At 64.9% G+C, this 909,798-nt stretch carries 797 protein-coding genes, 18 pseudogenes and 3 riboswitches (2 of these 818 cut by a window edge); of the genes and pseudogenes, 446 read left to right on the top strand and 369 right to left on the bottom strand.

Annotation, left to right across the window (positions count from 1 at the left end; all coding sequences use genetic code 11):
* The 3 genes from LU688_RS16200 to LU688_RS16190 all read left to right on the top strand — a co-directional run.
* Positions 1 to 317, top strand: partial view of a structural protein P5 gene (locus LU688_RS16200; protein ID WP_094011961.1) — the 3' portion only. The gene continues 136 nt to the left of window position 1, outside the view; the window shows 317 of its 453 coding nt (coding positions 137–453); its start codon lies off the left edge, out of view; the stop codon is at positions 315 to 317.
* Positions 314 to 838, top strand: a complete 525-nt coding sequence (locus LU688_RS16195; protein ID WP_160290725.1) for a DUF2514 domain-containing protein — start codon at positions 314 to 316, stop codon at positions 836 to 838. Before LU688_RS16200 ends, LU688_RS16195 begins: the two co-directional genes overlap by 4 nt.
* Positions 839 to 1,101: 263 nt before the next feature.
* Positions 1,102 to 1,290: a hypothetical protein gene (locus tag LU688_RS16190; protein WP_201754903.1), complete on the top strand. Its 189-nt coding sequence runs from the start codon at positions 1,102 to 1,104 to the stop codon at positions 1,288 to 1,290.
* On the opposite strand, the gene LU688_RS16185 is transcribed toward LU688_RS16190, so the two are convergent.
* Positions 1,284 to 1,949 carry an SOS response-associated peptidase gene (locus LU688_RS16185; protein ID WP_160290791.1) on the bottom strand — a complete coding sequence of 222 codons (666 nt, stop codon included), beginning with the start codon at positions 1,947 to 1,949 and terminating at the stop codon, positions 1,284 to 1,286. The genes LU688_RS16190 and LU688_RS16185 overlap by 7 nt on opposite strands.
* A gap of 106 nt (positions 1,950 to 2,055) precedes the next feature.
* Between LU688_RS16185 and LU688_RS16180 the strand changes: the two genes are divergently transcribed.
* The 3 genes from LU688_RS16180 (at position 2,056) to LU688_RS16170 (ending at position 3,322) form a co-directional block, all read left to right on the top strand.
* A complete protein-coding gene (locus tag LU688_RS16180) occupies positions 2,056 to 2,349 on the top strand; it encodes a hypothetical protein (protein ID WP_023629939.1) in 294 nt (97 codons plus the stop codon).
* On the top strand, positions 2,339 to 2,653 hold the full coding sequence (locus LU688_RS16175) for a hypothetical protein (RefSeq protein WP_232888197.1): 315 nt from the start codon (positions 2,339 to 2,341) through the stop codon (positions 2,651 to 2,653). The genes LU688_RS16180 and LU688_RS16175 overlap by 11 nt, the downstream gene beginning before the upstream one ends.
* 243 nt (positions 2,654 to 2,896) lie before the next feature.
* Positions 2,897 to 3,322, top strand: coding sequence for a GNAT family N-acetyltransferase (locus LU688_RS16170; RefSeq protein WP_104445226.1), 426 nt, complete (start codon positions 2,897 to 2,899; stop codon positions 3,320 to 3,322).
* Between the two features lie 28 nt (positions 3,323 to 3,350).
* Here LU688_RS16170 and LU688_RS16165 read toward each other — a convergent pair whose 3' ends face one another.
* From LU688_RS16165 to LU688_RS16155, 3 genes are all read right to left on the bottom strand, one after another.
* On the bottom strand, positions 3,351 to 4,166 hold the full coding sequence (locus tag LU688_RS16165; RefSeq protein WP_104445227.1) for a protein phosphatase 2C domain-containing protein: 816 nt from the start codon (positions 4,164 to 4,166) through the stop codon (positions 3,351 to 3,353).
* 61 nt (positions 4,167 to 4,227) lie between these two features.
* The gene (locus tag LU688_RS16160; protein WP_104445228.1) at positions 4,228 to 4,836 is read right to left on the bottom strand and encodes a hypothetical protein; all 609 of its coding nucleotides are present in this window, start codon (positions 4,834 to 4,836) and stop codon (positions 4,228 to 4,230) included.
* An 82-nt stretch (positions 4,837 to 4,918) separates the two neighbouring features.
* Positions 4,919 to 5,410 (bottom strand): GNAT family N-acetyltransferase, encoded by a 492-nt coding sequence (locus tag LU688_RS16155; RefSeq protein ID WP_094011968.1) that lies wholly within the window; start codon positions 5,408 to 5,410, stop codon positions 4,919 to 4,921.
* A gap of 155 nt (positions 5,411 to 5,565) precedes the next feature.
* On the opposite strand from LU688_RS16155, the gene LU688_RS16150 reads away from it, so the two are divergent.
* On the top strand, positions 5,566 to 5,886 hold the full coding sequence (locus tag LU688_RS16150; RefSeq protein WP_023632009.1) for a DUF2388 domain-containing protein: 321 nt from the start codon (positions 5,566 to 5,568) through the stop codon (positions 5,884 to 5,886).
* An 87-nt stretch (positions 5,887 to 5,973) separates the two neighbouring features.
* Positions 5,974 to 6,453 carry a VOC family protein gene (locus tag LU688_RS16145; RefSeq protein ID WP_094011969.1) on the top strand — a complete coding sequence of 160 codons (480 nt, stop codon included), beginning with the start codon at positions 5,974 to 5,976 and terminating at the stop codon, positions 6,451 to 6,453.
* 5 nt (positions 6,454 to 6,458) lie between these two features.
* Here LU688_RS16145 and LU688_RS16140 read toward each other — a convergent pair whose 3' ends face one another.
* Positions 6,459 to 7,145: a GNAT family N-acetyltransferase gene (locus LU688_RS16140; protein ID WP_104445229.1), complete on the bottom strand. Its 687-nt coding sequence runs from the start codon at positions 7,143 to 7,145 to the stop codon at positions 6,459 to 6,461.
* Positions 7,146 to 7,379: 234 nt separating this feature from the next.
* Complete coding sequence (gene argC, locus LU688_RS16135; RefSeq protein ID WP_038706306.1) at positions 7,380 to 8,309, bottom strand: N-acetyl-gamma-glutamyl-phosphate reductase; 930 nt, start codon at positions 8,307 to 8,309, stop codon at positions 7,380 to 7,382.
* A 122-nt stretch (positions 8,310 to 8,431) separates the two neighbouring features.
* Between argC and LU688_RS16130 the strand changes: the two genes are divergently transcribed.
* Positions 8,432 to 9,313: a LysR family transcriptional regulator gene (locus LU688_RS16130; protein ID WP_038706305.1), complete on the top strand. Its 882-nt coding sequence runs from the start codon at positions 8,432 to 8,434 to the stop codon at positions 9,311 to 9,313.
* 5 nt (positions 9,314 to 9,318) lie between these two features.
* On the opposite strand, the gene LU688_RS16125 is transcribed toward LU688_RS16130, so the two are convergent.
* Entirely contained in the window at positions 9,319 to 10,116 is a 798-nt protein-coding gene (locus LU688_RS16125) for a helix-turn-helix transcriptional regulator (protein ID WP_094011972.1), read from the bottom strand.
* Positions 10,117 to 10,297: 181 nt separating this feature from the next.
* Here LU688_RS16125 and LU688_RS16120 point away from each other — a divergent pair, with 181 nt between their 5' ends.
* Both LU688_RS16120 and LU688_RS16115 read left to right on the top strand, forming a co-directional pair.
* A complete protein-coding gene (locus tag LU688_RS16120; RefSeq protein ID WP_094011973.1) occupies positions 10,298 to 11,662 on the top strand; it encodes an APC family permease in 1,365 nt (454 codons plus the stop codon).
* Positions 11,663 to 11,679: 17 nt separating this feature from the next.
* A complete protein-coding gene (locus LU688_RS16115; protein WP_038706304.1) occupies positions 11,680 to 12,789 on the top strand; it encodes a DmpA family aminopeptidase in 1,110 nt (369 codons plus the stop codon).
* 45 nt (positions 12,790 to 12,834) lie between these two features.
* Here LU688_RS16115 and LU688_RS16110 read toward each other — a convergent pair whose 3' ends face one another.
* Positions 12,835 to 14,166, bottom strand: a complete 1,332-nt coding sequence (locus LU688_RS16110; RefSeq protein ID WP_094011974.1) for an MFS transporter — start codon at positions 14,164 to 14,166, stop codon at positions 12,835 to 12,837.
* Between the two features lie 154 nt (positions 14,167 to 14,320).
* Here LU688_RS16110 and LU688_RS16105 point away from each other — a divergent pair, with 154 nt between their 5' ends.
* The 6 genes from LU688_RS16105 (at position 14,321) to LU688_RS16080 (ending at position 21,046) form a co-directional block, all read left to right on the top strand.
* Positions 14,321 to 15,418: a sugar diacid recognition domain-containing protein gene (locus LU688_RS16105; protein ID WP_094011975.1), complete on the top strand. Its 1,098-nt coding sequence runs from the start codon at positions 14,321 to 14,323 to the stop codon at positions 15,416 to 15,418.
* A gap of 110 nt (positions 15,419 to 15,528) precedes the next feature.
* Positions 15,529 to 16,668 carry a glycerate kinase gene (locus tag LU688_RS16100; RefSeq protein WP_094011976.1) on the top strand — a complete coding sequence of 380 codons (1,140 nt, stop codon included), beginning with the start codon at positions 15,529 to 15,531 and terminating at the stop codon, positions 16,666 to 16,668.
* 306 nt (positions 16,669 to 16,974) lie between these two features.
* Entirely contained in the window at positions 16,975 to 17,448 is a 474-nt protein-coding gene (locus tag LU688_RS16095) for a MarR family winged helix-turn-helix transcriptional regulator (protein WP_038706300.1), read from the top strand.
* Between the two features lie 30 nt (positions 17,449 to 17,478).
* Positions 17,479 to 18,672 carry an HlyD family secretion protein gene (locus tag LU688_RS16090; RefSeq protein ID WP_038706299.1) on the top strand — a complete coding sequence of 398 codons (1,194 nt, stop codon included), beginning with the start codon at positions 17,479 to 17,481 and terminating at the stop codon, positions 18,670 to 18,672.
* Positions 18,669 to 20,204 (top strand): DHA2 family efflux MFS transporter permease subunit, encoded by a 1,536-nt coding sequence (locus LU688_RS16085; RefSeq protein WP_023629481.1) that lies wholly within the window; start codon positions 18,669 to 18,671, stop codon positions 20,202 to 20,204. The genes LU688_RS16090 and LU688_RS16085 overlap by 4 nt, the downstream gene beginning before the upstream one ends.
* Before the next feature lie 95 nt (positions 20,205 to 20,299).
* Complete coding sequence (locus LU688_RS16080) at positions 20,300 to 21,046, top strand: SDR family oxidoreductase (RefSeq protein ID WP_023629480.1); 747 nt, start codon at positions 20,300 to 20,302, stop codon at positions 21,044 to 21,046.
* 9 nt (positions 21,047 to 21,055) lie between these two features.
* On the opposite strand, the gene LU688_RS16075 is transcribed toward LU688_RS16080, so the two are convergent.
* The 5 genes from LU688_RS16075 to ccoG all read right to left on the bottom strand — a co-directional run bounded on the left by LU688_RS16075 (position 21,056) and on the right by ccoG (position 30,243).
* On the bottom strand, positions 21,056 to 23,152 hold the full coding sequence (locus tag LU688_RS16075; RefSeq protein WP_094011977.1) for a hybrid sensor histidine kinase/response regulator: 2,097 nt from the start codon (positions 23,150 to 23,152) through the stop codon (positions 21,056 to 21,058).
* Positions 23,121 to 25,217 carry a hybrid sensor histidine kinase/response regulator gene (locus tag LU688_RS16070; protein WP_052062212.1) on the bottom strand — a complete coding sequence of 699 codons (2,097 nt, stop codon included), beginning with the start codon at positions 25,215 to 25,217 and terminating at the stop codon, positions 23,121 to 23,123. Before LU688_RS16070 ends, LU688_RS16075 begins: the two co-directional genes overlap by 32 nt.
* Before the next feature lie 42 nt (positions 25,218 to 25,259).
* On the bottom strand, positions 25,260 to 27,326 hold the full coding sequence (locus LU688_RS16065; RefSeq protein ID WP_094011978.1) for an ATP-binding protein: 2,067 nt from the start codon (positions 27,324 to 27,326) through the stop codon (positions 25,260 to 25,262).
* Between the two features lie 61 nt (positions 27,327 to 27,387).
* Positions 27,388 to 28,797, bottom strand: a complete 1,410-nt coding sequence (gene mapR, locus LU688_RS16060; protein WP_038706298.1) for a GntR family transcriptional regulator MpaR — start codon at positions 28,795 to 28,797, stop codon at positions 27,388 to 27,390.
* A 39-nt stretch (positions 28,798 to 28,836) separates the two neighbouring features.
* Entirely contained in the window at positions 28,837 to 30,243 is a 1,407-nt protein-coding gene (gene ccoG / locus LU688_RS16055) for a cytochrome c oxidase accessory protein CcoG (RefSeq protein WP_232888198.1), read from the bottom strand.
* A 291-nt stretch (positions 30,244 to 30,534) separates the two neighbouring features.
* Here ccoG and LU688_RS16050 point away from each other — a divergent pair, with 291 nt between their 5' ends.
* Positions 30,535 to 31,425, top strand: coding sequence for a serine hydrolase domain-containing protein (locus LU688_RS16050; RefSeq protein ID WP_232888199.1), 891 nt, complete (start codon positions 30,535 to 30,537; stop codon positions 31,423 to 31,425).
* A 181-nt stretch (positions 31,426 to 31,606) separates the two neighbouring features.
* Positions 31,607 to 31,840, top strand: coding sequence for a hypothetical protein (locus tag LU688_RS16045; RefSeq protein WP_158659607.1), 234 nt, complete (start codon positions 31,607 to 31,609; stop codon positions 31,838 to 31,840).
* Between the two features lie 104 nt (positions 31,841 to 31,944).
* Here the strand turns inward: LU688_RS16045 and LU688_RS16040 are convergent, their stop codons facing one another.
* Together LU688_RS16040 and LU688_RS16035 are read right to left on the bottom strand one after the other, a co-directional pair.
* On the bottom strand, positions 31,945 to 32,442 hold the full coding sequence (locus LU688_RS16040) for an HIT family protein (RefSeq protein ID WP_104445349.1): 498 nt from the start codon (positions 32,440 to 32,442) through the stop codon (positions 31,945 to 31,947).
* A 199-nt stretch (positions 32,443 to 32,641) separates the two neighbouring features.
* The gene (locus LU688_RS16035; RefSeq protein WP_082120399.1) at positions 32,642 to 33,124 is read right to left on the bottom strand and encodes a P-loop nucleotide/nucleoside kinase family protein; all 483 of its coding nucleotides are present in this window, start codon (positions 33,122 to 33,124) and stop codon (positions 32,642 to 32,644) included.
* Positions 33,125 to 33,345: 221 nt separating this feature from the next.
* Here LU688_RS16035 and LU688_RS16030 point away from each other — a divergent pair, with 221 nt between their 5' ends.
* The 3 genes from LU688_RS16030 (at position 33,346) to LU688_RS16020 (ending at position 35,477) form a co-directional block, all read left to right on the top strand.
* A complete protein-coding gene (locus tag LU688_RS16030; protein ID WP_110605286.1) occupies positions 33,346 to 33,888 on the top strand; it encodes an AAA family ATPase in 543 nt (180 codons plus the stop codon).
* A gap of 80 nt (positions 33,889 to 33,968) precedes the next feature.
* Positions 33,969 to 34,493, top strand: a complete 525-nt coding sequence (locus LU688_RS16025; protein WP_104445233.1) for a GrpB family protein — start codon at positions 33,969 to 33,971, stop codon at positions 34,491 to 34,493.
* A 156-nt stretch (positions 34,494 to 34,649) separates the two neighbouring features.
* The gene (locus LU688_RS16020; protein ID WP_104445350.1) at positions 34,650 to 35,477 is read left to right on the top strand and encodes a M24 family metallopeptidase; all 828 of its coding nucleotides are present in this window, start codon (positions 34,650 to 34,652) and stop codon (positions 35,475 to 35,477) included.
* Positions 35,478 to 35,520: 43 nt separating this feature from the next.
* Here LU688_RS16020 and LU688_RS16015 read toward each other — a convergent pair whose 3' ends face one another.
* Positions 35,521 to 36,438: a LysR family transcriptional regulator gene (locus LU688_RS16015; RefSeq protein ID WP_232888201.1), complete on the bottom strand. Its 918-nt coding sequence runs from the start codon at positions 36,436 to 36,438 to the stop codon at positions 35,521 to 35,523.
* Between the two features lie 125 nt (positions 36,439 to 36,563).
* On the opposite strand from LU688_RS16015, the gene LU688_RS16010 reads away from it, so the two are divergent.
* From LU688_RS16010 to LU688_RS15985, 6 genes are all read left to right on the top strand, one after another.
* The gene (locus tag LU688_RS16010) at positions 36,564 to 37,322 is read left to right on the top strand and encodes a 5-oxoprolinase subunit PxpA (protein ID WP_232888202.1); all 759 of its coding nucleotides are present in this window, start codon (positions 36,564 to 36,566) and stop codon (positions 37,320 to 37,322) included.
* Positions 37,323 to 37,416: 94 nt separating this feature from the next.
* Positions 37,417 to 37,662 carry an acetyl-CoA carboxylase gene (locus LU688_RS16005; protein WP_232888203.1) on the top strand — a complete coding sequence of 82 codons (246 nt, stop codon included), beginning with the start codon at positions 37,417 to 37,419 and terminating at the stop codon, positions 37,660 to 37,662.
* A gap of 10 nt (positions 37,663 to 37,672) precedes the next feature.
* Positions 37,673 to 39,046: an acetyl-CoA carboxylase biotin carboxylase subunit gene (locus tag LU688_RS16000; protein WP_094011986.1), complete on the top strand. Its 1,374-nt coding sequence runs from the start codon at positions 37,673 to 37,675 to the stop codon at positions 39,044 to 39,046.
* Complete coding sequence (locus tag LU688_RS15995; protein WP_023630257.1) at positions 39,043 to 39,915, top strand: 5-oxoprolinase subunit B family protein; 873 nt, start codon at positions 39,043 to 39,045, stop codon at positions 39,913 to 39,915. Before LU688_RS16000 ends, LU688_RS15995 begins: the two co-directional genes overlap by 4 nt.
* Positions 39,912 to 40,886: a 5-oxoprolinase subunit C family protein gene (locus LU688_RS15990; protein WP_038706294.1), complete on the top strand. Its 975-nt coding sequence runs from the start codon at positions 39,912 to 39,914 to the stop codon at positions 40,884 to 40,886. Before LU688_RS15995 ends, LU688_RS15990 begins: the two co-directional genes overlap by 4 nt.
* A gap of 184 nt (positions 40,887 to 41,070) precedes the next feature.
* The gene (locus tag LU688_RS15985) at positions 41,071 to 42,321 is read left to right on the top strand and encodes a purine-cytosine permease family protein (RefSeq protein ID WP_232888204.1); all 1,251 of its coding nucleotides are present in this window, start codon (positions 41,071 to 41,073) and stop codon (positions 42,319 to 42,321) included.
* Between the two features lie 101 nt (positions 42,322 to 42,422).
* Here the strand turns inward: LU688_RS15985 and LU688_RS15980 are convergent, their stop codons facing one another.
* Positions 42,423 to 42,980, bottom strand: a complete 558-nt coding sequence (locus LU688_RS15980; protein WP_160290556.1) for a GNAT family N-acetyltransferase — start codon at positions 42,978 to 42,980, stop codon at positions 42,423 to 42,425.
* 356 nt (positions 42,981 to 43,336) lie between these two features.
* Here LU688_RS15980 and LU688_RS15975 point away from each other — a divergent pair, with 356 nt between their 5' ends.
* Both LU688_RS15975 and LU688_RS15970 read left to right on the top strand, forming a co-directional pair.
* Positions 43,337 to 44,206: a hypothetical protein gene (locus LU688_RS15975; RefSeq protein ID WP_160290555.1), complete on the top strand. Its 870-nt coding sequence runs from the start codon at positions 43,337 to 43,339 to the stop codon at positions 44,204 to 44,206.
* Between the two features lie 252 nt (positions 44,207 to 44,458).
* Positions 44,459 to 46,792, top strand: coding sequence for a YecA family protein (locus LU688_RS15970; RefSeq protein WP_160290554.1), 2,334 nt, complete (start codon positions 44,459 to 44,461; stop codon positions 46,790 to 46,792).
* 323 nt (positions 46,793 to 47,115) lie between these two features.
* Here LU688_RS15970 and LU688_RS15965 read toward each other — a convergent pair whose 3' ends face one another.
* On the bottom strand, positions 47,116 to 48,030 hold the full coding sequence (locus LU688_RS15965; RefSeq protein ID WP_160290553.1) for a LysR family transcriptional regulator: 915 nt from the start codon (positions 48,028 to 48,030) through the stop codon (positions 47,116 to 47,118).
* A gap of 141 nt (positions 48,031 to 48,171) precedes the next feature.
* Here LU688_RS15965 and LU688_RS15960 point away from each other — a divergent pair, with 141 nt between their 5' ends.
* The 3 genes from LU688_RS15960 (at position 48,172) to LU688_RS15950 (ending at position 49,665) form a co-directional block, all read left to right on the top strand.
* Positions 48,172 to 48,567: a RidA family protein gene (locus LU688_RS15960; protein ID WP_160290552.1), complete on the top strand. Its 396-nt coding sequence runs from the start codon at positions 48,172 to 48,174 to the stop codon at positions 48,565 to 48,567.
* A 367-nt stretch (positions 48,568 to 48,934) separates the two neighbouring features.
* A complete protein-coding gene (locus LU688_RS15955; RefSeq protein ID WP_110702331.1) occupies positions 48,935 to 49,192 on the top strand; it encodes a hypothetical protein in 258 nt (85 codons plus the stop codon).
* A gap of 185 nt (positions 49,193 to 49,377) precedes the next feature.
* The gene (locus LU688_RS15950) at positions 49,378 to 49,665 is read left to right on the top strand and encodes a DUF3077 domain-containing protein (RefSeq protein ID WP_160290551.1); all 288 of its coding nucleotides are present in this window, start codon (positions 49,378 to 49,380) and stop codon (positions 49,663 to 49,665) included.
* 36 nt (positions 49,666 to 49,701) lie between these two features.
* Here LU688_RS15950 and LU688_RS15945 read toward each other — a convergent pair.
* The 3 genes and pseudogenes from LU688_RS15945 to LU688_RS15935 form a co-directional block, all read right to left on the bottom strand.
* Positions 49,702 to 49,800 (bottom strand): annotated as a pseudogene (locus LU688_RS15945) (RNA polymerase subunit sigma); the annotation flags it as partial.
* A gap of 127 nt (positions 49,801 to 49,927) precedes the next feature.
* The gene (locus LU688_RS15940; RefSeq protein WP_160290550.1) at positions 49,928 to 50,506 is read right to left on the bottom strand and encodes a hypothetical protein; all 579 of its coding nucleotides are present in this window, start codon (positions 50,504 to 50,506) and stop codon (positions 49,928 to 49,930) included.
* Positions 50,507 to 50,567: 61 nt separating this feature from the next.
* Positions 50,568 to 51,140 (bottom strand): LuxR C-terminal-related transcriptional regulator, encoded by a 573-nt coding sequence (locus tag LU688_RS15935; RefSeq protein ID WP_046855313.1) that lies wholly within the window; start codon positions 51,138 to 51,140, stop codon positions 50,568 to 50,570.
* A 140-nt stretch (positions 51,141 to 51,280) separates the two neighbouring features.
* Here LU688_RS15935 and LU688_RS15930 point away from each other — a divergent pair, with 140 nt between their 5' ends.
* From LU688_RS15930 to LU688_RS15910, 5 genes are all read left to right on the top strand, one after another.
* Positions 51,281 to 52,459, top strand: coding sequence for an acetyl-CoA acetyltransferase (locus LU688_RS15930; RefSeq protein WP_160290549.1), 1,179 nt, complete (start codon positions 51,281 to 51,283; stop codon positions 52,457 to 52,459).
* 3 nt (positions 52,460 to 52,462) lie between these two features.
* Positions 52,463 to 54,004: a class I adenylate-forming enzyme family protein gene (locus tag LU688_RS15925; protein ID WP_160290548.1), complete on the top strand. Its 1,542-nt coding sequence runs from the start codon at positions 52,463 to 52,465 to the stop codon at positions 54,002 to 54,004.
* A gap of 43 nt (positions 54,005 to 54,047) precedes the next feature.
* Positions 54,048 to 55,385 carry an MFS transporter gene (locus LU688_RS15920; RefSeq protein WP_094012003.1) on the top strand — a complete coding sequence of 446 codons (1,338 nt, stop codon included), beginning with the start codon at positions 54,048 to 54,050 and terminating at the stop codon, positions 55,383 to 55,385.
* Between the two features lie 97 nt (positions 55,386 to 55,482).
* Positions 55,483 to 56,118, top strand: a complete 636-nt coding sequence (locus LU688_RS15915; protein WP_094012004.1) for a LysE family translocator — start codon at positions 55,483 to 55,485, stop codon at positions 56,116 to 56,118.
* 29 nt (positions 56,119 to 56,147) lie between these two features.
* Positions 56,148 to 56,444, top strand: a complete 297-nt coding sequence (locus LU688_RS15910; RefSeq protein WP_110605272.1) for a DUF3144 domain-containing protein — start codon at positions 56,148 to 56,150, stop codon at positions 56,442 to 56,444.
* Between the two features lie 31 nt (positions 56,445 to 56,475).
* On the opposite strand, the gene LU688_RS15905 is transcribed toward LU688_RS15910, so the two are convergent.
* Complete coding sequence (locus LU688_RS15905; protein WP_160290547.1) at positions 56,476 to 58,128, bottom strand: NAD(P)H dependent flavin oxidoreductase family protein; 1,653 nt, start codon at positions 58,126 to 58,128, stop codon at positions 56,476 to 56,478.
* A gap of 79 nt (positions 58,129 to 58,207) precedes the next feature.
* Between LU688_RS15905 and pdxR (LU688_RS15900) the strand changes: the two genes are divergently transcribed.
* A complete protein-coding gene (pdxR, locus tag LU688_RS15900) occupies positions 58,208 to 59,698 on the top strand; it encodes a MocR-like pyridoxine biosynthesis transcription factor PdxR (protein WP_038706286.1) in 1,491 nt (496 codons plus the stop codon).
* Between the two features lie 6 nt (positions 59,699 to 59,704).
* On the opposite strand, the gene LU688_RS15895 is transcribed toward pdxR (LU688_RS15900), so the two are convergent.
* On the bottom strand, positions 59,705 to 60,493 hold the full coding sequence (locus LU688_RS15895; protein ID WP_160290546.1) for a formate/nitrite transporter family protein: 789 nt from the start codon (positions 60,491 to 60,493) through the stop codon (positions 59,705 to 59,707).
* Positions 60,494 to 60,785: 292 nt separating this feature from the next.
* Here LU688_RS15895 and LU688_RS15890 point away from each other — a divergent pair, with 292 nt between their 5' ends.
* The 3 genes from LU688_RS15890 (at position 60,786) to LU688_RS15880 (ending at position 63,622) form a co-directional block, all read left to right on the top strand.
* Positions 60,786 to 61,724, top strand: a complete 939-nt coding sequence (locus LU688_RS15890) for a Dyp-type peroxidase (RefSeq protein ID WP_160290545.1) — start codon at positions 60,786 to 60,788, stop codon at positions 61,722 to 61,724.
* Positions 61,725 to 61,819: 95 nt separating this feature from the next.
* Positions 61,820 to 62,641 (top strand): DNA-binding protein, encoded by an 822-nt coding sequence (locus LU688_RS15885; RefSeq protein WP_160290544.1) that lies wholly within the window; start codon positions 61,820 to 61,822, stop codon positions 62,639 to 62,641.
* Between the two features lie 90 nt (positions 62,642 to 62,731).
* Positions 62,732 to 63,622 carry a sterol desaturase family protein gene (locus tag LU688_RS15880; protein WP_160290543.1) on the top strand — a complete coding sequence of 297 codons (891 nt, stop codon included), beginning with the start codon at positions 62,732 to 62,734 and terminating at the stop codon, positions 63,620 to 63,622.
* On the opposite strand, the gene LU688_RS15875 is transcribed toward LU688_RS15880, so the two are convergent.
* Positions 63,608 to 64,291 carry an AraC family transcriptional regulator gene (locus tag LU688_RS15875; RefSeq protein WP_038706283.1) on the bottom strand — a complete coding sequence of 228 codons (684 nt, stop codon included), beginning with the start codon at positions 64,289 to 64,291 and terminating at the stop codon, positions 63,608 to 63,610. The genes LU688_RS15880 and LU688_RS15875 overlap by 15 nt on opposite strands.
* A 205-nt stretch (positions 64,292 to 64,496) precedes the next feature.
* Here LU688_RS15875 and LU688_RS15870 point away from each other — a divergent pair, with 205 nt between their 5' ends.
* Positions 64,497 to 66,176 carry an MFS transporter gene (locus LU688_RS15870; RefSeq protein WP_023632052.1) on the top strand — a complete coding sequence of 560 codons (1,680 nt, stop codon included), beginning with the start codon at positions 64,497 to 64,499 and terminating at the stop codon, positions 66,174 to 66,176.
* Positions 66,177 to 66,234: 58 nt separating this feature from the next.
* On the opposite strand, the gene LU688_RS15865 is transcribed toward LU688_RS15870, so the two are convergent.
* Positions 66,235 to 66,804, bottom strand: coding sequence for a hypothetical protein (locus LU688_RS15865; protein ID WP_023632051.1), 570 nt, complete (start codon positions 66,802 to 66,804; stop codon positions 66,235 to 66,237).
* Between the two features lie 144 nt (positions 66,805 to 66,948).
* Between LU688_RS15865 and LU688_RS15860 the strand changes: the two genes are divergently transcribed.
* From LU688_RS15860 to LU688_RS15830, 7 genes are read left to right on the top strand one after another with little or no spacing between them, the layout of a single operon-like run.
* The gene (locus LU688_RS15860) at positions 66,949 to 67,626 is read left to right on the top strand and encodes a thermostable hemolysin (RefSeq protein ID WP_038706282.1); all 678 of its coding nucleotides are present in this window, start codon (positions 66,949 to 66,951) and stop codon (positions 67,624 to 67,626) included.
* A complete protein-coding gene (locus LU688_RS15855; protein WP_232888205.1) occupies positions 67,616 to 69,082 on the top strand; it encodes an AMP-binding protein in 1,467 nt (488 codons plus the stop codon). The genes LU688_RS15860 and LU688_RS15855 overlap by 11 nt, the downstream gene beginning before the upstream one ends.
* Positions 69,083 to 69,090: 8 nt before the next feature.
* Positions 69,091 to 69,771, top strand: coding sequence for an iron-containing redox enzyme family protein (locus tag LU688_RS15850; RefSeq protein WP_023632524.1), 681 nt, complete (start codon positions 69,091 to 69,093; stop codon positions 69,769 to 69,771).
* Entirely contained in the window at positions 69,758 to 70,564 is an 807-nt protein-coding gene (locus tag LU688_RS15845) for an SDR family oxidoreductase (RefSeq protein WP_038706280.1), read from the top strand. Before LU688_RS15850 ends, LU688_RS15845 begins: the two co-directional genes overlap by 14 nt.
* Positions 70,561 to 71,202, top strand: coding sequence for a tetratricopeptide repeat protein (locus tag LU688_RS15840; RefSeq protein WP_160290541.1), 642 nt, complete (start codon positions 70,561 to 70,563; stop codon positions 71,200 to 71,202). Before LU688_RS15845 ends, LU688_RS15840 begins: the two co-directional genes overlap by 4 nt.
* Positions 71,203 to 71,204: 2 nt before the next feature.
* Positions 71,205 to 71,867, top strand: coding sequence for a response regulator (locus tag LU688_RS15835; protein ID WP_038706279.1), 663 nt, complete (start codon positions 71,205 to 71,207; stop codon positions 71,865 to 71,867).
* Complete coding sequence (locus LU688_RS15830) at positions 71,864 to 73,237, top strand: sensor histidine kinase (protein ID WP_023631651.1); 1,374 nt, start codon at positions 71,864 to 71,866, stop codon at positions 73,235 to 73,237. The genes LU688_RS15835 and LU688_RS15830 overlap by 4 nt, the downstream gene beginning before the upstream one ends.
* Here the strand turns inward: LU688_RS15830 and LU688_RS15825 are convergent, their stop codons facing one another.
* The gene (locus tag LU688_RS15825; protein WP_023631650.1) at positions 73,238 to 73,624 is read right to left on the bottom strand and encodes a VOC family protein; all 387 of its coding nucleotides are present in this window, start codon (positions 73,622 to 73,624) and stop codon (positions 73,238 to 73,240) included.
* Between the two features lie 150 nt (positions 73,625 to 73,774).
* A complete protein-coding gene (locus tag LU688_RS15820; RefSeq protein WP_201754825.1) occupies positions 73,775 to 74,494 on the bottom strand; it encodes an IclR family transcriptional regulator in 720 nt (239 codons plus the stop codon).
* Positions 74,495 to 74,674: 180 nt separating this feature from the next.
* Between LU688_RS15820 and LU688_RS15815 the strand changes: the two genes are divergently transcribed.
* From LU688_RS15815 to LU688_RS28015, 3 genes and pseudogenes are all read left to right on the top strand, one after another.
* Entirely contained in the window at positions 74,675 to 75,427 is a 753-nt protein-coding gene (locus tag LU688_RS15815; protein ID WP_160290540.1) for an SDR family NAD(P)-dependent oxidoreductase, read from the top strand.
* 57 nt (positions 75,428 to 75,484) lie between these two features.
* Positions 75,485 to 76,357, top strand: a pseudogene (locus LU688_RS28020) (PAS domain-containing protein); the annotation flags it as partial.
* 42 nt (positions 76,358 to 76,399) lie between these two features.
* Complete coding sequence (locus tag LU688_RS28015; RefSeq protein WP_263160402.1) at positions 76,400 to 76,894, top strand: methyl-accepting chemotaxis protein; 495 nt, start codon at positions 76,400 to 76,402, stop codon at positions 76,892 to 76,894.
* On the opposite strand, the gene LU688_RS15805 is transcribed toward LU688_RS28015, so the two are convergent.
* The 7 genes from LU688_RS15805 to LU688_RS15775 form a co-directional block, all read right to left on the bottom strand.
* Complete coding sequence (locus LU688_RS15805; RefSeq protein ID WP_160290539.1) at positions 76,869 to 80,126, bottom strand: transporter substrate-binding domain-containing protein; 3,258 nt, start codon at positions 80,124 to 80,126, stop codon at positions 76,869 to 76,871. The genes LU688_RS28015 and LU688_RS15805 overlap by 26 nt on opposite strands.
* Before the next feature lie 3 nt (positions 80,127 to 80,129).
* Positions 80,130 to 80,744: a response regulator transcription factor gene (locus LU688_RS15800; protein WP_023630915.1), complete on the bottom strand. Its 615-nt coding sequence runs from the start codon at positions 80,742 to 80,744 to the stop codon at positions 80,130 to 80,132.
* Positions 80,745 to 80,932: 188 nt separating this feature from the next.
* Positions 80,933 to 81,175 (bottom strand): DUF1272 domain-containing protein, encoded by a 243-nt coding sequence (locus LU688_RS15795; RefSeq protein ID WP_094012014.1) that lies wholly within the window; start codon positions 81,173 to 81,175, stop codon positions 80,933 to 80,935.
* A gap of 64 nt (positions 81,176 to 81,239) precedes the next feature.
* Positions 81,240 to 81,992, bottom strand: coding sequence for a precorrin-4 C(11)-methyltransferase (gene cobM, locus LU688_RS15790; protein ID WP_023630917.1), 753 nt, complete (start codon positions 81,990 to 81,992; stop codon positions 81,240 to 81,242).
* Positions 81,993 to 82,021: 29 nt separating this feature from the next.
* Entirely contained in the window at positions 82,022 to 82,432 is a 411-nt protein-coding gene (locus tag LU688_RS15785) for a cobalamin biosynthesis protein (RefSeq protein ID WP_038706276.1), read from the bottom strand.
* On the bottom strand, positions 82,432 to 83,121 hold the full coding sequence (locus LU688_RS15780; protein WP_038706275.1) for a CbtA family protein: 690 nt from the start codon (positions 83,119 to 83,121) through the stop codon (positions 82,432 to 82,434). The genes LU688_RS15785 and LU688_RS15780 overlap by 1 nt, the downstream gene beginning before the upstream one ends.
* Positions 83,122 to 83,131: 10 nt before the next feature.
* Positions 83,132 to 83,317 (bottom strand): CbtB domain-containing protein, encoded by a 186-nt coding sequence (locus LU688_RS15775; protein ID WP_023631330.1) that lies wholly within the window; start codon positions 83,315 to 83,317, stop codon positions 83,132 to 83,134.
* A gap of 99 nt (positions 83,318 to 83,416) precedes the next feature.
* Positions 83,417 to 83,640, bottom strand: a riboswitch (cobalamin riboswitch).
* 61 nt (positions 83,641 to 83,701) lie between these two features.
* Positions 83,702 to 83,900, top strand: a riboswitch (cobalamin riboswitch).
* Between the two features lie 101 nt (positions 83,901 to 84,001).
* Between LU688_RS15775 and cobW the strand changes: the two genes are divergently transcribed.
* From cobW to LU688_RS15755, 4 genes are read left to right on the top strand one after another with little or no spacing between them, the layout of a single operon-like run.
* Positions 84,002 to 85,069, top strand: a complete 1,068-nt coding sequence (gene cobW / locus LU688_RS15770; protein WP_038706274.1) for a cobalamin biosynthesis protein CobW — start codon at positions 84,002 to 84,004, stop codon at positions 85,067 to 85,069.
* A gap of 3 nt (positions 85,070 to 85,072) precedes the next feature.
* Entirely contained in the window at positions 85,073 to 88,834 is a 3,762-nt protein-coding gene (gene cobN / locus LU688_RS15765) for a cobaltochelatase subunit CobN (RefSeq protein ID WP_160290538.1), read from the top strand.
* A 2-nt stretch (positions 88,835 to 88,836) separates the two neighbouring features.
* The gene (locus LU688_RS15760; protein ID WP_094012018.1) at positions 88,837 to 89,835 is read left to right on the top strand and encodes a magnesium chelatase ATPase subunit I; all 999 of its coding nucleotides are present in this window, start codon (positions 88,837 to 88,839) and stop codon (positions 89,833 to 89,835) included.
* A gap of 53 nt (positions 89,836 to 89,888) precedes the next feature.
* Positions 89,889 to 90,503, top strand: a complete 615-nt coding sequence (locus LU688_RS15755; RefSeq protein WP_160290537.1) for a vWA domain-containing protein — start codon at positions 89,889 to 89,891, stop codon at positions 90,501 to 90,503.
* Positions 90,504 to 90,606: 103 nt separating this feature from the next.
* On the opposite strand, the gene LU688_RS15750 is transcribed toward LU688_RS15755, so the two are convergent.
* Positions 90,607 to 90,873 carry a hypothetical protein gene (locus tag LU688_RS15750; RefSeq protein WP_023631096.1) on the bottom strand — a complete coding sequence of 89 codons (267 nt, stop codon included), beginning with the start codon at positions 90,871 to 90,873 and terminating at the stop codon, positions 90,607 to 90,609.
* Between the two features lie 332 nt (positions 90,874 to 91,205).
* On the opposite strand from LU688_RS15750, the gene LU688_RS15745 reads away from it, so the two are divergent.
* On the top strand, positions 91,206 to 92,531 hold the full coding sequence (locus LU688_RS15745) for a sigma-54 dependent transcriptional regulator (RefSeq protein ID WP_023631095.1): 1,326 nt from the start codon (positions 91,206 to 91,208) through the stop codon (positions 92,529 to 92,531).
* Between the two features lie 26 nt (positions 92,532 to 92,557).
* Here LU688_RS15745 and LU688_RS15740 read toward each other — a convergent pair whose 3' ends face one another.
* From LU688_RS15740 to LU688_RS28005, 11 genes and pseudogenes are all read right to left on the bottom strand, one after another.
* Complete coding sequence (locus LU688_RS15740; protein ID WP_160290536.1) at positions 92,558 to 94,753, bottom strand: LTA synthase family protein; 2,196 nt, start codon at positions 94,751 to 94,753, stop codon at positions 92,558 to 92,560.
* A 126-nt stretch (positions 94,754 to 94,879) separates the two neighbouring features.
* Positions 94,880 to 96,160: a fibril amyloid transporter FapF gene (fapF, locus tag LU688_RS15735; RefSeq protein ID WP_023630126.1), complete on the bottom strand. Its 1,281-nt coding sequence runs from the start codon at positions 96,158 to 96,160 to the stop codon at positions 94,880 to 94,882.
* A gap of 46 nt (positions 96,161 to 96,206) precedes the next feature.
* Complete coding sequence (gene fapE / locus LU688_RS15730) at positions 96,207 to 96,947, bottom strand: fibril amyloid subunit FapE (RefSeq protein WP_023630127.1); 741 nt, start codon at positions 96,945 to 96,947, stop codon at positions 96,207 to 96,209.
* A 33-nt stretch (positions 96,948 to 96,980) separates the two neighbouring features.
* On the bottom strand, positions 96,981 to 97,661 hold the full coding sequence (fapD, locus tag LU688_RS15725; protein ID WP_023630128.1) for a fibril amyloid maturation endopeptidase FapD: 681 nt from the start codon (positions 97,659 to 97,661) through the stop codon (positions 96,981 to 96,983).
* Between the two features lie 62 nt (positions 97,662 to 97,723).
* Positions 97,724 to 99,040 carry an amyloid-like fimbrin subunit FapC gene (fapC, locus tag LU688_RS15720; protein WP_160290535.1) on the bottom strand — a complete coding sequence of 439 codons (1,317 nt, stop codon included), beginning with the start codon at positions 99,038 to 99,040 and terminating at the stop codon, positions 97,724 to 97,726.
* Positions 99,041 to 99,092: 52 nt separating this feature from the next.
* Positions 99,093 to 99,665: a fibril amyloid subunit FapB gene (gene fapB, locus LU688_RS15715; protein WP_160290534.1), complete on the bottom strand. Its 573-nt coding sequence runs from the start codon at positions 99,663 to 99,665 to the stop codon at positions 99,093 to 99,095.
* Position 99,666: 1 nt separating this feature from the next.
* Positions 99,667 to 100,110 (bottom strand): functional amyloid chaperone FapA, encoded by a 444-nt coding sequence (gene fapA / locus LU688_RS15710; RefSeq protein ID WP_023630131.1) that lies wholly within the window; start codon positions 100,108 to 100,110, stop codon positions 99,667 to 99,669.
* Between the two features lie 298 nt (positions 100,111 to 100,408).
* The gene (locus LU688_RS15705) at positions 100,409 to 100,960 is read right to left on the bottom strand and encodes an AAA family ATPase (RefSeq protein ID WP_023630132.1); all 552 of its coding nucleotides are present in this window, start codon (positions 100,958 to 100,960) and stop codon (positions 100,409 to 100,411) included.
* Positions 100,957 to 101,523, bottom strand: a complete 567-nt coding sequence (gene pnuC / locus LU688_RS15700) for a nicotinamide riboside transporter PnuC (protein ID WP_094012027.1) — start codon at positions 101,521 to 101,523, stop codon at positions 100,957 to 100,959. The genes LU688_RS15705 and pnuC overlap by 4 nt, the downstream gene beginning before the upstream one ends.
* 98 nt (positions 101,524 to 101,621) lie before the next feature.
* The gene (locus tag LU688_RS28010; RefSeq protein ID WP_413697907.1) at positions 101,622 to 102,356 is read right to left on the bottom strand and encodes a methyl-accepting chemotaxis protein; all 735 of its coding nucleotides are present in this window, start codon (positions 102,354 to 102,356) and stop codon (positions 101,622 to 101,624) included.
* A 138-nt stretch (positions 102,357 to 102,494) separates the two neighbouring features.
* Positions 102,495 to 103,166 (bottom strand): annotated as a pseudogene (locus LU688_RS28005) (cache domain-containing protein); the annotation flags it as partial.
* Between the two features lie 389 nt (positions 103,167 to 103,555).
* On the opposite strand from LU688_RS28005, the gene LU688_RS15690 reads away from it, so the two are divergent.
* On the top strand, positions 103,556 to 104,386 hold the full coding sequence (locus LU688_RS15690) for an undecaprenyl-diphosphate phosphatase (protein ID WP_094012029.1): 831 nt from the start codon (positions 103,556 to 103,558) through the stop codon (positions 104,384 to 104,386).
* Positions 104,379 to 104,798 (top strand): DUF1294 domain-containing protein, encoded by a 420-nt coding sequence (locus tag LU688_RS15685; RefSeq protein ID WP_160290533.1) that lies wholly within the window; start codon positions 104,379 to 104,381, stop codon positions 104,796 to 104,798. The genes LU688_RS15690 and LU688_RS15685 overlap by 8 nt, the downstream gene beginning before the upstream one ends.
* A gap of 900 nt (positions 104,799 to 105,698) precedes the next feature.
* Here the strand turns inward: LU688_RS15685 and LU688_RS15680 are convergent.
* Genes LU688_RS15680 through LU688_RS15665 form a run of 4 tightly spaced genes read right to left on the bottom strand, consistent with a single transcriptional unit; the run spans position 105,699 to position 111,268 of the window.
* A complete protein-coding gene (locus LU688_RS15680) occupies positions 105,699 to 107,144 on the bottom strand; it encodes a curlin (RefSeq protein WP_160291197.1) in 1,446 nt (481 codons plus the stop codon).
* Positions 107,145 to 107,174: 30 nt separating this feature from the next.
* The gene (locus tag LU688_RS15675; protein WP_160291198.1) at positions 107,175 to 107,645 is read right to left on the bottom strand and encodes a curlin; all 471 of its coding nucleotides are present in this window, start codon (positions 107,643 to 107,645) and stop codon (positions 107,175 to 107,177) included.
* Positions 107,646 to 107,660: 15 nt separating this feature from the next.
* On the bottom strand, positions 107,661 to 109,895 hold the full coding sequence (locus tag LU688_RS15670) for an Ig-like domain-containing protein (RefSeq protein WP_160291199.1): 2,235 nt from the start codon (positions 109,893 to 109,895) through the stop codon (positions 107,661 to 107,663).
* A gap of 26 nt (positions 109,896 to 109,921) precedes the next feature.
* On the bottom strand, positions 109,922 to 111,268 hold the full coding sequence (locus tag LU688_RS15665) for a hypothetical protein (protein WP_038706267.1): 1,347 nt from the start codon (positions 111,266 to 111,268) through the stop codon (positions 109,922 to 109,924).
* 291 nt (positions 111,269 to 111,559) lie between these two features.
* On the opposite strand from LU688_RS15665, the gene LU688_RS15660 reads away from it, so the two are divergent.
* Genes LU688_RS15660 through qhpG form a run of 4 tightly spaced genes read left to right on the top strand, consistent with a single transcriptional unit; the run spans position 111,560 to position 117,147 of the window.
* Complete coding sequence (locus LU688_RS15660; protein WP_160291200.1) at positions 111,560 to 113,470, top strand: sigma-54-dependent Fis family transcriptional regulator; 1,911 nt, start codon at positions 111,560 to 111,562, stop codon at positions 113,468 to 113,470.
* A 3-nt stretch (positions 113,471 to 113,473) separates the two neighbouring features.
* Positions 113,474 to 115,201: an ABC transporter ATP-binding protein gene (locus tag LU688_RS15655; RefSeq protein WP_160291201.1), complete on the top strand. Its 1,728-nt coding sequence runs from the start codon at positions 113,474 to 113,476 to the stop codon at positions 115,199 to 115,201.
* Positions 115,191 to 115,868, top strand: a complete 678-nt coding sequence (qhpE, locus tag LU688_RS15650; RefSeq protein WP_160291202.1) for a subtilisin-like serine protease QhpE — start codon at positions 115,191 to 115,193, stop codon at positions 115,866 to 115,868. The genes LU688_RS15655 and qhpE overlap by 11 nt, the downstream gene beginning before the upstream one ends.
* Positions 115,861 to 117,147 carry a flavin-dependent monooxygenase QhpG gene (gene qhpG, locus LU688_RS15645; RefSeq protein WP_160291203.1) on the top strand — a complete coding sequence of 429 codons (1,287 nt, stop codon included), beginning with the start codon at positions 115,861 to 115,863 and terminating at the stop codon, positions 117,145 to 117,147. The genes qhpE and qhpG overlap by 8 nt, the downstream gene beginning before the upstream one ends.
* A 1-nt stretch (position 117,148) precedes the next feature.
* Here qhpG and LU688_RS15640 read toward each other — a convergent pair whose 3' ends face one another.
* Both LU688_RS15640 and LU688_RS15635 read right to left on the bottom strand, forming a co-directional pair.
* Positions 117,149 to 118,462: an alginate export family protein gene (locus LU688_RS15640; RefSeq protein WP_160291204.1), complete on the bottom strand. Its 1,314-nt coding sequence runs from the start codon at positions 118,460 to 118,462 to the stop codon at positions 117,149 to 117,151.
* A gap of 90 nt (positions 118,463 to 118,552) precedes the next feature.
* A complete protein-coding gene (locus LU688_RS15635) occupies positions 118,553 to 120,046 on the bottom strand; it encodes an aldehyde dehydrogenase family protein (protein WP_160291205.1) in 1,494 nt (497 codons plus the stop codon).
* A 484-nt stretch (positions 120,047 to 120,530) separates the two neighbouring features.
* On the opposite strand from LU688_RS15635, the gene peaA reads away from it, so the two are divergent.
* The 5 genes from peaA (at position 120,531) to LU688_RS15610 (ending at position 126,820) form a co-directional block, all read left to right on the top strand.
* The gene (peaA, locus tag LU688_RS15630) at positions 120,531 to 122,096 is read left to right on the top strand and encodes a quinohemoprotein amine dehydrogenase subunit alpha (RefSeq protein ID WP_160291206.1); all 1,566 of its coding nucleotides are present in this window, start codon (positions 120,531 to 120,533) and stop codon (positions 122,094 to 122,096) included.
* Between the two features lie 36 nt (positions 122,097 to 122,132).
* The gene (peaB, locus tag LU688_RS15625) at positions 122,133 to 123,563 is read left to right on the top strand and encodes a quinohemoprotein amine dehydrogenase maturation protein (protein WP_160291207.1); all 1,431 of its coding nucleotides are present in this window, start codon (positions 122,133 to 122,135) and stop codon (positions 123,561 to 123,563) included.
* 1 nt (position 123,564) lies between these two features.
* Positions 123,565 to 123,888, top strand: coding sequence for a quinohemoprotein amine dehydrogenase subunit gamma (qhpC, locus tag LU688_RS15620; RefSeq protein WP_160291208.1), 324 nt, complete (start codon positions 123,565 to 123,567; stop codon positions 123,886 to 123,888).
* A 19-nt stretch (positions 123,889 to 123,907) separates the two neighbouring features.
* Positions 123,908 to 125,029 (top strand): quinohemoprotein amine dehydrogenase subunit beta, encoded by a 1,122-nt coding sequence (peaD, locus tag LU688_RS15615; protein WP_160291209.1) that lies wholly within the window; start codon positions 123,908 to 123,910, stop codon positions 125,027 to 125,029.
* A gap of 108 nt (positions 125,030 to 125,137) precedes the next feature.
* On the top strand, positions 125,138 to 126,820 hold the full coding sequence (locus LU688_RS15610; RefSeq protein WP_094012538.1) for an AMP-binding protein: 1,683 nt from the start codon (positions 125,138 to 125,140) through the stop codon (positions 126,818 to 126,820).
* Between the two features lie 12 nt (positions 126,821 to 126,832).
* Here the strand turns inward: LU688_RS15610 and LU688_RS15605 are convergent, their stop codons facing one another.
* The 3 genes from LU688_RS15605 to LU688_RS15595 form a co-directional block, all read right to left on the bottom strand.
* Positions 126,833 to 127,390 carry a TetR/AcrR family transcriptional regulator gene (locus tag LU688_RS15605; protein ID WP_094012537.1) on the bottom strand — a complete coding sequence of 186 codons (558 nt, stop codon included), beginning with the start codon at positions 127,388 to 127,390 and terminating at the stop codon, positions 126,833 to 126,835.
* A 155-nt stretch (positions 127,391 to 127,545) separates the two neighbouring features.
* Positions 127,546 to 128,697: an acyl-CoA dehydrogenase family protein gene (locus LU688_RS15600; protein ID WP_038706259.1), complete on the bottom strand. Its 1,152-nt coding sequence runs from the start codon at positions 128,695 to 128,697 to the stop codon at positions 127,546 to 127,548.
* Between the two features lie 16 nt (positions 128,698 to 128,713).
* Positions 128,714 to 129,784: an enoyl-CoA hydratase/isomerase family protein gene (locus LU688_RS15595; RefSeq protein WP_160291210.1), complete on the bottom strand. Its 1,071-nt coding sequence runs from the start codon at positions 129,782 to 129,784 to the stop codon at positions 128,714 to 128,716.
* Positions 129,785 to 130,102: 318 nt separating this feature from the next.
* Between LU688_RS15595 and LU688_RS15590 the strand changes: the two genes are divergently transcribed.
* From LU688_RS15590 to LU688_RS15560, 7 genes and pseudogenes are all read left to right on the top strand, one after another.
* Positions 130,103 to 130,951 (top strand): helix-turn-helix transcriptional regulator, encoded by an 849-nt coding sequence (locus LU688_RS15590; protein WP_038706257.1) that lies wholly within the window; start codon positions 130,103 to 130,105, stop codon positions 130,949 to 130,951.
* Between the two features lie 66 nt (positions 130,952 to 131,017).
* A complete protein-coding gene (locus LU688_RS15585; RefSeq protein ID WP_160291211.1) occupies positions 131,018 to 132,508 on the top strand; it encodes an aldehyde dehydrogenase in 1,491 nt (496 codons plus the stop codon).
* 22 nt (positions 132,509 to 132,530) lie between these two features.
* A complete protein-coding gene (locus LU688_RS15580) occupies positions 132,531 to 133,922 on the top strand; it encodes an aspartate aminotransferase family protein (protein WP_232888283.1) in 1,392 nt (463 codons plus the stop codon).
* 175 nt (positions 133,923 to 134,097) lie between these two features.
* A pseudogene (locus LU688_RS15575) lies at positions 134,098 to 134,397 on the top strand (LysR substrate-binding domain-containing protein); the annotation flags it as partial.
* Positions 134,398 to 134,498: 101 nt separating this feature from the next.
* Positions 134,499 to 134,768 carry a PA2433 domain-containing protein gene (locus LU688_RS15570; RefSeq protein ID WP_160291213.1) on the top strand — a complete coding sequence of 90 codons (270 nt, stop codon included), beginning with the start codon at positions 134,499 to 134,501 and terminating at the stop codon, positions 134,766 to 134,768.
* 135 nt (positions 134,769 to 134,903) lie between these two features.
* Entirely contained in the window at positions 134,904 to 135,602 is a 699-nt protein-coding gene (locus LU688_RS15565) for an MOSC domain-containing protein (protein ID WP_160291214.1), read from the top strand.
* 41 nt (positions 135,603 to 135,643) lie between these two features.
* Positions 135,644 to 136,579 carry a 5'-nucleotidase gene (locus tag LU688_RS15560; protein WP_023631059.1) on the top strand — a complete coding sequence of 312 codons (936 nt, stop codon included), beginning with the start codon at positions 135,644 to 135,646 and terminating at the stop codon, positions 136,577 to 136,579.
* 41 nt (positions 136,580 to 136,620) lie between these two features.
* Here the strand turns inward: LU688_RS15560 and LU688_RS15555 are convergent, their stop codons facing one another.
* Entirely contained in the window at positions 136,621 to 136,938 is a 318-nt protein-coding gene (locus tag LU688_RS15555) for a DUF2388 domain-containing protein (RefSeq protein ID WP_038706253.1), read from the bottom strand.
* A gap of 135 nt (positions 136,939 to 137,073) precedes the next feature.
* Positions 137,074 to 137,832 (bottom strand): RHS repeat-associated core domain-containing protein, encoded by a 759-nt coding sequence (locus LU688_RS28000; RefSeq protein ID WP_232888282.1) that lies wholly within the window; start codon positions 137,830 to 137,832, stop codon positions 137,074 to 137,076.
* 273 nt (positions 137,833 to 138,105) lie between these two features.
* Here LU688_RS28000 and LU688_RS15545 point away from each other — a divergent pair, with 273 nt between their 5' ends.
* On the top strand, positions 138,106 to 138,732 hold the full coding sequence (locus tag LU688_RS15545; protein ID WP_094012528.1) for a glutathione S-transferase family protein: 627 nt from the start codon (positions 138,106 to 138,108) through the stop codon (positions 138,730 to 138,732).
* A gap of 12 nt (positions 138,733 to 138,744) precedes the next feature.
* On the opposite strand, the gene mrdA is transcribed toward LU688_RS15545, so the two are convergent.
* Together mrdA and LU688_RS15535 are read right to left on the bottom strand one after the other, a co-directional pair.
* Positions 138,745 to 140,637: a penicillin-binding protein 2 gene (gene mrdA, locus LU688_RS15540; RefSeq protein WP_160291216.1), complete on the bottom strand. Its 1,893-nt coding sequence runs from the start codon at positions 140,635 to 140,637 to the stop codon at positions 138,745 to 138,747.
* A gap of 155 nt (positions 140,638 to 140,792) precedes the next feature.
* Entirely contained in the window at positions 140,793 to 140,963 is a 171-nt protein-coding gene (locus tag LU688_RS15535; protein WP_177410824.1) for a hypothetical protein, read from the bottom strand.
* Positions 140,964 to 141,166: 203 nt separating this feature from the next.
* On the opposite strand from LU688_RS15535, the gene LU688_RS15530 reads away from it, so the two are divergent.
* The 8 genes from LU688_RS15530 (at position 141,167) to LU688_RS15495 (ending at position 150,319) form a co-directional block, all read left to right on the top strand.
* Positions 141,167 to 142,189, top strand: a complete 1,023-nt coding sequence (locus tag LU688_RS15530; RefSeq protein WP_160291217.1) for a LacI family DNA-binding transcriptional regulator — start codon at positions 141,167 to 141,169, stop codon at positions 142,187 to 142,189.
* A 72-nt stretch (positions 142,190 to 142,261) separates the two neighbouring features.
* The gene (locus LU688_RS15525) at positions 142,262 to 143,032 is read left to right on the top strand and encodes a sugar phosphate isomerase/epimerase family protein (RefSeq protein ID WP_038706250.1); all 771 of its coding nucleotides are present in this window, start codon (positions 142,262 to 142,264) and stop codon (positions 143,030 to 143,032) included.
* Positions 143,025 to 143,984 carry a sugar kinase gene (locus LU688_RS15520; protein WP_094012524.1) on the top strand — a complete coding sequence of 320 codons (960 nt, stop codon included), beginning with the start codon at positions 143,025 to 143,027 and terminating at the stop codon, positions 143,982 to 143,984. The genes LU688_RS15525 and LU688_RS15520 overlap by 8 nt, the downstream gene beginning before the upstream one ends.
* Positions 143,985 to 144,041: 57 nt before the next feature.
* Positions 144,042 to 145,319, top strand: coding sequence for an MFS transporter (locus tag LU688_RS15515; protein ID WP_038706248.1), 1,278 nt, complete (start codon positions 144,042 to 144,044; stop codon positions 145,317 to 145,319).
* Between the two features lie 10 nt (positions 145,320 to 145,329).
* A complete protein-coding gene (locus LU688_RS15510; protein WP_038706247.1) occupies positions 145,330 to 146,316 on the top strand; it encodes a 2-hydroxyacid dehydrogenase in 987 nt (328 codons plus the stop codon).
* Positions 146,317 to 146,453: 137 nt separating this feature from the next.
* Positions 146,454 to 147,200, top strand: coding sequence for a gluconate 2-dehydrogenase subunit 3 family protein (locus tag LU688_RS15505; protein ID WP_094012523.1), 747 nt, complete (start codon positions 146,454 to 146,456; stop codon positions 147,198 to 147,200).
* Between the two features lie 12 nt (positions 147,201 to 147,212).
* Positions 147,213 to 148,988, top strand: coding sequence for a GMC family oxidoreductase (locus LU688_RS15500; protein WP_094012522.1), 1,776 nt, complete (start codon positions 147,213 to 147,215; stop codon positions 148,986 to 148,988).
* An 11-nt stretch (positions 148,989 to 148,999) separates the two neighbouring features.
* The gene (locus LU688_RS15495; protein WP_023631867.1) at positions 149,000 to 150,319 is read left to right on the top strand and encodes a cytochrome c; all 1,320 of its coding nucleotides are present in this window, start codon (positions 149,000 to 149,002) and stop codon (positions 150,317 to 150,319) included.
* A 187-nt stretch (positions 150,320 to 150,506) separates the two neighbouring features.
* On the opposite strand, the gene LU688_RS15490 is transcribed toward LU688_RS15495, so the two are convergent.
* The 3 genes from LU688_RS15490 to LU688_RS15480 form a co-directional block, all read right to left on the bottom strand.
* The gene (locus tag LU688_RS15490; RefSeq protein WP_023631866.1) at positions 150,507 to 150,836 is read right to left on the bottom strand and encodes a hypothetical protein; all 330 of its coding nucleotides are present in this window, start codon (positions 150,834 to 150,836) and stop codon (positions 150,507 to 150,509) included.
* Between the two features lie 74 nt (positions 150,837 to 150,910).
* Positions 150,911 to 151,561 (bottom strand): DUF998 domain-containing protein, encoded by a 651-nt coding sequence (locus LU688_RS15485; protein WP_038706245.1) that lies wholly within the window; start codon positions 151,559 to 151,561, stop codon positions 150,911 to 150,913.
* A 64-nt stretch (positions 151,562 to 151,625) separates the two neighbouring features.
* A complete protein-coding gene (locus LU688_RS15480; protein WP_094012519.1) occupies positions 151,626 to 152,441 on the bottom strand; it encodes a sulfite exporter TauE/SafE family protein in 816 nt (271 codons plus the stop codon).
* A gap of 109 nt (positions 152,442 to 152,550) precedes the next feature.
* On the opposite strand from LU688_RS15480, the gene LU688_RS15475 reads away from it, so the two are divergent.
* Positions 152,551 to 153,318 carry an AraC family transcriptional regulator gene (locus LU688_RS15475; protein WP_038706243.1) on the top strand — a complete coding sequence of 256 codons (768 nt, stop codon included), beginning with the start codon at positions 152,551 to 152,553 and terminating at the stop codon, positions 153,316 to 153,318.
* A 79-nt stretch (positions 153,319 to 153,397) separates the two neighbouring features.
* A complete protein-coding gene (locus LU688_RS15470; RefSeq protein WP_023632887.1) occupies positions 153,398 to 154,147 on the top strand; it encodes a FadR/GntR family transcriptional regulator in 750 nt (249 codons plus the stop codon).
* Between the two features lie 77 nt (positions 154,148 to 154,224).
* Here the strand turns inward: LU688_RS15470 and LU688_RS15465 are convergent, their stop codons facing one another.
* The 5 genes from LU688_RS15465 to LU688_RS15445 all read right to left on the bottom strand — a co-directional run bounded on the left by LU688_RS15465 (position 154,225) and on the right by LU688_RS15445 (position 161,105).
* Entirely contained in the window at positions 154,225 to 155,805 is a 1,581-nt protein-coding gene (locus LU688_RS15465; RefSeq protein WP_160291218.1) for an aldehyde dehydrogenase (NADP(+)), read from the bottom strand.
* Positions 155,806 to 155,904: 99 nt separating this feature from the next.
* The gene (garD, locus tag LU688_RS15460; RefSeq protein ID WP_160291219.1) at positions 155,905 to 157,458 is read right to left on the bottom strand and encodes a galactarate dehydratase; all 1,554 of its coding nucleotides are present in this window, start codon (positions 157,456 to 157,458) and stop codon (positions 155,905 to 155,907) included.
* Positions 157,459 to 157,532: 74 nt separating this feature from the next.
* Positions 157,533 to 158,882 (bottom strand): MFS transporter, encoded by a 1,350-nt coding sequence (locus LU688_RS15455; RefSeq protein ID WP_160291220.1) that lies wholly within the window; start codon positions 158,880 to 158,882, stop codon positions 157,533 to 157,535.
* A gap of 102 nt (positions 158,883 to 158,984) precedes the next feature.
* Entirely contained in the window at positions 158,985 to 159,896 is a 912-nt protein-coding gene (gene kdgD, locus LU688_RS15450; protein WP_038706239.1) for a 5-dehydro-4-deoxyglucarate dehydratase, read from the bottom strand.
* A 399-nt stretch (positions 159,897 to 160,295) separates the two neighbouring features.
* Positions 160,296 to 161,105, bottom strand: a complete 810-nt coding sequence (locus LU688_RS15445) for a gamma-glutamyl-gamma-aminobutyrate hydrolase family protein (protein ID WP_023632187.1) — start codon at positions 161,103 to 161,105, stop codon at positions 160,296 to 160,298.
* A gap of 1,590 nt (positions 161,106 to 162,695) precedes the next feature.
* Here LU688_RS15445 and LU688_RS15440 point away from each other — a divergent pair.
* The 11 genes from LU688_RS15440 (at position 162,696) to LU688_RS15390 (ending at position 173,040) form a co-directional block, all read left to right on the top strand.
* Positions 162,696 to 162,872, top strand: coding sequence for a hypothetical protein (locus LU688_RS15440; RefSeq protein ID WP_269152126.1), 177 nt, complete (start codon positions 162,696 to 162,698; stop codon positions 162,870 to 162,872).
* A gap of 92 nt (positions 162,873 to 162,964) precedes the next feature.
* Entirely contained in the window at positions 162,965 to 163,582 is a 618-nt protein-coding gene (locus LU688_RS15435) for a transposase (RefSeq protein ID WP_177182957.1), read from the top strand.
* Positions 163,583 to 163,647: 65 nt separating this feature from the next.
* On the top strand, positions 163,648 to 165,198 hold the full coding sequence (locus LU688_RS15430; protein WP_052062210.1) for a ShlB/FhaC/HecB family hemolysin secretion/activation protein: 1,551 nt from the start codon (positions 163,648 to 163,650) through the stop codon (positions 165,196 to 165,198).
* Between the two features lie 40 nt (positions 165,199 to 165,238).
* The gene (locus LU688_RS15425; RefSeq protein ID WP_094012580.1) at positions 165,239 to 167,044 is read left to right on the top strand and encodes a DUF2341 domain-containing protein; all 1,806 of its coding nucleotides are present in this window, start codon (positions 165,239 to 165,241) and stop codon (positions 167,042 to 167,044) included.
* Between the two features lie 10 nt (positions 167,045 to 167,054).
* Complete coding sequence (locus LU688_RS15420) at positions 167,055 to 167,480, top strand: ExbD/TolR family protein (RefSeq protein ID WP_046855393.1); 426 nt, start codon at positions 167,055 to 167,057, stop codon at positions 167,478 to 167,480.
* An 8-nt stretch (positions 167,481 to 167,488) separates the two neighbouring features.
* On the top strand, positions 167,489 to 168,163 hold the full coding sequence (locus LU688_RS15415) for an energy transducer TonB family protein (protein WP_110605763.1): 675 nt from the start codon (positions 167,489 to 167,491) through the stop codon (positions 168,161 to 168,163).
* 38 nt (positions 168,164 to 168,201) lie between these two features.
* A complete protein-coding gene (locus LU688_RS15410) occupies positions 168,202 to 169,899 on the top strand; it encodes a putative porin (protein WP_160291308.1) in 1,698 nt (565 codons plus the stop codon).
* Between the two features lie 15 nt (positions 169,900 to 169,914).
* Entirely contained in the window at positions 169,915 to 170,562 is a 648-nt protein-coding gene (locus LU688_RS15405; protein ID WP_038706234.1) for a hypothetical protein, read from the top strand.
* Positions 170,563 to 170,590: 28 nt separating this feature from the next.
* Positions 170,591 to 171,067 (top strand): YbjN domain-containing protein, encoded by a 477-nt coding sequence (locus LU688_RS15400; RefSeq protein WP_038706233.1) that lies wholly within the window; start codon positions 170,591 to 170,593, stop codon positions 171,065 to 171,067.
* Positions 171,064 to 172,020, top strand: a complete 957-nt coding sequence (locus LU688_RS15395) for a peptidylprolyl isomerase (RefSeq protein ID WP_160291309.1) — start codon at positions 171,064 to 171,066, stop codon at positions 172,018 to 172,020. The genes LU688_RS15400 and LU688_RS15395 overlap by 4 nt, the downstream gene beginning before the upstream one ends.
* Positions 172,021 to 172,077: 57 nt before the next feature.
* Positions 172,078 to 173,040: a LysR family transcriptional regulator gene (locus LU688_RS15390; protein ID WP_094012578.1), complete on the top strand. Its 963-nt coding sequence runs from the start codon at positions 172,078 to 172,080 to the stop codon at positions 173,038 to 173,040.
* A gap of 2 nt (positions 173,041 to 173,042) precedes the next feature.
* Here the strand turns inward: LU688_RS15390 and alkB are convergent, their stop codons facing one another.
* Positions 173,043 to 173,687, bottom strand: coding sequence for a DNA oxidative demethylase AlkB (gene alkB, locus LU688_RS15385; protein ID WP_023632268.1), 645 nt, complete (start codon positions 173,685 to 173,687; stop codon positions 173,043 to 173,045).
* A 79-nt stretch (positions 173,688 to 173,766) separates the two neighbouring features.
* Complete coding sequence (locus tag LU688_RS15380; RefSeq protein ID WP_046855399.1) at positions 173,767 to 175,857, bottom strand: TonB-dependent siderophore receptor; 2,091 nt, start codon at positions 175,855 to 175,857, stop codon at positions 173,767 to 173,769.
* Between the two features lie 133 nt (positions 175,858 to 175,990).
* On the opposite strand from LU688_RS15380, the gene ykgO reads away from it, so the two are divergent.
* Complete coding sequence (gene ykgO, locus LU688_RS15375) at positions 175,991 to 176,137, top strand: type B 50S ribosomal protein L36 (protein ID WP_023632134.1); 147 nt, start codon at positions 175,991 to 175,993, stop codon at positions 176,135 to 176,137.
* 53 nt (positions 176,138 to 176,190) lie between these two features.
* Here ykgO and LU688_RS15370 read toward each other — a convergent pair whose 3' ends face one another.
* The 3 genes from LU688_RS15370 to LU688_RS15360 all read right to left on the bottom strand — a co-directional run bounded on the left by LU688_RS15370 (position 176,191) and on the right by LU688_RS15360 (position 180,265).
* Positions 176,191 to 177,645 carry a PepSY domain-containing protein gene (locus tag LU688_RS15370; protein WP_232888286.1) on the bottom strand — a complete coding sequence of 485 codons (1,455 nt, stop codon included), beginning with the start codon at positions 177,643 to 177,645 and terminating at the stop codon, positions 176,191 to 176,193.
* Between the two features lie 5 nt (positions 177,646 to 177,650).
* Positions 177,651 to 179,804, bottom strand: a complete 2,154-nt coding sequence (locus tag LU688_RS15365) for a TonB-dependent receptor (protein WP_160291311.1) — start codon at positions 179,802 to 179,804, stop codon at positions 177,651 to 177,653.
* Between the two features lie 71 nt (positions 179,805 to 179,875).
* Positions 179,876 to 180,265: a DUF2946 family protein gene (locus tag LU688_RS15360; protein ID WP_038706229.1), complete on the bottom strand. Its 390-nt coding sequence runs from the start codon at positions 180,263 to 180,265 to the stop codon at positions 179,876 to 179,878.
* Between the two features lie 136 nt (positions 180,266 to 180,401).
* Positions 180,402 to 180,605, top strand: a riboswitch (cobalamin riboswitch).
* A 90-nt stretch (positions 180,606 to 180,695) separates the two neighbouring features.
* On the opposite strand from LU688_RS15360, the gene LU688_RS15355 reads away from it, so the two are divergent.
* From LU688_RS15355 to LU688_RS15345, 3 genes are read left to right on the top strand one after another with little or no spacing between them, the layout of a single operon-like run.
* On the top strand, positions 180,696 to 182,651 hold the full coding sequence (locus LU688_RS15355; protein ID WP_160291312.1) for a TonB-dependent receptor plug domain-containing protein: 1,956 nt from the start codon (positions 180,696 to 180,698) through the stop codon (positions 182,649 to 182,651).
* 10 nt (positions 182,652 to 182,661) lie between these two features.
* Complete coding sequence (locus LU688_RS15350) at positions 182,662 to 183,390, top strand: (2Fe-2S) ferredoxin domain-containing protein (RefSeq protein ID WP_201755143.1); 729 nt, start codon at positions 182,662 to 182,664, stop codon at positions 183,388 to 183,390.
* Positions 183,383 to 184,306 carry an ABC transporter substrate-binding protein gene (locus LU688_RS15345; RefSeq protein WP_160291314.1) on the top strand — a complete coding sequence of 308 codons (924 nt, stop codon included), beginning with the start codon at positions 183,383 to 183,385 and terminating at the stop codon, positions 184,304 to 184,306. The genes LU688_RS15350 and LU688_RS15345 overlap by 8 nt, the downstream gene beginning before the upstream one ends.
* Before the next feature lie 5 nt (positions 184,307 to 184,311).
* Here the strand turns inward: LU688_RS15345 and LU688_RS15340 are convergent, their stop codons facing one another.
* Both LU688_RS15340 and LU688_RS15335 read right to left on the bottom strand, forming a co-directional pair.
* Entirely contained in the window at positions 184,312 to 185,670 is a 1,359-nt protein-coding gene (locus LU688_RS15340) for an 8-oxoguanine deaminase (RefSeq protein ID WP_160291315.1), read from the bottom strand.
* 78 nt (positions 185,671 to 185,748) lie between these two features.
* A complete protein-coding gene (locus LU688_RS15335; RefSeq protein WP_158659505.1) occupies positions 185,749 to 185,925 on the bottom strand; it encodes a hypothetical protein in 177 nt (58 codons plus the stop codon).
* Positions 185,926 to 186,238: 313 nt separating this feature from the next.
* On the opposite strand from LU688_RS15335, the gene LU688_RS15330 reads away from it, so the two are divergent.
* Together LU688_RS15330 and LU688_RS15325 are read left to right on the top strand one after the other, a co-directional pair.
* On the top strand, positions 186,239 to 189,115 hold the full coding sequence (locus tag LU688_RS15330; protein ID WP_160291316.1) for an HD domain-containing phosphohydrolase: 2,877 nt from the start codon (positions 186,239 to 186,241) through the stop codon (positions 189,113 to 189,115).
* 32 nt (positions 189,116 to 189,147) lie between these two features.
* On the top strand, positions 189,148 to 189,678 hold the full coding sequence (locus LU688_RS15325; protein WP_038706226.1) for an MgtC/SapB family protein: 531 nt from the start codon (positions 189,148 to 189,150) through the stop codon (positions 189,676 to 189,678).
* 538 nt (positions 189,679 to 190,216) lie between these two features.
* On the opposite strand, the gene LU688_RS15320 is transcribed toward LU688_RS15325, so the two are convergent.
* From LU688_RS15320 to LU688_RS15310, 3 genes are all read right to left on the bottom strand, one after another.
* A complete protein-coding gene (locus tag LU688_RS15320; RefSeq protein WP_094012571.1) occupies positions 190,217 to 191,116 on the bottom strand; it encodes a hydroxymethylglutaryl-CoA lyase in 900 nt (299 codons plus the stop codon).
* A gap of 20 nt (positions 191,117 to 191,136) precedes the next feature.
* Complete coding sequence (locus LU688_RS15315) at positions 191,137 to 191,538, bottom strand: MerR family transcriptional regulator (protein WP_023631568.1); 402 nt, start codon at positions 191,536 to 191,538, stop codon at positions 191,137 to 191,139.
* Between the two features lie 83 nt (positions 191,539 to 191,621).
* Positions 191,622 to 192,494 (bottom strand): helix-turn-helix domain-containing protein, encoded by an 873-nt coding sequence (locus LU688_RS15310; RefSeq protein ID WP_023631569.1) that lies wholly within the window; start codon positions 192,492 to 192,494, stop codon positions 191,622 to 191,624.
* A 171-nt stretch (positions 192,495 to 192,665) separates the two neighbouring features.
* Here LU688_RS15310 and pobA point away from each other — a divergent pair, with 171 nt between their 5' ends.
* Positions 192,666 to 193,853 carry a 4-hydroxybenzoate 3-monooxygenase gene (pobA, locus tag LU688_RS15305; protein ID WP_023631570.1) on the top strand — a complete coding sequence of 396 codons (1,188 nt, stop codon included), beginning with the start codon at positions 192,666 to 192,668 and terminating at the stop codon, positions 193,851 to 193,853.
* An 8-nt stretch (positions 193,854 to 193,861) separates the two neighbouring features.
* Here the strand turns inward: pobA and LU688_RS15300 are convergent, their stop codons facing one another.
* Positions 193,862 to 194,524, bottom strand: a complete 663-nt coding sequence (locus tag LU688_RS15300) for an ankyrin repeat domain-containing protein (protein WP_023631571.1) — start codon at positions 194,522 to 194,524, stop codon at positions 193,862 to 193,864.
* A 158-nt stretch (positions 194,525 to 194,682) separates the two neighbouring features.
* On the opposite strand from LU688_RS15300, the gene LU688_RS15295 reads away from it, so the two are divergent.
* Complete coding sequence (locus tag LU688_RS15295; RefSeq protein WP_023631572.1) at positions 194,683 to 195,564, top strand: LysR substrate-binding domain-containing protein; 882 nt, start codon at positions 194,683 to 194,685, stop codon at positions 195,562 to 195,564.
* Positions 195,565 to 195,576: 12 nt separating this feature from the next.
* Here the strand turns inward: LU688_RS15295 and LU688_RS15290 are convergent, their stop codons facing one another.
* A complete protein-coding gene (locus LU688_RS15290) occupies positions 195,577 to 196,305 on the bottom strand; it encodes a DUF899 domain-containing protein (RefSeq protein ID WP_160291317.1) in 729 nt (242 codons plus the stop codon).
* A 778-nt stretch (positions 196,306 to 197,083) separates the two neighbouring features.
* Between LU688_RS15290 and LU688_RS15285 the strand changes: the two genes are divergently transcribed.
* Positions 197,084 to 198,262: an integrase core domain-containing protein gene (locus LU688_RS15285; protein WP_104444790.1), complete on the top strand. Its 1,179-nt coding sequence runs from the start codon at positions 197,084 to 197,086 to the stop codon at positions 198,260 to 198,262.
* 391 nt (positions 198,263 to 198,653) lie between these two features.
* Here the strand turns inward: LU688_RS15285 and LU688_RS15280 are convergent, their stop codons facing one another.
* Positions 198,654 to 199,319, bottom strand: a complete 666-nt coding sequence (locus tag LU688_RS15280; RefSeq protein WP_160291409.1) for an HAD family hydrolase — start codon at positions 199,317 to 199,319, stop codon at positions 198,654 to 198,656.
* Between the two features lie 197 nt (positions 199,320 to 199,516).
* Here LU688_RS15280 and LU688_RS15275 point away from each other — a divergent pair, with 197 nt between their 5' ends.
* From LU688_RS15275 to LU688_RS15240, 8 genes are all read left to right on the top strand, one after another.
* On the top strand, positions 199,517 to 199,927 hold the full coding sequence (locus LU688_RS15275) for an acyl-CoA thioesterase (RefSeq protein ID WP_094012624.1): 411 nt from the start codon (positions 199,517 to 199,519) through the stop codon (positions 199,925 to 199,927).
* A 268-nt stretch (positions 199,928 to 200,195) separates the two neighbouring features.
* Entirely contained in the window at positions 200,196 to 200,723 is a 528-nt protein-coding gene (locus LU688_RS15270) for a thioesterase family protein (protein ID WP_052062209.1), read from the top strand.
* 164 nt (positions 200,724 to 200,887) lie between these two features.
* Positions 200,888 to 201,649 (top strand): hypothetical protein, encoded by a 762-nt coding sequence (locus LU688_RS15265; protein ID WP_094012625.1) that lies wholly within the window; start codon positions 200,888 to 200,890, stop codon positions 201,647 to 201,649.
* Positions 201,650 to 201,652: 3 nt separating this feature from the next.
* Positions 201,653 to 203,251 (top strand): hypothetical protein, encoded by a 1,599-nt coding sequence (locus tag LU688_RS15260; RefSeq protein ID WP_023630673.1) that lies wholly within the window; start codon positions 201,653 to 201,655, stop codon positions 203,249 to 203,251.
* Positions 203,252 to 203,321: 70 nt separating this feature from the next.
* Positions 203,322 to 203,930, top strand: coding sequence for a transcriptional repressor LexA (gene lexA, locus LU688_RS15255; protein WP_094012631.1), 609 nt, complete (start codon positions 203,322 to 203,324; stop codon positions 203,928 to 203,930).
* Positions 203,930 to 204,550 carry a translesion DNA synthesis-associated protein ImuA gene (imuA, locus tag LU688_RS15250; RefSeq protein WP_038706221.1) on the top strand — a complete coding sequence of 207 codons (621 nt, stop codon included), beginning with the start codon at positions 203,930 to 203,932 and terminating at the stop codon, positions 204,548 to 204,550. The genes lexA and imuA overlap by 1 nt, the downstream gene beginning before the upstream one ends.
* A 6-nt stretch (positions 204,551 to 204,556) precedes the next feature.
* A complete protein-coding gene (locus LU688_RS15245; RefSeq protein WP_038706220.1) occupies positions 204,557 to 205,975 on the top strand; it encodes a Y-family DNA polymerase in 1,419 nt (472 codons plus the stop codon).
* Positions 205,972 to 209,046 (top strand): error-prone DNA polymerase, encoded by a 3,075-nt coding sequence (locus tag LU688_RS15240; protein WP_104443782.1) that lies wholly within the window; start codon positions 205,972 to 205,974, stop codon positions 209,044 to 209,046. The genes LU688_RS15245 and LU688_RS15240 overlap by 4 nt, the downstream gene beginning before the upstream one ends.
* Positions 209,047 to 209,049: 3 nt before the next feature.
* Here the strand turns inward: LU688_RS15240 and LU688_RS15235 are convergent, their stop codons facing one another.
* Entirely contained in the window at positions 209,050 to 209,871 is an 822-nt protein-coding gene (locus LU688_RS15235) for an aldo/keto reductase (protein ID WP_104443783.1), read from the bottom strand.
* Positions 209,859 to 210,764 (bottom strand): LysR family transcriptional regulator, encoded by a 906-nt coding sequence (locus tag LU688_RS15230; RefSeq protein WP_038706217.1) that lies wholly within the window; start codon positions 210,762 to 210,764, stop codon positions 209,859 to 209,861. Before LU688_RS15230 ends, LU688_RS15235 begins: the two co-directional genes overlap by 13 nt.
* A gap of 120 nt (positions 210,765 to 210,884) precedes the next feature.
* Between LU688_RS15230 and LU688_RS15225 the strand changes: the two genes are divergently transcribed.
* The 13 genes from LU688_RS15225 (at position 210,885) to LU688_RS15165 (ending at position 233,696) form a co-directional block, all read left to right on the top strand.
* The gene (locus LU688_RS15225; RefSeq protein ID WP_023632552.1) at positions 210,885 to 211,583 is read left to right on the top strand and encodes a CoA transferase subunit A; all 699 of its coding nucleotides are present in this window, start codon (positions 210,885 to 210,887) and stop codon (positions 211,581 to 211,583) included.
* 35 nt (positions 211,584 to 211,618) lie between these two features.
* A complete protein-coding gene (locus tag LU688_RS15220; RefSeq protein WP_160291324.1) occupies positions 211,619 to 212,275 on the top strand; it encodes a CoA transferase subunit B in 657 nt (218 codons plus the stop codon).
* 180 nt (positions 212,276 to 212,455) lie between these two features.
* Positions 212,456 to 213,874: a short-chain fatty acid transporter gene (locus LU688_RS15215; RefSeq protein ID WP_094012630.1), complete on the top strand. Its 1,419-nt coding sequence runs from the start codon at positions 212,456 to 212,458 to the stop codon at positions 213,872 to 213,874.
* Positions 213,875 to 214,067: 193 nt separating this feature from the next.
* On the top strand, positions 214,068 to 215,777 hold the full coding sequence (locus LU688_RS15210; protein WP_160291325.1) for a ShlB/FhaC/HecB family hemolysin secretion/activation protein: 1,710 nt from the start codon (positions 214,068 to 214,070) through the stop codon (positions 215,775 to 215,777).
* A 23-nt stretch (positions 215,778 to 215,800) separates the two neighbouring features.
* Positions 215,801 to 228,787, top strand: coding sequence for a hemagglutinin repeat-containing protein (locus LU688_RS15205; protein WP_289678185.1), 12,987 nt, complete (start codon positions 215,801 to 215,803; stop codon positions 228,785 to 228,787).
* A gap of 12 nt (positions 228,788 to 228,799) precedes the next feature.
* Complete coding sequence (locus LU688_RS15200; RefSeq protein WP_094010016.1) at positions 228,800 to 229,075, top strand: hypothetical protein; 276 nt, start codon at positions 228,800 to 228,802, stop codon at positions 229,073 to 229,075.
* A 499-nt stretch (positions 229,076 to 229,574) separates the two neighbouring features.
* Positions 229,575 to 230,009: a hypothetical protein gene (locus LU688_RS15195; RefSeq protein WP_094010015.1), complete on the top strand. Its 435-nt coding sequence runs from the start codon at positions 229,575 to 229,577 to the stop codon at positions 230,007 to 230,009.
* 338 nt (positions 230,010 to 230,347) lie between these two features.
* A complete protein-coding gene (locus LU688_RS15190) occupies positions 230,348 to 230,797 on the top strand; it encodes a DUF2247 family protein (RefSeq protein WP_104443788.1) in 450 nt (149 codons plus the stop codon).
* A 255-nt stretch (positions 230,798 to 231,052) separates the two neighbouring features.
* A complete protein-coding gene (locus LU688_RS15185; RefSeq protein WP_232888134.1) occupies positions 231,053 to 231,193 on the top strand; it encodes a hypothetical protein in 141 nt (46 codons plus the stop codon).
* A 465-nt stretch (positions 231,194 to 231,658) separates the two neighbouring features.
* Complete coding sequence (locus LU688_RS15180; protein WP_094010013.1) at positions 231,659 to 232,018, top strand: DUF596 domain-containing protein; 360 nt, start codon at positions 231,659 to 231,661, stop codon at positions 232,016 to 232,018.
* Between the two features lie 453 nt (positions 232,019 to 232,471).
* The gene (locus LU688_RS15175) at positions 232,472 to 232,828 is read left to right on the top strand and encodes a hypothetical protein (protein WP_160291132.1); all 357 of its coding nucleotides are present in this window, start codon (positions 232,472 to 232,474) and stop codon (positions 232,826 to 232,828) included.
* A gap of 98 nt (positions 232,829 to 232,926) precedes the next feature.
* Positions 232,927 to 233,202: a colicin immunity domain-containing protein gene (locus tag LU688_RS15170; protein ID WP_094010011.1), complete on the top strand. Its 276-nt coding sequence runs from the start codon at positions 232,927 to 232,929 to the stop codon at positions 233,200 to 233,202.
* A 41-nt stretch (positions 233,203 to 233,243) separates the two neighbouring features.
* Positions 233,244 to 233,696 (top strand): hypothetical protein, encoded by a 453-nt coding sequence (locus LU688_RS15165; RefSeq protein ID WP_143067505.1) that lies wholly within the window; start codon positions 233,244 to 233,246, stop codon positions 233,694 to 233,696.
* A 35-nt stretch (positions 233,697 to 233,731) separates the two neighbouring features.
* Here LU688_RS15165 and LU688_RS15160 read toward each other — a convergent pair whose 3' ends face one another.
* From LU688_RS15160 to LU688_RS15150, 3 genes are all read right to left on the bottom strand, one after another.
* A complete protein-coding gene (locus tag LU688_RS15160) occupies positions 233,732 to 234,289 on the bottom strand; it encodes an RNA 2'-phosphotransferase (protein ID WP_160291133.1) in 558 nt (185 codons plus the stop codon).
* Positions 234,290 to 234,412: 123 nt separating this feature from the next.
* Positions 234,413 to 235,303 carry a dihydrodipicolinate synthase family protein gene (locus LU688_RS15155; RefSeq protein WP_160291134.1) on the bottom strand — a complete coding sequence of 297 codons (891 nt, stop codon included), beginning with the start codon at positions 235,301 to 235,303 and terminating at the stop codon, positions 234,413 to 234,415.
* Between the two features lie 33 nt (positions 235,304 to 235,336).
* Positions 235,337 to 236,119 carry an aldolase gene (locus LU688_RS15150; RefSeq protein ID WP_046855471.1) on the bottom strand — a complete coding sequence of 261 codons (783 nt, stop codon included), beginning with the start codon at positions 236,117 to 236,119 and terminating at the stop codon, positions 235,337 to 235,339.
* A 154-nt stretch (positions 236,120 to 236,273) separates the two neighbouring features.
* Here LU688_RS15150 and LU688_RS15145 point away from each other — a divergent pair, with 154 nt between their 5' ends.
* A complete protein-coding gene (locus tag LU688_RS15145; protein ID WP_038706211.1) occupies positions 236,274 to 236,816 on the top strand; it encodes a helix-turn-helix domain-containing protein in 543 nt (180 codons plus the stop codon).
* A gap of 10 nt (positions 236,817 to 236,826) precedes the next feature.
* On the top strand, positions 236,827 to 237,603 hold the full coding sequence (locus LU688_RS15140; protein ID WP_160291135.1) for a helix-turn-helix transcriptional regulator: 777 nt from the start codon (positions 236,827 to 236,829) through the stop codon (positions 237,601 to 237,603).
* 50 nt (positions 237,604 to 237,653) lie between these two features.
* Here LU688_RS15140 and LU688_RS15135 read toward each other — a convergent pair whose 3' ends face one another.
* From LU688_RS15135 to LU688_RS15110, 6 genes are all read right to left on the bottom strand, one after another.
* A complete protein-coding gene (locus LU688_RS15135; protein ID WP_232888135.1) occupies positions 237,654 to 238,235 on the bottom strand; it encodes a LysE family translocator in 582 nt (193 codons plus the stop codon).
* An 86-nt stretch (positions 238,236 to 238,321) separates the two neighbouring features.
* Positions 238,322 to 238,534: a DUF2790 domain-containing protein gene (locus LU688_RS15130; protein ID WP_023632649.1), complete on the bottom strand. Its 213-nt coding sequence runs from the start codon at positions 238,532 to 238,534 to the stop codon at positions 238,322 to 238,324.
* A 98-nt stretch (positions 238,535 to 238,632) separates the two neighbouring features.
* Positions 238,633 to 239,265 (bottom strand): hypothetical protein, encoded by a 633-nt coding sequence (locus LU688_RS15125; protein WP_023632648.1) that lies wholly within the window; start codon positions 239,263 to 239,265, stop codon positions 238,633 to 238,635.
* Between the two features lie 218 nt (positions 239,266 to 239,483).
* A complete protein-coding gene (locus LU688_RS15120) occupies positions 239,484 to 240,617 on the bottom strand; it encodes an HlyD family secretion protein (RefSeq protein ID WP_094010004.1) in 1,134 nt (377 codons plus the stop codon).
* Positions 240,614 to 242,242 (bottom strand): MFS transporter, encoded by a 1,629-nt coding sequence (locus LU688_RS15115; protein WP_232888136.1) that lies wholly within the window; start codon positions 242,240 to 242,242, stop codon positions 240,614 to 240,616. Before LU688_RS15115 ends, LU688_RS15120 begins: the two co-directional genes overlap by 4 nt.
* Positions 242,243 to 242,306: 64 nt before the next feature.
* Entirely contained in the window at positions 242,307 to 242,816 is a 510-nt protein-coding gene (locus LU688_RS15110; RefSeq protein ID WP_094010002.1) for a GNAT family N-acetyltransferase, read from the bottom strand.
* A gap of 135 nt (positions 242,817 to 242,951) precedes the next feature.
* Between LU688_RS15110 and LU688_RS15105 the strand changes: the two genes are divergently transcribed.
* From LU688_RS15105 to dksA, 3 genes are all read left to right on the top strand, one after another.
* Positions 242,952 to 243,512, top strand: coding sequence for a gamma carbonic anhydrase family protein (locus LU688_RS15105; RefSeq protein ID WP_046855480.1), 561 nt, complete (start codon positions 242,952 to 242,954; stop codon positions 243,510 to 243,512).
* 2 nt (positions 243,513 to 243,514) lie between these two features.
* Positions 243,515 to 244,852, top strand: a complete 1,338-nt coding sequence (locus tag LU688_RS15100; RefSeq protein ID WP_094010001.1) for a dihydroorotase — start codon at positions 243,515 to 243,517, stop codon at positions 244,850 to 244,852.
* A 90-nt stretch (positions 244,853 to 244,942) separates the two neighbouring features.
* A complete protein-coding gene (gene dksA, locus LU688_RS15095) occupies positions 244,943 to 245,350 on the top strand; it encodes an RNA polymerase-binding protein DksA (protein ID WP_023633185.1) in 408 nt (135 codons plus the stop codon).
* On the opposite strand, the gene LU688_RS15090 is transcribed toward dksA, so the two are convergent.
* The gene (locus tag LU688_RS15090; protein ID WP_038706204.1) at positions 245,347 to 246,060 is read right to left on the bottom strand and encodes an MgtC/SapB family protein; all 714 of its coding nucleotides are present in this window, start codon (positions 246,058 to 246,060) and stop codon (positions 245,347 to 245,349) included. The two genes, dksA and LU688_RS15090, sit on opposite strands and share 4 nt — an antisense overlap.
* A 456-nt stretch (positions 246,061 to 246,516) precedes the next feature.
* On the opposite strand from LU688_RS15090, the gene LU688_RS15085 reads away from it, so the two are divergent.
* A complete protein-coding gene (locus LU688_RS15085; RefSeq protein WP_023631094.1) occupies positions 246,517 to 246,978 on the top strand; it encodes a sterol desaturase family protein in 462 nt (153 codons plus the stop codon).
* A gap of 93 nt (positions 246,979 to 247,071) precedes the next feature.
* Here the strand turns inward: LU688_RS15085 and LU688_RS15080 are convergent, their stop codons facing one another.
* Entirely contained in the window at positions 247,072 to 247,764 is a 693-nt protein-coding gene (locus LU688_RS15080) for a hypothetical protein (RefSeq protein ID WP_023631093.1), read from the bottom strand.
* 158 nt (positions 247,765 to 247,922) lie between these two features.
* Entirely contained in the window at positions 247,923 to 248,621 is a 699-nt protein-coding gene (locus tag LU688_RS15075) for a pirin family protein (RefSeq protein ID WP_023631092.1), read from the bottom strand.
* Positions 248,622 to 248,808: 187 nt separating this feature from the next.
* Here LU688_RS15075 and LU688_RS15070 point away from each other — a divergent pair, with 187 nt between their 5' ends.
* A complete protein-coding gene (locus LU688_RS15070; RefSeq protein ID WP_160291232.1) occupies positions 248,809 to 251,313 on the top strand; it encodes a UvrD-helicase domain-containing protein in 2,505 nt (834 codons plus the stop codon).
* A 2-nt stretch (positions 251,314 to 251,315) separates the two neighbouring features.
* On the opposite strand, the gene LU688_RS15065 is transcribed toward LU688_RS15070, so the two are convergent.
* Complete coding sequence (locus LU688_RS15065) at positions 251,316 to 255,947, bottom strand: dermonecrotic toxin domain-containing protein (protein ID WP_232888137.1); 4,632 nt, start codon at positions 255,945 to 255,947, stop codon at positions 251,316 to 251,318.
* Between the two features lie 222 nt (positions 255,948 to 256,169).
* Between LU688_RS15065 and LU688_RS15060 the strand changes: the two genes are divergently transcribed.
* Positions 256,170 to 256,586: a VOC family protein gene (locus LU688_RS15060; RefSeq protein ID WP_038706200.1), complete on the top strand. Its 417-nt coding sequence runs from the start codon at positions 256,170 to 256,172 to the stop codon at positions 256,584 to 256,586.
* Between the two features lie 3 nt (positions 256,587 to 256,589).
* On the opposite strand, the gene LU688_RS15055 is transcribed toward LU688_RS15060, so the two are convergent.
* Together LU688_RS15055 and LU688_RS15050 are read right to left on the bottom strand one after the other, a co-directional pair.
* Positions 256,590 to 256,964: an MmcQ/YjbR family DNA-binding protein gene (locus LU688_RS15055; RefSeq protein ID WP_031317135.1), complete on the bottom strand. Its 375-nt coding sequence runs from the start codon at positions 256,962 to 256,964 to the stop codon at positions 256,590 to 256,592.
* Positions 256,957 to 257,859 carry a LysR substrate-binding domain-containing protein gene (locus LU688_RS15050; protein ID WP_038706199.1) on the bottom strand — a complete coding sequence of 301 codons (903 nt, stop codon included), beginning with the start codon at positions 257,857 to 257,859 and terminating at the stop codon, positions 256,957 to 256,959. Before LU688_RS15050 ends, LU688_RS15055 begins: the two co-directional genes overlap by 8 nt.
* A 133-nt stretch (positions 257,860 to 257,992) precedes the next feature.
* Here LU688_RS15050 and LU688_RS15045 point away from each other — a divergent pair, with 133 nt between their 5' ends.
* Positions 257,993 to 258,604, top strand: coding sequence for an FMN-dependent NADH-azoreductase (locus LU688_RS15045; protein ID WP_160291234.1), 612 nt, complete (start codon positions 257,993 to 257,995; stop codon positions 258,602 to 258,604).
* 149 nt (positions 258,605 to 258,753) lie between these two features.
* The gene (locus tag LU688_RS15040; RefSeq protein WP_038706198.1) at positions 258,754 to 259,803 is read left to right on the top strand and encodes an alpha/beta hydrolase family protein; all 1,050 of its coding nucleotides are present in this window, start codon (positions 258,754 to 258,756) and stop codon (positions 259,801 to 259,803) included.
* Here LU688_RS15040 and LU688_RS15035 read toward each other — a convergent pair.
* From LU688_RS15035 to LU688_RS27785, 3 genes and pseudogenes are all read right to left on the bottom strand, one after another.
* The gene (locus LU688_RS15035) at positions 259,762 to 260,928 is read right to left on the bottom strand and encodes an MFS transporter (RefSeq protein WP_160291235.1); all 1,167 of its coding nucleotides are present in this window, start codon (positions 260,926 to 260,928) and stop codon (positions 259,762 to 259,764) included. The two genes, LU688_RS15040 and LU688_RS15035, sit on opposite strands and share 42 nt — an antisense overlap.
* 171 nt (positions 260,929 to 261,099) lie before the next feature.
* Positions 261,100 to 262,686, bottom strand: coding sequence for an ABC-F family ATPase (locus LU688_RS15030; RefSeq protein ID WP_023628643.1), 1,587 nt, complete (start codon positions 262,684 to 262,686; stop codon positions 261,100 to 261,102).
* A gap of 32 nt (positions 262,687 to 262,718) precedes the next feature.
* Positions 262,719 to 263,139: pseudogene (locus LU688_RS27785) on the bottom strand (site-specific integrase).
* A 254-nt stretch (positions 263,140 to 263,393) separates the two neighbouring features.
* On the opposite strand from LU688_RS27785, the gene LU688_RS15020 reads away from it, so the two are divergent.
* Together LU688_RS15020 and blaOXA are read left to right on the top strand one after the other, a co-directional pair.
* Positions 263,394 to 264,053, top strand: a complete 660-nt coding sequence (locus tag LU688_RS15020; RefSeq protein WP_094009994.1) for a hypothetical protein — start codon at positions 263,394 to 263,396, stop codon at positions 264,051 to 264,053.
* Positions 264,054 to 264,288: 235 nt separating this feature from the next.
* Complete coding sequence (gene blaOXA, locus LU688_RS15015) at positions 264,289 to 265,107, top strand: class D beta-lactamase (RefSeq protein ID WP_094009993.1); 819 nt, start codon at positions 264,289 to 264,291, stop codon at positions 265,105 to 265,107.
* Between the two features lie 71 nt (positions 265,108 to 265,178).
* Here the strand turns inward: blaOXA and LU688_RS15010 are convergent, their stop codons facing one another.
* Positions 265,179 to 265,385: a DUF6434 domain-containing protein gene (locus LU688_RS15010; RefSeq protein ID WP_094009992.1), complete on the bottom strand. Its 207-nt coding sequence runs from the start codon at positions 265,383 to 265,385 to the stop codon at positions 265,179 to 265,181.
* 684 nt (positions 265,386 to 266,069) lie between these two features.
* Here LU688_RS15010 and LU688_RS15005 point away from each other — a divergent pair.
* From LU688_RS15005 to fos, 4 genes are all read left to right on the top strand, one after another.
* Entirely contained in the window at positions 266,070 to 266,447 is a 378-nt protein-coding gene (locus LU688_RS15005) for a hypothetical protein (protein ID WP_094009991.1), read from the top strand.
* 142 nt (positions 266,448 to 266,589) lie between these two features.
* Positions 266,590 to 267,138 carry a GNAT family N-acetyltransferase gene (locus tag LU688_RS15000; RefSeq protein ID WP_094009990.1) on the top strand — a complete coding sequence of 183 codons (549 nt, stop codon included), beginning with the start codon at positions 266,590 to 266,592 and terminating at the stop codon, positions 267,136 to 267,138.
* A gap of 122 nt (positions 267,139 to 267,260) precedes the next feature.
* Positions 267,261 to 267,608 (top strand): hypothetical protein, encoded by a 348-nt coding sequence (locus tag LU688_RS14995; protein ID WP_023629951.1) that lies wholly within the window; start codon positions 267,261 to 267,263, stop codon positions 267,606 to 267,608.
* A gap of 76 nt (positions 267,609 to 267,684) precedes the next feature.
* The gene (fos, locus tag LU688_RS14990; protein WP_094009989.1) at positions 267,685 to 268,095 is read left to right on the top strand and encodes a fosfomycin resistance glutathione transferase; all 411 of its coding nucleotides are present in this window, start codon (positions 267,685 to 267,687) and stop codon (positions 268,093 to 268,095) included.
* Here fos and LU688_RS14985 read toward each other — a convergent pair.
* Positions 268,086 to 268,595: a GNAT family N-acetyltransferase gene (locus LU688_RS14985; RefSeq protein WP_038706187.1), complete on the bottom strand. Its 510-nt coding sequence runs from the start codon at positions 268,593 to 268,595 to the stop codon at positions 268,086 to 268,088. The genes fos and LU688_RS14985 overlap by 10 nt on opposite strands.
* 150 nt (positions 268,596 to 268,745) lie before the next feature.
* Between LU688_RS14985 and LU688_RS14980 the strand changes: the two genes are divergently transcribed.
* On the top strand, positions 268,746 to 269,243 hold the full coding sequence (locus LU688_RS14980; RefSeq protein WP_094010351.1) for a methylated-DNA--[protein]-cysteine S-methyltransferase: 498 nt from the start codon (positions 268,746 to 268,748) through the stop codon (positions 269,241 to 269,243).
* On the opposite strand, the gene LU688_RS14975 is transcribed toward LU688_RS14980, so the two are convergent.
* Together LU688_RS14975 and LU688_RS14970 are read right to left on the bottom strand one after the other, a co-directional pair.
* On the bottom strand, positions 269,236 to 269,478 hold the full coding sequence (locus LU688_RS14975; RefSeq protein WP_038706186.1) for a hypothetical protein: 243 nt from the start codon (positions 269,476 to 269,478) through the stop codon (positions 269,236 to 269,238). The two genes, LU688_RS14980 and LU688_RS14975, sit on opposite strands and share 8 nt — an antisense overlap.
* Positions 269,475 to 270,215, bottom strand: a complete 741-nt coding sequence (locus LU688_RS14970) for a carbon-nitrogen hydrolase family protein (RefSeq protein WP_094009988.1) — start codon at positions 270,213 to 270,215, stop codon at positions 269,475 to 269,477. Before LU688_RS14970 ends, LU688_RS14975 begins: the two co-directional genes overlap by 4 nt.
* Before the next feature lie 82 nt (positions 270,216 to 270,297).
* Between LU688_RS14970 and LU688_RS14965 the strand changes: the two genes are divergently transcribed.
* Positions 270,298 to 270,822, top strand: coding sequence for a DUF2867 domain-containing protein (locus tag LU688_RS14965; protein WP_232888138.1), 525 nt, complete (start codon positions 270,298 to 270,300; stop codon positions 270,820 to 270,822).
* A gap of 3 nt (positions 270,823 to 270,825) precedes the next feature.
* On the opposite strand, the gene LU688_RS14960 is transcribed toward LU688_RS14965, so the two are convergent.
* Complete coding sequence (locus LU688_RS14960) at positions 270,826 to 271,335, bottom strand: DUF3016 domain-containing protein (RefSeq protein ID WP_094009987.1); 510 nt, start codon at positions 271,333 to 271,335, stop codon at positions 270,826 to 270,828.
* Between the two features lie 74 nt (positions 271,336 to 271,409).
* Between LU688_RS14960 and LU688_RS14955 the strand changes: the two genes are divergently transcribed.
* A complete protein-coding gene (locus LU688_RS14955; RefSeq protein WP_094009986.1) occupies positions 271,410 to 272,105 on the top strand; it encodes a metallophosphoesterase in 696 nt (231 codons plus the stop codon).
* Here LU688_RS14955 and LU688_RS14950 read toward each other — a convergent pair.
* Both LU688_RS14950 and LU688_RS14945 read right to left on the bottom strand, forming a co-directional pair.
* The gene (locus LU688_RS14950) at positions 272,083 to 272,703 is read right to left on the bottom strand and encodes a LysE family translocator (RefSeq protein WP_160291236.1); all 621 of its coding nucleotides are present in this window, start codon (positions 272,701 to 272,703) and stop codon (positions 272,083 to 272,085) included. The two genes, LU688_RS14955 and LU688_RS14950, sit on opposite strands and share 23 nt — an antisense overlap.
* A gap of 93 nt (positions 272,704 to 272,796) precedes the next feature.
* Positions 272,797 to 273,615, bottom strand: a complete 819-nt coding sequence (locus LU688_RS14945; protein ID WP_094009984.1) for an AraC family transcriptional regulator — start codon at positions 273,613 to 273,615, stop codon at positions 272,797 to 272,799.
* A gap of 135 nt (positions 273,616 to 273,750) precedes the next feature.
* Between LU688_RS14945 and LU688_RS14940 the strand changes: the two genes are divergently transcribed.
* From LU688_RS14940 to LU688_RS27990, 3 genes and pseudogenes are all read left to right on the top strand, one after another.
* Positions 273,751 to 274,374: a LysE family translocator gene (locus LU688_RS14940; protein WP_094009983.1), complete on the top strand. Its 624-nt coding sequence runs from the start codon at positions 273,751 to 273,753 to the stop codon at positions 274,372 to 274,374.
* A 523-nt stretch (positions 274,375 to 274,897) separates the two neighbouring features.
* Positions 274,898 to 275,137, top strand: a pseudogene (locus LU688_RS27995) (methyl-accepting chemotaxis protein); the annotation flags it as partial.
* Positions 275,138 to 275,173: 36 nt separating this feature from the next.
* Entirely contained in the window at positions 275,174 to 275,632 is a 459-nt protein-coding gene (locus LU688_RS27990; RefSeq protein ID WP_390899040.1) for a CZB domain-containing protein, read from the top strand.
* On the opposite strand, the gene LU688_RS14930 is transcribed toward LU688_RS27990, so the two are convergent.
* The 10 genes from LU688_RS14930 to LU688_RS14885 form a co-directional block, all read right to left on the bottom strand.
* Positions 275,620 to 275,895, bottom strand: a complete 276-nt coding sequence (locus LU688_RS14930) for a peptidylprolyl isomerase (protein ID WP_013972552.1) — start codon at positions 275,893 to 275,895, stop codon at positions 275,620 to 275,622. The genes LU688_RS27990 and LU688_RS14930 overlap by 13 nt on opposite strands.
* A gap of 52 nt (positions 275,896 to 275,947) precedes the next feature.
* A complete protein-coding gene (locus LU688_RS14925; RefSeq protein ID WP_232888139.1) occupies positions 275,948 to 277,897 on the bottom strand; it encodes an acetoacetate--CoA ligase in 1,950 nt (649 codons plus the stop codon).
* An 88-nt stretch (positions 277,898 to 277,985) separates the two neighbouring features.
* Positions 277,986 to 278,756, bottom strand: a complete 771-nt coding sequence (gene hbdH / locus LU688_RS14920; protein WP_104443804.1) for a 3-hydroxybutyrate dehydrogenase — start codon at positions 278,754 to 278,756, stop codon at positions 277,986 to 277,988.
* Positions 278,757 to 278,767: 11 nt separating this feature from the next.
* The gene (locus tag LU688_RS14915) at positions 278,768 to 280,159 is read right to left on the bottom strand and encodes a GntP family permease (RefSeq protein ID WP_038706178.1); all 1,392 of its coding nucleotides are present in this window, start codon (positions 280,157 to 280,159) and stop codon (positions 278,768 to 278,770) included.
* A 256-nt stretch (positions 280,160 to 280,415) separates the two neighbouring features.
* Positions 280,416 to 281,801 carry a sigma-54 interaction domain-containing protein gene (locus LU688_RS14910; protein ID WP_104443805.1) on the bottom strand — a complete coding sequence of 462 codons (1,386 nt, stop codon included), beginning with the start codon at positions 281,799 to 281,801 and terminating at the stop codon, positions 280,416 to 280,418.
* 109 nt (positions 281,802 to 281,910) lie between these two features.
* Positions 281,911 to 282,927 carry an ABC transporter permease gene (locus LU688_RS14905; RefSeq protein WP_094009978.1) on the bottom strand — a complete coding sequence of 339 codons (1,017 nt, stop codon included), beginning with the start codon at positions 282,925 to 282,927 and terminating at the stop codon, positions 281,911 to 281,913.
* On the bottom strand, positions 282,927 to 283,985 hold the full coding sequence (locus LU688_RS14900; protein ID WP_094009977.1) for a microcin C ABC transporter permease YejB: 1,059 nt from the start codon (positions 283,983 to 283,985) through the stop codon (positions 282,927 to 282,929). Before LU688_RS14900 ends, LU688_RS14905 begins: the two co-directional genes overlap by 1 nt.
* The gene (locus LU688_RS14895; protein WP_371920602.1) at positions 283,982 to 285,817 is read right to left on the bottom strand and encodes an extracellular solute-binding protein; all 1,836 of its coding nucleotides are present in this window, start codon (positions 285,815 to 285,817) and stop codon (positions 283,982 to 283,984) included. Before LU688_RS14895 ends, LU688_RS14900 begins: the two co-directional genes overlap by 4 nt.
* 87 nt (positions 285,818 to 285,904) lie before the next feature.
* Positions 285,905 to 286,186 carry a peptidylprolyl isomerase gene (locus LU688_RS14890; RefSeq protein ID WP_094009975.1) on the bottom strand — a complete coding sequence of 94 codons (282 nt, stop codon included), beginning with the start codon at positions 286,184 to 286,186 and terminating at the stop codon, positions 285,905 to 285,907.
* Between the two features lie 79 nt (positions 286,187 to 286,265).
* Positions 286,266 to 287,327 (bottom strand): 3-deoxy-7-phosphoheptulonate synthase, encoded by a 1,062-nt coding sequence (locus tag LU688_RS14885; RefSeq protein WP_160291239.1) that lies wholly within the window; start codon positions 287,325 to 287,327, stop codon positions 286,266 to 286,268.
* A gap of 697 nt (positions 287,328 to 288,024) precedes the next feature.
* On the opposite strand from LU688_RS14885, the gene mnxG reads away from it, so the two are divergent.
* A complete protein-coding gene (gene mnxG / locus LU688_RS14880) occupies positions 288,025 to 293,871 on the top strand; it encodes a manganese-oxidizing multicopper oxidase MnxG (protein ID WP_232888140.1) in 5,847 nt (1,948 codons plus the stop codon).
* A 159-nt stretch (positions 293,872 to 294,030) separates the two neighbouring features.
* On the opposite strand, the gene LU688_RS14875 is transcribed toward mnxG, so the two are convergent.
* Genes LU688_RS14875 through LU688_RS14820 form a run of 12 tightly spaced genes read right to left on the bottom strand, consistent with a single transcriptional unit; the run spans position 294,031 to position 309,852 of the window.
* The gene (locus tag LU688_RS14875) at positions 294,031 to 295,086 is read right to left on the bottom strand and encodes a hypothetical protein (RefSeq protein ID WP_160291241.1); all 1,056 of its coding nucleotides are present in this window, start codon (positions 295,084 to 295,086) and stop codon (positions 294,031 to 294,033) included.
* A gap of 33 nt (positions 295,087 to 295,119) precedes the next feature.
* Entirely contained in the window at positions 295,120 to 296,931 is a 1,812-nt protein-coding gene (locus LU688_RS14870) for a hypothetical protein (protein ID WP_104443807.1), read from the bottom strand.
* A gap of 3 nt (positions 296,932 to 296,934) precedes the next feature.
* The gene (locus LU688_RS14865; protein ID WP_160291242.1) at positions 296,935 to 298,227 is read right to left on the bottom strand and encodes a hypothetical protein; all 1,293 of its coding nucleotides are present in this window, start codon (positions 298,225 to 298,227) and stop codon (positions 296,935 to 296,937) included.
* Positions 298,224 to 299,171 (bottom strand): hypothetical protein, encoded by a 948-nt coding sequence (locus LU688_RS14860; RefSeq protein WP_160291243.1) that lies wholly within the window; start codon positions 299,169 to 299,171, stop codon positions 298,224 to 298,226. The genes LU688_RS14865 and LU688_RS14860 overlap by 4 nt, the downstream gene beginning before the upstream one ends.
* A gap of 57 nt (positions 299,172 to 299,228) precedes the next feature.
* On the bottom strand, positions 299,229 to 301,616 hold the full coding sequence (locus LU688_RS14855) for an Ig-like domain-containing protein (protein WP_160291244.1): 2,388 nt from the start codon (positions 301,614 to 301,616) through the stop codon (positions 299,229 to 299,231).
* Positions 301,617 to 301,626: 10 nt separating this feature from the next.
* The gene (locus LU688_RS14850; protein ID WP_232888141.1) at positions 301,627 to 302,769 is read right to left on the bottom strand and encodes a hypothetical protein; all 1,143 of its coding nucleotides are present in this window, start codon (positions 302,767 to 302,769) and stop codon (positions 301,627 to 301,629) included.
* Positions 302,748 to 304,193: an alkaline phosphatase family protein gene (locus tag LU688_RS14845; RefSeq protein WP_160291246.1), complete on the bottom strand. Its 1,446-nt coding sequence runs from the start codon at positions 304,191 to 304,193 to the stop codon at positions 302,748 to 302,750. Before LU688_RS14845 ends, LU688_RS14850 begins: the two co-directional genes overlap by 22 nt.
* Positions 304,183 to 305,415: a metabolite traffic protein EboE gene (gene eboE, locus LU688_RS14840; protein ID WP_160291247.1), complete on the bottom strand. Its 1,233-nt coding sequence runs from the start codon at positions 305,413 to 305,415 to the stop codon at positions 304,183 to 304,185. Before eboE ends, LU688_RS14845 begins: the two co-directional genes overlap by 11 nt.
* Positions 305,412 to 306,296: a TatD family hydrolase gene (locus LU688_RS14835; RefSeq protein ID WP_023631477.1), complete on the bottom strand. Its 885-nt coding sequence runs from the start codon at positions 306,294 to 306,296 to the stop codon at positions 305,412 to 305,414. The genes eboE and LU688_RS14835 overlap by 4 nt, the downstream gene beginning before the upstream one ends.
* 36 nt (positions 306,297 to 306,332) lie before the next feature.
* Positions 306,333 to 307,106 (bottom strand): EboA domain-containing protein, encoded by a 774-nt coding sequence (locus tag LU688_RS14830; protein ID WP_160291248.1) that lies wholly within the window; start codon positions 307,104 to 307,106, stop codon positions 306,333 to 306,335.
* The gene (locus tag LU688_RS14825) at positions 307,103 to 307,993 is read right to left on the bottom strand and encodes a UbiA family prenyltransferase (protein WP_094009966.1); all 891 of its coding nucleotides are present in this window, start codon (positions 307,991 to 307,993) and stop codon (positions 307,103 to 307,105) included. The genes LU688_RS14830 and LU688_RS14825 overlap by 4 nt, the downstream gene beginning before the upstream one ends.
* Positions 307,990 to 309,852: a 3-dehydroquinate synthase gene (locus LU688_RS14820; protein WP_160291249.1), complete on the bottom strand. Its 1,863-nt coding sequence runs from the start codon at positions 309,850 to 309,852 to the stop codon at positions 307,990 to 307,992. The genes LU688_RS14825 and LU688_RS14820 overlap by 4 nt, the downstream gene beginning before the upstream one ends.
* Positions 309,853 to 310,500: 648 nt before the next feature.
* Between LU688_RS14820 and LU688_RS14815 the strand changes: the two genes are divergently transcribed.
* The 4 genes from LU688_RS14815 (at position 310,501) to LU688_RS14800 (ending at position 314,846) form a co-directional block, all read left to right on the top strand.
* The gene (locus LU688_RS14815) at positions 310,501 to 310,986 is read left to right on the top strand and encodes a DUF2846 domain-containing protein (protein ID WP_160291250.1); all 486 of its coding nucleotides are present in this window, start codon (positions 310,501 to 310,503) and stop codon (positions 310,984 to 310,986) included.
* Positions 310,987 to 311,026: 40 nt separating this feature from the next.
* The gene (locus LU688_RS14810) at positions 311,027 to 311,434 is read left to right on the top strand and encodes a hypothetical protein (RefSeq protein WP_160291251.1); all 408 of its coding nucleotides are present in this window, start codon (positions 311,027 to 311,029) and stop codon (positions 311,432 to 311,434) included.
* A gap of 75 nt (positions 311,435 to 311,509) precedes the next feature.
* Positions 311,510 to 312,712: a DUF3142 domain-containing protein gene (locus LU688_RS14805; RefSeq protein ID WP_160291252.1), complete on the top strand. Its 1,203-nt coding sequence runs from the start codon at positions 311,510 to 311,512 to the stop codon at positions 312,710 to 312,712.
* Entirely contained in the window at positions 312,699 to 314,846 is a 2,148-nt protein-coding gene (locus LU688_RS14800) for a hypothetical protein (RefSeq protein ID WP_160291253.1), read from the top strand. Before LU688_RS14805 ends, LU688_RS14800 begins: the two co-directional genes overlap by 14 nt.
* Positions 314,847 to 314,882: 36 nt before the next feature.
* Here LU688_RS14800 and LU688_RS14795 read toward each other — a convergent pair whose 3' ends face one another.
* From LU688_RS14795 to LU688_RS14770, 6 genes are read right to left on the bottom strand one after another with little or no spacing between them, the layout of a single operon-like run.
* Entirely contained in the window at positions 314,883 to 316,424 is a 1,542-nt protein-coding gene (locus tag LU688_RS14795; RefSeq protein WP_038706164.1) for an ABC transporter substrate-binding protein, read from the bottom strand.
* A 34-nt stretch (positions 316,425 to 316,458) separates the two neighbouring features.
* Positions 316,459 to 317,433, bottom strand: coding sequence for an ABC transporter ATP-binding protein (locus LU688_RS14790; RefSeq protein WP_160290678.1), 975 nt, complete (start codon positions 317,431 to 317,433; stop codon positions 316,459 to 316,461).
* Complete coding sequence (locus tag LU688_RS14785) at positions 317,430 to 318,416, bottom strand: ABC transporter ATP-binding protein (RefSeq protein WP_094009962.1); 987 nt, start codon at positions 318,414 to 318,416, stop codon at positions 317,430 to 317,432. Before LU688_RS14785 ends, LU688_RS14790 begins: the two co-directional genes overlap by 4 nt.
* Complete coding sequence (locus tag LU688_RS14780) at positions 318,413 to 319,267, bottom strand: ABC transporter permease (RefSeq protein ID WP_038706161.1); 855 nt, start codon at positions 319,265 to 319,267, stop codon at positions 318,413 to 318,415. Before LU688_RS14780 ends, LU688_RS14785 begins: the two co-directional genes overlap by 4 nt.
* Positions 319,264 to 320,211: an ABC transporter permease gene (locus LU688_RS14775; RefSeq protein WP_094009961.1), complete on the bottom strand. Its 948-nt coding sequence runs from the start codon at positions 320,209 to 320,211 to the stop codon at positions 319,264 to 319,266. The genes LU688_RS14780 and LU688_RS14775 overlap by 4 nt, the downstream gene beginning before the upstream one ends.
* Before the next feature lie 3 nt (positions 320,212 to 320,214).
* Positions 320,215 to 321,105 (bottom strand): proline iminopeptidase-family hydrolase, encoded by an 891-nt coding sequence (locus tag LU688_RS14770; protein ID WP_160290677.1) that lies wholly within the window; start codon positions 321,103 to 321,105, stop codon positions 320,215 to 320,217.
* 172 nt (positions 321,106 to 321,277) lie between these two features.
* Here LU688_RS14770 and LU688_RS14765 point away from each other — a divergent pair, with 172 nt between their 5' ends.
* The 5 genes from LU688_RS14765 (at position 321,278) to LU688_RS14745 (ending at position 324,733) form a co-directional block, all read left to right on the top strand.
* Complete coding sequence (locus LU688_RS14765) at positions 321,278 to 322,039, top strand: LuxR family transcriptional regulator (RefSeq protein ID WP_038706159.1); 762 nt, start codon at positions 321,278 to 321,280, stop codon at positions 322,037 to 322,039.
* Positions 322,040 to 322,138: 99 nt separating this feature from the next.
* Positions 322,139 to 323,038, top strand: coding sequence for a proline iminopeptidase-family hydrolase (locus LU688_RS14760; RefSeq protein ID WP_094009959.1), 900 nt, complete (start codon positions 322,139 to 322,141; stop codon positions 323,036 to 323,038).
* A 176-nt stretch (positions 323,039 to 323,214) separates the two neighbouring features.
* Positions 323,215 to 323,637, top strand: coding sequence for a PA0061/PA0062 family lipoprotein (locus LU688_RS14755; protein WP_023630318.1), 423 nt, complete (start codon positions 323,215 to 323,217; stop codon positions 323,635 to 323,637).
* 52 nt (positions 323,638 to 323,689) lie between these two features.
* Complete coding sequence (locus LU688_RS14750; protein WP_160290676.1) at positions 323,690 to 324,298, top strand: dTMP kinase; 609 nt, start codon at positions 323,690 to 323,692, stop codon at positions 324,296 to 324,298.
* 108 nt (positions 324,299 to 324,406) lie between these two features.
* On the top strand, positions 324,407 to 324,733 hold the full coding sequence (locus LU688_RS14745) for a putative quinol monooxygenase (protein ID WP_023630321.1): 327 nt from the start codon (positions 324,407 to 324,409) through the stop codon (positions 324,731 to 324,733).
* Between the two features lie 12 nt (positions 324,734 to 324,745).
* Here the strand turns inward: LU688_RS14745 and LU688_RS14740 are convergent, their stop codons facing one another.
* Positions 324,746 to 325,516, bottom strand: a complete 771-nt coding sequence (locus LU688_RS14740; protein ID WP_232888142.1) for an SDR family NAD(P)-dependent oxidoreductase — start codon at positions 325,514 to 325,516, stop codon at positions 324,746 to 324,748.
* A gap of 112 nt (positions 325,517 to 325,628) precedes the next feature.
* On the opposite strand from LU688_RS14740, the gene LU688_RS14735 reads away from it, so the two are divergent.
* The 5 genes and pseudogenes from LU688_RS14735 to LU688_RS27985 form a co-directional block, all read left to right on the top strand.
* Entirely contained in the window at positions 325,629 to 326,168 is a 540-nt protein-coding gene (locus LU688_RS14735; RefSeq protein WP_023630323.1) for a chalcone isomerase family protein, read from the top strand.
* A gap of 2 nt (positions 326,169 to 326,170) precedes the next feature.
* Positions 326,171 to 326,707, top strand: coding sequence for a DUF3833 domain-containing protein (locus LU688_RS14730; protein ID WP_023630324.1), 537 nt, complete (start codon positions 326,171 to 326,173; stop codon positions 326,705 to 326,707).
* Positions 326,704 to 327,009, top strand: a complete 306-nt coding sequence (locus LU688_RS14725; RefSeq protein ID WP_023630325.1) for a DUF6482 family protein — start codon at positions 326,704 to 326,706, stop codon at positions 327,007 to 327,009. The genes LU688_RS14730 and LU688_RS14725 overlap by 4 nt, the downstream gene beginning before the upstream one ends.
* 8 nt (positions 327,010 to 327,017) lie before the next feature.
* Positions 327,018 to 328,544, top strand: a complete 1,527-nt coding sequence (locus LU688_RS14720) for a cryptochrome/photolyase family protein (protein WP_160290674.1) — start codon at positions 327,018 to 327,020, stop codon at positions 328,542 to 328,544.
* Positions 328,541 to 328,663, top strand: a pseudogene (locus tag LU688_RS27985) (DUF2256 domain-containing protein); the annotation flags it as partial. The gene LU688_RS14720 and the pseudogene LU688_RS27985, both read left to right, overlap by 4 nt.
* Here the strand turns inward: LU688_RS27985 and LU688_RS14710 are convergent.
* The 7 genes from LU688_RS14710 to LU688_RS14680 form a co-directional block, all read right to left on the bottom strand.
* The gene (locus LU688_RS14710; protein WP_232888144.1) at positions 328,661 to 329,149 is read right to left on the bottom strand and encodes a DUF2878 domain-containing protein; all 489 of its coding nucleotides are present in this window, start codon (positions 329,147 to 329,149) and stop codon (positions 328,661 to 328,663) included. The pseudogene LU688_RS27985 and the gene LU688_RS14710 sit on opposite strands and share 3 nt — an antisense overlap.
* 2 nt (positions 329,150 to 329,151) lie before the next feature.
* Positions 329,152 to 330,411 carry an SAM-dependent methyltransferase gene (locus LU688_RS14705; protein WP_094009955.1) on the bottom strand — a complete coding sequence of 420 codons (1,260 nt, stop codon included), beginning with the start codon at positions 330,409 to 330,411 and terminating at the stop codon, positions 329,152 to 329,154.
* A complete protein-coding gene (locus LU688_RS14700) occupies positions 330,386 to 331,195 on the bottom strand; it encodes a DUF1365 domain-containing protein (protein WP_232888145.1) in 810 nt (269 codons plus the stop codon). The genes LU688_RS14705 and LU688_RS14700 overlap by 26 nt, the downstream gene beginning before the upstream one ends.
* Positions 331,192 to 332,439 carry an NAD(P)/FAD-dependent oxidoreductase gene (locus tag LU688_RS14695; RefSeq protein WP_232888146.1) on the bottom strand — a complete coding sequence of 416 codons (1,248 nt, stop codon included), beginning with the start codon at positions 332,437 to 332,439 and terminating at the stop codon, positions 331,192 to 331,194. Before LU688_RS14695 ends, LU688_RS14700 begins: the two co-directional genes overlap by 4 nt.
* Positions 332,440 to 332,445: 6 nt before the next feature.
* Entirely contained in the window at positions 332,446 to 333,198 is a 753-nt protein-coding gene (locus LU688_RS14690) for an SDR family NAD(P)-dependent oxidoreductase (protein WP_232888147.1), read from the bottom strand.
* Positions 333,195 to 333,617: a nuclear transport factor 2 family protein gene (locus LU688_RS14685; protein WP_023630689.1), complete on the bottom strand. Its 423-nt coding sequence runs from the start codon at positions 333,615 to 333,617 to the stop codon at positions 333,195 to 333,197. The genes LU688_RS14690 and LU688_RS14685 overlap by 4 nt, the downstream gene beginning before the upstream one ends.
* Positions 333,618 to 333,720: 103 nt before the next feature.
* A complete protein-coding gene (locus LU688_RS14680) occupies positions 333,721 to 334,167 on the bottom strand; it encodes a PAS domain-containing protein (protein ID WP_104443829.1) in 447 nt (148 codons plus the stop codon).
* Between the two features lie 146 nt (positions 334,168 to 334,313).
* On the opposite strand from LU688_RS14680, the gene LU688_RS14675 reads away from it, so the two are divergent.
* Together LU688_RS14675 and LU688_RS14670 are read left to right on the top strand one after the other, a co-directional pair.
* Positions 334,314 to 335,195, top strand: coding sequence for a MerR family transcriptional regulator (locus tag LU688_RS14675; protein WP_038706152.1), 882 nt, complete (start codon positions 334,314 to 334,316; stop codon positions 335,193 to 335,195).
* A gap of 126 nt (positions 335,196 to 335,321) precedes the next feature.
* A complete protein-coding gene (locus tag LU688_RS14670; protein WP_160290673.1) occupies positions 335,322 to 335,846 on the top strand; it encodes a hypothetical protein in 525 nt (174 codons plus the stop codon).
* Positions 335,847 to 335,912: 66 nt separating this feature from the next.
* On the opposite strand, the gene LU688_RS14665 is transcribed toward LU688_RS14670, so the two are convergent.
* Entirely contained in the window at positions 335,913 to 336,452 is a 540-nt protein-coding gene (locus LU688_RS14665) for a type 1 glutamine amidotransferase domain-containing protein (RefSeq protein WP_023630686.1), read from the bottom strand.
* Positions 336,453 to 336,549: 97 nt separating this feature from the next.
* On the bottom strand, positions 336,550 to 338,337 hold the full coding sequence (locus LU688_RS14660) for a thiamine pyrophosphate-requiring protein (protein ID WP_110604653.1): 1,788 nt from the start codon (positions 338,335 to 338,337) through the stop codon (positions 336,550 to 336,552).
* A gap of 144 nt (positions 338,338 to 338,481) precedes the next feature.
* Here LU688_RS14660 and LU688_RS14655 point away from each other — a divergent pair, with 144 nt between their 5' ends.
* Positions 338,482 to 339,006: a cupin domain-containing protein gene (locus LU688_RS14655; protein WP_038706150.1), complete on the top strand. Its 525-nt coding sequence runs from the start codon at positions 338,482 to 338,484 to the stop codon at positions 339,004 to 339,006.
* A 17-nt stretch (positions 339,007 to 339,023) separates the two neighbouring features.
* On the opposite strand, the gene LU688_RS14650 is transcribed toward LU688_RS14655, so the two are convergent.
* Positions 339,024 to 340,124 (bottom strand): mechanosensitive ion channel family protein, encoded by a 1,101-nt coding sequence (locus LU688_RS14650; protein ID WP_110604655.1) that lies wholly within the window; start codon positions 340,122 to 340,124, stop codon positions 339,024 to 339,026.
* Positions 340,125 to 340,285: 161 nt separating this feature from the next.
* On the opposite strand from LU688_RS14650, the gene LU688_RS14645 reads away from it, so the two are divergent.
* From LU688_RS14645 to LU688_RS14625, 5 genes are all read left to right on the top strand, one after another.
* Positions 340,286 to 340,999 carry a DUF72 domain-containing protein gene (locus LU688_RS14645; RefSeq protein ID WP_038706148.1) on the top strand — a complete coding sequence of 238 codons (714 nt, stop codon included), beginning with the start codon at positions 340,286 to 340,288 and terminating at the stop codon, positions 340,997 to 340,999.
* 72 nt (positions 341,000 to 341,071) lie between these two features.
* A complete protein-coding gene (locus LU688_RS14640) occupies positions 341,072 to 341,290 on the top strand; it encodes a hypothetical protein (protein ID WP_110604657.1) in 219 nt (72 codons plus the stop codon).
* Between the two features lie 20 nt (positions 341,291 to 341,310).
* The gene (locus LU688_RS14635) at positions 341,311 to 341,952 is read left to right on the top strand and encodes a cytochrome ubiquinol oxidase subunit I (RefSeq protein WP_160290672.1); all 642 of its coding nucleotides are present in this window, start codon (positions 341,311 to 341,313) and stop codon (positions 341,950 to 341,952) included.
* The gene (locus tag LU688_RS14630; protein ID WP_160290671.1) at positions 341,910 to 342,260 is read left to right on the top strand and encodes a cytochrome d ubiquinol oxidase subunit II; all 351 of its coding nucleotides are present in this window, start codon (positions 341,910 to 341,912) and stop codon (positions 342,258 to 342,260) included. The genes LU688_RS14635 and LU688_RS14630 overlap by 43 nt, the downstream gene beginning before the upstream one ends.
* 159 nt (positions 342,261 to 342,419) lie before the next feature.
* On the top strand, positions 342,420 to 342,608 hold the full coding sequence (locus tag LU688_RS14625) for a hypothetical protein (RefSeq protein ID WP_232888148.1): 189 nt from the start codon (positions 342,420 to 342,422) through the stop codon (positions 342,606 to 342,608).
* Between the two features lie 237 nt (positions 342,609 to 342,845).
* Here LU688_RS14625 and LU688_RS27780 read toward each other — a convergent pair.
* Positions 342,846 to 343,122 (bottom strand): annotated as a pseudogene (locus LU688_RS27780) (SDR family oxidoreductase); the annotation flags it as partial.
* A gap of 295 nt (positions 343,123 to 343,417) precedes the next feature.
* On the opposite strand from LU688_RS27780, the gene LU688_RS14615 reads away from it, so the two are divergent.
* A complete protein-coding gene (locus LU688_RS14615; RefSeq protein WP_023630435.1) occupies positions 343,418 to 343,669 on the top strand; it encodes a hypothetical protein in 252 nt (83 codons plus the stop codon).
* 96 nt (positions 343,670 to 343,765) lie between these two features.
* On the top strand, positions 343,766 to 344,146 hold the full coding sequence (locus LU688_RS14610; protein WP_023630434.1) for a hypothetical protein: 381 nt from the start codon (positions 343,766 to 343,768) through the stop codon (positions 344,144 to 344,146).
* A 71-nt stretch (positions 344,147 to 344,217) separates the two neighbouring features.
* Here LU688_RS14610 and LU688_RS14605 read toward each other — a convergent pair whose 3' ends face one another.
* Positions 344,218 to 345,120 (bottom strand): LysR substrate-binding domain-containing protein, encoded by a 903-nt coding sequence (locus tag LU688_RS14605; protein ID WP_023630433.1) that lies wholly within the window; start codon positions 345,118 to 345,120, stop codon positions 344,218 to 344,220.
* A gap of 116 nt (positions 345,121 to 345,236) precedes the next feature.
* Between LU688_RS14605 and LU688_RS14600 the strand changes: the two genes are divergently transcribed.
* On the top strand, positions 345,237 to 345,692 hold the full coding sequence (locus tag LU688_RS14600; RefSeq protein WP_023630432.1) for a PACE efflux transporter: 456 nt from the start codon (positions 345,237 to 345,239) through the stop codon (positions 345,690 to 345,692).
* A 38-nt stretch (positions 345,693 to 345,730) separates the two neighbouring features.
* Here the strand turns inward: LU688_RS14600 and LU688_RS14595 are convergent, their stop codons facing one another.
* Positions 345,731 to 345,949 carry a hypothetical protein gene (locus LU688_RS14595; RefSeq protein WP_023630431.1) on the bottom strand — a complete coding sequence of 73 codons (219 nt, stop codon included), beginning with the start codon at positions 345,947 to 345,949 and terminating at the stop codon, positions 345,731 to 345,733.
* 298 nt (positions 345,950 to 346,247) lie between these two features.
* Here LU688_RS14595 and LU688_RS14590 point away from each other — a divergent pair, with 298 nt between their 5' ends.
* The 3 genes from LU688_RS14590 (at position 346,248) to LU688_RS14580 (ending at position 349,902) form a co-directional block, all read left to right on the top strand.
* Positions 346,248 to 347,108 carry an RNA ligase family protein gene (locus LU688_RS14590; RefSeq protein WP_160290670.1) on the top strand — a complete coding sequence of 287 codons (861 nt, stop codon included), beginning with the start codon at positions 346,248 to 346,250 and terminating at the stop codon, positions 347,106 to 347,108.
* A gap of 14 nt (positions 347,109 to 347,122) precedes the next feature.
* Complete coding sequence (locus tag LU688_RS14585; protein WP_038706146.1) at positions 347,123 to 348,268, top strand: AAA family ATPase; 1,146 nt, start codon at positions 347,123 to 347,125, stop codon at positions 348,266 to 348,268.
* Positions 348,269 to 348,501: 233 nt separating this feature from the next.
* Complete coding sequence (locus tag LU688_RS14580) at positions 348,502 to 349,902, top strand: MATE family efflux transporter (protein ID WP_104443838.1); 1,401 nt, start codon at positions 348,502 to 348,504, stop codon at positions 349,900 to 349,902.
* Positions 349,903 to 349,978: 76 nt separating this feature from the next.
* Here the strand turns inward: LU688_RS14580 and LU688_RS14575 are convergent, their stop codons facing one another.
* Entirely contained in the window at positions 349,979 to 350,893 is a 915-nt protein-coding gene (locus tag LU688_RS14575) for a LysR family transcriptional regulator (RefSeq protein WP_232888149.1), read from the bottom strand.
* A gap of 102 nt (positions 350,894 to 350,995) precedes the next feature.
* Here LU688_RS14575 and LU688_RS14570 point away from each other — a divergent pair, with 102 nt between their 5' ends.
* The 12 genes and pseudogenes from LU688_RS14570 (at position 350,996) to LU688_RS14510 (ending at position 362,496) form a co-directional block, all read left to right on the top strand.
* The gene (locus LU688_RS14570; protein ID WP_023629000.1) at positions 350,996 to 351,964 is read left to right on the top strand and encodes an ABC transporter substrate-binding protein; all 969 of its coding nucleotides are present in this window, start codon (positions 350,996 to 350,998) and stop codon (positions 351,962 to 351,964) included.
* A gap of 76 nt (positions 351,965 to 352,040) precedes the next feature.
* A complete protein-coding gene (locus LU688_RS14565; RefSeq protein ID WP_023628999.1) occupies positions 352,041 to 352,892 on the top strand; it encodes an ABC transporter permease in 852 nt (283 codons plus the stop codon).
* Positions 352,889 to 353,722, top strand: coding sequence for a quaternary amine ABC transporter ATP-binding protein (locus LU688_RS14560; RefSeq protein WP_104443840.1), 834 nt, complete (start codon positions 352,889 to 352,891; stop codon positions 353,720 to 353,722). Before LU688_RS14565 ends, LU688_RS14560 begins: the two co-directional genes overlap by 4 nt.
* Positions 353,723 to 353,734: 12 nt before the next feature.
* Entirely contained in the window at positions 353,735 to 355,258 is a 1,524-nt protein-coding gene (locus LU688_RS14555; RefSeq protein WP_104443841.1) for an HAL/PAL/TAL family ammonia-lyase, read from the top strand.
* Between the two features lie 142 nt (positions 355,259 to 355,400).
* Positions 355,401 to 356,534, top strand: coding sequence for an aminotransferase class V-fold PLP-dependent enzyme (locus tag LU688_RS14550; RefSeq protein ID WP_104443842.1), 1,134 nt, complete (start codon positions 355,401 to 355,403; stop codon positions 356,532 to 356,534).
* Between the two features lie 22 nt (positions 356,535 to 356,556).
* Positions 356,557 to 357,108 carry a YdeI/OmpD-associated family protein gene (locus tag LU688_RS14545; RefSeq protein WP_104443843.1) on the top strand — a complete coding sequence of 184 codons (552 nt, stop codon included), beginning with the start codon at positions 356,557 to 356,559 and terminating at the stop codon, positions 357,106 to 357,108.
* Positions 357,109 to 357,472: 364 nt separating this feature from the next.
* The gene (locus tag LU688_RS14540) at positions 357,473 to 357,709 is read left to right on the top strand and encodes a hypothetical protein (protein WP_028688843.1); all 237 of its coding nucleotides are present in this window, start codon (positions 357,473 to 357,475) and stop codon (positions 357,707 to 357,709) included.
* 76 nt (positions 357,710 to 357,785) lie between these two features.
* Entirely contained in the window at positions 357,786 to 358,094 is a 309-nt protein-coding gene (locus LU688_RS14535) for a DUF3077 domain-containing protein (RefSeq protein WP_158659506.1), read from the top strand.
* 388 nt (positions 358,095 to 358,482) lie between these two features.
* Positions 358,483 to 358,953: a hypothetical protein gene (locus LU688_RS14530; protein ID WP_104443845.1), complete on the top strand. Its 471-nt coding sequence runs from the start codon at positions 358,483 to 358,485 to the stop codon at positions 358,951 to 358,953.
* 222 nt (positions 358,954 to 359,175) lie between these two features.
* A pseudogene (locus tag LU688_RS14525) lies at positions 359,176 to 359,505 on the top strand (hypothetical protein).
* 382 nt (positions 359,506 to 359,887) lie between these two features.
* Positions 359,888 to 360,742: an HNH endonuclease gene (locus LU688_RS14515; protein WP_104443846.1), complete on the top strand. Its 855-nt coding sequence runs from the start codon at positions 359,888 to 359,890 to the stop codon at positions 360,740 to 360,742.
* Positions 360,743 to 361,335: 593 nt separating this feature from the next.
* Entirely contained in the window at positions 361,336 to 362,496 is a 1,161-nt protein-coding gene (locus tag LU688_RS14510) for a hypothetical protein (RefSeq protein ID WP_158659507.1), read from the top strand.
* 401 nt (positions 362,497 to 362,897) lie between these two features.
* Here LU688_RS14510 and LU688_RS14505 read toward each other — a convergent pair whose 3' ends face one another.
* A complete protein-coding gene (locus LU688_RS14505; protein ID WP_104443847.1) occupies positions 362,898 to 363,983 on the bottom strand; it encodes a coiled-coil domain-containing protein in 1,086 nt (361 codons plus the stop codon).
* Between the two features lie 118 nt (positions 363,984 to 364,101).
* Here LU688_RS14505 and LU688_RS14500 point away from each other — a divergent pair, with 118 nt between their 5' ends.
* Both LU688_RS14500 and LU688_RS14495 read left to right on the top strand, forming a co-directional pair.
* The gene (locus LU688_RS14500) at positions 364,102 to 364,596 is read left to right on the top strand and encodes a hypothetical protein (RefSeq protein ID WP_104445265.1); all 495 of its coding nucleotides are present in this window, start codon (positions 364,102 to 364,104) and stop codon (positions 364,594 to 364,596) included.
* Positions 364,593 to 364,715, top strand: coding sequence for a hypothetical protein (locus tag LU688_RS14495; protein ID WP_256586246.1), 123 nt, complete (start codon positions 364,593 to 364,595; stop codon positions 364,713 to 364,715). Before LU688_RS14500 ends, LU688_RS14495 begins: the two co-directional genes overlap by 4 nt.
* A gap of 1,678 nt (positions 364,716 to 366,393) precedes the next feature.
* On the opposite strand, the gene LU688_RS14490 is transcribed toward LU688_RS14495, so the two are convergent.
* A complete protein-coding gene (locus LU688_RS14490) occupies positions 366,394 to 367,713 on the bottom strand; it encodes a P-loop NTPase family protein (RefSeq protein ID WP_104443848.1) in 1,320 nt (439 codons plus the stop codon).
* Between the two features lie 767 nt (positions 367,714 to 368,480).
* On the bottom strand, positions 368,481 to 369,218 hold the full coding sequence (locus tag LU688_RS14485) for a PA3715 family protein (RefSeq protein WP_023629715.1): 738 nt from the start codon (positions 369,216 to 369,218) through the stop codon (positions 368,481 to 368,483).
* A 248-nt stretch (positions 369,219 to 369,466) separates the two neighbouring features.
* Between LU688_RS14485 and LU688_RS14480 the strand changes: the two genes are divergently transcribed.
* Positions 369,467 to 371,074: a methyl-accepting chemotaxis protein gene (locus tag LU688_RS14480; RefSeq protein ID WP_160290669.1), complete on the top strand. Its 1,608-nt coding sequence runs from the start codon at positions 369,467 to 369,469 to the stop codon at positions 371,072 to 371,074.
* Positions 371,075 to 371,113: 39 nt separating this feature from the next.
* On the opposite strand, the gene LU688_RS14475 is transcribed toward LU688_RS14480, so the two are convergent.
* Positions 371,114 to 372,445 carry a serine hydrolase domain-containing protein gene (locus LU688_RS14475; protein WP_160290668.1) on the bottom strand — a complete coding sequence of 444 codons (1,332 nt, stop codon included), beginning with the start codon at positions 372,443 to 372,445 and terminating at the stop codon, positions 371,114 to 371,116.
* A gap of 120 nt (positions 372,446 to 372,565) precedes the next feature.
* On the opposite strand from LU688_RS14475, the gene LU688_RS14470 reads away from it, so the two are divergent.
* Positions 372,566 to 373,462, top strand: coding sequence for a LysR substrate-binding domain-containing protein (locus LU688_RS14470; RefSeq protein ID WP_110604690.1), 897 nt, complete (start codon positions 372,566 to 372,568; stop codon positions 373,460 to 373,462).
* A gap of 65 nt (positions 373,463 to 373,527) precedes the next feature.
* On the opposite strand, the gene LU688_RS14465 is transcribed toward LU688_RS14470, so the two are convergent.
* The 8 genes from LU688_RS14465 to LU688_RS14430 form a co-directional block, all read right to left on the bottom strand.
* Complete coding sequence (locus LU688_RS14465; protein WP_110604691.1) at positions 373,528 to 375,765, bottom strand: TonB-dependent receptor; 2,238 nt, start codon at positions 375,763 to 375,765, stop codon at positions 373,528 to 373,530.
* 132 nt (positions 375,766 to 375,897) lie between these two features.
* Positions 375,898 to 376,860 carry a siderophore ABC transporter substrate-binding protein gene (locus LU688_RS14460; RefSeq protein ID WP_232888150.1) on the bottom strand — a complete coding sequence of 321 codons (963 nt, stop codon included), beginning with the start codon at positions 376,858 to 376,860 and terminating at the stop codon, positions 375,898 to 375,900.
* Positions 376,857 to 377,639, bottom strand: coding sequence for an iron ABC transporter ATP-binding protein (locus LU688_RS14455; protein WP_232888151.1), 783 nt, complete (start codon positions 377,637 to 377,639; stop codon positions 376,857 to 376,859). The genes LU688_RS14460 and LU688_RS14455 overlap by 4 nt, the downstream gene beginning before the upstream one ends.
* The gene (locus LU688_RS14450; RefSeq protein ID WP_031315945.1) at positions 377,636 to 378,571 is read right to left on the bottom strand and encodes an iron chelate uptake ABC transporter family permease subunit; all 936 of its coding nucleotides are present in this window, start codon (positions 378,569 to 378,571) and stop codon (positions 377,636 to 377,638) included. The genes LU688_RS14455 and LU688_RS14450 overlap by 4 nt, the downstream gene beginning before the upstream one ends.
* Entirely contained in the window at positions 378,571 to 379,512 is a 942-nt protein-coding gene (locus LU688_RS14445; RefSeq protein ID WP_434784943.1) for an ABC transporter permease, read from the bottom strand. The genes LU688_RS14450 and LU688_RS14445 overlap by 1 nt, the downstream gene beginning before the upstream one ends.
* Positions 379,509 to 381,278: an ABC transporter ATP-binding protein gene (locus LU688_RS14440; protein WP_232888152.1), complete on the bottom strand. Its 1,770-nt coding sequence runs from the start codon at positions 381,276 to 381,278 to the stop codon at positions 379,509 to 379,511. The genes LU688_RS14445 and LU688_RS14440 overlap by 4 nt, the downstream gene beginning before the upstream one ends.
* A gap of 2 nt (positions 381,279 to 381,280) precedes the next feature.
* Positions 381,281 to 383,068 (bottom strand): ABC transporter ATP-binding protein, encoded by a 1,788-nt coding sequence (locus LU688_RS14435; RefSeq protein WP_232888153.1) that lies wholly within the window; start codon positions 383,066 to 383,068, stop codon positions 381,281 to 381,283.
* A 120-nt stretch (positions 383,069 to 383,188) separates the two neighbouring features.
* Complete coding sequence (locus tag LU688_RS14430) at positions 383,189 to 383,707, bottom strand: sigma-70 family RNA polymerase sigma factor (RefSeq protein ID WP_232888154.1); 519 nt, start codon at positions 383,705 to 383,707, stop codon at positions 383,189 to 383,191.
* Positions 383,708 to 383,925: 218 nt separating this feature from the next.
* Here LU688_RS14430 and LU688_RS14425 point away from each other — a divergent pair, with 218 nt between their 5' ends.
* The gene (locus tag LU688_RS14425) at positions 383,926 to 386,031 is read left to right on the top strand and encodes a condensation domain-containing protein (RefSeq protein WP_143067504.1); all 2,106 of its coding nucleotides are present in this window, start codon (positions 383,926 to 383,928) and stop codon (positions 386,029 to 386,031) included.
* Between the two features lie 27 nt (positions 386,032 to 386,058).
* A pseudogene (locus tag LU688_RS14420) lies at positions 386,059 to 386,229 on the top strand (histone-like nucleoid-structuring protein, MvaT/MvaU family); the annotation flags it as partial.
* Positions 386,230 to 386,319: 90 nt separating this feature from the next.
* Here the strand turns inward: LU688_RS14420 and LU688_RS14415 are convergent.
* Positions 386,320 to 386,886, bottom strand: a complete 567-nt coding sequence (locus LU688_RS14415) for an ImmA/IrrE family metallo-endopeptidase (RefSeq protein ID WP_232888155.1) — start codon at positions 386,884 to 386,886, stop codon at positions 386,320 to 386,322.
* Between the two features lie 438 nt (positions 386,887 to 387,324).
* On the opposite strand from LU688_RS14415, the gene LU688_RS14410 reads away from it, so the two are divergent.
* The 5 genes from LU688_RS14410 to LU688_RS14390 all read left to right on the top strand — a co-directional run bounded on the left by LU688_RS14410 (position 387,325) and on the right by LU688_RS14390 (position 395,127).
* Entirely contained in the window at positions 387,325 to 388,536 is a 1,212-nt protein-coding gene (locus LU688_RS14410) for a hypothetical protein (RefSeq protein WP_094009918.1), read from the top strand.
* Entirely contained in the window at positions 388,533 to 389,030 is a 498-nt protein-coding gene (locus LU688_RS14405; protein ID WP_094009917.1) for a three component ABC system middle component, read from the top strand. The genes LU688_RS14410 and LU688_RS14405 overlap by 4 nt, the downstream gene beginning before the upstream one ends.
* A complete protein-coding gene (locus LU688_RS14400; protein WP_094009916.1) occupies positions 389,027 to 391,030 on the top strand; it encodes a DUF3732 domain-containing protein in 2,004 nt (667 codons plus the stop codon). Before LU688_RS14405 ends, LU688_RS14400 begins: the two co-directional genes overlap by 4 nt.
* A gap of 489 nt (positions 391,031 to 391,519) precedes the next feature.
* Positions 391,520 to 393,451 carry an ATP-dependent nuclease gene (locus LU688_RS14395; protein WP_094009915.1) on the top strand — a complete coding sequence of 644 codons (1,932 nt, stop codon included), beginning with the start codon at positions 391,520 to 391,522 and terminating at the stop codon, positions 393,449 to 393,451.
* Positions 393,448 to 395,127, top strand: coding sequence for a UvrD-helicase domain-containing protein (locus LU688_RS14390; protein WP_232888156.1), 1,680 nt, complete (start codon positions 393,448 to 393,450; stop codon positions 395,125 to 395,127). Before LU688_RS14395 ends, LU688_RS14390 begins: the two co-directional genes overlap by 4 nt.
* A 199-nt stretch (positions 395,128 to 395,326) precedes the next feature.
* Here the strand turns inward: LU688_RS14390 and LU688_RS14385 are convergent, their stop codons facing one another.
* The 3 genes from LU688_RS14385 to LU688_RS14375 form a co-directional block, all read right to left on the bottom strand.
* Positions 395,327 to 396,706 (bottom strand): DUF6035 family protein, encoded by a 1,380-nt coding sequence (locus LU688_RS14385; RefSeq protein WP_094009913.1) that lies wholly within the window; start codon positions 396,704 to 396,706, stop codon positions 395,327 to 395,329.
* A gap of 232 nt (positions 396,707 to 396,938) precedes the next feature.
* The gene (gene basC, locus LU688_RS14380) at positions 396,939 to 398,258 is read right to left on the bottom strand and encodes a putative histamine N-monooxygenase (protein ID WP_094009912.1); all 1,320 of its coding nucleotides are present in this window, start codon (positions 398,256 to 398,258) and stop codon (positions 396,939 to 396,941) included.
* A 75-nt stretch (positions 398,259 to 398,333) separates the two neighbouring features.
* Positions 398,334 to 402,626 carry an amino acid adenylation domain-containing protein gene (locus LU688_RS14375; RefSeq protein WP_232888157.1) on the bottom strand — a complete coding sequence of 1,431 codons (4,293 nt, stop codon included), beginning with the start codon at positions 402,624 to 402,626 and terminating at the stop codon, positions 398,334 to 398,336.
* Positions 402,627 to 402,754: 128 nt separating this feature from the next.
* Between LU688_RS14375 and LU688_RS14370 the strand changes: the two genes are divergently transcribed.
* The 7 genes from LU688_RS14370 to LU688_RS14340 all read left to right on the top strand — a co-directional run bounded on the left by LU688_RS14370 (position 402,755) and on the right by LU688_RS14340 (position 411,074).
* The gene (locus tag LU688_RS14370) at positions 402,755 to 403,927 is read left to right on the top strand and encodes an isochorismate synthase (RefSeq protein WP_094009910.1); all 1,173 of its coding nucleotides are present in this window, start codon (positions 402,755 to 402,757) and stop codon (positions 403,925 to 403,927) included.
* 26 nt (positions 403,928 to 403,953) lie between these two features.
* Complete coding sequence (locus LU688_RS14365) at positions 403,954 to 405,555, top strand: (2,3-dihydroxybenzoyl)adenylate synthase (protein ID WP_094009909.1); 1,602 nt, start codon at positions 403,954 to 403,956, stop codon at positions 405,553 to 405,555.
* Between the two features lie 17 nt (positions 405,556 to 405,572).
* On the top strand, positions 405,573 to 406,439 hold the full coding sequence (locus LU688_RS14360) for an isochorismatase (protein WP_023632374.1): 867 nt from the start codon (positions 405,573 to 405,575) through the stop codon (positions 406,437 to 406,439).
* The gene (gene dhbA / locus LU688_RS14355; protein WP_353511530.1) at positions 406,406 to 407,188 is read left to right on the top strand and encodes a 2,3-dihydro-2,3-dihydroxybenzoate dehydrogenase; all 783 of its coding nucleotides are present in this window, start codon (positions 406,406 to 406,408) and stop codon (positions 407,186 to 407,188) included. Before LU688_RS14360 ends, dhbA begins: the two co-directional genes overlap by 34 nt.
* An 81-nt stretch (positions 407,189 to 407,269) precedes the next feature.
* Positions 407,270 to 408,565, top strand: a complete 1,296-nt coding sequence (locus tag LU688_RS14350) for a histidine decarboxylase (protein WP_094009908.1) — start codon at positions 407,270 to 407,272, stop codon at positions 408,563 to 408,565.
* A 438-nt stretch (positions 408,566 to 409,003) separates the two neighbouring features.
* Positions 409,004 to 410,071 (top strand): GNAT family N-acetyltransferase, encoded by a 1,068-nt coding sequence (locus LU688_RS14345; RefSeq protein ID WP_232888158.1) that lies wholly within the window; start codon positions 409,004 to 409,006, stop codon positions 410,069 to 410,071.
* Positions 410,072 to 410,090: 19 nt separating this feature from the next.
* Positions 410,091 to 411,074 carry a fatty acid desaturase family protein gene (locus LU688_RS14340; protein WP_094009906.1) on the top strand — a complete coding sequence of 328 codons (984 nt, stop codon included), beginning with the start codon at positions 410,091 to 410,093 and terminating at the stop codon, positions 411,072 to 411,074.
* Between the two features lie 56 nt (positions 411,075 to 411,130).
* Here LU688_RS14340 and paaX read toward each other — a convergent pair whose 3' ends face one another.
* Positions 411,131 to 412,054 carry a phenylacetic acid degradation operon negative regulatory protein PaaX gene (paaX, locus tag LU688_RS14335; RefSeq protein WP_104443873.1) on the bottom strand — a complete coding sequence of 308 codons (924 nt, stop codon included), beginning with the start codon at positions 412,052 to 412,054 and terminating at the stop codon, positions 411,131 to 411,133.
* Positions 412,055 to 412,113: 59 nt separating this feature from the next.
* A complete protein-coding gene (gene paaY / locus LU688_RS14330) occupies positions 412,114 to 412,713 on the bottom strand; it encodes a phenylacetic acid degradation protein PaaY (RefSeq protein WP_094009904.1) in 600 nt (199 codons plus the stop codon).
* 340 nt (positions 412,714 to 413,053) lie between these two features.
* Between paaY and paaF the strand changes: the two genes are divergently transcribed.
* The 16 genes and pseudogenes from paaF (at position 413,054) to LU688_RS14250 (ending at position 428,959) form a co-directional block, all read left to right on the top strand.
* Complete coding sequence (gene paaF, locus LU688_RS14325) at positions 413,054 to 413,827, top strand: 2,3-dehydroadipyl-CoA hydratase PaaF (RefSeq protein ID WP_160290662.1); 774 nt, start codon at positions 413,054 to 413,056, stop codon at positions 413,825 to 413,827.
* Between the two features lie 31 nt (positions 413,828 to 413,858).
* Positions 413,859 to 414,653, top strand: coding sequence for a 2-(1,2-epoxy-1,2-dihydrophenyl)acetyl-CoA isomerase PaaG (gene paaG / locus LU688_RS14320; RefSeq protein WP_104443875.1), 795 nt, complete (start codon positions 413,859 to 413,861; stop codon positions 414,651 to 414,653).
* A gap of 2 nt (positions 414,654 to 414,655) precedes the next feature.
* Positions 414,656 to 416,173 carry a 3-hydroxyacyl-CoA dehydrogenase PaaH gene (gene paaH, locus LU688_RS14315; protein ID WP_104443876.1) on the top strand — a complete coding sequence of 506 codons (1,518 nt, stop codon included), beginning with the start codon at positions 414,656 to 414,658 and terminating at the stop codon, positions 416,171 to 416,173.
* A complete protein-coding gene (gene paaI / locus LU688_RS14310; RefSeq protein WP_038706126.1) occupies positions 416,166 to 416,615 on the top strand; it encodes a hydroxyphenylacetyl-CoA thioesterase PaaI in 450 nt (149 codons plus the stop codon). The genes paaH and paaI overlap by 8 nt, the downstream gene beginning before the upstream one ends.
* The gene (gene pcaF, locus LU688_RS14305; protein WP_104443878.1) at positions 416,608 to 417,828 is read left to right on the top strand and encodes a 3-oxoadipyl-CoA thiolase; all 1,221 of its coding nucleotides are present in this window, start codon (positions 416,608 to 416,610) and stop codon (positions 417,826 to 417,828) included. The genes paaI and pcaF overlap by 8 nt, the downstream gene beginning before the upstream one ends.
* Positions 417,829 to 417,922: 94 nt before the next feature.
* Positions 417,923 to 419,242, top strand: a complete 1,320-nt coding sequence (gene paaK / locus LU688_RS14300) for a phenylacetate--CoA ligase PaaK (protein WP_038707537.1) — start codon at positions 417,923 to 417,925, stop codon at positions 419,240 to 419,242.
* A 215-nt stretch (positions 419,243 to 419,457) separates the two neighbouring features.
* Positions 419,458 to 420,447 (top strand): 1,2-phenylacetyl-CoA epoxidase subunit PaaA, encoded by a 990-nt coding sequence (gene paaA / locus LU688_RS14295; protein WP_094009899.1) that lies wholly within the window; start codon positions 419,458 to 419,460, stop codon positions 420,445 to 420,447.
* A 26-nt stretch (positions 420,448 to 420,473) separates the two neighbouring features.
* Positions 420,474 to 420,755, top strand: a complete 282-nt coding sequence (gene paaB, locus LU688_RS14290; protein ID WP_023631078.1) for a 1,2-phenylacetyl-CoA epoxidase subunit PaaB — start codon at positions 420,474 to 420,476, stop codon at positions 420,753 to 420,755.
* 8 nt (positions 420,756 to 420,763) lie between these two features.
* The gene (gene paaC, locus LU688_RS14285; RefSeq protein ID WP_094009898.1) at positions 420,764 to 421,522 is read left to right on the top strand and encodes a 1,2-phenylacetyl-CoA epoxidase subunit PaaC; all 759 of its coding nucleotides are present in this window, start codon (positions 420,764 to 420,766) and stop codon (positions 421,520 to 421,522) included.
* Positions 421,509 to 422,033 (top strand): 1,2-phenylacetyl-CoA epoxidase subunit PaaD, encoded by a 525-nt coding sequence (gene paaD / locus LU688_RS14280; protein ID WP_104443880.1) that lies wholly within the window; start codon positions 421,509 to 421,511, stop codon positions 422,031 to 422,033. Before paaC ends, paaD begins: the two co-directional genes overlap by 14 nt.
* 15 nt (positions 422,034 to 422,048) lie before the next feature.
* Positions 422,049 to 423,125, top strand: coding sequence for a 1,2-phenylacetyl-CoA epoxidase subunit PaaE (gene paaE, locus LU688_RS14275; RefSeq protein WP_094009896.1), 1,077 nt, complete (start codon positions 422,049 to 422,051; stop codon positions 423,123 to 423,125).
* Between the two features lie 98 nt (positions 423,126 to 423,223).
* Positions 423,224 to 423,532, top strand: a complete 309-nt coding sequence (locus tag LU688_RS14270) for a DUF485 domain-containing protein (RefSeq protein ID WP_023631978.1) — start codon at positions 423,224 to 423,226, stop codon at positions 423,530 to 423,532.
* Positions 423,523 to 425,091: pseudogene (locus tag LU688_RS14265) on the top strand (cation acetate symporter); the annotation flags it as partial. The gene LU688_RS14270 and the pseudogene LU688_RS14265, both read left to right, overlap by 10 nt.
* Before the next feature lie 35 nt (positions 425,092 to 425,126).
* The gene (locus LU688_RS14260) at positions 425,127 to 426,359 is read left to right on the top strand and encodes an OprD family porin (protein WP_160291372.1); all 1,233 of its coding nucleotides are present in this window, start codon (positions 425,127 to 425,129) and stop codon (positions 426,357 to 426,359) included.
* Between the two features lie 38 nt (positions 426,360 to 426,397).
* On the top strand, positions 426,398 to 428,446 hold the full coding sequence (gene paaZ, locus LU688_RS14255; protein ID WP_160291371.1) for a phenylacetic acid degradation bifunctional protein PaaZ: 2,049 nt from the start codon (positions 426,398 to 426,400) through the stop codon (positions 428,444 to 428,446).
* A 201-nt stretch (positions 428,447 to 428,647) separates the two neighbouring features.
* Positions 428,648 to 428,959, top strand: a complete 312-nt coding sequence (locus LU688_RS14250; RefSeq protein ID WP_046855646.1) for a hypothetical protein — start codon at positions 428,648 to 428,650, stop codon at positions 428,957 to 428,959.
* A 17-nt stretch (positions 428,960 to 428,976) separates the two neighbouring features.
* On the opposite strand, the gene LU688_RS14245 is transcribed toward LU688_RS14250, so the two are convergent.
* On the bottom strand, positions 428,977 to 430,596 hold the full coding sequence (locus tag LU688_RS14245; RefSeq protein ID WP_160291370.1) for an ATP-binding response regulator: 1,620 nt from the start codon (positions 430,594 to 430,596) through the stop codon (positions 428,977 to 428,979).
* 106 nt (positions 430,597 to 430,702) lie between these two features.
* Between LU688_RS14245 and LU688_RS14240 the strand changes: the two genes are divergently transcribed.
* Entirely contained in the window at positions 430,703 to 431,317 is a 615-nt protein-coding gene (locus LU688_RS14240; RefSeq protein ID WP_160291369.1) for a LuxR C-terminal-related transcriptional regulator, read from the top strand.
* 146 nt (positions 431,318 to 431,463) lie between these two features.
* A complete protein-coding gene (locus LU688_RS14235) occupies positions 431,464 to 431,631 on the top strand; it encodes a hypothetical protein (RefSeq protein WP_160291368.1) in 168 nt (55 codons plus the stop codon).
* 79 nt (positions 431,632 to 431,710) lie between these two features.
* Here LU688_RS14235 and LU688_RS14230 read toward each other — a convergent pair.
* Positions 431,711 to 431,929, bottom strand: a pseudogene (locus LU688_RS14230) (DUF6555 family protein); the annotation flags it as partial.
* Between the two features lie 103 nt (positions 431,930 to 432,032).
* Entirely contained in the window at positions 432,033 to 432,242 is a 210-nt protein-coding gene (locus tag LU688_RS14225; protein WP_023632601.1) for a con-10 family general stress protein, read from the bottom strand.
* Between the two features lie 323 nt (positions 432,243 to 432,565).
* Here LU688_RS14225 and LU688_RS14220 point away from each other — a divergent pair, with 323 nt between their 5' ends.
* Positions 432,566 to 436,696: a CheR family methyltransferase gene (locus LU688_RS14220; protein ID WP_160291367.1), complete on the top strand. Its 4,131-nt coding sequence runs from the start codon at positions 432,566 to 432,568 to the stop codon at positions 436,694 to 436,696.
* Between the two features lie 46 nt (positions 436,697 to 436,742).
* On the opposite strand, the gene LU688_RS14215 is transcribed toward LU688_RS14220, so the two are convergent.
* Genes LU688_RS14215 through LU688_RS14205 form a run of 3 tightly spaced genes read right to left on the bottom strand, consistent with a single transcriptional unit; the run spans position 436,743 to position 437,852 of the window.
* Positions 436,743 to 437,294 (bottom strand): ATP-dependent Clp protease proteolytic subunit, encoded by a 552-nt coding sequence (locus tag LU688_RS14215; protein WP_160291366.1) that lies wholly within the window; start codon positions 437,292 to 437,294, stop codon positions 436,743 to 436,745.
* Positions 437,295 to 437,308: 14 nt separating this feature from the next.
* Positions 437,309 to 437,704 carry a low affinity iron permease family protein gene (locus LU688_RS14210; protein WP_038706118.1) on the bottom strand — a complete coding sequence of 132 codons (396 nt, stop codon included), beginning with the start codon at positions 437,702 to 437,704 and terminating at the stop codon, positions 437,309 to 437,311.
* A gap of 13 nt (positions 437,705 to 437,717) precedes the next feature.
* The gene (locus LU688_RS14205) at positions 437,718 to 437,852 is read right to left on the bottom strand and encodes a hypothetical protein (RefSeq protein ID WP_023631811.1); all 135 of its coding nucleotides are present in this window, start codon (positions 437,850 to 437,852) and stop codon (positions 437,718 to 437,720) included.
* A 157-nt stretch (positions 437,853 to 438,009) separates the two neighbouring features.
* Between LU688_RS14205 and LU688_RS14200 the strand changes: the two genes are divergently transcribed.
* From LU688_RS14200 to LU688_RS14180, 5 genes are read left to right on the top strand one after another with little or no spacing between them, the layout of a single operon-like run.
* Positions 438,010 to 438,927 (top strand): DUF72 domain-containing protein, encoded by a 918-nt coding sequence (locus tag LU688_RS14200; protein WP_023631810.1) that lies wholly within the window; start codon positions 438,010 to 438,012, stop codon positions 438,925 to 438,927.
* Positions 438,924 to 439,697 (top strand): endonuclease/exonuclease/phosphatase family protein, encoded by a 774-nt coding sequence (locus tag LU688_RS14195; protein WP_038706117.1) that lies wholly within the window; start codon positions 438,924 to 438,926, stop codon positions 439,695 to 439,697. The genes LU688_RS14200 and LU688_RS14195 overlap by 4 nt, the downstream gene beginning before the upstream one ends.
* Complete coding sequence (gene clsB / locus LU688_RS14190) at positions 439,694 to 440,896, top strand: cardiolipin synthase ClsB (RefSeq protein ID WP_094009889.1); 1,203 nt, start codon at positions 439,694 to 439,696, stop codon at positions 440,894 to 440,896. The genes LU688_RS14195 and clsB overlap by 4 nt, the downstream gene beginning before the upstream one ends.
* On the top strand, positions 440,896 to 441,855 hold the full coding sequence (locus LU688_RS14185; protein ID WP_094009888.1) for a lysylphosphatidylglycerol synthase domain-containing protein: 960 nt from the start codon (positions 440,896 to 440,898) through the stop codon (positions 441,853 to 441,855). Before clsB ends, LU688_RS14185 begins: the two co-directional genes overlap by 1 nt.
* Positions 441,856 to 441,882: 27 nt before the next feature.
* Positions 441,883 to 442,311 (top strand): hypothetical protein, encoded by a 429-nt coding sequence (locus LU688_RS14180; RefSeq protein ID WP_023631785.1) that lies wholly within the window; start codon positions 441,883 to 441,885, stop codon positions 442,309 to 442,311.
* Positions 442,312 to 442,610: 299 nt separating this feature from the next.
* On the opposite strand, the gene LU688_RS14175 is transcribed toward LU688_RS14180, so the two are convergent.
* The 4 genes from LU688_RS14175 to LU688_RS14160 form a co-directional block, all read right to left on the bottom strand.
* Positions 442,611 to 443,789 (bottom strand): integrase core domain-containing protein, encoded by a 1,179-nt coding sequence (locus LU688_RS14175; RefSeq protein WP_104444790.1) that lies wholly within the window; start codon positions 443,787 to 443,789, stop codon positions 442,611 to 442,613.
* 175 nt (positions 443,790 to 443,964) lie between these two features.
* A protein-coding gene (locus LU688_RS14170; RefSeq protein WP_123902472.1) for an IS3 family transposase occupies positions 443,965 to 445,328 on the bottom strand; the annotation gives its coding sequence in 2 pieces (ribosomal slippage) (positions 443,965 to 444,863 and positions 444,863 to 445,328; 1,365 coding nt in all).
* A 632-nt stretch (positions 445,329 to 445,960) separates the two neighbouring features.
* Entirely contained in the window at positions 445,961 to 446,191 is a 231-nt protein-coding gene (locus LU688_RS14165) for a metallothionein (protein ID WP_094012204.1), read from the bottom strand.
* Complete coding sequence (locus tag LU688_RS14160) at positions 446,191 to 446,652, bottom strand: phosphotransferase system, HPr-related protein (RefSeq protein ID WP_094012203.1); 462 nt, start codon at positions 446,650 to 446,652, stop codon at positions 446,191 to 446,193. Before LU688_RS14160 ends, LU688_RS14165 begins: the two co-directional genes overlap by 1 nt.
* A gap of 156 nt (positions 446,653 to 446,808) precedes the next feature.
* Between LU688_RS14160 and ligD the strand changes: the two genes are divergently transcribed.
* From ligD to LU688_RS14130, 6 genes are read left to right on the top strand one after another with little or no spacing between them, the layout of a single operon-like run.
* Positions 446,809 to 449,280, top strand: a complete 2,472-nt coding sequence (gene ligD / locus LU688_RS14155; protein ID WP_160291087.1) for a DNA ligase D — start codon at positions 446,809 to 446,811, stop codon at positions 449,278 to 449,280.
* Complete coding sequence (locus LU688_RS14150) at positions 449,280 to 449,525, top strand: hypothetical protein (RefSeq protein ID WP_023632239.1); 246 nt, start codon at positions 449,280 to 449,282, stop codon at positions 449,523 to 449,525. The genes ligD and LU688_RS14150 overlap by 1 nt, the downstream gene beginning before the upstream one ends.
* Positions 449,525 to 450,565: an acyl-CoA dehydrogenase family protein gene (locus LU688_RS14145; protein WP_038706116.1), complete on the top strand. Its 1,041-nt coding sequence runs from the start codon at positions 449,525 to 449,527 to the stop codon at positions 450,563 to 450,565. Before LU688_RS14150 ends, LU688_RS14145 begins: the two co-directional genes overlap by 1 nt.
* Positions 450,562 to 451,317, top strand: a complete 756-nt coding sequence (locus LU688_RS14140; protein WP_160291088.1) for a PIG-L deacetylase family protein — start codon at positions 450,562 to 450,564, stop codon at positions 451,315 to 451,317. The genes LU688_RS14145 and LU688_RS14140 overlap by 4 nt, the downstream gene beginning before the upstream one ends.
* Before the next feature lie 10 nt (positions 451,318 to 451,327).
* Positions 451,328 to 451,927, top strand: a complete 600-nt coding sequence (locus LU688_RS14135; protein ID WP_038706114.1) for a class I SAM-dependent methyltransferase — start codon at positions 451,328 to 451,330, stop codon at positions 451,925 to 451,927.
* Positions 451,924 to 452,586 (top strand): glycosyltransferase, encoded by a 663-nt coding sequence (locus LU688_RS14130; protein ID WP_160291089.1) that lies wholly within the window; start codon positions 451,924 to 451,926, stop codon positions 452,584 to 452,586. Before LU688_RS14135 ends, LU688_RS14130 begins: the two co-directional genes overlap by 4 nt.
* Before the next feature lie 13 nt (positions 452,587 to 452,599).
* Here LU688_RS14130 and ku read toward each other — a convergent pair whose 3' ends face one another.
* The 8 genes and pseudogenes from ku to LU688_RS27980 all read right to left on the bottom strand — a co-directional run.
* A complete protein-coding gene (gene ku, locus LU688_RS14125; RefSeq protein ID WP_160291090.1) occupies positions 452,600 to 453,436 on the bottom strand; it encodes a non-homologous end joining protein Ku in 837 nt (278 codons plus the stop codon).
* A gap of 9 nt (positions 453,437 to 453,445) precedes the next feature.
* Entirely contained in the window at positions 453,446 to 453,583 is a 138-nt protein-coding gene (locus tag LU688_RS14120; protein ID WP_177182941.1) for a PSPA7_2676 family Cys-rich small protein, read from the bottom strand.
* A gap of 81 nt (positions 453,584 to 453,664) precedes the next feature.
* A complete protein-coding gene (locus LU688_RS14115) occupies positions 453,665 to 454,570 on the bottom strand; it encodes an SDR family oxidoreductase (RefSeq protein WP_023631881.1) in 906 nt (301 codons plus the stop codon).
* Between the two features lie 142 nt (positions 454,571 to 454,712).
* On the bottom strand, positions 454,713 to 455,837 hold the full coding sequence (locus tag LU688_RS14110; protein WP_094012198.1) for a carboxylate-amine ligase: 1,125 nt from the start codon (positions 455,835 to 455,837) through the stop codon (positions 454,713 to 454,715).
* Between the two features lie 4 nt (positions 455,838 to 455,841).
* Positions 455,842 to 456,798: a methyltransferase gene (locus LU688_RS14105; protein WP_094012213.1), complete on the bottom strand. Its 957-nt coding sequence runs from the start codon at positions 456,796 to 456,798 to the stop codon at positions 455,842 to 455,844.
* Entirely contained in the window at positions 456,798 to 458,132 is a 1,335-nt protein-coding gene (locus LU688_RS14100) for an iron-containing redox enzyme family protein (protein WP_094012197.1), read from the bottom strand. Before LU688_RS14100 ends, LU688_RS14105 begins: the two co-directional genes overlap by 1 nt.
* A gap of 15 nt (positions 458,133 to 458,147) precedes the next feature.
* Positions 458,148 to 458,327, bottom strand: coding sequence for a hypothetical protein (locus tag LU688_RS14095; protein ID WP_094012196.1), 180 nt, complete (start codon positions 458,325 to 458,327; stop codon positions 458,148 to 458,150).
* Between the two features lie 59 nt (positions 458,328 to 458,386).
* Positions 458,387 to 458,509 (bottom strand): annotated as a pseudogene (locus tag LU688_RS27980) (con-10 family general stress protein); the annotation flags it as partial.
* 339 nt (positions 458,510 to 458,848) lie between these two features.
* Between LU688_RS27980 and LU688_RS14085 the strand changes: the two are divergent.
* Both LU688_RS14085 and LU688_RS14080 read left to right on the top strand, forming a co-directional pair.
* A complete protein-coding gene (locus LU688_RS14085; RefSeq protein WP_094012195.1) occupies positions 458,849 to 460,057 on the top strand; it encodes a multidrug effflux MFS transporter in 1,209 nt (402 codons plus the stop codon).
* A gap of 5 nt (positions 460,058 to 460,062) precedes the next feature.
* Positions 460,063 to 460,659: a TetR/AcrR family transcriptional regulator gene (locus LU688_RS14080; RefSeq protein WP_104443898.1), complete on the top strand. Its 597-nt coding sequence runs from the start codon at positions 460,063 to 460,065 to the stop codon at positions 460,657 to 460,659.
* A 32-nt stretch (positions 460,660 to 460,691) separates the two neighbouring features.
* Here the strand turns inward: LU688_RS14080 and hpaR are convergent, their stop codons facing one another.
* Complete coding sequence (gene hpaR, locus LU688_RS14075) at positions 460,692 to 461,114, bottom strand: homoprotocatechuate degradation operon regulator HpaR (RefSeq protein WP_023632900.1); 423 nt, start codon at positions 461,112 to 461,114, stop codon at positions 460,692 to 460,694.
* A 170-nt stretch (positions 461,115 to 461,284) separates the two neighbouring features.
* Positions 461,285 to 462,187, bottom strand: coding sequence for a 4-hydroxyphenylacetate catabolism regulatory protein HpaA (gene hpaA, locus LU688_RS14070; RefSeq protein ID WP_038706110.1), 903 nt, complete (start codon positions 462,185 to 462,187; stop codon positions 461,285 to 461,287).
* Positions 462,188 to 462,349: 162 nt separating this feature from the next.
* Between hpaA and LU688_RS14065 the strand changes: the two genes are divergently transcribed.
* The 8 genes from LU688_RS14065 to LU688_RS14030 all read left to right on the top strand — a co-directional run bounded on the left by LU688_RS14065 (position 462,350) and on the right by LU688_RS14030 (position 469,416).
* Positions 462,350 to 463,024, top strand: a complete 675-nt coding sequence (locus tag LU688_RS14065; protein WP_023631998.1) for a fumarylacetoacetate hydrolase family protein — start codon at positions 462,350 to 462,352, stop codon at positions 463,022 to 463,024.
* Positions 463,021 to 463,800 carry a fumarylacetoacetate hydrolase family protein gene (locus LU688_RS14060; protein WP_094012193.1) on the top strand — a complete coding sequence of 260 codons (780 nt, stop codon included), beginning with the start codon at positions 463,021 to 463,023 and terminating at the stop codon, positions 463,798 to 463,800. Before LU688_RS14065 ends, LU688_RS14060 begins: the two co-directional genes overlap by 4 nt.
* A complete protein-coding gene (gene hpaE / locus LU688_RS14055) occupies positions 463,797 to 465,257 on the top strand; it encodes a 5-carboxymethyl-2-hydroxymuconate semialdehyde dehydrogenase (protein WP_160290680.1) in 1,461 nt (486 codons plus the stop codon). Before LU688_RS14060 ends, hpaE begins: the two co-directional genes overlap by 4 nt.
* A 101-nt stretch (positions 465,258 to 465,358) precedes the next feature.
* Positions 465,359 to 466,282 (top strand): 3,4-dihydroxyphenylacetate 2,3-dioxygenase, encoded by a 924-nt coding sequence (gene hpaD / locus LU688_RS14050; protein WP_094012191.1) that lies wholly within the window; start codon positions 465,359 to 465,361, stop codon positions 466,280 to 466,282.
* Between the two features lie 11 nt (positions 466,283 to 466,293).
* Entirely contained in the window at positions 466,294 to 466,704 is a 411-nt protein-coding gene (locus LU688_RS14045) for a 5-carboxymethyl-2-hydroxymuconate Delta-isomerase (RefSeq protein ID WP_094012190.1), read from the top strand.
* A 7-nt stretch (positions 466,705 to 466,711) separates the two neighbouring features.
* On the top strand, positions 466,712 to 467,515 hold the full coding sequence (gene hpaH / locus LU688_RS14040) for a 2-oxo-hept-4-ene-1,7-dioate hydratase (RefSeq protein ID WP_094012189.1): 804 nt from the start codon (positions 466,712 to 466,714) through the stop codon (positions 467,513 to 467,515).
* Between the two features lie 9 nt (positions 467,516 to 467,524).
* A complete protein-coding gene (hpaI, locus tag LU688_RS14035; RefSeq protein ID WP_038706108.1) occupies positions 467,525 to 468,325 on the top strand; it encodes a 4-hydroxy-2-oxoheptanedioate aldolase in 801 nt (266 codons plus the stop codon).
* 131 nt (positions 468,326 to 468,456) lie between these two features.
* Positions 468,457 to 469,416 (top strand): ribonuclease Z, encoded by a 960-nt coding sequence (locus LU688_RS14030; protein WP_038706107.1) that lies wholly within the window; start codon positions 468,457 to 468,459, stop codon positions 469,414 to 469,416.
* 40 nt (positions 469,417 to 469,456) lie between these two features.
* On the opposite strand, the gene LU688_RS14025 is transcribed toward LU688_RS14030, so the two are convergent.
* The 3 genes from LU688_RS14025 to LU688_RS14015 are packed head-to-tail and all read right to left on the bottom strand — an operon-like array spanning position 469,457 to position 472,102.
* Positions 469,457 to 471,025 (bottom strand): sensor domain-containing diguanylate cyclase, encoded by a 1,569-nt coding sequence (locus LU688_RS14025; RefSeq protein ID WP_038706106.1) that lies wholly within the window; start codon positions 471,023 to 471,025, stop codon positions 469,457 to 469,459.
* Positions 471,026 to 471,068: 43 nt separating this feature from the next.
* A complete protein-coding gene (gene xth, locus LU688_RS14020) occupies positions 471,069 to 471,863 on the bottom strand; it encodes an exodeoxyribonuclease III (protein WP_023631359.1) in 795 nt (264 codons plus the stop codon).
* On the bottom strand, positions 471,860 to 472,102 hold the full coding sequence (locus LU688_RS14015; RefSeq protein ID WP_094012188.1) for a hypothetical protein: 243 nt from the start codon (positions 472,100 to 472,102) through the stop codon (positions 471,860 to 471,862). Before LU688_RS14015 ends, xth begins: the two co-directional genes overlap by 4 nt.
* Positions 472,103 to 472,246: 144 nt before the next feature.
* Between LU688_RS14015 and LU688_RS14010 the strand changes: the two genes are divergently transcribed.
* Together LU688_RS14010 and LU688_RS14005 are read left to right on the top strand one after the other, a co-directional pair.
* Entirely contained in the window at positions 472,247 to 472,747 is a 501-nt protein-coding gene (locus tag LU688_RS14010) for a DUF4142 domain-containing protein (protein WP_094012187.1), read from the top strand.
* Between the two features lie 28 nt (positions 472,748 to 472,775).
* Positions 472,776 to 473,027 carry a hypothetical protein gene (locus LU688_RS14005; RefSeq protein ID WP_023631356.1) on the top strand — a complete coding sequence of 84 codons (252 nt, stop codon included), beginning with the start codon at positions 472,776 to 472,778 and terminating at the stop codon, positions 473,025 to 473,027.
* Positions 473,028 to 473,075: 48 nt separating this feature from the next.
* Here LU688_RS14005 and LU688_RS14000 read toward each other — a convergent pair whose 3' ends face one another.
* Positions 473,076 to 473,954 (bottom strand): LysR family transcriptional regulator, encoded by an 879-nt coding sequence (locus tag LU688_RS14000; RefSeq protein ID WP_094012186.1) that lies wholly within the window; start codon positions 473,952 to 473,954, stop codon positions 473,076 to 473,078.
* Positions 473,955 to 474,058: 104 nt separating this feature from the next.
* On the opposite strand from LU688_RS14000, the gene LU688_RS13995 reads away from it, so the two are divergent.
* The gene (locus LU688_RS13995; RefSeq protein WP_094012185.1) at positions 474,059 to 475,033 is read left to right on the top strand and encodes a polysaccharide deacetylase family protein; all 975 of its coding nucleotides are present in this window, start codon (positions 474,059 to 474,061) and stop codon (positions 475,031 to 475,033) included.
* An 87-nt stretch (positions 475,034 to 475,120) separates the two neighbouring features.
* On the opposite strand, the gene LU688_RS13990 is transcribed toward LU688_RS13995, so the two are convergent.
* Entirely contained in the window at positions 475,121 to 475,675 is a 555-nt protein-coding gene (locus tag LU688_RS13990; RefSeq protein ID WP_094012184.1) for an ester cyclase, read from the bottom strand.
* 129 nt (positions 475,676 to 475,804) lie between these two features.
* On the opposite strand from LU688_RS13990, the gene LU688_RS13985 reads away from it, so the two are divergent.
* On the top strand, positions 475,805 to 476,188 hold the full coding sequence (locus LU688_RS13985; protein WP_094012183.1) for a winged helix-turn-helix transcriptional regulator: 384 nt from the start codon (positions 475,805 to 475,807) through the stop codon (positions 476,186 to 476,188).
* 1 nt (position 476,189) lies between these two features.
* Here the strand turns inward: LU688_RS13985 and LU688_RS13980 are convergent, their stop codons facing one another.
* From LU688_RS13980 to LU688_RS13870, 23 genes are all read right to left on the bottom strand, one after another.
* Positions 476,190 to 476,357 carry a DUF6021 family protein gene (locus LU688_RS13980; protein WP_177182940.1) on the bottom strand — a complete coding sequence of 56 codons (168 nt, stop codon included), beginning with the start codon at positions 476,355 to 476,357 and terminating at the stop codon, positions 476,190 to 476,192.
* A 110-nt stretch (positions 476,358 to 476,467) separates the two neighbouring features.
* Positions 476,468 to 477,319, bottom strand: coding sequence for a CsgG/HfaB family protein (locus LU688_RS13975; RefSeq protein ID WP_023632252.1), 852 nt, complete (start codon positions 477,317 to 477,319; stop codon positions 476,468 to 476,470).
* 32 nt (positions 477,320 to 477,351) lie between these two features.
* Complete coding sequence (locus tag LU688_RS13970) at positions 477,352 to 477,771, bottom strand: curli assembly protein CsgF (RefSeq protein WP_023632251.1); 420 nt, start codon at positions 477,769 to 477,771, stop codon at positions 477,352 to 477,354.
* Positions 477,768 to 478,163 carry a curli production assembly/transport protein CsgE gene (gene csgE / locus LU688_RS13965; protein ID WP_038706102.1) on the bottom strand — a complete coding sequence of 132 codons (396 nt, stop codon included), beginning with the start codon at positions 478,161 to 478,163 and terminating at the stop codon, positions 477,768 to 477,770. The genes LU688_RS13970 and csgE overlap by 4 nt, the downstream gene beginning before the upstream one ends.
* Complete coding sequence (locus LU688_RS13960) at positions 478,160 to 478,681, bottom strand: type II secretion system protein (protein WP_038706101.1); 522 nt, start codon at positions 478,679 to 478,681, stop codon at positions 478,160 to 478,162. Before LU688_RS13960 ends, csgE begins: the two co-directional genes overlap by 4 nt.
* A complete protein-coding gene (locus LU688_RS13955; RefSeq protein ID WP_038706100.1) occupies positions 478,656 to 479,030 on the bottom strand; it encodes a type II secretion system protein in 375 nt (124 codons plus the stop codon). The genes LU688_RS13960 and LU688_RS13955 overlap by 26 nt, the downstream gene beginning before the upstream one ends.
* Before the next feature lie 5 nt (positions 479,031 to 479,035).
* Positions 479,036 to 479,509 carry a type II secretion system protein gene (locus LU688_RS13950; protein WP_038706099.1) on the bottom strand — a complete coding sequence of 158 codons (474 nt, stop codon included), beginning with the start codon at positions 479,507 to 479,509 and terminating at the stop codon, positions 479,036 to 479,038.
* Entirely contained in the window at positions 479,506 to 481,383 is a 1,878-nt protein-coding gene (locus LU688_RS13945; RefSeq protein ID WP_038706098.1) for a secretin GspD/PilQ domain-containing protein, read from the bottom strand. The genes LU688_RS13950 and LU688_RS13945 overlap by 4 nt, the downstream gene beginning before the upstream one ends.
* The gene (locus tag LU688_RS13940) at positions 481,380 to 481,883 is read right to left on the bottom strand and encodes a hypothetical protein (RefSeq protein ID WP_023632988.1); all 504 of its coding nucleotides are present in this window, start codon (positions 481,881 to 481,883) and stop codon (positions 481,380 to 481,382) included. Before LU688_RS13940 ends, LU688_RS13945 begins: the two co-directional genes overlap by 4 nt.
* On the bottom strand, positions 481,883 to 482,434 hold the full coding sequence (locus LU688_RS13935; RefSeq protein WP_038706097.1) for a GspMb/PilO family protein: 552 nt from the start codon (positions 482,432 to 482,434) through the stop codon (positions 481,883 to 481,885). The genes LU688_RS13940 and LU688_RS13935 overlap by 1 nt, the downstream gene beginning before the upstream one ends.
* Entirely contained in the window at positions 482,421 to 482,963 is a 543-nt protein-coding gene (locus LU688_RS13930) for a pilus assembly protein (protein WP_094012182.1), read from the bottom strand. The genes LU688_RS13935 and LU688_RS13930 overlap by 14 nt, the downstream gene beginning before the upstream one ends.
* Position 482,964: 1 nt before the next feature.
* The gene (locus tag LU688_RS13925; RefSeq protein ID WP_038706095.1) at positions 482,965 to 483,747 is read right to left on the bottom strand and encodes a hypothetical protein; all 783 of its coding nucleotides are present in this window, start codon (positions 483,745 to 483,747) and stop codon (positions 482,965 to 482,967) included.
* The gene (locus LU688_RS13920; protein ID WP_094012181.1) at positions 483,728 to 485,446 is read right to left on the bottom strand and encodes a GspE/PulE family protein; all 1,719 of its coding nucleotides are present in this window, start codon (positions 485,444 to 485,446) and stop codon (positions 483,728 to 483,730) included. Before LU688_RS13920 ends, LU688_RS13925 begins: the two co-directional genes overlap by 20 nt.
* Before the next feature lie 54 nt (positions 485,447 to 485,500).
* Entirely contained in the window at positions 485,501 to 486,034 is a 534-nt protein-coding gene (locus LU688_RS13915) for a response regulator (protein WP_023631301.1), read from the bottom strand.
* Positions 486,035 to 486,274: 240 nt separating this feature from the next.
* Positions 486,275 to 486,916, bottom strand: a complete 642-nt coding sequence (locus LU688_RS13910; protein ID WP_046855696.1) for a SurA N-terminal domain-containing protein — start codon at positions 486,914 to 486,916, stop codon at positions 486,275 to 486,277.
* A gap of 19 nt (positions 486,917 to 486,935) precedes the next feature.
* On the bottom strand, positions 486,936 to 488,417 hold the full coding sequence (locus LU688_RS13905) for a cytochrome c/ABC transporter substrate-binding protein (protein ID WP_414057758.1): 1,482 nt from the start codon (positions 488,415 to 488,417) through the stop codon (positions 486,936 to 486,938).
* Positions 488,418 to 488,451: 34 nt separating this feature from the next.
* Positions 488,452 to 489,108: an SCO family protein gene (locus tag LU688_RS13900; protein WP_038706093.1), complete on the bottom strand. Its 657-nt coding sequence runs from the start codon at positions 489,106 to 489,108 to the stop codon at positions 488,452 to 488,454.
* Entirely contained in the window at positions 489,105 to 489,758 is a 654-nt protein-coding gene (locus tag LU688_RS13895) for an SCO family protein (RefSeq protein ID WP_038706092.1), read from the bottom strand. Before LU688_RS13895 ends, LU688_RS13900 begins: the two co-directional genes overlap by 4 nt.
* Positions 489,755 to 491,734, bottom strand: coding sequence for a cytochrome D1 domain-containing protein (locus LU688_RS13890; RefSeq protein ID WP_160290682.1), 1,980 nt, complete (start codon positions 491,732 to 491,734; stop codon positions 489,755 to 489,757). Before LU688_RS13890 ends, LU688_RS13895 begins: the two co-directional genes overlap by 4 nt.
* A gap of 192 nt (positions 491,735 to 491,926) precedes the next feature.
* Positions 491,927 to 492,196, bottom strand: a complete 270-nt coding sequence (locus LU688_RS13885) for a DUF3077 domain-containing protein (RefSeq protein WP_094012177.1) — start codon at positions 492,194 to 492,196, stop codon at positions 491,927 to 491,929.
* A gap of 128 nt (positions 492,197 to 492,324) precedes the next feature.
* The gene (locus LU688_RS13880; protein WP_160290683.1) at positions 492,325 to 492,564 is read right to left on the bottom strand and encodes a hypothetical protein; all 240 of its coding nucleotides are present in this window, start codon (positions 492,562 to 492,564) and stop codon (positions 492,325 to 492,327) included.
* A 500-nt stretch (positions 492,565 to 493,064) separates the two neighbouring features.
* Positions 493,065 to 493,571: a P-loop nucleotide/nucleoside kinase family protein gene (locus LU688_RS13875; RefSeq protein ID WP_094012175.1), complete on the bottom strand. Its 507-nt coding sequence runs from the start codon at positions 493,569 to 493,571 to the stop codon at positions 493,065 to 493,067.
* A 48-nt stretch (positions 493,572 to 493,619) separates the two neighbouring features.
* Positions 493,620 to 494,561: a LysR family transcriptional regulator gene (locus tag LU688_RS13870; RefSeq protein WP_232888222.1), complete on the bottom strand. Its 942-nt coding sequence runs from the start codon at positions 494,559 to 494,561 to the stop codon at positions 493,620 to 493,622.
* 145 nt (positions 494,562 to 494,706) lie between these two features.
* On the opposite strand from LU688_RS13870, the gene LU688_RS13865 reads away from it, so the two are divergent.
* Positions 494,707 to 495,924 carry an MFS transporter gene (locus LU688_RS13865; RefSeq protein WP_160290685.1) on the top strand — a complete coding sequence of 406 codons (1,218 nt, stop codon included), beginning with the start codon at positions 494,707 to 494,709 and terminating at the stop codon, positions 495,922 to 495,924.
* Here LU688_RS13865 and LU688_RS13860 read toward each other — a convergent pair.
* The gene (locus LU688_RS13860) at positions 495,873 to 496,784 is read right to left on the bottom strand and encodes a LysR family transcriptional regulator (RefSeq protein ID WP_160290686.1); all 912 of its coding nucleotides are present in this window, start codon (positions 496,782 to 496,784) and stop codon (positions 495,873 to 495,875) included. The two genes, LU688_RS13865 and LU688_RS13860, sit on opposite strands and share 52 nt — an antisense overlap.
* 84 nt (positions 496,785 to 496,868) lie before the next feature.
* Between LU688_RS13860 and LU688_RS13855 the strand changes: the two genes are divergently transcribed.
* The 7 genes from LU688_RS13855 to LU688_RS13825 all read left to right on the top strand — a co-directional run bounded on the left by LU688_RS13855 (position 496,869) and on the right by LU688_RS13825 (position 502,960).
* Positions 496,869 to 497,669, top strand: a complete 801-nt coding sequence (locus LU688_RS13855) for an NAD(P)H-dependent oxidoreductase (protein WP_160290687.1) — start codon at positions 496,869 to 496,871, stop codon at positions 497,667 to 497,669.
* Positions 497,670 to 497,880: 211 nt separating this feature from the next.
* Positions 497,881 to 498,657, top strand: coding sequence for an ABC transporter substrate-binding protein (locus tag LU688_RS13850; protein ID WP_160290688.1), 777 nt, complete (start codon positions 497,881 to 497,883; stop codon positions 498,655 to 498,657).
* Positions 498,658 to 498,681: 24 nt separating this feature from the next.
* Positions 498,682 to 499,371, top strand: coding sequence for an ABC transporter permease (locus LU688_RS13845; protein WP_104443907.1), 690 nt, complete (start codon positions 498,682 to 498,684; stop codon positions 499,369 to 499,371).
* A 12-nt stretch (positions 499,372 to 499,383) separates the two neighbouring features.
* A complete protein-coding gene (locus tag LU688_RS13840; protein ID WP_038706090.1) occupies positions 499,384 to 500,082 on the top strand; it encodes an ABC transporter permease in 699 nt (232 codons plus the stop codon).
* A 9-nt stretch (positions 500,083 to 500,091) separates the two neighbouring features.
* Entirely contained in the window at positions 500,092 to 501,204 is a 1,113-nt protein-coding gene (locus LU688_RS13835) for a succinylglutamate desuccinylase/aspartoacylase family protein (RefSeq protein ID WP_160290689.1), read from the top strand.
* Between the two features lie 19 nt (positions 501,205 to 501,223).
* Positions 501,224 to 501,988 (top strand): ABC transporter ATP-binding protein, encoded by a 765-nt coding sequence (locus LU688_RS13830; RefSeq protein ID WP_104443909.1) that lies wholly within the window; start codon positions 501,224 to 501,226, stop codon positions 501,986 to 501,988.
* 66 nt (positions 501,989 to 502,054) lie between these two features.
* The gene (locus LU688_RS13825) at positions 502,055 to 502,960 is read left to right on the top strand and encodes a MurR/RpiR family transcriptional regulator (RefSeq protein WP_094012165.1); all 906 of its coding nucleotides are present in this window, start codon (positions 502,055 to 502,057) and stop codon (positions 502,958 to 502,960) included.
* A gap of 4 nt (positions 502,961 to 502,964) precedes the next feature.
* Here LU688_RS13825 and arfB read toward each other — a convergent pair whose 3' ends face one another.
* Positions 502,965 to 503,378 (bottom strand): alternative ribosome rescue aminoacyl-tRNA hydrolase ArfB, encoded by a 414-nt coding sequence (gene arfB / locus LU688_RS13820; RefSeq protein ID WP_023631427.1) that lies wholly within the window; start codon positions 503,376 to 503,378, stop codon positions 502,965 to 502,967.
* Between the two features lie 46 nt (positions 503,379 to 503,424).
* A complete protein-coding gene (locus LU688_RS13815; RefSeq protein WP_038706086.1) occupies positions 503,425 to 504,651 on the bottom strand; it encodes an NADH:flavin oxidoreductase/NADH oxidase family protein in 1,227 nt (408 codons plus the stop codon).
* Positions 504,652 to 504,855: 204 nt separating this feature from the next.
* Here LU688_RS13815 and LU688_RS13810 point away from each other — a divergent pair, with 204 nt between their 5' ends.
* The gene (locus LU688_RS13810; RefSeq protein ID WP_104445269.1) at positions 504,856 to 505,800 is read left to right on the top strand and encodes an acetoacetate decarboxylase (ADC); all 945 of its coding nucleotides are present in this window, start codon (positions 504,856 to 504,858) and stop codon (positions 505,798 to 505,800) included.
* Between the two features lie 32 nt (positions 505,801 to 505,832).
* On the opposite strand, the gene LU688_RS13805 is transcribed toward LU688_RS13810, so the two are convergent.
* Positions 505,833 to 506,273, bottom strand: a complete 441-nt coding sequence (locus tag LU688_RS13805) for a MerR family transcriptional regulator (RefSeq protein ID WP_094012164.1) — start codon at positions 506,271 to 506,273, stop codon at positions 505,833 to 505,835.
* Between the two features lie 130 nt (positions 506,274 to 506,403).
* Between LU688_RS13805 and LU688_RS13800 the strand changes: the two genes are divergently transcribed.
* Positions 506,404 to 507,234, top strand: coding sequence for an alpha/beta fold hydrolase (locus tag LU688_RS13800; protein ID WP_094012163.1), 831 nt, complete (start codon positions 506,404 to 506,406; stop codon positions 507,232 to 507,234).
* 16 nt (positions 507,235 to 507,250) lie between these two features.
* On the opposite strand, the gene LU688_RS13795 is transcribed toward LU688_RS13800, so the two are convergent.
* Both LU688_RS13795 and LU688_RS13790 read right to left on the bottom strand, forming a co-directional pair.
* The gene (locus tag LU688_RS13795; RefSeq protein ID WP_201754883.1) at positions 507,251 to 507,400 is read right to left on the bottom strand and encodes a hypothetical protein; all 150 of its coding nucleotides are present in this window, start codon (positions 507,398 to 507,400) and stop codon (positions 507,251 to 507,253) included.
* Between the two features lie 9 nt (positions 507,401 to 507,409).
* Positions 507,410 to 507,643, bottom strand: a complete 234-nt coding sequence (locus LU688_RS13790) for a PLD nuclease N-terminal domain-containing protein (RefSeq protein ID WP_094012162.1) — start codon at positions 507,641 to 507,643, stop codon at positions 507,410 to 507,412.
* A 183-nt stretch (positions 507,644 to 507,826) separates the two neighbouring features.
* Here LU688_RS13790 and LU688_RS13785 point away from each other — a divergent pair, with 183 nt between their 5' ends.
* Complete coding sequence (locus LU688_RS13785; RefSeq protein ID WP_094012210.1) at positions 507,827 to 508,330, top strand: CinA family protein; 504 nt, start codon at positions 507,827 to 507,829, stop codon at positions 508,328 to 508,330.
* Positions 508,331 to 508,364: 34 nt separating this feature from the next.
* On the opposite strand, the gene LU688_RS13780 is transcribed toward LU688_RS13785, so the two are convergent.
* Complete coding sequence (locus tag LU688_RS13780) at positions 508,365 to 508,829, bottom strand: PA2171 family ribosome-binding persister protein (protein ID WP_094012161.1); 465 nt, start codon at positions 508,827 to 508,829, stop codon at positions 508,365 to 508,367.
* Between the two features lie 173 nt (positions 508,830 to 509,002).
* Between LU688_RS13780 and LU688_RS13775 the strand changes: the two genes are divergently transcribed.
* From LU688_RS13775 to LU688_RS13745, 7 genes are all read left to right on the top strand, one after another.
* On the top strand, positions 509,003 to 510,013 hold the full coding sequence (locus tag LU688_RS13775; protein WP_094012160.1) for a ligase-associated DNA damage response exonuclease: 1,011 nt from the start codon (positions 509,003 to 509,005) through the stop codon (positions 510,011 to 510,013).
* The gene (locus LU688_RS13770) at positions 510,013 to 511,668 is read left to right on the top strand and encodes an ATP-dependent DNA ligase (RefSeq protein ID WP_094012159.1); all 1,656 of its coding nucleotides are present in this window, start codon (positions 510,013 to 510,015) and stop codon (positions 511,666 to 511,668) included. The genes LU688_RS13775 and LU688_RS13770 overlap by 1 nt, the downstream gene beginning before the upstream one ends.
* Positions 511,665 to 514,262: a ligase-associated DNA damage response DEXH box helicase gene (locus LU688_RS13765; RefSeq protein WP_232888223.1), complete on the top strand. Its 2,598-nt coding sequence runs from the start codon at positions 511,665 to 511,667 to the stop codon at positions 514,260 to 514,262. Before LU688_RS13770 ends, LU688_RS13765 begins: the two co-directional genes overlap by 4 nt.
* A gap of 4 nt (positions 514,263 to 514,266) precedes the next feature.
* Positions 514,267 to 514,947, top strand: coding sequence for a ligase-associated DNA damage response endonuclease PdeM (gene pdeM / locus LU688_RS13760; RefSeq protein WP_094012157.1), 681 nt, complete (start codon positions 514,267 to 514,269; stop codon positions 514,945 to 514,947).
* A 366-nt stretch (positions 514,948 to 515,313) separates the two neighbouring features.
* The gene (cprA, locus tag LU688_RS13755; RefSeq protein ID WP_094012156.1) at positions 515,314 to 516,471 is read left to right on the top strand and encodes a cationic peptide resistance protein CprA; all 1,158 of its coding nucleotides are present in this window, start codon (positions 515,314 to 515,316) and stop codon (positions 516,469 to 516,471) included.
* A gap of 267 nt (positions 516,472 to 516,738) precedes the next feature.
* Positions 516,739 to 518,037, top strand: a complete 1,299-nt coding sequence (locus LU688_RS13750) for an NAD(P)/FAD-dependent oxidoreductase (protein ID WP_046855715.1) — start codon at positions 516,739 to 516,741, stop codon at positions 518,035 to 518,037.
* A gap of 30 nt (positions 518,038 to 518,067) precedes the next feature.
* The gene (locus LU688_RS13745) at positions 518,068 to 518,433 is read left to right on the top strand and encodes a cupin domain-containing protein (protein WP_023631207.1); all 366 of its coding nucleotides are present in this window, start codon (positions 518,068 to 518,070) and stop codon (positions 518,431 to 518,433) included.
* Positions 518,434 to 518,517: 84 nt separating this feature from the next.
* On the opposite strand, the gene feaR is transcribed toward LU688_RS13745, so the two are convergent.
* The 5 genes and pseudogenes from feaR to LU688_RS13720 all read right to left on the bottom strand — a co-directional run bounded on the left by feaR (position 518,518) and on the right by LU688_RS13720 (position 523,666).
* Positions 518,518 to 519,483: a transcriptional regulator FeaR gene (feaR, locus tag LU688_RS13740; RefSeq protein ID WP_160290692.1), complete on the bottom strand. Its 966-nt coding sequence runs from the start codon at positions 519,481 to 519,483 to the stop codon at positions 518,518 to 518,520.
* A 166-nt stretch (positions 519,484 to 519,649) separates the two neighbouring features.
* Positions 519,650 to 520,212, bottom strand: a pseudogene (locus LU688_RS13735) (DUF3156 family protein).
* The gene (locus LU688_RS13730; RefSeq protein ID WP_023631204.1) at positions 520,193 to 521,692 is read right to left on the bottom strand and encodes an APC family permease; all 1,500 of its coding nucleotides are present in this window, start codon (positions 521,690 to 521,692) and stop codon (positions 520,193 to 520,195) included. The pseudogene LU688_RS13735 and the gene LU688_RS13730 overlap by 20 nt, the downstream one beginning before the upstream one ends.
* 224 nt (positions 521,693 to 521,916) lie before the next feature.
* Positions 521,917 to 522,426: pseudogene (locus LU688_RS13725) on the bottom strand (flavin reductase family protein); the annotation flags it as partial.
* 70 nt (positions 522,427 to 522,496) lie between these two features.
* Entirely contained in the window at positions 522,497 to 523,666 is a 1,170-nt protein-coding gene (locus LU688_RS13720; protein WP_232888224.1) for a p-hydroxyphenylacetate 3-hydroxylase oxygenase component, read from the bottom strand.
* Positions 523,667 to 523,909: 243 nt separating this feature from the next.
* Here LU688_RS13720 and LU688_RS13715 point away from each other — a divergent pair, with 243 nt between their 5' ends.
* The 5 genes from LU688_RS13715 (at position 523,910) to LU688_RS13695 (ending at position 529,337) form a co-directional block, all read left to right on the top strand.
* On the top strand, positions 523,910 to 525,397 hold the full coding sequence (locus LU688_RS13715; protein ID WP_038706080.1) for an aldehyde dehydrogenase family protein: 1,488 nt from the start codon (positions 523,910 to 523,912) through the stop codon (positions 525,395 to 525,397).
* Positions 525,398 to 525,511: 114 nt separating this feature from the next.
* A complete protein-coding gene (locus LU688_RS13710) occupies positions 525,512 to 526,330 on the top strand; it encodes a molybdenum cofactor biosynthesis F family protein (RefSeq protein WP_038706079.1) in 819 nt (272 codons plus the stop codon).
* The gene (locus tag LU688_RS13705) at positions 526,327 to 527,118 is read left to right on the top strand and encodes an SDR family NAD(P)-dependent oxidoreductase (RefSeq protein ID WP_232888225.1); all 792 of its coding nucleotides are present in this window, start codon (positions 526,327 to 526,329) and stop codon (positions 527,116 to 527,118) included. Before LU688_RS13710 ends, LU688_RS13705 begins: the two co-directional genes overlap by 4 nt.
* Complete coding sequence (locus tag LU688_RS13700; RefSeq protein WP_160290693.1) at positions 527,115 to 527,882, top strand: SDR family oxidoreductase; 768 nt, start codon at positions 527,115 to 527,117, stop codon at positions 527,880 to 527,882. The genes LU688_RS13705 and LU688_RS13700 overlap by 4 nt, the downstream gene beginning before the upstream one ends.
* A 168-nt stretch (positions 527,883 to 528,050) precedes the next feature.
* Positions 528,051 to 529,337, top strand: coding sequence for an alginate export family protein (locus LU688_RS13695; RefSeq protein ID WP_232888233.1), 1,287 nt, complete (start codon positions 528,051 to 528,053; stop codon positions 529,335 to 529,337).
* Between the two features lie 78 nt (positions 529,338 to 529,415).
* Here LU688_RS13695 and LU688_RS13690 read toward each other — a convergent pair whose 3' ends face one another.
* The gene (locus LU688_RS13690; RefSeq protein WP_094012150.1) at positions 529,416 to 530,294 is read right to left on the bottom strand and encodes a Dyp-type peroxidase; all 879 of its coding nucleotides are present in this window, start codon (positions 530,292 to 530,294) and stop codon (positions 529,416 to 529,418) included.
* Positions 530,295 to 530,467: 173 nt separating this feature from the next.
* Here LU688_RS13690 and LU688_RS13685 point away from each other — a divergent pair, with 173 nt between their 5' ends.
* Positions 530,468 to 531,325 carry a bile acid:sodium symporter family protein gene (locus LU688_RS13685; RefSeq protein WP_104443921.1) on the top strand — a complete coding sequence of 286 codons (858 nt, stop codon included), beginning with the start codon at positions 530,468 to 530,470 and terminating at the stop codon, positions 531,323 to 531,325.
* A 105-nt stretch (positions 531,326 to 531,430) separates the two neighbouring features.
* Here the strand turns inward: LU688_RS13685 and LU688_RS13680 are convergent, their stop codons facing one another.
* On the bottom strand, positions 531,431 to 532,117 hold the full coding sequence (locus LU688_RS13680) for an RHS repeat-associated core domain-containing protein (protein ID WP_232888226.1): 687 nt from the start codon (positions 532,115 to 532,117) through the stop codon (positions 531,431 to 531,433).
* A 112-nt stretch (positions 532,118 to 532,229) separates the two neighbouring features.
* Complete coding sequence (gene gntR, locus LU688_RS13675) at positions 532,230 to 533,249, bottom strand: HTH-type transcriptional regulator GntR (RefSeq protein WP_094012147.1); 1,020 nt, start codon at positions 533,247 to 533,249, stop codon at positions 532,230 to 532,232.
* Between the two features lie 207 nt (positions 533,250 to 533,456).
* On the opposite strand from gntR, the gene LU688_RS13670 reads away from it, so the two are divergent.
* From LU688_RS13670 to LU688_RS13660, 3 genes are all read left to right on the top strand, one after another.
* A complete protein-coding gene (locus LU688_RS13670; RefSeq protein WP_094012146.1) occupies positions 533,457 to 533,996 on the top strand; it encodes a gluconokinase in 540 nt (179 codons plus the stop codon).
* A gap of 114 nt (positions 533,997 to 534,110) precedes the next feature.
* The gene (locus LU688_RS13665; RefSeq protein WP_038706074.1) at positions 534,111 to 535,463 is read left to right on the top strand and encodes a GntP family permease; all 1,353 of its coding nucleotides are present in this window, start codon (positions 534,111 to 534,113) and stop codon (positions 535,461 to 535,463) included.
* 108 nt (positions 535,464 to 535,571) lie between these two features.
* A complete protein-coding gene (locus LU688_RS13660; protein ID WP_023632980.1) occupies positions 535,572 to 535,871 on the top strand; it encodes a hypothetical protein in 300 nt (99 codons plus the stop codon).
* A gap of 165 nt (positions 535,872 to 536,036) precedes the next feature.
* On the opposite strand, the gene LU688_RS13655 is transcribed toward LU688_RS13660, so the two are convergent.
* The 4 genes from LU688_RS13655 to LU688_RS13640 form a co-directional block, all read right to left on the bottom strand.
* Positions 536,037 to 537,464, bottom strand: a complete 1,428-nt coding sequence (locus tag LU688_RS13655; protein ID WP_094012145.1) for a sigma-54-dependent transcriptional regulator — start codon at positions 537,462 to 537,464, stop codon at positions 536,037 to 536,039.
* Positions 537,433 to 538,926, bottom strand: coding sequence for a sensor histidine kinase (locus tag LU688_RS13650; protein ID WP_094012144.1), 1,494 nt, complete (start codon positions 538,924 to 538,926; stop codon positions 537,433 to 537,435). The genes LU688_RS13655 and LU688_RS13650 overlap by 32 nt, the downstream gene beginning before the upstream one ends.
* Positions 538,927 to 539,216: 290 nt before the next feature.
* Positions 539,217 to 540,662, bottom strand: coding sequence for an ATP-binding protein (locus LU688_RS13645; protein WP_160290694.1), 1,446 nt, complete (start codon positions 540,660 to 540,662; stop codon positions 539,217 to 539,219).
* 143 nt (positions 540,663 to 540,805) lie between these two features.
* Complete coding sequence (locus LU688_RS13640; protein ID WP_094012142.1) at positions 540,806 to 541,405, bottom strand: lytic transglycosylase domain-containing protein; 600 nt, start codon at positions 541,403 to 541,405, stop codon at positions 540,806 to 540,808.
* Positions 541,406 to 541,590: 185 nt separating this feature from the next.
* Here LU688_RS13640 and gspG point away from each other — a divergent pair, with 185 nt between their 5' ends.
* Together gspG and LU688_RS13630 are read left to right on the top strand one after the other, a co-directional pair.
* On the top strand, positions 541,591 to 542,016 hold the full coding sequence (gspG, locus tag LU688_RS13635; RefSeq protein ID WP_094012141.1) for a type II secretion system major pseudopilin GspG: 426 nt from the start codon (positions 541,591 to 541,593) through the stop codon (positions 542,014 to 542,016).
* 11 nt (positions 542,017 to 542,027) lie between these two features.
* Positions 542,028 to 543,206 carry a type II secretion system F family protein gene (locus tag LU688_RS13630; protein ID WP_094012140.1) on the top strand — a complete coding sequence of 393 codons (1,179 nt, stop codon included), beginning with the start codon at positions 542,028 to 542,030 and terminating at the stop codon, positions 543,204 to 543,206.
* Positions 543,207 to 543,228: 22 nt separating this feature from the next.
* On the opposite strand, the gene LU688_RS13625 is transcribed toward LU688_RS13630, so the two are convergent.
* On the bottom strand, positions 543,229 to 544,143 hold the full coding sequence (locus LU688_RS13625) for a site-specific integrase (RefSeq protein WP_023630795.1): 915 nt from the start codon (positions 544,141 to 544,143) through the stop codon (positions 543,229 to 543,231).
* 215 nt (positions 544,144 to 544,358) lie between these two features.
* Between LU688_RS13625 and LU688_RS13620 the strand changes: the two genes are divergently transcribed.
* The 3 genes and pseudogenes from LU688_RS13620 to LU688_RS13610 all read left to right on the top strand — a co-directional run.
* Positions 544,359 to 545,540 carry an NnrS family protein gene (locus LU688_RS13620; RefSeq protein WP_094012208.1) on the top strand — a complete coding sequence of 394 codons (1,182 nt, stop codon included), beginning with the start codon at positions 544,359 to 544,361 and terminating at the stop codon, positions 545,538 to 545,540.
* 69 nt (positions 545,541 to 545,609) lie between these two features.
* On the top strand, positions 545,610 to 546,257 hold the full coding sequence (locus tag LU688_RS13615; RefSeq protein ID WP_160290695.1) for a DUF1345 domain-containing protein: 648 nt from the start codon (positions 545,610 to 545,612) through the stop codon (positions 546,255 to 546,257).
* An 84-nt stretch (positions 546,258 to 546,341) separates the two neighbouring features.
* Positions 546,342 to 546,641 (top strand): annotated as a pseudogene (locus tag LU688_RS13610) (RHS repeat-associated core domain-containing protein); the annotation flags it as partial.
* Between the two features lie 354 nt (positions 546,642 to 546,995).
* Here the strand turns inward: LU688_RS13610 and LU688_RS13605 are convergent.
* A complete protein-coding gene (locus LU688_RS13605) occupies positions 546,996 to 548,240 on the bottom strand; it encodes a pyridoxal phosphate-dependent aminotransferase (protein ID WP_232888227.1) in 1,245 nt (414 codons plus the stop codon).
* A gap of 291 nt (positions 548,241 to 548,531) precedes the next feature.
* Between LU688_RS13605 and LU688_RS13600 the strand changes: the two genes are divergently transcribed.
* Complete coding sequence (locus tag LU688_RS13600; RefSeq protein ID WP_094012138.1) at positions 548,532 to 548,795, top strand: DUF1652 domain-containing protein; 264 nt, start codon at positions 548,532 to 548,534, stop codon at positions 548,793 to 548,795.
* On the opposite strand, the gene LU688_RS13595 is transcribed toward LU688_RS13600, so the two are convergent.
* Positions 548,792 to 550,879, bottom strand: a complete 2,088-nt coding sequence (locus LU688_RS13595; RefSeq protein WP_094012137.1) for a putative bifunctional diguanylate cyclase/phosphodiesterase — start codon at positions 550,877 to 550,879, stop codon at positions 548,792 to 548,794. The genes LU688_RS13600 and LU688_RS13595 overlap by 4 nt on opposite strands.
* 309 nt (positions 550,880 to 551,188) lie before the next feature.
* On the opposite strand from LU688_RS13595, the gene LU688_RS13590 reads away from it, so the two are divergent.
* Complete coding sequence (locus tag LU688_RS13590) at positions 551,189 to 551,470, top strand: hypothetical protein (protein ID WP_094012136.1); 282 nt, start codon at positions 551,189 to 551,191, stop codon at positions 551,468 to 551,470.
* A gap of 30 nt (positions 551,471 to 551,500) precedes the next feature.
* Here LU688_RS13590 and LU688_RS13585 read toward each other — a convergent pair whose 3' ends face one another.
* The 8 genes from LU688_RS13585 to LU688_RS13550 all read right to left on the bottom strand — a co-directional run bounded on the left by LU688_RS13585 (position 551,501) and on the right by LU688_RS13550 (position 565,104).
* Complete coding sequence (locus LU688_RS13585) at positions 551,501 to 552,310, bottom strand: substrate-binding periplasmic protein (protein WP_094012135.1); 810 nt, start codon at positions 552,308 to 552,310, stop codon at positions 551,501 to 551,503.
* Positions 552,311 to 552,446: 136 nt separating this feature from the next.
* Positions 552,447 to 553,931 carry an efflux transporter outer membrane subunit gene (locus LU688_RS13580; RefSeq protein ID WP_160290697.1) on the bottom strand — a complete coding sequence of 495 codons (1,485 nt, stop codon included), beginning with the start codon at positions 553,929 to 553,931 and terminating at the stop codon, positions 552,447 to 552,449.
* Entirely contained in the window at positions 553,928 to 557,038 is a 3,111-nt protein-coding gene (locus LU688_RS13575) for a multidrug efflux RND transporter permease subunit (protein ID WP_110605745.1), read from the bottom strand. The genes LU688_RS13580 and LU688_RS13575 overlap by 4 nt, the downstream gene beginning before the upstream one ends.
* Positions 557,035 to 560,133 (bottom strand): MdtB/MuxB family multidrug efflux RND transporter permease subunit, encoded by a 3,099-nt coding sequence (locus LU688_RS13570; RefSeq protein WP_094012132.1) that lies wholly within the window; start codon positions 560,131 to 560,133, stop codon positions 557,035 to 557,037. Before LU688_RS13570 ends, LU688_RS13575 begins: the two co-directional genes overlap by 4 nt.
* Positions 560,130 to 561,410: an MdtA/MuxA family multidrug efflux RND transporter periplasmic adaptor subunit gene (locus tag LU688_RS13565; RefSeq protein WP_094012131.1), complete on the bottom strand. Its 1,281-nt coding sequence runs from the start codon at positions 561,408 to 561,410 to the stop codon at positions 560,130 to 560,132. The genes LU688_RS13570 and LU688_RS13565 overlap by 4 nt, the downstream gene beginning before the upstream one ends.
* Before the next feature lie 291 nt (positions 561,411 to 561,701).
* Complete coding sequence (gene tpx / locus LU688_RS13560) at positions 561,702 to 562,202, bottom strand: thiol peroxidase (RefSeq protein WP_160290699.1); 501 nt, start codon at positions 562,200 to 562,202, stop codon at positions 561,702 to 561,704.
* A gap of 165 nt (positions 562,203 to 562,367) precedes the next feature.
* Positions 562,368 to 563,648 carry a serine/threonine transporter gene (locus LU688_RS13555; RefSeq protein ID WP_094012129.1) on the bottom strand — a complete coding sequence of 427 codons (1,281 nt, stop codon included), beginning with the start codon at positions 563,646 to 563,648 and terminating at the stop codon, positions 562,368 to 562,370.
* A gap of 256 nt (positions 563,649 to 563,904) precedes the next feature.
* Positions 563,905 to 565,104, bottom strand: a complete 1,200-nt coding sequence (locus tag LU688_RS13550) for an amino acid aminotransferase (RefSeq protein WP_038706064.1) — start codon at positions 565,102 to 565,104, stop codon at positions 563,905 to 563,907.
* 248 nt (positions 565,105 to 565,352) lie between these two features.
* On the opposite strand from LU688_RS13550, the gene LU688_RS13545 reads away from it, so the two are divergent.
* Positions 565,353 to 566,408: a HEAT repeat domain-containing protein gene (locus LU688_RS13545; protein ID WP_094012127.1), complete on the top strand. Its 1,056-nt coding sequence runs from the start codon at positions 565,353 to 565,355 to the stop codon at positions 566,406 to 566,408.
* Positions 566,409 to 566,417: 9 nt separating this feature from the next.
* Here the strand turns inward: LU688_RS13545 and LU688_RS13540 are convergent, their stop codons facing one another.
* Positions 566,418 to 568,481 (bottom strand): ATP-binding protein, encoded by a 2,064-nt coding sequence (locus LU688_RS13540; RefSeq protein ID WP_177182938.1) that lies wholly within the window; start codon positions 568,479 to 568,481, stop codon positions 566,418 to 566,420.
* Entirely contained in the window at positions 568,471 to 568,920 is a 450-nt protein-coding gene (locus LU688_RS13535; protein ID WP_094012126.1) for a nucleoside deaminase, read from the bottom strand. The genes LU688_RS13540 and LU688_RS13535 overlap by 11 nt, the downstream gene beginning before the upstream one ends.
* 145 nt (positions 568,921 to 569,065) lie before the next feature.
* Between LU688_RS13535 and LU688_RS13530 the strand changes: the two genes are divergently transcribed.
* Positions 569,066 to 569,755: a type 1 glutamine amidotransferase domain-containing protein gene (locus LU688_RS13530; protein ID WP_094012125.1), complete on the top strand. Its 690-nt coding sequence runs from the start codon at positions 569,066 to 569,068 to the stop codon at positions 569,753 to 569,755.
* Positions 569,756 to 569,845: 90 nt separating this feature from the next.
* On the opposite strand, the gene hppD is transcribed toward LU688_RS13530, so the two are convergent.
* The gene (hppD, locus tag LU688_RS13525) at positions 569,846 to 570,922 is read right to left on the bottom strand and encodes a 4-hydroxyphenylpyruvate dioxygenase (protein WP_094012124.1); all 1,077 of its coding nucleotides are present in this window, start codon (positions 570,920 to 570,922) and stop codon (positions 569,846 to 569,848) included.
* 314 nt (positions 570,923 to 571,236) lie between these two features.
* Between hppD and LU688_RS13520 the strand changes: the two genes are divergently transcribed.
* Together LU688_RS13520 and rarD are read left to right on the top strand one after the other, a co-directional pair.
* Positions 571,237 to 572,802 carry an EAL domain-containing protein gene (locus LU688_RS13520; RefSeq protein WP_160290700.1) on the top strand — a complete coding sequence of 522 codons (1,566 nt, stop codon included), beginning with the start codon at positions 571,237 to 571,239 and terminating at the stop codon, positions 572,800 to 572,802.
* A gap of 50 nt (positions 572,803 to 572,852) precedes the next feature.
* Positions 572,853 to 573,740 (top strand): EamA family transporter RarD, encoded by an 888-nt coding sequence (rarD, locus tag LU688_RS13515; RefSeq protein WP_110605738.1) that lies wholly within the window; start codon positions 572,853 to 572,855, stop codon positions 573,738 to 573,740.
* Here the strand turns inward: rarD and LU688_RS13510 are convergent.
* Positions 573,703 to 575,274 (bottom strand): TerC family protein, encoded by a 1,572-nt coding sequence (locus tag LU688_RS13510; protein WP_038706062.1) that lies wholly within the window; start codon positions 575,272 to 575,274, stop codon positions 573,703 to 573,705. The genes rarD and LU688_RS13510 overlap by 38 nt on opposite strands.
* A 184-nt stretch (positions 575,275 to 575,458) precedes the next feature.
* Positions 575,459 to 576,367 (bottom strand): NHL repeat-containing protein, encoded by a 909-nt coding sequence (locus tag LU688_RS13505; protein ID WP_160290701.1) that lies wholly within the window; start codon positions 576,365 to 576,367, stop codon positions 575,459 to 575,461.
* A 235-nt stretch (positions 576,368 to 576,602) separates the two neighbouring features.
* Here LU688_RS13505 and LU688_RS13500 point away from each other — a divergent pair, with 235 nt between their 5' ends.
* Both LU688_RS13500 and LU688_RS13495 read left to right on the top strand, forming a co-directional pair.
* Positions 576,603 to 577,439, top strand: coding sequence for a bifunctional allantoicase/(S)-ureidoglycine aminohydrolase (locus LU688_RS13500; RefSeq protein WP_023630973.1), 837 nt, complete (start codon positions 576,603 to 576,605; stop codon positions 577,437 to 577,439).
* 80 nt (positions 577,440 to 577,519) lie between these two features.
* Positions 577,520 to 578,125, top strand: a complete 606-nt coding sequence (locus tag LU688_RS13495) for an START domain-containing protein (protein ID WP_038706061.1) — start codon at positions 577,520 to 577,522, stop codon at positions 578,123 to 578,125.
* A gap of 3 nt (positions 578,126 to 578,128) precedes the next feature.
* Here LU688_RS13495 and LU688_RS13490 read toward each other — a convergent pair whose 3' ends face one another.
* The 4 genes from LU688_RS13490 to LU688_RS13475 all read right to left on the bottom strand — a co-directional run bounded on the left by LU688_RS13490 (position 578,129) and on the right by LU688_RS13475 (position 582,396).
* Positions 578,129 to 579,637, bottom strand: a complete 1,509-nt coding sequence (locus LU688_RS13490) for an MDR family MFS transporter (protein ID WP_110605727.1) — start codon at positions 579,635 to 579,637, stop codon at positions 578,129 to 578,131.
* Positions 579,627 to 580,763, bottom strand: coding sequence for an HlyD family secretion protein (locus tag LU688_RS13485; protein WP_038706059.1), 1,137 nt, complete (start codon positions 580,761 to 580,763; stop codon positions 579,627 to 579,629). Before LU688_RS13485 ends, LU688_RS13490 begins: the two co-directional genes overlap by 11 nt.
* A 121-nt stretch (positions 580,764 to 580,884) precedes the next feature.
* Positions 580,885 to 581,757: an alpha/beta fold hydrolase gene (locus LU688_RS13480; protein WP_104443927.1), complete on the bottom strand. Its 873-nt coding sequence runs from the start codon at positions 581,755 to 581,757 to the stop codon at positions 580,885 to 580,887.
* A gap of 18 nt (positions 581,758 to 581,775) precedes the next feature.
* A complete protein-coding gene (locus LU688_RS13475) occupies positions 581,776 to 582,396 on the bottom strand; it encodes a LysE family translocator (RefSeq protein ID WP_104443928.1) in 621 nt (206 codons plus the stop codon).
* 243 nt (positions 582,397 to 582,639) lie between these two features.
* On the opposite strand from LU688_RS13475, the gene LU688_RS13470 reads away from it, so the two are divergent.
* Positions 582,640 to 583,119 carry a GNAT family N-acetyltransferase gene (locus LU688_RS13470; protein WP_023631011.1) on the top strand — a complete coding sequence of 160 codons (480 nt, stop codon included), beginning with the start codon at positions 582,640 to 582,642 and terminating at the stop codon, positions 583,117 to 583,119.
* Here LU688_RS13470 and LU688_RS13465 read toward each other — a convergent pair.
* Entirely contained in the window at positions 583,101 to 583,541 is a 441-nt protein-coding gene (locus tag LU688_RS13465; RefSeq protein WP_052062196.1) for a general secretion pathway protein GspC, read from the bottom strand. The genes LU688_RS13470 and LU688_RS13465 overlap by 19 nt on opposite strands.
* Before the next feature lie 116 nt (positions 583,542 to 583,657).
* Here LU688_RS13465 and LU688_RS13460 point away from each other — a divergent pair, with 116 nt between their 5' ends.
* Together LU688_RS13460 and LU688_RS13455 are read left to right on the top strand one after the other, a co-directional pair.
* On the top strand, positions 583,658 to 584,092 hold the full coding sequence (locus LU688_RS13460) for a GspH/FimT family pseudopilin (protein ID WP_094012116.1): 435 nt from the start codon (positions 583,658 to 583,660) through the stop codon (positions 584,090 to 584,092).
* Entirely contained in the window at positions 584,089 to 584,682 is a 594-nt protein-coding gene (locus LU688_RS13455) for a type II secretion system protein GspJ (protein WP_160290702.1), read from the top strand. The genes LU688_RS13460 and LU688_RS13455 overlap by 4 nt, the downstream gene beginning before the upstream one ends.
* On the opposite strand, the gene LU688_RS13450 is transcribed toward LU688_RS13455, so the two are convergent.
* Genes LU688_RS13450 through LU688_RS13440 form a run of 3 tightly spaced genes read right to left on the bottom strand, consistent with a single transcriptional unit; the run spans position 584,675 to position 586,796 of the window.
* Positions 584,675 to 585,583: a FecR family protein gene (locus tag LU688_RS13450; RefSeq protein ID WP_094012114.1), complete on the bottom strand. Its 909-nt coding sequence runs from the start codon at positions 585,581 to 585,583 to the stop codon at positions 584,675 to 584,677. The genes LU688_RS13455 and LU688_RS13450 overlap by 8 nt on opposite strands.
* A 29-nt stretch (positions 585,584 to 585,612) precedes the next feature.
* The gene (locus LU688_RS13445; RefSeq protein ID WP_046855432.1) at positions 585,613 to 586,155 is read right to left on the bottom strand and encodes an RNA polymerase sigma factor; all 543 of its coding nucleotides are present in this window, start codon (positions 586,153 to 586,155) and stop codon (positions 585,613 to 585,615) included.
* 17 nt (positions 586,156 to 586,172) lie between these two features.
* On the bottom strand, positions 586,173 to 586,796 hold the full coding sequence (locus tag LU688_RS13440; RefSeq protein ID WP_232888228.1) for a secretin and TonB N-terminal domain-containing protein: 624 nt from the start codon (positions 586,794 to 586,796) through the stop codon (positions 586,173 to 586,175).
* A 160-nt stretch (positions 586,797 to 586,956) separates the two neighbouring features.
* Here LU688_RS13440 and LU688_RS13435 point away from each other — a divergent pair, with 160 nt between their 5' ends.
* Entirely contained in the window at positions 586,957 to 587,262 is a 306-nt protein-coding gene (locus LU688_RS13435) for a hypothetical protein (RefSeq protein WP_232888229.1), read from the top strand.
* 36 nt (positions 587,263 to 587,298) lie between these two features.
* Here the strand turns inward: LU688_RS13435 and cobF are convergent, their stop codons facing one another.
* Positions 587,299 to 588,048: a precorrin-6A synthase (deacetylating) gene (cobF, locus tag LU688_RS13430; RefSeq protein ID WP_160290704.1), complete on the bottom strand. Its 750-nt coding sequence runs from the start codon at positions 588,046 to 588,048 to the stop codon at positions 587,299 to 587,301.
* A gap of 64 nt (positions 588,049 to 588,112) precedes the next feature.
* Positions 588,113 to 589,402 carry an OprD family porin gene (locus tag LU688_RS13425; protein ID WP_160290705.1) on the bottom strand — a complete coding sequence of 430 codons (1,290 nt, stop codon included), beginning with the start codon at positions 589,400 to 589,402 and terminating at the stop codon, positions 588,113 to 588,115.
* A 344-nt stretch (positions 589,403 to 589,746) separates the two neighbouring features.
* On the opposite strand from LU688_RS13425, the gene LU688_RS13420 reads away from it, so the two are divergent.
* The 3 genes from LU688_RS13420 to LU688_RS13410 all read left to right on the top strand — a co-directional run bounded on the left by LU688_RS13420 (position 589,747) and on the right by LU688_RS13410 (position 591,178).
* A complete protein-coding gene (locus LU688_RS13420) occupies positions 589,747 to 590,103 on the top strand; it encodes a histone-like nucleoid-structuring protein, MvaT/MvaU family (RefSeq protein WP_031314950.1) in 357 nt (118 codons plus the stop codon).
* A 206-nt stretch (positions 590,104 to 590,309) separates the two neighbouring features.
* Positions 590,310 to 590,837: a lactoylglutathione lyase gene (gene gloA / locus LU688_RS13415; RefSeq protein ID WP_023630254.1), complete on the top strand. Its 528-nt coding sequence runs from the start codon at positions 590,310 to 590,312 to the stop codon at positions 590,835 to 590,837.
* 95 nt (positions 590,838 to 590,932) lie between these two features.
* Entirely contained in the window at positions 590,933 to 591,178 is a 246-nt protein-coding gene (locus LU688_RS13410; RefSeq protein ID WP_023630255.1) for a hypothetical protein, read from the top strand.
* A 108-nt stretch (positions 591,179 to 591,286) separates the two neighbouring features.
* Here the strand turns inward: LU688_RS13410 and LU688_RS13405 are convergent, their stop codons facing one another.
* A complete protein-coding gene (locus LU688_RS13405) occupies positions 591,287 to 592,108 on the bottom strand; it encodes a shikimate 5-dehydrogenase (RefSeq protein ID WP_160290706.1) in 822 nt (273 codons plus the stop codon).
* 161 nt (positions 592,109 to 592,269) lie between these two features.
* Here LU688_RS13405 and LU688_RS13400 point away from each other — a divergent pair, with 161 nt between their 5' ends.
* Both LU688_RS13400 and LU688_RS13395 read left to right on the top strand, forming a co-directional pair.
* Positions 592,270 to 592,611: a hypothetical protein gene (locus LU688_RS13400; protein WP_038706052.1), complete on the top strand. Its 342-nt coding sequence runs from the start codon at positions 592,270 to 592,272 to the stop codon at positions 592,609 to 592,611.
* 101 nt (positions 592,612 to 592,712) lie between these two features.
* Positions 592,713 to 592,895, top strand: coding sequence for a hypothetical protein (locus tag LU688_RS13395; RefSeq protein ID WP_023632068.1), 183 nt, complete (start codon positions 592,713 to 592,715; stop codon positions 592,893 to 592,895).
* 80 nt (positions 592,896 to 592,975) lie between these two features.
* On the opposite strand, the gene LU688_RS13390 is transcribed toward LU688_RS13395, so the two are convergent.
* Together LU688_RS13390 and hisN are read right to left on the bottom strand one after the other, a co-directional pair.
* Entirely contained in the window at positions 592,976 to 594,022 is a 1,047-nt protein-coding gene (locus tag LU688_RS13390) for a metal-dependent hydrolase (protein WP_160290707.1), read from the bottom strand.
* A 24-nt stretch (positions 594,023 to 594,046) separates the two neighbouring features.
* Positions 594,047 to 594,838, bottom strand: a complete 792-nt coding sequence (hisN, locus tag LU688_RS13385; RefSeq protein WP_160290708.1) for a histidinol-phosphatase — start codon at positions 594,836 to 594,838, stop codon at positions 594,047 to 594,049.
* A 223-nt stretch (positions 594,839 to 595,061) separates the two neighbouring features.
* Between hisN and LU688_RS13380 the strand changes: the two genes are divergently transcribed.
* Positions 595,062 to 595,709 (top strand): helix-turn-helix transcriptional regulator, encoded by a 648-nt coding sequence (locus LU688_RS13380; RefSeq protein ID WP_023632066.1) that lies wholly within the window; start codon positions 595,062 to 595,064, stop codon positions 595,707 to 595,709.
* A 55-nt stretch (positions 595,710 to 595,764) separates the two neighbouring features.
* Here the strand turns inward: LU688_RS13380 and LU688_RS13375 are convergent, their stop codons facing one another.
* The 5 genes from LU688_RS13375 to LU688_RS13355 all read right to left on the bottom strand — a co-directional run bounded on the left by LU688_RS13375 (position 595,765) and on the right by LU688_RS13355 (position 640,250).
* Positions 595,765 to 597,768 carry a MacB family efflux pump subunit gene (locus tag LU688_RS13375; RefSeq protein WP_094012108.1) on the bottom strand — a complete coding sequence of 668 codons (2,004 nt, stop codon included), beginning with the start codon at positions 597,766 to 597,768 and terminating at the stop codon, positions 595,765 to 595,767.
* A 2-nt stretch (positions 597,769 to 597,770) separates the two neighbouring features.
* Positions 597,771 to 598,925: a macrolide transporter subunit MacA gene (gene macA / locus LU688_RS13370; RefSeq protein WP_160290709.1), complete on the bottom strand. Its 1,155-nt coding sequence runs from the start codon at positions 598,923 to 598,925 to the stop codon at positions 597,771 to 597,773.
* A gap of 109 nt (positions 598,926 to 599,034) precedes the next feature.
* A complete protein-coding gene (locus tag LU688_RS13365) occupies positions 599,035 to 613,569 on the bottom strand; it encodes a non-ribosomal peptide synthetase (protein ID WP_232888230.1) in 14,535 nt (4,844 codons plus the stop codon).
* On the bottom strand, positions 613,566 to 639,011 hold the full coding sequence (locus LU688_RS13360) for a non-ribosomal peptide synthase/polyketide synthase (RefSeq protein WP_289678357.1): 25,446 nt from the start codon (positions 639,009 to 639,011) through the stop codon (positions 613,566 to 613,568). The genes LU688_RS13365 and LU688_RS13360 overlap by 4 nt, the downstream gene beginning before the upstream one ends.
* A gap of 213 nt (positions 639,012 to 639,224) precedes the next feature.
* Positions 639,225 to 640,250, bottom strand: coding sequence for an Ldh family oxidoreductase (locus LU688_RS13355; protein ID WP_094011246.1), 1,026 nt, complete (start codon positions 640,248 to 640,250; stop codon positions 639,225 to 639,227).
* A gap of 143 nt (positions 640,251 to 640,393) precedes the next feature.
* Here LU688_RS13355 and LU688_RS13350 point away from each other — a divergent pair, with 143 nt between their 5' ends.
* The 7 genes from LU688_RS13350 to LU688_RS13320 all read left to right on the top strand — a co-directional run bounded on the left by LU688_RS13350 (position 640,394) and on the right by LU688_RS13320 (position 647,548).
* Positions 640,394 to 641,266: a MurR/RpiR family transcriptional regulator gene (locus LU688_RS13350; protein ID WP_110605815.1), complete on the top strand. Its 873-nt coding sequence runs from the start codon at positions 640,394 to 640,396 to the stop codon at positions 641,264 to 641,266.
* 26 nt (positions 641,267 to 641,292) lie between these two features.
* A complete protein-coding gene (locus LU688_RS13345) occupies positions 641,293 to 642,045 on the top strand; it encodes a transporter substrate-binding domain-containing protein (protein WP_023632571.1) in 753 nt (250 codons plus the stop codon).
* A 104-nt stretch (positions 642,046 to 642,149) separates the two neighbouring features.
* Positions 642,150 to 642,869: an ABC transporter permease gene (locus LU688_RS13340; RefSeq protein WP_023632572.1), complete on the top strand. Its 720-nt coding sequence runs from the start codon at positions 642,150 to 642,152 to the stop codon at positions 642,867 to 642,869.
* The gene (locus LU688_RS13335; protein WP_023632573.1) at positions 642,866 to 643,576 is read left to right on the top strand and encodes an ABC transporter permease; all 711 of its coding nucleotides are present in this window, start codon (positions 642,866 to 642,868) and stop codon (positions 643,574 to 643,576) included. The genes LU688_RS13340 and LU688_RS13335 overlap by 4 nt, the downstream gene beginning before the upstream one ends.
* Before the next feature lie 16 nt (positions 643,577 to 643,592).
* Complete coding sequence (locus LU688_RS13330; RefSeq protein WP_038706047.1) at positions 643,593 to 644,837, top strand: NAD(P)/FAD-dependent oxidoreductase; 1,245 nt, start codon at positions 643,593 to 643,595, stop codon at positions 644,835 to 644,837.
* A 23-nt stretch (positions 644,838 to 644,860) separates the two neighbouring features.
* Entirely contained in the window at positions 644,861 to 645,643 is a 783-nt protein-coding gene (locus tag LU688_RS13325; protein ID WP_023632410.1) for an amino acid ABC transporter ATP-binding protein, read from the top strand.
* A 726-nt stretch (positions 645,644 to 646,369) separates the two neighbouring features.
* Positions 646,370 to 647,548, top strand: coding sequence for an IS481 family transposase (locus LU688_RS13320; RefSeq protein WP_289678356.1), 1,179 nt, complete (start codon positions 646,370 to 646,372; stop codon positions 647,546 to 647,548).
* A 381-nt stretch (positions 647,549 to 647,929) separates the two neighbouring features.
* On the opposite strand, the gene LU688_RS13315 is transcribed toward LU688_RS13320, so the two are convergent.
* Positions 647,930 to 648,682: a methyltransferase domain-containing protein gene (locus tag LU688_RS13315; RefSeq protein WP_160291193.1), complete on the bottom strand. Its 753-nt coding sequence runs from the start codon at positions 648,680 to 648,682 to the stop codon at positions 647,930 to 647,932.
* Between the two features lie 96 nt (positions 648,683 to 648,778).
* On the opposite strand from LU688_RS13315, the gene LU688_RS13310 reads away from it, so the two are divergent.
* The 3 genes from LU688_RS13310 to LU688_RS13300 all read left to right on the top strand — a co-directional run bounded on the left by LU688_RS13310 (position 648,779) and on the right by LU688_RS13300 (position 651,447).
* The gene (locus LU688_RS13310) at positions 648,779 to 649,444 is read left to right on the top strand and encodes a class I SAM-dependent methyltransferase (RefSeq protein ID WP_160291192.1); all 666 of its coding nucleotides are present in this window, start codon (positions 648,779 to 648,781) and stop codon (positions 649,442 to 649,444) included.
* A gap of 297 nt (positions 649,445 to 649,741) precedes the next feature.
* Positions 649,742 to 651,046, top strand: coding sequence for an MFS transporter (locus tag LU688_RS13305; protein WP_160291191.1), 1,305 nt, complete (start codon positions 649,742 to 649,744; stop codon positions 651,044 to 651,046).
* Positions 651,047 to 651,138: 92 nt separating this feature from the next.
* Positions 651,139 to 651,447 (top strand): hypothetical protein, encoded by a 309-nt coding sequence (locus LU688_RS13300; protein ID WP_023631738.1) that lies wholly within the window; start codon positions 651,139 to 651,141, stop codon positions 651,445 to 651,447.
* Between the two features lie 19 nt (positions 651,448 to 651,466).
* On the opposite strand, the gene LU688_RS13295 is transcribed toward LU688_RS13300, so the two are convergent.
* On the bottom strand, positions 651,467 to 652,399 hold the full coding sequence (locus LU688_RS13295) for a LysR family transcriptional regulator (RefSeq protein ID WP_232888007.1): 933 nt from the start codon (positions 652,397 to 652,399) through the stop codon (positions 651,467 to 651,469).
* Between the two features lie 115 nt (positions 652,400 to 652,514).
* Here LU688_RS13295 and LU688_RS13290 point away from each other — a divergent pair, with 115 nt between their 5' ends.
* Complete coding sequence (locus LU688_RS13290; protein WP_104443942.1) at positions 652,515 to 652,760, top strand: DUF2790 domain-containing protein; 246 nt, start codon at positions 652,515 to 652,517, stop codon at positions 652,758 to 652,760.
* Positions 652,761 to 652,860: 100 nt separating this feature from the next.
* Positions 652,861 to 654,165 carry an MFS transporter gene (locus tag LU688_RS13285; protein WP_104443943.1) on the top strand — a complete coding sequence of 435 codons (1,305 nt, stop codon included), beginning with the start codon at positions 652,861 to 652,863 and terminating at the stop codon, positions 654,163 to 654,165.
* A gap of 6 nt (positions 654,166 to 654,171) precedes the next feature.
* Here LU688_RS13285 and LU688_RS13280 read toward each other — a convergent pair whose 3' ends face one another.
* Positions 654,172 to 654,867: a tRNA (adenine(22)-N(1))-methyltransferase gene (locus tag LU688_RS13280; RefSeq protein WP_289678355.1), complete on the bottom strand. Its 696-nt coding sequence runs from the start codon at positions 654,865 to 654,867 to the stop codon at positions 654,172 to 654,174.
* A 168-nt stretch (positions 654,868 to 655,035) separates the two neighbouring features.
* Between LU688_RS13280 and LU688_RS13275 the strand changes: the two genes are divergently transcribed.
* Entirely contained in the window at positions 655,036 to 655,416 is a 381-nt protein-coding gene (locus tag LU688_RS13275; RefSeq protein ID WP_046855763.1) for a RidA family protein, read from the top strand.
* 94 nt (positions 655,417 to 655,510) lie between these two features.
* Here LU688_RS13275 and LU688_RS13270 read toward each other — a convergent pair whose 3' ends face one another.
* Positions 655,511 to 656,362, bottom strand: coding sequence for an RHS repeat-associated core domain-containing protein (locus LU688_RS13270; protein ID WP_160291190.1), 852 nt, complete (start codon positions 656,360 to 656,362; stop codon positions 655,511 to 655,513).
* 199 nt (positions 656,363 to 656,561) lie between these two features.
* On the opposite strand from LU688_RS13270, the gene LU688_RS13265 reads away from it, so the two are divergent.
* Both LU688_RS13265 and LU688_RS13260 read left to right on the top strand, forming a co-directional pair.
* Positions 656,562 to 658,562 (top strand): peptidase U32 family protein, encoded by a 2,001-nt coding sequence (locus LU688_RS13265; RefSeq protein ID WP_094011237.1) that lies wholly within the window; start codon positions 656,562 to 656,564, stop codon positions 658,560 to 658,562.
* 83 nt (positions 658,563 to 658,645) lie between these two features.
* Positions 658,646 to 659,536, top strand: a complete 891-nt coding sequence (locus LU688_RS13260; protein WP_094011236.1) for a universal stress protein — start codon at positions 658,646 to 658,648, stop codon at positions 659,534 to 659,536.
* Between the two features lie 73 nt (positions 659,537 to 659,609).
* On the opposite strand, the gene LU688_RS13255 is transcribed toward LU688_RS13260, so the two are convergent.
* The 3 genes from LU688_RS13255 to ptrR form a co-directional block, all read right to left on the bottom strand.
* Positions 659,610 to 660,131, bottom strand: coding sequence for an acyloxyacyl hydrolase (locus LU688_RS13255; protein WP_031314880.1), 522 nt, complete (start codon positions 660,129 to 660,131; stop codon positions 659,610 to 659,612).
* Between the two features lie 291 nt (positions 660,132 to 660,422).
* A complete protein-coding gene (locus LU688_RS13250; RefSeq protein ID WP_023629989.1) occupies positions 660,423 to 660,866 on the bottom strand; it encodes a hypothetical protein in 444 nt (147 codons plus the stop codon).
* Positions 660,867 to 660,967: 101 nt separating this feature from the next.
* Entirely contained in the window at positions 660,968 to 661,843 is an 876-nt protein-coding gene (gene ptrR, locus LU688_RS13245; RefSeq protein ID WP_094011262.1) for a putrescine utilization regulator PtrR, read from the bottom strand.
* A gap of 105 nt (positions 661,844 to 661,948) precedes the next feature.
* Between ptrR and LU688_RS13240 the strand changes: the two genes are divergently transcribed.
* Positions 661,949 to 663,334 carry an aldehyde dehydrogenase family protein gene (locus LU688_RS13240; protein ID WP_160291189.1) on the top strand — a complete coding sequence of 462 codons (1,386 nt, stop codon included), beginning with the start codon at positions 661,949 to 661,951 and terminating at the stop codon, positions 663,332 to 663,334.
* A gap of 87 nt (positions 663,335 to 663,421) precedes the next feature.
* On the opposite strand, the gene LU688_RS13235 is transcribed toward LU688_RS13240, so the two are convergent.
* Positions 663,422 to 664,318, bottom strand: coding sequence for a helix-turn-helix domain-containing protein (locus LU688_RS13235; RefSeq protein WP_023631636.1), 897 nt, complete (start codon positions 664,316 to 664,318; stop codon positions 663,422 to 663,424).
* A 164-nt stretch (positions 664,319 to 664,482) separates the two neighbouring features.
* On the opposite strand from LU688_RS13235, the gene LU688_RS13230 reads away from it, so the two are divergent.
* The 6 genes from LU688_RS13230 (at position 664,483) to LU688_RS13205 (ending at position 670,447) form a co-directional block, all read left to right on the top strand.
* The gene (locus tag LU688_RS13230) at positions 664,483 to 665,841 is read left to right on the top strand and encodes a glutamine synthetase family protein (RefSeq protein WP_028689491.1); all 1,359 of its coding nucleotides are present in this window, start codon (positions 664,483 to 664,485) and stop codon (positions 665,839 to 665,841) included.
* Between the two features lie 69 nt (positions 665,842 to 665,910).
* Positions 665,911 to 666,999, top strand: a complete 1,089-nt coding sequence (locus tag LU688_RS13225; RefSeq protein WP_023631637.1) for a polyamine ABC transporter substrate-binding protein — start codon at positions 665,911 to 665,913, stop codon at positions 666,997 to 666,999.
* Positions 667,000 to 667,012: 13 nt separating this feature from the next.
* Positions 667,013 to 668,308: an NAD(P)/FAD-dependent oxidoreductase gene (locus tag LU688_RS13220; RefSeq protein WP_110605022.1), complete on the top strand. Its 1,296-nt coding sequence runs from the start codon at positions 667,013 to 667,015 to the stop codon at positions 668,306 to 668,308.
* A gap of 130 nt (positions 668,309 to 668,438) precedes the next feature.
* Positions 668,439 to 669,116 carry a DUF3313 domain-containing protein gene (locus tag LU688_RS13215; RefSeq protein ID WP_094011261.1) on the top strand — a complete coding sequence of 226 codons (678 nt, stop codon included), beginning with the start codon at positions 668,439 to 668,441 and terminating at the stop codon, positions 669,114 to 669,116.
* A 262-nt stretch (positions 669,117 to 669,378) separates the two neighbouring features.
* On the top strand, positions 669,379 to 669,972 hold the full coding sequence (locus LU688_RS13210; protein WP_094011233.1) for a DUF1842 domain-containing protein: 594 nt from the start codon (positions 669,379 to 669,381) through the stop codon (positions 669,970 to 669,972).
* A 19-nt stretch (positions 669,973 to 669,991) separates the two neighbouring features.
* Positions 669,992 to 670,447: a DUF1842 domain-containing protein gene (locus LU688_RS13205; RefSeq protein ID WP_023631249.1), complete on the top strand. Its 456-nt coding sequence runs from the start codon at positions 669,992 to 669,994 to the stop codon at positions 670,445 to 670,447.
* Between the two features lie 70 nt (positions 670,448 to 670,517).
* Here LU688_RS13205 and LU688_RS13200 read toward each other — a convergent pair whose 3' ends face one another.
* Both LU688_RS13200 and LU688_RS13195 read right to left on the bottom strand, forming a co-directional pair.
* Positions 670,518 to 671,825, bottom strand: coding sequence for a serine/threonine transporter (locus tag LU688_RS13200; RefSeq protein ID WP_023631248.1), 1,308 nt, complete (start codon positions 671,823 to 671,825; stop codon positions 670,518 to 670,520).
* Between the two features lie 114 nt (positions 671,826 to 671,939).
* The gene (locus LU688_RS13195) at positions 671,940 to 673,316 is read right to left on the bottom strand and encodes an L-serine ammonia-lyase (protein WP_094011231.1); all 1,377 of its coding nucleotides are present in this window, start codon (positions 673,314 to 673,316) and stop codon (positions 671,940 to 671,942) included.
* A 146-nt stretch (positions 673,317 to 673,462) separates the two neighbouring features.
* Here LU688_RS13195 and LU688_RS13190 point away from each other — a divergent pair, with 146 nt between their 5' ends.
* Positions 673,463 to 674,410 (top strand): LysR substrate-binding domain-containing protein, encoded by a 948-nt coding sequence (locus LU688_RS13190; RefSeq protein ID WP_046855778.1) that lies wholly within the window; start codon positions 673,463 to 673,465, stop codon positions 674,408 to 674,410.
* 107 nt (positions 674,411 to 674,517) lie between these two features.
* Positions 674,518 to 676,752: a TonB-dependent receptor gene (locus LU688_RS13185; RefSeq protein ID WP_232888008.1), complete on the top strand. Its 2,235-nt coding sequence runs from the start codon at positions 674,518 to 674,520 to the stop codon at positions 676,750 to 676,752.
* A gap of 2 nt (positions 676,753 to 676,754) precedes the next feature.
* On the opposite strand, the gene LU688_RS13180 is transcribed toward LU688_RS13185, so the two are convergent.
* The gene (locus tag LU688_RS13180) at positions 676,755 to 678,464 is read right to left on the bottom strand and encodes a sulfatase-like hydrolase/transferase (protein ID WP_038706032.1); all 1,710 of its coding nucleotides are present in this window, start codon (positions 678,462 to 678,464) and stop codon (positions 676,755 to 676,757) included.
* 384 nt (positions 678,465 to 678,848) lie between these two features.
* On the opposite strand from LU688_RS13180, the gene LU688_RS13175 reads away from it, so the two are divergent.
* From LU688_RS13175 to LU688_RS13100, 16 genes are read left to right on the top strand one after another with little or no spacing between them, the layout of a single operon-like run.
* Complete coding sequence (locus LU688_RS13175) at positions 678,849 to 680,198, top strand: UDP-glucose dehydrogenase family protein (RefSeq protein ID WP_023630082.1); 1,350 nt, start codon at positions 678,849 to 678,851, stop codon at positions 680,196 to 680,198.
* On the top strand, positions 680,195 to 681,259 hold the full coding sequence (locus tag LU688_RS13170) for an NAD-dependent epimerase (protein ID WP_038706031.1): 1,065 nt from the start codon (positions 680,195 to 680,197) through the stop codon (positions 681,257 to 681,259). Before LU688_RS13175 ends, LU688_RS13170 begins: the two co-directional genes overlap by 4 nt.
* Positions 681,256 to 682,002 carry a sugar transferase gene (locus LU688_RS13165; protein WP_023630802.1) on the top strand — a complete coding sequence of 249 codons (747 nt, stop codon included), beginning with the start codon at positions 681,256 to 681,258 and terminating at the stop codon, positions 682,000 to 682,002. Before LU688_RS13170 ends, LU688_RS13165 begins: the two co-directional genes overlap by 4 nt.
* 1 nt (position 682,003) lies before the next feature.
* Positions 682,004 to 682,651 (top strand): CpsD/CapB family tyrosine-protein kinase, encoded by a 648-nt coding sequence (locus LU688_RS13160; protein ID WP_023630803.1) that lies wholly within the window; start codon positions 682,004 to 682,006, stop codon positions 682,649 to 682,651.
* A gap of 22 nt (positions 682,652 to 682,673) precedes the next feature.
* Positions 682,674 to 683,693: a polysaccharide biosynthesis/export family protein gene (locus tag LU688_RS13155; RefSeq protein WP_160291188.1), complete on the top strand. Its 1,020-nt coding sequence runs from the start codon at positions 682,674 to 682,676 to the stop codon at positions 683,691 to 683,693.
* A gap of 14 nt (positions 683,694 to 683,707) precedes the next feature.
* Positions 683,708 to 685,282 carry a GumC family protein gene (locus LU688_RS13150; RefSeq protein ID WP_023630804.1) on the top strand — a complete coding sequence of 525 codons (1,575 nt, stop codon included), beginning with the start codon at positions 683,708 to 683,710 and terminating at the stop codon, positions 685,280 to 685,282.
* Positions 685,279 to 686,385, top strand: a complete 1,107-nt coding sequence (locus tag LU688_RS13145; protein ID WP_232888009.1) for a glycosyltransferase family 4 protein — start codon at positions 685,279 to 685,281, stop codon at positions 686,383 to 686,385. Before LU688_RS13150 ends, LU688_RS13145 begins: the two co-directional genes overlap by 4 nt.
* Complete coding sequence (locus tag LU688_RS13140) at positions 686,382 to 687,752, top strand: O-antigen ligase family protein (protein WP_104443952.1); 1,371 nt, start codon at positions 686,382 to 686,384, stop codon at positions 687,750 to 687,752. Before LU688_RS13145 ends, LU688_RS13140 begins: the two co-directional genes overlap by 4 nt.
* Positions 687,749 to 688,714: a glycosyltransferase family 2 protein gene (locus LU688_RS13135; protein ID WP_038706028.1), complete on the top strand. Its 966-nt coding sequence runs from the start codon at positions 687,749 to 687,751 to the stop codon at positions 688,712 to 688,714. Before LU688_RS13140 ends, LU688_RS13135 begins: the two co-directional genes overlap by 4 nt.
* Entirely contained in the window at positions 688,707 to 689,843 is a 1,137-nt protein-coding gene (locus LU688_RS13130; protein WP_038706027.1) for a glycosyltransferase family 2 protein, read from the top strand. Before LU688_RS13135 ends, LU688_RS13130 begins: the two co-directional genes overlap by 8 nt.
* Before the next feature lie 9 nt (positions 689,844 to 689,852).
* Positions 689,853 to 690,863, top strand: a complete 1,011-nt coding sequence (locus tag LU688_RS13125; protein WP_160291187.1) for a polysaccharide deacetylase family protein — start codon at positions 689,853 to 689,855, stop codon at positions 690,861 to 690,863.
* Entirely contained in the window at positions 690,860 to 692,164 is a 1,305-nt protein-coding gene (locus tag LU688_RS13120; RefSeq protein WP_160291186.1) for an oligosaccharide flippase family protein, read from the top strand. Before LU688_RS13125 ends, LU688_RS13120 begins: the two co-directional genes overlap by 4 nt.
* The gene (locus tag LU688_RS13115) at positions 692,161 to 694,071 is read left to right on the top strand and encodes a hypothetical protein (RefSeq protein ID WP_038706024.1); all 1,911 of its coding nucleotides are present in this window, start codon (positions 692,161 to 692,163) and stop codon (positions 694,069 to 694,071) included. Before LU688_RS13120 ends, LU688_RS13115 begins: the two co-directional genes overlap by 4 nt.
* Before the next feature lie 34 nt (positions 694,072 to 694,105).
* A complete protein-coding gene (locus tag LU688_RS13110; protein ID WP_023632340.1) occupies positions 694,106 to 694,795 on the top strand; it encodes a GNAT family N-acetyltransferase in 690 nt (229 codons plus the stop codon).
* Positions 694,796 to 694,799: 4 nt separating this feature from the next.
* Positions 694,800 to 695,972 carry a GNAT family N-acetyltransferase gene (locus LU688_RS13105; RefSeq protein WP_160291185.1) on the top strand — a complete coding sequence of 391 codons (1,173 nt, stop codon included), beginning with the start codon at positions 694,800 to 694,802 and terminating at the stop codon, positions 695,970 to 695,972.
* On the top strand, positions 695,944 to 696,723 hold the full coding sequence (locus tag LU688_RS13100) for a ChbG/HpnK family deacetylase (RefSeq protein WP_038706022.1): 780 nt from the start codon (positions 695,944 to 695,946) through the stop codon (positions 696,721 to 696,723). The genes LU688_RS13105 and LU688_RS13100 overlap by 29 nt, the downstream gene beginning before the upstream one ends.
* 79 nt (positions 696,724 to 696,802) lie before the next feature.
* Here LU688_RS13100 and LU688_RS13095 read toward each other — a convergent pair whose 3' ends face one another.
* The gene (locus tag LU688_RS13095) at positions 696,803 to 699,046 is read right to left on the bottom strand and encodes a putative bifunctional diguanylate cyclase/phosphodiesterase (RefSeq protein ID WP_371041459.1); all 2,244 of its coding nucleotides are present in this window, start codon (positions 699,044 to 699,046) and stop codon (positions 696,803 to 696,805) included.
* A 148-nt stretch (positions 699,047 to 699,194) separates the two neighbouring features.
* Between LU688_RS13095 and LU688_RS13090 the strand changes: the two genes are divergently transcribed.
* The 4 genes from LU688_RS13090 to LU688_RS13075 all read left to right on the top strand — a co-directional run bounded on the left by LU688_RS13090 (position 699,195) and on the right by LU688_RS13075 (position 706,352).
* Entirely contained in the window at positions 699,195 to 702,743 is a 3,549-nt protein-coding gene (locus tag LU688_RS13090; protein WP_232888010.1) for a dermonecrotic toxin domain-containing protein, read from the top strand.
* A gap of 97 nt (positions 702,744 to 702,840) precedes the next feature.
* Positions 702,841 to 704,460 carry an NADP-dependent glyceraldehyde-3-phosphate dehydrogenase gene (locus tag LU688_RS13085; protein WP_160291183.1) on the top strand — a complete coding sequence of 540 codons (1,620 nt, stop codon included), beginning with the start codon at positions 702,841 to 702,843 and terminating at the stop codon, positions 704,458 to 704,460.
* A 143-nt stretch (positions 704,461 to 704,603) separates the two neighbouring features.
* A complete protein-coding gene (locus LU688_RS13080) occupies positions 704,604 to 705,071 on the top strand; it encodes a VOC family protein (RefSeq protein WP_038706019.1) in 468 nt (155 codons plus the stop codon).
* Positions 705,072 to 705,158: 87 nt separating this feature from the next.
* Positions 705,159 to 706,352 (top strand): DUF8534 domain-containing protein, encoded by a 1,194-nt coding sequence (locus tag LU688_RS13075; protein WP_094011221.1) that lies wholly within the window; start codon positions 705,159 to 705,161, stop codon positions 706,350 to 706,352.
* 227 nt (positions 706,353 to 706,579) lie between these two features.
* Here the strand turns inward: LU688_RS13075 and yiaY are convergent, their stop codons facing one another.
* Positions 706,580 to 707,728: an L-threonine dehydrogenase gene (gene yiaY / locus LU688_RS13070; protein ID WP_104443955.1), complete on the bottom strand. Its 1,149-nt coding sequence runs from the start codon at positions 707,726 to 707,728 to the stop codon at positions 706,580 to 706,582.
* A gap of 82 nt (positions 707,729 to 707,810) precedes the next feature.
* Positions 707,811 to 709,373, bottom strand: coding sequence for a threonine ammonia-lyase, biosynthetic (gene ilvA / locus LU688_RS13065; RefSeq protein WP_094011219.1), 1,563 nt, complete (start codon positions 709,371 to 709,373; stop codon positions 707,811 to 707,813).
* A 352-nt stretch (positions 709,374 to 709,725) separates the two neighbouring features.
* Here ilvA and LU688_RS13060 point away from each other — a divergent pair, with 352 nt between their 5' ends.
* Positions 709,726 to 710,727: a FecR family protein gene (locus tag LU688_RS13060; RefSeq protein WP_094011218.1), complete on the top strand. Its 1,002-nt coding sequence runs from the start codon at positions 709,726 to 709,728 to the stop codon at positions 710,725 to 710,727.
* A 108-nt stretch (positions 710,728 to 710,835) separates the two neighbouring features.
* Here the strand turns inward: LU688_RS13060 and LU688_RS13055 are convergent, their stop codons facing one another.
* Complete coding sequence (locus LU688_RS13055) at positions 710,836 to 712,155, bottom strand: Na+/H+ antiporter family protein (RefSeq protein WP_094011217.1); 1,320 nt, start codon at positions 712,153 to 712,155, stop codon at positions 710,836 to 710,838.
* 262 nt (positions 712,156 to 712,417) lie between these two features.
* Between LU688_RS13055 and LU688_RS27975 the strand changes: the two are divergent.
* The 7 genes and pseudogenes from LU688_RS27975 to LU688_RS13025 form a co-directional block, all read left to right on the top strand.
* A pseudogene (locus tag LU688_RS27975) lies at positions 712,418 to 713,707 on the top strand (methyl-accepting chemotaxis protein); the annotation flags it as partial.
* Between the two features lie 102 nt (positions 713,708 to 713,809).
* A complete protein-coding gene (locus tag LU688_RS27970; protein ID WP_371041468.1) occupies positions 713,810 to 714,565 on the top strand; it encodes a methyl-accepting chemotaxis protein in 756 nt (251 codons plus the stop codon).
* 167 nt (positions 714,566 to 714,732) lie between these two features.
* Positions 714,733 to 715,743, top strand: a complete 1,011-nt coding sequence (locus LU688_RS13045) for an ABC transporter substrate-binding protein (RefSeq protein WP_094011216.1) — start codon at positions 714,733 to 714,735, stop codon at positions 715,741 to 715,743.
* Entirely contained in the window at positions 715,740 to 716,588 is an 849-nt protein-coding gene (locus LU688_RS13040; protein WP_046855806.1) for an ABC transporter permease, read from the top strand. The genes LU688_RS13045 and LU688_RS13040 overlap by 4 nt, the downstream gene beginning before the upstream one ends.
* Before the next feature lie 68 nt (positions 716,589 to 716,656).
* On the top strand, positions 716,657 to 717,520 hold the full coding sequence (locus tag LU688_RS13035) for a LysR family transcriptional regulator (protein WP_094011215.1): 864 nt from the start codon (positions 716,657 to 716,659) through the stop codon (positions 717,518 to 717,520).
* Positions 717,521 to 717,652: 132 nt separating this feature from the next.
* Positions 717,653 to 718,570 (top strand): AEC family transporter, encoded by a 918-nt coding sequence (locus LU688_RS13030; protein ID WP_094011214.1) that lies wholly within the window; start codon positions 717,653 to 717,655, stop codon positions 718,568 to 718,570.
* A gap of 46 nt (positions 718,571 to 718,616) precedes the next feature.
* Positions 718,617 to 719,228 (top strand): cell wall hydrolase, encoded by a 612-nt coding sequence (locus tag LU688_RS13025; protein ID WP_160291182.1) that lies wholly within the window; start codon positions 718,617 to 718,619, stop codon positions 719,226 to 719,228.
* A gap of 3 nt (positions 719,229 to 719,231) precedes the next feature.
* On the opposite strand, the gene LU688_RS13020 is transcribed toward LU688_RS13025, so the two are convergent.
* The 12 genes from LU688_RS13020 to LU688_RS12965 form a co-directional block, all read right to left on the bottom strand.
* A complete protein-coding gene (locus LU688_RS13020; RefSeq protein WP_160291181.1) occupies positions 719,232 to 721,616 on the bottom strand; it encodes a TonB-dependent receptor in 2,385 nt (794 codons plus the stop codon).
* A gap of 65 nt (positions 721,617 to 721,681) precedes the next feature.
* Positions 721,682 to 722,629 carry a FecR domain-containing protein gene (locus tag LU688_RS13015; protein ID WP_038706010.1) on the bottom strand — a complete coding sequence of 316 codons (948 nt, stop codon included), beginning with the start codon at positions 722,627 to 722,629 and terminating at the stop codon, positions 721,682 to 721,684.
* A complete protein-coding gene (locus tag LU688_RS13010; protein WP_094011210.1) occupies positions 722,626 to 723,141 on the bottom strand; it encodes a sigma-70 family RNA polymerase sigma factor in 516 nt (171 codons plus the stop codon). Before LU688_RS13010 ends, LU688_RS13015 begins: the two co-directional genes overlap by 4 nt.
* 141 nt (positions 723,142 to 723,282) lie before the next feature.
* Positions 723,283 to 723,519: a hypothetical protein gene (locus LU688_RS13005; RefSeq protein ID WP_023632539.1), complete on the bottom strand. Its 237-nt coding sequence runs from the start codon at positions 723,517 to 723,519 to the stop codon at positions 723,283 to 723,285.
* Between the two features lie 232 nt (positions 723,520 to 723,751).
* The gene (ureG, locus tag LU688_RS13000) at positions 723,752 to 724,375 is read right to left on the bottom strand and encodes an urease accessory protein UreG (RefSeq protein ID WP_023632538.1); all 624 of its coding nucleotides are present in this window, start codon (positions 724,373 to 724,375) and stop codon (positions 723,752 to 723,754) included.
* Positions 724,376 to 724,386: 11 nt separating this feature from the next.
* A complete protein-coding gene (locus LU688_RS12995; RefSeq protein ID WP_094011209.1) occupies positions 724,387 to 725,061 on the bottom strand; it encodes an urease accessory protein UreF in 675 nt (224 codons plus the stop codon).
* Positions 725,061 to 725,606, bottom strand: coding sequence for a HupE/UreJ family protein (locus tag LU688_RS12990; protein WP_038706008.1), 546 nt, complete (start codon positions 725,604 to 725,606; stop codon positions 725,061 to 725,063). The genes LU688_RS12995 and LU688_RS12990 overlap by 1 nt, the downstream gene beginning before the upstream one ends.
* 19 nt (positions 725,607 to 725,625) lie before the next feature.
* A complete protein-coding gene (gene ureE / locus LU688_RS12985; RefSeq protein ID WP_038706007.1) occupies positions 725,626 to 726,111 on the bottom strand; it encodes an urease accessory protein UreE in 486 nt (161 codons plus the stop codon).
* Positions 726,112 to 726,121: 10 nt separating this feature from the next.
* Positions 726,122 to 727,825: an urease subunit alpha gene (gene ureC / locus LU688_RS12980; protein ID WP_160291180.1), complete on the bottom strand. Its 1,704-nt coding sequence runs from the start codon at positions 727,823 to 727,825 to the stop codon at positions 726,122 to 726,124.
* Positions 727,822 to 728,139: an urease subunit beta gene (locus tag LU688_RS12975; protein ID WP_023632872.1), complete on the bottom strand. Its 318-nt coding sequence runs from the start codon at positions 728,137 to 728,139 to the stop codon at positions 727,822 to 727,824. Before LU688_RS12975 ends, ureC begins: the two co-directional genes overlap by 4 nt.
* A gap of 10 nt (positions 728,140 to 728,149) precedes the next feature.
* Entirely contained in the window at positions 728,150 to 728,452 is a 303-nt protein-coding gene (locus LU688_RS12970) for an urease subunit gamma (protein WP_038706005.1), read from the bottom strand.
* Between the two features lie 10 nt (positions 728,453 to 728,462).
* The gene (locus tag LU688_RS12965; RefSeq protein WP_160291179.1) at positions 728,463 to 729,296 is read right to left on the bottom strand and encodes an urease accessory protein UreD; all 834 of its coding nucleotides are present in this window, start codon (positions 729,294 to 729,296) and stop codon (positions 728,463 to 728,465) included.
* Positions 729,297 to 729,579: 283 nt separating this feature from the next.
* On the opposite strand from LU688_RS12965, the gene LU688_RS12960 reads away from it, so the two are divergent.
* From LU688_RS12960 to LU688_RS12940, 5 genes are all read left to right on the top strand, one after another.
* Positions 729,580 to 729,948 (top strand): glyoxalase superfamily protein, encoded by a 369-nt coding sequence (locus LU688_RS12960; RefSeq protein WP_046855821.1) that lies wholly within the window; start codon positions 729,580 to 729,582, stop codon positions 729,946 to 729,948.
* Entirely contained in the window at positions 729,945 to 730,298 is a 354-nt protein-coding gene (locus LU688_RS12955) for a hypothetical protein (RefSeq protein WP_160291194.1), read from the top strand. The genes LU688_RS12960 and LU688_RS12955 overlap by 4 nt, the downstream gene beginning before the upstream one ends.
* A 120-nt stretch (positions 730,299 to 730,418) precedes the next feature.
* On the top strand, positions 730,419 to 731,438 hold the full coding sequence (locus LU688_RS12950; RefSeq protein ID WP_038706002.1) for a branched-chain amino acid aminotransferase: 1,020 nt from the start codon (positions 730,419 to 730,421) through the stop codon (positions 731,436 to 731,438).
* 171 nt (positions 731,439 to 731,609) lie between these two features.
* Positions 731,610 to 732,290: a response regulator transcription factor gene (locus LU688_RS12945; protein WP_038706001.1), complete on the top strand. Its 681-nt coding sequence runs from the start codon at positions 731,610 to 731,612 to the stop codon at positions 732,288 to 732,290.
* Entirely contained in the window at positions 732,268 to 733,659 is a 1,392-nt protein-coding gene (locus LU688_RS12940; RefSeq protein ID WP_038706000.1) for a sensor histidine kinase, read from the top strand. Before LU688_RS12945 ends, LU688_RS12940 begins: the two co-directional genes overlap by 23 nt.
* Before the next feature lie 118 nt (positions 733,660 to 733,777).
* Here LU688_RS12940 and cysS read toward each other — a convergent pair whose 3' ends face one another.
* Positions 733,778 to 735,160 (bottom strand): cysteine--tRNA ligase, encoded by a 1,383-nt coding sequence (gene cysS / locus LU688_RS12935; RefSeq protein ID WP_038705999.1) that lies wholly within the window; start codon positions 735,158 to 735,160, stop codon positions 733,778 to 733,780.
* Positions 735,161 to 735,169: 9 nt separating this feature from the next.
* The gene (locus tag LU688_RS12930) at positions 735,170 to 736,873 is read right to left on the bottom strand and encodes a glutamine--tRNA ligase/YqeY domain fusion protein (protein ID WP_104443965.1); all 1,704 of its coding nucleotides are present in this window, start codon (positions 736,871 to 736,873) and stop codon (positions 735,170 to 735,172) included.
* Positions 736,874 to 737,120: 247 nt separating this feature from the next.
* Here LU688_RS12930 and LU688_RS12925 point away from each other — a divergent pair, with 247 nt between their 5' ends.
* Positions 737,121 to 737,621 (top strand): peptidylprolyl isomerase, encoded by a 501-nt coding sequence (locus LU688_RS12925; protein WP_023630093.1) that lies wholly within the window; start codon positions 737,121 to 737,123, stop codon positions 737,619 to 737,621.
* Positions 737,618 to 738,340, top strand: a complete 723-nt coding sequence (locus LU688_RS12920) for a UDP-2,3-diacylglucosamine diphosphatase (protein ID WP_094011206.1) — start codon at positions 737,618 to 737,620, stop codon at positions 738,338 to 738,340. Before LU688_RS12925 ends, LU688_RS12920 begins: the two co-directional genes overlap by 4 nt.
* Positions 738,341 to 738,411: 71 nt before the next feature.
* Here LU688_RS12920 and pvdQ read toward each other — a convergent pair whose 3' ends face one another.
* Positions 738,412 to 740,718: a bifunctional acylase PvdQ gene (pvdQ, locus tag LU688_RS12915; RefSeq protein ID WP_414057767.1), complete on the bottom strand. Its 2,307-nt coding sequence runs from the start codon at positions 740,716 to 740,718 to the stop codon at positions 738,412 to 738,414.
* 200 nt (positions 740,719 to 740,918) lie between these two features.
* On the opposite strand from pvdQ, the gene LU688_RS12910 reads away from it, so the two are divergent.
* Positions 740,919 to 741,281 (top strand): fe2+ zn2+ uptake regulation protein, encoded by a 363-nt coding sequence (locus tag LU688_RS12910; RefSeq protein WP_038705997.1) that lies wholly within the window; start codon positions 740,919 to 740,921, stop codon positions 741,279 to 741,281.
* A gap of 36 nt (positions 741,282 to 741,317) precedes the next feature.
* On the opposite strand, the gene LU688_RS12905 is transcribed toward LU688_RS12910, so the two are convergent.
* Positions 741,318 to 741,506 (bottom strand): hypothetical protein, encoded by a 189-nt coding sequence (locus tag LU688_RS12905; protein WP_023632313.1) that lies wholly within the window; start codon positions 741,504 to 741,506, stop codon positions 741,318 to 741,320.
* Between the two features lie 443 nt (positions 741,507 to 741,949).
* Here LU688_RS12905 and LU688_RS12900 point away from each other — a divergent pair, with 443 nt between their 5' ends.
* A complete protein-coding gene (locus LU688_RS12900; RefSeq protein WP_038705996.1) occupies positions 741,950 to 742,318 on the top strand; it encodes a Mor transcription activator family protein in 369 nt (122 codons plus the stop codon).
* A gap of 138 nt (positions 742,319 to 742,456) precedes the next feature.
* Here the strand turns inward: LU688_RS12900 and LU688_RS12895 are convergent, their stop codons facing one another.
* Positions 742,457 to 743,710, bottom strand: a complete 1,254-nt coding sequence (locus tag LU688_RS12895; RefSeq protein ID WP_160290990.1) for a PucR family transcriptional regulator — start codon at positions 743,708 to 743,710, stop codon at positions 742,457 to 742,459.
* 198 nt (positions 743,711 to 743,908) lie between these two features.
* Here LU688_RS12895 and LU688_RS12890 point away from each other — a divergent pair, with 198 nt between their 5' ends.
* Positions 743,909 to 744,778 (top strand): phytanoyl-CoA dioxygenase family protein, encoded by an 870-nt coding sequence (locus tag LU688_RS12890; protein ID WP_031314477.1) that lies wholly within the window; start codon positions 743,909 to 743,911, stop codon positions 744,776 to 744,778.
* Between the two features lie 170 nt (positions 744,779 to 744,948).
* Here the strand turns inward: LU688_RS12890 and LU688_RS12885 are convergent, their stop codons facing one another.
* The 7 genes from LU688_RS12885 to LU688_RS12855 all read right to left on the bottom strand — a co-directional run bounded on the left by LU688_RS12885 (position 744,949) and on the right by LU688_RS12855 (position 753,852).
* Positions 744,949 to 745,911, bottom strand: a complete 963-nt coding sequence (locus tag LU688_RS12885; RefSeq protein WP_160290991.1) for a WD40/YVTN/BNR-like repeat-containing protein — start codon at positions 745,909 to 745,911, stop codon at positions 744,949 to 744,951.
* A gap of 10 nt (positions 745,912 to 745,921) precedes the next feature.
* Complete coding sequence (locus LU688_RS12880) at positions 745,922 to 748,336, bottom strand: efflux RND transporter permease subunit (RefSeq protein ID WP_160290992.1); 2,415 nt, start codon at positions 748,334 to 748,336, stop codon at positions 745,922 to 745,924.
* Positions 748,337 to 748,344: 8 nt separating this feature from the next.
* A complete protein-coding gene (locus LU688_RS12875; RefSeq protein WP_312025792.1) occupies positions 748,345 to 749,991 on the bottom strand; it encodes a DUF1302 domain-containing protein in 1,647 nt (548 codons plus the stop codon).
* Between the two features lie 26 nt (positions 749,992 to 750,017).
* Positions 750,018 to 751,439: a DUF1329 domain-containing protein gene (locus LU688_RS12870; protein WP_160290993.1), complete on the bottom strand. Its 1,422-nt coding sequence runs from the start codon at positions 751,437 to 751,439 to the stop codon at positions 750,018 to 750,020.
* A 422-nt stretch (positions 751,440 to 751,861) separates the two neighbouring features.
* Positions 751,862 to 752,512 carry a hypothetical protein gene (locus tag LU688_RS12865; RefSeq protein WP_094011255.1) on the bottom strand — a complete coding sequence of 217 codons (651 nt, stop codon included), beginning with the start codon at positions 752,510 to 752,512 and terminating at the stop codon, positions 751,862 to 751,864.
* Positions 752,513 to 752,677: 165 nt separating this feature from the next.
* The gene (locus LU688_RS12860) at positions 752,678 to 752,893 is read right to left on the bottom strand and encodes a hypothetical protein (RefSeq protein ID WP_023628923.1); all 216 of its coding nucleotides are present in this window, start codon (positions 752,891 to 752,893) and stop codon (positions 752,678 to 752,680) included.
* A 71-nt stretch (positions 752,894 to 752,964) separates the two neighbouring features.
* The gene (locus LU688_RS12855; RefSeq protein ID WP_023628924.1) at positions 752,965 to 753,852 is read right to left on the bottom strand and encodes a phytanoyl-CoA dioxygenase family protein; all 888 of its coding nucleotides are present in this window, start codon (positions 753,850 to 753,852) and stop codon (positions 752,965 to 752,967) included.
* Positions 753,853 to 754,243: 391 nt separating this feature from the next.
* Between LU688_RS12855 and LU688_RS12850 the strand changes: the two genes are divergently transcribed.
* From LU688_RS12850 to LU688_RS12810, 9 genes are all read left to right on the top strand, one after another.
* Entirely contained in the window at positions 754,244 to 754,822 is a 579-nt protein-coding gene (locus LU688_RS12850; RefSeq protein ID WP_023628925.1) for a TetR/AcrR family transcriptional regulator, read from the top strand.
* Positions 754,823 to 755,110: 288 nt separating this feature from the next.
* A complete protein-coding gene (locus tag LU688_RS12845) occupies positions 755,111 to 756,637 on the top strand; it encodes a flavin-containing monooxygenase (RefSeq protein ID WP_023628926.1) in 1,527 nt (508 codons plus the stop codon).
* Complete coding sequence (locus tag LU688_RS12840) at positions 756,634 to 757,509, top strand: alpha/beta fold hydrolase (protein ID WP_160290995.1); 876 nt, start codon at positions 756,634 to 756,636, stop codon at positions 757,507 to 757,509. Before LU688_RS12845 ends, LU688_RS12840 begins: the two co-directional genes overlap by 4 nt.
* A 218-nt stretch (positions 757,510 to 757,727) precedes the next feature.
* Positions 757,728 to 758,885 carry an iron-containing alcohol dehydrogenase gene (locus LU688_RS12835; protein WP_110605051.1) on the top strand — a complete coding sequence of 386 codons (1,158 nt, stop codon included), beginning with the start codon at positions 757,728 to 757,730 and terminating at the stop codon, positions 758,883 to 758,885.
* Positions 758,886 to 758,897: 12 nt separating this feature from the next.
* The gene (locus LU688_RS12830; protein ID WP_160290996.1) at positions 758,898 to 760,229 is read left to right on the top strand and encodes an APC family permease; all 1,332 of its coding nucleotides are present in this window, start codon (positions 758,898 to 758,900) and stop codon (positions 760,227 to 760,229) included.
* A 79-nt stretch (positions 760,230 to 760,308) separates the two neighbouring features.
* Positions 760,309 to 761,733, top strand: coding sequence for a gamma-aminobutyraldehyde dehydrogenase (locus LU688_RS12825; RefSeq protein WP_094011198.1), 1,425 nt, complete (start codon positions 760,309 to 760,311; stop codon positions 761,731 to 761,733).
* A 43-nt stretch (positions 761,734 to 761,776) separates the two neighbouring features.
* Entirely contained in the window at positions 761,777 to 763,030 is a 1,254-nt protein-coding gene (locus LU688_RS12820; RefSeq protein ID WP_160290997.1) for a diaminobutyrate--2-oxoglutarate transaminase, read from the top strand.
* 96 nt (positions 763,031 to 763,126) lie between these two features.
* Positions 763,127 to 764,506, top strand: coding sequence for an aspartate aminotransferase family protein (locus tag LU688_RS12815; protein WP_094011197.1), 1,380 nt, complete (start codon positions 763,127 to 763,129; stop codon positions 764,504 to 764,506).
* Positions 764,507 to 764,563: 57 nt separating this feature from the next.
* Positions 764,564 to 765,490: an NAD(P)-dependent oxidoreductase gene (locus LU688_RS12810; protein WP_104443970.1), complete on the top strand. Its 927-nt coding sequence runs from the start codon at positions 764,564 to 764,566 to the stop codon at positions 765,488 to 765,490.
* Between the two features lie 255 nt (positions 765,491 to 765,745).
* Here the strand turns inward: LU688_RS12810 and LU688_RS12805 are convergent, their stop codons facing one another.
* From LU688_RS12805 to LU688_RS12770, 8 genes are all read right to left on the bottom strand, one after another.
* Complete coding sequence (locus LU688_RS12805; RefSeq protein ID WP_094011254.1) at positions 765,746 to 766,795, bottom strand: AraC family transcriptional regulator; 1,050 nt, start codon at positions 766,793 to 766,795, stop codon at positions 765,746 to 765,748.
* Complete coding sequence (locus LU688_RS12800) at positions 766,788 to 767,066, bottom strand: helix-turn-helix domain-containing protein (RefSeq protein ID WP_232888012.1); 279 nt, start codon at positions 767,064 to 767,066, stop codon at positions 766,788 to 766,790. Before LU688_RS12800 ends, LU688_RS12805 begins: the two co-directional genes overlap by 8 nt.
* Positions 767,056 to 767,817, bottom strand: a complete 762-nt coding sequence (locus LU688_RS12795) for an AraC family transcriptional regulator ligand-binding domain-containing protein (protein WP_232888013.1) — start codon at positions 767,815 to 767,817, stop codon at positions 767,056 to 767,058. The genes LU688_RS12800 and LU688_RS12795 overlap by 11 nt, the downstream gene beginning before the upstream one ends.
* Before the next feature lie 141 nt (positions 767,818 to 767,958).
* Positions 767,959 to 769,629 (bottom strand): acyl-CoA synthetase, encoded by a 1,671-nt coding sequence (locus LU688_RS12790; RefSeq protein WP_376752525.1) that lies wholly within the window; start codon positions 769,627 to 769,629, stop codon positions 767,959 to 767,961.
* Positions 769,630 to 769,735: 106 nt separating this feature from the next.
* Positions 769,736 to 770,503, bottom strand: a complete 768-nt coding sequence (locus tag LU688_RS12785) for an SDR family NAD(P)-dependent oxidoreductase (RefSeq protein WP_104443973.1) — start codon at positions 770,501 to 770,503, stop codon at positions 769,736 to 769,738.
* Positions 770,503 to 771,675, bottom strand: a complete 1,173-nt coding sequence (locus tag LU688_RS12780; protein ID WP_232888014.1) for an acyl-CoA dehydrogenase family protein — start codon at positions 771,673 to 771,675, stop codon at positions 770,503 to 770,505. Before LU688_RS12780 ends, LU688_RS12785 begins: the two co-directional genes overlap by 1 nt.
* Positions 771,676 to 771,729: 54 nt before the next feature.
* Entirely contained in the window at positions 771,730 to 772,086 is a 357-nt protein-coding gene (locus LU688_RS12775) for a DUF6285 domain-containing protein (protein WP_094011192.1), read from the bottom strand.
* The gene (locus tag LU688_RS12770; RefSeq protein ID WP_160290998.1) at positions 772,083 to 773,141 is read right to left on the bottom strand and encodes a phosphotransferase family protein; all 1,059 of its coding nucleotides are present in this window, start codon (positions 773,139 to 773,141) and stop codon (positions 772,083 to 772,085) included. The genes LU688_RS12775 and LU688_RS12770 overlap by 4 nt, the downstream gene beginning before the upstream one ends.
* Before the next feature lie 202 nt (positions 773,142 to 773,343).
* On the opposite strand from LU688_RS12770, the gene prpR reads away from it, so the two are divergent.
* Entirely contained in the window at positions 773,344 to 775,293 is a 1,950-nt protein-coding gene (gene prpR, locus LU688_RS12765) for a propionate catabolism operon regulatory protein PrpR (RefSeq protein ID WP_104443975.1), read from the top strand.
* A gap of 51 nt (positions 775,294 to 775,344) precedes the next feature.
* Here prpR and LU688_RS12760 read toward each other — a convergent pair whose 3' ends face one another.
* From LU688_RS12760 to LU688_RS12750, 3 genes are read right to left on the bottom strand one after another with little or no spacing between them, the layout of a single operon-like run.
* The gene (locus LU688_RS12760; RefSeq protein WP_160290999.1) at positions 775,345 to 779,019 is read right to left on the bottom strand and encodes a translocation/assembly module TamB domain-containing protein; all 3,675 of its coding nucleotides are present in this window, start codon (positions 779,017 to 779,019) and stop codon (positions 775,345 to 775,347) included.
* On the bottom strand, positions 779,016 to 780,758 hold the full coding sequence (locus tag LU688_RS12755; protein WP_094011189.1) for an autotransporter assembly complex protein TamA: 1,743 nt from the start codon (positions 780,756 to 780,758) through the stop codon (positions 779,016 to 779,018). Before LU688_RS12755 ends, LU688_RS12760 begins: the two co-directional genes overlap by 4 nt.
* A 52-nt stretch (positions 780,759 to 780,810) precedes the next feature.
* Positions 780,811 to 781,461 (bottom strand): GNAT family N-acetyltransferase, encoded by a 651-nt coding sequence (locus tag LU688_RS12750; RefSeq protein WP_104443978.1) that lies wholly within the window; start codon positions 781,459 to 781,461, stop codon positions 780,811 to 780,813.
* A gap of 163 nt (positions 781,462 to 781,624) precedes the next feature.
* On the opposite strand from LU688_RS12750, the gene xthA reads away from it, so the two are divergent.
* The 5 genes from xthA to LU688_RS12725 all read left to right on the top strand — a co-directional run bounded on the left by xthA (position 781,625) and on the right by LU688_RS12725 (position 789,048).
* On the top strand, positions 781,625 to 782,437 hold the full coding sequence (gene xthA / locus LU688_RS12745; protein WP_023631818.1) for an exodeoxyribonuclease III: 813 nt from the start codon (positions 781,625 to 781,627) through the stop codon (positions 782,435 to 782,437).
* Between the two features lie 137 nt (positions 782,438 to 782,574).
* On the top strand, positions 782,575 to 783,453 hold the full coding sequence (locus LU688_RS12740) for a formylglycine-generating enzyme family protein (RefSeq protein WP_160291000.1): 879 nt from the start codon (positions 782,575 to 782,577) through the stop codon (positions 783,451 to 783,453).
* Positions 783,454 to 783,572: 119 nt separating this feature from the next.
* Positions 783,573 to 785,237, top strand: coding sequence for a cyclic peptide export ABC transporter (locus LU688_RS12735; protein ID WP_160291001.1), 1,665 nt, complete (start codon positions 783,573 to 783,575; stop codon positions 785,235 to 785,237).
* A 228-nt stretch (positions 785,238 to 785,465) separates the two neighbouring features.
* Positions 785,466 to 787,910, top strand: a complete 2,445-nt coding sequence (locus LU688_RS12730; RefSeq protein WP_104443980.1) for a TonB-dependent siderophore receptor — start codon at positions 785,466 to 785,468, stop codon at positions 787,908 to 787,910.
* A gap of 130 nt (positions 787,911 to 788,040) precedes the next feature.
* On the top strand, positions 788,041 to 789,048 hold the full coding sequence (locus LU688_RS12725; RefSeq protein WP_104443981.1) for a GlxA family transcriptional regulator: 1,008 nt from the start codon (positions 788,041 to 788,043) through the stop codon (positions 789,046 to 789,048).
* Between the two features lie 45 nt (positions 789,049 to 789,093).
* Here LU688_RS12725 and LU688_RS12720 read toward each other — a convergent pair whose 3' ends face one another.
* Positions 789,094 to 789,639 (bottom strand): thioredoxin family protein, encoded by a 546-nt coding sequence (locus tag LU688_RS12720; RefSeq protein ID WP_177410830.1) that lies wholly within the window; start codon positions 789,637 to 789,639, stop codon positions 789,094 to 789,096.
* Complete coding sequence (locus tag LU688_RS12715; RefSeq protein WP_023632725.1) at positions 789,629 to 789,904, bottom strand: DUF2790 domain-containing protein; 276 nt, start codon at positions 789,902 to 789,904, stop codon at positions 789,629 to 789,631. The genes LU688_RS12720 and LU688_RS12715 overlap by 11 nt, the downstream gene beginning before the upstream one ends.
* 219 nt (positions 789,905 to 790,123) lie before the next feature.
* On the opposite strand from LU688_RS12715, the gene LU688_RS12710 reads away from it, so the two are divergent.
* The 5 genes from LU688_RS12710 to LU688_RS12690 all read left to right on the top strand — a co-directional run bounded on the left by LU688_RS12710 (position 790,124) and on the right by LU688_RS12690 (position 794,139).
* Positions 790,124 to 790,864 (top strand): response regulator, encoded by a 741-nt coding sequence (locus LU688_RS12710; protein WP_046855862.1) that lies wholly within the window; start codon positions 790,124 to 790,126, stop codon positions 790,862 to 790,864.
* Positions 790,861 to 792,147: a sensor histidine kinase gene (locus tag LU688_RS12705; protein WP_104443982.1), complete on the top strand. Its 1,287-nt coding sequence runs from the start codon at positions 790,861 to 790,863 to the stop codon at positions 792,145 to 792,147. The genes LU688_RS12710 and LU688_RS12705 overlap by 4 nt, the downstream gene beginning before the upstream one ends.
* A gap of 149 nt (positions 792,148 to 792,296) precedes the next feature.
* On the top strand, positions 792,297 to 792,995 hold the full coding sequence (locus LU688_RS12700) for an AzlC family ABC transporter permease (protein ID WP_038705975.1): 699 nt from the start codon (positions 792,297 to 792,299) through the stop codon (positions 792,993 to 792,995).
* Entirely contained in the window at positions 792,992 to 793,306 is a 315-nt protein-coding gene (locus LU688_RS12695) for an AzlD domain-containing protein (protein WP_104443983.1), read from the top strand. The genes LU688_RS12700 and LU688_RS12695 overlap by 4 nt, the downstream gene beginning before the upstream one ends.
* On the top strand, positions 793,303 to 794,139 hold the full coding sequence (locus LU688_RS12690) for an AraC family transcriptional regulator (RefSeq protein WP_038705974.1): 837 nt from the start codon (positions 793,303 to 793,305) through the stop codon (positions 794,137 to 794,139). Before LU688_RS12695 ends, LU688_RS12690 begins: the two co-directional genes overlap by 4 nt.
* Here LU688_RS12690 and LU688_RS12685 read toward each other — a convergent pair.
* A complete protein-coding gene (locus tag LU688_RS12685; RefSeq protein ID WP_104443984.1) occupies positions 794,126 to 794,905 on the bottom strand; it encodes an AraC family transcriptional regulator in 780 nt (259 codons plus the stop codon). The two genes, LU688_RS12690 and LU688_RS12685, sit on opposite strands and share 14 nt — an antisense overlap.
* A gap of 103 nt (positions 794,906 to 795,008) precedes the next feature.
* Between LU688_RS12685 and LU688_RS12680 the strand changes: the two genes are divergently transcribed.
* The gene (locus LU688_RS12680) at positions 795,009 to 796,142 is read left to right on the top strand and encodes an MFS transporter (RefSeq protein WP_038705972.1); all 1,134 of its coding nucleotides are present in this window, start codon (positions 795,009 to 795,011) and stop codon (positions 796,140 to 796,142) included.
* A 54-nt stretch (positions 796,143 to 796,196) separates the two neighbouring features.
* Positions 796,197 to 796,424 (top strand): hypothetical protein, encoded by a 228-nt coding sequence (locus tag LU688_RS12675; protein WP_104443985.1) that lies wholly within the window; start codon positions 796,197 to 796,199, stop codon positions 796,422 to 796,424.
* Positions 796,425 to 796,490: 66 nt separating this feature from the next.
* Here LU688_RS12675 and LU688_RS12670 read toward each other — a convergent pair whose 3' ends face one another.
* The 5 genes from LU688_RS12670 to LU688_RS12650 form a co-directional block, all read right to left on the bottom strand.
* Positions 796,491 to 796,973, bottom strand: coding sequence for a copper chaperone PCu(A)C (locus LU688_RS12670; RefSeq protein ID WP_038705971.1), 483 nt, complete (start codon positions 796,971 to 796,973; stop codon positions 796,491 to 796,493).
* Positions 796,974 to 797,582: an SCO family protein gene (locus LU688_RS12665; protein ID WP_031315095.1), complete on the bottom strand. Its 609-nt coding sequence runs from the start codon at positions 797,580 to 797,582 to the stop codon at positions 796,974 to 796,976.
* Positions 797,583 to 797,858: 276 nt separating this feature from the next.
* Positions 797,859 to 798,443 carry a Fe-S biogenesis protein NfuA gene (nfuA, locus tag LU688_RS12660; protein WP_160290884.1) on the bottom strand — a complete coding sequence of 195 codons (585 nt, stop codon included), beginning with the start codon at positions 798,441 to 798,443 and terminating at the stop codon, positions 797,859 to 797,861.
* A gap of 57 nt (positions 798,444 to 798,500) precedes the next feature.
* Complete coding sequence (locus tag LU688_RS12655; protein WP_094011182.1) at positions 798,501 to 799,535, bottom strand: acyltransferase family protein; 1,035 nt, start codon at positions 799,533 to 799,535, stop codon at positions 798,501 to 798,503.
* Positions 799,536 to 799,698: 163 nt separating this feature from the next.
* Entirely contained in the window at positions 799,699 to 801,999 is a 2,301-nt protein-coding gene (locus LU688_RS12650; RefSeq protein ID WP_094011252.1) for a fatty acid cis/trans isomerase, read from the bottom strand.
* Between the two features lie 172 nt (positions 802,000 to 802,171).
* Between LU688_RS12650 and metH the strand changes: the two genes are divergently transcribed.
* The 5 genes from metH to LU688_RS12625 all read left to right on the top strand — a co-directional run bounded on the left by metH (position 802,172) and on the right by LU688_RS12625 (position 810,332).
* The gene (gene metH, locus LU688_RS12645; protein WP_094011181.1) at positions 802,172 to 805,879 is read left to right on the top strand and encodes a methionine synthase; all 3,708 of its coding nucleotides are present in this window, start codon (positions 802,172 to 802,174) and stop codon (positions 805,877 to 805,879) included.
* 78 nt (positions 805,880 to 805,957) lie between these two features.
* On the top strand, positions 805,958 to 807,070 hold the full coding sequence (locus tag LU688_RS12640) for a saccharopine dehydrogenase family protein (RefSeq protein ID WP_104443986.1): 1,113 nt from the start codon (positions 805,958 to 805,960) through the stop codon (positions 807,068 to 807,070).
* A 1-nt stretch (position 807,071) separates the two neighbouring features.
* Complete coding sequence (locus tag LU688_RS12635) at positions 807,072 to 807,551, top strand: DUF2269 family protein (RefSeq protein WP_038705968.1); 480 nt, start codon at positions 807,072 to 807,074, stop codon at positions 807,549 to 807,551.
* A gap of 160 nt (positions 807,552 to 807,711) precedes the next feature.
* Positions 807,712 to 808,866 (top strand): cysteine desulfurase family protein, encoded by a 1,155-nt coding sequence (locus LU688_RS12630; protein WP_038705967.1) that lies wholly within the window; start codon positions 807,712 to 807,714, stop codon positions 808,864 to 808,866.
* Between the two features lie 611 nt (positions 808,867 to 809,477).
* Positions 809,478 to 810,332, top strand: coding sequence for a CAP domain-containing protein (locus LU688_RS12625; RefSeq protein ID WP_038705966.1), 855 nt, complete (start codon positions 809,478 to 809,480; stop codon positions 810,330 to 810,332).
* 44 nt (positions 810,333 to 810,376) lie between these two features.
* Here the strand turns inward: LU688_RS12625 and LU688_RS12620 are convergent, their stop codons facing one another.
* Positions 810,377 to 811,378: a GlxA family transcriptional regulator gene (locus LU688_RS12620; RefSeq protein ID WP_232888015.1), complete on the bottom strand. Its 1,002-nt coding sequence runs from the start codon at positions 811,376 to 811,378 to the stop codon at positions 810,377 to 810,379.
* Positions 811,379 to 811,476: 98 nt separating this feature from the next.
* Here LU688_RS12620 and LU688_RS12615 point away from each other — a divergent pair, with 98 nt between their 5' ends.
* Positions 811,477 to 812,088 (top strand): LysE family translocator, encoded by a 612-nt coding sequence (locus LU688_RS12615; protein ID WP_038705965.1) that lies wholly within the window; start codon positions 811,477 to 811,479, stop codon positions 812,086 to 812,088.
* On the opposite strand, the gene LU688_RS12610 is transcribed toward LU688_RS12615, so the two are convergent.
* A complete protein-coding gene (locus LU688_RS12610; RefSeq protein WP_160291340.1) occupies positions 812,027 to 813,277 on the bottom strand; it encodes an MFS transporter in 1,251 nt (416 codons plus the stop codon). The two genes, LU688_RS12615 and LU688_RS12610, sit on opposite strands and share 62 nt — an antisense overlap.
* Positions 813,278 to 813,384: 107 nt before the next feature.
* On the bottom strand, positions 813,385 to 814,284 hold the full coding sequence (locus tag LU688_RS12605; protein WP_094011176.1) for a LysR family transcriptional regulator: 900 nt from the start codon (positions 814,282 to 814,284) through the stop codon (positions 813,385 to 813,387).
* A gap of 76 nt (positions 814,285 to 814,360) precedes the next feature.
* Here LU688_RS12605 and LU688_RS12600 point away from each other — a divergent pair, with 76 nt between their 5' ends.
* Complete coding sequence (locus LU688_RS12600) at positions 814,361 to 814,690, top strand: cupin domain-containing protein (RefSeq protein WP_038705962.1); 330 nt, start codon at positions 814,361 to 814,363, stop codon at positions 814,688 to 814,690.
* On the opposite strand, the gene LU688_RS12595 is transcribed toward LU688_RS12600, so the two are convergent.
* Positions 814,681 to 816,048 (bottom strand): MATE family efflux transporter, encoded by a 1,368-nt coding sequence (locus LU688_RS12595; RefSeq protein ID WP_160291339.1) that lies wholly within the window; start codon positions 816,046 to 816,048, stop codon positions 814,681 to 814,683. The two genes, LU688_RS12600 and LU688_RS12595, sit on opposite strands and share 10 nt — an antisense overlap.
* 104 nt (positions 816,049 to 816,152) lie before the next feature.
* On the opposite strand from LU688_RS12595, the gene LU688_RS12590 reads away from it, so the two are divergent.
* The 4 genes from LU688_RS12590 (at position 816,153) to LU688_RS12575 (ending at position 822,197) form a co-directional block, all read left to right on the top strand.
* Positions 816,153 to 816,746 carry a TetR/AcrR family transcriptional regulator gene (locus LU688_RS12590; protein ID WP_046855878.1) on the top strand — a complete coding sequence of 198 codons (594 nt, stop codon included), beginning with the start codon at positions 816,153 to 816,155 and terminating at the stop codon, positions 816,744 to 816,746.
* A 147-nt stretch (positions 816,747 to 816,893) separates the two neighbouring features.
* Positions 816,894 to 819,299: a glucose/quinate/shikimate family membrane-bound PQQ-dependent dehydrogenase gene (locus LU688_RS12585; protein WP_160291338.1), complete on the top strand. Its 2,406-nt coding sequence runs from the start codon at positions 816,894 to 816,896 to the stop codon at positions 819,297 to 819,299.
* 109 nt (positions 819,300 to 819,408) lie between these two features.
* Positions 819,409 to 820,659 carry a carbohydrate porin gene (locus tag LU688_RS12580; protein ID WP_038705959.1) on the top strand — a complete coding sequence of 417 codons (1,251 nt, stop codon included), beginning with the start codon at positions 819,409 to 819,411 and terminating at the stop codon, positions 820,657 to 820,659.
* Between the two features lie 140 nt (positions 820,660 to 820,799).
* Complete coding sequence (locus LU688_RS12575; RefSeq protein WP_110605075.1) at positions 820,800 to 822,197, top strand: APC family permease; 1,398 nt, start codon at positions 820,800 to 820,802, stop codon at positions 822,195 to 822,197.
* Positions 822,198 to 822,204: 7 nt separating this feature from the next.
* Here the strand turns inward: LU688_RS12575 and LU688_RS12570 are convergent, their stop codons facing one another.
* Positions 822,205 to 823,218, bottom strand: a complete 1,014-nt coding sequence (locus tag LU688_RS12570; protein WP_094011173.1) for an AraC family transcriptional regulator — start codon at positions 823,216 to 823,218, stop codon at positions 822,205 to 822,207.
* Positions 823,219 to 823,389: 171 nt separating this feature from the next.
* Here LU688_RS12570 and LU688_RS12565 point away from each other — a divergent pair, with 171 nt between their 5' ends.
* From LU688_RS12565 to LU688_RS12555, 3 genes are read left to right on the top strand one after another with little or no spacing between them, the layout of a single operon-like run.
* Positions 823,390 to 824,574, top strand: coding sequence for an acetyl-CoA C-acyltransferase family protein (locus LU688_RS12565; RefSeq protein ID WP_104443991.1), 1,185 nt, complete (start codon positions 823,390 to 823,392; stop codon positions 824,572 to 824,574).
* A gap of 14 nt (positions 824,575 to 824,588) precedes the next feature.
* Complete coding sequence (locus tag LU688_RS12560; RefSeq protein ID WP_038705956.1) at positions 824,589 to 825,437, top strand: 3-hydroxybutyryl-CoA dehydrogenase; 849 nt, start codon at positions 824,589 to 824,591, stop codon at positions 825,435 to 825,437.
* A gap of 12 nt (positions 825,438 to 825,449) precedes the next feature.
* On the top strand, positions 825,450 to 826,037 hold the full coding sequence (locus tag LU688_RS12555; RefSeq protein ID WP_094011171.1) for a TetR/AcrR family transcriptional regulator: 588 nt from the start codon (positions 825,450 to 825,452) through the stop codon (positions 826,035 to 826,037).
* Positions 826,038 to 826,072: 35 nt separating this feature from the next.
* Here LU688_RS12555 and LU688_RS12550 read toward each other — a convergent pair whose 3' ends face one another.
* A complete protein-coding gene (locus LU688_RS12550; RefSeq protein WP_094011170.1) occupies positions 826,073 to 826,825 on the bottom strand; it encodes an anti-sigma factor family protein in 753 nt (250 codons plus the stop codon).
* Positions 826,822 to 827,340, bottom strand: coding sequence for a sigma-70 family RNA polymerase sigma factor (locus tag LU688_RS12545; protein WP_160291337.1), 519 nt, complete (start codon positions 827,338 to 827,340; stop codon positions 826,822 to 826,824). The genes LU688_RS12550 and LU688_RS12545 overlap by 4 nt, the downstream gene beginning before the upstream one ends.
* Positions 827,341 to 827,473: 133 nt before the next feature.
* On the opposite strand from LU688_RS12545, the gene LU688_RS12540 reads away from it, so the two are divergent.
* The 5 genes from LU688_RS12540 (at position 827,474) to LU688_RS12520 (ending at position 831,279) form a co-directional block, all read left to right on the top strand.
* Positions 827,474 to 828,520: a catalase family peroxidase gene (locus LU688_RS12540; RefSeq protein WP_094011169.1), complete on the top strand. Its 1,047-nt coding sequence runs from the start codon at positions 827,474 to 827,476 to the stop codon at positions 828,518 to 828,520.
* A complete protein-coding gene (locus LU688_RS12535) occupies positions 828,517 to 829,050 on the top strand; it encodes a cytochrome b (protein ID WP_094011168.1) in 534 nt (177 codons plus the stop codon). Before LU688_RS12540 ends, LU688_RS12535 begins: the two co-directional genes overlap by 4 nt.
* A 79-nt stretch (positions 829,051 to 829,129) precedes the next feature.
* Positions 829,130 to 830,347 carry an MFS transporter gene (locus LU688_RS12530; protein ID WP_160291336.1) on the top strand — a complete coding sequence of 406 codons (1,218 nt, stop codon included), beginning with the start codon at positions 829,130 to 829,132 and terminating at the stop codon, positions 830,345 to 830,347.
* A gap of 79 nt (positions 830,348 to 830,426) precedes the next feature.
* Positions 830,427 to 830,972 (top strand): cupin domain-containing protein, encoded by a 546-nt coding sequence (locus LU688_RS12525; RefSeq protein WP_094011166.1) that lies wholly within the window; start codon positions 830,427 to 830,429, stop codon positions 830,970 to 830,972.
* Between the two features lie 7 nt (positions 830,973 to 830,979).
* Positions 830,980 to 831,279 carry a DUF7693 family protein gene (locus LU688_RS12520; protein ID WP_160291335.1) on the top strand — a complete coding sequence of 100 codons (300 nt, stop codon included), beginning with the start codon at positions 830,980 to 830,982 and terminating at the stop codon, positions 831,277 to 831,279.
* Here LU688_RS12520 and LU688_RS12515 read toward each other — a convergent pair.
* Together LU688_RS12515 and LU688_RS12510 are read right to left on the bottom strand one after the other, a co-directional pair.
* On the bottom strand, positions 831,266 to 831,865 hold the full coding sequence (locus LU688_RS12515; RefSeq protein WP_023631325.1) for a 2-hydroxychromene-2-carboxylate isomerase: 600 nt from the start codon (positions 831,863 to 831,865) through the stop codon (positions 831,266 to 831,268). The two genes, LU688_RS12520 and LU688_RS12515, sit on opposite strands and share 14 nt — an antisense overlap.
* A gap of 27 nt (positions 831,866 to 831,892) precedes the next feature.
* Positions 831,893 to 832,624, bottom strand: a complete 732-nt coding sequence (locus LU688_RS12510) for an SDR family oxidoreductase (protein ID WP_046855892.1) — start codon at positions 832,622 to 832,624, stop codon at positions 831,893 to 831,895.
* An 89-nt stretch (positions 832,625 to 832,713) separates the two neighbouring features.
* On the opposite strand from LU688_RS12510, the gene LU688_RS12505 reads away from it, so the two are divergent.
* The 5 genes from LU688_RS12505 (at position 832,714) to LU688_RS12485 (ending at position 839,856) form a co-directional block, all read left to right on the top strand.
* Positions 832,714 to 833,277: a TetR/AcrR family transcriptional regulator gene (locus LU688_RS12505; protein ID WP_038705950.1), complete on the top strand. Its 564-nt coding sequence runs from the start codon at positions 832,714 to 832,716 to the stop codon at positions 833,275 to 833,277.
* Positions 833,264 to 833,857, top strand: coding sequence for an eCIS core domain-containing protein (locus tag LU688_RS12500; RefSeq protein WP_023631952.1), 594 nt, complete (start codon positions 833,264 to 833,266; stop codon positions 833,855 to 833,857). Before LU688_RS12505 ends, LU688_RS12500 begins: the two co-directional genes overlap by 14 nt.
* A 153-nt stretch (positions 833,858 to 834,010) precedes the next feature.
* Entirely contained in the window at positions 834,011 to 835,252 is a 1,242-nt protein-coding gene (gene mexE / locus LU688_RS12495) for a multidrug efflux RND transporter periplasmic adaptor subunit MexE (protein WP_038705949.1), read from the top strand.
* Between the two features lie 12 nt (positions 835,253 to 835,264).
* Positions 835,265 to 838,444 (top strand): efflux RND transporter permease subunit, encoded by a 3,180-nt coding sequence (locus tag LU688_RS12490; protein ID WP_038705948.1) that lies wholly within the window; start codon positions 835,265 to 835,267, stop codon positions 838,442 to 838,444.
* Entirely contained in the window at positions 838,441 to 839,856 is a 1,416-nt protein-coding gene (locus LU688_RS12485; RefSeq protein ID WP_094011162.1) for an efflux transporter outer membrane subunit, read from the top strand. Before LU688_RS12490 ends, LU688_RS12485 begins: the two co-directional genes overlap by 4 nt.
* Positions 839,857 to 839,937: 81 nt before the next feature.
* Here LU688_RS12485 and LU688_RS12480 read toward each other — a convergent pair whose 3' ends face one another.
* Complete coding sequence (locus tag LU688_RS12480; protein ID WP_094011161.1) at positions 839,938 to 840,204, bottom strand: Pathogenicity locus; 267 nt, start codon at positions 840,202 to 840,204, stop codon at positions 839,938 to 839,940.
* Positions 840,205 to 840,295: 91 nt separating this feature from the next.
* Between LU688_RS12480 and LU688_RS12475 the strand changes: the two genes are divergently transcribed.
* Entirely contained in the window at positions 840,296 to 840,913 is a 618-nt protein-coding gene (locus LU688_RS12475; RefSeq protein WP_038705946.1) for a LysE family transporter, read from the top strand.
* A gap of 3 nt (positions 840,914 to 840,916) precedes the next feature.
* On the opposite strand, the gene LU688_RS12470 is transcribed toward LU688_RS12475, so the two are convergent.
* Together LU688_RS12470 and LU688_RS12465 are read right to left on the bottom strand one after the other, a co-directional pair.
* The gene (locus tag LU688_RS12470) at positions 840,917 to 841,312 is read right to left on the bottom strand and encodes a hypothetical protein (RefSeq protein WP_094011160.1); all 396 of its coding nucleotides are present in this window, start codon (positions 841,310 to 841,312) and stop codon (positions 840,917 to 840,919) included.
* Between the two features lie 88 nt (positions 841,313 to 841,400).
* Positions 841,401 to 842,102 carry an NrtR DNA-binding winged helix domain-containing protein gene (locus tag LU688_RS12465; protein ID WP_232888016.1) on the bottom strand — a complete coding sequence of 234 codons (702 nt, stop codon included), beginning with the start codon at positions 842,100 to 842,102 and terminating at the stop codon, positions 841,401 to 841,403.
* Between the two features lie 142 nt (positions 842,103 to 842,244).
* Between LU688_RS12465 and LU688_RS12460 the strand changes: the two genes are divergently transcribed.
* The 5 genes from LU688_RS12460 to LU688_RS12440 all read left to right on the top strand — a co-directional run bounded on the left by LU688_RS12460 (position 842,245) and on the right by LU688_RS12440 (position 847,616).
* On the top strand, positions 842,245 to 842,895 hold the full coding sequence (locus LU688_RS12460) for a nicotinamidase (protein WP_232888017.1): 651 nt from the start codon (positions 842,245 to 842,247) through the stop codon (positions 842,893 to 842,895).
* Positions 842,892 to 844,091 (top strand): nicotinate phosphoribosyltransferase, encoded by a 1,200-nt coding sequence (pncB, locus tag LU688_RS12455; protein ID WP_232888018.1) that lies wholly within the window; start codon positions 842,892 to 842,894, stop codon positions 844,089 to 844,091. The genes LU688_RS12460 and pncB overlap by 4 nt, the downstream gene beginning before the upstream one ends.
* 155 nt (positions 844,092 to 844,246) lie before the next feature.
* Positions 844,247 to 845,620: a nucleotide 5'-monophosphate nucleosidase PpnN gene (gene ppnN / locus LU688_RS12450; RefSeq protein ID WP_046855903.1), complete on the top strand. Its 1,374-nt coding sequence runs from the start codon at positions 844,247 to 844,249 to the stop codon at positions 845,618 to 845,620.
* Between the two features lie 216 nt (positions 845,621 to 845,836).
* Entirely contained in the window at positions 845,837 to 846,487 is a 651-nt protein-coding gene (locus LU688_RS12445) for a TIGR04211 family SH3 domain-containing protein (protein WP_094011156.1), read from the top strand.
* A gap of 118 nt (positions 846,488 to 846,605) precedes the next feature.
* Positions 846,606 to 847,616, top strand: coding sequence for a zinc-binding alcohol dehydrogenase family protein (locus LU688_RS12440; protein WP_038705944.1), 1,011 nt, complete (start codon positions 846,606 to 846,608; stop codon positions 847,614 to 847,616).
* 51 nt (positions 847,617 to 847,667) lie between these two features.
* Here the strand turns inward: LU688_RS12440 and LU688_RS12435 are convergent, their stop codons facing one another.
* On the bottom strand, positions 847,668 to 848,573 hold the full coding sequence (locus tag LU688_RS12435; protein WP_094011155.1) for a LysR family transcriptional regulator: 906 nt from the start codon (positions 848,571 to 848,573) through the stop codon (positions 847,668 to 847,670).
* Positions 848,570 to 848,746 (bottom strand): hypothetical protein, encoded by a 177-nt coding sequence (locus tag LU688_RS12430; RefSeq protein ID WP_160291334.1) that lies wholly within the window; start codon positions 848,744 to 848,746, stop codon positions 848,570 to 848,572. The genes LU688_RS12435 and LU688_RS12430 overlap by 4 nt, the downstream gene beginning before the upstream one ends.
* Before the next feature lie 220 nt (positions 848,747 to 848,966).
* On the opposite strand from LU688_RS12430, the gene LU688_RS12425 reads away from it, so the two are divergent.
* The 6 genes from LU688_RS12425 (at position 848,967) to pdxR (LU688_RS12400) (ending at position 856,093) form a co-directional block, all read left to right on the top strand.
* Positions 848,967 to 850,187, top strand: a complete 1,221-nt coding sequence (locus LU688_RS12425; protein ID WP_094011154.1) for a M20/M25/M40 family metallo-hydrolase — start codon at positions 848,967 to 848,969, stop codon at positions 850,185 to 850,187.
* Between the two features lie 20 nt (positions 850,188 to 850,207).
* Positions 850,208 to 851,707, top strand: a complete 1,500-nt coding sequence (gene glcD, locus LU688_RS12420; RefSeq protein WP_160291333.1) for a glycolate oxidase subunit GlcD — start codon at positions 850,208 to 850,210, stop codon at positions 851,705 to 851,707.
* Positions 851,707 to 852,753 (top strand): glycolate oxidase subunit GlcE, encoded by a 1,047-nt coding sequence (glcE, locus tag LU688_RS12415; protein WP_094011152.1) that lies wholly within the window; start codon positions 851,707 to 851,709, stop codon positions 852,751 to 852,753. The genes glcD and glcE overlap by 1 nt, the downstream gene beginning before the upstream one ends.
* Positions 852,754 to 852,762: 9 nt before the next feature.
* Positions 852,763 to 854,001: a glycolate oxidase subunit GlcF gene (gene glcF, locus LU688_RS12410; RefSeq protein ID WP_160291332.1), complete on the top strand. Its 1,239-nt coding sequence runs from the start codon at positions 852,763 to 852,765 to the stop codon at positions 853,999 to 854,001.
* A 213-nt stretch (positions 854,002 to 854,214) separates the two neighbouring features.
* Positions 854,215 to 854,553: a hypothetical protein gene (locus tag LU688_RS12405; protein WP_046855914.1), complete on the top strand. Its 339-nt coding sequence runs from the start codon at positions 854,215 to 854,217 to the stop codon at positions 854,551 to 854,553.
* Between the two features lie 106 nt (positions 854,554 to 854,659).
* Positions 854,660 to 856,093, top strand: a complete 1,434-nt coding sequence (gene pdxR, locus LU688_RS12400) for a MocR-like pyridoxine biosynthesis transcription factor PdxR (protein WP_094011150.1) — start codon at positions 854,660 to 854,662, stop codon at positions 856,091 to 856,093.
* On the opposite strand, the gene LU688_RS12395 is transcribed toward pdxR (LU688_RS12400), so the two are convergent.
* Both LU688_RS12395 and LU688_RS12390 read right to left on the bottom strand, forming a co-directional pair.
* Entirely contained in the window at positions 856,086 to 857,279 is a 1,194-nt protein-coding gene (locus tag LU688_RS12395) for a cyanate transporter (RefSeq protein WP_094011149.1), read from the bottom strand. The genes pdxR (LU688_RS12400) and LU688_RS12395 overlap by 8 nt on opposite strands.
* The gene (locus LU688_RS12390) at positions 857,276 to 857,734 is read right to left on the bottom strand and encodes a nucleoside deaminase (protein WP_094011148.1); all 459 of its coding nucleotides are present in this window, start codon (positions 857,732 to 857,734) and stop codon (positions 857,276 to 857,278) included. The genes LU688_RS12395 and LU688_RS12390 overlap by 4 nt, the downstream gene beginning before the upstream one ends.
* Positions 857,735 to 857,932: 198 nt before the next feature.
* Between LU688_RS12390 and LU688_RS12385 the strand changes: the two genes are divergently transcribed.
* A complete protein-coding gene (locus tag LU688_RS12385; protein WP_038705936.1) occupies positions 857,933 to 858,370 on the top strand; it encodes a carboxymuconolactone decarboxylase family protein in 438 nt (145 codons plus the stop codon).
* A gap of 51 nt (positions 858,371 to 858,421) precedes the next feature.
* Here the strand turns inward: LU688_RS12385 and argE are convergent, their stop codons facing one another.
* Positions 858,422 to 859,582 (bottom strand): acetylornithine deacetylase, encoded by a 1,161-nt coding sequence (gene argE / locus LU688_RS12380; RefSeq protein WP_160291331.1) that lies wholly within the window; start codon positions 859,580 to 859,582, stop codon positions 858,422 to 858,424.
* Positions 859,575 to 860,252: a DUF1028 domain-containing protein gene (locus tag LU688_RS12375; RefSeq protein WP_160291330.1), complete on the bottom strand. Its 678-nt coding sequence runs from the start codon at positions 860,250 to 860,252 to the stop codon at positions 859,575 to 859,577. The genes argE and LU688_RS12375 overlap by 8 nt, the downstream gene beginning before the upstream one ends.
* A 256-nt stretch (positions 860,253 to 860,508) precedes the next feature.
* Here LU688_RS12375 and LU688_RS12370 point away from each other — a divergent pair, with 256 nt between their 5' ends.
* The 3 genes from LU688_RS12370 to LU688_RS27775 all read left to right on the top strand — a co-directional run bounded on the left by LU688_RS12370 (position 860,509) and on the right by LU688_RS27775 (position 863,191).
* Positions 860,509 to 861,825 carry a flavin-containing monooxygenase gene (locus LU688_RS12370; RefSeq protein ID WP_160291329.1) on the top strand — a complete coding sequence of 439 codons (1,317 nt, stop codon included), beginning with the start codon at positions 860,509 to 860,511 and terminating at the stop codon, positions 861,823 to 861,825.
* Entirely contained in the window at positions 861,825 to 862,241 is a 417-nt protein-coding gene (locus tag LU688_RS12365; protein WP_094011146.1) for a RidA family protein, read from the top strand. Before LU688_RS12370 ends, LU688_RS12365 begins: the two co-directional genes overlap by 1 nt.
* Positions 862,242 to 862,393: 152 nt before the next feature.
* Positions 862,394 to 863,191 (top strand): RHS repeat-associated core domain-containing protein, encoded by a 798-nt coding sequence (locus LU688_RS27775; protein ID WP_330873240.1) that lies wholly within the window; start codon positions 862,394 to 862,396, stop codon positions 863,189 to 863,191.
* 159 nt (positions 863,192 to 863,350) lie between these two features.
* On the opposite strand, the gene LU688_RS12355 is transcribed toward LU688_RS27775, so the two are convergent.
* The 6 genes from LU688_RS12355 to LU688_RS12330 form a co-directional block, all read right to left on the bottom strand.
* A complete protein-coding gene (locus LU688_RS12355) occupies positions 863,351 to 864,238 on the bottom strand; it encodes a pirin family protein (protein ID WP_104444011.1) in 888 nt (295 codons plus the stop codon).
* 183 nt (positions 864,239 to 864,421) lie between these two features.
* A complete protein-coding gene (gene pgm, locus LU688_RS12350) occupies positions 864,422 to 866,059 on the bottom strand; it encodes a phosphoglucomutase (alpha-D-glucose-1,6-bisphosphate-dependent) (RefSeq protein WP_160291403.1) in 1,638 nt (545 codons plus the stop codon).
* A gap of 79 nt (positions 866,060 to 866,138) precedes the next feature.
* Entirely contained in the window at positions 866,139 to 868,394 is a 2,256-nt protein-coding gene (locus LU688_RS12345) for an ATP-dependent DNA helicase (protein WP_160291402.1), read from the bottom strand.
* Positions 868,391 to 870,043 (bottom strand): VRR-NUC domain-containing protein, encoded by a 1,653-nt coding sequence (locus LU688_RS12340; RefSeq protein WP_160291401.1) that lies wholly within the window; start codon positions 870,041 to 870,043, stop codon positions 868,391 to 868,393. Before LU688_RS12340 ends, LU688_RS12345 begins: the two co-directional genes overlap by 4 nt.
* A gap of 78 nt (positions 870,044 to 870,121) precedes the next feature.
* On the bottom strand, positions 870,122 to 871,501 hold the full coding sequence (locus tag LU688_RS12335; RefSeq protein ID WP_038705930.1) for a hypothetical protein: 1,380 nt from the start codon (positions 871,499 to 871,501) through the stop codon (positions 870,122 to 870,124).
* A gap of 209 nt (positions 871,502 to 871,710) precedes the next feature.
* Positions 871,711 to 872,736: a zinc-dependent alcohol dehydrogenase family protein gene (locus tag LU688_RS12330; protein WP_160291400.1), complete on the bottom strand. Its 1,026-nt coding sequence runs from the start codon at positions 872,734 to 872,736 to the stop codon at positions 871,711 to 871,713.
* Positions 872,737 to 872,943: 207 nt separating this feature from the next.
* Here LU688_RS12330 and LU688_RS12325 point away from each other — a divergent pair, with 207 nt between their 5' ends.
* The 3 genes from LU688_RS12325 to LU688_RS12315 all read left to right on the top strand — a co-directional run bounded on the left by LU688_RS12325 (position 872,944) and on the right by LU688_RS12315 (position 875,314).
* Positions 872,944 to 873,858: a LysR family transcriptional regulator gene (locus LU688_RS12325; protein WP_160291399.1), complete on the top strand. Its 915-nt coding sequence runs from the start codon at positions 872,944 to 872,946 to the stop codon at positions 873,856 to 873,858.
* 339 nt (positions 873,859 to 874,197) lie between these two features.
* The gene (locus LU688_RS12320) at positions 874,198 to 874,776 is read left to right on the top strand and encodes an NAD(P)H-dependent oxidoreductase (RefSeq protein ID WP_094011139.1); all 579 of its coding nucleotides are present in this window, start codon (positions 874,198 to 874,200) and stop codon (positions 874,774 to 874,776) included.
* A 166-nt stretch (positions 874,777 to 874,942) separates the two neighbouring features.
* Positions 874,943 to 875,314 carry a MerR family transcriptional regulator gene (locus tag LU688_RS12315; protein ID WP_160291398.1) on the top strand — a complete coding sequence of 124 codons (372 nt, stop codon included), beginning with the start codon at positions 874,943 to 874,945 and terminating at the stop codon, positions 875,312 to 875,314.
* A 34-nt stretch (positions 875,315 to 875,348) separates the two neighbouring features.
* Here LU688_RS12315 and LU688_RS12310 read toward each other — a convergent pair whose 3' ends face one another.
* From LU688_RS12310 to LU688_RS12300, 3 genes are read right to left on the bottom strand one after another with little or no spacing between them, the layout of a single operon-like run.
* Positions 875,349 to 875,903, bottom strand: a complete 555-nt coding sequence (locus LU688_RS12310) for a hypothetical protein (protein WP_094011137.1) — start codon at positions 875,901 to 875,903, stop codon at positions 875,349 to 875,351.
* Entirely contained in the window at positions 875,900 to 876,424 is a 525-nt protein-coding gene (locus LU688_RS12305) for a hypothetical protein (RefSeq protein WP_094011136.1), read from the bottom strand. Before LU688_RS12305 ends, LU688_RS12310 begins: the two co-directional genes overlap by 4 nt.
* Positions 876,425 to 876,446: 22 nt before the next feature.
* Complete coding sequence (locus LU688_RS12300) at positions 876,447 to 877,100, bottom strand: hypothetical protein (protein WP_160291397.1); 654 nt, start codon at positions 877,098 to 877,100, stop codon at positions 876,447 to 876,449.
* Between the two features lie 277 nt (positions 877,101 to 877,377).
* Here LU688_RS12300 and LU688_RS12295 point away from each other — a divergent pair, with 277 nt between their 5' ends.
* Together LU688_RS12295 and LU688_RS12290 are read left to right on the top strand one after the other, a co-directional pair.
* Complete coding sequence (locus LU688_RS12295; RefSeq protein ID WP_160291396.1) at positions 877,378 to 878,097, top strand: tellurite resistance TerB family protein; 720 nt, start codon at positions 877,378 to 877,380, stop codon at positions 878,095 to 878,097.
* 179 nt (positions 878,098 to 878,276) lie between these two features.
* Complete coding sequence (locus LU688_RS12290; protein WP_081941238.1) at positions 878,277 to 878,720, top strand: GFA family protein; 444 nt, start codon at positions 878,277 to 878,279, stop codon at positions 878,718 to 878,720.
* 314 nt (positions 878,721 to 879,034) lie between these two features.
* On the opposite strand, the gene LU688_RS12285 is transcribed toward LU688_RS12290, so the two are convergent.
* Entirely contained in the window at positions 879,035 to 880,099 is a 1,065-nt protein-coding gene (locus LU688_RS12285) for an SDR family oxidoreductase (RefSeq protein ID WP_094011135.1), read from the bottom strand.
* A 73-nt stretch (positions 880,100 to 880,172) separates the two neighbouring features.
* On the opposite strand from LU688_RS12285, the gene LU688_RS12280 reads away from it, so the two are divergent.
* Positions 880,173 to 880,577, top strand: coding sequence for a MerR family transcriptional regulator (locus tag LU688_RS12280; RefSeq protein ID WP_094011134.1), 405 nt, complete (start codon positions 880,173 to 880,175; stop codon positions 880,575 to 880,577).
* A 110-nt stretch (positions 880,578 to 880,687) separates the two neighbouring features.
* Here LU688_RS12280 and LU688_RS12275 read toward each other — a convergent pair whose 3' ends face one another.
* On the bottom strand, positions 880,688 to 881,113 hold the full coding sequence (locus tag LU688_RS12275; protein WP_094011133.1) for an anti-virulence regulator CigR family protein: 426 nt from the start codon (positions 881,111 to 881,113) through the stop codon (positions 880,688 to 880,690).
* A gap of 425 nt (positions 881,114 to 881,538) precedes the next feature.
* Between LU688_RS12275 and LU688_RS27965 the strand changes: the two genes are divergently transcribed.
* A complete protein-coding gene (locus LU688_RS27965) occupies positions 881,539 to 881,727 on the top strand; it encodes a chromate transporter (RefSeq protein WP_430310135.1) in 189 nt (62 codons plus the stop codon).
* Positions 881,712 to 881,986 (top strand): annotated as a pseudogene (locus tag LU688_RS27960) (chromate transporter); the annotation flags it as partial. The gene LU688_RS27965 and the pseudogene LU688_RS27960, both read left to right, overlap by 16 nt.
* 98 nt (positions 881,987 to 882,084) lie before the next feature.
* On the opposite strand, the gene arsH reads toward LU688_RS27960, so the two are convergent.
* Genes arsH through LU688_RS12250 form a run of 4 tightly spaced genes read right to left on the bottom strand, consistent with a single transcriptional unit; the run spans position 882,085 to position 884,949 of the window.
* A complete protein-coding gene (gene arsH / locus LU688_RS12265) occupies positions 882,085 to 882,786 on the bottom strand; it encodes an arsenical resistance protein ArsH (protein WP_094011132.1) in 702 nt (233 codons plus the stop codon).
* 12 nt (positions 882,787 to 882,798) lie between these two features.
* Positions 882,799 to 883,269, bottom strand: coding sequence for an arsenate reductase ArsC (locus tag LU688_RS12260; protein WP_023630038.1), 471 nt, complete (start codon positions 883,267 to 883,269; stop codon positions 882,799 to 882,801).
* Between the two features lie 27 nt (positions 883,270 to 883,296).
* Positions 883,297 to 884,580 carry an arsenic transporter gene (locus tag LU688_RS12255; RefSeq protein WP_023630037.1) on the bottom strand — a complete coding sequence of 428 codons (1,284 nt, stop codon included), beginning with the start codon at positions 884,578 to 884,580 and terminating at the stop codon, positions 883,297 to 883,299.
* 21 nt (positions 884,581 to 884,601) lie between these two features.
* Positions 884,602 to 884,949 carry a metalloregulator ArsR/SmtB family transcription factor gene (locus LU688_RS12250; RefSeq protein ID WP_094011131.1) on the bottom strand — a complete coding sequence of 116 codons (348 nt, stop codon included), beginning with the start codon at positions 884,947 to 884,949 and terminating at the stop codon, positions 884,602 to 884,604.
* Positions 884,950 to 885,166: 217 nt separating this feature from the next.
* Here LU688_RS12250 and LU688_RS12245 point away from each other — a divergent pair, with 217 nt between their 5' ends.
* The 11 genes from LU688_RS12245 (at position 885,167) to LU688_RS12195 (ending at position 898,996) form a co-directional block, all read left to right on the top strand.
* The gene (locus LU688_RS12245; RefSeq protein ID WP_371041465.1) at positions 885,167 to 886,408 is read left to right on the top strand and encodes an MFS transporter; all 1,242 of its coding nucleotides are present in this window, start codon (positions 885,167 to 885,169) and stop codon (positions 886,406 to 886,408) included.
* A gap of 137 nt (positions 886,409 to 886,545) precedes the next feature.
* On the top strand, positions 886,546 to 888,396 hold the full coding sequence (locus LU688_RS12240; protein WP_094011130.1) for an ABC transporter ATP-binding protein: 1,851 nt from the start codon (positions 886,546 to 886,548) through the stop codon (positions 888,394 to 888,396).
* A 146-nt stretch (positions 888,397 to 888,542) separates the two neighbouring features.
* Complete coding sequence (locus LU688_RS12235; protein WP_094011129.1) at positions 888,543 to 889,376, top strand: phytanoyl-CoA dioxygenase family protein; 834 nt, start codon at positions 888,543 to 888,545, stop codon at positions 889,374 to 889,376.
* A 13-nt stretch (positions 889,377 to 889,389) separates the two neighbouring features.
* On the top strand, positions 889,390 to 889,806 hold the full coding sequence (locus LU688_RS12230; RefSeq protein ID WP_094011128.1) for a RidA family protein: 417 nt from the start codon (positions 889,390 to 889,392) through the stop codon (positions 889,804 to 889,806).
* A 136-nt stretch (positions 889,807 to 889,942) separates the two neighbouring features.
* Positions 889,943 to 890,647, top strand: a complete 705-nt coding sequence (locus LU688_RS12225; RefSeq protein WP_094011127.1) for a TetR/AcrR family transcriptional regulator — start codon at positions 889,943 to 889,945, stop codon at positions 890,645 to 890,647.
* Between the two features lie 210 nt (positions 890,648 to 890,857).
* A complete protein-coding gene (locus LU688_RS12220) occupies positions 890,858 to 892,345 on the top strand; it encodes a flavin monoamine oxidase family protein (protein ID WP_104445276.1) in 1,488 nt (495 codons plus the stop codon).
* Positions 892,342 to 893,010, top strand: a complete 669-nt coding sequence (locus LU688_RS12215) for a c-type cytochrome (RefSeq protein WP_094011126.1) — start codon at positions 892,342 to 892,344, stop codon at positions 893,008 to 893,010. Before LU688_RS12220 ends, LU688_RS12215 begins: the two co-directional genes overlap by 4 nt.
* A gap of 194 nt (positions 893,011 to 893,204) precedes the next feature.
* Entirely contained in the window at positions 893,205 to 894,704 is a 1,500-nt protein-coding gene (locus LU688_RS12210) for a flavin-containing monooxygenase (protein ID WP_094011125.1), read from the top strand.
* 72 nt (positions 894,705 to 894,776) lie between these two features.
* Positions 894,777 to 896,420 (top strand): 3-(methylthio)propionyl-CoA ligase, encoded by a 1,644-nt coding sequence (locus LU688_RS12205; RefSeq protein ID WP_201755098.1) that lies wholly within the window; start codon positions 894,777 to 894,779, stop codon positions 896,418 to 896,420.
* Complete coding sequence (locus tag LU688_RS12200; RefSeq protein WP_094011124.1) at positions 896,417 to 897,367, top strand: alpha/beta hydrolase; 951 nt, start codon at positions 896,417 to 896,419, stop codon at positions 897,365 to 897,367. Before LU688_RS12205 ends, LU688_RS12200 begins: the two co-directional genes overlap by 4 nt.
* A gap of 48 nt (positions 897,368 to 897,415) precedes the next feature.
* Positions 897,416 to 898,996, top strand: coding sequence for a GMC family oxidoreductase (locus LU688_RS12195; protein ID WP_094011123.1), 1,581 nt, complete (start codon positions 897,416 to 897,418; stop codon positions 898,994 to 898,996).
* A 198-nt stretch (positions 898,997 to 899,194) separates the two neighbouring features.
* Here the strand turns inward: LU688_RS12195 and LU688_RS12190 are convergent, their stop codons facing one another.
* The 9 genes from LU688_RS12190 to LU688_RS12150 form a co-directional block, all read right to left on the bottom strand.
* Positions 899,195 to 900,619, bottom strand: a complete 1,425-nt coding sequence (locus tag LU688_RS12190) for a coniferyl aldehyde dehydrogenase (protein WP_094011122.1) — start codon at positions 900,617 to 900,619, stop codon at positions 899,195 to 899,197.
* 54 nt (positions 900,620 to 900,673) lie between these two features.
* Positions 900,674 to 901,315, bottom strand: coding sequence for a hypothetical protein (locus tag LU688_RS12185; protein WP_094011121.1), 642 nt, complete (start codon positions 901,313 to 901,315; stop codon positions 900,674 to 900,676).
* A 32-nt stretch (positions 901,316 to 901,347) separates the two neighbouring features.
* Positions 901,348 to 902,001, bottom strand: a complete 654-nt coding sequence (locus LU688_RS12180; protein ID WP_094011120.1) for a c-type cytochrome — start codon at positions 901,999 to 902,001, stop codon at positions 901,348 to 901,350.
* Positions 902,002 to 902,010: 9 nt separating this feature from the next.
* Positions 902,011 to 903,495 carry a flavin monoamine oxidase family protein gene (locus LU688_RS12175; RefSeq protein ID WP_094011119.1) on the bottom strand — a complete coding sequence of 495 codons (1,485 nt, stop codon included), beginning with the start codon at positions 903,493 to 903,495 and terminating at the stop codon, positions 902,011 to 902,013.
* Positions 903,496 to 903,570: 75 nt separating this feature from the next.
* Positions 903,571 to 904,287: a hypothetical protein gene (locus tag LU688_RS12170; protein ID WP_094011118.1), complete on the bottom strand. Its 717-nt coding sequence runs from the start codon at positions 904,285 to 904,287 to the stop codon at positions 903,571 to 903,573.
* Between the two features lie 63 nt (positions 904,288 to 904,350).
* A complete protein-coding gene (locus tag LU688_RS12165; protein WP_094011117.1) occupies positions 904,351 to 905,712 on the bottom strand; it encodes an NAD(P)/FAD-dependent oxidoreductase in 1,362 nt (453 codons plus the stop codon).
* A gap of 239 nt (positions 905,713 to 905,951) precedes the next feature.
* Positions 905,952 to 906,905 (bottom strand): WD40/YVTN/BNR-like repeat-containing protein, encoded by a 954-nt coding sequence (locus LU688_RS12160; protein WP_094011116.1) that lies wholly within the window; start codon positions 906,903 to 906,905, stop codon positions 905,952 to 905,954.
* 10 nt (positions 906,906 to 906,915) lie between these two features.
* On the bottom strand, positions 906,916 to 909,324 hold the full coding sequence (locus tag LU688_RS12155) for an efflux RND transporter permease subunit (RefSeq protein WP_177182905.1): 2,409 nt from the start codon (positions 909,322 to 909,324) through the stop codon (positions 906,916 to 906,918).
* Positions 909,325 to 909,338: 14 nt separating this feature from the next.
* Positions 909,339 to 909,798: the end of a DUF1302 domain-containing protein gene (locus LU688_RS12150; RefSeq protein ID WP_323873483.1), read on the bottom strand. 1,187 nt of this gene lie beyond the right edge of the window; only the last 460 of its 1,647 coding nucleotides appear in the window; the start codon falls outside the window, past its right edge; its stop codon occupies positions 909,339 to 909,341.

Here is a 909,798-nt window from a genome sequence, read left to right as displayed (position 1 = left end):
CCGAGAATGGCATCCGTGCCCTGGGCAAGCTGCTGATCAACTACCGCGGCAAGGACGGCATGCCCGGCGTGGGCGAGAAGGGCATCGACACGGTGCTGGAGACCATCAACCGCTGGGCACCGAGCAACGAGAACGACACCCAGGCTTATGCCGCTTCTGTGGCCAAGCGCCTGGGGGTGGGCATCACCGACCCGATCGATATCAAGGATCGCTACACGCTGTGGGTGTTCGTGGAGAGCATCATCATCCACGAGAACGGCGGCAACCCGTACAAGGGCGCCGTCATCGATGAGGGCGTACGGCGGGCGCTGGCGTGAAAGGCTGGGGCGTGCGCGTGATCGCGCTGCTGGCCGTGTTCGGGTCGTACTGGCTCGTCTACCAGCACGGTCGGTCGGTGGAGCGCGCCGAGGCAGCAACAGCATCTGCGCAACGGGACAGCGGCGATCGCCTGGCCGAGGTGCTGGGCGAGCGCGGAGAACGCCAGGAAGAACATCGCCGCGCAGCGGCGCACGAGGAGGTGAGGGCGCATGCTCAGGAGCAACGAACGATTGCCGACAGCGCTGCTGCTGGGGCTGATGCTGCTGGCCAGCGGCTGCACGACGAAGCCGACAAGCTCGCTGCCGCCGTCGGTTGCTCCAGCCAGGATCCCGCCGTTGCCGCTCGAGGCGAGGCAGCCCGACGCGCCGCCATGGTGCTCTCCAACCTGCTCGCACGGGCTGATGCTCGAGCGGGAGAGCTGGCGTCAGCGTATGACCGAGCCCGGATAGCTGGCCTGGCCTGCGAGGCGTCCTATGGCAGCTTGTTGGAGGAAGGTCGTCCTTTGGTACAACCAGAATGAACCTTGATCTGTGGTGTTTGGTCGCAACCAGATTGCGATGGTTTCGACGTTAAGCAGGAAAAGGAGAGGTTATGCGAAGGAATGATCTGAAGAGCGAGGCAGAGGCGTGGGCAATGGTTGCGCTCTGGGTCTGCGTTATTGCACTGGCTACTTTGGCATGGCACCGGATGTTGACTTAAAGCGGTGTCGGTTGCGGCGGGCTTGGACCTATACTGCTTTGGTCAACGTACTGGGGCGGTATCGTGAAACGAACGATCGAGGGAATGGTAGAGGCGGGAGAGCCGTTGTTGCTCGAGGCACTTGAGGCGCTGCGCACTTACCACAATGCTCAAGCCGCCGGGGTTCCTGCAGAGGAAGTCGAGCGCCTTCGGGTGATCGCAGAGTCCGCTTACCAGGCTGTGACCGACTACCAACTCTACGCGCTTGGGCACCAGCCTCTGATCCGTCACTGAGCCGGCTCTATCAACGCTGATCCCTGGTTCCGCACGTTGCCAACGGCAATTCCAACGCGGTACCACTCGAACGCCTCTGCCGGCTCACCCAGGTTCAGCACCAATTGTTCCGCGTGTTCGCTGGGTATGCCTGCTGCGATCCATTCAACCGCCAGATCAGGCGACAGCACGACCGGCCGGCGGTCGTGCACATCGACCAGGCCGCCCTGGGCGTCGGCAGTGATGATCACGAACCCGTCGTGCTCATTGCCGGCGAACTGACCTATTGAGGCGCACAGGGCAGGGCGCCCATCTCGCCTGCGGATGTAATAGGGCTGCTTCTTCGGCCCGCCTTCGTCCACCCACTCATACCAGCCATCCACCGGCGTGATCGCTCGATGCGGCCAGATCGCCCGAAAGAAGGGACCGTGGGCCACCTTCTCGACGCGGGCGTTTATCGGCGCGGCGCGGTCGGTAGCCCAGTGCGGCCTCCACCCCCATCTCACCAGGTCCGCCCTCGGACCTGCGTCATCTACCCGGAGCACGGCGACCTGCGTGGTCGGCGCGACATTGTACCGCCCCAGGTCCTGGTCACCTACGTTGTTACGCCAGACTTCTGGCATGCTCAGCGTCTCAACGAAGTCATGGATCCCGCGGTACTGGGTCAACCTTCCGCACATGTCCGGTCCTCCTGCTTGAGCCAGAAGCATAGCCCGCCGGGCGGTACTGGCCTGGTCATCCGTTTGAATGGTCAAATACTGTATCGATATACAGTATTGGTGCCGCATGTACTTCCTCCTTGTTCGCCGTCGAGAGCGCGGCGTAGCGATCCCCAACGAAAAGCTCGCGAAGGTCAAGCCGCTCAGGGCCGACATTCACCTACACGAGTGCCATAGCGCAGCTCTTGGGCGCTGCTGCATTGAGGCCTGGGTGTTCAATCCGGCCCCGGGCGAAGACATCATCCCGCGCCTGTTGGATGCCAAGGTGAATGGCATGGGCAGTCTGGGGCTGAACATCACGGGCGTTGAGGATGTAGACGGCGTGCTCTATGCGCAGTCCTGGTGGTGCCGTGTTGAGTAGCCTGGCGGGCATACCGCAGCCGTGGCTGGACGAGCTCTACGACAGCTCAGCCCTGGTCACCGACCCGGACGGCCGCGCCGCGGTTCTCAATGAAATGGCCTATGCCGCCGGCCGGCGCAAGGAAGTCGATGCCAACGTGCTGTCCGACATGCTGGAGCTTGCCGAGGCAGCCAGGACGTGGGCTCTACTGGAGCACGAAGAAGCCTGGGCCATGGGCCTGTTGAGGTATGAATCTGCAGAGGAGTGGGAGAGGGACGAGCCAGGACGGATCGTGGTCGGCAGAACGCCGGAGAAGGGGATGTAGCTCGTACCACTTTTTGTACCAATGAGCGTGTTTTGGCGTGTGGCCCAGAGTTTTGCAGAGTGGCGAAACGCCCGAATTCATTGGGTTTCGCCACTTTGCCAAACTCACCAAAACGCGGAAAACATCTCTGGAGTATGGCCGAACGGCTGTCGAATGCCTTATATCCAAAGGGCGCAACGTGAAGTAAATTTAATCCGGCGGGCTTTGCGCCGCATTCCCATATGGTCAACCGGACGACCTGCCATGACACTCCGTATCGATTTCACCGACCAGGCGACTAGCCTGCATCACGATGCAATTTTGAAACCCTTGCGCGAATTCAATGGTGGCGTGATCGGCTCGCCTGGAGCGGCCTCCGTCGCCTGGACGCTGCGTGACCCCAACCTGGATGAAATCGTCGGTGGCCTCTACGCCAGGCTGGGTGGGGGGTGGATGTTCGTCGAACTGCTGGTGGTGCCCGAGCGGATGCGCGGGCAGGGCTGTGGGCGCGAGCTGATGGCCAGGGCTGAGGCGCTGGCGAGGAGAAAGGGCTGTGGCGGGATCTGGCTGGATACCTTCAGCTTCCAGGCGCCGGACTTCTACCGCAAGCTGGGGTTCGAGGTTTTTGGTGAGATTGCCGATTTCCCGCCTGGGCATACCCGTTATTTTCTGCAAAAGCGATTGGCCTAGTCTTGCAGGCTTCGCACAGGAAAAGGTCTCAGCCAACCCGCAACCAGATCGCCGAGGCGTCGTCGCTCATCTTGAATCGTGGGTAGCGCAGGCATGCCGCATCGTCGTGCTCGATGCCACGCAACGTCCGCGCCAGGTCATCGAGGCCGTGGGCCAGCAGGCGCTCGATGAAACCGGCTGGGTCATAGGCGCGATAAGTGTCGAACAGTGCGGCGAAACCGTCGCTCATCAACAGCACATCGTCCCCCAGGGACACTGATGCCCGGCTGTAGAGCGTGCCCTCCCTGGACAGCTCGGCATCGATGCCAAGCACGGCCCGGGGACGCTCACGGGCAACCCGCCGGTCAGCCAGTACGGCAGGGGTCCGCACGCCGTGGGCGCCAGTACCGGGCCCAAGTGCCGCAGCCTCGGCGCGTTCGGCCTCGCGGTCGGGCTCCGGGGTGAGGAAGTGGATGCCGCTCGCGCTGCGGTGCAGTACCACGCAGTCGGCCAGGTGGGCGCAGACCAGCTCATCACCTTCCAACGCTACCGCGGCAAAGGCGGCGCGCGGCAGTTCCCAGGTGGCCAACGGCTCACGTTGACGGTCTTGCTGGTAAGCCTGGGCAATCGCCACGAAAACCGATTCGCAGACCTGCCGCAGGGGCCCCGACGCCGCGGAGAAGGCGCGCTGGGCCGTGGCCGAGAGCCAGGCCGCGCCGCCGCGCTCACCCAGCAGGCCGGGAGCGCCGAGGTCAGTAGCGCCGTCGATTACCCAGGCATGGCGGTCGGCACTGCCGACGCGGTCGTCATTGGGGACATCGGGCTTGCCAGCCAGGCTCAGGGACTGGATCAGGTCGAAATGCATATCGGGCTCCGGATCGATGGGGTGCAGCAACCTTGAACGCTGGGTCGGCGTGCGTCAAATATCAAGGTTTGGGTGCGCGGTCCCAGCAGTCGCTGTCCAGGGCGCAGACGCCGTATTGCCGGTCCATCAGCGCCATGCGCCGCAGGTGGGCGTCGATGATGTCGCGGTTCACTTCGCTGTCGATGATGTAGCGGCTGTAGCGCTCGATCAGGCGGAGTTTCCAGGCCTCTCGGGTGGCCGCGTCGAGTGTGTCGGGCGCATTGGCCAGCCGTTGCAGGGTGAGGTCGTCGACACGCTTGAGCTGGTCGGTGAGGGTGTCGATGTAGAGGCCGCGCTGCGTTTCCTTGTGGCGCGCAGTGTCGGCATCGAAGACATCAAGGTTGCGCTGCCATTGGCTCCAGTAGGCGTCCGGCAGCTGGATATCGCGTTTCTGACGCAGCTTGGCGACGATTTGCGCGTTGCTCTGGCGCGGGGGTGGTTGGCGGTTCTGACTGGCCAGCGGGTCCAGGGCGAGGGCCTGGGCAATCCAGGCATTGCGTGCCTCGCTGTCCGGCAGCACCGGGCCAAGTGGCGGGGCTTGGTCGGTGGTGGAGCGGGGCAGGGCATTGCAGCCGGCAAGCGACAGGAGCAGTGACAGTACCAGCAGCGCTGGTAGGTTGTGACGCGACATGAATCTTCCTTGAGTAACTGCAAGATCGTGCATCCGTGGCGGATGCACGAGAAGTATCGGCGCTTGCGCGGCTGACTTGAGCTCAGTCCAGTTGCTTGGCCATTTCCGCGGTCTGCGCCCAGCCCAGGCCGGCATAGACCGGCCGGCCCACCTCGGTGGCGTGCAGGACGGCAAAGCCCAGGCCGCGCCGGATGAACTCGGCCTCCGCCAGGCACATCAGTTTCGAAGCCAGTCCCCGGCGGCGATGGGAAGGCTCCACGTAGACATTGAGCACGTAGCCGCGCTGCTCGTGACAGGGATGCGCCGGGTGCGGCGGCCAGTCGATCGACATCAGGCCGATGGCCGCCACCGGCTGCTCCTCATCCAGTAGCACGAAACCGTAGTAGCGACCATCGGCCAGGCGTGGTTGCAGCCAGGGCCGGAAGTGTTCGGTCATGGTTCGCAGGCTCACAGGGTCGCCACCGGCCTCCAGGAACATGGCCTCGCGATGGGCGCAAACCATGGCCTGGTCGCCCGGCAGCAAGCGGCGCAGGACCAGCCCGGGAAAATCGCTGGTGGTTGGCAGTTCGTTCATGGCAGCTCCCTTGGTTACAGGCTTCGATCCTAGGCGCAGCGGGCAATCGCCGTTAGATACAGATGGCCGGCAAACCTGGCATACAGCAACCTTGCCGCTGCCTGCGTTTATGGCGATGATCCGTGGCAACGCGACCACCCGACGAAGAGGCCCGCATGCCTGTTGCCCCGCTTTTGCGTTGCACCCTGCTCCTGCTGCTCGCAACCCCGGTGTGGGCGATGGACGGCAAGGGCAACTCGATCGATCACTTCACCGTTGGCTCCAGCCTGGGCACGGCCGCAGTGAGCGGCTCCACCAGCCACTCGCAGCGCAGCTACCAGGCCGCCCGCGATGATGCGCTGATGTTCATCGCCAGCGACGGGCGTTTGCGCGGCGCACGCCTGGAGCAGGCGCTGGGTGACTATCGCCAATTGCACCCCGCTAGCGCGCTGGGTGACCTTGAGCTGGCCCGGGCCTTCGCCTGCCAGGGGAGCTGACTGGCCAGCCGTTGATCGCGCTTGCTCGGGGCGGATGGATCCGGGGGCTAGACTCGTGGGCAGTGAGACCCGCCCAGGAGAGTGCCCATGACCGCCAAGAACACTGTTTGCCTGTGGTACGACAACGACGCCGAGGACGCGGCGAATTTCTATGCCAGCACCTTTCCCGACAGCCGCGTGACCGCAGTGCACAAGGCGCCTGCCGACTACCCCTCGGGCAAGGCGGGCGACGTGATCACCGTCGAGTTCACAGTGATGGGCGTGCCCTGCATTGGCCTGAACGGCGGCAAGGCGTTCAGCCACAGCGAGGCGTTTTCGTTCCAGGTGGCGACCGACAGCCAGGAAGAGACCGACCGCTACTGGAACGCCATCGTCGGCAATGGTGGCAGTGAAAGTGTCTGTGGCTGGTGCAAGGACAAATGGGGCCTGTCCTGGCAGATCAGTCCACGGATACTCACCGAGGCCGTTGCCAGCGCCGATCGCGGCGTGGCGAAGCGGGCGTTCGAGGCGATGCTGCAGATGAGCAGGATCGATATCGCCGCCATCGAGAAAGCCATCAAGGGCTGAACCCTTCAGTGCACGCGCTTGCGTTCGCTGACGCATGCCCTCGCTTGCTCTGCCAGCGTATCCAGCCGTACGTCGCGCAGCCGTTCGGCCTCGACCATCGCCGCTTCGCCCTGCTGCTTGAGCAGGTAGGCATGGATCTGCCGCACCTCGACGGTCTGGTAGATCGGCGCGATATCCAGCCGCCCGATCAGTGCCTCGCTGGGCTTGCCGGTACTGCTCATCAATACCTGCGGCCCGGCGCTGGCGACTACCTGCAGGCCCATGTTCTCGAACCACGGCACTTGCTGGGCGAAGGCGCTCAGCTCGACACAGGCATAGCGGCCACGCACGGCATCCAGCAGGCCACGGGCGATACCTTTGCGGCGGTGGTTGGCGTCCACGGCGAGGTAGGCGAGGGCGCAGGCTTGCGGGTTGTCCTGGGCCGGCAATACCAGGGCAAAGCCGAGCAACCGGTCCGGCGCGTCGGCATCCAGGGCGAGGGTCAGTTCGACTCGCAGGCCGCGGGTGCCGTCCAGGGCCATCAGGTACTGGTGCACCTCCAGGCCGACACCATACTGGTACAGCGGGTACAGCGGGTTGTCCGGGCTGATGGCGACGCTGCTGAGCTGACCGACGTGGTCGATCACCAGTTGGCGGATCTGGTTCTGGAAGGATTCGGGCGGCACGCCGTCAAGGCGGCGGAGGATGAACATCGCGGGTGGAACTCCGGCAAGGTGTGAAACACCCGCCCCGGACGAGGCGGGCGTCCATTCTACCCGCAGATGCTAGTGTCCTGCCTCGGAAATAAGCTGTTCACTTTTGGCGGCGTCTTGGGCGCCCGGCCCGCGTTGCCACTCCTCGCCATAGCCCTGCTATGACTCGTCGCGGCGCCTTGGCCGAACACCCAAGCCACTCGCCAAAAGAGAACGTATTTCCGAGACAGGACACTAGCGCAGCCCAGCCAGCATCAGGTCGAGGTTCTGCACGGCGGCGCCCGACGCGCCCTTGCCCAGGTTGTCGAATACCGCGGTCAGCAGCACCTGGCCGTGCTCGGGGTTGGCGTACAGGGCCAGGCGCAGGTCATTGCTATCGTTCAGCGCCTGCGGGTCGAGCGCTGCGGCCGCGCCGTGCTGGTGTAGGGGCATGACCTGCACGTGCTGGGCTCCCTGGTAGTGCTGTTCCAGGCAGGCCTGCAGTTGCTCGGCGCTGACCCCGGGCAGCAGGCGCAGTTGCAGGGGAATGCTCAGCACGATGCCCTGGCGATAGTCGCCATAGCCCGGGACGAACACCGGTCGTGCGCTGAGCCCTGCGTGTCGCTGGATCTCCGGCACATGCTTGTGGGCCAGTTCCAGGCCGTACAGTTGCAGCGCCGGCAGGTAATCATCGCTGCGCTGTTCATGGCGCTCGACCGCGGCACGGCCACCCCCGGAGTAGCCGGATATGGCATGGATGCTCAGCGGGTAGTCGGCGGGCAGCAGGCCGGCCTTGACCAGCGGATGCAGCAGGGCGATGGCGCCGGTAGGGTAGCAGCCGGGGTTGCTGACCCGGGTAGCCGTGGCGATGCGCTCGGCCTGCTCGGCGTTCAGCTCAGGCAGGCCGTAGACCCAGCCTGGAGCTGTGCGGTGCGCAGAGCTGGCGTCGATCACCCGTACCGCCGGGTTGCGCAGGATGGCCACGGCCTCGCGGGCGGCTTCGTCGGGCAGGCAGAGAAGGGCAATGTCGGCGCTGTTGATGGCCTCGCTGCGGCGGGCCGGGTCCTTGCGCTCGGCCTCGGGCAGGGTGAGCAAACGCAGGTCGTCGCGGCCTTGCAGGCGGGCGTGGATCTGCAGACCGGTGGTGCCTTGGTCGCCATCGATGAATACTAGGGGTTGATGCATGTCGATTGTCCGGTGACGGGAGTGATGGCTAATCCTCGCTGCTCACTGGACGAAAGAAAATTTGAATATCATGATGCCCACGTTCAGTAATACTGAATTGATAGCCGCCCTTGCGAGACCCCATGCGAGAAATCAGCCTCGACCGCCTGCGCACCCTGGTGGTGATCGCCGACTGCGCGTCCTTCGCGCAGGCCGCCCGCCAGCTCAACCTGGCGCCCCCGACCATCAGCCTGCATGTGGCGGAACTGGAGGCGCGCATCGGAGCCCCATTGCTCACCCGCACGCGCGGCCAGGTTCGCCCCACGACCATCGGCGCGACGTTGCTGGCCCGCGCCCGGCGCCTGCTGGCCGATGCCGACCAGGCGCTGGACGAGGTGCGCCGGCAGGTCGAGGGCCTGACCGGCCGGGTGCGCCTCGGCGCCTCGACCGGCGCCATTGCCCACCTGCTGCCCCAGGCCCTGGAAACCCTGCGGGTGGATCATCCGGGGATCGACGTGCAGGTGCAGGTGCTCACCTCCCAGGCCTCCCTGGCGCGTCTGCGTGAAGGCACCCTGGACATCGGCCTGGTGGCGCTGCCGCAGGTGGCGGGCAAGGGCTTGAGGATCACGCCGTGGCGGCGCGATCCGATCATGGCCTATGTGCCCGCCGACTGGCAGCCGCCGGCGCGGGTCACCCCGGCCTGGCTGGCCGGCAGGGCGCTGATCCTCAACGACAGCACCACCCAGCTGTCGCGGGTCACCTCGGAGTGGTTCGCCACGGCAGGTCTGTATCCCGAAGCGCGGATCGAGCTGAACTACAACGATGCGATCAAGAGCTTGGTGGCCGCCGGGTATGGCGCCACCTTGCTGCCGCAGGAAGGTGAGGTGCGCCAGCCGCAGGGGCGTATTGCCCAACGGCCATTGCGACCTGGCTTGTGGCGTCAGCTCGGCATTGCCTGCCGTGAAGGGGAGGTGGAGCGGGCGACCGCGCATGTGCTGGAGGCGCTGGGGCGGTTGCGCCAGTGACAGGCTCAAGGGTCCTGCGGATCGTGCCCCAGCGATTGCAGAAACAATGAGAACAGCTCCGGTTGCGACGAGATGTCCAGCTTGGCGTACAGATGCCGGCGATGCACCTTGATGGTCTCCGGTGAAATGGCCAGCCGCTCGGCCATGGCCTTCGATGAATAACCGCGCAGGATAAGCCGGGCGATCTCCAGCTCGCGCTCCGACAGCACCTTGGCGCCGAACAGGCTCATGGCGTCGCGCACCTGGTGGGCCATGCCCGCCACTGGCGTCGGGCGCAAGCTGTGCTGCTGCCAGTGCTGGGTCATCAGTGCGACCACCCACGGACAGACCAGCGCCAGCAGGCCGTGGCTGGCGCTGTCGAACCGTTCGCGCCGGCCCAGCGACAGGGACAGGGCGCCGCTGTCGCCGAGCTGGACGATGAACTGCACCTCGTCCTCCAGGACATGGTCGTGAAAGTACTTGAGGTAGTACTCGCTCTGGCGGAACTGGTCCGGCGCCACTTCTTCCAGGCGATGCAGGCCATCGCCTATGCGCTCCTGGCAGGCCTGGTAGAACGGGTCGAGCTGATACAGGCCACTCAGGTACAGGGCCATGGCCTCGGGGTTGCCTTCACCCCGTGCGTCGAAAATTTCCAGTGCCCGGGGCAGCCCGGTACGGGGGTAGAACATCGCCAGGGCGTTGTCGAACGCCAGCCATTGCTGCAGCAGCAGGATCAACTGGCGCCAGAAGCGCGGCTGGCCGATTTGCTCGACGGTGCGGGCAAGGCCGGCGTGGGCGCTGGCTTCGGTGAATAGATGGTGCATGGGGCCCGCCGCGGCTGGTGGTAGGCCCGCAGTGTTCAGAGCTTTGCACCGCCCCGTCAAGGGGCGTACCCCCTAAGGGTAATTGGCCAAAGGCTTGCCCAGGCCTACAGTCCAGCCCAGGTCCAGCGGCCGCGCGACCGGTTTTCCCCTCACAACCAATAACAATCAGAGGAAAAACGCCATGAGCTCCAGCGAAGAGCCCGCAAGCGCGCTCAAGCAGCGCCTGGGTGTGTTCGACGTGGTCGCCATCACCGTTTCCGCGGTGACCCCAGCCAGTTCCGTGTTCGTCATTGCCCCGTTCGCCATCCAGCAGGCCGGCAGTGGTGCGTTCCTGTCCTTCATCATGGCCGGAGCGCTGGCGTTGATGTTCGCCTGGTGCTACGCCGAACTGGGGCGCGCCCACAGCTCCGCTGGCGGCGAGTACGTGTACGCCAAGCGCGTGTTCGGCGGGCTGGCGGGTTATGCCACCTTCCTCACCGTGCTGGCCTCGATGCTGTTCATACCGCCGGTGCTCGCAGGTGGCGCCGCCACCTACCTGAACAATGCCCTGGGCACGCGTTTCGATACCCAGACCGTGGCCTTGGTGATCGTGGTGTCGAGCTATGCCCTGGGTATCCTCAATATCCGCCTGAATGCCTGGATTACCGGGGTGTTCCTGTTCTGCGAGGTCGCCGCGCTGCTGGTGATCGTGATCCTGGGCTTCGGCAATGCCAGCCAGCCGGTGGCTAGCCTGTTGCAGCCGCAGATGCTCGAGCAAGGGGCGCTGACGGTCGCGCCCTGGGCACTGGTGCTGGGCGCGGTGGGCATGGCGCTGTTCGCCTTCAATGGTTATGGTGGCGCGGTGCTGCTGGCCGAAGACATGAAAGACCGTGGCCGCACCGTGCACCGGGCGGTGCTGTGGTCGCTGGCGGTGGTGGTGGCCATCGAGGTGATCCCGCTGGCGGCGCTGTTGATTGGCGCGCCGTCGCTGCAGGCAATGCTGGCCAGCGGCGATCCGATCGGCTACCTGCTGACCGCCCATGGCAATGAGACCCTGGCGCGGCTGGTCAGCGCGGGGATCTTCCTCTCGGTGTTCAACGCCATCGTCGCCATCGTCATCCAGGTCGGCCGGGTGGTGTACAGCAGCGGGCGCGACGCGATCTGGACGCCCACGCTAAACCGTGCCTTCACCCTGATCCATCCGCGCTGGGAGTCGCCGTGGCTGGCCACGCTGTTCCTCGCCGTGCCGTCGGCCTTGCTGAGCCTGTCCGGCAGCCTGGAGGAACTGACCTCGTTCACCGTGCTGCTGTTGCTGCTGATCTACCTGGTGGTGGCCGCATGCGCCTTGTGCAGCCGGGTACTGCGCCGCGACCGCGAGCATCCGTACCGCATGCCGCTATGGCCATTGCCGGCGCTGCTGGCGGTCAGCGGTGCCGCCTGGCTGCTGGTGACCCTGCTGCGCGAGGCGTCCTTGCGTGACCTGTTGATCATTCTCGGGCTGCTGGCCGTGTCGGTGACGCTGTACAGCACCCACGGCCGGCTCAGCCCGACCTTCCAGAAATTGTGAGTATCCAAGGAGTACACATGCGTGCGCGTCAACTGGGCATCACCCTCGGCCACGGCACCCCGGGCCCGTTCAATGCCATCACCGACGTCCCTGGAGTGCGGGTCGGCCACAGTACCTTGATCGACGAACAACGCCCGGCACCGATCCGCACCGGGGTGACCTTGATCGAGCCCCGTGCGGGCGCGGCCCGCCAGCAACCCTGCTTCGCCGGCTGCCACGTGCTCAACGGCAACGGCGACGCCACGGGCCTGGAGTGGATCCGTGAGGCTGGCCTGCTGACCACGCCGATCGCCATCACCAACACCCATAGCGTCGGCGTGGTGCGCGATGCGCTGATCGCCGCCGAGCGCGAGCGCCTGCCGGACGATGCGGTGTACTGGTGCATGCCGGTGGTGATGGAAACCTACGATGGTTTGCTCAACGATATCTGGGGCCAGCACGTGACCCCGGCGCAGGTACGCCAGGCGCAGGAGGCAGCCATCCCGGGGCCGGTGCAGGAAGGGCCGGTGGGCGGTGGCACGGGGATGATCTGCCACGAGTTCAAGGGCGGCATCGGCACGGCCTCGCGGCGCCTGGAGGACGGGCAGGGCGGCTGGACTGTCGGTGCGCTGGTCCAGGCCAACCATGGCCAGCGGCGCGAGTTGCGGGTGGACGGCTACCCGGTGGGGCGCCAGCTGGGGCATTTGCCGTCGCCTTTCGCCGAACCTGTGACGGGCACCCCGGGCATGGGCTCGATCGTGGTGGTGATCGCCACCGACGCACCGCTGCTGCCGCACCAGTGCCAGCGCCTGGCCCAGCGCGCGTCGATCGGCATCGCCCGCACTGGTGGCGGCACCGAGGACTCCAGCGGCGATATCTTCCTGGCGTTCTCCACCGGTAACCAGAATCTGCCGCCGGCGGACTATGCACGCAAGGGGCTGGAACAATGCACCGAGTTGCGCATGCTCAACAACGACCATATCTCGGCGTTGTTCATGGCGGCGGCGGAAGCGGTGGAGGAGGCGATCGTCAATGCCTTGCTGGCGGGGCGCACGATGCAGGGCAAGGGAGGGGTGGTGGTGCCGGCGCTGGATGGGGATACCTTGCTGACGGCATTGCATGAAGCAGGTTGGAAACCTCGCGACTAGCGTAGTGGCCATCGCGGGGCAAGCCCGCGATGGCCTCGTCGACACTTACTGGCGAGCGCCTGCCAGGGCGCTGCTGGTGCTGCGCGAAACGCGCAAGGCCACCAGGCTACCGACCATGATCAACCCGGCCAGCGCATACAGCGCCGCATCGGTCGAGCCGGTCTGGTCCTTGATGAAGCCCACCAGGTAGGGGCTGAGGAAGCCGGCCATCTGTCCCACCGAGTTGATGATCGCCAGGCCCGCCACGGCGGTGCCGGCGGTGAGCAGCGCGGTCGGCATCGGCCAGAACATCGGCAGGCCGGTCAGCGCGCCCATGGTGGCAATGGACAGGCCGAGGATGGCGATGGTCGGGTGGGCGGCGAAGTTCACTGCGATCAACAGGCCCAGCGCGCCCATCAGCATCGGTACCACCAGGTGCCAGCGGCGTTCGTTGCGCAGGTCCGCCGAGCGGCCGACGACAATCATGAACACACCGGCCAGCAGGTACGGGATGGCGCTCAGCCAGCCGATCAGCAGGGGGCTGTCGAAGCCCATGTTCTTGATGATCGACGGCAGCCAGAAGTTGATGGCATAGACACCGCTCTGGATGCAGAAGTAGACGAAGCCAAAAGTCCAGATCAGCGGGTTGCCCAGCACCGACAGCACGCTATCGCCGCGAGTGGCCGGCTTGCCGGCGGCGTCGGCTTTCAGGTCCGCCTCGATCAGCTGGCGTTCGGCCGGGCTCAGCCAGCGGGCGCTCTGGTAGCCGTCGCTGAGCAGCACGATGGCCAGCGCGCCCAGCGCGACGGTGGGCAAGCCCTGGATCAGGAACATCCACTGCCAGCCGGCCAGGCCGTGCTGGCCCGCGGCGAAGTGGTCGAGGATCCAGCCAGAGAATGGCCCGCCCAGCAGCCCGGACACCGGGATCGCCGACATGAACAGGGCCATGATGCGGCCGCGACGGTCCGCCGGGAACCAGCGCGAGAGGTACAGCACAACGCCCGGGAAGAAGCCCGCTTCGGCGGCGCCGGTCAACAGGCGCAGGGTGTAGAACTCGGTGGGGGTGGTGACGAACAGCAGGCAGGTGGACAGGCTGCCCCAGGCGATCATCATCAGCGCGATCCAGCGCCGCGGCCCGAAGCGGTTGAGCGCCAGGTTGCTGGGCAGGCCGCAGAGCACGTAGCCGATGAAGAAGATGCCGGCGCCGAGGCCGTACACGGTTTCGCTGAATTTCAGTGCGTCGAGCATCTGCAGCTTGGCGAAGCCGACGTTGACGCGGTCGAGGTAGTTGAACAGGTAGCAGATGAAAATGAACGGGATCAGCCGCAGGGTGATGCGCCGGTAGAGCGCGTTGCGGGTGATCTCGTTGCCTTGGTCAGGGGCGGGGCTGTGTGCCATGATCGGGTTCTCTGTTGTTATGGTTGTCACCGCGTCGCCTGTGCCGGCGCTCGCCTGGAAAAGTCTCGGGCAGTGTAGCGCGGCTGTCTTTGTGCTTTTGCACAGCGTCAGGTATGGGCTGCTGTGCCGCCGACCAAAGCCGAAGGATCCTTACATGTTCGAGCTGGACCACGACCTGGCCCAGGACATCGTCGACCGGGCGATGGCCATCCTGCCGTGCAACGTCAACGTGATGGACAGCCAGGGGCTGATCCTGGGCAGTGGTGAGGCCGAGCGTATCAACACCCGCCACGAAGGCGCGCAGCTGGTGCTGGCCAATGGGCGCATCGTCGAGCTGGACGTGGAAGCGGCCAAGTGCCTCAAGGGCGTGCAGCCCGGTGTCAACCTGCCATTGATGCTCGATGGCCGGCTGATCGGCGTGCTCGGCCTCACCGGCGATCCTCAGCAACTGCGCACCTACGCCGAGCTGGTGCGCATGACCGCCGAGATGCTCCTGGCCCAGCGCCACCTGCAGGTGGAGCAGCAGTGGCGGCGCCAGCGCTGCGACGACCTGCTGGCGCTGTTGCTGGGCGGCAGCGGCGACTCGCCGCGGTTGGTCGATGAGGCCCGGCAGCTGGGGCTCAAACCGAACCTGCCACGCATTGCCTGCCTGTTCGAGTTGCGTGGCGGCCCGCCTGCCGAGGCGCTCTCGGCCTGGCTGATGAGCCGCTACCCGGACAGCTGGTGTGTCAGCCCTGCGCGGCAGTCGCTGCTATGGTGCCGGCCAGCTGGCGTGCCGCTGGACGAGCCGCGCCTGCTCGAGCGCCTGCAACGCCATGGTTGGGACGTCGAGCGCCTGGCCTTGGGCAGCCCGGCGCAGAGCCTGGAGCAACTGCGCCGCAGTTATCGGCGGGTGCGCGACCTGCTGGCCTACGGTCGTGAGGTGCTGCCCGACGAGCGCCTGCTGAGCCTGGCCCGCTACCGGCTGCCGGCGTTGCTGTGGCGGCACCGCAACGACGATGCGCTGGACGAGCTGCTCGAACCCTTGCAGCGCATTCGCGCCAAGGATGCCAGCGGGCAGTTGCTGCTCACCCTGCGCGCCTGGTGCGCCCATGACGGGCAGAGCCAGGCCTGCGCCGAGGCGCTGGGGATCCACCGCAACAGTCTGCGCTACCGGCTGGAGCGCATTGCCGAGGTTGGCGAGGTGGATCCGTTGCGCATGGAGGGGATGCTGAGCTTGTACCTGGGGTTGCAGCTGTTGCCGGCGGACTGACGGCTGGCAAAGGCATCCGCCCAAACAACCGCCGCTGGTTTTTGTGCATTCGACCGAGGCCAGTGCACCGCGCACCTGTCAGCATGCGCGGAACAGGACAGGAGAATCCCATGAAAATCGTCATCGCCCCCGATTCGTTCAAGGACAGCCTCGACGCCGCCGGTGTCGCCCGCGCCATCGCCAGCGGCCTGGCCGAAGTGTGGCCGGCCTGCGAGCGCATCGAATGCCCGATGGCCGATGGCGGTGAAGGCACCATGGAGGCGATCGTCGCCGCCAGTCAGGGCGAGTTGCGCTGCCAGGTGGTGCGCGGCCCGCTGGGCGAGCCCGTCGAGGCTGCTTGGGGCTGGCTGGCCGAGAGCCGCACGGCAGTGATCGAGATGGCCCAGGCCAGTGGTATCCAGCTGGTGCCCAACGGGCGGCGCGATGCGTGTCGTAGCAGCACCTGGGGCACCGGCGAGCTGATCGCCGCGGCGCTGGCGGCCGGCGCCTCGCGCATTGTCCTGGCCATCGGCGGCAGCGCCACCAACGACGGCGGCAGCGGCATGCTGCGCGCGTTGGGCCTGCGCCTGCTGGACGCACAGGGCGAGCCGCTGGCCGAAGGCGGGCTGGCCCTGGCGCAGTTGGCGCGCATCGACGCCAGCGGCCTGGACCCGCGCCTGGCGCAGGTGCGGGTGGACGTTGCCGCCGATGTCGATAATCCGCTGTGCGGCGCCAATGGCGCCTCGGCGATCTTCGGCCCGCAGAAGGGTGCCAACTCCGAGCAAGTGCAGGCTCTGGACCAGGCTCTGGCGAACTTCGCCGATCATTGCGCGGGTGTGCTGGGCAAGGATGTGCGTGACGAGCCTGGCAGCGGTGCGGCCGGAGGGATGGGGTTTGCGGCCAAGGCGTTCATGGGCGCGCAGTTCCGCCCGGGGGTCGAGGTGGTCGCCGAGCTGGCCGGGCTCGATGCCCTGGTGCAGGGCGCGGATCTGGTGATTACCGGTGAAGGGCGCTTCGATGCCCAGACCCTGCGCGGCAAGACACCCCTTGGTGTGGCGCGGGTAGCCAAGCGCCACGGCGTGCCGGTGGTGGTGCTGGCGGGTACGCTGGGTGCGGGTTACGAGCAACTGTATGGGCTGGGCATCGATGCGGCCTTCGCCCTGGCCAGCGGGCCGATGAGCCTGGAGCAGGCCTGTGCCGAGGCTGGGGCGTTGCTCAAGGCGCGGGCCGCGGATGTGGCGCGGTTGTGGCAGGTGGCGCGCCAACACTGACGACGTCATAAGACAACCAGGCTTCATGAAGCTGACCCGGTCCCTGTGGATGCAACTGTCTCGTGATGCTTGCAAGGGACTCATCGCTGGCAAGCCAGCTCCCACAGGGACGGTGCTTGCCCGCCAAGCGGGTGCCACCCATCTCGATGCGCCGCCTCTGGCGGCGCTCCTTGCCTGTCCTCGCGCAGCAAAGCGCTGACGCTTTCAGCCCCTCCCAATGAATATTTATTTAGCATCCTAATCAAGGCTTTGACATTCACTGCCTAAGCAGTAATATTTTCACACAATTACCCGAGCAGGCCGCCGATGTCCCATTTCACCCCGGAAAACTTCCAGACCTGCGCCATCGGCATGCTGCTCGGCCGCGCCGCGCTGCTCAAGGACCGCATCCTCGACTGGCACCTCGAAGCCGACGGCGTCACGGCCGCCCAGTTCAAGGTGCTGATCATCGTCACCCAGTACCAGGTCGACACCCCCGCCGAACTGTGCCGCTACCTGGGCCTGGACAGCGGTTCGATGACCCGCATGCTCGACCGCCTCGAGCAGAAGGGCCTGATCCTGCGCAACCGCTGCCCCGACGACCGCCGCCAGGTGCGCCTGGCCCTGACCGCCGACGGCCAGCGTCTGGCCGACCGCCTGCCCCAGGTCGGCGCGGCGGCAATGAACGAACTAGTCGGCGTACTGCAGCCCGAGGAGCTCAAGACCCTCGAGCAACTGCTTGCCAAGGTCCTGCTCAGCGCCGGCGACCCCCTGACGATTCGCCGTTTCGGCGACCGTTGATCCCAGTCACGCATTTTCCAAGGTATTGTCATGGCCACTCCCGTTGACACCTCCACCCCGGCCCCTGAGCCTGACAACTCGGGCAAGCGCAAGGCCTGGCTGCTCGCTTTGTTGTTGATCCTGATCCTCGCCGGTGCCGGCACCTGGGCCTGGTACAGCCTGGTCGGGCGCTGGCACGAAAGCACCGACGATGCCTACGTCAACGGCAACGTCGTGGAAATCACTCCGCTGGTGAGCGGCACTGTCACCAGCATCGGCGCCGACGACGGCGACCTGGTGCATGCCGGCCAGGTGCTGCTGCGCTTCGACCCGGCCGACAGCGAGGTTGCCCTGCAGGCCGCCGAAGCCAAGCTGGCGCGCACCGTGCGCCAGGTGCGCGGGCTGTACAGCAATGTCGATTCGCTCAAGGCTCAGTTGCAGACCCGCCAGGCCGAGCTGCAGAAGGCCCAGCAGGACTACAACCGACGCAAGGTGCTGGCCGACAGTGGCGCCATCGCCGCCGAGGAAGTCGCCCACTCCCGTGATGACCTGACCGTGGCCCAGGCCGCCGTCAACAGTGCCCGCCAGCAACTCAACACCAGCTCCGCGCTGGTCGACGACACGGTGGTCTCGTCGCACCCGGAAGTGATGGCCGCCGCCGCCGACCTGCGCCAGGCCTACCTGGACCATGCCCGCACCACGCTGGTGGCGCCGGTCACCGGCTATGTCGCCAAGCGCACCGTGCAACTGGGCCAGCGCCTGCAGCCGGGTACCGCGACCATGGCGGTGATCCCTCTGGACGAGGTGTGGGTCGACGCCAACTTCAAGGAAACCCAGCTGCGCGACATGCGCATCGGCCAGCCGGTGGAAATCACCGCCGACCTGTACGGCAGCGAAGTGACCTACTCCGGCACCGTCGACAGCCTCGGCGCCGGCACCGGCAGCGCCTTTGCCCTGTTGCCGGCGCAGAACGCCACCGGCAACTGGATCAAGATCGTCCAGCGGGTACCGGTACGCATCCATCTGGCCCCTGAGCAGCTGAAAAGCCACCCGCTGCGGATCGGCCTGTCCACCGTCGCCGAAGTCGACCTGCACGACCAGAGTGGTCCGGCCCTGGCCCAGCAACCGCCGCAGCAGGCCAGCTATACCACCGAGGTGTACGACCGCCAGCTGGTCGAGGCCGATGACCTGATCGCCCGGCTGATCCACGAGAATAGCGCCACCGGCAAGACGGCCCAGCGATGAGCCAGGCGGCCCCCGCGCAGTTCACCCCGCCGAGCCTGCTGCTGACCACGATCGGGCTGTCCCTGGCGACGTTCATGCAGGTGCTCGACACCACCATCGCCAACGTGGCACTGCCGACCATCTCCGGCAACCTCGGCGTGAGCTCGGAGCAGGGCACCTGGGTGATTACCTCGTTTGCGGTGAGCAATGCCATCGCCCTGCCGCTGACCGGCTGGCTGAGCCGGCGCTTCGGCGAAGTGAAGCTGTTCATCTGGGCCACGCTGCTGTTCGTGCTGGCGTCGTTCCTGTGCGGTATCGCCCAGTCGATGCCCGAGCTGGTGTTCTTCCGTGTGCTCCAAGGCGTGGTGGCCGGCCCACTGTACCCGATGACCCAGACCCTGCTGATTGCCGTATATCCACCGGCGAAACGGGGCATGGCCCTGGCGTTGCTGGCGATGGTCACGGTGGTCGCGCCGATTGCCGGGCCGATCCTCGGCGGCTGGATCACCGACAGCTACAGCTGGCCGTGGATCTTCTTCATCAACGTGCCGATCGGCCTGTTCGCCGCCGCCGTGGTGCGCCAGCAGATGCGCACGCGCCCGGTGGTCACCAGCCGCCAGCCCATGGACTACATCGGCCTGCTGACCCTGATCGTCGGCGTCGGCGCCTTGCAGGTGGTGCTGGACAAGGGCAACGACCTGGACTGGTTCGAGTCGTCGTTCATCGTCATCGGCACGCTGGTCTCGGTGGTATTCCTGGCGGTGTTCGTCATCTGGGAGCTGACCGATCGCCACCCGGTGGTCAACCTGCGCCTGTTCGTGCACCGCAACTTCCGCATCGGCACCTTGGTGCTGGTGGGTGGCTACGCAGGGTTCTTCGGGATCAACCTGATCCTGCCGCAATGGCTGCAGACCCAGATGGGCTACACCGCCACCTGGGCGGGCCTGGCAGTGGCGCCGATCGGCTTGTTGCCGGTGCTGATGTCGCCGTTCGTGGGCAAGTACGCGCACCGGTTCGACCTGCGCCTGCTGGCCGGCATCGCCTTCCTGGCGATCGGCACCAGCTGCTACATGCGCGCCGGCTTCACCAACGAGGTGGACTTCCTGCACATCGCCCTGGTGCAGCTGTTCATGGGTATCGGCGTGGCGCTGTTCTTCATGCCGACCCTGAGCATCCTGCTGTCGGACCTGCCACCGCACCAGATCGCCGACGGATCGGGGCTGGCGACGTTCCTGCGTACCCTGGGCGGCAGTTTCGCCGCGTCGCTGACCACCTGGATCTGGATCCGCCGGGCCGACCAGCACCATGCCTACCTCAGCGAGCACATCAGCACCTTCGAGCCGGCCACCCGCCAGACCCTGGAACAACTGGGCGGGGCCAGCCCGCAGAACTACGCGAAGCTTGAACAGATCCTCAACAGCCAGGCGTACATGATGTCGACGGTGGACTACTTCACCTTGCTGACCTGGGTGTTCGCCGGTTTGATCCTGCTGGTGTGGCTGGCCAAGCCACCGTTCACGGCCAAGGCCGCGCCGGCGTCGGCAGGGCACTGAGTCCAACCTGTGGAAAGGTCCGATAAGCCTGCCGTTTTCAAATGGTGGTATTTCCCCTAATCTTGTAGGTCCTTTCGGGACTACTTGGCAGGCTCATGGACAAGGTCATCGTCATCACCGGCGCCAGCCGGGGCATAGGCGCCGCCACCGCGCTGTTGGCGGCGCAACAGGGTTACCACATATGCATCAACTACCACGCCGATGACCAGGCCGCCGAGAAGATACTGGCGCAGGTCCGCGCGTTGGGGGCCGAGGCTATTGCCGTGCGCGCCGACGCCAGTGTCGAAGACGAAGTGGTGCGGCTGTTCCACTGTGTCGACCAGCAACTCGGGCCTGTCACCGCGCTGGTCAACAACGCCGGGACCATCGGCCAGCAGAGCCGGGTGGAGGACATGTCCGAGTTTCGTCTGCTCAAGGTGATGAAGACCAACGTGGTCGGGCCGATGCTGTGCGCCAAGCATGCCTTGCTGCGCATGGCCCGGCGCCATGGCGGGCAGGGTGGGGCGATCGTCAATGTGTCGTCGGTGGCCGCGCGCCTTGGCTCGCCCAATGAGTATGTCGACTACGCCGCGTCAAAGGGTGCGCTGGATACCTTCACCCTTGGCCTGGCCAAGGAAGTGGCGGGCGAGGGCGTGCGCGTCAACGGTGTGCGGCCTGGGTACATCCATACCGGCTTCCATGCACTGAGTGGCGATCCGGACCGGGTCGGCAAGCTTGAAGCCGGCCTGCCGATGGGGCGTGGCGGCAAGCCCGAGGAAGTGGCCGAGGCGATTATGTGGCTGCTGTCGGACAAGGCCTCCTATTCGACAGGGAGTTTCATCGACCTGGGCGGCGGGCGCTAGAACCGCTCCTCACTCCTGCAGCAGGCAATCGACCTGCTCTGCCAGTTGCTGCAAGGAAAACGGCTTGGTCAGCACGCTCATGCCTGTCTCGAGGCCGCCATCGCCCAGCGCAGCCGTTTCGTCGTAGCCCGTGACAAACAGTACTTTTAAGCCTGGGTAGCGCTGGCGCAGCAGGCCGGCCACCTGGCGGCCATTGAGGCCGCCGGGTAGGCCGACGTCAGTCACCAGCAAGTCTGGCGCCTTGCTTGCCTGCAGGCCTGCCACGGCTTCGGGGCCATCCTTGAACATACGCACCTCATGGCCCATCTCCTCGAGGACTTCGCCCATCACCTTGCGCATGGCCAGCTCATCTTCAACCACCGCGACGTTGCGCGCACTGCCCTGTGTCTGAGGTGCGACCACGCACCCTGTAGTCTTGCCTCGCAGGCACTGCGCCGCGCCGTGGTGGCGAGGCAGAAACATGGATATGCTGGTGCCTTGCCCAGGTATCGAGGCTATTTTTAGCTGGCCCCCGGACTGACGTACGAAACCGAAGATCATCGAAAGCCCAAGGCCGGTGCCCTGGCCAAGCGGCTTAGTGGTGAAGAAAGGATCCATGGCCCGTGCCAGCACGGGCTTCTCCATGCCGCGCCCATTGTCGTCGACGCTGATGCGCACGTACTGCCCGGCGCCCAGATCCAGGATGGCGGCATCCTGCTCGTCCAGTTCGACGTTGCTGCAGGCGATGCGCACCGCGCCATTGCCGCTGATGGCGTCGCGGGCATTGATGCACAGATTGAGCAGCGCGCTCTCCAACTGCGGCGGATCTATGCGCACTGTCCAAAGTTCGTCATCGTTCTGACAAGACAGGTCGATATGCGGCCCGACAGTGCGCGCAATCAGTTCGCGCATGCCCTCGACCAGTGCCGCCACAGCGGTAGGCTTGGGCTGCAGAATCTGTTGGCGGGAGAACGCCAGCAGTCGGTGAACCAGCGAGGCGGCTCGCAGCGCGGCGTCCTTGGCGTTGCCCAGCAGCAGCGGCAGGGCATCGTGACGTTGTTGTTGCACGCGCTGGTCAGCCAGTTCCAGTGCCCCAAGAATGCCGCCGAGCAGGTTGTTGAAGTCGTGCGCCACACCGCCGGTCAGCTGGCCCACGGCCTCCATTTTCTGCGCCTGGCGCAACGCTTGTTCGGCTTGCGCCAGGCGTTGTTGCTCCTGGACCCGCTCGGTAATGTCGTAGGCGAACAGGTAAGCGCCCACTGGTTGGCCATCGTTATCGTGCAAGGGCGCGAAACGCATTTCATAGTGACGGCGCGCGGCACCTTCACCGAACGCGTCGATTTCGATGAAGGTTTCTCCGGACAACGCCTTGCGCCATAGCGCCAGAGAGCGTTGGCAGTCGCTCGTTGCGGCTGAGAATTCGGCCATCAGTGGCGCACCGATTTCGGGCTCGAAAGCGAAAATCCGCTGGAATTCGACGCGAGTGGCGGCGTTGACGGCCAGCCAACGCATGTGCCTGTCCACCACTTGCACGCAGGCGACGCTGGCATCGATCAGGTCGGCGAAAATCTTGCGCTCGGCTACTGCCTGCTCGATGCGCCGTTCAAGTTGCGTATTGAGCTTGTGCAAGGCCGTTTCGGCGCGCTTGCGCGCCGTCACATCGCGAAAGATCACCGCGACTTGATGATGTTCGGCGGGCTCGACCCGAATCGCCGCCAACCCAAGGCAGCGGTCAGTGGCGTACAGATCGTGTTCGAAGTAGATGGGATCGCCGGTGCGTTCCACTTCACCGAAGCGTTCCAGCCAGATTTCGGCCTCGTCGGGGATGACTTCGCGCAAGGTGCGCCCCACTACATCGGACAAACCTGCATGGCGGCAATAGGCGGGATTGGCCATCAGGTGCAGGTAGTCGTTCCATTGGCCGTCGGCGCCGGGGATGAACTGGATGATGCAGAAACCTTCCTCCATGGCCTCGAACAGGAACCGGTAGCGTTCGGCCTCCTGCACCCGCGCCTGCAATCGCTCCAGCTCTTGTGCCATGCGCATGTTGCGCTGGCGCTCTTCGCTGAGGGCCTGCCGCAGCTCATGCACATCCTCAGGATTCTCGCTTCGCGGGCACACAGTCATCGACGGGGCTCCTTGTCATCGACAGCAATTGCTCTACCTGTTCGACCAGCGCTTCGAGCGTGAAGGGTTTGGTCAGTACTCGAGCCCCAGAAGGCATGGGCCGCTCATTCAATACGGCATTCGCATCGTAACCGGTGATGAAAAGCACAGGTACCTCAGGCAGGCGCAGGCGAAACGCCTCGGCTACCTGTCGTCCATCAAGGCCGCCGGGCAGGCCGATATCGGTGATCAACAACTCGGGCTGGCCGTTCGCCTCGAGGGCTGCAGGGCCGTTTGGGTAGCTGTCGATGCAATGGCCGAGGTCTTCGAGTACTTCAGTGATTATCGCGCGCAGTGGTTCATGGTCTTCTACCAAGGTTATGCGTCGCCCGGAGGCGGGAGTGCGGGCAGCAGGCTCGATTGCCGCCAAGGGCGGGCGTTCGCTCCCGGGTTTCCAAGGCAGGTAAAGGCGTATGCATGTCCCTTCACCAGGCGCCGAGCGGATCTGCAATTGGCCACCGGACTGGCGGACGAAGCCGTAGACCATGGACAGCCCAAGCCCGGTGTTGCGCTCTGACGGCTTGGTGGTGAAAAACGGTTCGACCGCACGTGCCGCCACCTCTGCAGACATGCCTTGGCCATTGTCCTCTACCGCCAGGCACAGATAACGACCCGCCGGCAAATTCAACGTCTGGGCAGTATCATCTGTAATCTGCACCCGGCGGCAATCGATATCGATGCGCCCGCCACTGGGCATGGCATCGCGGGCGTTGATGCACAGGTTGAGCAGCGCGCTCTCCAATTGTGGCGGGTCGACAAAGCTCAGCCCCTTGTCATGCTCGAAATGGCAGCTCACTTCAATGGCCGGGCCGACACTGCGACTGATCAACTCCTGCATGCCCTCGACCAGGGTACGGAGCCGGATCATCTGGGGCTGCAGGGTCTGTTGTCTGGAAAAAGCCAGCAGCCGCTGAACCAGCGTGGCGGCCCGATGAGCTGAACTGCAGGCGCTGTCCAGCAAGGCCGGGATATCATCATGGCGTGCTTGCTGCACACGTTGGCGCATCAGCTCCTGAGCGCCGAGTATCCCCGCCAGCAGGTTGTTGAAGTCATGGGCGATGCCACCGGTAAGCTGGCCAACTGCCTCCATCTTCTGGGCCTGGCGCAAGGCCTTTTCAGCCTCCAGCAGTTGTTGCTGCTCGTTGACCCGGCGGGTGATGTCGTAGACGAACAAATAAGCGCCGGTTATTACCCCGGCGCCGTCGCGCAGTGGCGTGAAACGCGACTCGAAATGGCCAAGGCGGCCATTTTTTTCGTAAGCGATCACTTCAGTGAAGCTTTCACCTGCCAGTGCTCTGCGCCACAGCGCCATGCAGCGGTCAAGCTCGGTGGGGAAGTCTGCCAGGCAGTCGATCAGGCTATCGCCTGCCTTGAGCGTATGGTTGAACAGATACTCGAAGTCCCTGACCGCGCGTTTGTTTACCGCGAGGAATGTCATCGAGGTGTCCACCACCTGTACCCGCGCAACGCTGTTCTCCACCAGCTCGGCAAACAAGCTGCGTTCAGCGAGGGCGGCAGCCACGCGTTGTTCGAGATGCTCGTTGAGTTGTTGCAGCGCCGTTTCGGCGCGGTAACGCTCGGTGACGTCCTTGAACAGTACCGCCACTTGCCGGCGTTCGGCCGGCTCGATGCGGAAGGTGGTCACCGACAGCACCCGCCCCGTTGCCACCAATTCCTGCTCGAACTGCAAGGGCTTCCCGGTGCGCAGCACGGGGCCATAACGGGCGATCCAGTCATCGGCTTCGTCGGGCACCATTTCCCGCAGTTTCTGCCCGGTTACGTCGGCAATGCCTGCGTGGCGGGTATAGGCCGCATTCGCCAGCACATGCACGTAGTCGCTGAGCGGACCGTGAGGCCCATCGAAGAACTCGATGACACAGAAACCTTCGTCCATCGTGTCGAAGAGAAAGCGGAACAGGTCTTGATCATCCTGTTGATGGCGGGCCCATTGTGTTTCCAACTCGGTGTTGCGCTGACGAAGGACTTCCATCTGTTGGCGAAGGGACTGCAGTTCGCGCGAGGGCATGAGGGCTTCCAGTGATAGGGGGGGCGCCGTGGCGGCTTTGCGTCAGAGTGTGTCAGGAGCTTGGCGGGTACCGCTGAGCAACTGGTCGACCCGTGCCATCAGCAACGCCAACTCAAAGGGTTTGCGCAGCAGGAGGGTGTGATCGGATTGCGTCCACCGGTCCTTATCCAACTCCCCGTCGTAGCCGATGATGAACAACACGGGCATGTGCGCGTTACCGGCACGATAAGCGTTGGCGACCTGGTAGCCATCGACGCTACCTGGCAATCCGAGATCGACTATCAACAATGCGGGGCTGGGGGCCTGGCCAAGGGCCTGTACGGCGCCAACGCCTTCGTCGAAGACGCGAACCCGATGCCCCCGTTCTTCCAATACCTCACGGATTACCATGAGCAGGGTCTGCTGGTCTTCGACCAGCAGAATGTCGAGGCCAGTATTACATGCAGACTCTATCGCTCGGTGAGGGTCCAAGTGTGCGAGCGGTAACGTGGAACTCTGTTCCCGTGGCAGGTACAGGCTGATGCGTGTGCCGCCTTGGGGAGTGCTGTGGATACTCAACTGTCCACCGGACTGGCGCATCAGTCCATATGCCATGGACAAGCCCAGGCCAGTACCCTGGCCAAGTGGCTTGGTGGTGAAGAACGGCTCGATGGCGCGGGAGGCAACCTCGGCGGGCATGCCGCAGCCCGTATCTTCCACCACGATCTGAAGGTAGTCGCCTGGAGCGAGCTGCAAGGCAGCGGCCTCGGGTGAGCCGAGTGGATTGTTCTGGCAACTGATACGCAAGGTGCCGCCTCTGGACATGGCATCCCGGGCGTTGATACACAGGTTCAACAAGGCGTTTTCCAGTTGCGGGGGATCCACACGCACTGCCCACTGCCCGGCCAGCGTCGCATCGACAAATGTGATGTTCGCATCGAGGGTGCTGTTGATCAGGTCGTGCATGCCCGCCATCAGAAGGTGCACGTCCACGGCCTGTGGCGTCAGCGTCTGCTGGCGGGCGAATGCCAGCAGGCGTTGGACCAGCGTGCTGGCACGCGTGGCGTTCTGCTGGACGATGCCGAGCATGTGCCGACAGTCGCGGCTATGACCGTGTCTGAGTCGTTTGTCGGCGATCTCGAGGGCGGCCAGGATGCCCCCCAGGAGATTGTTGAAATCGTGGGCGATGCCCCCGGTAAGTTGGCCAATAGCTTCCATTTTCTGCGATTGGCGCAAGGCTTCTTCTGTCAGTTGCAGGCGTTCCTGCTCCTTTACCCGCGATGAGATGTCATAGGCGAAGAGGTAGCCGCCCTGAATCCGTCCCTCGGCGTCGCGCAAGGGGTTGTAGCGCATATCGTAGTGTCGCTGCGCTTCAGCGGGGCCGACGGTGATGACATGAGTGAATGGCTCGCCCGCCCGCACTCTCGGCCACACCGGCTCGAGGCTTGGCAGGAGGTCAGGCGTTGCCGCCAGGATCTGCGAAATGGAATCGCCCACCTTGGGGATGAAGCCATGCAGACGCTCGAAGGTTTCGCATGCTGTCCGGTTGATGGCGATCAGGCGCTGGTTGCAGTCGGCAGCAAATACGTTGGCCAAGCTGTGGTCGACCAGCTCTCCCAGAAGCTTGTTGTTTACACGCGCTTCGTCAGCGCTCTTGCGGGCGCGGTCAAGCATGGCATTCGTGACCCGTTCGCTGGCCGGGGCGCCGGTAAACAGCACCGCCACCCGGCGGTCGGTGGCCGGGCCTAGGCGATGGGCAGCGATGGACAGCAGACGGTCGGTGGCGTTCAAGCGCTGCTCGAAGCAGGCCGGTTTGCCGGTACGCACGACTTCGGCGAAGCGTGCTACCCAGGCGTCGGCTTCGCTGGGGAGGAGTTCACGCACCGTCTGCCCCATCTGCTTGGCATGTGCGGTGTGCTGGAGGCAGGCATCGTTGCTGAGGATGTAGCGATAGTTACTCAGCGGCCCCTCTGGCCCGTCAAGCAGCTCCAGCACGCAGAAACCCTCGGCCATATGGCTGCGCAGCAATGCAAAGCAGTTTAATTCGAGCTCATTGCGCGCAACTTGCGCCTCGAGCTCGGCGATGCGTGCGCTCAAGCGTTCGATGGAGGGGGCTGGAGTATTGGCCATGGGCAGGTACCGGTCGGCTAGTGGCGAAACTATAACCGGGCCGACCTTTACCTGCCATGCATCAGAACGAACGCACGATTCGTCCCAAGGTTTCCATGGCCTGTTCCGCGCCATCGCCCCAGGGGCTGCCATAGTTCAGGCGGATACAGTTGCCGAAGCGCCGGGTGGGCGAGAAGATCGGCCCTGGCGCGATGCTGATGCCCTGGGCCAACGCCATGTGGAACAGCTTCAACGCGTCCATCTGCTCGGGCAGCTCCAGCCACAGGAAGTAGCCGCCAGAGGGCTGGCTGACCCGGGTCTGCGCCGGGAAGTGACGGGCGATGGCGGCGAGCATGTTGGCCTGTTGGCCCTCCAGCGCGTAGCGCAGCTTGCGCAGGTGGCGGTCGTAGCCGCCGTGTTGCAGGTAGTCGGCGATCGCCGCCTGGGCCGGCATCGAGGCGCACAGGGAGGTCATCAGCTTGAGCCGCTCGATTTTCTGCGCAAAGCGCCCGGCCGCCACCCACCCAATGCGATAGCCCGGGGCCAGGCTCTTGGCGAACGACCCGCAGTGCATCACCAGGCCTTCGGTATCGAAGGCCTTGGCCGGCTTTGGCGCCTGCTGCGAGTAGTACAGCTCGGCATAGACATCGTCCTCGATCAGCGGTACCTGGTGGCGTTTGAGCAATTCGACCAGTTCCTGCTTCTTGGCCTCCGGCATGCTCGCGCCCACCGGGTTCTGGAAGTTGGTCATGCACCACACGGCCTTGACCGGGTGTTTGTCGAGGGTCTGGGCCAGCACGCCGAGGTCCATGCCCTCGCGCGGGTGCACTGGGATTTCCACCGCCTTGAGCTTGAGGCGTTCGAGCACCTGTAGGCAGGCATAGAAGGCCGGTGCCTCGATGGCTACCAGGTCGCCAGGCTGGGTCACGGCCTGCAGGCACAGGTTCAACGCTTCCAGCGCGCCGTTGGTGATCAGCAGCTCTTCCATGGGCAGCATCAGCCCGCCAACCATGTAGCGCAGGGCGATCTGTCGGCGCAGTTGCGGGTTGCCCGGCGACAGGTCGGTCACCACCATGCGCGGGTCCATGGCCCGGCTGGCGCTGGCCAGCGAACGGGACAGGCGCTGCAACGGGAACAGGCTCGGGCTGGGGAAGGCCGAGCCGAACGGCACGGTGTGCGGGTCCTTGATCGAGTCGAGGATCGAGAACACCAGGCCGCTCACATCGACATCGGTGGACTCGCTGGCCGGCGCCTGGGGCTGCGGCTCGCAGAACGGCCGCGGCGCATGGGCGTTGACGAAGTATCCGGAACGCGGCCGGGCACGGATCAGTCCGCGGCGCTCCAGCAGGTAATAGGCCTGGAACACGGTGGACGGGCTGACCCCGTGGGTCTGGCTGGCGTAGCGCACCGAAGGCACCCGCTGGCCGGGGCCTAGCACCCCGGAGCGGATCAGTTCGGCAATGTCGTCGGCAAATCGTTCGTAGCGTTTCATTATGGCTTTGGCAGGCAAGGTGATGATCAGTGTAAGGGATCAGCGATTCATCGGTGCGACGAAACGGCTGCGCGCGGTGCTGCGGATCCCCGGCTGGTCGCTGTCCTGGATCTCGAAGGTCAGTTCCTGGGAGCTGCTGGTCGGGCGATCAGCCAGCATCGCCACCGACACCGGCAGCTCGCTCATCTCGCCGGAGGCCAGGGTGAACTCAGTACGGCCATGCAGCTCGAAGCCGTCGGCGTCCACCAGGCGCAGGCGATAGTGCTGCGGTTCCTGGGTCTTGTTGATGATCTTGAGCAGGTAGATGTTCTCGATCTGGCCCAGGGCGTTCTCGCGGAACAGGCCACGGTCCTTGATCACGTCCATCGACACCATCGGGCGCATCTGCAGGGCCAACACCAGGGCGCCGATCATCACCGTCAGCGCGGCGGCGTAGCCTAGCAGGCGAGGGCGCAGCCAGTGGGTCTTGCCGCCTTGCAGGTTGTGCTCGGACTTGTAGCCGATCAGGCCACGGGCATAGCCCATCTTGTCCATCACCCCGTCGCAGGCGTCGATGCAGGCGGCGCAGCCGATGCAGGCCATCTGCAGGCCTTCGCGGATGTCGATGCCGGTGGGGCATACCTGCACGCACAGGGTGCAGTCGATGCAGTCGCCCAGGCCCTGGCTGCGCGCATCGCTGCCTTTCTTGCGCGGGCCACGGGCTTCGCCGCGGCTGGGGTCGTAGGCCACCGCCAGGGTGTCCTTGTCGAACATCACGCTCTGGAACCGCGCATAGGGGCACATGTGCATGCATACCGCCTCGCGCAGCCAGCCGGCGTTGAGGTAGGTGGCGGCGGTGAAGAACAGCACCCAGAACAAGGCCACGCCACCCAGCTCGAAGGTGAACAGTTCGGCAGCCAGCGGGCGGATCGGCGTGAAGTAGCCGACAAAGGTCAGCCCGGTCAGCACGCCAATGGCCAGCCACAGGCCGTGCTTGAGAGCGCGGCGGGCGATCTTCTCCACGCCCCAGGGCGCGGCAGCCAGCTTGATGCGTTGGTTGCGGTCGCCCTCGGCGATTTTCTCGCACCACATGAACAGCCAGGTCCAGGTGCTTTGCGGGCAGCTGTAGCCGCACCACACGCGGCCGGCAAACACGGTGATGGCGAACAGGCCGAAGGCGCAGATGATCAGCAGCGCCGACAGCAGGATGAAGTCCTGCGGCCAGAAGGTCGCGCCGAAGATATGGAACTTGCTGTCGGCCAGGTCCCAGAGCACGGCCTGGCGGTCGCCCCATTGCAACCAGGCAGTGCCGAAGAACAGTACGAACAGCAAGCCGGCGAAGGCGATCCGCAGGTTGCGGTAGAAGCCAGTGAAACTGCGTGTATGGATGCCACCGGCCACCTGGCTTTTGCTCTTGTGCGTGGTGGGGGCAACCTCGATGACTCGGAAGGGGATTCTGTCGCTCATGGTTCGTCGCTCATCAGGCCTCGATCAGGCCAGGGCACTATGGCCCGCGATCTGTTTTCAGCACAGGCCCAGGTATCGCGATAAAAACCATATCAGATGGCAGGTTTATTTGTTGAGGCCTTGTATTTCGGGGTATGGCGTACTGGATGGCAGATGCCTGCGGCTATCCACCGCACCTTTGTGGATACGGCTTTGGATGTGGGCGCGAGAAGCGGCCCGCATCGCCGCAATGCGGTAAGGTGTTGCCTCTGCGCCTGCGTACCGGTCTGTCATGACTATCATGAGTATTCGATGCTGATTTCCACGCTATTCAATGGTCGCTCATTGACGCCATCCCTCCAGGCCGAACCCTGTGTGCCCTGGTGGAGCTTCACAAAGACGGTATTGGCCGCGACCGCCTTGACCTTGGTGCGCGACGGTCGACTTGCCCTGGATACCGCGCTGCCTGAAACCCCTTACACCCTGCGCCAGCTTCTGCGTCATGAGGCGGGCCTCGCAGATTATTGCGAGCTTGCCGAGTACTACGCGGCAGTTGCCAAGCATGAACCTGCGTGGCCCGTGGACGAGATGATGCAGCGCCTGGATGGCGCCCGGCTTCGCTACGCCCCCGGAGCGGGCTGGCGCTACTCGAATGTGGGTTACATGTTGGTAGCCAGGCTCATCGAGCGGGCCACGGGCTTACCGCTTGAAGAAGCGCTCAGGCAGCAGGTGTTGGCGCCGCTCGGTATCTCGGCGGTTCGCCTGGCGAGCAAACGTGCGGATCTGAATGGGGACTACCTGGGCGATTCGTTGAACTACGACCCTGGCTGGGTCTATCACGGGCTGCTGATCGGCCCTGTTTCGCAGGCTGCGCTTTTGCTGGATCGTCTGCTTGCCGGGGCACTGCTTCCGGCCGAGCTGCTGCAGGAAATGCGGGTGACAAAGGGGTTGGGTGGGCCAATGGCTGGCCGGCCGTGGATCGCGCCTGGATATGCTTTGGGGCTGATGCGAGGGGCGGTCGAGGGTGGTTTGACGCTGGCCGGGCATACCGGGTGCGGGCCCGGGAGCGTGGTGGCGGTCTATCGATGTGCGGTGGGGGAGGCCGTCGCGTGTTGCGCAGTGTTCTCGATGGAGCTGGATGAGGGAAGTGTTGAGGCGCTGGTCGTGCGGGAGATACGTAAGGTACTTGAGACGCAGTGCTGAGGCTTTCTGGGGCTTGTTTCGCCTCTGCGGGATATCACTTGTGGCCTGGATACAACATCCGTTTTGGCTCGATAGCTGAACGTTGTGGATGACCGCTATCAACCCAGAGCAGCCCTTGGACAACACCATGACGAAGCAGTAGCGTTAGCAGAAAGGTTGGCGGGTAATACTCAGGCAAGAAATGTCCTTCAATTCGCATAAGAAAAAGCTGCTCGATGAAACCGAGCCACTCTCGCACCGTGCGTCACATGCGCGCTCATGCGCCCTGCTGGTGGCTCAAAAATTAGGATTGACCCGTGATGATGTAATTGAACTGGTGGCGCGTCAAACTGGCGTCGATCTCCATAAGCCACAGTCTGTTGCCGAACTGCTGATCGCTTTAGCGGATCTGGAGAGAGTACGCCTGGGTCAATAGTGGCCATCCCACTCTGCCGCGCTGCATGCTTCGTCTGAGGCGGTCAGTCGCGAATGGCTGCTGACGACCCATAGCGGCCAACTGCGTAAGCTAAACTTCCTAGGTCAACGAGGCAGCTCACAATCCAAAGCGCCGCGTAGGGCCGCAATAACGTCGTCAACACAGGGGCCTTGAACCGGTGGCGGCACAGGGCGTTCACAAAATTCCCGCCAGACAAACAGCATCAGTTCTGCGCCATCTGTTTGCAGCAGCGCGCTGTCGATTGAGCCGAATGTTTGCAGCAGCCTGTACCTTTCGTCGAGCCAGAACAAGGCTTCCACCCAGTCATACACTGGGATGAAGTGGAAGTGAATGGAGTAACCGGCATCATGCCCAAAGCGACCGATATACAAGCGTTTGGGCCGGAGATCCGCTTCGATCGCGTGCTGAATTCGCGCCTGCAACATACCCAACTCTGCCTGCGCTTCGAGCGGCAGTGCTGCCAGGGAATTGGTCATCTGCTTGGCACTGAGCATCAGGTAGCCTGGCAACGCACTGTCCATGCGTTGATTGAGAATCCAGTACCTGGATTCATGGATGATGAAGCTAGACGGTATATCCATGGGGCGGCCTTGAGTGGATCGGTCGCAGAGTAGCATTGCAGCAGATCTATGTCCGATTTTGGCTGATTGCGGGCCGCCGCTTTGGGTTGAAAGCTGCCGGCATTGAAGGGCTGCTACCGTCCCATAGAGGCCATCCGATGTCGGCCGTTAGCGGCCCAATGCCGCATTAGAGATAACTCAATCTCGCAGGGGCTACTCGTTATCGGTGAATTTCAATCTGGAGCCCTTCATTCTCATGTGGTGCTCGAAAGTAGCTAGTGATCAGATCGAACTCCGCGTCAGTCGCCGCAAACTCATGCTCACCATGGTGATTACGAATATGCAACCTGTCTCGACAGGTGTCATCGTCCACCTCGATATAGTGGACGCAATGTGAAACCTCGGCGGCGTCAGCCAGGCCGCGCAGCCATTGTCGATCTTGAGGAGTATTGGCAGGAAAATCCAAAACGACAGTCACTCCAGCCCGAAGAACATCAATGACGAGTGGGCCCAGCACCTCCCGAATCTGGTGCGCAAAACGCACATAGTCGGTTACTGACTTGATCTGTCCAGGGTATAGCCGTGAGAGCCAATGATCCTCAGTCAGCAGAACCGTCGATCCTTCAGTTGCCAAACTTTTGGCTAGTGTTGACTTACCGGATGCAATCTTTCCTGAGATGAGATGCAGCACTGGTTTGGGCATAGAGACGTCTCCTTGTCGAACCCCGATGATGCTCATTGAAAAGCGTCGAAGCAATCACCGATCACTCAAACGTCCACTATGGGTCGATACCAGTCATCAATGAACGGCTATCGACTTACAACAGACGATCAAAGCATGCATGCGCTTGCAGTTGACCGAACCCGCCGTTGCCGTACAATCGCGCCCCCAAAAATCAGCAGGCATGGCGAGAGGGAGCTTCAATGCAACGGGTGATGATCATTGGCCAGCCAGGGTCTGGGAAAAGTACCCTGGCACGCAAGCTTGGCGAGCGCACGGGCTTGCCGGTCGTGCATATCGACACGATTCACTGGCAGCCAGGGTGGGTCGAGCGCAGCCGTGACGAGAAGACGCGTCTTTGCCATGAAGTCGAGGCCCGTGAGCGTTGGATCTTCGAAGGCGGGCACTCGACGACATGGCAAAACCGGCTGGCCCGCGCTGACACGGTGATATGGATCGATCGCTCGGCGCCGCTTCGATTCTGGCGTGTGTTCTTCAGAACGATGCTGAGCCGCGGTCGATCTCGGCCTGACTTGCCGGACGACTGTCCGGAACTGCTGGCCAACCTGCCGGAGTTTTTCAGGTTCATGTGGCGGACGAAAAACTCGTCCCGGGAGGCGATGAAGCGATTCGTGGCGACCGCCCCGTCGGGTTGTCGCGTGGTCTGCCTGCGGTCGAATCGAGATACCGAAGTTTTTCTCGCGAACCTGGGAGCATTGCCTGATCAGGTGGCGCGAGGTCATTAGAGGTTCGTTCTCGTTTGATTGTTGGCAGACGCCTGCCTTGAAGACGCATCACAACGTTTCAACCTGCCCAAGGATGGCCCATGGCGCTGACCAGCAAGATCACGATCTACAACCCTGAATGGCCGCAGCGGTACGAGGCGGACAAAGTGCTGCTCGCTTCGGCATTCGGTGATGAGCTTCTCGCCCTGCACCATGTCGGCAGCACGGCTGTCCCGCAACTTGCAGCCAAGCCAGAGATCGATGTGCTGATCGAGGTTTCAGAGCATCGCAATGAGGCAGCGCGGGACCAGGTGTTGCTGAAACTGGGGTATGTACGTGGCACTGACCTGTCGGAAGGACACCATTTCTACCGCCGCAATGTTGGCGAGGTGCGCACCCACAAGATCCATATTTGCAGGTGTGGTCACGATTCAGTCATCCAGATGCTGACGTTCAGGGATCTGCTCAGAAACGACGCCTCCCTCCGGCAGCGATATCAAGACCTCAAGCTCGAGCTGGAGGCCTCCAATACCGGCGGTATGGCTGAGTATCTGGCGAGGAAGGGGCCGTTCATCATCACCGCGCTGTGTGAGGTCGGCATCAGACCTGGTGATTATTATCTATAAGGCGACTCAGTCGCTCGTGTCCGGCTGTTTCCGAACCAAAGCAGTGTTTTCAGAGCGGGCAAATCCTTATGGTCGGGGCGGAGATCATCTTTCTGAGCGTACCTGTCAAGGAGTTAAATTTTGAGAAGCATAGGGATATTGTTGTTGCTCTATTGCGTGAATATTTTCGCCACAGAGTCATCGCTCGAGAGTTATGCCGAAGCTAATCGCTCCCGTGCGGTTGGCATCACTCAACTAGATAGCTCGACAATCCTTGCCGAGGAGACTCGGCTCGCACCGTTGGCCAGTGACCTGTTGCTCAAGGTCAAGCCGATGATCCGCGAGGGCGGCAGCGGTGCGGCGATTCAACGCTACGTATTGACGCAGTTCGAACGCTACGGCTGGCTACCAATGCTAGTGGGCTACAAAGGCTATACGGCAGCCGTGCCGGTGTCGGTGAATAGCCAAGTGGGTAACGCACCGCCTACTAATACCCCATTCCCGAACGCAGCCTTGGTTAAAGTTGAGTTGGTTGCGGCTTCGGCCCAGGCCCATGTCGCCCAGGTTTGGACATTTGCCACCGCCAACGCCACCGAACAGCAGCGACAGTTGTTGGCAACAGCCCGCAGCGCGTTGCGCAGTGGCATTGATCAGGTTCGTGGTGGCGAGCCGCTGTTCAATGTGGGCCAGGCCATTCAAGAGGTGCTTGACGCCAACCAGGCGGTTGCGATTCATGAACTCGCGGGCTACGCCATGGGGCAGTCGCGGGTACAGGAACCGCAGGTGCTGGGTTACAAGGGCTACACAAACGATAACACCCTCATGCAACCAGGGCAGGTGCTGAATGTTTATGTGATCGCGAAGGCAGGCGCATTCGGGGTGCGCTTCCAGCCGCCTGATTTTTGGACTGTCCACACACAGGATGGTGCAGACAGCGTCATGCTGTCGGCGATGGTGGAGGTTACAGTTGACGGGCACCGGCTGCTGAGCAGATTGGTGGACTAATTGCTGTTGGCCAGTCCATCACTCGGATAGGCTTTCGCTGCTTTCAGCGCCGTGCGGAAAGTTGCTGCGGCGCCAGGAATGCATCGTGGAAGTAATTGTGGAACGCGTGCATCGCCGGGCTGAATTCCCGCTCGCGATGCCAGGCCAAGCCGACGCTCATGGGGGTGACCTTGTCGGTGATGGTCACGGTTTCGATGCGTTTACCCTCCAGCGACCAGGGGCGGTGTACCAGGTCGGAGAGAATCGCCACGCCGCTGCCGTTGGCCACCATGCTGCGCACCGCTTCCACGGAGCTGGTGCGGATTCGCATGTTGGGCTGCTGTCGGGCATGTTCCCAGTAGCGCATGGCGCTTTGTTCGGCTTCGTCGACCGTAAGCAGGATGAAGGGCTCGTGTGTGACGTCGGCAAGGCTCACGGCCGAGTGTTCGCACAGCGGGTGATGGCTGGGCAGCCACAGCCGGCGCTCGGAATTGAACAGGGTTTTCGAGACGATGTCCGGGTGGGTCAGGTTCGAGGTCAGCACCACCGCCATGTCGAATTCGCCTTCCAGCAGGCCTTGCTCGATGGCCTGGCGCTCCCGTTCGTGCACTTCGATGGCCACGTCCGGGTGCCAGTGTTCCAGGCGTTGCAGATGGTGCGGCAGGAAGTAGCCGATCACCGTGTAACTGGCCGCTACCCGCAACAGGCCGCTGGCGCGAACGTCCGGCAGTGGGCTGTTAAGGGCGTCGTCGACGCTGCGCAAGATCACGTAGGCCCGATTGAGAAAGTGCCGTCCGGCATCGGTCAGGCTCATGCCCTGTGCCGAGCGCTGGAACAGCAGCGTGCCGAGCATGCCCTCCAGCTCCTTGATCGCCGTGGTTACCGCCGACTGGGAAATATTCAAATGAATCGCAGCCTGGGAGATTTGCCCGATCTCGGCCGTGGCGACGAAATAGCGAACCTGGCGCAGGGTCAGTGACATGAACACTCCGCTTGATGAGGTATCTGATTTTCAGAAGATAACCCCTCTGATAATAGATCTTCCCAAGGGGGCGGCTGGAATTTAACGTGCTCTGCATGAAGTCACAAGGGTCAGGAGCAAGTGTCATGCAGGCAGTAGATTTCAATTCGGACATGGGCGAAGGCTTCGGTCCGTGGACTATCGGCGACGGCGTCGACAACGAACTGATGGGCTTCATCAGCTCGGCCAACATCGCCACCGGTTTCCATGCCGGCGACCCCGGCACCATGCGACGCACTGTCGAGCAGGCCAAGCGCCTGGGCGTGGCCGTTGGTGCCCATCCGGGCTTTCGCGACCTGGTCGGGTTCGGCCGCCGTCACATCAATGCACCGGCCCAGGAGCTGGTGGACGACATGCTCTATCAGCTGGGCGCCCTGCGTGAACTCGCCCGGGTTCAAGGCGTGGCCCTGCAACACATCAAACCCCACGGCGCGCTGTACATGCACCTGGCCCGGGACGAAGAAGCGGCGCGTTTGCTGGTGGAAAACCTGCAGCGCCTGGAGCCCGAGCTGCTGCTGTATTGCATGCCCGACTCGGCGATCTGGCGTATCGCCACGGAGCTGGGCCAACCGGTGATCCGCGAGTTCTACGCCGACCGCGAATACGACCTCAGCGGCTCCATCGTTTTCACCCGCAACGTGCGTGCCTACGACCCCGCGCAAGTAGCTGCGCGGGTACTGCGTGCCTGCCAGGAAGGCGTGGTGCGCACGGTGGAGGGTGAAGACCTGGCGATCGAATTCGACTCCATTTGCTTGCACAGCGATACACCCGGTGCCCTGGCACTGGTCGAGGCTACCCGTAATGCGCTCGATGGCGCGGGGATCAAGGTGCGCGCACCGCGATAACGCAACCGAAGACACCTGGCACGCAGACGCCAGGACTTACTCGACACACAGATTTCTTGCCTGCCTTTCTACAAATATTCCAAGAGGAACAGACATGGCGCAGCACACAGTCATCACCCCGTTGCCGGGGACTTTCTACCGCAAGGCTACCCCGGAATCGCCGAACTACGTCGAGGCCGGTGCCCAGGTCAGCGCCGACACGGTGATTGGCCTGATCGAGGTCATGAAGCAGTTTTCCGAACTGACCGCGGGTACGGCAGGGCGTCTGGACGCGTTTCTGGTCGAAGACGGTGATCCGGTGGAGCCGGGTCAGGTCATCGCTACACTCGAAGACGCGTGAGGGCACGACCATGACTCAAGGCATTGGTAAACTGCTGATCGCCAACCGCGGCGAGATTGCCGTGCGGATCATCCGCGCCGCGCAAGCGCTGGGGATTCCAACCGTGGCGGCGTGCAGCGAAGCAGACGTCGATTCCCAGGCCGCACGCATGGCCGACGAAGTGCACATCCTCGGCCCGGCTCGCGCCGACAAGAGCTACCTCAATGTCGAAGCGCTGCTCGGTGCCCTGAAGGCCACCGGCGCCAACGCGGTGCACCCCGGTTACGGCTTTCTCTCGGAGAACGCCGAATTTGCCGAAGCGGTGCAAGCCGCCGGGGCGATTTTCGTAGGCCCAAGCCCCGAGACCATCCGGCGCATGGGCGACAAGGCCGAAGCCCGGCGCACTGCGCAAGCCGCGGGTGTGCCGGTGGTGCCCGGCTCCCCGGATGAACTGTTCGATGTGGAGTCGGCGCTCAAAGCCGCCGAATCCGTCGGTTTCCCGCTGCTGATCAAGGCCTCGGCCGGTGGCGGAGGGCGTGGGATTCGCCTGGCGGAAAACCCGCAGCAACTGAGCGAAGAATTCCCCCGTTCCCAGCGCGAAGCCCAGGCCGCCTTCGGCAACGGCGCGGTGTATCTGGAGCGCTTCATCGGCAAGGCCCGGCACATCGAAGTGCAGGTGCTGGGCGACGGCAAGCATGCGGTGCATCTGTTCGAACGCGAGTGTTCGCTGCAACGCCGCCGGCAGAAGATCTTCGAAGAAGCGCCGTCGCCGGTGCTCAATGCGCAGCAGCGCGAGACCCTCTGCGCGAGTGCCGTGCGCCTGACCGAGGCACTGGGCTATCAGGGCGCGGGCACCCTTGAGTATCTGTACGACGACGCCACCGGCGAGTTTTTCTTCATCGAGATGAACACGCGGATCCAGGTGGAACACCCGGTCAGCGAGCTGATCACCGGCATCGATCTGGTTCAGGCCATGTTGCGCATCGCCGGCGGCGAACCGCTGGGCCTCAAGCAAAGCGATATCCGGCTCAACGGCGCGGCCCTGCAAATGCGCCTGAACGCCGAAGACCCGGCGCGGGATTTCTTCCCAAGCCCGGGTCTTGTGCAAGCGCTGAACTGGCCGGAAGGCGAGGGCGTGCGCGTCGACAGCCATCTGTATGAAGGCTACCGGGTACCGCCATACTATGACTCGCTGCTGGCCAAGCTGATCGTCCATGGCAGCGATCGCGCCGAGGCCCTGGCCCGCGCGCGACTGGCCGTGGAGCAGACTACGCTCACGGGCATGGCCAGCACCTTGTCTCTGCACGGCGAGTTGCTGGAGCAACCCTGGCTGCACACCGCCGACTTCCACACCGGCACTTTGGAAACCTGGCTGGCCGAGCGCCGCAGCGGAGGTGCAGCATGAACAGTCCGATTCGCTACAGCTTTGGCGCCGACGAACACCTGTTTGCCGAAGTCAGCGACAGCATGTCCCTTGAAGCCTTCTTCAAGGGCATGGCGGTAACCCGTGCGGTGGAGCGCTTGGCCCTCGATGGCGTGCTCGACGTGTGCCTGGCCAACGCTTCGTTCCAGATCCGTTTCGACCCGGACCGCATCGCCCCGGCCGATCTGCTCGAGGCGGTGAAGGGCGCCGAAGCCGAGGCCGTGGCCGAGCGCACCCTGCACACTCGGATCATCGAGATCCCGGTGCTCTACAACGATCCGTGGACCCACGAAACCCTGATGCGCTTTCGCGACCGCCACCAGGACCCGAATGCCACGGACCTGGAGTACGCCGCGCGTATCAACGGCTTGCCCGACGTCGAGGCGTTCATCGCCGCCCACAGTGGCGCGCCGTGGTTCGTTTCGATGGTGGGCTTCGTCGCGGGCCTGCCGTTCATGTTCCAGATGGTCGAGCGCGAACGGCAGTTGCAGGTGCCCAAGTACCTGCGCCCCCGCACCGACACACCGAAACTGACCCTGGGCCATGGCGGCTGCTTCGGTTGCATCTACTCGGTACGTGGCGCTGGTGGCTACCAGATGTTTGGCGTCACTCCGGCACCGATCTACGACCCGCAGCAGAACCTGGCGTACCTGAAGGAACACATGGTGTTCTTCCGTCCCGGCGACATCGTGCAGTTCAAGTCGATGGACCGCGATGCCTATGACCACGCCGTGGCCGAGGTCGAAGCCGGGCGCTTCGACCTGCGCATCCGTCCAGTAGAGTTCTCTCTCGATGCGTTTCTCGCCGACCCGATCGGCTATCCCAAGTCGCTGCAGGAGGTGCTGGCATGATCAAGGTACTCAAACCCGGTCTGGCCACCTCGGTGCAGGACCTCGGCCGCGAGGGCTACTACCACCTGGGTATCCCGCCTTCCGGGGCGCTGGACCAGTACGCCCTGAGCGCGGCCAACCAGTTGGTGGGCAACCCGGCCAATTCGGCGGCGCTGGAGTGCACCTTGCTGGGGCCGGAGCTGGAGTTTCAGCAGGACGCCCTGGTGGCGGTCTGTGGTGCGCAGATGACGCCGAAAGTCGATGGCGTGGACATGCACTTGGACACAGCGTTCGAAGTGAAGGCCGGACAAGTGCTGCGTTTCGATTTTCCCAAGGCTGGCGCGCGGGCTTATCTGGCGGTGGCCGGCGGTATCGATGTACCGGTGGTGCTCGGCAGTCGCTCCACCTACACATTGGGGGCGTTGGGTGGTTTTCAGGGGCGCAGGCTGGTGATGGGTGATGAACTGCCGATCGGCATTGCCAGCGGCAAGGGGTGTGTCGGGGCAAGCCTGCCCATGGCGTTGCGACAGTCGCTGGGAGGGGAGATCACCCTGCGGGTGGTGCCAGGGCTGTACTACGACCGTCTGACCCTGGCGGCGGCGGACAGCTTTTTTGCCGAAGCCTGGACCGTCGGCTCGGAGGCAGATCGCATCGGCTATCGCTTCAAGGGTGGCAGCCCGCTGAGCTTCCAGCCTCGCGAGCAGCCGTTCGGCGCCGGCTCCGATCCTTCGAACATCGTCGACAGCTGCTACCCGATCGGCTCTATCCAGGTGCCTGCAGGGCTCGAGCCCATCATTCTGCACCGCGATGCAGTGTCCGGTGGCGGCTACGCGATGATCGGCACGGTGATCAGCGCCGACCTCGATCTGGTCGGCCAGATGCAACCCAACCAGAAGGCCCGCTTCGTCGCGGTGACTCTGGAAGAGGCGCTGCAAGCCCGACGTTCCTACAAGAAAAAACTCAGCTATCTGAGCAAGCTGTTCCCTTCCTGATCTGCCCGCCGTACTGCGCGGGTAAAGCCAAAAAAGGCTAGCCAACGCCGCCCCTCGGTGCGGGGGCGGCTGCCCGCGCTTCAACCTCTGACTGGCTCTGGAGTTCACGCATATGGCTGCTTTATCGCAATCGAGTCAAACCGGAAAGGACCCGGCCAATCACCCCGTTCCGACCGACGCGCGCATGGGGCGACTGTCGCTGACCATGGCCTGGTGGGCGGTGTGCAGTGCGATGTTCTATATCGTGGTCGGCGCTTCCCTGGCGCTGTCCTACGGCGCGCGCAATGCGTTGATCGGCATGCTGTTGTCGGTGATCAGCTATGGCCTGGTCAACAGCGTGCTCAGTCGCTTCGCGATGCGCAGCGGTTTGTCGGTGGCGCTGTTTTCGCGGCTGCTGTTCGGTAGCACCGGTGCGTGCCTGGCGACGCTGATCTTCTTTTCCACGGCCATTTACTACGCGGTTTTCGAGGGTTCGGTGATCGCCGTGGCGCTCAATCACCTGTATCCACAGTTGGCGTATCCGCTGGCTGCATTGCTGGTGGTGCTGTACAGCGTGCCGATGGTGCTGGGCAGCGTTCAGCATTGGCTGGACAAGCTCAACGGTGTACTGCTGCCGGTGTACCTCGGCGGTCTGCTGGCGGCGGTGGGGTTGTCGATCAGTCGTTATGGCTACCAGCCGCAATGGCTGGACTTTGGCCCGGCGATTCCCGCTGCATTGGGCTGGTGGGACTGTTTCGTGGCATACATGGGGGTCTGGATCCTGATGCTGTTCACCTTCGATTACGCGCGTTTCGGCAAACCTGAGGACGCCGAGTACCATGGTCGCTGGAACTTCGGCATGCCGTTCTACATGGTGACTTTCCTGCTCAATGGCGCGGCGGGCATCTATCTGGTCAGCAGCATTCCCCACGAAGGCGCGCTGAACGAAGTGTCGGTGGTCATGGCGATCCTGCAGTTGATGGGGCTGTGGGGGCTGTTGTTCGTCTGGGCCACGCAAACCCGGATCAACACGGCCAATTACTACCTGGCGACCTTGAACATGCAGGCGTTCTTTTCCCGTTTCGGCCTGTGTGGTTCGTACCTGCTGTGGGCGCTGGCGGTTGGGCTGATCGTGTATGGCCTGATGCTCGCGGATGTATTCGCATACTTGCTCAAGGCGTTGGCCTACCAAGGCATCTTTGTAGTGGCTTGGGTCGGCGTGGCATTAGCGCAGATTCTTTTGGGTCGTCTTGACGTGGTTGCGCTCGGCGGGGAGCGCGCATGGAATGCTGTCGGCTTGACGGCCTGGTTTGGCGCCACCGCTTCGGGGCTGGCCTTGATGTTTGCCGGTGGTGGGCTGGGCAGCTTTTCTGCACCATCGACTGTAATGATTGCGTTCGCCTTGCAAGCAGGTTTGTCCAGACGAAGCCGGGTACTATCGCAGTCGATTCAGTAAGTTTTAGCCGTTACACCTCCGGGGGGGGGGGGACGGAAAGTCGCCGAGCGGCGGTCAGGCAATTCGAAAGCAGGCGAGGAGCGGACGCAGTCGTGAAAAAACTAGCGACTGGCAGTCGAGCTTTCTAACCAGGCAGCACGAGTCATCTCCCATACTTCGACCTCCATCCGTCCAGATACGAAATCTCCTGGCCGCACGTCTACCAAGCGCATACCCTCATGTTCCGAGACCCTGCGAGATGCGTCGTTGGCAACCGCTTTGGGAACCTGCATGACCGGACGCGACAGTGTCTCGAACCAATAGGCATTGATGATCCGGCATGCCTCGCGCATGTAGCCCTTTCCCCACCACTGTGGGGCGAGCCAGAAGCCTCTGTTGTTTCCAGGCTGATCATACAAACTGATGCTACCCAGGGTGCAGCTGGCATCGTCGCGCATGCGGATCATCCAGTGCCATTCACGACCTGCTGCCATGGCAGGCAGGGCGATATCTCGGACATAGACCAGCGCCCCGTCTTCTGGATACGGCCATGGGACACGACGATCGAGGTAGCGAACCACCTCCCAGCAGGGGAACAGCTCCTGGATGATGGGCGAATCCTCTAACTGGAGGGGGGTGAGAACCAGCCGATCAGTGATAAGCGTCGGAAGACAGTCCATGACATTCGTTCCTGGGCATCCGTGTGAGACGTTGATTATCTGTACCGGGCTGGTTTGTGTCGACCGCTTCTGGCTGTTTCTGACCTCCGCCAAGGGCAGGTATGGGGCGAGAGCAGTTATCCGCGTTTGGCTGCTTTCGACCCAAAGCAGCCCTTCAAAAAGATCAGCTAACGGCTAATAGCAGTCATCTAGTGTCTAGCAAGGTGGGGCGAGTTAAACAATCTTAATGGCTGAAACATCGTTCATAACGCTAGCCTTTTGCTGGCTGATCTCCAGTAAGAGACCTTCATGTCGCGCTCCTTTGGACTCGCTCAACTAACATGTGATACTAGTGAACCTCTTGACTGGAGTCGCTCATGACACTCGTAGTAGCTTGGACTAGAAAGACCCACACTGGTCGTGAACTTTGGATGCTGTCTGACAGCAGGCTTAGTGGTGGAAGAATTTGGGACTATGGCCCCAAGATATTTGGTGTTGGTCGAAGTGACGCTATTATTGCGTTCGCTGGAGACACCTCTTGGACATACCCATTAATTGCCCAAATCTCCTCATATGTAGAGTCATTCGTTAACTTGCGGGATCGAGTCGTCGACGTAGCGGACTTATGCGATCAGATCCTCCAGATGCTGAATGACTCGCTCTCCTTCGTGACAGATACCGCCCATCCTTCCATGGCGGTCCCGGAGTGCTCGTTTGTCTTTGCAGGCTATTCAGCGCGCAGGAAGGACTTCTTTGTCCGACGGATTGAATTCCAGCCAAAAATTAATAAATTTGTACCGACTCATCCCAAGTCTTACGGAGGAGAGTTGGTAGCATACGTAGGCGACGAGGAACCTGTTAAAGCGATCGTCCGACGGATGTCCGATATTCTCAAGCTAAGTAAAGTAAGGCGCCGAAAACTCGACATGGTGCCGGCAGAGGCGTTTTTCGAAGTGCTCTCATCCGAGAATTTTAGAGATATTGGCGGAGCGCCTCAAGTGGCCAAGGTCTATGAGCACATGAATATTCGGCACTTTGGCGTCTACTGGCCCCCGACCGTTCCCAATGAAGAGCAGCACATCTTTCTGCGAGGTCGCCGGCTTAAGCCGCATGAGGTGCTTGATCATCCATGGGTCTACGACCCAGTTTTGACCAAACTCTGGTGGCACGACTTCTCTCCGGATCAACTTCGCGAATCTGCAATCGCAAAAACGACCGCTCTTGTAACAGACGAGGCGACATTTTAGGTGACGATGTTGATGGCGTCCGTTTGTGTACCGATCAGCCCCGTTACGCAGTTCGCTGTCGACTATTTATGGCCGTTAGTCGACATAGGCCAACGACCGCTATGGGTGGAAAGCTGCCGCTCATGGAATGCAGATGTCGGCCAAAATGGGCGTTGAGCAAGGGAGTAGATAGGTCATTATTTTTTTCTTGCAGCACGCTAGGAGTCGAATCAGTATGGCTCTAGGGTTCAACAACATCGAGCATAAAGACTTATGGATGAAAAACTAAGAAAGCAAGCCGCAGCTTCCTTGTTGAAGGACATGGAAGTCACCGCAGCCCGTATGCGCGAGCTGATTGTCAGCATGCCACCGCATGATTTGCTTGGATATATTTATGCCCAGCACATTATGAAAGCGATGGCAGATCAAAGAAACACTAAGGGGCAGCAAGAGGCGGACCATCCGGATGATCTGGTCGCCGAGAATCAGTTTTTGCTGGAGTATGTACACGCAGTTCTCGCGTCAGATGTTGCCCCTGCGGTCGTAAAATTTGATGAAAGCCAGTGCGCCGAGCTGTTTGAGCTTGGCCGCAAACTGCGAGGACAGGCAATGTTTTTTGCTATGGCCAGCTCCGCAGGTACAAAAGACGGGGTTTTCGGTCCGGACACGTCCGACATTGAATTCCACGCGAAATCCACATGGGTCATGCTACGTGGGAACCGCTACCAAGTCTTGGAAGGTGAGTTCTATCATTACGTTCTGGCGCCTCACGAAGATGTCCTGAAGGAAGTGTACGGTGTCAGTGCTTCTGATATCGCGGAGGGCTTCCAGGCCATGTCAGATTCCACGCGTTCCGGGCATGCTAACGCAATCACGGTGATGATGGATCAGTTTGAAGCTGCAAAAGCCTTCGCTATTAAACAAGGCAAGCCTCTGGAACACGTCATGGAGGCATGGGCTGCAGCGAATATGGAACGAACGAAAGTCGCCGAACAGGCAATAGATGACGTCTTACGAGGCGGTATAGCTAACGTGAGTCTTCACACAAAGCTACCAGCTGCGCTGTTAGCGGACCTTTCATACCGACGCGGAGAAGAAACCGAATTTTTCGCTGCGGGTGATTTCGCTGGGACACCCTACCGGACCCTACCTGTCCGAAAGAAACCACTAATTCAGCTTGAATCTGATTACTACGCCGTCGACCCATGCTTCATCCGCGATTCTGGATATCGTGCACTTCTCCACAATCTTCTACAGCGAAAGCCGGACTATAAAAAGACGTTTGAAAATCGGCAGAAAGTGATGAGCGAAGCTGCTTTCGCCGATATCCTTGCCGCTCAGCTCCCCAGCGCCAGAATTTTCCAGGAGGTCTACTACAAAAATCCTGCCAGTAATAAGTGGTCCGAAAACGACACGCTTATACTGGTCGACGACGTGTTATTCCTAGTTGAAGCCAAGGCCGGCGCGGCTGCAACCATCGCATCCCCTGCGCTTGATTTCGGCCGCCACGCCCAGTCCGTACAGGATTTGGTGCTCAAGGCCTACAAACAATGCGAGCGTTTCTTTAATTATCTTAATTCTGCGGATGAAGTACCACTCTACCACCAGGTGGACGGCAAATACGAAGAGTGCGGCCGTGTCCGCCGCTCAGACTACAGAGTGATGGTGCCGATTGGGCTGACGGTCGAATCCTTTTCTCCTTTCTCCGCGTACTGCAAGAAGCTGCCGCAAATTGAGCCGCTACTTGGGAAGCACGCCTTCGTATCAATGTCCATCGACGATCTGTTCGTGCTCAAGCGCTTCTTGCCCACACCCGGCGAGTTCGCCCACTACATGGAGGTAAGGCAAGCAGCGGCAGGGATCCGCCAAGCTCATCTTTTTGATGAGTTCGACCACCTCGGTGCGTACTTGAAGAAAAACCGTTTCGATCAGACTATTATCGACCAGTTGAAGGGGGGCAAGGTCGATATGCTCATCTGGAACGGCATGAGCGACCTCATCGACAAGAGCTTCGAGGATGTAGATTGGCAGCGTAGGCCATTTCCGACGCAGGACTTTCCAGAGGAAGTGCTGAAGCTGCTTAGAGCGCTTGACGCTACTCGCGACTCTGGATGGCTTACAGCCGAAAGCCATATCCGTAACCTAGGAGATGAGGGCCGGATTAATCTGAATAGAATGTTGTCTGACCTTCGCAAAACGCTGGACAGGCATCCTGCGCGTTACTTTCTTTTGGGCGGGGAAGACGACCCGCTATTTACTTGGCTTCAGCGCGATGGCCAAAGAATTGATTGGTCCAAGGTAAATGACAAGGCCAGCGCAGCTGCATTGGCCGTCAAGGCCTCAAGTATCACTTGTATCGTGGCAGAGGTTAATCCCGATGGAACCTACCACAGGGCGCAACTTTTCCCGGTCCATGTACCGACAGCGCGGACGGAAGAAAACTCCCATATTTATGAAGACGCCACGCGTATGGCTCAACCGGGACGGACGGTGAATTTCAAACTTTCGAAAAAGATCGTTCCTCCCTTAAAAATGGAAAAGACCGGACGGAATGAGCTCTGTCCGTGTGGTAGTGGAAAAAAATTCAAGAAGTGCCATGGCGGTTAGAGTTTTTCCAGAATGTTGACCGAGATCAGCCAAATTATTTGAGTGCTCTTTCATGTCTGATTTGCACGGATAGTTGGCGTTCGAAAAAAAGCGCGCTTGTGCAGTTCTCATCTGCTTATGGAGGGCAGAAATCAACAAGAAGTGGATTGCTGTGTTCTTCACTTATGGCCGTTATCAGCCCATCCTGAAGGGCAGCTATGGGTCGAAAGCAGCCGGTCGTGACTGACCGCAATCGACCCATAGTTGGCCTCCGCCGCACTGTCAGAAAACGGGCAAAAGCAGAAATTCGGAGTGCCTGGTCCAGGAACGGCCTTGCACCTGGTTCAGCCAATCACCGGCGCATGCTCGGCCATCAATTCGGTTATCCAGTCGATAAACACTCGCACCTTGGCGCTGACATGGCGATTCGGCGGGAAGGCCAGGTACATCGGCATCGGCGACATGTGCCAGTCTTCGAACAGCGGCAGCAGTTCGCCGCTGATCAGGTGCGGTTTGGCCATGTACTGCGGTAGCCAGAGCATCCCGAGGCTAGCCAGGCCGGCGGCAAGGTATGCATTGCCGTCATCGACTGTCAGTTGCGGGCGCGCCTGGACCTCCAAGCGTTCATCACCTCGGTGCATCGCATAGGGCAAGGTTTTGCCTGTGCGAAACCAGAGAAAACCGACGGTTCTGTGCGGGCCTTCCTCCAGCTCAAGGGGGTGAACCGGCGTCCCGAAGCGCTGCAGATAGCCGGGCGTGGCATAGATACCGAGTTTCAGATCGCCCACATGCCTTGCCACCAAGGACTGGTCGATGATCTCGCCACCACGCACCACGCAGTCAATGTTTTCACCGATGATGTCGACGATGCGATCGCTCACGCCCACCGTCAGCTGGATTTCCGGATAACGTGCAAAGAACTCCGGCAAGGCAGGTATGAGCAGCATTCGCGCCAGCGGGCTGGGTACATCCACCCGCAGCCGACCGCGCGGCGCCATCGACGCGCTGGACAAGCTGGTCTCGGCGTCGTCCATGTCTGCCAGTAACCGGACGACGCGTTCGTAGTAGGCCGCGCCGTCGGCGGTGACATTGACCTTGCGTGTGGTGCGGTTGAGTAGGCGCACACGCAGCCGTGCTTCCAGTTGCTGAATGAGCTGCGTCACGGTGGTCTTGCTCATGTGCAGGGTAGCGGCCGCCTTGGTGAAACTGCCGGTCTCCACCACCCGGGCAAACGCCTGCATTGCATCGAATCGGTCCATTCCACGCCTCGTTCGCCCCTGGATTGTTTGGAGTATACAAACAGTCCTGGCCAGCGCTGCCCGTTTATCCAGGCAGGTGGCGTTTTTTATAGTGGCCTCACCGTAAACAGCGGGCCGCGATGGCCCAGAACGAGGTAGGCCATGTCCAGCAAACGTGAAGTCGTTTTCCCGCCAGATCGCCATGCTTTGTACGAGTTGCACCGCTACTCGCCGGCGATTCGCTCCAATGGTTTTCTGTTCGTATCCGGTCAGGTCGGCAGTCGCAAGGATGGTTCGGCTGAGCCTGACCTCGCGGCGCAGGTTCGCTTGGCCTTTGCCAATCTCAACGCGATCCTGGCCGAGGCGGGCAGTAGTTTCGAGGATGTGGTTGATACGACCATCTTCATGGTCGACCCCGACTCGACATTCGAAGCCATCTGGGAGGTGGCAGCCGAGTATTGGGGCGAAGCGCCTTATCCCACGGTGACCGCTATCGGCGTGACCTGGCTGTCCGGCTTCGACTTCGAGATCAAGGTGATCGCGAAACTGCCGCAATAGTAATGGGGTAGGGGAGCACGCTCATAGCCCGTCCTACAGGCATGAATAAGATTTTCCCTATTTCGAGTAGTCCGTTTCCGAAGCATGCTTTGGCCACTGTTGCGCCCTCGAAGTGGCGGCTAGTCTCGCTGGGTCGTTGCCAAATCAACGACCGGGTCTGCAAGCCTGCGCGGTATTACGATGGTGCTCACCATGAGCCTCGGCGTTGAGTCGTGGGTCTCGCTTTATGGTGGCTACGTGCGGGTGACCTTTTGGTCAGCCGGGTTTTCGCCTCGTAATGCCCCGGTCTTGCAGGCCTGCACGTAGCTGCCACCTTTCACCTGCAAGTGAAAAGGTGGCGGACTGACTCCTGCATTGCGAGGTACTTATGCTCAAGATCGTCCCGGATCCACCACCGTCCACCGAGTCCCCCCATCTCCTTGAAGACACCCTGGTCCAGGCCACCGAGTACGTCATGTGCGCGCTGGCCGTCGCCCATCAATCGTTCAATCACCTGCCGAAGTCACCGGCCACTTTGGTGATGTTGACGATGATGCACGAGCTTGACGCCACCCGCACATTGCTGGAGTCGGCACTTGCCCAGCTCCACATGAGTACGCGACCGCCGTCATACACTCTGCACTGACAGAGCCGCCACGGACTGGTGAGAGTGGGCGCTCGGATCAGTGAAACTGCTGATGCTATTCCCGTCATCACCTGGACTTGCCTCATCGCGGGGCAAGCCCGCTCCCACGCATTTGATGCATAACCGGTCGGCACGCGACCGGGTCTTCGAGCCCGCTACATCAAAGACACCCGAGGATTTCGCAAATGGACAACGAAACCCCTGCAGACCACGGCCAGCTCGGCTGGACCGTGGGCGCTTGCACCTGCCTGGAAGGCGCCACCAAAGGTACGCGGCTGTTCCGCGTAGAGCCTGGCAACTGTGCGAACTACGCCATGGAGCAGGCTTCCGTGCTGCTCGACAGCGCCCGCCGCGCTTCCTTCATCGGTGTGATGGACAACGAACCGGTGCTGGTCTGGGCATCGCACTACCTGAGCGATATGGCCAAGGCATTGATGGATGATGCGCATATGGGAATGGTGAAGAACGTATGACGCAGACAGGGGCGGCGCGCGCAGGGCCGCCCCGTCTTGCAGGAAGGTGTCGTGGGCCAGGTCGGACGCATCGGCGGCATTGCCCAGGCGTGCGCGCAGCCAGCTTTTCAGCCAGCTGTTGTTTTCGCAGTACAGCTGGTGAAGCGCCTAGCGGTCGAGCGTCGACATGGAGCAGGGCCCAAGGTATAAATGGTAATTGATCGCATTTTCTCGGGATGGCGGGGGGATTGCTAGGTGCAGTTCAGCCGGGATATGCTGGCGACTAACTTATAGGCTGGTGAAGGAATGCATATTTCGAAACAGTCAGTAAGTTTTGAATGATCACCCAGGCCATGAAGACAAACGCTAAATAGGTCAAGCCAACAGCCATTTTTCTGGATTTTGGCGTCTGCCACTCGCCGAGATTGTGGAATGCCCAGAACTGGTCTTGCAGTAACCCGCCAGGACTGCGAGTGGGCTCCACTTGCCAAGCTTCATCTTTTGCCTGTGCCGAAACGTCTAGGTTGTCGACATAATTTGAAAGGTGCTCCATGCCCTTTCCGTGCTCGGCAAAGCTTCTCCAAGAGCTGTGGTCTTTTACCAGTTGAGGGCACCTAAAGTTGAAAATCAGGTTTGATAGTACAAAAAAGAAGGCGCTTAGATAAAAGCAGAAAAATGAAAATGGAAGCTCCATTTTAATCGGAATCGCTTGTCCTGCGATTTGAAAATTTAGGTCTAAAGGGACTTCGCTAAGTGCCTTTACCAGTATAGGAACGATGAACAGCCATATATAAATTGACTTGACTATTTGCGTATTGTGGATGTGGCTTATTTGACTCCACTTTTTGTCTAGCAGTTTCAAGGTGACTCCGGTCCTATCTGGTTTGTATGGTTTGGTTGGCGTTTTGCTACTGGTGTAGGGATCAGCTAATGAAAATTATCCTCGATACCAGCTCCGCACTGTTCTTGGCCTGCAACTTCTTCATCAACCGCGCCCGATGCACTTCCACCGTCCGATGCGATATCCCCAGCTGCCGCGCCACTTCCTTGCAGGTCAGCCCGTTGACGATATGCGATGAAATCTGCCGCTCCCGCGGCGTCAGTTGCACCGCTGGCGCCGGCTGCCGGTCGAGCCGTTCGAAATGCCAGATCATCAGCTTGAACGGATCCTCCGCCGTCAGCGTGAAACCCTGGGCCCGGGCCCAGAACACCTCGCCGTTGCGGTGCTGCATGAAACGCTCGTCCGAATAGAAGGCGCCCAGACCGTTGCGCAGCCAGTGCTCGCTGCGCTCGCCAATGCTCTGGTAGTCGGCCTGGGAAGGGTAGAGCAGCAGGGTCAGGTGCCCGCGCAGCTCCTCGCGGGTGTAGCCGAACAGCCGGGCGAAGGCCTCGTTGCAGTCGAGCATGCGCCGGTGGCCGGTGATCAGTTGCGGCGCGGGTGACACCTGGAACGCCAGGCGCTCGAGGTCCGGGGAGGCGTGGGTGGGTACGGTCATCAGGCTTCCTGCCTCGGTGCTTATGGTCATGCCCCGTAAGGCTCACTACTTACTCGTGTACGTAGTTGCCCCAACTAGCGTGGGATTCGGGTGCTGACACATTGTATGCAATACCCGCTTCAAGGACAGAAGAAAACACCATGTTCCACGATTCCGTCGCCATCGTCGCCGCCGCGCACAGCCCTTTCGGTCGCCTGGATGGCCTGAACCTCGAAGACCTGATCGTCCAGGTCACCCGCGATGCCTTGCAGGATGCAGGCATCGACGCCGCCGAGATCGACGCGCTGTTTCTCGGCCACTTCAACTCGGGCCTGGTGGCCGACGGCTTCCCCGCATCGTTGATGCTGCAGGCCGACCCGCAACTGCGCTTCAAACCCGCCACCCGCTGCGAAAACGCCTGTGCCTCGGGCTCGGCGGCGATCCAGGCCGGGATCAACGCGATCCGCAGCGGCGCCGCCGAGCTGGTGCTGGTGGTCGGCGCGGAGAAGATGACTGGCAACAGCACGGTCGAGGTCACCCGGGCGCTGGCTGGTGCCGGTTACCAGAACGCCTTGCAGGAGGCCGGCCTGAGTTTTGCCCAGCTGTTCGGCCAGATCGCCCAGCAATACACCGAGCGCTACCACAGCCCACTGGCATCGATGGCGGCGATCGCGGTGAAGAACCACGCCAATGCCATGGCCAACCCGCTGGCGCAGATGCACCGGGTGATGGATTTCGAGCACTGCAACCAGGTGTCGCCGAGCAACCCGCTGATCGCGGCGCCCCTGCGCCTGACCGACTGCTCGCTGATCAGCGATGGTGCTGCGGCGATCATCCTGGCTTCGCCTGCCCGCGCCCGCTCGATGCGGCGCCAGGTGGCGATCCGCTCGATGGTTCAGGCCAATGATTTCTTGCCGTTGTCGCGCCGCGACATGCTGGCTTTCGAGGGGCCGCAGCGGGCCATCCACGGGGCGCTGCGCGAGGCAGGGGTGACCCTCAACGACCTGAGTTTCGCCGAGGTGCACGACTGCTTCACCATCGCCGAACTGCTGATCTACGAAGCCATGGGCCTGGCGCCCCGTGGCGAGGGGCATCGCGCCCTGGACGACGGCATCGTGCGCCAGGGTGGGCGCTTGCCGGTGAACCTGTCCGGCGGGCTCAAGGCCAAGGGGCATCCGGTGGGGGCCACCGGGGTGTCGATGCATGCCCTGGGCTTCGCCCAGCTGACCGGCAAGCCCATCGGCCTGGGCGTGCCCAATGCCGAGTTCGGCCTGCTGTTCAACATGGGCGGCATGGCGGTGGCCAACTACGCCAGCGTGCTGCAAGCCGTCAGGGTCTGAGCCATGAACATCGCCCATTGGTTGCAGGATGCGGCCCTGCGCTGGCCTGAGCGGCCGGCGTTGTTCGAGGGGCCGCGGCAGATCGCCGACTACCGGATGTTTGCCACCCAGGTGCGGGCACGGGCGCTGGAGCTGCGACACGTGCACGGCATCGAACCGGGCGAGCGGGTGGCGCTGCTGATGAAGAACAGCTGCGACTACCTGCAACTGCTCTACGCGATCTGGTGGTGCGGGGCTGTGGCGGTGCCGATCAACCACAAGCTGCACGCCCTGGAGGCCGCGTGGATCGCCGGCAATGCCGGGGCGCGGCTGATCTTCACCGACGAGGGCCAGCTGTTCGCCGACCTGGCATTGCCGAACGGTTGCCGCGAGCTGGCCACGCCTGCCCGGTGCATGCCGGGGTTGCCGGCCAGCGATGAGCTGCAGGCGCCGCACCCACGCCTGGACAGCGACCTGGCCTGGCTGTTCTACACCTCCGGCACCACCGGGCGCTCCAAGGGGGTGATGCTGTCCCATGGCAACCTGGTGGCCATGTCGCTGTGCTATCCGCTGGACGTCGACCCGGTAGCCGCCGAAGACGCCGTGGTCTATGCCGCGCCGATGTCCCACGGCGCAGGGCTGTACAACTTCATCCACGTGCGCTGCGGCGCCCGGCACGTGGTGCCCCTGTCCCGGGGCTTCCAGGCGACGGAGCTGTTCACCCTGGCGCGATCGCTGGGGCAGGTCAGCCTGTTCGCCGCGCCGACCATGGTCAAGCGCATGGTCGAGCAGGCGCGCGAGCAAGGCTATGCCGGCGAAGGCATCAAGACCATCGTCTACGGCGGCGGCCCGATGTACCTGGCGGACCTGGTGGATGCCCTGGATACCTTCGGCCCGCGCCTGGTGCAGATCTACGGCCAGGGCGAATGCCCGATGACCATCAGTGCGTTGTCCCGCGAGGCCATCGCCGACCGTGGCAACCCGGGCTGGCCGGCCATCGCCGCTTCCGTTGGCCGCGCCCAGGCCTGCGTGGAGGTGCGCGTGGTCGATGGCGCGGGCCGGGAGACGGCGGCTGGCGAGGCAGGGGAGATCGTCGTGCGCGGCCCGGTGGTGATGCAGGGTTACTGGGACAATCCCCAGGCCACCGCGGCGGCCCTGGTGGATGGCTGGCTGCACACCGGCGATATCGGCTTTCTCGACGGCCAGGGCTACCTGTCGCTGACGGACCGCAGCAAGGACGTGATCATTTCCGGGGGCAGCAACATCTATCCCCGCGAAGTCGAGGAAGTGCTGATCCAGCACCCCGAAGTGTTCGAGGCCTGTGTGGTGGGCGAAGCCGACCCCGAGTGGGGCGAGTCGGTGGTGGCCTTCGTCGTGCCGCGCACGGCAGGTAGCCTCGATGCGCGGACGCTCAATGAGTGGTTCCTGGCGCGCATGGCCTCGTTCAAGAAACCGAAGAAGTACCTGTTCTGCGCCGAGCTGCCGAAAAACAGCTATGGCAAGATTCTCAAGACCCAGTTGCGCCAATGGCTGCTGGACCCGGACGGGTCGCTCGGCAGCGCTTGAGCCGCGACATTTCATGGAAAGCGACACGACAGGAGTTACCCGCATGGGCATGTCACCCGCCAACACCCAGCGCCAGCGGCGCCGGGCTTTCATCGGCGCCACCACCGGCCACCTGATCGAGTGGTACGACTATGGTGTATACGGTTTCCTGGCCTTGTATATCGGCAAGGCCTTCTTCGTTTCCGACGACCCCACCAGCAGCCTGCTGGCGAGCTTCGCGGCCTTCGCCCTGAGCTTCTTCATCCGCCCGCTGGGCGGGCTGTTCTTCGGCCCGCTGGCGGACAAGATCGGCCGCCGTCGCACGCTGATCACGGTGCTGGTAATGATGGCAGGCTCCACGTTCCTGCTCGGCCTGCTGCCGACCTACGCCAGCATCGGCATCGCAGCGCCAGTGCTGCTGGTGCTGATCCGCTGTGTGCAGGGCTTCTCCGCCGGCGGCGAGATCGGCACCATCACCAGCTTCATCTCCGAATACGCCGGCCCCGGCCGTCGGGGCTTCGCCACCTGCTGGCTGATGGTCACGGCGGTGCTCGGGTTGCTGTTGGGCGGCGCGGTGGCCAATGGTATGACCTGGGCCTTGGGCGCCGAGCTGATGCAGGACTGGGGCTGGCGGATTCCGTTCCTGATTGCCGGCCCTCTGGGCTTCATCTCGCTGTATATTCGCCTCAAGCTCGAGGACAGCCCGGAGTTCCTCGCCCTGGTGGAGGCCGGGCAGACCTCCAAGGCGCCGCTGCGCGAGGTGTGGCAGTGGAAGCGCTCGATTGCCCTGGTGTTCTTCATCATCACCTTGCACAGCTCGATCTTCTACCTGGTGCTGACTTTCGCCTCGACCTACATGTCCAACACGCTGAAATTCGACAGCGGCACCACCTTGCTCTATGTGTTCGTCGCCAGCCTGTCGGCGGCGCTGGTGATGCCGTTTGGCGGCGCCTTCACCGATCGCTACGGGCGCAAGCCGTTCCTGATGGTGATCGGCACGTTGGCGACCCTGGCCATGTACTGGTTCTTCAAGACCGCGCCGGGCGCTACACCTGCGACCCTGTTCTGGCCGCTGATGGCGGTGGCGATCCTGTTCGGGCTGTATGCGTCGTCGACCTACGCGCTGATGAGCGAGCTGCTGCCGACGCGCATCCGCTCCACCGGCATCGCCATGGCCTACAACATTCCGGTGGCGGTATTCGGCGGCAGCGCGCCGCTGATCTCCACCTGGCTGATCAAGGTGACCGGGGATATTACCGCGCCGTGGTACTTCTACGTGGGCACCGGCGTGGCGTCGCTGCTGGCGCTGGTGGTGCTGCGCCAGGAGGACTTCGTGGCGTGCAACCGTGCACCGACGCAAGAACGGCCGGTGGGGACGGTACTGGCGGATTCTCAGGCTTGATGTAGCACGGGGATATCAGGCGCAGCGCCAATTCCGGAGCGGGGCGGCATTCTGTTACAGTCGCCGCCTCATGTAATCGGCCCTAGGATGTACAAGGATGTCGCTGCACGATTGGTTCGGATTTGTCGTTGTCTCGATGGTGGTGACCTTGTCGCCAGGCCCGGGTGTCATCATGGCGTTGTCCAACTCGCTGTCCCACGGGCCGAAGCGGGCGATGCTCGGCTCGCTGGGCAACGCGCTCGGGCTGCTGGTGGTGTCCACCGCCACCAGTGCGGGCCTCGGGGTATTGCTGCAGACTTCGGCCACGGCTTTCCTGCTGCTCAAGGTGCTCGGCGCGAGTTACCTGATCTACCTGGGGATCAAGCAGTGGAAGAGCCGTACCAGCGCCTTTGACCTGCTGGAGCAGCCGGTCAAGGCCAGCGCCAGCAATCGGCGGCTGCTGCTCAATGGCGTGGCAGTCGCGCTGACCAACCCGAAGGCGATCCTGTTCTTCGCCGCCTTCCTGCCGCAGTTCATGCGCACCGGCCACGGCGCCGATGGCCAGCTCGGCCTCTTGGTAGTCACCTTTGCCCTGTGCTCGATACTGTCCCACGCTTTCTATGTCACCCTGGCCCAAGCCTTGAAACGCCAGCTGGCTGCGCCGAACCGTGCGCGCCTGATGAATCGCCTGTTCGGCGTGTCGTTCATGACGCTGGGGGCCAGCCTGTTCACCGTTCAGGCCAAGACCGCCTGAGCACAAAGTTTTCCGATAGGTATATTCCCATGGCACAAGCCACCGACCAGGCCTTTTACGACCGCGCCGATGCGCATGTGGAACTGGCTAACCAGCAGATCGAAAAGCTCGAGGACCTCGGCAAGGTCAGCGCTTCGATGACCTTCGCCGCCAGCCGCTTCAATGCCTGGATGGCGGCACGCAGTTTCAAGTCCGCGGCGGAGATGGCGGCAGCGCGCGAGGAATTGTTGAAGTATTTCAGCGAGCAGTACCGGATGATGCTCGAGGACAACCTCGACGAACATATCCAGCACTTCGACCGCTATGTGCTGGGCAAGGACGGCTGAGCCAGCACCCGCAGGCGTTGTTAAGGCGGCGCTAGCGCCTGGCCAGCAGGATGTCTTCGAAAAACGCTCCCACCGGTTCTGTGGGATGGCACAGCTGAATTTCCAGCACCCAGACCATCTCCCCCGGCACGATCGGCAGATCGGCGAGTTTCTGCTGGCCGAACAGGGCATGGGGGAAATCGGTGACACGGTGCCCGGCCAGGTTGCGCTCCAGCCGCCAACCCTTTGCCGCGGCGCTGCGCTCGGCGACGTCATACAGCTCGCGGCCGGTCAGTCCTGTGTGCCAGGCCTGGCGCGTTTCCTCGAACACCTCGTGCAAGGCCGTGACGCAGGCCAGATGCAGGGGATGCTTGCCAAACACAAAGGTGTCGCCATAGTCGCCTTCATAGCCGTCCCACACAGGGCCGAGGTCGACCACGGCGATATCACTGGCGCGCAGCCGGCGCTGCGGGTCAATCCCCTGGCGTGGTGTGCGTACGGTGTCGTCGCCAAAGCGGATGTAGGTCGGGTGCCAGGTGTGCGAGGCGCCCATGGCCTGCAAGGTCTGCTCGGCCATCGCCAGGGCCTGGGCGGTGGTCATGCCGATTTTCAATTGACTGGCAATCGCCGCCAGCGCTCTTACCGTCTGCTCGCGGGCGGCCAGCATGCCATCGAGCGAATAGCGCGGGCCTACCTGTTCCCAGTACGGATCCAGTGCGTTTGGCGCCGCCGCGGTGCCGCTGGGGACAAACGCCTCGGCGATGAACCGATGCGTCTGAACCCCCGCAGCCAGGCACTGTTCGCGGGCCTCGCGGATCATCGCCGCGTTACCGCAGGCATAGACCTGTGTGTCCCCCCAGGGATGTCCCTGGGCCAGCGCCACCTGGTGAACGCGCGCGCGCGCCGACAGTACCGGGTGCCACTGAAACCGAGGGTGCTCCAGGCCGGCCTGGTCGAGAAAGCCACGGTCATAGAAGTCGTCCGGCGTTGAACCGCCCCAGTACAGTGAAACCTCGGCCTTGCGCGCCAGAGCGGTCAGCAGCAAGGGCTTGATGCCGGCGTAACCGGTCCCGGTGGCGAACAGCACCATTGGCCGTTCATTTTCATGCTGCCAAGTGCAGGCACCTGTCGGGCCCTCGAGCTTCACCGTGTCGCCCCTGCGCAACGTGGGCAGCAGACGCTCGGAAAACAGGCCGCCACTGACCTTGCGGATATGGAACACCATGCGTCCTTGATCCTGCGCTGGCAGGTTGGCGATGGAGAAGCAGCGGCTGTCGCCGTTGTCGAGACACAACCTGACGTACTGGCCAGGCCGAACCTCCACAGGCTGTGCGGGCTGCAGCACCAGTTCACTGATGTCTTGGCTCAAGGCGCGCAGGCTCTGTACCTGCGCGGTGAACGCCAGGGTGGGGGTGTCCAGTGACCAGCCGGGAATCTCCAGGCACATGTCGCTGCAGGCATGGCTCTGACACAACAGCATCTCGTCGGGAGCCAGGGGATAGGAGGGCGCGGGTGTGTCCGCGCTACGTGGCGTGTCGCGATAGCTACCCGAAACAACCTTGACCTTGCACGAGCCGCAGGCACCTCGGCGGCACGAGAACGGCACGGCAAGGCCGCTGGCAAGCATGGCGTCGAGCAGCAATTCTTGGTGGGCGTCGAACGTGCTGCCCGAGGGCGACAATTCAATGACATGACGATTGGGCATGGGCACCTCGGGGCAAGGAGAAGGCGTGATTGTTGCGGTAGACTTGGCCCAGGAAAACCTCCAGTTTTGGATAGTTCACATGGTCCAGCTCCGCAAATGGCGGCTGTTGCTCAACCTCGATGACGCTGCGCCACAGGCGTCCTACCGGAAAATCGTCGAAGGCCTGGTGGCCGCCATCACCGAAGGCCGTCTGCGGCCCGGCACGGCGTTGCCCGGCACGCGGGAAATGGCCCAACTGCTCGACGTCAACCGCAAGACGGTGATCCTTGCCTACGAGGAGGCAGTGACCAAGGGGTGGCTGGAAAGCGTGCCGCGTCGTGGCACCTTCGTCAGCCAGCAACTCGCGACAGCGGCAGTGCCGGTGCCCGGTGGCCCGCGCTCATTCGCCCCGGTGCTGCGCGACGCACCGGCTGGCGCCTATTTCGCGGCAAACGACCAGGCGACGGCATTGCAGCAGCGGCCCTGTGCGTTGTTCTTCGATAACGGTGCCTGTGACCATCGCCTGTTGCCCCAGGCCGTGCTGCATCGTTACTACCGCAATGCCCTGCGCTATAGCTTCGCCAGCAACACGGTGCGCCACGGCAGTGACGGCAGCGGTCATTATCTGCGTTGCGCGTTGGCGCAGATGTTGCGCCACGACCGCGGCCTGAATGTGCAGGCAGAGCATATCTGCCTTACCCAAGGCGTGCAGATGTCGCTGTACCTGGCCGCCAGTGCGCTGATCGAACCCGGTGACGTGGTGCTGGTCGAGCGCCTGAGCTATCCGCCGGCATGGGAGATCTTCCGCCGGCTGGGCGCTCGGCTGGTGACCGTGGACCTGGACGAGCAGGGCTGCCGGGTCGAGCAGATCGACGCGTTGTGCCGGTTGCACCCGGTGCGCATGCTCTATATCACTCCCCACCACCAGTTCCCCACCACCGTCAGCCTACGTGCCGGTCGCCGGCGAAGGTTGCTGGAGCTGGCGCGAGTGCATGACTTCTGCGTGATCGAGGAAGACTACGACCATGAGTTCCACTTTGCCGGCCGGCCGTACCTGCCGCTGGCCAGCGATCCGGCGCAACGCCATGTGATCTACATCGGCTCGCTTTCCAAATCGCTGGGCAGTACCTTCCGGTGCAGCTACATCGTCGCGCCAGCACCGGTCATCGAAGTATTTGCGCGGACCGCGGCGCTGACCTTGGGCCAGGGCGACGCGGTGATGCAGCGCATGCTGGCAGACTTGATCAACGCCGGTGAGCTGAGAAAGCACCTGCGTCGGGTGAGCAAGGAGTACCTGCGCCGGCGCGAGACACTGGCGCGTTGTCTGCGCGAGGCGTTCGCCGAGCGGGTGGTGGTGCGCGAGCCGGAAGGGGGCCTGGCTCTGTGGGTGGTGTTCGATCCAGCTATTGATGTGCAGCGGCTGGTGGCCGAGGCACTGCGACTGGACCTGGTGGTGCGCAGTGGCCGGCAGTTTTCACCTGCCGGCGAGGCGGAGAATGCCCTGCGCCTGGGCTTCGCATCGTTGGACCAGGGCGAGATCTCCCTGGCTGTGCGGCGCTTGGCCCAGGCAGCAGCGGCAATCGCTGGGTAGGTGCTGTCAGCGCAGCGCACCCTGTTCCTGAGCAGGTACACCGTACGACACGTAATAGGCCAGGCCGACGAAAAACGCTCCACCCACGGCATTGCCGAGGAACACTGCTGCCAGGTTCTCCAGCAGTTGCCCCCAGCTCAGGTAGCCGGCGAAGATCGCCGCCGGTATCAGGAACATGTTGGCCACCACGTGTTGGAAGCCGATGGCGACGAAGGCCATGATCGGGAACCAGATGCCGAGGATCTTGCCGCTCATCTCGCGACTGGCGTAGGACAGCCACACTGCCAGGCATACCAGCCAGTTGCAGCCGATGCCGGAAACGAAAGCGTGCAGGAAGTCGGCGCTCACCTTGCTGGTGGCGCTGGCCAGGGTTTTGCCCAGGTAAGCACCCTCGGTCAGCCCTAGCAGATGGCCGAAGCAGTAGGCGACGAACAGCGCGCCCAGCAGGTTGGCGAGGGTCACCAGGGTCCAGTTGCGCGCCACTGCCCGCAGGCGGATACGCCCGGCGAACATTGCCAGAGGCAGGCTCATCATGTTGCCGGTGAGCAGCTCGCCACCTGCCAGGATCACCAGGATCAAGCCGATGGGAAACACCGCGGCGCCCAGCAGCGTGCCGAACGAGGCCCACTGCGCGGGAATCATGGTGCTGACGTGGATCGCCAGGAGAAAACCCAGGGAAATGAACGCACCGGCCAGAAAACCGAGGATCAAGCTGGCGCGGGCGGGTAAGAGGGCTTTGCGGGTACCGGCTTCGATGACCAGCTCGGTGATCCGGGAGGGGGTATTCACAGACATTTCAACAACTCGAACGCAAGGACAACGGCAAGGCCGTGGGTCGGGGTTGGCGGCAATGGGCAGGTGATGCGCTTGGCCTTATGGAGGACGACGTGGCTTTGAAGCGGGCGGCACGGTAGCTGAGGCAATTTGACGCGGTCAAATCGATAGCCTGGATCAGGTGATAGATCCCCTCTATGAGGGTGGGAAGGCCATCGGGCTGTGCTATACCACATGCGGCCCGGCGCCTATTAACCCACCGCATGGGGTAATGCGCCGACCTTTTCCAGCGAAGCGTGGGGATGAAACCTGTATGACTATTGATCAGATCGAACCGCAGGCGGTGGACAGCCCGATCACCCGTAGCGCGCTGTTCATGGTGGCGACGCTCGGTCCAGGCGAGCACTGCGCGGTCCGTGTCCGCGAAGTGTGCGGGGACCTGGCCGGGCTGGTGCGCTCGGTGGGCAAACGCGTGCCGTCGGGCAATCTATCTTGCGTCATCGGCTTCGGCGCGGCGGTGTGGGAGCGCCTGTTCGGCACCCCGCAGCCGATTGGCCTGCACCCCTTCCGCGAGTTCGGCAGTGGAGCGCGCAAGGCGCTTGCCACGCCGGGCGACATTCTTCTGCATATTCGCGCCGAGCACATGGACCTGTGTTTCGAGTTGGCGGCGTTGCTGGTCAAGCGCCTGGGCGATGCGGTGGCGGTGGTCGATGAGGTGCAGGGCTTCCGCTATTTCGACATGCGCAGCATCATCGGCTTCGTCGATGGCACTGAGAATCCCAGTCCGCGGGACGTGGCGCGCTTCACCCTGGTAGGCGACGAGGACCCGGCGTTCGCCGGCGGCAGCTATGTGCTGGTGCAGAAGTACCTGCATGACATGGCCGGCTGGGAGGCGCTGTCGACCCAGGAGCAGGAGCGCATCATCGGGCGCACCAAGCTGGCCGACATCGAGTTGGATGCCGCGAGCAAGCCCAGTTGTTCGCACAGTTCGCTGACCACCCTGGAAGAGGGCGGGCAAGAGATCAAGATCCTGCGCGACAACATGCCCTTCGGCCGCCCCGGTGCCGGGGAGTTCGGTACCTATTTCATCGGTTACGCCCGGTCGCCCGCGCCGATCGAGCAGATGCTCGAGAACATGTTCGTCGGCAAGCCGCCGGGCAACTACGATCGTCTCCTGGACTACAGTCGCGCCGTTACCGGCGGGTTGTACTTCGTGCCGCCGGTGGATTTCCTCGAACAGGCCGCTGAATGATATTTCACCCGCAGGCTTGAATCGAGAGGCAGTGCCGTGCAGTATTGCGCCGCATTACATGGTACATGCCATGGTACGATTAGGTGGAATGAGCAATGGCCCGCAATGGCATAGACAAGGCTTCCGTTCAGCAGGCACGCCAGGCACTGATGGCCCGGGGTGAACACCCCAGTATTGACGCGGTACGTATCGAGCTGGGTAATACCGGCTCGAAGACCACTATCCACCGCTACCTCAAGGAACTGGACCGGCAGCCGCTGGAGTTGCTGGGCAGCCAGGGTGCCTTGAGCGAACCGTTAGCGCGATTGGTCGAGCAGCTGGCTGCCCAGTTGCAGGAGGAAGGGCAGGCCCGGATCGCCGCCGCCGAGCAGGCGACGCAGGCGCGTTGTGCAGCGATGCAGGCCGAGCTGCAACTGACCCAGCGCGACCTGGCTGGCGCGCTGCGCCAGGTCGAGGCCCTGACCGCTGCGCTGCACGCCGAGACTCAACGCCTCACGACCGCCCAGGCCAGCCTGCAAGCCGAGCAGTTGCGCAGCGCCAGCCTCAGCCAGTCACAGGGTGAGTTGCAGGCGCGCCTGGCCGACAAGGACGGGCAACTGCGCGCCAGCCTCGAGCAGCGCCAACAGGATCAACGCCGCAACGAGACCCAGGTGCGCCAGCTGCAAGGCCAGTTGCAGACCTTGCAGCAGGGCGCCCTGGCGCGTCAGGACGAGCTGACGCGCCTGCACCGCGACAATGAACGCCTGCTCGCCGAGCATCGCCAGGCCACGGCCCGGGGCACGCTGCTGGACGAGCAATTGCAGCAGCGTGACGCGCAAGTGCAGGGGCTGCGCGCCATCCTCGCCCAGGCCCAGGGCGCCAACGATGAGATGCGTAGACAGCTGGCAGCCCGAGCCGCGGACACTCCGACCCTGTAGAGCATCGCTGCGACAGATGCGCCGTTCGTTCAATCGCCGAGGTCAGGCACCAGGCAACACTGGCGGCTCCAACCATGACTGGAGCCATCCATGCGTATCCTCTATGCCCCGTGTTTCTTCTTCGGTTTCATTGCCACCGCGGTGTGGCTGATCGATCTTGGCGCCGATATCCTCTGGCTGCTGCCCCTGCTTGGCGTGGCGATCTTGCTGTCGTTCTCCTGCGAAGTGCTGTGCCCCTACAAATCGGCCTGGCGCGAGGCAACAGGCGAGGGCGGGCGCGATGCACTGCACGCATTGGTCAACGAAACCCTCAATATCGCCAGCATCGCCGCCATCCCGTTGTTCGCCGGCTGGCTGCCAGCCACAAGCCTGTGGCCCAGCCACTGGCCCGTGCTCGGGCAACTGTTGCTGGCGCTGCCCTTGGCCGACCTGGGCATCACCCTGGTGCATTACGCCAGCCATCGCAGCGCGCTGCTCTGGCGCCTGCACGCGGTGCATCACAGCGTGACCCGGCTGTACGGCTTCAATGGCTTGATGAAGCACCCGCTGCACCAGATGGCCGAGGGGCTGGGCGGCGTGCTGCCATTATTGCTGCTGGGTTTGTCGCAGGACGTGGCGGCGTTGCTGGCGTTCTGCATCGCGGTCCAGCTGCTGTTGCAGCACAGCAATGTCGACATGCGCATCGGCGTTCTGCGCCATCTTTTCGCCTGGGCCCCCGTGCACCGGCTGCACCACCTGAAGTACGGCACCCTGGGCGACGTCAACTTCGCGTTGTTCTTTCCCGTCTGGGATCGCTTGCTCGGCACTGCCCTGCACCTGCCGGCCTACGGGTTGGCCGATGACGACATGGGCATCGGCGACCGTCCGGACTATCCCAAAACGTACCTTGCGCAACTGCGTGAGCCGTTCTGCCAAGTGGCCACGGCGCATCCGCCGGCAGCCGTGCCGGACAGCCTGCGTCAGGCGTTAGAGCACGTCTGAGCGCAGGTGGCGCAGGGCTTCGCTGGCGCGGATGCCGAATTGCTGGCGCAGGCTGCGGCTCAGGTGCGCCGAGTCGGCGAAGCCGGCGGCCATGGCCGCCTCGGTCAGGCTGGCACCGGCCAGCGCTTCGCCCAGGGCCACGCGCAGGCGTTGCCACAGCACCATGCGCCGCACCGACAGGCCCAGGCGGCCACTGAACAGGCGCTCGAGCTGGCTGACCGACAGCGCCGCTGCCTGTGCCAGCTCCGTGGCAGGCAGGCGCTGCTCGTCCACCGCGCGAATCCGTGCCAGGGCCCGCGCCAGGCGGAGATCCAACGGGCGACGCGGTGCCTGGCGCAATGCCTGGGCGAGGCTTGAGATATCGCGGGGGGCTTGCCGGCAGACGTCGAGCAAGGTCTCCAGGGAAAACGCCAGGGGCTCGGCGAACAGGGTGATGCAGGCGGTGCCGGGCGCGAGAATGGCGTGGGGCTGCAACGAGGCGATGGCCAGCATGTCGCCGCGGTGCTCTTCGCCATTGACCTGCAGGCAGGCTTGGCCCTCGAGGGCGAGCACTACCTGGTGGGCATAGTGGGCATGGACACCGGTGTGGCCCGCCGTGCCGAGCAGCAGGCCGTGATCATCGGCCAGCCAGAGCCGACCTCGCCAGGCGCCGTGCCGTGCTTCGCTCATTGCCGGTTCCCTATCCGTTTCGGCGCTCGATCACTCAGGCGAGTGGCTATCGTGCAAAGGCCGATTATGCTTGAAGTGACTTGCCGCGATTCGAGGCCGATGCCTCGTCGTGCTTCGCGCAGCCTGCAATGCCGTTGGGCCTGGGTGCGTGCTTTGGCTACCTGATGGAGCACTCCGGTCTACCACAACCAGACGGAGGCGACCCATGGCGGTCCTTGACAGCGCATCCACGGGCAGTAGCGCGCCCCAACGTGGCATTTCCCGGGAGGAGCGCAAAGTCATCTTCGCCTCTTCGCTGGGCACCGTGTTCGAATGGTACGACTTCTACCTGTACGGCTCGCTGGCGGCAATCATCGCCAAGCACTTTTTTGCCGGGGTCAATGAGACCACCTCGTTCATCTTTGCCTTGCTGGCTTTCGCCGCCGGCTTTGCCGTGCGGCCGTTCGGTGCCATCGTGTTCGGCCGCCTGGGCGACATGATCGGGCGCAAGCACACCTTCCTGATCACCATCGTGATCATGGGCGTGTCCACCGCGGTGGTCGGGTTGCTGCCCAGCTATGCGACGATTGGCGTGGCCGCGCCGGTGATCCTCATCACCCTGAGGCTGTTGCAGGGGCTGGCATTGGGCGGGGAGTACGGCGGCGCTGCCACCTATGTGGCCGAGCATGCGCCCAAGGGCAAGCGCGGTTTCTTCACCGCGTGGATCCAGACCACTGCCACTCTCGGGCTGTTCCTGTCGCTGCTGGTGATCCTGGCCTGCCGCACGGCCATGGGCACCGAAGCGTTCGAGGATTGGGGCTGGCGGATACCGTTCCTGCTGTCGATCCTGCTGCTGGCGATTTCGGTGTACATCCGCCTGCAGCTCAACGAGTCGCCGGTGTTCATGAAGATGAAGGCCGAGGGCAAGGCGTCGAAGGCGCCGCTGACCGAATCGTTCGCCCGTTGGGACAACCTCAAGGTGGTGATCATGGCACTGCTCGGCGGCACCGCCGGCCAGGCGGTGGTGTGGTACACCGGGCAGTTCTACGCGCTGTTCTTCCTGCTGCAGACACTGAAGATCGACCCGCAGACCGCCAACCTGCTGATCGCCGGTTCGTTGCTGATCGGCACACCGTTCTTCATCGTCTTCGGCAGCCTGTCCGACCGCATCGGGCGCAAGAAGATCATCATGGCCGGCTGCATCATTGCCGCGTTGACCTACTTCCCGATCTTCAAGGCGCTGACCGAGTACGGCAACCCGGATGTGTTCGTTGCCCAGGAGCAGAACCCGGTCGTGGTGGTGGCTGACCCCGGGCAGTGTGCCTTCCAGTTCGACCCGGTGGGCAAGGCCCGCTTCACCAGTTCCTGCGACATCGCAAAGAGCCTGCTGGCCAAGCGGGCGATCCCGTATGAGAACGAAAAGGCCGAGCCGGGCAGCGTGGCGCAGATCCGTATCGGTGAGCGGGTGATCCCGAGTTTCGAGGGCACTGGCCTGGCCGCGGCTGAACTGAAGACTCAGGCCGACGCCTTCACCGCCACGCTGACCGGTGCCCTGAAAGGGGCCGGATATCCCGAGAAGGCCGACCCTGCGAAGATCCATTACCCGATGGTGTTGCTGCTGCTGACCATCCTGGTGATCTACGTGACCATGGTCTACGGGCCGATCGCCGCCTGGCTGGTGGAGCTGTTCCCGGCACGGATCCGCTACACCTCGATGTCGCTGCCGTACCACATCGGCAACGGCTGGTTCGGTGGCTTCCTGCCGACGGTGGCCTTCGCCATGGTGGCGGCCACCGGGGATATCTACTACGGGCTGTGGTATCCGATCATCATTGCGGTGATGACCGCGGTGTTGGGTATCTTCTTCCTGCCCGAGACCAAGGATCGGGATATCCATCACACCTGAGCGATGACAGTCTGCTGCTGCGGCGATGGCTCGCTCCACGCCGCAGCAGCGGCCCTGGTCAGTCGAAGTACCCGCGCAAGGTATACCGGTAGCCGACATCCACCTCCAAGGCCTGTGGCCGCGCATAGGTCTTTTTCATGACGAATTCGAACGCCGGTTCGTACATTCCGTCGCGGACTACTGCGCCCGCGAGCACTTCCACCGAATACCAGCCGTTGTCCAGCTCGATGATCGGCCGCCCCGGCTCCTGGTAGCGCGCCAGCAGATCACCCAGGGTCTTGTTGGTGAAGTGCTGCAGGATGCGCCAGGTGAAGAGCATCACGGCGCCGTGTTCGACTCTCAGCATATGGCCTGGACGACGGTGCTTGAGGCGGCTGCCGGGTTCGAGCAGTGCCGGGGTGCGTTCGTCGAGGGTGAACAGGATGCGGTAGGGCAGGTTGTCGACGCCGGCCAGCGGCAGGATCACGCCTTGTTGCACCGCCAGGTCGCCGCTGTCGCTGCTGGTGAACGCGCGCGCCAGGTCGTCGGGCAGGTCTTGGTCTTCCTTGAACTGTTCGAGCAACTGGATATCGCCCAGCAGGAAATAGTCGACCAGGTCGTTGAACACTTCGCTGAATTCGTAGCGCATGGGGTGTCCTTGTTCTGGCTGCGCCGGGGCAGTCAGCAATGTAGCAGCCCCAGCGAGGGGCGCCAGCACCTCGATCGCGAGACTTCAGACTGGCTTCAGATTCGCCCTCGATACTGCCTCCACTGAAATGAGCGGGGGCCCGTCATGACCGAGCTGAATTGGAACACCCTGTTTCCCGTGGCCATTGGCAGCCATGCGCAACACCAGGCCCAACTACTGCTGCATGGGCCGGAAACGCCAGGTCGACTTGAACTTGAGCAATTCATCCATGCGCGATTCGCCTGCGTGCATCACGCCGATGTGCATCATTACATGCCCGAGCTGCTGGGGCTGCGTGATCGCCATGGCCGGCTGATCGCAGCCGCCGGCGTACGCCTGGCTGGCAGTACACCGTTGTTCCTGGAGCGCTACCTCGATGTGCCGCTGGAGAACGCCGTGGCGAACGTGGCAGCGGCGCCGATCACCCGCGAGCAGCTGGTGGAGGTGGGCAACCTGGCCGCGCTCAGTGCCGGCAGCGCACGGATCATGATCGTCGCGGTGACCTGGCTGCTGGCGGCACGCGGCCTGCAGTGGGTCGCATTCACTGGGGCGGCGACCTTGCTCAACAGTTTCCGTCGACTCGGGCTGGAGCCCACGGTCGTGGCGCAAGCGGCTGCGCACCGGCTAGGCGAGGAGTCCGGCAGTTGGGGCAGTTACTACGCGCAGCAACCCCAGGTGTACGTCGGCAATATCGGACTAGGCCACACGGCTCTGGCCCGCGCCGGCGTGTTCGAACGGCTGGGCCTGCCGGTGCTGAATCAGGAGAGCGGTCATGCCGCATGATATCGAGGCATTTTTCGAAACACTGCAGGTCCATGCCCGCCACCGTGGCGAGCAACCGGCGCTGCTGGGCAGTGATGAACGGTTCAGCTACGCGCAGTTGCTGAGTGAAGTGCGCCTGCGAGCGGACTGGTTGCGCGAACAACCTGCCGGCACCTTCGCCGTGGCATTGGATAACGGTCCGCAAGCCGTGCTTTGGGACCTTGCCGCGTTGCTGGCCGAGCGTCCGATGCTGCTGCTGCCGGGCTTTTTCAGTGCGGCCCAGCGACGCCACTGCCTGACGCAGGGGGGCGTCTCACTGGTGCTGGCCGACAGCGCGCTTGCCGATGAGCTGCAAGCCTGTGGGTTCACCCGTGGCACGCAGTTCTGGCACCGTGATCCGCTTGTGTCCCCGCAACTGCCGCTCGGCACCGCCAAGATTACCTACACCTCCGGCAGTACCGGTGCGCCCAAGGGCGTTTGCCTGGGCGCCGCGTCGATGCTGCGCGTCGCCCGCGAGCTTGAGGCGGCCAGCCGGGAGGCGGCGCCGGGCAAGTACCTTGCCGTGCTGCCGCTGGCGGTGTTGCTGGAAAACCTGGGGGTGTACGCGGCGCTGCTGGCCGGCGCCGTGGTCATGCTCTATCCGCAGGCGCAGCTGGGTATCCGCGGCGCCAGCCAGGTGGACTTCGCGCGTCTGCTGGGGGTGATCGCCCTGAGCGGCGCCGAGAGCCTGATCCTGGTCCCGCAGCTGTTGCTGGGGCTGGTCACGGCCATCGAGCGGGGGGCGATGCGTGTCGGCCCGTTGCGTTTTGTCGCCGTGGGCGGTGCCCGGGTGGCGGCCAGCCTGCTGTCGCGTGCCGCAGCGGTGGGCCTGCCTGTATACGAAGGCTACGGCTTGTCCGAGTGCGCCTCGGTGGTATGCCTGAACCGTCCCGGGGCGCGGCGCCTGGGCAGTGTCGGCCGGCCGTTGCCCCATGTCCAGGTGCGCATCGCCGAGGATGGCGAGGTGCTGGTGGCCGGCTCGAGCATGCTTGGTTACCTCGGCGAACCCGCGTTCGATGGCCAGTGGTGGCCGACCGGGGATCTCGGCCAGCTTGACCGCGACGGCTACCTGCACCTGGCTGGGCGCAAGAAACACCAGTTCATCACCAGCTTCGGGCGCAACGTCAACCCTGAATGGGTCGAGGCCGAGCTGACTCAGGGCGGGGTCATCGCCCAGGCCTTTGTGCATGGCGAGGGCCTGCCGGGCAACCTGGCACTGCTCTGGCCGCTGGATCCGCAGGCCAGCGATGAGCAGATCGAGCGTGCGGTTCGCCAGTGCAACGAAGGCCTGCCTGACTATGCCCGGGTCCATGCCTGGCGACGCTTGTTCGAGCCGTTGAATGCCAAGGCGGGGACTCTCACCGCCAATGGCCGGCCACGCCGCGAGGCGATCCTGCTGCATTACCAGTCCCTGTTGTCCATTCTCCAACAAGCATGAGGTTCGCCATGTCTTTTTTCGAAAACCTGCAAGCACAGACCGCCAGTGAGCGCGAAGCGCTATTCAGTGTCCCGGTGATCCGCGATGCCCTGGGTGGCGTGGTCAGCCTGGAGGGTTATGTGGCCTTCCTGACCCAGGCCTACCACCATGTGCGTCATACCGTACCGTTGATGATGGCCTGTGGCGCCCGTCTGCCATCGCGTCTCGAGTGGTTACGTGGCGCCGTGTGCGAGTACATTGAGGAGGAATACGGCCACGAACGCTGGATCCTCAACGACATCGCCGCCTGTGGCGGTGACCCGGACAAGGTCCGCGATGGGCGTCCCGCGTTGCCGATCGAGTTGATGGTCGCCTTCCTCTACGACTTGATCGCACGGGGTAACCCGGTGGGGCTGTTCGGCATGGTCAATGTGCTCGAGGGCACCAGCATCGCTCTGGCCACCCAGGCTGCCGGCAGGATACAGGGTAGCCTGGGGCTTGCGGACAAGGCTTTCAGCTACCTCAGTTCCCACGGCGCCCTGGACCAGGATCACATGGTGACTTACCGCGGCCTTATGGATCGCCTGGACGACAGTGGCGATCAGCAGGCGGTGATCCATGCGGCCAAGGTGGTATACCGCCTGTACACCGAAATGTTCCAGCACTTGCCACGGGCAGGCCAGAGTGAGGTGCGGCATGCGCTTGCCTGATTGCGTGGTGGTGTTGACCGGGGCCAGCGGCGGAATCGGCCTGGAGCTGGCCGAGCAGCTGTGTGCCGCCGGCGCCCGGGTGCTGGCCGTAAGCCGACACCTTGGCCAGCTGGCGCAGTTGATGAACCGTTATCCGCAGCAATTGCGCTGGCAAGCGGCTGACCTGCGCTGTGCCCAGAGCCGCGAGGACGTGCTGGCGGCGGCGCGGTCCATGGGTGGTGTCAACGTGCTGATCAACGCTGCGGGGATCAATCGCTTCGCCTTGCTCGACCAGCTTGACGAGGCGGCTCTCGACGAGCTGCTGGATATCAACCTCAAGGCCGCACTGCAGCTGACCCGTGCCTGCCTGCCGCTGTTACGCGATCAGCCTCGGGCCCTGGTGGTCAACGTGGGCTCTACCTACGGCTCGATCGGCTACCCCGGCTACGCCGCCTACTGCGCCAGCAAGTTCGCGCTGCGCGGCTTTTCCGAAGCACTGCGCCGCGAGCTGGCCGACACCCCGGTGAACGTGCTATATGCCGCGCCACGAGCAACGCGCACGGCAATGAACAGCAATGCCGCCACGGCGCTCAACCAGGCACTGAAGGTCGGCGTGGACCAGCCGCGGGATGTGGCCCGCGCGGTGCTCGATGCGGTCCAGTCCGAGCGCAGCGAGGTGTACCTCGGCTGGCCGGAAAAACTCTTCGTGCGTTTGAACGGCATGCTGCCGGGGTTGGTTGATCGTGCCCTGCGCAAGCAACTGCCGCTGATTCGTCGTTTTAGCGCCCATCCGGGCAAGGAGTCAGGCAAATGAAACGTCTGCTATTGGCCGGTGTGCTGGCCTTTTCGCCCCTTGTCTGGGCCCTCGACCAAGCCGGCAACCAGCGCCTGAGCGAGGTGCAGCAGCGCTGGGCGCAGATTCAGTACCAATTGCCCGAAGCGCAGCGCGCCAAAGCGTTCGAGGCGCTGGCCGTGGAAGCGGCAGGGTTTGTCCGTCAATACCCGGGGTCGGCGGAACCCTTGATCTGGGAGGGCATCGTCAACAGCAGTTGGGCTGGCGCCACAGGCGGGCTCGGCGCGCTGGGTAAAGTCAAGGCCGCCCGTGCCAGCCTGGAAAAGGCGTTGGCGCTGGACCCCAAGGCCCTGCAAGGGTCGGCCTACACCAGCCTGGGGGCTTTGTACGATCGGGTGCCGGGCTGGCCCTTGGGGTTCGGTGACCAGGACAAGGCCGACGCGATGCTGCGCCAGGCCCTGGCGATCAACCCCGACGGTATCGACAGCAACTACTTCTGGGCCGACCACTTGTACCGGCAGAACCGCTACGGTGAAGCCCGTGCTGCCTTGGACAAGGCCCTGCACGCCGCGCCGCGGCCAGGACGCGCGCTGGCCGACCAGGGCCGGCGCGGGGAAATCGATGCTTTACTCAAGGCCATCGAGGACAAACAGGACTGAGCATGCGCCTGCTACTGGTTGAGGATGACGCCGCTTTGGGCGAGGGAATCTGCGATGGCCTGCGGCTGGAGGGCTACACCCTCGACTGGTTGCAGGATGGCCAGAGTGCGTTGCATGCGCTAGGCGTCGAGAGCTTCGACGTGCTGGTGCTGGACCTGGGGTTGCCGCGTCTGGATGGCCTGGAACTGTTGCGTCGGCTGCGCGCCGCGGAAAACGCCATGCCGGTGCTTATCCTCACCGCGCGCGACGGGCTGGAGGATCGCATCGCGGGGCTGGATGCCGGTGCCGACGATTACCTGGTAAAACCCTTCGACCTCAACGAACTCAAGGCCCGCCTGCGCGCGCTGCTGCGGCGCAGCGCAGGCCGCGCCCGGGTGCTGATCGAGCATGCCGGCGTGAGCCTGGATCCGACGACCCAGCAGGTGCGCTACAACGGCCAGCCAGTCGTACTCACGCCCAAGGAGTATCTGCTGCTGCACGAGTTGCTTGCCCAGCCGGGCAAGGTTTTCACCCGTGAGCGCCTGACCCAGTTGCTCTATGGGTGGGACGAGGAGCCTGAGAGCAATACCCTTGAAGTCAATATCTACCAGTTGCGCAAGAAGCTATTCAACGGCCTGATCCGCACGGTGCGCGGTATCGGCTACCTGGTGGAGGGGCGCGCATGAGTTCGTTGCGCCAGCGCACGCTGTGGCGGGTCATGCTGTTGCTGCTGGTCGGCAGCGGTCTGCTGGCGCTGTACAACTACCACGACAGCCGCCATGAAATCACCGAGGTCTACGATGCCCATCTGGCGCAGAACGCTCGCCTGCTGCAGGGGGTGATGAGCCTGCCCGTGCACGAGCAGAACCGGCAGGCGCTGTACCAGGCGTTCGACGAGGCGCTGAGCAAGGCGGGGCGGCACCGGGTCGGCCATCCCTACGAAAGCAAGCTGGCCTTCCAAGTGTGGGACGACCAGGCCACCTTGCTGGTGCATACACCCAGCGCGCCCGCTTTCGCGGTGCCACCGAGCACGCCGGGGTTTTCCGACATGCTGGTTCAGGGGCAGCGTTGGCGTGGTTTCGTGCTGCCGGTACCGGAGAAGCACTGGCTGATCTGGGTGGGGGAGCGCAACGATGTTCGCTACGACCTGATCGACAGGATCGTGCGCCACACGCTGATGCCGTTTCTGCTCGGCAGCCTGGCATTGGCGCTGCTGGTCTGGGCGGCCATCGGCTGGGGACTGCAGCCGTTACAGAACATGGCCCGGGTGATCCGTGGCCGGCACGCCGAGTCCCTGGAACCTCTGCAGCTGGTGCCGTTGCCCAAGGAACTCGAGCCGATGCAGGCGGCGATCAACCGGTTGCTTGCGCAGATCGAGCAATTGCTGCGCCGAGAACATCGTTTCATTGCCGATGCCGCCCACGAGATGCGCACGCCGCTGGCGATTCTGCGCCTCCACGCGCAGAACGCCCAGGCGGCCACCGGTGAGGCTGAGCGCGACAAGGCGCTGGGGTATCTGATCGGAGGCGTCGACCGCCTGACCCGGGTGGTCAACCAACTGCTGACCCTGGCCCGCCTTGAACCTCGCCTGGCGCAGCGCAACTGGGCCGCAATCGATCTCGGTGTACTGGCCACCGAAACCCTGGCAGAGCTGACCCCGTGGATCCTCGAACGCGGTCAGGAGCCCTCTCTGGAGATCGCCGAAGGCGTTGATTATCGCGTGTTCAGCGATGCCGGTGCCCTGGCCATCGCCTTGCAGAACCTGGTGACCAACGCGGTGGATCATTCGCCCCCTGGGGGGCGGGTGCGTGTCGCCTTGCGCCGAGATGCACAGGTGTTGGTGGTGGAGGTCCAGGACGAAGGCCCCGGTATCGAGTCGGCGGACCTTGAGCGGGTATTCGAGCGCTTCTACAGCAAGGACACGCCCAATGGTGCCGGCCTGGGATTGTCGATCGTGAGCACCGTCATCAAACGCCTGGACGGTAGTGTGCAACTGCGCAACGCCTCGCCGCGCGGGCTGTGCGCCACCCTGCGGTTGCCGGCGGCCCAGAGCTGATCAATGGCGTTGTGCGATCTGGATCAGGTTGCCGCAGGTGTCGTCGAACACGGCCACGGTGACCGGGCCCACGGGGGTAGGTGACTGGGTGAAGTGCACGCCCGCCTTGCACAGCCTTTCATATTCAGCCTGGATATCGCGCACGCCGAACGAAGTGGCGGGAATCCCGTCCTGCTTGAGGGCGGCCTTGTAGGTCTTCGCCGCTGGATGGGCATCGGGCTCGAGCAGCAACTCGACGCCATTGGGGTCATTGGGGGAGGTGAGGGTGAGCCAGCGGTACTTGCCCATGGGGATGTCGTGCCTGGGCTCGAAGCCCAGGACATGGTGGTAGAAGGCATGGGCCTTGGCCTGGTCGTCGACGAGGATGCTGGTGACTACGATCTTCATGGGTATCCCTCTTGCGGGGCATCGTGCACCTGATACTGGGGGAGTATAGAAGAGGGGCCTGATTCATGGGGGCTGCTGCGTGAACGTTGGTGGCGGCCTGCCCCCAGTGCAGTCGATGCGGTGCGGGCACTTGCGGCCCTTGGTGCGTCGTCAGCATTTCACCAGATCGAACAAAGAACGCATCGCCCGTGTCGCCATGCGACGCATCACCGGCGCCTGCAGGCGTTGCGCGGGACCACCGGCACCCAGCGCGGCCACCACCTGGCCGCGCAGGCGCAAGGGCAGGGCGAAGCAGTGCAGGTCCGGGCGCGAGGCGGCAAGGTCAAGGGCGAAGCCTTGGTTGGCGACCTGGTGCAGTTCCTGGGCAAGGGTTTCCGGAACCGCTCGAGTGCGGAACAACTGCCTGGCCAACTGACGATCATAGGCCAGCAGCACTTTGCCGATCGCTGAAGTGGCCAGGCCATCGCGACGGCTGTCCAGCGGCTGTTGCAGGGACAGGCCGCGGCTATCCAGCGCCGCCAGCGTTAGATAGGCTCGGGTGCCCCCGGGAACGGCGAGGAAGCAGTTTTCGCCACACAGTTCGGCGAAAGCACGCAATGCTGGCGTGAAGGCCTGGCGCAGGCGCTGCTCGGTCTCGTTCAGCGGCTGAGCCAGCTGTCGCAGGCGCAGGCCGAGGGCGTAGAAGCGCTGCTCGCGGGTGACATAGCCAAGCGAGATCAGCGTGTCGAGCAGGCCATGGATGGTGCTCTTGCCCAGGCCACTGCGTGCTGCGAGGTCGTTCAGGCGTGCCCGACCGCCTTCGGCGCGAAGGAGTTCGAGCAAGCGCATGGCGCGCTCCAGGGACTGTATCTGGCGAGGGTTGGTGGTCATGGGTGATCCCGTTGTGCAATGGCTGCGCATTGTGCCTGCAATCGTCGCAGCGTGCAGGCGCAGCGCAGTGCAAGGTTCGACAATGTCGAACTGCGGCGCTTTTGTGGGACCAATACAGCCTCTGGCTGATTCCGCGCCGTAGACTCGCCGGCAAATCCAACCAGCCAGAGGAATCAGTACATGGATCTGCAACTGCAAGGTGCCCGAGTCGTGGTCAGCGGCGGGACGCGCGGGATCGGCCGGGCAATCGTCGAATGCTTCCTCGGCGAAGGCGCCCAGGTGGCCTTCTGCGCCCGGGACGAGGCCGGAGTAAGCCAGGCCGAGGCGCAGTTGAACGGGCACGCCTGGGGCAGGGCGGTAGACATTACCGACGCCGACGAAGTCGAGGGGTGGATCGCCGCCGCCGCCGAACGCATGGGCGGGGTTGACATCGTCGTGCCCAACGTCAGTGCCCTGGCCCATGGCAGCGAGGCGGCCGTATGGCGGCAGGCCTTCGAGACCGACCTGCTGGGCAGCGTGCGGCTGGTCACGGCGGCGCTGCCCTGGCTCAGGGAGTCCGCGCAAGCGGCGGTGGTGCTGATTTCCAGCGTGTCCGGGCGCGAACTGAGCAATTTCGACGAACCCTACGGGGTGCTCAAGGCTGCCCTGACCCACTATGGCAAGACGCTCTCGGCGCGTCATGCGGCAGAGGGCATCCGGGTCAATTGCGTGTCCCCCGGCAATGTCTACTTCGCCGACGGTGTCTGGGGGCGTATCGAGCAGGAGCAGCCCCAGGTGTTCGCCCGCAGCCTGGCGGCCAACCCACTGGGGCGCATGGCTCGACCCGACGAGGTGGCGCGAGCCACAGTGTTCCTGGCCAGTCCCGCAGCCAGCTTCATCACTGGCACCAACCTGCTGGTCGACGGTGGCCTGACCCGCGGTGTGCAGTTCTGATGACAGCCAGAGCCTGTAGCGAGGTGAACCGCGGTCCTGACCTGACAGACGGCACAAATGCCTAATGCGAAAGTGATATCAGATCGCTTGCAGGCCTTGGCCGCCGATCTATGCTCAGGACATCCGTGGAATCAGGAGGCCCGGCTCATGTTCGAGTATCATCGCAAGTCCGATCTGGTCGAGATCCAGCGCTGCCGGCAGGCCCTGGCGGGCATGGAGGCGAAGCTGGCAGCGATCAGCCGCTCGATGGCGATGATCGAGTTCACGCCGGATGGCACGATCCTCGAGGCGAACGAACACTTCTGCAAGACCATGGGCTACAGCGCCGACGAGTTACGTGGCAAGCACCACCGGCTGTTTTGCGACCCGACCTATGCCAAGAGTGCCGAGTACCAGCAACTGTGGCGCGAGCTGGGTGAGGGCAAGGCTATCGGCGGTACGTTCGAGCGCCTGGACAAGGCGGGGCGCGAGGTGTGGCTGGAAGCCAGCTACATGCCGGTGATCGACGAGCGCCAGCAGGTGACCAGCGTGATCAAGGTGGCCTCCGACATTACCCGCCACGTGATCGAGGAGCACGAGAGCGAAAGCCTGCTCAAGGCTATCGGCCGTTCGATGGCGGTGATCGAGTTCACCCCGGCTGGGCGAGTGATCAAGGCCAACCAGAACTTCCTCGACACCATGGGCTATCGCCTGGAGGAAGTGGTCGGGCGCCACCATGGGCTGTTCTGCCTGCCCCATGAACGCGAATCATCCCAGTACCGCGATTTCTGGGCGTCGCTCAACCGTGGCGAGTACCATTCACATCGCTTCGAGCGGGTCAACAAACAGGGCCAGACGGTTTACCTCGAGGCTTCCTACAACCCGATCTTCGACAACAAGGGCCGGCTGTACAAGGTGGTGAAGTTCGCCAGCGACATCACCCATCAGATCAGCACCCAGCAAACCGCCGCCGACGCCGCCCATGCCAGCTCGGTGCAGACCGATGCCTGTGCGCGCAAGGGTACCCAGGTGGTGCAGCAGGCAGTCGAGGTGATCGAGCAGATCTCATGCGAGCTCAATGATGCCGCCCGTACCATCGATGCCGTGAGCAAGCAGTCCGAAGTGATCGGGCAGATCGTCCTGACCATCCGTGGCATCGCTGACCAGACCAACCTTTTGGCGCTCAATGCCGCCATCGAGGCGGCCCGGGCCGGGGAGCATGGCCGTGGCTTCGCCGTGGTCGCCGACGAGGTGCGCAACCTGGCTGCGCGCACCAGCAAGGCGACCCTGGAGATCGTCGAGGTGGTGCGACAGAATCATGACCTGTCGTTGACCGCGGTGGCCAGCATGCAGTCAAGCCTGACCCGCACCGGCCTGGGCGTGGAACTGGCCAATGAAGCCGGTACGGTGATCATGGAGATCCAGGAGGGCTCAAGGCACGTGGTGGACGCCATCAGCCAGATCAGTTCGACCCTTCAATTGCACTGAGGCTCTGACGCAGTTCGAGCTCCAGGGTATGCAGGCTTGCCCGTAACTGGGCGAGCCCCTTCTCCACCGGCTGCCCTTGGGCGATGGCCTGTTCCAAGGCCTCGCAGTCCTGCCTTACGCCCTTGACCTTGAGCATTCGGGCGCCGCCCTTGACCCGGTGGACGACCGGGGCGAGGGCGGCGCCCGACGGGTTGTCACCGAGCGCGTGCAGCGCCTGCAGATCTTCGGCACTGCTTTGCGCCAACTGCTCCAGCAGGCGCTTGACCAGCCGATCATCGTCCTGGGTGAGGTGGCGCAGTTGCGCCAGATCGAAGCCGCTGGCGCGGGGTGCCTCGGTGGCCAGCGGCAGGCAAGCCTTGAGCGCCTGCAGGCCGATCGGTTTGAACAGGCACTCATCCATGCCGTTGTCCAGGCAGCGCTGGCGCTCCTCGGCCTGGGCATTTGCCGTCACGCCAATGATTCGAACCGCGGGCAGGTTTGCCTCGCGCTCCCGAGCGCGTATCTGCCGGGTCAGCTCATGGCCGTCCATGACCGGCATGCTGCAGTCGGTGATGACCACGTCGAAACGGCCGTCCTGCCAGAGTGACAGCGCGGCCTTGCCCTGCTCGGCGAGGGTCACCTGATGCCCGAGTGAACGCAGTTGCTTGTCGAGCAATAGCAGGTTGGCGGGGTAGTCATCGACGATCAGGACCTGCAGGGGGCCTGCGCCGGGTTCGATCAAGGCATTGCCGGTTGTTTCGGTGCCAGGAGGCGCGGCGCCGGGCAGTGTCAGGTGCACTGCAACCTGGGTCCCCAGCCCCTCGATGCTGTTCATGTTCAGTTCGCCTCCCATCAGCTCACACAACTCGCGGCTGATCACCAGGCCGAGGCCGGCGCCCTGGCGCGCCTGCCGGCCATCGACCTGGGAAAAGGAGGTGAACAGGCGGGCCTGGTCAATGCTGCTGATACCCACGCCACTGTCCTTGATCTGCAGCGTGATCTCGAACATGCCGCCGTCGACCGGAGCGATGGTCAGCGACACTTCGATATGGCCCTGATCGGTGAACTTGATGGCGTTGCTCACCAGGTTCGACAGAACTTGCTTGAAGCGCAGCGGGTCGACGAGCAACCAGGTGGGCAAGTCGGGCAGCAGCGCGGTCATTACCAGCCCTTTCAGGTTGGCGCTGCCTTCGAACACCCGCAGGGTCGAATGGATCAGCGCGACCAGGTCGCAGGCCACGGGTTGCAGCGTCATATGGCCGGACTCGATACGCGAGATATCGAGCACATCGCCGATCAGGTCGAGCAGGCCAAGTGCCGAACCGTGAGCCGCCTCCAGCGCCTGGCGGTCGCTATGACCGTGCTGGCTGTCTTCAAGCGCCATCTCGAGCAGGCCGATCACCGCGTTCATCGGAGTGCGGATCTCGTGGCTCATGACCGCCAGGAAGGTACTTTTCGCCCGGCTCGCCTGTTCGGCATCGTCCTTGGCCTGACGCAGCTGTTCGAGCAGGCCGCGGCTGAGCGCCAGTTGCTCCTGCAAAGCGCGCTGGGCTTCGCTGCGCTGGTGGATCAGCTTGCGCAGGTAGGTATTCCAGAACACCACGCCAGCCAGCAACAGGGCGGCCAGAACCAGTACCTGCAGGGCCAGGGTGCGGTAGTTGCGCCAGGGGATGTCGCTGACGGCTGCGTTGGTTCGCCATTGACTGACCAGTTGTTCCAGTTCGTCAGGTGGAATGCTCAGCAAAGCCTTGTCGAGGATGGCCTGCAACTGCGGCTGCGCAGGACCCACGGCGAAAGTTGCCAGGGCCGGCTCATCACCGTACAGGCCGGCAATGCGCAGGCGGTCCTTGAACACCTGGTTGATGAAATAGCTGGCGTTGATGTGCGAGCCAAGGGCGACGTCGGCATTACCATTGGCCACGGCCTCCATCAGTTGCAGGGGGTTTTCCACTTCTACGATCCGCAGTTCGCCGTACTCGCGTTCCAGGCCTTCGCGCAACGGTGAACCGCGCAGCAGCGCCACTCGCAGTCCTTTCAGTGGTTGCTGCGGTTCCAGGGGCGGGGCATCCCGCCGTGTGACCACTACCCGCGGGCTGATCATGTAGGGTCGGGTGTAGCGCAGGCGTTGCGCGCGGTGCTCGCCGTAGCCGATGGCACCGATCATGTTCGCCTTGCCTTGGGCGACCTGCTCGACCATCTCCTCGAAAGACTCCGATTCGACCACCTTGAAGCGCAACCCCGTGCGCAGGCCGATACGCTCCAGGAGGTTCAAGGCGATACCCCGTGGTTGCTGCTGGGCGTCGGTGAAGCTCAGGGGCGCCAGCGTGGTGTTGATCATCACGCTGACCTGCCGGTGTTGCGCGATCCAGTCTCGCTCCTCTTGGGTCAAGGCATCGAGGCGGCGGTCGAGCAGCAGGCTGGTGCTGCCTCCGGCCCAGCGGCGCAGGATGTTGAGCCGTTCGCTGTCGGCGATGCGCCCGAGGGCGAGGTCGACCAGTTGCAACAGGCGCAGGTTGTCCTGGTTCAGTGCAAAGGCAAAGCTGCTGGCCGGGGCCTTGACGAAGTGATCGACCTTGACCGTTTGTTGGAAACCCTTGGCGATTGCATAGTCGGTACTGATGGCATCACCCAGGTAAGCGTCGGCCTGTCCCAGGGCCACGGCGGCGACCCCGGCGAGGGTCGAGCGATACAGCTCCAGCCGGGCGCGGGGATAGAGGCGACGCACCGCCTGAATGGGCAGGTAGTGATCCACCATGGCAAGGCGCAGCTCGGCCAGGTCGTCACCGTCGCGCAGGGCCTGGTTCTTGCGCGTTACGATGACCGGTAGGTCGTCGGCATAGGGCAGGCTGAGGGCCAGGTGCGCATCATTGGCTTCGAAAGCATTGGAGCTGCCTAGCAGGTCGATCTCGCCAGCGCGCAGCGCCGCCAGCGCCTGCTCGCGGCTTGGATAACGGCGCACCTGGACCGGCACGCCCAACTGCTCGCCGATCAGGCCGGCATAGTCCGCGCTCAGGCCTTCGTAGTCGGACTGACTGTTGTTGATGTCGAAGGGGGGGTAGTCCGGGCGCGAGCTGCCCAGCACCAGGCGTCCACGCTCTGCAAGCCACTGACGGTCGGAGGCGGCGAGCGTCAAGGGAGGCGCCGCGCTGAGGGCGCGGGCCAGAAGATGTCGGGATTCGCTGTGCGCTTCGCTGTGCGCGGGAAGTGCCGGCAGCATGGCCAGCAGCAGGCACAGCAGGGCGCCCTTGTTCATGACTCAGGCCACGTTGTTGCGTTTGGCCAGGTCGACCATTTCCACCAGCGACTCGACCTTGAGCTTTTCCATGATCCGGCCGCGGTAGGTGCTGATGGTCTTGGCGCTGAGGTTCATCTGTTCACCGATCAGTTTGTTGCTCTGGCCGGCGCTGAGCCGACGCAACACTTCCATTTCGCGGTTGGACAGCAGTCCCAGGCGCGACGTCTCGCTTTCCAGGGTATTGCTGTTGACTGCCATCTGCGGAAAGGTCGAGTAGCCCTTGACCAAGGCCTTGAGGGCAAAGACCAGGGCATCGAGGTCTTCGTCCTTGTTGACGAAGGCCGAGATGCCGGCGTCCATGCAGCGGCGCACGTAGAGATCGGCGGGCTGGCCGGTGAGTGCCATGATCCGCGGCGGAGGGGCGATCAACTTGAGACGCTTGATCACCTCCATGCCGTCGAGGTCCGGTAGGCCGATGTCGAGGATGACCACGTCTGCCTTGGTTTGCTCGGCCAGGCGTGCGGCCTCTTTGCCTTTGCCGGTTTCGCCCACGACGGTGAAGCGTTCGCGTTCAAGCAGTATGCGTACGGCGAGCCGCACGATGTGGTGGTCATCGACCAACAGCACGGATGTCATTCAGGTAGCTCCTGTCAAAGTGCATCCCGCTTCCAGCCTTGTCTTCAAGGTTCCGGGCCGCGGACTTGCTGGGCAGCGCGCACCTTACGGATATTCAGCACCCTTGGTAATAGGCGAGTATAGGGGTGTTGAAAAACCCGCGCCAAGATGTGGAAAATTCCTACAAACAAGGTTCGAGCACAGGGGCTTCAGGCGCAGGGTGCGTGGGGCTTGAGTACACGGAGTGCGGAGGCGGGATTGTTGCCCAGTACCTTGCCCACGCGGGTTGGGCGCGTCACCAGTTGGCCGCCGCAATTTGGGCAGCGATCATGGAAGTGCTGCGCGTTGCAGGCACGGCAGAAGGTGCACTCGAACGAGCAGATCAGCGCATCCGGGCTTTCAGGTGGCAGGTCGGTGTCGCAGCATTCGCAGTTGGGGCGCAGGTCGAGCATGTTCAGGGCTTCCATCCAGTTGGAAAGCCCAGTGTGCGCCGCCGCTGCCCGCTCGGCAATCGCTTCACGGGCCGGGCCGATAGAGGTGGGCGTGGCCGGCGCGATACAGGGCGGATTCGGCGAAGGGGGCGTCGCCCAGGACATGCCCGACGAGGATCAGCGCGGTGCGTCGGAAGCCCTTGGCGGCCACGCGTTCGGTGATGTCCGCCAGGGTGCCCTTGACCCAGTCCTGATCTGGCCAGGTGGCGCGATGGACCACGGCGATGGGACAGTCGGTACCGTAATGCGGCAGCAACTGTTCGACGATCCGCTCCAGATGACGTACGCCCAGGTGAATGGCCAGGGTGCTGCCATGGCGGGCCAGATCGGCCAGCTGTTCACCGGCCGGCATCGGCGAGCTGTCGCCGTAGCGGGTGAGGATCACCGTCTGCGCTACGCCTGGCAATGTCAGCTCACAGCCCAGCAGCGCGGCGCTTGCGGCGGTGGCGGTGACGCCGGGGACGATCTGGTAGTCGATGCCCAGCTCACGCAGGTGGCGGATCTGTTCGCCGATGGCTCCATACAGGCTGGGGTCGCCGCTATGCACGCGGGCTACATCCTCCCCGTTGGCATGTGCCTGGCGCATGGCCTCGATGATCTGCTCCAGGTGTAGCTCGGCGCTGTTGAGCACGGTGTGCGCCTGGTGCCCCTCGAGCACCGCAGCAGGTACCAGGGAGCCCGCGTAGATGAGCACGGGGCATTGGCGGATCAGGCGTTGGCCCTTGACCGTGATCAGCTCGGGATCGCCGGGGCCGGCGCCGATGAAATAGACCGTCATGGGGGGTCCTTGCAGGTAAAAGGAGCGGATTATCCGCCGATGGCCAGGGCCAGGGTAGCGCCTCGTAACCCCTGCCTTGGTACGCGCAGGCGCGGCTCGGTGCCGCTGCGCCCGGCCAGGGCCAGCGCCGCGCTTTCGGCCACGCCCCAGCAGCCGGTCTGCGCGTACGCTATTGTCGAGCGCTGGCTGAGCAGCGGTTCGAAGGTTGCCAGGTGGCTGCTGTCGAAGCAGATGAACGGCAGGCCGAGCCGTTCGGCCAGCGCCAGCAGGCCAGGTTCGCGCGCCTTGGGTTCGATGCTGGCAATGGCCTTGAGGGCCGACAGAGGCAGGGCGTGGCTGGTCAGCGTCTGGCGCAGCAGCACGGCGAGTGTTTCGACCGGGCAGCCACGCCGGCAGCCAAAGCCGGCATATAACGCCGGCGGGCGAGCGAGGTCGCGCATCAGGCCTGACTGGAGCGGCGGAACAACCAGGCGCTGAGCAGGCCCAGGGCCAGCCAGAACGCGGCGTTGGTCAGCCAGGATGCGATCTTGAACTGGGTTTCCAGCGCTTCGGGGGCCAAGCTTTCATGAACCGCTGGTTGCGGCGCGCCGATCAGGTGAGGGACTACCAGCAGGGCGACACCCAGCACCTTGAACAGCCAATGGTGGGCGAAGACCAGCAGCGCCAGGCCCGCGGCGGTGGCGGCGGCGGTGCCGATCCACCAAGTCTGGCGCTGGCCGAGGTCGGCGGCGGCTGTCCCCGGAAGTTCCGGTGGCAGACCCAGGGTCGGCGCCAGGCAGAACACGGCGAAGCCCGCCAGGCCCCACAGCGCACCGGTGGCCACTCGGCCTGGGGTGCGCAGGCTGTACAGGGCGGCGAGAATCAGAGCGAAGCCGACGGCTACCACCAGGTTGCCACCGGTAGTGGACAGGACCCGCTGCCAGCCATCTTCGGGCGCCCAGGCCTCGGCGCTGTGCTCATGAGGTGCTGCCGCCTCGCCGTGCTCATGGTGTTCGACGGCGGGGGCGGCGGTTTCATAGGTTTCCGCCTGGAGAATCAGCGGGGCGACCCAGAAGCTTTGCAGCAGGGTCAGCAGCAGGGCGGCGAGCAGGCCGCTGAAACCCGCGGTACGGGCGATGCGCGTGATCATGCGGGCGTACTCAGTGGCAAGGGAAGGCAGCGCTGTGGCGGGTGTCGTGGGCGGCGTTGTGCACCGCCTCGATGTGCGAGAAACCGGCGAAGTACACCAGGCACAGGCCCAGCAGGGTGGCGCCGACCGCGACGATCAGGCGCTGGCTGAGGCTGATGGGGGTGGCGATACTGGATTTGGCGTGGGTGATGGGCATGACGCGTCCTCTGCTGCTTTTGTTGTGGCAACGGGCAGGCGCGACGCCCCCAGGCACGGTTGGCCCAGGTGATACGACAGCGCCCGCCCACCGCGGGGTGTTCTGCAAGCATGTCAGGCCGGTCTCCGGGCTGGCGAGGTGGAGTGGGGCTCCATTGGTCAAGCATCACCTTCCCATGCCATGCGGGGGCACAGTGGTCTGGATGCTTCTCTCGCTTACCGTTGCGGGGGCAGCACCGGCCTTGTCGTCCCTCTTCAAAGGGCGCGCGACGCACCGGTTTCCCGTTTCACCCCCGTTGGGGGCACCTGAACGCAATGCGTTAGCAAATCACGGGGCCGGGCCTGCGTCAATCGCTGTGGCGGTTGACCGTCAGGCAGGCACTGCGTAGCCTTGCCGGTTCGAGGTTCCCGGGCGTTGGCCCGGGCTAAGACGGGAACGCGGTACAAGCCGCGGCTGCCCCCGCAACTGTAGGCACTGATGAAGGATCGGCATAGCCACTGCGCACGCGCGGGAAGGCGCCATCCCACTGGCTGAGAAGGCCGGCGGTGCAAGCCAGGAGACCTGCCTCGCAACGTTTTCGACTTTCAACCGGGCGGGGTGATCCGGTGGCGAACCAGCCAGGGCGACTCGACCCGGGGCTGTCGTCCTGCATGCCCGCGCCACTGCTGCCAAGGGCATTGCGACATGAAAACACTGGCCAAGCTTCCCGTCACCATCGTCACCGGCTTCCTCGGCTCGGGCAAGACCACCTTGCTGCGCCATATGCTCGACAACGCCCAGGGCCGCCGGATCGCGGTGATCGTCAACGAGTTCGGCGAACTGGGTATCGATGGCGAGATCCTGAAGCAGTGCAGCATCGGTTGCTCAGAGGAAGAAGCCAACGGCCGTGTCTACGAGCTGGCCAACGGCTGCCTGTGCTGCACCGTGCAGGAAGAGTTCTTCCCGGTGATGCGCGAGCTGGTAGCGCGCCGCGGCGACCTCGACCATATCCTTATCGAAACCAGCGGCCTGGCCCTGCCCAAACCCTTGGTGCAGGCCTTCCAGTGGCCAGAGATCCGCAACGCCTGCACGGTCGATGCGGTGATCACTGTGGTCGACAGCCCGGCCGTGGCGGCCGGTACTTTCGCCGCCTATCCAGACCAGGTCGACGCCCAACGAAAGCTCGACCCTAACCTGGACCACGAATCGCCGCTGCATGAACTGTTCGCCGATCAGCTGGCCAGCGCCGACCTGGTGGTGTTGAACAAGGCCGACCTGATCGATGCCGACGGCCTGGCCAAGGTCCGTGCCGAAGTGGCCGAGGAACTGCCGCCGGCGGTCAAGGTGATCGAGGCAAGCAGTGGTCGCCTGCCGCTGGAAGTGTTGCTGGGCGTGGGCGCCGAGTCCGAGGTACATATCGACGGCCGCCGCACCCACCACGACAGCCACCACGACGGCGACGATCACGACGACCATGACCACGACGCCTTCGACTCTATCTCCATCGACTTGCCCGAGGCTGACGAAAGCCTGTTGCTCGACGCCTTGACACAACTGGTCACCGAGTTCGGCATCTTGCGCGCCAAGGGCTTCGCCGCCATTCCCGGCAAGCCGATGCGTCTGCTGATCCAGGGCGTGGGCACCCGTTTCGACAAGCATTTCGACCGCGCCTGGCGCAGCGAGGAAGCACGGATCACCCGCCTGGTGCTGATCGGCCAGGACCTGGATGCTGCACGCCTGCAAGCGCGTCTGCGCCAGGCCCTGGGCGCCTGACCCATGCACCTGCTGCGGACCCAGCCGGGCGGTTTTGTGCCGGACGACAGCATCGCCGACCTCGGCCAGACCCCTGCCGAACTGGTGATCCTCTGCAGCGGTGATTCGCACCTGGCGCTGCTCGCCGAAACCGCCGAGCAGTTGCCGGCGGATTTCCCCAGCGTGCGCCTGGCTAACCCGATGCAGGTGCAGAACCACGCCTCGGTCGACCTGTATGTCGACCAGGTGCTGCGCCATGCCAAGGTGATCCTTGTGTCGCTGCATGGCGGCGTCGGTTACTGGCGCTACGGTGTCGAACAACTGGTGGCGTTGGCGGCGCAGGGCGTGCAATTGATTCTGGTCCCCGGCGACGACCGGCCCGACCCGGAGCTTACCGGGCTGGGCACGGTACGCGGCGAACAGGCCGAGCGCCTCTGGCATTACTTGCGCCAGGGCGGCAAGGCCAATGCACTGAACCTGTTCAACTGCCTGGCCAGCCAGTGGCTGGGGCGCGCCTACCCCTGGGACGAACCGCAGCCTTTGCCGCGCACGGTGGTCTACCACCCGGGCAAGGCTAGCGCCTGGCTCGAGGATTGGTACGCCGAATGGCACCCGGAGCACCCGGTGGCTGCGCTGTTGTTCTACCGTTCCCACCTGCAGGCGGCCAACACCGCGTTCATCGATGTGTTCTGTCAGCGCCTGCAGGCGTGCGGCTTGAATCCGTTACCGATCGCCGTGGCCAGCCTCAAGGAGCGCGCCTGTCTGGAACAGGTCGAGACCTGGCTCGATGAAGTGCAGAGCGAGGTGGTGATCAACACCACTGGCTTTGCCCTGTCCAGCCCCGAACAGCCCAATCTGCGACCGCTGCGTCGCGACGTGCCGGTGTTGCAGGCGATCTGCGCCCAGGACAACCAGCCCGGCTGGGAGCAGAGCGAGCAGGGCCTCGGCGCCCGCGACCTGGCGATGCACATCGCCTTGCCCGAGCTGGACGGGCGCATCATCACCCGGCCGGTGAGCTTCAAGGACCTGGCCTGGCGCAGCGAGCGCAGCGAGTCCGACGTGGTCTGCTATCGCGCCCACCCCGAACGCATGGATTTCGTCGCCGAACTGGCGCGGCGCTGGGTGACACTGGCGCGCCTGAACAATCAGGAGAAGCGCGTGGCCCTGGTGCTGGCCAACTACCCGACCCGCGACGGGCGCATCGGCAATGGTGTCGGCCTCGACACCCCAGGCGCGGCGTTGAATATCCTCAAGGCCCTGCAGGCGCAGGGCTACCCGGTAGCCGGCCTGCCCGACAGCGGCACCGAGTTGATCCACCAGTTGCTTGGCGGTGTGACCAACGACCTCGATCATCTTGACCAGCGCCCTTGCGCCCAGAGCCTAGCCCTGGCCGACTACCACAGCGCCTTCGCCGCGTTGCCCGAGGCCAACCAGCGCGCCGTGCTGGAGCGCTGGGGGCCGCCTGAGCAGGATCCGATGTTCCGCAGCGGGCGCATGATGGTCGCTGGCCTGCGCTACGGCCTGACCTTCGTCGGCATCCAGCCGGCGCGGGGCTACCAGGTGGACCACAGCGCCGTATACCACGACCCGGACCTGGTGCCGCCGCACGGCTACCTGGCGTTTCACTTCTGGTTGCGCAACGGCTACGCCGCCGATGCGTTGATCCATGTCGGCAAGCACGGCAACCTGGAATGGCTGCCGGGCAAGGGCGTGGGGCTGTCCGCCGAATGTTGGCCGGATGCGTTGCTCGGGCCGTTGCCCAACATCTATCCATTTATCGTCAATGACCCAGGCGAGGGTGCCCAGGCCAAGCGACGTACCCAGGCGGTGATCATCGACCACCTGATGCCGCCATTGACCCGCGCCGAGACCTACGGCCCGCTGCGCCACCTGGAACAGCTGGCCGACGAGTACTACGAAGCGCAGTTGCTCGATCCACGTCGCGCCAACGAGTTGCAGCGCGACATCCTCGCACTGGTCAAGGCCAACCACATCGACCGCGAACTGCAGCTTGAAGGGCAGCTGGAGGATGCTGCGGTGTGGTTGCCGCGCTTGGATACCTACCTGTGCGACCTCAAGGAGTCGCAGATCCGCGATGGCCTGCATGTATTCGGCCAGTCGCCCCAGGGGCGCCTGCGCAGCGACACGCTGCTGGCCCTGGTGCGGGTGGCTCGGGGAGATGGCAAGGGCGGCAATGCCAGCCTGATTCGCGTGCTGGCCAAGGCCTTGGCGTTGGGCTTCGATCCGTTGGACTGCGACCTGGGGCAGGCCTGGGACGGGCCGCGCCCGGGCCTGCTGCTGCAACTTGACAACAGCGCATGGCGCACCTGTGGTGATACCCGTGAGCGTCTGGAGTGCCTCGCGCTGACATTGATCGAGCAGGCATTGCAAGGGGCTGTGGCGTTGCCGGATGAAGACGGCTGGGCACCGGTGCGCGAGGTCTTGCAGGCACTGGTCGAACGGGTCGCGCCGGACCTGGACGCCTGTGGCGCCGCCGAGATGGACGGCCTGCTGGCCGCACTGGCCGGGCGTTTCGTCCCGGCAGGGCCCAGTGGCGCACCCAGCCGTGGCCGCCTGGACGTACTGCCCACCGGGCGCAACTTCTACACCGTCGATGTGCGTAACCTGCCGACCACCACGGCCTGGCGCCTGGGGTTTGCCTCGGCCAACCTGATCCTCGAGCGCCACCTGCAGGATCACGGCGACCACTTGCGTCAGCTGGGCCTGTCGGTGTGGGGCACGGCGACCATGCGCACCGGCGGCGACGACATCGCCCAGGCCCTGGCGCTGATGGGCGTGCGCCCGGTGTGGGCCACCGGCAGCCAGCGGGTCGACGACTTCGAGATCCTGCCATTGAGCCTGCTCGACCGGCCGCGGGTGGATGTGACGCTGCGAGTGTCGGGTTTCTTCCGCGACGCCTTCGGCAACCTGATCCGCCTGTTCGACGCCGCCGTGCAGGCGGTGGCCGCGCTGGACGAGCCGGACGACCTGAACCCCCTGGCCGCACGGGTGCGCGCCGAGCGTGAAGTGTTGCTCGGCGCCGGCATGGAGCTGGAGCAGGCGGCGCGGCAGGCCGGCTGGCGGGTATTCGGAGCCAAGCCGGGGGCGTATGGCGCCGGCGTGCAGAACGCCATCGACGGCCGGCTGTGGCACAGCCGCGACGACTTGGCCGAGGTCTATCTCAACCATGGTGGCTACGCCTACGGCGCCAGCGACGAGGGCACACCGGCCCGCGCCGCGTTCGCCCAGCGCCTGGCGCAGGTGCAGGCCGTGCTGCAGAACCAGGACAACCACGAGCACGACCTGCTCGACTCCAACGACTACTACCAATTCCAGGGCGGCATGCTGGCGGCGGCCGAAACCCTGGCCGGTACCGCGCGAGCCAGCTACCACGGCGATCACAGCCAGGCTGACCGGCCGCGGGTGCGGACCCTGAAGGAAGAACTCAACCGAGTGATGCGTGCCCGCGCGCTCAATCCGAAATGGATCGACGGCGCCAAGCGTCATGGCTATAAAGGTGCGTTCGAGCTGGCGGCGACGGTCGACAACCTGTTTGCCTTCGACGCCACCACCCACCTGATCGACGACCATCATTACCAGGGCCTGGCCGACGCCTATGTGCTCGACCCGGCCACCCGTGACTTCATGCGCGAGCACAACCCCGAAGCCCTGCGCGACCTTACCGAGCGTTTGCTGGAAGCCCAGCAGCGCGGGTTGTGGCAAGAACCGGGCGACTATCGCGAGAGCCTCGAGCAGCAGTTGCTCGCCGGCGAGGAAGACAGCTGAACATGAGCGAACCCGTACAATTCCCCCTGGCCGCCGTGGTCGGCGCCGACGACCTCAAGCTTGCGCTGTGCCTGACGGCGATAGACCCGAAGATCGGTGGCGTGTTGATCGAAGGCCCCCGGGGCATGGCCAAGAGCACCCTGGCAAGGGGCCTGGCCGATTTACTGGGCGACGGCCCGTTCGTGACCCTCCCACTGGGGGCGACCGAGGAGCGGCTGGTCGGCACCCTCGACCTCGATGCCGCGTTGAGCCAAGGCCAGGCGCGGTTCTCGCCGGGTGTGCTGGCCCATGCCGACGGCGGCGTACTGTACGTCGACGAAGTCAACCTGCTGCCCGACCCCTTGGTGGACCTGCTGCTGGACGTGGCGGCCAGTGGTACCAACCGTATCGAGCGCGATGGCATCTCACATCGGCATGCCGCCCGGTTCGTGCTGATCGGCACGATGAACCCGGAGGAGGGCGAGCTGCGGCCGCAACTGCTCGACCGGTTTGGCCTGAACGTGGCCTTGGAGGGCCTGCCCGCGCCCGAAGCACGGCAGCAGATCATCCGCCGCCGCCTGGCCTTCGACAGCGACCCACAGGCATTCTGTGCCCAGTGGGCGCCTCAGCAGGCCGCACTGCGCCAGCGTTGCCAGGCCGCGCGCGAGCAATTGTCGTCGATCGCCCTGGATGACCAGGCCCTGGCCTGGATCACCGAGCGGTGTTTTGCCGCCGGGGTGGACGGCATGCGTGCGGATCTGGTGTGGCTGCGGGCTGCACGGGCTCACGCCGCCTGGCGTGGCAATGCAGTGATCGAGGAAGCGGATGTGGAAGCGGTTGCCGAATTCGCCTTGCGCCATCGTCGTCGCGCTCACGCACCGCAGGCGCAGGCCGCCACGGCGGGCGAGCCACCTCGGCCGCAGCAAGCGCAAGGCGGGCAGGGTGACTGGGGCGCCTTGCCGCCCCAGCCGATGGCGACGGGCGCACGCCGCGAGGTGCCGAACTGGGCAAAAAAGCCCTGAGCATCCGCTCGCGCCATGCCCAGGCGGCGGATGCCAAGCCCCGTGTCGGCAATTTGACAGGTAGTGCCCGGGGCCGCCCGCGTACGGCCGAGAACGGCCGCATCGCTTGGCTGACGACCTTGCTCAAGGGGCGCCCGCGCCAGCATCGCGACCTGTGCTGGCAACAGCGCCAGGCCCAAGCGCCGGAGCTTTGGCTGGTGATCGTCGATGCATCGGCTTCCACCCGCCGCAACCAGGCACTGACACAAGCCAAAGGCCTGCTGGCCGGATTGTTCGATGAAGCCTATCGGCAACGGGCGCGCCTGGCCTTGCTCACCGTCAGTGGCGACAAGCCGCAATGGCAGCTGCATGGTCTCAAGGCCTCGGCGGCACTGCAGCCGTGGTTGCAGGGGCTGGGGGCTGGCGGTGGCACGCCGTTACCAACAGCGCTCGAGGAGGCGCGCCAGTGGTTGCTGGCGCGGAGCAAGCGCCTGCCCCTGGAGACCCAGCGCTGCCTGGTACTGACCGATGGCCGCCTGCTGCAGGAAGCCCCAATGCAGCCGTTACCGTGCAGCACGTTGTTGGTGGACATGGAACGGGCGGCGGTGCGAGTAGGCCGCGCACGACAACTTGCCGAACAACTGCATGCCGAATACCGGCATATTGAGCAGTTCAGCGTGGTCGATTGAGCATGTAACTGCGACAGGATGTCGCAATTGAAAAGTTATATTCGTGGTCTCTGAAAGTTGACCAAGTGCGTGGTAGCCACGCACTTGTTACAGGCTGCCTTGTTTATTTGGGCATCGACCAGGGTTGCAGGTCGTACCCTTTGCCGGACAGTTCGGCTCGCACTTCCTCGATCAGGCTGGCCCATTGCGCAGGGTCCGAGTAGACCCGCGAGGACACTTGCTTGCTGCCGATACGGGTGCTGGTCCGGTCGACCACTGCCAGGCTCAGTTCACCAGTACCGTTGGGGGCATCCCAGGCTACGCACTGGAAGGGTTCGAAGGCGTGGTCGGCGATCAGCAGTGCTTCGTTGACACGGAGCGGGGCGTTCATGGTTCGGTCTCTCTCATGGTCCCAAACAGCGAAATATTGTTCCGCGGTGTTATTCCTCAACAGGTTACAACGCGGGGTTATTTGTACTGATGCTCCAGGTCAGGGTTCAAGTCACAAGGCCGGTGATTTTTTTTATTGACGATCATTCGTCCTTGCGAGCCGCTGCGCCTATGACGTGCAAGGATGGAGATAATTCCCGAGTGGGCAGAGTGCGCGGCAGGCGGGCTGACCAACGGTAGTGGGGAGCGTCAAGTTAATTGCTACTGTTAATTCGGGCGTCGCAACTGTCTGTTTATAGGTAAAAAACCAATAACTGGCGCCAAGGAAAGGTCATGCTTGAACCTGCATCCCATCGCCGCCTGCTGATCGTCGACCCCTGCGACGATTGCCACCGCCTGTTGCCAGGCTTGCGCAGTGTCGGCTGGGATGTCCGAAGTTGCACGCTCGAGGCGGCGCTGGAGCAACCCTGCGATGTTGGCCTGGTGCGCTTGCAAGCCTCGCACCTGCTGCACCCCGAGGCGGTCAAGGACCTGATCAAGCGCAGCAATACCGAGTGGATCGCCGTGCTCAGCGCCGAGGAACTGCGCCTGCAGAATGTCGGCGATTTCGTCTGCGAGTGGTTTTTTGACTTCCATACGCTGCCGTTCGATGTCTCCCGGGTGCAGGTCACCCTGGGGCGTGCCTTTGGCATGGCACGCCTGCGCGGCAAGGGCACGGTGCGCGTCGATGAGCCCGAGCACGAGCTGCTGGGTGAAAGCCGGCCGATCCGCGAGTTGCGCAAGCTGCTCGGCAAGCTGGCGCCGACCGAGTCACCGGTGCTCATCCGTGGCGAAAGCGGAACCGGCAAGGAACTGGTGGCGCGCACCCTGCACCGGCAATCACATCGCCGCGACAAACCTTTTATTGCCATCAATTGCGGGGCGATCCCGGAACACCTGATCCAGTCCGAGCTGTTCGGCCATGAAAAGGGAGCTTTCACCGGGGCCCACCAGCGCAAGGTGGGGCGCATCGAAGCGGCCAATGGCGGCACCCTGTTTCTCGACGAAATCGGTGACCTGCCCTTGGAGTTGCAGGCCAATCTGTTGCGCTTTCTCCAGGAAAAGCACATCGAACGGGTGGGCGGTAATCAGCCCATCGCGGTCGACGTCAGGGTTCTGGCGGCCACCCATGTGGACCTGGAAAAAGCCATTGCCTTGGCGCGATTTCGCGAAGACCTTTACTACCGCCTGAATGTCCTGCAAGTGGTGACCGCGCCGTTGCGTGACCGGCATGGTGACCTGTCGATGCTGGCCAGCCATTTCTCGCAGTTTTACAGCGCGGAGACGGGCAGGCGGCCCCGCTCGTTCAGCGACGGTGCCTTGGCGGCAATGGGGCGGCACGATTGGCCGGGCAATGTGCGCGAGTTGGCCAACCGGGTGCGACGTGGCCTGGTGCTGGCCGAGGGACGGCAGATCGAGGCCCAGGACCTGGGACTGCAGGACCTGCAGGAGCAGGACCAGCCGCTGGGCACGCTCGAGGACTACAAGCATCGCGCAGAGCGGCAGGCGTTGTGCGATGTGCTGAACCGGCACAGTGACAACCTGAGCATCGCGGCCAAGGTGCTGGGTGTGTCGCGGCCGACGTTCTACCGGTTGTTGCACAAGCACCAGATTCGTTGAGCAACCACGCTGTCGATCGCGGGGCCTCAGCTCGATTGGGCAAGATGGCCGTCCGCCAGTTCCTCCACCGTCTCTGGCTCATCGGGCAGCGCGGTGATCACGCTGAAGTCGCTGACCTCCACTTCGCCGCCGCCATACCCCAACAGGTGGAAGGAAAACGCCTTGCGCACGGTGGGGTTGTCGAAATCGAACTGCATTTCCAGCGGCTCATCGGCCGTTACTCGAATCTCTTCGGGCAAGCCAAGCTGCACATCCTGCTCAAGCTCCTTGGCCTTGAGCCGGATGTACGCGGCGTGGCGCGGATCCAGCGCTCGTACCTTGAGACGTACCCGGGTGCGGGTGCCTTCGGGCATCTCCAGGTATTGCGCGCCGATCAGGTTGTCGGCCCAGTCATCCCTGATGCGCTCAGCCAGGGCGATGGGGGAGGGGCCGCCGAACTGGTAGCGCAGGTTGAGCGGAGTCTGCAGCAACGACTGGTCGAGGCCGGTGGCCAGCAGGCCGATCTGCGCTCCTAGGCCGTCGTCTCCACGGCCAACGAATTTGGCCTGGTCGGCAATGAAACCGGGGCTGGCATAGCGTCGGCAGCGCTGCTGGAAATCGCACTCGCTGAGGGTGCCCTGGCCATCGTGGTAGCGCAGCATGCCGTTGGTGTAGGAAATCATCTCGCGGCCACTGTCATAGTCGCGGTACAGCGAGCGCCCGGCCAACGCCGCAGGGATCGGCAGGGCGAAATAGTCGAGCAGGGAGGTGCTCAGGTCGACGTGGCCGTAGGTTCCCTGCTTGAGCCTGGGCAGTTGGGCCTGCTCCGGCGCGAGCGTGAGGTTGAAGCCCCAGGCCGAAGCCAGGCGCACGCCATCGATGCCGTGGGATTCGTCGGAGGTGACGATCACCAAAGTGTCTTCCAGCACGCCCTGGCGCTCGAGACCGTCGAGAAAACTGCCCAAGGCATCGTCCAGGTAGGCCACCGCAGCTTGCTTGGGCGTATCGAAGCGTTGCAGATAGGACTCCGGCGCCGAATACGGCTGGTGAGTGCCGACCGTGAGCAGGGTGAGCATCCAGGGTTTTGGTTGCTTGCGCAGCTCACCAACATAGTCGAGCGCACCCTCGAAGAACGCGCGGTCGTCCTTGCCCCAGGGGAATTCCAGGTAGTTGTCGTTAGCGAACCACTCCAGCCCATGCACCGTGTCGAAGCCGATGTGCGGCATGATCCGGTCCTTGGCCATGAAACGCAGCCCGGCGCCTTGCAGGTAATGGGTGGCGAAGCCGGCCTCGCGCAGCTGGGCCGGCAGGCAGGCCTGGTTGCGTTGCTGCTGGGTCAGCAGCTCGACCCCCTTGGGCGTGCCGTTGGCCAGCTTGTCGTAGTCGCCGCAGAGCATCGCGTACAAGCCGCGAATGGTCTGGTGCGTGTGCAATACATAGTCGGGAGTGTTCATGCCGCGCTCGGCCCACTGGCTGAGACGGGGCATCAGGTCCTGCTGGTAGTGGCTGCCCAGTGCCTCGCGGTTGGGACGCAGGTAAGCGCCGGGGATGCCCTCGACGGTGATGATCAGCAGGTTGCGTGCCTTGCCCGGGGCGTCGAGCAGCTTGACGCCATTGAGGTCGGACTGGGTCAGACCGGCGCTGGACAGCGCCGTGACTGCTGGCACCCGGCCCATACGGCTCAAGGCCTGATGCTGGACCTTGCCCACCGCCGTCGACAGCGCCTGGTGGGTGAGGCCGTATTGGCGCCATTGGTCAGCGTCCGAGGGCGCCAGCTGCTGGCCGCCCCAGTGCAGGCCGAACAGCGCCAGGGGCACGGCCCAGAGTCGCCGTGGCAATGGCTTGTTGGCGGGCGATCGCCATACGCTCGCCAGCCAGGCGCCGAGACCGGCGACCAGCAGGGCGGGGAGCCAGGCGTGGGCCAGTCCGCCGCCGGTTGAGTTCTCCATGAACTGCGGGTCGATCAGGTAGGTCAGGTCGTCGACCGTGGGCAGCCTGCCGACGGCGCTGACCAGCTCGGCGGATGCCACCCACAGGCCGCCCCAGGCCAACAGCAGCGGCAGGGCCAGCCACCAGGGGCGCCGCTGCAGGAGCAGGACCAACAGGCTGCCGATGGCGAGGTCGGACAGGTAGCCGAAGGGGTTGGACCAGCCCAGCAGGGCGCGCGCGGTCAGGGGTATCACCAGCACCAGGATTGCCAGGCTGGCAAGACGGGCGCGAGGGTGACCGAGCAGGTTGTTCACGAAACTTTCCTTAATGCCATTAAACCGTCACAAAAGTGTGCCGGATGATAACAGGCTGGTGCCGGGAAAGTCGGGCGCTACAAAACCGGTAACCAAATGCCGGGCCCTTGCACGGGCCCGGTGCGGTCAGAAGTAGTAGGGGAATTTCAGGCTGAACGAGAAGTCTGGCGCGTCTTCGGTGAGACCGATGGACAGGTTGGGCACGATGGTCAGGTTGTCGGTGGCGGCGAAGGTCAGGCCGACGTTGAAGTTGGCGGCGTTGTAGTCGCTGTTGGTGATCGACTGCCAGTCGCCGCCGTCGGGCTTGATCTTGCTTTTGCTGGCGAACTGGTCGGTGACCGAGAACGACATGCTCATCCGCTCGTTCAGGGCGAAGGCGATGCCGCCGCCGATCTGCCAGGAGTCGCCCAGCTTGACGTCCCCTTTGACCTTGGAATTGACCTGTGGGCTGATGTCGCTGAACGAGTCCTGCATGTTGTAGGTGTAGGACAGGCTGGCGAACAGCACGGCGGGGTCGAACGTCTTGACCAGCGAGATGCCCGGCGTGATCGCCCAGACACCGTTGCCGGTGGGGAGACTCTCGGGTACCGAAAGGTTGTTGTTCGTCGGGTCCTCGACCAGCTTGATGCCGTACGGATCCTTGCCGGTGGGTGCTTTCACCCGCAGGGTGAGCACGGCGTCGGGAAGGTTTTCCGATTCGTCGAGGAATTTGTAGGCGATCCCGACGTTGACATCGCCGATGGCAGGGTCACGTGTAACGGTGGCGTCGGAGGTGACCGGCCCGGCACCGCCCGCACCACCGGAAGAATAGGTTGATTCGCGATAAACGATTGGCACGTTTATATCGAACTGCCAACGTTGGTCCATGTTGTAACGGGCGGTCAGGTCCAAGGTCCAGTTGTCCGCCTTGATACGGTCCAGGTTGATATTGCCGAGGAAGATCGAATCGAGCGCGAGGAAGCCGTTTAGGGTCAGCGCACGGGTATCGTAGTGCGTATACGTGAGGCCGGTTTCGACACTGAACTTGCCGCCACCGAAGAAGCCGCTGGCTTCGTCATACAGGTTGGAAACGCTTTGCGCCGGCTCCGAATCGTCCTTGAGCGACTGGCCGTAGGAGCTGCCGCTGCTGCCCGGGGCGCCGGAAGCCACGGTCTGGGCGCCCTTGGCCGGTGTCGAAGGTGACTTGGTCAGCCGTTTGGGGGGCGGCGCGGCAGGGGTTTCCTCGACTTGACGCACGCGCTGCTCGAGCACCATCAAGGCGTTCTGCTGGGCTTCATAGCGTTGTTTCAGCTCCCGCAGCTCCTGCTTCAGCGCCTCGACCTGAGGGTCTGGAGCTGCATACAGCATTGTGGCCGGGGTCAAGGTACTCAGACAGACTATAGCTTTGAACGTCAACGATCGTTGCATGAGTTAGCCGTCCCTTCAGACTACATACGATGAGAGTCAGCGTAGATCAGTATCCGAGCGCGCGAAGACCTTTGAGCTGGTCAAGATTGCCGTTAAGGGCCGCAGCAGGCACGTTGTCGCGCAGCACGACGTTGAGGGAGGTCAGGTTGCTGACCTGGTTGCCGTTGCCCAGCAAGGTGGCGTTCTGCATCAGCCCGCCCTGGGCTATCTGCTGCAGGGTACTGCCCTGGTTGTTGTTGGCCATGACATTGAGCTGCACGCCCGTACCATTCGCGGAAACGCTCATGGACCCCGCGGCGTTGCTGCCGACCAGTGTCGAGCCTGTGGCGAGCGCCTGGCCCTGCTGCGGTACGTCGGGCGCCTGGTTGGCCTTGGTGACGTTGATGTCGACGTTGTTGTAGGCCGTGTTGTTGTCGCCTGCGGCACGCACGACCTGAGTTACGCCGACAGTGCTGTCCAGGCCACCACCACCGGTGACGGTGCCCGTCCCACCTTTGGCGCCGCTCGAGCCCGTGCCTTTCTCGTCGATCATGGAGACATAGAACTGCGGCTTGATGGTCGACTGCTGGACCTGCATCGACGTCTTGGCCCCGATCACATCGCCGTTGGCGTTTTGCCAGGTGCTGGTCATGACCACGCCGAAACTGATGATCCGCCCCGGCAGCACATAGCGGCCGCGCAAGTTCGCCAACTCCTGGTCCTTCAGTTCAATGGGTTTGAACGTCTCTGCCTGGGCCGGCAGTGCGGCGGCGAGGCAGATCAGGGTGAGCCAAGCTGGGGTCTTCATGGGATGCTCCCGGAGCGTCTTGCTCAATTGTCATTAGAAGAAGTCGCTGCGGATGAAACCGAAGTCCATCAGTTCGGCGTCTTTGACCGGGGTGAAATTGTTGATGCGGCCCTTGGCGCTCAGCGGCAGAGGTGGGTCGAGCAAGGCATTGTTCTTGTCGTAACCCTGGCCGATCACGGCGAAGATGATGCCGTTCCAGCCTTTGAGAAAATCTTCGACCTTGTAGCGTTTGTGGCCGAGCACTGGATCGCCGATGTACACCCAGCCCTTGTCGACGCGCTGCATGACCACGAAGTGCTTGTAGCCACGGATGTCCATCAGTACCACCACGGGAATGCGCACGCTGGTGAGGGTGTCGGCCGCGACCCGGTAGCCGCGGGCACGCATGCCCAGGCTTTCCACATAGCGTTTCATGTCGAGCATGGAGAAGCCCTGCACCCGCACCAGGTCCTGGTCGGCGTGGGCAAGCATGCCTTCGATGATGTGTTGTTCGTCCACGTCCAGCCAGTAGGCCTGGCGCAGGATGGTTGCCAGCGCCGCGGCGCCGCAACTGAAATCGGTCTTCTGTTGCACCAGGTCGGCGAACTTGCGCTCACGGATGCTCTGGATGGGCTTGTAGATCACTGCGCCCCCCGGCAAAACCGAAAGCGGCATCTGCGCCGCTTCGCTGTAACTGGCCATGCATAGCAAAAACGCCAATGCGATCATCCGCATGGTCTTGCCCCCTGGTCCTGTTGAAGAAAGGCCCCCCGAAGGGGGCCTTACGGTTACAGCGCTCAGAACGAGGTGTTGGAGATGGCCAGCGAGTTGCTCTGCTGGTTGCCCACACCGGCGGCGACGTTGACGCCGAGGTTGCCGCTGCCACCGTTCACCGAGCCACTCAGGGTTGCGGTGTTGGTCACAGGGTTGGCCCAACCGGTAGGGGTCAGCACCTGGAACGACACGGTGTTGCTCAGGTCGTACGAGCTGGACTCGCTGTAGCTCTTCGAGCCGGACTTCGACGATTCGTTGGAGGCGCTGCCCGACTTCTCATAGGAGGAGTCGTAGGCTTTCTCGAACGCAGAGTCGCGAGCTTTTTCGTACGAGGAGCTGGAAGACTTCTCGTGCGACTTGTCATACGACGCGTCGATCGAGGCGGTCAGCGAAGCATCGAACGAGTCGGTGCGGCTGCGCTCGTGGCGGCCGAAGTCCTGGGTCTGGGTAACGCTGCCGCTTGCCGAGGCATCCAGCGAAGCGTTCAGAGAACCGCTTGCCGAGGAGCTCGAATCATGGCTACGCGAACCACTGGCGCTGGAGCTGTTGGAGCCACTGGCGTTCCAGCTGTTGGAGCCGGCGGCGTCCCAGCTCGACGAGGCGCTGCTGTCCTTGCTGTAGCTGGAATCCTTGTCGTACGAGGCGCTGCCACTTTTCGTGGTGGTGAGGGTCAGCGTATCGACCCGGTAGGTGCGGTCGGCGCTGTTGTTCACTACCAGGCCTGGGCCATTCTGGTCGGCAGAGGCGGTGGCGGTGGCATTGCCCAGTGGCGCATTGGAGTTGGCAATGGCCATGGTGTTTTTCTGTTGGTTCAGGTCGCCACCGGCAATGTTGATGCCCATGTTGCCGCTGCCGTTGTTGCCCGAGCCGCTCATGACGCCGGAGTTGGTGACACCGTAGTTGTTGACGCGGTTATTGTTGCTGTACTGACGTACGTCGGCGGTGGCCGAGGCGGAGCCGAACACGAAGCTGTTGTCCAGGCTCGAATCGGCGCCGGCGTTGGCGATGGCGGCGGCGTTGTCCTGTTGGTTGCCGGCGCCGGCCGCGACGTTGACACCGACGTTGCCGCTGGTGCCGGAGGCCGAGCTGCTCATTTCGGCTTCGTTCACCGTGCCTTCATTGTTGATGCGGTTGTTGGTGCTGCTTTGCTTGTCCCAGGCATTGGCGGTGGCATATACCGGGATCTTGGTAGGAGGAGGGGTGTGATGACCGTTGTTGTGGCCATTGTTATGGCCGTTGTTGTGGCCGCCACGTGGATCATTCTGCCCAGCTTGTACAGCCACAGCCATGATCGCAGCAATTGCGAAAACCAGAGGCTTGAGTGCCATCGAGGGTTTCATGGTGGTTCTCCGTACTTTGTTTTAGGTTAAGTGTTGTTGTTACCTGTTTGGGTCAATCTGCGACCCGGATGCTCAGGGTGTTGGCCGTTCGGTTTCCCACCCCTGCACTCTGATTCAACTGCACCACGCCACGGCTACCGGTGAATGCCTGGTCGCTGGTGCTGACCTGGCGATGGCCGGGTGTCTGGGCAGTTGAGTCCGAGCTGTTGATCAGCGCCACGTTCTGTTGCAGAAGGACGCTGTCGTCGATGCTTTGCGGTTGGGCACTGACGCTGATGCGCAGTGCGTTGGCTTGCTGGTTGCTGGCGCCGGCGCTCTGGTTCACGCCCAGTACGCCGTTGCCGTGGCTGAAGGCGTCGCCCTGGATGCTGGCCCGAGCATCTATCGAGGGGTCGACAGGCGTGCGCAAGCGTTGGCGGATCTGGGTGCTGGCGTTGGCGTCATGGCCGATGGCGATGGCGCGGGCATTGACCTGTTGCTGTTGATCGCCGGCCGCCTGGTTGACGCCCAGGTTGCCCTGGTATTGCGCACCCGAGCTGTCAATGGTGGCGTTGTTGATCACGGGGGATTGGGCGAAGGTCGGCGCACTGCACAACGTGGCCAGGAGCAGCAGCGTATGCCTCATGTCACTGACCTCCACTGAGGATCTTCAGCGCGCCCAGACCTTGCTGGACGTTTGAGTTGACCATGTTGGCGATGCCGTTGCCGCCCGAACCCGAGCCACGGCCACCTGCGATATTGGGCAACTGTGTCTGGTTGCCGATATTGCTGCCGATGGTGTTGGTCTGCTGGGTAATCAGCGAGTTGATACCGGCGCCGCTGGTGATGTTGGCGAAGTCACCATCGCTAAGCTCACTGGTCTGCCTGAGGATGTGGGCGGACGGGTTGGTATTGACGGTGACCGGACTAGGATCAGGGATGATCGGCGCTCGTATGGCGCTGCGGGTCTGCACGTCGCGGGTGATGACGACGATGCCGTTGTCAGCCCAGGTGGGCAGGCTGAAGCTAGAACCCAGTGCGCATCCGATCAGCAGGAGACGACAGACGTTGCCTTTATCAAGTTTCCCCACGATGGCAATTCCTTCTTCGGCGTGTTGGGCCTGGGCCGCGTTGCCAGAAGGAGAGCAGAAGCTGTGCCGGTTTTTGTTATTGCTTTTGAATCAGGTAGTTGAGGGGCTGGAGCTGGCGCGTCAAAGGATTGGTGTATCAGTGCTGAGACAGAGAGACGCCCCAGGAGCTGCCGGGCCCATTGAAGTCGGGCGCTGACAGGTTTTCGTCGAGGGTGTTTCACGGGTGTGACACTACCCCCGGATCTGGCCCAATACGCGCAAATCCGGGGGGCATGGCCCCACAGGGTGTATCAGCGGCTTAACATTCGGTGGGGCAGGTGGGGGATTTGCCGTCGAGCAGGCGCTGTACAACGCTCAACACCTTGGCGCTGCGTTGCGACCAGTCGCCATCGATCACCTGCACGTTCTGCCGGTTGCGTTGCAACCAGGCCAGGCTGTCGTCGAAGAACACCTGGCGCTCTTCCAGCCGGGGCTGGCAGCGCAGCCCGTCCCCGACCCATTCGACGCCCTCAGGGCGCAGCAGCAGGTGCAGGTCGTAATGGCGCGCCTGGATGGCCTGTTCCAGCCACTCGGGGCAATCGGCGAACAGTGCCCGGCTCCACAGGATATTGCTAAGCAGGTGGGTGTCGAGAATCAGCAGCTCCGGTGCCTGCGCCCGGCCCTGGTCTTCCCAGGCGAGTTGCCCACGGGCGATGGTGGGGATATCGGCGTAGCAGGTATCGCGCTGCTCGCGCTCCATGAAGTGGCGGACGTACTCACCCACCAGCACGCCACCGAAATGCGCCTGGATCTCTCCGCTCAGCCAGCTCTTGCCACTGGACTCCGGGCCGCACAGCACCAGGACCTTCATGCGCTGGCCAGCGCCGGGTCACGGCGCCACTCCAGCCAGCCGCGCACGGCAATCAGGGTGAACAGGGCATACAACGCGGCGGTGAGGTAGAGGCCCTTGTAGAGGAACAGGCCGACGAAGACCACATCCACCACCACCCACAGCGCCCAGCACTGCAGGCGCTTCTGTGCCATCCACAGCTGGGCCACCAGGCTGAAGCCGGTAAGCGCGGCGTCGAGCCAGGGCTGGGCGGCGTCGGTCCAGTGGGCCATGGCGGCGCCCAGCAGCAGGCTGGCCAGCAGGCCGATCGACAGGCCCTTGAGCATCGTCACGGGTGCCAGGCTGGTCACCTGGCGGGCGTCCTCGACCCGATCCGGGCGGGTCCACTGCCACCAGCCGTACAGCTGCAGCACGGCGTAGACCAGTTGCAGGAGCATGTCCGAGTACAGCTTCACCTCGTAGAAGATCCAGCTATACAGCACCACCATCACCAGGCCGATCGGCCAGCACCAGGGATTCTGCTTGACGGTGAGCCAGACGGCGATGACGCCGAGCGCGGCGGCGAAGAGTTCGAGGCCGGACATCGGCGATCCTTGGACGGGGAAAGGGCGCGATGCTAACCGCTTCGAGCGACCGGCTTCAAGCGGCGGGCAGCATCCGAGCTACCCGCCGCCTGGCCCTGCTAGACCCTGAACTGGCGCAGCAACTGTTCCAGTTCATCGCTCAAGCGGGCAAGCGCCACCCCAGCGTCGCTGGACTGGCGGGCGGCCTCGGCGGTCTGTTGCGACAGGTCGGCGGTTTCGGTGACGTTGCGGTTGATTTCCTCGACCACATGCGACTGCTGCAAGGTGGCGCTGGCGATGGAGGCATTCAGCGCCCCCAGGTTGCCCAGTGCCTGGTTGATGGCGTCCAGGCTGCTACCGGCCTCGCGGGCTTGTTCGACGGTCTGGCGCGAGGCTTCGCTGCTGGTATCGATGGCCCGCACCGCGGCTTCGGACTGCCCCTGCAGATGCTCGATCATGGTCTGGATCTCGGCAGTCGACTGCGCCGAGCGCTGGGCCAGCAGGCGTACTTCGTCGGCGACCACGGCGAAGCCGCGCCCCTGCTCACCGGCGCGGGCGGCCTCGATGGCGGCATTGAGCGCAAGCAGGTTGGTCTGCTCGGCGATCGAGCGGATGACTTCGAGTACGCCGCCGATTTTCGTACTGTGGCTGGCCAGGTCGCGGATCACCTGTACTGCCTGGTCGATGGTCGCCGAGAGCCGGTCGATCTGTTGCAGGCTGCCGTGGATCGCCTGTTGGCCGTGGCCAACCTGCGTCTGGGCGTTGCGCATTTCGCTGGAGGCCTGCTCGGCGTGCTTGGCCACGTCATGCACGGCGTAGGAAACTTCGTTGATGGCGGTGGCCACCTGGTCCATCTGCAGCGATTGCTGGGCGCTGCGGGCCTGGGCGGAGCCTGCGTTGTCACCGACATGGCCGGCCGACTCGGCAAGGGCATGGGCTGCGCCTTGCAACTGGCCGATCACGCCCTGCAACTTACCGTTGAAGCGGTTGAAGTGTTCACCCAGCTGGGTGATCTCGTCGCGGCCGTGGGTGTCCAGGCGCCGGGTCAGGTCGCTTTCGCCACTGGCGATGTTGCCCATGGCCTGCACGGCCTCCTGCAGTGGCCGGGCGATGCTGCGGGCGATCAGCATCACCAGCAGGGCCATCAGCAGGGCAATGCCCAGGCCCAGCAGCGAGGCATCGCGCAACTGCCTGGCGAACTCGGCCTGCACGTCGTCGATGTAGACGCCCGAACCGATGATCCAGCCCCAGGGTTTGAACAGCTGGATATACGAGGTTTTCGCCACCGGTTCGCTGGCGCCGGGCTTGGGCCAGCGATAGTCGACGGGCCCCGCGCCCTGGCTGCGGGCCAGGGCGACCATCTCGTTGAACACGGCGAAGCCGTCGGGGTCACGGATGGCGGAGAGGTCCTGGCCATCGAGCTTGGGGTTGGCCGGGTGCATGACCATCTTCGGTTGCAGGTCGTTGATCCAGAAATAGTCGTTCTGGTCGTAGCGCAGCCCGCGCACCACTTGCAGGGCCTGCTGCTGAGCGGCCTCGCGGGTCAGCGTGCCGGCGGCCTCCAGGCCTTGGTAATGGGCCAGCACGCCGGCGGCGGTCTGTACCACGTGGCGGGTCTTCTCGGCCTTGGCCTGGTACAGGCCGTCATGGATCTGGCGCAGCATCAGCAGGCCCAGCACCAGCAGCATGGCCACGGCCACCAGCAGGATCAGCCACAGGCGGCGGCTGATCGACATCGACCTCAGGGTCTTCATGATGCGTTACTCCAGTCTTGTTCTTTTTATCCAGGGCATCCAAGCATGCTTTGTCGCGGGCCCCCACTCGACCAACGGCTAATGCGTCGTTCTTGACATCCTCAGTTGCAGGTAACGCAAGCCTTGAAACATAGGCTCTGCTAGGATTTCGGCCGCGCCAGATGAAACCTTTAGGCGGCTGGTCTTTTCAGCTGGCTTTGGTGGTCCTTGCGCTGTAAAAAGCACGCGCCGCGTGCGGTATCAATTGTGTCAATCAAAACAAGCGGCCTGCCACGCGTAGCGTCGCACTTGGGGGAAAGATGGATTTGTGGAGTGCCTTGCAGGCGGTCATTCTGGGCGTGGTCGAGGGGCTGACGGAGTTCCTGCCCATTTCGAGCACCGGGCACCAGATCATTGTCGCCGACCTGATCAATTTTGGCGGCGATCGCGCCATGGCGTTCAACATCATTATCCAATTGGGTGCCATCCTGGCGGTGGTGTGGGAATTCCGGCGCAAGATCTTCGACGTGGTACTGGGCTTGCCCACGCAGGCGCCGGCACGGCGTTTCACCACCAACCTGCTGATTGCTTTCATTCCTGCCGTGATCTTGGGCGTGCTGTTTGCCGACCTGATTCATGAATACTTGTTCAACCCTATCACGGTCGCCGCCGCGTTGGTGGTCGGCGGGGTGATCATGTTATGGGCCGAGCGTCGTCAGCATCGGGTGGAGGTCGATCATGTTGACGAAATGCGCTGGAGTCATGCGTTGAAGATCGGTCTGGTGCAGTGCCTGGCGATGATTCCAGGTACCTCGCGCTCGGGGTCGACCATTATCGGTGGCTTGCTGTTCGGCCTTTCGCGCAAGGCAGCGACCGAATTTTCGTTCTTCCTGGCAATGCCCACCATGGTCGGTGCGGCGGTGTACTCGGGGTACAAGTACCGTGATCTGTTCCAGCCGGGGGATTTGCCGGTGTTCGCCATCGGTTTCGTGGTGTCGTTCATCTTTGCCATGATTGCCGTGCGCGGGTTGCTCAAGTTCATCGCCAACCACAGCTATGCGGTGTTTGCCTGGTATCGCATCGCCTTTGGCCTGCTGATCCTGGCGACCTGGGAGTTTGGCTGGGTCGATTGGTCGACGGCGCATGGTTGAGAGGGCCAGTACGCAGCGTGCGCCCCGGCGTGAGGAGGGCGTGCGCAATGCACGCCTGAAGGGGCTGGTACTTGTGGTGCTGTGCCTGTTGCCGGTGCTCGGCGGCCTGCGGATGGGGTTGAGTGGCGGGAACTGGTTGCCGTTGGCGATGTATCCGGTGGTGAGTCTGGTCAGCCTGTTGTTGTACTGGCAGGACAAGCAGCAGGCGCGGACTCAGGCTTGGCGTACTCCGGAGAAAGTGCTGCATGCCAGCGAGCTGCTGGGGGGCTGGCCGGGGGCTTTGCTGGCGCAGCAGGTGTTTCGGCACAAGACTCGGAAGGTTTCCTATCAGGTTGTGTGTTGGGGGATTGTTCTGGTGCATCAGGTGTTCTGGGTTGATTATTTGTTTTTGACGGGGCGGTGGGGGCTTTGATCTGACGGTTGTAGTTTTGGTTTTGGTTTTGAAAGTTGTATGCGCATTCATTTGTGATGTCGACGCTTATTCACCTTTCCGCCCTTACGGCGGGTCCCTTTTTGAAGGATCAAAAAGGAACCAAAAAATCCTCGCTCCATTCATCCGGCCCTCCGCTTCGCTCCGGGTTCCCTCACTCCGGCCTTGCTCCCGGGAGGACCGCGCTGAACGCCCCATCCTGGGGCGCAGCGCTTGACGGGCATCCATGCCCGTCACCTCCCTCCGCAAGACCTGCGTTCGGCCTCCTGAAGTCGCGAAGTTACGGGCGGCGCCTGCACTAACGCAGCTAGTCGCTAGTTGCCAGCGTGGGAACTCTAGATCAACATCGCGGAGCAAGCCCGCTCCCAACATAGTTTGACTACGTGATTCAACGTGGGAGCGGGCTTGCCCCGCGATAGCGTAATGAAGAACAACATAAAAGCCACTAACAAAACCAACATATCTGCTCTTGATCTGCTCTTGATCTTGCTTCTAAGTGCGCGATAGTTCAGGCGCCACCAATTGCGACTTCAGGAGGCCGAGTGGAGTTCTTGCGTAGTGGGGCGACGGCCATGGATGGCCGTCGAGCGCTGCGCCCCAGGATGGGGCGTACAGCGCGGTACCCACGGGAGCAAGAACGGAGCGAGGGAACCCCGTAGCGAAGCGTAGGGGCCGTATGAACGGAGCCGAACGGTTTTGCCTACTTTTGTCAAGACAAAAGTAGGTCGCCGTAAAGGCGAAAGGGTGACTAAATGTCGACATCTTCCACGAATGCGCCTACAAAAACCAAAACAATCACCCCGAACCCGAACCCGAACCCAAAGAAAAAAGGAACCGCAGCGCCAGGGGAGAACCAACGCCACGGTCCAAGGGGAAACCCCGTCACTGCTGGGTAACAGTCGCCATATTGACATTCCCGAACTGCGTAATGGTGGCCGTCTGACTAGCCCCACTCTGGTCGACAAATGCCTGGTTCCCATTCCCCCCCTGGGTAACGTAGGCGAGATTGACCCCATCGGTCTGCTTGATGGTCGCCTCGTTGCCACTGCCATACAGCTGATAGGTGTAGCTCTGGTTACCGCTGCCCGATTGATCGAGGGTAATGCTGCCACCGTTGCCCGCCGCCAGGCCCTCGGCGTAGTTGGCGGTGCCGCGCTGGTCGGCGATGAGCAGGTTGTCGCTGCCGTTCTGCTCGAAGTACAGTTCGTTGTTGCTGTCGGCCTGGCGGGTCTCCATCTGGTTGCGGTTGCCATCCTGGTTCAGCCGGGCGATCTGGCTGTTGCCTTCCTGGGTGAGATTGACCCCGTTGCCATTGCCCGACTGGTTGATCTGCGCCTGCTGACCAACACCGAACTGCCCGCCGGACTTCTCGCCCTTCCAGTTGCTGGCCATGATCTTGTTGGCGTTGCCCACCGTGCTGATGGTCAGGCTGTGGTTGTCACCGGTCTGGTAGGTGAAGTGCAGGTTGGTGTTGCCCACCTGGGAAATGCTGGTCACCGCCTGGTTGGTCTCGAACTGGTCCGACCAGCTGGCATTGCCGCGGCCGGTCTGGCTCAGGCCCGCGCTGTTGGCCTGGCCGAAACTCTGGTCGATATAGCCTTCGTTGCTCTGGCCGTTCTGGTAGACACTGGCCTGGCTGGCGGCCTGGTTGTCTTGCCACACCTCCACCGAGTTGCCGGTGCCGTACTGGTTGATGCCGATGGTGCCGCCCAAACCGTCGCGCTGGTCACCGTAGGCCCAGTTCTGCCGGCCTTCCTGGTAGATGGCGATATCACCGTTCTGGTGGGTCATGTGCTCGGCGGCCGCCTGGTTGTCGCTGCCTCCCTGCATGATCACGCTCTTGTTGTTGCTGCCACCGAACAGTTGCTCGATCGTGGCGTCGTTGCCATGGCCGGACTGCAAGGTGGTGGCCTGGCTGCCGTATTGGGTGTCTTGCCAGATGACCGAACGGTTGCCGCTGCCTTGCTGGACCTGCAGGGCTTCGTTGTTCTCGCCCACCGACTGGCTGGCGAAGGCGTCGTTGAGGCTGCCGCCGGCCTGTTGGTTGATGTGGCTGCCGTTCTCGAACAACTGCTCGGCGTAGCCGGCGTTGAACGAACCGGTGGCGCTCTGCTGGATATGGCTGGTGCTGTTGTCCTGCAGCGCCATGTGGTTGTGGTCGTGGCCAGCCTGGGTCTGTGTGGCTGAGGCGAACGGCGCCTGGGTCTGCTTGACCTCGGCGATGTTCTGGTTGCCCTGTTGGGACTGGGTCGAAGTGCTGTCGTCGGCCATGGCCTGGCCGGCCAGGGCCAGGACGATGGCAGCGCTCAGGGGGGCTAGCTTGTGCATGGTATTGCCTCCAAATCTGACGATGAGGGCCTAGCGGTACTGGGTGATGTGAACCTGCTGGCCGTTGCCGGCCTGGGTCACGGCGCTGTTGAGCCCCGTGCCGCGCTGGTCGATGGTCGCGCTGTTGTGGTTGCCGATCTGCTCGATGGCGGCGCTGTTGCCGCTGCCGCTCTGGCGGATCGTCGCGTCGTTGCCCTGGCCCTGCTGGCTGATCGCGGCCCTCAGGTCGCTGCCTTCCTGCAGGATGTAAGCCTCCTGCGCGCCCCCGGCCTGGACGATGCGGCCCAGCAGGGCCTGGCCGTTCTGGTCGAGTGCGGCGCGGTTGCCGCTGCCCAGTTGCTCGATCACCGCGACCTGGCCGGCGCCGCTTGGCAGCAGGCGCAGCACCAGTGGCTCGCCCAGGTCGCTGCCGGCGGCGAGGTCGGCGTTGTCCATCAGGTCGTCGGCCCAGGCCTGGCCCCCGAGGGCCAGGCAAAGCAGCAGTGGAAACAGGGCGTTCATGGCATCCTCCCGGCGCTACTGCACGACCACGTTGGTGGTGCGAGTGGTGCCCTGGCTGCTGGTCACGGTCGCGGTTGGCGCGGCGGTCGGTATCAGCGTGGTGCTGTTGCTCACCGTCAGGCGCCAGCGGCCGGTGACCGGCACGGTGGTGGTACCCAGGGTCTGCACGCCGCTGGTGGTGGTCACCCGCACTGTGATGGTGTTACCGGTGGTCACCGAGGACGTGCCGCTGATGTCCCAGTTGAAGCGGTTGTTGGAGCGCGCCGTGACCGTCGCCGCGGTCACCGCGAAGGTCTCCTGGGCCGGTCGTGGCGATACCTGCACCGTGACCGTACCAGGCGTCGAGGTGGCGCCGATCGCGTCACGGGCGACGTAGGTGAAGCTGGTGGTAAACGCCGCGGTGACCGTCGCCGGTGGCGTGTAGGTGATCACGTTGCCGTCGGTGCTCACCGTACCGCGCCCGGCCGGGGTCGGCTGGGTGACGCTGGCGATGGTCAGTGGCAGGTTGCCTTCCGGGTCGGTGTCGTTGGCCAGGGCGTTGATGGTCAGGGGCACACCGAGGGTGGCGACGCTGTCGGCCACCGCGGTCGGTGGACGGTTCGGCGCGACGTTGACGGTTACGCTGGTGACTGGCGACTTCAAGCCCTTGGCATCCTGGGCGCGGTAGCTGAAGGTCGCCACCAGCGGGGAGGTGGCCCCGGCCGGTGGGGTATAGGTCACCGCCGTGGTGCCGTTCATCACCACGCCGCCCAGGCCGGTGCCCGGTTGGGTGAGGTCGGTGATGCTCAGCGGCACGTTGCCGTCCGGGTCGCTGTCGTTGGCCAACAGATTGAGGGTGATCGGTATGCCGACACTGGTACTGGCGCTGTCGGCCTGGGCTACGGGGGCTTGGTTTTCGGCCTGTACCGGAGCATTGCCGACCACCACCACCGGCTCCACGTCGAAACCGCCGTGAGCCGACTTGACCGTGATGCTGGCAGGTGGCTGGGACAGGTCGTTGACCGTGAGACTTTGCTGGACTCCGGACTTGGACATCCGCCCGAAGCCCTGGACCAGCAAGTCCGGCACCGCGACTTCGTCGCTGGAACGGGCCTCGATCAGCAACCGCTTGGCGTTCCAGTCATAGCGCGCCGTGCCCACCTTGACCACATCGCTGAGCTTGCTTGACAGCGAAGTCGGTCGGGTAGTGCCGGCTGGGCTGCTGGCGGTGACCACCACCACCGAGGGGGGCACTGCCTGGCTCAGTTGCTGGCTGAAGAACAACCCGTTGTTGTCGGCGACCATGCTGAACTGGCAGGGTGAAGGCGGCGAGCCAACCAGCGCCAGGCCGTTGCGCAGGCATAGGCTGGCGCTGTTCGGCGCCTTGGCAAAGACTTCGACGCGGGTGCCGGTGGCGTTGCGCTGATAGGTGGCGCGCTCCAGTGTTGCTGGAGTTTGCTGGCGTGGGTCGAGCACCTTGCCAGAGACGCTGAAGACGTTGGTCTGGATGGTGCCCGCCGGGCCCTGGATGCGCACGAAGTTGGTGTTGTTCGGGCTGCCCGTCACCGCTTCGGTGATGTTAGGGTCGCCGACGAAGGTCTCGCTGGCGCCGGTGTCCGGGTTGACTTCGGTGTAGGGGCCGCCGACACCGCGCAGGAACGGTCCGAGGTTACCGTTCAGCGCGCCGCTGAAGTTGCCGGGCGCACCGATGCCGATGTCGCGAGTGATATTGATCGCCCGCCGGCCTGCCGTGGTTACGTTGACCGTCTCCACGCCATAGGGGTGGGTGATGGTGTAGGTGCCGGCGCTCGGCACCGAGGCGCGGATGCGGATGCGAGCGAAGCTCTGCTGGTCGCCGTTGACCGGGTTTTCGGCGGCGAAGGCCGCTTCCAGGCCGGCGACGTAGACTTCCAGCTCGTAGCCGCTGTTGCCTACCTGCGGAATCGAGGTCTCGGCCAGGAACCAGAACATCTCCGGTGGCCAGTTGTCCGGGAATACCAGCGGCAGGGCATCGTCATACACCCCTGGCTCGGGCAGCAAGGTGCACATGTAGGCCGGAGCGCCTGGAGCGCCCGGTGACCGGGTGCTGGTGGCGCGTGACTGGCACAGCTCAAGTGCGAGGTTGTTGGTGTCCTTGTACCACATGGGGTAGCCCCCGGTGGCGAAGGTGTAGGGGCCGGGGTCGACCTCCGACAGCGCGGCCCAGGCCGCGCTGCTGAGGGTGAGAGTGAAACCTGCGGCGCAGAGCGCGCGACGCGACCAAGTATTCATGCTGCCTCCTTGAAGGCGTGTCCTGTTCATGGCACCAGCACCACGTCTTCGCTGTCGCTGCCGCCATGGGCGCTGGTGACTTGCACCGTCGCTGGGGGGATCGGTGACAGCCCAGTGGTCAGGGTCTTGACCGCGCCGTTGCCGCTCAGGCTGCCGATCAACGCACCGTTGCCGGTGTGGGCTGTGAGAGACGGCGGGCTGGTCTCGTCGCTGCTGCTGGCCACCAGGGTCAGTTGGCCGCTGCCCAGGCTGTATTCGGCGCGGCTGATGGTCACCAGGTCGGTCAGCGGCATCGGTGCGCTGGTCGGGGTGCTGGTGGCGATGGCCAGGCTGTTGTCGGCGGTTACCTGCAAGGTCAGCGGCAAGGTGGGGTTAAGTGGCGACTGGGCGTACCAGGCACCGGTGCCGTTGGCCTCGCCGAGGGGCAGGGTGGGGGTCTGGCTGGTCAGGGTGACCGTGGCGGGCGCCGGCGGCGCCATCACGAACACATCCTGCTGGGCGCGCAGGTCGCCATTCACGGTATGACGCGAATAGGTGCTGCGCAGCGGGATCAGCGGCGTCGGGCGGTTGACCGTGGACAGCTTGCCGGAGATGGCGAACAGCTCGGTACGCAGGTCGATGCCATTGGGCCCTTCGATGCGCACGAAGTTGGTGTTGAACGGGCTGCCGGTGACCGGCTCTTCCAGATTCGGGTCGCCGATGAAGCGTTCGCTGGCGCCAGTGCCTGGGTTGGTTTCGGTATAGGGGCCGTTGACGCTGCGCAGGAACGGCCCGACGTCGCCCCTGAGTGCGCCGCTGTAGTCGCCTGGCGAGCCGATGCCGATGTCGCGCGTCATGTTGATCGCCCGGCGTCCGCCGGCAGCCACCTCGAACACATCGACACCGTAAGGGTGGGTGATGGTGTACGTACCGGCCACCGGCACATCGACGCGGATGCGCACCCGGGCAAAGCTGACCTGGTCGCCATCCACCGGTTCCTCGGCACTGAACGCGGCTTCGATGGCCGAACCGTAGCTCAGGTCGACGCCGCGGGCGGCATCGACGATGGCGGCGTCGGCAGTGAACCAGAACGCTTCGTCGGGGAAGTTGCTGGGGAAGACCACTGGCTGGGTGTCGTCGAACACGCCGGGCGTGGGCAGCAGCGTGCACATGTACGAGGGCGCGCCAGGAGTACCGGCAACCCGTGAACTCACCGCCTTGGACAGGCACAGGTCGAGCACCCGGCCGTGGCTGTCCTGGTACCAGGCAGGGAACTTGCCGGTGGGCAGGGTATAGGGGCCGGTGTCGACCGCATACAGCGCAGCCTGGGCCGGGAGCTGGAGCAGGCCGGCGAAGATCGCCACGGCCAGCGGGTGGGGTGTCGGTCGGTGCATGAGTTGCTTCCTCCTGCAAACGGGCCCATGGGTTGGGGCGTCTGGGGAGGAATCGGCAACTGTTGTGCCAAGTTTTTGCGGAGGGGCGTCCAGGGCCTTTGCGACGAGGGTTTCAACCTACCGGCATCGATCTGGCGAGGTAGCCATGGTGGGCGGGTGGCCCCAGCATTGGGGAATGGGGTGAGGCTCGGTGTCTGTCGTGGCTGATGACTGCCAGTCAATTCTGAAGCACACTGCCGAAAAATCCGATGCCCGTTGCCCCGCCTGAGCGAGGCACACCAGGAGCACGCAATGGCGCGACAACTTCCAACAACAACCGCCAATGACCCCTTGCAGCAATCTCGCCTGGTCCGCCTCAAGCTTGCCAGCGAAGGCGAACTGCCCTGCGGCATGCTGCGCGACGAGATCGACGCCTCCTGGCGGCGCAGCCTTGGCCATGGCCTGGACTGCCTGCAGGGCGAGCAGGTCGGGCTGGGTATTCGCCACGGCCTGGACCTGAACACGCTGCTGGAACACAACCGCCTGCTGATCGACGCGGCCACTCCCGAGCTGGACTACCTGATCAAGCGCCAGGGCAAGAGCGGCATCGTCATCCTCGGTGACGCCCAGGCCAACGTGCTGACGATCGACGGGCAGAAACACGTCCTACAGCGCGAGGGCCTGCGCGACCTGCACCCCGGCAGTTGCTGGAGCGAGGCCCTGCGCGGCACCAATGCCATCGGCACGGCAGTGGTCGAGGGCCAGGCGACCCTGATCAACTGCGGCGAGCATTACCTGGACCGGCTCAGCCCGTTCTCCTGCACCTCGGTGCCGCTGCGTGATCCGCGTGGCGAAGTGATCGGCGTGCTCGACGTGACCCGTGAAGGGGTCATGGCCCAGCCCCAGGACAGCCTGTCCACGTTGCTGCTCGCCGCCGGCAATATCGAAGGCCGGTTGTTCGGGCTTTACCATCCCGAGCATCTGGTGCTGGCCTTCCACAGCCGCCCGCAATACCTGGCCAGCGCCTGGCAGGGCCTGCTGGCGCTGAGCCTGGAGGGCGAGGTGCTGGCAGCCAACGACAATGCCTGCCAACTGTTGCAGATGCCACGCCAGGCGCTGCTCGGGCGGCGCAGCAGCGACCTGTTGGGCGAGCGCTCGCCGGCGTTCATCGCGCGCCTGTGGCAGGGCGGTGTCAGCAGCGTGCAGACGGCTGCGGGCGAGTTCTTTTTCCGGGCGCTGCAACTGCCACGGCATGCTCGCATCAGTGGCCCGTCCCCGGACTCCAAACCAGCAGCGCCGAAGGCCCAGGCACTGCAAGCGCTGGCCGGGGGCGATGCGCGCCTGGCGCGTGCCTTGCGCATGGCCCGCCAAGGCCTGGCGAACGGGCTGCCGGTGTTGCTGCTGGGCGAAACCGGCACCGGCAAGGAGGTGGTTGCCCGTGCCCTGCACCAGGCCGGTCCGCGTGCCGACAAGCCATTCGTGGCGGTCAACTGCGCGGCGATTCCCGAGGGGCTGATCGAGTCCGAGCTGTTCGGCTACCGCGACGGCGCCTTCACCGGCTCGCGCCGGGGCGGCATGGTCGGGCGGCTGATGCAGGCCCATGGCGGCACGCTGTTCCTCGACGAGATCGGCGACATGCCGCTGGCCCTGCAGGCGCGCCTGCTGCGTGTGCTGCAGGAGCGCCGCGTGGCGCCCCTTGGCGCCGGCGACGAGCAGGACATCGACGTGGCGCTGATCTGCGCCACCCATCGCGACCTCAAACGTCGAGTCGCCGACCAGCACTTCCGCGAAGACCTCTACTACCGGGTCAACGGCGTGTCCCTGCGCCTGCCGGCACTGCGCGAGCGCGACGACCTGGCAACGATCATCCAGGGCCTGCTGGACAAAGCCGGGGCCCGCGCTGTCAGCCTTGACCCGGCACTGGTTGCGCTGCTGGAGAACTTCGACTGGCCGGGCAACATCCGCCAGCTGGAAATGGTGGTGCGCACCGCCCTGGCGATGCGCGAGGAGGGCGAGCAGGTGCTGACCCTCGATCACCTCACCGACTGCCTGCTCGATGAACTGGCCAGCGGCGCCGCGCCGTCCGGTAGCCTGCGCGACAACGAACTGGAACTGATTCGCGCTGCGCTGGCCCGGCATCAGGGCAATGTCTCGGCCGCGGCCGAGGCCCTGGGCATCAGCCGGGCGACGCTGTATCGCAAGCTCAAGCAGTTGCGTGGTTGAGCCATGGGCGGACTGTTTTCCCGATTGATCGAATCCAGCGACCCGCAGTTGATGCGCCAGGCCCTGGCGTGGCTCTACGGCTTCGTGCGCCCGCAGCGTGGCGCCATCGGCGTGCTCCTGGGGTTGTCCCTGGGCGCCTCGCTGCTGGCCCTGGCGCAACCCTGGCTGGTCAAGACGCTGATCGACGAGGGCCTGCTGGCCAAGGATTACCAGACCCTCTGGCACATGGCGGTGATCATGATCGTCGCCGGCCTGCTCGGCACGCTGCTGGCAGGGATCAACCGCTACCTGCACACGCGCCTGTCCGGGCGCATCCTGTTCGCCCTGCGCGACGACTTGTACCGTCATCTGCAACAACTTTCGCCGACCTTCTACGGGCGGCGGCGCACCGGTGACATCCTGTCGCGGCTCGATGGCGATGTCGCCGAGATCCAGCGCTTTGCCGTGGACTCGCTGTTCTCGGCGGTGTCGGCGCTGATCGGCCTGGTCGGCGCGGTGGCCTTGATGCTGATGCTGTCCTGGCAGCTGTCGCTGCTGCTGGCGTTGCTGATTCCGCTCGAAGTGCTGTGGCTGCGCTGGATGCGACGCAAGGTCGAGCGCGAGGTGCGCAGCCTGCGCGAACGCTCGGCGGACGTGTCGTCGTTCCTGGTCGAGACGCTGCCGGCGATGAAGTTCATCCAGGCCGCCGGCCAGCAGCGGCGTGAGGCCGAGCGCCTCGATCAGTTGGGGCAGGGCTACATGGGGCAACTGCTCAGGGTGCAGGTCACCGAGTTCTTTACCCAGGCGGTGCCCGGCACACTGACTTCCTGGTGCCGGGCCTGCGCATTCCTGGTCGGCGGCTGGTGGGTGATCCAGGGCACCTGGCAACTGGGCGCGCTGATCGCCTTTTCCACCTACATGGGTATGGCCGTCGGTCCGGTGCAGAGCCTGCTGGGCCTGTACGTCGCGGTGCAACGGATGGCCGTGAGCCTGGGACGGGTGATGGAGCTCAAGCGGGAAGCGCTCGCGGTGCGTGAGGTTGACGATCCCCGGCCCATGCCACAAGGGGCCGGGGAGCTGCGACTGGACGGCGTATCTTTCGCCCACGATGGGCGCCAGGGTATGGTGCTGGACCAGGTGCAGGCCTGTCTGCCCGGCGGCGCCAAGATCGCCATCAGTGGCGCTTCCGGCGTCGGCAAGTCGACCCTGATCGACCTGCTGCAACGCTTCTACGACCCGGATGGCGGGCGCATCCTGCTCGACGGCGTCGACCTGCGCGAGCTTGACCTGCAGGCCCTGCGGCGGCGCATCGCGGTGGTCAGCCAGGACATCGTGCTGTTTCGCGGCACCCTGGCGCAGAACCTGACCTACAGCACGCCCCAGGCCAGCCGTGAGGAGATCGAGCAGGTGGTGCGCCTGACCCGCCTGGACAGCCTGGTGCAGAGCCTGCCGCTGGGGCTCGATGGTCTGCTGGGCGAACGCGGCCAGCAGTTGTCCGGTGGCCAGAAGCAACGTATCGCCATCGCCCGGGCGCTGCTGCAGCAACCGGCGATCCTGGTGCTGGACGAGGCCACCTCGGCGGTGGACGAAGCCACCGAGCGTGAAGTGATAGCCGCCATCGACCAGCTGTTCGCCGGGCGTACGCGGATCCTGATCAGCCATCGTGCCTCGACCCTCGCCGATGCCGACTTGCACCTGGAACTGCGTGACGGGCAATTGCGCAGCAAGGAGCCCGCCGACCATGGCCGCTGACCCGTGTATTGGCGTGATCGACAGTGGCTGCTCGGCGCAGCAGGCCGATAGCCTGCTCGGCGCGCGGCGCTTCTGGCTTGAGGACGGCGTGTTGTGCGAGGGCGAGCCGCTGCCGGATGCCCTGGGCCACGGCAGCGCGGTGCTGGCGCGGCTGCGGGCCGAGTCCGGCGACCAGCCGGTGCTGCTGGCCCAGGTGTTCGCCGGGCAGGGCAGCACCAGCGCCTTGCAGGTGGCCGCTGGCCTGTTGTGGCTGGTGGAAGCGGGCGCGACCGTGGTCAACCTGAGCCTGGGCCTGCGCCAGGATCGCCCGGTGCTGCGCCTGGCCTGCGCCGAGGCCGTGGCCGCTGGCGTGCTGCTGTGCGCCTCCAGTCCGGCGCGGGGCGAGCCGGTGTATCCAGCCAGTTATCCCGAGGTTATTCGCGTCACTGGCGATGCCCGCTGCGCCGCTGGGCAATGGTCGTGGCTGGACACTCCTCAGGCCGACTTCGGCGCGGCGGTTGGCGCCGCCGGGGTGGCCGGCGCCAGTCTGGCCTGTGCCGCGTTCACTGGACGGGTGGCGGCCCTCCTGCGCGAGGAGCCCGGCATGACGCGGCAGGCACTGTTGCACTGGCTGGAGCAGCATGCGGCGTTCGTCGGCCCTGAGCGCAAGGAGTCGACCGATGTCTGAGCCGAGCATCCTGGTACTCGGTGCCGGACCTGCGGGGGCCACTACTGCCCTGGGGCTGCGGCGGATGGGCTACGCCGTCACCGTGGTGTCCGACTGGCGCCGTTTCGCCGCGGTGGAAGGTGTTTCGCAACGTGTGCTGGAGGGCTTGCGCCATGCGGGCCTGGGCGCTGCCCTGGCCGAAGCGACCACGCCGGCCACGCGGCAAGTGCACTGGAACGGCGAGCGGCTGCAACCGAACCAGGAGTGGCTGCTGGATCGCCAGCGCTTCGACCAGGCACTGCGTGATGACTTGAATCGTGCCGGTGTCGAGCTCGTCGAAGGGCGTGTGCGCGAGGTGGAACAGGGGCAGGGGTACCGGGTCCAGTTGGACGACGGGCGCGCCTTGCACGGCGATTTCCTGGTCGAGGCCCGTGGTCGTCAGGCCCCGTTGAGCGAAGGTCGCCTGCGCGGGCCGGAAACCGTCAGCCTGCTCAACCTCTGGCAAGCCGAGCCCGGCACGCCGGCCTCGGCAGTGGAGAGCCTGGACGACGGCTGGGCCTGGATGGCGCGGCTGGCCGATGGCCGCTGCTACTGGCAGGTGACGCTGGACGTGATGGCGGCGCGGCTGCCGGGCAAGACGGCGTTACCCGAATACTGTGCCGGGCGCCGCCGTGGCTCGGCGCTGGTGGCGCAACTGTTTGGCGAGCAGGCCTTTGCCCCTGCCCAGGTGCATGCACGCAGCAGCACCGCGATTCTTGTCGGCAACTGCGCAGGTCCTGATTGGCTGCGGGTTGGCGATGCGGCGATGGCGGTCGATCCGTTGTCGGGCAATGGCATCTTCCAGTCCTTGTCCTCGGCGCTGCAGGCGCCCGTGGTGATCAATACCCTGCTGCAGCGGCCCGGGCAGGCGGCCTTGGCGCAGCGTTTCCATCAAACGCGGATCGAACAGCTGTTCCTGCGTTTCGCCCGGATCGGGCGCGACTTCTACGCCCAGGAAGCGCAGCGTGGCACGCAGCCGTTCTGGGCTCGCCGCCGAGGCTGGCCGGATGCGCAACCGCTGCACGCGGCGGCAAACTGGCAGGCGGTGCGGGTGGAGCGCCGCCCGGTGCTGCGTGATGGTTGGGTGGAGGAGGCCGAAGTGGTGGTGACGGCTGATCAGCCGCTGGGGGTGTGGCACCTGCAGGGTGTCGAGCTGGCGCCGGTGGTGCGCGGGGTGCAGGCGGGCACCGGCCTGGAGCGCCTGGTGACACAGGCGCACCAGCCGATGGTCGAGCGCTGGTTACGCGAACAGGGCTTTTGATTTAGAAGAATGTCCCCACCACCAGTTGCAGGTAGGCACCGCTATCCCGGCCACCCAACTGCACGCCGCCATCCTGCGCACTGCGCTGCGGGGTGTAGAACCCCACCAGCGGGCTGATCAGCCAATGCTCGTCGACCATCCACTCCACATACAGGTCCACCTCGCGCCCACCCAGGTTGCCCTGGTCGGTGCTGAGCGGGTCGAAGTCGAAGTACAGCGCGCCCAGGGTCAGCCCCTCCCGTGGCGTGGCCTTGAGCGCCACATGGTGCACCTGGGTATTGCTGTTGAATGGCCCGGCGTAGTTGGCCGCCACCTCGCCCTGGAACCAGGTGCCATAGCCCCGGCTCAGGCCATAGAACAGCGGGTCGAAGTGCTCCGAGAAGCGGCTGTAGCGGTAGGTGGCGGTGGGCGACCAGGGCAGTCCGGAGAAGGTCCAGTTGCCCTCCAGGTACCAGGCATTCTCGCGCCCGTCGGTGCGGTCCTGGGTGACATACTCGGCGGCCAGTTCGAGGTCTTTCACTCCCAGGTTGCCACGCCCGCGCAGGCTCACCGTGTCCATGCCGTCGCGGTGTTCCAGGCCAAGGATCTCGGCGTAGCGGCGGTCGACATCCAGGCCGCGGATCCAGCTCAGGCCCAGGGTGCCCGCGTCGGCGACATGCTCGAGGTTGGCCACCGCCATGGAGGTGTCGGCCTGGAACGGGTTGTCGGACTTGAGCCACATCAGGTCGCCGCGCCAACCCTGCTTGCCGCCCAGACGCAACACGGCGGTGCGGTCGAACGCCTTGCGCGCCGCCAGGTAGTAGGCGCCGCCACGGTCGAAATCGGCGCCCAGGTCGACGTTGCCGGCATTGACCGGGTCGCCCTGGATCAGGAAACCGTCGCCGAGGGTGATGACCTGGCGCCCACCGGAGAGATCGATGCCGTCTTCGCCAAGCGCCGGAAACAGGGTGCCCGAGCGCCATCCAAGGTAAGCGTCCTCGATGCCGGTGCGACGTTCGTCACCGAGCGTGAAACCCGCGGCGTCGCCATCGCCCCAGGTGGCCGAACTGAGCAGGCTGAAGGCGCCGTAAAGCGTGCCGTTGCCGGTCAGCGCCTGGCTGGCGCTGAGGCCGTACTTGACGTAGCCCTCGCGCCAGTTGCTGCTGCCGGCCTGGCGGTTGCCGAACTGGTCGAAGCTTTCGTCGCTGTGGAACACGCCGAACAGCGCTTCGAGGTTGGCGTCCAGGGTGGTGCCGGCGTGGTTGTAGAGTTCGTGGGCCTGGGTGAGGGGAGAGGCCAGCAGCAGGGCCAACGTGCAGGCGAGCTTGTGCGTCATGGTGTGCTCCATGTTTTTGTTGTTTTCTGGTTTTTTCATTGCCTGGCCGGGTCACATCGCCGGTCAGGCGATGAGGCCGGCACAGGTCAATCAGAGCTTGATCAGCACCGACTTCAGCTCGGTGTAGTGCTCGATCGCCGCCGCGCCCATCTCGCGGCCGACGCCGGAGAGCTTGTAGCCACCGAACGGCAGCGCCGGGTCCAGCGCGCTGTGACAGTTCACCCACACCGACCCGGACTTGATCCGCGGAATCATCCGGTGCACCGCGGCCAGGTCGTTGGACCAGATGCTCGCGCCCAGACCGTAGGGGTTGTCGTTGGCCAGGCCCACCACCTCGTCGAGGTCGTCGAATGGCATGGCCACCAGCACCGGGCCGAAGATTTCCTCCTGCACCAGGCGGTGGCGCTGGTCGACATCGACGATCACCGTCGGCTTGACGAAGTAGCCCGGGCCGAAGCCTTCGCCGCCGCAGGCGATGGTCGCGCCCAACTCGCGACCCAGGTCAATGTAGCCGGTCACCCGCTCCTGCTGCCGGGCCGAGATCAGCGGGCCCATCTGCACGCTAGGGTCCAGGCCGCTGCCCAGTTTCATCGCATTGGCGATGCCGGCGATATCGGCCACCACGTTGTCGAAGTGCTTGCGCTGCACATACAGCCGGGAGCCGGCGCAGCACACCTGGCCCTGGTTGAAGAAGATCGCCGTGGCGGCTCCGGCGGCGGCCTCCTGCAGGTTGGCGTCGGGCAGGACGATGGTCGGCGACTTGCCGCCCAGTTCGAGGGTGACGCGAGTCATGTTGTCCATGGCGGCCTTGCCGATCAGCTTGCCGACTTCGGTGGAGCCGGTGAAGGTCAGCTTGTCCACGCCCGGGTGGCGGCTCAGCGCGGCACCGGCGTTCAGCCCGGTGCCGGTGATCACGTTGAACACGCCGTCCGGATAGCCGGCCTCGCTTACCAGTTCGGCGAGCTTGAGGGCGGTCAGCGGGGTTTCGTCGGCAGGCTTGAGCACCACCGTGCAGCCGGTGGCCAGGGCCGGGCCGAGCTTCCAACAGGCCAGCAGCAGCGGGAAATTCCAGGCGACGATGGCACCGACCACGCCCACCGCCTCGCGGCGCACGAACGCGTGGAAGTCGTCATTGGGCATCAGCGGCAGCGACGGCTCGACCGTGCTGCCTTCGAGCTTGGTCGCCCACCCGGCCATGTAGCGCAGGAAGTCGATGGCCAGTTGCACGTCCATCACTTGGGCCACGGCGGCACTCTTGCCGTTGTTCAGGCATTCCAGCTCGGCCAGCTCCTGGGCATCGCGCTGCATCAGGTCGGCCAGGCGCCACAGCAGATTCTGCCGCTCGCGCGGGCGCATCCGGCTCCAGGCCGAGTGTTCGAACGCCTGGCGGGCGGCCTGCACGGCGCGGTCCACATCCTGTGCCTCGGCCGCGGGCACCTCGGCGAGGGCCTCGCCACTGGCCGGGTTGCGCAAGGTCATGGTGCGGCCGCTGGCGGCGTCCTGCCAGTCGGCGCCAATGCGCATCTTCAGCTGGCGTGCGAGGAAGGCACGGGTGGCGGGCAGGATCGGCAGTTCGGAGTGCATGGGACGGTGCCTCTTGTCATGGTTGTGACCAGGGCAGGGCAATGGGCGTGCCAAGCCGTTCAACGCGTTCACAGCCCTTGATACATGTGGTTTTCGCGTTACATGGCATGCAGTCAGGGAGGCTTGAGCTGTTGCACATTGAGACTGCGTGAGACGCAGATGAAACGGACCGCTGTGCGGGTCAATCGCCGGCAAGCCGGCTTCCACAGGTACGGCGTTGCTCTCGAAGCTGGCTAGATCCCTGTGGGAGCTTGCTTGCCAGCGATGGCCTGCGCAGCAGGCCCCGTGTCTCAAGGTGAAACACCTCGTCGCGAAATGGCACGTTCGGCCACAGCCTGCGCTGCTGGGGTTTGCCCCTGCTCAGCGTTCAAATCGTTGATGCACAACATATTTGCCGCAATTGGCATACTTCCTGTATCGCTACTGTCAGATGCACACCGCAGCGTGCGAATAACGATAAGAACGATACCGTGGAGGTCTGACCTTGAAGACGACTCGACTCCGGCGGCAGGCGGGCACACTGGCGCTGGTCGCCACCGCACTGCTGTCCGCCCAGGCCATGGCGGCCGAGCAGGGCCCGAGCCTGTTGCAGAACAAGTGCATGGGGTGCCATATCCCCGAAGGCAACGACAGCTACAGCCGCATCAGCCACCAGCGCAAGACCCCCGAGGGCTGGCTGATGAGCATCGCCCGCATGCAGGTGATGCATGGCTTGCAGATCAGCGACGACGACCGTCGCACCCTGGTCAAGTACCTGGCCGACAAGCAGGGCCTGGCGCCCAGCGAGACCGACGGTGTGCGCTATGCCATGGAGCGCCGGCTCAATACCGTCGAACACTTCGACGACCAGCTCAGCCAGATGTGCGGCCGCTGCCACTCCGGCGCCCGGGTCGCGCTGCAACGGCGCCCGGCCAAGGAGTGGGAGCACCTGGTCAACTTCCACCTCGGCCAATGGCCGTCCCTCGAATACCAGGCCCAGGCCCGCGACCGCGACTGGCTGGACATCGCCCTCAAGCAGATGGTGCCCGACCTTGCCAAGCGCTTCCCCCTCGACAACCCGGCCTGGGCCGAGTGGCTCAAGGCCCGGCCCGAGTCCAAGATACTGGCCGGGCAATGGGCGTTCAGCGGCCATATGCTGGCCAAGGGTGACGTGCGTGGGGTGATGACGGTCAGCGCCGAGCAGGGCGACACCTTCAAGGTCGAGGTCAAGGGCGCCTACGCCGACGGCACGCCGTTCAACGGCAGCGGTTCGGCGATCCTCTACAACGGCTATGAATGGCGCGGCAACGTCAAGGTCGGCGAGGCCAACCTGCGCCAGGTGTTCGCCGCCATCGACGGGCAGATGAAGGGCCGCATGTTCGAGGCCGAGCACGACGAGCGCGGCCTGGACTTCAGTGCGGCTAAGGCCGGGCAGGGGCGGCTGCTGGCGGTGCAGCCGGCGTTCATCAAGACCGGCAGCGACAGCGAGATCACCCTGGTGGGCAGTGACCTGTTCGGCAAGCCAGACTTGGGCGCGGGCGTGCAGGTGACCGAAGTGCTGGAGTCGACGCCGACCCTGATCCGGGTCAAGGCACGGGCCGCCAAGGATGCCGCCGCCGGCCCCCGCGAGGTGGCGGTGGGCGCGCTCAAGGGCGTGCAACTGGCGGTGTACGACAAGGTCGATGAGGTCAAGGTGGTGCCGGCGTTCTCCATCGCCCGCATCGGCGAGAACGGCGCCTCGGTGCCGAAGGTGCAGGGCCGCTTCGAGGCTGAAGCCTGGGGCAAGGACGCCAGTGGCCAGCCGCTGCGCATCGGCTACCTGCCGGCCACCTGGAAAGTCGAGCCGTTCAACGAACGGGCGGTCGAGGACGAGGACGTCAGGTTCGCCGGGCAGATGCAGGCCGACGGCGTGTTCGTGCCGGGCGGGGCAGGGCCCAACCCCGAGCGCAAGATGATGACCAACAACGCCGGCAACCTGAAGGTGATCGCCACCCTCGCCGACGGTGGCCAGCAGGGCGAGGGCCACATGATCGTCACTGTGCAGCGCTGGAACAATCCGCCGCTGCCATAGGCATCAACCTGACCAATTGCTTATCGGGAGGTCGCCATGGGCGCACTACTGAACCTGGTCGAACGCAACCTGCACGAAGTGCAGGTCGATGCCGACCGCATGCTGTTCCATATCCCCAGCAGTTCGCTGTTCGCCATCGACGCGGTGACCGGCGGCATCATCGACACCCTGCGCCGCCAGGGCTGCTCCGCCGAGGAGCTGCTGCAGCAGCTCGGCCAGCAGTTCGACGGCCAGGACATCGAGGAAACCCTGCGCGAGCTGATCGCCCTGGAAGTGGTCAGCGACGGCTCGCCGCTGACCCCGGAAATCGCCCTGAAACAGGTCGAGCGCACCGCGCTGAACACCGTGGTGCTCAACGTCAACACCGGCTGCAACCTCAGCTGCACGTACTGCTACAAGGAGGACCTCGACAAGCCCTCCGCCGGCAAGAAGATGAACAGCGCCACCGCCGAAGCCTCGGTGGAGATGCTGCTCAAGGAGTCGCCGAACGAGGAGCGCTACAGCGTGGTGTTCTTCGGCGGCGAGCCGCTGTCCAACCGAGCGTTGATCGAGCACATGGTGGCGTACTGCGAGCGACGCTTCGCCGAGGCGGGCAAGCAGGTCGAGTTCATCATGACCACCAATGCCACGCTGCTCACCGAAGAGATCGTCGACTGGCTCGACGCCCATCGCTTCGGCCTGTCGATCAGCATCGACGGGCCCAAGACCGTGCACGATCGCAACCGCATCACCGTGGGCGGGCAGGGCACCTACGACGTGGTGCGGCGCAAGGCCGACATGCTGCTGTCGCGCTACCGCAGCCGGCCGGTGGGGGCCCGGGTGACGCTGACCCGTGGCATCACCGATGTCGAGACCATCTGGAACCACCTGTTCAACGAGATGGGCTTCGCCGAGGTGGGGTTCGCCCCGGTGACCTCCGGTGACATGGCCGACTTCAACCTCAGCGGCGACGAGCTGGTACAGGTGTTCGCCAACATGAAGGCCCTCGGCCGGCGTTATCTGGAGGCGGCGCTGGCGCACCGCAACATCGGTTTCTCCAACCTGCACCAGCTGATCACCGACATTCACGAAGGCCACAAGAAGGCCCTGCCATGCGGTGCCGGGCTGAAGATGCTGGCAGTGGACCACGAGGGCGAGTTGAACCTGTGCCACCGCTTCACCGGCTCCAGCCTGCCGACCTTCGGCAATGTGCACCAGGGCGTGAAGCAGGCGCAGCTCAACGATTTTCTCTCGCAGCGCCTGGACCGCAGCGGCACCGGCTGCGACAGCTGCCGCATCCGCAACCTGTGTTCCGGCGGTTGCTACCACGAAAGCTACGCCCGCTACGGCGACCCGCAGCATCCGACCTACCACTATTGCGAGCTGATGCGCGACTGGGTCGACTTCGGCATCGAGGTCTACAGCCGCATCATGGCCGCCAACCCGGCCTTCATCGATCGCTATATCACTCCCCGGAAGGCGCACTGACATGAAGCACCTCAAACCGCTGAACAACAAGGCGCGCATCCTCGAGCAGGCGGCCGCCGAAGATCGCGTCGAGGACGTGCTGGCGATGAGCGCCGTGGCCGGCTGCACCGCCACCACCGACCCGGGCTGGGAAGTGGACGCCTTCGGTGGCGTCAGCTCGCTGTGCCAGCCGATGGAGGCCGACCTGTACGGTTGCTCCGACCCTTGCTGGTGGCCAGCCCAGGTGCCGGACATGATGAGCACCTACCAGGACTGGAACGCCCAGGCGACCAACTCCGCCGAAGACTGGCGCAACCTCGGCGCCGTATTCCCGAAAGACAAATAGAACGACAAGGGGAAACCGCATGAAACCTGGATTCTGCGCGCAACTCGCGCTCACCGTCGCCGCCACGGCCTGCGCCTGGGCGGCCCAGGCCGACGACGCAGGCAAGGCCCTGAAGGCCGGCCATGAATACCTGATCGCCACCAACTACCCGAACAACCTGCACGTGGTCGAGGTGGCCAGCGACACGCTGTACAAGACCTGCCGCATGCCCGATTCGTTCGGCCCCGGTACGGCGATGATGGCGCCGGACAACCGCACCGCCTACGTGCTCAACAATCATTTCGCCGATATCTATGGCATCGACCTGGACAGTTGCAAGACCACTTTCCACGCAAACCTGTCCAGCGTGCCGGGCGAGGTCGGCAAGGCCATGTACTCCTTCGCCATCAGCCCCGACGGCAAGGAGGTGTACGCCACGGTCAACCCCAGCCAGCGCCTGAACGACCACTATGTGGTCAAGCCGCCGCGCCTGGAGGTGTTCCGCACCGGCGACGGCCTGGATGCCAAGCCCGTGCGCAGCTTCCCAATGCCGCGCCAGGTGTACCTGATGCGCGCCGCCGACGACGGCAGTCTCTATGTGGCCGGGCCGGACATCTACAAGCTGGACGTCAACACCGGCAAATACACCGTCGCACTGCCGCTGCGCAGCTGGAACCGCCCGGGCTACAGCGCGCCGGACGTGCTGTACTTCTGGCCGCACCAGAGCTCGTTGCACGAGTTCTCGATGCTCTACACCATCGCGAAATTCAAGGACGCCAAGCAGGACCCGGCAACCGCCGAGCCGCTGTACGGCTACCTGAGTATCGACCTGAAGACCGGTAAGGCCCATACCCAGGAGTTCGCCGAGCTGACCGAGCTGTACTTCACCGGCCTGCGCTCGCCGAAGGACCCGAATCAGATGTACGGCGTGCTCAATCGCCTGGCCCGCTACGACATCGCGCAGAAGAAGCTGGTCAAGGCCGCCAACCTGGACCATACCTACTACTGCGTGACCTTCGACAAGGCCGGCGACAAGCTCTACCTGGGCGGAACGTTCAACGACCTGGCGGTGTTCGACCCCAATACACTGGAGAAGGTGGGAAACATCAAACTGCCCGGTGGCGACATGTCGACCACCACGCCGCAGGTGTTCGTTCGCTAACGCCATCGCGGGGCAAGCCCGCTCCCACGCCGACCACACTGGACCGGTGGGAGCGGGCTTGGCCCGCGATAGGGCCACGTCAGGCAAAACAAAGACACGAGACAGCCCATGCCACAGCCCAGCCACACCGTAGGCAGCAACGCCATTCCCTTGCTCAACTTGTGCATCGGCGACGCCTTCGACACCACCGTCGCCCGCTTCCCCGACCGCGAGGCGCTGATCGTCCGCCATCAGCAGTTGCGCTACACCTGGCGGCAGCTGGCCGATGCGGTCAACCAGCACGCCCGCGCGCTGATGGCCCTGGGCGTGCAGGTCGGCGACCGCTTAGGGATCTGGGCGCCCAACTGCGCCGAATGGTGCATCACCCAGTTCGCCAGCGCCAAGATCGGTGCGATCCTGGTCAACATCAACCCGGCCTACCGCAGCAGCGAACTGGAATACGCCCTGGGCCAGTCGGCCTGCCAGTGGGTGATCTGCGCCGACGCCTTCAAGACCTCTGACTACCACGCCATGCTGCTGGATCTGGTGCCCGAACTTCGCGCCTGCCGAGCGGGCGAGCTGCAAAGCGCGCGCCTGCCAGCGTTACGCGGGGTCATCAGCCTGGCGGCCACGCCACCTGGTGGCTTGCTGGCCTGGTCGGCGTTGCAGGCCCGTGCCGGTGAAACCGCCCCCGGGCAACTCGCCACGCGCCAGGCCAGCCTGCACCAGCACGCGCCGATCAACATCCAGTACACCTCCGGCACTACCGGGTTTCCCAAGGGCGCGACCCTCAGCCACCACAACATCCTCAATAACGGCTACATGGTCGGTGAAAGCCTCGGATTGACCGAGCATGACCGGCTGGTGGTACCGGTGCCGCTGTACCACTGCTTTGGCATGGTCATGGCCAACCTCGGCTGCATGACCCACGGCAGCACCCTGATCTACCCCAATGACGCCTTCGATCCGCTGCTCACCCTGCAGGCCGTGGCCGAAGAACGCGCCACTGCCCTGTACGGCGTGCCGACCATGTTCATCGCCGAACTCGACCACCCGCGTCGCCATGAATTCGACCTGTCCAGCCTGCGCACCGGGATCATGGCTGGCGCCACCTGCCCGATCGAGGTGATGCGCCGGGTGATCGACGAAATGCACATGGGCGAGGTGCAGATCGCCTACGGCATGACCGAGACCAGCCCGGTGTCGTTGCAGACCGGCGCCGCCGACGACCTGGAGCGCCGGGTGACCAGTGTTGGCCGCACCCAGCCGTGGCTGCAGAGCAAGGTGATCGACAGCGTAGGCACCACCCTGGCACGCGGCGAGATCGGCGAGCTGTGCACCCGCGGCTACAGTGTGATGCTCGGCTACTGGGACAACCCCAAGGCCACCGCCGAGAGCATCGACGCCGAGGGCTGGATGCACACCGGCGACCTGGCGGTGATGGACGAACAGGGCTACGTGTGCATCGTCGGGCGCAGCAAGGACATGATCATCCGCGGTGGCGAAAACATCTATCCGCGGGAGCTGGAGGAGTTCTTCTTCACCCACCCGGCGGTGGCCGACGTGCAGGTGATCGGCATCCCCTGCAGCCGCTATGGCGAGGAGATCGTCGCCTGGATTCGCCTGCACCCGGGGCAGGCCCTGGGCGAGGAAGAACTGCGTGAATGGGCGCGGGCGCGCATCGCGCATTTCAAGGTGCCACGCCATTTCCGCTTCGTCGATGAATTCCCCATGACGGTGACCGGCAAGGTGCAGAAGTTCAGGATGCGCGAGATCAGCATCGAGGCGCTGGCGGGCGAGCAGGGGCGGTAGACGCCCTCAGCTTCAGGCCTGGGCCCGCGCGCCATTGAGGAATAGCTGCTCCAAGGTCTGCGCGGTGTTGGCGCTGGCGGCGCGGCCGCGGCGCTCGGCATCGACCATGCCGTAGATCATGGTCATGAACATTTCGGTGAACACCGCCGCGCTGATGTCGATGCGCAGCACGCCCAGTTGCTGGGCACGCAGGAAGAACGCGTCCATGGCCTGGGTGTAGGCCTGCCAGCGCAAGTCCTCGGCGTTGTTGAGCAGAGTGTCGGGGCGGTACTGGAACATCAGGAACACCAGCATTTCGCGGTGCTTGAGGTGTTCGGCGATCAGGTGGCGAATGCCGACCAAGGGTTCGGTGCGCTCCAGGTCCGCTTCCTGGATGACCTGGTTGAGTACGTGCTCGCCGTGGTCCTCGAGCAGGTTCACCAGATTTTCGCGGGTGCCGCAGAAGCGGTGCAGGGTGGCCTTGCTGACCCCGGCGGTTTCCGCCAGCTCTTTCAAGGTGGCGCGGGGATGGACGACAATGGCATGGGCCAGCGCCTTGAGCAGGCGTTCTTCTTGGAGGGATCTGCGTATAGGGACCTCAGTCGGGGTTCGGCTGTCGGGCAGGCGAAAAGAGACGAAAGATCCATCACTGTATCATATGAGACGAATAAATCTCATGGATTGAATCATTCATCGTCGGTCAAGCCTGCTCCACCGTGGAGCGGGCTTGACCGACGATGGGTACGTCAGATCGGATAATGCTTCAGTTCACGGGCGATCAGCATGCGCTGGATCTCGCTGGACCCCTCGTATATCTGGGTGATCCGCGCATCCCGATAGTACTTCTCCACCGGGTAGTCTTCGAGGTAGCCGTAGCCGCCATGCACCTGGATCGCCATCGAGCAGACCCGCTCGGCCATCTCGGAGGCGAACAGCTTGGCCTGGGAGGCCTCCGACAGGCAAGGCTTGCCCGCGCTGCGCAGACGCGCGGCGTGCAGGATCAGCAGGCGGCTGGCGTTGATCTGCACCTGCATGTCGGCCAGCAGGTTGGCGATGCTCTGGTGCTCGTTGATCGGCTTGCCGAACTGGATGCGCTCGCGGGAGTAGGTCAGTGCCGCCTCGAAGGCTGCGCGGGCGATACCCAGGGCCTGGGCGGCGATGCCGATGCGCCCGCCTTCGAGGTTGGACAGGGCGATGGCCAGGCCCTTGCCGCGTTCGCCGAGCAGGTTGGCGGCCGGGATGCGGCAGTTGTCCAGGGTCACCGCGCAGGTGTCGGAGGCGCGGATGCCCATCTTGTGTTCGCTGCGGTCGACCTTGAACCCAGGGTTGTCGGTGGGCACCAGGAACGCCGAGAGGCCTTTCTTGCCCAGCTCCGGGTCGGTCACGGCGAAGACGATGGCCAGCTTGGCGCGGCGGGCATTGCTGACGAACTGCTTGGCGCCATTGATCACCCACTGGCCATCGACCAGTTCGGCGCGGGTGCGCAGGTTGTGGGCCTCGGAGCCGGCCTGGGGCTCGGTCAGGCAGAAGCAGCCGATCACCTCGCCGCTGGCCAGTGGCGGCAGCCAGGCCTGCTGTTGTTCGGGCGTGCCGTAGGCCAGCAACGGGCCACAGCCCACCGAGTTGTGGATGCTCATCAGCGCCCCGATGGCGCCGTCGCCGGCGGCGATCTCCTCGACTGCCAGGGCATAGGCGACGTAGTCGGTGTAGCTGCCGCCGAAGTCCTCCGGCACCACCATGCCGAGCAGGCCCAGCTCGCCCATCTTGCGTACCACGTCGTCATCGATCCAGGCGGCTTTCTCCCAGGCTTGGGCATGGGGGGCGATCTCGCCGCGGGCGAAATCGCGCGCCATGTCGCGGATCATGATCTGTTCTTCGCTCAGTTCCAGGTCTTGCATCTGTGTACTCCCGGGCTCACAGGCCTTCGAAGAATTGGTCGACGCGCTGCGCGGTGAGTTCGCCCAGGGTCGGCGGGTTCCAGCGCGGCTGCTTGTCCTTGTCGATGATCAGGGCGCGCACGCCCTCGATGATGTCGCCGTACTCGAACCACTGGCGGTCGATGTGCAGTTCCATGGCGAAACAGTCTTCCAGGCTCAGGTGGCGGCCACGGCGCAGCAGCTCCAGGGTCACGGCCATGGCCAGCGGCGAGCGGGTTTCCAGCAGGGCGGCAGTCTCCAGCGCCCACGGGTGGCTGTCGCCGATGGTCACGGCGCGCAGCTGTTCGATGATGCTGGGCAAGTCGGGCAGGGCGAAGAAGTGGTCAATCACCGGGCGCAGGCGCGCCAGCGGGGCGTCTTCGAGCACCTGGGTGCCGAGCTTGGCCAGCAGGCCCTGCAGGTCCTTGAGCGGGTGCTCGCCGAACACCAGGCGGTCCAGGCCGTCATCCAGCGCGGCCAGCCTGGCGCTGTCCAGGTACCAGTCGGCGAGGCCGCAGTACAGGGCGTCGGCGGCCTTGATTTGCGTGCCGCTGACACCCAGGTAGATGCCCAGCTCGCCGGGCACGCGGGACAGGAAGTAGCTGCCGCCGACGTCCGGGAAGTAGCCGATACCCACCTCCGGCATTCCCAGGCGGCTGCGCTCGGTGACGATGCGCAGGTCGCAGCCCTGGGCCAGGCCCATGCCGCCGCCGAGGGTGAAGCCGTCCATCAATACCAGCACCGGCTTGCGGTAGCGGTGCAGGCACAGGTCCAGGGCATACTCCTCGACGAAGAAATCCTCGTGCAGCTTTTCGCCGGCCTTGAAGCTGTCGTGCAGCGAGCGGATGTCGCCGCCGGCGCAGAAACCCTTGGGGCCCTCGCCACGCAGCATCACGGCCTGCACCTGCGGATCCTGCGCCCATTGGTCGAGGTGATGCTGCAGGCTGCGCACCATGTCCAGGGTCAGGGCATTGAGGCCGGCGGGACGGTTGAGGGTGAGGTGGCCAATGTGGTTGCGGACCTCGGCCAGTACCTGATCCGTTGCCGAGGATTGAGCGTGCGCGGTCATCGCGGTCTCCCTGCTTTGTTATTGATTTTCCAAGTGAAGTCCTGGAGTGCGCGAGCGGATCGGTCGATCCTGTCATGCAAATTTACCTTGCACAATTGGCAAATCTGCAGGGCTGCCGTGCATTTTTGTCGTCACGCGCGCTCTTGGTCGAGGCAGCCACTGTAGCAACTACCGGTTACCTGTAGGAGCGGAGCTTGCCACGCGATGGCGTCGCTACAGGTTGAACGACGCTCGCCTCTCACCCCGAAGGGTGATAGCCGCCTCCGTCCCCCCATGAAACAATCCCGGCCAGCACTCACCCTGGCGGGGAAGACAATAATGAGCAATGCCCAGCTGAATTCGCCCGACTGGTATGCGCAGATGGCCCGTGTGGTCGACGCCATCGGCACCCCAGGCTTCGTCGAGGCACTGTTCGCCGCGCTCAACCAGCTGGCAGCGTGCCAGGCCATCACCGTGTTCCTGTATCCGCGCAAGGGCCTGCCGTCGGCGCTGTTCGCCAAGGACGACGAGGGGCCCTGGCTGCCCGAGGGCAACGTGCAGAAGTACCTCGAAGGCTACTACCTGTTGTGCCCGTTCTACCGCGCCTGCATGGACGGAGTGCCCGCCGGTTGCTATCGCCTGAGCGATGTCGCCCCCGACCACTTCAAGCGCAGCGAGTACTACACCTCGTTCTACCAGCACGCGCACCTGGAGGACGAACTCAACTACCTGGTGCCGCTGGACGCCCAACTGACCATCGCAGTGGCCCTGGGCAGTACCCGACGCCTGGGCAGTCGCCAGGTGGCCGAGCTCAAGTGCGTCGCCGCCTGGGTGGTGGCGGTGGTGCGCCGCCACTGGGGGCAGCTGGATGCCGAGGCCCTGGGCGGGCGCTTCGAAAGCGCGCTGGGGCGGCAGATCAACGCCGCGCTGAACAACTTCGGCTCGTCCTTGCTCACCGAGCGTGAGTGCCATATTGCCCAGTACCTGCTGCGCGGCCATTCCACGCGTTCGCTGGCCGAGCGCCTGGGCATCAGCGAAGACACGGTCAAGACCCACCGCAAGAACCTCTACGCCAAGCTCGATATCGCCACCCAGGCCGAGCTGTTCTCGCTGTTCATCGCCTCGCTGGCCCAGGCCCAGGAAGGCTTGAGCAAGGACCCGCTGGAAAGCTACCTGCGACGGCGCTGACCACCGCTTCACCTCATCCAGACAACGACAATCACCGGCCCGCGTGTGGCCGGAGGGGAGACCTGCGTGCATACGAAAAGCGATTGGCTGCAGCGCGCCGCGCGGCAAAGCTTCATCACCACCGCGTTGATCGACGGACGCCCGGTGGTGGCCCGCGACGGCGCCACCTTCGCCGCCATCAACCCGGCGACCGAGCAGTGCCTGGCCCAGGTCGCCGCCTGTGCCGACAGCGAGATCGACCAGGCGGTGCGCGCCGCCCGCCGTGCCTTCGAGCATGGACCCTGGGCGCGCATGGCGCCGGCCGAGCGCAAGCGCGTGCTGCTGCGCCTGGCCGAGTTGATGCTGGCCCACCGCGAGGAGCTGGCGCTGCTCGACTCGTTGAACATGGGCAAGCCGGTGATGGACGCCTACAGCATCGATGTGCCCGGCGCGGCCCAGGTGTTCGCCTGGTATGGCGAGGCGCTGGACAAGCTCTATGACCAGGTCGCGCCGACCGCCGCCAGCGCGGTGGCGATGATCAGCCGCGAGGCGTTGGGCGTGGTCGGCGCGGTGGTGCCGTGGAACTTCCCCTTGGACATGGCCGCCTGGAAGGTCGCCCCGGCGCTCGCCGCAGGCAACAGCGTGGTGCTCAAGCCCGCCGAGCAGTCGCCGTTCTCGGCCCTGCGCCTGGCCGAGCTGGCCCTGGAGGCCGGGTTGCCGGAAGGGGTGCTCAGCGTGGTGCCGGGCCTGGGCGAAACCGCTGGCCGGGCTTTGGGCCTGCACCCGGACGTGGACTGCCTGGTGTTCACCGGCTCCACCCAGGTGGGCAAGTACTTCATGCAGTATTCGGCGCAGTCGAACCTCAAGCAGGTGTGGCTCGAATGCGGCGGCAAAAGCCCGAACCTAGTGTTCGACGACTGCCGCGACCTCGACCTGGCGGCGCAGAAGGCCGCGTTCGGCATCTTCTTCAACCAGGGCGAGGTGTGCTCGGCCAATTCGCGGCTGTATGTGCAGCGCTCGATCCACGACGAATTCGTCGAGCGTCTGCTGCGCCAGGCCCGCGAATGGCTGCCGGGCGACCCGCTGGACCCGGCCAGCCGTGCCGGCGCCATCGTCGATGCCACGCAGACCGCGCGAGTCGAGGCCGCCATCGGCCAAGCCCGGGAGCAGGGCGCGCGTCTGCGCTGCGGCGGCGAGCGCCTGAGCGTGAATGGCTCGCGCAACTTCATCACGCCGACGATCTTCACCGACGTACGCCAGGACATGGCCCTGGCCCGCGACGAAATCTTCGGCCCGGTGCTGGCGGTCAGCGCTTTCGACGACGAGGAGCAGGCCATCGCCCTGGCCAACGACAGCGTCTATGGCCTGGCCGCGTCGGTGTGGAGCGACGATCTCAACCGCGCCCACCGCGTGGCCAAGCGGCTCAGGGCCGGCACAGTGTCGGTCAACACCGTCGACGCCCTGGACGTGACCGTGCCCTTCGGCGGCGGGCGCCAGTCCGGTTTCGGCCGCGACCTCTCGCTGCATTCGTTCGACAAGTACACCCAGCTCAAGACCACCTGGATCCAGCTGCGCTGACATTCACCCGAGGAGAACAACAATGAACGCACCCATCATCCCGGCGACCGGCAAACGCGATACCCGCGACTACCAGGCTGGCGACGCCGCCCACCACATCCACGCCTTCCTCGACCAGAAGGCGCTCAACGCCGAGGGACCGCGGGTCATCACCCGCGGCGAGGGCCTGTACCTGTGGGACAACGACGGCCGCCGCTACCTGGACGGCATGTCCGGCCTGTGGTGCACCCAGCTCGGCTATGGCCGTAAGGACCTGACCGCCGCCGCCGCCGCACAGATGGACCAGCTGCCGTACTACAACATGTTCTTCCACACCACCCACCCGGCGGTGATCGAGCTGTCCGAGCTGCTGTTCAGCCTGCTGCCCGGCCACTACAGTCACGCCATCTACACCAACTCCGGCTCCGAGGCCAACGAGGTGCTGATCCGCACCGTGCGCCGCTACTGGCAGGTGGTCGGCCAGCCGCGCAAGAAGATCATGATCGGCCGCTGGAACGGCTACCACGGCTCGACCCTGGCGGCCACGGCGCTGGGCGGCATGAAGTTCATGCACGAGATGGGCGGGTTGATCCCGGATGTGGCGCATATCGATGAACCGTACTGGTTCGCCGCCGGTGGCGAGCTGACTCCGGCGGAATTCGGCCGCCGTTGCGCCTTGCAACTGGAAGAGAAGATCCTCGAACTGGGCGCCGAGAATGTCGCAGGTTTCATCGCCGAGCCGTTCCAGGGCGCCGGCGGCATGATTTTCCCGCCCGAGAGCTACTGGCCGGAGATCCAGCGCATCTGCCGCCAGTACGACGTGCTGCTGTGCGCCGACGAGGTTATCGGTGGGTTCGGCCGCACCGGCGAATGGTTCGCCCACCAGCACTTCGGCTTCGAGCCGGATACCCTGTCCATCGCCAAGGGCCTGACCAGCGGCTACGTGCCCATGGGCGGTTTGGTGCTGAGCAAGCGTATCGCCGAGGCTTTGGTGGAGCGGGGCGGGGTGTTCGCCCACGGCCTGACCTATTCCGGCCACCCGGTGGCGGCGGCGGTGGCCATCGCCAACCTCAAGGCCCTGCGCGACGAGGGTATCGTGCGCCGGGTCAAGGACGACACCGGCCCGTACCTGCAGCGTATCCTGCGCGAGGTGTTCGCCGATCACCCGTTGATCGGTGAAGTACAGGGCACCGGCCTGGTGGCAGCCTTACAGTTCGCCGAGGACAAGGCCACGCGCAAGCGCTTCGCCAACGAGAACGACCTGGCCTGGCAGTGCCGCACCTTTGGTTTCGAGGAAGGCGTGATCATCCGCTCCACCCTGGGGCGAATGATCATGGCCCCGGCCCTGGTGGCCAGCCGTGGCGAGCTGGACGAACTGGTGGAAAAGACGCGTATCGCGGTGGACCGTGTGGCGCGATCGGTGGGCCGCGGCTGAAACCCGGGGCCCATCGCCGGCAAGCCGGCTCCCACAGGGGGCGCGCAATTCGTGAGCTCTGCGCTGTACCTGTGGGAGCCGGCTTGCCGGCGATGGGTTGCGTAGCAGCCCCAGTGACGCGAACTGACAGACATTACCCTTTCCCCCGTGATGGTTTCAGCGACGTTCGCGCTGGCGCAGCACCGTCACCGTCGCGCCAGCGACAGGCGAGCTGGAAGCCCAGGGTGCCTTTACCTGCCTGGGCGACTTTCTCGCCACCACCACCCTGGTGCGTCACGGCGGCCGCCTGATGCAGGCCTACCGGTTCACCGTGCAGGACGCCCTGGACAGCGGCGAGCTGGTGGAGGTGCTGGCCGGATATGGCGGCACGTCGCGGCCGTTCATGCTGGTGTATCCCCAGGCCCGGCACATGCCGCTTAACGTCCGCGTGTTCATCGACTTCCTGGTGGCCGAGGTGGGTCTACCGTTGGGCTGAAGCCCTGTGGCGGCGACCTTGGCGGACTATGCTCTGTGCTGCGTCGGCCAACTGGCCGGCGGATATTCCGGCAGTCAGGTTGTTTCCCAGGAGAACACTCCATGAAATCCATGACACTGCTAGTGATCACTTGCGTACTGAGCTTCGCCGCCCATGCCGAGGAAGGCCCGGCGACCAACTGCGAGGCCAAGATCAAGGACCTGGAATACATCAGCAAGAGCGATGGCCAGGCCTTGCATGGCGGCATGGCCGCCGATTACCACAAGCTGCTCGAGCAGGCCAAGGCCGCCCAGGCCAAAGGCGACATGACCACTTGCCAGGCCTCGGCCGACCGTGCCAAGACGATCTACAACAAGGCGCGGGGCAAGTAGGCGCTGTCGAGACCTCTCGGAGACAAGTCCGCTCCAGCAGGAGCGGGCTTGGAGGCCAGCCCCGGCAATCGGCCGGTTGGGCCTCTCATGGGCTCTGGTGTAAGCTCTCCCGGTCCTTCTCACGAGACCCGCCGCATGACCTCGCCCAGTCCGCGCCTGGACAGCCTGCTCACCGGCAGCGCCCGGCCATTCACCCGCCCAGGTTCCCTCAGCGCCATCGACAAGCAACCCCGCCAGGGCCCCTTGCAGGTGACCTTGCTCGGTATCGTCGGTGACGAGCAGGGCGATCTGCGCGTGCACGGCGGCGTTGAGAAGGCCATCCACCATTATCCCCGCGATCACTACCCTGACTGGGTCGCTGAACTCGGCGAACACCCCTTGCTGACCCGGCCCGGTGCCTTCGGCGAGAACTTCAGCAGCAGCGGCTGGCGCGAGACCGATGTGTGCCTGGGCGACCGTATCCGCGTTGGCACGGTGTTGCTGGAAGTCTCCCAGGGGCGCATGCCGTGCTGGAAGCTCAACGACCGTTTCGACGTGGCGCAGATGGCGCTGCGGGTGCAGCAGAGCGGACGGACCGGCTGGTACTACCGGGTGCTGGAGGAGGGCGAGGTACAGGCGGGCGATGCCCTGCAACTGGTCGAGCGGCCCTATGGCCAGTGGTCGGTGGCGCGGCTTTCGGCGGTGCTGTTCGACAAGCAGCTGGAGCCCGGCCTGTTGCGTGAATGCCTGGAACTGCCGCTGGTGCCGAACTGGCGTCGCACCCTGGAAAAACGCCTGGAGCAACGCCAGGTCGAGGACTGGACTTCGCGCCTGCACGGTCGCAGCGAAATCTGAACGGCATCGCGCACAACATTTACCCACACAAGGAATGCCCCATGGCCTTCGAACTGGATGATCGCCTGGTCATCGGTGTCGCTTCCAGCGCCGTGTTCGACCTGAGCGAGTCGGACGCCGTGTTCCGTCGTGACGGCGAGGCGCAATACCGCAAGTACCAGGAGCAGCACCTGGACGTGCCGCTGGGCAAGGGCATCGCCTATCCCTTCATCAAGCGCCTGCTGGCGCTTAATGACCTGCGCGGTGATCCAGAGGACCCGCTGGTGGAGGTAGTGTTGCTGTCGCAGAACGACCCGGACACCGGCATGCGGGTGATGAAGACCATCGGTCACTACGGCCTGAACATGACCCGGGCAATCTTCACCCAAGGCCGTTCGCCGTATGAGTACATCCCGGCGTTGAACATCGCGTTGTTCCTGTCCGCCGACAAGCAGCACGTGGACGCCGCGATCAAGGCCGGCTACCCGGCGGGGCAGGTGCTGGATTCGAAGTTCGACGACGATGAAAGCGACGACAATCTGCGCATAGCTTTCGACTTCGACGGTGTGCTGGCCGGCGATGAGTCCGAGGCAGTGATGCAGTCGGGCGGCCTGGGCAGTTTCCACGCCCATGAAGTGATCAATGTCACCCAGCCGCACAATCCCGGCCCGCTCAAGGAGTTCTTCGTGCGCATTGCCCGCATCCAGGCGGCCGAGGAACAGCACAAGCTGGCCAATCCCAGTTACGAGAACCGCCTGCGGGTGTCGATCGTCACCGCGCGCAACGCGCCTTCACACGAGCGGGCGCTCAATACCCTGAAAAGTTGGGGGGTGATGGCCAACGACGCGTTCTTCCTGGGTGGGATCGAGAAGCGCAGGGTATTGCAGGTGCTCAAGCCGCACATCTTCTTCGATGACCAGTCCGGGCACCTTAAGAGCACCAGCACGGTGGTGCCGTCGGTGCATATCCCGTTCGGCGTGACCAACCGGGCGGGCTGACCATTGGCGCCGCGCAAGCGGCGCCAGGTCGCCCTGGTCCGTCAGTGATCCGCCAACCTGTCATCCTGCGACAGCAACGCTTGGGCCAGCTCTTCGTCACTGGCCTGCAGCCCCGGATTGGCCCGGCGCACCTCGGCCAGCGCCGCTTCCAGATAGGCCCCGCGAATGGCACCGCCGCTGGCGACGAAGGCCGACAGCTCGTCGCGGGCCGGGATGATCCGTTTGTCGTCCTTGAAGGTCGAGTACAGCGAGGCGGAGACCCCCGCCGAGGTCGCGACGTCCCCGGCATCGACGCGGGCCAGGGCGGCACCGGCAGGGAGCAGGAGCAGCAGCGAGGGAACGAGCAGTAAGTGGCGCATGGCGAGTCCTCCGGAAAGGTGATGCCCAAGGGTGTTACTGCATGATGTTAAGAACCCTGCTGTGGGATGAGAGTTCAATCGGTGGGCTCGGGTATGACAACGAGAGGCAGGCTACTACGCAGAAAGCGTCTGCAATCAACTGCTGCCAGGAGTCGTCCTGGGCTCACCCTTGAAGTAGGTAGTTAGGTCGTCGCTGTCAGCAGCCTGGCGCAAGAGCTCCGCTCCTCTTGCGAGGTAGGTCTCATTAATGCTCTCAAGATGCTTGATAGTGCTTTCTACTGTGGGGATGTCGACACGCATTTCTGATGAAAGCGCGAATTTCAAGGATGCAATTTGCTGCATGTTTCTGTCAAAGTTAAGCCTGTCGATGCTCTTTAAATACCTTGGGGCTTCCTGATTCGCGAATGCTGATTGCAGTTCGATAACCTCATGGCTGAATGTGCTTTTTGGCTGCCATGTGTGGAGTTTGAACTTTTTTTTCCCCACAGGTACTACGGTGGTTTGTGGTTGGCGTTTTATTATCTTGAACCGTTCTATTAGAAGGGTCCTTGAGTGTCCGGTCTTGTCTGAAGCGTTTACGGGGTCGGCCTCGCAATATCCATAGGTGTTGATTCCTCCCCTGGAGAATGGGCTGAGGTCATCGGGTGAAACAAAACGCATCAGGAGGGTGCTGTAGAATCGGTATCCATTGCCGAGCGAGTACAAGCCATTAGGCTCACGTGCTTGCCCACTGAAGCCTAGCTGCGAGGAGTGCAAGACGGCGATTGGATCATAGCCATAAACTGAGTACGCCAACCTATGAATATCCTGCACGGTCTGATGGCACAAGATCGAACCTAGCGCATCAGTAGCGAGCATTGCTCGCATGACTCGGGTGGTTTCTGGTTTTTTCATCAGCGCGCCTAAAGGGAACGTGTCGATATGACCTTGCCTTCGTCGCGGCTGATTGGCAACTAGCAGAATTGACAGGTAAGACATTCAGGATTGCGTGTGTGAAAGAATGCGGATGGCTAGCTGTCTCGATGGATGAAAAAAGCGGTAGGCTGCAATTCTCAATGAGGGGTGATAACTTTCCCAATGGGTGTTACCTGAAGCTGACTAGCCCTTTTATCGCCGTACCTTCTTAGCCTGCGTCAGCCACCAATTAAAGGAATCTAGGAGTACTCCATGGCCGAATATACGCTCCACTGCTTTGCCGAGTCGGGAAATGCCTACAAGGCCGCGCTGATGCTGCAACTCACCGGCCAGGACTGGGTGCCGGTGTTCGTCGATTTCTTCCATGGCCAGACCCGCGGGCAAGACTGGCGTGACGCGGTCAACGAGCAAGGGGAGGTGCCGGTGCTGGAACATGCCGGCGAGAAGCTTACCCAATCGGCCCTGATCCTCGACTACCTGGCCGAGCGCACCGGCCAGTTCGGCCCGCGTGACGATCACGAAAAGCGCGAGATCTGGCGCTGGATGCTGTTCGACAACCACAAGTTCACCAGCTACTACGCGGCGTTGCGCTTCATCTACTGCCTGAAGCAGATGGGCGAGTCGGATGTCACCCGCTTTCTGCGCGAGCGGGCCAGGGCGGCGTACCAGATCGTCGATGCGCACCTGGCGAAGACGCCGTTCATGGTGGGTGGGCGACTGACCATCGCCGATCTGTCCCTGGCGGGCTATGTGTACATGCCCGAGGACACCGGCCTGGCGGTTGCCGAGTTCGGGCATATCGAAGCCTGGAAGCAGCGAATCCAGGACATGCCAGGGTGGAAACACCCCTATGACCTGATGCCGAATGCCGCTGGTTGAGGCAACGCGACCCTAGCTGTGCGGGATGTTCCTGGGCTGCTGCACTCCGGCATACCGGTCTTTCAAATGTCCCTGCTCATCCAGCAGGTAGGCATCCATCACCTCGCGCACCACCGGTCCCGCTACGCGGCCACCGGCCTCGCCGTTCTCGATCATCACCGCCACCACCAGCGCCGGGTGATCGGCCGGGGCAAAACCGACGAACAGGGCATTGTCGCGGTGGCGCTCGAGGGTCTTGTCGCGGTTGTAGCGCTCACCCTGCTTGATCGCCACCACTTGCGCGGTGCCGCTCTTGCCGGCGATGCGGTACTGGGCGCCGGCGGCGGATGCGCGGGCGATGCCGCGCGGGTCGTGCATGACCATCTGCATGCCCTGGCTGACCTGGTCCCAGGCATGCTTGTCATGCAGCACGATATCCGCCATCGGGTGCGGGTCGACCGGCGCCTGGCCGCCGATGGTCAGGGCCAGGTGCGGGCGGTGCCACACGCCCTTGCTGGCCAGCAGGCTGGTGGCCTGGGCCAGCTGCAGCGGGGTCACCTGCATGTAGCCCTGGCCAATGCCTAGAATCAGCGTTTCGCCGGGGAACCAGGCCTGGCGCCGGGTGGCGCGTTTCCACGCCTGGGACGGCATCAGCCCTGGGGCTTCCTCGAACATGTCCAGCGAGACCTTCTGGCCGAGGCCGAACTCGGCCATGTAGTCGTGCAGGCGGTCGATGCCCAGCTTGTGCGCCAGGTCGTAGAAGTAGGTGTCGTTGGAGCGCATGATCGCGCTGTACAGGTCCACCCAGCCATCGCCCGTGCGGTTCCAGTTGCGGTACTTGTGCTCGTAGTTGGGCAACTCGTAGTAGCCGGGGTCGAATACCCGGCTGCCGGGGGTGATCACGCCGCTGTCGAGGCCGGCGATGGCCACCTCGGGCTTGACCGTCGAGCCTGGGGCGTACAATCCACGCAGCACGCGGTTGAACAGCGGCCGGTCGATGGAGTCGCGCAGGGCGGCGTACTGCTTGAAGCTGATGCCCTTGACGAACAGGTTGGGGTCGAACGCCGGGTTGCTTACCATCGCCAGTACGTCGCCGTTGGCCGGGTCGAGCACCACCACCGCGCCGCGCCGATCACCCAGGGCCTTCTCGGCGGCTTGCTGCAGGTGGGCGTCGAGGCTCAGCACGATGTCCTTGCCGGGCACCGGGTCGTGATGATTGAGCACGCGCATCACCCGGCCCTGGGCGTTGGTTTCGACTTCCTCGTAGCCCACCTGGCCGTGCAGCTGCTCCTCGTAGAAACGCTCGATGCCGGTCTTGCCGATGGACTGGGTGCCGCGGTAGGCGGTGCTGTCGAGGCTCTTGGCTTCCTTCTCGTTGATGCGTCCGACGTAGCCGACCGAATGGGCGAAGTGTTCGGCCAAGGGGTACTCGCGAATGAATTGCGGCTCCACCTCCAGCCCCGGCAGGCGGAACTGGTTGACCGCGATCAGGGCGATCTGCTCCTCGCTCAGACCGACCAGCAGGGTCACCGGCTCGAACGGCTTGCGGCCGCGGCGCAGGTCCTTGTCGAACTGCTGGCGGTCGTCCTCGGACAGCCCCAGGACCTGCGCCAGGTTGTCGAGCACCTTCTTCGAATCGCCGGCCCGCTCGCGGGTCATGGTCAGGTTGAAGCTGGGCTTGTTGTCGGCCAGTACCACACCGTTGCGATCGTAGATCAGGCCGCGTTCGGGCGGGATCGGCAGCACGTGCACGCGGTTGTTTTCCGATACCGCCGACTGCTGGTCGTGCTGCAACACCTGGAGCACGTAGAGCCGGCCTACCAGTACCGCCACCAGGCCGAGCACCAGCAGGGCGCAGGCCAGTAGCCGGCGGTTGACCAGGTGCTTTTCCTTTTCGTGGTCCTTGAGGGGAATGGGTTGCGGCATGAGCACAGGGGAGCGGCGGGTGGGGCGGCGATGCTACGCGGGCAGGCGGTGAGGCTCAAGGCGCAGCGCCCCGCGCCAAACTGGCCAGGTATTGCTCTGGCCCGCAGGCAGGGGCTCTGCGGCAATCATGAAGCTTCTTTCATGTGGGCACAGGCCTAGGCAATGAACTCCGATTCTCTTGCCGGCTGAGCAACCGCATCCTGGCGAATGCTGAGCATCACGGCGCCTGCGCACAAGCCCAGCAGCCCGACACTGGCCACCACGATATCCCCCATCCCCATGCCGGCGAGCATTAGCACCAGGCTGATACGAAACAGAGCGGTCATGACTATCTCCAGGGCAGGGCGAGCGAAGTCCGAAGTATCACCATACCGCTCCGAAGGCCGAGGTACAGGGCAGGAGGGAGGGTTTGGCAGTGTATGCGCCTGCTTTGGCACAAAGCCCGCCACTTGACGGCATGGATCATCCCTGATTTCATTGAAACCGGTTTCATCAACCCTGCACAAACACCTACAAGAAGGGCTCAGGGGTGGATAAAGACGCAGTTCCTGTCCGCGGGCGGGTCACTATCAGCGAGGTCGCGAAGGCGGCCGGCGTCTCCAAGGCAACCGTCTCGCGCTATATGGGCGAGGATCGGCAACTGCTCGCCGAGGCCACCGCGCAGCGGATCGAAGCCGTCGTCGAGCGTCTGGGCTATCGCCCCAACCGCATGGCCAGTGCCCTCAAACGCGGCCGCACCGGGCTGATCGGCATGCTCCTGGCGGATATCCGCAACCCCTATTCCGTGGCGGTGATGCACGCTGTCGAGACGGCCTGTCGCCAGCACGGCTACAGCCTGGTGGTGTGCAACACCGACTGTGACGACGCCCAGGAGCGCAGCCAGCTGCAGGCCCTGCAGGCGTACAACGTCGACGGCCTGATCGTCAACACCCTGGGCCACCGCGCCGGGGAGCTGGCCAGCCTGGTCCGCGACCTGCCCATGGTATTGGTCGACCGGCAACTGGCGGGCCTGTCGGTCGATCTGGTGGGCCTGGACAACAGCGACGCCGTCGAGCAGGCGCTGGATCACCTTGAACACAACGGTTATCGCGACATCCTCGCCGTCACCGAGCCACTTGATGGCACCAGCTCGCGGCAGGAGCGCGTGGATGCCTTCCAGGCCTCCATCGCCCGGCGTCGTGGGTTGCGCGGGCAGGTCCTGGAGGTAGGCCCGGGCCTCGCCGAGCAGCTGGGCGCGTTCATCGGCGGGGCAGGGCACGGCCCGCAGGCGCTGTTCAGTTGCAATGGTGTCGCCACCCTGGAGCTGGTGCGGGTGCTGCACGCCAGGGGCGGGCTGCTGTTCCAGGACCTGGGCCTGCTGGCGCTGGACGACCTGGACTGGTACCCGCTGGTGGGCGACGGCATCAGCGCATTGGCGCAACCCACCGGGTGCATCGGCGCGGCGGCGTTTCAGTGCCTGCTGGAGCGCCTGCAAGGCAGCCCACTGCCGGCCCGGCGCCTGGATCTACGCGCGCAGCTCATTGCGCGAGGCTCTACCCGATCACAACACTGACGGCGTCGCGGACGCCGTTGTTGCCGGAAAAAAATGAAACCGGTTTCATCCACAAGAACAAGGACTACCACGATGCGCACGCACACTGTCTCCATCAGCTTGTCGAGTTTCGGTGCCGATGCCGTGAGGCGGTTGGGCCAGGCCAGCTACCTGCCGTTGCTCGCTGCGGCAGGGGCACGGCGGGTGGAATGGCGCGAGGAGCTGTTCGACGCTGCGCCTGATGCCGCTACCCTGGCCAACCTGGCCGCCGAGCATGGCCTGCAGAGTCTCTACTCCACGCCACTGGAACTGTGGCGCGAGGACGGCAGCCTGGAGCCCGCGATTGCCCAGCGCCTGCAGCTGGCGAGCGAGATCGGCGCGGTGGCGCTCAAGGTGTCGCTGGGTCATTACCAGGATGGCTGCGATTTGCCGGCGCTGGCGCCACTGTTGCAACACAAGACGGCGCTGTACGTGGAAAACGACCAGACGCCCTACGGTGGGCGGCTGCCGACCTTGGTGAAGTTTTTCCGCGAGGCCCAGGCGCAAGGCGTGGCGCCGGGCATGACCTTCGACATCGGCAACTGGTACTGGCACGACGAGTCGCCGCTGCTGGCCGCGCAATTGCTGGGGCGTTGGGTGCGCTACGTGCACTGCAAGGCGGTGGCGCGCCGCGCCGACGGGCGCCTGGTAGCCGTGGTGCCCGAGGACCTCGACCTGGCCCAGTGGCGCGAATTGATGACGCATTTCGCCCCGGGCCTGCCGCGTGCCATCGAGTACCCCCTGGCCGGCGAGGACCTGCTGGCACTGACGGCGCGCCAGGTCGCGCAACTGGCCGAGCTGGAAGGGCAGGTGTGCCATGGCTGAGCATGACGTGCTGTGCTTCGGTGAAACCATGGCCATGTTCGTGGCGGCGCAGCCGGGCGACCTGGCCCAGGTCGAGGGCTTTGGCAAACGCATCGCCGGTGCCGACAGCAACGTGGCCATCGGCCTGTCACGCCTGGGCCTGCGGGTGCAATGGCTGAGCCGGGTCGGTGACGACTCGCTCGGTGCCTTCGTGCTCGACAGCCTGCGCCGCGAAGGCCTGGACTGTTCCAGTGTCGAGGTCGATGCCGGGCACCCCACGGGGTTCCAGCTCAAGGAGCGCTGCGACGATGGCAGCGATCCGAAAGTCGAGTATTTCCGCCGTGGCTCGGCGGCCAGTCGGCTGTCGCCCGCGCTGGTGCGGCCGGCGTTGTTGCAGGCCCGGCACCTGCATGCCACGGGCATTCCGGCGGCGCTTTCAGGCAGTTGCCGCGAACTGTGTCACCAGTTGCTGGACGGCATGCGAGCCAATGGCCGCAGCATTTCCTTCGACCCCAACCTGCGTCCGTCACTGTGGCCCGACCGCCAGACCATGGTGCGCGAGGTCAACGCCCTGGCGGCCAAGGCCGACTGGGTGCTGCCAGGGCTGGAGGAGGGGCGCCTGCTCACCGGCCGGCAGGCGCCGCAGGCCATCGCCGAGTTCTACCTAGAGCAGGGCGCGCAGTACGTGGCGATCAAGCTGGGGGCCGAAGGCGCCTACTGGCGCGATGCCCAGGGTGCCCATGGCGTGGTGCCCGGCCAGCCGGTCGCGCGGGTAGTGGACACCGTGGGCGCGGGCGATGCCTTCGCCGTCGGGGTGATCAGCGCCTTGCTCGAAGGCTTGCCGCTGCGCCGCGCCGTGGCCCGCGGCAACTGGTGCGGCAGCCGCGCGGTGCAGAGCCGCGGCGACATGGAAGGCCTGCCGCAACGTCATGAACTGGACCACCACGAAAGCCCTGAGCGCGAAGCACGCTGAAGCGCCGGCCTGTACGCAACCTGATGTGACAAGAACAACAAGACCAGGAGAACACCCATGCAGATCGATCGACTCGCACCCAGACGCTGGTGGTACATCATGCCCATCGTCTTCATCACCTACAGCCTGGCCTACCTCGACCGGGCCAACTACGGCTTCGCCGCGGCCTCGGGCATGGCCGACGACCTGAAGATCACCCCGGCGCTGTCGTCGCTGCTCGGCGCGCTGTTCTTCCTTGGCTACTTCTTCTTCCAGGTGCCCGGCGCCCTGTACGCGCAGAAGCGCAGCGTGAAGAAGCTGATCTTCGCCAGCCTGATCCTCTGGGGCGGGCTGGCCACGCTGACCGGGATCGTCCACGACGTCTATTGGCTGATCGCCATCCGCTTTCTCCTGGGCGTGGTCGAGGCGGCGGTGATGCCGGCCATGCTCATCTACCTGTGTCACTGGTTCACCCGCGCCGAGCGCTCGCGGGCCAACACCTTCCTGATCCTCGGCAACCCGGTGACCATCCTGTGGATGTCGGTGGTCTCGGGCTACCTGGTGCAGCAGTTCGACTGGCGCTGGATGTTCATCATCGAGGGCGCGCCGGCCATTCTCTGGGCGTTCATATGGTGGCGCCTGGTCGATGACCGACCGGAGCAGGCCAAGTGGCTCGATGCCCGGGAGAAGGCCGCGCTGCGCCAAGCGCTGGACGCCGAGCAGCAGGGCATCAAACCGGTGAAGAACTATGCCGAGGCATTCCGCTCGCCCACGGTGATCATCCTGTCGTTGCAGTACTTCTGCTGGAGCATCGGCGTGTATGGCTTCGTCCTCTGGCTGCCGTCGATCCTCAAGCAGGCCGCCGCGCTGGACATCGTCACCGCCGGCTGGCTGTCGGCGGTGCCGTACCTGGGGGCGGTGCTGGCCATGCTCGGGGTGTCTTGGGCCTCGGACCGCCTGCAGAAGCGCAAGCGCTTCGTCTGGCCGCCGTTGCTGATCGCCGCGCTGGCGTTCTACGGCTCCTATGCCCTGGGTACCGAGCACTTCTGGTGGTCATACGCCTTGCTGGTGATCGCCGGCGCCTGCATGTACGCGCCCTACGGGCCGTTTTTCGCGATCGTTCCCGAACTGTTGCCGGCCAACGTCGCCGGGGGCGCCATGGCGCTGATCAACAGCATGGGCGCGCTGGGCTCGTTCTCGGGCTCGTACCTGGTCGGCTACCTCAATGGTGTCACCGGCGGCCCCGGCGCTTCGTACCTGTTCATGTGCGGTGCACTGCTGTTGGCCGTGGCCCTCACCGCCGTCCTCAACCCCTTGCAACAGGCGCGCCGGCAAAGCCTGGCGCCGAGCCGATAGGAGCCTCAGCATGAAAAAGCGCATCGTCGCCTACAAACGCCTGTCCGATGAACTGATGGCGCGCCTGCACGCGCAGGCCGAGGTGACCCTGGTCGAGGCGCCGGCCGCCGATGGCCTGGTGCGCTTGCGCGCGGCGCTGCCGGGCGCCCATGGCCTGCTGGGCGCCAGCCTGCGCCTGGACCGCGCGCTGCTCGACCTGGCGCCGCAGCTGGAGGTGATCTCCAGCGTGTCGGTGGGCGTGGACAACTACGATATCGAGGCGCTGGATCAGCGTGGGGTGCTGCTGACAAACACTCCCGACGTGCTCACCGAAACCACCGCCGACACCGGTTTCGCGCTGATCCTGGCCTGTGCCCGGCGCGTGGTCGAGCTCGATGGCTGGATTCGCGCCGGCCACTGGCGGGCCGGGATCGGGCCGGCGCAGTTCGGCTGCGACGTGCAGGGCAAGACCCTGGGCATCGTCGGCATGGGCCGTATCGGCGAGGCCCTGGCCCGACGCGCGCATGCCGGTTTCGGCATGCGCGTGCTGTACCACACCCGTCAGCCGCGGCCCGAAGTGGAGGCGCGGTTCGCCGCCGCGCATCGCAGCCTGGAGGCATTGCTGGCCGAGTCCGATTTCGTCTGCCTGTGCCTGCCGTTGACCGCCGCGACCGAGAACCTGATCGGCGCGCCACAGCTGGCGCTGATGAAGCCATCTGCGATCCTGGTGAACATCTCCCGTGGCCGAGTGCTGGACGAGGCGGCTTTGCTCCAGGCCCTGGCCGAGCGGCGCATTCGTGGTGCCGGGCTGGACGTGTTCGTGCAGGAGCCGCTGGCGGCCGATTCGCCGCTGCTGCAACTGGACAACCTGGTGGTCACCCCGCATATCGGCTCGGCCACGCTGGAGACCCGCGAAGCCATGGCCCGCTGCGCGGTGGACAACCTGCTGGCCGCGCTGGCCGGCGAGCGGCCGGCGAACCTGGTCAACCCGAGGGCGTGGGAGTTGCGTATGCGTTGAACCTGGCAAGCGTTTCGTTTGCCTGATAACAACAGCTCTTGTGTGATTTCGAGGAGTGGGGCCGCTGCGCAGCCCTGGCCCCACCCACCAAAGGAGCGACGATTCCCGTATGACCTGATCAACAGAGAGACATCCTCATGTCCAAGGACCAACCCGCCTCCGTGCAACCGGCGCGCCGGGCGTTCCTGCGCCAATCCCTGACCCTGATCCCGGTGGCGACCCTCGCCAGCACGGGACTGGGCGGTGCAGTGCTCGCCGACAGCGCCACCCCGGCAGCCGCCGAACCGGCCCGGCCGGTCACCGCGCGCGCCTACCAGCCGACCTTCTTCACCCAGGAGGAGTGGGCCTTCGTCAGCGCCGCCGTGGCCGTGCTCATCCCCACTGATGCCCTGGGCGCGGGCGCGGCCGATGCCGGCGTGCCCGAGTTCATCGACCGCCAGCTCAACACCCGCTACGGCAGTGGCGGGCTGTGGTACATGCAGGGGCCATTCCACCCCGACGCCCCCAGCGAGCTGGGCTACCAGCTCAAGCTCAACCCCCAGGAGATCTACCGGCTGGGCATCGCCGAGACCGACGCCTGGTGCAAGGCGCAGTTCGGCAAGGCGTTCGCCCAGCTCGATCTTGCGCGCCAGCAGCAGGTACTGGAGGCCCTGGACGGCGGTACGGTGACATTTGCCTCGTTGCCGGCGGCCACCTTCTTCAACATGCTCTGGCTCAACACCCGCGAAGGCTTTTTCAGTGATCCGCTGCACGGCGGCAACCAGGGGTTGGTCGGCTGGAAGCTGGTGGGCTTCCCAGGCGCTCGCGCCGATTTCATGGACTGGGTGGAGCGCGACGAGCGTTATCCGTTCCCGCCGGTCTCCATCAGCGGCGAGCGGGGTTGAAGCATGAGCCAGATGAAAAAAGTCGATGTAGTCATCGTCGGGTTCGGCTGGGCCGGGGCGATCATGGCCAAGGAGCTGACAGAGGCCGGCCTGCAGGTGCTCGCCTTGGAGCGTGGCCCGGCCCGGGACACCTACCCGGATGGCGTCTACCCGCAGACCATGGACGAGCTGACCTACAACTCGCGCAAGAAGCTGTTCATGGACATCTCCCGCGAGACCGTGACCCTGCGCCACAGCGTCAACGACGTGGCCGTGCCGTATCGCCAGTTCGGCGCCTTCCTGCCCGGCACCGGCACGGGTGGGGCGGGGCTGCACTGGTCCGGCGTGCATTTTCGCGTCGACCCGGTGGAGCTGCGCCTGCGCAGCCACTACGAGGAGCGCTACGGCAAGGCCTTCATCCCCGAAGGCATGACCATCCAGGACTTCGGCGTGAGCTACGAAGAGCTGGAGCCGTACTTCGATTTCGCCGAGAAGGTGTTCGGCACCTCCGGCACGGCCTGGTCGATCAAGGGCCAGGTGGTGGGCCGCGACAAGGGCGGCAACCCGTTCGCCGCCGACCGCTCCAGCGACTTCCCGCTGGTGGCGCAGAAGAACACCGTGTCGGCGCAACTGTTCGAGAAGGCCGCCCGTGAAGTCGGCTATCACCCCTACAACCTGCCGTCGGCCAACACCTCCGGGCCTTACACCAACCCGTACGGCGCGCAGATGGGACCGTGCAACTTCTGTGGTTACTGCAGCGGCTATGCCTGCTACATGTACTCCAAGGCCTCGCCCAACGTGAACATTCTGCCGGCCCTGCGCCAGGTGCCGAACTTCGAGTTGCGCAACAATGCCCATGTGCTGCGGGTCAACCTGACCGAGGATAAACGCCTGGCCACCGGCGTGACCTATGTCGACAGCCAGGGGCGCGAGGTCGAGCAACCGGCCGACCTGGTGATCCTCGGCGCCTTCCAGTACAACAACGTGCGCCTGATGCTGCTCTCGGGCATCGGCAAGCCTTACGATCCGGTCAGCAACCAAGGCGTGGTGGGGCGCAACTTCGCCTACCAGAACATCTCCACCGTGACCGCGTTCTTCGACCGCGACAGCCACCACACCAACCCCTTCATCGGTGCCGGCGGCAACGGTGTGGCGGTGGACGATTTCAACGCCGACAACTTCGACCATGGCCCCCACGGTTTCGTCGGTGGCTCGCCGTTCTGGGTGAACCAGGCGGGCGCCAAGCCGATCTCCGGCACCAAGGTGCCGCCGGGCACGCCGAAATGGGGCAGTGGCTGGAAGGCCGCGGTGGCCGACAGCTACCGGCACATGCTGTCGATGGACGCCCACGGCGCGCACCAGTCCTACCGCGACAACTACCTGGACCTGGACCCGGTGTACAAGGACGCCTACGGCCAGCCGTTGCTGCGCATGACCTTCGACTGGAAGGACAACGACGTGAAGATGAACCGCTTCATGGTCGAGCGCATGGGCAAGATCGCCGAAGCCATGGGGCCCAAGGCGATCAGCGCGGGGAAAAAGGCCTTCGGCCAGCACTTCGATGCCTCCACCTACCAGACCACTCACCTCAATGGCGGCGCAATCATGGGCACCGACCCGAAGACCAGCGCGCTCAACCGCTACCTGCAATGCTGGGACGTGCACAACGTGTTCGTGCCCGGCGCCTCGGCCTTCCCCCAGGGCCTGGGCTACAACCCCACCGGGCTGGTGGCGGCGTTGACCTACTGGTCGGCGCGGGCGATCCGCGAACGCTACCTGAAGAACCCCGGCCCACTGGTGCAGGCATGAGGAGGCCGGTCATGAAACTCAAGACACTGTTCATCGCCATGCTCGGCCTGGGTGCGAGCACCTTGCTGCACGCCGCCGACGGCGTCGATCCAGCCTTGGTCAAGCAGGGCGAGTACCTGGCCCGTGCCGGCGACTGCGTGGCCTGCCACACCGCCAAGGGCGGCAAGCCCTTCGCCGGCGGGCTGCCGATGGAGACGCCGATCGGCACCCTCTATTCGACCAATATCACCCCGCACGCCAGCGGCATCGGCCAGTATCGCTACGAAGACTTCGAGCGCGCCGTGCGCCAGGGCATCGGCAAGGATGGCAGTACGCTGTATCCGGCCATGCCATACCCGTCCTATGCCCGGGTCAGCGATCAGGACATGCAGGCGCTGTATGCCTACTTCATGCACGGCGTGCAGCCGGTGGCGCAGCAGAACAAGGCCAGCGACATCCCTTGGCCATTGAGCATGCGCTGGCCGCTGGCGTTCTGGCGTGGGTTGTTCGCGCCCGAGGTCAAGCCGTTCGAAGCCGCAGGGCGTGATCCGGTGGTGGCGCGGGGTGCCTACCTGGTCGAAGGGCTGGGCCATTGCGGCGCCTGTCATACGCCACGGGCGATCACCATGCAGGAAAAGGCATTGGATACCAACGACGGCGACGCCTTCCTGGCCGGCAGCGCACCGCTTGAGGGCTGGATCGCCAAGAGCCTGCGCGGCGACCACAAGGACGGCCTGGGCAGTTGGAACGAGGCGCAGATCGTCGCCTTCCTCAAGACCGGCCGCAACGAGCGCACCGCGGTGTTCGGCGGCATGAGCGACGTGGTCGAGCACAGCATGCAGTACATGAGCGATGCCGACCTGACGGCCATTGCCCGCTACCTGAAGACCTTGCCGCCGAGCAACCCGGACGACCAGCCGTTCCAGGCGGACCCCAGCGCGGCCCAGGCGCTGTGGCAAGGCAATGACGGCAAGACGGGCGCGGCGTTGTACGTGGACAACTGCGGGGCTTGCCACCGTACCGACGGCCAGGGCTATGCCCGGGTGTTCCCGGCGCTGGCAGGCAATCCGGTGGTGCAGGGGCAGGATGCCACCTCGCTGATCCACATCGTGCTGGAAGGCGCGACCCTGCCGGCCACGGCGAGCGCGCCGTCGACGTTCAGCATGCCCGGCTTCGGCTGGCGGCTGTCGGACCAGCAGGTGGCCGATGTGGTCAACTTCATTCGCAGCAGCTGGGGCAACCAGGCCGCGGCGGTGACCGCGGGGCAGGTGGCGGCGCTACGCAAGGCAGCACCGGTGCCGCTCAAGGCTCAGACGCTGATCGGTGATACCACGGGGATTGCGGAGCCTTGATCGACAGGCTCGATTGACAGGGAGGTGTTGTGGGAGGGGGCTTGTTCCGCGATGGCCGCTTGGCCAGATCGCGGGGCAAGCCCGCTCCCACCGGCTGCCGATTACGCCGCCGAATACCTCGAAATCACTTCAGCATGTTCTAATAAATTACATTTGATATAACTCATAACTATTTGAATTATATAAATTAATTTTTAGCAACTGCATGCTGGGCGCATTGCTCGTAATACGTCTGCTTGATCGCCGCAGGCTTCAGCCGCGAGCGACTGTTATACGTCTGCTCGGTGATCCCGAACGCCGTCATGCGCATCCATGGCTTGGCGAACTTGCGTGCCTGCAGCTTCTTGCGCGTGGCATACAGGGTCACCCCGGAAAGCTTGGCCTGTTGCGCCTCGGCGGCGATCTGCGCGCCCCAGCCGCACACCTGGCGATCGTTCTGGCTCAGGGCCCGGGCCTGGGCGCCAAAGGCGGTCGTGGCCAGCAGGCAGCCAGCCACGGTTGCTAGAATTACGCGCATGTTGCTGTCCTAAGCATCTGAAGGAAAACGAAGTTTGCCCGCGCTTTCGACGCCTGGGGGCCAGCAGTTTGCCGTCAGGCGATGGCCATTTGCAGGCCATCGCGCGAACGCCAGCGCAACGATTGCAGGGCCAGGGCGGCAACCCACAACACGCTGATGCCGTAGTTGAGGCGCTGGTACAGGCCGAACAGTTCACCGCCTTGCGCGGCTTTGGCCATCAGCACCACGGTGATCATCGCCAGCACCGAGCACAGTAGCGACCACCTTCCCAGCCAGGGGGAACCTGCCACGCGTTTGCCCAGCCAGATCCACAACACGCTGGCCAGGGTCAGCGAGAGGAACATCAGCAGGCCGCTGAGGTTGTGCATCTGTTGCGAGAATGACGGCTCCAGCGGCGCGCAGCCCTGGTCGCAGGGGAACCAGCCGGTACCCAGGCTGCCGACAGCGTGCAGCAGCACCAGCCCCGCGCTCAACCGAGCCAGACCCGAGTACTGCCAGCGCCGCGCCAGGCCCCAGGCGAACAGGCCGAAGAGCAACGCCAAGGGGAAGTTGTTGACCCAGGGCGAGAAGCCATGGGTCGGCGCGCCGACCGCGCCGAGCTGGCTCATGGCCTGTTGCAGATGGTCGTAGCCGGGATAGGCCAGGGCGGTCAGGCCAACGCCCGACAACAGCCAGAGCGGAATGAGCAGGCCAGTGGCGAGCAGCAGGCGATCGAACGTCTTCATGCGGTTTCCTTCCTTGGAGAGAGCAGGTCGCAGCCTACAGCGCGGGCATGTCCCTTGACCAGGCTCAATCGCCAACGAGCAGCATCACCAGCAGTACGCAGGCCAGCAGCGCCAGGTAGGCCCGGGCATGCACGTGGTCGGGGATGCGCCCCAGCAACGGCGCGGCCAGGTGCATGCCCAGCCAGGCACCGACGGTCATAACCAGGGCGGCGCGCAGGTCGATCAGCCCGAGCACGCCGGAGCCCAGGTCAGCCTGACTGCTCGGCACCAGGGCATAGACCAGCGTGGCCGCCAGGGCCATGGGCAGCGACAGCGGATTGGCCATGGCAGTGGCGGTGCGCATACTGGCGCCGCGGCGGCGCATCAGCGGCACGGTCATCACGCTGCCACCGACGCCAAGCAGCGCCGCCAGCGCGCCGATGGGCAGGCCGGCGAGGGTTGCGCCGGTACGGCTCATTTCAGCCAGTGCCTGCCCGCTTGTGCGGACGAAGCCCGGGCGCAGCCAGGCATCGAGCAGGCTGAGCAGGAGATAGGCGATGAACAACCCGCGCAGCCAGGCGCTGGTCACGTACAGGGCGGCCCAGGCGCCGAGCAGCGCCCCTATGGCTATAGCCGGCGCCAGGGGCCGCACCAGGTCCCAGCGCAGGCTGCCGGCTCGGTGGTGGCGCCAGGTGGCCAGGGCGCTGCTGAAGATCATCACCGTGGCCGAGGTGGCCACGGCGATCTGCATGGCATGCTCCGCCACGGCCGTGCCTGCGCCGTGGCTGGTCAGCAGCAGGGCATAGAGCAGCGGCACGGCGAAGAACCCGCCGCCGAAGCCGAACAGCAAGGTGGTGACGCCGGCACACAAGCCGAACAAGCCAAGCAGAGGGTAGAGCATGGGAACAGCCTCAGGGACAGGACAGGGGCTCTCAGCGTAGGCCCCTGCCTCTTGGCCGGCTTGCGCCAATTGGCCAATAATCATCGCATCACGGCCAGAGCCTGCTGTCATGCGCAATGTTCCCCTGTCCCAGATCGATGCCACCCCCCGTGCGGTACTGGCCATCGCCACCGATTACCCGCCCGACACCCTGTTGCCCAGGCACGTCCATCGCCGGGCGCAATTTCTGTACGGGATGAGCGGGCTGATGGAGGTGTTGACCGACGATGGCGCCTGGGTCATTCCACCCGGCAGCGGCGTGTGGATTCCTCCCGGCAAGCCGCACCAGGTGCGCATGCGCGGCGTGAGTACCCGCAGCCTCTACATCGAGCCGACAGCACTGCCTCGCCCGGGGCCGCTATGCGAGGCATTGCGTGTCCAACCGCTGCTGCACCAGCTATTGCTGGCCAGCGCCGAAGTGCCGGCCCTGCATGACGAGGCGGGGCGCGACGGCCTGCTGTTGGGGCTGTTGTTGCACGAGCTGGGCCAGGCCGAGCGCCTGCCGCTGTTCGCGCCGATGCCGACGGAGCCGCGTTTGGCGGCCCTGTGCCAGGCGTTCCTGGCGCAGCCGTTGATCCATGCCCGGGCCGAGGCCTGGGCGCGTCAACTCAACTGCAGCCCGCGCACCTTCAGCCGGCGTTTTCGCGAGCAGACCGGGCTGTCGTTCGGCCAATGGCGCCAGCAGGCCTGCCTGATGGCGGCGGTGACACGCCTGGCGGCAGGCGAGGCGGTGACGGCCATCGCCCTGGACCTGGGCTACGAGAGCCCCAGCGCATTCTCCAGCCTGTACCGCAAGGTCATGGGCCACACGCCCTCGGCGGCGCGCCACGGCGCATGAAAACCCGCCCGGACGTATGTGATCGTACAACTGCTTGCGCTATCATCGCGCCTGTCTTCCACAACCAGACAGACAGGGCATGACAGAGCAGCAGGTACAGGCACGGACCCGGCGCAAGCCACGCAGTCTGGCCCAGGAACTGGTCACGGTGCTGACCGAGCGCATTCGCAGCGGCCAGCTCAAACGCGGCGACAAGCTGCCCACCGAATCGCAGATCATGGCCGAGGAAGGGGTCAGCCGCACGGTGGTGCGTGAGGCCATCTCGCGGCTGCAGGCCGCAGGCCAGGTCGAGACCCGCCACGGTATCGGCACCTTCGTGCTGGACACCCCAAGTACCGGGGGTTTTCGTATCGACCCGGCGACCATCGTCACCCTGCGCGAGGTGCTGGCGGTGCTGGAGTTGCGCATTGCCCTGGAGATCGAGTCGGCGGGCCTTGCGGCCGAGCGTCGCAGCGACGAGCAACTGGCCGGCATGCGCGCCGCGCTGGACGAGCTCAACGAGGGCGCGGCCCATGCCTCGGATGCGGTGTCGGCGGACTTCCAGTTCCACCTGCGCATTGCCCAGGCCAGCGGCAATCACTACTTCGCCGACATCATCAATCACCTGGGCACCAGCATCATCCCGCGTACCCGGCTCAACTCGGCGCGCCTGGCCCATGACGACCAGGCGCATTACATGAGCCGGTTGATGCACGAGCACGAAGCGATCTACGAGGCGATCGCCCGACGTGACAGCGAAGGCGCCAAGATGGCCATGCGCATGCACCTGAGCAACAGCCGCGAACGCCTGCGCCAGGCCCATGAAGAGGCCGAGGCGCAGCGGGGCTGACGTCCGAGGTGGTCAAACGCGTGGGAGCCCGGTATCAGGCCTGCTCCCACGTCGTTTCCAATCGCGTTTCCAGGTAGTCAGACTGCCCCTTCGCTCCACTGTCCATTCACCAGCCGCCGCAGCCCCAACGGGTTGCCATCGCGCAACGCCTCCGGCAGCAAAGCCTGCGGGTAGTTCTGGTAGCACACCGGCCGCAGGAAGCGATCGATCGCCAGCGTTCCCACCGAAGTGCCACGGGCATCCGAGGTCGCCGGGTAAGGCCCGCCATGGACCATGGCGTCGCACACCTCGACCCCGGTCGGGTAGCCATTGACCAGGATGCGCCCGACCTTCTCTTCGAGCAGCGGCACCAGCCAGGCAAAGGCCTCGAGGTCGTCCGGCTCGCCGATCAGCGTGGCGGTGAGCTGGCCGCGCAGGCCGAGCAGGGCGGCGCGCAACTGTGCCTCGTCGGCGACCTCCACGGCCACCGTGGCCGGGCCGAACACCTCCTCCTGCAGCAGCGGGTCGGCCTCTGCCAGCAGGCGGGCATCGGCCTTGAACAGCTGGGCGCGGGCCTGATCGCCTAGCTGCGGCTGCCCCGCCAGATGCTGGATGCCGGCGTGGGCCTGCAGATGCTCCAGGCCGCCGACATAACTGCGCAGACCGCCGGCATTGAGCAACGTCTGGCCGGCCTGCTGATCCAGGTGCTGGCCCAACTCGCCCAGCAGTTGGCTGAAGCCTGGGGACTGCAAGCCGATCACCATCCCGGGATTGGTGCAGAACTGACCGGCGCCCAGGCACACCGAGCCTGCCAGTTCGCGGGCGATGGCCTCGCCGCGCTTGGCCAGGGCGCCGGGCAGGACGATCACCGGGTTGATGCTGGACATCTCGGCGAACACCGGAATTGGTTGCGGCCGTTCGGCGGCCATGCGGCACAGCGCGTCGCCGCCTTTAAGCGAGCCGGTGAAGCCGACGGCCTGGATGGCCGGGTGCTTGACCAGCCATTCGCCGACACCACCGCCGAACACCATGTTGAACACGCCCTTGGGCATGCCGGTGCGGTCGGCGGCCCGCAGGATGGCGCAGGCCACCAGGTCGGCGGTGGCCATATGGCCGCTGTGGGCCTTGAACACCACCGGGCAGCCGGCGGCCAGGGCCGCGGCGGTGTCGCCACCTGCGGTGGAGAAGGCCAGCGGGAAGTTGCTGGCACCGAACACCGCCACCGGGCCGACCCCGATGCGCATCTGGCGGATGTCCACCCGTGGCAGCGGCTGACGCTCGGGCAGCGCCAGGTCGATGCGCGCGCCGAGGTAGTCGCCGCGACGCAGCACCTGGGCGAACAGGCGCATCTGGCCGCTGGTGCGGCCGCGCTCGCCCTGGATGCGCGCGGCGGGCAGGGCGGTTTCACGGCAGACGATGGCAACGAAGTGGTCGTCGAGTTCGTCCAGTTCGGCGGCGATGGCTTCGAGGAACTCGGCGCGGCGGGCTGGGGGCAGTTGGCGGAATGCGCTGAAGGCTTCGGCGGCGGCGCGGGCGGCGCGGTCGACTTCGCCCTCGGTGGCCTGGACGAAGCTGTAGGGCAGCGCTTCGCCGCTGGTGGCGTCGAGGCTGTGCAGGCGTTGTGGGCCAAGGGCGCTGCGCTGGCCGGCGATGAAGTTGTGGCCGAGGATATTGGGCATGGAAACTCCAGGATGAGTGATGAGCCAGTGCGTGGGAGCGGGCTTGTCCCGCGATTGCATCATCGCGGGGCAGGTCCGCTCCCACGCCACCTGTGTCGTTCAGGTAATAGGGGCTGGGTTGAACAAGGTGATGTCGTTGTGCAGCCGGTACTGTTCGGCCCAGGTCTGCCTGCGGCCGCTGGCCACGTCCAGGTAGTAATGGAACAGCTCCCAGCCCAGCTCCTCGATGCTCGCCCGGCCGCTGGCGATGCGCCCGGCGTCGATGTCGATGAGGTCCGGCCAGCGCTGGGCCAGCTCGCTGCGGGTACACACCTTGACCACCGGCGCCATGGCCAGGCCATAGGGCGTGCCGCGACCAGTGGTGAACACGTGCAGGTTCATCCCGGCCGCCAGTTGCAAGGTGCCGCAGACGAAGTCGCTGGCCGGGGTGGCGCAGAAGATCAGGCCCTTGCGCGTTACCCGCTCGCCGGGCCCGAGTACGCCCTGGATCGCGCCGCTGCCGGACTTGACGATCGAGCCCAGGGCTTTTTCGACGATGTTTGACAAGCCACCTTTCTTGTTGCCCGGCGTGGTGTTGGCGCTGCGATCGGCGGCGCCCTGCTGCAGGTAGCGGTCGTACCAGTCCATTTCGCGCACCAATGCTTCGGCGACCTCCGGCGTTTCGGCGCGGGAGGTGAGCATGTAGATGGCGTCGCGCACCTCGGTAACTTCCGAGAACAGCACCGTCGCGCCGGCGCGCACCAGCAGGTCGGCGGCATAGCCCAGCGCCGGGTTGGCGGTGATGCCGGAGAAGGCGTCGCTGCCGCCGCACTGCATGCCGAGGATCAGTTCGCTGGCCGGCACGCTCTCGCGGCGGCGCTGGTCGAGCTTTTTCAGGCGGGTCTCGGCCAGGGCCATGATCTGCTCGATCATCTCGCCGAAGCCCAGCGTCGCATCCTGCAGGCGGTACAGCCACGGCTCGCTGAGGTCCACGGACGGATCGCCGTCGTGCATCACCTGGCCGGCCTGGAGCTTTTCGCAGCCCAGGCTGATGACCAGCGCCTCGCCGCCAAGGTTGGGGTTGCGCGCCAGGTTGCGCACGGTGCGGATCGGAATGTAGGCGTCGCGGGCGTTGATCGCCACGCCGCAGCCGTAGCTGTGGGTGAGGGCGACCACATCGTCGACATTGGGGTAGCGAGGCAGCAGTTCGGCGCGGATACGCTTGACCGCATGGTCGAGCACGCCGGTCACGCACTGCACGGTGGTGGTGATGCCGAGGATGTTGCGGGTGCCGACGCTGCCGTCGGCGTTGCGGTAGCCCTCGAAGGTGAAGCCGTCGAGTGGCGGCAGGGGGGCGGGTACGGCGTCGCAGCGTGGCAGGCTGGCAAGCTCGGGCGCGGCCGGCATCGCCAGTTGATCTTCCTTGACCCAACTGCCCTGGCGCAGGTCTGCCAGGGCATGGCCGATGACCTGGCCATAGCGGCGCACCGCCTCGCCCTTGCGGATGTCCACGGTGGCGACCTTGTGGCTCTGCGGCACGCCCTCGACCAGGGTCAGGCCATCGGCAAAGCGCGCGCCTTCGCCCAGGCCGCCGTCGTTGACCACCACCACGACGTTGTCGTCGGGGTGCAGGCGCACGTAGCGGGGCGACTCGGAATGTTCGATCAGCTGCATGGTTCAGGCCCTTCTTGTCTTGTCTCTCAGGCGTGGTGCTGTCGCCGGCGCCGTTGGGCGCCGACGTGTCCGGCTTACTGGCGGGCCAGTTCCGCATCGGGCGCAGGTTCGTGCTTGGGCGGCTCCTTGAGCTCGATGCGCTTGATCGGGCCGACGATCACCAGGTAGCTGAACACCGCCACCAGGGCGTTGGCGCCCACATACACCAGAGCCCATTTGAACGAACCGGTGGCGCTGATGATGTAGCCGATGACGATCGGCGTGGTGATCGAGGCGATGTTGCCGAAGGTGTTGAACAGCCCGCCCGACAGGCCGGCGATCTGCTTGGGCGAGGTGTCGGCGACCACCGCCCAGCCCAGGGCGCCGATGCCCTTGCCGAAGAACGCCAGGGTCATGAAGCCGACCACCATCCATTCGGCCTCGACGTAGTTGCAGAACACCATGGTGGTCGACAGCAGCAGGCCGCAGACGATCGGCAGCTTGCGCGAGAAGGTCAACGAGTTGCCGCGGCGCAGCAGCCAGTCCGACAGCACCCCGCCGAGCACCCCGCCGATGAAGCCGCATACCGCCGGCAGTGAAGCGATGAACCCGGCCTTGAGGATGGTCATGCCGCGTTCCTGCACCAGGTACACCGGGAACCAGGTGAGGAAGAAGTAGGTGATGGCGTTGATGCAGTATTGGCCGAGGTAGACGCCCAGCAGCATGCGGCTGGTCAGCAGCTGCTTGATGTAGCCCCATTTCGGGCCGTCGCCGCCGCGATTCTGGTCCATGTCCACCAGGCCGCCGTTCTGTTCGATATGGTCGAGTTCGGCCTGGCCTATGCGTGGGTGCTGGCGCGGGTTGTAGATGGTCTTCATCCACACCGCCGAGAACACGATACCCAGTACGCCCATGACCACGAACACATGTTCCCAGCCGAAGGTGAAGACGATCCAGCCCATGATCGGGGCGAACAGCGCGGTGGCGAAGTACTGCGCCGAGTTGAAGATCGCCGAGGCGGTGCCGCGCTCCTGGGTGGGGAACCAGGCCGCGACGATCCGCGCGTTGCCGGGGAACGACGGCGCTTCGGCGAAGCCCACCAGGAAGCGCAGGGTGAACAGCGTGACCACCGCCCAGGCCACCGGCAGCCCGCCGACGAAGCCCTGCAGCAGGGTGAACAGCGACCAGGTGAAGATGCTGAAGGCGTAGACGTTCTTCGAGCCGAAGCGGTCGAGCAGCCAGCCGCCGGGGATCTGCCCGGCCACGTAGGCCCAGCCGAAGGCGGAGAAGATGTAGCCGAGGGTGACCGCGTCGATGCCCAGGTCTTTCTGCAGGCTGGAGCCGGCGATGGCGATGGTGGCGCGGTCGGCGTAGTTGATGGTGGTCACCAGGAACAGCATCAACAGGATCAGGTAGCGTACATGCGTCTTTTGCGTCGCTTGCATGCTGGTTACTCCCACTCGTTATTTTTATACGGGGATTGGTTGTAGGCCGGAGCGGGGCGTCCCTGCTCCGGCGGCGGCTTTGGCAGGCCGCGGGGTGCTCGCTTATTGCGGGCCCATCTTGTCCATCAGCGCCGCGAGCATCTCGTACTCCTGCGCGGTGAGGTCGGTCAGCGGCGTGCGCACGGGGCCCGCGTCATGACCGGCGAGCTTCGCCCCGGCCTTGACGATGCTCACGGCGTAACCGGCCTTGCGGTTGCGGATGTCCAGGTACGGCAGGAAGAAGTCGTCGATCAGCTTGGCCACGGTGGCGTGATCGTCGCGGGCGATGGCGTGGTAGAAGTCCATCGCGGTCTTGGGCACGAAGTTGAACACCGCCGACGAATACACCGGCACTCCGAGCGCCTTGTACGCCGCAGCATACACCTCGGCGGTGGGCAGGCCACCCAGGTAGCTGAAACGATCGCCCAGGCGGCGACGAATCGACACCATCAGCTCGATGTCGCCCAGGCCGTCCTTGTAGCCGATCAGGTTCGGGCAGCGCTCGGCCAAGCGTTCCAGCAGGTCGGCGTTCAGCCGGCAGACGTTGCGGTTGTAGACCACCACGCCAATGTTCACCGCCTTGCACACCGCCTCGACATGGGCGGCGACGCCGTCCTGGCTGGCTTCGGTGAGGTAGTGGGGCAGCAGCAGCAGGCCCTTGGCGCCCAGGCGTTCAGCCTCTTTGGCGTATTCGATGGCCTGGCGGGTCGAGCCACCGACGCCGGCGAGGATCGGTACCGAGGTGGCGCAGGTGTCGACGGCGGTCTTGATCACCTGGCTGTACTCGCTGGCGGCCAGGGAGAAGAACTCGCCAGTGCCACCGGCGGCGAACAGCGCGCTTGCGCCATACGGGGCGAGCCATTCCAGGCGTTTGACATAGCCTGCGGGGTTGAAGTCGCCGGCCGCGTCGAAGTCGGTGACGGGGAACGACAGCAGGCCGTGGGAGAGGATGGATTGCAGTTCTTGTGGATTCATTGTTGTAGGCATCCTGTGGCGCTTGGAAGGAGGGGTACCAAGGTGAGAGGTAAGTTATCGTACAACTTGTTCTGTGACTAGCCCTGTTCATGGATTTTCTGCGGGGGTACTGATCAGATCTGGCCTCAGCGCGTGGGCAGCCCGCGCCTATAGTCATGACGTGACAGCTCTGCCGGGCTGCGGGAGCGGGCTTGCGCTGCGATAGGGGCGGCGAAACGACACGAGACCTTACGAGTCATCGTATCTCTATGAGGGAGAGAGGAAAAAAGATCGCGGAGACAGGCACAAGCCCGCCGCCCTTTTCCACGGGAGGTGTTCTGGGACCAGCAGAGGGTGACCGTGGGAAACGGGGGCGACCTTGCGCCGCCCCGCGATCAAAGCTAACGAAGCTTCAGAGGGTCAGGCGGCCTGGTTGCGCGTGACCTGGGACTTGCGGACCTGGGCGCGGCAGGCGTCGCCGAAGGCCTGGAACATCTTGATCGAATCGGGGTTCTTTGCCGCCTGCCACTCCGGGTGCCATTGCACCGCGAACAGGAAGGGCGAGATGCTCGGGGCGTGGATCGCCTCGACCAGGCCATCCTCGGCATGGGCGATCGGCTCGATGCCGGCGCCCAGGTTGCGCAGGCCCTGGCCGTGCAGCGAGTTGACGCGAATTTCGTCGCTGCCGAGGGTGTCGCGCAGCCAGCTGCCCGGCTTGATCTTCACGCCGTGCACCTGGGCGTACTGGACCTCGACCGGATCTTCCGGGTTTTCCCGGTGGTCGTTGAAGCCTGGCTCGGCGTAGACCTTCTGGTAGATGTCGCCACCGAGGGCCACGTTGATTTCCTGCATGCCGCGGCAGATGCCGAAGATCGGCAGGCCACGCTTGATCGCCGCCTTGACCAGCGGGATGTCGAACAGGTCGCGGTCCTTGTCCTGGCCCTTGCCGGGCGTCTGGTTGTCCTGGCCGTAGAGGGCCGGGTCGATGTTGCTGCCGGCACCGGTCAGGTACACGCCGTCGGCCATGTCCAGGTAGGTCTCGAGGTCTTCAACGCCGCAGCAGGTGGGCACCAGGACCGGAACACAACCGGAGAACTCGACCAGCGGGGAGATGTATTTGTGAGTCATGACCTGATAGTCATGGCCTTTGCGCTCTTGGCTGCCCATGGTCATGAGGACGACGGGTTTGCGCAGGGAAGGTTGCTTGTTGCCAATGTTGCTGTTGGACATATGTCACCTTGAGACAGGTCATGCCTGTCGTTGTTGTGCAGGCGCACGGCCGGGGCCTTGAGTGCTGCCTGAAGCCCCGAGCACTGCCGGCTCGCCCTGCAGGCGATGTCGGTCGGGGCCTGACTCATAGCTTGCCAGAGCCGTTCGATATGTCAAACGAGTGACGAACCCTCAAGCCGCCATTTTTCGGGGGCTGTAGGCGGTCGGAGCCTTGGGCGACAAGGGTTTGGCGCAAGCTAGGTCAATAATATTTAACGACGCAGTCGGCTCTTTGCACCAATGCAATGTCATGCAGGCATGCTCCGCAAAATCATTACGCCCAGCCCAGCCCAGCCCAGCCCAGCTTTTGCCTTTGCCCTTGCTGTTGCTTCTAAGCGCGCGATAGTTCAGGCGACACAAATTGCGACTTCAGGAGGCCGAACGGAGGGCTTGCGCAGGGAGGTGACGGGCATGGATGCCCGTCAAGCGCCGATCAGGCCATGGATGGCCCGTCGGCGCGTCCTCCCGGAGCGAGCCCGGAGTGAGGGGACCCCGGAGCGAAGCGTAGGGGGCGTATGAACGGAGCCGAACGGTTTTGCCTCCTTTTCCCAAGAGAAAAGGAGGTCGCCGTAAAGGCGAAAAGGTGAGTATGCGTTGACATGGCGAATGAATGCGCATATGACTTTTAAAACACACGCTGTGTAAGTCAAACTCAAAGTCAAAGTCAAAGTCAAAGTCAAAGTCAAAGTCAAAGTCAAAGTCAAAGTCAAAGTCAAAGTCAATCGGCATCGGTTTTTATAGTTTTAAACGCATTCATTTGCGATGTCGACGCTTAGTCACCTTTCCGCCCTTACGGCGGCTTACTTTGGTCTTGGCCAAAGTAAGCAAAGCCGTTGCGCTCCATTCATCCGGCCCTCCGCTTCGCTCCGGGTTCCCTCACTCCGGCCTTGCTCCCGGGAGGACCGCGCTGAACGCCCCATCCTGGGGCGCAGCGCTTGACGGGCATCCATGCCCGTCACCTCCCTCCGCAAGACCTCCGTTCGGCCTCCTGAAGTCGCGAAGTTACGGGTGGCGCCTGGACTAACGCAGCTAGTCGCTAGTTGCCAGCGTGGGAACTCTAGATCAACATCGCGGGGCAAGCCCGCTCCCACCATAGTTTGACTACGTGATTCAAAGTGGGAGCGGGTTTGCCCCGCGATAGCGTAATGAAGAACAACATATCAGCCACCAACAAAACCAACATATCTGCTCTTGATCTGCTCTTGATCTGCTCTTGATCTGCTCTTGATCTGCTCTTGATCTGCTCTTGATCTGCTCTTGATCTGCTCTTGATCTGCTTTTGATTTTGCTTCTAAGTGCGCGATAGTTCAGGCGCCACCAATTGCGACTTCAGGAGGCCGAGTGGAGTTCTTGCGTAGTGGGGCGACGGCCATGGATGGCCGTCGAGCGCTGCGCCCCAGGATGGGGCGTACAGCGCGGTACCCACGGGAGCAAGAACGGAGCGAGGGAACCCCGTAGCGAAGCGTAGGGGCCGTATGAACGGAGCCGAACGGTTTTGCCTACTTTTGTCAAGACAAAAGTAGGTCGCCGTAAGGGCGAAAAGGTGACTAAATGTCGATATCTTCTACGAATGCGCAAACAAAAATCAAAACAATCACTTCCGACCCCGACCCCGACCCCGACCCCGACCCCGACCCCGACCCCGACCCCGACCCCGACCCCGACCCCGACCCCGACCCCCTCGAAACCACCCCCTCTGATGAACCTTTCATGACAAAACTTCGGTAGCAATCCGCCACCCCCGTCAAAGCCATGGACACCAACAAGGCACCTGGCCATCAGGCCAATCAAGCCTTGAGAACCGGCCTGGGAGCGGGGCAATGGGCACTATGGAACGCTACACGAAAGTGGGAATGCAGGAGCTCGACCAGCGTCTGGCCAAGATCGTCGAGGCCGCCCGCAAGCAGCCCGTCTCGGTCTACCGCTACGGCGCCCCCTGGGTATGGATCGTCTCCCAGGACGACTGGCAGGGCGCCCTGCGCGAGGTGGCCAGCTGCGTGCCGCCGGGCCATTCGCTGGCGCTGCTCAAGCCGCGCATAGAGGCATTGCTGGACGCGCACCAGCCCGCGCTGGCGCTGCTGGCCGAGCAGCAGGGCATGATCATCGCCCCGCGCACGCTGATGCATGTGCTGCTCCTGCAGCTGCTGTATTCGGTGCCCAGCGAGAAGCAGCTCTACGAGCAGCTCAACTACAACCTGCTGTTCCGCTGGTTCACCGGTCTGGAGCTGAAATCGCGGGTGTGGAACTTCAGCCTGTTCAGCCATGACCTCGGCGTGCTGCTGGGCAGTGCCATGGCCGTTTCCCTGCTGCAGCGCATGGTCGACGAAGTGCTCGGCGCGAGCCTGCAGGCCATGCCCGAGTTCAGCCTCAACCTGGCCCTGTTGCACAGCTGGCTGGCCCGCCACCAAGGCCAGCCCGCAACCAGCGACAACCACTAGCAAACCAACGAATTCCTGGCGCTCAAGGGGGCGGTGTGGAGCATTTTTTCTTCAAGCGATGCGGCATGGGCGCAGGGGCGCTGCTGTGCCTGCTGGCGGTCGAGGTGGCCGCGGACGAGGCGCAGCGCCGGGTCGAGATCAATGAATACGTGGTGCGCGGCAACACCGTGCTCGACGCCCAGGCCATCGAAGAGGCGGTCTATCCCTACCTGGGGCCGGACAAGACCCTGGCTGACCTCGAAGGCGCCCGCGAGGCGTTGCAGAAAAGCTATCAGGCCCGGGGCTACCAGTCGGTGTTCGTCGAGCTGCCCGAGCAGAAGGTCGAAGGCGGCGTGGTCTACCTGCAGGTGAGCGAAACCAAGGTCGGCCGCGTGCGGGTGGTGGGCGCCAAGCATTATTCGCCGCTGGAGATCCGTGAACAGGTGCCGGCGTTGGAGGAGGGCAAGGTCCCCGATTTCGCCCAGGTACAGAACGAGCTGGCCACGCTCAACCGTGCCCCGGGGCGGCAGGTCATGCCGCTGGTGCGCGAAGGCCAGCGCCCGGGCACCATGGACGTCGATCTGCAGGTCGAGGATAAGCAACCCTGGAACCTGAGCCTGGGCTTGAACAACGACCACAGCGCCGACACCGAGAAGCTGCGCAGTGTCGTCAGCCTGGGCTACAACAACCTCTGGCAGGCAGGCCACAGCGTCTCGCTGACCTGGTTCACCGCGCCCCAGGACCGTGACAACGCCGAGGTCTGGTCCGGGTCCTACGCCGCGCCGCTGAGCGAGCGCTGGACCGTGCAGTTCTCCGGCTACCACTCCGACAGCAATGTCGCCACGGTGGGCGGCACCAATGTGCTGGGCAAGGGCCATTCCTACGGCGTTTCGGCGATCTACAACCTGCCGGGCGTCGGCGCCTGGGCCAACGCCCTGTCGATCGGCGTGGACTTCAAGGACTTCGACGAACAGGTCGGCCTGGGTGGCAGCAGCGACAAGGTCCCGCTCAAGTACGCCCCGATCACCTTGGGCTATACCGGCTACCGCTTCACCGAACAGGACCAGTTGAGCCTCGGCCTGAGCCTGGTGGCCGGGACGCGCAGCCTGCTGGGCTATGGCAGCGACGATACCGAGTTCGATTACAAGCGCTACCGCGCCGACTCCAGCTTCGCCGCGCTCAAGGGCGACGGCAGCTACACCTTCGACTTCGCCGGCGCCTGGCAGAGCGCTTCCAAGCTGGCGTTCCAGCTGGCCTCGGGGCCGCTGGTGTCGAACGAGCAGTTCGCCGCCGGTGGCGCCACCTCGGTGCGCGGCTATCTCGCCGCCGAACGCACCGGGGACGACGGCCTGCTGTTCTCCCAGGAACTGCGCACCCCATCCATTGGCCGCTACGTCGGCAGCTACATCAGCGACTGGCGCTTCTACCTGTTCGCCGAGGGCGCCCAGTTGCGCCTGCAGGACGCACTGCCCGAACAGGATGACAGCTACAGCCTGGCCAGCGTCGGCGTCGGCACCCGCGCCACGCTCAACGACTGGTTGTCCGGCAGCCTCGACTGGGCCGTGCCGCTCAAGGACGGCCCCAACACCGACAAGAACGCTTCCCGCGTGCACTTCAGCGTGCAGGCGACTTTCTGAACGATTGACCTACTGACCGGCATCGGCCTGGAGACCTCTCATGCAACGCCTGATATTGACCTTGCTGCTGTGCCTGGGCTTCGCCCTGCCGGGCAGCGCCAGCGCCTGGTGGCAGGACGACTGGATGTACCGCAAGCAGATCGCCGTGGACACCACGCCCCAGGGCGCCGGCCTGACCCAGGCGCTGGGCCGCACCGCGCTGCTGGTGCGTCTGCACACCGGCAACTTCAGCTTCGACGGCGTCAGCGAAACCGGCGCGGACATCCGCTTCGTCGCTGCCGACGACAAGACCGTGCTCAACCATCATGTCGAGCAGTTCGATCCGCTGATGGGCATGGCGCTGATCTGGGTCGACGTACCCCGTATAGAAGCCGGCCAGCGCCAGGACCTGTGGATGTACTACGGCAACCCCAAGGCCCAGGCACCCGCCGGGCAGCCGAGCTTCGACGCCGACTACACCGCGCTCTACCACTTCGACGGAGCCACCGCCCGTGACGCCAGCCCTTATGGCAACCAGCTGCAAGGGCCGACGGTCAGCGTCGATGGTGTGATCGGCCGGGCCATCCAGCTCGGTGGCCAAGCCTTGCTACTGCCCGCCAGCGCCTCGCTGCAGCTGCCGGCGGGCGCGGCGTTCAGCTTCAGTACCTGGCTGCGCCAGGACCAGGCGGTGGGTGAGCAACTGCTGCTGGCGCGCCGCGAGGCCGGCCACAGCCTGCTGCTCGGCCTGGCCGAAGGCGTGCCCTTCATCGAGGTGGACGGCCAGCGCGCCGCGGCCAACCAGGCGCTCGGCGCCGGCCAATGGCAGCACCTGGCACTGGTGGGCGAGGGCGGTAACCTCACGCTGCTGGTCGAAGGCCAGCCGGTCGCGCGACTGGCCGCGAGCCTGGCGGCCTTCAGCGGCGCCATCGGCATCGGTGGCGACCTGCCAGCGGCTGGGGGCGAGGCCGCCGGCCACTACGCGACCTTTGTCGGCGCCCTGGACGAGCTGCGTGTTTCCCGCGTCGCCCGCAGCCAGGCCAGCCTGCAGGCCGACGTGCTGGCCCAGGGTGCCGAGTCGCGCCTGGTGGTCTATGGCGTCGACGAGGAACAATCCGGTTTCGGCTTCGGCGGCCTGGGCTTCCTGCTCAAGGCGGTGCCGGTGGACGCCTGGGTGATCATCGCTGTTCTGGTGCTGATGATGGTGCAGTCGTGGGTGATCATGCTGCGCAAGCAGCGCACGCTCAATCGCGTCACCGCCGCCAATACGCGCTTTCGCGAGCGTTTCGCCACGGTCGGCACGCGCCTCGAGCAGTTCGCCGACGATCGCGAACTGCATGACCGGCTGACCGACTCCTCGCTGTGGCGCCTGTACCTGGTGGCGGTGCAGGAAATCCGCACCCGCCGCGCCCAGGGCGCCGACACCAGTGAAGTGTCCGCGGCCACCATCGAGGCCATTCGCTGCTCCATGGACGGCGTGCGCACCCGCGAGAACCAGGCGCTGTCCTCGAAACTGTCGACCCTGTCCAACGCCATCGCCGGCGGCCCCTACATCGGCCTGCTGGGCACGGTGCTGGGGATCATGGTGGTGTTCCTCGGCACCGCCATGGCCGGCGACGTCAACATCAACGCCATCGCCCCGGGCATGGCCGCGGCGCTGCTGGCCACCGCCATGGGCCTGTTCGTCGCCATCCCCGCGCTGTTCGGCTACAACCGCCTGACCACGCGCAATCGCGAAGTCAGCGCCGACATGCGGGTGTTCGTCGACGAGTTCATCACCCGCCTGGCCGAGCTGCACGGCGAGGGCCAGGCCGGTGAAGCGGCGCTGCGTCCGGCCGGGCGCAGCGTCAACCCGTCGATCCCGGCGTGAGGAGGCAGGCATGGCATCCGTGAACAACGCCCAAGACGACGACGCCGACGCCGCGGTCGACAGCATCAACATCACCCCGCTGGTGGATGTGCTGATGGTGGTGCTGGTGATGTTCATCCTCACCGCCACCGCGCAGGTCTCCGGGATCCAGGTGCAACTGCCCAAGGCCAGCGCCACGGTGTCGCTGGCCCAGCCCAAGACCAAGGCGATCTCGATCAACGATGCCGGCCAGGTATTCCTCGATGCCTACCCGGTGACGCTGCAGGAGCTGGAGGACCGCCTGCGCAGCGAAAAGGCGCGCAGCCCGGATTTCCCGTTGATCGTGCGCGGTGACGCGGGCGTGCAGTACCAGAAGGTGGTCGAGGTGCTCGACCTGCTGCGCCGTCTCGAGCTGGCCCAGGTCGGGCTGGTTACCGGCAAGCCGAACCAGGGGTGAGGGCAGGCATGGAACCTAAAGCCAACTTCCGCCGCCTGCTGACCTGGGCCGTGCTCGCCGTCGCTGGCGCGGGCCTGGCCTGGCTGCTGTGGCAGTGGGCCAACGACATGGCCGGGGTGCGTCGCGAGGCGCCCAAGGTGCCGGCGATCATCCCGCTGCCGCCGCCTCCACCGCCGCCCCCGCCCGAGCCGCCCAAGGAGCCCGAACCGCAGGTCGAGGAAAAGATCGTCGAGCCGCAGCCGGTGCCCGAGGCCGAGGAGGTCAAGCCCGCCGAGGACGCGCCGGACCCGGCCCAGGACCTGGCCGACCCCATGCAGATGGACGGCGACGCCCAAGCGGGCGGCGACAGCTTCAACGTCGGGGCCGGCAAGGGCGGCGGCATGGCCGGTGGCGGCGGAGGCGGCCTGGGTAGCGGCACCTACAGCCAGTATCTGGCCTATGCCTTCCAGCGCCTGCTGCGCGACAACCCCGAGCTGCGCAACCTGGTGTTCAACCTGCAGGCCGAGATCTGGCTCAGCGCCGCCGGCGAGATCACCCGGGTCGAGCTGCTGCGCGGCAGCGGCGAGCCGGAGGTGGACGCCCAGGTGCTCGCCGCCCTGCGCGGCGCCCGGGCCCTCGACCAGCGCCCGCCGGCCAACCTGACCTTGCCGGTGAAGATCGCCCTGCAGGGGCGCCGGCCATGAACAACGAAGCACGTCTGACCCACAGGAGCTGCAAACCCATGAAGTGCCCAGTCAACCGATTGACCCTGGCGCTCGGCCTGCTGGCCGCCGCCACCGCGGTCGGTCCGGCCGTCGCCCATGCCGCGCCGTCGGAGAACGCGACCGTCAACCTGATCCGCCTGCTGGTGGAACAGGGCGTGCTCAAGCAGGACAAGGCCGACGCGCTGATCGCCCAGGCCGAGCGCGAGGCCCAGCAGGCGCGGGCTGTCAGCGCCGCGCCGATCGTCGCCCAGGCCCCCGCGGCCAACGGCGAGGTGCGCGTGCAGTATGTGCCGGCCATCGTCCGCCAGCAGATCCGCGACGAGATCAAGGCCGAGGTGATGAACACCGCCAAGCAGGAAAACTGGGCCGCGCCCAACACCTTCCCCGACTGGGCCTCGCGCATCAGCTTCGACGGTGACCTGCGCCTGCGCTACGAATCGCGCGGCTACGCCGACGGCAACAGCAACGAGATCGTCGACTTCGCCAAGCTCAACGACAAGGGCCCGTACGACGTCAACGCCAACAGCGGCTCGAACCTGCCGCCGCTGCTCAACACCCGCGAGGACCGCGACAGCCTCCTGCGCCTGCGCGCGCGCTTCGGCCTCAAGGCCCAGCTGGCGGACAACTGGGTGGCCGGCATCCGCGTCGCCACCGGCTCCAACAACAACCCAGTGTCGACCACCCAGAACCTCGGTGGCGGCTTCGGCAAGAAGGACATCTGGCTCGACCAAGGCTATGTCACCTGGACGCCCAGCGAGCAACTGACGTTGACCGGCGGGCGCATCGCCAATCCGTTCATGTCCACCGATATCCTCTATTCCCACGACCTCAACTTCGATGGTGTGGCGGCGATCTTCGACCAGCCGCTGAACCGCGACCTCAGCCTGTTCGGCACCGTCGGCGCGTTCCCTGTGCAGTACAGCGACGACAGCGCCAGCAGCAACGGCCTGGACAAGGAGGACAGCGACAACAAGTGGCTGTACGGCGCGCAACTGGGCGCGAAATGGGCGCTCAACGACCATCACCGCCTCAAGGGCGCGATGGCCTACTACCGCTTCGACGACATCGCCGGCGAGCGCTCCAGCCCCTGTGCGCCCTGGGATGGCCAGCCGGCCTGTGACAGCGACGAAACCCGGCCGACCTTCATGCAGAAGGGCAACACGGTGTTCCTGCTGCGCGACATCACGCCCAATCCGGCCAACCCGGCGGCCACGCCGCAGCCGCAGTTCGTCGGCATCGCCTCGGAGTTCGAGCTGCTCGACCTGAACCTGGTGTGGGACGCCGACTTGCCTCATGACTTCAAGCTGCGCAGCCAGGCCAACTACATCCACAACCTGGCCTATGACGAGGGCGACATGCGCAAGCGTTCGGCCGGCCAGCTGGCCAACAACATCGACGAGAACGGCAACATCAAGAGCGGCGGCGACGCCTGGATGTTGCAGTTCACCCTGGGCAACGCCCTGGACATGCGCAAGGCCGGCGACTGGAACCTGTTCGCCGGCTACAAGCGCATCGAGCCTGACGCGCTGCCGGACGGGTTCAACGATTCGAGCTTCCACCTCGGCGGCACCAACGCCAAGGGCTATTTCCTCGGTGGCAACTACGGCCTGGCCGACAACGTCTACGCTACAGCCCGTTGGTTGAGTAGCGAGGCAGTCTACGGCGCGCCGTTTGACATCGATGTGCTACAACTTGAAGTCAACACGCGTTTCTAGGGAAGGAGCACGGGCATGAACAAGGGAGTCTATCGCCATCGTTGCGCCTGGTTGATGCTGGCGCTGGGCGCAAGCCTGGCCGCCTCGGCGTCGGCCGAAACCCTCGAAGAGCGCCTGCGCACCCAGCTGCGCAGCACCACGCAACAGTTGCAGGCCCTGCAGAGCGAGCAGGCGCAGGCCAGCGCCGCCCGTCAGGCGGCGGAACAGCAACGCGACGCGGCTCTGGGCCAGGTGCGCGAGCTGACCGCGCAACTGGCCAAGGCGCGCGGCCAGAGCGAACAGCTCGCCGGCCAGCAGCAGGCCGTGCACAGCCAGGCTCAGGCGCTGGTGGCCAGCAGCAACGAACAACTGCACAAGTACAAGCAGGCCTATGACGAACTGCTGGGCATGGCGCGCGCCAAGGAAAGCGAGCGTGCCGGCCTGCAGGCACAACTGGCCGAGCGCGATGGCCAGGTGCAGCAGTGCCAGGCGCGCAACCAGCAGATGTACGGGGTGGCCAAGGAGATGCTGGCCGCCTATGAAAAGGTCGATATCGCCGATGTGATGAAGATGCGCCAGCCCTTTGCCGGCTCGGCTCGGGTCCGCTTCGAGGAGCTGGCCCAGGCCTATGGCGACAGACTCTACGAAAGCCAGTTCGACGCCCCCAAGGGCTTGACCCAGTGACGTTTTCTCAACGCAAGGAAGTAAGCACATGACCGAAGTCACCCTGATCGAAACCGTTAGCGCCGACTCCCTGACCAAGCTGCTGCAGGATGCCGGCTGCCGGGTCAATCGCACCGAGCAGAATGCCGTGGTGCAGTTGCTCAGCGCCAGCCAGGGCGTGGGTTACGCCGTACGTTTCGGCAACCGGGCGCTGAACCAGGAAGGCGAGTTCCTCGATTTCACTTTCAGTTGCGCGCTGCGCATCCAGGGCGAGCTGCCCGCGGGCCTGGCCGAGCGCTGGAACGCCACGCGGCGTTTCGCCCGCCTGTCGGTGCAGGGCGAGTTCCTGGTGATGGAGAAGGACGTGGTGGTTGCCGACGGCGTCAGCGAGAAACACCTGCTTGGCAGCCTGTTGCTTTGGGATCGCCTGCTGCAGGAGTTCATTGTCTACCTGCGCGACTACAGCCGTAATGTCGCCGAAACGGCGCCCGAGCAGGTGGCCAGCGACGCGGTGAGCGCTTCGTGACGGCGCGAACCCTGTGGGCTGGCGCTGGCGCGCTGGCCGTTGTCGCAGTGGCGGTCGCCCTGGCCTTGCGCCCGGGCGACGAGCCGGTGGCGGCGGCGCGCCCGGCTTCGCCCGCCACCCTGGTGGCCACCGACAACGGCCCGGTGCTGGCGCGCCTGGGCGAGCAACAGGTGGGCAGCGGCGAGCTCAAGGCGCTGTTCGCCCAGTTGCCCGAAGAGTCCCGCGCCAGCCTGCGCGGCGACCGGCCGGCACTGGAGGCCTGGATCCGCGCCCGCTTGGCGGAAAAGGCCCTGTACCAGCAGGCCGAGGCTCAAGGCTGGCTGCAGCGTCCGGAGATCCAGGTGCAGACCCGCGCGGCCACCGAGCAGATCGTCTTGCGCGACTACCTCGACTCGGTGAGCAAGGTGCCCGACGACTACCCCACCGAAGCCGAGCTCAAGCAGGCCTACGAGGCAGGCAAGGCCGGGTTGCAACTGCCGGCACGCTATCGCCTGAGCCAGATCTTCCTGCGGGTGGAAAACCCCAAGGATGACGAGGCCGTGCGCAAGCAGGCCGCGGCCCTGGCCAAGCAGGCCCAGGCCGCGGATGCGGACTTTGGCGCATTGGCCCGCGAGCATTCGCAGGATGCCGGCACCGCCGCCAACGGCGGCGATACCGGCCTGCAGGCCTTGGCGCAACTGTTGCCGGAGGTGCGCGGGGTGGTGCCGAAACTCAAGGTGGGCAGCGTCAGCGAGCCGGTGCAGAGCGCGGCGGGCTATCACATCATCAAGCTGGTGGAACAGCAGCCGGCCCGGGCGGCGACCTTCGACGAGGTGGCCCCGCGCCTGCGCCAGGTGCTGCGTGCCCAGCGCCAGGAGCAGGTGGCCAAGGCCTATGTCGAGGGCATGTTCGACACTGCCACCCTCAGCATCGACGGCGCGGCGCTCAACCAGGTGCTGGAAAGCAGCCGCTAGCCGCCTACAACCATGGAAGAAGCGGGCCTGCCGACGCGGGCCTGCGGGAGGCGAGGGATGCCTATCGATCTGTCCCGGGGGCGAGCCCCTGATACCAGCGTGCCCGTCGTTCGCCCCCAGGTGCCGCTGGCCCTGGACGAACAGACTCTGAACTGTTTTCTGGTCACAGCGCGCTGCGGTTGTTTCATGCAGGCGGCGCGGCGGCTCAACCTCAAGCCGGTGGCTTTGCGCAAGCGCCTGGCGGCGCTGGAGGCACGCCTGGGCTACAGCCTGTTCGTCAACCGCAACAACAACCCGGTGCTCAGCCAGCAGGGCGAGCGCCTGCAGCAGGTGCTCCAGGCCCGCGAACCGGTGGTGCCACCGGCGCGGGAAGCCAGCGCCAGTGTGCGCCTGGCCGTGGCCGAACCACTGCTGCAGGACCTGCTGGGCCGCAACCTGATCAACTTCGTGCGCCAGCATGCCGGCATGCGCCTGGAGGTGGCCACGCTCGATGGCCGCCAGGTACCCGAGCAGGCCGCGGATGTGGCGTTATGGCTGGGCGACCTTGACCAGGGCGCCCACAGAGGCTGTTTTGCCGACACCACCGCCGAAGCCCTGGCCACCCTTGAGTACCTGCCGCATATCGCCAAGCGCTATGCCCGCGAGGCCAACCGCCCGACCAGCCTGGCGCACCTGCAGGACTACATGCTGGTGCAATGGCAAGGTGAGGTCGGCGTGCAGGCGTTGACGCCCTGGCAGGCGCTGTTGAGCACCCGCTCGGCCGGCGTGACGCAGATCCAGGACTACGAGATGTACTGCCAGCTGATCAAATGCAGCGCCAGTGTCGGTTTGCTGCCGCACTACGCGGCGCATCTGGATCGTGGCCTGCTGGCCTTGCCGGGGTTGTTCCGCGAGCCGATGCGCCGGCGCGTGTGGCTGGCGGTCGATGAGCGTACCGAAGCCGATCCGTTGGTGCAGGTGATGGTCGGGGCGATCCGCGCCGCGTTCGAGGAGCGCCGGGAATGGTTTGCCGGCCGTTAGGGTCAGCCGGCCTTGCGCAGCGTCAGATTGATCCGCCGTTCGCCCATGCGCGGATGCACGCCAGGCTTGATAGGCAGCACGCCATGAAAGCGCAGGCGGTCCTCGCCGCCCCACACCAGCACGTCGCCGTGGTTCAGCGGGATGCGTCGGGTTCGGTCCGAGCGCTGCAGCCCGCCGAACAGGAACACTGCGGGCAGGCCCAGCGAGATCGAGACGATCGGATGGGCGTAGTCCTGCTCGTCGCGGTCCTGATGCAGACTCAGGCGGGTACCCGGCAGGTAGTGGTTGATCAGGCAGGCATCCGCCACGAAGCCGTCGAAACCGGCCTGGGCAGCTGCGCGCGAGGCCAGCTCGAGCAGCACCTGGGGCAGGGCGGGCCAGGGCTTGCCACTGACCGGGTCGGTGGCAGAGTAACGATAGCCGCTTGCGTCGCTGACCCAACCCAGCGCGCCGCAATTGCTCAGCGCCACGGCCATGCGCAGGCCGCCGGGGGTCTGCATGTGGCGAAACGGCGCCGCGCGCAGCACCGGGCGCAAGGCATCGAGCAGGGGCTCGAGTTCCGCCAGGGCGAAACCTGGCAGCAGCGTGGTGTGCGCGGCCAACTGCTGGGGGTGTGCGTCGAACAGATCGAGATCGGACTGGATCATGCCAAGGGCTGCTTGGGGGTGTCCGCACAGTGTATCGCGATGCCCCGGCGCGTGGGGCATCGCGAGCCACTGCGCCGCCTCAGAGGCTGAGGGTCAGGCTGACACTGACATTGCGCGGTTCGCCCGGCAGCACCCATGAACTGTTGTATGAGCGCTCATAGTACTTGCGGTCGAACAGGTTGTTGAGGTTCAGGCCCACGGTGACCTGCTCGCTGGCCTTGTAGTGCGCCAGCAGGTCGACCGTGCTGTACGAGGGCAGGGTGAAAGCGCTGCCAGCCTGACCGGAGCGCTCGCCGACATAGTTGAACGCCGCCCCCAGGTCCGAACCGCGCAGGGCGCCATTCTGGAACTCATACACGCCCATCACGCTGCCGCTGTTACGGGCAATGCCCAGCAGGTCGCTGCCCTTGGGCAGGCTGGCATCGCCCTTGGTGACCTCGGCATCGATGTAGGCATAGGCGCCGATCACCCGCACCGCCTCGCTGAGCTGGCCGCTGAACTGCAGGTCCAGGCCTTGGCTGCGCGCCTTGCCGGCCGCGATGCTCTCGCCCAGGGCATCGGTGGTGATGACATTCTCCTTGTCGATATGGAACAGCGCCACCGTGGCGCCCAGGCGGCTGTCGAACAGGTCGAGCTTCAGGCCGGTCTCGTAGCCGATGCCTTTCTCGGGCTTGTAGACCTGCCCCTGGGTGCCGATGGTGTTGGGCTTGAACGAGGTCGAGGCGTTGGCGAACACGCCGACCTGTGGCGTCAGCTGGTACAGCAGGCCGACGCGGGGCGTGGCGACATCCTTGGCCTGGCTGTTGCTGATACCGCTGCTGCGGTTCTGCGAGGTCTGCTCGATGCGCTCCAGGCGTACCCCGAGCAGGCCGCGCAGGCGTTCGCTGAAGGCGATCTGGTCCTGCAGGTTGAGGGCATGGCTTTCGGTGCGTTCGAAGAAGTCATTGGCGCGGGTGAGGGCCGGCTTGGGCTTGCCGTATACCGGGTTGCGGATATCCAGGCCGTAGCTGGCCAGGGTCGCGCTCTGCGGGTACTTCTGGCTGTTGCGGTAGTTCTCGTATTCCAGGCCGATCAAGCTCTGGTGCTGCCAGCCGAGCAGCTCGAACTGGCCGTGCAGTTCGGCTTGGGTGATGTTGTCGTTCCACTCGAAGTCGCGCTCGCGGTAGAAGCGCGTGAGCGTGTTGCCGACCAGGGCCTGGGGCTCGGAGCTGTTGCCCTTCAGTGTGCCCTGGGTGTAGTGGTTGGCCAGGCGCAGCTTCCAGTTGTCGTCGAGGAAGTGCTCCAGGGCCAGGTCGACGGTCTGGTTGTCGTTGCGGATCTTGCCGTCGTTGGGCTCGCCCATGAACGCCGAACGCGGCACCGAGCCCATCTGGCCATTGACCGCCGGGATGCCACGGTCGAACACCGATTCGGTGCGGGAGAACTCGGTGTCCAGCAGCAGGCGGGTGTCGGGCGACAGCTGCCAGCTCAGCGATGGGCTGACGATCCGTCGCTCGCTGTTGACGTGATCGCGGAAGCTGCCGTTGTCCTCCACCGCCAGGTTGACCCGGCCCAGCAGGTTGCCTTGGCTGTCCAGCGGCGCGTTGGCGTCCAGCGTGCCGCGGTAGCGGTCCCAGCTGCCGGCGCTCAGGTTTACGGTGCTGAACGTCTCGGCCTGGGGGCGCTTGCTGACGATGTTGACCAGGCCGCCGGGATCGCCGCGGCCATAGAGGCTCGCGGCCGGGCCCTTGAGCACCTCGATGCGCTCGATGCTGGAGGTGTCGGGCGCGCTGTAGCTGCCGCGGTTGACGGCGAAGCCGTTCTTGTAAAGCTCCCCTGTGGTGAAGCCGCGCACGCTGTAGTTGAGGAAGGTCAGGCCGCCGAAGTTGTTCTGCCGCGACACGCCGCCGGCAAAGTCCAGGGCGCGGTCGATGCGGGTGCTGTTGAGGTCCTTGAGTACCTGGGCCGGCACCACTTCGATGCTCTGCGGGGTGTCGCGGATATCGGTGTCGGTGCGCGTGGCGGTGGCCGAGCGGGTGGCCCGATAACCCTGGACCGGGCCGTCGGCGCGCTCTTCGAGGTAGGCGTCGGTGATCGAGGTTTCGTCCAGTACCAGGGGTTGGGCCGCAGCGAGCGGTTGACCGAACAGGCCCAGGGTCAGGCCGGCCAGAAGGGGAGCGCGAGGGTTCAAGGGGGATCTCCGATAAATATGTAATAACATTACATCAGCGTTCCATTCATCGCCAGAAAAAGATCTGAGAGGGCGGTTGTGTGATGAGAATGATTTGCGTTAACGTTATGTTATTACGTATCTGGAGGTTCTCATGCAAGTCCTGTCCTCACTCAAGCAGGCCAAGCGCCGTCATCGTGACTGCCAGGTGGTTAAGCGCCGTGGTCGGATCTATGTGATCTGCAAGTCCAATCCGCGGTTCAAGGCCAGGCAGGGTGGGGTGAAGAAAAAGCGCGGGTAGCCGTCAATGGCTGTCAGTCAGGCGAAAGGGGCTGCACAGCAGCCCCAATGACGCTACCGAAGAGTCCTGCGCAGGCGTCGCCAGCCCAGTACCACACCACTGAGGGCTATCACCAGGCCGCCGCTACTCAGGCCGATGATCAACCCTTCGCGCAACAGCGGCCGCGCCAGCAGTGGTTGCCAATCCCAACTGTGCAACAGGTTGAACAACCAGCGCCCGGCACGTTGCGCCCGGTCGTGGCTGGCCACCAGCGTGCCGCTGGCAGGGTCCAGGTAGGCCCATGTGCCCGCCGCGTCGGCGAAGCGCACGCGCAGCACGGGCAGTGGGCGCGACTGGGACCCGTACATGCTCTGTGGCTCGCGGGCGAAGTAGTGGAAGTCGTAGGCGCTTTGCCAGTCATCCTCCACCGTCACCCCGGGAGCCATCGCTTGCGCGGCCGCCAGCAGCCTTTCCCGGCTGAAGGTACGCGCCGGCGCGGCGTGCGCTTCAAGGATGCGGCTGTCGCCGTCGGCGCTGCGGGCCACTGCATAGGTGACGCCGGCCAGGCGTTGCCACTGCAGCTCCACTGCATCGAACCCTGTTTCGTCGCGCAAGCGGGCCAGGGACGTGGCAATCGGCAACTGCAGGTCGGCGGCGCGCAGCGGCGCTTGCTGCAAGGCGATCTGCGAGCGGCTGTCGGTCACGCCCCAGGGGCGCATCGACATCAACCCGCTGAACACCCACAGCACCAGCACCCCACCGAACAGCAGCCCGCCGATGTGGTGCCAGCGCAACCAGCCGCCGGGGTACGGGCTGCACGATCCGCTACGGTAAGGCTTGCGCAGCCGCAGGCGCAGGATGCCCACCGCGATGCCCATGAGCGCCATCAGCGTGCCGAGCAGTGACAGGCCGATCACCAGGGTGCGCCAGCCATTGTCGAAGCCCAGGCCGCCGCGCAACGGATAGAGCCAGTGCAACCAGGCGCCGACCCAGTTCCAGGCGCGCTCACGGCCGCTCGCATCGCGCACCACCTCGCCGGTGCGCCCGGACAGGTACAGCCAGGTGCCGGCCGCATCGTCCACTTGCACCCGGTGCAAGGGGCGATCGCTGTCCAGGGCCCGGGAGTGGGTCCACATGTCCTCGTCCAGTGTGCCCTGGTAAGCCAATGCCGCGCTGCCGGCGTACTGCCGGGCATTGGCCAGGGCCCAGGCCGCGTCGGCGATGGCCAGGGGCTCGCCGTTGGCGGCATCGAGGGTGACGCGGCGACCGTCCGCCAGCTCCAGCAAATAGTACGGTTGCCCGCCCAGGCTGGTCAGGCGCAGCGCCTTCACCGGCTGCTCAGCCCATTGCGCCGGCAACTCGGCGCAGCATCCCGCCGGCAAGGCCGGCAGGTGGGCCAGGCGCTCGGCCGTGGTCAGCTTGGGGTAGCCGACATACAGCATGACCACCCCGGAGACGAACCACAGCGCCATGAACAGGCAGGCGACGATGCCCAGCCAGCGATGCCACAGGTACAGCTGGCGTTTCAGGCCCATCAGTAGCGCCACTGCACAGCGACTTCCAGGCTGCGCGGCTCACCCAGGTAGTACTGGGTGTTGGTCTGGTGGATGAAGCGGGCGTAGACCTCGTCGGTGAGGTTGCGCAGGCGGGCGCTGAGTTGCACGTGCTGGTCCAGGTCGTGGGTCATCGACAGCCCGTAGACGGTGTACGAAGGCACCCACTGGGTGTTGGCGGTGTTGGCGTATACCGCCGAGACGTAGCGGGCGTCGGCGCCGACCTGCCAGCCCGGCGCCAGGTCGTAGGTCAGCCAGAGGTTGGCCACCCGGTCCGGGATGTTCACCGGGGTCTTGCCCTTGCGCGAGTACACCACGCCGCCGATGGTCTCGTTGAACTCGTCGTATTCGGCGTTGACCCAGCTGAAGTTGCCCGCTGCCAGCAGCTTGGGCGTGACCTTGAACGACGCCGCCAGCTCGATGCCGGTGGAGGTCTGCTGGCCGGCCTGCTCGGTGGTGTTGGGCACGGTCGAGGAGGGCACCGAGATGTTCTTGCGCACGATGCGGTAGGCCGCCGCGGTGGCCGAGCCGCGCCCGTCAAGGAAGTCGAACTTGCTGCCCACTTCCACCTGCCTGCCGGTGCTCAGGTCGAAGTCGCCGACCTGGCTGATCGACGCGCCGGTGAGCGAGCCGCCTGGCGGTTCGGCCGAGGTGCTGTACTGGGTATACAGGCTGATATTGGAGGTCAGGTCGTAGACCAGCCCCAGGCGCCCGGTAAAGGCATCCCAGCGCCGATTCAGCTTGGCCCGGGTCACGTGGTCGACCACGTCGAAGTCGATATGGTCATAGCGCAGCGCGGTGACCAGCGACAGCTGGTCGGTCAGGCGGGTACGGTTCTCGACGAAGCCCGCAGTGGTGTCGGTGGTGGTGCTGCGGCCCTTGGCGCGTGGCGCGTCCATGCCAGGAATGTCGAGGAAGTGGCCGGGCTGGAAACCGTTGGGGTCGATGCTGTCGAACGCGCCCTTGGACAACGGGTAGGCGGTCTGCTGGTTGCGGTTGTAGTCCACGCCGAACGCCCAGTCGCTGGCCAGGCCGAACAGCTGGCCCTGGTGGGTCAGCTCGACGCGGTTGCCGTTGACCTCCTGGTCGTGGCGCTGGCGGTAGCCGCCGGAGCGGGCGATGGCGGTGTTACCGGGGTTGTAGCGGTACACCTCGAGGTTGCGGTAATCGCGCTGGCCGTTGTAGTGGTAGAAGGTGTTGCGCAACTGGTTGCTGTCGTCGATGCGGTAGTCGGTGATCGAGCGCAGCCAGCGGGTGCGCTGCTCGTAGCGGCCGTCCTCGACGTTGTAGTTGTTGAAGCGATTGTGCTTGTCGATGTGCAAGGTGCCGACCGCCGGCTGCAGAACCGGCGTGCCCCAGTACGGACTGTCCTCTTTTTCTTCCAGGTACTCGATGGCCAGGGTGTGCGACAGCTGGTCGTTGATGTCGCTGAGCAGCGAGAAGGCCAGGTTGCCGGCCCCGTTCTCCTGGCGGTCGATATAGCCATTGGTGCTGGTGCGGCTGTAGTCGAGCCGCGCGTAGTGGCGCGGGCCGTCGCCGCTGTTGAGCGCCTTGTTGAAGCCGACCGAGGTTTCCATCGTGTCGTAGCGCCCATAGCTGACGCGGCCCTCGAAGGTGTCCTCGTCGCGGTTGGCCAGTTTGGTGATCATGTTCAGGCTGCCGCCGACGGCGCCGCTGCCGTTGAGGAACGACGACGGCCCGCCGAGCAGTTCGACACGGTCGTAGATCCATGCCCCGACCGGGCGCCCGGCGGCGCCATACTGCAGGTTGATGCCGTTGAACAGCTGGCTGACCTGGGCGCCGTTGAAGCCGCGATACGACACGTAGCCACCCCAGCCGGGCGGTGCCGAGGCGTTGACCCCGGGCAGCGCGTTGGCGGCGTCCTGGAAGTTGCGCGCGCCGATGCGCTGCATGGTCTTGCGGTCGGCGACGCTGATCGAGGCCGGGTTCTCGCGGGCGCTGAGGTTCAGGCGTGAGCCGCTTTCGATGGGCCGGTCGAGGTCGAGGCTGGTCGCCTCCTTGGGTTGCTCGGCGGTGGCCGTGACGTTGCTGGCGGGCAGTGTGAGGGTGTCGTCCTGCGCCCAGGCGCAGGTTGCGCTGCCAACGAGCAGCGCCAGAGTGGTCATGCGGAACATGCAAGGCTTCCTGGCTGAAATCAATGAGCGCACGCCCGCTGCCGATCAGGCAGTTCGAGGGCGTGGCGATGTCAGAACGCGAGAAGCGAAGCGGGGGAGGCGCGGGGGTTGACCAGTGGCCAGCGCTGCTTGGGCAGCCGTGGCGCGGGTTGTCTGGGTAAGGGTTTGCTCGACTCCCCGGCGAGCAGGGCCAGCAAGCCGAAGAACACCGCCAGCAGGATGGCGCTGAACAGGCTGGCGATCACGCAGTCGCCGCCGGCGGGCAGCACCGGGTCGGTGATGTCCTGGTCGCCCTTGAACACGCCGCTGCTGTCGGCCGCGCACCAGGCGGCGTCGTCGAGGCCGGCCAGGCGCAGCCCGGCCATCTGCCCATGGCCCATGGCGCACAGCAACGAGCCGAACAGGATGCTGAAATACAGCACCCAGGCGACTTGCGATCGTGTGTGGCGGGCCAGCTTCATCGGCAAAGCTCGAAGGGAATAGGTTAGGCGTGCGGATTTTACAACTTTTGACACATCTGCCTAGAGTGAACGGCCGATAAAAAACATTCGAAACGATTCACCCGCCTCGCTTGACGCCTCTCGGCGCCAGGTGTTCTGATGCCGACCGATTTCAGGTGTCCCATGCCGCCGCGCATGGGGTGAAACGGGAAACCGGTACGCGCTTCGCGCCAGTCCGGTGCTGCCCCCGCAACGGTATGCAAGTGATGCCTTCGACAGACCACTGTGGCCCGCGTGTCATGGGAAGGTGAAGGCATCTTGTCTTGCGAGCCCGGAGACCGGCCTGGAATGTAGTAGGCAAACTCCTGCGGTGGGCGGGCATGGGCCGGTATTGGCGTGTGCGCGATCCGTGCTCCTGCGTGCTTCTGCGAAAGTCACTTTCGAGAAGAGCATGATTGCTGTGATTCACTCCCGACGTCGTTTCCCCAAGGCCCGGACCTTGTTCCTGGGCTGCCTGGCCAGCCCCCTGGCACTGGCCGAAAACACCCCCCTGATCCTCGACCAGCAGATCGTCGCCGCGCCGTCGGTGGAGTCGACCACGGTCGCCGCCATGGCTCAGTACGGCAGCAAGGTCGAGATCGTCAGCCGCGAGCAGATCGAGCGCGCCGGCCCCGGCGCCGACATCACCCGGGTGATGCAGATGTTGATCCCCGGCTTCTACGTCGCGCCGAAGAACGGCCCGTTCGACTACGGCACCTACTCGCTGCTCGGCGGGCGCAACGACGACACCCTGATCCTGCTCGACGGTGTACGCCTGAACAACCGCCTGTACGGCGGCCTGTATCTGGACACACTGCCGGCCAACGCGGTGGAGCGCATCGAGGTGCTCAAGGGCGGCCAGAGCCTGTTGTTCGGTACCCAGGCCGTGGCGGGGGTAATCAACATCGTCACCCGCAGCCCGCAACGTCGTCAGGCTTCAGGTGAGGTCAACCTGGGCCTGGACAGCTTCGCCGGCAGCAGCAAGGACGCCCGCGTCGAGCGGATCTTCAGCAATGGCTTCGGCGACCTGGGCCTGCTGGCCTATGTCAGCCACAACGTCTCCGACGGTTACCAGCCGTTTCGCAACCGCGACTACAGCGGCAACGTCAGCGACAAGAAGCGCGGCTACGAGGTGACCACCTTCGGCGGCAAGGCGATCCAGGCCTTCGGCGACGATGCGCGGCTGGAGCTGTTCTACCAGTACACAGACGCCAACCTCGATTTCGCCCGACCGGTGAACAATTACAAGACCACCAATGACCGCGTGCAGCAGATCGCCACGGCTACCTTCGAACAGCGCATCAGCGAGCGCCTGAGCTACTTCGTCAAGGGCCACGTCAACGACTGGGACACCCGCTACACCCGCATCAACAACCGCGCCGACGGATCCCGCGACGTGGTCAACCACAACGACTACTGGGGCTTCACCGATTGGGGCGTGCAGGCCGAGGGCAAGGCCGAACTCGACGGCGGCCACGTCCTGGTGTTCGGTTCCGACAACCAGTGGTTCAAGGGCCAGGACGACGTGCTGGTGATCGACGACAACAAGGCCCAGGCCAATGCGTTGTACGCCCAACTGCGTCCCAGGATCGAGGCCTTGCCCAACTGGCACCCGAGCCTCGGCCTGCGCCACGAGGCCATGAGCGGCGGCGACAGCGCCACCGTCGGCATGCTCACCTCGCTGTACGACCTGAACGACAACTGGCAACTGCGCGGCCAGTATGGCAGCGCCTACAAGCTGCCCAATGCCGAGCAGTTGTTCGTCAACGAGCCTGGCGACGAGATCGGCAACCGCGACCTCAAGCCCGAGAAGAGCCGCAATGCCGAGCTTGGCCTGGACTACCACGGCCTGCTGCTGGAGCGTGAATTCAGCGCCAGCGTCACCGTGTTCCGACGCAAGATCACCGACTTGATCACCCTGGACGGCAGCCAGTGGGTCAACGGCCAAGGGCAGGTACAGATGCGTGGCTTCGAGGCCGATGCGCGTATCCAGCTTGACGATCAATGGAGCCTGCAGGCCGACATGACCCGCAACCTCACCGAGTCGCGCACCGGGGCAACGATCAACGACGTGCCGAGTTTCTTCGCCCGTTCGCGGCTCGGCTACGAATCGGCGGACCGCATGTGGGGGGGCGGCGGCGCCATTCGCTACATCTGCGACGTGGTCAGCTCCAAAGGTGTTGACTACGGCCATTATTCGGTGGTCGACGCCGATGCCTACCGCTACCTGGACGGCGCCCGCCAGCACCGGCTGAGCCTGCTGGTGGAGAACCTGTTCGACCGCGACTATGTCACCAGTCGGGCGAGCAATGTCGACAACCTCGGGCGGCCGTTCACCAGCGAACTGCGCTACACCTACACCTTCTGAGGGCGTGAGCATGGACTACCAGCGCGTGTTGTTCGTCGGCCCTGGCCTGGGTGGCGGCTCGGCGGCCGAAGCTTTCGGCGCCGAGATTCGCGACCTGCGTGGCCACGAGGCGGGCCGGGATATCGTCGACACCCTGGAGGGTTTCGACGGGCTCTGGGCGGTGATCCGCGAGGCCCTCGACCAGGGCGTGGGACGCCTGCTGGTGGTGGACCTGGAACCCACCTCGGACAGCGCCTACCTGGACTGGCTGCGCGATGAGCTGGGGCGCCTGGCGCAAGCTCGGGCCGGCGTCTGGGTCACGGCCCAGGCCCTGGGGCGGCGCGGCCTGGATGCGCGAGTGGCCTGTGCCAGCATCGGTGAACCTGCCCGTCACCTGGCGTGCGACCAGGTCAACGCGGTGGCCAGCGACCCGGACTGGTCGCGGGTGCCCGAACATGCCCGCCAGGTGTTCCTCTGCACCGGCCCTCGCTGCGTGCGGCGCGGTGCCTTGCCGCTGTGGAAACGCCTGCGCCGGCTGCTGCTGGAGCGTGACCTGATCGAGACCCCGGGCGGCGTGCTGCTGACCCGCACCGGTTGCCAGTTTCCCTGCAACCTGGGGCCCGTGTTGACGGTGCACCCGGACGGCTGCTGGTATCGGGTACGTGATGATCGGGAGGTGGAGGAATTGGTGGAAACGCATCTAGAGGGCGGAAGGGTCGCCAAAGCACTGTTGATCAAGGGAGGGACGTGCGATGCGTAAAGCCTGGCTGCTGTCGATGGCCTTGTGCTGTGGCACACCGGCCCTGGCGGACAGCTATCGCAACTGCGGGCAGGACTGGCAACGGCCCGCTGCGGCGCCTGCGCGTATCGTCGCCCTCAACCAGCACGCGGCCGACCTGCTGCTCGCCCTCGGCGCGGGGCCGTCGATGGTCGGGGTGGCCTACCTGGACGACAACGGCGCCGCCTACAAGCAGGGCCGCTACCAGGGTGTGCCGGTGATCGCCCGGGAGTATCCGGCCAGCGAAGTGTTGTACGCGCAAAGGCCGGATCTGGTGGTCGGTGGATTCGCCACGGCCTTTGGCGATGGGATCACCTCGCGCAGCAGATTGGCCGGCAACGGGATTGTCACCTACCTGCTCGAGTCGGCCTGTAACGGCCACTCGCTGGACTACTATGGCCATGTCCGGCGTGACCTGACTGTGCTCGGCGAGCTGTTGGGCAGACAGGCGAGGGCGCAGGCATTGATCGAGGCGATGGAGACCGACCTGGCGCAGGCCAGGGCGATCGCACCCAGCGGCAAGCCACTGTCGGTGTTCTACCTCGACAGCGAGGTGCGGGGCCTGGACAGCGAGGGCGGACGTGGGTTCGTCACGCCGCTGCTGGCCGCCGCCGGGGCGCGCAATGTGCTTGCCGGGATCGACCAGTACCGCGTGACGATCAACCGCGAGGCATTGCTGAGCAGTGACCCCGACGTGATCCTGCTGGCCGACGCCCTGTGGTCGCCGGCCAGCCGCAAGCGTCAGCTGCTGACCCGCGACCCGGTGCTTTCGAGCCTGCGGGCGGTGCGCGAGAATCGCATGATCGATATCCCGTTCACCCAGCTGATGCCCACGCCGGCCAGCGGGCGCGTGGCCCTGGAACTGGCGCGGCAGCTCAGGGGGATGGCTGTTCCATAGCCGGCCTACTCGCCGATGACCAACTGACGCGCCAACTGGTTATGACGCTCCAGCACTATTGGCAGGTCGACGGTAGTGATGCGCCCGTCCTGAACCACCACACGTCCGTTGATCACACTGGTGTCGACGTGGGTCGGGGTGCAGAACACCAGCGCCGCCAGCGGGTCGTGGAGGGCGCCGGCATAGGCCACATGACCAAGGTCGAAGGCGACGAAGTCGGCGACCATACCCGGTGCCAGGGCACCGATATCGTCACGGTTGAGCACCTTGGCACCACCCAGGGTGGCGATTTCCAGTGCTTCGCGGGCGGTCATCGCATCCGGGCCGAAGCCGACCCGTTGCAGCAGCAAGGCCTGGCGTACCTCGCCGATCATGCTGGCGCCGTCGTTGGATGCCGAACCATCGACCCCCAGCCCCACCGGCACGCCGTGGTCGCGCATCTTGCGGATCGGCGCGATGCCCGAGGCCAGGCGCATGTTCGAGCACGGGCAGTGGGCGACCCCGGTGCCGGTGCGGGCGAACAGCTCGATGCCATGCTGGTCGAGTTGCACGCAGTGGGCATGCCACACATCGTGGCCGACCCAGCCCAGGTCCTCGGCGTATTCGGCCGGAGTCATGCCGAACTTCTCGCGGCTGTAGGCGATGTCGTTGACGTTCTCGGCCAGGTGGGTGTGCAGCGACACGCCGTACTCGCGGGCCAGGACCGCTGCTTCGCGCATCAGGTCGCGGCTCACCGAGAACGGCGAGCAGGGCGCCACCACCACGCGCCGCATCGAGCCATGGCTGGCGTCGTGGTAGTCCTCGATCAGGCGCTGGGATTCCTTGAGGATGTCGCTTTCCTTTTCCACCACCGAGTCCGGCGGCAGGCCGCCCTGGCTGCGGCCGACGCTCATGCTGCCGCGGGCGGCGTGGAAGCGCATGCCGATTTCCTCGGCGGCGTGGATGCTGTCGTCGAGCTTGCAGCCATTGGGGTAGATGTACAGGTGGTCGCTGGAGGTGGTGCAGCCCGAGAGGATCAGCTCGGCCATGGCCGTCTGGGTCGAGACCGCGATCATCTCCGGGGTCAGCCGCGCCCAGATCGGATAGAGGTTGGTCAGCCAGTTGAACAGCTCGCCATCCTGGGCCGCCGGCACCACGCGGGTAAGGCTCTGGTACATGTGGTGGTGGGTGTTGACCAGGCCGGGGATGACCACCTTGCCGGTCATGTCGAGGATCACGTCGGCGTTTTGCGGCAGCGTTTCGCTGGGGCCGACCTGGCGGATCACGTTGTCTTCGATGTACAGGCCGCCGCGTTTGATTTCACGGCGTTGGCCGTCCATGGTCACCAGCAGTTCGGCGTTCTTGACCAGTAGGGTCTTGGGCATGTATGTCCCCTCCCGTTTGGGATGTGTTTTCTGATTGTAGAGAGGCGCCTGGTGCATGGGCCGGGCGCACCAGGGCCGTCAGGCGCCGCGGCGTGGCCGGGCGTCGATGACAGGGGCGAACGGTTCACCGCGCACGTGCCAAGGCTGCGCCATGGCGGGCGCATCGGGCAGGTGGGCAGACGGTGACAGGGCGAATGCGGCAAGTGGCATTCGCGAAGGATGCCCGGTGAAGGCGGGCGGCAGTGGATGTCGCATGGCTTGAGCCTGTCGCAATACGCAACGGCGATGACCGTTGTCGTAGGCGCGAGGCAGTGTAAACAGAATTCGCTTGTTTTGTATACGATGGAATGTCTCGGCGAACCGCGGCCTGCAATCGCTTCGAAAAAGTGCATGCAGTCTTATATGGCGTCGTGCCACTATCGGGTTGTCTCGCTGCCAGCGGATATCTCGGGCCGGCACGTTCGCATGGGCTGATTACACTGTGGAAATCGCCACACGGGGGAGTACCTGGGATGGGCTGCGTGTTGAGAGGGCAGGCTGGACGGGCGTCCGCTCGAGGTAGACGGCCATGAACAACCGTGGCCGGAGCATTTCCCTGCAATGGCTGGTGGCATTGGCGATCATGCTGGGCATGCTGGCGCTGGGCGCGGCCCTGGCCTGGCAAGCCTACCTGGGCGTGCGCCAGGCCCTGGTGGCCGCCGCCGGCGATGCCGCCCAGCAGGTGGGCCGGACCATCGACGAGCGCGCCCGACGCCTGGTTGACCCGGTGCAGAGCAGCATTCGTCTGCTGGCCTTCAGCCCGGCGTCGGATACGTTGGCCGAGCGTCTCGAGCAATTGCCGCAACTGGCCGAGAGTCTGCGTGCCAACCGCATGCTCAGCGCTGCCTACGTCGGTTATCCCAACGGTGAATTCCTGCTGGTCCGCCGTTTGCGCGACCCGCAATTATTGCAGCGCTTCGCTGCTCCGGCAGACACGGCGTTCCTGGTCCAGACCGTCACCCAAGGCGAGGATGGCACGATGCAGGGGGAGTGGCGCTTCTATGACGCGGAGCTGACCCTGTTGCAGCGCCAGAGCAAGTCCGACTATCAATACGATCCACGCCAACGTCCCTGGTTCATCGAAGCGAGCGCGCAGCCTGAAACCGTGCTCACTCGCCCCTACGTGTTCTTCACCACCCGCGAGATCGGCCTGACCATGGCCCAGCGCAGTGCCCAGGGCACGGCAGTGATCGGCATGGATGTCTCGGTCAGCGACTTGGCCAGCGAGAGCCGCGACCTGCGCATTACCGCAGGTACCGAGATCGCCGTGGTCGACGACCAGGGCAACGTGGTGGCCTATCCGGACCTGCAACGGGTGGTCGTGCGCGAGGGTGAGAGCGTGCGCCTGTCGCGCATTGGCGAGCTGGGCATCGGCAGCCTTGCGCATATCTACGCCGACATGCCCCAGGGCGCGAGCCCGCAGCCGTACCAAGTCGAGGGGCAGACCTGGTACGGCATGCGCGTGCCGCTTACCTCCATGGCCGGACAGCACCTGCAGGTGCTGATCGCCGTGCCGGCCCACGAACTGCTGGCCGGCGCGCGCAAGGTGCTGCTCGAGCAATTGCTCTGGGCGGTGGTACTGGCCGCCGTGTTGCTGTTGCTCGGCGGGTTGCTTGGCCGGCGCATCGGCCGTCCGTTGCGCCGGCTGACCGAGCAGGTGCAGGGCCTGGCCAGTTTCGATTTCAGCCGTGAGGTGGGCGTTGTCTCGCGGGTTTCCGAAGTACGTGAGTTGAGTCGGGTGCTGAGCCGCATGTCCGGCACCATCCGCAACTTCCAGGCGATCACCCTTACGTTGAGCCGCGAGACCCAACTCGAAGGCATGCTCGACGGCGTGCTCAATCACCTGGTGGCGGCGGCGGGCGTCAGCGCCGGTGCGGTGTACCTGTACGACGACAACACTCGGTTGCGCCTGGCCGCCGCCAGTCGCGGCCATGACTACCCTGAGGAACTGGCGGTGCCTGAAGGCGAGCGGCATGACCTGGCCAGCGCGGTTACCCAGGCCCTCGCATGGCAAGGGCGCAGCCTGGCGGTGGTGCTCAATGACCGCGGCCAGGCGCTGCTCGGCATCCTGGTGCTGCAACTCGCCGATGCGAACGCGGCCCTGGGCCAGCCGTTCCAGCGCTTCGTCGAGGAACTGTCCGGAGCCGCCGCCGTGGCCATCGAGACCCGCCAGCTGGTCGAGGCCCAGCAGCGCCTGCTGGACGCCATGATCAAGTTGCTGGCCGACGCCATCGACGCCAAGAGCCCCTATACCGGCGGCCATTGCGAACGGGTGCCGCAACTGGCGCAGATGCTCCTGGACCAAGCCGTGCAGGCTGACAGCGGCCCCTATGCCGACTTCAGCATGAGCGAGGCCGAGCGCTACGAATTCCGCGTGGCCGCCTGGCTGCACGACTGCGGCAAGATCACCAGCCCCGAATACGTGGTGGACAAGGCGACCAAGCTGGAGACCTTGTACAACCGCATCCACGAGGTGCGCATGCGTTTCGAGGTGCTCTGGCGCGACGCCGAGGTCGCCTACTGGCAAGGCGTGGCCAACGGCGATGACGAGCCTGCGCTGCGGCGCACGCTGGAGGCATGCCGGGCAACCTTGCAGGAGGAGTTCGCCTTCGTCGCCAACGCCAACATCGGTGGCGAGTTCATGCAGGAGGCCGATATCGAGCGCCTGCGCACTATCGGCCAGCGCCGCTGGCGGCGGCACTTCGACAACCGCCTGGGCATCTCCCGCGATGAGGCGGAGCGGTTCACCGACATCTCGGCGGCAACCTTGCCGGTGGACGAGCCCCTGCTTGCCGACCGCGATGAGCACCGGGTGCCCTGGGGCGATCGTACGCCGCCGGTGGCCAAGGACGACCCGCGCAACCACTGGGGTTTCGACATGCGCCTGCCGGCCCATGCCAGCAACCACGGCGAGCTGTACAACCTGTCGATCCGCCGCGGCACGCTCAACGACGAAGAGCGCTTCAAGATCAACGAGCACATCGTGCAGACCATCATCATGCTCAGCGCGCTGCCGTTCCCGCGCCAGCTCAGGCGCGTGCCGTCTATCGCCGGCAACCATCACGAGAAGATGGACGGCAGCGGCTACCCGCGCAGGCTTGGCCAGGAGGCGCTGAGCATCCCCGAGCGGGTGATGGCGATCGCCGACATCTTCGAGGCGCTGACCGCGGCGGACCGGCCCTACAAGGCGCCGAAGACCCTGTCCGAGTCGGTGAAGATCCTGGTGTTCATGGCGCGGGACAAGCATGTCGACGGGCAGTTGCTGCGCTTGTTCCTGAGTAGCGGGGTATACCGGCAATATGCCGAGCGCTTCCTGCGCCCCGAGCAGATCGATGAACTGGACGTAGCGTACTGGATGGAGCAGTTGCAGGGTTTCACGCCAGAGCAATCCACCTACACTTCTTGAGACCTGTTCGGCGGGATCTCTGGAGGCACCCGATGGAAGCATTCTGGCAAGCCTTTTTGGCGGCGTTGCAGACCGAATTCGCCGATGTCGCCGACGCGCGCGAGGTCTCGCGGATCCTCATCCGCCTTCTGATGGCGGCTTTGCTGGGGGCGGTGCTGGGTTTCGAGCGCGAGAGCAAGGGCAAGTCGGCCGGGGTGCGCACGCACATGCTGGTGTCCATGGGCGCGGCCTTGTTCGTCCTCGCACCGAGCATGGCCGGGGCGGACGAGCAAGCGTTGAGCCGGGTGATCCAGGGCATCGTCGCCGGGATCGGCTTTCTCGGCGCGGGCACGATTCTCAAGGGCAATGGCCGCGACACCAGTCACGTCAAGGGCCTGACCACCGCGGCCGGGTTATGGATGACCGCCGCCATCGGCACGGCCGCCGGCATGGGGCGCGAGGCCACGGCGCTGGTCAGCACGGTGCTGGCGCTGCTGGTGCTGGCGAGCATGCCGTTGCTGGTGGAAAAGGTCGAAGGCGAGCATGAGGACAAGCGCGAGGAGGAGGAGGGCAGGAAGCACTGAGGGGAGCCGAAGCTCCCCTCATAAGCGTTGTTGCCTGCTCTTTTCTTATTATTGGAGACTGGCCTGTTGTTGTTTTTGTCGGCTGTCGTCTCTGCACTGCGGGGCCCCCAACCGGGGCCAAGAGCAAACGTATTTTTTTGAGCGCTGACCTGCGTTCATCCAACGTGATCCAACCTTGACTGCCGCTACCTCGGAGGTAGTTTTATTGTTCTTGCCAGGTTGCGGGGCCGGAACCCCTGGAATGCACGTCGACTCCAAAAAAATCTGCTTGCTACGCCTCTGCCGTGTTGTTCTTGTTATGTCAGAGCCGTTTACTGTTGTTTTTATTGGGTATCGCGTTTTTTGTTCTTGTTATGCCTAAAGATATAGCAGGTGGCGTGCCAACTTTTGAAAGCCCTTTAAAATCAACGACTTGTTGATTTTGCAGAGTAGATTGGCACGTGAAAATCTGTCGAATTGTTTCCCTGTTACCCGATTTTCTTCTGCGCAGCGTGTAGGCGGTAACACTCCACCCACACCTGTGTGACAAGCGTGTGACTCAGCGAACGCCGCGGGCCTTCGCCACCCGCGAACCGGTGGCGCGCCCGAGCACTTCGCTGATACGCAGGCCCGCGGCGATCAGCCGGTTCAGGTCAATGCCGGTTTCGATGCCCAGCCCTTGCAGCAGGTACACCACATCTTCGCTGGCGACGTTACCGGTGGCACCCTTGGCGTAGGGGCAGCCGCCCAGGCCGGCCACCGAGCTGTCGAACACGCTGATGCCCTCGAGCAGGCTGGCATAGACGTTGGCCAGCGCCTGGCCGTAGGTGTCGTGGAAGTGCCCGGCCAGCTGCGCGCGGGGCACTTGGGCCGAGACCACCTCGAACAGGCGGCGGGTGTCACCGGCGGTGCCGGTGCCGATGGTGTCGCCCAGCGACACTTCATAGCAGCCCATGTCATGCAGGGCCTTGGCCACCGGTGCCACCTGCTCGGCGCTGATGCGTCCCTCGTAGGGGCAGCCGAGCACGCAGGAGACATAGCCGCGCACCCGCACACCCTGGCTGCGGGCAGACTCCATGATTGGCTCGAAACGCTTGAGGCTGTCACTGATCGAGCAATTGATGTTGCGCTGGGAGAACGCTTCGGACGCCGCCGCGAACACCGCCACTTCCTTCACCCCGGCGGCCAGGGCATCCTCGAAACCGCGCAGGTTGGGCGCCAGCGCCGCATAGGTGACGCCCTCGCGCTGACGGATACCGGCGAACACTTCGCCGGAGCCGGCCATTTGCGGGACCCATTTGGGCGAAACGAAGCTGCCCACTTCTATGTAGGCGAGCCCGGCGTCGGTGAGGTCATCCACCAGGCGCACCTTGTCGGCGACGCTGATGGGCTGGGCTTCGTTCTGCAGGCCGTCGCGCGGGCCGACTTCGACCAGGCGGACATTCTTGGGCAATGACATGGCGGGCTTCCTGTGGCGGATCAACGGTGGGTGTGCGGCGGGTTCAGGGTGGCGGCCAGGGCCTGCTCGCAACGCTCCTGGGCGGTGTCCAGCTCCAGGTGCATCTGCTGGATGTCGAGCATCTGCTGTTCGAGCTGGGCGCGGCGTTCGGCGATCTTCGCCAGCATGCTGGTGAGCTGTTTCTGGTTGCCGCCGGAGGGGTCGTAGAGTTCGATCAGTTCACGGCATTCGGCCAGCGAGAAACCGATGCGCTTGCCGCGCAGGATCAGTTTGAGCGTGACCTTGTCGCGGGCCGAGTAGATGCGTTCCAGGCCGCGTCGTTCAGGGCTGAGCAGACCCTGCTCCTCATAGAAGCGGATGGCGCGGGTGGTGATGTCCAGTTCGCGGGACAGGTCGGAGATGCTGTAGGTCTGGCTGCTCATGCTTGCGCTCGGGGGAGGGAATGCGAGTAACCTAATGCCAGGTTGACGTATACGTCAAGCAAGCGCTGTGCTTGCAGCCCCGCTCAGACACTCACGGATTTGCGGTATGCCTTGGGCGTCTGCCCGTCGAGCCGTTTGAAGAACCGTGCAAAGTAGGTCGGGTCGCTGAACCCCAGGCTGTCGGACAACTGGCTGATGCTCATGCGCGTGTAGGCAAGATTGCGCCGTGCTTCGAGCAGCAGGCGCTGGTGGATCACCTGCAACGCCGATTGCCCGGCCAGCGCCCGGCACAGCTGGTTCAACAGCAGGCTGGTGATGCCCAGGCGCGCGGCGAAATCGTCCACGGCAAGGTGCTCGCGGTAATGCGCCTCGACCAGGCGCAGGTAACGGCCGAGCAACTGCTGGTCCCGTTCGTCCTGGCTGCGCGCTGGCAAGGCGGCTTGTTGGCGGTTGATCCACACCATCAGCGCGGTGACCAATGCCTGCAGCATGGGGCCGCGGGCCGGGGCGCTGCCCTGGTACTCCTGCTGCAGCGTGTCGATCAGGCCGTGCAGGCGCATGCGGTCCTTGCCCAGCGGGTAGCACCGTGCCGCCGCCAGCACGCTCAGGGGCGCGCCCAGGCGCTTTTCCAGATCGACCACCAAGGCCGTGCCGAACGTCAGCACATGCCCCTGGATATCGGCGCTGAAGCGAAAGCCATGGACAGTCAGCGGCGGCACCACCTGGATCGCCGCCTCGCGAATCACCCGGCGTTCGCCCTCGATCTCCACCTGTGCCTCGCCGCGCTGCACATAGAGCAGCTGGAACAGTTCGGCGTGCCGGTGCGGCTTGATCTCCCAGTGGTGCAGACGGCTGCGCGCCGGGATCGACTCGCAGTGCAGCAGGTCGGTATCCGGCCAGGCGCGGTGCTCGCCATACAGCTGGAACAACGGGATGCCGGGAAGGGGGCTGTGCATGGGGTAGGGTCTGTCCGTTAATCGAACGAATTTCAAGAAAGTGCAGTTTTCAAAACGGATTTCGCACGTTCTGCACATTTTTCAGCAGTAAAAATACAGGTGCAAACCCTAACAGCAGATGCGCGGCCTTTGCCAGTGCAAAGCCGGCATCGTCATCGTGAGACAACAACAATGAAGACTCAGGTTGCAATCATCGGCGCCGGCCCGTCCGGCCTGCTGCTCGGCCAGCTGCTGCACAACGCCGGCATCGATACGCTGATCGTCGAGCGCCAGACCCCGGACTATGTGCTGGGGCGCATCCGTGCCGGCGTGCTCGAACAGGGCACGGTCGAGTTGCTGCGCGAAGCCGGCGTGGCCCAGCGCATGGATCGCGAAGGGTTGGTCCATGAAGGGGTCGAGTTGCTGGTCGGTGGTCATCGCCAGCGTCTTGACCTCAAGGCACTGACCGCTGGCAAGACGGTGATGGTCTACGGCCAGACCGAGGTCACCCGCGACCTGATGCAGGCTCGCGAGCTGAGTGGGGCGCCGATCATCTATGCGGCCAACAATGTCCAGCCCCATGACATCGAGGGGCCGCGGCCTTACCTGACGTTCGACAAGGACGGTCGCCAGCACCGGGTCGAGTGCGATTACATCGCCGGCTGCGATGGCTTCCATGGCGTGGCCAGGCAGAGCATCCCGGCCAGCGTGCTGAAGGTGTACGAGCGGGTCTATCCGTTCGGCTGGCTGGGACTGCTGGCCGATACCCCGCCGGTCAACCATGAGCTGATCTACGCCCATCACGAACGCGGTTTCGTGCTGTGCAGCCAGCGCTCGCAGACGCGCAGCCGCTACTACCTGCAGGTGCCGCTGCAAGAGCGGGTCGAGGACTGGTCCGACGAGCGCTTCTGGACCGAACTCAAGGCGCGCCTGCCACAGGCGGTGGCCGAACAACTGGTGACCGGGCCTGCGCTGGAGAAGAGCATCGCGCCGCTGCGCAGCCTGGTGGTCGAGCCGATGCAGCATGGCCGCCTGTTCCTGGTCGGCGACGCCGCCCACATCGTGCCGCCCACCGGCGCCAAGGGCCTGAACCTGGCAGCCTCGGACGTCAACTACCTGTACCGGATCCTGGTCAAGGTCTACCGCGAGGGGCGCACCGACCTGCTGGCGCAGTATTCGCCCATGGCGTTGCGGCGGGTATGGAAGGGTGAGCGCTTCAGTTGGTTCATGACCCAGCTGCTGCATGACTTCGGCGAACACCAGGATGACTGGGACCGCAAGATGCAGGCGGCCGATCGCGAGTACTACCTGGGGTCGGCGGCGGGGCTGGCGAATATCGCCGAGAACTATGTGGGTCTGCCGTTCGAAGCTGTGGAATAACTGCCGCGTCAGCGGCGCTTGGGGCTTTCCAGCAAGGTGACCATTTCGCGATAACCGCGTTGGCGCGCATGCTCCAGCGCAGTCACGCCGTCCTTGTCGGCAATTAGCGGGTCAGCCCCGGCCGCCAGCAATTGGCGCACGATTTCCACATGCCGCGGGCCGCCATCGCCGAGGATCACCGCCTCGAGCAACGCGGTCCAGTGCAGGCGGTTGAGGTGGTTCACATCGACACCGGCCGCGATCAGCAACTGCACGGTGCTCACATGCCCGCGTTCGGCGGCCGGGATCAGCGCGGTACCACCGTAGCGGTTGGTGCTCTTCAGGTCGGCGCCATGGGCCAGGGTCAGGCGCAGGATGTCGTCCAGCCCCCGTGCGCCCGCGTACAGGTAGGGGCTGTCGTTGATATTGTCCTTGGCGTTGACGTCGGCGCCGGCCTCGATCAGTACCTTGGCGGCTTCCACTTCATTGGCGTGGGTGGCCACCAGCAACGCGGTCTGGCCCTGGTCGTTGCGGCTATCGGCCTGCGCGCCCCGATCGAGCAGTTGACGCACGGCAGGGGCATCGCCGCGGCGAGCGGCATCGAGCAACGCAGTGTTCATGGCAGGGATCTCGGCATGGCTGGCAAGGCTGGTGAACAGGGTCAGCAGCAAGGCGGTGAACGGCAGGCGCATGGTGGTCGGCTCCTGATAGGACGAGGGTCCATGCTAGGCGGCCTGTGTTTGTAGCAGAAGTGAATAATCTGGATGGATCCCAGTGTATTTGCGCATGTTGCCGGGTATCGCTACCCGTGGTAGAAGTCAGGCTTGTCATTCAGAATTTGAATATCAAGATGTCTGCCAGCGTAAAACCAAATAGGGCCCTGTTCGACCTCGACCTGCTGCGCGCCATCGTCGTGGTGGCTGACTGCGGCAGTTTCACCACCGCCGCGGCGCGCCTGCATTCCACTCAGTCGACCATCAGCCAGAAGGTCCGCCGCCTCGAGGACATGGTCGGCCACCGCCTGCTTGTGCGTGGCAACCGCGATGTGCTGCCCACTGATGCCGGGCAGACCCTGCTCGGTTATGCGCGGCACATGCTGGCCCTCAATGACCAGATGCTCGAGGCGTTGGCTGGGGCCATGGTCGGGGTAACCGTGCGCCTGGGCGTGCCGGAGGATTTCGTCGGCGGGCGCACCACCAATGCGTTGTCCGCGTTCAGCCGGCAGCACCCCCAGGTCAAGCTGGAAGTCACCAGCGGGCTATGCCGCGATCTCAGCCAGGCCTATGACAACGGCGAGCTCGACCTGGTGCTGCTCAAGCAGCGGCGCAACAGCCGCGAGGGCGTGGCCTGCTGGCCGGAGCGCCTGCAATGGATCGACAGCGCGCGCATGCCGTCTTTCGATCTCGACCCGATTCCCTTGGTGACTTTTCCGCCCCGCGGGCTGTACCGCGATGACATGATCAGCGCGATCGAAGGCATGGGCCGGCGCTGGCGCATCAGCTTCACCAGCTCGAGCCTCAGCGGTATCCAGGCGGCGGTGGCCGACGGCATGGGTATCAGCCTGCTGCCGCCGCGGGCAGCGCTGCTCGAGCACCGGGTGCTGGGCATCGAGCAGGGGCTGCCGGAGGTGGACAGCTACGAGATCGTCATCGTGCATCGTCCCACGGCAGATGTGATGGTCAAGGCACTGGCCGAGGTCTTGACAGAGTTGCTGGCGGTGCAGGCGATCTGACCTGCCGGAAACTCACTCCTTGCAGCAGTGCGGCTTGCCACTGGCACCTTCATAGCGATCATGATGCCGCACCCAGTCCATAGTCCTGTCCTCGTTGCGCCCCAGGGGCGCGAGGTCGAGGAAGTTGTACGCATTGATCAGGATGTCCAGCCCCCGGGCATAGGTGGAGTAGGTGTGGTACAGGCTGCCGTCGCTATCGCGGTAGAACGCGCTGAGCCCGGGCAGCTCCGTTTCGTCGCCGGTGTAGGGTTCGTAGTTGTACTGGGCGCTGCCATCGGTGGCGACAGTGACGCCGAAATCCTGGTTGAAGCGGCTGCCGTGCGAGGAGAACCATGGGAAGTGCCAGCCCATGCGCTTGCGGAACGCCTGGAACTCGGCATAGGGCGCCTGCGAAACCGCCACCAGGGAAACATCGTGGTGGGCCAGGTGCAGGTTGGCGCCGTCGAAGTGGTCGGCCAGGAACGAGCAGCCCGGGCAGCCTTCGTGCCAGCCGTCGGCGAACATGAAGTGATAGACCAGCAACTGGCTGCGCTCGGCGAACAGCTCAACCAGGCCCAGCTCACCGTCCGGGCCCTGGAAACGGTAGTCCTGCTCCACCGCTACCCAGGGCAGGGCGCGGCGGGCGGCGGCGAGCTCGTCGCGTTGATGGGTGAAGGCCTTCTCGTGCAGCCAGAGCTGCTGGCGGGCGGCGAGCCATTGGCTGCGGGTTGCCACGGGGTGTTTGGGGGCTGGATGGCTCATGGGCGTGACTCCACGCTTGGGGGTTCACCCCGTAGTCGGATGGCCTTTAGGTAATTCGACAGTTTGTATCCGTTATCGACGAATGGTTGATCCGGAACCGGGAGTTTGCATTTACCGTTGATCACGAGCAGTTTGCTCTCGCTCTCGCTCTCGCTCTCGCTCTCGCTCTCGCTCTCGCTCTCGCTCTCGCTCTCGCTCTGCTTTTGCTTCTAAGCGCGCGATAGTTCAGGCGACACAAATTGCGACTTCAGGAGGCCGAACGTAGGTCTTGCGGAGGGAGGTGACGGGCATGGATGCCCGTCAAGCGCTGCGCCCCAGGATGGGGCGTTCAGCGCGGTCCTCCCGGGACCCCGGAGCGAAGCGTAGGGGCCGGATGAATGGAGCGAGGATTTTTTGGTTCCTTTTTGATCCTTCAAAAAGGGACCCGCCGTAAGGGCGGAAAGGTGATTATGCGTCACCGTCGGAAATGAATGCGCATATAAATTTCAAAACACACACTGTGTAAGTCAAAGTCAAAGTCAAAGTCAAAGTCAAAGTCAAAGTCAAAGTCAAAGTCAAAGTCAAAGACAATCGGCATCGGTTTTTATAGTGGTAAGTGCATTCATTTACGATGTCGACGCACAGTCACCTTTTCGCCTTTACGGCGAGTTCCTTTTTGTCGTGGCAAAAAGGAACCAAAAACCGTGCGCGGTATGACTCACCCACATGGGTTACAAATCAGTTCACGCACATAGGTAACAGTCTTTAACTGGCAGGGTCGGTTTTCGAGGATCTGACCATGCCTTGGCGAGAGCTGAAACCTATGGACCTTAAAATGCTTTTCATTGCGGATTACCTGCAGGGGCCGCCCAGCTTCAGCGCCCTGTGCCAGGCCTACGAGATCAGCCGAAAGACCGGCTACAAATGGGTCGAGCGATATGAGAAAGAGGGGCCTTCGGGGCTGGAAGAACGCAGCCGCCGCCGGTTGAACCAGGATTGGGTCGTACCCGCCGCAGTTCGCGAAGCCATCATCGAATTGCGCAGTCGAGGCGAAACGGAACCGGGGCCGAAAAAGATCCAGGCTGCGCTGCAGGAGCGTTTCCCTGATCAGGCGCCGCCCTCGAAGACAGCGATCTACAACATCCTCAAGAAAGCCCAATTGGTCAAACCACGCCGCTTACGTCAGCGTGTAGCGGTCTATCCCAAGCCCCTGGAGAAGGCCGAGTCGCCTAACCAGCTGTTCAGTGCGGACTACAAAGGTCAATTTCTGACAGGTGCAGGCGTCTGGTGCTATCCGCTGACGATCATGGATCACGCCAGTCGTTTCCTGCTCGCCTGCCACAGCATGCCCAATACCAACCTGCTGGAAACCCAGGCCGTTTTCACCCAAGTGTTCCGAGAGAATGGTTTGCCTGAGCGGATTCGTACCGATAACGGTGTGCCGTTTGCCAGTAAGGGGCGTGCGGGACTTTCTCAGCTGTCGATCTGGTGGCTGCGTCTAGGCATCATTCCCGAGCGCATTGCGCCTGGTCGGCCTGAACAAAATGGCCGCCACGAGCGCATGCATCGAACGCTCAAAAGCACGCTCCCATCGCCGCCGGCAGTGGCCTGGGAGGCTCAACAACGGCACTTTGATCGCTTTCGGCAGCACTACAATCACGAGCGCTTGCATGAAGCGCTGAAGCAGAAAACACCGGCGTCTTGCTACCAGCCATCTCCACGCCCATTCCCTGAAAAGCTCCCCGAAATGACCTATCCCAGTCATATCGAGAGCTTGCCGGCTGATAGCTCCGGCATCATCAATCGCCGGGGCTTGAGGATCTACGTAGGTTATGTGCTCAAGCACCAGACCATTGGACTGGAGCAGGTTGGGGATGGCGTCTGGGATGTTATTTTCGGTCCCATCATCCTTGGCAGAGTCGATGTGCGGGATGCCACTGATGGTTATGTAACACTCAAGGTGTTGTCACCTATGTGAGTGAACTTTTGTGTAACCCATGTGGGTGATCCGTACAGCGCTCCATTCATCCGGCCCTCCGCTTCGCTCCGGGTTCCCTCACTCCGGCCTTGCTCCCGGGAGGACCGCGCTGAACGCCCCATCCTGGGGCGCAGCGCTTGACGGGCATCCATGCCCGTCACCTCCCTCCGCAAGACCTCCGTTCGGCCTCCTGAAGTCGCGAAGTTACGGGCGGCGCCTGGGCTGACGCAGCTGTCGCTAGCTGGGTAGGGCGCTAGACTCCTGATCGGCAACGGCAACGGCAACGGCAACGGCAACGGCAACGGCAACGGCAACGGCAACGGCAACAATTCGAACGTTTGCAAAACTCAGGTCGACCTGCCGGTGGAAAAAGCCATGAGGTGTCAGTTGATCAGGCCGTCTCTTGCATCCGTCCGATCACATCCCACAACCGCGGATCGTCATAGTCTTCGATCACCAGCCGCGCCCCGGCTTCCAGCAGTCGTTCGGCCGGCTGGGTAGTGGCCAGGCCCACGGTAAAGATGCCGGCATCGACAGCCGCCTTGACGCCAGGCAGCGAGTCCTCGAAGGCCAGCGCCTGCCCGGCCTGGGCCTGCAGGCACTGCAGCCCGGTGAGGTAGGGCAGGGGATCGGGCTTGGGCCGTGCCAGCTCATCGGCGACCAGCACATGGCCGAAACGCTCGCCAAGGCCCATGGCCCCGAGCATGTGCTCGGCGTTCAGGCGCGGCGCGTTGGTCACCACGCACATGCCGATGCCGTGCTGCTCGGCATGTGCCAGCAGATGCAGCAGGCCGGGCATTGGTGTCAGGGTTGGCGACAGTTCGCGGAACAACGCCTCCTTGCGCTCGGCCAGGACCTGGCGGTGGGTGGCATCGGCCTGGGGAAACAGCTCGGCGAACAACAGACCGTTGGAGCGTCCGCTGACCTGGGTGTTGAACTGCTCCTGAGTCAGCTTGCGGCCATCGTAGTCGTACAGCAGCTTGCGGAAGGCTTGCAAGTGCAGCGTGTCGGTATCGGTGAGGGTCCCATCGAGATCGAACAGCAGGGCGGTCAGCATCGGGCATCCTTAAGGGGGAGAAACCATTCAGCAGCATCTTATGCCATCAGCATTGGAAAGTGCAGTTGGCCGGTTCTTTCGCGTTTTCGGCACAAGTCTCACAGGCAGTGGGGCTGCCGAGCAAACGCTCCAGCCCCAAGAGACCCTGAACGGTTACTATCGGCTGCCAGGCATCCACTGCACGGAGCACCCACCCCATGCCTTTCGTCACCACCCGCAAGATCCTGTTCGGCGATTGCGACCCCGCCGGGATCGTCTACACGCCGCGTATCAGTTACTTCGTCATCGAGGCGATCCACGAGTTTCTTTCCCACCAGCTGGGCGGCGAAGGCCTGCGCAAGCTGTTCGCCATGGGTGTCATGCCGCCGGCAAGGGCATTGTCCATCGAGTTCCTGGCGCCGATGGCCTGGGACGACCTGATCCGCGTGCACGTCAGCAGCGGGCCGCTCGGCCGCACATCGTTCAGTTTCAATGTGGAAGGGGTAGGAGCCAGTGGCGAGTCATGTTTCCGCGCCAGCATGACCCAGGTATGCGTCTGCTCCGATAGCAAGCAACCGGTTGATCTGCCCGAGGCACTGCGCCGGGCACTGAGCAGCACCACAGACTGATGTGCATCACTACGGATAGATATGTCATCAACCAACAAACGTTTCAGCATCAATTGGATATAAAGTCCAAACGTGACCGGTTATTCAGTTGCGTTTTTCCGTTTAATTGAGGCTGTTGCCACTGGTTGCTCCTGTTGAAAGCTGTTAGCTTTCGCCCCGCTCCGGAATTAAACAAGCAGGCCTGCAACGCGCCGCTTGCGGCCACCCGAAAAAACAACGGGTGACCGAACAGGGAACGATAATAAAAATCCTAGGGAGGGATAACTGGATGAATCTCTACATCCGTCTGTTGCTGGCTATTCTGCGCGGTTTCTTCAAGCCGCCGATGGCCCTGACCGAAACGCTGCAGCGTACGCTGCGGGTCTGGCCGAACGATATAGACATCAATAAACACATGAACAACGGCCGTTACATGACGATTGTCGATCTGTTCATGCTGGAACTTTGCCTGCGTGCGAAGATCCTTATTCCTGCCTTCAAGTTGGGTTGGAAACCCATGCTCGGCGGTAATCTGGTCGTCTATAAAAAGCAACTTTCCATGTTCGAACAATACACCGCCGAGTTCAGCATCTGCTGCCTCGACGAGAGCTGGACCTACTTCCAGTACACCTTCTTCAACCGTGCCGGTGAAGTGGTGGTGACTGGTTATTCCAAGGGCGCCTGGGTCGGTCGCAAAGGCCTGGTCGCCAACGCGGTGATCGCCGAAAAGCTCAAGGTCGAACCCACTACCGCGCCGATGCCCGAAGCCATCAGGAAATGGCTTGAGGCTGAGGCCCACGTGCTCGGCAAGGCCTGAGCCAGGTCGCGTCTCGGCCCACTTGGCAAACACCACACCCACGTAATCCGTCCATTGCTCCACGGCACCGGGCCTCTGGCCTGGCGCCGCGCGCGGCAGGCTTTGCCGTGCCCGCCATTCGCGCCTGGCCCACGTCGATCCATGAATGAGTAGGGAAACACCTCATGCCGAACACCTTGTTGTTGATGTTGGTTCTTTTCGCGGTCTTGCTGCTGGTCGCCGAGCTGTTCAGGCGCTACCGCCTGGTGGGCCTGACCTTCTTCGTGCTGGCGCTGCCGGCGTTACTGGTGCCGAACGCCAACCTGTTCATGCGCATCAAGACCATCAGCGTGCTGCTGCCCATGTGCTTCCTGGCTTACGCCAGGTACAGGCCGAAAATCGAAGGTTTCATCTACAAGCTCATCTACCTGGTGATCGTGCTCAACATCATCGAAGCCTCAGTGATCGACTGGCAAACCGGCAACGTCCTCAACATCGTCGCCGCCGTGGGCCTGATCCTGTGCCTGCCGTACTCGCGCCAACACTGGGAGATCTCAGGCCGCCACAGTGATTTCGTGGTGCGCGTCCCGGCCTACTGGCCCTACCTGTACACCACCTGGAACCTGTGTTTCCTGTACTCGGCGCGGATCACCACCTTCGGCTACGCACTGCCGCTGTTGCTGGCGCCGGTGGCCTACGCCTTGCTCCTGCGCCGCTCCGACCTGTACTTCCAGGCCCGCGCCTACACCTTCGGCTTCTACCTGTTCGTGCGCACTATCGCCGGCGACGCCCCGCTGATGAACCTGCCGGCCTTCGATCTGACGACTTGGTACAGCCCCGACGCCGCGCTCATCTGGAGCGTCGTCAACGTGATTTTCACAGGCGCCTGCCTGTACAGCTACGGCGCAAGCCGCAAGAAGAACAAAGCGATCGAACAAGGAGTTTGAAGCATGCTGGAAGTTATCCTGCTGGCGTTTTTCATCACCGCCAGCCCGGTGATCCTGTTGATGAGCAAGACCCGGGCCGAGCCATTGAAGCATGTGTACATCGGCCTGTATTACGTAAAGTTCGTACCGTTGCTGTTGTCGCTGTACGCGATCAATCTCAGCGCCAGTTTCCTGGCCTGGAAGTGGGTGCAGTTGAAATGGCTGCTGCCGCGCTACTTCGGCTACCGCCACTACAACCGCGACTCCATCTCGATGGAGAGCACGGCGATCCCGGGCACTGACTACCACATGGGCTACATCCCCAAGAAACTGCCCGCCGAACTGGTCTATCGCTGGAGAAAAGACAAGGTCTACCATAACTACATCCAGTCGATCATCAAGGCCAACCGCGACTACTACAAAGTACCGCTGGGCCAGTTCCCGCAACCGACGGCGATTTCCGACGAGGACCTGAAAGTCTTCCTGATGTCGTCGCAGATCACCCATTACCTGCAGACGGTCGATGGCGTATCGACCTTCGACATGCGTGATTTCACCCGCGAGATCCGCCTGTCCAGCTCGGTGTTCGACGTGGCCAGCATTTCCATCGCCCAGGACTTCGCCACCGACAGCATGCGCATCACCCTGCGCGACGGCTTCAGCGTCGGCCCGGGCGAGCCGCACTGGGACCTGGCCAAGGTCTACTTCATGTCGAACACCATGGTGTTCTTCATCCTCGGCGCGCACCTGCACCATCACCTGTTCTTCGCCGAAATGGGAGCGGCGTTCCTGTTCAACCTGGTGCCCAAGGGCTCCAACTTCCACAAGCTGATGGACCCGCACACCGCCTATATCCTGATGCTCAACCACCAGTTCAAGGAATCGCCGCTGTCGCTGCGCGAAACCACAGGCATCGCCGACAAGTTCCTCTACAGCTGCATCGGCTACTACTCGGCGCAGACCTTCTACAAGGTCGGCTATGAAAACGCCCTGAACATGTACAACAAGCGCGACACCGAAGACCAGGCGCTGACCCAGAAATTCGAGATCAAGTTCGCCATCCCGTTCGACCAGTACCTCAATGGCCAGCACGCACTCAACGCCCAGTACCGCGACTACTACGCGGCGGTGCTGAAGTTCGTCACGGCCAGTTACGACGACCTGCTGCGCGACGGCTCCGAGCCCTACATCAACAACTGGGTCGCCGAGCTGTGCCGCTATGTCAACCTGCCGTGCCAGGCCAATGACAAGGCCTTCAACATCGAAGTGATCGCCACCTATATCTGGTACGTATCGTTCGTCCACTCCCTGGAGCACTACCAGTTCCACAAGTACAAGATGAACTACTGCCTGCTGACCCGGCTGCCGTTCGCGGTCGCCAAGCACTTGCCCGCGGAACAGGTGTTCAGCCAGTACGACATCTGGAAGTCCAAGCACATCGTGCACACCTTCGGCAAGAACCACCTCAATGCCGGTGTCTCGGAGAGCTATGCCGACCTGGACTACAAGTTCCGCGACCTGCCGCTGATCGACAAGCAGGCGCAACTGAAGAAGGACGTACTCGCGCTACTGGAGAAACACCAGACGCCAAACGAGGCGATCGCTTTGTCCATTCGCTACTGAGCCTGGGCGCGGAAGGCCAGCGACGAAGGGGTCTGTTCAGTTTTCGCAGAAAGGAGTACAAATGTGCTCCATGGACAATTTATCCCCCAAACGCCGCGCCATCCTCGAATTCATCCGCGAGCGCATCACCGATCAAGGCCAGCCGCCGTCGCTGGCCGACATCGCCGAGCGCTTCGGTTTCGCTTCGCGCAGCGTGGCGCGCAAGCACATCACCGCCCTGAGCCAGGGCGGCTTCATCGACGTCACCCCCAACCAGGCGCGGGGTATCCGCCTGGCCGAGCCGCTGCGCCGGCCCGAGATCCTCGAAGTGCCGGTGCTCGGCCAGGTCGCCGCCGGTGCGCCGATCGGGCCCGACCTCGATATCCACGAGCAGTTGCTGCTCGACCCCAGCCTGTTCCGGCGTACCCCTGACTACCTGCTCAAGGTGCGCGGCGACTCGATGGTCGACGACGGCATCTTCGACGGTGACCTGGTCGGCATTCGCCAGCAGGGCGAGGCCCGCGACGGGCAGATCGTGGTCGCCCGGCTCGACGGCGAGGTGACCATCAAACGCCTGCAGCGCATCCGCGGCGGTTATCGCCTGCTGCCGCGCAACCCGGCCTATGCCCCCATCGATGTGAGCCCCGAGCGCGAGTTCTTCATTGAAGGCGTGTTCTGCGGCTTGCTGAGGCGTGACTGATGGGCGCGGTGGTCGAACTCGACCGGCTGCTCGACCAGCGCCAGGTATGGCGCGGGCGGCAGGCCCGGGCGCGCCCGCAGGGCCTGCAGCCCACCGGGCATGCCACCCTCGATGGTCGGCTGCCGGAAGGCGGTTGGCCGGCGGCGTCGCTCAGCGAGCTGCTGCTGGCCAGCCCCGGCTGCGGTGAGTTGCAGTTGCTCTGGCCCACGCTTGCCCGGCTGAGTGGGGAAGGGCAGCGGGTGGTGCTGGTGGCGCCGCCGTTCATCCCTTATGCACCGGCCTGGCAGGCTGCCGGAGTCGACCTGCGCTGGCTGGTGCAGGTCGACGCCGAGGCCGGCGATGCCCTGTGGGCGGCCGAGCAGTGCCTGCGCTCGGGCAGTTGCGCCGCGGTGTTGTGCTGGCCGGAGCGTGCCGATGATCGGGCGCTGCGGCGTTTGCAAGTGGCCGCGGAAACCGGCAACGCGCTGGCGTTCGCCTGCCGCCCGCGACAGGCCGCGCTGAACCCTTCGCCCGCCGCCCTGCGCATTGCCCTCGACCTGCGCCCGGCACAGTGGCGCGTGCTCAAGTGCCGGGGTGGCCTGCCGCCTGCCGCACCCATCGCCTGCCCAGGGCAGGGGTGATGCGCCATGCTCTGGGCCTGCATCCTGTTTCCCCAGCTGGCGCTGGACACTGTCCTGCGCGAGCGCGACGACCCCGAGGCACCGCTGGTGCTGCTTGGCGGGCCGCCCCAGCGCCGCGTGCTGCGGGCGGTCAACCCGGCAGCCAGTGCGCTGGGCCTGCGCGCCGGCCAGGCATTGACCGCCGCCCGTGCCCTGGCCGACGGTTTCGCCTGCGTCGATGTCGAACCGGCGCGTATCGAGCAACTGCAACAGTTGCTCGCGGCCTGGGCCTACCGTTTCAGCGCCCAGGTCAGCCTGCACTATCCCCGTGCGTTGTTGCTGGAAGTGGGCTCGAGCCTGCAACTGTTCGGCCCGTGGCCGTCGTTCGAGGCGCGCCTGCGCGAGGAACTGGCGGCACTCGGCTTGCGCCAGCGCATCGTGCTGGCCAGCAACCCGGTGGCGGCGAGAATGCTCGCCAACGGCCATGATGGCCTGGCGCTGAACTGCCCGCAGGCAACCCGCGACGCCTTGCTCGACATGCCCGTCGAGCGTGTCGGCCTGCCCAGCGAGGCAGCCGAAGCCTTCGCCCGCATGGGCCTGCGCCGCCTCGGGCAGGTACTGGCGTTACCCCGGGATGCCCTGGCCAGGCGTTTCAGCGCCCAGGTGCAGTTGCACCTGGACCAACTGCTCGGCCTGCGTAGCCTGGGGCTGGATTTCTACCAGCCGCCCGACCGTTTCGAGGCGCGGCTGGAGCTGAACTTCGACGTCGAGTCGCACCAGGCGCTGCTGTTCCCCCTGCGTCGTCTTATCCACGACCTGGCGGCTTTTCTCGCCGGGCGTGACTGTGGCGTGCAGCGGTTCGAGTTGCACCTGGAGCATGCCGAAGGCGCCGACACCGTGCTCAAGGTCGGCCTGCTGGCCGCCGAGCGCGACGCCTCGCTGTTGTTCGAGCTTGCCCGTGGCCGCCTGGAGCCGCTGCGCATCCCGGCGCCGGTGCGCAACCTGCGGCTGCTGGCCGCCGACCTGCCACCGTTCGTGCCCCAGCACCAGGCGCTGTTCGACCCGCGTGCGCAGCAGGCCCAGCCTTGGGACCAACTGCGCGAGCGCCTGCGCGCGCGGCTGGGCGATGACGCGGTCAAAGGCTTGCGTGCCGAGGCCGATCATCGCCCCGAGTGCGCCTGGCAAGGAGTGGAGCAGGGTGGGCAGGGCCATTTGGTGATGGCCCCTGGTCGACGCCCCGGCTGGTTGCTGCCGGTGCCTCAGGTGCTGGCCGAGACCGGCCTGCAACTGCTCGGACAGGCCGAGCGCATCGAGTCCGGCTGGTGGGACGGTGGTGATGTGCGGCGCGACTACTACCGCATCGAAACCCGTGATGGCCTGCGCGGCTGGGCCTTCCGCGACCTCGCGGCCCCGGGGCCGTTGTGGCTGCAAGGCTGGTTCGCATGAGCGCCCCCGGCTACGCCGAGCTGCACTGCCTGTCGAACTTCAGTTTCCAGCGTGGCGCCTCCAGTGCCGACGAGCTGTTCCGCCGCGCCCGCGAGCAGGGTTACCAGGCCCTGGCGATCACCGACGAATGCACCCTGGCAGGCATCGTCCGGGCCTGGCAGGCGGCAAAGCAGCATCAGGTGCGGTTGATCGTCGGCAGCGAGGTGCGGGTGCACCAGGGGCCGAAGCTGGTCCTGCTGGCACAGGACCTTGCCGGCTACCAGAGCCTCTGCGCCTTGATCACCCGCGCCCGGCGGCGTTCGCAGAAGGGCAGCTACCAGTTGCTCGTCGAGGACCTCGAGGCCCATCACCAGGGCTTGCTGGCGCTGTGGGTGGCCGAGCCAGGCGACAGCGCCGGGGCCTGGCTGCAGCCGCTGTTCGCCGGGCGCCTGTGGCTGGCGCTGCACCTGCACCGCGGGGCCGACGACGCCCAGCGCCTGGCTTACCTGCGCGCGCTAGGGGCACGGCTCGATATTCCGCTGGTGGCCTGCGGCGATGTGCACATGCACGTGCGTGGCCGGCGGGCGCTGCAGGACTGCATGACCGCCATCCGCGAACATTGCGCGGTCGCCGAGGCGGGGCGGTACCTGTTCGCCAATGGCGAGCGTCACCTGAGGTCGCTCGAGCAGTTGCGCGAGCTGTACTCCGACGATCTGCTCGCGCAGACCACGCAGGTCGCGGCGCGGTGCACGTTCGACCTGTCGCAGTTGCAATACCGATACCCGCGTGAGCTGGTGCCCGAGGGGCAGACCCCGGCCAGCTGGCTGCGCGAGCTGTGCCGCCGAGGGTTGCCCGAGCGCTGGCCCCAGGGCCCGAGCGACAAGGTGCGCATGGTGCTGGAGCAGGAGCTGGCGCTGATCGAGGAACTGGGCTACGAGAGCTACTTCCTCACCGTCCACGACATCGTCGCCTTCGCCCGCCGCCAGCGCATCCTCTGCCAAGGGCGCGGCTCGGCGGCCAACTCGGTGGTGTGCTTCGTCCTCGGCATCACCGAACTCGACCCGATGGAGCACCGCCTGCTGTTCGAACGCTTCCTTTCCCGCGAGCGCAACGAGCCGCCGGACATCGACGTGGATTTCGAGCATGAGCGCCGCGAAGAGGTGATCCAGTACGTGTTCCAGCGCTACGGCCGGCACCGGGCGGCGCTCACCGCGGTGGTCAGCAGCTACCACGCCGCCGGCGCGGTGCGCGATGTGGCGCGGGTGCTCGGCCTGCCGGCCGACCAGGTGGACGCCCTGGCCAAGTGCTGCGGGCGCTGGAGCGACCGCATCCCGGATGCCGCCCGCCTGTCCGAGGCCGGGTTCGATGCGCACAGCCCGTCGTTGCGGCGCATCCTGGTGCTGGCGGGGGAGCTGATCGGCTTTCCCCGGCACCTGTCGCAACACCCGGGAGGCTTCGTCATCTCCGAGCAGCCGCTGGACCAGCTGGTACCGGTGGAGAACGCGGCGATGGCCGAGCGCACGGTGATCCAGTGGGACAAGGACGACCTGGACATGGTCGGCCTGCTCAAGGTCGACGTGCTGGCGCTGGGCATGCTCAGCGCGCTGCGCCGCTGCTTCGACCTGATCGCCCGGCACCGGGGCCGCGAGTACACGCTGGCGACCCTGCCCAAGGAAGACCCGGCCACCTACGCCATGATCGGCCGCGCCGAGACCATGGGCGTGTTCCAGATCGAGTCGCGGGCGCAGATGGCCATGCTGCCCCGGCTCAAACCGGTGAAGTTCTACGACCTGGTGATCGAGGTGGCCATCGTCCGTCCGGGGCCGATCCAGGGCGACATGGTTCATCCATATCTGCGCCGCAGGTTGAAGCAGGAGCCGGTCACCTACCCATCGGAAAAGCTCAAGGCCGTCTTCGAGCGCACCCTGGGCGTGCCGCTGTTCCAGGAGCAGGTGATGGAGCTGGCCATGGTCGCCGCCGACTACAGCCCCGGCGAGGCCGACCAGTTGCGCCGCAGCATGGCCGCCTGGAAGCGCCATGGCGGCCTGGAGCCGCACCGCGAGCGGCTGATCGCGGGCATGCTCCGTAATGGCTACGAGCTGGCCTTTGCCGAGCGTATCTTCGAGCAGATCAAGGGCTTTGGCAGCTACGGTTTCCCCGAGTCCCACGCCGCCAGCTTTGCCCTTTTGTGCTACGCCAGCAGCTGGCTCAAGTGCCATGAGCCGGCAATCTTCACCTGCGCGCTGGTCAACAGCTGGCCGATGGGCTTCTACAGCCCCGACCAGTTGCTGCAGGAGGCGCGCCGCCAGGGCATCGAGGTGCGCCCGGTGGATGTGTTCCACAGCGAGTGGGATTGCACCCTGGAGGCACTGGGCGAGAACGAACTGGCCATCCGCCTGGGCCTGCGCCAGATCCGCGGCTTCAGCGAGGTCGATGCCCGGCGCCTGGAGCAGGCGAGGGCGCAGCGCCCCTGGCGGGATGTCGAGGACCTGTGCCTGCGCGCCCGGCTCGATGGCCGGGCCCGGGCGCGCCTGGCCGATGCCGGGGCACTGCGCGGGCTGGCTGGCGACCGCCACCAGGCGCGCTGGCAGGTGGCGGCGGTGCAGGCGCAACTGCCGTTGTTCGCCGAGGTTGAATCGACACTTGAACAGGCGGTGGCCTTGCCTGCACCCAGCATTGCCGAAGACCTGGCCGCCGACTACGACACCCTGGGCACCACCCTCGGGCCGCACCCCCTGACCCTGTTGCGGACACGCTTGCGCGCGCTGGGGTGTCGCAGTTCAAGGGAGCTGGCAGGGGTCGAGCATGGCGACAGCATCGCCGTCGCCGGCATCGTGGTCGGGCGCCAGCGACCACAGACCGCCAGTGGCGTGACCTTCGTCACCCTCGAGGACGAGCATGGCATGGTCAACGTAGTGGTCTGGCGCGACCTGGCAGAGCGCCAACGGCGCGAGCTGGTAGGTTCGAAGTTGCTCAAGGTGAGCGGGCGGCTGGAGCAGGAGAGCGGGGTGCGGCACCTGATCGCCCGGCGCCTGGAAGACATCAGCCCGCTGTTGCAGGGGCTTGATGTGCGCAGCCGGGACTTTCATTAAGCCTCAGACCATCGCCAGTCGCTGCTTGCGTGTCGGAGCCGGGAACGCCTGCTCGATGGCTTGCAGGTCCTCTTCGGCAAGCACCAGGTCGGCCGCCGCCGCATTCAAGCGCACATGCTGCGGATCCACCGCCTTGGGAATCGCGATCACCCCATCATTGCGCGTGACCCAGGCCAGGCTCACCTGGGCCGGCGTGGCGCCATGGCGCTCGGCGATCTGCGTCAGCACCGGGTGACCCAGCAAGCGCCCGGCCTGGGCCAACGGGCAGTAGGCCATGGTTGGCAAGCCCTGCTCGCGGCTCCACGGCAGCAGGTCGAATTCGATGCCACGCTCGGCCGGGTTGTACAGCACCTGGTTGGTGGCGCAGGCCCTGTTATCCAGTTCGCGCAGGTCGTCGAGGTCGAAATTGGACACGCCCCAGCGGCGAATCTTGCCCTGCTCGATCAGCCGCTCGAAGGCTTCCACCGTCTCGTCCAGCGGGTACTGGCCGCGCCAGTGCAGCAGGTACAGGTCGATGCAGTCGGTGCCCAGGCGCTGGAGGCTGCGCTCGCAGGCGGCCGGCACACCGCGTCGGCTGGCATTGTGCGGATAGACCTTGCTGACCAAAAACACCTGGTCCCGGCGCCCAGCGATGGCCTGGCCGACCACCTGTTCGGCGCCGCCCTCGGCGTACATTTCAGCAGTGTCGATCAGGCCCAGGCCCAGGTCGATGCCTTGTTGCAGCGCCGCCACTTCGGCGGCCCTGTGGCCCGGGTCCTCGCCCATGTACCAGGTACCCTGGCCGATGGCCGGAACGCGGGAGCCCGCCAGATTCACGTAACGCATGTCACCTCCTGTGGATGGGTATGGGTCAGCAGCACATCGAGCAGCGCCTCGGCGGCCTTGGACAGCTTGTGATCGCCCAGGGCGATCACGCCGATGCGCCGCTCCACGGTGGGATCGACCAGCGGCACGCAACGGGCGCCGAGCTCCTGCATCTGCTCGATGCACAGCGCCGGTACCGCGCTGACTCCCAGACCACTGGCGACCATGCGGCCGATGGTCGACAACTGATGGCTCTCGAAGGCCACCGCCAGCTTGCCATGGTTGGCGGCCAGGTGCTGTTCGAGCAGCAGGCGCACCGCAGATGGCCGCTGCAGGGCGATGAAGTCCTCGGCCAGCAGCTCCTGCCAACGCACCTGGGGCTGCTGGGCAAGGGGCGAGTCGGCCGGCACCACGGCGACGAAGCGATCCATGTACAGCGGGTGGAAACGCAGCGCCTCGCTGCTTTCCGGCTCGAAACCGATGCCCAGTTCGACGCGGCGATGGCGCACTAGTTCCAGCACCTGCTCGTTGATCACGTCGTGCACGGTGACATTGACCTTGGGGTAGCGCTGGCGAAACACCTTCAGCGACCGTGGCAGCAGATTGCCGGCGAACGCCGGCATTGCCGCCACCGACACCCGGCCCAGTTGCAGGGTGAAGCGCTGGCGCAACATTTCCTCGGTATCGTCCCAATCGGCGAGCAGGCGCCTGGCCAGGGGCAGCAGCACCTCGCCCTCGGGGGTCAGGCTGACGCTGCGGGTGGTGCGGGTGAGCAGGGCGCCGCCGAGGTTGTCCTCCAGGGCCTTGATGGTCAGGCTCAGGGCCGGTTGCGACACGTGCAGGTGCTCGCCGGCCTGGGCGAAGCTCTGGTACTTGGCCACGGTGACGAAGGCCCGCAGCTGCTTGACGTTCATGAGGGGTTGACCCTTTGTTTTGGAAAAGTTATCAATCGATGACGAAAACAAAATTAACAAATCAGTCGGCTACAGTGAAGATGACCATACGGTTCCAACAACTACAAAAGGCGACTGAGCATGGCCGGACTGGACAAGCGTGTAGCAACTTATGAAGAGGCCCTGGCGGGCCTGACCGACGACATGACCGTGCTGGCCGGCGGCTTTGGCCTGTGCGGCATCCCCGAGAACCTCATCGCCGAAATCAAGCGCCGTGGCGTCAAGGGCCTGACCGTGGTCTCCAACAACTGCGGCGTCGACGGCTTTGGCCTGGGCGTGCTGCTCGAGGACCGGCAGATCCGCAAGATGATCGCCTCCTACGTCGGCGAGAACGCCGAGTTCGAACGCCAGCTGCTCAGCGGCGAACTGGAAGTGGAGCTCACTCCGCAAGGCACCCTGGCCGAGAAGATGCGCGCCGGCGGCGCCGGCATCCCGGCCTTCTTCACCGCTACCGGCTATGGCACCCCGGTTGCCGAAGGCAAGGAAGTACGCGAGTTCAACGGTCGCAAGTACATCCTCGAAGAATCCATCACCGGCGACTTCGCCATCGTCAAAGGCTGGAAGGCCGACCACTACGGCAACGTGGTGTACCGCAACACCGCGCAGAACTTCAACCCGCTGGCCGCCACCGCCGGCAAGATCACCGTGGTCGAGGTCGAAGAGATCGTCGAGCCTGGCGTGCTGCTGCCCAGCGAGATCCACACCCCGGGCATCTATGTCGACCGGGTCATCGTCGGCACCTTCGAGAAGCGCATTGAAAAGCGCACCGTCAAGGCCTGAGCGCCGCCCTCAAGAACAACAAAGAGATCCTGACCATGGCATTGACCCGCGAACAAATGGCGCAACGCGTCGCCCGTGAACTCAAGGACGGCTACTACGTCAACCTCGGCATCGGCATCCCCACCCTGGTGGCCAACTACGTGCCCGACGGCATGGAAGTGATGCTGCAGTCGGAGAACGGCCTGCTGGGCATGGGCGAGTTCCCCACCGAAGCCACCATCGACGCCGACATGATCAACGCCGGCAAGCAGACCGTCACCGCCCGCCGTGGCGCGTCGATCTTCGATTCGGCGCAATCCTTCGCCATGATCCGTGGCGGCCATGTCGACCTCACCGTGCTCGGAGCCTTCGAGGTGGACGTGCAGGGCAACATCGCCTCGTGGATGATCCCCGGCAAGCTGGTCAAGGGCATGGGCGGCGCCATGGACCTGGTGGCCGGCGCCGACAACATCATCGTCACCATGACCCATGCCTCCAAGGACGGCGAGTCCAAGCTGCTGCCCATTTGCAGCCTGCCGCTGACCGGTGCCGGCTGCATCCGCAAGGTGCTGACCGACCTGGCCTACCTGGAGATCGAAAACGGCGCCTTCATCCTGCGCGAGACCGCGCCGGGCGTGAGTGTCGAGGAAATCGTCGCGAAGACTGCCGGCAAGCTGATCGTGCCGGACGATGTCAAGGAAATGACCTTCTAATCAACATTCCCCTGAGGGGGCTTGTGGGAGCGCGCTTGCCCCGCGATGACGTCAGCCCAGGTGCCACGATCGCCTGGTCGGGCGCTGTCGCGGGGCGAGCCCGTTCCACGCTTGCGCTTCCATAGGGCTTTGCCTTGTCTGTTGCAAAATCCACCAATAAAACCAAAAAAGGAAAACATCGTGGCCGCTGATATCCAAGACAGCCGCTCCGCCCGCTTTGCCCTGCGCTGCTCCAACTGGGCCGAACGCTGGTTCCCCGATTCCTGGGTGTTCGCCGCCCTGGCCGTGATGCTGGTGGCCCTCGGCGCCCTGGCCATGGGCGGCAAGCCCACCGACACCGCCAAGGCCTTCGGTGACGGCTTCTGGAGCCTGATCCCGTTCACCATGCAGATGGCCTTCGTGGTCATCGGTGGCTATGTGGTGGCCAGCTCGCCACCCGCCGCCCGGCTGATCGACCGCCTGGCGCGGCTGCCGAAGAACGGCCGCTCGGCGGTGTGCTGGGTGGCGCTGATCTCGATGCTCGCCTCCTTGCTCAACTGGGGCCTGTCGCTGGTGTTCGGCGGCCTGCTGGTGCGCGCCCTGGCGCGCCGCACCGACCTGAAGATGGACTACCGCGCCGCCGGCGCCGCCGCCTACCTGGGCCTGGGCGCGGTGTGGGCGCTGGGCCTGTCGTCGTCGGCCGCGCAGTTGCAGGCCAACCCGGCCAGCCTGCCGCCGTCGATCCTGTCGATCACCGGGGTGATCCCGTTCACCGAGACCATCTTCCTCTGGCAGTCCGGGGTGATGCTCGCCGCGCTGGTGATCGTCTCGCTGATCGTCGCCTATGCCACCGCGCCTGGCCCGAACAGCGCCCGCAGCGCGCAGGATTGTGGAGTGGACCCGAGCTTCAGCGCACCACCTTCGCCCCAGCGCACGCGCCCGGGTGAGTGGCTGGAATACAGCCCGATCCTGATCCTGCTGCTGGTGGCCCTGGCCGCCGGCTGGCTGTACCAGGAGTTCGCCACCAAGCCGGCGATCACCGCGATTTCCGGGCTGAACACCTACAACCTGTTGTTCATCATGCTCGGTGCCTTGCTGCACTGGCGCCCGCGCAGCTTCCTCGATGCCGTGGCTCGCGCCGTGCCGACCACCACCGGGGTGCTGATCCAGTTCCCGCTGTACGGCTCGATCGCCGCCATTCTCACCCAGGTCAAGGGCGCGGACGCCCAGACCCTGGCTCACCATATCTCGCTGTTCTTCACCCAGATCGCCACCCATGACACCTACGCCTTGCTGATGGGCGTGTACTCGGCGGTGCTTGGCTTCTTCATTCCGTCCGGCGGTGGCAAGTGGATCATCGAGGCGCCGTACGTGATGCTGGTAGCCAACGACCTGCAATACCACCTGGGCTGGGCGGTGCAGATCTACAACGCCGCCGAGGCGCTGCCGAACCTGATCAACCCGTTCTACATGCTGCCGCTGCTGGGGGTGTTGGGGCTCAAGGCGCGTGACCTGATCGGCTTCTCGTTCGTGCAGTTGCTGGTGCATGTGCCACTGGTGCTGGTGTTGCTGTGGGCCCTGGGCACCACGTTGCAATATGTCCCGCCAGTAATGCCCTGATCAGGCAGGCCCATCAGACGCTTGCCTGGGAGGTTGTCTGATGGGCGTACGGTGGTCGGCTGCAAGCGCTATGGATCGGCGCTTGTGCAGCTTCCTACCGAAGTCTCCGAAAAAGCTGACTGATGGCAAATTGACGTCAATATGATGGCCACTTACTATGCGCGCCACTTTGCGTTGATCACCAGGGACAGGTATGCCGGTACGTCTTCACTCAGCGCGCAATTATGCGCGCTTCGCATTTGTTGCAACATTGTGCAGCCCGTTGGCCTGGGCCGTTTCACCGGGTGACCAGGACCTGATCCGCGAACGCCAGAACCGCCTGCTCGAAGAGCAGCAACGGCGCCTTGAGGACCTGCGCAACCTGCCCGGCGAAAGCGCGCAACCTGCCCAGCAGCAACGGCCCGAAGACACCCGCTGTTTCGATATCCACACCATCGAGCTCAAGGGCGCCGACAGCCTGTCCGCCGCCGACCGCGACAGCCTGCTCAAGCCTTTCATCGACCAGTGCCTGGGCGTCACCCAGCTCAATGCCTTGCTCAAGGCCATCACCGACCATTACCTAGGCCGTGGCCTGGTCACCAGCCGCGCCTACCTCCCGCAGCAGGACCTGTCTTCGGGCCACCTGCAGGTGCTGGTGGTGGAAGGGCGCCTGGAAGGGCTGCGCCCGGACCCGGCCAGCGGCCTGAGCGAGCGCGAGCTGGCCATGGTTTTCCCCGGTGAAGTCGAGCAGCGTCTGAACCTGCGCGAAGTCGAGCAGATGGTCGATCAGCTCAACCGCCTGCCGTCGAACAAGGCGCAGATGGAGCTGACCCCCGGCAAGGCCGTCGGCGGTAGCGAAGTGCTGGTGCGCAACACCCAGCAGAAACCCTGGCGCGCCTCGCTGTCGCGCAACAATGAAGGCCAGCGCAGCACCGGGGAACAGATGCTCAACCTCGGCCTGGAATGGGACAGCCCGCTGGGCCTGGCCGACCAGCTCATGCTGCGCGGTGGCCACGACGTGGTCAGCGACCACACCCAGGGTTCGAAGAACGGCGTGCTGTACTACAACCTGCCGTGGGGCTGGTGGAACTTCACCTACAGCTACAGCGAGAGCGAGTACCGCTCCCTGGCCCAGGCCAACGGCTTTGCCTTCAAGCAGACCGGCGACAGCCAGAACCACCAGCTGCGCGCCGAGCGCGTGGTGCACCGTGATGCCACCAGCAAGACCTCGCTGAATGCCGGCATGGCCCACCTGCGCACCAACAACTACATCGAGGACAGCCGCCTGGAGGGCAGCAGCAACCGCCTGAGCGAGGCGCAGTTCGGCATCAACCACGGCCGCCGCCTGGGCAATGCCTTCGTCAACATCGACCTGGGCACTCAGGAAGGCATCGGCGCCTTCGACGCCCAGGACAATGCCCACCCGCGCCCCGGCCAACCAGTGGCGCGCTACCGCAAGTACAGCGCCACCGTCAGCTATGCACAGGGCTTTGAAGTGCTCGGCGAGCGCCTGAGCTTCAGCAGCCTGGCCACCGGCCAGCGCAGCGAGGACGTATTGTTCAGCCCGCAGCGCATCAGCCTTGGTGGTCTGTCGTCGGTACGCGGCCTGAAGGACCAGTCGCTGTCCGGCGACAGCGGCGGCTACTGGCGCAACGACCTGCGCTGGACCCGCCCGGTGAGCTGGCCGCTGCTGCAGCCGCTGGTGGCCGAGTACGGCCTGGGCCTGGGCTACGACCTGGGCGTGATCCGCAATGACCGCTACAACGGCCAGTACCACGGCCGTGCCAGCAGCCACTCGCTGGAGCTGTTCGCCCGCGGCCAGCATATGGCTGCCAGCGTGACCTTCGCCCACAGCCTGGAACGCCCCGACGTGCTGACCGAAAAGGAACGCCCGGTCTACTTCCGCCTCGACTTTTTCATCTGATCACCTGATTGACGAGATTTGACATGGATGTTCGCCTGTTTGCCTTCCTGGCCCGCCAACGCTCGGCCAAAATTCAGCCGCGCGAGCAGTTCTGCGGGTTGCCCAAGCGCGGTCTGGCGCTGCTGCTGGCCAACGCCATGTTCTGGCAGCCGCTTTGGGCACAGGCCGCCGAAGGCGTGGTGGTCAGCGGGCCGGGCACCAGCCTGGGGCAGGCGGGCAACGGCGTGCCCATCGTCAACATCGCCGCGCCCAACGGCAGCGGCCTGTCGCACAACCAGTTCAGCGACTACAACGTCGGCCAGCAGGGGCTGATCCTCAACAACGCCACCGACCGCACCCAGGCCACCCAGCTGGGTGGCATCATCCTCGGCAACCCCAACCTGCAGGGCACCGCGGCCAACGTCATCCTCAACGAGGTCAACGGCGCCAACGCCAGCCAGCTGCGCGGCTACACCGAAGTGGCCGGGCGCGGGGCGCATGTCATCGTCGCCAACCCCCACGGCATCACCTGCGATGGCTGCGGCTTCATCAACACGCCACAGGCCACGCTCAGCACCGGCAAGCCGGTGCTCGAGAACGGCCAGCTGAGCCGTTACCAGGTCGACCAGGGCCATATCGCCATCGAAGGAGCGGGGCTCAACGCCAGCAACGTCGACAGCTTCGAGCTGATTGCCCGCAGCACGAAAATCAACGCCGAGATCCAGGCGCGCAACCTGGCCATCGTTGCCGGGCGCAACGATGTCGATGCGCGCACCCTGGCGGCCACGGCGCGCCAGGATGACGGCAGTGCCAAGCCGAGCCTGGCCATCGACTCCAGCGCCTTGGGCGGCATGTATGCCGGCGCGGTCAGGCTGGTGGGCACCGAGGCCGGGGTCGGCGTGCGCCTGGACGGGCGGATGATCGCCAGCGGCGGCGATATCCAGCTCGAGGCCAACGGCCAGTTGCGCATGGCCCAGGCCAGCGCCACCGGCGATGTACGCCTGAAGGCAGCGGCTATCGATGCGCAGGGCCCGGTACATGCCGGCCAGCAACTGCAGCTGGACAGTCGCGGCGAGCTGGTCAACCGCCAGGGGCTGACTGCCGGGGGCCAGGTACAGTTGAACGCTGGCGGCCAACTGAGCAACCTCGGCGGTATCCAGGCGGGTATCAACATCGATGGCCAGCGCGTGGCCGGCGCCGACCTGAAGATCAGCGCCGGTGCCGTGGACAACCGCAACCAGCGCCTGATCGCCAGCGGCGACCTGACCCTCTCCACCGGCACCCACCTGGACAACCAGGGCGGCAGCCTCAGTGCCGGGCGCGACCTCAGCGTCAATGCCGCGACCCTGGATAACCGTCAGCAGGGCAAAGTGCTCGCCGACGGGCGCATGACCCTCACCGGTGGGCAACTGCTCAACGGTGACCGCGGCCAGATCACCAGCCAGGGCGCGCTGAACGCCACCTGGGCCCATCTGGACAACCAGGCCGGCGAACTGTCCAGCCTCGATACCCTGGCCCTGAACCTCGGCAGCCTGGACAACCGCACTGGCAAGGTCCTGGCCAACCGCGGCATCACCGTCACCAGCCAGGGGCTGGTCGACAACCGCAGCGGCCGGATCGCCAGCCAGGCCACCCTCGAACTGAGCGTCCAGGCCCTGAACAACCAGGGCGGCGTGGTCACCAGCAAGGCCGGCCTGGCATTGGTCGCGGGCGCAGCCATCGACAACCGCCACGGCGAGATCTCCAGCGCCGGCACCACTCAGGTAGAAGCCGCCAGCCTCGACAACCGCGAGCAAGGCAAGCTGCTCAGCGACGGCACGCTCACCGCCACGGTCAGCGGGCTCCTGGACAACCAGGCCAAGGGCCTGGTGAACGGCGTGCGCGCCACCCATATCGACGCGGGGCAGTTCGACAACCGCGGTGGCCGCCTGGTGGGCAAGGACCTGCTGACCCTGCAGGGCCAGCGCTGGGACAACCGCGGCGGCAAGATCGAGGCCGACGGCGCACTGACACTGACCATCGACCACCTCGACAACCGCGACCAGGGCCTGGTCAGCGGCCAGGCCGGGGCCCGCTACAGCGGCAGCGAGCTGCTCAACCAGCTCGGCATCCTTGGCGCCAAGGGCAACCTCGACCTGGTCGCCGCGCACCTGGACAACAGTGGCGGCAGCCTGACCAGCGGCGGCGATCTCGATGGCCAGGTCACGCGCCTGGAGCAGCTGGGCGGCAAGCTGTCCGCCGACGGCAAGCTGACCCTCAAGGGCAGTACATTGGTCAACCGCCAGGGCGCCGTGATCGGCGCCGGGCAGGGCATGCACCTGACCGTGGACAGCGTCGACAACCGCGGCGGCGAACTGTCCGCGGCCAAGGCGCTCAGCCTCACCGGGCAGCGCCTGGACAACACCGGCGGCCAGGTCCTGGCCGATACCGACCTGGCGCTGACGGTGGCCGAGGTCATCAACCAGGCCCAGGGCCTGTTGCGCGGCAAGGGCCAACTGACCCTCGACGGCCAGACCCTGGACAACCGCGACGGGCGTGTTTCCGCCGAGCAGGGCGCACGCCTGCGCCTGAGCCAGGCGCTCGACAACAGCAAGGGGCTGCTGACCAGCGAGGGTGACCTCGACATCGGCGCCGCCAGCCTCGACAACAGCGACGCCGAGCTGAGCAGCGCCGGCAAGCTGACCCTGGCCACCACCGGCAAGGTCGACAACCAGCGCGGCTCGATCACCGCCGACGGCGCCCTCGACCTGCGCAGTGCCAGCCTCGACAACCGCGCCGGCGAGGTCGGCGCCCAGGGGGCCATCGACATCGTCACCGGCACCCTCGACAACCGTGACAGCGGCCATGTGGTCGGCAACGACCGGATGACGCTCAAGGCCGGCCAGGTCAACAACGCGGGCAGCGACAGCCGCATCGACAGCGATGGCGCCATGCACCTGACCGCCAGCGGTTTCGACCAGCAGGCCGGACGGATGCTGAGCAAGGCCTCGATCACCCTCGACCTGGGCCAGGGCGCGCTGGTCAACCACGGCCTGATCAAGGCCCCGGTGCTGGTACTGAACAACCTCGGCCGCGTCGACAACCACAACGGCGAAATCACCAGCCCGCAAGGCTTCACCTTTGTGGCCGACTCCCTGGACAACCGCCAGGGCAAGCTGCTCAGCGAGCAGGCGCTGACGGTGCGTATCGCCCAGGCGCTGGACAACACCAAAGGCCTGGTCTCGGCCAAGGGCCTGGACCTGCACGCCGCCAGCCTCGACAACCGCGAGGGCACCGTCAGCAGCCGCGCCGGCCTGGTGCTCACCGTCGACGGTCGCCTGGACAACCGCCAGGGCACCCTGGTGGGCGACACCGCCCTCAACCTTGTGGCCGCGACGCTGGACAACAGCAAGGGCAAGGTCTCCGGCAAAGGCCGGGGCGAGGTCCAGGCCGGCACCTTGCTCAACCACGCCGGTTCGCTGGTCAGCCTCGAGCAACTGCGGATCAAGGGCGGTGAGCTGGACAACCGCGAGGCGGGCCTGCTCGGCAGCAATGGCGCGCTGACCCTGGAAGTCGACCGCATCGACAACCGTGGCGGCGAGATCACCGGCAAGGCCGCTGTCGCGGTCACCGGCACCTCGCTGGACAACAGCGACGGCGGCCTGCTGGTCGCCGGCACCGGCATGACCCTGGCGTTGCAATCGCTGCTCAACCGCAACAAGGCGCGCCTCGAGGCCCAGACCGGCCTGACCCTGACCGGCCTGAGCCTGGACAACGACGGTGGCCGCCTGACCAGCCAGCGGGACATGACCCTGACCCTGACTGGCGCGGCGCTCAACCGCCTCGGCCTGCTCAGTGCCGAGGGCCAGCTGGTGCTGGCCGCGCACAGCCTGGACAACAGCACCGGCAAACTGGACAGCGCCGGCAGCCTGAAACTGACCACGGGCGGCGCGCTGCTCAACCAGGGCGGCGAGCTGCTCAGCGACAGCGACATCACCCTGGCCAGCGCCAGCCTGGACAACACCGACAAGGGCGTTATTTCCAGCAAGGGCGCGCTGACCCTCAGCACCGGCCACCTGGACAACAGCCGCCAGGGCAGCATCAGCAGCAACCGCACCCTCGACCTGCACGCGGGCCAGCTCGATAACCGCGACGGCGGCCGCGTGGGCAGCCGCGAAGCACTCACCGCCACGGTCACCGGCCTCGACCAGCAGGGCGGCAAGCTGTTCAGCGACACCTCGGTCCACCTCGACCTGGGCCACGGCCACCTGGACAACCGTGGCGGCCTGATCAATGCGCCGTCGCTGCAGCTGGACAACCTCAAGACCGTGGCCAACCAGGGCGGCGAGATTTCCAGTGCCCAGGCCCTCACCGTCGCTGCCGAGCAACTGGACAACGGCAACGGCCGCCTGCTCAGCGACCAGCGCCTGCTGCTGCGGGTCAGCCAGCGCCTGGACAACCTCAAGGGCCTGATCGGCGCCCAGTCGCTGGAGATTCATGCCGGCGCGCTGAGCAACCGCGACGGCGGCCGCATCGAAGCCAAGGACGCGCTCGCCCTCACCAGCAAAGGCCTGGACAACCACGCCGGCAAGCTGCTCGGCAGCAGCCTCGCGCTGGACCTGGGCGGCGCCGACCTGGACAACGGCGCGGGCCTGATCACCACCGCCGGGCCGCTGACCCTGGTCAACCTGGCCAAACTGCACAACCAGGGTGGCGAGATTTCCACCGCCCAGGCCCTGCAACTGGACGTCAGCGAGCTGGACAACCGTGACGGCAAGCTGATCAGCGAACAGACGCTGGCCATCACCAGCGGCGCCATCGACAACCGCAACGGCCTGGTCTCGGGCTGGCAGGGCCTGAGCGTGACCGGCCAGGGCCTGGACAACCGCCAGCAGGGCACCCTGTCGAGCCGCTCCGGCGCCGTGAAGGCGACCGTGACCGGCGCGCTGCGCAACAGCGACGGCGGCGCGCTGGTTGCCCAGCAACGCCTGGACGTCAAGGCCGCCAGCCTGGACAACAGCGCCAAGGGCATCCTCTCCAGCGGCAGCGGCCAGCAACTGACCATCACGGCGGCACTGGACAACCATGACGGCGGCCTGATCGATGCCGGGGAAAAACTGGTCATCAGCGCCGGTGCCCTCGACAACCACGGCGGCCGCGTGGCCACCCGCCAGGACCTGGGCCTGACCGCCGCAAGCCTGAACAACAACGACGGCAACCTCGCCGCCCAGGGCGCGCTGACCCTCGACCTGCTCGGCGAGCTGCTCAACCGCCAGGGCACGCTGTTCGCCGGCAAGGACCTGCTGATCCAGCGCGCCGGCCTGGTCGACAACCAGGCTGGCCAGATCGCCAGCCAGGGCCTGCTCAAGGTGCTGGCCGCCAGCGTCGACAACAGCCAGCGCGGCACGCTGGCCGCCAATGGCCCGCTCACGCTCGACAGCCGCGGGGCGCTCAACAACTCGGGCGATGGCCTGATCTACAGCCAGCAGGGCGACGTAGGCCTGCAGGCGGCCAGCCTGAACAACGCCAAGGGCACCGTGCAGGCCAAGGGCGCGATCACCGCGCAGACCACCGGCGTGCTCGACAACCAGGGTGGCAAGCTGAACGCCCAGGATGGCGCGTTGACCGTGACCGCCGACACCCTCGACAACCGCGGCGGCATCCTCGCCAGCCTCAAGCAGGCGCTGGGCGTGCACACCACCGGCGTGCTGCGCAACGGCAGCGACGCCACTGGCCAGCGCGGCATCCTCCAGGCGCTGAGCCTGGACGTGCAGAGCGCCAGCCTCGACAACCACGGCGGGCGCATCGCCGCGCTCGGCGGTGATACCGTGATCCGCACCGGGCAGCTGGACAACCGCGATGGCGGCATCTCCGCCGGCGGCCTGCTCAAGGTCACCGGCGCCAGCCTGCTCAACGGCGGCGACGCGCGCGGCGAGATGGTCGGCCAGCGTATCGAACTTGGGCTGAGCGGCGCCCTGGACAACCGCTCCGGCATCATCGAAAGCGCCAGTACCCTCGCCATCACGGCCGCCACCCTGGACAACCAGGCGGGCCAACTGCGTGCACTGGGCACCAGCGGCACTACACGATTCCAGATCGGCGGGCTGCTGGACAACCGCAACGGGACCCTGGAAACCGCCAACACCGATCTTGCCCTGGTCATTGGCGATCTGCTGAATGCCGGGGGCAGCATCACTCACCTCGGCAATGGCGATTTCGGTGTCAGCAGCCAGCAGGTCATGGCGGCGGGAGGCCGCCTGTTGACGCACGGCACCCTGAATCTCAGTGCCGACGACTGGGTCAACAGCAGCGTGCTGCAAGCCGGCACCCTCAACCTCGATGTCAAAAACTTCACCCAGACCTCCAGTGGGCAACTGCTGGCGACGAAGGCGTTGCTGGGCAAGGGCGGCAACTGGCTCAATGATGGGTTGATTGCCAGCGACGGCACGCTGAGCCTGACCTTGGGTGGTACCTATTCGGGCAACGGCCGACTGACCAGCCTGGGGAACATGACCCTGTCTGCGGCGCAGATGAGCCTGGGCACCGCCACAAGCATTGCCGGTGGCGACAACATCGTTGTCAACGTCGGCAACCAGCTGAGCAATCTTGGGCGCTTGTCGGCGGTCAACGACCTGACGATCCACGCCGGCAGCCTGTCCAATTACGGGGCATTGGCCGCGTCGGGCAACCTGAACCTGATTGCCCAGTCCGTCCACAACGACCAGGCCGCCGATGGCAGTCGAGGTTTGCTGTTCAGCGGCCGGGACATGTCGATGCGCACGGCGGATTTCAGCAACCGTTATGCGGACGTCTACAGCCTGGGCAATCTGCTGGTCGCCGGCGTCACCGCAGGCAGTACTGCGGCAACCTTCCTGAACAGCTCCGGGACAGTCGAAGCGGCCGGCGACATCAACCTGCAGGCAGCCAGCTTCGTCAACAAACGCGATAAGTTCAGCGCCAGCCAGCAGATCACCGACGGCTACATGACCATCTACTGCGTCCAGCATTGCAAAGGGTCGCGGTGGGTGAGGGGGCCGGTGCACATCTACAAGACCCAGGAAACCGTGGTGCTGGAGGATTCGCCAACGGCAACCCTGGCTGCCGGGCGTGACCTGACCATTGGTGGGGGCAGCGTTCTCAATTCTCGCAGCGTGATCTCGGCGGGCAATGATCTCACCATCACGGCCAGCAGCATTACCAATGAGGGCGAGCGTTCCAGGTCGGGAACCGTTGGCAGAGAGGTGGGGGCTGGAACCAAGGTCCCCACGGCGTACTTCTTCCAGTTGATCAACGAGGTAAACGCCTACAACCAGGCCCACCCTCGTTCTGGACCGTTCGATGAAGCAGCCTTCAAGGCCCTGGTCGCGAAGTTCGACCCCGGGATGTTTTATGGCATCAATGAAGCACTCACGCTCAAGGACGATAATCAATTCATTGCTCCGGCGCTGATCCAGGCTGCAGGCACGGCGAAGCTCACCGCGGCAGGCAACGTCAACAATATCGTTGTGCGCAGGGCGCCGGAGGCGACCAGCAGTCGTGCGTTCGATACCCAGGTATCCAGCGCGACGCAGGCCACGGTGGTCAACCTGAATGCGCAGTTGCCCCCCGATCTGGCCCAGCGACAGGTAGACCCGACCACCCTGCCAGGCTTCAGCCTGCCGGCCGGGCAGAATGGCCTGTTCCGCTTGAGTGGCAAAGGCAGCGATGCGGCAACCGGGCCCACTCAGGGCTGGACATTGGGCAACGCCACCGTCGGCTCTCATGAGCGCCAGGGGCTGGCCAGCTCCCGACCGGGCGCGATCCAGGCAGTGGATGCTGCCGCGTCCAGGGCGAGCGAGCAGGCAATCGATCGGATTGCCCACCAGCGCGTCGAGTCGGTGGCCAAGGCCAGTGCCATCGGGGTCAATGCGCCCGTGGCCGAGGCAGTGGATAGCGACATTCGATCGCCAAACCCAGGCGCGCAGGCGCTTGAACTGAGCGCGCAGGATGCCGGAGTCAGTGCCCCGCCACGGATACCGGGCATCACCCGCCTGCCCGACAACCAATATACGAGCAAGCCGCACAAGTACCTGATTGAAACCAATCCGGTGCTGACCGACCTCAAGCAGTTCATGAGCTCCGACTATCTGCTCGGCAATCTGGGCTATGACCCGGACAAGAGCTGGAAGCGCCTTGGTGACGGCTTCTACGAGCAGCGCCTGATCCAGCAGGCGGTGGTGGCGCGTACCGGCCAGCAGTTCATCGATGGCCAGACCTCTGGCGAGCAGCTGTACAAGCACCTGATGGACAATGCGATCCGCAGCAAGGATGCGCTTGGCCTGAGCGTCGGCGTCGGCCTGAGCTCTGCCCAAGTGGCGGCGTTGACGCACGACATCGTCTGGCTCGAAGAGCGTGAGGTCAATGGTGAGCAGGTACTTGCACCTGTGCTGTACCTGGCCCATGCCAACGGCCGCCTGGCGCCTGACGGCGCGTTGATTGCCGGGCAGGATGTTCAGCTGATTGCCGGGGAAAACCTCAACAACATTGGTACGCTCCGTGCCTCACGCAACCTCAGTGCCACTGCAGGCAAGGACCTTACGAACAGCGGCCTGATCCAGGCAGGTGGTCGCCTGGACCTGTTGGCCGGCAACAGCCTGGTCAACAGTGCCGGCGGCATCATCAGCGGGCGCGATGTGAGCCTGACCGCCGTCAATGGTGACCTGATCAATCAACGAGACCTGACGCGCACGGACAACGACTACGGTAGCGTGCGTGAGCAGAGGGACCATCTCGACAGCATCGCCCGCATCGAAGCCAGCAACAGCCTCAGCCTCAAGGCGGGTCAGGACATCAACAACGTCGGTAGCGTGATCCAGAGCGGCGGCGACTTGTCGCTCAGTGCCGGTCGTGATGTGAGCCTGCTGTCGGTCGAAGAACGTCAAGGCTTCTACACCGAGCGCCAGCGCAGCAACACGGTGCAGCAGCACGGCGCCACGCTGACCGCCGGCCGCGACCTGAGTCTCGTCGCCGGCCGCGATCTCACCGCCGTGGCCAGCCAGATCGACGCGGGCCGCAACCTCACCCTGGCCGCAGGCGAAGACCTGAACTTGACCTCCGCCGCCAACGAAGCCCACAGCTTCAGCCGCAGCAAAAAGGTCACCCAGTCCAATGACCAGGTCACCCAGGTGTCGACCACGGTCAAGGCCGGCGGCGATGTGTCGCTGTCCGCGGGCCAGGACATGGCCATCGTCGCCAGCCAGGTCAAGGGCCAGGGCGATGTCGACATCGACGCCGAGCGCGACCTGACCATCGCCTCCGACCAGAACGAAAGCGCCTCCTACTATCAGAAGAAGAGCAAGGGCTCGTTCGGTCGCAGTAGTTCCAAGCAGCAGGAGAGCTACCACAGCACCAACGTCGCCTCGGTGATCGAGGCCGGTGGCGACCTGACCGTCAACGTCAGCAAGAAGGACGATGGCGGCATATCCCTGGACGGCGGCCGCGATGTGACCGTGATCGGCAGCCAACTCAAGGCCGGCGGCGATGTCATGCTCGGTGCCACTGGCGATGTGGCGGTACTGTCCGGTGTCGAGGAGCACGGCGAGTACAGCAAGAAGAGCAAGTCCGGTTTCCTTGGCCTGTCGAAAAGCGGCAAGAGCCAGTTGCAGACCCACGCCACGCAGGTCGGCAGTGAACTGGATGCCGGCAACGACATCGTGGTTGCGGCAGGCAGCGATGTGCGCCTGCGCGCCAGCGAGGCGAATGCCGGCAAGGACGTCGAGCTGCGCGCGGGGTTGCTGGACAAGGAGGGTGACATCAACCTGGTGTCGGCCAACGACACGGCCTACAGTCACAGCGACTCGTACAAGAAAAAGATCGGCATGTCGGTTGCCCCCGGCATCGTCGTCGTCCCGTCCGTTTCGGTAGCCTCGGCGAAGAAAGCCGGGCAGGAAGCACGCAGCAGCTCCAGCGTCGGCAGCCAGGTCCTTGCCGTGCGTGATGCCTCGCTCCAGGCCGAGCGCGATATCAACGTGCTCGGCAGCGGTGTCAATGCCGGTCGCAATGTCAGCTTGAACGCGGGACGTGATGTCAACGTCGCCGCCGCCGAGAACCAGAGCGACAGCAAGACCTGGTCGAAAACCTCGAAGATCGGTTTGAGTACCAGTGCCGACGACAACGGGATCAAGGTGTTCGCGGGCGTCGAGAAGGAATTGGCCAAGGATCGCCTGCGCGAACAGTTGGCCTCTGCCAGCCAGATCAAGGCCGGCCAGGACCTGGACGTCAAGGCGGGGCGTGATATCAATCAGACCGGCTCGGACTTGATAGCAGGCCACGATATCAGCCTGGGCGCGGGCCGCGACATCAACATCGACGCGGCGCGTGAAACCCGAATCCACGAGCAGGAGCGGGAGTATGCGACCCAGGGTGCCGGAGCTTCGATCAACCACAACTTCGGGCGCACCAAGGACGCGGTGAGCAACGCCGGCAAGGGCGAGAATGGCGTGAGCAAGGTCGCCAGCACCCTGCAGGCCATCGACGGCATCAACCAGTTCCTTGCCGGGCCAACCGGCGACCTCAAGATCGGCAACAGTTCGCAGAAGAACCAGCAGACCAGCATCGAGCAAAGCAACCGTGGCTCCAGCCTGGAGGCCGGCAACGATATCAAGCTGCAGGCCGGCAACGACGTCAATGTCAAGGGCAGCCAGGTGCAGGCCGGGCGGGACATCGACGTCAAGGGACGTGACATCAACATTGATGTCGCCCACGGCAGCAGCACCCAGAAGACCCGTGAGTCGCAGAACTGGGCCGGCATTCACGGTGGTACCAGTGGCGGCATCAAGGTCGGCATCGGCGCCAGCCATGGCGCTGCGGGTGCCGATGGCACCCAGGGCAACTCGACGCCGAGCCAGCTCGACGCGGGGCGCGATATCAAGCTCGACGCCAGCAACGACCTGAACATCGTCGGTTCGCAGGTCAAGGCCGGGCGTGACATCGACTTGGCCGCAGGCAATGACCTGAACATCCGCGCCGCGCAGAACGACTCGCACTACGAACAGAACCGTCGCAGCGGCGGTGGTGAAGTCGGGTTGGCGTTCGGCTCGGAAGGGGTGGGGATCTACGCCAGTGTCAACCTGGGCAAGGGCAAGCTGGAACGCGACGCACAGCGACACCAGGAAGCCTACGTCTACGCAGGCGACCAGCTGAAGTTCGCCAGTGGCAAGGACACCAACATCAAAGGCGCCCAGGTACGCGGCGACGAAGTCATCGGCCGTGTGGGCGGCGACCTGAATGTGGCCTCGGCCATCGATACCGGCAAGGTCAAGGGCAAAGAGTTCGACCTGAGCGCCACCGTTACGGTAGGCCCGGGCTCGGGTATCAGCGGCTCGGTCGGCAAAGGCAAGACCACGGGCGAAACCGAGTGGGTGGAAAACCAGACCCGCATCACCGCTCGGGACAAGGTCGACATCCGCACCGAAAACCACACCCAGCTCGATGGTGCCCTGATCGCCTCCGACAACGGCAACCTCAAACTCGATACCGGCACGCTGGGCCACAGTGATATTGCCGGCAAGGACCAGGAACGCGGCTATTACCTGAACGTCGGTGGTACCTGGAAAAAAGGGACTGCAGCAACACAGCAGGACAGCAGCCAGACGGGCAAGGGTGACAAAGGCGAGAACGGCTGGAGCGTCAGTGGCTGGACGTACGAGAAGGACCGCGAGCAGATCGTCCGTGCCACCGTGGGGGCGGGTGATATCACTGTGCGCGAGGATGCGGAGACGGGGAAGGACTCCACTGTCGGGTTGAATCGGGATCTGGACAAGGCTTACGAGATCACGCGGGATCATGAGTCGCGCACCGATCTGTACTTGAGTGATTCTTCGGTTAACGGCGCAATCCATCCTGTAGAGACGCTGAGCGGATGGACAAATGAGCTGCGTAACTATGACAAGGCCGCACTCAAGAACTACGAGCAGGTTGGAAATGCTGTCAATGTCCTGGTCAACCGATTTGAACGCTTGCAAGGCCGTCAGCTGGATGCCAATGCGGTAGCCGTTGGCGGGGTGAAACTCGCAGAGGACACCTATGAAGCCTTGCTGATGGCGAACTTCAAGCCCGATGAAGCCAAGGCGCTGATGCGCACGCCGAGCTTCCAGCAAGAGGTGCTGGCACGACTGAACCAGATCGAACATGTGTTCGATAAACATCAGGAGTCCACGAAAGAACTTGTACGTGTGCTGGGGGAGCTTGACCCCTCGCATATCAGTGAGTCACGTGGTCCGGTCCAGATGGCGCTCAGCTATGCCTCGCTCATCAATGAGTATCTGGAGTCAGACCCAGAGCGAGGTCAGAAAGTGGCTTTGGCGCTGGCGATGATCCAGGGGCCCAAGGCAGTCATGCAGCTAGCGGTATCGACAGCCATTGGGCAGACGGAGCTTGGTCAAGACCTCAATGAACAGTACGACCGTGCCATGACCCGAGTCGGCACGATGCTTGCCGAGCACATGGAAGGCGGCGGTGTTGTCCTGAATGGGGAATCTGAGAGCGACAAATTCCTGGTGGGGGGCGGTAAGCTCATCAGCAGCATGATTCTGGGGGTTGCTTCGGGGCGCAAAGGGGGTGGTGGGAATGAGGCCAAAAAGCCTGCGACTACTCCTGTGGAGTTGCCAGGGGGCGGGAAGGGTGTCATAGATGGTGCAAAAGGAACTGGGGCTGTTGTAGATGACACGATCAAGGCATTACCAGCTCCAAGGCAAATAGATGCATCGTGGAGTGCGAGCACTTACAAAAAAGGCGGTCTGATGACAGGTATTGAGCATGTGTTCTATCGCCATGGACCTGACTCAGGATTTGCGAATGTTAGTAAGTTTTCGCAAGGGACATCTGTTAAAGATGTCTCCAGTTATGTTGATAGCGCATTGAGATATGGGAAGGTAACTCCCAATGGTCCTGGTGGGCACGTTATTGAGTACAACGCAGGTAAGGTGATTGGGACAAGCGTCTCAGGTGCGCCAACATCGACAATTAAAATAAATGTTCGGGATGGTGTAATCCAAACTGCATTCCCGTACTAGTTAGGAGTGGTTATGAATAGTGGGGGTACGCTAATAGAACGATTTGTCGTCCAAGAGTTGGACGACAGCGTCCGCTCTATTTTGAAAGGTGCCTTTGATGAACGGATGTGTTCAGAGAAGGTTCTGCTGAGGGAGTTCGAATTTAATTGCTTTGACGTTTCTCTGGATTTTGAAAAAGGCATTGTTACATTGCAAGATGCTCTTTCCGCTGGCGAGGGTAGCTCTCTTGATATATCTATGCGTGACTTTGCCTCTGCTTGCGGCTTGAATGTCTTTTGTCGGTTGTAGAAGCCTAGGGAGGCGCTGATTGATTAAATTTTTTGCGCTCGAAACCCCGGTAGGCCCTGATTTGTCAGGAGTGTCATAGGGATTGAGTAAAGAAAAAGGGGGCAGATTTATTTTTCTACTCTGAAAGATAAAGGGGACGGATTTATTTTCCTACTCTAATTTCTGTCTTTGCATTGCCGAGACGACGTTGAAGCCCGTTGCTTAAGGTGTCTGTGAGGAAATAACGTGCTGGAAGCCGGGGCGTCAAAATTAGAGTATGGAAAATAATTTTGTCCCCTTTTTGATGGGCTCACTGCCAGCTACGGCAGTTCTCCGGAAGCCAAAGCCTATCGGGCGAAGCAAGAGGAACTGTTGCAGGAGGGGCAGTTGAAGGATGCTATCCAGACGGATGTGGATGACCTCCGCTCTCGTTTTGGCAGCAAATATGATGCGGTGATCGAACAGATGTTAAAGTACGCGAAAACTCTGGATCCCAACGATTTCATCAAAAGGTGATGGCATGAATTTCACGTATAGTTCGAAAGATGGGCTTGATGTATTTGCTGGGGTGCGTGGGCGCGATGAAGTCCGGGCCAAGTTAAAGCTCCCCTACAAGGTGTTTGCCAAGACTGCTTTCTCCGAGAATTCGACGGATGTCTTTGGTGACGCTCTGATGAAGGCATGGTATGACCTGCACGATAGCTTGAGCGGGGTGCAACTTTACTATCCTGAAGCATCTCTGGACTTTCAGGGGCAGACACTTCTCGGGGTTTCGGCCGATTTGCTGGAGCGATTTTTCCAACGGATGCATGTAAATTATGAATTCGAGGACGATGGCTCCGGTATGAAATTGCTGACGGATGGTCTCGAGATCGGGCTCTATGCTCCAGATTTGGAAAGTGGCAAGAATGCGATAGTAGAAGCTGTCTATGTACCTATCCCAGTACCGGTATGAAAAGGGGCGAGTTGCCACTTTTACATGTAGTAGAAAAGGGGGCGGATTTATTTTTCTACTCTAATTTCTACTTTTGCATGCCAAAGCGAAGGTGAAGCCTTTAGGTATCGGTGGGGCGTCGAGTGCTGGGAACTGGGCGTGTCGAAATTAGAGTATGAAAAATAAATCTGTCCCCTTTGTGTTAGGGTGTCAGAGTTAAGGCTAATTGAAGGCAGCAATAACGGGGTTGGTGGGGTTTTTGAATGGATTGTTGATGAAGGCAACGTGACTCATCGGCGCTTTTTCCCCGCCAAGTAACTGGCCTGGCTAACCAAATTCCGAAAAATAAGGAGAAGGTAATGTCCCCGCTTGGTGTATTGATTAGTTTAGGTTTGGCTTGTTGGGCAACCATTTTTTTGGGATATAGAAAGCGCTGGATAGGGCGAGAAGATATTTTTGAATTTGCCATGAGTCAGCTTTTAAATGGTTGCGAAAGCGAGCGCGTTGCCATCATTGCTGGAGGCGAATATTTAAACGATGAAGAACTTCTTGAGGTTGTCTCAAAGCAAATGGAGATGACGGATCTTGTTGCCGAAATTGAAAAGTGGCGTTTAGCTTTTCTGCTTTGTATTGATGCGTCGAATGACAGTGACGAAGATAAAATAAATAGACTTCAGGACGTCTATGCGTACTTTAATTATCCGGAGGATATGGCTTCGTGCAGTATTTACTCTCAGGATAGTGTCGGCCCGCTTGTCGCAATGAGCCAAGTTGTGGAAAAACTAAGAGGAAGGTTTTTGCTCCGATAATTCGAAGGCGGCGGTGAAGCCTGGTGCTTTAAGGTGTCGGTAAGGGCGTAGTGAAGGTTTAGAAAAAAGGAGGACAAAAGGGGCAGCTTGTTTGTTCTGCTCTAATGTTTTACTGTCGTACGGCCGGGTGGGTGGTAAGTTTACTGGGTTTAGATAAGTGAGATTGTGACCAGTTTGGTGTTTGAGAAGGTTGGCGATGTAAATAGTAACTTTCCTTATCTGTGCGTATACAAGGAGGGGAATGAGGGGCCGTTTATGGAGATTTCCGTAAATTCAGACATGGAGTTTGTTTTTTACTCAAATGCCAATGGTGTTTCACTCACGGCCGAGGAATGGCGGGAAATTTTTGTGCGCGGGGAGGAATTTCATCCAGAGGCATTAGAGAGTGGTGATTGAGTTGGTGAAGTGGAAGATAGTGACAGAAGAGTGACTGACAGAAAAGGGCAAAAAAGGGGAAATATTTATTTTCTACTCTAATTTCTGCCTTTGCATGGCCAAGACGACGAAGAAGCTTGATGCTTAATATGTCAGTGAGGACGTCTGGCGCGGGAAGCGGGGCAAGTCGAAATTAGAATAAATAATAAATCTGTTCCCTTTTTCGGTCTTTTTCGATGTAGGGGCCTCCGAATGCATGGTGAAGTCTTATTCGTGCAGCTCGGGGGTGTTGCGCAGCTGCCGGCCCCCAAATCGATAACTATTCGAGGCCAAACCGTTGAACTCTATACGTTGGTGGGGGCTGATGGCGTTCAAATGAACTTGCGCAATGGCTCAAGTTTCTACTGCAGAGTCTGGTGCTCTATGGGCGCTTGATATCATCGGACATTCAGGGGCGAAAGCTCCAAAGCTGGAGGTGAAATTAAAATGCTTTTGTGCTGTCGAGATTCCGAAGAATTCAAGGAAATCGTGGAGTGGAGTCAAGGCTTAGCAGTTGACGCGCTGTGGCTGAGCGTCTGCAAGACATTTTCTTGTGAGGGTTACAACGACCGTAAGCGTATTTTTTTGCAGGTGCTGGCTGAGCTGATTCTTGAGGGTAGGGTGTTTCTCGCTAATGGGGACCGATTGAAAGGGGATGTTGTTGAACAAATAGCTGCATTTGATTCGGCTTGGCCTGCAGAACAAGATACTGACGAAGCGCTATTTTGGATCACAAAAGATGGAGTTAGTTGGGTGCCGGGAGGCCTCGTTTGGGTTTACAAGGACGGTACGGAAGTTTGGACATGAGCAATGCCTGTAACATTGTTGCGGAAAAGTGAAGAAAAAAGGGCTGGCGGAAAGGGGACAGATTTGTTTGTCCTACTCCATTGTCTGCTGATGCATCACCAAGACGAAGAAATCTAGTGCTTAAGGCTCCGTTGAGGACGTCGAGCGCAGGAGGTGGGGCACGTCCAAATTAGAGCTATAGAAAATGAATCTGTCACCTTTAATCTGTAGCCGGAACGTAGCTGATCTAGAGCGGTATACCAATTCAGGAACGCCCGTTATTGCACGGATTTTTGACAACACGAACGGTACGCGTTTTTCCCATTTTGTTGTTGTGGACGGTGTTACCACGAGAAACGGTGTTGCGGTGGTAGCCATACGTGACCCGCATGGTGTTCAATATTTCAGTCCAGTGAGAACGTTCGAGAAGAATTTCTCTGGTGAAGTTGTCGTGCCAAGGAGCGCGTTGAAAAAATGATTTTGACGATTTGTTTTGAGCAAGACCTTATAAGTCAAAGGTTGCTGGAGCTGCGATATCTCCCCTGCCTTTGTAGAGTTTCGGAGACTTTTGAGATCGAGTTTTTCGATCCTTTGCCAGTCGTCAGCGGAACGGTAACGGAGTGGGACAGGACGGCTCTTGAACAGCGGGTTATCCCAGGGACAGGTGGAGAGTACTCTCACTATGCGCTCTCAGAAATCAGCCTGGCGCCGCTGGAGGGAGAACGTTATCTGATAGTCGATCTGAAAATGTTTCATCGGTATTTTGGTTGGTGTGAGGTCCTAAAGGACGGCGCTTATGTAACGCCGGGAAATTTTTGGGATGAAGAATGAGTTGGGTGCGGTGCAAATGTACATCAAGTGACATTTAATCGAGGGGGTAAGTCTTGGCCTAAAATATGCACTTTAGGACCTTGGCAGAGGGAGTGAGTATGAGTGAGGTGGCGCTGCCTTATGTTAGTCTGATGGAAAAGTATTTATCGGACAAATGTACCTTGGGCCAGTTTGTTGAGGTGTTTTTTGGGCGGTTCAAGAATGAGTCGCGGGTGTTGCCCGAGGATGTCTATCTTGTGCTGGACGAACTGTTCGGCAATCTTGACGCTTTTACAGAAAATGAGGATTTATTGCGCGACGATCCCGATTATTATCTCAACGCGGAGCAGGTGGGTCATTGCATTCGGTGCGCTTGCGAATCTCTTAAGAAGTAAATATTTTGCAAATACTCCTCATAGGCCGAAAGGGGACTGTCGTGTACGAAGTCATGCTGGAACGCGTGCCGGACGTGGCGTTGCAAGCTGTCCTCAAGGTAATCGTGGCTTCGGCGAAAACGCATTCTGATCTTTCGCTGTCGGCAGACTCCGAAGTTCAAGGAGGGGAGAGCCTGGAGGCGGTGACGCAGCGATTGCACGGTAGTGGTGAGTCGGTATGTCTGAGCCTGCGGCTCTGGGAATTCAATGTATCCAATAAGGTGAGCCTGCCGTTGGTGCTGCTGCGAGTCATCAAGTGGGAAGATCGCCTCGATATTGAACTCTCCTTCAACAGTACGCCTGCTGACGACCTGAGCGATATCATGCAGGCGCTGCATGCATATGTGTCGGGCTTGGCGGGTCGTTTCTCGATACCTGTATTTTATGGCGGGATGGAGCCCGCGATTGATAAGGATACGCGGTACTTTACTAACGAAACGCTTGGCCCCCTTTAAACTGGTCGGGCGGCACAAGGCCGCTCCTTGCAGGCTTATTCTTCTGCCTGGCGTGACAGATACACCGGCGGCACCTGGTCTACCAGCCAGACACCGTTGTCCGCTTGATAGAACACTGCTCCCGCTGCGCACATGGCCCGGGTATCGACCGTGAGCAGCACCGGCTGGCCATAGCGCTTGCCCACCGCCAACGCAGTCTGTGGATCCTCGCTCAGGTGCACATGATGGCGGCTGCCCGGGATCAAGCCCTGGGCTTCGATGGAGGCCAGGAAGCGGCTGGCGGTGCCGTGATAGAGCAGGGCGGGTGGCGCCTTGGCGACGTGGCGTACTTCGACCTGGCTGCTGCTGTGGCCTTGGGCGGCGCGGATGCGGCGGCCATCGTCGGAGAGGGTGAAACGGCGCTTGTCATTGGTCTCGACCACTTCACGCAAGGCGTGCAGGTCGAAGGCGTGACCTTGCCTGCCGGCGCCGTGGATCAGCGCGTCGACATCGGCCCAGCCGTCGCGGTCGAGGGACAATTCGATGGATTCGGGGGCGTGGCGCAGTACGTAGCTGAGGAACTTGCTGAGGGTGTCGCGTTGTTTCTGGTTCACTGGAACGGTCCTTTTCCATGGCTTCTGGTCGTTTGGGTCGGGGGCATTCTCCGGATTCGGGGTCGAGTTCTCAAGTGTGTAGAGTACCTGTGGGAGCGGACTCCCACAGGTATGTCGCTGATATCAGCCCTGACGCAATGCGTCGAGCAGCGTCTTCAGTTTGTCGCGGCCCTCGGCATCCAGCCCGAACACCGGCCGCCGTGGCTCGCCTACCGGCAACCCGGTCATCTCAAGGCCAGCCTTGATGGTCGCCGGCAAGCCGCCCTTGAGAATGAAGTCGAGCAACGGCAACTGGCGGTAGAACAGCGCCTTGGCCTGTTCCAGCTCACCGTTCTGCACCGCCTGGTACAGCCGCAGGTTCAGTTGGGGAATCAGGTTGGCCGCCGCCGTGCACCAGCCCGTGGCACCGGCAACGAAGGCTTCCAGCGCCAGCGGGTTGCAGCCGTTGTAGAACGGCACCTGGCCTTCGCCGAGCAGTTGCAGCTTGTGCATGCGCTGGATGTCGCCAGTGCTTTCCTTGACCATGGTCACGTTGTCCACCTCGCGCACGATGCGCAGGATCAGCTCCACCGGCATGTCGGTGCCGCTGGTGGCCGGGTTGTTGTAGAGCATGATCGGCAAATCGATGGCCGCGCCGATGGCGCGGTAGTGCTGGACGATCTCGGCTTCGCTGAGTTTCCAGTAGGCCGCCGGCAGCACCATCACCGCGTCGGCGCCGTGCTGCTGGGCAAAGCGGGCGCGGCGCACGGCGCCGGCGGTGGTCAGGTCGGAGACGCTGACGATGCTCGGCACGCGCTTGGCAATGCGCTCCAGGCTGTACTGGGCGACCTGCTGCCATTCGCTGTCGCTCAGGTAAGCGCCTTCGCCGGTGCTGCCCAGCGGGGCGATGGCGTGGGAGCCGTCTGCGATCAGGCGGTCGATGGACTGGCCCAGCGCGGGCAGGTCGAGCTGTTCGCCGTCGGCGCTGAACGGGGTGATGGTGTAGCCGATGATGCCGTGGAATTGATTAGTCATTGTGCAAGGCTCCGCAAGCAAGGCGTAAAGGGATCAGTTCAGGCAATCGGCGTGGCTGCGCAGGGCCTGCCGGGCGTAGTAGTTGAAGGCGGCGCCGTGGCGCTTGGGCCGGTCGATCCAGTCGTGGGCGTCGCGGCCCAGCTCCGGGGCGATCGGCTTGATGGTGCCGGCGGCCATCGCCAGCAGTTGCAGGCGCGCGGCGCGTTCAATCAGCTGGGCGTAGACGCAGGCCTGCTCGATGCTGGTACCTGTGGACAGCTGGCCGTGGTGCGAGAGCAGGATGGCGCGCTTGTCGCCCAGGGCGGCGCTGATGATCTCGCCTTCCTCGTTACCCACCGGCACGCCTGGCCAGGCTTCGAGGAATGCGCAGTCTTCGTAGAGCGGACACAGGTCCATGTGCGAGACCTGCAGCGGCACTTCCAGCATCGACAGCGCGGCGACATGGGTAGGGTGGGTGTGGATGATGCAGTTGACGTCGGGGCGGGCGCGGTACACCCAGCTGTGGAAGCGGTTGGCCGGGTTGGGCATGCCTTCGCCTTCCAGCACTTCGAGGTCTTCGTTGACCAGCAGCAGGTTGCTGGCGGTGATTTCGTCGAAACCCAGGCCCAGTTGCTGGGTGTAGAAGGTGCCCGGTTGCGCGCCACGGGCGCTGATCTGCCCGGCCAGGCCCGAGTCGTGGCCGTTATCGAAGAGAATTCGGCAGGTCAGGGCCAGCTTTTCGCGCACAGTCCACGTATTATCGGCAAGCGAGCCTTGCATCTGTGTCAGTGCCTTTTGCACCAGCTGGTCTTTGCTGAGGGTAAGGGTATTGGCCATGGGGATCTTTCCTCTGTGGCGTGATGACGGATGTCAGGGCTGGCTCGCCCCCGAGCTTTGGACGGTGAGGGGGCGAACCATCAGATGACACAAATAATCCTATATGACACAAAGTGTCATGCGCAAGTGCGTTTGTTCGGGAAACCCGCTTCACATGTCTATCCGACTGAAACTGCTGAGAAAGAAACTGGGCATCACCCTTGAGCAGCTGGCCGAGAAATCCGGCATGACCAAGAGCTACCTGTCCAAGGTCGAGCGTGGCCTCAACACGCCGTCGATCGCTGCGGCGCTGAAGCTGGCGCGGGCGTTGAACGTCAATGTCGAGGAACTGTTCGACGGCGAGCACGACGGCCAGGCGCGCTACAGCCTGGTGCGCCGCGGCGAGCGCCAGGCGCTGGTGGGCGGTGGCGAGGGGCCGGGCTATGCGGTGCTGACCTCGCAGGTCGGCCAGCGCAGCCTGTTGCCGTTTCTGATCCAGCCGCCGACCGAGTTCAGCGACCCGACCTTCAAGGAACACGAGGGTGAGGAGTTCCTGTTCGTCCACGAGGGGCAGGTGGAGGTCGACTTCATGAGCGAGCGGGTGCTGCTGGAGGCCGGCGACGCCTTGCATTTCAATGCCCAGACCCCGCACCGCCTGCGTTCGGTCGGCGAGCGCCAGGCGCAGTTGCTGGTGGTGGTGCAGGGCGGCGAAGGATGAGGGCGGGGCGATGATCGAGGTCTCGCGGTTCTGGCGTGATCCGGCATTGCCCTTCGTCGAGGCCCGTCTGGTCGGGGATGGCCGCCAGGTGTGCTACACCGCGCATTCCCACGCGAGCTTTTCCATCGGCGTGATCACCGGCGGGCGCAGCACTTACCTGACCGGTGATGCACGGCATGAGGTGGCCGTGGGGACCACGGTGCTCATGAACCCAGGGGTGGTGCACACCTGCAACCCCCTCCAGGGCGAGCCTTGGTCCTACCTGATGCTGTTCGTTGATTTGCCGTGGTTACAGGCCCGAGGGTTCGAACTGCCGGCAGCGACATTGAGCACGTCGCCTGCGCTGTACGGGCGGTTGCTCGACCTGTTCGCCGGGCTGCTCGACAGCGAGGCGCAGGACAAGGCCGAGCGGCTGGCGACGTTCTTCGTAGAGCTGCCAGGTTATCTCGAGGGCGGTGCGGCGTGTCACCCACAGTCGCATCCACGCCTGGAGATGGCCGCCGCGTTCATTCGCACCCACCGTCTGGATCCGCTGACCCTGGAGGACATCTGCGCTGCGGCAGGCTTGTCACGGGCCTACCTGACCCGGGCATTCGGCAAGCGCTTCGGGCTATCGCCGCACGCCTACCTGCTCGACCAGCGGGTGCAGCATGCCCGGGCGCAGTTGCGCGCCGGCAGGGCCATCGCCGAGGTGGCGCTGGAAGCCGGCTTTGCCGACCAGGCGCATCTGCAGCGAGCTTTCAAGCGGCACCTGGCGACCACGCCGGGGCACTATCGCAAAGGCTGAATAGCACCTGGGAGCGGGCTTGCCCCGCGATAGGGCCCGAACCGTCAACCTCATACCATCAGGTACACCGCGCTTGCCACCAGCAACCCTGCCAGCACCCGATTGAGCAGACGCATCCGCCACGGCTCGGCCAGGTACTGGCGGATCACGCTGCCGGCCCAGGCCCAACTGGCCACGGAGACGAAACAGATCGGCCCGTAGATCCAGGTGAACAGCCACAGCAGCTGCTGCTCGCCGCCGGTATAGGCGCCGATGCCAGCCACGGCCGCCAGCCAGGCCTTGGGGCTCAGCCACTGCATGACCGCGCCGTGCCAGGCGCTTGGCGCCCGCTTGCCATCCTCGGCGCCCAGTGCGCCGTCGTCGCTGGCCAGCTTCCAAGCCATGTACAGCAGGAACAGCACACCGCCCCAATGCAACAGCTGCCCCAGTAACGGCCAGCGCAGCAGCAGCTCATGCACGCCCAGCCCCACCAGCACCAGCAGCAGGCAGAAGCCCAGGGTGGCGCCGGCCGCATGCCCGATGCTGGCCCGCAGGCCATGGCGCGCGCCGCTGCCGAGGGCGACGATGTTGACCGGGCCGGGGGAGATGGAGGCGGCCAGGGCGAAGGCCGCCATGGACAGTGTCAGGCTCATCGGGTGTTTCCTTGTGGCGAGGATAGTGCGGCTATCCTGCCCGAGGCCGCGGCGCGGGTATTGAACAAAAATGCCCAAGGGGCCTATCAGCTGGAGGGTGTGTTGGCGCTGTCCTGGGTCTGCTGGGCTTGCTGCTGGGCGGGTGACTGGGCGTCACCCTTGGCGATCTGCTCGGCCTGCTGGCGTTGCAGCGCCCATTGGTCGCTGCGTTCCTTGAGGCGGTCGGCGCCGCCTTCGGCAAAGGCCGAGGTGGCCGAGATCGTTGCCAGCAGGGCGAGTGCACAGGTTAGGGTTTTCATCACTGGGGTCTCCATCGATTGACCTGAAAAACGGCCGCCAGGCGGCCGGGTTGAGGCAAGGATGGCGTGCGCAGATTTTCCCAGGATTAACAGCTTGATCAGTTGGCCAGCAGTTGCTCGTGCACCCATCCGTGGTCCGTGAGCACCATGGCGCGGGTTTCCTCCAGCGGCTTGGCAGCACTGGCGGCCGCCTGGCCGAGGCCTGCGATGCCGGCCTGGACCGCCGCGTCGCTGGCCCAGGTCGGCAGTTCGTTCACCTGGTAGCTGTAGCTCACCTGCGACTGCTTGCGCCCATCCTGTTCGGTAGGCTTGCCGACGCTGTTGATGGCGGTGACCTGGGCCTTGCCGAAGCACAGCCCGCCGGTGCTGGTGCCGTTCGCTTTGCGCCTTGCATCGGCCTTGTAGTAGCGGCGGCCCTCGTCGGTGAGGTCGTAGGCGTAGTAGATGTCGGTGCGTGCCGGCTGCCACAGGCGCTCAGGGACTTCGGTACGGGCAACTTCCCGTTCGCTGACCACGCCGACCTGGGCCAGGGCGTGCAGGGCCTGGTTGGTGCCTTCGACATCGAAGTCACGGGTGCGGGTGGGGAAGGCACTGATCACGAAACAGTGCGGGTACTGGCTGTCGAGGTAGGCTTGGGCAGCCTGGCGCAGGTCGGCTTCGCGGGGCTGCTGGTTGTCCGAGCAGCCGACCAGGGTCGCCAGCAACGCCAGCGGTATGATCTTCCTGTCCATTGTAAGGCTTCCTTGTATTGCCAATTGCTGGGTGGAGCGCAGGCCAGGATTAGAACCCGCGGGCCAGAGCGGCCGCAATCGTGGCACGACGACATATCGCCCGTGCTGTGCGCTGTTTGGCAAAGCCTGCCTTTGGCACCGACTGGCGGCCAACCGGCAAACGGTGGGTGTTCAGCCATACTCTGCTGGTTCCGCCCCGGCGCCGTCGGACCCGTCGCTTACTGCGCCTCCCGGGTATCGATGCTCACCACCACCGACATCCCTGGCCGCAGATGCCTGGCCTCGGGCTGGTCGCCATCGACGGTGATCCGCACCGGGATGCGCTGGGCGATCTTGACGAAGTTGCCGGTGGCGTTGTCGGCCTGCAACAAGGCGAACTCGGAGCCAGTGGCCGGCGAGATCTGCTGCACGTGACCACGCAGTTTCAGATGATTGAGCGCATCGACGGTGAAGGTCGCCGGCTGGCCGATGCGCACGTTGGCCATCTGCGTCTCCTTCAGGTTGGCGATCACCCACAGGGTGTCCGGCACCAGTGCCATCAACTGCGCACCGGGGTTGACGTAGGCGCCCAGGCGGGTGCCGATCTGCCCCAGCTGGCCGTCACGTGGCGCCTTGACCCGGGTGTTGTCCAGGTCGATGCGGGCCAGCTCCACCGCGGCCTTGGCGTTTTCCACCGAAGCTTCCAGCGCAGCGCGATTGACGACCACCGTTTCGCGGTCCTGGCGGGCGATTTCCAGTGCGGCCCTGGCCTGGGCCAGACTGGCGACGGCGGCGGCCTGACTGGCGCGGCTCAGGTCCAGTTCACGGCGTGATACCGAGCCGTCGCTTACCAGCGCCTGGTTGCGTTGCAGGTCGGCGCGGGCCTTGTCGGCCTGGGCGGCGGCGTCGGCGATCGCGGCCTGGCGCTGGGCAATGGTGGCCTCGGCGCTGTTGCGCTGCTGCAGGTTGTTGGCCAGCGCCGCCTGTTGCTGCTTGAGCTGGGCAACGGCCTGGGCCAGGCGTTGGGTGTAGATGCGGTCGTCCAGGCGCACCAGCAGGTCGCCCTGTTTGACGAACTGGAAGTCGTGCACCGGCACCTCGACGATGTAGCCGCCCAGCTGAGGGCCGATGATCGTCACCTGGCCGCGCACCAGCGCGTTCTCGGTGCTTTCGATGGCGCTGCTGAATGGCGGCAGGCGCCAGGCGTAGAGCACCAGCAGGATGCCGGCCAGGGCCACGGCGGCGAAGCTAAGCGATGACAGCAGGCGCACACGTCGGGTACGTGCCGGGCTGGTCGGCTCGCTCGGGGGCGCGCTGCCTTCCGGGGTTTCGGCGATGGCGGTGGTGGTGGTCGTTGGCGTTTCCTGGGTCATCGGTTGGAGGCACCGCTGGTGGAGTGGGTATAGCGCAGGTACAGGCTGCGGATGAAGATCCAGATCATGGTCAGGATAGCGATGGCGCCGATCAGCATGAACACATCGTTGTAGGCCAGCACATTGGCCTCGCGGGTCGCGGCGTTGGCCAGCAGGCCCATGCCCGCCTCGTTGCGCAGCGCAGGGTCGGCCAGCACCCCGGCATAACCGGCGCCACCCCCCTGGACCCGGGCGCTGACCAGGGGTTCCAGGGAACTCAGGCGGTCCATCAGCTGGCTGGAGTGGAATTTCTCCCGCACCGTCTGGAAGGTGCCCAGCAGTGCCGAGCCACTCAGCCCGCCGAGGTTGTTGCAGATGCCGAACAGCACCGAGAAGCTCACCAGGTTGCGCGGGTTGGCGCGCACATGGCTGATGCCCAGCGCCATCGACGGGCCGACGAAGAAGGTGCTGCCGAAGGCCAGCAGGAACTGGCTGAGGTACATCTGTGCCGGGCGGGTCAGGTTGGTGGAGCCGCTGTCCATGAACGCGCCGGTGGCCATTGCGGCCAGGGAGATGAACAGCGGCAGTACCAGGTGCGTGGGGTTGATGGTCAACGCGCTGGTGGCAAGGCCGGTGATCGCGCCCAGCAGCATCACCGCGTACAGCGCGCGCATCTGCTCGTTGCCCATGTTCAGCGCCTGGAGGAAGCCCACCGCGCCGGTGGACTGCTCGGAAATCACCATGCGGATCAGGATCACGCACAGTGCCAGGCGAATGATCGCGCCGCTGCCCAGCCAGCGGGTCATCAGCAACGGGTTGCTGCGGTTGTGCTCGATGGCCAGGCCCGAGAGGATCAGGGCAATGGCGCCGGCCAGGGCGACGCCGATCCACGGCGCGTCCAGCCACCAGTCGATACGCCCCAGCGACAGCGCCGCGCAGAGCAGGGCAGTGCCGCTGGCCATCAGGGTGAAGGTGAGAAAATCCAGCGGCTCGAAGGTCTTGAAGCGATCGCCCGGCGGTAGCTTGAGCAACAGCACGCAGCCCAGCGCGGCCAGGGCCAGGCCCAGCTCGAACAGGTACAGCCCGCGCCACTCGGCGATCTGCAGCAGGTCTTCGGAAAACACCCGGGCCAAGGGTACGGCCAACTGCGAGGCGCCCAGCCCGAGGACCATCGCCTTGAGCCGCCACTGCGCGGGGAAGGCCTGGATCATGTAGTAAAGCCCCAGCGAACTCAGCGCGGCACCGACCATGCCATGGGCGGCGCGCACGGCGATGGCCGAGTTGAGGTCGTTGACGAACAGGTGGGCGAGGGTGACCAGCGCGTAGAGCACCAGGAACACTTCGGTGAAGGCGCGCAGGCCGAACTCCTGGCGAAACTTCACCAGCAACAGGTTCATCGACACGTTGGTCATCACGTAGGCCGCCGGTAGCCAGGCCATCTCCGCGCTGGTGGCACCGAGGGCGCCCTGCAGAAATGGCAGGTTGGCCACCACCAGGGCGTTGCCCAGGCCGCCGGTGATGGCCACCAGCAGACCGACCACGCCGAAGGCCAGGCGCTTGGCCGGGGCGTGCAGCGGTGTCGAGGGCGAACCGGGCAGGCTGGGCTTTTCGTGTGGCAGCCACTGGCGGGGGGCGTACTTGTCCATCGTGTTGTCCGTTACCGCGGGTGTTCAGACTCTACGTGAATGGCCGGGGGGATGAAAACAGGGCTCAGGCGTCGAGCGGCAGGCGCATGGCGCACCGCTGGTCCAGGCCATGGGCCAGCTCGCTGGCGAGAATTGCGCGCAGGCGGGCGTCCAAGCGTGTCGCAGGGATGGGCTCGAAGCCGTAGCGCGCGTAGAACGGGGCATTCCAGGGGACATCGTCGAAGGTGGTCAGGGTCAGCCAGGCCAGGCCCTTGAGGCGAGCGGCATGCCGTGCCTGGTCTAGCAGGCGCCGGCCCAAGCCGCGGCCCTGGGCCTCTTGCCGCACGGACAGCTCATGGATGTGCAAGGCGTCGTCGGCAATGCTGGCGCAGAGAAAACCCAGTGCCTGGTCCTGGTCATCCACGGCGACCCAGCTGCAACCTTCGCTCACGAATGCGAGGTGTTCGGCTTCATTCATCACGTCGCTGTCGGCCAGCCAGGCGAGGTGCGGCAATTGCCGGAATGCCTGGGCGGCGGAGCGTTCCAAGGCAGGGAGCGCTGGAACATCATCGGTGAGAGTAGGGCGGACAGGCATGGGGGACACAAGACCTTCAGGCACGGGCGTTGACGCGCAGTAACGTGCAGTTTGCCAGATCGACGCGGGAAGGTGTTGCAATGTAATTGTTATAACGTAACATTTGCATTTTTCCTCCCAGGCAGGACCCTCACCGTGATCCGCAGAAACCCCTCCGGCCATCTTCCGCAAATCGCCGAATCGGCCTATATCGACCACACCGCCATCATCTGCGGCAAGGTGATCATCCACGACAACGTGTTCGTTGGCCCTTATGCGGTCATCCGCGCCGACGAGGTGGACGCCAGCGGCGACATGCAGCCAATCGTCATCGGTGCCAACTCCAATATCCAGGATGGCGTGGTGATCCATTCCAAATCCGGCGCGGCGGTGCGCATCGGCCAGTACAGCTCGATCGCCCACCGCTCCATCGTCCACGGTCCGTGCGAAGTCGGCGACCGGGTGTTCATCGGCTTCAACAGCGTGCTGTTCAACTGCAAGGTCGGTGATGGCAGCGTGGTGCGGCACAACTCGGTGGTCGACGGCCGCGACTTGCCGCCGCGCTTCTACGTGCCGCCCACCGAGCACATCGGCCCGCATACCGACCTGGAGCGCTACCCGCCGGTCAGCGTGTCTGCCTCGGAGTTCTCCGAGGATGTAGCGCGCACCAATATCGACCTGGTCCAGGGCTACAAGGCCTTGCAGAACGAGTTCTGAGCATGGACACGCTATTGGTGCGCAATGCGCGGCTGGTCAACGAGGGGCGTGAATTCGAAGCCGACCTGCTGGTGCGCCATGGGCGCATAGAACGGATCGCCGGCAGCCTCGACAACGCCCGGGCGGCACTGGAGATCGATGCCAAGGGCGCCTGGTTGCTGCCAGGGATGATCGACGACCAGGTGCATTTTCGCGAGCCGGGGGCGCCGCACAAGGGCAGTATTGCCAGCGAGTCGCGGGCGGCGGTGGCCGGGGGCATCACCAGCTACATGGACATGCCCAACACCAACCCGCCGACGTTGACCCTGGAGGCGCTGGCCGACAAGAAGCGCCGGGCGGCGGCAGGCTCACGGGCCAACTATGGTTTTCACTTCGGGGTGAGCCGCGACAACCTCGACACCATTGCCGCCCTCGACCCCCGCGAAGTGGCCGGGATCAAGGTGTTCATGGGCGCGTCCACTGGCGACATGCTGGTGGATGATCCGCAGGTGCTGGAAAAACTCTTTGTCTATGCGCCGACCATCGTCCTGGCCCATTGCGAGCACACGCCCAGCATTGTGCAGAACGAGGGGTGGTGGCGGGCGCGCCACGGCGAATTCATCCCTCCGGCCGCGCACCCGCTGATCCGCGATGCCGACGCCTGCTACCGCTCCTCGAGCCTGGCCGTGCATCTGGCCCGGCGCTTCGGCACGCGCCTGCATGTGCTGCACCTGACCACGGTGCGCGAGCTGGCGTTGTTCACGTCCGGCCCGGTGAGCGGCAAGCGCATCACCGCTGAGGTGTGCCTGCACCACCTGCTGTTCGACGACAGCGACTACGCCAGCCTCGGCCACTTGATCAAGTGCAATCCGGCGATCAAGACCGGCACCGACCGCGATGCCCTGCGCAACGCCCTGGCCCGCGACCGTATCGATGTGATCGGTACCGACCACGCGCCGCATACGCTGGAAGAAAAGCGGCGGGTGTATACCCGCGCACCGTCAGGCCTGCCGCTGGTGCAGCACGCCCTGCCGGCGGCGCTGGAGCTGGTCAGCGAAGGGGTGCTGAGCATGGCCCAGGTGGTGACCAAGACCAGCCACGCGGTGGCCGAGCTGTTCGCCATTCGCGAGCGCGGTTTCCTGCGCGAGGGATACTGGGCGGACTTCGCCATCGTCGAGCGCCTGGCCAGGCCACGGGCCGTGGCGGACGACCCGATCCTGGCGCGCTGCGGCTGGACGCCGTTCCAGCAGCGCGCCTTCCACCATGTGGTACGTAGCACGGTGGTGTCGGGGCAACTGGCCTGGCACCAGGGCCAAGTGTGCGACCCGTGCCAGGGATTGCCCTTGATGTTCGACCGTTGATTTGAGCTGGGGGCCGCTGCGCAGCCCCTGTGGGAGCTGGCTTGCCAGCGAAAGGGGCGCGGCGCGCGCCCAGCATTTCGGAACCTTGCCATGACTGAAGAGCAATTGTTGCAACAACCTGCAGCCGCCTACATGAACGAGCCGCAGCGGCAATTCTTCCGTAACCTGCTGCTGGCCCAGCGCGGCGAGCTGCAGGGCCGTATCGAACAGGAGTTCCGCGCCCTGCGTGAGCAGGAGGTGCACAGCGACCTCGCCGACATCGGCAGCGCCGAAGAAGAGCGCCACTGGCAACTGCGCTCGCTGGAGCGGGAGAAGAAACTGCTGGACAAGATCGACCAGGCGCTGGAGCGCCTGGCCCGGGGCGACTACGGCTGGTGTGAGGAAACCGGTGAGCCGATCGGTCTGCGCCGCCTGCTACTGCGGCCCACCGCGACTTTGTGCGTCGAGGCCAAGGAGCGCCAGGAACTGCGCGAGCGGCATGTGCGTGACGACGTCTAGTCAGAGGCCAGCCCCTGAACCTGCAATTGCCAGCGCACCGAGCTGACGCCTTTCTCCAGGCTTACCCGGCCGACCAGGCGCTCCAACTGGGTTGGCGCCTGCGGCGTGCCGAGCAGTTCGGCGCGTACCTCCAGCCGTGTTGGGTCGGCCAGGTCTTCGCTGTGCAGCGACTGCAAGCGCAGGCCCGGGTCGCTGAGGCTGTGCAGCATCAGGCTGCGTACCTGGATCTCGTCCTCGGCGCGGCAGACGATGCGCACCTCGTAGCGCTGCTCGACTTCGCTGGCCGGCAGCACGTCCTGGCGGTCGAGGCGCTGGGCGAGGTCGCGCAGCAGGATGTTTGCGCACAGCACCACCAGGCTGCCCAGCGACGCCTCCAGCAACAGCCCGAGGCTGCACAGCACGCCAACCGCGGCGGTGCACCAGAGGGTAGCGGCGGTATTCAGGCCCCGCACGTTGAAGCCGTCGCGCATGATCACGCCGCCGCCGAGAAAGCCGATGCCCGACACCACGTAGGCGGCGATGCGCGAGGCATCGGTGGGCGCCATGCCTGGCACGGCCTGGGTCATCAGCACGAACAGGCAGGCACCGGTGCTGACCAGGGCGTTGGTGCGCAGGCCCGTCAGGCGCTGGCGCAGTTGACGCTCGGCGCCGATCAGGGCACCGAGCAGCAGGGCCACGCTGACGCGCAGCAGGAAGATTTTCCAATCCATAGCGAACTCCGTTCTGCGGGCGATGGCCCGCATGGGCGCCGACTTGAGACGGCGCGATTGCAAACGAGGAATGCGCAGGACCACGCGCCTTGCCGGAGGCAGGGCTGGGAAACTAAGGAGGAATGTTCAGCCAGGGAGGGCCGAAGGGAACCACCGTCTACCGAGTACGGCGAGACAGTGGCAGGAACGCTGCCGGACTAGCTCGCCGTGTGGGCCTGTCGCAATCGACTGGGGCTACTGTCCAATGCAGGGGTCTCCTGGGTGAGGGATGCTTGAATGCGCGGCGGACCATACGCCTCGATCCGCGCTGGGTCAAGGCGTGGGGCATGACAATTGTGTTACGTCAAGCGCCGGCAGGTGCCGGCCTGGGTACATTCTTCATGGAAAATCCCTCTGAATGACCTGGCGGCAATGGTACGCTTGCGCCTTTCGTTGCCAACCCCCCCGGACCGATACATGTTGTTCAATCTCGCCGTGCTGTTCGGCACCCTGGTGGCCATGGAGGGCGTCGGCACGCTGGCCCACAAGTACGTCATGCACGGCTGGGGCTGGTGGCTGCACCGCTCGCATCACGAGCCGCAACTGGGCATGCTGGAAACCAACGACCTCTACCTGCTGGCGCTCGGGCTTATCGCCGCTGCCCTGGTGATGCTGGGCAAGGCCGGGCACGCGCCGCTGCAATGGGTTGGTGGCGGCGTGGCGGGCTATGGGCTGGCCTACGTGCTGGCCCATGACGGATTCTTCCACCGCCATTGGCCGAGGGCGCCGAAACCGGTCAACCGCTACCTCAAGCGTCTGTACCGGGCTCATCGCCTGCACCATGCGGTGAAGGGCCGCCAGGGCAGCGTGTCGTTCGGATTCTTCTATGCGCCGCCGTTGCGGGTGTTGAAGCAGCAGCTGAAACGGCGACGGGGTTGATTGCTTGGCGCCTCATTTGCCTGTTGGACCGGATACGGCTCAACCGTGCCGCTCGAGGGGCTGCGACGATGACGTTCTGCTGGCCGACCCGGCTCATTGCACCGGCAGGAAATTCATCAACAGCAGGCTTTGCGCGTAGTTCAGGCCGATCCGTCGATAGCGCTCGTCAAGCATCTGCGCCAGCAGGTCGAGGCGGGCGACGACCTTGCCGAACTCCACCGCGAAGCTGAGGTTGCTGCCTTGCTCGGAGATTTCGTTGGAAAACAGCAGGAGCACGCCATTGGCATCCTGGCGCTGGCCGAGCATCCAGGTGGCCTTCTCGATGTTGCGCGCGGCATTGTGGATGAACAACGGGTCGAGGGTGTCGGTCATGTAGAACTCGGTGCGCCCGCCATGGGCGGTGACCAGCATGCTGCCGATGGCATAGATGAACGCGCCTACCCGGTCGCCGCGAAACTCCGGGCTCAGGGCGTAGCTCAAGGCCGCCAGGTCGCGGCGCTCGCCCAACTGCGCCAGGGGCTGGCGCTGTTCGATGGCGATGCGGATCTGCCGTGCCGCGGTGGTGGCGTCGAGGTAGCCCGATTGCCGCCACTGGTTGGGGTTGCGCAGGTACAGCTTGTTCATCAGCAGATACAGGCTTTGCAGGTTGTCGCGCATGGCCAGGGTGGCCATGCGGTCGACGCTGGTCTGGAACAGCTCGTCGGGCTTGCCGTTGCCGAACTGGGTGAGCATGTCACGGCCCTGCTGCTGGGTGCAGGCAACCAGGCACGCCAGGCTGCCGGCCATCAGCAGTAGGCGAGGAAACGGAAAGCGTCTTCGTGCGGCCATCGGCACCGGTTGGAAAAGGCGGTCCCACCGGGGATCGGTGGGACCTGGCCATGCATAGAGCGCACAAACGCGAAAAAGTGCGATATCGGCCTGCGCCGGCGGCCGGCCAAGGTCGATCAGGCTACATCGACCAGCACGATTTCGCTGTCTTCCAGCGCGGTCACCTTGAGCAGCGTTTCCTGCTCGATCGCCACCCCGTCACGGGCCTTGGCTTGCAAGCCGTTCACTTCAATCCGTCCCTTGGCAGGTACCAGGTAGCCGCGGCGGCCCTCATCGAGGCGGTACTCGGCGCTTTCACCGGCGCGCAGGGTCGCGGCCACCAGGCGCGCGTCGGTGCGGATGCGCAGGCTGTCGTCATCGCCTTCGCGGCCGCTGGCCAGGGTCACGAAGCCTTCGCCACGTTCGCCCTTGGGGAAGGGGCGGCTACCCCAGGAGGGCGCATCACCGACCTTTTCCGGGATGATCCAGATCTGGAAGATCCGCGTGTCGACCTTCTCCAGGTTGTACTCGCTGTGGACGATGCCGCTGCCAGCGCTCATGACCTGCACGTCGCCAGCTTCAGTGCGGCCCTTGTTGCCCAGGCTGTCCTGATGGGTGATGGCGCCTTCGCGAACGTAGGTGATGATCTCCATGTCACGGTGCGGGTGCGGCGGGAAGCCAGCACCGGCCGCGATCAGGTCGTCGTTCCACACGCGCAGGTTGCCCCAGTGCATGCGTGCCGGGTCATGGTACTCGGCGAAGGAGAAGTGATGATGGGCGTCGAGCCAGCCGTGGTTGGCGTGGCCAAGGCTTTCGAAGGGTCGCAGTTGCAGCATGGTGGCGCTCCTATGAGTCGGTGGAATGAGGTCATGATGCGCGTTTAAAATATCGATAAAAAGCGTAAATATCGGCTAAATACAATCGTTAAATTCGATAATTTAGTTTGCGACTCTGCATGCGCTTCATCGCCTAATCCACTGATCCATAAGCATTCGCTGGCACTTTTGCGCGGATGAGGCGAACATGCCGGCTGTTCTGATTTTCAACGGAGTGACCGTGCCGCACGAGCATCCCCGGGCCCCGGCCGACCTGACCCCTCCCGCACAGTTGCCCTGGTTGCGTCGCCTGGTCGCGCGCCTGTTGGGCCGCGGTTTGTCGCGCCTGCAGGCGCAGCATCGCGACTCCTGGTTCCTCGGCCACGCCACGGGGCAGCGCAACGGCCATGCCGATGGCTTGCGTGAGGGCTACGAGCAAGGCCGGGTCGATGGCTATGAGGCCGGGCGCCAGGTCCTGGTGATCCGCGATACCCGCCCGGACCAGGCTGCGACGCCGGGACGTGATGACAACCTGTTCGACGACTGGCGCCTGCCGGTGACCGCCGAGCTGAAAAGGCGCTTCAAGGCTGATGTCGCCAAGCGGTTGCCTGGCGAGGCTCAACCGAGCGCGGCGCAATGGAAGTTGATTTTCAGCGACACGCCCTCGACCTGCGTGGTGGCCGGCGCCGGCGCCGGCAAGTCGACTTCTTTGGTGCTGCGCATCCTGCTGCTGCGCCACTACCTGGGCTTCGAGCTCGATGCCCTGACCGTGGTGACCTTCACCCGCGAGTCGCGCCGTGACTTCATCCAGCGCCTGCTGCAGGTGTTCGCCCTGTGGCAGCTCGAATTGTCGCCTGCCCAGGGGCGAGAGCTGGTGCGTACATTCCATTCGCGCATCCTGCCGTTGGTGCGCAGCCTGCCGGGTTTTGCCCAGGTGCGGGCGTTCGAGACCCTGGGCAACGAAATGCCCGCAGGCGGTGAGGCGAATGCTGACAGCAACCCGTTCGACCTGCGCCTGAACGATGCCCAACGCCAGCAGCTCAACCAGTGCTACAGCGACCTGCTGGGCCAGAGCCCGCGTTTCGTCCAGCTGGTCGGCGCGTTGCGCCAGGAGGCGCTGCTGCTCAAGCCGCTGGACCCGGACCACCCGGATGTGCAGAAGCGTGTACAGGTAACCCAGCTGGCCGCCCAGCGCGACGACGAATTGTGCGATGTGATCGAGGACCTGTGGTTTACCGCCGGTGCCTGGCCAATCAAGGGTATCGAGCCGTGCCGGGACACGGTGCAGATCCGCGGCAGCCGCTTTCATGTCCATGGCCGTCTGGAAGGGCTGGACGCCTGGGTGGTATTGGGCTTCGACCCGTCTGAAAGCGCCCAGTACCAGCGGCCGGGCGCCAAGCTGGCGGTGCGCGCGGAATGGGCGGTAAAGCGCACCCTATTTCAAGCTTTTTGCGATAAGCCATTGATATGGCTTGATAATTATGCGGCGGCAAAACGACTTGCGACGTCCTTGGCGGGTGATGCCGTGGCCGGTCCGGGCTTCGAGTACAAGGTGAAGGGCGAGCTGGCTCCGGCGCCCTTGCTCGACGCCTTCGTCAGCGCCGCCAGCTTCATTGAGAACCTCGGCCTGGACGTCAACACCGCCGTGGCCGCCATGAACTTCCCGTCCGGCGACAGCGACGCGGCATTCTTCGAGGCCCTCGCGCTGTTCTGGAAAGCACTGGAAGCACACCTGCTGGCGCAGTCGCCGCCGGTGATGACCTACAACCGCATGTTTGCCCTGTTTGGCGAGAACAATCCGGAGAACCTCGGGTTGCTCCCCGATCCCTTGCTACGCCCATTGGCGCATCTGATGATCGACGAGTTCCAGGACGTCTCGCCGCAGATCGTCAGTTGGCTGCGTGCCTGCCTCGCCGAAATCCGTCGCCGTGGGCCGGCCATGCACAGCGGGCGGGTGGCGCAACATTCATCGCTGATGTGCGTGGGCGATGACTGGCAGTCGATCTACGGCTGGCGCGGCAGCTCGCCGAAATACTTCATGGAGTTCACCAAGGCCTTCCCGTCACCGGCCAACACGCGGGTGATGCTGGTGGAAAACTACCGCAGCCAGCAGTACATCATCGAGGCCGCCGAGCATCTGGTCAAAGGCGCCTCGGCCATCACCGGCAAGAAGGCCAGGGCCAGTGGGCTGGCGGCCGAGCTGCCGCTGTCGCCGGTGAAGGTCTTCGACCGGGACGAGGCCGCACTGGCCGAAACGGTGATCGAGCATTACCAGCGCGGTGAAACGGTACTAATGCTGTTTCGAAAAACAAGCGATAAGTTATTGATTGAAAAGCATTTGTCGCAAATAGCTAAAGTGGATTCTAGCTTGCCGCCCAGCCAGCGCCGCCTGCGCCAGTTGACCTATCACAGTGCCAAGGGACTACAGGCTGACACGGTGTTCATGCTTGGCGATTGCCAATACCTGACCAGCTCGCCCTATAAGAACCAGGTCTATCGCCTGGCCGGCCTGGGCAAACCAGCAGACGCCCAGGCATTCGATACGGCGCAGAAAGAAGAGGTACAGCGCCTGGCCTACGTGGCGGTGACGCGGGCGGTCCGGCAATGCTATTGGCACGTGGAGAAAGCCAGCGGCGAGGCTGCCGGGCAGGCACGTGCGTCGAGCCAAGTCCTGGGGCAGGAGGCCTTTTTCGAAGACCTGCGCGGCCAGTAGGCTCAGTTGTTGGGGTCGCGGCGGCGGGTCAGGCGCAGGTAGAGAGCATCTTCTTCCTCTTCAAGGCCCAGGGCCATGCGGTTCATCCCCTCGACGTAACCCTCGCTGGCGATGGGTTCACGCAGGGGCTGGCCATCCTCGCCCAGCGGGCTGCGACCCAAGGCCTGGGTCAGCGCTTCGATCACCGGTGCTTCGAGCGCGCCGTCGAGGTCGTTGCCCTCAAGGTAGTCCATGCCGGTGTCCCAGCGTTTTCTGAGCATCTCGAACCGGGCTCTGTTCTCCTGGCGCAGCAGGCGTCGCCAACTTGGTTGCCGGGCGATCCACTGGCGGCGAGCCTCGGCGTCCCGGTCCCGGGCGTCGACTTCCTCCAACACCGCTTCCTCGGTCCACGGCGAGATTTCGGCCGTGTGGCGGTACAACATCGCCTGCTGGGGCTCGGGGAAGTCCAGGCGCCTGGCCAGGCCGGTACGCAGGGCCAAGCGTATCTCGATCAGGTCCAGGCCTTCACCGACGCCATTGTGCAGCACGTCGTCGGACAAGGTGTCAAAGCGATGCAGGGCTGGCAGCACGGGCCTGGCGCCACGCTCGGCCAGCGGCCGGGTGGCCCAGGCATCCCGAGCGCGCAGGGCATCTCGCCGAGCTACGCGGGCGTTGAACAGGTCCTGGGCCAAGGTGTTCACCTGGTCACGCCGGAACAGGCGCCGGAAGAACTGGAACAGTGGTGGGGTGGCGACTTCCGCGCCTGCGGACTCATCGTAGGCCATCACTTCGATCTGCAAGGTGCCGAAACCATCGGCGCCTGCATCGCCACAGCTCACCGGGAACTCATCGGCCACGTCGTCCAGGCGTGCACGAAGGCGAGTACTGGCGCTTGCGCGCTCGAGCAGTGCCCATACCTGGCGGGCAAATGCTCGGGGATGGCGATGGGCACTGGCCGACAGGCCCGCCTGTTCGACGACTTGGCGCAGGCTGGCATGCTCGTCTGCGTCGAATAGCGCTGCCCACATTGCCCGCTGTTGCTGGCTGGCGCTTTGCAACCAGTCGATTCGGCATGGTGACACGGTGCCGTCGATCCCCTCGACACGTTGTTCGACCGAAGCGCCGGCAATCTGCAGGCTTTCGCGGGTTGTCTCGTCCAACGGGTTGTCGTTGAACCGCCAGCGGTATGACGCACGCCTGGCCAACAGTTCACCCAGGAAGGGAGAGGACAACAGGGCGGGCAGCCCCGGTACCTGTTCGATGCCGTTATTGCTCAGGTCCACCACCCGCAGCATGCAAGGATTGCGCTGCATCAGGCTGCTCAACCCAGTAGGCCACAGGCGCAGTCGGCTGCTATCCAGGCGCAAGGTCGCGAGGTTGTCCAGGCCGGTCAGGTTGGGACTGGTGGCGAGGGGGTTGTTGCTCAGGAGCAAGTGGCGCAGTGGTCGCATCGAACTGAATAAATCCGCTGTGTCGGCATCCAGCGCAATACGATTGGCGCGTAGGTCCAGCGTTTCCAGCGGCAGTCCGGTGAGCATCCGCAGGTCAGGCAAGGTGAGCGTCAACTGGTGATGTGGCATTTCCAGGATGCGCAGGTCCTGCAAGGTGGGGAGTACCTCATGGGCCACGGCGGGCAGCGCGCCCAGGCGCGTGCCACTCAAGCGAAGCTCCTGCAACCGTGGGGCGTGTCGCAATGCCTGCAGCACCGAGCTGGCGCTCAACTGGGAGCTGTTTCGCACATCGACGCGCCTGAGTGCCGGGAAGGCCTGCAGGAAGTCGGCGGGCATCTCGATCACATTGAGATTCTCCAGCGACAGCGTGGTGATATGGTCGAAGCGTGCCGTGAGTATCGGCAGGGCGTCGAGGGCGACATTGGAAAGACTCAGCATGTCGCCGTCCAGACGTTGCCAGGCCCGCACGAGCAGGTCTGCGGTCCTGGCGTAGCCCGCACCGACTTCGTCACCCCAGTCTTGGGTGCCTCTGTCGGTCCAGGCGTGCAGCTGTTCGCGCAGCGAGGACAGCTGGATGCGCAGCGCCTGTATCTGTTCGGCCACACCTGCGCGGACGCGCAGGGTGGCCAGTAACTGGCGCACCTCGCGACCGTTGAGCCCCGGGTACAGGGCATGCAGCTCGCGCTCTGCCCGCGTGGCGAACAAACCGGGGCTCAGTGGATAGCCGTAACGCCCGTCGCTCAGGCGCAAAGGTGAGTGCCAGCCCGGTTGTGACGGTTGCTGGCCGAGCATGCGTGCGGTCGCTGGGCGGTTGGCCAGGGCTGCGTGATAGCACTGTTCGGGCGTCCATTGCGGGTGTGCGGCCAACAGGCTGTCGCTGATCAGCCGGCTGTCGGCATTGGCCAGGCTGGGGCGATACAAGCCCAGGATCGCCCTGTCCAGCCGGCACCGGGCTTGCAACAGCCGCGCCTCTTCGGCCAACCGCAGGGGGACCCGCCCGCTGAGAAGGGCTTGCCGTTCGGCGCCGTTGGCGGTGGCCACCAGCTCTTCCAGTGCTTGCATGGGCAGTCCGGAGAACACGCGCCCGATCGTCAGCGCCGCAGCGCAACCCGGCGGGGCCGGGACTTGATGGAGGCTGTCGGCCTTGAGTCGCCGCAAGGCGTCCTCCAGTAGCGCGGGGGCGCGCCGGCCGTTGACGTGCATCTGCTCGAGCACGCCGCGCTCCAGGCCGGTGCTGTCGAGTGCCGCAATCAGCTCCTCGTCGGTCAGCCCGTCGCCAAGCGGTCCCAGCCGGCGCATCAGTTTTGCCCGCTCCCAGTCTTGTGGTCGCTCGTGCGCCATGCGCCAGGCACCGCTGCCATTGCCGTACAGCGCTGGCTGATAGGCGCGAGGGTCGGCAGGGTGTACAACGCGCCATTGTCCCTCGAGGCCGCGGCGGATTTCGTGGAGCGTACCGTCCAGGTCGACGAAATGCCGGTCATCATGGTGAAAGATGCCTTGCTCGTCGGGCTCAAGGCCCGCCGGTAACTCCACCGGGCTGCGGTAATGCTCGAGTTCAGGGTGCCATAGCAGTTCCTGGCCCTCCAGCCACAGGCTTTGCATCCAATCGACGAACCCACAGGCCTGGGCCAGCTTGGTAACACCGGCGATGGCGGTCACGCTGCCCAGGTTGATCAGAAGCGACTCGACCTGGTTCACCGCTTGCGCGTTGTCACCTTCGGACCAGGCTTCGAAGCCGTGGAAAATACTTGCCATGACCTGGCCTGCGCCCACGGCCAGCATGGCGACATCCAGTCCGGGAACGAACATGGCCGCCACGCCGAGCACATTCAGGCCACGCTCGCGCCACAAAGCCAGGCGCTCACGCCGGGCCTTGGCATCGACGTCCTCCGTTGGCACCGCGATGCAGCGGGCGTCCTCCCGCAGGCGGTGTACGTGGTCATTGAACAGCTTCGGCCATACGGGGAAGCCGACAGCGACTTCATGGATCGCCAGTGCGGGGAAGCGGATGGGAGCGGGCGGATCCTGCTGCTGTAGCAAGGGGGTGGCCGGCAGGCCTTGCCAGGGATGTAGGCCTGGCTCGGTTTCGGCGAAAGCGGGAGACGGCGTTTCCAGCGGGCGCATGCCGCTCGCAGTGGCTCCGAACAGTCTGGCCCTGAGCTTGCTCGCCATGCCTGGGCGGTCCTTAAGGGCAACATGCTCCAGGAAGCGTTCGCGATAGGCGGGCGCCAGCAAGCGACGACGCAAGTACCTGCCGAAGGCCAGCAGGTTGTCGAACTCCTGCACCGGTCGCGCATGGTCAAAAGGCAAGTAGGCGATGCACGACGGCGTGGACTGGCCGCTCGATGTCAACACCAACAGATCGTGCAACTGGGTATCGAGCATGCGCAACACCGCTACCCTGGCCGGTGCACCTCGGTAGCGCGGCATCGAACCGGTGCTACTGAGCTGTCGCACGGCCTGGAGGCCGTCGTCGGTCAGGTGTCCGCGCATCCGTGCGATCAACGCCTGTACGGTGAGCTCATGGCACCGGGCCTGACTCCACAGGGCGCACAACAGCGTTCTACGCTGACCGCCGTAGATATCCTGCAGGTGCTCCTGGTAGCGCCGGCCCAGGTCGAGCAGACGGCAATGGGTGACAAACGCGGCAGTGCTCAGGCCGGGTAGAGCACTGCTGTCGTCGGCACTGACTTGCAGGCTGCTGTAAGGGCCGACCTCGGCCACGCCCTCGAAATTGTGCAGGGCCGCTTCGAGCAGGCTGGTGAGACTGGCGGTGCCCGCCGGTTCCTCGATCGTGGCCGGAGTGCTTGGGGCATGATGGGACGCGTCCGGGTCGGGGAATTCGCCACCCAGGCTCGACGTGAACGGCTGATGCCTGAACCGGGCCTGTGTCACCGCCACCTGACTGCCCAGTCGTGCCTGCAGCAGCGGCTCGCAGAACTCGGTGATACCGCGCAAGTCTTGCAGTGCCTTGGCCAGAGCCAGGTGGCTCGTCGCGCGCTGCTTGATGGCCTGGCGCAACTCGGCCTGGCGGGCGGCCGGGGCCTGGGCGAACCAGGGGGCTGGCTGCCCGTCTTGCTGGATATGCTCGCGGTGGGCGCGCCGCAGCAGTCTGCTGACGTGGTGGGGGTGCAGGTGCCTGGTCCAGCCCGGCAGGCTGCGCAGGATCTGTTCCTGGTGGTAGGGCGGTTCGCTGTGGTGCATGGTCGCATTCCAAAAGTGGGAGCGGCCATTCAAGGGCAGTTAGCGGCGCCTGGAGCGGTACATGATTGCTGCTGCCACCAGGGCAATGGCTGACACGCCCACGGTCTTTTGCCCCACAAAGGCTGTGCTGTACCCACCGTCGGTCATTGACGCCAATGGCCTAGGGTGTCTTCGCAGGTCGGCTGCTATGGTCTAGGCAAAGCCTGATCGTGGAGCTTCGCCATGCCAGCTTTCGCCATACTACGCATCGACCATGTCGTCCTGCGCGTCAGCGACCTGACCCGCAGCCTGGCTTTCTATCACGAGCTGCTCGGCTGCCCGGTGCGCAAGCGTCGGGACACACTGGGGATGATCCACCTTGGCGCCGGTGACGGCCTGATCGACCTGGTGGCGGTCGACGGCCCGCTGGGGCGCCAGGGCGGCGAGGCGCCCGGCCAGTGTGGGCATAATGTCGATCATGTCTGCCTGCGCATCGAGCCGTTCGAGGAACAGGCGCTGAGCGCGCTGTTGCACGAGGCCGGTGTCAGGGTGGAGGCTGCCGAGAAGCGTTACGGAGCCGAAGGTGAGGGCATGTCGCTGTACTGCTTCGACCCGGACGGCAACCGGATCGAGCTCAAAGGGCCGCCATTACCGGGTTGAAGCCTAGGCGTCCGCTGTCCCCAGCAGCAACCCAACCTGCTGGCGCCTGGGCAAGCGTCGCACCACCAGTTGGTGCGAGCGGCGCAGCAGGTCGCTCAGCTCGTCGCGGCCCATGGGATAGGGCGGCAGCATGCTGATCCACTTTGCCCGTGCCAGGTACGGGGCCGGGCGGATTCCGGGGCGGTCGCAATAACCCAGGAACAGCTCGTCGGCCACCTTGAACGACAGGCCCGCGCCGCCCAGGTCCTGCACGGCGAACATCTTGTTGCCGGCCACCGAGAACACACGGATGCCACCCCACTTGTAGTCTTCCTGAGCGCCCGGCAGGGCCAGGCACAGCGCCGCCACTTGCTCCTCGGTCATCCTTTTCTCAGACATAACGCTCTCCACAGGCCTCGAACGAGGTTGCCAGGTGATCGATCCATGCGCGTACTGCTGGAAGCAGGCCGCGCCGATGCGGATAGACCGCCTGCAGGTAGCCGCCAGGCAGCGACCAGTCTGGCAGCAGGCGCACCAGTTCGCCACGGGCCAGTTCCTCCTCGCAGAACATCGACGGCAGGGCGGTAAAGCCCAGGCCGGCGCGTACCGCGGCATTGCGCACGACGAAGTCGTCGATGGCCAGGCGCGGCTCCAGGGCGACTTCCTCCTGCCGCCCGTTGGGGCCATGCAGGCGAAAATGCACCAGCCGGTCAGCCTCGGCAGCGCCCAGCACCGGCAGGGTCGCCAGTTGTGCAGGCTCGCGGATATGGTCGGCAAACCCTGGTGCGGCCACCAGTTGCATCTGCGCCTGGCGCAGGCGTCGGGTGACCAAGGCTGGGTCCTCATCGCCCAGGTCGCGCACGCGCAGGGCCACGTCGATGCCTTCGGAGATCAGGTCGACCCGGCGGTTGAGCAGCACCATGTCCAGTTGCACCAAGGGGTACTGGGCGAGGAAGCGGCTGATGATATCTGGCAGGAATGCATGGGCCAGGGCCACGGGGCACGAGACGCGCAGCCGGCCGCGGGGCTCGCTGGACATGCTGGCCACCACTTCATCGGCCATCTCCGCCTCCAGCAGCATGGCCTGGCAATGGTTCAGGTAGCGCTCGCCCACGGCGGTGAGCTTGAGTTGCCGGGTGGTGCGCTGCAGCAAACGCGTGCCAAGACGCTCTTCCAGCTCGGCGATGCGCCGCGACAGGCGCGACTTGGGAATGCCCAGCTGGCGCCCGGCAGCAGCGAAGCCACCGGCTTCGACCACCCGGGCGAAGTAGAAGAGATCGTTGAGGTCTTGCATTTGATAGTCTCATTGTTCCATCAATGGAACAAACTAACGCGTTTTTGCCGACTTATCAGCTATTCGATGTGCCGATAGGATTCTCTACATCGTGATCGCCCACCGCCGCGGTCTTCATTCACAGGAGAGTCCCATGAAACTGTTGCATATCGATTCGAGCATCCTGGGCGACAATTCCGCCTCCCGCCAGCTGAGCCGCGAAGTGGTCGAGGCCTGGAGGGCCGCCGACCCGAGCATCGAGGTGGTCTACCGCGACCTGGCCAGCGACGCCATCAGCCACTTCTCCGCCGCCACCCTCGTGGCCGCCGGCACCCCCGAGGAAATGCGCGATGCCGCACAGGCTCATGAAGCCAAGCTCAGTGCGGAAACACTGGCAGAGTTCCTCGCCGCCGACGCGGTGGTGATCGGTGCGCCGATGTACAACTTCACCGTGCCGACCCAGCTCAAGGCCTGGATCGACCGCGTGGCGGTGGCCGGCCAGACCTTCCGCTACACCGAAGCCGGCCCGCAAGGCCTGTGCGGTGACAAGAAAGTGATCCTGGTGTCCACCGCCGGTGGCCTGCACCAGGGCCAGCCGACCGGTGTCGGCCATGAGGACTTCCTCAAGGTGTTCCTCGGCTTCATCGGCATCACCGACCTGGAAATCGTCCGCGCCCACGGCCTGGCCTATGGCCCTGAGCACCGCGCCAAGGCCATCGATGCCGCCCAGGCGCAGATCGCAGGTGAGCTGTTCGCCGCTGCCTGATTGTTGCCACCGATTCAAAGCCGGCTGTCGCCTCGTGCGCCAGCCGGCTTTTTTTCATCCAGTTTTCATGTGCCGCCAGCGCACCGGGTTCTATGCTGGCATCCATACCCGTGTACCGCGCAGTGCCTTGAACCTGGGAGCGCCCTGCGATGAAGCGAAGCAGCCTGCTGATGGCGCTATTCCTGCTGGGCGGCCTATTGGCCCGCGCCGATGCAGCGCCGTGGGTGGCCGGATTGCACCGGCTGACCCTGGTCGACCCGGTGGACGCAAAGCCCATGCAGGCCCTGGCGTTCTACCCCTCCAGCGGCGAGGCGCGCCCGGTACGCATCGAGGGCTACCAGACCCGTGTCGCCGAAGAGGCACCGGTAGCCATGGGCCAGTTCCCGCTGCTGGTGATCTCCCATGGAAACACCGGCAGCCCGATGGCCCTGCATGACCTGGCCAACGGCCTGGCCCGACAGGGCTTCGTGGTGGTGGCGGTGGTCCATCCCGGCGACAACAACCGCGACCATAGCCGCCTGGGCACCCTCAGCAACCTCTATGGCCGGCCGCTGCAGATCAGCGCCGCGATCACAGCGGCGCGAAACGACAGACTGCTCGCGCCGTACCTGAATGATGGCAAGGTCGGGGTGATTGGCTATTCCGCCGGTGGCGAGACCGCGCTGATCCTTTCTGGCGCGCGGCCCGACCTTGAACGCCTGCGCCGCTACTGCGAGCAACGCCCAGGTGACGCCGACGCCTGCAAGACCCATGGCGTGCTGATCGCCGACCACAGTGAACTGGCGCCCCGCGCCGACGCCAGGGTGGGCGCGGTGATGCTGATGGCGCCGCTGAGCCTGATGTTCGGTCGCCACGCCCTGGCCGGCGTGCAGGTGCCGGCGCTGATCTACAGCGGCGACAACGACCAATTACTGGCCCTGGAGCACAACGCCGATGCCCTGGCGCGCAAGCTGCCGGTAACACCTGACTACCGCCTGCTGGCCGGTGCCGGGCACTTCGTGTTCATGGCCCCCTGCGACGACGAGCAACACCTGCGCATGCCGGTACTGTGCAAGGACGCCGAGGGTGTCGACCGTCGACATATCCATCGCTCGCTGCGCAGCGAGACTACCGCCTTCTTCAGCCAGGCACTGGGCGCACCGGAGCCCGCCGAACGTTCAGCCGCGGCGGGCCAGCAACAGGGTCAGGCCCACCCCTGACAGGGCGAGCAGGGCGGCGACGGCGAAGATCGAGGCATACCCCAGGTGTACTGCCACCGCGCCCATCACCGGGCCGGCGACAGCCAGCGCCAGGTCGAAGAACACCGCGTAGGCGCCCAGCCCGGCGCCACGGCTGCTGCTGGGTACCTGGCGGATTGCCTCGACTCCCAGGGCCGGGTACACCAGCGACAGGCCGAAGCCAGTCAGCCCGGCGCCGAGCATCGCCCACAGCGGCGAGGGCGCCAGCCACAGCATGGTCAAGCCCAGGACCTCGGTGGTCATGCAGGCGATGGCCACGTTGTAGCCGCCGAAGCGGTTGACCGCGTTGACGAACAGCAGCCGCGACAGGATGAAGCACAGGCCGAAGGCGCTCAGGCACCAGGCTGCGCCGACCCAGCCGCGCTCCAGATAGTACAGGGTGACGAAGGTGGTCAGGGTGCCGTAGCCGATCGATGCCAGGGTCAGCCCCAGGCCGCAAGGCGCCACCCGCCCGAACGCCGACCAGAACGGCAACCGTTCCCCGCCGGCTACCACGACCTCGGGGCGCGTGCGCAGCACCAGCAGGGCCGATAGCGCCAGCAGCAACAGCGCCGGGCCGAGCACGGCGAAGCTCAGGCTGTCCACCAGCAGCACGCCGGCCGGCGCGCCTATCGCGATGGCGCCATAGGAGGCGATGCCGTTCCAGGAAATGACCCGGGCGGTATGTTCCGGCCCCACCTGGCCGATCCCCCAGCTCAAGGTCGCGACGCCGATCAGCCCCTGGGCGATCCCCAGCAGCAGTCGGCCGCCCAACAGCAGCGCCAGGCTCAGCCAGGGCAGGGCGAGGGTCCAGGCTGAAAGCAGGGTCAGCACGCCGCAACCGGCGATGCCGTACAGGCCATAGCGGATGGCGCGCTTGCCGCCCAGGGTGTCCGCCACCCGCCCTGCAAAAGGCCGGCTGAGCAGGGTGGCCAGGTACTGCAGGCCGATGGTCAGGCCGGCGATCACCGCGCCGAAGCCCAGTTGATCGTGCACATGGCCAGGCAGCACCGCGATCGGCAGGCCGATGCAGAGGAAAGCGATGAAGGTGTAGAAGACGATCGAGAGGATCTGCAGGGTGACACTGGAAGCGTGAGGGGCTGTCATGGGCTCGTTCGCGGGCGGGCGGTGGGGCTGTGCCCATCATGGCTGCGGCGCGAGGGAAAAGGAAGCAGGCTAACTAATTAAACGCAGCGCGGGGCAAGCCCGCTCCTGCGAATGCCGCGAAGGCATTGCAGAAGCGGGCTTGCCCCGCGATGAAGATCACTCAGCGCTGGATCAGACCACCACACCCTGGCTGCGCAGGTAGTCGTCATAGGTGCCGCTGAAGTCCACCACGCCTTCGGGCGTCAGCTCGATGATGCGGGTGGCCAGCGACGACACGAACTCACGGTCGTGGCTGACGAACAGCAGGGTGCCCGGGTAGTTTTCCAGCGCCAGGTTCAGCGCCTCGATCGACTCCATGTCCAGGTGGTTGGTCGGTTCGTCCATCACCAGTACGTTGGGCTTTTGCAGGATCAGCTTGCCGAACAGCATGCGGCCCTGTTCACCACCGGAGATCACCTTCACCGACTTGAGGATCTCGTCGTTGGAGAACAGCATGCGCCCCAGGGTGCCGCGGATCACTTGCTCGCCGCTGGTCCACTGGCCCATCCAGTCGAACAGCGTCACGTCGTCCTCGAAATCGTGGGCGTGGTCCTGGGCGTAGTAGCCCACTTCGGCGCTGTCGGTCCACTTCACCGCGCCAGCGTCCGGCTTCATCTCGCCGACCAGGGTGCGCAGCAGGGTGGTCTTGCCGATACCGTTTGGGCCGATGATCGCCACGCGCTCGCCGGCTTCGATGGTGAAGCTGAAGTCCTTGAACAGCACCTTGTCGTCGAAGGCCTTGGCCATTTTCTCGACGATCACCGCCTGGCGGTGCAGCTTTTTCGTCTGCTCGAAGCGGATGAACGGGCTGACACGGCTCGATGGCTTGACCTCGGCCAGCTGGATCTTGTCGATCTGCTTGGCGCGCGAGGTGGCCTGCTTGGCCTTGGAGGCGTTGGCCGAGAAGCGGCTGACGAAGGTCTGCAGCTCGGCGATCTGGGCTTTCTTCTTGGCGTTGTCCGACAGCAGTTGCTCGCGCGACTGGGTGGCCGCGGTCATGTATTCGTCGTAGTTGCCCGGGAACAGGCGCAGTTCACCGTAGTCCAGGTCGGCCATGTGGGTGCAGACGCTGTTGAGGAAGTGACGGTCGTGGGAAATGATGATCATGGTGCTGTTACGCGCCGTGAGGATCGTTTCCAGCCAGCGAATGGTGTTGATGTCCAGGTGGTTGGTCGGCTCGTCGAGCAGCAGCACGTCCGGGTCGGAGAACAGCGCCTGGGCCAGCAGCACGCGCAGTTTCCAGCCTGGCGCCACTTCGCTCATCGGGCCGAAGTGCTGTTCCAGGGGAATGCCCAGGCCCAGCAGCAGTTCGCCGGCGCGGGATTCGGCGGTGTAGCCGTCCATCTCGGCGAACTCGGTTTCCAGCTCGGCGACGGCCATGCCGTCTTCCTCGGTCATTTCCGGCAGCGAGTAGATGCGATCGCGCTCGGCCTTGACCTTCCACAGCTGCTCGTGGCCCATGATCACGGTGTCGATCACGGTGAATTCTTCATAGGCGAACTGGTCCTGGCGCAGCTTGCCCAGGCGGGTGTTGGGCTCGAGCATCACCTGGCCGCCGGACGGCTCAAGGTCGCCGCCGAGGATCTTCATGAAGGTCGACTTGCCGCAACCGTTGGCGCCGATCAGGCCATAGCGGTTGCCGTTGTTGAATTTGACCGAGACGTTTTCGAACAGGGGCTTGGAGCCGAACTGCATGGTGATATTGGCGGTAGAAATCAAGTGCTTGTCCTGCGGGGGTTCCAGAGGTGTATTTAGGCCCTGTCATCAGTCTTGGGCCAATCTTGGGCCAGTTCGACTCGGGGCAGCAGCTTCTCCAGCTCCCTCCAGTCCGAGGAGGAGCTGATCCATTTCGCGTAGGTAGAGGGCAACATCTCGACGCCATGGCCGAGCTGGTTCGCGATGAACGCATAGGTCCATCCCAGCCATCAGGCACAGGGTTGCGTAGGTGTGGCGGGTGTCGTACTGCCGGCGCTCACGGATATCCAGCGCCATGAGCGCTGATTTGAATCGGCGGATTGTAACACTTGGCTCGTTGATCCACAGCCCACCTTTGCTTGGCTGGAACATAGATGGGCATAAAGGGTAGGCCGACTTAGAAGCCATTCGCCTCAAGTTGGCCAAGCACCGCGCCTGTCTCAAGGCGTTGAGCGCTCGGTCAATCAGCAACACCACCCGGTGATACTTTGTCTTCGCCGGTCTGCAGGCGGGTGGTCTGCGATGATTCGCTGGATCGTTGCGGTGCGCTCCAGGAGGCTGCGCCGGGACCAGTGCGCGGCAAGCTGTTCCGCGATTGCAGGCTGGATGCCGAGCGCTTCGCCGCGCTGGACCAGCTCAAGGGTCTGGAGCCTTTGGCGGTTGAGCGAGTGGGTTTGGATTGATCAATCACGCAGGTACGGTATCGTATGACTCCCCGCAAGGAGACGCGCATGCTGACTGTAACAAGATCCAGGGAATACTTGACCGATAGCTTTGTTGGCACGCACGAAGGGTGCGGAATCTTCATCCCTGCAAATCGTATGCTGTATCAATTCGTGAGCGATAACCCCAGCAACACTGACCGAGACCAGATTGCATCCAAGGCGTTGATCATTGGCAGGAGCCTCGCAGCTTCCGCTGAACGTCGAACCATCAAAGGCGAGCGTTTGTCGTCTGCAGACTTCTTCCATGGATTGGCAGATGCTATTTCCAAGTCAGGCTTGGAGGAGGTGCTGGATTTTCTTCCTCAAGACGGTACCATTTCGCGCTCGACCTCCACAGAAGTACACAAGGCGCACGCTTTCCTCTGCAGCGCGATTACCGGTTACACCCAGAGAGATTGCAGCAGCTTCGCTTCAAAGTACCTTCACTTTCACAGGCCTAACCACTTTCCAATGATGGATTCTCGAGCACGTACTGCGCTGAAGTGGGTGGCGGAAGAGGAAGGATGGGTATTTGCGTTCACCACCTCCAGATCCGCGAAAAATTATCCTGAGTACGTACGCATCTATCTCAACGCAAAGGATGTGTTCGAAGCCGATCTGGGAAGACCTCTAAGTCTCCGTCAGATGGATAACATTCTGTTGAATAGATACGACAACTACATCTAGGCTCTGCGCTACAAGCCTTGATCCGTGTTCATGCTGCATTGAAAATCAGGTAGCAGCGGTCGCTGGATGTGTGTCTATCGACACGGATAGAGAGCTGGCGTCGGCCTGCGATCAGGCCCGAACAGGTGGCCTGATTTACAAGGTACTCAGGGAGCTCGGGGCGACCATATTTTAAAAAACCTTTATAAATCAATGGCTGTGTGGTTTCATTTTCTGTTTTGAGGAATGAAGCCGCATGTTGAATCGTATGGGAGCTCTAGCTGGGATTGCACTGCTCTCCATCTGCATGGGGACAGCAGTCGCTGCTTCCTCCTCTGACCTGGTTGAAAAGCCAGAGTGGAAAGATTTCTTCGACGCGCAAGACACCGTTGGAACCATGGTGGTGAAAGATATGCGGGGGCGAGGGGCTGTAACCTATGTTTATAACCCGGATCGCTCTGATGTTAGGTTCACACCGGCCTCGACATTCAAGATTCCCCACACCCTCTTTGCGCTTGATGCCGGCGCCGTTTCGGACGAGTTTCAGGTTTTCAAGTGGGACGGAACGGTAAATGAGATTCCTACCCACAATGCTGATCAGAATCTAAGATCGGCAATGAGAAACTCAGCGGTCTGGGTTTATAGAGGATTTGCGGAAAAAATAGGTTCGAGAGAAGCGGCGCGATATCTCAGCCTCATTCACTACGGCAATGCGGATCCTACTGTCAAACAGCGCGACTATTGGATCAATGGCGGTCTCAAGGTTTCGGCTCGGGAGCAAGTCCACTTCCTGGAAAGCCTTTATCGAAACCAACTGCCGTTCAAGTTGGAACATCAGTTGCTGACAAAGGATGTCCTTATCGTGGGTGCCGGTCGAGACTGGATCATGCGGGCGAAAACCGGGCTGGGAGGCCAGATCGGATGGTGGGTAGGCTGGGTTGAGTTCCCTGACGGCCCTGTAATCTTTGCCCTGAACATCGATACCCCGAAGAGGATGGCCGATGCTCCCAAGAGAGAGGCGATAGGCAGGCAGGTTCTGGAGTCAATGGGGGCGCTGCCCGAGCACAGAAACTAAGCCAAACTGAAACCGCAGGGCGACCTTTTTCGTCTGAAAGACATCCCCCGGGGAGTACAGTCGTCCGGCGGTCAACTGCGCGTACGCATCCATTCATCCGCGACATCCCCCATGGTGGAGGGTGCTCCGCTCTTGATCCAGGCCATGAAGGTCCGATCGAACTTGAACGCCGCGCCGCATTCACCGAGCAGGAACTGCCGGACCTTCTGCGTATTACGGTAGTTCTTGTCGAGCAGGGTCGTGCGGGTGATAGGTCCAGCGTGCCAGTCGAAGCTCATTTCCACTACCTTGGGTGGCCAGGTTCGCTGGAGCCTAGCATCACTTATTGTTTGGCGCTTTTGCGGCGGCCGTGCCGGTTTCGCAATTCTGGATCCATCGTCACAACTCGACGCATTCAATTCGCTGGGCGGCAGGTGTACATGCAACTGCCGACGGCGCTGCTGGACGATTTTCTGGATGCGTCTCATCGGGGCACACCTCGATTGGCATCCTTGCGTAGAGCCGGAGTAAGTGATCAGTAAGCGCCTTTTTGCGCGATAGACCCTCCACGTCTGACCAATGGACATGGTCTTGAAGCGGGCAGGCTGGAATGGGAGTTGCTTGAGTCAAGCAAACCCACCAGGCGGGAGTGCAGACATGTTCCAGGATGACCTCTATTTCATGAGCTTCGTGGTGGCCGCCGTGCTGGCCTTGGATGTGGTGGCGGTTTTCGTATTCTTACAGGCCAGTGCCTGATCCCACGCTTGGGGACACGTCCCCAGAATCGGGGCCGGGCACAGAGTGCTCGGGAATTCGTCTGGGCGGGAGATCGGGCATCTGTGAGGATTGCATTCGTTCGGGGGGCTATTTTTGTTTGCGTGCTCGTTCGCGTGCTCCGCTTGTCCGCCAGCAGCGCCGACTTGCCGGGCGCTTGTAGACTCACCAGTGCTGTACGTAAATCTTACTCATAAGGAGCATGAGTCATGACACAGCAACAGGCTTTCAAAGAGGAACTGGCCGCCGATGTCCAGGTACCCCCAGGCTATACCTACCTGAGCAGCGGTCGTTGCGATGTTAAGGGCAAGGAAGGTGAGCGGGCCGGCGCTAACTTCGTCGAAGCGCAGATCCAGCAGTACAAATCCTTCATCCTCAGGACCACTGTCGGCGCGGGCACCTTCATGGTTCGCCTGGACTATTCCGGTGGCAGTGACAAGAACCTGCAGTACGTCAGCATCGATGACAGCTACTCCACCCAGGAGACCTTCAACATTCGCAGCGTTTCGATGAACAATCTGCGCGGTTTGTTCGCCGCGGGCAAGAGCTCGGCCAACCTGAGCTTCTATGTGTTCGGCAAACCTTGATCGCGATTGATTGACCTGTCCGGGCTCCGGTCGATTGAGGGCCGGAGTTCCGCGGTCATGCGCATGTGCTAGATTCCCATGCCTCACTGGCATCGCAAGGCGATGTCGGTCATGTCTGGTAGAAGGGAGCTGCGCCTTACCCATGTTCATCGAGACTCCTCGTCTTGTCCTGCGCCCTTGGGCAGAGCGGGACATCGAAGCCTTTGCCCTCGTCAACGCCGACCCCGAAGTCAGGCGCTACTACTACCCGGCAATACTGACGCCCGCTGAAACCTGCACGATGCTTGCCGAGTGCGATCGGCACCTGCAAACGCACGGTTTCGGCTTTGTCGCGGTCGAGCGCAAGGAGGATGGCGCGTTTATCGGCGGGCTTGGCTTGTCCTCGACCGGGGACGAGATACCGGGCGGCCCGCATGTCGAAATCGGCTGGATCCTCGGGCGTGAACACTGGCGCAAGGGCTACGCATTCGAGGCGGCCAGCGCGTGCCTGGCCTACGCGTGGTCGACCCTTGGGTTGCTTCAGGTCATCGGTTACACCTCGAGCATCAACACACCCTCCAGGGCATTGATGCAGAGGCTGGGCATGCGTTCGGATCCGCAGGAGGACTTCCTCGACGTGACGGTGCCTGAAGGCAATCCGTTGCGACCCCACGTGCTCTACCGGATCGACCGGCCCACCCAGGCGATATAGCGAACCGGCATACCGCACCCGTCACTCCGGGGCTAGGCTTGTAGATCGTAAGCAGACTATTAAAAAGGGTGGTGGCTGTGTGACTCTGTCCAGGGCATCCTGCTGGGGTGGTTGGAGTCTGTATGAATCGCTTGATGATGGCATTGGCCGCCAGCCTGCTGCTGGCCGGTTGCGCGCATGATCCCGATATCCGGGCCGGGCGCGACAACACCTTCGGCGTGACCGCGAAAGCCCCGCCGGATTACCTGAACTGCGTCAAAGCCGAGCTTCCCGCAAACGCGACGACCTTTATCGTGCAGAACCAGGACGCCCTCGAGCTGTTTGTCGCCAGCCTTGATCCGAACAAGGCCGACGGCCTGGTGAAGGTCCAGGGCTCCCCTGGGCGGCAACAATACTCCGCCTATCAACGCGATGCCTGGTATGACAAGGGGCGCCTGCTCGATGCCGCGCTGATGTGTTCGAGGGTATGATCGGCGCTTCGCGGGACGCTGCCGTTTGCCTCGTCCCGCGAAACGCTCTTGTCCTACTTCACTTCGGACGATTCTCATGTTGAACGGATTCAACCATCTCACCCTGGCCGTCTCCAACCTCGCCGACAGCATCGTGTTCTACCAGCAGGTACTGGGCTTCAGGCTCAGTGCTCGGTGGGAGCGGGGTGCCTATCTGAGCCTGGGCGAGCTGTGGCTGTGCCTGTCGGTCGATCAGGTAGAGGCGGGCGACATGCAGCGCACGTACACGCACTACGCGTTTTCCATTTGCCAGGGCGACTTCGCGGCCTTCGCCCAGCGCTTGCGCGAGCACGACGTGCGCCTGTGGAAGCAGGACAGCAGCGAGGGAGACTCGCTGTACTTTCTCGACCCGGATGGCCACCAGCTCGAAGCGCATGTCGGCGATCTGCAATCGCGGCTGGCGGCCTGCCGGGTGAAACCTTATGCAGGCATGGTGTTCTACGACTGACGCAACCGCGCCATGCACAGCGCGTCGACAAACACCCCATCGCGCACACCGTAGTCGCGCAACCGGCCTTCGACCTCGAAGCCGAACTTGCGATACAGCGCCAGTGCCGGTTCGTTGTCGGCGTAGACGGTGAGCTGGACCCGGCGCAGGTTCATCCAGTTGTCGGCAATGTCGAGGATGGCCGTCATCAGCCGTGAGCCGACGCCCTTGCCTTGCCAGGCCTGGGCAACGCCCATCAGCAGTTCGCCCAGGTGCGCCTGGCGGATGCGTGTGCTCTGGTCGAGGCCGATATTGCCGATCACCTGGCCTTGGTGCACCGCCACCAGGCGGATTTGTCGGTCATGGTAGGCGGCCAGGCGCTCGCGCCACACTTCGACGCCCTGATAGGGCATCTGCAGCACCTGGCGGCACACCGCGGGTTCGTTGTAGAGCGCGGTGATACCGTGCAGGTGCTGCTCGGCAAAGCGTTCGATGACGATGTCGGGCGAGGCGTCGTTCACTGTGTTTCCGTCCTTTGAAAAACGAGTGGCGCCTCAGTGTACGGGGCGGCGCTGCGGACTGGCCAGTGGCGATGGCTGGGCAAGAAAGCGGATGCGTGGCCGCGCCGCGATGGGTACAGTGCAGCGAACGTCATCCTGCCGGAGCCTGCCATGTCCTGTGCCTTCACCCTCATGCAATCGCCTGTCGGCACCCTGACCCTGGTGGCGCGGGGCGAGCGGCTGGCCGCCGTGCTGTGGGAGCATGAGCGGGACAACCGGGTACGCCTCGGCGAGCTGCACCGCGACGACCAGCACGGCGTGCTGCGCGAGACCGCCCGCCAGCTGGGCGAGTACTTCGCCGGGCAACGCCAGCGCTTCGAGCTGGACCTGGACTTTGCCGGGACCGCGTTCCAGCGTGAGGTGTGGGCGGCGCTGTTGAGCATTCCCTTCGGCGAGACCCGTAGCTACGGCCAGATCGCCCGGCAGATCGGCAAGCCCGATGCGGTTCGGGCGGTGGGCGCGGCCAACGGCCGCAACCCGATCTCGATCATCGCGCCCTGCCACCGGGTGATCGGGGCCTCGGGCAGTCTCACTGGTTTCGCCGGTGGCTTGCCGGCCAAGCAGTATCTGCTGGCGCTGGAGGGGCGCCAGAGCCTAGGCGTCAGCTGAGCCAGGCACAGAATACCGTCAACACCAGCGCCAGCACGGTGCCGGCAAACAGGCTGTAGTGGCGGTGGGCGCGGCGGGCGTGGGCTTCGACTTCGCGCAGGTACTGCCCCGCAGGCGGGGCGTCCGGGCGATGGCGCAGGCCTTCGGCGATATCGGCCAGGCGCCCGCGAATCAGGGTGCCCACCAGGTACCAGACGCTGGCATAACTGGCCAGGATCACCAGCGCATACTTCATGCGCCCAGCTCCAGTGGCCATGCCTGGGCAGTGCCAGTCGCCGTGTCGAGCAGCAGCAGGCCTGGCGCTGTATCACCGAGGCAGGCCAGCAGGTTTCCTTCGGCATCCCAGGCCGCGGACTGCCCGGCCCCCACGTAAATGTCCGCAGGGCCGACGCAGTTGCTCATGATCACCGGCATGCGCAGCCGCCGGGCAACCTGCGGGTAGTGCGCAGCCCCTGCGCGGATGCCTTCCTCGGTCTTGACCACGCTGACCAGGTAAAGGTCGGCGCCCTGGGCCTGTGCGTGCGCGGCGTGCTCGAGGAACATCGATTCATAGCAGATGGCCGGCGCCACCTGGTGGCTGCCGGCGGCGAACACCAGCGAGGTGCTGCCGGGTACGAAGTAGTCCAGTTCGTCGTCATGCAGGCGCTGCTTGGCATACACCAGCGGCGCCAGCCTCGGGCGCAATACCAGCATGCCGATGCGCACGCCGGCCATGGTCGGCATCGGCAGGCCGACCGCCGCCGTTACGCCGAAGCGATCGCACGCGGCTTGCAGCGGTACCAGTTGCGGCGAGTCGGCGGGCATGGCCAGTTGCCGGGCCAGCGTTGGTTCGTAGCCGGTCAAGGACAGTTCGGGGAACACCAGCAGTTCGGCGCCCAGGGCCGCGGCCTGTTCGATGGCGTGCAAATGATGGGCGATATTGGCGGCCACATCGCCTTTGCTCAAAGCCAGCTGTACTGCGCAGCTCTTCATGGAGTATCCGTCCTTGGCATGTCGTCGGCAGTCGAGGATACAATCGACGGCCGTTCCCTCCCAGTACCGATGTGTCGATTTCATGGACGAAAACACAATGACCCACGCCGCCACCATACCCGCCGACTCGCTGATCGCAGCGCATGCTGCTAAGGCGGGTTTTCGCCATTGCCGGGCGATTGAAATTGCGGACGACGGGCGGCCCGCCATGGCGCACTTCCTACGCCTGATGACAAGCATGCCCGGCTGGATCGACACGCTGATGGTGCTGCGCAACCGCCTGGTCGCGCTGCTCGGCCTCAAGGACCTGGGACGCTTGACCGCCATAGACCCGGCCCGCGCCCCGGGCAGCTACCAGCCCGGAGAGCGGGTGGGGATTTTCACCCTGGTGGCCAACACCGAGGATGAGGTGCTGCTGGTCGACCGCGACCAGCACCTGGACGTGCACATCGCCCTGCTGCGACGCCCGACGGCCGAGGGCCGTTGCGAGGTGCTGGTGAGCACCGTGGTGCGCACGCACAATCGGCTTGGCCGCCTGTACATGCTGCCGGTGGCACCGTTCCATCGGCTGATCGCACCCATCGCCTTGCGCCGTCTGGCGTGGTGACGCTCAAGAGGGCGGCTGGGCGAAGCGCTGGCGAAACCAGTCGCCGAGCATGGCCTTCTCCGCATACAGCCGGTCGTTGTTGCCCAGGCGGCCTGGGCGGCTGAGGTACATCTTGTCGCTCAGGTGCTCCTGGGCCTTGAGCGCGGGCTGGCCGGGCTGCTGCAGGGTGTAGTCGAGGTCGATGCTGGGCCAGGTGACTTCGCGCATGAAGCGCACATCGTAGGCCTGGCTGTGCCAGGGCTCGAACTGGCCGGCCAGGTCGATGTCGCGGATGTCGATGACCAGTTGCTGGCCGGGCCGCAAGTAGCGCTGGCCGAGTTTCTGCAGGTGCAGGGTGAGGACTTTCAGCACCTGCGGGTCGGCGCTGCGAGGGTAGGCCCGATTGTCGAGGCTGGCATCGCGGAATTTCTCGGGGTGCTCGAAACGCACCTCGACCTGCGCGGTCGAGGCGCCCTGTGCCATGCTGTCTAGTGCCAGCACCATCAGCACGGCACTGGCCAGGGTGGTTCGCATGATGCACCTCCGGGTTCGGGCGGTTTACCCGCTTATTTTACGCCGGTGCCGGAAAGAAGCAGAGGAATGATGCAATGACTGCGTTCAGGCGGATCGCCGCCAACAGCCGTGGCCGTGACCTGGCCGTGGGCGATATCCATGGGCATTTCAAGCGTTTGCGTGAATGCCTGGAGGCGGTCGGTTTCGATCCGCTGGTCGACCGTTTGTTCAGCGTCGGCGACCTGGTCGACCGTGGGCCGGGCAGCGCACAGGCGCTGCAATGGCTGGCCGAGCCCTGGTTCCATGCGGTGCAGGGCAACCACGAGTCGCTGGCGGTCAATCACCTGCGCGGCGGCCGGGTCGACCTGGACATGTACCGGGCGGCCGGCGGCGGATGGTTCCTCGATTTGCCAAAGGCCGAGCAGGTGCGGTTCGTCGAGGTGTTCGAACGCCTGCCGATCGCCTTGCAAGTCGACACGGCGGGCGGGCCGGTCGGCCTGCTGCATGCCGACAGCCCGTTCGACGACTGGGCGCAGCTCTGTGCGAGCCTGCAGGCCGGGGATGACCTGCAGGTGCGTGAGGTGTGCCAGTGGTCGCGCCGGCGCCTCAAGGAGGGCGACAGCCGCCCGGTCAAGGGCCTGCGCGCCTTGCTGGTAGGCCATACACCGGTGCTGGAGATCAAGGTGCTGGGCAACGTCTGGCACCTGGACACCGGCGGCTGGAGCCGTGGTCACTTCAGCCTGCTCGAACTGGATGGCCTTAAGCCGCTCAGCGCCAGGCCAGGTGCGTGAGAACAGCGCCGGCCAGCAGGATCAACATCAAGCCCGAGGCGCGCTCGAGCCAGGGCAGGGCGCGGGCGAAGCGGCGCAGTACCCGCGGGTTGCCGATGGCCACGGCAACCGCCAGGTCCCAGGCCAGGACGATGGCGAACATCCAGATGCCATAGCCCAGCTTGGCCCAGGTACCGCTGCTGGCGATCATGCTCGCCAGGCTTGCATAGAACAGTGCGTTCTTCGGGTTGAGGATGCCCGAGGCGAAGCCCATGCCCAAACTGTTCAGCCAGCCACGCGCAGACCTTGCCACGCCAGGTTCGCTGTGCGTCAGGGTTGCTTGCCCGGCATGGCGCAGGAACAGTTGGCCGAGGTAGAGCAGGTAGCCACAGCCGGCCAGCTGGAGGGTGACGAACAGAGGGCCGCCATCGCGTAAAAAGGACACCCCGGTAAACGCCGCACAGATGAACATGCCGTTGGCCAGGGCGATCCCGGCACAGGCGCCACTGGCGAGCCGCCAGCCGGCGCTGGCCGAGGTGCGGGCCACCAGGAAAAAGTCCGGGCCGGGTGATAGCAGGGCGAGGAAGTGGGCGGTGGCGACGAGCATGAACAGTTGCATGGGGGCGGGCTTCCTGGTGGAGGTAGCCGCAGTCTGTTGCTGGTGATGGGTGGAGTATTGAAGATTATTGCAGGGGGCCGCTGTGCGGTGATGTCAGTGCTTCAGTGCCGCCCGGTAGGCCCCAGGCGCCACCCCGACATGCGCCTTGAACACCCGCTGGAAGTGGCTCTGGTCGGCAAAGCCCAAGTTATAGGCCACCTCCGCGAGCGCCTGGCCCTGGCGCAACAGACTCCGGGCTTTGTTCACCCGCGCGTTGAGCAGGCAGGCGTGAGGGGTCATGCCGGTAGCGACGCTGAACGCCCGTATTAACTGGTAGCGCCCCATGCCGGCTTGGCGCGCCAGGCGCTCCAGGCTCAGTTCGGCCAGGTCCTGCTCCTGTGCGTGGTCCAACAGTTCGCGCAGTGTCGACGGCGGCAATGGTGGCGCCGCCAGCAAGGCCGGGTGCATGGAGAAATCATGTTCGCCGATGAAGGCCACCAACGCAGCCTCTTTCTCGAAGGTTGCCGCCGGTGAAAACAGCAACCTGTTCAGCGCGCAGAACTGCAGGTACAGCGCCTGTGAGCGAGTGACCCGGGCCACGGCACCGGGCTCGCCTGCGGCAACGCCGGATTCGAGGCGTAGCTGACGCAGCCACTCGGCATCCAGGTGCAGCATCTGGTAACTCCAGGCCTGACCCGGTTGCGGGTTGCAGGCATGCACCCGCTGCGCCGGCACGAACACCAGGGTACCCGGCGTCAAGCGCTCCTCACCGCTGGCGGCGCCGGTGAAGCGGCTGCTGCCGGCATCCACTGCGCCGATGGAAAAGCTGGGATGGCTATGAGCCTTGTAGCAGGCGCGGCTATGGCAAGCGCGGCGGCTCTCGACGTACGGCATTGCCGGGTCGTACCAGATTTCGCAGCTCGGGCGGGTCATGGCGAGGTGCCTTGAGACGGACGGAGGGCGCCAGTCTAGCGCCTGGTCGCTGTTACGGCCATTTGCCGCGCCACTGTGCTTGACGGGTCTGCCCGCCAGGCGCGACGCTGCACCGGTCCCTGCTGGAGAACAAGAATGGACCTGTCGAGCCTGCTGCTGTTCATCCCCGCCTGTTTCGCCCTGAACATGGCGCCGGGCCCCAACAACCTGCTGTCCCTGCACAATGCCAGCCGCTATGGCCTGCGCACCGCTTGTGTGGCCGGTGCCGGGCGCCTGCTCGCCTTCAGCGGCATGATCGCCCTGGCCGCGATGGGCCTGGCCGTGGTGCTGCACACCAGCGAGTACCTGTTCCTGGCGATCAAGGTGCTGGGCGCGGGTTACCTGTTCTATATCGCCTGGCAGCTGTGGCGGGCACCGGTCGGCGAGGCGGCGCTGGTCGGCGAGCAACCTCGCGGCACCTGGAAACTGGCGCGCCAGGAGTTCTGGGTCGCGGCGGGCAATCCGAAGGCAATACTCATCTTCACCGCGTTCCTGCCGCAGTTCGTCACCGTGGGCAGCGCCACCCCGGTCAGTGAACAGTTCCTGCGCCTGGGCGTGCTGTTCCTGTTGCTGGAGTGGGCGGCCATCGCCATCTATGCCGGGCTTGGCGCGTACCTGCAGCGCTGGTTCGCACGGCCCGGGCCACGGCGCATGTTCAACCGGGTCAGCGCCTCGCTGCTGGGGTGCGCGGGGCTTGGCCTGCTGGCGGCCCGTCGCTGATCCGCTGTTTTCCATCGCAGCTGAGTATTGCCGCGCTTTGCGCTTGCTGAGACCTTTCCATGTTTCTGCCCGGAGCTTTTTCGCCGGGTGACAAGCGGTGGGTCTATCCCGGGAGCGTGGTGTGAAGTGGTGGAGCAAGGCAGGTCGGCAAGACCCGCGGATCAAGGAGCTGAACGTCGCCCTGGAGCATTCCCGTTCACAGTTGGCGGCATCTGAGCAGCGCGTCCGCGAGGCGGAATCAAGGGCTGAGGAACTGGCGCGAGAGAACCAGGTGCTCGGGCACCTGGCCGGCAACCTCTCGGCGTTCTCGCATTCCCTGGAAATGACCCAGACGTCGTTCGCCAGCCTCGCCCACAGCATGGAGCAGGAAAGACAGTACGCCATCCGCATCCAGGGCATTGCCAGCAGCAACCAGGCCAGCATCGATGCCATCGCGACCAACCTCGAGCAGCTGGCCGATGCCTCCGGCGAGGCGTCGGAGAAGGTCGGCAGGCTCGATCATCAGGCCCAGCAGGTTGGCGGTGTGCTGGAGATCATCCGCGAGGTGGCAGACCAGACCAACCTGCTGGCCCTGAACGCGGCCATCGAGGCGGCGCGGGCGGGCGATGCCGGGCGCGGCTTTGCCGTGGTGGCCGATGAGGTCAGGACCCTGGCCAGGCGCACAGCCGACGCCACCGCCGAGATCGGCACGCTGGTCTCGGCCATTCGGGCCGACAGTGCGCAAAGCCGAGGACATATCGCCAGCCTGGCCGAGCATTCGTCGTCATACAGCGGGGTCGGCCAGTCCGCGGCCAGTACCATGCGCCAGTTGCTCGACATGTCAACGGTGGCCGAAGGATCGGCATCGGTGTCGGCGCTGCGCAGCTTCTGCGAGCTGGCCAAGCTCGATCACCTGATCTACAAGTTCCGCGTCTACAAGGTGCTGTTCGGCGTTTCGCAGGAGCGCGGTTCGGACTTTACCGACCATACCCACTGTCGCCTGGGCAAGTGGTATCGCGAGGGGGACGGGGCGCTGCACTATGCGCATCTTGCCGGGTACAAGGATATCGACGCGCCCCATGCCGCCGTGCACCGCTGCGCATTCGACGCCATCGATGCCCATGCCAGCGGCGATACCGCAGCAATGCTCAAGGCGGTGGCCGAGATGGAAAGTGCCAGCCTTGCCGTGCAGGAGGGTTTGGAGCGCGTGGTCGCCAGTGGCGAGCAATCGCCTGCGTTGTTGCAGAGACGGCGCGAGAGCGAGGCTCAGTCGCGATAGAACGTTTGCACCAGGTGATAGCCGAACTTGCTCTTGATCGGTCCGTGTACCACCCGCAGGGGCTTCTTGAAGATCACCTGGTCGATGGCGCCGACCATCTGCCCCGGACGTATTTCACCCAGGTCGCCGCCGCGCTTGCCGGACGGGCAGGTGGAAAATTTCTTCGCCAGCACGTCGAAAGCCTCGCCGTTGGCGATGCGCTGCTTGAGCTTTTCGGCTTCGTCAGCGGTCTTGACCAGGATGTGGCGGGCTTGGGCTTTCATCGGGTTACCTGTGCTTCGGGGCAAAAGGGCGACATTATGCCTGATGTCGCCCTCAGCGTAACGCCGGGCGGTCGCGGAACTGCTCCAGCGCCTCGGGGTTGGCCAGCGCGTCGGTGTTCTTCACCGGCCGGCCATGCACCACGTCGCGGATCGCCAGCTCCACCAGCTTGCCGCTGAGGGTGCGCGGGATGTCGCTGACCTGGACGATCACCGCCGGCACATGGCGCGGTGTGGTGAACTGGCGAATCACCTGACGGATACGCAGGCTGAGCGCCTCGTCGAGCTGCAGACCGTCGTGCAGGCGCACGAACAGCACCACGCGCACATCGTTATTCCAGTCCTGGCCGATGGCCACGCTCTCCAGTACCTCCTCGACCTTTTCCACCTGGCGGTAGATCTCGGCGGTGCCGATACGCACGCCGCCGGGATTGAGCACGGCGTCGGAGCGGCCATGGATGATCAGCCCGCTGCCAGGCACCTGCTCGGCGTAGTCGCCCTGGCACCAGACACCTTCGAACTGGCTGAAGTAGGCGTCACGGTAGCGCTGGCCGTCAGCGTCGCCCCAGAAGCCGAGCGGCATCGAGGGGAAGGGATGGATGCAGACCAGCTCGCCTTTCGCGCCGCTGACCGGCTGGCGTTGTTCATCCCAGACTTCCACCGCCATGCCCAGGCCCTTGCCGGAGATCTCGCCACGACGCACCGGCAGCAGCGGGTTGCCGGCCACGAAGCAGGCGACGATATCGGTGCCACCGGACATCGAGGCCAGGCACACGTCGGCCTTTATCTTGGCGTAGACATAGTCGTAGCTGTGGGGCGACAACGGCGAGCCGGTGCAGAGGATCAGGCGCAGGCTGCCCAGGCCATGGGATTTCGCCGGCTCCACAGCGGCCTGCTCCAGGGCGGCGAGGTACTTGGGGCTGGTGCCGAAGGCGCGGATGCCTTCGGCATCGATCAGGTCGAGCAAACGCTCGGGCCCGGGGTGAAGCGGCGAGCCGTCATACAGCACCAGGGTAGCGCCGACCGCCAGTCCGCTGGCCAGCCAGTTCCACATCATCCAGCCACAGGTGGTGTAGTAGAACAGCACATCGTCGGCCTTGAGGTCGTTGTGCAGGCCGTGTTCCTTGAGGTGCTGCAACAGCACGCCGCCAGCGCGGTGGACGATGCACTTGGGCACGCCGGTGGTGCCGCTGGAATACAGGATATACAGCGGATGATCGAAGGGCTGCGCGGCGAAGGTCGGCGTCCCGCCGGGCGTAAAGTAATCGGCCCACAGGGCCGTCGGCTTGCCGGTGAACTCATCGGCGCGGGTCTGCGGCCGGGTATGCGGCACCACCAGCAACTGCTCGATGCTCGGTAGCTGGGCCACGACCTGGTTGATCTTCTCCACCTGGTCGATGACCTTGCCGGCATATTGATAACCGGCGCAAACCACCAGCAGCCGAGGGGCGATCTGGCCGAAGCGGTCGATGATGCCGTGGCTGCCAAAGTCCGGCGAGCAGCTGGACCAGACCGCGCCGAGGCTGGTGGCGGCGAGCATGGCCACCAGGGTTTCCCAGGTGTTGGGCATGACCGCGGCGATACGATCGCCCGGCGCGATGCCGGCCTGGCGAAAAGCCTGCTGCAAGCCGGCGACCTGCGCGGCCAGTTGATTGTGGGTGAGGCTGTGGCGGCCGCCGTCCTCGCGCACGGCCACCACGGCCGGACGGTCATCGCGGCGCTGCAGCAGGTGTTCGGCGAAATTCAGGGTGGCGCCGCGGAACCAGCGCGCGTCGGCCATGTGTTCGCCTTCCTCGAGGATGCTCGATGGCGGCGTGTGCCACTGCACATGGAAGTACTCGGCGAGGGTCTGCCAGAACTGCGGGCGCTGCTCGATGCTCCAGCGGTGCAGGGCGGCGTAGTCGTCGAGCTGAAGGTTGAAACGCCGGTTGACGCGACGACGGAAGGCGTCCATCCGGCTGGCTTCGATCTGGGTGGTGGTGGGGCGCCAGAGTACGTCTTTCATGCGGAAGTCTCGGTCAGGGCTGAGAGTCTTGTCGCGGTGCGAGCCCGCTCCGCTACAGGAACGGGCTTGTCTTGTTCCACTCTAGCCTTTACTGGGCGAGCCAACCGCCATCGACGTTCCAGGCGGCGCCACGGACCTGGCTGCCGGCCTCGCTGCACAGGAACAGCACCAGTTCGCCGAGGTGGCGAGGGGTGACGAAGGCGAGGGAGGGCTGCTTCTCGGCCAGCAGGTCGTGTTGCGCCTGCTGTGCATCGCCACTGCCGGCGGCGCGGTCGTCAATCTGCTTCTGCACCAGCGGCGTCAGTACCCACCCCGGGCAGATGGCGTTGCAGGTGACGTTGCTGGTGGCGGTCTCCAGGCCGATCACCTTGGTCAGGCCGACCACGCCATGCTTGGCGGCCACGTAGGCGGCCTTGCCGGTGGAACCGACCAGGCCGTGCACCGAGGCGATATTGACGATCCGCCCCCAGCCACGCGCGCGCATGCCCGGCAACACCAGGCGGCTGCCATGGAACACCGCCGAGAGGTTCAGGGCGATGATCTTGTCCCAGGCCTCCACCGGAAACTGCTCGACCGGTGCCACATGCTGGATGCCGGCATTGTTGACGAGGATGTCGACCGCGCCGAACTCGCGCTCGGCCAGGGCGAACATTTGCTCGATTTGTGCGACGTCGGACAGATCGGCCGGATGATGGGCGACCTTGACCCCGAACCGCCTGATCTCGGCGATGGCCGCGGCCGGGTCGCCGAAACCGTTGAGCAGGATATCGGCGCCGGCCTCGGCCAGCACTTGGGCTATTCCCAAGCCGATGCCGCTGGTGGAACCGGTGACCAGTGCGGTCTTGCCTTTGAGCGTCATGCTTTTCTCCTTCATACGATGCCGGTGGCGTAGAACGTGGCGATGACCACGAACACGGCCAGGGTCTTGATCAGGGTAATACCGAAAATGTCCTTGTAGGCTTCGCGGTGGGTCAACCCGGTGACCGCCAGCAAGGTGATCACCGCGCCGTTGTGCGGTAGGGTGTCCATGCCGCCGCTGGCCATGGCGGCGACCCGGTGCAGCACCTCCAGCGGGATGTTGGCGGCGTTGGCGGCGGCGATGAAACTGTCGCTCATGGCTGCCAGGGCGATGCTCATGCCGCCGGAGGCGGAGCCGGTGATGCCGGCAAGCAGGGTGACGGTGATGGCTTCGTTGACCAGCGGGTTGGGGATGCCGCGCAGGGCGTCGGCCAGTACCAGGAAACCAGGCAGCGAGGCGATCACGGCGCCGAAGCCGTATTCCGAGGCCGTGTTCATCGCTGCCAGCAAGGCGCCGCTCACCGCGCTCTTGGTGCCTTCGGCCAGGCGCTGGCGAATGGTGCCGAAGGCGCACACCAGCACCATCAGGATGCCCACCAGCAACGCCGCCTGCACCGCCCAGATCGCCGTGAGCTTGGCCACGTCGCTCTGCACCGGCGCGGCCATGCCCGGCAGTTGCAGGGTGTGGCTGGTGCCGTACCAATGCGGGATCCAGTGGGTGAACAGCAGGTTCATCACGCCTACCAGAAGCAGCGGCGCCAGGGCCAGCCAGGGATTGGGCAGGGCGATGTCGTCGGCGGTCTCCGGTTCGTTGCGCAGGTTGCTGCCATAACCTTCGCCCTTGCGCTGGGCCTTGTTGCGCTGGCGTTGCAGGTAGAGCATGCCGGCGCTGAACACGAACAACGTGCCGATCAGGCCCAGCCAGGGCGCGGCCCAGGCGGTGGTGTTGAAGAATGTGCTGGGGATGATGTTCTGGATCTGCGGAGTGCCGGGCAGGGCGTCCATGGTGAAGGAGAACGCGCCCAGGGCGATGGTCGCCGGGATCAGCCGCTTGGGGATGTCGCTCTGGCGGAACATCTCGGCGGCGAATGGGTATACCGCGAACACCACAACGAACAGCGACACGCCGCCGTAGGTGAGCAGGGCGCAGACCAGCACGATCACCAGCATGGCCTGGCGGGTGCCGAGCAGGCGGATGGCGGCGGCGACGATCGAGCGCGAGAAGCCCGACAGCTCGATCAGCTTGCCGAACACCGCGCCTAGCAGGAACACCGGGAAGTAGAGCTTGATGAAGCCGACCATTTTCTCCATGAACACCCCGGTGAAGGCCGGGGCCACGGCGGCGGGGTCGGTGAGCAGCACCGCGCCGAGGGCGGCGATGGGGGCGAAGAGGATCACGCTGTAGCCGCGGTATGCAGCGAGCATCAGCAGGGCCAGGGCGGCCAGGGCGATGAGCACGGTCATCCTAAGGGGATCTCCAACTGTTGTTTTTATGGTTGGAATGCAGATAGCGGAAATCGTGCCAAGTTACTAAGTCATTGAATTTATTGAGTTTTATTATTTATCTGAAGCTCAGTGTCTCTGATTTGAGAAAGTGGGGTCGCGCCGCGATCCATCGCCGGCTTCCACAGTTGATCGCGGTACGCCCCTGTGGGAGCCGGCTTGCCGGCGAAAGAGGGCGCAGCCCTGGACGGATCTCGGTAATGAGATGCGAGTCTCGTTATTGAGACTCGATTTCCAGAATCGCCATCTTCTTGTACAGCGTGGACCGTCCCAAGCCCAATGCCTGCGCCGCCTCCGGCACGTTTCCGGCGCTGCGCGCCAAGGCATCGATAATCAATCCTCGCTCGAACTGGGCACATGCCTGGCGGTAATCCAGCGCTGGCGCGGCCAATGCCACCGGGCTCAACGGCCCCAGTGCGTTCGCCAGGTCATGCACGCCCAGTCGCGGCTGGTCCGCCAGCAGGGTCGCCCGCTCCAGCACGTTGCGCAGCTCACGGATATTTCCTGGCCAGGCATGGCGCCGCAACAACGCCTGGGCCTCGGCCTCCAGCTCGTACTGGCTGCCCAGTTCGGCGAGGATCGCCTCGCACAGCGCCGGCAGGTCCTCCAGGCGTTCGCGCAGCGGCGGCACCTGAACCGGCAGCACGTTCAGCCGGTAGTACAGGTCGGCGCGGAACGCACCCCGGGCCATGGCCGCCTGCAGGTCGATGGAGGTAGCGGCGATGATCCGCACGTCGCTGCGCAGCATCTGGTTGCTGCCCACCGGCTCGTATTCCTTTTCCTGCAGCACGCGCAACAGCTTGCTTTGCAGGGTCAGCGGCATGTCGCCGATCTCGTCGAGGAACAGCGTGCCACCCTCGGCCAGTTGCAGCTTGCCGCTGCGCCCCTTGCGGTCGGCGCCGGTGAAGGCGCCTGGGGCGGTGCCGAAGAACTCGGCTTCGAGCAACGCTTCGGGGATCGCCGCGCTGTTGATGCTGACAAAGGCCTTGTGCGCGCGGGCCGAGGCGGCATGGATGGCGTGGGCCAGCAGTTCCTTGCCGGTGCCGGTCTCGCCCAGCAACAGTACCGGCGAGTCGCTGCCGGCCCCACGCCGGGCGCGGCGCTTGGCCTCGAGGCAGGCGGGGCTGCTGCCGACGAACTGGGCGAAGCTGTAGCGGGCCTGGCGCGCGCGCAGTTGCGAGCGGGTCGAGGCCAGCTCCTGCTGCATGCTGGCGTAGCGCTTGAGCAGCGGCGACAGGCTGCGCAGCTCGTCGAACAGGGCGAAGCCGATGGCGCCGATCAGCGCGCCCTGGTCGTCGTGGATCGGCAGGCGCATCACCACCAGCGGTTCGTTCGGCGTGTCGAGCATGTCCAGCAGGATCGGCTTGCCGTTGCTCACCACCTCGCGCATCAGGCTACCGGGGATCACCGTCTCGCACGGTTTGCCGATGGCGCTGGCGGCGTCCTCCAGGCCGAAGCGGCGGGCATAGCGCTCGTTCATCCAGACGATGCGCGCCTGGCGGTCGACGATCACCGTGCCTTCGCTGGACTGCTCGATGATCTCGAACAGCGAGCGTATGGCCAGTTGGCGAACCTGGGGGTAGTCCTTGAGGTTGTCGTGCATGTATTGGCCTTGGGTTGGACGTGAAGGCCTCATCGCCGGCAAGCCGGCTCCAGAGATAGCGCGAACCCTGTGGGAGCCGGCTTGCCGGCGATGAGGCCGGTACAAGCGATCACCTGCGCGGGTCGAACGCCTCGCGCAGCGCATCGCCGATGAATACCAGCAACGACAGGATCAGCGCCAGGGCAAAGAATGCGGTGAAACCTAGCCACGGCGCCTCGAGGTGCTGCTTGCCCTGGGTCACCAGCTCGCCCAGCGAGGCGCTGCCGGCGGGCATGCCGAAGCCGAGGAAGTCCAGCGCGGTCAGGGTGGTGATCGCCCCGGTGAGCATGAACGGCACGTAGGTCAGGGTCGCGTTGAGGGCGTTGGGCAGGATATGCCGCAGCATCACCTGGGTATCGGAAAGCCCCAGTGCGCGAGCGGCCTTGACGTATTCCAGGTTGCGCCCACGCAGGAACTCGGCGCGTACCACATCCACCAGGGTCAGCCAGGAGAACAGCGCCATGATCCCCAGCAACCACCAGAAATCCGGCTCGACGAACCCCGACAGGATGATCAGCAGGTACAGCACCGGCAACCCCGACCACACCTCCAGCAGGCGCTGGCCGAGCAGGTCGACCCAGCCGCCGTGGTAGCCCTGCAGGGCGCCGGCCGTGACGCCGATCAGCACGCTGAGCAGGGTCAGGGCGAAAGCGAACAGCAGCGAGACCCGCGTGCCGTACAGCACCCGCGCCAGCACGTCGCGGCCCTGGTCGTCGGTACCCAGCCAGTTGCTCGTGCTGGGCGGGCTGGGGGTGGGCACCTGCAGGTCGTAGTTGGGCGTGTCGGCGCTGAACGGGATCGGCGCGAAGAGCATCCAGCCGCCCTGGCCCTCGATCAGCTGACGCACGTATTGGCTGCGGTAGTCGGGCTGGAACGGCAGTTGCCCGCCGAACTGCTGCTCGGTGTAGCGCTTGAGCGCCGGGGTGTACAGCTCGCCCTGGTAGCCGAGCAGCAAGGGCTTGTCATTGGCCACCAGCTCCGCCCCCAGGCTCAGCAGCAACAGCCCGGCGAACAGCCACAGCGAGATCCAGCCGCGGCGGTTGTCGCGAAAGCGGCGCAGCCGGCGCCGGGCGATGGGCGAGAACATCAGTGGCCCCTCGCGTCGAAGTCGATGCGCGGGTCGAGCACCGTGTAGCACAGGTCGCCCAGCAGGCGGATCAACAGCCCGGCCAGGGTAAAGATGAACAGGGTGCCAAACACCACCGGGTAGTCCCGCGACACCGCTGCCTCGTAGCTCATACGCCCGAGGCCATCGAGGGAGAAGATCACCTCGATCAGCAGGGAGCCCGCGAAGAACACCGTGATCAGCGCCTGGGGTAGCCCAGCCACCACCAGCAACATGGCGTTGCGCAGCACATGGCCGTATAACACGCGCCGTTCGCTCAGGCCCTTGGCCCGGGCGGTGACCACGTACTGGCGCGCGATCTCGTCGAGGAAGGCGTTCTTGGTCAGCAGGGTCAGGGTAGCGAAGCCGCCGATCACCAGGGCGCCGACCGGCAGCACCAGGTGCCAGAAGTAGTCGGCGACCTTGCCCAGCAGGCTGAGCTGGTCGAAATCGTCGGAGACCAGGCCGCGCACCGGGAACCAGTTGAGTGAGGTACCGCCAGCGAACAGCACGATCAGCAGCAGGGCGAACAGGAACGATGGCAAGGCGTAGCCGATCACGATCAGCGCGCTGCTCCAGGCATCGAAGCGGCTGCCATGGCGTACCGCCTTGCGGATGCCCAGCGGGATCGACACCAGGTAGGTGATCAGCGTGGCCCAGAAGCCCAGCGACAGGGTCACCGGCAGTTTCTGCACGATCAGGTCGGTGACTTTGGCGCCGCGGAAGAAACTCTGCCCGAAGTCCAATCGGGCGTACTGTCCGAGCATCAGCCACAGGCGTTCGGGCGCGGACTTGTCGAAGCCGTACTGGCGCTTGATCTCCTCGATCAGCTTGGGGTCCAGGCCACGGGTGGCGCGGGACCCGCCTTGCACCGCCTCGACCCGTGCACCAGGCGCGCCGCCGCCGATACCCTGCAGGCGCGCCACGGCCTGTTCCACCGGCCCGCCGGGCGCGGCCTGGACGATGGCGAAGTTCACCAGCAGGATCGCCAGCAGGGTGGGAATGATCAGCAGCAGGCGGCGCAGGATGTAGGTGGTCATGGCCCTTTCCTTAGGCGCTCGGCCATCTGTTGGGTGGTCAGTGCCCGTGGGCTGACTTCCCACCAGGTGTCCAGGCCTTCGTCATAGGCCGCCTGCACTTTGGGCAGGCCGAAGCGGTTCCACCACACCGTCGAGCTGCCAGGCGGGTAGTAGTTGGGGATCCAGTAGTAGTTCCATTGCAGCACCCGGTCCAGGGCGCGGGCGTGACGCAGCATGTCAGCCTGGCTGTTGGCGCGCACCAGACCGTCGAGCAGGCGGTCCACCGCCGGGTCCTTGAGCACCATCAGATTGTTCGAGCCGGGGTCGTTGGCCGCTGCGGAACCGAAGTAGTTGTACTGCTCGCTGCCCGGCGACAGGGTCACCGGGTAGCCGGTGACGATCATGTCGTAGTCGCGGGCCATCACGCGGTTGACGTACTGGGCGGCGTCGACGTTGCGGATGTTCAGCTCGACGCCGATCTGCGCCAGGTTGCGCTTCCACGGCAGCAGCAGGCGCTCCAGGCCCGACTGGCCATTGAGGAAGGTGAAGCTCAGCGGCTGGCCCTGGGCGTTGACCAGTCGATCGCCCTGGGGATGCCAGCCGGCTTCCTGCAGCAAGGCCAGCGCCTGCAACTGCTGCTGGCGGATGATGCCGGAGCCGTCGGTGACTGGCGCATTGAACACCTGGCTGAACACTTCGTCCGGCACCTGGCCGCGCAGCGGCTCGAGCAGCTTGAGTTCCTCTGCGTCGGGCAGGGCGCGGGCGGCCAGCGGCGTGTTGGCGTACAGGCTCTGTTGGCGGATGTACATGTTGCGCATCATCTGCCGGTTGCTCCACTCGAAATCCCAGAGCATGGCCAGGGCCTGGCGCACGCGGCGGTCCTTGAACTGCGGCTGGTCCAGGTTGAACACGAAGCCCTGGGCGATCTGCGGCTTGGCCGGGCCCAGGTGGGCACGGCGCAGGCGCCCGTCATCCAGGGCCGCGCCGTTGTAGCCGAGGGTGTAGGCGGTGGCGGAGTACTCGCGGTTGTAGTCGTAGCCACCGCCCTTGAGTACCTGGCGGGCCACTTCGGTGTCGCCGAAGAATTCGACGCTAATGCGGGCGAAGTTGTACAGCCCGCGTGCGACCGGCAGGTCCCGCGCCCACCAGTTCGCATCGCGCTCGAAGGTGATGCTGCGGCCGTTGTCGATCCTGCCGATGCGATAGGGGCCGCTGCCAACGGGTTTGTCGAAGCCGGCGCCGTTGGCGAAGTCGCGCTGGCGCCAGTCATGCTCGGGCAGCACCGGCAGGCCGGCCAGCTCCAGCGGCAGGGTGCGGCCATGGGGCTGCTTGAAGTCGAAGCGCACCTGGCGCGGGCCTTCGACGGTGACCCCGGCGACGTCGGCAAACTGGGTGCGGAACTTGAGGCTGCCCTGGCTCATCAGCAGGTCGTAGCTGAAGCGCACATCCTCGGCGCGCACCGGATTGCCGTCGGCGAAAGTGGCGCGCGGGTCGAGGTAGAAGCGCAACCAGGCGTCGTCGGGGCCGCGCTCCAGGCGCTGGGCGATCAGGCCGTAGACGGTGTAGGGCTCGTCGAGCGAGCGTATGGCCAGCGGCGCATATAACCAGCCGTCGACCTGGCTGACGCCGATGCCCTTGTCGATATAAGGCAGGATATGGTCGAACTGGCCGATCTCGATGGCCGAGCGGCGCAGGCTGCCGCCCTTGGGGGCGCCAGGGTTGACGTAGTCGAAGTGGTGGAAGTTCGCGGGATAGCGGGGGGCTTCACCGTAGACGGTGAGGGCGTGGGTGGGGGCGGCCTGTAGTGAAAACGGCAGGATCAGGCACACGCAACTTGCAACCACACAGCGCATGATCATGTCGAAACGGCTTTTGTGGGAGCGGGGCAAGCCCGCTCCCACAACGTTCGCTCCTACAGGAACGAGCACGGCAATGCCGGATCAGTCCTGGCGGCTGGTCACTTCCAGCAGGTGGTAGCCGAACTGGGTCTTCACCGGGCCCTGGACGACGTTCAGCGGCGCGCTGAAGACCACGGTATCGAACTCGCGAACCATCTGGCCCGGGCCGAACGAGCCCAGGTCGCCGCCCTGGCGGCTGGATGGGCAGGTAGAGTTGGCCTTGGCGACTTCGGCGAAGTCGGCGCCAGCTTCGATCTGCGCTTTGAGTTCGTTGCACTTGTCTTCGCTGGCAACCAGGATGTGGCGGGCGGTGGCTCGGGCCATGGGTACTGCTCCTTAGGTTCGAAAAGGCAAGCCTAGCGCACTTGTTCGTGCCCTGTCTCGCCAGGCTTGCCGCAGGGCCTCACAGGCGCGCGGTGGCGTCGCGCAGCAGCGCCTCGGTGGCGTCCCAGCCCAGGCAGCCGTCGGTAATCGACACACCGTACTTCAGCGCGCCCTTGCCGAGGGTCTGGCAGCCGTCGAACAGGTGGCCCTCGAGCATCACCCCGACCAGCGAGCGGTCACCACCCAGGCGCTGGGCCAGCACGTCCTCGAACACCGCCGGCTGGCGCGCCGGATCCTTGCCGCTGTTGGCGTGGCTGCAGTCGACCATGATGCGTGGCGCCAGACCTGCCTTGGCCAGACCCTGACGCGCCAGGGCGACGCTCTGGGCGTCGTAGTTCGGGCCCTTGTGCCCGCCGCGCAGCACCAGGTGGGTGTCGGGGTTGCCCAGGGTCTCGATGATCGCCGGGTGGCCCTGCGTGTCCATGCCGAAGTGACGATGCGGGTGGGCGGCGCTGCGCATGGCGTCGCAGGCGATGCCGATACCGCCGTCGGTGCCGTTCTTGAAGCCGACCGGCAGCTCCAGGCCACTGACCATCTCGCGGTGAATCTGCGACTCGGTGGTGCGCGCGCCGATGGCGGCCCAGCCCAGCAGGTCGTCGAAGTAGCCGGCAGCCATCGGCTGCAGCAGCTCGGTGGCGATCGGCAGGCCGCGCTCGAGCATGCCCAGCATCAGGCCGCGGGACAGGGCGATGCCGGCGTGCATGTCATCGCTGCCGTCGAGGTGCGGATCGTAGGCCAGGCCTTTCCAGCCCACGGTGGTGCGCGGTTTTTCCACGTAGGCGCGCATCACCAGCAGCAGCTTGTCGTCGACCTCGCGGCTGAGCGCGGCCAGGCGGTCGGCGTACTCGAGGGCAGAGCGCGGATCATGGATCGAGCAGGGGCCGACCACCACCAGCAGGCGTTCGTCGCGGCCTTCGAGAATGGCGCGGATCGCCTGGCGCTGGGCATGGACTTGCTGGGTGAGTTCGCTGGACAGCGGCATCTGCTGCTTGAGCAGGTGCGGGCTGGGCAGGCGCTGGCTGACGGTGGTGTTGGCAGCGTGCGGCTGGGTCAGGGGCAGGGCGAGATTCGAGGCTTGCATGGCGTTTTTTCCCTGGGCGGACGGCGGGTTCTGGCCCGCGCGGTCGGCCCTATAGAGGTGTTCGACTGATCGTCAAATGGGGTGTCTGTGCGGCATTGCCACCGGAAATCGACCGAACGGAGGCGGCAGGCTGGCCCGAACGGAACTGGCTAAATCGCCATGCATAGGTGCGGTAGTAGGTGGTGTGGTTCATGACGCTGTCCTCAAGGTAATCGGTATGTTTCGTGGGCCCGGAAAAGCAAAACCCCCGGTCGGGGAGCCGACCGGGGGTTTGAGTATTCTCATGTTCGGCGGCCCCTCGAAGGTGGGCGCCGGATGGGTAATCGGCGCCTAGTGGCTAAACCAATACCCAAAATAAAAGCTGGCAACGGCGTTACGACCGGCAACGGCCAGCACGCGGTGCGCGGAGCGACCGGTGTGGTTGGCGTGGTTGCGGGTTTGTTTCGACATGTTGCTCTCCAGTGATTGGGACCGAGCTTACTGCACCTTTGCTCGGGTGTTCAATCACTAAATGCTATCGAGGCGATTGACCCGGCTTCAGCCCTTTAGCCTGCGCTCCAATGCGGCCCCCAATTAAGGGGGAAAATGCCCAGTTCATCCTTCTCCATCTCGCAAATATCTGATTAACAACGACTAAATTCATGGCATAAGCCTTGCTCACCTCCCCGCAGTATCCCTGTGTCCCCGGAGGTGCCCCATGTCGACCCCTCGCAAAGGCCTGGTCCTGTCCACCTTGCTGCTGGCCTTGCTGGGCTGGCAGGTCTCCAGCGAGGCCGCCGTGCAGTGCCAGCGCACGCTGGTGGCCAACGTGGTGGCGCTGGATCAGCCACTGATGTTCAACCGCCTGGGCGCGCAGAACGCCAATGGCATGATCTTCGCCCTGCGCCAGGACGTGGTGGATGAGCGCCGCGTACCCTTGAGCAACGGCGGCGCCGCCGTGCCAGGCAAGGTCACCCTGCGCCCGGACAAGCGCCCGCGGCCGATTGTGCTGCGAGTGGCGGCCGGTGATTGCCTGACTGTCAACCTGACCAACCTGCTGGCTTATCAGGCCAATCCCAACAAGCACGGCATCGGTCACGACGAGAACGAAGTTGAAGGCGAGGAAGCAGAGGGCGCCGTACTCGACGAGCAGGGCAACGAAAATCTTGTTGCTGATGAACAGGTGACCGACCGCCACGTCGGCTTCCAGGTCAACGGCATGCAGGCGGTCAACAGTATCGGCGACATTTCGGCTAACACCGGTCGCAACGCCAACTTCCTGGTGACACCCGGCAGCACCCGCAGCTATACGTTGTACGCCGAGCGCGAAGGTGCCTTTGCGGTCTCCAGCCGCGGTGCGCCATTCGGCGGCGAGGGCAATGCCGGGAACGTCGCCAACGGCCTGTTCGGTCAGGTGGTGGTGGTGCCCAAGGCCGGTCGCACTTACCGCAACACCCTGACCGAAGAGGAGATGCGCCTGGCCACCACCGGCCGCACCGCCACCGGTCAGCCGGTGATCGACTACCAGGCGCGCTATCCGCAAGTCCAGCCATGGATCGCCGAAGGCAAGGCTGGCAAGCCGATCATCGCCATGGTCGACGGCGAGGAGATCCTTAATAGCGAGACCGATGCCATTGTCATGGGGCCCAACCCCGACGGCAGTTTCCCGAAAGCCACCTACCCACTGGAAAGCGTCGGCAAGCGCAACCCGGCGCTGCCCAACCGGCTGGAAGCCTTCCGCGACTTCGCCTCGCAGTTCGCTGACGAAGTGGCTGGCACCCAGGCTTTCCCCGGCTATTGGGCGGACCCGGTCATGGGCCATGTGCTGGAGCCGACCCGCGACTCCTTCATGATCAACTACGGCTCTGGCGGCATGGGCGCCGAGGTGGTGGCCAACCGTCTCGGCGTGGGGCCAATGCACGACTGCTTGTCGTGCGCCTATGAGGAATTTTTCCTCAGCGCCCACACGGTGGGCGATATCGGCACCCTGGTGGACATTCCGGCCAACGTCGGGCTGGAGCATATGCGCCCGGGCGAAACGCCGCCAGCCAGCGCTACCGGGGTCAAGGCGACCATGGCCTTGTTCCCGGCGGAGCCGGCCAACGTCCACCACAGCTACATCGGTGACTTCACCAAGTTCCGCAACACCCACAATGGCCACGAGCAGCACATCTTCCACCTGCACGGGCACCAGTGGCTGTTCAACCCCAACGACGACAACTCCGACTACATCGACGCTCAGGGCATAGGCCCAGGCGTGGGCTACACCTACGAAATTGCCAACGGCGGCTCCGGCAACCGCAACCGGGTGGCGGGCGATGCAATTTACCACTGCCATTTCTACCCGCATTTCGCCCAGGGCATGTGGGCCATGTGGCGGGTACATGATGTGTTCGAGCCGGGCACGCGCCTGGCGGTCAGCGGCGAGGGCGAGAACGGCTTCCACACCACGCCGTTCGCCCTGCGCAATGGCAAGCCGGCCCCGGGTGCCCGGGCGCTGCCCGACGGCGAGATCATCGCCGGCACGCCGATCCCGGCCATCGTGCCGCTGCCCGGCAAGGCCATGGCGCCGATGCCGGGCAAGGTCACGGTGGTGCCCAAGCTGGCCGAGGCCCTGGTCGCCGAACATGACGATGAAGAAGAAGAGCAGGGCGACGATCACCCCGACGAGCCCGCCACGCCGCGTGCGGTTGGCTCCCTCGCGCTGGTCGATCGCAGCGAGACCAATCGCAACGCCGACGGCAGCCTGAAAAACCCCGGCTACCCGTTCTGGATCGGTGGCATGGAAAGCAGCGTCGGCCAGCGTCCGCCGACTCCGCCGCTGGACATGCTCGACCCGGCCCTGGCCCGGCAGCTCAAGGACAGCGGCAAGGCGTTGTGGGCCAACCTCGACCCCAACCAGGTCGACGGTTGGGACGGCGGCCTTGGCCGGCACACCCTCGACGGCGTGTCTGCCGGTGGCGACGCCGTGACCACCACCACCAAGCTGGACTTCTCCAAGGTGGTGCACAAGGCCAAGCCGATCTACCTGCCCGAAGAGGGCACCGAGGTCGAACAGGCGGCCATGCAGTTCCACGCCAAGGCCGAGCACCAAAGCTTCGCCCTGATCCCCGGCGGCGCGCCGGTGGCCAAGGCCTTCCGCACCAACGGCGCCTTGCCGACGGCGGGCGCGCCGTACTATGAGCCGTGCATGGACGACCGTGGCAAGCGCCTGACCCAGTCTTCGGGCGTCGGCGAGTTCTTCAGCGGCGAAAACCTCACCGGCATGAGTTTCCGCGGTTCGTCCACCTTCACCGCCGACCGGCCGCGTATGTACAAGGCGGCCAACATCCAGTTCGACGCGGTGTACAACAAGGTCGGCTACCACTTCCCGCAGGCGCGCATCCTCGCCCTGTGGGAAGACGCCTGGCCGGTGATCACCAAGCAGCGCCCGCCAGAGCCTTTGGTGATGCGCATGAACACCTTCGACTGCACCCAGTACGTGCACACCAACCTGATCCCGTCGTTCTATGAAATGGACGACTACCAGGTACGCACCCCGACCGACGTGATCGGCCAGCATATCCACCTGCCCAAATGGGACCTGACCGCCGCCGACGGCTCGGCCAACGGCTGGAACTACGAGGACGGCATCCTCTCGCCCGGCAGCGTGGTCGAGCGCGTGCAGGCCATTCGCAGCTTCAACAACTGCACCGAGGGTGACACCCGCGACGGCACCGCCGCCTGCCCGAAAGCCAAGCAGCATCCGTACTTCGGGCGCTTTGGCCGGGCCGACTGGCTCGGCGCGCGCAGCGCGATGCAACGCTGGTTCGCCGACCCCCTGGTAAACGTGCACAACGTCGACCGTGGCCTGGGTACCATCTTCACCCATGACCACCTCGGCCCATCGACCCACCAGCAGCTCGGGCTGTACGCCACCGTGCTGGCCGAGCCCGCAGGCTCTACCTGGTACCACGCTGAGACCGGCGAACAGCTTTATAACCCGGCGACCCGCCAGGATGGTGGCCCGACCTCGTGGCAGGCGGTGATCCAGACCGGCGACCACGACGGCGATGGCAAGAACGACAGCTACCGCGAGTTCTTCCTGGAGTACAGCGACTTCCAGCACGCCTATGAAGCCGGCGTGTATGTCGGCGCCGGTCCCAACGGCATGCCGGACGGCCAGGCCTATCCGGCCACCGCCGACAGCTTCCGCTACGCCATCAACCCGCCCGTGCGGCAAAAGGCCTCGACGCTGCTCGAGTCGGTGGTCGAATCCCGTGGCGGGCTGAGCCCGGGCTGCCCGACCCGGCCGTGCCCGCAGGCGATCTCGGTGGATGACCCCGGCATGTTCGTCGTCAACTACCGCAACGAACCGCTGGCCCTGCGCGTATTCGACCCGAACAAGGTCGGCCCGGACGGCAAGCGTGGCATGCAGGCCGACGGCCTCGGCGGCGACTTGGCCTACGCCATGCAGAGCCGCACCGACCGCGCCATCCCGGCGATGAACCTGGCGCCTTCGGCGATCACCCAGGCCACCGGCCCCACCGGCGGCACCACGCTGTTCCCGCCGCACGTCAACCAGGGCAGCGAGCCGGGTGACCCCTTCACACCGCTGCTGCGCACCTATTCCGGTGACAACGTACGCCTGCGCATGCATGCAGGCGGCCATGAGGAGGAACACAACGTCACCCTGCACGGCGTGAAGTGGCTGCAGAACGGCTCAGGCTTCGGCAACAGCTCCAACTCGGGGTGGAAGTCGTCGCAGATGGTGGGCATCTCCGAGCAGCTCGGGTTCATGGCACCGGTGTCGATGATCTCCAGCTCCGCCGCCACCAATGGCGACTACCTGTACTCGCTGGACGCCGCGCTCGAAGGCTATTGGAACGGCATCTGGGGCATCATGCGCAACTACACCGCGCAACGCGCCGACCTGTTCGCCCTGCCGAACAATCCGCAGCCGGTGGCCATGCGCAATACCGTCAATTTCGACGGTATCTGTCCGAAGACCACGGCCAACGCCAATGGCATCGGCACGCGGCCGACGGTCAAGCGCAGCTACGAGATCGTCGCGGCCCTGGCCAACGACATTCTCGAGAACCGCCACGGGGTCAGCATCAATGACCCGGCCGGTATCGGCCAGCACGTCGGTGGCGCGCTCAAGGCCAATGGCGGCACCTTGGTGTTCAACAGCCGCAAGGTCGATATCCCCATGGCCACGGTCACCGACGAGGAGGATGGCGCGACCTTCACCGTCGGCGGACACAGCTCGCCGCTGCACGATCCGACCGCGGTGCTCTACGTGCGCAAGGCCGACCTCGACGCGAGCACTGGCAAGCTCAAGGCCGGCGTGCCGGTCGAGCCGCTGGTGCTGCGCGCCAATGCTGGCGACTGCATCAGCATCACCCTGGAGAACCGCCTGCCGCTGATGATGCCCGACCTGCCCAGCAGCGCGGTGATGCAGAACGTGGTCAAGCGCGACCGCGCCGGCGGCGATGGCTCCACGGCGTTCAACAACAACCTGATGCGCCCGTCCAGCCACGTCGGCCTGCATACGCAGCTGCTGGCCTACGACATCACCAAGTCGGACGGCGTCAACGTCGGCCTCAACCCGGTGCAGACCGTGCCGCCGCGCAACGGCAGCAGCGGCGCCTACCCGAACCGGGTGTACCAGTACTACGCTGGGCATCTGGAGCGGGAAGGCAAGCCGGTACTGCAACTGGGCCGCACGGTGGACAACATCAACACCACGGCCATCGAGTTCGGCGGCCTCAACCTGACCCCGGCGGATGTCATCAAGCAGCCGCAGAAAGGCCTGGTGGGCGCCATGAGCGTGCTGCCGCAAAGCGCGACATGGACCGAGGACACCGCCAGCCGCGCCCAGGCCACGGTGAAGGTCAGCGGCCAGCCCGACTACCGCGACTTCGTCACCGTGTGGCAGCGCTCGCTGAACATGCGCTGGGCTGATGGCCGGCCGGTGGAGGGCATCGCCACCGAGGGCAACGGCGTGCCCGGCGATCCGAAGGACAACGGCAACATGGCGATGAACTACAAGACCGAACCGCTGTGGCTGCGCTTCGGCCTGGCGCCGGACGCGCCGTTCGGCCATGCCGATGGCTTCGGCTTCGCCGATGTGCCCAATGCCCACATGGCCTACAGCAATGCTCTGGTCGGCGGCGATCCGCAGACCCCGGTGCTCTGGGCCAAGCCCGGCCAGCCGGCGCGCAGCCACGTACTGATGCCCAGCGGTGGCAGCCGCGGCATCACCTATCAGCTCGATGGGCACCTGTGGCCGCTGCACAACTACCAGGCCGAGAAGAGCGATGTGCAGGGCTACCCCATGGGCCTGCCGGGCATCGGCTCGGTGCGCTTCGGCTACAACCCGATGGCAATGTACGTGGGTGCACAGGAAAGCGTGCTGCCGGCGGCCCACTTCAGCTTCATGCTGCCCAGCGCGGGTGGTGCCAACGCGGTGCCCGGGGATTACCTGTTCCGCGACTATGCGGCATATGGCAACACATCCGGGCTGTGGGGGATCCTGCGGGTGACCAACGAGCCACCGCCGGCAGTGGCGCCTGCGCAGTGAAAAGGGCCTGGCGGCCTGACCGGGAAGCGGGAAGGCCGCCAGGCATTCGCCGACAGGACTGCAATCGCGTCGGTAAACAACAAACCATCAAAATTCTCGGCTTTATCGCCTTGCCACTGACTCACCTTGAATGCCGACCTGGCTGGAATGTACGCCGTATCAAAGCCCCACCCAGCGCACTCTGCCAGCCAACGGCACCACCTCGCCCCCTGCCGTGGGCAGTGCCCGCCCCAGCAGCCCCATGCCTTCGCTGACCAACACCCCATCGCGCACCAGGCACAGGTTGGACGGGGTATCCAGGCCTTGCGCAAGCACCGTCACCTGCTCGGTCTGCAGGTTGCAATGCAGGAGCCTGCCTGAGAAACGGGTGAAGCCGCCATGCCGCGCCTCACCTTGCCAGTCAGGCGTCAAAGGTTGCTGCACGCTGTCGCAGAGCTCCAGCACCAGCAGGTTGCCGCTGCGATCCAGGGCCAGGCCGGTGGGCAGCTGCAACCCCTGGACAACTACCTCGATGCGTCCATCGGCTGGCCAGACCCGGATAACCTGTCCGGCCCTGTCGGCAAAGTCGATGCCCTTGCGCAGCGGGTCACCGTGCAGCTCGCCGGAGAACAGACTGATCAGCACTGCGTCCGTGTCAGGTTCGTACACCAGTGTGACGGGCACGGCCTCCTGGCCTTGCTCCAGTTCGGGCAGCTGCGCCAGCACGTGCTCCTGCTGGTCATCGACGAACTCCACCAACTGGTTGCTATCGGGCTTGACCGCCAGCCAACTGCGCCGGGATGGATGAAAGCACAGTGCGTTGAGGTTGCCGCGGCTGTGAAACACCGGCTCGGGCGGGTTGAACTGCAGGTCGAGCAACCTCGAGCCCTCGACATAGTCGGTCTGGCTGGCCAGGCAGCGTCCGTCACCGCAGGCGATGTCCGACAACCCCATGATTTCGTCGCGCAACATGCGCGCTTGCATGTTCATGGTGCGAAAACCCTGTGCCAGGGTTTCCCCGGGCAAGTAGGCGCCGGGTGAGGTCGGGTCCGGTCGCAGTCGACTGATCCGGCCGCTGAAGGGCTGCTCGGGCAGGCCGGACCCGGCCTCGGCCAGCAGCAGGCTGCCATCGGCCTGCAGACAGATGCCGCGTGGGTTGAGCAGACCCTCGGCGATGAGGGTGCTGGGGCGCAGCGTTGCGCGTGGATGTGTGGGGATATGAATAGTTGCAGACATCGGCTTCTCTCCGTGAGCGAACAGGGGTAGCGGCTACTGCGGTGGCTGCCACGGCTCGCCGGTGAGGTAGGCGCGCAGCAGCGCCCGCTGACTCGGCGACATCGAACGCACCACCGGCATGAACAGCGTGGTGCCTTTGTAGGCATCGGCGGTGCGGGCGAGGATCGGCCCCTTCGCCGCCATGATCGCGTCGGGCTGGTTCAGCGGCACGTACCGGGACATGGCGGGGAAGGCCAGGTAGTGAAAGCGCAGGACATTCGGGTACACCTGCTGCCAAGTGATGGTGCTGCCCGTGGCGATGCCGAAGTCGGTGCTGGCGAACTTGCGGAAGTTGGTGAAAAAACTGCCAGCGGCCAGGCCATTGACGGAGTAGCTCAGGGTGACGAACCCGGCCTGTGCGTCGGTACCGGGCTTGACCTTGACCGGGAGGCTGACCGCGAGCTGGCCGGCCTCGACGACCAAGGTATCGGGCACGTCGAGAAAGTCCCAGTTTTCCGGCGCTCCGTAGACCGGGCCGGAAGGGCCGGTGCCGAGCGCTATCTTGCTCAGGGTGGTTACCGGGCCACCCAGGTAGCGGACCTGCAGGGTGATCGACAGGCCGTCGGGGTAGTCCTCGGTATAGACATTGCGCTGGTCGGCGTAGACCCGATAGACCGACTCGCAGGCATGCAACAGGGTGCCGGCGACGGCGCCGGGGGCGTCGACGTGCAGCACTGAGGTTTTCGTCGCCTGCTGCTGGCTGGGGTCGAGCGGCAAGTCGACCAGGCCGCCATACACGTAGTAGTTGCGCATCAGGTCGCTGTTCGGATCGAGCGTGGCCAGGGGTACGGTACCGGCAGTGAAGGTGACCGGCCCGTAGTTGGCGTTGGGCCCGATGGGGCTGGTGATGTCGTCGCGCACGGTCCTGAAGGTCTGCTTGGGTATCAGGTTGACCATGTCGACGCTCAGCAGGCCGCTGCCGGCGAGCTCGGCGTAGGCGGTGCCGCCGGTGCTCTGGTTGACCAGCTGTCGTCCGGGCTGGCAGTTGGCGGGTTCGTTGGCAAAAGCCGGGGCCAGGGTGCCGATGACCCGACCGATGCTCGGGTTCGGGGTATATCGGCCCGCGGCGTAGTCGGCGTCCAGTTGCGCGGTGGTCATCGCCGGGCACATCTCGAACATCACGAAGCGCAACACGATCCCGGTCGCCCCGGGCGCCTGGATGATCGCGCGCAGCCCGGGGCTGTCGCGGTTCCAGCTGACGATGCTGGCGAGCGGGAAGGTCAGCTGGAAGGTGCCGCTCAGGCGGAACGAGCCCGGCGCGTCCATCGACGCGGGCAGCAGCACGCGCTTCTTCACATCAAGGCTGCTGCAGACGGTGTCGCAGCGGATCAGCAGCTGGGTATCGCTGTTGCCACCGATCTGCAGGCCGCCGACGAAGATCTGCGTGGTGGTCGTCGAGGTCGGGTCCAGGTCCACCATCATCGGGCCGGAGTTGGTTGGCTGGCCGGTCGCCGGGTCCAGCGAGCCAAGCAGGTACACCGGTTGCCCCACCAGGTCACCGCTGGTGCCGACGCTGCCGGGGCAGCCCTGCGAGCTGATCATGGCGTTCTGCAGATCGACCAGGTGCTGCCCGTAGTGGTTCCAGCCACCGGCGGTGTAGTAGTCACCCGTCGGCGCATTGAGCATGGCGTTCAACTGGTCGTCGGTGAAGGACTGGGCGCCCGGCGCCAGGGTCGAGGTGGTCAGGTCGAAGATCGGCCACTCGTCGTTGCCATCGTAGGGGATGGTCGGCGAGTTGTTCGGCAGGCTGACATCGGTGCGGATGCCACCCCAGAAATTAAGGCGTGGGCCATTCAGGATGCTCATGGTTCAATCCTCGTCCTTGATGGTTTTGCCCAGGGGCGCATGGGCGAATTTGAACAGGTAGGAGAAGTCGGACTTGTACGGGCTCCTCACCGGCGTGGCCATGGAGTGGCAGTTCATGCAGCTGCTGTTGGGCTGGATGTAGCTTTCCATGGTGACGTTGGCCGACAGTGAGGGCGTCGGCTGGCCCAGCGGATTACCGGGGTTGTCGGGCATCAGCGGGCGCTGGGTGGTGACCAGTTGGTAGTACTTGAGCACGCTGCGTTGCAGCCCAGGGTCGGCGCGGTAGGCGGCGTTGACCTGTTGGGTGACATCGGCGATCGGGGTGACTCGGTTCAGCGGGTTGGGAGTCTGGAAGGTGGTGCCGGGCTTGGGCACGCAGACCAGTTGCGTGCCCTGGGTCTGCCAGTCGCAGGGCGACTGGTTGAGGCTCGCGGCGGGCGCGTCGGCGTTGAAGTAGGAATAAGCGGTGCCGGATGCCGGCTGGTCGACCCACTGGCCGCCCACCAGCGCTTTGGGCGGCACGTTGTCGATCTGCTCGAAGGTCGACCAGATCCACTGCGGATAGCCCTTGGCCTTGGTGATCACATGCAGGCCCACCAGGCCGAGGAAGGCCTCGGTCACGCCGTTGCGCCGACCCTGGTCATCGAAGGTGGCCACCCGCGCCAGCATGGTCAGGTAGCGGCTGGCGTTGTCACGGGGGCCGAGGATGCGCCAGCTCGACTTGATCTCGATGACGCCATAAGGGAACTGGATGTTGGCTGCCCTGGACACCACATCGGCGTTGTAGAACTGGTTGGCGACGATGTAGTCGTAGGATGCCTCGTTGGCCGAGATATCGTAGTAGGTCGGGTTGCCGGCCTGGTCGATCAGCCAGCCGCCAACCGCCTGGTCGATGGCGTTGACCAGCGAGCTGTTCTTCAGCGCGGCGATGTTGATGATGCCCAGGCTCCTGGCGCCCTGCGGGGTGTTCCAGGGGCCGGGATTGGCGCCACCGGGCAGGAAGATCTCATCGACGCTCTTGTAGGTCTGCCAGACGGTGTAGCCGGCGTCCCCAGGCTGCCGGGTGCAGTCCGGGTTGCCGCGCTGGTGGTCCTGGGCCGGCCAGTTCAAGGCGATGAACAGCTGCCAGCTGTAGCGATCGAACTGGTCCTGGCTGGCGTTGGCCGCCGGCGCGCTGCTGGGTGGCTGGCAATCGAGCTGGGTGGCCTGGGACGAGGGCAAGGCCTGTTCCCTGGCCAATGCCGGCAGGCTGGCCAGGCCCAGGGCTATCACGGATAAACGCAGTATGGCTTTCATGGCGATCCTTCGTCGTGGCTCACGGGTTTGCGCTGCATCAGTTTGTTCCACTGCGCCTTGTGCCCGTTGCTCTGGCCGGTTGGCGGCTCGAACAGCTGGCAGGGCGGCGGGTTCGATGGGCACATGGCGGCGACCTGCGCCCAGGTCTGGGCCGGGTCGGGCTTGGCAATGCGAAAGCCGGTGTAGTTCTGGCTGACGATCGGTGCGTTGGCGATGCTGGCATCCCCGGAAAAGTAGAACGACTGCGGTTGCCGGTAGGGCGGCTGGCCCGAGGCCTTGTTGTAGAAGGCATAGCCGAACAGGATCGGTCCCTGCGGCGAGTCCAGGTCCAGTGCATAGGCCTGCACGCTGGCTTCCAGGTGCTGGCTGCGGGTGGCGCTGTAGGGCAGGTGCTTGATGAAATCCTGCCGAGGCGGGTGGTTCATCGGCGAGAACATGCAGCAGGCCGGCATGTCCTTGGGCCGGTCCTGCGGGTAGGTGAGGAAGTAGGCCTTGTTGCCCAGGGACACGAACGAGCAGGTGTAGTTGTTGTTCTTGATCGGGAAGATCGGCAGGCAGTACTTCTCGTAGTGCTCCATCATGGCGCCGAAGCCGTCGCCATCGGCTGGAATGTAGGTGGTGTCGTAGTAGCTGGTGCCGCGGGACACGGTGTAGTCGGCCGGGGCCAGGGTGGCCGGTGGGTTGCTGTAGGGCGGCGGATTCTTCTGGTAGTTGTGCATCACCCGGTACATCGTCCAGTCGCTGATCCAGTAGGCCGGAAAGAACGGATCGGACGGGTCGCTCGGTGCGCGTTTGGCGATGCAGTTGCCGTTGCTTGCATCGCAGCCCAGGGTGTTGTGCACGCCCATGGTGAAGTAGACGGCGCTGTCGTCGGCCTGGGCGACCAGCGAGGGGCACAGCAGCAGGACAAGCAGCAACAGTCGGTAGAGGATGCGGGTGTTCATGGGACACTCCTGTGAAGTGTGCCGGGTGACAGTCTCGTCACCCGGCAGTCCTGCCGGTCAGCCTTGCGGGAAGTCGCTCATGCTCAGCGGGATGGGTGGGTAGTTGCGTTTCACCAGGGCCTGGGCCCAGAGCTCCAGCACCGCCCGGCGGCTTTGCGGCATGTCCCGGGTGATGGGCATCGCCAGGGTGCTTTCCTCCTGATACTCCTTGCTGATCAGCACGATCAACTGGTCGACCGCGCCTTCTATGCGCGCCAGGGAGTTCAGCGGCATGTACTTGTTCATGATCGGGTACATGTAGAAGAACGGCTGCAGGATGAACGGGTAGATGAAGCTTTCCCAGATCAGCTGGCCGGCGTTCTGCTGCTTGTAGACCTGGTTCCAGGCATCGACGAACGCCTGCTGTATCTCCGGCTCCTGCGGCAACACGCGCAGCGGCGCGAGGAAGTCGGTGTAGGTTTGCATCAATTTGAAGCTGAACGGGATCTGCGGCGGCTGCTTGTCCTCATGCACGAAGAAGCGCAAGGTCGGGAAGCCCGGCGCCACGGCCTTGACAGTCAGCAGGGCAACCCCATTGGCGTCGGTGGTGATCTGCGTGGTGCTGAACTGCACGTTGCCCTTCGGCTCATCCTTCAGTGTGCCCTGGCCCTGGACGGGGTTGGCGAATGCCAGGCTGGGGCTCAGGGCCACCGAACCTGGCGTGGGCAGGTACTGCTGGTAGCTAACCGCTTTCATGTCGGTGGTCGGGCCGGCGGGGTGGACCGCCGTGAGCCTACGGCCCGTGCCGTCGCTCAGCTGGCGGGTGAGCGACGGGGTACCGACGAACTGCGGCAGGTTGGGGGTGTTGTTGGCGGGATTGTCCGGGTCCTCCAGGAACAGCGTGAAGTCGGCCGGGTTGCTGAACGCCAGGTAATAGTCGGTGGTGCACATCATGTAGGCGTTGTTGTATTCGGCCACCGTCAGCACGGTACCGGCCGGCGCGGGCAGGCCGTCGTACTGCACCATGATCTGCAAGGTCTTGCTGTCGCCGACGTCGATGAAGCTGGCGCTCTCGACCACTTCGGCGGTCCACATCTGCTGGGTCGCCGCCTGCACGGGGGTGGCGCCTTGCTGCTGCAGCTCCAGCGCTCCGCTTTGCAGCTGTTTCTGCGCCTCGGCGCTCAACGGCAGGTCGAGGATCCCCGAACGTTTGTCGAAGGCTGCCTGCTGATAGTCGTCGTAGCCGAAACCGGCCAAAGGCGTGAACTGCTCGCCCTGGCGTATCCCCAACTGGTAGCTGCCGGCGTCGAACTTCGCCGCCACCGGTATCTTGGCCTTCGGGTCGAGCGAATAGCTGGGGAACCCATTGAGCAGGTCCAGCGACAGGGTGTCGTCATGCACCTGCGCCGAGATGACCCCCAATGTCATGGATTTGAAGTTCACACCGTCCTTCTGCAACTGTACCGGATCAGCAGGGACCAGCCGCCGCCCGGCCGGTGCCGTGGGGAACTCGTCGTCGAACCACAGGCCCAGGGTGCCGGCGGTGCGGCTGTAGGCGGGGTTGAAGAAGATGCTGCCGACATTGTCCAGGCCTTTCTGGTACATCGCCTGCACATTGGCCAGGATCTTCGAGTCGACGGTGTGGGTGATGATGGGCGGTTGGTCGTTGAAAATGCCGTTCATGTCGTAGCAGGTCAGGTAGGTAGAGAAACGGAACATCAGCCCTTTGGCCTTCTGCTGCTCCATCTGTTGCTGCAAGTTCTGCAGCAGTTGCGAGTTGCCGAGGGCCCAGCTCAGGTTCTCTTTGGGGAAGCACGTCTGCCAGGTGGTGGTCACATAGATCAGGCCACCGAGGGTCGCCCAGTTGAAGTTGAGGAAGCGGTCGAGCATGCGGTGCTCGCGCTTGAGCGTCAGGCCGCACTGGGCGTCGCCAAGTACCAGCCGGTCGAAGTACAGCGCGGTGAAGGTGTTCTGCCAGGGGCTGACGTCGACGAAGCGCGCCGGGGTGGGGGCGTCACTGCCGAACGGGTTGCCGAGCAGGTTGTAGGTCTGGTTGATCAGCGGGTCCTGGCTGACATAGCCGCCACCGGGCAGCTCGCCGCCGGTGATGATGGAGGCGGTCGCCGGGATCGTGGGGTCTGCTGGCGTGTAGTTGACGGTGCCGCAGGCATTGTCGCCAAACAGGTTCCACTCGCCGGGGATCATCACGCTGGGATTCTGCGAGACGTTGCCCGGCACCTGGGTCACATAGGTTGGCGCTTCGAGCAGCACTTGCGGGGCGATGACCCATGGCATCAACTTGCTGCTGGCATTCGCCGGGTTGATTCCGTAGTACTCGAGGAAACGCCAGTTCAGACGCATCTTCGAAGCATCGTAGAGCGGGAACATGTCGTTGTTGTTGGCGGTCGGCGGGCTCCAGAACATATGGCCGCCGAGATAGATGCGCGGGAAGTTCAGTACGCTCATGTCATGCTCCTTAGCGTTGCCACTGGGCGCGTTTCAGCGACCAGACAAAGTCCAGTTTGTTGTACCCGGCGAACTCGGACGCCGGCACTTCGGCAGTCGGATAGACAATCCCGCCTTGCTGCTTCTGGGCGAAATTGAAATAGCCCTTGGTCTTGGAGTAGGCCGCCGTGCCATGGCAGGCGAAGCACGAGGACTGGCTCTGGAAGGCCGACTCGAGCTGGGAGTTGGCCAGCAGCGTCGGATTGGTCTCGGACTGGGTGCCGATCAGCTCGTATTGCGCCAGTGCCGGGTACATGGCCTGGAAGGTGGTGTTGGCGGTCTGCGCCGCCGGGGTCGGCCCGGTGCTGTTGCTCATCGGGGTCGGGGGAATCGCGTTGGTCACGGTGTACTTGCCGTTGTTGCGATTCTCGAAGGTGGTCCAGACCCATTGCGGGTTCAGCTTGTTGACCACGTGCAGGCCACTGAGCGCGGCGTAGCCGACCTGGTACTGGCCGTTGTCCTGCTGGTAGTAGGCCTGGGCGATGTAGTAGCCATCGCTTTGCAGTTGCTGCTGATAATCCGGGTCATTGCCGATCCACAGCCAGGCGGCCTTGAGCTCCCAGGCGGTGGAGGGAAAGGCCAGGTTGCTGGTCAAGGCGGCCTGGCCGTTCACGTTGTACACCTGCTTTTGCACGATGTAGTCGAAGGTGTCCTCGCCCATCAATAGCTGGAAACGCACCGGTTGCCCCTGTTGCGCGGAGGGTACCGCGCCGCCCATTTCCAGGATCAGGCCGTCCACCTGCTGCACGGCGTTGAGGTTGTGGAACGTGCGATCGGGGTTCAGGCCCTGGGCCTGGGCGGCCTGCAGCACCGCGGCCGGCACCGGCTCGCTCTGGCCCCAGGGCAGCGGTGCGGCGCCATTGCTCAGGTAGACCTGGTCCGAAGGCTTGAGGGTTTCCCAGACCCGATTGGGGCTGTTCGACTCGACCGGCTGGTTCAGGCAGACGAACCAGTTCCAGCTCATGCTTTCCGGCCCTTGGGCGAAGGTCTGCCGGGCTTGGTCGACGTTGCCGCCAAACTGCATGAACTGGTTGCAATCGAAGGGGGTAGAGCCCTCGGCCTGGGCCAGTCCGGCCAGTGCGCTGAGGACGGTTATTGAGATGGCTCGCCGCATGTAAGCTCCTTGGCTTTGGCCAGGTCGGTGTATGAGTGCCCCAGGAAATGCTGCAGGAGCAGTTGCTTCACCGCGGTCGCCGGCAGGCTGTCCGGCAACGGCAGATCACAATCGGTAATGAGCAGTGGCCCGGTCTGCGCGCTGGCGGGCAGACGGCCGTGGCTGCCACGCACCATCGAGGTGTCGAGCGGGATCAGGTCCATGTAGTAGCGAAAGCCGAGCTTCTTCTGCAGCAGGCGCCGCGCCACTTTCAGCCTGGGGAAGCGGATGGCGGGGTCGATGAACAGCTCCAGCGGGTCGTAGCCGGGCTTGCGGTGGATGTCCACGGTGCGGGCGAAGTCCGGTGCCTTGCGATCGTCGAGCCAGTAGCGGTAGTCGAACCAATGATCGGCGGCGGCTATGGCGACCAGTTCGCCACTGCGCGCGTGGTTCAGCTGCCAGGCCTGCTGCTCGGTCCTGTCCAGCACCCGCTCGATGCCGGGCTGGCCTTGCAACAGGGCTTTGACCCGAGGGATGTCGCGGGCCTGGCGCACGTAGACATGGGCAATCTGGTGGTCGACGACGGCGAAAGCAGCGCTGGCGCCGGGGTCGAGCAGTTCCCAGGTCAGTGACTGGCGCACCTGCAGCAGACCTTCAGCGCGCAGCAGGCGATTGATGGACACCGATTGACTGACTGCCTCGATGCCGTACTCCGACACCAGCATCACGGCCGCGCCTTGCGTCTTGGCGAAGCCCAGCAGGCGGCCGACCTCGGCGTCGATGGCCTGCACTTCGTGGACGATAGACGGGTGCCCTGGCCCGAGGCGCTGCAGGCAGTAGTCGAGATGGGGCAGGTAGACCAGCTGCAGGTCCGGGCGATCGAGCTGGAACTCGGCCATGGCGCAATCGACGATCCAGCGGCTGGAGGCGATGCCGGCGGCCGGCCCCCAGAACGCCGGGAACGGAAACGCGCCGATCTGCTCTTCGATCCGCGCATGCAGGTTTGCCGGGGACGAGTACAGGCCGAACAGCTTGCGGCCATCGGCCGGATAGTGCGGGCGCGGGGTGATGGCGGCATCGACGTCGGCGTACATGTTGTACCACCAGAACAACTGGCTGCAGCGAAAGCCCGGCAGTTCGCGCTTGAGCGTCTGCCAGACCTTCTCGCCCTGGATCAGGGCGTTGGGTTGCAGCCAGAAACGCACTTCGGCCTGGTCGCGAAAGTACCAGCCATTGCCGACGATGCCGTGCCCGGCCGGTGGCAGGCCGGTGAGGATCGAGGCCTGCACCGTGGAAGTGACGGCAGGGAACACCGGTTGCAGGCTGGCCATCCTGGCCTTTTGCAACAGCCGGTTGATGTGCGGTGTTGCCGAGCCCAGCAGCGCAGGCGTCAGCCCGACCACGTTGATCAGCAGCAGCGGTTGGCGGGGCTGTTCAGAGGGCATCGGCGCAGACCTCCTGTGGGTTGGGTTGCAGCAGGCGACGCTGGCGCAACTGCTCCTCGACCCAACGCAACTCGTCGCTGATGCCCTGTTGCTGCGCAGCGGCGGTGGTGGGTCGCAGTTGCGCAGGCAGAACGCCCCAGCTGTAGGTTTCCACTTCCAGGACGGGGCGGATGGCTTCGTGCGCCGTGAGAAAATCGAAGGTCTGCGCCAGGGCGGCCTGGCTGGCGCCAAGCTCCGGCAGCAGCAGGTGTTCGCTGAACAGCGGGATGTGGAAGTGAACCCGCAACTCCCGGTAGCGCCCGGGCTCCGCCAGGCAGGCAGCGAGCGCAGCAGGCAGGTCCGCCCAGGCGCACAGGTGGCCTTGGCTGTCGCGCGCCTGTACCTGGTGCAGATAGGTGGCTTCGGCAAAGCCGCCCAGCACCTCGAGTACCTGGGCGCAACGGCGAATGTCCTGGGCCGGCAGGCGGCAGATCATCGCATTGGACAGCTGGATCTTGCCGATGGGCACCCCGGCCTGGCGCAGCCTTTCCAGGGACTGCCGGCAGTCTTCGAACATCACCGCCTGGTGGCAGACGTCGAAGCACAGTGCCAGGTATTCATGGTGTGGGTCGCTGGCCTGCCAGTGGTGGAAGAAGGCGACGGCCTGGTCGGTAGTTTGCAGCACGCAGTCCGGCTCCATTTCCAGGCATACGATGATCTTCTTGCCGGTTTCCTGGTGCAGACGGGCCAGCGCCGAGGTGAGCTGGCGCAGCTGTTTCTCGGCACGCTGCTGCAGCGCCGGGCTCCAGTGGGCGGCATAGCCCAGCGGCACGCTGGAAATCACCCCTTGCCGGCAGTCCGGCGGCAGCGCTTCGGCCAGCAGCCGTGCCAGCTCCAGGCTGTACGCCAGCCGTTGCTGCTCGGCCCAGCTGGGCAGATAGACGGCAGCCTTCACCGCGCCCTCATGGAACTGCCCGTAGGGGAAGCCGTTGAGCGAGGTCAGGCGCAGCCCGCTGCGTCGCAGCAGGTCGAGAAACGCCTGCCGTGCCGGCGCCTGGCGCAACTCGGAAGCGGCGCGGGCGCTGATCCACAGCCCGCTGTCTTGCACGTCGAGCCCGCGCAGTCTGCGCACGCCCTGGAAGTGTTGCTCGATGGAGGCGCGCAGCGCGGCCAGGTCAGGTGCCGGGTGCACGTTGCCGCAGTAGCCGAGCTGCGAGGCGCTCCAACCCCGGCCAGCGCTCATTTGACCACCGGATCCTGGCCGCGCAGGGCCGAGTTTTCCTGCCACTGGCGACGCTGGTCGATGGGCAGCGGGGTGCTGACCAGGGTCTTGTCCAGCTGGCCACTCTGGGCAAAGAAATCCACCGGGTTGTGGAACAGCACCTGTTCGACCTGGGCCTCGCTGAAGCCTGCGGCCAGCATCGCCTGGCCGGTCTTTGGCACCTTGAGCGGGTCACTGATGCCCCAGTCGGCGGCGCTGTTGACCACCATTTTTTCAGTACCGTACTGCTGCAGCAGCGCGACCATGCGTTGCTCGGACATCTTGGTGTTGGGGTAGATCGAATGGCCGCGCCAGCAATCGCTGTCGAGCACCAGCGGCAGGGTCAGTTCGTTGAGGTGGTCGATGATCACCAGATGCTCGGCGATGCCGACTTCGCGGATCACCGCCAGGGTGCGCTTGGTGCCGCCGATCTTGTCGCGGTGTGGGGTGTGCACCAGCACCGGCAGGTTGAATTGCCTGGCAAGCTCAAGTTGCGCGGCGAGAAAGCGGTCTTCCTCGGGGGTGATGTCGTCGTAGCCGATTTCACCCACCGCCACCACGCCGTCCTTGACCAGGTAGCGCGGCAGGACCTCGAGTACCTCATAGGCGATCGACAGGTCGTTGGCCTCCTTGGGGTTGAGGCCGATGGTGCAGAAGTGATGGATGCCGAACATGCTGGCGCGAAAACGCTCCCAGCCCAGCAGGGTGTCGAAGTAGTCGATGAAGCTGCCGAGGCTGGTCCTGGCCTGGCCCTGCCAGAACGCGGGTTCGATCACCCCGGTGATGCCGGCGGCAGCCATGTTCTGGTAGTCATCGGTGGTGCGGCTGACCATATGGATATGCGGGTCGAAGTACTTGGGCATGGTGGATCCTCGTCAGGGAGAAGGCATCGTCGGGTATCAGGTCGGTAAGTGGCCGGCCAGGTGCTCATGCCAGCCGGGGGGCAGGCATTGCTGGCGGCTGAGGCCGAGTAGACGCTGGTGCTGCGCCGGGCTGAGCAGGTTGAAGGCAATCGCCAGGTACAGACCGCCGGAAACCGGGCGCGCGGCAGCCAGTTGCTCATCCAGCAGATCGAGGGCCAGTTGGTTGAGGGCGACGCCCTGACGCTCGCTCAGACCGCGCAGGCGGCTCACGTCCAGCCCCATGCCGAGCGCTTTGAGCACCAGCTGGTGGAACGCCCGCTCCGGGTAATGGCGGGACGGGTAGAGGGTGTCGAGGGCGAGGGCGGCGAACACCTGGCTGTTGCTGGTACGCCCGGCCTGCAAGGCCAGCTCCAGGCACGAGCCATGGCTGTCGAGCCAGTCCAGGGCCTTGAGCAGGGCGACCTTTTCCTGGTCGTCGCCCCACAGGAACAACTGGCGCAGCAAAGGCAGCTGCTCGGCCTCGGGCTGCTGGTCGAGGACCTGCGCCAGCAGCAGCGCGCGTGCCACTTGCAACTGGCTCCATCCCTTATCGTCGAGCATGGCCCGATCGCCGATCCGGCGCTTGCACTGGCTGCTCAGGAGGGCGGCGGTGTTGGCGTCCGGCGACTGCCCGAGGCGCGCCAGCGCCTGCTGCCACCACTGCAACTCGGCCTGATCGAGTTGCGCGATCAAGGCCTGCTGCCGTTCGGCCAGGCAGTCGTGGCGCATGTCCAGCGCCGCCGTTGGCGACGAAGCGATATGACTGTTCATGTCGGTTTGATCCAGCGTTGGAGGTGTGGAAGCAGGAAGAACACCAGGACGCACAGCAGGCTGCCCAGGGGCTGGTCGGCCACCGCCAGCACCAGGGCATCGAACAGCGGCAGGGCCGCCAGCCCCGCGCCGATGAAGGCGCGTACTTGTCGGCGCCGCGGATCGGCGAGGTGCAGCCAGTAGTGCCAGCCCAACCAGCCCAGCCACAGCAGCAACACCGGCCAGAACCACAGGGTGTCGGCGTAAGCCGCCAGGGCCAGCGGGCTGAGCATCAGCAGCAGGGGCAGGCGGCTGAGCAACTGGTTGAGGTGTTCCTGGCGTGCCAGGTAGGTCAGGCCGCTGATGTACACGCCCAGCAGGACCGCGCACAGCCAGAGGGGCTGCGCCGGCACCGCCAGGCTGGCCGCTGCGGTGAGGTACAGCGCCGAGCGGCACGCGCCCATCAACCAGACGCTGTGGACGTGGGTCTTGTGCAGCAGGTTGTAGCCGAGAATGCAGCCCACCAGCAGGGTGACGCTGCCCAGCAGCCAGTGCGGCTGTTCGACCAGGCGGCTCAGGCCGAGCGCAGCGGTCGCGGCCAGCAGCAGCAACCCGTAGATGGCCAGGCGCACCTGCCGCCGGCTGACCAGCCCGAGGGTGATGGGGCGGGCGTTGCTGTGCTGTTGGTCCCAATCGGCGTCCAGCAGGTCGTTCAGCAGCATGCCGGCCAGGTACAGCAGCGACAGCATGGCCAGCAGTAGGAGCCACACCAGAGAGGAGGGTGGCGCCAGGGCGCCGGCGCTGCTGGCCAGCAGGGCGGCGGCGAGGGTGTTGGTCCACACCGTGGGCAGGTTGGAGACCCGGCCAACGGTCAGCCAGGTTTTCAGGTCCGGCGCGATCGGGTTCATTGCGCGCAGCCCTCGCCCAGGGTGAGGGGCGCGCGCTGGCTGACCAGCCGCAGCAGCGCCTTTTCCATCAGGGCGTCATCGATCTCGTGCAGGTCGACCGATGTGCCGATGCAGCTCAGCATGGGGATGGACAGCTGCCCGCCCAGGTGCTGGCGAAACTCCTCGAGCCCAAGCAACACTCGCGAACGTCCATGCGCATCTTTCAGGCTCAGCTCCGGCGGGCACAGGTTGAAGCCAAGCCTGAGCAACAGGCTGATGACGCGCTCGCTGTCGGCATCGCTCAACAGACCCAGGGCATTGGCATAGAGCCCGTCGAGGGCCATGCCCACCGCCACCGCCTCACCGTGGCGCAGGCGGTGCTGGCTGAGGTTTTCTAGCTTGTGCGCCGCCCAGTGGCCGTAGTCCAGGGGGCGCCCGTTGCCGCGTTCGAAGGGGTCGCCAGCGCCGGTGATGTGCCCCAGGTGCAGCTCGGCGCAACGGCGGATGGCGTAACGGCTGGCCGGATGATCGAAGTGGGCGAGGGCGTCGGCCTCCCGCTCCATCCACTCGAAGAAGGCGCGGTCCTTGATCAGCGCCACCTTGACCGCCTCGGCCAGGCCGGCAATGCGGTCGCGGTGGGCAAGCGTGGTGAGCAGCTGGAAGTCATTGATCACTGCGCAGGCGGGGTAGAAGGCGCCGAGCAGGTTCTTCTGGCCGAAGGCGTTGATGCCGTTCTTCACGCCGATGCCAGCGTCGTTCTGTGCCAGTACCGTGCTGGGGATGCGGATCAGGCGCATGCCCCGGTGAAAGGTGGCGCAGGCGTAGCCCACCGCGTCCAGCACAGCGCCGCCGCCCAGGGCCAGGACGAAGCAATGGCGGTCCAGCCCATGGCTCAGCATGTCGCTGTACAGCTGTTGCAATACCTGTGCGTCCTTGCTCAGCTCACCGGCCGGCACGGCGATGGGCGCGGCTTTCAGGTTCAGGTCCGCAGCATGGGCGGCAAAGTAGGCGTCGATCTGGCCCGGCAGGTTCGGTGCGCAGCGCAGCAGCTGTTCGTCGGCGAACACCAGCACCGTTACCCGACCACGCTGCTGTGCGGTGAGCTGGCGATGCAGGCAGGTGTTGAGCGGATCGAACAGGTGCTCGGTGAACACCACGGGGTAGTCGTAACTGACCGTGAAACGCCCGCGCAGTGGTTCACCCCTGCGCAAGGTCTTGAACAGGCTGTACCCGGCAATGAACAACGCGGGCAGGACCATGCCGGCGAGCAGGGTCACCAGCAGCGCGTTCTGCGCGACCAGGAAGCTGCCGATGGCGCTGTAGGCCAGTGCCAGGCCGGCATTGGCCAAGGTGGTGACCAGGATGAAGGCGCGCAACGGATAGCGCTGCATGCCGGCCGCCACCACCGAGGTTTCCGCCAGCACCGGCACGCCGCGCAGGCAGATCAACGACAGCGTGCCCAGCCGATACGCCAGTTGCCCCGGCTGGCGCTGGTGCAGGCCCAGGCGGCTGGACAGCAGGCGAAAATACCCCGCCCCCAGCGCATACCCCAGCCCGGCACCCAGGCACAGGCCGATGAAGATCACCAGGTAGCCGCCAACGCTGCCAAGCGTCGCCACCGCAAACAGCGCGACCATGCTCGACGGCACGGGTAGTACCACGTCCAGCGCCAGCAAGCCGATCAGCAGCACCGCCAGGGTAAGCATCTGGGCGGGGGTCGAAGGCAGGAAGTGTTCGAGGTGGGAAAGGAAGTTCTGGATCTGTTGTTCGAATAATACAAAGCTGGCGATCACCAGGCCTGAGAAGCACAGTACTGACAACCAGAAATGTTTGCCCGGCCCTCTTTGCGAGAGCGCACGATACCCGCGGCTGCGCTTCATCAAGCGTCCCTCTTGTTATTTGACTGATTTCCGTTTCAGCAATCGAACGTCACGCCAATGGGCGCAAGGATATGGACTCCTCTGAACTTAATGGCGGGGGAGTTGTAGTTATGATGTTGGCGAAGACAAACACAAAACTAGTCGGCCGCTTCGCTTTTGCAAGGGAATGTGGGGCGAAGAGTTAGATGAAACGCGCGATTTTTAGGCGTGCATTAGAATGCTTGCGAATTATTAGTCGTAAATATATATAAATGACTAGCCGGAATGATTATAGATATTGACTGAGCGAATGATAATCATTTTATTTTATCCGTTGCTTGTGTTCCCGGCTTTTAAGTTGAGGGGCAGACTAGATAGTCTTCTAACTAGTGCGTAACTAATTAAAATGATGTGTAGTTACACAAAACGTTTTACTTACAGTCTTCATACAACCTGTACAGCGATTACCGACAAAAGCGCCAGATCTCGCTTCCCGCTGAACGATGGCAATCTCAGCCCATTCGAGCAAGGAGTACATCTGTACTCCGCCTCTGGCAGGACACCATCTGTAGGTCGAGCGAGGTGCGCCACCCAGCGTTGTCGCCGATGCCGTGCGATGTTAGATTGCCACCCCCCCCCCGACGGACCGCACGCCTTCCAAGGAACCCCATGGCACGCTTGAAAACCGCCGCTTCTTTAGCTGCAACGCTATTTCTCGGTGCCTGCACCACCTTGCACAACGGTGCCGAGTTCGCCGAGGTCGCACCCCTCAAGCAAGACGCGGCGCTGGTCTACCTCTACCGTACCGGTGTTGCCCCTTACTGGCGCAGCCCCACTCTGGTCATCGACGGCAAGGAGGTCAGTGAAGTGAAGAACCGTTCTTTCACGTACTTCTACCTGCCACAAGGCCAGCACCAGGTTGCCACCCGCTGGGCCCTGGACCTTTACCCCTTGAACGTCAACGGCACCCTGGACCTGCGCAACGGCCAGGCCTACTACCTGAGGCTGGGAGGCGGCATGCAATTCGCCCCGGGCATCGGCCCCGGCGGGCTGAATGTGGGGGTGTCCTCGAACCTTGGCCAGGTGCCGGCGCCGACCGCGCTGCGGGAAATGCGCGACAGCATGTACATCGACAACGCGCTGCAGGCGCAGTGACAGGCAGCCGCCTGGAAACCTACGAGTGAGAAATGTGCCTATGCAATGTCTGCGTCTTGCCCGCAACGGCTTGTTGCTACTGACCTGCGCGATCGCCAGCGGCTGCGCGGCCTATGTCGAAAAAGGCGCGCAAGGGCTGCCGGACAACGAAACGGCCAGGATCCGCGCGATCGACAAGTTCCTCACCATCGCCACGGTGGATGGCGTGGACACCTGGTGGATCGTCTACACCTCCCGCCGCGAATATCGCCTCACCCCAGGGCCCCATCGCCTGGAAGTGAAGCGCTGGATCGACACCCGTGCCACGCCGTCGATTTTCCGGGACGTCACACTGGTTGCCGGGCGTGAGTACGGCATGAAACGTGTGGAGAGCGATGACTGGTTCGGCTTCGTCATCGAGGACCTGGCGACCGGTGAACGGGTCGATAGCTTGATTGGCGGGCGCTGAGCGCGATAGCGTGCCGGGTTGAGGTAATATCGCCGCCTCGCCACCGGCAGCCCAACGCGCCAGACAAAGGATTGCATGCCCGCCACCCCGTCCCTGCGTCATCTGTTCTTCTGTGTCGTGCTCGGCGCGCTCGCCGGCTGCCGGCCTGAGCCCGCACCGCCGCTCGACCAGCAGCTCTATATCTGGCAACGCCAATGGCAACCCGCCCATGAGCAAGCCCTGGCGGACAGCCGCGCCGACTTTTCGACCTTGCGCGTACTGGCCTTGCAAGCGCAGCCCAAAGCCGGGTGGAGCAGGGCGCTGGTCGACCTGCCACGGCTCAAGGCCGATGGCCGGCCAGTGATCGCCGTGGTGCGCCTGGACGGCCAGTTGCCGGCGCTCGACCTGCAGGAGGCAGGCCCACAGATGGCGCGCCTGCTGGCGGACTGGCAGGCCGCGGGTGTGGCCCTGGAGGGGTTGGAGATCGACCATGACAGCGGCAGTGCTCGCCTTGCAGGCTATGGCGAATTTCTCCTGAAACTGCGCGCACAACTGCCGCCGGGCCTGAAGCTGAGCATCACCGCATTGCCCGCCTGGCTCGACAGCCCGCAGCTGCCGGCGCTGTTGCAGGCGGTGGACAGCAGTGTGTTGCAGGTGCACGCAGTGAGCGACCCGCGGCGCGGCCTGTTCGATCCGGCACAGGCCAGGCAATGGGCCGAACGCTGGAGTCGCGTCGGCGACAAGCCGTTCTACCTGGCCTTGCCCGCCTATGGCGTCGCGTTGCTGCCTGATACCGGTGGCGCGCCCGTTGTGGAAAGCGAAACACCGTTGAGTCGTGGCGGCGAACGCCGCGAACTGCTGGCCGATCCAAAGCAATTGGCGGACCTGGGCAGACAATTGCGCCACCAGCCACCTGCGCACCTGGCCGGGCTGATCTGGTTCCGCCTACCGTTGCCCGGCGACCGCCGCGCCTGGAGCCTGACCACCTTGAAGGCAGTGGCGCGAGGCGACGCGCTCGCCAGCCACTGGCGGGTCGAACTGTCCGGGCAGGCGGGGCTGCGCGACATCAATCTGGTCAACGTCGGCAATCTCGACCTGCCGATACCTGCGCGGGTGGAGCTGAACGTCGCATCCTGTGACGCCGCCGACGGGCTCAACGGCTACCGCTTGCAGCAATCCCCGCAACACCTCATCTTCAACCGCCAGTCCAGCGCGCGTCTCGCCGCTGGCGGCCGGCGCGTCCTCGGCTGGGCGCGCTGCCATGGAATCGATCAAGGAGCATGGAATGTCTACCCGTAACTGGCCCCGGCGCCTGCTGTACCTGTCCCTGAGCGTGCCGGCCGTTCCGGCGCTGGCCTGTGGCCCGGACTTCCCGATGCAGTTGCTCGGCGACCGAGCGCACACCCTGGCCGAGTTGCCGGAGGGCAATTTCGGTTTCGAGGTGAATCGCCTCGGCGAGCAGATCGCAGGCCTCAAGCCCGCCACCGATGTGACCCTGACTCCTTACTGGGACAGTGACGACAACGACCGACCTTACCGTGAGCAGCGCAGCCGTATCGAGGCAAGCGAGCTACCGCAATCGCTGCGCGAAAAGGTCGCGCAACTGCGTGCCCTGGCGGATCCGCAACAAGTGCTGGAGCAGGGCGCCGAAATGCCGGATGAACTGCGCCTGTACATTGCCGGCGCAGTGGCTTTCGACACCGGCGACCACGCCCTGGCCGCGGATTATTTCGCCAAGGTGCTGGCCCTGCCAGCTGAACAACGCAAGCTGCGCAGCACCTGGGCAGCCTACTCGCTGGGGCGGGCCTTGATGGCCCGCAGCTTCTCGGCCAGTGATGATCCGCAACAGACCCCGCAGGCCCTGCAAGCCCAGGCGCGCGAGGCTTTCCAGCAAGCCCGCGCGCTCAGCGCCGAAGGCTTCAGCGACCCATTGGAACTGGGGGTTGCCAGCCTTGGCGAGGAGGCCCGCCTGGCCAAGCTCGCTGGCGACTGGAACAGCGCCATCCGCTTGTATGCCAGCCAGAGCCGTCTGGGCTCGGGCAGTGGCTACAGCTCGCTCAGGCAACTTGCCAACGAACTGGTGAGCCTGCCGGATGAACAGCTGAAGACGCAGTTGGCGCAACCGATGCCACGCAAGCTGCTCACCGCCTATCTGCTCAGCCATGTCGGTTGGGACTACGACGGCCAGCCGCCAACCCAGGCCCGGCGCCTGCCCGGGTTGCTGCAGGCCAGTGTCGGCGACAAGCTGGAAGACGCCGACCGCCTGGCTGCATTGACCTACCAGCAAGGCAACTATGCCGCGACCAGGAGCTATCTGCAGCAGGCCGGCGATACCGGCCTTGCCTGGTGGCTGCGCGCCAAGCTGGCCTTGCGCGATGGCGACAAGGCCCAGGCAGCCGCTGCCTATGCCAAGGCCGCCGCCGCGTTCCCCCGCGAAGAGTCGTGGGGCTCCAGACAGACACCCGATTGGGACTACGAAAGCGTCAAGCCCGGCTGCCGGGTCGAAGGCGAGGGCGCGATCCTGGCGCTGGAGCGCGGCGACTACCTGCAGGCCTTCGACCTGCTGTATCGCAGCCAGGACATCTACTGGCAGGATACGGCCAACGTGGCCGACCGCGTGCTGACCCTGGACGAGCTCAAGGGCTATGTCGATGCCCATGTGCCGGCGCCACCGGCCCCCAAGGTGGAAGAGGGCGGCTATGTGCCGCGACCGGTGGCGACGCAGCTGCGCGAGTTGCTGGGCCGACGTCTGCTGCGTGAGGGCCGTTATGACGAGGCGCCCGGCTACTTCGCCACGGCGCAGTTGCAGGCCGATGCCAAGGCCTACGGCCAGCATCGCCAGGAGGCCGCCTCGCGCTGGACGGCCACGGGCCGCGCCGAGGCGCTGTTCGCCGCGGCCACCTTGGCACGCGGTGCCGGCATGGAAATCCTCGGCTACGAAATGGCACCGGACTATGCCTGGCTGGGTGGCAGCTTCAGCCTGGGCAGCGCCACCCTGCAGCCCGGGCCGTTCATCGGTGCCGGCGAAGTGCAGCGCCAGTTGGCGACCGAGGCCAAGCCCGACCAGCGTTACCACTATCGTTATGTCGCCGCCGACCTGGCCAACCAGGCCGCGGACCAGTTGCCGCGCAGCAGCCAAGCCTTCGCCGCGGTGCTGTGCACGGCGGCGGGCTGGGTGCCGGGCACCGAGCAGGAAAGCGCGCTGTACAAGCGCTACGTCCAGCAGGGGCCGTTCGTGCAGTGGGCAGAGGATTTCGGCAACCAGTGCGAAGCGCCCCGGTTCGACCAGGCCAACAAACGCTATGTGACAGAGAAGCTGGATGCCGCGCGGGCGGCGTTGCGGCCGTACAAGGCGCAGGCGCTACCGGTGGGGTTGGTGGTATTGGCGGGGGTTGCCTGGATGTGGTTGCGACGGCGCAAGGCCAAGGTGTGAAACGAAAAGGGGCGGCCATCAGCCGCCCCCTGACCTTCACTTCTGTGCAGTCGTCACCCCTGCATCCAGCTTCACCGTTTCCTCGAGCGTGAAACGGCCCAACGGGTTCTGCAGGAAGTTCTGGATATTGCTACGCGAGATGTTGATGTACGGGCTGTAGTACAGGTCGATCCAGTGCACGTCCTGCTTGGCCAGCTTCTGCAGGTCCTGGTACATCTGCCCGCGCTTGACCGGGTCGGTCTCCACCCGGGCCGCGGCCACCAGGTCCTTGACCTTGTCGTTGTGGTAGCGGGTCATGTAGTTCTGGTTGGTGTCGTGGCCGAGCACGAAGGTGGTCTTCTGGTCCGGGTCGAGCACGTCGTTGGTCCAGTACATCACCGACAGGTCGTAGTCGCCATCGACCAGCATCTGCCAGCTCTGGGTCGGGTCGACCTTCTGCAGGTTGGCGGTGATGCCGACATCGGCCAGCTGCTTCTGTACCAGCACGGCGATCTGCTCGTCGGCCTCGTTGCCGGCGTTGACCACGTAGTTGACCTTGAGCCCCTCGGCACCGGCCTTCTTCAGCAGTTCACGGGCCTTGGCCGGGTCGAACGGGCGTTGCGGGTTGTTGGCATTGTGGTACAGCGCGCCTTTTGGAATGTACGAGTAGGCCGCTTCGCCATGGCCGAAGGTCACGGTTTCCACCAGCGCCTTCTTGTCGATCGCCAGGTCGATGGCCTCGCGCACCTCGACCTTGCCCAGCAGGCCTTTCTCATGGTTGATGAGCAGGTGGTCCTCGCGGGTCGACGGGTCGATGTGGATGATCAGGCTCTTGTCTTTCTGCAGCGCGTCAACGCGGGAGAACGGCACGAAGATCGCCGAGTCCAGCTCGCCGGCCTGGACCTTGAGCATGCGCGTGTTGTCGTCGGGGATCGAGATCCACTCCACGCCGTCCAGGCTGACCTTGTCGGCTTCCCAGAAGTAGGGGTTTTTCTCAAGGATCACGCGGTCGCCGCGCAGCCACTCCTTGACCTTGAACGCGCCGGAGGTCACCGGTTCCTGGGCGTAGGCCTCTTCGCCGATGGCGTCCATGGCCTTTTTCGACAGGATCGACACGTTGGCGGTGGCCAGCTGTGCGAGGAACGGCACCGACTTGTTCTTCAGGGTCACCACCAGGGTGCGGTCATCCGGTGCTTCGGCCTTGTCGATGATCTTGTAGGAGTCGGACCACAGTGAGCCGGGGTTGTCGCGAATGCGCAGCAGGGAGAACGCCGCATCGCTGGCAGTCAGCGGCGAGCCATCGGAGAACTTGGCTTCGCGAACCTTGAAGGTGTAGGTCAGGCCGTCGTCGGAGACTTTCCAGCTTTCGGCCAGGCCCGGCAGCAGCTTGGTGCCGCTGTTGTCGACGCGCACCAGTACGTCGTAGACGTTGGCGAAGACCCAGCTGTCGCGGTTCTGCGCGCTCTTGATCGGGTCGAAGGTGGTGCTCTCCTCGCGGCAGCCGATGGTCAGCACGCCGGCGGCCTGGGCCATGCCACCGGCCAGGGTGCTGGCGGCCAGCACGGCGGCGGTGAGTAACTTCAATGCAGTGGGTTTCATGCTCAAGCTCCGTTTGATGGTCATGTGGGGTGGGTCAGCACGGCAGTCGCGGGTGGACGCAGGCATGGTAGCGGCCACCTTCTGCGTGGCTGGGGGGAATATCTGCGCCGCACTCGGGCAACGCGTGGCGACAACGTGGGTGAAAGGCGCAGCCGGACGGTGGCTGCAGCGGGCTCGGCGGCTCGCCGGCCAGCGGGTGCTGCGGCAGGCGCCGGGCCGGGTCGATGTCGGCGATGGACTGCACCAGCGCGGCGGTGTAGGGATGGCGCGGGTCGTCGAAGACCTCGGCCACCGGGCCTTCCTCGACGATCCGCCCCAGGTACATCACCGCCACCCGGTCGCACAGGTGGCGTACCACGCCCAGGTCGTGGGTGATGAACAGCAGGGCCAGGCCCATGCGCTGGCGCAGTTCCAGCAGCAGGTTGATGATCTGCCCCTGGATCGACACGTCGAGGGCGGCGACGCACTCGTCGGCGACGATCAGCCGGGGCTCGACGGCCAGCGCCCGGGCGATGCCGACCCGCTGGCACTGGCCGCCACTGAGCGAGCCGGGCTTGCGCTCGGCGAGTTCCGCGCGCAGGCCGACCAGGCCGAGCAGTTCGGCGACCCGGGCGGGGATCTGCGCGGCGGGCACCTTGCGCTGCACCTGCAGCACCTCGGCGAGGATCTGGCCGATGCGCTGGCGTGGATTGAGCGCGCTGTACGGGTCCTGGAAGATCATCGCGGTCTCGCGGCGCAGGCGCTCGATATCCAGGCGGTTGCCCTGGCGCATGTCGCTGCCGTCGAACAGCACCTGGCCGCTGCTGGCCGGGGTCAGTTGCAGGATGGCCCGGGCCAGGGTGCTCTTGCCGCAACCCGACTCGCCCACCAGGCCCAGGGCCTGGCCGGCGGCGAGGCTCAGCGCCGCGCCGTTGACGGCGTTGACCTTGCGTGGGCGCAGGTTTAACAGGCCGCCGCCCGGGGCGGGGAACTGCACATGCAGGTCGTTGACCTGCAACAGCGTGGTCATGACAGGCCTCCGGCCAGCAGCGGGGTATGGCAGGCCAGGCGATGGCCGGGGGCGATCACCCGCAGTTCCGGCAATTGTGCCCGGCAGTCCGGCGTGGCCTGCGGGCAGCGCGGTTCGAAGCGGCACCCTGCGGGCAGGGCGTCGAGCAGCGGCGGTTGCCCGGCAATGGTGTTCATCAGTCCCGCGTGCCGCCGCGTCGCGGGATGGCAGGCCAGCAGTCCGGCGCTGTAGGGGTGGCGCGGCTGGCTCAGCAGGGCCTGCTTGGCGCCGTGTTCACACAGGCGCCCGGCGTACATCACGGCGATGCTGTCGCAGGTTTGCGCGACCACGCCGAGGTCGTGGCTGATCAGGATCATCGACAGGCCGCGGCGGTCGCGCAGCTCCAGCAGCAGGCGCAGGATCTGCGCCTGTACGGTGACGTCCAGCGCCGTGGTCGGCTCGTCGGCGATCAGCACCTTGGGGTTGCAGCCCAGGGCCACGGCGATCATCGCCCGTTGCCGCATGCCGCCGGAGAACTCGTGGGGATAGCTGTCGACGCGGGTTTTCGGGTCGGGGATGCCGACTTGGCGCAGCACCTCGATGGCCTCGGCCCGCGCTTCGCGCCGCGAGGCGCCCTGGTGCAGGCGGATGCCCTCGGCGATCTGCGCGCCGATACGCATCAGCGGGTCGAGGTGGCTGCTGGGGTTCTGGAAGATCATGCCCAGCTCGCGACCGCGCATACGGCGCATGCCGGCCTTGTCCAGGCGCAGCAGGTCGTTGCCGGCCAGGCGCACGGCCTGGCCTTCGAGGCGCAGGTTCGGCGACGGCAGCAGGCGCATCAGGCCGCGACAGGCCAGGGTCTTGCCCGAGCCGCTTTCGCCCACCAGGCCGAGGATCTCGCCCTGGCCGAGGTCGAACGACAGGCGATCGACCAGGGTGATATCGCGTTGGCCAGCGCGGGCGATGACGCTCAGTTCGCGGACCTGGAGCAGGGCAGGGCTCATGTACGGTCTCCCAGCAGCTCGGCGACGCCGTCGGCCAGCAAGCTGAAGCCCATGGCCAGGGTCACCACGGCCAGGCCCGGGAAGGTGCAGATCCACCAGGCGCTGGTGATGAAACTCTGCCCCTCGGCCACCATGGTGCCCCATTCCGGGGTGGGCGGCTGCACGCCGAGGCCCAGGTAGCTGACGGCCGCGCCATTGAGCAGCACCAGCACGGCATCCGACATGCAGAACACCACCGAGCCGAACAGGGCGTTGGGCAGCAGGTGGCCGAACAGCACGCGTCGGTGGCTGAACCCCAGGCTCCTGGCGGCCAGGGCGAAATCGCCTTGCTTGAGCACCAGGATCTGCGAGCGGATCAGCCGCGCATAGGACACCCAGCCGACCAGGGCCATGGCGATGTAGAAGCTGCCCAGGCCCGGGCCGAGGATGGCCATGATCGCCAGCATCAGCACCAGGAACGGGAAGGCCAGGACGATATCGACCAGGCGCATGCAGATGTTGTCCAGCAACCCGCCGACATAGCCGGAAACCGCGCCGATGCAGGTGCCGAGCAGGAACGGAAAGATCACCCCGATCAGCGCCATCTGCAGGTCGATGCGCGCGCCCCAGATCACTCGCGAGAGGATGTCGCGGCCAAAGTTGTCGGTGCCGAACGGGTGACCAAGGCTGGGCGCGGCCAGGCGCAGGTCGGCGTTCTGCGCCAGCGGGTCGAACGGCGCTATCCATGGCGCGCAAAGCGCCAGCAGGCACCAGCCGAGGACGATCGCCAGGCCGCAGTACAGCGCCAGGCGGCCATTGCCCAGGTGCCAGGCCAGGCGCCAGCGTAGCGCCAGTGCGGGGCTCTGGCTCATTGGATGGTCACCCGCGGGTCGAGGGCGGTAGTCACCACGTCGGCGATGAAGTTCACTGCCACCGTGGCGCAGGCCAGCACCATGGCCACGCCCTGGACCACCATGTAGTCGCGGGTGAAGATGCCGCGCACGAGCAACTGGCCGACACCGGGCAGCGAGAACAGGCTTTCGATCACCACGGTGCCGCTGATCAGCCAGCCGATGTTGACCGCCAGCAGGTTGATGGTCGGTAGCATGGCGTTGGGCAGGACGTGCCGGCGCAGGATCGCCCCTTCGCCCAGGCCGCGGGCGCGGGCAGCGGTGACGTGGTCGGCCTGTAGCTCCAGGAGAATGCTTGCGCGCAGGTTGCGCACCAGCACCGCCGAGAGCGCCAGGGCGATGGTCAGGCACGGCAATACCAGGTGGTGCAGTTTATCTGCCCAGGTGCGGCCATAGCCGGACACCGGGAACAACCCCCAGTGCACGCTGAACAGCAGGATCAGCATGAGCCCCAGCCAGAAGGCCGGCAGGCCGAGCCCGGCGGTGGTGAACAGGCGGATCAGGTTGTCGGCCCAGCCGCCCTTGTGCCGGGCGGCGAGGGTGGCCAGCGGCACGGCGATCAGCAACGCCAGCAGCACGCTGCCCAGCACCAGCAACACAGTCGGCTCGATGCGCCCGGCAATCAGCGGCAGGGCATCGACCTTGTACAGCAATGACTTGCCCAGGTCGCCGTTGAGCAGGTTCTTCAGGAAGTACAGGTACTGCACCCAGATCGGCTCGTCGAGGGCGAACTGGGCGCGAATCTTCGCGATCGCGTCCGGCGTGCTGCGCGCGCCCAGCAGCACCCGCGCCGGGTCGCCGGGGATCGAGCGCACCAGCACGAAGGTGATGATGCTGATGCCCAGCAGTACCGGCAGCAGTTGCAACGGGCGAATCAGGACGAACCGGTAACGTGCCAGGCTCATCGGTCAGCCCCGGTTGCGTTGCAGGAAGTCCAGCAACACCGGGAAATAGGCCTGGGGTTCTTCGTAGAACGGCATGTGGCTGCTGTTGGGGAACACGTGCAGCTCGGCGCGGCCGTGCAGGGCCAGGTTCATGCGCATGGCGCAGGCGGGGGTCAGCTCGTCGTGCTGGCCGGTGGTGATCAGCACCGGCATGCGGAACTCGCCCATCTGCTCGAGGCGGTTCCAGTCCTTGAGGTTGCCGATATAAAGGAACTCGTTGGGGCCCTGCATGGTGCTGTACGGGCCCATGTTCCAGTCGCTCAGCGAGCGCTGGATCGGCGCCGGCCACTGCTCGAGGCGGCAGACGTGGCGGTAGTTGAGCAGGGTGATGGCCGCCTGGTACTGGGGATGGTCGAGGGTGCCCAGGGCCTCGTGGCGCTGCATCATCGCCACGGTCTCGCTGCCCAGCGCGCCGCGCAGGCGCTCAAGCTCGGTGATCAGGTGCGGAATGTCGCCGACAGTGTTCTCGAGAATCAGACTTTTCAGCGACTGCGGGTGATGAATGGCGTACTCGATCGCCAGCCAGCCACCCCAGGAATGCCCCAGCATGTGCACGCGCCCCAGGTCCAGGGCCTCGCGCACGCGTTCGACCTCGGCCACGTAGCGGGTGATGCTCCACAGGCTGCCGTCATCCGGGCGGTCGGAGGCGCCGGTGCCCAGCTGGTCGAAGGCGACCACGCGGATACCCTTGTCCTTGAGCCAGGCATGGGCGTCGCGCAGGTAGTCGCAGGGCAGCCCCGGCCCGCCATTGAGGCACAACAGCACCTCGTCACCTTCGCCAAAGCTGTACACCACGACGTTATGGCCATCGACCTCTACGTCGAACCGCTGGTCAGGTTGCATCTCACGCCACATCGCTACTCTCCTGTTGGCCATGGCTTGGGGCTATAACTAGCGCAGGAGATTTCGTCGCCTACAAGCTAGTGTTTCCTATAGGTTTTGTATGGCAGTCCCGCGCCAAGCCGTGGCATTCTACGTGCCGGACTTCGGGATGGAAATCCAAAAGGAATCACAGGGAGTGTCAGGTATGCAGGCCAAGGTGGCTGAACTCAATGCCCGTCTGGCGTCGGACAAGAGCCTGGACGAACAGATGGACAGCGTCGCCGAACTGGCGGCAGAACTGGGCTTTGATGCCCTCGTGTACGACTACAGCCCGGTGCCGCTGGATCATGTCGGCGAGCTGATCACCCCGAGCGTGGTCCGACTGCGCCAGACCCCGAAGGACTGGCAGGACCTGTGGTGTTCCGAGGGTTTCTACCAGATCGACCCGGTACAGCAGGTTGCCGTGTCCTCCATCGCGCCCTTCGTCTGGTCGTACCTGCCCAAGGGCGAGACCATCCTGCAGCGCCACATCGACCGTCGCCACGCCCCGGTGGTCGGCTACCTGCACGATGCGCAGCTGACCTGCGGCGTGACCGTGCCGATCCACCTGCCACGGGGCGGGCTGGCGACCCTGACCGGCCTGCGCCCCCAGGCCAGCCAGCGCGACCTGGACGACGCCCGGGAGCACCTGGGCGATTTCAGTCAGATTGCCCACGCTCTGCAGGAGGCGGCCTATCCCTTGCTGGCCAAGGAGTCCTCTACCCGCGCCATCCGTCTGACCCGCCGCGAAGTCGAGTGCCTGCGCTGGGCCGCCGAAGGCCTGACGGCAGGGGAGATCGCCGACAAGCTCAACCGCTCGCTGGCGACGATTTCCCTGCACCTGACCTCGGCGATGCACAAGCTCGGGGCCAAGAACCGCGTCCAGGCGGTCGCCCGGGCGGTGCATTACCGCCTGCTCGACCCGTGAAAAGGGCAAAAAAAACCGAAAACCTAGCGAACTCTCTAGTTATGCCGCGTTGCGCATAGGGATATCGTGTGTTCCATGATTCACATGGAGCCGGATGAAATGGAACTCACCCAATCGCGTGAAGGTTTTGCCCCCTTTGGCGAATACCAGACCTGGTACCGCGTCACCGGCGACCTGGCCTGTGGCCGCACCCCGCTCGTCATCCTGCACGGCGGCCCGGGCTGCACCTACGACTATGTCGATGCCTATAAAGATGTCGCCGCCGGTGGCTACCCGGTCATCCACTACGACCAGCTGGGCAACGGCCGTTCCACCCACCTGCCGCAGATGCCGCCGTCGTTCTGGACGGTGAAGCTGTTCCTGGATGAGCTCGACAACCTGCTTGAGCACCTGGGCATCAGCGAGCGCTACGCACTGCTGGGCCAGTCCTGGGGCGGCATGCTCGCCAGCGAACACGCGGTGCGCCAGCCCAGGGGCCTGCGCTGCCTGGTGATCGCCAACTCGCCGGCCGACATGCGCACCTGGGTGCGCGAGGCCAACCGCCTGCGCGAAGAGCTGCCCAAGGACGTCCAGGAAACCCTGCTGCGCCACGAAGCCGTGGGCGACTACACCGCGGCCGACTACATCGCCGCCACCCAGGTGTTCTACGACCGCCACGTGTGCCGGCTCAAGCCCTGGCCGGAAGAGGTGGCACGCACCTTCGCCCAGGTGGAGGCCGACCCGACCGTGTACCACGCGATGACCGGGCCCAACGAATTTCACATCATCGGCAGCACCAAGGACTGGACCATCGTTGACCGCTTGCCGCGGATCAACGTGCCGAGCCTGTTGATCTCCGGGCGCTATGACGAGGCCACGCCGCTGGTAGTCAAGCCGTACCTGGACCTGATCCCCGGGATCCGCTGGGCGTTGTTCGAGAACTCCAGCCACATGCCGCATGTGGAGGAGCGGGTGGCGTGCATGGGCACCGTGGTCAAGTTCCTCGACGAGAGTCTGTAGCTTCAACGGCCGCCAGCCGGCCGACAGTTTCCCTTCCTCAGGCCTGTCCGGGTTCAACCCGGCGGGCCTGAGTTTTATCTCCTCCCAGGTGACGAGCACCAGCACGTTCCCACGCGGTGATTAACAACTCGACGCCCCAGCGCTATCCTTAATCCAGTTCCCCAAGGAACCTCACCATGCGCCGGCTGCTACTGCTGTTACTGATCACCGTCATCCCAGGCTGCCAAACCCCATTGCCCGCCGCCAACCCGCAGATGGCCTGGGTCGACCTGTCGCTGCCATTCCCCAATGACCGCGTCCTGCTGGCCGAACGCCTGGACAAGCAACGCCTGGACGAAGGCCGTTTCTTCCAGGTCAGCCCTGGCAGCCACGAACTGGTGGTGCGCTTTGACTATGAAACGAACGGCGGAGGAGGCATGAGCATGCTCGGCGGCACCACCGTCCGCCAATGCTACCTCACCCTCGATTACGCCCATTTCCAGGCCGGCCAGCGCTATGTGCTGGAAGCCCGCTCCATGGCCCTGACACCCGAGGCGAGGCTGTACAATGCCGCCCGGGAGATCGTCGCAGAGGTCAGCGAGTTCTACTGCCTGATGTGACCGAGCCCGGTTCATTGACTGTTCGTGAAGGAATTCAACCGTTGTGTGAAGCATGAGTCGTTCGCTGTTCATTTCCCTCGATGGCCCCAAGGGCACCGGCAAGACCACGCTGCTGGAAGCCGTCACCAAAGCGCTGAGGGCGGACAACAGGAAAGTGATCCGCATCTGCGAGAAGAAAAGCGATCCCTACCGGGGCGAAACCATGGTCCTGGTCAACCAGTTCGTCAGGAAACCCTGCCGGGACCTGGAAATGAAGGTTTGTGAGCGCCTGGCGGACAGCCGTGCCTGGATTTCCCGGCATGTGCTGGCCAAGCAACCGGCGGACAGCATCATCCTGATCGATCGCTGGTACCCGTCCGATGCGGCGTTTCGCCGACTGGTGCCGTTTGCCGAGATCCTTCGCTTGAACCTCGAACGCAACGTGCGGGTGCCGGACCTGCATGTGGGCGTTGTCACCGACCCTGAGCTCTCGTGGAAGAGGGCAGCGGCGCGGTCGCGCGGATTGAGCAGTACCGTGATGCACGCGCTGGAGGAGCATGTCGCTTGCACCGAAGCGTTCGAGCGAGTGGTTGCCGATCAAGGGTGGGTTTCATGTCGCAACGAAGGAACGCTTGAAGAGGCGACAAGCGCGTTGGTATCTGAGATCCGTCGCCTGCTTTGATGGTCCTGATTTTCACTCCATCGGTGAAAGTGTTCACGCGCACGGCCGGTTTTTCCCAGGTGCCGGGCACGCCAGACTGGCTGGCAATCAACTGACCAGGAGCGTGACGTGAACACACAAGACCTTCCCCTCGTTTCCCTTGCCATCCTCAAGGCCAAGCCAGGCCAGGCAGCAGCGCTGAAAGAGGCCTTGCTGGCCCTGATCGAGCCGACCCGGGCCGAGCCCGGCAATCGTGACTACATGTTGTTCGAGCGCAGCGACGAGCCCGGGACGTTTTACATGCGCGAAGCGTTCGACCATCAACAGGCCCTGGACACCCACCTGGCCACCGAACACTTTCAGTATTTTGCCGAGCAGGCTGACCAGCTGCTGGCAGAGCCATTGCAACTGATCTTCCTTGACCCAGTATCCAGTGTCGTTGCGCCCTATCCCTGACACCCCTGCAAGTCACCAGGGAATTTGCCTTCCGTCCCAAGCCCAGAAGGTACCGGTCTGTGATGGTCCATGCCGGCCGATGACTTCGAGGATGCAACCGGCGGCAAAAGCAGGCGAGAACAGTTTGTCGATTGGCACATTGCCCTGGAAGGGGCGCGAGAGCTGGGTGTCGGTGGCCCCAGGGTGCAGGGCAAGGACCGTCGAAGCGGGGTTGAGCCGCTTGAGTTCGATGCTGGCCGTGCGCAACAGCTGGTTGAGCGCGGCCTTGCTGGCGCGATAGCTGTACCAGCCGCCAAGGTGGTTGTCGCCGATCGAGCCGACCCGGGCCGACAAGGCGGCGTAGGTGACCGGTTGCTGGCGCAGCAAAGGCAGCAGGTGCCTGAGCAGCAGGATAGGGGCGAAGCAATTGGTCACGAAGCTGGCCTGCAACCCCGCGATGTCCAGTTGCGCCAGGGACTTCTCGGGGCGAGCCGGGGGTTCGTGGAGTACGCCAAGGGTACTGATGACCAGATTCAACTGCGCACAGCTGGCCTGGACCTGCGCCGTCAGTGCTTGCAACGCCTGTTCATCCCGAGCATCGCAATCGATGCGCATCAACCTGCGGCCATGGGTCAGGGCCAGCGCATCGAGCGACGTGCTGCGGGTTGCCTGGCGCGACACGGCGATCAGCAGGCCCACGTCTTCGCGTGCCAGCAGTTGTTCGCACAGGGCAAGCCCGATGCCTTGGCTGGCGCCGCAGACCAACACGTTTGCGGGGCTGTGGAGGTTGGTGATGACACTCATCCGAAGTGCTCCCTGGTATGAATCGAGCTGCCCTTAATTTCTATACAACATTGAAAATTATCTGTACAAAGCCATAATCTTGTACAGGATTTGTCTTCTGTACAGGTTTTTCATGGTTTGCTCCGGACGATTAGCCTGCCTCTGTCTGCTGCTGATTTCGCTCACTTCGGTCGGCGCGGATTGGCGAGCCACGCTTGTGACGGCTCAACGGCTGGGTGAAGGGGAATTCACCTGGTTCGGCCTGCGTCTGTACAGCGCCCGTTTGTGGGCCGAGGGACCGGTGCTGGACTGGAGCCGGCCATTCGCCCTGGAGCTGAGCTACCACCGGTCGTTGTCCCGGGAAACGCTGGTCAAGGCAAGCTTGGAGGAGATGCGCCGTCTTGGCGCCGGCACCGTCACCACGCAACAGTTCGACGTATGGGCCCGTGAAATGCAGGCGGCATTCGTGGATGTGCGCCCCGGTATGCGCATCACCGGGGTGTTCCTTCCGCAAACAGGTTGCCGCTTCTACGTCGATGGCCGACTGCGCCATGAAGTGGCCGATGTGGCTTTCGCCCGGGCCTTCTTTGCCATCTGGCTTGACCCGCGCACCCGGGATCCACAACTGCGCCAGCGCCTGCTCGGCCTGGCCGGTAACGATCGAGGACACTGAATATGTACAAAGCTTTGTTGTTGACCATGTGCCTGTTGCTCGGCAGCTGTGGCAACGTCGGCGTCGAGCACTACGCCGGCGAGCAACCCAAGCTGGACCTGGCGGCCTTCTTCGCGCGTCCGGTGCAGGCCTGGGGCATGTTCCAGAAGCGCTCAGGCGAGGTCGTGAAGCGTTTCCATGTGCGTATCGATAGTCACCGCGAGGGCGAGCGGCTGATCCTTGACGAGCGGTTTCTCTACAGCGACGGTACTCGACAGCGGCGCACCTGGACGCTGGAGCCCGATGGCCCCGGTCGCTGGCGTGGCACCGCGGGCGACGTGATCGGCGAGGCCCGCGGCGAGGTGGCTGGCAATGCGCTGCGCTGGCGTTACCAACTGGACCTGCCGGTTGACGGGCGGCACTGGCAGGTGGACCTGGACGACTGGATGTACCTGATGGACGACGACACCCTGATCAACCGCTCGCGCATGAGCAAGCTGGGCGTGGAGATCGGCCAGATCACCCTGTTCTTTCGCCGCCTGCCGGAGGGCACGCCATGAATCTCAATACACTCTTCGAGCAGGTCGCTGCCGGCCAGGTGCAGGCGTTGGAACTGCTGTCGCTGGAGGGCGGTTTCTACCTGCTGCGGGCGATGGCCAATGCGGGGCCGGTCACACTGAGCGACGATCAGGGGCAGGCCGTTCGTTTTCACTCCATCACTCAATTGCGCCAGACGCTGGCCGGTTTGCAGCCGGTGCCGTGCATGCTGGTCCAGCAAGTGGTGCACGATGAAATGTGTGGGCAGCGTGACGGCCCTGTTGCGCCGCTGCGGGTGCCGGTGACGTTGGACGAGCAGTGGTAGCTTCGGCGATGCGTCTGGGCCTGGTGCTGGGCGACCAGCTGTCGTTCGACCTGGCCAGTCTCGCCGCGCTTGACCCGGCCCGCGATGCGATTCTGATGGCCGAAGTGGAAGGTGAGGCGCGCTATGTGCCGCATCATCCGCAAAAAATCGTGCTTGTCTTCAGCGCCATGCGTCATTTCGCCCAGGCGCTCAGGGCACGTGGCTGGCAGGTGCACTACGTCGAATTGGGAGCCGACGGCAACAGTGCCAGCATTGCCGGCGAACTGCGGCGCTGGCAGCAGGCTCTGGGCGCCAGCGAGGTTCACTTGACCGAGTGCGGTGAGTGGCGCCTGGAACAGACGCTCCGCGAGGCGGGGCTACCGTTGGTGTGGCACCGCGACACCCGTTTCCTGTGCTCGCGAGAGGCGTTCGCGCGCTGGGCCCAGGACCGTACCCAACTGCGCATGGAGCATTTCTACCGCGGCATGCGCAAGCGCTGCGGCCTGCTCCTGGAGCCCGACGGCAGCCCGGCGGGGGGCGCATGGAATTTCGATAACGACAATCGCAAGCCGTTGGCGCGCGGCCTGCGCGGCCCGTTCCCGGCGCATTTCGCACAGGATGACATAACCCGTGGCGTGGTGGCCCTGGTACGCCAGCGTTTCAGCGACCACTACGGCGAACTCGACGGTTTCGACTATCCCGTGACCCATACCGAAGCCCAACAGCTCTGGCAGCATTTTCTCGACTTCGGCCTGGCGGCGTTCGGCGACTACCAGGACGCAATGGCTGAAGGCGAGCCTTACCTGTTCCATGCGCGCATCAGCGCGGCGCTGAACATAGGGCTACTGGATGTGCGCTGCCTTTGTGAAGACGTGGAAAGCGCCTGGCGCCAGGGCCGGGTACCGCTCAATGCCGCAGAGGGCTTCATCCGCCAGTTGATCGGCTGGCGCGAGTATGTGCGTGGCATTTACTGGCTGCGTATGCCCGAGTACGCCAGGCTCAACCACCTGGGCAACACCCGCGGCCTGCCGGGCTTCTACTGGAGTGGGCAGACGCGCATGCGCTGCATGGCGCAGGCGATCGGACAGACCTTGCGCCTCGGTTACGCACATCACATCCAGCGGCTGATGGTCACCGGCAACTTTGCCCTGCTAGCCGGCATCGCGCCGCCCGCGATCTGCCAATGGTACCTGGCCGTGTACATCGATGCGTTCGATTGGGTAGAACTGCCCAATACCCTGGGCATGGTGATGCACGCCGATGGTGGCTACCTGGGTTCCAAACCCTACTGCGCCAGTGGTCGTTACATCCAGCGCATGTCCGATCACTGCAAGGCCTGCAGCTTCAAGGTGGATCAGGCGGTTGGTGAAGACGCGTGCCCGTTCAATGCGTTGTACTGGCATTTTCTCATTCGCCACCGCGCCCGGCTTTCAGGCAACCCCCGCCTGGCCTTGGTGTATCGCAGCCTGGACGGCATGGCGCCTGCCCGTCGCGAGGGTGTGTGGCAACGCGGTGAAACGCTGCTGGCGCGGCTCGATGCCGGCCAGGACCTATGAAGAAGCAGCATCTCCCGAGCAAGATATGCGGGGTGTGCGGCCAGCCTTTCGCCTGGCGCAAGCGCTGGGCGCGGTGCTGGGCGCAGGTGCGCTATTGTTCTGAACGCTGCCGCCGCTCAGCGCCGCGCGGCGAGACGCACCAGCAAGGGGAGGGCCAGGGCCCAGATCGGCACCAGCAGCAAACTTGTCACCACCGCCCCCAGGGGCAAGGTGACATCAGCTAGCCTGGCGCCGCCCAGGTACGCCAGCGGGCCTCCCAGCGCGCCCACTGACGCGCCGCGCCAGAACGGCCAGCCCGCCCACGCCAGGCTGTGGCGAAGGCCGCTGGCCAGTACCAGCCACAGCAATACCAGCCACAATGGCAGTGGCCATGCTTCAAAACGAAACAAGCCGATCGCCCCCAGCAGGCTATCAAGCACGCAACCGGCCAAGGTCACGCGCAACAGTGCGCGAACTTCGCTGCCGCGATCCGCGCACAGTGTCAGGTGCACCGCCATCCCCAGCGGCACCAACAACAGTAGCCAGGGAACCTTGGCGCCCAGCACGCAGGCCCACCAGCCAACCTGCAGCCATAGCGCATTGGCGATCAGCCAGGCGCGGGGCATCGTCATTGCCCGGGCAACGGCGCCCGCCGCGCCTGGGGCGCCGCCCACAGCAACTGGGCCACGCCGATGGCACGTTCCTCGAAGCCGCCCTGGCAGTAGCACAGGTAGAATTCCCACAACCGCTGAAAGGTCTCGTCGTAGCCCAGGTCCGCCAGCGTGCCACGTGCCTGGCGCAGATTGTCGCGCCAATGCCCCAGGGTGATGGCGTAATCGACGCCAAAATCCTCCAGGTGCACGAGGTTGAGCGCGGTGCGCCGGCTGGCGGTGTCCAGCAACACACTCAGCGAGGGCAGGGCGCCGCCGGGGAAGATGTAGCGCTGGATGAAATCCACCGAGCGGCGCGCCCGGGCGTAGCGTTGGTCACGAATGGTGATGGCCTGCAGCAACATCAGCCCGTCAGGCTTGAGCAGTGACGCGCACTGGCGGAAGTACACGGGCAAGTAGCGGTGCCCCACCGCTTCTATCATCTCGATGGAGACCAGTTTGTCGAAAGTCCCCGTCAGGTCGCGGTAATCGTCACACAGCACGGTCACCCGTTGCTCCAGCCCAAGGTCCTTCACCCGTTGCAGGGTGTAGGTGTACTGCGCGTGCGACAGGGTCGTGGTGGTCACCCGGCAACCGTGGCGGGTGGCGGCGTGAATTGCCAGGCTGCCCCAGCCACAGCCGATTTCCAGCAGGTGATCCTGCGCGCTGAGCTCAAGCTTTTGGCAGATGCGCTCCAGCTTATGCTGCTGCGCCTGCTCCAGCGATTGCCCGGGGTATTCGAACTGCGCGGCCGAATACATCATGGTCGGGTCCAGCAGTTGCTCGAACAGGGTATTGCCCAGGTCGTAATGGGCCAGGATGTTGCGTCGAGCGCCGCTGCGGTTGTTGCGGTTGAGCCGGTGCAGCAGCCGCAGGGCAGGGCGTCCCAGGCGCGCCAGGCCGCCCTCGAGGGCGTCGAGCACATCGAGGTTGGCCACGAACAGACGGGTGACCAACGCCAGGTCCGGGCTGCGCCAGTAACCATGGATATAGGCTTCGCCCGCGCCAATCGAGCCATTGCCGGCGATCAGGCTCCAGGCGGCATCCTCGAGTATCTCTATCTCGGCCTGCAGGGCGCTGCCAGGGTCGCCGAAGGTCCACTGGCGACCGTGGCAGAGCAGGCGCAGATGGCCGTGACGCAGTTTGCCCAGCTGGGCGAGCACGGCGTTGCGCGCCAGGCTGCCAAGCAGCGGCGCCAAGCCCGCAGACTTGCTAACACTCAGGGTCGGATTGGACATGATCGGGGTCCTCGCAGGGGTGGCCGAGTGCCAGGTCGCCCCGGCTGGCGCTGTGGTCGTGTATGGGGGTGCGTTTGATGAACAGGCGCAGGGCTTGCCAGTAGATGGCCCAGACGGTGCGCAGGCTCATCCAGGGGAAGGTCAGGACGTAGGCGCGTATGTCCTTGCCATCCAGGGGGCGGCGTTTCAGGGCCAGGTCGGCTTCGAAGACCTTCTGCTCGCCTTGCCAGTTCTCCATGTGAATGCGTACCTGCGCCTGGTCCAGGCGAAAACGCAGCCGATAGTCCATGTCCAGGGGCAGGAACGGCGATACATGAAAGGCCTTGGCCATGGCGAATGGCCTGGTCAGATCACCTTGTACCGGTAGCACATAGTGGAAACGCTCACGCCACGGGGTGTTGCGCACTTCCAGCAGGATTGCCGCCAGGTGTCCGTCGCGGTCATGGCAGAAATAGAAGCTCACCGGATTGAACGACAGCCCCCAGCAACGCAGTTGGGTCAGCAGGTACACGCGCCCGTCAGGCACTTGCCCGGTGGCCTGGCTCACCAGCAGTCGCGCGGCTTGGGCCAGCGGCAGACCTTGGCGGGTGAGGCTCGGCAGGTAGTCGGCTTCGCGCCAGCACAGCGGGGCCAGGCGCCAACGCCCCAGCCAACGAGACAGCCCCAGCCAGCCAGCCTGTTCATCCAGATCCAGGTAGAACATGCCGATCCTGTAACGAAAGGCATGGGCCCGTGGGCTCAGGCGCCGGTGGCTGATCCAACCCTGGCATAGGCCACTGTTCACAGTTGCTCTCCGAAATGCCTGGCGACCTGCAACGCACTGACCACTCCGTCCTCGTGGAAGCCATTGCCCCAGTAGGCGCCGCAGAAGTAGCTGTGTTGCTGGCCTTGCAATTGCATTTGCCGAGCCTGCGCGGCGGACGCCGCCAGGCTGTACTGCGGGTGGGCGTAGCTGAACCGCGCGAGGATCTGCGCGGGGTCGATCAGCGCGGTCTGATTCAGGCTGACGCAAAAGGTCGTCGGCGCTTCAATGCCCTGCAGGATGTTCATGTTGTAGGTCACCGCAGCTGGCGCCTGTTCGGGGCCGCCGAGGCGGTAATTCCAGCTGGCCCAGGCGTTGCGACGGCGTGGCAGCAGGCGGCTGTCGGTGTGCAGCACCACGTCGTTCTCGGCATAGCCGATGGCGCCCAGCACTGAACGTTCGTGCACGCTCGGCGCTTCCAGCAGCGCCAGGGCCTGGTCGCTGTGGCAGGCGAACACCACATTGTCGAAGCGCTCGGTACCGCCGTCGCTGACCAGGGTAACCCCGCCTTCGTCGCGACCGACCCGGTGCACCCGGCAGCCCAAGCGGATGCGCTCGGCGAAGGGGCGGCACAGCGGGGCGACATAACTGCGCGAGCCGCCCGCCACGACACGCCACTGCGGGCGCTGGTTCACTGACAGCAAGCCGTGGTTGCGACAGAAACGCACGAAGAATGCCAGCGGGAAACCGAGCATGTCGGCTCGCGACATCGACCAGATCGCAGAGCCCATGGGCACGATGTAATGCTCGATGAAACGCTGGCCGTAACCTCCTTCATCAAGGTACGCGCCCAATGTGGTGGTGGGCTCGATCCGCTGCTGTTCCAGGTCGGCGAGAGACTGCCGGTTGAAACGCAGGATATCGCGCAGCATTCCCCAGAACCCTGGTGACAGCAGGTTGCGGCGCTGGGCAAACAACGTGTTCAGATCGTGCCCGTTATACTCCAGGCCGCTGAGCGGATCATGCACGGAAAAACTCATCTGCGTCGGCTGCGAAGCGACCCCGAGTTGTTCGAGCAAACGAATGAAATGGGGATAGGTCCAGTCGTTGAACACGATGAACCCCGTGTCGATGGCATGGCGCTCACCGCGCCACACCACGTCGACGGTGTGGGTGTGGCCACCGACCCAGCCGGCGGCCTCGAAAACCGTTACTTCGTGCTTGCGCGACAACAGGTAGGCGCAGGTCAGGCCGGCGATGCCGCTGCCGATGATGGCTATACGCATGATTGATCAGTCCGTTTCTTGACGAGCCAGGCGCCGGCCCAATGCCAGGCGCGCTTGCGCCGGCAGCGCTCCGAGCAGGCGCAACCCCCAGGTGAACAGGCGCGGGAAGTTTATTTCCAGCGGCCGACGCGGCAGCCGTCTGACGATGTGCCGGGCGGCGCGCTGGGCTGACCACAGCTGAGGCATCGGGAAGTCGTTGCGACGCGTCAGCGGTGTGTCGACGAAGCCTGGATTGATCAGCGTGACGTCGATGCCGGCTTGCGCCAGATCGATGCGCTGCGACTCCACCAGGTAGCGCACAGCGGCCTTGGATGCGCCATAAGCGCCGGCGCGGGGCAAGGCCAGCCAGGTTACCGAGCTGCCCATGACCACCAGGTGCGGGCCGATACCGGCACGCAGCAGGGGCAGGGCGACCGCCAGGCAGTGGCTGAGGCTCAGCACATTGGTGCGGATAACGCGCTCGACCAGCGCCGGGTCGAGCCGGCCGGGTTCCAGGTACTCGCAGGTACCGGCGTTGAAAATCGCCATGTCCAGGGCGCCCCAGGCCTGGCGAATGCGGTCTGCTATCTGCGCGACCTGCTCGGGATCGTCCAGATCGCCGTTGGCCAGCAGCACCTGCCCGGGAAAGCGCTCGGCAAAGGGCACCAGTTGCTCGACCCGGCGACCGCCCAGGGCAACCTGATGGCCTTGTTCCAGCAGGCACTGCGCGAGCGCCGCACCGATGCCGCTGCTGGCACCGGTCAACCAGCAGCGGCTCATGCCAACCGCCCCTTGAGCCAGCGAATCGCCCCCCCCATCAGCGGAATGTGCTCGTAGAGCAGCGCGCCGGCGTCGAAGAAATCCTGGTGGTAATGCACCCGGTCATGCCATTGCAGGTAACTGCAGCCTTGCAGGGAAACCGGGCGACCGCCTGCAAGCCGCGGATGACGAAATTGCAGGGTCCAACGCAGGTACCCTTGCCCGGTCCTCACCTCGTCGGCACCGGAGAATACGTAGCGGATGTCATGGGCGTTGGCGTACAGCTGGGCAAAATACGCCCGCAGCTCGCTCAGCCCTTCAATCCGATGCAGCGGGTCGCGGAAGGTGACGTTCTCGCTGTACAGGTTCTCTAGCGCTTCGAGGTGCTGCCCATCGAGCTGGGCGAAGCGCTCGGCGAAATTCTGCAGGTACGTTGACATGCTCGGCTCCGACAAATCCTGTACAAACAAATTTTTTGTACAGGTATAGAAGAAGCCTACGTTTAAATCTGTACAAGTCAACGTTCTTGTACAGATATTTTGCTCAGTGTCCGACCGCTGCCAGCTGGCGGCGCAGATCGGCGACCTCGACCTCCAGCTCGCGCACCCTTTCTTCGGCAGCGATCTGCGCCGAGACATCGTGTTGAATGCCGATGTAATAGGTCAGCTGGTCTGCCTCGTTATGTACCGGGGTGATGGACAATTCGTTCCAGAACGAGCTGCCGTCCTTGCGATAATTGCGCAGCACCTGACGGCAGGGCTGGCCCGTGCGGATCGCCTCGCGGATCACCGCGATACCCGGCTGCTGCTGATCCTGGCCCTGGAGGAAGCGGCAGTCCTGGTAGAGGATATCGTCCCCGCAGTAGCCGGTGAGGCGTTCAAAGGCGGGGTTGACGTAGATCAGGATGCTGTCGCGGCCTTCCTGCTCGGCAACGACAATGCCATCGTTGGAGTGCTCGACCATCAGTTGCAGGAGTTTTGCGTTGATCATTGGGGACACCCATGAAAAGCTGAGCTGTATGGCGGGCGCAACAATACGAAGCGCCGGCGCGATTCTGTACATAATGGCCTATCTGAGCTCGCCGCAGAAAGAGCGTATGGGTTTAGAATGGGCCATCTTTCTGATGATTCCTCCTGATGACCGAAGTCACCTCACCCGATTTACTGCCCATGCGCGATGTGGTCAGCCTGACTGGCATCAATCCGGTGACCTTGCGCGCCTGGGAGCGACGTCACGGCTTGATCAGCCCGCAACGTACCGACGGTGGTCATCGCCTGTACACGCCCAGCGACGTGCAGCGCATTCGCGACATCCTGCACTGGACAGCCAACGGCCTGCCGATCAGCAAGGTCGGCGAAATGCTCGCCGCTCAGCGTCACACGCCGGTGCAGCAGGATTCGGCCTTCCAAGACTGGCGCGCGGCCCTGAAACGCGCGGCAATGGCGTTCGATACGCGCGGGTTGGAGGGTGTCCATGGCCAGTTGTTCACGCTCCTGCCCAAGGCCACCGTGCTGCGCGAAGTGCTGCTGCCGGTCTGGCAGGCGATGGGCGCGGGCAGGGCCTTCGGTGAGCGCAGTCAGTGGCTGTTCCTTGACACCTTCCTGCGCGCACGCCTGTTGCTGCGCCTGCAGATGAACCAGGCCGATGCGCCAAGGGTGCTGCTGGCCGGTACCGAAGGGGCTGCAGAACTGCCGTTGCTGTGTACCGGCCTGTTGCTCAGCAGCGAGCAACAGCGCGTCGACGTGCTCGGCTGCTGGCAGCCGTTGGAGGAACTCGCCCTGGTGTGCGCGGCGACTCAGCCAGCGGCGTTGGTGATTGCCGTGCAAGGCCCGGTGAACGCCGGGCTGGCCAAGCGGCTGCGGGCCTTGCAGCTGGAGATTGCCTGCCCGCTGGCCCTCACCGGGGTAGCTGGACCGCAAGCCGCGTTGCAAGGCATCCCGCTGCGTGTGCTGGACGAGCAGGGGGATGATGTGGCGGGGATGCTCAACGCGTTGCTCAGGGGAGCCCTGGATCTCTGAGAGCAGGGCCGCTGCGCCGATTAGGTCAACGCCAAAATGGATTGAATTTTGCCCTGCATTGCCGGTTCTACCGCATCAAGCTCCTCGATTTCTTACTTGCCCGGAGCTTGATTGCAGGAGAGCCGTGTGCCTCGAATCATCACCCCATCGACCCCCGAACACGAAATCAGCGAGCACAACGCCAGGATGTTCGGTTCGCCCAAGGAGCGTCTGGACTTCTATCGGCGCGAGATCCAGTACGAAACCAGCATCCTGGCCAATCGTACCGACGCCTATCTGGCCGCCCAGTCGTTTCTGGTCATCGCTTTCGTCTCGTCCATGGGCAACCTCAATCAAGGGTGGGGGGAGATGTTCACCCTGATCGTGCCCGCGTTCCTTGCTTTGCTTGGCGTGCTGAGTTCGCTCAATGCCTGGCCAGGTATTCGCGCGGCGTACAACATCATCGATCACTGGCAACTCAAGCAGAGCCACTTGCTGCGCAGCGAGCCCTTGATGGGGCTGGCCTATGACGAATCGCCCCTGTTCTGCGAGGCCGAAACATCACGTGCGGGGCATCGCAAGTCATTGCTCTTTTCCCTGCGTACTCCGTGGATCTTTCTGGTGTTCTGGGTGCTGCTGGGGAGTTACTCGGTGTATATCCAATTGGCCTGATTAGGTTGTCATGCGGGGAAGCATGGCCCCCGACCGCTGGCGCGGGGCAGGGGCCGTGCGGCAATGTCAGCGCCCCAGCGCAGCGATCAACTGTTCGTTGAACGCCGGGATATCGTCCGGCGTACGGCTGCTGATCAGGTTACCATCCACCACCACCGCTTCATCGATCCAGCTGCCGCCGGCGTTGCGGATGTCGTCCTGCAACGTCTTGTAGCTGGTCATTCGCTTGCCCTTGACCAGGCCGGTCGAGACCAGCAGCCATCCACCGTGGCAGATCACCGCCAACGGTTTGCCTGCAGAGTCATGGCTTTTGACCAATTCCTGGGCGCCGGGTATCAGACGAATGGTGTCGGAGTTCTGCACGCCGCCGGGCAGCACGAGGGCATCGTACAGATCGAGCCGGGCACTTTCGAACGTGGCATCCACCGGGAATTCGTCGGCGGGCTGGTCGTGATTCCAGCCGCGTACAGTCCCATCTTTTTCGCTCAGGATATCGACCACCGCGCCCAGCTTTTGCAGGGCTTCACGAGGGCCGGTCAACTCCACCTGTTCAAACCCGTCGGTGACCAGAAAGGCCACGCGCTTGCCATTCAATTGTGCACTCATCGTCGTGTTTCCTTTATTGATAGGCTTGATAGGGCAGGCCCCGGGCGTGCGGCGAAGTTCCAACGGATTGCCGGAAGGCCTCGCCGCGCACCGGACATCAGTGCTTGCCAGGTAACAGCGTCCCCAGGACCTGCTTGGCCGTCTGCACGATTATCCCTGCCTCGTCAGGGTCGCCCTTGAGCAGGGTGCTGGCGAACTGCTTCGCTTGTTCCAGCTTGATGTGCGGGGGGAGCGGCGGCACGTTGGGGTCGGTCTTGAATTCGATCAGCACCGGGCGGTCGGCGGCCAGGGCCCGATCCCAGGCGCTGGCGACCTCGTCTTCGCGCTCGACGAAGATGCCCTGCAGGCCGATGGAAATGGCAAACAGGTGGTAGGGCACATCGGGTATGGACTGGGACGCCTCGAACTTCGGGTCGCCTTCCATGACCCGCTGCTCCCAGGTGACCTGGTTGAGGTCCTCGTTGTTGAACACGGCGCAGATCCATTTGGGGTTTTCCCATTGCTGCCAGTACTTGGCCACGGTGATCAGCTCGGCCAGGTTGTTCATCTGCATCGCACCGTCGCCCACCAGGGCAATCACCGGGCGCTGCGGGTGCGCAAACTTGGCGGCGATCGCATAGGGCACGGCGGCGCCCATGCACGCCAGGCCGCCGGACAACGAACACTGCATGCCCTGGCGGATCATCAGGTCACGCGCGAACCAGTTGGCGCAGGAGCCGGAGTCACTGGTGACGATGGCCGCATCCGGCAGGCGCGGGGAGAGCTCGTGCACCACCCGCTGCGGGTTGATCGGGTCGGCCTTGGCCAGGGCGCGTTTTTCCAGGGTCTTGTCCCAGCGCGCGCGCCAGCCTTCGATCTTCTTGCGCCAGCGCCGGTCGGGCTTGTGCTCGAGCAATGGCAAGAGCGCCTGCAGGGTTTCGCCGGCGTCACCGACCAGGTTGACCTCCATCGGATAACGCAGGCTGAGCATGTCAGGTTGCAGGTCGATCTGCACGCCGCGAGCCTGGCCTTCCTTGGGCAGGAATTCGGAATAGGGAAAACCCGAACCGATCATCAGCAAGGTGTCGCACTCAGTCATCAGCTTGTAGCTGGGCTCGGTGCCGAGCAGGCCGATGGACCCTGTGACCCAGGGCAGGGTATCCGGCAGCACGGCTTTGCCCAACAGTGCCTTGGCAACGCCCGCCCCGAGCTTTTCGGCCACCGCCTCCACCTGTTCGCTCGCCTGCAGAGCGCCAGCACCGACCAGGATGGCCACCTTGCGACCGGCATTGAGCACATCGGCGGCCTGCTGAAGGTCAGACGTGTAGGGCAGCACCTTCGGCTTGCTGTAGCCGACGCCGGAGTGCACGGTGCCGTGGGCCCTGGCGGGCGCCTCATAGGGCAGGTCCTGCAGGTCATTGGGCAGGATGATGGCGGTTACCCGGCGCTCGCCCACGGCCGTGCGCACGGCGCGGTCGAGCAGGTGGCGTACCTGGGCAGGGGTGGACGCCTGCTGCACGAACGCCCCGGCCACATCCTTGAACATCGACAGCAAGTCCAGCTCCTGCTGATAGTGCCCGCCCAGCGCCGCTCGTGCCTGCTGGCCAACGATGGCCAGCACCGGCTGGTGATCCATGCGCGCATCGTACAGGCCGGTAAGCAGGTGCGAGGCACCTGGGCCCGAGGTAGCGATGCATACGCCCAGCTCACCGGTGAACTTGGCGTGGGCGCTGGCCATGAACGCGGCCATTTCCTCATGGCGGGCCTGAATGAATTCGATCTTGCCGTTGGCCCGGTTCAACGCGCCGAACACACCGTTGATGCCGTCGCCCGGGTAACCATAGATACGCCGCACGCCCCACTGGTACAAACGCTCGACCAGGAAGTCACCTACCGTCGTTGTCATCGTCGTGTCCCTGTCAGTGATGGATAGGGTCTGGACTGGATCGCGCAGGCGAAAGTTTCACTGGGTGTAGCTGGTCGCCCGGCATGAACCTCGAAGCTGGCTCGTATTCTCAAGGGTATTGCCCAACTTCATCGCGAGGCCCTCATGTTTACCCTCGACAGCACCACCCAACCGCAGAGGACGCTGCATTTCGCCGATGACGGCGCGACGCCGAACAGCCGCTTCGCCGTATTGCTCTACCGCCTGCGCCTTGCACCGGCCGATGACAACGCCAGCGCGTTCGAGGCGTTGTTCGCCGCCCACCAATGGACGCCGTTGTGGCGCGACGGCATTTTTGAGTACCAGCATTTCCACCCCAATGCCCATGAGGTGCTGGGTGTCGCAAGCGGGCAGGCGCGGGTGACACTGGGCGGCGCGGGCGGCCAGACGTTGACCGTGAAAGCGGGCAATGTCCTGGTACTGCCGGCTGGCACTGGCCATTGCTGTGTCGAGCACAGCGATGACTTCCTGGTGGTGGGGGCTTACCCGCTGGGGCAGGAGCAGTACGCCATCCAACGACCCGAGGATGGCGCGCACGACCAGGCGCTGGCGCGCATCGCCGCCGTGCCCAGGCCAGCGCAAGATCCGGTGACCGGCGCACGAGGCGCCCTGATGACGCTATGGCGCTGATCACCAGCCAAAGGCTTTCAGGCCTGTTTGAAGCGCAGCATGTCTTCTTGGGGTAGCGCGGTGACCTTGATCGCCCGCACCGGCACGGCAAACTTGGCACCGATCCTGGAGAAACGCTCCAGCAGGTGGAAATTGATCGCCTGCTGGATATCCATGTACAGGTTGTAGCCGGGGTCCTTGACGATATACACGCACTCGAACTCCAGCGCCTCCTTGCCGAAACCACGCAGGTGGGCGCGGTCGAAGCGTGCCTGGCCCTGTGCCTTGATCGCCTCCTCGATGATGCCGGGTGCCTTCTTCACGGCATCGGTGGGGGTGTCGTAGGACAAGCCGAACTCGAACACGATGCGTCGCTCTTGCAGGCGCTTGTAGTTCTGGATGGTGCTGCTGATCATGCTGGCATTGGCCATGACGATCTGCTCGCCGCCCAGACTGCGGATGCGCGTGGTCTTCAGCCCGACATGCTCCACGGTGCCGGCCAGGGGGCCGACGACGATGAAGTCGCCCACCTCGAAGGGCTTGTCCACGGCGATCGACAGCGAGGCGAACAGGTCGCCGAGGATGTTCTGCACCGCCAGCGCCACGGCGATGCCACCCACCCCGAGGCTGGCGACGAAGGCGGTGATGTTCACCCCCAGGTTGGACAGCATGGCCAGCACCACCACCGACCACAGCAGTACCCGCGCGCCCCAGGCGGACAAGGTAGCCAGCGCGCTGCCCTGGTTCAGCCCGTCGCCGCCGTGCCGGGCGAAATAGCGGCGCAGGCCCAGGGCGATGGCGCGGTTGGCCCACAGGCCGATCTGCAGCGCCGCCACCACGAACCACAGGCTGCCCACCCGGGCCAGCCAACGCTCGGGCAAATCGAGCATGCCCAGGCCCACCAGCAGCGAGGCGAGCAGCAGCAAGGCATTGCTGGTGCCGTCGAGCACCTTGGCCAGTACCTGGCTGAACGCGCCGTCGTGTTCCGACCAGCGCCGTACCCGCCGCTGCACGAAGCTGATCGCCGCCCGCGCCGCGACAAAGGTCAGGGTGGCGACGCCCAACGCCAGCAGCAGGTTGAGGATTGAGATACCGAATAGCGTGGTATCGGTGAACAGTTCAATGATGCGGTCATTCATGAGTGGCTCGCCTCCTGGTTGCCCTCGGGGGATGTGCAGCGTCCTTTCATGGGACGTCGAGGTGCGGCCAGAGGTCGATCGGATTTTCTCCGCCGGGTTTTCGGAACGTCTTGACCCCGCCGCCACTCCACCGCTTCACAGCGCCTGACAGGAGCAAGCGGATGATTTATCTAGGCTGTGCCGGCTGGAGCATTTCGCGGCCTTATGTCGACGCGTTTCCCGCGCAAGGCAGCCACCTGCAGCGCTATGCGCGGCGGCTGAACGCGGTCGAGATCAACAGCGCGTTCTACCGCCCGCACCGCCCTGAAACCTATGCGCGATGGGCCGCCTCGGTGCCGACGACCTTTCGCTTTTCCGTCAAGCTGCCCAGGACCATCACCCATGAACAGTGCCTGCACGCCTGCGGGCCGCTGCTCGATGGGTTTCTCGCCCAGTGCGGCCAGCTGGGGGAGCGCCTCGGTTGCCTGCTGGTCCAGTTGCCACCTTCGTTGGCCTACGACGCGCAATCGGCGCGGCGCTTCTTCGAAGCGTTGCGCGAACGCCATGCCGGACCAGTGGCGGTCGAGCCGCGCCACGCTTCGTGGCATGCGGCGCAGTCAATGCTCGTCGCGCTGCGCATCGCCCAGGTGGCCGCCAGCCCGCCGCGCCTGGTCAGCGATGCCGAGCCCGGCGGGTGGCCCGGGCTGGAGTATTGGCGCCTGCATGGCGAGCCGCGTGTCTACTACAGCGCTTATTCCGACCATTACCTGCAGGCTTTGGCGGCGCGGCTGCGGGCGAGTGCTGCCAGCCAGACAGATATCTGGTGCATATTCGACAATACCGCCGCCGGCGCCGCCTTGGGCAATGCCCTGGCAACCTGGGATCAGTTGTGCTGATGCAGTCGGATCAAACTTTCCCAGGCGGCCGGTACTCTTCTGAAAGACAGTCATCCGCCACGGGACCCTTTCATGAAACAGCCTGAATCCAAACCCGCTGACAAGACCCCACGCCCCATTTCCTCGGAAGAGGCCCAAAAAGGGCGGCCTGCGCCGGATCCGGTGCTCGAGCGCCCGGATCCGGATACAGAGGCAGTCGACAAGGTGATAACGCCGACTTCAATCAAAGAGCAGGAAGAGCAGACCCGTGCGATCGAGAAGCGCCTGCGCGACGTTGACGACAAAGCCTGATATAGACGTGCCAGCGAGGGATGAGCTTGATTGAGCACGCCGATGCGGCTGCGGCGCTGCTGGCCGCGCGGGCTCAATTCGCCATCACCATTGGTCTTCATATTGTCCTTGCCGCCTTCAGCATTGGCCTGGCGCAGTGGTTGATGGCCTTGGAAGCCTGGTGGCTGTGGCGCCGACAGCCAGCCGTGTTGGCGCTATACCGCTACTGGCTGAAAGTGTTTGCCTTGACCGTGGCCGCCGGGACCGCCTCCGGCCTGGTCATGGAGTATCAGTTCGGTCTGAATTGGGCACGGCTGTCGCTGGCAGTCGGCGAGATCATCGGTCCATTGATGCTCTATGAGGTACTGGTGGCATTCTTTCTGAAAGCGGGTTTTCTCGGGGTGATGTTGTTCGGCCAGAACAAGGTCGGGCCGAAGCTGCATTTTTTCGCGACCTGCGCGGTGGCCTGTGCACTGGCGCTGGTGCTGGGTTACTCATGGCTGGGTGCCTGCTGGCTGTACTGGCGATGCGAAGGCCCGCTGCAACGTCGGGCGGCCAGCCAGGCCAAGGTGCTCTGCGGCCTTGCCCTGGCGGCGATGGCTGGTGTGCTGGCGTTGACGTTGCAACTCGATACGCGGTATTGGCATCGCTTCGGCCAGCCCTCGCTGCTCGTAGGGGGGTAGCGAGCATTGGATTGCTGGTGGGGTTCGCTCGCGCCTGGCGCTGTGTACACCACTGGCTGCCGCTGTCTTGTGCCCTGGGCATGATCGTCGTGGCATTCACCCTCATGCTGGTAGCGCTCTTTCCCAATGCCATCCCGCCAGCACTGACACTCGAACAGGCGGCGGCAAGCGCTGCCACTCAAGTGTTTGTACTGGTTGGCTTTGCCCTGGTTGTGCCTGTCACGCTGGGCTACAACACCTGGGGCTTCAGGGTGTTTTCGGGGAAGGTCAGGGCCTCGGACAGGCAGGGGACGACGCCTGGCCAATGAATGCGCCACGCCATTCGTCCGACATTCAGGAAATGTGCTGAACGCCTGGCAGGGTAAATGCCCTTATGCAAGTCAAACAGGCGCTATCCAACTCCCAATAAAAATACGGCCAGAGGCCTCTGCATAATGACGACTCCCCCGACCGACCTGGATGTGGCAATGGAAATTGGCATCAGCGAAACCGAGGTCAAGCGCTATCGGGGCGATACCTTTCTGCTGGGTGACGGCGCATGGCTTGTCCACTTCGGATACACCATGCCCAAGGAGCTGCGTTCGCGCCTGACCGGCAGCTTTACGCTTATCTTCAAGCCGCACATGTCACTAAGTGACAGACGAAGACCAGGGTAGGGCGCACGCGTTTCTGGTACGTCTATTGGCGCCTGCGCTCAAGTGCCGCCAGCACCCAGCCTGCCACGAATCCCAGGGCCAAGGCGGTTGCCAGGATGGCTGCGGGGTGGCGTTGCAGGCGCTCGACACCCGCCACCAGACGCCGTCCCTGCGTCGCTGCGAAGGCTGGAACTTCAGGTACTGATGGCCGCTGTCCAGGCTGTTCGACTTCACTGCCCCCCTCGTCGGGAGGCCAGTGTTCAAGGCGCGACACTGCCAGGGAAGTGCCATCCGCCAAGGTCAGCACCAGGTCCTTGATCTCGCCGGCGAAGCGGTTGGCGAACACCGGCTCGCCCGTGGCATCGAGGTTGTCATAGATGAATCGCCGCCCCTCCAGCCACCCCACGGCGGTCAGCAGCTCCGGCCCCAGATAGTACTTGCCGTCGAGGAAGAAGCCGGTGAACGGATGCACCCGCTCGAGGTTTTCCACGGTATAGCGTTCTCCCGGCTTCATACCGGTGGCGGGATCGATCATGGCTGCACGCTCCGTGTGGCGATAGTGCGAAACACACAGCCGTGCCTGCTCAGGACGAGCGGATCCGCAAGCATTTCGATACGGACATCGCCGGTACCGTGACAGATCAAAGGCCTCATGGGTTGGTTCTCCTGTACGCTGTGGGGATGGTCTATTCAGGGGAAGCCAGGAAGCGCGTTAAAGTTCAAGCGCAGATCACCAGTGGCATTTGCGTCGCGCCGACCGTCCAGGCGGCTGGAGGGAACCTCGTGCGACGCACAGGCATCTTCCGTCAAAGAAAGCAGGGCGGTCCGAGATGAATGCCTTCAGCGACCCGATGACCCCGGCGCAATGCCGGCTGGCAGCGATCAACCACTGGTTCGACACCTACGACAACCAGGCCCTGCGCCGGCACTGTCCAAGCACCTATCACGATGAACTCCTGCGCCAGGCCGACGAGATGGACCGGCTGCGGTTGATCGACTGGACTGAGTGGCGCGACCTGCGCCGGCTTGCTGATCGAGCGTTCGTGAAGGCGGTGGCCGGCGCGGACTACCACCTTGTGTAGCTGCTTGGGCACTGCCGACCATTCGTCCAGCCGATCGCACTTCGTCAGCGGCAATGGCTTCAACCGTTCAGCCGAACCCACTCAGGAGTGAGCGACATGCCCCGTGGAGACAAAGACAAGTACACCGAGAAACAGAAGCGCAAGGCCGAACACATCGAGCAAAGCTACGAGCACAAGGGCCTGTCCAAGGACGAGGCCGAGTCCCGTGCCTGGGCTACCGTCAACAAGCAGTCCGGCGGCGGCGACAAGTCCGGCGGATCGGGCAGCAAGACGTCGTCGAGCGAAAAGAAGACCGCACGTTCAGATTCGGCCAAGCGGGCCGCGAAAACCCGTCAGGGCCATGGACGTCAATCTGGCACCTCACTGGAGACGCAGACCAAGGAAAGCCTGATGAAAGAGGCGCGCAGCAAGGATATCAAGGGGCGTTCGCGCATGACCAAGGCGCAACTGGTCGAGGCGTTGCGCAGAAAAGGCTGATGCGGCGCTGACCGGCCAGTGACGGTTCTAGGCTTGGAGAAGGGCAGCCATGCCTGATCCACCGGCGTTACTCAACGCGCCTCCGTTATGGTCGCTGCGGCCACTTCGGCCAGCCAGGCCAACAGTGCCTTCATGTGTGGCTGCCGTTCCCGGCCCGGTACGCAGACCGCCATGTAGCGCGGCCCCGGCAGGCTGACGTCGGGCCGGAAGGCCGCCAGTTCGCCACGTTGCACGCTATCGGCCACCAGTACGTTGCTGGCGAGCACCAGGCCTTGGCCTGCAACGGCGGCGCTCAAGGCAAAATGCTCGTCATCGAATTCGCGCATGCGTGCACGCTCAAGCCAGTCTTGGCAGCCCGCCGCCTCACACCAAAGCTGCCAGCTGATCGAACAGCCTTGCGGGACCTGCCAGCGCAGGTCGATCAACTGGAGCTGTTCAACTGCCATGGCGGCGAGCACCTCAGGCGCGGCATAGACCGCGAAACGCTCCTCCATCAACGGCAGGTTGAACAGCTTCGGGTCGGTGTGGCTGACGGCTCGAATTGCCAGGTCGATGCTGGAATCGCGCAGCAGGTCGACCAGTTCGTTGCCGGTGTCGATGCGCAGGTTGAACGCCTCGAAAGCACGGTAGAAATCGCCCAACCTCGGAATCAGCCAGGCGGCGGCCAGCCCGGGCGTAGTGGACAGGGTCAGGGACTGTGATGCGGTGCCGGGCAGGAAGTGCTCCAGGCTACGACTGATATCCAGGAGTGCGCCATGGACCTGGCGATAGAGCCGCTCGCCTTGCTCGGTGAGCCTCACACCCTGCGCGCTGCGCTCGAACAGCAAAGTGCCAAGCCGGGTCTCCAGCACCTTCACCTGGTGGGAAATGGCCCCGGGCGTGACCGAGAGCTCCTCGGCCGCGGCCTTGAAGCTGGTGAGGCGCGCCGCGGCCTCGAAGCTGCGCAACGCGTTGAGCGGAAGCGAAGAGAACACCGACCACCTCGAGGGATGAATTGGATTGATGCCCGCTCAATTTATCTCATTTTTCGTGGCGGTCACCGAGCGCTAACGTGGCGGCATCCGCTTTCACCGCCCACAGGTGCACCGCCATGCAAGGTCCCGCCCGCAAGATCGTCCAGGCCGTTCTTTACGAGGCGATCGCCGTCGCCGTGCTGTCACCGGCCATCGCCATGTTCTACGACAACGGTTTGGCGCATGCCGGTGCCCTGTCGTTGATGCTGTCCGCCAGCGCGCTGGCCTGGAACGTGGTGTACAACTACCTGTTCGAGTTTTGGGAGCGCCGTCAGCCGAACCGTGCCCGCACCCTCGGCAGGCGCTTGCTGCACTCGGCGGGGTTCGAAGGTGGGTTGGTACTGCTGCTGGTGCCACTGGTGGCCTGGTGGCTGCAGATTTCCTGGTGGGCGGCGCTGGTGACCGACCTGGTGTTGTTCGTGTTCTTCTTCTTTTATGCGCTGGTGTTTCAGTGGGCGTTCGACCGCGTGTTCGATGTGCCTGTCTCGGCGCAGGGCGAGGTATCGGCCGAGGCTTGTGCGGGGCGAGGGTAGGGCGGCTGCGAGGCGAGGTGCCGAGCCGCCCGGATGCGTCAGTCCTTGCTGGCGTTGAGCTTGCGCAGCTCTTCGTAGGTGGCCGACTGGACGAACCAGAAGCCGGAGACGATGCACCAGCCGAGGCTGCCGACCACGAACACACCCAGGGCTGGCAGGAATCCGCCGGTGAACAGTGTGATGAGGGCGAACAGCCAGATAACGGCCAGGGAGACGTAGAGGACGATGTTGTTGACGCTGATGACGAAGTCTTTCACGAAGCGTATTCCTTGCGGGATATCAGAAGATTGCCCCTCCAGGGGCGCGCAGATGCTATCACATTGCTGCTACCGAGGGCTTGACCCGCGACCGATACCTGCTGTTGAATACGCGCCCTCGAATCCCCGCAACCTTTTGCCAAAGTGGTGAAGCCAGTGCCCTGCGCCATCAAACACGCCTGATACCGACGACGGTCCATCGTGCCTGATGGCTGCCCGTGCTTGCGCGCGGCGGCGCTTCATCCTCGTACCTGCCTGATCCTGTCGTCGGTTTTTCCCTATTTCCAAGGAGAAACCCATGAACATGGATTTTCGTGCCGACGCACATTCCCTCGAACTGCTCAAATACCCCCGCACAGCACATCTGCAAGGCTCGCGCCTGCAGGACGGCGACAGCGATGCCGGCCAGGTGGCCTATGGCTCGCTGGCTGGCCAATGGTTGGTGGTGGAAGAGAAACTCGACGGCGCCAACGCCGGCATCAGCTTTACCAACGGTGGCGAGCTACGCCTGCAATCGCGTGGCCATTACCTCAGCGGCGGCGGCCGCGAGCGCCAGTTCAACCTGTTCAAGCAATGGGCCGTGGCCCACGAGCACTGGTTGCTCGAACGTCTTGAAGACCGCTTCGTGCTGTATGGCGAGTGGCTGCACAAGAAGCACTCGGTGTTCTACGACCACCTGCCGCATTTCTTCTGCGAGTTCGACGTGTGGGACCGCGCCACAGGCCAGTTCCTGTCCACTGCGGCGCGCCGACAGCTGCTCGCGGACGGCCCGGTGCTGTCGGTGCCGGTGCTGTACGAAGGCCCGGCACCGCGCCGCTACGCCGACTTGATGGCGTTGCTCGGCGACTCGCTGGCCAAGACCGCGCACTGGCGCGAAGTGTTCGAGCAAGTGGTACGCCGCGAAGGCCTCGACCTGGCTCGCGCCTGGCGCCAATGCGACCGCTCGAGCCGCATGGAGGGGCTGTACCTGAAGCTCGAAGACGAGCGCCAGACCCTGGGCCGGCTCAAGTGGGTGCGCCAGGACTTTGTCCAGGCCATCCTCGACGCCGACCAGCACCATGCCAACCAACCGTTCATACCCAATCAACTGGCCGCAGGCGTCGATCTCTACGCACCGCGCCTGTCCCTGGACTGGCAGGGCGAACGCCGCGGCTACTGAAGGAGCTTCCCGAAATGGATATTCGCCAACTGCAACAACTGGTGCCCGACCCCGGGCACGACATGGACAGCGCCGCTTGCCTCGCGGCCATCCCGGCCCTGGCACGCCTGGCCGACACCCCGCAGGATCCGACCTATCACGCCGAGGGCGATGTGTGGGTCCATACCCGCCTGGTGGTCGAAGCGTTGCTGGCGCAGAGCGCCTACCGCGACGCCAGCGCCGAGCAGCGCTTTGTGCTGTTCTTTGCAGCCCTGCTGCATGACATCGCCAAGCCCGACACCACGGTGATCGACCCGCAGACCGGGCGCATCGGCCAACCCGGCCACTCGCGCCGAGGCGCGGTGGATGCACGCCTGCTGCTGTGGCGCGCTGGCGTGCCGTTCGCGCTGCGCGAACAGATCTGCCGGATCATCACTGTGCATCAATTGCCGTTCTTTGCCCTGCAGGGTGACCGCAGCGGACGCAGCGCGGAGTTTCTGCTGCACAAGCTGTCCTGGGAACTGCCGGTGTGGATGCTCTGCGCGGTGGCCGAGGCCGACATGCAGGGCCGCCACTATGCCGGCAAGGCCGATGTATTGACCGCCATCGAACTGTGGCGCGAGCTGGCGGCAGAGGAGGGGTGCTTGTACGGCCCGCGAGCGTTTGCCGACGACTACACACGCATTCAGTACCTGCGTGGCGCCCGTGTGCATCCGGATTATGCGCTGCACGAACCCCAGGGCTCCCAGGTGGTGATGCTCTCCGGCCTGCCGGCCAGCGGCAAGGATACCTGGACTGCCCGACACCACCCGGACCTGCCGGTGGTGTCGTTCGACGACGCGCGCCAGGCCCTGGGCCTGCGCCACGGCCAGAACGAAGGCGCGGCCGCGCACTACGCCATCGACCGGGCCAAGGCGCTGTTGCGCGAGCGCAGGCCCTTCGTGTGGAACTCGACGCACCTGTCGGCGCAGATGCGCAGCCGTACGCTGGACTTGCTGTACGGCTACGGGGCGCAGGTGGAGATCGTCTACCTGGAGCGGCCGGAGGACGAGATCATGCGGCGCAACCAGCGCCGCGATACGTCGCTGCGCAATGACGATATACGGCGGATGATGTTCAAGTGGGAGGTGCCGTTGCCGACCGAGGCGCATCGGGTGAGGTATGAGGTGGTGACGGGCTGAGCATCGATCAGAAGAATATTGACAAGTTTCGGACTCTTCTGACTTTAGTGCGCCTTTTCGATCTGACGGGCTTGTTCGGAGTTGCCTTAACGGCGAAAAGCGATCAGTTGGCAATTTGTCCGCTCTAGTGGGAAAACCGCCACAGGCGGGATATATCGGTCAGGTATTATTTAACACGGGCGTAGCGCTGACTAAGTGCCCTCGCGGTAGCTGCTAAACAAAGGAACGTGAATATGCGGCACTGGTTTGACTCAGGAGTGGCGAAAAGAATCTTCACTGTCTCGTTTCCGTTGATGGGAACGATGGTCGGCAATTTACTGATGATGCTGGTCGACAGACTATGCCTGGCGCACTACTCACAAGATACGCTGGCCGCGTCTGGCCCTGCGGTATTCACAAGCATGGCGATCATCGCGTTTTTCTGTAGCACGGTGGGGGTGGCACGTTCCTTTATTGCGCAGGCGCATGGTCGATCAGGGCCCAGTGCAGCTTCGCGTGAAGCTGCACTGGGGCTGCTCCTCGGTATGGCCTGTGGGGCCCTGCTGTTCATCGCAGCCCCGCTGATCGCGATGATCCCACAGCTCAGCTCTCGACCAGCGCAGATTGTCAACCTGGAGTCGCGGTATATGCTCTGGGCGGCGCTCTTCGGTGGCGTAATGACGATCGACACGGCGCTGTCCTCGTTTTTCAACGGTGTTGGTCGCACCCGCGAAACACTTATAGTGGGAATCATCGGTCAAGTAATCGACTCGATCTTCACTGTCGGCCTGGTCTTCGGCAAGTTCGGGCTGCCCGAAATGGGCATGACTGGGGCCGCTGTCGGTACATTGATCGGCACGCTGTCCATGCTGGCATGCTATGCCGTAATGCTGCCTCGAGAAGTCTGGCTTGAGGTGATGAACATCTTCATTGCCCGCAGCGAGCACCTAGTGCCGCAGCTGTTTTTCCGGTTGCGTAGAGGTGTTCCCGGTGGCCTATCCGCCGGAGTGGATCAGCTAGGAAACACTGCGTTCATCTGGATTGTGGCGGTACTGGGCGCCAGTGCACTAGCGGCAAACAACGTTAACCTAACCGTGAATTACCTAGGCATCATCCCAATCATTGGGTTAGGCATTGGTTGCAGTATTTTGTGTGCCACTGCAGTGGGCAAGGGGCGCTACACCGAGTTGGCAATGATCCTGCGGGTCACGGTGATCATTGAACTGCTCTACGTCCTGCTGGTTTCCACCGTTCAAATCACAGTGCCGCAAGTCTTGCTCAGGGCGTTTGGTGATCTGGGACAAAACGCGCAGACGATGGCCCTGGCCATCGATACACAACGCGTGCTGTGGACATTCTCCACTGCCTTTGTCTTCTCGATGACCGGGGCCGCCGTCCTGGAGAGTATTGGCATGGCCCGATTTTCACTGGTCGTGCGCCTGACGCTGATGTGGTGCATGAGCATTCCGTTGATCTATTGCGTCGCCATGAGCAATCGTGACGCCCCGTCGTCGCTAATAACATGCTGGGTTATTGGTTCGGTGTTCGAACTTTTGATTGGCTTAATTTACTTCTGGCGAATCGCCAAAGCCATTCGGGGGGCCGAAAACCGTCTTCACCTGGAGTCTCATTCAGCTAGCGAGAACGCTTTGTGAACCTGAATGCGAGCATCGAAGACACTCCTCAGCTGAGTATCAGCCGTCCTCCTGTGACATGCGCCCTACCTGTCGTTCACTCGGATGCAAACGACGGTCGCTCGGCGAACCATGCCACCGCCAGCTCCTTGAACGCCTCGGCCGAAGGCGTCAGCGGGTAGCGCTGGTCATGCGCCAGTACGATGCTATGGGTTGGCAGTTTCTCCTGAGTCGGCCGACACACCAGCGCCTGGCCATCATAACTATGGTCACCAAATGGCCGGGTATAAATCAGCGCCACGCCAAAACCATTGGCGACGAGGCTGCGCTGCAACTCAAAGGTGCGCACACGGTGCACAACCGCGGGTGAAATGTCGTAAAAGCTGAACAGATCCAGCACATGCTGCCAACTGTGGACCTGATCGGTGACGACCAGGGTGTATTCGGCCAGCGCCTTGAGGCTGACGCGCGGTGCCTTGGCCAATGGGTGATCGGCCGACAGCAGCACCTGGGCAGTCAGCTGACACAGCTGGGTGCATTGAGTGTTTGGCGGTAAACCCAGGTCATAGGTGATGGCCAGCTCTATCGCGCCCTCACTGAGTCGCTTGCCAACATAATCGAAGCTGCCATCGCGCATATCGACCGTGACCCGTGGGCAGGACTGCTGCATCCGTCGCACGATCTGCGGCAGGCAATAGGGCGCCAGATCTTCAAAACAGCCCACCACCAGTTCCCCGATACACTCGCCTGCATCGGCATTGATCTCGGCAAAGGTCTGGGCCTCTGCCAGCACGCGACGCGCTTGCACCATGACGGTACGACCGAAGGGAGTCAGCGATATGCCAAGACCACGCTGGCGTATGAAGATTGCCTGGCCCAGCACTTCCTCCAGTTCGGTGATGGCCGCCGAGATGGAAGGCTGTGATACATGAAGCTCCATGGCGGCAGTGGTCAGGTTTCCGTGCTTGGCCGCTGCGAGCGCGTAGCGAAGCTGCCTGAGTGTGAACTTCATAGGTTTTTCCGTGGTGATGCATCAGGAGTTATTATTTTATCCTTTTTTATCGTTGTGAAATATTTCTCCTGCGCAGTGATCATCTTGTTTGGGAGCGTCACAATGACAATTACAAAAGCTCTGCTGTCCACGACATTTTCCATAGGGCTCTTGGCGTGCGCTGGCGCCAGCCAGGCCGCCGGCTGGTGCGAGTCTGGCAAGCCGGTGAAATTCGCCGGTCTGAACTGGGAAAGCGGGATGCTGCTCACTGAGGTGATGCAGTTCGTGCTGAAAAATGGCTATGGCTGTGACACCGACAGCCTGCCGGGTAACTCCATCTCCATGGAGAACGCCCTGAGCAGCAACGATATCCAGGTGTTCGCCGAGGAGTGGGTAGGGCGCAGCGAGGTCTGGAACAAGGCGCAGGCCGCCGGCAAGGTCGTCGGTGTCGGCTCGCCAGTGGTTGGCGCGGTCGAAGGCTGGTATGTGCCGCGTTATGTGATCGAAGGCGATGCCAAGCGCAAACTCGAAGCCAAGGCACCGAACCTCAAGAGCATTGCCGACCTGGGGCAATACGCCCAGGTATTCAAGGACCCGGAAGAACCGGACAAGGGGCGCTTCTACAATTGCCCGGCTGGCTGGACCTGCGAGCTGGACAACAGCCAGATGCTCAAGAGCTATGGCTTGGAAAACAGCTACACCAACTTCCGCCCGGGCACCGGCCCGGCACTGGATGCCGCCGTGCTCTCGAGCTACAAGCGTGGCGAGCCGATCCTCTTCTACTACTGGTCGCCAACCCCGCTGATGGGCCAGGCCGACCTGGTCAAGCTGGACGAAAAGCCAGGCGTGGACAAATCCGTGACCATCAAGGTGGGTGTGTCGAAGACCTTCCACGAGCAGGCGCCGGAACTGGTGGCGGTGCTGGAAAAGGTCAACCTGCCGATCGATCTGCTGAACCAGAACCTGGCGCGCATGACCAGGGACCGCATCGAGTCGGCGGAACTGGCGAAGGCGTTCCTCAAGGAGCACCCCGAAGTCTGGCACAGCTGGGTCAGCGAAGACGCAGCCAAAAAGGTAGACGCGGCACTCTGAAGGGTGTGGGCCGGTCCGGCGCCTGCCGGGCATGCCACACAGCAGTCCGCTTCACGCACTTGCTCGAGAGAACTCCATGTTTCCCAAAGACTTCACGTTTTCCATTGCCGACTGGGTCAATGGTTGGGTCGATGCGCTGGTCACCAACTACGGTGACGTGTTCCGGCACATTTCCGACACCCTGCTGTGGGCCATCGTCAATCTTGAAGGTTTACTGCGCGCAACACCCTGGTGGCTGATGCTGGCCGTCGTCGGCGGTATTGCCTGGCACGCCACCCGCAGAATCGTACCCACCGCGGTGATCGTCGGCTTGCTGTTCCTGGTCGGTGCGGTAGGGCTCTGGGACAAGCTGATGCAGACCCTGGCGCTGATGCTGGTGGCCACGCTGATCTCAGTCCTGGTCGGCATCCCGCTGGGTATCCTGTCGGCGCGCAACGATCGCCTGCGGGCAGTGTTGATGCCGCTGCTCGACATCATGCAGACCATGCCCAGCTTCGTGTACCTGATCCCGGTACTGATGCTGTTCGGCCTGGGCAAGGTGCCGGCGATCTTTGCCACCGTCATCTATGCCGCGCCGCCGCTGATTCGCCTGACCGACCTGGGCATTCGCCAGGTGGATGGCGAGGTCATGGAGGCGATCAACGCGTTCGGTGCCAATCGCCTGCAACAACTGTTCGGCGTGCAGTTGCCACTGGCGTTGCCGAGCATCATGGCCGGTATCAACCAGACCACCATGATGGCCCTGTCGATGGTGGTCATCGCCTCGATGATCGGTGCCCGTGGCCTGGGTGAAGACGTCCTGGTCGGCATCCAGACCCTGAACGTGGGCCGCGGCCTCGAAGCGGGCCTGGCCATTGTGATTCTGGCGGTTGTGATCGACCGCATTACCCAGGCCTATGGCCGGCCACGGCATGGGGTGGGCAAATGAGCGCCAAGCAGACGATGAACAAGATCGAAGTCAAAAACGTCTTCAAGATCTTCGGTGCGCGTGCCGAAGATGCCCTGAAATTGATCCGCCAGAGCAAAAGCAAAGAGCAGGTCCTGGCCGAAACCGGTTGTGTGGTGGGGGTAAACGATCTGTCGTTGTCCATCGGCAGCGGCGAGATTTTCGTGATCATGGGGTTGTCGGGCTCGGGCAAGTCGACCCTGGTGCGTCACTTCAACCGCCTGATCGACCCCACCAGCGGCCAGATCCTGGTCGATGGCGAGGACATTCTGCAGTACGACATGCAGGCCCTGCGCGAATTCCGCCGGCGCAAGATCAGCATGGTGTTCCAGAGCTTCGGCCTGTTGCCGCACCGCACCGTGCTGGACAACGTCGCCTACGGCCTGAAAGTCCGTGGCGAGAGCAAAGCCCTGTGCACGCAGCGTGCCCTGCACTGGATCAATACCGTGGGCCTGAAGGGTTACGAAAAATCGTACCCGCACCAGTTGTCGGGCGGCATGCGCCAACGTGTGGGCCTGGCGCGTGCGTTGGCTGCCGACACCGACATCATCCTGATGGACGAAGCCTTCAGTGCGCTCGACCCGCTGATCCGCGCCGAAATGCAGGACCAGTTGCTGGAACTGCAAAAGACCCTGCACAAGACCATCGTCTTCATCACCCACGACCTGGACGAAGCGGTGCGCATCGGCAACCGCATTGCCATCCTCAAGGACGGCCGCCTGATCCAGGTTGGCACGCCGAAAGAAATCCTCTACCAGCCTGCGGACGAATACGTCGATCGTTTCGTGCAGCGTCGCGTAGCTTCGCTATAAGGACCCGCGTGTATGTCGTTTGCCGAAAAGATCATCATCGCCGACACGCCCGTTCGCTGGCAGGACGTGGTGGCTGTGGCCCGGCATGGCGCGAAGCTTGAGCTGGCCCCATCGGCTTGGGCGCGGATCGAGAACGCCCAGGCGATTGTCCAGCGCATCGTTTCCAGCGGTGACCGCGCCTATGGCGTCAACACCGGGCTTGGCGCCTTGTGCAATGTCTCGTTGCAGGACGAACAGCTCAGCCAGCTGTCGCACAACACCTTGCTCAGCCATGCCTGCGGCGTGGGTACTGCGCTGTCGGACGAGCAGACCCGGGCGATCATGTGCGCGGCGATCATCAACTTCTGCCAGGGCCGTTCCGGCCTTCAGCGCAAGGTGGTCGAGGCGCTGCTGACTTTGCTCAACCAGCACATCACCCCGCAGGTGCCGAAACAGGGGTCGGTGGGGTACCTGACCCACATGGCCCATATCAGCATCAGCTTGCTGGGCGTCGGCCAGGTCAGCTATCGCGGCCAGATCGTGCCGGCGCAGCAAGCCTTGGCCGAGGTCGGCCTGGCGCCGATCAAGCTGGGGGCCAAGGATGGCCTGTGCCTGGTCAACGGTACCCCTTGCATGACCGGCCTTAGCTGCCTGTCTTTGGACGATGCCACTCGGCTGAGCCAATGGGCGGATGTTATCGGCGCCATGAGCTTCGAAGCCCTGCGCGGCCAGCTCGATGCCTTCGACCCTGAAATCATCGCGCTGAAACCGCACCCGGGCATGCAGCGCGTGGGCAGGAATCTGCGGTGCCTGCTCGAGGGCAGCGAAATCATTGCCAGCAGCCATGGCATTCGCACCCAGGACGCCTTGAGCATTCGCTCGATCCCGCAGGTGCATGGCGCCGCGCGCGATCAGCTGGAACACGCGGCGCGGCAGATCGAGACCGAACTCAACTCCACCACCGACAACCCGATGTTGCTGGGCACACCCGAGTCGTATCGGGTGGTTTCCCAGGCCAATCCCCACGGCCAGTCCGTGGCCATGGCGGCCGACCTGCTGGCGATTGCGGTGGCCGAGATCGGGGCGATTGCCGAGCGTCGTCTCGATCGCCTGATCAACCCGTTGGTCAGCGGTTTGCCAGCCTTCCTGGTCAGTCAGCCGGGGGTGAACTCGGGCATGATGATCGTCCAGTACGTGGCCGCTTCCCTGTGTGCCGAAAACCGTCAGCTGGCTCAACCGGCCGTCATCGACAACTACGTCACCTCCGGCCTGCAGGAGGATCACCTGAGCATGGGCACCAATGCCGGGCTGAAGCTGCACCGCGCCCTGGAGAACTGCACGCAGATCCTCGCCATCGAGTACCTGTTGGCGGCCCAGGCCTTCGAGTTTCTCAAGGAGCAGCGCTTTGGCGCCGGTACCAGCATTGCCTGGCGGTTGTTGCGCGAGCGGGTTCCGGCCTATGCCCAGGACCGTTGGCTGGCACCGGATATCGCCAGCAGTGCATCGATCCTGAAAGATCCCGGCCTGCTTGGAGTGGCCTTCCCCGAACTGCAATGAGCGATGCAGGCAGCAGGAGCGGCGGTCAGAAGGCTGGTATGTAATTGAGGGCCTTATCGCCGGGCTCTCAATGCATCTTGTCATTTGCAATGGCTTAGGGCAGGGTCGATGCCAAGGACAACTCTGCCAAAGGAGCCACACCATGTCGAAGATTTATCCCGGTATCGATCCCGAGGGGCTGGTCGAGTATTCGGTGGTCTACACGGACCGCTCGCTCAACCACATGTCCCAGTCGTTTCAAGGTGTGATGAAGAACATTTCAACCACCCTGAAACAGGTCTACAACGCCCAGTCGGTTGCGGTGGTCCCGGGCAGTGGCACGTTCGGCATGGAAGCGGTAGCCCGGCAGTTTGCCACCGGCCAGCAATGCCTGGTGCTACGCAACGGCTGGTTCAGTTATCGCTGGAGCCAGATCCTTGAGATGGGCAATATCCCGGCGGCCACAACGGTGCTCAAAGCCCGCCCGGTTGAAGCGGGGCGCCAGGCGGCCTACGCCCCGGCCCCTCTGGAAGAAGTGTTGGCGGCCATTGAGTCGCAGAAACCGCAGATTGTCTTCGCCCCCCACGTTGAAACGTCATCAGGGATCATCCTGCCCGATGAGTACCTGCGGGCCGTGGGCGACGCCGTGCATGCGGTGGGTGGCCTGTTCGTGCTGGACTGCATCGCCTCAGGCGCGATCTGGGTTGATATGGACAAATGCGCAGTCGACCTGCTGATCAGCGCACCGCAGAAAGGCTGGAGCGCCTCACCTTGCTGCGCCCTGGTGATGCTCAGCGCGTTGGCCCTAGAGCGCATCGAATCGACGCAAAGCACCAGCTTCGCCTGCGACTTGAAGAAGTGGCTGCAGATCATGCAGGCCTATGAGCAGGGCGGCCACGCCTACCATGCGACCATGCCCAGCGATGCCCTGGCGCGATTCAACGAAGTGATGAAAGAGACGCAGGCCTACGGTTTCGACAAGGTCTGCGACGAACAACAGGCCCTGGGTGATCGGGTGCGCGCAATGATGACCCGCAAAGGCATCAAGAGCGTGGCCGCAGCAGGCTTCCAGGCCCCTGGCGTGGTGGTGAGCTACACCGATGATGCCGATATCAAGAGTGGTAAGAAGTTCGCCAGCCACGGCCTGCAGATCGCCGCTGGCGTGCCGTTGCAATGCGACGAGCCGGCCGACTTCCAGACCTTCCGCATCGGGCTGTTCGGGCTCGAAAAGCTGCACAATATCGAGCGTACGATCAGCACCCTTGAGCAGGCGCTGGACGAGGTGATGGTTAAATAAGCGCACGGTTGGAGAACCTGCCATGACAGCAGAGGATGCGAGGTCGCGATTCGAAGCCAAGCTTCTGCGTCCGGCAAAGCCCGGTGATGGCAGGTTGTGGGCGTTCGTAGTGCTTCCAAGGGACGCGAGTGAACGGCTTCCGAGGCGGGGAAGGGCGACTGTTGACGGGACGATCAATGGGCATCCTTTTCGGGCAACCCTTGAGCCCGATGGTCAGCTGAGCCATTGGTTGAAGGTCGGTAGCGAGTTGCTCGATGCAGCGGGTGTGGCCTGTGGCGATATCGTCACCCTCGAACTGATCCCGGTGAAGAAGGAGCCCGAGCCTGATATCCCAGCGGATTTCGAGAAAGCCTTGGCAAGCAGGCCTGAGGCTCAAAAGGTTTGGAGCACAACGACGACCCTCGCGCGGGTGGACTGGATCCACTGGATTACTTCAGCGAAGCAACTCAATACGCGTGAAAAGCGAATTGGGGATGCCTGCGAGATGCTTGCGGCCGGTAAGAAGGCGGTTTGCTGTTTCGACTCGTCTGGTTACTACAGCAAAGCATTTCGGGCGCCTGATGCGGAAAATTGACCTGTGGTTCAGCTTGGGAACATCCAGTGGCGCAACCAGCACTTTGATGCCTTATATGTGCTGTGAATCGGATTTTCCCTCTTCTCTGTAGTCCGTTTCCGAAACATACTCCCACCGCCTTCCAGTCATTGCAGCAGCCCCATCAGCCATCTAGTCTCGCCAAGTCGCCGCAAATTCGACGACACGGTTTTGACAGACCGTCCCCTGATATACGGATCATGCGCAACGCTCTATGGCGGCTGTGCGTGGGGCACTTCGGTGCGCCGAGTTCCGATATCCTCGGTCTGTCAACCCACGTACCGCTGCCACCCATTTGTTTGACAGCAGAGATGTGGTAGCTCCAGTCAGATATCGGAGCTTTATCATGTTAAAGATCGTCCCCGATCCACCGCTACACGACAAATACACCACCCACACCCTTGAAGACCTTCTGGTCCAGATATCTGAATACCTTGTCTGCGCGCTGACCGTCAGCCAGCAGACCGTCCTGCTGCACGCCAAACCGCCAGGCCAGGTCCTGACTCTCGCCGCCATGCATGAAATCGACAGCGCCCGCACCTTGGTGGAAGTGGCGTTGAGCCGCGTGCAATCCCGGCATTGACCTGGTGAGCCTGGGCTCACATTTGATGTTCACCGATCAGGCCCCGTGCAGTTCGCGGGGCCGCAGGAGGAATGGTATGGATAAGGAATTGCAAACCCCAAGCATCAGGAAGCTCGCCACCACTGGCGTCGGGCATTTCGGCGAGGCTGGAGAGGAGGGTGGTCAAGACCCGCTGTTCCGTGTTGTGGCGGGCCATTCGATGGACCATGCGGTTGAACAGGCAACCGTGCTGATGTGTGCAGTGCACAAGATCAGCGATCTGGCGATGGTGGAGACGGATCATTTGCCGACGTTGCTGACTGCCGTGCATTACCTCAGTGGCATGGCCAAGGCGCTGGCACAGGATGTGAACCATGGGTTGATGGTGGGTCGGAGGGCTGAGTAGGAATGCGATGGTCGCTCTGGCTGGCGTCAGCCTGTTAGACCTCAGGGCCGCTTTGCGGCCCATCGCCGGCAAGCCGGGTCCCACACCAACCACGCGGCTCTTAAGCAGACATGCGCCGCTCACGGCACCCGGTCCGTTCACGGTGTGAGTGCAAATAGCTATTCCACAGGCAGTGAAGCATCAGACACCGCTGACTTCGTGACGGCTTTATGATTTCACTCCGGTTACGCTCATTCTCAGCAGAGAAGAGGTGCATTGAGCCAGTGTGATTTGGGCTTTCGTTGTAGGGCGTTGCGATACCTATTCCTGGGTGCTCAGCCAGTGACTGCGCTCTCACGCTCGTAGAGTTATTCTTCACCCTTGTGCTCAGGCCGTTCGAGAGGGTGCTATGCGTAAAGGTGAGATACCGACCGAGCTCTCATTGCTCGCGTTTGACTTCTTCTACTGGTTTTCACGGTTTGAGTTCTGTCTCAAAGAGAACGGTTACCTAAAATCCGAAATCCCTGGACAGAAAGCTGAACCAGGTTGGGACAAATTTGTAGAGCGCCATGCCGAAACCTACGTGCTGACAGCTGAAGCGGCAGAGCTGCTTGCTGCTCCACCTGATCGGCAAGTGGTTGGGGCCGGGTTGGTTTTGGAGTGGGCACCAGTTGGATTTCAAGACTGTAGATCTGACCTAGCAAAGGTTGTCCGAACGGTGAAAACAGTTCGCAACAATCTATTCCATGGTGGCAAGCATGGCGCCGCGGGCTGGGATAGCCCTCAGCGTACGCAGTCTCTCCTCACATCGAGTGCAGCTGTGCTGGAGGGTTTGGTGGAGCTCGGTGATTTCCGAGGCGACTACGAAAGGTTTTATTGACTTGTGATCATCAGCAGGGGCAAGTGAGCCAGCTCGAGCCTTACAAATGCACTCCAAAGAACTTATGAAGACTCATTACACCCTTCTCGCTCATTGAGTCGGTGTGGCTTTAAGCGCTCTTTTGATTGAGATTAACACTGTGTAGCGATCCATACATCTCTCCTGTGCAGCTTGTGAGCCGTCGCTGGTGTCTTCGAAGTATCAGCTCATGAGATCTGCTTGATGCACCACACGACACCAGACGGTCGCTATTTCGTAGTGAAAGGTCAGCTATGGCGCTGCAGCAATCCCGTGCTATCTGATGAACAGCGCCAGCACATCGTGCTCCTACTGATGGAGGCGCGGAGAGCCGTCAAAGAAGCGAGGGCAACAAATGATGCAGATCAGATGCGTACCGCTCGAGCAGCTGTAGATAAGGTGAAAAGGGCACTAGGGGAGAGGGGCCCGGTGTGGTGAAGCGACGGCAGTCCGGACTACAACCGCCACAAGGCTACTAACACGCCCTACGCTGAGTGGTACCGCACACTGCCCGAATGCGCGCAGGGGCACTGATGTGAGCTTGATGCTCGCTGCTACTAGTTCCGCGATACCTTGCCGCACGGTTTCGATGTTGTCGTAGAGGGTCGTCAAAGCACCATTCACATTTCCAACCACAGTGCTTGCTCCTCGCTCACCGACCCATTTGGTTAGCTCTTCGACGGCGGCGCGTAACGCATCCTGGTTATGGCTGAAGCGCTCAAGGACTTCAGCGGCTGTCCGTAGTTCTTTCATGATTAGCGTGTCCTGGTGAGGTCGGCAGCAGACCTTGTACCACGGTTTCCCTCGGCGCCGGGTTGTCGACGGCTCGATTCGCGATGTCGTTCTTAACATTTATACTCCTCTGCTGAAGGCGTCGAATTTCTGTACGTCGATGAAAAAAAGCAGCGTTTCCCACATGAACTCCAAAGAGCAAGAGGCGGGCATGGGAGTAGGTTTCCTAGAAAGGCTCGTGAATGATCCCAAAATCTATAACTTAGGGGATCCAACTGTTTTCGTGCCAGTTGGTCGCTATTCGAGCACTCCTGGCTGGTGTTTCCTCCCCTGGAAGGGTATTGAAGGCGAATACAGGTGGGGATTTAAAGCCCGTACTGAGGTTAGTGATTACCTCTCGGTGCTCAGTGGGCTGCAGGCAGCGTTCCTGACTGATGAAAGTGAGGCCTTTTGGGTCATAAAGAATGGAAAGAGGGCTAGGGAAACCCAGCGTAGAGCTCGATGGCGGGATGCAGGTGCCAAACCAAACCTTTTGAAACCATGGGGGTGGCTCGAAGTGCAATTCGAGAAGCTCGAAAGCCTTGGTCAGGATCACCTCAAAGGAGCCGCGTTGGATCTCACCGCAACGGGTTTCGAGGGCGGTGAACACTTTACCGTTCGTCCGAGTCGAGCTCGGAATTTTCAGAGCTATTTCAGCTTGGCTACTTTCGCTCTGTGGGGTAAGCGCTGTGCCATCACGGGTTCCGCTTTAACGCTGGAAGCAGCACACATCAAACCGGTGGCGAGCTGCGAAGCTGATGATCCAGCTTTGACTGATCCATATAACGGCATCGTTCTAACGGCGTCGCTACACCGGTTGTTGGATGACGGCCTTTTTGGTTTTGACCCTAATGGCAACGTGGTAGTGGATCCCAGACTGTGCAAGAAAGAGCGCGAGATCCATCAAATAGCCACCTCACACAAGGTCGATTTTAAATTAGAAGCAGAGAAGTACCTGCAATACCGTATCGTGGGGAATATTGTAGGATCCAAGTCGTGAGCGAATAAGGTAACCGACTTTGATTCAAACAATTAAATTGTCGCCACCCGCACCCTTAAGGGAGTCGGAAAACCCCCGTATAAAGCTTTACAAACACCAATCGGTGAAAATTCGCATGGCATCCTAAATCCGGACGAGATGAGCGTTTTAGCAATTTCCTGTTGAAAATTACTTATTAAAAACATAGCTAAATACTATGTTAATTGTCCTCGGCGACCGAAAGCATCCATGCTCGACTATTTCTTTTAGAGGTGTAAGCGCAGGGCGGCGATTTTGGTAGCCCCGTGCGTACAGCATCTGTCCAGTTGTATGATTCTAGTCTTTTTATCTCAGCTCTCCAGAACACTTTCCTTCAGCCTTCGCTGAGGTTGATCTACCCTTGCGCATGGCCCTTTGATATCATTGCGGAAAACGCCCCGCATCAAGCGCGCAACGTTGGTGATACGATGATTCTTGAAAACAAGCAAAGGAGCGGATCGATGGTAAGTCATGAATACGTGCGTGAGGCGATCATCGATAAGTTGCAAATCCATGGATAACATAGCTATAAAAGCTCGGCATTTCTTGATATCAACAAATAGAGACCAAGGCACGTGAAAGTAAGACTTCCAGCTCCGGACAACTGGCAAGACTTTGAGCAGATATGCCAAAGGCTTTGGAAAGAAATTTGGTGCGACGCTAATGCTCAGCTGAACGGCCGAAGTGGGCAGCCTCAAAGCGGCGTTGATGTTTATGGCAGGCCAATATACACAGAGCTCTGGGCGGGGGTTCAGTGCAAGGATAAGGACGCTAATCTAGGAAGCAAATTAAAACCATCGGAACTCAGTATCGAGTGCAATAAGGCCGTATCATTTGAGCCAAAACTTAAAAGTTTTTCCGTGGCGACGACTGCCGCCAGAGACAAATCAATACAAGAGCACGCTAGAGTGTTGAATGCGAACAACATCTATCCATTTGATGTTCATGTTTGGTCTTGGGATGATATTGCGGCAGAAATCTTAGCTCGCCCAAGCCTCCTCAAGAGCTTTTACAGTGGACTACCAATTTACCATGAGCTAGATGGACATCAAAGTACCACCATTGCTATAAGCTCTCCGAAAGATCAATTCAGGGCTTTTTTCTCCCGTCCTGCATTTCATAATGTTCTTGGAGAGAGAATTAAAGAGTCTATTTCGCAGGTGTCGTACGAGCTGAGTGACAATGCCTTCACTCACGGAAGAGCAAGGCACGTAAATCTCACGCTGTCCGGGAACGTTTTTACAATTGAGGATGATGGGGTAGAGTTTAATCCTCTTGCACAACTGGATCCAGATAAAGCTTCCGCACGAAGCCATCTCGGCTCTCTTATGTTCTCGGCTTTTCAAGATGATTACCGAGGGGAGATTGGCATAACGTATGAAAGGATAAATAAAGACGGCATATGGAAAAATAAAATTTCCATTTCGTTAAGCAGTGGAGTTCACCTGCTACCACCATCCGAAATAATTGATATCCAAGTGGATCTGCATGAGATTTTTAGTAGGCGAGCATCTGAGCAATACGCCCAATCATTGGTGATTCCTGCCGGGGTGAAAGAAGTAGTCCTCACAGTAGGCAAAAGTCCAAACGGTAGCGGATGCTTCGGTTTTTTCCTCAGTATGCGCGAGCGGTTGCCTGCGCATGTGAAAATGACTGTATCTCACCCAAGAGGTGATATTATTGAAAAGTTCGGGCATTTACTTGGGGATCATGACATAATGTTTCAAGCAAGATAGCAGCCTTCTCCCAGGGCTTACATTTTTCGTAAGTCCTGGGTTGCTGTATGCGGACAGTAAAAACCGATGCTTCACCATGAATGAACAGCAAGGACGCAGCAATAATGAAATCCGAGATGTCAGAATTTTCCTACGACTTCGTCTTCACCAACGAGCTGATCACAGGGCCTGGTACTCATATAGTGGCTGCCCCCGAGTTTCCTTCACTATAGAAGGAGGGAAAACCGGGTGGTGGCTACGACGTCAGTTGCAAGCTATTCTCGGAGATCTTGGCTTTTAGCAGTAAATACCTAAGCCAACACTGCTGCCAGATCTCTAGCTACTCCGGTCACTGCCTTCATGGAAGGCTAGGCACTCTTTCTATCGCGCGGGCCACTTTTGATTATCGGTACCTGCCCGTTTCAGGGTTTGACCAGTGTCAGTTCACCTTCTTCAGCCAGCGGATTCACATAGAGCTGAGGGATATGAGCCTCACCGGGGTACTTCATCTCTAGCTGCGTGACAGCCCTATCAAATGCCTGGTGAACGTCCTGTCCAAAGCCGATCGATGCATAGAATCGCGCCGCGAAGTCTTTTGCTGCCACATCGGCGATAGCGCCATCCATGCCAATAGCTGCGAGAAGGTGCTCGGAACATTGTTCAGCCAGTTCACGGGAGTAACAGCAGTTGAACAGAGCGACCTTTAAGTATCGCTTGCTGCCTGCCACCGCGCGAAGCATCCCTTGCAACGGTACCACGTGGGGCTCACCAGTCGGCGTTTCCACCGCTAAGTGTCCTCCAGGGGTGCCATGTCCACTGAAGTGAATGACAGCAGGCTCGCTCTCGTCCAGAGCTTGAAGGATGTCCTCAGCCTGCACTGCCCAGTGCGAATCAACCTTCAGCGCGTCTCGATGTTTCGAGGCGCGAATATGGGCGTTTACCTGACGGATCTCATTTTGCAGATCCAACGCTTTCTCAGATTTGCGACCAGGGTCAGCACCAAAGAACAGAATCTGAATTTGCTCAGGTGGTTCCTTAAGCTTTGCCAGCTCCCGTTCGAGCTCATCTGCACGAGCCACTTGATAGGCGAGTCCGACTTGAAGAGAACCAAGCTGGCGACTCTTCGCCTGGGCATCCTGAAGTGCTTTTCTTTGTAATCGCTCCTGCTCAGCCTTGAGCTTACGGGCCTCGTTAATCTGCGCACGCTCCAGGGCTTTGTCTAGCCGCTGCTGATCGGCAGTGAGGCGAACCATTTCGCGGTTAATATCAGCGATGATTTTTGCAGCATCTGTCTCTGCCTTGGCTCGCAAACCGTCGTACCGCTGAGCCTGCTGTTGCTTTGTTCTGGCGGTCGCAGCAGACTGAGCCCGGGTTGCCTCCGCTGCGGCCTTTTGTGCGGCTTCACCATGCTTTGCCGCTTCATGGATCTTTCGCGAGTGCGACTCTCTCAGACGAGCAATTCGCTGCTGATGGCCGCGCACCAAACTGCGATAGTGATTTGAGCTCATGACTTCCCCTCAGCTTCCATGGCGTAGTAGCGGGAGCTTGGCTTATCAACGCTTCGCTTTACCAGTAGTTTTGAGAATCGCCGACCTTCAAATTGAAGACGGCCAGACGGACACCATCATGGACGACACCCTGGCTTACCTGAAAGACCGCTACAAGGATGAACAGGCCCGGTTCGACCACTTCGAGAACAAATGCGCTAAGTTCCTAACCGCCGTTTCGGTGGTGATCGCCGCATTGACGGCGCTCGCCAGCGCCAAGGGGAGGGTGCTTTTCGCCCTTAGCGGCCCGTGGGACGTCATTGCGCTTGGGTGCTTTTTGGCTGCAGCTTTCTGTGTGGTGTGCTCGTGGGGTCATGCCCTGAGCGCTCTGAGAATTCGGGACTGCCCAACGCTGCCGTACAGTCGCCAGACTGTAGAATGGATGAAAGCGGCTGATGCACCAGATCACCAGCAGCATGTCTACAACTGCTATATAGACACATTGGAAAAACTGAAGTCAGCCATCGACGAGAAATCCATACCTCTAGATTTTGCCTACAGCGAGATGGTCTACGCCGCCTGGGCGTTGTCGTTGTTAGCAGTAATCAACATCGGCAAGGAGCTATTTGCATGAGCAACGATCAGAAACCCAAGAATCAGGAAAACAAGACACCGCCGCCGCCGACCACTGAGTATCACCGACGCTCTGAGGAGCGCCCGGTGAACCGAAAAGATCAGCCAGACCGACGTTGATCCATAGTTCCCGTTGAATCAGAGGCTGTAGGCCAATGGATGTGATTACGCGCACCACCATGCCTGCAGCCTCGGATGACTCCCAATTATTAGAGTGGCCGGCAGGTTGTTATGCAACTGACCCAGGCAAATACGTCCCTTGCCTGCGACCGCAAGCGGAGCGCGCAGGCGTGAGGATGGAAGTCCCCAGGGACAAGACGCACGCCCAGCGGGCGGCTTGATTCACGACAGCCGTGCTCCCAGAGCCACGCTCATACAAGCTCTTTTTGTGCAAGGAAAGGTAAGGAGAGGAGGGGAAGCGATAGTCCAATCACTAACTCACCTAGGAAATTGTCAAGGCACGCGTCGACCGACGTACTTGGCTGAACGTTAACTGCTCGATTTTCAGGGCGGTTTCTATGGCATTCGGAAGCATTCTGTCGCCCCTTGCAGCATCAGCAATTGCGCCACGTAGCTGTCGAATCATTGCCTGGGCAGTTCCTGTCGGCATTCCTTTCGATTTTCCGGCAGCGTATAAGCATCAGGTAGCATCTCCCTGATCGAAATCCCTCGTGATTGAACGTAGTGTTTCAGGATCAAAACGAATTGAAGGCATAACGGCCTCTGGGTTTCCAGAGGGGCTCCAGGGTTATCGATCGAAGGCGAATGGCACGCTTCGGACGTCGTTTGTCGGCAGGCAAAATGCTCCCGATGGGAGGCGCTTGATGGTGCGCCAGTCGCGAATTAAGTGGAAAGCCCCAAAGCCCCGTATTTCCCAGGCCAAACCGAGCTCTTCGATAAATTAGTGGAATCTTCTATGGTTTTTCCACCAAAGAAACAAAATAAATCGTGATTTTCCACTAATTGTTTCTGCCAGATTCGTGACTTTCCACTAATTGTTTAAAATGATTTTCGAACCAATAGATATGTAAATCGGGCGAGATTTTCAGGGGGGACGAGACGAGGTAAGGCGGCGCACTGCCGCATACTTCCCTCAAGGCCTTACGCGGCCTGCTACAAATACTGTTTTACAAGCACGAGGAGGAGGTGAGAGCAGTCATTGAACTTCAATTCAGTCGCGATGAAAGTACGAGAACGGCACCACGACGAATGCCTTGGATGAGGAAGCCAGCTACCACAAACTGCTGACTTCGTTCGGCGAGTTGAGTGCCATCAAGGAAGTCATCATTGGCCCGCTTTGCTCATGGAGCCTCGAACAGGTTCAGGTGAAGTCTTCGTCAGGACGAGGCAGTTATCGTTCGGCAGTCCGTCGATATGAATGCGGGGCGGTTCACTCCACCCCGAATCCAAGTCTGGATGATCTATGGGCTGGTGCGTGATTTGAAGAAAGATAGACCTCTGTCGCGAGTTCTTGCAGCATTTCCCTGTACGGGCGATTGCTGACCTTCAGGTTGAGAGCGAAGTGGTTTACACCTGCCTCTTGTGCGTTCAGCAGATACACTCTGAACGCCTTGGCACCTGCCCTGAGTCCGCCGTGGGTGCGTCGCAGGGGAGCGTCTGAATCCTCAGCCAGATCCACGAGTACTCCCACTCCAAATGGTTTAAACGCCGTGGCTTCTTTCTCGATTAGCGCACCTTTCTACTGGCCTGCAACACTGATCAGATCCGTAGGTTCCGGTGCGGAGCGTATCAGGCCATCCATGTGCTCCGCGATCCACGGTAAAGACTGTTGTGCCTGTTAGCACTCTTCGAGCGCATCCAGCGGAGATAAAATATCCTCCTTGATTAGCCCAAGATTCGCGTTCTTCAGGAAGAAATAGAACGTGGAATCAACGACCTTCAACTGACGAGAGTTTGAATCGTACGCGAGCACTGGTGGATTGATACCCTTGCCGGACTGCATGCCGGTGAGACCGGTAAGCGCATTCGTGAGATGCGCGATCTTTAGGTTCTCAGCACGGTGGTGAACTCGCTTGATCGCTGGCAGCATCGCATCGGCGCTGAGTCCACCGTTAAACCCGTCAAAGCCAACCTCAAGGATGTGCATGATGACGTAGTAGCTTAGGAAGTAGGGGATAGGCTTCGATTTATCTACCGTCGCTGCATTACCGCAGGCGATAGCTTCTAGATTCTTGAGATGTCGTCCAGAATAGTCGCTCGTTTTTTTGTCGATGGCTCTGGCCAGGGCCTTCGGATCATCCATAAACTTGTTGGCGACCTGATAACCTTTGACACCGTGCTCCAAACATGTGTACTTGATGAGTTCCTGGAAAACCCCGACACTGCTGAACGCACTGTCAATGCACTCTTCCACCAGCGCAGTCGCCATCTTCACGTTGAGCAGATCCTCGCCTTTCTTGACGATTCGACGGAAGTCCTCATCGCTCCATGGCTCAACCGGCACCTCGGCCAGGCGATCCTGCAGTTCGCCATTGAACTGGTTGAGTCTGTTGGCCTCTTTCCAGACACCCAAAATGATGAATTTTATTTTGAGGTCGTGAAAGCTCCGCAAATCAAATGCGAACTCTCTCTGGACTTCCTCTGAAAGGTAGTGGAAGTTTTCTAAGATGATTGGCTTGGCCGTCCCGTGCTCCCTTATCAGGCTAGCAACATCATCTGGTAGGTCAAGGTTGTATTCGATGCGGTCGTACTTGAGCTCAAGCTTGCTGGAGTGTTCAACATCCGCCGCAATTTCTCCGCGCCCACGAATCACGGCAATCGTGCCCTGAATCGATGCTTTGCCACGAATTTTAGAGGCATCTCCCGTACCTTCCGTATAGGAAGCAAGCAATGGCACGTCGTATTTCCTGACAATTGCCTGGTAAATATTCCGGAGCGTAGTCTTAGGGGAAAGAGTGATTACGATGCTGTCATCGTAGTTGATATGCTTCTTGACCAAAGCAGTTTTGCCTTGCTTTGACGCTCCGTAGACCACGATTTGCTGGTCGGTGTGGAGGGCCGCTAAGAATGCATCATCGACATGATCCCGTTCTACATAGCTGGCTACATCATTACCGCTGACACCAAAAACGTCTTCCACCGTTAACGCTGAAACCACAGCTGCCTCCCTTCGTAAGCGTAACCTTTCAATGTGATGCCGATTTGACATCAATAGTTTCACCTTGGGAAGCTTTTTTGCATGCGATGCGTGCTCCAAAGGGCCGGTTTAGAACGCTGAGCACGAGCTGGTAGCTAACATGGGCTTTGAGTCAGGGACACGCGTTAGGTAGCAACCAACTCATCGGGGTTTTGCAATGCATCAATCGATGCGGCTTGCCTTTCTGATGTGTTCAACTTCTTGGATTTTGGTAAATGATGCGGGCCTCTTACGTCTCGGGCGCTGGGAGCTCGGAATGTCCACTTAAATCTTCAAATGGCGCTGGAGCCCTTGTCCTGCAAGGCTTTCAGGGTTGGTGGGGTTTCGCAGCGTCAAAACCGATTCCACTAATTTCTCCTTGGCCGAGAGAGCTATTCCATTTGGAGTGCATTTTTAAAAAGCTATGCAGATCAATGCTTTACGATTTTTTGGCGGAAGAATTTTTCCACTTATTTCGTTAAAAAATCCGGCCGAATCGCGGCGCCTGGTGTGCTGAAGGCCCCGGAATACAAGGGCTTGAGGGTGTTGGCGGGGGACATTCCACTCAAAACGCGATTGGTGCAGATGGATCGTGAAGAAGAGTATGGGGATTACGAAACGCTGACACAGGAGGTCACCTCCCGCAATACGTCATTTAACATAATATACATTATGCGTAGGTTCGTATTGAGCAGTACGCCCAGAGGGAGGCCAGATTCCAGCCTCCACCAAGCCCATTTCCAATCCACTCACTCGAATCTCAATCCTTTCGGCACTTCATACCGGCCGCCGTCATAATTCAGGCTGAACCTTTTCGTCTGCGTGGCACGCTCGATTTCCTGACAGTCATCAGCGCCCTTGGGAACACTTTGGCTCCCGGTCGATATCTCGGTAACCCGCAATTTGCTGAAACCGTCCTTGCCGGGTTTTCCCATTGCCAGCGTCCGTTTGATCTCACCGAATTCTCCAGCGCAGACACCATCCCATTCGCCGTGACTCTCGCTCACAACCAAGTGCCTCGTGATCTGCCGCAGTTGCGAACCGTCGTTCACGTACAGGCTCAGGGTTTCACTGCTGAACGGATTGACCCGTGACGATCCTGTGTGACGAATGCGCACGCCAAATGCTCGTAAGCCTGGTGCTAGCTGATAGCGCGCAGTGTCCAGCGTCAGGCCTGAAAACTGCACCGCATCGGAGACGATCGCCGCCTCCTGGTAATGATGGGCAATGATCTTGCCGCTGCTGGCATCGGCCACCAGTACATCCAGGCTGTAATCGCCTTGCCCGTATTCATCAACGTTCACCTTCAACGGCAAGGCTGCCAAGACCTGGCTGGTATCTGCCGGATTGACCTTGCAGACTGCAAAGTCGCTGGCTAGCGACAGTGTCGGGTGCAAGGCCTGGGCCCAGGTTTGCAGGTTCTTCGTGCAGTCGCCCCAGGCGATCATGGGGGCAAACAACAGCGGTAAAGCGGTGAATCTACGCATGGTCGACGTCTCATTCCTTTGAGGATAAGTGAGCTGGATGCACACTACACAGGGTCTCTGGCGTCAGCAAACATCCGTACGCCCTGCCCGACTTTTTTATGGCATAAACATATAACTCAACTAAATATTCATTTAGTTGAGTTATATGAGGCATCTCCTCACCGCACCTCAGCGCCGTTCTTTTCCCCCTGCGAAATACCTCCAACCATCTATGCTCACCAAACCCACCCCACGGAGCCTGTTCGAAAATGGACATTCGCCAGAAAACCATCGGGTTCGGTCTTGTCAGCATCCTCGCCGCCCTGTTGCTTGGTGGCAGCGGCCTGCTCGCCGAGCATGACCAGAACCAGGCGTTGCAGCGCAGCGAGGCCAGCATGGCCGCCCTGCGCAACCACATGGAAGGCGACATGATGCACGATGCGCTGCGCGCCGATGTGCTGGCCGCCCTGCTGGTCAAGCCGGGCGATGCTGACAACGCCAACCAGGTGCTGGCCGACCTCGACGAACACGCAAAGTGGTTCCGCAGTGTCGTGCAAAGCAACCTGGAACTGCCCCTGGACGCCGACCTGCACCAGGCCATCAATGACCTCGGCCCCCTCCTCGACCACTACATCGCCAGCGCCACGTCGATCATCCAGCTGGCATTGCAGTCGCCTGAACAGGCCCAGGCGCAGCTGCCGGCCTTTGTCACTGCTTTCAAGGAGCTGGAGCAGCGCAACAGCACCCTGAGCGACCTGATCGCCGGCAATGCCGACAAAAGCCGCGAACAGAGCACCGCCACCCTGCACCGGGGCATCAGCGTGCTGGTGGGCGGGATGATTTTGGCCACGCTGGCGTTGGCGCTGTGCACCTTCCTGCTGCTTCGCTCCATCCTGCGGCCGTTGAGCCAGACCATGGTGGTTGCCGAGCGTATCGCCCAGGGCGACCTCACCACCGCGATCGAGGTCCACGACCGTGACGAAACCGGGCATCTGTTGCGTTCGCTGGCGGACATGCGTGACAGCCTGGGCAACATGATCAAGGCCATCCATGAAGAGAACCTGCTGCTGCGCGAAGTGGCCGATGAACTGGGCCAGGCTTCCAGCAGCCTGGTGCAACGCAGCAGCCAGCAGTCCGACAGCGCCGTGAGCATGGCCTCGGCCACCGAGCAGATGATTGCCAACCTGGCGCGGATCGCCGACCACGCCCGCGATGCGCAGGCCATCTCCGGGCAGTCCGAGCGCCTGGCCAGCGACGGCGGCGAGGTCATCCTCAACGTGGTCGGCGGCATGCAGGGGATCGACGAGGCGGTCAACCGCTCCTCTGAAACCATCACCGTGCTGGGGCAAAGCTCGGAAGAAATTCATTCGATCATCCAGGTGATCAACACCATCGCCGAGCAGACCAACCTGCTGGCCTTGAACGCGGCCATCGAAGCCGCCCGTGCCGGCGAGGCCGGGCGCGGCTTTGCCGTGGTCGCCGACGAAGTACGCGGCCTGGCCGGGCGCACGGCGCAGTCGACCCGGGAGATCACCGGCATGATCGAACGCATCCGGCAAAGCACGGGCAACGCCGTCGACAGCATGCAGACCGGCGTCACCCGGGTGCGTGCCGGCGTGGAGCTGGCCACCCAGGCCGGAGCGTCGATCCAGCAGATTCGTGAAGGCGCGCGCCGCGCCGCGTCGGTGGTCGAAGAAATCTCGCAGACCATCGGCGAGCAGACCCGGGCCAGCCAGGATGTCGCCCATCAGGTAGAACTGATCGCCCGCATGTCGCGGGACAGCACCGACACCACGCGGCAGCTAGCCTCGGCGGCGCAGCGCCTGGGCGAGATTGCCCAGGGCATGCAGGCGAGCGTGTCGCGGTTTCGCGTGTGACTGGGCAGGCGCTTGCCGGCGCCCTGCCCTCGCCCGGCGCTACTGGCTCAGCGCCTTGGCCACTGCGTTGACGAACACCGCCTGCTCGTCATACAGCGAGCCGGGGCTTTCGGCGTTCTTCCAGGTCGACCACTGCACCACCACCAGGCGCTCCGCCGGGTTGATGGCGATGCTCTGGCCGAAGATGCCCAGGGCCCAGAACGTCTGGTCGCTGGTGGCAGTGCGTTTGGGTTCGGCATCGCTGTCCGGGGCCGGGGCGTTGTACCACCACTGGTAGCCGTACTGCCCCTTGGGCGCGGCGGCCGTCACTGAGCCCTTGGCCTGGGTCCAGTGGGTGGAACGCGCGATCCAGTCGTCCGGGAGCAGCTTTTCGCCCTGCGGCAATTGGCCGCCACTGAGCACGAACTGGCCGAACCGTCCCCAGTCACGCAATGTTGCATTGAAACCGTGGCCGCCCATGTCCACCTTGCCGGGCACCAGCGCATGCCAGACCCCGGCCTGCTGCATGCCGTAGCGGCTCCACACGCGGCTCTGCAGGTACTCGGCGATGGTCATGCCGGTGGCGTTTTCCAGCACCCGGCCCACCAGCCAGGCGCCGCCGGTGTTGTACGACCAGACTTCGCCCGGCTTGACCCCGGGCTTGCGCTTGACCGAACGCACCAGGTCGAGCACGCAGTGATAGGGATCGGCGGTAGCCTCGCACTGGGTCATGTGCGAGAAGTCCGAATCCTTCGAGGCGTAGTTCTCGTCCCAGACGACGCCCGAGGTGTGCTGCAACAGCTGCTGCAGGGTCACGTCCTGCCACTCGGAACCTTCCAGCTCCGGGACATAGCGGCTGATCCGGTCATCCAGCGAATGGATCTTGCCTTCCTTGACGGCGATGCCCACCAGCACGCTGACCACCGACTTGGCCACCGAGCGCGATGTCCACAAGGTCTGCGGGGTGTTGCCCTTGCCGTAGTGCTCATAAGCGATCTTGCCATCCTTGAGCACCAGCAGGCCGGTCACGCTCTGGTTGGCCAGGTAGTCCGCCAGGTTGTGGGTCTTGCCGGCCAACTGGTAGTGCACGTCGCTCAGTTTGTGGCTGGTCTGCGGCAAGGGGTATGGCGTGGCGCCGCGCGGGGCGAAGACATCGCCGCCGTACAGGCGATAAGTGTTGCGAAAGCCCACGACCCGGGTGTCCTGGCCCCAGGTGAGCATGTCCTTGGCCGCCGGCAGCACCTTGTCGAAAGGCTGCGGGCAAGGCTCAAGCCCCGGCACGCCGCAGGCCCCCTGGCTGTCGGCCGCCTGGGCCGCACCGGCCAGTGCGGCGAGTGCCAGTGCCAGGATGGAAAGACCGTTGAACGACTTCTTTATTGTTATTGGCCGCATCGGAGGGCTCCTCGAAAAGCGCGGAAATACGCTGCCCCGAGTGTCTGCAACTTGAGCCAGCGGGAAAAGCACAATAAATTTGCCTTCACTATTAAAAAAACTAACAACCAAGGAATGCCCATGGCCGAAGATCGCCTGCCCCCGCTCAACGCCGTGCGTGCGTTCGAGGCCGCTGCCCGCCTGGGCAGCTATGTCGCGGCTTCCCAGGCGCTGCACGTGACCCAGCCGGCGATCGGCCGGCATGTGAAAAACCTCGAGGACTGGCTGGGTGTACGCTTGCTCGAGCGCTCCCCGCGCGGGGTGACCCTTACCCTGCCCGGCGCCCATTACTACAAGGCCGCAGCGCAGGCGCTGCAGATCCTCGCCGACGCCGGTGCGCGCCTGGGGCAACGTGGTGACGAGCGCTGGCTGCGCATCCTCTGTGTGCCGGCGTTCGCCTCACGCTGGCTGACACCGCGTATCGACACCTTGCGCAGCCTGCGCCCGGACCTGAGGATCGCCATCGAGCCCAATGCCACGTTCACCAGCGTGGATGCCCGCCAGGCGGATCTGGGCATCGCCTTCGGCCTGCCGGGTGAGTTGAGCGGTGTACGCGAGGTGTTGATCCGCCCGAAGGTATTCGCGGTATGCGCGCCGAGCTACCTCGCGCAGTTGCCGGCAGGGCTGAGCGCTGCCGACCTGCCCGCCTTGCGGCTGGTCCATGTCGATGACGGCACCTGGTGGAACAGCTGGTTCGCCGCCAATGGCCTGAGGGTGCGGGTCAAGGCCGATACTTCGCATATCAGCAACGATATCGTGCTGAACCTTGCCCAGCGCGGCCACGGTATCGCCCTGGCCACTGAGGTGCTGGTCGGACGTGAACTGCGCGAAGGCAGCCTGGTGCGTTGCGTGGAACAGGCCGTGGCGCTGGAGAGCTACCAGTTGCTGACGCCGCCCCAGCCGCCGAGTGCCGATGCGTTGTGGTTCATGGATTGGCTAGGGAGCAGCCTGCGCGAGGAGTATCCGGATGCGCTGTGAGCCTTGCACCGGCTACGCCGGTGGTCGCGGGGCATCGGCGCACCTCCGCTCCCAAACGGCGTTCGCTAGAAATCCACCGAGGTGGAGAACAACAACGACCGCGGCGTGCCCAGCCCACCAGACAGGCCGCTGCCGTCGCCACCGTTCCACGAGCCGATCCAGTAGGCCTTGTTGGTCACGTTCTGCACGGTGGCACGCAAGGTGACCGGCTTGTCCGAGACCTTCAGGGTATACCGGGCGCCGAGATCGAAAATCGTGTAGGACGGCAGCGACAGGTTGTTGGCATCGGTGGCATAGCGCCGGCCGGCATAGTTGGCGTTGCCGGTCAGGGTCAGCCCGGGCATCTCGCGCAGGTCATACTCGACGCCGAGCTTGGCCAGCACCTTGGGCACGCCGGTGGCCTGGTTGCCTTCGTTTTCCTTGCGAATCGATTTCGTCAGCTCGGCCTTGGTGTAGGACGCACCGCCCAGCAGGCGCAGGCCCGGCTCGAGCTCGCCGAAGAACGACCACTCCAGGCCACGGTTGCGCTGTTCGCCGTACACGCCGTAGATCTGCGTCAGCGGATCGGTATAGGCGCTGGGCTTTTTCACCTGGTAGACACTTACCGTGTGCGCGAAGGTGCCCAGGTCGAGCTTGGCGCCCAGTTCGTACTGCTTGGTCTGGTACGGCGCCATGATCGCGCCGGCGTTGCGCGCGTTGTCCGGGGCGATGCCGCCCTGGCTCAGGCCTTCGATGTAGTTGCCGTACAGCGACAGTTCGTCGGTGACCTTGACCAGCAAGGCCGTGGCCGGCGAAACCCGGCTTTCATCGTAGGCCTTGGAAGTACGCTGGTGGTTGCCGTCGTAGTTCGACGCGCGCACGTTCTGGTGGCGAGCGCCGACGGTCCACTGCACCTTGTCATCGAGGAACGACATCGTGTCGAGCAAGGCTTCGCTGCTCAGTCGGGCGCGCATGCGCGACGTGACGTTGCCGTACTCGCCGATCTCCGGGCGCGGGCCATAGTCCAGGTTGTAGTAGTTGGTGAGGATGCGTGTCGGCAGGCGCTTATCCTTGAAACTGTTCTCGGAGTCGTAGCGGGTGGCCGCCAGCGACCAGGCGTGGTCGACCGGGCCAGTGGCGAAGCGCCCGCGCAGGCCGACTTCGCCGGACTTCTGCTCGCCATCTCGAGCCGAGCGGATCGGCGTGGCGGAGATGTCGCCGGCATCATTGAGCAGCATGCCGCTGGTCATCAGCGCGTTGTAGCCCCCTTCCCGATGGCCCCAGCCGGCGAATGCGGTGAGCGAGTCGTTGAGGTCGTACTCGCCGCGCAGCACCACGGTGTCGGTGTCGTTGACGGTGTAGCCCCACTCCGGGGCCAGCGAGTGATCGCCCTTCTTGGCCTTGGGCAGGTGGGTCACGCCGGGGCTGATCGAGGCAATGCCGAAATAGTTGACCCCGTCCATGCGTTCGCGCTGGTGATAGTAGTCCAGCGACGCCCTCGCCCGCTCGCCGCGCCAGTCCAGGGCCAGGGACGACAGCTGCATGCGGTGCTGCTGGTCGTCCACCGGGGTGTCGCCGTCGCGGTAGACGCCATTGAAGCGCACGCCGAACTGTTTCTGGTCGCCGAAGCGGCGGCCGATATCGGCATGCATGCCGGCCAGGCCATCGGACTCGTAGGAGGCGGTCAACCGGGCCAGGGGCTCGTCGCCGGCACGCTTGGGCACGATATTGATGCTGCCGCCGACGCTGCCGTCTGGCGGCATGCCGTTGAGCAGCGCCGACGGGCCCTTGAGCACCTCGATGCGCTCGGCAAGCTCGGTGGAGCCGCGCATGTTCGGCGCCATGCTCGGCAGGCCGTTGAAGGTGATGTCGTTGCCGGTGCTGTACAGGCCGCGGATAAAGAACGTCTCGAAGATGCCGCGCTTGCTCGGCACGTAGACCGACGGATCGGTGGCACCGATCACCGAGCCGATGTCCTGGGCCTGGCGGTTCTCGATGTATTCCTTGGTGTAGCTGATGGCGTTGAACGGGGTTTCGCTGAAGTCCTTGTTGCCCATCAGCCCTACCCGGCTGCCCGAGCCAACCTGGCCCCCGGCATATTCCGGTGGCGGGGCGCCGAGGGCGTCACGGGTTTCCTGCACCAGGGTTTCCGGCAGGGTCAGGCCCTCTTCCTTCACATCGGGGGTTTGCTGCTGTGCCGAGGAGGTGCTGCGTGGCGGTTGCGCGAAGGCGTTGCCGGCGATGGCGGCCATGCCCAGCAGCACGGCCATGCGCAAGGCCCTGCGGGGCAGTTTCGGTGCCTGGGGATGTTGCAGTGGAGGCATGAGGGATTCCTTTCTGGACGCAATGGTAATGTTTCTCATTAGTCATTCCGTACGAGTCGGCGAATCCCTCAACAGAAATTACAGTCACTTGGCCACTATCGGCTTAACCACCACAGGGACCAAAGCGGGGGCTCAGCGCTGATATCCCTTCACCACCTCGTCCGCTACCCGCTCCAGGCAGGTCACGCTGGCGGTGCACAGGTACCAGGTCTGTGGATCGACGAATACCACATGGCCGTTCTTCCACGCCTTGGTCTGGCGCAGCAGCGGGTTGTCCAGGGTCTCGCGGTCCAGCGCGGCGCGGCGCTCCATCACCGCGGTGCGGTCGATCACGTAGAGGATGTCCGGGTCGGCCTGGTGGATGAACTCGTTGGAGATCGGCTGGCCATGCAGGCCAGCCTGCATGTCGTCGCTGGCCGGCTTGACCCCGAGGGTGTCGAAGATGAAGCCGTAGCGCGAACGCACACCGTAGGCGGTGAACGCGCCGTTGTTGTGCAGCACCACCAGCGCCTTTTCCGGACGCCCGTCGGTCACCTTGCGCACCTGGGCCACCTTGGCATCGATGCGCGCGGCGGTTTCCCGGGCCAAGTCTTGCTTGCCGAGAATTTGCCCGACGGTCAGCAGGTGCTGCTTGGCGGTGTCGATGACATTGCCCTGGCGGTTGTCCATGTCGATGTCGTAGTGCACCGTCGGCGCGATCTGGCTCAGCTCCTGGTAGCTCTGCGCCTGCAGCGGCGAGATCAGGATCAGGTCGGGCTTGAGCGCATGCAGGCGTTCGAGGTTGGGCTGGATGGTGGTGCCAACGTCCGCCACCTTGGGGTCATCGCGGTATTTGGCCAGGAAGCCCGCCACATAGTCCTTGGCGATGCCGACCACCGGCGCGCCGAGCTGGTCAAGGGTGTCCAGCTCGCTCATGTCGAAGGCCACCACGCGTTGCGGCTGGTGCTCGACCAGCGTGGTGCCCAGGGCGTGCTCGACCTTCACCGGGGCGTAGTCGGCGCTGGCGGCGCGCGCCTGCTCCTGCGGGGCCTGGTCGCAGCCCGGCAACGCGGCCGCCACGGCGGCGGCCAGGAGTATCTTGCAGATTCCGTTCATACCAGCTCTCTCGATAGTGATGGGTTGAAGTAGTTGCAGACGAAACCCTGCGCGCTCGGCAGGATCTCGAACGCCAGGCCGAACAACGCGCGCAGGTTGGCCTCGTTGACCACCTCGGCGACCGGCCCGTGGCTGTGCACCGCGCCCTGCTTCATGGCGACGATGTGGTCGGAGTAATTAGCGGCGAAGTTGATGTCATGCACCACCAGGATCACCGTACGGCCCTGCTCGTCGCAGAGCCTGCGGATCGCCTGCATGATCTGCACCGCGTGTTTCATGTCGAGGTTGTTCAGCGGCTCGTCGAGCAGCAACAGGTCGGTACGCTGGGCGATGGTCATGGCCAGGAAGGCCATCTGCCGCTGGCCGCCGCTGAGTTCGTCGAGGTAGGCGCGGCGCAGCGGCTGCAGCCCCAGAAAATCCAGGGATTCGTCGATTACCAGGTGGTCGTCGGCGGTCAGCAGGCCGCGGCTGTAGGGGAAGCGGCCGAAGGCGACCAGATCCTCGACGGTCAGGCGCAGGTTGAAGTCCAGTACCTGGCGCAGGGTGGCCACGCGGCGGGCGTAGTCGGCGATGGCGATGCGGCCGATGTCCTGGCCGTCAAGCAGGATGCGCCCGCGGCTTGCCGGCAGCAGTCGGGCCATGCACATCAGCAAGGTGCTCTTGCCGGCGCCGTTGGGGCCGATCAGCGAGGTAACCTGGCCAGCCGGGAAAGCCAGGCTCACGTCTTCGAGCACGGTCTTGTCGCCATAGGCCTTGTGCAGGTGTTCGAGGGTGATCATGGGGTGCCTCGGGTACGGACCATCAGCGCGAGGAAGTACGCGCCGCACACCAGGTTGACGAGGATGCTCACGCTGGTCCGGTAGTTGAACAGATGCTCGACCAGCAGTTGGGCGAGCAGGAACATGCCGATGGCCACGGCGCAGGCCAGTGGCAGGGTCACCTGGTGCCGGGCGCTGCGTGCCAGGGCGTAGGCGATGTTGGCGACGAATACCCCCATGAACGCGGTCGGCCCCACCAGACTGGTCGACACCGCCACCAGCACGGCGATCAGCGCCATTTGCAAGCGCAGGCAGCGGCCATGGTCCAGGCCCAGGGCAATGGCTTGGTCGCGGCCCAGCGCCAGCACGTCGAGCACCCGCGTGCCGCGCGCCACCAGCACTGCCACTGCCGCCACCAGCAGGCCCGAGTACAGCACCTGGGCCGGCTGGGCGCGGTTGAAGCTGGTGTAGCCCAGGCTCTGCAGAATCGAGAACTCCCCCGGGCTGGTCTTGAGCTGGATGAACTGGGTGAAGGTACCCAGCACCATGGTCAGCACCAGCCCCAGCAGCAACAGGCGGTAGACATCCCCGCGCCCCTCGCGCAGCAGCCAGCGCTGCAGCAGCCACGAGTAGCCGAGCATCAACGCCATCGACAGCAGCGCGTTACCCTGCGCGCCGAGCAGCGCCACGCTGCCGGTGCCCAGCCACAGCACCAGCACCGCCTGGAACAGCAGGTAGATGCCTTCGTAGCCCATGATCGCCGGGGTCAGCACACGGTTGCCGGCCAGGGTCTGGAAGATCACCGAGGACAAGGCGATGCACACCCCGGCCACCACGATCGCGCCCAGGCGCACCAGGCGCTTGGGGATCACGTAGCTGAAGTCCAGGCCAGAGCCCAGCAACAGGAACGCCAGCACCAGGGCCGGCAGCAACAACCAGGCGGCGCGGCGCATCATTTGCACTTCCACAGGATCAGCACCAGGAACAGCACACCGCCGACACTGCCGGCGGTCAGGCCAATGGGCACTTCGTAGGGGTGGATCAACAACCGGCCGAGGATGTCGCAGGCCAGCAGCAACGCCGCGCCGCACATGGCGACGATGGGCAAGGTGCGCTTGAGGTTCTCGCCGTAGCGCAACGCCACCAGGTTCGGCACCACCAGGCCGACGAAGGGGATCGCGCCCACGGTGATCACCGTGGCCGACACCGTTACCGCCACCAGCACCAGGCCGAGGATCGCGGTGGCCGCGTAGTTCAGGCCGAGGCTGGTAGCCATGCCCTCGCCCATGCCCAGCACGGTGAAGCGCTGGGCATATAGATAGGTGAGCACGACGATCGGCAGGATCAGGTAGATGATCTCGTAGTTGCCCTCGATCACCCGCGAGAAGTCGCCCAGCAGCCAGCCCTGCATGCTCTGCAGGATGTTGTGGCGATAGGCATAGAACTCGGCGATGGCGCTGAGCACGCTGCCGTACATCAGGCCGATCACTGGCACCAGCACCAGGTTGGTGAAGCGTATGCGGCGAATGATCGCCACATACGCCAGGCTCGCCAGCAGGCAGAACACCAGGGCAAACAGCATGCGCCCGGTGGCCCCGGCACCCGGCAGCACGGTCAGGGCCACCAGGATGCCCAGCTTGGCCGCGTCGAGTCCGCCGCAGGTGGCCGGCTCGACAAAGCGGTTGCGCACGATCTGCTGCAGGATCACCCCGCAGATCGACAGGCCGACACCCGTCAGCACCAGTGCCGCCAGGCGTGGCAGGCGGCTGGCGGTGAGGGTCAGCCAGGCATCGTCGGAGGCCGACAGCAAGGCCGACCAGGACATCTGGCTGGCCCCGACCATCAGTGAAACGCCACACAGCAGCAACAGTGTTGGCAGCAACAACCGACTCAAGCGGTCACTCCATCGCCTGCGGCCTCACCGATGCGCCAGCCCTTGGCGGCCCGGCGCTGCTCGAGGAAGTGCGCGTACAAGCCACCCTCGGCAGCCAGCTGGGCATGGGCGCCCTGTTCGCGGATACGCCCTTCGTCCAGCACCACGATCTGGTCGGCCATGGCCACCGTCGACAGCTGGTGGGCAATGACGATCAGCGTGCGCTTGCCGCGCAGCCGTGCCAGCGCCTCGGCGATAGCCGCCTGGTTCTCGGCGTCCAGCGCCGCGGTGGCCTCGTCGATCAGCAGGATCGGCGCGTCCTTGATCAGCGCGCGGGCAATCGAGATGCGCTGGCGTTCGCCGCCGGACAGGCGCGCACCGCCCTCGCCCACCGACGTGTGCAAGCCTTCGGGCAGACGTTCGAGGATCTCCTGCACCCCGGCCAGCCGCGCCGCCTCGAGCACTTCGGCCTCGCTGGCGTCGGGTTTGCCCAGGCGGATGTTGTCGGCGATGCTGCCCTGGAACAGGTAGGCGTCCTGGAAGATCTGGCTGATCTGCCCGGCCAGCTGTTCGGCGGACATCTGCCGCACATCCACCCCGCCGACCTTGACCCGGCCCTGGGTGACGTCGAAGAAACGGGCGATCAGGCGCACCAGGGTAGTCTTGCCCGAACCCGATGCGCCGACCAGCGCCGTCATGCTGCCGGGCGCGATGTCCAGGCTGACCTCGCGCAGTACCTCGGGCTGGTCGTCGCCGTAGCGGAATCCGACCTGCTCCAGCTGCACCGAGCCGTCGGCCGGCGGCTGCGGTGCGGCGGGCTCGGGCAGCGGCTCGACGGCCAGCAGCTCGGCTACCGCCTGCAACTGGCCGCGGGTACCGCGCAGCACCTCGCTGTAGCCGGCCACATCCAGCAGCGGGTCGATGAAACGGGTCGCCAGCACCAGCGCAACCAGGGTGGCGATCACCGTTGCGTTGTCGAAGCCTGCGCCGGCCTGCTCGCCGAGCCACAGCGTGGCGACCACCAGCAACGCGGCGAAGCTGGCCTGCACCGCCCAGACGTTGAGCACCGATGACAATGCCGACAGCTGGATCAGCTTGCGCGCCGCCTGTTGTTGCTGGGCCACGGCCTGCTCCAGGAAGCGCGTTCCGCCCTGTTCGCCATTGAAGGCACGCAGCACCGACTGCGCCTGGGCGAACTCGACCATGCGCTGGCTGGTCTGCGCGGTGTCGCGCTGGTAGCGCTGGTCGGCGCGCTGGCCAAGGCGCATTGTCGCCAGCATCACCAGGGCCAGCAGCGGCAGGCTGACCAGGGCCACCAGGCCCAGGCGCAGGTCGACCAGCAACAGCGCAACGAGGATCACCAACGGCGTCACCACCCCGGTGAACAGCGGCGTGAACACATGGGCCGGCAGTTGCGCGATCTCCATCATGCCCTGGGTGGTGACATGGCTCAGGCGCGCGGTGTTGGCGGCATTGAACCAGCCCACCGGCAGCGTGCCGACATGCTCGCCCAGGCGCTGGCGACCACCGCGCAGCACGGCAATGCCCACCGCGATGCCGGCCTTCTCCACCCGGCGCCGCAGGTACCAGCACACCACCACGCCCAGGGCCAGCAGTGCCAGCCACTGGCCGGCGGCCTCCAGCTGGTTGCCCAGCAGGTGGCGCAGGATCGGCACCAGGGTGACGATGGTCAGCCCGCACAGCACGCCATACACCAGCGCCAGGCGGATGTAGCGGCGCAGGAACACGGCGTCGTCGCCGAGCAGTCGAACGAAAATCCCCAACATGATCAGTGCTCCTCCACCTGCGCGGTCGCCCGCGTCTTCGCATAGCCGCCGGCGGCCCACAAGCGGGCATACAGCCCGCGACGGGCCAGCAGTTCGTCGTGATTGCCGCGCTCGGCGACGGTGCCCTGGTCCAGCACCAGGATCTGGTCGGCGTGCATCACCGTGTCCAGGCGATGGGCGATCACCAGCAGCGTGCGCCCCCGGGCGAAGCGCGACAGCGCCTGTTGCAGCTTGACTTCGTTCTCGGCGTCGGCCGCCGCGGTGGCCTCGTCGAGCACCAGCACCGGCGGGTCGAGCAGCACCGCGCGGGCAATGCTCAGCCGTTGCAGCTCGCCGCCGGAGAACTGCACGTCCTCGCCGATCACCGCGTCGTAGCCACGCGGCTGGGCGAGGATGCGCTCGTGGATATTGGCAATCCGCGCCGCCGCCTCGATCTGCTCCTGGCTCGCCGAAGGCCGGCCCAGGGCAATGTTCTCGCGCACACTGGCATGGATCAGGCGCACGTCCTGCAGGACAAAGCCGATGCGCCGGTACAGTTGCGCGCTGTCGATCTGCCGCAGGTCAACGCCGCCCAGGGTGATACGCCCGGCACTGGGATCGAAGAAGCGCAGCAGCAGGCGCGCCAGGGTCGACTTGCCGGCGCCCGAGGCGCCGACCACCGCCGTCACCGTGCCCGGTTCCAGGGTGAACGACACCTCGCTCAGCACCGGATTGCGCGGGTCGTAGTGATAGCCCAGGCCCTGCACCTCGATGCGCGCATCGGCCGGCAGCTTGCCGGCGCCCTGGCCGTCGGTCTCCAGCACCGCCGTGTTCAGCAGCGCCTGCACGCGCTGGGCGGCACCGGTGGCGTTGTTCAGGTCGTGGGTGATATAGGCCAGCAACAGCAGCGGCGCACAGATGCCCGGCGCCACCAGGGCGAACGGCAGCACCTGCACCGGGGTGATCCAGCCCAGGCCGACGAACAGCGTGCCGAACGCCAGCACCACGCCCAGTACCGACACCGGCGCGATCATCGCGTTGGCATTGGCCATGGCGCTGACCAGCGGCCGGGTGAAGTCGGTGAAGGCCGCGGCGAAGGCGTCCACCGCCTCGCGGTAGCTGCCATGTGCCTTGCGCTGGCCACCGAAGGCCTTGACCACCGGGATGCCGTTGACGAATTCGACCACCGCCTGGTTGATCCGCCCCATGCCGGCGCCGAAGGCCTGCATGTTGCGGGCGCTGGCCTGGTGGGCACGGGCGAAGAACAGGAAGAACAGCGGGAACGGCAGCATCGATACCAGCGCCATGCGCCAGTCCATGGCGAACAGGTAGACGATCGATGCCAGCACTGCCCCGGCGCTGCGTCCGAGGGTGGTGTAGAAGTGCGCGGTGAGGCTGTGCAGGATGCCGATATCGTCCTGCATGGCCTGCTTCACCTCGCCGGAGGCGCGGCTGGTGAACCAGCCCAGCGGTACCCGTGCCAGGCGGCGGATGATTGCCAGGCGCAGGGTGCCGGTGATTTGGTTGTCGGCCAGGTGGGCCACCAGGTCGCCCAGCGAAATCAAAGCCATGCCGACGAACAGGCAGCCCAGCCCCAGCACGATCACCGGCCAGGCCTGCGCGACGCCCTGCCCTTCGGCGAACGCCAGCCGGGCGACCTCGGCGATCGCGGCCAGGGGCGCCAGGCTGAGCATGGCGCCCAGCGCGGCGAGCAACCCGGCGACGATCAAGCGCCCGCGAATCGGCGCCAGCACTGCGGCGACCGGCCCCTTGGCGGGCTTCTGCACCGCCACCCCTTGTTCAACACTCATGAATGCTCCTTTTCAGCACGAAGAGCAGACCGGGCAGCCACTTGGGCGCCCGACCAGCCAGTCCTTCTCAACCTGTATTCCGCTCGAGGCGGGCAAACCCGCAAAAAACAATGCCCACGCTCAGGCGCCACTGCCGATGCGGTAGCGCCTGCAGGTGCGCACGCCGGCGGCGATGTACTTCTCGACCGAGGACACCGATACCCGCAACTCGGCGGCGATGGCGCGATGGGCCATGCCGTCGAGCCGGCACAGCAGCAGGGCCTGGCGGGCCTTGGGCGAATGCCGTTGCAGAGCGCTGTCGATCGCACCCAGGGCCTCGACCACCAGCGCTCGCGCCTCTTCCGAAGGCACCCGCGGCTCGGGCTGCTGGCCATGGTTCTCGAGGTAGCGGGTTTCACGTTGGCGGCGGCGGTACAGGTCGATGACCTTGCCGTTGGCGATCTGCGTCAGGTGGCAGCGCGATTGTTCCGCCGTCGGCACCTGGCCCTTGTTCATCAGGTGCAGGTAGATATCGTGGGCCAGGTCCGCCGCGTCCACCGCGTTGCCCAGCTTGCGGCGCAGCAGCTCGCACAACCAGCCGTGATGATCCTGATACAGCTTTTGCAGCTGTTGACGAAGCGCGAACGTTCCGTTGTCCACGGTACCTCTCCCTGAGCGTGGTGCATTCCAGACGGCTTCCTTTGACGTGCGCCAATCTAGATGATAATTATTTGCATCTTTCTTACCATAACGAATCCTCGGGATTCACGCAATGCACCCCGATGGTGCGAACCCTCTGCGCGGCCACTCACCGCGATCCACGGATGGCAGTGAAGGCCGACGCGGGCCTTGATCGATCGAACAGCAGGAAGCTAACCATGTTGGAACGCAACACCACCCTACCCTCGCCCCAGGCCCTGGATGAACACGAAGAACTCGCCTGGTTCGCCCAGCAACAGCAACCCGAGCAGCTGCACCGGCAACTGGGCGCCTGGCGCCTTGGGCCCACGGCCGACCTGTCGCTGCTGGCCCTGGCCGTGCAGGCGGTGGTCGAAGCCACGCCGGGCCTGAACAGCCGCTACCACTTCAGCGATGACGGCGACCTGTACAAGACCCAGGAACCCGGCTGGTACCCGTGCCTGCGTATCGAGCGGAGCACGGCCGAGGGCATGGACGCCTTGCTGAGGGCGCGTCAGGTGGCGCCCTGGGATTCCACCACGCAGCCGCCGTTCGAGGCCCTGCTGCTGGCCGGCGATCACCAGGCTGCGCTCGGTCTGCTCTGCCATGCGGTGTTGCGTCAGTCGCCCCAAGCCCTGCTCGAACGCATCCGCGCCGCCTATGACGCCCAGGCCGGCGACCAGCCACTGGTGCTCGAACCGTTGTCGCAGGCGCCCTCGACGGACATCGCGCAACGCATCCTCGACGCATTCCGCCAGGCATTGGCGGAGCCTGGCATGACCCTGGACGATGACTTTTTCGACATGGGCGGCCACTCGCTGCTGGCCACCCGGATCATCGGGCGCTTGCAGGGCGAGCATGGCATCGAACTGCGCTTCAGCGACTTCTTCGCCTCGCCCAGCGCGTCGGCGCTGGCCAGCCGCGCCAAGCTGAGCCAAGGGCAAGCCAGCCAGGCCAGCGATCAGGCCAGGGATATCCAGCAGGCGCCGATGGCCTTGGCCCAGGCGTCGTTGTGGCGCGCCTGCGCGGCCTTCGACTACGGCACCCTCTTCAACCTGCCGTTTGCCCTGGACTTCCACGACCCGGTGGACGAGGCGCTGCTGCAACAGGCCTTCACCGACCTGCTGGAGCGCCATGCCAGCCTGCGTACCACCTACCATGGCGAGGGCGACGACGCCTGCCAGCGCATCGTGCCGCTGGCCGAGCTGGGCCGTTTCAAGTGGTTCTGGAACAGCGCCGAAAGCGCCGGCACGAGCCTGGCCGGCGAGGCGAAGCACCGCTTCGACCTGGCCCGCGAACTGCCACTCAGGCTGCGCATGCTGCGTGACCCGCACAGTGGCCACCAGGTGCTGTCGTTCCTGGTCCACCACATGGCCATCGACGAATGGTCTCTGAACGTGCTCATGGCCGAACTGGCCGAGGCCTACCTGGCCCGCGCCCAGGACCGGGCGCCGCAATGGCCCGCGGCGGCGCGCACCTTCCACGAATTCGCCCTGGCCCAGAGTGCCCAGGGCCCGAACCCGCGCCACCTGGCGTACTGGACCGAGCTGCTGCGCGACGCCACCCGCGGCCTCGCCCTGCCCGCCTGTGATGACGCCACGCTGCTGCCCGCCGGCCAGGCGACCACGCGTGCGCGCTGGCTGGAACTGCGCCCCGAACCCGGCATGCTGGAACAACTGGGCGCCAGTGCCCGGCTGCATCAGTCATCGCTGTTCAGCGTGATCTACACCGCCATCGCCCTGTCGCTGCACAAGCTCGGCAACCTCCCGGACCTGGTGATCGGCACTTCGGCGTCCGGGCGCACCGACCCTGCGTATTTCGACACCGTCGGCTACTTCACCACCATGGTCGCCCACCGCGTGCAGTTCGCCCCCGAACAGTCGCTGGCCGGGTTGCTGGGCGAGGTGACGCGGATGATCAACGACTCGATGGCCTATGCCGACGTACCCATGGAGACCATCCAGCAGGCGCTGGGCATGACCCCCGCCGAGGGCCTGATGTTCGATGTGTATGTGCAGATCCACGCCAACAACGCCCTCAATGGCGCGCTGCAGGCACCCGATGGCCGGGCTATCCGCTACAAGCAGATCGACCCGGACAAGAGCGAGTCGATGTTCGGCCTGCAGTTCGAGATCATGGAAGATGTGTTCGATGGCCAGCGCTCGCTGCGCCTGGTGATCACCTACCGCAGTGATCGCTACAGCAGTGCTCAGGTCGAGCGCCTGTGCGCGATGATTTCGGCGGCGTTCGGGGTATTTGCGGAAGTGGATGCCGGCCAGCGGGCGCTGGACGACGTGCTGTTGTAGCACCCCGGGGGCGCTTTGCGCCCCTTTCGCGGCGCACCAGCCGCTGTGGCTGAAAAGTCCAGCCGCAAGCCCCGTCAGCTCAAGGTCTACAAGAACCCGCACACAGGCGAGCGTGTCGAGACCAAGGATGGTAACCACAAGACCTTGAAAGAGTGGAAAAGCCATTACGGTTCCGATGAAGTCGAGAACTGGTTAGCTAATAAATCTTCAGAAAAGTGGATGTGCCTTTCCAGGCGACCCTCCCCCCTACATACCCGTTTCAAGTATGGCCAGAGCTACCTGTCCGCTCTAAGACCACCGCACCAAGTCCAGCTCCTTGAGCCGGATGGCCATCGCCGAGTCCGAGACACCGAATTGCTGGGCCAGTGACACCAGGTGTTGGTTGTTAAATCGGGTGCATCGCGCCAGCGCCAGCTCACGTTCTCCCGACTCTTTTGGGGAGTAGAGAAGCCGATCCGGATTGTTGGGGTCGAGGTGATAGGCAATCACGTCGCTGAAGCGCAATTGGCCCTTGGAGCAGAACATGAACTCGAACCGTTCCCTCACCAGCTTTTGAGGCATGAGGAAGCAGGCGGCGAAGCGATCGGCTTGTCTCTCTGCAGGTGCACGTGGTGTTTGCAGAGGACAGCCGTCAAAAGCGCGGTCACGGTGCATGACAGTGTCTTCGCGAAGTACAAGATGGCCGATCTCATGCGCTCCGGTGAAGAGTTGCACTTTGTCACCAAACTCAGTCGCGACTGCGATCTTGTTCGATTGACGGTCAATCAGACCCGCAATACGAGTACCGGTGTTGTGCCGGTTGAACTGGGTGTCCCCAAGTGTGGGATGCACATGGTAGTCGTAGCAGCAGATCATGGCAGCGATTCGAGGACTGCGCACATCATCGGCGGCATCTCTTGATAAGGCTAGAGGTACTGGCGATAACGGTAAATCTGCATGAGCAGGTCAGTCGCCGCTTTCTCGATATGGGCTTCGTTCATGGCAAAACACCAGATGTAGGCTATCAAACACAACCAAGCCCAATATCTAGTAATTTTAATGTTTGGAAAACCCAATATGTAGGTTTTGCCGATGAGCGGTAGATCGGCGCAAGGCGACCCTGGGGAAGCTTTTCCATTGACTGAAATGAAGACCGGATACGGCTTGGATGGCGCTTGGCCACTGGTGATTGCTACTATTGCCGGCTGAACACATTTAGCCTGTATATATGTACAGCATCATGGATGTTCCCGGCCAGGATGGCGACGTTAGCTACTCACTGGCCGATCTTGCCTTCCCAAGATTGGAGTAGCTGTGAACGCCAAGCTCGATTTTGATGCAACAAAGCTCTACGAAGCCCTGAAGTACCAGATCCATGTCGCGATGGAGTACTGCCATACCCTTGAGAAGGACGATGTCCTTTGGATCGAGGTCTTCGGTGATGTCACCGTCGAAGGGAGAGACCAGATTGAAGTCAAGGAGTACAGCGACAGCCTCACCGACAGCCATGAAAACTTCTGGAACACCCTCAATAATTGGCTAAAGCCTGATTTCAACCATCGCCAGTACGCAAACCTGGTTCTATTGACCACCCAGGCCTATGGTGAGCGAGCAGCTATCAAGGATTGGGATCAGTGGAATGCTGATCAGCGCCTGGCTGCGCTTCAGGCCATTTTGAAAGATAGCGAGGCTCGCTTCGAGGCCGCCGCACTCAAAAAAGAAGCGGCCGCTGATCAAAGCGATGAAAGCGGGGCTAAGGCCTCCGGGCCCTCGAAAGCGTTGACCTTGCAGCGCAAGGTAATGGCGCAAGCCATGCGCGAATCCCTGATCGATGCGCTGCCGAAGGTCAAGATCATCACCGAGCAGCCTGACCTGGTCGGCTTGATCGCCAGGTACAAAAGAGCGCACCTCAAAAGTATCCATGAGCATCGCATGGACGACTTCCTGAATGACCTTTTTGGTTTCATGACCAGTGCAGTGAAGGTCACAGAAGGCTGGCGTTTCACCACGGCAGAGTTCGACAGGAAATTCACGGAGCTAACGGCGCGCTACATGAAAGGCTCGGTGAGGTTTCCTCGGGTCAACGCCGACGAAATCGAGCGTGATGCTGGGACGCTGAACGTGCGTGATCGTATCTATGCCAAAAAGCTGGATGAAATCGGCGGCGATGAGGACGTGATTCTTGAGGCTACCGTCGATTTGCTTCACGCCCACAAATACATCGTCGAGCTGATCAAGGATTGCACCACGTCACAAGATGACGTGGAAAGCTACAGCAAAAGCCATATGCGTACCCATAGCGCTAGCAGGTCAGCGCTCATGACCGATATCGACGAAACCTGGTCGGAGGAAAAAACTAAGCGAGCATCCCTCAAATTTTACCATTCACGCTGCGGCATGGATGTCGTTGGCTTGGGTGGCTACGAAGATACGCCAGCAGAATTCCGTAATGGCATCTACCACATGCTCGCGGAGGACGTTCCTGCAAGCCCGGCGAAGGAATTTCACTGGAGGCTGTGGAAATGATTGAGGAAGAGATCGAAAAAGTGCCTGAGAGAGCGGTCAATAAGCCCATCGAACACCTATTCACCCTTCAGCGCTCCCCCATCGCCCTGGCGCCGGTGATCCACAATTTCTTTGCCAATTCGTTGCCTCGAGAGCGTGACCTGCTGTTGAGCTACCTTGTACTGCCCATGGTGCTCTACCCGGCCATGCAGACAGCCCTGCTGGGCGTCAGGAAGACCAGTAATCTGCGTACGCTCTGCAAGGACCAGTCGAGACTGGTTGGGCTTACCCACAACACCCAGCAATTCAAGTCACTCACCAACGCGGCCCTGCTGATCCTTCAGGCCGAACAAAGCATCGAGCTTACTGACGACTTGACTGTGAAGTCCATCAAGGATGTCAGGGCCTCGAATGCCAATCCCAAACACCTCGAAGCCGCACGCCGGCTTTCCATGGTCTGCGCAGAGGCAGACGTCGTCACCATCTACAGGACGTTAGGATTCAAGTCGCTATGAAATGCTTTCTGCGGTACATCGGCGTGGTTGACACCCAAGACAAGATTCACCACGTGCGTTTGGAGCCTGGGCTCAACGTTATCACTGGTAAATCGTCCACGGGGAAAAGCGCGATCCTGGAGATCTTCGACTATTGTCTTGGCAGCACTGAAGACACAATTCCGGTCGGTACGATCACCGAGCGCGCTGAGACGTTCTTCATCGCGTTGCAGTTCCCCAGCTATTTCGTCGTAGCGGCACGGAAGAAGAAATCCGATCGATGCTTCCTGCTTGAAGTGCAGGGATCTGATCCGGAGCGGCTGCTTAAGCTAATTGAGCAACCCAAGGCCTTCTTCGACCCCAAGCACTACATGCCCCTGGCCGACTTCAAGAAAAGCCTCGGGCGTTACTTCGCCATCACGCTTGAGAACGTCGATGAAGACCCGTACCTGAAAGCAGCAGGTCGCAACAAATCCGCGACCCCGTCAGTACGCAGCTTCTCCTCCTTCATGCTTCAGCATCAGAACTTGGTAGCCAACAAACACGCCATTTTCTACCGTTTCGATCAGAAGGAGAAACGTGACCAGGCGATTAACCATTTCAAAATCCTGATGGGGCTCGTCGATGAGGCCTATTTTGATCTGTACCGGGATCATGAGGTCGCCAAGTACGAGCTGAAGAAAATCCAGGCTCAGATTCCGAAGCAAGAGCAGCGGAAAGAAGCTGCTATTGCTCGCTACAACCGTTTTTTGACTGAATTCAAGTCGCTGGCGGGCATCCCTCTAATTGATGCCACGGCTGAAGAGATCTACAGCAAGCCCGCCACCATGCTGAAGATGATTTCTGGCCGGTCTGTCAAAATCGATGTGCTCTCAGACCAGGTCGAAACACGCCGGGCAGAGCTCCATGCGCAACGAATTGTTCAGCTCATCGAGAAGCGGCAGTTGCAGGGGCAAATGAGGCTGGTCAACGAGTCCCTTTCCTCTGCGACACAGTTCAGTTTGAGCATGACGGCTGAATCGTTGCCTGACTCCATCGAGCTGTCTGAAGCCCACTGCCCCCTTTGTGAGGCCCCCACTAGCACCCCTGCCATGGAGGCCAACAAGCTTGTAAGCGCGATTGATTGGTTGAACGACGAGCTCAAGCTGTCTGCATATGCCAGGGAAAGTTTTGCAGCCGAGCGACGTACCATTCAGGAATCGCTCGACAAGGTGAACGTTGAGTTGCGCCGCATCCAGGCCGACATCCAGCCACTAGATGAAGAAATTGCAAAGCTCAAGACGTCCAAGTCGATCGATGAGCAGGCCATGAAGGCTAAGCTGCGTCTCGAAATCGCGATTCAGGAGCAGGTGGACAAGCCCGAGTCCGAGCTTCATGCCCTAGAAAAAATTCTGCGCGTTGAAGTCGATCGCTTGGCGGGCGAGTTGGCTAGATACAATATCAAGGACAGGCTGAAAACCCTGAGCAATGATATCGATGCCAAGATGTGCGAGATTGGCAGCGAATTCGACTTCGAGGCAACGTACAAGCCATCGAAGCTCCGTTTTGACGTCGAATCATTCGACCTCTGGTACCAGCAGAACCCGAGTACCAGGGTGTATCTGCGCTCCATGGGCAGTGGTGCAAACTGGCTATATTCGCACCTGGCATTGTTCATGTCGCTCCACTACCAATTTGCAGTGCTTTCGGAGAAAGGATGCAAGATTCCTCCGATCCTGTTCCTTGACCAACCTACCCAAGTCTACTTCCCTGCGTCTCTGGACGACGCAGAAGCATTTGACGCCAAGGAACTGGCAAAGCAGGCCAAGCGTGAAGAGGCGGTGGATGCGGACATGACAGCGGTGACTAATATGTTCACCCAACTGGCTAAATTCTGTGATGAAACTGGCGAGAAAACCGGTGTAACTCCACAAATCATCGTTTCCGATCATGCCGACCGGCTGACCCTGGGAGAAGGCTACAAGTTCTCGGACTATGTCCGAGCTACGTGGAGAACCCGTGGTTTCATCGCCGAGATGTGATGGTTAGATCATCTGGCCGTCACATCAAAAACGTGACGGTCAGTGATCAATTTTACCGCAAATGGTCGGCTAGCTTTGCCCAGTGCCCGCAGCGCGTCGGCGGGTTTATAAACTGCACTGTTACAAGGGTACATCTGTACTCATCCGAAGTTTTACCATCACAGATGGTCATAGCCGAAGCCGAGCCATCGATCGGGTTTGCCGCGATGGCGCCAGCTCGCACTATTCGTAGTCTCTCGAGGCTTACTCCGAAGGTGTTGTTTGAATCAGAGCCGCTTCCGGCGTCAACTACCCTGCTCTCCTCCACCCGATCAAAGACAATTTGGAAGTTAAAGAAAGGTGCCTAGGGTGCCGTATTCCTGCAAAGCTAATCCTGCCTAGTCATTCACGTAATGCATGTCGTATCTTGTAGCGGCACGGTGCCACCTCCTCACCCCAATATTCGTGAGTCAGAACTAGCCATAAGGAGGAGCCGAAAGGAATCATCTCATGAAGCTTTGCAATCTGAGAATCAGCGGCTTTCAGTCGTTTGGAAAGGGTATTACGGAGATCACCTTCGACGGAGTTACATACCTCCTAGGGCCCAACGGTGCAGGAAAGACGGCCACGCTGCAGGCATTGGCACGTATGTTTGGCTTCGAGCCAGGCCTACGTCGCCTCCGTCGATCAGATTTCCACGTTCCGTTAGATGAGCAGGAGGTACCTACTCAACGCGTGCTTTGGATTGAGGCGGAATTCACGTTCGCTGAAACGCTAGATGATGAGGAAGACGACACAGTACCGCCGTTCTTCACGCAGATGACACTGCAGACGGCTGATGGGGTTCCCCGCATTCGCTATCGCTTGGAAGGCGTTTTGCACCCCGATGGTGAGGTGGAAGAGCGCTTACTCTACGTGATCCGGATGGACGAGAAAGGGCAACCCACGACTCTGAAGCCAGTTGCGAAGCGTGAACGAGACGAGATACACGTCCACTATTTACCCGCCCGGCGGGATCCCGCTGACCATATTGCATATGGCGCGAGCGCGCTATTAGGCCGCCTCCTTCGAGCTGTCAACTGGAGCGATGACCGGGACTCAATCAAGCAGCTCACTGAGCAAATCACTGAGTGTTTGTCGGAAAACGAGTCGATCAAGACCTTAAGCGCTAGCCTCACCGGAGCGTGGCAACGGCTTCACAAAGGCAACTTCTTTGCGAATCCATCCGTTACTTTTGCGAACTCTGAAATTGAGGCCATCCTGCGGTACCTCTCGATTTCCTTCACGCCTGGCCATGGTGAAAGCCACGTGGACTACGCGAGGCTGAGTGATGGGCAGAAATCGATGCTGTACCTCTCGCTCGTCCTCACATCCCTGACCATTGGTCGCGAGGTCAGATCAGGACAGAACACCTCGTTTGACCCCCTCAAACTGAAGCCTGCTGCCTATACGATTCTGGCAGTCGAGGAGCCTGAGAACAGTCTGTCTCCGCACTACCTGGGGCGTATCGTGAGCTCCCTGAAATCATGTGCAGGTGTGGACGCACAGGCATTGATCGCCACGCAGGCCCCGTCGATGCTAAGACGAGTTGAGCCTGACCAAATCAGGTACTTGCGTCTGAATGCAAAGCGAGAAACGGATGTGTCGATCATTGTGCTTCCGGATAAGCGCAGTGACGCATACAAATTCGTCCGAGAAGCCGTCCAGGCATTCCCCGAACTTTATTTCGCCCGCCTGGTGGTGCTGGGTGAGGGCGACAGTGAGGAAATCGTCCTACCTCGCATCCTTCAAGCCAAGGGTGCATCCGTCGACGAATACGCTGTTGCAATTGCTCCTCTAGGGGGCCGGCACGTCAATCACTTCTGGCGTCTGCTGAATGCGCTAGGTACGCCTCACATCACTCTGCTCGACCTCGACGTAGGTCGTTATCAAGGCGGCTGGGGACGTGTGAAGTACGTACGTGACCAACTCGACAAATTTGATCCAGAACGCAGTATCCCTAAGCATTGGGAACGCCATGATTGGAATGATGCCCAACGGCCTGTCAGAACCCATCACTGGTTCGAGAATGGCAACACAACTATAAGCAGCATGTTCCAGGAATTAGAAAATCGAGACGTATTTTTCTCGGATCCACTGGATCTGGACTTTGCGATGCTCAAGGCGTTTCCCGACGCTTTCCTTGCTGTGCGATCAAACCCGACGCCGCACGATCATCTAGCAGTCCTCGGTAAATGCCACTTCGATCCCGGGCAGTACGACGCTGATGAGCAACAACTATTCTCGGCCTACCATAGCCTGTTCAAGCTGAGCAGTAAGCCAGCAGCTCATTTGGACGCCCTGGGCAAGCTTACTGACGCGGAGCTGTTGGCTTCGCTGCCAGCGTCCCTCAATCGACTAGCAGACAGGGTCAAAGCTAAGCTTGAGGAATCTCCAGAGTGATTTCTCATGATCAATGGGTTCCATCGCCCGGCGTGAAGCTGGAGAAAAATGCATGGAGCGTAGTTCGCGAGCTTGGTCGGTCAATCTTGCTGACGGCGGGGCCCGGCGCTGGCAAGACCGAGGTGCTTGCCCAACGGGCCGATTACCTTCTGCGCACCAATAGCTGCCGCTTCCCCAAGCGAATTCTCGCGGTGTCATTCAAGACAGATGCCAGCCGTAACCTGAAGGAGAGGATTCACCTGCGTTGTGGCTGGAACTTCGCATCACGCTTCGACAGTGTGACCTTTCATGGCTTCGCGAAACGAATCATCGACAAATTCCTCCCGATTCTTGCGGAGGAGGGATTAAGCCCAGATTACATAATCGGTGCTGAGGCCATTCAGGGAAAGCAGATAACCTTCAAGCAGTTGCTGCCCTTCGCCATCAAGATCATTCAGCGCAGCGAGGTTGCCCGAAACGCAATCCGCAAAACCTACGCCCATGTTTTTCTGGACGAGTTCCAAGATTGCACTGCTGACCAATATGAGCTCATCAAGCTCCTATTCCTCGGTACCGGCATCCACCTCACTGCGGTCGGAGATCGCAAGCAAATGATCATGGGGTGGGCCGGAGCGCTGGAAGGCGTTTTTAAAACGTATACGACTGACTTCGATGCCCTTCCCCTCCGCCTCTATGCGAACTTCAGGTCGAAGTCCAATCTGCTTCGTGTTCAGAATGAAATCATCCGCGAAATTGATCCAACGGCAGTGACGCCGGCGGAGCTGATCGCAGGAGATGATGGGGAGGTCTTGGCCGCCCATTTCCAGCACTCGTCACAAGAGGCGATGATGCTGGCTGAAAACATTTGTCGCTGGGTTGAAGCGGGAGTTCCACCGTGTGAAATCGCAGTCTTGATGCCGCGCCAGGTGGATGACTATGGCTCGGCCCTGATGGCTGAGCTTGGCAACCGGGGCATAGCCTCAAGGAACGACAGCGAGCTGCAGGACTTGCTGAAAGAGCCGGCAGCGAGGGTCGCGATCGATTACCTGACATGCCTGTACGGAAGAGGCCAAGCAGATGCCTGGGCGCGCCTGATGGATCTGTTCACTTCCTATGAGGACGCTAGTCGTGACCATCTGCACAGACTGTTTGAAACCACGTACCGCGCTCATGTGCGCCAGGTAAGGGCCGCCAGCAAGACTGCCGCCCCGTATGAGGATTGGTGGACGCTTACAAGCAGCTTTCTCCGGGACGTAGGTTATCCAATTCTGACGGCACTCTCAGGTGACTACGAGTCGAAACCACGCTTGCATGAAGTAGTTCGTGAGGTCAGAGATCGCGTCGGTGCGCTGCTCGCCAGCGAAAAGACCATTCCGAATGCCCTCGCCCGGCTTTCAGACGACCAAGCGGTACGCTTTCTCACGATCCACAAGAGTAAGGGGCTTGAGTTTCACACGGTCATCATTCTTGGGGTAGAAACCCAGGCGTTTTGGGGCAAGCTCGCGGAGGAGCGCTGTGTCTATTTCGTGGGCGTTTCACGTGCCAAGGAACGACTGTTGATCACAACGGCGGAGTACCGGCCCAAGCCTAAAGGAGCAGGCCGTTGGACGGAGCACCGTAGTCCCCATGGCGAGTTCGTTTCCCATGTGACAAGGCATATCACTGGGCGACTACCGCCTTCAAAAACCATGTTGTGACTTCCTTAAGGCCATAAGTACCTGATCGTAGAGGCATGCACATTTGCCTTCGATATCAAGGCTTACTCAGAAACAGGGCTGATGAGGGTGACGCAGAAACGACTACCTGAGGCCCACCACCTTGCCGAGGGCTGGGTAGAGAGGCTCCCGGCTCCTCTATCGCTGGCGCCAGCGTGCTGGGGATGCTGCGCCGGATTTATCACCACTCGCGCATGTTGATCAGTCGATCCTTTAGCTCAGGTACCAGGAATGCGAATAATTGGTTGTATTGTCGATCAGGCCGATACGCGTCTTCCCGATCTCTGAGCGCGGCGCGGATGATTGCACGTCGCTTCACCCAGGTACCCTTTTTGTCTTGTTCGATCAACAGCTCATTTTGCTCAAAGAGTTCCAGTGTCCAACCGAACTGAAGCAGGAATGGTTTGTAGGAGTCGAAAGCCTGGTTGCAGACATTGAGCAGGCGCTCGAATCGGTATCCTATCGGCCGTCCATATCGCGCACTTAGCACAATGGAAACGGCCCCTTGAAAAGGGTCTGACCAATGGAAGTTGGGAAGCTTGATAGCGGGAAATACAGTTGCCATGCGCTCGCGCAAATCGAGCCAGCGTTCCCGGGACTCTGGAGTGTCCTGCCTGCCGAACTCCATCCAGAACGCATGAAAATCGCGGCGTAGAACGTCACCGTTGACCGATGCCTCTAGTGCTTCTCTCTGTGCCTGGTAGTCGTTATAGAACACGATCTGCTTCCGGAAGCTAAACGTCAGCTCGTCCAGATAAACGTCAGCCCTCCTCCATTCGTTCACAATGGTGCGACCAACCAACTGAGGCACGGCGTACCAGCAATCAAACGCCATGCGGCCAGCAGATCTGGACAGCGCCAGCGTCCGATCATTGACGATGAAGACGTTCAGATTGTTCAGGAAGAATATGTCCTCCTCCGCCGTTCTGGTTGCGCTAGGGTCGAAATTCTCGAATACCCAGATCATCGATCCGCCGTTAGCTCGGTAGAACTCGCGTCGGCCGACGATCTCCGTAAGGAACGTCGTGGATAACTGTACTTCGAAGGCGATGCGGTCATTGTCCCTCATCACTTGGACGTCTGGCTTGCGCCAGGTCGCACGTTCGGCGACCGCTTGCCCCTTCCAAACTTTCTCTACTTGAGGGGCGCCGCACGATCTGTCTGCAACCAAGCTGTCGCGAATGATCCCCTTTAGCCGCAGGTGCGCAGCGCTCTCCTTTTGCGCGTTGTACTTGATGGCTGTGATCTGGGCTGGGCTGAGCTCACCTTTGGTAGAGATGTCGCATTTGATGAGGCCTTCGATGGTCGGGTGATGGCGGAAATGGAAAAAACGATGGTGCGTGCGCACCAGTAAAAGAGCAGCGCCGCAGAGCTGACAAACTAACCAGGGTTTGTCTCGATCCAGCACGAAACGTGACGCAAGCTCCGCCCTATCCTGTATGACCAAGGACAATTCGCGGCTCAGGAAGCTGGCGATCTCGATAGGTGCGGCGCTGTCCAGATCCATAACGTCCGTCAGCTTCATGTGTTCAGTAGGCTGAGCGTATTCCAAGGTGCGCACGGCTTTCCTCCATCAGCATCGCAATTTTCGCTGCGATGCTGACCATTCGTAGATTCGGTTTCAACAGACACAGGACATCAATGCGAACATGCTGCTGGCTAGCGGAGCATTCGACCAAGTCGCTCAGCTTGGCCCTCCTGATTGGGCGAATCATATCGCCCGTAAGTGGTGTCCGGGATCATTAAGCCAGTTCACCTTGTGCCGCGAAAGGGCTGCAACGCAGCCCCATGGCTCAGTCCTTTGGCAACCCATAGCGCTGGAACGACGAGCGCTGCGGCACCCGGTACTGCGCCCGGCCCAGCAACTGGTTGACGATCACCGCATTGCGCACCGGCCCCAGCCCCAGGTCCGGCGAGCCGACGCCATGCTGGAAGATCTCGGCGTTCTGCACGAACACCCGGCCACTGCCGCCATCGCAACGCTGCGCGGTGAAGTCCTCGCCGACGATGCAGTCGCCGTGCGCGTCGGTGGCCAGCACCGAACCCTTGAGCTGCTCGAACCACTGCGGCCAGGCATGGGCATAGCCAGTCGCCGCGACGATCGCGTCGGCTTCTAGCGTTGCCCGTTGCTCCAGCTGGCTATGCCGGAAGGTCATGCGCAGCCCCGCCGAGCCCAGGTCCTCGACCGTCCCCACGTCACAGCTGGACAGCAGCGTCAGCCCAGGCTCGCGCCCGCCGATGGAGCGTTCGTAGATCAGGTCGTAGATTGCGCCGATGGTCGAGAAGCTGATGCCTTTGTACAACAGGCCCTGCTGGGCGACGATCTCCCGGCGTTTGTCCCGCGCCAGGGTGTGGAAGTAGTTCATGTACGCCGGAGTGAAACACTCCTGGCCGAGCTTGGAGTACTCCATGGGGTGGAAGCCTCCCGAGCGGGTGATCCAGTGGATCGACGCCCCCGCCTCCACCTGCTCCGGGGTCAGCGCGTTGAACAGCGCCAGCACGCACTCCGCGGCGCTCTGTCCGGAGCCGACCACCACCACGCGCCGGCACTGCTCCAGCTCGCCCTGACGCTTGCCGAACTCCGCCGAGTGCAGTAACGGCGCCTGGGTGCGGGTTTGCGCCCAGGCCGGCAACCACGGCCGGGTGCCGAGGCCGATGGCCAGGTCGCGGCTGCTGTAGCGCCGCTCCAGGCCCGACACCGACACGCTGTCGATGACAAAGCGTTCGCTGGCGTTGTCGTAGCGCACGCCCGTGACCTCCTCGCCGAAATGGCAGCCCGGCAGTTGGCCCGCCGCCCAGCGGCAATAGTGGTCGTACTCGCGCCGGGGCACCTGGAAGTGGTCGTAGTAGTAGAACTGGAACAGGCGGTCGTGCTGGTGCAGGTAGTTGAGGTAGCTAAGCGGGTGACACGGGTCGGCCAGGGTCACCAGGTCGGCCAGGAACGGCACCTGCAAGGTGGTGCCGGGCAGCAGCAGGCCCTCGTGCCAGCGGAACTGCGCCTTGCGCTCGAGGAACGCGCAGCTCAGGTGCGGGTGGCGTGACAGCAGCGCGGCCAGGCCCAGGTTGAACGGTCCGATGCCGATGCCGGCGATATCCAGGTGTGCGATGTCCATATGCTCGATGATTTCCCAAGAACGATGATTGGCGCCCCAGGCCAGGCCCAGGACGATTGATTCAGGCCGGTGGTTTCACACGGGGGCGTTGACGAGCAGGCGCTCGACCTCTTCCACCGTGCGACATGGCAGCAACTGCGCGGGCGAAAGGCGCACCGCGAAGGCTTCGCCCAGGCGCGCCGCCAGCGGTTTGAGGTGCTGCGGCCGCAGGCCCATGGCCAGGAAATCCCTGGCCGGCTGGGTGGCGCCGAGCACCTGCTGGTAGATCGCCAGCACCTGGGCATGACGCTGCGGATCGCTGGGCAAAGCCGCCGCTATCGGCGCCTGCCCGGTGTCACCTTCAAGCAAGGCGCGGGCGAGCCTGCGGTCCGGCTTGCCGTTGGCGGTCAACGGCAAGGCGTCGACCTCGACGAACCGCGTGGGTACATGGGACTGCGCCAGCAAGGCCCGGGCATGCTCACGCAACGCCACGGCGCCGGGCGGCGCACCGTTGCGCCTTACATACAGCGCGCCGATGCAGGCCTCGCCCTGTTGCGTGTCGCCATAGTCCACCACCAGCACCTGCTGCACCGCCGGATGGCGGATCAGCTCGATCTCGATGTCCGGCAGCGACACCCGCACGCCGCGCACCTTCACGTAACCGTTGACCCGGCTGTCGAACAGCAGCACGCCGTCCTCGCGGTAGCGGCCACGGTCACCGGTACGGAAGGCACGCACTGGCGCGCCGTGCTCGTCGAGCACATCGACGAAGTCGCTCTGCACCAGTTCGCCGTCCTCCAGGTAGCCCAAGGCCAGGCCCACCCCACTGGTGTGGATACGCCCGGCGACGCCCTGCGGGCAATGCGCGCCGTGCTCGTCCAGCAGCCAGTAGCGGTTGCCCGGCAGTGGCCGGCCATAGGGCACCCTGGCGCGGTCCTGTTCACCGATTTCGTGCCAGATGCTCCAGATGGTGGTCTCGGTCGGGCCACCCAGGGACACCAGCCGCGCCTCGGGCAGTTGCTCGCGTAGTTCGGCGATCACCGCCGGCTTGATGTAGTCGCCGCCCTGGGCCAGCAGGCGCAGGCTGCGCAGACCATCACCCTGACGGCAGGCCAGGAGCATTTCGAGGATGGCCGGGACCGAGCACCAGAGGCTCACGCCGTGCTGCCTGACCAACTGGTTCCAACGCAGCGCATCCTTTTCCTCGCCGGGCTCGGGCAGCACCAGCGCCGCCCCGGCGCACAGGCTGCCGAACACGTCGAACAGCGACATGTCGTGGTGCAGCGGGGTCACCGAGATGAACACATCGTCGCGGCTGACCTGCCACTGCGCCAAGGTGCTGCCGATGACATTGGCGGTGGCGCGGTTGTTCAGCACCACGCACTTGGGCTTGCCGGTGGTGCCGGAGGTGTACAGGTAGTAGGCCGGCGCGGTGCTCGCCGACAAGGCCACCAGAGTCGTCAGGTCCAGGGCTGCCGGAGGGCTGGCCAGCAGTGGCGCAACGGCGTCGACCACCAGTGCCGGCTGGCAGTTGTCCAACAGATAGCGCAGGCGCTCCTCGGGCGCCGCCGCGTCGATCGGTACCCAGACCTGCCCGTTCAGGGCGCAGGCCAGGCTCGTCATGGTGTGCTCAGGACCGCGTGGCAGGCAAATGGCGACCACCTGGCCGGGGCGCAGCCCGCGGGCCTGGAATGCCCCGGCAATGCGCTTCACACCCTCCCCCAGTTCGGCATAGCTGATGCGCCGCTCGCCATGCAGCAAGGCGATGCGTCCATTGTCCGGGCCGAACAGGTTGTGGGCGATGCGCCCAAGGAAATCGACTGGTTCGGCCTGCGCCTCGCTGCTGTTCAGGCGGTAGTGGCCAAGGTCGATGAACTGCCGTGCGTGGACTTCGAATGCAACCTGCCCGGCCAATTGCGCCACCGCCTGGTTCAAGGCCACGAGCAGCTGTCCGACCCAGCGGCCATCGATTGCTTCGCGGGCATAGTCGATCTCGAACGCCAACCCGCCCTCGGCGGTGTTGCAGAAACGGATGTCCATGGCCACCTGCGGCGTCTGGGTCAGGCCCGCGCTCAGGTACATCGGGCCATCGACCGCGCCCACCGGCCAGGACAGGCCGTTGGTCAGCACCACCGGTAGCGCCGGGCCCGGGCCGTTGCTGTCGTACAGCAGGCGGGCCAGGTCCACGCCGGAGAACGCCAGATGCTGCAAGCCTTCCAGCACATCGGCCTGCAGGCGCTTGGCGCGCTCGGCCAGGCTGGGCAGGCCGCGCTGCCAATCGACGGCGATGAAGCTGGAGCGGTTGGCAAATGCGCCGTCCTGGGGCGGCGCCACCGGCACCGCCACGCACAGGCTGCCTTCGTCGAGCCAGTGGCCGAGCACTTCCAGCACCACGGCCATGATCGTCGAGTTCTTGAACAGCCCCTCACGCGCACCTGCGCGGCTCAATGCCTTGAACGCCTGGGCGGAGATTACCTGGCGCTGGCGGGCGTACCGGGCCACGCCGACCTTGTCCAAGGCTTGGCGCCACGGCAGCCTTGGCGCGCCGTCGACCTCAGCCAGCTTTGCCTTCCAATACTCGGCATCGGCCTTGCGCACCTCGCTCTGGTCGATGCCAGCCGCCGTCGGCTCGCTGGCCGTCAGCGGCTGGCAGTGCCCGTCGAACAGCTCGACCATCAAGGTCGCGATGGAGCGTCCATCAAGAATCAGCGCATCGAAGCGTACGAACACCACCAACTCGCCTTGTGGCAACTGGAAGGCGGTGACACTCCAGGGCGGCCCGGCCAGATCGAACAGCGCATGGGCATAGTCCTCGCGACGGACCTCGAGCTGCGCCTGAACCTGCTCGGCCGTCAACCCGTGCAGGTCGATCACCTCCAGGTTGACCTGCACCTGGTCGCTTGTCGACTGGGTCAATGCCTGGGCATCGATGCGGGTGCGCAGGCTATCGTGGCGGCGCACCATGTCCGTGAGGCGGCTGCGCAGCAGCGCCAGGTCCATGCGCCCGCGATACTCGCGGAACTCCTGCATGGCCACGCCGCCCAGCGGCAGATGCTCGCCACGCCCCAGCAGGTAGGCCTGTTGCAGGGCGTTCAGTGGTCGATCCCGGCTCGCCGCGATCGCCAATGGCTGGTGCAGCGCGCCCGTGTCGGCAGCCACCGCCACAGCCAGGGCGATGAAGCGCTCGAACAGTGCCTGGACCCAGTCAGCGGGCAATGCGTCCAGGCGCACGTCCCAATTGATCAGCAGGCCACCATCGGCCCGCGCCACCTGTGCGTCCAGGGCCACCTGCGGGCCCTGGGAGATCACCCAGTCCATCGGCCCGAACACCCGGTTCACCCGCTCGGAGAACAGCTCGCCGCCAGGCAGGTCCAGCCCTGCGGTAAATACCACCGGTGCCAGTTGCGGCGTACCGTGATGACGCGACAGGTCGCGCATCAGGTCCACGCCCGGATAGGCGCTGTGCGCCAGGCGCTCCACCAGTTGCCGATGCAGATCCCGGCACAGCGCGGCAAGGCTGGCGACACCCGTGAAGTCAACGTCCACCAGCACCAGGTTGGCGAACTCGCCAACGATGCGCTGCACAGGCTCCAGCAGCGGTTCACGCCAGAACACCGGGACGTTCAGGCGCAAGCGCCGATCGCCGGTGTGCTCACCCAGGGCGGTGGCGAACAGCCCGAGCATCAACGCCGACGAGGTGATCCGCTGCGCGCGCGCAGCGTGCTGCAAGGCACGATACTGCGCAGGTTCAAGGCGAGCGGCAAAGCGCTCGCTGCGTGCCGGCCCCGCAGGGAGCAAGGGCAGCGAGGGCGCCGGGGCGATCTGCGCCAGGCGTTTTCGCCACCAGGCGCGGTCGTGGCTGCGGGCGGCACGCAGGTCGGCATCGGCACGCACTTGGTCTAGCCAGTCGAAGTAGTTCGGTATGGTAGGCAGAACGCTTTCAGGCGAGTCGTACAGCCGGGCCAGGTCTTCCATCAGCACCCGGAAGCTCGACGGGTCCACCGCGATCATGTCGGTGTCCACGTGCAGCCGGCTGGCATTGCCCGGCAGCAGGCTCAGGCCGAAGCGCGCACCCTGGCCCATGCTCAGGTCCAGGCGCTGGTGGCTCCACTGCTGGCGTTTCTCCAGCAGGCGCCGCTCCACGGCTGGACCATCCAGATCGCTGAAATCCTCCAGCTCCAGTTGGGCGCGCTGTGCTTCGTCGATGGCCTGCAGCCCCTGCCCGTCGATGCGCAGGCTCAGCATCGGATGCGCCCGGTACAGCGCCTCAAGTGCGCCGGCAAGGCGCGCCACATCGATGGCCCGGCCATCGAACTCGGCGTACAGGTGCGCGCTGACGCCACCCAGTGCCGCATGTGCATCCCGCCCGATCCAACAGGCGGCCTGCATCGAAGTTAACTCTCTCATCGCTTACCCGCGTAGTTGACAAATCCATGTGTTTCGCGTCCTCATATTTACTAACGAGAATGATTATATTTCAAGGTTTTCTTTCTCACCCATCGCCAAGGAGGCAACCCATGAAGACAGGCACCCTGCGTTTGCAAGACAGGGACACCATGCCGCTCAACCAAGAGGATTCGAGCTTTTCATTCACATCCGGCGAGCGCGAGCTGAGCGTCAGCGGCCTGCGCGAACGCATCGACACTGCGGCCCACGCCAGCCATTTGGCCGGTGGCGCACTGCGGCGCAGCATCGACCAGGCCTTCGAACGCGCCCGCCAGGCCGGGCAGGAAAATCCCATCGTGGTCGGCGCAATCCCGTTCGACACCACCCAGGCTTCCAGCCTGTACGTGCCCGAGGCCTATACCTGGCAGGCGCGCGCCGCGGCTCCTGTAAAGCCCGGCTCGCTGCCTGCTCTGCTCAGCCAGGCCAACATCCCCGACGAACACGGTTTCAAGCGCGCCGTGCGCCACGCCATCGTCAACTTCCAGCACAGCGATGTGCGCAAGGCCGTGCTCTCGGTGCAGCGCGAACTGCACTTTGCCGCGCCCGTGGACACGGCCCAGGTGCAGGCCAACCTCAAGGCACTGAACCGCGAGGGCTACCACTTCCACGTGCCCCTGGCCGACGGTTCCACCCTGCTGGGGGTGAGCCCGGAACTGCTGGTGCACAAGCAAGGCAGCGCCTTCGTCAGCAATCCGCTGGCCGGCTCCGTGCGACGCATGGCCGACCCCGAGGCCGACCGCGCCAATGCGCAATGGCTGGCGGCGTCGGAGAAGGACCACTACGAGCACCGCCTGGTCACCGAGGACATCGCCCAGCGCGTCGGCGAGCTGTGCAGCCGCCTGCAGGTCCCCGAACGGCCCTCGCTGATCAGCACCGCCGCGTTGTGGCACCTGTCCACGCGCATCGAGGGCGAACTGGCCTCGGCCGATATCGACGCCCTGCAACTGGCCTGCCGCCTGCACCCGACCCCCGCCGTATGCGGTTACCCCACCGAGCGCGCCCGCCAGCTGATCCGCTTCGTCGAGCCCTTCGAGCGTGGCCTGTTCACCGGCATGGTCGGTTGGTGCGACGCCGAAGGCAACGGCGAGTGGGTGGTGACCATCCGCTGCGGCACCTTCAACGGCCAGCGCGTTCGCCTGTTCGCCGGCGCCGGCATCGTCGAGGCCTCCAGCCCCGACAGCGAATGGAACGAAGTACAGACCAAGCTCGGCACCATGCTGCGCGCCTGCGGCCTGGACCATTGACCTCAAACCCGCTTTCCGAGATGCCCATGACCATCGAATTCACCCCCTGGCCCGCGGACCGGGCGCAGCGCTATCGCGCCGCCGGCTACTGGAACGACCAGCCGCTCAGCCAGTTGCTGATCGCCCGCGCCGCCGTGCAGCCGCAAGCCCCGGCGATCCTCTGCGGCGAGCGCCGCATCAGCTACGGCGAACTGGATCGCCGTGCCTCCAACCTGGCATCGCGCCTGGCCGCCCACGGCCTGGGCCAGGGCGACACTGCGCTGGTGCAGCTGCCCAACGTCGCCGAGTTCTACATCGTGCTGTTCGCCCTGCTCAAGGCCGGCATCGCCCCGGTCAATGCGCTGTACAGCCACCGCCAGCACGAGCTGGGCGCCTTTGCCCGGCAGATCCAGCCGGCCCTGCTGATCGCTTCGGCGGAGCATGAGGTATTCCGCAATGACGCGTTCCTCGACGACCTGGCCAAGGAAGGCCTGCGCCCGAAGCTGACGCTGATGCTCGATGCCCTCGACGACTGGAGCGCCAGCGCCGATGTGCGCGGCACCCACTACGCGCCCAGCCCGTGCGGCGAGGTGGCGTTGTTCCAGCTGTCCGGCGGCAGCACCGGCACCCCCAAACTGATCCCGCGCACCCACAACGACTACGCCTACAGCGTGCGGGCCAGCGCGCAGATCTGCGCCCTCGACAGCGACACGCGCTTCCTCTGCGCGCTGCCGGCGGCGCACAACTACACCCTCAGTTCCCCCGGTGGCCTGGGCGTGCTGCACGCCGGCGGCTGCATCGTCATGGCGGCCAACCCGGAGCCGTTGCACTGCTTCGCCCTGATCGAACGCCACGCCGTGACCATGGCCGCCCTGGTGCCCAGCGCCGTGGCCCTGTGGCTGCAGGCCGCCCCCGGGCACGCCGCCAAGCTGCGCAGCCTGCGCCTGCTGCAGGTCGGTGGCGCCAGTTTCGCCGAGGCCTTGGCGCGCCAGGTTCCCGAGGTGCTGGGCTGCAAGCTGCAGCAGGTATTCGGCATGGCCGAGGGCCTGGTCAACTACACCCGTCTGGATGACAGCGACGAACAGGTATTCACCACCCAGGGCCGGCCGATCAGCGAACTGGACGAGGTGCGCATCCTCGACGAACAGGGCCAGCCGGTCGCCGACGGCGAGCCGGGCATGCTCGCCACCCGTGGCCCCTATACCTTCTGCGGCTACTACAAGAGCCTCGAGCACAACGCCCAGGTGTTCGACCAGGACGGTTTCTACCACTCCGGCGATATCGTCCAGCGCAGCGCCGACGGCAACCTGCGGGTCGTCGGGCGGGTCAAGGACCAGATCAACCGCGGCGGCGAGAAGGTCGCTTCGGAGGAGATCGAGAACCTGATCGTCATGCACCCCGACGTGACCCACGCCGCCCTGGTGGCGCTGCCCGACGAACTGCTCGGCGAGAAGAGCTGCGCCTTCATCGTCTCGCGCAACCCGCAACTCAAGCCGATCGCCTTGCGCCGCCACCTCATGGGCCTGGGCATCGCCGAATACAAGCTCCCGGATCGGATCCGGCTGATCGACGCCATGCCGCTGACCGCGGTGGGCAAGATCGACAAGAAGCAACTGCGCGCGCTGCTCGCCGTCGCCCCGACCGTCTGACCGTCCAAGGACCCGACATGACCATTCCAACCATCCACGACTACCCCATGCCGCAACCGGCCAGCTACCCGGCCAACAAGACCACCTGGCAACCCGACCCGGCCCGCGCCGTGCTGCTGATCCACGACATGCAGCGCTATTTCCTGCGCTTCTACCAGCCTGACGGCGCCCTGCTCACCGCGCTGGTGGACAACCTGTCGCGGCTGATCCAGTGGGCTCGCGCGCAAGGCATCCCGGTGGTCTACACCGCCCAGCCCCATGAACAGCCGCCTGAGGACCGCGCCCTGCTCAACGCCATGTGGGGCCCGGGGCTGCCCGCGGCCAGCCCCGAACAGCAACCGATCATCGACGCGCTTTCGCCGCAGCCGGGCGATACCGTGCTGACCAAGTGGCGCTACAGTGCCTTCCAGCGCTCCGACCTGCTCGAACGCATGCGCGGCTGGCAGCGGGACCAACTGCTGATCGGCGGCGTGTACGCCCATATCGGCTGCATGATCACCGCCGCCGACGCCTTCATGAACGATATCCAGGCCTTCCTGGTGGGCGACGCGGTGGCCGATTTCTCCGAGGAGGAGCACCGCCTGGCCCTGAAGTACGTGGCCACCCGCTGCGGCCATGTCACCGACACCGCCACCCTGCTGACCCAGCCGGCGGGCGTGACTACCCGTGACTGGCTGCACGGCCGGGTGCGCCAGATGATCGAGGACGACAGCGAGCTCGACCCCCAGGAAAGCCTGATCTTCTACGGCCTCGACTCGCTGCAGGTGATGAAACTGGCCGCCGAGCTCAAGCAGCGCGGCATCGCCGTCAGCTTCGAGGAGCTGGCCAACGCGCCGACGCTGGATGGCTGGTGGTCGCTGGTGCAAGCGCGGGGGGCCGCCTGATGGCCATGGCCCGCTTCACTGGCCGGCGCGTGCTGGTCACCGGTGCCGCCAGCGGCATCGGCCGCTGCGTGGCGCAGCGCTTTGTCGAGGAAGGCGCCGAGGTCATCGGCCTGGATTGCGAGGAGGCCGACGTGCCGTTCCCGCTGCTGCATGTCGACCTGACCGACCCGGCCGACGTGCAACGGGTCTGCGACCGGCTCAAGGAACAGGCGCAGTATCTCGATGTGCTGGTCAATGTGGCCGGCGTGCTGCGGCTCGGGCTCAGCGACGAGGTGTCCTGCGAGGACTGGCAGCGCTGCCTCGACGTCAATGCCAGCGCGCCGTTCTACCTGATGCGCCAGTGGACCCCGGTGTTCCGCCGCCAGCGCCGCGGCGCCATCGTCAACGTCGCTTCCAATGCAGCCCATGTGCCGCGGCTGAACATGGCCGCCTACTGCGCCTCCAAGGCCGCGCTGGTCAGCCTCAGCCACTGCGTGGGCCTCGAGCTTGCGCCCTATGGCGTGCGCTGCAACGTGGTCTCGCCGGGCTCGACGCGCACGCCGATGCTGGCCGGCATGCTGGGCGATCCGGCGGCAGAACGGCAGTTGATCGACGGCCTGCCACAGCAGTTCAAGCTCGGCGTGCCCCTGGGCAAGATCGCCACGCCCGACGATATCGCTCATGTGGTGCTGTTCCTCGCCTCCGAGCAGGCCGGCCACGTGACCCTGCAGGACATCGTGGTCGACGGCGGCGCCACCCTGGCCGCCTGAGCCCGACACGGCCACCGACAAGGACTTTCACCCGCAACGCGCCCGGCCCTGGTCGGCCGGGCGCGCTCCATGGAGCTGGACATGACATTCTCACCTGCCGACCACACACGTCTCGAGGCGTTCTGGCGCTACTGCCTCACCCACCAGTACTTCAATGTCGGCTACCCCGAATCCGCCGACTTCGACTACAGCCTGCTGCACCGTTTCATGCGCTTTTCCATCAACAACTGCGGCGACTGGAACGAGTACAGCAACTACCTGCTCAATTCCTTCGATTTCGAGCGCGAGGTGATGCGCTTCTTCGCCGAACTGTTCCACATCCCCTTCGAGGACAGCTGGGGCTACGTCACCAACGGCGGCACCGAAGGCAACATGTTCGGCTGCTACCTGGGCCGCGAGCTGTTCCCCGACGCCACGCTCTACTACTCCCAGGACACCCACTACTCGGTGGCCAAGATCGTCCGCCTGCTGCGCATCAAGGCCCAGGTGGTGGCGTCCCAGGCCAATGGCGAGATGGACTACGACGACCTGGTCGCACGGATCGCGGCCGACGGCGAGCACCACCCGATCATCTTCGCCAACATCGGCACCACCCTGCGCGGCGCCACTGACAACATCGCCACCATCCAGCAGCGCCTGGCCCAGGCCGGCATCCGCCGGGAGGACTACTACCTGCATGCCGACGCGGCACTCAGCGGCATGATCCTGCCCTTCGTCGACGCTCCCGAGCCCTACTCGTTCGCCGACGGCATCGACTCGATCTGCGTCTCGGGGCACAAGATGATCGGCTCGCCGATGCCCTGCGGCATCGTCGTGGCACGGCGCGCCAACGTCGAACGCATCTCGGTGGAGGTCGACTACATCAGCGCCCGCGACCAGACCATCAGCGGCTCGCGCAACGGCCACACGCCGCTGATGATGTGGGCCGCCCTGCGCAGCCGCTCCATGGACGACTGGCGTGAACGTATCCAACGCTGCCTGGACCTGGCCCAGCATGCGGTGGACCGGCTGCGGGCGGCGGGGATCGACGCCTGGCGCAATCCCAATTCGATCACCGTGGTGTTCCCCTGCCCCTCGGCCAGCGTGTGGAAGCGTCATTGCCTGGCCACCTCGGGCGACACCGCGCACTTGATCACCACCGCCCACCACCGGGACAGCACGCAGATCGATGCCTTGGTCGACGAGGTGATCGCCGATCTCAAGGCCCGTGGCAAGCCACCAGCCAGGCAACCGTTGCAAGGCGCCCTGGTCGACGGGCTGGCCACTCGCACCCAGGTCTACAGCACTGCCAGCCAGCCTCTGCGGGTGCCAGCGCCGGGCCTGGGAAAAGCCGAACCGCAACGCATCATCGCCCATCCCAAGGGCAGCGATAGCTGAACGCCGAGTCGTCATTCCGGGCGTTTGCATGTAAGCCTGTGCCTACAACGCGCGCGCCTGGAAGCTGGCGTGCCGAAAAACCGGGGGCGGGCTGATCCGCCCCTTGGCCGCCCCGCAGAGACCACCGCGCAGGCGACCCTCCGTGCGCGTTTGACAGCCCATGGCGTGGCTCTATAGTCCGTTTCCTGGCAACGGGAAGGATTTCTGTTTGCCTCGGACAAGAACCCCGCCATGTACAGGAGTTGCGTAATGGCCATGCTCACGGATGACGCTCCGTTCAAACCCGCCCTGCCTTGCCTTTTGCTCGCCCCCGCCTGCTTCGCCGTCAACCGACGACATTCCCGCCACTGACCGCAGCGCCAAAACCGACACCTGCCCGTGACCTGCCCTGGGCGGTCACTGCCTTCGTTCGCCTTCAATAAAGACAAAAGGTGCGTCATGACTGCGATCCGTTCGCCGCAAACGGCCGTTGCGCCGTTGCCGGAAACCGAAACACTGCGCTATCGCCCGGCCAACCCCGCCGATATCGAAGCCCTCGCCGCGCTGTTCCAGCAGGTCTATGGGCAGACCACCCACCCCTGCCAGAGCGCGTCCTACATCCGCCACTCGATGAGCAGCGGGCAACAGCAGTGGTTCGTCGCCGAGGCCGAGGGCAACCTGGCCGGTTGCTGCTGCATCGCCCGCCGCCCGTGGAACCAGTCGTGGGAGGTGTGCCACGGTGTTATTCACCCTGACGCGCGCAGGACCGGCGCCATCTCCAGCCTGGTCCGCCTCTGTTTCGAGACGCACCGGCCAGCGCCCATGGAACTGGGCTTCTACATTACCCGCAACATCGCCAGCCACGGTGTCATGAAGAAGATCCGCCCCGCCGTGCTGGTGGGCCATGACGGCGGCCCGGACAAGGTCGATGGCCTGCGCGAGTACCACCTGACCGCCATCCACCCTGTACCCCAGGCCGGCTTCGCGCACGTCGCCCCCTGGTACGTGACCACCCGCGCCGCCGACTATATCCGCAGGCTGCTCTACCCCGCCCTGCAGCTTGCCGTTGCCCCCGGCAGCTACCCGGACACCTACCTCAGCGGCCCGACCGGCATCGAACGCCATGGCCAGCTCAGCTACAGCCACGACCCGCAGGCCGCCGCGCTGATGCTGTCGGGCCAATGCGGCCGCTATGGCTCGACCCATGCCGTGCTGACCGAGCTGGGCGCGCTGCTGCGTCAGTATTCCCAGGCCGAGTACGTCGGCCTGGTGATCCTCGCCGACAAGCTGGAGCTGCTGGCCAGCCTGCGCCGCCTGGGCTTTGCGATCACCGCCTACCTGCCGGCCTGGCACCTGGAGAACGGCAGCCGCTACGACTGCATCCAGCTGGTGTTCCAGGACTTTGCCGTGGCGCCGCGCAGCCACGGTTTCGATGACGACATCGCCCGCTTCGACCTGGCCTACGCGCACCTGGCCAACAACCTCTGCAGCCTTCCCGCGGCCCCGGTTTCCCGGGCCGCCAGCTAACCGATCGGAGTTTCAGCAAGTGACCAAGGACCAATGGCTTAGTGTAAGAAAACAGATCCCCGACGGCGCCCGGGAACCCTGGACCGTGATGTTGTGGGTCGCCGACCTGCTGCTGCTGGCGGTGGCCTGGAACCTGTGGCTCGCCGACTCCACCGCCCTGCAGTTGCTGGGCCTGGCGCTGGCAGGTCTGGCCACCGTGCAGCTCTACCTGATCATGCACGAGGCGACCCACGGCGCCGCCTCGGCCAACCGTCGGTTCAACGACTTCATCGGCCACTGCAACGGCTGGCTGATCGCCCTGCCGTTCCTGGTCCGCCGGCGCTTCCACATGGCCCACCACACCTGGACTGCGCACCCGCTGAACGACCCGGAGAACCGCGGCATGATCGAGCGCTTCTCGGTGATGACCAAGAAGCAGGAGCGCACCCTGGAGTTCGTCTGGAAGCACTGGATTCCGATGATCGCCGCCAACCACTTCCTGCTCAACTGGCGCGCGCCATTCATCGCCAAGGCCAAGGGCGACAGTTCGCCACGGATCCTCAAGGAGATCCGCTTCGCCCGCCTGTACCTGGCCGGCTACCTGGCGGCGGCCGTGCTGGCCTGGAGCCTGGGGCACCTGCTGGACCTGGTGCTGTTCTACCTGATCACCTGGGTGTTCCTGTTCTTCATGGTCGAGCTGCTCAACCTGCCGCACCACGCCGAGGCCCCGCTGCTCGCCCGCGATGCCGATCGCCTGCAGTTCTGGGAGCAGGACGGCGTGTCCCACGACTGCAAGAGCCTGCCGCTGTGGTCGCGCTTCGTGATCCTCAACTTCAACCTGCACATCGTCCACCATGCCTTCCCCTCGGTGCCCTGGTACCGCCTGGCCAAGGTGCAGAAGCTGCTGGGCGAGCATGAGCTCGGCCATGCGCCGTCGCAGACGCATGAATGGGAGTTCGCGGTGAAGAACCGACGCCGGCCGTTGTTGCAGCTGATGGGGCATTTCTTCGATCAGCGTGGCTGAGAACGTCACCCTCCCCTGTAGGCACGGGCAAGACCGTTCCTACAGGGCACCACCTGTCAAGCAAGCCCACCAAAGCGCTTGAAGTAACTCTCGTTGGCATCCGGCAACGGCCCATCTGCCGTCTCCAGCGCACTGGCCAGGTACTCCTCCGCCCTGCCCTGCACCAGCCGGTACAGGTTGCGGCACAGCTGCCGCGCCGCGCGGCCTTCCCAATCCCCCGGCAACAGCTCGTCCGGCAACTGCGGATCACGCAGCAGCAGGCGGCGGTACTCGTGGATCAGCAGCGTGCGCGCCAGGAAGCAGTCCTGCGGGCTTGGCGCGTCCAGGTCCTTCATCGCCTGCCACAACGGGCGGAACAGACGGATGAACTCGCTGTAGTGCTGGCCCAGTTCCTCGATGTTCCAGCTTTCCCGCACCTGGGCGCGCAGGGCCTTGGAGGCCAGCACTTCCTGGGCGTGGGTCTCGAAGACGATGCAGTCGTCCTCGGCATCCTGCTCGCGCAGGGTCGCAGCGAGGTCGGCACGGTCGGTGCGCGGGCAGCCCAGCAGGTTCGCGCCCATGACGCCGAAGCCTTGCCACTCGAGCTCTTCACGCACGGCCTTGCGCTTGGTGGCATCGAGCTGGGCCAGCAGCACCAGGGTCCAGGCGCCGTTCCAGGCCGGCAGGCTGGCGCTGTAGACGCGCTTGAAGGCTTTTTCGAAGCGCCGCCGGCCGGTGCCGGTGAGGCTGTAATAGCTGCGCCGACCGACCTTTTCGGCGGTCAGCCAGCCTTCCTTGGTCAGGCGGAAGATCGAGGTGCGGATCAGCCGCTCGTTAATGCCCATCGGCTCCAGCAGGTTGATCAGGCTGCCCAGCCAGACCGTGCCGCCATGGGGTTCGATGGCATCGCCGTAGAGAGTGATGATCAGGGAGCTGGCGCGGATCGGCGTCTGCTCCTGGAAGCGGGTGATCAGGTGATTCAGGGGGGCAAGGCTGCTCATGGGGGAACGAGGCGCGGCTAAAGCCTCGACTATACCTGCCTGCCGCGACCGCGCAAGGCTCATGCACCGCCCTCGGCCTTGGGCCTGAAGCCGGAGTCGCCCATGCGCGGGCGGTCCTGCTCCGGCGCGGTCAATGGCGGGCATTCCACCAGCGCGCTCAGGCAACGCCGGGCGAGGCTGTGGTATTCGGCGGTACCGCGCTGTTTCCAGGCCAGTTCCTGGTCGCTGAGCGGGCGCTTGGCCACGGCCGGCGCGCCGACCACCAGGTGTTGCTGCGGGCATTCGAAGCCGGCCTTGACGAAGGCCGTGGCGGCGACGATGCAGCGCGGGGCGATATGCGCGGCGTCCATGACCACCGCGTTCATGCCGACCAGGGCATCCTCGCCGATCCGGCAGCCGTGCAGCACGGCGCCATGGCCGATATGGCCGTTGCGCTCGACCACCGTGTCGCCGCCGGGAAAACCGTGCATCACGCAGGTGTCCTGCAGGTTGGCGCCCTCTTCCAGGATGATTCGCCCGAAATCGCCGCGCAGCGAGGCCAAGGGGCCGATGTAGCAGTTTGCGCCGACCAGCACGTCGCCGATCAGTACGGCGCTGGGGTGTACATAGGCGCTGGGATGGACCACGGGGGTCAGGCCGTCGAGGCGGTAGCAGGGCATGGGTCTGGCTCTCGATATGATTCAGAAGACTTGTCGATCCTGTATCAGATCAAATCACTTAGTCAACACCTTGCTGGTGTATCGCATTCTTCACCAAGCTTCAGACCTGTGAAGACCTCATCACTAGGCAAGCCCGCCCCAATATCAGCTATGAAAGCAAGGCAGCGTGGGAGCGGGTTTGTCCCGCGATAGCGTAACTCGCCTCACATAAAGATACGTAATTATAATTTCCATGTTGATTTTATGTATCGCATTGAACATATACTTGCCCCAGCACCACGAAAAACTTCAAGAAAAGCCGGCCCCCAGCCGGCGCCGAACGTGCAGCCCGAGGTATCCCATGCCAAGCAACCTCATCGTGCAGGCCCCGGCGGACGGTGTCCGCCTGATCACCCTGCACCGCCCGCAAGCCCTGAACGCCCTGAACACAGCGCTGCTGGAAGAGCTGGCCGCAGAACTGCATGCCGCCGACCAGGATCCGCAGATCCGAGCCGTGGTCATCACCGGCAGCCGCAAGGCCTTCGCCGCCGGCGCCGATATCAACGAAATGGCCGAGCGCGACCTGGTCGGCATCCTCGACGACCCACGCGTGGCCCACTGGCAAAGCATCGCCGGTTTCGGCAAACCCCTGATCGCCGCGGTCAACGGCTTCGCCCTCGGCGGCGGCTGCGAACTGGTGATGTGCGCCGATATCGTCATCGCTGGCAGCGACGCCCGTTTCGGCCAGCCGGAAATCAACCTCGGCATCCTCCCCGGCGCCGGCGGCACCCAGCGCCTGCTGCGCGCCGTGGGCAAGCCGCTGGCCATGCAGATGGTCCTCGGCGGCGAGGCCATCGGCGCCCGCCATGCCCTGCAGGCCGGCCTGGTCAGTGAAGTCACCGAGCCCGAACTCACCGTCGAGCGTGCCCTGCAGGTAGCCGTCGCCATCGCCGCCAAGGCGCCGCTGGCGGTGCGCCTAGCCAAGGAGGCGCTGCTCAAGGCCCAGGACATGGACCTGGCGAGCGGCCTGCGCTTCGAGCGCCACGCCTTCACCCTGCTGGCCGGCACCGCCGACCGCAACGAAGGCATCCGTGCCTTCCAGGAAAAACGCCCGGCCCGATTCCAAGGGCTGTAAGCCTTCCACCGACTGACGGAGCGAGCCAGTCATGTCTTTCCAGCACATCCTGTTTTCCATCGGCGACGACGGCGTTGCCCTCCTCTCGCTCAACCGGCCCGAGCAGCTCAACAGCTTCAATACCGCGATGCACCTGGAGGTGCGCGAGGCCTTGAAGCAGGTACGCCACAGCGAACGCGCCCGGGTACTGCTGCTGACCGGCGAAGGCCGTGGCTTCTGCGCAGGCCAGGACCTGGCCGACCGCAATGTCGCGCCCGGCGCCGAGCTGCCCGACCTTGGCCAGTCCATCGAGCAGTTCTACAACCCGCTGGTGCGCAGCCTGCGCGACCTGCCGCTGCCGGTGATCTGCGCGGTCAACGGCGTGGCCGCCGGTGCCGGGGCCAACCTGCCACTGGCCTGCGACCTGGTGCTGGCGGCACGCTCGGCGAGCTTCATCCAGGCGTTCTGCAAGATTGGCCTGGTGCCGGACTCCGGCGGCACCTGGTTGCTGCCCAGGCTGGTCGGCATGGCCCGGGCCAAGGCGCTGGCCTTGCTGGGCGAGCGCCTGAGCGCCGAGCAGGCCGAGCAATGGGGGCTGATCCACCGGGTGGTGGACGATGCCGTGCTGCGCGACGAAGCACTTGGCCTGGCCCGTCACCTGGCGGCCCAGCCCACCTACGGCCTGGCCTTGATCAAGCGCGCCCTCAACCAGAGCTTCGACAACCGCTTCGATGAGCAGCTGGAGCTCGAGCGCGACCTCCAGCGCCTGGCCGGGCGCAGCGAGGACTACCGCGAGGGCGTCAGCGCCTTCATGAACAAACGTACACCTGTGTTCAAGGGGCGCTGATCATGGCCGCACTCGACAATGACGCCCTGGTGGCAGTGATCGGCGCAGGCGCCATGGGGGCCGGCATCGCCCAGGTGGCGGCCCAGGCCGGCCATCCCGTGCGCCTCTACGATACGCGCCCCGGCGCCGCCGAGCAGGCGATCGAAGGCATCGATCGCCTGCTCGGCCGGCAGGTGGAAAAAGGCAAGCTTGCGCCTGACAGCCGCAGCGTGATCCGCGACCGGCTGCAACCGGTGGATACCCTCGACGCCCTGGCCGACGCCCATCTGGTGATCGAAGCCATCGTCGAACAACTGCCTGTCAAACAGGACCTGCTGCGTCGGCTTGAAGGCCTGTGCGCCACGGACTGCATCCTGGCCAGCAACACTTCCTCGCTGTCGATCACCAGCCTCGCCGCCGGGCTCAAACACCCGGAGCGGGTCATTGGCATGCACTTCTTCAACCCGGCGCCCTTGATGGCGCTGGTGGAGGTCGTCTCCGGGCTGGCCACCGCGCCGAGCCTGGCGGCCACGCTTTACGACACCGCCCGCGCCTGGGGCAAGCAACCGGTGCATGCCCGTTCGACGCCGGGCTTTATCGTCAACCGCGTGGCCCGGCCCTTCTATGCCGAAAGCCTGCGCCTGCTGCAGGAAGGCGCCGCCGACTGCGCCACCCTCGATGCCCTGCTGCGCGATGCCGGGGGCTTTCGCATGGGCGCATTCGAACTCACCGACTTGATCGGCCACGACGTCAACTACGCGGTGACCTGCTCGGTGTTCGAAGCCTTCTATGGCGATTTCCGCTTTCAGCCGTCGCTGGTGCAGAAAGAGCTGGTCGACGCAGGACGGCTCGGGCGCAAGACCGGCCAAGGCTTCTACAGCTACACCGAAGGTACCGAGCGGCCAGAGCCCGCAACGCTCACCAGTCAGACGTCTGTCAAACGCTGCACGGTGGAGGGTGACCTGGGTGCCCTGCAGCCCCTGGTCGAGCGCTTGCGCGCCAATGGTGTCGGCGTCACCGAACGCGCCGGCACCGGCCTGCTCCGTGTGGGAGATGCCACCCTGGCGTTGTCCGATGGCCGCCTGGCCAGCCAGCGCGCCCGCGAGGACGGCTTGCGCAACCTGGTGCTGCTGGACCTGGCCCTGGACTACGCCAGCGCCCCGCGCCTGGCCATCAGCCACGGCGCCGAATGCAGCGCCGTGGCCCTGGACCAGGCCGTCGCCCTGCTTGCCCGGGCCGGCCTGAGCGCCTGCCAGGTGGCCGACCTGCCCGGCCTGGTGGTGCTGCGCACCGTGGCCATGCTCGCCAACGAAGCCGCCGACGCCGTGCTGCAAGGCGTCGCCACCCCCGGCGACATCGACCTGGCGATGCGCGCCGGGGTCAACTACCCGCGCGGCCCGCTGGCCTGGGCCGACCAGCTGGGCATCGGCTACACCCTGAACGTGCTCGACAACCTGCAACGCAGCTACGGCGAGGAACGTTACCGGCCGTCCCTGTTGCTGCGCCGCACCCACGCCGAAGGAGGCCGCCTGCATGGCTGATCAATCCACACACGCTTTGGCCCGCGCCTGCGCCGAGGCCATGTTCGGCCGTGACGCCGCCAGCCAGGGCCTGGGCATCGAGCTGCTCGAAGCCGGCCCCGGCAGCGCCCGCCTGGGCATGACCGTGCGCGCCGACATGATCCAGGGCCACGGCACCTGCCATGGCGGCTACCTGTTCGCCCTGGCCGATTCGGCCTTCGCCTTCGCCTGCAACAGCTACGATGAAGCGGCCGTGGCCCTGGGTTGCAGCATCGACTATGTGGCCCCGGCGCGGCTCGGCGACCGCCTGCAGGCCAGCGCCAGCGAACAAAGCCGCAAAGGCCGCACCGGCAACTACGACGTGCGCATCGAGAACCAGCAGGGCGAGCTGATCGCCCTGTTCCACGGCAAATCCTACAAAGTGCGCGGCACCGTGCTGTCGCCGGAGACTTCAAATGACTGACGCCAGCCTGCCCCACGCGCTGATCATCGATGCCGTGCGCACCCCCATCGGCCGCTACGGCGGCGCCCTGTCGAGCGTGCGCCCCGACGACCTTGCCGCGGTGCCGATCAAGGCGCTGATGGCGCGCCATCCCGGCCTGGACTGGGCGGCGCTGGACGATGTGATCCTCGGGTGCGCCAACCAGGCCGGCGAAGACAACCGCAACGTCGCGCGCATGGCCGCCCTGCTGGCCGGGCTGCCGATCGAGGTGTCCGGCACCACGATCAACCGCCTGTGTGGCTCGGGCCTCGACGCCATCGGCAACGCTGCCCGCGCCCTGCGCTGCGGCGAAGCCGGGCTGATGCTGGCCGGCGGCGTCGAGTCGATGTCGCGGGCACCCTTCGTCATGGGCAAGTCGGAACAGGCCTTTGGCCGCAGCGCGCAACTGTTCGACACCACCATCGGCTGGCGCTTCGTCAACCCTTCGATGCAGGCGCAATACGGCATCGATTCGATGCCCGAAACCGCCGAGAACGTCGCCGAGCGCTTCGACATCTCCCGCGAAGACCAGGATGCCTTCGCCCTGCGCAGCCAGCTCAAGGCCGCCGCCGCCCAGGCCAATGGCCGTCTGGCCCAGGAGATCGTCGCGGTGGAGATCCCGCAGCGCAAAGGCCCGCCCAAACGCGTCGAGCATGATGAACATCCACGAGGCGACACCACCCTGGAACAACTGGCGCGCCTGGGCACGCCGTTCCGTGAGGGCGGCAGCGTCACCGCCGGCAATGCCTCGGGGGTCAATGACGGCGCCTGCGCCCTGCTGCTGGCCAGCCCACGGGCCGCGCAACGCCACGGCCTCAAGGCCCGTGGCCGGGTGCTCGGCCTGGCGGTGGCGGGCGTCGAGCCACGCCTCATGGGCATCGGCCCGGTGCCGGCGACCCACAAGGTACTGGAGCTGACCGGCCTGGCGCTGGCCGACATGGACGTGATCGAGCTCAACGAAGCCTTTGCCGCCCAGGGCCTGGCCGTGCTGCGCGAGCTGGGCCTGGCCGACGACGATCCGCGGGTCAACCCCAACGGTGGCGCCATCGCCCTGGGCCACCCGCTGGGCATGAGCGGCGCACGTCTGGTCACAACCGCCCTGCACCAGCTGGAGCAGACCGGTGGCCGTTACGCCCTGTGCACCATGTGCATCGGCGTCGGCCAGGGCATCGCCCTGGTGATCGAGCGCCTCTGATCAGCCGCCAGAGACGCCACGCGACGCGGGCAGTATGCTGCCTGCCATGACACTCAGGGCCCCTGCCCACGACAAGAACAACTCGAGTGAAACCATGAATCTCTACCACGATGCCGACCGCGCCCTGCTCGACCCGATGGAAACCGCCAGCCTCGACGCACTGCGCCAGCACCAGCTGGAGCGCCTGCGCTGGAGCCTGAACCACGCCTACGCCAATGTGCCGCTGTACCGCCAGCGCTTCGACGCCTGTGGCGCCCATCCCGACGACCTGAAATCGCTGGAGGACCTGGCCCGCTTCCCCTTCACCGGCAAGAACGACCTGCGCGACAACTACCCCTACGGCATGTTTGCCGTGCCCCAGGACCAGGTGGTGCGCCTGCACGCCTCCAGCGGCACCACCGGCAAGCCGACGGTGGTCGGCTACACCCAGAACGACATCGACACCTGGGCCAACGTGGTGGCGCGCTCGATTCGCGCCGCCGGCGGGCGCCGCGGCGACAAGGTGCATGTCTCCTACGGCTACGGCCTGTTCACCGGCGGCCTGGGCGCGCACTACGGCGCCGAGCGCCTGGGCTGCACGGTGATCCCCATGTCCGGCGGCCAGACCGAGAAGCAGGTGCAGCTGATCCGCGACTTCCAGCCGGACATCATCATGGTCACCCCCTCGTACATGCTCAACCTCGCCGACGAGATCGAGCGCCAGGGCATCGACCCGCACGACCTCAAGCTGCGCCTGGGCATCTTCGGCGCCGAACCCTGGACCGACGAACTGCGCCGCGCCATCGAGCAGCGCTTGGGCATCGACGCCCTGGATATCTACGGGCTCTCGGAAATCATGGGCCCGGGCGTGGCCATGGAGTGCATCGAGACCAAGGACGGCCCGACCATCTGGGAAGACCATTTCTACCCCGAGATCATCGACCCGGTCACAGGCCAGGTGCTGCCGGACGGCCAGCTCGGCGAGCTGGTGTTCACCTCGCTGAGCAAGGAGGCGTTGCCGATGGTGCGCTACCGCACCCGCGACCTCACCCGCCTGCTGCCGGGCACGGCGCGGCCGATGCGGCGCATCGGCAAGATCACCGGGCGCAGCGACGACATGCTGATCATTCGCGGGGTCAATGTGTTCCCGACGCAGATCGAGGAACAGGTACTCAAGATAAAACAGCTTTCCGAGCTATATGAGATCCACCTGTATCGTAATGGAAATCTCGACAGCGTCGAGGTGCATGTTGAACTGCGCAGCGACAGCCAGTACCTCGACGAGGGCCAGCGCAAGCAAGTGGTGGGTGAACTGGCGAAGCAGATCAAGACCTACATCGGCATCAGCACGCAGATCCAGTTGCAGCCGTGCGGCACGCTGAAACGCTCGGAAGGCAAGGCCTGTCATGTGTATGACAAGCGCCTGGCCAGCTGACCGATAGCGGTTACTGGAAAGCCCCGGCCAAGTTCCGGGGCTTTTTTTCGCCTGGCCGAACGTTATCGCGGGGCAAGCCCGCTGCCACGCCCGGCCAACTCATGCGAAAGCGATACACAAATCTTATTTGATACATCAAATACTGTTTGATGTTGTGTTTTGTATCGCTTATAAATGACCCACGCCCCAAGCAGCCCATCAGCGGGAGCACGACCATGTACGCACAGCTCGTAGAAACCGGCGTCAAGCGCCTGAAGACCCTGGAAGAGATGTCGCCCGAAGAGCGCGCCTTCCAGGAGAAGATCGACGCCGAGATCAAGATCGAAGCCAAGAACTGGATGCCCGAGGCCTACCGCCAGACGCTCATCCGCCAGATTTCCCAGCACGCCCATTCCGAGATCGTCGGCATGCTCCCGGAAGGCAACTGGGTCACTCGCGCCCCTTCGCTCAAGCGCAAGCTGCAGTTGATGGCCAAGATCCAGGACGAGGCCGGCCACGGCCTGTACCTGTACAGCGCCATGGAAACCCTTGGCGCCGACCGCGACCAAGAGATCGCCAAGCTGCACAGCGGCAAGGCCAAGTACTCGAGCATCTTCAACTACCCGACCCTGAGCTGGGCCGACATGGGCGCGGTCGGCTGGCTGGTGGACGGCGCGGCGATCGTCAACCAGGTGGTGCTGCAGCGCACCTCCTACGGCCCCTACTCCCGCGCCATGATCCGCATCTGCAAGGAAGAAAGCTTCCACCAGCGCCAGGGCTACGAACTGCTGCTGACCATGATGCGCCACGGTACCCAGGCGCAGAAGGACATGGTCCAGGACGCCATCGACCGCCTGTGGTGGCCGGCGCTGATGATGTTCGGCCCCAGCGACGAACATTCGCCCAATAGCGCGCAATCCATGGCCTGGAAGATCAAGCGCCAGAGCAACGACGAACTGCGCCAGCGCTTCATCGACCAGACCGTGCCGCAGCTGGAACTGCTCGGCTGCACCGCTCCCGACCCTGAGCTCAGGTGGAACGCCGAACGCGGCCATTACGACTTCGGCCAGATCCAGTGGGAAGAGTTCTACGAGGTGCTCAAGGGCAACGGCCCATGCAACCAGGAGCGCGTCGCCACCCGCCGCAAGGCCATCGAAGACGGCGCCTGGGTACGCGAGGCCGCCGTGGCCTATGCGCGCAAGCAACACAACAAGAACGCCGCCTGAAGCGGCCATCGATGCGGAGATCGAGCATGTCTGACTGGACCCTCTACGAAGTATTCGTGCGCAGCAAGCACGGCCTGAACCACAAGCACGTCGGCAGCGTGCATGCCGCCGACGCCGCCATGGCCATCGAGAACGCCCGCGAGCTGTACACCCGCCGCAGCGAAGGCGTGAGCCTGTGGGTGGTGCCCTCGGCGCTGATCACCGCCTCTTCGCCCGACGAGAAGGACCCGCTGTTTGCCCCGGCGGACGACAAGGTCTACCGCCATGCCAGCTTCTACGAGCTGCCCGCCGAAGTCGGACACATGTGAGGCCCGTCATGCACAAGCAAGCACTCATCCAATACCTGCTGCTGCTCGGCGACAGTGCCCTGGTCCAGGGCCAGCGCCTGTGCGAGTGGTGCGGCAAGGCGCCGGCGCTGGAAGAAGAACTGGCGCTGATGAACGTCGGCCTCGACCTGGTGGGCCAGGCGCGCAACTGGCTGGACTATGCCGCCGAATTGCTGGACGACGGCCGCGACGCCGATGCCCTGGCGTTCCGCCGCGACGAGCGCGCCTACCGCAACCTGCTGCTGGTCGAGCAACCCAACGGCGACTACGCCGTAACTATGCTCAAGCAGTTCCTGTACGACGCCTGGCACCACGCCACGCTTGAAGCGCTCGGCGCCTCGCGCGATGAACGCATCGCCGGCATCGCCGCCAAGGCCCTGAAAGAAGTCACCTACCACCTGCGCCGCTCCGGCGAATGGGTGCAGCGCCTGGGCGGCGGCACTGATGAAAGCCGTCGGCGCATGCTCGAAGCCATCCCGACACTGTGGCGCTTCACGGTCGAATTGAGCGTGGCCAACGACGGCGAAGTCCAGCTGGCCAATGCCGGTGTCGGCGCCGATCCGGCGCGGATCGCCCAGCACTGGCTGAACACCGTCACGGCCATCTTCGCCTCGGTCGACCTGCCCCTGCCCAAGGCCGCCAGCCACTTCTACCTGGACGGGCGCAAGGGCCTGCACAGCGAACACCTCGGCCTGCTGCTGGCTGAAATGCAGTGCCTGCCGCGAGCCTACCCCGATGCGACCTGGTGAGCTGATCGCCGGCGACCGCGGCGCCAGGGCCTTGCGCGATGGCGACCTGAGCCGAGCCTGGGCGGTGCTGGCCGAGGTGATGGACCCGGAAGTACCGGTAGTCAGCGTGGTCGACCTGGGTATCGTGCGCGACCTCGACTGGCGCGCCGGCCACCTGCACCTGGTGGTCACCCCGACCTACTCCGGCTGCCCGGCCACCGAGGTGATCGAGAGTGACATTCGCCAGGCTTTGGAACAGGCCGGCTTCGCCGAGCCTGCACTGGAGCGTCGTCTCACCCCGGCGTGGAGCACCGACTGGATCAGTGCGCAAGGCCGTGAGCGGCTGCGCGCCTACGGCATCGCCCCACCCGAGGGCAGCGCCAACCTGCGCGGTGCGGCACCCAGCGTGTGTTGCCCGCAGTGCGGCAGCGCCGATACCGAACTGCTCAGCCAGTTCGGCTCCACCGCCTGCAAGGCCCTGTACCGCTGCCGCGCCTGCCTGGAACCGTTCGACTATTTCAAATGCCTTTGAGCCGTGGAGAATGCCATGAGCCAGTTTCACAGCCTGACCATCAAGCAAGTGCGCCAGGAGACCCGCGACGCGGTGTCCATCGCCTTCGACGTGCCCGCGCACCTGCGCGATGAGTTCCGTTTCACCCAGGGCCAGTACCTGGTCATGCGTACCCAGCTCGACGACGAGGAAGTGCGCCGCTCCTATTCGATCTGCAGCGCAGTGCAGGATGGCGAGCTGCGCGTGGCGGTCAAGCGCGTGCCGGGCGGTCGTTTCTCGGCCTTCGCCAACGAAGTGCTCAAGGCCGGCCAGCAATTGGAGGTGATGCCACCGTCGGGCAACTTCTTCGTGCCACTGGAGCCGACGCGCCGGGGCAACTACCTGGGCGTGGCCGCAGGCAGCGGCATCACTCCGCTCCTGTCGCTGGTCGCCACCACACTGGCCACTGAACCAGACAGCCGCTTCACCTTGCTGTACGGCAACCGCGCCAGCAACAGCGCGCTGTTCCGCGACCGCCTCGAGGACCTGAAGAACCAGTACCTCGAGCGCCTCAACCTGATCTTCGTGTTCAGCCGCGAGCAACAGGACGTCGACCTGTACAACGGCCGCATCGACGCCGACAAGTGCGGCCAGCTGTTCTCCCGCTGGCTCGACGTGACCTCACTCGATGCCGCCTTCATCTGCGGCCCCCAGGCCATGACCGAAACCGTGCGCGACAGCCTGCAGGCCAACGGCATGGACAAGGCGCGCATCCACTATGAACTGTTCGCCGCCACCGGCAGCGAAGCCCGCCGCGAGGCACGTGAAGCGGCCCGCGAGCTGGATTCGGCAGTCAGCCAGGTGACCGTGATCAGCGATGGCCGCGCCCTGGCCTTCGACCTGCCGCGCAACACCCGCAGCGTGCTCGACGCCGGCAATGCCATCGGCGCCGAGCTGCCGTACTCGTGCAAGGCCGGGGTGTGCTCGACCTGCAAGTGCAAGGTGATCGAGGGCGAGGTGGAGATGGACAGCAACCATGCCCTGGAAGACTACGAAGTGGCCGCCGGGTATGTGCTGTCGTGCCAGACCTACCCGCTGAGCGACAAGGTGGTGCTCGACTTCGATCAGCTTTGAGACCGCATTGCCTTCATCGCTGGCTTGCCAGCGATGAAGCCCTCGGCAACACCCGCGTGACCTGAAAAACAATTACAACAGCCAGAGAGAACGCTCCCATGACACCCGAACACATCGAAACCATCAGCAACCACCCCGCCTTCGTGCAACTGATCAAGCGCAAGCGCCGCCTCAACGGCAGCCTGACCCTGACCATGTTTGTCGCCTATTACGGCTTCGTCCTGCTGGTGGCCTTCGCCCCGGGCGTGCTCGGCCAGTCCCTCAGCGGCGGGGTGACCAGCGTCGGCATGTTGGTGGGCGTGCTGATGGTGCTGCTGTCCTTCGCCCTCACCGGCATCTACATGCACCGCGCCAACCGCGTCATCGACCCGCTCAACGAAGTGGTCAAGCAGGAGTGCGCGCGATGAACTGGACCGCCATCTCGATGTTCCTGGTGTTCGTCTGCTTCACCTTGCTGGTGACCCGCTGGGCCGCCCTGCGTACCCGCTCGGCCAGCGACTTCTACACCGCCGGCGGCGGCCTCACCGGCATGCAGAACGGCCTGGCGATCGCCGGCGACATGATCAGCGCCGCGTCCTTCCTGGGCATCTCGGCGATGATGTTCATGAACGGCTACGACGGCCTGCTGTATGCCCTGGGCGTGCTGGCCGGTTGGCCGATCATCCTGTTCCTGATCGCCGAACGCCTGCGCAACCTGGGCAAGTACACTTTCGCCGACGTGGTCTCCTACCGCCTGGCCCAGGCCCCGGTGCGCCTGACCTCGGCCTTCGGTACCCTGGCCGTGGCGCTGATGTACCTGGTGGCGCAGATGGTCGGCGCCGGCAAGCTGATCGAGCTGCTGTTCGGCATCAACTACCTGTACGCGGTGATGCTGGTGGGTGCGCTGATGGTGCTGTACGTCACCTTCGGCGGCATGCTCGCCACCACCTGGGTGCAGATCATCAAGGCGGTGATGCTGCTCTCCGGCACCACCTTCATGGCGTTCATGGTGCTCAGGCATTTCGGCTTCAGCACCGAGGCAATGTTCGCCAGCGCCGTGGCCGTGCACGCCAAGGGCCAGGCGATCATGGCGCCGGGCGCGCTGCTGTCCAACCCGGTGGATGCCATTTCCCTGGGCCTGGGCATGATGTTCGGCACTGCCGGCCTGCCGCATATCCTCATGCGCTTCTTCACCGTCAGCGACGCCAAGGAAGCGCGCAAGAGCGTGTTCTACGCCACCGGCTTCATCGGCTACTTCTATCTGCTGCTGATCGTCATCGGCTTCGGCGCCATCGTCATGGTCGGTACCGAGCCGTCCTATCGCGACGCCACCGGGGCGATCATCGGCGGCGGTAACATGGTCGCGGTGCACCTGGCACAGGCGGTGGGCGGCAACCTGTTCCTCGGCTTCATCTCGGCGGTGGCCTTCGCCACCATCCTCGCCGTGGTCGCCGGCCTTGCGCTGTCCGGCGCCTCGGCGGTATCCCACGACCTGTACGCCTGCGTGGTGCGCAAGGGCCAGGCCAGCGAGCAGGAAGAAATGCGCGTATCGCGCCTGGCCACCTTGGGGATCGGCCTGTTCGCGGTGCTGCTGGGGCTGCTGTTCGAGTCGCAGAACATCGCCTTCCTCTCCGGCCTGGTGCTGGCGGTGGCCGCCTCGGTCAACTTCCCGGTGCTGCTGCTCTCGATGTTCTGGAAGGGCCTGACCACCCGTGGCGCGGTGGGCGGCAGCCTGGCCGGGCTGGTCTCGGCGATCGTGCTGGTGGTGCTGGGCCCGGCGGTGTGGGTCAACGTGCTGCACAACGAACGGGCGCTGTTCCCCTACAGCAACCCGGCACTGTTCTCCATGTCGCTGGCCTTCCTCGCGGCCTGGGCCTTCTCGGTCACCGACGGCTCGCAGCGGGCGCACGAAGAGCGTGGGCGCTACCTGGCCCAATTCATCCGTTCGATGACCGGTATCGGCGCCGCCGGTGCCAGCAAGCACTGACTTCAAGAACAATAACAATGTCGGGTACAACAACAATGAACCGCATGCACCTCAAGTCAGCCGCCTGGCTGGCCACCCTCGCCCTGCCCTTGCCGGCCATGGCGGACTTTATCGCTGACAGTCACGCCCGCCTCGAACTGCGCAACCACTACATCAACCGCGACTTCCGCCAGAGCAACGCCCCGCAGAGCAAGGCCGAGGAATGGGGCCAGGGCTTCACCGCCCGCTTCGAGTCGGGTTTCACCGAGGGGCCGGTTGGTGTCGGGGTGGACGCCATGGGCCAACTGGGCATCAAGCTCGACTCTAGCCGCGACCGACGCAACACCGGCCTGCTGCCCTACGGGCCAAACAGTCTGGAGCCAGTGGACGACTACAGCGAGCTGGGTCTGACCGCCAAGCTGCGGGTCTCCAAGAGCACCCTGCGCCTTGGCACGTTGCAGCCGATCCTGCCGGTGGTGGTGTACAACGACACCCGCCTGCTGGCCTCGACCTTCCAGGGCGGCCTGCTGACCAGCCAGGAGCTGGACGGCCTGACCTTCAACGGCGGGCGCCTGACCAAGGCCAACCTGCGCGACTCGTCCGGGCGCGATGATATCGGCTACGGCGCCGCCAGCAGCGACCACTTCGACTTCGCCGGCGGCAGCTACGCCATCACCCCGCAGGCCAGCGTCAGCTACTACTACGCCAAGCTCGAGGACATCTACCGCCAGCAATACGTCGGTTTTTTGCATACCCAACCCTTGGCGGAGGGCATCAGCCTGCGCAGCGACCTGCGCTACTTCGACAGCCGCGGCGACGGCGCCGAGCGCGCGGGCAACATCGACAACCGCAACTTCAACGCCATGTTCAGCCTGGGCGTGAAGGCCCACAAGTTCACCGCCACCTGGCAGCAGATGTCCGGCGACAGCGCCTTCCCGTTCCTCAACGGCGGCGATCCGTACACCGTCAACCTGGTCACCTACAACACCTTCACCCGCGCCGGGCTCGACTCCTGGCAGCTGCGCTACGACTACGACTTCGTGGCCATGGGCATCCCCGGGCTGAGCTTCATGACCCGCTACACCGACGGCCGCCACGCCGAAACCGCCACGCTCAGCAATGGCCGCGAGCGCGAACGCGATACCGACATCACCTACGTGATCCAGAGCGGTCCGTTCAAGGACGTCAGCCTGCGCTGGCGCAACGTCACCTTCCGTTCCGGCAATGGCCTGACCAATGCCGTTGACGAAAACCGCCTGATCATCGGCTACACCCTGGCGCTCTGGTAAGCGCGCCCCCTGTCTATCAGAACAGCAAGGAGAACAGCATGTCCGCCGCCCCTACCCTGCAAAGCTTCATCGCCGGCCGCTGGATCGGCCAGCACGGCGCCCAGGCCCTGCGCAGCGCCCTCGACGCCCACGTCCTGGCCTACAGCCACGAGGAACGCCCGGACTTCGCCGAGGCCGTGGACTTTGCCCGCGTCCAGGGCTTGAAGCAGCTGCTGGCCATGGATTTCCAGCAGCGCGCCGCCCGCCTCAAGGCCCTGGCGCTGTACCTGGCCGAGCGCAAGGAGCAGCTCTACGCCCTGTCCCATCACAGCGGCGCCACCCGCGCCGACAGCTGGATCGACATCGAAGGCGGCAACGCCACGCTGTTCGCCTATTCGAGCATGGGCCGCCGCGAGCTGCCCTCGGGCAACCTGGTACATGAAGGCCCGGCGATCCCCCTGGGCAAGCAAGGCCATTTCGCCGGCAGCCATATCCTGGTGCCGCGTGCGGGCGTGGCCGTGCATATCAACGCCTTCAACTTCCCGATCTGGGGGATGCTGGAGAAATTCGCCCCGACCTTCCTGGCCGGCATGCCGTGCATCGTCAAGCCTGCCACGTCCACCAGCTACCTGACCGAGGCCGTGGTACGCCTGATGAACGAATCGGGCCTGTTGCCGGCCGGCAGCCTGCAACTGGTGGTCGGCAGCACCGGTGACCTGCTCGAGCGCCTGCAGGGGCAGGATGTGGTGACCTTTACCGGCTCCGCCGACACCGCAGCCAAGCTGCGCGTCACCCCGAACCTGATCCGCAACTCGGTACCGTTCAACGCTGAGGCCGACTCGCTGAATTGCGCCATCCTTGGTCCGGACGTGAGCCCTGACAGCGAGGAGTTCGAGCTGTACATCAAGGAAGTGGCGCGGGAAATGACCACCAAGGCCGGGCAGAAATGCACGGCGATCCGCCGCGCCATCGTCCCGGCCAGGCACATCGACGCGGTAGCCACCCGCCTGCGCGAACGCCTGCGCAAGGTGGTGGTGGGCGATCCTTCGGTGGAAGGCGTGCGCATGGGGGCGCTGGCCTCCCATGACCAGCAGCGTGATGTCGCCGAGCGCGTGCACCAGTTGCTGGCCACCTGCGAGCAACTGCTGGGCGCCAGTGACGGTTTCACCCCGGTCGGTGATGGCGTGGCCGAGGGCGCGTTCTTCGCCCCGACCCTGCTGCTGGCCCGCGACCCGCATGCCGAGGGCGGTGCCCATGATATCGAGGCGTTCGGCCCGGTCAGCACGCTGATGGCCTACGACGACCTCGACGAGGCCTTGGCCCTGGCCGCCCGCGGCAAGGGCAGCCTGGTGGCGAGCCTGGTCACCGCCGACCGCGCCGTGGCGGCCAAGGCCATCCCGGTGGCGGCGGCCTGGCACGGGCGGCTGCTGGTACTCGACAGCGAGGCGGCCAAGGAGTCCACCGGGCATGGTTCGCCATTGCCGCAGCTCAAGCACGGCGGCCCCGGTCGTGCCGGCGGCGGCGAGGAGCTGGGCGGCCTGCGTGCGGTCAAGCACTACCTGCAGCGCGCCGCGGTGCAAGGTTCGCCCAGCATGCTGATGGCAGTGACCGGCGAGTATGTGCGCCGCGCCGAGGTGATCGAAACCGAAGTACACCCGTTCCGCCGCCATTTCGACGACCTGCGCATCGGCGAGTCGCTGCTGACCCACCGCCGCACGGTGACCGAAGCCGACCTGGTCAACTTCGGCTGCCTGTCGGGCGATCATTTCTACATGCACTTCGACGAGATCGCCGCCAGACAGTCGCAGTTCGGCAAGCGCATCGCCCACGGTTACTTCGTGCTGTCGGCGGCCGCCGGGTTGTTCGTCAGCCCCGGCGAGGGGCCGGTGCTGGCCAACTACGGGCTGGACACGCTGCGTTTCATCACCCCGGTGGGCATCGGCGACACAATCCAGGCGCGCCTGACCTGCAAGCGCAAGATCGACCAGGGCAAGACCAGCCCGCAGGGGCAGCCACAAGGGGTGGTGGCCTGGGATGTGGAGGTGACCAACCAGCTGGGTGAGCTGGTGGCCAGTTATGACATTTTGACCTTGGTGCTCAAGCGCTGACTGCCAGTGGGCGGCGAGATGCCTGCATGCAGTCAGGTGGCAGGCATCCCGCAACCCAATCAAGGCAAAATGCCACCTCGGACATCCGCCCTACATCGCGCAACGCCGCCTCAGCGCTATAGTCAGCCCAGCGTCCCACCGCCAGCCCCCTTCCTGGCGGCGCGGGCGCGGTACCGAGAACAATGCCAAGGAAGCAACGCGATGATCCTCAAGTCCTTCCCTTTCAAGTCCCTCGTCCTGCTCGCCGGCCTGGCCGCCGTGGCCGGCTGCCAGACCGCCAGCCCCAGCGCCGACACCCTCAAGCAACGCACCGAGGTCACCCTCGGCGTGCCCGTGAGCAAGGTCAGCAACCTGCGCAGCGACTCCAACACCACCTACTTCACCGCCAGCACCAGCAAGGGCCAGTACGACTGCCAGGTGCCCAGCGGCGGCCTGGTGGCCGTGGCCGGCATGGGTATCTACACGCCATCCCCCACCTGCTGGAAAGAAGGCCAGGCGCCGGTCTTCCAGTGATGGTCGAGGGCGCCGGCCTAGACCACCGGCGCCGCCACGCTCTCACGCAAACCCCGCAGCGCCGCACGCAGCTCCGCCGGTCGCACCGGCTTGGCCAGTACCGCGATACCCCGTGCCTGCAGGGCGCCCTGCAGCCTGTCGATATCATGGCCGGTCATGATCAGCGCCGGCACTTCGGCGCCGCGTTGCGCGCGCAACTGGTCGATGCAGTCGATGCCGGTGGCCTGTGGACCCAGGTCGTAGTCGGCAACGATCACATCGCAGTCACTGGCCAGGCCAAAGGGCGAGCTCTCGGCCTGCACCTCGCACCCCCAGCGTTGCAGCAAGGCACTGGTGGCCTGCAGGACGTTGTGGTCATCCTCCACCAGGCACACCCGCAAACCGGTGAGCATGCCGGCCTGCACGGCCTGGTCGGCAACGGCCCGTGGCACTTGTGCCGGCACCTTGGGCAACCCTTGCAAGGTCAGCGTGGTGCCATGCCCCTGGCGCGAGCGCAGGCTGACCGCCAAACCCATCAGTTGCCCCAGGCGTTTGACGATGGCCAGCCCCAGGCCGACGCCCTCGACGTCCTTGTCACGTGCCTCGCGCACCCGGTAGAACTCTTCGAACACGTGACCCTGGTGCTCCTCGGCAATGCCCCGGCCCTGGTCGCAGACGACGATGGCCAGCCCCTCGCCGCGTGGCCGCACGCCGATCAGCAACGGGCGCCCGGCGGCGTACTTGAAGCTGTTCGACAAAACGTTCTGCACCATGGTCGCGAGCATCCCCGGGTCGGCGCGTGTCCAGTGGCGGCTGGGCACCAGGCGCATCTCGACCCCGGCCCAGTGCGCCGCCTCGCTGTTCTGGCGCAACAACTCGCGCAGGAAGCCGTCCACGGCGAAGGTTTCGCACTTCGGCTGTACGCGGCCGTTGTCCAGGGTGTACAGGTCGAGGATCGAGCGGAACAACTGCGAGACGTTGAGCAGCGAGCGGTCGATGCTGTCCACCAGGCGCCGCTCTTCCTCGCCCAGCCGCGCTTCGCGCAGGCAGGCGGTGAACAGGCCGATGGAATGGATCGGCTGGCGCAGGTCGTGGCTGGCCTGGGCCAGGAAGCGCGACTTCTCGCGGGTCGCCGCCTCGGCCAGGGCGGTGGCCTTGCGCGTGCGCTCGAGCAGCAGGTGGGCATAGAACGGAATCAGGGTGCTGGTGGTCAGCAGCATCGGCAGCAGGAACGGCTGTTCCTGCCAATAGGGGGTCAGCTGCCACACCACAACCAGCGCGGCCAGGGCCAGCACGGTGGCGATGGCCAGGTAGCGCGAGCCGAAGCGCATGCCGTTGCCCAGGTTGATCCAGACCATCACCGCATACAGCGGCAGCGCGGTTTCACCGCCGACCACCAGGCCGAAGCTGGTGCCGGTGTAATCGCCCAGCATGCCGAAGATGCGCCGCGCCGGGTAGTGCCCGGGCCAGCGCTTGATCGCCTGGCGCATGCCGATCGACACCACCACGAATCCCGCGTAGTAGAGCAGCACCGGCAGGTAGGTGGCAGGCGAGCGGCCCGGCAGGAAACCCAGCAACGCCACGTAGCTGATCGCACAGGAGGCGACGATGATTCGCAGGTTGGCCTGGTCCAGCTCGTTGTTCTTCTCGAACTTCATGGGTAACGTCCTTGTGCGCCAGTCGGCATTTGCGGCACGCTGCGTGGGAAAAAACCGCAGGTGACTGCTAAATTAGCATGTGTCGGCTGACAGGGAGTTCCACGACGTGAGTTGCCGCATCATCGTGGCGGATGACCATCCGCTGTTCAGGGAAGCCATGGTCAACACCGTGCGGCGCATCCTGCCCGAGGCGCGCCTGGAGGAAGCCGGCAGCCTGGCCGATGTGCTCAGGCTGGCCAGCATGGGCGAGACGCCCGACACCCTGATACTCGACCTGCGCTTCCCCGGCCTCACCTGCATCGGCCGCCTCGCCGAACTGCGCCGCCAATTGCAGCGAACCACGCTGATCGTCGTGTCGATGGTCGACGACCCGCAGGTGATCTGCGAAGTCATGGCCGCCGGCGTCGATGGTTTCATCGGCAAGAGCGTCAGCCCCGAAGCCATCGGTGCGGCCATCCTCGCCATTCGCGACGGCGAAGTGGTGGTCGACTACGCGCCCAGCGGGTTGCTGCCACAGCTGGATGCCCCCAGCGAGCTGGAACAGCTCACCCACCGCCAGCAGGACGTGCTGCGCCTGATCGCCCAGGGCAAGACCAACAAGGAGATCGCCCGGGCACTGGACATCTCGCCATTCACCGTGCGCATCCATGTGTCGTCGCTGCTCAAGACCCTCAATGTGCCGACCCGCACGGCCGCTGCGGTGAAATATTCCGGCAACTGAGCGACCGCTGGTCGGCGCGCCGTGGCATGCAATCGACCCTTCAAGTGCTTTGCAACCTCCCAATCCATGAGGGTGGCGATGTTCACGCCTGTGTTCGGCCTGCCCGAGCGTGGGCCGTTTTTTCACTCTGAGGAGAGGATGACGACATGAGCACGAAACACTGGATGGGCGGTGGCGATGTGCAGAGCGACTGGCCGGAACTCGAGCCAGACCGCCGCAACGATCAGGCCGACGACCCGGATGCCGACCCGAACCTGACCGAGGAAGAGAACCGCCCCGCGGTTCCGGCCAGCGACCCGGAGTCAGGCGCCTGAGTGTGCATGGCAGTGAAAGAGCGGGCCAAGCCCGCTCTTTCACTGAAGTCTATTGGCTGCCCAGGTCCACGCCGGTTCACACCCTCCAGCGCACCTCGGTTATCCCATGCCGTTCGGCCATGGGCCGGCTGACTTTCTTGATGCGCTCGCGTCCGAACTTCGGAATGATCCCCAAACCCGCGTCGCAACTCGCCCAATGCCAGGCCTCGGCATTGTCCATGTGTTCCTGGCGGATGATGAAACGTCGTGGCTGGCCGTGCAGCAGGTATTCGATGGTAAACAGCTGGGGACTTGGCATTGACGCAGGCCCTCCTCTTCTCCATGGATGACTTTCTGACAGATCACGTCGTTCCATGAAAATTCAAAAAAATGTCCACAACAGCAAGGGAGGGCCCGCAAGGTCACGAACCGCTGGTGCTCCCGTGGCTGTTGCGACCACCCTTGCGACCGGCCTCGGAGGCGCGGGCGCGGTCATTGGCGAAGTTGCCGCCAGAGTTGCGGCCACCCTTCTGGCCCGCCCGCGAGGCCCTTTCACGGTCGTTGGCGAAGTTGCCGGGGTTGGTTTCCTTGGTGCCGCCGCGTTGTCCGGTCTGATCCTGGTCACGAGCCATGACGTTTCTCCTTTACGCTGGATTGGACGTGCCGCGCGAAGATGCCGTGCACTTAATTACGAACAGGGGCGCAAGCCAACGGCTCATTTGTTGTACCGAGGTTCTGACCGACGGCACTTATCCGCCTGGCCAAGAGTCACAGCTCTGACTACTGACGGTGGACGAAGGAGACGCCCCATGCACCGTGCTTGCCGACCGCTTACCCTCGTATACCGGCCCTTGCTCGGCGCCAACCGCTCGTCGCCGGGATGAACAGCAGCCTATAATCTGCGCCCAGTGCCCGACCAAGCGGGCCATTTCCAGGTCCGTACAAGGCTGATGCCATGAAGTCCTCCAGCAAAACGTCCCTCGCCTCGCCGCACAATCCGGCACTCAGCCCGAGCCACCTGGATTTCCCCGTGGTCGGCATCGGCGCCTCGGCCGGCGGCCTGGAAGCAATCCGCACCTTTTTCCGCCACACCCCGCAGGACTGCGACATGGCGTTCGTGGTGGTGCTGCACCTGTCGCCGGACCACCAGAGCCAGGCCGACCGGATCATCCAGGCGGTGACCGGCATGCCTGTGCGCCAGGTCAGCGAACCAGTACCGATCGAGCGCAACCATGTCTATGTGATTTCGCCGGCCAATCGCCTGTCGACCAACGACGGTTACCTGCGCGTCAGCCCGGCCAAGCGCAGCCGTGGCGACCATGTGGCCATCGACCTGTTCTTCCGCGACCTGGCCGATGTACACAAGGACCATGCATTCTGCGTGGTGCTGTCGGGCACCGGCAGCGACGGCGCCGTGGGCCTGTCGCGGATCAAGGAACAGGGCGGCGTGACCCTGGTGCAAGCCCCCGAGGATGCCGAATACCCCGAGATGCCCCGGGCGGCGCTGGCCACCGGCATGGTCGACCTGGTGCTGCCGGTGGCCGAGATGCCCGCCCGCCTGGTCGAGATGTGGCGCACCGCCCGCCAGGTGAAGTTGCCGCGCATCGACGACGACAGCCTGCCGCCCGCGCTGGGCGAGCGCGAGGGTGACCCGGCGGCGTGCGACCCGCTGCTCGACGAAATCCTGTTGTCGCTGCAGGACAACACCGGCCACGACTTCAGCCATTACAAGCGCGCCACCGTGCTGCGCCGCCTGGAGCGGCGCCTGCACGTGACCGGCCAGACCGACCTGGCCGGCTATCGCGACTACCTGCAATGCCATCCGGACGAATCACGGGCGCTGCTGGCCGACATGCTCATCGGCGTGACCAACTTCTTCCGTGACCGCGAGGCCTTCGAGGCCCTGCAGCGCCATGTGATGCCAGGCCTGGTGAACCGCGAAGGCAACGAAGAGCCGGCCAGCGAGGTGCGTGTTTGGTCAGCTGGCTGCTCGACCGGCGAGGAGGCCTACAGCCTGGCCATGCTGGTAAGCGAACAGCTGGCGATCGAACGACGCAGTGCCCAGGTGCAGATCTTCGCCACCGACCTTGACGACCGCGCCATCGGCATCGGTCGCTGCGGGCAGTATCCGGACGCCATCGCCACCGATGTGTCGCCGGCCCGGCTGCGCCAGTTCTTCCTCAAGGAGGACCAGCATTACCGGGTGCGCAAGGAAATCCGCGAAAAAGTCCTGTTCGCCCGCCACAACCTGCTGTCCGACCCGCCGTTCTCGCAACTGGACCTGATCGTCTGCCGCAACCTGCTGATCTACCTCGACCGGGAGGTGCAGCGCGATATCCTGCGCCTGTTCCACTTCGCGCTGCGCCCGGGCGGCTATCTGTTCCTGGGCAGCTCCGAATCCACCGACCTTGCGGCCGACCTGTTCGTCGCCGTGGACAAGCGCAACCGCATCTTCCGCGCCCGTGAAGTGGCGGCCGTGCGTCATCCGGCGCGCCTACAAGCCCCCGAGCCTGCGCTCGCTCCGGCGCCGGCCCGGGCACGCGCCGCCCGCAAACTGTCCTATGCCGAAATCCATCACCGCGCCCTCGCCCGCTGCACGCCGCCGAGCCTGGTGGTCGATACCGAGGGCAATATCCTGCACATGAGCGAGGGCGTGGGGCGCTATCTGCGCCATGCCGGCGGCGAGCTCAGCCACAACCTGCTCAACCTGGTCCTCACGCCGCTGCGTCCGGCCCTGCGCAGCACCTTGCTGCAGGCCCAGGGCAGCGGCCAGGCGGTAACGTCGCGCACAGTTTCCCTCGACCTCGACGAGCATACCGAAGGGGTACGCATCCTGGTCCAACCGCACCAGGACGAACCCAGTGGCAGCGAGTGCCTGCTGGTGGTTTTCCAGAGCGGCGAAGCCGACAACGCGATCACCCGGGCACCCGGCGTCGAACAGACCGAAGGGATGCTGTTGGGCAACCTGGAGCGCGAACTGCACCGCACGCGCCTGCAGTTGCAGGAAACCATCGAGCAGTCGGAGTTTTCCAGCCAGGAGCTGACCGCCTCCAACGAAGAGATGCAGGCGATCAACGAGGAGCTGCGCTCGGCCAGCGAGGAGCTGGAAACCAGCAAGGAAGAGCTGCAGTCGATCAACGAAGAACTGCTGACGGTCAACTACGAACTCAAGATCAAGGTCGAGGAAACCGACAAGGTCAACGACTACCTGAGCAACCTCATCGCGTCCACCGACATCGCCACGGTGTTCGTCGACCGCAACCTGTGCATCCGCTGGTTCACCCCGCGCGCCACCGATATCTTCAGCATGCTGCCGGTGGACACCGGGCGCTCGCTGCTCGACATCACCCATCGCCTCGACTATCCGGGCCTGGCCGACGACGCCCGGGCGGTGGTCGAGCGCGAGACCACCATCGAGCGCGAAGTGGTCGGCCACAACCAGCACTGGTACCTGGCCCGCCTGCTGCCGTATCGGGCCAGCGAGCGCAACGTCGACGGCACCGTGCTGACCTTCATCGACATCAGCCAGAGCCGCGCCGCCGAGGAACGCCTGCGCCAGGGCGAGGAGCGCATGCGCCTGGTCGCCGAGAGTACCCATGATTTCGCCATCATCCTGCTTGATGAGCAGGGCCTGATCACCGACTGGAACACCGGCGCCGCGCTGATCTTCGGCTATGGCAAGGATGAGGTGCTCGGCCATCATTACCAACTGATCTTCACCGAGCAGGACCGGGCCAGTGGCTTGCCCGAGCGCGAACTGCGCAGTGCCCGCCTGCACGGTCGTGGCCAGGACGAGCGCTGGCATGTGCGCAAGGACGGCAGCCGCTTCTACTGCAGCGGTGAAGTGTCGCGCCTCAAGGGCAGTAGCCTGCGCGGCTACGTCAAGATTGCCCGCGACCTGACGGGGCACAAGCGTCTGCACGATGAACAAAGCAAACAGCTCGCTGAATCGCAGAACACCAGCCACATGAAGGACGAGTTCTTCGCGGTCATGTCCCACGAGCTCAAGCACCCGCTCAACCTGATTCAGCTCAATGCCGAAATCCTGCGCCGGTCCCCGTCGGTAAAGGGCAACGGTGTCGCCAGCAAGGCGGTCGGCACTATCTGTGAGGCGGTCTCGAGCCAAGCGCGAATCATCGATGACCTGCTCGATGTCGCGCGTATCCGCACCGGCAAGCTCAAGCTCAAGACCCAGGTGCTCGACCTGTGCGCGGTGCTGCAGGCCATCCAGGCCGTGCTGGCCAACGAGCAGCACGCCTGCGAGGTGCGCCTGGCGCTGCCCGCCGACGGCGCACCGGTGTACGTCGAGGCCGACAGCACCCGGCTCGAGCAGATCGTCTGGAACCTGCTCAACAATGCGCTGAAATTCAGCCCCGCCGGCAGCGAGATCCGCCTGGCGCTGGTCCGCCAAGGCAACCAGGCGCGCCTGGAGGTCATCGACCAGGGTATCGGCCTGACCGACGAAAGCCTGGAAAGCGTCTTCGACCTGTTTTCCCAAGCCGCGCCACAAGCCTCCGGCAACCACCGCGACGGGCTCGGTATCGGCCTGTCGCTGGTGCGCCAGCTGGTGGAAGCGCATGGCGGCACGGTCAGCGCGACGTCCGCCGGCCTGGGTTGCGGCGCCACCTTCACGGTGTGCCTGCCGTTGTCCGACCCCGGACAGCAGGCCCAGCCGGATACCAGCGACGACAACATCGAGGGCCGCTTGAACGGGGTCAGGGTGTTGCTGGTGGACGACTCGGTGGAAATCCTCGAGGTGATGCAGCAACTGCTGGAAATGGAAAGCGCCGAAGTCGAGGCCTACAGCAACCCGCAGGCCGCACTCGAGGCGGCCGCCCATGGCCGCTATGACATCATCCTCTCGGATATCGGCATGCCGGTCATGGACGGCCACGCCCTGATCAAGGCCCTGCGGGGCCTGGAGCACCTGCGCTACACCCCGGCCATCGCCCTGACCGGCTACGGGGCCAGCGCCGACCAGTACCGCTCGCGCCAGTCGGGCTTCGACCGGCACCTGAACAAGCCGGTGGGCTACGACGAGCTGATCGAGGCGATCGAGGGTCTGAGCGGCTCGCTACCCTACTGACGCCCTACCCGCCCCGGCCCGCCTGTGGCCGGGGCGCCGTCGTGCCTCAGGCATGGACGCTCCACTGCACGGCAGCGGTCTCGATCGGCAGTTCGTCCACGGCGTGGATCATCCCGCTGTCGAGCGCTTCCTGGGGGCCCAGGATCCGTGGATAGGCCATCAGGTAGCGCGGCACATCGAGCCGCTCGCTCGCACCCTCGGTGCGCTCGGCGACAATCTGCGCATACAGGCGCAGGTCATAGTCCAGGCTCATCGCGTATTCGGCCATCCGTGAGTGGTCCACCGAGCCGTGCAGGGTCCAGTGGAACGGGTGGAACAGGAATTTGCTGTAGGCGCAGGCGGTACGGTGGCTGCCGGCCAGGAACAGGATGTTGCCCATCGATTCGACCGTGCCCAGGTTGTGGGTGTGCACCGGCACCGGCAGTGAGCGCAGGAAGTTGTACAGGGTGAAACCGTAGCTGCATTCGCCGCCCATGGTGGCGATGTTGATCTGCAACACCTCGGCGCCCTGCTGCAAGGCCTTGGAACAGGTGTTGATGAGGTTGCCGCAAGTCGCGGAATTGATCGGGCCGGTGTAGTGGATGATGTGTCTGGCCATGCCGTCCTCCAGGGTCAGTCAAGGGTGTCCTTGGCCGGTGCGTCGTTGCCCGGCGCCGCTTGGTCGTGCTCGCCCAGTTGCTGGTACTGCTTGCGCAGCGCATGCAGTTCGGCCGGGCCCATGTCCTCGAGGTCGAGCAGGGCCTTGTGCGCCCGCTGGGTGGTGCGCAGCAGTTCGTCGATCTTGATGTGCAGTTCGTCGTTGTCGCGGTTCTGGGTGTTCTGGATCAGGAACACCATGAGGAAGGTGATGATGGTGGTCGAGGTGTTGATCACCAGTTGCCAGGTGTCGTTGAAATGGAAGAGCGGCCCGCTCACGCCCCAGGCGATGATCAGCATCAATGCGATGACGAAGCTCGCCGGGCGCCCGCTGCGGTTGGCCAGCCATTGGGCGAAACGATCGAATTTCATGGCTAGCGCTCCCTCAGGCCGGCTGCCGGGTTTCTCCGGGCAGGCCCTCGATGTCAGGGTCGTCCGGCAGCACCTCGGGTTCTTCATCGTCTGCCTCGGTCGGTGCTGGCGGCGCCTGCACGTCTCCCGGTTCTGTCTCGCTGTTCATCGGCGTTGCCTCCATTGGCTGCTTCCCTCTGTGGTGGAGGGCCGGATGGCAGGCAAAGTTCCGGGTTTTGCGCCACCGGCCACTCGTCATTCCTGCTGAACCCTGACGCCGCGATGCCGGTCGCTAGTCAAGAGTGCACGAACGAAAGGGAGCCCTCGTGAGCGAGATCCGCATTGGCATATCCGGTTGGCGCTATGGCCCATGGCGCAAGGACTTCTACCCCAAGGGGCTGCGCCAGGACGATGAGCTGGCGTTCGCCTCGCGGGCGGTGAACAGCATCGAGATCAATGGCTCGTTCTACGCGTTGCAGACCCCCGAGCGCTACCGACAGTGGCGCGATGAAACACCGGAAGGCTTCGTCTTTTCGGTGAAGGCGCCGCGCTACATCACCCATGTGCGACGGCTGCGCGACATCGACGAGCCGCTGGCCAACTTCTTTGCCTCGGGGCCATTGCTGCTGGGTGACAAGCTGGGGCCGTTCCTCTGGCAGTTTCCCCCGAACATGAAGTTCGACGCTGAGCGCTTCAGCGATTTTCTCGCCCTGCTGCCCCGCGACCGTAAGGCCGCGCGCGCCTGTGCCCGGCAGGCCGCAGAACGCTTGCAGGACAACGGTGGTAGCGCCATCCGCGGCAATGCGCGCTTGCGCCATGCCGTGGAGATCCGCCATCCGAGCTTCCTCTGCGACACCTTCATCAACCTGCTGCGCAAGCACAAGGTCGCGCTGGTGGTCGCCGACAGCGCCGGCAAATGGCCTTATGTCGAGGAAGTCACGGCCGATTTCGTCTACCTGCGCCTGCACGGCGATGTCGAGCTCTACAGCAGCGGCTACACCGCCAGCGCGCTGCGTCGTTGGCGCCTGCGCATCCAGGCCTGGGCCGCGGGTGGCCAGCCGGAGGATGCCCAGCGCATCATCCGGCGCGCTCCGGCGAAACGCGCCTCGCGGGATGTGTATTGCTACTTCGACAATGACCAGAAGGTACATGCCCCCTACGATGCCCGCCGCCTGCTGGGTAAGCTGGGCCTGGACGGCGAGCTGGTGACCGAACCCGGCGTCGAGCCGCAGGAGTCGCTATGAACGGCACCCTGCCCGCCCCCGACCGCATCATCGACAACGTCACGGCCGTAAACCGTCTGACGGTGCTTACCCTTAACGTGCACAAGGGCTTCACCCTGTTCAACCGCCGTTTCATCCTGCCCGAGCTGCGCGAGGCGGTGCGTGCCACCGGCGCCGACCTGGTGTTCCTGCAGGAGGTGCACGGCAGCCATCAGCGCCATGCCGAGCGCCATCCGACCTGGCCGCAGACTCCGCAGTACGAGTTCCTCGCCGACAGCATGTGGCCGCAGTTCGCCTACGGGCGCAATGCGGTCTATCCCCATGGCGACCATGGCAACGCGCTGCTCTCCAAGTTCCCCATCCGCGCCTACGACAACCTCGATGTGTCCATCCATGGCAACGAGGAGCGCGGCCTGTTGCACTGCCAGCTCGAAGTGCCCGGCCATGAGCAGGTGCATGCGATCTGTGTGCACCTGGGCCTGCGCGAGGAGCACCGCCAGCGTCAGGTCGACTTGTTGCTGGCCTTGCTCGAGCGCCTGCCGCCGGAGGAGCCGGTCATCGTCGCCGGTGACTTCAACGACTGGCGCCTGAAGGCCGATGCGCGGCTGTCGGTATCGCTGAGCGAAGCCTTCGGCACGCCGGCGCGCAGTTTTCCCGCGCGCCTGCCGCTGCTGCGCCTGGACCGCATCTACCTGCGCAATGCCCAGGCGTGCGAGGCACGGGTGTTGTCCAGATACCCATGGTCGCACCTCTCGGACCATGCTCCGCTGGTAGCGCAGGTGACGCTATGAAGCAGGCCTGGAGCGACGGCAACCACGTCGAACTGCTGATCAACGGCGAGCAGTACTACCCGCGTGTGTTCGAGGCGATAGCCCAAGCCCGGGAGGAGATCCTCCTGGAAACCTTCATCATCTACGACGACAAGGTCGGCCAGCCGCTGCGCCTGGCGCTGATCGACGCGGCGCGCCGTGGCGTGCGGGTGGAGGTGGCGGTTGATGGCTACGGCACCGCCGACCTGCCTGACGAGTTCATTGCCTCGATGACCGAGGCCGGGGTGCGCTTCCATGCATTCGACCCGCAACCGCGCCTGGCTGGCATGCGTACCAACCTGTTCCGGCGCCTGCACCGCAAGATCCTGGTGATCGATGGCCAGCGCGCGTTCATTGGCGGTATCAACTACAGCGCCGACCATCTCGGCGACTTCGGCCCGCAGGCCAAGCAGGACTACGCCGTGGAAGTCACAGGCCCGGTGCTGGCCCAGGTGCACGCTTCCAGCTGCCGCATGCTCGCCCCCGTGCTGGGCGGGCCAAGCGCAGTGGTGCCGGGCGGTGACGTCGCAGGTTCGATCAGCGCCGTGCTGGTGGAACGCGACAATCGTCGCCATCGCACCGACATCGAGGCGTGCTACCTGCAAGTCTTCCGTGAAGCCCGGCAACGCATCGTCGTGGCCAACGCCTATTTCTTCCCCGGCTACCGATTGCTGCGCGAGCTGCGCAACGCTGCCCGGCGTGGCGTGGCGGTGACCCTGATTCTCCAGGGGCAACCGGACATGCGCTGGGTACGCGCACTGTCGCGCCTGCTCTACAACTACCTGTTGCGCGACAATGTGCAGATCCATGAGTACTGCCAGCGCCCGTTGCACGGCAAGGTGGCGCTGGTGGACGACGAATGGTCCACCGTGGGATCGAGTAACCTCGACCCGCTGAGCTTGTCGTTCAACCTCGAAGCCAACCTGATGATCCGCGATCGTGCCTTCAACGAGGGGCTGTACCGGCATTTAAGCGAACTGAGTGCCGCGCACTGCAAGCGTGTGACCTTGGAGCGTATGGTGCGTGGCTACTGGTGGCGCGCGCCGTTGATCTTCCTGGGCTTCCACATCACCCGCTACTTCCCGCGCATCGCCGGCTGGTTCCCCGCGCACCGGCAGCGTCTGCAGTCGCTGCAGGCGGACAACCAAGCGCCGGTGGACTTCAACGGGGGCAAGACCTGATGGCCAAGCCACGCTGGAAGACCTGGGGCATGCGGCTGCTCACCCTGCTATTCCTGGTATTGATACCGGTGCTGCTGTTCACCCTGGCACGCAACCTGGACTGGAACGAAGTCCGCCAGTCGCTGCTGGCCTACCGGCCCTCTACCCTGGCCCTGGGGCTGTTGCTGGCCCTGTGCAGCTACCTGGTATTTGCCAGCTACGATCTGCTCGCTCGCGCCTACACCGGCCACCGCTTGCCGGCCCGCCAGGTGCTGCCGGTGGCCTTCGTCTGCTATGCGTTCAACCTCAACTTCACCACCTGGGTCGGCGGCGTGGCCCTGCGCTACCGCCTGTATAGCCGGCTGGGGCTGGACACCGCGACCATCACCCGCATTCTCACCCTGGGGCTGTTGACCAACTGGATGGGCTATCTGCTGCTGGCCGGCACGGTGTTCGCCCTGGGCTTGGTCAAGCTGCCGGCAAGCTGGGCGGTGGGCGCCGGCGGCCTGCGCCTGATCGGTGTGCTGATGGTGGCGGTTGCAGCCGCCTACCTGCTCGCCTGTGCCTTCGCCAAGCGACGTACCTGGCATCTGCGCGGACATGAAGTGACCCTGCCGAGCCTGCGCCTGGCGTTGTGCCAGGTGGCGCTGGGCGCGAGCAACTGGGCGTTGATGGCGGCACTGATCCACCTGCTGCTGCCGCCGGAGCTGTTCTATCCGTCGGTACTGGGGGTGTTGCTGATCAGCTGCGTGGCAGGGGTGGTGGCGCATATTCCTGCCGGGCTGGGGGTGCTGGAGGCAGTGTTCCTTGCCCTGCTGCACGGGCAATTGGGCCAGGGCACGCTGGTGGCCGCATTGCTGGGGTATCGGACGCTGTACTACCTGATCCCGCTGTTGCTGGCGGTGATCACTTACCTGGTTCTGGAGAAGCGCGCCAAGGCCCTGCGCCGACAGGCCGGGCCAGCCCTGGACAAGCGCTGAGGGCCCTATCGGCCCGGGAGGTTCGTCATGCGGTTCATTCTGTGTGTGGCATTGCTGGGCAGCCTGCTCAGCGGGCAGGTGCTGGCCGAAGGTTGCGACGTGGTCACCCGCTCGTCCAGCGAGGCGGTCAAGCCGGTGCAGCAGCATACCTGCTACAGCTACGGCAACATGCCTGCCGAAGCGATTGCCTGGTCGTGCAGCAACGAGAGCAAGGAGATGCTCAACAGCCAGAAACGCAAGGTCGAGCGTTGCGCCGATGGCAGCGTGGGCAGCTGCATCGCCCCGCTGACCCAGGAGACCCTGGCCAATCCTGATGCCGCAGGGCGCGGCGAGCCCTCGACACGGCCGGCTGTGCCCAAGGATGCGCGGATCATCACCTACTACTACGACACCCCAAGCCTGGGGCAGGCGCGCAGTGATTGCGAACGCAACAATGGGATCTGGCAGACGCATTGACGCGAACGCGTGGAGTTGTTGCCGTTGCCGTTGCCGATCAGAAGTCTAGCGCCCTACCCAGCTAGCGACAGCTGCGTCAGCCCAGGCGCCGCCCGTAACTTCGCGACTTCAGGAGGCCGAACGGAGGTCTTGCGGAGGGAGGTGACGGGCATGGATGCCCGTCAAGCGCTGCGCCCCAGGATGGGGCGTTCAGCGCGGTCCTCCCGGGAGCAAGGCCGGAGTGAGGGGACCCGGAGCGAAGCGGAGGGCCGGATGAATGGAGTGTACGGATCACCCACATGGGTTACACAAAAGTTCACTCACATAGGTGACAACACCTTGAGTGTTACATAACCATCAGTGGCATCCCGCACATCGACTCTGCCAAGGATGATGGGACCGAAAATAACATCCCAGACGCCATCCCCAACCTGCTCCAGTCCAATGGTCTGGTGCTTGAGCACATAACCTACGTAGATCCTCAAGCCCCGGCGATTGATGATGCCGGAGCTATCAGCCGGCAAGCTCTCGATATGACTGGGATAGGTCATTTCGGGGAGCTTTTCAGGGAATGGGCGTGGAGATGGCTGGTAGCAAGACGCCGGTGTTTTCTGCTTCAGCGCTTCATGCAAGCGCTCGTGATTGTAGTGCTGCCGAAAGCGATCAAAGTGCCGTTGTTGAGCCTCCCAGGCCACTGCCGGCGGCGATGGGAGCGTGCTTTTGAGCGTTCGATGCATGCGCTCGTGGCGGCCATTTTGTTCAGGCCGACCAGGCGCAATGCGCTCGGGAATGATGCCTAGACGCAGCCACCAGATCGACAGCTGAGAAAGTCCCGCACGCCCCTTACTGGCAAACGGCACACCGTTATCGGTACGAATCCGCTCAGGCAAACCATTCTCTCGGAACACTTGGGTGAAAACGGCCTGGGTTTCCAGCAGGTTGGTATTGGGCATGCTGTGGCAGGCGAGCAGGAAACGACTGGCGTGATCCATGATCGTCAGCGGATAGCACCAGACGCCTGCACCTGTCAGAAATTGACCTTTGTAGTCCGCACTGAACAGCTGGTTAGGCGACTCGGCCTTCTCCAGGGGCTTGGGATAGACCGCTACACGCTGACGTAAGCGGCGTGGTTTGACCAATTGGGCTTTCTTGAGGATGTTGTAGATCGCTGTCTTCGAGGGCGGCGCCTGATCAGGGAAACGCTCCTGCAGCGCAGCCTGGATCTTTTTCGGCCCCGGTTCCGTTTCGCCTCGACTGCGCAATTCGATGATGGCTTCGCGAACTGCGGCGGGTACGACCCAATCCTGGTTCAACCGGCGGCGGCTGCGTTCTTCCAGCCCCGAAGGCCCCTCTTTCTCATATCGCTCGACCCATTTGTAGCCGGTCTTTCGGCTGATCTCGTAGGCCTGGCACAGGGCGCTGAAGCTGGGCGGCCCCTGCAGGTAATCCGCAATGAAAAGCATTTTAAGGTCCATAGGTTTCAGCTCTCGCCAAGGCATGGTCAGATCCTCGAAAACCGACCCTGCCAGTTAAAGACTGTTACCTATGTGCGTGAACTGATTTGTAACCCATGTGGGTGAGTCATACCGCGCAGCGTTTTTTGGTTACTTTTTGTCGCGTTTGACAAAAAGTGACTCGCCGTTGAACTGACCCCCGAAAGTTGGACAGGTAGCGCTATGCGGCCAGCGCTTGGGTTCGGAATTCTACCGGACTCAAGCCATTCAGTCTGAGACTGATGCGTTCTTGGTTGTAGTAGGCGATGTAATCCTCTAGTCCTGATGCCAGTTGCTCAACACTCTCAAACGACTCCAGGTAAAAAAACTCGCTCTTGAGCGTGCCGAAAAAGCTTTCCATGGCGGCGTTGTCCAGGCAATTGCCCTTACGCGACATGCTCTGCTCGATATTCTTCCCAGCCAGCATATGCCGGTAAGTTGGCTGTTGATACTGCCAGCCTTGATCGGAATGCAGTATCGGTGTGTCACCTGGATTCAGCCGCTCGAAGGCTTGCTCCAGCATTGTCGAAACCATCTTGAACTCAGGACGCCGGTTGATCTGATAAGCAAGGATCTCGCCGTTGTACAGGTCCATCACAGGCGAGAGAAACAGCTTCTGCCCCTTTACCTTGAACTCTGTCACGTCGGTTGCCCATTTCTGATTGGGGGCTTCTGCCTTGAATTTGCGTTTGAGTAGATCAGATGCAACAACCCCCTCGGAGCCTCGGTACGAGCGATATTTCTTAACTTTTACCAGAGATTTGAGGTCCATCAACTGCATCAGTCGCTGCACCTTCTTGTGGTTGACCACCTCGCCATTGTGCCCGAGGGCCGCAGTGATGCGACGATAGCCATACCGCCCCTTATTTCCGTGATAGAGGCTGTTGATGCGCTCTTTGAGAGCAGCATGCTTGTCAGCCACCAGCACTTTGCTTTGGTAATAAAAGGTACTGCGTGCCAGCCCTGCAGCACGTAGCAGCAGAGCAAGTCGATGCCCGCGCCTCAATCCTTGGATAGCCTGCGTTTTCTTGCCTGCGCAGTTCGAGGGTCCGCTTGGATCAAGGCATCGAGCTTTTTTAGATAAGCATTCTCCGCGCGCAGGTATTCCAGCTCTTCGAGCATTTGCTTTGGTGTCAGCTCGCTGTCCGTTGGAGTGGGCGGGCTTGTGCTGGACTGTTTTGATGGCTTGCGGGGCATGCTGAACTCTCGGGTACGGCGCGGGTGAAGGGCTTCTACTCCGCCTTTATCGTACAACCTTTTCCATTGCCTGATGCTACTCGGGCCGCGGATATCAAACTGCACGCAAGCTTGCTGAGCGGACAGTCCGTCTTGCTCAATGCACTGCAAAACCTTCAATTTGAACTGCGCGTCGTAGTGGCTGTACTTGGCAATCAAACCGGCTGCACCGTGTTGCTCGTAGCCCTTTACCCAGCGGCGTAACAGCGATGGACTCAGGTCATGCTTGAGCGCCACCTCATGAACACTGCGGGCAGAAAGGCACTCTTCGATGAGTATCTGCTTGAGTGCCAGGTTGTATTTCGTCATGGAACACCCTCCGGTTGGGGATCAGGTGTCCAACTTTCGGGGGTCAGTTCACGTAAGGGCGAAAAGGTGACTATGCGTCAGTATAGCCAATGAATGCGCTTACAACTGTAAAAACCCACACCAACCGCATTTGACTTTGACTTTGACTTTGACTTACACAGTGTGTGTTTTGAAAGTTATATGCGCATTCAGTTGCGATGGTGACGCATAATCACCTTTCCGCCCTTACGGCGGGTCCCTTTTTGAAGGATCAAAAAGGAACCAAAAAATCCTCGCTCCATTCATCCGGCCCCTACGCTTCGCTCCGGGGTCCCCTCACTCCGGCCTTGCTCCCGGGAGGACCGCGCTGAACGCCCCATCCTGGGGCGCAGCGCTTGACGGGCATCCATGCCCGTCACCTCCCTCCGCAAGACCTGCGTTCGGCCTCCTGAAGTCGCAATTTGTGTCGCCTGAACTATCGCGCACTTAGAAGCAAAAGCAGAGCAAGAGCAAGAGCAAGAGCAAGAGCAAGAGCAAGAGCAAGAGCAAGAGCAAGAGCGGAAGGTTTTAGTGTGGATTAAGGCATGTGATTTTATTGAGCAGCAGCCCTATCCTCGTATTAATTAGCGACAGGGCTACTGTATAAAAAAATATCAAGGCGAACTAGGATCACTCGCCGGGAAAGTTTCATCCAACGCGTTATCGACATTACTCTCCTTCGGCTGACTCACCTCCCCACATTTGCAATCACCCATGCGACAAGGCTCACCATTACGGTGTCCCGTCGCACACGCTTCGCAGCAGTAAGCCTTGCCATCCTGGACCACGGCATTGGCATCCACGGTGCAGGAACAGTGGTTGCAGGAACAACGTTGCTCGTTCATCAGCGTTCTCTCCGCTCGTCTTCAGGGGTGACCTCGTCGGTCCACGGCTCGCCGTCCAACGGCGCCGAGCGGGCCAGTTCGGCCTCGTCCAGGCCAATGCCGCCACCAATCTCGTGGGCCTCGACATGACGCAGGGTCTGGTCCGCCGGACCGCCCGCCATGCCCGGCTCATCCGGATCGCGGGCACCGGTCTCGTCCAGCAGCGTGTCAGGGCTCAGGTCATCGAGGGTGACATTGTCCTCGTGCAGGCTGTCACTCAGCGCCTCGCCACCGGTCATGCCACTTTCGGCAACGCGTCTCGGTGGATACTCCTCCTCCACCTCCCGCGCCGGTCGCTCGTCGCCAATACGGCCCCGGCGCTCATCGCGGCGTTCGCTGAAATCCAGCTCATGGACACTGCCCATGCGGTCTTGCGTGTCGTCGATCTCGACCGTCGGCTTGGGGTCTTCGGGGATGGGCATGATCGCTCTCCGATTTGTGGGCTCATCCAGTCGACTGCCCCGGCCAGCCAATGATTCAGAGTTTCTGCAGATAGCACCTGCCAAAGCTTTTTTTGAACTCCGCCCACCCCCCTCGCCTCCCACATTAGAGACCCCGCGAACCGTCCGGAGCCCGCCATGCCCAAGCCCCTGCAGGAGTACCAGCGCAAGCGCGACTTCAACGCCACGCCCGAACCTGCCGGCAAACGCGGCCGCACGGGCAAAGCCCATGCCTTGCAGTTCTGCATCCAGAAACACGACGCCAGCCACCTGCACTACGACTTTCGCCTGGAACTCGATGGCACCTTGAAAAGCTGGGCCATCCCCAAGGGCCCCTCGCTCGATCCCAAGGTTCGCCGCCTGGCAGTGCATGTGGAGGATCACCCGCTGGACTACGCCGATTTCGAAGGCAATATCCCCGAAGGCCACTACGGCGCCGGTGACGTGATCGTCTGGGATCGTGGTATCTGGGAGCCCGAGGGCGACCCGCGCGTGGCTTACGCCAAGGGCAAGCTGCGTTTTCGCCTGCAGGGCGAGAAGCTGTCAGGTGTCTGGAACCTGTTCCGCACTCACCTGGCCGGCAAGAAGGAGCAGTGGATGCTGGTCAAGTCCCACGACGCGCAGGCCCGCAGCGAAACCGACTACAGCATCGTCGAAGCCTTGCCGAACAGCGTGCTTAGCGACCGTACCCTGCTGCCGCGCCAGCCTGCGAAAACAGCAACTGCCAACAAACGCAAGGCCAAGGCCAGCCCCTCCGCCCTGCCGGACAAGCTCCAGCCGCAACTGGCCACCCTGGTCGATTCGCCGCCCGGTGGTGATTGGCACTACGAGGTCAAGTTCGACGGCTACCGCATCCTCGCCCGCATCGAAGGCGCGGATGTGCGGCTGTTCACCCGCAATGGCCACGACTGGAGTGCGAAGATGCCGCGTCAGGTCGAGGCCTTGAAAGCGCTGGGGCTTGATTCGGCGTGGCTTGACGGCGAGATGGTGGTGGTCGACGACCAGGGTGTGGCCGACTTCCAGGCCTTGCAGAACGCCTTCGACACCGAGCACGACGAACGCATCACCTATTACCTGTTCGACCTGCCCTACCTGGGTGGCGAGGATCTGCGCCAGCTACCGCTGCAGGCGCGACGTGCCACCCTGGCCCGGCTGCTGGAAAACACGCCCTCGGACCTCCTCAAGTTCTCCGCCGACTTCAACGAGCCGGTCGACTCGCTGCTCGACAGCGCCTGCCGCCTGAAGCTCGAAGGCCTGATCGGCAAGCGCGCCGACAGCCCCTACGTGGGCCGGCGCAGCAGTGACTGGATCAAGCTCAAGTGCAAGCAGCGCCAGGAGTTCGTGATCGTCGGTTACACCGACCCGAAAGGCAGCCGCAATGCCTTCGGCGCCCTGCTGCTGGCCCTGCACGACACCGACAGTGGCCAGCTGCGCTATGCCGGCAAGGTCGGCACCGGTTTCAGCGCCACCACGCTGGACAGCCTGCATGCGCGCCTCAAGCCCCTGGAAGTCGACAAGCCGGCCTTGCCCAAGCCGCCCCGTGGCGCCGAGGCCCGTGGCGTGCACTGGCTCAAGCCGCAACTGCTGGCCGAAGTCGCCTACGCCCAGATGACCCGCGAAGGCATCGTGCGCCACTCGGTGTTCCACGGCCTGCGCGACGACAAACCCGCCACCGCCATCGACCTGGAGCGTGCCATGCCCGCCAAGCGCGCCGCGCAGACACCCGCCGAGCCCCTCGGCAGCCTGCGCCTGACCCACCCCGACCGCGTGGTCGACGCCAGCACCGGCAGCACCAAGCGCCAGGTCGCCGAGTACTACGCCCAGGTCGCCGACTGGTTGCTGCCGCAACTCAAGGACCGCCCCGTGGCGCTGGTACGCGCACCGGACGGACTGGGTGGCGAGCTGTTCTTCCAGAAGAACGCCGGCCAGCTGCACATCCCCGCGGTGCGCAGCTACAGCAAGGCGCAAGCCGGCCAGGCGGCGATGGTGCTCAACCGCGCTGACAGCCTGCTGGGCGCGGTGCAGATGAACATGCTCGAACTGCACACCTGGAATGCCACCGACAAGGATTTCGACAAGCCCGACCGCTTCGTCCTCGACCTCGACCCAGATCCGGCACTGCCCTGGAAAGCCATGCTCGAAGCGACCCAACTGACCCTCACCCTGCTCGATGAACTGGGCCTGAAGGTGTTTCTCAAGACCAGCGGCGGCAAGGGCATGCACCTGGTGGTGCCACTGACCCGTCGCGCCGGTTGGGATGAAGTGAAAGACTTCAGTCATGCCCTCGTCGAGCATATGGCGGGCCTGTTCCCGGATCGGCTCAGTGCCGTCTCCGGGCCCAGGAACCGGGTCGGGCGGATCTTCATCGACTACCTGCGCAACGGCAAGGGCGCGACCACGGTCGCGGCGTATTCGCTGCGTGCCCGTGAAGGCCTGCCGGTTTCGGTGCCGATCTGGCGCGAAGAGCTGACCCAGCTCAAGGGCGCCAACCAGTGGCACATCGGTAATCTGCAGGCGCGGCTGGCCGAGGTGGACGACCCTTGGGCGGACATGGCCAAGACCCGGCAGTCCATCACCGTGCGCATGCGCAAGCAGCTGGGAATCGCCTGATGGAGCGCGTGCTCGACCTGTTGCAATGGCCCGCCATGCTGCTGACCGTGGTGGCAGCCTGGTGCATCGGCTCGCAACGCCCGCGTCGGCGCCGCATCGGCTTCTGCTGCTTCATCGCCAGCAACCTGCTGTGGACGCTGTGGGGTTGGTACATCCAGGCCTGGGCGCTGATCGTCCTGCAATTCTGCCTTTGCGCCATGAACCTGCGTGGCTGGAAGAAAAACCTCCAAGGGGAGCCAAGTTGATGAGCATCGTCCAGGACTTCGACCTGACCAATCTCGACCGCCTGCTGCGCCGCTTCGGCGCCCGCCCGCAGGCCATCGACCTCGACACCTTGCTGCCGGAGCTGCTGCAGGCCATGCAGGCCGACCACCTCGACCTGTTGCCCCTGCCCGGCCAGGGCCAGACCCTCAAGCGCTGGCAGACGCTCGCGCGGGTCGCCGGTTGCGACCTGACCCTGGCCAAGCTCTATGAAGGCCATACCGATGCCTTGGCGATCCTTGCCGAATGCGGCGCCGCCCATCATGCCCAGGAGGGGATCTGGGGCGTGTGGGCCGCCGAGCCGCCGGATGCCCGTGCCCGCATCGTCGAGCGGCACGACGGGCAGGTGCGCCTGCAAGGGCGCAAGGCCTGGTGCTCGGGTGCGCTGCAGATCGACCGGGCACTGATCACTGCCTGGGAGAATGACCAGCCGCAGCTGGTGGCCATCGAGTTGTCGCACCCCAGCCAGCGCATCCAGGCCGACCAGTGGCAGGCGGTGGGCATGGCCACCACCACCAGCGTCAGCATCGAATTCGACGACACGCCCGGGCTGGCCATCGGACTGCCCGGCCAGTACCTCGCTCGTCCCGGATTCTGGCATGGCGGCGCCGGTATAGCCGCCTGCTGGTATGGCGCGGCCGAGGCCCTGGCCGACTACCTGCGCGAGCATTGCCGCATGCCTCGGCCCGACCCACACGCCGATGCCCATCTGGGGGCGGTGGACGCCGCCTTGTACGGCGCCCGCGCCGCCCTTCGCGAATGCGCCGCCTGGATCGACCAGCAGCCCCATGCCGACGCCAGCTTCGAAGTGCGCCGCGCCCGCGCCCAGGTCGAACAGGCCGTCGAACAGGTGATCCGCCATGTCGGCAGGGCGCTGGGTGCCACGCCCTTCTGCCGCAGCAGCCATTTCGCCCGGCTCAGCGCCGACCTGCCGGTCTACCTGCGCCAGAGCCATGCCGAACGCGACCTGGCCGAACTCGGCAGGCAGGTGACCGGCATGCCGGCGGGAGCCTGGCAGCTATGAGCGAGAACCGTATCCAGGCGGCTGCCGGCACCCCTTGGCGCGACTGGCAACAATCCGCGCACCTGGCCCGCGCCAGGTGGCTCAAGCCCGAACAGCTCTGTCCCCCCGGCCGGCGCCTGGTATTGCTGGCTCCCCACCCGGACGATGAAATCCTCATGGCCGGCGGACTGCTGGCCGGTTTCCACGGACGCGAGCAGGACTTGCTGCTGATTTCCGCCACCAACGGCGAAGGCAGCCATCCCCATTCCGCCCACTGGACCGAGCACCGCCTGCGCCACCAGCGCCCCCAGGAAAGCCGGCACGCCCTGCAACAGCTGGATTTGGACCTCAACCGCCTGGACTGGCGGCGCCTGAACCTCAAGGACGGCGCCCTGCCCCGCGACGAAGCGTTTTTGGCCAACTACCTGGAGCAACTGCTTGAACCGGACGACCTATTGCTGACTACCTGGCGCGGTGACGGCCACTGCGACCACGAAGCGGCCGGCCGCGCCGCTGCCCAGGCGGCCCAGGCCCGCCGGGTGCAACTGGCCGAGGCGCCGGTGTGGGCGTGGCATTGGGCGACGCCCGATGACCCGCGCCTGCCCTGGCCCCAGGCCCATCGGGTACAGCTCGACGACACCCGCCTGGCGCGCAAACGCCAGGCCCTGGCCGCCCACGCCAGCCAGTTGCAGCCAGACGGCGAGCACCCTCCGGTGCTGCCCGTCACCCTGCAGACCTGCATGTTGCAGCCTTTCGAACTGATCTTCCTGTAATGGAGTTGCCATGAGCCTCGACGCGCAGTATTTCGCCGACCTGTATGCCGGCAACGACGATCCATGGGCCTTTCGCACCCGCTGGTACGAACGCCGCAAGCGCGACCTGGTGATGGCCAGCCTGCCCAGCCAGTGCTACGGCCGGGTGTTCGAGCCGGCCTGCGCCAATGGCGAACTGAGCGTGCTGCTGGCCGAGCGCTGCGCCAGCCTGCTGTGCCAGGACATCGACGCCACTGCCGTGAGGCTGGCCCGACAACGCCTGGCGGGGGTCGACCATGCGCGCGTCGAACAGGGGCACCTGCCGGGCGATTGGCCGGGCGGGCAGTTCGACCTGATCGTGCTCAGCGAGATCGGCTACTACCTAGACCCCACCGACTGGTTGCAGGTGATCGAACAGTCCGTGGCCTGCCTGGCCGGCGACGGTGGATTGCTGGCCTGTCACTGGCGCCATCCGATTGCCGGTTGCCCGCAGGACGGCGGCCAAGTGCACGCCCTGCTGGCCAGGCACCTGCCGCTGTATCCGCAGTTGCGCCATGAGGAGGCGGACTTCCTGCTCGAGTACTGGTCGTGCCAGCCCCGGGTGGTCGACCTGGACGAGACCTGCCCATGATCGCGGTGATCATTCCCGCCCATAACGAGGCCCGGCGCCTCGGGCACTGCCTGAAGGCCGTGCGGGTGGCAGCTGCGCGGGCCGAAGCCGCGGGCCTGGAGGTCGAAGTGCTGGTGGTGCTCGATCGCTGTACCGACGCCAGCGCGCGCATCGCCAGGCGCCATGGCGTGCACACGCTGGCGCTGGAAGCCGGCAATGTCGGCATTGCCCGCCGCCTGGGGGCGGCCTGGATGATCGAGCGCGGCGCCCAGTGGTTGGCGTTCACCGACGCCGACAGCCGCGTGCCTGGCCACTGGCTGCTGTCGCAGTTGCAATGGCATGCCGACGCGGTGTGCGGCACGGTGCATATCGAGCGCTGGCAACCCTGGCAGGGTGCCGCCTTGCGTCAGCTATACCACAGCCGCTACCAGGCAACGGAAGGCCATCGGCATATCCACGGCGCCAACCTTGGGGTGTGCGCCAAGGCCTATGCCAAGGTCGGCGGTTTCCAGCCGCTGCCGGCCCACGAGGATGTGCAACTGGTGCTGGCGCTGGAGGCCATCGGCGCGCAGATCGTCTGGACCGCCAGGCACAGCGTGGCCACCAGCAGCCGTCGGGACAGCCGGGCGCGGCAGGGATTCGGCGATTACCTCAGCGGATTGGAAGGCCAGATCCTGTAGACCGGCGTTTGGATCACGACGCCTTGCGCGGGCGCTTGGCCGCAGGCTTCTTCGCCTTGGTCTTGCCACCCAGGCTGCGCTTGAGCAGCTCGGTAAGGTCGATGATGTCCGCGCCCTTCTCCGCCGTGGCGACCTCGCCTTTCTCCACTGTCTCGATCTTGCCCTTGCTGGCCTTCTCCTCGACCAGATCAAGGATGGTCTGGCGGAACGCGTCGTGGTAGTCATCGGGCTTCCACGGCCCGCTCATGTCCTCGACCAGGCGCTTGGCCATGTCCAGCTCGCGCTTGTCGACCTTGCTGTCGGTCACGCTCTTGTCCAGCTCCAAGGTCTCCAGCCCTCGCACCTCCTCCGGCCAGCGCAGGGTGATCATCACCAGCGCTTCGTCGAGCGGGCGCAGCAGCGCAAGGTGCTGGCGGGTGTGCAGCACCACCGTGGCCAGGGCCACCTTGCCGGTGCTGGCCAGGGTTTCGCGCAGCAAGGCGTAGACCTTGCCGCCCCGGCGGTCCGGGCTCAGGTAATACGGCGTGTCGAACTGTTGCAGGGGGATTTCCCCGGCTTCGACGAACGAGAAGATATCGATTGTCTGGGTCGCCTCGGGCCGGGCCTTGCGGATTTCCTCCTCGCTGATCACCACGTAGCGGCCCTTCTCGTACTCTACGCCCTTGACGATGTTTTCCTTGTCGATTTCCTTGCCGGTGACCTTGTTCACCCGCTTGTAGCCGACCGGCTCCATGCTGCGCTTGTCCAGCCAGTCGAAATCCACCCGCTCGCTGCGCACGGCGGTGTTGAGGGACACCGGGATGTGCACCAGCCCGAAACTGATCGCGCCTTTCCAGATAGCCCTGGCCATGGCTGGCTCCTATGCATTCGAGGACAGGCCGGGCTGGCTGTAGCGCAACGCGCCACAGCGTTCGCAGCACTGGCATTGCAGACCGGCGACTTCACGGATCAACTGGCTGCGCCATTGGCAGCCACGCAGCAGGCAGACGAGTTTCATCAGCCACCTCCCTGGCCCACTTCGACGGGGCGCTTACTAGAACTGACTGCGCGGCGCGCGGAAGGTTTATTCGGCTTTGCCCTACGGCAGCGGATTGCCCCCGGTGACGCCAAAAATCTCGCCGGTGATGTAGCTCGACTCCTGGCTGGCCAACAGCACGTACAACGGCGCGCACTCGGCGGGCTGGCCCGGGCGCTTCATCGGCGTGTGCCCGCCGAAGTCGGGGATCTTCTCCGGTGGCTGGCCGCCACTGGGCTGCAGCACGGTCCAGATCGGCCCGGGGGCCACCGCGTTGACCCGGATGCCGCGCTCGATCACCTGCTTGGCCAGGGCCTTGGTGAAGGCGACGATGGCGGCCTTGGTGGTGGCGTAGTCGAGCAGCGTGGCCGATGGCTGATAGGACTGGATCGACGCGGTATTGATGATGGTCGCCCCGGCCGGCATCAACGGCACGGCAGCCTGGCAAAGCCAGAACAACGCGTAGACGTTGGTCTTGAGCGTATGGTCGAATTGCTCGTGGCTGATCTGCCCGATGTCCTTGCGCGCTTCCTGCTTGCCGGCGACGTTGACCAGGATATCGAGTCCGCCGAGCCGCTCGTGGGCCTGGTCGACCAACTGGCTGCAGAAGCGCGGATCCTTCAGGTCGCCGGGCAACGCTACGGCCTTGCGGCCCTCGGCCTCGATAAGCTGCACCACTTCGCGGGCATCACGCTCCTCGGTCGGCAAATAATTGAGGGCGATGTCGGCGCCCTCCCGGGCGAAGGCAATGGCCACGGCCCGGCCGATACCCGAATCGGCGCCGGTGATCAGGGCGCGCCGGCCGACCAGGCGGCCAAAGCCCTTGTAGGTGGTTTCGCCGTGGTCGGGCTTGGGTTGCATGTGCGCATCCAGGCCTGGGGCGGGTTGATGCTGGGCGGGGAATGGCGGATGCGGATATTGGGTCAGGGGGTTCTGTAGGGTGAACTGGTCCTGGGGCTTGCGGGGCATCGGCTGGACTCCTTCGGGTAATGGCTGCGTAAGGTCTGGCGCGGGCAAGCCCGCATACAGGTCCTGTTCTCGACGTGGAAGCCGTCTGGCACCGCACGAGGACCACACAAGTTTCGAGGCAACCGGCTGATGGATGGTTTGCTCAAGCTGAACCCGGCGCCGACAGATGGTCGTCCATCACCTGCCTGACCACGCTGCGCATTGCCAAACGCTCATCCAGGCCTTGCTCGCGGGCCAACCCATAGGCCTGGCGCTGGCGATCGGCACTGCTGCCTTCGCGCAGGATGCGCCGGGCGTGCAGGAAAGAACACTCGGCATCGGCAGTGTCGGCCGGGCATTGCGCCTGCAATTGTGTCAGCCAGACTTCGGCACTCACCGGTTGCTGTTCATGCACGCCAATGAAGGTGGCAAGGCGTCCATGACGCATGGCGCGCCAGTAGTTCTCCTGGGTGATCCAGCGCATTTCCCGGCTGGCGGCGCCAGCGTGCCGCCCCAGCGCATGCTCGACGAGATGGCGAAACAGGCCGGCAATGGCCAAGGCATCCTCCAGCCGCGGACAGCTGTCGCAGATGCGCAGTTCGACGGTCGGAAAGCGCCGCGAAGGTCTGATCGCCCACCAGAAGTCGCCGTCCTCGGCCAACGTGCCGCTGCGTTGCAACAGCGCCCGATAACGCTCGTAGGCGCTCCAGTCCGGCAGCGGTTCCGGCAGGCCCATATGCGGCCATTCCCCGCACACCACGCGGCGGTAGCTCATGTAGCCGGTGTCCTGGCCGCCCCAGTAGGGCGACGAGGTGCTGAGCGACAACAGCAAGGGCAACCAGTACAGCACCCGGTTGATCACCTGCATGCGATCCAGGCCCGGTGGCACCCCGACATGCACGTGCAGGCCGTTCAACAGGCTGCGCCGGGCCACCAGCCGGTAGTCGTCGAACAACTGGCGAAAGTGCGGGGTTGTGCGTGGATGCTGGCGCAACCACTGGGCGCTGGGGTGGCTTGCCGCGCAGTACAGGCCCGCTCCCTCGGCGGCCAGCGCCTGACTCAGGCGCTGGCGTTGCTCGCTGAGGAAAGCGCGGGCTTGGTGCAGCGTCTCGAATACCGGCGAGGCCAGCTCGATCTGGCTGCGGAACATCTCTTCGGCGAAACACGCCCCCAGCACCTTACGGCACAGGCGGGTCAGTGCCGCCGACGGCGAGGACAGCACCCGGCCGCTGTCCAGCGCCACCAGCAGGTACTCCTCCTCGATGCCGAACGTGCAGGGCCGCCCCATGCGCTCATCCGCCGCGGCGGGTGACAGTCAGGGCCACGGCGGCAATGCGCTCGACCTGTTCATAGCCGGGCTCGAGCAACTGCTCGCCGAACACATCCGGGTCCAGCTCCCGGTAGTGCCAGCTCAAGTCAGGGCCGGCCAGGCGCAGGCGGACCGCTTCGAGCAACGCATCGCGCCCTTCGACGATCGCCACCCCGGTGTACAGCAGCAATGTGCCGCCCGGTGTCAGGCGCTCACAGGCCTGCTCGACGATTCGCAGCGACAAGTCGGCGCCGAGCGTCCCGCCGCCGTGGCGGTAGACGCGCTGGCAGGCATCGAGCATGTAGGGCGGGTTGGCGACGATCAGGTCGAAGGTGCCGGTGATGCCCGTGAGCAGGTCGCTGGGCTCGACCGACACATTGGCCAGCCCGGCCAGGGCGGCGTTGACGGCGGTGTAGCGCAGCGCCAGCGGATTTATGTCCAGCGCGCTGACCTGGGCATGGCGCGCGGCGCGGGCAATCAGCAAAGCGCCGATGCCGCTGCCGCAGCCAATATCGACAGCGTGCTGCACGCGCCGAGGGCTGAGCCGCAGGTGATCCTCGATCAGCTGGGCGAAGCGGTAGCTGTCCGGCCCGAAGAATACCGCGTCGCTGCTGTCCGTCGGCCAGGCCGAATGCACCAGCAACAGGTCACCCAGGCTCGACCAACGCACCCGGCTGCGCCACAGCTCGCCGTGCGCCTCCAGCACGTCGGCCGCGCCCAGTTGTTCCAGCTCGTCGGCACTGATCAGCGAAGCCGGGAACGGCCGGCTCCAGCCGAACACATCCCGCAGCGTGCACGCGCGCCGGGCCTGAGGTCGGGCATTGACCCGCGCCTGGGTCGCCGGGGTGACGCAGGTGAAACGGTAGCCGTCGGCATGCAGCCTGCGGCCGAGTTGCAACAAAGCCTCGTCGGCACGGGTCTGCTTCTGGTCGAGTTGCATCATCGCGGCCCTCCCTGAAACAGCCCGGTGGCAGCGATGTAGTCGCGTGTGGCACGCAGGCCCGTGGGTTCGGCGTGCCGGTTACCGGCCATGGCCTCGATCAACGTGGCGATCTCCGAGGCCTGAGCCCGGCCGGGCGCCTCCGCCTGCAGGGCCAACGCCTGTTCCCATTGCCCGGGCGGCACGCGGCGAGGCAGAGGCCCTTGCCAGGTTCCGGCGATCCAATCGTGCCAAAGCTGTTTCTCGTAGGCGCTGAACACGCCGAACATTGCCGCGCCGGGGCCGTCGATCAGTGTCCAGAAACGGCTCTGCGCCGGGTCACTGTCACGCTTGATCCACCCCTGGGTCTGCAGGGCCTCGAGGAACCCGGCCATCGCTCCCGGCTCGGCAAGCCATTGGTTGATGGTGCGTCCTTGCAAACGGCAGCGATCGGAGTGCATGCACTGCCCGAACACGCGCTTGCGCTCCAGCGCGCAGAGCAGTTCGCCCTGCAGGTCGAAGCTGGCGATCAGCGAAGGCGTGTCCATGCCCAGGTCGTTAAGCCGGTAGCCGTGCCTGACACGCGCATAGAAATCTTCATCCCCTGCCGGCGCCAACAGCCGCAGGCTTTCCAGCGAACGCCGGGCATGGCCGCTGGCGGCGTTGTCGATGGTCACGTGCAACTGGAAGTAATGGGCGTCGATACCCAGTTCGGCCAGCTCATGGGTAGTGATCAGCAGGTGCAGCGGCGGCTGCTCATATCCCAGGTTGTAACCGATCACCTCGGGCAGGAAGCGCTCGCAGTGCTGACCGAGAGCCAATTGCACCGAGCCCTGCACGAAACGCGAGGGCTCCAATGGCAGCCCTTGCAGGCACCCCAGGCGGCTGAGCAGGCGCTGGTAGATCAGCACATGGTTGCAGCGTGGGTCACCGTCACCCAGTTCTTCGAGAAAGGTGCGGATCAACCCGTGGTAACGCGGGTCGCGCCAGTGCCGCAAGGTCCCGTGCAACCAGGCGCCGTCGACCACTTTGGTCGGCGCGACCTGTTGCAGGAACCACAACGCCTGGGCGCGAGTGGCGAAGTAGCGCCGGGGCGCGCCCTCGCGCCGCTGACGCAGGTAATGCGCATGGTCGTCAGCGACCTCTGCCGCATGGTGTTCAGCCCATTGGGATAACAGGTCAGGGTCTTCCGGAAGGTCATCCTCGCGGTCGCGCACGCGGCTTAGTTGCGCCTCCAACCAATCCTCGGCGGTGGCATCGTGTCCCGCCAGCAACGCCTGGTAGCGACGCGTCGCATCATCAGTCATGTCGTGTTTGGTTTGCGAACGCACGCTGTCGCGGATCATCGCCACCATGCCGGTTACCTCGCGCTAGGGATTCTGTGGCTTGGTTTCTGGGGTCGGGTTGGCAGTCGGTGGATTACGTTGCTGCATCTGCAGCGAGGGCTTGCTGGGGTCGGCGTCTTTAGCCGGATGGTCGTTGTCGCGGTCGAAGCAACCGGCCAGCAGGCCCAGGCTACCCAACAGGCAAATCAGCGGTGCGATACGCATGGAAACCTCCTGGTGGGGTGTGCGCGGTGCCAGGCGAACCCGGCACCGCGTGCCCTCACTTACGAGCGGCCGCCCTTATGGCCGGACTCGCTCTGGCGATTGCCGCCGCCGGAGCTCTGCCCGCCCTTGCGACCGGCTTCGGACGCTTTTTCGCGGTCATTGGCGAAATTGCCTGGGTTCTTCGTTCCACCCTGGCTGCCGGTCTTGTTGGCGTCCTGCTTGTTGGTGTCCTGGCGACCGGTCATGTTGCTGTCTTTGTTGGCCATGGTTGCAAAAACCTCGTGTGGCTAAGGGTTGCACGGCGAGGTGCCGTACATGGATTGGGAGTGCGGCGATAAAGAGGGATTCGGATTATTCCGAGCGGATCGGACCGGTGGCGCTAAACAAGCGGCGACGGTGTATTTGGGGCGCAAGCGGATCCCCGCTGGACAGACTTTGCGTTGACCCCCGGCGGATATCTGGCATACTTCGCCGACCTACCGGTCGGTAGGTTATTATTTTGCTCGCACGGACTCTCGCTTATGCCCGCTTCACATTTGCGCTTCGCCGCCTCCCTCGCCCTGATCGGCGCCCTTGGCCCGTCTGCCATCGACATGTACCTGGCCAGCCTGCCGCAGATGGCCCGCGACTTCGCCACCGGCTATACCCAGGTTCAGCTGACGCTGACCGTGTTCCTAATGGCCATGGGCGCCGGGCAGCTGCTGTTCGGGCCACTGGTGGATGCCTGGGGGCGGCGTCGCCCGCTGCTCGCCGGCCTGCTGGTGTTCTGCATCGCCTCCCTGGCCGCTGCGGGCGCACCGTCGCTGGACACGCTGCTGCTGGCGCGCCTGGTGCAGGGCCTGGCCAGCGCGCTGACGCTGGTGGTGATCATGAGCATGGTCCGCGACAGCGCCGATGGCGCACGGGCTGCGCAGATCTTCGCCCTGCTGATGACCATCGAGGGCCTGGCGCCGATCCTCGCCCCGGCCCTGGGCGGGGTAATCGACGCCGCGTACGGCTGGCGGGCAATCATGCTGGTGCTGGCCGGCCTCGGCCTGCTGACCCTGGTCAATTCGGCCATGACCCTCGGTGAGACCCTGCCGCCAGCGCATCGGGTGCGCCTGGCACCGGCCACGGTATGGCGTACCTACGGCCGTATCGCCGCCGACGGCGCGTTCCTGCGCCCGGCCCTGGCCCTGTCGGCGGTGTTCTTCTTCCTGTTCGCCTACATCGCCGGCTCGGCTTATGTGTACCAGCAGCACTTCGGCCTCTCCAGCACGCACTTTGGCCTGCTGTTCGGCGGCTGCGGCGTTGCCATCCTGCTCGGCGCGGCGCTTTCCGGCTATTGCGTCAGCCGGCACGGCGTGGCCCAGGTGGCCTGGTGGGGGGCGCTGTGCATGGGTGCCGGTGCAGCACTGGCGGTGATTGCCGGCCTGTCTGGCGCAGGCCTGCCGCTGCTGCTGGCGGGCGTGGTACTGGCGCTGTTCGGCCTGGGGGTTTGCGAGGCCACCTTGATGGCCCTGGCGATGTCATCGCAGCAGCGCGATGTCGGCTCGACGGCGGCCCTGCTCGGCGCGCTGCAACTGGTGATCTCGTCCAGCGCCACGCCCCTGGCCGGGCACCTGGCCACCCTGGGCCCGCTGGCCTGGGCCTGGTTGCTGGCGGCGGCGGCCGTGGTCATCGTCGGTTTGACCCGCGCCGCCATGGCAAAGACAATCAGCGCCTCATCCTGCAGCGTCAACCCGGAGTGACCGCCTTGAAAGCCCTGACCCCATCCGCCGCGCGCATCTGCGAGCATGCCGTGGAGCATTTCGCCGAGCACGGCTACGACGGCTCGTCGCTGAGCGAGATCGCCGCCCTGGCGGGCATGCGCAAGGCCTCGCTGTACGCGCACTTCGCCAACAAGGACGCGTTGTTCGTCTGCGCCTTCGAACGGGCCCTGGCCGACGAGACCGCCTACGTCGAGGCGGGCTTCGGCCATGAAGCAGCGGGCCGTGAGGCGCCGGGGCACTGGCATCCGCTGCACCTGGCCGAGCGCTACGCGGCCTCGGCCAATCTGCGCTTCGTACTGCGCAGTGCCTTCCTGCCGCCGGTGCCGATCCGCTCGATCGTCACCAGCGGCTTCGAGGCGTACCTGGAGCGGATCCGCCTGGGCTTCTGCCAGGCCCTGGGCGACCGGCATGCCTGGGCCCGCAGTGATGGCAACAAGCTGGAGCTGTATGGCGATGCCTACCTGGGGATCATCGACAGCCTGCATGTGGAGCTGCTGTACGCGCCCCCGGCGGTGTATGCGCGGCGGGCAGCGTCGTTGCTGAAGATTCTCGATGATTCGCTGCAGTTGGCCGGACAGTAGACCATGGGGGCCGCTGTGCGGCCCCATTGATTTCAGGGCCTGACCTTCTTCAGCTCGTTCAACAACCCCATCAACTGCTCCAGCTTGTCCGCGCCGAACTGGCGCTGAATCTCCTGGTAGTTGCGCTCCATCTCCTCGCTCATCGCCAGAAACGCCTGCTGCCCACGCACGGTCAGGCTGATGAAGATGCGCCGCTGGTCTTCCGGCGACTTGCGCCGCGCCACCAGGCCGTCGCGCTCCAGGCGCTTGAGCACGCCGCTCATGCTCGGTTTGAGGATGCAGGCCTGGTCGGCCAACTGGTGGCTTTCCAGCTCGCCCTGCTGGCGCAGGATACGGATCACCCGCCATTGCTGCTCGGTCAGGTCGTGGGCATTCAGGGCCGGGCGAAAGAACGCCATGGTCGCTTCGCGGGCCTGCAGCAGGGTCAAGGTCAGGGAGGGTCTTGGTTGGGTCATCAGGATCAAGGGCTGTTTTATTAAGATATTAATAAAGTGAAATACATTTTCCCCCGGGCTGTCCAGCCCTGTGAAAAGTACCAGCGCTCCTGGCAATCACCCATTCCCGCGTTACCTTCCCCATAGCACGATCTGCAGACAGCCAGCCGCCCGGAGCCCGTCGCCGCATGTCAACGCAACCCCGCCTGGCGCTGGCGATACTCACCCGGCGTCATCTGCGCATGGCGCTGGAAGAAGCGGCTGAAGTACGCCGGGTCCTTGAACCCCAGGCGGTAGCAGATCTCGTTGGCCGAGCCGCCGGTGTACAGCAGCAAGCGCCGCGCCTCCTGCATCAGCCGCTCGAACACCAGGCGCTTGGACGGCAGGTCGGCCATGCGCCGGCATACATCGTTCAGGCGCGCCTCAGTCACGCCCAAGGCTGCCGCGTAGGCCGGCAGGGTCCAGTGGTCGAGGTAGTGACGCTCGATCAATTCGTTGAAACGGTGAAACAGCTGCAGGTCCTCGTGCCGCGCGGGCGTCGCCTCCAGCGAATTGGCGCACAGGCGCAGCAGGCTGATCATCACCAGGCGCGCCAGATCCTGCACCGCAGTGCCCTGCCCGGCCTGGCCATGGCCCAGTTCACCGCCCAACAAGTCGAACAGCTGCTCCAGGCGCCGCACCTCTTCGGCCGCCGCTCCCTGCAGATGACCGAGCGCGACACACGCCGGCTGCAGGCGCGGCGTGAGCGCCAGCCCAGGCTCGGCCTGCAGCAGTTGCCAGACCAGTTGCTGGCGCACGGTCAGCACATGGCCGTCGGCGTCAGGCTCGGTGACGAAGGCATGGGGAATGGTCGGCGGGGTAAGGAAGAACATCGGCCCCGACTCGTGGTAACGCTGCTCGTCCAGATACACCCGCACGCTGCCGGTCTTCACATAGTGCACCTGGAAGAAGCGGTCGTGGCGGTGCACCGGCATGTTGCGGCCGAAGAAACCGGCCAGGTTGCCCAATCGGTCGTAATGCACCTCGCTGTCGCTGTAGCGCTGGTCGTAGACCTGACCGATGTTGATGTTGGGGATCGGCTGTGGTTCTTTCATTGTTGTTCTCGCAGCGGTGAAACGCGCCGGGGGAAATCATCCTAGCACCACCGGCCAGGGGCGAATGCCTTGACGATCGTTAACATATTAAATATAACGTTAACACATTAACAAAAACACCACGAAGCGCCCCGCTCGCTTCGCCCACCGCAGGAGAAATGCATGAGCCGTGCCTTGCACGAGGTCGCCAGCGGCAGCCTGTTCGGCGTCGCCCTGAACTACCAGGGCCTGCTGCAACAGCATCTGGCGTCCTTCCACGAAGCGCCGTACCAGCAGCCGCCGGTCAAACCGGTGTTGTTTATCAAGACGCCCAATACCCGCAATGGGCACGCCCAGCCGGTTACCTACCCATCGGCAGTCCAACGCCTGCAAGCGGGCCCTGCCCTGGGCGTGGTCATTGGTAAAGACGCCAGCCGCGTCAGCCTGGACAACGCGCTGGAGCACGTGGCGGGCTACACCATTGTCAACGAGTTCAGCCTGCCCGAAGACAGCTACTACCGTCCGGCGGTCAAGGCCAAGTGCCGCGACGGCTTCTGCCCGTTCGGCCCGCATCTGGTACCGGCCGCGCAGGTCGGCAACCCCGACGCGCTGGGCATTCGCCTGTGGGTCAACGGTGAGCTGCGCCAGCACAACAACACGGCCAACTGCGTGCGCGGCGTGGCCCGGCTGATCGCCGAGATCAGTGAGTTCATGACCCTGCATGCCGGCGACGTGCTGATCACCGGCACCCCGGAAGGCCGTGTCGATGTGCTGCCCGGCGACCAGGTGACGGTCGAGATCGACGGCTTCGGCCAGCTGACCAACCCCATCGTCGCCGAACAAGGACTCGTCCCATGAAGCACGCCCGTATCCAGTTCGACGGCCAGGTCCACACCGTCACCGTCGAAAACGACCAGCGACTGCGCCTGGCCGATGGCCGTGTAGTCGACGCCGACCAGGTCACCTGGCTGCCGCCGGCTACCGGCAGCATGTTCGCCCTGGGCCTGAACTACGCCGACCATGCCGCCGAGCTGGCCTTCACCCCGCCCACCGAGCCGCTGGCCTTCGTCAAGTCGCCCGGCACCTACACCGGGCACAACCAGGTCAGCTGGCGCCCGGACAACGTCAAGTACATGCACTACGAGTGCGAACTGGTGGCGGTGATCGGCAAGCTGGCGCGCAACGTCAAGCGCGAGGACGCCCTCGACTACCTGGCCGGCTACACGGTGTGCAACGACTACGCCATCCGCGACTACCTGGAGAACTACTACCGCCCCAACCTGCGGGTGAAAAACCGTGACGCCACCACCCCGGTAGGCCCGTGGATCGTCGACGCCGCCGATGTGCCGGATCCGTCGAACCTGACACTGCGTACGTGGATCAACGGCGAGCTGAAACAGCAAGGCACCACGGCCGACATGATCTTCGATATCCCCTACCTGATCGAATACTTCTCCAGCTTCATGACCCTGCAACCCGGCGACATGATCGCCACCGGCACCCCGGAAGGCCTGGCCGACGTGGTCCCGGGCGACGAGGTGGTGGTGGAAGTGGAAGGCGTCGGCCGCCTGGTCAACCGGATCGTCAGCGAAGCCGAGTTCTTCGCCCGCAACGCACAAGAGGCAACAGCATGATCAAGCACTGGATCGATGGCCGCGAAGTCGAGAGCCGCGACACCTTCGTCAACTACAACCCGGCCACCGGCGAGGCCATCTGCGAAGTCGCCAGCGGCGGCGCCGAGGAAGTCGCCCTGGCCGTGGCCGCGGCCAAGCAAGCCTTCCCGAAATGGGCCAATACACCGGCGAAGGAACGCGCGCGCCTGATGCGCCGCCTGGGTGAGCTGATCGAGCAGAACGTGCCGCAGCTGGCCGAGCTGGAAACCCTGGACACCGGCCTGCCGATCCACCAGACGCGCAATGTGCTGATTCCCCGCGCTTCGCACAATTTCGACTTCTTCGCCGAGGTGTGCACGCGCATGGACGGCCACAGCTACCCGGTGGACGACCAGATGCTCAACTACACCTTGTACCAGCCGGTAGGCGTGTGCGCACTGGTGTCGCCGTGGAACGTACCGTTCATGACCGCCACCTGGAAGACCGCGCCGTGCCTGGCCCTGGGCAATACCGCGGTGCTGAAGATGAGCGAGCTGTCGCCGCTGACCGCCAATGAGCTGGGGCGCCTGGCGGTCGAGGCCGGCATCCCCAATGGCGTACTCAATGTCATCCAGGGCTACGGCGCCACAGCCGGCGATGCCCTGGTGCGTCACCCGGACGTGCGCGCCATCTCCTTCACCGGTGGCACCGCCACCGGCAGGAAGATCATGCAGACGGCCGGCCTGAAGAAGTACTCGATGGAGCTGGGCGGCAAGTCGCCGGTACTGATCTTCGAGGACGCCGACCTCGAGCGTGCGTTGGATGCCGCCTTGTTCACCATCTTCTCGCTCAACGGCGAGCGCTGCACCGCCGGCAGCCGCATCTTCATCCAGGAGAGCGTGTACCCGCAGTTCGTCGCCGAGTTCGCCGCCCGCGCCAAACGCCTGATCGTCGGTGACCCGACCGACCCGAAGACCCAGGTCGGCTCGATGATCACCCAGCAGCACTACGACAAGGTCACCGGCTATATCCGCATCGGCCTGGAAGAAGGCGCGCGCCTGCTGGCCGGTGGCCTGGAGCGCCCGGCTGGATTGCCGGAGCACCTGGCCAAGGGGCAGTTCATCCAGCCGACGGTGTTCGCCGATGTGAACAACAAGATGCGCATCGCCCAGGAAGAGATCTTCGGCCCGGTGGTGTGCCTGATCCCGTTCAAGGACGAGGCCGAGGCGCTGCAACTGGCCAACGACACCGAGTACGGCCTGGCTTCTTACATCTGGACCCAGGACATCGGCAAGGCCCATCGCCTGGCCCGTGGCATCGAGGCGGGGATGGTGTTCATCAACAGCCAGAACGTGCGCGACCTGCGCCAACCGTTCGGCGGCGTCAAGGGCTCGGGCACCGGCCGCGAAGGCGGGCAATACAGCTTCGAGGTCTTCGCCGAGATCAAGAACGTGTGTATATCCATGGGTAGCCATCACATTCCGCGCTGGGGCGTCTGACGCCATCGCGGGGCAAGCCCGCTCCCACGCAATGTGCCAAATCGGCGTGGGAGCGGGCTTGCCCCGCGATGCGGCCATAACAACAATCACAGGAGATTCCCATGGGCACACTCGCTCTCGCCGCCAAGATCACCCACGTGCCGTCGATGTACCTGTCCGAACTGCCGGGCCCGCGCCAGGGCTTTCGCCAGGCGGCCATCGACGGCCACCTCGAGATCGGCCGGCGCTGCCGCGAACTGGGCGTCGACACCCTCGTCGTGTTCGACACCCACTGGCTGGTCAACGCCAACTACCACATCAACTGCGCCGCGCACTTCGAAGGCCTGTACACCAGCAACGAATTGCCGCACTTCATCGCCAACATGAACTACGGCTTCCCCGGCAACCCCGAGCTGGGACGCATCCTCGCGCAAGAATGCAATCGCCTGGGCGTGGAAACCATGGCCCACGACGCCACCACGCTGGCGCCTGAATACGGCACCCTGGTGCCGATGCGCTACATGAACACCGACCAGCACTTCAAGGTGATCTCGGTCTCGGCGCTGTGCACCTCGCACTACCTCAACGACAGCGCCCGCCTGGGCTGGGCCATGCGCAAGGCGGTCGAGGAGCACTACGACGGCAGCGTGGCGTTCCTGGCCAGCGGCTCGCTGTCCCACCGTTTCGCCCAGAACGGCCAGGCCCCGGAGTTTGCCACCAAGGTCTGGAGCCCGTTCCTGGAAACCCTCGACCACCGCGTGGTGCGCATGTGGCAGGACGGGGACTGGGCCGACTTCTGCGCGATGCTGCCCGAGTACGCGGTCAAGGGCCATGGCGAAGGCTTCATGCACGACACCGCCATGTTGCTCGGCGCGCTTGGCTGGTCGCGATACGACGGCAAGGCCGAGGTGGTGACGCCTTATTTCGGTTCCTCCGGCACCGGCCAGATCAACGCGATTTTCCCGGTCACCCCGCAGGAGGGCAGCACGATCCCCGCCGCCCAGGCCTCGAACCCGGCCGGGGTCACCTCCACAAGCCGCCTGTAAGGAGCACCACCATGCCCCATCTGGTCCTGCTCTACAGCCCGGATATCGAAGCCGACGCCAATATGCCCGGCCTGTGCCGCGCCCTGGCCGACTGCATGCTCGCCCAGCACGACGAACACCATCGCCAGGTGTTCCCCACCGGCGGCACCCGTGTGCTGGCCTACCCCGCAGCCCATGCGGCAATCGCCGATGGCCGCGGCGCCTACGGTTTCGTCTACGCCAACCTGCGCATGGGCGGCGGACGCAGCGCCGCGGTGCACCAGCAGGTCGGTGACGCGCTGCTGGCGGTGTTGCGCCGGCACCTGGATATGCTGCTGGAACGTCGCCCGGTGGGCGTGACCCTGCAGATCGACGAAAGCCAGGCCCAGGTGTACGACGCCAAGCACAGCAGCCTGCACCCTCTGTTCACCCGCCAGCCCTGAGGTCTCCATGCTCGACGCCCGCATCATCCAGCAAGCCGCCGCCCGCCTCGACCAGGCCGAGCGGACCCGCGAACAGGTCGGCCAGTTTTCCCTGGAACACCCCTCGATCGGTATCGAGGACGCATACGCCATCCAGCGTGCCTGGGTGGCACAGAAGATCGAGGACGGCCGCCAACTGGTCGGCCACAAGATCGGCCTGACCTCCCGGGCCATGCAGGTCTCGTCGAACATCAGCGAGCCGGACTACGGCGCACTGCTCGACGACATGCTGTTCGACGAGGGCAGCGACATCCCCTTCGAGCGTTTCATCGTGCCGCGGGTCGAGGTGGAACTGGCGTTCATCCTCGGCAAGCCGCTCAAGGGGCCGAACGTGACCCTGTTCGACGTGCTCGACGCCACCGAGTGGGTGATCCCGGCGCTGGAAATCATCGATGCACGCATCCAACAGGTCGACCCGCTCAGCGGTGCTACCCGCAAGGTGTTCGACACCATCTCCGACAACGCCGCCAACGCTGGCGTGGTAATGGGCGGGCGTGCTGTGCGCCCGGGCGACATCGACCTGCGCAAGGTGCCGGCGGTGCTGTACCGCAACGGTGTGATTGAGGAGTCCGGGGTGTCGGCCGCAGTGCTTAATCACCCGGCCAAAGGTGTGGCCTGGCTGGCCAACAAGCTGGCCGCGCATGACGTGAGCCTGCTGGCCGGGCAGATCATTCTCGGCGGCTCGTTCACCCGCCCGGTGGCAGCTCGCCGCGGCGACACCTTCCACGTCGACTACGATCAACTGGGCTCGATCGCCTGCCGTTTCGTCTGAGGAGCGCCCATGGACATGCCCATCAACACCTTCAAGCAACGCCTGCGCAGCGGCCAGGCGCAGATCGGCCTGTGGCTTGGCCTGGCCGACCCGTATTGCGCGGAGCTGGCGGCCAACGCCGGCTTCGACTGGCTGCTGCTCGACGGCGAGCACGCGCCCAACGACCTGCGCAGCCTGCTCGCCCAGTTGCAGGCCGTGGCACCCTACCCGGCCCAGCCCATCGTGCGCCCGGTGATCGGCGATACCGCGCTGATCAAGCAGTTGCTCGATATCGGCGCACAGACCCTGCTGGTACCCATGGTCGAAAGCGCCGAGCAGGCGCGCCAGCTGGTGCGGGCGATGCGCTACCCGCCCCACGGCGTGCGCGGTGTCGGCAGCGCTTTGGCGCGGGCATCGCGCTGGAACAGCATCCCCGACTACCTGGACCAGGCCGACGACCAGATGTGCCTGCTGGTGCAGGTGGAGAACTGCGAAGGCCTGGCCAACCTCGATGCAATCTGCGCCGTCGAAGGCGTCGATGGCGTGTTCATAGGCCCCGCCGACCTCAGCGCCGCCATGGGCCAACGCGGCAATCCGGGGCATCCCGAGGTGCAGGCGGCCATCGAGGAGGCCATCGTGCGCATCACCCGCGCCGGCAAGGCAGCGGGCATCCTCAGCGCCGATGAGACGCTGGCACGACGCTATATCGAACTGGGCGCGGCGTTCGTCGCGGTCGGCGTCGACACCACCGTGTTGATGCGCGGCTTGCAGGTCCTGGCGGGCACCTTCAAGGAACGGATCGCCGCCATTGCCCAGGGCGGTGTCTACTAGACTGACCTTGTAGCGCTTAAGCTCGATGTTGAGGCGATCAAAGCATTGCTGGCCGGCTCGGCAGCACCATGCTAGCCTCCGCGCGCCCCGCCCTGCGGGGTCGCGACTACGTCGAATCAAGGAGTCAGGCAATGGACCTGCAGTTTCTGGGCACCTCTTCCGGGGTGCCCACCAAGGCCCGCAACGTCAGCGCGACCGCGGTCATCGAAGCCACCGGCAACGGGTGGTACCTGGTCGATTGCGGCGAAGGCACCCAACACCAGCTGCTGCGCAGCCCGCTGTCAGTGCGCGATCTGCGCGCCATCTTCATCACCCATGTGCACGGCGATCACTGCTTCGGCCTGCCGGGGCTGCTGGCCAGCGCCGGTATGTCCGGGCGCAAGGAGCCGTTGCAGCTGGTCATGCCGGCCGACCTGCATCCCTGGGTGCGGCAGAGCCTGGTGGTGAGCGACACCTACCTGCCCTTCGAGTTGCAGATGCAGGCGCTGGAGACCTTCGGTGGCTTGGACCACGGCAATATCCAGGTAGGCGTGGTCGAGCTGTCGCACCGGGTACCCTCCTACGGCTTCGTGTTCGAGGAACGCGATCCGCAACCGCACCTCGACACCGAGCGCCTGCGCGCCGACGGCATCCCGGCCGGGCCGCTGTGGGGGCAGATCGCCCGTGGCCGGACAGTCGAGCACGAAGGTCGCCAGATCGACCCCCAGGCCTATCTGCAACCGACGCGTCCGGCGCAACGGATCATCGTCTGCGGTGACAACGACCGTCCTGAGCTGTTGAGCGAGCTGGCCGCCAACGTGGACGTGCTGGTCCACGAAGCCACCTTCACCCAACCGGTGGTCGAACGCACCCAGGCCAGCTTCGGTCACAGCACCGCCGCTGCGGTGGCGCGCTTCGCCGAAATGGCGGCGGTGAAGAACCTGGTGCTGACGCACTTCAGCGCCCGCTACCAGTCAGGCGGTGGGCGCGGCGGTTCCATCGAGGAGGTACGCGAAGAGGCACTGGCACACTACAAGGGGCACCTGACCCTGGCCCGGGACCTGGCGCGCTTTCGAATTAGCCGTGACGGAGTGCTGGTCGAGGTGGAGTAACGTCGCACCTTGCTGGCATGACAGCCCTCGAGCGATGCCTTCAATGCGCCGGATGCTGCTCCACACTGGCCGCCAGGCAGTAGCGATCGCGCCCCTGCCGCTTGGCCTGGTAGAGCGCCGCGTCCGCCGCCGCCATCAGGTTCTCCGGAGTGACCGTCGCCAACTTCGGCGCACCCACAGCGATGCCGGCGCTGGCCGTGACATGGCCGAACGGACTGCCACCGTGCTCGATGGCCTGCCGGCGCAGCAACTGCAGGATCTCCTGCACGATCTGGCTGGCCCCTGCGGCATCGGTGTCGGGCAGCAACAAGGTGAACTCCTCGCCACCATAACGCACCGCCAGGTCGCCCGGGCGTTTCAGCGCCTGGCGCAACAGCTCGCCGAAGCGGCGCAGGCACTGGTCGCCGGCTGGATGCCCGTAGCGGTCGTTGTAGGCCTTGAAACAGTCCAGGTCGAGCATCACCAGCGCCAACGCGTAGCCCTGGCGCCGCGCCCGACGTATCTCCGGTTCCAGCACCGCATCCAGCCGCCGGCGGTTGCCCAGCCCGGTCAGGCTGTCGGTCAGGGCCAGCGCCTTGAGGGTCTGGTGGGCCTGGTGCAGCGCACGCTCGATGGCGATGCGCTCGCGTAACTGGCGCAGGACGATCCAGCCAAACCCAGCCACGCCGACAAGCAGCAGCACCAGCACGGCCAGCGACTTGAGCATGTCGTGGCGCCACGGCGCGATGATCGACTCGCGCGACAAGCCTGCCTCCACCACCAGTGGATAGCTGCTCAGTGAGCGAAACCCGTACAGGCGCGGCGTGCCATCGACCACCGCCACGGCCTCGGCCACTCCTTCGCTGGCATGGGGCAGGTACTCGCGGAAGATGTCGCTGGCCGCAAGGCTGCGGCCAATCACCTGCTCGACGAACGGCCGACGCACGAGGATGGTGCCGTCGCGCTTGGCCAGCACCAGTGCGCCACGCTCGTCGATCTTGAAGTCGCCGTAGTAGCCCACGAACCAATCGACCTTGATGGTGCCCAGCAATACCCCGGCAAAGCCGCCGTCGGCATTGTCCAGGCGCCGCGAGATGGGGATGATCAGGTCGCCGGTGGAGCGGCTGCGCACCACCGAGCCAATGCGCACCTGGCGGTCGGGATGGGTGCGGTGATAGATGAAATAGTCGCGGTCGGCATTGTTGGCGCCTGCTGGCACATCGTCCTTGTCGGTGACGATCCAGCCACCGTCCGGGCCATAGACGAACAGCCCGTGCAACTGCGGCATGATCTGCGCCTGCTGCTTGAGCAATGCATGCAGGCGCGGGCGGTCGACATGGTCGAAACCATCGCCTTCCAGGCGCTCGGCCAGCGCTGCGGTGATGGCGTCAACCTGGCGGATGGCATCCTCGGCATGCTGGGCAGTTGCGCGGGCCAGGTTGCTGACGGCGTTCTCGGCATTGGCAAACACTTGTCGGTAGTCGCGCCAGATCCGCCAGCCTTCGACCAAGACGAAAGCCAGCATCACCACCGCCATGAAACTGAGCATCAGGCGGAACAGCGACACTGCGCGGCCTTCTCCGGTCACCGGGAAAAGGCCGTCCTCGGTCTGCTTCCTGACTACGCGCATTGAAATCCCTTGTCATCGAGCCTTGGCCGCCAATGACTATAGTTCAGCGCCGCTTGCGTGTGCCGAGACTGATCCACACTGGCGCATGGTCGCTGGCGTGGGCCTCGTTGCGCACCCAGGCGTCGACCCCTGCGTCCTTCAGGTAAGGCGCCAGGGCCGGGTTGAGCAGCAGGTGGTCGATGCGCAGCCCGGCGTTGCGCGGCCAGTGGTTACGGAAATAGTCCCAGAAGGTGTAGACCCGCTCGTGCGGGTACAACTGCCGCAACGCATCGCTCCAGCCCTGCTCCAGCAAACGCTGGTAGCAGGCGCGTGACTCGGGCTGCAGCAGCGCGTCCTTGAGCCACGACTTCGGGTTGTAGATGTCCTGGTCGGTGGGCACCACATTGAAGTCCCCCGCCAGCAACACTGGGTGATCGGCGCCGCGCAGGGTGTCGGCATGGGCGATCAGGCTTTCGAACCAGCGCAGCTTGTAGGCGAACTTCGGGCCCGGTTGCGGGTTGCCATTGGGCAGGTACAGGCAGGCCACCTGAACGCCGTGCACCGCCGCCTCGACATAGCGGCTCTGGCTGTCGTCCTCCATGCCCGGCAAGCCACGGCGCACCTCCAGGGGCTGACTGTCGCGGGCGAGGATGGCGACACCGTTCCATGACGCCTGGCCGAAATGCAGACAGCCGTAGCCGGCAGCCTCGATGGCCTCGCGGGGGAACTGCGCGTCGCTGGCCTTGAGTTCCTGCAGGCAGACGATGTCGGGTTGCTCGCGCGCCAGCCAGGCCAGCAGGTTGTCGAGGCGACTGCGGATGCCGTTGACATTGAACGTGGTGATCTTCAGCGCTTTCATGCGTTGGGGTCGTCCACGCGGGCCTGCACCGCGTCTTGCAGTGCCCCCAGGTGGGCCTGGTCTGCCAGTTCCTTGAGCCTGAGCCAGTCGTCCCAGTCGATCGCGCCATCATCGCGCAGCGCCTCGGCCGTGCGCAGCAGCTCATGGTGATAAGCGTCGGGCGATTCGCGGCGATAGCTGGCATCGTCGTACTGGGCGTACCAGGCCTCGAGTTCGGGAATGCTGCGTTCGATGCTCATGGTCGGGTTCCTCTGCACCTTTGAAGGTGTGAGCCTTGGTGGTCAGCATCGGTTCAAAACGCGCAGAAAAATTAAACCTTTGCCCGCCGCCTGCTCTCAACCGTACGCGACACTGACGTCGCGCCAACGGATAAGGAGTCACACATGAGCAATCTGTTCCTCAAGCGGGTCGGGTTTTCCATGGTGCTGGGCATGGCCTCGCTACAGGCCCTGGCCGCCTCGTCGGATGACTTCGTCGACGCCGCCACCGAAGCCGGCATCGCCGAAGTGGTGACCGGCAAGCTGGCGCTGGACAAGAGCAAGGACCCGCAAATCAAGACCTTCGCCCAGCAGATGGTCACCGACCATACCCAGGCCAACCAGAAGCTCGGCGACATCGCCCGCAAACTGGACATCAGCGTGCCCGATGAAGCGGCGCTGACCGACAAGGTCAAGAAGATGATCCTGGAATGGCGCGACGAGTCGTTCGACCGCTCCTACGTCAACAACCAGGTCGAGGCCCACGAGAAAGCCGTGGAACTGTTCAGGAAAGAGGCCGCCTCGTCCGACAAGGCCGAACTCAAGGCCTTCGCCGGCGAGACCTTGCCCAAGCTCGAAGAGCACCTGAAGCATGCCAAGGAACTGCAGGCCAAGCACGGCCAGTAACCCGCCCCACTGACAAAGCGAGGCTCCCATGAGCAATGATGCACTGCGTTCGGAAGTCCTGACCCGCCTGTTGCACGCCCACCCGCAAGGGTTGGGCAAGGAAGTGCTGGACAACTACCGCGGCGAGAAAGCCGTGGCCGGCATGCTCAAGACCCTGCAGGAGCAAGGCTTGATCCACGATGGCAGCGTGAATGTCGAAGCCGGCCACACGCTCAGCGTCAACTACCCGATCAAGCTGTCGTCCGCCGGTGTCGAGGCCGCCAGACAAGCCGAAAGCTGATACCGCTCCGCCCTGTGGCAATGGCTCGGCCAGCTGCCACGGGGCGCACTAGCGCAGGCCTTCGATGATCGCCTCCATCAACGCCCTTACCCGCCGTGGCTGCACCCGCGTCGGCGGGTAGACGATCTGCAGGGCCACCTGGCCGGCGCTGAAGTCTGCCAGCACTTCGACCAACCGGCCGTTGTCGAGGTCGTCGCGCACATCGCGAAGCGATTTCAGGCACAGCCCGTGTCCGTCCAACGCCCAGCGGCGCACCTGCTCGCCGTTGTTGGCAATCCGCCGTCCGCGCACGCTCACCGGGTAGGCCACGCCGTCCAGGCGAAATGGCCAGACCCGTTCGGCGTGGATGCCGAAGCGCATGACGATGCAATCGTGGCGCGCCAGATCGTCCGGGTGCAGTGGCGTGCCGTGGCGGCGCAGGTAGTCGGGCGCGGCGCACACCACCCGGCGGTTGTCGCCCAGGGACCGTGCGCGCAGGGAACTGTCGGCCAAGGTGCCGTAGCGAATGGCGAAATCGATGCCCTGCCCCACCAGGTCGACGTAGCCATCGGTCAGGTCCAGGTCGATCGAGACTTGCGGATGTTCGGCCAGGAAGCGGTCGAGCAGCGGCACGATGCGGTGCTGGCCGAGGTCCACCGGCGCGCTCAGGCGCACCAGTCCGGAGATCTTCTGCTGGCCGTCCCTGAGACGGCTTTCCAGCTCGTCGGCCTCGGCCAGCAGGCGCCGTGCGCCCTCGGCGAGTTGCCGGCCGGCGTCGGTGAGGCTCAGCGAACGAGTGCTGCGGGTCAGCAGCGCCACCCCGTAGTGCGCCTCCAGCGCCGCCAGGCGCTCGGACACCGTGGCCGGTGACAAGCCGCGCTCGCGGCCCGCCGCCGACAGGCTGCCTTTTTCGATGATGGTCAGGAACAACGCCAGGTTATCCAGCATGCTTTTCGATTTTTCCGAAATATGATTTTGGATTTCGCCCGATTATTGGTGATTTCCTCGCTAATTACACTGCCCGGCATCGACACCCGCACAGGAACAACCCGATGACCAGCAGAAGAGATTTCATGAAAGGCACCCTCGCCGGCGGCATCGCCGTCGCGGCAGGCGCGGTACTGGCGCAAGAGCCGGGCAGCAGCACCGGGGCGCCGCCCGATAGCGCCGGTGGCAAAGGGTTCTGGCCCAATGGCGCGCAACTGGTGATTTCCGTGTCGTTGCAATTCGAGTCCGGTGGCCAGCCGGAACACGCCGAAAGCCCCTTCCCGCCTCTGGATTCACGCTACCCCGACACCATCGCCCCCAGCTGGTACCGCTACGGCCCGCTGGAAGGCGTGCCGCGCCTGCTCGCGCTGTTCGACCGGCACGGCATCAAGGTCACCTCGCACATGGTCGGCAAGGCTGTGGAGGCTTACCCGGAGCTGGCGGCCGAGGTGGTCAGGCGCGGCCACGAAGCCGCCGGCCATGGCCTGCACTGGGCGCCGCAGTACAGCTTGACGCCTGCAGAGGAGCGTCGCCAGTACGAGCAGGCCAGCGCCATCATCGAACGCGTCACCGGCCAACGCCCGGTAGGTTTCAACGCGTTCTGGATGCGTCATTCCCGCGAGACCCTGAACATCCTCCAGGACCTCGGCTTTCTCTACCACATCGACGACCTGGCCCGCGACGAACCCTCGATCACCCCGGTGCGCGGCAAGCCGTTCGCGGTGGTGCCCTACACCCTGCGCAACAACGACATCGGCCGCATCGCCGGGTCCACGGCGATGACCGGCGCCGCGCTGTTGCAGGAGCTCAAGGACGAGTTCGACGTGCTCTATGCCGAAGGCCGCCAACGGCGCCGGTTGATGTCGCTGTCGGCGCATGACCGCATCGGCGGCACGCCTACCGTCGTGCGCGCGCTGGATCAGTTCTTCGCCTATGCCCGCGGCCATGCCGGCGTATCGTTCATGCGCAAGGACGAGATTGCCCGTTGGGCCCTGACCCAGGCCGATACACCTGTCAATCCGCCACGTGTGTTCGATTGACCGAACGGGGACGCTTCGCGCCCTTTCGCCGGCAAGCCGGCGATGAGGCCAGTCCTGGTAACCCTGGATCAAGACCAGCCCGTGTGTTCAGCGCCCCACCAACCCCGCCTGGCGCATGAACGCAAGGTTGTCCTCCAGATGCCAGTCCTCGGCGATCCGGCCCTCGGCGACACGGTAGATATCCATGGCGATGAAATCGATGGCCTGGCCCTGCCCCTGGTGCTCGCCCAGCTTGCCGCTGAAGTGCCCGGTGAAACGCAGCGCCGCGGTGACCCGGTCGCCTGCGACGATCATCTGCAGGACCTCGCAGCGCAGGTCCGGCACCGCTGCGCGGAATGCCCTGGAAGCGCTCAATGGCCCTTCCACGCCCTGTGGTCGTCCCGGCGGCAGGGTGTTGTCGCGAAAGTCGCTGGCCAGCGCGGCGCGGGCCATGGCCTCGTCGCCGGTGTTCCAGAAGGTGTCGTAGCGGCGGGCGGCGAGGATCTGCTGCTCCAGCTGGGCCTTGGGCAGGCTCTGGTCCACGACCGGGGTGGCCGGAGCCACCAGCTCGCCGGCATTGCCCGGATTGGCCGCCGCGCTCAGCAGCAGCAGGGTGATCCAGCGGCCAGCACGCAGCGCCGAAGCCTTGGGTTCGGTGTTCATCTCAATTTCCTTCAGTGCATTCAACGGGAGGGTATGGCGCGGCCGCGAACCATGGATAAAAGCCTAACCAGTCCCGCCCAGGCGCTCAAGAAGGCACTTTTCACTCACCTGATTACCTCGGAGTAACCCATGGCCCATTACCGCGAATGCCCCGCCTACGACGTATTCGCCCCGAACTGCCCGGCCCGCCTGGTGCTCGAGCGCCTCGCCGACAAGTGGGTGCTGTTGCTCATCGACCGCCTCAGCGCCGGTGAGCGGGTGCGTTTCAACCAGCTGCGCCGGGATATGGCCGGCGTCTCGCAGAAGGTGCTGTCGCAAACCCTGAAGCGGCTCGAACGCGACGGCCTGGTGGAGCGCCAGGTGTATCCGACCGTGCCGCCCACAGTCGAATACGCCCTCACCGAGCTGGGCGCGACACTGGGCGGCACGGTGGAGCGCCTGGCGCAGTGGGCGGAGTCGAACATGCCGGCAATTCTGCTGGCGCGCCAGCTATACGACCAATACAGCGAATGATTCAGCGCTCTTTTTCGACATCCCTCGGTGGCTTTGCCGGCCCCTGGGGATCAACCTGCGGGTCATCGACATCCGGCGAGTCCGGGTCGAAGCCGAGGTCATCGGGTTCGGTGGCCTGCTCGGATGAGTGCGGGCCCTGCTTGGCCGGCGAATGGCGTGGATCTGACATGGTGATTTCTCCTGGTTGTGTTAATGGGAGATACCGCCACGGCTGCAAAGTTTGATTGCTTTGAATGCCGACTGCAGGGAGCATCCGCGGACCATATGCCCCGTAGGTCGCTACTGCTGCTGGTACTGACTCAGGTACTTGTCCAACACCGCCTTGTCCCCCACTCCATCCCCGGCCACCTGCCACAGCCGCCGCTCGATGCCCTGCGCCAGCAGGTGGCCCACCGCGGCTTCGATGGCCGACAGCACGCACAGTTGCGCCGGTTCGTTGGTGGTGTAGCCGACCTCGGCCTCGAGCAGCTTCTTGAACTCGATGAACTTGAACACCCCGGCGTTCTGCCCGACCGAGTAGATGGTCTTGCTGGTCATCACGTTGGCCAGCACCTGCCCGGTGCGTACGTCCACCGCCCGCAGGTTGACCGTGACCTGGTCGACCCGGTACTCGCGGGACAGGCCGATGCCCAGGTAGCGGGCGCCCTCGCCGCCGCTGCGCACGTTGGTGTCGTAGGCGATGATGCCACCTTCGAGCATCAGGTTGGCCGCCTGCAACGGCGGCAGTTCGCCCTGGATGTTCTCGGCGACGTCAGGCTTCTTCTGCGAGGCGCGGATGATCTTGCGCTCGGTCAGCAGGTTCTGCAGGCCTTCGCGCTCGAGCACCACGAACCAGCCACTGGCGCTGAGGGCGTCCATCAGCATGCTCGCCGCCCCCTGGGTGACGCTGGTTGAGAACGAGCTGGCCGGGGTCGGCTTGTACTGCCCGGTCTGGTCGCGGAAGCCGTATACCACCGCCATCAGCCGACCACGTGGCCGCGGCATGTTGACCAGGTCGTAGTAGGTCGAGGCCCGCGGCGTCAGCGTCGGGGTCTCGGAGTCTTGCTCCGCGGGCATCGGCTCGCGCAGGCCGCAGCCTTGCAGGCCAGCCAGGGCGGTGAGGATCAGCAGTGTGCTCAGCAGGCGTTTCATGGCGTTCTCTCCCCAGTAAAGACCCGTCCCTCTCAGGGGTTCAGGCCGCTGACCTCGATGATCGAGACTTCCCCGGTCGCCCGGTCGGTGACCTTGATGCTCAGCGCCCCGGAATCGTCGATCACGTCGATCAGGAAGGCGTCGGTGGACATGCTGCCGGTGTTGCCGTTGCTGATGTTGTCCAGCAACTGCCCGAGCAGGCGCGACTCGAGCTGGTTGCTGAAGCGCTCCAGGGCCGAGGTGCCGGCGAATGCCGAACTGCGGTCCTTGAGGTCGGGGTCGTCGTAGTCGTTCTGCGCCTGGGCGTTGTTCAGCAGCCAGGCGCCATTGATCGGGTTGCCGCCGAAGGACGGGTTGACCGGGGTGTACACCAGCTCCGTGGCCAGGGCCTGGCCACCGAGGCCGGCGGCCAGCAGGCAGGCGGCGATGCGTCGTGCAAGGTGGTTGCTCATAGCTCGTCCCTCTCCAGATCGGTTGTGTCCTGCAGCAGCCGTTGCAATTTGCGCTGGATGATCTGCTGGCGGACCAGGTCGGCGGCCGCGATGGCCTCGTCGTTGAGTTGCGTGGTGTTGGGCGGCAGGAAGCGCCGGTACAGCACCTCGCGTTCGTACTCCACCGTCACCAGGCTGCCCCAGCGGGCATCCGGGCGTTCGCGCACCACCAGGTTGAAATCCAGCCGGCTGGTGGCGCGCAGCCGGTCGCTGAAGGCGTGATAGAAGTCGTGGCCGATGTGCGAGATGGTGTTGTCGACGATGAAGCCCATCATCTCGTCCTCGGCCCCGGCCTGCGCCTGGCCATGCAACAGGGCCAGGCACAGGCACACCCACGCGGCCAAGCGTTTCATGGCGCCTCTCCCAGGCCGGCGTGTGGACGGGCGCCTGCGGCGCTTTCGGCGAAGGCCTGCTCGGCGACGAACTGCCAGTCGCTGTAGTGCTCCAGCCCCTCGAAGGCACTCCACTGAGCGTCGAAACCGCTGCGCTTGAGCGGTGCGGCGTCGGAGCGGCTGTACACCCCGGTGATGCGGCCATCGACCGCGCGCAGCAGGCCCCATTCCTCGCCGCCGCCGACAGGGTCCGGGTAGAGCCGGCGCAGGTGGCGCTGCGGCGACGGGAAACGGTTGTCTTCCACCAGTTCCCCAAGGTCCTGCGGGTACTGGGCCAGGCCCGGCGAGGCGCGGTAGTAGCTGCGCAGCGCCTGGGCGTACTGGCCGCCCACCCACAGCAGCTGGCGCTCGCGCTCGCGCTGCAGGCTGGTGGCCCACAGGGTGCCGGTGGCCGCCAGGGCCACGCTGCTGACGGCGATCAGCAGCAGCACGCCCAGGTAGGTGAAGCCGGCTTCACCATTCGGCATAGAGGCTGCCATCGCGCGCCCTCCCGGTTGCTCCGCTCTTGATGTCGGCCACCGCGCCGGCCACGCCCTCGGGCGGCGGCACCAGCTGCCAGGCATCGCGCCGCTCGGTGATCGGATCGACCGGGGTGTTGCGCAGGTAGCGCTGCTCCACCAACTGGTCGATCGAATCGGGGTAGTGCCCGGTGTCGCCGTAGTAGTGATCCAGGGCCTCGCGCAGCACCGCCAGGCTCTGGCGCAAGGTGGCCTCGCGGGAGGCCTCCAGGCTGTTGAAGTAGCGCGGCATGGCGATGGTCATCAGGGTGGCGATGATCGCCATCACCACCAGCAATTCGATGAGGGTGAAGCCTCTGCTCGCTTTCATCGCCGTCACCATTGCCCGTAGGGCACGTTGTTCAGGCCCTTGCCGCTGGCCTTGGAATACACGTCGAACACATCCTCGCCTTCGCGTGGGCTGTCGGCCGCACTGTCATAGGCGCGCAGGCCCCAGCCACCCTGGTCGTCGTCCTTGGCGGTGCGCAGCGGGTCGTGGGGGATGCGGCGCAGGAAATAGAACTTCGCGCCTTTGGCGCTGCGCACATCGCGCACGCCATCCACCAGCACCTGCAGGCTCGGCGGATAACCGCTGGCGTTCAGGCGCTTCTCGATGTAGCCGGCGTCGAAGGCACGCTTGTAGGCATCGATGGCGTCGCGGATCTGGTACAGCGCCTCGCGCAGCTGCTGCTCCTTGCCCCGGCGCACCACGGTCTCGGTCAGGGGCGCGGCCATGCTGGCGAGCAAGCCGAGCAGCGCCAGGGTCAGCACCACCTCGATCAGGCTGAAACCCTGCTGGCGGCGTGTCATGGCCGTGGCCTCGCGGCTGCTGGCACCACGGCCATCTGCCCCTCGACCAGCGGTGCGGCGGCCGGCTCGTCAGCCGGGGCGTCGGCGGGCAGCGCGCTGGCCGGTGCCGGTTGCGCCAGCTGGCGCACCTGCAGGGCCGATTCGGTGCCGGTGGCGAACTCCATGTCCGACGGGCTCTGGTACGGCAGGTTGCGCACGATGCGCGGGGTGATCGCCAGCACCAGTTCGGACTTGCTCATGTCGTCCTTGTTGCTGCCGAACAGCCGGCCCAGGCCGGGAATGTCGCCCAGCCCCGGGATCTTGTTGCCGCTGGCGTTGTGATCGTTGCGCACCAGGCCGGCCAGTACCTGGGTCTCGCCATCGTGCAGGCGCAGGCTGGTCTGGGCGTTGCGGGTATCGACCTGGACCGGGATGGTGCCCTGGCGGGTGGCCTCCAGGGGCGTGGCGTTGCTCACTTCCAGGGCCACCTTGATCGCCACCTCGTTGTTCAGGTGCACGGTGGGCTGCACTTCGAGCTTGAGGCCGACATCCAGGTAGGTGACGCTTTCGGTGATCACCGGGCCTTGGGTCGAGGGCACCGAGGTGGCGCTGATGATCGGCACCCGCTGGCCGATGTGGATGCGCGCCTGTTCGCGGTTGCTGACCCGGATCACCGGGCTTGCCAGGGTGTTGATGTCCTTGTCCTGGGCATTGATCTTGGCCTGCGGCGCCGGCGAGATGCTGATGCGGCTGGAGTCGATGCCACGCAACTGGTCGAGCACGCTGACCGACTTGCCGTCGCTGGTCAGCACGCCGAAGGTGTTGGGCCATTGCAGGCCGAGGTCGAGGATGCGCGAGGTGGCCACTTCCATCACTTCCACTTCCAGCACCACCTCGGGGTTGGACTGGTCCTGGGACTGCAGCAGCTTCTCGGCCATGCGTACGGCGTCGGGGGTGTCGCGCATGGTCAGGGTGTTGAGGCGCTCGTCGACGAACACGTCGCGGGTCTTGAGCATGGTCTTGACCATGTTCAGCGCGGTGTTGGCGTCGATGCTGGTCAGGTAGAAGGTGCGCATGACCAGTTCCTGGTAGTCCTTGGTCTTCTGCGGCGAGTCCGGGTAGAGCAGCAAGGTGTTGTCGTTGACGATCTTCTGGCGCAGCTGGTTCTGCTCCAGCAGCAGGGCCACGGCGTCCTCGATGCGCACCTCGCGCACGAAGATGGTGGCCTTCATGTCCGGGCGCAGGTCCTTGTCGAAGATGAAGTTGATCCCGGCGACCTGGGCCAGCACCTCGAAGATGGTCTTCAGGTCGGCATCGCGAAACTCCAGGGTGACCGGGCGCTCCAGCTTGCTGCGCAGTTGCGGGTACGGCGTGGCGGTACGGGCCTGGACGTTCTCGATGTCGCTGCGCAGCATCTGGCCCTTCTGGTTTTGCGGGTCGAGGCGCAGCACCTCGCGCATGTAGCGCTCGGCGCCGAACAGGTCGCCCTGGCGCAGTGCCGCCTGGCCAAGGGCGACACGGTCGTCGAGGGTGCGGATCAGCTCCAGCTGGCGGATGCCCTCCTGGGCGCGGCGGTTGTTCGCCTCGATGGTCAGCACCCGGCCGTAGCCCATGCGCGCGCCGGCGAAGTCATGGCGCACGCGGTCGCTGTCGGCCTGGGTCAGCAGCGCCTCGACCGCGGCCTGGCGGCCGTGGGCCAGGGCGATGTTCAGCTCGGTGTCGCGCGGATCTTCGCGCAGGGCTTCTTCCAGGCGAGCGATGCCGGCCTCGTACTGACCCTCTTTGATCAGTTCCTGGCTGTCCTTGCGCACGGCGCTGGTGCCGCATCCGGCGATGGCCACGCACAGGGCCAGGAGCACGAACGGCGCAGGCTTGCACAACTTCGACGGTTTCATGGTGCGCTCCCGACAGACAGGGTCTGTGGCTGATGCAGTGGCAGGTAGACCAGGCTCAACTCGGTGGCCGAAACACGGTCCAGACGGTAGGTGTCGTCGATCACATCACCCTGGCGCACGACGTAGAGCTTCTCGCCGCTCTGCAGGAAGATCTGCAGGTCGTCGCGCTCACCCATGCGACCGATGAAACGAAACGGCAGCGTCGGGGCGGCAGCTGCGGCGGGCTCCGGGGTGGTGACCACGGGTTGTTCGGTGACGGTGGCCAGGGCCTGGGGTGGGGTCCATTGCTGGCTGGGGAACAGGTCGCGTGAAAGGCTTTTGGCTTCATCGCGAGGCAAGCTCGCTGCCACGTTCGTGGGTGTCGGGTGTGGGCGGGTTTTCTCCGCGACAGGGCCTGCCAGCTCATTCTCCCCCACGCCGAACCAGTGCCCCGGCGCCCACGCCAGCGCCGCGCTCAACCCCAGGAAACCGGCCCACATCACCGCACGCTGAGTGTTCATCACGACCTCGACAGGTAAAGGGTCATGCGCACACGACCGGTCAGTTCCCGGTCACCGATCCGCTTGCGTTGCAGTTCCAGGTCTTCCAGCACCAGCGTCGGCAACTGGCCGAGCAGCGCCTTGAGGAAGCCACGGATCTGCGGGTAGCTGCCGCGCACCGGCAGGACGATCTGGTAGCGCGCCAGCTGGGTCTTCGGGTCCACGCCCAGGGCGTACTCGCCACGGGCCAAGCTGATGCGCTCGGCACTGGCCAGGTGGTACAGGCGCTCGATCAGCTCGCTGGCCTGGGGCTGGCCGGGCAGTTGTTGGCGCAGGTCGTCCAGCGCCTGCTGCTCGGGCTTGGCCTGCACCTTGAGCTCGCCACGCGCCAGGCGCTGCACCTGGGCACTGGCATCGGCTTCGTTGGCACGCAGTTCGCGGACCGCCTGCCACTGGGGCAGCACCCCGGCCAGGGCGACCGCCAGGGCCAGGCCGCCGACCAGCACCGCGGCCAGCCCTGCCCGGCCCAGGCGCCGCAGCGCTTCATGGACGATCAGGCTACGGACGCGCATGGCCGGTCTCCCAGGTAGCGGTGAGGTTGAAGCGCACCGGATGCTCGACCTGCCCGGCCACCACCTCGTGGTTGAGTAGCGACACGTCTGACAGCTCGGCGCTGCGCTCCAGGCGCTGGTGGTACTGCAGCATGGCCTCGAGGTTGCGCGCCTCGGCACTGATGCGTACCTGGCCCTTGCGGGCATCGGGGGTCAGGCTGAGCAGCGCCACGTCCTCCTGCGGCATCGCCTCGAGCATGGCGAACAGCTGCTGCCATGGCCGCTGCAACTGCTGCGAGACGCTGCGCATCTGCGCCAGGCGCTCGGCCTGCTCGCGGATCACCGCGCTGCTCTGCACCGCGGCGGTGGCCGGGCGCCGGCCGAGCTTGAGTTCGAGTTGGTGCACGCGGCTTTCCAGGTGCACCTGCTCGCTCACCAGTTGCTGCTGGGCCAGCACCAGCACAGCCAGCACGGCGCCGCCGAGGGCGAGCAACGACCAGGCCAGGGGGCTGCTGTGGCGGGGTTGGAATTCCAGGTCGAGGCGGCGCATGTCAGGCCACCGCTCGCCACATGGCGCACAACGGATCGGATTCGGCACTGGCGGCGCACAGCTGTACCGCGGCCATTTGCGAGGCCGCCGTGCGCCCCGGGGCATGCAGGTACACCCGAGGCAGCTGCTCGCCATACAGTTCGCAGGTACGCTCGATCAGCGCCTGCAGCGCCTGGTCGTTATCGGCGCAGCCCTGGGCCAGCACCTGCTGCCAGGCACCGCCTGAAGCCAGCAGCAGTACGCTGCGGCGCGGTTCGGCCAGCACGAAGAGGAAGTCGCCTTGGGTCAGTTGCGCCGAGCAGCGGTTGTAGGCGGCCATCAGGTACGGCTGCACCGAGCGCAGGCTCAGGCGATTTTCCCGCCCCAGGGCCTGCAGGCCTTGAAGCAAAGCTTCGGGCAGCGCGGTGGCGATGCGCGCAGCGCCCGCCGGCTCCGGCGAAAGCACAATGCGCCAGTCATCCAGAGGCTGCCCGTAGAGGTTCTCGAAGCAGGCCCGTGCATAGGCGTCGAGTTCGCTCGGTGTACCAATGGCATCACTCCAGGGCACCAGACAGAAGCGGCTGTAGCGGGCCGAGAGCAGCACGCGCAACTGCGCGCCGCGTGCCGGATGCTCACCCAGCAGCCCGGCCAGGGCCTGCAGTGCCGGGGCCCAGGCCGGCTGGGCGGCGTCGCAGGCAAACGCGCGACTGCCCAGCCATTGATGCTGCCGGCCGTGCCAATGGCCCAGGCCGACACCCTCGGCGCCCAGCACCGCGCAATACCGATCAGGCGATAAATGTGACACGGTTGATCTCCTCGAGTGTGGTGCGGCCATCGCGGACCAGGTCCAGGGCCGAGGCGCGCAGCAGGCGCAGGCCACGTTGGCAGGCCAGCTGCTTGATCTGCGAGAGCGGGCGACGTTCGACGATCATCTGCCGCAGGTCGTCGTCCAGGTGCAGCAGTTCGGCAATCGCGCTGCGCCCGCGGTAGCCGCTGCCACGGCACTGGCCGCAACCCTGGGCACGCACGAAGCGCCAGCCGGCCACCGCGTCACGGGCCAGGCCCGAGGCGGCCAGCAAGTCGTCATCCGGCTCGCTGGCCTGCGCGCAGTGCGGGCAGGCCAGGCGCACCAGGCGTTGGGCCAGCACGGCATTGAGCGCCGAGACGAAGCTATAGGGATCGACCTGCATCTGGCTGAAGCGGCCGATCACGTCGAATACGTTGTTGGCGTGGATGGTGGTGAACACCAGGTGTCCGGTGAGCGCCGATTGCACGGCGATCTGGGCGGTGTCCGGGTCGCGGATCTCGCCGACCAGGATCTTGTCCGGGTCGTGGCGCAGGATTGAGCGCAGGCCACGGGCGAAGGTCAGGCCCTTCTTCTCGTTGACCGGGATCTGCAACACGCCGGGCAGCTGGTACTCGACCGGGTCTTCGATGGTGATGATCTTGTCCATGCCATGGTTGATCTCGCTGAGCATGGCGTAGAGGGTGGTGGTCTTGCCGCTGCCGGTGGGGCCGGTGACCAGGATCATGCCATAGGGCTCGGCGGCCAGCCGGCGCAGGGCCTGCAAGGTTTGCGTCTCGAAGCCCAGGGCCTGCAGCTGCACGCCGCTGACCTGGTCGGACAGGTCCTGCTTGTCCAGCACCCGCAGCACCGCGTCCTCGCCGAAGATGCTCGGCATGATCGAGACGCGGAAATCGATCTGCCGCTCGCCGATGGCCACCTTGAAGCGACCGTCCTGGGGCACGCGTTTCTCGCCGATGTCCAGCTCGGCCATCACCTTGATCCGCGAGATCACCTGTTCGGCGAAGGCGCTGCCGCTGGCCTTGCCGGCACCGTTGAGCACGCCGTCGATGCGGTACTTGATGGTCAGGCCCTGGCCGGTCATGCCTAAGTGGATGTCGCTGGCGTGCAGCTTGAGGGCGTCGTACAGGGTGGAGTTGACCAGCTTGACCACGCGGCTCTGGTCTTCGCTGATGCTGGTCAGCGACAGGCGCTGCAGCGGGTCGGCCTCGTTGCCGGGTTCAGCCTCGTGACCGAGGGCATCGACGGCGTGGAAGCTTTCCTCGTGGCGGGCCAGGAACGCGGCCAGGTCGGCGGCGTGGGCCAGGTACAGCGGCGCGCCCTGAAGACAATCGTCAATCCAGGCCAGGCGAGCGCTGTCGAAGGGGTCGGCGAACACACCGACCCGCTCGCCGTCGTGTTCGACCAGGGCGAATTCGTGTTTCAGGCACTGCGCCAGGCTGACCCGGTCAAAGGCCGGGGCGCAGGCGAACAGGGCCTGGGTGGCGAGCACCGGGTAATGCAGGGTGGTGGCCAGGCGCTGGGTGAAAGTGGCCGGGGTGTCGCTGGACAGGTGTTCCAGGAAGGCCAGCAGGCGCTCTTGGCCGGCTTGCTGGCGGGCCTGGGCCAGGAGGTCGCGGGAGTATGGAAGATAAAGGGTCGCCTGTTCCGGATTGCCGGCGACGAGGCCTTTACTGCTTGCATCGAATGCCTGGGACATGGCCTGCGACTCCGCTCAGGGGCGGCGCCGCGGGCTTGGGGGCCTTGGGCGCCGCTATTCCCCGGTGAGCAGTTGTTCGTCGTCAGGTTCGGTGGGCTTGCCGCCATTGCGTCGGCGGTCGGCCAGGACCCAGCTGCCATCGTACAACTGCAAGGGGAACGACTCGTTCCTGTTCTGGCGTCGTTCGACGTACCCTTCGGCCGGCTGGTCGGTGCTTCTGCGCTGGCGCTCGATGCCCATCAGGTCGAAGACGGCGCGGGCCAGTTCCATCAGCGGGAACGGCTTGAACAGGACATGGGTCACACCCAGTTCGGCGGCCCGCTCACGGACCTCGGCGGTCGGGTGGGCGGTGATCAGCACGAAATGGCATTGCCTGTTCCTGCGCACGGTCTCCAGGACCTGAAACCCCTCCATGTCGGGCAAGCGGTAATCCAGCACGATCACGTCCGGTGCCTGTCTCTCGGCCTCTTCGATACCCGTGGCACCGTCGTGGGCGAGATGGACCTCCAGGCCTTGCGCCTGCAGATAAGCTTGCAGGTTCTGCGCAAGGGTCTGTTCGTCATCGACTACCAATACTCTGTTCACCAAGGTCCACTCCCATGAACTGCCCGGTTTCCCGGTCTGCGAAGTGCGGCCTTGTAGAGGCTTGAGCAGGCTTCGTGCCAGGCATGAAAAATCAGTGCTTACCGCTTTCAAGTCGTTGATATCGTTGAAGCTTGTCTGTCACCTCAGAGCTTGCGGGCTGGTCGTTCCCCATATCCGGGGAAGATGATGGCACATTGCCCGGAGGCGTTTCCCCCAACAATGGGGAATGCCCTGCCCGCCCCCTCAGTCGGCGCGCTCCACTGTAGCGGAATCACGCAAACGTTGGCGTACGGCTTGCCGGGCCTGACCCTGGAGTTGTGCGACGAGCGCGTCCCTGGCCAGGCGCAGGCCGTGTTCTGGTAGGACAGAAGTATTATCACTTTGGTTCTGCATTCCTTGCAGTCTTTGCCAGTTGGCCTGATGGAAGGCTGCAACTTCGGCGCTGCTGGGTTCTTCGACCGCGCTCAGCCGGGCGAAAACCTGCTGTGCGGCCATCTCATGTCGAGTGTAGTCAGCGAAGCCTGCCCGATCGAAGCCGGCTTGCGCCAGGCGCTGCTCGAACACCGCAGGGCTGCCGAAGGCCGCCTCGACCTCGCCGACCCGCGCCGTCACCTGCGCATCGCTGATGTCTATGCCCTGGCGCTGGGCCTCCTGCCAGAGCAGTTCCTTGTCGATCAGTTCATCCAGGGCCTGCGCGCGCAGGCGCTGGTAAAGGTTGGGGTTGCGGATGCTCGCCACCGCCCGCCCCTGGGCCTGGAGGTATTCGCTGAAGTAGCGCTCCAGGCGCAGCACCCCGATCTCCACGCCATTGACCCGCGCCGCTGGGGTGTCGGCGTGGCTGGCCAGGGCGAGCAGCGACAACAGGCAGGCAATCAGGGTGCGCATGGTGATCTTCTCCTGAATCTCAAAGGCTGTCCGGCACCGCTCGGTATGGTGCCACTTCAGTGAAACCAGGGCCCGGCAGGCTTACCTCAACCACATGGGCACCTGTCATGCCCTGGCGGCGTCCGGGGCCGAAACCCAGCAACGGCGTGAGGCCGGTGTCGATGTCATGCAACTGCTCCAGAGCGACCAACAACTGCTCACGGCTGGCGTCACGCCCGATCTGCTTCAAGGCTTCGACCAGCAGCTGCCAGGCGCACAGGGTACTGACCTGCAACGACGCCTGGCGTGGCTCCAGCCCCTGGCGCAACTGCACCCCGGCAAGGGTCGCCCGGCCTTGCGCGGTCCAGTCGCCGGGGACGAAGGGATAGGCCAGCAGTACCCGCCGCGACCATGATGGTGGCAATCCCGGCACGGCGCCGGCCACCTGGCCCGAGGCGGCGAACAGGTAGGGGTTGCGCCCGCTCGCCTGCAGGCTCGACGCCAGCGCGGTGAATGCCTGGGCGTGGCCGAGGAAGAGGATGCCCTCGCCATCCGGGGCCTGGCCCATGAACGCCAGGGGCGGCGCGGTAGCGAACCCCAGTTGACGCAAACGCTGCAGCAGCACCTGCGCCGCATCGGCCTGCTCTGCGCCGGCATACACCACCCGCAAGGCTGCGGGCGCCAGGCCAAGGGCATCACGGGCATGCAGCGCCACGCTGAGCAATTGCCCGGGCACGCCCGGCAAGGGATCGAACACCTGCCCGTTGCCACCGCTACGTGGCGTGGCACCGATCAGCGGCAGGCCGGCCCGCTCCAGCTGGCGGCTGTCGAGCAGTGGCGCCAGGGGGGCGACCAGGGCGAACACCCGTTCTCGTTGCATCAGCGTGTCCAATGCCTGTGCGGTGCTGGCCGGGTCCTGCCCTGGGTCCAGCGCGACCAGCTGCAGGCGTCGCCCATGGATACCCCCCTGCTGGTTCAACTGCGCGACGCCATCCTCCAGCACTGCCCGCACCGTCCGCCCGGCCTCGGCCAGCGGCCCCTGCTCGGGCAGCAAGGTGCCCAGGCGCAAGGTGCCCTCCTCCACCCCGGGGTCACGGTCCTCGCGCAGGCGCTTGAGATAGGCGGTGAGATTACGTTGGTCGGCCAGGCTCAGGTCGAAGCGTGGCATTGCCGGGTCAAGGCGATTGCCGGCGGGGTCGGTGCCACTGCGGATGACCCGCGCCAGGCTGGCATCGGTGTAGGCCGGGTAGCGCCGGTTGTTGGCCTCGCGGTTGCCAGGGCCAAGGGCCAGGCGCTGCCAGTCCAGGCTCGGTGGGCGCACTCCGCCTTCGCTGCGGCCGCGCCCGTCGTTGCCATGGCAACCGGCGCAAGGCAGCACGCTGGCCGGGACACTCATGTCGCCGGGGCCGACCCGGGCCAGCAACTGGGCGTCGCTGCTGGAGACGCCTTCGCGGTAGAGGCGTTTGCCGGCGAGTTCCTGTTCGCTCAGTTGCACCGCCCCGCTCAGGCACCAACACAACATGAGCAGGACCAACTTGAGAGCGGCGGCCATGATGTCAGCGCCCCGCCAACGGCTGTGCCAGCAGTTGCATGCGCTGGGCGATCGCTGCAGGCGGCGCGTCCGGGCGAATCTTGCTCCAGCGCTTGCCCGCCACGTCACCGGCAATCAACTGCGTCGAGTGCTGCTCGGGGCTGGGCAGGAACTGGCCCAACCGCCCCAGCACCAGGTCGACACTGGCCTTGTCGCCGGTCAGGAACAGCCAGTTCGGCCCATCCACCCCCTGCTTCTGCGCAAACGCCTTGAGCACCTCTGGCGTGTCGTTCAGAGGGTCGCTGCTCAGCGACACGAACGTCACTTGCGCCGCCAGTGCCGGCCCCATGGCCTCGCGCACCTCGCGCAATTTGCGAGTGATCAGCGGGCAGGCATCGTTGCAGTGGGTGAAGATCACGTTGAGCATCACCACCTTGTTCTTGAGCACATCGCTGTAGAAACGCAGCTCGCGGCCATCCTGGTCCTTGAGCACGGTGTCGGTGAACCAGGTCTGCGCATCGCGGGTGCCACCGCCGCTGGTCATGGTCTGCGGCGCCGGTTGTGGCGTCGGCGCATGGCCCTCGTGGGCGAACGCCACCGAGGCGAGGATCCACAGGCAGACGCCGAGCACCAGCCAGTCGAGACTGCGCATGCTGGCATGGCGGGAAGTGTGGGCGCTCATGGCTGTGCCTCCTGGCCGGCGATGGCCGTGCTCTTGGCATGCACCCGGCGCGCGCTCAGGCGGTTGACCTCGCCGATCAGCACGCTGGGGTCGGTGAAGCCGTAGAAACGCGTCCAGTGCCCGCTGCGCCCGTCACCCACCAGGATCAATGGCGGGTGTTCGCTGAGGTTGGCGCTGAAGCTGCCGAGCCCCTTGAGCGTTTCGCTGATGGCGTAGGGTGAACCGGTCAGCCAGCTCCACCCCGGCCCATGCTGGAATGCCCGGGCGTAGCCGGCCAGGCGCCTTGAGTCGTCACGCTGTGGATCGACGCTGATCGACACCAGGCGGATCTCTTCGCCCACTCGCCCGCCCAGTTGCTGCTGGACCTTGCTCATGATCGACGACACCACCGGACACACCGTGGTGCAACTGGTGTAGATGAAACCCATGACCACCAGATGATCGCCAACCAAGTCCTTTTCCAGGCGCACCGGCATGCCATCCTGGTCGAGCAGCGCCACATCGGCGAAGCGCACGCTGGCTTTCTCCTGGTGAGCGGCCGGCGGTTGCTCGGGAGCGCCGCCGTGATCGTGGCCGGCGTGGGCCAGCGCCAGGTTGCTGGCCAGCAGCAGGCTCAGGCCCAGCAGTTTTCCACCATGCAGACGGTTCATCGCACACTCCTGGGTTCCCCTTGGGAAGCGGTGGGCTCTGCTGCGGCCGGCAGGACGCGCAGGCTGGTGTAGTTTTCTTCGGTGAAGGCACGCCCTAGGCTCGGCGACTGCACGTGCAGGTACCAGGCGCCGGCCTCGGCAAGCTCCAGCGGCGCCTGGTAGAGCCCCTCGCCCACTTCGACCAGCGCCACGTTGCGCGGCAGCGACGAAGGCGCCAGGAAGTAGCGCAGGCTCAGGTCGCCAAGCCCCAGGCGCGGCTTGCCGTCCTCGCCGACAATACGCACCCGGGCCAGGTACGGGGTGTGCTGCAGCAGCGGCTGGTCGGTGCCGATGAACTCGGCGTGGGCCCGCTTGGCCCTTCCCGACTGCGGCAACGCCGCGACATCGGTGCTGAAGCAGTGGATGATCTGCGGCTGGTTGAGCAGGAACGCCACATCGAAGGTGCCGGAGGCCGGCAGCTTCACCGTCGAGCCGTACACGCCGGGCGCCAGCTCGCGCAGGCTGCGGTCGATGACCAGCGCGGCGCGGGCCTGGTGGCCGCGGTTGTTGTAGCCCGACATCGGCGCGTTCATGCCCTCGGCATAGAAGTAGGTAGTGTTGTCCACCGGGTTGACCACGAACACCGCATTGTCGTCGCGGGAAATGCTCACCCCCTGGGCCAACGGCAGGTCGCCGGCCTGGCGCGGAGCCGCCGGGCCAGCCTCGAAGCCCTGGACAATCGGCTCGCGCCCCTGCCCGAGGCTCGCCAGGTTGATCATGCTCACCTTCGGCGAAGCCAGCCCACGCACATAGGCGTAGGCCTTGGTGAAGGTCAGTTGGTACGGCTCGGCTGCCACCGGGATGCGATGGAGCAGCTGGTCGGTACTGGCATCGATCACCAGCGCCTGGTTCTCCAGGGTGTTGAGCACCACGCCGTAACGACCATCCTGGCTGAAGCGCATCGGCCCCAGGCCCTGTTCGGCCTTGACCATGTGGCGCAGGGTGTGGCTGCGGGCGTCGATCACCCGCACCGTGCCCTCCTGGCCATCGACCACGTACACCGCCTGCGACAGCGGCGAATAGGCCACCGACAACGGGTGCGGGCCGACCTCGAGGGTCTTCACCAGGCGCATCTGCGCGGTGTCGATGACGCTCAGGGTGCCGCCATCGCGGTTGCTGACGAAGACAAAGCGCGAGTCGGCGCTGAAGGCGATCTCGTGGTGGCCGGAGCCGGTGGCGAACGACTTGAGCGTGGTGCGGCTGGGCACATCGATCACCGTCACCCCGCCCTTGGCCGGGTCATGGCTGTTGTTGCCCACCCACAGCAGGCGCTGGTCCGGTTGCAGCGCCACCCGCAGCGGCTGCTCGCCGGCCTCGAGGGTGGCCACGCGGGTAAATGTCTCGGTGTCGATCAAGGCCACCTGATTACGCTCGGGCATGGACACGAACACCTGCTTGTCATCGCCGCTGGCCACCCAGTCCATGGGGCGCCCCGGAAGGTCGATGCGCGCCAGCGTGCTGGTGACCCCACCCACCGACACGGTCGGGTCGATCACCGTCAGGCTGGCATCCTTGTTCAGCACCAGCAGGAAGTAGCTGTTCAGGTCGAGCAAAGGGCGAGCGCCGATGCTGCTCTTGAGAAACAGTGCCACGCGCGCCTTGCAGCTGCTGTCGCGGTCACCGACCGGTGCCGACTGCGCAGGGTCGAGCCAGGCGCCGGGGGCCATGCCCGACAACGGCTGGCCACTGCTCTGGTTGCTGACCTTGAAACGGATATTGGCAAAGTCGCCCTCGCGCAGTTCGCCGCCGGCCAGGGGCCGCGCCTCGAACTCCACGGTGACGCCGTCGCGGCTGAGGGTGTGCAGGGCCTGGGGATCGGCGGCTTCCTGCAGCAGTTCGCGGGGGTCGCACCAGAGCTTTTCGTAGGCCACGCCGAGGCCGATCAGCGCGGTGCCCAGCAGCAAGCCCAGGTATGCAGGGCGAAGCTTGCGGTTCATGCCGGCACGCATGGGGTAGCGCCTTCGAGGGGAATGATCATGCTGCACCTCCACAGGACTCACGGGTTCTGTGGAGGGTGAAAGCAAGCGTTATGCCATCAATAACATTGTTTGAAATCAGAGTGTTGGAGAAACAAGTGGAAGGTATTGGGGAGGCTGCCCCAAACACGGGGGCGCTTTGCGCCCCCTCTTTCAGACCTGATGCCCCATACCCAGTTCGGCATCGTCCATCAACGCCTTGGCCAAGGCGCTGAGATAGTGAGCGGCCCAGACCATGCGCGGGTCGCTCTCCATCACCCCGACCAGGGTCAGGTGACGTACGCAGTCCATCAGTTCCGATGACTGTTCGCGGGCGTGCTGACAGGGAATGCCGGGCTCAATGCAGAACAGCGGTTGGGTGTTGTTTTCGCCTTGGTAGAAGCGGGTCTTGCCGGCGGTGGTATGAGGGTCTTCTGGCGTCATGGGATCTCCTTGAAAAGGGCTTTGCCTGGCTGGCCTTATCGCGGGTCAAGCCCGCTCCCACGTTTCGAGTTCCAGCTGAGTTCAAAGCGTGAGGGCGGGCTTGCCCCGCGATGGGCCGGCCCGGCAACTCATACTCTTTGCAGGGTTGGCGACTGCGTGGTCATCTGTAACTGCGCCAATGCCGAATCCAGTAGCGTGCGCAATGCCTCCATCTCATGCAGTGCGGCCAGTACCAACATCGAACCGGGAGAGCGGGAGATGAGTGCGACGAATTGTTGCGCAACGGCCAGGGCGCAGAGCACGTGTTCGGTGGTCTGGACCAGGGTGTCTTCAAGGAAGGTGGGTGGGTCGGGGACGATCTTGAGCATAAACAGTTCCTGATGTGGGCAACCATCCACGCTGCTGTCAAACAGATGGTGGCAGCTGTGCATAGGTTGACAGACCGGAGGAACTGAAAAGACCGGCGCACGCGAGCGTGCCCTACGCACAGCCACCCTTGCAGGTGAAACTATGTTGCTTTCAGTTCATCGCAGCCTGTCAAAGCTGCGTCGCTGATGTGCAGCGACCCGGCGAGACTAGATGCCCTTGGAATGAAAAAAAAGCGGTCGGAGTATGTTTGGGAAATGGCCTACAAGGAAGCGGTTAAGTCTGATGTTTCAGGGGGAACGACTGCGCCAGGGCAGCCAAGTGTAAGACGACAAATCTTGCGGCGCTCGGTCTCATAGGCGCTGCAAGGGTTACGGCGAACACCTGTGGCCATCACGCGTTCACTGGCTCCGAAACAACCACAATACGTACCACGTAGTATGTAATTATTTTTTCATTCACCACTGATGAAGACATACACAGGACCCTCGACTCTCCACACTCATCCGCCGCAAACACACCATTCACCGATCAGCCGCGCAGCCTCCTCCGAAGAGATCAAGGCAGTGTCGACCGTAAACGGCACCTCTTCCCACGACTCGTACTCATGATTCACCACCGAGGCCCAGGTCAGAGGCATCAAGCCCGGAATATCGACCTCACGGCGCTCGACTCTGCGCCGGTGCTCCACCTTATCGGAACAAATCACCAGGACATCCACCAACCGAATGCCTGCCCGTGTCGCCACATCGCGCCACGCCGCCCGGCTCTCGGCCACGGGATTGACACAGTCGGCGATCACCGTGCGACCAAGTCGCAGGTTGTCGAGCGCCAGTTCAAAGGCCACCAGGTAGCCGCTACGCCCGACCTCCCCGGCCAGCTCGCCGGAACGTCGAAGGGCTTGCTCGAGGGTGTCGATACGTAGATAGACCGCACCGAACCTTGCGGCCAGGTGCTTGGCGATGGTGCTTTTCCCGGTACCGGGCAAGCCGCTGAAGACGATGAGCATTGACTGTCCTTGAATGAGTGGATGCCGAGCAACCAAGCCCCTGTCGAATCACTGCCTGGCCTGAGGCTCCCCGAGGCTGCCCTCGGCAGTGAGCCGGGGCAACAGGTAATCGAGCAACGTCCGGACCTTGGGCAACCCTTCTCGCCTTTTCAGCCAGACCAGGTTCATCGGCAACCCCTGTGAGGTGAGCTGCGGCAACACCTCGACCAGCGTGCCACGCTCGATATGACTCCGGGTCAGCCAGGTCGGCAGCTGGCCGATGCCAAGGCCCGCCAGTACCGCGCCAAGCATGCCTTCGCCATCGCCGATGGCCAGGTGTGGCTGGACGATCCGCTGCCTGACCTCGCCCGGCAGGCCGCCGCCCAGGTACCACGGCGTGACCAGGCCTGTAGCCTCGCCATAGCCGATGCACAGGTGGCGCTCCAGGGCTTGCTCGTCCTGTGGCGTGCCATGCCGCGTCAGATAGTCGGGCGAGGCGCAGAACGCCAGGCGCTGGGCACCGAAATACTGGTGCCCCAGAGCCGCGGGCCAGGCTTGCCCGCCGCCGATTCGCACAAGAATGTCCACGCCCTCCTGCACCGGATCGATGTAGCGGTCGGAAAACGATACATGCGGCTGCAACCGCGGATGGGCCTGAGTGAACGCTACGATCAGCGGCAGCACATGCAGTCGGCCAAAGGCGGCTGGCAGGTCGATCCGTACCTTGCCATGAGGCGCATCGCTTTCGGCGAAGATAGCCTGCTCGGCCTCTTCCAGATCAGCCAGCACGCCGGTGCAGGTCTTGTAGAACAGCACGCCCGCCTCGGTCAGCGACAACCTGCGGGTGGTGCGGTTGAACAATCGCGCACCCAGGCGCACCTCCAGCCGCGCCACCCCCTTGCTCACCGCCGACCCACTGAGACTAAGGCGCTCGGCGGCGGCGCTGAAACTGCCCATTTCGGCCACCGCGACAAAGACGTCGATTCCCTTCAACCGTTCGGATGCGTACATCAGCTACTCCATTGATGACGAAAATTCCGCTACCTGCGGAATTTATCGCCCAGATCGATCCCGGGTTCTCCAATAGGCTACGGCAAAAGCAAGGTGGCCCCAAGCGCCTGCCTGCCCTCCGTTTACCTGACCAGGGACCTGGATCATGACAACTGAAACGCAACCAGCACAGCACACCGAAACCGGCCGCTTGCTACCGGTGGCCACCGCGGTGTTCCTCGGCCTGATGACCATGGGCATGCCGCTGGCCAGCGTGCCGCTGTGGGTCCATGGGCAGTTGGGCCACGGCATGCTCGTGGTGGGGTGTGTAATGGGCGTCGAGTCGCTGGCCACCCTGCTCACCCGTCATTTCGCCGGGACCGCTGCCGACCGTCGCGGCCCGAAACGGACGGTGGTTATGGGCCTGCTGGGCAGCGCGGCCTCCGGCCTCTGCTACCTGGTGGCCGCGCAACTGCAGGATGCCCCTGCGGCCAGTCTGGCAGCCATCATCACCGGGCGAATCGCCATGGGCTTTGCCCAGAGCCTGCTGTTTACCGGTGGCAGCACCTGGCCGATCGCTCTGTTCGGCGCAGAGCAGGCCGGCAAGGCGCTGTCCTGGATTGGTATCGCCATGTTCGCCGGTATTGCCTGCGGCGCGGCGGTGGCAGCGCAGTTGGGTGAAGTCGCAAGCTTTGCCTGGGTGTCGGCGGTGACGGCGATCATTCCGCTGCTCGGCCTGCTGATTGCACTGCGCACGCCGGCGGCCCGCCTCGTCCACACACCGGGCGCATCGATGCCCCTGGCGGCGCTGCTGGCTCGGATCTGGCGCCCCGGTCTGGTGTTCGCGCTGGCGACCGTGGGCTATGTGTCGGTCTCGTCGTTCATCACGCTCACCTACGCGCACCATCAGTGGAGCGGCGCCGGCTATGCCCTCGCCGCCTTCGGTGCGGGTTACGTCTGCGCCCGCCTGTTGTTCGGCACTCGGGTGGACAGCACCGGGGGGCCGGGCATGGCCTTGTCGATGCTGGCCATCGAGGCCATCGGCCAGTTGCTGTTGTGGCTGGCGGCGAGCCCCGTCCAGGCGATGCTCGGGGCGGTACTGAGCGGCTTCGGCGTGTCGATGATCTATCCCTTGCTGGCATTGGTGGCGCTGCGTGCGGTGCCATTGCACAGCCTGGGACTGGCCATTGGTTTGTATGACGCCTGCTTCGATATTTCCATCGGCCTGGCGGCGCCGCTGGCCGGTTTGCTCGCCCGCCAGGAAGGGGTACCTGCGGTATTCCTGATCGGCGTACTGGCCTCGCTCGCGGCGATGCTGGCCGCGCCCTGCGCCTATCGCAACGCGATCGATACCCCCCGGGCCAGATGCTCGCGCAACCACTGATGCGCAGGATCGCGGTGCACCCGCTCCGGCCACAGCATCAGCATCTCGAAGCCCGGCACCGCCAGGGGTGCCTCCACCACCGCGAGAGCCGGGTTCCCGGCCACCAGGCGCTGCGGCAGCATGGCCACCAGGTCGCTATCGACCAGCATGGCCGCAAGACCCGAGAAACGCGGTACCGACAGCACCACGTTGCGCGCCAGGCCCTGTTTGGCCAGGGCGTCGTCGGTGGGGCCGCGGAAGCCACCGCCGTCGGGTGAGACGATCACATGCTCCAGCGCGCAGAACTGCTTGAGCGTCGGCCTGCGCCTGAGTCGCGGATGATCGGCGCGCCCGGCCAGCACGTAGCGGTCAGCGAACAACGGGCGCTGGCGCAAACCGGGCGGCGCATCGATGGCTATGTGGAAAGCCAGGTCCAGCTCGCCCTGCTCGGCCTTGCGCACCAGCGTCGGCGGGTTCATGTCGACGATCGCCAGGCGCGTGCCGGGGGCGGCCGCACGCAGTGGGCCCAGCGCAGGGCGCAAGATGGTCGCTTCGGTGTAATCGGTCGCGGCCACCCGCCAGGTCAGTTGTGCCTGGGACGGGTCGAATGGTCGCTCGGCGGCGATGGCCAGGCGTAGCGCCTCCAGGGCCTGGCTCAACGGCCCACGAAGCGCCAGGGCGCGGGCGGTCGGGCGCATGCCGCGGGCACCCGGCAACAGCAACGGATCGCCCAGCGCATCACGCAGTCGTGCCAGCTGCACGCTGACCGTCGGTTGGGCGAGGTGCAGGCGTTCGGCGGCGCGGGTGACGTTGAGCTCGGCGAGCAACGCGTCGAGGGTAACCAGCAGGTTCAGGTCCAGACTTCGCAAGGAATCATGCATGGCAATACCTGCAATTCAATCTATTCATTTCACCAATATGCAGGGTATCCGCATGCTTTGACCATCCCCTACCGGAGCCCGACCATGAACATCCTGATCGTCTACGCCCATCCCGAACCCCGCTCGCTCAATGCCGCCCTCAAGGACTTCGCCGTCCGCCACCTCGAAGGCCAGGGTCACCATGTCCAGGTCTCGGACCTCTATGCCATGAAGTTCAAGGCTGTGCTGGACGCCGACGACAGCGTTGAACACCCCGCCGGCGAGCGCTTCAACCCCTCCGACGCCTCGCGCCGGGCGTTCGCCGAAGGCACCCAGGCGGCCGACATCGTCGCCGAGCAGGCCAAGCTGCAGTGGGCCGACGCGGTGATCCTGCAGTTTCCTCTCTGGTGGTTCGGCCTGCCAGCGATCCTCAAGGGCTGGGTCGAGCGCGTGTACGCCTATGGCTTCGCCTACGGCGTCGGCGAGCACTCCGACCGGCACTGGGGAGATCGCTATGGCGAGGGCCGGATGGCGGGCAAGCGCGCCATGCTGATGGTCAGCATGGGCGGTTGGGCCTCGCATTACAGCGAGCGCGGCATCAACGGCCCGCTCGACGACATCCTGTTTCCCATCCAGCACGGCATCCTGTTCTACCCGGGGTTCGAGGTGCTGCCGCCGTTTGCGGTGTATCGCACCAGCCGGGTCGACGACTCGGGCTTCGCGGCAGCCTGTGGGGCGCTGGGCCAGCGGCTCGATGGCTTGTGGAGTGATGCGCCCATCCCGTTCCGGCGGCAGAACGGCGGGGATTATGCGATTCCGGCGTTGACCCTGCGGCCAGAGCTTGCACCTGGTCGGGACGGATTAGGCTTGCATGTTGCCGACGACGTACTGGCAACAGCGGTCTAGCGAGAGACACCAGGTGTCCGCCGCAGCTCTGACGCCGAACACCTGGTTGCCCGGCTCCCGATAGCGCTTGAGCATCATCAGCCAGTTGCACTGACACAATTATTTTCACTGTATTGCATAATGAAATATTTAATGTCATGTTCTTCTCCGTGCCCAGGCCCCTCCCAAGCAAGGCCCTGGACGGTACGCCCCACCCACCGGAGTCAAGAACATGAACAAGACAGGACTTCTCGGCGCGCTGGCACTCTGTGCCTGCAGCGCCTTCGCCCAGGCCGACGACGCCAGCCTGCGCATCGGCATCGAGGCCGCCTACCCGCCCTTCTCCTACCGCACCCCAGAAGGTGAGCTCGCCGGCTTTGACTACGACATCGGCAACGCGCTGTGCGCGCAGATGCAGGTCAAGTGCCAGTGGGTGATCCAGGAGTTCGACGGCATGATCCCGTCGCTGAAGGTACGCAAGATAGACGCCGTGCTGTCGTCGATGTCGATCACCGAGGATCGCTTGAAATCGGTCGATTTCACCGACAAGTACTACCACACCCCCGGCAAGTTCGCGATGAAGGCCGGCAGCCGCCTGGAAACCCCGGCGGTGGACCTCAAGGGCCGCAAAGTGGGCGTGCAGCGCGCCTCGACCTACGACCGCTTCGCCACCGAACAACTGGAACCGGCGGGCGTCGAGATCGTGCGCTACGCCTCGCAGAACGAAGCCTTCCTCGACCTGGTTTCCGGGCGCCTGGACGCCACCCTCGCCGATATCGTCAACACCGAGGAGAGCTTCATCAAGACCCCGGCGGGCCAAGGCTTCGCCCTGGTCGGCCCGGACATCGGCGACCCGCACTATTTCGGCCGCGGCGCCGGGATTGCCGTGCGCAAGGGCGACAGCGCCAACCTCGCGCGGCTCAACGCCGCCATCGCCGCGATCCGCGCCAACGGCACCTACCAGCAGGTGCAGCGCAAGTACTTCCCGTTCGACATCTACGGCCAGTAACGCCGGCTGACGAGGGTTTTCATCATGCTTCATGGCTATGGATCGAGCATTCTCGATGGAGCCTGGCTGAGCGTCAGCCTGGCACTGCTGGCGATGGCATTGGCCATCGGCCTGGGCCTGTTCGGTGCGGCCTGCCGCTTGTCACCGTTGCGATGGCTGGCGGGACTGGGCGAGGTCTATGCCACGGTGGTACGCGGCATCCCCGACCTGGTGCTGATCCTGCTGGTGTTCTATGGCGGCCAGGACCTGGTCAATCGCCTGGCACTGGCGCTGGGCTACCAACAGTACATCGACATCAACCCGTTTGTTGCCGGGGTATGCACCATGGGCTTCATCTTCGGCGCCTACCTCTCGGAGACCTTTCGCGGCGCCTTCCTGGCGATCCCCAAGGGCCAGGCCGAGGCCGGCGCCGCCTACGGCATGAGCGGCCTGCAAGTGTTCTGGCGGATCAGCCTGCCGCAGATGGTGCGTCTGGCGTTGCCGGGCTTCACCAACAACTGGCTGGTGCTGACCAAGTCCACCGCGCTGATCTCGGTGATCGGCCTGCAGGACATGATGTTCAAGGCCAAGAACGCCGCCGACGCCACCCACCAGCCGTTCACCTTCTTCCTCGCCGTGGCCGCGCTGTACCTGCTGCTGACCAGTGTGTCGCTGCTGCTGTTGCGCGGCGTGGAACAACGTTACTCGGTCGGCTTCAAAGCCGCCGAACTCTAGGGGAGCTGCCCGATGACGCTCGACTATCAACTGATCTGGCAGAACCTGCCGCTGTACCTGAACGGCGTTGCCCTGACCCTCAAGGTGCTGCTGATCTCGCTGGCCTGCGGCCTGGCGCTGGCGATCCCCCTGGCGCTGATGCGTGTCTCGCGCACCTGCCTGCTGCGCTACCCCGCCTGGCTCTACACCTACGTGATCCGCGGCACGCCGATGCTGGTGCAACTGTTCCTGGTGTACTACGGCCTGGCCCAGTTCGAGGCCGTGCGCCAGAGCCCGCTGTGGCCGTATCTGTCCAGCGCGACCTTCTGCACCTGCCTTGCCTTCGCCATCAACACCAGCGCCTACAGCGCCGAGCTGCTGGCAGGGAGCCTGCGCTCGACGCCCCGGGGCGAGGTCGAGGCCGCCCGTGCCATGGGCATGTCACGCCTGACGCTGTACCGGCGCATCCTGCTGCCTTCGGCCTTGCGCCGCGCCCTGCCGCAGTACAGCAACGAGGTGCTGATGATGCTGCAGACCACCAGCCTGGCGTCGATCGTCACCCTGGTGGACATCACCGGCGCGGCAAAGACCTTCAACGCACGCTACTACCTGCCTTTCGAGGCCTTCATCACCGCCGGGCTGATCTACCTGGCCCTGACGTTCATGCTGGTGCGCCTGTTCAAGCTGGCCGAGCGCCACTGGCTGGCATACCTGGCCCCGCGCAAGCACTAAGGAGCTTTCATGCAGCACATTGACCATACCCTGCCCTGGAGCGCCTGCGGCACCGAGCGTTCGCTGCGCGTGCTGCGCTTTGGCAGCGGCCCGCGCAAGGCCTATATCCAGGCTTCGCTGCACGCCGATGAACTGCCCGGGATGCGCGTGGCCATCGAACTCAAGCGCCGGTTGCTGGAGCTCGAGGCCCACGGCCGTCTGGACGCGGTGATCGAACTGGTGCCCCTGGCCAACCCGATCGGTATCGGCCAGATGTTCCAGGCCACCCACCAGGGCCGCTTCGAGTTCAACAGCGGCAAGAATTTCAATCGCGCTTTTCCGGCGCTGACCGAAGCGCTGGCCGCGCACCTGGAAGACCGCCTGGGCAGTGATGGCCAGGCCAACGTCACGATCATCCGCCAGGCCATGCTCGAACTCATTGAGGAACTGCCCGCGCCACACTCGGAGCTCGATGGCCTGCGCCGCCTGCTGCTGCGCCATGCCTGCGATGCCGACCTGGTGCTGGACCTGCACTGCGATTTCGAGTCGGTGATGCTGCTGTACGCCATGCCGCAGCACTGGGCGCAGTTGCGTCCGTTGGCGGCCCGCCTCGGCGCGCAAGCGGCGCTGCTGGCCGAAGGCGCCGGTGGCGATGCCTTCGACGAAGCCTGCGCCGCGCCCTGGCTGCACCTGCGCGAGTACTTCCCCGAGGCCGAGATCCCCCTGGCCTGCGTGGCGACCACCATCGAGTTGCGCGGCATGGCCGACACCGAACGCGAGCAATGCCAGGCCAGCGCCGAGCAGATCCTCGGCTACCTCGCCGACCAGGGGATGATCCGCGGCCCGTGGCCGGCCGCTCCGGAAAACTGCTGCCAACCCACGCCCTTCGCCGGCGCGCAATACGCCTACGCCGAGCACCCGGGCGTGGTCAGCTACCTGCAGCCACTGGGCGCGCAGGTGCGCGTGGGCGATCCGCTGTTCGAAGTGCTCGACCCGCTCAGCGACCGCCACAGCGTGGTCAGGGCCACCACCGACGGCATCCTCTACGCCCGTGAACGCCTGCGCTTCGCCCAGCCCGGCCTGTGGCTGGCCAAGGTCGCCGGCAACACCTCCATCCGCCAAGGTCGCCTGCTCAGCGACTGACCCCTGCGAGTACCGTCTGATGAACAAACTGCATATCCACGAGTTGCACAAAAGCTACGGCAACCACCAGGTGCTCAAGGGCGTTTCGTTGCAGGCCGATGCTGGCGACGTGATCAGCATCATCGGCTCCAGCGGCTCGGGCAAGAGCACCTTCCTGCGCTGCATCAATCTGCTCGAACAACCCAGCGCCGGACAGATCCTGGTCAACGGCGAACAGCTCAAGCTGCGCGAGTGCCCCCGCGGCGGGCTGCGGGCGGCGGACCCACGCCAGTTGCAGCGCCTGCGGGCGCGGTTGAGCATGGTCTTCCAGCACTTCAACCTGTGGGCGCACATGAGCGCCCTGGACAATGTCATGGAAGCCCCGGTGCACGTGCTCGGCATGAACCGCAAGGAGGCCCGCGAAAAAGCCGAGCACTACCTGGCCAAGGTCGGCGTCAGCCATCGCCGCGACGCCTACCCGGCGCACATGTCCGGAGGCGAGCAGCAGCGCGTGGCGATTGCCCGGGCCCTGGCCATGGAGCCCGAGGTGATGCTGTTCGACGAACCGACTTCGGCGCTCGATCCGGAACTGGTCGGCGATGTGCTCAAGGTCATGCAGGACCTTGCCCAGGAGGGCCGGACCATGGTCGTGGTCACTCACGAGATGGGCTTTGCCCGCGAGGTGTCCAACCAGCTGCTGTTCCTCCATCAGGGCCTGGCCGAGGAACGCGGCGACCCGCGCGAGGTGCTGGCGCGGCCGCAGTCCGAGCGCCTTCGCCAGTTCCTCGCTGGCAGCCTGAAGTAACCCCGAGGCGCTCCGCGGAGCGCCTTCGGATACACTACCGGCAATTCACAGGGAGCTTCGCGCCGGATGTCGAGCCATACCAAGAACACCACCGTCTACGCCGCGCCGGTCATGCGCAAGCTGTCGGAGAGCCTGGCCGAACTGCCACCGTCGCTGCGCAAGGTCGCCGAGTACATCCTGCGCCACCCGCTGAAGGCCGCGACGCTGACCATCGAGGACATGGCCCAGGCCACCGCGACCTCGCCGGCGGCGGTCAATCGCCTGGCCAAGGCCCTGGACCTGGGCGGTTACAGCGGCATGAAGGCCGAGCTGGTGAGCACCCTGCAACAGATGGTTTCGCCGGTGGACAAGCTGCGTAACGAACTTGCCCTGCGCCCAGCCGGCGACTTTGGCCTGCACGAACAGATCCAGTGCGCCAGCAGCAACCTGGCGACCACCGCCAGCAACAACCAGGCCGACACCTTCGAGGCGTTCGTCGGCTGCCTGCTCGAAGCGCGCAAGGTCTATGTGCTGGGCTTCGGCAACAGCGTCTACCTGGCCGGGCTGGCCGCCTCGACCCTGGTGCCGTTCTGCAGGGACACCTGTGCCATCAGCATGGAAGGTGGCAACGAGAATGCCGCCTACCGCCTGGCGGCGATCACCGAGCAGGACGTGCTGCTGGCCATCGCCCTGCCCCGCTATTCGCAGGACACCCTGCAGCTGTCGCGGTTCGCCCAGGAACGCAACGCCACGGTACTGGCGATCACCGACTCACCCGCCTCGCCGCTGGCGCCCATGGCCCACCATGTGTTGTACGCACCCGCCGATCATCCGGTGCTGACCAGCTCCAACATGGCGGTGCTCGCATTGATCGAAGGGCTGGTGGCCGGGGTCATGGCACGCAACAAGGAGGCGGTGAAACTGGCCACGGAGCTGACCGAAAGCGTGATGTCCTACCTGCACGTGCCAAGCGGCAAGACGCTGAAACCGTAGTCGCCTAGAAGTCCACCTTGCCGCGCCCTGCCTTGATCGAACCGCGCCTGGATTTCGTGTCGAGACGCCGGGTCTTCGAACCCAGGGTCGGCTTGGTCGGCCGGCGCTTCTTCTCGACCTTGGCGGCGCCGATGATCAGCTCGGCCAGGCGCGCCAGGGCGTCCGCGCGGTTCTGTTCCTGGGTGCGGTACTGCTGGGCCTTGATGATCAGCACGCCGTCGGCGGTGATGCGGCTGTCACGCAATGCCAGCAGCCGCTCCTTGTAGAATGCCGGCAGTGACGATGCCTGGATGTCGAAGCGCAAGTGCACGGCGCTGGAGACCTTGTTGACGTTCTGGCCACCGGCGCCCTGCGCGCGAATGTAGCTCAGCTCGATCTCGGCATCCGGCAGATGAACGTTGTTGGAGATGGTCAGCATGGTGTGCCTCTTGTGATTGCCCGGCCATTATCACATCTCCTTGCCTTTACTGCCGCGCCATGTGCCGCCGGTACTGCCTGGCACGGGCGGCGTCACTCAATTGCTGGCGCAGCAGCGCCCACCAGGGCGCCACCTGGGGATCGGGCGCCTTGGCTTCGCTCAGCCTGCGCAGCTGGAACTTGACCATGGCCATGTTGCCCAGCGAGGCCAGCGCCTTGTTCTTCCAGGTGATCGGGCGCAGTTCCGGCACCGCCTCCTCCCCCGCCTGCCAGTCACGGGGCAAGGCCGGCGCAATGGCCAGCGCGGTCCCGATACCGACCATGTCGACGCCGCTGTGCACCACCTGCTCGGCGACTGGTCGGCGGCGGATGCCGCCAGTGACCATTACCGGCATCTTCGCCACCGTGCGGATGTCCCGGGCAAATTCAAGGAAGTACGCCTCCCGCGCCAGCGTGCGGCCATCCCGGGCCTGGCCCTGCATCGCCGGGGCTTCGTAGCTGCCACCGGACAGCTCCACCAGGTCGACCGCCAGCTCATTGAGCAGGACCACCACCTGCCGCGCATCGTCTGCGCTGAAGCCGCCACGCTGGAAGTCCGCCGAGTTGAGCTTGACGGCCACCGCGAAGCCGGGTGACACCACTGCACGCACCGCCTTGACCACCTCCAGCAGCAGTCGCGCACGATTTTCCAAAGTGCCGCCCCACTGGTCGGTGCGCTGGTTGCTCAGGGGCGAAAGGAACTGGCTGATCAGGTAGCCATGGGCCGCGTGGATTTCCACCCCACTGAAGCCCGCCTGCTCCCCCAGCCGCGCGGTGTTGGCGAAGCGGCGGATCACATCCTCGATCACTTCGTGGGTCATCGCCCGCGGCGTGGAAAAATGCCTGGACATACTGCCCAGGTCCAGCGCCACGGCCGACGGGCCCCAGGTTTCCTGGCCCAGACTCGCGGGCATCTGCCGGCCGGGGTGGTTGATCTGCAACCAGAACTGCGCGCCCTTCGAGCGGCCGATGGCGGCCCACTGGCGAAAACGCTCCAGGTGCCGGTCATCTTCCAGCACCACACCACCGGGGCCGGTCATGGCGCGGTTGTCGACCATGACGTTGCCGCTGATGAGCAGGCCGGCGCCACCCTGCGCCCATGCCTCGTACAAGCGCATCAGTCGGTCGGAGGGCGCATGGTTGGCGTCGGCCATGTTTTCTTCCATGGCAGCCTTGGCGATGCGGTTGGGGATGACCGCGCCATTGGGCAGGGTCAGGGGGGAGAACACGTCCATCGGCGTTACCTCAACAAAGTTCGTGCCGCAGACGTTAGCTTTAAAGTCAACTTTAAGGTCAAGCCCTGAACCGGCCAAAAAATCGGCATTGACTCTCAAGTTGGGTTGAACGTTAGGGTGATTACGCAGCCCCGACATCATCCACCCTGGAGATACCGCACCGTGAACCTCGGAACCGCCACCGCCCTGGCCGGCGCCCTGCTGATGCCCGTCACCCACGCCGCCAACGGCCTTCCTGAGCAAGCCGCCACCACGCAGATTGACATCGCCGGGCACCCGGTGCCGGTGCTCAAGGGCGGGCTGTACGACCGCTACCGCTCCAACCCGCCGCTGGCGGTGATCCAGGCCGAGGCGCCGGACATTGACCTGAGCTGGTTCAAAAGCCTGGAGAAAACCCGGGTCGACATGGGGTTCGAGTCGTACTCGCCAAACTTCTACTACCGCAACAGCCGTGTCACCGCCGTCTACACCGCCGATCTCGAACGCCTGCGGGCGCTGATGCCCGCCGCCGTGCTGGAGCAGGTGCAGCCCCTGCAGGTCTGGCCTGGGCGCGGCCTGGTGGCGTTCACTGCCTACACCTACGACTACTGCGACAACGACAGCTACAACGAGGTTGCCGTGTCGATCATTACCAACAAACCCGGCAAGGCGAACCTCGGGCCCTTCTCTCTGGTCGGGCAGTCGATGGCCAAGGATTTCTGGGGCTATGTGCTCAAGTTGCCGGTCAACACCGAGCTGGCACGGGTGCGCGGCGTGGTGGGCTACAACCTGCCCAAGTGGCTGACCGGGATCGACCGGCGCGAGGACGCCCAGGCTGTGACCTACGATATCGTCGATGCGAGGTCCGGCAAGGTGGACGTAGTGTTCAGGGCCAGGAAGCTCGACGGGCTGTCCCACGAGCCAGGCCTTGTGACCAACAGCTTCACCAACCTCGATCACCAGGGCCGCCTGGCCTTTGGCTACGCCACCTCGCGGCAGGTCAGCCATGCCTCGAGCATGCAGGCTGATTCAGCGGAACTGGTACTGGGTGATGGCGAGCTGTCGCGCTATATCCATGAGCTGCAGCTGGGACGGATGGTCAAGTATGAGTATGTGCCCGAGTTCCAGAGCGCGCTGTATGCGCCCAAACCATTGGCGGCGCTTGATTGAAACGACGCAGGCACCCTGTGGCAGCGGCGCTGCTACAGGTCCGCTCCCCGCCGCGCCTTTTCCTGGACCATTTCCTCACGCAGCCGCTCCAGCACCCGCTGCGAGTTGTCCACGCACTGCATGCCTTCGGGCTTGCTCTCGATGCCCTCGATCACCAGCAGCAGCTGCGCCTTGTTGCGTGCCAGACGCTCCTGCAGGCGCTCGATCTCCTCGACCTTGCGCCTGAGCCCGCCCAGCAGTTCATCGTGCTGCCAGCCCTTGGCCTTGGCCGGCAGCAAGCGGCGGATCTCCTCCAGCGAAAACCCGGCAGCCTGGGCGTTGGTGATCATCTCCAGCACCCATACGGCATCGGCATCGTAGTCGCGGTAGCCATTGGCCTTGCGCTCGACCGAGCTGATCAGCCCACTGGCCTCGTAGAAGCGGATACGCGACGGGGCCAGGCCCGTGAGCTTGGCCAGCTCTCCTATTCTCATGCAGCACCTGTGCAATTGCATTGACCTTGAAGTGCACTTTAATCCTAGAGTTGTCCGGTGGCCAGTGAACCCTCAATGGCCCGCCTTCGCCGCAAAGCTCGTTCCACACCCTAGAATCAGGAGACGCGAAATGGCATACGTCACAACCCCGGAAGGACTCGAGATCTTCTACAAGGACTGGGGCCCCCGGGACGCCCAGGTGATATTCTTCCATCACGGCTGGCCGCTCAGCGCCGACGACTGGGACGCGCAACTGCTGTTCTTCGTCGCCGAAGGCTACCGCGTGGTCGCCCATGACCGCCGTGGCCATGGCCGTTCGAGCCAGGTCTGGGACGGCCACGACATGGACCACTACGCCGACGACGTGGCGGCGGTGGTCAAGCACCTGGGGGTCGAGGGGGCGTTCCATGTCGGGCACTCCACTGGCGGTGGCGAGGTGATCCACTACATGGCTCGCCATCCCGAGGACAAGGTGCCCAAGGCCGCCATCATCGCCGCCGTGCCGCCGTTGATGGTCCAGACCGACAGCAACCCCGGCGGGCTGCCCAAATCGGTGTTCGACGACCTCCAGGCCCAGCTCAAGGCCAACCGCGCGCAGTTCTACCAAGATATCCCGGCGGGGCCGTTCTACGGCTACAACCGTCCCGGTGCCAAGGCGGACCAGGGGGTGATCCTCAACTGGTGGCGCCAGGGCATGATGGGCGGCGCCCAGGCGCACTACGACGGCATCGTCGCGTTCTCCCAGACCGACTTCACCGAGTCGCTGAAAAAGGTAACGGTGCCGGTGCTGGTGATGCATGGCGACGATGACCAGATCGTGCCCTACGACAATTCGGGGCCGCTGTCGGCCAAATTGCTGGCCAAAGGCACCCTGAAGACCTACAAGGGCTACCCCCATGGCATGCCCACCACCCACGCTGACGTGATCAACCAAGACCTGCTCGCCTTCTTCCGTAGCTGACAGGCCGGGCCGGCGCTCAGCCCTGGCGCCGGCCCTTGCCGCGCGCGGTCTTCTGCGCCGTCGAGTCATGCCGGGTGCCGGTGGAGCCGTTTGGCCGATGGGCGTCGTTGTCGCGCTCGGCTTTGCCCGCAGATTCGCGCGGGCGACGATCCTCCTGCTGTTTCATGCGTTTCTCCTAACCTTTGCTGTGTTCGGGTGAAGTCGGTCCGGTGCCACGCTTGATGCCTCGCGGACCGGCGACACCCCAGATGGCCAGCCCGACCACGGGGAACACCACCAGCAGCAGCGACCACAAGACCTTCACGCCATCGGACCTGTCGCTGCGAAACACGCTGATGATCGCCCACAGGTCGACCAGCAGGAGGATCGCCACCAAGGCAATCCAGAAATACGTCACGGGGTCACTCATGATCGATCCTCTTCCTGACGCCGATCCGGAGATGGACACGGCGGCCTTGAACAGAGGAATTCCCGGGCGCCGACAAAGTTCAGCGCGGATCCCGCGCCGTAGATGGACGGGCGCCGCGCAGTGGCGCTGAACCAAACCGCAGGCGTAGGCGTCCATCACTCAACAGCTCAGTGAGTCATGCCGATGCGACAAGACCCGGTGCACGCCGCCCTCGCCTATCTCAAGCAGAATCACCTTCTACTGACCACCGCCGAATCCTGCACCGCAGGCGCCATGGTGGCGTTACTGGCCGGGGTGCCCGGCACCGGGGAGGTACTGGAGAGCGGCTACGTGGTCTACTCTGCGCACGCCAAGCAGCGGCTGCTCGGGGTCGACCCGCAGACCATCGAACGATTCGGCTTGACCAGCGAGGCGGTGGCCTGGGAAATGGCCCGCGGCGCACTGCGCGACAGCCAGGCCAGTGTCGCCATCGCCACCACCGGGGTTGCCGGCCCCTCCCCCGAATCCGGTGTATCCCCAGGCACCCTGTGTTTTGCCTGGGCCTTTGCCGGCGAACCGATGGCCGTGTTCACCTGCACCCAACGCTTCTTTGGCGAGCGCCCCGACGTGATGCGCCAAGGCGCGCTGCATGGCCTGGCGCGACTGGCGCATTACCACCAACGCTGGCTGCGCGGCGAGCGCGCTTGAGGACCTTCTGCAATGACCTCGCCCGGCACACGAGTCAGGCTGCGGAATGCCCGGCTCCGAGCAGTTTCTTGTGCGCCTGCATGGCCTGCCCCATGTCATCCAGCGCCTGTTTGCCGAGCAGTTTTCTTGCGGTCGGGAACAGCTCGCTCTCTTCTTCCTCGATATGGTGCTCGAGCAACTCCTTCATCACCTTGACCCGTCCGGCGAACTCGACCGTGTCGGTTGCTGTGCCGAGCAGGTCGGGCAGGACCAACGCGTCCACCGTGCGGTGTTCCTCCTTGGCCTCGTGGTACATTTTCTCCTCCTCCCGGCCACCGGCCTGCTTGATGGCCGGGTAGAGGATGCGCTCCTCGAGCTCGGTATGGACCTTCAACTCCTGCTCGATGCGCGCAAGCAGCTCACCACGCGTCTTCACCGCGCGCTCGGTGGTGGCCGACAGCTCGTCGAGCAGCTTTTTCACGGTCTTGTGGTCTTGTACCAGCAATTCGATTGCATTCATGGCGGGCCTCGTCGGTTATGAATTCAGCATTGCCTCCAGTGGAGCCACGCTTTGACGCGGTGTTCGACGGCGACGATGAACGGTTACGAAGCGGCAAAGTGACTGCAACGAACAATGAACCTGCCACGCCTTGCCAGGCTCTGAGCTGTTAACCCCCTCGGCCAAGGTGAGCCATGGAGCTGATCGTCGCGCGCCCCGAAGGGCTTTATTGCCCACCCGGTGATTTCTACATCGACCCCTGGCGGCCGGTCGACCGGGCGGTGATCACCCACGCCCACGGCGACCATGCCCGGCGCGGCAATCGCCACTACCTCGCCGCGACGCCCGGCGCCGGGATACTGCGCGCCCGCCTGGGCGAGGACATCGACCTGCAGACCCTGCCCTACGGCACGCCGCTGGAGCACCACGGCGTAACCCTGAGCTTTCACCCCGCCGGCCATGTGCTCGGCTCGGCCCAGGTACGCCTGGCATACCGCGGCGAGGTGTGGGTCGCCTCCGGCGACTACAAGGTCGGGCCGGACGGCACCTGCGAAGCCTTCGAACCGGTGCGCTGCCACACCTTCATCAGCGAATCGACCTTCGGCCTGCCGATCTACCGTTGGCAAGACCAGGCCTGCATTTTCGCCGACATCGACGCCTGGTGGCGCGCCAATGCCGCCGCCGGGCGTCCAAGCGTGCTGTTCGCCTATGCCTTCGGCAAGGCCCAGCGGATTCTCCATGGCATAGATGCCAGCATCGGCCCGGTGCTGGTGCACGGCGCGGTGGAGCCGCTGAACCAGGTCTACCGTGCCGCCGGTGTGCGCCTGCCGGAAACCCTGCCCGCCACGGCGACCAGCAAGGGCGACCCATTGCTGCGCCAGGCGCTGGTCCTCGCCCCGCCCTCGGCGGGGGGCAGCACCTGGATGCGCCGCTTCGGCGACTACAGTGACGCCTTCGCCAGCGGCTGGATGCTGCTGCGTGGGGCGCGGCGTCGGCGCGGCGTCGATCGCGGCTTCGTGCTCTCCGACCACGCCGACTGGCCCGGCCTGCTCTGGGCCATCGAGCAGAGCGGCGCCGAGCGGGTGATGGTCACTCACGGCCAGGTCAATGTGCTGGTTCGCTACCTGACCGAACGCGGCCTTGATGCCCGAGCCTTCCAGACCGAGTACGGCGAGGAAGACGATAGCCTGGAGCCGACCAACTGATGAGAGCCTTCGCCGAACTCTACGCCCGGCTCGATGCCACCACCTCGAGCAATGCCAAGCTTGCCGCGCTGCAGGACTACCTGGCCGACGCACCACCAGCCGATGCCGCCTGGGCGGTGTACTTCCTCGCTGGCGGGCGCCCCCGCCAAGTAGTGCCGACCCGTGTGCTGCGCGACCTCGCGATCCGCCTGTGCGGCCTGCCCGAGTGGTTGTTCGAGGAGAGCTACCAGGCCGTCGGCGATTTCGCCGAAACCCTTTCGCTGTTGCTGCCAGAGTCGACCCAGGTCGCGGATGAAAGTTTGCAGTGGTGGCTGGAGCAACTGCTGCCGTTGCGCGGCCTGCCCCCCGAGGAACTGGCGCCGCGTTTGCAGGCGCTGTGGACGCGGCTCGACCGGCAAAGCCTGATGGTCAGCCTCAAGCTGCTCACCGGTGGTTTTCGCGTCGGCGTCTCGAAGCTGCTGGTGACCCGCGCCCTGGCCGCGTTGGCCGGGGTCGACGCCAAGCGCGTGGCGCAGCGCATGGTCGGCTACACCGACCTTGCGCACCAGCCGACGCCCCAGCGCTACCTGGCGTTGATCGCCCAGGAGTCGGCCGAGGAACATGCCCAGCGCGGCGGCCAGCCCTACCCGTTCTTCCTGGCGCACCCGCTGCAGGAGCCGCTCGAGCGCTTCGACGCGGTGCTCGGCCCGCCCCAGCAGTGGCTGGTGGAATGGAAGTGGGACGGTATCCGCGCCCAGCTGGTGAAACGCGATGGGCGTGCCTGGCTGTGGTCGCGGGGGGAGGAGCTGATCACCGAGCGCTTTCCCGAGCTTGCGCAACTCGCCGCCGCGCTGCCCGACGGCACCGTGCTCGATGGCGAGCTGGTGATCTGGAAGGCGCCACCCGACAGCGACGAACAGGCATTTGGCGTCCAGCCGTTCGCCCTGCTGCAGCAACGCATCGGCCGCAAGACCTTGGGCAAGAAGCTGCTGGACGAGTTGCCGGCGGCGCTGCTGGCCTACGACCTGCTGGAGTGGCAAGGCGAAGACTGGCGCAGCCGCAGCCAGGACCAGCGTCGGGCACAGCTCGAGGCGCTGGTCGGTAGCATCGGCGATGCGCGCCTGCGCCTGTCGCCGCGCGTGACCGGCGACGACTGGCAGGCGCTCGCCCGCCAGCGCGAGGCCTCGCGCCAGCTGGGTGTCGAGGGCATGATGCTCAAGCGCCGTGACTCGCTGTACGGCGTGGGCCGTACCCGAGACCTGGGGCTGTGGTGGAAATGGAAGATCGACCCGTTCAGCATCGATGCGGTGCTGATCTATGCCCAGCGCGGCCATGGCCGGCGTGCCAGCCTGTACAGCGACTACACCTTCGCGGTATGGGACGATAGTGCCCCCGGCGAGCGGGTGCTGGTGCCCTTCGCCAAGGCCTACTCCGGCCTCACCGACGAAGAGATGCGCAAGGTCGACGCCATCGTGCGCAGGACCACGGTGGACAAGTTCGGCCCGGTACGCAGCGTCACGCCGACCCTGGTGTTCGAACTGGGCTTCGAAGGCATCGCCCTGTCCAAGCGCCACAAGAGCGGCATCGCGGTGCGCTTTCCACGCATGCTGCGCTGGCGTACCGACAAGACCATCGAGCAGGCCGACACGCTGGCCACCTTGCAGGGGCTGCTGTGACAGTCAAGCGCCGCCAGCCCTCCAGCCGCTGGTTCGCCGAGCGCGGCTGGAAGCCGTTCAGCTTCCAGAAGGCCGTCTGGCAAGCCGTGGCCGACGGCGAATCGGGGCTGCTGCACGCCGCCACCGGCGCCGGCAAGACCTATGCGGTGTGGTTCGCCGCGCTGGATCGTTTCGCCGGTCAGTGTGCCTCCCTGCCCACGCCCGCACGTCGCGGCAAGCCTGCCATGGCGCCGCTGACCGTGCTGTGGATCACCCCCATGCGTGCCCTGGCCACCGACACGGCCAGGGCGCTGCAGGCCCCCCTGGATGACCTGGGGATCGCCTGGAGCATCGGCCTGCGCACTGGTGACACCGGCAGCGCCGAACGCGCCCGCCAGGCACGGCGCCTGCCCAGCGCCCTGGTCACCACACCGGAAAGCCTGACCCTGCTGCTGACCCAGGCCAATGCGCGCGAGGCGTTCGCCGGCCTGCGCATGCTGGTGGTGGACGAATGGCACGAGTTGCTCGGCAACAAACGGGGCGTGCAGTTGCAACTGGTCCTCGCCCGCCTGCGCTCTTGGCAGCCGTCGCTTATGGTCTGGGCGCTTTCGGCCACGCTGGGCAACCTGGAACATGCCCGGCAAGTGCTGATGCCGGCGGGCCGCCTGGTGCAGGGGCATGACGCCAAGGACCTGCGCATCGACACCTTGCTGCCGGCCGCCATCGAACGCTTCCCCTGGGCCGGGCACCTGGGCCTGCGCATGCTCGGGCAAGTCGTCGAACAACTGGAGGGCAGCGCCACCACGCTGGTGTTCACCAACACCCGCTCGCAGGCGGAGACCTGGTACCAGGCACTGCTGCAGGCGCGGCCCGACTGGGCCGGGCTGCTGGCACTGCACCATGGCTCGCTGTCACGCGAGGTGCGCGACTGGGTGGAGCTGGCCTTGAAGAAAGGCCAGCTGAAGGCAGTGGTGTGCACTTCAAGCCTGGACCTTGGCGTGGACTTCCTGCCCGTGGAGCGTGTACTGCAGGTCGGTTCGGCCAAGGGGGTGGCGCGCCTGATGCAGCGCGCCGGGCGCTCCGGCCACGCCCCGGGCCGGCCCTCGCGTGCCACGCTGGTACCGACCCACAGCCTTGAGCTGCTGGAGGCGGCGGCGGCACGCAGGGCGGTGGCGCAAGGCAAGGTCGAGGCGCGCCAGGCCCCCGAGCGGCCACTGGATGTGCTGGTCCAGCACCTGGTGAGCATGGCCCTCGGCGATGGCTTTGATGCCCAGGACATGCTCGCCGAAGTGCGCAGCGCCTGGTCGTACCGCGACCTGAGCGAGACGCAATGGGCATGGGCTCTGGCGTTCATCCGCCACGGCGGTCTCTCGCTCACGGCCTACCCCGATTTCCGCCGCGCCGAGCCGGACGCCGAAGGCCGCTGGCGGGTGCCCGACGCACGCCTGGCACGCCGTCACCGCATGAGCATCGGCACCCTGGTCAGCGATGCCAGCCTGACAGTGAAGTTCTGGGCCCGCGGCGGCAGCGGATCGCTGGGCAGCGTCGAGGAAGGCTTCATCGCCCGCCTGCGCCCGGGCGACCACTTCCTGTTCGCTGGCCGCACGCTTGAGCTGGTGGAAGTGCGCGACATGACCGTCTACGTGCGCCGCGCCAGCGACCGCAAGGCCGCGATCCCGCGCTGGAACGGCGGGCGCATGCCGCTCTCGGGCGAACTGGCCGAAGCGATGCTGGCCGAGCTGGACGCGGCGGACCAAGGGATGTACCAAGGCCCGGAAATGCGCCTGCTGCGCCCGTTGCTGGAGGTGCAGAAAGCCTGGTCGGCGCTGCCTGGCAAAAACGTCCTGCTGGCCGAGACCCTGAAGTCCCGCGAGGGCTGGCACCTGTTTCTCTATCCCTTCGCCGGGCGCTCGGTGCACTTGGGCCTGGCCAGCTTGCTGGCCTGGCGCCTGGCCCGGGATACGCCGCTGAGTTTCTCCATCGCGGTCAACGACTACGGCCTGGAACTGCTGTGCGCCAGCGCCATCGACTACGCCGGTGCCCTGACCCCGGCGCTGTTCGACAGCCAAGACCTGCTGCCCGAGGTACTGGCCAGCCTCAATGCCGGCGAGCTGGCGCGCCGGCGCTTTCGCGAGATCGCCCGGATCGCCGGGCTGGTGTTCACCGGCTACCCCGGTGCGCCGAAGAGCACGCGCCAGTTGCAGGCTTCCAGCGGGCTGTACTTCGATGTGTTCAGGCAGCACGACCCGGACAACCTGCTGCTGACCCAGGCCCGCCAGGAGGTGCTGAGCCAGGAACTGGATGTGCAACGCCTGCGCCAGACCCTGCAGCGCTTGCAGCCTCTGCCGCTGCAACTGCGGAGCATCAGGCGCGCCACACCGTTCGCCTTTCCGCTGATGGTCGAGCGCTTTCGCGAGAGCCTCAGCTCGGAAAAACTCGCCGACCGGATCCGGCGCATGGTCAGCGACCTGGAGCAGGCCGCAGGTGCCGGGGCCCAGGAGCCTGCGCCGCTGACCACGCTGATGGTCGAGGATGACACGCGTGAACCTGGCCGCGCGCGCAAGGCCAGGCGCAGCAAGGACGGCCGGCCACGCCCGGCCAGGCAGCGGTCCTGAGGCCATGGCCAGCCCCCCTCCTTCGCACATCAGCGTAAAGGTGGCCGGCACCGAACTCTGCCTGCTGGCGGAAAAAGCCCTATGGTGGCCAGAGCGGCGGACCCTGCTGATCGCCGACCTGCATCTGGGCAAGGCCGCCGGCTACCGGGCACTGGGCCAGCCGGTGCCCAGTGGCACCACCGCCTGCAACCTGCAGCGCCTGGATGCCCTGCTGCAGCGCTTTGCCTGCCAGCACCTGGTATTTCTCGGCGACTTCCTGCACAGCGCCAAAGGCAGGACCCCGCAAACCCTGGCGGCCCTTGCCGAGTGGCGCACCCGCCATGCGGCGCTGCCCATCACTTTGGTGCGTGGCAACCATGACCGGCATGCCGGTGATCCGCCGGCCGGGCTGGGCATCGAGGTGGTGGCCGAGCCGCTGGCGCTCGGCCCGTTCGCCCTGCACCACGAGCCCTGCACGCACCCGCAGCGGCATGTACTGGCGGGCCATGTGCATCCGGCGTACCGCCTGCGCGGCCGTGGCCGCCAACAGGTGCGCCTGCCCTGTTTCCTGGTCGGCGAGCACCTGACCTTGTTGCCGTCGTTCGGCAGCTTCACCGGCGCGATGACGCTGCAGCCGGGAACGGGTCAGCGGGTCTATGTCATCGGTGATGGAGGGATCTGGGAAGTGCCCGAACAATTGAAGTGATACGAACAATTAACCGCATGCAAATTTAAATATATTTACACATTCGATACAGCTGCTTACATCTGCTCATGGCCCATTAAAATTGTTTCACCAAAAACCTGCATAACCGTGCCAACAGTTAATTGAAATAACCCTCGCCCCGCCAGACAATAACTCGCCGCCCTGCTCTTCGCCGCTATCTGCCTGCGCGGTGCAGGGCCATGATTCCCATGCGACGCGCTTTCCGAGGTGATATCGGCTCACGCCATGTTTATCAAAAACCCAATAGCTCCGGACTTGAATTAGTCGCACGAGCAAACTTTTCACGTAACTTTCACACCCATTCCAAAGAATGAAGCACTGGCAAATTACTTGCCGAGGAAACCTATGAACACCCCCGCCATTCATACGCCCACCCTCCCGTGTCCAGCCCAGGAGCGTATTCTGCTGACCGGTGCCACAGGTTTTCTCGGTGGCGCCGTCGCCGCACAGATGATCGCCGAAGGGCATGCCGAGGCCCTGTGCTTCCTCGTTCGCGCCGACAACCCGGCGCAGGGCCTGCAACGCCTGCGCGACAACCTGCGCCAGCACGGTGTCGGCGACAGCCAGAGCCAGGCCCTGAGCGAAGCGCAGATCCTCTGCGGCGACTTCCTCGACACTGCCTGGCTGGCTCGCGAGACCCCGCGCCTGATGCAGGTCGACCGGGTGATCAACTGCGCCGCCGTGGCCTCGTTCTCGAAGAACCCCAATATCTGGCCGGTAAACGTCGAGGGCACCTACGCCTTTGCCCAGGTGCTGAGCCGCTCAAGTCGTCTCAAGCGTTTCCTCCACGTCGGCACCGCCATGTGCTGCGGCCCGCAGCGCGAGTCGCCGATCAGCGAATCGTGGGAGTTCCCCGAGGCCGCGCAGCAACTGGTGGACTACACCGCCTCGAAGGCAGAGATCGAACGGCGCATGCGTGAAGAGCTGCCCAGCCTGCCGCTGGTGGTGGCGCGGCCATCCATCGTGGTCGGCCACCGCAGCCTCGGCTGCCAGGCCTCGGGCAGCATCTTCTGGGTGTTCCGCATGGGCTTCGCCCTGGAAAGCTTCACCTGCGGCCTGGACGAGCAGATCGACGTGATCCCGGTGGACTACTGCGCCGAGGCGCTGATCGGCCTGGCGCTCAAGCCACTCCTGGGTCATGACCTCTACCATATCTCCGCCGGCCATCATTCGGCCTGCACTTTCGCCGAGATCGACCAGGCCTTCGCCTTGGCCAATGGCGCGGAGCCGGTGGGCGAGCGCTATCGCAAGGTCGAGGCGGACGACCTCAAATCGCTCGCCAGCCATTTCGAAACCCGCATCGGCCCGGCCAACCCACGGCTGGTGCTGCGCGCACTGCGCCTGTACAGCGGCTTCGCCGACCTCAACTACCTGTTCGACAACAGCCGCCTGCTGGAAGAAGGCATTGCCATGCCGCCACGCTTCACCGACTACCTGGACGTCTGCGTCAAGTCGTCCAGCGGTGTGAGCATCGCCACGCAGATGCAGTGGGATTTCAAGTAAGCGCCATTTGGCGTCTACAGGCAAGCAACCACAGAGGGTGATTTACTTAACATATTCATGAGGCGCATGATCACCACTTCTCCCGTGGAGGTCATGCTGCCGCCGTATGCCTACGGTGTTGGACGCGATGGACAACTTGGCAGCCTGAAGCAAAACCCTGGCAGTCCCAGGCAAGACACCTACCTGTCGTTAGGTGCTCAATACCTGCAACCGCCAGCGCTTGTGCAAGCCGTGCTGTCCAATAATTCCAACTGTCCAGGCTGCGCCATGATCAACATCGAAACGCCGACGTACTACACCGCCACCAAGAAGTACAACCTCAGCTTCCCCACCCTGGAAAGCGACATCGAAGCCGATGTCGTGGTGATCGGCGGCGGTTTCTCGGGCATCAACACCGCCCTGGAACTGGCCGAGCAAGGCATCACCAATGTCGTCGTGCTCGAGGCCCGCTACCTGGGCTTCGGCGGCACCGGGCGCAATGGCGGGCAGATCATGGCCGGCATCGGCCACGACCTGGAGAAGATCAAGAGCAGTGTGGGCGATCAAGGCCTGCGCGAGATCTTCGAGATCAGCGAGCTGGGCGCCGGCATCATCAAGGCGCGCATCGCCCGCTACCAGATCGACGCCGACTTCTGCCACGGCTACGGCTACATGGGCTTCAACGCCCGCCAGGAAAAGACCCTGCGCGCTTGGGAGAAAGACTTCAAAGCCATCAACGGCAAGGACGAGATCCGCTTCCTCGGCGGCTCGGAGGTCAGGCAGATCATCGGCTCCGACGCCTACAGCAGCGCCCTGCTGCACATGGGCGGAGGCCACGTGCATTCGCTGAACCTGCTGCTTGGCGAGGCCCAGGCCCTGGTCGGCCACGGTGCGCGGATCTTTGAGCACAGCCCGGCGCTGGAGGTGCACTACGGCGAGCGCATCACCGTGCGCACCGGGCGCGGCTCGGTCAAGGCCAGCAAGCTGCTGTGGGCCTGCGACAGTTTCCTCAACAAGCTCGAACCCGAACTGCATGCGCGCACCGTCAACACCTATGCCTTCCAGTTGATGACCGAGCCACTATCGGACGAGCTCATCCAGCGCATCAGCCCGATCCGCGGCGCCTACAGCGATATCCGCCCGGTGATCGACTACTACCGCGTCACCCGCGAGAACCGCCTGCTGTTCGGTGCCGCCACGCCGTTCGTGGAGCACATCCCCAAGGACCTCAAGGCCTGGAATCGCAACCTGATGCTGAAGATCTTCCCCTACCTCAAGGACGTGCGCATCGACCTGGCCTGGGGCGGACCGATGGCCACCAGCGCCAACCTGTTCCCGCAGATCGGCACCCTGAGCAACCGCCCCAACGCGTTCTACGTGCAGGGCTACTCGGGCTTTGGCGTCACCCCCAGTCACATCATCTGCAAGATCCTCGCCGAGGGCATGAGCGAAGGCTCGGCCCGCTACGACCTGATCAGTTCGGTCAAGCACGCGCGCATCCTCGGCAAGGACCATATCCGCCCTCTGCTGCTGACCGCAGGCAAGACCGTGCATCAGCTGTCGGGCTTCTTCAACGGCCGCCGTTGATTCCTTTTGAACAAGACCAGGAGAACCACCATGACCCTCACCGCCGTCCGCCAGGGTGTGCAGCTGTCCGAACTCGACGCCTGGGGCACCGTTGCCGACCTTGGCTCGACCATCCTCGAAGGCGAGGTCAAGTGCTACGGCAAGATGACCCACGGCGCCCCGACCGACCCGGTCAGCAGTGCCTATTTCGGCACCACCCAGGGCAAGTTCCGCATGGTCTATCCGTTCAGCGAGCAGGCGGTGATCGTGACCGGCGAGATTCAGCTGACCGATGAATCCACCGGGCAGGTGACGCGCTACAAAGCGGGTGATGCCTGGTTCGTGACCAAGGGCACGCCGGTGCTGTGGGAGGTGCTGAGCGAGACCTTTGTGAAGCATTACCTTGCGCTAGCCTGATTACATCCTCGCGACCGCTTCGCCGGCAAGCTGGCTTCCACAGGGAACGCATAACCTGTGGGAGCCGGCTTGCCGGCGATGCTTTTAGCGCCCTGCCGTCAACGCCATGGCCCTGAAATCCTTCGGCGACTGTTCGAACTGCTTCTTGAACGCCCGGCTGAAATGCGCCGAGTCGGTGAAGCCCCACTTGTAGGCGATCGAGGTGATCGACTCGCGCTTGAGGAACGGGTTGGACAGATCATCGGCGCTGCGCTTGAGCCGCGAGCGCTGGATATACCGACACACGCTATCGCCCTCCTCTTCGAACAACCGGTACAGGTGGCGCACCGAAATGCTCAGGCGCTCCGCCAGGTTCGCCGGGGTCAACCCAGGCTGGCCCAGCGACTCGTCGATGACCTTCTGCACATAGCCGCGCAGGCTGACACCGCCGAGCCCGGCCAGCGAGCCGGGGTTGTCAGCAGCGTGCTCGAAGCCCGGCTCCAGCAGGGCGATGAACGCGGCCTGCAGCGCCTCGCCCTGGGTTGCCCCGGCCTCGTCGCCTTCACGGCACAGCTGGTCCATCAGCAGGTGCAGCATGCGCCCGCAGGCGTTGGTCGAAGAGATCTTGCCGAAGGTCGCGCCCTGCTTCGCAAGATGCTTGCGCACCTGCTCGCGGGACAGTGACAGCGAAATATGCTCGATCAGGCCGAATGGAGTGATCTCGCACGGGCCCACCGAATCCATCAACAGCAGCTCGCCTGGCGAAAGCTGGATGCTCGCGCCGCCCTGGGTGATTTGCGAGTAGCCCATGCGCTGGCTGACCAGGAAGCAATGCTGGTCGTCGTCACGGTCGGGGTTGTCGCCCAGGCGGCGGATATTGCCAGCGTTGGTGCGCAGGTTTGCCAGGGCCAGACCGGCGCGGTTGAAGGTGGTGATCTCGCCGATGAACAGCGAGCGGTTGAAGGCAAGTTCGGTCTGGAACTGGCCGCAGACTTTCTGCATGGCCGTCGTCCAGCGCTCCAGGCCGTCCTGGGCCGGGCTTGCGCTGTGCACTGAAGCGGGCTGGGGCATGGCGACCTCCACAGCAACGGTTGTTGTTATGGAGCAATTGTTAACATGTTATCAATGAACGTACAACTGTCATCTCTTGCAGGAGCGGCTTCAGCCGCGATGCAGGTGTCGCGGTGCCTGGCACCCGCTTTGCGGGTGATCGCGGCTAAAGCCGCTCCTACAGGACTCAGAGGTCGCGCAGGGTGTACGCCAACCCGTCGAACGCCAGCCAGAGATGGTGGCGCTGTTCGGTTGTGAGGGGAATGTAACGGCGCAGCGCCGGCATCCGGTTGACCACCTCGCTGGCGCCCATGTGCTCCAGGGTCACCCGCCACTGGCCGTCATTGCAGTCGATGGCCAATCGCTTGAAGTCCAAGGGCATCAGGACGGTCTGCACCTCTGCCAGGCGCGCCTCGAGCGCTTTGAACAATAGCGGATCACCGCCGCGCAGGCGACAGCCCAGCCCGCTGCGCCGCAGCATGCCGGTGTGGTGCAGTTCGGCACGCAGCGTGCCCTGGCCATGGCTGGCACGCGCAGGATGAATTCGCACATCACCAGGTGCATCAGCAGGTGGCTTTCGGTGCGCTCACGCACCTCGATACGCGGACCATCCTCGCGGTAGGTAAAGGATGCTGCGGATTGCAAATCCGCCAATCCGAGGTTGCGCCCCAGACGCGCCAGGGTCGCCCCAGGCCGATACCCTGCCGGAGCGCGTGGCCCGCTCAGGCGCTCAAGCCAGCTTGCCGACATGGCGCACCTGCTCGCTATGAGGTTGACCGGGCTCAGCGGCGAATTCCTTCTCCAGCACATCCTCGACCCTGGCAGGCCGGAACGGGTTGACCTTCTGCACGCACAACGTCCAGAACAGCGCGTAGACGGCGGTGGCGCCAAGCATCACGGCGAACGGCACATACACATCGGCCGGGTTCATGCCCGGCGGGGTGATGAACCACATGCCCAGCAGGATGCCGATGCTGGAGACGATCTGCGGCAGCGGGAACAGCGGCGAGCGATAGGCCCGCGGCAGGTCCGGGCGACGGATGCGCAGGATCACCACCGACAGGGTCACCAGCAGGTACGCGGTGCTCCAGGCGCATACCGCCGCCAACACCAGGTGCAGAATGTTGTCGGTGTTGCCCCCCAGGTACCAGGCATGCAGGCAGGGGATCAGCGCCACTACCAGGATGCACAGCAGCGGGGTCTTGAAGCGCGGGTGCAGGTAGGTGAACACCTTGGGCAATGCCCCATCCACCGCCATGCCGTAGAGAATCCGCGGCACCCCGGCCATCAGCGTGTTGATGGTGGCAGCGCCGGCGAAGAGGAAGCCGATGCCCAGCCACACCGGGCCGATATCGCCCATCACCTGCTCGGCGAAACGCGGGATGGCCATGGGGGTGTCCAGCAGGTGCACGCCGCTGGCGGCATCGAGCACCACGTTTTCCACCTGCCGCTTCATCGCCGCGCCATAGATGAACATGCAACTGGCCACGCCGAACAACCCCAGCGCCATGGCCTTGGGCATCACCCAGGCCGAACGGCGCAATTCCGGGGCCAAGGGGGTGACGAACTCGCAACCGACGAACATGAACATGGCCATGCCCACCAGCGACAGGATGGTCATCAGGTCGGTGCCGACCAGCGACACGCCGAACGGCCCTTCCAGCTCGACGGCGGGCGCGGCGATCAGGCCGAGCACGCCGAACACCATCAGCGTGGTCCACATGCCGAAGGTCAGCACCACCTCGGCGCGACCGAAGGCGCTCACGCCAAAGGCGTTGAGCACGCCGAACACCAGCACGAAACCCACCCCCAGCAGCCAGGAGCCGCCGGCCGACTCGGCCAGGGTGTTGAGATGTTCGAAGTTCACCAGGGCCATGACCCCGGAAAGGATGGTCTCGGCGGTGCCGGCGAATACATGCACGATCAGGTACGCCGACAGGGTGCCGGTGATGGCGAAGAAGCGGCCCAGGCCGCAGTTGATGTAGTCGTAGACGGAGCCGGTGGTGGGCAGGATCGCCGCCGCCTCGGCGAAGGTGGTCGATTGCGCCAGCATCATCACTGCGGCGATCAGCATGGCCACGGCGAAGGCGCTGCCGCCGATGCCGAACCCCATGGTCGCGGTGAGGATCACCGGGCTGGCCATGATCAGGCCGACGGTGCTGGCCAGCGCGGTGGGGAAGCCGACGCTGCCGCGGTTCAGGTGCTCGGTGAGCTTATTATTGGTTGTCATGGGTGGGCCCTGGGTGGACGAGAGAAAGATGACCGCTTACCCGGCGCGCCGCAAGTGCTGGCGTGCGCCGGGTCTGCCCCGTCACTTTGCGGCCTCCACCCAGGCAGGTCTTGCCACTGCCTGCCGCTAACCTTGATCCGTGTTGCCAGGTGCCAGGCGATAGCCTTGCAGCGCTCGATTTCACAGGCACTGCAACACTGGCGTCGAACACCTCGACGCAGTTACCCCTGCACGCAGCGATCCATCAGCTCATGCGGCAGGACCCTGGAATAGGCGCCTTGGTGATAGAGCAGCGGCGGCCCCCCGAGGTCGTCGAAGGCTAGCACCCGGCCAATGAGAATCCAGTGGTCACCGCCATCGATCTGCTGGAACTTTTCGCAGCGAAAACGCGCCGAGCAACCTCGCAACAATGGCGCGCCGCCCTCGCCGGTCTCGTGCTCTATTCCGGCAAAGCGGTCTTCGCTGGGGCGGGCGAAGGTGTTGGACAGGTCGACCTGGTCGGCTGCCAGCACATTCACGGCAAAGTGCCCGGCAGCCTCGAACACCGCATGGCTGCTGGAGCGCTTGTCGATGCTCCAGAGCACCAGCGGAGGTTCGAGGGAAACCGAATTGAAGCTGTTGGCGGTGACCCCGACCTTGCGCCCCGAGGGGTCGCTGGCGGTGATCACGGTTACGCCGGTGGCGAAGTTGCCCAGGGCGCGGCGAAAGGCGCGGCTATCGAAGGGAATGGACATGCAAGGCTCCATCATGGTTGTTGGGCTGGGTCGCACCCACAGTGCTCCAGCGATGTTCATCGGTTGAAGCTCAGGTCATCGCCGGATCCGGCTCCAGCCCCATCAGCTCGCGGCCAAGGATCTGCGCGCAGACGTCATAGTCGGTGTAGGCATGCGCCCCGGTCATGTGCGCATCGCGGAACAGCCGCTGCAGCTCGTTACCCTCAAACCAGGCGCCACCACCGGCCGCCTCCATCAGCCGATCCACGGCCTGGATGCACAGCTTGACCGCGTAGCCCTGGTTGGTGCGCCAGTAGGCCAGCTCCGTGCGCGTCGGGTACTGACGGCGGGTGCTGTACTCGGCGATCTGCTCCCAGCTTTTTTCCAGCAGCGCCCGCGCCGCGGCCACCTGGTGGGTGGACTCGGCCAGGCGCATCAGCGCCGGGGTGGCCGCGCCGACGGCAGCGCCGGTATAGGCGCGTACGCGGTTGCGGGTCTTGTCCCTGAAGACCTCGAGCATGCGCTCGGCGATGCCCAGGCTGACCGTGGAGAAGCCGCTGGCGAAGTACGGTCGGTACGGGTTGAAGTAGATCGCACTGTCCGGGTACAGCCCGAAGCCCGCCGACTGGACCTCCATCATGTCCCGGGCCTTCTGGATGCGGTGTTCGGGCACGAAGGCGCGCTCGACGATCAGCGTGCGGCTACCACTGGCGCGCATGCCGGCGGCAAACCAGTCGTCGCGGATCTGGTAGTCGCTGCGCGGCAGCACGGCGAAGCAGTAGTCCTGGCCGCCTTCAGGGTTGCTCCGGCGAAAGCCCATGATCGCCCACTCGGCGTGGTCGCAGCCGCTGCTCCAGCCCATCTCGCCACTGAACAGCACGCCGCCCTCGACTTCCTCGGTACGCCCGAACGGGGCGATGCTGCTACTGGCGGTGGCGTCCGGATCGTGGCCCCAGATCTCGTCCTGCAGGCGTGCCGGGAACATCGCCAGCTGGTGGCTGTGGGTGCACAGCAGGCTCATCGCCCAGGCGGTGCTGGCACAGGCGCCGGCCAGCGCGGCGATGCATTCGGCGAACTGCGGCAGGCTGATTTCCAGGCCGCCGTAATGTCTGGGCAGGAATGCCTTGTGCAGGCCGATGGCCTTGAGCGCGGCGATGTTTTCGGCGGGCACGCTGCGCTCGCGCTCGGCCTGGTCGGCGCGGGCGGCGATGTCCGGCAACAGGGGCTTGAGGTCTTCGAGCAGGGAGTTTGGCTTTTTCATGGTCTGGCTCATTGTTATTGGACCCTGGCGAACGGTGCCTGGAAGCGGGCGTTCGCTGATGAATGCCGGGTCAGTATGGGAGCGGTGGACGAGGCGGAAAATGCAACTTCCGCACCTCGGATTGCACTTTTCATGGGCCTGGCAGGCTGCGTCATGGTGGCTGGCATGGGCAGACAAGAACGCCGGTTTGCCGCGCTCTAACCTGCGCAAATCGGGCCGCTGCGGCCCATCCGGAGCCCTGTCATGAGCGATATCCCCCTCCTCCCCAGCGTCAGCGCCTTCCTCGCCCGTGACCACGGCCTGTACATCCACGGCGCAACGGTGACCAGCCAATCCGGTGCCCGCATCACCGTGCACAACCCGGCCAACGGCGAAGCCATCGCCCAGGTCGCCGACGCCAACCTGGCCGATGTCGAGCGCGCCGTCGCATCGTCACGTCAGGGGTTTGCCAGCTGGTCGCGCACCAGTCCCGCCGCCCGCGCCACAGTGCTGTTGCGCCTGGCCGACCTGCTGGAGGCCAACCGCGAGGAGCTGGCCCAGCTGGAAACCCTGCAATCGGGCAAGCTGATCGGCATCGCCCGCGCCTTCGAGGTGGAGCAGGCCGCGCACTTCCTGCGCTATTACGCCGGCTGGGCCACCAAGATCACCGGCCAGACCATCACCCCATCGCTGCCCTCCTTCGCCGGCGAGCGCTACAGCGCCTTTACCCTGCGCGAGCCGGTGGGGGTGGTGGTGGGCATCGTGCCGTGGAACTTCGCCACCATGATCGCCCTGTGGAAGCTGGCCTCGGCATTGACCACCGGCTGCAGCATCGTGCTCAAGCCCAGCGAGTTCACCCCGCTGACCCTGCTGCGCATCGCCGAACTGGCCAGCGAGGCCGGCCTGCCTCCGGGCGCCCTCAACGTACTGACCGGCGGTGGCCAGGTGGGCAAGGCGCTGGTCGAGCACCCAGGCACCGACAAGGTGTCGTTCACCGGCTCAGTGCCCACCGGCATCGCCGTCGGCCAGGCGGCCATGGGCGCCCGGCTGACCCGGGCTACCCTGGAACTGGGCGGCAAGAACGCCGTGGCGTTCCTGCCCGATGTCGTCGTCGACAAGGCGGTGGACGGCATCATCGAGGCCGGCTTCCTGCATTCCGGGCAGATCTGCGCCGCAGGTGAGCGTTTCTACGTGCACCGCTCACGCCTTGACCCGTTGCTCGAGGCCCTGTCCCAACGCCTGGGCCAACTGAAGATAGGTTCGCCCCTGGACGAAACCACCCAGTTCGGCCCTGTAGCCAACAAACCGCACCAGCAGAAGCTTGGCGAGCTGTTCGCCACCGCCCGCGCCGAAGGTAACCGCATCGTCCATGGCGGCCGCCTTGGCGAAGGCCCGGGCTGCTTCGTCGAGCCCACTGTCATTCTCGCCAACAGCGCGAGCGACACCCTGCTCAACCAGGAAACCTTCGGCCCGGTGGCGACCTTCCTGCCCTATGACCATGAGGACGAACTGATCCACCTGATGAACGCCTCGCCCTACGGCCTGAGCGCAAGCCTGTGGACCAACGACCTGGGCAAGGCCATGCGCCTGATCCCGGAAATCCAGGCCGGTACCCTGTGGGTCAACATGCACACCCTGCTCGACCCGGCGGTGCCGTTCGGCGGCATCAAGGCGTCCGGCATCGGCCGCGAGTTCGGCTCGGCCTTCATCGACGACTTCACGGAGCTGAAGTCGGTGATGATCCGCTACTGACCATCACCAGCGCCAACCACGACCTAGGCCGCTACTGCCTGCAGGTGCCCGGCGTAGCTGGCGGCGTTCTACCGCGTAAATGCCGGGCAGCATCCCAACACAGGAGTCAACGACATGCCGAAGCAAACCGACTGGATCACCGTGGGCGCCCTCGCCGAAGGCTTCGCACCCGAGGCCTTCATCCTGCCGCAACTGGCCGACCTGTCCGGGCGCTCGCTCACCCTGCACTTCGCCAATGGCTGGATCATCGAGCACCGCTTCGACAGCGAGCGCCTGCACTGGCACGCGGCGGACGGCCACAGCAGCGGCAGCGCCGACTACCGAGCCACTTCGGTGCGCCCCGGTATCTACCTGGTCGACTTCATCAAGCACGAGGCCGGCCAGGCCTGGTCGGTGTCGCTGGTGCTCGACACTCTCGAGCAGGCCTTCACCGCCGTGCTCGGCCGCCTGCCCGACCAGGCCCGCACCCAGCGCGGCTTGTACGCCCTGGCCTTGGCCGGCGAAGCACTGACCGGCGTCGAAGCCAGCTTCCTGCACGGCAGCATCGACCGCCCCTGGCAGGCTGGCGCCTGCCCCCACGCGCCGACCACCGAGCTGGTTGGCCTGCGTAACCACTACCGCTACAGCCCCACCGAGGAGTACGAGCACATCTACCTCAATGCCGACTACTACAGCTGGCAGTGCCTCAAGGGTGTCGAACAGGGCCTGTGCGACACCGACCGGGCGTACTACTACAAGATCGCCGAGCAGCTGTACCTGTTCGTCTGGTGCGAGAAGATCGTGCCCACCCTGGGCCTGGTGATGATCGACCTGGCGCGGCACCGCAGCGACGGCAAGATCTTCGGCTACCAGGGCGGCGGCTTCGATGCGCTGGCCAACTTCCCGGTGTCGTCCCACTGCCGGGTGCTCAACCGCACGGAGCATGCGCAGTGAGCCGCAGCGTGCTGGTCACCGGGGCCGGCAGCGGCATCGGAGAAGCCTGCGCCCTGCGCCTGGCCCGCCAGGGCTGGCAGGTGGCACTGGTGGGCCGCCGCCGTGAGGTACTGGAGCGCGTCGCGCAGCAGTGCGATGGCCTGGTGCTGGCCGGCGATGCCGCGGACAGTGGCAACTGGGTGGGGTTCATCGAGCAGGTACGCGCGCGGTTCGGCGGCCTCGATGCGGTGATAGCCTGCGCTGGCGGCCACGGCTTGGGCGCGGCCGAGCAGACCAGCGACAGCGCCTGGCGCGAGGCTATGCGCAGCAACCTCGACAGCGCCTTCCACACCGCCCGGGCGTGCCTGCCGTTGCTGCGCGAGCGGCGTGGCAGCCTGGTGCTGCTGGGCTCCATCGCCGCGCTGGGCGCCGGGCCCGAGGTGTGCGGCTACACCACCGCCAAGCATGCCCTGGTCGGACTAACCCGCTCACTGGCCCGCGACTACGGACCGTTCGGCGTGCGAGTCAACTGCGTCTGCCCGGGCTGGGTGCGCACGCCCATGGCGGATAAGGAAATGCAGGCGTTGATGGACCACCACCAGGAGGACCTTGATGCCGCCTACCGCCGGGTCACCGCCGACGTACCGCTGCGCCGCCCGGCCAGCAGTGATGAAATAGCCGCCGTGTGCCAGTTCCTGGTCGGCGCCGAGGCCAGCATCGTCACCGGCGCGGTGATCGCCGCCGACGGCGGCTCGACCGTGGTCGATGTGCCGACCCTGGCCTTCACCCACCTGGAGCCGTCGGCATGAACGCGCGCTACGACTTTGAGGGTCGCACCGTGCTGGTCACCGGCGCGGCGGGCGGGATCGGTCAGGCCATCGTCGAGGGTTTCGCCCGAGGCGGTGCCCAGGTGATGGCCGTGGATCTCGATTCGCCAGCACTTGAGCGCCTGATGGAGGCACAACGGGTCCTGGGTCACGACGTGCGGGGGGAAACGCTGGACCTGGCCGACCCCGTTGCGATCGACACCTTGCTAGCCAAGCTGGAACGCCTGGATGTGCTGGTGCACAACGCCGCGTACTTCCCGCTTACCACGTTCGCCGAGATCGACCCGGCGCTGCTGCAACGGACCCTGGCGGTGAACCTGGGGGCGTTGTTCTGGCTCACCCAAGGCGCCTTGCCGCTATTCCGCCGCCAAGGTGGCGGCTGCGTGCTGGCTACCTCCTCGGTGACCGGCCCGCGGGTGGCCTATCCGGGCCTGAGCCATTACGCCGCGTCCAAGGCCGGGGTCAACGGCTTCATCCGCAACGCCGCACTGGAACTGGCGCAGTTCAATGTACGGGTCAACGGCGTGGAACCGGGGATGGTGCGCACCCCGGCCATGGGCAACCTCGGCGATACCCAGTTAAACGCCCGGATCGCCGCGGGCGTGCCCTTGGGGCGACTGGGGGAACCCGCCGATATCGCTGCCGCGATGCTGTTCCTGGCCTCCGACGCCGCCCGCTACATCACCGGCCAGACCCTTGTGGTCGACGGTGGCGCCACCCTGCCGGAGACCGCCGCGCGCCTGTGATGGCGGCGACATGCAAGAGCGCTGGCAGCCACGGGCAAGACCACCGCCAGCGTTCCACGCGCTAATAGCCCGTCACCTTTCGACACTGCCTCCACAACAACGCGGCACTCAAGACCGCACACAAAAAACGAGGATCGATCCATGCGTCTCACTCCACGTCGCACCGCAATGGCCACGGCACTGACCCTGCTGGTCCATGGCCAGGCCAGCCCGGCCTACGAACTGTATGCCGACGACGACAGCCACCTGAACGCCGATCTGCTCGCGGTCTGGGGCATGTTCAACAGCCGCCACAACTACGATGGCACCCCCGGTGGCTCGACATGGCGCGAAGGTTTCATCAAGTACGGCCTCAGCGGCGACCAGGGCCTGGCCGGCAACGGCAGCCTGTATGGCGCCCTCAACTGGGTCAGCTCAGGCGCCTGGGGCGACGGCGACGCCGGCGGCAACCAGGACGGCTCCGAACGCACCACCAAGATCGAGGACGCCTACCTGGGCTGGCGCTCGGGCGACCTGTTCCCGTTGCTGGGCAAGGATGGCGTGGACCTGTCCGGCGGCCGCCAGGTGATCCGCCTGGGCAGCGGCTTCCTGATCAACGACGACGGCCCCAACCTGGGCAAGGGCCCGGCCGACGGCCAGCTCAACCGTGGCGGCGGCTTCTATCTGGGCGCGCGCCACGCCTTCGACCGCACCGCGGTGCTGCGCCTGGGCGGCCAGGAGGGGCTGCATGGCAGTGTGCTGTGGCTCAAGTCCGACAACCGCGCACAGGCCGAAACCGAGCTGGCGGCCGGCACCCTGGACTACACCCATGACCTGGGTACCCTGGGCCTGACCTATATCCACGGCATCGACGTGACCGACCAGTGGGCCAGCGAGTTCCAGAAGGCCCGCGAAGGCATGGATGTATACAGCCTGCGGGGTGAAGGCAGTGCGGGCCTGGCGAACACCCGGCTGGCCTTCGAATATGCCTGGCAGGACAAGCGCGGCGGGCATGAGACGGCCTGGTACGGCGAAGCGGCCTACACCTTCGCCGACACCCCTTGGGCGCCGCAGCTGACCTACCGCTACACCCGCTACTCCGCAGGCTGGGACCTGCTGTTCACAGGGCTTTCCAGCGGCTATGGCACCTGGATCCAGGGCGAGGTCGCCGGCAACTACGCCGGGCCTTTCAACACCAACAGCGGCATCCACCATGTCGGTCTGAAGGCCACGCCACGGGACAATCTGACCCTCGGCGCGCTGTTCTTCGACTTCGACACAGTGCGTAGCCGCGACACCTTGAACCTCGATGCGCAGGAGCTGGACCTGTATGTGGAATGGGCGGTCAACGAGCACCTGATCGTCACCCCGCTGCTGGGGCTGTTCAAACCGCGCAAGGATGAAAGCAATGGCGGCAACCAGGTGGGCAGCGGGACCAACGTCTACAGCCAGCTGACGGTGGCGGTGCCGTTCTGAGTCATCGCGGGGCAAGCCCACGCTGATGGGCATCAGGCCCGAGACGTGGAAGCAGGCTTGCCCCGCGATGAGGACCTGTCAGCCCAGCAACAGACGCAGGTCTGCGCCCTGCTCACCCAGCGGCGGGCACCAGTAATACCCGCCACTCAACGGCCGGCTGAAGCGGTACAGGCCATCGACCACGCCATCCTCCAGCCCGCTCATGCGCCGCAGCTGCACCTCGAAGGCGTCCAGCGAGAAGCCCAGGGCGACGAACGCCAGGCCCGCGCCGCGCTCATCGGTCCAGGCCACCGAGCGCCGCACCACGAACGCTTCGGGCGCGAAGCTCTCCTGGGCGGTGCGCTTGACGTGGGCGGATTCGGGCGCGTCGTCGAGCTCTTCGTTGTCGCTCAGGCGGCGACCGATGATGTTGTCCTGCTCGGCCTGGGGCAGCGACTTGAAGTAGCCCAGGTCGTGCTTCCACAGCTGGAAGGCGGCGAAGCTCGAACCCGACAGGCCGGGGATGTCGCCCGGCACAATGGCGGCGGCGACGGCGTCTGCGTCCACCGGGTTCTCGGTGCCGTCTTCGTAGCCGGTCAGGTCATGGCCGCCGCGGTGCAGGAAGCCGTCGACGCTGTCGACCAGGCGCAGGGCCGGCGCCAGCGTCTGCTGCAGTGCCTGGGCGCGCAGGAACAGCTCGCCGCGCTCGGCACCGCGCAGCCACAGCCACAGGGCGTGCTGGGTCGCCGGGTTCTCCACCACCGCGTCCAGTTGCGGGAAACTGCGCAGGCCCGGCACCTCACGACCCAGGGCCTTGGCCAGCGGCGCGCCGACGGCCAGGATCAGGCTGTGGCCATCGACTTGCGGCAACAGTTGGTCAAGAACGGCGGGCAGCGCTTCCAGGGAATCGAGGGCAAAGAACAGGTGACGGGCGTGGGCCGGCACCGGGGTGGCAAGCAGACCTTGCTGGAACGGCATGACGGGCTAATCCTCGGCAAAAGCGCGAATGCTACTGCCACAGGCCCGGCATCGCAACGCGACATGGCGTCATCAGGCCAGTAACAAACGGTTACCAAGATCGTCCAGACACGATTAGCTATCATTGCGCACCCACCTACACTCCTCGGGATCCTTCGCCCAAGAGACCGCCCATGACCGCCTCCCCCTTGCTCACCGCCCTCCTGCCGCTGGCCCTGGGCATCATCATGCTCGGCCTGGGGCTTTCGCTGACCCTCGCCGACTTCGCCCGGGTGGTGAAGTACCCCAAGCCGGTGGTGATCGGCCTGGCCTGCCAGATCCTGCTGCTGCCACTGGTGTGCTTCCTGATAGCCAACGGCTTTGGCCTTGAGTCGGCATTGGCGGTGGGCCTGATGCTGCTGGCCGCCTCGCCCGGCGGCACCACGGCCAACCTGTTCAGCCACCTGGCCCACGGCGACGTGGCGCTGAACATCACCCTCACCGCGGTCAACTCGCTGATCGCCATCCTCACCATGCCGCTGCTGGTGAACCTGTCGCTGATGTGGTTCATGGCATCGGACCAGGCCATTCCCCTGCAATTCGCCAAGGTCATGCAGGTGTTCGCCATCGTCCTGCTGCCGGTGGCCCTGGGCATGCTGATCCGTTACTGGGCGCCGCGCTTCTCCGCGCGAATGCAGAAGCCGATGAAGATCGTCGCGGCGCTGTTCCTGGCTTTCACCATCGTCCTGGCCCTGGCCAAGGACTGGCAGACCGTAGTCGAGTACGCGCCGATCGTCGGTGGCGCCGCGTTGCTGTTCAACCTGCTCAGCCTTGGCGTGGGTTACTGGGTGCCACGCCTGTTGAACATCCCGAAACGCCAGGCGATCGCCATCGGCATGGAGATCGGCATCCACAACGGCACCCTGGCCATCGCGCTGGCCCTGAGCCCGTCGCTGCTGAACAACGCGACCATGGCGGTGCCGGCGGCGATCTACAGCCTGATCATGTTCTTCACCGCGGCGGGGTTCGGCTGGTGGGTCAGCCGCGGGTAAGCACTGGAGAACGTGGCAGAGCAGCCATCGTGAGTCGAGCGCTGCCCTGCGCCTTCTGCAGCTGGAGGTCGAAGGTTTCCTCTCCAGGTCGGAGTGCTCTCCGTTTTATGTACTGTCGCCCCGTAGCTTGTTGCGTGTGTCTGACGGCGACTGGCCGTCAGCTGGGCCGTTAGGTGCACCAGCGTGGGGGGCGGCAGGCACGGAAGGGGCCGTCACTTGGTCTGGCACGGACGGTGTTGGGCGCAGCCAGTCATATACCCAATAGACGGGAGCAACAGGCCCGTACTTGATTGCCATCTTGCCGGTTTGCTTGACTACAGCCCACCGGTTCGACCAGGTCGGTTTTTTGAGCACCTCTACAAACAGTTTTGCAAAGGTGGTGGCATCCTCGACCAGCGCCAGTTTTTTGCGTACGAATTTCTTCACTAACAGCCATCCGCCAGTCGGGTTACGCTTTTTCCCAGGCGCATGCCCCGAAGGGTCGACGCTGTTGATCGGGTCACCCGCACAGTAAGCATAGGCGTTCAAACCACCCTCACCAAACGGGCTCAAGCCGTCTGGCGAGGTGAAGCGCAGCAGTGTCGGACTGTATGTCCGATAGCCATTACCCAGCAGATAGTTGCCGGACAACTTCTCTGGGGCCTGGCCATTGAAGCGCAGGAACGGACTGACCGGCCGAGTCCTGGCATCATGGCCGTGCACGGTATAGGCCAGCACCGACTGACCTGTTTCACCTTGGGCGCGCAACACCGAGCCATGGGCATCCGTGTACAGCAATCGAGAGTGGGGCACGGCCTGTCCTCTGCCGGAAAGCCACAGCGTCCTGCTTCTGGCGACCGACCACAACTGACATTTTTGCCAGGTGGGCGCCGCACGCTAGGTGACAGCCAACGCTGCGCCGGCCTTAGGAACTCTCGCGCACCATCAGCTCGAACCCCAGGTCCTGCTGACCGGTAGCCACCCGCTTGCCATCGAGCAACGCCAGCAGCGCCTGAGCAGCACCACGCCCGACCGCCGCGCGCGGGGTGCGGATCGAGGTCAGGCGTGGGACCATGTGCGCCGAGGCCGGCAGGTCGTTGAAACCGACCATAGCCACCCGGCCCGGCACTTCGATGCCTTCGCGCAACGCCTGCAGCACCGCGCCCTGGGCCAGGTCGTCGTTGCAGAAGAAGATGCCGTCGACATCCGGCGCCTTCGCCAGCAGGCGGCTGAACAGCGTGCCGCCCAGACCGATGGACGAGGGTTGCGGGTCGAGCACTTCGAGCTCGGGGGCTTGCAGACCGGCCTCGGCGAGGGCCTGACGGAAGCCTTCGGCGCGCTGCATTACCCGAGGGTCGAGTTGCGCGGCGATGAACCCCAGGCGTCGGCGGCCACGCTCGATCAGGTGCCGCGCCGCGGCGCGTCCGGCCGCATGCTGGGAGAATCCTACCGACAAGGCATCGCCCTCGCCGCCCAGCTCCATCATGTGCACGCACGGTACCTGGCTCGCGGCCAGCATCTGCCGCGAGGCCTCGCTGCGCTCGAAGCCGGTGAGCAGCACGCCGCAGGGCTGGTAGGCCAGGTAGTTGCGGATCAGGTTCTCTTCCTCGGCGATATCGTAGTGATAGTTGCCAATGAGCACTTCCAGGCCGCGGGGGCGCATCACCTCGTGAATGGCCTCGAGGGTGTCGATGAACAGCTGGTTGGACAACGAGGGGATCAACACCACCACCGACTGGCTGCGCGCCGACGCCAGCGCGCGGGCCGCCGGGTTGGCGACATAGCCAAGGCTCGCCGCCGCGGCCATGACCTTCTGCGCCAGCTCCGGTGCGACCGTACTGACGCCACGCAGGGCGCGGGAGGCGGTGATGGGGGAAACCCCGGAAAGCCTGGCGACTTCAGCCAGGGTGGGACGACCGGTAGTACGCGAGCCAGTACGGGACATGAGTATTGTAATTTTACTGCTTGCAGGAATGGGGAACGGTCACTAAGGTAGCGCTGTCTCTGGATGCAGGCAATGCAATCTTGGTAGCAGGCATGCGTTCAGCGTCCATACTGCCAAAGACAAGATCAATAACACCCGGGAGGGTGGCGCAGGATTTTCGGCTCGTCCCGACCGAGACAGCGCTATCTCACCCAGCAGGAGGTACAGATGAACACTTCCCTGTCCGCGATCGTGGTCATGGGCGTGGCCGGCTGCGGTAAAAGCAGCGTCGGCGCCGCCATTGCCACCCGCAGCGGCGGCCGCCTGATCGAAGGCGATGCCTTCCACCCCGCCGCCAACATCGCCAAGATGAGCGCCGGCATTCCCCTGAACGACGACGACCGTGCCGGTTGGCTGGTGCGCCTGGGCGAGGAGCTGCAGGCCAGCCTCGCTGCGGGTGAACGCCCGATCCTCACCTGCTCGGCCCTCAAGCGCCGCTATCGGGACACCCTGCGCCTGGCCGTGCCCGAGCTGTGCTTCGTGTTTCTCGAGCTGACCCCGCAAGAAGCCGAGAAACGCGTCCTGGCGCGCCCCGGTCACTTCATGCCGGCCAGCCTGATCGACAGCCAGTTCGCAGCGCTGGAGCCGCCGCACGCAGAGCCCCTGACCCTGGCCCTGGACGCCACCCGCCCGCTGCCTACGCTGGCCGAGGACGTGCACCAGTGGCTAAAGCCTTGCGGTGAGCAGGCGCTGGCGCGGACTGCCTGATCCGGCGGTTTTTCCGGCTCACCAAAGACAGCGCTGTCTCCATGCCTTCGCAGGCGCAATGACGCAAGACACGCGATACCAAAACAACAACGAAAAGACCGAGGTTCACGAACCATGTTCGGACTGGCTACCGATACCTTCCTGCTGCTTGACGCGCTGGTCACCATCGTCGGGCTCATCCTGCTGATCACCCATTTCAAGGTCCACCCCTTCGTCGCCCTCACCATAGCCGCGGGCTTTCTCGGCCTGACCTCCGGCATGCCGGTGGCCAAGGTGATGAAGTCGTTCCAGGACGGCTTCGGCGGCGTGCTCGGCTTCGTCGGCATCGTCCTGGCCCTGGGCACCATGCTCGGCAAGCTGATGGCCGACTCCGGCGGCGCCGACCAGATCGCCCAGACCCTGATCCGCGCCTTCGGCAAGCAGAAGGTGCATTGGGCAATGATGTTCGCCGCCTTCCTGGTGGGCATCCCGCTGTTCTTCGAGATCGGCTTCGTACTGCTGATCCCGCTGGTGTTCATCGTCGCCCGCCGCTCCGGCGTGTCGCTGGTGAAGATCGGCATCCCGCTGCTGGCGGGCCTGTCGGTGGTGCACGGCCTGGTGCCACCGCACCCGGGGCCGTTGCTGGCGATCGGCATCTTCCATGCCGACATCGGCAAGACCATCTTCTATGGCCTGCTGGTGGCCCTGCCCACTGCGGTGATTGCCGGCCCGCTGTTCGGTAATTTCATCTCGCGCTATATCCCTGGCAACCCGTCCCAGGAGCTGATGGACCAGATCGCTCGCGAGTCGAACCAGCAGAACCTGCCCAGCTTCAGCGTGACCCTGATCACCGTGCTGCTGCCGGTGGTGCTGATGCTGCTCAAGACCTTCGCCGACGTGGTACTGCCAGCCGAGCACATCGTGCGCCAGTGGATGGACCTGATCGGCCACCCTATCACCGCCCTGCTCGCTGCCCTGCTGCTGGCCTTCTACACCTTCGGTTCGGCCCGTGGCTTCAACCGCCAGCAGATCATGAAGATGCTCGACCAGAGCCTGGCCCCCACCGCCGCCATCGTGCTGATCGTCGGCGCCGGCGGCGGCTTCAAGCAGATGCTGGTGGACACCGGCGTGGGCAACGTGATCGGACAGATGGCGGTGCAGGCCGAGATCTCGCCGATCATGCTGGCCTGGCTGGTGGCGGCGGTGATCCGCATCGCCACTGGCTCGGCCACGGTGGCCACCATCACCGGTGCCGGCATCGTCGCCCCGGTGATCGACCTGGTGCCGGGGGTCAACCGCGAACTGCTGGTGCTGGCCACCGGCGCCGGCTCGTTGATCCTGTCCCACGTCAACGACGCCGGTTTCTGGCTGGTCAAGCAGTACTTCAACATGACCGTGGCCGAGACCTTCAAGACCTGGAGCATGATGGAAACCATCCTCTCGGTGGTCGGCATCATCTTCATCATGTTGCTGTCGATGGTGGTGTGACCGTTGGTCGCCGTGATGGCACCTTGCTGATGGGGTCATGGCCCAAATGAGAACAAGGCCCTGCGCAGGCAGGGCCGACTTCTTGTCATCGCAAAGGAGCTTGCCCGCATGAAACATTCCTTCCTGCTTGCCGCCCTGCTCGCCTCGCCCCTGGCCTTCGCCGCCGGTACCGGCGCCACCTACCCTGACGACCCGCACAACCCGGCGCCCAAGCCCGGCGTGGATAGCACCCTCAACCCGATTGAAAAGCCCATGCCACGGGATACCGACCCGCGGATCAAGGGCAATGACCCGGACAGCCCGCCGGCCGAGCAGAACAATGATCGCGACCTGCCGGGGATGGGGGACAGCGGCTCGGAGGGGATGGGGCGTGAAGGCGGAGGGTCGGGCAACGGCGGTAAGCCCTAAGCTTTGTGAAACCAGGCGTTACTCAGCACAGTACGATCCAGCCGGCTCCCACAGGGACCGCGCAATTGCTGAATTCTGCGCTGTACCTGTGGGAGCCGGCTTGCCGGCGATGGGCTGCATGGCAGCCCCACAAACGCGAAACTGACAGGCAATCAGCCCGCCCGCTCACCACTGCCGTTTGTCCGGCCGGGTCAACCCAAGCTTCTCGATCTTGTAGCGCAACATGTCCCTCGACAGCCCCAACAGCCGTGCCGACTTGGTGACGTTCCAGTCGGTGCGGTCGAGGGTGCGGCAGACCATGTCGCGCTCCATGTCCGGCAGGCTGGCCGCTGCCGCTGGCTCATGGCGTGGCGCCTCGAATGCCAGCACCTGCGCCGGCTGCGCCAGCGGTTCGTCGACCAAGGTCATGCACAGGTTCAACTGGTGGGCGCTGATCACCTCGCTGGGCGCCAGCAACACCGTCTGCTCGAGCATGTTGCGCAATTCGCGGACGTTGCCAGGCCAGCTGTAACCCAGCATCAGCGCCTCGGCCTCGGCCGAGAAGCGCAGGTTGGGCTTACCGTAGCGCCGCCCGTGGTGGGCCAGGAAGTGCCGGGCCAGGCGCAAGATGTCCTGGCCACGGGCAAACAGGCGCGGCACCTTGAGGGCAATGATGCGCAGGCGGAAGAACAGGTCGCGGCGGAACTTGCCCTGCTGGACCATCTGCTCCAGGTTGCAGTTGGTGGCGCTGATCACCCGCAGGTCGACCTTACGCTCCTTGACCGCGCCGATACGGCGAATGGTGCGGTCCTCCAGCAGCTTGAGCAGCTTGGCCTGCAGCACCAGGTCCATCTCGCCGATCTCGTCGAGGAACAGGGTGCCACCGTCGGCCGCCTCGACCAGGCCCACGCGACGCTCCTTGGCATCGGTGAAGGCGCCTTTCTCATGCCCGAACAGCTCGGCCTCCAGCAGGTTGGCCGGAATCGAGGCGCAGTTGAACTCGATGAACGGCCCCTTGGCCCGGCTGCCATCGAAATGCAGGGCGCGCGCCACCAGCTCCTTGCCGGTGCCGGTCTCGCCTTCGACCAGTACCGGCGGCAGGTCGCCGCTGACCATGCGCCGCTCGGCATCGAGCAGCTGCTGCAAGGTGTGCTTGAGTTCGAGCATGGCCGGCGACTCGCCGATCAAGGCCTGCAACCCGGATTTCTGCGCCTCGCGCTCCTGGTAGAACGACAGCGTGCGCTCCATGCGCTCGGCGGCCAGGGCCTTGTCCAGCATCAGCTTGAGCTCGGCCAGCACCACCGGCTTGGTGAGGTAGTGGAACGCACCCTCCTTCATGGCCAGCACGGCGTCCTCGACGTTGCCGTAGCCGGTCATCATGATCACCTTGAGCTCCGGTGCCTGCGCCACCAGCGTGCGCAACAGCTCGTGGCCGCTCATGCCAGGCAGCGAATTGTCGGTCAGCACGGCGTCGGGCCGGGCGCGCTTGATCTGCTCCAGCGCCAGTTCCGCGCTGTGGCACACCGTGACCTCGAAGCCTTTGAGGTTCAGGTAGGTGCGAATGTTGTCGGCAAGGATTTCATCATCCTCGACCACCAGGATGCTGTGCTCCATGGTCCCCTCCCGCTGCAATATTGAAAGTCAGGCTGACGCGGGTTCCTTCCTCTTCGCGGCTGGTCAGTTCAACCGCGCCGCCAAAGCGCTCCATGATCCTTTTGACCAGGGCCAGGCCAACACCCAGGCCGCCTTGCTTGGTGGTGAAGAACGGCTTGAACACCATGCGCCGCTGCTGCTCGCTCATGCCCTTGCCGGTATCGCTGAGCTGCAGTTGCGCCTGCTGCCCCTCCAGCTGGCGCACCTCGGCGCGCAGCTCGCCACCCTGGGGCATGGCCTCCAGGGCGTTGGCAAACAGGCTGTTGAGGATCTGCGTCAGTTGCAACGGCTGGCTGGCCACCCATTGCGTCGCTGGCCCGTGGAAGGCGAAGCGCACGTTGTTGCGCTCGATCTGCGGGGCGAAGGCCTGCCGCGCATCCTCGACAGCCGCCACCAGGTCGACCGACTCGGCTTCGTCGCTGGTCGGGCGCAGCGACACCAGCAGGTCGCGGACCCAGCGCGACATGCGGTCGACCTGGGTGATGATGTCGCCGATGTTCTTCTGCGCCGCCGGGCTGGCGATGTCCTGGGCCAGTTCTGCGCTGGAGCGGATATTGGCCAGCGGGTTGCGCAGGCTGTGGGCCAGCGCGGAGGACATCTCGCCCAGGGCCACATAGGTTTCGCTGGCCACCAGGCGGTCTTGCTGGTGATGCAGCAGGCTGGCGGCGCGGCGCACGATCCAGAACAGCCCGAAGTAGATCAGCGCCCCTCCGACCAGTGTGGAGGCCCAGATCAGCACATAACCGCGATGGATGCGCCGCACCAGGTCATGCGGCTCCTTGTAGATCTCGACCATCGCCAGCACCTGCTCGCCCTGGCTGTCGAACAAGGGGATGTAGTTCTCGATGAACAGGTGCCGGGGCTCGCGCTGGAACTTCTGTTCTTCGCGCTCCTCGTCGGCCTTGTGATAGCTGGCCGACACCGACTTTCGCGAGCGGAAAGCGTGCTCCAGGTCGTCATCTTCATCGATGCGCTGGCCGATCAGCTGCGGGTTGGTCGACCACGCCACCGTACGGTCGCGGGCATAGACATTGGCTAGCAAGGTGTCGGGGAGGTGCGCGACGTGGTCAAGGAACTCTACCCTTGTCGACTCGGCCTGTTGAGGGGTGAACTGCAGGTGCTGCTGGTCGAGGCGCGGATCGAGCAATTCACCCATGGTGATACCCGGCGGCAGCTGCGAGTGCCGCACCTCGGCCTGCGCCATGGCCTGGATGAACTGGGCGGTGAGCATGGCATCGCGCTCCACGCTGTCGCGCACCACGAAACGGGTCGAAACGTAGCCCAGGCCACCGGCCACCGAGGCGATGATCAGCAGACTGACCAGCGAGAACCAGCGTAGCAGGTTGAACTCCTGCAACGGTGTGGCCAACTCGCTAGCGGGCGGCGCGGCCTTGTCGGGGGCACTGTTTTCGAGCGTCTGCATCGCGTCGTCCCACCTGGAGGCCGATGAGGCTCACCGGCATGCTGCTCTGCTACTGGCAGTAGCAAAGTGAATCCACCGAGCCCCTGCCGAAAGTTTCAGCGCGGGCTGAAAGAGTGACAGCAAAAACCTGGCCAATAACGGTGTACTGGTTTTTTCTTTTTAGATCATTGGCTTGTAACGTTTTCTTGATTTCACTCTTTGGGTAAACCCCCACTGTTGGGTATAGGTTACCCAATTGATAACAATTACATATAAATCAATATCTTATGAAAGGAATTTAATGTTAGAGATTAAATACCTGTCACCTTGAAATTCAATATTACCCGGGTCCCCGCCCCCTCACGACTGCTCAACCGAACCGAGCCGCCGAAGCGCTCCATGATCCTCTTGACCAGCATCAGCCCCACCCCAACGCCGCCTTGCTTGGTGGTGAAAAATGGCCGGAACGCCAGGCGCTGCTGTTGTTCATTCATGCCCTTGCCAGTGTCCGAAAGCCGCAGGCTCAGGCTGCGGCGGTCGTGGCGTACCACTTCGACCCGTAGCTCGCCACCGGCCTCCATGGACTCCAGAGCGTTGACGATCAGGCAACTGAAGATCTGCCCAAGCAGCACCGGTTGGCCCAGCACCTTGACGCTCGGCAGCTCAGGCACAAGCAAGCGCACGCCGCCGCGCTCAAGCGCCTGGGTGAACGCCTGCAGGCTGTCGCGCAGGCTCTGCGCCACATCCACCGGCACGGCCTCGTCACCGAGCGGTCGCAACGACTGCAACAGCTCACGCACCCACTGCGACATTCGGTCGACCTGGCTGATGATGTCGCTGATGTTCTTCTGCGCCGGGCCATCGTCGAAAGCCTGGGCCAGTTCGGCGCTGGAGCGAATGCTGGCCAGCGGGTTGCGCAGACTGTGGGCCACCGCCGACGACACCTCGCCCAGGGCCACGAAGGTTTCGTTGCCGATCAGCCGCTGCTGCTGCACCGCCATCAGCCGCGCGGCGCGGCGCATGATGCCGTACAGGCCGACATACACCAGGCCCGCACCCACGGCGATGGCCAGCCAGATCAGCAGCAGGCCGTGCTCGATGCGCGCGATCAGGTCGTGGGGTTCCTTGTAGATTTCGACCATCGCCATGACGTTTTCGCCGTCGGCGTCGAACAAGGGGATGTAGTTCTCGATGAACAGTTGCTCGGGCGGGGTGACGAACTTCTGCTCGCTGCGCGCCTGCTCGAAGTCATGGTAGCTGGCCGACACGCGCATCTTGTACTCGAAGGCCCGGTCGAGGTCGTCATCCCATGCGATCAGCTTGCCGATCAGCGCCGGGTTGCTCGACCAGATCACCGTGCGGTCGGGTGCGTAGATATTGGCCAGGAGCATGTCCGGCAAGTGCGCAATATGGTCGAGGAACTCGCCACGGGCTCGGCGCCGCGCCTCGGGATCGACATCGGGCAAGGCATGGTCGGTACGTGGGTCGAGCAATTCGCCCATGGTGCGCACATTGGGGATCGCGACATGACGCACTTCGGCGTCAGCGATGGAGGTAATGAACTGGGCGGTGAGCAAGGCATCGCGCTCCACGCTCTCGTCAATGATGAAGCGGCTGGAGATCACGCCCAGGCCGCCCCCCACCGACAGGATGATCGCCAGGCTGACCCAGGCGTACCAACGCAGCATGTGGAATGGCTTGCGCGCCGGGCCGGCTTCACTCGGCTGCAGCGTGTCGTGACGGGGGGCGAGGTCCATGGCGGGCTCCACGACTGGGCACCTTTACAGGTTATAGCCCAAAGTTGGGGAAAGCATGGCTCAGGTGAGGCTATTGAGCGCGTGAGGGCCGGCAGGTGCTCACCGCGTCCCTTGCAGACGCTGCAAGGATCACGGAGCCCCCCTCAAAGCGGCGCATCCCCAGCCAGCCCGCGCAGCAGGCGATAGTCACGCAACACATTCGGCACGTAGCGCTGGGTCTCGGCGAACGGCGGTACCACCCGCCCACGGCTGAGAACCGCCTCAGGCCCCGCGTTATAGGCCGCCACGGCCAAGGTGATGTCGTTGTCGAACAACGTGAGCATGCGCTTGAGGTAGCGCGCCCCACCCTGCACGTTGGCCTGTGGATCGAGTACATCCTTGACACCCATCTCCTTCGCCGTGTCCGGCATCAGTTGCATCAGCCCCGCCGCACCTTTGGCCGAGCGAGCCTTGGGGTTATAGCCGGACTCGGCCTTGATCAGCGCATGCAGCAACGCCTGGGGTACACCGTGGGCCAGCGCGGCGGCCGCCACCAGGTCGGCGTAGGGTCGCCCGGTGATCAGTTGCGCATTGACCGGCCCGCCCGCTGTCGGGCGTTCGCTGATGACCCGGTCGTAGTGCCGGCCAGGCCGGTGCACGTTGGACAGCACGAAGCCGCCCTTGCCATCGCTCGAGACATAGATGTCGGCCTGGGCGGCGAATGCCATCAGCCCCGCCACCAGCCCCAGGATCAGTCCTCGCATGTCGTTCGCCTCCCGCCGCAAATAACCCAAGCGTGCCCCCCGAAGTGGGGGAGATGCCCCGTTAACCCGGGCTTTGCGACTACGACGCAAGCCGCGTGCCGCCTCTGCGGCCCATGGCGCAAGGGCCCGGGGCAGACGTGCACGGCTGTTGCATGGCTGGGGTAAATGCACCGGAGGGTTTCACCATGCAACGCAGCATCCGTACCCAACGCGGCTTCACCCTGCTTGAACTGTTGGTGGTGCTGGTGGTGCTGGGCCTGTTGGCCGGCATCGTCGCGCCCAAGTACTTCAGCCAGCTGGGCCGCTCCGAGGCCAAGGTGGCCCGGGCGCAGATCGAGGGGCTGGGCAAGGCCCTGGACCTCTATCGCCTGGAGGTCGGCCACTACCCCAGCAGCGAGCAGGGCCTGCAGGCCCTGGTGGTCGCGCCAGGTGGCGAAGCGCGCTGGTCGGGCCCCTACCTGCAGAAGGCCGTGCCACAGGACCCTTGGGGCCGCCCCTACATCTACAAGCAGCCCGGCGAGAACGGCAGCGAGTACGACCTGCTGTCGATGGGCAAGGACGGCCAACCCGGTGGTGACGGCGAAAACGCCGAAATCACCAGCTGGCAATGAGGAACCCGGCCATGCGCTATCAGCTCAAGGCCCTGGGCAGCCAGGGCGTGGTGCAATTGCAGGTGGAGGCCGAGGACAGCGACCAGGCCCGGCGCCAGGCCGAGGACCAGGGGCTGCGCGTGCTCAGCGTGCGCAGCCAGGGGCTGGCCCTGCGACGACGCGTGGCGGCGTTCGACCTGATGCTGTTCAGCCAGGAGCTGACCACCTTGCTCGGCGCCGGCCTGCCGCTGATCGACGCCCTCGAGAGCCTGACCGAGAAAGCCCCGGGCGGCGCGACGCGCAAGACCCTGGAGCAACTGGTGCGCCAACTCTATGAGGGGCGCTCGCTGTCCCAGGCCCTGGCCCAGCAGCCGCGGGTGTTCCCCACCCTGTACGTGGCCCTGGTGCAGTCCAGCGAGCGCACCGGCGCATTGGGCGATGCCCTCACCCGCTACATCAGCTATCGCCAGCGGCTGGATCTGGTCCGCCAGAAGCTGGTCGGTGCCTCGGTCTACCCGCTACTGCTGTTGCTGGTGGGCGGCGGCGTGGTGCTGTTCCTGCTGGGGTACGTGGTGCCCCGCTTCAGCCTGGTGTTCGAGGGCATGGGGACCGAACTGCCGTGGCTGTCGCGAGTGCTGATGCAGATCGGTCTGTTCCTGCATGCCCAGCAGTTGCCGCTGGGGCTGGGTACGCTTGTCGGCGTCGGCACCCTCGTCGCCCTGCGCCGCCACCCGGCCGTGCGCCGTGGCGCCGGCCGCCTGCTGCTCCGACTGCCCGCGCTGCACCAGCGCCTGATGATGTATGAGCTGGCGCGCTTCTACCGGTCGCTGGGGATCTTGCTGCAAGGGGGCATTCCCATCCTCACCGCGCTGGGCATGGCCCGCGGCCTGCTGGGCAGCACTGCGGCCGAGGGTCTGGAGCAGGCCAGCCAACGGGTTGCCGAGGGCCTGCCGTTGTCCGATGCGCTGCAGGCCGGCCAACTGGTGACCCCCGTCTCGTTGCGCCTGCTGCGTGCCGGCGAACAATCGGGCAACCTGGGTGAGATGCTCGAGCGTTGCGCCGACTTCCACGACCAGGAAATCGGCCGCTGGGTAGAGTGGTTCGTGAAATTGTTCGAGCCGCTGTTGATGACCTTTATCGGCCTGCTGATCGGGCTGATCGTGATCCTGATGTACATGCCGATCTTCGAACTGGCATCAAGCATTCACTAATGCTTGCAGGCAAATGCAGTGATCAGTAGTCGAAGCGCTCCACCGCCCTGCGTCGCTCGTTGTCGTCGCGTCGGTCATACCCGGCGGTGGTCTGGATATTGGCGTGGTGCGCAAGCTTCTGCGCGATCGACAGGTCGTGTTCCTCGATCACCCGGGTGATAAATGCCCGGCGAAAATCATGGGGCATGATCTTGGCGCCCACCTGTGCCCCGCGCTGGCGGGCGATGTAGTAGATGGCGTGCTTGGTGATGCGCGCGCGGGTGATGTGGCTGCCACGGCGGATGCGGTTGAACAGGAAGCTGTCGTCACGCTCGCCGGCCGGCAGGTGCTGGCGACGCAGGTCGAGCCAGGCCTGCAACTTGTCGAAGGCCCAGGCCGGGGCATACTTGACCAACTGACGGTTGCCCTTGGCCAGCACTTGCACGCTGCGCTCCTGGAAATCCACCTGGTCAAGGTTCACATCGACCGATTCCGATTTGCGCATCCCGGTGCCGTAGAGCAACGCCAGGATGGCTGCGTCTCGCACACCCTGTGGGCGCGGGTCGGCGGCGCACACGTCCATCAGCTCGCGGATCAGGCTGCGCCGCAAGTTGCGCCCCGGTGGCAGGCGGCTACCAGCTGCTGGCTTGACCTCGCGGATCATCAACAACTGCTCGTGCTCGATCAAACCCTGGCGCCAGGCTTCGTTCATCACTCCACGCACGGCATTGACGTACAACGACGATGTGTTGGGCGCGTAACCATCGGCACGCAGCGCAGCGACCAGGGCGATCACATGGCCAGGCTCGAGGCGGTGCCAGGGCACCTCGGCGATATCGCAGTCGGCAAACCCGAGGCGGTCGGCGGCGTCCTGAAGGATGTAGCGCATGGTCAGCTGGCTGGACGGGGCCAGACGGGCGAGGTACTGCAGCAGTGGATTGCGCAGGAGGTCGGTCACAACGGGGATCCTGTAGCAAAGCCGCCCTGGTTATCGAGGCAAGGCGAAGCAAAGCGAGTCATTTAAACCATGACAAAGGTCAAAAAGACTACATCATAAAGAAGTCATAATAACTACAAATAGTGCCATCACCTTGATATTCAAGGCTTTTGAACGCTGGCATGGTTCGTGATGGTACCCCATTCAACCATTTCGATCGAACCAAGGTCCTCGCCATGCTCGTCCAGCCGATCACCGCCCGCCCCCGCCAGGCTCTCTGGGCCCTGGGTTTTCGACCCTTCTTCCTCGGCGGCAGCCTGTTCGCCCTGGTTGCCCTGCTGTTGTGGTCCGGCGTGCTCGTCGGCATATACGAGCTCGAACCGGCCGGCGGAATGCTCGCCTGGCACCGTCACGAAATGCTGTTTGGCTTCGCTGTGGCCATAGTCGCCGGCTTCCTGCTCACGGCGGTGCAGAACTGGAGTGGCATCCCGGGTCTCAGTGGCCGACCGCTGCAGGGACTGTTCCTGCTCTGGCTGCTGGGCCGGGCAAGTTGGTTCCTGCCCTTGCCCGCCTGGCTCCTGGTGCTGATAGAGGGCGCGTTCCTGCCCCTGGTGGCGCTGGCCCTGGCGCGACCGATCATCCAGCGACGGCTGCGCAACAACTACCCCATCATCGGCCTGGTATTGCTCATCGCGGCTTGCCAGTGGCTGACCCTCATAGGCTGGCTGCGCGACGACCCGCTGTGGCAACGGCGAGGCGTACTCGCCGGGCTGTGGCTGGTGGCGGCGATGATGAGTGTGATAGGTGGCAGGGTCATCCCGTTCTTCACCCGCCGTGGCTTGGGCATCATGAGCCCGACGCCGGCCCGGCCATGGCTGGACCGCGCCTGCCTGCTGGGCAGCGTGGCGCTGCCGCTGACCTATGTGCTTGGACTCAACGACGCATCACACCCCCTGATGGCCGTGCTGTTCGCCGCCCTGGCCGTGCTGCATGGTGTGCGCCTGGTGCTGTGGCACGACCGTGGCCTGTGGCATATGCCGCTGCTGTGGTCGCTGCACCTGGCCTACGCCTGGCTGATTCCCGCCTGCCTGGGGTTGGCGCTGTGGCATGCCGGGGTGCCGATCAACCCTAGCCTGGCCGCCCATGCACTGACGGTCGGCGCCATGACCGGGCTGATCGTGGCGATGATGGCGCGGGTCAGCCTGGGGCATACCGGACGCCCTCTTCAGGTACCCCGCAGCATGAGTTGGGCATTCGCACTGATCCAGCTGGCGGCACTGGCGCGCGTGATCGTAGCGCCGTTCACGCCGCTGGGGCTGGGGTTGTCGGTATTGTTCGCCAGCGCGGCGCTGCTGCTGTTCCTCTGGCACTACCTGCCGATCCTGCTGCGTGCGCGGGTGGACGGCATGCCGGGCTAGCGGGCTGGCCCCGCGACAGGGCCGCATCTGGTCTACAGTTGAAGTCACGTTCAACCGCCAAGGGACCGCATGGCCTTCCACCACCTCACTCGCACCCACCCGCGCCTGAGCATTGCCACCCTGGCCGGCCTGCTCGGCGGCTGGCTGATCCCCGCCGGCGATACCGTGCAGCATATCCTCGTCGGCTGGAACCTCGGCGTCTGGCTTTACCTGGCCATGGTCCTGTGGCTGAGCCTGCGGGCCAATGCCGAGCGGGTGCGCAAGGTCGCCCGCATCGAAGATGAAAACGCCGGCCTGGTGCTGATCACCGTGTGCGTCTCGGCCATCGCCAGCCTGGCGGCGGTCACCCTGCAACTGGTGTCCAGCCGCGGCCTGGAAGGCAGTGCCCTGGCCTTGCACTACCTGTACACCGGGCTGACGGTGGCGGGTTCCTGGTTGCTGATCGGCTGCATCTTCAGCCTGCACTACGCCCGACTGTTCTACACCGGTGACCGCCATGAGCCCCCGCTGCGCTTTGCCGATGGCGAGCGCAACCCGGACTACTGGGACTTTCACTACTTCTCGTTCACCATCAATGTCGCCGTGCAAACCTCGGACATCGGCGTCGGCGGGCGGGCCATGCGTCGGGTGGTGCTGGCCCACTCACTGGTAGGCTTCGTGTTCAATACGGCGATCCTGGGGTTCACCATCAATATCGCCGCCGGACTGCTCGGATAAAGCAACTGACAGAACTGTCAGTGGACAGCCGGACATTGTCGAGGCCAATCTCCGTCATGCCTTGTTTGTTCGGAGTTTCGGATCATGACGCGGATGGCTGCAATGCAGTGCGATCGGGCAGGTAGCGTTATGGGCACGACCGCTATCCCCTCAAATCGGGCCTACTCGCCTTACGGGCACTGCAAGACTGTCAAGACAAGAACATTGCTTGCCTATACCGGGCAACCTTTCGAACGGTCTGCACATGGCTATCTGCTGGGCAATGGGTATCGCTTGTACGTTCCTTCGCTGATGCGCTTTGTGCAAGCAGATGGGTTGTCGCCTTTCAACAAAGGAGGGATCAATAGCTATGGCTATTGTCAGGGCGACCCGGTAAACAGATCGGACACAAATGGCCGCCAGTGGAGGCGAACAACGCAGCAACCATTACCATCAAGCAACCTGTCAAACATGTCCCTCATGTGTTTCTTGCATGAGGCTAATCCTGGGAACCAGAGAGAGGTGCTGCACACTGCCGAGTTTGCTTTGAAGATGGCCCAGCATGCCAACCTCATGTTTCAAAAAGGAGCCGTTTCGCTAGACAGCATAGGCCTCCACAGTTCTGCTCTCGTTGTGGCATCCGTTCCCGCTGTAATGATCTCGATCAAACTCTATCTGCAGGGGGAAGATCGTTTCCTCGTATTCCCCACAGATCTACTTGACCACCTACGCCCTACAAGCACATTGCAGCCCCCTACGTCACCTGGCAGTCAAGTCAATCAGGCCCTGCCTCATGGTGCCGTCCAACCCGGGACCGTATTCCAGGTCTCCGGCAACATTGAATCCATCCGCCAAACGCCGGACACACGCGATGATTCGCCGACATAGATGCTCGAGTAGCTGCGCATCGAGCACCAACCCCATTCGCACATGTCCTGCCGCACTGGGACCGAAGCCGGCACCCGGCAACACTGCCATGCCCTCCTCGTCCAAAAGACGCTGGGCGAATGCTTGGGCGTCGAGCCCAGTACCTCGTATATCCAACATCACGAACATGCCGCCGGCCGGCCGGTGAACATGAATGCCTGGGCACTCTTCCAGCACCGCGCACACTCGGTCGCATCGTTCACGATATGCATCGCGCATCCGCAGCAGGTCGTCCCGCCCCTGCTCCAGGGCCACACAGGCCGCCTGCATGACGAACTCTGGTAGGCCGAACAGCATGCTCATCACCAGGTTACCGAGGTGTCGGGCGAATTCCGGCGGCCCGATCACCCAGCCGACGCGCCAGCCACTCATGGCGTGGGACTTGGACAGGCTGCCGATCGACACACAGCGCTCGGTCATGCCCGGCAGGCCCAGCGGATTCGCTGCCTCGCCGTCGTAAAGCAGTGACTGGTAGACATCGTCGCAGATCAGCCACAAGTCGTATTCCTGGCACAACCGCGCCAGGCACTTCAGATCAGCCAGGCCGATTACCGTCCCCGTGGGGTTGTGCGGGCTGTTGAGCAGAAGCCCGCGAGTGCGCGGCGTGATCGCCCGGGCCACTTCCGCTGGGTCCAGGCGGAACCCCTGCTCCGGCCGCACCGGCACCTGCACGGCGCGCGCGCCGCAGGCACCGAAAACCGTCTGATAGGTGACGTACATGGGCTCGGCGACGATCACCTCGTCATCCGCCTCGAACAGGCACTGGCAGGTCGCGAACAGCCCGCACTGGGCCCCGGCGGTCACCACCACACGCTCGGGGTCGGCCAGCTGACAGTGGCGCGCCACAGCCTGGCGCAGGGCGAGGCTGCCGCGCACATCGCTGTAATGGGTTTCGCCTCGACGCAGGCTGGCAACAGCCGCCTCGACCACCGGGGCTGGCGTGTCGAAGTCTGGATCGCCCACCGACAGCAGGAAGATCTCGCGCCCCTGACGGCGCTGCTCAAGGGCCTGATAGTGGATGTCCCAAGCCGCAGCTGCGTGACCGGCGATGCGTTGGGTGAGCGTGGAATACCGCATGACTGTCTCCCTGTCTGCCGGCCGGCACCGCTGGTCCGAAAAGCGCTGAGGGTAAACATAGCAGAGCGCTGCTGGCTGCCGGGCGCCACCCACGGGGAAAACGTTTGCCTGGCCCCTGCGAAACCACCGTTCATCGTGACAGGACTGTGAAGGCCGTCATGCATTAGTACATCTGCCATATTTTCCTGCGAATACTGACATGGCAGGTGCTAAGGTTAGAGTCCTGACGGCCAGGACGGTGTACCCTGATACGGCTTTGCAATCACCACGTTCACGAACAAGGAGGCTGGCATGAACAAGATGACGTTCCCCAACGCCTGCCAGGTGATGCGTTGGCATTTTCATCCGCTTGGTTTCGAGGCCAGCATGGACGCTCCGCGCAGCATGGTCGCCCGGCTGTTCGACCGTGCCACCGGCGAGACGCTGCTGGCCATTGCCGGCATTCCCTGCGCAACCATCATGCACGCCACCGATGTCGAGCGGATCATCGAGGCCGTGGAGGCCGAGATGGAGACCTTCGACCTGCTCGCCAGCCCACTGCGCAGCGCTGTCTAGCCTACCTGAGCCTGACGCGCATTGAGCGCCTGCAATCCTTTCATGAACTGGTCGGGCGGTACCGGCTGGCCAAGCAGATAACCTTGCAGCGAATCGCAACCCAGGCGGGTGAGGAATTCCTGCTGGCCGTCGGTTTCGACGCCTTCGGCGACAATGCGCAAGCCCAGTGCCTGGCCCAGGGCGACGATGGCCGAGACGATCGCTGCGTCATCGCTATCCTGCTCCAGGTCGCGCACGAAACCGCGGTCGATTTTCAGTTCGTTAGCCGGCAGGCGCTTGAGGTACATCAGGCTGGAATAGCCGGTACCGAAATCATCGATGGACAGGTCCACGCCCATGTCCGAGAGGCGCTGAAGCACCTGGAGACTGGCGTCGGCATCGCGCATGGCAGTGGTTTCGGTGATTTCCAGGGTCAGGCGATTGGCCGGCAGGTCGTTTTCCTCCAGCGCCCGCGCCACGCTGTCGACTAACCCGACATGGCAGAACTGGATGGCCGACAGGTTCACCGCAATTCGCCATTGCTCATTGCCTTGGCCCAGCCACTGGCGCATCTGCCGACAGGCTTCACCCAACACCCATTCGCCGATCGGTATGATCAGCCCGGTCTTTTCCGCCAGGCCGATAAAACGGTCCGGCAGCATCAGCCCATGTTGCGGGTGTTCCCAGCGCAGCAGGGCCTCGGCACCGATGGGCAGACGCTGCGCGGCATCGAACTTGGGCTGATAGTGCAGGCGGAACTGGCCATGGTCCAGGGCCGTGCGCAGATCCTGCAGCAGCTGCAGTTGCTGGCGCGCATTGCTGTTCATCGAACCATCGAAAAAGCTGTAACCGTTCTTGCCGGCGCTCTTGGCGTGGTACATGGCGGCGTCGGCGTTGCGCAGCAGTTCGTGCTGGTCCAGGCCGTTGCCGGGATACATCACGATGCCCAGGCTCGCCGACAACTGCAGGTCATGCTCGGCCACACGGAACGGCTTGGACATCAGGTTGACTTGCTTGGCCGCGACATTCATGGCGTCATCCGGCTCGTCCAACTCCACCAGCAGCACGAATTCGTCACCGCCGATGCGCGCCAGGGTGTCCTGGCTATGCAGGTGGCCGCGCAACCGCGCCGCCACCGCCTTGAGCAGCAAGTCGCCGACATGGTGGCCGAAGGCGTCGTTGACCGGTTTGAAGCCGTCCAGGTCGATGAACATCAGCGCGAAACAGCCCCCCTGCTCTGCAACGCGGCCGATGGCCTGGTCGATCCGGTCGGCCAGCAGCGTGCGGTTGGGCAGCCCGGTCAGGGTGTCGTGCAAGGCCAACTGGGTCAGTTCCTGGTTGGCCAGGGTCAGCGAGCGTGCCAGTTCCGCCGTACGCGCTTCCAGCCGGGCGTCGAGCACCGAAGTCAGCAAGGCCACCGCCAGCACTGCCAAGGTAGTGATCAGCACCAGGTAATCCAGGCCGTCCCCCGCCAATCCCGTGGTCAATGCCCCGCAGAAACTGCCCGCAGGGAAATTGGCCGCCGCCATGCCGGTGTAGTGCATGCCGACGATGGCGATCCCCATCACCACCGCCGCCACGCCACGGATCTGCCGTACATAGGGCGTGTGCTGGCGCAGGCGGAAGGCTATCCAAAGCGCCGCCGCCGAAGCCCCCACCGCGATGGCCAGGGAGGCGCCGAACAACGTCGGATCGTAGTCGATGCCCGGTTGCATGCGCAGAGCGGCCATGCCCATGTAGTGCATGCAGGCGATGCCGGTGCCCATGATCAAGGCACCGAAGGCCAGTTGTAGCCAAGGTAGCTTTGGCTGGCTCACCAGCCACAGGGCGAAACCCGACGAAGCCACCGCGATCAGCAGCGACAGGCCGGTCAGCGCAGTGTCGTAACCCAGCTCGATGGGCAGGCTGAACGCCAGCATGCCGATGAAGTGCATCGACCAGATGCCGATTCCCATGGCCAGCGCTCCGCCGCCCATCCACAGGTACACCGCCCGGCCCTTGGCCGTGGCGATGCGCCCGGTCAGGTCCAGGGCCGTGTAGGAGGCAAGGATGGCCACGCACAGCGAGATCAACACCAGCGAGGAGGAGTAGCTACCGATCAGCATTCGCACTTCCAGGAACGAACCCGGCAGGCCGGGGAAAAGCCGATGATTGTACTCAAGCTTTGCTGAAACGCACGGGCTTTTCGCGCTTCTTGATGGATCCAAAATCCGCTCGCAAGCCCTGCAGTGAAGGGGTTAGAGCCTTTGCGCGAGTAACTGGAGGCATAATGCCACTTGTCGTTTGCTTGTGCTCATGGCATCGACCGCGGGCAAACCCATCGATCTGTTATCCCTGACCACGAGAAACACCAAGCCAAGCGAAGCGACTCCGGCTAAGCTCAACACACCACCACGCCGTTCCCGGAGCCTGCAATGGCCACCCTGCCCCGGCATGCAGTGCGCCTCGCCCTGCTCGCCATCACCTTGTTCGTCTCGACCGGTTGTTCGAACAAGCACGCCAGCACCCGCTACGCCGCCCAAGGCTCCAACTGCTATGCCAAGGCGCTGCCCAGCAGCGGCGAAGGCGGCCTGGCATTCGGTCCGACACTGGCCATGGCGAGCAGGAAGTCGCTGGACAGTTGCATGCGCTACGCCGGCAGGTCCGGGGGCACGCCGCGGACCTGCCAGGTCGTCGTGGCCAAGTGCAAGAGCTGAGCTAGCTTGACAGCGCTGCGTCAGCCCGATTCACTTTCCGGCCTGTTGACGCTGCCAGCGCTCCAGGTTTTCGGCCACCAGTTGTTCGGGCAAGGGCCCTGCCACCAGCTCACGCATCTTGCGCGCCAGCTGTTCGCGCAGTGCCGGCTGGTTGCAACCCGACTTGTGCGATAGCGCCAGGTACAGCCCTTCGCTGGACACCGGCGGCTCAAGTACCTCCAGCTCCTTTTCCTTGCCCAACGTGCGCGCCAGGGCCATGCCGGGATACTGCTCGAAGATCACGTAGTCGCTGCGCCTGAACAGCAACTTCTGGAAGGCCTGGGTGGCGCTGGGCACTGCTTCGAGGTGGAGCTGCGCCCGGGCGTAGTCGTCGAACGCCTGGCCATGGCTATTGTTGACCAGCGTTCCGCCGCGTCGCCCCTTGAGGTCGGACCAGTCGCTGTAGGCGAAGCCCTCGCCCTTGCGCACCCAGACCACGCTGGAATTGAACAGAAATGGCGGGCTGATGAAGTCGGTCAACAGTTCGCGCGCCTGGGTACGAAAGTAGCCGGCGAGCATGTCGATGCGCCCGCTGCTCACTTCCTCCTGCGCCCTGGACCACGGCCCGACATACACCACATCCACCACCAGGCCGAGGTCCTTGGCCACCTCCTTCAGCAGGTCGGCATTGGCCCCGATAAGTTGCTCGGGGTTATGCGGGTCGCGCCAGAGATAAGGTGGGTACTCCGGGTTGCCGGTGGCGGTGAGGTGCTTGCAGCTGTCTGTGGCCAGGCCGTGCAGTGGAATAACTGCCAGCAGGCACGACAACCACACAGACAAGCCCAGACAACGTCCGCTCATGGCGTTCCTCGTGCAATGGATTGTGCCACCGACGAGGTGGCTTTACCCAGTTTGCACGAGAAATGGCCAAACGCCACGTGCCATCTGGCTATCTGTGATGCGGTACAGCGTCACGGGGTAAGGCGCAAACAGCAGGTCACTGCTCGGCCAACTGCGTTCGAGCATCCCAACCACCGCCAAGCGCCGCGATCAACTGCACGCTCGCCACCAGCCGCCCCTGCAACAGCGTCAATACACTACGCTCGCTACTGAGCGCCGTGGTCTGCACGTTCACCACGTCCAGGTAACCGATCAGCCCGGCCTTGTACTGGTTCTCGGTCAAGCGTAACGACTCCCGCGCCGCCTCGAGCGCTTCCTGCCGGACAACGGATTCGTCCCCATACACCTTGAGCTGCACCAGGTAGTTCTCGACCTCCTTGAACCCATCCAGCACGGCCTGCCGGTACTGCGCCACGGTCTGGTCGTACACCGCCACGCTGCGGTCCACCTCGGCGCTACGCTTGCCGGCATCGAACAACGTCAACGCCAACTGCGGGCCGACGGACCAGTAACGGTTGGGAAGCTCGATCCAGTTGTTGAAACTGCTGCTGGAGTACCCGCCATTCATGCTCAGGGACAGGTCGGGGAAGTACGCCGCCCGGGAGACGCCGATGTTGGCGTTGGCCGCCATGACCTTGCGTTCGGCTGAAGCGATGTCGGGCCTGCGCTCGAGCAACTGCGAAGGGAGCGACACCGGCACCTGCGGCAATGCCGGAATGTCGCCGCTCGCGGCCAGGGCGAAGTCGGCCGGGGCCTTGCCCATCAGCACGGCAATGGCGTTTTCGTACTGCGCGCGTTGCCAGGCCAGGTCAATAAGGTCGGCCTGGGTGCTCTTGAGCTGGGTACGTGCCTGGGCTACGGCATCCGGCCCGGCAACCCCGGCGCGATACTGGTTCTCGTTCATCTTCAACGACCGTTCATAGGCCGCTACCGTGGCCTCGAGCAAGCGTTTCTGCGCGTCGATGACCCGCAGTTGCAGGTAGTTCTGCACCAGCTCCGACTGCTGGCTCAGGCGAATGGCCGCCATATCGGCGAAGCTGGCCTCGGCACTGGCCTCGTTGGCGTTCATGGCTTCACGCAGCTTGCCCCACAGGTCGATTTCCCAGCTCACGCCGAGTTGCGCGTTGTAGGTATCGCGGATGCCACTGCTGTTGTTCGACAGGCTCGAGCTGGAGCTCCCGGTGCCCTGGGCCGAACGGTTCTTCCCAACGGTGAGGTTCAATGAGGGGAACAGCGCGGCGCGGCTGCTGCGCACCAGCGCCTGGGCCTGACGATACTGCGCTTCGTACTGCGCCACCGTCTGGTTGCTGCGGTTGAGCTCTTCCACCAGGGCGTCGAGCTGCTTGTCGCCATACAGCTCCCACCATGCCCCGCGGGCGATGGCATCGGATGGGTTGGCCTGGGTCCAGCCCTGGGCCTGCTTGAACTGCAGCGGGGTGCTGAGTTCCGGGCGATGATAATCCGGGCTCAAGGTACAGGCGCTGAGCATGGCCACGCACAGCCCGGCGCTGACCAGCCGCGAGCCGCGCCCATGGGTGAGCAGCCTGAGGGCACGATGGATTCGGGAGTGGGCAAAGTTCATAGCGGGGTATCCAGGGCAGCATCGGTGCGCACGCCGCGCCAACGGTTGAACCGGTGGCGCAGGCGATCGAGGTACAGATAGACCACGGGGGTGGTGTAGAGGGTGAGGATCTGGCTGAACACCAGGCCGCCGATGATGGTCAGGCCCAACGGCTGGCGCATCTCGGCGCCCTCGGCGCGGCTGAGCAGCAGCGGCAGCGCGCCGAGGATCGCGGCCAGGGTGGTCATCAGGATCGGCCGCAGGCGCAGCAGGCAGGCACGGCGGATCGACGCCTCCGGTGACAAGCCTTCATGGCGCTCGAGTTGCAGGGCCAAGTCGATCATCAGAATGGCGTTCTTCTTCACCACGCCGATCAGCAGGAACAGCCCGAGCAGCGAGATCAGGCTGAACTCGCCACCGGTCAGGTACAGTGCCAGCAAGGCGCCGACCCCTGCCGAAGGCAGCGTGGAGAGGATCGTCAATGGGTGGATGTAGCTTTCATACAGAATGCCCAGCACCAGGTACACCAGCACCAGGGCGCCGAGGATCATGAACGGCTGGCCTTGGGCGGTCTTGGTGAACGCGTCCGCGTCGCCACCGAGCTTGGCGATCACCGATTCGGGCAGGCCAAGCCTGGCCACCGCCCGCTCCAGCGCGGCCAGGGCCTGGTCGGGGCTGTAGCCTTCGGCAACATCGAACGAGATGTCTTCGGAGGCGAACTGGCCTTCGTGGCTGACGCGGTCGTTGGCCAGGCTGTTCTCATAGCGGGCGAAGGTGGACAGCGGCACCCGGGCGCCGTCGGCGGTGATCACCTGCACCTGCTCCAGGGTACTCGGGTCCCAGGCGTATTTCGGGTTGATCTCAAGCACCACCTGGTACTGGTTGAGGCTGTCGTAGATGGTCGAGATCTGTCGCTGGCTGTAGGCGTTGTTGAGCACCGCGGTGACCATGTCCATGTCGATGCCCAGGCGCTTGGCCTGGTCACGGTCGACCACCAGGGTCACCTGCTGGGTGCCAGCACCGTCACGGGCGTCGATGGCGGTCAGCTCGGGCAGTTTGCGCAGCTCGGCGGCGACCTTGGGGAACCATTCGCGCAAAGCGGCCAGATCGCCGCTCTGCAAGGTGTACAGGTACTGGGAGGTGGTCTGGTCGCGCCCGCCGCCACCGAGTTGCAGGTCCTGGTCGGCCATCAGGTACAGGCGCCCGCCGGGTATCTTCGGCAGGTCCTTGCGCAAGCGGTCGATGACTTTCTGCGCATTCTCCTTGCGCTCGGCGATCGGTTTCAGTCGTACTAGCACGAACGCATTATTGGTACCACTGTTGCCGCCAATGAAGCCGGCGACACTCTCCACGGCCGGGTCCGCGAGCAGGGCGCGGCGGTAGATTTCCATCTTTGGTTGCATGACCGTGAACGACAGCCCGTCATCGCCGCGGATGAAACCTTGCAATTGGCCGGTGTCCTGCTGCGGCATCAGGGTCTTGGGCACCACCACGTACAGCGCGATGTTGAGTACGATGGTGGCCAGCAGGCTGAGCAGGGTCAGGCGCCTGTGGCGCAGCGCCCAGCCCAGGCTCTTGTCGTAGCCGGCGACCATGCGCTGGTGAATACGGTCGCTCCAGCGTTGCAGGCGGGTCTGCTGCTGCGGGCCATGGATCTTGAGCCAGCGCGAGCAGAGCATCGGCGTGAGGGTCAGCGACACCACCAGCGAGACGATGATTGCCGCCGCCAGGGTGATCGAGAATTCCTTGAACAGCCCGCGAACGATCCCCCCCATGAACAGGATGGAGACGAACACCGCCACCAGCGAGACGTTCATCGACAGCAGGGTGAAACCGACCTCCTGCGCGCCTTTGTAGGCCGCGCGCATCGGGCTCTCGCCCTTCTCGATGTGTCGGGAGATGTTCTCCAGCACCACGATGGCATCGTCCACCACCAGGCCGGTGGCAAGGATCAGCGCCATCAGCGACAGATTGTTCAGCGAGAACCCACACAGGTACATCACGGCGAAGGTACCCACCAGCGACACCGGTACCGCCAGGCTCGGGATCAGCGAGGCGCGGAAGTTGCCGAGGAACAGGTACACCACCAGGATCACCAGCACCACCGCGATCAGCAAGGTGTGCTCGGCCTCCTTCAAGGTGGCCTTGATCACCGGCGAGCGGTCCATGGCTACGTTGAGCTTGACGCTGGCCGGCAACAGCGACTGCAGTGCCGGCAGCTCGGCCTTGATCTGGTCGACGGTCTGGATGATGTTGGCGTTGGCCTGGCGGTTGACCACCAGCAGCACAGCGCTCTCGTCGTTGAAGAAGCCACTGTTGTAGCGGTTTTCCACGCCATCACTGACCTTGGCCACATCCGACAGCCGCAGGATCGAACCATTCTGCTGACGGATGATGATAGGCTTGTAGTCTTCGGCCTGCTCCAACTGGTCGTTGGCGCGCACTTGCCAGTTGCGCTCGCTGTCCTCGACAAAGCCCATGGGCCGGCGCTGGTTGGCGTTGGCCACCGCGGCGCGCACATCGTCCAGGGACAGGCCGTACTGGTTGAGCAGTTGCGGCTCGAGCTCGATGCGCACCGCCGGCAGCGAACTGCCGCCGATCTGTACTTCCCCTACCCCGCTGACCTGCGACAGGCTCTGGGACAGGATGGTGTCGGCCAGGTCGTAGAGCTTGCCCTTGGACAGCACCTGCGAGGTCAGCGACAGCACCATGATCGGCGCCTGGGAAGGGTTGATCTTCTTGTAGGTGGGCATGCTGCGCATGCCGCTGGGCAGCAGGTTGCGGGTAGCGTTGATCGCGGCCTGCACCTCGCGTGCCGCACCATCAATGTCGCGGCCCAGTTCAAAGCCGATGATCACCCGGGTCGAGCCCTGGTTGGAACTGCTGGTCAGGGTGGTGACGCCGGCAATGGCGCCAAGCTTGCGCTCCAGCGGCGTGGCGACGGTGGACGCCATGACCTCGGGGCTGGCTCCAGGCAGGCTGGCCTGTACCACGATCACCGGGAAATCCATCTGCGGCAACGGCGACACCGGCAGCAGGCCGAAACTCACCCCGCCCAGCAACATGATCGCCAGGCTGAGCAGCATGGTGGCCACGGGCCGGCGGATGAAAGGTGCGGAGAGGTTCATGCTTCGGCCTGCCGCGGATCGTCAAGCGGGCGCCAGCGACGAGCCAGGCGATCGAAGTACAGGTAGATGACCGGTGTGGTGAACAGGGTCAGCACCTGACTCACCAGCAGGCCGCCAACCATCACCAGGCCCAGCGGCTGACGCAGCTCGGCGCCGGAACCGGTGGCGAGCATCAGCGGCACGGCACCGAACAGCGCGGCCAGGGTGGTCATCAGGATCGGCCGGAAGCGCAGCAACGCAGCCTGATAGATCGCATCACTCGGGCTCATGCCCTGATGGCGCTCGGCTTCCAGGGCGAAGTCGATCATCATGATCGCGTTCTTCTTGACGATGCCGATCAGCAGGATGATGCCGATAATGGCGATCATGCCCAGGTCGTTGCCGCTCAGCAACAGCGCCAGCAAGGCCCCCACCGCCGCCGAAGGCAACGTCGAGAGGATGGTCACCGGGTGGATGTAGCTCTCGTAGAGCACGCCGAGCACGATGTACATGGTCACCACGGCGGCGAGGATCAGTAGCAAGGTACTCGACAGCGAGGCCTGGAACGCCTCGGCAGCGCCCTGGAAGCGGGTCTGCACGCCGATCGGCATGCCGATGTCCTGCTGCACCTGCTCGATCACCTTGACCGCCTCGCCCAGGGACGCGCCATGGGCCAGGTTGAACGACATCATCACCGCCGGGAACTGGCCGATGTGCGAGATGGCCAACTGGGCCTGGCGCTGCTCGATGCGCGCCAGGGCCGACAGGCGCACCTGGCCGCCGTCGGCGGCCTTGACGTGGACCGCCTCAAGCGCCTGCGGACCGAGGCTGGCCGCAGTCTGCGACTGCAGCACAACGCGGTACTGGCTGGCCTGGGTGTAGATGGTCGAGATCTGCCGCTGACCGAAGGCGTCGTACAGGGCGTTGGTGATCTGCGCCACGGTGATGCCGAGACGGCTGGCCATGTCGCGGTCGATCACCAGGTACACCTGCAGGCCCTTGTCCTGCAGATCGCTGGCCACGTCCTGGAGTTCCGGGCGGTCCTTCAGTGCCTGCACCAGCTTGCCGCTCCACTCGGCAAGCATGTCGGCATCCGGCGAGCTGAGGCTGAACTGGTACTGGGTGCGGCTGACCCGGTCCTCGATGCTCAGGTCCTGCACCGGCTGCATGAACAGGCGGATGCCGACCAGCTTGTCGAGCTGCGGCTGCAAGCGGCTGATCACCTCGGCTGCCGTCACGTCGCGCTCGCCATGGGGCTTGAGGTTGATCAGCAGGCGGCCGCTGTTCAGGGTGGCGTTGTCGCCATCCACGCCGATGTACGACGACAGGCTCTGCACCGCCGGGTCCTGCAGGATCACCTCGGTCAGGGCCTGCTGGCGTTGACTCATGGCGGCGAACGAAGTCGACTGCGGTGCCTCGGAAATACCCTGGATCACCCCGGTGTCCTGGGCCGGGAAGAAACCCTTGGGCACCATCAGGTAGAGCACCACGGTCAACGCCAAGGTGGCCACGGCCACCAGCAACGTCAACGGCTGGCGCTTGAGCACCCAGGTCAGGGCACTGGCGTAGTGCTTGATCAGCCAGTCGATCCAGGCACCGCTGGCCCGGTAGAAGCGGCCTTGCTCCTCTTCCTTTGGTTCACGCTTGAGCAGGCGGGCGCACATCATCGGCGTCAGCGTCAGTGACACCACCAGGGAAATCAGGATGGCCACCGCCAGGGTGATGGCGAACTCGCGGAATAGCCGCCCGACCACGTCGGCCATGAACAGCAGCGGGATCAATACCGCGATCAGCGAGAAGGTCAGCGAGATCAGGGTGAAACCGATCTGTTTAGCGCCCTTGAGCGCGGCCTGCAGCGGTGTCTCGCCCTCTTCTATATGCCGGGAGATGTTCTCCAGCATGACGATGGCATCGTCCACCACGAAACCGGTGGCGATGGTCAGGGCCATCAGCGTGAGGTTGTTGACCGAGAAACCGGCCAGGTACATCACCCCGAAGGTGCCGATCAGCGACAGCGGCACGGCGATCGACGGGATGATCGTGGCCGACGCCCGGCGCAGGAACAGGAAGGTCACCATCACCACCAGGGCAATGGCGAACAGCAACTCGTGCTGCACGTCGCGCACGGCGGCACGGATGGTCTGGGTACGGTCGGTGAGCACGCTCACGTCCAGACCCGCCGGCAGGTTATCGGTGATCGACGGCAGCAGTTCCTTGATCCGGTCGACCACCTCGATGACGTTGGCGCCGGGTTGGCGCTGGATATTCAGCAGCACCGCCTCGTTCTGGTTGGCCCAGGCGGCAAGGCGCTCGTTCTCGGCGCCGTCGACGATCTCGGCGACGTCCTTCAGGCGCAGCGGTGCGCCATTGTTGTACTTGAGGATGAGATTGGCGTACTCGGCCGGCGAGCGCAGCTGGTCATTGGCGTCGAGCATCGACACCCGGGTCGGGCCATCGAAGTTGCCCTTGGGCTGGTTGACGTTGGAGGCACCGATCAGGGTGCGCACGTCGTCCAGGTTCAGGCCGTTGGCCGCCAGGGCGTCGACGTTGACCTTGATCCGCACCGCCTGGCGCTGGCCGCCGGCGATGCTGACCATGCCGACGCCACTGATCTGGGCGATTTTCTGCGCTACGCGGGTGTCGACCAGGTCGTTGAGCTTGGGCAGCGGCATGGTCTTGGACGAGATGGCCAAGGTCAGCACCGGCGTGTCGGCCGGGTTGACCTTGTTGTACACCGGCGGTGCCGGCAGGTCGCTGGGCAGCAGGTTGCTGGCGGCGTTGATCGCGGCCTGTACCTGCTGCTCGGCGACATCCATGTTCATGTCGAGGTTGAAACGCAGGGTCAGCACCGAAGCGCCGCCGGAGCTGGTCGAGGCCATCTGCTCGAGGCCCGGCATCTGGCCGAACTGACGCTCCAGTGGCGCGGTGACGGCGCTGGTCATCACCTGGGGGCTGGCGCCGGGGTACAGGGTCATGACGCGGATGGTCGGGTAGTCGACCTGGGGCAAGGCCGCCACCGGTAGCAGCTTGTAGGCGATCAGGCCGGCCAGGACGATGGCCAGCATGCTCAGCGTGGTGGCGACCGGCCGCAGGATGAACAGGCGCGAGAGGTTCATGCGCCCGCCTTGGAGCCTGGTTCACCAGTCTGCGCCGAGCCCTTGGCGCCCTGCCCCTGCAGATGCTGGCCCGGGGTGGTCGGCACTTGCGAGCTGTCTTCGACCACCTCGACCTTGGAGCCTTCGCGCAGGCGGTCGGTGCCTTCCAGCACCAGGCGGTCACCGGCGGCCAGGCCCTCGACGATCACACTGTTCTCACCATCGCTCGCACCGACCTTGAGGGGGCGGATGTTGATGGTGTTCTCGGCGTTGACCACGTAGGCGAAGGTGCCGTCATTGCCGAACTGGATGGCCGCGGTCGGCGCCAGTACCACCTGTTTCAGGGTGTCGGCCAACAGGCGCACATTGACGAACTGGTTGGGAAACAGGGCGTGGTCGGTGTTCTGGAAGGTGCCCTTGAACTTCAGGGTGCCGGTGGCGGTGTCGATCTGGTTGTCGAGGCTGCCCAACACGCCGGTGGACTGCAGCTTCTGATCGCCACGGTCCCATGCTTCGACCGGCAGGCTGGCACCGCTGCGGTAGCGGGCGAGCACGGTGTCGAGCTGGGTTTCCGGCAAGGTGAAGGCGACGCTGATCGGTTCGGTCTGGGTAATGACCACCAGCGCCGTGGTGTCGTTGGCGGCGACCAGGTTGCCCAGGTCCAGCTGGCGCAGGCCAAGGCGACCGCTGATCGGCGCACGGATCTGGGTGAACGCCAGGTTCAGGCGGGCATCGTTGACCTGCGCCTGGTTGGTCTTGACCAGCCCCTGGAATTGCCCGACCTGTGCCTCGGCGGTGTCCAGGGTCTGCTTGGCGATGCTGTCTTCGGCATACAGGCCTTTATAACGGGCCAGGTCGACCTGGGCATTCTTCAGTTGCGCCTGGTTTTGCGCCAGGGTGCCTTCGGCCTGCTGCAGGGCGATGCGGTAGCTGCGCGGGTCGATCTCGGCGAGCAGGTCACCGGCCTTGACCTGCTGGCCTTCCTTGAAGTGGATCTTGACCAGCTCGCCGGCCACCCGGCTGCGCACGTTGACCGTGTTGGTCGCGGTCACGGTGCCAAGGGCCTTGTAGTACAGCGGGAAGTCACCCACCCGCGCAGGCTCGACGCGCACCGGCACCGCTTCGGTGGAGGCGCCAAAACCCGGCCGGCCGCCCATGCCTTTGCCTGGGCGATGCCCGCCACCCTCTTTATGGGCGGTCGTTGCGGGCCACAGCCACCAGGCCAACAGGGCCACCAGCAGCAGGATCAGCAGGCCGAACAGCCAGCGACGAGGGGAACGGGAATTGGAGGCTTGCATGGGTTGAACGAACCTTGTTCAGAGAATGACGGTGTGGCGAGCGTGAACGATAAGCACTGGCATCGTTTTAGCAAAGGGGCTTTACCAGTGCTTTACCTTCGGCTGACGTTGGCAAAGGGGTGAACTTTAAATGAAAACGGCCTGGAACAGGGTCCAGGCCGTAACAGGGTGTAACCCGCCAGTGAGAGCGGGCTAGCATCGCAATGGCGTCGTATCAGGCTATGACGTCTGCCTTCAACGTGCAATCGCGGGTCAAGCCCGCTCCCACGCCGCCCAAACGGGCGCGTGGCGTTACTTCAAGACAGCCAGTGCCGCATCGTAGTTCGGCTCGTCGGCGATTTCGCCCACCAGCTCGCTGTGCAGCACCTTGTCGTTTTCGTCCAGCACCACCACGGCGCGAGCGGCCAGGCCGGCCAGCGGGCCATCGACGATGGCCACGCCGTAGCTTTCCAGGAACTCGCGGCCACGCAGGGTCGACAGGTTCTTCACGTTCTCCAGGCCTTCAGCGCCGCAGAAGCGCGCCTGGGCGAACGGCAGGTCGGCGGAGATGCACAGCACCACGGTGTTGGCCACGTCGTTGGCCTGAGCGTTGAACTTGCGCACCGAGGTGGCGCAGGTCGGGGTATCGACGCTTGGGAAGATGTTCAGCACCTTGCGCTTGCCGGCAAAGTCTTTCAGCGACGTATCGGCCAGGTTGCCAGCCACCAGGGAGAAGGCAGGTGCCTGGGCGCCAGCTTTCGGCAGCTCGCCTTTGACTTGAACCGGGTTGCCTTTGAGAGTCACTTGAGCCATGACGGAAATCCTTTGCGGGTTTGGAAAAAGACCTCGAGTTAAGCATGAAGACGCGCAAGTGCCTATAACCAAACATGAAATTGTTGCATTGCCAGACAATTCTTGTGGACAAAAAAATGCCCGGATCGCGACAAGCCACCCGGGCACACCGCATTCAGAAATGCATCAGGCCAGCAGGCCGTAAACCACCGAGGTCAAGGCCACCAGGCCGACCACCACCACGAACACGTTGGACAGCGCACCGCTGTACTTGCGCATCGACGGCACGCGGCGGATGGCATACATCGGCATCAGGAACAGCAGCACGGCGATGATCGGACCGCCGAGCGATTCTATCATGCCCAGGATGCTCGGGTTGAGGGTGGCGACGATCCAGCACACCACCAGCATCAGTGCGGCGACGATGCGGTCCAGGGCCTTGGCGCCCGGGCGCATGCCGGTCTTGACGATCATGCCCTTGAGGCCTTCGCTGGCACCGATGTAGTGGCCCAGGAACGACTTGGCGATGGCGATGAAGGCGATCAGTGGCGCGGCGAAAGCGATGGCCGGCTGCTCGAAGTGGTTGGCCAGGTAGGACAGGATCGACAGGTTCTGCGCCTTGGCTTCAGCCAGCTGGGCGCTGCTCAGGGTCAGCACGCAGCTGAACACGAAGAACAGCACCATCAGCACCATCAGCAGGTGGGCGCGGCGCAGGATCTGGCCGCTGCGCTCGTCGGCGTGCTCGGCGTAGCGGCGCTTCTGATCAACGGCAAAGGCCGAGATGATCGGCGAGTGGTTGAACGAGAACACCATCACCGGAATGGCCAGCCACACGGTGTGCAGGAAGGCCGAGCCGGACGGCACCTGGGTAGCGGTGTCAAGGATGCCGCCGGTCCAGTGCGGCACCAGGTAGAGGGCCAGCAAAGCCAGGGCGACGATGAACGGATACACCAGCAGGCTCATGACCTTGACCGTGGCCTGTTCGCCGCAGCGCACGATGGCCAGCAGGCCGAGGATCAGCACGAACGACAGGATTGCCCGCGGCGGCGGCGCGATATGCAGCTGGTGCTCCATGAAGCTGCTGACGGTGTTGGTCAGCGCCACGCTGTAGATCAGCAGGATCGGGAAGATGGCGAAGAAGTACAAGACGGTGATCAGCGCACCGGCGGTGATGCCGAAATGTTCCTCGACCACGTCGGTGATATCACCGCCCTTGCTGCCCGACAGCACGAAACGGGTCAGCCCGCGATGAGCGAAGTAGGTCATGGGGAAAGCCAGCAAAGCCAGGACCAGCAGCGGCCAGAAACCGCCAAGGCCGGCGTTGATGGGCAGGAACAGGGTTCCGGCGCCGATGGCCGTGCCGAACAGGCCCAGCATCCAGGTGGTGTCTTGACGCGACCAGCTGCCGAGGGTGGCGGGGGTCGATTCTGCAAAGCGTTGTTCAACGCTTGGGGCCTGCTCATTCATTCCGGGTGAAGCTCCACTCGCAAGACTGCAACAGGCTGAGAATGGCGAAATAGACGATTCGCCCAACTCAACCGGGGAAGAGGGGCGCGATTGTGCATGCAAAGGTTGCACTTGGGGAAGCCCCGCCCGAGGGACGGTTGCACTTGTCTGTACAAGAAAGCAGGATTTCGGGTTGCAAAAACTACCGCGGGGCAAGGCGCATCGGTGCGCCGATGCGACTTGCCCCGCAATAAAGCCAGTTCGGCCAGCGCCGATGTCAGCCCTTGTGCACGGCGGCAAATGCCTCGGCCACTTGACGCAGGTTGGCCGGGCGCAGCCCGGACATGCATACCCGGCCGCTGTCGATCAGGTACACGCCAAACTCATCACGCAGCCGACGCACTTGTTCCACGCTGAAACCGGTATAGCTGAACATGCCCCGCTGGCGCAGGAAGAACTGGAAGTCCTGGCCTGGCAGCAGCTCGCCGAGCAGGTCGACCAGGCCCTGGCGCATGTCGAGGATGCGCTTGCGCATTACCTCCACCTCTGCGGCCCATTGCGCGTTGAGCGCAGCGTCACCTAGCACGCCGGCCACCAGCTGGGCGCCGAAAGCGGGCGGGCTGGAGTAGTTGCGGCGCACAGTGGCCTTGAGCTGGCCAAGCACGCTGGAAGCGGTGGCGGCATCATCACAGACCACCGACAGGCCCCCTACCCGCTCGCCGTACAGCGAGAAGATCTTCGAGAACGAGTTGCTGACCAGGCAAGGCACGCCGGCACGGGCCATTTCGCGGATCGCATAGGCGTCTTCGACCAGGCCTTCGCCGAAGCCCTGGTAGGCGATATCGAGGAACGGGATCAACTGGCGCGCCTTGACCACCTCTACCACCTGTTGCCACTGCTGCTGGTCCAGGTCGACGCCGGTGGGGTTGTGGCAGCACGGATGCAGCAGGACCACGCTGTTCTGCGGCAAGGCCTGCAGGCTGGCCAGCATGCCGGCGAAGTCGAGGCCGCGGGTGTCCGGGTCGAAGTACGGGTAGGTGTGCACCTTGAAGCCCGCGCCTTCGAAGATTGCCCGGTGGTTGTCCCAGGTCGGGTTGCTCACCCACACCTCGGAGCCTGGGAAGTAACGCTTGAGGAAGTCGGCACCGACTTTCAGCGCGCCCGAGCCGCCGACGGTCTGCACGGTGGCCACGCGGCCAGCGGCGACGGCCGGGTGCTCGGCGCCGAACAGCAGCGCCTGGATCGCCTGGCGGTAGGCGGCCAGGCCTTCCATCGGCAGGTACAGCGAGGCTTCATGGGGCTGGCCGGCCAGGCGTTTCTCCACCTCGGCCACCGCCGCCAGCTGCGGCACCACGCCGGCTTCGTCGTAGTACAGGCCGATACTCAGGTTGACCTTGGCGGCCCGCGGGTCGGCCTTGAAGGTTTCCATCAACGAGAGGATCGGGTCGCCGGCATAGGCATCGACATGTTTGAACACAGCGTGCAGCTCCTTGGAAATCAGGACAGTTCAGGAAAGGCTCAGGCGAGGATACCCGCAGAGCGCCACGAGGAACATCACCGAAATGCAAGCAGTCCCTGCACGCTTGCAAAGCACGCCGACAGCACACAGCTTGTCCACGTGCTGCTGAACCTGCAACTCGGCGCTGCCCCGGGATCGTACCCTGATCATTGCATTTGCTACCTGTCTGCCCCAAGCTCTGCGATACCGCCACCACGGACCGCGAGATGCCCAGACACCGCCTCCTCCTGATCGCCCTGTTACTTCTGCTTGTACTGCCCGTTGCGATCGGCTATCTGTGGCGTGACCGGCAACCCGCACCGCCCAGCCTGCCACCCCACAGTTACGCCAAGGCCCTGCGCCAGGCACATGATGGCCTGCCGGGCGCCGCGCGGGTGTTGTACCAGCAGTTGCAACGCGACGACCTGCCCCCCATCCGCCGCGCCGCGTTGTATGCCGAATTGCCCAACTACCCTTCGCCACAGGCCTTGAAACTGGCCAGCATGGGCCTCGAGCACGCCGATCCGTTGGTACGTCGGGCTGCCATCGGCAGCATCCGTCGCCTGTTGCCGGCCGCCCAGCGCAGCCTGGTTCTGGGGCCGTTATTGGAGGATGACGAGCAGAGTGTGCGCTTCGCCGCGGTGGATGCGCTGCTGGGCCTGGACCCGGACGCCATCGGTCTGTACTTCGGGCCCTTGCAGACGGCTCTGGAACAGTACGAACAGGCCCTGGAACAACAGCCTGACGACGCCGCCGCACAGCTGCACCTAGCCCGGCTCTACATGCACGAACAAGCCTATGACGCCGCCACACAGGCCCTGCGGCGCAGCCTGGCTGTGGCCCCAGAAGGCCTGGACGCCCTGGCCACGCAAGTCCGCTTGCTGGAGCAGCAGGGCCAGCATGACGCCTCCCGCGAGGTACTCGCCAAGGCGCTGGCGCTACGCCCTGACTCCGCCTTCTTGCAGTATGAACTGGGGCTGTGGCTGACCCGCCACGAACAACAGGAATATGCCCTGCTGGCACTTTCCCGGGCGGTCGAACTGGAACCGGAAAACACCGAGTACCGTTATACGCTGGCCATCACTCTGCATCAGTTGGACCAGCTCGATGCCGCGCAGAAACAGCTGGAGACCGTGCTCAACCGTCAACCCGCCAACCGCCAGGCCCGGGTACTACTGATCGAGTACTGGAAGGAAACCGGACAGTTGCAGAATGTCCAGGTGCTGCTGGCCGAACTTGAGCGGCAGAACCCGGACGACCCCTACTTGCAGCAGGGGCTGTGATCGCCGGCTTCAGGCCTGCAACATCCTCTGAATCTGCTCTACCAGCATCTGCAACGAAAACGGCTTGAACATCAATGCCGTGCCCGGTTCGTCAAGCAGGGACTGTTCCACCGGCTCGGCGGTATACCCGGTGATGAACAGGATCTTCTGTTCTGGCTTCATCATGCGCAGTGCCCTGGCTACCTGACGACCGCTGAACCCACCCGGCAGGCCGATATCGGTTATCACCAGGTCGAACGGGCCGCCATGCCTGAATTGCCCTAACGCGCTGTTGGCATCAGGCACGTCGCACACCTCGAAACCGTAATCAACCAGCGCCTCCTTCATCAGGCCACGCAGGTTGCTTTCATCATCGACCAGCAACAACCGTTCACTCTGCATCTGTCGCGGCGTCGCATCATGAGCGATGCTGTCCGGCAACGTCCCCTGATAGCGGGGGAACATCATGACGACCCTGGTACCCTGGTCGATCGCCGACTCAATCCACATCTGGCCGCCGGACTGCTGTACGAAACCATGCACCATAGGTAGCCCCAGGCCGGCTCCCTGCCCCAAGGGCTTGGTGGTGTAGAACGGCTCAAACACCCTTGCCAGGTCCTGACGACTCATGCCATGCCCATCGTCCTCGACCTGCAGCGTGACGTAGTCCCCCGGCGGCAAGGCTTCCGGCCCTTCGCTGGGCATCTCCAGCCGCTCGTTGGCGGTATGGATCGTCAGGTTGCCTTCACCCAGGCAGGCATCGCGTGCATTACTGCACAAGTGCAGAAGCGCGTTACGCAAGGTATCCGGATCGACCTGCAAGGGCCAAGGCGCCACATCCAGTTGCATATTCAAGGTCATCTCGGCGCCCAAGGTCTGGCGTAGTATGGGCTCCGCTTCCTCCAACAGCCGGTTGATGCTCAGCGGATTCGGCGCCAATGGCTGGCTCCGGGCAAACGCCAGCAAGTTCTGGGTCAGGCCAATAGCGCGCTGGGCACACTCCCGTGCCATTCGCACATATTCATCCACCCGTTCCATTCGTCCCTGGGCGAGGCGTCGTTCGAGCAGCTCCAGGCTACTGCCGACTCCCGACAGTACGTTATTCATTTCGTGTGCCAGCCCACCCGCCACCTTCACAACCCCTTCCATGCGCTGGCTATCACGCACCGCCGCCTCAGCCAGACGCTGGACCTCATGGCGGTCAGCGGTGATGTTCCTCCCCACCAGCGTCGGCAACAGCTGGTGGGCACTGCCAGTCCAACGGAACCAGCAGTAATGACCGTCGCTATGGCGAACCCGACCCTCGAAGGGCGGCGCGGCGTGTCCCTGCACAAGCGCCATCAGCGTCAACTGCGCTTCGGTACGGTCCGCGGGATGGAACAGGTCGGGGAGCGCCATTTGCATCGGCGCAGCCTCATCCCAACCCAGCAGCCGATGCCAAGCAGGGTTGGCCGTGCGCACGCGCAGGTCGGCGTCGAGCATCAGCATCACATCAGGCGACAGCTGCCAGGTATGTTCAGGATCGGCCAGGTACTGCGCCAGGCGCGCATCGAAGGATTGCGCCAGCTCGCGCCATTCGTGGCAGGCCCCGACACTGGCAGTGGTCTCGAACAGCGCGTGGAGAAACCCGGCAACCGCACCACCGTCGTCACGAATAGGCGAGAAGCAGCCAGAGACCCAGGCCTTGCCAGTGATACCCTCTCGATACACTGCCAACGGGGCATCCTCGATCAGGCTGCCCTGGCCCTGCAACACCTTGAATACGCTTGCCCCCATACTCTCCCATGACTGCTCCCAGAGCGCGTCGAAGGCACGCCCCTGGTGGTCGGCTGCGCCGCCCAGCAAGACCCGATAGGCGTCATTGTGGATGACCGTCAGGGCAGAGCCCCATGCCAGCGCACAGGGAAAGGGAGACATCAGTACCATGTCTACAGCGATGCGCAGGGTAGGCGGCCAGGAGGTCAACGCCCCCAACGGCGTCGCGCTCCAGTCGAAGCCGGCGATGGGCCTGCCCACCTCGGCCAGAGAAGACGACGGTGGTGCCAGGTGGATTACCTGGATATCTGCGCCTTGGGTGTGCAGGTCAGCGGCCAATATCTTCGTTCCACAGCTCTGGGTTGGCTTCGATGAACCGGCGCATCAGCGCCTTGCAGGTTTCATCGTCATGCACCTCGAGGCGCACGCCACGGTCGCCGAGCAACTGCTCTTCGCCCATGAAGGTGACGTTCTCGCCGATGATCACATGCTTGATGCCGTACAGCAGGATTGCGCCGCTGCACATGGCACAGGGCGACAAGGTGGTATAGAGGGTGGCCTGCTGGTAAACCCGGGCTGGCTGCCGACCGGCATTCTCCAGGGCATCCATCTCGCCATGCAGGATGGCACTGCCCTGCTGTACGCGGCGATTGTGGCCACGGCCGATGATCCTGCCCTCGTGCACCAGTACCGAGCCGATCGGAATGCCGCCCTCCTCGAGTCCCTTGCGGGCCTCGTCGATGGCGGCCTGCATAAATATGGAAGTGTCCTGATCCATGGCGTCTCCCGGTAGTACGTCGACTTTTGCAGCAGCCTAGCACAGCGCCCGTGCCCATGGCGCATTGCGTGGCGAGGGCTATGCTCAAATGGCTTTTGATCTTGCTGGCCAAACGTTTTCCCATGGATTCGACGGGCATGCGCACATGAACAAGAAACTCCTGATCGTGCTGACCAATACCGCCAAGTATCCCGATATCAAGCGCGCCACAGGATTGTGGCTGGGAGAGGCCGTGCACTTTGTCGACGCAGTGCAAAAAGCGGGTTTTACCGTCGACTATGTCAGCCCGGCGGGCGGCTATGTACCGATCGACCCCCACAGCCTGCAGATGGCGCCGGACCTGGACTGGCAATGGTACAACGACAAGGCGTTCATGAACCGCCTTGGCGCCACCTTGAGCCCCGGCCAGGTCAAGGCCGACCAGTACAGCGCGATCTACTACACCGGTGGCCACGGCGTGATGTGGGACTTCCCCGACAACCAGCCATTGCAGGAGCTGACACGGCGGATCCATGAGCGCGGCGGCGCGGTCGCCGCGGTGTGCCATGGAGTAGTGGGACTGCTCAATATCAAGCTCGGCGACAACAGCTTGCTGCTCAAAGGGCGCAGGGTCACCGGCTTTTCCAATACCGAAGAAAAACTGGTTGAGCTGGACAAGGTGGTGCCGTTTCTCACCGAGAACGAACTGGGTGCTCGCGGTGGCGAGTACAGCAAGGCGGATGACCCGTGGGCGCCCTATGTGGTGGAGGACGGTAGCTTGATCACCGGGCAGAATCCGGCATCAAGCACCAAGGTAGCCGAAGCGGTGATCCGCTACCTGAACAGGCAACAATGAACGTTCGCCACAACTTAGCGCGGGGCAAGCCCGCTCCCGCCACCTTCCGGTGTGGAAGCGGGCTTGCCCCGCGATGGTGTGCTCGGCCGATTACTCGGTGCTCAACACGCCGCGACGCACCTGGTCACGCTCGATCGACTCGAACAGCGCCTTGAAGTTGCCTTCACCGAAGCCGTCGTCACCCTTGCGCTGGATGAACTCAAAGAACACCGGGCCCAGCAGCGTCTCGGAGAAGATCTGCAGCAACAGCCGCTTGTCGCCAGCCTCGGAAGCACCGTCCAGCAGGATGCCACGGGCCTGCAACTGATCGACCGGCTCGCCATGCCCTGGCAGGCGCTCCTCGAGCATCTCGTAGTAGGTCTGCGGCGGCGCCGTCATGAAGCGCATGCCGAAACCTTTTAGCGCGTCCCAGGTCTTGAGCAGGTCGTCGGTGAGGAAGGCAACGTGCTGGATACCCTCACCGTTGAATTGCATCAGGAACTCTTCGATCTGCCCCGCCCCTTTGGACGATTCCTCGTTGAGCGGGATGCGGATCATGCCGTCTGGGGCGGTCATCGCCTTGGAGGTCAGGCCGGTGTACTCGCCCTTGATATCGAAGTAACGGATCTCGCGGAAGTTGAACAGCTTCTCGTAGAAGCCAGCCCAGTAAGCCATGCGCCCGCGATAGACGTTATGGGTGAGGTGATCGATGATCTTCAGGCCCGCGCCGACCGGATTGCGGTCTACACCTTCGATGAACTTGAAGTCGATGTCATAAATCGAACTGCCCTCTTCATAACGGTCGATCAGGTACAGCGGCGCGCCACCGATACCTTTGATCGCCGGCAGGCGCAGCTCCATCGGGCCGGTCTCGATTTCCACTGGTTGGGCACCCAGCTCCAGCGCGCGAGCATAGGCTTCATGGGCGTTGCGAACGCGGAAGGCCATGCCGCACACCGAGGGACCATGCTCGGCGGCGAAATACGAGGCTACGCTCTTCGGTTCGTTGTTCAGTATCAGGTTGATACCGCCCTGACGATACAGGTGCACATCCTTTGAACGGTGGGTAGCCACCTTGGTGAAACCGAGGATCTGGAATACTGGCTCCAGCACGCCGGGGGTCGGCGAGGCGAGCTCAATGAATTCAAAGCCTTCCAGGCCCATCGGGTTTTCGAAGATATCTGCCATTTTGGTGTCCTCATCTGCAGCGAAAAACGGTTGATTACAGGCTTGCGATGTGGAGATGGCGTGGTGGTGAGCATGGGATCCCGCGCACGCTGCGGGCCAGGAAGTCACCAATGATCAGCTTGAACCCATGGTATGTCATATGGACCCATTCTCGGCGGGCTTGATTCCCCGGGAGGCGGAGAACCTTATTGTTGTATTCGTAACTCAATTCTACAGTGCGTAAATTTGTTTGTCGCGCTTTAGTTCGCAGGTTGTTCCGACAAACGGCTATCCTTTGCCTCACCATACCGTTGCATAGAAGGTCCCCACGCGCCATGCCCTTGACCGCCAAACGCCCTGCCCGCTGGAGCTGGCGCGCCCTGCTGCCCTGGGGGGTGGGTGTGGTGCCGCTCCTCTGTGGGCTGGCCGTGATGCGCTGGCAGACCGACCAGGAACTGCAGGCCGATAGCCTGGCCACGGCCAAGGAAGTAGCCAGCCATATTGAAGAGATCCTGGACAGCCTGGCCACAACCGCACATCGGTTGCTCCCCAAGGCCGGACAACCTTGCGACGAGGTGCAACTGGAACTGCGCATCGAGCTTACCCGCAATGCTTTCGTGCGTTCGACCAACCTGTTCGATCACAACCGGTTGTATTGCACCTCGCTATACGGTGATTTCGACGAACCAGTGAATGCCAGGGACTACACCAACGGGCAGCTATGGCTGATGAATGGCAACTCGGTCACCCCGGGGCATGCACTGCTGGTCTATCGGGCCAGCCAGCAGGAACACGGCGATCGGGGAGCGATTACCACAGTCGATGGCCGGCACCTGCTGACCGCGCTACACCTGATCGGCGCGGACAACCAGGTCAAGGTGCATGTTGGCAATCACTGGATTGGCAGTGATGGCCAGGTTCACGACGGCAAGCCGCCGGTCGCGGCCATCGCCGCTACCCAGTATGCGTCCACTCGCTATCCATTCGACGTGCACGCTGGATATGACGTGGGCAAGCGAGCCGCATTGATGCGCTCGCGCTACCCCGCTCTGCTGAGCCTGTTGCTGATACTGGGCGTGGCGGCAGGCGCGTCCTGTCGTTGGCAGATCCGCCGCGCCAGCTCATCGCGCAGCGAACTGGACCGGGCCTTGGACGCCGAAGAGTTCCTGCCCTACTTCCAGCCGGTGGTGCGCAAGGGTGATTACCGATGGGCCGGTGTCGAGGTCCTGATGCGCTGGCAACACCCACGCGAGGGCCTGGTGCGCCCCGACCTGTTCATACCCTACGCCGAGCACAGCGGCCAGATCGTCGCCATGACCCGCAGCTTGATGCTGCGCACGGCCCAGACCCTGGCTCCGCATGCGGCGTTGCTCGAGGACGGGTTTCACATCGGCATCAACATCACCGCCGACCACTGCCGTGACCTGGGCCTGCTCGATGACTGTCAGACCTTCCTCCAGCACTTCCCGCCTGGCCGCGTGGTGCTGACCCTGGAACTGACCGAGCGCAAGCTGATCGAGCCCACCCCGGTCACCCTCGACCTGTTCGAAAAACTGCACGCAATGGGGGTGATGATCGCCCTGGACGATTTCGGTACTGGTCAGTCAAGCCTCAACTACTTGCGCCAGTTCAATGTCGACTACCTGAAGATCGACCAGAGCTTCGTCGCCATGATCGGAGGTGACGCCCTGTCGCAGCACATTCTCGACACCATCATCGAGCTGTCCGCCAAGCTGGCCCTGGGCATCGTCGCCGAAGGTGTCGAAACCGAGGTGCAGCGCGACTATCTGGCGCGCCATGGCGTGGACTTCCAGCAAGGTTACCTGTTCGCCCGGCCCATGCCCGCCAGCGAGCTGCTGCTGGCCCTGGCCGCTCCTGTTGCCGCAACGCGGTCCCCCTGAGATCATGCGCGGCTGATCTACCCGCTCACTTACCCGTTTTCGAGGCATTCGTGTCAAAAGGCATTGTTTCGTCGGTCATGGCGTCCTGTCTGTTCGCCGTGATGTACTTCTATACCTCCTTCCTGAAGCCCCTGGATGGCGAGGAAATCTTCGGCTGGCGGACCCTACTGACTCTGCCCTGCCTGACGCTGTTCATGCTGGCATCCAGGGACTGGCAGCGGGTCGGTGAGCTGTTCGGGCGGGTGCGCCGCACACCATTGCTGTTGCTCGGCATGGTCGGCACATCGTGGTTGATGGGCGTGCAGTTGTGGCTGTTCCTCTGGGCCCCGCTGCACGGGCGCAGCCTGGAGGTATCGATGGGCTACTTCCTGCTGCCGCTGGCCATGGTGCTGACCGGGCGGGTGGTCTATGGCGAACGCCTGTCGCGCCTGCAGAAGGTCGCAGTGAGCTTTGCCGCGCTTGGAGTTGGCCACGAACTTTACCAGCACGGCAGCTTCGCCTGGGAAACCCTGCTGGTGATGATCGGCTACCCGATCTATTTCGTCCTGCGGCGGCGTTGCCGCACCGACCACCTGGGCGGCCTGTGGTGCGACATGTGCCTTCTACTTCCCTGGGCCTTGTATTTCGTCATCCAGGGCCCGCTATCGCCAACCGATCTGGCCGAACATCCAGGGCTGTACGGCCTGATCCCGTTGCTCGGGGCGATCAGCGCCTGCGCCCTGATCGCCTACGTGCTGGCTAGCCGCCTGCTGCCGTTCAGCCTGTTCGGCCTGCTCAGCTACGTCGAGCCGGTGTTGCTGGTCGGCGTGGCCTTGTTACTGGGCGAGACCATCGGCCCCGACCAGTGGCTGACCTACCTGCCGATCTGGGCCGCCGTGCTGGTGCTGGTGCTCGAAGGCTTCAAGCACCTGCTGCGCCAGCGTCGCCGTTCGGTGTAAGGCGCACCTGCCGGACCCGGCGCTCCTCCACCGCCACCACGGTCATGGTCCAGCCATTCCAGGCCAGGTGATCACCCACCACCGGCAAGCGGTCCAGCAGGCTCATGACCAGGCCCGCCAGGGTCTGGTAATCCTCGGTGGCACGGGCGGCAAAACCGGTGCGCGCCTGGACCTGGGCCAGGTTCAAGGCGCCGCTGACAACAAAGCTGCCTGCCTCCTCGATCACCCCCGGTCCTTCCACCTCGCTCGCGTCCGGCAGCTCGCCGGCAATCGACTCGAGAATGTCGGTCATGGTCAACACCCCGGTGAAGTCACCGAACTCGTTGACCACGAAGGCAATGTGCGTCGACTGCCCGCGCATCTGCTCCAGGGCGTTGAGAATGCTGAAGCTTTCCAACAGGTTCAGTGGCGCGCGAGCCAGGGCTTGCAGGTCGGGCTGGCTACCGGACAGCAGTTCCTTGAGGAGCTCTTTCTTGTGCACGAAGCCCAGCGGTTCCTCGATATGGCCGTCACGGATCAGTGGCAGGCGCGAGTATGGCGAATTGACCAATGCCTGGGTAATCGCCTCGGCCGGCTGTGACAGGTCGATGGCATCGACCTTGGCGCGTGCCGTCATCACCGTGCGGATCGGCCGCTCGGCCAGGTTCAGCACACCGCTGATCATCACCCGCTCACGACGGTCGAACACCACCTGTTCTTCGCCACCCTCGACCAGGTCGGCGATTTCCTCGCCCACCTCGTCAGCCTCCACCCGGCGCCCGCCCATCAGGCGCAGCACGGCATGGGCGGTACGCTCACGCAGCGGCCGGTGCTGCTGCACGCTGCGCTTGCGGCGGGCACGGGCCAGCTGGTTGAACAGCTCGATCAGCAACGAGAAGCCGATGGCCGCGTACAGGTAGCCTTTGGGGATATGGAAGCCCAGGCCTTCTGCAGTGAGGCTGAAGCCGATCATCATCAGGAAGCCCAGGCACAGCATGATCACTGTCGGGTGGGCGTTGACGAAACGGGTCAACGGCTTGCTGGCGACGATCATGATGCCGATGGAGAAGATCACCGCGATCATCATCACCGACAGATGCTCGACCATGCCCACGGCCGTGATCACCGCATCCAGAGAGAACACCGCATCCAGCACGACGATCTGCGCCACGATCGGCCAGAACGCGGCATGGCGGGTCACGCCGCCGCTCTGGGCAACATGGCCCTCGAGGCGTTCGTGCAGCTCCATGGTGGCCTTGAACAACAGGAACACACCACCGAACAGCATGATCAGGTCGCGGCCGGAGAAGGTCTTGCCAAACACCTCGATCAGCGGCGCGGTAAGGGTCACCATCCACGAGATGCTGGCCAGCAGGCCAAGGCGCATGATCAGCGCCAGCGACAGGCCGATCACCCGCGCACGGTCGCGCTGGTGTGGCGGCAGCTTGTCGGCAAGGATGGCGATGAACACCAGGTTGTCGATACCCAGCACCAGCTCGAGGACGATAAGCGTCAACAGGCCCAGCCAGGCCGTGGGGTCGGCTAGCCATTCCATTAGCAGGTACTCACTGGGGATGCGTCACGAGGACGGGGGAAGGATGGCCGGGACGGCCAAGGACTGGGGGGCTCCGCGAAGGTGCTCATAGGGACCTTGATAACAATTAGGGACGACGATCCTACTATCGAAGCAGAATTTTCCGATAGCGCAAAACTATTACAAAAGCTGTAAGGGGTATGACTCAGGCTTCAGGCACCCGCGGCGAGGCTTCGGCCTGCGCAGTCTTGGCCTTGGCCGGTGGCGTCAGGCGCAGCACCCGGTCGCGGCCGCCCTCGGCGAGCAGGTATCCGCCCTTGCCATCCGGGACGATGGCCTGCGGCGCCTTCAAGTAGCTGAGAACCGTGCGGCGCGTACCGTCACCATCGATACGCAACAGCCGCGCACGATGGCTCGAATCCTCGCTGATCCACAGCCCGCGCTGGTCGCAGAGCAGGAAGGTCGGGTTGCGCAGACCTTCGATCACCACCGGGTCATCTCCGCCTTCGCTCAGCGCACGAATCTTGCCGGTGGCTTTTTCGGTATACAGCAGGCGCCCGTCGGCGCAACGGGTCAGGCCCTCGGTTTCGGTAAGCCCCGAACGCAACACATCAAGCTCGCCGCTCTGCCAGTCATAACGCATCAACCGGCCATCCCCCTTGCGGTCCTCAATGGCGTAGAGGTGCAGGCCATCGTTATACAACCCCTGCACATTGTTACCGTCGAACAGCTGACTGACCTGGCCATCGCGCGACATGCTGACCGGTGCCCCGCCGACCTCCTGGCTGAACGCCCAGCCACCGTCGACGGCGACCATGCCGTCAGGCTTGGACAAGCCTTCGAGCACTACCATCCGGTCCCCCTCGGCAGTAATGCGCAGGATGCTGCCCTTGCCGCCGTTGAGCTCGCGACTGACCAGCAGGCTGCCGTCGGCCTGAGGCAGCAGCGAAGCGGCCCGGGTCACCGAGTTGTGCAGTACCTGCACGTTCCAGCCCTCGGCGGCCTGCACCGGGTAGAAGGTCTGCCAGGCGAAAAAGCCCAAGGCACAGGCCACCAGGCCCGTGGAGGACGCCAGGGCGAGGCGAACACCGCGTTTGCGTAGCACATGCATCATCAAGTCGGCTCCTGGAAAGTGCGGGCGATGCTAGCAAGGTGATGTGAAAAAAATGTCGACGCCAAGATTTCCAGGCGATTCTCTACACATGTCATTCAAGAAATGGATACCGTGTATTTCAACATTTAATTTGTGGATGACAGCGCTCGCCCCCTATGCTGTCCCGGCATCCCCTGCACGCACCGGCCGGTGTGGTCCAAGGCATGGGGAGAGAACAACAAAGTCGAGACCGTTAATGTCGAAACCTTCCTACTTCGCCCCCCACGGTGGGCACCCGGCTCAGACCGAGCTGCTGACTGACCGTGCCATGTTCACTGAAGCCTATGCCGTGATCCCCAAGGGCGTGATGCGTGACATCGTCACCAGCCACCTGCCGTTCTGGGACAAGATGCGCATGTGGGTAATCGCCCGCCCACTGACCGGTTTCGCCGAGACCTTCTCTCAGTACATCGTCGAAGTCGCCCCCGAAGGCGGCAGCGAGCGTCCTGAACTGGACCCGAACGCCGAAGCGGTGCTGTTCGTGGTCGAAGGCGAGATCGACGTAACCGTCGAAGGCAAGCACCACACCCTCGTGCCGGGCGGCTATGCCTTCCTCGCACCCGGCGCCGACTGGAGCCTGCGCAACAACAGCAAGGCCAACGTCACCTTCCACTGGCTGCGCAAGCACTACCAGAAAGTCGAGGGCCTGCCGGTACCCGAGTCTTTCGTCACCCACCGCGACAATGCCACCGTCATCGAGATGCCGGGCACCGAAGGCGCGTGGAAGACCACCCGTTTCGTCGACATGGCCGACATGCGCCACGACATGCACGTGAACATCGTGACCTTCCAGCCCGGCGGCGTGATCCCGTTCGCCGAGACCCACGTCATGGAACACGGCCTGTACGTCCTGGAAGGCAAGGCGGTGTACCGCCTGAACCAGGACTGGGTCGAGGTCGAGGCCGGTGACTTCATGTGGCTGCGCGCCTTCTGCCCGCAAGCTTGCTACTCCGGCGGCCCGGGCCCGTTCAGCTACCTGCTGTACAAGGACGTCAACCGTCACGTGCACCTGACGCTCAACCCGCAGCGTTGATGACCTTGCAGGAGCGGCAGCCCGCCGCTCCTGCAGTCTTGAGCCATACTGAGCGGACCGCCCCTTCCCGGCCTCCCGCCATGACCTTCCATCGCCCTCTACTTGCCCTGCTGCTCCTGTTGCCGGGCGCGTTGCCGTGGGCAGACGACTGGCAACTCGCGCATCAGGAAGACGGCATCGATGTCTACCTGGCAAGCGTCAACGGTTCGGCCTACCAGCAATTTCGCGGCGTCGCCCGGATCAAGGCTAGCGTCCGTACCCTGAGCGACCTGCAGGAAAACCTGCGCGTGGCCTGCAAATGGCTGTACGCCTGCGCCGACATGCGTCTGCTGGAAGTGGACGGCGATACCACCTGGGTCTACCTGACCACCGCCCTGCCCTGGCCGGCCAAGCCCAGGGACATGGTGCTCAAGGTGCGTACCGAGCGCCTGGACGACGACTCCCTGGTGCGCCACCTGAGCGCCGAGCCCGGGCGGGTGCCGACCGAACCCGGGCTGATCCGTGTGCGCCGGCTCAGCGGCGAATGGATCATGCGCCCCTTGGGCGAGCGCGATACCGAGGTCACCTACCAGCTGCGTGCCGACCCGGCCGGTGATGTGCCGGGTTGGCTGGCCAACCGCTTCGTGGTGGATGCGCCGATGGTCACCCTGCGCACCCTGCGCGCCGTGGCCGAACGCCAGCCGTAAAGCTCACCGGCTGCGCAGCAGCAGCGACGCTGCGGCGCAGGCCAGCAGCGCCACACACGACAGGTAGAACGCATCCGAATAGGCCATCAGGTACGCCTGCTCGCGCACGCTCTGGTCTATCAACGCCAGGGTCTGCATGACCTGCGGCGACTGCGGGTCGACCATGCCACCCGGCAGGCGCTGTTGCAGCGCGCCGTCGAACAGCGTCAGCCCTTCGCCGACCCGCACCGAATGAAAACGCTCGCGCTGCGACACCAGTTGCGTCAGCAACGCCGTGCCCAGCGCGCCGCCGAGGTTGCGCAGCATCGAGATCAGCGCCGAGGCCGAGCCGGCCTGGGCCTTGTCCAGGCCCTTCACCGCGAGCACCGACAGCGCCACCATGATCAACGGCTGGCCGATGCCACGCACCACGGTCGAGGGGATGATCACATTACTGCCCGAGTCCACTGTCAGCGTCGATCCCAGCCAACAGCCCAGGGCCATGATGGCGAAGCCGCTGGCCACCAGCAGCTTGGCGTTGAGCCAGCGCATCAGCCGGGGCAGCAGCGGCGCCAGCAGTAGCTGGACCATGCCGTAGGCGATCAGGCTCTTGCCGATCTCGCTGGCGCTGTAGCCCTGCACCAGCGACAGGTAGTTGGGCACCAGGAACACCAGGCCGAAGGTGGCCGCGCCGAACACCGCCATGGCCAGGCTCGACACGCCGAAGTTGTAGCTGCCCAGCAGCCGCAGGTTGATGAACGGCCGTTCCCCCGACAACTGGCGCTGGATGAACAGGGCCAGGGCGATCACCGCAACGATGCTGAAAGCAACGATGAAGCGCGATTCGAACCAATCCTTGCGCCCCCCTTCCTCCAGCACCACCTGTAATGCCCCCAGCCCCAGCGCCATGGCTGCGATACCCAGCCAGTCGGCCCGGCGCAGGGCGCCACGATCACCGGCCTGGCCCTTGATCGACCAGGCCACCGCCGCCAGCAGCGCCACCCCTGGAGGCAATTGCAGCAGGAAGATCCAGCGCCAGGAATACATGTCGGTGAGCCAGCCTCCGATCGACGGGCCGGCGGCCTGGGCCACACTGTTGGACAGGCTGAACAGCGCCATCCCCAAGGCCAAGCGGCTGGCCGGCAGCTCGGTGATGATCAGTTGCATCGACAACGGGATCAGCACCGCGCCCGAGGCGCCCTGGACCACCCGCAAGGCGATCATCGCCTCCAGGCTGCCGGCCATGGCGCAGCTCACCGAGCTGACCAGGAACACCGCTGAGCCCACCAGCATCACCCGGCGCAGCGAGAACACCTGCACCAGCCAGGCGGTCAGCGGGATCATGCTGATCTCGGCCACCAGGTAGGCGGTGGAGATCCAGGACCCTTCCTCGAAGCTGGCTCCCAGCGCACCCTCGATCTCGGGCAAGGCAGCGCTGGTGACATGCACGTTCATGCCAGCCATGAAGCAGCCGAACAAGCCGCCGATCACCGCCACCCAGGCCCGCAGGGAGACTTTGTCCTCAGCGCTCATGGCGGGCCTGCCGGGTGTCGACGGTAGCGATCACCGACATGCCGGGCAGCAACCGTGGGCTGTCATCGCCCTCTGGGTCGAGTTGGATACGCACCGGGAAGCGCTGGACGATCTTGGTGAAGTTGCCGGTGGCGTTGTCCGGCGGCAGCAAGGCGAACACGGCGCCGGAGCCTGGCGAGACGCTGTCCACGGTGCCGCGCCAGTGTTGGCCGAAGGTATCGACCTCCAGCGTCACCGCCTGGCCGGGACGCATGTGCGCCAGCTGGGTTTCCTTGAAGTTGGCGACCACGTACGCCTGCGCTACCGGCACCACGGCCAGCAACGGCAGGCCGGGGGTGACGTACTGCTGCTGGCGCACCTTGCGCTGGCCTACCACACCATCGAAGGGCGCGCGAATCTCGGTGTCGGCCAGGGCGCTGCGGGCCAGGTCGGCCTCGGCGGCAGCCTGGTCGAGGTCGGCCTGGCGCTGCAGCAACTCGGCCTCCAGCTGCTTGCCCTGCTGCTCCAGCATCGCCTTGCGTGCGTGCTGGCGGGCCAGTTCGGCATCGGCGGCGCGCTGCAGCGCCTGAGACTGGATGCGGGTGGCGCGGGCCTGCTCCATCCGCTGCACACTGACCGCTTGCCATTGCGCCAGGTGCTGGTAACGCTGCCAGTCGGCCTCGGCCCGCTGCGCCTCGCCTCGGCTACCACCGCGTTCGGCATCGGCGCGGGCGATGGCGTGGGTCTGCTCTTCTTGCTCGGCGACGAAAGCGCGCAGGCGCATACGCTGCACCTGCAACGCCGCCTCACTCACCGCCAGGTGCGCCTCGGCCTTGCGCAGGCGGTCGCGAAAATCGCGCGCGTCCAGGCGTACCAGCAGGTCGCCGGCCTTGACCGTGGCGTTGTCCGCCACTGCCACCTCGGCCACGTAGCCACTGACCCGGGCACTGATCGGCGCCCAGTCAGCGCGCACGTAGGCATCGTCGGTCTGCTCCAGGAAACGCCCGTCGAGCCACCAGTAGGCGCCATAGGCCGCCACCAGCAAACCTAGGCCCCCGGCCAGGCCGAAGCGCAACAGGCGCTGGCGGCGCCGGGTACCAATTTGCTCGAGGGTGAGCTGGGGATCTGGGCTGACCGCCTGGTTCATGCTGGGCTCCATCCGGTGGGGGGAGCGCCAGATTACGGAATCTGAGATTGTCGTTCGCTCGCGAACAGACCTTCAATCGTCGCAAAATGGACAGCAGATCAGCCCTGCGAGCGGACCACTTTCAATGCTGCAGGAAAGCGACCACCTGTTCTGTGGCCGTTACCGGATCTTCCTGCATGAAACAGTGTCCCCCCGCTACCTGCTGCGCGCTCACCTGGCCATTGAGCGCCACCAGGCGCTGCACCGAGTGCGGCACGAACGGATAGGTGTGCTCGCCGTACAGGATCCGCGTCGGCGTCTGGATACGGCTCAATTGCTGCCACATGCGCTCAGGGAACGAGCTGAAGATCTCCACCTCGCGGCTGGGCCGGCACTTGAGCACCACTCCCTCCCCGCAATCGCCGATGGCATGTTCCACATAAGCCTGCAAGGCCGCATCGGTCCAGCCCTTGAAGATACCGCGCCCCTGCAGCGAGGCCTGGGCCGCCTCACGGTCGGGCCAATGACTGCGGCGGGTGGCCGCCTTGCGCGCCAGGGCATGCCGGCGATGCAAGCCGACCATGGCGGCGGCCCCCATCACCCCGATCATGCGCCGGCTGAACAGGACCGGATCCAGCAACACCGCACGCTGGAAGAGCTGCGGCTCGGCGGCCAGGATCAAGCCGGTGAGCACGCCGCCGAAACTATGGCCCAAGGCAAAGCGAGGCACGTCGCCGTATTCGCCACGCCCGGCCTCGAAGGCTTCCACCGCCAGTGCTGCGGTGCGGTTCCAGCCAAGGAACACGCCACCATGGTCGCTGTCGCCATGGCCCTGGACATCGCTCAGCCACAGGTCGAAATGTTCACCCAGGCGCATCAGCATGGGCTGGTAGGCCAGGCTGCAGAAGCCGTTGCCATGCAGAAAATGCAACAGCGGCCTGCCGCTGGCGGGGGTTCGCCATCCGCGCAGGGTGAAGCCTTCGGCGCATTCATGGGACCAGGGAATCAACTCCATCGACTGCACTCATCGGCTCTAGGAAAACGCCGATTCTACAAACAGCAGCGGATACAGTGAAATCACCAGCAGCACGGCCATCAGGACATTGAACAGCACCACCGCGCGCGGATTGCGCAGCAGGTTGCGCAAGGCACTGCCGAACATCACCCAGATGCCGACGCTGGGCAGGTTCACCAGGGCGAACACCGTGGCGATGACGATCACGTTGAATACGTAGCCCTGGGCCGGGGTGTAGGTGGTGATCGCCCCGATCGCCATCACCCAGGCCTTCGGGTTGACCCACTGGAACGCCGCGGCACCCCAGAACCCGAGCGGTTTGCGGCTGCCATCGGTGTCGCCGGACATCGGCCCGGAGGTGGCGATCTTCCAGGCCAGGTATAACAGGTAGGCCGCGCCCGCGTAGCGCAGGATGCTGTACAACGGTGGCCAGGCCTTGAACACCTCGCCAAGCCCGAGACCAACCGCCAGCACCATCACCATGAAGCCGACGCTGATGCCCAGCGCGTGGGGAATCGTCCGACGCACGCCGAAGTTGACTCCCGAGGCCAGCAGCATGGTGTTGTTCGGACCGGGGGTGATGGAAGAGACAAAGGCGAACAGGACGAACGCGCTGAGCAGATCGAGCGAGGCAAGCATGGCGGCGGTTTCCGGCTTTTCTGATTATCGAAATGCCACGGTAGCGGAGGCTTGTAGGAAATGACCGGTACAGTTAAGCGAAATTGAATGAATACACATTTCTGTTTCACTCAATTGCGTGCCTCCACGCCATCGTCACAGCAAAGCGCGGCAAATCTTCCGCCAGACACCTGGCGGCCTCCCCTCGTCATACCTGACACTACTGAAGCCTGCGCAACCTATCCCGCACAAGGAAGCCCCATCATGCCCGTGACCATCCGCCCCGCAGTCCTTGCCGACGCTGCCCAGATCCTGGCCTTCATCACCGAGCTGGCCGACTACGAACGCGCCCGTCACGAAGTGGTGGCGACCCTCGCCGACATCAAGCACAGCCTGTTCGACGCAGGCAGCACGGTGCGTAGCCTGATTTGCGAGCGCGACGGCCAGGCCATCGGGTTCGCCGTTTATTTCTACAGCTACTCCACCTGGCTGGGGCGCAACGGTATCTACCTCGAGGATCTCTACGTCACCCCGCAGCAACGCGGTGACGGCGCGGGGCGCAAGCTGCTGCGGCATATCGCCCGCGAAGCTGTCGAAAACGGCTGTGGGCGAATGGAGTGGAGCGTGCTGGACTGGAACGAGCCGGCCATCGGTTTCTACCAGTCTCTGGGCGCCGAGCCGCAGGACGAGTGGATCCGCTATCGTCTCGACGGCGAACGCTTGCGTCAGTTCGCCGAAGGCTGAGGCGCCTCGCCCGGAAACGCCGTCTGGGCCAGTACCGGCACCTCGACGCGGCTGCGCTGGCCGCCGCGCTCGATCACCAGGCCGCGCCTCTCGATAGCCACCAGGCGCACCCCGCGAGCCAGCTCCTCGCCACTGCGCACGGCGCGTGCCGGGCCGCCGTCAAGGCTGACGATGGCCACGGCGCCTTGGCTGCCGGCCATCACCCCGCTGACCTGGATCTGCACCTGCAGGGGAATATCGGCAAACCATCGCCCGGCCGCTGTTTCGGCCACTACCGGGGCGTCGGCAGCCCGGGCCGTGGCCTGTCCCGCCGCTGGCGGCCACAACAGTTGCCCCCAGGTCGCCAGCCCGGCCATGGCGACCAGCAACCCCAGCGCCTGCAACAACAGCCCGAGTGACAAGTTGGGACGAACGATACGCATGGTCACGCGCTCCTTGTGTGCCTGCGCCCAAGCATACCGGGTGATTCTCACGGTTTTGTTTCACACGCCGATCATCTTGCTCGGGCAAGCTGCCTTGCCAGGACAAGGAGCGCGCCGTGAACGGACAACGTGGTTTCACCCTGATAGAACTGATGGTGGTGTTGGTGATCGTCGGTATCGCCAGTGCCGCCATCAGCCTGAACATCCGCCCCGATCCGGGCAAGCAGTTGCGCGCAGACGGCGAGCGCCTGGCGCGCTTGCTGGAGTTGGCGCAAAGCGAAGCCCAGGCCGACGGTCAGCCGCTGCGCTGGCAGAGCGACCGCGACGGCTACCGCTTCGTACGCGCCGATGGCCAGGTGCTGGCGGAGGGACCACTCAAGCCGCGCCGCTGGCAGGCCGAGACAGTGAAGGTGCAGGCCGAACCCCGTGGCGCGGTATGGCTCGATGGCGAGTGGATCGGCGCCCCCCTGACACTGCGCCTGCACAGCGGCACGCTGCGCCTGGAACTGGCGCGCAACGCCGCCGGGCAGGTGCGGGTGAGCCAACCATGACCCGCCAACGCGGTTTAACCTTGATCGAAGTGATGATCGCCATCCTGCTGATGGCGGTGGTCAGCCTGATCGCCTGGCGTGGCCTGGACAGCGTCAGCCGCGCCGACCAGCATCTACGCCAGGCCAGCGATGAGCATCAGGCGGTGATGCGTGTGCTGCAGCAGCTGGAGCGCGACCTGGCCTTGCGTGCCACGGTGGAACTGGCCGAGCCGGTGTTGCCCGGCCACGAGCCGCCGGGCAAGCCCTTGCTGCCCGCCATGCGTGCCCGCGCCGAGCGCCTGGAGCTGGTGCGCGCCGGTGCCGTGGCTGGCAGCGGCCTGCAGCGGGTGCGTTGGTATGTGCGCGGCAGCACCTTGTACCGCGCCGCCGCGCCACTGCGCGAAGGCTTCCCATTGCCCGCGCCGCAAGCCGCGGTGGCGGTGCTGGACAACGTCAGCGCATTCAGCCTGCGCACCTGGCAGGCCAAGGGCGGCTGGCGCTCCCCGGCCAGCGAGGCCGACGACAACCCCGTCGGGCTCGAGGTGCGCCTGAACCGGCGCGGTCCCCAGGGCGAGGAACACTACCGCCAGGTGCTGGGGCCATTCAACTGACCAGCACCACCCCGCCGGGCAGTTCCAGGCAGCGCGCGCCATAGGCGACGCGGATCAGTTCGGCGGCCTGGCGCAACTGATCGAAACTGAACCGCGCCTGCACCCGGCGGCGCCCCAGTGACGGGTTGAGCAGTACCAGGCGCCCGGGGCGGTAGCGGTTGATCTCGTCGATTACCTGGGTCAATGGTGCATCACGGAACACCAGCATGCGCTCGCGCCAGGCCGTCACCTGGCCAATGTCGAAGGCCTCGGGCACGCCGACGCCTTGCGCGCCATAACGTAACTGGCGGCCGGCCGGCAGCGCCTCGAGCCGGCCCTGGGCAAAGATGCGCAGCTCGCCACTCAGGCAGGTGACGCAGACGCCATCGTCGTCCTCGCGCACATTGAATCGAGCCTGTTCGGTACTGATCACCCCCTCCTGCGCCCGCACCTGCATGGGCTGGTGGGCCTGCACTTCGATCTCGCCCGCCAGCAGGGCGATACCCTGTGCCTCGCGGCTGACGCGCGTGCGCACGTTCAGTTCCAGCTTGATCCCTGGCGCCAGCTCCACCCGTTGCTGCTCATCCACCTGGGTGGCGAACGCCGCAGGCGGCGCCATGGCCTCGTCCAGCCAGCCGCCACGCCAGGCAACCACCGCCAGCGACGCGGCCAGCGCCCCGCCCAGGAGTGCCCGACGCCCGAGCTGCGGCGCCGATGGCGCCTGGCTGACCTGTTGCGCCGCAGGCCCGAGCAAACACCAGAGCTGACGCGCCTGGGCGAACGCCTCGGCGTGCGCGGGGCTGCGCGCGCACCACTGGTGCAGGGCCCGGGCATCGGCCTGGGTGGCCTGGCCGGAGGTCAGCCGCAACAGCCAGCCCTGGGCCTGGCGCTGCAAGTCGGGATCGGGCGGAATCTGGGGCATGGTGCTCACATGAAGAGGTCGACTATCGTTCAAGACGGTTTTCCCGCGCCAGGACCGAAGCGCTGAAACACTTTTCTGTCCAGACGCATCGCGCAATGCCCCAGTGCCGCCTTGAGTTCCTTTTCCACGGTGCGTGTGGAGATGCCGAAACGCTGGGAGATTTCCTGGTGCGAGGCCTCCTCCAGCCGCGCGGCAATGAAGATCCGCCGGCGCCGGGCTGGCAACTCGTAGAGCGCGCCCAGCAGGTTCTGGATCTCGCGCTGGCCACCGACGATGCGAGCCGGGTCCTGGTCCTCGGCCACCTGCAGCAGCGTTTCGATCTCGGCGCCAGTGAGCAGCCGGGCATCGGCCTCGCGGCGGTCGGCGGCGACGTTCAAGGCCATGCGGTACAGGTAGGCACCGGGTTTGTGCAGGTCGTGCGCGGCGTCCATGCGATCCACCCGCAGGTAGGTTTCCTGCAGCACGTCGTTGGCCAGGTCATCCGAGCCAAGCCGGCGCCTCAGGCGGACCCTGAAGGTGTCGTAGGAGGTCAGAAACAGCTTGACCAGCGCACTGTCCCGAGGTTTGTTCATGCCGCCACAGCTCCTTGCTAAAGAGGGCAATCCATAGGTTCCGGGCGCAGCAACAGGGTCAGCGGCTGTGCCAGTGAAGTCGGCGGCGCCTGCTCCAGGCGTACCGCCTGCAAGCGCTCGACCAGCGCGGCATCGCGGGCGAAGTCGCCGGTGGAGGCCAACAGCCGGCTCTGCACCAGTTGCCCGCTGGCATCGATCCAGACCTGCATGGCCGCCCGGTAGCTGCCCGGGCGGGTCGACGGCCAAGCGCACAGGGCGCGCTCCACCGCGTGTTGCAATGCCACCGCATAACTGCCCGACGCCGGGCCTTCACTGCGTCCACGCCCGGGCGTTGTGCGCAGGCGCAACGGTTGCAGGGTGAATCCACCGCTGCCGTGACGCGCCTGCAGGCCGGTTCCTTGCAACAAGCGCTGCAAACCCTCGCGCGCCGTGTAGCGGCCGCGCAGCAGGCTGGAGCGCTGGCCGGCGAGCAACGCCTGGTCGACCAGCACCGCCAGGCCACTCTGCCGGCCGAAGGTGTCCAGCGCCCGGTCCAGCGCCTGCGCCGGTATGTCGAAGGTCAGTAACGGCTGGCCACGCGCCCCTGGCGCCGCCACCAGCCAAGCCAGTATCAGCGCGCCGACCACAAGCAATGCACGCACGGGAGATCAGGCCTCCTTGCTGGCCGCCGTCGCCGGGGAAACGTCATCCTGGGGCCTGTGTATGACGCTGTGGTGACAGGCCGCGGCAATCAAAGCTTCACCCCGTCCCATGCCGGCAGCGGATAGACTGGCGCAAGGAATGACTGCACGGAGAAGCATCATGGCCCGACTGTCGCTGATCACTTTGCCCCTGCTGCTGACCTGCGCCCTGCCGGCGCTGGCCGAACCGCCCAAGGGCTGCATCGACGTGCAGGTCGGGCAATCGCGGGCGCTGGCCTACGACTGTCTGACCCGACAGTTGCAAGGGGCCGATCCGCGCGCCGCCAAGGGCCTGCGCGATCAGCTCGACCCGGTCAGGCAGATGCAGCGCAGGGCACCAAACCAGATGGGCTTGGCGACACCGGCGGCGACCTCGACGCGCATGGGCAGCAGCTTTGGCAGTTCGGTGGTGCCACAGCGGCCTTGAAGTGCCTGACAGGCGTTTCGAATCACCTGCCCCGGGTTACTCTTCACGACGCAGCAGATAGGTATCCATGATCCACCCCTTGCGCCGCCGCGCCTCATCGCGCAACTCGAGGATGCGCGCCTTCACCGCCTGCAAGGGCCCGCTCACCAGCAGCTCGTCCGGCGTGCCCAGGTAGGCGCCCCAGTAGATCACCAGTTGCGGATCATCCAGGGCGGCGAACGCGCACTGGCCGTCGAGCATCACCAGCACATTGTCGATCCGCGACTGTTCGCCCAAGCGTCGGCCCGGCAGCACGATCAACGGCTCGCCGATACGATTGAGCGGAATCTGGTGACGGGCGGCCAGCAACTGGATGCTGCTGATGCCGGGAATCACCTGCAAGGCCAGCGCCAGGCCGCGTTCGCGTACCAGGTCGAGAATTCGCAGGGTGCTGTCATACAGCGCCGGCTCGCCCCATAGCAGGAACGCGCCGATATCATCGCTGCCCAGCTCATCCTCGATCAGCCGGGCGTACAACGCGGCGCGCTGGGCATGCCAGTCCTGCACGGCGCCAACATAGTCCGGCGCCTGGCCGTCTCGGCGCGGGTCCTCGACTTGCACCAGACGATAACCGCCCTCGGGCAAGTAGCGCTCCAGGATGGCCCGGCGCAGGTGCACCAGTTCGTCCTTGTCGCTGCCCTTGTCGAGGACGAAAAACACCGTGGCGCGCCGCAGCGCCTCCACCGCCTCGTAGGTGACCTGGCGAGGATCACCCGGTCCGATGCCGATCAGTAGAAGCTGTTTCATCGCCTGCCCTGCCTGGTTGCCGGTGGTCATTGTCGACCGACCACCGGCCGTTTGGCAAAGCGGGTCAGAAGATCGAGAAGTTGTAGCTGACAATGACCCGGGTTTCGTCCATGTCACGCGCCCACTTCTCGTAGTTGCTGCGGTAGGTGGAGTTGCGCAGGCGCACGCTGACGTCCTTGAAGGTGCCGCTCTGCACCTGGTACTTCAGCTCGCTGTCGCGTTCCCATTCCTTGCCTTCGGCGTTGCTGCCGGGGACCTTCACATTGTCGCCATTGATGTAGCGGGTGAAGAAGGTCAGGCCGGGCACGCCCAGGGCCTTGAAATCGTAGTCGTAGCGCACCTGCCAGGAGCGCTCCTGGGCAGCGGCGAAGTCGTTGACCTGGGCATAGTTGACCAGGTAGGGGTTTGTGCCGTCTAGGTACGGCATGGCGCTGTCGCCGTACATGCGCTGCCAGCCGGCGCTTAGCTTGTGCCCACCCAGGCTGTAGCCAAGCATGCCGCTGAAGGCGCGGTGGTCGATGCGCCCGGCACGGGCATTACCGATGTCGTCGCTCTTGATCACCCGCAGGTCCGCCGACAGCGTTCCGACTTCCAGTGGCTGGCTGGCGACCAGCCCGAGGAAGTGCTGGCGGTAGATGTTTTCAAGCTTGGACACCTGGTACTGCGCGCTGACACGGTCGTTGAAGCGGTAGTCGACGCCGGCCAGGTCGAAGTGGTCGGCCTCGATATCGCAGGCATAGCGCTTGTTCTTGCAGTGCACGCGGATGTCCTGGCGGTCGGTGGAGTCCCGTGCGGTGTACTGGTTCAAACGCGCCAGGGTGAACTTCAGGTCGCGAACTTCCTCGGAGGTCAGCCAGGCACCATGGAACATGGTCGGCAGCAGGCGTCCGTCGTTGTACTTGAGCAGCGGCACGTCCGGCATCATCGAACCGTACTTGAATACCGTCCTGGACACCTTCACCTTGCCGGCGACGCCCATCTTGGCGTACTGGTCGGCGGAGTGGCGTGGATCATGCCCGGACGACGGCAATAGCCCGCTATTGCTGTCGGCGGGACTGGAGTCGAGCTTGAAACCGAGCATGCCCAGCGCATCCACGCCGAATCCGACCGGGCCTTGGGTATAGCCGGACTGGACATTGAGAATAAAACCCTGCGCCCACTCTTCGCGCTTCGACGCGCCTTGCTTGGAAGTGGTGTGGCCGTCACGGAAATCTCGGTTGAAATAGACATTGCGTGCTTCGACCTTGGCACTGCTGTCTTCAAGAAAACCGGCGGCCTGGGCGTTGACACCGGCACACAGGAAGAACAAGCCGGCAACTCGGCGCCCGGGGGCGAGGGGGAAAGGGGCAAACATGCGAGGGAACATCCAGAAGAAAGACGAAAAACCATCCGGGCAGTCATCTGCACCGGCACTACGCGAAAGCCGAATACATCTCGACCATCATCGGTAATTTTCCACCAAAGGCTCTAGTCCAGGCCATGGGACGATGGTCTAAGGCCTTGTGCCGGGCCCCGTCGAACACCGCGCGAGAAACCTGCAAAGTTCCCGGCTAATGCATTAAAAGTTTGCTGTTTACCCTCGTGCAGTCGACTACTACACTCACAATCAACGAACAGCTATACCCATCCACGTGGCCGGCGTTTAGTCCAGGTTTATGTTCGTCACGCCAAGCCACGGCACTTACAGGAGTGATGACAGTGTCCAGACTTGCAGAGTTTCGTGCTGCCGAAAAAGCGCTCAAGGAACAAATGGCACAACTGGAAGCGCTAAAAAAGGATGCCGGCCTTAAACGCGAAATCGAATTCGAGCAGAAACTAGTCGGCCTGATGAAGAGCTATGACAAGAGCCTGCGCGATATCATCGCCATTCTCGATCCGAAAGCCGTGACCCGTGCACCGACCGCCGTCAAGCAGCAACGCCGCCCACGGGTCGTGAAGGTGTACGAGAACCCCCACACTGGCGAGTTGATCGAGACCAAAGGCGGCAACCACCGCGGGCTGAAGGCTTGGAAGGAACAGTACGGGGCACAGACGGTGGAAAGTTGGGTGCGCTGATGAAACCTCTACACCCGCTTCACACTTTTTTCACACCCGCAGGCCCAGTATCGAACCAGCTAAAGGACTAGCGACCCCATCACGCGCCCGCACATGCGGGCCTCTAATTCTGGCGCCCCGCACTCGTGCGGGGCGCTTTCATTTGCGCTGCCGGTTGACTTCCGTATCATGGCAAACCTGTTCAAGGCCCTGATTCCGGAGTTCCCATGAGCCTGCACGATCTGCAAACCCTGCCCGGCGTTACCGCCCAACCCGATACCGCCACCGCCCAATTCGTGTTCAACCACACCATGTTGCGGGTGAAGGACATCGAGAAGTCCCTGGATTTCTACACGCGCGTGCTGGGCTTTCGCCTGGTAGACAAGCGCGACTTCCCGGAAGCGGCTTTCAGCCTGTATTTCCTGGCCCTGGTCGACCCGGCGCAGATTCCTGCCGATGACGCCGAGCGTCATCAGTGGATGAAATCGATCCCCGGCGTACTCGAGCTGACCCACAACCACGGCACCGAGAACGACCCCGAGTTCGCCTACCACAATGGCAACACCGACCCACGCGGTTTCGGCCACATCTGCATTTCGGTACCGGACGTACGTGTTGCCTGCGCCCGCTTCGAGGCGCTGGACGTCCCGTTCCAGAAGCGCCTGCAGGATGGCCGCATGAACCACCTGGCCTTCGTCAAGGACCCGGACGGCTACTGGGTCGAGGTCATCCAGCCGACCGAACTCAAGGGCTGATACCCACAGGTGCGCTCGTCGGGCCGGGAACTCCCGGCCCCTCGCTGTGGTATATGGAAGTAACTCCTGTTCCAAGCCACAGCGAGGTAAGGACAATGCAAACCCTTCACTGTGAATACCGCGACCACACCATCACCGCCAGCGTGATGCCCCACCCCGACTCGCCCCTGCCCTATGCTGCAGGCTGCGTGATCACCGACCCTGCCGGCCACAGCAGCAGGCGACTATCGATGCCGATGAAGTTCTTTGCCGACCTGGAGAATGCCCAGCACGTGTCCCTGGCCCATGGCCGGGCGCTGGTTGACCAGCAGCTGGATGACAAGGATCAGCGGGTGTTCTGATAACCCTACGCCAGCAGCCAGCACCCACAGAGATTGCGCTTCGCTCACAGGCGAAGCGAACAGTGTGGGAGCCGGCTTGCCGGCGATACGGCACCCTTCTATACCCAATCAACCTTCACGGGCATACGCCACGGCAGCCGCCACCTGTTCGGCTGTCGGCCGAACCCCGGTGTACAACACGAACTGCTCCAGCGCCTGTAGCGCGATGACGTCGAGACCGGTGATCACCGGTTTGCCCAGCGCCTCGGCGGCGCGGATCAGCGGTGTGCGTGCCGGCAGGGCAACCACATCGAATACCCGCTCGGCCGCCGCGATGGCGGTTTCGCTGAAGGCCAGCTGGTCGGCCTCAGGGCTCCCGGCCATGCCGATCGGCGTGACATTGATCAGCATCGGCGGGCAACGGTCCTGCAGTTCAGGCAGCCAGCGATAGCCGCAGACATCCGCCAATTGCCGCCCGGCCTGCTCGTTACGGGCGACAATGATGCCGTCGCCAAAGCCCGCGTCGCGCAGCGCGCTGGCCACCGCCTTGGCCATGCCACCGCTGCCGCGCAGGGCGAAGCCGGTCGCCGGGTCGATCCGCCGCTCGGCCAGCAGTTGCCGTACGGCCAGGTAGTCGGTGTTGTAGGCCTTCAGATGGCCTGCGGTATTGACCAGGGTGTTCACCGAGTCGATGGCCGCCGCCGAGGGGTCGACCTCGTCCACCAGGGCCAGGCAGGCTTCCTTGTAGGGCATCGATACGCCACAACCGCGAATACCCAGGGCGCGGATGCCGGCCACGGCGGCCGGCAGATCCTGGGTGGTCATGGCCTTGTAGTAATAGTCCAGGCCCAACTGCTGATACAGATGGTTGTGAAAGCGCACGCCGAACGTACCGGGGCGCCCGGCCAGGGAAATGCACAACACGGTGTCCCTGCTCGGTGAATGGCTCATCGCGGTTCCTCTGTCATGGCTGAATCGATTGCGCCAGCGTACCAGACCCTGCCGCCGGTCGCCCCTTACACAACCTTTACCCTTTGCCAGGGCGCAGTTGACCGAGGCTGCGGTCATAGTAGACAGACCCCGAACGTGGGGTTGTCTTGCGAGGTGTCACCATGAAGCGTTTCATCCCCGGAATCGCCCTGCTGGTCGGCGCGCTGGCCATCAGCGGGCAAGCCTCGGCCCATGGTGGCGGCTGGTACGGCCCGGGGCCGGTAATCGGCGCGGCCGTGGTGGGCGCGGTGGTCGGGGCGGCCGTATCGGGCGGCCACGACCGCACCGTCTATGTCGAACGCCAGCCGGCCTACTATCCACCGCCACCGGTCTATGTACAGGCGCCGCCACCGCCGGTGTATTACCAGCCCTACGTGGTCGAGCGCTATGTGCCCGCCCCGCCGCCGGTCTACCGCCGCTATTACGGCCCGCCGCCGGTGTACTACGGCCCGCCGCGCTGGTAAGCGGCATAGTTGATAAAAGCAATGACCACTATCGAGGACATTGATTTCAAACCCCGAAGGCGCCTGGGTAAGGTAGGGCCATGTTCGAGAGGAGATCCACCATGGCCCCGATCCAGATCATGTCCGTTGTCGGCAGCGCAGTCCCCAGCAGCCTGCGCCAACAAGGTCTTTTGGCCTGCTGGTACCTGCTGCGCGACGGTGAAGCCATCAGTGGCCCGTTGACCAGCCGCCGCTGCGCCGAGACCCTGGCCGGCCGCTTGCTCGACCAGACCTTGGTCGCCTGACCCCGAATTTGTTGTGTGTTGCTCCCTAAGCCCTTGTAGCCCGCCACCCGGCGGGCTTTTTTTGCTCGCCGACCAGCCGCCTACAAGTGCCCCGCCCACACGGCAAGTGGCAGTGGCGGTTGCTGGTCGAGGATACGGCGCCAGATCAAGCCCAGCCGCTCGCCATCGAACAGGGAAGCGGCACCGCCACCAACCCAGCCCCTGGGCTGGATCACCGTCCATCGCCCTGCAGCGTCACGCCGGGCCATCTCGAAGCGGAAACTGTAGGTGCCGGGCATGCCCATGCGCAGGTCGGTGACCACCAGCGAGTCACCAATGACGTCGTAGCGCAGCCAGTCGTCGGTGAACCAGCGCAGACGCTCGTACAGCGGTGCGCCCGCAAGAACCTTGGCTACCTGCAGATTGCGCGACTGCTTCAGCATCTCCGGAGGTTCGCGATCGAACCCGCTGCTCACGCCCTCGTAGTAATCGCCGTCTTGGGTTTTCGCCAGCACCCGCCAGATCAGGCTGTTGAAAGCGATGGGCACCGCCCGGACCTCACTGGCCTCGATCCCCTGAGCCTGCAAGGCCAGGTGGAAACGTTGCTCGGCGGCCATGCGCCCGGCAAGGCCAAAACCCAGGTACAGCGTGCTGAATCCCAGTGCCAGGCACAACATCGCGGTCGCCCTGCCCTTCAGGCCCCTGATCGCCGCATAGCCCACCGCCAGCAGCAACGGCACGGTATACACCGGGTCGATGATGAACACCGCCGCCCAGCTCTCCGGCGTCAGGTGCAGGGGCCAGAACAACTGGGTGCCGTAGACGGTAAAGGCATCGAGCACCGGGTGGGTGACCAGCGCCAGCCAGAAGGCCAGGAACAGCCTGCCAGGGGTATAGCCTCGGCCTGGCCAACGCCAGGTGACCAGCCAGGCCAGCAACAGGGCCAGGCCGGTCAGGACGAAGATCGAATGGGAAAAGCCACGGTGGAAGGTCATCTGCGACACCGGATCGGCATAGCGGATCACTACATCCAGGTCGGGCAATGTCCCCAGGGCGGCGCCGTAGATCAGCGAACGGCGGCCCTGGATACGGCCCAGGACGGCGCCTTGCAGGGCGGCGCCGAGCACGGCTTGGGTGATTGAGTCCACGGCAAACGTCTCGTGCAGGGGCTATCAGATGGCGTGACGCAACATCGCCAGTACCTGCGCATGCAACGCCGGATCGCCACACGCCACCACGCAGCCGCCGTCCTGGGCCGAGCCGCCATCCCAGGAGGTGATGATCCCACCCGCGCCTTCGATGATCGGCATCAGCGCCTGCACATCGTACGGCTGCAGGCTGGCCTCGACGATCACATCGACGAATCCGCACGCGAGCATGCAGTAGGCATAGCAATCACCGCCATAGCGCATCAGTCGCGCCTTGCCAGCGACCGCCTCGAACGCCGTCTTGCGCGCCGGGGTGTCGAACATGTCGGGGGTAGTGCACATCAGCGTGGCCGACGCCAGGTCGGCGCAGGCGCGGGTCTTCAGCGGCGTGTCATTGCGCCAGGCGCCGTGCGGGGTGCCGATGAAGCGTTCGCCGGTGAACGGTTGGTTCATTACCCCGAGCACCGGGCGGGTGCCATCGTTGAGGGCGATCAGCGTGCCCCACAGCGGCAGGCCGGTGATGAAGGCGCGGGTGCCATCGATCGGGTCTAGCACCCAGGTCAGCGGGCTGCTGCCCAGTGCCGCGCCCTGCTCTTCACCCAGGATGCCGTGGGTGGGATAGCGGGCCTGGATCAGCGCGCGCATGGCCTCTTCGGCCGCCTTGTCGGCGATGGTCACCGGGTCGTACAGGCGCCCCCCCTTGTCCTCGACATCCAGGCTGGCGCGAAAGTACGGCTGGATCGCCGCCGCGGCGGCATCGGCCAGTTGCTCGGAGAAAGAGCGGAATTCGCCGATCTGTTCAGCGCTCAGGGACATGGGGCGGTCTCGTTGTTGGATGGGATGCGCATCATACCCGAGTCGGGCCTTGACACACCTCTGGCGTCACCCATGATATTGTTATGCCATTATCGCCGCTTCATTTAACCGTCACTGATTCGTTGTACTAGGATAGCTAGCAGCCCAATCGCCCGGCCGACAGTCAAGGATGCTGGTTGCTGGCGCAAGGGCCTCCGTTCCACCGCCTATCATGGATGACACGATGAATTCGCACCTGCTCTTTCCGCAGATCGGCAAAGTCATAGCCAGTACCGGCAGCCGCCATTTCCCCCGGCACCTGCACGACCTGATCCAGACCCACCTGACTATCGATGCCACGCATATCCGCCAACTGCGCATCGACCCGGCTTGCGCCAGCCAGCCAGACGCGACCTTGATCAGCGAGACGGTGTTCAGCGCCGGCGATACGGGTGACGGCTTCGACGATCCGGCGCGCCTGCACCTGGCCCGGCGCAAGGATGGTTTCCGCTACGAAATCACGGTATTGCGGGCCGACACCCGCGCTGGCTTCTCAGCAACCGATCGCAGCCGCCTGGAGGACATTTCGCCCTTGCTGCTGCCCATGCTGGAAAAACACATCAATGCCCTGCAGCCTGCCGCGCCGCTACCCGCGGACCCCGACAGCCTCGAACAGCGCTTTCTCGAGCGTCTGCGTCAGACCGGCATCCGCCTGTCCGAGCGCGAGATGCAGGTGTGCGAAGGTTTGCTGGCCGGGCGCACGGCGCCGCAGCAGGCCGAGCATCTGCGGCTCAAGGTCAATACGGTGGAAAGTTACCTGCGCCGGGCGGCGATCAAGCTGGGCATCAGCGGACGCCACTCGCTGATGCGCTGGATGTATGCCGAAATCTAGTCTCCCGCAGGACACTTGGGAGCGAGCGCCATGCATATAGCGCTCGCCTTCAGGCCTAATCCCGCGCCAATGCCTCGATAGGGTCCAGCCGCGCCGCGTTGCGCGCCGGCACGAAGCCGAACACGATGCCGATCAAGGTCGAGCAGACGAACGCCGTGACCACCGACCCCAGTGAAAACACCATCTCCCACTGCTTGACGAAAAGCGCGAACAGATAGCCGATCCCGTACGACAACCCGATCCCGATTACGCCGCCGATCAGGCAGACCATCACCGCCTCCACCAGGAACTGCTGGCGAATATCCGACTGCCGTGCCCCCACCGCCATGCGGATGCCGATCTCGCGGGTGCGCTCGGTGACCGACACCAGCATGATGTTCATCACCCCGATCCCCCCCACCACCAACGAAATCACTGCGATCAGCGACAGCAGCAAGGTCAGCGAGCGACTGGTCTTCTGCACGGTCTGCATGATGCTGTCGAGGTTGTTGGTGAAGAAATCCTTGGTGCCGTGGCGCTGCAGCATCAGTTTGTTGACCTCCTCCTCCACCCGCTTGCTCGGCATGCCGTCCTTGATCCGCACGCTGATGCTGTCCAGGTGGCGCTGGCCAAGCACACGCCCGGCGGCAGTCTCGTAGGGCATCCACACGTTCAGGGTGTTGCCGGCGACGAAAAGGTTCTTGTTCTCGGCGGTCACGCCGATTACCGTGCACGGCAAGTTGCCGACCAGGATCACCTGCCCGAGCGGGTTGACGCCGTCGCCGAACAGGCGCTTGCGCGTGTTGTGGTCGATCACCACTACCTGGGCCTGGCGCCGGGCATCGTCCGCGCTGAACACGATCCCCGCGGCCAGGGGGATGTTGCGCACCTGGAAGTACTGCTCGCTGACGCCGTTGAGCTGCACGTCGGCGTCGATGTTGCGGTAGCGCACCAGCGAACTCTGGCCGATCACCGGGGTGGCGCTGTCGACATAATAGAGTTCGTTGAGCGCGATCACGTCGGCCGGCACCAGGGTCTCGATGGCCTTGGCCCGACTGTCGCCGAAACTGGTGCCGGAGTAGATGTCGATGGTGTTGCTGCCGATCGCCTGGATATCCTTGAGCACGTAGCCCTTGGCGCCCTCGCCGATGGCCGAGATCGACACCACGGAAGTAATGCCGATGATGATCCCGAGCATGGTCAGCAAGGTGCGCATGCGGTGCGAGACCAGGGCGATCCAGGCCATCTTGAAGGCCTCGCGAAACAACCCGAGGCTGGCCACCAGCCGCCGTGGCGCCTGCTCGCGGGCCGGCGCCGCCTCAGCGATCGGCGCGGGCGGCTCGGCGCCGGTGCACCGGTCACTGACGATCTGCCCATCGCTGACCTCGATGATCCGCTCAGCATGGGCGGCGACCTTGGGGTCGTGGGTCACCAGGATCACCGTGTGCCCGGCGCCGTGCAGTTCCAGCAGGATGTTCATCACTTCCTTGCCGCTGGCGGTATCGAGGGCTCCGGTCGGCTCGTCGGCGAGGATCACCTCGCCGCCGTTCATCAGCGCCCGACAGATACTGACTCGCTGCTGCTGGCCCCCCGACAGCTGGCTGGGCCGGTGCGCCAGGTGTCCGCCCAGGCCCAGGCGGCCCAGCAGCTCCCGCGCCCGGGCATGACGCCCGGCCTGCGCCACGCCGGCGTACACCGCCGGGATCTCGACATTGCGCAGGGCATCCAGGTGCGGCAACAGGTGGTAGCGCTGGAAGATGAAACCGAAGTGGTCACGGCGCAGCGCAGCCAGGGCGTCGTCGTCGAGATCGCGGGTTTCCTTGCCGCTGACCTGGTAGCTGCCGGCGCTGGCGTGGTCCAGGCAACCGAGGATGTTCATCAGCGTCGACTTGCCCGAACCCGAAGCGCCGATGATTGCCACCAGCTCGCCGGCATGGATCTCCAAGTCGATGCCCTTGAGAGCCAGGAACTCGCGGTCGCCCGCCATGAAGCTGCGGCTGACCCCGTCCAGGCGCAGCAGCGGCTGGTCCTCGAGCGCCGACACCGCCCGTGCCGGCGACAGTTCCACGTTCATGTTCATGCTCACGCCCCCGCCTCGCCCGACACCGGCTCGCCGATCACCACGCGGTCACCTTCGGCCAGGCCGTCCTTGACCTGCACCTTGACGTTGTTGTTGATCCCCGCCTGGACCTTGCGCACCTGGGCGAAGCCCTTGCCGTCGAGCACCCGCACCGGGAAGCTGCCGTCGGCATCACGCGGCCCCAGCGCCGCCACCGGCACGGTGAGCACGCCCAGGGCGGTGTCGAGGACGATACGCACCTGGGCGGTCATCGAGATGCGCAGGCGGTGCTCGGGGTTGGGCACCTCGAACAGCGCGTTGTAGAACACCGCGCTGGCCTGCTTGGCGGCGACGCCGCTCTTGTCGCTGCTTTCCAGGTAGTTCTGCGGCGCGGGCTCGGTGCCGCGCAGCTTGGCGTAGTAACGTTTGTCGTCACCGAGGATGGTGAAGTACACCTGCTGGCCGGGGCTGATATGAATCACATCGGCTTCGGACACCTGGGCCTTGATGGTCATGGTGTCGAGGTCGGCGAGCTTGAGGATTACCGGCGCCAGCTGGTTGGAGATCACCGTCTGCCCTTCCTGGGTGACGATACCCACCACATGGCCATCGATCGGCGCGACGATGCGGGTGTAGCCGAGGTTGACCCGCGCCGTATCGATCTGCACCTGGGCGCTCTTGATCTGCGCGTCCAGCGAGCGCAGGTTGGCCTGCTGCACCTCGAATTCGGACTCGGCGTTCTCGAAGTCCTGGCGCGAGATCGACTCGTCGGCCTGGAGCACGTCGTAGCGTTCGTAGACCCGCTTGGCCTGCTTGAGCTTGGCCTGCACCGAGCGCCGCTCGGCCTGCAGCTTCTCGGCGTCGACCTCGGCCTGGCGCAGCGAGTTGCGCGGCACCAGCGGGTCGATTTCGGCCAGCCACTGGCCTTCGGTGACCTTGTCGCCAAGCTTGACCTTGAGCGACTTGAGCTGCCCCGAAACCTGGGCACCGACGTCGACCTGGCGAATACCTTCCAGGGTGCCGGTAGCCAGCACCGCGTTTTCGATATCGCCACGCTCGACCGTGGCGGTGATGTACTGCGGCGGCTTGGCTGGGGCCTGTACCGCGTAGAGCACGATGCCGGCGACCAGGGCCACGGCGACACCGAGGGTGATCTTGCGAAACTTCGTCTTTTCCATGAAACCGTTCTTCCTGAAGCTGATGAGGTCCCGTGGGAGCGGGCTTGCCCCGCGATAACGCCACTCCAAGGTGACGCCATCGCTTTGCAAGCCCGCTCTCACGACGGTGTTACTGCTTCACCCTGCTGTGATACAGGGCCTGCCCGTCATGCCACCACGCCGCCAGGCTGAACACATCCGGCACCTTGAGGATGCTGAAGTGGTTGCCCGGCCCCTGCCACACCTCCAACTGCGGCAGCCATTCACGCCAACCGTCTTCCATCGCCTGCTGCTCGCATTGGTTGCCGGCGGCGTCCAAGCTCGGATCGGCCACCAGTACCAGCCGCGCCAAGCCATTGAAGCCACCCTCGGGGCGATACACCGTGCGCAGCGCCGTGGCGAAGGTGCGCACCACGCCTTCAAGTGCCTGCGGCGAAGAGCGCGACGGCATCAGGCCGACCCGTACCATCGCCGCGTGCAACTGGCGCAGCTGCTCCTGATCGTCGGCTTCGGCGAAGGCTACAGGCTCGATGCCCAACGTCTTGCCGGTGGACAGTTGCAACGACTCGATAAGCCGCTGCAGGGCCTGGGTATAGGTGTACGGCTTGCCGCAACTGCCCCCCGCGCCCGGCGCCTCGCTGTCGATCAGGGTCAGGGAGCGCACCTCGCGCCCCTTGGCCTGCAGGCGTATCGCCATGGCATGGGCCACCCAGCCTCCGAACGAGTGCCCGACCAGGTTCAACGGCCCTTCGGGGTACAGCGCCTCGATGGCCTGGACATGGCACGCCGCAGCCACCTCGACCGAGCAATGGGGCACTTCACCCGCAGCCAGGCCGCGCGCCTGCAGGCCATGCACCGGCCAGTCCGGCCCCAGCGCCTCGGCCAGGCCGATGAAGCTGGTCACGCTGTCGCCGGCGCCCGGCACGCAGAACACCGGCACATGGCCCGGCACGCCGCTCTGGATTGCCAGTAGCGGCTGGTGCGCCGCCGGCGCGAGCGCCGACGCGGCCTGCATCGCCTGGGCGATGGCCTGGCCGAGCACGGCGGCTTGCGGGTCCTGCACCATGCTCTGGTGATCGCCCGGCACGCTCTGGCACTTCAGCTCCTGCCCAGGCAAGGCCTCGGCCCAGCCCAGGCTCGGGCTGTCGGTGACGATACCGGCGCTGCGCTGTTCGGCGATGAACAGGTGCAGTGGCACCGGCAACGGCGCCAGGCGATAGTGAGCCAGTGCATGGCCATGGGCCAGGTGACGTTCGAAGAAGTGGCGCAACTGTCCATCGCTGGCCTGGGCCAGGCCCGGCACCAGCAACTGTCGCTCACGGCAGAGGGCAAGCAGTGCCTCGAAGGGCAATGCGCCCGGCTGCAACGCCTCGATCTCGGCCAGTTGCATAGCCCCCGCCTCGCCCTGCGCCTGCCAGTGCACGCGGCAATGCAGCAGCAACTGCGCTTGCACCAGGTGCGGCCCTTGCCAGCGCGCCTTGCCCTGGTCGCTCAGGCGCGGCACGTAGGTGTCGATCAGGCCGACGAAGGCCACCGGCTCGTCCGCGCCCAGCAATTGCGCCGCCACCTCGTAGGCCAGCACACCACCGAACGACCAGCCGGCCAGGCGATACGGCCCGTGTGGCTGCACGGCGCGAATCTGCCGCACCAGGCGCGCCGCCAGGCACTCCATGGTGTTCAGTTGCGCCTGCCCGACGGCGACGCCGGCCAGCCCATAGACAGGGAAATCACCTTCGATATGCCGCCCCAGGACCGGGAAATACAGGTCCAGGCCACTGAACTCATGGATCAGGAACAGTGCAGGCTGGCTGCCGGCGGCGCGCACCGTGACCAGGCCTTGCCCCTCGTCCTCGGCCGCCACCTCGTCGAGCAGCGGCGCCAGGGCGGCGATGGTCGGGTGCTGGAACAGCTGGGCGAGGGTCGTGTGCAGGCCGGCCTGGCGCATCTCGCCCACCAGGCGGATCGCCGACAGCGAATGCCCGCCCAGTTCGAAGAAGCTGTCATGCCGCCCCACCCGCTCGACCTCCAGCACCTGCGCCCACAGCGCGGCCAACGCCAGCTCCACGGGCGTAACCGCCGCCTCGAACACCGCCACGGCAAGGTCTTGCGCGCCCGGCAGCGGCAGCGCCCGCCGGTCGACCTTGCCATTGTTGGTCAACGGCAACGCCTCGAGCACAACGAATGCCGCCGGCAGCATGTACTCCGGCAGCCGTTCGCGCAGGAAGCCGCGCAGCGCCACACCGTCGAGTGCCGCGTCGGTGCGGGTGTACCAGGCCACCAAACGCAGCGGGCCCTGTTCCAGGCGCAAGGCCATGACCACGACTTCATCCACGCCCGGGCACTGGGCCAGCTGCTGCTCGATCTCGCCCAGCTCGATGCGGAAACCACGGATCTTCACCTGGTCGTCACTGCGCCCCAGGCACTCCAGCTGGCCATCCTCGCGCCAACGGGCCAGGTCACCGGTGCGGTACAGCCTGGCGCCGGGCCCGGTGCCGAACGGATCGTCGAGAAAGCGTTCGGCTGTCAACTGCGGACGATTCAGGTAGCCGAGGGCGACGCCGTCGCCACCGATGTACAGCTCGCCGGTGACGCCCTCGGGCAGCAAGCGCCCGTGGCAATCGAGGACATAGGCCGTGGTGTTGCCGATCGGGCCGCCGATCGGCACATGCTCGGTGCCGTCGACTACCGCACGTACAGTGCTGGCGGTGGCGAAGGTGGTGGTCTCGGTAGGCCCGTAGCAGTGCACCAGGCGCAACTGCGGCGCCCGGGCCAACAAGGCGCGGAAGCTGGCAGGCTCGCCGCGCTCGCCGCCGCACAGCAGGATGCGCAGCCCGGCCAGGGCTTCGGGGATCAACTGCACATACTGGTTGAACAGCGCCGTGGTGACGAACATCACGCTGGCGCCGCCCTGGCGCAGGGCGGCGGCGAACTGCGCCGGCTCTACCAGGGTCTGGTGGTCGATCACCAGCACCTGGCCGCCGTTGAGCAGGCCGCCCCAGACATCCATGGTCGCGGCGTCGAACGCCGGGTTGGCGACGAAGGCGAAACGGTCCGTGGCGTTGAAGTCGGCATAGCCGTTGTTCAGCACCAGCCGGGCGATGCCGCGATGAGTCACCCTCACGCCTTTCGGCGTGCCGGTGGAACCGGAGGTGTACATCACGTAGGCCACCGCGTCGGCCTCCAGGGCCAGGCCCGGGTTGTGCGCGGGCTGCTCGTCCAGCGCCAGGCAGTCCAGGTCGATGCGCCGCGTCTCGCAATCCGCCGCCAGGCTGCCGAGGGTCAGCAGCATCACCGCCTGGCAGTCCTGGACCATGAACGCCTGGCGCTCGGCCGGGGCGTTGATGTCCAGCGGCACGTAGATCGCCGAACACTTGAGCACGGCCAACTGCGCGACCAGCAAAGGCAGCGAGCGTGGCAGCAGGATCGCCACATGAGCGCCGGCCGCCACCCCCTCGCCGATCAGCCAGTGCGCCAGGCGGTTGGCCTGCTCATTGAGCTCGGCGTAACTCAGCTGGCGCTCATCATGCAGCGCCGCCAGCGCCAACGGATGGCGCGCCACCTGTTGCTCGAACAGGCGGTGCACGGGCACCGACCTGGGGTAGTCGCGCTGCGTGGCGTTGTAGCCGAGCAATCGGCGGTGCTCCTCGGCCGGTACGATGTCCAGCCGCTCCAGGCCTTGCTCGGGATCATGCGCCAGGGCCTCGACCAGGTGTGCGAGAGCCTGCTCGAGGTAACCGCACAGCCGCCGGGCGTCCAGGCCCGCCGCGCACTGCGCGGTCAGGCTGAAGCGCTCCCCGAGGTCGTCGATGCTCAGGGCCAGCGGGTAGTTGCTGCGTTCCTGCGCATGCAGCAGCTCGATGCCCTGCCAGGCACGCCCACTGGCAGTGTCATGGGCCAGCGCGGCGGCACTGTGGCGGTAGTTGAGCAAGGCGCTGAACAGCGGCGCGCCGGGCGGCAACGCACTGCAGCGCTGGGCCAGGGCCAGTTGCGCATGCTCATGCACCAACAGCCCGGTCAGCCGGCGATGGGTGTCCAGCAGCGCCTCGCGCACCGGCAGGCGGCCCACGTCCAGGCGCAGCGGCAAGGTGTTGATGAACACACCCAAGGCCCGCTCCATGCCTTCACCGCCCTGCAGGCGACCGAGCAGCACGGTGCCGAACACCACGCTGTCGCGCCCCGACAACTGCCCCAGCACCAGGCCCCAGGCCAGGTGCATCAGGCTGGCCGCGCCGACACCCAGCAGCCGCGCCTGTTCGCGGGCCCGCCGCGCCAGCCCGTCGTCGAGCCAGTGCTGGGCTTCGGCCACGGCGTCGGCGTGAGCCAGTGGATGCGGACCGTAGGCCAGGGTTGGCTCGTCGATATCGCCCAACTGCTCGCGGAAGTACGCCTCATGCTCGGCCTCGCCGGCACCCTGTAGCACCTGGGCGATGTAGTTGCGGTACGGCACCGGCGGCGGCAAGCGCAGCTGCTCGCCGAGCAGGCAGCCCTGCAATTCGGCGCGCAACACGTCCTGGGCCACGTGGTCCATGACCAGGTGGTGGAACAGCAAGGTGGCGGTGATCCGCCCGCTGCTCGGGTCCTCGCGGTGTATCAGGCGCAGCAGCGGCGCGCGGGTCAGGTCCAGGCGCAAGCTGATCGGCTCATCCGCGGCCAGTTCCTGCACGGGCAACGCCGCCTGGCGCCATACCACCTGCACCGGCTGCGCCAGACCTTCCCAGTACAACGAAGAGCGCAGGATGTCGTGCCGGGCGATCACCTGGTCCAGCGCCTGGCGCAATGCCTCCAACCGAGCCTGGTCAGCCACCGCGAAACGCGCCTGCAGCAGGTAGGGGTCGTCACCCTCGCTGGCCAAGTGGTGATAGAGGATCCCCGCCTGCAACGGTCCCAGCGGGTAGATGTCCTGTACATTGGCGGCACCGCCAGGCACCTGGTCGACGATCCGCTCGATGTGCGACTGCTCCAGCGCCACCAACGGCAGCAAGTCCGGCGTGATGCGCCGGCAATCGGCGCCGATGCGGTTGGCCGGCACCCGGCTTGCGCCATGCTGGCCCAGGGTCGCGGCCACGGCGGCCAGGGTCGGTTCGGCGAACAGCACGCGGATGTCCGCGTCCAGGCCCTCGGCGCGCAAGCGGGCGATCAGGGTCACGGCCAGCAGCGAGTGGCCACCGAGCTCGAAGAAATGATCCTGGCGCCCTACCCTCGGCACGTTGAGCAACTCGGCCCATAGCGCCGCCAGATGGCGCTCGGCCTCGCCTCGCGGCGCCTCGTAGGCACGGCTGAGCACCGCGTCGGCACCGGGGTCGGGCAGCCGCTGGCGGTCGAGCTTGCCATTGGCCGTCAACGGCATGGCCGGCAGTGCCACGTAGGCCGACGGCACCATATAGTCCGGCAAACCTGCCTGGGCATGCTTGCGCAATGCCGCCACGCCCGGCGCGCCATCGTCGGCCGTGAACCAGGCGACCAGGCGCTCGTCGCGCAGCAGCACCGCCACTTCACGCACGTGCGGATGGCTGGCCAGGCAGGCCTCGATCTCGCCCAGCTCGATACGCAGACCATGCAGTTTCACCTGGAAATCGTTGCGGCCAAGGAACTCCAGCTCGCCATCGGCGCGACGACGCACCAGGTCGCCGCTGCGATACAGGCGCTCATCGACCACGAACGGGCTGGCACCGAAACGTTCGCCCTCCAGCGCCGGCAGGCCCAGATAGCCACGCGCCACGCCGACGCCGCCGATGTACAGCTCGCCCACCACGCCCCGCGGTACCGGCAGGCCATGGCTGTCGAGCACATACAGCCGGGTGTTGGCGATCGGCCGACCGATCGGTGGCGCCCCTTCGGGCACGGGTTGCCGGGGCTCGAGGGTCCAGACGCTGCAGTCGACGGTGGCCTCGGTGGGACCGTAGACGTTGTGCAGCCGCACCAGCGGCAGGCGCTCACGCAGTTGGCGCAGCAACGCCGAAGTCAGCTCGCCACCGCCACAGACCACATCGGTGAGGCTGTCGCAGGCCGCGCTGGCCTCCAGGGCGAGGAACTGCTGCAGCAGCGCGGGCACGAACTGCACCACGCTGACCCGCTGGCGCTGGATCAGCGCCGCCAGGTAGTCCGGGTCGCGCTGGCCATCCGGGCGCGCCAGCACCAGGCGCAGGCCGGCACACAACGGCCAGAACAGCTCCCAAACCGACGCATCGAAGCTCACCGGGGTCTTGTGCAGCAGCGCGCCTGCGGCGCTCGGGGCGATCAGTCGCGAGCTCCAGTGCACCAGGTTGCACAGGCTGCGGTGCTCGACCATCACCCCTTTCGGCGTGCCGGTCGAGCCGGAGGTGTAGATCACGTAGGCCAGGTGGCGGGCGCCAAGGCCCGGCACCTGTGGATTGTCCGGCGACTGCTCGGTCCAGTCCGGCTGGTCGAGGTCCAGCCGCGCCACCGGGCTGTCGCTGAAGCGCCGGTTGCTGGCGGCATCCACCAGTAACGCCAGCGGCGCGCTGTCTTCGAGCATGTACGCCAGGCGCTCATCCGGGTAGCCCGGATCCAGCGGCACGTAGGCTCCGCCGGCCTTGAGCACCGCCAGCAGCCCGACCAGCAACCCTGGCCCTCGCGCCAGGCACACGGCGACGCGGCTGTCGGCGATCACGCCCTGTTCGATCAGGCGGTGGGCCAAGCGGTTGGCCGCCGCATTCAGTTCGGCATAGGTCAGTTGCCCGTCCTCGGTCTGCACCGCGACGGCCTGCGGCGTACGCGCCACCTGCGCCTCGAACAGCGCATGCAGTGGTTGCTGCAGGCCGCCGATCCGCTCGCTGGCGTTGCAGGCCACCAGTTCCTGGCGACGCTCGGCGGCGCCGAGCAACTCGACTTTCGCCGGCACGGCCTGGTCGCTGCCCGCCATCGCCCACAGCAGTTGCTCCAGGTAACCCAGGTGCCGCTCGATGGTCGCCCGGTCGAACAGCGCGGTGGCGAACTCCAGGGCGCCGCCGTAGCCATCGGCGGTCTCGCCCAGGCTCAGGGTCAGATCGAACTTGGCGAAGGTCTGCGCGCCGCCCAGCGCCTCCAGTTGCAGCTCACCCAGGCGCAGGGCCTCGCCCGGCACGCCGTTCCACGCCAGCGATACCTGGTACAGCGGTGTGTGGGCCAGGCTGCGCGGCGGGTGCAAGCGTTCCACTACCTGTTCGAACGGCAGGTCCTGATGGTCCTGGGCCTGGCTCACGCAGGCCTTGACCCGGGCCAGCAGCGCGCCGACATCGGGGCTGCCGGCGGTATCGATGCGCAGCGCCAGGGAGTTGACGAACAAGCCGATCAGCCCCTCGACCTCGGCTTGCCGGCGGTTGGCCACCGGGGTGCCGATCACCACCTCGGCCTGGCCGGACAGGCGCGCCAGCAGCACCGCCCAGGCGCCGGCGAAAAGCATGAACGGAGTGACCCCATGACGCAGGCACAGCGCCCGCAGGTCTTCGCTCAGGCGCCGGTCCAGGCGCACTTCGACGCGGTCGCCCAGGTAGTCCTGACGGGCCGGTCGCGGCCGGTCGGTGGGCAGGGTCAGCAGCACCGGCGCGCCAGCCAGGGCCTGGCTCCAGTAGTCGCCCTGGCGCTGCAAGGCGTCACCGCTCAGCCAGCGACGCTGCCACAGGGCATAGTCGCCGTACTGGATCGCCAGCGCCGGCAACGGGTCGTCGCGGCCTTCGCTGAAGGCCTGGTACAACGCCGCCAGCTCCTGGGTGAACACCCCCATCGACCAGCCGTCGGCAACGATATGGTGCAAGGTCAGCAGCAGCACATGGTGCTCCGCCGCCAGGCATAGCAGGCGGCCGCGCACCGGCAGCTGGTGCGCCAGGTCGAATGGCAGCAACGCCTCGGCCTGCATCAGCTCGGGCAACTGCTGCGCCGCGCCGCGCAGGTCATGCCAGGCCAGGGCGAAGCCGCCCCGTCCGGGCGCCACCCGCACCCGTGCCTCGGCGCCTGCCTGGGTGAAGTGGCTGCGCAGGCTCTCGTGGCGTTCGACGATGCGCTCCAGCGCCCGCTCCAGGGCGGCACGGTCCAGCGGGCCGCGCAAGGCCAGGCCCAGGGGGATATGGTAGGCGGCGCTGGCATCGTCCATCTGTGCCAGGAACCACAGCCGTTGCTGGGCGAACGACAGTGGCAGGGACTGGCCGCGCGGCGCCGGCTCGATGGCCGGCAGTACGTCATGGCGATCCTCGGCCACGGTCGCCGCCACCGCCAGCAGGCGGTCGTCGGCGAACAGCTCGCCCAGCGACAACTCCAGGCCCAGCCGCGTGCGCACCTGGCCAACCATGCGCATGGCCAGCAGCGAATGGCCGCCCAATTCGAAGAAGCGGTCCTGACGGCCTATCCGTTCCAACTGCAGCAACTCGCACCACAGCTCGGCCAAGGCAACCTCCAAGGCCCCAGCCGGGGCCTCGTAGGCCTGGCTGTGCGCCTCGCGCTCGGGTAACGGCAGGGCCTTGCGGTCGACCTTGCCATTGGCGGTCAACGGCCAGGCATCCAGCCGTACCCAGGCTGCCGGCACCATGTAGGCGGGCAGGCGCTGTTGCAGCGCGGCGCGCAGGGTACCCACCGGCTGCGCCTCGGCGCCGGCAATGTAGTAGGCCACCAGCCGCGGCTGCCCGGGCTGGTCCTCGCGGGCCAGCACCAGCGCTTCGGCGACACCCTCCAGGGCGAGCAACTGCGCCTCGATTTCGCCCAGCTCGATGCGCAGGCCGCGCACCTTCACCTGGTCGTCGTTGCGGCCCAGGTAGTCCAGGGTACCGTCGGCATTCCAGCGCGCCAGGTCGCCGGTGCGGTACATGCGTGCCCCGGGCACCTCGCTGAACGGATCGTCGAGGAAGCGCTCGGCGCTCAGCTCTGCGCGGTTCAGGTAGCCCCGCGCCACGCCGGCGCCACCCACGTAGAGTTCGCCGGCCACACCGCACGGCACCAGCTGCCGCGCATCATCCAGCAGGTACACGCGGGTATTGGCGATCGGCCGGCCGATGTCCAGCACGCCGCCCGGCAGCACCAGGCCCGAGGTGGCGACCACGGTCGCCTCGGTAGGGCCGTAGTTGTTGACCACGACAAAGCCGGGATCGCTGTTGAACTGGCGCAGACGGTCGCCACCGATCAGCAAGGTGCGCAGGGTCGGGTGGCGCAGCCCCTGGGCGAAGGCGTACTCGGCGACCGGGGTCGGCAGGAACGCCACCTTCAGGGGTTGCTCCAGCCACCAGGCCAGCAGTCCGTCGAGCTGCTCGTTGCCCAACTGCGCCGGTGGCAGGTGCAGCACCGCCCCGGCGCACAGGGCCGGCCATACTTCCCAGGCCATGGCGTCGAAACCGAAGCCGGCGACACTGGCGGTATGATCCCCGGCGCCGAGTTCGAAGGCCTTGCAGTGCCAGTGCACCAGGTTGGCCAGGGTGCGGTGCTCGACCATCACGCCCTTGGGCTGGCCGGTGGAGCCAGAGGTGTAGATCACGTAGGCCAGGTGGCTAGCCTGCAGGCCGGGGACCTCGGGGTTTTCCGCACGCTCCGGCCAGTGCGGCCTGTCCAGTGCCTGCGCCGCCACGCCCAGTCCTGCAAGACGCGACAACAATGCCTGCTGTGCCAACACCACCACCGGAGCGCTGTCCTCGAGCAGATAGCGCAGCCGCTCGTCCGGGTGCGCCGGGTCCACCGGCACATAGGCGCCGCCGGCCTTGAGCACCGCCAGCAACGCCACCAGGGTGTCGAGGCCCCGGCGGGCCACCACCCCCACCCGCTCGTCGGGGCCGACACCCTGCCCGAGCAGGTACTGGGCCAGGGCGTTGGCGCGCTGGTTCAACTCGCCATAGGACAGGGACATTTCGCCTTGGCTGGCGGCCAGTGCCTGCGGTGTACGGGCCGCCTGGGCCTCAACCAGGCCATGCACGGTCTGCCCGTTCGGGAACGCCAGGGCACTGCGATTGAAGGTATCCAGCAGGCGCTTGCGCTCGGCCTCGCCCACCAGTTCGACCTCGGCCAGCGGCGCCTGGTCATTGGCCAGCATGGCGCGCAGCATGCTGTCGAAATACCCGGCGAAGCGGCGCACGGTGCTTTCATCGAACAGCGCTGTGGCGTACTCGAGGCTCCCGACCAGTGCCTCGCCCTGCTCGCCCATGCTCAGCGACAGGTCGAACTTGGCTACCTGGCCGACCTGTTCCACGCCTTCCAGCCGCAGCCCCGCCAGGGTCGGCGCGGCGCCCTCGGTGGCCAGCCAGTTGAGGGTGGTCTGGAACAACGGGGTATGGCCGAGGCTGCGCGCCGGCCGGACGATCTCCACCACCTGTTCGAAAGGCAGGTCCTGGTGCGCCTGGGCGTCGAGCAGGCGCGCCTTGACCAGCGCCAGCAGGCGCTCGGTGCTTGGCGCCCCGGCGGTATCGATACGCAGGGCCAGGGTATTGACGAACAGGCCGACCAACGGCTCCAGTTCGGCGCGCCCGCGCCCGGCCACCGGGCAGCCCACCACCACCTCGGCCTGCCCGCAAAGCCGCGCCAGGGTAGCGGCCCAGGCGCCGAGCAGGACCATGTACAGGGTCACCTGGTGCCGCTGCGCCAGGGCCCGCAGGCCGGCCCCCAGGCGCGCATCCAGCTGCAGCGCCAGGCTGGCGCCGCTGAAATCCTGGCGCGTCGGTCGTGGCCGGTCGCTGGGCAGGCTCAGCAAGGTCGGCGCGCCGTCCAAGGCCTGGCGCCAATAGTCGGCCTGGCGTTGCAGTTGCTCACCGGCCAGCCAGCGCCGCTGCCACACGGCGTAGTCGGCGTACTGGATGGCCAGCGCCGGCAACGGGTCGTCCTTGCCCTCGCGCAGCGCCGGATACAGCGCGCTCAATTCGCGGGTCAGCACGCCGAGGGACCAGCCATCGGCGACGATATGGTGCACGGTGAGCAGCAGCACATGGTGCGCCTCACCCAGGCGCAGCAGGCTGGCCCGCAGCAATGGCCCCGTTGTCAGGTCGAAGGGCGCGGCGGCCTCGTCGCGCAGGTGCCCGGCCAATGCCTGCGGCGCCAGTGTCCGGCGCTGCAGCCAGCCGGATTGTGGGGTCGCGGCGATGATCACCTCGGCACTGTCGCCGCAGGGTACGAAGCGACTGCGCAGGCTCTCATGGCGCGCGACGATGCGCAGCAAGGCGGCCTCCAGCGCATCGGCATCCAGTGCTCCGCGCAGGCCCAGCGCCAGCGGCACATTGTAGGCCTGGCTGCCGCCTTCCAGCTGAGCGAGGAACCACAGGCGCTGCTGGGCAAACGACAGCGGCAAGGGTTGCTCACGGGACACCGCGACCAGCGCTGGCAGCTCGCTGCGCCCGGCGCCGGCCAGCACCTGGGCCACCGCCGCCAGCTCGGGGTTGGCGAACAGGTTGGCCAGGGCCAGTTCCACGCCGAGGCGCAAGCGCACCTGGGAAACCATGCGCATGGCCAGCAGCGAATGCCCGCCCAGCGAGAAGAAGTGGTCATGCCGACCAACCCGCTCCACGTGCAGCAGCTCGCCCCACACCTGGGCCAGGGCCTCTTCCAGCTCACCCTCGGGGGCCACGTAGGTACGCTCGAACAGGGCCGAGCGTTCCGGCGCTGGCAGCGCACGGCGGTCGAGCTTGCCGTTGGCGGTCAGGGGCAGTGCGTCCAGCGACACATACGCCACCGGCACCATGTACTCCGGCAGATGGGCCAGCAACTGCCCCCGCAGTTGCTCAGGCTGGGCCGGCTCCAGGCCCGCCTGGGCGGTGAAGTAGGCCACCAGCCGCGGTTGGCCGGGCTGGTCCTCGCGGGCCATCACCACCGCCTCGCCGATGCCCGGCAGGCCGTTCAGGCGGCTTTCGATCTCGCCCAGCTCGATGCGCACGCCGCGAATCTTCACCTGGTCGTCGTTGCGGCCCAGGTAATCGAGGGTGCCGTCGGCCAGCCACCGCACCAGGTCGCCGGTACGGTACATGCGTGCACCGGGTGTCGCGCTGAACGGGTCGTCGAGGAAGCGTTCGCGGGTCAGTTGCGCGCGGTCCAGGTAGCCACGGGCGACCCCGGCGCCGCCGATGTAGAGCTCGCCGGGCACCCCCAGGGGCACGGGCTGCTGGTACGCATCGAGCACGTACAAGCGGGCGTTGTCCACTGCGCCGCCGATGTGCAGGGTGCCGCCCGCCTCCACCACGCCAGAGCTGGCCACCACGGTGGTCTCGGTGGGGCCGTAGTTGTTGACCACGGCGAAGGTCTGGGTGCGGTTGAACTGGCGCAGGCGATCGCCGCCGATCAGCAAGGTGCGCAGGGTCGGGTGTTCGAGCTGGTGGCTGAAGGCATACTCGGCCACCGGCGTGGGCAGGAAACTGACATCCAGCGGCTGGGTACGCCACCAGGCCAGCAGCGCGTCGAGGTCTTCATGGCCTTCGCTGGACGGGGCCAGGTGCAGGGTCGCCCCCGCGCACAGCGCCGGCCAGACTTCCCAGGCCATGGCGTCAAAACCGAAGCCGGCCAGGCTCGAGGTGTGGCGCCCCTGGCACAGGTCGAACGCGCGGCAGTGCCAGTCCACCAGGTTGTTCAGGTTGCGGTGTTCGACCATCACCCCTTTGGGCTGGCCGGTGGAGCCTGAGGTATAGATCACATAGGCCAGGTGCGCCGGGCCCAGGCCGCTCACCTGGGGATCGTCGTGGCGCGCTGGCCAGTCCGGCTGGTCGAGTGCCAGCACCGGCGTCGCGCGCGTGCCCAGGCGACCGCGCAGCGCCTGCTGGGTCAGCACGGCCACTGGCGCGCTGTCATCCAGCAGGTAGCGCACGCGCTCATCGGGGTGTGCCGGGTCCACCGGCACGTAGGCGGCGCCGGCCTTGAGCACCGCGAGCAGGCCGACCAAGGTGTCCAGGCCGCGCCGGGCGAACACCGCCACCCGGTCGTCGGGGCGCACGCCCAGGCCGATCAGTTGATGGGCCAGGGCGTTGGCGAGCTGATTCAACTGCTGGTAGCTCAGCGACTGGTCGTCGCAGGTGGCGGCCAGGGCCTGCGGATGGGCCTGGGCCACGGCTTCGATACGCTGGTGCAACGGCCCATGAGCATCCGTGGCGCCAGGGGTCTGGTTGAAGGTTTGCAGTATGTGCTCGCGCTCTTCGTCCGGCAGCATCGGCAACGCGCGGACTGCAACCCCGGGTGCCTGGTTCAAGGCTGCAAGCAGGCTGCGCAGGGTCTGCTGCAGATAGGCGCAGACGCGTTGCGCCGGCACCTCGGGGCTGGCCAGCAAGGTCAGGCGGAAGGCTTCGCCGAAGTCGTCGACACTCAAGGTCAGCGGGTAGTTGGTGGCCTCGGCGGCATGCACGATCTCGATACCTGCCCAGCCTGCCCGGCGCACCGCCTCGGAGCCTGAGGGCGCGCTGTGGCGGTAGTTGAGCAAGGCGTTGAACAGCGGGGTCGGCGCCGCCACGCCGCTGCAGCGCTGGGCCAGGGCCAGGGGCGCATGCTCGTGGCGCATCAGCGTGCTCAGACGCTGGTGGGTGGCCTTGATCGCCGTGGCCAGGTCGGCGGCATCCAGGTCGACCCGCAGCGGCAAGGTATTGATGAAGATGCCCAGCGCCCGGTCGGTGGCCTCGGCGCCTTGCAGGCGCCCCATCAGCACGGTGCCGAACACCACCTGCTCGCGCCCGGTCAGGCCACCCAGCACCCGCGCCCACGCCAGGTGGAACAGGCTGGCGACGCTCACCCCCTGGCTGCGCGCCTGGCTGCGCAGGTCGCGGCACAACGCCAGGTCGAGATCCAGGGCGTGCTCGTTCAGCGCCGCGCCGTCACCCTGCACATCGCCCAGGCCATAGGCCAGGGTCGGCCCGTCGACAGCACCGAGCATGTCGCGGAAGAACGCCTCGTGTTCGGCCTCGCTCACGCCCAGCAGGGCCTGGGCCACGTGGTTGCGAAACGGCACCGGTCGGCCCAGATGGGCACTCTCGCCGAGCAGGAAGGCGAGCATCTCGTGGCGCACCACTTCCAGGGCGCTGTGGTCCATGGCCACGTGGTGGAACTGCAGGGTGGCGTGGACCTGCCCGCCGGGCTCCGGCGCCTGGCACTGCAGGCGGATCAGCGGGGCCTGGGTCAGGTCGAAGCCGATGTCGGGCAATGCGCCGGGAGCCAGTTGCACGACACGCAGCCGGGCCTGGCGCCAGACCACCTGCAGCGGCGTTTCCAGGGTCTTCCAGTGCACCGAGGTGCGCAAGATGTCGTGGCGTTCGATCACTCCTTGCAGCGCCTGGGCGAAGGCCTCGACCCGGCTGCTGTCGGCAAACACGAAGCGCGCCTGCATCACATAGGGATCATGCTCACCGGCACTGGCGTGGTGGAACAGCATGCCCTGTTGCAGCGGCACCAGCGGGTAGATGTCCTGCACGTTGGCCGCCCCGCCGGGGATGGCCGCGACCAGCTGGTCGAGGCTGTCCTGGTCGAGTTCGGCCAGGCTGAGCATGGCGCAGGTGATGCGCTCGCAATCGGCGGGGATGCGGTTTTCCGGCACTTCGACGCTACCCTGGCGCGCCGCCACGTATTCGCCGCGCTCCAGCAGGGCGACCAGCGCCGGCTTGTGCTCGCGCAAGCGTGCCACCAGGGCCGCGTCGGTCAAGGCCTGGCGATTGCCCTGGACCACCAGCTGGCCATCCTTGAGGGCCAGCTGGACATTGTTGGCGGTCAGTGTCGCCAGTAGTTCGTTGATGCTCACAGGACGATCTCCATTCTGTCTGTGATGGCGGCATAGCCTGCCAGCGTCGGGTGTTCGAACAGGCTGCGCACGTCGGCCTCCAGGCCCGCTTCGCGCAGGCGCGAGGTGAGGGTCACCGCCAGCAGCGAGTGGCCGCCCAGTTCGAAGAAGTTGTCATGGCGCCCTACCCGCTCCACGCCCAGCAGCTCGCTCCAGATCCGCGCCAGCAGCTGTTCGGTGTCGCCGGCCGGCGCCTCGTAGTCGCGGGTAGGCAGGTCAACTGCCGGGAGCGCCTTGCGGTCGAGCTTGCCGTTGGCGGTCAGCGGCAGGGCCGGCAGCGGAATGAACAGTGCGGGCACCATGTATTCCGGCAGTTGCCCGAGCAACGCTTCGCGCAATGCCTCGGCCGGCGGCACGTCGCCGGTGACATAAGCCACCAGGCGCGGGCCGGCCGGCTGGGCGTCGTGCACCAGCACCACGGCTTCGCGCACCCCGGCCACACGGGTGAGGCAGGCTTCGATCTCGCCCGGCTCGATACGCAGGCCGCGCAGCTTGATCTGGTGGTCGGTGCGGCCGAGGAACTCCAGCACGCCGTCGTGGCGCTGGCGTACCAGGTCGCCACTGCGGTACAGACGCTCACCGTCAACGAACGGGCTGGCGATGAAACGCTCGGCCTGTTGCTCCGGCAAGCCCAGGTAGCCCCGCGTCACTCCGGCTCCGCCGATGTGCAACTGACCGGCAACGCCGAACGGCACGGGCTGGTCGTGGGCGTCGAGGACGTAAAGGCGGGTGTTGTCGATCGGCCGGCCGATCGGCAGCGCGCCGGACGGCAGCGGATCCCGCGCTTCCAGGGTCCAGACGCTGCAATCCACCGTGGTCTCGGTGGGGCCATAGACGTTGTGCAGGCGCACCTGCGGCAAGCGCTCGCGTACCTGGCAGGCCAGGGCTTCGGTGAGCTCGCCACCACCGCAGACGATGTCGGTGAGGCTGCCGCAGGCGGCGCTGGCGTTCTCGTCGAGGAACTGCTGCAGCAAGGCCGGCACGAACTGCACCACGTTCACCTGCTGCCGTTCGATCAGTTCCACCAGGTACTGCGGGTCGCGCTGGCCATCCGGGCGCGCCAGCACCAGGCGCAACCCGCTGCACAGCGGCCAGAACAGCTCCCACACCGAGGCGTCGAAGCTCACCGGGGTCTTGTGCAGCACCGCACCTTCGTTCGGGAACAGCCCGGCGCTCCAGTGCACCAGGTTGACCACGTTGCGGTGCTCGACCATCACGCCCTTGGGCAGGCCAGTAGAACCTGAGGTGTAGATCACATAGGCCAGGTGCTCCGAGGTCAGGCCAGGCACCTGCGGATTGCTGTCCGGCAGCTCGCCCCAAGTCGGCTGATCGAGGTCGACCAACTTCGCCGACGAACCCACCAGGGCGCGGGTGGCCTGTTGCACCAGCAACGCCCGCGGTTGGCTGTCGGCGAGCATGTGGCCGAGGCGCTCGGCCGGATAGTCCGGGTCGAGCGGCACGTAGGCACCACCGGCCTTGAGGATCGCCAGCAGGCCGACCACCAGCGCCAGGCCGCGCTCGACGCAGATCGCCACCCGGTCGTCGGGCTGCACGCCCAGCGCGATCAGGAGATGGGCCAGGCGGTTGGCCTCGGCATTGAGCTGGGCATAACTCAGCTCACCCTGCTCCGCGCAGATGGCCACGGCCTCGGGCGTACGCAGGGCCTGGGCCTCGAACAGCGCCTGGAGGGTCTGGGTCAGGTCGTGAGGCCGCGCCGTGCGGTTGCAGTCGTGCAGCAGCTGACGGCGCTCATCGAGCGACAGCACCGGCAGTTGCAGCAACGCCTGGCGTGGCTCGCGTGCCAGCGCTTCGACCATGGCCTGCAGCACCTGCCGCAGTTGCTCACAGACCCGCGCGGCGCCGACCGCCGCCGGGGCCAGGGCCACCAGACGGAAGCTTGCACCGATGTCGTCCACGCTCAGGCTCAGCGGATAGTTGCTGCGCTCGTTGCTCTGCAGGGTCTCGATACCCTGCAGCGCCAGGCGCTGGGCCTCGTCCGCCTGGCTGCCGTGACGGTAGTTGAGCATCGCGCTGAACAGCGGCGCCGGTGCCGGCACGCCGCTGCAGCGCTGGGCCAGGGCCAGCGAAGCATGCTCGTGGGCGAGCAAGGCACTGAGGCGCTGCTGGGTCTGATGCACCGCCTCCTGCAGGGTCGCGGCCTGCAGGTCCAGGCGCAACGGCAGGGTGTTGATGAACATGCCCAAGGCCTGTTCGGCGCCCTCGCCAGCTTCCAGCCGGCCCAGCAGCACGGTGCCGAACACCACGCTGTCGCGGCCGCTGGTCGCTGCCAGCAGACGGCCGTAGGCCAGGTGGAACAGGCTGGCGACGCTGACGCCCAACTGCCGGGCCTGTTGCCGCAGGTCTGCGCACAGGGCCGCGTCCAGCCACAGCTGGGCCTCCTCGATACCCTGGCCATCGACCTGCACGTCCCCCAGGCCGTAAGGCAAGGTCGGCTCGTCGATATCGCCCAGTTGCTCGCGGAAGAACGCCTCGTGCTCGGCCTGGCTGACGCCCAGGCGCGCCTGGGCCACGTAGTTGCGGTATGGCGCGCCCTGCCCGGCCGGCACCGCTGCACCCTGCAGGTAACCGACCAGCTCGCGGCCCAGTACATCCAGGGCGGTATGGTCGAGGACGATATGGTGGAACTGCAACGCGGCCAGCAATCCTGAACCTTGCGGGTCCGGCCAGTGGTACAGACGCACCAACGGGGCCTGTTCCAGGGCCAGGGCGTGCGGCACCGCGGCTTCATCCGCCACCTCGAACACCGCCAGAGCGGCCTGGCGCCAGACCACCTGCACCGCCTGCGGCAGGCCGTCCCACAGCACCGAGGTGCGCAGCACGTCGTGGCGGGCGATCACCTTGCCCAGGGCATCGACAAAGGCGTGCAGGCGTTCGTGGCTGGCGAACGCCATGCGCGAGGCCAGCACGTAGGGGTCGTGCTCCGGCGAGCTGAGGTGGTGATAAAGGATGCCTTCCTGCAACGGCGCCAGCGGGTAGATGTCCTGCACGTTGGCCGCGCCCCCCGGCACCGTGGCGACGATACGTTCGATGGCGGCCGGCTCCAGCTCCACCAGCGGCAGCATGTCCGGGGTGATCCGGGTGCAGCCGGCCGGGATCCGGTTGGCCGGGACCTCGACCTGACGGCCCTGGCCCAGGGTCGCCGCCAGCGCCGCCACCGTCGGCTGGCCGAACAAGGTGCGTACGTCGGCCTGCAGTCCGGCCTGTCGCAGGCGCGCGGTCAGGCTCACCGCCAGCAACGAGTGGCCGCCGAGTTCGAAGAAGTTGTCGTGGCGACCAACCTGCTCGATACCCAGCACCTCGGCCCAGATCGCGGCTATTGCCACCTCGGAAGCACCGCTCGGCGCGACATAGACTTGGCGAACCAGGGCCGAGGGGTCGGGATCCGGCAGCGCCTTGCGATCCAGCTTGCCGTGGCTAGTCAGTGGCAGTGCGTCCAGGCGGACCAAGGCTTGCGGCAGCAGATGCGCCGGCAGGCTGGCCTGCAAGCCCTCGCGCAGGCGCTCGATATCGACCGCTGCCGCTTCGGTAAACCACGCCAGCAGGCGCTCGTCACGCACCAGCACCACGGCATCGGCGATGCCCGGCTGGGCCTTGAGCGCCCCCTCGATCTCGCCCAGCTCGACCCGCACACCGCGGATCTTCACCTGGTCGTCGTTGCGCCCCTGGTAGTCCAGGGTACCGTCGGCGTTCCAGCGCACCAGGTCGCCAGTGCGATACATCCGGCCACCAGCGAACGGGTCGTCAAGGAAACGCTCGGCGCTAAGGTCGGGGCGGTTGAAGTAACCGCGTGCCACCTGCGCGCCACCGATGTACAGCTCGCCGGTCACGCCGACCGGCACCGGTTGGAGCTGCGCATCCAGCACATAGACACGGGTGTTGGCGGTCGGCTTGCCGATATGCAGCGCGCCGCCCGGCTGAAGTTGACCGGACGTTGCGACCACCGTGGTCTCGGTCGGGCCGTAGTTGTTGACCAGCACGAAGCCCGGATCGCGGTCGAACTGGCGCAGGCGGTCGCCGCCCACCAGCAAGGTGCGCAGGGTCGGGTGCTGGCGTTCGCGGCGCAGCGCCTGCTCGGCCACCGGGGTCGGCAGGAAGCTCACTTGCAGCGGCTGCTGCAGCCACCAGTCGAGCAATTCATCGACATGCTCGCCGCCAATCTGCACCGGCGGCAGGTGCAGCACCGCCCCGGCGCACAGCGCCGGCCAGGCCTCCCAGGCCATGGCGTCGAAGCCGAAGCCGGCGACGCTGGAGGTGTGGCTGCCGGCGCCCAGGTCGAAGGCCTGGCAATGCCAGTGGACCAGGTTGGCCAGGGTACGGTGCTCGACCATCACCCCCTTGGGCTGGCCGGTGGAGCCGGAGGTGTAGATCACATAAGCCAGCTGATCCGCATCCAGACCGGTGACGACGGGGTTGCTGTCGGCTTCATGAGCCCAGTCATCGCCATCCAGCGCAACCTTGGCCACCTCGCCCACCAGCGACTCAGTGCTCGATTCGACCAGCACCAGCGTCGGCGCACTGTCACTGAGTAGATAGGCAATGCGCTCCGCCGGATAGCCCGGATCGACCGGCACATAGGCCGCGCCGGCCTTGAGCACGGCCAGCATCGCCACCAGCCGCTGCGGACCGCGCGGCAGGCACAGCGCGACACGGTCGCCCAGCGCCACGCCACGCTTGATCAGGTAATGGGCCAGGCGATTGGCGCGCTGGTTCAGCTCGCCATGGCTCAGGCTCACCTCGCCCTGCACCACGGCCAGCGCCTCGGGTGCCTGGGCCTCGACCAGCGCGTGCACGGTGTGCCCCTGCGGGTAGCTCGCAGCCGTGGCATTGAAGCCTTCGAGCACTTGGCCCAGCGCTGTGTGATCGAGGATGGGCAATGTGTCGACCTGCACCGCGCCACCTTGCTCCAACGCCTGGATCAGCCCGGCCACAGCCAAGTTCATCCAGCCCGCGACCCGCTCGGCGCCGATTCCCAACAGGGCCAGCACACTGAGGGTGAAGCCTTCGCCGTGGTCGTCCACGCTCAGGGTAAGTGGGTAGTTGCTGCGTTCCTCGCCGCCCAACTGGTGCATACCCTGGAAGCTGTCGCCAGCTGCTGCGGCGACATCAACCGGGCTGTGACGGTAGTTGAGCAAGGCGCTGAACAGTGGCGACGAGGCCGCCACCCCACTGCAACGCTGAGCCAGCGCCAGCGATGCATGTTCGTGGCCAAGCAGCGCCGACAGCCGCTGGTGGGTAAGCCGTACTGCGTCACTGGCCCCCTTGGCCGTGTCGATGCGCAACGGCAAGGTATTGATGAACACGCCCAACGCACGGTCGGCGCCCTCGCCGCCCTGCAGGCGGCCCATCAGCACGGTGCCGAACACCACGTCGTGACGCCCCGCCAGCACACCGACCACGCGGGCCCAGGCCAGGTGCATCAGGCTCGCGGCGCTGACACCCTGCGCCCGCGCCTGTTCGCGCACCCGGCGCGACAAGGCCAGGTCCAGTGGCAGGCGGGCTTCCTCGATATCACGCCCGTCACCCTGCACATCGGCCAGGCCCATGGGCAGGGTCGGCTCGTCGACATCGCCGAGCATGTCGCGGAAGAACGCCTCGTGCCCCGCCTCGGCGGCGCCCAGGCGTACCTGGGCCACGTAGGTGCGGTACGGCACGGGTGCGCTCAGCAGGTGCTGGCGCCCGGACAGCAACGCCTGCATTTCATGGACAATGACCTCCATCGCCGTGTGGTCCAGGGCCAGGTGATGGAAGTGCAGCACCGCGACCACGCGCTGCCCGGCCGGGTCCATTGCGTAGGTCAGGTGCAGCAGTGGCGCCTGGGTCAGGTCCAGGCGCTGCGAGCGTGCGTCGAAATGATCGTGCAGGCGCTCGATCACCGCCTCCTCGCCCAGCCCAGTGACTTCTTGTACGTCCAGGCGGGCTTGGCGCCAGACCACCTGCACCGGCTCCGCCAAACCTTCCCAGACCACCGAAGTGCGCAAGATATCGTGGCGGTCGATGACCTGTTGCAAGGCACCGGCACAGGCTTGCAGCCGTTCCAGGCTGTCGAAGGCCAGGCGGGTCTGCAGCAGGTAGGGGTCACCCTGCTCCGCGCTCAGGTGGTGATAGAGGATGCCTTCCTGCAACGGCGCCAGCGGGTAGATTTCCTGCACGTTGGCGGCGCCGCCCGGCACGCTGGCGACGATGCGGTCGATGCTGGCTTGGTCGAGATCAATCAGGCTGAGCATCTCTGGCGTGATCCGGGTCGCATCGTGGGGGACACGGTTCTCGGGTACGGCTACCTCTCGTCCAGAACCCACCGCCGCCGCCAGCGCGGCCAGGGTCGGCTGGGCGAACAGCACGCGCACGTCGGCAGCCAGGCCGGCCTTGCGCATGCGCTCGACCAGGCTCACCGCCAGCAGCGAGTGGCCGCCCAGCTCGAAGAAGTGGTCGTGGCGACCGACCTGCTCGACCTTGAGCACTTCGGCCCAGATCGCGGCCAGTGCCGTCTCCACCTCGCCCTGCGGCGCCTCGAAGGCGCGGCTGACCACGGCCTCGCTGCCCGGCTGCGGCAACGCACGGCGGTCGAGCTTGCCGTTGGCGGTCAATGGCAAGGCTTCAAGTCGCACATAAGCCGATGGCAGCATGTAGTCCGGCAGTAAGCCTTGCAGGCGCTCGTGCAGTTCGCCGATGGCCGCCACGTCACCGGTGAAGTACGCCACCAGGCGTTTGTCGCCCGGCGCGTCCTCACGCACGATCACCGCCGCGTCGCGCACGCCCGGGCATTCGCCCAGGCGCGCCTCGATTTCGCCCAGTTCGATGCGGAAACCGCGCAGCTTGATCTGCTGGTCGGCACGGCCCAGGTAACGCAGGGTGCCGTCGGCCTGCCAACTGACCAGGTCGCCGCTGCGGTACATGGTGCCGCCATTGAACGGATCGGGCAGGAAGCGCTCGGCCGTCAGCTCCGGCTGGCCCAGGTAACCCAGGGCCACGCCGTCGCCGGCGATGTACAGCTCGCCCACCGCCCCCACCGGCAGCAGTTGCTGGCGGGCGTCGAGCACGTAGCAGCGGCTGTTGCCGATCGGTTTGCCGATCGGGATGCTGCCCTCACCCGCCGCGGTGATTTCGTGGGTGGTGCTGAAGGTGGTGGCCTCGGTCGGGCCGTAGCCATTGAGCAGGTGTTGCGGCGCGCCGTCACGCAGCACCCGGGCAATCACCGCCGGGTCCAGCACATCGCCGCCGACCATCAGGTAACGCAGGCCACGCAACGCCGGCAGCAGGTCGTCAGCGAACTGGTGGAACAGGCCTGCAGTCAGCCACAGTACCGTCACGCCCTGATCCAGCAGCACTTCGCGCAGGCCCTGGCGCGACAGCACCTGGTCCTGGTCGATCACCACCACCGCGCCACCGTTGAGCAGCGGCGCCCAGACTTCCAGGGTGCTGGCGTCGAACGCCGGGTTGGAGGCGAAGGCCACGCGGTCCTGGTGGTTGAAGTCGGCAAAACCGTTGTTGATCACCAGGCGCACGATGGCCCGGTGCGGCACCTGCACGCCCTTCGGCGTGCCGGTGGAGCCGGAGGTGTACATGATGTACGCCGCGCTGCCGGCGTCCACCGCCAGGCCCAGCGGCGCAGCCGTATAGGTGCTCAGGTCGAGCCGGTCGAGTTCGACCCGGCGCGGGCCCGCCACTTCGGGCTGGTCGCTATGGGTCAGCAGCAACGCCGCCCCGCTGTCACCGACCATGAACGCCTGGCGCTCGGCCGGGGCATTGCCGTCCAGCGGCACGTACACTGCCGCGCACTTGCTCACCGCCAGTTGGGCCGCCAACAGGTCGAAGGAGCGTGGCAGCAACAAGGCCACGCGATCACCGGCATGCACGCCCAGTTCCAGCAGACACCCGGCCAGCCGATTGGCCTGCCGGTCGAGGGCCTGGTAACTCCAGCGCCTTGTGCCATGGGCCACCGCCAGCGCATCCGGGCTGGCCTTGGCCTGCGCCTCGAACAACACATGCACGGGCAGATCACGCGGGTAGTCGCGCCCGGTGGCGTTGAATTGGCGCAACACCCGCTCGCGCTCGGCTGCCGGCAAGCCATGCAGCCGGCTCAGTGGCGTTGCCGGCGTATGCGCCAATGCTTCGACCAAGCGGGCCAGGGCCTCCTGCAACAGCTGGCAGACCAAGCCGCCGTCCACGGCCGCCACCGCTTGCACGGTCAGGGCAAACCCATCCCCCAGGTCGTCGACGCTGATCACCAGCGGGTAGTTGCTGCGCTCATGGGCGGCCAGCAGTTCGATCCCCTGCCAGGCCTGGGCCTGCTCCGTGCCGCCAGCCGCGCTGTGGCGGTAGTTCAGCAGGCTGGTGAACAGTGCCTGTGAGGCCGGCACGCCGCTGCAGCGCTGGGCCAGGGCCAGGGAGGCCTGTTCATGGGCCAGCAGGCGCGCCAGGCGCTGGTGGGTCAGGCGCACGCCTGCGACCACGTCCATGTCGCCCACGCTGACCCGCAACGGCAAGGTGTTGATGAACATGCCCAGCGCCCGTTCGGCACCCTCGCCACCTTGCAGGCGGCCGACCAGCACGGTGCCGAACACCACCTCCTCACGGCCGGACAACTGCGCCAGCACCTGCCCCCAGGCCTGGTGCACCAGGCTGGCGACACTGATCCCCAGCGCCCGCGCCTGACCGCGCAAGCGTTGCGCCAGGCTGTCGTCCAGGTACTGGCGATGATCGAGCACATGGCTGCCATCGCCCAGCGCGTCACGCAGGCCGAACACCTCGGTCGGCGCATCGATATCGCCCAGCAGCTGGCGGAACATCGCCTCCTGCGCCTGACTATCGTCGCGCAGTCGCGCATGGGCCACATAGTTGCGGTACGGCACGCTGTCGCCCTGAGGCTCGCGGCCCAGCAGCACATCGCCGACCTCCGCCACCAGCAGCTCCATGGCGGCATGGTCGAGGAGGATATGGTGCAGCAGCAGGGTTGCCTGCAGGCGGCCGTGCTCCACACTGCTGCTCAGGTGCATCAAGGGTGCGCGCCCCAGGTCCAGGCGCACGCTGTCCAGTGCCGGCAGGATGTCCAGGCGCGCTTCGCGCCAGACCACCTGCACGGCCTCATCGAGCCCCTGCCAGTGCACACTGGTGCGCAGGATGTCGTGACGGGCAATGACCTGGTTCAGCGCGGCGACGAAGGCGTCCAGTTCGGCCTGGCCGGCGAAGGCGAAGCCCAGTTGCAGCACATAGGGGTCGACCTCGGCGCTGGCCAGGTGGTGGTAGAGAATGCCCTGCTGCAACGGCGCCAGGGCATAGAGGTCCTGGACATTCGCCGCGCCGCCGGGGATCTGCCGCACGACCTGGTCGAGCACCGCCTGGTCCAGTTTCGCCAGTGGCAGCATATCGACGGTGATGCGCTGGCAGTCGGCCGGGATGCGATTGGCCGGCACCTCCACCATCACTTCGCCGCCCACCGCCGCCGCCAGCGCCGCCAGGGTCGGCTGGCCGAACAGCACCCGCACATCCGCCGCGAGGCCCGCCTGGCGCATGCGCGCGGTCAGGGTCACGGCCAGCAGCGAATGGCCGCCGAGCTCGAAGAAGTTGTCGTGGCGACCGACCTGTTCGACACCCAGCAACTCACGCCAGAGTTGCGCCAACAGCGTCTCGACCTCGCCTTGCGGCGCCTCGTAGACCTGCTGCGTCGCCTCTGGCTGCGGTAGCGCCTTGCGGTCCAGCTTGCCGTTGGGGCTCAGCGGCAGCGCCTCGAGGTAGGTGAACGAGGCTGGCACCATGAACTCCGGCAATTGGCCGAGCAGTGCCGCGCGCAAAGCCTCCGGCGCCTGCCGGGCACCGGTGTAGTAGGCCAGCAGGCGCTGCTCGCGGGCCAGCACCACCGCCTCCTTGACCCCTTCGACACGGGTCAGGCAGGCCTGGATTTCGCCCAGCTCGATGCGCAGGCCGCGTAGCTTGACCTGGTCGTCGTTGCGCCCCAGGTACTCCAGGTTGCCGTCGGGCAGATGCCGGGCCAGGTCGCCCGTGCGGTACAGGCGACCACCGGCCTGGCTGGCGAACGGATCATCAAGGAAGCGCTCGGCCGTCAGTTGCTCGCGGTTGAGGTAGCCACGCGCCACCTGCACGCCGCCGATATACAGCTCGCCGGCCACGCCCCGCGGCACGGGCTGGCCGTGGGCATCGAGCACGTACAGCGTGGTATTGGCGATCGGCTTGCCGATCGGCGTGTTGTCCGGCGCCGTCACACAGTGCCAGGCGCTGACGTCCACCGCCGCTTCGGTCGGGCCGTAAAGGTTGTGCAGCTCGACCGTCGGCAGCTGTGCCTGGAAGCGCCGCACCAGGCTGCCGGGCAAGGCTTCGCCGCTGCACAGCACGCGCTTGAGGCGGTGCGGCAGGACATCGCCATGGGCGAGAAACACATCGAGCATGGACGGCACGAAGTGCAAGGTGCTGACCTGCTCGGCGCGGATCACCTCGCGCAGGTACTCGGGGTCGCGGTGCCCGCCAGGGCGCGCCATCACCAGCCGTGCCCCGGTCTGCAGCGGCCAGAGGAACTCCCACACCGACACGTCGAAACTGAACGGGGTCTTCTGCAGTACCACGTCGTCAGCGCCCAGCTGATAGGCGTCCTGCATCCACAGCAGGCGGTTGACCACCGCGGCGTGCTCGTTCATCACCCCCTTGGGCAGGCCGGTGGAACCGGAGGTGTAGATCACGTAGGCCAGGTGGCGCGGGGTCAACCCTGCCACCTGCGGCGCCTGTGCCGGTTGCTCCAGCCAAGTCGGCAGGTCGAGGTCGATCACCGGCACCGCGCTGGCCTGCGGCACATGGCGTGTGGCGGCGTGCACCAGCACCGCCAGCGGGGCGCTGTCGCCAAGCATGTGGCGGAGGCGCTCGGCCGGGTACTCCGGGTCCACCGGCACATAGGCGCCGCCCGCCTTGAGGATGGCCAGCAGGCCGACCACCATCGCCAGGCCCCGCTCGACGCAGATCGCCACCCGGTCGTCGGGCTTCACGCCCAGGTCGATCAGGTGATGGGCCAGGCGGTTGGCCTGGTCATCCAGCTGGCGATAGCTCAGCTCGCCCTCCTCTGCCTTTACCGCCACGGCATCAGGCGTGCGCCGCACCTGGGCCTCGATCATCCCGTGCAGGGTCTGGTCGAGGTCGTAGGCCTGGGTCGTGTCGTTGAAATCGCCCAGCACCTGACGCCGTTCATCAGTGCTCAGTACGGGCAGGCGCTCCAGTTGCTCCTCGGGGTGCTGTTCAAGCGCCAGCAGCAGACCGTCGAGCACCTGCAGCATCTGCGCGCAGACTCTTTGCGCGCCGACTTGGGCAGACACCTGCACGCCCAGGCGCAGGCCGTCGCCGAAATCATCCACGTTAAGGCTCAGCGGATAGTTGGTGCGCCCCTCGCTGCCCAGCGCCTCGATACCTTCCCAGCCTTGCGCCTGCGGCGCTGCCCGACTGCTCTGGCGGTAGTTGAGCAAGGCGCTGAACAGCGGCAGCGGCGCCGCCACCTGGCTGCAGCGCTGGGCCAGGGCCAGTGAGGCGTGCTCGTGGAGCAACAGCGCCGAAAGCTCGCGGTGCGTTGCCAGCACGCCTTCGCGCACGCCGAGCCCACCCAGGTCGACCCGCAGCGGCAAGGTGTTGATGAACATGCCCAGCGCCCGTTCGCTGCCCTCGCCGCCCTGCAGACGGCCCAACAGCACGGTGCCGAACACCACCTGGTCCTTGGCGCAGGCACTGCCCAGCAGGCGCGCCCAGGCCAGGTGCACCAGGCTCGCAGTGCTCACCCCCAGCTGGCGGGCCTGGTCACGCAGGCGGCCATAGCGGGCCCCCTCGAAATCGACCTCGGCCTCATCGAGGGCCAGCCCCTCGCCTTGCACCTCGCGCAGGCCGAACGGCAGGCTCGGCTCGTCGATATCGCCCAGGCGGGCGCGGAAGAAGGCCTCATGCTCGGCCTCGCTGACGCCCTGGCGCGCCTGCACCACGTAGTTGCGGTACGGCACCGACGGTGGCGGCGGCTCGTCGTGGCCCGACAGGTAGCCGCGCAGCTCGGCCTGCACCGCCTGCATGGCGATATGGTCGAGCACGATATGGTGGAACTGCAGCACCGCCTCGATCCGCTGGCTGCCCGGCACGGCGCGGTGCAGCAGCCTGATCAGCGGCGCCTGGCCCAGGTCCAGGCGTGCCAGGTGCTGCGTGTCGAGCGGCGCCAGTTGCAGCGGCGCCTGGCGCCAGACCACCTGCACCGGTTGCGCCAGGCCCTCCCAGAGCACCGCGGTGCGCAGGATGTCGTGCCGGGCGATGACCTGCTCCAGGGCCTCGGCGAACGCCTGCAGGCGCGCCGGGCTGTCGAAGCGCAATTGCGCGCGCAAGGCATACGGATCGGCGTCCGTGCTGCTCAGGTGCAGGTAGAGAATGCCTTCCTGCAACGGTGCCAGTGGGTAGATGTCCTGCACGTTGGCCACGCCGCCCGGCATCGTGGCAACGATGCGTTCGATGTCGGCCTGCTCCATCGCCACCAACGGCAGCATGTCCGGGGTGATGCGGGTGCAATCGGCCGGGATCAGGTTGGCCGCAACCGGCACCTGGCGGCTGTGCCCCAGGGTGGTTGCCAGCGCCGCCACCGTCGGCTGGCCGAACAGCGTGCGCACGTCGGCTTGCAGGCCGGCCTGGCGCAGCCGCGCGGTCAGGCTTACGGCCAGCAGCGAATGGCCGCCCAGTTCGAAGAAGTTGTCGTGACGCCCTACGCGCTCGACACCCAGCAACTGCGCCCAGATTTCGGCCAGCAGGGTTTCCGTGTCGCCCTGTGGTGCTTCGTAGCCGCCCGCCTGCAGATCCGGCAGCGGCAGTGCCTTGCGCTCCAGCTTGCCGTTCGGGGTCAGTGGCCAGCTGTCGAGATGGATGAACAGCGCCGGCACCATGTACTCCGGCAGCTGTGCCAGCAAGGCCCGGCGCAGCGCGTCGGCCTGTTGCGGTTCACCCCGGTGATAGGCGACCAGGCGCGCACCGCTGTGCGGATGCTCGTGCACCAGCACCAGCGCCTCACGCACACCCGCGATCCGGTTCAGGCAGGTCTCGATCTCGCCCGGCTCGATACGCAGGCCGCGCAGCTTGATCTGGTGGTCGGTGCGGCCGAGGAACTCCAGTACGCCGTCGTGGCGCTGGCGCACCAGGTCGCCACTGCGGTACAGACGCTCACCGTCGACGAACGGGCTGGCGATGAAACGCTCGGCCTGTTGTTCCGGCAAGCCCAGGTAGCCCCGCGTCACCCCGGCCCCGCCGATGTGCAACTGACCGGCAACGCCGAACGGCACCGGTTGGTCATGCGCATCCAGCACATACAGGCGTGTGTTGTCGATCGGCCGTCCGATCGGCAATGCGCCCGCCGGCAGCGGATCTCGCGCTTCCAAGGTCCAGACGCTGCAGTCTACCGTGGTCTCGGTGGGGCCATAGACGTTGTGCAGGCGCACCTGTGGCAAGCGCTCGCGTACCTGGCGGGCCAGGGCTTCGGTGAGCTCGCCACCACCGCAGACGATGTCGGTAAGGCTGGCGCAGGCGGCGCTGGCGTCCTCGTCGAGGAACTGCTGCAGCAAGGCCGGCACGAACTGCACTACGTTCACCTGCTGCCGTTCGATCAGCTCTACCAAGTACTGCGGGTCGCGCTGGCCATCCGGGCGCGCCAGCACCAGGCGCAACCCGCTGCACAGCGGCCAGAACAGCTCCCACACCGAGGCGTCGAAGCTCACCGGGGTCTTGTGCAGCACCGCACCTTCGTTCGGAAACAGCCCGGTGCTCCAGTGCACCAGGTTGACCACGTTGCGGTGCTCGACCATCACGCCCTTGGGCACGCCAGTGGAGCCGGAGGTGTAGATCACATAGGCCAGGTGCTCCGAGGTCAGGCCAGGCACCTGCGGATTGCTGTCCGACAGGTCACCCCAAGTCGGCTGATCGAGGTCGACCAATGTCGCCGACGAACCCACCAGGGCGCGGGTGGCCTGTTGCACCAGCAGCGCCCGCGGCTGACTGTCGGCGAGCATATGGCCGAGGCGCTCGGCCGGATAGTCCGGGTCGAGCGGCACATAGGCGCCACCGGCCTTGAGGATCGCCAGCAGGCCGACCACCAGCGCCAGGCCGCGCTCGACGCAGATCGCCACCCGGTCGTCGGGTTTCACACCCAGTTCGATCAGGTAATGGGCCAGGCGGTTGGCCTGGGCGTTGAGCTCGCGGTAGCTCAGTTGCCCCGCTTCGGCGTGCACCGCAATCGCTTCCGGGGCGCGTGCTGCCTGCCGCTCGAACAGCGCCTGGATCGGCTGCTCGGAATCATTGGCCCGCGCTGTCGCGTTGCAGCCCTGCAACAGGTAGGCGCGTTCCTCGTCCTGCAGCACCGGCAGTTGCAGCACCGTCTGCCCGGATTGTGCCTCCAGGCCTTCGACCAACGCCAGCAGCACCTGCCGCAGCTGCCCGCAGACCCGCTGGGCGCCAACCGTCGCCGGGGTCATGGCCACCAGGCGGAACCCTTGGCCCATGTCGTCCACGCTGAGGCTCAGCGGGTAGTTGCTGCGCTCCTGGCCGCTGAGGAACTCGATGCCCTGCCAGTCCAGGCGCCGGGCTTCGCTGACCTCCTGGCCGTGGCGGTAGTTGAGCATGGCGCTGAACAGCGGCGCCGGCGCTGGTACGCCGCTGCAACGCTGGGCCAGGGCCAGCGACGCGTGCTCGTGGACCAGCAAGGCGCTCAGGCGCTGCTGGGTCTGGCGCACCGCCTCGGGCAGTGCCGCGCCCTGCAGGTCCAGGCGCAGCGGCAGGGTATTGATGAACATGCCCAGCGCCCGCTCGGCACCCTCGCCGGCCTCCAGCCGACCCAGCAGCACGGTGCCGAACACCACGCTGTCGCGGCCACTGGTGGCGGCCAGCAGGCGGGCGAAGGCCAGGTGGAACAGGCTTGCGGGGCTGCTGCCCAGTTGCCGGGCCTGCTGGCGCAGGCGCGCGGCCAGGGTCTCGTCCAGCCACAGCTGGGCTTCCTCGATAGCCTGGCCATCACCCTGCACGTCGCTCAGGCCGTAGGGCAGCGTCGGCTCGTCGATATCACCCAGCAGTTCGCGGAAGAACGCCTCGTGCTCGGCCTGGCTGACGCCCAGGCGCGCCTGGGCCACGTAGTTGCGGTAAGGCACCGGGGCCTGCAGCGGTGCCGTGGTGCCTTGCAGGTAGCCCAGCAGTTCCGCGCCGATGATCTCCAGGGCGGTGTGGTCGAGGACGATATGGTGGAACTGCAGCAGTGCCTCGACCCGCTGGCTGCCGGCATCGGCGTTGTACAGCAGGCGAATCAGCGGTGCCTGGCTCAGCTCCAGGCGTTGCAGGTCCTGCCCTTCGAGCGGTGCGACCAGCAGCGGCGCCTCGCGCCAGACCACCTGCAGCGGTTGCTCCAGGCCCTCCCAGAGCACGGCGGTACGCAGCACATCGTGGCGTGCGATGGCCTGGCGCAACGCAGCGGCGAAGGCCTCGAGCCGCGCCAGGCTGTCGAAGGCCATGGGCGACTGCAGAACATAGGGGTCGTGCTCCAGCGAGCTGAGGTGGTGATAGAGGATGCCTTCCTGCAACGGCGCCAGCGGGTAGATGTCCTGCACGTTGGCCGCGCCGCCCGGCACCGTGGCGACGATGCGTTCAATGGCGGCTGGCTCCAGTTCCACCAGCGGCAGCATGTCCGGGGTGATCCGGGTGCAGCCGGCCGGGATCCGGTTGGCCGGGACCTCGACCTGGTGGCTCTGGCCCAGGGTCGCCGCCAGCGCCGCCACCGTCGGCTGGCCGAACAAGGTGCGTACGTCGGCCTGCAGGCCGGCCTGACGCAGACGCGCAGTGAGGTTGACCGCCAGCAGCGAGTGGCCGCCAAGTTCGAAGAAGTTATCGTGGCGACCAACCCGCTCGATACCCAGCACTTCGGCCCAGAGCGCAGCGATGGCAGTTTCCACAGGACCTTGCGGCATGACGTAGTCCTGGGCGGCGAGCATGGCCGGTTGCGGCAACGCCTTGCGGTCCAGCTTGCCGTGGCTGGTCAGTGGCAGTGCGTCCAGGCGGACCAAGGCTTGCGGCAGCAGGTGCGCCGGCAGGCTGGCCTGCAAGCCCTCGCGCAGGCGCTCGATATCGACCGCTGCCGCTTCGGTAAACCACGCCAGCAGGCGCTCGTCACGCACCAGCACCACGGCATCGGCGATGCCCGGCTGGGCCTTGAGCGCGGCCTCGATCTCGCCCAGCTCGACCCGCACACCGCGGATCTTCACCTGGTCGTCGTTGCGCCCCTGGTAGTCCAGGGTGCCGTCGGCGTTCCAGCGCACCAGGTCGCCGGTGCGGTACATCCGGCCAACGGCGAACGGGTCGTCGAGGAAACGCTCGGCGCTAAGGTCGGGGCGGTTGAAGTAACCGCGTGCCACCTGCGCGCCACCGATGTACAGCTCGCCGGTCACGCCGACCGGCACCGGTTGGCGCTGCGCATCCAGCACATAGACGCGGGTATTGGCGGTCGGCTTGCCGATATGCAGCGCGCCACCCGGCTGAAGTTGACCGGACGTTGCGACCACCGTGGTCTCGGTCGGGCCGTAGTTGTTGACCAGCACGAAGCCCGGATCGCGGTCGAACTGGCGCAGGCGGTCGCCGCCCACCAGCAAGGTGCGCAGGGTCGGGTGCTGGCGTTCGCGGCGCAGCGCCTGCTCGGCCACCGGGGTCGGCAGGAAGCTGACCTGCAGCGGCTGCTGCAGCCACCAGTCGAGCAGTTCGTCCACGTGCTCGCCGCCAATCTGCGCCGGCGGCAGGTGCAGCACCGCTCCAGCACACAGCGCCGGCCAGGCCTCCCAGGCCATGGCGTCGAAGCCGAAGCCGGCGACACTGGAGGTGTGGCTGCCGGCGCCCAGGTCGAAGGCCTGGCAATGCCAGTGGACCAGGTTGGCCAGGGTACGGTGCTCGACCATCACCCCCTTGGGCTGGCCGGTGGAGCCGGAGGTGTAGATCACATAAGCCAGCTGATCCGCATCCAGACCGGTGACGACGGGGTTGCTGTCGGCTTCATGAGCCCAGTCATCGCCATCCAGCGCAACCTTGGCCACCTCGCCCACCAGCGACTCAGTGCTCGATTCGACCAGCACCAGCGTCGGCGCACTGTCACTGAGCAGATAGGCAATGCGCTCCGCCGGATAGCCCGGATCGACCGGCACATAGGCCGCGCCGGCCTTGAGCACGGCCAGCATCGCCACCAGCCGCTGCGGACCGCGCGGCAGGCACAGCGCGACACGGTCGCCCAGCACCACGCCACGCTTGATCAGGTAATGGGCCAGGCGATTGGCGCGCTGGTTCAGCTCGCCATGGCTCAGGCTCACCTCGCCCTGCACCACGGCCAGCGCCTCGGGCGCCTGGGCCTCGACCAGCGCATGCACGGTGTGCCCTTGCGGATAATTGACGGTAGTTGCGTTGAAGCCCTCCACCACCTGGCGCAAAGCCTCGTCATCCAGCATCGGCAGATGATCGAGTCCCTGGCCCGGCGCCCGTTCCAGCGCCTGCAACAGTTGGCCTAGCGTATTGACCATCCACGTGCCGACCTGCGCCGCAGGCAACCCCTCGGCGGCCAGCACGCTAAGCGAGAAACCCTCGCCCAGGTCATCGACGCTCAGGGTCAACGGGTAGTTGCTGCGCTCCTCGCCGCCCAGCAGGCGCACACCCTGCCAGATACCTTCACCGTCCCGGGCCGCCTCGGCGCTATGCCGGTAGTTGAGCAAGGCACTGAACAACGGCGCCGAAGCCGCCACGCCGCTGCAACGCTGGGCCAGTGCCAAGGGCGCATGCTCGTGACCGAGCAGGGCCGACAAGCGCTGATGAGTGACGCGCACGGCCTGCTCCACCGGCAGCGCGGTGTCCACCCGCAGTGGCAAGGTGTTGATGAACATGCCCAGGGCGCGGTCGGCGCCTTCGCCGGCTTGCAGGCGGCCCATCAATACGGTGCCGAACACCACATCGCGACGCCCTGCCAGCACGCCCACCACCCGGGCCCAGGCCAGGTGCACCAGGCTCGCGACGCTGACGCCACGCTGCCGGGCCTGCTCGCGCAGGCCTTGGGCCAGGGCGTCAGGCAGCATCAGGGCAGCATGCTCGACCCGCCCGCCATCGCCCTGCACATCGGCCAGGCCAAAGGGCAGGGTCGGTTCTTCGACATCCCCCAACTGGGCGCGGAAGAACGCCTCATGGCTGGCCTGATCGTCGCCCAGGCAGACCTGGGCGACATAATTGCGATACGGCACCGCGGCAGGCAGCGTGGCGCCACGCCCGTCCAGCAGCACCTGCATCTCCTCGCCGACCACGGCCATGGCGGCGTGGTCGAGGGTCAGGTGGTGGAACTGCAGCAGCGCCACCCACTCGCCCTGGCGCGGATCCTCGGCATAGACCAGCCGCAGCAAGGGCGCCCGAGTCAGGTCCAGACGCTGCTGGCGGGCATCGAAACGCGCCAGCAACTGCTCGATCACGGATTCCTCACCCAGGCCGGTGACTTCGCTGAGCGCCAGGTCGGCCTGGCGCCAGACCACCTGCACCGGCTCCGCCAGGCCTTCCCAGACCACCGAAGTGCGCAGGATATCGTGGCGGTCGATGACCTGTTGCAAGGCCGCTGCCCAGCTACGCAGGCGCTCGAGGCTGTCGAAGGCCAGGCGCGACTGCAGCAGGTACGGATCGCCCTGCTCGGCGCTCAGGTGGTGATAGAGGATGCCCGCCTGCAACGGCGCCAGCGGGTAGATCTCCTGCACATTGGCGCCGCCGCCCGGCACGCTGGCGACGATGCGGTCGATGCTGGCCTGGTCGAGATCAATCAGGCTGAGCATCTCTGGCGTGATCCGGGTCGCATCGTGGGGGACACGGTTGGCCGGCACCTTGACTTCACGCCCCGAACCTACTGCCGCCGCCAGCGCGGCCAGGGTCGGCTGGGCGAACAGCACTCGCACGTCGGCAGCCAGGCCGGCCTTGCGCATGCGCTCGACCAGGCTCACCGCCAGCAGCGAGTGGCCGCCCAGCTCGAAGAAGTGGTCGTGGCGACCGACCTGCTCGACCTTGAGCACTTCGGCCCAGATCGCGGCCAGTGCCGTCTCCACCTCGCCCTGCGGCGCCTCGAAGGCGCGGCTGACCACGGCCTCGCTGCCCGGCTGCGGCAACGCACGGCGGTCGAGCTTGCCGTTGGCGGTCAATGGCAAGGCTTCAAGTCGCACATAAGCCGACGGCAGCATGTAGTCCGGCAGTACACCTTGCAGACGCTCGTGCAGTTCGCCGATGGCCGGGGTCTCGCCGGTGAAGTACGCCACCAGGCGTTTGTCGCCCGGCGCGTCCTCACGCACGATCACCGCCGCGTCGCGCACGCCCGGGCATTCGCCCAGGCGCGCCTCGATTTCGCCCAGTTCGATGCGGAAGCCGCGCAGCTTGATTTGCTGGTCGGCACGGCCCAGGTAGCGCAGGGTGCCGTCGGCCTGCCAACTGACCAGGTCGCCACTGCGGTACATCGTGCCGCCGTTGAACGGATCGGGCAGGAAGCGCTCGGCGGTCAGCTCTGGCTGGCCCAGGTAACCCAGGGCCACGCCGTCGCCGGCGATGTACAACTCGCCCACCGCCCCCACCGGCAGCAGTTGCTGGCGGGCATCGAGCACGTAGCAGCGGCTGTTGCCGATCGGTTTGCCGATCGGGATGCTGCCCTCGCCCACCGCGGTGATTTCGTGGGTGGTGCTGAAGGTGGTGGCCTCGGTCGGGCCGTAGCCATTGAGCAGGTGTTGCGGCGCGCCGTCACGCAGTACCCGGGCGATCACCGCCGGGTCCAGCACATCGCCGCCGACCATCAGGTAACGCAGGCCACGCAACGCCGGCAGCAGGTCGTCAGCGAACTGGTGGAACAGGCCGGCGGTCAGCCATAGCACGGTGACGCCCTGATCCAGCAGCACTTCGCGCAGGCCCTGGCGCGACAGCACCTGGTCCTGGTCGATCACCACGACCGCGCCACCGTTGAGCAGCGGCGCCCAGACTTCCAGGGTGCTGGCGTCGAACGCCGGGTTGGAGGCGAAGGCCACGCGGTCCTGGTGGTTGAAGTCGGCAAAACCGTTGTTGATCACCAGGCGCACGATGGCCCGGTGCGGCACCTGCACGCCCTTCGGCGTGCCGGTGGAGCCGGAGGTGTACATGATGTACGCCGCGCTGCCGGCGTCCACCGCCAGGCCCAGCGGCGCAGCCGTATAGGTGCTCAGGTCGAGCCGGTCGAGTTCGACCCGGCGCGGGCCCGCCACTTCGGGCTGGTCGCTATGGGTCAGCAGCAACGCCGCCCCGCTGTCACCGACCATGAACGCCTGGCGCTCGGCCGGGGCATTGCCGTCAAGCGGTACGAACACTGCCGCGCACTTGCTTACCGCCAGCTGGGCCGCCAACAGGTCGAAAGAGCGTGGCAGCAACAAGGCCACGCGATCACCGGCGCGCACGCCCTGCTCGAGCAAGTAGACGACCAGGCGGTTGGCCTGGTCATCGAGCTGGGCATAGCTCCACTGGCGTTCACCGTGGATCACCGCGAGTGCCTCGGGCGTGCTCGCGGCGTGGGCTTCGAACAGGCGGTGGGCGGCCAGGTCGCGCGGGTAGTCGCGTGCCGTGGCATTGAAGCGACCCAGCACGCAGTCGCGCTCGACCATGGGCAACCCATGCAGGCTGTGCAGCGCGACCTGCGGCGCCTGCTCCAGCGCCGTGACCAACTGCGTCAAGGCCCACTGCAGCAAGCGGCAGACGCGCTCGCCATCGACCGACGCCACGGCCTGCACCGTCAACCGGAAATCATCCCCATAGTCGTCGACGCTGACCACCAGCGGGTAGTTGCTGCGCTCCTGCGCGGTCAACAGTTCAATCCCCTGCCAGACGGGCCCCTGCGCAGGCTGGCCAGCACTGTGGCGATAGTTCAGCAGGCTGCTGAACAGCGCCTGCGAGGCCGGCACGCCGCTGCAGCGCTGGGCCAGGGCCAGGGAAGCCTGTTCATGGGCCAGCAGGCGCGCCAGGCGCTGGTGGGTCAGGCGCACGCCCTCGGCCACGCCCGCAGCCCCCACGCTGACCCGCAGTGGCAAGGTATTGATGAACATGCCCAGCGCCCGGTCGGCGCCCTCGCCGCCCTGCAGGCGACCGAGCAGCACGGTGCCGAACACCACCTCTTCGCGTCCGGACATCTGCGCCAGCACCTGCCCCCAGGCCTGGTGCACCAGGCTGGCGACACTGCCCCCCAGCGCCCTGGCCTGCCCGCGCAGGCGTGCGACCAGCGCCGGCTCCAATGGCCAGCGGCTTTCACCCACCGAATGGGCTTCGGCCATCGCCTCGCGCAGGCCGAACGCTTCGGTCGGTTCGTCGATATCGCCCAGCAGCTCGCGGAACAGTGCCTCGTCGGCCTGAGGGTCCGCGCCAAGGCGTGCCTGGGCCACGTAGTTGCGATACGGGATGCTGGCCGGCAGCTCTGCGGGGCCTTGCAACAGTGCCCCCACTTCGAGCATCAGCTGCTCCACGGCGGTGTGGTCGACAAGAATATGATGCAGCAGCAGGGTCGCCTCCAGGCGTCCGTCCTGCCGCTGGCTGCTCAGGCGCAGCAAGGGCGCCTGGCCGAGGTCGAGCCGTGGCGTTTCGAGCGCCGGGCTCAGCAGCAGCGGCGCCTCGCGCCAGACCACCTGCACTGCCTCGTCCAGGCCCTGCCAATGCAGGCTGGTGCGCAGGATGTCGTGACGCGCAATGACCTGGTTCAGCGCGGCGACGAAGGCGTCCAGCTCGGCCTGCCCGGCAAAGGCGAAACGCGCCTGCACCACATAGGGGTCGGCGCCTTCGCTGGCCAGGTGATGGTAGAGGATGCCCTGCTGCAACGGCGCCAGGCCGTAGATATCCTGGATATTGGCCACGCCACCGGGGATCTGCCGCAGCAGTGTGTCGATGGCGTCCTGATTGAGATCGGCCAGGGGCAGCATGTCCGGGGTGATCAGCGTGCAACCTGCCGGAATGCGGTTGGCCGGCACCTCGACAGCGGCCCGGCCACCCACCGACGCCGCCAGCGCGGCCAGCGTGGGCTGGCTGAACAGCACCCGCACATCGGCCGCCAGCGCCTGCTGGCGCATGCGTTCCACCAGGCGCACCGCCAGCAGCGAGTGGCCGCCCAGCTCGAAGAAGTTGTCGTCACGCCCCACTGGCCCGACACCCAGCAGGTCCGCCCAGATCGCCGCCAGGGCGGTCTCGATCGGGCCCTGGGGCGCCTGGTACTGGCGCACCGGTGCTTCGGGCGCCGGCAGGGCCTTGCGGTCGACCTTGCCGTTGGGCGTCAGCGGCATGCCATCGAGGTGGATGAACAGTGCCGGCACCATGTACTCGGGCAACTGCTCCAGCAGACGCTCGCGCAGGTACTGCGCGGCGTGATCCTGGCCAGTGTGGTAGGCGACCAGGCGCTGGCCGCTGTGCGGGTGTTCGTGGACCAGCACCAGCGCCTCGCGCACGCCGTCCACGCGGCTCAGGCAGGCTTCGATCTCGCCCGGTTCGATACGCAGGCCGCGCAGCTTGACCTGGTGATCGTTGCGACCGAGGAACTGCAACGAACCGTCAGCGCGCTGGCGCACCAGGTCACCGCTGCGGTACAGGCGCTCGCCGCGCACGAACGGGCTGTCGATGAAGCGTTCGGCCTGTTGCCCGGCCAGGCCCAGGTAGCCACGCGCTACCCCCACGCCGCCGATGTGCAGGTGCCCGGCCACGCCCCACGGCAGCGGCTGGTCCGCGCCGTCCAGTACGTAAAGGCGGGTGTTGTCGATCGGCCGGCCGATCGGCAGCGCGCCGTCCGGCACGGGCTGATCGGGCTCCAGGGTGCAGACGCTGCAATCGACCGTGGTTTCGGTGGGGCCGTAGACGTTGTGCAGGCGCACTTGCGGCAAGCGCTCGCGCACCTGGCGCACCAGGGCTTCGGTCAGCTCGCCACCGCCGCAGACGATGTCGGTGAGGCTGCCGCACTGCGCGCTGCGCGCCTGTTCGAGGAACTGCTGCAACAGCGCCGGCACGAACTGCACCACGTTGACCCTGGACTCGATGATCCGCCGCGCCACATAGTCCGCGTCACGCTGGCCGTCCGGCCGCGCCAGCACCAGGCGCAGGCCGCTGCCCAGCGGCCAGAACAGCTCCCACACCGAGGCGTCGAAACTGATCGGGGTCTTGTGCAGCACCGCGGCGCCCGCCTTCGCGGGGCACAGCCCGGCGCTCCAGTGCACCAGGTTGACCACGCTGCGGTGCTCGACCATCACGCCCTTGGGCAGCCCGGTGGAGCCGGAGGTGTAGATCACATAGGCGAGGTGGCGCGAGGTCAACCCGACCACCCGTGGGTCGGTCGGCGGCAGGCTTTCCCAGCCCGCCTGGTCGAGGTCGACACGCGGCACCGCCAGTTGGCCCGGCACCTCGCGGGTGGCCGCGTGCACCAGCACCGCCAACGGCGCGCTGTCGACGAGCATGTGGCGGATGCGCTCGGCCGGGTAGCTCGGGTCCACTGGCACATAGGCGCCACCGGCCTTGAGGATGGCCAGCAGGCCGACCACCATCGACGGGCCACGCTCGACGCAGATCGCCACCCGGTCGTCGGGGCGCACGCCCAGGGCGATCAGGTGGTGGGCCAGGCGGTTGGCCTGTTCGTTGAGCTGCCGATAGGTCAGCTGTCCACATTCCGCCTCGATGGCCACCGCCTGTGGATGCAGCAGCGCCTGGCGCTCGAACAACGCGTGCAGCGGCTGGTCGAGATCGTGTTCGGCGGCCGTGGTGTTGCAGCCGGTCAGCAGTTGATGGCGCTCCTCGGGCGTCAGCACCGGCAGCGCCAGCACGGGCAGGTCGGGGGCGCGCTCGAGCGCCTCCACCAGCCCCTCGAACACCTGTCGCAGTTGTCCGCACAGCCGCTCGGCCCCCCATTCGGCAAGGGCCTGTACCGTCAGGCGCAGGTCGTCACCCAGATCGTCGACCGCCAGGTTCAAGGGGTAGTTGGTACGCTCTTCGGTGCCGACCACATCGATGCCCGGCGCCACCGCGATCACCGCGGCGGCGTCATCTGCCGCGCTATGGCGATAGTTGAGCATGCTGTTGAACAACGGCATCGGCGCCACCACACCGCTGCAACGCTGGGCCAGGGCCAGTGGTGCCTGTTCGTGGCCGAGCAGTGCGGTCAATTGGCGGTGGGTCAGCAACAGTGCATCCCGCACACCCTGCCGCTGCAGGTCGACCCGCAGCGGCAAGGTATTGATGAACATCCCGAGGGCGTGTTCGCCGCCCTCGCCCGCCGCCATGCGCCCCAGCAGCACGCTGCCGAACACCACCGACTCGCGCCCGGACCACGCGCCCAGCAGGCGCGCGAGCCCCAGGTGCATGATGCTGGCCGGGCTGACCCCGAGCGACCGGGCCTGGGCGCGCAGGCGTTGGCTGAGGCCGGGCGCCAGGGTGATCCGGGCCTCCTCCATGGCTTGGCCGGCCACCTCCTGGACGCCGAAGGCCAGGGTCGGTGCGTCGATATCGGCCAGCATGGCGCCGAAGAATGCTTCATGGGCCTGGTCGTCCTGGGCCCGGCGGCTCCTGGCCAGCAGGTCACGGAACGGCACCGGGGCTGGCAGACGCTCGCTGTCACCCGCGAGATACGCGTGGATCTCGCGGCGCACGATGTCCAGGCCGGTGTGGTCCATGACCGTGTGATGGAAAAGCAGCAGGCCCAGCACCCGGCCATCGCGATCCTGGCCATGTACCAGGCGCAGCAAGGGGGCCTGGGCCAGGTCCATGCGGTAATGACGCGAGTCGAAACGGGCGCGCAGTTGCTCCAGCGGCTCGTCACCGTCCAGGTTCCCGACTGCCTCGCACGCCAGCGGCGCCTTGCGCCACACCACCTGCAGCGGCTGGTCCAGGTATTCCCAGGCCAGTGCCGTGCGCAGGATGTCATGGCGCTGGATCACCCAGTCGAGCGCCTCGGCGAACGCCTGCAGGTGCGCCGGGCTGGCGAAACGCAGCTGGGCCTGCAGCACATAGGGGTCGCCCTCGGCGGCCGTGAGGTGGTGGTAGAGCATGCCCTCCTGCAGCGGCGCCAGCGGGTAGATGTCCTGCAGATTCGCCGCGCCCCCAGGCAGCGTGGCGACGATGCGGTCGATGGCGGCCTGGTCGAGCCCGGCCAGGGGCAGCATGTCGGGGGTGATGCGCAGCGCCGGGCTCAGCCAGCCATCCTCCAGGCCCGCGAGCATCTCCAGCAGCGCTGGCTTGTGCGTCGCCAATGCGTCCCACAACACCTCATCGAGCGTGTCGTCATCGCCCTCGACGATCAGGTCGGCCTCCTCGCGCTGGAGTCGGATCGCACGGGTGGAAAGCGCTGCCATGAGTTCGCTGAAGAGCATTGGTAAGCATCCTGCTTTTGCCAGTCGGAAATGCTCGGAACGCTAATGGATCGCGGGGGGGCGGGCTGACATGGGAAGGGGGGACAACGGCAGGAGCAGCGGGGCTCAACACCAGGGAGGCGCAGCGCTCACGGTGTGAGCAGAGTGCGGTGGAAGGCCGGACACCGGTGCGAAGCAGGTCCGCACCGGTACCCTGAACAATGGAACTTGGGTTCAGCCAGCGAGTGTTTGCAACTCGGCCAGCTCCCGTTCGGACAATCCCACGCCTTCGCGCAGTGCCACTTCACGCTCACGGTAGCGCCGTTCTCCCGGCATGCGCGTCAGCCCCGCTTCCTGCATCTGCTCCACCAGTTCACGGCTGCGCTGGGCAAAACGCTGGCCTTGCGCCTTGGCCGGGTCGATCACGATCAGCAATTGCCCGGTCCATGGGGTCTTTGCTCCCGGATGCCCGGACCAGTCGAACTCCCAGGAAAAATGGCCCCCCGTCAGCGCCGCCGCCAGCAGTTCGACCATCATCGACAGCGCCGAGCCTTTGTGGCCGCCGAACGGCAGCAAGGCGCCGCCTTCGAGAATCGCCTTGGGGTCAGTAGTCGGCTGGCCGGCGGCATCCACGCCCATGCCTGACGGCAGCTGTTCGCCGGCCCGGGCGGCGATCTGCACGTCGCCATGGGCCATGGCACTGGTGGCCATGTCGAAGACGATCGGGTCGTGCCCCGCGCAAGGCGCGGCGAAGGCGATGGGGTTGGTGCCGAACAACGGCTTGCGCGCACCGTGGGGCACCACGCAGGTCATGCTGTTGACCACGCTCAGGGCCACCAGGCCTTCATCGGCGAATGGCTCGACATCCGGCCACAGCGCGGCGAAATGGTGCGAATTGTGGATCGCCAGCACCGCGATGCCGGCCGTGCGCGCCTTCGCCACCAACAGCGCGCGGGCCGCGGCCAGGGCCGGCTGGGCAAAACCGCCCTTGGCATCGACCTGCACATAGGCCGGTGCCAGGTCGGTTACCTGCGGCTCGGCGCGGCCATCGACCCAACCGCTGGCCAGGGTCGAGACATAACCGGGAATACGGAACACCCCGTGGCTGTGGGCACCGTCACGCTGGGCGCTGGCGCAGTTGTCGGCGAGTACGGCGGCCACTGCCGCGCTGCAGCCATGCCGCGCGAAGATTGCCTGGAGCAATGCCTGCAGTTCGGAAAAAGGCACGCGCACGACAGGGCCGGTGGAAGGTGAAGACATCTGGAGCTCCTTTCTTGGAATTGGAATCGCTACAGCGCAACTGCACAGACTTTCCCGCCAATGACAGCTATCTGTCAAATATTGACTTGATGACAGAAAACAGCCATTTTGGCTTCCACGCCAGAAATCAACCGGAACCGACCATGAGCCAATCGATCAAGCAACGCCTGGAAAGCAGCCTGCACAGCGCTGCCGCCTCGGGCCGCCAGATCGCCAGCTACATGCTCGCCAACCTCCACGAACTGCCCTTCCAGACCTCGGCCAGCATCGCCGCCAAGCTGGGCGTGAGCGAATCGAGCGTCGGCCGCTTCTGCCGCGCCTTGGGCTATGCCCACCTCAAGGCTCTCAAGCAGGACCTGCAGAACGACCTGGGCGACGGCCCGTGGCTGGCCGGCGACCGCCTGCAGGCGTTTCGCCAGCAACCCGAGGACGACCAGCGCTCAGGCAGCCTGGAGCTGGAAATGGCCGCGCTGGTGCGCGTGCACGAGTACAGCCGCGGCGAGACCTGGCAACAGGTCGCCCGCCGCCTGGCCGATAGACCCCGGATATTCGTCGCCGGCTTTCAGACCGAGCGTGGCGTGGCCATGTGCATGAGCCACCTGTTGCAGTACCTGCGCGACGGCGTGCAACTGGTCGATGGCAGCGCCGGGCATTTCGGCGAGGTATTGCTGGGGCGCCCGCAGGACTGCGCGCTGGTGGTGTTCGAAGCACGCCGTTATTCGCGCCACGCCCTGCAGCTGTGCCACAAGGCCCGTGCGCTGGGCATCCCGGTGACCCTGGTCACCGACACTTTCTGTGACTGGGCCGATGCCGAAGCCGACGAGGTGTTCCGCATCCCCACCGAATTCAACCTGTTCTGGGAATCCACCGCGACCATGCTGTCGTGGGTGCACCTGATGGTCAACGAGGTCTGCAAGCAGCTCGGACCAGATGTTGAAAAACGCTTGGAAGCAACTGCCGCTCTACATAACGAGTTCGTCGGCTACACCTCGTGGCCGGCGGGCAAACAACAATAGCAAGAGTGCGATGACCGAGGTGCGAGATGAAAGGAACCATGGCTGTGGTGGGTGCGTGCGCCCTGCTGCTGGCGGGCCACGCCAGTGCCGAGACCCTGCGCTTTGCCACTGAAGGCGCATATCCCCCCTTCAACTACGTCGACGCCGACAACAAGCTGCACGGCTTCGACATCGACATCACCCATGCCCTGTGCGAACAGATGAAGGTCGAGTGCACCCTGGTGGCCCAGGACTGGGAAGGCATCATTCCGGCACTGATGGCGCGCAAGTACGACGCGGTGGTGGCCTCGATGATCGACACCGAGGAGCGGCGCCGGAAGATCGCCTTCACCGACCACTACTACCGCACCCCACTGACCGTGGCCGTCGCCAAGGACAGCCCGATCAGCGACGCGCAGACCGACTTCAAGGGCTACACGGTCGGCGCGCAATCCGCCTCGACCCAGGCGATCTACGCCGAGGATGTATACGGCAAGGCCGGCGCGGACGTGAAGCTGTACCCGACCCTTGACGAAGCCAACGCAGACCTTGCCGCCGGGCGCCTGGACGGGGTGATCGCCGACAAGTTCCCGCTGCACGAATGGCTGAACAAGAATGGCAAGGACTGCTGCAAGATCCTCGGCGACGTCGACGGCACCAAGGCCGACGCGGCGATTGCCGTACGCAAGGACGACCAGGCCCTGCGCACCCGGCTGAACGAGGCGCTGGCGGCGATCGTGGCCAATGGCACCTACCAGAAGATCGCGAGCAAGTACTTCGCCTTCGACATCTACCAGTAATCTCGTGGAGGCCGGCCTGCCGCGCGATGGCGCCTGATCAGTGAACCACGCCATCGCGGGGCAAGCCCGCTCCCACCAGGGCAACTGTTTCCTGGGGGTTAGCCATGCTCGATCAACTCTCCCTGCTTTCCTTCGCCAGCGGCGGCTGGGGCCAGGCGTTGCTGGCCGGCGCGCTGGTGACCGTGTCGCTGGCCCTGGCCTGCCTGCCCATCGGCCTGCCACTGGGCTTGCTGGTGGCGCTCGCCGCGCGTTCTCGCAAACGCCTGCCGCGGGCCTGGGCCACCCTCTTCTCCACGGTGTTTCGCGGCCTGCCAGAACTGCTCACCCTGCTGATCATCTACTACGGCTGCCAGATCGCCGCGCAGAAGCTCCTCGCCGCGCTGGGCTATGAAGGCGAGGTGCTGATCAACACCTTCCTCGCCGCCATGGCCGCCTTCAGCCTGGTGTTCGCCGCATTCTCCAGCGAGATCTGGCTGATGGCCTTCAAGACCCTGCCCAAGGGCCAGCTGGAGGCCTGCTCGGCCCTGGGCCTGGGCAAGCGCACCGGGTTCTTCAAGGTGGTGCTGCCGCAACTAACGCGCATCGCCCTGCCGGGCCTGTCGAACAACTGGCTGAGCCTGCTCAAGGACACCTCGCTGGTTTCGACCATCTCGCTGATCGACCTGATGCGCCAGACCAACCTCGCGGTCAGCGTGACCAAGGAGCCGATGCTGTTCTACAGCGTCGCCTGCCTGGTCTACCTGCTGTTCTCGGCGCTGTCGGGCAGGGTCTTCGCCCTGCTCGAGCGGCGCAGCAACCGCCATTTGCAAGGAGCCCGCCCATGAGCCTGGAGCAACTGCTGGCCTACGTGCTCGACCCGGACTTGCTGGACCGTTACGGCGCGCGTTTCGTCGATGGCCTGCTGGTCACCGCCAAGCTGGTGGCGATTTCGTTCACCCTCGGCGCGCTGCTGGGCATGCTCCTGGCGCTGGCGCGCATGTCACCCAGCTGCGTGCTGCGGCGCCTGGCGGCTGGCTACGTGTATTTCTTCCGCGGTTCACCGCTGCTGGCCCAGCTGTTCCTGCTGTACTACGGGCTGGGTTCGCTCAAGGGTTTCTGGCAGGAGATGGGCCTCTGGTGGTTCTTCCGCGAGGCCTGGTATTGCGCCCTGCTCGCCTTCACCCTCAACACGGCGGCCTATCAGGCCGAGATCTTCCGCGCCAGCCTGATGGCGGTCGCGCCGGGTCAGTACGAGGCGGCCAAGGCACTCAACCTCAAGCGCTCGACCACCTTCTTCAAGGTGGTCCTGCCGCAGTCGCTGCTGGTGGCCATCGGCCCGCTGGGCAACGAGCTGATCATGATGATCAAGGCCAGCGCGATTGCCTCGCTGGTGACGATCTACGACTTGATGGGGGTGACCAAGCTGGCCTTCTCGCGCAGCTTCGACTTCCAGATCTACCTGTGGGCGGCAGTGCTCTACCTGCTGATCGTCGAGGCGGTCCGGCGCACCTTGAAACACCTGGAAGCCCGCCTGGGCCGCCACCTGAACTGACTGAAGGAAACCTTCCATGCATTGCCAGACCATCGTCCTGGGCGCCGGCATCGTCGGCGTCAGCACCGCCCTGCACCTGCAGGCCCGCGGACGCCAGGTGATCCTCATCGACCGCGACGAGCCAGGCAGCGGCACCAGCCATGGCAACGCCGGGCTGATCGAGCGCTCCAGCGTGATCCCCTATGCCTTCCCGCGCCAGTACAGCGCCCTGCTGCGCTATGGCCTGAACCGCCAGCCCGACGTGCGCTACAGCCTCGCCCACCTGCCCAAGGCCGCGCCGTGGCTGCTCAGCTACTGGCGCCAGTCCGCCCCCGGACGCCTGGCCAAGGCCGCCGCCGACATGCTGCCGCTGGTGCAGCGCAGCGTCGAGGAACACGATGCGCTGATCGAAGCCGCCGGCCTGCAAGGGCTGGTGCAGGCCAAGGGTTGGATCGAGGTGTACCGCGACGCCACGCTGTTCGCCCAGGCCAAGCACGACCTTCAAGGCCTGGCCCGCTATGGCCTGCGCTACGAGATCCTCGAGCGCGAGCAACTGCAGGCCCGCGAGCAGCAACTGGACGGTGGGGTGATCGGTGGCATCCACTGGCTTGACCCGAAGACCGTGAGCAACCCCGGCGGCTTGACCCGTGGCTATGCCGCGCTGTTCGTCCAGCGTGGCGGGCAGTTCCTCCACGGCGATGCGCGTAGCCTGCGCCAGGTCGAGAGTGGCTGGCAGGTTGACAGCCGCCGCGGCACGGTCACCGCCGACGAGGTGGTGGCCTGCCTCGGCCCGCAGTCGGCCGACCTCTATGAACGGCTGGGCTACCGCTTTCCGCTGGGGATCAAGCGCGGCTACCACATGCACTACGCGACCCGCGACGGCGCCGAACTGGGCCACTCGATCTGCGACACCCAGGGCGGCTATGTCCTGGCGCCGATGGCGCGGGGCGTGCGCCTGACTACCGGCATCGAATTCGCCGCCAGCGATGCCCCGGCCAATGAGATCCAGCTGCGCCGCTGCGAGGCCCTGGCGCGCAAGCTGTTCCCGGCCCTGGGCGAGCGCCTGGACGACAAGCCCTGGCTGGGCCGCCGCCCGTGCCTGCCGGACATGCGCCCGGTGATCGGCCCGGCGCCGCTGCACAAGCAGCTGTGGTTCAACTTCGGCCATGCCCATCATGGCCTGACGCTGGGCCCGGTCAGCGGCCGCCTGCTGGCGGAGCTGATGACCGGCGAGCGCCCCTTCACCGACCCTGCGCCCTACAGCGCCGCACGCTTCGCCTGAACCTTGAGCGGGAGAACAACAAGATGACCGCACCCTTGAGCCTTGCCAGCCGGCACCCTGCCCCCGACCCGCGCCCGGAGCTGATCCGTATCGAGGGCCTGAACAAGCATTACGGCGCGTTCCATGTGCTGCACGATATCGACCTGTCGGTACGCGAGGGCGAACGGATCGTGCTCTGCGGCCCCTCGGGCTCGGGCAAGTCGACGTTGATCCGCTGCATCAACCGCCTGGAGATCGCCCAGCAGGGCAGCATTCGCGTGGCCGGCACCGACCTTGCCAGCACTGGCCGCGAGGCCGCCAAGGTGCGCAGCGAGATCGGCATGGTGTTCCAGCACTTCAACCTGTTCCCGCACATGAGCGTGCTCGACAATTGCCTGCTGGCACCGATGAGCGTGCGCGGCCTGTCGCGGCGGGACGCCGAGGAACGGGCGCGCTCGTACCTGAGCAAGGTCGGTATCGAAAGCCAGGCGAACAAGTACCCCAGCCAGCTCTCTGGCGGTCAGCAGCAGCGGGTGGCGATCGCCCGGGCGTTGTGCATGAAGCCGAGGATCATGCTGTTCGACGAGCCGACCTCGGCGCTCGACCCGGAGATGGTGGCCGAAGTTTTGGACGTTCTTGTGCAATTGGCCGGTACCGGCATGACCATGCTCTGCGTGACCCACGAGATGGGCTTTGCCCGACAGGTGGCAGAGCGGGTGTTGTTTCTCGAAGGTGGGCAAATCATCGAGGACTCTTCACCGGAAGTGTTCTTCGGGCAGCCCAGGACGGCGCGGGCACAGGCGTTTTTGAAGCAGATTCTGCATTAATGGTTCGTGGTCCTGTGCAGATACACGCAACCCTGACCGCCCCCTGCAAAACAGCGATGCAATATATGAAGATTTGATCTTGATCTTGATCTTGATCTTGATCTTGATCTTGATCTTGATCTCAAGATTAGTTTCAAACTCACTAGCGACAGCTGCGGCAGTGTAGGCGCCGCCCGTAACTTCGCGACTTCAGGAGGCCGAACGCAGGCCTTGCGGAGGGAGGTGACGGGCATGGATGCCCGTCAAGCGCTGCGCCCCAGGATGGGGCGTTCAGCGCGGTCCTCCCGGGAGCAAGGCTGGAGTGAGGGGACCCGGAGCGAAGCGGAGGGCCGGATGAATGGAGCGCAGCGTTTTTTGGTTACTTTTTGTCGCGTTTGACAAAAAGTGACTCGCCGTAAGGGCGAAAAGGTGACGATACGTCGTTATAGCAAATGAATGCGCTTACAACTGTGGAAACCCACGCCGATCGCATTTGACTTTGACTTTGACTTTGACTTTGACTTTGACTTTGACTTACACAGCGTGCGTCTCGAAAGTTATATGCGCATTCATTTACGATGGTGACGCATAATCACCTTTCCGCCCTTACGGCGGGTCCCTTTTTGAAGGATCAAAAAGGAACCAAAAAATCCTCGCGGGTATGACTCACCCACATGGGTTACAAATCAGTTCACGCACATAGGTAACAGTCTTTAACTGGCAGGGTCGGTTTTCGAGGATCTGACCATGCCTTGGCGAGAGCTGAAACCTATGGACCTTAAAATGCTTTTCATTGCGGATTACCTGCAGGGGCCGCCCAGCTTCAGCGCCCTGTGCCAGGCCTACGAGATCAGCCGAAAGACCGGCTACAAATGGGTCGAGCGATATGAGAAAGAGGGGCCTTCGGGGCTGGAAGAACGCAGCCGCCGCCGGTTGAACCAGGATTGGGTCGTACCCGCCGCAGTTCGCGAAGCCATCATCGAATTGCGCAGTCGAGGCGAAACGGAACCGGGGCCGAAAAAGATCCAGGCTGCGCTGCAGGAGCGTTTCCCTGATCAGGCGCCGCCCTCGAAGACAGCGATCTACAACATCCTCAAGAAAGCCCAATTGGTCAAACCACGCCGCTTACGTCAGCGTGTAGCGGTCTATCCCAAGCCCCTGGAGAAGGCCGAGTCGCCTAACCAGCTGTTCAGTGCGGACTACAAAGGTCAATTTCTGACAGGTGCAGGCGTCTGGTGCTATCCGCTGACGATCATGGATCACGCCAGTCGTTTCCTGCTCGCCTGCCACAGCATGCCCAATACCAACCTGCTGGAAACCCAGGCCGTTTTCACCCAAGTGTTCCGAGAGAATGGTTTGCCTGAGCGGATTCGTACCGATAACGGTGTGCCGTTTGCCAGTAAGGGGCGTGCGGGACTTTCTCAGCTGTCGATCTGGTGGCTGCGTCTAGGCATCATTCCCGAGCGCATTGCGCCTGGTCGGCCTGAACAAAATGGCCGCCACGAGCGCATGCATCGAACGCTCAAAAGCACGCTCCCATCGCCGCCGGCAGTGGCCTGGGAGGCTCAACAACGGCACTTTGATCGCTTTCGGCAGCACTACAATCACGAGCGCTTGCATGAAGCGCTGAAGCAGAAAACACCGGCGTCTTGCTACCAGCCATCTCCACGCGCATTCCCTGAAAAGCTCCCCGAAATGACCTATCCCAGTCATATCGAGAGCTTGCCGGCTGATAGCTCCGGCATCATCAATCGCCGGGGCTTGAGGATCTACGTAGGTTATGTGCTCAAGCACCAGACCATTGGACTGGAGCAGGTTGGGGATGGCGTCTGGGATGTTATTTTCGGTCCCATCATCCTTGGCAGAGTCGATGTGCGGGATACCACTGATGGTTATGTAACACTCAAGGTGTTGTCACCTATGTGAGTGAACTTTTGTGTAACCCATGTGGGTGATCCGTACATCGCTCCATTCATCCGGCCCCTACGCTTCGCTCCGGGGTCCCCTCACTCCGGCCTTGCTCCCGGGAGGACCGCGCTGAACGCCCCATCCTGGGGCGCAGCGCTTGACGGGCATCCATGCCCGTCACCTCCCTCCGCAAGACCTGCGTTCGGCCTCCTGAAGTCGCAATTTGTGTCGCCTGAACTATCGCGCATATAGAAGCAGAGCAAGAGCAAGAGCAAGAGCAAGAGCAAGAGCAAGAGCAAGAAGTACAGATTTTTTGCTTGGAAATTTAATATTAAAAAATATTTCAGTCACCACATTAACTCAACACCACATACACCTCGCGCAAGTTAACTACATGACTCACCGCTTGCGCGCACAAATACCGAAGGCGACATCGCCGATATAGATATCCTGCGACCGTCGCCGCTCGACATCCAACCGCGCCTGCAATGTGTCGATCCCAACCTGCCGCGCCGTGGCCACGCCATTGGCGATGATCCGCGGCAGGCAAGCGCGGATGATCTCGCCCAGCGGGTAGGCGTTGTCGGGCGTCTGCACCAGGCATTCGGCACGCAGGTCCTCGACCGTCAGCCCCGCCTCGCGGAACACACGGTGCAGGTTGAAGCCGATCTGCAGGTCCGCCCCCTCATGGGCAAGCATGCGCCGCAACCATTGCTGGGCCTTGTGGTGCAACGGGAATGACGCCTGGCTCGGCGCGGCCATGCTGCCATCATGCTCCTGGAAGATCATCAGCCCGCCAGGCAGCAGGAGCCGAGCCAACGCGCGCAATGCCTTGACCGGATCCGCCTGGTACATCAGCACCCGCCGTCCGACGATGGCGTCGAACAACCCCAGGGTCGCGGGCAACGCGCACAGTTCGGCAGCCACGAACTCAGGTACCGCCGCCCCTTTGCGGCTTTCACGCTGGCGCGCGATCTCCAGGGCGCCAGCCGCCCGGTCGATACCCACCACCGCGCCGTCGTCACCTACCAGGCCGGCCAGCAGCCAGCTAACATCGCCACTGCCACACCCGACATCGAGCACGCGCATGCCGGGGCCGATACCCGCGTCAACCAGCAGGCGCGTGGTGAAATCCGCTTTCGCAAGTGCCATGCCATGCTCCTTCCCAGAGGCGTCAGTGTGCAGAGCAAAGGGGCACGCGCACAAGACTGGCCTATGCTACAGCCACACTAGATCCCGAGCATTACCATGGCTACCGACCCACTGCTGGACAGCTGGCAGCACAACGCCCAAGCCTGGATCGAAGCCGTACGCTCCGGCGCCATCGAGTCCCGCCGCCAGGTCACCGATCAGGCGATACTCCTGGCCGTGCTCGGCCGCCAGCCCTGTCGGGTGCTGGATCTGGGCTGCGGCGAGGGTTGGCTGCTCCGTGCCCTGGCCGCAAGGGGCATCGATGCGGTCGGGGTGGATGGCGATGAGACCCTGGTCGCCGCCGCACGCGAAGCGGGTTCGGCGCAGGTCCACTTGGCCAGCTACGAACAAGTGATCGCAGGCGTGCCGGGCATCGGCCACGATCATGAGCTGATCTGCGCCAACTTCGCCCTGCTGCAGCAAGACATCATTCCCCTGCTCATCACCATGCGGGATCTGCTGCGGCCCGACGGCACGCTGCTGATCCAGACCCTGCACCCCTGGACGGCAGCCGCCGGCATTTACCAGGATGGCTGGCGCGAGGAGTCATTCGTCGGGTTCGCCGGCGACTGGCGCCCGATGCCATGGTACTTCCGCACCCTCGGCAGTTGGCTGAAGGCACTGGAGCTGGCGGGCTTCAACCTGGTCGAACTGCAGGAGCCGCAACATCCGCAGAGCCAGATGCCGCAATCCCTGCTGCTGGTCGCGCGCAACACAGCCTGACCCCTGCGGCCTCTCGTCGCAGCCTTTTCCCTCTTGGCAAATCCTGTACAGGCCTTAAAATCCCGCCTCCTTTTCGCCCGTCGCCCCAACCGGTGGCAAGCCCCCGCAAAGACCGCGTCCGTGCCTCACACATCGCGCATGTGCCACAGGCTCAACCGCCCCGCCAGGCCTTCACCCAACAGGCCCCGCGGTTGACTCTTGCCAAGCTCGCATCCCGCCCAGGCCGCACTGTACGTCGCTTTCCGCCACGTGCAGCCGAAAAGGTGCTTCTGAGCTCTTTTCAACCTTGAGGTAACTATGTCTGTGCGTTTGCTGGCGATGGCGCTGGCACCCCTGCTCGGCCTGTTCATCATTGCCCTGGGCAATGGCGTGCTGTCTTCCCTGACCACCCTGCGCCTGGGCGCCGCCGGCGAATCGGCGACCATGATCGGCGTGGTGTCGTCGGCCTACTTCATCGGCCTGACCCTGGGCGCGATCTTCAACGACCGGCTGATCCTGCGCATCGGCCACATCCGCGCCTACAGCAGTTTCGCCGCCTTGATCGGCGCGACCATCCTGCTGCAAGGCCTGTTCTACGACACCACCTGGTGGTTCGTACTGCGGCTGATCAACGGCTGGGCGGCGGTCGGCGTGTTCCTGGTGATCGAGAGTTGGCTGCTGCTGGCCGGTGACGCGAAGATCCGTGGGCGCCTGCTGGCGCTGTACATGATCGCCTTCTATGGCGCGGGGGTAATCGCCCAGGCCGCCTTGGGCGAGGTCACTGGCTGGGGCGAGACCGCGCCGTTCATGGTCGCCGGCATGCTCGCCACGCTGTCGGTGCTGCCGATCGTGATCCTGCCCCGGGTATCGCCACTGCTGGATCAGGTCGAGCCGCTCAAACCGCGGCAACTGTTGGGCGTGGCGCCGACCGGGCTGGTCGGCTGCTTCGGCTCGGGGGTCGCCATCGCCGGCATCTATGCCTTGCTGCCGCTGTACCTGCAACGCATCGGCCTGGACGTCGGCGAGACCGGCGACATGATGGCCTGGGTGATCCTCGGAGCCATGCTGCTGCAATATCCGGTCGGGCGCTGGTCCGACCGCAAGGATCGCCAGGACGTGCTGATCGCCCTGGCCGCCCTGTGTACCGTGCTGTCGGTATTGATTGTGCTGCTGCCAGCCGATACCGTGCTGCTGCCGGCGCTGCTGTTCCTGCTCGGCGGCGGCGTGTTCGCGCTGTACCCGGTGGCTGTCAGCAGCGCCGCCGACCGTGCTCCGGCCGACGCGCTGGTGCCGATGATCCAGGGGCTGCTGCTGATCAACTCGCTGGGCTCGGCCATGGCCCCGCTGGCCATTTCGCCGATGATGACCGCCTACGGCGAAGTCGGGCTGTTCTGGGCCTTCGCCGTGATCAACCTGGTCATGGTCGGGTTCTTCCTGTGGCGTCGCGGCAAGCGCCCGGCACCGGAGCACCCGGCGCCGTTCGCGCCGACCGCCACCTTCTCGCCGACCGGCGCGGAGCTGCGGGTGACCGAAGACCTGATGCACGCGGCGCAGGAGCACCCGACGCTGGAAGCGATGGATGTCATGCCGGGCCACCAGGCGCCTCGTCCTGACGCCCACTGACGCCTGACGCCAAGGACCGTCCGTCGCTTGACGGGCACCTTGGCGCCGCCGTGATAGCCCAACCATGACAGTCATCCGACAGGAGATTCACCATGGTCAATCCACGTCCCCTCGCCTTGCTGCTGGCCCTGATGCTGGGCAGCACCGCCCCCCTCGCCCTCGCGGCCACCGACATGAACGGCAGCGGCACGCACAAAGAGCACACTACCGAGCAAGGCAAGACCGCCGGTGAAGGCAGCAGCGTAAACACCCCCGGTGGCAAGGATAACGACAGCAGTGACACCGGTACCGACTCTGACGCCGCCGACGGTGCCGCTGGCGGCTCCAACAGTACCGGCGAAGCCACCGGCAGCGGCGCCGGGGCTTCAGGTGGCAGCGCCGAAGATCAGGACAGCCGGTGACCCGCGAAGCGAACGGCCTTCACCGCCAGTATCGAGGCTCGTCCACCACGCGCTGGTGCTCGGCAAACAACAACGGCAGCTGCTCCTTGAGAAAGTCCAGCCAGGTACGCACCTTGGCGTCCAGGTAATGCCGTGACGGATAGATCGCATAGATCTCGCGCTGGCGCAGCCGATGCGGCGCCAGCAAGCGGCACAGGCGCCCCTCCTGCATGGCTTGACTCGCCGAGTAGTAGGGCAGCAGGCCGACCCCCATGCCCAACTCGGTGGCCTTGAGCATGGCGTCCGCGACGTTGGTGAGGAAAGTGTCCTGGGGCACGATCACGCAATTGTCGGGTTGGCCTTCGAACGACCAGTCCTCCTCGAACAGCGGGTCCACGGTGCGCAAGCAGACGTGTCTGTGCAAATCCTCGGGGCGCTCGGGTATACCGTGGCGGGCAAGGTAATCCGGGGAGGCGCACAGGATGCTGTGGATGCTACCCAGCGGGATGGCGATCAGTTGCGAGTCCGGCAGGCCCTGGCCGATGGTGATCACTACGTCATGCCCCTCGGCCAGCGGGTCTGGGTTGCGCTGTGACAGAGTCAGTTCCATCACCACTTCCGGGCATGTGGCGTTGTAGCGCGCCACCAGCGGCATCATCAACAGCCCCAGGCCATGGCTACAGTGGAAGCGCAGGCGGCCACGGGGCGTGAGGTGGGCGCCGCGCGCCTCGTCCACCGCCTCTTCGGTGAGCAGCATGATCTGCCGGGTGCGCTCGAGAAAGCGCTCGCCCGCCTCGCTCATGCGCAGGCGCCGGGTGGTGCGGTGCAACAGGCGGGTCTGCAGCTGATTCTCGAGCTCGGCGACGATTCGCGACACCTGCGCGGCGGAAATATCCAGGGCCTGGGCCGCGCCGGCGAAACTGCCGCACTCCACTACCCGGGCGAAGGTACGCATCGCATGCAGAATGTCCATGGGCAGGCACTCTCATTCATACATGAAAGGCAGGAATCTATCACGGGATAGCCCATTTATTGTGAAACACAAATGAATGGATCATTAGCTATCCGCAATGAATGAGGTACCTGTCATGAAAAGTTCGATTGCCCTGCTCGCCCTCAGCGCCACTCTCGCCTCGTTCGGCGCCTTCGCTGACAACAGCCCCAGCACCTACGAATACGGCATGCCGCTGGACATCGCCAAGGTCGTTTCGATTACTCCGGCCAGCAACGACGCCGATTGCCAAGTTGGCACCGCGCACATGGTCTACGTCGACCATCAGGGCCAGACCCGCGAAGTCGACTACCGCCAGATGGGCAACTGCTCGCAGCTATAACCCCGTGGCAAAAATACCAGCCATCTTGCTGAAAGTGCATTTGCCCGTCTCATACGGCGCCGCATGATCTGCCGGGACAACAACAAGAACGTCCCGGACCATGAATACGATCGATACCTCCACGGCGCCGTCCGTGCGCGCCTGCGACGCAACCCACGCCCGCATCACCTGGCGTCTGATGCCGCTGTTGCTGGTGTGCTACCTGTTCGCCCACCTGGACCGCATCAACATCGGCTTCGCCAAGATGCAGATGAGCGCCGACCTCGGCTTTTCCGACACTGTCTACGGCCTGGGCGCCGGCCTGTTCTTCATCGCCTATGCGCTGTTCGGCGTGCCCAGCAACCTGGCCCTGGAGCGGGTCGGCCCGCGGCGCTGGATCGCCACCTTGATGGTGGTCTGGGGATTGTTGTCCACCGCCATGATGTGGGTACAGGACGCTGCCGGGTTCTACACGCTACGCTTTCTGTTGGGGGTGGCCGAAGCTGGTTTCTTCCCTGGCATCCTCGTAGTGCTCAACCGCTGGTACCCGGCCCGGCGCCGTGCCCAGATCACCGCGTTGTTCGCCATCGCAGTGCCCTTGGCCGGGGTGGTCGGCGGGCCGTTGTCCGGCGGCATCCTGCAGGCGTTTCACGATCAGGGCGGCATGAGGGGCTGGCAGTGGATGTTCCTGATCGAGGGGCTACCGGTGGTGTTGCTAGGGCTGGTGGTGCTCAAGGCCCTGCCGGACAACTTCGAGCAGGTGGCTTGGCTCACCGCCGATCAGAAGCGTGCAATGCGCGAGGAAATGGCCCGCGAGGAACGGCACAAGCCGATCGACTCGATGCGCGGGCTGCTGAGCGACGCCCATGCCTGGTTGCTGGTGACGATCTATTTCGCGGTGATGCTGGCAGTCAACACCCTGGCCTTCTGGATGCCCAGCCTGATTCACGGCGCCGGCATCGGCAGCGATGGCCAGGTCGGCCTGCTCAGCGCCATCCCTTATCTGGCCGGATGCCTGTTCATGCTCGGCTGCGGCCGCTCGTCCGACCGTCACCGCGAACGCCGCTGGCATCTGTGCGGGCCGTTGCTGATGGCCGCCGCCGGCATCGCCCTGGCCGGATGGGCGCCGGACGACGCCTGGCTGGTGATGAGCGGGCTGGTGGTCGCCGGCATGGGCGCCAGCGCCGCGCTGCCGATGTTCTGGCAACTGCCGCCGGCGTTCCTCGCGGGCGGCGCCCAGGCCGCCGGTATCGCCATGATCAGCTCGTTCGGCAGTATCGCCTCGTTCGCCGCGCCTTACCTGATCGGCTGGATGCGCGACAGCACCGCCAACCCGGGCCTGGCCTTGCAGGTACTGGCCGTGGCCATCGTAATGGGCGCCGTGCTGGTGCTGAAGGTGCCAGCCAGCGTAGTCAATCCAAGGTGAGGCGCTTCACGCCAGCAACTCGGTAATCCACTGCGCCTGACGGGTGATATCGCGCACCTTTTCCTCGGGCACTGGCTGGCGCGCCCGGGCGAAGTTGGCCAGGGTCTGGTGTTTCTGACGCAGCATGCGTTGCCACTTGAACAGGAACGCCGGGCTGCGTGCCTGCATCAGCAGTGGGCCGAAGTACAGCTGCTCGGCGCTGTAGCTGACCGACTCGGCACGTTCGGCGACGATGATTTCGTAGTCGAAACGGTTTTCCCGCAGCACTTCCTCGCAGATGATCCTATAGTCGTTGTCCATCAGCCAATGGCGCAGTGCCTGTTCACCGCCGTTGGGTTGCAGGACCAAGCGCTCATGACCGCCCAGGAGTTGCTTGCCGGCCTCGAGGATGTCGCGAATGGTCTCGCCGCCCATGCCGCAGATACTGACTGCGGTGATGCCATCATTTGGCACGATGGCTGCCAGGCCACTGGCATGGCGCACGGTGATGCGGTCTTCCAGGCCGTTGTCGCGCACGGTGCGCTGCGCGGCCTGGTACGGCGTCAGCGCCACTTCGCCGGCCACGGCCGCGATAATCGCGCCCCGACGCGCCAGCGCCACCGGCAGGTAGCCATGGTCCGAGCCGATATCGGCCAGGCGCGCGCCCGCCGGCACATGGGCTGCCACGCGCTCCAGGCGCATGGACAATGTGTGTTCGTTCAACAAAAGCCTCTTTTCACGACCAGGGCCCGGCGCCTGTGGCCGGGTGGAGCGCGATTCTGCCGGTCCCGGCCAGGTATTTCAAATGCCCGCGACCGACCGTCCTGCCTCGACCTGCCCTGCCCGCTCGCGTAGGCTTGGCGGTTTCCTTCCGTTGCAAGGCGAAACCTCATGGCACACAGCGACATCATCTACACCCCCGACCCGGACGCCGACTCGATCTCCTCGGACGTTGCCGAGTACAACGGCATCCTGGTCAGCACCCAGATCCCCGTGCAGGCCGACGGCAGCCTCGAGCTGGGCGACATCACCACCCAGTGCGAATGTACCCTGCAGGCTTTGAAAGTTGCCCTGGAGCGCGCCGGCAGCTCGATGGACCGGGTGTTGCACCTGACCATCTACCTGACTGACATGGCCGACCGGGCGGCGTTCAACGAGGTGTACCAGCGGTTCTTCAAAAAACCATGGCCGGTGCGGGCTGCAGTGGGTGTGGCTTCCCTGGCGTTTGAGGGAATGCGGGTCGAGGTAACGGCGATGGCGGCCAAGGGCTGAGGTGCGCCAGTTCCCGCAGCGTAGCCTGCTCGGCTTCGACTGCGGGGATGACCATAATCAAGGATCCATCTGGAACGGTTACTTACTGACAAACTCAGGTTTCATCACCCCCGCTACCATGATTAACCAAGAGTTGATCCGGCCCGCCCAACCGCCTGATTTCTATGTTTTTCGCTCGAGTAAGATACCCGTCATACTTCTTCCCTATCCCCTTGACAGATTTATCAGAATAATACGAAATCGCTGCAGCAAGTACACCACCTATGAGTATCTCGGACTTTTGCTCATCCGAAATGTTTTTATTCTGGCCTCCAGCGCGCGCGTCATTATACGAAGCCGCCAAACTAATATAAGCCGCAAAGTAAGCCCCCGCACTTGTCGCTGCCGCCACGCCAAGCTTTAACACATCCCACTTCGAAACGTCCGGCAAACTACTAGCGTCCTCCGGAGAATTTTTAATCAGTCGTTTTTTGACCACAGCGTATTCAACTATACTCATTGTCGATTCTATATGCTTTGGCAGTCTAGTAGCCGTCGACGCTTCCATGATGGGCAAGGCAAATTGCAAATTCTTCACTTCAAACAACCACGACCAAGTCGAAGTAGCAGTCGAATCCAGAGCAGGTGTCACGCTTGAAACAGTGGGGGCTCTCCCATCACGATCATGATAATTAACCGGATCTCCCTGACAGTAGGCATAGGTATTTATCCCGCCTTTGCCGAACGGACTCAACCGGTCAGATGAGCAGAAACGCATCAACCGCGGATTGAAAACCCGATGCCCGTTTCCCAGGTGATAAGTACCTGTCCCCGGTTCGCGCATCTGCCCGCAATAAGCCAATCGATGTCCGATTACCAGGGTCAACGCCCCATAGGGCGGATAGGCCCTGGTATCGCCAAGCACTGACAGCTGTCTGTCGGCCCTGCTCAGATGTGTGTGAACCATGGCGCCCTCGCGGCCGGTCGGTATCGCTTGACGTTAACAGCGATGCGCCGTGGGCAACACTGACAGAATTACCAGGTGTACTGCGCTATCGAACCCGGTAGTCGCACCTGGCCAGGCGGGTTCATCAGTTAAAGATGCTGCCACTCCATTTCACCGCTACAATGCCCGCCTTACCGTGACAGCCCGAACCTATAACGACATGTCCCTTCCAAAGCACCACCTGGAACTGCTCAGCCCTGCCCGTGACGTGAGCATCGCCCGCGAGGCGATCCTGCACGGCGCCGACGCCATCTATATCGGCGGCCCGAGCTTCGGCGCGCGCCACAACGCCTGCAACGAGGTCAGCGACATCGCCGAGCTGGTCGAGTTCGCCCGGCGCTACCATGCCCGCGTGTTCACCACCATCAATACCATCCTCCACGACAACGAGCTGGAGCCAGCACGCAAGCTGATCCACCAGCTATACGATGCCGGTGTCGATGCACTGATCGTGCAGGACCTGGGGGTGATGGAGCTGGATATCCCGCCGATCGAGCTGCATGCCAGCACCCAAACCGATATCCGCACCCTGGAGCGGGCCAAGTTCCTCGACCAGGCCGGCTTTTCCCAGCTGGTGCTGGCTCGCGAGCTGAACCTGCAGCAGATCCGCAGCATCGCCGCCGAGACCGACGCCGCCATCGAGTTCTTCATCCATGGCGCGCTGTGCGTGGCCTTCTCCGGCCAGTGCAACATCTCCCACGCCCAGACCGGGCGTAGTGCGAATCGCGGCGATTGCTCCCAGGCCTGCCGCCTGCCGTATACCCTCAAGGACGACCAGGGACGCGTGGTCGCTTTCGAGAAGCACCTGCTGTCGATGAAGGACAACAACCAGACCGCCAACCTGCGCGACCTGGTCGATGCCGGTGTGCGCTCGTTCAAGATCGAAGGTCGTTACAAGGACATGGGCTATGTGAAGAACATCACCGCCCACTACCGCAAGGAACTCGACGCCATCCTCGAGGACCGCCCCGAGCTGGCTCGCGCCTCCAGTGGCCGCACCGAGCACTTCTTCGTGCCGGATCCGGACAAGACCTTCCACCGCGGTAGCACCGACTACTTCGTCAGCGACCGCAAGATCGATATCGGCGCCTTCGACTCTCCAACCTTCACTGGCCTGCCAGTGGGTGTGGTCGAGAAAGTCGGCAAGCGCGACCTGCTTGTGACCACCGATGTCCCGCTGACCAACGGCGACGGCCTCAACGTGCTGGTCAAACGCGAGGTGGTGGGCTTCCGCGCCAACATCGCCGAGCTGAGAAGCGAATCCGAGGAGGACGGCCAGAAGCGCTACCGCTACCGAGTCGAGCCCAACGAGATGCCCGAGGGCTTGTACAAGCTCCGCCCAAACCATCCGCTTTCGCGCAACCTCGACCACAACTGGCAACAGGCGTTGCAGCGTACGTCGTCAGAGCGCCGGGTGGCTGTCGAATGGCATGCCGTGCTGCGTGAGCAGCGTTTGCTGCTGACCCTCGGCAGCGAGGAAGGGGTCAGCGTGCAGGTCGCGCTGGACGGTCCGTTCGGTACCGCCAACAAGCCGGAACAGGCGCTCGAGCAACTGCACGACCTGCTCGGCCAGTTGGGCACCACGATGTACCACGCCGACGCCATCGAAATCGATGCGCCCCAGGCGTTCTTCATTCCCAACTCGCAGCTCAAGGCGCTGCGTCGCGAGGCCATCGAGGCACTGACAGAAGCGCGGATCAAGGCCCATCCCCGTGGCGGGCGCAAGGCCGAGACCACGCCACCGCCGGTGTACCCAGAGTCGCACCTGTCGTTCCTGGCCAACGTCTACAACCAGAAGGCCCGCGACTTCTACCATCGCCATGGTGTGCAACTCATCGATGCGGCGTACGAGGCCCATGAGGAGCACGGCGAAGTGCCGGTGATGATCACCAAGCACTGCCTGCGCTTCTCCTTCAACCTGTGCCCCAAGCAGGCCAAGGGTGTGACCGGCGTGCGCACCAAGGTGGCGCCGATGCAACTGATCCAGGGCGATGAAGTGCTCACCCTGAAGTTCGACTGCAAACCCTGCGAGATGCATGTGATCGGCAAGATGAAGAGCCATATCATCGACCTGCCGACCCCAGGTAGCGCGGTGGCCCAGGTGGTCGGACACATCAGCCCGGAAGACCTGCTCAAGACCATCCCGCGCGCGCCGCACTGAGGCATGACCCGTCGTCGCTCCAGCGGACGTCACCGGCGGCGGGTCTAGACTGAACAGGGGGCAGCCACACGTGGAGGTGTGAGATGAGCCAGTTCAAGCGATTGTTGGTCATGCTCGGCCCGCAGATGCGCCATACGCCTGCCCTGCAGCGCGCCGCGGCGCTGGCCGAGTCCAGTGGGGCCCTGCTGGACCTCAACGTCTTCGTCGACGATATCGACACCTTCGGCCTGATGAGCGACAGCCGTGAGCGCGAGCGGCTGCTCGAGGACAACCGCCAATGGCTGGCCGACGAGGCCGAGCAACTGCGTAATGCCGGCCTGGATGTCTCTACCGAACTGCTGCTGAGCCGTGATCCACTGGGCAGCGTGCTTGAACAGGTCGAGCGGCTGGGCTGCGACCTGCTGGTCAAGGACGTGCAGCACGAACCCATCCTCAAGCGCCTGCTGGTCACTCCGCTGGACTGGCAACTGCTCAAGGACAGCCCGGTGGCGGTGCACCTGGTCAGCGATATCCGCCTGCCCCTGCCCCGACAGATCGCCGCGGCGGTCGACCTCAACAGCCATGGCGCCGGCGAGCACCTGGACGATGCGGTATTCCGCAGCGCTCATGCCCTGGCCCTGCAGTGCAACGCTGAGCTGCATCTGTTGCATGTGTGCGATGCGACCAGGAGCCATATCGCCGACTTCGGCGCCGGCACCGTGACCATGCCCGGCTTCGACACCAGCCTGCGCACGGCCCAGCGCGCGGCATTCAACCGCCTGGGCGATCACTACCAGATCGACCTGGAACGCCGCCACTTCCTCGAAGGGCCGGCGGTCAAGGCGATCACCCACTACATCGCCACCCATCGGGTCGATGTGATCGTCATGGGTAACCACCGTCACGATGCGTTGCAGGCGTTTCTCGGTGGCACCACCGCGCATGTGTTGGAGCATCCGCTGTGTAATGTGCTGGCGATAAAGGCTGTGCGCTGAATGCCATCGTGGGGCAAACCTGCTCCCACACTGCGGGAGCAGGCTCGCCCTACAATCAGTAGCCTGGGGGAACTCAGAACGCCTTGCTGTAGAACAGCGAGTACGACTCGATCCCGTCGTTTGGCTGTTTAAGCCCGGCATTGGAATAATGAATGGCGCGAATGCCGACCTTCTGCTCCGCCGGCAACTTGAGGCCAAAACCGATCCGGTCCTCGAAGTTCACCGACGAGCCCAGGCGCTGGTCGCCCACGTCGGTCTTGGAGAACGCCGCCAGGCCGATACCCGCCTCGATGAACGGGGTGTAGGTGAAACCACTGAACTCATAGACGAACACCGGGCTGATCGACAGCGAGTGCGCCCCACTGGCCTCACCGCCTTCCCAGTAGGTGTAGGCTGCATCCCAGTATCCGGTCAGATGACCGGTGCCGCTCTCAAGCCATTTCTTGTCCCAGTCGAAGGACAGGCCGATGCGGTAGGTCATGTCGCCCTGGCCAGTAGCACCCACGGCAGCCGACACCTGCGCGGCCTGGGCCAGGTTGGCGCCGGCGAACGCCAGCACGGCCGCGGCCAACGTTGTGGCGAGACGGGTTTTCATCAATGACTTTCTCCTGATGGTCTTCACGGGCAGGGCCGCGAAATGCGCGTCCCTGCGTCAATGGAGGCTAAGCCTCTCGTTCTTCCTGCGTTGGCAACCCCAGACTATACAAGGGTTACAAGCGGTAATACTTCTTTGATTATTGCCAGAATGTACTGAGAGTGGGAAGTGATTTGCCACTATTGGCTAAGGGACATTAGGCGCTTGCCATTGGTGCAGCCATATTCCGCCTCCTCGTGCTCTCCCAGCTATCAACCTTGCCTGGGCGTCACTCGCCCTGGGACAGGAACCTTACCGCCAGTTGAGATCAACCCGCGCCGGTGCCTTGCCGTCCACCAGCACCTGCTGCTGCACCGTCTGGCCCTCGGCATTGCCGACCACACGGTATTGCCCAGGGGGCAATTGCACGAAGATCAACGGGCCGACATCCTGCAACATCAGTACTGACTGCCCTTGGACCGACTGTATATCCACCGTGGCACCACTCTGAAACTTGCCTTCGGCACCGGTCGAGAGGGTGATGTGCAGATCGTAGCCGGGGGTGCGGCGCAGGGCATCGGCTTCATCCTGGCCGATACCGCCCTGCAGATAACGTATGCCGTTCTGTTGCTGGGGCTGCAATTGCACGCCCTGCGGATCGATGGGGGTATTCAGGCCGGTGGCCGCTGCGAGGCTCCAAGGCATGGCCAGTGTCAGCAACAGCGCGGCGCAAAGGCCGTAATGATGAGTGCGCATGGTGCATTCCTCCCTCCACGGGATGGTCTACACAGTTTGGAGGGCTTTCCGCGGCTCGGGTTCGCCTGTCGACGCACCGTTAATCCGGGTGACGCTGCCCTTCAAGCCGAGGGCAGCTCACGACGTTCTTCGAGCAACTTGATGAACATGCTCAAGCTGCGCGACACCGTGCCCCGCCGCCACACCAGCCAAGTCTTGAGATAGCGGAAGTCCTCGGCCATCGGCCAGGCACTGACCGTGCTGCACCCCGGCATGTTGTCGAGCATGCTGCGCGGCAGCATCGCCAGGCCTGCGCCTGCACTGACGCAGGCGAGCATGCCGTGGTAAGACTCCATCTCGTGGATCTTGCCCGGCACCGCCTGGTCATGGACGAACCAGCTTTCGAAGTGGTGGCGGTACGAGCAGTTGGCGCGAAAAGCGTAGATGCTCGAGCCATTGACGTCACGGGCACGGGTCACGGGCGGGTGGTTGAGCGGCGCGATGACCATCATCTCCTCCTCGAACACCGGCATGCCTTCCAGCGTCGGGTGCAGCACCGGTCCATCGACGAAAGCCGCCACCAGGCGCCCGGACAACACCCCTTCGAGCATGGTCCCCGACGGCCCGGTGGACAGGTCCAGGTCGACCTTCGGATAACGCTGGTTGTAGGCCGCCAGCAAGGCCGGGATACGCACTGCGGCAGTGCTTTCCAGCGAACCAAGGGCAAAAGTGCCCTGCGGGTCCTCCCCCGCCACGGTCAGGCGCGCCTCGTGTACCAGGTCGAGGATGCGCCGGGTGTACTCGAGGAAGTTCCAGCCGGCCGGCGACAGGCGCAGGCGGCTCTTCTCGCGGATGAACAGCTCGACGCCCAGGTCCTCCTCCAATTGCTTGATACGGGTGGTCAGGTTCGACGGCACCCGATGGATCTGCTGGGCGGCGGCGCTGATGCTGCCGTGCTCGGCCACGGCCTTGAACATCTCGAGTTGCACCAGGTCCACAGTCATTCTCCAAACGTGAATGTTTCGCTCATTATTATTCAGTTTTCATTAAAGCACGCCACCACTAGTCTGCGCTCACCCCATCAGAACAATGAGAGTCCTGCCATGAGCGAGATCAGCAGCCTGACCCACGCCATCTCCGTCGACCCCTACAGCGGCGAACGGATCGGCCATTACGCCTTCGACACCGACGCCGCACTGGACGCGGCGCTGCAACGCGCCAAGGCAGGCTACAGCCAGTGGCGCCAAGTGTCGCTGGGTCAGCGCAGCGAGTACCTGGTCGCGCTCGGGCAGGCCCTGCAAGCCAACGCCGAGGCCTTCGCCCAGATGATCGCCCGCGAGATCGGCAAGCCGATCAGCCAGGCCCGCGGTGAAGTCAGCAAGTGTGTCGGCCTGTGCCAGTGGTACGCCGAACATGGCCCGGCCATGCTGGCGCCGGAGCCGACCCAGATCGACAAGGCCCGTATCGAATACCGACCGCTGGGCCCGATCCTCGCCGTGATGCCGTGGAACTTCCCGGTCTGGCAAGTGCTGCGCGGCGCGGTGCCGGCGCTGCTGGCGGGCAACACCTACGTGCTCAAGCACGCGCCCAACGTGATGGGCAGCGCCTACCTGCTGGCCGACCTGTTCAAACGCGCCGGTCTGCCTGAAGGCGTGTTCGAGGTGCTCAATGTCACTCCGGACGGCGTCACCCGCGCCATCAACGACCCGCGCATCGCCGCCATCACCCTGACCGGCAGCGTGCGCGCCGGCATGGCCATCGGTGCGCAAGCGGGCGCGGCGCTGAAGAAGTGCGTGCTGGAGCTGGGCGGCTCCGATCCGTTCATCGTACTGGCCGATGCCGACCTCGATGCCGCGGTGAAGGCCGCCGTGATCGGTCGCTACCAGAACACCGGCCAAGTCTGCGCCGCCGCCAAGCGCCTGATTGTCGAAGAAAGCATTGTCGAGGCGTTCACCCACAAGTTCGTCGAGGCCACCCGTACGTTGACCATGGGCAATCCGCTGGACGACGCCACCTACATCGGCCCGATGGCCCGCTACGACCTGCGCGATGAACTCGACGGGCAGGTCCAGGCGACCCTCGCCGAAGGCGCCACCCTGCTGCTGGGGGGTAAGAAGGTCGAAGGCGCGGCCAACTTCTACGAACCAACAGTATTCGCTAACGTCACCCCGGACATGACCGCGTTCAAGCAGGAGCTGTTCGGCCCGGTGGCGGCGATCATCAGCGCCCGCGACGCCGACCATGCCGTGGCGCTGGCCAACGACAGCGAATTCGGCCTGGCCGCGACCATCTACACCGCCGACTATGCCTTGGCCGAGCGCATGACCGCCGTGCTGGACACCGGCGGCGTGTTCATCAACGGCTACTGCGCATCCGACCCCCGTGTGGCGTTCGGTGGCGTGAAGAAAAGTGGCTTTGGCCGCGAGCTGTCGCACTTCGGCGTGCGCGAGTTCACCAATGCCCAGACGGTATGGCTGGATCGCAACTGATCTGCCAGCTTGCCCCTGCAACCAGGCAGGGGCAAGCAAGCTGAGGCAACGGGCGCAGATTTTCACCCACGAAGGGCTCGACTTCCATCAGCTCTTGCAGCGCCGAAGCGTCTCGCTCGGCAGTTCGCGAAACAGCTGCCGGTAGCTTTCGGAAAACCGCCCCAGATGCCAGAACGACCAGCGCATCGCCACCTCGGCCACGGTTGCGTCACCCACCAGCAGGTCACGCCGCGCGCCGTTCAGGCGACGCAGGCGCAACCAATGCGCCGGTGGCAGGTTGGTGAAACCCTTGAAGGCTTGCTGCAACTGACGCACGGAAACCCCGGCGACCTTGGCCAGCTGCAGCAGGTTGAGGGTTTCGTCAGGGCAGTCGGCGGCCCACTCGCTGACCCGACGCATGATCGCCCGCTCCTCGTCGCGCCGCCCCAGCGCATCTCCCTGCAGATGCTGCCCGGCGTTGTCGAGGATGAACAGGCAGTCCTCCAGCAACTGCTCGCGCAACGCCCCGCCCTCCAGCGGGCAATCGGCCTGGCCCAGCTGGGTGAGCGTGGCACTCAGCCAGTTGCCGAACAAGGCGTTCTGCTGGCAGGTCAACGGCACCATGAACAAGCCGCGCAGGCGCTCCAGGTCGAGGCCGTGGCTGGCCAAAAACGGCTGCTCGAACACCACCGCCACCTCCTGGTAGTTCTCCGGGGTGATCCAGATATTGCGGCTGTCTTCGTTGAGCAGGTAGAGGCTGTTTTCGCTGCGGTCGAAGCAGAACGCCAGGGCGCCGCTGGGGGCGCGAAAGAACTGCTCGACCCGGGTGTTCAGGCGCTCTTCGTACACCTCCACGCCATCAAGGCCCAGCCAGCGCAACTGACCGTTGAAATGCCCGGGGGACATCTGTCGGTATTGCTGCTGCCAGCCGGGGGTGGCGCGGGTCTGTTCGGTCACATCGGTGGTGCGGTAATGCTGGACCTGCAAGGCGGTTGGCGTTGTCACGCGCTGTCCTAGTTGCACTCTTTTGGTGCATTCGTTGCCGAAGAAAGTGGATAGATCGCCCTGGGGCGCAGCGACCAAGATAGTCCTCAGCGTCACCTGTGGGAAGTGCCCCTCGGCACTGAACGCCTTGCGTCCCACCACAACTACCCAACCAAGAGGTTTGTATGAACGCCCCCTTCGATCAGCTGTCCACCTGGCTGAAAGAACACCGGATCACCGAAGTCGAATGCGTGATCAGCGACCTGACCGGCATCGCTCGCGGCAAGATCGCCCCGACCGCCAAGTTCCTCCATGAGCGCGGCATGCGCCTGCCCGAAAGCGTGCTGCTGCAGACTGTCACTGGCGACTATGTCGATGACGACATCTACTACAGCCTGCTCGACGCCGCCGACATCGACATGGTCTGCCGCCCCGACCCCACGGCGGTGTACCAGATCCCCTGGGCCATCGAACCGACCGCGATCGTCATCCACGACACCTTCGACAAGCAGGGCAACCCGATCGAGCTGTCGCCGCGCAACGTGCTGAAGAAAGTGCTCAAGCTGTATGCCGACAAGGGCTGGCAGCCGATCGTCGCGCCGGAGATGGAGTTCTACCTGACCCAGCGCTGCGAGGACCCTGACCTGCCGCTGCAAGTGCCGCTGGGCCGCTCGGGCCGCGCCGAAAGTGGCCGTCAGTCGTTTTCCATCGATGCCGCCAACGAATTCGACCCGCTGTTCGAGGACGTCTACGACTGGTGCGAAATCCAGGGCCTGGACCTCGACACGCTGATCCATGAAGACGGCCCGGCGCAGATGGAGATCAACTTCCGCCACGGCGACGCCCTGGACCTGGCCGACCAGATAACCGTGTTCAAGCGCACGATGCGCGAGGCGGCGCTCAAGCACAACGTCACCGCCACCTTCATGGCCAAGCCGATCACCGACGAGCCAGGCAGCGCCATGCACCTGCACCAGAGCGTGGTCGACATCGCCACCGGCAAGCCGATCTTCGCCAATGACGACGGCAGCATGAGCGAGCTGTTCCTGCACCATATCGGCGGCCTGCAGAAGTACATCCCCAAGCTGCTGCCGATGTTCGCGCCGAACGTCAACTCGTTCCGCCGCTTCCTGCCCGACACCTCGGCGCCGGTGAACGTCGAATGGGGTGAGGAAAACCGTACCGCCGGCCTGCGCGTGCCAACCTCGAGCCCCGAAGCGATGCGCGTGGAAAACCGTTTGCCCGGCGCCGACGCCAACCCCTACCTGGCCATCGCCGCGAGCCTGTTGTGCGGTTACATCGGCATGGTCGAGAAACTCGAACCCAGCGCCCCGGTACAAGGCCGCGCCTATGAGCGGCGCAACCTGCGCCTGCCGATCACCATCGAGGACGCGTTGCAGCACATGGAAGACTGCGAAAAGGTGCAGCAGTACCTCGGGCAGCAGTTCGTCCAGGGCTACGTCGCGGTCAAGCGCGCCGAGCACGAGAACTTCAAGCGCGTGATCAGCTCGTGGGAGCGCGAATTCCTGCTGCTCAGCGTGTGATCCGCTTTGGGGCTGCACAGCAGCCCCTACACCACCGAACTCCAAGAACAAGACCAACGAGGTGTCGACATGCGTCATCCGCAAGCTTTGATCCCCGCAACCTTCGCCCTGCTGTTCGGCGCAGCCGTCCAGGCCCAGCCGACGGTGAGCGTGTACAACTGGACCGACTATATCGGTGACACCACCCTGGCCGACTTCCAGGCCAGCAGCGGGATCAAGGTGGTCTATGACGTGTTCGACTCCAACGAAACCCTGGAGGGCAAGCTGCTTGCCGGGCGCACCGGCTACGACGTGGTCGTGCCCTCCAACCATTTCCTCGCGCGCCAGGCCCAGGCCGGCGCGTTCCTGCCGCTGGACCGCAGCAAGCTGCCGAACTGGCGGCACCTGGACCCGAAACTGCTCAAGCAATTGGAGCAGAACGACCCGGGCAACCAGTACGCCGTACCGTACCTCTGGGGGACCAACGGCATCGGCTACAACGTCGACAAGGTCAAGGCGGTGCTGGGCATCGACAGGATCGACTCCTGGGCCGTGCTGTTCGAAGCCGAGAACCTGAAGAAGCTCAAGCAGTGCGGCGTGGCGTTCATGGACTCGCCCGACGAGCTCTACCCCGCCATGCTCAACTACCTGGGAATGAACCCGCGCAGCGAGAAGGCCGATGACTACAAAAAAGCCGAGGCCCGCCTGCTGGAGCTGCGCCCATACATCACCTACTTCCATTCCTCCAAGTACGTATCGGACCTGGCCAATGGCGATGTCTGCATCGCCTTCGGCTACTCCGGCGACGTACTGCAGGCCGCGCACCGCGCCGAAGAGGCCGGCAACGGCGTCAAGGTCGCCTACAGCATTCCCAAGGAAGGCAGCAACCTGTGGTTCGACCTGCTGGCCATCCCCAAGGACGCCAAGAACCCCGAGCAGGCCCTGGCCTTCATCAACTACCTGCTCGACCCCAAGGTGATCGCCAAGGTCAGTGCCACGGTCGGCTATGCCAACGCCAACCCCGACGCCAAGGCCGACATGGACCCGGCGCTGGTCGACAACCCCGAGATCTACCCGCCCCAGGAGGTGCTGGACAAACTGTATGTCTCGAGCATGCAGAGCCCGCCGATCCTGCGGCAGATGACCCGCTCCTGGAGCAAGATCAAGTCCAATCGCTGAGCCGAGCACACCCATGCCTCACATGACTGAACACACTGCCTCCTACTACGCCGCCTCGGCGCGCCAGGCGGCGACCTACCCCGCGCTCGACCAGGACCTGCAGGCCGATGTCTGCGTGGTCGGCGGTGGCCTGACCGGGGTCAACGCGGCCCTGGAGCTGGCCGAACGCGGCCTCTCGGTGATCCTGCTGGAGGCTCGCCGCATCGGTTGGGGCGCCAGCGGGCGCAATGGCGGGCAACTGATCCGCGGCATCGGCCATGACGTCTCGGGCTTTGCCCGGCACGTCGGCCAGGACGGCGTGCGTTACCTCAAGCAGGCCGGGATCGACTCGGTGGCGCTGGTCGCCCGCCGTATCGCGCAATATGGCATCGACTGCGACCTGCGCTGGGGGTTCTGCGAGCTGGCCAACACCCCTGCCCAGTTCTCCGCATTCGAGGACGAGCAACGCGACCTCGCCGAACTGGGCTACCCGCACGAGACCCGCCTGGTCGGCCCTGAGCGCATGCACGAGATCGTCGCCAGCGACCTGTACGCCGGCGGCCTGGTCGACATGGGCTCGGGCCATCTGCACCCGCTCGACCTGGTCCAGGGCGAAGCCCGCGCCGCCCATGGCCTGGGAGTGCGCATCTTCGAGCAGAGCCCGGTACTGCGCATAGAACATGGCAGTACGGTCACCCTGCACACCGCCCGCGGCCAGGTGCGCGCGCAGAGCCTGGTACTCGGCTGCAACGCCCACCTTGACGAACTAGAGCCACGCTTGACTGGCAAGGTGCTGCCGGCGGGCAGCTACGTGGTGGCGACCGAGCCGCTGCCCGAAGACCTGGCGCGTACACTGATCCCGCAGAACATGGCGCTGTGCGACCAGAAAGTGGGCCTGGACTACTACCGCCTGACCGCCGACAACCGCCTGCTGTTCGGTGGCGCCTGCCACTATTCCGGCCGTGACCCCAAGGACATCGGTGCCTACATGCGGCCCAAGGTGCTCAAGGTGTTCCCGCAACTGGCCGAGGTGCGCCTGGACTACCAATGGGGCGGCATGATCGGCATCACCGCCAACCGCTTCCCCCAGGTCGGCCGGCTCAGCCAGCACCCCAACGTGTTCTATGCCCAGGGCTACTCCGGGCATGGCCTGAACGTCACCCACTGGACCGCGAAACTGCTCGCCGAAGCCATCGCCACCGAGCAAAGCCACGGCTTCGATGTGTTCCGCGCGGTGCCGCACCTGACCTTCCCCGGCGGCAAGGCACTGCGCTCGCCGCTGCTGGCGCTGGGGATGCTGTGGTATCGCTTGCGCGAGGCGCTGGGATGACGGCCCTGTAATGCCTGTGATTCAGCGTCACTTGGGGTTACTACACAGCCCATCAAAGACCCGGAAACTGGCCTTCGGCCCACCACCTGCTAGCGTTGTTCTGGCCCCTTCCCTCATGGACCTCGTCATCATGAAGCACCTGCCTCGCACTACCCTGCTGTGCGCTGCTCTGCTGGCCCTGGTTGCCTGCTCCAGCAACCGGGTCGATCCCAAGGACTACTCCGGGTTTCTCAAGGACTACAGCCGCCTGAAGCCGGCCGAAAGCATCTCCGGGGCGCCGGTCATGCGCTGGATCGACCCGGACGTGAAGGCCAGCCAGTACACCAAGGTGTTCATCGAACCGAGCCAGTTCTACCCAAAGCCGCAGCCGACCAACGTGATCTCGGCGCAGACCCTGCAAGAGATCACCCGCTACTTCAACGAAGCGATGCGTCGCGAACTGGGCAGCGTGCTTACCCTGGTCAAGGAGCCCGGCCCGAATACCATCGTGGTGCGCCCGGCGATCACTGCGGTCTCTACCAGCACCGAAGGCCTCAAGCCCTATGAAGTGATCCCCATCGCCCTGGTCGCCGCAGCGGTCAATACCGCCGCCGGAGGCCGCGACCAGGCCGTGGACATCGCCGTGGAAGCGGCCTTCCTCGATGGCGCCAGCCAGAATGTGCTGGCCCAGGTGGTGCGCAAGGGCAGTGGCAAGGACCTGGAGAACGACACCACGCAGCTGACCCTGAACGACGTCAAACCGGTGCTCGATGGCTGGGCCAGCGACATGCGCCGCAGCTTCGTGGCCCTGCAGCAGAAAGCCAAGTAAGTGACCAAATGGTCAATGCGCGACCGCCCGTCGGCCATGCTGTAAAAATGCCATCACTGCCTGGCCGGCCTGCTTAACTCAAGCGGGCTGCCAGGCAGGCGGCACCGCGTACCAGGGATGGCTGCACAAGCCGGCTGCCAACAGCTGCTCGCACCGGGCAAGCCTGTTCTCCCCGCCCGGTCTCCCACCTCCTCCGCCGCTTCGCCCGCCTGCGCCGCAATGGCTATTGGTTTTTCATTCATCGAATGCAACGGAGGCAATCATGTCTGAATCGCTGCTCGCACCGTCGGAAGGTCTTTTCCCGGTGTCCTACCTCATTGGTACCAACGCGCCAGGTGCCCCGCGCCTGCAGCTCGACCTGCTGGTCTACACGCCAGACCGCAGCGTCAACGGCCACGCGCTGATCACCCAGACCACCAACCCACCGCTGGAGCTGGCGCTGGATGTCTGGGGCACCTATAGCTACCTCACCGTGCAGCCGCCAAGCGAAGGCAAGATCCTGCTGACGGTGCGTGGCAACCATGGCGGCCCACACGCCAACTCGCCGGAACAGTTCGAACTGCGCGCGCTGCTCGACCAGGACTGGCAGAAAGGCACGGCCAGCTACCGCTACTACAACGGCCAGCGCTGGATCGAGGTGGACAACGTACCCGTCGTGCTGGAGCTCAAGCGCATCCAGACGCTGGCGAACGTCGACCTGACGACCGAACTGCACAACGCCACCGTGGAGGCAGTGATCGCCACCGGTGATGTCGCGCAAATCAAGCATCTGACCAGCGGTGCCGTGGGCAAAGCCCTGGAACAGGCCCTCGCCTCGACCAAAAGCCCGGCCGCCAAGGCCGCCAAGAAAGCCTGAGCAGACAAGGAGAATCAGCATGTCCTTCGGACTTTTTCATACCCGCCTGAACGTCAGCAACGGGCTGCTCGGCGCACCGATCCTGACCCTCGACCTGCTGGTGAATACCGTGCAGAAGAAGGTTACAGGCAGGGCTTCCATCATCCGGGCCACGCATCCGGTTCAGGTGTTCCAGGCCAAGGTGTGGGGTGGCTACAGCGAACTGCCGTTCGCGCCTGCGGGTAGCCCGTCGATTGTCCTGCACCTGGATGGCAGCCCAAGCGGCCCACTCAGCCAGATTGCCCAGACCTTCCACCTGCAGGGTTTGCTCGACCAGGGCTGGAATGCCGGCACCGCCAGCTACCGCTACTTCATCAACGGCCATTGGGTCGACCAGCATGGCCGCGTGCGCAAGGCGCCGGACATCACCCACCAGGATCAACCGCAACCAGCGGAGCGCCTGAAGGCCGCGATCAGGCACCTGGAAAGCGTCTGATCTGAACGGTCCGCGGGGCAAGTCCTCCCCCACGCGTTCACGTGGGAGCGGGCTTGCCCCGCGTCTTAGGTCAGGCCATGAAGCTGTAGGCGATCGCCGACAGCGTGGTCAAGCCGATCAGCACCACGAACACATTCGACAGCTTGCCCGAGTACTGGCGCAACGCTGGTACCTTCTGTACCGCGTACATCGGCATCAGGAACAGCAGGCAGGCGATCACCGGCCCACCGAGGCTCTCGATCAGCCCGAGGATGCTCGGGTTCAGGGTCGCCACCGCCCAGCAGGTCACCAGCATGAACAACGCGGTGGCGCGCTCCAGGCGCTTGGCCGGCCAGGTCTTGCCGCGCCCACGCAGGCTCTTGACGATCATGCCCTGGAAGCCTTCGCTGGCACCGATGTAGTGGCCGAGGAAAGACTTGGTGATTGCCACCAGCGCGATCAGTGGCGCGACGAAGGCGATCACCGGGGTCTGGAAGTGGTTGGCCAGGTACGACAGGATCGAGATGTTCTGCGCCTTGGCCGCAGCCAGGTCCGCCGGGCTCAGGGCCAGCACGCAGCTGAAGCAGAAGAACATCACTGTCAGCACCATCATCACATGGGCCGTGGCCAAGGTCCGGCCACTCTTGCGGTCGGCATCATGGCCATAGCGGTGCTTCTGGTCGACGGCGAAGGCCGAGATGATCGGCGAATGGTTGAACGAGAACACCATCACCGGAATCGCCAGCCACAAGGTCAGCAACAGCTTCGAGGCGCTGATGCCCTCGTTGGCCTGGGCGAAGAAAGCGCCGTTCCAGTTGGGGATCAGGCTCAGCGCCAGCAGCAGCAAGGAGGCGACGAAGGGATACACCAGCACGCTCATGGCCTTGACGATGATCTGCTGGCCGCAGCGCACCACGATCATCAACCCGCAGATCAGCAGTAATGCCAACAGCGCTCGAGGCGGCGCGCCGATGTGCAGCTGGTGCTCGAAGAAGCTGGTCAGGGTATTGGTCAATGCCACGCTGTAGACCAGCAGGATCGGGAAGATGGCGAAGAAGTACAGCAAGGTGATGAGCTTGCCGGCACCCACGCCGAAATGCTCCTCCACCACCTCGGTGATGTCCTCGTTGCCACCTTTGCGCCCGGACAGCACGAAGCGCGTCAGGGCGCGGTGGGCGAAGAAGGTCATGGGAAAGGCCAGCAGCGCCAGGATCAGCAGCGGCCAGAAGCCCCCGACCCCGGCGTTGATCGGCAGGAACAGGGTGCCGGCGCCGATCGCCGTGCCATACAGGCCCAGGGCCCAGGTAGTGTCGTGGCGGTTCCAGGTGGTCGAGCCACTGGCCGAAGCCGGGGCAGCCGAATGCGCACGAACGCTCGTGGTGCTTTGTACATCAGTCATGGGTATCGCCTTGTAGTTGTTTTTGTCGCAGGTACAGCGGGTGTTGCAGGTTCAATCAGGTTTTGCGGCACGTTGTGGGAGCACGCCCGCCCCCACGCAGTCAGCGCTTGTTTTTCAGCACTCGACGAACGCGACGGCCAGGCCGCCGCGTGAGGTTTCCTTGTAGTTGGCGTGCATGTCCGCGCCGGTATCGCGCATGGTGCGGATCACCCGGTCGAGGGAGATGAAGTGCTCGCCGTCGCCACGCAAGGCCATCTGCACGGCGTTGATGGCCTTCACCGCGGCAATCGCATTGCGCTCGATGCACGGGATCTGCACCAGCCCCCCCACCGGGTCGCAGGTCAGCCCGAGGTTGTGCTCCAGAGCGATCTCAGCGGCGTTTTCCAGTTGCGGCGGGGTCGCGCCAAGCACCTCGGCGAGCCCTGCGGCAGCCATCGAGCAGGCCGAGCCCACTTCACCCTGGCAACCGACTTCGGCGCCGGAAATCGAAGCGTTCTTCTTGCACAGGATGCCCACTGCGGCAGCGGCCAGGAGAAACGCCACCACATCGTCGTCACAGGCGCCGGGGTTGAATTTCATGTAGTAGTGCAGCACCGCCGGGATGATGCCGGCTGCGCCGTTGGTGGGCGCGGTGACCATGCGCCCGCCGGCGGCGTTCTCTTCGTTGACCGCCAGGGCGAACAGGTTGACCCACTCCATGGCGCTGAGGGTCGAGCCGATCACGTTCGGCTTGCCCACCTCCTGCAGGCTGCGGTGCAGGCGCGCCGCCCGGCGCTTGACCTTGAGCCCGCCCGGCAGGATGCCTTCGTTGCGCAGGCCGTTGTCGACGCACTCGCCCATCGCCGCCCAGATCTTCAACAGGCCTTCGCGGACTTCATTTTCCGGGCGCCAGGCGCACTCGTTGGCCAGCATCAACTGACTGACGCTGAGGTTGTGGGCCTTGCACAGGGCCAGTAGTTCGGCACCGCTGGAAAACTCGTAAGGCAGTTCGACCAGGCCTTCGTCGCTCGAAGGCGCATCGATCTCAGCTTGTTCGACGATGAAGCCGCCGCCCACTGAAAAATAGGTCTGGCTGAACTGGCTGCCCTGCTCGTCGAAGCTTTCCAAGGTCATCGCATTGGGATGGTAGGCCAGGCTTTCGTCCAGCAGGCGCATGTCGCGGCTGAACTGGAAGTCGACCGGATGACTGCCGTCGAGCATCAGGCATTGCTCCTGCATCAGCTGGTCGATGCGTGGCTCGATGCTGTGCGGGTCGATCCGGTCCGGCCACTGGCCCATCAGCCCCAACAGGCAGGCACGGTCGGTGGCATGCCCGACCCCGGTGGCCGACAGCGAGCCATAAAGACGTACTTCGACCCGCCGAACCTGGGCCAGCAAGCTGCGCTCGCGCAGGGCCTGGGCAAAGGTCGCCGCGGCGCGCATGGGGCCGACGGTGTGGGAGCTGGACGGGCCGATGCCAATCTTGAAAAGGTCGAAAACACTGATAGCCATGCTAATGCCTGACCGTGGCGGCGATCTGCGACACGCCACGGCTCTCCAAAAAATTTGAGCGGTATTGCCAAGTTGCGCGATACTGCCGCGCTCAGGCCAGCTTGACCAACGAAACTTCCTACACAAGCCTTTAGCAGGACTAAACAATGAAAGGGCCATTGAATGGCCAGGTGTTCGTCTGGCTGCACGTGTTCTCCTGTGCGGCGCGACACCTGTCGTTCACCCGCTGCGCCGAAGAGCTGCACATCACCCCCGGAGCGGTCAGCCAGCAGATGCGGCAGCTCGAGGAGCGCCTGGGCTTTCGTCTGTTCCTGCGCCGTGCTCGCGGCGTCGAGTTGTCCGCCGAAGGCCAACGCCTGGCGCAGACCGTGGCCGAAGCCTACGGCAGCATCGAGGCCGAGCTGTTGCGCCTGGATGCCGGCGAGATCCGCGGCACCTTGCGCCTGCGTTCGATTCCCTCGTTCCTGGCCAAGTGGCTGACCCCGCGCCTGCCGCGCTTCCAGCAACGCTATCCGGACATCGAGCTGCGCCTGGTGGCCGAGGACAGCAACCAGGCGCTGCACCCGGAAGACTTCGACCTGGCCATCGACCTCAACGATGGCAGCTATCCGGGGATGCTCTCCACGCCTCTGCTCGACGAGCAGATCTTCCCGGTGTGCTCACCTGCCCTGCTGCGTGGTCGCCCGCCCCTGCACGGGCCGGCCGGCCTGGCCCACTACCCGCTGCTGCATGACATCACCGCCTGGCGCGGCAGCTCGGAATACGCCGAATGGGAGTTCTACCTCGACGGCATCGGCGCCAGTGGGCTGGACGTGCGCCGTGGGCACACGTTCAACCGCAACCACTTGACCATCGAGGCCGCCATCGCCGGTGTCGGCGTGGCCATCGCCCGGCGCACCCTGCTCAACGACGAACTGGAGCGCGGCGCGCTGATCGTGCCGTTCGGGGTGCCGATCGCCAACCACAAGCGTTATGTGCTGCTGTATCCCCCGGGCGGGTTGAGCCAGCCTGGGGCGCGGGCGGTGCATGACTGGTTGGTGGAAGAGGCGCAGAGCTTTCGCGCCATGCACCCACTGGCACTGCCGGCGACTTAAGACCAACACCTCCTGGAATGATAACGATTAGCATTGAGGTTTTACCTTTCTGATTCGGAATCCCTAGTGAATGCCTTCACTTACTTGCGAATCGAAAGGAATCCAGCATGTCGCAACAACGTGTCAGCCCGGCGCAGCAGCCGGCTGTGCCCCACTTCGACCTCAATCGCACTTTCACCGCCGTGCACATGGCCTTGCTGCTTGGCCTGGGCGGCGTGTCCATGGACGTGACTGCGGCGCAGACCGAGGAAGTGGAAAAATCCCGACAGGGCCAGATCAACGGCAGCTTGGAGCTGACTGAGACGCGAATCGAGGGCAGCCTGGACGCCCCCAGTGCATTGCCGCCGGTCTACGCCGGTGGCCAGGTGGCCTCGGGCGGCCGGGTCGGGCTGCTGGGCAACAAGGACTTCATGGAGACGCCGTTCAGCACCATCAGCTACACCGAGAAGTACATCGAGGACACCCAGGCCCAGACCATCACCGATGTGATCGCCGCCACCGATCCGTCGGTGTTCAGCAACGGCCTCAAGGGCACCTACAGCGAGAACTACTCGATCCGCGGCTTCAACTCCAACATCAGTGACGTGAGCATCGGTGGCCTGTACGGCATGGCGCCCTACTACCGGATCTCGCCCGAGATGTTCGAGCGCGTCGAGGTGCTCAAGGGCCCGTCCGCCCTGCTCAACGGCATGCCGCCAGGCGGTTCGGTGGCCGGCAGCATCAATCTGGTGCCCAAACGCGCGGGCGCCGAACCGCTGACGCGGATCACCGGCACCTACATGTCGGACGCGCAGTTCGGCGGGCATCTGGACGTCGGCCGTCGCTTCGGGGAGGAACAACAGTTCGGCGTGCGCTTCAACAGCGTCTACCGCGACGGCGACACCGCCACCGCCCACCAGCGCATGAAGGCCGAGCTCAATGCCCTGGGCCTGGACTGGCGTGGCGAGCGCGCGCGGCTGTCCGCCGACCTGTACGAAAGCGAGGACCGGGTCAGGGGCCAGAACCGCGGCATCGGCCTGGCCGCAGGCGTGCCCGTGCCCAGGCCGCCAAAGTCCGACACCTTGCTCAACCCGGACTGGGGGTTCGTCCAGACCCGCGACAAGGGCGTGATCGTGCGCGGTGAATATGACCTCAACGACAACCTCATGGCCTATGCCGCGGCCGGCACCAGCAAGACCGACTACAAGTACAGCGGCACCATGCTCGCAGAAGTGCTCAACACCGCCGGCGACTTCGAGACGCGCATGGGCCAGTTGAAGATCGACCTGGAGAAGACCTCGGGCGAAGCCGGCCTGCGCGGCCATTTCGACACTTTCGGCGTCGGCCACCAGTGGTCGCTCAATGCCACGCACTACTCGGACAAGCAGCGCGACTATGGCCGGCGCAACGTTCCGGGGGCCGAGTGGATCACCAACATCTACCACCCGGTCTGGGGCCCGGAGGCCGCCAGGAGCTACCCCGCCATCGCCCACACCGAATCACGCCTGAGCAGCTACGGCCTGGCCGACACCCTGTCGTTCTTCGACGAGCGCCTGCAACTCACCCTGGGCGTGCGCCGCCAGCAGGTGCTGACCGACAGCTTCAATGTCGACACCGGCGCGCAAACCAGTCGCTACAACGAAAGCGCCACCACCCCGGCGGCGGCGGTGCTGGTCAAGGTCACCAACGAGGTGTCACTGTACGCCAACTACATCGAAGGCCTGAGCAAAGGCGCCGTCGCCCCGCTTACCGCGCCCAACGCCGGCCAGGTGTTCGCCCCGTACAAGTCCAAGCAGAAGGAAGTCGGCATCAAGCTCGACCTCGGTGACTTCGCCCACACCTTGAGCCTGTACCAGATCGAACGCCCCAGCAGCTTCACCAACCCGGTAACCAAAGTGTTCTCCTTCGGCGGCGAGCAACGTAACCGCGGGCTCGAGTGGAGCTTCTTCGGCACACCGGTGGCCGATGTGCGCCTGATGGGCGGCGTGGCCCGTCTCGATCCCAAGGTGACCAAGGCCGAGAACCCCGCCGAGCAAGGCAAGACCGCCACCGGCCAGCCAAAACTGCAGGGCAAGCTGGGCGTGGAATGGGATACCCCGGTACTCGAAGGCCTGACCCTGACCGCCAACGCCACGGCCGTGTCCAAGCAGTACATCAGCGACGACAACAGCCAGTCGACTCCCGGCTACACCATCTACGACGTCGGTGCCCGCTACCGGCTGCAGGTGGCCGACCACCCGGTGACTTTGCGTGGCACGGTGGAGAACGTGACCAACAAGGCCTACTGGGGCATGCCGCTGCTCACCAGCCTGGGCCTGGGCGCGCCGCGCACCGTGCAGCTGTCCGCAAGCATCGACTTCTGACGTCAGTCCGCCTTGCCTACCGGCATCGGTTGCCCCGCCAGGACACTGGCGGGGGTGACCACCTGGCCCAGGTCGATGTGACGGAAATCCGGCTTAGCCCCCAGGCGCGCATTGAAGCGCACGTTGAAGGTGAACGGATCGTCGGTCGGCATGTCCAGCGACTGCCCGTAGAGCGCGCTGACCGCCTTGTCGTCGTAGCCCATCAGCTTCAGCATTGTGGGGAACAGGTTGTAATGGCTGGAGGCATTACGGTTCACCGCCAGGTTGCCTTCCCAATCCAGTGTCCTGAGGCCCTGCCCCTGGATCACCACCAGCGGTACCAGGCCCTCCTCCGGCACCGGGTCACTGTCGCAATGAGTGTTCAGCCCTGGGTTGCCGCGCTCATGCAGGTCCTGGCCATGGTCGGAGGTGTACAACACCACGGCCTGACTGAGGTCGGCCTCGGCGAACAGGCGGCGGAAGAATTCGCCGACACTCCACAGCACGGTGTTCTGGTAGGCATTGCGGTACAGCACCCAGTCCTGCGGGCGGCCATCGAAACCGTCGCGGGTGCCGGTGTCAGCGATATCGACGTAGTGGCCCCGGGGCAACGCGGGCTGGTATTTGAGGAAGTCGTCCGGATATTTGTCGTGCACCGGGAAGTGGGCGCCGACCTTGTTCACCACGATCAGGTGCGGCTTGGCATCCTTGAGCAGCACAACCAGCCGATCGAGCGCCGCCATGTCGCGCTGCACAACGGGGGTGTCGTCGAACTGGATGAACTGGTCGATATCGCGCTTCTCGGTTTCGGTCATCAGGTTCTGCAAATTGCCACCCGTGCGCTGCCCGTCGATGTACACCGTCTCCAGGCCCGCGCGCTTGGCGTACTGCCAGATCGATGGCAGTGTCGAGTTGATGCGCAGGTAGTCGGCGCGGGTGCCGCCATAGCGCAGGGTGACATTGGTGTCGGCGCTGCAGTTGGCAATGGAGGCGGCGTAGCCGAAATTGACGATCTGCACGCCGGGCTGGGCCTGGGCCAGATGGCTGGGGACCCCGGCCGGGGTGTTCAGGTCCAGGTAGTTGCCCGAGATGCTCTCGTCGATCAGCAGCACGATGTCCCGCGCCATCGGCCGGCCTGACTGGGCAAGGGTCACGGGCTGGCGTGGCCCGACATGGTCCTGCAGGGTCTCGTAGGTGAACAGGCTCAGGTAGGCCAGCGGCGTGTACATCACCGGCAGCCCGCGGGCCCCCTCACCGGCCCGCACGAACAGGATGGCGACCAGCGCCAGCAAGGCCAGTGCCGGCGCCAGTGGTGGCAGCAGGCGCGGCAGCTTCGGCGTCGGCCCGGGGCGCAGGCCAATGCCCAGCAGCAACAGCAGCGCCCGTGCCGCTGCAAGGGTTATGGCGTAATGATATTGCTGCAGCGCCTCTTGCACGAAACCACCCGCATAGACCATGGAGACGAAGGCGCTATAGGTCAGGTACGAATCGGTGATGCGGTCATAAGCATCAAGGAAGATCGCGCTGATCGTGAACGCCAAGGCCAAGCCCCAGCGCAGCCACCCTGGGCGAGTGAACGCCGCCAGCAGCAACGCCACGGCCAGTACCGCGAACACGCCCAAGTACAACACTAGCGGCACGCCAATACCCAACGCTTCTATGCGCTCACGGTAATAGGCATGAAAGCTGGCCAGATAGACCAACAGCAGTAAAAACTTGATCCATCCGCGCATGTTTCGGCCACTCCGGTCATGGAATTCTTCTCAAACCGTAGCAGCTGTGAAACAAACCACAACGCAGAAAAGTCAAAATTCCGACGACATACCGACACCGGAATCTGGCACCTCTCGCAACCTGTTGTTGATTATCTCTATCGTCCACAACCCGCTTATTACGCTGGATTGGACCGTTCATCGGTTCGCCGAACGGCCAATTGCCACTAGCTATGTTCGCTAACACACGGATTGGAAACGGGTTGATGGCAGATGGCCCGTTTGCTTGGCGTCTGTAAATGCGACGAAACATGCCATTGCTTTGACGCAATTCCACCGAGCTGAGCTATACCCAATTCACACCACTGTTTCATCTCCCTTACTCATCCATTCGAGGCACCGCGCATGGACGTGAGCGTTTTTGGCACCGGTTATGTCGGACTGGTACAGGCAGCAGCCCTGGCGGACGTAGGTCACCGGGTACTGTGCGTGGATGTCGATACCCACAAGATCAACCAGTTACGTCAGGGCGTGCCGCCGATCAGCGAGCCAGGCCTGTCGGACCTGCTCGAGGACAACATCAAGGAAGGTCGCCTGCTGTTCAGCACCCAGGCCAGTGACGCCGTCAGCCATGCCGAGCTGATCTTCATCGCCGTCGGCACGCCACCCGACGAGGACGGTTCGGCCGACCTGACCCATGTGCTCAATGTCACCCGGCAGATCGCCGCGCTGATGGAAACCGACCACACCCTGATCATCAAGTCCACCGTGCCGGTGGGCACCGCCGACCAGGTCATGGCGCTGGCCCGCGACGAGTTACAGCGCCTGGGCAAGGGGCAACTGCAAGTGCGCGTGGTATCCAACCCTGAGTTTCTCAAGGAAGGCAGTGCGCTGGCCGACTGCATGCGCCCGGACCGCATCATCGTCGGCACCCTCGACGAAGTTGCCCATGACCAGCTGGCCGAACTGTACGCGCCGTTCTGCCGCAACCACGAAAAACTGATGTTCATGGACAACCGCAGCGCCGAACTGACCAAGTACGCCGCCAACGCCATGCTCGCCACCCGCATCAGCTTCATGAACGAGCTGGCCAACCTCAGCGAACACTTGGGTGCCGACATCGAGGCGGTACGCCGCGGCATCGGCTCCGACCCGCGCATCGGCTACCACTTCATCTACCCCGGTTGCGGCTTCGGCGGTTCGTGTTTCCCCAAGGACATCAAGGCCCTGCTTCACACCGCGGCCCACAGCGGCATGCCGCTACGCCTGCTGCAGAGTGTCAGCGAGGTCAACGACCAGCAACGGCGCATCCTTTTCGCCAAGCTCAAGCAACGCCTCGGCGGCCTGGCGGGCAAATCCATCGCCCTGTGGGGCCTGGCTTTCAAGCCCAACACCGACGATATGCGCGAAGCGCCCAGCCGCTACCTGATGGAAGCACTGTGGGCCGAAGACGCCACGGTGCGCGCCTATGACCCCGAAGCCATGGATGAATGCCGGCGCCTGTACGGCTACCGCGACGACTTGCAATTGTGCGCCACCCGCGATGACACGCTGCAGGACGCCGACGCCCTGGTGATCTGCACCGAGTGGAAGAACTTCCGCGTAGTGGACTTCTCGATGCTGGCCAGCAAGCTGCGCGCGCGGGTGATCATCGATGGTCGCAACTTGTACAACCCCGAGCAGGTGGCCGCCCACGGCCTCCACTACAGCGGCATCGGCCTGCGTCAGGTTCGTCCGCAGGCGGATGCGCCATGAAAGTGCTGGTCACCGGCGCGGCCGGTTTCATCGGTGCCCACACCTGCCGCCAGCTGTTGCTTGAAGGGCACCAAGTGGTGGGGCTGGACAACTTCAACGACTACTACGAGCCGTCGCTCAAGCATGCCCGCGTGCACTGGGTACGCCAGACGGCGGGCGATTTCCCGCTGCACTGCCTGGAACTGGGCGACCGCGACGGCATGGCCCGGCTGTTCGCCAGCGAACGCCCGGACGTCGTGGTGCATCTGGCGGCCCAGGCCGGGGTGCGCTACTCGCTGCAGAACCCGCAGGCCTACCTGGACAGCAATCTGGCCGGTTTCCTCAACGTGCTCGAAGGCTGCCGCCGGCACCCGGTCCAGCACCTGCTGTACGCCTCGTCCAGTTCGGTGTACGGCGCAAACCAGCAAACGCCGTATCGGGTCGAAGACGCCGTGGACCACCCGCTGTCGTTGTATGCCGCCACAAAGAAGGCCAACGAGGCCATGGCCCACAGCTACAGCCACCTGTACGCAATTCCCTGCAGCGGCCTGCGCTTCTTTACCGTGTACGGCCCCTGGGGCCGCCCGGACATGTCGCCGATGCAGTTCGCCAGGGCGATCAGCGAAGGGCGGCCGATCCAGCTGTTCAACCATGGCCGCCACCAGCGCGACTTCACCTATATCGACGACATCGTCGAGAGCCTGGTACGGCTGATCCCCCTGCCCCCGGCCGCCGACCCGCAGTGGGATGCGTTCGCTGCGGACCCGGCCAGCAGCCACGCACCGTGGCGGCTTTACAACATCGGCGGGCAGCGTCCGGTGGAGCTGCTCGACTACCTGGCGCTGCTGGAGAAGCACCTGCAGCGCAACGCGGTGATCGAACTGCTGCCGCTGCAACCAGGAGATGTCCTGGCCACCTGCGCCGATGCCAGCGCCCTGGCCAGGGTAACCGGATTCACCCCACAGATAGGCCTAGATGAGGGGCTCAGGCGCTTCGTCGCCTGGTTCAAGAGCTACTACTCGCCCGCCGCCAGCGAAGCGGCGCCCACGGGAGAGCAGCCAGATCAACGGAGGGCGGTATGACAGGACAACCCAAGAGCGCGCAACTGCAGGCGCTATACCAGGACAAACGCATGGACCCGGCGCACCGGCAGCGCATCGATGCCGCCATCCACATGCAGGGCCGCGGCTGGATCACCGGCCGCGTCGGTGGCCGCCCCTGGACCCTGTCACGCACCAACCGCGTGCTGTCGTGCCTGGCCGCGTTGACCCTGCTGCTGCTGCTGTCGCCGCTGTTCCTGGTGCTGGCGCTGCTGATCAAGCAGTCCAGCCCGGGCCCGGTGTTCTTCGTGCAGAAACGTACCGGCTACCGCGGCCGCGCCTTCGGCATGTTCAAGTTCCGCACCATGGTGGCCAACGCCGAAGCGTTGAAGGATTCGGTACGCCACCTCAACAAGCATGGCGCCGATGCCATCGACTTCAAGATCGACAAGGACCCGCGCATCACCTCGGTCGGCGGCTGGTTGCGCAGAAGCAGCCTGGACGAACTGCCGAACCTGATCAACGTGGTCACCGGCGACATGCGTCTGGTGGGCCCGCGCCCCACTTCCTTCAACGCCTACCGCTACCACGACAACCACCTGGCGCGGCTGTCGATCTACCCGGGCATGACTGGCCTGTGGCAGATCTCCGGGCGCAGCGATATCGATTTCGACCAACGTGTGGAGCTGGACCTGAGTTACATCAACGAACAGAGCCTGATGCTGGACCTGAAGATCCTGCTCAAGACCCCGTTCAAAGTTTTCACTGGCCACGGAGCAAGCTGAGATGGACGGTTCATCCTCGAGAAGCCTGACTATCGCTACCCCAAGCGAGACCAACCTGACCGCCACCGTGCTCGACCTCGACCAGCGCACCTTGCTGCTGACCGCGGCCAACACCGGCAGTGGCACCAGCACCAGCGCCCTGGCCTTCGCCAGCCAACTGGCCCTCATGAGCGCGGGCAACGTGCTGTTGATCGATGCCAGCCTGGCGCCTGGCGGCCTCAGCCAGCAGCTGGGGCTGGCCAAACTGCGCGGCTACAGTGACCTGCTGTTCAATCAGGACACCCCACCGCTAGCCCAGGACTGCATCGTGCGCCTGTCCGATCAGCCGTTCGACGTGCTGCCGGTGGGCACGTGGAAACGCGGCCGCGACCGTCTCGACCCAGAGCAGTTGCGCGTGCTGCTGCACCAATTGAGCAACCAGTACCGCTTCGTCGTGATCGACGGCGAGGCCATCTACGCCAGCGCCGACAGCCTGGTGATCGGCACCCTGGTCGACGGCGTGATCCTGGTGGTGTGCGCCGAGGAGACCCGCTGGGAGGTAGCCCAGGCCGCCAGCCAGCGCCTGACCCAGGCCGGCGCGCGGCTGATCGGCAGCGTGTTCAACAAGCGCAAGTACTACATGCCCAAGTGGCTGTACGAAAATCTCTGAGAGGCCGCACAGGATGAACGCCATGAGATATCCCTCGATTGCCCTGTGCGTACTGGCCCTGGCCGGCTGCGCCAGCCAGGAAAACCGCGAGATGCCGGTGCAGATCCTCACCGCGCCTCCCGCCGAGAGCCAGGCCACCGAAGTCGCCCGCCGCGAACAGGTGTTGCGGCCGCAGGACGTGCTGGAAGTGATCTTCCACGTCAGCAACCGTTCGGCCGGGGTCTACCGGATCCAGTCCGGTGACACCCTGGACCTGAACTTCATGGCCGCCAGCGGCCTGAACGGCAACCAGCTGGTGCAGCCTGATGGCACCATCACCCTGCCCAGCACCAACGCCGCGGTGCGCGTCGAGGGCATGACCCCGGGCGAAGCCGAGAGCGCCATCCGCCAGGCCTACCAGGACAAGCGGGTGTTCAAGCCCAACCGTGACCAGGTCACCGTGCGGGTTATGAGCCCAATGACCGATGAGGTCAACCTGAAAAATGCCCTCAGCCATCCCGGCACCGGCATGAGCCGCGACATCACCGTGGGCAACGACGGCCGCGCCACCTTCCCGGAAATCGGCTCGGTGCCGCTGCAGGGCATGACCGTCAACCAGCTGCGCGACTACCTCAACGAGCGCTACGCCACGTTGCCAGGGCGCATGAGCGTGGACGTGCTACTCAAGTCCACCGCCGCCAACGAGATATACGTGCTCGGCGAAGTCGGCCAGCCCGGCGCCTTCCAGATCCGCCGCCCCATCTCTGTGCTCGAGGCACTGACCCTGGCCCGCGGCCCGACCCTCAAGGCCAAGCTCGGCTCGGTGGTGATCATGCGTCGCGAGGGCAATACCGTGCATGCGGTCAACTACGACGTCGACCAGGCGCTCTCCGGCGGCAGCCAGAAGCTCGCCTACCTGCAGCCCGAGGACATGCTCTACGTACCCAAGACCAAGCTGGCCAGCGCCGCCGAGCTGTCCCGGCAACTGGCCGACGTGGTGCTGTTCCAGGGCTTCGGCTTCAGCTTCAGCTACCGCGTCGACAATAAAGAAAGCAACAACTGACCGGGGGACGGACCATGACCACGCAACCGAAAGAAAACTATGTGCATGAGTTCTTCCGCATCTTCTTCGCCAACCGCCAGTTGGTGAAACGGGTGTTCCTGGTGTTCGCGGTGATCGCCGTGCTGTTGCCGCTGGTGCTCAAGCAGAGCTACGACATCACCGCCGAAGTCATCGTGCAGTCCAAGAAACTCTCGCAGAGTGACACCACCTCGGCGCTCAGCCAGCAGGCCGACCAGTTCATCCCGCCGTCGCTGGCCGACATGGAGACCGAGAGCAACATCCTCCGCTCGCCAACCCTGATCCGCCAGACCATCGGCGAGCTGCGCAAGGAAGGCCACTATCCGGACGAGCCCGGCCTGCTGCGGCGCACCGTGCTCGACCCGCTGCGTCACGCAGTGATCGAGCCCCTGCACCAGCTGTTCGGCAACACCGTGGCAGACGATCGCGACACCCAGCTCGACACCCTCACCGACCAGGCGGTCAAGGACCTCAAGGTCGAGACCCTGCCCGGCTCCAACGTGATCTCCATCACCTACAGCGCCAATGACGCGAAGCTTGGCACGCTGTTCGTCAGCCGCCTGCTGGAGAACTTCCTGGCCAACCGCCAGGACCTGCAGTCCAATGAACTGCCCGAGGCCTTCTACGAGCAGAAGAAGCTGCACTACCAGGCCCGCCTGGGCGACCTGGAAAGCCAGCGCCTGGGGCTGCTCACTGCCATCGGCTCTTCGGATCCCAAAGAGGAGATCACCTTCCGCCTCAACGCCATCAACACCGAAGAGCAGGCGCTCAACCTGCAACGTGACCGCCAGCTGCAGAACCAGAAGTGGCTGGATTACCTGCAAAGCAGCCTGGCCGCGGCCAACAAGGCGAAGATGGCCGACTACGCCTTCCCCTACACCTTCACCACCACGGTCGACAACGTCGCCTTCGAAGACCGCGAGATCAAGCAACTCGGTGAGCAACTGACCACCCAGCTGGCGCGCTACAACGGAGACGCCACGGTGTTCCAGCCAGGCTCCGACCAGATGGTGATGGCCCGCCAACAGATTGCCCAGTTGCGCGCGCAGTTCCTCAAGATCGTCGAGAACCGCATTCGTGAACGCCAGCAGGACCTGGCCGTGACTCAACAGGTGATCGAGCAGAAGACCCAGCGCATCGCCGACTACAGCAAGCGCATCCTCCAGTTGCGCGAGACCCAGAGCAAGACGCGTCAGCTGGATACCGAGATCGACGCCCTGCACAAGGCCTTCTCCACCTACGCCCAGCGCTACGAGGAAAGCCGCGGCCAAGGCCTGCTCGATGGCAGCCAGTCCAACGCGCGCATCCTCAGCGCCCCCTACGAGCCCACCGCGGCGAGCTTCCCGAAACCCGGCCTGATCATCCCGTTCGGCCTGGTCACCGGCCTGCTGCTGGCCATTGCCGTGGTCTACGTCAGGGAGTTCTTCGACCACCGCTTCAAGCATCCGGCACAAATCAACCACGAGCTGGGCCTGCCAGTGTTGCTGGTGATCAACGATCAGGTTCCGGCGCTGCCCAACCCGCATAAAAGCTGGTCGCTGCCACGCCTGTGGCACTGGGTGCGCAATTGAACGCCGCGCTGCACGCCGGCCGGCCGATCCTGCACCTGCTGAGCAGCGGCGGATTCTACGGCGCCGAGCGCATGCTCCTGGACCACTGCCAGGCGACCCCGGGGCGGCATCGGGTGCTGTTTCTCGATGCCCCGGCCGAACTGGTGGCGCGCTTTCGCGAGGCGGGTGTCGAGTGCGACACCTGCCAGGGCCTGGGGGCGGTGCTCAAGGCGCTTGGCGCGCAGCGCGGCGAACGTCCGCTGGTCAACAGTCATAACTTCAAGGGGCAGCTGTTCGGCTGGATCGGCGCCAGCCTGTTGCGCCTGCCGATGGTCAGCACCCAGCATGGATTTACCCCGCGCAGCCGCAAGCAGCGCTTCTACACCTGGCTGAGCCTGCAACTGTGCCGCACGCCGAGGGTGGAGACGGTGGTGTGCGTGGCCGAGAGCATCGCCCGCATCCATCGCGATGCCGGGGTGCCAGCGACCAAGCTGCAGGTGATACCCAACGGGCTGCCCGAGATCTATGAAGCGCAGGCAAAGGATGGCGTGAGCGCGGCACAGCCAGGCGGCGCTCCCTGGCTCGCTGCCTACGTCGGCCGGCTCTCCAGCGAAAAAGGCCCCGACCTGTTCCTCGACACGCTGATCCCGGTGTGCCAGCGCCACCCACAGGTCCACGCCGTGATGCTTGGCGAAGGCCCTGAGCGCGAAGCCCTGCAGCAGCGTATCAACGCTGCCGGTCTGGGCGAACGCATCACCCTGCCGGGCTTCCAGCGCGACATGCGCGGCTGGATGAAACGCCTGGATGCGCTGGTCATCAGCTCGCGCACCGAAGGCACGCCGATGATCCTGCTCGAAGCCATGCAAGATGGCGTGCCGGTGGTGGCCTTCGGCGTTGGCGGTGTCCCCGACGTGATCGAGCACGGCCACAACGGCCTGCTTGCCCGTCCCTTGGCCACGACCGAACTGGGCGAGCATCTAGAAGCGCTACTGCAAGACCCCGAGCAGGCCGCCGAACTGGTTGCCCGAGCCCGCCAGACTCAACGCCAACACTACCACCTGCCGACCCTGGCACAACGCTGGGCCCGAGTGTATCGGGGCACGGCCGAGGAGGTTGTCGCATGATCATTCCCCTGTCGCTGGTGGCCGTAGTGGCCTTGCTCAGCCTGGGTCTGCTGGCCAGCCCTTATCCGTTCCTGGCCCCCGGCGGCGTGATCGGCCTGGCCGGCGTGCTGGCGCTGTACCGCAAGCCGGCCTGGGGCCTGCTGGCGATCGCTACCCTGGTGCCGCTGGAGGGCCTGCTCAAGGACGGCCTGGTGTCCGGCGCCAAGCTGGTGGGCATCGGCCTGGTACTGATCCTCAGCCTGCAACTGGCGGTGCGCCAACTCCCCGGCGAGCGCCTGCGCAGTAATCAATGGCGTCTGTTGCTGCCGTTCATGGCCTTGTACCTGATGAGCCTATGGACCAGCGACGACATGGGCCTGTCGGGCGGGCACCTGCGTGAACTGCTGGTGGGCCTGGTGGTGTTCGTCATCACCCTGCTGGTCGGCCGTGACCTCAACCTGCCAATGCTGGCAAGGCTGATCACCGTCAGCGTGTGCGTGACCTGTCTGTTCGCGATCTTCTCCACCAAGTACCAGGAGCAGGGCCGCGCTTCGGCCATGCTCGACCCCAACGCATTCGCCCTGCTGATCACCATCGCCATGCCCCTGGGCCTGTGGCTGGCGATCAAGGCGCGGCAGATCCCGGTCAAGCTGTTCTGGGCCGGTTGCTGCCTGTTGCTGCTGGTGGGCATGACCAAGACCGAGTCGCGCTCGGGGCTGGTAGTACTGCTGATCAGCCTGGGCATCGTGCTGCACAACTACCGCGAGCAGCTGACGCGCATCCGCCCACGCCACCTGGGCTTCGCCATGCTCGGCCTGGCCATTGTCCTGCCCTTGGGCGTGGCCCTGATGCCCGCTGGCTACGCCGACCGCATCCAGTCACTGATGCTGCTCAAGTCCGGGGTCAACGCGCACCAGGACGAATCGCTGGGGCGGCGCGCCTCCTACCTCGTCGTAGGCAAGGAAATGATCAGCCATAGCCCGCTGCTGGGCACCGGCCCGGGTACCTTCCCACTGCACTATGCCGACACCGGTTTCTCCAAGGCCTTCGCCCCGGTAAACAGCAAGACCACCGACCTCTACCGCCGCGCCCACAACACCTACCTGGAGCTGTTCAGCGAGGTCGGGCTGCCGGCGGGCCTGCTGTTCGTCGGCATGATCGTGCTGGCCCTGCGCAATTTCTGGCAGGCGCGCGCGGCCTTCCGCGAGGCCGGCGACCCGGATCGCGCCGACCTGATGACCCACCTGACCATGAGCATGCTGGCGATCGGCCTGTTCCTGATGTTCCTCAGCGCCCCGAGCCACAAGTACCTGTGGCTGATGCTGGCGCTGTCCAGCGTGCTGCTCGGCCAGTCACGTGAGCAGCAGCCCGTGGAGGTGGCCCGATGAGCCGGGTGAGTATCGTCATCCCGATGTTCAACGAAGCCCGCCATATCGGCCGCACCCTCGACGCCGCAAGGCGCTCGGCCAGCGCGGCGGGGCTGGCCTGCGAGCTGATCGTGGTCGACAACGGCTCCAACGACGACGGCCCGGCGATCGCCCGCGCCCATGGCGCCCAGGTGCTGAGCGTGCCGGGCGTGGCCATCGGCGCCCTGCGCAATGCCGGCGTGAACGCCAGCCAAGGCGACTGGCTGGCCTTCCTCGATGCCGACATCGAGGTCCCGGAACACTGGCTGGACCTGCTGCTGGACCTGCAACGCCGTGGCGAGGGCGATGTCTTCGCCCTCGACTGCGACACCCCGCGCCACGCGCCGTGGTTCGCCCAGGCCTGGCAACGGCGCACCCTGCGCACCGGCCAGACGGTGCAGGACTGCACATGGCTGCCCACCCCCAACCTGTTGATGCGGCGCAGCTGGTTCGAGCAGGTCGGCGGCTTCGACGAGCGCCTGCGTACCGGCGAAGACAAGGACTTCACCTTGCGCCTGCACGAGTCCGGGGCGCGCCTGCGGGTACTGCGCCAGCCTGCGGTGCTGCACTGGGGCTACGAGGCCAACTGGCGCGAATGGCTGGGCAAGGAGATGTGGCGCCAGGGCAGCCACCTGCAATTGCTGCGCAGCCATGGCGTGAGCCTGCGCCTGCTGCGTTTCCCGATACTTTCGATAGGCGCCTGGGTGCTGGACGCCGTGGCCCTGTCGGCGCTGCTCGACGGCTTCCCCCATGTCGCCCTGTTCTTCCTGCTGGTCAGCGCCGTGCCCGCGCTGCTCCTCAGCCTGCGCCAGAGCCGCAGGCAGCGCGACCCGCTGCTCACGCTGCAGCTCTGGGGCCTGCACTGGCTGCGCCTGCACCTCGCCGGCGCGGCCTTCATCCTCAGCCTGTTCAACCGCACCGCAAGGAGGCCCGCCCGTGGCTGAGTTCATTTTCTGGCTATGCCTGCTGCTGCCGTTATATGCCTGGGTCGGATACCCCCTGCTGCTGACCCTGGCCGCACCGTTCTTTGCCCGCCGCACCCATTCACCATTGCCGCCGCAGCGAGTGAGCGTGGTGATCGCCGCGCACAACGAAGAGCGGCATGTCGAAGCCAAGCTCGCCAGCGTGCTGGCCCAGGATTATCCGGCCGCCGCACTGCAGGTGGTCGTGGCCAGCGACGGCTCGAGCGACCGCACCGTGGCGCTAGCCCTAGCCCTGGGCGATCCCCGCGTGCAGGTGCTGGACCTGCCGCGCCTGGGCAAGGCCGAGGCGCTGAACCGAGCCGTGCAGGTGTGCACCGGCGACCTGCTGGTTTTCACTGACGCCGACAACCAGTGGTCGACCGACACCCTCGGCCTGCTGCTGGCCCCTTTCGCCGACGCCGCAGTCGGCGGCACCGCAGGCCATATGATCATCCCCGACCCGGGCAAAGGCCTGAGCATCGGCGACAGCCTGTACCGCCACTACGAAGCTTGGGTGCGCAAGGTTGAGAACCGTACCGGCTGCATGGTCTCGGCCGACGGCGCCCTGCTCGCACTGCGTCGGGGGCTGTACCAGCCGATTCCGAAACAGGTCAACGACGATTTCTTCATCAGCACCTGCGCGCCCGCTGCCGGCTTGCGCATTGTCTACGTGCCGGAGGCGGTGGTCCTCGACCAGGGCGTGGACGAAGCCGACAAGCAGTTCCGTCGCCGTCAGCGCGTCACCGTCGGTGGCCTGCTGAGCCTGGCCGCCCGCCGCGAACTGCTCAATCCGGCGCGCCACGGCCTGTACGCCATTGCCCTGATCAGCCACAAGCTGCTCCGGCGTCTGGCCCCGGTACTGCTGCTGCCGTTGCTGCTGGCCAACCTGTGGCTGGCCGCCGAGCCCGGTTTCTACCGCCTGACCCTGGCCCTGCAACTGCTCGGCTACGCCGCGGCCATCGCCGGCCTGCTCGACGCCCGTCGGCGCCTGCCCCGCCCGTTCCGCCTTGCCGCCTTCGTGCTGGTCACCCTCGCCGGCATGAGCGTGGGCCTGTGGCAATTCCTGCGCGGGCACAGCTACAGCCAATGGAACCCCGACCAGAATCGATGAGCGACGGACATGCCGATCAAGACCCCTATCAAGCAGGCCAGCGGCTGGTTCTATTTCAATTCGCCACGCGGACGCGCCGAACTGCGCGGCGCCGGGGTGATCCTCATGCTGCACCGTGTGCTGGCCGATGACGCCAGCGCCGCGCTGCCCCACCGCAACGAACTGTGCGTCGGCCCGCGGGCCTTCGAAGGCTTGCTGCGCTGGCTGCCCCGGCATTTCGATTGCGTCAGCCTCATGGACCTGCTGCAGAGCCACAAGGCACCCCGCGGCGACTGCCGCCCCAAGGTGGCCCTGACCTTCGACGATGGCTGGCGCGACAACGCCGTCAACGCCTTCCCCCTGCTGCAGCGCCACCAGGTGCCGGCAAGTATCTTTTTGTCCACCGACTACATCGGCAGCCGCCAGCGTTTCTGGTGGGAAAGCGTCGGCGAGACCCTGTGGGGCAGCCATGGCGAAGAGGCCCGGCGGCAACTGATCGAACGCCTGCGCAAGCTCGGCCGCCCGCTACCGGCGGCCTACTTCATGCACGACCACAGCAAGGCCCGCAGCCTGGTGCTGGCACGCTACCTGCAAACCCTCAAGAGCCTCAGCCCCCAGGCCTTGCACGTCCTGACCGACGCCTGCCCCACGGAATCGCTGCCCCAGGCCATGGACTGGCAGCAAGTGCGCGCCCTGGAGGACTCCGGCCTGGTGCGCTTCGGCCCGCATGGCGCCAGCCATGCACTGCTGCCCTACCTGGACGACCATCGCCTCAACGAAGAACTGACCCGCAGCCATGCGGCACTCAACGAAGGCTGCCGCGCGCCGCTGCCGGTGTACTGCTATCCCAACGGCGACCACGACGAACGCGTGCGCGCCCAGGTCGCCGCGCATCGTTACCCCTACGCCCTGAGCACCCGCCCGGGCATCTGCCAGGGCCTCGACGACCCCCTGGCGCTGCCGCGCATCGGCGTCAGCCAGCGCAATGCCAGCCGGCCCTCGCTGCTGGCCTGGCGCATCAGTCGCGGAGAACGAGGATGAACCGCAACAGCTACCTGCGCCATCTGGCGCTGAGCATGGGAACGAAGCTTGCGATGATCGCCCTGCGCCTGCTGCGCAACGTGCTGCTGGCGCGCATCCTCGGGCCCAGCGAGCGCGGCCTGTTCGCCCTGCTCAGTACCCTGCCCGACCTGATCAGCGCCGCCACCAGCGGTGGGCTCAACAGCGCGGTTGGCTACCAGGCCGCCAAGCAGCGCGACATGGGCCTGCTGCTGACCCAAGTACTGGTCTACGGTTGCCTGCTGGCTGGCGTGCTGACCCTGGCCTGCGTGTTCCTGGTGCGCGAGTTCGGCGCCGACCTTGAGGTTACTGTGCAACTGGGCCTGCTGGCCTGGCTGTTGCTGCTGGCGGTACCTATGACCGTGCTCAAGAGCGGCCTGCTGACCCTGCACAACGCCAGCGGCGGCGTCGGCGCCTTCAACGCCCTGCGCCTGACCGAATCGCTGGCACCGCTGCTGCTGTTCCTCGGGTTGTTCTGGATGTGGCGCGACGAAGCGCTGGAGGCGGCGCTGATCAGTTGGTTGTGCGGCATCGCCCTGGTCCTGGCGCTCGGTTTGTGGTGGCTGCGCCGTCAGCACCCGCTGGCGCTGCGCTGGGACCGTGGCGGCCAACGCGAGCTGCTCAGCTACAGCGCCAAGAGCCACCCCGACCTGTTGTTCCAGCAGTTGATCCTGCGCTCGGACTACCTGTTCATCGGCGCGCTGCTCGGCAGCACCGCCCTGGGCCACTACGCCATGGCCAGCGCCGCCGCCGAACTGCTGCTCATCGTTCCCGAGGCGGTGACCACGCCGCTGATGAAGCGCCTGCTGCAGCAGGATGCCGGCATGGAGCGCATCACCCCCCTGGCCCTGCGCCTGACCGCCACGGTGATGCTCGGTGCTTGCCTGGGTATGGCGCTGATCGGCCACTGGTTGATCGTCACCTTGTTCGGCGCCGACTACGCCCCGGCCTACCCGGCCTTGCTGGCGTTGCTGCCGGGCCTGCTGGGCCTGTGTTATGCCAGCATCCTGCGCCTGGACCTGCTGGGCAAGAACCGCCCCGGCACGGTATCGCTGATGATGGGCGCCGGTGCTGCGCTGAACCTGATGCTCAACATCCTGCTCATCCCGGCCTGGGGCATCGTCGGCGCGGCCGCGGCCTCGTCCATCGCCTACCTGGCGGTCACCGTGGCCATGCTGGTGCTGTACTGCCGCCTGAGCGGCGTGCCGCTGGGCCAGACCCTGGTCATCCTGCCCGCCGACCTGGCACCGCTGCGGCAGATGCTGCAACGGAGGGCGGCATGAAAGCGGCATTGCTGTGCGGCGCGCTGCTGGCCCAAGGTGCGTTCGCCGCACCTGTGCAGTGGGGGGATCTGCGCGACGGCAGCTTGTACCTGCTGCCAGCACGCGCCGATGAACTGCGCATCCAGTGGCGTCCGGCCTGGCAGGCCGACGCGAACGCTGAACGCCTGTATCTGCTGGACGGCCACGGCCGCCTGGCCGGCGAACGGCGCATCGAAGCCGGCCAGGTACGCGGCGAACAACGCTGGCCATTGCCCGCGAACGGCGGCACCTATCGGCTGGAGGTGCCCGGCTATAGTTTCCGCGACTACCGCATCCAGCACGATGCCAGCACCCGCGCGCTGTTCACTCCGGCGAAGGTGCACTTCTGCGCCGAAGTCGGGCCAGGTGTCGAGCTGTATTTCCGGGTCAAGGCCGGCGAGCAGGCGGTGTTGGCCGGCAAGCACCATGGCGGGGTTCATGGCCTGTTCGCCGAACGCCTCAGCGACGGCCGTCGCATCCAGCTGCCGCTCAAGCCCTACCGCGCCTACTGGCGCTTCGATCAACAGGCGTTGCCCACCAGCGGCCGCGACGAGACCTGGCGTCTGGGCCTGCAGGGCAGTGGCAAGGCAGCGTTCTGGCTCGACGGCAGCGCCAACCTGTTCGCCCAACGCCCCGCAGACCTGGGCGAGCTGCCGCAACTTCCCGGTCAGGTCACCCTTGCCCTGGGTGACAAGGTGCTCGGCCCCACCCCACGCTTAGGGGTTGCCCTGCCCTACGTGCTGCCACCAGCCTCGAGCTTCGCCGCGCTGGACGCCCTGCGCCCCCAGGCCGCCGGCTTCTACAGTTTCGTCGACGTACTGCAACGCCAGCCGGACTTCGAGAACGCCTGGCGCAAGCTCTATCAGGAGCGCTTCGGCATCCTCCAGGACATCACCCTGCTGGCCGGCAGCGCCCGAGTCGCCGACCTCAGGAGCGACCGCACCAGCACCGATGGGTTGAGTGCCTGGCTCGAGGCGACCAAGGCACTCGGCGGCAAAGGCACCCACTACCTGGCCTTCGCCGACGAGCCGAACCTCAACTATCGCGACTACGCCAGCTACCGCGATTTCTTCCAGGCCATGGCCAAGCGCGTGCGCGACTACCCCGGCGCCCGCGACGCTGGCGTACGCATCGCCATGCCGGCCTCCTCGCGCCTGCTCGGCGGGCCCTTCAGCGACGACGGCAAACAGCGCCGCGGCATCGACTGGGCACGACGCCTGCTGGCCGAGCAAGGCGCGCAGATCGATGCCCTGGCCTGGCACGAATGGATGGTCCGCGACCTGCTCGCCACCCGCAGCTACCGCGACAGCGTGCGCCAAGCTGCCGACCTGGTGGGCCTGGACGGCCAGGGCCGGCCACGCAAGGCGCTGCTGCTGGACCAGACCAACCTGTCTAGCGGTTCGAGCCTCAGCCCTTACGAACAGGACACCCATTACGCCGGCCTGTGGTGGACCTCGGTGGTGATCAATGCCGCCAGTGACGGCCTGCTTGACATGCTCAACTGGTTCCACGTCGCCGATGAGCCCGAATGGCCCAAGGGCATGTTGCGCGATGCCGGCGGCCAACGCTACGAACTGAAGCCGGTGGGCCTGGCCCAGCAGTTCATCCAGCGCCACTGGCTGGACCAGGTTCTGGCCCTGGACAACGACGCCTTCGAGGTCGATGCCCTGGCCATGGCCCGCCAGCATCAGCGCAGCGTGCTGGGGGTGAACAAGGCCGAGCGCCTGCAGCAGGTGGCGCTGAGCCTCGACGGTTGCCCCGACGGCCAGCTTGAACTGTTCGGTCCCGACAACCAGAGCCGCCGCGCCAGCTTCAGCTGCAGGGAGGGCCAGGTTCGTTTTCAACTGCCAGGGCAGACCGTATTCGCCCTGACCTGGAGCGCGTCATGAGACGCACTACGTTCAGCCATGCCCAGGAGGCACCATGACTGCATTCACCAAGATCCAGGACCGTATCAAGCGCAAGGGACTGCGTGACACCTTCCGTAGCGCCTTCCGGCATTACGTCTTCTATCATTGGGAACTGTTGTGGATGGAACGCGACCTGGACAGCCCGGTGCCGCCGCACCGGCTAAAACCCTATGGCGAGCTGCGGGTCGAGCACATCACCGTGCACAACGTGCGTGCCTTCGCCCGCCACTTCGGCGATCGGGTCGAGACCATGCGCGAGCTGGCCGCCGAAGGCCATACCGGGCTGATGTTCCTCAACGACGACAACGACGCCGTGGCCTTCATCTGGGGCAGTAGCCGCCATTACCACGACCGCCACTACTATGGTTGCTGGTTCCCGGTCGGCCCGGGGGAGTTCTTCGAGTTCGGCGGCGAGCTGATCCGCAAGTATTGGGGTACCGAGCTGTCGGTGGACCTGCAGCTGGAGCTGTGGAAGGCCATGGCCGCCCAAGGTTGCACCAAGGTGGTGGACGTGTGCGAACAGCACAACATCCCGGCGCTCAAGTTGCACCTGCGCATGGGCTATCAGGAGCAAGGACGGATCATGAACGTTTACTGCCTGTTTGGTCGCTGGAAATTCTTCCGCGAAAGCCATTACATCACCTCGCGTCTGGAACCGTTGCGCAAGCCGGAGGCTCCGGCTTCTTCGGCCACGGCAGGGTGAGCCCATGGGCCTGCAACTTAAATGGTGCGCCTCGCTTGGCGCCGGCGACTTTCCCGCCGCCGACTACGAGGCGCTGCGCAGGCGCCTGCCCGGCAGTACGCCTTTCAACCATCTCGGCTGGCTGCGCGCCGCCGAGGCCGCCTTGCTGCCAGGCCAATGCCTGCAGGTGCTGCTCGGCTATCAGGACGAGCGTCTGTGCCTGTGCCTGCCGCTGATACGCGCGCGCGAACCCTTCGGCCCGCTGTTCGCCCCAGTGGTGCGCCACCTGGGGTACCCACTGAGCGACCGCATTGCCCTGCTCATCGACCTGCCGGCGCTATATGCCGAGCAGGTCCTGCAGGCCATACGCAAGCGCTTGCCCCATGCCCTTTTGCAACTGAGCGAAGTGCCGGACAACGCCGAGCATGAAGGATGGCTGCGCCAGTGGGCCAGCGCCAGTTCCACCTGGCAGCAGCGCCTGACCTGCCGCGTGCCGGTGCACCGCATCAATGAACAGGACCGCCAGGAAGTCGGTGGAGACCCACGCTACAAGCTGCGCCGTGCACGCAAACGCATCAAGGCCTGCGGCGCCCGCGTGCGCCGGGTGCTGGCCACCGGGCAGGATATAGGCGAACTGCTCGACGCCATCAGTGCCGTCGAAGCGCTCAGTTGGAAAGGCAACGATGATGTCGGCATTTTCTCCGGCCCCCAACGCCGCCCATGGATGTACCAGGCCTTCTCCGCACTGGCCGACGAAGGCCTGGTCTGCCTGGTGCTGCTGGAACTGGACGGGCGCTGCATCAGTTACCGGCTTGGCCTGCTCGAGCGTGGGCGGGTCTACGACTACAACCTGGCCTTCGTCCCTGACTACCGTGACCTGGGCAGCGGCCGCGTGCTGCTCGAGGAATGGATCCACTGGGGCCTGGACGAAGACTGGAAGTGGGTCGACGCCTCGCGGGTCAGCCTGGACAACTCCAGCCACCAGTTGCACGAGCGCATGACCGGTCAGGTCGAACAGTGGCGTCTGAGCAGCTACAGCTGGCGCCCCGACGGCGTGCTACTGGGCCTGGCGCTTCGCTGCTGGCACTGGCTCAAACCCCGCTTGCGCAGACAGCCGCCACACCCCGCAGCCGACATTGTCGCCCCCACCCCGCCACAGGAGCGCCCGGATGCCATCCCAGGTCATAGTCAACGCTGACGATTTCGGCCTCAGCGCCCACACCAACGCAGTCATCCTTCATGCCTTCCAGGCCGGGCTGATCAGCTCTGCCACCGCCATGGCCAACATGCCGGCCTTCGCTAGCGCCTGCTCGCTGGCCCAGCAACCGACGCTCAAAGGACGCGTGGGATTGCACTTCAACCTCACCTATGGCCGCCCGCTGAGCAAGGCGATCCTCGCCGAGCCGCGCCTGTGCACGCCCCATGGCGAATTCGACCTGCGCCTTAAACAACGCACCCTGCGCTTGTCGCGACGCGAGCGGGCCGCCGTGCAAGCAGAGCTGCAGGCCCAGTGGCAACACTGCCTTGACCATGGCCTGATGCCCAGCCACCTGGATTCCCACCAACACGTGCACAACATCTGGCCGGTGGGCGTCATTGTCGCCCGTTTCGCCCGCGCCCAAGGGGTTCCGATCCGGCTGGCGCGCAATGTGGGGCACAACATCGGGCCGGCCAAGCGCCTGTTCAAGAGCCTGCTCAACCGCCGCCTGCGCCAGCTCGCCGGGAGCACCGCCGATTTCGTCTGCACCCCGGCCGACCTCAAGGCCGGATTGGCCCCCTCGCACGGCGTGCTGGAGGTCGTAGCCCATCCCAGCGCGCTGGGCGGGCACGACTTCGGTGATGCCTACCTGGCCAGCGGCGAATCGCTGCTGGCGTTGGTCGAGCAGCGCCTGGGGCAAGTGCCGCGGGTGGGCTATGCGAGCCTGGGCATGCAGGAGGAGATGAGTTGATGGCCGCCGGGTGTCCGACGTCAGAAGTGCTGCGCCTGTGAAACCGAGCGGCAAACCTGTGTCGACGGAAACCCTATCGCTACCGCCCCGGCGGCCGATGCCGGCGCTCGTGGTTCTCGGCCAGCCAACCGCGCAACGCCTCGGCCGGCATCGGCCGCCCGAGCAGGAAACCCTGCCCCTGGTCGCAACCGGCGTGGCGCAGGAAGTCGTACTGCTCTTGGGTCTCGATGCCTTCGGCGGTGATGCGAAACCCCAGGGCATGCCCGAGATCGATGATCGCCCGGGCGATGGCCACCGCGTCGTCGTCCCCGGGCAGGTCCTTGATGAAGGCGCGGTCGATCTTCAGGTGGTCGATTGGCAGCGCGCGCAGGTAGGCCAGTGACGAATAGCCGGTACCGAAGTCGTCCACCGCCGTTGCCACGCCCATGGCCTGCAGCTGCGCCAGCACCGCGCAAGCCTGTTGCTGGCTCTCCATCAACAGGCTCTCGGTGATTTCCACTTCCAGCAGGTTGGCTGGCAGCCCATGGCGCTCCAGCGCCGAGGCGAGGCTGGTCACATAGTCGCTGCGCTCGATCTGCAGGGCCGCAACGTTGATCGCCAGCGGCCCGGGCAAGCCGTCATCGGCACGCCATTCGGCCAACTGGGCGCAGGCAAGCTCCAGCACGCGCTCTCCGAGAGGGATGATCAGGCCGGTGCGCTCAGCCAGGGGAATGAACGCCCCGGGCGAGACCAGGCCATGCTCCGGGTCGCGCCAACGCAACAGGGCCTCGACGCCTTCTAGCTGCCCGCTGAACAGATCGACCTTGGGCTGATACCACAGCTCGAACTCGTTGTGCTCCAGCGCCCGGCGCAGATTGCGCTCCAGCTCCAGACGCTGCTGCAGGCGCTCGGTCATGTCCGGGTGATAAGGCCGCCAGGCATCGCGGCCGGCTTCCTTGGCGGCGTACATGGCCGTGTCGGCATGGCGCAACAAGCTATCGGCGTCCTCGCCATGTTGCGGGCACCAGGCCAGACCGATGCTGCCGGTGACCAAGGCGGCGTTGCCATTGAGGTCGAATGGCCGCTGCAGGCACCGCAGCAAGGCGCGAACCTGCTGGTTCACCTGCCCCTGGGCACCTTGCAGCATGAACACGAACTCGTCGCCGCCCAGGCGGCAGAGCCGGTCCTGGCTGTCCAGTTCCTGAAGGAAGCGCGCGGTCGCCTGCTGCAACAGCAGGTCGCCCATCGGGTGCCCCAGGCTATCGTTGACCTGCTTGAATCCGTCGATGTCGAGCATCAGCACCGCCAGGCCATGGCCCTGCAGGATGGCTGTGCTGAGTTGCTGCTGAAACAGGATGCGATTGGGCAGCCCGGTGATGGTGTCGTAGTGGGCCAGGCGTTCAAGCTGGGCCTGGTAGCGGTGCAGCTCGCGGTTACGTTGTTCGAGCAGCCGCTGTTTGCGATTGAGCTGCGCGACGAACAGGCTGAACACACCTGTGCAGCCCAAGGCGAACAAGAACAGCGGCGAGCCGAACAAGTCCAGGCCCGACCAGCCACCGCGTGGCGCGGCGACCAGTTGCCAGAGCCCACCCGGCACCTCCACCGTCGTTTTCACCTGCGGGTCGTCGAACAGCCGTGAATCGCCCCAGATCAGCGTACCTTCGGCGCCCTTGCCGTCGCCTCCGCGCACGGCCAGCTCGAACTCGGTATCCGGGCGCAATCCGGCGGTAAGCAGCAAACGGTCGATATCGGCAACGATCGACACATTGCCCCAGTAGAACCGCACACCCCGTTTGCCGGTGACGAACACCGGCCGTCGGTAGATCAGCGCCCGCCCGCCCTGATACAGCTGCAGCGGCCCGGCCAGCACCGGATGGGCTTGGTCGCGGGCCGCGCGCAGCAGGGGAAATTGGTCCGGCAGCTGACGGTAGTCCAGCCCAATCAGCCGCTCGTTGCCGGCCAACGGGTAGACGTCGCTGATCACATCTCCCGGCGCCAGCGCGATATGGCGCATGTAGCGCACCGACTGCAAGGCATCGCGGGCCATTCCATGAAAGTGCGCGGGGCTGATGCCGCCGTCGGCACTGATCAGTTGGGCGATACCTTCAGCCTCGCCGAACGCCGCGCCCAACTGTGCCTCCAGCGCACCGCGCATCCCCGCCAGGTGGGCCGCAAGGTTGCCCAGTTGCTCACTGCGTTCGCGCTGCGCGTCAAGGTGGCCCAGGGCGACCGACAGGCCAATGCCCACCAGCGCCAGGCCGACCGGCAGCAGGCGGTTTAGCGTACGACGCAAGGTTCCGGATGGAAGGTGCGTCGGTTCAGAAGGGTTCTGGGGAATGGTCATAGGCAGGCGATGGCAGTCGATTTAGGGGTTATCGGCGTTGCGCGGCCAATATTGAGCCCCGTTTTGCCAGGCCGCGGTCCGGGATGCATATGCACCACCGACGCTGGCGCCGCGACTGCTTTGATGTGCGTTTTGCGAGGAGCCGAACATGACAGTGGATACCCCCAACCCGCACCAGCACATCCTTGAGCGCCGCCTGCCGGCCTGGACACGGAAGGCCACGCCGGAACACTGGCAGCGGCTGCACGAAAGCATCCTGCCTTCCCAGGGCCTGCCCGACAGCGAGGCGGCCTGGTTCGCCAACGCCGCGCCGCATCTGCGCGAAGCAGTCGAGGTCAGCCAGGCTAGCCTGATGCGCAGCCAACGCACATTAGCCAGGCATCTGCGGGGTTTGCAGAACATCACCGAATTCGCCGAACCTCTGCTCACCGAACGCCTGCGCATGCAGCACGGCTTGATCACGCCGCTGCGCAGTACATCACTGATCGTGGTCAAGCGACTCTATACCTTCCAGGTCTATACCACCCGCCACGAACACCGTGGCCTGCTGCAGGCCGCCCTACAGAACTTCGCTGAAACCTTCACCTTTGATCGCCACAGCGCGCTGGCCCTGGAAGGCGATTGGCAAGTGCGCGAGGGCCTGGTCACCGGTAAGACCACGCTGGGCGACAGCGACACCGAAGTCGATATCGAGTTGCCCAGCGAACAGGTCCGGATCAAGCCGCTTGCCCTGTCACCAGCGGCCTTTGCCACCACCTGCCGTGAACTGGATATCGGCCAGCGTTACCAGGCCCATCTCGATGCCTTGTTCACGCCCCCGCCCGTTCACCAGGCGGCGGGCGCCGTTCATAAGGCCCGCCTGCGCCTGGCGGCAGACTTGGCGCGCCTACGCAATCAGCTGGACGGTAAAGGTTGGGACGCGGTACAGGCGTTGCTCGACGATGGGAAGGCGCTGGCCTGCAGTCAACTGAGCCTGCTCGGCATCACCCTGCACGAGGCAATCCTGATCGATGCCGGTACAGCGGGCATGCTGCTCTTTCTACCGGGTCACGTCGACAGCCTGCGCGGCTTCGACAACCTAGATGCCTTGCACCGGCAACTGCACAGCGAACTGCAGCAGCCGTCGTTTCGCCAAGGCTTCATGGACTATGTGCCCCGCGAGGCGCAAGGCCCCTTTGCCAGCCGGCTGCGACAGAATGCCGGGGGCGACCTGCACATGCGCCGCGTACCGATCAATGCCAACCTGTATGAGTTTCTTCACGATGATCACGTGTCACGCTTGAAGCACGAAGCCCTGCAAGTGGCAGTGCCCACCGCACTGGCCGACGAGCACGCCCGCAAAGCGCGCGAGGCACTCTGGGACAGCGCCGGCCTCGACATGCTGATGATCGCCGGCCTGTTCGTCCCCATGCTGGGTACGATCATGACCGCAGTGGTGGCCTATCAACTGCTGGATGAAGCCTACGAAGGCTATGAGGCATGGCAGGTCGGTGACCGGGAACAAGCCTTCGGCCATCTCAAGTCGGTAGCCCTCAACCTGGCGGTGATCGGCGGGCTGCACATGACGGGCAAAGCGCTGAGCCGCCTGGCAACCAGCCCGTTGCTGGAGAGCCTTGACCCGGTCATGCTCGAAGACGGCAGCCAACGCCTGTGGCGACCCGACCTGACCCACTACCGCAGTGCGGTGGTGCTGCCGGCGGAACTCGAAGCCAATGCACAGGGGCAGTTCCTGCACCAGGGCCGGCACTTCATGCGCATGGATGGACACCTCTACGAGCAGCGCCTGGATATTCGCCAGGCACAATGGCGCATCGTGCACCCCGAAGACGGCGTCGCCTTCCAGCCGCCCCTCGAGCACAATGGCGCCGGCGCCTGGCGCGGCAGCCATGAGCAACCCCGCGACTGGTCGCTGGCGACCTTGGTCCGGCGCCTGGACAGCCGCCTGCAACACTTACCGGACGCGGCGCTCGAAGGCGCTGCCAGGGCCAATGGCCTGAACACCGCAGCCCTACGCCAGTTGCACCTGGCAAACAACCCACCCCCCACCGCACTGCGCGCGACACTCGAACGCCTGCCCCATGCCAAGGCCAGTGAAGGCGTCGAGCAAGCCGCACTGGAAGGCCTGCACATTCCCGAGCTGGCCAACGTGCACAGTGAGCGTTTGATCGTCATGGCCATGGCCGATCTACCGGGCTGGTCCACCGAACTGCGCCTCGAGCTACGCGCAGCGTCCCCCGCAGGGCCTGTGCTGCTTAGCGCCGGAGCCGAAAATGCCAGCCGTACCTGCATTGTGCTCAAGACAGGTGACGGTTACGAAGCCTACCTGGGCGAGCGCCCTGTCGCGCTCAGGCAAGACACCGATTTGTGTCGAGCGATCTTGCAAGCGTTGTCTTCGGTTGACCGCCAGGCCCTGGGCATGGCCGCCAGCGGCGTCGATGAACTGCGCCGACGGATTCACCGCCTGGTCCTGGCCGAGCCCGCCGCGGCCAGACGCCTGCTGGGCAGTTATTTGCAGGGATGGGGCAACCGCGTCCGGTTACCTGGCGGCATGGAGGAGCCAGCGCTTGAGCCCCCCCGCATCGAAGTCGGCGCGCTCTTTCGCCGCTACCGACAGCTGTACCCTGAGGCCGCGGACTACCAGGTCAACGAACAGTTGGGCCAGTGGCTCGAGGCCGGCCTGAGTCCGGAACGGCAACTTGGAGATTTAGAGCAACAGTTGCGGGAGTTCCGTGACCAGATGCGCGATTGGGCCGGCAATGACCCATTGCGCCATGCCGCCGGGCGAAGGTTGGTCAGCAACTGGCAGCGCATGACGGAGTTTTCCCAAGAGGAACGGCTTGCCATTCACCAGATCAGCCTGGTCGACCTGGCACTGACCAACGAGGACCTGGCGGCCCTGGCATTGCCAGACCGTTTTACCCATATCGAGCGAGTCGACCTGGGCGCGAACCCCGGCTTGAGCCAATTGCCTGCCGAGTTTCTGGAACGGTTCCCAAGGTTGCAACGTATGCATCTGGTCGGTTGCGGTTTCGAGCAGTTGCCAGCAATTGCCGTGCCGCAAACATTGGAGTGGCTCGACATGCAGGGTAACAACCTGGTCTGGAACGACGTGAACCAAGCCGCTCTGGATCGTCTTGGCGCGCTTCGAATGCTGGACTTGTCGCACAACCCGCTGGCCCGCAGCCCCGACCTCAACCGCCTGCGCGAACTGGATGTGCTCAACCTCAACAGTTGCGAACTCGTCGATTGGCCCAACGGTATTCGTAGCGATGAAGATTGGCGCCCCGTCGTCTTCGACCTGCGAGACAACCGCTTCGCCAGCTTGCCGCAGGATCTTCAGCTATCGAGGGTGGCGGCCCAGAACCTGTGGCTGGAAAGCCCCGACCTCAGCGAGCGGGTCAGCCAGCAGATCCAGGCCTATTACGTTCAGCACGGTATCGACTTGCTGGTTGCCGACGCCGACTACGAGGAAATGCTGGAGCATACCGATGCCGGCGACTGGACCATCTGGAACGCACTGCCGCTGCAATACCGGCGCGAGCTACGTGGACTGCAGGATCAGCCGGACTATGATCAAGCCCGATTGTGGCAGCGGCTGCGCACTTTTGCAGATCCGCGAGTCATGGATTATGGCCTGGCGATCGGTGCCATGAGGCTGCTGGAGGCCGAGACGTTCCCGCCGCCGTTCGAGGAATGATCGGCAACGACGGCTCCAGGCTGGTAATTTGATGATGGTCGGCGCATGCTCGCAAGCTGAAGCGTTTCATCATCCGGATTTGAGAGGTGCATTACCCATGGACCGTCTGCTCGACTCGCTGTTCCCCACCCTCGAGGATATCCCCGAAGCCTGGCGCCTTGGCTCGCCCCTGGAGCAACGTGACTATCTGGTCAACGGTGAGCTGCGGCACTGGGACGGCCCGTTGGCCACCGTGCGCAGCCCGGTCTGGCTCGAGGAAGGCGGCAGTGAGCGCCAGGTCATCCTCGGCAGCGCCCCCCTGCTCGACGCCGAAACGGCGCTCACCGCCCTCGACGCGGCCGTGGCCGCCTACGACAAGGGCCGCGGTGCCTGGCCGAACATGCGCGTGGCCGAGCGTATCGGGCATGTCGAAACCTTCCTGGCGCGCATGCGCGAGCAGCGCACGGCGGTGGTCAAACTGCTTATGTGGGAGATCGGCAAGAACCTCAAGGATTCGGAGAAGGAGTTCGACCGCACCTGCGACTACATCGTCGACACCATCGAGGCGCTCAAGGACCTCGACCGTCGCTCCAGCCGCTTCGAGCTCGAACAGGGCACCCTTGGCCAGATCCGCCGCGCCCCGCTGGGCGTGGCGCTGTGCATGGGCCCGTACAACTACCCGCTCAACGAAACCTTCACCACGCTGATCCCGGCGCTGATCATGGGCAACACCGTGGTGTTCAAGCCGGCCAAGTTCGGCGTGCTGCTGATCCGCCCATTGCTCGAAGCCTTCCGTGACAGCTTCCCGCCCGGGGTGATCAACGTCATCTACGGGCGCGGCCGCGAGACCGTCAGTGCGCTGATGGCCAGCGGCAAGGTCGACGTGTTCGCTTTCATCGGCACCCACAAGGCCGCCAGCGACTTGAAGAAGCTCCACCCACGCCCGCACCGCCTGCGCGCGGCGCTGGGCCTGGACGCCAAGAACCCCGGCATCGTCCTGCCCCAGGTCGACCTCGACAACGCCGTCGAAGAGGCCGTCACCGGCGCCCTGTCGTTCAACGGCCAGCGTTGCACCGCGTTGAAGATCCTGTTCGTCCACGAGGACGTGGTCGAGGCATTCCTCGACAAGTTTCAGCGCAAGCTCGCCGCCCTCAAGCCCGGCATGCCCTGGGAGCCCGACGTGGCGCTGACGCCGCTGCCGGAACCCGGCAAGCTCGACTACCTCGACGGCCTGGTGGCCGATGCCACCGCCAAGGGTGCCAGGGTGCTCAATGAAGGGGGTGGGCAAAGCCGAGGCTCGTTCTTCTACCCCGCCCTGCTCTACCCTGTCAGCCAGGACATGCGCGTCTACCACGAGGAGCAGTTCGGCCCGCTGGTACCAGTGGTGCCCTACCGTGACCTGCAGACTGTGATCGACTACGTGCTCGACTCCGACTACGGCCAGCAGCTAAGCCTGTTCGGCAACGACCCGCAGACCATCGGCGCGCTGGTCGATACCTTCGCCAACCAGGTCGGCCGGATCAACCTCAACGCCCAGTGCCAGCGTGGGCCGGATACCTATCCGTTCAACGGCCGCAAGAACAGCGCCGAAGGGACCTTGTCGGTGCATGACGCATTGCGCGTGTTCTCCATTCGCACCTTGGTCGCTACCAAGTTCCAGCAAGCGAACAAGGAGTTGATCAGCGAGATTATCCGCAACCGGCAGTCGAGCTTCCTGACCACCGACTACATCTTCTGAACAATTCGCCTGATCGGGGCTGCTGCGCAGCCCATTGTTTTTATAGAGAATCGATATAAAGCAAGTGTCGATTTTCCAGGCTCATGAGCGACTCTAATCACCACGGCGTTGCAACCCACCCCACGTGAAAGGAGATTACGCAAATGGCAGCCAAGCCCATCCCCGAAGGCCAGCACAGCCTGACCCCGTATCTCGGCATCAAGGACGCCGCCAAGGCCATCGAGTTCTACAAGAAGGCCTTTGGCGCCGTCGAGATGTTCCGCCTCGAAGGCCCTGACGGCAGCATAGGCCATGCCGAGTTGAAAATCGGCGACTCCTCGCTGATGCTCGGCTCGCCCTGCGACATGGAGGGCGGCCTCAAGCCCAGCGAGACCATCGAGACTCCCGCAGTCGGTCTGCACCTGTATGTCGAGGACTGCGACAAAGTCTATGCCCAGGCCTTGAGCGCTGGCGCGATAGCAATACGTGAAGTCCAGGACCAGTTCTACGGCGACCGCAGCGGCACCCTGAAGGATCCGTTCAACAACATGTGGTTCGTCTCCACCCACAAGGAAGACCTCAGCCCCGAGGAAATCCGTGCCCGTGCCGCCAAACTGTTCGGCGGCCAGTGAGCGGCGGGCTCCAGGCCGCAAGCTTCAAGTTGAAAGCCGCCGCGCTTTGCTTGAAGCTTGAGGCTTGTAGCTTGGAGCTGCCCCTCAATGCGAATCATCGAAAAATCCGGCGCCCTGGTGCGCAGCCTGACCCCGGCAGAGGACGAACTGCTGGTGGACTTTGCCCGTGGCACCCTCACCGGCCCGCGCCTGTTGCAGGCTAACCAATGGCTGATGAAGATACGCAGCGCCAACCAATGGCTGGCCTGCGACTGCCGCAAGGATGCCCTGCCGGTGCTCAACGTCTCGTTGAACGGCAGCACCGGCACCCTGTTCCTGCGCAACAACCCCGAAACTCCCGAGCACACCCCAGGCTGCCCGTTCAGCAAGGATGAGCGTGAGGCCGGCGAACGCGCCGATGAAAACGCCGCCCCGGCCGCCTGGCTGGCGCCGGATGCGCCACTGCGCCTGCTCGGCGACTATCGCCGCGCCAGTGACGGCGAGGCACCCGCAACGCCGCGCGAGCCCGGCGAGCGCCGCGAACAGCAGCGCCTGCTGTCGCTGCTGCTGACCTGGATCGAGGCCAGCGGCCTGAACGTCTACGCCACCCACCTAAAAAAGGACCTCACCGCGCAGTTCGCCGACCTGCGCACTGTCGCCAGCCGCTACCCGCTGCTGGAGCGGGTGCCCGCCAGCAACTACCTGGAAACCCGCCTGGACATGAAGCACATGATGATGCTCAAGGCGCGCCTGCGCGAGGCCACGGTGTTCGGCAACCACCGTCGGCACGGCCTGCTGCTCGACTGCGTGGACCAAGTCAAGGGGCGCAAGTTGTTCAACAACCGCAGCGAGGATGGCTTCGACTTCCAGGGCCACCACCAGTACTGGGGCGGTAACCGCGCCAGCGGGCCACTGCTGGCCCTTGCGCTGTACTCTCCGGCCACCGCCGGCAGCCATTTCTACGAATTGATCCACGTCGCCAGCGTGCCGGTGCTATCGCGCGGGCATCTGTTCCCGGTGTACCGCGATGAAGAACGCGAGCCGCTCAAGGCGCTGGTGTCGCTGATCGACTGGATGGCCGGCAAGGGCGTCAAGGTGCTGATGCGCCGCCCGGTGATCGGCGGCCAGGTGATGGATGAACTGGTGCTGACGTCGGACCAGGACCGGGTACTGTCGGTGTCGCTGCTGGAGCAGCCGATCGGGCCCGAGCCGGATGCCGAGAATTTCAAGCGCTATGCCGACTTCAAGAGCCTGGACACCTTCCGCAAGTATGTGGCCGGGTTCTTCATGCGCGAACGCTGAAGGGAAGTCTCACAAGAGCCAGCCCTCGCGGCCCTTGTGGGAGCGGGCCTGCCCCGCGATGACTCGACCAGGCCAGGCTCTGTGCGAAATGCATCTGCACTCGCCCATACTGCATTGAAACGGGGCTCGGAATGCTCATGTACTCCAGTACAGTCGGGCGCGACCCCGGCCGTTCCTCCCCCGTTTCGCCTTGTCTGGCCTTCGCGCAGACACATTTCGTACAGACCCTAGAACGCCGCCTTGAAGATCGTTTCGATCTCCACCTGGCTGGCCACCCGTGGATTGGTCAGCCCGCAGGCATCCTTCAACGCATTGGCCGCCAGCACCGGTACATCCTCGACCTTGGCCCCCAGTTCCGCCAGCCCGGCCGGGATGCCGATGGCCGCCGCCAGGTGCTCGATGGCCGAAATCGCAGCGCCGGCCCCCTGCTCGGCGTCCAGCGCGCAGACCTTCACCCCCATGGCCTTGGCCACATCACGCAGGCGCGCGGCGCTGACCTTGGCATTGAAGCGCTGCACATGGGGCAGCAGCACCGCGTTGCACACGCCATGGGGCAAGTCGTAGAAGCCACCCAGCTGGTGGGCCATGGCATGTACATAGCCCAGCGAGGCATTGTTGAACGCCATGCCCGCGAGGAACTGGGCGTAGGCCATGTTCTCCCGCGCCACCAGGTCACCGCCGTCGGCAACCGCCTGGCGCAGGTTGGCACTGACCAGACTGATGGCCTTCAGCGCGCAGGCATCGGTGATCGGCGTGGCGGCGGTGGACACATAGGCCTCGATGGCGTGGGTCAAGGCATCCATGCCCGTGGCCGCGGTGAGCCCCTTGGGCATGCCGACCATCAGCGCCGGATCGTTCACCGACAGGATCGGCGTGACGTTGCGGTCGACGATGGCCATTTTCACGTGGCGCGCCTCGTCGGTGATGATGCAGAAGCGAGTCATCTCGCTGGCGGTGCCCGCCGTGGTGTTGATCGCGATCAGCGGCAGCTGCGGCTTGCTCGAGCGGTCAACGCCCTCGTAGTCGCTGATATGCCCGCCGTTGGTGGCGCACAGCGCGATGCCCTTGGCGCAGTCGTGGGGCGAGCCACCGCCCAGGGAGATCACGCAGTCGCAGCCCTCGCGACGCAGCATCGCCAGGCCCGTCTCGACGTTGGCGATGCTCGGGTTGGGCTTGGCGCCGTCGAAGACCCGCGAATCGATGTCGCGCATGGCCAGCATGCCGGCTATGCGCTCGGCCACACCGGCCTTGGCCAGCCCGACGTCGGTGACGATCAGCGCCTTGCGCAGGCCGTAGCCGGCAATCGCCGCCATCGCCTCTTCCAGGCAGTCGATGCCCATGATGTTTACGGCGGGGATGAAGAACGTGCTGCTCATGGCCGGGGTCCTCTCAGGCTGACGGTAGGTTGTCAGCATCCGCCGGAATGGACAGGTGGGCATTGATCCAGCGCAAGCCGGCCTACCCCATGAACAACCGATACGCCGGGTTCTCCGTCTCGTCCCAGTACTGGTACCCCATCTCGTCCAGTGCCCGTGGCAGCCCGGCCAGCTCGTCCTCGGGCACTTCCAGCCCGGCGAACACCCGCGCTTGTGCCGCGCCGTGGTTGCGGTAGTGGAACAGGCTGATGTTCCAGCGCTTGCCCAAGCGTTCGAGGAACCCCAGCAATGCGCCCGGGCGCTCGGGGAACTCGAAGCGCAGCACGCGCTCGCCGGCGCCGGGTGCCGCGTGGCCGCCGACGGTGTGGCGCACATGCAGCTTGGCCAGTTCGTTGTCGGTCAGGTCGAGCACCTGGTAGCCCTGTTCGCCCAGGCTGGCCAGCAACTGTTGCCGCGGATCCTGCTGCGGGTGGGTCTGCACGCCGACGAACAGGCGCGCCTCCTTGCCAGGGTAGTAGCGATAGTTGAACTCGGTGATCTGGCGCTTGCCCAGGGCCAGGCAGAACGCGCGGAAACTGCCGGGACGCTCGGGGATGGTCACGGCGATGATCGCCTCGCGCTGCTCGCCCAGTTCGGCGCGCTCGGCCACGTGGCGCAGGCGGTCGAAGTTGACGTTAGCGCCCGAGTCGATGGCCACCAGGGTCTGCCCTTGCAGCCCTTCGCGGGCCACGTAGCGCTTGATACCGGCCACTGCCAGGGCCCCGGAAGGCTCGGTGATCGAGCGGGTGTCGTCGTAGATGTCCTTGATCGCGGCACACAGTTCATCGCTGCCGACCGTCACCACCTCGTCGACGAAGTGGCGACACAGCTCGAAGCAGTGCGCCCCCACCTGCGCCACCGCCACCCCGTCGGCAAAGGTGCCGACCTGCGGCAGGACCACCCGCTCGCCTGCGGCCATTGCGGCCTGCAGGCAGTTGGAGTCTTGCGGTTCGACGCCGATCACCTTGACCTCCGGGCGCAGGTACTTGACGTAGGCGGCGATCCCGGCGACCAGGCCACCGCCGCCGACGGGGACGAAGATCGCATGCAACGGGCCCGGGTGCTGGCGCAGGATCTCCATGGCCACGGTACCCTGGCCGGCGATGACGTCGGGATCGTCGAACGGCGGTACGAAGGTGGCGCCGTCGCGATCGGCCAGTTGCAGGGCATGGGCCAATGCGTGCGGGAAGCTCTCGCCGTGCAGCACCACATGGCCACCCCGTGAGCGCACGCCTTCGACCTTGAGCGAAGGGGTGGTGGTCGGCATGACGATGGTGGCCTTGATGCCCAGGTGCGACGCGGCCAGGGCCACACCCTGGGCATGGTTGCCGGCCGAAGCGGTGATCACGCCGCGGGCGCGCTGTTCGGGAGTCAGCCGTGACAGACGGGTGTAGGCGCCGCGGATCTTGAAGGAGAACGTCGGTTGCAGGTCTTCGCGCTTGAGCAGGACCTGGTTGCCCAGGCTGGCCGACAGGGCCGGCGCCGCTTGCAAGGGGGTTTCGATGGCCAGGTCGTAGACCGGCGCCGAGAGAATCCGGCGCACTTGCTCGGACAGCAGTTGCCGGGGGGTTGCCGGGGTGCGAGGGGTGGCGCTGAAACTGGTCATCGATGACTCCTGGTTTTTTTGTCGTGCCCAGGAGTCAGAGAGAAGAAACCCGCCTCCAGGGCGGGTTCAGTGCATGTGTGCGCTAGCCCGCCAATCTGATAATGGCGGTAATAATGCTGAGGGCGCTGTACTGCGGGAATAGGTTCATGGGCTGGGAAACTAGCGTGTGGCGCGAGAAAAAGTCAAGGCTTGGCGCTACCGCCCTTGTCGATGCTCACGAAGTGCCTGCCCAGTCGCAGATGAAATCCAACCGCAGATACGACGAAAAACTGCACAATTGATAGTCATTCGCCATTAACTCGTTCTCGGAACCCCCGCCCGGGGGTAGAATGCCGCAAAACCGGGAGCCGCGATGAACCACGACCGCCACATTCCAAGCGAAGACGATGCAATCACCGATGCCGCCGCGCATTGGTGCATGCGCCTGCACGCCGACGATTGCACGGCGGTCGAGCGCGAGGCGTTCGGCCAGTGGTTGGCGGCCGACCCGCGGCATGCCGAGGAATACCAGGCGATGCTGGAGATCTGGGACACCGCCGACCTGCTGCCGCGCAGCGCCCAGGTGGTCCCGCTGCCCGTGCGGCGCCCGGTGGCGACGCGCCAGTGGCGCCCGTTCGCCTCCGCCGCAGCTGTCGCCCTGCTCGCCCTGCCGCTGGCCGGCTGGGTCGGCTGGGAACAGGGTTGGCTGCCCAACAGCTACCAGCATTTCGAAGCCAGCGACCACCTGCGGCAGGTGCGTCTGAGCGACGGCAGCAGCGTCGAGCTGAATCTCCACAGCGAGCTGCGCTTCCTCAACTTCAAGGATGAGCGCCAAGTCACCCTGATCAAGGGCGAGGCGTTCTTCAAGGTCACCCACGACAGCAGCCACCCGTTCATCGTCCACGCCGCAAACGGCCAGACCCGGGTCACCGGGACCCAGTTCAACGTGTGGAAATACGAAGACCAGGTCAAGGTGACGCTGGTGGAAGGTTCGGTGCTGGTCAGCAGCGGTGGCAACGCCGGCGGCTATCGCCTTGGCCCGGGCATGCAGGCCAGCTACCACAAGGGCGATTTCGAGCCCGAGCTGAACCAGAGCGACGACTACGCCAACAGCCTGGCCTGGCGCAGTGGCAGGCTGGTGCTGGACAACCTCAGCCTCGGCCAGGCGTTGCCAGTGATCAATCGCTACCTGGACAAGCCGCTGATGCTGGCCGACGACAGCACCGCGAGCATTCGCATCAGTGGCGTCTACAGCACCCGCGAGGTCGAACGCCTGGTCGACACGCTGCCCAAGGTGCTGCCGGTGTACCTGACCCGCAGCAAGGACGGCAGTACCGTCCTCAACCGCATCGTGCCAGCGCCGACCCGCGGCTGACCAGGGGCCGCCTGTGCTCCCCAGCGGCGCGTGGGAGCGATGCACCATATGGCACCGGCTTCGCCGGTGATCGCGGGGCTAGCCCGCTCCCACGCTGGCCCCTCGGAATCAGAGCGTCATCGCCGCAAACCAGCCAAACGCCAGCAGCGGTAGGTTGTAGTGCAGGAACGTCGGCACCACGGTGTCCCAGATATGGTGGTGCTGGCCATCCACGTTCAGCCCGGAGGTCGGCCCCAGGGTCGAGTCCGAAGCCGGCGAACCGGCATCACCCAGGGCACCGGCAGTACCGACGATGCATACGGTGGCCAGCGGATCGAAGCCCAGCTGCACGCACAGCGGCACGAAGATCGCCGCCAGGATCGGCACGGTGGAGAACGACGAGCCGATGCCCATGGTCACCAACAGACCCACCAGCAGCATCAGCAAGGCACCAATGCCCTTGCTGTGCTCGATCCACTGCGCCGAGGTCTCCACCAGGCTTTTCACCTCGCCGGTGGCCTTCATCACTTCGGCGAAGCCGGAGGCGGCGATCATGATGAAGCCGATCATCGCCATCATCTTCATGCCTTCGGTGAACAGGTCGTCGGTGTCCTTCCAACGCACGATGCCTGACAGCGAGAAGATCAGGAAGCCGACCATCGCGCCGATGATCATCGAGTCCAGCCACAGCTGGATGATGAATGCCGCGGCGATCGCCACCGCGGCCACCAGCAGGGTCACCGGGTTGTACTGCACGCTGACTTGCTCGACCTGCTCGATCCGCGCCAGGTCGTAGTCACGTTTCTTTCGGTAGCTGAAGAACACCGCCAGCAACAGGCCGGCGAGCATGCCTGCGGCGGGAATGGCCATGGCGTGGGTGACATTGACCCCGCTCACGTCGACACCGGCGCGGGCGACGTTGGCCAGCAGGATCTCGTTGAGGAAGATGTTGCCGAAACCGACCGGCAGGAACATGTACGGGGTGATCAGGCCGAAGGTGATCACGCAGGCGATCAGCCGGCGGTCGATGCGCAGACGGGTCAGCACGTACAGCAGCGGCGGCACCAGCAACGGGATGAAGGCGATGTGGATCGGCAGGATGTTCTGCGACGACACCGCCACCACCAGCATCAGGCCGATCAGCAGCCACTTGACCTTGCCACCGTCGGCATGGCCCTGGCGATCGATCATCGCCAGCGCCCGATCGGCCAGGGCATGGGCCAGGCCCGACTTGGCGATGGCCACCGCGAAGGCGCCGAGCAACGCATACGACAAAGCCACCGTGGCACCGCCACCCAGGCCACCATTGAAGGCCTTGAGCGTGCCCTCGATACCCAGCCCACCGACCAGGCCTCCGGCCAGGGCGCCGATGATCAGGGCGATGACCACATGCACGCGGGACAGGCTCAGGATCAGCATGAGCCCGACCGCGGCAATCACTGCATTCATGGTGTGCAAACCTCGTTACGACAGACAAAAAGCGGGTATTCCGGCGACAGACTGCGCGCAGGCAGTGGCCGGACCAGGGGATGTTGTTATGAAGGGCGCACACTCTGAAGCACAGACCGGCAGAAGTCAAAAGCGTCTGCGCCGCGGCCCTATGTAGGAAATAGACGAAAGTCGCAGGGTTTAATTGAACGTTTGAATAAAGAAAAATCCGAGCACGCCGACACAGTCGGCAGCATCAAACCTATTACAAGGGATTTTCCCCATGCCTTTGCTGCGACAACTCTCCATCCAATGGAAGATCACCCTGCTGGCGGGCCTGTGCCTGGCGGCCATCGTCACCCTCCTCGTCGGCCTTTCGCTGTACCGCATGGACCACAGTTCGGACCTGGTCAAAGCCAGCAGCATGCGCATGCTCTCCGACTCGGCGCAGTCGCGCATCGAGTCCCAGGGCGAGGTCCAGGCCCTGAACATCCGCCGTCAGTTCATGGACGCCTACCAGTACGGCGCCGGTTTCGCCCGTCAGGTGCTGTTCCTGCGTGAACAGGCCGAGAAACGCTTCCTCGACGCCTACGACCTGCGCCAGGACATGACCGCCCAGGTGCGTGCCGCGCTGCAGGCCAACCCCGACCTGCTCGGCCTGTCGCTGGTGTTCGAACCGGGCGCGCTGGATGGCAAGGACAAGCTGTTCGCCGGCCAGGGCGAACTGGGCAGCAACGAGACCGGGCGCTTCGCCCTGTACTGGTCGCAGCCGCGGGTCGGCCAGCTGACCTCGATGGCGCTGCCCGAGCACGACATGGCCAACACCGAGATCGGCCCCAGTGGCCAGCCGGCCAACACCTGGTGGGTGTGCCCGCGCAGTACCGGCACCGTGTGCGTGGTCGAGCCGTACTTCTATGACATCGACGGCCAGCGCGTGCTGATGACCAGCATCGTCTTCCCGCTCAAGGCCGGCGACAAGGTCATCGCCACCCTGTCCATCGACATCAACCTCAATAGCCTGCAGGCGTTGAGCCAGACCGCCAGCCGCAGCCTCTACGAGGGCCAGACCACGGTCGGCATCCTCAGCCCCGTGGGCCTGCTGGCCGGCTACAGCGCCGATGCCGGCAAGCTGGCCCAGCGCTTCGATCAGGTCGACCGGACCCAGGGCGCGGAACTGGTGCGCAAGCTCGCCGAAGGCAAACTGCAGATCCTCCACGATCAGCAGCGCCTGAAAGTGCTGGCTGCGTTCGAGCCGATCCCTGGCGGCAAGCCCTGGGGCGTGCTGCTGGACGTGCCGGAAAGTGCCCTGACCGGGCCGGCCGAGGCGCTCAAGGTTGAACTCGACGCCCTCAACACCAGCGGCACCCTGCTCGAACTGGGCCTGGGCCTGGCCGCCGCCATCACCGGCCTGCTGCTGGTGTGGCTGATGGCCCGCGGCGTGACCCGGCCGATTCTTGGCGTGGCAGCCATGCTCAAGGACATCGCCAGCGGCGAGGGCGACCTGACCCGCCGCCTGCAATACGACAAGCAGGACGAGCTTGGCGAGCTGGCCGGCTGGTTCAACCGCTTCCTCGACAAGCTGCAGCCGACCATCGCCGAGGTCAAGCGCTCGGTCCAGGCCGCGCGCGGCACCGCCGACCAGTCCGCGGCCATCGCCGCCGAAACCAGCGCCGGCATGGAGCAGCAATACCGCCAGGTCGACCAGGTGGCCACCGCCTCCCACGAGATGAGCGCCACCGCCCAGGATGTCGCCCGCAGCGCCGCCCAGGCCGCCCAGGCCGCGCGTGAAGCCGACCAGGCCACCCGCGAAGGCCTGGCGGTGATCGACCGCACCACCACCAGCATCGACACCCTGGCCGCCGACATGAGCGGCGCCATGGCCCAGGTCGAGGGCCTGGCACGCAACAGCGAGAAGATCGGTTCGGTGCTCGAGGTAATCCGCTCGATCGCCGAGCAGACCAACCTGTTGGCGCTCAACGCCGCGATCGAAGCGGCCCGCGCCGGCGAGGCTGGCCGCGGTTTCGCCGTGGTCGCCGACGAAGTGCGCAACCTGGCGCGCCGCACCCAGGAGTCGGTAGAGGAAACCCGCCAGGTGATCGAGGCCCTGCAGGCCGGCACCCAGGAAGTGGTGGGCGCCATGGACAGCAGCCATCGCCAGGCCCAGGGCGGTGTTGAACAGGTCGGCCAGGCCGTTACCGCGCTGCAGCGCATCGGCCAGGCGGTGACCGTGATCACCGACATGAACCTGCAGATCGCCAGCGCCGCCGAGGAACAGAGCGCGGTGGCCGAGGAGATCAACAGCAACGTCGCCACCATCCGTGACGTGACCGAGTCGCTGAGCGGCCAGGCCAACGAATCGGCGCGGGTCAGCCAATCGCTCAACAGCCTGGCCAACCAGCAGCAGGGGTTGATGGATCAGTTCCGCGTTTAAGCCTTTAGAGTTGCAGTGCCTGTCAGACCGAACGCCGCGCGGGCGGCGCTCGATTTGACAGGCACTACAAAGCTATCGCCACACCCCGCAGCCCATCGCCCATAGCTGAAAAACCTCGTCGTCTACACTCTTGCCGGAACCCACGGACCGGCACCGACGAGGCCCCGATGAAGAAAGTTCCTACCCTGCTGGCCAGCCTGCTCCTTGCCTTCGGCCTGGCCAGCACCGACTCCGCCGCTGCGGCCGAGCAACCCATCCACTTCGGCGCCATCGGCTGGGAAAGCGGTGCACTGACCACCGAGATCCTGCGCCTGATCGTCGAACGTGGCTACGGCTACCCCACCGACACCCTGCCCGGCAGCACCGTGAGCATGGAAGTGGCCCTGGCGCGCAACGACCTGCAAGTGATCGCCGAGGAATGGGCCGGGCGCAGCCCCGCCTGGGTCAAGGCCGAGCAGGCCGGCCAGGTGTTCGCCCTGGGCGACACGGTAAAGAACGCGCAGGAAGGCTGGTGGGTACCGGCCTACGTCATCAAGGGCGACCCGGCACGCAACCTCGAACCGCTAGCGCCGGACCTGCGCAGCGTCGACGACCTCAAGCGCTACCCCCAGGTATTCAAAGACCCCGAGGCGCCCGACAAGGGCCGCTTCCTCAACAGCCCCAGCGGCTGGACTTCCGAGACCGTCAACAGCCAGAAACTCAAGGCCTATGGCCTGGACAGGCTGTACAACAACTTCCGCAGCGGCACCGGCGCGGCGCTCGACGCCGAGATCGCCGCCAAGATCAAGCTCGGCAAGCCCGTGCTGTTCTACTACTGGAGCCCTACTCCGCTGATGGGCCGCTACGACCTGGTACGCCTCGAAGAACCTCCGTTCGATGCAGCCGCCTGGGCCACCCTCACAGATCCCGCCAATCCTGCTCCCAAAGGCAGCCAATCGCTGCCGGCCAAGCTCTCCATCGGTGTGTCCAAGGCGTTTCGTGACGCCCACCCGGAACTGGTCGCCGTGTTCGAGAAGGTCGACCTGCCCATCGACACCCTGAACAAGGCACTCGCCCGCATGAGCGAAACCCGGCAGAAACCCCGCGACGCGGCGATCGCCTTCCTGCGTGACAACCCTGCGGTGTGGAAGGCCTGGCTGCCCGCCGAACACGCCGCCAAGGTCGAGGCCGGCCTGTGAGCGGTGGTTTTCCCGAAGCCCTGCAATTCTCTTTCGCCGCCTGGGTCAACCGTCTGGTCGACTGGTTGGTACTGCACTATGGCGATCATCTGCGCACCGTCTCCGACCAGTTGCTGCAACTGCTGCTAGGCCTGGAAAACCTGCTGCGGCTGCTGCCCTGGTGGCTGCTGCTGGTGCTGGTCGGCCTGCTGGCCTGGCATGCCAGCCGCAGCCTGGCCCGGGCGTTGATGCTGCCACTGCTGCTGGCGCTGATCGGCATGCTCGGGCTGTGGGACAAGCTACTGCAGACCCTCGCCCTGGTGCTGGTCAGCACCGGCCTGTGCGTACTGATCGGGGTGCCGCTGGGCATCCTGCTGGCCACCCGCCCGCTGGCCCGGCGCCTGATCCTGCCGGTCCTCGACGTGATGCAGACCCTGCCGGCCTTCGTCTACCTGATTCCGGTGCTGATGCTGTTCGGCCTGGGCAAGGTGCCGGCGGTGTTCGCCACGCTGATCTACGCCCTGCCGCCGCTGGTGCGCCTGACCGAACTGGGCCTGGCGCAGATCGACCCGTCGCTGCTGCAGGCCGCCCATGGCCTGGGCGCCAGCCGCTGGCAACGGCTGCGGCGCATCGCCCTGCCGCTGGCCCTGCCGAGCATCATGGCCGGGCTCAACCAGTCGGTGATGATGGCCCTGTCGATGGTGGTGGTAGCTTCGATGATCGGCGCCCGCGGGCTGGGCGAGGACGTGCTGGCCGGTATCCAGACCCTGAACGTTGGCCAGGGCGTCGAGGCGGGCCTGGCGATCGTCGCGCTGGCCATGGTGATCGACCGCATCAGCCAGGCATACGGACGCCCCGGGCGTTGAGGCGCGCATTCGCGTATCGTAGCGCCCTCGACAAGGTGAGCCTGCCACGTCAAGAACCGGAGCCCCGCGTGTCCCTCAAAGCCCTGCGCACCCTGGTCACCATCGCCCGCCATGGCACCTTCGCCCGCGCCGCCGACCTGCTCAGCCTGACGCCCTCGGCGGTGAGCCTGCACATCAAGACCCTGGAAGACGAATTGCAGGTCGCCCTGTTCGACCGCAGCCGCCGCCAGGTAATGCTGACCGAGGCCGGGCAGCTGGCGGTGGCCCGCGCCGAAGGCATCCTGGCTGCCTACGACGAACTGGCCGACACCCTGGCCAGCGGCCCGAGCCTGCGCGGTCGCCTGCGTATCGGGGCGATCCACACCGTGCTCGCCCGGCGCCTGCCCAGGGCTCTGGTGTGGATCAAGGCTCACCACCCCGAGCTGCATGTCAGCGTGGTGTCGGGCATGTCTGCGGAACTCGCCCGGCGGGTCGAAGATGGCGAGCTGGACGCGGCAATCACCACCGAACCGGTCAGCCCCTACCCGCAAAGCCTGCAGTACACGCCGCTGTTCGAGGACCGCTTCTGGGCCATCGCCAGCCCGGATCTGGCGGGCCAGAGCCTGTCGGCGCTGCTCGCCAGCCAGCCGTTCCTGCGCTTCGACAAACGCGCCTGGGCCGGCCGCCAGATCGAACAGGAACTGCGTCGTCAGCGCCTGCAGGTCAACGAGCAGATGGAGCTGGACAGCCAGGAGGCCCTGGCGCGAATGGCGGCCATGGGGCTCGGGGTGGCGGTGATCCCCATGAGCGACGACGACCTCGAACGGCTGCCAGCCGCCACCGTGCTGCCCTTCGGTGAACCGCAACTGACCCGGCGCATGGTGCTGCTGGAACATGAAAAGAGCCAGCGGCGACACCTGAGTGCGGTATTGAAGACCGCACTCGAGGCATGAACGCTGGCGAAAGCGCCGCGCAGCTGTCATGAACAATGCATTTTTTCTCAACGGTCACTCAAGAAAACACCGTTTTTTCTGCTCACTCAACTCCGCTAGTCTGTGCCCGTACCCGGCCACGGACCACCCGCCATGCTCCACCTGCTGCTCACTACGCTCGTCCCGATCATCCTGCTCATCGCCCTGGGCACCTGGCTGCGGGTCCGTGGCTTTCTCGCCGAAACCTTCTGGCCCGGCGCCGAACGCCTGAGCTATTACGTACTGCTGCCGTCGTTGTTCCTGCACGGCCTGGCCACCGCCAACCTCGACGGCGTGCCGGTACTGGGCATGGTCGGCGTGCTGATGCTCTCTACCCTGCTCGGCGCCCTGCTGCTGGTGCTCTACCAAGGCGTCGCCAGCCATGACGGCGGCGACTTTACCTCGGTGTTCCAGGGTGGCGTGCGCTTCAACAACTATATCGGCGCGACCCTGGCCTCCGGCCTCTACGGCACTGCCGGCATCGCCCTCGCGGCGGTGGCCAACGCAGCCATCGTGCCGCTGGTCAACCTGCTCTGCGTACTGGTGTTCGCCCGCTTCAGCGCACGCCACAGCTCACCGACCACGGTGCTCAAGGCGATCTTCGCCAACCCGTTGATCATCGGCTGCGCGGCTGGCCTGTTGCTGCGGGTAACCGCCCTCGGCCTGCCGGCCGGCCTGGAGCCCACGGTCAAGGCCCTGGGCCAGGCAGCGTTGCCGCTGGGCCTGCTGTGCGTGGGCGCGGCGCTCGGCGGGGCGCGGCTGGGGCAGCAGCTCAGACCGGTGCTGGCCGCGTCGCTGTTCAAGTTCCTGGTCATGCCGGTGGCCACCTGGGGCCTGTGCCGGTTGCTCGGGCTGAGTGGCCAGGCCGCGGTGGTGGCGGTGCTGTTCCAGGCGCTGCCCACCGCCTCGTCGTCCTATGTGATGGCCCGGCAGATGGGCGGCAACGCCCCGTTGATGGCCACCATCATCGCCCTGCAGACCATCGCCGCCGCCGCGACCCTGCCCCTGGTGCTGAGCCTGACACTGAATTGAACCCGAACGGCTAGACTGTGGACAGCCCTCTCGCGGAGTCTCGATCATGCGCCTTGCGTGGATGCTGTTCGGTCTGTCCCTGACCCTGTTTGCAGGCCCCCTCCTCGCCGCCGACAACCAACAGGCCGCGGTTGCCGAAGACAAGGCGCAGGTGCTCGAGGAGAAGGTGGTCGAGGATGCCCCACCTCCCAAAAAACAGGAAACCCTGACCCCCGGTGAAGTCCAGGCCGTCGACCCGGCAGGCCAGGCGCCGATGGACGACAGCATCACCTGCCTGGCCCGCACCATCTACTGGGAAGCCAAGGGCGCCGACGCCGAGGACATGAGCGCGGTGGCCAGCGTGGTGCTCAATCGCCTCGGCCACGAAGGCTTTCCCGACAGCATCTGCGCGGTGGTCAAGCAGGGGGTGGAGAGCAAGAGCTGCCAGTTTTCCTGGTGGTGCGACGGGCGCCCCGACCAGGTCGAAGAAGCGGAGCGCTACGCGGTGGCCAAGGAAATCGCCCGCAAGGCACTCAACCAGCAGCTCAAGGACCCCACCGGCGGCGCCCTGTATTTCCATGACCGCAGCGTCCACCCCGACTGGGCCAAGGCCTATCGCAAGACGGCCCAGACCACGCATTTCCTGTTCTACAAACCGAACCAGGCCCTGGCCCGCTAGACATTAGAACCCGACCGTCGCCGATACCAGCCAGGTGCGTGGCGTCGACAAGGTCAGGCCAGTGGCGGTGCCTTCCGGCACGTTCGCCGAAGCCCAGTACGCCTTGTCGAGCACATTTTCCACGCTGGCGCGCAAGGTGATCGCCTTGCCGCCCAGTTTCAGCGCATAGCGCGCGCCCAGGTCATAGCGCTGCCAGGCATCGATCTTCTGCTGGTTGGCCGCATCCAGGTATTGGTTGCCGGTGTGGATCACCCGGGCGCCGAGCGTCAACCCGGCCACCGCCGGCAGGTCCCACTCCACGCCCAGGTTGGCGTTGACGATCGGCGCGCCGATGGCCCGGTTGCCATCGTTGCGCCCGTCGGCGGTGCGGGTCTGTTCGGCGTCCAGCAGCATCGCCCCGCCGAGCAGGCGCACGCCGGCCAGGGGTTCGCCGAACAAGTTCAGTTCCAGCCCTTGGTTGCGTTGCTCGCCATCGGCCCGCAGGTTGTTCTGCGCATCGGTGTAGTAGGCCGGCTTGTCGATACGGAACAGGCTCAGGGTGGTGCTGAAGCTGCCGGCGTCGTACTTGGCGCCCACCTCCACCTGCTTGCTGCGATAGGGCGCGAACACCTTGCCGGCGTTGTTCGCCGTCTCCGGCGCCACCTGGCCCTGGGTCAGCCCCTCCATGTAGTTCAGATACAGCGACAACCGCTCGCTGCTGCGCCACACCAGCCCCAGGGCCGGCGAGGTGGCATGTTCGTCGTAACGCTGGTCGGGCTCGCCAGGCTCGGAACTGTCGACCTCGACCCGCTGCAGCCGGGCGCCGAGGGTGAGCAGCACGCGGTCTTCGGCCAGGCTCAGGGTGTCGGCCAGAGCCAGGCTGGAGAGCAGCGTCTTGGTGTGGGTCGGGTTGTCCAGCGCCGTCGTAGTGCCGGGCGCAGCCAGGGCCACCGGGTCGAACAGATTGCTCACACCTGCGGCATAGCGCGCGCCGCTATTGTCGAAGGTCATGTCGAAGCGATTGAGGCTGATGTTCAGGGTATGGCCGACCGCGCCGGTATCGAACCAGCCCCGCACCCCGACAGTACCGGTGATCACTTTTTCCTCGCGCTGGAATGCCCGAGGGCTGACGCTGAAGCGCCCGGCATCATTGGTGACCTGCACCGCGTGGCGCAGGAAGTCGTAGTCACCTTTGCGCGCCCCCAGCGCGCCATGGACCATCCAGTTATCGCTGACATCGTATTCGCCGCGCACCGCGCCGAAAGTGTCCTCGGCCCGCGAGTAGCTCCAAGGTTGGGCGAAGTTGTGGTGGATGGCCTTGGCGTGCGGCACATTGACCCCAGGATTCAGGCCAACCCGCTCCATAGGCGCGTCGACATCGCGCTGCTGATGCCCGACATCCAGCGACAGGCGCAGGCGCTCGCCGCGCACATCGAAGCCCAGCACCGAGGCCTCGCGCTCCAGGCGCTGGTGCTCCCATTCTGTATCGCCGGCCTGACGCACCGCATTCAGACGCAGGCCGAAACGCTGCCCTTCGCCGAAACGCCGGCCGATGTCCACATGCCCTCCCCCCTGACCGGCCGAGGCATACAGCGCGGTGAACTCGGTCAGCGGCGTCTCGCCCGCGCGCTTGGGTTCTATGTTGACTCCTCCGCCAACGCTGCCATTGGGTGCCAGCCCGCCCAGCAAGGCACCGGGCCCTTTGAGGATATCGACGCGGTCGACCATTTCCATGTCGATGGAGTAGGTGGGCAGCACCCCATACAGGCCACCGTAGGCGACATCACTGTTGTACAGGCTGAAGCCGCGCACCGAGAACTGCTCGAAGCGCCCGGCGGACGGGTTGGTGGTGCGTACGGACGGGTCGTTGGCCACCGCGTCGGCCAGGGTCCGCGCCTGCTGGTTCTGCAACAGCTCGCTGGTGTAGGAGGTGATGTTGAAAGGCGTGTCCATGTAGTCTCGCTCGCCCAGCAGGCCCTGGCTGCCGCGCCGCGACACCTGGCCGCCCGCGTAGGAATCACTGGCCGAGCCGATGCCCTGGCCATTGATAGTGGTACTGGGCAGCTCATGGGCGCCGTCACCCGGCGCTATCTGGCGCATCAGGGTGTAGCCGCCCTGCCCGGCGGGCACCAAGTGCAGGCCCGAGCCCCGCAGCAATGCCGTGAAGCCCTCTTCGACAGCGTACTCGCCGGCAAGCCCATTGCTGCCGTGCCCGGCCACCAGCGCCGGGTCTACCGAGAGGTTGACCCCGGCCTGGCCGGCAAAGCGAGTCAGCGCAGCGGCCAGGCTGCCTGCCGGGATCTGGTAGCTGCGCCGTGGCGCGTCATCGGCCCAGGACATCCCCGGCAAACCCAGGGCAAGCAACAGCACAGGCGTGGACAAGGGGCGAATCAGAGGGTTCAGGGACATCCGCAATGCTCTTGTTGGAGGGTGATGCCCTGAATGACCGGTGAGCAGGAAAAAAGGGACAGCCGTCAGGCAGTATTTTCGCGCGGTGTCAGCGACACCCAGTAACGAGTGCGGTAATGCACCACCAACGGCAGGCTCGCGGCCAGCAATGCAAGGATGCGGTCGGTGTCGTCCAACTGGAAGGTGCCGGTCACCGCAAGGCGCTCCAACGCCGGGTCCCAACGCAGCAAACCAGGGCGATAGCGGCGAAGCTCACGCAACAACTCGCCCAGCCGCTGGTTGTTGGCCAGCAGCAATCCCTGCTGCCAGCCTGGCAACTGCGCATCGAATGGCTGTAAGGCACCGATGCCGCTGGCCCCGAGCAGCGCACGCTGTCCGGCATCCACCCGCGCGCCTGGGCCGGACAACGGTTGCAGATCGACCTGGCCACGGCTGACCGAAACGGCGCAACCCCGCCCGCCCAGGCGCACGCAGAAGCTCGCCCCCCCTGCGCGCAACAAGCCCTGCCGGGTCTGTACCTGCAGCGAGCCGGCGCTGTCCACGGCGATCTCGCCGGCGACCAGTTGCACCTGCTGCCGACCGAGGCTGAAATCGAGGTTCACCGCGCTGGCCGTATTCAACTGCAAGCGGCTGCCATCAGGCAACGTCAGGCCGCGACGCTCGCCGGTGGCGGTGCGCAGGTCGGCACGCCAGCTATCGACCGGCAATTGCCGATAACCCAACCACCCCAGTGGCACCAGGGTGCCCACGGCAAGGGCCTGCCCCAACAAGCGACGGCGGTCTGGATCGGGGCGGTCCAGGCAGGTCGCCGCCAACGGTGCCGGCACCTGGCTGAAGCGCTCGCGCAGCGCCTCGGCCTTCTGCCACAGCGCCTCATGGGCAGCACTGCGCTCACGCCAGCGACTCAGGCTGTCGCGCTGCTCGGCACTCAAGCCACCGGCATCCTGCAAGGCCAGCCATTGCGCCGCCTCGCGAGCCAGGCGCCGCGCCGCGTCATCGGTGCGCGCGTTCACAGCGCCACCAGCAAGCAATGCTCGTAGGCCCTGACCATGTAGCGCTTGACCGTGCGCTCACTGACCCGCAGGCGGGTGGCGATACTGGCGTAGTCCAGGCCCTCCAGCTGTGACCAGATAAACGCCTGGCGCACCGGGCGGGGCAAGCCATCCAGCAGTTCATCAAGGGCCTGCAGGGTCTCTAAGAGCACCCAGCGCTGCTCAGGTGATGGCGCCAGCGCCTCGGGCAACTGGCGCAGCGCCTCGAGATAGGCATGCTCAAGCGAACGTCGTCGAAAGTGGTTGACCAATAGCCGACGGCCTACGGTGAGCAGATACGCCCTGGGCTCGCGCAGGCTGGCCAGGGTCTGGGACTGCTGAGCGGCCAGCACGCGCAGGAAGGTGTCCTGGGTCAGGTCGGCAGCCGTCCAGGTGTCGCCCAGGCGTCGCAGGAGCCAGCCGTGCAGCCAACCGCGATGTGCCCGATAAAGAGCGCTTAGCGTGGGTTCAGGGGCCGCGGTGGACTCAGTCATCAATGGCACGCTGCTGCAGGTGTAAATGATATTTATTCTAATTGACCTCAATGCATTGGCCAATAGCATCGCGCTGGCCGGGCATAGGGCTGGATTCACCGCAGGTCGGGTATTTCACAAGGCGGTCCGCGCCACGCTTTATCAATCGAATTCAGCAGGCGGCTGGCAGTCGCCGGTAGAAGTGCGGGCGGTCCTGCCCGGGCATGCGCTTGATCCCATGTCACCAATAAACGGGGCGTCAACCGGCAGGCTTTTTGCCGCCATGCTGCTTTGGATGAGCGCTGGGGTGCCCTTTGGAGAGCCCGCCGGTTGGCTGCCATAAGCCATCTGGGTCAAGCTTGCGGCTGCCAGCGACGCGACCAGTACGATCTTTTTCATACAGTGTCCTTTCAGTGATTTCCCGGTTTGATTTGCACAGGCGAAGCGCTCCTCCTGCAGCCCGGTTGACTCTATCTTCTGTTCCTGCCAGGCAGCGTTAGGAAGAAGTCACTTCGCCACGTGAAAGCGCTTCATTAACTCGTAGGAAATCGTCCTTGAGGACGTACTGGCACCCAGGTGAAGCGCCGCAACCGTTAACGCAGCGCGGTGTGGGCTGCGCTCGGTCTCATGGCTAGCGCGCAACCCCCAGCATCCCGCGCTCGACAATGAAATCGATCACTGCCTGCAGCCCCTCGCCTTTCTTCAGGTTGCTGAACGTCCACGGCCGCTCCGGGCGCATGCGCCGGGTGTCACGTTCCATCACCTCCAGCGACGCCCCCACATAGGGCGCGAGGTCGGTCTTGTTGATCACCAGGAAGTCCGACTTGGTGATGCCCGGTCCGCCCTTGCGCGGGATCTTCTCGCCCTCGGCGACATCGATCACATAGATGGTCAGGTCGGCCAGCTCCGGGCTGAAGGTGGCGCTCAGATTGTCACCGCCACTCTCGACGAAGATCACCTCGAGGTTGCCAAACTGGCGCGCCAACGCCTCGACGGCCGCCAGGTTCATCGAGGCGTCCTCGCGGATCGCCGTGTGCGGGCAACCGCCGGTCTCGACGCCGACGATGCGCTCAGGCTCCAGGGCCCCGGCTTCGGTAAGGATGCGCTGGTCTTCCTTGGTGTAGATGTCATTGGTCACCACGGCGATCTGGTAGTGATCCCGCATGGCCTTGCACAGGGCTTCAAGCAGCGCGGTCTTGCCGGAACCGACCGGGCCGCCGACGCCGACACGCAGGGGTTGCTGATAGTTTTGCATCGTGGCTGTCCTCAGGAACGGAACAAACGGGTGTATTGGGTTTCATGGCGCGATGAAGCGATGGCCAGCAGCGGCAGGCCGCCGCCGAGCTGGTCGTCGTCAAGGCCCAGAGCATGATCAAGCACGGCAGGCAGTTCCTCGCCCAAGTCGCGTAGCAGGGTTTGCGCGGCCTGCTGGCCGAAGGGCACCAGCTTCACCCCCGCCATCACCGCACCCTCGAGCCAGGCGAAGCCATGGCCCAGGGCGAGCTGACGCAACGGGATCGACCAGTGCGCCCCGAGCCAGGCCATGCCGCCCAGCTGGCTGAGCTCGAGGCTGGCGCGCCAGGCTGGCTCCTGCCCCAATTGCCAGCCATCGAGCAGACGCGCCAGGGCGCTGCCGCGCTGCCGTTCTTCCAGGCGCAGTTCGGCGGTCTCGCGGTTGGCCAAAAGAAACTGGCTCCAGTGCGCGAAGGCGTCGGCATCTTCGGCCTGGCAGGCCTTGTACAGGCGCGCCAGCAATGGCCAGTCGAGGTGGCCGAGGGTGTCGTGCAACTGCTCGCGCTGCCAGGCGGCGAAGCCTTTGGCATCCTTCACCCAACCGGCTTCCACGGCCCACTCCAGGCCTTGCGAGTAGGTGAAGCCGCCCACCGGCAAACCCGGGCTGGCCAACTGCAGCAAGCGCAGCAGCGCCAGATCAGTGTGCATCAGCCGGCCAGCACCAGCGCGGCGCCCGCCAGCAGGCCGCCGCCGAAAGCCTTCTGCAGGGCGGCATGGCGCCGCAGCAGGCAGCCTACGCCAAAGCCCGCCGCCAGTAGCAGGCCGCTGACCGTTACAAAACCGGCACTGAATTGCCAGAACGCGCTAGGGGTGGCTTCCACGCCATGGGCCCAACCGTGGAACAGGGCGAACACCGGCATGATCAGCGACAGCAGCAACTGACGACTCGGCACCAACATGGCCGCGGCCGCCACCAGCAGCGAGCCGAGGATCATCTGCTCCATGCCGACCACATCGCCGAACAGATGGCCGCAGACCGCGCCGCCGAACATCGCCGCCAGGGTCGCCAATGGCAAGGTCAGGCTGCGCCCCGTCAGGGCGGCCAGCACACCCGTGCCGAGCAGCATCAGCAAGTGATCGAGGCCGGTCAGCGGGTGCAGCAGGCCATCCTGCAACGGATTGCTGTCGTGGCCAGGATGGGCGAAGGCCGGCAAGGCCACCATCAGCAAAACCAGGGCGAAAGTCTTTTTCATTGTGGGCTCCGGGATGAAGTCAGGAATGGGCAGGAAGACGCACGAACGGGTGATCGTGGCCATGGGAATGGCTGTGGGGGGCGCTCTGGTAGGCACCGGCCTCGGGCTCGAATGGCGCCTGTTCGGCGATCACTTCCAGCCCCAGGCCACGCAGCATGTCGTCGAGCACATGGTCGTGCTGGAAGCGCAACAGACCCGGCTCGATCTGCAACGGCACATGGCGATTGCCCAGGTGATAGGCGGCGCGGGCCAGCAGGTGAGGATCGGCGCAGCGCACAGTCGAGACCGCCTCGGGGGCGGCAAGCACGCGAATGACCTGTTGGCCATCGGCATCGGCCAGCAATTCGCCGCCGCGCAGCAGGTGGCCGCGTTCGAGCATCAGCCCGGCCTCGCGGCCGTCGTCGAGGGTGACGCGCAGGCGGCTCTTGATGCGGCTGTCGACATTCAGGGTGACGCTGCCGGTGATGGCTTGGGCTGCAGTGATCCGGCGTGTGAGGACAATCATGTTCGCTCCTTCAGAACAGGAAATAACGCTGTGCCAGCGGCAACTCGTACGCCGGCTCGCACACCAACAGCTCGCCGTCGGCACGCACCTGGTAGGTCTGGGCGTCGACCTCGATCAGCGGTTGCAGGGTGTTGTGGACCATGTCGGCCTTGCGCACCTGCCGGCAACCGTGGGCCAGGCCGATCAGGCTCTGCAGTTTCAGCTCTGCGGGCAGGCCTCGGTCCAGGGCGGCCTGGGGCAGGAAGGTCATGCGCGTGGCATGCCGCGCCGCCCCCAGGGCGCCGAACATCGGCCGGTAATGCACCGGCTGCGGGGTTGGAATGGAGCCATTGATATCTCCCATCGGCGCCGTGGCGATCATGCCGCCCTTTACCACCAGCGCCGGCTTGACCGCGAAGAACGCCGGTGCCCACAGCACCAGGTCGGCCAGTTTACCCACCTCCACCGAGCCGACCTCGTGGGCGATGCCGTGGGTCAGCGCCGGGTTGATCGTGTACTTGGCGATGTAGCGCTTGACCCGAAAGTTGTCGCTGTAGGCGCTGTCCGGGGCCAGCGGGCCGCGGCGCAGCTTCATCTGGTGCGCAACCTGCCAGGTGCGCAGCACCACCTCGCCGACCCGGCCCATGGCCTGGGAGTCGGACGAGGTCATGGCGAAGGCGCCCATGTCGTGGAGGATGTCCTCGGCGGCGATGGTCTCGCGACGGATGCGCGACTCGGCGAAGGCGACGTCCTCGGCGATGCTCGGGTCCAGGTGGTGGCAGACCATGAGCATGTCGAGGTGCTCGTCTACCGTATTCACGGTGTAGGGCAGCGTCGGGTTGGTCGAGGATGGCAGCACATTGGCCTGGCCGGCCGCGCGGATGATGTCCGGCGCATGGCCACCGCCCGCCCCTTCGGTGTGGAAGGTATGGATGGTGCGCTCGCCGATGGCCGCCAGGGTGTCCTCGATGCAGCCCGACTCGTTGAGGGTATCGGTGTGGATCGCCACCTGGATGTCCATGTCCTCGGCCACCCCCAGGCAACAGTCGATGGCCGCTGGTGTCGAGCCCCAGTCCTCGTGCAACTTGAGGCCCACGGCGCCGGCGGCAATCTGCTCGCGCAGGGCTTCGGGCCGCGAGGCATTGCCCTTGCCCAGCAGGCCGATGTTGATCGGCAGGCAGTCGGCGGCCTGGAGCATGCGCGCCAGGTACCAGGGCCCTGGGGTGCAGGTGGTGGCGTTGGTGCCGGTGGCCGGGCCGGTGCCGCCGCCGATGAAAGTGGTTACCCCGCTGGTCAGCGCCTCCTCCACCTGCTGCGGGCAGATGAAGTGGATATGCGAGTCGATGCCGCCAGCGGTGACGATCTTGCCTTCGGCGGCGATGACCTCGGTGCCCGGCCCCACCGGTACCGTGACGCCGGGCTGCACATCAGGATTGCCGGCCTTGCCGATGGCGGCGATACGGCCATGCTTGACACCGATATCGGCCTTGACGATGCCCCAGTGATCGATGATCAGCGCGTTGGTCAGCACCAGATCCATGGCCTCGGCGGCGAGCATCTGGCCTTGGCCCATGCCGTCGCGGATCACTTTACCGCCGCCGAACTTGACCTCCTCGCCATAGATCGTGAAGTCCTTCTCGACCTCCACCCACAGCGCGGTATCGGCCAGGCGCACGCGGTCACCAACGGTAGGCCCGAACATATCAGCGTAGGCCTGGCGGGAAATGCGGCTCATGCCCTTTCCTCCAGCACGCCCATCACCTTGCCCTGAAAGCCGTGCACCTCGCGCTTGCCGGCATAAGCCACCAACTGCACGGTGCGTGATTGCCCGGGCTCGAAGCGCACCGCGGTGCCGGCCGGGATGTCCAGGCGAAAGCCTCGGGTCGGCCCGCGCTCGAACACCAGGGCATCGTTGACTTCGTAGAAGTGGTAGTGCGAGCCCACCTGTACCGGGCGATCGCCATGGTTGGCCACGCTGACGCTGACGCTCAGGCGACCGACATTGAGCTCGATGTCGCCTGCGGCGACCTGGACTTCTCCGGGAATCATGCCGGCCTCCTCAAACGATGGGTTCATGCACGGTCACCAGCTTGGTGCCGTCGGGGAAGGTCGCCTCGACCTGAACGTCGTGCAGCATTTCCGGCACGCCGGCCATCACCTGCTCGCGCACCAGCACCTCGCGACCCAGGCTCATCAGCTCGGCCACCGTGCGGCCATCGCGGGCGCCTTCGAGCACTGCGGCGCTGATCAGCGCCACCGCCTCCGGGTAGTTCAGTTTCAGGCCACGGGCCAGTCGTCGCTCGGCCAGCAAGGCGGCGGTGAACAGCAGCAATTTGTCTTTCTCTCGCGGGGTCAGCTCCATGGCGGCTCTCTCAGGTGGCCCAAATGCGCGGCGGGCACGGTGCCAGGCCGAGCACGGCCGGGCGCAGCAAGTGCCAGAGGCGCTGCAGGTTGCGTTGCAGGTGTTGGTTGTCGTGGTCGAGCAGGCGGATCACCAGCAGCGGGCCGAGCAGCGTCGCGCCGGCTGGGGTTTCGAGTTCGTCGAGGATCTGCCGCGCCCGCTCCAGCACCGTCTGGTCGGCGGGTACTGCGCAGAAGGTGGCGAGCAACGGATGCCCGGCGACCTTGTCCAGCAGCCCACCCTCGATGCGCAGGCGCTCGTGCAGGCCCGGCTCGCCGGGCAGTTCGATGCGCAGGCGGCTGTCCAGCGCGCCCTCCTCGAAGCGCTCGTTCATCACCGGACGGCCCAGGCACAGCGTCTCCCAGGCCAGCAGGCGCGCGCCGGGTTCAAGGCTGAAACGGCTGTCGAGGCCAGCGCGGGCGCCGTTGAAAAAGATACTGTCCTGCGGCAGCCATTCCAGGGTGCTGCCGGCGGCGAGGTGAAAGCGCTGGCCCAGCCGCGCTGTTGGGCCGATGCTGCGGTAGAACTTGCTTGCGCCGGGCATGGTGAGCAAGGCATGGCTGCCGGGCTCAAGGTGGACGTCAAGCTCGAGACGGTCGCCGGCGACGATGCCCCCTGGAGGGTGCAGCACATAGACATGGCATGGTGCTCCCTCCGGATAGAAAGGCCGCTGCACCAAAAGAGGTCCGACATGATGGCGCGCACCAAGCCGGGTCACGCCGTCACGCTGGACGAAGCGCAACCGCAGGTGGGCGCGCCAGCCTGGCTCTGCCTGTAGCGGGTCGATCTGTTGCGCCGACGACATCCTCAAACCCCTGAAATCCATGGCCTGACGGCCGGATGAGGGCCCTGCGCGGGGCGCTTGCAGGCGCGCCGGGCTGACCACTCGATCAATATTCGCTGGAGGGATATAGCAGGGAGCGGGCCAACTACGCAGATGAACGATGATGAAACTTTCGGACCGTCAGTCATGCCGCAAGGCTGCGGGCCAGAGCGGCTACGCCCGGACGCGCGATTCAAGTGCCTGCCGGCGTGGCGAAGTAGGCTAAAGTGACCACCCTGCCCCTTTTCGAGCCAAGGACGCCCCCATGCAATTCGCCCCCGCCATTCCGATCCTGCGGATCTTCTCGGTCGACAAGGCCCGGGAGTTCTACCTCGATTTCCTGGGCTTCCAGCTCGACTGGGAACACCGCTTCGCCCCGGACCTGCCGCTGTACATGCAGATCCACCGCGACGGCTTGATCCTGCACCTGTCCGAACACCACGGCGACGCCACGCCGGGCTCGGCGGTGTTTGCCCGGGTCGAGGACCTCAAGGCGCTGGAGCGCGAACTGCTGGCCAAGCGCTACGGCTACGCCCGCCCGCAGGCCGAGGCGGTCGACTGGGGCCTGGAAATGCAGGTGGCCGACCCGTTCGGCAACCGCCTGCGCTTCTGCCAGCAGATCGACAACGTCTGATGGCCAGCGGCAAGCGCGCCCTGGCGCGCCTGGAGCGGGAGATGGTCGCCTGCCTGACCGAAGCCTGCGCCACTGCCCAGGGCGAGATCGTCGGTTTCGCCTGGCTCACCCACCAGGTGGACCTCGACGACTTCCCCGCCAGCCTGCGCATCATCTGGGTGTTCACCGATGACACCGACAAGGCCCGCGCGCTGGCCGGCGCGGACAAGGCGCGGATGATCGCGCTGACGGCCCAGGCGCTGCGTGACGCAGGCATCGAACTGGACCATGTCGCCTGGCATGTGCGCTTCGACAGCGAGGAGGCATGTTGGCGCGATCATGGCGGGGACTGGAACCGGCGCTTGCGTTGAACCATGTGCCCCGCTCCTACAGATCTCCTACAGTTCCCGATCCGCGCCGGATGTATTAAGGTGGCGGGGTGCGCATATAAAAGCAGCCCGCCGTGTTCGGGCAAGAGCAATGAGGGTGTCATGAGTAACGAAAGCATTAACTGGGACAAGCTGGGTTTCGACTACATCAAGACCGACAAACGTTACCTGTCCGTATGGCGTAACGGCGAGTGGGACAAGGGCACCCTGACCGAAGACAATGTGCTGCACATCAGTGAAGGCTCCACCGCCCTGCACTATGGCCAGCAGTGCTTCGAAGGCCTGAAGGCCTACCGCTGCAAGGATGGCTCGATCAACCTGTTCCGCCCGGACCAGAACGCCGCGCGCATGCAGCGCAGCTGCGACCGCCTGCTGATGCCACGGGTATCGACCGAACAGTTCATCGAAGCCTGCAAACAGGTGGTCAAGGCCAACGAGAAGTTTGTCCCACCGCACGGCAAAGGCGCCCTGTACCTGCGCCCATTCGTGATCGGCACCGGCGACAACATCGGCGTGCGCACCGCCCCTGAATTCATCTTCTCGGTCTTCGCCATCCCGGTCGGCTCGTACTTCAAGGGCGGCATGACCCCGCACAAATTCCTCATCTCCGACTTCGACCGTGCCGCCCCGCAGGGCACCGGCGCGGCCAAGGTCGGCGGCAACTACGCGGCCAGCCTGCAGCCGGGCTATGAAGCCAAGAAAGCCGGCTTCGCCGATTGCATCTACCTTGACCCGCTGACCCACAAGAAAATCGAGGAAGTCGGTTCGGCCAACTTCTTCGGCATCACCGCCAACAACGAATTCGTCACGCCGAAGTCGGTCTCGGTGCTGCCGGGCATCACCCGCTTGTCGCTGATGGAACTGGCCGAATCGCGCCTGGGCCTGAAGGTCATCGAAGGCGACGTGGAAATCGACAAGCTCGACCGTTTCGTCGAAGCCGGTGCCTGCGGTACCGCTGCGGTGATCACGCCAATCGGCGGCATCCAGTACAACGGCAAGCTGCACGTATTCCACAGCGAAACCGAAGTCGGCCCCGTGACGCAGAAGCTGTATGCCGAGCTGACCGGCATCCAGAGCGGTGATGTCGAGGCGCCAGCGGGCTGGATCGTCAAGGTCGTTTAAGCCCGTGCCGTCATGAGAAGGGGCGTGCCAGCAATGGCACGCCCCTTTCTTTTTACTGCTGCGCCATCTGAGCGTCAGCCGCGGCAGTATTGCCTAGATGAATTTTTCTTAAATCGCCGGTTGTCTATTCTTTGGCACAATCAGGTCTCCACTCGCCGCCCAGGAACCAGCATGCCTCGCGTACTGACTATCGAAGACGACGCTGTCACCGCCCAGGAAATCGTCGCCGAACTGTCCAGCCACGGTCTGGAAGTCGACTGGGCAGACAATGGCCGTGAAGGCCTGGCCAAGGCCATCGCCGGCGGCTACGACCTGATCACCCTGGACCGCATGCTGCCCGAGGTCGACGGCCTGACCATCGTCACCACCCTGCGCAACCTGAAGATCGCCACGCCGATCCTGATGATCAGCGCGCTGTCGGACGTCGACGAGCGCGTGCGCGGCCTGCGCGCCGGCGGTGACGACTACCTGACCAAACCGTTCGCCTCCGACGAAATGGCCGCCCGGGTCGAGGTGCTGCTGCGCCGCAACAGCGTGCCGATGACCCAGACCCGCCTGCAGGTCGCCGACCTCGAGCTTGACCTGATCAGCCACGAAGCCCGCCGCGGCGAACAGGCGCTGAACCTGCTGCCCACCGAATACAAGCTGCTCGAGTACCTGATGCGCCACTCCGGCCAGGTGATCACCCGGATGATGATCTTCGAGGAGGTGTGGGGCTACCACTTCGACCCCGGCACCAACCTGATCGACGTGCACATCGGCCGCCTGCGCAAGAAGATCGACTCGCCCGGCCAGAACCCGCTGATTCGCACCGTGCGGGGCTCCGGCTATGCCATTGCCGAACCCGTCTAAGGGCTGGAGCTCCTCCACCAGCCGTCTGCTGGCGCTATACAGTTTCCTGTTCGTGGCCTGGAGCAGCATCCTCATGGGGGTGCTGTACTTCGAGGTCACCAGCTACCTGAACAAGCTCACCCGCCACTCGATGCTGCAACGCCAGCACCTGTTCGCCCACATGAGCGGCAAGCAGCTGGACGACGCGTTGGTCGCCAGCCAGGCCTTCGAGGAGCGCAGCTTCGACGCCTACGGCCTGTTCGATACCCAGCTCAACCCGATCGGCGGGCGCATCCGTGCAATTCCCTCGGAGCTGGGCCTGGACGGCAAGGTCCATGAGCTCAAGCGTTGCCTGGACGCCGACGATCCCCATCTGCCCCGCGACAGCTGCGATGCCGTGGCGATCAAGGTGCAGGACGGTCGCTGGCTGGTGCTGGTGCGCGACAACGGCTCGCTGTTCGTGGTGACGAGGATCATCCTCGACGCTCTGCTCTGGGGTATCTCGCTGACCTTGATCCCGGGCTTCGCCGGCTGGTACCTGCTACGGCGCAGGCCGCTCAAGCGCATCCGCGCGATCCAGGCCCAAGCCGAGCTGATCGTCGCCGGCGACCTCACCCACCGCCTGCCCCTGTCGGCCCGGCGCGATGAACTGGACATGCTCGCCGCCATCGTCAACGCCATGCTTGACCGCATCGAGCGGCTGATGCACGAGGTCAAGGGCGTCTGTGACAATATCGCCCACGACCTGCGCACCCCGCTGACGCGCCTGCGTGCCCAGCTCTACCGCATCCGCCAGCAAAGCGGCAGCGACTCCGCCGAAGGCGCGGCGCTGGACCAGGCGATCGGCGAGACCGACACGCTGATGGCCCGCTTTCGCGGGCTGCTACGCATCAGCGAACTGGAAGACCGCCAGCGCCGCGCCGGATTCGTCCGGCTCGACCCGCAAGGGTTGCTGGCGGAGCTTCATGACTTCTACCTGCCGCTGGCCGAGGATGGCGGCATCCGTCTGCACCTGGAGCAGCCTGCGCAGCTGGCGGCGCTACATGGCGACCGGGAACTGCTCTTCGAAGCACTGGCCAACCTGGTGGGCAACGCGATCAAGTTCACCCCCGAGGGCGGACAGGTGCGTATCGTCGCCAGCGAGGACGAGGCCGGCGTGCATATTGCTGTCGAGGACAGTGGGCCGGGGATTCCGGCGGATGAGCGCGAGGCCGTGTTGAAGCGCTTCTACCGCAGTGAGGAAGGCCATCGCCACGCAGGGTTCGGGCTGGGGCTGTCGATCGTCGCGGCGATCGTCGACCTGCACGGCTTCGGGCTGGAGGTGGCCAGCAGTGCGCTGGGTGGGGCAAGGCTGGTGCTGCATTGCCCGCTGGCGGGGCCGGTAAAGTAGCAGCCTGAAAAGCATCGCGGGGCAAGCCCGCTCCCACGTTGGCACCCGATTGCAGATGCGTCGACGTGGGAGCGGGCTTGCCCCGCGATTGGGCCGCACAACGGCCCCGGTTGCAGTATCAGTCAGCCAGGCGCCAGGTAGTGGTGCCCTTGCTGTCTTCCAGCACCACGCCCATGGCGGCCAGCTGGTCGCGGATGCGGTCGGATTCAGCCCAGTTCTTGTCGCTGCGCGCCTGCAGACGCGCCTGGATCAGCGCCTCCACTTCAGCGGCATCGACCTTGCCCTCGGCGCCGGCGCGCAGGAAGTCATCGGCTTCCAGCTGCAGCACACCCAACACATCCCCCAACTCGCGCAGACGACCTGCCAGGCCGGCGGCGGCCTCGGGGTCGCTGTCACGCAGGCGGTTGATCTCGCGCACCAGGTCGAACAGCACGGCGCAGGCTTCAGGTGTACCGAAGTCGTCGTTCATCGCCACGGTGAAACGCTCGACGAACGCCTCGCCACCCTGGGCAGCCACGCGCGGCAGGCCACGCAGCGCATGGTAAAAGCGCTCAAGCGCGCCCTTGGCGTCGCGCAGGCTGTCCTCGGAGTAGTTGATCGCGCTGCGGTAGTGGCTGGCCACCAGCAGGTAACGCACCACTTCCGGGTGATACTTATCGAGCACATCGCGGATGGTGAAGAAGTTGTTCAATGACTTGGACATCTTCTCGCCGTTGATACGGATCATGCCGCAATGCATCCAGGCGTTGGCGTACTGCTTGCCGGTGGCCGCCTCGCTCTGGGCGATCTCGTTCTCGTGGTGCGGGAACTCCAGGTCGCTGCCGCCACCGTGGATATCGAAGCTCTCGCCCAGGCAGCAGGTGGACATTACCGAGCACTCGATGTGCCAGCCCGGACGGCCAGGGCCCCACGGCGAATCCCAGTAGGGCTCGCCGGGCTTGACGCCCTTCCACAGCACGAAGTCGAGCGGGTCCTGCTTGGCTTCGTCGACTTCGATGCGCGCGCCGATGCGCAGGTCTTCGATCTTCTTGCGCGACAGCTTGCCGTAGCCGACGAACTTGCCGACCCGGTAGTACACGTCGCCATTGCCCGGCGCGTAGGCGTAGCCCTTGTCGATCAGGGTCTGGATCATCGCGTGCATGCCGGGGATATGGTCGGTGGCACGCGGCTCCAGGTCCGGCTTGAGGATGCTCAGGCGGCGCTCGTCCTCGTGCATCGCGTCGATCATGCGGGCGGTCAGCGCGTCGAACGACTCGCCGTTCTCGTTGGCCCGGTTGATGATCTTGTCGTCGATGTCGGTGATGTTGCGCACATAGGTCAGCTCATAGCCGCTCTTGCGCAGCCAGCGGGTGACCAGGTCGAAGGCCACCATGCTGCGACCGTGGCCCAGGTGGCAGTAGTCGTACACGGTCATGCCGCACACGTACATGCGCACCTTGTTGCCGTCCAGCGGCTTGAAAACTTCCTTGGTCTTGCTCAGCGTGTTGTAGATGGTAAGCACGAAGGTTCCTCAGCTGCCCCACGAATCGCGCAGGGTCACGGTGCGGTTGAACACCGGGCGACCCGGCTGGGAGTCTTTCAGGTCGGCGCAGAAGTAACCTTCGCGCTCGAACTGGAAGCGGTCTTCCGGTTGGGCCTGGCCCAGGGAAGGTTCCGCGCGACAACCACTGAGCACCTGCAGCGAATCGGGATTGATGTTGTCGAGGAACGTGCCGCCGTCTTCGGTCTTCTCCGGGTTGGCCGAGCGGAACAGGCGGTCGTACAGGCGCACTTCGCACTCGATGCTGCCCTCGGCCGGCACCCAGTGGATCACGCCCTTGACCTTGCGGCCCTCGGGGTTCTTGCCCAGGGTGTCCGGGTCGTACGAGCAGCGCAGCTCGACGATGTTGCCGTCTGCGTCCTTGATCGCCTCGTCGGCACGGATCACGTAGCTGCCGCGCAGGCGCACTTCACCGGCCGGCTCCAGGCGCTTGTAGCCCTTGGGCGGCTCTTCCATGAAGTCGTCGCGGTCGATGTACAGCTCGCGGGCGAACGGCAGCACGCGCACGCCCATGTCTTCCTTCGGATGGCGCGGCAGTTCGAGCTGCTCGACCTGACCCTCGGGATAGTTGGTGATGACCACCTTGAGCGGGCGCAGCACGCACATGGCGCGTGGCGCGGTGCGGTCCAGGTCGTCACGGATGCTGAACTCGAGCATCGCCATGTCGACCACGCCGTCGGAACGGTTGGTGCCGATCATCTCGCAGAAGTTGCGGATCGAGGCCGGGGTGTAGCCGCGGCGGCGGTAGCCCGACAGGGTCGACATGCGCGGATCGTCCCAGGCCTCGACGTGGCCTTCGTCCACCAACTGCTTGAGCTTGCGCTTGGAGGTGATGGTGTAGTTCAGGTTCAGGCGGCTGAACTCGTACTGGCGCGGGTGCGCCGGCACCGGCAGCTTGTCGAGGAACCAGTCGTACAGCGGGCGGTGGCTCTCGAACTCCAGGGTGCAGATCGAGTGGGTGATGCCTTCGATGGCGTCCGACTGACCGTGGGTGAAGTCATAGTTGGGGTAGATGCACCACTTGTCACCGGTCTGATGGTGATGGGCATGGCGGATGCGGTACAGGATCGGGTCGCGCAGGTTCATGTTCGGCGAGGCCATGTCGATCTTGGCGCGCAGCACGCGCTCGCCGTCCTTGAATTCGCCGGCCTTCATGCGGGCGAACAGGTCCAGGTTGTCCTCGACGCTGCGCTCGCGGAACGGGCTGTTCTTGCCTGGCTCGGTCAGGCTGCCGCGGTATTCCTTGGCCTGCTCGGGGGTCAGGTCGCAGACGTAGGCGTTGCCCGACTTGATCAGCTCCACGGCCCAGGCGTGCAACTGGTCGAAGTAGTCCGAGGCGTAGCGCACCGGGCCTGCCCATTCGAAGCCCAGCCACTTGACGTCACGCTGGATGGAGTCGATGTACTCCTGGTCTTCCTTGGCCGGGTTGGTGTCGTCGAAACGCAGGTGGCAGACGCCGCCGAATTCCTTGGCCAGGCCGAAGTTGACGCAGATCGACTTGGCGTGGCCGATGTGCAGATAGCCGTTGGGCTCCGGCGGGAAACGGGTGACGATGCTCTGGTGCTTGCCCGCGTCCAGGTCGGCCTGGACGATCGGCCGCAGGAAGTTCACAGGGACGGCGGGGGCGCCTTTGGCAGCGGCGTTTGGCGCGTTGTCGGCAGTGGGCTTGCTCATAGTGTCCTTGAATGCAGGTAGCCGGCCGGGTAGGCCGATTGAATCAAAGGGCCTATCATAGCCGAAGCAGTCAAGCTGCTGACAGCCGGAGCACCGACAAAGTGGCGCGTTTTGTCGCCGCAGCGGTCTACAATCCGGCACAATGACGCCCCAGTGGCCTGTGCCGCGGCTGCCTGATCCTGCGTCAGGTTGTCCGAGCGCAGCGCGCACCCTATTTCCCGAATGCCTTGAAAGAGCGAATTTCAGCATGTCCAAAGTCAAACTGAGCACCAACCACGGCGATATCGTCCTGCAACTGAACGCCGAGAAAGCCCCGCTGACCACCGAGAACTTCGTTCAGTACGTCAAGGAAGGCCACTACGACGGCACCGTGTTCCACCGCGTGATCAAGGGCTTCATGATCCAGGGTGGTGGTTTCGAGGCTGGCATGAGCCAGAAGAAAACCCGCGCCAGCATCCAGAACGAAGCCGACAACGGCCTGAAGAACACCAAGTACAGCATCGCCATGGCCCGTACCATGGAGCCGCACTCGGCCTCCGCGCAGTTCTTCATCAACGCCTCCGACAACGACTTCCTCAACCACAGCGGCAAGAACGTCCAGGGCTGGGGCTACGCGGTGTTCGGTGAAGTGATCGAAGGCCAGGAAATCGTCGACGCCATCGAAAAAGTCGCCACCGGCTCCAAAGCCGGCCACCAGGACGTGCCGAAAGACGACGTGATCATCGAGAAAGCCGAGATCATTGAGTGATACTGCTGATCTCCGATCTGCACCTGCAAGAAGAACGCCCGGACATTACCCGGGCGTTTCTTGATCTGCTCGACGGCCGCGCCCGCCACGCCAAGGCGCTGTACATCCTCGGCGATTTCTTCGAGGCCTGGATCGGCGACGATGCCATGACGCCCTTCCAGCAGTCGATCTGCCAGGCTCTGCGCCGGTTGAGCGACAGCGGCACGGCCGTGTACCTGATGCACGGCAACCGTGACTTTCTCATTGGCCAGGCGTTCTGCGACGCCGCCGGCTGCACCCTGCTGGCCGACCCCAGCGTGGTCGAGCTCGGTGGCGAGGCGGTGCTGCTGATGCATGGCGACACCCTGTGTACCCGTGACGTGGCCTACATGAAGCTGCGCCGCTACCTGCGCAACCCGCTTAGCCTGTGGATCCTGCGGCACCTGCCGCTGGGCACGCGGCACAAGCTGGCACGCAAGCTGCGTAGCGAAAGCCGCTCGCAGACACGCATGAAGAGCACCGAAATCGTCGATGTCACCCCCGAGGAAGTGCCCAAGGTGATGGCCGCCCACGGCGTACGTACCCTGGTCCACGGCCACACCCATCGACCGGCGCTGCACAAGCTGGTGGTCGACGGCCAGCCGGCACGGCGCATCGTGCTGGGCGACTGGGATCGGCGTGGCTGGGCCTTGCAGGTGGATGAACAGGGTTTCCAACTGGCCCCGTTCGACTTCTCCTGAAACTGCGCGGGGCAAGCCCGCTCCCACGATTCACGTAGGAGCGGGCTTGCCCCGCGCTGCCACCGACGGTGCTATTTGGCGCTGACCACCTGACCCTTGTCCCGCTCGCTGATCACATACTGCTGATACTGCGGATCAGCCTTGATCTGCGCCTCGGTGAACGGAATCGGCGCCAGTTGCTTGGCCGCGAAGGCCCGCGTCTGGTCGGCGGCATGCGCTGACGCCCGCTCGCTCGACAGCGAGAATGCCAACAGCCCTTGGGCTTGCGGGCCCTGCTCGGTGAAGCTGACCACCTGCAGATAGCTCGAACCACTGACCACCAGGCGCTTGCCCGGCCCTACCGGCACACTGACCATCGCGTTGTAGACGCCCAAGGCCTGCGGCCCGCCGGGCACCGGCGTACCATCGGCGGCCTGCTGGATCTGCCCCCACCGCTGGTCGGCGGCGATACCGGCCTCGTTCACCTGCGCAAGCGAGCCCAGCGCCGCCTCGTGCAGCAGCTTGCGCACGGCGGCCTGCTCCACCGCCAGGCCACGAGGTGTGTGCAACGGGTCGGCCGGATCGAACGGCACGCGCCAGCTTTGCGGATGCTCGGCCAGCGTGGCGGCGATGTTCATGAAATGAACCAGGCCGATACCGCTGTCCTGATCGGCTTTGCCGTTCCATGCCTGCAGGCTGGCACATACCGACTGAATGTCCGCCTCCACGCCCTTGCACCATTGCAGCAGGTCCGGCATCAGCAGGCTGGCCTGGTACACCTCGTCATCGAAGACCATGTGCTGGAGCTCGGCGCTGCCCAGCTTGCCCTTGCCCTGCAGGCGCTGCAGGGCAAAGCGGCTGCGCAGGCCCAGGGGCTGGTCGGCACGGCTGACCAGGGGCGAGAAGCCGGTCAACGGCTGGGCCGGGTTGACCATCCACGCCGAGTCGTTGGCGTGCTGTACATAATCGCGCCGCTCCAGGCTCGGCAGCAGGTTGGCCGGGAAGATCCCTGACTGGGCCGCCTGCGCATCCACCTTCCATTGACAGGCACTGCGCGAGCCGTCGAGCACCACCAGCGGGCCAGACGCGCCGGGGTTGCTGCACTGCTCCAGCATCCCCTGGTCGACATAGGGCACCACCGACTGATTGAGGTACAAGGCCTGGCCAGCAGCGTCCACTGCCAAGGTATTGACCCAGGGGATGCCCTGCAGCTCACCCACCGACGCCTTCAGCGCTTGCAGGCTGTCGGCATGGTTGATCCGGTACCACTGCTGCAATACCCGGGTATTGTCCAGGTTTGCATCGCGCAGACTGTAGGCGGCGTGCTTGTCCCAATCCAGACGGCCGGGCCATTGCACCACAGGGCCGAACTTCGACAGGTGAATCGTGCGTTCGACCTGGCTGAGTGAACCGTCCTTCCCCTTCACCGTGACCTTGAGCAGCTTGCGCTCCAGCGGCAGCGACTGGCCGTCATACAGATAGCGGGTGGCGTCCCTGGGATCCAGTTGCAGGCGATAGAGGGTGAAGTGCTTGGAGGTGTCGACCGTGTGGGTCCAGGCCAGTTGCCGGTTGAAACCGATATTTACCACTGGCAGGCCCGGCAACGCCGCTCCCATCACATCCAGTTGCCCGGGGATGGTCAACTGCATCTGGTAAAAACGCATCCCGCCAATCCACGGGAAATGCGGGTTGGCCAGCAGCAGCCCACGGCCATTGGCCGAACGCTCGGCGCCCACGGCCACGGCATTGCTGCCACGCTCGGCGGCGAACTGCGCCTGTCGCGCCAAGGCCACGCTGTAGTCGACCTCCGGGCGTTGCGCCGCCAGCTCGGGAGGCGTCGCGGCGACCACGGCCTCGACGAATTGCCCTACGCCGCCCTCGGCCAGCAAGCGCCGGGTCAGCTTGACCAGATCGCGGCTGGTGATCGGTCGTAGCCACTCCCCTGCCCCGCACTCGGCCGGTAGCCCCTCGATCCGTCGTTCACCCAGCGCACGGTTGTAGCCGTTGGCATACCCATCAAGCAGATCACGCACCGCCACCGGCTGCGCCGTGAGGAAACTGTCTACCGCCGCAGGTTCGTTGAGCCAGGTAAAGAACAGGTCACTGGAGAGGTTGTCACGCTGCTCGACCGTCTTGCCGTCGGCACCGAAATACCGGGAGCGCTCGCCATTGACCGTCAGCACCTCGCCGGCCAGCAGGCACAGGTTGTCCTGGGCGTAGGCGTAGCCGATGCCGTAGCCCAGGCCGCGCTCGTCCTTGGCCAGGATGTGTGGCACGCCGAAACTGGTGCGACGGATCTGCGCGGACGCCTCGCCATCGGCCTCGCGCGCCTGCAGGGTCAGGCTGGCAGCGACCAGGGCGGCGGCAAGGCCCAGGCGAAACAGGGGAAGAGGGATCACAGGCACTCCTCGTGCTTATCGGGGTCATCCCGAACAGACGAATGGCCAGATGAAAATTTTACGTTCAACGCGGTGCTGCAACGTTCTCAACAGAACATGTCAGATTTTTTTCACCGGGGGTTGCAGTTTTGTCGAGCTCAAACGTCTTTAGATGTGAGGCACCCATGATTTCGGGACAGTCCACGAAAAGGAGCATTCACATGTACAACCCGCAACAATCGCTAGCGGCGCAGCCTGCGCCCAGTCAGGCCGCCGCCCCCCAGGAAGAACGCGTGGGCAACGAGCAAATCCGCGAGCTGCTGCGCGCCTACGGCCTGCGTACCAGCCTGATCCGCCTTAAGGTCATCGACGCCCTGCACACCGCCGGCCGCAGTGGCCGCAGCATTGGTGTGCGTGGCGTGCATGCGCAACTGGAGCAACTGGACATCCCGCTGTCGTTCCTGAGCGTGCGAGAGGTGCTCAAGCGCTTGTGCAGCGAAGGCGTGATCAGCCTGGGCAGTGACAAATGCTACAGCCTCAACCCCCAGGCCCGAGCCGTGCTCGAGCAACCCGCCTCGCGCTGAGCGCATGGCCGGCAAGGATATGCCGGCCCGCCTGCTTCAGGGTTTCACCTTGCGCCGCAGGATCCCGTTGATCACCACCACGACCACCGCAATGGCGATGGCGACGTACTGGAATGTCTGCTCGCTGATAGTGCCCTGCTTCTGCAGGTAACTCAGACCGAGCATGATCCCCAGCACCACCAGGATGATCAGGATCGAATATTTCAGGCGCTGCACATGTGTCATCGGAGGTTCCTTGCGACATCGGGGACATGAGGCTCCAACGGAGCCGCCGCCATGATACCTCGGCTGCTTTCCCCTCGCTGCAGTTCCTGCCTGATCCTCACACGACAATCTCCCAGTTCGGTCACAGCCTGGCGAGCGCATCGAGATACGCCCGTGGTTGCATGTCTAGGTAAGCTACCCAATTCGCCATCATGGAACCCTTTCTCTAGATGGTTTAGGGCCTGTAGCGCAAGGGTGAAGGCATTTCCCACTTCAAGACACCCGATTGCCCGCAAATGACAGACAAGGACGACTACAAGCCCCGGTCCGCTTCGCGCCTAGCGACCCTTTCCGTCGCTGTTCGAAAATCCGCCTACGCCACGCGGGCCATCCCGTGGCAACCCTCGCCGCAGCCGGTCCGAGCCTCGGCGTCGGCCAAACCCAATGACGGAAGGAACCATTACGTGGAAATGCCAGACCTGAGCAACATCGACCTCACCCAACTGCCTCATTCGCTGCAGGCGCTGATCGAATGCATCGGTCTGGACAGCGCCTACCGGCTGACGCATGCCTTTGGCGGGCGCCCGAAGTACATCCCCAAACATCGCCGACGCACCAAATTGGCCGATGTGCTGCCGCCAGAAGCGCTGGACGCGCTGATCCAGCGCTTCGCCGGCCTTGCCCTGGAGATTCCCAAGTCCGACCACTTCCAGCGCCAGCTGCGCAACCAGCAGATCCAGCGGGAGAGCGCCAGCGGGCTGTCACGCAGCCTGCTCGCCGACAAGTATGGATTGAGCCTGCGACAGATTGGCAACATCCGTAGACAGGCGTAGCCAGCACCGCCCTGGACTTGGCCGAAGCGGGTGACGCCGGAACCTGCCAGTGGCGCTGAGGAGGCGCTGGACCAATTTGTCGCAATCGACCGTCTGAAGATCAGACACGGATCAAGTCGATGCAACAGCGACCTCGGTCTACTTTTCGCCTTCCTCGAGCGGTGTGCTCCACAGCACCAGCTCAAGCGCCGCGGCGATCTGGATACGGTGGTCGGCAAATGGAATGGGCAGCAGGTCCTGGGCGCGTTCCAGGCGCCGCAGCAAGGTATTGCGATGCGTACCCAATACTTCGGCGGTCTGGGTGATATTGCAGCCATGGGCCAGGAATGCCCGCAACGAATACTGCAGCACCACCGGCTCTGAAGCCAGGCGCCCCAAGGTACTCAAGACAAACTGCCTGGCCGCCCGGGCGTCCTGTGTCATCAGCGACACCATCCTCAGCTGATCGATACTGGCCACAGGCGGCGCGCCCGCCAGGCGCCCCATCAGCCCCTGGGTGGTCAAGGCTTCCAGGTGGGAGCGACGGAAACCGTTGAGCCCCGCCGCAGGGGCGCCCAGTGCCGCACGAACGCCTGGGTACTGACGAACCACGCCTTGCAGCGCATTGAGGTCCAGAGGCCTTGTCGCAGCACTCCAGCCCCATAAGGTCGCAGGCCCGGCGAACACCACCAGCGGCGCCCCCGCCCCCGTGAGGCTTGCCAGCGCGCGCGCCATGTCCTCTAGCGGACGAATGTGCGCTTCGGGCGTCTCGCTCCACACCAGAAAGGCCTGGTGCTTCTGCGCAAGGCCGTAGCCCAGGCGCCTGGCGAACTGCTCGGCGTCGACATCGCGGCCGTCGAGCAGGCGACTGACCAGGCTGCGTTTGTCGATGTGCTCATCATGAGCCTGGGCGTGCTTTTCCTCGAGAATGATCCGGGTGATCACTCGCATGTTGCTGTCGATGAACTCCGAGATCGAGCGCGAGGAGACGTCCAGTAACTCCTCGAGCAGCGCCGGGTCCTGGGTCAGGCCGAACGCCATCTTCATCCATAGTTCCCAGGCGGTGTTCTGTGTCGACCTGGCGACATTCATCAGCAGTTCAGACAGCCCGCGATGGGCGAGCTCCCGTGCCGTATCCACCATGTCAGCCGATACATAGGGTTCCACCGGCTCGCCTGGGCGCTGCATGTTGGCGTTGGCCCAATGCAACAACTCTGCTCGATTGGCGCGCCGACACGCGGCCAGGATAACCGGGTCCTCCAGCAACCTTGCGTCTTCCGGAGACGCGAAAAGCGCCTGGTTGAGCCGCTCGACCCACTCCGGCGGCAGGGCCTGGGCACGTTCGGCGCCTTTGCGGATCAGTTCACGCACCGCTTCGGACGGGCGTGGCCAAGGGGAGGGAGGAAGGCTCATAGAGAGTGCAAAATGCTCAAAAAAATGAGGGAAAATGGTGCTTTTTGTACCTTGGCCACAGGCCGGTGGAAACATAGCATGAAGCCACTGCCTGAGCAAAAAGCACAAGGAAGGCATCTGCCACGCCATGTCCCTTGTTCGGGTTGGGCGCCCTGCCAACCGGCCAGCGCGACAATGCCTTTGAATCGGAGTGTCAACATGTCAGTCCCCGAAAAGAATCCTCCACTACTACCCAGCGTAACCCGCTCGACTTCGCCTGAAGAGATCGTGCAACTCAGCGATCAGGTCGGCGCGGTCATCATCCGCAACTTCATGACCCCCGAACAGGTAAAGCGGATCAACCAGGAGGTCGACGCCCCACTCAAGGCCTTGGACGCAGGTTCCAAGCACGAACACGAGCTGATCGTCGAGTTCCATGGCCGACAGACCAAACGGCTGACCAACCTGGTAACCCACAGCAAGACCTTCCGCGAGGAAATCCTCGATGACGACCTGTTCCACGAATTAGGGCGCGTGCTCTATCAGTCGGACGCTGGCGACTGGTGGCTGACCACCGCGCAACTGATTGAAATCGGCCCGGGCAACAAAGCACAGATGCTGCACCGTGACATGGCCCAGTACTACCCCTACGTTGCCATGAACAAGCATGCGCCGCGGGCCATCGCCAACCTGATGCTGGCACTGACCGACTTCACCGAAGAAAACGGCGCTACGCGTCTCATCCCCGGGAGCCAGGATTGGGATGATTTCGGAAACGTCGGCACCCCGGAAATGACCATCCCTGCGGTGTTGAACGCAGGCGATGCGGTACTGTTCGGCGGCAAGGTCGTCCATGGTGGTGGCGCCAACGTGACCGCCGGTGAGTTCCGCCGGGGCCTGACCATTCCACTGCAGGCTTCGATCCTCACCCCGGAAGAGGCTTATCCGTTGATCGTGCCGCTGGAGGTGGTCAGGACGCTTTCTGCGCGCGTGCAGAAGATCATCGGCTTCCGCTCACAGTATCCTGCGGGCAGCCCAGGCCTGTGGCAGCATAACTACGCTGACCTGGCGGACCATCTGCAGCTGTAACGCGATTGATCGATTGGGGACGGACCACCTGCCCCCGGATATGCCTGCTTGGTCAGTAATGCCCTGCCCACAGCTCGACCGCGTCCTACCCTCTCGCAAGTGGTTGATGATTGGCATTCGGCCTGGGTCGTTTTGCGACCCAAGCCATGATCAGTTCGTCGGTTAACGCCTCACTTCTGGTACGGCATCACGCCACGGCGCGAGAACAGCACAGGCGTACCCTGTGCATCGAGCAGCACCGCCGTCAGCGACAAGTCATCCGCCGACTGCTTTTCCTGGAAATGCCGCCCGCCATCCTCGCTCAGCATCATCAGCCCATCCAGCCCGACCACCAGCACTCGGGAACCCGCTACCGCCATTGCGGTGACGGAACCTTTACCGTGGGTAGGCAATCTGCGCCATCCCGTCCCTTCCTTTGTACCCTGCAGCAACGTGCCTCGCTGACCGCCGAGCAAGAGGCTGCCGTCATCCAGGACAGCCCCCGACCACAAGCTGCCTGCGTAGCCGGTATCCAGGTAACCCCAGCTTTTGCCTTGGTCCTCGGAGTGCAGTAGCTGCCCATGCTCGGCGGTGGCGTACAGCGTGCCGTGGCTGCCGGCAAACAGCCCCATCAGGTTGAGATCGGCCTTCCTGGCCCCCGGGGGCGGCGGCAACGATTGCTCGGTCCAGGTCTTGCCACCATCTTCGGTGATCAGCAGCAACGACCACAGCCCCACGGCAACGCCCTGTTGGGCGTTGAAGAAATGCACGTCGAACAGCGGCCGATCTACGTCGCTGGACAAGCGCTGGATTTGCCACGACTCGCCACCGTCGGCGGTGGCCAGGATCGCCCCCCAATGGCCAACCGCCCAGCCACGCTGGGCGTCGACGAAAGACACACCTGTCAGTTGGGTCGACACCGGTACCGAACGTGCCTGGCGAAAGCGCTTGCCCTGATCGTCCGACAGCAAGACCACGCCGTGGTCGCCGACCGCGACCACGCGCTCCCCGGCCCACACGGCATCCAGCATGGTCGCTTGCGTGGCATTGCTCGCCTGCACGGCAGGCACTGCCTGCAAGGGCTCGGCCCGAGCAGACAGCAACGGCAATGTCGCGGCGAGCACCGCCGCGATCAATGAACCCCTGAATCGCATGTTTCTCTCCTCAGTGCAGCAGCGCGCCGATCATGCGCACGGGGCGCTTGCGCGGGAATACCCGCTCCAGCCAGACCGCGAATGCCGGCAGTACGGTCATGGCCATGACCATGTTGACGATGAACATGAAGGCCAGCAGCTTGCCCATGTCCGCCTGGAACTTCAGGTCGGAGAACGCCCAGGTGGCCACGCCCACCGCCAGGGTGATCGCGGTGAAGATGGTAGCCACGCCCACTTCGAGCAACGCGTGCTCGACCGCTTTGGTGATCGACTGGCCATGGGCCAGGTGCAACTGCAGGCGGTTGTAGATGTAGAAGGCGTAGTCGACGCCGATGCCCACGGCCAACACCATCACCGGCAAGGTGGCGATGGTCAGGCCGATCTGCAGCTCCTTCATGAACCAGTAGCCAATGAATGTACCGATGGTCAACGGCAGGCAGCACACCAGCACCGCGCGCAGGTCGCGGTAGACCGCGAATACCAGCAACGCGATCGCGGCATAGACATACAGCAGCATGGGCGTCTCGCTCTTCTCCACCTCCTCGTTGATGGCCGCCAGGACACCGGCGTTACCCGAGGCGAGGCGGATCGCCAGGCCCGGTTGCGAATACTCGCTACGAAACGCCTTGACCGCCTCCACCACCCGGTTGATCGTCGTGGCCTTGTGATCAGCCAGGTACAGGTGCACGGCGGACATGCTGCAATCGGTACGCACCAGTCCAGGGGTGCGCGCCACCTCGGTAGCCAGCGCCGCGTAGTTCATCGGGTCGATGGGCACCACGGCCATCTTCGGGTTGCCTTCGTTGTAGCCCTCGTTGAACTGGCGCAGGTTGCTGGAGAACGACGCTACCGACAGCACGCCAGGCACGCCCTGCATGGCCCAGACGAAGCGGTCCTGGTACTGGCCCGCAGCGACATCCTCGCACGCCGCCGGCACGCCTTCGCCAGCCTCCCCCGGTTTGGCTTCGAACACCACGCTGAGCCAATCCAGCCCGATGTCATAGTTGTTGGCGATGGACACGGCGTCGCGGTTGAAGCGCGAATCCTCGCGCAACTCCGGGGCCCCGGCCTGCAACGAGCCGACGACACGGTCATGGCTTTGCCAGATCGCCACCAGAAAGATCACCAGCGCCACGCCCAGGACCCACTGCGCGTTGCGCCACTCGGCCAGCCGCGACAGGCCACGCAGCCAGCGGGTACGGCGCTGCCGGGAAATTTCCTGGGCCGCCGCGTACTCGTCGTCGACCCGCAGCATGGACGCCAGCAAAGGCAGCATCAGCAGGTTGGTGATGATCTTGTAGGCCACTCCGAGCGATGCGGTGATCGCCAGTTCCCGCACCATCGGGATCGGGATCAGCAGCAGCGTCACGAAAGACACCAGTGCAGTCACCAGTGCCAGCGTTCCCGGGATCAGCAAGCCGGTGAAGCTCGAGCGTGCCGCCGCTTCGGCGCTCTTGCCGGTGGCGATCTCGCGGACAATGAAGTTGATCTGCTGCACGCCATGGGACACCCCGATGGCAAACACCAGGAACGGTACCAGCACCGCCAGCGGGTCGAGGCCATAGCCCAGCAAGCGCAGACTGCCGAATTGCCAGACCAACGAGGCCAGAGAACACACCAGCGCCAGCAAGGTGAAGCGCAGTGAATGGCAATACCAGTACACCGCCGCCGCGGTCAGCAGCAGCGCCAGCAAGCAGAACTCCAGCACCGCCGAAGCGCCGTCGGCGATGTCGCCGATCTGCTTGGCGAAGCCGATGATCTGCACTTCGAAATCGCCATCTTCGAACTGCTGGCGTAGCTCTTTTTCCAGGCGGTGATTGAACGCGACATAGTCCAGATGCGTCCCATCGGCCTCGTACTCGTTGAGCTCCGCGGTGATCATCGCGCTGCTCTGGTCACGCGACACCAGGGTGCCGATGAAGCCCCCTTGCGCGGTGGAGTTGGCGATCGAGGCGATGACCTGGTCGTTCAGGTGCTCGGGCGAAACCGTGCCCGGCACCAGCGGATCGGCGCGAAAGCCTTCTTCGGTAATCTCGTTGACGAAGGCATTGGGCGTCCACAACGAGCGCACGCTGCTGCGCGAGATCCCCGGCAGGAAGCTGATCGCCTGGGTCACCTCATACAGTCGCTTCAGCCCAGGGGCGCTCCAGATATCACCTTTGCGAGCCTTGACCACGATGGTCAGGCGATTGGCGCCCATCAGGTCGTTGCGGTACGTCTCGAAGGTCTGGATGTATTCATGGCCGACCGGCAACTGTTTTTCGAAGCCGGCGTCCATACGCAACTGCACCGCGAACCAGGCCATGACCAGGGTGAACACGGCCAGGCCCGCCAGCACCAGCCGCCGATGTCCGAACAAGACCCGCTCGACGCGTGGCAACACGCCACGCGCCTGGATCCCTGTCAGTTTTACAGAACCGTTCACAGGAGGCCTCACAAGGTACGGGAGATCGCGATGCCGACATAATCGCGGTCACGATACAGCTGGTCGTAAGGGGTATCCCCGCCCATGAACTTGGCGTAGTTCAGGGACACCTGCCAGCTGGCCGGGTTGCGCACGAAATTCAGGTAGAAGTTCATGCTGCTAGCGTCCTTGGTAAAGGTGGCCGTGAGGTTCGGTGTACGCCCGCTCAGCGAGCGTGCGTAGAACACCCCCGGGGTGACCTGCCAGCCCGGCAGCAAGGTGCCGTCATAGGTCATGCTGAAGTCCAGGTTGATGCCCGACGAGGTCTTGTCGCCACGCGACTTCGGCGCGGTCGCAGGGTCCAGCTGCCAGGCATTGAGGCCGGCGGCGAGCGGCTCGCCGTTGACCTGGTCATGTAGCCCCGGGTACTTGATGACCACAAGTTCGGTGAGCAAGGTACCAGTGCTTGCGCCAGTGAAATCCAGCAGCGTCGGCGAGTTGGACGGCGTGAAGCTGTAAAGGCCGGTCAGGTGCCACTGGAACTTCTTCTCGTCCTTCCAGCATTTGCCGCCATTGCTCGAACACAGGTCGACGACCGGGTTGAGCATCACCGAATCCTTAGGCCGGTAGGACAGCTCGGTACCGACGGCCCAGTCGCCGATCGGCATGTTGGCGCTGACGCCATACATCATCCGGTCTTCCTGGTAGCGCCAGGAGGGTGCGGCGGCAAAGGTGTCCGGGTCGAGAATATCCACGCGCAACGACGGCGTCTTGTCGTGGTAGCGCATCACGTAGAAGCCATAGTTGACGTCGCTGTCCTCCGGTTGCCAGCGCAGCGAAAGGCCCCACTGGCCGCTGTCCCGGGCTTTGTTCTCGGAGAACCCGTACTCGCCCCTGCCCTCGCCGAGCGCGTTGGTGGTGGACCAGTAGCTGCCCACCGGCGGCAGCTCGCTCTTGTTCCAGCGGAATTGATAGTAGGCCTCGACGTTGACCCCCGAGCCCAGGCCGGAGGCGACACTGAGCATCGGCGCCGGCAGCACGGCCTCCTTGAGCTGCACCCCCGGACGGGCCAGGGCTTGATAGTCGTAGGCGTTGGTATTGTTGATACCCCCAGCCACGAACAGGCTCTCGCCCCAGTTGATCACCTGGTTACCCAGGCGCGCCCGGACACGCTGCTCGCCCACGTCAAAGCCTTTGCTCACCCACAGATCGAGCAGGCGAGCCTTGAAGGCGAGATCGTCGCGAGCATCTTTGCCAAGGCCGCTGCTGCCGATGCTTTCAGGGGTGTTGAACGAGCGCGTGCCAGTGGTATCGGTGGCCGCGAAGTCACGGATCCAGGTACCGCGCGCCATGAAGGTGACGTCCTCGGGCATCTTCAGCAACAGCTCGTGGGTACCCTTGAGATAGTTGGTGAACATGTCGCCGCGGTCGTAGTTCAGGTCGCCCTGATCCGCAACGCCCGAGCTCTGCGCCAGGCAGCCGGACGGCACATTGTGCCCGGTGGCCCCCTGGTTGATCAGGTTGCAGCCGCGCGACTCCGTACGTACGCCCATGCCGGCGGTGATGGTGGAGTCGAACGAACCATTGAGGGTTTCGGTTTCGAAGGTGAACCCCATTGCCAGTGGGGTGGTGCACACGATGACAAGGCCTGATGCTTTGCTAATTATTCTTTTCATTCTGGCTCTCGATCTGACGTCGTTCTTTAGCGTTCGCTGATGGCTCGCAGGTTATCGGAGGTGTAGAAATCGCGTTTCAGGCGTGGGCTGCTACCTTCATCGGTGAGCCAGCGGATATCGTTCTTGCCAGCTCCGACCGAGGTCATGTCGAACAGGTAGCGGCCATCGACCAGGTTGTACTGGACCTGGGCCTGCACATCGCAAGTGCCGGTTTCGTACACAGGGATCGAGAAGCCTTCACGCACTTTCCAGATCTGTCCTTGCTTGTCGTAATCGACAGCCAGCAGCGGGTTCCAGCTATCCTCGTCGATGTAGAACATGCGTTTTGGCGCCTGGTGGCGCATGCCCTGGCGCACATTGGCTTCGACCACCCAGACCCGATGCAACTCGTAGCGGCGCGCCTGCGGCGCGATTGAATCGTTGCCGGCGAACGCCTCCACCTTGGCGGCGGTGTCATAGGCACCGAAGGCGTTGTAAGGCACCAAAAGCTCCTGTTTACCGACCAGTTTCCAGTCAAAGCGGTCCATGGTGCCGAAGAAGACGTTCGCCTCATCGACGTTGTACTGGTTGTCCAACCCGATCTGCGGCGCGTCGTAGGAATACGACGGCATGCGCCGCACGCGACGCTGGCCAGGGAAGTAGTAGAACGTCGTGGCCTGCTCGCCGGCGACAGCCGTCTGCACCCCTGCCTGCCCAGCCAGCGCCGCTGGCTCCCGATAACTGGAGAACGTGGCATTTTCCAAACGGCCAGTTGCGGAAAAGAGTTCACTGCCTTTCTTTCCCCACGGCGTGAAGAAGAAGGTATCCGACGACTGGCGTAACCACTCCCCGCCCTTGCGCGGCGAGATGCCTGAAATGCTTTTTGGAATTTCTACACCAAGGCCGTGATAGCGCATCTTCATGTTCCACATCACCTCAGCACCAGTGCTGGGCAGAGGGAACGGGATGCCGGGTACGTGAGCCTCTACGAGGGCAACCCCTGAAGGGTCGAGCTTGGCGAAGCCAAGGTTCTGCCGTGTGTTATCCGCCACGAAGTCCGGCACGCCGCAGCTGCGTCGGGTCGGATAGACCTCCATGCGGTAGCCCGGAATCTTCTTGAACAGTTCAAGCTGACCCGGGGACAGCTTGCTCGCGTACTGCGCCACGTTGCTCGCATCGATGCTGTAAAGGGGCTTATCGCTCCTGAACTTCCAGTGCTCGGCGCGCATCTGGCCGTAACTCCAGCCCTCCCCTTGTGGCCCCGGCGTGGACCACGCCGGAATATCCCCGCTTGAATTGGCGGCCACCTCACCGCCCAGTGGCGTCAGTTCGGAACCCAGCTTCTGGGCGCCCTGAGACGCGGCCTGCACCGAGCAAATCGCGCCCGATACAGCAAGGGTAATCAGCAACTGCCTGAACATTCGGCGGGTAGAAACATCGCGTTCACGCACTGTGGATACTTTTTTCATAATAGGCTCCTCGGAAAAGGGCCTGCACCGGCAACCCAACCTTTGACAAGGAATTCGGCACCTATCGCAAGCTGATCAACTGACATGATCATATGACCATGTCGATTGATCATGAAGCAAAGCATATGCCAGAACTCTTCACGCCATCATTAGTTGATATAAATCAGCCAGTTAGTCACAACACGCTTTAGATAAGCTACGAACACCTGCCCTTTAATGGGAAATAAAGGAACAAGTGTTACCAGTGCACGCCCATTCCTGGCGCATTTAAGGCACCGCTTGCAGCCACCAGCCCTATGTCCAAGCGCGCCCTAAACATAAATTTACGCCAAAAAAAACCGCCCCTAGAGGCGGTTGAAACGGCAGGCTCCTGGCCCGCCATGGAGTAACTTCATAGACTGAAACAGCCGAATAAACACGGTCTACTCAAAGCGCGCAAGATGCCGCCTTAGTTGGATTTTACTGGCGCGCTCAAGCGCACCATAGGCATAGAATGACTGCACGATCGAGTACGACCACGTCAGAAAAGCCAGCGTCATGAAAACCATCTTTGTGTCATCGCCCGCAATCGGGAAGAAATCATAGCGCAATGCTATCGTCAATCCCGCCACACCACTCAAAGTGGTGGCCAGCGCATGCAGAAGCTCACCGGCACGACACAGCCGCCAGACAAAATAGGCCAGGTAGGTCGTGTAGACCAACCACATCCCTACATAAAAATAAGGGAGGAAGGCCTTGAACGAGGCCGACATAAAGTAAATGGCCGCGACCACGAAGCCAGCCAGGAATAGCAAAATGTCACTCACCGGAGACGGCTTGTAGTCATGCGTAACCGACATCAAACCGAGCGTTGCAATCACAGGAATCCCAACACCTCGAGAAAAGGCATCAAGAAACATGGCGACGTTATAATTAGCCTGCCAACCGGTAACGATAAAGACCGCGAAATTTGTCGCCGATATTCCTACAATCAAAAACTCTCCACCGATTAGATAGTTTCCTCTCCCGAAAAATGCCACCCCATAGAACAGACCGCAGATAATTAGCAGTACACATGAGACCAGGATGCCCACTTCTATCAGTTGCACGAAAACAACCTCTTAATCTGGAGGGCGACACCATATTGTCATTCGACAGAGTTCCGTAGGCCAATGGACACCATGGGCCACCTGGAAAATGCTGGCTAAGTTACTGACCTGCTCCAGCAACTGCATTTATAGGGGCAGGTCAGCCAACCGTTAGTTGACCAGGGCCCTCAGGTCACTATCAATTTCCTTTAGCACTTCTGGCGAAATCAATCCGCCAGAGTATTTCGCCGCTGTCACCAAGGCAAAGCCGCGGGCCATGCCAATTTGCGGATGCTTACTGATACCGGGCACGTGCTTTTCAAGTACCTGGCTCGTATTGTTGTTATCCAGCAATTCGCCTACTTTCGAGTCGATTGAAAACGCCATGGTCTTATCTCCTTGGTTGCGCCCTGTCGGGCAGAAATTCAATACGCAGCCAGCCGTGCAAGCCCAAGCACTCAGAAGTCTTTCCCTGGTTCGGAAAAGGCAGGCATGCCCAGGAGCTCCTGCGGGTCACGCATCTGACCATCGATTTCCACCCAGCCCAGCAGCGTAGAGCTCACACTCCAACCCAGAAGGCGCTGCATTTCTGCAGGAAGTTGGCGAATCCGTTCAATGGGGATGGAAAGGAAGTGATTCTCTTCAAGGCGCAGGATGGCCAAGTCGTAGGCCATGGTCAGGCCAGTCCGAGGAGACGACGTGGTATTGGCGCCACCGCCGTGATAGACCGAGCCCAGCCACAGCAGCGCAGAGCCTGCCTTCATCTCAGCGGCGATGGTTTCTTCCTGGGTCGGCATGCGCTCGTCATCCCATTGATGACTACCCGGAATCACTCGCGTCGCCCCGTTTTCTTCGCTGAAATCCGAGATGGCCAGCATCATCTGCAGGCGGGCCTCGCGTCCGAACTGGGGATGTCGCCACAGCGAAGTGGCGTCGTCTCGATGCAAGGGCTGCAGGCCTTGGCCTGGCCCGATTTGAATGGCCTGGGTAATGCTGAGTTGAATGTCAGGCGCCATTTCGATGCGGTCGCTGCCCACCCATACATGGGTTGGTGTCTGAAGAATCTGCCTGGCCGCGCCGATGAACAATGGGTTTAGTGCAACCTCCACCGCGATGTCGCTTCGACCGATGATGCGACCGACACGGCGCGTCTGCGTACCGGCGAAATAGGGGTCTTCTCCGCAGGGCGTGACATTCAAGTAGGTGTCCAGCTCCTCGGCGAGGCACTTGAGCGTCTCTGGCGAGACGAAATCGGAAATGATGACCCCGCCGTCACGCCGGATGATTTCCACCACCTGTTCAACCGACGAGTCACCACTGACCGTCGAGAGTTTTCGTGTATCCATCTGCCTTCTACCTGTCCGGTTTTGTCATTGTTCTGTCCAGCGAGCCCGGGCAACGGCGTCGTCTCACCGGAGCCGCCAGCACAGTCACCTCTTGCGCCACTACCGAAGCCCTTGATCACCTGCTCGGCGTTGCCATGATTATTTAATATAGTCATTTGATCAAGTCATTTGATCTAGGTTTTTTGTAACCCTCCCGCGGCCGCCTCGACCTCAGTGAAATCCAGCGCTCGGCATTCGTTACTGGCAATGACCACATACCGGCCGCCAAGGTGCGGACACAAACGGCTCCATCCACCCATCTCATGGAACAGGCAATGACTTTGCGATAGCATTCGTCACCGCCGACGCCGGCACCGGCGGTTGGCGCAATGCCGACAAGGGAGAACGCTGAATGGCTCGGATAGGCGCAGAAGAACGCAGACAGGATTTCATTGAAGCGACCATCAAGGTGATCGCGGAACATGGCATAGCCAACGCCACGACGCGGCGCATCGCGGCAGCTGCGGATTCACCGCTGGCATCGCTGCATTATGTTTTTCACACCAAGGAGGAGTTGTTCTATTCGGTCTACGAGTCTTTGATCAACATGCCACAGCAATCGCTGCAGGCGCCGGCAGACGCCCTCCCCGCCGACTCGGTGGGAGATATGCTGCGCCAACTGGTCAAGTGGTTCATCGCGCACCCCGAACGGGCCATCACACAATTCGAGCTCTTCTTCTGGAACCTGCGTAACGATCCGCAGATGGCAGCCAAGATCTATATCGTTTCCCTCGAAGCGACTCAGCAGGCCATCCAGAAGGCAACCGGCGATGCGCTGGACCATGCCGCACGGACCACTGTCAGTCGGCTACTGATCAACCTCTTCGATGGCTTACTGCTCTCCTGGACCGCCCACGGCGACCCCGAGCGCCTGGAAGCGGAGACAGAAACGGCCTGCAAGGCGGTCAGGCTGCTGGTGGAAAGCTACTGAGAGGCCATCCAGAGATGCCGTGCTCCGGTGCGACGCGGCAATCCTGGATACATAGGGCCCGATAGATAGAACCACAGGGGCTTCTTGCAGCATTAGCAGTCCCCTTCTCCCAGAACGACTCCCCCCACGCGTTGGCCGGCGCCCTCGCAGTCACTCAAAGTTCAAATCATCCCAAAAAAAAGACTTCGCGGTGCATTTTGCACCTTGTACCGGGCAATCGGCCACCTCATCATGGTCAAATGATCAAGTCAAAAGATCAGTCTCTACAACACTAGAATAGGAGGCGACATGTCCTCGCACACTGCTCTTCCGGTTGAGCCGCTCGACATTTTGATCATTGGAGCCGGTGTGTCTGGCATCGGCGCGGCGGCCTATCTGCGACGCCAGCAACCCGACAGGACGTTCGCAATTCTCGAGTCCCGCGAACGCATGGGCGGCACCTGGGACCTGTTCCGTTATCCCGGCATCCGCTCCGACTCGGACCTCTACACCTTCGGTTTCGACTTCAAGCCCTGGACCAAGGCGAAATCCCTGGCGGATGCCGCGGACATTCTCGAGTACCTGCGCGAAGCCATCGACGAGTACCAGCTGGAGCCGTTCATCCAGTACCAGCAGAAAGTCGTCTCGGCCAACTGGCAAAGCGACAGAGGCCTGTGGGCAGTGCGCATCGAGGAAGGCCAGACGGCTCAGGTGCGTACGGTCGAATGCCGCTGGCTATTCAGTGCCGGTGGCTACTATCGCTATGATCAGGGCTTCACCCCCCGCTTCGAGGGCACCGAGCAGTTCAAGGGCCAGATCGTTCACCCGCAACACTGGCCGGAGAACCTCGACTATGCGGGCAAGCGCGTGGTCGTCATCGGCAGTGGCGCGACCGCGGTAACGCTGATTCCGGCCATGGCAGACAAGGTCGCCAGCATCACCATGCTGCAGCGCACGCCTTCCTACATCATCAATCAGCCGGCCACCGACGGGGTTGCCGCGTTCCTGCGCAAGGTCCTGCCGGCGCAAACCGCCTATTCCCTGACGCGCTACAAGAACGCCAAGATCACCTTGGCGTTCTGGGGCTTCTGCCAGCGTTTCCCCAAGCTCTCGAAAAAACTGCTGCTGTGGCTGACCCGCAAGGAGTTGCCGAAGGACTACCCGGTCGACGTGCACTTCAACCCACCCTACAACCCGTGGGACCAGCGTCTGTGCTCGGTGCCCGAGGGCGACCTGTTCAAAGCCATCAGTACCGGCAAGGCCGACATCGTCACCGACCATATCGAGCGCTTCACCGAGTCCGGCGTATTGCTCAAATCGGGCAGGACGCTGGAGGCCGACATCATCGTCACGGCCACCGGGCTCAACGTACAAATGTTCGGTGGCATCACCCTGCACAAGGACGGCAAGCCGGTGGTGCTCAACGAGACCCTGGCCTACAAAGGCATGATGCTCTCCGGCGTGCCCAACTTCGCTTTCGCGGTGGGCTACACCAACTCGTCCTGGACCTTGAAGGTCTGCCTGCTGTGCGACCACTTCTGCCGCCTGCTCGGTTTCATGGCGCGCGAAGGCTACAACGTCTGCGAGCCAAAGGCGCCGGCCGGGATCGAAACCCGCCCTCTGCTGGACTTTGGTGCCGGCTATGTGCAGCGCGCGCTCGACAGCGTGCCGCGGCAGGGGCCGTGTGAGCCCTGGGTGATGTCGATGGACTACTTCCGCGATATCAAACTGCTGCGCCGCGGCACAGTGGCGGAAAAGTGCCTCAGCTTCAGCAGCGTACCGAACGTGCCGGTGCATGCCGGCGTCGAACTGCAACAGCCAGGTAGCCGCCGATGAGCCGTGATCGCTTCTGCGAGCTACCGGGCAAAGGCAAGCTCTGCTATCGCAGCTACGGTGTCGAGGGTGCCCCGGCGGTCCTGCTCATCGTCGGCCTCGGGCTGCAGCTTACCTACTGGCCGCAAGCGCTGATCGCCGGGCTGGTCGAGCAAGGGCTGCAGGTCATCACGCTGGACAACCGTGACTCGGGCAGGTCGTTCTTCACCGACGTGACGCCCCCCACGACCCTGCAGCAATTCCTGCGCAAGCGCACCGCCGGCTATGACCTGGCCGACATGGCCAACGACGTCATCGGCTTGATGGACGGCTTGCAGCTGCAAACAGCGCATGTCGTGGGAATGTCGATGGGCGGCATGATCGCGCAGACCCTCGCGGCACGTTATCCGCAGCGGGTCAGGACCCTCACATCGATCTTTTCCACCACGGGTTCCCTGCGCGTCGGCCAGCCGGCGCTCAAGGCCCTTCTGCAGTTGCTGCGCCGCCCGCCGCGCAGCGAGAAGGAAAGCGTTCGCGACTACGTGGACATCATGCGCGTGATCGGCTCCACCCTCGAGTGGAACGAGCCGGCCTTGCGTGAGTATGCCCAGCTGGCCTGGGAGCGAGGCGGTGGCGAGGCGAGCAACCTCGGTACCGCCAGGCAGATCGGCGCAATCATCAACTCCGCCGACCGTACCGAGGAGCTGCAGCGGATTCGTTGCCGCACCTTGGTCATCCATGGGGAAAAAGACCTCATGGTCGCCACCAGCGGTGGCTACGCCACGGCGGCGGCGATCCGTGGCTCCAGCCTGGTATTGCTGCCCGGGATGGGGCATGACTTTCCGGCTTGCCTGTCCAGCACGCTGCTGTCCCTGCTGACGGGGCACTTGCGTTAACAACAATTTTCTTTAGGGGCGTGCAGCTTGGCCGCCCCTCTTTTTATTCCGCTGGAGGCCTTTAGCGACACGTTGCAACACCACCCAAGACAACAACATACCGGCTTGCGCCAAAGCGCCAGGCCACACATCACACGCCTGAGCGGCCGACCGCGACCAGGCGCGGGTGCTCCTCCACTGCCCTTTCGACAATGACAACAATTGAGCAAGAGGTACGTATGGAATTCAAATTCTTACTCCCCAGCAAGATCGTGATGGAACCTGGCCTGCGCGAGCGCACCGGTGAACATCTCCAGGGCCTTGGCCTGGCGCGGGTGCTGATCGTGACTGATGCCGGGGTCAAGGCTGCGGGGCTGCTGGACAGCATCTATGCCAGCCTGGACAGGGCAGAAATTGCTTACGAAGAAGTCGCGGACATCAAGGCCAATCCACGCAGCGAAGACATCAACCGGACGGCGCAGCAATATCGGGGCAAAGGCATCGACGGCCTGCTGGCGGTGGGTGGCGGCAGCGCGATGGACGCGGCCAAGGCCATCAGCCTGCTGCTTACCCACGACGGGCGGATCGAGGACTACGAAGGGTCGTTCACCCTCAAGCACGCCATACCGCCGATCATCGCCATCCCGACCACCGCAGGTACCGGCAGCGAAGTGACGTGCTTCTCGGTGATCACCGACACTGCCCGCCATTTCAAGATGAGCGTCCATGATTACCGCGTCGGCCCCGTGTTGGCGCTGCTCGACTCCCGTATCCTCGACACCCTGCCCGCGTCGATTGCCGCCGCCACCGGCATGGATGCCCTGACCCATGCCATCGAGGCCTACACTTGCCGCGTTTCGAACCCGATCAGTGATGGCCTGGCATTGCATGCCATCCGCCTGATCAGCCAGCACCTCAAGGCGGTCGTACTGGAGCCAGACAATCAAGAGGCGCGCGAGCAGATGTTGGTGGCGAGCCTGATCGCCGGCATGGCATTCGGCAACGCTGACGTCGGCAGCGTGCACTGCATCTCCGAGTCAATTGGCGGCATGTACGACACCCCGCACGGCGTTGGCAACGCGATCTTCCTGCCCTTCGTCTTTGGCCACAACCGCGATGCCGACATCCTGCGCCACGCCCAGGTGGCCTACGCCCTGGGGATCGACCCGACGCTGGCGCCGGCCGCCGCCGCCGAGGCCGCCGTGGGTCATCTGTTCCAGATGAGCAAGGACCTGGGCATCCCCTCCTTCGCCGAGGTCAAGGGCGTGCGCGAGGAGGACTTCCAGGCCATCGCCGAAAAATCCAAGCAGAACTTCTCGGACGCCAGCAATGCCAAGGCGATGTCCGTCGAGGCTTATCACGACATCATCACCACCGCTTACCACTTCGTCGCGTAGGAGGGCTGCGTCATGAGTCATTCAACCTCCAGCGCCTCGTTGAGGCGCACCTTGGGGCCGTTCTCGGTGCTGCTGTTCGGCCTGGCGTTCCTTGCCCCGCTGATCGTCTTCGGCACCTACGGCGTGATCACCCAGGCCAGCGGCAACACCACGGCGATGGCCTACCTGATCGCGGCGACCGGGGTGGTGTTCACCGCGTTGAGCTACGGGCGGCTGGTCAGGGTATTCCCGGTAGCCGGTTCGGCCTACACCTACACCCGCAAGATGCTCAATGCCAATCTCGGGTTCATGGTGGGCTGGGCCGCCCTGCTCGATTACTTCTTCATCCCGATGCTGATCTGGCTGCTCGGTGCCAGCTACCTCAACATGGCCTTTCCAGAGGTCCCGCAGTGGGTGTGGATCAGCGGCTTCATCGTTTCCACTTCACTGCTCAATGTCCTTGGCATCCAGGTCGCCAACCGCTTCAACGTGCTGTTGATGGCGGCGCAACTGGCGATCATCGTCGTGTTCCTGGGCCTGTGCATGCACTACATCGTGGCGGCGAACGGCCCTGGCGGGCTGCTGTCGGCCAAGCCGTTCTTCAATCAGGACGTGCCCTTCGCCACCAGCATGGCCGGCGCCGCCATTGCCGCCTACTCGTTCCTGGGCTTCGACGCGCTGTCCACGCTGAGCGAGGAGACCCGAGAGCCGGGCCGGACGCTGCCACGCGCCATCCTGCTGGTCGCGTTGATCGGCGGTTCGGTGTACGTGGGCTCCTCGTACTTCATGTACCTGGCCCATCCCTCCCCCAGCTTCGAGCAGGTGGACGGAGCCGCCTTCGAGATCGCCCGGATGATCGGCGGCGATGTGTTCTTCGCCGTGGTGCTGGCGGGGATCATCATCGCCCACTTTGCCGCGGGCATGTCGTTCCAGGCCAGCGTGGGACGGCTGCTCTATGCCCTCGGCCGGGACAACCAGCTGCCGCGCAAGGTGTTCGGTGTCCTGCATCCGCGCTTCAAGACCCCGGCCTTCAACATCCTGCTCTGCGGCGTTTTCGGCACGGCGGGTTTTGCCTTGACGATCGCCACCGCGACGTCGCTGGTCAACTTCGGCGCGTTTGTCGCTTTCACCGCCGTCAATCTGTGTGCATTGCGGCTCACCTTCGATGCCCGGGTCAAGGATGGCGCCGGCCTGCTGCGTGGCGTGCTGTTCCCGCTCATCGGCTTGGTCACGGCCGGGTGGATGCTGATCAGCCTGGATAAAGACGCGCTGATCATGGGCAGTTGCTGGCTCGGCCTGGGGCTGGTCTACCTGGCCTGCCGCACCAGCTTCTTCCGCAGCCCCGTCCCTGAGGCATTGGTATAGCGACCCCGTTTCAATCGAATGCCCTGACGACAATCACAAGGCCGGCCATTGGCCGCGCCGTTAAATGGCGAGAAACGACATGCAAAGCAAACTTCTGATCAATGGTGCCCTAGTAGCCGGCGAAGGTGACGAGCTGGCCGTGTACAACCCCTCCCTGGGCAGCGTCCTGGTGCAAACCAACGAGGCCAGCCAAGCCCAGGTCGATGCCGCGGTGCACAGCGCCGATGCGGCCTTTGAAGCCTGGTCGCAAACCCCGCCCAAGGACCGCGCAGCCCTGCTGCTCAAGCTCGCCGACAGCATCGATGCCCAGGCACCGGAGTTCGCGCGCCTGGAAGCCGACAACTGCGGCAAGCCTTACACCGCCGTGCTGCAGGACGAGCTGCCGGCGGTGTCGGACGTGTTCCGCTTCTTCGCCGGCGCCGTGCGCTGCCTGCAAGGTTCGGCCGGGGGCGAGTACATCCCGGGGCACACCTCGATGATTCGTCGCGATGCGGTCGGCGTGGTCGCCTCCATCGCGCCGTGGAACTATCCCTTGCTGATGGCGGCCTGGAAACTCGGCCCGGCCTTGGCCGGCGGCAACACCGTGGTGCTGAAACCCTCGGAGCACACGCCGATGACCACTTTGAAACTCGGCGAACTGCTGGCCGAGATCTTCCCTGCCGGCGTGGTCAACATCGTCCATGGTCGGGGGGCCACGGTCGGTGAGCCGCTGACCAGCCATGCCAAGGTGCGCATGGTGTCGCTGACCGGCTCCGTACGTACCGGCAGCCGGATCATCGAGGGCACCGCCGACAGCGTCAAACGCATGCACATGGAATTGGGTGGCAAGGCCCCCGTGCTGATCTTCGACGATGCCGATATCGACGCGGCCGTCGAAGGCATTCGTGCCTTTGGCTTCTACAACGCAGGCCAGGACTGTACCGCCGCCTGCCGCCTGTATGTGCAGAAGTCGGTCTACCCCGAGTTCGTGCGCAAGCTCGGTGAGGCCGTGGCCAGCATCAAGTGCGGGCTGCAGGATGATCCCTCGACCGAGATGGGGCCATTGATCACCGAAGAGCACCTGGGTCGCGTCGAAGGCTTCGTCAAGCGTGCCCGGGAAGTGCCTCATATCGAGGTCGTCACTGGTGGCAAGCGCGCCGCAGGTAGCGGGTTCTTCTTCGAACCGACGGTCCTGGCCGGTGCCCGCCAGGATGACGAGGTGGTGTGCCGGGAGATCTTCGGCCCGGTGGTGACAGTCTCGTCGTTCGAGGACGAAGCCCAGGCGCTGGCCTGGGCCAATGACTCCGACTACGGCCTGGCCTCTTCGGTGTGGACCGCCGATGTCGGCCGAGCCCATCGCCTGGCCGCGCGCCTGCAATACGGCTGCACCTGGGTCAATACCCATTTCATGCTGGTGAGCGAGATGCCCCATGGCGGCGTGAAGCTGTCCGGCTACGGCAAGGACCTGTCCATGTATGGCCTGGAAGACTACACCGTGGTGCGCCACGTGATGTTCAAGCACTGATAGCGCCAAGCAAATGTTGCCCGATCAATTCAAGAGGTTATGCATGAACAACATCGAGACATTCGAACGGCTCGAGTCCAACGTGCGGATGTATTGCCGCGATCTGCCGCTGGTCTTCGATACTGCCCAGGGCAGCAAGATCCGCGGCGAGGATGGCCGCGATTACCTGGACTTCTTTGCCGGCGCCGGTGCCCTGAACTACGGCCACAACGACCCGCGCATGCGCGATGCGCTGATCGCGTACCTGTCGGCCAACGGCGTGACCCATGCCCTGGACCTGCACACCACCACCAAGCGGCAGTTCCTCGAGTCGCTGGAACGCGACCTGTTCAAGCCGCGCGGCTGGGACTACAAGGTGCAGTTCACCGGCCCGACCGGCGCCGATGCCGTCGAGGCGGCATTGAAGCTGGCGCGCAAGGCGACCGGGCGGAGCAAGATCGTGTCGTTCTATGGTGCCTACCACGGCATGACGGCTGGTGCGCTGGCGGTCACTGGCAACCGCACCCGGCGCGGTCCGGGGCTGTCCACCGACGTGGTGTTCGTGCCCTACGAAGACAGCCCTTACGGCGCCTTCGACAGCATCGGCTTCCTCGAGCGCCTGGCCAACGACCAGGGCAGCGGCTCGGAGCTGCCAGCGGCGGTGATCGTCGAATCGGTGCAGATCCAGGCCGGCGTCTACCCCGCCTCCAATCAGTGGCTGCAAGCCTTGCGCCAATGGACCCGTGCACACGGGGTGTTGCTCATCTGCGACGAGATCCAGGCTGGCTGCGGCCGCACCGGTGACTTCTTCGGCTTCGAGCGCTCCGGGGTGGTCCCTGACCTGATCACCTGCGCCAAATCGATCGGTGGCTACGGCCTGCCCATGGCCATCGTGTTGATCGGCGCCGGGCTGGATGTCTGGGAGCCGGGCGATCATATCGGCACCTTCCGCGGCAACCAGTTGGCGTTCCTTACCGCCCAGATTGCCCTCGGCTATTGGCGCGACGAGCAGTTCCTGAAGTTGCTGGCCGCCAACTGCGCGGCCATGGAACGCGCGGTCGCCGGCTACGCCGAGATTCCAGGGGTCGCCTCGGCGCGCTGCCGCGGCATGATCGCCGGCATCGATTTCGGCCGCGGCAACGTAGCCTTGGCCAAGGATGCCCAGCAGCGCGTGCTGCAGGCGGGCGTGCTGGTCGACCGCTGCGGGCCGAACGGCGAGATCATCAAGCTGATGCCACCGGTGAACACCCCGACCGAGCAGCTCGAACAGGGTCTCAAGGCGTTCGGCGAAGCGGTCGCGGCAGCGCTTGGTCAGTAACCGCAGGATCCTGCCGTGCGTCCCGTGACGATCCACGGGGCGCAGGCAACCTGCTCACTTGCGGGCGATCGAAGCCTGCGACAGGAACATGAACCAATGAACACGCTCACTGCGACCGCGCGCAACGATCTGGCAGCACTCATTCACCCCAACACCAACCTGGCCCAGCATCAGGAAATCGGGCCGTTGGTCATCACCGCAGGCGACGGTGTGCGGGTCTTCGACGAACAGGGCAATGCCTATATCGAAGCCATGTCGGGCCTGTGGAGCGTTGCCCTGGGTTTCAGCGAACAGCGCCTGGTCGACGCCGCCGTCGAGCAGCTCAGGCAACTGCCCTACTACCATAGCTTCAGCCACAAGACCAACGCCCCGGCCGCGGCGCTCGCCGCCAAGCTGGCGGAGCTTGCGCCCGGCGATCTGAACCATGTGTTCTTCACCAACTCAGGGTCCGAGGCCAACGACTCGGTGGTGAAGATGGTCTGGTACGTGAACAACGCACTGGGCAAGCCCGCCAAGAAGAAGTTCATCTCCCGCCAGCAGGCCTATCACGGCGCCACCGTCGCCTGCGCCAGCTTGAGCGGCATCCCGTCGATGCACCGTGATTTCGATCTGCCGGCCATCCCGGTGCATCACCTGACCTGCCCGAACTTCTATCGATTCGGCCGGCCTGGCGAGACCGAGGAAGCCTTTTCGGCGCGCCTGGCGGACGAGCTGGAGCATTACATCCTCGACGAGGGCCCGGAAACCATCGCCGCGTTCATCGGCGAACCGGTGATGGCCGCAGGCGGCGTGATTCCGCCTCCCCAAGGCTACTGGGCAGCGATCCAGGCGGTGTGCAGACGCTACGACATCCTTGTGGTGATCGACGAGATCATCACCGGCTTCGGCAGGCTTGGCACGATGTTCGGCGCCGAGCTGTACGGGATCCAGCCCGATATCATGGTGCTGTCCAAGCAGCTCACCTCGTCCTATCAGCCCCTGGCCGCCGTGCTGGTGTCCGATGCCATTCATGACGTCCTGCTCAGCCAGAGCCAGCGTTTGGGAGCCTTCGCCCATGGCCTGACCTGCACGGGTCATCCCGTCGCCACTGCGGTGGCGCTGGAAAATATCCGCATCATCGAAGAGCGCGACCTGGTGGGCCAGGTCCAGCGCCTGGCCCCTGAATTCCAGCGCCGTCTGCGCGAATTCGCCGACCATCCGCTGGTGGGCGATGTGCGCGGTATCGGGCTGGTGGGCGCCATCGAACTGGTGGCGAACAAGGCCACCGGCCAACCCTTCGCCCAGCCCGGCACCTTGGGTGGCTATGTGTTCAGACAGGCGCACAAGCACGGGCTGATCATTCGCGCCATCTACGACACGATCGCCTTCTGTCCGCCGTTGATCTGCACCCAGGCCGATATCGAGGCGATCTTCAGCGCCTTCGAACGCACGCTGGTCGACGCGACTGACTGGGCCCGCGCACAGAACCTGTTGTAGGCGAAAGACTGCGCCCGCGTCCTGGATACCTAAAACAAAAATCATGAGGGTTGGAATGTGAGCACGCAAAATGAGCAGCGCCTCGACGTCGATGTATCGGTAGTCGGGCTCGGCGCCATGGGCACGATCATGGCCCATGCATTTCTCAAGCAAGGCAAACGCGTGGCGGTGTGGAACCGTTCGCCTGGCAAAGCGGCGGCGCTGGTCGCCGCTGGTGCTCAGCTGTGCGACTCGGCTCACGCCGCGCTCAGCGCAAGCCCGGTCACGGTCTTCGTGCTGCTGGACGACCAGGCGACCCATGGCGTGCTTGGCAGGCCGGGGGTGATGGCGGCACTCGCAGGTCGCACAGTGATCGATTACACCACCAACGGCCGCGACGAGGGCCTGGCGCTTCAGGCGCTGGTCAACGCCGCTGGTGGCCTGTACGTCAAAGGGATGATCGTGGCCTACCCGCGCAACGTCGGTCATCGCCAGAGCCACACCCTGCATACCGGCGATCATGAGGGTTTCGAGCAGCATCGGGCGCTGCTCGAAGCGCTGGCCGGTCAAACGATGTTCCTGCCTTGGGACGAAGCACTGGCCTTTGCCACCGTGCTCCACGCCCAGGCATTCGCCACGATGATGGCGTTCTTCGAGGCCGTGGGCGCGAGCGAGCGTTTCGGCCTGCCGGTGGCGGAGACGGCCAGGCTGCTGCTCGACACGTCACGGTTTTTCATCAGCGACGCGCTCGAAGAAGCGGTACGCCGGCTGGAAGCGCAGGATTTCGCAGGCGATCAAGCCAGGCTCGATGTGCATGCCGGCGCCTTCGCTCACATCGCCCAGGCGCTGCACGCGCAAGGGGCCTGGACGCCGGTCTTCGACGCCGTATGCGGGGTCGTGCAAAGGGCTGAATCCATGGGCCATGGCGATCAGGACATCGTGGCGGCCACCCAGGTATTCGCAGCGGCCAACCCTCCCGAAACAGCCGCACAAAGGCCCATTTAATGGCGCACTTTATCAAGCTTTAGCCAACGCCACGGGCCAGACTCGAAGATAACTACAAAAACAAAAGCTGGAGGTTCCCATGCGTATCTTTGCTTTTCTGGTGGCCAGCGTGACACTTGCCCTGTTCCTGACGGCGGTCTACGCCCCTCAGTCTTCCATAGCCAGTCGATCCGTGGCACAAACGGCGCACGCGGCGCACCCTATCGCGAGCATTGGCGATATATTCCGGGGTTACTAGCGAAGGGCCGACACCCTCTAGGGGCGCGTACGTCCGCGCCCCAGCAGACGCGGCTGGCGCTTGATGCCGTGGGCCTTCTGCCAGCTCAACGGGCTCATCTGAAACCAGCGATGAAAGGCTCGGCAAAATCCACTGGTGTCGGAATAGCCGAGCAGCGCGGCCAGCTCGCCGATGTTGGCCGAAGGCCTGGCAAGGTAGGCCTGGGCCATGGACTGACGTACCTCCTCGAGCAATTGCTGGAACGTCAGCCCTTCCTGCGTCATGGCCTGACGCAACTCGTTCGGCGTCAGCGCCATGATGCTGGCCACTTTCTGCGCCGTGGCCCGCCCACTGGGCAGCAGGTGATGCAGCAACTGCTTGATCTGGATGGCCAGCTCGTCGCCGGACAGCCGCTCCAGGCGCTGCATCCTCCTGACCACCAGTTGGTGCAACGCCTCATCACACAGGACACAGGGCTGCGCCAACAGCGATGATTCGAACACCAGGGCGACACAACGCGCATTGAAGGTGGGCGGCATGCCGAGCGCCTGGGCATACAAGGCGACATCGGTACTGGGCGAATGGTTGAGCCAGAGGGCGCTAGGTAGCCAGTGCGGGCCTGCCAGTGCGCGCATCAGTGCGATGCCCACGGCACCGGCCAGCTCCTCTGCCTGGCCCACGCCGGGCGCGTGGGAGGGGCGAACATGATAGCTGAGGATGGTCAGGCCGTTTTCGCTGTCCAGCCCGACTTCGGCCGCACCATTGTACAGGGCGTAATGGTTGCGCAATTCCACCAGCGCATCACCGACCGTGCGCGCATTGCGCAGCAGGTGGAGCAAGTCACCCAACACATCGGAGGCCTGGAACAGACCATATTCCAGGCCGAACAGCGCATTGCCCGAATGCCGACTGCAGGCCTCGAGCAAAGCACAGTATTGCTGGTAGGGGAGCAGATCGTCCTCGTCTTGAAGGCCCTGGCCCGGCAGGCCGACGTGCTTGAGCATCTGCTCGGGATCAAGCCCCTGCCCGGCGGCGAAGGCATGAAACCCGGTGAGGCTGATTGCCCGGACAAAGGGAACGTCAGCCATGTCGACCACGCCCGCTTTCGGCATCAGGCGCCTGGCGTAGCTGGCGCTTCCATTGTTGCGGGCTGAGGCCATGCCAGCGGCTGAACGCCCTGGAAAACGCGGCAAGCTGGGTGTATCCCAGCAACTCTGCCACCTGCGTCAGGTTGATCGTCGCATCTCGTAGCAAGCGGGTGGCCATCGCCTGGCGGGTCCCGTCCAGCAATGCCTGGAAACTCGTGCCTTGGGTCAGCAGGTAGCGCTGCAGGCTGCGCGAGCTGATCTTAAGATCCATGGCAATCTGTTCGACCGTGACACGCCCCTGGGGCATGTGATTGCGCATAAGCTTTTGTACGTGCATGGGCAACGACTCCAGCGTGATATCCGCCAGCTCGTCGTGGAACTGCCGGGTCAGTTGCAGGATTGCGTTGATCCTTTGCGCCAAGCTGTGCGTCCAGCAGCGCAGGGTCGAACACCCAGGCGTTTTCCGTGCTGGAAAAACGCGGCGCCACCCCCAGCAGACGCCGGTATGCCGAAGGCTCCGCCCCCGCGCCATGGCACAGCAGCAGGGCCTGCGGGCGCCAGAGGTGCTTGAGCAAACTGTGCATGAGCTGCGCGCTCATTCCCATCGCCCACTCCACGGTCTGTCTTACACAGGGCAGATCCGCATCGGTGACCTGACAGCTCAAGCGTGCATTGCCGAGATGCCGCTCCAGGCGAAACTCCACTGCCGTGCCGAGCACATGGGCGTACCGGACCAATGCCCTCAGCACCTCACCGACTGTGTCCGCGCTCTGAATGACATGCAGCAGGGTCCCCATCCCCCGCATGCCATGTTCAAGCCCGAACTGCAGAGCGAACAGGCGATTACCCGAACGGTGCGCAGCCAACGCCAGTAGCGCGTTGAACGGGCGGGTTTCGATTGCGCCATCGGGCTCGCCAAGGGCAAGCGAAACCTCTGCAAGCAGCGCATGAGGCTCGAGCCTCTGGGCCAGAGCGAAGTCGTCGAATCCAAGTAACGCGGTCCCCAGGATATAGGACGTCATCAGAGAAGATCCGGCTCATGAATGTCGGTTCACAGGCAGGTAGATGCCTACCTGTATTTTGGCGGATAGTGTGAAGCTTTTCCTCCGTTCGATATAGCAGACTTGAGCGAGCCGGCGGCCGATCGGGAGGGTGACCACGCATCACCCTTCCGGCCGGTCACTGGCTGCAGCCGCCTGGCGAGCCCATTCGCGCAGGACGAATTTCTGGATCTTGCCGGTGGCCGTCTTCGGCAACGCCACCAACGACACATGCCGCGGCGCCTTGAAGTGCGCCAGGCGCTCGCGACACCAGCGGATCAGCTCTTCGCCGGTGATATCCCCCTGGGCCTCGGCACACAGGGTGACGAAGGCATGCGGGGTTTCGCCCCAGCGCGAATCGGGCCGCGCCACCACGGCGGCCTCGAGCACCTCAGGATGCTGGTAGAGCACCTCCTCGATCTCCAGCGAACTGATGTTCTCGCCGCCGGAAATGATGATGTCCTTGGCCCGGTCCTTGATCTCCACATAGCCATCAGGGTGCAGCACGGCCAGGTCGCCGGTGTGCAGCCAGCCGCCAGCCAGGGCGCTGCGGGTGGCTTCGGGGTTGTGCAGGTAGCCTTTCATCACCGTGTTGCCGCGCACCACCAGCTCGCCCAGCGTCGCCCCGTCGGCGGGCACCGGCTGGCCGGTTTCGCTATCCAGGACCGTGGCGTCCTCGAGCATCGGATGGGCCACGCCCTGGCGGCTCATGAACCGCGCGCGAGCCTCCAGCGGCAGCTCGTCGACGCCTGGCTGCCACAGGCACAAGGTACTAGGGCCATAGCTTTCGGTCATGCCATAGGCATGGGTGATGCTGAAACCGCGCGCCTCCATGGCGGCGATCACCGCGCTGGGCGGTGCGGCGCCACCGGTGATCACCGACACCGCCTGGGACGGCGCGGCGCCTGCCGGAGCATGGATCAGCATCGACATCACCACCGGCGCGGCGCTCAGGTGGGTCACGCCATACGCGGCGATGGCGGCGTGAATCGCCTCGGGCTGCACCTTGCGCAGGCACACGTGGCTGCCCCCCGACAGGGTCACTGCCCAGGTATGGCTCCAGCCGTTGCAGTGGAACATCGGCAGGGTCCACAAGTAGACGCTGCGCGGACCGAGCTGGAAGATCAGCGCCCCGGCGCAGGCATTGAGGTAGGCGCCACGGTGATGCAGCACCACGCCCTTGGGATCGCCGGTGGTGCCGGAGGTGTAGTTGATGGCGATCGACTGCCATTCGTTGTGCGGCGCGCTCAACGGCCGGTTGCCATCGCCCTGGGCCAGGAAGCTTTCGTAGTCCAGGTCCGGCGCCAGGTCGGCGCCCTCGGCCTGGGCATCATCGATGCCCACCAGCAGCGGTGGCGTGTCCAGCATCGCCAGCGCCTGGTGGACCACCGCGCCGAACTCGCGATCGCACAACAGTACCCTGGCCGCGCAATGGCGCAGGATGAAGGCGATGCTGCGCGCCTCCAGGCGGATATTGATGCACACCAGCACGGCACCCGCGCCGGGCACGCCATAGTGCGCCTCGAGCATCTCGGGGATGTTCGGCGCCAGGATCGCCACACGCTCGCCCGGCTGCACGCCGACCCGCTCCAGGGCGCTGGCCAGGGCCCGGCTGCGCTGGTGCAACTGCTGGTAGGTGTAGCGACGGTCGCCGTACACCACCGCGTCGCGCTGGGGATAGACCTGCGCGGCGCGCTTGAGGAACGACAGTGGTGACAGCGGCACGTGGTTGGCCGCATTCGGGGCCAGTTCGTGTTCCAGGCTCGGGTTCATCATGACGGGTCCTTCGTCCATGGGCAGTTCAACGGTTGCAGGCACATAACTACCTCTGTTTCTTGTTGTTCTTGACCGGCACGGCCGGTGCCATTCATCACGGGGGTTGCAAGGCTGGGCGGTGTCTCTACAGGCTGCTGCACAGGTGGCCGCCATCGACCACGATCTCGCTGCCGCTCATGCCGCGGCCGGCGTCACTGGCGAGCAGCAGCAAGGCGCCGTCCAGGTCCGCCGGCTGGCTGTAGCGCCGGCTCGGAATACGCGAACGCAATCTCTGCCCCGCGTCACTGGCCAGGAACGCCTCGTTCAGGTCGGTCATCACGTATCCCGGCGCCAGGGCGTTCACGCGAATGCCATGGCGCGCCAGCTCCAGGGCCATGGCGCGGGTCAGGTGCGCCAGGCCGGCCTTGGCCGCCAGATAAGGGGCGACGGCGCCGGCCACCCGGCTGGCGAGGATCGAGGTGACGTTGATCAGGCTGCCGCCCTGCCCTGCGGCAACCATGCGCCGCGCGCTTTCCTGGGCCACCGTCCAGGCGCCCTTGAGGTTGGTGTCGAGTACGCGGTCCCAACTGCCATCATCGCAGTCGAGCAGCGCCTGGCTGTCGCTCACGCCGGCGTTGTTGACCAGCACATCCAGGGGGCCGGCGGCATCGAGCACCCGGCAGACATCGTCCCGGCGGGTCACATCGAGGGCAAAGGCGCGGGCCCGGCCGCCGCTGGCCTGGATGGTCTCGACCAGGGCCTGCAACGGCGCCTCGCGCCGGGCGGTGACCAGCACCTCGGCGCCGGCGGCCGCCAGGGTTTGGGCAAAGTGCCGGCCCAGGCCACTGGAGGCCCCGGTCACCAGGGCGCGACGGCCATCAAGAGAGAACAGTCGAGCAAGTTGCGGCTGCATCAGTGACCTCCCGGGCGCTGGTCGAGGAGTTTCTTCGCCAGGCTCATGCGGTGCACTTCGCTCGGACCGTCATAGATGCGGAACGGCCGGATATCGCGGAAGATCCGCTCCACCACCGTGTCCCCGGTCACCCCGCGCCCGCCCAGCACCTGGATCGAGCGATCAACCACCCGCCACAGCGCCTCGGAGCTGATCACCTTGGCCATGCTCGAGTCGACATTGCCCCGCTCGCCCTGGTCGAGTACCCAGGCGCAGTGCCATACCGCCAGGCGCACCACATGCAGGTCCATCTGGTTGTCGGCGAGCATGAAGCCGACACCTTGGTGCTCGCCCAGCGATTTGCCGAAGGCGTCGCGGGTGCGCGCATGATCGCAGGCGATGTCGTGGGCACGACGCGCGGCGCCGAGCCAGCGCATGCAGTGGGTCAGCCGTGCCGGCGCCAGACGCACCTGGGCGTAGCGGAAGCCCTTGCCGATCTCGCCGAGCACATCGCTCGCCGGGATGCGCAGGTTGTCGAAACGCAGTTGCCCGTGGCCACCGGTGAAGCAGCTGTCCAGCGAGTCCAGCTGCCGTTCGTGGACGATGCCCTCACGCCGCATGTCGCTGAGGAACATGGTCGCCGTGCCGTCCTCCATGCGCGCCATGATGATCGCGAAATCGGCGCCGTCAGCGCCGGTGATCAACCACTTGCGGCCGTTGATCAGGTAATCGTCGCCATCGCGGGTGGCCGTGGTGCGCAGCATCGACGGATCCGAGCCTGAGCCCGGCGCAGGCTCGGTCATGGCGAAGCACGAGCGCGCCCGACCCTGGACCAGCGGGCGCAGCCAGCGGTCCTTCTGCGCCTCGGTGGCGACCACGTCCATCAGGTGGATATTGCCTTCGTCGGGTGCGTGGATGTTCAGCGCCACCGGCCCCAAGGGTGAATAGCCGGCCTCTTCGAAGACGATCGCCTTGGCCACATGGCTCAGGCCCATGCCGCCCATCTCGGGGCTGGCATGCGGGGTCAGCAACCCGGCGATGCGGGCCTTTTCCAGCAGGTCCTGACGCAAGTCGTCGCTGGGGCCGTGGCGGTCCTGGCGCGGGTCTTTCTCAAACGGAATCACGTGATTGGCAATGAAGTCGCGCGTTTTCGCCTGCAAGGTCAGCAGGTCGTCCGACAGGGTGAAGTTCATGGTTGTCCTTCTATGCGTTTTCAGTCTTGGAAATCGGGCAGTGGCCACCGGCGTTCAGGGCATGGCCTTGGGGTTGCTGATCGCCAGACGGTCAAGCGTCGTCTGGCGCAGCGCCTCGACCAGGGCGCGACGTGCCTGCGGCGCGTCGTGGCGACCTTCGCGGATGGTCTGGGCCAAATGCTGTCTCGTGCCGGCCAGGGTCGCTGGCGGCGCCTCGAGCACGGCGCCCAGACGTGCGTGCTCCTGGACCTCCAGCTCGCCTTGCAGGCGGCTTTCACGCGCAGCGATGGCCATGGCGTTGGCGATCATCAGCGCCGGGTAGCGCAGCTCGCCGGACAGCTCGGGCAACACCTGCTCCAGCAAGGTCTGGCGAGCGATATCGAGCAGTTGCGCGGCATTCGGTTGGGTCATGGCGCCTCGGCTCCGGTCATGTTCAAGATGTCGAGCTCCAGCTCCGGCAGCAGGCGCGCGGTCAGAGCCAGTTCGAGGGAAGGTTCTTCGCCGGACAGGTGGCGTTGTCCTTGCTGCAGGGCGATAACCGCCCAGCGCAGGGTGGCCATGACCTGCCAGTAGTGCAGTTGGCTAGGTTCGATGGCCAGGCTGGACACTTCGTGATAGCCGCGCAGGAAGTCCTCGAGCAGGCCGATGCCGCCCGCCTCCAGGTCGGGGCGGGTGAAACGCCAGCAACGGGCGCTGAACCAACCCAGGTCCTCGCAGGGGTCGCCCCAGCCACTGAATTCCCAGTCGAGCACCGCCTCCAGCCCCTGTTCGCTGGCCAGGTAGTTGCCGGTGCGGTAGTCGCGGTGCAGCAGGCACAGGGCCTGACTGCGCGGCACATGCAGCTCGCACCAGCGCAGGCCCCACTCCAGGGCCGGGTAGGCCTGGTCGAGGGTGTCGAGGTAGCGCCGGTAGGCCGTGAGGGTGGCCAGGGCGGGTGAGCCCTGAGGTATTGGCAAAAAGTCCAGCGCCGCACACGGGGGGCGCACCTGATGCAGGCGCGCCAGGTTGGCGCCCAACTGCGCCGCCAGCCCGCCCTGCCCTTGCGCACCGGCCTGGGCGCTGAGCAGGCGCCCGGCGGCGATGCCCGGCACGTATTCCATGAGGAAGAACACCCGCCCATGCACCCGCGTGTCACGGCACAGCCAGAGCGGTCGCGGTACCTTGACCCCGGCCTGGTAGACCACCTGCAGCACGGCGAACTCCTGTTCGCGGCCGAGGCTGGCCGGCAGCGCCGACAGTGCGTCACTGCGCAGGACCCAGCGCCGGTCACCGGCCCAGGGACCACCCTCGATCAACAGGTCGAGCCGCCAGTTTTCCTGGATGGCACCACCGCTCAAGCGCTTGCGCGCGGTGATGAGCACCCGCTCGGCGGCGGCGCGTTCGCGAATGAAGTCGACCAACTGCTGGTCGTTGTCGCTGGCCGCGATCGGATCGCTGGCCAGAGACGTCGTGGAGGAACTGCTCATGGGTCGATGGGCCCTGCCTTCGCTGGTGAATTGGCAACAGGGCCAGAGCAAAGCCTGGGCCAACTGTCGACCATCCACCTACAAGCCCCATGACGCCTGGGTTTTGGCATGTCCTGGCAGTGCCCGGTTGGACAATCTTCATTTCACTTGTGCAAGGCATTCATTCACTATTGAAACATTGCAACCATGAACAGGGTCCGCCATGCACTCCTCCGCCTCCAAGGTCGTCGTGCTGATCAGCCACCTGCAACGCCCTCGGCAGCGCAGCCGTCTCGCCCAGGTCGTGAGCGGGCTCACGGCGGATTACCCCGACACCCGTATCGAGGTGCTCGACACCTCGGTAGCCGAAGCGCTGCAGACCGCCCGCGAGCTGGAGCAGCGCGGCGAAGTCGATGTGTTCGTCTGCGCAGGGGCCACCGCCGCCTACCTGCGCAAGCACCTGGCCCGGCCAGTACTGGCAATGCGCGTCGGCGGCGGCGACTTGCTGCGCGCCCTGGGGCAGGCCAAGGCCCACGGCACGCAAGTGGCCGTGCTCAGCTACGACCACATCAACCAGGACCTGCAGGCATTGGCGGCGCTGTTCACCGTGCAGGTGCACCAGGCCGCCTATACCTCGCTTGAGCAAGCCCGCCACGCCGTCGATTACGCCGCCCGGCTGGGCTGTGGCAGCATCATCGGCTCGTCTACCGTGGTGGAGCTGGCCGAGCAGGCCGGGCTGCAGGGCGTGCTGTCGCTGAGCGAGGACACCGTGCGCAAGGCGCTCGAAGAGGCCCTTGGCATCCTCGACAGCCAGCGCATCGAAATCGCCAAGCGCCGCCACCTCGATGCCGTGCTACAACATATCCCCACCGGGGTCGCGGCCGTCGACAACCAAGGCCTGGTGCAGTCGCTCAACCCGGCACTGGCACAGTTGCTGGGATTGCCGGCCAGCGCGGCGCTCGGCCGCCCATTGCAAGCCCTTTGCCCCGAGCTGGACCTGCAGCAGGCCTTGCAGGACGGCACGGGCGAGGACAACCGTGTCATCCGCCTGGGCGCGCAAGCCGTGGTCAGCAACCTGCTGCCGATCCTGGAGAACGGCGAGCGCACCGGCCTGGTGCTGACCTGCCAGGATATCAGCGCCGTGCAGCGAGCCGACCAGCGCATCCGCTCCAGCCGTCGCCCCGGCGCCTTCACCGCGCGCTACCGGCTGGAACAACTGAGCGGCAACAGCAGGGCCAACCGCGAGATGCTGCAGTTGGCCGAGCGCTTCGCCGCCAGCCACTCGACCATCCTGATCACCGGCGAGAGCGGCACCGGCAAGGAACTGCTGGCCCAGGGCATCCACAATGCAAGCCCGCGCCGGCAGGGCCCTTTCGTCGCCATCAACTGCGCGGCATTTCCCGAAACACTGCTGGAGAGCGAACTGTTCGGCTACGAGGAAGGCGCCTTCAGCGGTTCGCGCAAGGGCGGCAAGCCCGGTCTGTTCGAGGCCGCGCACCGCGGCACGCTGTTCCTCGACGAAATTGGTGACATGCCGGTGTCGTTGCAGACCCGCCTGCTGCGGGTGCTGCAGGAGCGCGAAGTGCTGCGCCTGGGCAGTACTGAACCGATTGCCATCGACGTGCGGATCATCGCCGCCACCCACCAGGACCTGGGCACGGCCATCGACCAGGGCAGTTTCCGCACCGACTTGTACTACCGACTGAACATCCTGCGGCTGCAGACCACGCCCCTGCGCGAACGCCCCGAGGACATCGCCCTGATCTGCCAGAGCATCGGCCAGCGCCTGCTGGTCCAGGGGCAGCCAACAGGCGCTGCACAGGTAATGACGGCGCTATTGCCCTACCTGGTGCGCCATGCCTGGCCGGGCAATGTCCGTGAACTGGAGAACGTGATCGAGCGGGCGATGCTGTCGGCCCGCGAACTGCTGCGCGACGAAGGGGTGGACGAGCAGTACCTGGCGCGGGTGCTGCCCGAGCTGTGCCAAAGCCAGTTGCCATCCCGGCGCGCCAAGGCGCCGCAAGCGTCCGATCTGCAAACGGTGGGCAAGGCCGCGCAGCTGCGCCATGTACGCGAAACCCTGGACAGTTGCCAGGGCGACCTCGACGAAGCCGCGCGCCGCCTCGGCATCAGCCGCACCACCTTGTGGCGGCGTCTGCGGGCTGCGCGTTGAGCCGTGCCATCCGCCACCGGCCAGCGCTGGCCGGGGCGGATAAAGGACAGATCAGAAATCGCGCTTGTAGAAGATATCCAGCGAGCTGGCCAGGCCGCTGGCGGCTTCCAGGTAGACCTTCTTGCTGAGCTTGTAGCGCAAGGCGATGGTGTTGGCCGGCTCGAACACGCCTACGCCGTAGCGCAGGCTCAGGCGCTCGGTGAGGTTGCCGCTGGCCACCACGCTGGTCTTGTTGCCCGTACCTTGGGTGTCAAGCTGGAAGTCGTCGATGCCCAGGTTCGAAGCCAGGCCGCCGGTCAGGCCGGCGCTGCCCATCAAGCCCAGCCCCAGCGCCGCCTCGGCAAGCATGTTGCTGTCCTCGCCGGAGCTGTTCAGCGGCCGGCCCAGCACCAGGTAGGACAACGCCTGCTCCTGGCTCATCGCCGGCTCCGAGAACACCTTGGTGGTCGGCTGTTCGGCGCTGCCACTCAGGCGAATACCGGCAATCACGTCGTCGACCTTTCGGATCGCCTCGATATCCAGGTACGGCTGGTCGATGGGACCGGCGAAAAGCAGCCGCGCGCGGCGAATGGTCAGCTTCTGCCCGTAAGCGCGGTAACGCCCATCGGCCAGGCTCAGCTCGCCCCGGGTGTCGAGGTTGTCGCCGATATGCACGTGCCCCAGCAGGTTGGCGGTCAGGCCGAAGCCCTTGAACGACAGTTTTTCGCTGCCGACATCGACATCGATGTCCATCGCCACCGCCACCGGCGGCTTGCCCTGTTCGGTCTGGTGGCCAACGATCACCGTGTCGTCCGAGACCTTGACCGTCGACGGCGGCAGCTCGCGCACGGTGATCTTGCCCTTGGGCACCTGCACCTTGCCGGTCACCGCCAGTTTGTCGTCCAGCAGGCGAATGCTCAGGTCGGGCGCCATTTCCAGCGCCGCGTAGGGCTCGACGCTGACCGGCAGCTGCTGGCCTTGCAGGCGCAGGTCCATGCCCAGCGCCTGACCCCAGGTCAGGTGTCCGGTCAGTTGCCCACGCCCTGCCGCGCCACTGCGCCAGTTGCCGTTCAATTGCACCTGCTCACCGGCGATCAGCGCCTGCAGCGACAGGCCCTCCAGGCTCACCGGCAACTCCGCGCCGCTGACCTCGCCACCGCTCAAGGCCAGGCTGCCATTGACCTGGGGCGCAATCAGGCTGCCGGACAGACGCCCGCTGCCGTTGAGCTGGCCAGCCAGGCGCTCGACCATCGGCAGGAACGGCCGAATGACCGACAGCTCAAGCCCGGCCAGGCGGAAATCACCGGACAACGGCTTGTTGCGGCCCAGCGGATCAAGGCGGGTGTTCACATTCAGCTCACCCAGGCGCTCGCCACGGAAGTCCAGGCGGGTGTCGACCCGGCGTGGCGCCAGGGTGCTGTCCAGGCGCAGCACCTGATAGGGGAAGTCGACCCAGCGGTCCTTGTCGCGTACCCGCAAGGTGCCGCCGCCGGCATCGACGCGGATGCTGCCCTTGGGCCCGCTGGCCGGGATGTCGAGGTTGATGTCGGCGTTGAGCAGGCCCTGCCAGGCGAAGTCCTTGGGCAACCACTGCGCCAGACTGTCCAGCGGGAACTGCTTGAGGTGGTAGCGCAGGCGCGGCTCCGGCGCCAGGCGCTGGTCCTCGCCGCACAGGCTGGCCTGGCCGGAGCGCCAGCAATGGGCGCCGAAATCGAGCTGGCCGCTGGCCAGACGCTGCAGGCGCGCCGGCGCCTGCAACTGCCAGTCCTGGCCTCCGGCCTGGATGCGCCCGCTCGCCAGGCGACCGCGCCAGTCGCCCTTGGCCAGGGCGCCATCCAGCGCCAGGTCAAGCTTGAGTTGCGGGCCGTCGAGGGCCAGGGTGGCGGCCTGCTGGCGAAGATCGCCCTTGCCTTGCACATCAAGGCTGCCCAGGGAGGTATCACCCACCCGGATACCGCCGGCCTTGAGCGTCACCTGGCCGCGCTGGGCATTGTCCAGCCGGGCATCCATGTCCAGCCGCTGCACGCGGTTGTCCGCCTGGCCCAGCTGTTGCCCCTGCAGGGTCAGGGTGCCTTGCGGCGCGGCCAGGGTGCCGGCCAGGTCCAGGCGCCCCTTGGCCTGCCCTTGCAGTTGCGGCCAGAGCTGGCCCAGGCGCGGCAGGTCGAGGTCGACACGTCCGGCAAGGCGTTGCTGTACGCTGGCGCTGCCATTGATGCGGTTGTCGCCCAGCTGCACCGCCAGGCTGCCCAGGGTCCAACGCTCGCCCGCGCCTTCAGCGTCGACCTTGACCAGCGCCGGCTGGCCGCGCAGGCGCCCTTTGAGGTCCAACTGAGCCTTGAGCGTCAGTTGCTCGTGCTTCAATTCGCCCTGGCTGCGCAGCGGGCCGGCCAGGGTGCCGGGCAGCTCCGCCAGCCAGTAGGCCGGGTCCAGGGCCGACAGTTGCAGGTCGACATCCCAGGCCAGGGTGTGGGCAAAACGCAGGGCGACACTGCCGGCGGCCTTGCCCTGCCCGGCATTGAGCACCAGCTGCGGCAGGCGTACCTGGCCCAGGTCGCCGTCGAACGGGCTGGCCAGGCTGAAGGCGCCGGCCGGGCCATCCAGGTCGCCGTTGAACACCCCCTTGTAGCTGCCGTCGCGGTACTGCACCTGGGCGTTCAAGCGCTTGAGCGTGACCTGGGGCGCCGTCTCCAGCGGGTACAAGCGCAACCAGGGGAAGTCCAGCCAGTCGAGGCTGGCATCGGCGCTCAGGCCCTGCTGCCAGTCGGCGCTGGCCTGCAGCTTGAGGCGCTGCTGGTCGCTGGCGTTCAGGTCCAGGGCGTCGAGCCGGGCGCCCTTGGCATCGACCTTGCCGGCCAGCACCAGGCCGATCGGCCCTTGCTCGGCGGGCAGCATGGCCGAGCCGGACAGCTGATAACCCTTGAGCAAGTCACCCTGGGCATCGAGCCGCAGCTGGTCGAGTTGCAGGGTGTCGGGCAGCTCGGCTGCGGGCTTGAAACTGTCCGCGCGAATGCTCAGGTGGGCCGGCAGGTGCTCAGCCAGGGCCTGCAGCTCACCGCTCAGGCGTGCGTCCAGGTAGCCACTGCTGGTGGCATCGATGGCAAGGGATTTCTGCAACTCGCCCTTGGCGCTCAAGGCCAGTTGCCAGGGTTTGCCATCGACCGCCGGCAGTTGCAGCGTGCCTTGCAGCTGCAGCGGCCAGTCGCCCTGGGGTACCAGGTCGCCCTGCACGTCCAGCCGCAGGTCGTCGCGGCGCAGTTGCAGGCTATCCACGCGCAGCCCGCTCGCGGTCCAGTGCGCGGCCAGGCTGAGGTCGCCCAGCAGGTCGCTGCCATCCAGGCGCAGTTGGCCCAGCTTGACCTCGCCCAGCTCGATGGCCAACGGCAGATTCAGCGCCGGCAGTTGCAGCGGGCCGCCATCGGGCTTGTCCTCGCCCGGGGCGAAGGCCATGTCGATACGCTCGGCCTGCAGACGCTCGACGCACAAGGTGGCGCGCAGCAGGCAGGTTGGCGACCAGTCCAGTTGCGGGGCCTGCACCTCGACACGGTCTTCGCCCGCCGTCCAGCGCAGTTGGCTGGCCTGCCAGCTGCCGCCGAGGCGTCCGGAGAAATCGCTGACTTGCAGCCCCGGCACCAGGCTCAGCACCCAACGACTGCCGCCCTGGGTGCCCAGCACCAGGCCCAACGCCAGGACGATCAGCAACAGCAGGCCCAGCAATGCCAGCAGGATGGGTTTGACTACACGCGTCACAGCTCAGGCCCCATGGAGAAGTGCAAACGAAAACCACCGTCGTCATCCAGGGCGCGGGCCAGGTCCAGGCGCAGCGGCCCCACCGGCGACACCCAGCGCACGCCGATGCCGACGCCGGTCTTGAGGCTGGGCAGTTCCAGCGAGTTGAACGAATTGCCCTGGTCGATGAAGGTCGCCAGGCGCCATTTCTCGGCAATCGAGTACTGGTACTCGGCGCTGCCGGCCACCAGGTAGCGCCCACCGATGCGGTCGCCCTGGTTGTTCTTCGGCGACAGCGACTGGTAGTCGTAGCCGCGCACGCTTTGGTCGCCACCGGCGAAGAAGCGCAGTGACGGCGGGATGTTCTGCTGGTAGCCATTGGTGGCACTGCCGCCGAACTGCACGCGGCCAAGGAAACGATGGTTCTGGCCCAGGGTGGTCAAGCCCTTAAGCAGCACGTTGCCGTGGATCAGGTTGGTGTCCGAGCCCAGGCCTTCCTTGGCCGCCTGCAGGTCGAACTGCAGGCGGTAGCCATTGTGCGGGTCGATGCGGTTGTCGCTGCGCAGGTAGGAAAAGCTGACGCCCGGCATCAGCAGGTTGCTCAGCCCCGAGTCGTCGCCCAGGCGATATTCCTCGCGCTGGTACTTGAGCGAAATCACCCGCTGCCAGCCGCTGGGCAGCTTGCTGTGCCACTCCGGGCCGACCGTCAGCAGCTTGCTCAGGGTGTCGGTGCCGGAAATCTCTTCGTTCTGGTAGCCGCCGGCGAAGCGCAGCTTGTCGGTGAGCGGCGGATCCAGCGGGATGTCGTACCACAAGCCGACGTTCTGCCGGGGCGCCGACAGCTCGGTTTCCCAGCCGTAGCTGTGCCCTTGCGGGTTGACCCAGTGGCGGGTCCAGTTGGCCTTGCCGCGTGGCCCGACGTCGGTGGAGAAACCCAGGCCCAGGCCGAGGGTGCGTGGCTTGCGGGTGTCGAGGTGGACGTCCACGGGGATATCCTCGCCCACTGCGGCGGTGGGCGCTGCGTCCACCCGAACGCTGTCGAAGTAGCCACTGGACTGCAGGTCGTTGTTGAGCTCGGCGATCAGTTCCGAGTCGTACGGGGTACCGGGCTTGAACCCCACCATGCGCTGCAGCAGGTCGTTGTCCAACGGTGCATCGCCGCCAAAGCTCACCGCGCCAAGGCGGTAGCGCGGGCCGCTCTGGTAGACCAGCTCGATATCGGCCACACCGGCCTGCGGATCGACCGCCAGGCGCTGGCGCTCGAAGCGCCCGGCGAAGAAGCCGTAGCGCGAGGCCTGGTTCTGGATCAGCCGCTTGGCATCCTCGTAGGTGCCATGGTTGAGCTGCTCGCCTGGGCGCAACGCCTTGCTGTCGGGAATGCGGAACACCCTGAGTTCGCTGGCCGGCCCTTCGATGCGCACGGTCACATTGCGCAGCCGAATCGGCTCGCCGGGCTCGACCTGGATGATCAGTTGTGGTGGCTTGTCTTTTTCGGCCGGCGCCTTGACCTCGGTCTCGACCCGCGCCTGGTAATAGCCCAGGGCCTGGGCCGCTTTGCGCGCCTGCTCCTCGGCGCCCCGACTGAAGCGCTGCAAGGCCTCTTCGTCGCGGTCACCCAGGCTGCCGATATACCCTTCAATATTGGACTTGAGCGCCTTGTTGGCGGGTTTGACCCGTACCAGCAATTCGCTCTGCGCCCATGCCATGGAGCTGGCGGCCAGCAACAGCAGGCCCCAGCCAAGTCTTCCTGAATACGTCATGCGCGGCATGCTACCAGAGCGCAACGGCCAAGGGGCTTTCAGAAAACGCCTGTCACAGGTTCGCTACCCTCGACGAGCGCGGGTTGGGGTGGAAGAACACCCGCTCACGGATTGGCCCCACGGCGATCTCGCCGATCTCTTCATAACCCTGGCGCTGGTAGAACGCCAGGTAATGCGCATTGCCGGTGTCCAGCACCACGCCGTCGGTACCGGCGTCTTCCGCGCACCAGTCATGCACGGCCTGCAGCAGTTGCTCGCCGTAGTGCTGGCCCTGGAACTGCGGGTGCACGCCCAACAGCGGCAGCACATGCACCTTGTCCCCTGGCAGGCACCCGGCCAGCGCGGCCTGGTAATCCAGGTAGCGGCGGGTGCAGCGCAGGCCAGTGCCGAGGATCATGCGCAGGCGCCAGGCCCAGCTGTCGGCCACGCCAAGCCGGCGTTGCGGCGGCACGATCAGCGCCAGGCCGATCAGGCGATCCTCCAGCAACAGGCCGATCGCCGGCAATTGCAGGTAAAAGTGCTGGCGCACCCACTCGCGCACCATCACCCGCAGGCGGCGCTCGTACCCGGGGCGCTGGGCCTCGAACAGCCAGGCGAAGGTCGGTTCGTGGCGGTAGGCATGGTAGAGCAGCGAACGCGCCTCGCGGGCGTAGCCGGCGTCTAGCAGGCAGATCCGGGCCGGGGCGGCGATGTCGTCGGGCATTGCGGGCAGTCCTCCTGGAATGGGCGTACAGGGCCTTGGAACCAGATTCCGGCGCTGGGTTCACCTCCTCCAGCACGTTAGCAGCGCCTGCCGCGCGGCGCCATGCTGGCCGTGGCCGGCGATGTCGGCTAGCATCCGTGGCTTTTACCAGGATCGTCTTTCCATGAAGATCGTCTCGTTCAACATCAACGGCCTGCGCGCCCGCCCGCACCAGCTGGCGGCGCTGATCGACAAACACCAGCCGGACGTGATCGGCCTGCAGGAAACCAAGGTCAGCGACGATCAGTTCCCGTTGGCCGACGTCGAGGCACTCGGCTACCACGTGCACTACCACGGCCAGAAGGGCCACTATGGCGTCGCCCTGCTCTCGCGGGAAAAACCGCTGTCGCTGTCCAAGGGCTTCGCCAGTGACGAGGAGGACGCCCAGCGCCGCTTCATCTGGGGCACCTTCGCCGATGCCGACGGTACGCCGATCACCATCATGAACGGCTACTTCCCCCAAGGCGAAAGCCGCGACCACCCCACCAAGTTCCCGGCCAAGCAGCGCTTCTACAGCGACCTGCAGGCCCTGCTCGAAGGGCAGTTCAAGAACGACCAGCCTGTGGTGGTGATGGGTGACCTGAACATCTCGCCCCAGGACTGTGATATCGGCATTGGCCCGGACAACGCCAAGCGCTGGCTGAAGACCGGCAAGTGCAGCTTCCTGCCCGAAGAGCGCGAGTGGATGGAGCGTCTCAAGGGCTGGGGCCTGGTCGACAGCTTCCGCCACCTGTACCCTGACGTGGCCGACCGTTTCAGCTGGTTCGACTACCGCAGCCGCGGTTTCGAGGACGAGCCCAAGCGCGGCCTGCGCATCGACCTGATCATGGCCTCCCATGGGCTGCTGCCGCGGGTCAGGGCCGCCGGGGTCGACTATGAGCTGCGCGGGATGGAAAAGCCTTCGGATCATGCACCGATCTGGCTTGAACTGAGTTGATTGCGTACGGGCTGCGCGCTCACAGGCGCAGCCCTACCACACCTGGATACAAATCCCCCTTAAACATCGCCTCGTTCAGTTCGTCCAACAGCACGAACTCCCGCTGTCTGCCCAGCAACCCTGAACAAGGCTTCCCCATGACCGCACCCCTGAACCGCCTCACCCTGGCCGCCCTGCTGGTCGCCTGCAGCCTGCCGGCCCTGGCCGCGGCGCCCGCGCACAAACCTGGCAGCGTGTTCCGCGACTGCGCCAAGACCTGCCCGGAAATGGTGGTGCTGCCCGCCGGCAGCTTCATGATGGGCACCCCGGATGACGAAAAGGGCCGCCAGGACGACGAAGGCCCGATGCACCAGGTCACGTTCAAAAAAGCCTTTGCCGTGAGCCAATATCAGATCACCAACGGGGAGTGGAAGGCCTACCTCAAGGCCACCGGCTACAAGGTGCCCAACGGCGATACCCGTCCGGGCCGCGAGTGCATCGCCGGCGTGCCGCGCTACCAGCAAGGCGACCGCCAGCCCGCCGTGTGCCTGAACTTCCACGAAGCCGAGGCCTATGCCAGTTGGCTGTCGAAGAAGACCGGCAAGGTCTACAAGGTCCTCAGCGAATCCCAGCGCGAGTACGCCGTGCGTGGCGGCAGCACCGGGCCGTTCCCCTTCCCGCTCGATGACAACGACGAGCAGAAGTACCAGATCTCCAAGCACGCCAATACCTATGGCCCTACCGACGGCTTCTCCTTCACCTCGCCGGTCGGCAGCTTCCCGCCCAATGCCTTTGGCGTCTACGACGGCCACGGCAATGTCTACGAATGGACCCGCGACTGCTACGTCGACAGCTACGCCAGCGCCCCCACCGACGGCAGCCCGCAGACCAACAGCAGCGAATGCGAGGATCGCCGGGTGATCCGCGGCAACGACTACACCGAGGCGCCGATCTTCTCGCGCTCGGGCAACCGCAACGAGCGCAGCTCCACCCTGCGCGGCGACTGGATCGGCTTCCGCGTCGCCCGCGAGCTGTAAGCCCTGCCCCGCCCCGGCGCCCTCGGCGCCGGGCGACTAAATCCGCGCAAAACCCTCTCGTCTACCAAGATCAGGACCTGCTCCTGCCCGGCGCCAACGAATACTCACGAGATGCCCCCATGACGCTCAAGACACCCAGCCTCGCCCAGGAAACCCTGCGCATACTCAAGCCGTTCTGGATGCTGGTCGCGCTTTCGGCGGCCCTTGGCGTGGTCAGCGGCCTGAGCGTCACCGCCCTGCTGGCCACCATCAACAGCGCGATGAATGCCGCCGGCGGGCCGGACACCCATACCGCCCTGCTGTTCGGCGGCCTGTGCGTGCTGACCCTGGCCTGCTCCACCGGCTCGAACCTGCTGACCAACTACGTGGGCCAGAAGGTGGTGGCGCGGCTGCGCCGCGAGTTGTCCGCCAAGGTGCTGGTGGCGCCGATCGCGCAACTGGAGCGCTACCGTGCCCACCGCCTGATCCCGGTGCTGCTCAACGATGTCAGCACCATCAGCGCCTTCGCCCTGTCCGTGGCACCCATGGTCATTGCCTTTACCGTCACCTTGGGCTGCCTCGCCTACCTGGCGCTGCTGTCCTGGCAGATCCTGCTGATCACCGCCCTGACCGTGGTGATCGGCACTGGCGCGCAGTTCCTCGCCCACCGCTTCGGCATGAAGAACATCCTCACCGCGCGCAACGGCGAGGACGAGCTGCAGAAGCACTACCAGGCCCTCTCCGGCGGCGCCAAGGAACTGCGTATCCAGCGCAAGCGCCGCCAGTACATGCATGACCAGCTGATCCACGGCGCCACCGAGCGCATCTGCAAGGCCAACATCCGCGCGGCGAACATCTTCGTCAGCGCCGAAACCTTCGGTTCGATGCTGTTCTTCGCCGTCATCGGCGTGGCCATCGCCTTCCAGGCGCTGTGGCCGAGCACCGAGCGCACCGTGCTTGGTGGTTTCGTGCTGGTGATGCTGTACATGAAGGGGCCGCTGGAGCAGTTGATCAGCAACCTGCCGAGCATCAGCCGCGCGCAGATCGCCCTGCGCCGCATCGCCGAGCTGTCGGCGCGCTTCTCGTCGCCCGAGCCGCACCTGCTGGTGAGCGACCGCGCACCCGCCGTGTCCAGCGTCGAGTCCATCGAGCTGCGCCAGCTGCGCTATGACTACCCGCAGGTCGAGGGCAGCCAGCCGTTCCACCTGGGGCCGGTGAACCTGAGCATCCGCCAGGGCGACATCGTCTTCATCGTCGGCGAGAACGGCTGCGGCAAGACCACCCTGATCAAGCTGCTGCTGGGCCTGTACAGCCCGCAACAGGGCGAAGTTCGGCTCAATGGCGAAACGGTCACCCCGCAGCGCCTGGACGACTACCGCCAGCTGTTCACCACCATCTTCGCCGACTACTACCTGTTCGACGAGCCGCTGCCCGGCCAGGCCGAACTGCCGCCCGAGGCCGGCAAGTATCTGGAACGCCTGGATATCGCCCACAAGGTGAGCATCCGCGACGGCAGCTTCACCACCACCGACCTGTCCACCGGCCAGCGCAAGCGCCTGGCGCTGATCAATGCCTGGCTCGACCAGCGCCCGGTGCTGGTGTTCGACGAGTGGGCCGCCGACCAGGACCCGGCCTTCCGCCGCGTGTTCTACACCGAGCTGCTGCCGGAGCTGAAACAGCAGGGCAAGACCATCATCGTCATCTCCCACGACGACCGCTACTTCCCGGTTGCCGACCAACTGGTACGCATGCACGGCGGCCAGATCGTCGTCGAGCGCAACCAGGAACCCGCCCTGCCCGCCTGACTCCGCCTCACGGGCGGTGGATCCTCGCCACCGCCCGCACTTTGTAAATTCCCCGCCGCATCGCTCGTTCCCCTATTGCCGCACGCTGAATCAACCCTGCCCACAGGGAAGTCGCAGGTCAGGCCTCTGCCAACCGTAAATATTTTTCCGGTTTTGGCATGCGCATGCGTCCTACTCGCAACGGAATAATTTTCATTTACTTTGCGTACCTTGAGCCAGAGCATAAAAATGCCAATACCAGCCAACACACTGACCCCTTTGAGCAAGGCGCTGATGCTGCGCCGGATGCTGCGTTCCTCGCCGGCCATGGCCACCCTCGGACTCGCCCTGGCCCTGCCGCTGGCAGCGCAAGTGCAGGCCCAGGAGCAGGATTACGACATCCCGGCGCAATCGCTGAGCAGCGCGCTGCAAGAGCTGGGTCGCCAGGGCAACCTGCAGGTGCTGTTCAGCCCCGAGACCGTACAGGGCCTGCGCAGCAGCCCGGTCAAGGGTCGTTTCTCGCCAACCCAGGCAGCTGGGGAGCTGCTGAAGAACAGCGGGATTCGCTACAGCGTGCAGGACAACACCCTGATCATCAGCGGCGCGGCTGAATCCGGTTCGGCCATGACCCTGGACGCCACCACCATCAATGGCCAGGTGCTGGGTGCCACCACCGAGGGCAGCAACTCCTACACCACTGGCGCGGTGACCATCGGCAAGACCGCGCAATCGCTGCGTGAGACCCCACAGTCGGTCACCGTGGTCACCCGCAAGCTGATGGACGACAAGAACCTGGTCTCGCTGGACCAGGTGATGGCCCAGACCACCGGTATCACCCGCGCCAACCGCGGCTATGGCAACCACCACTTCAGTTCCCGTGGCTTCGACCTCACCGACGAAAGCTACATGGTCGACGGCGTGCCAGGCCAGGCCTACGCCTACACCGGCTGGATGACCCCGGACATGGCGATCTTCGACCGCGTCGAAGTGCTGCGCGGCGCCTCCGGCCTGCTGGTGGGCGCGGGCAATCCGGGCGGCGCGGTGAACCTGGTGCGCAAGCGCCCGACCGCCGACCCGCGTTTCTCCGTCATCACCCGCGCCGGCTCCTGGGACAACTACCGCCTGGACCTGGATGCCAGCGGCCGCCTCAACCCCCAGGGCACCCTGCGCGGACGCATGGTTGCCTCCTATGAAGACCGTGGCTACTTCACCGACGTCACCAAGTCCAAGCGGCCGCTGCTGTACGGCATCGTCGAGGCCGACCTCAACGATGCCACCACGGTCGCTGTCGGCCTGCGCCGCCAGACCTCGCGCATCGACGGCTACAGCGTGCTGGGTATCCCCAACAACCCCGACGGCAGCAACCCGCACCTGAAGCGCTCGACCTACCTCGGGCAGGACTGGACCAAGCTGCAGACCAACATGGACGAGGTGTTCGCCGACCTCACCCACCGATTCAACGACAACTGGACCGGCAAGCTGGCGCTGTCTCACTCCGAAGGCGGCTACAACCGTAGCGCCATCGAGTGGGGCGCGCGCGAGACGCTGGAGTACAACGCCCCAGGTGGACCGACGGTCAACACCGTCAGCTACCACAAGTTCGATGTGACCTCCAATGCCGTCGACGGCCACCTGGACGGCACGTTCGAGGCCTTTGGCCTGACCCACCAGCTGACGCTCGGTGCCAACTGGTCCAAGCGCAAGATGAACGACAAGGACAACACCATAGCGCTGCCCAGCCCTATCCCGCTCAATGTCTTTGATCCCGACCATAGCAATATCCCCGAATTGCAGCGCAATGGCTGGAAGTCCATGGATGACACCATCGACACCCGCTACGGCACCTACCTGAGCGCCCGCCTGCACGCCACCGAAGACCTGAGCTTCGTCCTCGGTGGTCGCCTGAGCTGGTACAAGAACGAAGCCTGGAACGGCCCGAAGGTGACCACCAGCCGGCAGGACGAGGAATTCACACCCTTCGTCGGTGCGATCTACGACCTGAACGACCAGTGGTCCTGGTACGCCAGCTACGCCGACATCTTCCTGCCGCAGTCCAACTACCGCACCGTCAGCGGCAGCGTGCTCGACCCGTCGGTCGGTTCGAACTACGAGACCGGGATCAAGGGTGAGCTGTTCGACAAACGCTTGAACGTGTCCTTCGCCGTGTTCTACATCGAGCAGGAAGACGTCGCCCAGCAAGATGCAGCCAACCGTGGCAATTGCCCGAGCGATCCGGCCGGCCGCTGCTGGGTCAACGGCGACGGCATCAACCGCAGCAAGGGCTTCGAAGCCGAGGCCACCGGCGAACTGCTGCCGGGCCTGCAAGTGGCGGCTGGCTACACCTACAACACCACCAGCTCCTCCGAAGGTGGCCCGATCTCGGCGCAGACCCCGAAACACATGGTGCGCGTGAACACCAACTACACCTTCCCGGGCGAGTGGAACCGCCTGAGCGTAGGTGGTGGCGTTTCGGCGCAGAACTCCTACGTCGATGCCTACAACGAGGCGTACAACAGCGGCCGAGCTATCTTCGACGCGCGTGCCGCCTACAAGCTCGACGAGCACTGGACCGTGGGCGTGGACGTCGAGAACCTGTTCGACCGCAAGTACTTCGACTCGATGGGCTACTGGACCCGTGGCACCACCTACGGTACTCCGCGTAGCTACATGTTCACCCTGCGCGGCGACTTCTAGACCCCGCACGGCAACAACCGGCGCCCCCTCTCGAGGGGGCGCTGTGTTTTCAGCGGCATCCAACGCCCTGTTGTCTTTCCCCCCGCCCCACCGCACACTCGACCCCGCCAGCCAGGAAGCGGAGTCCGCAGTGCCCACGCCACGCCAATTCAGCAAGAAGACCAGCACCAGCAACATGCTGCGGCTCAAGTCCGGCGACGCCGGCAACCAGCGCCCCTATCGCGTCGACTTCGTCCTGCTCGAGCACTTCTCCATGGCCAGCTTCACCGTGGCGATGGACGTGCTGGTCACCGCCAACCTGCTGCGCGTCGACAGTTTCACCTCCACCCCGCTGTCACTGGGCGGCGATCGCGTGCTCAGCGACCTGGGCCTGGAACTGATCGCCAGCCCACTCGATCCCCGCAGCCTGCACGACCTCGACCTGCTGGTGGTGTGCGGCGGCCTGCGCACGCCGTTGAAATACCCCGACCTCGACCGCCTGCTGGACGGCTGCGCCAGCCACGGCATGACCCTCGGCGGGCTATGGAACGGCGCCTGGTTCCTCGGCCGCGCCGGGGTGCTCGACGACTACGGCTGCAGCGTGCACCCCGAGCAGCGCGCCAGCCTGGCCGAGATCAGCCCGCAGACGCGCATCACCCCGGCCAGCTTCACCCTGGACCGTGACCGCCTCAGCGCCGCCAGCCCCAATGGCGCCATGGAGCTGATGCTCGGCCTGGTACGGCGCCTGTACGGCGATGCCCTGGCCGAAGGCGTGGAAGAGATCCTGTCGTTCTCCGGCGCACGCTATCGCCAGGTCGGGCCCGGAGCGAAGAAGTCCATGAGCCTGCACCTGCGCACCATCGTCGAGCTGATGGAAAACAACCTCGAAGAAACCCTCAGCCTCGACCAGCTGGCCGCCTACTCCGGGCGCTCGCGCCGACAGATCGACCGCTTGTTCCAGGCCCAGCTGGGCACCTCGCCCAGGCGCTACTACATGGAGCTGCGCATCACCAAGAGTCGGCGGCTGTTGCAGTATTCGGACCTGTCGGTGATGGAGGTCGCGGTGGCCTGCGGCTTCGTTTCGGTATCGCATTTCAGCAAGTGCTATGCGGCGTACTTCGGTTATCCGCCGTCGCGGGAGCAGCGGCTCGGCGAATGATGTCGCCTGGGGTTGCCCCGCGATAGGGCCGGAACTGTCAACGGATCAGCCCTGCTCATCGAGCAATGCCTGGATCACCCGCTCCTGCCCCGCATAATCGCCTTCGCCAAAGTGCACATGGCGCACCTGCCCCTTGCGGTCGACGAAGTAGTGCGCAGGCCAGAACTGGTTGCCCCAGGCGTTCCAGATCCGGTAGCCGTTATCGACCGCCACCGGATAGGCAATGCCCAACTGCTGCACCTGCGCCCGGACACTGCCGATGTCATGCTCGTAGTCGTACTCCGGCGTATGCACCCCGACCACCACCAACCCCTGCTCGCCATAGCGCCGCGCCCAGTCGTTGACATGCGGCAGGCTGCGCCGGCAGTTGATGCAGTCGTAGGTCCAGAAATCCACCAGCACTACCTTGCCCTTGAGGGCCGGGCCGGCCAGCGGCGGCGAGTTGAGCCACTGCTCGGCGCCGGCCAGCGAAGGCATGGGGCCATAGCTGTCGCGGGCCAGCAGGTGGCCGGCCAGGCCCAACCCGAGCAGGGCCAGGGCCACGCCGCCGGCCTTGAGCAGGCGGCGCTTGCCGCGCGCCTCAGTTGTCATGGCAGCCACTGGTGGCGTAGGAACGGTACTCGACGCTCTGCGGCTTGCCCTGGGAGTCGAGGTAGTCCATGCGGGTGTTGACCACGCCGCAGGTGTTGCTGCGGTCATCCTTCACCGACAGCACCTTCTTCACATCCAGCTTGTCGCCGTAGCGGTACTGCATCACGCTGGCCTCGTTGAGCGAGGTGCTGCTGGCCTGGGCGGTGATGGCGCCGAGGCCGAGGACGGCGAACAAGGCGGCGCTGGCGAGGGTCTTGATAGTCATGGTGGTTCTCCTGATGCGAGGTCTTGGCATTGGGGAGACGTCGCTCCCCGGTAGAGCCATTTCACTCCCGCCAGGTATCGCGCTTGTGTCCACCCAGGCTGTGACGTGCTTCCTCCTGTATCCACGGCAGTGCCAGATACACTGCAATACAAAGCGTGGCAGGCAAGCCCGGATTCGCTCGGTACACTGCGCCCAACCCTCACTCACAAGGACACCCCGATGGAGCATGTCGATCACATCCTGGTCGTCGACGACGACCGCGAAATCCGCGAACTGGTCGGCAACTACCTGAAGAAGAACGGCCTGCGCACGAGCATCGTCGCCGATGGCCGACAGATGCGCGCCTTCCTGGAAAACAACACGGTCGACCTGATCGTCCTCGACATCATGATGCCCGGCGACGACGGCCTGCTGCTGTGCCGCGAACTGCGCGCCGGCAAGCACCGCAATACGCCGGTGCTGATGCTGACCGCGCGCAACGACGAGACCGACCGCATCATCGGCCTGGAAATGGGCGCCGACGACTACCTGACCAAGCCTTTCTCCGCCCGCGAGCTGCTGGCGCGGATCAACGCCGTGCTGCGCCGCACGCGCATGCTGCCGCCCAACCTGACCATCAGCGAAAGCGGGCGCCTGATCGCCTTCGGCCCCTGGCGCCTGGACACCACCGCGCGCCACCTCCTCGACAGCGAGGGCACCCTGGTGGCGCTGTCCGGCGCCGAGTACCGCCTGCTGCGGGTATTCCTCGACCACCCGCAGCGGGTGCTCAGCCGTGAACAGCTGCTCAACCTCACCCAGGGCCGCGAGGCGGACATCTTCGACCGCTCCATCGATCTGCTGGTCAGCCGCCTGCGCCAGCGCCTGGGCGACGACGCCCGCGAACCCACCTGCATCAAGACCGTGCGCAGCGAAGGCTATGTATTCTCGCTGCCGGTGCAATTGCTGGAGTCGCCGGCGTGAAGTGGCCGCGGACCCTGGCCTCGCGCCTGGCGCTGATCTTCTTCACAGGATTGGTGCTGGCCTACGGCCTGTCGTTCAGCCTGCAGGCGTATGAGCGCTATGTCAGCAGCCGCTCGATGATGCTCAGCAACCTGGAGCTGGACGTCTCGACCTCTGTCGCCATCCTCGACCGACTGCCCGCCGCAGAGCGCCCGGCCTGGCTGCCACGCCTGGAACGGCGCACCTACCGCTACCAGCTGGACGAGGGGCTGTCCGGCGAAGCCATGCCCAGCGAGAACCCGCCGATGGCCGCCGACTCCATCGTCAAGGCCATCGGCGACCGCTACCGCCTGACCTTCCAGGAAATCCCCGGCCCCAATGCGCATTTCCAGGCCCACCTGCGCCTGGCCGACGGCGCGCCGTTGACCATCGACGTCACCCCGGCCCCGGTGCCGGTGGCCACCTGGCTGCCAGTAGTGCTGCTGATCCAGCTGGCGGTGCTGCTGGCCTGCACCTGGCTCGCCGTGCGCCTGGCCATCGGCCCGCTGACCCGGCTGGTCCAGGCCGTGGACAACCTTGACCCGAACAGCCCCGGCCCGCTGCTCGACGAAAGCGGCCCACGCGAGGTGCGCTACGCCGCCGTAGCCTTCAATGCGCTGCAGGCGCGCATCGCTGCCTACCTCAAGGAACGCATGCAATTGCTGGCCGCCATCTCCCACGACCTGCAGACGCCGATCACGCGCATGAAGCTGCGCGTCGAGCAGATGGACGACGGGCTGGAGAAGGACAAGCTGTGGCACGACCTCGACGCCATGGAGCACCTGGTGCGCGAGGGCGTGGCCTATGCCCGCAGCATGGACAGCGGCACCGAGGCGCCGTGCCGGGTCAACCTCGACGCCTTCCTCGACAGCCTGGTGTTCGACTACCAGGACAGCGGCGCGCAGGTGAATCGCAGCGGCAGCGCCCAGGCCACCCTGGAAACCCGCCCCCACGCCTTGCGCCGGGTACTGGTGAACCTGGTGGACAATGCGCTGAAGTTCTCCGGTGCCGCGCAGCTGGAAGTCGGCTGCGAGAACGGCGTGACGCTGATCCGCGTGCTCGACGATGGCCCCGGGATCCCCGAGGCGGAGCTCGACGACGTGCTCAAGCCGTTCTACCGGGTCGAAAGCTCGCGCAACCGCAGTACAGGCGGCACCGGGCTGGGGCTGGCCATCGCCCAGCAGCTGACCCAGGCCATGGGCGGCAGCCTGACCTTGCGCAACCGCGCCGAAGGTGGGCTGTGCGCCCAGGTCGAGTTGCGTTGAAGTAAAGGGCAAGCCCGCTGCTCAAGCCTGAGCGAGCGGGCTTGCCCTATTGACGCGGCCAGCAAAGGCGACAACAAAGCAAGATCGTTCAAGCCACCCTCTGGCCTGTCTGGCATGCTTGTCTGCCCTGTCGATTCGTTGCCGCTTCCATGCCCAGCCCACCCCTCGCCCGCCAAGCGTTCCTCCACGGCGCCATCGCCATCCTGCCACTGTCCGTGGCCGTTGCCCCCTGGGGCCTGCTCGCCGGCAGCATGGCCATCGAAGCCAACCTCAGCGCCTGGCAAGGCCAGGGCCTGTCGGCCATCGTATTCGCCGGCGCCGCGCAACTGGTGGCCATCGGCATGCTCAAGGGTGGCGCCAACCTGTTCTCGATCCTGCTCACCACCCTGCTGCTGACCTCCCAGCACCTGCTCTACGGGCTGTCGATGCGCCCGGTGCTGTCGGGGCTGCCGACCCGCTGGCGGTTGGGCCTGGGCTTCCTGCTCACCGATGAGTTCTTCGCCCTCACCAGTCACCACGACCAGCAGCAGTTCAACCGCTGGTACGCCTTGGGCGTGGGCCTGACCTTCTACGTGGCGTGGAACCTGTTCACCCTGGCCGGCATCGTCCTCGGCCAGAACATTCCGCACCTGGACCAGCTGGGCCTGGACTTCTCCATCGTCGCCACCTTCGTCGCACTGATCGCGCCGCTGGTGCGCAACCTGCCGACCGTGGTGTGCGTGGCGGTGTCGCTGTTCTGCTCGGTGCTGTTCAGTTACTGGCACTGGGAGACCGCCCTGGTCGCCGCCGGTCTGCTGGGCATGGCCGCCGGGTTCGTCTGCCAGAAGTTTTCCGGAGGCCGCTTATGATCTGGCTGCTGATCTTCGCCATGGGCACGGTGGTGTTCCTCAACCGCTACGCCTTCCTCGAACCGCGCCTGCCCCTGCGCCTGAGCTCCAATGCGCGGCAGTTCCTCGGCTTTGCCGTGCCCGGAATGCTCACCGCGATCTGCGGGCCGATCATCTTCCTGCCCGAGCACCAGCTCGACCTGAGCCCGCTGAACCCCTACCTGCTCGGTTCGCTGGTGGCCATCGCCCTGGTGCTGTTGACCCGCAGCGTATTGCTGAGCATGCTGGCGAGCATGCTGATCTTCTTCCTCCTGCGCAGCTGGCTGGCATGAGCACGCCACTGCGCGAACAGGCCCACCTGTGGCAGGCGCCCGCCCTGGGCGATGTCGAGATGCTGCACGCCCGCTATATCCAGCAGCGCTTCGCCCCGCACGTGCACGAAGGCTATGTGTTCACCGTGATCGAGTCTGGCGCCCAGCGCTTCTGGCACCGAGGCAGCGAGCACCTGGCGCCGGTGGGCAGCATGGTGCTGATCAACCCCGACGAGCTGCACACCGGCGCCACCGCCCACGAGGCCGGCTGGCGCTACCGTGGTTTCTACCCCGAGCATGAACGGGTCACCGGCGTGCTCGACGAACTGGAGCTGGGCCGCCATGGCCTGCCCCGGTTCAAGGACAGCGTGATCCAGGACCCGGCCCTGGCCGCCACGTTCAGCCACCTGCATCGGCTTTCGGAGTCCTGCGCCAGCGCCCTGGAGCAACAGACCGCCTGGCGCCAGGCGGTGCTGGCCCTGGTGCAGCGCCATGGCCATTGCGCCGAGCCCGTCGCCCCCGGCAACGAACCGCTGGCCGTGGCCCGCGCCCGCGAGCTGCTGGAGAGCCAGCTGGCCGATCCGCCGTCGCTGGAAGCCTTGGCGGCCGCGGTGAACCTTTCGCCATTCCACTTCGCCCGGGTATTCCGCCAGGCCACCGGCCTGCCGCCCCATGCCTGGCTCAAGCAGCGCCGCCTGGCCCGCGCCCGGGAACTGCTCAAATGCGGTCAATCAGTCCTCGAAGTCGCCTTTACCCTGGGTTTTGCCGACCAGAGCCACCTGAGCCGGCAGTTCAAGCAGGCCTATGGCGTGCCGCCTGGCGCCTATCGCCAGGCCTGTCTCAACCTGGCGTAGCGGCACGACTCCAGGCGCCCGGCGTCAGCCCGGTCATGCCGCGGAAAAACGCGATGAAGGCGCTGTCGCTGGCGAAGCCCAGCTCATCGGCGATCTCGCCCAGCGGCACGTTCAGCGCCAGGCGCTCGACCGCCCTCAGCAATCGCCACTGCTGGCGCCATTGCTGGTAACTCATCCCGGTGTCGCGACGCATCAGGCGGCCAATGGTCTTTTCACTGGCCCCGGCTTGCCGCGCCAACTCGCCCAGTGCTGGCGGCAAGCGATCGAGGCCGTCCACCAGGCGCGCCAGGCGTCGGTCGCGCGGCAGCGGCAGCAGCATTGGCTGGCGCTGCGCGCTCTGCAGTTCGGCACGACACAAGCCCAGCAGATGATGATTGGCCCCATGCCGCCAATCGCTGTCGAAGGGTGCCTGGGCAATCCGCTCGAGCAGCTCGCGCAGCAATGGATTGACGTCGAGGATGGTCACCTGCTCCGGTAGCCCCTGCGCCGCCGTCGCATCCAGGTACACCGAGCGGTAATCCACCGTCTCGCGCATCCGCGCACGATGCGCCAGGCCGCCCGGTATCCACGCCGCGCGGCTCGGCGGCAACAGGCACAGCAGCCCCGGCGAGTCGATACGCACGCAGCCCTGGCGGGTGAACAGCACCTGGCCTCGGACATGCCAGTGGTTGCCGGAATCATGGTCGCCCAAGGCCGAGCAGATGCCGATCACCGGTGCTGGGTGGGCGTCCGGGTCAAAGGCGCTATCGGGTGCGAGCCATGCCATTGCAGCTTGTCCTGTTTCATTGATTTCCTGGCTTGATCACGATAATGGATCATAGCTTGCCAACCCTACCATGGGCCTCCGATCAACTGCAGAGGACAAGCCCATGCAAAATCGTTATTGGCTGGCTTTCGCCACTGCCATGCTCATGTTCCCGCAAATAGCCGAAACCCTGTACAGCCCGGCTCTGGTGTCGCTGGCCGAAGGCTTCGCGGTTTCCGCTGCGCACGCCTCGTTGACCCTGTCGTTGTACTTCGTCGCCTTCGCGGTCGGCGTGCTGTTCTGGGGGCGGTTGTGCGATATCAAGGGCCGGCGGCCGACCATGCTCGCGGGCCTTGCGCTGTATACCCTGGCAGCACTGGCGGCACTGCTGGCCAGCGATTTCAGCCAGTTGCTGGCGGCGCGGATGGTCGCCGCCTTCGCCGCCGCAGTCGGTTCGGTGGTCACCCAGACTGCACTGCGCGACCGCTACAACGGCGCGGAACTGGCCCGGGTGTTCTCGCTGATCGGCGCATGCCTGGCCATAAGCCCCGCACTGGGCATGCTCGGTGGCGGCTGGCTGGACCAGGCGTTCGGCTATCGCGGCGTGCTGGCCGCGCAATTGATCCTGGCATCGGCACTGCTGGCCTGGGGCTGGCAGGCGATGCCCGAGACCCAGGCCGCCGCGCCCGCGCTGACACCGTTGCGCCAGGTGCTGATGCGCCTGCTGGCGGACCGCCGGGTGCTGCTGGCCAGCGCGCTGGTGGCCTTGTTCAACATTGCCGTGTTCGCCTGGTACAGCCTGGCGCCGTTCGTCTTCGAACGCCTGGGACAGGCACAGTGGATGGGCTATTCGGGCGTGGGCCTGGCCCTCGGCTCGCTGGCTGGCGCCAGGCTCAATGCTCTGCTGCTGGGGCGCGCAGTCGCGGCCGCCACCCTGATGAAGGGTGCCGCGCTGCTGCTCGTGGTCGGCGCCCTGGGCATGACGGCAATCGGTGAATCACCGTGGATCGTCGCGCCAATGGCCTTGGTGATGATCGCGTTCGCCATGGCCATCCCCTTGCTGCTCGGCTCGGCACTGGTGGCCTACGCCGATTGCCGGGGTACGGCGGCAGCCTTGTTCGGCCTGCTGTATTACCTGCAGATCGGCGCGGGGCTGATGGTAGTCGGCATGCTGCAGATGCTGGCGCCTGGGTTGCTGCTGATCGCGCTCGCCATCTGCGCGCTGAGCCTGGGCTATTTGCGCTATCTGCGCGGCTGACACCGTCGGCTGCAGCCGCTGCTACACTCACAAGGCTGAACGGAGGAACCCGCCATGTCCGAACGAGAAATCACCACGCTCCTGTCGCTGATGAGCCAGCGTCAGGTCTGCCTGAGCAGCGCCTGCAAGGAGATCGCCGACTGGATCGACCGCCAGGGCGACGTGCCCGCCGCCGGCAAGATCCGCGCCAGCCTCAAGGCACTCGAGGCCGAAGACGCCCAGGTGCGCAAGACGCTGACCTCGCTGAACATCGAACGGCCGCTGCCACGTTTTCGCAGCTGACCGCTGAAAACCATCGCGGGGGAGCAGGCTCGTCGGAGCGCCGCATCGCCCGCGATGGGTGCTGCATCAGTGGTTCATGTGCATATGGTCGTGGCCGGCGCCGGCCTCGGCGTTGAGCGCACGCACCGGAGCCTGCACCTGCAGGGTTTCCTTCGCGCCCTTGGCATCCTCGATGGTCAGGGTCAGCGGTACCTGCTCACCCTCCTTCACCTGCTGGTTCAGGCCCATCAGCATCACGTGGAAGCCGTTCGGGTCCAGCTTCACCGCCTTGCCAGCCGGCAACTCGACCGCCTTCACTTCACGCATGCCCATCACGTCGCCGTTCATGGTCATCTCGTGCACCTGCACGGTCTTGGCCACGGGCGAGGCGACGCTGACCAGCTTGCTGTCGCTGCTCGCGGTCAGGGTCATGAAGGCCCCGGTGGCGTGCTGGTGCGGCACGCTGGCGCGTACCCAGGCGTCGCTCACGGTGGTCTGGGCCAGGGCCGGCAGGGCCAGGCTCATCAGTGCCAGGGCGGCCAGGCCGCGCTTGATCGGTTGCATCGACATTCAGCAGATCTCCATCAGGGTGACCAGGTCTTCGGCGCATTCCTGGGCGTTCAGGGAATGGCCCAGGCTCAGGCGCAGGGTGCCACGGGTATCGTAGACGTAGCTGGTGGACGAGTGAGAGATGGTGTAGGTATCGCCGGCCGGGACCTTCTCGTAGAACACCTTGAACTCACGGGCCACGGCGTCGATTTCCTCGGGGGTGCCGGTCAGGGCGACGATCGACGGGTCGAAGGCCTTGACGTAGGCATCGAGCACCTCGGGGGTATCGCGTTCCGGGTCCAGGGTGATGAACACCGGCTGGAACAGGTCGCGGTCGCGGCCACGCAGGATCTTGCGGATCTGCGCCACACGCGCCATGGCGGTCGGGCAGACGGCCGGGCACTGGGTGAAGCCGAAGAAGATCATCGGCATCGAGCCGTAGAAGCTCGACAAGGTGCGCTCGTTGCCTTGCGGGTCCTTGAGCTTGAACTTGCGACCGAGGATCTCGTTGCTCATGTTCTTGCCGTACTTGAAGTCCAGGCCACGGGCCGGGCTGCAGCCCGCCAGCAGGCCAAGCCCCAGTACGCCCATCCCGGCGACAACTGCGCGCCGGGTCAACAGATCATTCATGGAACCATCCTTTACAGGGAAGGTGCCGACCCCTGGGATGGGCCGGCCAGAAAACCGGGGCATTCTGTCACGCCCCCCCCCGTACCATCCACCCGACATCCGGCTGATCGGGCTGCAGCCCTTTGTTTACGGGGCGCGACCGGTTGTCGCAGGGGTTGAATCCGTAACACTTTGTTGCTAGGGATCAATGCACAAAGCCTGAAAAGCATCGCGGGGCAAGCCCGCTCCCACAACCTGTGGAAGCGGGCTTGCCCCGCGATGGCGTCACCACTGCGATCAGTAGTACGCGTTTTCCTTCTGGCTGTGGTCGGTCACGTCACGCACGCCCTTGAGCTCGGGAATACGCTCGAGCAAGGTGCGCTCGATGCCTTCCTTGAGGGTCACGTCGGCCTGGCCGCAGCCCTGGCAACCACCGCCGAACTGCAGCACGGCGATGCCGTCGTCGACCACGTCCACCAGGCTCACGGCGCCGCCGTGGCTGGCCAGGCCCGGGTTGATCTCGGTCTGCAGGTAATAGTTGATCCGCTCGTTGATCGGGCTGTCTTCGTTGACCATCGGCACCTTGGCGTTCGGCGCCTTGATGGTCAGCTGGCCACCCATGCGGTCGGTGGCGTAGTCGACCAGCGCGTCCTCCAGGAACGGCACGCTGACCGCATCGAGGTAGGCGGTGAAGCTCTTCAGGCCCACCAGCTGGTCGTCGGGCTTCTCTTCGCCCGGCTTGCAGTACGCAATGCAGGTCTCGGCGTAGGTTGTGCCCGGCTGGGTAATGAAAATACGGATGCCGATGCCAGGCGTGTTCTGCTTGGAGAGCAGATCGGCCAGGTAATCATGGGCGGCGTCGGTAATGGTTATAGCGCTCATGGAAGTTCCTCACAGACTTGCCGGCAGTGTACGCCAACCCGGCGTGCGAACAAAGTCCTAGTATTTGACTCGGGAAAGCGCCAGCGCCGGTTCCTGCGCCGTTCGCGCCGTGAACACGGCCTTGAGCCGCCAGTACAGGCCGCGCTCCAGCCATTGGTAGCTGAGCCACGACATTAGTCCGATTGACGGCACGCACAGGGCAAATACCAGGTAAGGGTTCAGGCGCAGCCCCTCGCTGATGAATAGACCGGCGTACAGCACCAGCACATGCACCAGATACACCGAGTAGGAACAGTCCCCCAGGGCCTTGAGAACCTGATTGCCCTTGAAGTAGCGCTCCAGGGCGATGAACGCCAGCACCACCAGGGCGCTCGGCAGGCCCCAGTGCAGCAGGCGCTGCGAAGCGTCGAGGTGATAGAGCGCCAACCCCGCCAGACCGAGCAATCCCAACGGCAACCACAGCCCTTCGCGGATCAACCCGCGTCGATACAGCACACCCAGGCCGATGCCCAACAGGAACTCGTAGACGATATCGTTGTTGTAGAAGCGGCTCAGCACACCCAGGCGCCCCAGCACTTCGCTCGCCAGCAGCAATGCTGCCGTCACCAGCCACAGGTGATGACGCTGGCGCACCAGGAAGGCCAGGCCGAACAGCAGGTAGAAGAACATCTCGAAGTTCAGCGTCCAGCCGACGTTGAGCGTTGGATACAGCCCATAGCCACCGGGGTTTTCCGCCGGGATGAACAACAGCGACAGCAGCAGGTGCTGCCATTCGAACACCTGGTGCGGCATCCAGCGGCTGGCCGCCAGCATCAGCACGGCCATCAGCAGGGTGTAGAACCAATACGCGGGCACGATGCGCAAGGCACGGTTGAGCAGGAACTGTCCTGGGGCGATGGCCTTGTCGCGGGTCGACAGGTAGATCACCAGGCCACTGATGACAAAGAAGATGTCCACCCCCACCGCGCCGCGATCAGCGAGCAGTTGGCCGATGGGGCCGGTGGCGTGGAAGTCGAAGAAGATCTGCCGGAAGTGGTGGCAGACCACCAGCCAGGCGGCGAATGCCCGTAGAGCCTGAAGCGAATACAGCATGAAATACCCTGTGATCGGCGGTGCATTGAGGCCCGGCGAGCCGGCTCCCACAGGGTTCGCGCACTTCTGTGGGAGCCGACTTGCCGGCGATGGGCTGCAGCGCAGCCCAGGGCCTACCTACCGATTCCGACCGCAGGATGCCGGGAAAGTCCCGGCCAACCGATCAGAGGTTCTCGTAGCGGTTCATGTCCAGCACCCCGGCCTCCACCGGCTGGGTCTCCTTGATGTAGCTGTTCAGGTCATGGAAGTAGCGCCAGAACTCAGGATGGCTGCGGCGCACACCCCAGCGCATGACGATGCGCTCGAACTTGTCGGTGTCGTCACGCGCCGCCTCCATGTCCTCGACGAACTCCGGCACATCGGCCGTCGGGATGTTGAAGATGAAGTTGGGGTAGCTGCTGAGCACGCCCGGATACAAGGTCAGGGTGTCGAGCCCCGGCTGGTAGCGATAGGCCTCGCCAAGCAGGAACGCCACGTTGCTGTGCGCGCGGTTGCGCAGCAGGCTGTAGACCTGGCGCTGGCCGCCCTGCCCTTCGATGCGCAGCATGCTCGCCTCGGGCAGTTGGCCGATCACCTTGAGCCCCGCCGCCGGGCGCGACACCAGGCGGCTCAGCGATTGCTCGGCGTCACGGAACTCCGCGGACAGCCCGGGCCGCGAGCAATAGGCGCCCTGGCAGCGGTTGATCGGGTCCGGCGCGGCGTTCAGGCTGCCGGTGCGTTGCAGCAGCTTGAGGCCGAAGTCGCGCTTGGGGTCGTGCTTGTCCAGTTTCAGCGCGCTCGGAGTGCTGGTGTCGATGTCCTCGTAGTCCATCCACATCTTCACCTTGCCGCTGTTCTGGTACCAGTCGCCGAGGATCTCGCCGCGCTTGCCGGCCGGCATCAGGCGCAGGAAGTTGATCTCGGCGCCGTTGCGGATCAGGTCGAAGTACAGCCGCGTCTGCAACTGGTGCGAAACATTGCCAAACACGTCGAAGTTCACCGCCAGCTGGTAGTAGGTGCGCTCGAACAGCGGATAATCGAACAGCCACATGGTCAGCGGCACGTCACCGATCAGGCCCTTGGTCACCGAGGCGCTGTCGAAGTGGCGGAAGATGCTCAAAAGTGCGTTGTCGTTGCCCGCCCACAGCGTCGACCAGCTGGGCGCCGGCTGTTCGGCATAGGCCTCACGGCGCAGGGCTTCGTACTCGTTGCGCTTGTCACGGTAGGCGTGCCACAGGCTCAGCACGCTGCCCACGTCGTCGATCTGCCCCGGCATGGCCAGCAGCGGCGTGGCCTCGCCCCGGTACTGGGCGTCGGTGATGTACAGGTCGTGGGCCGGCTCCTGGAACAGCGCCCAGAAGTTGTCGCGGATCACGTCGGTGGCGATCTGCCCGCGGCACACCGGGCCACGGATGAAGGTACGGACGAAGTACTCGGCGTTGTCCAGCATGAACTGGTAGCGGGCCACCGCCGGGATCGCCTCGAAGGTCTCGAACGGGTTGGACCGGTGCCGCGGCCCATAGCCCGGCAGTGCGCTGGCGTGCCAGTCGCCGCTGTAGAACAGCTGCTTGACCCGCTTGAGCTTCTGCGGCCCCATCGGGTAGGTGATGTGGGTCTTGTGCACGATCACGCCCTGCACCGGGATCAACCGATAGTAGAAGTCGGTGCCCGGCGGGTCGTTGGGGCGGCGGGTGGCGATCAGGTCCACCGGCTGGCCGCTCGGGGTGCGCGAGCGCACCCACTGGAAGAAGTGACCCTGCTCGCCACCGACGAAATAGATGTGCGCCAGGAACAGGTGCTCGTACAGCCAACGGCCGACCAGCGCCTCGGTGGAGCCGGGGCGATTGAGCAGTTCTTCCCAGTCGGCGATCTGCTTCGCCTCTGCCGCGCTGGGCTGGATCGGGGTCTTTTCCACCGGCGCGCCAGCGGCCAGCCAGCGCTGCAGGGTCTGGTACTGCTGGTCGGTCAGCCCGGTGACCGCCAGCGGCATGCCCTCCTTGGGATGGGCACCGGCGTAGGCGTCGAATTCGTGGGGCAACGGGCACATGTTGTTGCGGTTGAGCCCCAGCACGATCTCTTCGGGCAGTTTGGCGTTGGGCGTGAGCGGGGTCTTGTGACCCAGTTCGAGCATGCGCGCCATCAGCGCCGCCTGGCTGCCCTGCTTGTCCAGCACCGAATAGAAGCCCTGCTTGCGCCAGCCCGCTTCGTCGCGGGCGTCGTAGAACAGCCGCGTGGTGGGCACCGCCTGGCTGCGCTCGCCCTGATAGACCGGCACCTTCGAGGCTCCGCGCTCGGCGCCCTCGGCGCTGCCCAGGTTGAGCTGGCAGGCAGCGTCGTTACAGGCGTGGCAGGCCACGCACTTCTCGGTGAAGATCGGTTGGATATCCCGGGTGTATGAGATCGTCGGGCTCGATTGGGGGGCCTGCCCGAACGCCGCGCCACTGATGAGCAAGGCGAAGGCGCTGGCAAGTATGCGATGCAGCATGTGCCGAATGTCCTGGTTCTTGAAAGCCATCACGATGTGCCTGGCGGGTCCTGAGGTGTTGGAGGGTCGCACTAACATGAGGGAAATTCATGCGAATGGGCGATGCGCCTAAAATCCGTGCAGCTTTGTTATTATTCGGCACCTTCTGTTATTTGCCCGACCAGGTAGTCCTATGTCCGACCGCAGCGCTCGTTTACAAGCACTCCAGAACGCACTCAAAGAGCGCATCCTGATCCTCGACGGCGGCATGGGTACTATGATCCAGAGTTACCGCCTAGAGGAACACGACTATCGTGGCACGCGCTTTGCCGATTGGCCAAGCGATGTCAAAGGCAACAACGATCTTTTGCTGCTCAGCCGCCCCGACGTGATCGCCGCGATCGAGAAAGCCTACCTGGACGCCGGCGCCGATATCCTCGAGACCAACACGTTCAACGCCACGCAGATATCCCAGGCCGACTACGGCATGGAAGCGCTGGTTTACGAGCTCAACGTCGAGGGCGCGCGTATCGCCCGCCAGGTGGCCGACGCCAAGACCCTGGAAACCCCGGACAAGCCACGCTTCGTCGCCGGCGTGCTCGGCCCTACCAGCCGCACCTGTTCGATCTCCCCGGACGTCAACGACCCCGGCTACCGCAACGTCACCTTCGACGAGTTGGTGGAGAACTACACCGAGGCCACCCGCGGCCTGATCGAGGGCGGCGCCGACCTGATCCTGATCGAGACCATCTTCGACACCCTCAACGCCAAGGCGGCGATCTTCGCCGTGCAGCAAGTGTTCGAGGAAGACCAGGTGGAACTGCCGATCATGATCTCCGGCACCATCACCGACGCCTCCGGGCGCACCCTGTCGGGCCAGACCACCGAAGCGTTCTGGAACTCGGTTCGCCACGCCAACCCGATTTCCGTGGGCCTGAACTGCGCCCTCGGTGCCAAGGACCTGCGTCCGTACCTGGAAGAACTCTCGACCAAGGCCGACACCCACGTGTCCGCCCACCCCAACGCCGGCCTGCCCAACGCCTTCGGCGAATACGACGAGACCCCGGCCGAGATGGCTGCGGTTGTCGAGGAGTTTGCCGCCAGCGGTTTCCTCAACATTATCGGCGGCTGCTGCGGCACCACCCCGCCGCACATCCAGGCCATCGCCGAGGCCGTAGCCAAGTACAAGCCACGGACGATCCCGGACATCCCCAAGGCCTGCCGCCTGTCGGGCCTTGAGCCGTTCACCATCGATCGCCAGTCGCTGTTCGTCAACGTCGGCGAGCGCACCAACATCACCGGCTCCGCCAAGTTCGCCCGGCTGATCCGCGAGGAAAACTACACCGAGGCGCTGGAAGTCGCCCTGCAGCAGGTCGAGGCCGGCGCCCAGGTGATCGACATCAACATGGACGAAGGGATGCTCGACTCCCAGGCCGCCATGGTCCGCTTCCTCAACCTGATCGCCGGCGAGCCGGATATCTCCCGGGTGCCGATCATGATCGACTCCTCCAAGTGGGAGGTGATCGAGGCGGGCCTGAAGTGCATCCAGGGCAAGGGCATCGTCAACTCGATTTCGATGAAGGAAGGCGTCGAGCAGTTCAAGCACCACGCCCGCCTGTGCAAGCGCTACGGCGCCGCCGTGGTGGTGATGGCCTTCGACGAGGTCGGCCAGGCCGACACCGCCGCGCGCAAGCGCGAGATCTGCCAGCGCAGCTACGACATCCTGGTCAACGAAGTCGGCTTCCCGCCGGAAGACATCATCTTCGACCCGAACATCTTCGCCGTCGCCACCGGCATCGAGGAGCACAACAACTACGCCGTCGACTTCATCGAGGCCTGCGCCTACATCCGCGACCACCTGCCCTATGCCCTGACTTCGGGCGGCGTGTCCAACGTGTCGTTCTCGTTCCGCGGCAACAACCCGGTGCGCGAGGCCATCCACTCGGTGTTCCTCTACCACGCGATCAAGAACGGCCTGACCATGGGTATCGTCAACGCCGGCCAGCTGGAGATCTACGACGAGATCCCCGCCGCCCTGCGCGAAAAGGTCGAGGACGTGGTGCTCAACCGCACCGCGCATGGCACCGACGCCCTGCTGGCCATCGCCGATGACTACAAGGGCGGCGGCGCCACCAAGGAAGTCGAGAACGAAGAATGGCGCTCTATGCCGGTCGACAAGCGCCTGGAGCATGCGCTGGTCAAGGGCATCACCGCCTATATCGTCGAAGATACCGAAGAGTGCCGCCAGCAATCGGCGCGCCCCATCGAGGTCATCGAAGGCCCGCTGATGAGCGGCATGAACGTGGTCGGCGACCTGTTCGGCGCCGGCAAGATGTTCCTGCCCCAGGTGGTGAAGTCCGCCCGCGTGATGAAACAGGCCGTGGCCCACCTGATCCCGTTCATCGAAGCCGAGAAAGGCGACAAACCCGAAGCCAAGGGCAAGATCCTCATGGCCACGGTCAAAGGCGACGTGCACGACATCGGCAAGAACATCGTCGGCGTGGTGCTCGGTTGCAACGGCTATGACATCGTCGACATGGGCGTGATGGTCCCGGCCGAGAAGATCCTGCAGACCGCCCGCGAGCAGAAGTGCGACATCATCGGCCTGTCCGGTCTGATCACCCCGTCGCTGGACGAGATGGTCCATGTCGCCCGCGAGATGCAGCGCCAGGACTTCCACCTGCCGCTGATGATCGGCGGCGCGACCACCTCCAAGGCGCACACGGCGGTGAAGATCGAACCCAAGTACTCCAACGATGCGGTGATCTACGTCACCGACGCCTCGCGGGCCGTGGGCGTGGCCACGCAACTGCTGTCCAAGGAACTCAAGAGCGGTTTCGTCGAGAAGACCCGCCAGGAATACGTCGAGGTGCGCGAGCGCACCGCCAACCGCAGCGCCCGCACCGAGCGCCTGAGCTACGCCCAGGCCATCGCCGCCAAGCCGCAGTACGATTGGGCCACCTACCGGGCCGCGGTGCCCAGCTTCACAGGCGTCAAGGTGCTGGAGAACATCGACCTGCGCACCCTGGCCGAGTACATCGACTGGACGCCGTTCTTCATCTCCTGGGACCTGGCCGGCAAGTTCCCGCGCATCCTCACCGACGAAGTGGTCGGCGAGGCCGCCACGGCGCTGTACAAGGACGCCCGCGAGATGCTCGACAAGCTGATCGACGAGCAACTGATCAGCGCCCGCGCGGTGTTCGGCTTCTGGCCGGCCAACCAGGTGGCCGATGACGATATCGAGGTGTACGGCGACGCCGGCGAGACCCTGGCCACCCTGCACCACCTGCGCCAGCAGACCATCAAGCCCGACGGCAAGCCGAACTGGTCGCTGGCCGACTTCGTCGCGCCCAAGGCCAGCGGCGTGACCGACTATGTCGGCGGCTTCATCACCACCGCCGGCATCGGCGCCGAGGAAGTGGCCAAGGCCTACCAGGACAAGGGCGACGACTACAGCTCGATCATGGTCAAGGCCCTGGCCGACCGCCTGGCCGAGGCCTGCGCCGAGTGGCTGCACGAGCAGGTGCGCAAGGAGCACTGGGGCTATGCCAAGGACGAACACCTGGACAACGAGGCGCTGATCAAGGAGCAGTACAGTGGTATCCGCCCGGCGCCTGGCTACCCGGCGTGCCCGGACCACACCGAGAAGGAAACCCTGTTCCGCCTGCTCGACGGCAGCGCGATTGGCGAGACCGGCCCCAGCGGCGTGTTCCTCACCGAGCACTTCGCCATGTTCCCGGCGGCGGCAGTCAGCGGCTGGTACTTCGCCCACCCGCAGGCGCAGTACTTCGCCGTGGGCAAGGTCGACAAGGACCAGATCGAACAGTACAGCGCGCGCAAGGGCCAGGACATTGCCGTGAGCGAGCGCTGGCTGGCGCCGAACCTCGGCTACGACGCCTGACCCCTCCGGGGCTGCCTTGCCGGCGATGGGCCGCAGGGCGGCCCCGCGTTCCCCCGACACATGCACAAGGACCCCAGCATGTCTCCCCGAATCCTGGTGATCGGCGCCTACGGCAACTTCGGCCGTATCATCTGCCGCCACCTGAACCAGATGCCCGCCGTGCAACTGGTGATCGCCGGCCGCAATGCCGACAGCCTCTCGCAACTGGCTGCACAGTTGAACGGCAGCGAAAGCTGGTGCGGCGATGCGATGGCCCCCGGCTTTGCCGATGCCCTGCGCGCGCTGCGCATCGACTGGGTGATCCACACCGGCGGCCCGTTCCAGGGCCAGCCCTACCGCGTGGCCGAGGCCTGCATCGAAGCCGGCGCGCACTACTGCGACCTGTCCGACTGCCGGCTGTTCGTCAATGGCATCGCCCAACTGAACGATCGTGCCCGCCAAGCCCAGGTCACCCTGCTCAGTGGCTGCAGTTCGGTGCCGAGCCTGTCGTCCGCGATTCTCGACGAGCAGCGCCATCACTTCAGCCGTATCGACCGCATCGAGCACGGCATTTCTTCCTCGGCGAAGATGCCCGGCCTGTCTACCATCGAAGGCGTGCTGGCCTATGCCGGCAGGCCGATCCGCCAGTGGCGCGACGGCCGCCCGTGCAACGTGGACGGCTGGCTCGGCCTGCAGCTGCGCCATCTGCCCGGGCTCGGCTGGCGCCTGTTGAACGACGTCGACGTGCCGGACATGGACATCTTCGCCACACGCTACGGCGCCCGTGACCTGGCGTTCAAGGCCGGCTCCGGGCTGATGCTCGGCGGCCTGGCCAATGCCGCGCTGGCGTTGCTGGTCAAGTACGGCCTGGTGCACGACCCGCTGCCCTGGGCGCGACGCCTGCATCGGCTGGGCAGCCGTTTCGAACGCTGGGGCGATGGCAAGAGCGCGATGTACCTCGACGTTCGCGGCCTGGACCTGCAAGGCCAGCCACTGCGCCTGCAGGCCCAGGTCAGCGCCAGCGACGACAAGGGCCCGGAGATCCCCAGCTGCGCGGCAGTGGCGCTGATGGCCAGGGTCGTCGAAGGCTACCAGCCTGAACCGGGCGCCCGCCCCTGCGTCGGCGAGATCAGCGTCGAACGGTACCTGGCGGCCATCGGTGAGCCGGACAAGGTGCGCTACAGCGTCAGTTTCCAGCACGGACGAGGCTGAGATGAGCTACCTGCTGCTCAAGTACCTGCACATCATCGCCGCAGTGTTTCTCTTCGGCTTCGGCATGGGCTCGTACCTGTACCTGATCGCCGCCAACCGCAGCGGCGACCCGCGGGTGATCGCCGCGGTGGCGCGGATGGTGGTGCGCTTCGACGCCTGGATTACCACCCCGGCGGGCGTGCTGCAGCTGCTGACCGGCTACGCCATGGTCAGCATGACCGGCATGCCCTGGTCCGCCGACTGGCTGCGCGCCGCGCTGCTGATCTTCTTTGCGGTCGGCGCCTTGTGGCTGCCAGTGCTGCTGTTGCAGGCGCGCATGCAGCGCCTCGCCGCCCAGGCAGCCGGCAACGGCACGGCGCTGGGCGAGGACTACCAGCAGATGTACCGTCCGTGGCTGTGGATGGGGGTGGCGGGGTTCACCGGGATGTTCCTGATCGTGCTGGTGATGGTCACCAAGCAGGCGCCATGGCAGTGGCTTTGATACACAAAAAAATTTTCTACCTCCAAGCAAAAATCTAGTAGAAGTTTTTCCCGAAATCCCCGCAAGTTGGCAAAATTGGAAAACATTCATATCACCATTTCCCTAGCATGAGTCCATGGATGCCGACAGGCGGCGTCCACCCACGGACCCGCCCACGATCATGCCCCGCACCCCGCTCTACTTCGATTACGCCGCCACCACACCGGTCGATGACCAGGTCATCGCCGCCATGCTCACCTGCCTGGGCCGTGAGGCGAACTTCGGCAACCCCGCCTCAAGCGGCCATTTCCACGGCCAGGCGGCCCGCGAAGCCGTCGAGCATGCCCGCCAGCAGGTGGCCGAGCAGGTTGGCGCGCAGCCCGACGAGCTGGTCTGGACCTCCGGCGCAACCGAATCCAACAACCTCGCGCTCAAGGGCATCGCCCAGGGCTGCGCGCAGCCGGGGCATGTGATCACCAGCCAGATCGAGCACAAGGCCATCCTCGACACCGCCGCCGAGCTGGAGCGCCTGGGCTGGGCAGTGACCCGCCTGGCCCCGGATGCTCGAGGGTTGATCCAGCCCGAAGCGGTCCAGGCCGCGCTGCGTCCGGACACACGCCTGGTGTCGCTGATGGCGGTGAACAACGAACTGGGCACGGTGACCGACTTTGCCGCCATCGGTGCAACCGTCCGCGAGCACGGTGCGCTTCTGCACGTGGACGCGGCGCAGGCAGTGGGCAAGGTTCGGATCGACCTGGCGCAGCACGCGGTCGACCTGATGTCGTTCTCGGCGCACAAGGTCTACGGCCCCAAGGGCATCGGTGCCCTCTACGTCGGCCCTCGCGCCCGCCCGGCGATGCGTGCGCAGATGCACGGCGGCGGCCATGAGCGCGGCTTGCGCTCTGGCACCCTGGCCACCCACCAGATCGTCGGCATGGGCAGTGCCTTCGCCCTGGCCGGCCAGCCCGGCGCGGCGGAGTACCAGCGCCTGGAGCAACTCGCCCGGCGCTTGCGCGACGGCCTGCTGGCAATGCCCGGGGTCACGCTCAACGGCTGCGCGGAGCATCGCATTCCCCATACCCTCAACCTGTGCATAGATGCCAAGGGTTTCAACAGCCTGGCCCTGGCGGGCGAGCTGGCGCTGTCGAGCACTTCGGCGTGCAACTCGGCGAGCAATGCGGCGTCCCACGTGCTGCTGGCCCTCGGCCTCGACGAGCGCCAGGCGCGCAACAGCGTGCGCCTGAGCGTCGGGCGCTACACCCGCGAAGAGGACGTGGACACGGCGCTGGCGGTGTTTGGCCGGGTGATTGGCGCGGCGGCAGTGGCCCTCTGGTAGGGCGCGCCGCAGGCCGGATTGGCGCCGCTAGCGCGCCGCTGCCGCTTGCTCCGCAATAATCCACAGGCATCCCTCTGACCAATTGCGGATCAGGCACCCGCCCCTGGCGGACGCACATTCGTTCTTGTCCCTCAGGTTCTCCACGTTGGCCCATAGGTCACCGCCTTCTTCTGCCCATTGAAGTGATACCCCGCCGAAGTCGAAACGGCTCGATGTCGGCAGGCCCAGGCGCCCTCAGCGTCCGGCGTTGAGGCGGTGGCATCCAGCGTGATGGCGCCGTCTGTACCATACGCCTTGACGACAACGGAACAGCACAGTGCAAGAAGGGTCGACTGATACGGACAGGCACGTGCCACGGACCGCTCCCGGGCGATGGCCAAGGCCCGCCTGGAAACGCCCGAGGTGACTGAGTAGTGTTTCTAGCCGATAGTGCGAATTATTACCAATGAACCGCACTTTCTTGCCAACCAGCGGTCTATCCCCTCTTTTGCCGCCTGCAATGGTTTACCCAGGCTTGGTTTTTCACACCGCACAGGGCCGGGCCAAATGCCTTGCGCTTGTGTAGGATGGGCAGCGCAGATCCAGACGCTGCCAGTTACAGGGAGATCCACATGCGCGTCCCATCCGTTGCCTGCCTCGGCCTGACGCTGGGCCTGCTTGCCGCGACCGGCACCCCGGCGTATGCCGGCGAAGAGGCGCAACTGATCGATACGATCAACGTCTACCGCAGCCAGGCCCAGCGCTGTGGCGGCGAGGCCTCGCTGGAGCTGCCGCCGCTCAACAGCGACACGCGCCTGGCCCTTTCGCCGGAGGGCACCCGCGACCTGCAGCAAGCCATGACCCGCGCGGCATACCCGATGGTCAACGTGCAGGCCATCAGTCTATCGGGCCCACGGGATGCCAAGGCGGCGATGAAAGCCATCGAGGAGAGCTTCTGCCAGGTGGTACTCGACCCGCAGTTCGTCGATATCGGGGTCAGCCAGGAGGGCCGCGACTGGCGCATCGTCCTGGCCCGCCCGCTGCTCAGCGGGCGCCTGGGCGACTGGCAGGCCGAAGGGCAGAAGCTGTTGCAGGAGATCAACGCCGCACGCAACCTGCCGCGCCAGTGCGGCGGCCAGCCCTACCCCGCCGCCCCCGCGCTTGCCTGGAACGCAACCCTGGCCGGCGTGGCCGCCAACCACACCCGGGCCATGGCCAACCAGAACTTCTTCGACCATATCGACCGCGACGGCCGCACCCCGGGCGACCGCGCGGAACTGGCCGGCTACCTGTACCGGCAGATCGGCGAGAACATCGCCGCTGGGCGCGATACCGCGCGCAAGGTGGTCGACGGCTGGCTGGCCAGCCCCGGGCACTGCGCCACGCTGATGAACGCGGACTTCAGCGAACTGGGGGCGGCATATGCGGTGGACCCGAAGAGCGACGCTGGGATCTACTGGACGGGATTGTTCGGTACGCCACAGTAAACCCACATCCCGAAGCCCACTCCCACACCACTGTGATCTGCGGGTCAGACCGTGGGAGCGGGCTTGCCCCGCGATGAGTCCAGTTCGGACTTGCGCAACACCAGTGCCGTACAACCGAAGCGCCGCCGCACCCACTTGCCCAGGTAACTGGCATCGCCCACGCCCACTTCATCGGCGATCTGCGCCAGGCTGTGGCTGGAGTTGAGCAACCGCCAGCGCGCCTGCTGCAGGCGCAGCTCCTGCCACCAGGCCTTGGCGCTCATGCCATGGCAGGCCTGGAACTGGCGGTCGAGCTGGCGCCGGCTGATCCCCAGCTCCGCCGCCAGCGCCTCCACCGGCAGCCGCGCCGCCAGGTGATGGCGCATCAGCGCCGTGGCCCGTTGCACCTGGCGCCCCTCCCCGGCGCCGGCCTCCAGCGAGCGCAAGGCATGGCGACTGTCGCGGCTTTCATCCACCAGCATGTCGGCCAGGCCCTTGAGCGCCCGGGCACGGCCGCTGGCGCGGGCGATCAGCTCCACCGCCAGGTCGATGGCCGCCGTGCCGCCAGCGCAGGTGATACGGCTGCCGTCGAAGCAATACAACTGCCCGGTCAGCAGTCGCACACGGGGAAACGCCACGCGAAACTCCGCCTCATGACGCCAGTGCACCACCACCTGATGACCGTCCAACAGGCCACAGGCCGCCAGCAGGAAGGCCGCATTGTCGACGCAGACCAGCTTCACCCCCGCCTTGGCCGCCTGTTTCAGCAAGGCCCGGTAGCGCGGCGCCAAGGCTGCCGTGGCGCTGGCATTGCGCCCGCCGAACAGCACCAGATGGTCGTAGGCGCTCCAATCGACCTGCGCAGGCGTCGCCTCCACCTGCACCATGGCCCCGCTACTGCAAGGCACAGGCGCCAGGTCCAGGCCGATCACGGTCCAGCGGCAGTAGCGCTGGCGGCTGTAGTCCTCGTCGTCAGCGGAAAAGCGCAGCTTGTCGAGGAAGGCGCCGAAGGGCAGCAAGGCGAATTCCGGCAGCGGCAGGATCAGCAGGCGCAGGTCGGGTGTCATGGCAATGTCCGAATATGACCATCAGTTGTCCGAATACTACCCTGGATTCGCGCAACCCTGTCCTACACTGGCGCCCTCACTACCGACAAGGCACACCCATGGCACTCGACACCTGGCTCATCTACCTGCTCGCCAGCATCGGCCTGTCACTGACCCCAGGCCCCAACAGCCTGCTGGCCCTGACCCATGGCGCGCTGTACGGCGCCCGGCGCACGCTGTTCACCATCTGCGGCGGGGTGTTCGGTTTCAGCGCCCTGATCGCCCTGACCATGTTCGGCCTGAGCGCCCTGCTGCAGGCCTCGGCCTCGGTGCTGACGGTGCTCAAGTGGGTGGGCGGGGCCTATCTGGTCTGGCTGGGGATCCAGCTGTGGCGCACCCCGGCCCTGCACCTCGAGTTGCCCCGCGGCAGTACCGCGCTGGGCAATGCCGGGCTGTTCCGCCAGGGCTGCCTGTCGGCGCTGGCCAACCCCAAGGTGCTGTTGTTCTATGGCGCGTTCCTGCCGCAGTTCATCGACCCGCAGCGCGGCCTGCTGCTGCAGTTCGTGGTGATGGCGGCGACCTTCGCCAGTGTCGAGTGCCTGGTGGAGTACCTGCTGGCGCGCCTTGCATTTCGCATCCGGCCATGGCTTGCCAAGGGTGGCCGGGGGTTCAACCGCGCTTGTGGCGGCCTGTTTGCGCTGATCGGCGTGGCCCTGCCGCTGGGACGATAAACAAAACGATCAGGAACACCACCAGCGCCACCGCTGGCAATCCCGCCCCCAACAGCGCCACCCCCTGCCAGCCGAACTGCGCATACACCCCGCTGGCCAGCGCCGAGCCCACGGCGCCGCCGAGGAAGATGCTGGTCATGTACAGGGCATTCAAGCGACCACGGCTGGCCGGATCCAGCGCGTACACCTCGCGCTGGCCGATGACCAGGTTCATCTGCACGGCAAAATCCAGCAGCACCCCGGTCAGCCCCAGGCCGATCACGCTCATGCCCGCGCTACTCAGGCCGCCGAGCATTGCCAGCGGCGCCAGGCTCATCGCCAGCAACGAAGCGCGCCGTCCATGTCCGGCATCGGCCAGCCGCCCGGCCAACGGCGCCGCCACCGCGCCCACCGCCCCGACCAGGGCGAACAGCGCGATCTGGCTCTGCGACAGGTCATGTTCAGCGGCCAGCGCCAGCGGCACCGCCGTCCAGTACAGGCTGAACGCCGCGAACATCAGCGCCTGGTACAACGCCCGCTGGCGCAACACCGGATAACGGCGCAACAGCACCAGCAAAGAGGCCATCAACCCGGCATAGCTGGCCTTGTGCTCGGGGACTCGGCGCGGCAGGGTCGACGCCAGCAGCAGGATGATCGCCAGCATCAACCCGGCGGCACCGACGAACACCGCACGCCAGCCGAAATGATCCGCCACCAGGCTTGCCAGTGGACGCGCCAGGAGGATCCCCAGCAGCAAGCCACCCATGATGTTGCCGACCACCCTGCCACGCTCGCGCTCCGGCGCCAGGTGCGCCGCCAGCGGTATCAGCATCTGCACCGCGACCGAACTGAAGCCGATCAGCAGTGCGTACAGCAGGAACGCCTCGCCCTGCCCATGGCCGCTGGTGCCGGCCAGCAACAGGCTGCCGGCGGCCAGCACCGCCGTGGCGACCATCAGCCGGCGGTTCTCCAGCAGGTCGGCCAGCGGCACCAGGAACAACAGGCCCAGGGCGTAGCCGATCTGGGTCAGGGACACGATCAGGCCGGCCCGCTCGGTGGACAGGCCAACGTCCGGGGCGATCAGGCCGACGATGGGTTGGGCGTAGTAGATGTTGGCGACGATGGCGCCGCAGCAGAAGGCCAGCAACGTCACCAGCGCCCGGCTCAGGCCTGGGACCGCAGGCTGGGCAACGGCGAGGGAGGGATTCATTCGAGGGTACCTCGGCTTGCGAAAGGATGTGCGCGAAGGGTGACGGACATTCGCCCCGGCGAGAATCCATCGCCCGCGCAACAGGCCTTTGCGCGGCACGCAACGCCTCAGTCCGCCAGCAGCCCCTCACAGAAGGCAACGAACGCCATCACCCGTCGCGAACCACGGTGATTGGGCAAGTACAAGGCGTTGATGCTGGCGCTGGCATTGCCCGGACTCACCGTCCAGTCGGCGAACAGCCGTTGCAGGCGTCCGGCCTCGACATCCTCACGCACCAGCCAGTCGGCCAGCAGCGCCACCCCGCTGCCAGCGATCGCGGCCTCGCGCAGCAGGTCGGCATTGGCGCTGCGCAGCGGGCCGCTGGTGTCCAGTTCCAGGCATTGCTCGCCCTGGGTCAGGCGCCAGGGCCGCGCCGACTGGCCGTAACGAAAACGCAGGCAGGCGTGATCGGCCAGTTGTCGCGGTTCACCGAGCGACGGGTGCTGGCGCAGGTACGCGGGGCTTGCCACCAGCCAACGCTCGAAGCGGCCCAGCGGCCGGCACACCAGTTCATCGCCGGGCGCCGGTTCGCCCAGGCGAATGGTCAGGTCGTAGCGCCCGTCGAGCAGGTCGTCGAAGCGGTCGCTGAGGTCGATGTCCAGCTCCAGGGCCGGGTGACGGGCGAGAAACGTGCCCAGGTGCGGAGCAATCACCCGCCGGCCGAACTCCACCGGCAGACACAGGCGCAGCACCCCCACCGGCTCCTCGCCACGGTCGGCGACGCTGGCGTCGGCTTCGGCCAACGCCTCGAGGATCTCGCGGGCGCGCTGGTAGTAGCTGGCGCCGGCCTCGGTCAGGCTGACCTGACGGGTGGAGCGGTTGAGCAGGCTGGCCCCGAGCGCCTGTTCGAGGGCATCGACCTGGCGGGTCACCGAAGACGTCGCCACCCCCAGTCGGCGCGCGGCGGCGGAAAAGCCCCCGGTCTCGGCGGTGGCCATGAACACCTTGATCGCCAGCAGCTTGTCCATCGTGGTTTTCCGTGGGGCAAAAGCCGAAACCTTCCTACAATTGCCCCTCTGCAATCAACCTCTCGCGAGCCGTCCCATGCCAGACAACCTGTTTACCGCCCTGCCGCCGCTGGCCCCCGAGGCCGATGAGCAGTTCACCGAGCTGCTGCGCCGCCCGGGCCTGCGCATCGAACGCATCGTCTCCAGCGGCCAGGCCAGCCCTGAGGGGTTCTGGTACGACCAGGCCGAAGGCGAATGGGTGCTGGTGCTCAGCGGCAGCGCCGGGCTGCGCCTGGAGCACGAGGCGCACACCCGCGTGCTGCGCGCAGGCGACCACCTGGACATCCCGCCCCGCTGCCGCCACCGCGTGGAGTGGACCGAGCCCGGCGTGGCCACGGTGTGGCTGGCGGTGTTCTATCAGGGCTGAACCAGCGCCGCGGTGAGCGGCCTGGCCTGCAGGCGATAGAAACGCCACGGCAGCAGCACCGCCGACACGGCCAGGCCACAGGCGAAGCCCACCCATACACCCACCGCCCCCAGCGCGGAATGGAAGGCCAGCCAGTAGCTCATCGGCAGCGCCAGCAACCAGTAGCTGACCAAGGTCACCCCCACCGGCCAGCGGTAGTCCTGCAGACCACGCAAGGCGCCCAGCGCGGTGGATTGCAGGCCGTCGGCCACCTGCATCGCCGCGACCACCACGAACATCGGCACGGCGATGGCGATTACCTGCGGGTCATCGCTCATGGCTTCGGCGATGCGCCGCCCGAACAGCGCCAGCAGCACGGTTGCCACCAGCATCCAGGCGGTGACGCTGGCGAAGGTGGCGCTGCCGATGGCGCGGATGCGCGCCGTCTCGCCGCGGCCCTGGGCCTGGCTGATGCGAATGCTCACCGCCGCGGCCATGCCCAGCGGCAGCATGTACAGCAGCGCGCCGATCGACTGCACCACCTGGTTGGCGGCCAGTGCGGCATTGCCCAGCCAGCCGAGCATCCACGCCGCGATCACCACCGCGCCGGCCTCGGCCAGATAGCCCAGCCCCAGTGGCCAGCCCTCGCCAAGCAGCGTGCGCCAGGACAAGTGCGGCCCGTGCGGCGCCTGGCGGTAACGTGCCAATGACGGCGCCAGGTGCCAATAGGCAAAGGCCAGCAGCACTGCCAGCGACTCGGCGATCACCCCGGCGATGCCCGCACCCAGCAACCCCAGCGCCGGCAAGCCGAAATGCCCATGGATCAGGCCATAGCTCAGCGGCAGGTTGAACAGCACCGCGCTCATCACCAGCAGTACGGCCACCCACGGCCGGCCGATGGCCTCCAGCACGTCCTTGAACACCACCGCCAGGCAGTACGGAATCAGGAACACCGCCATGGCCTGCCAGTACGGCGTCAGCAGGGCCACGTCCGGCAGTGGCACGCCCAGCCATTGCACCAGCGGCAACGTGACCAGCATGGCCAGGCAACCGAGGATGCCGACCAGCAACCCATAGCCGAGGCCGCCACGCAGCGTGCGCGCCACTTCGCCCGGATCATCGGCGCCGAAGGCGTGGCCGACGCGCACGCTGAGGGTGGCGAGCATGCCGTACAGCCCGGCATGGAAAATCAGCCCGGCACTGCTGGTCAGCGCGACACAGGCCAGCACCAGCGTGCCCAGCGAAGCCAGCAGCACGGTGTCGGTCAGGCTGATCAGCTCGGCCGCCGACAGGCCCAGCACCAGCGGCAGCGCCAGGCGCAGCAGGCCTGGCAGCTCGCCCAGCCAGGCAGTGGGTTTACGCGAAACGAGGGCAGACACGGTGACAATCTCCAATTGACATACGCCGCGTATGCTAATGCCATTTATTGACATACGCAACGTATGCTAATTTGCGCGCATCGCCTCTTGTCATCGGAGCCTCAATGCCCACCCCTCGCCGCAGCCGCGCCGCCATGAGCGCGGACACCACCGAACGGCTGATCGCCGTTGCCCGCCGCCAGTTCGCCGAAAAAGGCTTTGCCGCCGTGGTGATGGACGAACTGTGCGCTGAAGCCGACCTCACCCGAGGCGCCCTGCACCACCACTTCGGCGGCAAGGCCGGGCTGTTCACCGCGGTGGTGCAGCACCTGCTCGACGAGATCAACCAGGCCATCGATGCCCGCTACGCCACCCACGCCGATCCGTGGGAGGGCTATATCGACACCTGCCTGTACTACTACGACCTGCTGCATGAACCAGCGCTGCGGCGCATCCTGTTGCAGGATGCGCCCGGCGTGCTCGGCCCGCGCCTGCGCGAGATGGAAGAGGCCAGCTACATCGGCCCCATGGCCCAGGGCCTGGTCGAGCTGCAGCAGGCCGGCAGGTTGCGCGCCTTCGATGCCGTGGCCATGGCCCACCTGCTCAACGGCGCCATGGGCGACAGCGGTATCTGGGTGATCGCCCAGGACGATCCGCAGGCGGCCGCCGAGCGCGTGAAAGGGGCGTTGCGCTGCCTGATGGAAGGGTTGCAGGCCTGAGTTCATTTTGGCGCGTGGCTGCGAGGGAGCGGCTGATGAATCGGCTGCTCGAGCTGCGACAATCGGTCCCGATTTAAAATGTACTAACTTGTTAATTAGCTTGCTAAGGGATTAAACTGCCGGTATTCCACCTGCGAGATCCCTGGCATGAAAGACTCACCCCGCGCCACTGGCGCCTCAACCTTCATCCTGGTCGGCCTGGGCGTTGTCATCGCCCTGCTCGGCCTGCTCCTGGCCGCCGGCGGCGTCAAGCTGGCCGGCCTGGGCGGTTCCTGGTACTTCCTGACCGGCGGCCTGGCCATGGCCCTCGCCGGCCTGCTCATCGCCCGAGGCAAGCCCGCCGGCGCCTGGCTGTACGCCCTGTTCCTCGCCGGCACCGCGATCTGGGCCGTGGCCGACAGCGGCCTGGTGTTCTGGCCGCTGTTCTCGCGCCTGTTCATGTTCGCCGCCATCGGCCTGGTGGTCGCGCTGGTTTACCCGCAACTGGTGCGCCGCCAGGCGCGTGGCGCCTATGGCATCGCCGGCGTGCTGGCCGTGGCCCTGGCCATCGCCGCCGGCAACATGTTCGTTGCCCACCCCAGTGTCGCCCCCACCGGCAACGGCCCGGGCCTGACCCCGGTCGAGCCTGGCCAGCAGCAGAAGGACTGGGCCCACTACGGCAACACCGAAGGCGGCAGCCGTTTCGCTGCCCTGGACCAGATCAACCGTGGCAACGTCGACAAGCTCAAGGTCGCCTGGACCTACCACACCGGCGATGTCGCCCAGAGCGACGGCAATGGCGCCGAAGACCAGCTCACCCCGCTGCAGGTCGGCGACAAGGTGTTCATCTGCACCCCGCACAACAACCTGATCGCGCTGGACGCCGACACCGGCAAGCAGCTGTGGAAGAACGCCATCAACGCCCAGTCCAAGGTCTGGCAGCGCTGCCGTGGCATGGCTTACTTCGACGCCACCGCGCCGATCTCCCAACCGAGCCAGCCGAACAGTTCACCGATCACCCTGGCCAGCGTGCCGGCCGGCGCCAACTGCCAGCGCCGCCTGCTGACCAACACCATCGATGGCCGCCTGATCGCCGTCGACGCCGACACCGGCGCGTTCTGCCAGGGCTTCGGCGACAACGGCCAGGTCGACCTCAAGGCCGGCCTGGGCGATGTGCCGGATTCCTACTACCAGCTGTCCTCGGCACCGCTGATGGCCGGTACCACCGTGGTGGTCGGCGGGCGCGTGGCCGACAACGTGCAAACCGACATGCCCGGCGGCGTCATCCGTGGCTTCGACGTGATCAGCGGGGCCCAGCGCTGGGCCTTCGACCCTGGTAACCCGGAAGATCGCGCCGCCCCCCAGGGCGATGGCACCTACGTGCGCAGCACTCCCAACAGCTGGGCGCCGATGTCGTACGATCCGGCGATGAACACCGTGTTCCTGCCGATGGGCTCCTCGTCCACCGATATCTACGGCGTGGAGCGCAACAAGCTCGACCACACCTACGGCGCCTCGGTGCTGGCCCTGGACGCCACCACCGGCAACCAGAAGTGGGTCTACCAGACCGTGCACAACGACCTCTGGGACTTCGACCTGCCGATGCAGCCGAGCCTGATCGACTTCACCAAGGATGACGGCAGCAGCGTGCCGGCCGTGGTGATCGGTACCAAGGCCGGGCAGATCTACGTGCTCGACCGCGCCACCGGCAAGCCACTCACACAAGTCGATGAAGTGCCGGTCAAGCCAAGCAACATCCCCAATGAGCCGTACTCGCCAACCCAGCCGAAGTCGGTGGGCATGCCACAGATCGGCGCGCAGACCCTGACCGAGTCGGACATGTGGGGCGCCACGCCCTATGACCAGTTGCTGTGCCGCATCGACTTCAAGAAGATGCGCTACGACGGCCTCTACACCGCGCCCGGCACCGACCTGTCGCTGAGCTTCCCGGGCTCGCTGGGCGGGATGAACTGGGGCAGCATTTCCACCGACCCGGTACATGGTTTCATCTTCGTCAACGACATGCGCCTGGGCCTGTGGATCCAGATGATCCCGTCGCAGAACAAGGGTGATGCCGCCGCCGGTGGCGAAGCGCTGAACACCGGCATGGGCGCGGTGCCGCTCAAGGGCACCCCGTATGCGGTGAACAAGAACCGCTTCCTGTCGGTGGCCGGAATCCCGTGCCAGGCGCCGCCGTTCGGCACCCTGACCGCCATCGACATGAAGACCCGCCAGGTGGCCTGGCAGGTGCCGGTCGGCACCGTCGAGGACACCGGCCCCCTGGGCATCCGCATGCACCTGCCGATCAAGATCGGCCTGCCAACCCTCGGCGGCACCCTGTCCACCCAGGGCGGCCTGGTGTTCATCGCCGGCACTCAGGACTTCTACCTGCGCGCCTACGACAGCAGCAACGGCAGCGAGATCTGGAAAGCCCGTTTGCCGGTCGGCAGCCAGGGCGGCCCGATGACCTATGTGTCGCCCAGGACCGGCAAGCAGTACGTGGTGATCACCGCCGGCGGTGCGCGCCAGTCGACCGACCGCGGTGACTATGTGATGGCGTACGCACTGCCATAAATCGCGTCGCCTGTATCGCCGGCAAGCCGGCTCCCACAGGGTCCGCGCACTCACTGTGGGAGCCGGCTTGCCGGCGATGAGGCCCTTTCAGACCACCCGAGACCTTGCAATGTCATCCGTTTCACGCCTCACCCCCACCCTGCTTCTGGCCCTTGCCAGCACCCCTGCATTCGCCGCCGACAACACCCTGACCGGTGACTGGGGCGGCCTGCGCCAGCAACTCGCGGCAGACGGCATCACCTTCACCGGCGACTACAGCGGCGAGACCGCCTACAACGCCCACGGCGGCCTGCACCGTTCGGCCCGCTACTCGCAGAATCTCAAGCTGGGCGCGCAGTTCGACCTGTCGAAACTGTATGGCCTGGACAACGGTGGCAAGGTCCAGCTGACCATCAACGACCGCCGCGGCAACAGCGCCTCGGAGGACCTGGTGGGCAACCGCCTGCCGATCCAGGAAAACTACGGCGGCCTCTACACCCGCCTCACCGAACTGAGCTATGAGCGTAACCTGTCGCCTGCGCTGAACCTCAAGCTCGGCTACATGGCCATGGGCAACGACCTCGGCGGGCTGGACAGCGGCATCCTGTGCAACTTCATGAACGCCGGCTTCTGCGGCCACCCGCTGAACATGTCCGGCGGCAGCGGCTGGACCAACTATCCCAACGCACACCTGGGTGCGCGGCTCAAGTACGACCTGGCGCCAGACTGGCAACTGCGCGTGGCGGCGTTCAACGTCGACCCCGAGAGCAACGGCAATTCCAGCCGTGCCTGGCACCTGGGGCCCAAGCACAGCACCGGCACCGTGCTCCCGCTGGAACTGGTGTACAAGCTGCGTGGCCAGCTGCCGGGCGAGTACAAGGTCGGTTACTACTACGACAGCTCGAACGTGCAACGCATCGGCAGCAGCGAGGAAGTCGCCGGTCGAGGTGGCCATTACCTGCTGGTCGACCAGGCCGTGTGGAACGACCCGGCATTGCCGGGGCGCAGCCTGCACGCCTTCGGCCAGTACTCGGCCTCGAGCAAGGCCGCCTCGCCATTCACCAAGTGGTACGGTGCCGGCGTGGTGCTGTACCAGCCGTTCGCGGGCCGGCCTCGGGATACCGTGGCGCTGGGTTACGGCCGCGCAGTGCCGAACCCGCGCAGCCGCGACGTGCTCGAGGCTGCCGCATTCAATGCCGGCCAGCCATTCCCCGACATCGACAGCGCCGAACAACTGATCGAGCTGAGCTACGGCTACCAGGCCACGCCGTGGCTGAACCTGCGCCCGGACGTGCAGTACATCGTCGAGCCGGGGGCGTTTTCCGGGAAGGACATCGACAACGCCCTGGTAGTCGGCTTGCAGGTCAAGGCGACGTTCTGAGCACCGGGGCCGCCCTGCGGCCCTTTCGCCGGCAAGCCCAGCTTTTTCCTCTGCACCAACCACATATTTACTAATTTCCCCGCTGCGTACCCTGTCCCAGTATCTGGCGCAACTACAACAACAAAGAGCGGGGAACTGTCATGAGTGCAAGTGCGTCCGTGCCTGCCAGCGTGCAGCACGATCAAGCCGGCTTTCGCCGGGTCCTGGGGCTGGGATCGCTGCTGGCGGTGGCGGTCGGCCTGGTGGTGTCGCAAGGGGTGATGGTGATGATGCTGCAGGGGGTCGGTGCCGCCGGCCTGGGCTTCATCGTGCCCCTGGGGCTGGCCTACCTGCTGGCCCTGAGCTATGCGTTCTCGTTCTCGGAGCTGGCCCTGCTGGTGCCGCGCGCCGGCAGCCTGTCGAGCTACACCGAGGTGGCGCTGGGGCACTTCCCGGCCATCCTCGCGACCTTCTCCGGCTACGTGGTGGTGGCCATGTTCGCGCTGTCGGCCGAGTTGCTGCTGCTCGACCTGATCGTCGGCAAGGTCTACCCCGGGGTGTTCCCGCAGTATTCGGTGGCCTTCGGCGTACTTGCCCTGTTTACCGGCCTCAACCTCATGGGCATCGACATCTTCGCCAAGCTGCAGAGCGCCATGGCCGTGGTCATGGTCATCGTGCTGCTGATCCTCGGCGTTGCCGCGATCAGCGAAGGGCATGCCGAGGGTGTCACCGCCACCCTGCTGCAGGGCGACTGGAACCCCATGGGCGCAGGGGTGCTGGCCCTGACCGCCATGGCCGTGTGGGGCTTCGTCGGCGCCGAGTTCGTCTGCTCGCTGGTGGAAGAAACCCGCAAGCCCGAGCGCAACATCCCGCGTTCGATGATCATCGGCCTGACCATTATCTTCGCCACCATCGGCCTGTACGGTCTGGGCGCGCTGTTCCTGGTACCCCGCGAGGCGCTGGGCAGCGATGCCCTGCCCCATTACCTGTTCGCCACCACGGTGTTCGGCAAGACCGGCGAAGTGTTCCTGGTGATCGCCGCGGTCACCGCCACCTGCAGCACCCTCAACACCTCGCTGGCGGCCATTCCGCGCATGCTCTACGGCATGGCCTGCAATGGCCAGGCGTTCCCCCAGTTCAAGCAGCTCAGCCCGCGCGCCCGTACACCCTGGGTCGCGGTGCTGTTCGTGGCGGCGATCACCGGCCTGCCGATCCTGCTGATGGGCCAGGACGCGGCGGCGGTCAACCTGTTGCTGCTGGCCGCCGCGCTGGCCTGGCTGCTGGCCTACATCATCGTGCACCTGGACGTGATCGCCCTGCGCCATCGCTACCCGCACCTGGCGCGACCGTTCCGCACACCGTTCTATCCGTTGCCGCAGCTGTTCGGCATCGGCGGCATGCTGTACGCGATCTGGAACGCATCGCCCAGTCCCGAGATGAGCCTGAAGATCTACGGCACCGCCGGGCTCGTGCTGGCGGTGGTTTCACTGATCGCAATCGTGTGGATCAAAGCGGTGATGAAGAAGCCATTATTCAGGCCCGAGCCCTTGCGGCACTGACCGACCATCAAGCCGATGCGCCGCGCTTGGCCCGGTAACTGCCCGGGCTCTGTCCGGTCCACTTCTTGAATGCCCGGTGAAACGCGCTGGGTTCCTGGAAGCCGGTGTGCTCGGCGACCTCGGCGATGCTCAGGTGGCCTTCGCGCAGCAGCTCGAAGGCCATTGCCCGGCGCACCTCGTCCTTGATCTGCTGATAGGAACGCCCTTCGCGCTCCAGCTGGCGGCGAAAGCTGCTGGCGCTGAGCTTCTGCCGTGCGGCCATGGCGTCGAGCGTGGGCCACTGCCCGTAATGCAGGGCGCGCAAATGTCGATAGACCTCCGCCACCCGGCCATTCTGGTTACGAAAGCGGATCACCAGCCCCTGCGGCGCGCTGCGCAGGAAGCCCTTCAGCGCCGCCAGGTCCTGCACCACCGGCAGGCGCAGCCAGGCGCTGTCGAACTCCACCTCGGTGCGCCCGCTGCCCAGGCGCAGGTCCGGTCCCCAGAGCAGCGCGTCATCCTCCTGCGCCGGGCGCGCCAGGGCCAGCTCGGTGCGGTCGATGGCGATGCGCCGGCCGGCCAGCCAGCACAGCAGGCCGATCACCAGCACCAGGTAGGTTTCCTCGGCGTAGACCCGGGTCAGCGGATCGGCGATGGTCGATTGCACGCTGATCACGGTGCGCGCGCCACGCACCGTGACATGGCCGTTCAAATCGCGCAGGAACAGGGCAAAACTGCCCAGGCACTGGCGCAGCGCCTTGCCCAGGGTCGGCTCCTGGATCAACCCGCGGCAGATCAGGGCGAAGCTGCCCAGGGGCATGCCGTGGCTGTCGAGCTGGAAGAACTCATCGTGCAGCTCATCGATCAGCGCCAGCCACAGCTGGGCGAAGGCCTTGGCCGGCACCCGCGCCAATGGCTCGGCCAGCACCTGCGGGTCGATGCCCACCGCCCGCAGATGGGCGTCGCGCGCCTGGGGCCGGTCGCGCAGGGCGTGGACCATGGCATTGAGGAAGTACACCGCGACCGTGTCGCTATCGCGCATGGCAGAAGTCCGCTGTCTATGCTGAGTGGCAAAAAATGCCAGGTTGTCTGAACAGATCCGGCATAGGCCGCCCGCAGGCCTTTGCCTAGACTCGATCCACCCCCGCAGGGTGTGGGCGCCATTCTCGCAGAGCATCCCGCGCCCCGCCACGCCTTCGCAAACGGAGCCCCCATGAGCAGCACAGAAATCTTCGTCGTCAGTGCGGTACGTTCGGCCATCGGCAGCTTCGGCGGTTCGCTCAAGGACCTGCCGCTGGCCGACCTCGCCACTCAGGTCACCCGCGCCGCCATCGAGCGCTCGGGCGTCGCCGCCGAGCAGATCGGCCATGTGGTGATGGGCAACGTGATCCCCACCGAACCACGCGATGCCTACCTGGGCCGGGTCGCGGCGATGAACGCCGGCATCCCCAAGGAAACCCCGGCGTTCAGCGTCAACCGCCTGTGTGGCTCGGGCCTGCAGGCCATCGTCTCGGCTGCCCAGGGCCTGCTGCTGGGTGACAGCGACATCGCCCTGGCCGCCGGCGCCGAAGCCATGAGCCGCGGTCCCTACCTGCTGCCGCAAGCGCGCTGGGGCGCACGCATGGGCGACCTGCAAGGCATCGACTACATGGTCGGCATCCTCCAGGACCCGTTCGAGCACTTCCACATGGGCATCACCGCCGAGAATGTCGCGGCGGCCCATGGCATCAGCCGCGAGATGCAGGATGAAGTGGCCCTGACCAGCCAGCATCGCGCTGCCCGCGCCATCGCCGAAGGCCGCTTCAACGGCCAGATCGTGCCGATCGAGATCAAGACCCGCAAAGGCAGCGTGCAATTCGCCGTGGACGAGAACGTGCGCGCCGATGCCAGCGCCGAACAACTGGCGGGCATGAAGCCGGTGTTCAAGAAGGACGGCACGGTCACCGCCGGCAACGCCAGCAGCATCAACGACGGCGCCGCCGGCCTGGTCCTGGCCACCGGCGACGCCGTGCGCCGCCAGGGCCTCAAGCCGCTGGCGCGGATCGTCGCCTACGCCCACGCCGGCGTGGAGCCGGCGCTGATGGGCCTGGGCCCGATCCCGGCGACGCAGAAAGTGCTGGAGAAAGCCGGCCTGAAGGTCAGCGACCTGGACGTGATCGAGTCCAACGAAGCCTTCGCCTCGCAGGCATGCGCCGTGGCCCGCGCCCTGGGCTTCGACCCGGAAAAGGTCAACCCCAACGGCTCGGGCATTTCCCTCGGCCACCCGGTCGGCGCCACCGGCGCGATCATCGCCACCAAGGCCATCCATGAACTGCACCGCGTCCAGGGCCGCTACGCCCTGGCCACCATGTGCATCGGTGGCGGTCAAGGCATCGCCATCGTCTTCGAACGCGTTTGACAGGAGTCAGCAGTATGAACATCGAACAGATCGCCGTGATCGGCGCCGGCACCATGGGCAACGGCATCGCCCAGGTGTGCGCGCTGGCCGGCTACCAGGTCCTGCTGGTGGACGTTTCCGACGCCGCGCTGGAGCGTGGCGTGGCGACCCTGGGCAAGAACCTCGAGCGCCAGGTCGGCAAGGGCACCATCGACGCTGACAAGGCCGCCGCGGCCAAGGCGCGCATCCGCACCAGCACCGACTACGCCCAGCTGGCCAGCGCGCAACTGGTGATCGAGGCGGCCACCGAGAACCTCGCCCTCAAGCAGCGCATCCTGCAGCAGGTGGCGGCCAACGTCAGCGCCGAGTGCCTGATCGCCACCAACACCTCGTCGCTATCGGTGACCCAGCTGGCCGCGAGCATCGAGCAGCCGCAGCGCTTCATCGGCGTGCACTTCTTCAACCCGGTGCCGATGATGGCGCTGGTCGAGATCATCCGTGGCCTGCAGACCAGCGACGCGACCTATGCCCAGGCATTGCTGGTGACAGAGCGACTCGGCAAGACCCCGATCACCGCCGGCAACCGCCCGGGCTTCGTGGTCAACCGCATCCTGGTGCCGATGATCAACGAAGCGATCTTCGTGTTCCAGGAAGGCCTGGCCAGCGCCGAAGACATCGACACCGGCATGCGCCTGGGCTGCAACCAGCCGATCGGCCCGCTGGCCCTGGCCGATCTGGTGGGCCTGGACACGCTGCTGGCGATCATGGAGGCCTTCCACGAAGGCTTCAACGACAGCAAGTACCGCCCCGCGCCGCTGCTCAAGGAAATGGTTGCCGCCGGCTACCTGGGGCGCAAGAGCGGCCGAGGCTTCTTCACCTACTAGAGGAACCGCGCCATGGCCCCGGTCACTGCGGCGCTGCGCTGCGCCAATTTCGAGGAGCGGCGCGACCGGGCCATGGCCCTGTTCGCCGAAAAAGGCTTCGGCCAGGTCAGCATGCGTGAGCTGGCGGCGCACGTGGGCTTGACCGCAGGTTCGCTGTACCACCACTTCCCCAGCAAGCAGGACCTTTTGTACGACCTTATCGAGGAGTTGTACGAGGAGCTGCAGGCGACCCTCGACCAAGGCCGCCGGGCGCGGACCCAGGGCAAGCCGGTGCTGGCCTGCCTGATCGCCGCGCATTGGCAGTTGCATGGCGAGCGGCCGTTGCAGTTTCGCCTGGCAGAGCGGGATTTCTGCTGCCTGAGCGAGGACCAGCAGGCACGCCTTGCGGGTTTGCGCGAACGCTACGAAACCGGGCTGCTGCGCCTGATTGCGCCGCAGGCGCGGCTGGCCGGGGAAACCCTGGCGGCCACCGGGCATGTGCTGGCGACGCTGCTTAACCAGTTGCCCGGAATGTTACGCGGCAAGGGCTTGGGTGAAGCCGAGGGAGTTGGGTTGATGGAGGGTCTGGTGGTGGGCGCCATGGAAAGGACGCTTGGGTAGTGTTGTGATCACCCGGTCGACCGCCGTCAAGCCGTCTACAGACTGACCCCCAGCGCCTGGCGTAGCTGCTCGCCACGGGTATCGTCCACCGCGCTGACCAGGGCAAAGTTGTAATCGCCATGGGACCAGTAGCGAGCCTCCAGCTGGCCATCGGTGCGCTGGCCGGTAGGCATACGCTCGAAATGCTCGCCGGGAGAACGCAGGAACAGGCTGATGCGCTGTCCCTGGCGATCCTCGAACACCAGCAACGCCGCTGGCCCCGCCTCGTTGCTCAACAGTCGCGCCCCCACTGGCTGGAAGCCATAGCCCGCCAGGTCCGGCAGGCGGCCGACGCGGTTGAAGTGAGTGCCCAGCCAGGCCTGCAGGCGTGCCGGGTCGCGAGCCTCGATGTCCAGCGTGCTGGCCTCGGCGAACAGCCTGTGGGCCTGCACCGCGTCGGCCATGGGCAGCATGCCGGCGAACAGCGTTACCTGGCGCGCCTGCCAGCCGCCAATCCCGCCCAGGCCTAGCGCCAGCATCAGCACCGCCGCTGCTGCCAGGCGACGCTGCCGGCGCTGGCGCAGGCGGCGACGCAGCGGCGCCAGGTCAAGGTGCGGATCGCTCGGCCGCTCGCCAAAGCCGGCCAGGGCCGCCCGCAGGCGCCGGGCATCGGCACGCCAGGCCTCGATGCGCACGGCCTCCTGCGGATTGGCGGCCAGCCAGGCCTGCACCTCGGCCCGGCGCGCCGGCTCCAGGCGCTCGTCGACATAGGCGTGCAACTCGTGCTCGGTGGGGATCAGGCGTGTCATTTGAGTCTCCGCAGGGCCGGGGGCGCAGGGTTGCCCTCGGTCAGTTCACGCAGGGCGGCACGGGCACGCGACAGGCGCGACATCACGGTGCCGATGGGGATGCCAAGCGTCTCGGCCGCCTCCTTGTAGCTCAAGCCCTCGACACTGACCAGCAACAGCAATGCCCGCTGCTCGGGCGACAAGCGGGCGAAGGCCTGCAGGTCGGCCTGGGCCAGCACGATGCTCTCGATCTCGCCGCCCGCCGGTTCCTCGGCCTGGCCCCGGCCGAACCAGGCCAGCCAGCGCGCGTGCAAGCGCTCGCGGCGCTTGCCGTCGAGGAACAGCCGGTAAAGGATGGTGAACAGCCAAGGCCGCAGGCTGTCGGCATCACGCTGCTGGCCGCGACGGCTCAAGGCGCGCTCGACCGTGGCCTGGACCAGGTCGTCGGCGGTACAGGGCTCGCGGGTCAGCCACAGGGCGAAGCGGCGCAGGCGCTGCAGCAGCTCACGCCATTGTTGGTCGTCCAGGTCATGCATGGTCGGGTTCCGGGGCCCTGCGGGCTGTCAGTGTACAAGGCAGACGCGCGGGCACGGAATCTATTCCCCCGCCGGGAATAAATCGTTTGCCCCTGCGTCGTACCGGTTCATTCCACCTGACCGGACCGTTCCCATGACTACTCCCTTGCACGGCCCCGCCAAGGCCCTGCGCCTGGCCGCCATCGCAGCCACGCTGGCCGCCCTGGGCGCAGGCTTCGCCTACGCCGCCGGCTGGATCGGCGCGCCAAGGCTGACCCCACAGCGCATCATCGACACCTTCGAAGCCCAGGCCGGCCACCACCCCGGCTACCGGAAGAACCATGCCAAGGGCCTGTGTGTCAGCGGTTACTTCCAGGCCAGCGGCCAGGCCACCTCGCTGTCCAGCGCCCGGGTGTTCAGCCAGCAGAAGGTGCCGGTGATCGGCCGCTTCGCCATCGGCGGCGCCAATCCGTTCGCGCCGGACACCGCCATACCAGTGCGCAGCCTGGCGCTGCAGTTGACCAGCGACGACGGCCAGGTCTGGCGCACCGGCATGAACAACCCGCCGGTGCTGGCCGTAAGCACGGTCGAAGGCTTCTATGAACAGGTCCTGGCCGGCGCCCCGGACCCGGCCACCGGCAAACCCGACCCGGCCAGGCTGCAAGCCTTCTTCGCCGCCCACCCGGAGAGTGCGGCGTTTCGCCAGTGGGCGGCCAGCTACAAGCCCAGCGACAGCTTCGCCAGCACCGCCTACAACAGCATCAACGCCTTCCGCCTGATCGATGCCAACGGCCAGGCGCACCCGGTGCGCTGGGCACTGGAGCCGCAGGCCGCATACGCCGCTTTGCCCGCCCAGGTCGACGACAAGCAGTTCCTGCAGCACGACCTGCAGCAACGCCTGGCCCAGGGCCCGCTGCGCTGGACCCTGCGCCTGACCCTGGCCGACCCCGGCGATCCGGTGGACGACCCGGCCCGGCCCTGGCCCGCCGAACGCCGCAGCCTCGATGCCGGCACCCTGGTCGTGGAGCAGGTCGACGGCCCCGAGCAAGGCGCCTGCCGCGACCTGAACTTCGACCCGCTGATCCTGCCCCACGGCATCGAACCCTCCGCCGACCCGATCCTCGCCGCTCGCTCGGCCGCCTATTCGGTGTCGTTCAACCGCCGCAGCCACGAGTCGCTGACCGAAGGAGCCCGCCCATGAGCGCCACTGTCTTTCACCCCCTGGCCCGGCTGCTGCACTGGCTGATGGCCGTGCTGATCCTGGCCATGCTGTTCATCGGCGTGAGCATGGTCGCCGACCTGTCGCCACGCCACCCCTGGCTGGTCGAGCTGCACAAGGCCACCGGCCTGGCCCTGCTGGTGCTGGTGATCCTGCGCATTGTCCTGCGCCTGAGCCTGGCGCACCCGCCGCTGCCTCGTGACCTGCCTCCCCTGCAGCGCCTGGCCGCCGGCGCCTCGCACCTGCTGCTGTATGGGCTGATGCTGGCCATGCCGCTGCTCGGCTGGGCGATGCTCTCGGCAGGCGGTTACCCCCGCCCGCTGCAACTGCCCGCCATCGCCCCCCACGACCTGCAGCTCTACGCGGTGCTGCGCCAGGCCCACGGCTGGGCCGGCTACCTGCTGTTCGCCACGGTGCTGGTGCATTTGGGCGCAGCCTTGGTGCATGGGCTGGTGCGTCGCGACGGCGTCTTGCGTAGCATGTGGCCAGGCCCGTTGCGTCGCGGTGAGTGAGCTCCGCCAGGGCTCGACAAATGTAAATAATAATTACTAACATCGGCGCTCATTTCGTCGAACTGCCCTGGACTGCCTTATGAACGTTGCAAAGGACCCTGCCACGCTTGCCCCGGTGAGCAGCCCGCCCAGCACCCTGGACCTGCGCCCGCTGATGCTGGCCAACATGGCCTGCACCATGTCGATGATGGCTTTCGTCGCCCTGATCGGCCCGATCGCCCGCTTGCTGGGCATGGCCACCTGGCAGGCCGGCGCGGCGGTGACCGTGGCCGGCGTGGTCTGGGTGCTGCTGGCCCGGCCCTGGGGGCGCCTGGCCGATCGGCTTGGCCGGCGCCAGGTACTGCTGCTGGGCAGCGGCGGCTTCACCCTGGCCTATTGGGTGCTGTGCCTGTTCATCGACGGCGCGTTGCGCTGGCTGCCGGGCGCGACCCTGGCCTTCTTCGGCCTGATGCTGGCGCGGGGCATGATCGGCGCCTTCTATGCCGCGCTGCCGGTGGGCGGCAACGCGCTGATCGCCGATCACGTCGAGCCGCAGCGCAGGGCGCGGGCCATGGCCTCGCTGGGTGCGGCCAACGCGGTCGGCCTGGTGCTGGGCCCGGCCCTGGCCGCGCTGCTGTCGCGCTACAGCCTGAGCATGCCGTTCTATGTGCTGTCGCTGCTGCCGGCCACGGCGTTCGTCGTGCTGCTGTTCAAGCTCAAGCCACAGCCGTTGGCCCAGCCCCATGCGCCCAACCCGGTGCGACTGTCCGACCCGCGCCTGCGCAGGCCTTTGCTGGTGGCCTTCAGCGCCATGCTGAGCATCACCGTGTCGCAGATCGCCGTCGGTTTCTTCGCCCTCGACCGCCTGCAGCTCGAGGCCGGCGCTGCCGCCCAGGCCGCGGGCATCGCCCTGACCAGCGTGGGCGTGGCGCTGATGCTGGCCCAGGTGTTCCTGCGCCAGTTGGAATGGCCACCTCTGAAGATGATCAAGGTCGGCGCATGCGTATCCGGGCTTGGTTTCGCCGCCGCGGCCCTGGCCACCAGCGCGCCGTGGCTGTGGGGTGCGTTCTTCGTCGCCGCGTTCGGCATGGGCTTCGTGTTCCCGGCCTTCTCGGCCCTGGCGGCCAATGCCATGCACGCCAGCGAACAGGGTGCGACGGCCGGCTCGATCGGCGCCGCCCAAGGCATGGGTGCGGTAATCGGACCGCTGGCCGGTGCCCTGGTCTATGCCCTCGATCCGCGCCTGCCGTTCCTGGCCGTGGGCGCCCTGCTGCTGCTGGTCGGGCTGTGGCCGGCAGCGTCTGACCAGCGCCACTGATGCGCACAGCGCGCAAGCGTGCAGAGTGTGTTTTAATGCCTCGCCCATTATTTTTGACACCTCTGCAAACAAGGCGGCTATGGACACGGGGACACGACTCAAACTGGTGCGTGAACGCAACAACCTCTCCCAACGGGAGCTGGCCCGCCGCAGCGGCCTGACCAACTCGACCATCTCGCAGATCGAGCAGAACCGGGTCAGCCCTTCGGTCAGCTCCCTGAAGAAACTGCTCGAAGGGATCCCCATGTCCCTGGCCGAGTTCTTCAGTTTCGACGAGCCGGTGCGCGAGGAACGCTATGTGTTCCGTGGCAGCGAACAGCCCGACCTGGGCCGCAACGGCCTGCGCATGCTGCTGGTCGGCGCCAGCGTCGAAGGTCGGCAGATGCGCATGCTGCGTGAGCTGTACGCACCGGGCGCCGACTCCGGCGAACCGATCGTGCATGCCGAAGGCGAGGAATGCGGCCTGGTCACCCGTGGCACCCTGGAACTGTGGGTCGATGGCCAGGTGAGCATTCTCAATGCCGGCGACGGCTACTACATCCCCACCACCCTGCCCCACAGCTTCAAGAACATCGGCCCCGACGAGGCCGAGATCATCAGCGCCAACACCCCGGCGAACTTCTGACCCGAGCATGACCACCGTCGCCAGCCGCGAGGCGTACCAGTGCCTGCGTGATGCCGCCCTTGGCGTCCGCCCGCTGGTGACGGTCGCCCGCCTGGCCGGTGACCAAGTTGAGGTGCTGGTCGAAGGATGGCGCCTGACCCTGGTACTGGATAGCGAGGGGCTGACCCACTGCAGCCACTGCCAGTGCCCGGATGGGCGGCAGGGCTCGCTGGACGACTGGCACCGCTACGGCACCAATCCGGTCGATCACCTGAGCCTTTGGGAACGCACGCAGATAGAGCGACTGCTTTCAGTCATGCCTGCCTGACCAAGGCCTGCTCGACGAAATCCAGGCGGTCCTGGCCGAAGAACATCTGCCCGTCGACAAAGCACGTCGGCGCCCCGAACAAGCCGCGCTCGACCGCCTCCTCGGTGGCTTTGCGCAAGGCGTCCTTGACCTCGGGCCGGGCGGCCAGTTCATGGAACATCTCGGCCTCGAAGCCGCCGGCGGTCAGGGTTTCATCCAGTACCGCGGGATCTGCCAGATTGCGCCCGTGCACGAACAGCCCTTCGAACAACACCTTCAACAGCGCCTCGAAACGCTCTTCGGCAAACAACTGGACACCGATCAGCCCGCGCATCAGGCTCAGGGTGTTGACCGGGAACCCCGGCGGCAGGGTCAGCGGCACGCCATAGCGATCGGCATAGCGCTTGAGGTCGATGCGCATATAGCGCCCCTTGGCCGGCACCATTACCGGCGAGGCATTGCCGGTGGCCTGGAACACCCCACCCAATAGAATCGGCTTGTACACCAACCGCGCCCCATGGCGCGCGCACAGCGCGGGTAGCTGGGTGAAAGCCAGGTAGGTGGCCGGGCTGCCCAGGTCCAGGAAGAACTCGACGGTCTTGCTCATGATTCAATCCTTGTATGAGGGTGGGATTTACCAGCGCTCCATCCACGGGCGCAGGTCCAGCTCAAAGGTCCAGGCATCACGCGGTTGCGCATGCAGGAACCAGTAACTGTCGGCGATGTGCGCAGGATCGAGGATGCCGTCCTGGTCCTTGAGCGCGTAGCGTTCAGGGAAGCTGTCGCGGATGAAGGCGGTGTCGATGGCACCATCGACCACCACGTGGCCGACATGGATGTTCCGTGGACCCAGTTCCCGCGCCATGCTCTGGGCCAGGGCGCGCAGGCCATGCTTGGCGCCGGCGAAGGCGGCGAAACCGGCCGCGCCACGGGTGCCAGCGGTGGCACCGGTGAAGAGGATGGTGCCGCGCTCTCGGGTCACCATGCGCCGGGCGACCGCCTGGGCAGTGAGAAAGCCGGCGAAGCAGGCCATTTCCCAGATCTTGAAGTACTTGCGCGGGGTTTCCTCGAGGATGCTGCACGGCACATTGGCACCGATGTTGAAGACGAACGCCTCGATCGGGCCGATATCGCGCTCGATGGTCTCCACCAGCTCGGCGACTTCCTCTTCCTTGCGCGCATCCGAGCCAAAGCCATGGGCCTGGCCGCCCTCGGCGCGAATTTCGGCGAGCAGTGGCTGCAGCTTCTGTGCCTCGCGCCGGGTCACGCAGGCTATGTAGCCCTCGCGGGCGAAACGCTTGGCAATCTCGCCGCCGGTGGCATCACCCGCCCCGATCACCAGCACGACTTTTTGTTGTTCTGCCATGGACCGCTCCATTGATGAATGATCGTTTAGTAAACGAACGCTATGCTACGATCAGCTCATCGTCAAGCCCACACCACGAGGTTGCGCGCATGCGCTATGCCACCGACCACAAGCAACAGACCCGTGAAAAACTGCTCTCCAGCAGCGGCGCCCTGGCCAAGCGCGGCGGTTTCGCCGCCACTGGCGTGGCCGGGCTGATGAAGGCCATCGGCCTGACCGGCGGCGCCTTCTACAACCACTTCCCGTCCAAGGATGACCTGTTCAGCGAGATCGTCCGCCGTGAACTGGCCAACAGCCCGCTGGCGCGCCTGGTCGAACGTGGCACCGACCGTGCGCGGCTCAAGCGCCTGCTCGACCAGTACCTGAGCCTGGCGCACCTGCACAATGCCGAAGGCGGCTGCCCGTTGCCGCCACTGGGGGTGGAGATCGCCCGCGCCGAACGGCCGGTGCGCGAACAGGCCGAACACTGGCTGCTGGAGTTGCACCAGGCCTGGAGCGAAACCCTGGATGACCCCGACCTGGCATGGGCCTTGCTCAGCCAGTGTGTCGGCGCGCTGGTGGTGGGGCGCATGCTGGCCAGCGAACCGGTGCAGGCACAGGTGCTGGACGCCAGCCGCAAGCTGGTCGAGCAGGTCTTCGATGAGGTTCGCTAGCACGCTGCTGGGGTTGCTGATGACCCTGCCCGCCTTCGCCCAGGACAGCTGTCCGGTCGGGCAGTACCAGGTCTGCCTTGTGGTGTGCTTCTGCGCGCCCATCGACCCCAACCAAGGAGGCCAGGTGCTGCAGGATGTCGAGCGCATGGCCACCGGCAGCCTGGTGTTCGCCCTGCGCCAGGCCCGCGAGGAAGCCACCGCCAATGGCACGCAGCCGATTCCCCTGCATATCCGCGCACAGCTCGAACCCTGGTACGACTTCGCCGTGCTCGACGCGGCACGTTACCGGGTCGGCAACGAACAGCAGATCAGCGCCGCCAACGCTCTACTGCAGAACCCGGACGTCAACGCCGTGACCCTGATCGACACGGTCATCTTCCGCCGCCCCGCCGATGCCGAGGACAACGTGGCGTTGTGGGCCCATGAGCTCAAGCACGTGCAGCAGTATCAGGAGCTGGGCGTCGAGGGCTTCGCCCAGCAATACACCCGTGACTACCAGGCGCTGGAGGGCCCCGCCTACGAGATCGAGGCCAAGGTGGCCAAGGCATTGCGTGAAAAAGCCGCTGGCGGGCCGCGCTGACTGCGCAATCCTGATGGGTGCCCATGCGTCATGATTGATGATGGCACCTGACATATCATTGCCCGTGATAATAACCTTCGCTCCATTTGATTCGTGCGTCACGCGCAAGACACTCAAACTCCGCCCACTACTAATATCTCGGCGGAGTTCTCCATGGATCACTCACTCAAACCCCTGCGCTTCCCCCTCGCTGCCCTGGCAGTGGTGGTGCTCAGCGCTTGCGGTCGCACCCCCGACGCCGTGCAGGCTCCCGCCGCGCCCAAAGTCAGCGTAGCCAAGGTGATCGAACAGCCGATCAACGAATGGGACGAGTTCACCGGCCGCCTCGAAGCACCGGAAACCGTCGAGGTACGCCCACGGGTGTCCGGCCAGGTCGACCTGGTGGCCTTCACCGAAGGCGCCCAGGTGAAGAAAGGCGACCTGCTGTTCCAGATCGACCCACGCCCGTTCCAGGCTGAAGTCCGCCGTCTCGAAGCCCAGCTGCAACAAGCCAAGGCCACCGCCATCCGCAGCGCCAACGAAGCCCGCCGTGGCGAGCGCCTGCGTGACAGCAACGCGATCTCCGCGGAACTGGCCGAGTCGCGCACCAGCGCCGCCGCCGAAGCCCGCGCCGGGGTCGACGCAATCCAGGCCCAGCTCGACCTGGCCCGCCTGAACCTGAGTTTCACCCGCGTCACCGCGCCGATCAGCGGCCGGGTCAGCCGCGCCCAGTTCACCGCCGGCAACATCGTCACGGCCGACGTCACCCCGCTGACCAGCGTGGTCTCCACCGACAAGGTCTACGCCTACTTCGACGCCGACGAGCGCGTGTACCTCAAGTACAGCCAGCTGGCCCGCGACGGCCAGCGCGGCCAGAGCACCCCGGTGTACCTGGGCCTGACCAACGAGACCGGCAACCCACACCTGGGCCAGATGAACTTCGTCGACAACCAGGTCAACCCGCGCACCGGCACCATCCGTGGCCGCGCCGTGTTCGACAACCGTGACGGCCAGTTCACCCCCGGCCTGTACGCGCGCCTGAAGCTGGTCGGCAGCGCCCAGTACGACGCCGTGCTGATCAACGACGAAGCGGTCGGCACCGACCTGGGCAAGAAGTTCGTGCTGGTCATGGACAAGGACAACAAGGCCGCCTACCGCGCCGTGGAACTGGGGCCCAAGCTCGAAGGCCTGCGTATTGTGCGCAGCGGCCTGGGCAAGGACGACCGCATCGTGGTCAAGGGCCTGCAGCGCGTGCGCCCTGGCTCGCCGGTCACCCCGGAGGAAACGCCGATGGCCAGTGAGCAGACCCTCGCCGCCCTCGCCCAGCAGCGTCAGGCCCTGGAAGCCAGCAACCCGGCACCGAAGGTTGCCGGCGCCAATGTCAAAGTCGCCAGCGCCCAAGCGCCGCGCGGTTAAGGGACAACACCGATGAACTTTTCGAAATTCTTCATTACCCGGCCGATCTTCGCCGCGGTACTGTCGCTGGTGCTGCTGATCGCGGGTTCGATCTCGCTGTTCCAGCTGCCGATCAGCGAATACCCCGAAGTGGTACCGCCCACCGTGGTGGTGCGCGCCAACTTCCCCGGCGCCAACCCCAAGGTGATCGGCGAGACCGTCGCCGCGCCGCTTGAGCAAGCCATCACCGGTGTCGAGAACATGCTGTACATGTCCTCGCAATCCACCGCCGACGGCAAGCTGACCCTGACCATCACCTTCGCCCTGGGCACCGACCTGGACAACGCCCAGGTGCAGGTGCAGAACCGCGTCACCCGCACCCAGCCCAAGCTGCCGGAAGAAGTGACCCGTATCGGCATCACCGTCGACAAGGCCTCGCCCGACCTGACCATGGTCGTGCACCTGACCTCGCCGGACAACCGCTACGACATGCTCTACCTGTCCAACTACGCCATCCTCAACATCAAGGATGAGCTGGCGCGCCTGGGCGGCGTGGGCGACGTGCAACTGTTCGGCATGGGCGACTACTCGCTGCGCGTGTGGCTCGACCCGAACAAGACCGCCTCGCGCAACCTGACTGCCAGCGACGTGGTGGCCGCCATTCGCGAGCAGAACCGCCAGGTCGCCGCCGGCCAGCTCGGCGCCCCGCCCGCCCCCGGCTCGACCAGCTTCCAGCTGTCGATCAACACCCAGGGCCGCCTGGTCAACGAGGAAGAGTTCGAGAACATCATCATCCGTGCCGGTGCCAACGGCGAGATTACCCGCCTGAAGGACATCGCCCGGGTCGAACTCGGCTCCAGCCAGTACGCCCTGCGCTCGCTGCTGAACAACCAGCCGGCGGTGGCCATCCCGATCTTCCAGCGCCCGGGCTCCAACGCCATCGAGATCTCCGACGAAGTGCGGGCGAAGATGGCCGAGCTGAAGAAGGACTTCCCCGAAGGCATGGACTACAGCATCGTCTATGACCCGACCGTGTTCGTCCGTGGTTCCATCGAGGCGGTGGTGCACACCCTGTTCGAAGCGCTGGTCCTGGTAGTGCTGGTCGTCATCCTGTTCCTGCAGACCTGGCGCGCCTCGATCATCCCGCTGCTGGCCGTGCCGGTGTCGCTGATCGGTACCTTTGCGGTGATGCACCTGTTCGGTTTCTCGCTCAACGCGCTATCGCTGTTCGGCCTGGTGCTGGCCATCGGTATCGTGGTGGACGACGCCATCGTCGTGGTGGAGAACGTCGAACGCAACATCGGACTGGGCCTGAAACCGCTCGAGGCCACGCAGAAGGCCATGAGCGAAGTGACCGGGCCGATCATCGCCACGGCACTGGTGCTGTGCGCCGTGTTCGTGCCGGCGGCGTTCATCTCGGGCCTTACCGGTCAGTTCTACAAACAGTTCGCCCTGACCATCGCCATCTCCACCGTGATCTCGGCGTTCAACTCGCTGACCCTGTCGCCGGCCCTGGCCGCCGTGCTGCTCAAGGACCACCACGCGCCGAAGGACCGTTTCTCGCGGTTCCTGGAAAAACTGCTGGGCAGCTGGCTGTTCGCCCCGTTCAACCGCTTCTTCGACCGCGCCAGCCATGGCTACGTCGGCGGCGTGCGCCGGGTCATCCGTTCCAGCGGAATTGCACTGTTCGTGTATGCCGGCCTGATGGGCCTGACCTACCTGGGCTTCTCGTCCACCCCGACCGGCTTCGTGCCGTCCCAGGACAAGCAGTACCTGGTGGCCTTCGCCCAATTGCCTGACGCCGCCAGCCTCGACCGCACCGAGGCGGTGATCAAGAAGATGAGCGAGATCGCCCTCAAGCAGCCAGGCGTGGCCGACTCGGTGGCCTTCCCGGGCCTGTCGATCAACGGTTTCACCAACAGCCCGAACAGCGGCATTGTGTTCACCCCGCTCAAGCCGTTCGACGAGCGCAAGGACCCGAGCCAGTCGGCGGCAGCCATCGCCGCAGCCCTGAACGCCCAGTTCGCCGATATCCAGGACGCCTACATCGCGATCTTCCCGCCTCCGCCGGTACAAGGCCTGGGCACCATCGGCGGCTTCCGCCTGCAGATCGAGGACCGCGGCAACCTGGGCTACGAAGCGCTGTACAAGGAAACCCAGAACATCATCGCCAAGAGTCACAACGTGCCGGAACTGGCGGGCCTGTTCACCAGCTACCAGGTCAACGTGCCGCAGGTCGATGCCGCCATCGACCGGGAAAAGGCCAAGACCCATGGCGTGGCGATCAACGACATCTTCGACACCCTGCAGGTCTACCTGGGCTCGCTGTACACCAACGACTTCAACCGCTTTGGCCGTACCTACCAGGTCAACGTCCAGGCCGAGCAGCAGTTCCGCCTCGACGCCGAACAGATCGGCCAGTTGAAGGTGCGCAACAACCTGGGCGAGATGATCCCGCTGGCGACCTTCCTCAAGGTCAGCGACACCTCGGGGCCTGACCGCGTGATGCACTACAACGGCTTCATCACCGCCGAGATCAACGGTGCCGCAGCCCCCGGCTACAGCTCCGGTCAGGCCGAGGCTGCGATCGAGAAGCTGCTCAAGGAGGAACTGCCCAACGGCATGACCTTCGAGTGGACCGACCTGACCTACCAGCAGATCCTCTCGGGCAACACCGCACTGTTCGTGTTCCCACTGTGCGTGCTGCTGGCCTTCCTGGTGCTGGCCGCCCAGTACGAAAGCTGGAGCCTGCCGCTGGCGGTGATCCTGATCGTGCCGATGACCCTGCTGTCGGCCATCACCGGGGTGATCATCTCCGGTGGCGACAACAACATCTTCACCCAGATCGGCCTGATCGTACTGGTGGGCCTGGCGTGCAAGAACGCGATCCTGATCGTCGAGTTCGCCAAGGATGAACAGGCCAAGGGCCTCGATCCGCTGGCTGCGGTACTGGAAGCCTGCCGCCTGCGTCTGCGGCCGATCCTGATGACCTCGATCGCCTTCATCATGGGTGTGGTGCCGCTGGTGTTCTCCTCCGGCGCCGGTGCCGAGATGCGTCACGCCATGGGTGTGGCGGTGTTCTCGGGGATGATCGGGGTGACCGTATTCGGCCTGTTCCTGACCCCGGTGTTCTTCTTCCTGATCCGCCGTTTCGTCGAGCGTCGCCAGGCCCGCAAGGCCGAGCACGCCGTGGCACTGGAGAACCATGCATGAAGTTGCTCAAACCCCTGACCCCGAGCCTGCTGGCACTGGCCCTGGCGGCCTGCGCGGTGGGCCCGGACTACCAGGCCCCGCTGACCGAACCGGCCAAGCTGGACGCCGGCCTTGAAGCCAAAGCCTATGACCGCAGCCGCTTCGAGAGCGTGTGGTGGAAACAGTTCGACGACCCGGTGCTGAACCAGCTGGTGCAGGCATCGCTGGACGGCAACCGCGACCTGCGCGTGGCCTTCGCCCGCCTGAAAGCGGCGCGGTCGATTCGCGAGGACGTGTCCAACGACCAGATCCCCGTGGTCACCAGCCGCGCCAGCAGCGACCTGGGCAAGGGCCAGGTCCCTGGCCAGACCGAGCGCCGGGTCAACAGCGAACGCTATGACCTGGGCCTGGACATGGCCTGGGAGCTTGACCTGTTCGGCCGCATCCAGCGCCAGATCGAGGCCAGCGAAGCCCAGGAAGCGGCGGCTGAGGCCGACCTGCAGCAACTGCAGGTCAGCCTGATCGCCGAGCTGGTCGACGCCTACGGTCAATTACGCGGCGCGCAACTGCGCGAGCAGATCGCCGTGGCCAACCTGAAGACCCAGCAGCAGTCGCGGGACATCACCGTGACCCTGCGCGACACCGGGGTCGGCAACGAGCTCGACGTGGTGCGCGCTGACGCCCGCCTGGCGGGTGTCGAAGCCACCGTGCCGCAATTGCAGGCCGAACAGGTGCGGGCGAAGAACCGCATCGCCACCCTGCTCGGCCAGCGCCCGGACGCGATGGCCGTGGACCTGTCGCCCAAGGCCCTGCCGGCCATCGCCAAGGCCTTGCCGGTGGGCGACCCCGGCGAGCTGCTGCGCCGCCGCCCGGACATCCGCAGCGCCGAGCGCCAGCTGGCTGCGGCCACGGCCAACGTCGGCGTGGCCACCGCCGACCTGTTCCCGAGGGTCAGCCTCAGTGGTTTCCTCGGCTTCACCGCCGCCCGCGGTTCGCAGATCGGCTCCTCGGCGGCCAATGCCTGGGCGCTGGGCCCGAGCATCACCTGGGCGGCGTTCGACCTGGGCAGCGTGCGCGCCCGCCTGCGCGGCGCCAAGGCCGATGCCGAAGGGGCGCTGGCCAATTACGAACAGCAAGTGCTGCTGGCCCTGGAGGAGTCCTCCAACGCCTTCAGCGACTACGGCAAGCGCCAGCAGCGCCTGCTGGCGCTGATGCGCCAGAGCGACGCCAGCCGCAAGGCGGCGGACCTGGCCTCGGTGCGCTACCGCGAAGGCACGGTGGACTACCTGGTGCTGCTCGACGCCGAGCGCGAGCGCCTGAGCGCCGAAGACGCCCAGGCCCAGGGCGAGGTCGAGCTGTACAGCGGCATCGTCGCGATCTACAAGGCGCTTGGCGGCGGCTGGCAACCCGATGTGGTGGCCAGCTCGCGCTGACCGTCCCCTGATGTGAAGACTCCTTTGGTTGGTTCCTCCCCCAACCGTTTGCCCCGAAGACCTTGGTCTTCGGGGCTTTTTTTATCCGCCGCTGGCGGGGCACGCGCCCTGCGAGACATGCTCCCTGGCCCGGGCAATCGCCGCCTGTATCGCCCCTCGCGCCTGGGGGCTGTTCTTCCAACAACTGCTGCCCAGCAGCCCGGCGGCCTCGCTGACGATCTGCAAGGCATCGGCTTCGGCCAGCCGTGCCAACGAGCCATACCCCAGTTGCTCAAGGCGCTGCACCACGGTCGGGCCCACGCCCTTGACCGCCAGCAGCACCGCCCGCTCATCCGCACTGAACGCCATCTTCACCTCCCTGTAACGTCGTGGCTTTGCAAACGCGGCGAATGATGGCATATATCGATGTCTGCCTGCCCACCCCCACCAGGAGAACCCCATGCTCGGCGTGACCGACTACGGCGCTTTCGTGATCGCGTTCCTCATCCTCCTGGCGATCCCCGGGCCCGGCAACTTCGCCCTGATCACCGCCACCGGCAAGGGCGGCATCAAGGGCGGGCTGGCCGCCACCTTCGGGGTGATCCTCGGCGACCAGGTGCTGATGTGGCTGGCGGTGGCCGGCGTGGCCACCTTGCTGGCCACCTACCCCACCGCCTTCCACGTGGTGCAGTGGGCCGGCGCCGCCTACCTGGCCTGGCTCGGCCTGCGCATGGTGCTGAGCAAGCCCGGCGGCGCCCCGCGCGAGAGCCGCATGGCCAGCGGCCGCTACCTGCGCCAGACCATGATGATCACCCTGCTCAACCCCAAGGCGATCATGTTCTACATGGCGTTCTTCCCGTTGTTCATCGACCCGGTGCGCCACCAGGGCGTGGTCACCTTCGCCTTCATGGCGCTGACCGTGGCCGGGCTTACCTTGCTCTACGGCCTGATCGCAGTGTTCCTTACCCACCGACTGGCCGAGCGCATGCGCGCCAGCCCGCGCATCGCCAACCTCCTCGAACGCCTGGCCGGCGCCTGCCTGGTCGGCTTCGGCATCAAGCTGGCGGCGATGCGCTGAGGCTCAGGCGTCGCGCAGCAGGTCGTGGGCGTCGAGCAGGCGGAAGGCCACTTGCGGGTTGCGCTCGAGCCCCCGGCGGATCGCCGCGGGGATGGCTTGGCGCGTCTTGCGGCACAGGCCCAACTGCGCCTCCAGTTCGATGACGATACCGCGCATGGTGCGCACTTCGTTGAAGCCTGGGGCGATGTGCACGCGGATGCCGAGCTGCTCGTAAAGGCGTGATTGCAGGCGCTGTAGATCTTCAAGATCCCTGAGGTTCTCCAGGCGCTCGACCAGGCGCTTTTCCTCCTCGCGGGTGAGCAGCAGGATGCGCCGCTCGGGGCCGTCGGCCAGACGTTCGCGGCCGCAGTCGCAGGCGCCCGGCGGGCATGGGTGACGTTGGGGGAGCGGGTTGGTCATGGCTGCAAGGATAGCCGCTGCATTTTCCTTGTGCCGCCTGGTCCGGCTTCATCGCCGGCAAGCGGCCGATCGTTGCTGTTGCGCAAGCTCAGCCTCCCGCCAGCAGACTGCGGTCGAACATGAACGTCCCCGCCCCCTGCGGGGTATGCCGGTACAGCTGCTGCGGCCGCCCGAGCCTGGGCTGGACCTTCTCGCCGGTGTCCTGCACCCAGCCTTCGCTCTTCATGCGTTCAAGGCGTTTGCGCAGCGAGGTGTTGTTGACCACCTGCCCCAGGCACGCCTGCACCGCTGCCAGGGCGTCCAGCACAGTGAAACGCTCGGGCGCCAGGTACAACGGCAGGTTGGTGTATACGGCCTTGGCCGCCAGCCGCTCACAGGCGCGCTCGACCAGCAGGCCATGGTCGAACGGCAGCGACAGCTCACGCGACAGAACGCTTTGAAGGTCAAAGAAGGCAACCTGCGCGTTCTCTACCACCACCGCCGGATCGAGCAGCGCCAGGTAGTAGGTGCTCAAGGTCCAGCCCCGTGGGTCGCGAACGCCATTGCCTTCGGTGCCTACCTGTTCCAGATGGCGGGGGACCACCTTGGCCTTTTCCGCCAGGGCCCGGGCGGCGGCGGCATCCAGACTGTTGTCCGCGGTGCTGCCATTGACGATCACACCTGGCAGGGCCCATTGCCCTTCGTAGGGCTCGCGTCCACGCTGGTGCAACAACACCTCCAGGCGAAGGCTGTGCGGCGACAGGCGCAGGGCGATGATATCCACGCTGGCCAGGACTTGTGCTGTGCTCACGGTACGATTCCTTCTGGTAACCCGCCTATATTCCACCAGGGCTATTAAATCTATCAAGGGCTAATTCCGATTTGGGAATAGCCTTGACACACATAATGCACCAGGTGAATTATATGACCATCTCAGCCGAGGACCTCTGCCCATGATCATCGCCAGCTTCGACGTCGACGCGCAAAACGGCTTTACCGCCAACGCTCCCCAGGAGTTGCCGGTACCTGACGGCCACCTGATCGCACCGGCGCTCAACACCATGGCGCAGCGCGCCACGCTGCGCCTGGGCAGCAAGGACGCCCACCCGGCAAACGCCGCCTGGGTAGTCGCCGAAGCCGCCCAGATGCTGCAACCCCTGGCCCTGGCCAACGCCGACCTGACCTGGGTCAGCCACTGCGTCCCCGGCACGTCCGGCTTCGAACTGCTCCCCGGCCTGCCCGCCCCCATCGACTACGACTACTTCGTCTGGAAAGGCGTCGAACCCGACCTGCATCCCTACGGCGCCTGCTACCACGACCTGGCGGAACGCCGCTCCACCGGTGTCATCGAGTTCCTCAAGGTGCAACAGGTACAGGCGATCATCGTTGGCGGCCTGGCGCTGGACTACTGCGTGCGCACCACCGCCCTGCAACTGCGCCGCGCCGGTTTCGAGGTGTTGTTGTACCTGCCGGCCTGCCGCGCACTAAGCGCTGAGGGCGCACAGGCTGCCTGCACTGCCATGGCCAATGCCGGCATCTACTTGTGCGGCGACGAACAGGCCCTCGACGACCAGCTCACCGCCCTCAAGGAGGCTCGCCCATGAGCGACAGCGTTTTCGGCCCACGGATCATCCAGAACCTGCTGGACACCGACTTCTACAAGATCACCATGATGCAGGCGGTGCTGCACAACTACCCCAACGCCGAGGTGGAATGGGAATTCCGCTGCCGCAACAACGAGGACCTTGCGCCCTACCTCGCCGAGATCCGCTACCAGGTCGAGCAGTTGGCCGATGTGTCGATCACCCACGACCAGTTGGCCTACCTGGAAAAGATTCCGTTCATCAAGCCGGACTTCATCCGCTTCCTCAGCCTGTTCCGCTTCAACCTGCGTTATGTGCAGGTGGGCCTGGACGACACCGGGCAGCTGGCGATCCGCCTGCGCGGCCCCTGGTTGCACGTGATCCTGTTCGAGATCCCGCTGCTGGCGATCATCAGTGAAGTACGCAACCGCTATCGCTACCGCGAGGTGATGATCGAACAGGTCGGCGAGCGCCTCTACCAGAAGCTCGACTGGCTCAAGACCGAAGCCAGCAGCGACGAGCTGGCCGGCCTGCAGCTGGCCGACTTCGGCACCCGCCGGCGTTTCTCCTACCGGGTGCAGGAAGAGGTGGTGCACATCCTCAAGCGTGACTTCCCGGGGCGTTTCGTTGGTACCAGCAACGTGCATCTGGCTCGCGAGTACCAGGTCAAACCCATTGGCACCATGGCCCACGAATGGTTCATGGCCCACCAGCAGCTCGGCCCGCGCCTGGTCGACAGCCAGGCCGCCGCCCTCGAGTGTTGGGTGCGCGAGTACCGTGGCCAGCTTGGCATCGCCCTGACCGATTGCATCGGCATGGACGCGTTCATGAAGGACTTCGACCTGTACTTCGCCAAGCTCTTCGATGGCCTGCGCCATGACTCGGGCGAGCCGCTGGCCTGGGCCGAGAAAGCCATCGCCCACTATGAACGGCTGGGTATGGACCCGAAGGGCAAGACCCTGATTTTCTCCGACGGGCTGGACTTCGAGAAGATGCTGACGCTCTACCGCGCCCTGCACGGGCGGATCAACGTCAGCTTCGGTATCGGCACCAACCTGACCTGCGACATCCCCGGCGTCACGCCGATGAACATCGTGATCAAGATGACCGCCTGCAACGGCGCGCCAGTGGCGAAGATTTCCGACAGCCCGGGCAAGACCCAGTGCCGGGACGAGAACTTCGTGGCGTACCTGCGGCATGTGTTCAACGTCCAATAACCCCGGGGCTGCCATGCAGCCCTTTCGCCGTCAAGCCGGCTCCCACAGGCTAGGCACTGCGGTCCAAGGTTTTTCACCAAGGCCCTCGTTGCCACGCACATTTGCTTGTATGGTGTTGTCAAAGAAGGATGTTTTACCCGCACAGGAAAGACCAGATGCCCCAACGCAATGTCATCAACGCCTCCGTCAGCCCCAAGGGCAGCCTGGAGACGCTGTCGCAACGTGAAGTCCAGCAACTGAGCGAAGTCGGTACCGGCAGCCTCTACACCCTGTTCCGCCAGTGCGCCCTGGCCATCCTCAACACCGGCGCCCATGTCGATAATGCCAAGACCATCCTCGAGGCCTACAAGGACTTCGAGGTACGTATCCACCAGCAGGACCGCGGCGTGCGCCTGGAACTGCTCAACGCCCCGGCCGACGCCTTCGTCGATGGCGAGATGATCGCCAGTACCCGCGAGATGTTGTTCAGCGCCCTGCGCGACATCGTCTACACCGAGAGCGAACTGGCCAGCCAGCGCATCGACCTGGAAAGCTCGCAAGGCATCACCGACTACGTCTTCCACCTGCTGCGCAACGCCCGCACCCTGCGCCCCGGTGTCGAGCCGAAGATGGTGGTGTGCTGGGGCGGCCACTCGATCAGCACCGAGGAATACCAGTACACCAAGAAGGTCGGCCACGAGCTGGGCCTGCGCAAGCTGGATGTCTGCACCGGCTGCGGCCCGGGCGTGATGAAAGGGCCGATGAAGGGCGCCACCATCGCCCATGCCAAGCAGCGCATGCACGGCAGCCGCTACCTGGGCCTGACCGAGCCGGGCATCATCGCCGCCGAGGCGCCCAACCCGATCGTCAACGAGCTGGTGATCCTGCCGGACATCGAGAAGCGTCTGGAAGCCTTCGTGCGTGTCGGCCACGGCATCATCATCTTCCCCGGCGGCGCCGGTACCGCCGAGGAGTTCCTCTACCTGCTCGGCATCCTCATGCACCCGGACAACCAGGGCCTGCCGTTCCCGGTGGTGCTCACCGGGCCGCGCAGCGCCGAGCCGTTCCTGCTGCAGTTGCATGCCTTCGTCGGCGCCACTCTCGGCGAGGCGGCGCAGCGCCACTACCAGATCATCATCGACGACCCGGCCGAAGTGGCGCGGCAGATGGTCGAGGGGCTCAAGGCAGTCAAGCAGTTCCGCCGCGAGCGCAACGACGCCTTCCACTTCAACTGGCTGCTGAAGATCGACGAAGGCTTCCAGCGCCCGTTCGACCCGACGCACGAGAACATGGCCAACCTGGCCCTGCGCCGCGACCTGCCACCACACGAGCTGGCGGCCAACTTGCGCCGGGCGTTCTCGGGCGTGGTTGCCGGCAACGTCAAGGACAAGGGCATCCGCCTGATCGAGGAGCACGGGCCGTACCAGATCCGCGGCGATGCGGCGATCCTCGACCCACTCGGGCGCCTGCTGCAGGCGTTCGTCGACCAGCACCGCATGAAGTTGCCCGGTGGGGCGGCGTATGTGCCGTGCTATGAAGTAGTGGCCTGAGGGCACTGGGGGCCGCTTTGCGGCCCTTTCGCCGGGGAATTGGCGCCCATGGCAGCCAATAACTCCTGATTTTTCGCAATATTTTGCAGATATTTCCTGCGCCAGGTGGTGAACCTGCCCACAAAAAAACGGTCTTTCGCTGACGGTCAATCCACCCGACCGGATCGCCGGCCCAGTCATCGGGCCTTCATTCGTCCTGTTTCAGCGAAGACCAGCATGCCAGACATCCAGCCCGCTTCCCCTGCCCTCACCGCCCTGCGCGGTGGCCTGATCGCCGCCCTGATCGCCCTCGCCGCCCCGGCCCACGCCGAAGAGCCGGCCACTGATGCGCGTTGGGTCAGTGACAGCCTGAACACTTACGTACGCAGCGGCCCTACCGATGGCCATCGCATCGTCGGCACGCTCAAGTCCGGGCAGAAGGTCACTTTGGTCACCAGCCAGGGCAACTACAGCCAGGTACGCGGGCAGAGCGGCGACCTGGTATGGATCCTCACCAGCGACCTGCAGGCGGTGCCCGGCCAGAGCGAGCGCCTGCCGCAGCTCGACGCCCAAGTGGCCGAACTGTCCGGCCAGCTCAAGACCATCGACGACAGCTGGAAAAACCGCGTGCAGGGCATGCAGGAGACCCTCGATTCGCGCAAGGCGCTGATCGACGAGCTGGAAACCCGTAACAAGGCACTCAATGAACAGCTCGAGCAGAGCCAGTCGAGCCTGCGCGACACCCAGGCGCGCCTGGGTGACGAGAACAAGCAGGTGATGATGCGCTACATGGTGTATGGCGGCAGCATCGCCGGCGCCGGGCTGCTGGCGGGGCTGATCCTGCCGGCGCTGACCCGTGGGCGCAAACGCAACGATCGCTGGTTCTGACCAGCATGGCCGCTACATTTTCAAGAAAATGTTGAAACTGTTCCCGTGATTGCGATGTTTTTGCGATAAATCCTGCAGGCTAAGGTTGCCCTACCTACCACTCAGGGACCCTGATGCCATGAAAGCCATCGTCTTCACCCAACACGGCCTGCCACTGACCGATCCGGCCTCGCTCTACGACAGCGACCTGCCCGCGCCTGTACCCGGCCCACGCGATCTGCTGGTGGAAGTCCGCGCCATCGCAGTCAACCCGGTCGACACCAAGGTCCGCGCCGGCAGCGGCAGCACCGATCAACCCAAGGTGCTGGGCTGGGACGCGGTCGGCGTGGTGCGCGCCATCGGTGAACAGGTGACGCTGTTCCAGCCCGGCGACGAGGTCTTCTATGCCGGCGCCATCGACCGCCCTGGCAGCTACAGCGAACTGCACCTGGTCGATGAGCGCATCGTCGGCCACAAGCCGCGCAGCCTGGACAATGCCAGCGCCGCCGCCCTGCCGCTGACCTCGATCACCGCCTGGGAGTTGCTGTTCGACCGCCTGGGCGTGCGCGAAGGCGGCGGCGAAGGGCAAAGCCTGCTGATCGTCGGCGCCAGCGGTGGCGTGGGTTCGATCCTCACCCAGCTGGCGCGCCAACTCACCAACCTCACCGTGATCGGCACCGCCTCGCGCCCTGAAACCCAGGCCTGGGTACGCCAACTCGGCGCCCACCAGGTGATCGATCACAACCAGCCGCTGGCACCCCAGCTTGAGGCTGTGGGCATAGGCCAGGTGGACCTGGTGATCAGCCTGACCCACACCGACCGCCACTTCGCGCAGTTGGTCGAGGTGCTGCGCCCACAAGGCCGCCTGGCACTGATCGACGACCCGGCCAGCCTCGACGTGGTGCCGCTCAAGCGCAAGTCGCTGTCGTTGCACTGGGAGCTGATGTTCACCCGTTCGCTGTACCAGACCGCCGACATGATCAAGCAGCACGAACTGCTGGAGCGAATTGCCGGGCTGGTCGATGAAGGCGTGATCAAGACCACGCTGGGCGAGCATTTCGGTGCGATCAACGCGGCCAACCTGCGCCGCGCCCACGAGTTGATCGAAAGCGGCAAGGCAAAGGGCAAGGTTGTACTGGAAGGTTTCTAGATTTCCGAGGGGCCAGGCAGCGGCGCTACGCCGCTCCTGCAGATTACTCAGCTAACCCAACTCGGCAAACTTCTCCCCCAGGTAGCTCCGCAACCGCTGGATCGCCGGCGACACCGCCTGACGGTGCACGCACACCAGTTGCAGCGGCGCCGCCTGGCCGCATTCCGATGGGAACAGCTCCACCAGCCGCCCGGCCCGCACATCGGCCAGCACATCCAGCCGCGACTTGTAGACGATCCCCAGCCCCGCCACCGCCCAGCGGCGGACCACATCTGCATCGTCACTGGTGCGGTCGCCCGAAACGCTCACCGTCCTGACCCCGTCCGGCAGGTGAAACCCCCAACGCTCGTGGGTCTGTTCGCCCATCACATAGCGCAGGCAGTTGTGCCCGGCCAGTTCCTCCGGCGTGCGCGGCGCGCCATGGCGGGCGATGTAGCTCGGCGCAGCGCATAGCGTGCGGCGGTTGTCCGGGGCCAACGGCAGCGCCACCAGGCCCGAATCGGCCAACTGGCCGTAGCGGATACTGGCATCCAGGCGATCCCCCACCATGTCCGCCACCTGGTCGCTCAGGCGCAGTTGCAGGCTGATGCCCGGGTGCTGCAACTGGAACTCGTCGAGCCAGGGCAGCAGCACATTGCGCCCCAGGTCCGAGGGCATCGACAGACGCAGCACCCCGCCGATCTCTTCGCGCCCTTGCTCCAGGGCCATCTCGCCCTCCACCAGTGCCTCAAGCACCTGTCGCGCATGGGGCAGGTAGCGCTGGCCTTCATCCGACAGGCGCAGACGCCGGGTCGAACGCACCAGCAGGCGGAACCCCAGGCTGCGCTCCAGGCGCTGCACGGCGCCGCTGGCCAGGGCCGGCGAGATGTCCAGCTGGCGCGCCGCCGCGGAGAAACTGCCGGTTGCCACGGTACTGACGAATACCTGCAGGTCGTCCATGCGCACGAGTTTCTTCATGCCGGCACCTCGCTGTCGCGCAGGGACGAACGCAGCTTACCGCCGGCGACGCTGAAATTGCGCGGGGCATGGACCGGCCGCCCGCTCAGCAGGCTGGCGATCTCGAACACCGACTGCGAGGCCAGCGCCATCACATGGAAACCTTCGCACAACAGATAACCGACCCGATGCATGGGCACACTCCAGAGCATGTCTCGAATTCGTACTGTATGGGTCATTTCCGTCACCGGTAAAGCCTGGCCTCCCCCACCCCACAGAGTCGCGACCATGAACGCCGAACGCCTATCAAACCGGCGTCTGGCACATCGTTACGGGCTGTAGGCGCAACAACTCGGGCGGCCATTCATCGGGTAGGGTCTACGCTGAAGGGTTCATGACAACGAGACCCTGCCCATGCATCTGCGACTTTGCACTCTGGCCCTCGCCCTCACCTGCGCCACCGCCCAGGCCGTCGAGCCCACGCACCAGGAGCTGTACAGCCAGGCCCAGGCCGAACAGCCGCACTACCTGGAAACCCTCAAGTCCCTGGTTTCGGTAGACACCGGCACCGGTACCGAGGCGGGCCTGAAACAGGTCGGTGCCGAGCTGGTGAAACGCCTCGAGGCCCTCGGCGCCAAGGTCACCACCCAACCAGCCACGCCGTCGGTGGGCGACAACATCGTCGGCACATTCAAGGGCACCGGCGACAAGGACTTCCTGCTGATGGTCCACTACGACACGGTGTTCGGCCCCGGTACCGTGGCCAAGCGCCCGTTCCGCATCGAAGGCGAGCGCGCCTATGGCCCTGGCGTGGCCGATGCCAAGGGCGGCGTGGCGATGATCCTGCATGCGCTGAAGCTGCTGCAGGACCAGCAGTACAAGGGCTATCGCACCCTCACCGTGCTGTTCAACCCGGATGAGGAAATGGGCTCGGCAGGCTCCAGGCAGCTAATCGCCGAGCTGGCGCGCCAGCATGACTTCGTCTTTTCCTACGAGCCGCCGGACAAGGACGCGGTGACCGTCGCCACCAACGGCATCAACCGCCTGAAACTCACGGTGAACGGCCGCGCCTCCCACGCCGGCTCCGCGCCCGAGGCCGGGCGCAACGCGCTGATCGAACTGGCGCACCAGTTGCTGCAATTGAATGCCCTCGGCGACAAGGACAAGGGCACCACCGTCAACTGGACCCTGGCCAAGGCCGGAGAGAAGGCCAACATCATCCCTGCCCTGGCCAGCGCCGAGGCCGACATGCGTTATTCCGACCTGAGCGAGACCGAGCGGGTACAGGAGGATGCCTTGCGGATCATCAAGAAGCAGTTGGTCGCCGATACCCAGGTCGAGCTGGTCATGGAAAAAGGCCGTCCGCCTCTGGCGAAGAACGACGCCTCCACGCAGCTTGCACAAACTGCGCGGCAGCTCTACAGCAAGATCGACCGGCAACTGCAGCCGATCGCCATGCGCTTCGGCACCGACGCCGGCTACGCCTACTTGCCCGACAGCGACAAGCCCGCAGTGCTGGAGACCCTGGGTGTGGTCGGCGCCGGCCTGCATGGCGACGACGAGTACATGGAGATCGCCAGCGTGGCGCCGCGCCTGTACCTGACGGTGGCAATGATCAGGCAACTGGCGCAATAGGCCACTGCGCAGGAGCGCCCATGAACATCCTCTACGACGAACGTGTCGACGGCCCGTTGCCAAGCGTGGACAAGCCGGCGCTGCTGGCCGCCCTGCGCGAGGCCCTGCCCGACCTGGACATCCTGCACCGCAGGGAAGACCTCAAGCCCTATGAATGCGACGGCCTCTCGGCCTACCGCACACTGCCCCTGCTGGTGGCACTGCCCGAGCGGCTGGAGCAGGTGCAGGCGCTGCTGCGGCTCTGCCACCAGCGCGGCGTGCCGGTGGTCGCGCGCGGTACCGGCACCGGCCTGTCGGGCGGCGCGTTGCCGCTGAGCCAGGGCATCCTGCTGGTGATGGCGCGCTTCAACCGCATCCTCGAAGTCAACCCGCAGGGCCGCTTCGCCAGGGTCCAGCCTGGCGTGCGCAACCTGGCGATTTCCCAGACGGCGGCGCCCCACGGTTTGTACTACGCGCCAGACCCTTCCTCGCAGATCGCCTGCTCGATTGGCGGCAATGTCGCCGAGAACGCCGGCGGCGTGCACTGCCTTAAGTACGGGCTGACCGTGCACAACCTGCTGAAAGTGGAGATCCTCACCGTCGAGGGCGAGCGCCTGACCCTCGGCAGCGATGCCCTGGACAGCCCCGGCTTCGACCTGCTGGCACTGTTCACCGGCTCCGAGGGCATGCTCGGCATCGTCACCGAGGTCACCGTCAAGCTGCTGCCCAGGCCACAGGTAGCGCGGGTGCTGCTGGCCAGCTTCGCCAACGTCGAGCACGCCGGGCGCGCGGTGGCCGATATCATCGCCGCCGGGATCATCCCGGCAGGCCTCGAGATGATGGACAACCTGGCGATCCGCGCCGCCGAGGCCTTCATCCACGCCGGCTACCCGGTGGACGCGGCGGCGATCCTGCTGTGCGAACTGGACGGCGTCGAGGCCGATGTGCACGACGACTGCGTCCGCGTCGATGCCGTGCTGCGCCAGGCCGGTGCCCGCGAGGTGCGCCTGGCCTGCGACGAAGCCGAACGCGTGCGCTTCTGGGCCGGGCGCAAGAACGCCTTCCCGGCGGTGGGGCGCATTTCGCCGGACTACTACTGCATGGACGGCACCATCCCGCGGCGCGAGCTGCCGCGAGTACTCGCTGGCATCAGCCAACTGTCCGAGACATACGGCCTGCGGGTCGCCAACGTTTTCCATGCCGGCGACGGCAACATGCACCCGCTGATCCTGTTCGACGCCAACCTGCCCGGCGAGCTGGAACGCGCCGAAGCCCTCGGTGGCCGGATCCTCGAGTTGTGCGTGGCGGTGGGCGGCAGCATCACCGGCGAGCACGGCGTGGGCCGGGAGAAGATCAACCAGATGTGCGCCCAGTTCAACAGCGACGAGATCACCCTGTTCCACGCGGTCAAGGCCGCCTTCGACCCACGGGGCCTGCTCAACCCGGGCAAGAACATTCCCACCCTGCAGCGCTGCGCCGAGTTCGGCGCGCTGCATGTACACCATGGGCAGTTGCCCTTCCCCGACCTGGAGCGCTTCTGATGGGCACCGATCTCAGCCAGCAGCTGCTGGGGCAGGTCAACCAGGCGTTGCGCCAGGGCACCGCGCTGCGCATCCAGGGCGGCAACAGCAAGGCCATGCTCGGCCGCCCGGTGGCCGGCGAGCTTGTCGACACCCGTGGGCACCGCGGTATCGTCAGCTACGACCCCACCGAACTGGTGCTCACCGCCCGTGCCGGCACGCCGCTGCGGGAGATCGAGGCGACGCTGCGCGAGGCCGGGCAGATGCTGCCTTGCGAGCCGCCGCACCTGGGGCCCGAGGCGACGCTGGGCGGCATGGTCGCCGCCGGGCTTTCGGGGCCGCGCCGGCCCTGGGCAGGCGCGGTGCGCGACTATGTCCTGGGCACACGACTGATCACCGGCAACGGCAAGCACCTGCGCTTTGGCGGCGAGGTGATGAAGAATGTCGCGGGCTTCGACGTATCGCGGCTGATGACGGGCAGCTTCGGCTGCCTTGGCCTGCTCACCGAGGTTTCCTTGAAGGTGCTGCCCAGGCCGCGCCAGTGCCTGGGCCTGCGCCTGGAAATGGATGCCCGCCAGGCACTGGCCAGGTTGGCCGAATGGGGCCAGCAGCCATTGCCGATCAGCGCCGCCAGCCACGACGGCGAGGCGCTGCACCTGCGCCTGGAGGGCGGCGAAGGCTCGGTGCGCTCGGCCCGCGAGCGCTTGGGCGGCGAGGTCGTCGACCCGCGCTACTGGAGCGACCTGCGCGAGCAACGACTGGCGTTCTTCAGTGCGCCGGCCACGCTGTGGCGCCTGTCCCTGCCCATCACCTGCGGCGTGCTCGAGCTGCCCGGGCAGCAACTGATCGACTGGGGCGGCGCCCAGCGCTGGCTCAAGTCCGAGGCGCCGGCGGCCACCCTGCGCGCCCTGGTGGCCGAGGCCGGCGGCCATGCCACCGCCTACGCGCCCGGCGACGACAGCAGTGCGCCACTGGACCCGATGACGCTGCGCTACCACCAGGCGCTGAAGCGCCAACTCGACCCCCAGGGCATCTTCAACCCTGGTCGCCTGTATGCACACTTGTGAGGCCACGGCATGCAAACCCGACTGAGTGACTCCGCCCGCCACCTGGCCCGCGCCGACGAGGCCGAGCGCATCCTGCGGTCTTGCGTGCACTGCGGCTTCTGCACCGCCACCTGCCCCACCTACCAGCTGCTCGGCGACGAGCTGGACGGCCCACGTGGGCGCATCTACCTGATCAAGCAGGTGCTCGAAGGCGAACCGGTCAGCGCCAGCACCCAGACGCACCTGGACCGTTGCCTGAGCTGTCGCAATTGCGAGACCAGCTGCCCCTCCGGCGTGCAGTACCACAACCTGCTCGACATCGGCCGCGCCGTGGTCGACCGCCAAGTGCCGCGGCCGTTGGCCCAGCGCCTGCTGCGCAGTGGCTTGCGTGCGGTAGTGCCGAGGCCGGCGCTGTTCAGGGCCCTGCTGCACAGCGGCCTTGCCCTGCGCCCCCTGCTCCCGGTCAACCTCAAGGCCAAGCTGCCGCCGCGGATCGCCGCCGCCGGCCAGCGCCCGTCAGCAAGGCACGCTCGCCGCGTGTTGCTGCTTGAAGGTTGCGTGCAGCAGGCGCTCTCACCCAATACCAACGCCGCCACCGCGCGCCTGCTCGACCGCCTCGGCATCAGTGTCGAACCGATAGCCGAGGCCGGTTGCTGCGGCGCCGTGGACTATCACCTGGATGCCCAGGCACGCGGCCTGGAGCGTGCCCGACACAACATCGACGCCTGGTGGCCGGCCATCGAGGCCGGCGCCGAGGCCATCGTGCAGACCGCCAGCGGCTGCGGCGCATTCGTGCGTGACTATGGCCACCTGCTCGAAGGCGACCCGCGCTACGCCGCCAAGGCCGCCAGGGTCAGCGCGCTGTCCCGGGACCTGGTACAGGTGCTGCAGGCCGAGCCGCTGGAACACCTGGGGTTGTGCGCCGAGCAGCGCCTGGCCTTCCACTGCCCCTGCACCCTGCAGCACGCCCTCAAGCTCGGCGGTGCGGTGGAAGGCCTGCTGACGCGCCTGGGCTTTCACCTCACCCCGGTGCCCGATGGCCACCTGTGCTGCGGCTCGGCCGGCACCTACTCGCTGACCCAGCCGACGCTGGCGCGGCAATTGCGCGATGAGCGTATCAATGCCCTGGAGAGCGGCAGCCCACAGGTCATTGCCACGGCCAACATCGGTTGCCAGGTGCACCTTGCAAGTGCCGGGCGAACGCCGGTGCGGCACTGGGTCGAGATCGTCGAGGCGGCGCTCGATGCCACGCGCACTGCGACGCTGTAGCCTGTCTGACCGGGCATCCAAGACCGTGGCAACAGGTGCTGGAGCTGACGCGGATCAAGGCGATGTTCAACCTCCTGCCTGTATTTTCGGAACCCTCCTACCGAAAGCAAGGACGCTTCTTGATTGTTGCCACATCCGCGGCGAAACATCATCCGACCTGGAGACGTTACGGCCGCCCCGGCGCGGCCAACCCCATCCAGACGAGGCCATGCCATGCCCACACACGACCGCCCTACCCGCGAACTGCGCCATACCCTGCGCCAGTTGCTGGCCCATGAAGTCAGCAACCCCGATGACAACCCACACCTGTCCGGTGTGCGCTTCTTCTGCGCCACCGACGAGCACACCCGCCAACTGATCGAGCGCGTCGAGCTGCTCGCCAGCGAGGCCTTCTTCGACGCCAAGGGCCGCGCCATCCCCGCCCGCATGCGCGAGGCCACGGTGGATGGCGTATGCATCAAGCAGAAACGCAAGGCCTGCGACGACGAAACGGTGATCCGCATCGCGCTGCCCGCAAAAGGCTACATCACCATCAGTACCGCCCGCCTGTGAACACCCGCTGCCTGCAGGCGCGGGCCTGGCTCGCGCCTGCGGCCCTTGCGGCTTTGCCGATAAACCCCGAAGCTTCTACATCCCTGCGCTTCGGACCCTTCCCACGATGGAACTGCACATCCGCCTCGAAGGCCGCAAAGGCCTTGCCGAGCAGCTCTACCGGCAACTGCGCGCCGGCATCGACAGCGGCCACCTCGCCGCCGGCACGCAACTGCCGCCCACCCGCCTGCTGGCCGAACAGCTGGGGGTCTCGCGCAAGACCGTGGCCGAAGCCTATTCACGCCTGACCTACGACAACCTGCTTAGCGGCGTGGTTGGCCGCGGCACCTTCATCAGCCCACGCCACACCTTGCGCCAGGGCGACAGCGAGCACATCCCGCTGGCCGCCGCCGACACGCTCGAACGCTGGCGCCAGCGCGCCACGGTACTGGCCCAGCGGGCGCTGGACGCGCCTTCGCGCTATGACTTCATCGGCGGAGCCTCGAGCAAGTCGCAGTTTCCCTACGATCAATGGCGCAGTTGCATGAACTACGCCCTGCGCCGTAGCCAGCGGCACCCCGAGCGGCAGTTTTCCGCCCAGGGCCTGCCCGAACTGCGCGAAGCCATCACCCATCACATCGCCTTCACCCGCGGCATCCAGTGCGCGCCCAGCGATGTGCTGGTGTGCAACGGCGCCCAGCAGGCGCTGGACCTTATCGCCCGGGTGCTGGTCGAGCCCGGCTGCAAGGTGGCCATGGAAGACCCGGGCTACCCGCCGGCCCGGCAGTTGTTCCAGGCCTTGGGCGCGCGCATGCAGTCAGTGCCGGTGGACGACCAGGGATTGTGCGTGGAGCAGATCGAGGATGGCACCCGGCTGATCTACGTGACCCCCTCGCACCAGTTCCCGCTGGGCATGCCCATGGCCGCGCCACGGCGCGAGGCGCTGCTGGCGCGGGCCGCCGAGCTTGGCGCGCTGATCATCGAGGATGACTACGACTGCGAGTTCCGCTACCAGGGGCCTGCCGCCGAGGCCCTGCAACGCATGGACCGGCATGGCCTGGTGGCCTATGTAGGGACGTTCTCCAAGACCCTGCTGCCCGAACTGCGCCTGGGCTACGCGGTGCTGCCGCCCGCCGTGCTGCAGGCCGCCTGCGTGGCCAAGCACCTGAGCGACTGGCACAGCCCGACCCTGCAGCAATGGGCGCTGGCGCGGTTCCTCGCCGAAGGCCACCTGAACAAGCACATCCGCCGTTGCCACGAGGTCTACAGCGCACGCCGCGAGCGGATCCTGGCGCGGCTTGGCGGCGACCTGGCGCCGTGGTTCGACGCGGTGCCGGCCAGCGCGGGCTTTCACCTTAGCGCGCTGGCCAAGCCGGGGGTGGATGTCGAATTGCTGATCAGCCTGGCGCGCAAGGTGGAGGTGGGCCTCTATTCCCTGGCGCCGTTCTTCAGCGAGGCCCCGGTGCGGCCGGGGCTGCTGCTGGGCTTCGGCGCCATCGAGCTGCTGGATATCGACCCGGCGCTGGACCGCGTCGCCGACACCCTGCAGCGCCTCAGTTGACCAGCGCTTCAGCGGGCTGCCGGCAACGGGCAATCGCCCTGGCGTAGCCCTTCGGCGCGAAGCACGCAGTCACCAGCAACATCGCCAGCACGGTGCAGGCCAGTAACGTCCAGGAGGCCTGGAAGTCGCCGCTGACATCGCGCAGCCAGCCGGTGATGTACGGCACGATGCCGGTGACGATGAAGCCCACGCCCTGGACGAATGCCGCCAGGCTGCCGGCTTCGCCGGGGCTGCGCAGGTGCTCCAAGGTCAGCGTCAGGCTGAGGCTGAAACAGGCCCCCAGGCCCAGGCCGATCATCGCCACCCACAGGCCCATGGCGCTGGCCGGCGCCAGCAGCAGGCCGAGGAAGCCACCGAGCTGGATCAGCAAGGCCAGCCACAGGCCGGGCCGGCGATCGACCAGGCGCCGCAGCAGCAATGGCAAGCCCAGGGCACCGCAGACCTGGAAGATGGTCATCAGGCCAACCAGCTCGCCGCCCCCCTGGGCCGTGCCGCCGTGCTCCAGGTGATAGGCCGGCAGCCACGCCACCATGCTGGTATAGCCGCCATTGATCAGCCCGAAGTACAACGCCAGCAGCCAGGCCCGGCGGTTGCCGAACCAGTGCCCGCCACTGCCGGCGGCCTGGCTTGGCGTAGGTTGGCGCGGACGCAGCAGTACCCAGGCAGCCATTGCCAGCAGCGCCGGCAGCGCCCAGAGGCCCAGGCCGAACTGCCAATCGCCGAAGTGTGCGGCAATCCCAGGGCCGAGCACCGCAGCCAAACCACCACCGCTCATCAATGCCGCCGAATACAGCCCCATGCTCGCCGCCAGGCGGTTGGGGAACCAGCGATTGACCAGCCCCGGCATCATGCCCTGCACCACGGCAACGCCCAAGCCGGCGACCACGGCGCTGGCGATCAACGCCCAGGCGCTGTCCAGCTGCAGGCGCCACAGGCAAGCCAGGGTAATAGCCGCAAGCCCCGCTAGCATGCCGCCATGCTCGCTCAGCCAGCGTCGCAGCCAGGGTTGCAACAACGGGATCAGGCCCATGCACAGCACCGGCAACGCGGTCAGCAACGCCGCCTGCTGGTAACCCAGGCCGGTGCCCTGGCGCATGGGTTCGAGCAAAGGGCCGATGCTGGTGAGGATCGGTCGTAGGTTCAGGGCCAGCAGCACCACCAGCAACAGGTTCAGCGCGCCCCTCATCCTTGGCTGGCCTGCTGCCATTCACGGTACAGGCCACTCTCACCCGCGGGCTTCAGCGGGCGCAGGGGCAGGCTCTGCTGCTGCGGCGGGCGGGCCATCTGCGCATACACCGCGGCGGTGGACAGGCCATAGGGCTCGCCTTCGTCATTGTCGTAGGCGAACCAGGCTCGCTCGATGCCACACAGGTGCATGGCTGCCAGGCACATCGGGCACGGGTGGCCGCTGGCATAGATTTCGGCGCCCTCCAGGCGTGGCCGGCCAAGGACCTGGGCAGCCTGGCGGATGGCCTGCATCTCGGCGTGGCTGGTCGGGTCCTGGGTGCTGTGGATCTCGTTGACGGCGCGGGCGATCACCTGCCCCTGGTAGACCAGCACGGCGCCGAACGGGCGGCCGCCGGCCTGGATGTTGGCACGGGCCAGCTCGAGGGCCTCGCGCATGTAGCGATCTGCGGACATGAAACGGTTCTCCGGTATTGACCCGGCCATTATCCCGGCTGCGACGCGCCGACAGAAATGAAGAGATTGGATGCCTGTCAGTTGCCATCCAAATGCGCGATTGGCCTCCTGGCAAAGCGCGGGATTGGCTATTCGGCACGACACGGCCGGGCGCTAAGGTAGTGCCACTTGCCACCTGTACATCTTTGGAGTCTCACCATGCATGACCGTATCGAATGGGCCAAGCACTCGCCGGAAGCCTACAAGGCCATGATCGGCCTCGAACAGGCGCTGGTCGCCTCGGGCCTGGAACACTCGCTGCTGGAGCTGATCCGCCTGCGCGCCTCGCAGGTCAATGGCTGCGCCTACTGCGTCAACATGCACGCCAACGATGCGCGCAAGGCCGGTGAAACCGAGGCGCGCCTGCAGACCCTGAGCGTCTGGCGCGAGACCCGCTACTTCACCCCACGCGAACGTGCCGCCCTGGCCTGGGTCGAGAGCCTGACCCGCCTCCCGGAACGCGGCGCGCCGCAAGACGAGTACCAGGCATTGCTCGAGCACTTCAGCGCCAAGGAAATCGCCAACCTGACCTTGGCCATCGCCACCATCAATGCCTGGAACCGCTTCGGCGTGGGCTTCGCGATGGTGCCGGCGTAACAGTCAACTGGGTCCCCGCCCCGGCTGGGGGCGGGTGTGCATCGAGATCCATCATGCCTGCGCCAGGTACTCGACCAGGCGCCGCAGCATCGCGTCACAGCCATGCAACTGCTCGACGCTGACGAACTCATCGGGCTTGTGCCCCTGCTCCATGCTGCCCGGCCCGCAAACCACGGTGGGAATCCCCGCCTGGTCGAACAACCCGCCCTCGGTGCCGAACGCCACTGTGCCGAAGTCATCCGAGCCACTGAGCCGCGCCACCAGTTGCGCGGCCTCGCTGGCGGCAGGCGTGGCCAGCCCCGGGTAAGCGCTCAACGGCCGCAAGCGAATCGCGCTGGCCGCATTGACGGCGCGCATGCGCGGCAACAGCTCGGCCTCGGCATAGGACTGCAGCTGGTCTGCCACCACCTGGGCCTCGAAGCCCGGCAAGGCGCGGACTTCGAAATCGAATTCGCATTCCTCGGGGACGATGTTCAACGCCCTTCCGCCCTTGATCACCCCGGTCTGCACCGTGGAGAACGGTGGGTCGAAACGCCCGTCGTGATGCTCGGGATGCGCCAGCTGATCACCGATCTCGCCCAGTTTGCCGATCAACCGCGCCGCGTACTCGATGGCATTGACGCCATAGGGGGCATAGGCCGAATGGCAGGCGGCACCGTGCACCTCGCAGCGCATGGCCAGCTTGCCCTTGTGGCCGAGCACCGGCTTGAGCTCGGTGGGCTCGCCGATCAGACACAGGCGCGGTTTGTGCGGGCGCCGCGCCAACGCCGCCAACATCGAACGCACGCCCAGGCAGCCGACTTCCTCATCGTAGGAGAACGCCAGGTGCACCGGCATCTTCAGGGGTTGGGCGAGAAACGCCGGTACCGCCGCCAGCACCGAGGCGATGAAGCCCTTCATGTCGGCCGTGCCGCGGCCATACAGGCGCCCGTCGCGCTCGCTCAGGCGAAGCGGCTCGACGCTCCAGGCCTGGCCGTCGACCGGCACCACGTCAGTGTGGCCGGACAGCACCACGCCGCCCCGGTCAAGTGGGCCTATCGTGGCGAACAGGTTGGCCTTGGTGCCTTCGTCGTTGTGGAACAGCTCGCTGTGAACGCCAAACCCGGCTAGATAATCGCGAATGAAGGCGATCAGCTCCAGGTTGGAATCACGGCTCACGGTGGCGAAGCCGACCAGCCGCTCCAACAGCACACGGCTGCTGGCCTCACTCATCGCCGGGCACTCCGTAGCTGGGCGCGGCGGTCGGGTTCAGGGCGCGGGTCACATAGTCCTGCATCTGCGGGCGATAGGCTTGCCACAGGGTGTCCAGTTCAGCGATCGGGTCCTGCTCGGTCCAGTCCACCCGCAGGTCGACCAACGGCCAGGTCAGCTCGCCGGCAATCTTCAGCGCCGCCGAATGCACCGGCCCCGCCTCGCCCCCGGCCGCCATCGCCGCGTGCATGGCCGCCAGCAGGCGGTCGGCCAGATGGCCGCCGGCCTGCTCGAATGCCATGACCATCGCCGCGATCACCGCCTGCGACGACAGCAGGTTGCCGGCCGCCGCGCATTGCTCACCGGCCACCGCGTTGTGCGTGCCCAGCGCTTCCTTGCCGGTGAACAGCGCCACCTGCCCGTGGCTGTCGATCACCGTGACCTGGCGGTACTCGCTCCACCCATTGGCACTCAGCACCCGCTCCAGCGCCGCGGCAGGCGGCAGCTGGCCTTGTTCCAGGGCATCGAGGATCTGCGGGCCGAGGGCCGGCAGGGTGATGTTCTGCGTGGCCACGGCACCGACCCCGGCACGCACCCACGGGCAACGGGCGCCGACGGCGATGCTCGATGAACTGATGGCGATGCCGACCTGGCCGGTTTCCTGGCAGCGGCCGATGATGGAGAAGGTCATGGTGCAGCTCCTGTGGTGAGTTACCGGCATTCTCGGCGGGCCAAGGCAGCGGCGAAACCAACATTTTCCTCGGCACAGGGCAGGAAAAAACTATGGCGGCTCGCCGCGCAGCGGTGCCCATCCACCCTTCGCCAATTTATCGGCAAGCCCCAGCTAAATACTATTTTCGCGATTGCCCCCCCATCCCTAGTCTGGCCCCAGGCAAAGGCGGTCCCCACCGACCTGAACAAGAACGCCGCTGAAGAAGGGCTGGGACATGACACTGAACAACATCGAAATCGACACCCTCGTAGTCGGCGCCGGCCAGGCCGGCGTGGCCATGAGCGAACACCTGAGCAAGCTCGGCGTGCCGCACCTGGTGCTGGAGCGCAAGCGCATCGCCGAGGCCTGGCGCACCGGCCGCTGGGATTCGCTGGTGGCCAACGGGCCGGCCTGGCACGACCGCTTCCCGGGCCTGGAATTCGACCTCGACGCCGACGCCTTCGCCGGCAAGGACCAGGTCGCCGACTACTTCGAGCAGTACGTGCGCAAGTTCAACCTGCCAGTGCGCACCGGTGTCGAGGTCAGGCAGGTGGTACGCAACGCCGACCGCCCGGGCTTCACCATCGAAACCAACCAGGGCGTGATCCGCGCCAACCGCGTGGTGGCCGCCACCGGCCCGTTCCAGCGCCCGGTGATCCCGGCCATCGCGCCAAAGGACGACGGCCTGCACCAGATCCACTCCGCCGCCTACTACAACCCCGAGCAACTGCCTGAAGGCGCGGTGCTGGTGGTGGGCGCCGGCTCCTCCGGCGTGCAGATCGCCGAGGAGCTGATGCGCGCCGGGCGCCAGGTGTACCTGTCAGTGGGCGCCCACGACCGCCCGCCACGCAGCTACCGCAACCGTGACTTCTGCTGGTGGCTCGGCGTGCTCGGCGAATGGGATGCCGAGATTGCCAAGCCCGGCCGCGAGCACGTGACCATCGCCGTGTCCGGTGCCCGTGGCGGCCATACCGTGGACTTCCGCGCCCTCGCCCACCAGGGCATGACCCTGGTCGGCCTGACCCAGTCGTTCGAGGGTGGCGTGGCGCGCTTCCAGGACAACCTGGCCGAGAACATCAACCGTGGCGACGAGAACTACCTGGCCCTGCTGGACGCCGCCGACGCCTTTGTCGAACGCAACGGCCTGGACCTGCCACCAGAGCCTGAAGCGCGCAAGCGCCTGCCCGACCCGGCCTGCGTCAGCAACCCGCTGCGCGAGCTGGACCTGGCCCAGGCCAACGTCACCACCATCATCTGGGCCACCGGCTACGGTGTGGATTTCAGCTGGCTGCAGGTGGACGCCTTCGACGCCAACGGCAAGCCGCAACACCAGCGTGGCGTGTCGAAAGAACCAGGCGTGTACTTCCTCGGCCTGCCCTGGTTGTCACGCCGCGGCTCGTCGTTCATCTGGGGCGTGTGGCACGACGCCAAGCACGTCGCCGGTCACATCGCCACCCAGCGCACCTACCTGGCCTACCGCGACCGCGAACAGCGCACGGCGGATGAGCAGCAACCCTCGATCAGCAACGTCAGCACCTTCGGAGCCCACTGATGCCTACTCACACTCGCATCCGCATGTTCAACACCAAGGCCACCTACCCCAACCAGACCCTGGACAACGACCTGTGCCAGGCGGTGCGCGCCGGCAACACCATCTACGTGCGCGGGCAGGTCGGCACCGATTTCGAAGGCCGCCTGGTCGGCCTGGGCGACCCGCAGGCGCAGGCCGAACAGGCGATGAAGAACGTCAAGCAGTTGCTTGAAGAGGCAGGCTCGGACCTGTCGCATATCGTCAAGACCACCACCTACATCACCGACCCGCGCTTCCGCGAGCCGGTGTACAAGGAAGTGGGCAAGTGGCTCAAGGGCGTGTTCCCGATTTCCACCGGGTTGGTGGTGGCAGGGTTGGCGCAAGCCGAGTGGCTGATGGAGATCGATGTGATCGCGGTGGTGCCGGATCAGGCTTGAGCGTTACCAGTACACGGGGCCGCATTGCGGCCTCATCGGGCCTGCCGGCAGTAAGACGAGGGCCGAGAATGGCACCTGATAATTTTGCCAGTTCCAATAGCGAGCCTTTTACGCCTAGATTTCCTTGCCAAGCCCCTAGATCAAGTAACCCCATGACGAAGCCAATTGTCGTCCATAAGGTCACATCCCTGTTGGCAACAGATAGGCCAGGGTCCATTTTTTGGTGCAGAGAAGACCAACAGTCTCGTGCACTCACCTACACCGCTTATGGGTATTCAGAACCTGTCGGCGTATCAGTCGTTACACTCGGCTTCAATGCTCAGCACCGCGCCCCATTGACTGGGCGCTACCTTCTCGGTAATGGCTACCGTTCGTTCAGCCCAGCGCTGATGCGCTTTCTCTCACCCGACTCGCTGAGCCCGTTCGAGGATGGTGGAGTGAATGCCTACAATTATTGCAACAATGATCCGATCAATAAGGTCGACCCTTCCGGCCACACTGTCAATTTTCAGAAATTGATCAGTTTCGAACCGGACATATTCACATCGATTATCAAGCATTTATCTCTCGAAGACCTTGTCTCTCTTTCCAATACTTCAAGATTGACGAACAAGCTGACCGCTCCCGCACTAGGCAAATACGACGATCAGTTGCCTGCCCGTGCCAGGATAATATCGGCCAAGACGGGCGGTATTCGGCAAATGCCCGCATCAGCGAGAAAAAACCTAAATGTCGCACCGCTCCCCTTCTTCCGCGATGTTCTCCATATCAAACAAGAAGGCGGGCCCCTGAAGTTACTTCGCCTGCTGAGAGAGGCAAAAGAAGAAAGAGCCAGGTGGAACGAAGCAATCTCCTCAACCGATTCGACGCCCTACAACTCGGATTCAGAGGATGAGATGCAGCGTGTCAACAAAGGAATCAGAAGAGCCATCTACGGCCCGCAACTCTGAACCTTTGCCAGATGGTTGGCGCAGGCCGAGTGGCTGATGGAGATTGATGCGGCCTCGACGAGGCCTGCTATAAAGCGTTGAAACTAAATCGCGGGGCAAGCCCGCTCCCCCGTCACGATGAACTCATGACATGGGAGCGGGCTTGCCCCGCGATGGGTGCTATCGGACGATGCCGCGCTCGGCGCCACCTACCTGCCCAAACCGCCCGGCCTGGAAATCATCGAACGATTCGGCGATCTCGGCCTGGCTGTTCATCACGAACGGGCCATACCCGACGATGGGCTCGTCGATCGGCTCGCCGCTGAGCAGCAGCACGCTGACGTCATCCTGCGCCTCGAGACGCACACCGTCGCCGTCGCGCTCCAGTAATACCAGGCTGGCCGCACCGGCTTCGCGCTCATCGTTGACCCGCAGCGTGCCGCGCAGCACCACCAGCGCGGCATTGCGCCCGGCGGCCACCGGCAGTTGCAGCGTGGCACCCGCCTTCAGGCGCAGGTCCCAGACGTCCATCTCGGTAAAGGTGCGCGCCGGCCCCTGACGGTCAAGGTAACGCCCGGCGATCACTCGCAGGCTGCCCGCCTCGCCTTCCAGCGTCACCACGGGAATGTCGTTGGCCAACAGCGTCTGGTAGCCGGCGGCGGCGCGCTTGTCCCTGGCCGGGAGGTTGACCCACAGTTGCACCATCTCCAGCGTGCCACCGCTACGGGCAAAGGCCGGGGAATGGAACTCCTCGTGGATGATGCCGCCCGCAGCGGTCATCCATTGCACGTCGCCCGGGCCGATCAGACCGCCCGCGCCGGTGGAGTCGCGGTGCTCCAGTTCGCCCTGGTAGACGATGGTGACGGTCTCGAAACCGCGGTGCGGGTGCTGGCCGACGCCACGCCGGGCAGTGGTCGGGGCGAAGTCATGCGGGCCGGCATAATCCAGCAGCAGGAACGGGCTGATATGCCGCGCCAGATGGTCGTAGGTGAACAGGCTGCGCACCGGGAAGCCGTCGCCCACCCAGTGGGCGTTGGGGCTGCGGTGGATACCCTGGATCTTTTTCATGAGAAGCCTCCTGTTGATGGGTTACACCTTACAGATGAGGCCAATACGGCGGTAGATAGCTGAAATGGCATGGATCGTTCCATCAGTGGAACAACCAAACGCATCGCGGGGCAAGCCCGCTGCCACGCCTGAACGAAGCAGGCAGTGGCAGCGGGCTTGCCCCGCGATGCGTATCAGGATCGATCAGGCGATCGCCGCGTCCACCAGCACTTGGGCTTCGGCCACCAGGCGCTTGAGGTGCGCCTCGTCGATGAAGCTTTCGGCGTAGATCTTGTAGATATCCTCGGTACCGGACGGCCGCGCTGCGAACCAGCCGTTCTCGGTCATCACCTTCAGGCCGCCGATGGCCTGGTTGTTACCCGGCGCATGGCTGAGGATCTGCAGGATCGGCTCGCCGGCAAGTTCGGTGGACTTGACCTGCTCCGGCGCCAGCTTGCTCAGCAGCGCCTTCTGCCGTGCGTCGGCCTTGGCCTCGACGCGGGTGGCGTACGGCTTGCCCAGCTTGGCGGTCAGGTCGGCGTAGATCTGGCTCGGGTTGCGCCCGGTGCGGGCGGTCATCTCGGCCGCCAGCAGCGCCGGAATCAGGCCGTCCTTGTCGGTGGCCCAGACCGAGCCGTCCTTGCGCAGGAACGAGGCGCCCGCGCTCTCTTCACCACCGAAGCCCAGCGAACCGTCGAACAGGCCTTGGGCGAAGAACTTGAAGCCCACCGGCACTTCATACAGCTCACGGCCCAGGCCCGCGGTGACGCGGTCGATCAGGCCGCTGGAAACCACGGTCTTGCCCACGGCGGCATCACTGCGCCATTGCGGGCGGTTGCGGTACAGGTAGTCGATGGCCACGGCCAGGTAGTTGTTCGGCTGCAGCAGGCCGTCGGCGGTGACGATGCCGTGGCGATCGTGGTCCGGGTCGCAGGCGAAGGCCACGTCGAACCGCTCGCGCAGGCCGATCAGGCCCTGCATGGCGTAAGGCGAGGACGGGTCCATGCGGATCTGCCCGTCCCAGTCGACGGTCATGAAGCGGAAGGTCGGATCGACCTCGGTATTCACCACTTCCAGGTTCAGCTGGTAGTGCTCGGCGATGGCCGACCAGTAGCGCACGCCGGCGCCACCCAATGGGTCGACGCCCAGGCGCAGGTTGGCGCTGCGGATCACGTCGAAGTCGATGACGTTTTCCAGGTCGGCGACATAGCTGCTCACGTAGTCGTGACGCTGGGTGGTCGGCGCCGCCAGCGCCTGCTGGTAGTCCATGCGCTTGACGCCAGCCAGGTTCGCCCCCAGCAGCTCGTTGGCCTTGGCCTCGATCCACTTGGTCACGTCGCTGTCGGCCGGGCCGCCGTTGGGCGGGTTGTACTTGAAGCCGCCGCTCTGCGGTGGGTTGTGCGACGGGGTGATGACGATGCCGTCGGCCAGGCCCTGCTGGCGGCCACGGTTATAGCAGAGGATGGCATGGGACACCGCCGGGGTCGGGGTGTACTCGTCGTCCTTGCTCAACATCACCTGCACGCCATTGGCGGCCAGCACTTCCAGGGCGCTGGCGGCGGCCGGGGCGGACAACGCGTGGGTGTCGGCACCGATGAACAACGGGCCGTCGATGCCTTTCTCCTGGCGATACAGGCAGATGGCCTGGGTGATCGCCAGCACGTGGTATTCGTTGAAGCTCAGTTCGAACGAAGTGCCGCGGTGGCCCGAGGTGCCGAAGGCCACGCGCTGGGCCGCCACCGCGGCGTCGGGACGGCCGGTGTAGTAAGCGGTCAACAGGCGGGGGATATCGACCAGCACGCTGGCCGGAGCCGGCTTGCCTGCCAAAGGACTGAGCGTCATGCGGAACCTCGAAATCAACGAATGTTGGTGTTTGAACGCGCAGTGTACTGGGAGTTTCAGCGCCAGGCGATGGCGGCGTTCACGCCAGTTGCCACCAGCCGGGGAACATCTGTCGCACCCGCGGTTCGGCAAAACGCTCGTCGATCAGCACCAGCACGCCGCGGTCGTGGTCGCCGCGGATCACCCGGCCTGCGGCCTGGATCACCTTGCGCACCCCAGGATAGAGATACGCATAGTCGAAACCGGCGCCGAACTGCCGACCCAGGCGCTGTTTGAACTGCTCGTTGACCGGATTGACCTGTGGCAGGCCAAGGGTGGCGACGAAGGCGCCAATCAGGCGAGTGCCCGGCAGGTCGACACCCTCGCCGAAGGCGCCGCCGAGCACGGCGAAGCCCACCCCCTGCCCGTGCTCCACGAACCGTGCCAGGAAGGCTTCGCGGCTGGCCTCGTCCATGCCGGGAGACTGTCGCCAGATGGGTAGCGCCGGGTAGCGTTCGGCCAGTAACCGCGCCACCTGTTCGAGGTACTCGAAGCTACTGAAGAAGGCCAGGTAGTTGCCCGGCTGGCCGGCAAACTGAGCGGCGATCAGTTCGACGATCGGCGCCAGTGACGCCTGGCGCTGCTGGTAGCGGGTGGACACCTCACTGACGATGCGCACCTGCAACTGCTCGGCGCGAAACGGCGCGGCGACCTCCAGCCAGGCAGTGTCGCTCGGCATGCCCAGCAGATCGGTGTAGAAGTGCCGGGGATTGAGCGTGGCGGAAAACAGCGTGACGCTACGCGCCGCGCTCATGCGCGGACCCAGCAGCCGGGCAGGCACCACGTTGCGCAGGCACAACGTGGCCAGGCGCCGCCCACGGGGGCCGTTGCGCGGGCTGATATCGAACAGGAAGTGCTCGTCGAACAACTCGGCGATACGGCTGAACTGCAAGGCCTGGAAGTAGAACTCCAGCACCTTGGGCTCGACCTCGGCGGGCGCCTGGTTCATGCGTTCCTGGATCAGCCCGATGCATTGCTGCAGGGCACGCAGGAAGGCGTCGGGCAGCTGCTCGCTGGCCTGGTACGGCGCAACCTGCGCCTTGTACAGCGCGTTCCATTGCCGATTCAGGCGGTCCAGGGCGCTGCCCAGCCCGGCCGGCTTGCCCTGACGCAGCGCCAGCAACTGGCCCTGGTCAAGGCTGGCGCTGTACATCTGCCGGCCCCGCTCGACCAGGTTGTGCGCCTCGTCCACCAGCACCGCCGTGCGCCACTGGTTGGCCTGGGCCAGGCCGAACAGCAATGCATGGGCGTCGAAGTAGTAGTTGTAGTCGGCCACCAGCAGGTCGACCCAGCGCGCCATCTCCTGCCCCAGGTAATAGGGGCAGACCTGGTGCGCCAGGGCCACCTCGCGCAGGCTGGCGCGGTCAAGCAACGGCACCTGCGCGGCAGCTTCACGAGCGCCGGGCAGGCGGTCGTAGAAGCCCCGCGCCAAGGGGCAGGACTCGCCATGGCAGGCGTTTTGCGGGTACTCGCAGGCCTTGTCGCGGGCGATCAGCTCGAGGCTGCGCAGAGCGGGTTGTGGCGACGCTTGGGTGATCTGGCGCAGCGCATCGAGGGCCAGGGCCCGGCCTGGTGTTTTCGCCGTGAGGAAGTAGAGCTTGTCCAACTGCTGCGGCACCACGGCCTTGAGCAGCGGAAACAGGGTACCGAGGGTCTTGCCGATGCCAGTACTCGCCTGGGCCATCAGGCAACGGCCGGTGCTCACCGCCTTGTAAAGGGTCTCGGCCAGTTGCCGCTGGCCTTGACGGAGCGCAGGGTAAGGAAAGCTCAGGGCCTGCAGGCCCCGGTCACGTTCGGCCAGGCGTAGTTCCTGCGCCTGCGCCCAAGCCAGGAAGCACTGGCACTGGTTCTCGAAAAAGCGCCTGAGGTCGTCGGCGCCATAATGCTCATTGATCACGGTCTGGCCATCGCTGTCGACGTCCAGATAGACCAGCGCCACGTCGATCGCCGGCAACTGCCGCGCCTGGCACAGCAGCCAGGCGTAGACCTTGGCCTGGGCCCAGTGCAGTTGGCGGTGATTGTCGGGCTGGCGGGCAAGGTCGCCGCGGTGGGTCTTGATCTCTTCCAACCGGTTGCGTGCCGGGTCATAGCCATCGGCCCGCCCGCGAACCCGCAGGCCTTGGTACTGGCCCTCCAGCGCCACTTCCGGCTCATAGTCGGCGCCGCGCTTGGCCACTACTCGGCGGTGTCCGGCAATCCCTTCCTGGGCACTGGGCGACGGCGTGAAGCGCAGGTCGAGGTCGCCAACCTTGGCGCTGAATTCGCACAAGGCGCGCACGGCCACGGTGTAGCTCATGCCGGCGTGGCCTGCCAACGTACATGGCAGACCGCCACCGGCAGCCCGTGGACGTGGCAGAACTCGAGCCAGCGTAGTTGATTGTCCTGCAGGCGGTCGCCCGGGCCCTTGACCTCGACCATGCGATAGCCGCCCTGCCCCGGCCAGAACTGGATGAGGTCGGGCATGCCAGCACGGTTGGCGCGAATGTCCTGCAGCAAACGCAGGAAGCAGGCTTTCAAATGTTCGGGCGGCAAGTGCTCGAGCGCCTGTTCGAGCAGTGGCTCATCGAGCATCTGCCAGAATACGAACGGCGACTGCAGGCCTTGCTTGGCTGCATGGCAGTCGCGGATGGCCTGACGGTAGCTGCCGTCGTCCAGGCGCCCGAGACAGGTGTCGAACAACGCGCCGCGACGCTGCTGAAAATCGCTGTCGTGCAGGTCCTGCGGCCCGGCCTGGAATGGGTTGAAGAAAGCGCCGGGTATCGGTGCGAAAATCGCCTCCCAGCACAATAGGCCAAACAGGCTGTTGAACAGCGTGTTCTCGACGTAATGGGCGGCCCCGCCCTGCTGCTCCAGATGCAGGCGTACGGCCTCTTCCACCCCCACTGCCGCCATCGCGGCGGGCAAATCAAGCTCGATGAGCGTAACCGAGCTCGTGCGTCGACGCGGTTGTGGGGGGCCGCCGAGTTTGCGCGCCAGGCGTGGCAGCATGCGCTCCAGCGCCTGGCGCTCCAATGCGTTGGCAGGCGCCAGGGCCATGTCCTGAGCCAGTGCGAACGCTGACTGCCACTGTGCGCTGCGTTCGTACACCCGTACCCGGCGAATGCGCGCCTCAGGGTGGGTGCAATCAGAATAGATGTGCAAGGCAAGCTCCCAGTCGCCCAGGCGCTCGCAGTGCTGGCCAAGATTGAAGAGCAGACGCGACCGACGGCGGGCGAGCCAGGCGTTGCTGACGTCCAGACCCGCGATAGCCGCGAGCAGTTCGGCGGGCGCTGCACCCTGCTCGAGGCGCTCGGCGCACTGGTGTAGCGCCATGGCCAGGTCGACTTCGGCACGCTGGCGCAATGCCCGCGAATCATCGCTGAACGCCACCTGTTCGTAACGGAACACGCCCAGGTCGGCCAGCACGAAATCGGACCAGCTCTGGTAAAGGTTGCCAAAGAACAACAGCCGCAGCCGGTCGCATAATGGCTGCCGGCTCCAGTGCAGGATCAGGGTCGGGAAATCGGCGCACCACTGTGCCAGGGGCCTGGGCACCAGTTCGAGTGCCTGCAACTGTTCCAGCAATTCGGCCTTGCTGGCCCGTGGGCGGGGAATTTTTCCGGCGAAAAGCCCGGCCAGCTCATCCTTGCGCAGCAAAGCCCACAATTGCTCGGCGGCCAACGGTGCGTCGGTCGCTACCCAGCCCAAAGCCAGCAGCGGCACCAGGGCCACGTCGACATCGCCGATCTCGGCGTAGTCGAGTTTGTCCCGGCGAAACCACTCGCCCTTGCGCATAACCATGCGTACCAGCAAGGCCTGGGTCGGCACCGGCAACTCACCGAACATCTGGATGAAACCGTGCTCGTCGTGGTCCAACAGGTCGGCGTAGCGTTGCCCAACCCAGCTCAGGACCTGGCGGAAGTTATACAGGTAATACAAGGGATCATCGACGGAATGGGCGATCACGGCGCAGGTCTGATACGGGGAACACGCACTGGTTATACATACAGATCGCATGCTGGGGCAAGCGCGCTGGATCAACGGTCACGCGCTGCTCAACGGACTGGTCGGCAGCGGCCGTAGCCACAGGTCGCGCCGCCCCAGCACGCGGAACAGGCGCAGTGCCTGGCTGCCGAGCGTGCCGGCGTACAGTGCCCGTAACTGAGCAAGCTGCAGGCCACTGGTGTCCACCAGCCACTGGCTGACCGGCTCCGGGCAAGGCCGGCCCTGCAGGGCACGGTGCAGATAGGGCAACGCCACGCGCATGCCAGGATGGCAGCGCAGCACGAAGGCTTCGAGGTTGTGCCCCTGCGCATCGAACGGGGTGAACAATTGGCAGACCAACTGCGCTTCATTGACGCCATAGGCCGCATGCAGCCGCGCTTGCGCCTCGTCACGCAATGCCCGCCCCTGGGGCCAGGCCATCGACGGCTGGCGCAAGCGCTGGTAGAACGCTTGCGCGCCCTCGCGGTAGCTACGCTGCTCCAGATACTGCGCCTTCAGGCCATGCAGGTGAGCCAGCGGCAAGGCATCGAACAATCCGGCAGGCCCCTGGGCCTGCCAGGGCTGCGCCTCCTCGCGCCCAAGCATGTGGTCAAGCTGATCGCTGTCATCGAGATGGCCCAGCAGATCCTCCACCGTCATCAGACGCGTATCGCCCCAGGGTTTATCGTGCATGGGCGCTGTCGGCGGCTGCCACGGGTCGGAAAGCACCTGGTGCAGTTGTTCAATGCCGGCTGCCAGGACGCTGTGGGGTGTCACGGTGTGCGCGACCTCCCCGCAATGGCGCAGGCAACGCCGCCCCCAGGCCAGCAAGCGGTGGCGCTGGGCAAGCGGCGCGGCGCTGACCAGGAGTTGCTCGCCGTCTTGCCCACCCAGCAGTTGCCCAAGGCTGCCTCCCAGATCCAGATACCCCCTGGCCCCGAGCAACGCCGCTGGCTGCCCGCCGGCTAGGTGTCCGAACAGCAGCCAAGCGTTACCTGCGGCGGCCAATTGTTCGGCCGAGCAGGCCTGCCGGGCACCAAACAGGCCAAGCCGCCCGCCATCGGCGCGTAATAACTCCACCCGCGGATCGTCGTACAGGAACAGTGCGCTGAAGCAACGGTCATGAAGGGCAAGGGCTGTGTCGTCGAGGGTTGGCAGGCGAGCCGCCAGCACCCGTAGGCGAAAGGTGTCGGCATGGCGAATCGCGATGCTCAGTTGCGCGGCACGCAGGCAAGCCAGCAGATGCGCACTGCGCCGGTCCACGCCGTGCAGGGCCAGTACTCGTACGTTGCCGATGCACTCCTGGCCACCGGCGATTACCAGAAGACGCTGGACCAGCAACTGCACCGAGGCGCGCTGGGCCTGGCTCATGTGCTCCAGCAGGCGCTGCAGGACTTGCTGGTAGATATAGTGCATGGCTTGGTTGTGGGTTTCGGTCATGCTATCGCTCCATCTCCCTGACGGCTTCGAATTGAAGTCCGATTCTGGCAGATGAATAACTGACCGGGATTGAAGGAAACTTCCCAAAACCAGGTAAGACAATTAGCTAAGTTCGGCGGTGAAGACACGACACAAAGCCCGCCCCCGATAGGGCGGGCGTCATGCCATCGCGGTAGACGCGGGCTTGCCCGGCGCAGAAGTTGCCAGCGTCAACCCTGCCCGCCCATGTCCAGCACCACCCGTCCACCACATGGGCAGGCGTCCATATGCCTGTGCGCCTCGACCACCTGCTCGAACGGATACACCTTGATGATCTGCGGCGTCAGCAACTGGTCGGCGGTGAACTGGTTGATATCGCGCAAGGCCCGCTGCAGGGCCACCTGGTCCTGGGCGATGCCCAGTTCCGGCTTGCCGGTGAAGTTGCCGATGCAGTGCACATGGAACTGAATGTTCTTCTGGAACGCCGCGCAGGCCGGGAACGGCGTCTGGTTGCCGCCTTGCAGGCCATACAGCACCAGGTTGCCGCGCGGCGCCAGGACATCACCGAGCAACGACATCTGCGGCCCGCCCAGGCCGTCAAGGACCATGTCCACGCCACGGCCATCGGTGTACTTGCCGATCTGCATCAGCAGGTCCTGCTCCTCGGTGACGATCACCTTGTCCGCGCCCAGGCCCAGCAGGTATTCACGCTGCTCGGGTTCCTTGGTGGCAGCGAACACCTTCAACCCCAGGGCCTTGCCCAGCTGCACGAAGGCCGGCCCGGCGCAGTGGCTGGCATCGGTGACCAGCGCGGTCTGCCCAGCCTTGGCCCGAGCCAGGTCGACATAGGCGAAGTAGGCGATCAGCAGCGGGGTGTAGTGCACGCTGGCCTCGATCGGGGTCAGCACGTCCGGATAGCGGGTGATGGCGCTGCGCGGCAGCACGATGACGTCGCCGTAGACCGGGTGGTCGTTGGCGCTGGTGGCCGGGAAGCTGGCGACCCGGTCGCCCACCGCGATATCGTCCACCCCCTCGCCGACCGCGGTGACCACGCCGGCCATCTCATGGCCGATACCCGCCGGCAGCCGCGCCTGGGACGGCGCCAGATTCTGCCGCCAGAGCACGTCGTACCAGCTGATGCCGATCGCCTCGACGCGGATCTGCACCTCGCCGGTGGTCGGGGACGGCTCGGCCTGCTCCTCGCAACGGAGCACATCGGCCTGGCCGAACTTGTGGAAACGGATCATGCGGGACATCGCATACCTCGCCTTTGTGAATCTCGTATTACCACGGACTTTATCCGGGCTTTCACGGTTGGACCATCAGTGGCTGTTAATAGTCGACATGCCTGTCATTGATTGGGCCCCTGACAAATCTGTGCATTGGCACCCGGAAATCGGTGCAGGGTACCAGCCTTTGGCCTTAAGATTCACCCCTGCCCCACTTCAGGCGAGCCGCATCGAATGAATCGTAACGACTTGCGTCGCGTAGACCTCAACCTGCTGATTGTGTTCGAAACGCTGATGCACGAACGCAGCGTGACCCGCGCCGCCGAGAAACTGTTCCTCGGCCAGCCGGCGATCAGCGCCGCGCTGTCGCGCCTGCGCAACCTGTTCGACGACCCACTGTTCGTGCGTACCGGACGCAGCATGGAGCCGTCGGCGCGCGCCCACGAAATCTTCGCCCTGCTGTCGCCGGCGCTGGACTCGATCTCCACCGCTGTCAGCCGCGCCGCCGAGTTCGACCCGGTCACCAGCAACGCAGTGTTCCGCATCGGCCTGTCGGATGACGCCGAATTCGCCCTGCTGCCCCAACTGCTAAAGCGCATCCGTGCCGAGGCGCCCGGCATCGTGCTGGTGGTGCGCCGGGTCAACTACCTGCTGATGCCCACCCTGCTGGCCTCCGGCGAAATCTCGGTGGGCGTGAGCTACACCAGCGATCTGCCGGCCAACGCCAAGCGCAAGGTACTGCGCCGCAGCATGCCCAAGCTGCTGCGCGCCGACAGCATGCCCGGCAACATCACCCTGGACGACTTCTGCGCCCGACCCCACGCGCTGGTGTCGTTCGCCGGCGACCTGTCCGGGTTCATCGACGAGGCGCTGGAGGAGATCGGCCGCAAGCGCCACGTGGTGCTGGCCGTGCCGCAGTTCAACGGCTTGGGGAGCTTGCTGGCGGGGACCGATATCGTTGCCACCGTGCCGGATTACACTGCCGATGCCCTCACGGCAGCGGGCGGCCTGCGGGCCGAGGACCTGCCGCTGGAGGTGCGCAGCTTCGAGCTGCACATGGCCTGGCGCGGGGCGCAGGATAATGATCCGGCGGAGCGGTGGTTGAGGTCGCGGATACAGATGTTCTTCGGGGATCCGGACAGCCTCTAGGGATCTTGGAGCAATCAACCACCAACCGAAATTGACCGCGCAAAGATAATCCCTTACCGGGAAGAGCCCAAAGCATAAGCTGCGCGACTGGGTGAGCGATCGCACGTCAAAATCCGAACAGTCAACCAACACCCGGCAATGACCGACTTCTGGGCTCATGTATGGACCGGACACATGGTAGACACGTGTGCGGAGACATGGTTGACACTTCCGGCAAGCAATCTGCCGGTTTGCACCCGAGCGCTGCTGGACTGTTTGTCTCTACCAATAGCCGGCAAGGCTTGACTCTACCGTTAAGGGCAGACTTTACCCTTGGCACTCCATTATCTGGAGTTCGTCATGAAGAGCAAACGCATGCTTGTGATCCTCGGCCACCCTTCGAACGACAGCTTTTGCGGCGCAGTGACCGAACGTTACGTCGAAGCTGCCACGCAAGCAGGCCATCAGGTGCGTCTGCTGCGTCTGGGCACCCTGGATTTCGATCCGGTCTTGCACGCTGGCTATAACGAGATCCAGTTGCTCGAGCCCGATCTGCTCAACGCACAGAACGACATTAGCTGGGCCGAACACCTCACATTGGTGTACCCGATCTGGTGGGGCGGCATTCCGGCGTTGCTCAAGGGCTTCTTCGACCGCGTGTTTCTGCCCGGTTTTGCCTTCAAGTACCGCAAGGGCTCGCCCTTCCCGGACAAACTGCTCAAGGGCCGCACGGCTCACCTTTTGGTGACCATGGACACGCCGCCATGGTACTACCGCTGGGTGTATCGCATGCCGGGCTTGCAGCAAATGCGCAAGACCACCCTGGAGTTCTGCGGCATAAAACCCCTGAAAACCCTGACCTTCGGTCCGGTATTGGGCTCCACACCGGAACAGCGTGAAGCCTGGCTCAAACAAGTCCAGGCGATCGCCAGCCGCTGATCGGCCACGGTTGGGCCGTGCCCCTGCGCTGTCCAGCCGAGTCTCCCTGCTATGATCCCATGTCCAACCCGGCTTCATGCCCCCCGACGCTTATGCAAAGATGTCGCGCGCTTGTACCAGCGCGCGACATCCTTTCGCTTCTGATGCGCCCAAAAAAGGGATTTTCATGTACATCGGCAAAGCCGCCCAGCTGTCGGGCACCACCGTCAAAAGCATTCGACATTACGAAGAAATCGGCCTGTTGCCACCCCCGCAACGCAAAGGCAAATACCGCATCTACAGCCAGCAAAGCGTCGAGCTGCTGACCTTCATCAAATGCGCTCAGCAACTCGGTTTCAAACTCAAGGAAATGCAGGCCATCCTGCAGGATCATCGCGACCAAGAGCTGCCCTGGGGTCTGGCCATACAGGCCATCGATAACAAAAAACAGGAAGTGATGGGACAGATCCAGGCCTTGCAACAAGTGCATGACGGCTTGGTCGACTTTGAGCTGAGTCTCAAGGATGCGCTGATGCAATGCCCGCTCAAGCGGCCTTGATGTGCAATGGAGATCTCATTGTGCTGCCCACGACTTACCGTTGATCAACCAACCCCACCTGCCCCGCATCGTCAACATGGGGAATCAGCGCACTGGCCTCCAGGTCGCGCATCAGTTCAGTCAGCATCTGCCGCTGGTTCTCGGTGATCGGCGGCGGCACATACCAGGCGCCCACGCTCATGCCCTCACGCTTATAGCTGAAGGTGCGCAGCAGCTCGCCGTCCTTGTAGACCTTGCCGGTCAGGTTGTGCACGTAGCTGTAGGGCACCGGGAAGGTCAGCAGCGTCAGGGCGTTGAGCGCGACCAGAAAACCAGCCCCTTCGCCTGGTGGTTGGCTGATGACCAGGGCGTAACCCTTGCGCGGCAGTCCGTGATCGACGAAAGAGAACGCGCCGGACGACCTGACTGCGCTGGTCAGCTCGTCACGCTCCTGGACGTCGAAGCGGGTGTAGCCATCCGGCAGCACCAACAGGCTCATCGGCACATAGGGCTTTTGCGCGTGATACCCCAGCGGCTTCATCGATGGGTTGCAGCCGCCGAGCAATGCCAGCCCGGCCGCCATCAGCGCCGCCTTGACCAGGTTGTTCATCGCTGCGCCTCCAGCGGCTTGCTGGCCAGGTTGGCGGCCTGCATGTCACGGGCGAAAGCACGGGCGACCCGACGGATGTTTTCCTCGCGCTCAGGAATACCGAGGTCGAGCAGCCAGGCGTACTTGGCCATGTAGTTCTCATAGTGATAACGCTTGAGCACCTTGCCATCACGCATCACGGTGAAGTCGGCCTTGGTGTCCAGGTCACTCTGCAAGGGCAACAGGAACAGAGTGGCGGCACTGAGGAACAGCAACGGTGCAGGCGCAACCTTGCGCTGAGCATCCAGCTTGACCATCACCTGGGTCTGCCCTTCGCCTGCGGCACCGTTCTCGACCTTGCTGAACACGCCGCTCTCGCGCAGGTAATTGCGCAGCTCGGTGCCGTGTTCGAGCGAATCGACCATTACCGCGATCGGCGGCAGGTAATCCTGGCCTGCCTCGATGCGCGGATCGGGCAAGGTCTGGGTACCTGCGCAGCCGGCCAGCAGCAGGCTGGCGCTGAGGAACAGAATCTTTTTCATAGCGGGTTTTCCTGGGTACGGGTCACTTCGCCGGCTGGGCGGCTTGGGGCAGTGGCATGACGAAGGGGAATGCCGGCGCCATGTTCAAGTTCAGGGCCTGCAGGGGCGGCAACCCGGGGGTGTAGCGCCGGGCGATCACTTCATCGCGCGGCTGTTGGTCGCCATGGAAGAACATGCACGCGGAAAGCCCGAGGCAACGCGAACGGAATTCGCCGATGTAGTACGCCTTGCCTGCTTCCAGATGCATGGGCACAAGAAACTGTTCCCGCGCCCGGATGGAGCTGTAGCCACCGTTGTAGCCGTTCCAGAAGAACTGGAAGTCATAGAATTCGTAGTCGCCGGGCTTGAGGGGCATGACGAACACGCTGGCCTCGCCGGGCAGCGCCTGCTTGTCGGGGCCGCGCACTTCTTCGATGTCCTTCGGGGTGTGGGCCACTTCGGCGAACCCCCACCATGCCGCCGCGCCGTCCTGCGCGCCACGTTTGCGCAGGAGGATGCGTTGGTTGGTGTAGGCACTATCGCGGCCAAGGGGGCCGATGCTGCCAACCAGGTACGTTACTGGACCACCAGCGGCCGGTTGCAGGGCCTCGCTGACCAGGGCGGGGGATTTGGCGGCGCAGCCGGTAAGTAGAGCAAGCGGTAACAGACGTGCGAACGCACGGAGCAATCCAGACATGAAAAATCCTTGGGGCGGGCCTCGATCCATCGGCAGCTGCAATCAGCGAGCAAGCACCTGAGCTGCGGGGGCGCCATGATATAGCGCGGAAAGGGATCAGGCGAGCAGGAATGCGGCCTTTTGCCACCACCCTTGCGCAGGCACTGTTGCCCTCCCTCAATCCGAGCAAAGACAACGCATTGAGTCGAACGCCCCATTGGTCAGGCGGTCATGGCGGATCGCCTTCAGGGGGCTATCGTTGCTTGTCTGGGCGACCACGACCGACGAGGGCGGTGCCATGAATACCAGTGATCTACTCGAACAGCTGCTGCGGGCCGGACAAGCTTCGCAGACGCAACAAGGGAGCGGCGGCAGGTCATCGCAAGACAGCCTGGGTGGCTTGGGTGGATTGCTTGGCGGCCTGCTTGGCGGTGGCGGTTCGACGGCTGGGGGCGGCCTTGGTGGTTTGCTGGGCGGTCTGTTGGGCGGCGCTGGCAGCAACACTGGCGGCTCTACCCAGGGGCGTTCCGCAGGCGGTGTCAATTACGCGGCCCTGGCGTCGCTGGGGATGATGGCATTCAAGGCCTATCAGAGCTGGCAGCGCAGCCAGGCGGCAGCCCCGCAGCAGGCGGTCCGCACGGTGGATCAACTGTCCGGCCCCGAGGCCGAGGATCACAGCCATGCCATCCTGCGCGCGCTGATTGCGGCGGCCAAGGCCGATGGGCGCATCGACCCGCAGGAAGAACAGTTGATCTACGCCGAAATCAAACGCCAGACCAGCGACCCGCAACTGCAGCAATGGCTGGATGAAGAAGTCAGCAAGCCACTCGATGCTGCCGAGGTGGCGAAGTCGGCGCGGGACCCGGCCATGGCCGCGGAAATGTACCTGGCCAGCGTGATGCTGGTGGATGACCAGCAGGAAGCAGAGCGGGCCTATCTGGATGAGCTGGCCGGCGCACTGCAACTCGATCCGGCATTGCAGGTGCATCTGGAGCAACAGGCCAAGGGCGTCGCCTGACCCGCCGTAGGTGTCCGTGAAACATACCTTACCGCCAGGTCCATAGGGTTTATGCTGGTCGGTCTGAGTCATGCCCTCATGAGAAGCCTTTGCGGCTATTTTCAAGACTGCAGAGGTAACACTGGGCACAGGTCCGTTAACACCTACTGTGCCTTCTCTGACCCAAGTAGAGGAACGCCATGGTTAATGAAACAACCGATAATCGCCCTGTCTACCGAGCAGCCTGCCATTGTGGGACGGTGCAATTCTCATTGCGCTTGACCGACGGCACGCGCACAGCGCGTAGGTGTAACTGCTCTCTCTGCCGTATGCGGGGTGCCGTGGCAGTATCAGCTAACCTGGGCGACATCACGGTTACCCAAGGAAAAGAGGCGCTCACGCTTTATCAATTCAACACACGCGAAGCAAAACACTACTTCTGCTCGAAGTGTGGCATCTACACCTTTCACCAGCGGCGTTCTGCGCCTGATCAGTATGGAGTCAATGTGGCCTGTATCGAGGGTATGAGCCCATTTGACTTCCCAGAGGTGCCTGTCAGTGAAGGTCGGATTCATCCCAAAGACCGTGTAGTCGCAGGCGCCGAAGTTGCAGGATGGATCCGATACGAAAGCACCGCAGAGTGACTGCGCAGCTTGCCTGGAGACAGCGCTGCGAGGGCGGCTGGCGCTCGCTGCAAGCAGTGCGTCTATCGTGCACCCGGCTAATTCAAGCGCATGAGTCATGACGTCTAGAGAAAGCCAATTCGAAGTTGAGACTGACAAACTTCTGGCTGTGCGCAAAGTGTCGCTAGCGCTCAGATACATCCGACAGTTTTCCCCATAGCAGCCCTTCGTGAAGAGCAGCCACGGTCGCAATCGGTCCCTCGAACAAGATGAAGCATTGCACGGCGAGCGCCATGGCATGGGCATGGTCCATGCCTATTGCCTGAGGGGTTGCCTCAATGAATCAAGTTGCCTTTGACGTAGCGCACTGTCCTCTCCAAAGCTCGCGCCATGTCGGGATGTGCCATCTGATACTTCAGTTCCAATTGCCTGCTAAGCCGCATATCAAAGCGTTGAGTCTGAATAAAGTTCAATGACTCGGCGCTGATCGCGAATCGGGCCGCCAGGCCGGGAATTGTCAAAAGCCATCTCAACAACCCTATCGCTACATGGCGACGGGGTGCCTTGATATTCAGCGTTTTGGCGATCTGCCCTAGCATCCCCTGCAAATTCGGTGTGTGTTCATAGAGCGCCAGGACCTGCTGGTTGGCCATCGAGGGGTCGAATGCCGCGCAACTTATCATTGTTACCAGGTAATCGACGCTGACTAATGGCAACCAGTGCCTGGTGGAGCCGGGTACAGCTTTGAACCGCCCTTGTGCCAGATTTCGAATGAGTTCGGCCAAAGGTTGTCCTTCGACAATGTGGCCACTCTCGCTGTGGCCACACACCGTAGCAGGGTGAACGATTGTGTAATCCGCGCCCGTTTCCTGCATGTAACGAATGACCGCAAAATGGGCCTCGAGCTTGCTGCCTTCGTAGCCACCTGCACGGCCGTAGACGGCAGGCCAGTTCGTGTTCTCAGGGCACTCATTGTCAACCCCGATACTGGCAAGGTGGTCAAGGTTTTGCAGCATGAAGCCACCCACCATCAGCAAGCGAATGCGCTGGCTCGCCGCAAGCCTGGCGACTCTCAGCGCCCCTTGCACATTGACTTCGCGGGCGCGCTCCATTGTCAGCCCCCAGGAAAACTGCGCTGCTAGGTGGAAGGCCACAGAGGCCGACGACACGCGCTGCTTGTCTGCCTCGCTGAGCCCAAGCCCCTCTCTACTGATATCGCCCTCAACGGCATGGACACAGGCAGGATTACCACCCAGTCGGCCTACCTGCTCCCGCAGACGCTCGAGGTTTGCAGGGGTGCGCATAAGCACCCAGACCTTGTGCCCTGTCGAAGTAAGACGGGCCAGTAAATGTTGGCCTACAAACCCACTACCGCCTGTGACGAAACACTCCACGCTCATGCCTGAATCCTTGTTTGGATGATGGGCGCAGGCTAAGGTGTAGAGCCTGCTCTACAGTCAAGGAATTTTTACTGTGAACATTGGAGAGTTGGAGCGCCGGAGTGGAATTGGCCGCCATGCACTGCGCTATTACGAACAACTCGGGCTTATCGTGGCCCATCGACAAGCCAACAACTATCGCAGCTACAGCGATCAGGCCGTTGTTGACCTGGCCTTCATTCAGAACGCCCAGGGCGTGGGCTTTTCGCTCGCCGAGATTGGCGACATTCTTGCTGCCAAGCGGGGTAATACGATCAATTGCGCGCAAGGCGCGGCCTTGGTCGCCAGCAAGATGGCCGAAATTCAGTCGAAGATCACCACCTTGCAAGCCACGTATGTTTTTCTGGAAGCAGAGCGTGTGAAGCTTGAGGCCAGCGCCATTGCGCTCGGGCAGACCATCGTTCATCTTCCTGGACATGGGCATGCCGCAACGCAATAGTTCCCGGCTTAACTGTTCAGCGTGGCCCCCGCACCCTGGCGGGCCTGCTGGAGGAACAATGACAGGTTTAAAGTCATCGGCTACTTACAGCTTTGTCCAAGCTGATGACTTTAATCCAGCACGTTGTGCAGTACCTCATAGATCACACCCGAGGCAATAGCTACAAGCAGTAGGTCAGCTCCGGCTTGGTGCCACTCATAGCCATCGTAATGAGGAAGTCGTCCGATCAGCCTGCTGTCCAATTTTTTGGCGATTCCGGGCGGGAGAGGTTTGCCGCGTGCCAAATTTTTCTGAATCCCAGGGGGTAGAGATGCGCCTGGATTCCAGTAATTGCGATTGTCGTTGAGGATGACCCGCACCGCCCCCAAGTCGACAGAAGGCCCACTTTGCCAGTCGTTACCGTTGCCTTGATGCCCTTGATTGCCGTGTTGGTTGCCTTTGTCGTGGCCTTTTCCTTTGCCGGGATCTGCCAACGACAATGGGCTCACGCCCATTACCAGCGAGAGCGCAACGGCGAAATTCAACTTCGTTCTCATATGAACTGTCCTTGATCATTTCTCTACTCAGAGCGTAGTCAACCTGATACCGAAGGCAATGCTCTTGAAGGGGGAGCACGCTGTCGGAATGCGAGAACTGAATCACCTTGGGTTGCCTAGACACTCTTGAGAGGCTGTTATTGGCCGATAGCAGCAAGCCACGAAGGGTTGCGTTGGGTCGAAAGTAGCCACAAGCGGATGACTGCTCTCGACCCATAGCAGCCGTTTAAAAGCTGACCGTAATCGGCCAGAAGCGGTCACTTATGAAAGCAGATGAGCTTATGGAGCTTTCTCTCAGCGTTGATGCGGTTCGGCTAAACTCGCTATGCGCATGGTTCAATAAGCCTCTGCATGATCAGGTTGCGCAGCTAGGTTCATCGTATTTCGTAACGACTTTCGCTTATCGTTGGTGAAATTCGCCACTGATGGATCAAACGGACGTGACCGATATCCTCCACGCTGACCGCAGCTGCTGGACTGTTTTCTTGATCTTTCTGCGATTGGGTCTGACTTCTTTCGGCGGTCCAATTGCTCAGCTGGGGTATTTCCGGGATGTTGTGCGTCGACAGTGGTTGAGCGAGCGCAGCTATGCGGATGTGGTCTATTCGGGCTAACTCTGTTCTTTGTTTTGCTGTTCGGGCTGCAGGTTCTGGCAAAGTTATTCCCAAGTCAGATGCTGTCAGTAGCGGCTCACTGGTTTTCGGTGGCGGACATGTAGTGCTACCACTATTACAGGCTGACCTCGTGCCTTCTGGATGGGTTGATCACGATGCATTCTTGGCGGGCTATGGCGCAGCTCAGGCCGTCCCGGGACCGTTATTCACCTTCGCGGCATTCCTCGGCGCCTCGATGAACCAGACACCCAGCGGTTGGAGTCGTTGGCAGTCAGTCGCGCCCCTTCGCTAACGACCCAAGCGGGCTATCTCCTAAGAGACGCCCTTGGCCAAAAGCGGATATTCCGGGCATCCGTCTCAGATAGAGCGCTGGTTCACACGGGCAGAGAGTTGTTCGGCGTTTTCCTTGCGTTCCGAATAGCGATCCACCAAGAACGCCTGGCGGTCGCGCAACAGAACGGTGAACTTCACCAGTTCCTCCATGACGTCCACCACGCGATCGTAGTACGGCGAGGGTTTCATCCGCCCGACGTCATCAAACTCAAGGTAGGCTTTGGGCAGCGAAGACTGGTTGGGAATGGTGAACATGCGCATCCAGCGGCCAAGCACACGCAACTGGTTGACCACGTTGAATGACTGCGAACCGCCACACACCTGCATGACCGCCAGGGTCTTGCCTTGAGTGGGGCGAACCGCACCCAGTGCCAGAGGAATCCAGTCGATCTGCGCCTTGAATACGGCTGACATTGCACCGTGGCGCTCTGGCGAGCACCAGACCTGACCTTCCGACCACTGCACCAGATCACGCAGTTCCTGCACCTTGGGGTGCTCGACAGGCACATCGTCAGGTAACGGCAGGCCCGAAGGATTGAAGACCTTGGTCTCGGCACCGAAGTGCTCCAGCAGGCGTGCAGCTTCCTCCACCAGCAGGCGACTGAAGGAACGTTCGCGGGTCGATCCATACAGCAACAGGATACGTGGTTTGTGCTCGCTGGAGCGGGTTGCCGCTGGCGCTGGATCGAACAGCGAGAGATCGAGATTAGGCAGTTGCTCGGACATGTTTCCTCCTGCTCAAAGCGTAGCGATGCGATCCAGCTCATTCTTGAGCTGCTCACGGTCGAGATTTTCGAATGGCAGCGCGAAGAAGGCCTCGCAGCGAGACTGGATTCGGGCCAGCGTGGCGCGGAATGCAGCGTCGACCGACGCTTCGTCAGCCACGACAGCGGACGGATCCTCCAGCCCCCAGTGCGTCTTCAGCGCAGGGCCGAAATACACCGGGCAGGCTTCGCCGGCGGCGTTGTCGCAAACGGTGATGACGATGTCAGGAGGGCAATGCTCGAACGCGTCATTGCCCTTGCTGCTCAGCCCCTCGATCGGGATACCGGCATGCTGCAATGTGGTCAGGCTGCGCGGCAACACTTGGCCCTTTGGGAAACTGCCGGAACTGACGGCTTCAAATCCATGAGGGGCCAGGTGATTGAACACGGCCTCGGAAAGGATGCTGCGGCAGCTGTTGGCCGTGCACATGAATAGGACTCGCATGAGGGCTCCTGCGCTTCGTGGCGGGTTTCAGAGGCTGAGGCGCAATGCCAGAGCCGAAAGGGTGATCAGTAGAACTGGCAGCGTCAGCAGGATGCCGACTTTGAAGTAGTAACCCCAGGTAATGCGCATGCCTTTGCGCTCCAGCACGTGCAGCCAGAGCAGCGTGGCGAGGCTGCCGATGGGGGTAATTTTCGGGCCGAGGTCGCAGCCGATGATGTTGGCGTAGATCATCGCCTCGCGTACCAGCCCTTGCGCCTCGCTGGCCTGGATCGACAAAGCGCCGATCAGCACGCTGGGCATGTTGTTCATGACCGAGGACAGCAATGCAGCGATCAGCCCGGTGCCGATGGCGGCACTCCACAGCCCTTGCTGCGCAAGGCGGTCGAACAGGTGGGTGAGCATGTCGGTAAGGCCGGCGTTCTTCAGCCCGTATACCACCAGGTACATACCGAGGGAAAAGATCACCACCTGCCAGGGTGCCTCGCGCAGCACACGACGGGTCGAGATGCGGTGGCCACGGGCGGCGACGGCAAACAGGATCGCTGCACAAGTTGCTGCTACCGCACTGATCGGGATACCCAGTGGTTCCAGGGCGAACAAGCCGATCAGCAACACCAGCAGCACCCAGCCACCCACCTTGAAGGTTGCGCGGTCATGGATTGCCTCGTTTGGCATCTTCAGGGCCGCGACCTCGTACTGTCTCGGAATATCTCGGCGGAAGAACAGGAACAGCACCAGCAGGGTTGCCGACACGCTGGCGAAATTCACTGGCACCATCACCGAAGCGTATTCGCTGAAGCCCAACCTGAAGTAGTCGGCCGAGACGATGTTCACCAGGTTGGAGACCACCAATGGCAGGCTCGCCGTGTCGGCGATGAAGCCGGCGGCCATGACGAAGGCCAGTGTCGCGGCGGGCGAGAAGCGCAGCGCGAGCAGCATCGACATGACGATAGGTGTGAGGATCAGTGCCGCACCATCGTTGGCGAAGAGCGCCGACATGGCGGCGCCGAGCAGCACACAGAAGGCGAACAGACGGTAGCCGCTGCCGTTTGCCCAGCGCGCCACGTGCAGCGCGGCCCACTCGAAGAACCCGGCCTCATCCAGCAGCAGGCTGATGATGATGACGGCGATGAAGGTGACGGTGGCGTTCCAGACGATGGCCCACACAGTCGGGATGTCGTGCAGCGAAACGGCGCCTGCCGCCAGGGCGATGAGGGCACCGAGCGCTGCGCTCCAGCCAACGCCAAGCCCCTTCGGCTGCCAGATGACCAGGATGAGGGTGAAAACGAAGACTGCAATCGCTACCAGCATGATGACCTCGTACAGTGATGATCAGCAGCAGGCAGCGTCACGAACGGGGCGACCGTCCATGTTCTGCAGGCGCAGGGTGTTCTCTGCCAACCATTGCGTGTTGGCCTGCAGTGTCGCCTGCAAGATCTCGTGTACCCAAGCAGGCAGATCCGGGTTGAGGCGGTAATACACCCATTGCCCTTGGCGGCGGTCCAGCAGCATGCCACTGCTGCGCAGCTGCGCCAGGTGGCGACTGATCTTCGGCTGGCTGTCGTTCAATGCGCACATCAGCTCGCAAACGCATAGCTCACCAAGGCTGGCGATCAGCAGGCTGGCGCGAGCACGGGTTTCGTCAGACAGGCTCTTGAACACATCGGGCGGGGTTATCATGGCTGCACCAATACATATGGAGATACGAATATACGGATTCCCATATGTATATTGCAAGCGCGTTCAGGCGTGCCAGGGGTGGTCAGTATTCGCGGTACAACAATCGATCAGGCTGATGATTACTATCGAGCGCCCCGCCTGTCGGCTCGGCAAAACCGTCTCTTATAATCGCCAGCCATTTTTCCCGCTCCCCGGTCCGCCCCAGGCGGCATCCCCCATGGAATCCAACACCATGTCCAGCGTCACTCCGCCGTCTCACGGCCGTCCCGAACACAGTCAACAAAGCGTCAGCCAACAGTGGCTGGCGATTCTCTCGGTCGCTGTGGGCGCCTTCGCCCTGGTCACCAGTGAGTTTCTCCCGGTGGGCGTACTCAACGATGTCGCCAGCGACCTGGGCATCAGCGCCGGCCAGGCCGGCCTGATGGTCACCCTGCCCGGCATCATGGCCGCCCTCGCCGCGCCCTTGCTGTCGGTGGGCATCGGCGCCCTGGACCGTCGCTACCTGCTGATCGGCCTGACGCTGATCATGATCCTCGCCAACGCCGTCGTGGCCTACGCCAGCGACTTCAGCCTGCTGCTGTTCGGCCGCGTACTGCTGGGCATCAGCATTGGCGGTTTCTGGGCCACCGCCATTGCCCTCAGTGGCCGCCTGGCACCCAAGGGCGTGGGCGTGGCCCAGGCCACCTCGATCATCATGGTCGGCGTGACCCTGGCTACCGTGCTGGGCGTGCCGGTTGGCACCTGGCTAAGCGGCCTGATGGGCTGGCGCATGACCTTCCTCGCCACCGCGCTGGTAGGTGTGCCGGTGCTGCTGGCGCAAGTCTTCCTGCTGCCGCGGCTCACCCCAGACAAAGCCATTCGCATCAGCGACCTGCCGGCGCTGTTCGTCAATCCACAGGCGCGGGTCGGGTTGATCGCGGTATTGCTGATCGGCCTGGCGCATTTTGCCGCCTATACCTATGTCGCACCGTTCTTCAAGCAGAGCGCCGGCTTCGATGGGCCGACCATTGGTTCGCTGCTGTTGCTGTATGGCGTGGCCGGGGTGATCGGCAACATCTTCGCCGGTTTCGCTGCCAACCGCAGTGTGCGTCACACCCTGTTGCTGGTCGCCCTGATGATCGGCATCAGCACCGCCCTGTTTCCCTACTTCGCCACCGGCTTGACCGGCGCCGCGATGCTGATCGCGCTGTGGGGCTTCGCCTTTGGCGCCTTCCCGGCCTGCGCCAGTATCTGGATGTTCGTGGTGGCGCCCAAGGATGTCGAACGCGGCATGCCGCTGTTCGTCGCCATGTTCCAGGTGATCATCGCGGTAGGCTCGTTCTTCGGCGGGCGCATTGTCGATCAGCTCGGTACCGCGGTGCTGCTGAGCCTGGCCACGGCCCTGGTGGGCTGCGGTTTTGTCGCGGTACTGGTGCTCGGGCGCAATGTCTCCAATCGGATGGCGGCGCAGCCTTGCTGACCGAACGCGGTAGATGACACCGGGCAGCAGCTGGCCTCAGGGGGGCACAAGCGGCAAGGCGAAAACCTCGATGTACGGTATGGTTGCACGATCGCTACGGCGTTGCCGATCAACGCCGCGCCCTTCTGGAGACCAGCATGCTGCGTGTTTTTGAACGATGGCTCGACCCCTTCCCGCCTGATGAGATTCCACCGCCACCGCTAGGCCTGCTGCGCTTCTTGTGGGCCTGCACGCGGGGGGCGCGCGGATACATCCTGGCCCTCGCGCTGTTCAGCGCCGGCGTGTCGATCTATGAAGCCTGGCTGTTTTCCTTCCTTGGCCAGGTGGTCGACCTGCTTCCCGCCTGGCAGGCAGGCGGCGCAAGCGAACAGGAAAGCCGCGTGCTCTGGAGCATCGGTATTGTCCTGCTGAGCAGTATCGTGCTGGTGGCCCTGCGCACCCTGATGCAACACCAGGTGCTGGCGATCAACCTGCCGCTGCGCCTGCGCTGGGATTTCCATCGGCTGATGCTGCGCCAGAGCCTGTCGTTCTTCTCCGACGAGTTTTCCGGCCGGGTCACCACCAAGGTGATGCAGACCGCGCTGGCCGTGCGCGAGGTGTTGTTCACCCTGATCGAGGTCCTGCCCGGCATCGGCGTGTACTTCATCGCCATCATCGCCCTGGCCGGCGGTTTCGCCCTGCAGCTGATGCTGCCGTTCCTGGCCTGGGGCACCCTGTTCGGGCTGGCCATGCTGTACTTCGTGCCGCGCCTGGGCAAGGTCGGCCAGGAGCAGGCCCATGCGCGGTCATCGATGACCGGGCGCATCTCCGATGCCTACACCAACATCACCACGGTGAAACTGTTCTCCCATTCCAAACGCGAAGCGCACTTTGCGCGGGCGGCGATGGAGGACTTCAAGCTCACCGGCTTTCGCCAGATGCGCCTGGTCAGTCAGTTCGAGATCGTCAACCAGGCGCTGGTGGTCGGCTTGATCCTGGGCGCTGGCGGCTATGCCCTGTGGCTCTGGCACCAGGGCCAGGTTGGCGCGGGCGCCGTGGCGGCGGTCACGGCCATGGCCCTGCGGATCAACGGCATGTCGCACTGGATCATGTGGCAGATGACCTCCCTGTTCGAAAACATCGGCACCGTGCAGGACGGCATGGCCACCCTGACCCGCGGCCCCAAGGTACAGGATGCGTCCGACGCCGGCACGCTGGTGACCCGCGGTGGCGCGGTGACCTTCGACAAGGTGAGCTTCAACTACAACGGCGAACGCCAGGTGCTCGATGACCTGAGCCTGCACATCCGCCCCGGAGAAAAGGTCGGCCTGGTGGGCCGCTCCGGCGCCGGCAAGTCCACCTTGATCAACCTGTTGCTACGGTTCTACGACGTCAACAGCGGCGAGATCCGCATCGACGGGCAGAACATCGCCCACGTCACCCAGGACAGCCTGCGCAGCGCCATCGGCATGGTCACCCAGGACACGTCGTTGCTGCACCGCTCCATCCGCGACAATATCGCCTATGGCCGCCCCGAAGCGACCGAAGCGCAGATCCGCAGCGCCGCGGCCAATGCCCAGGCCGATGGTTTCATCAGCCAGCTGAGTGATCGGCAAGGCCACAGCGGTTACGACACCCTGGTGGGCGAGCGTGGCATCAAGCTGTCCGGTGGCCAGCGCCAGCGCATTGCCATTGCCCGGGTGATGCTCAAGAACGCGCCGATCCTGCTGCTCGACGAAGCCACCAGCGCCCTGGACTCGGAGGTCGAAGTCGCGATCCAGGAAAGCCTCGACGACATGATGCAGGGCAAGACCGTCATCGCCATCGCCCATCGCTTGTCCACGATCGCCGCCATGGACCGGCTCATCGTCATGGATGAGGGGCGCATCATCGAGCAAGGCAGCCATGCTGAACTGCTCGACAGGAACGGCACCTATGCACGGCTGTGGCGGCATCAGAGCGGTGGGTTCCTGGGTGAGGACCAGGGGCTGGCGGAGACTGTGGAGTAGCACTCGAAGGAAAAGCACCTGCTGCGGTCTCCACTGCTCACATCACGGCAAACAGATCGAGGCAATTTAAATAACGATCGTTGCGTATTTTAAATTCGCTTGCTAGGCTCACGTTCACCTGCGCTCAACTCACCAGGAGAACGGTCATGCAAGACACACTGAGCAAGGCTTATCACGAAGACGGAGCGGTGTTGATCAAGGGGCTTCTGAACCCGGAGCAGTTGTCGCGTTGCCGGGAAGCCTACGACTGGGCCGTGCTCAACCATGGCCCGCATGCCACCCGCATGTTCGCCGGGACGATCCAACAATCCCACGTCGACAACGCCAACCCGTTGGCCAAGGAGCGCCTTGAGGCGCTCGTGGCGGAGCTGCCACTGGGGTCGTTGTTCGCAAATCTCTGGGGCTCGCGGAATGTCTGGTACTTCGCCGAGGAGGTTTTCCTCAAGGCCGGGGGCCAGGGCGCCCGGACGCTATGGCATCAGGACACCTCCTACCTGCCCTGGGCCGGCCACCACTGGGGCAACGCCTGGATCAGCTTCGATGCCGTACCCAAGCGCAACGCCCTGGAAATCATCCGTGGCTCCCATCGTGGGCCGCGCTATGACGGCACGACCTTCACCAACCCGGATGACCCGACCCAGCCACTGCACGGCAATGGCGCCCTGCCCCGCCTGCCGGATATCGAGGCGTTACGCCGGGAAGACCCGCAGGCCTACGACATCCTGTCCTGGGCCACGGAGCCTGGCGATGTGGTGCTGCTGCACCCGGGCTCCTTGCATGGCGGCGCACCCGTGGACGAGGACTTCCCAAGCCGACGGACATTCGTGTTCCGTTTCTTCGGCGACGACGCCACCTTCAGCCCACTCCCGGCACACAGCGATGCCGGTTACCCCCCGCAAGGCGTGCTGTTCAGCACAGAGCTCGAACACCTGGTCGCGGGCGCCCCGTTCCGCCACCCCACCTTCCGCCAAGTGGTCTGACAGGAGTTCCTCGATGAATGCGAAACCGCTCAAGCGTCAGGCCATCAATCCAGCTGCGACCCAGGCTTACTACGACAATTTCCACTTTTCCCAGGCCACCCGCGTGGGTGACCTGATCTGGGTCTCGGGGCAAGTGGGCGTCGACGCGGCCATGCAACCTGCGCAGGGTATCGTCGAGCAGTCTCACCTGGCCTTCCAGTCGCTGAAGCTGGTCCTCGAGACAGCCGGTGCGAGCCTGGCGGACGTGGTCGAGCTGACGACCTTTCATACCCACCTGCAAGCCGACATGGCAGCGTTTGCCCAGGTGAAGGATGTGTACTTTCCGGCGCGCTATCCGTCATGGACGGCAGTGGGTATCAGCCAGCTGGCACTGGAGCCGCTGAGGGTCGAGATTCGCGCAGTGGCAGTCGCGGGGTGCGGCGACGCCTGAGCGGGGCGTGCGCAGGTTGGAACGCTGCGCCGGGGCGGGATGTTTTATTCACGCAAGTTCTCTATGCTGGGGCCTTTGCACCCGCATCGACACCCGTGACCGCCCCTTTAACCGACCTCGACAGTTCTGAGCGCCCATGCCTGAGACCAAAGCCCGCCCCACAGCCGCCCCTTCACGCGCAGACAGCAGCGCGCCGGAAACCGTTGCCCGTCGCGGCAGGCCTGTCGGTGACCGCGACGCAAAGCGTGCGGAACTGCTGGAGGCCGCGATCACGGTGATCGCGCAGGATGGCTATGCCGGGGCCTCGATGCGCAAGGTTGCCAAACAGGCTGGCTGTACCACGGGCGCGGTGACCTACTACTTCGCCAACAAGGAAGACATGATCGGCGAGGTCGCACAGAGCCTGTTCGACCAGGTCGACCTGCTGCTGGCCACCAACCAGGCCTCCCTCGACATCGCCTCACTGCTTCGACAATGGCTGCAATGGGTCAACTTCGACGAATCGACCATGTGGCTCTCGTGGTTGCAATTGCTCGCCCACGCCCGCCATGAACCGGTGTTCGCCGACATCATCAGGCAGCGCTACGCGAAGTTCCGCCAGGTGTTCACCGTGGTGATCGAACAAGGGCAGGCCCAGGGCAAGATCCGCGACGATATTCCGGCCGATGTGCTGGCCGACCAGATCAGCACCATCTGCGACGGCTGGCTGATGATGATGCCCATCGAGCCGGAGCGGTTCAGTGCCAAGCGTGGCCAGGCGCTGCTCGACGCGCTGATCCTGCTCATCTCCCCGCCCAAGGTCGCGAAAGCCACGGGCAAGAGCCGGGCCAAAGCCCAGTAACCCAGCGTGTTCTGGCAACAGACTGCCTGACGACAGCTTCGCAGCGCTCGATCTCAAGAGCGCTGCCCGCTCCCCGCGAACTTCCTTCCAGCGACTCCAGCCAACCTGACCAAGCGCCGTTCAGGGGGTATTCCCTTTGCCGAAAGAGCGCAGTAGTATTTTACATAACTAAGGTTATCTAAATACAAGAACAGGTTGGCCGAGGTGCAGATGGATCAGGAAAACACAGAACTGCCATTGTCGGCGCGGCAGCGGCGCTTGCTCGTGCAAGCACTTGCCAGCGCCACCTTGATCGGCGGTGCCGCCCTCAGCGGACGGGCCATGGCGCAAGCCTTGCGAGCAGAACCCGAGCAGGTGCTGGACGTGGTGATCATTGGTGCCGGGCTGGCCGGGCTGACTGCGGCCCGTGACCTGCAACGCGCCGGGTGCATGTCCTTCACCGTGCTGGAAGCGCGGGACCGCGTGGGCGGACGCACCTACAACCACCCGCTTGGCAATGGTGTGATCTCCGAAGCCGGCGGGGAATGGATCGGGCCAGGCCAGACCGCGATCTTCGACCTGGCACGCGAGCTCGATGTCGAAACCTTCCCCACCTACTACCAAGGGCGCAATGTCTACCTGGTCGGTGAAGCCCGCTACGAGGAAGACTTGAGCAGCGGCCAGGGCGCCCATCACCCGGCGACCGAAAAGCTCAACCAGCTGTCGCGCCGGGTACCTGGCAAAGAACCCTGGACCGCAGCGGACGCCGAGGCACTCGACAAGCTGTCGGTGGGCCAATGGCTGGCGAGTCAGGGTATCGACAACACCAGCCGGCTGACCTTCGACACTTCCATCGGCCTGACCACCGGCACGCCACCCTCCAGCCTGTCCCTGCTGCACTACCTCTCCCTCATCAACTCCGCCGACTGCAGCATGGCAAAGCTCGAGGGTTTCAAGGGCGGCGCCCAGGAGACCCGCTTCATAGGCGGCTCACAGGTGCTGTGCACACGCATGGCGCAGGCGCTGGGCGATCGGGTGAAACTGTCCAGCCCGGTGCGCCGGATCGTCGGCTGGGACCAGGACATCGTCGAGATCCACACCGACCAGGGGCTCATCCGCGCACGCCAGGTCATCGCCGCCCTGCATCCGGCGCTGTGCAACCAGATCGTCTTCGACCCGCCACTGCCCGATGGCCGTGCCCAGTTGCAACGCCTGTGGCCGTCCTCGGCGCCCATGCGCAAGACCGTGCATGTCTATGCGCGCCCCTTCTGGCGGGACAAAGGGCTCAACGGCCAAGTCATCCAGGCCGACGGGCCGCTGATTCTGTCCTGCGACAACTCACCGCCAGACGGCAGCGTCGGCATCTTGATGGGCTTCGTGCGCAGCGCGCAGCTCAGCGATGACCCTGGGCAGGCCGCACGCACTCTCGCGAGCATCTACGCCAAGGCCCTGGGCGAGGAAGCTCTCGACGTCACGCAGTTCCACGATCACGACTGGGCCAAGGTCGACCCCTGGACCTTGACCTGCGTCGGCTCCATTCCCCCCGGCTTCCTGACCCGCTGGGGGCGCTATCTCAAGCCTGCTGTCGGGCGCTTGATCTGGTCGGGCACCGAGACCGCGGACTTGTGGGCCAGCAGCATGGACGGCGCGGTACGCGCCGGTCACCGCGCGGCGCTCGAAGCCCTGCAGGCACTTGCCGGCACCCGGAGGCACGCATGAAAAGGCGCACCCTGCTGCTGGGCAGTGCAATGCTTGTCGCAGGCTTGCTTGGGGTCACGGCCTTCCAGGGCCCGGAGCTGCTCGCAGGCTACAGGTTCATGAACGCCCTCGATCAGCATTACGCCAGCTATGAGGCCAATGGCGGCGCCTGGCCGCAACCGCAGGATGCCTGCTCGCTTTGCCATGGCGCTCGCGGGCAACCGCATAACAGCCTCTACCCGGCGCTCGCTGGGCAGCCGGCAGCGTATATCCAGGCGCAGCTTCAGGCGTTTGCCCAGGGCACGCGACACAGCGCGCAGATGCAGCCGCTGGCGGCCGCCCTGAGCGATGAACGGATCAAGGCCTTGGCCGAATACTTCGCCCGTCAGGTTCCGCGGGTGACCGACGCACCGGCCTCCGATGACGCCATGCGTGCCCGCGGCCACGCCAGTGCCACTACGCGGGGCTGCACCGCATGCCATGGCGAGACGCTGTCCGGCAGCCCGGTGGCGCCGCGTCTGGCCGGCCAAGGCCAGGCCTACCTGCTGGAGCAGCTCAAGGCGTTCAAGCAAGGCCAGCGCAGCGATCCCAGCGGCGCCATGAACGCTACCGCCGCCGTCCTTTCCGAGGAAGAACTCGAGGCCCTGGCGCACTACATCGCAGGGCTCGCACCGAGCGTTCGCTGACTAGAGAGATGCCTGTTTTCAACCGGGCGGCGATCGTGAATCACTATCCGTAAGGAGTTGTGCCGCAGCGACCGGAGGACCTGAGCGGGGTTGATTCGACACTAAACATAACATCTGTTGCGTAAATTTATTCCTCGTTCTACAGTCCGCCATAACAACAAGTACAAGCCTGGGCCGCCAGGCCCGGAGACCTCATGAACCATCAACATTTCGACACCTTGATCATCGGCGCTGGCCTGTCAGGCATTGGTACCGCCTGCCAGCTGGCGCAGGAGTTCCCTGAGCGCAGCATGGCGATCCTCGAGCGGCGCGCCTGCATGGGCGGCACCTGGGACCTGTTCCGTTACCCAGGCATCCGTTCCGATTCGGACATGCTCAGCTACGGCTACAAGTTCCGCTTGTGGCGAAGCCCCAAGGTGCTCGCCGACGGCGCCTCGATCCGGCGGTACATCCAGGACACGGCCAGGCAGCATGGCCTGGACAAGAAGATCCATTACGGCGTGAAGATCACCGGCGCCAACTGGTGCAGCCAGCAACGCCTGTGGCAGGTCAGCGCCGTGCATGAGGCCAGCGCAACGGTGCGGCAATACAGCTGCAAGTTCCTGCTGTGCTGCACCGGCTACTACAACCACGACGCAGGTTTCCTGCCGAGCTTTCCCGGCGAGGAGGCGTTCAAAGGGGTGCGGGTCCATCCGCAGCACTGGCCTGAGGACCTGGACTACACCGGCAAGCACGTCGTGGTGATCGGCAGCGGTGCCACCGCGGCCACGCTGATACCGGCCATGGCCGACAAAACCGGGCATATCACCATGCTGCAGCGCTCCCCGTCGTATATCTACTCGCTGCCTTCCACCGACACATTGACGGCCACGCTCTCGCGCATCATGCCCGCCCGCTGGGCCTATGGCCTGGCCCGCAAGCGCAATATCGTGCTGTATCGGGCGGCCTATATCGCCTGCCGGCAATGGCCGCGGCTGATGCGCAGGATCATCCTTTCGCACGTCCGTCGCCAGGTCGGCCCCGACGCCGACATGCGCCACTTCACCCCCCACTACATGCCGTGGGACGAGCGCCTGTGCGCGGTGCCCGATGGCGACCTGTTCAAAGCCATCCGTAGTGGCCGCGCCTCGATCGAAACCGATCACATCGAGCGCTTCAGCGAAAGCGGCATTGTGCTCAAGTCCGGCAAGCACTTGCCGGCCGACATCATCATCACGGCGACCGGGCTCAGGCTCCAGGTATTGGGCGGGATGATCGTGTCGGTGGACGGCACCCCCTATCCGATCGGCGAGCAGATGACCTACAAGGGCGTGCTCCTGGAAAACCTGCCGAACATGGCCTGGATATTCGGCTACACCAACGTTTCCTGGACCCTCAAGGTCGGCCTGGCGGCCAAATACCTGTGCCGGCTTTTCCACTACATGGACGAGCACGACTTCGATGTCGTGACTCCCCGCGACGATGCCTGCAACGCATTGGACGACGGGATCATGAACTCGATGAAGTCCGGCTACATCCAGCGCGACCAGCAGTTTCTCCCGCGCCAGGGCAAGGCCTACCCGTGGTTCGTCTTCATGCACTACGGCCGCGACAAGAAGATGCTGCTCAAGGATCCCGTCGAAGATCCGCGCCTGGCCTTCCTCCAGAGCACACGGGAAATCCCTGCCCCACGACCTTCCCGCGTCACCGGTTGACCACACCCCGTTCCCGTCCACCTGGCTACGACCAGCGTGGCCGGGGCATGACAACAAGAAAGGTAGAACCCGATGCAAGGCCAAATGATGACGCTGCCGCTGACCACCCCTTCGCTGCTCGAACATGCCGAGCGCTATCACGGCGATACGGAAATAGTCTCCTGCACCCTTGAAGGTCCCGTTCATCGCTATACCTATGCCGACGCGCACCGACGGGCCAGGCAGGCCGCCCACGCGCTGTTACGCCTCGGCACCGGGCCCGGCAGTCGCGTGGGCACCCTGGCCTGGAATGGCTACCGGCATTTCGAGCTTTACTACGCAATATCGGGCACCGGCGCGATCACCCATACCATCAACCCCCGGCTGTTCCCCGAACAGGTGGCCTGGATCATCAATGACGCCAAGGACGAGGTCGTGTGCTTCGACCTTGGCTTCGCTGCGCTGGTCGAGGCCATCGCAGCGGATTGCCCGGGCGTCAGGCACTGGGTGGCTATGACCGACCTTGCGCACATGCCAGCCATGCAGATCGCCAACCTGCTGTGCTACGAACAGCTCCTGGAGGCGGAGTCGGCGGACTTCGCCTGGCCCGTGCTGGATGAGCATACGGCGGCGGCGCTGTGCTACACCTCGGGAACCACCGGCAACCCCAAAGGGGTGCTCTATTCACATCGCGCTACTTTGCTGCATGCACTGGCCAGCGCCCTTCCGGACGCGCTGGCATTGTCTGCCTGCGAGGTCGTCGCCCCGGTGGTCCCCATGTTCCACGTCAACGCCTGGGGCTTGCCCTATTCCGCACCACTGGTGGGCGCCAAGCTGGTGTTTCCAGGCGCCTGCCTGGACGGCGAGAGCCTGTTCGCACTCTTCGAGCGCGAGCGCGTCACTTTCTCCGCTGGCGTGCCCACCGTGTGGCTGAGCCTGCAGCAGCATATGCGCCAATACGGGAGCCGCCTTCCCCGCTTGCGCCGCATGATCGTCGGTGGCGCCGCCTGCCCACCGGCGATGATGCGCAGTTACCAAGAGGAGTTCGGCATCTGCCTGCAACACGCCTGGGGCATGACCGAGCTGTCGCCGATGGGCACGGTGAACACGCCCAAGGCCTCGCACCTCGACCTGGAAGACGAAGCTCGCTTCGCCATCGGCGTAAAGCAGGGGCGACCGCCTTTCGGCACGGACCTGAAAATCGTGGACGAGCATGGCAACGAGCTGCTGCGTGACGGCAAGACCACAGGCGCCTTGCTGGTGCGTGGCCACTGGGTGATCGAGCGGTACTTCGGCATCGAGGCCAGCCCGTTGGTCGATGGCTGGTTCCCCACCGGGGATGTCGCCACCCTCGACCCTGACGGCTTCATGCAGATCACCGACCGCGCCAAGGATGTGATCAAGTCCGGTGGCGAGTGGATCAGCTCGATCGACCTGGAAAACATCGCCATGGCCCACCCTGCGGTCGCCGAAGCCGCCGTGCTGGGTATCGCCCACCCGAAGTGGGACGAGCGCCCATTGCTGGTTGTGGTGCTCAAACCCGGCCAGGCCGTGAGCCGCGAAGCGTTGCTGGCCCATTACGCCGGCAAGGTCGCGCGGTTCTGTTACCCCGACGATGTGGTGTTCATCGAGGCATTGCCGCACACCGCAACCGGCAAGGTCAGCAAGGTGCTGCTGCGCGAACAGTTGCACGATTACCACTGGCCTACCCCCAGCCAGCACGAGGTGGTGTCATGAACGCGCAGCTTCATACCCGCGAAATCGACCCAGCCGAGGGCCGCTGGAAGAACCGCCTGCTCAACCTGGCCTTGCGCCTGCTGGTGAAGTCCAGCCATGGCCTGCGCATCGACATCGGCAAGCTGCGCCGGCAGTTCGAACGGCTCGATGGCCAGGCGCCCAAGACATTCCCGACCGATGTACACCGCGCCGACGTGAACTGCAATGGCGTCGCCGCCCAATGGCTGACGCCGGCCCATTGCCGGCCTGAACGGGTATTGCTGTACATCCATGGCGGCGCCTTCGTTGCCTACACCCCGCAGGTCTACGCCGCGATGGTCGCGAGCTGGTGCCGGCCACTGAAGACCCGGGCACTGATGCTGGACTACCGCCTGGCCCCCGAGCACCCATTCCCAACCGCGCTTCACGAAGCGCTCGACGCCTACCGCTGGTTGCAGGGACAGGGCTTCAAGGCCAGCGACATCGTCGTCGCCGGCGACTCCGCCGGTGGCAACCTGGCGCTTGCGCTGCTGCAACGGCTACGGGACGAAGACACTCCGCTGCCGAGCTGCGCCGTGCTGCTCTCGCCGTTTCTCGACTTCACCCTCAGCGGCGCGAGTGCCTTGGACAATGCGCGCCATGATCCGATCTTCACCCCGGCCTTCGCCATCGGCATTCGCGGCTTCTATGCCCCGGCCGAATCCCACGGGCAGCCGGCAGTATCGCCGCTGTTCGGCCGCTTCGATGGCCTGCCGCCGCTGCTGTTCCAGGTAGGCAGCACCGAGATGTTGCTGGATGACTCGGTGCGCGCCGCCGCCAAGGCCTCGGCGGCCGGCGTGCCGGTTCACCTGGAGATCTGGAAGCGCCTGCCCCATGTGTTCCAGATGATCGCCGCCCTGCCTCAGGCCCAGGCGGCGCAACGCAACATTACCCGTTTCGTCAACCAGTACACCGCCTGGGACGGCTAGCCCGCCCGCTCGCCTCCTCTACCTTGCCACCCACTCGAGAACAACAAGATGGAATTCGACTACCTGATCGTAGGCGCAGGCTCCGCCGGCTGCGTCCTTGCCAATCGCCTGAGCGCCGACCCCGGCGTCACCGTGGGCCTGATCGAAGCGGGCCCGGAAGACCGCTCGCCGCTGATCCACACCCCCGTCGGCATGGCCGCGATCCTGCCGACACGGCATGTCAACTGGGCGTTCAAGACCACTGCGCAGCGAGGCCTGGGCGGTCGCCATGGCTACCAGCCTCGCGGCAAGGTGCTGGGCGGCAGCAGCTCGATCAATGGCATGATCTACATCCGCGGCCATCACGACGATTACAACGACTGGCACGCGCTGGGTAACGAAGGCTGGTCGTTCGACGATGTGCTGCCCTACTTTCGCAAGAGCGAGATGCACCATGGCGGTGACAACGACTACCACGGCGGCGAAGGCGAGCTTTACGTCGGCCCCGCGCATCGCCATGTCGTCACCGAAGCCTTCGTCGAGTCGGCCCTGCGTGCAGGACACGTTTTCAACGAAGACTTCAACGGTGCCCGGCAAGAGGGTGTCGGCTATTACGACGTGACCATCCGCGATGGCCGGCGCTGGAGCACGGCCACCGCATTCCTGAAACCGGTGCGCCAGCGCCGTAACCTCACGGTGCTGACCAACACCCATGTCGAAAGCATCGTGCTCCAGGGCGAACGCGCCACTGGCGTGCAGGCGCTGATCAAGGGAACTCGGGTACACCTGAAGGCGCGCAAGGAAGTGCTGCTGGCCGCAGGGTCCTTCGGCAGCCCGCATCTGCTGATGCTCTCGGGGATCGGCCCGCGAGCCGAGCTCGAACCCCAGGGTATCGCCGTCAGGCATGAGCTGCCGGGGGTGGGCCAGAACCTGCGCGATCACCCCGATGTGGTGCTGTGCTACAAGAGCAGCGATACCTCGCTGCTTGGCGTGTCCCTGGCGGGCAGCCTGAAGATGGGCAAGGCGACCTATGATTACCTGCGCCACCGTCGCGGCCCTTTGTCCAGCAACTGCGCCGAAGCCGGTGCATTCCTGAAGACCGACGCGACCCTCGCTCGACCGGATATCCAGCTGCACTCGGTGATCGGCACGGTCGATGACCACAACCGTAAGCTGCACTGGGGCCACGGCTTCAGCTGTCACGTCTGCGTGTTGCGCCCCAAGAGCATCGGCAGCGTGGGCCTGGCTTCACCGGACTCGCGTGTCGCCCCGCGCATCGACCCGAACCTGCTGGACCACGACGACGACGTCGAGACCCTGCTCAAGGGGTACCGCATGACCCGCGAGATCATCGCCCAGACACCGATGGCCAGCTTCGGCCTGCGCGACTTCTACAGCGCCGGCCTGCACAGCGATGAACAGCTGGTCGAGATCCTGCGCAAACGCACCGACACCATCTACCACCCGGTCGGTACCTGCAAGATGGGCCAGGACGACATGGCCGTGGTCGACAGCCAGCTGCGGGTTCACGGCATCGATGGCCTGCGTGTGATCGACGCCTCGATCATGCCAACGCTGGTCGGCGGCAACACCAATGCCGCCGCGATCATGATCGGCGAGCGCGGCGCCGAGTGGGTCGCCCAGGGCTGATATCGTTCAGGCCCCACGTCGCCACCGCCCAACGAGCAATCCGGCGGTGGCGTCCTGCGTGAAAGCTCCACCAGCCTACCCCTGAGGCAGCACCCTGGAAAAAAAAGGCGCCCCGAAGGGCGCCAAAAAGGGCATGACGAGCATGGGAGCAGCGTCAACGCGGAGCGACTTCGTCATGCCCGCCCAGCACACCGAGCCTCAGCGCAGCATCAGACGCAGCAGCGCCTGGGTGAGGCGACCGTAAGGCGGTTTGAGCAGGAAGCTGCCGTTGCGTTTGGCTTGATAGAAGATCGGCCGCATCTTGCTGAATGTCTGGAAACCCTCTTCGGCGTGATAGTGGCCCAGCCCCGAGTGGCCAACGCCACCGAATGGCAGGTTCTCCTGGAGCACGTGCAGCATCACGCTGTTGACCGAGACGCCGCCGGAGATCGTCTGCCGCAACAGCGTCTCGACACGCCCCTGGTCCTCATCGAACAGGTACAAGGCCAGCGGCCGTTCGTGGGCGTTGATGTAGTCCACCGCCTCTTCCAGCCGGCGATAACCGAGCACCGGCAGCACCGGCCCGAAGATCTCCTCCTGCATGATGAGCATGTCGTCGCGCACGTCGAACACCAGGTGCGGCGCCAGCTTGCCGACCCGGCGGGCGCCTTCGGCGTCGGCCAGGGCGACGACCCGCGCGCCCTTGTCGCGGGCATCGGCCAGCAGGGCTTCGACCCGTGCCATCTGGCGCGGGTTGATCATGCAGGTGTAGTCGGGGTTGTCGGCCAGCGGTACCGGGTAATGACGGCTGACCGCCGCACTCGCATGCTCGATGAACGCCTCTTCGCTGCCGGCTGGCAGGAACAGATAGTCCGGGGCGACGCAGGTCTGCCCGGCATTGAGGCACTTGCCCCAGAGGATGGTGTCGGCTGCTTTGCGCAAGGGGTAATCGGGGGCCACCAGTGTCGGGGACTTGCCACCGAGTTCGAGGGTCACGGGGGTGAGGTTCTCGCTGCAGTTGCGCATGACCTGCCGGCCTACCGCGGGCGAGCCGGTGAAGATCAGATGATCGAACGGCAAACGCGAGAAGCCGTCGTTGATACCGGGACCTGGCTGGATGACCGCCACCAGGTCCTCGGCAAAGCGCCTGCCCAGCAGCTCGGCCAGCAGCCGCCCGAAGTGGCTCGAATCGCTGGCGACCTTGATCATGGCGCGGTTGCCGGCGGCCAGGGCGCCGCACAGCGGCCCCAAGGTCAGGTAGAGGGGGTAGTTCCAGGGCGCGGCAATGCCGATCACGCCGAGCGGCTGGGCGAGCACGGCCGCACGCCCGGGCTGGAACCAGAGACCGACTCCGCGCTGGCGCGGTTTCATCCAGCGTTTCAGGCTTTTGATCGCATGATTGATTTCGCTGACCAGGCCAAAGACGTCCAGCAGTTTGGTCTCGTGTACGGAGCGGTGGCCGAAGTCGCTGGAAATGGCCGCCGCGATCGCATCTGCGTGCTCCAGTACCAGCGCCTTGAGCGCTTGAAGGTTGGCTCGACGTGATAGGTACGAGGGATAACGTGCTTCGGCAAACGCCTGGCGCTGGAGGACAAATACCTCGCGCATGCGCTCGACCGCCGGCGCGACTTGTTCAATGGACATGGGATGTACTCCGGGGTGGATTGCAAGGCTGCGCAGAGCCCGCGAACGGCTGCATCAGCGCGCGCAGCCCTTGGCGCGCTCCAGGGCGAAGAAGGCGTAGTACAGCTGGATCAGCATGTACGACCAGGTGACCAGGGCGATGGACAGGAAGATCGCCTTGGTATCGTCGCCTGGGATCGGGTAGAAGTCGTAGATGCACGCCACGACCAATCCCGATATCGCCGCGACGGTCACGCCCAGCGCATGCAGGCGCTCACCCGCGCGGGCCAGCCTGGCGATGAAATACGCCAGGTAAGCCGAATAGGCGAACCACATGACGACATAGAAGTAAGGCAATGGCTTGGCCATGAAGTCGCTCTTGATCATGACCAGCGTGCTGGCGAAGGTGATCGCGAAGATCACCGCGTCCTTGAGCTTCGAAGGCTTGTAGTTGTGGGTCACCGCCATCAGGCCGAGCACCGTGACGATGGGGATGCCGAAGCCTCGGGAGAACGCATCGCAGAAGAACGAGATGCCATAGGAGATCTGCGATTGGGTCAGCAGGAAGATCAACAGGTTGCTGCCGGAAAACGCGACGATCAACCACTCCAACCCCAGTAGGAAATTGCCCTTGCGTAGAAACTTGATTCCGTAGATACCCCCGGACGCGATCAAGAGCACACAGGTGAGCAAGGCGAAAACATCTTTGGTTTCCATAGCGAAATTCTCTTGTTATAGAAATCGGAACGTCATTTCGGCGCAGTGGCGAGCGAGGCGAGGTAATGGGCGAGCGCCTTGCGATCCGCTGGTGACAAGGTTGCGCTGATCGCCTGCATCGAACCGCTCGGATCGGTCCGCCGCCCCTCGGCAAAGGCATCCAGTTGTGCCAGGAGGTAGTCGGCGCCCTGCCCCGCCAAGCGGGGGAATGGCCCCTGCCCCAGCAGATGCTCGCCATGGCAGGCCATGCAAGCGCCCGCCGCCGCCAGCTTGCCGCCTTGCGCGCGCAGGGCCGGGTCGGGGTCGAACCCATGGTTGTCGAGCGCCGGCTGACGCGCGTAGTAATCGCTCAGTTCGAAGATCTGTTTTTCAGTCAGGCTCATGGCCAGCGGCTGCATGTTCGGGTTCATGCGCTGGCCACTGGCAAAGGTGTGCAGCTGTGTCTTCAAGTAGTCCGCGGGTTGTCCCGCCAGGCTCGGATAACGTTGGTGCAGGGAGCTGCCTTGTTTGCCATGGCACGCCAGGCAGGCATCCGCCGTCTGTGGCCAGGGTCCCTCTGCCTCGTAGGCCTGGGTGGTGGTGTCGAGATAGTCCTGCAGCCGGTACAGCCCAAGCAGGTCGCGCCCGAACAGCGCCAGCAGTACCACCAGCACTACACCGGTAACCAACAACAGTTTCTTTTTCATGACCGCCCCTCAAGCCTGACGCAGCGAAGCGAGCGCCTGCAGCGCGCCCTGATGACCCGAACGCACCGCGCCATCCATGTAGCCCGCCCAGATTTCGGCGGTTTCGGTCCCCGACCAGATCAGGTTGCCGCATGCCGGACGCAAGGACTCCCCATGCTGGCTCCAGAAGCCGGGTGGGATTGCCGATACGCAGGTGATGCTCCAGGGGTCGGCCTGCCCCCAGTCATGGTCGTGATAGCCGATTGGGTTCAGCGCTTCGTCACCCAGGGATCGTGCGTAGATTTGCGCCAGCACACGCTGAGCCGCGGCAGGTTCGGACGGCACCATGGCGTTGACGATAAAAGCGTTGATTACGCCGATTTCGCCATTGGGCGGCGAGTTGTCCCACGCCCACAGCACCTGCCCCTTCACCTCTACGGTGTGGCCATTGAGCCCCTTGTCGCGCCAGAACGGCCGCTTGTAGACCATGGCGGTCTTGCGTGCCGGGCTGTGGGCGGGCCAGGCACGTTGCAGCGCGGCCCGGCCTTCGGGCAGTGCGGGCTGGAAGCGTACCTGGTTGCACAGCGCAGGATGGATCGCCACGATGACCCGGCGTGCGCGGACCTCGCCCTGGTCGGTGACCAACCTCACCACCTCGCGGTCCCAGTCGGCGATCTCGCGCACCGGGCAGGCCAGGCGTAGCTTGTCACCCAGCGCCTCGGCCATGCGTGTGCACAACAGCTGCGAGCCGCCGACGAAACGTGTGCCCTGCGCACTGTCCTTGATCGAGTCGAGCTTCATGTAGTCGCAACTCGCCGAGTTGATCATCGACAGGAAATGCAACAACCCCATCCTGGCCGGTGGCACGCCACCGGTGAGGGTCAGACTGGTGTCCCACCCCGATCGATCTTCAGGCTTGATGCCTTGCCGGGCCAGCCACTCGCCCACCGAGAGTTTGTCCAGCTCCGCAACCCTTGACGAAGTCCAGGGGGCGCCAGAGGGCACGACCTTGGACAGTTCGCTGAGCTTGGCGCCGATGCGCTCGTCCGTGCCGAAGGTGCCGTGCAGGTCAACCTCGAGCCGCCCTTCCCCGCCAAGCACTACGGTCTTGCCCTGGTAGTAGGTCGGGAAAGTATCTATCTGGAGCTCACGCGCCAGGTCGGCCACCGCAGTTTGCCCAGGCCCGATCCACTGGCCGCCGGCCTCGGAGATCTGGCCCCCGCCCAGGTCATGGTTCAGCACCCGGCCGCCGACACGATTGCGTGCCTCCAGCACCACGAATGACTGGCAGCCTGCGTTGTGCAGGTCGCGTGCGGCGGTCAGCCCTGCCATGCCGGCACCGATGATCGCGACGTCGAGCACGCCATCATCGCTGTCGCGAACGCGGGCCGTGCCTTCGGCGCTTGCCGGCAACGCGTGCAGGCCCAGGCCACCGACGGCCGCCGTGGCGCCGGCGAACTTCAGCAATTGCCGACGCTTGAGATCGAATGAATTGGAGGGGGGCTTTTCAGCCATTTCGCATACCTCGCACGGTTGTAGTTTGAGCACGCGCCTTCGGGCAGCGCGTGGTACGGCTGGCGAACCTGCGGGTCACGCGCCAAGCGCAAGGCGCAGCGAGCGTCGGCGCAACTGCACGCCGAACAGCATCATCCAGAACGGGAAGATCAGCACCACGATGACCAGCAGGACATTGGTCAGGGCATCGAGCTGCGGGAAAAACCCCGCGATGAAGTACAGGCCGAAGCACCAGCCGACGATCTTCAGCGGCAACAGGATCGAAGCCCCCCATCCGGCATGCTTCAACTGGCTGCCGACCACCAGCCCCCAGAACAGCACGACCGGCCCCTCGCACCACCACAGCCCGCGTTGGCTGCCCACCGCAATGCTGGTCCAGGTGACTTCGGCGGCGGCCTGCACCGCCGGTGAGCCGCTCTGGTGAAGCGCCGCGAGGGTATTGAGCACCGACAGTTGCAAGCCGGCGCCCACCACGCCCAGGACCACGTACGTGGCAATGGCCAGGGCGGCCACGTCACCCAATGCGCCGGCCTGGTCACGGAACGCCCGCCAGAGGTAGCCGCCGATCACCAGCAACGGCAGGTAGAAACCCAACAGGTCGGCGAACATCGACAGCCTGAAGTACTGCCGCAGCTGCTCCGGCAAACTCAGCATTTGCGCGCCATCCAGGGTCACCGTCATGTCGCCGTGCGTCACCATCAGCATGAAGCCGACGTTCAGGTAGGCAAACAGACCGCCCAGGATCGCAGCCCAGGCCGTCACTCGGACGGCCTCGTTGGAATTGCTGTTCATGCGTGCTCCAAGGTTGCGAGCGCGGGCCGGCCTCAGGCGGGCTGGCCTGCGCAGTAGAGAAAGTTACTGGGCCTGGAAGGCCCGGGCTTTGCGGTTCAGTTGGCGGTCGAGCACGTTCACACCCGCCAGAGCGGCCTGCATGGCGCACCACTGCAGCGGTTCGGGCAGGGTCGAAGGTGTCTTGTGGCGTAGCGCCGCCAGCAGCGGGTGCTCGATACCGCCGATGCGTTCGGCCAATAGGTGGCCAATTAGCGACTGGGTACCGACGCCATGGCCGGAACAACCGGCGCTATAGAGAATGTTGTCGCGGGCACCTGTGGCGCCGACCACGGGTAAGGCGTCGTAGGCCAGGCTGATATAACCGCTCCAGCAAGCATGGATGGGGGTGCCACGAAGCGTTGGGAAACGTTCGCCCAAAGCCTGCTGCAAGGCTTTGTAGGCGGACACATCCGGCTGGTTGGGCGTGGCCGAGCCGTAGGCATAGCCAAGTTGCTTGGTGGTGACCAACAAGGTGTCACGCGCCGTCAGGCGATGACTCTCCATAGTCCAGTGCGGGGTGACGATCCCTTCTCTGCCCTGCCATCCCAGGGTCTGTAGCTGCGCCTTGGACAACGGCGCGGTCTCGATCGCCGAAACCCGCAGCGGCACCACCTTGTCGCGCAGCAGCCCCAACTGCGGCGTGTAGGCATTGGTGGCCAAAACCATGAATGGCGCGCTGGCACTGCCGCGTTCGCTGCGGCAGATGACGGTTGCGCCTTCCTGATAGGACAACAGCCGGGTCTGCTCGAACAGTCGCACCCCGGCCCGCAGGGCGGCGCGGCGCAGCCCCATGACGTACTTGCCGGGATCGAGCGTGCCGCCGTGCTGCGTGCAGCCGAACAGGAACGCTGGCGGGATCCCGCGGGCGCGCATTTCATCGGGTTCGACGAAGCGCGTGACAGAGCCCAACTGCTGCCCCAGTGCCATGCCGTGGCGCAGCTTCTTCTCCTGGGACGGGTGCACCGCGGCGCGGATGATGCCGGAGGGGTTGTAGTCGCAGTCGATGGCCAGTTCACCCAGACGCCGTTCCACGTAGCTGACACCTTCATCGTAGAACGCGACTATTTTCCGCGCCTGCTCCACGCCCACCCGTTTGTGGAACAGCTCGAACTCCACGCCCATGCTGCCGGCCAGGTATCCAGCGTTGCGGCCACTGGCGCCGAAGCCTGCAAAATCCTGTTCCAGGACCACCACGCTGGCACCCAGCGCAGTCAGCTCCAGTGCCGTGGACAGGCCGGCGAAACCTGCGCCGATGATGACCACATCGGCACTGACATCGCCCTCCAGCGCTGGCTGCAGATCGTCCGGGCGCTCGACCCAGCCGCCCAGCAGGCGGAACCGCTGTGAACCGGGGTTGGGCTGCGATGTATCGCTGAAAGTATTCATGCACGCTCTCCAGGCAGCGGTAAAACCGCTGTGCGGCAGGCGCTCGAGAAGCGGCTGGCACACATGACGATCCTCCTGCGGCTTGTTGTTGTGTTTTTTCGACTCTACTGCGCTGATTGATTTAACGCAACTAGTGTTATGTATTTTAATAAAGAGCATCCTTGCCCAGGATCGCCAGGGGTGTGCACAGGTTCAGGACGATGCGCTTGTGCCGCTTGATGCCACAGCCGGCACACACTTCAGGGCAAAGCTTTCCCCGGTCCACGCCGGGAAAACAGCAACGGCCCATCCTCGCCACCGGCCAGCGCGGCGGTCAGCGACACGCCGTCCTTGCGGCGTGACAGCGTGAACGTGCGCCCAACGTCCTCGCTGCGCGCCTGCAGGCCATCGAGCCCCACCGCGACCACTTGCTGGCCGTCCACCACGATCGAGGTGATCGAACTGCGACTGTCCAGCGCAATGCGCTGCCACGACGCGCCGTCAGGCGTCCCGCGCAACAAGGTGCCACGCTGCCCACCCACCAGCAGCCCGCCATCGGGCAACACAGCGCCCGTCCAGAGCGTGCCGTCGTAGCCGGTGTCCAGGTATCGCCAGGTCTGCCCTCGGTCGTCGGAGCGCAACAGCTGCCCGCGTTCGGCCGTGGCATAGAGCCTGTGATGACGATCATCGACGAACAGGCTCATCAGGTTGAGGTCCGCGCGGCCGGCGCCCGCAGGTGCCGGCAAGTTGCGCTCGGTCCAGGTCGCCCCGCCATCGTCGGTGGTCAGCACCAGCGACCACAGCCCCACCGCCACGCCCCGCAGGTTGTCGAAGAAATGCACGGCGAACAGCGGCCTGTCCTGGTCAGGGGTCAGGCGCTGGACCTGCCAATGCTCGCCGCCATCGTCGCTGGCAAGAATCGCCCCCCAATGGCCCACCGCCCAGCCATGCCTGGCATCGGCGAAACTGACGCCGGTCAGGCTGCTGGAGACCGGCACGGAGCGGGCCTGGTGATAGTTGCGCCCGCTGTCATCGGAGAGCAGCACGACGCCGTGATCGCCCACCGCGACCACCCGCTTCTGCGCCCAGGCCGCCCCCAGCAACATGGCCTGGGTAGCGTGCGCGACAGGTGCCGCCGGCACCGCTTCGAGGGCGCTTGCCAAACAGGAGGCGGTCGCCAGGGTGACGCCCAACAGTGTTTTCAGGTATCCCATACCGCTCTCCTCAATGCGCCAGCGCGCCGATCCTGCGCACCGGGCGCTTGCGTGGGAAGATCCGTTCCAGCCAGACCGCGAACGCCGGCAATACGGTCATGGCCATCACCATGTTGACCATGAACATGAAGGCCAGCAGCTTGCCCATGTCCGCCTGGAACTTGAGCGCGGAAAACGCCCAGGTGGCCACGCCGACCGCCAGGGTGATTGCAGTGAAGATGGTCGCCATGCCCACCTCGCGCAGCGACAGCGCCACCGCTACCCCCACCGGCTGGCCATCGGCCTGGTGCAGCTGGATGCGGTTGTAGATGTAGAAGGCGTAATCCACCCCGATACCTACCGCGAGCACCATCACCGGCAGCGTGGCGATGGTCAGGCCTATCTGCAGCGTCTTCATGAACCAGTAGCCAATGAAGGTGCCGATGGTCAACGGCAAGCAGCACACCAGCACGGCGCGCCAGTCGCGATACACCACCAGCACCAGCAAGGCGATGGCGGCATAGACATAGAGCAGCATCGGCGTCTCACTCTTCTCCACCTCCTCGTTGATGGCGGCGATCACCCCGGCATTGCCGGCAGCCAGGCGTACGGCAACGCCGGGCAACGGCTGCTCGGCGCGAAACGTCTTGGCCGCCTCGATCACCCGGCCGATGGTGGTGGCCTTGTGGTCCGCCAGGTACAGGTGCACCGCGGTCATGCTGCAATCGTTGCGCATCAGGCCTGGGCTGCGTGCCACTTCAGCGGCCAACGACGAATAGTTCATCGCATCGATCGGCACCGCGCTCATCTTCGGGTTGCCCTCGTTGTAGCCTTCGTTGAACTGACGCATGGCCGAGGAGAACGACGCCACCGACAGCACCCCCGGCACCCCTTCCATCGCCCACGCGAAGCGGTCCTGGTATTGCCCAAGCTCGACGTCCTCGCAGGCGTTGCCACCTGCGTCACCCAGCCGCCCGGGCTGCACTTCGAAGACCACGCTGAGCCAGTCGAGGCCGATGTCGTAGTGGCTGGCGATGGCCAGCGCATCGCGGTTGAAGCGCGCGTCTTCGCGCAGCTCCGGTGCCCCGGCCTGCAGCGAACCAACCACGCGGTCGTGGCTCTGCCAGACGGCCGTGGCGAACACCAGCAAGGCCACCAGCATGACCCAGCGCGCATTGCGCCATTCGGCCAGCGCGGCCAGCCACGCCAGGCGTGCGGCGCGACGCTCGCGGGCGGACTCCTCGCGGGCCGCGTAACGGCCATCGACCTTCAGCATCGAGGCCACCAGCGGCAACATGACCAGGTTGGTGACGATCTTGAAGGCCACACCGAGCGCCGCGGTGATCGCCAGCTCGCGCACCATGGGGATGGGGATCAGCAACAAGGTGATGAACGACACGAAGGCCGTCACCAACGCCAAGGTGCCCGGCACCAGCAACCCGCGGAAGCTCGAGCGCGCCGCCACCGCGACCGTGCTGCCGGCGGCGATCTCGCGGACGATGTAGTTGATCTGCTGCACCCCGTGGGAGACACCGATGGCGAACACCAGGAACGGCACCAAAACCGCCAGTGGGTCTAGTCCGTAGCCCAACAGGCGCAAGCTGCCAAACTGCCAGACCAGCGATGTCAGCGAACAGCCCAGCGCCAGCAAGGTGAAGCGCAGCGAATGGCAGTACCAGTACACCGCCACCGCAGTCAGCAACAGGGCCAGCAGGCAGAACTCCAGCACCGCCGCCGCGCCATCGGCGATATCGCCAATCTGCTTGGCGAAGCCGATGATCTGCACCTCGAACTGCGCATCCTCGAACCGTTGGCGGATCTGCTCCTCCAGCACCCGGTTATAGGCCACGTAATCCAGGCGCTCGCCCTTGGCGTCACGCTCGTTGAGTTCGGCGGTAATCATCGCGCTGCGCTGGTCACGGGAAACCAGGGTACCGATGAAGCCGCCCTGGGCGGTGGAGTCGGCGATCCGGGCGATGGTGGCGCTGTCCAACCGCTCGGGCGTCACCGTCCCGGGTACCAGCGGGTCGGCCCGAAACCCCTCCTCGGTGATCTCGTTGACGAACGCGTTGGGCGTCCACAGCGAGCGCACGCTGCTGCGAGAGATGCCTGGCAGGAACGTCACCGCCTGGGTCACATCGTACAGACGACGCAGGCCCGCCTCGCTCCAGATACTGCCTTCGCGGGCCCTGACCACCAGGGTCAGACGGTTCGCACCGAGCAAGTCGCCACGATACTGCCTGAAGGTTTCCACGTACTCGTGGCCGATCGGCAGCTGTTTCTCGAACCCGGCATCCATGCGCAAATGCACCGCGAACCAGGCCATCACCGTGGTGAACAAGGCCAGGATAAGCAGCACCACACGCCGGTGCCCGAACAGACCGGCCTCGATGCGCGGCAGGACGCCGCGCAGCGATTGCTTCGATACATCGATAGACATGTTCACGGCAGGCCTCACAGAGTGCGCGACAGAACCACGCCGACATAGTCGCGGTCACGCAGCAGTTGGTCGTAGGCCGTGTCGCCCCCCATGAACTTGGCATAGTTGAACGACAGCTGCCAACTGGCGGGGTTGCGCACGAAGTTGAGGTACAGGTTCAGGCTGCTGGCGTCTTCGGTGAAGGTTGCCGCCAGGTTGGGCGTGCGCCCGCCCAGCGAGCGCGCATAGAAGATGCCCGGGGTCACCTGCCAACCGGGCAGCAGGGTGCCGTCGTAGGTCAGGCTGAAGTCCAGGTTGATCCCCGAAGAAGTCTTGTCGCCGTGGGCCTTGGGTGTGCTGGTCGGGTCTAGCTGCCAGGTGTTGGCCCCGGCGGCGATCACCTCGCCGTCGTAGCTGTCGTGCAGCCCCGGGTACTTGATGACCACCAGCTCGGTCAGCAGGGTGCCGGTGCTTGCCCCTGTCAGGTCCAGCAGC

Origin of the sequence: Pseudomonas soli (genome assembly GCF_021283165.2) — a bacterium.
Classification (GTDB): Bacteria; Pseudomonadota; Gammaproteobacteria; order Pseudomonadales; family Pseudomonadaceae; genus Aquipseudomonas; species Aquipseudomonas soli.
Note: the sequence above shows the minus strand (reverse complement) of the source record. Positions and strands in the feature narration are given on the sequence as shown.

What these genes read in the sequence shown, in the direction of transcription:
- LU688_RS16190 (WP_201754903.1), top strand. Translation starts at nt 1,102, where the DNA reads ATGGTAGAGGCGGGAGAGCCGTTGTTGCTCGAGGCACTTGAGGCGCTG.
- LU688_RS16185 (WP_160290791.1), bottom strand. Translation starts at nt 1,949, where the DNA reads ATGTGCGGAAGGTTGACCCAGTACCGCGGGATCCATGACTTCGTTGAG.
- LU688_RS16180 (WP_023629939.1), top strand. Translation starts at nt 2,056, where the DNA reads ATGTACTTCCTCCTTGTTCGCCGTCGAGAGCGCGGCGTAGCGATCCCC.
- LU688_RS16170 (WP_104445226.1), top strand. Translation starts at nt 2,897, where the DNA reads ATGACACTCCGTATCGATTTCACCGACCAGGCGACTAGCCTGCATCAC.
- LU688_RS16165 (WP_104445227.1), bottom strand. Translation starts at nt 4,166, where the DNA reads ATGCATTTCGACCTGATCCAGTCCCTGAGCCTGGCTGGCAAGCCCGAT.
- LU688_RS16160 (WP_104445228.1), bottom strand. Translation starts at nt 4,836, where the DNA reads ATGTCGCGTCACAACCTACCAGCGCTGCTGGTACTGTCACTGCTCCTG.
- LU688_RS16155 (WP_094011968.1), bottom strand. Translation starts at nt 5,410, where the DNA reads ATGAACGAACTGCCAACCACCAGCGATTTTCCCGGGCTGGTCCTGCGC.
- LU688_RS16150 (WP_023632009.1), top strand. Translation starts at nt 5,566, where the DNA reads ATGCCTGTTGCCCCGCTTTTGCGTTGCACCCTGCTCCTGCTGCTCGCA.
- LU688_RS16145 (WP_094011969.1), top strand. Translation starts at nt 5,974, where the DNA reads ATGACCGCCAAGAACACTGTTTGCCTGTGGTACGACAACGACGCCGAG.
- LU688_RS16140 (WP_104445229.1), bottom strand. Translation starts at nt 7,145, where the DNA reads ATGTTCATCCTCCGCCGCCTTGACGGCGTGCCGCCCGAATCCTTCCAG.
- argC (WP_038706306.1), bottom strand. Translation starts at nt 8,309, where the DNA reads ATGCATCAACCCCTAGTATTCATCGATGGCGACCAAGGCACCACCGGT.
- LU688_RS16130 (WP_038706305.1), top strand. Translation starts at nt 8,432, where the DNA reads ATGCGAGAAATCAGCCTCGACCGCCTGCGCACCCTGGTGGTGATCGCC.
- LU688_RS16125 (WP_094011972.1), bottom strand. Translation starts at nt 10,116, where the DNA reads ATGCACCATCTATTCACCGAAGCCAGCGCCCACGCCGGCCTTGCCCGC.
- LU688_RS16120 (WP_094011973.1), top strand. Translation starts at nt 10,298, where the DNA reads ATGAGCTCCAGCGAAGAGCCCGCAAGCGCGCTCAAGCAGCGCCTGGGT.
- LU688_RS16115 (WP_038706304.1), top strand. Translation starts at nt 11,680, where the DNA reads ATGCGTGCGCGTCAACTGGGCATCACCCTCGGCCACGGCACCCCGGGC.
- LU688_RS16110 (WP_094011974.1), bottom strand. Translation starts at nt 14,166, where the DNA reads ATGGCACACAGCCCCGCCCCTGACCAAGGCAACGAGATCACCCGCAAC.
- LU688_RS16105 (WP_094011975.1), top strand. Translation starts at nt 14,321, where the DNA reads ATGTTCGAGCTGGACCACGACCTGGCCCAGGACATCGTCGACCGGGCG.
- LU688_RS16100 (WP_094011976.1), top strand. Translation starts at nt 15,529, where the DNA reads ATGAAAATCGTCATCGCCCCCGATTCGTTCAAGGACAGCCTCGACGCC.
- LU688_RS16095 (WP_038706300.1), top strand. Translation starts at nt 16,975, where the DNA reads ATGTCCCATTTCACCCCGGAAAACTTCCAGACCTGCGCCATCGGCATG.
- LU688_RS16090 (WP_038706299.1), top strand. Translation starts at nt 17,479, where the DNA reads ATGGCCACTCCCGTTGACACCTCCACCCCGGCCCCTGAGCCTGACAAC.
- LU688_RS16085 (WP_023629481.1), top strand. Translation starts at nt 18,669, where the DNA reads ATGAGCCAGGCGGCCCCCGCGCAGTTCACCCCGCCGAGCCTGCTGCTG.
- LU688_RS16080 (WP_023629480.1), top strand. Translation starts at nt 20,300, where the DNA reads ATGGACAAGGTCATCGTCATCACCGGCGCCAGCCGGGGCATAGGCGCC.
- LU688_RS16075 (WP_094011977.1), bottom strand. Translation starts at nt 23,152, where the DNA reads ATGACTGTGTGCCCGCGAAGCGAGAATCCTGAGGATGTGCATGAGCTG.
- LU688_RS16070 (WP_052062212.1), bottom strand. Translation starts at nt 25,217, where the DNA reads ATGCCCTCGCGCGAACTGCAGTCCCTTCGCCAACAGATGGAAGTCCTT.
- LU688_RS16065 (WP_094011978.1), bottom strand. Translation starts at nt 27,326, where the DNA reads ATGGCCAATACTCCAGCCCCCTCCATCGAACGCTTGAGCGCACGCATC.
- mapR (WP_038706298.1), bottom strand. Translation starts at nt 28,797, where the DNA reads ATGAAACGCTACGAACGATTTGCCGACGACATTGCCGAACTGATCCGC.
- ccoG (WP_232888198.1), bottom strand. Translation starts at nt 30,243, where the DNA reads ATGAGCGACAGAATCCCCTTCCGAGTCATCGAGGTTGCCCCCACCACG.
- LU688_RS16050 (WP_232888199.1), top strand. Translation starts at nt 30,535, where the DNA reads ATGCTGATTTCCACGCTATTCAATGGTCGCTCATTGACGCCATCCCTC.
- LU688_RS16045 (WP_158659607.1), top strand. Translation starts at nt 31,607, where the DNA reads ATGTCCTTCAATTCGCATAAGAAAAAGCTGCTCGATGAAACCGAGCCA.
- LU688_RS16040 (WP_104445349.1), bottom strand. Translation starts at nt 32,442, where the DNA reads ATGGATATACCGTCTAGCTTCATCATCCATGAATCCAGGTACTGGATT.
- LU688_RS16035 (WP_082120399.1), bottom strand. Translation starts at nt 33,124, where the DNA reads ATGCCCAAACCAGTGCTGCATCTCATCTCAGGAAAGATTGCATCCGGT.
- LU688_RS16030 (WP_110605286.1), top strand. Translation starts at nt 33,346, where the DNA reads ATGCAACGGGTGATGATCATTGGCCAGCCAGGGTCTGGGAAAAGTACC.
- LU688_RS16025 (WP_104445233.1), top strand. Translation starts at nt 33,969, where the DNA reads ATGGCGCTGACCAGCAAGATCACGATCTACAACCCTGAATGGCCGCAG.
- LU688_RS16015 (WP_232888201.1), bottom strand. Translation starts at nt 36,438, where the DNA reads ATGTCACTGACCCTGCGCCAGGTTCGCTATTTCGTCGCCACGGCCGAG.
- LU688_RS16010 (WP_232888202.1), top strand. Translation starts at nt 36,564, where the DNA reads ATGCAGGCAGTAGATTTCAATTCGGACATGGGCGAAGGCTTCGGTCCG.
- LU688_RS16005 (WP_232888203.1), top strand. Translation starts at nt 37,417, where the DNA reads ATGGCGCAGCACACAGTCATCACCCCGTTGCCGGGGACTTTCTACCGC.
- LU688_RS16000 (WP_094011986.1), top strand. Translation starts at nt 37,673, where the DNA reads ATGACTCAAGGCATTGGTAAACTGCTGATCGCCAACCGCGGCGAGATT.
- LU688_RS15995 (WP_023630257.1), top strand. Translation starts at nt 39,043, where the DNA reads ATGAACAGTCCGATTCGCTACAGCTTTGGCGCCGACGAACACCTGTTT.
- LU688_RS15990 (WP_038706294.1), top strand. Translation starts at nt 39,912, where the DNA reads ATGATCAAGGTACTCAAACCCGGTCTGGCCACCTCGGTGCAGGACCTC.
- LU688_RS15985 (WP_232888204.1), top strand. Translation starts at nt 41,071, where the DNA reads ATGGGGCGACTGTCGCTGACCATGGCCTGGTGGGCGGTGTGCAGTGCG.
- LU688_RS15980 (WP_160290556.1), bottom strand. Translation starts at nt 42,980, where the DNA reads ATGGACTGTCTTCCGACGCTTATCACTGATCGGCTGGTTCTCACCCCC.
- LU688_RS15975 (WP_160290555.1), top strand. Translation starts at nt 43,337, where the DNA reads ATGACACTCGTAGTAGCTTGGACTAGAAAGACCCACACTGGTCGTGAA.
- LU688_RS15970 (WP_160290554.1), top strand. Translation starts at nt 44,459, where the DNA reads ATGGATGAAAAACTAAGAAAGCAAGCCGCAGCTTCCTTGTTGAAGGAC.
- LU688_RS15965 (WP_160290553.1), bottom strand. Translation starts at nt 48,030, where the DNA reads ATGGACCGATTCGATGCAATGCAGGCGTTTGCCCGGGTGGTGGAGACC.
- LU688_RS15960 (WP_160290552.1), top strand. Translation starts at nt 48,172, where the DNA reads ATGTCCAGCAAACGTGAAGTCGTTTTCCCGCCAGATCGCCATGCTTTG.
- LU688_RS15955 (WP_110702331.1), top strand. Translation starts at nt 48,935, where the DNA reads ATGCTCAAGATCGTCCCGGATCCACCACCGTCCACCGAGTCCCCCCAT.
- LU688_RS15950 (WP_160290551.1), top strand. Translation starts at nt 49,378, where the DNA reads ATGGACAACGAAACCCCTGCAGACCACGGCCAGCTCGGCTGGACCGTG.
- LU688_RS15935 (WP_046855313.1), bottom strand. Translation starts at nt 51,140, where the DNA reads ATGACCGTACCCACCCACGCCTCCCCGGACCTCGAGCGCCTGGCGTTC.
- LU688_RS15930 (WP_160290549.1), top strand. Translation starts at nt 51,281, where the DNA reads ATGTTCCACGATTCCGTCGCCATCGTCGCCGCCGCGCACAGCCCTTTC.
- LU688_RS15925 (WP_160290548.1), top strand. Translation starts at nt 52,463, where the DNA reads ATGAACATCGCCCATTGGTTGCAGGATGCGGCCCTGCGCTGGCCTGAG.
- LU688_RS15920 (WP_094012003.1), top strand. Translation starts at nt 54,048, where the DNA reads ATGGGCATGTCACCCGCCAACACCCAGCGCCAGCGGCGCCGGGCTTTC.
- LU688_RS15915 (WP_094012004.1), top strand. Translation starts at nt 55,483, where the DNA reads ATGTCGCTGCACGATTGGTTCGGATTTGTCGTTGTCTCGATGGTGGTG.
- LU688_RS15910 (WP_110605272.1), top strand. Translation starts at nt 56,148, where the DNA reads ATGGCACAAGCCACCGACCAGGCCTTTTACGACCGCGCCGATGCGCAT.
- LU688_RS15905 (WP_160290547.1), bottom strand. Translation starts at nt 58,128, where the DNA reads ATGCCCAATCGTCATGTCATTGAATTGTCGCCCTCGGGCAGCACGTTC.
- pdxR (WP_038706286.1), top strand. Translation starts at nt 58,208, where the DNA reads ATGGTCCAGCTCCGCAAATGGCGGCTGTTGCTCAACCTCGATGACGCT.
- LU688_RS15895 (WP_160290546.1), bottom strand. Translation starts at nt 60,493, where the DNA reads ATGTCTGTGAATACCCCCTCCCGGATCACCGAGCTGGTCATCGAAGCC.
- LU688_RS15890 (WP_160290545.1), top strand. Translation starts at nt 60,786, where the DNA reads ATGACTATTGATCAGATCGAACCGCAGGCGGTGGACAGCCCGATCACC.
- LU688_RS15885 (WP_160290544.1), top strand. Translation starts at nt 61,820, where the DNA reads ATGGCCCGCAATGGCATAGACAAGGCTTCCGTTCAGCAGGCACGCCAG.
- LU688_RS15880 (WP_160290543.1), top strand. Translation starts at nt 62,732, where the DNA reads ATGCGTATCCTCTATGCCCCGTGTTTCTTCTTCGGTTTCATTGCCACC.
- LU688_RS15875 (WP_038706283.1), bottom strand. Translation starts at nt 64,291, where the DNA reads ATGAGCGAAGCACGGCACGGCGCCTGGCGAGGTCGGCTCTGGCTGGCC.
- LU688_RS15870 (WP_023632052.1), top strand. Translation starts at nt 64,497, where the DNA reads ATGGCGGTCCTTGACAGCGCATCCACGGGCAGTAGCGCGCCCCAACGT.
- LU688_RS15865 (WP_023632051.1), bottom strand. Translation starts at nt 66,804, where the DNA reads ATGCGCTACGAATTCAGCGAAGTGTTCAACGACCTGGTCGACTATTTC.
- LU688_RS15860 (WP_038706282.1), top strand. Translation starts at nt 66,949, where the DNA reads ATGACCGAGCTGAATTGGAACACCCTGTTTCCCGTGGCCATTGGCAGC.
- LU688_RS15855 (WP_232888205.1), top strand. Translation starts at nt 67,616, where the DNA reads ATGCCGCATGATATCGAGGCATTTTTCGAAACACTGCAGGTCCATGCC.
- LU688_RS15850 (WP_023632524.1), top strand. Translation starts at nt 69,091, where the DNA reads ATGTCTTTTTTCGAAAACCTGCAAGCACAGACCGCCAGTGAGCGCGAA.
- LU688_RS15845 (WP_038706280.1), top strand. Translation starts at nt 69,758, where the DNA reads ATGCGCTTGCCTGATTGCGTGGTGGTGTTGACCGGGGCCAGCGGCGGA.
- LU688_RS15840 (WP_160290541.1), top strand. Translation starts at nt 70,561, where the DNA reads ATGAAACGTCTGCTATTGGCCGGTGTGCTGGCCTTTTCGCCCCTTGTC.
- LU688_RS15835 (WP_038706279.1), top strand. Translation starts at nt 71,205, where the DNA reads ATGCGCCTGCTACTGGTTGAGGATGACGCCGCTTTGGGCGAGGGAATC.
- LU688_RS15830 (WP_023631651.1), top strand. Translation starts at nt 71,864, where the DNA reads ATGAGTTCGTTGCGCCAGCGCACGCTGTGGCGGGTCATGCTGTTGCTG.
- LU688_RS15825 (WP_023631650.1), bottom strand. Translation starts at nt 73,624, where the DNA reads ATGAAGATCGTAGTCACCAGCATCCTCGTCGACGACCAGGCCAAGGCC.
- LU688_RS15820 (WP_201754825.1), bottom strand. Translation starts at nt 74,494, where the DNA reads ATGACCACCAACCCTCGCCAGATACAGTCCCTGGAGCGCGCCATGCGC.
- LU688_RS15815 (WP_160290540.1), top strand. Translation starts at nt 74,675, where the DNA reads ATGGATCTGCAACTGCAAGGTGCCCGAGTCGTGGTCAGCGGCGGGACG.
- LU688_RS15805 (WP_160290539.1), bottom strand. Translation starts at nt 80,126, where the DNA reads ATGAACAAGGGCGCCCTGCTGTGCCTGCTGCTGGCCATGCTGCCGGCA.
- LU688_RS15800 (WP_023630915.1), bottom strand. Translation starts at nt 80,744, where the DNA reads ATGACATCCGTGCTGTTGGTCGATGACCACCACATCGTGCGGCTCGCC.
- LU688_RS15795 (WP_094012014.1), bottom strand. Translation starts at nt 81,175, where the DNA reads ATGCTCGACCTGCGCCCCAACTGCGAATGCTGCGACACCGACCTGCCA.
- cobM (WP_023630917.1), bottom strand. Translation starts at nt 81,992, where the DNA reads ATGACGGTCTATTTCATCGGCGCCGGCCCCGGCGATCCCGAGCTGATC.
- LU688_RS15785 (WP_038706276.1), bottom strand. Translation starts at nt 82,432, where the DNA reads ATGCGCGACCTCGCTCGCCCGCCGGCGTTATATGCCGGCTTTGGCTGC.
- LU688_RS15780 (WP_038706275.1), bottom strand. Translation starts at nt 83,121, where the DNA reads ATGATCACGCGCATCGCCCGTACCGCGGGTTTCAGCGGCCTGCTCGCC.
- LU688_RS15775 (WP_023631330.1), bottom strand. Translation starts at nt 83,317, where the DNA reads ATGCCCATCACCCACGCCAAATCCAGTATCGCCACCCCCATCAGCCTC.
- cobW (WP_038706274.1), top strand. Translation starts at nt 84,002, where the DNA reads ATGAAAACACTGGCCAAGCTTCCCGTCACCATCGTCACCGGCTTCCTC.
- cobN (WP_160290538.1), top strand. Translation starts at nt 85,073, where the DNA reads ATGCACCTGCTGCGGACCCAGCCGGGCGGTTTTGTGCCGGACGACAGC.
- LU688_RS15760 (WP_094012018.1), top strand. Translation starts at nt 88,837, where the DNA reads ATGAGCGAACCCGTACAATTCCCCCTGGCCGCCGTGGTCGGCGCCGAC.
- LU688_RS15750 (WP_023631096.1), bottom strand. Translation starts at nt 90,873, where the DNA reads ATGAACGCCCCGCTCCGTGTCAACGAAGCACTGCTGATCGCCGACCAC.
- LU688_RS15745 (WP_023631095.1), top strand. Translation starts at nt 91,206, where the DNA reads ATGCTTGAACCTGCATCCCATCGCCGCCTGCTGATCGTCGACCCCTGC.
- fapF (WP_023630126.1), bottom strand. Translation starts at nt 96,160, where the DNA reads ATGCAACGATCGTTGACGTTCAAAGCTATAGTCTGTCTGAGTACCTTG.
- fapE (WP_023630127.1), bottom strand. Translation starts at nt 96,947, where the DNA reads ATGAAGACCCCAGCTTGGCTCACCCTGATCTGCCTCGCCGCCGCACTG.
- fapD (WP_023630128.1), bottom strand. Translation starts at nt 97,661, where the DNA reads ATGCGGATGATCGCATTGGCGTTTTTGCTATGCATGGCCAGTTACAGC.
- fapC (WP_160290535.1), bottom strand. Translation starts at nt 99,040, where the DNA reads ATGAAACCCTCGATGGCACTCAAGCCTCTGGTTTTCGCAATTGCTGCG.
- fapB (WP_160290534.1), bottom strand. Translation starts at nt 99,665, where the DNA reads ATGAGGCATACGCTGCTGCTCCTGGCCACGTTGTGCAGTGCGCCGACC.
- LU688_RS15705 (WP_023630132.1), bottom strand. Translation starts at nt 100,960, where the DNA reads ATGAAGGTCCTGGTGCTGTGCGGCCCGGAGTCCAGTGGCAAGAGCTGG.
- pnuC (WP_094012027.1), bottom strand. Translation starts at nt 101,523, where the DNA reads ATGTCCGGCCTCGAACTCTTCGCCGCCGCGCTCGGCGTCATCGCCGTC.
- LU688_RS28010 (WP_413697907.1), bottom strand. Translation starts at nt 102,356, where the DNA reads ATGGACCAGGTGGCCACCGCCATCAACGAAGTTTCCTACGCCGTGCAT.
- LU688_RS15690 (WP_094012029.1), top strand. Translation starts at nt 103,556, where the DNA reads ATGGATTTGTGGAGTGCCTTGCAGGCGGTCATTCTGGGCGTGGTCGAG.
- LU688_RS15685 (WP_160290533.1), top strand. Translation starts at nt 104,379, where the DNA reads ATGGTTGAGAGGGCCAGTACGCAGCGTGCGCCCCGGCGTGAGGAGGGC.
- LU688_RS15680 (WP_160291197.1), bottom strand. Translation starts at nt 107,144, where the DNA reads ATGCACAAGCTAGCCCCCCTGAGCGCTGCCATCGTCCTGGCCCTGGCC.
- LU688_RS15675 (WP_160291198.1), bottom strand. Translation starts at nt 107,645, where the DNA reads ATGAACGCCCTGTTTCCACTGCTGCTTTGCCTGGCCCTCGGGGGCCAG.
- LU688_RS15670 (WP_160291199.1), bottom strand. Translation starts at nt 109,895, where the DNA reads ATGAATACTTGGTCGCGTCGCGCGCTCTGCGCCGCAGGTTTCACTCTC.
- LU688_RS15665 (WP_038706267.1), bottom strand. Translation starts at nt 111,268, where the DNA reads ATGCACCGACCGACACCCCACCCGCTGGCCGTGGCGATCTTCGCCGGC.
- LU688_RS15660 (WP_160291200.1), top strand. Translation starts at nt 111,560, where the DNA reads ATGGCGCGACAACTTCCAACAACAACCGCCAATGACCCCTTGCAGCAA.
- LU688_RS15655 (WP_160291201.1), top strand. Translation starts at nt 113,474, where the DNA reads ATGGGCGGACTGTTTTCCCGATTGATCGAATCCAGCGACCCGCAGTTG.
- qhpE (WP_160291202.1), top strand. Translation starts at nt 115,191, where the DNA reads ATGGCCGCTGACCCGTGTATTGGCGTGATCGACAGTGGCTGCTCGGCG.
- qhpG (WP_160291203.1), top strand. Translation starts at nt 115,861, where the DNA reads ATGTCTGAGCCGAGCATCCTGGTACTCGGTGCCGGACCTGCGGGGGCC.
- LU688_RS15640 (WP_160291204.1), bottom strand. Translation starts at nt 118,462, where the DNA reads ATGACGCACAAGCTCGCCTGCACGTTGGCCCTGCTGCTGGCCTCTCCC.
- LU688_RS15635 (WP_160291205.1), bottom strand. Translation starts at nt 120,046, where the DNA reads ATGCACTCCGAACTGCCGATCCTGCCCGCCACCCGTGCCTTCCTCGCA.
- peaB (WP_160291207.1), top strand. Translation starts at nt 122,133, where the DNA reads ATGGGCGCACTACTGAACCTGGTCGAACGCAACCTGCACGAAGTGCAG.
- qhpC (WP_160291208.1), top strand. Translation starts at nt 123,565, where the DNA reads ATGAAGCACCTCAAACCGCTGAACAACAAGGCGCGCATCCTCGAGCAG.
- peaD (WP_160291209.1), top strand. Translation starts at nt 123,908, where the DNA reads ATGAAACCTGGATTCTGCGCGCAACTCGCGCTCACCGTCGCCGCCACG.
- LU688_RS15610 (WP_094012538.1), top strand. Translation starts at nt 125,138, where the DNA reads ATGCCACAGCCCAGCCACACCGTAGGCAGCAACGCCATTCCCTTGCTC.
- LU688_RS15600 (WP_038706259.1), bottom strand. Translation starts at nt 128,697, where the DNA reads ATGCAAGACCTGGAACTGAGCGAAGAACAGATCATGATCCGCGACATG.
- LU688_RS15595 (WP_160291210.1), bottom strand. Translation starts at nt 129,784, where the DNA reads ATGACCGCGCACGCTCAATCCTCGGCAACGGATCAGGTACTGGCCGAG.
- LU688_RS15590 (WP_038706257.1), top strand. Translation starts at nt 130,103, where the DNA reads ATGAGCAATGCCCAGCTGAATTCGCCCGACTGGTATGCGCAGATGGCC.
- LU688_RS15580 (WP_232888283.1), top strand. Translation starts at nt 132,531, where the DNA reads ATGAACGCACCCATCATCCCGGCGACCGGCAAACGCGATACCCGCGAC.
- LU688_RS15570 (WP_160291213.1), top strand. Translation starts at nt 134,499, where the DNA reads ATGAAATCCATGACACTGCTAGTGATCACTTGCGTACTGAGCTTCGCC.
- LU688_RS15565 (WP_160291214.1), top strand. Translation starts at nt 134,904, where the DNA reads ATGACCTCGCCCAGTCCGCGCCTGGACAGCCTGCTCACCGGCAGCGCC.
- LU688_RS15560 (WP_023631059.1), top strand. Translation starts at nt 135,644, where the DNA reads ATGGCCTTCGAACTGGATGATCGCCTGGTCATCGGTGTCGCTTCCAGC.
- LU688_RS15555 (WP_038706253.1), bottom strand. Translation starts at nt 136,938, where the DNA reads ATGCGCCACTTACTGCTCGTTCCCTCGCTGCTGCTCCTGCTCCCTGCC.
- LU688_RS28000 (WP_232888282.1), bottom strand. Translation starts at nt 137,832, where the DNA reads ATGAAAAAACCAGAAACCACCCGAGTCATGCGAGCAATGCTCGCTACT.
- LU688_RS15545 (WP_094012528.1), top strand. Translation starts at nt 138,106, where the DNA reads ATGGCCGAATATACGCTCCACTGCTTTGCCGAGTCGGGAAATGCCTAC.
- mrdA (WP_160291216.1), bottom strand. Translation starts at nt 140,637, where the DNA reads ATGCCGCAACCCATTCCCCTCAAGGACCACGAAAAGGAAAAGCACCTG.
- LU688_RS15535 (WP_177410824.1), bottom strand. Translation starts at nt 140,963, where the DNA reads ATGACCGCTCTGTTTCGTATCAGCCTGGTGCTAATGCTCGCCGGCATG.
- LU688_RS15525 (WP_038706250.1), top strand. Translation starts at nt 142,262, where the DNA reads ATGCGCACGCACACTGTCTCCATCAGCTTGTCGAGTTTCGGTGCCGAT.
- LU688_RS15520 (WP_094012524.1), top strand. Translation starts at nt 143,025, where the DNA reads ATGGCTGAGCATGACGTGCTGTGCTTCGGTGAAACCATGGCCATGTTC.
- LU688_RS15515 (WP_038706248.1), top strand. Translation starts at nt 144,042, where the DNA reads ATGCAGATCGATCGACTCGCACCCAGACGCTGGTGGTACATCATGCCC.
- LU688_RS15510 (WP_038706247.1), top strand. Translation starts at nt 145,330, where the DNA reads ATGAAAAAGCGCATCGTCGCCTACAAACGCCTGTCCGATGAACTGATG.
- LU688_RS15505 (WP_094012523.1), top strand. Translation starts at nt 146,454, where the DNA reads ATGTCCAAGGACCAACCCGCCTCCGTGCAACCGGCGCGCCGGGCGTTC.
- LU688_RS15500 (WP_094012522.1), top strand. Translation starts at nt 147,213, where the DNA reads ATGAAAAAAGTCGATGTAGTCATCGTCGGGTTCGGCTGGGCCGGGGCG.
- LU688_RS15495 (WP_023631867.1), top strand. Translation starts at nt 149,000, where the DNA reads ATGAAACTCAAGACACTGTTCATCGCCATGCTCGGCCTGGGTGCGAGC.
- LU688_RS15490 (WP_023631866.1), bottom strand. Translation starts at nt 150,836, where the DNA reads ATGCGCGTAATTCTAGCAACCGTGGCTGGCTGCCTGCTGGCCACGACC.
- LU688_RS15485 (WP_038706245.1), bottom strand. Translation starts at nt 151,561, where the DNA reads ATGAAGACGTTCGATCGCCTGCTGCTCGCCACTGGCCTGCTCATTCCG.
- LU688_RS15480 (WP_094012519.1), bottom strand. Translation starts at nt 152,441, where the DNA reads ATGCTCTACCCTCTGCTTGGCTTGTTCGGCTTGTGTGCCGGCGTCACC.
- LU688_RS15475 (WP_038706243.1), top strand. Translation starts at nt 152,551, where the DNA reads ATGCGCAATGTTCCCCTGTCCCAGATCGATGCCACCCCCCGTGCGGTA.
- LU688_RS15470 (WP_023632887.1), top strand. Translation starts at nt 153,398, where the DNA reads ATGACAGAGCAGCAGGTACAGGCACGGACCCGGCGCAAGCCACGCAGT.
- LU688_RS15465 (WP_160291218.1), bottom strand. Translation starts at nt 155,805, where the DNA reads ATGCCCAATATCCTCGGCCACAACTTCATCGCCGGCCAGCGCAGCGCC.
- garD (WP_160291219.1), bottom strand. Translation starts at nt 157,458, where the DNA reads ATGCAGCTGATCGAACATTCCGAGTCGCCCCGCTACGTGCGCCTGCAC.
- LU688_RS15455 (WP_160291220.1), bottom strand. Translation starts at nt 158,882, where the DNA reads ATGCAAGCGACGCAAAAGACGCATGTACGCTACCTGATCCTGTTGATG.
- kdgD (WP_038706239.1), bottom strand. Translation starts at nt 159,896, where the DNA reads ATGAATCCACAAGAACTGCAATCCATCCTCTCCCACGGCCTGCTGTCG.
- LU688_RS15445 (WP_023632187.1), bottom strand. Translation starts at nt 161,105, where the DNA reads ATGTCCAACAGCAACATTGGCAACAAGCAACCTTCCCTGCGCAAACCC.
- LU688_RS15440 (WP_269152126.1), top strand. Translation starts at nt 162,696, where the DNA reads ATGTCGATATCTTCTACGAATGCGCAAACAAAAATCAAAACAATCACT.
- LU688_RS15435 (WP_177182957.1), top strand. Translation starts at nt 162,965, where the DNA reads ATGGGCACTATGGAACGCTACACGAAAGTGGGAATGCAGGAGCTCGAC.
- LU688_RS15430 (WP_052062210.1), top strand. Translation starts at nt 163,648, where the DNA reads ATGGGCGCAGGGGCGCTGCTGTGCCTGCTGGCGGTCGAGGTGGCCGCG.
- LU688_RS15425 (WP_094012580.1), top strand. Translation starts at nt 165,239, where the DNA reads ATGCAACGCCTGATATTGACCTTGCTGCTGTGCCTGGGCTTCGCCCTG.
- LU688_RS15420 (WP_046855393.1), top strand. Translation starts at nt 167,055, where the DNA reads ATGGCATCCGTGAACAACGCCCAAGACGACGACGCCGACGCCGCGGTC.
- LU688_RS15415 (WP_110605763.1), top strand. Translation starts at nt 167,489, where the DNA reads ATGGAACCTAAAGCCAACTTCCGCCGCCTGCTGACCTGGGCCGTGCTC.
- LU688_RS15410 (WP_160291308.1), top strand. Translation starts at nt 168,202, where the DNA reads ATGAAGTGCCCAGTCAACCGATTGACCCTGGCGCTCGGCCTGCTGGCC.
- LU688_RS15405 (WP_038706234.1), top strand. Translation starts at nt 169,915, where the DNA reads ATGAACAAGGGAGTCTATCGCCATCGTTGCGCCTGGTTGATGCTGGCG.
- LU688_RS15400 (WP_038706233.1), top strand. Translation starts at nt 170,591, where the DNA reads ATGACCGAAGTCACCCTGATCGAAACCGTTAGCGCCGACTCCCTGACC.
- LU688_RS15390 (WP_094012578.1), top strand. Translation starts at nt 172,078, where the DNA reads ATGCCTATCGATCTGTCCCGGGGGCGAGCCCCTGATACCAGCGTGCCC.
- alkB (WP_023632268.1), bottom strand. Translation starts at nt 173,687, where the DNA reads ATGATCCAGTCCGATCTCGATCTGTTCGACGCACACCCCCAGCAGTTG.
- ykgO (WP_023632134.1), top strand. Translation starts at nt 175,991, where the DNA reads ATGCAAGTCCTGTCCTCACTCAAGCAGGCCAAGCGCCGTCATCGTGAC.
- LU688_RS15365 (WP_160291311.1), bottom strand. Translation starts at nt 179,804, where the DNA reads ATGTTCCGCATGACCACTCTGGCGCTGCTCGTTGGCAGCGCAACCTGC.
- LU688_RS15360 (WP_038706229.1), bottom strand. Translation starts at nt 180,265, where the DNA reads ATGAAGCTGGCCCGCCACACACGATCGCAAGTCGCCTGGGTGCTGTAT.
- LU688_RS15355 (WP_160291312.1), top strand. Translation starts at nt 180,696, where the DNA reads ATGATTGCTGTGATTCACTCCCGACGTCGTTTCCCCAAGGCCCGGACC.
- LU688_RS15350 (WP_201755143.1), top strand. Translation starts at nt 182,662, where the DNA reads ATGGACTACCAGCGCGTGTTGTTCGTCGGCCCTGGCCTGGGTGGCGGC.
- LU688_RS15345 (WP_160291314.1), top strand. Translation starts at nt 183,383, where the DNA reads ATGCGTAAAGCCTGGCTGCTGTCGATGGCCTTGTGCTGTGGCACACCG.
- LU688_RS15340 (WP_160291315.1), bottom strand. Translation starts at nt 185,670, where the DNA reads ATGCCCAAGACCCTACTGGTCAAGAACGCCGAACTGCTGGTGACCATG.
- LU688_RS15335 (WP_158659505.1), bottom strand. Translation starts at nt 185,925, where the DNA reads ATGCGACATCCACTGCCGCCCGCCTTCACCGGGCATCCTTCGCGAATG.
- LU688_RS15330 (WP_160291316.1), top strand. Translation starts at nt 186,239, where the DNA reads ATGAACAACCGTGGCCGGAGCATTTCCCTGCAATGGCTGGTGGCATTG.
- LU688_RS15325 (WP_038706226.1), top strand. Translation starts at nt 189,148, where the DNA reads ATGGAAGCATTCTGGCAAGCCTTTTTGGCGGCGTTGCAGACCGAATTC.
- LU688_RS15320 (WP_094012571.1), bottom strand. Translation starts at nt 191,116, where the DNA reads ATGTCATTGCCCAAGAATGTCCGCCTGGTCGAAGTCGGCCCGCGCGAC.
- LU688_RS15315 (WP_023631568.1), bottom strand. Translation starts at nt 191,538, where the DNA reads ATGAGCAGCCAGACCTACAGCATCTCCGACCTGTCCCGCGAACTGGAC.
- LU688_RS15310 (WP_023631569.1), bottom strand. Translation starts at nt 192,494, where the DNA reads ATGCACAGCCCCCTTCCCGGCATCCCGTTGTTCCAGCTGTATGGCGAG.
- pobA (WP_023631570.1), top strand. Translation starts at nt 192,666, where the DNA reads ATGAAGACTCAGGTTGCAATCATCGGCGCCGGCCCGTCCGGCCTGCTG.
- LU688_RS15300 (WP_023631571.1), bottom strand. Translation starts at nt 194,524, where the DNA reads ATGCGCCTGCCGTTCACCGCCTTGCTGCTGACCCTGTTCACCAGCCTT.
- LU688_RS15295 (WP_023631572.1), top strand. Translation starts at nt 194,683, where the DNA reads ATGTCTGCCAGCGTAAAACCAAATAGGGCCCTGTTCGACCTCGACCTG.
- LU688_RS15290 (WP_160291317.1), bottom strand. Translation starts at nt 196,305, where the DNA reads ATGAGCCATCCAGCCCCCAAACACCCCGTGGCAACCCGCAGCCAATGG.
- LU688_RS15285 (WP_104444790.1), top strand. Translation starts at nt 197,084, where the DNA reads ATGCCTTGGCGAGAGCTGAAACCTATGGACCTTAAAATGCTTTTCATT.
- LU688_RS15280 (WP_160291409.1), bottom strand. Translation starts at nt 199,319, where the DNA reads ATGCTGACCGCCCTGCTGTTCGATCTCGATGGGACCCTCACCGATACC.
- LU688_RS15275 (WP_094012624.1), top strand. Translation starts at nt 199,517, where the DNA reads ATGCCTTTCGTCACCACCCGCAAGATCCTGTTCGGCGATTGCGACCCC.
- LU688_RS15270 (WP_052062209.1), top strand. Translation starts at nt 200,196, where the DNA reads ATGAATCTCTACATCCGTCTGTTGCTGGCTATTCTGCGCGGTTTCTTC.
- LU688_RS15265 (WP_094012625.1), top strand. Translation starts at nt 200,888, where the DNA reads ATGCCGAACACCTTGTTGTTGATGTTGGTTCTTTTCGCGGTCTTGCTG.
- LU688_RS15260 (WP_023630673.1), top strand. Translation starts at nt 201,653, where the DNA reads ATGCTGGAAGTTATCCTGCTGGCGTTTTTCATCACCGCCAGCCCGGTG.
- lexA (WP_094012631.1), top strand. Translation starts at nt 203,322, where the DNA reads ATGGACAATTTATCCCCCAAACGCCGCGCCATCCTCGAATTCATCCGC.
- imuA (WP_038706221.1), top strand. Translation starts at nt 203,930, where the DNA reads ATGGGCGCGGTGGTCGAACTCGACCGGCTGCTCGACCAGCGCCAGGTA.
- LU688_RS15245 (WP_038706220.1), top strand. Translation starts at nt 204,557, where the DNA reads ATGCTCTGGGCCTGCATCCTGTTTCCCCAGCTGGCGCTGGACACTGTC.
- LU688_RS15240 (WP_104443782.1), top strand. Translation starts at nt 205,972, where the DNA reads ATGAGCGCCCCCGGCTACGCCGAGCTGCACTGCCTGTCGAACTTCAGT.
- LU688_RS15235 (WP_104443783.1), bottom strand. Translation starts at nt 209,871, where the DNA reads ATGCGTTACGTGAATCTGGCGGGCTCCCGCGTTCCGGCCATCGGCCAG.
- LU688_RS15230 (WP_038706217.1), bottom strand. Translation starts at nt 210,764, where the DNA reads ATGAACGTCAAGCAGCTGCGGGCCTTCGTCACCGTGGCCAAGTACCAG.
- LU688_RS15225 (WP_023632552.1), top strand. Translation starts at nt 210,885, where the DNA reads ATGGCCGGACTGGACAAGCGTGTAGCAACTTATGAAGAGGCCCTGGCG.
- LU688_RS15220 (WP_160291324.1), top strand. Translation starts at nt 211,619, where the DNA reads ATGGCATTGACCCGCGAACAAATGGCGCAACGCGTCGCCCGTGAACTC.
- LU688_RS15210 (WP_160291325.1), top strand. Translation starts at nt 214,068, where the DNA reads ATGCCGGTACGTCTTCACTCAGCGCGCAATTATGCGCGCTTCGCATTT.
- LU688_RS15205 (WP_289678185.1), top strand. Translation starts at nt 215,801, where the DNA reads ATGGATGTTCGCCTGTTTGCCTTCCTGGCCCGCCAACGCTCGGCCAAA.
- LU688_RS15200 (WP_094010016.1), top strand. Translation starts at nt 228,800, where the DNA reads ATGAATAGTGGGGGTACGCTAATAGAACGATTTGTCGTCCAAGAGTTG.
- LU688_RS15195 (WP_094010015.1), top strand. Translation starts at nt 229,575, where the DNA reads ATGAATTTCACGTATAGTTCGAAAGATGGGCTTGATGTATTTGCTGGG.
- LU688_RS15190 (WP_104443788.1), top strand. Translation starts at nt 230,348, where the DNA reads ATGTCCCCGCTTGGTGTATTGATTAGTTTAGGTTTGGCTTGTTGGGCA.
- LU688_RS15185 (WP_232888134.1), top strand. Translation starts at nt 231,053, where the DNA reads ATGGAGATTTCCGTAAATTCAGACATGGAGTTTGTTTTTTACTCAAAT.
- LU688_RS15180 (WP_094010013.1), top strand. Translation starts at nt 231,659, where the DNA reads ATGCTTTTGTGCTGTCGAGATTCCGAAGAATTCAAGGAAATCGTGGAG.
- LU688_RS15175 (WP_160291132.1), top strand. Translation starts at nt 232,472, where the DNA reads ATGATTTTGACGATTTGTTTTGAGCAAGACCTTATAAGTCAAAGGTTG.
- LU688_RS15170 (WP_094010011.1), top strand. Translation starts at nt 232,927, where the DNA reads ATGAGTGAGGTGGCGCTGCCTTATGTTAGTCTGATGGAAAAGTATTTA.
- LU688_RS15155 (WP_160291134.1), bottom strand. Translation starts at nt 235,303, where the DNA reads ATGACTAATCAATTCCACGGCATCATCGGCTACACCATCACCCCGTTC.
- LU688_RS15150 (WP_046855471.1), bottom strand. Translation starts at nt 236,119, where the DNA reads ATGGCCAATACCCTTACCCTCAGCAAAGACCAGCTGGTGCAAAAGGCA.
- LU688_RS15145 (WP_038706211.1), top strand. Translation starts at nt 236,274, where the DNA reads ATGTCTATCCGACTGAAACTGCTGAGAAAGAAACTGGGCATCACCCTT.
- LU688_RS15140 (WP_160291135.1), top strand. Translation starts at nt 236,827, where the DNA reads ATGATCGAGGTCTCGCGGTTCTGGCGTGATCCGGCATTGCCCTTCGTC.
- LU688_RS15135 (WP_232888135.1), bottom strand. Translation starts at nt 238,235, where the DNA reads ATGAGCCTGACACTGTCCATGGCGGCCTTCGCCCTGGCCGCCTCCATC.
- LU688_RS15130 (WP_023632649.1), bottom strand. Translation starts at nt 238,534, where the DNA reads ATGAAAACCCTAACCTGTGCACTCGCCCTGCTGGCAACGATCTCGGCC.
- LU688_RS15125 (WP_023632648.1), bottom strand. Translation starts at nt 239,265, where the DNA reads ATGGACAGGAAGATCATACCGCTGGCGTTGCTGGCGACCCTGGTCGGC.
- LU688_RS15120 (WP_094010004.1), bottom strand. Translation starts at nt 240,617, where the DNA reads ATGACCCAGGAAACGCCAACGACCACCACCACCGCCATCGCCGAAACC.
- LU688_RS15115 (WP_232888136.1), bottom strand. Translation starts at nt 242,242, where the DNA reads ATGGACAAGTACGCCCCCCGCCAGTGGCTGCCACACGAAAAGCCCAGC.
- LU688_RS15110 (WP_094010002.1), bottom strand. Translation starts at nt 242,816, where the DNA reads ATGCCTGTCCGCCCTACTCTCACCGATGATGTTCCAGCGCTCCCTGCC.
- LU688_RS15100 (WP_094010001.1), top strand. Translation starts at nt 243,515, where the DNA reads ATGGACACGCTATTGGTGCGCAATGCGCGGCTGGTCAACGAGGGGCGT.
- dksA (WP_023633185.1), top strand. Translation starts at nt 244,943, where the DNA reads ATGACTGAAGAGCAATTGTTGCAACAACCTGCAGCCGCCTACATGAAC.
- LU688_RS15090 (WP_038706204.1), bottom strand. Translation starts at nt 246,060, where the DNA reads ATGGATTGGAAAATCTTCCTGCTGCGCGTCAGCGTGGCCCTGCTGCTC.
- LU688_RS15085 (WP_023631094.1), top strand. Translation starts at nt 246,517, where the DNA reads ATGTTGTTCAATCTCGCCGTGCTGTTCGGCACCCTGGTGGCCATGGAG.
- LU688_RS15080 (WP_023631093.1), bottom strand. Translation starts at nt 247,764, where the DNA reads ATGGCCGGCAGCCTGGCGTGCCTGGTTGCCTGCACCCAGCAGCAGGGC.
- LU688_RS15075 (WP_023631092.1), bottom strand. Translation starts at nt 248,621, where the DNA reads ATGCTGCAACTGCGACCCTTCGAAAGCCTTGGCCACGCCAACCACGGC.
- LU688_RS15070 (WP_160291232.1), top strand. Translation starts at nt 248,809, where the DNA reads ATGCCGGCTGTTCTGATTTTCAACGGAGTGACCGTGCCGCACGAGCAT.
- LU688_RS15065 (WP_232888137.1), bottom strand. Translation starts at nt 255,947, where the DNA reads ATGCACCACAGCGAACCGCCCTACCACCAGGAACAGATCCTGCGCAGC.
- LU688_RS15060 (WP_038706200.1), top strand. Translation starts at nt 256,170, where the DNA reads ATGCCAGCTTTCGCCATACTACGCATCGACCATGTCGTCCTGCGCGTC.
- LU688_RS15055 (WP_031317135.1), bottom strand. Translation starts at nt 256,964, where the DNA reads ATGTCTGAGAAAAGGATGACCGAGGAGCAAGTGGCGGCGCTGTGCCTG.
- LU688_RS15050 (WP_038706199.1), bottom strand. Translation starts at nt 257,859, where the DNA reads ATGCAAGACCTCAACGATCTCTTCTACTTCGCCCGGGTGGTCGAAGCC.
- LU688_RS15045 (WP_160291234.1), top strand. Translation starts at nt 257,993, where the DNA reads ATGAAACTGTTGCATATCGATTCGAGCATCCTGGGCGACAATTCCGCC.
- LU688_RS15040 (WP_038706198.1), top strand. Translation starts at nt 258,754, where the DNA reads ATGAAGCGAAGCAGCCTGCTGATGGCGCTATTCCTGCTGGGCGGCCTA.
- LU688_RS15035 (WP_160291235.1), bottom strand. Translation starts at nt 260,928, where the DNA reads ATGACAGCCCCTCACGCTTCCAGTGTCACCCTGCAGATCCTCTCGATC.
- LU688_RS15020 (WP_094009994.1), top strand. Translation starts at nt 263,394, where the DNA reads ATGCTGACTGTAACAAGATCCAGGGAATACTTGACCGATAGCTTTGTT.
- blaOXA (WP_094009993.1), top strand. Translation starts at nt 264,289, where the DNA reads ATGTTGAATCGTATGGGAGCTCTAGCTGGGATTGCACTGCTCTCCATC.
- LU688_RS15010 (WP_094009992.1), bottom strand. Translation starts at nt 265,385, where the DNA reads ATGAGCTTCGACTGGCACGCTGGACCTATCACCCGCACGACCCTGCTC.
- LU688_RS15005 (WP_094009991.1), top strand. Translation starts at nt 266,070, where the DNA reads ATGACACAGCAACAGGCTTTCAAAGAGGAACTGGCCGCCGATGTCCAG.
- LU688_RS15000 (WP_094009990.1), top strand. Translation starts at nt 266,590, where the DNA reads ATGTTCATCGAGACTCCTCGTCTTGTCCTGCGCCCTTGGGCAGAGCGG.
- LU688_RS14995 (WP_023629951.1), top strand. Translation starts at nt 267,261, where the DNA reads ATGAATCGCTTGATGATGGCATTGGCCGCCAGCCTGCTGCTGGCCGGT.
- fos (WP_094009989.1), top strand. Translation starts at nt 267,685, where the DNA reads ATGTTGAACGGATTCAACCATCTCACCCTGGCCGTCTCCAACCTCGCC.
- LU688_RS14980 (WP_094010351.1), top strand. Translation starts at nt 268,746, where the DNA reads ATGTCCTGTGCCTTCACCCTCATGCAATCGCCTGTCGGCACCCTGACC.
- LU688_RS14975 (WP_038706186.1), bottom strand. Translation starts at nt 269,478, where the DNA reads ATGAAGTATGCGCTGGTGATCCTGGCCAGTTATGCCAGCGTCTGGTAC.
- LU688_RS14970 (WP_094009988.1), bottom strand. Translation starts at nt 270,215, where the DNA reads ATGAAGAGCTGCGCAGTACAGCTGGCTTTGAGCAAAGGCGATGTGGCC.
- LU688_RS14965 (WP_232888138.1), top strand. Translation starts at nt 270,298, where the DNA reads ATGGACGAAAACACAATGACCCACGCCGCCACCATACCCGCCGACTCG.
- LU688_RS14960 (WP_094009987.1), bottom strand. Translation starts at nt 271,335, where the DNA reads ATGCGAACCACCCTGGCCAGTGCCGTGCTGATGGTGCTGGCACTAGAC.
- LU688_RS14955 (WP_094009986.1), top strand. Translation starts at nt 271,410, where the DNA reads ATGACTGCGTTCAGGCGGATCGCCGCCAACAGCCGTGGCCGTGACCTG.
- LU688_RS14950 (WP_160291236.1), bottom strand. Translation starts at nt 272,703, where the DNA reads ATGCAACTGTTCATGCTCGTCGCCACCGCCCACTTCCTCGCCCTGCTA.
- LU688_RS14945 (WP_094009984.1), bottom strand. Translation starts at nt 273,615, where the DNA reads ATGACCCGCCCGAGCTGCGAAATCTGGTACGACCCGGCAATGCCGTAC.
- LU688_RS14940 (WP_094009983.1), top strand. Translation starts at nt 273,751, where the DNA reads ATGGACCTGTCGAGCCTGCTGCTGTTCATCCCCGCCTGTTTCGCCCTG.
- LU688_RS27990 (WP_390899040.1), top strand. Translation starts at nt 275,174, where the DNA reads ATGCGCCAGTTGCTCGACATGTCAACGGTGGCCGAAGGATCGGCATCG.
- LU688_RS14930 (WP_013972552.1), bottom strand. Translation starts at nt 275,895, where the DNA reads ATGAAAGCCCAAGCCCGCCACATCCTGGTCAAGACCGCTGACGAAGCC.
- LU688_RS14925 (WP_232888139.1), bottom strand. Translation starts at nt 277,897, where the DNA reads ATGAAAGACGTACTCTGGCGCCCCACCACCACCCAGATCGAAGCCAGC.
- hbdH (WP_104443804.1), bottom strand. Translation starts at nt 278,756, where the DNA reads ATGACGCTCAAAGGCAAGACCGCACTGGTCACCGGTTCCACCAGCGGC.
- LU688_RS14915 (WP_038706178.1), bottom strand. Translation starts at nt 280,159, where the DNA reads ATGACCGTGCTCATCGCCCTGGCCGCCCTGGCCCTGCTGATGCTCGCT.
- LU688_RS14910 (WP_104443805.1), bottom strand. Translation starts at nt 281,801, where the DNA reads ATGCACGACAACCTCAAGGACTACCCCCAGGTTCGCCAACTGGCCATA.
- LU688_RS14905 (WP_094009978.1), bottom strand. Translation starts at nt 282,927, where the DNA reads ATGTTCTCGCCCATCGCCCGGCGCCGGCTGCGCCGCTTTCGCGACAAC.
- LU688_RS14900 (WP_094009977.1), bottom strand. Translation starts at nt 283,985, where the DNA reads ATGACCACCTACATCCTGCGCCGCCTGCTGCTGATCATTCCCACCCTG.
- LU688_RS14895 (WP_371920602.1), bottom strand. Translation starts at nt 285,817, where the DNA reads ATGCGCTGTGTGGTTGCAAGTTGCGTGTGCCTGATCCTGCCGTTTTCA.
- LU688_RS14890 (WP_094009975.1), bottom strand. Translation starts at nt 286,186, where the DNA reads ATGGCCCGAGCCACCGCCCGCCACATCCTGGTTGCCAGCGAAGACAAG.
- LU688_RS14885 (WP_160291239.1), bottom strand. Translation starts at nt 287,327, where the DNA reads ATGCAAGCCTCGAATCTCGCCCTGCCCCTGACCCAGCCGCACGCTGCC.
- mnxG (WP_232888140.1), top strand. Translation starts at nt 288,025, where the DNA reads ATGTCGACCCCTCGCAAAGGCCTGGTCCTGTCCACCTTGCTGCTGGCC.
- LU688_RS14875 (WP_160291241.1), bottom strand. Translation starts at nt 295,086, where the DNA reads ATGTCTGCAACTATTCATATCCCCACACATCCACGCGCAACGCTGCGC.
- LU688_RS14870 (WP_104443807.1), bottom strand. Translation starts at nt 296,931, where the DNA reads ATGAGCATCCTGAATGGCCCACGCCTTAATTTCTGGGGTGGCATCCGC.
- LU688_RS14865 (WP_160291242.1), bottom strand. Translation starts at nt 298,227, where the DNA reads ATGAAAGCCATACTGCGTTTATCCGTGATAGCCCTGGGCCTGGCCAGC.
- LU688_RS14860 (WP_160291243.1), bottom strand. Translation starts at nt 299,171, where the DNA reads ATGAACACCCGCATCCTCTACCGACTGTTGCTGCTTGTCCTGCTGCTG.
- LU688_RS14855 (WP_160291244.1), bottom strand. Translation starts at nt 301,616, where the DNA reads ATGAGCGTACTGAACTTCCCGCGCATCTATCTCGGCGGCCATATGTTC.
- LU688_RS14850 (WP_232888141.1), bottom strand. Translation starts at nt 302,769, where the DNA reads ATGCGGCGAGCCATCTCAATAACCGTCCTCAGCGCACTGGCCGGACTG.
- LU688_RS14845 (WP_160291246.1), bottom strand. Translation starts at nt 304,193, where the DNA reads ATGCCCTCTGAACAGCCCCGCCAACCGCTGCTGCTGATCAACGTGGTC.
- eboE (WP_160291247.1), bottom strand. Translation starts at nt 305,415, where the DNA reads ATGAGCGCTGGCCGGGGTTGGAGCGCCTCGCAGCTCGGCTACTGCGGC.
- LU688_RS14835 (WP_023631477.1), bottom strand. Translation starts at nt 306,296, where the DNA reads ATGCCCAAGTACTTCGACCCGCATATCCATATGGTCAGCCGCACCACC.
- LU688_RS14830 (WP_160291248.1), bottom strand. Translation starts at nt 307,106, where the DNA reads ATGAACAGTCATATCGCTTCGTCGCCAACGGCGGCGCTGGACATGCGC.
- LU688_RS14825 (WP_094009966.1), bottom strand. Translation starts at nt 307,993, where the DNA reads ATGAACCCGATCGCGCCGGACCTGAAAACCTGGCTGACCGTTGGCCGG.
- LU688_RS14820 (WP_160291249.1), bottom strand. Translation starts at nt 309,852, where the DNA reads ATGAAGCGCAGCCGCGGGTATCGTGCGCTCTCGCAAAGAGGGCCGGGC.
- LU688_RS14815 (WP_160291250.1), top strand. Translation starts at nt 310,501, where the DNA reads ATGGCACGCTTGAAAACCGCCGCTTCTTTAGCTGCAACGCTATTTCTC.
- LU688_RS14810 (WP_160291251.1), top strand. Translation starts at nt 311,027, where the DNA reads ATGCAATGTCTGCGTCTTGCCCGCAACGGCTTGTTGCTACTGACCTGC.
- LU688_RS14805 (WP_160291252.1), top strand. Translation starts at nt 311,510, where the DNA reads ATGCCCGCCACCCCGTCCCTGCGTCATCTGTTCTTCTGTGTCGTGCTC.
- LU688_RS14800 (WP_160291253.1), top strand. Translation starts at nt 312,699, where the DNA reads ATGTCTACCCGTAACTGGCCCCGGCGCCTGCTGTACCTGTCCCTGAGC.
- LU688_RS14795 (WP_038706164.1), bottom strand. Translation starts at nt 316,424, where the DNA reads ATGAAACCCACTGCATTGAAGTTACTCACCGCCGCCGTGCTGGCCGCC.
- LU688_RS14790 (WP_160290678.1), bottom strand. Translation starts at nt 317,433, where the DNA reads ATGACCACGCTGTTGCAGGTCAACGACCTGCATGTGCAGTTCCCCGCC.
- LU688_RS14785 (WP_094009962.1), bottom strand. Translation starts at nt 318,416, where the DNA reads ATGAGCCCTGCCCTGCTCCAGGTCCGCGAACTGAGCGTCATCGCCCGC.
- LU688_RS14780 (WP_038706161.1), bottom strand. Translation starts at nt 319,267, where the DNA reads ATGAGCCAGAGCCCCGCACTGGCGCTACGCTGGCGCCTGGCCTGGCAC.
- LU688_RS14775 (WP_094009961.1), bottom strand. Translation starts at nt 320,211, where the DNA reads ATGAGCCTGGCACGTTACCGGTTCGTCCTGATTCGCCCGTTGCAACTG.
- LU688_RS14770 (WP_160290677.1), bottom strand. Translation starts at nt 321,105, where the DNA reads ATGTGGCGTGAGATGCAACCTGACCAGCGGTTCGACGTAGAGGTCGAT.
- LU688_RS14765 (WP_038706159.1), top strand. Translation starts at nt 321,278, where the DNA reads ATGCAGGCCAAGGTGGCTGAACTCAATGCCCGTCTGGCGTCGGACAAG.
- LU688_RS14760 (WP_094009959.1), top strand. Translation starts at nt 322,139, where the DNA reads ATGGAACTCACCCAATCGCGTGAAGGTTTTGCCCCCTTTGGCGAATAC.
- LU688_RS14755 (WP_023630318.1), top strand. Translation starts at nt 323,215, where the DNA reads ATGCGCCGGCTGCTACTGCTGTTACTGATCACCGTCATCCCAGGCTGC.
- LU688_RS14750 (WP_160290676.1), top strand. Translation starts at nt 323,690, where the DNA reads ATGAGTCGTTCGCTGTTCATTTCCCTCGATGGCCCCAAGGGCACCGGC.
- LU688_RS14740 (WP_232888142.1), bottom strand. Translation starts at nt 325,516, where the DNA reads ATGAGTGTCATCACCAACCTCCACAGCCCCGCAAACGTGTTGGTCTGC.
- LU688_RS14735 (WP_023630323.1), top strand. Translation starts at nt 325,629, where the DNA reads ATGGTTTGCTCCGGACGATTAGCCTGCCTCTGTCTGCTGCTGATTTCG.
- LU688_RS14730 (WP_023630324.1), top strand. Translation starts at nt 326,171, where the DNA reads ATGTACAAAGCTTTGTTGTTGACCATGTGCCTGTTGCTCGGCAGCTGT.
- LU688_RS14725 (WP_023630325.1), top strand. Translation starts at nt 326,704, where the DNA reads ATGAATCTCAATACACTCTTCGAGCAGGTCGCTGCCGGCCAGGTGCAG.
- LU688_RS14720 (WP_160290674.1), top strand. Translation starts at nt 327,018, where the DNA reads ATGCGTCTGGGCCTGGTGCTGGGCGACCAGCTGTCGTTCGACCTGGCC.
- LU688_RS14710 (WP_232888144.1), bottom strand. Translation starts at nt 329,149, where the DNA reads ATGCCCCGCGCCTGGCTGATCGCCAATGCGCTATGGCTGCAGGTTGGC.
- LU688_RS14705 (WP_094009955.1), bottom strand. Translation starts at nt 330,411, where the DNA reads ATGTCCAATCCGACCCTGAGTGTTAGCAAGTCTGCGGGCTTGGCGCCG.
- LU688_RS14695 (WP_232888146.1), bottom strand. Translation starts at nt 332,439, where the DNA reads ATGCGTATAGCCATCATCGGCAGCGGCATCGCCGGCCTGACCTGCGCC.
- LU688_RS14690 (WP_232888147.1), bottom strand. Translation starts at nt 333,198, where the DNA reads ATGAGCCGCTGCTGGTTGACCGGTGCCAGCAGCGGCATCGGTGCGGCG.
- LU688_RS14685 (WP_023630689.1), bottom strand. Translation starts at nt 333,617, where the DNA reads ATGTCAACGTACCTGCAGAATTTCGCCGAGCGCTTCGCCCAGCTCGAT.
- LU688_RS14680 (WP_104443829.1), bottom strand. Translation starts at nt 334,167, where the DNA reads ATGATCAACGCAAAACTCCTGCAACTGATGGTCGAGCACTCCAACGAT.
- LU688_RS14675 (WP_038706152.1), top strand. Translation starts at nt 334,314, where the DNA reads ATGACCGAAGTCACCTCACCCGATTTACTGCCCATGCGCGATGTGGTC.
- LU688_RS14665 (WP_023630686.1), bottom strand. Translation starts at nt 336,452, where the DNA reads ATGAGTGCACAATTGAATGGCAAGCGCGTGGCCTTTCTGGTCACCGAC.
- LU688_RS14660 (WP_110604653.1), bottom strand. Translation starts at nt 338,337, where the DNA reads ATGACAACGACGGTAGGTGACTTCCTGGTCGAGCGTTTGTACCAGTGG.
- LU688_RS14655 (WP_038706150.1), top strand. Translation starts at nt 338,482, where the DNA reads ATGTTTACCCTCGACAGCACCACCCAACCGCAGAGGACGCTGCATTTC.
- LU688_RS14650 (WP_110604655.1), bottom strand. Translation starts at nt 340,124, where the DNA reads ATGAATGACCGCATCATTGAACTGTTCACCGATACCACGCTATTCGGT.
- LU688_RS14645 (WP_038706148.1), top strand. Translation starts at nt 340,286, where the DNA reads ATGATTTATCTAGGCTGTGCCGGCTGGAGCATTTCGCGGCCTTATGTC.
- LU688_RS14640 (WP_110604657.1), top strand. Translation starts at nt 341,072, where the DNA reads ATGAAACAGCCTGAATCCAAACCCGCTGACAAGACCCCACGCCCCATT.
- LU688_RS14635 (WP_160290672.1), top strand. Translation starts at nt 341,311, where the DNA reads ATGAGCTTGATTGAGCACGCCGATGCGGCTGCGGCGCTGCTGGCCGCG.
- LU688_RS14625 (WP_232888148.1), top strand. Translation starts at nt 342,420, where the DNA reads ATGGAAATTGGCATCAGCGAAACCGAGGTCAAGCGCTATCGGGGCGAT.
- LU688_RS14615 (WP_023630435.1), top strand. Translation starts at nt 343,418, where the DNA reads ATGAATGCCTTCAGCGACCCGATGACCCCGGCGCAATGCCGGCTGGCA.
- LU688_RS14610 (WP_023630434.1), top strand. Translation starts at nt 343,766, where the DNA reads ATGCCCCGTGGAGACAAAGACAAGTACACCGAGAAACAGAAGCGCAAG.
- LU688_RS14600 (WP_023630432.1), top strand. Translation starts at nt 345,237, where the DNA reads ATGCAAGGTCCCGCCCGCAAGATCGTCCAGGCCGTTCTTTACGAGGCG.
- LU688_RS14590 (WP_160290670.1), top strand. Translation starts at nt 346,248, where the DNA reads ATGAACATGGATTTTCGTGCCGACGCACATTCCCTCGAACTGCTCAAA.
- LU688_RS14585 (WP_038706146.1), top strand. Translation starts at nt 347,123, where the DNA reads ATGGATATTCGCCAACTGCAACAACTGGTGCCCGACCCCGGGCACGAC.
- LU688_RS14580 (WP_104443838.1), top strand. Translation starts at nt 348,502, where the DNA reads ATGCGGCACTGGTTTGACTCAGGAGTGGCGAAAAGAATCTTCACTGTC.
- LU688_RS14575 (WP_232888149.1), bottom strand. Translation starts at nt 350,893, where the DNA reads ATGAAGTTCACACTCAGGCAGCTTCGCTACGCGCTCGCAGCGGCCAAG.
- LU688_RS14570 (WP_023629000.1), top strand. Translation starts at nt 350,996, where the DNA reads ATGACAATTACAAAAGCTCTGCTGTCCACGACATTTTCCATAGGGCTC.
- LU688_RS14565 (WP_023628999.1), top strand. Translation starts at nt 352,041, where the DNA reads ATGTTTCCCAAAGACTTCACGTTTTCCATTGCCGACTGGGTCAATGGT.
- LU688_RS14560 (WP_104443840.1), top strand. Translation starts at nt 352,889, where the DNA reads ATGAGCGCCAAGCAGACGATGAACAAGATCGAAGTCAAAAACGTCTTC.
- LU688_RS14555 (WP_104443841.1), top strand. Translation starts at nt 353,735, where the DNA reads ATGTCGTTTGCCGAAAAGATCATCATCGCCGACACGCCCGTTCGCTGG.
- LU688_RS14550 (WP_104443842.1), top strand. Translation starts at nt 355,401, where the DNA reads ATGTCGAAGATTTATCCCGGTATCGATCCCGAGGGGCTGGTCGAGTAT.
- LU688_RS14545 (WP_104443843.1), top strand. Translation starts at nt 356,557, where the DNA reads ATGACAGCAGAGGATGCGAGGTCGCGATTCGAAGCCAAGCTTCTGCGT.
- LU688_RS14540 (WP_028688843.1), top strand. Translation starts at nt 357,473, where the DNA reads ATGTTAAAGATCGTCCCCGATCCACCGCTACACGACAAATACACCACC.
- LU688_RS14535 (WP_158659506.1), top strand. Translation starts at nt 357,786, where the DNA reads ATGGATAAGGAATTGCAAACCCCAAGCATCAGGAAGCTCGCCACCACT.
- LU688_RS14530 (WP_104443845.1), top strand. Translation starts at nt 358,483, where the DNA reads ATGCGTAAAGGTGAGATACCGACCGAGCTCTCATTGCTCGCGTTTGAC.
- LU688_RS14515 (WP_104443846.1), top strand. Translation starts at nt 359,888, where the DNA reads ATGAACTCCAAAGAGCAAGAGGCGGGCATGGGAGTAGGTTTCCTAGAA.
- LU688_RS14505 (WP_104443847.1), bottom strand. Translation starts at nt 363,983, where the DNA reads ATGAGCTCAAATCACTATCGCAGTTTGGTGCGCGGCCATCAGCAGCGA.
- LU688_RS14500 (WP_104445265.1), top strand. Translation starts at nt 364,102, where the DNA reads ATGGACGACACCCTGGCTTACCTGAAAGACCGCTACAAGGATGAACAG.
- LU688_RS14495 (WP_256586246.1), top strand. Translation starts at nt 364,593, where the DNA reads ATGAGCAACGATCAGAAACCCAAGAATCAGGAAAACAAGACACCGCCG.
- LU688_RS14485 (WP_023629715.1), bottom strand. Translation starts at nt 369,218, where the DNA reads ATGCGTAGATTCACCGCTTTACCGCTGTTGTTTGCCCCCATGATCGCC.
- LU688_RS14480 (WP_160290669.1), top strand. Translation starts at nt 369,467, where the DNA reads ATGGACATTCGCCAGAAAACCATCGGGTTCGGTCTTGTCAGCATCCTC.
- LU688_RS14475 (WP_160290668.1), bottom strand. Translation starts at nt 372,445, where the DNA reads ATGCGGCCAATAACAATAAAGAAGTCGTTCAACGGTCTTTCCATCCTG.
- LU688_RS14470 (WP_110604690.1), top strand. Translation starts at nt 372,566, where the DNA reads ATGGCCGAAGATCGCCTGCCCCCGCTCAACGCCGTGCGTGCGTTCGAG.
- LU688_RS14465 (WP_110604691.1), bottom strand. Translation starts at nt 375,765, where the DNA reads ATGCCTCCACTGCAACATCCCCAGGCACCGAAACTGCCCCGCAGGGCC.
- LU688_RS14460 (WP_232888150.1), bottom strand. Translation starts at nt 376,860, where the DNA reads ATGAACGGAATCTGCAAGATACTCCTGGCCGCCGCCGTGGCGGCCGCG.
- LU688_RS14455 (WP_232888151.1), bottom strand. Translation starts at nt 377,639, where the DNA reads ATGATCACCCTCGAACACCTGCACAAGGCCTATGGCGACAAGACCGTG.
- LU688_RS14450 (WP_031315945.1), bottom strand. Translation starts at nt 378,571, where the DNA reads ATGCGCCGCGCCGCCTGGTTGTTGCTGCCGGCCCTGGTGCTGGCGTTC.
- LU688_RS14440 (WP_232888152.1), bottom strand. Translation starts at nt 381,278, where the DNA reads ATGTTGGGGATTTTCGTTCGACTGCTCGGCGACGACGCCGTGTTCCTG.
- LU688_RS14435 (WP_232888153.1), bottom strand. Translation starts at nt 383,068, where the DNA reads ATGAGTGTTGAACAAGGGGTGGCGGTGCAGAAGCCCGCCAAGGGGCCG.
- LU688_RS14425 (WP_143067504.1), top strand. Translation starts at nt 383,926, where the DNA reads ATGTTGGAACGCAACACCACCCTACCCTCGCCCCAGGCCCTGGATGAA.
- LU688_RS14415 (WP_232888155.1), bottom strand. Translation starts at nt 386,886, where the DNA reads ATGATCTGCTGCTACGACTACCATGTGCATCCCACACTTGGGGACACC.
- LU688_RS14405 (WP_094009917.1), top strand. Translation starts at nt 388,533, where the DNA reads ATGATTGAGGAAGAGATCGAAAAAGTGCCTGAGAGAGCGGTCAATAAG.
- LU688_RS14400 (WP_094009916.1), top strand. Translation starts at nt 389,027, where the DNA reads ATGAAATGCTTTCTGCGGTACATCGGCGTGGTTGACACCCAAGACAAG.
- LU688_RS14395 (WP_094009915.1), top strand. Translation starts at nt 391,520, where the DNA reads ATGAAGCTTTGCAATCTGAGAATCAGCGGCTTTCAGTCGTTTGGAAAG.
- basC (WP_094009912.1), bottom strand. Translation starts at nt 398,258, where the DNA reads ATGGACATCGCACACCTGGATATCGCCGGCATCGGCATCGGACCGTTC.
- LU688_RS14375 (WP_232888157.1), bottom strand. Translation starts at nt 402,626, where the DNA reads ATGCAGGCCGCCTGTTGGATCGGGCGGGATGCACATGCGGCACTGGGT.
- LU688_RS14370 (WP_094009910.1), top strand. Translation starts at nt 402,755, where the DNA reads ATGAAGACAGGCACCCTGCGTTTGCAAGACAGGGACACCATGCCGCTC.
- LU688_RS14365 (WP_094009909.1), top strand. Translation starts at nt 403,954, where the DNA reads ATGACCATCGAATTCACCCCCTGGCCCGCGGACCGGGCGCAGCGCTAT.
- LU688_RS14360 (WP_023632374.1), top strand. Translation starts at nt 405,573, where the DNA reads ATGACCATTCCAACCATCCACGACTACCCCATGCCGCAACCGGCCAGC.
- LU688_RS14350 (WP_094009908.1), top strand. Translation starts at nt 407,270, where the DNA reads ATGACATTCTCACCTGCCGACCACACACGTCTCGAGGCGTTCTGGCGC.
- LU688_RS14345 (WP_232888158.1), top strand. Translation starts at nt 409,004, where the DNA reads ATGACTGCGATCCGTTCGCCGCAAACGGCCGTTGCGCCGTTGCCGGAA.
- paaX (WP_104443873.1), bottom strand. Translation starts at nt 412,054, where the DNA reads ATGAGCAGCCTTGCCCCCCTGAATCACCTGATCACCCGCTTCCAGGAG.
- paaY (WP_094009904.1), bottom strand. Translation starts at nt 412,713, where the DNA reads ATGCCCTGCTACCGCCTCGACGGCCTGACCCCCGTGGTCCATCCCAGC.
- paaF (WP_160290662.1), top strand. Translation starts at nt 413,054, where the DNA reads ATGCCAAGCAACCTCATCGTGCAGGCCCCGGCGGACGGTGTCCGCCTG.
- paaG (WP_104443875.1), top strand. Translation starts at nt 413,859, where the DNA reads ATGTCTTTCCAGCACATCCTGTTTTCCATCGGCGACGACGGCGTTGCC.
- paaH (WP_104443876.1), top strand. Translation starts at nt 414,656, where the DNA reads ATGGCCGCACTCGACAATGACGCCCTGGTGGCAGTGATCGGCGCAGGC.
- paaI (WP_038706126.1), top strand. Translation starts at nt 416,166, where the DNA reads ATGGCTGATCAATCCACACACGCTTTGGCCCGCGCCTGCGCCGAGGCC.
- pcaF (WP_104443878.1), top strand. Translation starts at nt 416,608, where the DNA reads ATGACTGACGCCAGCCTGCCCCACGCGCTGATCATCGATGCCGTGCGC.
- paaK (WP_038707537.1), top strand. Translation starts at nt 417,923, where the DNA reads ATGAATCTCTACCACGATGCCGACCGCGCCCTGCTCGACCCGATGGAA.
- paaA (WP_094009899.1), top strand. Translation starts at nt 419,458, where the DNA reads ATGTACGCACAGCTCGTAGAAACCGGCGTCAAGCGCCTGAAGACCCTG.
- paaB (WP_023631078.1), top strand. Translation starts at nt 420,474, where the DNA reads ATGTCTGACTGGACCCTCTACGAAGTATTCGTGCGCAGCAAGCACGGC.
- paaC (WP_094009898.1), top strand. Translation starts at nt 420,764, where the DNA reads ATGCACAAGCAAGCACTCATCCAATACCTGCTGCTGCTCGGCGACAGT.
- paaD (WP_104443880.1), top strand. Translation starts at nt 421,509, where the DNA reads ATGCGACCTGGTGAGCTGATCGCCGGCGACCGCGGCGCCAGGGCCTTG.
- paaE (WP_094009896.1), top strand. Translation starts at nt 422,049, where the DNA reads ATGAGCCAGTTTCACAGCCTGACCATCAAGCAAGTGCGCCAGGAGACC.
- LU688_RS14270 (WP_023631978.1), top strand. Translation starts at nt 423,224, where the DNA reads ATGACACCCGAACACATCGAAACCATCAGCAACCACCCCGCCTTCGTG.
- LU688_RS14260 (WP_160291372.1), top strand. Translation starts at nt 425,127, where the DNA reads ATGAACCGCATGCACCTCAAGTCAGCCGCCTGGCTGGCCACCCTCGCC.
- paaZ (WP_160291371.1), top strand. Translation starts at nt 426,398, where the DNA reads ATGTCCGCCGCCCCTACCCTGCAAAGCTTCATCGCCGGCCGCTGGATC.
- LU688_RS14250 (WP_046855646.1), top strand. Translation starts at nt 428,648, where the DNA reads ATGATCCTCAAGTCCTTCCCTTTCAAGTCCCTCGTCCTGCTCGCCGGC.
- LU688_RS14245 (WP_160291370.1), bottom strand. Translation starts at nt 430,596, where the DNA reads ATGAAGTTCGAGAAGAACAACGAGCTGGACCAGGCCAACCTGCGAATC.
- LU688_RS14235 (WP_160291368.1), top strand. Translation starts at nt 431,464, where the DNA reads ATGAGCACGAAACACTGGATGGGCGGTGGCGATGTGCAGAGCGACTGG.
- LU688_RS14225 (WP_023632601.1), bottom strand. Translation starts at nt 432,242, where the DNA reads ATGGCTCGTGACCAGGATCAGACCGGACAACGCGGCGGCACCAAGGAA.
- LU688_RS14220 (WP_160291367.1), top strand. Translation starts at nt 432,566, where the DNA reads ATGAAGTCCTCCAGCAAAACGTCCCTCGCCTCGCCGCACAATCCGGCA.
- LU688_RS14215 (WP_160291366.1), bottom strand. Translation starts at nt 437,294, where the DNA reads ATGGCCAGACACATCATCCACTACACCGGCCCGATCAATTCCGCGACT.
- LU688_RS14210 (WP_038706118.1), bottom strand. Translation starts at nt 437,704, where the DNA reads ATGAAATTCGATCGTTTCGCCCAATGGCTGGCCAACCGCAGCGGGCGC.
- LU688_RS14205 (WP_023631811.1), bottom strand. Translation starts at nt 437,852, where the DNA reads ATGAACAGCGAGACAGAACCGGGAGACGTGCAGGCGCCGCCAGCACCG.
- LU688_RS14195 (WP_038706117.1), top strand. Translation starts at nt 438,924, where the DNA reads ATGAACGGCACCCTGCCCGCCCCCGACCGCATCATCGACAACGTCACG.
- clsB (WP_094009889.1), top strand. Translation starts at nt 439,694, where the DNA reads ATGAAGCAGGCCTGGAGCGACGGCAACCACGTCGAACTGCTGATCAAC.
- LU688_RS14185 (WP_094009888.1), top strand. Translation starts at nt 440,896, where the DNA reads ATGGCCAAGCCACGCTGGAAGACCTGGGGCATGCGGCTGCTCACCCTG.
- LU688_RS14180 (WP_023631785.1), top strand. Translation starts at nt 441,883, where the DNA reads ATGCGGTTCATTCTGTGTGTGGCATTGCTGGGCAGCCTGCTCAGCGGG.
- LU688_RS14175 (WP_104444790.1), bottom strand. Translation starts at nt 443,789, where the DNA reads ATGCCTTGGCGAGAGCTGAAACCTATGGACCTTAAAATGCTTTTCATT.
- LU688_RS14165 (WP_094012204.1), bottom strand. Translation starts at nt 446,191, where the DNA reads ATGAACGAGCAACGTTGTTCCTGCAACCACTGTTCCTGCACCGTGGAT.
- LU688_RS14160 (WP_094012203.1), bottom strand. Translation starts at nt 446,652, where the DNA reads ATGCCCATCCCCGAAGACCCCAAGCCGACGGTCGAGATCGACGACACG.
- ligD (WP_160291087.1), top strand. Translation starts at nt 446,809, where the DNA reads ATGCCCAAGCCCCTGCAGGAGTACCAGCGCAAGCGCGACTTCAACGCC.
- LU688_RS14150 (WP_023632239.1), top strand. Translation starts at nt 449,280, where the DNA reads ATGGAGCGCGTGCTCGACCTGTTGCAATGGCCCGCCATGCTGCTGACC.
- LU688_RS14145 (WP_038706116.1), top strand. Translation starts at nt 449,525, where the DNA reads ATGAGCATCGTCCAGGACTTCGACCTGACCAATCTCGACCGCCTGCTG.
- LU688_RS14140 (WP_160291088.1), top strand. Translation starts at nt 450,562, where the DNA reads ATGAGCGAGAACCGTATCCAGGCGGCTGCCGGCACCCCTTGGCGCGAC.
- LU688_RS14135 (WP_038706114.1), top strand. Translation starts at nt 451,328, where the DNA reads ATGAGCCTCGACGCGCAGTATTTCGCCGACCTGTATGCCGGCAACGAC.
- LU688_RS14130 (WP_160291089.1), top strand. Translation starts at nt 451,924, where the DNA reads ATGATCGCGGTGATCATTCCCGCCCATAACGAGGCCCGGCGCCTCGGG.
- ku (WP_160291090.1), bottom strand. Translation starts at nt 453,436, where the DNA reads ATGGCCAGGGCTATCTGGAAAGGCGCGATCAGTTTCGGGCTGGTGCAC.
- LU688_RS14120 (WP_177182941.1), bottom strand. Translation starts at nt 453,583, where the DNA reads ATGAAACTCGTCTGCCTGCTGCGTGGCTGCCAATGGCGCAGCCAGTTG.
- LU688_RS14115 (WP_023631881.1), bottom strand. Translation starts at nt 454,570, where the DNA reads ATGCCCCGCAAGCCCCAGGACCAGTTCACCCTACAGAACCCCCTGACC.
- LU688_RS14110 (WP_094012198.1), bottom strand. Translation starts at nt 455,837, where the DNA reads ATGGGGCGGCCCTGCACGTTCGGCATCGAGGAGGAGTACCTGCTGGTG.
- LU688_RS14105 (WP_094012213.1), bottom strand. Translation starts at nt 456,798, where the DNA reads ATGCAACTCGACCAGAAGCAGACCCGTGCCGACGAGGCTTTGTTGCAA.
- LU688_RS14100 (WP_094012197.1), bottom strand. Translation starts at nt 458,132, where the DNA reads ATGGTGGCGATGATCCGCGACAGCGTGCGTTCGCAAACCAAACACGAC.
- LU688_RS14095 (WP_094012196.1), bottom strand. Translation starts at nt 458,327, where the DNA reads ATGCGTATCGCACCGCTGATTTGCCTGTTGGGTAGCCTGGGCCTGCTG.
- LU688_RS14085 (WP_094012195.1), top strand. Translation starts at nt 458,849, where the DNA reads ATGCCCGCTTCACATTTGCGCTTCGCCGCCTCCCTCGCCCTGATCGGC.
- hpaR (WP_023632900.1), bottom strand. Translation starts at nt 461,114, where the DNA reads ATGACCCAACCAAGACCCTCCCTGACCTTGACCCTGCTGCAGGCCCGC.
- hpaA (WP_038706110.1), bottom strand. Translation starts at nt 462,187, where the DNA reads ATGAAAGAACCACAGCCGATCCCCAACATCAACATCGGTCAGGTCTAC.
- LU688_RS14065 (WP_023631998.1), top strand. Translation starts at nt 462,350, where the DNA reads ATGAGCCGTGCCTTGCACGAGGTCGCCAGCGGCAGCCTGTTCGGCGTC.
- LU688_RS14060 (WP_094012193.1), top strand. Translation starts at nt 463,021, where the DNA reads ATGAAGCACGCCCGTATCCAGTTCGACGGCCAGGTCCACACCGTCACC.
- hpaE (WP_160290680.1), top strand. Translation starts at nt 463,797, where the DNA reads ATGATCAAGCACTGGATCGATGGCCGCGAAGTCGAGAGCCGCGACACC.
- hpaD (WP_094012191.1), top strand. Translation starts at nt 465,359, where the DNA reads ATGGGCACACTCGCTCTCGCCGCCAAGATCACCCACGTGCCGTCGATG.
- LU688_RS14045 (WP_094012190.1), top strand. Translation starts at nt 466,294, where the DNA reads ATGCCCCATCTGGTCCTGCTCTACAGCCCGGATATCGAAGCCGACGCC.
- hpaH (WP_094012189.1), top strand. Translation starts at nt 466,712, where the DNA reads ATGCTCGACGCCCGCATCATCCAGCAAGCCGCCGCCCGCCTCGACCAG.
- hpaI (WP_038706108.1), top strand. Translation starts at nt 467,525, where the DNA reads ATGGACATGCCCATCAACACCTTCAAGCAACGCCTGCGCAGCGGCCAG.
- LU688_RS14030 (WP_038706107.1), top strand. Translation starts at nt 468,457, where the DNA reads ATGGACCTGCAGTTTCTGGGCACCTCTTCCGGGGTGCCCACCAAGGCC.
- LU688_RS14025 (WP_038706106.1), bottom strand. Translation starts at nt 471,025, where the DNA reads ATGCGCGTAGTCAGGAAGCAGACCGAGGACGGCCTTTTCCCGGTGACC.
- xth (WP_023631359.1), bottom strand. Translation starts at nt 471,863, where the DNA reads ATGAAAGCGCTGAAGATCACCACGTTCAATGTCAACGGCATCCGCAGT.
- LU688_RS14015 (WP_094012188.1), bottom strand. Translation starts at nt 472,102, where the DNA reads ATGAGCATCGAACGCAGCATTCCCGAACTCGAGGCCTGGTACGCCCAG.
- LU688_RS14010 (WP_094012187.1), top strand. Translation starts at nt 472,247, where the DNA reads ATGAGCAATCTGTTCCTCAAGCGGGTCGGGTTTTCCATGGTGCTGGGC.
- LU688_RS14005 (WP_023631356.1), top strand. Translation starts at nt 472,776, where the DNA reads ATGAGCAATGATGCACTGCGTTCGGAAGTCCTGACCCGCCTGTTGCAC.
- LU688_RS14000 (WP_094012186.1), bottom strand. Translation starts at nt 473,954, where the DNA reads ATGCTGGATAACCTGGCGTTGTTCCTGACCATCATCGAAAAAGGCAGC.
- LU688_RS13995 (WP_094012185.1), top strand. Translation starts at nt 474,059, where the DNA reads ATGACCAGCAGAAGAGATTTCATGAAAGGCACCCTCGCCGGCGGCATC.
- LU688_RS13990 (WP_094012184.1), bottom strand. Translation starts at nt 475,675, where the DNA reads ATGAACACCGAACCCAAGGCTTCGGCGCTGCGTGCTGGCCGCTGGATC.
- LU688_RS13985 (WP_094012183.1), top strand. Translation starts at nt 475,805, where the DNA reads ATGGCCCATTACCGCGAATGCCCCGCCTACGACGTATTCGCCCCGAAC.
- LU688_RS13980 (WP_177182940.1), bottom strand. Translation starts at nt 476,357, where the DNA reads ATGTCAGATCCACGCCATTCGCCGGCCAAGCAGGGCCCGCACTCATCC.
- LU688_RS13975 (WP_023632252.1), bottom strand. Translation starts at nt 477,319, where the DNA reads ATGAAACGCCTGCTGAGCACACTGCTGATCCTCACCGCCCTGGCTGGC.
- LU688_RS13970 (WP_023632251.1), bottom strand. Translation starts at nt 477,771, where the DNA reads ATGAGCAACCACCTTGCACGACGCATCGCCGCCTGCCTGCTGGCCGCC.
- csgE (WP_038706102.1), bottom strand. Translation starts at nt 478,163, where the DNA reads ATGAAACGCTTGGCCGCGTGGGTGTGCCTGTGCCTGGCCCTGTTGCAT.
- LU688_RS13960 (WP_038706101.1), bottom strand. Translation starts at nt 478,681, where the DNA reads ATGGCAGCCTCTATGCCGAATGGTGAAGCCGGCTTCACCTACCTGGGC.
- LU688_RS13955 (WP_038706100.1), bottom strand. Translation starts at nt 479,030, where the DNA reads ATGAAAGCGAGCAGAGGCTTCACCCTCATCGAATTGCTGGTGGTGATG.
- LU688_RS13950 (WP_038706099.1), bottom strand. Translation starts at nt 479,509, where the DNA reads ATGACACGCCGCCAGCAGGGTTTCAGCCTGATCGAGGTGGTGCTGACC.
- LU688_RS13945 (WP_038706098.1), bottom strand. Translation starts at nt 481,383, where the DNA reads ATGAAACCGTCGAAGTTGTGCAAGCCTGCGCCGTTCGTGCTCCTGGCC.
- LU688_RS13940 (WP_023632988.1), bottom strand. Translation starts at nt 481,883, where the DNA reads ATGAACACTCAGCGTGCGGTGATGTGGGCCGGTTTCCTGGGGTTGAGC.
- LU688_RS13935 (WP_038706097.1), bottom strand. Translation starts at nt 482,434, where the DNA reads ATGCGCGTCCGTAGCCTGATCGTCCATGAAGCGCTGCGGCGCCTGGGC.
- LU688_RS13930 (WP_094012182.1), bottom strand. Translation starts at nt 482,963, where the DNA reads ATGCGCCGCCTCGACCTGGAATTCCAACCCCGCCACAGCAGCCCCCTG.
- LU688_RS13920 (WP_094012181.1), bottom strand. Translation starts at nt 485,446, where the DNA reads ATGTCCCAGGCATTCGATGCAAGCAGTAAAGGCCTCGTCGCCGGCAAT.
- LU688_RS13910 (WP_046855696.1), bottom strand. Translation starts at nt 486,916, where the DNA reads ATGCGCACCCTGATTGCCTGCCTGTTGTCGCTGCTCGCCCTGGCCAGC.
- LU688_RS13905 (WP_414057758.1), bottom strand. Translation starts at nt 488,417, where the DNA reads ATGTTGTGTTGGTGCCTGAGCGGGGCGGTGCAACTGAGCGAACAGGAA.
- LU688_RS13900 (WP_038706093.1), bottom strand. Translation starts at nt 489,108, where the DNA reads ATGAGCGCCCACACTTCCCGCCATGCCAGCATGCGCAGTCTCGACTGG.
- LU688_RS13895 (WP_038706092.1), bottom strand. Translation starts at nt 489,758, where the DNA reads ATGAACCGTCTGCATGGTGGAAAACTGCTGGGCCTGAGCCTGCTGCTG.
- LU688_RS13890 (WP_160290682.1), bottom strand. Translation starts at nt 491,734, where the DNA reads ATGAACCGCAAGCTTCGCCCTGCATACCTGGGCTTGCTGCTGGGCACC.
- LU688_RS13885 (WP_094012177.1), bottom strand. Translation starts at nt 492,196, where the DNA reads ATGACGCCAGAAGACCCTCATACCACCGCCGGCAAGACCCGCTTCTAC.
- LU688_RS13880 (WP_160290683.1), bottom strand. Translation starts at nt 492,564, where the DNA reads ATGCTCAAGATCGTCCCCGACCCACCCACCTTCCTTGAAGACACCCTG.
- LU688_RS13875 (WP_094012175.1), bottom strand. Translation starts at nt 493,571, where the DNA reads ATGCTCATCGTCTTCAGCGGCTTGCCCGGTACCGGGAAAAGCACCATC.
- LU688_RS13870 (WP_232888222.1), bottom strand. Translation starts at nt 494,561, where the DNA reads ATGTACGCATCCGAACGGTTGAAGGGAATCGACGTCTTTGTCGCGGTG.
- LU688_RS13865 (WP_160290685.1), top strand. Translation starts at nt 494,707, where the DNA reads ATGACAACTGAAACGCAACCAGCACAGCACACCGAAACCGGCCGCTTG.
- LU688_RS13860 (WP_160290686.1), bottom strand. Translation starts at nt 496,784, where the DNA reads ATGCATGATTCCTTGCGAAGTCTGGACCTGAACCTGCTGGTTACCCTC.
- LU688_RS13855 (WP_160290687.1), top strand. Translation starts at nt 496,869, where the DNA reads ATGAACATCCTGATCGTCTACGCCCATCCCGAACCCCGCTCGCTCAAT.
- LU688_RS13850 (WP_160290688.1), top strand. Translation starts at nt 497,881, where the DNA reads ATGAACAAGACAGGACTTCTCGGCGCGCTGGCACTCTGTGCCTGCAGC.
- LU688_RS13845 (WP_104443907.1), top strand. Translation starts at nt 498,682, where the DNA reads ATGCTTCATGGCTATGGATCGAGCATTCTCGATGGAGCCTGGCTGAGC.
- LU688_RS13840 (WP_038706090.1), top strand. Translation starts at nt 499,384, where the DNA reads ATGACGCTCGACTATCAACTGATCTGGCAGAACCTGCCGCTGTACCTG.
- LU688_RS13835 (WP_160290689.1), top strand. Translation starts at nt 500,092, where the DNA reads ATGCAGCACATTGACCATACCCTGCCCTGGAGCGCCTGCGGCACCGAG.
- LU688_RS13830 (WP_104443909.1), top strand. Translation starts at nt 501,224, where the DNA reads ATGAACAAACTGCATATCCACGAGTTGCACAAAAGCTACGGCAACCAC.
- LU688_RS13825 (WP_094012165.1), top strand. Translation starts at nt 502,055, where the DNA reads ATGTCGAGCCATACCAAGAACACCACCGTCTACGCCGCGCCGGTCATG.
- arfB (WP_023631427.1), bottom strand. Translation starts at nt 503,378, where the DNA reads ATGCTGACCATCTCCAACAACGTTCATCTGCCGGATGCCGAGATCGAG.
- LU688_RS13815 (WP_038706086.1), bottom strand. Translation starts at nt 504,651, where the DNA reads ATGGACGTGTTCTCCCCCCTGACCCTGCCCAATGGCGCGGTCATCCCC.
- LU688_RS13810 (WP_104445269.1), top strand. Translation starts at nt 504,856, where the DNA reads ATGCCCGTCACCCACGCCGCCAACGGCCTTCCTGAGCAAGCCGCCACC.
- LU688_RS13805 (WP_094012164.1), bottom strand. Translation starts at nt 506,273, where the DNA reads ATGAGAATAGGAGAGCTGGCCAAGCTCACGGGCCTGGCCCCGTCGCGT.
- LU688_RS13800 (WP_094012163.1), top strand. Translation starts at nt 506,404, where the DNA reads ATGGCATACGTCACAACCCCGGAAGGACTCGAGATCTTCTACAAGGAC.
- LU688_RS13795 (WP_201754883.1), bottom strand. Translation starts at nt 507,400, where the DNA reads ATGAAACAGCAGGAGGATCGTCGCCCGCGCGAATCTGCGGGCAAAGCC.
- LU688_RS13790 (WP_094012162.1), bottom strand. Translation starts at nt 507,643, where the DNA reads ATGAGTGACCCCGTGACGTATTTCTGGATTGCCTTGGTGGCGATCCTC.
- LU688_RS13785 (WP_094012210.1), top strand. Translation starts at nt 507,827, where the DNA reads ATGCGACAAGACCCGGTGCACGCCGCCCTCGCCTATCTCAAGCAGAAT.
- LU688_RS13780 (WP_094012161.1), bottom strand. Translation starts at nt 508,829, where the DNA reads ATGAATGCAATCGAATTGCTGGTACAAGACCACAAGACCGTGAAAAAG.
- LU688_RS13775 (WP_094012160.1), top strand. Translation starts at nt 509,003, where the DNA reads ATGGAGCTGATCGTCGCGCGCCCCGAAGGGCTTTATTGCCCACCCGGT.
- LU688_RS13770 (WP_094012159.1), top strand. Translation starts at nt 510,013, where the DNA reads ATGAGAGCCTTCGCCGAACTCTACGCCCGGCTCGATGCCACCACCTCG.
- pdeM (WP_094012157.1), top strand. Translation starts at nt 514,267, where the DNA reads ATGGCCAGCCCCCCTCCTTCGCACATCAGCGTAAAGGTGGCCGGCACC.
- cprA (WP_094012156.1), top strand. Translation starts at nt 515,314, where the DNA reads ATGAACACCCCCGCCATTCATACGCCCACCCTCCCGTGTCCAGCCCAG.
- LU688_RS13750 (WP_046855715.1), top strand. Translation starts at nt 516,739, where the DNA reads ATGATCAACATCGAAACGCCGACGTACTACACCGCCACCAAGAAGTAC.
- LU688_RS13745 (WP_023631207.1), top strand. Translation starts at nt 518,068, where the DNA reads ATGACCCTCACCGCCGTCCGCCAGGGTGTGCAGCTGTCCGAACTCGAC.
- feaR (WP_160290692.1), bottom strand. Translation starts at nt 519,483, where the DNA reads ATGCCCCAGCCCGCTTCAGTGCACAGCGCAAGCCCGGCCCAGGACGGC.
- LU688_RS13730 (WP_023631204.1), bottom strand. Translation starts at nt 521,692, where the DNA reads ATGACAACCAATAATAAGCTCACCGAGCACCTGAACCGCGGCAGCGTC.
- LU688_RS13720 (WP_232888224.1), bottom strand. Translation starts at nt 523,666, where the DNA reads ATGAAAAAGCCAAACTCCCTGCTCGAAGACCTCAAGCCCCTGTTGCCG.
- LU688_RS13715 (WP_038706080.1), top strand. Translation starts at nt 523,910, where the DNA reads ATGAGCGATATCCCCCTCCTCCCCAGCGTCAGCGCCTTCCTCGCCCGT.
- LU688_RS13710 (WP_038706079.1), top strand. Translation starts at nt 525,512, where the DNA reads ATGCCGAAGCAAACCGACTGGATCACCGTGGGCGCCCTCGCCGAAGGC.
- LU688_RS13700 (WP_160290693.1), top strand. Translation starts at nt 527,115, where the DNA reads ATGAACGCGCGCTACGACTTTGAGGGTCGCACCGTGCTGGTCACCGGC.
- LU688_RS13695 (WP_232888233.1), top strand. Translation starts at nt 528,051, where the DNA reads ATGGCCACGGCACTGACCCTGCTGGTCCATGGCCAGGCCAGCCCGGCC.
- LU688_RS13690 (WP_094012150.1), bottom strand. Translation starts at nt 530,294, where the DNA reads ATGCCGTTCCAGCAAGGTCTGCTTGCCACCCCGGTGCCGGCCCACGCC.
- LU688_RS13685 (WP_104443921.1), top strand. Translation starts at nt 530,468, where the DNA reads ATGACCGCCTCCCCCTTGCTCACCGCCCTCCTGCCGCTGGCCCTGGGC.
- gntR (WP_094012147.1), bottom strand. Translation starts at nt 533,249, where the DNA reads ATGTCCCGTACTGGCTCGCGTACTACCGGTCGTCCCACCCTGGCTGAA.
- LU688_RS13670 (WP_094012146.1), top strand. Translation starts at nt 533,457, where the DNA reads ATGAACACTTCCCTGTCCGCGATCGTGGTCATGGGCGTGGCCGGCTGC.
- LU688_RS13665 (WP_038706074.1), top strand. Translation starts at nt 534,111, where the DNA reads ATGTTCGGACTGGCTACCGATACCTTCCTGCTGCTTGACGCGCTGGTC.
- LU688_RS13660 (WP_023632980.1), top strand. Translation starts at nt 535,572, where the DNA reads ATGAAACATTCCTTCCTGCTTGCCGCCCTGCTCGCCTCGCCCCTGGCC.
- LU688_RS13655 (WP_094012145.1), bottom strand. Translation starts at nt 537,464, where the DNA reads ATGGAGCACAGCATCCTGGTGGTCGAGGATGATGAAATCCTTGCCGAC.
- LU688_RS13650 (WP_094012144.1), bottom strand. Translation starts at nt 538,926, where the DNA reads ATGCAGACGCTCGAAAACAGTGCCCCCGACAAGGCCGCGCCGCCCGCT.
- LU688_RS13645 (WP_160290694.1), bottom strand. Translation starts at nt 540,662, where the DNA reads ATGGACCTCGCCCCCCGTCACGACACGCTGCAGCCGAGTGAAGCCGGC.
- LU688_RS13640 (WP_094012142.1), bottom strand. Translation starts at nt 541,405, where the DNA reads ATGCGAGGACTGATCCTGGGGCTGGTGGCGGGGCTGATGGCATTCGCC.
- gspG (WP_094012141.1), top strand. Translation starts at nt 541,591, where the DNA reads ATGCAACGCAGCATCCGTACCCAACGCGGCTTCACCCTGCTTGAACTG.
- LU688_RS13630 (WP_094012140.1), top strand. Translation starts at nt 542,028, where the DNA reads ATGCGCTATCAGCTCAAGGCCCTGGGCAGCCAGGGCGTGGTGCAATTG.
- LU688_RS13620 (WP_094012208.1), top strand. Translation starts at nt 544,359, where the DNA reads ATGCTCGTCCAGCCGATCACCGCCCGCCCCCGCCAGGCTCTCTGGGCC.
- LU688_RS13615 (WP_160290695.1), top strand. Translation starts at nt 545,610, where the DNA reads ATGGCCTTCCACCACCTCACTCGCACCCACCCGCGCCTGAGCATTGCC.
- LU688_RS13605 (WP_232888227.1), bottom strand. Translation starts at nt 548,240, where the DNA reads ATGCGGTATTCCACGCTCACCCAACGCATCGCCGGTCACGCAGCTGCG.
- LU688_RS13600 (WP_094012138.1), top strand. Translation starts at nt 548,532, where the DNA reads ATGAACAAGATGACGTTCCCCAACGCCTGCCAGGTGATGCGTTGGCAT.
- LU688_RS13595 (WP_094012137.1), bottom strand. Translation starts at nt 550,879, where the DNA reads ATGCTGATCGGTAGCTACTCCTCCTCGCTGGTGTTGATCTCGCTGTGC.
- LU688_RS13590 (WP_094012136.1), top strand. Translation starts at nt 551,189, where the DNA reads ATGGCCACCCTGCCCCGGCATGCAGTGCGCCTCGCCCTGCTCGCCATC.
- LU688_RS13585 (WP_094012135.1), bottom strand. Translation starts at nt 552,310, where the DNA reads ATGAGCGGACGTTGTCTGGGCTTGTCTGTGTGGTTGTCGTGCCTGCTG.
- LU688_RS13580 (WP_160290697.1), bottom strand. Translation starts at nt 553,931, where the DNA reads ATGAACTTTGCCCACTCCCGAATCCATCGTGCCCTCAGGCTGCTCACC.
- LU688_RS13575 (WP_110605745.1), bottom strand. Translation starts at nt 557,038, where the DNA reads ATGAACCTCTCCGCACCTTTCATCCGCCGGCCCGTGGCCACCATGCTG.
- LU688_RS13570 (WP_094012132.1), bottom strand. Translation starts at nt 560,133, where the DNA reads ATGAACCTCTCGCGCCTGTTCATCCTGCGGCCGGTCGCCACCACGCTG.
- LU688_RS13565 (WP_094012131.1), bottom strand. Translation starts at nt 561,410, where the DNA reads ATGCAAGCCTCCAATTCCCGTTCCCCTCGTCGCTGGCTGTTCGGCCTG.
- tpx (WP_160290699.1), bottom strand. Translation starts at nt 562,202, where the DNA reads ATGGCTCAAGTGACTCTCAAAGGCAACCCGGTTCAAGTCAAAGGCGAG.
- LU688_RS13555 (WP_094012129.1), bottom strand. Translation starts at nt 563,648, where the DNA reads ATGAATGAGCAGGCCCCAAGCGTTGAACAACGCTTTGCAGAATCGACC.
- LU688_RS13545 (WP_094012127.1), top strand. Translation starts at nt 565,353, where the DNA reads ATGCCCAGACACCGCCTCCTCCTGATCGCCCTGTTACTTCTGCTTGTA.
- LU688_RS13535 (WP_094012126.1), bottom strand. Translation starts at nt 568,920, where the DNA reads ATGGATCAGGACACTTCCATATTTATGCAGGCCGCCATCGACGAGGCC.
- LU688_RS13530 (WP_094012125.1), top strand. Translation starts at nt 569,066, where the DNA reads ATGAACAAGAAACTCCTGATCGTGCTGACCAATACCGCCAAGTATCCC.
- hppD (WP_094012124.1), bottom strand. Translation starts at nt 570,922, where the DNA reads ATGGCAGATATCTTCGAAAACCCGATGGGCCTGGAAGGCTTTGAATTC.
- LU688_RS13520 (WP_160290700.1), top strand. Translation starts at nt 571,237, where the DNA reads ATGCCCTTGACCGCCAAACGCCCTGCCCGCTGGAGCTGGCGCGCCCTG.
- LU688_RS13510 (WP_038706062.1), bottom strand. Translation starts at nt 575,274, where the DNA reads ATGGAATGGCTAGCCGACCCCACGGCCTGGCTGGGCCTGTTGACGCTT.
- LU688_RS13505 (WP_160290701.1), bottom strand. Translation starts at nt 576,367, where the DNA reads ATGATGCATGTGCTACGCAAACGCGGTGTTCGCCTCGCCCTGGCGTCC.
- LU688_RS13500 (WP_023630973.1), top strand. Translation starts at nt 576,603, where the DNA reads ATGTCGAAACCTTCCTACTTCGCCCCCCACGGTGGGCACCCGGCTCAG.
- LU688_RS13495 (WP_038706061.1), top strand. Translation starts at nt 577,520, where the DNA reads ATGACCTTCCATCGCCCTCTACTTGCCCTGCTGCTCCTGTTGCCGGGC.
- LU688_RS13490 (WP_110605727.1), bottom strand. Translation starts at nt 579,637, where the DNA reads ATGAGCGCTGAGGACAAAGTCTCCCTGCGGGCCTGGGTGGCGGTGATC.
- LU688_RS13485 (WP_038706059.1), bottom strand. Translation starts at nt 580,763, where the DNA reads ATGAACCAGGCGGTCAGCCCAGATCCCCAGCTCACCCTCGAGCAAATT.
- LU688_RS13480 (WP_104443927.1), bottom strand. Translation starts at nt 581,757, where the DNA reads ATGGAGTTGATTCCCTGGTCCCATGAATGCGCCGAAGGCTTCACCCTG.
- LU688_RS13475 (WP_104443928.1), bottom strand. Translation starts at nt 582,396, where the DNA reads ATGCTTGCCTCGCTCGATCTGCTCAGCGCGTTCGTCCTGTTCGCCTTT.
- LU688_RS13470 (WP_023631011.1), top strand. Translation starts at nt 582,640, where the DNA reads ATGCCCGTGACCATCCGCCCCGCAGTCCTTGCCGACGCTGCCCAGATC.
- LU688_RS13465 (WP_052062196.1), bottom strand. Translation starts at nt 583,541, where the DNA reads ATGCGTATCGTTCGTCCCAACTTGTCACTCGGGCTGTTGTTGCAGGCG.
- LU688_RS13455 (WP_160290702.1), top strand. Translation starts at nt 584,089, where the DNA reads ATGACCCGCCAACGCGGTTTAACCTTGATCGAAGTGATGATCGCCATC.
- LU688_RS13450 (WP_094012114.1), bottom strand. Translation starts at nt 585,583, where the DNA reads ATGCCCCAGATTCCGCCCGATCCCGACTTGCAGCGCCAGGCCCAGGGC.
- LU688_RS13445 (WP_046855432.1), bottom strand. Translation starts at nt 586,155, where the DNA reads ATGAACAAACCTCGGGACAGTGCGCTGGTCAAGCTGTTTCTGACCTCC.
- LU688_RS13435 (WP_232888229.1), top strand. Translation starts at nt 586,957, where the DNA reads ATGGCCCGACTGTCGCTGATCACTTTGCCCCTGCTGCTGACCTGCGCC.
- cobF (WP_160290704.1), bottom strand. Translation starts at nt 588,048, where the DNA reads ATGAAACAGCTTCTACTGATCGGCATCGGACCGGGTGATCCTCGCCAG.
- LU688_RS13425 (WP_160290705.1), bottom strand. Translation starts at nt 589,402, where the DNA reads ATGTTTGCCCCTTTCCCCCTCGCCCCCGGGCGCCGAGTTGCCGGCTTG.
- gloA (WP_023630254.1), top strand. Translation starts at nt 590,310, where the DNA reads ATGAGCCTGCACGATCTGCAAACCCTGCCCGGCGTTACCGCCCAACCC.
- LU688_RS13410 (WP_023630255.1), top strand. Translation starts at nt 590,933, where the DNA reads ATGCAAACCCTTCACTGTGAATACCGCGACCACACCATCACCGCCAGC.
- LU688_RS13405 (WP_160290706.1), bottom strand. Translation starts at nt 592,108, where the DNA reads ATGAGCCATTCACCGAGCAGGGACACCGTGTTGTGCATTTCCCTGGCC.
- LU688_RS13400 (WP_038706052.1), top strand. Translation starts at nt 592,270, where the DNA reads ATGAAGCGTTTCATCCCCGGAATCGCCCTGCTGGTCGGCGCGCTGGCC.
- LU688_RS13395 (WP_023632068.1), top strand. Translation starts at nt 592,713, where the DNA reads ATGGCCCCGATCCAGATCATGTCCGTTGTCGGCAGCGCAGTCCCCAGC.
- hisN (WP_160290708.1), bottom strand. Translation starts at nt 594,838, where the DNA reads ATGTCCCTGAGCGCTGAACAGATCGGCGAATTCCGCTCTTTCTCCGAG.
- LU688_RS13380 (WP_023632066.1), top strand. Translation starts at nt 595,062, where the DNA reads ATGAATTCGCACCTGCTCTTTCCGCAGATCGGCAAAGTCATAGCCAGT.
- LU688_RS13375 (WP_094012108.1), bottom strand. Translation starts at nt 597,768, where the DNA reads ATGAACATGAACGTGGAACTGTCGCCGGCACGGGCGGTGTCGGCGCTC.
- macA (WP_160290709.1), bottom strand. Translation starts at nt 598,925, where the DNA reads ATGGAAAAGACGAAGTTTCGCAAGATCACCCTCGGTGTCGCCGTGGCC.
- LU688_RS13360 (WP_289678357.1), bottom strand. Translation starts at nt 639,011, where the DNA reads ATGCTCTTCAGCGAACTCATGGCAGCGCTTTCCACCCGTGCGATCCGA.
- LU688_RS13355 (WP_094011246.1), bottom strand. Translation starts at nt 640,250, where the DNA reads ATGTCTTCACCTTCCACCGGCCCTGTCGTGCGCGTGCCTTTTTCCGAA.
- LU688_RS13350 (WP_110605815.1), top strand. Translation starts at nt 640,394, where the DNA reads ATGAGCCAATCGATCAAGCAACGCCTGGAAAGCAGCCTGCACAGCGCT.
- LU688_RS13345 (WP_023632571.1), top strand. Translation starts at nt 641,293, where the DNA reads ATGAAAGGAACCATGGCTGTGGTGGGTGCGTGCGCCCTGCTGCTGGCG.
- LU688_RS13340 (WP_023632572.1), top strand. Translation starts at nt 642,150, where the DNA reads ATGCTCGATCAACTCTCCCTGCTTTCCTTCGCCAGCGGCGGCTGGGGC.
- LU688_RS13335 (WP_023632573.1), top strand. Translation starts at nt 642,866, where the DNA reads ATGAGCCTGGAGCAACTGCTGGCCTACGTGCTCGACCCGGACTTGCTG.
- LU688_RS13330 (WP_038706047.1), top strand. Translation starts at nt 643,593, where the DNA reads ATGCATTGCCAGACCATCGTCCTGGGCGCCGGCATCGTCGGCGTCAGC.
- LU688_RS13325 (WP_023632410.1), top strand. Translation starts at nt 644,861, where the DNA reads ATGACCGCACCCTTGAGCCTTGCCAGCCGGCACCCTGCCCCCGACCCG.
- LU688_RS13320 (WP_289678356.1), top strand. Translation starts at nt 646,370, where the DNA reads ATGCCTTGGCGAGAGCTGAAACCTATGGACCTTAAAATGCTTTTCATT.
- LU688_RS13315 (WP_160291193.1), bottom strand. Translation starts at nt 648,682, where the DNA reads ATGGCACTTGCGAAAGCGGATTTCACCACGCGCCTGCTGGTTGACGCG.
- LU688_RS13310 (WP_160291192.1), top strand. Translation starts at nt 648,779, where the DNA reads ATGGCTACCGACCCACTGCTGGACAGCTGGCAGCACAACGCCCAAGCC.
- LU688_RS13305 (WP_160291191.1), top strand. Translation starts at nt 649,742, where the DNA reads ATGTCTGTGCGTTTGCTGGCGATGGCGCTGGCACCCCTGCTCGGCCTG.
- LU688_RS13300 (WP_023631738.1), top strand. Translation starts at nt 651,139, where the DNA reads ATGGTCAATCCACGTCCCCTCGCCTTGCTGCTGGCCCTGATGCTGGGC.
- LU688_RS13295 (WP_232888007.1), bottom strand. Translation starts at nt 652,399, where the DNA reads ATGGACATTCTGCATGCGATGCGTACCTTCGCCCGGGTAGTGGAGTGC.
- LU688_RS13290 (WP_104443942.1), top strand. Translation starts at nt 652,515, where the DNA reads ATGAAAAGTTCGATTGCCCTGCTCGCCCTCAGCGCCACTCTCGCCTCG.
- LU688_RS13285 (WP_104443943.1), top strand. Translation starts at nt 652,861, where the DNA reads ATGAATACGATCGATACCTCCACGGCGCCGTCCGTGCGCGCCTGCGAC.
- LU688_RS13275 (WP_046855763.1), top strand. Translation starts at nt 655,036, where the DNA reads ATGGCACACAGCGACATCATCTACACCCCCGACCCGGACGCCGACTCG.
- LU688_RS13270 (WP_160291190.1), bottom strand. Translation starts at nt 656,362, where the DNA reads ATGGTTCACACACATCTGAGCAGGGCCGACAGACAGCTGTCAGTGCTT.
- LU688_RS13265 (WP_094011237.1), top strand. Translation starts at nt 656,562, where the DNA reads ATGTCCCTTCCAAAGCACCACCTGGAACTGCTCAGCCCTGCCCGTGAC.
- LU688_RS13260 (WP_094011236.1), top strand. Translation starts at nt 658,646, where the DNA reads ATGAGCCAGTTCAAGCGATTGTTGGTCATGCTCGGCCCGCAGATGCGC.
- LU688_RS13255 (WP_031314880.1), bottom strand. Translation starts at nt 660,131, where the DNA reads ATGAAAACCCGTCTCGCCACAACGTTGGCCGCGGCCGTGCTGGCGTTC.
- LU688_RS13250 (WP_023629989.1), bottom strand. Translation starts at nt 660,866, where the DNA reads ATGCGCACTCATCATTACGGCCTTTGCGCCGCGCTGTTGCTGACACTG.
- LU688_RS13240 (WP_160291189.1), top strand. Translation starts at nt 661,949, where the DNA reads ATGAGCGAGATCAGCAGCCTGACCCACGCCATCTCCGTCGACCCCTAC.
- LU688_RS13230 (WP_028689491.1), top strand. Translation starts at nt 664,483, where the DNA reads ATGAACGCCCCCTTCGATCAGCTGTCCACCTGGCTGAAAGAACACCGG.
- LU688_RS13225 (WP_023631637.1), top strand. Translation starts at nt 665,911, where the DNA reads ATGCGTCATCCGCAAGCTTTGATCCCCGCAACCTTCGCCCTGCTGTTC.
- LU688_RS13220 (WP_110605022.1), top strand. Translation starts at nt 667,013, where the DNA reads ATGCCTCACATGACTGAACACACTGCCTCCTACTACGCCGCCTCGGCG.
- LU688_RS13215 (WP_094011261.1), top strand. Translation starts at nt 668,439, where the DNA reads ATGAAGCACCTGCCTCGCACTACCCTGCTGTGCGCTGCTCTGCTGGCC.
- LU688_RS13210 (WP_094011233.1), top strand. Translation starts at nt 669,379, where the DNA reads ATGTCTGAATCGCTGCTCGCACCGTCGGAAGGTCTTTTCCCGGTGTCC.
- LU688_RS13205 (WP_023631249.1), top strand. Translation starts at nt 669,992, where the DNA reads ATGTCCTTCGGACTTTTTCATACCCGCCTGAACGTCAGCAACGGGCTG.
- LU688_RS13200 (WP_023631248.1), bottom strand. Translation starts at nt 671,825, where the DNA reads ATGACTGATGTACAAAGCACCACGAGCGTTCGTGCGCATTCGGCTGCC.
- LU688_RS13195 (WP_094011231.1), bottom strand. Translation starts at nt 673,316, where the DNA reads ATGGCTATCAGTGTTTTCGACCTTTTCAAGATTGGCATCGGCCCGTCC.
- LU688_RS13190 (WP_046855778.1), top strand. Translation starts at nt 673,463, where the DNA reads ATGAAAGGGCCATTGAATGGCCAGGTGTTCGTCTGGCTGCACGTGTTC.
- LU688_RS13185 (WP_232888008.1), top strand. Translation starts at nt 674,518, where the DNA reads ATGTCGCAACAACGTGTCAGCCCGGCGCAGCAGCCGGCTGTGCCCCAC.
- LU688_RS13180 (WP_038706032.1), bottom strand. Translation starts at nt 678,464, where the DNA reads ATGCGCGGATGGATCAAGTTTTTACTGCTGTTGGTCTATCTGGCCAGC.
- LU688_RS13175 (WP_023630082.1), top strand. Translation starts at nt 678,849, where the DNA reads ATGGACGTGAGCGTTTTTGGCACCGGTTATGTCGGACTGGTACAGGCA.
- LU688_RS13170 (WP_038706031.1), top strand. Translation starts at nt 680,195, where the DNA reads ATGAAAGTGCTGGTCACCGGCGCGGCCGGTTTCATCGGTGCCCACACC.
- LU688_RS13165 (WP_023630802.1), top strand. Translation starts at nt 681,256, where the DNA reads ATGACAGGACAACCCAAGAGCGCGCAACTGCAGGCGCTATACCAGGAC.
- LU688_RS13160 (WP_023630803.1), top strand. Translation starts at nt 682,004, where the DNA reads ATGGACGGTTCATCCTCGAGAAGCCTGACTATCGCTACCCCAAGCGAG.
- LU688_RS13155 (WP_160291188.1), top strand. Translation starts at nt 682,674, where the DNA reads ATGAGATATCCCTCGATTGCCCTGTGCGTACTGGCCCTGGCCGGCTGC.
- LU688_RS13150 (WP_023630804.1), top strand. Translation starts at nt 683,708, where the DNA reads ATGACCACGCAACCGAAAGAAAACTATGTGCATGAGTTCTTCCGCATC.
- LU688_RS13140 (WP_104443952.1), top strand. Translation starts at nt 686,382, where the DNA reads ATGATCATTCCCCTGTCGCTGGTGGCCGTAGTGGCCTTGCTCAGCCTG.
- LU688_RS13135 (WP_038706028.1), top strand. Translation starts at nt 687,749, where the DNA reads ATGAGCCGGGTGAGTATCGTCATCCCGATGTTCAACGAAGCCCGCCAT.
- LU688_RS13125 (WP_160291187.1), top strand. Translation starts at nt 689,853, where the DNA reads ATGCCGATCAAGACCCCTATCAAGCAGGCCAGCGGCTGGTTCTATTTC.
- LU688_RS13120 (WP_160291186.1), top strand. Translation starts at nt 690,860, where the DNA reads ATGAACCGCAACAGCTACCTGCGCCATCTGGCGCTGAGCATGGGAACG.
- LU688_RS13115 (WP_038706024.1), top strand. Translation starts at nt 692,161, where the DNA reads ATGAAAGCGGCATTGCTGTGCGGCGCGCTGCTGGCCCAAGGTGCGTTC.
- LU688_RS13110 (WP_023632340.1), top strand. Translation starts at nt 694,106, where the DNA reads ATGACTGCATTCACCAAGATCCAGGACCGTATCAAGCGCAAGGGACTG.
- LU688_RS13105 (WP_160291185.1), top strand. Translation starts at nt 694,800, where the DNA reads ATGGGCCTGCAACTTAAATGGTGCGCCTCGCTTGGCGCCGGCGACTTT.
- LU688_RS13100 (WP_038706022.1), top strand. Translation starts at nt 695,944, where the DNA reads ATGCCATCCCAGGTCATAGTCAACGCTGACGATTTCGGCCTCAGCGCC.
- LU688_RS13095 (WP_371041459.1), bottom strand. Translation starts at nt 699,046, where the DNA reads ATGACCATTCCCCAGAACCCTTCTGAACCGACGCACCTTCCATCCGGA.
- LU688_RS13090 (WP_232888010.1), top strand. Translation starts at nt 699,195, where the DNA reads ATGACAGTGGATACCCCCAACCCGCACCAGCACATCCTTGAGCGCCGC.
- LU688_RS13085 (WP_160291183.1), top strand. Translation starts at nt 702,841, where the DNA reads ATGGACCGTCTGCTCGACTCGCTGTTCCCCACCCTCGAGGATATCCCC.
- LU688_RS13080 (WP_038706019.1), top strand. Translation starts at nt 704,604, where the DNA reads ATGGCAGCCAAGCCCATCCCCGAAGGCCAGCACAGCCTGACCCCGTAT.
- LU688_RS13075 (WP_094011221.1), top strand. Translation starts at nt 705,159, where the DNA reads ATGCGAATCATCGAAAAATCCGGCGCCCTGGTGCGCAGCCTGACCCCG.
- yiaY (WP_104443955.1), bottom strand. Translation starts at nt 707,728, where the DNA reads ATGAGCAGCACGTTCTTCATCCCCGCCGTAAACATCATGGGCATCGAC.
- ilvA (WP_094011219.1), bottom strand. Translation starts at nt 709,373, where the DNA reads ATGACCAGTTTCAGCGCCACCCCTCGCACCCCGGCAACCCCCCGGCAA.
- LU688_RS13060 (WP_094011218.1), top strand. Translation starts at nt 709,726, where the DNA reads ATGAACCACGACCGCCACATTCCAAGCGAAGACGATGCAATCACCGAT.
- LU688_RS13055 (WP_094011217.1), bottom strand. Translation starts at nt 712,155, where the DNA reads ATGAATGCAGTGATTGCCGCGGTCGGGCTCATGCTGATCCTGAGCCTG.
- LU688_RS27970 (WP_371041468.1), top strand. Translation starts at nt 713,810, where the DNA reads ATGGAGCAGCAATACCGCCAGGTCGACCAGGTGGCCACCGCCTCCCAC.
- LU688_RS13045 (WP_094011216.1), top strand. Translation starts at nt 714,733, where the DNA reads ATGAAGAAAGTTCCTACCCTGCTGGCCAGCCTGCTCCTTGCCTTCGGC.
- LU688_RS13030 (WP_094011214.1), top strand. Translation starts at nt 717,653, where the DNA reads ATGCTCCACCTGCTGCTCACTACGCTCGTCCCGATCATCCTGCTCATC.
- LU688_RS13025 (WP_160291182.1), top strand. Translation starts at nt 718,617, where the DNA reads ATGCGCCTTGCGTGGATGCTGTTCGGTCTGTCCCTGACCCTGTTTGCA.
- LU688_RS13020 (WP_160291181.1), bottom strand. Translation starts at nt 721,616, where the DNA reads ATGTCCCTGAACCCTCTGATTCGCCCCTTGTCCACGCCTGTGCTGTTG.
- LU688_RS13010 (WP_094011210.1), bottom strand. Translation starts at nt 723,141, where the DNA reads ATGACTGAGTCCACCGCGGCCCCTGAACCCACGCTAAGCGCTCTTTAT.
- LU688_RS13005 (WP_023632539.1), bottom strand. Translation starts at nt 723,519, where the DNA reads ATGAAAAAGATCGTACTGGTCGCGTCGCTGGCAGCCGCAAGCTTGACC.
- ureG (WP_023632538.1), bottom strand. Translation starts at nt 724,375, where the DNA reads ATGCAAAACTATCAGCAACCCCTGCGTGTCGGCGTCGGCGGCCCGGTC.
- LU688_RS12995 (WP_094011209.1), bottom strand. Translation starts at nt 725,061, where the DNA reads ATGCACACTGATCTGGCGCTGCTGCGCTTGCTGCAGTTGGCCAGCCCG.
- LU688_RS12990 (WP_038706008.1), bottom strand. Translation starts at nt 725,606, where the DNA reads ATGAAAAAGACTTTCGCCCTGGTTTTGCTGATGGTGGCCTTGCCGGCC.
- ureE (WP_038706007.1), bottom strand. Translation starts at nt 726,111, where the DNA reads ATGATTGTCCTCACACGCCGGATCACTGCAGCCCAAGCCATCACCGGC.
- ureC (WP_160291180.1), bottom strand. Translation starts at nt 727,825, where the DNA reads ATGAGCCGCATTTCCCGCCAGGCCTACGCTGATATGTTCGGGCCTACC.
- LU688_RS12975 (WP_023632872.1), bottom strand. Translation starts at nt 728,139, where the DNA reads ATGATTCCCGGAGAAGTCCAGGTCGCCGCAGGCGACATCGAGCTCAAT.
- LU688_RS12970 (WP_038706005.1), bottom strand. Translation starts at nt 728,452, where the DNA reads ATGGAGCTGACCCCGCGAGAGAAAGACAAATTGCTGCTGTTCACCGCC.
- LU688_RS12965 (WP_160291179.1), bottom strand. Translation starts at nt 729,296, where the DNA reads ATGTCGTCGGCGCAACAGATCGACCCGCTACAGGCAGAGCCAGGCTGG.
- LU688_RS12960 (WP_046855821.1), top strand. Translation starts at nt 729,580, where the DNA reads ATGCAATTCGCCCCCGCCATTCCGATCCTGCGGATCTTCTCGGTCGAC.
- LU688_RS12950 (WP_038706002.1), top strand. Translation starts at nt 730,419, where the DNA reads ATGAGTAACGAAAGCATTAACTGGGACAAGCTGGGTTTCGACTACATC.
- LU688_RS12945 (WP_038706001.1), top strand. Translation starts at nt 731,610, where the DNA reads ATGCCTCGCGTACTGACTATCGAAGACGACGCTGTCACCGCCCAGGAA.
- LU688_RS12940 (WP_038706000.1), top strand. Translation starts at nt 732,268, where the DNA reads ATGCCATTGCCGAACCCGTCTAAGGGCTGGAGCTCCTCCACCAGCCGT.
- LU688_RS12930 (WP_104443965.1), bottom strand. Translation starts at nt 736,873, where the DNA reads ATGAGCAAGCCCACTGCCGACAACGCGCCAAACGCCGCTGCCAAAGGC.
- LU688_RS12925 (WP_023630093.1), top strand. Translation starts at nt 737,121, where the DNA reads ATGTCCAAAGTCAAACTGAGCACCAACCACGGCGATATCGTCCTGCAA.
- LU688_RS12910 (WP_038705997.1), top strand. Translation starts at nt 740,919, where the DNA reads ATGTACAACCCGCAACAATCGCTAGCGGCGCAGCCTGCGCCCAGTCAG.
- LU688_RS12905 (WP_023632313.1), bottom strand. Translation starts at nt 741,506, where the DNA reads ATGACACATGTGCAGCGCCTGAAATATTCGATCCTGATCATCCTGGTG.
- LU688_RS12895 (WP_160290990.1), bottom strand. Translation starts at nt 743,710, where the DNA reads ATGAGCCTTCCTCCCTCCCCTTGGCCACGCCCGTCCGAAGCGGTGCGT.
- LU688_RS12890 (WP_031314477.1), top strand. Translation starts at nt 743,909, where the DNA reads ATGTCAGTCCCCGAAAAGAATCCTCCACTACTACCCAGCGTAACCCGC.
- LU688_RS12885 (WP_160290991.1), bottom strand. Translation starts at nt 745,911, where the DNA reads ATGCGATTCAGGGGTTCATTGATCGCGGCGGTGCTCGCCGCGACATTG.
- LU688_RS12875 (WP_312025792.1), bottom strand. Translation starts at nt 749,991, where the DNA reads ATGAAAAGAATAATTAGCAAAGCATCAGGCCTTGTCATCGTGTGCACC.
- LU688_RS12870 (WP_160290993.1), bottom strand. Translation starts at nt 751,439, where the DNA reads ATGAAAAAAGTATCCACAGTGCGTGAACGCGATGTTTCTACCCGCCGA.
- LU688_RS12860 (WP_023628923.1), bottom strand. Translation starts at nt 752,893, where the DNA reads ATGGCGTTTTCAATCGACTCGAAAGTAGGCGAATTGCTGGATAACAAC.
- LU688_RS12855 (WP_023628924.1), bottom strand. Translation starts at nt 753,852, where the DNA reads ATGGATACACGAAAACTCTCGACGGTCAGTGGTGACTCGTCGGTTGAA.
- LU688_RS12850 (WP_023628925.1), top strand. Translation starts at nt 754,244, where the DNA reads ATGGCTCGGATAGGCGCAGAAGAACGCAGACAGGATTTCATTGAAGCG.
- LU688_RS12845 (WP_023628926.1), top strand. Translation starts at nt 755,111, where the DNA reads ATGTCCTCGCACACTGCTCTTCCGGTTGAGCCGCTCGACATTTTGATC.
- LU688_RS12840 (WP_160290995.1), top strand. Translation starts at nt 756,634, where the DNA reads ATGAGCCGTGATCGCTTCTGCGAGCTACCGGGCAAAGGCAAGCTCTGC.
- LU688_RS12835 (WP_110605051.1), top strand. Translation starts at nt 757,728, where the DNA reads ATGGAATTCAAATTCTTACTCCCCAGCAAGATCGTGATGGAACCTGGC.
- LU688_RS12830 (WP_160290996.1), top strand. Translation starts at nt 758,898, where the DNA reads ATGAGTCATTCAACCTCCAGCGCCTCGTTGAGGCGCACCTTGGGGCCG.
- LU688_RS12825 (WP_094011198.1), top strand. Translation starts at nt 760,309, where the DNA reads ATGCAAAGCAAACTTCTGATCAATGGTGCCCTAGTAGCCGGCGAAGGT.
- LU688_RS12820 (WP_160290997.1), top strand. Translation starts at nt 761,777, where the DNA reads ATGAACAACATCGAGACATTCGAACGGCTCGAGTCCAACGTGCGGATG.
- LU688_RS12815 (WP_094011197.1), top strand. Translation starts at nt 763,127, where the DNA reads ATGAACACGCTCACTGCGACCGCGCGCAACGATCTGGCAGCACTCATT.
- LU688_RS12805 (WP_094011254.1), bottom strand. Translation starts at nt 766,795, where the DNA reads ATGGCTGACGTTCCCTTTGTCCGGGCAATCAGCCTCACCGGGTTTCAT.
- LU688_RS12800 (WP_232888012.1), bottom strand. Translation starts at nt 767,066, where the DNA reads ATGGATCTTAAGATCAGCTCGCGCAGCCTGCAGCGCTACCTGCTGACC.
- LU688_RS12795 (WP_232888013.1), bottom strand. Translation starts at nt 767,817, where the DNA reads ATGACGTCCTATATCCTGGGGACCGCGTTACTTGGATTCGACGACTTC.
- LU688_RS12790 (WP_376752525.1), bottom strand. Translation starts at nt 769,629, where the DNA reads ATGGACGAAGGACCCGTCATGATGAACCCGAGCCTGGAACACGAACTG.
- LU688_RS12785 (WP_104443973.1), bottom strand. Translation starts at nt 770,503, where the DNA reads ATGCAGCCGCAACTTGCTCGACTGTTCTCTCTTGATGGCCGTCGCGCC.
- LU688_RS12780 (WP_232888014.1), bottom strand. Translation starts at nt 771,675, where the DNA reads ATGAACTTCACCCTGTCGGACGACCTGCTGACCTTGCAGGCGAAAACG.
- LU688_RS12775 (WP_094011192.1), bottom strand. Translation starts at nt 772,086, where the DNA reads ATGACCCAACCGAATGCCGCGCAACTGCTCGATATCGCTCGCCAGACC.
- LU688_RS12770 (WP_160290998.1), bottom strand. Translation starts at nt 773,141, where the DNA reads ATGAGCAGTTCCTCCACGACGTCTCTGGCCAGCGATCCGATCGCGGCC.
- prpR (WP_104443975.1), top strand. Translation starts at nt 773,344, where the DNA reads ATGCACTCCTCCGCCTCCAAGGTCGTCGTGCTGATCAGCCACCTGCAA.
- LU688_RS12755 (WP_094011189.1), bottom strand. Translation starts at nt 780,758, where the DNA reads ATGACGTATTCAGGAAGACTTGGCTGGGGCCTGCTGTTGCTGGCCGCC.
- LU688_RS12750 (WP_104443978.1), bottom strand. Translation starts at nt 781,461, where the DNA reads ATGCCCGACGACATCGCCGCCCCGGCCCGGATCTGCCTGCTAGACGCC.
- xthA (WP_023631818.1), top strand. Translation starts at nt 781,625, where the DNA reads ATGAAGATCGTCTCGTTCAACATCAACGGCCTGCGCGCCCGCCCGCAC.
- LU688_RS12740 (WP_160291000.1), top strand. Translation starts at nt 782,575, where the DNA reads ATGACCGCACCCCTGAACCGCCTCACCCTGGCCGCCCTGCTGGTCGCC.
- LU688_RS12735 (WP_160291001.1), top strand. Translation starts at nt 783,573, where the DNA reads ATGACGCTCAAGACACCCAGCCTCGCCCAGGAAACCCTGCGCATACTC.
- LU688_RS12730 (WP_104443980.1), top strand. Translation starts at nt 785,466, where the DNA reads ATGCCAATACCAGCCAACACACTGACCCCTTTGAGCAAGGCGCTGATG.
- LU688_RS12720 (WP_177410830.1), bottom strand. Translation starts at nt 789,639, where the DNA reads ATGACAACTGAGGCGCGCGGCAAGCGCCGCCTGCTCAAGGCCGGCGGC.
- LU688_RS12715 (WP_023632725.1), bottom strand. Translation starts at nt 789,904, where the DNA reads ATGACTATCAAGACCCTCGCCAGCGCCGCCTTGTTCGCCGTCCTCGGC.
- LU688_RS12710 (WP_046855862.1), top strand. Translation starts at nt 790,124, where the DNA reads ATGGAGCATGTCGATCACATCCTGGTCGTCGACGACGACCGCGAAATC.
- LU688_RS12700 (WP_038705975.1), top strand. Translation starts at nt 792,297, where the DNA reads ATGCCCAGCCCACCCCTCGCCCGCCAAGCGTTCCTCCACGGCGCCATC.
- LU688_RS12695 (WP_104443983.1), top strand. Translation starts at nt 792,992, where the DNA reads ATGATCTGGCTGCTGATCTTCGCCATGGGCACGGTGGTGTTCCTCAAC.
- LU688_RS12690 (WP_038705974.1), top strand. Translation starts at nt 793,303, where the DNA reads ATGAGCACGCCACTGCGCGAACAGGCCCACCTGTGGCAGGCGCCCGCC.
- LU688_RS12685 (WP_104443984.1), bottom strand. Translation starts at nt 794,905, where the DNA reads ATGGCATGGCTCGCACCCGATAGCGCCTTTGACCCGGACGCCCACCCA.
- LU688_RS12680 (WP_038705972.1), top strand. Translation starts at nt 795,009, where the DNA reads ATGCAAAATCGTTATTGGCTGGCTTTCGCCACTGCCATGCTCATGTTC.
- LU688_RS12675 (WP_104443985.1), top strand. Translation starts at nt 796,197, where the DNA reads ATGTCCGAACGAGAAATCACCACGCTCCTGTCGCTGATGAGCCAGCGT.
- LU688_RS12670 (WP_038705971.1), bottom strand. Translation starts at nt 796,973, where the DNA reads ATGTCGATGCAACCGATCAAGCGCGGCCTGGCCGCCCTGGCACTGATG.
- LU688_RS12665 (WP_031315095.1), bottom strand. Translation starts at nt 797,582, where the DNA reads ATGAATGATCTGTTGACCCGGCGCGCAGTTGTCGCCGGGATGGGCGTA.
- nfuA (WP_160290884.1), bottom strand. Translation starts at nt 798,443, where the DNA reads ATGAGCGCTATAACCATTACCGACGCCGCCCATGATTACCTGGCCGAT.
- LU688_RS12655 (WP_094011182.1), bottom strand. Translation starts at nt 799,535, where the DNA reads ATGCTGTATTCGCTTCAGGCTCTACGGGCATTCGCCGCCTGGCTGGTG.
- LU688_RS12650 (WP_094011252.1), bottom strand. Translation starts at nt 801,999, where the DNA reads ATGCTGCATCGCATACTTGCCAGCGCCTTCGCCTTGCTCATCAGTGGC.
- metH (WP_094011181.1), top strand. Translation starts at nt 802,172, where the DNA reads ATGTCCGACCGCAGCGCTCGTTTACAAGCACTCCAGAACGCACTCAAA.
- LU688_RS12640 (WP_104443986.1), top strand. Translation starts at nt 805,958, where the DNA reads ATGTCTCCCCGAATCCTGGTGATCGGCGCCTACGGCAACTTCGGCCGT.
- LU688_RS12635 (WP_038705968.1), top strand. Translation starts at nt 807,072, where the DNA reads ATGAGCTACCTGCTGCTCAAGTACCTGCACATCATCGCCGCAGTGTTT.
- LU688_RS12630 (WP_038705967.1), top strand. Translation starts at nt 807,712, where the DNA reads ATGCCCCGCACCCCGCTCTACTTCGATTACGCCGCCACCACACCGGTC.
- LU688_RS12625 (WP_038705966.1), top strand. Translation starts at nt 809,478, where the DNA reads ATGCGCGTCCCATCCGTTGCCTGCCTCGGCCTGACGCTGGGCCTGCTT.
- LU688_RS12620 (WP_232888015.1), bottom strand. Translation starts at nt 811,378, where the DNA reads ATGACACCCGACCTGCGCCTGCTGATCCTGCCGCTGCCGGAATTCGCC.
- LU688_RS12615 (WP_038705965.1), top strand. Translation starts at nt 811,477, where the DNA reads ATGGCACTCGACACCTGGCTCATCTACCTGCTCGCCAGCATCGGCCTG.
- LU688_RS12610 (WP_160291340.1), bottom strand. Translation starts at nt 813,277, where the DNA reads ATGAATCCCTCCCTCGCCGTTGCCCAGCCTGCGGTCCCAGGCCTGAGC.
- LU688_RS12605 (WP_094011176.1), bottom strand. Translation starts at nt 814,284, where the DNA reads ATGGACAAGCTGCTGGCGATCAAGGTGTTCATGGCCACCGCCGAGACC.
- LU688_RS12600 (WP_038705962.1), top strand. Translation starts at nt 814,361, where the DNA reads ATGCCAGACAACCTGTTTACCGCCCTGCCGCCGCTGGCCCCCGAGGCC.
- LU688_RS12590 (WP_046855878.1), top strand. Translation starts at nt 816,153, where the DNA reads ATGCCCACCCCTCGCCGCAGCCGCGCCGCCATGAGCGCGGACACCACC.
- LU688_RS12585 (WP_160291338.1), top strand. Translation starts at nt 816,894, where the DNA reads ATGAAAGACTCACCCCGCGCCACTGGCGCCTCAACCTTCATCCTGGTC.
- LU688_RS12580 (WP_038705959.1), top strand. Translation starts at nt 819,409, where the DNA reads ATGTCATCCGTTTCACGCCTCACCCCCACCCTGCTTCTGGCCCTTGCC.
- LU688_RS12575 (WP_110605075.1), top strand. Translation starts at nt 820,800, where the DNA reads ATGAGTGCAAGTGCGTCCGTGCCTGCCAGCGTGCAGCACGATCAAGCC.
- LU688_RS12570 (WP_094011173.1), bottom strand. Translation starts at nt 823,218, where the DNA reads ATGCGCGATAGCGACACGGTCGCGGTGTACTTCCTCAATGCCATGGTC.
- LU688_RS12565 (WP_104443991.1), top strand. Translation starts at nt 823,390, where the DNA reads ATGAGCAGCACAGAAATCTTCGTCGTCAGTGCGGTACGTTCGGCCATC.
- LU688_RS12560 (WP_038705956.1), top strand. Translation starts at nt 824,589, where the DNA reads ATGAACATCGAACAGATCGCCGTGATCGGCGCCGGCACCATGGGCAAC.
- LU688_RS12555 (WP_094011171.1), top strand. Translation starts at nt 825,450, where the DNA reads ATGGCCCCGGTCACTGCGGCGCTGCGCTGCGCCAATTTCGAGGAGCGG.
- LU688_RS12550 (WP_094011170.1), bottom strand. Translation starts at nt 826,825, where the DNA reads ATGACACGCCTGATCCCCACCGAGCACGAGTTGCACGCCTATGTCGAC.
- LU688_RS12545 (WP_160291337.1), bottom strand. Translation starts at nt 827,340, where the DNA reads ATGCATGACCTGGACGACCAACAATGGCGTGAGCTGCTGCAGCGCCTG.
- LU688_RS12540 (WP_094011169.1), top strand. Translation starts at nt 827,474, where the DNA reads ATGACTACTCCCTTGCACGGCCCCGCCAAGGCCCTGCGCCTGGCCGCC.
- LU688_RS12535 (WP_094011168.1), top strand. Translation starts at nt 828,517, where the DNA reads ATGAGCGCCACTGTCTTTCACCCCCTGGCCCGGCTGCTGCACTGGCTG.
- LU688_RS12530 (WP_160291336.1), top strand. Translation starts at nt 829,130, where the DNA reads ATGAACGTTGCAAAGGACCCTGCCACGCTTGCCCCGGTGAGCAGCCCG.
- LU688_RS12525 (WP_094011166.1), top strand. Translation starts at nt 830,427, where the DNA reads ATGGACACGGGGACACGACTCAAACTGGTGCGTGAACGCAACAACCTC.
- LU688_RS12520 (WP_160291335.1), top strand. Translation starts at nt 830,980, where the DNA reads ATGACCACCGTCGCCAGCCGCGAGGCGTACCAGTGCCTGCGTGATGCC.
- LU688_RS12515 (WP_023631325.1), bottom strand. Translation starts at nt 831,865, where the DNA reads ATGAGCAAGACCGTCGAGTTCTTCCTGGACCTGGGCAGCCCGGCCACC.
- LU688_RS12510 (WP_046855892.1), bottom strand. Translation starts at nt 832,624, where the DNA reads ATGGCAGAACAACAAAAAGTCGTGCTGGTGATCGGGGCGGGTGATGCC.
- LU688_RS12505 (WP_038705950.1), top strand. Translation starts at nt 832,714, where the DNA reads ATGCGCTATGCCACCGACCACAAGCAACAGACCCGTGAAAAACTGCTC.
- LU688_RS12500 (WP_023631952.1), top strand. Translation starts at nt 833,264, where the DNA reads ATGAGGTTCGCTAGCACGCTGCTGGGGTTGCTGATGACCCTGCCCGCC.
- mexE (WP_038705949.1), top strand. Translation starts at nt 834,011, where the DNA reads ATGGATCACTCACTCAAACCCCTGCGCTTCCCCCTCGCTGCCCTGGCA.
- LU688_RS12490 (WP_038705948.1), top strand. Translation starts at nt 835,265, where the DNA reads ATGAACTTTTCGAAATTCTTCATTACCCGGCCGATCTTCGCCGCGGTA.
- LU688_RS12485 (WP_094011162.1), top strand. Translation starts at nt 838,441, where the DNA reads ATGAAGTTGCTCAAACCCCTGACCCCGAGCCTGCTGGCACTGGCCCTG.
- LU688_RS12480 (WP_094011161.1), bottom strand. Translation starts at nt 840,204, where the DNA reads ATGGCGTTCAGTGCGGATGAGCGGGCGGTGCTGCTGGCGGTCAAGGGC.
- LU688_RS12475 (WP_038705946.1), top strand. Translation starts at nt 840,296, where the DNA reads ATGCTCGGCGTGACCGACTACGGCGCTTTCGTGATCGCGTTCCTCATC.
- LU688_RS12470 (WP_094011160.1), bottom strand. Translation starts at nt 841,312, where the DNA reads ATGACCAACCCGCTCCCCCAACGTCACCCATGCCCGCCGGGCGCCTGC.
- LU688_RS12460 (WP_232888017.1), top strand. Translation starts at nt 842,245, where the DNA reads ATGATCATCGCCAGCTTCGACGTCGACGCGCAAAACGGCTTTACCGCC.
- pncB (WP_232888018.1), top strand. Translation starts at nt 842,892, where the DNA reads ATGAGCGACAGCGTTTTCGGCCCACGGATCATCCAGAACCTGCTGGAC.
- ppnN (WP_046855903.1), top strand. Translation starts at nt 844,247, where the DNA reads ATGCCCCAACGCAATGTCATCAACGCCTCCGTCAGCCCCAAGGGCAGC.
- LU688_RS12445 (WP_094011156.1), top strand. Translation starts at nt 845,837, where the DNA reads ATGCCAGACATCCAGCCCGCTTCCCCTGCCCTCACCGCCCTGCGCGGT.
- LU688_RS12440 (WP_038705944.1), top strand. Translation starts at nt 846,606, where the DNA reads ATGAAAGCCATCGTCTTCACCCAACACGGCCTGCCACTGACCGATCCG.
- LU688_RS12435 (WP_094011155.1), bottom strand. Translation starts at nt 848,573, where the DNA reads ATGAAGAAACTCGTGCGCATGGACGACCTGCAGGTATTCGTCAGTACC.
- LU688_RS12430 (WP_160291334.1), bottom strand. Translation starts at nt 848,746, where the DNA reads ATGCATCGGGTCGGTTATCTGTTGTGCGAAGGTTTCCATGTGATGGCG.
- LU688_RS12425 (WP_094011154.1), top strand. Translation starts at nt 848,967, where the DNA reads ATGCATCTGCGACTTTGCACTCTGGCCCTCGCCCTCACCTGCGCCACC.
- glcD (WP_160291333.1), top strand. Translation starts at nt 850,208, where the DNA reads ATGAACATCCTCTACGACGAACGTGTCGACGGCCCGTTGCCAAGCGTG.
- glcE (WP_094011152.1), top strand. Translation starts at nt 851,707, where the DNA reads ATGGGCACCGATCTCAGCCAGCAGCTGCTGGGGCAGGTCAACCAGGCG.
- glcF (WP_160291332.1), top strand. Translation starts at nt 852,763, where the DNA reads ATGCAAACCCGACTGAGTGACTCCGCCCGCCACCTGGCCCGCGCCGAC.
- LU688_RS12405 (WP_046855914.1), top strand. Translation starts at nt 854,215, where the DNA reads ATGCCCACACACGACCGCCCTACCCGCGAACTGCGCCATACCCTGCGC.
- pdxR (WP_094011150.1), top strand. Translation starts at nt 854,660, where the DNA reads ATGGAACTGCACATCCGCCTCGAAGGCCGCAAAGGCCTTGCCGAGCAG.
- LU688_RS12395 (WP_094011149.1), bottom strand. Translation starts at nt 857,279, where the DNA reads ATGAGGGGCGCGCTGAACCTGTTGCTGGTGGTGCTGCTGGCCCTGAAC.
- LU688_RS12390 (WP_094011148.1), bottom strand. Translation starts at nt 857,734, where the DNA reads ATGTCCGCAGATCGCTACATGCGCGAGGCCCTCGAGCTGGCCCGTGCC.
- LU688_RS12385 (WP_038705936.1), top strand. Translation starts at nt 857,933, where the DNA reads ATGCATGACCGTATCGAATGGGCCAAGCACTCGCCGGAAGCCTACAAG.
- argE (WP_160291331.1), bottom strand. Translation starts at nt 859,582, where the DNA reads ATGAGTGAGGCCAGCAGCCGTGTGCTGTTGGAGCGGCTGGTCGGCTTC.
- LU688_RS12375 (WP_160291330.1), bottom strand. Translation starts at nt 860,252, where the DNA reads ATGACCTTCTCCATCATCGGCCGCTGCCAGGAAACCGGCCAGGTCGGC.
- LU688_RS12370 (WP_160291329.1), top strand. Translation starts at nt 860,509, where the DNA reads ATGACACTGAACAACATCGAAATCGACACCCTCGTAGTCGGCGCCGGC.
- LU688_RS12365 (WP_094011146.1), top strand. Translation starts at nt 861,825, where the DNA reads ATGCCTACTCACACTCGCATCCGCATGTTCAACACCAAGGCCACCTAC.
- LU688_RS27775 (WP_330873240.1), top strand. Translation starts at nt 862,394, where the DNA reads ATGACGAAGCCAATTGTCGTCCATAAGGTCACATCCCTGTTGGCAACA.
- LU688_RS12355 (WP_104444011.1), bottom strand. Translation starts at nt 864,238, where the DNA reads ATGAAAAAGATCCAGGGTATCCACCGCAGCCCCAACGCCCACTGGGTG.
- pgm (WP_160291403.1), bottom strand. Translation starts at nt 866,059, where the DNA reads ATGACGCTCAGTCCTTTGGCAGGCAAGCCGGCTCCGGCCAGCGTGCTG.
- LU688_RS12345 (WP_160291402.1), bottom strand. Translation starts at nt 868,394, where the DNA reads ATGAGCTACACCGTGGCCGTGCGCGCCTTGTGCGAATTCAGCGCCAAG.
- LU688_RS12335 (WP_038705930.1), bottom strand. Translation starts at nt 871,501, where the DNA reads ATGACCGAAACCCACAACCAAGCCATGCACTATATCTACCAGCAAGTC.
- LU688_RS12330 (WP_160291400.1), bottom strand. Translation starts at nt 872,736, where the DNA reads ATGTCCCGCATGATCCGTTTCCACAAGTTCGGCCAGGCCGATGTGCTC.
- LU688_RS12325 (WP_160291399.1), top strand. Translation starts at nt 872,944, where the DNA reads ATGAATCGTAACGACTTGCGTCGCGTAGACCTCAACCTGCTGATTGTG.
- LU688_RS12320 (WP_094011139.1), top strand. Translation starts at nt 874,198, where the DNA reads ATGAAGAGCAAACGCATGCTTGTGATCCTCGGCCACCCTTCGAACGAC.
- LU688_RS12315 (WP_160291398.1), top strand. Translation starts at nt 874,943, where the DNA reads ATGTACATCGGCAAAGCCGCCCAGCTGTCGGGCACCACCGTCAAAAGC.
- LU688_RS12310 (WP_094011137.1), bottom strand. Translation starts at nt 875,903, where the DNA reads ATGAACAACCTGGTCAAGGCGGCGCTGATGGCGGCCGGGCTGGCATTG.
- LU688_RS12305 (WP_094011136.1), bottom strand. Translation starts at nt 876,424, where the DNA reads ATGAAAAAGATTCTGTTCCTCAGCGCCAGCCTGCTGCTGGCCGGCTGC.
- LU688_RS12300 (WP_160291397.1), bottom strand. Translation starts at nt 877,100, where the DNA reads ATGTCTGGATTGCTCCGTGCGTTCGCACGTCTGTTACCGCTTGCTCTA.
- LU688_RS12295 (WP_160291396.1), top strand. Translation starts at nt 877,378, where the DNA reads ATGAATACCAGTGATCTACTCGAACAGCTGCTGCGGGCCGGACAAGCT.
- LU688_RS12290 (WP_081941238.1), top strand. Translation starts at nt 878,277, where the DNA reads ATGGTTAATGAAACAACCGATAATCGCCCTGTCTACCGAGCAGCCTGC.
- LU688_RS12285 (WP_094011135.1), bottom strand. Translation starts at nt 880,099, where the DNA reads ATGAGCGTGGAGTGTTTCGTCACAGGCGGTAGTGGGTTTGTAGGCCAA.
- LU688_RS12275 (WP_094011133.1), bottom strand. Translation starts at nt 881,113, where the DNA reads ATGAGAACGAAGTTGAATTTCGCCGTTGCGCTCTCGCTGGTAATGGGC.
- LU688_RS27965 (WP_430310135.1), top strand. Translation starts at nt 881,539, where the DNA reads ATGGATCAAACGGACGTGACCGATATCCTCCACGCTGACCGCAGCTGC.
- arsH (WP_094011132.1), bottom strand. Translation starts at nt 882,786, where the DNA reads ATGTCCGAGCAACTGCCTAATCTCGATCTCTCGCTGTTCGATCCAGCG.
- LU688_RS12260 (WP_023630038.1), bottom strand. Translation starts at nt 883,269, where the DNA reads ATGCGAGTCCTATTCATGTGCACGGCCAACAGCTGCCGCAGCATCCTT.
- LU688_RS12255 (WP_023630037.1), bottom strand. Translation starts at nt 884,580, where the DNA reads ATGCTGGTAGCGATTGCAGTCTTCGTTTTCACCCTCATCCTGGTCATC.
- LU688_RS12250 (WP_094011131.1), bottom strand. Translation starts at nt 884,949, where the DNA reads ATGATAACCCCGCCCGATGTGTTCAAGAGCCTGTCTGACGAAACCCGT.
- LU688_RS12245 (WP_371041465.1), top strand. Translation starts at nt 885,167, where the DNA reads ATGGAATCCAACACCATGTCCAGCGTCACTCCGCCGTCTCACGGCCGT.
- LU688_RS12240 (WP_094011130.1), top strand. Translation starts at nt 886,546, where the DNA reads ATGCTGCGTGTTTTTGAACGATGGCTCGACCCCTTCCCGCCTGATGAG.
- LU688_RS12235 (WP_094011129.1), top strand. Translation starts at nt 888,543, where the DNA reads ATGCAAGACACACTGAGCAAGGCTTATCACGAAGACGGAGCGGTGTTG.
- LU688_RS12230 (WP_094011128.1), top strand. Translation starts at nt 889,390, where the DNA reads ATGAATGCGAAACCGCTCAAGCGTCAGGCCATCAATCCAGCTGCGACC.
- LU688_RS12225 (WP_094011127.1), top strand. Translation starts at nt 889,943, where the DNA reads ATGCCTGAGACCAAAGCCCGCCCCACAGCCGCCCCTTCACGCGCAGAC.
- LU688_RS12220 (WP_104445276.1), top strand. Translation starts at nt 890,858, where the DNA reads ATGGATCAGGAAAACACAGAACTGCCATTGTCGGCGCGGCAGCGGCGC.
- LU688_RS12215 (WP_094011126.1), top strand. Translation starts at nt 892,342, where the DNA reads ATGAAAAGGCGCACCCTGCTGCTGGGCAGTGCAATGCTTGTCGCAGGC.
- LU688_RS12210 (WP_094011125.1), top strand. Translation starts at nt 893,205, where the DNA reads ATGAACCATCAACATTTCGACACCTTGATCATCGGCGCTGGCCTGTCA.
- LU688_RS12205 (WP_201755098.1), top strand. Translation starts at nt 894,777, where the DNA reads ATGCAAGGCCAAATGATGACGCTGCCGCTGACCACCCCTTCGCTGCTC.
- LU688_RS12200 (WP_094011124.1), top strand. Translation starts at nt 896,417, where the DNA reads ATGAACGCGCAGCTTCATACCCGCGAAATCGACCCAGCCGAGGGCCGC.
- LU688_RS12195 (WP_094011123.1), top strand. Translation starts at nt 897,416, where the DNA reads ATGGAATTCGACTACCTGATCGTAGGCGCAGGCTCCGCCGGCTGCGTC.
- LU688_RS12190 (WP_094011122.1), bottom strand. Translation starts at nt 900,619, where the DNA reads ATGTCCATTGAACAAGTCGCGCCGGCGGTCGAGCGCATGCGCGAGGTA.
- LU688_RS12185 (WP_094011121.1), bottom strand. Translation starts at nt 901,315, where the DNA reads ATGGAAACCAAAGATGTTTTCGCCTTGCTCACCTGTGTGCTCTTGATC.
- LU688_RS12180 (WP_094011120.1), bottom strand. Translation starts at nt 902,001, where the DNA reads ATGAAAAAGAAACTGTTGTTGGTTACCGGTGTAGTGCTGGTGGTACTG.
- LU688_RS12175 (WP_094011119.1), bottom strand. Translation starts at nt 903,495, where the DNA reads ATGGCTGAAAAGCCCCCCTCCAATTCATTCGATCTCAAGCGTCGGCAA.
- LU688_RS12170 (WP_094011118.1), bottom strand. Translation starts at nt 904,287, where the DNA reads ATGAACAGCAATTCCAACGAGGCCGTCCGAGTGACGGCCTGGGCTGCG.
- LU688_RS12165 (WP_094011117.1), bottom strand. Translation starts at nt 905,712, where the DNA reads ATGAATACTTTCAGCGATACATCGCAGCCCAACCCCGGTTCACAGCGG.
- LU688_RS12160 (WP_094011116.1), bottom strand. Translation starts at nt 906,905, where the DNA reads ATGGGATACCTGAAAACACTGTTGGGCGTCACCCTGGCGACCGCCTCC.
- LU688_RS12155 (WP_177182905.1), bottom strand. Translation starts at nt 909,324, where the DNA reads ATGTCTATCGATGTATCGAAGCAATCGCTGCGCGGCGTCCTGCCGCGC.